Annotated in this window: 806 protein-coding genes, 3 tRNA genes, 17 pseudogenes and 1 riboswitch (2 of these 827 running past the window's edge); of the genes and pseudogenes, 407 read left to right on the top strand and 419 right to left on the bottom strand. The window is 62.9% G+C overall.

Annotation, left to right across the window (positions count from 1 at the left end; genetic code table 11):
• The 3 genes and pseudogenes from EB233_RS28985 to EB233_RS28975 form a co-directional block, all read left to right on the top strand.
• Nucleotides 1–390 (top strand): annotated as a pseudogene (locus EB233_RS28985) (type IV secretory system conjugative DNA transfer family protein) (its annotated part extends 423 nt beyond the left edge of the window); the annotation flags it as partial.
• A 65-nt stretch (nt 391–455) separates the two neighbouring features.
• A protein-coding gene (locus tag EB233_RS28980) for an IS5 family transposase (protein ID WP_155765428.1) occupies nt 456–1,207 on the top strand; the annotation gives its coding sequence in 2 pieces (ribosomal slippage) (nt 456–786 and nt 786–1,207; 753 coding nt in all).
• Between the two features lie 75 nt (nt 1,208–1,282).
• Nucleotides 1,283–4,468, top strand: a pseudogene (locus EB233_RS28975) (Ulp1 family isopeptidase); the annotation flags it as partial.
• 70 nt (nt 4,469–4,538) lie between these two features.
• On the opposite strand, the pseudogene EB233_RS31945 reads toward EB233_RS28975, so the two are convergent.
• Together EB233_RS31945 and virG are read right to left on the bottom strand one after the other, a co-directional pair.
• A pseudogene (locus tag EB233_RS31945) lies at nt 4,539–5,074 on the bottom strand (ISKra4 family transposase); the annotation flags it as partial.
• Nucleotides 5,075–5,101: 27 nt separating this feature from the next.
• The gene (gene virG, locus EB233_RS28970; protein ID WP_019856516.1) at nt 5,102–5,821 is read right to left on the bottom strand and encodes a two-component system response regulator VirG; all 720 of its coding nucleotides are present in this window, start codon (nt 5,819–5,821) and stop codon (nt 5,102–5,104) included.
• Nucleotides 5,822–6,599: 778 nt separating this feature from the next.
• On the opposite strand from virG, the gene EB233_RS28965 reads away from it, so the two are divergent.
• From EB233_RS28965 to virB11, 12 genes are all read left to right on the top strand, one after another.
• Nucleotides 6,600–6,797, top strand: a complete 198-nt coding sequence (locus EB233_RS28965) for a hypothetical protein (RefSeq protein WP_019856517.1) — start codon at nt 6,600–6,602, stop codon at nt 6,795–6,797.
• Nucleotides 6,798–6,884: 87 nt separating this feature from the next.
• Nucleotides 6,885–7,661 (top strand): type IV secretion system lytic transglycosylase VirB1, encoded by a 777-nt coding sequence (locus EB233_RS28960; protein WP_064987363.1) that lies wholly within the window; start codon nt 6,885–6,887, stop codon nt 7,659–7,661.
• A 75-nt stretch (nt 7,662–7,736) separates the two neighbouring features.
• A complete protein-coding gene (virB2, locus tag EB233_RS28955) occupies nt 7,737–8,042 on the top strand; it encodes a pilin major subunit VirB2 (RefSeq protein WP_019856519.1) in 306 nt (101 codons plus the stop codon).
• Nucleotides 8,042–8,368, top strand: coding sequence for a type IV secretion system protein VirB3 (locus tag EB233_RS28950; protein ID WP_019856520.1), 327 nt, complete (start codon nt 8,042–8,044; stop codon nt 8,366–8,368). Before virB2 ends, EB233_RS28950 begins: the two co-directional genes overlap by 1 nt.
• Nucleotides 8,368–10,737 (top strand): type IV secretion/conjugal transfer ATPase VirB4, encoded by a 2,370-nt coding sequence (gene virB4 / locus EB233_RS28945; protein ID WP_064987365.1) that lies wholly within the window; start codon nt 8,368–8,370, stop codon nt 10,735–10,737. Before EB233_RS28950 ends, virB4 begins: the two co-directional genes overlap by 1 nt.
• Before the next feature lie 13 nt (nt 10,738–10,750).
• Complete coding sequence (locus EB233_RS28940) at nt 10,751–11,431, top strand: TrbJ/VirB5 family protein (protein WP_064987366.1); 681 nt, start codon at nt 10,751–10,753, stop codon at nt 11,429–11,431.
• A 58-nt stretch (nt 11,432–11,489) separates the two neighbouring features.
• Nucleotides 11,490–12,374 (top strand): type IV secretion system protein, encoded by an 885-nt coding sequence (locus EB233_RS28935; RefSeq protein WP_064987367.1) that lies wholly within the window; start codon nt 11,490–11,492, stop codon nt 12,372–12,374.
• A 26-nt stretch (nt 12,375–12,400) separates the two neighbouring features.
• Complete coding sequence (locus tag EB233_RS28930) at nt 12,401–12,559, top strand: type IV secretion system lipoprotein VirB7 (protein WP_019856524.1); 159 nt, start codon at nt 12,401–12,403, stop codon at nt 12,557–12,559.
• Nucleotides 12,556–13,269, top strand: a complete 714-nt coding sequence (locus tag EB233_RS28925; RefSeq protein ID WP_064987368.1) for a type IV secretion system protein VirB8 — start codon at nt 12,556–12,558, stop codon at nt 13,267–13,269. Before EB233_RS28930 ends, EB233_RS28925 begins: the two co-directional genes overlap by 4 nt.
• Nucleotides 13,266–14,147, top strand: coding sequence for a P-type conjugative transfer protein VirB9 (locus EB233_RS28920; RefSeq protein WP_027046530.1), 882 nt, complete (start codon nt 13,266–13,268; stop codon nt 14,145–14,147). Before EB233_RS28925 ends, EB233_RS28920 begins: the two co-directional genes overlap by 4 nt.
• Nucleotides 14,144–15,283, top strand: a complete 1,140-nt coding sequence (gene virB10, locus EB233_RS28915) for a type IV secretion system protein VirB10 (RefSeq protein ID WP_064987369.1) — start codon at nt 14,144–14,146, stop codon at nt 15,281–15,283. The genes EB233_RS28920 and virB10 overlap by 4 nt, the downstream gene beginning before the upstream one ends.
• The gene (virB11, locus tag EB233_RS28910; RefSeq protein ID WP_064987370.1) at nt 15,267–16,307 is read left to right on the top strand and encodes a P-type DNA transfer ATPase VirB11; all 1,041 of its coding nucleotides are present in this window, start codon (nt 15,267–15,269) and stop codon (nt 16,305–16,307) included. Before virB10 ends, virB11 begins: the two co-directional genes overlap by 17 nt.
• A gap of 113 nt (nt 16,308–16,420) precedes the next feature.
• Here the strand turns inward: virB11 and EB233_RS28905 are convergent, their stop codons facing one another.
• The 7 genes and pseudogenes from EB233_RS28905 to EB233_RS28875 form a co-directional block, all read right to left on the bottom strand.
• Nucleotides 16,421–18,961, bottom strand: coding sequence for a two-component system VirA-like sensor kinase (locus tag EB233_RS28905; protein WP_064987371.1), 2,541 nt, complete (start codon nt 18,959–18,961; stop codon nt 16,421–16,423).
• Between the two features lie 969 nt (nt 18,962–19,930).
• Nucleotides 19,931–20,527: pseudogene (locus tag EB233_RS28900) on the bottom strand (ISKra4 family transposase); the annotation flags it as partial.
• 14 nt (nt 20,528–20,541) lie between these two features.
• A pseudogene (locus EB233_RS28895) lies at nt 20,542–20,669 on the bottom strand (IS630 family transposase); the annotation flags it as partial.
• 112 nt (nt 20,670–20,781) lie between these two features.
• Nucleotides 20,782–21,669 carry a dihydrodipicolinate synthase family protein gene (locus EB233_RS28890; protein WP_064987414.1) on the bottom strand — a complete coding sequence of 296 codons (888 nt, stop codon included), beginning with the start codon at nt 21,667–21,669 and terminating at the stop codon, nt 20,782–20,784.
• Nucleotides 21,670–21,687: 18 nt separating this feature from the next.
• Complete coding sequence (locus EB233_RS28885) at nt 21,688–22,326, bottom strand: LysE family translocator (RefSeq protein WP_064987374.1); 639 nt, start codon at nt 22,324–22,326, stop codon at nt 21,688–21,690.
• 84 nt (nt 22,327–22,410) lie between these two features.
• Nucleotides 22,411–23,099: pseudogene (locus EB233_RS28880) on the bottom strand (B3/B4 domain-containing protein).
• Nucleotides 23,100–23,463: 364 nt separating this feature from the next.
• Nucleotides 23,464–24,228 carry a carbonic anhydrase gene (locus EB233_RS28875; protein ID WP_064987375.1) on the bottom strand — a complete coding sequence of 255 codons (765 nt, stop codon included), beginning with the start codon at nt 24,226–24,228 and terminating at the stop codon, nt 23,464–23,466.
• Between the two features lie 666 nt (nt 24,229–24,894).
• Here EB233_RS28875 and EB233_RS28870 point away from each other — a divergent pair.
• Nucleotides 24,895–25,539 (top strand): acyl-homoserine-lactone synthase, encoded by a 645-nt coding sequence (locus EB233_RS28870; protein WP_019856536.1) that lies wholly within the window; start codon nt 24,895–24,897, stop codon nt 25,537–25,539.
• A 454-nt stretch (nt 25,540–25,993) separates the two neighbouring features.
• Nucleotides 25,994–27,817 carry a glutamine--fructose-6-phosphate transaminase (isomerizing) gene (gene glmS, locus EB233_RS28865; RefSeq protein ID WP_019856537.1) on the top strand — a complete coding sequence of 608 codons (1,824 nt, stop codon included), beginning with the start codon at nt 25,994–25,996 and terminating at the stop codon, nt 27,815–27,817.
• Nucleotides 27,818–28,201: 384 nt separating this feature from the next.
• Here glmS and EB233_RS28860 read toward each other — a convergent pair whose 3' ends face one another.
• The 3 genes and pseudogenes from EB233_RS28860 to EB233_RS28850 form a co-directional block, all read right to left on the bottom strand.
• Nucleotides 28,202–29,584: an IS1380 family transposase gene (locus tag EB233_RS28860; protein ID WP_064987376.1), complete on the bottom strand. Its 1,383-nt coding sequence runs from the start codon at nt 29,582–29,584 to the stop codon at nt 28,202–28,204.
• 74 nt (nt 29,585–29,658) lie between these two features.
• A pseudogene (locus EB233_RS28855) lies at nt 29,659–29,955 on the bottom strand (coproporphyrinogen III oxidase); the annotation flags it as partial.
• A gap of 240 nt (nt 29,956–30,195) precedes the next feature.
• Nucleotides 30,196–31,359 carry a porin gene (locus EB233_RS28850; protein WP_064987378.1) on the bottom strand — a complete coding sequence of 388 codons (1,164 nt, stop codon included), beginning with the start codon at nt 31,357–31,359 and terminating at the stop codon, nt 30,196–30,198.
• A 1,044-nt stretch (nt 31,360–32,403) separates the two neighbouring features.
• On the opposite strand from EB233_RS28850, the pseudogene EB233_RS28845 reads away from it, so the two are divergent.
• The 16 genes and pseudogenes from EB233_RS28845 (at nt 32,404) to EB233_RS28770 (ending at nt 49,126) form a co-directional block, all read left to right on the top strand.
• A pseudogene (locus tag EB233_RS28845) lies at nt 32,404–33,547 on the top strand (IS3 family transposase).
• Between the two features lie 387 nt (nt 33,548–33,934).
• Nucleotides 33,935–35,185 (top strand): annotated as a pseudogene (gene hemN / locus EB233_RS28840) (oxygen-independent coproporphyrinogen III oxidase); the annotation flags it as partial.
• Between the two features lie 596 nt (nt 35,186–35,781).
• Nucleotides 35,782–36,180, top strand: coding sequence for a hypothetical protein (locus tag EB233_RS28835; RefSeq protein ID WP_155249078.1), 399 nt, complete (start codon nt 35,782–35,784; stop codon nt 36,178–36,180).
• The gene (locus EB233_RS28830; RefSeq protein ID WP_027046536.1) at nt 36,171–36,560 is read left to right on the top strand and encodes a hypothetical protein; all 390 of its coding nucleotides are present in this window, start codon (nt 36,171–36,173) and stop codon (nt 36,558–36,560) included. Before EB233_RS28835 ends, EB233_RS28830 begins: the two co-directional genes overlap by 10 nt.
• Nucleotides 36,561–37,224: 664 nt before the next feature.
• Entirely contained in the window at nt 37,225–39,255 is a 2,031-nt protein-coding gene (locus EB233_RS28825) for a conjugal transfer protein TraG (protein WP_027046537.1), read from the top strand.
• Nucleotides 39,256–39,373: 118 nt separating this feature from the next.
• On the top strand, nt 39,374–39,787 hold the full coding sequence (locus tag EB233_RS28820) for a CopG family transcriptional regulator (protein WP_019856544.1): 414 nt from the start codon (nt 39,374–39,376) through the stop codon (nt 39,785–39,787).
• Nucleotides 39,784–40,752, top strand: a complete 969-nt coding sequence (gene trbB / locus EB233_RS28815) for a P-type conjugative transfer ATPase TrbB (protein WP_019856545.1) — start codon at nt 39,784–39,786, stop codon at nt 40,750–40,752. Before EB233_RS28820 ends, trbB begins: the two co-directional genes overlap by 4 nt.
• 11 nt (nt 40,753–40,763) lie before the next feature.
• Nucleotides 40,764–41,072: a TrbC/VirB2 family type IV secretion system protein gene (locus EB233_RS28810; protein ID WP_010914020.1), complete on the top strand. Its 309-nt coding sequence runs from the start codon at nt 40,764–40,766 to the stop codon at nt 41,070–41,072.
• A complete protein-coding gene (locus EB233_RS28805) occupies nt 41,072–41,344 on the top strand; it encodes a VirB3 family type IV secretion system protein (RefSeq protein WP_064987379.1) in 273 nt (90 codons plus the stop codon). Before EB233_RS28810 ends, EB233_RS28805 begins: the two co-directional genes overlap by 1 nt.
• Nucleotides 41,338–43,788 carry a conjugal transfer protein TrbE gene (gene trbE / locus EB233_RS28800; RefSeq protein WP_064987380.1) on the top strand — a complete coding sequence of 817 codons (2,451 nt, stop codon included), beginning with the start codon at nt 41,338–41,340 and terminating at the stop codon, nt 43,786–43,788. Before EB233_RS28805 ends, trbE begins: the two co-directional genes overlap by 7 nt.
• A complete protein-coding gene (gene trbJ, locus EB233_RS28795; protein ID WP_064987381.1) occupies nt 43,785–44,510 on the top strand; it encodes a P-type conjugative transfer protein TrbJ in 726 nt (241 codons plus the stop codon). Before trbE ends, trbJ begins: the two co-directional genes overlap by 4 nt.
• A 31-nt stretch (nt 44,511–44,541) precedes the next feature.
• A complete protein-coding gene (gene trbL / locus EB233_RS28790; RefSeq protein ID WP_064987382.1) occupies nt 44,542–45,864 on the top strand; it encodes a P-type conjugative transfer protein TrbL in 1,323 nt (440 codons plus the stop codon).
• Nucleotides 45,865–46,590: a conjugal transfer protein TrbF gene (gene trbF, locus EB233_RS28785; protein ID WP_010914023.1), complete on the top strand. Its 726-nt coding sequence runs from the start codon at nt 45,865–45,867 to the stop codon at nt 46,588–46,590.
• Complete coding sequence (trbG, locus tag EB233_RS28780) at nt 46,587–47,615, top strand: P-type conjugative transfer protein TrbG (RefSeq protein ID WP_064987383.1); 1,029 nt, start codon at nt 46,587–46,589, stop codon at nt 47,613–47,615. The genes trbF and trbG overlap by 4 nt, the downstream gene beginning before the upstream one ends.
• Before the next feature lie 11 nt (nt 47,616–47,626).
• Complete coding sequence (locus EB233_RS28775) at nt 47,627–48,841, top strand: TraB/TrbI/VirB10 family type IV secretion system protein (RefSeq protein ID WP_064987415.1); 1,215 nt, start codon at nt 47,627–47,629, stop codon at nt 48,839–48,841.
• A gap of 12 nt (nt 48,842–48,853) precedes the next feature.
• A complete protein-coding gene (locus tag EB233_RS28770) occupies nt 48,854–49,126 on the top strand; it encodes a DUF2274 domain-containing protein (protein ID WP_064987384.1) in 273 nt (90 codons plus the stop codon).
• 536 nt (nt 49,127–49,662) lie between these two features.
• On the opposite strand, the pseudogene hemN (EB233_RS28765) reads toward EB233_RS28770, so the two are convergent.
• Nucleotides 49,663–51,013, bottom strand: a pseudogene (gene hemN / locus EB233_RS28765) (oxygen-independent coproporphyrinogen III oxidase).
• Nucleotides 51,014–51,170: 157 nt separating this feature from the next.
• On the opposite strand from hemN (EB233_RS28765), the gene EB233_RS28760 reads away from it, so the two are divergent.
• Complete coding sequence (locus tag EB233_RS28760; RefSeq protein WP_064987385.1) at nt 51,171–51,926, top strand: Crp/Fnr family transcriptional regulator; 756 nt, start codon at nt 51,171–51,173, stop codon at nt 51,924–51,926.
• Between the two features lie 3 nt (nt 51,927–51,929).
• Here EB233_RS28760 and EB233_RS28755 read toward each other — a convergent pair whose 3' ends face one another.
• Nucleotides 51,930–52,469 carry a hemerythrin domain-containing protein gene (locus EB233_RS28755; RefSeq protein WP_019856553.1) on the bottom strand — a complete coding sequence of 180 codons (540 nt, stop codon included), beginning with the start codon at nt 52,467–52,469 and terminating at the stop codon, nt 51,930–51,932.
• Nucleotides 52,470–52,598: 129 nt separating this feature from the next.
• Between EB233_RS28755 and ccoN (EB233_RS28750) the strand changes: the two genes are divergently transcribed.
• From ccoN (EB233_RS28750) to ccoS (EB233_RS28715), 8 genes are all read left to right on the top strand, one after another.
• Nucleotides 52,599–54,209: a cytochrome-c oxidase, cbb3-type subunit I gene (ccoN, locus tag EB233_RS28750; protein ID WP_064987386.1), complete on the top strand. Its 1,611-nt coding sequence runs from the start codon at nt 52,599–52,601 to the stop codon at nt 54,207–54,209.
• Between the two features lie 11 nt (nt 54,210–54,220).
• The gene (gene ccoO / locus EB233_RS28745; RefSeq protein WP_064987387.1) at nt 54,221–54,952 is read left to right on the top strand and encodes a cytochrome-c oxidase, cbb3-type subunit II; all 732 of its coding nucleotides are present in this window, start codon (nt 54,221–54,223) and stop codon (nt 54,950–54,952) included.
• A 10-nt stretch (nt 54,953–54,962) separates the two neighbouring features.
• Nucleotides 54,963–55,112 carry a CcoQ/FixQ family Cbb3-type cytochrome c oxidase assembly chaperone gene (locus EB233_RS28740; RefSeq protein WP_027033462.1) on the top strand — a complete coding sequence of 50 codons (150 nt, stop codon included), beginning with the start codon at nt 54,963–54,965 and terminating at the stop codon, nt 55,110–55,112.
• Nucleotides 55,113–55,114: 2 nt separating this feature from the next.
• Entirely contained in the window at nt 55,115–55,978 is an 864-nt protein-coding gene (ccoP, locus tag EB233_RS28735) for a cytochrome-c oxidase, cbb3-type subunit III (protein ID WP_064987388.1), read from the top strand.
• A gap of 198 nt (nt 55,979–56,176) precedes the next feature.
• A complete protein-coding gene (gene ccoG, locus EB233_RS28730; RefSeq protein WP_081288677.1) occupies nt 56,177–57,742 on the top strand; it encodes a cytochrome c oxidase accessory protein CcoG in 1,566 nt (521 codons plus the stop codon).
• Nucleotides 57,739–58,236 carry a FixH family protein gene (locus EB233_RS28725; RefSeq protein WP_064987389.1) on the top strand — a complete coding sequence of 166 codons (498 nt, stop codon included), beginning with the start codon at nt 57,739–57,741 and terminating at the stop codon, nt 58,234–58,236. The genes ccoG (EB233_RS28730) and EB233_RS28725 overlap by 4 nt, the downstream gene beginning before the upstream one ends.
• Complete coding sequence (locus EB233_RS28720) at nt 58,233–60,518, top strand: cation-translocating P-type ATPase (RefSeq protein ID WP_064987390.1); 2,286 nt, start codon at nt 58,233–58,235, stop codon at nt 60,516–60,518. The genes EB233_RS28725 and EB233_RS28720 overlap by 4 nt, the downstream gene beginning before the upstream one ends.
• Entirely contained in the window at nt 60,515–60,664 is a 150-nt protein-coding gene (gene ccoS / locus EB233_RS28715) for a cbb3-type cytochrome oxidase assembly protein CcoS (RefSeq protein WP_006329249.1), read from the top strand. Before EB233_RS28720 ends, ccoS (EB233_RS28715) begins: the two co-directional genes overlap by 4 nt.
• A gap of 251 nt (nt 60,665–60,915) precedes the next feature.
• Here ccoS (EB233_RS28715) and EB233_RS28710 read toward each other — a convergent pair.
• The 4 genes and pseudogenes from EB233_RS28710 to EB233_RS28695 all read right to left on the bottom strand — a co-directional run.
• Nucleotides 60,916–61,388, bottom strand: a pseudogene (locus EB233_RS28710) (tyrosine-type recombinase/integrase); the annotation flags it as partial.
• Nucleotides 61,389–61,398: 10 nt separating this feature from the next.
• The gene (locus tag EB233_RS28705) at nt 61,399–62,586 is read right to left on the bottom strand and encodes a Fic family protein (RefSeq protein WP_006329252.1); all 1,188 of its coding nucleotides are present in this window, start codon (nt 62,584–62,586) and stop codon (nt 61,399–61,401) included.
• Between the two features lie 756 nt (nt 62,587–63,342).
• Nucleotides 63,343–63,600, bottom strand: a complete 258-nt coding sequence (locus tag EB233_RS28700) for a hypothetical protein (protein ID WP_064987391.1) — start codon at nt 63,598–63,600, stop codon at nt 63,343–63,345.
• Nucleotides 63,601–64,104: 504 nt separating this feature from the next.
• Nucleotides 64,105–65,028 (bottom strand): DUF4238 domain-containing protein, encoded by a 924-nt coding sequence (locus EB233_RS28695; RefSeq protein WP_244277778.1) that lies wholly within the window; start codon nt 65,026–65,028, stop codon nt 64,105–64,107.
• 563 nt (nt 65,029–65,591) lie between these two features.
• Between EB233_RS28695 and EB233_RS28690 the strand changes: the two genes are divergently transcribed.
• Genes EB233_RS28690 through EB233_RS28680 form a run of 3 tightly spaced genes read left to right on the top strand, consistent with a single transcriptional unit; the run spans nt 65,592 to nt 67,596 of the window.
• Nucleotides 65,592–66,170 carry an ATP-binding protein gene (locus EB233_RS28690; protein ID WP_064987392.1) on the top strand — a complete coding sequence of 193 codons (579 nt, stop codon included), beginning with the start codon at nt 65,592–65,594 and terminating at the stop codon, nt 66,168–66,170.
• On the top strand, nt 66,167–67,018 hold the full coding sequence (locus EB233_RS28685; protein ID WP_064987393.1) for a bis-aminopropyl spermidine synthase family protein: 852 nt from the start codon (nt 66,167–66,169) through the stop codon (nt 67,016–67,018). Before EB233_RS28690 ends, EB233_RS28685 begins: the two co-directional genes overlap by 4 nt.
• The gene (locus EB233_RS28680) at nt 67,015–67,596 is read left to right on the top strand and encodes a hypothetical protein (RefSeq protein WP_064987394.1); all 582 of its coding nucleotides are present in this window, start codon (nt 67,015–67,017) and stop codon (nt 67,594–67,596) included. The genes EB233_RS28685 and EB233_RS28680 overlap by 4 nt, the downstream gene beginning before the upstream one ends.
• On the opposite strand, the gene EB233_RS28675 is transcribed toward EB233_RS28680, so the two are convergent.
• From EB233_RS28675 to EB233_RS28665, 3 genes are read right to left on the bottom strand one after another with little or no spacing between them, the layout of a single operon-like run.
• The gene (locus EB233_RS28675; RefSeq protein ID WP_064987395.1) at nt 67,579–68,241 is read right to left on the bottom strand and encodes a hypothetical protein; all 663 of its coding nucleotides are present in this window, start codon (nt 68,239–68,241) and stop codon (nt 67,579–67,581) included. The genes EB233_RS28680 and EB233_RS28675 overlap by 18 nt on opposite strands.
• The gene (locus EB233_RS28670; protein WP_064987396.1) at nt 68,234–69,223 is read right to left on the bottom strand and encodes a M48 family metalloprotease; all 990 of its coding nucleotides are present in this window, start codon (nt 69,221–69,223) and stop codon (nt 68,234–68,236) included. Before EB233_RS28670 ends, EB233_RS28675 begins: the two co-directional genes overlap by 8 nt.
• 40 nt (nt 69,224–69,263) lie before the next feature.
• Nucleotides 69,264–70,031: a hypothetical protein gene (locus EB233_RS28665; protein WP_155765429.1), complete on the bottom strand. Its 768-nt coding sequence runs from the start codon at nt 70,029–70,031 to the stop codon at nt 69,264–69,266.
• Between the two features lie 253 nt (nt 70,032–70,284).
• Here EB233_RS28665 and EB233_RS28660 point away from each other — a divergent pair, with 253 nt between their 5' ends.
• Complete coding sequence (locus tag EB233_RS28660) at nt 70,285–70,728, top strand: division/cell wall cluster transcriptional repressor MraZ (protein ID WP_171892271.1); 444 nt, start codon at nt 70,285–70,287, stop codon at nt 70,726–70,728.
• A gap of 472 nt (nt 70,729–71,200) precedes the next feature.
• Here EB233_RS28660 and EB233_RS28655 read toward each other — a convergent pair whose 3' ends face one another.
• The 3 genes from EB233_RS28655 to EB233_RS28645 form a co-directional block, all read right to left on the bottom strand.
• On the bottom strand, nt 71,201–72,511 hold the full coding sequence (locus EB233_RS28655) for a tyrosine-type recombinase/integrase (protein ID WP_064987417.1): 1,311 nt from the start codon (nt 72,509–72,511) through the stop codon (nt 71,201–71,203).
• A gap of 212 nt (nt 72,512–72,723) precedes the next feature.
• Nucleotides 72,724–72,799: transfer RNA gene (locus EB233_RS28650), tRNA-Phe, on the bottom strand.
• A gap of 170 nt (nt 72,800–72,969) precedes the next feature.
• The gene (locus tag EB233_RS28645) at nt 72,970–73,842 is read right to left on the bottom strand and encodes a helix-turn-helix domain-containing protein (protein WP_027056279.1); all 873 of its coding nucleotides are present in this window, start codon (nt 73,840–73,842) and stop codon (nt 72,970–72,972) included.
• Nucleotides 73,843–73,946: 104 nt separating this feature from the next.
• On the opposite strand from EB233_RS28645, the gene EB233_RS28640 reads away from it, so the two are divergent.
• The 5 genes from EB233_RS28640 (at nt 73,947) to EB233_RS28620 (ending at nt 80,154) form a co-directional block, all read left to right on the top strand.
• A complete protein-coding gene (locus tag EB233_RS28640; protein WP_064991271.1) occupies nt 73,947–75,221 on the top strand; it encodes an ABC transporter substrate-binding protein in 1,275 nt (424 codons plus the stop codon).
• An 88-nt stretch (nt 75,222–75,309) separates the two neighbouring features.
• Nucleotides 75,310–76,170 carry a carbohydrate ABC transporter permease gene (locus tag EB233_RS28635; RefSeq protein ID WP_064991272.1) on the top strand — a complete coding sequence of 287 codons (861 nt, stop codon included), beginning with the start codon at nt 75,310–75,312 and terminating at the stop codon, nt 76,168–76,170.
• Nucleotides 76,167–77,003, top strand: coding sequence for a carbohydrate ABC transporter permease (locus EB233_RS28630; RefSeq protein WP_064991273.1), 837 nt, complete (start codon nt 76,167–76,169; stop codon nt 77,001–77,003). Before EB233_RS28635 ends, EB233_RS28630 begins: the two co-directional genes overlap by 4 nt.
• An 8-nt stretch (nt 77,004–77,011) precedes the next feature.
• The gene (locus tag EB233_RS28625) at nt 77,012–78,091 is read left to right on the top strand and encodes an ABC transporter ATP-binding protein (protein ID WP_064991274.1); all 1,080 of its coding nucleotides are present in this window, start codon (nt 77,012–77,014) and stop codon (nt 78,089–78,091) included.
• 35 nt (nt 78,092–78,126) lie between these two features.
• The gene (locus EB233_RS28620) at nt 78,127–80,154 is read left to right on the top strand and encodes an aldo/keto reductase (RefSeq protein ID WP_064991275.1); all 2,028 of its coding nucleotides are present in this window, start codon (nt 78,127–78,129) and stop codon (nt 80,152–80,154) included.
• A 27-nt stretch (nt 80,155–80,181) separates the two neighbouring features.
• Here EB233_RS28620 and EB233_RS28615 read toward each other — a convergent pair whose 3' ends face one another.
• The gene (locus EB233_RS28615) at nt 80,182–81,090 is read right to left on the bottom strand and encodes an AraC family transcriptional regulator (protein WP_064991276.1); all 909 of its coding nucleotides are present in this window, start codon (nt 81,088–81,090) and stop codon (nt 80,182–80,184) included.
• A gap of 212 nt (nt 81,091–81,302) precedes the next feature.
• On the opposite strand from EB233_RS28615, the gene melA (EB233_RS28610) reads away from it, so the two are divergent.
• From melA (EB233_RS28610) to melA (EB233_RS28585), 6 genes are all read left to right on the top strand, one after another.
• Nucleotides 81,303–82,769, top strand: coding sequence for an alpha-glucosidase/alpha-galactosidase (melA, locus tag EB233_RS28610; RefSeq protein WP_064991277.1), 1,467 nt, complete (start codon nt 81,303–81,305; stop codon nt 82,767–82,769).
• Between the two features lie 174 nt (nt 82,770–82,943).
• Nucleotides 82,944–84,968: an ABC transporter substrate-binding protein gene (locus EB233_RS28605; RefSeq protein WP_425487722.1), complete on the top strand. Its 2,025-nt coding sequence runs from the start codon at nt 82,944–82,946 to the stop codon at nt 84,966–84,968.
• Nucleotides 84,969–85,085: 117 nt separating this feature from the next.
• Nucleotides 85,086–86,093 carry an ABC transporter permease gene (locus EB233_RS28600; protein ID WP_027056270.1) on the top strand — a complete coding sequence of 336 codons (1,008 nt, stop codon included), beginning with the start codon at nt 85,086–85,088 and terminating at the stop codon, nt 86,091–86,093.
• A complete protein-coding gene (locus EB233_RS28595) occupies nt 86,094–87,233 on the top strand; it encodes an ABC transporter permease (protein ID WP_064991279.1) in 1,140 nt (379 codons plus the stop codon).
• 10 nt (nt 87,234–87,243) lie between these two features.
• Entirely contained in the window at nt 87,244–88,914 is a 1,671-nt protein-coding gene (locus EB233_RS28590) for an ABC transporter ATP-binding protein (protein ID WP_064991376.1), read from the top strand.
• Nucleotides 88,915–88,933: 19 nt separating this feature from the next.
• The gene (gene melA, locus EB233_RS28585; protein WP_064991375.1) at nt 88,934–90,304 is read left to right on the top strand and encodes an alpha-glucosidase/alpha-galactosidase; all 1,371 of its coding nucleotides are present in this window, start codon (nt 88,934–88,936) and stop codon (nt 90,302–90,304) included.
• A 16-nt stretch (nt 90,305–90,320) separates the two neighbouring features.
• Here melA (EB233_RS28585) and yacG read toward each other — a convergent pair whose 3' ends face one another.
• The 9 genes from yacG to EB233_RS28540 all read right to left on the bottom strand — a co-directional run bounded on the left by yacG (nt 90,321) and on the right by EB233_RS28540 (nt 95,981).
• A complete protein-coding gene (yacG, locus tag EB233_RS28580) occupies nt 90,321–90,518 on the bottom strand; it encodes a DNA gyrase inhibitor YacG (RefSeq protein ID WP_064991377.1) in 198 nt (65 codons plus the stop codon).
• Nucleotides 90,515–91,141: a Maf-like protein gene (locus EB233_RS28575; RefSeq protein ID WP_064991280.1), complete on the bottom strand. Its 627-nt coding sequence runs from the start codon at nt 91,139–91,141 to the stop codon at nt 90,515–90,517. The genes yacG and EB233_RS28575 overlap by 4 nt, the downstream gene beginning before the upstream one ends.
• Before the next feature lie 23 nt (nt 91,142–91,164).
• Nucleotides 91,165–91,383 carry a translation initiation factor IF-1 gene (infA, locus tag EB233_RS28570; RefSeq protein WP_006200926.1) on the bottom strand — a complete coding sequence of 73 codons (219 nt, stop codon included), beginning with the start codon at nt 91,381–91,383 and terminating at the stop codon, nt 91,165–91,167.
• Nucleotides 91,384–91,533: 150 nt separating this feature from the next.
• On the bottom strand, nt 91,534–91,944 hold the full coding sequence (locus EB233_RS28565; RefSeq protein WP_064991281.1) for an arsenate-mycothiol transferase ArsC: 411 nt from the start codon (nt 91,942–91,944) through the stop codon (nt 91,534–91,536).
• A gap of 47 nt (nt 91,945–91,991) precedes the next feature.
• Entirely contained in the window at nt 91,992–92,474 is a 483-nt protein-coding gene (locus tag EB233_RS28560; RefSeq protein ID WP_064991282.1) for a UPF0262 family protein, read from the bottom strand.
• A 6-nt stretch (nt 92,475–92,480) separates the two neighbouring features.
• Nucleotides 92,481–93,773 (bottom strand): histidinol dehydrogenase, encoded by a 1,293-nt coding sequence (gene hisD, locus EB233_RS28555; RefSeq protein WP_064991283.1) that lies wholly within the window; start codon nt 93,771–93,773, stop codon nt 92,481–92,483.
• 7 nt (nt 93,774–93,780) lie between these two features.
• Nucleotides 93,781–94,215: a DUF2948 family protein gene (locus tag EB233_RS28550; RefSeq protein ID WP_027056261.1), complete on the bottom strand. Its 435-nt coding sequence runs from the start codon at nt 94,213–94,215 to the stop codon at nt 93,781–93,783.
• Nucleotides 94,216–94,385: 170 nt separating this feature from the next.
• On the bottom strand, nt 94,386–95,678 hold the full coding sequence (murA, locus tag EB233_RS28545; RefSeq protein ID WP_064991284.1) for a UDP-N-acetylglucosamine 1-carboxyvinyltransferase: 1,293 nt from the start codon (nt 95,676–95,678) through the stop codon (nt 94,386–94,388).
• Between the two features lie 126 nt (nt 95,679–95,804).
• Nucleotides 95,805–95,981, bottom strand: a complete 177-nt coding sequence (locus EB233_RS28540; protein ID WP_081294253.1) for a hypothetical protein — start codon at nt 95,979–95,981, stop codon at nt 95,805–95,807.
• A gap of 161 nt (nt 95,982–96,142) precedes the next feature.
• On the opposite strand from EB233_RS28540, the gene EB233_RS28535 reads away from it, so the two are divergent.
• Nucleotides 96,143–96,217, top strand: a tRNA-Thr gene (locus EB233_RS28535).
• Between the two features lie 47 nt (nt 96,218–96,264).
• On the opposite strand, the gene EB233_RS28530 is transcribed toward EB233_RS28535, so the two are convergent.
• From EB233_RS28530 to EB233_RS28510, 5 genes are all read right to left on the bottom strand, one after another.
• Nucleotides 96,265–97,017 (bottom strand): GGDEF domain-containing protein, encoded by a 753-nt coding sequence (locus EB233_RS28530; protein ID WP_244277779.1) that lies wholly within the window; start codon nt 97,015–97,017, stop codon nt 96,265–96,267.
• A gap of 252 nt (nt 97,018–97,269) precedes the next feature.
• On the bottom strand, nt 97,270–97,920 hold the full coding sequence (locus EB233_RS28525; RefSeq protein WP_244277780.1) for a thermonuclease family protein: 651 nt from the start codon (nt 97,918–97,920) through the stop codon (nt 97,270–97,272).
• A gap of 84 nt (nt 97,921–98,004) precedes the next feature.
• Nucleotides 98,005–99,204, bottom strand: a complete 1,200-nt coding sequence (locus tag EB233_RS28520; protein WP_064991285.1) for a type 1 periplasmic-binding domain-containing protein — start codon at nt 99,202–99,204, stop codon at nt 98,005–98,007.
• A gap of 233 nt (nt 99,205–99,437) precedes the next feature.
• On the bottom strand, nt 99,438–99,806 hold the full coding sequence (locus EB233_RS28515; protein WP_064991286.1) for a hypothetical protein: 369 nt from the start codon (nt 99,804–99,806) through the stop codon (nt 99,438–99,440).
• Nucleotides 99,807–99,878: 72 nt separating this feature from the next.
• A complete protein-coding gene (locus EB233_RS28510; protein ID WP_171892270.1) occupies nt 99,879–108,296 on the bottom strand; it encodes a DUF5801 repeats-in-toxin domain-containing protein in 8,418 nt (2,805 codons plus the stop codon).
• A 322-nt stretch (nt 108,297–108,618) separates the two neighbouring features.
• On the opposite strand from EB233_RS28510, the gene EB233_RS28505 reads away from it, so the two are divergent.
• Nucleotides 108,619–109,557 carry a transglutaminase-like cysteine peptidase gene (locus EB233_RS28505; RefSeq protein WP_064991288.1) on the top strand — a complete coding sequence of 313 codons (939 nt, stop codon included), beginning with the start codon at nt 108,619–108,621 and terminating at the stop codon, nt 109,555–109,557.
• Between the two features lie 13 nt (nt 109,558–109,570).
• Here EB233_RS28505 and EB233_RS28500 read toward each other — a convergent pair whose 3' ends face one another.
• Genes EB233_RS28500 through EB233_RS28485 form a run of 4 tightly spaced genes read right to left on the bottom strand, consistent with a single transcriptional unit; the run spans nt 109,571 to nt 115,158 of the window.
• Complete coding sequence (locus tag EB233_RS28500; RefSeq protein WP_027054995.1) at nt 109,571–110,212, bottom strand: ribbon-helix-helix domain-containing protein; 642 nt, start codon at nt 110,210–110,212, stop codon at nt 109,571–109,573.
• Complete coding sequence (locus EB233_RS28495) at nt 110,202–111,491, bottom strand: HlyD family type I secretion periplasmic adaptor subunit (RefSeq protein ID WP_027054996.1); 1,290 nt, start codon at nt 111,489–111,491, stop codon at nt 110,202–110,204. The genes EB233_RS28500 and EB233_RS28495 overlap by 11 nt, the downstream gene beginning before the upstream one ends.
• A gap of 45 nt (nt 111,492–111,536) precedes the next feature.
• The gene (locus EB233_RS28490) at nt 111,537–113,669 is read right to left on the bottom strand and encodes a type I secretion system permease/ATPase (protein ID WP_081294254.1); all 2,133 of its coding nucleotides are present in this window, start codon (nt 113,667–113,669) and stop codon (nt 111,537–111,539) included.
• 40 nt (nt 113,670–113,709) lie between these two features.
• Nucleotides 113,710–115,158, bottom strand: coding sequence for a TolC family protein (locus EB233_RS28485; RefSeq protein WP_081294255.1), 1,449 nt, complete (start codon nt 115,156–115,158; stop codon nt 113,710–113,712).
• A 443-nt stretch (nt 115,159–115,601) separates the two neighbouring features.
• Between EB233_RS28485 and EB233_RS28480 the strand changes: the two genes are divergently transcribed.
• Nucleotides 115,602–116,138, top strand: a complete 537-nt coding sequence (locus EB233_RS28480) for a hypothetical protein (RefSeq protein ID WP_064991290.1) — start codon at nt 115,602–115,604, stop codon at nt 116,136–116,138.
• A gap of 38 nt (nt 116,139–116,176) precedes the next feature.
• Here the strand turns inward: EB233_RS28480 and EB233_RS28475 are convergent, their stop codons facing one another.
• The 11 genes from EB233_RS28475 to EB233_RS28425 form a co-directional block, all read right to left on the bottom strand.
• Nucleotides 116,177–116,749: a hypothetical protein gene (locus tag EB233_RS28475; protein ID WP_064991291.1), complete on the bottom strand. Its 573-nt coding sequence runs from the start codon at nt 116,747–116,749 to the stop codon at nt 116,177–116,179.
• On the bottom strand, nt 116,746–117,336 hold the full coding sequence (locus tag EB233_RS28470) for a L,D-transpeptidase (RefSeq protein WP_064991292.1): 591 nt from the start codon (nt 117,334–117,336) through the stop codon (nt 116,746–116,748). Before EB233_RS28470 ends, EB233_RS28475 begins: the two co-directional genes overlap by 4 nt.
• Nucleotides 117,320–118,483, bottom strand: coding sequence for a CpaE/TadZ family protein (locus tag EB233_RS28465; protein ID WP_064991293.1), 1,164 nt, complete (start codon nt 118,481–118,483; stop codon nt 117,320–117,322). The genes EB233_RS28470 and EB233_RS28465 overlap by 17 nt, the downstream gene beginning before the upstream one ends.
• Complete coding sequence (locus tag EB233_RS28460; RefSeq protein WP_081294256.1) at nt 118,480–119,115, bottom strand: TadE/TadG family type IV pilus assembly protein; 636 nt, start codon at nt 119,113–119,115, stop codon at nt 118,480–118,482. The genes EB233_RS28465 and EB233_RS28460 overlap by 4 nt, the downstream gene beginning before the upstream one ends.
• A complete protein-coding gene (locus EB233_RS28455) occupies nt 119,109–119,606 on the bottom strand; it encodes a TadE/TadG family type IV pilus assembly protein (protein ID WP_064991294.1) in 498 nt (165 codons plus the stop codon). Before EB233_RS28455 ends, EB233_RS28460 begins: the two co-directional genes overlap by 7 nt.
• A 4-nt stretch (nt 119,607–119,610) precedes the next feature.
• A complete protein-coding gene (locus tag EB233_RS28450) occupies nt 119,611–121,074 on the bottom strand; it encodes a TadE/TadG family type IV pilus assembly protein (RefSeq protein ID WP_064991295.1) in 1,464 nt (487 codons plus the stop codon).
• Nucleotides 121,075–121,145: 71 nt separating this feature from the next.
• Nucleotides 121,146–121,439 (bottom strand): hypothetical protein, encoded by a 294-nt coding sequence (locus EB233_RS28445; protein ID WP_064991296.1) that lies wholly within the window; start codon nt 121,437–121,439, stop codon nt 121,146–121,148.
• Nucleotides 121,426–122,871 (bottom strand): type II and III secretion system protein family protein, encoded by a 1,446-nt coding sequence (locus EB233_RS28440; protein ID WP_064991297.1) that lies wholly within the window; start codon nt 122,869–122,871, stop codon nt 121,426–121,428. The genes EB233_RS28445 and EB233_RS28440 overlap by 14 nt, the downstream gene beginning before the upstream one ends.
• A gap of 56 nt (nt 122,872–122,927) precedes the next feature.
• Nucleotides 122,928–123,968, bottom strand: a complete 1,041-nt coding sequence (gene cpaB / locus EB233_RS28435) for a Flp pilus assembly protein CpaB (protein ID WP_064991298.1) — start codon at nt 123,966–123,968, stop codon at nt 122,928–122,930.
• 93 nt (nt 123,969–124,061) lie between these two features.
• Nucleotides 124,062–124,277, bottom strand: coding sequence for a Flp family type IVb pilin (locus EB233_RS28430; protein ID WP_064991299.1), 216 nt, complete (start codon nt 124,275–124,277; stop codon nt 124,062–124,064).
• A gap of 15 nt (nt 124,278–124,292) precedes the next feature.
• Nucleotides 124,293–124,517: a Flp family type IVb pilin gene (locus tag EB233_RS28425; protein WP_064991300.1), complete on the bottom strand. Its 225-nt coding sequence runs from the start codon at nt 124,515–124,517 to the stop codon at nt 124,293–124,295.
• 542 nt (nt 124,518–125,059) lie between these two features.
• Between EB233_RS28425 and EB233_RS28420 the strand changes: the two genes are divergently transcribed.
• From EB233_RS28420 to EB233_RS28370, 11 genes are all read left to right on the top strand, one after another.
• The gene (locus tag EB233_RS28420; RefSeq protein ID WP_064991301.1) at nt 125,060–126,439 is read left to right on the top strand and encodes a TadA family conjugal transfer-associated ATPase; all 1,380 of its coding nucleotides are present in this window, start codon (nt 125,060–125,062) and stop codon (nt 126,437–126,439) included.
• Nucleotides 126,439–127,410, top strand: coding sequence for a type II secretion system F family protein (locus tag EB233_RS28415; protein WP_064991302.1), 972 nt, complete (start codon nt 126,439–126,441; stop codon nt 127,408–127,410). Before EB233_RS28420 ends, EB233_RS28415 begins: the two co-directional genes overlap by 1 nt.
• A gap of 18 nt (nt 127,411–127,428) precedes the next feature.
• Nucleotides 127,429–128,379, top strand: a complete 951-nt coding sequence (locus EB233_RS28410; protein WP_064991303.1) for a type II secretion system F family protein — start codon at nt 127,429–127,431, stop codon at nt 128,377–128,379.
• 53 nt (nt 128,380–128,432) lie between these two features.
• Entirely contained in the window at nt 128,433–128,993 is a 561-nt protein-coding gene (locus EB233_RS28405) for a tetratricopeptide repeat protein (protein WP_064991304.1), read from the top strand.
• An 8-nt stretch (nt 128,994–129,001) separates the two neighbouring features.
• Nucleotides 129,002–129,541 (top strand): prepilin peptidase, encoded by a 540-nt coding sequence (locus tag EB233_RS28400; protein ID WP_064991305.1) that lies wholly within the window; start codon nt 129,002–129,004, stop codon nt 129,539–129,541.
• Nucleotides 129,542–129,841: 300 nt separating this feature from the next.
• Nucleotides 129,842–130,510 (top strand): methyltransferase family protein, encoded by a 669-nt coding sequence (locus tag EB233_RS28395; RefSeq protein WP_064991382.1) that lies wholly within the window; start codon nt 129,842–129,844, stop codon nt 130,508–130,510.
• A gap of 15 nt (nt 130,511–130,525) precedes the next feature.
• The gene (locus tag EB233_RS28390) at nt 130,526–131,539 is read left to right on the top strand and encodes an acyltransferase family protein (protein WP_081294257.1); all 1,014 of its coding nucleotides are present in this window, start codon (nt 130,526–130,528) and stop codon (nt 131,537–131,539) included.
• A gap of 134 nt (nt 131,540–131,673) precedes the next feature.
• The gene (locus EB233_RS28385; protein WP_064991307.1) at nt 131,674–132,810 is read left to right on the top strand and encodes a hypothetical protein; all 1,137 of its coding nucleotides are present in this window, start codon (nt 131,674–131,676) and stop codon (nt 132,808–132,810) included.
• Nucleotides 132,811–133,022: 212 nt separating this feature from the next.
• Nucleotides 133,023–134,672 carry a peptidoglycan L,D-endopeptidase MepK gene (locus EB233_RS28380; RefSeq protein WP_064991383.1) on the top strand — a complete coding sequence of 550 codons (1,650 nt, stop codon included), beginning with the start codon at nt 133,023–133,025 and terminating at the stop codon, nt 134,670–134,672.
• 233 nt (nt 134,673–134,905) lie between these two features.
• Complete coding sequence (locus EB233_RS28375; RefSeq protein ID WP_064991308.1) at nt 134,906–136,300, top strand: multicopper oxidase family protein; 1,395 nt, start codon at nt 134,906–134,908, stop codon at nt 136,298–136,300.
• A gap of 86 nt (nt 136,301–136,386) precedes the next feature.
• A complete protein-coding gene (locus EB233_RS28370; RefSeq protein ID WP_064991309.1) occupies nt 136,387–137,703 on the top strand; it encodes an NAD(P)H-dependent oxidoreductase in 1,317 nt (438 codons plus the stop codon).
• Between the two features lie 3 nt (nt 137,704–137,706).
• Here the strand turns inward: EB233_RS28370 and proC are convergent, their stop codons facing one another.
• The 3 genes from proC to EB233_RS28355 all read right to left on the bottom strand — a co-directional run bounded on the left by proC (nt 137,707) and on the right by EB233_RS28355 (nt 140,979).
• Nucleotides 137,707–138,522, bottom strand: coding sequence for a pyrroline-5-carboxylate reductase (gene proC / locus EB233_RS28365; protein ID WP_027055023.1), 816 nt, complete (start codon nt 138,520–138,522; stop codon nt 137,707–137,709).
• A 161-nt stretch (nt 138,523–138,683) separates the two neighbouring features.
• Nucleotides 138,684–140,012: an O-antigen ligase family protein gene (locus EB233_RS28360; RefSeq protein WP_064991310.1), complete on the bottom strand. Its 1,329-nt coding sequence runs from the start codon at nt 140,010–140,012 to the stop codon at nt 138,684–138,686.
• Nucleotides 139,981–140,979, bottom strand: a complete 999-nt coding sequence (locus tag EB233_RS28355; protein ID WP_064991311.1) for a glycosyltransferase family 2 protein — start codon at nt 140,977–140,979, stop codon at nt 139,981–139,983. The genes EB233_RS28360 and EB233_RS28355 overlap by 32 nt, the downstream gene beginning before the upstream one ends.
• A gap of 171 nt (nt 140,980–141,150) precedes the next feature.
• Here EB233_RS28355 and EB233_RS28350 point away from each other — a divergent pair, with 171 nt between their 5' ends.
• Genes EB233_RS28350 through EB233_RS28340 form a run of 3 tightly spaced genes read left to right on the top strand, consistent with a single transcriptional unit; the run spans nt 141,151 to nt 144,019 of the window.
• Nucleotides 141,151–142,323, top strand: a complete 1,173-nt coding sequence (locus EB233_RS28350; protein WP_064991312.1) for a glycosyltransferase family 4 protein — start codon at nt 141,151–141,153, stop codon at nt 142,321–142,323.
• Nucleotides 142,320–143,099 (top strand): WecB/TagA/CpsF family glycosyltransferase, encoded by a 780-nt coding sequence (locus EB233_RS28345; RefSeq protein ID WP_064991313.1) that lies wholly within the window; start codon nt 142,320–142,322, stop codon nt 143,097–143,099. The genes EB233_RS28350 and EB233_RS28345 overlap by 4 nt, the downstream gene beginning before the upstream one ends.
• Entirely contained in the window at nt 143,096–144,019 is a 924-nt protein-coding gene (locus tag EB233_RS28340) for a DUF6492 family protein (RefSeq protein WP_064991314.1), read from the top strand. The genes EB233_RS28345 and EB233_RS28340 overlap by 4 nt, the downstream gene beginning before the upstream one ends.
• A gap of 12 nt (nt 144,020–144,031) precedes the next feature.
• Here the strand turns inward: EB233_RS28340 and EB233_RS28335 are convergent, their stop codons facing one another.
• Nucleotides 144,032–145,327 carry a lipopolysaccharide biosynthesis protein gene (locus EB233_RS28335; protein WP_064991315.1) on the bottom strand — a complete coding sequence of 432 codons (1,296 nt, stop codon included), beginning with the start codon at nt 145,325–145,327 and terminating at the stop codon, nt 144,032–144,034.
• Nucleotides 145,328–145,524: 197 nt separating this feature from the next.
• Here EB233_RS28335 and EB233_RS28330 point away from each other — a divergent pair, with 197 nt between their 5' ends.
• From EB233_RS28330 to EB233_RS28315, 4 genes are all read left to right on the top strand, one after another.
• The gene (locus EB233_RS28330; RefSeq protein WP_064991316.1) at nt 145,525–148,065 is read left to right on the top strand and encodes a GumC family protein; all 2,541 of its coding nucleotides are present in this window, start codon (nt 145,525–145,527) and stop codon (nt 148,063–148,065) included.
• 182 nt (nt 148,066–148,247) lie between these two features.
• Nucleotides 148,248–149,147, top strand: coding sequence for a bifunctional methylenetetrahydrofolate dehydrogenase/methenyltetrahydrofolate cyclohydrolase FolD (gene folD / locus EB233_RS28325; protein WP_064991317.1), 900 nt, complete (start codon nt 148,248–148,250; stop codon nt 149,145–149,147).
• A gap of 7 nt (nt 149,148–149,154) precedes the next feature.
• A complete protein-coding gene (locus EB233_RS28320) occupies nt 149,155–150,174 on the top strand; it encodes a GlxA family transcriptional regulator (protein WP_027055032.1) in 1,020 nt (339 codons plus the stop codon).
• Between the two features lie 288 nt (nt 150,175–150,462).
• Nucleotides 150,463–152,127: a vWA domain-containing protein gene (locus EB233_RS28315; protein WP_064991318.1), complete on the top strand. Its 1,665-nt coding sequence runs from the start codon at nt 150,463–150,465 to the stop codon at nt 152,125–152,127.
• A gap of 65 nt (nt 152,128–152,192) precedes the next feature.
• Here EB233_RS28315 and edd read toward each other — a convergent pair whose 3' ends face one another.
• From edd to zwf, 3 genes are all read right to left on the bottom strand, one after another.
• Complete coding sequence (gene edd / locus EB233_RS28310) at nt 152,193–154,016, bottom strand: phosphogluconate dehydratase (protein ID WP_064991384.1); 1,824 nt, start codon at nt 154,014–154,016, stop codon at nt 152,193–152,195.
• 70 nt (nt 154,017–154,086) lie between these two features.
• On the bottom strand, nt 154,087–154,803 hold the full coding sequence (gene pgl, locus EB233_RS28305) for a 6-phosphogluconolactonase (RefSeq protein ID WP_064991319.1): 717 nt from the start codon (nt 154,801–154,803) through the stop codon (nt 154,087–154,089).
• Complete coding sequence (zwf, locus tag EB233_RS28300; RefSeq protein WP_064991320.1) at nt 154,785–156,254, bottom strand: glucose-6-phosphate dehydrogenase; 1,470 nt, start codon at nt 156,252–156,254, stop codon at nt 154,785–154,787. The genes pgl and zwf overlap by 19 nt, the downstream gene beginning before the upstream one ends.
• Nucleotides 156,255–156,560: 306 nt before the next feature.
• Between zwf and EB233_RS28295 the strand changes: the two genes are divergently transcribed.
• Both EB233_RS28295 and EB233_RS28290 read left to right on the top strand, forming a co-directional pair.
• Nucleotides 156,561–157,307 (top strand): SDR family oxidoreductase, encoded by a 747-nt coding sequence (locus EB233_RS28295; RefSeq protein WP_027055037.1) that lies wholly within the window; start codon nt 156,561–156,563, stop codon nt 157,305–157,307.
• Nucleotides 157,308–157,412: 105 nt separating this feature from the next.
• Nucleotides 157,413–158,717, top strand: coding sequence for a Mur ligase family protein (locus EB233_RS28290; protein ID WP_064991321.1), 1,305 nt, complete (start codon nt 157,413–157,415; stop codon nt 158,715–158,717).
• 210 nt (nt 158,718–158,927) lie between these two features.
• Here EB233_RS28290 and EB233_RS28285 read toward each other — a convergent pair whose 3' ends face one another.
• From EB233_RS28285 to EB233_RS28275, 3 genes are all read right to left on the bottom strand, one after another.
• Nucleotides 158,928–159,800, bottom strand: coding sequence for an SH3 domain-containing protein (locus EB233_RS28285; protein ID WP_064991385.1), 873 nt, complete (start codon nt 159,798–159,800; stop codon nt 158,928–158,930).
• 291 nt (nt 159,801–160,091) lie between these two features.
• Entirely contained in the window at nt 160,092–161,378 is a 1,287-nt protein-coding gene (locus EB233_RS28280) for an NAD(P)/FAD-dependent oxidoreductase (protein WP_064991322.1), read from the bottom strand.
• A 129-nt stretch (nt 161,379–161,507) separates the two neighbouring features.
• On the bottom strand, nt 161,508–162,944 hold the full coding sequence (locus EB233_RS28275; protein ID WP_027055041.1) for a glutamine synthetase family protein: 1,437 nt from the start codon (nt 162,942–162,944) through the stop codon (nt 161,508–161,510).
• 143 nt (nt 162,945–163,087) lie between these two features.
• On the opposite strand from EB233_RS28275, the gene EB233_RS28270 reads away from it, so the two are divergent.
• Nucleotides 163,088–163,798 carry an HAD family hydrolase gene (locus EB233_RS28270; RefSeq protein WP_027055042.1) on the top strand — a complete coding sequence of 237 codons (711 nt, stop codon included), beginning with the start codon at nt 163,088–163,090 and terminating at the stop codon, nt 163,796–163,798.
• 55 nt (nt 163,799–163,853) lie between these two features.
• Here EB233_RS28270 and EB233_RS28265 read toward each other — a convergent pair whose 3' ends face one another.
• The 3 genes from EB233_RS28265 to aceA form a co-directional block, all read right to left on the bottom strand.
• Nucleotides 163,854–164,297, bottom strand: a complete 444-nt coding sequence (locus EB233_RS28265) for a response regulator (protein ID WP_064991323.1) — start codon at nt 164,295–164,297, stop codon at nt 163,854–163,856.
• 241 nt (nt 164,298–164,538) lie between these two features.
• Nucleotides 164,539–164,781, bottom strand: a complete 243-nt coding sequence (locus EB233_RS28260; RefSeq protein ID WP_006202762.1) for an SMc00767 family acetate metabolism repressor — start codon at nt 164,779–164,781, stop codon at nt 164,539–164,541.
• Between the two features lie 58 nt (nt 164,782–164,839).
• On the bottom strand, nt 164,840–166,129 hold the full coding sequence (gene aceA, locus EB233_RS28255; RefSeq protein ID WP_064991324.1) for an isocitrate lyase: 1,290 nt from the start codon (nt 166,127–166,129) through the stop codon (nt 164,840–164,842).
• 236 nt (nt 166,130–166,365) lie between these two features.
• Here aceA and EB233_RS28250 point away from each other — a divergent pair, with 236 nt between their 5' ends.
• The 6 genes from EB233_RS28250 to EB233_RS28225 all read left to right on the top strand — a co-directional run bounded on the left by EB233_RS28250 (nt 166,366) and on the right by EB233_RS28225 (nt 173,341).
• The gene (locus EB233_RS28250; protein WP_064991325.1) at nt 166,366–167,814 is read left to right on the top strand and encodes a helix-turn-helix domain-containing protein; all 1,449 of its coding nucleotides are present in this window, start codon (nt 166,366–166,368) and stop codon (nt 167,812–167,814) included.
• Between the two features lie 136 nt (nt 167,815–167,950).
• Entirely contained in the window at nt 167,951–168,904 is a 954-nt protein-coding gene (locus EB233_RS28245; RefSeq protein WP_064991326.1) for a DMT family transporter, read from the top strand.
• Between the two features lie 326 nt (nt 168,905–169,230).
• The gene (locus EB233_RS28240; protein ID WP_064991327.1) at nt 169,231–170,328 is read left to right on the top strand and encodes a polyamine ABC transporter substrate-binding protein; all 1,098 of its coding nucleotides are present in this window, start codon (nt 169,231–169,233) and stop codon (nt 170,326–170,328) included.
• An 80-nt stretch (nt 170,329–170,408) separates the two neighbouring features.
• Nucleotides 170,409–171,548 carry an ABC transporter ATP-binding protein gene (locus EB233_RS28235; RefSeq protein ID WP_064991328.1) on the top strand — a complete coding sequence of 380 codons (1,140 nt, stop codon included), beginning with the start codon at nt 170,409–170,411 and terminating at the stop codon, nt 171,546–171,548.
• Nucleotides 171,549–171,557: 9 nt separating this feature from the next.
• Entirely contained in the window at nt 171,558–172,526 is a 969-nt protein-coding gene (locus EB233_RS28230; RefSeq protein ID WP_064991329.1) for an ABC transporter permease subunit, read from the top strand.
• A complete protein-coding gene (locus EB233_RS28225; RefSeq protein ID WP_064991330.1) occupies nt 172,523–173,341 on the top strand; it encodes an ABC transporter permease in 819 nt (272 codons plus the stop codon). The genes EB233_RS28230 and EB233_RS28225 overlap by 4 nt, the downstream gene beginning before the upstream one ends.
• An 18-nt stretch (nt 173,342–173,359) precedes the next feature.
• Here EB233_RS28225 and EB233_RS28220 read toward each other — a convergent pair whose 3' ends face one another.
• Nucleotides 173,360–175,213, bottom strand: coding sequence for an AsmA family protein (locus EB233_RS28220; RefSeq protein ID WP_064991331.1), 1,854 nt, complete (start codon nt 175,211–175,213; stop codon nt 173,360–173,362).
• 199 nt (nt 175,214–175,412) lie between these two features.
• On the opposite strand from EB233_RS28220, the gene EB233_RS28215 reads away from it, so the two are divergent.
• Nucleotides 175,413–177,374: an acetoacetate--CoA ligase gene (locus tag EB233_RS28215; protein WP_064991386.1), complete on the top strand. Its 1,962-nt coding sequence runs from the start codon at nt 175,413–175,415 to the stop codon at nt 177,372–177,374.
• Nucleotides 177,375–177,638: 264 nt separating this feature from the next.
• Here EB233_RS28215 and EB233_RS28210 read toward each other — a convergent pair whose 3' ends face one another.
• A complete protein-coding gene (locus EB233_RS28210; RefSeq protein ID WP_064991332.1) occupies nt 177,639–181,685 on the bottom strand; it encodes a PAS domain S-box protein in 4,047 nt (1,348 codons plus the stop codon).
• A 250-nt stretch (nt 181,686–181,935) separates the two neighbouring features.
• Between EB233_RS28210 and EB233_RS28205 the strand changes: the two genes are divergently transcribed.
• Both EB233_RS28205 and EB233_RS28200 read left to right on the top strand, forming a co-directional pair.
• Complete coding sequence (locus EB233_RS28205; protein WP_064991333.1) at nt 181,936–182,394, top strand: phasin; 459 nt, start codon at nt 181,936–181,938, stop codon at nt 182,392–182,394.
• Nucleotides 182,395–182,738: 344 nt separating this feature from the next.
• A tRNA-His gene (locus EB233_RS28200) sits at nt 182,739–182,815 on the top strand.
• A 292-nt stretch (nt 182,816–183,107) separates the two neighbouring features.
• On the opposite strand, the gene EB233_RS28195 is transcribed toward EB233_RS28200, so the two are convergent.
• From EB233_RS28195 to EB233_RS28120, 16 genes are all read right to left on the bottom strand, one after another.
• On the bottom strand, nt 183,108–184,019 hold the full coding sequence (locus tag EB233_RS28195) for an ABC transporter permease (RefSeq protein WP_064991334.1): 912 nt from the start codon (nt 184,017–184,019) through the stop codon (nt 183,108–183,110).
• The gene (locus EB233_RS28190; protein ID WP_064991335.1) at nt 184,016–185,116 is read right to left on the bottom strand and encodes an ABC transporter permease; all 1,101 of its coding nucleotides are present in this window, start codon (nt 185,114–185,116) and stop codon (nt 184,016–184,018) included. Before EB233_RS28190 ends, EB233_RS28195 begins: the two co-directional genes overlap by 4 nt.
• Nucleotides 185,113–186,636 carry an ABC transporter ATP-binding protein gene (locus tag EB233_RS28185; RefSeq protein ID WP_064991336.1) on the bottom strand — a complete coding sequence of 508 codons (1,524 nt, stop codon included), beginning with the start codon at nt 186,634–186,636 and terminating at the stop codon, nt 185,113–185,115. Before EB233_RS28185 ends, EB233_RS28190 begins: the two co-directional genes overlap by 4 nt.
• A gap of 2 nt (nt 186,637–186,638) precedes the next feature.
• Nucleotides 186,639–187,733: a BMP family ABC transporter substrate-binding protein gene (locus EB233_RS28180; protein WP_171892312.1), complete on the bottom strand. Its 1,095-nt coding sequence runs from the start codon at nt 187,731–187,733 to the stop codon at nt 186,639–186,641.
• A gap of 33 nt (nt 187,734–187,766) precedes the next feature.
• Nucleotides 187,767–189,146 (bottom strand): amidohydrolase, encoded by a 1,380-nt coding sequence (locus EB233_RS28175; protein WP_064991338.1) that lies wholly within the window; start codon nt 189,144–189,146, stop codon nt 187,767–187,769.
• A gap of 1 nt (nt 189,147) precedes the next feature.
• Nucleotides 189,148–189,807: a glutathione S-transferase family protein gene (locus EB233_RS28170; protein WP_064991339.1), complete on the bottom strand. Its 660-nt coding sequence runs from the start codon at nt 189,805–189,807 to the stop codon at nt 189,148–189,150.
• Nucleotides 189,804–190,649, bottom strand: coding sequence for an aromatic ring-hydroxylating oxygenase subunit alpha (locus EB233_RS28165; RefSeq protein ID WP_064991340.1), 846 nt, complete (start codon nt 190,647–190,649; stop codon nt 189,804–189,806). Before EB233_RS28165 ends, EB233_RS28170 begins: the two co-directional genes overlap by 4 nt.
• The gene (locus tag EB233_RS28160) at nt 190,646–191,296 is read right to left on the bottom strand and encodes a Rieske 2Fe-2S domain-containing protein (RefSeq protein ID WP_064991341.1); all 651 of its coding nucleotides are present in this window, start codon (nt 191,294–191,296) and stop codon (nt 190,646–190,648) included. The genes EB233_RS28165 and EB233_RS28160 overlap by 4 nt, the downstream gene beginning before the upstream one ends.
• Before the next feature lie 159 nt (nt 191,297–191,455).
• Nucleotides 191,456–191,725 carry an acylphosphatase gene (locus EB233_RS28155; protein WP_064991342.1) on the bottom strand — a complete coding sequence of 90 codons (270 nt, stop codon included), beginning with the start codon at nt 191,723–191,725 and terminating at the stop codon, nt 191,456–191,458.
• 876 nt (nt 191,726–192,601) lie between these two features.
• A complete protein-coding gene (locus tag EB233_RS28150; protein ID WP_064991343.1) occupies nt 192,602–193,414 on the bottom strand; it encodes an SDR family NAD(P)-dependent oxidoreductase in 813 nt (270 codons plus the stop codon).
• Complete coding sequence (locus EB233_RS28145) at nt 193,414–194,412, bottom strand: sugar phosphate isomerase/epimerase family protein (RefSeq protein WP_064991387.1); 999 nt, start codon at nt 194,410–194,412, stop codon at nt 193,414–193,416. The genes EB233_RS28150 and EB233_RS28145 overlap by 1 nt, the downstream gene beginning before the upstream one ends.
• Nucleotides 194,413–194,441: 29 nt before the next feature.
• Nucleotides 194,442–195,209 carry an SDR family NAD(P)-dependent oxidoreductase gene (locus tag EB233_RS28140; protein WP_064991344.1) on the bottom strand — a complete coding sequence of 256 codons (768 nt, stop codon included), beginning with the start codon at nt 195,207–195,209 and terminating at the stop codon, nt 194,442–194,444.
• A 14-nt stretch (nt 195,210–195,223) separates the two neighbouring features.
• Complete coding sequence (locus tag EB233_RS28135; RefSeq protein ID WP_064991345.1) at nt 195,224–196,330, bottom strand: ABC transporter ATP-binding protein; 1,107 nt, start codon at nt 196,328–196,330, stop codon at nt 195,224–195,226.
• A 52-nt stretch (nt 196,331–196,382) separates the two neighbouring features.
• On the bottom strand, nt 196,383–197,288 hold the full coding sequence (locus EB233_RS28130; protein ID WP_081294260.1) for a carbohydrate ABC transporter permease: 906 nt from the start codon (nt 197,286–197,288) through the stop codon (nt 196,383–196,385).
• Nucleotides 197,281–198,216 carry a carbohydrate ABC transporter permease gene (locus EB233_RS28125; RefSeq protein WP_064991346.1) on the bottom strand — a complete coding sequence of 312 codons (936 nt, stop codon included), beginning with the start codon at nt 198,214–198,216 and terminating at the stop codon, nt 197,281–197,283. Before EB233_RS28125 ends, EB233_RS28130 begins: the two co-directional genes overlap by 8 nt.
• 65 nt (nt 198,217–198,281) lie before the next feature.
• Nucleotides 198,282–199,535: an ABC transporter substrate-binding protein gene (locus EB233_RS28120; RefSeq protein WP_244277783.1), complete on the bottom strand. Its 1,254-nt coding sequence runs from the start codon at nt 199,533–199,535 to the stop codon at nt 198,282–198,284.
• A gap of 157 nt (nt 199,536–199,692) precedes the next feature.
• Between EB233_RS28120 and EB233_RS28115 the strand changes: the two genes are divergently transcribed.
• Entirely contained in the window at nt 199,693–200,898 is a 1,206-nt protein-coding gene (locus EB233_RS28115) for an ROK family transcriptional regulator (protein WP_081294261.1), read from the top strand.
• Between the two features lie 102 nt (nt 200,899–201,000).
• Here EB233_RS28115 and EB233_RS28110 read toward each other — a convergent pair whose 3' ends face one another.
• Both EB233_RS28110 and oiaX read right to left on the bottom strand, forming a co-directional pair.
• Nucleotides 201,001–202,335 (bottom strand): four-carbon acid sugar kinase family protein, encoded by a 1,335-nt coding sequence (locus EB233_RS28110; RefSeq protein ID WP_064991350.1) that lies wholly within the window; start codon nt 202,333–202,335, stop codon nt 201,001–201,003.
• Between the two features lie 4 nt (nt 202,336–202,339).
• Entirely contained in the window at nt 202,340–203,590 is a 1,251-nt protein-coding gene (gene oiaX / locus EB233_RS28105; protein WP_064991351.1) for a 3-oxo-isoapionate-4-phosphate decarboxylase OiaX, read from the bottom strand.
• Between the two features lie 189 nt (nt 203,591–203,779).
• Here oiaX and EB233_RS28100 point away from each other — a divergent pair, with 189 nt between their 5' ends.
• Nucleotides 203,780–204,493 (top strand): transcriptional regulator NanR, encoded by a 714-nt coding sequence (locus tag EB233_RS28100; RefSeq protein WP_027055446.1) that lies wholly within the window; start codon nt 203,780–203,782, stop codon nt 204,491–204,493.
• Nucleotides 204,494–204,499: 6 nt separating this feature from the next.
• On the opposite strand, the gene apnL is transcribed toward EB233_RS28100, so the two are convergent.
• The 10 genes from apnL to EB233_RS28050 form a co-directional block, all read right to left on the bottom strand.
• Nucleotides 204,500–206,338, bottom strand: a complete 1,839-nt coding sequence (apnL, locus tag EB233_RS28095) for a D-apionate lactonase (protein WP_064991352.1) — start codon at nt 206,336–206,338, stop codon at nt 204,500–204,502.
• Complete coding sequence (locus EB233_RS28090) at nt 206,335–207,369, bottom strand: Gfo/Idh/MocA family protein (RefSeq protein ID WP_064991353.1); 1,035 nt, start codon at nt 207,367–207,369, stop codon at nt 206,335–206,337. The genes apnL and EB233_RS28090 overlap by 4 nt, the downstream gene beginning before the upstream one ends.
• A 2-nt stretch (nt 207,370–207,371) precedes the next feature.
• Nucleotides 207,372–208,436 (bottom strand): ABC transporter permease, encoded by a 1,065-nt coding sequence (locus tag EB233_RS28085; RefSeq protein ID WP_064991354.1) that lies wholly within the window; start codon nt 208,434–208,436, stop codon nt 207,372–207,374.
• The gene (locus EB233_RS28080) at nt 208,433–210,001 is read right to left on the bottom strand and encodes a sugar ABC transporter ATP-binding protein (protein WP_064991355.1); all 1,569 of its coding nucleotides are present in this window, start codon (nt 209,999–210,001) and stop codon (nt 208,433–208,435) included. Before EB233_RS28080 ends, EB233_RS28085 begins: the two co-directional genes overlap by 4 nt.
• Nucleotides 209,998–210,663, bottom strand: coding sequence for a DUF2291 family protein (locus EB233_RS28075; RefSeq protein ID WP_064991356.1), 666 nt, complete (start codon nt 210,661–210,663; stop codon nt 209,998–210,000). The genes EB233_RS28080 and EB233_RS28075 overlap by 4 nt, the downstream gene beginning before the upstream one ends.
• 78 nt (nt 210,664–210,741) lie before the next feature.
• Nucleotides 210,742–211,683 carry a D-ribose ABC transporter substrate-binding protein gene (locus tag EB233_RS28070; RefSeq protein ID WP_064991357.1) on the bottom strand — a complete coding sequence of 314 codons (942 nt, stop codon included), beginning with the start codon at nt 211,681–211,683 and terminating at the stop codon, nt 210,742–210,744.
• A gap of 301 nt (nt 211,684–211,984) precedes the next feature.
• Complete coding sequence (locus EB233_RS28065) at nt 211,985–212,812, bottom strand: phosphogluconate dehydrogenase C-terminal domain-containing protein (RefSeq protein WP_027055439.1); 828 nt, start codon at nt 212,810–212,812, stop codon at nt 211,985–211,987.
• Between the two features lie 107 nt (nt 212,813–212,919).
• On the bottom strand, nt 212,920–213,951 hold the full coding sequence (locus EB233_RS28060; RefSeq protein ID WP_064991358.1) for an ABC transporter permease: 1,032 nt from the start codon (nt 213,949–213,951) through the stop codon (nt 212,920–212,922).
• On the bottom strand, nt 213,948–216,425 hold the full coding sequence (locus EB233_RS28055) for an ATP-binding cassette domain-containing protein (RefSeq protein WP_081294262.1): 2,478 nt from the start codon (nt 216,423–216,425) through the stop codon (nt 213,948–213,950). Before EB233_RS28055 ends, EB233_RS28060 begins: the two co-directional genes overlap by 4 nt.
• Before the next feature lie 66 nt (nt 216,426–216,491).
• A complete protein-coding gene (locus tag EB233_RS28050) occupies nt 216,492–217,514 on the bottom strand; it encodes an ABC transporter substrate-binding protein (protein ID WP_064991359.1) in 1,023 nt (340 codons plus the stop codon).
• A gap of 284 nt (nt 217,515–217,798) precedes the next feature.
• On the opposite strand from EB233_RS28050, the gene EB233_RS28045 reads away from it, so the two are divergent.
• The 3 genes from EB233_RS28045 to EB233_RS28035 all read left to right on the top strand — a co-directional run bounded on the left by EB233_RS28045 (nt 217,799) and on the right by EB233_RS28035 (nt 220,957).
• Nucleotides 217,799–219,376 (top strand): HD domain-containing phosphohydrolase, encoded by a 1,578-nt coding sequence (locus tag EB233_RS28045; protein WP_064991360.1) that lies wholly within the window; start codon nt 217,799–217,801, stop codon nt 219,374–219,376.
• A 90-nt stretch (nt 219,377–219,466) separates the two neighbouring features.
• Nucleotides 219,467–219,739 carry a hypothetical protein gene (locus tag EB233_RS28040; RefSeq protein WP_027055434.1) on the top strand — a complete coding sequence of 91 codons (273 nt, stop codon included), beginning with the start codon at nt 219,467–219,469 and terminating at the stop codon, nt 219,737–219,739.
• An 84-nt stretch (nt 219,740–219,823) separates the two neighbouring features.
• Entirely contained in the window at nt 219,824–220,957 is a 1,134-nt protein-coding gene (locus EB233_RS28035; protein WP_064991361.1) for a substrate-binding protein, read from the top strand.
• Between the two features lie 350 nt (nt 220,958–221,307).
• Here EB233_RS28035 and EB233_RS28030 read toward each other — a convergent pair whose 3' ends face one another.
• Together EB233_RS28030 and EB233_RS28025 are read right to left on the bottom strand one after the other, a co-directional pair.
• Complete coding sequence (locus EB233_RS28030; protein ID WP_064991390.1) at nt 221,308–221,823, bottom strand: GNAT family N-acetyltransferase; 516 nt, start codon at nt 221,821–221,823, stop codon at nt 221,308–221,310.
• A 68-nt stretch (nt 221,824–221,891) separates the two neighbouring features.
• Nucleotides 221,892–222,530 (bottom strand): helix-turn-helix domain-containing protein, encoded by a 639-nt coding sequence (locus EB233_RS28025; protein ID WP_064991362.1) that lies wholly within the window; start codon nt 222,528–222,530, stop codon nt 221,892–221,894.
• Between the two features lie 336 nt (nt 222,531–222,866).
• Between EB233_RS28025 and EB233_RS28020 the strand changes: the two genes are divergently transcribed.
• On the top strand, nt 222,867–223,256 hold the full coding sequence (locus EB233_RS28020; protein WP_425487721.1) for a c-type cytochrome: 390 nt from the start codon (nt 222,867–222,869) through the stop codon (nt 223,254–223,256).
• Nucleotides 223,257–223,289: 33 nt separating this feature from the next.
• Here EB233_RS28020 and arcC read toward each other — a convergent pair whose 3' ends face one another.
• The 6 genes from arcC to EB233_RS27990 form a co-directional block, all read right to left on the bottom strand.
• Entirely contained in the window at nt 223,290–224,195 is a 906-nt protein-coding gene (gene arcC, locus EB233_RS28015) for a carbamate kinase (RefSeq protein WP_064991363.1), read from the bottom strand.
• Between the two features lies 1 nt (nt 224,196).
• Complete coding sequence (argF, locus tag EB233_RS28010) at nt 224,197–225,198, bottom strand: ornithine carbamoyltransferase (RefSeq protein ID WP_064991364.1); 1,002 nt, start codon at nt 225,196–225,198, stop codon at nt 224,197–224,199.
• A gap of 15 nt (nt 225,199–225,213) precedes the next feature.
• A complete protein-coding gene (locus EB233_RS28005) occupies nt 225,214–226,428 on the bottom strand; it encodes an arginine deiminase (RefSeq protein ID WP_064991365.1) in 1,215 nt (404 codons plus the stop codon).
• Nucleotides 226,429–226,441: 13 nt separating this feature from the next.
• Nucleotides 226,442–227,908, bottom strand: coding sequence for an arginine-ornithine antiporter (gene arcD, locus EB233_RS28000; protein WP_064991366.1), 1,467 nt, complete (start codon nt 227,906–227,908; stop codon nt 226,442–226,444).
• Nucleotides 227,909–228,153: 245 nt separating this feature from the next.
• Complete coding sequence (locus EB233_RS27995) at nt 228,154–228,684, bottom strand: cytochrome b/b6 domain-containing protein (RefSeq protein ID WP_064991367.1); 531 nt, start codon at nt 228,682–228,684, stop codon at nt 228,154–228,156.
• A gap of 43 nt (nt 228,685–228,727) precedes the next feature.
• Nucleotides 228,728–229,006 (bottom strand): PepSY domain-containing protein, encoded by a 279-nt coding sequence (locus tag EB233_RS27990; protein ID WP_027055424.1) that lies wholly within the window; start codon nt 229,004–229,006, stop codon nt 228,728–228,730.
• A gap of 466 nt (nt 229,007–229,472) precedes the next feature.
• Between EB233_RS27990 and EB233_RS27985 the strand changes: the two genes are divergently transcribed.
• Nucleotides 229,473–229,949, top strand: a complete 477-nt coding sequence (locus tag EB233_RS27985) for a plastocyanin/azurin family copper-binding protein (RefSeq protein ID WP_064991368.1) — start codon at nt 229,473–229,475, stop codon at nt 229,947–229,949.
• Nucleotides 229,950–230,051: 102 nt separating this feature from the next.
• On the opposite strand, the gene EB233_RS27980 is transcribed toward EB233_RS27985, so the two are convergent.
• From EB233_RS27980 to hemA, 9 genes are all read right to left on the bottom strand, one after another.
• A complete protein-coding gene (locus EB233_RS27980; protein ID WP_081294263.1) occupies nt 230,052–230,438 on the bottom strand; it encodes a hypothetical protein in 387 nt (128 codons plus the stop codon).
• A gap of 123 nt (nt 230,439–230,561) precedes the next feature.
• Nucleotides 230,562–231,008 (bottom strand): thioredoxin TrxC, encoded by a 447-nt coding sequence (gene trxC / locus EB233_RS27975; protein WP_064991392.1) that lies wholly within the window; start codon nt 231,006–231,008, stop codon nt 230,562–230,564.
• Nucleotides 231,009–231,039: 31 nt separating this feature from the next.
• On the bottom strand, nt 231,040–232,893 hold the full coding sequence (locus EB233_RS27970) for a heavy metal translocating P-type ATPase (RefSeq protein ID WP_064991393.1): 1,854 nt from the start codon (nt 232,891–232,893) through the stop codon (nt 231,040–231,042).
• A gap of 59 nt (nt 232,894–232,952) precedes the next feature.
• The gene (locus EB233_RS27965) at nt 232,953–234,527 is read right to left on the bottom strand and encodes a bifunctional aminoglycoside phosphotransferase/ATP-binding protein (RefSeq protein WP_064991370.1); all 1,575 of its coding nucleotides are present in this window, start codon (nt 234,525–234,527) and stop codon (nt 232,953–232,955) included.
• Between the two features lie 53 nt (nt 234,528–234,580).
• Complete coding sequence (locus tag EB233_RS27960) at nt 234,581–234,979, bottom strand: c-type cytochrome (RefSeq protein WP_064991371.1); 399 nt, start codon at nt 234,977–234,979, stop codon at nt 234,581–234,583.
• Between the two features lie 312 nt (nt 234,980–235,291).
• A complete protein-coding gene (locus tag EB233_RS27955; RefSeq protein WP_064991372.1) occupies nt 235,292–235,738 on the bottom strand; it encodes a pyridoxamine 5'-phosphate oxidase family protein in 447 nt (148 codons plus the stop codon).
• Nucleotides 235,738–236,421, bottom strand: coding sequence for a phosphoribosyltransferase (locus tag EB233_RS27950; protein WP_064991373.1), 684 nt, complete (start codon nt 236,419–236,421; stop codon nt 235,738–235,740). The genes EB233_RS27955 and EB233_RS27950 overlap by 1 nt, the downstream gene beginning before the upstream one ends.
• 3 nt (nt 236,422–236,424) lie before the next feature.
• Complete coding sequence (locus EB233_RS27945; RefSeq protein WP_244277784.1) at nt 236,425–237,048, bottom strand: DUF2267 domain-containing protein; 624 nt, start codon at nt 237,046–237,048, stop codon at nt 236,425–236,427.
• On the bottom strand, nt 237,041–238,318 hold the full coding sequence (hemA, locus tag EB233_RS27940; protein ID WP_171892269.1) for a 5-aminolevulinate synthase: 1,278 nt from the start codon (nt 238,316–238,318) through the stop codon (nt 237,041–237,043). The genes EB233_RS27945 and hemA overlap by 8 nt, the downstream gene beginning before the upstream one ends.
• 385 nt (nt 238,319–238,703) lie before the next feature.
• Here hemA and EB233_RS27935 point away from each other — a divergent pair, with 385 nt between their 5' ends.
• Nucleotides 238,704–238,949, top strand: coding sequence for a hypothetical protein (locus tag EB233_RS27935; protein WP_343064834.1), 246 nt, complete (start codon nt 238,704–238,706; stop codon nt 238,947–238,949).
• A 5-nt stretch (nt 238,950–238,954) separates the two neighbouring features.
• On the opposite strand, the gene fixJ is transcribed toward EB233_RS27935, so the two are convergent.
• Together fixJ and EB233_RS27925 are read right to left on the bottom strand one after the other, a co-directional pair.
• Nucleotides 238,955–239,569, bottom strand: a complete 615-nt coding sequence (gene fixJ, locus EB233_RS27930; RefSeq protein WP_064989160.1) for a response regulator FixJ — start codon at nt 239,567–239,569, stop codon at nt 238,955–238,957.
• Nucleotides 239,556–241,148, bottom strand: a complete 1,593-nt coding sequence (locus tag EB233_RS27925; protein ID WP_081294039.1) for a PAS domain S-box protein — start codon at nt 241,146–241,148, stop codon at nt 239,556–239,558. The genes fixJ and EB233_RS27925 overlap by 14 nt, the downstream gene beginning before the upstream one ends.
• A 203-nt stretch (nt 241,149–241,351) precedes the next feature.
• Here EB233_RS27925 and EB233_RS27920 point away from each other — a divergent pair, with 203 nt between their 5' ends.
• From EB233_RS27920 to ccmE, 4 genes and pseudogenes are all read left to right on the top strand, one after another.
• Nucleotides 241,352–242,161, top strand: a complete 810-nt coding sequence (locus tag EB233_RS27920) for a universal stress protein (protein WP_027056250.1) — start codon at nt 241,352–241,354, stop codon at nt 242,159–242,161.
• A 111-nt stretch (nt 242,162–242,272) separates the two neighbouring features.
• Complete coding sequence (locus tag EB233_RS27915) at nt 242,273–242,542, top strand: DUF6455 family protein (protein ID WP_064989269.1); 270 nt, start codon at nt 242,273–242,275, stop codon at nt 242,540–242,542.
• 147 nt (nt 242,543–242,689) lie between these two features.
• Nucleotides 242,690–243,822: pseudogene (gene ccmI / locus EB233_RS27910) on the top strand (c-type cytochrome biogenesis protein CcmI).
• 3 nt (nt 243,823–243,825) lie between these two features.
• A complete protein-coding gene (gene ccmE, locus EB233_RS27905) occupies nt 243,826–244,269 on the top strand; it encodes a cytochrome c maturation protein CcmE (protein ID WP_064989161.1) in 444 nt (147 codons plus the stop codon).
• A 29-nt stretch (nt 244,270–244,298) separates the two neighbouring features.
• On the opposite strand, the gene EB233_RS27900 is transcribed toward ccmE, so the two are convergent.
• The 9 genes and pseudogenes from EB233_RS27900 to ccoN (EB233_RS27860) form a co-directional block, all read right to left on the bottom strand.
• Nucleotides 244,299–244,997, bottom strand: a complete 699-nt coding sequence (locus EB233_RS27900; protein ID WP_064989162.1) for a CBS domain-containing protein — start codon at nt 244,995–244,997, stop codon at nt 244,299–244,301.
• Between the two features lie 198 nt (nt 244,998–245,195).
• Nucleotides 245,196–245,345 (bottom strand): annotated as a pseudogene (ccoS, locus tag EB233_RS31930) (cbb3-type cytochrome oxidase assembly protein CcoS); the annotation flags it as partial.
• On the bottom strand, nt 245,342–247,624 hold the full coding sequence (locus EB233_RS27890; protein ID WP_064989164.1) for a cation-translocating P-type ATPase: 2,283 nt from the start codon (nt 247,622–247,624) through the stop codon (nt 245,342–245,344). The pseudogene ccoS (EB233_RS31930) and the gene EB233_RS27890, both read right to left, overlap by 4 nt.
• Nucleotides 247,621–248,073: a FixH family protein gene (locus tag EB233_RS27885; protein ID WP_425487720.1), complete on the bottom strand. Its 453-nt coding sequence runs from the start codon at nt 248,071–248,073 to the stop codon at nt 247,621–247,623. Before EB233_RS27885 ends, EB233_RS27890 begins: the two co-directional genes overlap by 4 nt.
• 41 nt (nt 248,074–248,114) lie before the next feature.
• A complete protein-coding gene (gene ccoG, locus EB233_RS27880) occupies nt 248,115–249,674 on the bottom strand; it encodes a cytochrome c oxidase accessory protein CcoG (RefSeq protein WP_064989166.1) in 1,560 nt (519 codons plus the stop codon).
• Between the two features lie 168 nt (nt 249,675–249,842).
• A complete protein-coding gene (ccoP, locus tag EB233_RS27875) occupies nt 249,843–250,706 on the bottom strand; it encodes a cytochrome-c oxidase, cbb3-type subunit III (protein ID WP_064989167.1) in 864 nt (287 codons plus the stop codon).
• Between the two features lie 2 nt (nt 250,707–250,708).
• Complete coding sequence (locus tag EB233_RS27870) at nt 250,709–250,861, bottom strand: cbb3-type cytochrome c oxidase subunit 3 (protein WP_027056241.1); 153 nt, start codon at nt 250,859–250,861, stop codon at nt 250,709–250,711.
• Between the two features lie 7 nt (nt 250,862–250,868).
• Nucleotides 250,869–251,600 (bottom strand): cytochrome-c oxidase, cbb3-type subunit II, encoded by a 732-nt coding sequence (ccoO, locus tag EB233_RS27865; protein ID WP_064989168.1) that lies wholly within the window; start codon nt 251,598–251,600, stop codon nt 250,869–250,871.
• Between the two features lie 10 nt (nt 251,601–251,610).
• Entirely contained in the window at nt 251,611–253,221 is a 1,611-nt protein-coding gene (gene ccoN / locus EB233_RS27860) for a cytochrome-c oxidase, cbb3-type subunit I (RefSeq protein ID WP_064989169.1), read from the bottom strand.
• A gap of 245 nt (nt 253,222–253,466) precedes the next feature.
• On the opposite strand from ccoN (EB233_RS27860), the gene EB233_RS27855 reads away from it, so the two are divergent.
• A complete protein-coding gene (locus EB233_RS27855; protein WP_051355511.1) occupies nt 253,467–253,919 on the top strand; it encodes a hemerythrin domain-containing protein in 453 nt (150 codons plus the stop codon).
• Between the two features lie 3 nt (nt 253,920–253,922).
• Here EB233_RS27855 and EB233_RS27850 read toward each other — a convergent pair whose 3' ends face one another.
• The gene (locus tag EB233_RS27850; RefSeq protein ID WP_064989170.1) at nt 253,923–254,651 is read right to left on the bottom strand and encodes a Crp/Fnr family transcriptional regulator; all 729 of its coding nucleotides are present in this window, start codon (nt 254,649–254,651) and stop codon (nt 253,923–253,925) included.
• Between the two features lie 138 nt (nt 254,652–254,789).
• On the opposite strand from EB233_RS27850, the gene hemN (EB233_RS27845) reads away from it, so the two are divergent.
• The 5 genes from hemN (EB233_RS27845) (at nt 254,790) to EB233_RS27825 (ending at nt 260,769) form a co-directional block, all read left to right on the top strand.
• Nucleotides 254,790–256,163 carry an oxygen-independent coproporphyrinogen III oxidase gene (gene hemN, locus EB233_RS27845; protein ID WP_064989171.1) on the top strand — a complete coding sequence of 458 codons (1,374 nt, stop codon included), beginning with the start codon at nt 254,790–254,792 and terminating at the stop codon, nt 256,161–256,163.
• A gap of 357 nt (nt 256,164–256,520) precedes the next feature.
• The gene (locus EB233_RS27840; RefSeq protein ID WP_064989270.1) at nt 256,521–257,024 is read left to right on the top strand and encodes a putative pterin-binding protein; all 504 of its coding nucleotides are present in this window, start codon (nt 256,521–256,523) and stop codon (nt 257,022–257,024) included.
• Entirely contained in the window at nt 257,021–259,195 is a 2,175-nt protein-coding gene (locus EB233_RS27835; protein WP_064989173.1) for an ATP-binding protein, read from the top strand. The genes EB233_RS27840 and EB233_RS27835 overlap by 4 nt, the downstream gene beginning before the upstream one ends.
• A 57-nt stretch (nt 259,196–259,252) precedes the next feature.
• Nucleotides 259,253–260,272 (top strand): HD-GYP domain-containing protein, encoded by a 1,020-nt coding sequence (locus EB233_RS27830; protein WP_244277647.1) that lies wholly within the window; start codon nt 259,253–259,255, stop codon nt 260,270–260,272.
• Nucleotides 260,273–260,406: 134 nt separating this feature from the next.
• Complete coding sequence (locus EB233_RS27825; protein WP_064989175.1) at nt 260,407–260,769, top strand: DUF302 domain-containing protein; 363 nt, start codon at nt 260,407–260,409, stop codon at nt 260,767–260,769.
• A gap of 33 nt (nt 260,770–260,802) precedes the next feature.
• Here EB233_RS27825 and EB233_RS27820 read toward each other — a convergent pair whose 3' ends face one another.
• The 6 genes and pseudogenes from EB233_RS27820 to EB233_RS32280 form a co-directional block, all read right to left on the bottom strand.
• Nucleotides 260,803–261,270: a group III truncated hemoglobin gene (locus EB233_RS27820; protein WP_171892268.1), complete on the bottom strand. Its 468-nt coding sequence runs from the start codon at nt 261,268–261,270 to the stop codon at nt 260,803–260,805.
• Nucleotides 261,271–261,285: 15 nt separating this feature from the next.
• Nucleotides 261,286–262,146, bottom strand: a complete 861-nt coding sequence (locus EB233_RS27815; protein WP_064989176.1) for an SUMF1/EgtB/PvdO family nonheme iron enzyme — start codon at nt 262,144–262,146, stop codon at nt 261,286–261,288.
• 59 nt (nt 262,147–262,205) lie between these two features.
• A complete protein-coding gene (gene nirK, locus EB233_RS27810; RefSeq protein ID WP_064989177.1) occupies nt 262,206–263,312 on the bottom strand; it encodes a copper-containing nitrite reductase in 1,107 nt (368 codons plus the stop codon).
• 251 nt (nt 263,313–263,563) lie between these two features.
• Entirely contained in the window at nt 263,564–264,010 is a 447-nt protein-coding gene (locus EB233_RS27805) for a pseudoazurin (RefSeq protein ID WP_027056232.1), read from the bottom strand.
• A gap of 153 nt (nt 264,011–264,163) precedes the next feature.
• Entirely contained in the window at nt 264,164–264,676 is a 513-nt protein-coding gene (locus EB233_RS32285; RefSeq protein WP_343064841.1) for an NnrS family protein, read from the bottom strand.
• Nucleotides 264,677–264,713: 37 nt separating this feature from the next.
• Nucleotides 264,714–265,364, bottom strand: a pseudogene (locus EB233_RS32280) (NnrS family protein); the annotation flags it as partial.
• A 227-nt stretch (nt 265,365–265,591) separates the two neighbouring features.
• Between EB233_RS32280 and EB233_RS27795 the strand changes: the two are divergent.
• Nucleotides 265,592–266,296 (top strand): Crp/Fnr family transcriptional regulator, encoded by a 705-nt coding sequence (locus EB233_RS27795; protein WP_064989178.1) that lies wholly within the window; start codon nt 265,592–265,594, stop codon nt 266,294–266,296.
• Here the strand turns inward: EB233_RS27795 and EB233_RS27790 are convergent.
• From EB233_RS27790 to EB233_RS27780, 3 genes are all read right to left on the bottom strand, one after another.
• Nucleotides 266,293–266,472, bottom strand: a complete 180-nt coding sequence (locus EB233_RS27790; protein WP_425487719.1) for a DUF1858 domain-containing protein — start codon at nt 266,470–266,472, stop codon at nt 266,293–266,295. The two genes, EB233_RS27795 and EB233_RS27790, sit on opposite strands and share 4 nt — an antisense overlap.
• Nucleotides 266,473–266,711: 239 nt before the next feature.
• Nucleotides 266,712–267,119: a hypothetical protein gene (locus EB233_RS27785; RefSeq protein WP_064989180.1), complete on the bottom strand. Its 408-nt coding sequence runs from the start codon at nt 267,117–267,119 to the stop codon at nt 266,712–266,714.
• Nucleotides 267,097–267,462 carry a hypothetical protein gene (locus EB233_RS27780; RefSeq protein WP_155765333.1) on the bottom strand — a complete coding sequence of 122 codons (366 nt, stop codon included), beginning with the start codon at nt 267,460–267,462 and terminating at the stop codon, nt 267,097–267,099. The genes EB233_RS27785 and EB233_RS27780 overlap by 23 nt, the downstream gene beginning before the upstream one ends.
• A 14-nt stretch (nt 267,463–267,476) precedes the next feature.
• Here EB233_RS27780 and EB233_RS27775 point away from each other — a divergent pair, with 14 nt between their 5' ends.
• The 4 genes from EB233_RS27775 to EB233_RS27760 all read left to right on the top strand — a co-directional run bounded on the left by EB233_RS27775 (nt 267,477) and on the right by EB233_RS27760 (nt 270,425).
• Nucleotides 267,477–268,019 carry a cytochrome b gene (locus EB233_RS27775; protein WP_064989181.1) on the top strand — a complete coding sequence of 181 codons (543 nt, stop codon included), beginning with the start codon at nt 267,477–267,479 and terminating at the stop codon, nt 268,017–268,019.
• 71 nt (nt 268,020–268,090) lie between these two features.
• Nucleotides 268,091–268,417 carry a PepSY domain-containing protein gene (locus EB233_RS27770; protein ID WP_064989182.1) on the top strand — a complete coding sequence of 109 codons (327 nt, stop codon included), beginning with the start codon at nt 268,091–268,093 and terminating at the stop codon, nt 268,415–268,417.
• Complete coding sequence (locus tag EB233_RS27765) at nt 268,417–269,082, top strand: response regulator transcription factor (protein WP_064989183.1); 666 nt, start codon at nt 268,417–268,419, stop codon at nt 269,080–269,082. Before EB233_RS27770 ends, EB233_RS27765 begins: the two co-directional genes overlap by 1 nt.
• Entirely contained in the window at nt 269,079–270,425 is a 1,347-nt protein-coding gene (locus EB233_RS27760) for a sensor histidine kinase (protein WP_064989184.1), read from the top strand. Before EB233_RS27765 ends, EB233_RS27760 begins: the two co-directional genes overlap by 4 nt.
• 7 nt (nt 270,426–270,432) lie before the next feature.
• Here the strand turns inward: EB233_RS27760 and EB233_RS27755 are convergent, their stop codons facing one another.
• The 4 genes from EB233_RS27755 to EB233_RS27740 form a co-directional block, all read right to left on the bottom strand.
• Entirely contained in the window at nt 270,433–271,944 is a 1,512-nt protein-coding gene (locus EB233_RS27755) for an RnfABCDGE type electron transport complex subunit D (protein WP_064989185.1), read from the bottom strand.
• Entirely contained in the window at nt 271,941–272,630 is a 690-nt protein-coding gene (locus tag EB233_RS27750) for an FAD:protein FMN transferase (RefSeq protein WP_244277649.1), read from the bottom strand. Before EB233_RS27750 ends, EB233_RS27755 begins: the two co-directional genes overlap by 4 nt.
• Before the next feature lie 58 nt (nt 272,631–272,688).
• On the bottom strand, nt 272,689–273,528 hold the full coding sequence (locus tag EB233_RS27745; protein ID WP_064989187.1) for an FMN-binding protein: 840 nt from the start codon (nt 273,526–273,528) through the stop codon (nt 272,689–272,691).
• A gap of 409 nt (nt 273,529–273,937) precedes the next feature.
• Nucleotides 273,938–274,780 (bottom strand): LysR substrate-binding domain-containing protein, encoded by an 843-nt coding sequence (locus EB233_RS27740; protein ID WP_027056222.1) that lies wholly within the window; start codon nt 274,778–274,780, stop codon nt 273,938–273,940.
• 93 nt (nt 274,781–274,873) lie between these two features.
• Here EB233_RS27740 and EB233_RS27735 point away from each other — a divergent pair, with 93 nt between their 5' ends.
• Nucleotides 274,874–275,875 (top strand): bile acid:sodium symporter family protein, encoded by a 1,002-nt coding sequence (locus tag EB233_RS27735; RefSeq protein ID WP_244277650.1) that lies wholly within the window; start codon nt 274,874–274,876, stop codon nt 275,873–275,875.
• 128 nt (nt 275,876–276,003) lie between these two features.
• Here EB233_RS27735 and EB233_RS27730 read toward each other — a convergent pair whose 3' ends face one another.
• Complete coding sequence (locus tag EB233_RS27730) at nt 276,004–276,966, bottom strand: dihydrodipicolinate synthase family protein (RefSeq protein ID WP_064989189.1); 963 nt, start codon at nt 276,964–276,966, stop codon at nt 276,004–276,006.
• A gap of 107 nt (nt 276,967–277,073) precedes the next feature.
• Between EB233_RS27730 and EB233_RS27725 the strand changes: the two genes are divergently transcribed.
• Nucleotides 277,074–278,114 (top strand): proline racemase family protein, encoded by a 1,041-nt coding sequence (locus EB233_RS27725; protein ID WP_064989190.1) that lies wholly within the window; start codon nt 277,074–277,076, stop codon nt 278,112–278,114.
• A gap of 63 nt (nt 278,115–278,177) precedes the next feature.
• The gene (locus EB233_RS27720) at nt 278,178–279,305 is read left to right on the top strand and encodes a serine hydrolase domain-containing protein (protein WP_064989191.1); all 1,128 of its coding nucleotides are present in this window, start codon (nt 278,178–278,180) and stop codon (nt 279,303–279,305) included.
• Nucleotides 279,306–279,598: 293 nt separating this feature from the next.
• On the opposite strand, the gene EB233_RS27715 is transcribed toward EB233_RS27720, so the two are convergent.
• Nucleotides 279,599–280,921 carry an MFS transporter gene (locus EB233_RS27715; RefSeq protein WP_064989192.1) on the bottom strand — a complete coding sequence of 441 codons (1,323 nt, stop codon included), beginning with the start codon at nt 280,919–280,921 and terminating at the stop codon, nt 279,599–279,601.
• A 213-nt stretch (nt 280,922–281,134) separates the two neighbouring features.
• Between EB233_RS27715 and cyoA the strand changes: the two genes are divergently transcribed.
• The 8 genes from cyoA to EB233_RS27675 all read left to right on the top strand — a co-directional run bounded on the left by cyoA (nt 281,135) and on the right by EB233_RS27675 (nt 289,453).
• Nucleotides 281,135–282,316 (top strand): ubiquinol oxidase subunit II, encoded by a 1,182-nt coding sequence (gene cyoA, locus EB233_RS27710; protein WP_064989193.1) that lies wholly within the window; start codon nt 281,135–281,137, stop codon nt 282,314–282,316.
• 10 nt (nt 282,317–282,326) lie between these two features.
• Nucleotides 282,327–284,324 carry a cytochrome o ubiquinol oxidase subunit I gene (gene cyoB, locus EB233_RS27705; RefSeq protein WP_064989194.1) on the top strand — a complete coding sequence of 666 codons (1,998 nt, stop codon included), beginning with the start codon at nt 282,327–282,329 and terminating at the stop codon, nt 284,322–284,324.
• A 9-nt stretch (nt 284,325–284,333) separates the two neighbouring features.
• The gene (gene cyoC / locus EB233_RS27700; RefSeq protein ID WP_081294028.1) at nt 284,334–284,960 is read left to right on the top strand and encodes a cytochrome o ubiquinol oxidase subunit III; all 627 of its coding nucleotides are present in this window, start codon (nt 284,334–284,336) and stop codon (nt 284,958–284,960) included.
• Nucleotides 284,957–285,334 carry a cytochrome o ubiquinol oxidase subunit IV gene (gene cyoD / locus EB233_RS27695; RefSeq protein ID WP_064989196.1) on the top strand — a complete coding sequence of 126 codons (378 nt, stop codon included), beginning with the start codon at nt 284,957–284,959 and terminating at the stop codon, nt 285,332–285,334. The genes cyoC and cyoD overlap by 4 nt, the downstream gene beginning before the upstream one ends.
• A complete protein-coding gene (locus EB233_RS27690) occupies nt 285,331–286,152 on the top strand; it encodes an SURF1 family protein (protein WP_064989197.1) in 822 nt (273 codons plus the stop codon). The genes cyoD and EB233_RS27690 overlap by 4 nt, the downstream gene beginning before the upstream one ends.
• A complete protein-coding gene (locus tag EB233_RS27685) occupies nt 286,149–287,501 on the top strand; it encodes an ATP-binding protein (RefSeq protein WP_064989198.1) in 1,353 nt (450 codons plus the stop codon). The genes EB233_RS27690 and EB233_RS27685 overlap by 4 nt, the downstream gene beginning before the upstream one ends.
• Entirely contained in the window at nt 287,491–288,027 is a 537-nt protein-coding gene (locus EB233_RS27680; protein ID WP_064989272.1) for a response regulator transcription factor, read from the top strand. Before EB233_RS27685 ends, EB233_RS27680 begins: the two co-directional genes overlap by 11 nt.
• Before the next feature lie 124 nt (nt 288,028–288,151).
• Nucleotides 288,152–289,453, top strand: coding sequence for a DUF763 domain-containing protein (locus EB233_RS27675; protein WP_064989199.1), 1,302 nt, complete (start codon nt 288,152–288,154; stop codon nt 289,451–289,453).
• Here EB233_RS27675 and EB233_RS27670 read toward each other — a convergent pair.
• On the bottom strand, nt 289,435–289,635 hold the full coding sequence (locus tag EB233_RS27670) for a KTSC domain-containing protein (protein ID WP_064989200.1): 201 nt from the start codon (nt 289,633–289,635) through the stop codon (nt 289,435–289,437). The genes EB233_RS27675 and EB233_RS27670 overlap by 19 nt on opposite strands.
• Nucleotides 289,636–289,773: 138 nt before the next feature.
• Between EB233_RS27670 and EB233_RS27665 the strand changes: the two genes are divergently transcribed.
• Nucleotides 289,774–290,388 (top strand): alpha-ketoglutarate-dependent dioxygenase AlkB, encoded by a 615-nt coding sequence (locus tag EB233_RS27665; RefSeq protein WP_064989201.1) that lies wholly within the window; start codon nt 289,774–289,776, stop codon nt 290,386–290,388.
• A gap of 22 nt (nt 290,389–290,410) precedes the next feature.
• Here EB233_RS27665 and EB233_RS27660 read toward each other — a convergent pair whose 3' ends face one another.
• Nucleotides 290,411–291,196 carry an SDR family NAD(P)-dependent oxidoreductase gene (locus EB233_RS27660; RefSeq protein ID WP_064989202.1) on the bottom strand — a complete coding sequence of 262 codons (786 nt, stop codon included), beginning with the start codon at nt 291,194–291,196 and terminating at the stop codon, nt 290,411–290,413.
• A 103-nt stretch (nt 291,197–291,299) separates the two neighbouring features.
• Between EB233_RS27660 and uxuA the strand changes: the two genes are divergently transcribed.
• Nucleotides 291,300–292,484 (top strand): mannonate dehydratase, encoded by a 1,185-nt coding sequence (gene uxuA, locus EB233_RS27655; RefSeq protein WP_064989203.1) that lies wholly within the window; start codon nt 291,300–291,302, stop codon nt 292,482–292,484.
• Between the two features lie 12 nt (nt 292,485–292,496).
• Here the strand turns inward: uxuA and EB233_RS27650 are convergent, their stop codons facing one another.
• The 3 genes from EB233_RS27650 to EB233_RS31925 form a co-directional block, all read right to left on the bottom strand.
• Nucleotides 292,497–293,354 (bottom strand): sigma-70 family RNA polymerase sigma factor, encoded by an 858-nt coding sequence (locus EB233_RS27650; protein WP_064989204.1) that lies wholly within the window; start codon nt 293,352–293,354, stop codon nt 292,497–292,499.
• Nucleotides 293,354–293,830, bottom strand: coding sequence for a carboxymuconolactone decarboxylase family protein (locus EB233_RS27645; RefSeq protein WP_064989205.1), 477 nt, complete (start codon nt 293,828–293,830; stop codon nt 293,354–293,356). The genes EB233_RS27650 and EB233_RS27645 overlap by 1 nt, the downstream gene beginning before the upstream one ends.
• Nucleotides 293,831–293,904: 74 nt before the next feature.
• Complete coding sequence (locus EB233_RS31925) at nt 293,905–294,267, bottom strand: hypothetical protein (protein WP_244277655.1); 363 nt, start codon at nt 294,265–294,267, stop codon at nt 293,905–293,907.
• Between EB233_RS31925 and EB233_RS27640 the strand changes: the two genes are divergently transcribed.
• The 3 genes from EB233_RS27640 (at nt 294,151) to EB233_RS27630 (ending at nt 296,901) form a co-directional block, all read left to right on the top strand.
• Complete coding sequence (locus EB233_RS27640; protein WP_246298427.1) at nt 294,151–295,161, top strand: isopenicillin N synthase family dioxygenase; 1,011 nt, start codon at nt 294,151–294,153, stop codon at nt 295,159–295,161. The two genes, EB233_RS31925 and EB233_RS27640, sit on opposite strands and share 117 nt — an antisense overlap.
• A gap of 405 nt (nt 295,162–295,566) precedes the next feature.
• Nucleotides 295,567–296,256, top strand: a complete 690-nt coding sequence (locus EB233_RS27635; protein WP_064989208.1) for an SDR family NAD(P)-dependent oxidoreductase — start codon at nt 295,567–295,569, stop codon at nt 296,254–296,256.
• 393 nt (nt 296,257–296,649) lie between these two features.
• Nucleotides 296,650–296,901, top strand: coding sequence for a DUF768 domain-containing protein (locus EB233_RS27630; protein WP_027056201.1), 252 nt, complete (start codon nt 296,650–296,652; stop codon nt 296,899–296,901).
• A gap of 70 nt (nt 296,902–296,971) precedes the next feature.
• Here EB233_RS27630 and EB233_RS27625 read toward each other — a convergent pair whose 3' ends face one another.
• From EB233_RS27625 to EB233_RS27615, 3 genes are all read right to left on the bottom strand, one after another.
• Entirely contained in the window at nt 296,972–298,108 is a 1,137-nt protein-coding gene (locus EB233_RS27625; RefSeq protein WP_064989209.1) for a DmpA family aminopeptidase, read from the bottom strand.
• A 2-nt stretch (nt 298,109–298,110) separates the two neighbouring features.
• Nucleotides 298,111–299,676 (bottom strand): exodeoxyribonuclease VII large subunit, encoded by a 1,566-nt coding sequence (gene xseA / locus EB233_RS27620; protein ID WP_064989210.1) that lies wholly within the window; start codon nt 299,674–299,676, stop codon nt 298,111–298,113.
• A 78-nt stretch (nt 299,677–299,754) separates the two neighbouring features.
• Nucleotides 299,755–300,711 (bottom strand): LysR substrate-binding domain-containing protein, encoded by a 957-nt coding sequence (locus tag EB233_RS27615; RefSeq protein WP_027056198.1) that lies wholly within the window; start codon nt 300,709–300,711, stop codon nt 299,755–299,757.
• A 177-nt stretch (nt 300,712–300,888) separates the two neighbouring features.
• On the opposite strand from EB233_RS27615, the gene EB233_RS27610 reads away from it, so the two are divergent.
• On the top strand, nt 300,889–301,179 hold the full coding sequence (locus EB233_RS27610; RefSeq protein ID WP_064989211.1) for a DUF1127 domain-containing protein: 291 nt from the start codon (nt 300,889–300,891) through the stop codon (nt 301,177–301,179).
• A gap of 171 nt (nt 301,180–301,350) precedes the next feature.
• Here the strand turns inward: EB233_RS27610 and EB233_RS27605 are convergent, their stop codons facing one another.
• The 4 genes from EB233_RS27605 to EB233_RS27590 form a co-directional block, all read right to left on the bottom strand.
• Nucleotides 301,351–302,343: a DUF937 domain-containing protein gene (locus tag EB233_RS27605; RefSeq protein ID WP_064989212.1), complete on the bottom strand. Its 993-nt coding sequence runs from the start codon at nt 302,341–302,343 to the stop codon at nt 301,351–301,353.
• 77 nt (nt 302,344–302,420) lie between these two features.
• Entirely contained in the window at nt 302,421–303,794 is a 1,374-nt protein-coding gene (locus EB233_RS27600) for a glutamate--cysteine ligase (protein ID WP_027056195.1), read from the bottom strand.
• A 144-nt stretch (nt 303,795–303,938) separates the two neighbouring features.
• Entirely contained in the window at nt 303,939–304,673 is a 735-nt protein-coding gene (locus EB233_RS27595) for a 16S rRNA (uracil(1498)-N(3))-methyltransferase (protein WP_064989213.1), read from the bottom strand.
• 31 nt (nt 304,674–304,704) lie between these two features.
• On the bottom strand, nt 304,705–305,352 hold the full coding sequence (locus EB233_RS27590; RefSeq protein WP_064989214.1) for a hypothetical protein: 648 nt from the start codon (nt 305,350–305,352) through the stop codon (nt 304,705–304,707).
• Nucleotides 305,353–305,440: 88 nt separating this feature from the next.
• Here EB233_RS27590 and EB233_RS27585 point away from each other — a divergent pair, with 88 nt between their 5' ends.
• Entirely contained in the window at nt 305,441–306,139 is a 699-nt protein-coding gene (locus EB233_RS27585) for a type 1 glutamine amidotransferase (protein WP_064989273.1), read from the top strand.
• Between the two features lie 377 nt (nt 306,140–306,516).
• Nucleotides 306,517–306,657, top strand: coding sequence for a hypothetical protein (locus EB233_RS27580; protein WP_162034344.1), 141 nt, complete (start codon nt 306,517–306,519; stop codon nt 306,655–306,657).
• A gap of 31 nt (nt 306,658–306,688) precedes the next feature.
• On the opposite strand, the gene EB233_RS27575 is transcribed toward EB233_RS27580, so the two are convergent.
• From EB233_RS27575 to EB233_RS27565, 3 genes are read right to left on the bottom strand one after another with little or no spacing between them, the layout of a single operon-like run.
• Nucleotides 306,689–307,456, bottom strand: a complete 768-nt coding sequence (locus EB233_RS27575) for a metallophosphoesterase family protein (protein WP_064989215.1) — start codon at nt 307,454–307,456, stop codon at nt 306,689–306,691.
• A gap of 19 nt (nt 307,457–307,475) precedes the next feature.
• Entirely contained in the window at nt 307,476–308,630 is a 1,155-nt protein-coding gene (locus EB233_RS27570) for an alpha-hydroxy acid oxidase (protein ID WP_027056190.1), read from the bottom strand.
• An 11-nt stretch (nt 308,631–308,641) separates the two neighbouring features.
• Nucleotides 308,642–309,445 carry a FadR/GntR family transcriptional regulator gene (locus EB233_RS27565; protein WP_064989216.1) on the bottom strand — a complete coding sequence of 268 codons (804 nt, stop codon included), beginning with the start codon at nt 309,443–309,445 and terminating at the stop codon, nt 308,642–308,644.
• Between the two features lie 209 nt (nt 309,446–309,654).
• Here EB233_RS27565 and EB233_RS27560 point away from each other — a divergent pair, with 209 nt between their 5' ends.
• The 4 genes from EB233_RS27560 to glcF all read left to right on the top strand — a co-directional run bounded on the left by EB233_RS27560 (nt 309,655) and on the right by glcF (nt 315,226).
• Nucleotides 309,655–310,977, top strand: a complete 1,323-nt coding sequence (locus tag EB233_RS27560) for a DUF3422 family protein (RefSeq protein WP_064989217.1) — start codon at nt 309,655–309,657, stop codon at nt 310,975–310,977.
• A gap of 125 nt (nt 310,978–311,102) precedes the next feature.
• Complete coding sequence (locus EB233_RS27555) at nt 311,103–312,599, top strand: FAD-linked oxidase C-terminal domain-containing protein (RefSeq protein ID WP_064989274.1); 1,497 nt, start codon at nt 311,103–311,105, stop codon at nt 312,597–312,599.
• 85 nt (nt 312,600–312,684) lie between these two features.
• Nucleotides 312,685–313,890 carry a glycolate oxidase subunit GlcE gene (gene glcE, locus EB233_RS27550; protein ID WP_064989218.1) on the top strand — a complete coding sequence of 402 codons (1,206 nt, stop codon included), beginning with the start codon at nt 312,685–312,687 and terminating at the stop codon, nt 313,888–313,890.
• 10 nt (nt 313,891–313,900) lie between these two features.
• Nucleotides 313,901–315,226, top strand: coding sequence for a glycolate oxidase subunit GlcF (gene glcF, locus EB233_RS27545; RefSeq protein ID WP_064989219.1), 1,326 nt, complete (start codon nt 313,901–313,903; stop codon nt 315,224–315,226).
• Nucleotides 315,227–315,236: 10 nt separating this feature from the next.
• Here the strand turns inward: glcF and EB233_RS27540 are convergent, their stop codons facing one another.
• Both EB233_RS27540 and EB233_RS27535 read right to left on the bottom strand, forming a co-directional pair.
• Entirely contained in the window at nt 315,237–316,157 is a 921-nt protein-coding gene (locus EB233_RS27540) for a bifunctional 5,10-methylenetetrahydrofolate dehydrogenase/5,10-methenyltetrahydrofolate cyclohydrolase (RefSeq protein WP_064989220.1), read from the bottom strand.
• Nucleotides 316,158–316,419: 262 nt separating this feature from the next.
• Nucleotides 316,420–317,154 (bottom strand): L,D-transpeptidase, encoded by a 735-nt coding sequence (locus EB233_RS27535; protein WP_064989221.1) that lies wholly within the window; start codon nt 317,152–317,154, stop codon nt 316,420–316,422.
• A 213-nt stretch (nt 317,155–317,367) separates the two neighbouring features.
• Between EB233_RS27535 and EB233_RS27530 the strand changes: the two genes are divergently transcribed.
• Entirely contained in the window at nt 317,368–318,006 is a 639-nt protein-coding gene (locus EB233_RS27530) for a DNA-3-methyladenine glycosylase I (protein ID WP_064989222.1), read from the top strand.
• Nucleotides 318,007–318,085: 79 nt separating this feature from the next.
• Here EB233_RS27530 and EB233_RS27525 read toward each other — a convergent pair whose 3' ends face one another.
• Both EB233_RS27525 and EB233_RS27520 read right to left on the bottom strand, forming a co-directional pair.
• Nucleotides 318,086–318,475: a hypothetical protein gene (locus tag EB233_RS27525; protein ID WP_064989223.1), complete on the bottom strand. Its 390-nt coding sequence runs from the start codon at nt 318,473–318,475 to the stop codon at nt 318,086–318,088.
• A gap of 48 nt (nt 318,476–318,523) precedes the next feature.
• On the bottom strand, nt 318,524–318,775 hold the full coding sequence (locus EB233_RS27520; RefSeq protein WP_064989224.1) for a hypothetical protein: 252 nt from the start codon (nt 318,773–318,775) through the stop codon (nt 318,524–318,526).
• A 248-nt stretch (nt 318,776–319,023) separates the two neighbouring features.
• Here EB233_RS27520 and hisS point away from each other — a divergent pair, with 248 nt between their 5' ends.
• From hisS to EB233_RS27495, 5 genes are all read left to right on the top strand, one after another.
• Nucleotides 319,024–320,520: a histidine--tRNA ligase gene (hisS, locus tag EB233_RS27515; RefSeq protein ID WP_064989225.1), complete on the top strand. Its 1,497-nt coding sequence runs from the start codon at nt 319,024–319,026 to the stop codon at nt 320,518–320,520.
• Nucleotides 320,521–320,531: 11 nt separating this feature from the next.
• Nucleotides 320,532–321,653, top strand: a complete 1,122-nt coding sequence (locus tag EB233_RS27510; RefSeq protein ID WP_064989226.1) for an ATP phosphoribosyltransferase regulatory subunit — start codon at nt 320,532–320,534, stop codon at nt 321,651–321,653.
• On the top strand, nt 321,650–322,348 hold the full coding sequence (hisG, locus tag EB233_RS27505; RefSeq protein ID WP_064989227.1) for an ATP phosphoribosyltransferase: 699 nt from the start codon (nt 321,650–321,652) through the stop codon (nt 322,346–322,348). The genes EB233_RS27510 and hisG overlap by 4 nt, the downstream gene beginning before the upstream one ends.
• Nucleotides 322,349–322,446: 98 nt before the next feature.
• Nucleotides 322,447–324,204, top strand: a complete 1,758-nt coding sequence (locus EB233_RS27500; protein WP_064989228.1) for an AMP-binding protein — start codon at nt 322,447–322,449, stop codon at nt 324,202–324,204.
• Between the two features lie 68 nt (nt 324,205–324,272).
• Entirely contained in the window at nt 324,273–325,376 is a 1,104-nt protein-coding gene (locus EB233_RS27495) for a calcium:cation antiporter (protein ID WP_064989229.1), read from the top strand.
• Nucleotides 325,377–325,422: 46 nt separating this feature from the next.
• Here EB233_RS27495 and EB233_RS27490 read toward each other — a convergent pair whose 3' ends face one another.
• On the bottom strand, nt 325,423–326,331 hold the full coding sequence (locus EB233_RS27490) for a LysR substrate-binding domain-containing protein (protein WP_064989230.1): 909 nt from the start codon (nt 326,329–326,331) through the stop codon (nt 325,423–325,425).
• Nucleotides 326,332–326,410: 79 nt separating this feature from the next.
• On the opposite strand from EB233_RS27490, the gene EB233_RS27485 reads away from it, so the two are divergent.
• Nucleotides 326,411–327,241, top strand: a complete 831-nt coding sequence (locus tag EB233_RS27485) for a class I SAM-dependent methyltransferase (protein ID WP_064989231.1) — start codon at nt 326,411–326,413, stop codon at nt 327,239–327,241.
• Between the two features lie 12 nt (nt 327,242–327,253).
• On the top strand, nt 327,254–327,778 hold the full coding sequence (locus EB233_RS27480) for a hypothetical protein (RefSeq protein ID WP_027056172.1): 525 nt from the start codon (nt 327,254–327,256) through the stop codon (nt 327,776–327,778).
• A gap of 54 nt (nt 327,779–327,832) precedes the next feature.
• On the opposite strand, the gene EB233_RS27475 is transcribed toward EB233_RS27480, so the two are convergent.
• Together EB233_RS27475 and EB233_RS27470 are read right to left on the bottom strand one after the other, a co-directional pair.
• Nucleotides 327,833–328,507: a TetR/AcrR family transcriptional regulator gene (locus tag EB233_RS27475; protein WP_064989232.1), complete on the bottom strand. Its 675-nt coding sequence runs from the start codon at nt 328,505–328,507 to the stop codon at nt 327,833–327,835.
• Between the two features lie 180 nt (nt 328,508–328,687).
• Nucleotides 328,688–329,632 carry a nucleoside hydrolase gene (locus tag EB233_RS27470; protein ID WP_064989233.1) on the bottom strand — a complete coding sequence of 315 codons (945 nt, stop codon included), beginning with the start codon at nt 329,630–329,632 and terminating at the stop codon, nt 328,688–328,690.
• 103 nt (nt 329,633–329,735) lie between these two features.
• Between EB233_RS27470 and EB233_RS27465 the strand changes: the two genes are divergently transcribed.
• From EB233_RS27465 to EB233_RS27450, 4 genes are read left to right on the top strand one after another with little or no spacing between them, the layout of a single operon-like run.
• Entirely contained in the window at nt 329,736–330,749 is a 1,014-nt protein-coding gene (locus EB233_RS27465; RefSeq protein WP_064989234.1) for an isopenicillin N synthase family dioxygenase, read from the top strand.
• A 31-nt stretch (nt 330,750–330,780) separates the two neighbouring features.
• Nucleotides 330,781–331,638 (top strand): ABC transporter substrate-binding protein, encoded by an 858-nt coding sequence (locus tag EB233_RS27460; protein WP_064989235.1) that lies wholly within the window; start codon nt 330,781–330,783, stop codon nt 331,636–331,638.
• Nucleotides 331,639–331,695: 57 nt separating this feature from the next.
• Entirely contained in the window at nt 331,696–332,637 is a 942-nt protein-coding gene (locus tag EB233_RS27455; protein WP_064989236.1) for an amino acid ABC transporter permease, read from the top strand.
• Nucleotides 332,634–333,440, top strand: coding sequence for an amino acid ABC transporter ATP-binding protein (locus EB233_RS27450; RefSeq protein WP_064989237.1), 807 nt, complete (start codon nt 332,634–332,636; stop codon nt 333,438–333,440). The genes EB233_RS27455 and EB233_RS27450 overlap by 4 nt, the downstream gene beginning before the upstream one ends.
• A gap of 9 nt (nt 333,441–333,449) precedes the next feature.
• On the opposite strand, the gene EB233_RS27445 is transcribed toward EB233_RS27450, so the two are convergent.
• Entirely contained in the window at nt 333,450–334,358 is a 909-nt protein-coding gene (locus EB233_RS27445; RefSeq protein WP_064989238.1) for a hydrogen peroxide-inducible genes activator, read from the bottom strand.
• Nucleotides 334,359–334,521: 163 nt separating this feature from the next.
• Here EB233_RS27445 and katG point away from each other — a divergent pair, with 163 nt between their 5' ends.
• Nucleotides 334,522–336,711, top strand: a complete 2,190-nt coding sequence (katG, locus tag EB233_RS27440; protein WP_064989239.1) for a catalase/peroxidase HPI — start codon at nt 334,522–334,524, stop codon at nt 336,709–336,711.
• A 72-nt stretch (nt 336,712–336,783) separates the two neighbouring features.
• Here the strand turns inward: katG and EB233_RS27435 are convergent, their stop codons facing one another.
• Nucleotides 336,784–337,461, bottom strand: coding sequence for an MIP family channel protein (locus EB233_RS27435; RefSeq protein ID WP_064989240.1), 678 nt, complete (start codon nt 337,459–337,461; stop codon nt 336,784–336,786).
• Nucleotides 337,462–337,763: 302 nt separating this feature from the next.
• Between EB233_RS27435 and EB233_RS27430 the strand changes: the two genes are divergently transcribed.
• The 5 genes from EB233_RS27430 to guaA all read left to right on the top strand — a co-directional run bounded on the left by EB233_RS27430 (nt 337,764) and on the right by guaA (nt 342,418).
• On the top strand, nt 337,764–339,053 hold the full coding sequence (locus tag EB233_RS27430; RefSeq protein ID WP_064989241.1) for an RsmB/NOP family class I SAM-dependent RNA methyltransferase: 1,290 nt from the start codon (nt 337,764–337,766) through the stop codon (nt 339,051–339,053).
• Nucleotides 339,054–339,126: 73 nt separating this feature from the next.
• Nucleotides 339,127–339,579, top strand: a complete 453-nt coding sequence (locus EB233_RS27425; RefSeq protein WP_064989242.1) for a TspO/MBR family protein — start codon at nt 339,127–339,129, stop codon at nt 339,577–339,579.
• A 97-nt stretch (nt 339,580–339,676) separates the two neighbouring features.
• Nucleotides 339,677–340,135: a PaaI family thioesterase gene (locus EB233_RS27420; RefSeq protein WP_027056161.1), complete on the top strand. Its 459-nt coding sequence runs from the start codon at nt 339,677–339,679 to the stop codon at nt 340,133–340,135.
• Nucleotides 340,135–340,800: a 5'-methylthioadenosine/S-adenosylhomocysteine nucleosidase gene (locus EB233_RS27415; protein ID WP_064989243.1), complete on the top strand. Its 666-nt coding sequence runs from the start codon at nt 340,135–340,137 to the stop codon at nt 340,798–340,800. Before EB233_RS27420 ends, EB233_RS27415 begins: the two co-directional genes overlap by 1 nt.
• 55 nt (nt 340,801–340,855) lie before the next feature.
• On the top strand, nt 340,856–342,418 hold the full coding sequence (gene guaA / locus EB233_RS27410; RefSeq protein WP_064989244.1) for a glutamine-hydrolyzing GMP synthase: 1,563 nt from the start codon (nt 340,856–340,858) through the stop codon (nt 342,416–342,418).
• Between the two features lie 911 nt (nt 342,419–343,329).
• On the opposite strand, the gene EB233_RS27405 is transcribed toward guaA, so the two are convergent.
• Nucleotides 343,330–344,058 (bottom strand): Crp/Fnr family transcriptional regulator, encoded by a 729-nt coding sequence (locus EB233_RS27405; RefSeq protein ID WP_051355503.1) that lies wholly within the window; start codon nt 344,056–344,058, stop codon nt 343,330–343,332.
• 107 nt (nt 344,059–344,165) lie between these two features.
• On the opposite strand from EB233_RS27405, the gene EB233_RS27400 reads away from it, so the two are divergent.
• A complete protein-coding gene (locus tag EB233_RS27400) occupies nt 344,166–344,570 on the top strand; it encodes a hypothetical protein (RefSeq protein WP_155765334.1) in 405 nt (134 codons plus the stop codon).
• A gap of 193 nt (nt 344,571–344,763) precedes the next feature.
• On the opposite strand, the gene EB233_RS27395 is transcribed toward EB233_RS27400, so the two are convergent.
• Nucleotides 344,764–347,064, bottom strand: coding sequence for a mannose-1-phosphate guanylyltransferase/mannose-6-phosphate isomerase (locus EB233_RS27395; protein ID WP_064989246.1), 2,301 nt, complete (start codon nt 347,062–347,064; stop codon nt 344,764–344,766).
• 418 nt (nt 347,065–347,482) lie between these two features.
• On the opposite strand from EB233_RS27395, the gene EB233_RS27390 reads away from it, so the two are divergent.
• From EB233_RS27390 to EB233_RS27380, 3 genes are all read left to right on the top strand, one after another.
• Nucleotides 347,483–347,830: a hypothetical protein gene (locus tag EB233_RS27390; protein ID WP_155765335.1), complete on the top strand. Its 348-nt coding sequence runs from the start codon at nt 347,483–347,485 to the stop codon at nt 347,828–347,830.
• Nucleotides 347,831–348,004: 174 nt separating this feature from the next.
• The gene (locus EB233_RS27385) at nt 348,005–349,861 is read left to right on the top strand and encodes a GumC family protein (protein WP_081294030.1); all 1,857 of its coding nucleotides are present in this window, start codon (nt 348,005–348,007) and stop codon (nt 349,859–349,861) included.
• Nucleotides 349,862–350,029: 168 nt separating this feature from the next.
• A complete protein-coding gene (locus EB233_RS27380) occupies nt 350,030–350,824 on the top strand; it encodes a sugar transferase (protein WP_081294031.1) in 795 nt (264 codons plus the stop codon).
• Between the two features lie 12 nt (nt 350,825–350,836).
• Here EB233_RS27380 and EB233_RS27375 read toward each other — a convergent pair whose 3' ends face one another.
• The 3 genes from EB233_RS27375 to EB233_RS27365 all read right to left on the bottom strand — a co-directional run bounded on the left by EB233_RS27375 (nt 350,837) and on the right by EB233_RS27365 (nt 353,598).
• Nucleotides 350,837–351,079, bottom strand: coding sequence for a hypothetical protein (locus EB233_RS27375; protein WP_064989247.1), 243 nt, complete (start codon nt 351,077–351,079; stop codon nt 350,837–350,839).
• A 321-nt stretch (nt 351,080–351,400) separates the two neighbouring features.
• Entirely contained in the window at nt 351,401–352,726 is a 1,326-nt protein-coding gene (locus EB233_RS27370) for a polysaccharide biosynthesis/export family protein (protein ID WP_064989248.1), read from the bottom strand.
• Nucleotides 352,726–353,598 carry a glycosyltransferase family 2 protein gene (locus EB233_RS27365; protein WP_064989249.1) on the bottom strand — a complete coding sequence of 291 codons (873 nt, stop codon included), beginning with the start codon at nt 353,596–353,598 and terminating at the stop codon, nt 352,726–352,728. The genes EB233_RS27370 and EB233_RS27365 overlap by 1 nt, the downstream gene beginning before the upstream one ends.
• A 260-nt stretch (nt 353,599–353,858) precedes the next feature.
• Between EB233_RS27365 and EB233_RS27360 the strand changes: the two genes are divergently transcribed.
• Nucleotides 353,859–355,091: a glycosyltransferase gene (locus tag EB233_RS27360; protein WP_064989250.1), complete on the top strand. Its 1,233-nt coding sequence runs from the start codon at nt 353,859–353,861 to the stop codon at nt 355,089–355,091.
• On the opposite strand, the gene EB233_RS27355 is transcribed toward EB233_RS27360, so the two are convergent.
• Nucleotides 355,084–356,214 (bottom strand): glycosyltransferase family 4 protein, encoded by a 1,131-nt coding sequence (locus EB233_RS27355; protein WP_064989251.1) that lies wholly within the window; start codon nt 356,212–356,214, stop codon nt 355,084–355,086. The genes EB233_RS27360 and EB233_RS27355 overlap by 8 nt on opposite strands.
• Nucleotides 356,215–356,398: 184 nt before the next feature.
• Here EB233_RS27355 and EB233_RS27350 point away from each other — a divergent pair, with 184 nt between their 5' ends.
• From EB233_RS27350 to EB233_RS27335, 4 genes are all read left to right on the top strand, one after another.
• Complete coding sequence (locus tag EB233_RS27350; protein ID WP_081294040.1) at nt 356,399–357,640, top strand: glycosyltransferase family 4 protein; 1,242 nt, start codon at nt 356,399–356,401, stop codon at nt 357,638–357,640.
• 169 nt (nt 357,641–357,809) lie between these two features.
• Nucleotides 357,810–359,171 carry a polysaccharide pyruvyl transferase family protein gene (locus EB233_RS27345; RefSeq protein ID WP_081294032.1) on the top strand — a complete coding sequence of 454 codons (1,362 nt, stop codon included), beginning with the start codon at nt 357,810–357,812 and terminating at the stop codon, nt 359,169–359,171.
• Between the two features lie 43 nt (nt 359,172–359,214).
• Nucleotides 359,215–360,192: a glycosyltransferase family 2 protein gene (locus EB233_RS27340; RefSeq protein ID WP_064989253.1), complete on the top strand. Its 978-nt coding sequence runs from the start codon at nt 359,215–359,217 to the stop codon at nt 360,190–360,192.
• An 85-nt stretch (nt 360,193–360,277) separates the two neighbouring features.
• Nucleotides 360,278–361,207 (top strand): glycosyltransferase, encoded by a 930-nt coding sequence (locus tag EB233_RS27335; RefSeq protein ID WP_064989254.1) that lies wholly within the window; start codon nt 360,278–360,280, stop codon nt 361,205–361,207.
• 66 nt (nt 361,208–361,273) lie between these two features.
• Here the strand turns inward: EB233_RS27335 and EB233_RS27330 are convergent, their stop codons facing one another.
• A complete protein-coding gene (locus EB233_RS27330; RefSeq protein WP_064989255.1) occupies nt 361,274–362,731 on the bottom strand; it encodes an oligosaccharide flippase family protein in 1,458 nt (485 codons plus the stop codon).
• Between the two features lie 281 nt (nt 362,732–363,012).
• On the opposite strand from EB233_RS27330, the gene EB233_RS27325 reads away from it, so the two are divergent.
• The 5 genes from EB233_RS27325 (at nt 363,013) to EB233_RS27305 (ending at nt 369,735) form a co-directional block, all read left to right on the top strand.
• On the top strand, nt 363,013–364,083 hold the full coding sequence (locus EB233_RS27325; RefSeq protein ID WP_064989256.1) for an acyltransferase family protein: 1,071 nt from the start codon (nt 363,013–363,015) through the stop codon (nt 364,081–364,083).
• 255 nt (nt 364,084–364,338) lie between these two features.
• Nucleotides 364,339–365,769 (top strand): DUF4214 domain-containing protein, encoded by a 1,431-nt coding sequence (locus EB233_RS27320; RefSeq protein ID WP_064989257.1) that lies wholly within the window; start codon nt 364,339–364,341, stop codon nt 365,767–365,769.
• Nucleotides 365,770–365,783: 14 nt separating this feature from the next.
• Nucleotides 365,784–367,145 carry a glycoside hydrolase family 140 protein gene (locus tag EB233_RS27315; protein WP_155765336.1) on the top strand — a complete coding sequence of 454 codons (1,362 nt, stop codon included), beginning with the start codon at nt 365,784–365,786 and terminating at the stop codon, nt 367,143–367,145.
• 203 nt (nt 367,146–367,348) lie between these two features.
• A complete protein-coding gene (locus EB233_RS27310; protein WP_064989258.1) occupies nt 367,349–368,410 on the top strand; it encodes an NAD-dependent epimerase/dehydratase family protein in 1,062 nt (353 codons plus the stop codon).
• Nucleotides 368,411–368,415: 5 nt separating this feature from the next.
• Nucleotides 368,416–369,735: a DUF4910 domain-containing protein gene (locus EB233_RS27305; RefSeq protein WP_081294034.1), complete on the top strand. Its 1,320-nt coding sequence runs from the start codon at nt 368,416–368,418 to the stop codon at nt 369,733–369,735.
• On the opposite strand, the gene rfbC is transcribed toward EB233_RS27305, so the two are convergent.
• Nucleotides 369,730–370,281, bottom strand: a complete 552-nt coding sequence (rfbC, locus tag EB233_RS27300) for a dTDP-4-dehydrorhamnose 3,5-epimerase (RefSeq protein ID WP_027056144.1) — start codon at nt 370,279–370,281, stop codon at nt 369,730–369,732. The genes EB233_RS27305 and rfbC overlap by 6 nt on opposite strands.
• Nucleotides 370,282–370,610: 329 nt before the next feature.
• Between rfbC and EB233_RS27295 the strand changes: the two genes are divergently transcribed.
• From EB233_RS27295 to EB233_RS27285, 3 genes are read left to right on the top strand one after another with little or no spacing between them, the layout of a single operon-like run.
• Entirely contained in the window at nt 370,611–371,906 is a 1,296-nt protein-coding gene (locus tag EB233_RS27295) for a class I SAM-dependent methyltransferase (RefSeq protein ID WP_064989259.1), read from the top strand.
• Nucleotides 371,903–372,718 (top strand): sugar phosphate nucleotidyltransferase, encoded by an 816-nt coding sequence (locus tag EB233_RS27290; RefSeq protein WP_027056142.1) that lies wholly within the window; start codon nt 371,903–371,905, stop codon nt 372,716–372,718. Before EB233_RS27295 ends, EB233_RS27290 begins: the two co-directional genes overlap by 4 nt.
• Entirely contained in the window at nt 372,715–373,368 is a 654-nt protein-coding gene (locus EB233_RS27285; RefSeq protein ID WP_027056141.1) for a PIG-L deacetylase family protein, read from the top strand. Before EB233_RS27290 ends, EB233_RS27285 begins: the two co-directional genes overlap by 4 nt.
• 163 nt (nt 373,369–373,531) lie before the next feature.
• Here the strand turns inward: EB233_RS27285 and EB233_RS27280 are convergent, their stop codons facing one another.
• From EB233_RS27280 to EB233_RS27270, 3 genes are all read right to left on the bottom strand, one after another.
• Nucleotides 373,532–374,959: a glutamate-1-semialdehyde 2,1-aminomutase gene (locus tag EB233_RS27280; RefSeq protein ID WP_081294035.1), complete on the bottom strand. Its 1,428-nt coding sequence runs from the start codon at nt 374,957–374,959 to the stop codon at nt 373,532–373,534.
• Nucleotides 374,960–375,296: 337 nt separating this feature from the next.
• Nucleotides 375,297–376,064: a response regulator transcription factor gene (locus EB233_RS27275; protein WP_081294036.1), complete on the bottom strand. Its 768-nt coding sequence runs from the start codon at nt 376,062–376,064 to the stop codon at nt 375,297–375,299.
• A 466-nt stretch (nt 376,065–376,530) separates the two neighbouring features.
• On the bottom strand, nt 376,531–376,755 hold the full coding sequence (locus tag EB233_RS27270) for a hypothetical protein (protein ID WP_027056140.1): 225 nt from the start codon (nt 376,753–376,755) through the stop codon (nt 376,531–376,533).
• A gap of 546 nt (nt 376,756–377,301) precedes the next feature.
• Here EB233_RS27270 and EB233_RS27265 point away from each other — a divergent pair.
• Complete coding sequence (locus tag EB233_RS27265; protein ID WP_210262467.1) at nt 377,302–378,828, top strand: hypothetical protein; 1,527 nt, start codon at nt 377,302–377,304, stop codon at nt 378,826–378,828.
• A 192-nt stretch (nt 378,829–379,020) separates the two neighbouring features.
• Here EB233_RS27265 and EB233_RS32345 read toward each other — a convergent pair whose 3' ends face one another.
• The gene (locus EB233_RS32345; protein ID WP_064989260.1) at nt 379,021–379,254 is read right to left on the bottom strand and encodes a DUF6894 family protein; all 234 of its coding nucleotides are present in this window, start codon (nt 379,252–379,254) and stop codon (nt 379,021–379,023) included.
• On the opposite strand from EB233_RS32345, the gene EB233_RS27260 reads away from it, so the two are divergent.
• Both EB233_RS27260 and EB233_RS27255 read left to right on the top strand, forming a co-directional pair.
• On the top strand, nt 379,220–379,681 hold the full coding sequence (locus EB233_RS27260; protein WP_171892267.1) for a hypothetical protein: 462 nt from the start codon (nt 379,220–379,222) through the stop codon (nt 379,679–379,681). The two genes, EB233_RS32345 and EB233_RS27260, sit on opposite strands and share 35 nt — an antisense overlap.
• Nucleotides 379,682–379,753: 72 nt before the next feature.
• Complete coding sequence (locus EB233_RS27255) at nt 379,754–381,262, top strand: phosphomannomutase/phosphoglucomutase (RefSeq protein WP_064989261.1); 1,509 nt, start codon at nt 379,754–379,756, stop codon at nt 381,260–381,262.
• 19 nt (nt 381,263–381,281) lie between these two features.
• On the opposite strand, the gene EB233_RS27250 is transcribed toward EB233_RS27255, so the two are convergent.
• A complete protein-coding gene (locus tag EB233_RS27250; protein ID WP_244277651.1) occupies nt 381,282–382,013 on the bottom strand; it encodes a hypothetical protein in 732 nt (243 codons plus the stop codon).
• A 434-nt stretch (nt 382,014–382,447) separates the two neighbouring features.
• Here EB233_RS27250 and EB233_RS27245 point away from each other — a divergent pair, with 434 nt between their 5' ends.
• Entirely contained in the window at nt 382,448–383,485 is a 1,038-nt protein-coding gene (locus tag EB233_RS27245; RefSeq protein ID WP_171892266.1) for an FkbM family methyltransferase, read from the top strand.
• 66 nt (nt 383,486–383,551) lie between these two features.
• Here EB233_RS27245 and EB233_RS27240 read toward each other — a convergent pair whose 3' ends face one another.
• Together EB233_RS27240 and EB233_RS27235 are read right to left on the bottom strand one after the other, a co-directional pair.
• Nucleotides 383,552–386,347 (bottom strand): glycosyltransferase family 25 protein, encoded by a 2,796-nt coding sequence (locus EB233_RS27240; protein WP_064989263.1) that lies wholly within the window; start codon nt 386,345–386,347, stop codon nt 383,552–383,554.
• Nucleotides 386,348–386,357: 10 nt separating this feature from the next.
• Nucleotides 386,358–386,600: a glycosyltransferase gene (locus tag EB233_RS27235; protein WP_064989264.1), complete on the bottom strand. Its 243-nt coding sequence runs from the start codon at nt 386,598–386,600 to the stop codon at nt 386,358–386,360.
• A gap of 1,222 nt (nt 386,601–387,822) precedes the next feature.
• Here EB233_RS27235 and EB233_RS27230 point away from each other — a divergent pair.
• The 9 genes and pseudogenes from EB233_RS27230 to EB233_RS27190 form a co-directional block, all read left to right on the top strand.
• Nucleotides 387,823–388,137, top strand: a complete 315-nt coding sequence (locus tag EB233_RS27230; RefSeq protein ID WP_155765338.1) for a hypothetical protein — start codon at nt 387,823–387,825, stop codon at nt 388,135–388,137.
• A gap of 89 nt (nt 388,138–388,226) precedes the next feature.
• Complete coding sequence (locus EB233_RS32200; RefSeq protein ID WP_281366185.1) at nt 388,227–392,135, top strand: DUF4347 domain-containing protein; 3,909 nt, start codon at nt 388,227–388,229, stop codon at nt 392,133–392,135.
• 501 nt (nt 392,136–392,636) lie between these two features.
• Complete coding sequence (locus EB233_RS27220) at nt 392,637–393,740, top strand: DUF4347 domain-containing protein (RefSeq protein ID WP_081294038.1); 1,104 nt, start codon at nt 392,637–392,639, stop codon at nt 393,738–393,740.
• Entirely contained in the window at nt 393,737–401,269 is a 7,533-nt protein-coding gene (locus EB233_RS32195; protein ID WP_171892265.1) for a DUF4347 domain-containing protein, read from the top strand. Before EB233_RS27220 ends, EB233_RS32195 begins: the two co-directional genes overlap by 4 nt.
• A gap of 160 nt (nt 401,270–401,429) precedes the next feature.
• On the top strand, nt 401,430–403,739 hold the full coding sequence (locus tag EB233_RS27210) for a peptidase domain-containing ABC transporter (protein ID WP_244277567.1): 2,310 nt from the start codon (nt 401,430–401,432) through the stop codon (nt 403,737–403,739).
• A gap of 18 nt (nt 403,740–403,757) precedes the next feature.
• Nucleotides 403,758–405,164, top strand: a complete 1,407-nt coding sequence (locus EB233_RS27205) for an HlyD family type I secretion periplasmic adaptor subunit (RefSeq protein ID WP_027056129.1) — start codon at nt 403,758–403,760, stop codon at nt 405,162–405,164.
• A gap of 42 nt (nt 405,165–405,206) precedes the next feature.
• Nucleotides 405,207–406,961 (top strand): SEL1-like repeat protein, encoded by a 1,755-nt coding sequence (locus EB233_RS27200; protein ID WP_064987754.1) that lies wholly within the window; start codon nt 405,207–405,209, stop codon nt 406,959–406,961.
• 293 nt (nt 406,962–407,254) lie between these two features.
• A pseudogene (locus EB233_RS27195) lies at nt 407,255–407,538 on the top strand (integrase core domain-containing protein); the annotation flags it as partial.
• Nucleotides 407,539–407,770: 232 nt separating this feature from the next.
• Nucleotides 407,771–407,882, top strand: a pseudogene (locus EB233_RS27190) (integrase core domain-containing protein); the annotation flags it as partial.
• Between the two features lie 51 nt (nt 407,883–407,933).
• Here EB233_RS27190 and EB233_RS27185 read toward each other — a convergent pair.
• Genes EB233_RS27185 through EB233_RS27170 form a run of 4 tightly spaced genes read right to left on the bottom strand, consistent with a single transcriptional unit; the run spans nt 407,934 to nt 412,397 of the window.
• The gene (locus EB233_RS27185; protein ID WP_064987755.1) at nt 407,934–409,256 is read right to left on the bottom strand and encodes an NAD(P)/FAD-dependent oxidoreductase; all 1,323 of its coding nucleotides are present in this window, start codon (nt 409,254–409,256) and stop codon (nt 407,934–407,936) included.
• A gap of 28 nt (nt 409,257–409,284) precedes the next feature.
• Nucleotides 409,285–409,683, bottom strand: a complete 399-nt coding sequence (locus tag EB233_RS27180) for a RidA family protein (protein ID WP_064987756.1) — start codon at nt 409,681–409,683, stop codon at nt 409,285–409,287.
• Nucleotides 409,680–410,897 carry a DSD1 family PLP-dependent enzyme gene (locus EB233_RS27175; protein ID WP_081293904.1) on the bottom strand — a complete coding sequence of 406 codons (1,218 nt, stop codon included), beginning with the start codon at nt 410,895–410,897 and terminating at the stop codon, nt 409,680–409,682. Before EB233_RS27175 ends, EB233_RS27180 begins: the two co-directional genes overlap by 4 nt.
• A gap of 60 nt (nt 410,898–410,957) precedes the next feature.
• On the bottom strand, nt 410,958–412,397 hold the full coding sequence (locus EB233_RS27170) for an aldehyde dehydrogenase family protein (protein ID WP_064987757.1): 1,440 nt from the start codon (nt 412,395–412,397) through the stop codon (nt 410,958–410,960).
• Nucleotides 412,398–412,540: 143 nt separating this feature from the next.
• Here EB233_RS27170 and EB233_RS27165 point away from each other — a divergent pair, with 143 nt between their 5' ends.
• Nucleotides 412,541–413,446, top strand: a complete 906-nt coding sequence (locus tag EB233_RS27165; protein ID WP_081293905.1) for a LysR family transcriptional regulator — start codon at nt 412,541–412,543, stop codon at nt 413,444–413,446.
• Nucleotides 413,447–413,491: 45 nt separating this feature from the next.
• Here EB233_RS27165 and EB233_RS27160 read toward each other — a convergent pair whose 3' ends face one another.
• The gene (locus tag EB233_RS27160) at nt 413,492–414,610 is read right to left on the bottom strand and encodes an NAD(P)/FAD-dependent oxidoreductase (RefSeq protein WP_064987760.1); all 1,119 of its coding nucleotides are present in this window, start codon (nt 414,608–414,610) and stop codon (nt 413,492–413,494) included.
• Nucleotides 414,611–414,722: 112 nt separating this feature from the next.
• Here EB233_RS27160 and EB233_RS27155 point away from each other — a divergent pair, with 112 nt between their 5' ends.
• The 5 genes from EB233_RS27155 (at nt 414,723) to EB233_RS27135 (ending at nt 421,450) form a co-directional block, all read left to right on the top strand.
• The gene (locus tag EB233_RS27155; protein WP_064987761.1) at nt 414,723–415,628 is read left to right on the top strand and encodes a LysR family transcriptional regulator; all 906 of its coding nucleotides are present in this window, start codon (nt 414,723–414,725) and stop codon (nt 415,626–415,628) included.
• A gap of 90 nt (nt 415,629–415,718) precedes the next feature.
• Nucleotides 415,719–417,797 carry a hydantoinase/oxoprolinase family protein gene (locus tag EB233_RS27150; protein ID WP_064987762.1) on the top strand — a complete coding sequence of 693 codons (2,079 nt, stop codon included), beginning with the start codon at nt 415,719–415,721 and terminating at the stop codon, nt 417,795–417,797.
• 4 nt (nt 417,798–417,801) lie between these two features.
• Complete coding sequence (locus EB233_RS27145) at nt 417,802–419,787, top strand: hydantoinase B/oxoprolinase family protein (RefSeq protein ID WP_064987763.1); 1,986 nt, start codon at nt 417,802–417,804, stop codon at nt 419,785–419,787.
• The gene (locus EB233_RS27140) at nt 419,784–420,086 is read left to right on the top strand and encodes a (2Fe-2S)-binding protein (RefSeq protein ID WP_064987764.1); all 303 of its coding nucleotides are present in this window, start codon (nt 419,784–419,786) and stop codon (nt 420,084–420,086) included. The genes EB233_RS27145 and EB233_RS27140 overlap by 4 nt, the downstream gene beginning before the upstream one ends.
• Nucleotides 420,083–421,450 (top strand): FAD/NAD(P)-dependent oxidoreductase, encoded by a 1,368-nt coding sequence (locus EB233_RS27135; RefSeq protein WP_064987765.1) that lies wholly within the window; start codon nt 420,083–420,085, stop codon nt 421,448–421,450. Before EB233_RS27140 ends, EB233_RS27135 begins: the two co-directional genes overlap by 4 nt.
• Before the next feature lie 26 nt (nt 421,451–421,476).
• Here the strand turns inward: EB233_RS27135 and EB233_RS27130 are convergent, their stop codons facing one another.
• Entirely contained in the window at nt 421,477–422,802 is a 1,326-nt protein-coding gene (locus tag EB233_RS27130; RefSeq protein WP_064987766.1) for an NAD(P)/FAD-dependent oxidoreductase, read from the bottom strand.
• Nucleotides 422,803–423,025: 223 nt separating this feature from the next.
• On the opposite strand from EB233_RS27130, the gene EB233_RS27125 reads away from it, so the two are divergent.
• The gene (locus EB233_RS27125) at nt 423,026–423,502 is read left to right on the top strand and encodes an Lrp/AsnC family transcriptional regulator (RefSeq protein ID WP_027056118.1); all 477 of its coding nucleotides are present in this window, start codon (nt 423,026–423,028) and stop codon (nt 423,500–423,502) included.
• Nucleotides 423,503–423,514: 12 nt separating this feature from the next.
• On the opposite strand, the gene EB233_RS27120 is transcribed toward EB233_RS27125, so the two are convergent.
• From EB233_RS27120 to EB233_RS27090, 7 genes are all read right to left on the bottom strand, one after another.
• A complete protein-coding gene (locus EB233_RS27120) occupies nt 423,515–425,170 on the bottom strand; it encodes an ABC transporter ATP-binding protein (RefSeq protein ID WP_064987767.1) in 1,656 nt (551 codons plus the stop codon).
• Nucleotides 425,167–426,018, bottom strand: coding sequence for an ABC transporter permease (locus tag EB233_RS27115; RefSeq protein ID WP_064987768.1), 852 nt, complete (start codon nt 426,016–426,018; stop codon nt 425,167–425,169). Before EB233_RS27115 ends, EB233_RS27120 begins: the two co-directional genes overlap by 4 nt.
• On the bottom strand, nt 426,015–426,965 hold the full coding sequence (locus EB233_RS27110; RefSeq protein WP_064987769.1) for an ABC transporter permease: 951 nt from the start codon (nt 426,963–426,965) through the stop codon (nt 426,015–426,017). Before EB233_RS27110 ends, EB233_RS27115 begins: the two co-directional genes overlap by 4 nt.
• Nucleotides 426,966–427,050: 85 nt before the next feature.
• Nucleotides 427,051–428,661 carry an ABC transporter substrate-binding protein gene (locus EB233_RS27105; RefSeq protein ID WP_064987770.1) on the bottom strand — a complete coding sequence of 537 codons (1,611 nt, stop codon included), beginning with the start codon at nt 428,659–428,661 and terminating at the stop codon, nt 427,051–427,053.
• Nucleotides 428,662–428,725: 64 nt separating this feature from the next.
• Nucleotides 428,726–429,418: an HAD-IA family hydrolase gene (locus EB233_RS27100; RefSeq protein WP_425487718.1), complete on the bottom strand. Its 693-nt coding sequence runs from the start codon at nt 429,416–429,418 to the stop codon at nt 428,726–428,728.
• A 264-nt stretch (nt 429,419–429,682) separates the two neighbouring features.
• Nucleotides 429,683–431,056 carry an aspartate aminotransferase family protein gene (locus EB233_RS27095; RefSeq protein WP_064987772.1) on the bottom strand — a complete coding sequence of 458 codons (1,374 nt, stop codon included), beginning with the start codon at nt 431,054–431,056 and terminating at the stop codon, nt 429,683–429,685.
• 14 nt (nt 431,057–431,070) lie between these two features.
• On the bottom strand, nt 431,071–431,910 hold the full coding sequence (locus tag EB233_RS27090; protein WP_064987773.1) for a GNAT family N-acetyltransferase: 840 nt from the start codon (nt 431,908–431,910) through the stop codon (nt 431,071–431,073).
• A 318-nt stretch (nt 431,911–432,228) separates the two neighbouring features.
• On the opposite strand from EB233_RS27090, the gene EB233_RS27085 reads away from it, so the two are divergent.
• Both EB233_RS27085 and EB233_RS27080 read left to right on the top strand, forming a co-directional pair.
• Nucleotides 432,229–432,897 (top strand): haloacid dehalogenase type II, encoded by a 669-nt coding sequence (locus EB233_RS27085; protein ID WP_064987774.1) that lies wholly within the window; start codon nt 432,229–432,231, stop codon nt 432,895–432,897.
• Nucleotides 432,898–432,913: 16 nt separating this feature from the next.
• Nucleotides 432,914–434,188 (top strand): NAD(P)/FAD-dependent oxidoreductase, encoded by a 1,275-nt coding sequence (locus EB233_RS27080; RefSeq protein WP_064988731.1) that lies wholly within the window; start codon nt 432,914–432,916, stop codon nt 434,186–434,188.
• 13 nt (nt 434,189–434,201) lie between these two features.
• On the opposite strand, the gene EB233_RS27075 is transcribed toward EB233_RS27080, so the two are convergent.
• The 6 genes from EB233_RS27075 to argE (EB233_RS27050) form a co-directional block, all read right to left on the bottom strand.
• The gene (locus tag EB233_RS27075) at nt 434,202–435,659 is read right to left on the bottom strand and encodes an NAD-dependent succinate-semialdehyde dehydrogenase (protein ID WP_064987775.1); all 1,458 of its coding nucleotides are present in this window, start codon (nt 435,657–435,659) and stop codon (nt 434,202–434,204) included.
• Nucleotides 435,660–435,676: 17 nt separating this feature from the next.
• A complete protein-coding gene (locus tag EB233_RS27070; RefSeq protein ID WP_064987776.1) occupies nt 435,677–436,720 on the bottom strand; it encodes a tartrate dehydrogenase in 1,044 nt (347 codons plus the stop codon).
• 10 nt (nt 436,721–436,730) lie between these two features.
• Nucleotides 436,731–438,194 (bottom strand): aldehyde dehydrogenase family protein, encoded by a 1,464-nt coding sequence (locus EB233_RS27065; RefSeq protein ID WP_064987777.1) that lies wholly within the window; start codon nt 438,192–438,194, stop codon nt 436,731–436,733.
• Between the two features lie 150 nt (nt 438,195–438,344).
• Nucleotides 438,345–438,698 (bottom strand): cupin domain-containing protein, encoded by a 354-nt coding sequence (locus EB233_RS27060; RefSeq protein ID WP_064988732.1) that lies wholly within the window; start codon nt 438,696–438,698, stop codon nt 438,345–438,347.
• Between the two features lie 23 nt (nt 438,699–438,721).
• A complete protein-coding gene (locus tag EB233_RS27055; protein WP_064987778.1) occupies nt 438,722–439,645 on the bottom strand; it encodes a 2-hydroxyacid dehydrogenase in 924 nt (307 codons plus the stop codon).
• 12 nt (nt 439,646–439,657) lie between these two features.
• Nucleotides 439,658–440,782: an acetylornithine deacetylase gene (gene argE / locus EB233_RS27050; protein ID WP_064987779.1), complete on the bottom strand. Its 1,125-nt coding sequence runs from the start codon at nt 440,780–440,782 to the stop codon at nt 439,658–439,660.
• 241 nt (nt 440,783–441,023) lie between these two features.
• Between argE (EB233_RS27050) and EB233_RS27045 the strand changes: the two genes are divergently transcribed.
• On the top strand, nt 441,024–441,923 hold the full coding sequence (locus EB233_RS27045; RefSeq protein ID WP_064987780.1) for a GNAT family N-acetyltransferase: 900 nt from the start codon (nt 441,024–441,026) through the stop codon (nt 441,921–441,923).
• 640 nt (nt 441,924–442,563) lie between these two features.
• On the opposite strand, the gene EB233_RS27040 is transcribed toward EB233_RS27045, so the two are convergent.
• The 6 genes from EB233_RS27040 to EB233_RS27015 all read right to left on the bottom strand — a co-directional run bounded on the left by EB233_RS27040 (nt 442,564) and on the right by EB233_RS27015 (nt 449,019).
• A complete protein-coding gene (locus tag EB233_RS27040) occupies nt 442,564–443,298 on the bottom strand; it encodes a ribonuclease activity regulator RraA (RefSeq protein WP_064987781.1) in 735 nt (244 codons plus the stop codon).
• Between the two features lie 23 nt (nt 443,299–443,321).
• Nucleotides 443,322–444,485: a mandelate racemase/muconate lactonizing enzyme family protein gene (locus EB233_RS27035; RefSeq protein ID WP_064987782.1), complete on the bottom strand. Its 1,164-nt coding sequence runs from the start codon at nt 444,483–444,485 to the stop codon at nt 443,322–443,324.
• A 32-nt stretch (nt 444,486–444,517) separates the two neighbouring features.
• Nucleotides 444,518–445,615 carry an ABC transporter ATP-binding protein gene (locus EB233_RS27030; RefSeq protein ID WP_064987783.1) on the bottom strand — a complete coding sequence of 366 codons (1,098 nt, stop codon included), beginning with the start codon at nt 445,613–445,615 and terminating at the stop codon, nt 444,518–444,520.
• Between the two features lie 10 nt (nt 445,616–445,625).
• Nucleotides 445,626–446,516 carry a carbohydrate ABC transporter permease gene (locus tag EB233_RS27025; RefSeq protein ID WP_064987784.1) on the bottom strand — a complete coding sequence of 297 codons (891 nt, stop codon included), beginning with the start codon at nt 446,514–446,516 and terminating at the stop codon, nt 445,626–445,628.
• On the bottom strand, nt 446,513–447,460 hold the full coding sequence (locus EB233_RS27020) for a carbohydrate ABC transporter permease (RefSeq protein ID WP_027056097.1): 948 nt from the start codon (nt 447,458–447,460) through the stop codon (nt 446,513–446,515). The genes EB233_RS27025 and EB233_RS27020 overlap by 4 nt, the downstream gene beginning before the upstream one ends.
• Nucleotides 447,461–447,537: 77 nt before the next feature.
• A complete protein-coding gene (locus EB233_RS27015) occupies nt 447,538–449,019 on the bottom strand; it encodes an ABC transporter substrate-binding protein (protein WP_064987785.1) in 1,482 nt (493 codons plus the stop codon).
• A gap of 212 nt (nt 449,020–449,231) precedes the next feature.
• On the opposite strand from EB233_RS27015, the gene EB233_RS27010 reads away from it, so the two are divergent.
• The 5 genes from EB233_RS27010 to EB233_RS26990 all read left to right on the top strand — a co-directional run bounded on the left by EB233_RS27010 (nt 449,232) and on the right by EB233_RS26990 (nt 454,210).
• The gene (locus EB233_RS27010; RefSeq protein WP_064988733.1) at nt 449,232–449,942 is read left to right on the top strand and encodes a GntR family transcriptional regulator; all 711 of its coding nucleotides are present in this window, start codon (nt 449,232–449,234) and stop codon (nt 449,940–449,942) included.
• A 49-nt stretch (nt 449,943–449,991) separates the two neighbouring features.
• The gene (locus tag EB233_RS27005; RefSeq protein ID WP_064987786.1) at nt 449,992–451,158 is read left to right on the top strand and encodes a mandelate racemase/muconate lactonizing enzyme family protein; all 1,167 of its coding nucleotides are present in this window, start codon (nt 449,992–449,994) and stop codon (nt 451,156–451,158) included.
• A gap of 52 nt (nt 451,159–451,210) precedes the next feature.
• Complete coding sequence (locus EB233_RS27000) at nt 451,211–452,569, top strand: mandelate racemase/muconate lactonizing enzyme family protein (RefSeq protein WP_064987787.1); 1,359 nt, start codon at nt 451,211–451,213, stop codon at nt 452,567–452,569.
• 102 nt (nt 452,570–452,671) lie between these two features.
• Nucleotides 452,672–452,998: an NIPSNAP family protein gene (locus tag EB233_RS26995; RefSeq protein WP_064988734.1), complete on the top strand. Its 327-nt coding sequence runs from the start codon at nt 452,672–452,674 to the stop codon at nt 452,996–452,998.
• Nucleotides 452,999–453,007: 9 nt separating this feature from the next.
• Nucleotides 453,008–454,210, top strand: a complete 1,203-nt coding sequence (locus tag EB233_RS26990; RefSeq protein WP_064987788.1) for a mandelate racemase/muconate lactonizing enzyme family protein — start codon at nt 453,008–453,010, stop codon at nt 454,208–454,210.
• 16 nt (nt 454,211–454,226) lie between these two features.
• Here the strand turns inward: EB233_RS26990 and EB233_RS26985 are convergent, their stop codons facing one another.
• Nucleotides 454,227–455,120, bottom strand: a complete 894-nt coding sequence (locus tag EB233_RS26985; protein ID WP_064987789.1) for an NAD-dependent epimerase/dehydratase family protein — start codon at nt 455,118–455,120, stop codon at nt 454,227–454,229.
• 59 nt (nt 455,121–455,179) lie between these two features.
• A complete protein-coding gene (locus EB233_RS26980; protein WP_064987790.1) occupies nt 455,180–456,337 on the bottom strand; it encodes a mandelate racemase/muconate lactonizing enzyme family protein in 1,158 nt (385 codons plus the stop codon).
• 357 nt (nt 456,338–456,694) lie between these two features.
• Here EB233_RS26980 and EB233_RS26975 point away from each other — a divergent pair, with 357 nt between their 5' ends.
• Nucleotides 456,695–457,615, top strand: a complete 921-nt coding sequence (locus EB233_RS26975; protein ID WP_064987791.1) for an aldo/keto reductase — start codon at nt 456,695–456,697, stop codon at nt 457,613–457,615.
• A 72-nt stretch (nt 457,616–457,687) separates the two neighbouring features.
• On the opposite strand, the gene EB233_RS26970 is transcribed toward EB233_RS26975, so the two are convergent.
• On the bottom strand, nt 457,688–458,383 hold the full coding sequence (locus tag EB233_RS26970) for a FadR/GntR family transcriptional regulator (RefSeq protein ID WP_244277568.1): 696 nt from the start codon (nt 458,381–458,383) through the stop codon (nt 457,688–457,690).
• A gap of 363 nt (nt 458,384–458,746) precedes the next feature.
• Here EB233_RS26970 and EB233_RS26965 point away from each other — a divergent pair, with 363 nt between their 5' ends.
• The 9 genes from EB233_RS26965 (at nt 458,747) to EB233_RS26925 (ending at nt 469,560) form a co-directional block, all read left to right on the top strand.
• Entirely contained in the window at nt 458,747–460,027 is a 1,281-nt protein-coding gene (locus EB233_RS26965) for an ABC transporter substrate-binding protein (RefSeq protein WP_155765279.1), read from the top strand.
• A gap of 2 nt (nt 460,028–460,029) precedes the next feature.
• Nucleotides 460,030–460,953: a carbohydrate ABC transporter permease gene (locus tag EB233_RS26960; protein ID WP_244277609.1), complete on the top strand. Its 924-nt coding sequence runs from the start codon at nt 460,030–460,032 to the stop codon at nt 460,951–460,953.
• A complete protein-coding gene (locus EB233_RS26955; RefSeq protein WP_081293908.1) occupies nt 460,950–461,828 on the top strand; it encodes a carbohydrate ABC transporter permease in 879 nt (292 codons plus the stop codon). Before EB233_RS26960 ends, EB233_RS26955 begins: the two co-directional genes overlap by 4 nt.
• A 106-nt stretch (nt 461,829–461,934) precedes the next feature.
• Entirely contained in the window at nt 461,935–462,690 is a 756-nt protein-coding gene (locus EB233_RS26950) for an RraA family protein (RefSeq protein WP_064987794.1), read from the top strand.
• A gap of 25 nt (nt 462,691–462,715) precedes the next feature.
• Nucleotides 462,716–463,771 carry an ABC transporter ATP-binding protein gene (locus tag EB233_RS26945; RefSeq protein WP_064987795.1) on the top strand — a complete coding sequence of 352 codons (1,056 nt, stop codon included), beginning with the start codon at nt 462,716–462,718 and terminating at the stop codon, nt 463,769–463,771.
• A 352-nt stretch (nt 463,772–464,123) separates the two neighbouring features.
• A complete protein-coding gene (locus EB233_RS26940; RefSeq protein ID WP_064987796.1) occupies nt 464,124–466,673 on the top strand; it encodes a caspase family protein in 2,550 nt (849 codons plus the stop codon).
• 28 nt (nt 466,674–466,701) lie between these two features.
• Nucleotides 466,702–466,980 carry a hypothetical protein gene (locus EB233_RS26935; RefSeq protein WP_244277569.1) on the top strand — a complete coding sequence of 93 codons (279 nt, stop codon included), beginning with the start codon at nt 466,702–466,704 and terminating at the stop codon, nt 466,978–466,980.
• A gap of 233 nt (nt 466,981–467,213) precedes the next feature.
• Nucleotides 467,214–468,308, top strand: a complete 1,095-nt coding sequence (locus EB233_RS26930) for an OmpA family protein (RefSeq protein WP_064987798.1) — start codon at nt 467,214–467,216, stop codon at nt 468,306–468,308.
• Between the two features lie 7 nt (nt 468,309–468,315).
• Entirely contained in the window at nt 468,316–469,560 is a 1,245-nt protein-coding gene (locus EB233_RS26925; RefSeq protein ID WP_244277570.1) for a caspase family protein, read from the top strand.
• A 120-nt stretch (nt 469,561–469,680) separates the two neighbouring features.
• Here the strand turns inward: EB233_RS26925 and EB233_RS26920 are convergent, their stop codons facing one another.
• A complete protein-coding gene (locus tag EB233_RS26920) occupies nt 469,681–470,259 on the bottom strand; it encodes a DUF6931 family protein (RefSeq protein ID WP_171892263.1) in 579 nt (192 codons plus the stop codon).
• 169 nt (nt 470,260–470,428) lie between these two features.
• Between EB233_RS26920 and EB233_RS26915 the strand changes: the two genes are divergently transcribed.
• Complete coding sequence (locus EB233_RS26915) at nt 470,429–470,971, top strand: OmpA family protein (RefSeq protein ID WP_064987800.1); 543 nt, start codon at nt 470,429–470,431, stop codon at nt 470,969–470,971.
• A 10-nt stretch (nt 470,972–470,981) separates the two neighbouring features.
• Here EB233_RS26915 and EB233_RS26910 read toward each other — a convergent pair whose 3' ends face one another.
• The 8 genes from EB233_RS26910 to tagH (EB233_RS26875) form a co-directional block, all read right to left on the bottom strand.
• Complete coding sequence (locus EB233_RS26910) at nt 470,982–472,604, bottom strand: caspase family protein (RefSeq protein WP_064987801.1); 1,623 nt, start codon at nt 472,602–472,604, stop codon at nt 470,982–470,984.
• 186 nt (nt 472,605–472,790) lie between these two features.
• Complete coding sequence (locus EB233_RS26905; protein WP_064987802.1) at nt 472,791–475,208, bottom strand: M23 family metallopeptidase; 2,418 nt, start codon at nt 475,206–475,208, stop codon at nt 472,791–472,793.
• Nucleotides 475,205–475,615 carry a DUF1036 domain-containing protein gene (locus EB233_RS26900; protein ID WP_064987803.1) on the bottom strand — a complete coding sequence of 137 codons (411 nt, stop codon included), beginning with the start codon at nt 475,613–475,615 and terminating at the stop codon, nt 475,205–475,207. The genes EB233_RS26905 and EB233_RS26900 overlap by 4 nt, the downstream gene beginning before the upstream one ends.
• A 108-nt stretch (nt 475,616–475,723) precedes the next feature.
• On the bottom strand, nt 475,724–478,294 hold the full coding sequence (locus tag EB233_RS26895) for a serine/threonine-protein kinase (RefSeq protein WP_064987804.1): 2,571 nt from the start codon (nt 478,292–478,294) through the stop codon (nt 475,724–475,726).
• On the bottom strand, nt 478,294–479,073 hold the full coding sequence (locus EB233_RS26890) for a PP2C family protein-serine/threonine phosphatase (RefSeq protein WP_027056081.1): 780 nt from the start codon (nt 479,071–479,073) through the stop codon (nt 478,294–478,296). Before EB233_RS26890 ends, EB233_RS26895 begins: the two co-directional genes overlap by 1 nt.
• A 159-nt stretch (nt 479,074–479,232) precedes the next feature.
• Nucleotides 479,233–482,796, bottom strand: a complete 3,564-nt coding sequence (tssM, locus tag EB233_RS26885) for a type VI secretion system membrane subunit TssM (RefSeq protein ID WP_064987805.1) — start codon at nt 482,794–482,796, stop codon at nt 479,233–479,235.
• A 22-nt stretch (nt 482,797–482,818) separates the two neighbouring features.
• Nucleotides 482,819–484,306, bottom strand: a complete 1,488-nt coding sequence (tssL, locus tag EB233_RS26880; protein WP_064987806.1) for a type VI secretion system protein TssL, long form — start codon at nt 484,304–484,306, stop codon at nt 482,819–482,821.
• The gene (tagH, locus tag EB233_RS26875; protein ID WP_064987807.1) at nt 484,303–485,370 is read right to left on the bottom strand and encodes a type VI secretion system-associated FHA domain protein TagH; all 1,068 of its coding nucleotides are present in this window, start codon (nt 485,368–485,370) and stop codon (nt 484,303–484,305) included. The genes tssL and tagH (EB233_RS26875) overlap by 4 nt, the downstream gene beginning before the upstream one ends.
• A 249-nt stretch (nt 485,371–485,619) precedes the next feature.
• Between tagH (EB233_RS26875) and EB233_RS26870 the strand changes: the two genes are divergently transcribed.
• From EB233_RS26870 to EB233_RS26860, 3 genes are read left to right on the top strand one after another with little or no spacing between them, the layout of a single operon-like run.
• On the top strand, nt 485,620–487,944 hold the full coding sequence (locus EB233_RS26870; protein ID WP_064987808.1) for a type VI secretion system Vgr family protein: 2,325 nt from the start codon (nt 485,620–485,622) through the stop codon (nt 487,942–487,944).
• Nucleotides 487,945–487,951: 7 nt separating this feature from the next.
• Nucleotides 487,952–488,377 carry a DUF6484 domain-containing protein gene (locus EB233_RS26865; protein WP_027056076.1) on the top strand — a complete coding sequence of 142 codons (426 nt, stop codon included), beginning with the start codon at nt 487,952–487,954 and terminating at the stop codon, nt 488,375–488,377.
• Nucleotides 488,377–488,724 (top strand): hypothetical protein, encoded by a 348-nt coding sequence (locus tag EB233_RS26860; RefSeq protein WP_064987809.1) that lies wholly within the window; start codon nt 488,377–488,379, stop codon nt 488,722–488,724. Before EB233_RS26865 ends, EB233_RS26860 begins: the two co-directional genes overlap by 1 nt.
• On the opposite strand, the gene EB233_RS26855 is transcribed toward EB233_RS26860, so the two are convergent.
• From EB233_RS26855 to tssA, 17 genes are read right to left on the bottom strand one after another with little or no spacing between them, the layout of a single operon-like run.
• Nucleotides 488,721–489,647 carry a beta propeller repeat protein gene (locus tag EB233_RS26855; RefSeq protein ID WP_064987810.1) on the bottom strand — a complete coding sequence of 309 codons (927 nt, stop codon included), beginning with the start codon at nt 489,645–489,647 and terminating at the stop codon, nt 488,721–488,723. The two genes, EB233_RS26860 and EB233_RS26855, sit on opposite strands and share 4 nt — an antisense overlap.
• A gap of 12 nt (nt 489,648–489,659) precedes the next feature.
• Nucleotides 489,660–490,649, bottom strand: coding sequence for a DUF4150 domain-containing protein (locus EB233_RS26850; protein ID WP_064987811.1), 990 nt, complete (start codon nt 490,647–490,649; stop codon nt 489,660–489,662).
• Complete coding sequence (locus tag EB233_RS26845; RefSeq protein ID WP_244277571.1) at nt 490,649–491,668, bottom strand: 3-oxoacyl-ACP synthase; 1,020 nt, start codon at nt 491,666–491,668, stop codon at nt 490,649–490,651. Before EB233_RS26845 ends, EB233_RS26850 begins: the two co-directional genes overlap by 1 nt.
• A gap of 23 nt (nt 491,669–491,691) precedes the next feature.
• Nucleotides 491,692–492,798, bottom strand: a complete 1,107-nt coding sequence (locus EB233_RS26840; protein WP_064987813.1) for a DUF2169 family type VI secretion system accessory protein — start codon at nt 492,796–492,798, stop codon at nt 491,692–491,694.
• Entirely contained in the window at nt 492,798–493,340 is a 543-nt protein-coding gene (tagF, locus tag EB233_RS26835) for a type VI secretion system-associated protein TagF (protein ID WP_244277572.1), read from the bottom strand. The genes EB233_RS26840 and tagF overlap by 1 nt, the downstream gene beginning before the upstream one ends.
• Nucleotides 493,322–496,858, bottom strand: a complete 3,537-nt coding sequence (tssM, locus tag EB233_RS26830; RefSeq protein ID WP_064987815.1) for a type VI secretion system membrane subunit TssM — start codon at nt 496,856–496,858, stop codon at nt 493,322–493,324. The genes tagF and tssM (EB233_RS26830) overlap by 19 nt, the downstream gene beginning before the upstream one ends.
• 1 nt (nt 496,859) lies before the next feature.
• A complete protein-coding gene (gene icmH / locus EB233_RS26825; protein WP_064988738.1) occupies nt 496,860–498,182 on the bottom strand; it encodes a type IVB secretion system protein IcmH/DotU in 1,323 nt (440 codons plus the stop codon).
• A gap of 4 nt (nt 498,183–498,186) precedes the next feature.
• Entirely contained in the window at nt 498,187–499,521 is a 1,335-nt protein-coding gene (tssK, locus tag EB233_RS26820) for a type VI secretion system baseplate subunit TssK (RefSeq protein WP_064987816.1), read from the bottom strand.
• A 39-nt stretch (nt 499,522–499,560) separates the two neighbouring features.
• Nucleotides 499,561–500,013: a type VI secretion system lipoprotein TssJ gene (gene tssJ, locus EB233_RS26815; RefSeq protein WP_027056068.1), complete on the bottom strand. Its 453-nt coding sequence runs from the start codon at nt 500,011–500,013 to the stop codon at nt 499,561–499,563.
• A gap of 3 nt (nt 500,014–500,016) precedes the next feature.
• Nucleotides 500,017–501,483 (bottom strand): type VI secretion system-associated FHA domain protein TagH, encoded by a 1,467-nt coding sequence (gene tagH, locus EB233_RS26810; protein WP_064988739.1) that lies wholly within the window; start codon nt 501,481–501,483, stop codon nt 500,017–500,019.
• Entirely contained in the window at nt 501,480–502,547 is a 1,068-nt protein-coding gene (gene tssG / locus EB233_RS26805) for a type VI secretion system baseplate subunit TssG (RefSeq protein WP_064987817.1), read from the bottom strand. Before tssG ends, tagH (EB233_RS26810) begins: the two co-directional genes overlap by 4 nt.
• Nucleotides 502,511–504,385, bottom strand: coding sequence for a type VI secretion system baseplate subunit TssF (gene tssF / locus EB233_RS26800; RefSeq protein ID WP_064987818.1), 1,875 nt, complete (start codon nt 504,383–504,385; stop codon nt 502,511–502,513). The genes tssG and tssF overlap by 37 nt, the downstream gene beginning before the upstream one ends.
• A gap of 1 nt (nt 504,386) precedes the next feature.
• Nucleotides 504,387–505,142, bottom strand: coding sequence for a type VI secretion system baseplate subunit TssE (tssE, locus tag EB233_RS26795; RefSeq protein ID WP_064987819.1), 756 nt, complete (start codon nt 505,140–505,142; stop codon nt 504,387–504,389).
• Nucleotides 505,129–505,584, bottom strand: coding sequence for an Hcp family type VI secretion system effector (locus EB233_RS26790; RefSeq protein WP_027056063.1), 456 nt, complete (start codon nt 505,582–505,584; stop codon nt 505,129–505,131). Before EB233_RS26790 ends, tssE begins: the two co-directional genes overlap by 14 nt.
• Before the next feature lie 48 nt (nt 505,585–505,632).
• Nucleotides 505,633–507,138, bottom strand: a complete 1,506-nt coding sequence (gene tssC, locus EB233_RS26785) for a type VI secretion system contractile sheath large subunit (RefSeq protein ID WP_027056062.1) — start codon at nt 507,136–507,138, stop codon at nt 505,633–505,635.
• Between the two features lie 3 nt (nt 507,139–507,141).
• Nucleotides 507,142–507,681: a type VI secretion system contractile sheath small subunit gene (gene tssB / locus EB233_RS26780; RefSeq protein ID WP_023767752.1), complete on the bottom strand. Its 540-nt coding sequence runs from the start codon at nt 507,679–507,681 to the stop codon at nt 507,142–507,144.
• A gap of 6 nt (nt 507,682–507,687) precedes the next feature.
• Nucleotides 507,688–508,860, bottom strand: a complete 1,173-nt coding sequence (gene tssA, locus EB233_RS26775) for a type VI secretion system protein TssA (protein ID WP_064987820.1) — start codon at nt 508,858–508,860, stop codon at nt 507,688–507,690.
• Between the two features lie 337 nt (nt 508,861–509,197).
• Between tssA and EB233_RS26770 the strand changes: the two genes are divergently transcribed.
• Complete coding sequence (locus tag EB233_RS26770; RefSeq protein ID WP_064988740.1) at nt 509,198–512,035, top strand: type VI secretion system ATPase TssH; 2,838 nt, start codon at nt 509,198–509,200, stop codon at nt 512,033–512,035.
• Between the two features lie 46 nt (nt 512,036–512,081).
• On the opposite strand, the gene EB233_RS26765 is transcribed toward EB233_RS26770, so the two are convergent.
• Nucleotides 512,082–512,522: an Lrp/AsnC family transcriptional regulator gene (locus EB233_RS26765; protein WP_064988741.1), complete on the bottom strand. Its 441-nt coding sequence runs from the start codon at nt 512,520–512,522 to the stop codon at nt 512,082–512,084.
• A 133-nt stretch (nt 512,523–512,655) separates the two neighbouring features.
• On the opposite strand from EB233_RS26765, the gene rocF reads away from it, so the two are divergent.
• Both rocF and EB233_RS26755 read left to right on the top strand, forming a co-directional pair.
• On the top strand, nt 512,656–513,591 hold the full coding sequence (gene rocF / locus EB233_RS26760; protein ID WP_064987821.1) for an arginase: 936 nt from the start codon (nt 512,656–512,658) through the stop codon (nt 513,589–513,591).
• Complete coding sequence (locus EB233_RS26755; RefSeq protein ID WP_064987822.1) at nt 513,588–514,646, top strand: ornithine cyclodeaminase; 1,059 nt, start codon at nt 513,588–513,590, stop codon at nt 514,644–514,646. Before rocF ends, EB233_RS26755 begins: the two co-directional genes overlap by 4 nt.
• Before the next feature lie 45 nt (nt 514,647–514,691).
• Here the strand turns inward: EB233_RS26755 and EB233_RS26750 are convergent, their stop codons facing one another.
• Together EB233_RS26750 and EB233_RS26745 are read right to left on the bottom strand one after the other, a co-directional pair.
• Entirely contained in the window at nt 514,692–515,291 is a 600-nt protein-coding gene (locus tag EB233_RS26750) for an NADPH-dependent F420 reductase (protein WP_064987823.1), read from the bottom strand.
• 157 nt (nt 515,292–515,448) lie between these two features.
• Nucleotides 515,449–516,183 (bottom strand): SDR family NAD(P)-dependent oxidoreductase, encoded by a 735-nt coding sequence (locus tag EB233_RS26745; protein WP_064987824.1) that lies wholly within the window; start codon nt 516,181–516,183, stop codon nt 515,449–515,451.
• Between the two features lie 288 nt (nt 516,184–516,471).
• Between EB233_RS26745 and EB233_RS26740 the strand changes: the two genes are divergently transcribed.
• Together EB233_RS26740 and EB233_RS31895 are read left to right on the top strand one after the other, a co-directional pair.
• Nucleotides 516,472–517,368, top strand: a complete 897-nt coding sequence (locus EB233_RS26740; RefSeq protein ID WP_064987825.1) for a LysR family transcriptional regulator — start codon at nt 516,472–516,474, stop codon at nt 517,366–517,368.
• A 231-nt stretch (nt 517,369–517,599) separates the two neighbouring features.
• Nucleotides 517,600–518,067 carry a hypothetical protein gene (locus EB233_RS31895; RefSeq protein WP_244277610.1) on the top strand — a complete coding sequence of 156 codons (468 nt, stop codon included), beginning with the start codon at nt 517,600–517,602 and terminating at the stop codon, nt 518,065–518,067.
• A gap of 40 nt (nt 518,068–518,107) precedes the next feature.
• Here EB233_RS31895 and EB233_RS26730 read toward each other — a convergent pair whose 3' ends face one another.
• Genes EB233_RS26730 through EB233_RS26705 form a run of 6 tightly spaced genes read right to left on the bottom strand, consistent with a single transcriptional unit; the run spans nt 518,108 to nt 524,187 of the window.
• Nucleotides 518,108–518,881, bottom strand: a complete 774-nt coding sequence (locus tag EB233_RS26730; RefSeq protein WP_064987826.1) for an SDR family NAD(P)-dependent oxidoreductase — start codon at nt 518,879–518,881, stop codon at nt 518,108–518,110.
• A gap of 6 nt (nt 518,882–518,887) precedes the next feature.
• Entirely contained in the window at nt 518,888–520,222 is a 1,335-nt protein-coding gene (locus EB233_RS26725) for a dihydroorotase (RefSeq protein WP_064987827.1), read from the bottom strand.
• Nucleotides 520,223–520,247: 25 nt separating this feature from the next.
• Nucleotides 520,248–521,183: a polysaccharide deacetylase family protein gene (locus tag EB233_RS26720; RefSeq protein ID WP_064987828.1), complete on the bottom strand. Its 936-nt coding sequence runs from the start codon at nt 521,181–521,183 to the stop codon at nt 520,248–520,250.
• Nucleotides 521,184–521,195: 12 nt separating this feature from the next.
• On the bottom strand, nt 521,196–522,221 hold the full coding sequence (locus tag EB233_RS26715) for an NAD-dependent epimerase/dehydratase family protein (protein WP_064987829.1): 1,026 nt from the start codon (nt 522,219–522,221) through the stop codon (nt 521,196–521,198).
• Nucleotides 522,222–522,251: 30 nt separating this feature from the next.
• Entirely contained in the window at nt 522,252–523,001 is a 750-nt protein-coding gene (locus EB233_RS26710) for an SDR family NAD(P)-dependent oxidoreductase (protein ID WP_027056048.1), read from the bottom strand.
• A gap of 10 nt (nt 523,002–523,011) precedes the next feature.
• On the bottom strand, nt 523,012–524,187 hold the full coding sequence (locus EB233_RS26705; RefSeq protein ID WP_343064833.1) for an MFS transporter: 1,176 nt from the start codon (nt 524,185–524,187) through the stop codon (nt 523,012–523,014).
• Nucleotides 524,188–524,564: 377 nt separating this feature from the next.
• Between EB233_RS26705 and EB233_RS26700 the strand changes: the two genes are divergently transcribed.
• Genes EB233_RS26700 through EB233_RS26670 form a run of 7 tightly spaced genes read left to right on the top strand, consistent with a single transcriptional unit; the run spans nt 524,565 to nt 531,722 of the window.
• The gene (locus EB233_RS26700; protein WP_064987831.1) at nt 524,565–524,915 is read left to right on the top strand and encodes a RidA family protein; all 351 of its coding nucleotides are present in this window, start codon (nt 524,565–524,567) and stop codon (nt 524,913–524,915) included.
• A 24-nt stretch (nt 524,916–524,939) separates the two neighbouring features.
• Nucleotides 524,940–526,370, top strand: coding sequence for a dihydropyrimidinase (gene hydA / locus EB233_RS26695; RefSeq protein WP_064987832.1), 1,431 nt, complete (start codon nt 524,940–524,942; stop codon nt 526,368–526,370).
• Nucleotides 526,355–527,269: a nitrilase-related carbon-nitrogen hydrolase gene (locus EB233_RS26690; RefSeq protein WP_064987833.1), complete on the top strand. Its 915-nt coding sequence runs from the start codon at nt 526,355–526,357 to the stop codon at nt 527,267–527,269. The genes hydA and EB233_RS26690 overlap by 16 nt, the downstream gene beginning before the upstream one ends.
• Nucleotides 527,270–527,283: 14 nt before the next feature.
• On the top strand, nt 527,284–528,600 hold the full coding sequence (locus EB233_RS26685) for a Coenzyme F420 hydrogenase/dehydrogenase, beta subunit C-terminal domain (protein WP_064987834.1): 1,317 nt from the start codon (nt 527,284–527,286) through the stop codon (nt 528,598–528,600).
• Between the two features lie 13 nt (nt 528,601–528,613).
• Complete coding sequence (locus EB233_RS26680) at nt 528,614–529,780, top strand: NAD(P)/FAD-dependent oxidoreductase (RefSeq protein WP_064987835.1); 1,167 nt, start codon at nt 528,614–528,616, stop codon at nt 529,778–529,780.
• Nucleotides 529,777–531,060 (top strand): Zn-dependent hydrolase, encoded by a 1,284-nt coding sequence (locus EB233_RS26675; RefSeq protein ID WP_064987836.1) that lies wholly within the window; start codon nt 529,777–529,779, stop codon nt 531,058–531,060. The genes EB233_RS26680 and EB233_RS26675 overlap by 4 nt, the downstream gene beginning before the upstream one ends.
• Nucleotides 531,057–531,722: a cysteine hydrolase family protein gene (locus tag EB233_RS26670; RefSeq protein ID WP_064987837.1), complete on the top strand. Its 666-nt coding sequence runs from the start codon at nt 531,057–531,059 to the stop codon at nt 531,720–531,722. The genes EB233_RS26675 and EB233_RS26670 overlap by 4 nt, the downstream gene beginning before the upstream one ends.
• Here the strand turns inward: EB233_RS26670 and EB233_RS26665 are convergent.
• The 5 genes from EB233_RS26665 to EB233_RS26645 all read right to left on the bottom strand — a co-directional run bounded on the left by EB233_RS26665 (nt 531,707) and on the right by EB233_RS26645 (nt 538,223).
• Nucleotides 531,707–533,194, bottom strand: a complete 1,488-nt coding sequence (locus tag EB233_RS26665; protein WP_064987838.1) for an N-acyl-D-amino-acid deacylase family protein — start codon at nt 533,192–533,194, stop codon at nt 531,707–531,709. The two genes, EB233_RS26670 and EB233_RS26665, sit on opposite strands and share 16 nt — an antisense overlap.
• A 98-nt stretch (nt 533,195–533,292) precedes the next feature.
• Nucleotides 533,293–534,834 (bottom strand): trimethylamine methyltransferase family protein, encoded by a 1,542-nt coding sequence (locus EB233_RS26660; RefSeq protein ID WP_064987839.1) that lies wholly within the window; start codon nt 534,832–534,834, stop codon nt 533,293–533,295.
• Between the two features lie 20 nt (nt 534,835–534,854).
• Nucleotides 534,855–535,823: a D-2-hydroxyacid dehydrogenase gene (locus EB233_RS26655; protein WP_064987840.1), complete on the bottom strand. Its 969-nt coding sequence runs from the start codon at nt 535,821–535,823 to the stop codon at nt 534,855–534,857.
• Between the two features lie 8 nt (nt 535,824–535,831).
• Complete coding sequence (locus tag EB233_RS26650) at nt 535,832–536,740, bottom strand: dihydrodipicolinate synthase family protein (RefSeq protein ID WP_064987841.1); 909 nt, start codon at nt 536,738–536,740, stop codon at nt 535,832–535,834.
• Between the two features lie 64 nt (nt 536,741–536,804).
• Entirely contained in the window at nt 536,805–538,223 is a 1,419-nt protein-coding gene (locus tag EB233_RS26645; protein WP_244277573.1) for an MmgE/PrpD family protein, read from the bottom strand.
• A 167-nt stretch (nt 538,224–538,390) separates the two neighbouring features.
• Here EB233_RS26645 and EB233_RS26640 point away from each other — a divergent pair, with 167 nt between their 5' ends.
• From EB233_RS26640 to EB233_RS26625, 4 genes are all read left to right on the top strand, one after another.
• The gene (locus EB233_RS26640) at nt 538,391–539,278 is read left to right on the top strand and encodes a LysR substrate-binding domain-containing protein (RefSeq protein WP_064987843.1); all 888 of its coding nucleotides are present in this window, start codon (nt 538,391–538,393) and stop codon (nt 539,276–539,278) included.
• A gap of 194 nt (nt 539,279–539,472) precedes the next feature.
• Nucleotides 539,473–541,128, top strand: a complete 1,656-nt coding sequence (locus EB233_RS26635; protein WP_064987844.1) for an ABC transporter substrate-binding protein — start codon at nt 539,473–539,475, stop codon at nt 541,126–541,128.
• Between the two features lie 126 nt (nt 541,129–541,254).
• Nucleotides 541,255–543,675 carry a GcvT family protein gene (locus EB233_RS26630; protein ID WP_027056034.1) on the top strand — a complete coding sequence of 807 codons (2,421 nt, stop codon included), beginning with the start codon at nt 541,255–541,257 and terminating at the stop codon, nt 543,673–543,675.
• Between the two features lie 41 nt (nt 543,676–543,716).
• Nucleotides 543,717–544,619, top strand: a complete 903-nt coding sequence (locus tag EB233_RS26625) for an SMP-30/gluconolactonase/LRE family protein (RefSeq protein ID WP_064987845.1) — start codon at nt 543,717–543,719, stop codon at nt 544,617–544,619.
• Between the two features lie 85 nt (nt 544,620–544,704).
• Here the strand turns inward: EB233_RS26625 and EB233_RS26620 are convergent, their stop codons facing one another.
• The 3 genes from EB233_RS26620 to EB233_RS26610 all read right to left on the bottom strand — a co-directional run bounded on the left by EB233_RS26620 (nt 544,705) and on the right by EB233_RS26610 (nt 547,425).
• Nucleotides 544,705–545,607: an allantoinase PuuE gene (locus tag EB233_RS26620; RefSeq protein WP_064987846.1), complete on the bottom strand. Its 903-nt coding sequence runs from the start codon at nt 545,605–545,607 to the stop codon at nt 544,705–544,707.
• A 48-nt stretch (nt 545,608–545,655) separates the two neighbouring features.
• Nucleotides 545,656–546,723, bottom strand: coding sequence for a pyridoxal phosphate-dependent aminotransferase (locus EB233_RS26615; RefSeq protein ID WP_244277574.1), 1,068 nt, complete (start codon nt 546,721–546,723; stop codon nt 545,656–545,658).
• 201 nt (nt 546,724–546,924) lie between these two features.
• A complete protein-coding gene (locus EB233_RS26610; protein ID WP_064987847.1) occupies nt 546,925–547,425 on the bottom strand; it encodes a peptide deformylase in 501 nt (166 codons plus the stop codon).
• A 314-nt stretch (nt 547,426–547,739) separates the two neighbouring features.
• On the opposite strand from EB233_RS26610, the gene EB233_RS26605 reads away from it, so the two are divergent.
• The 9 genes from EB233_RS26605 (at nt 547,740) to EB233_RS26565 (ending at nt 557,277) form a co-directional block, all read left to right on the top strand.
• Entirely contained in the window at nt 547,740–548,729 is a 990-nt protein-coding gene (locus tag EB233_RS26605; RefSeq protein WP_064987848.1) for an ABC transporter substrate-binding protein, read from the top strand.
• Between the two features lie 174 nt (nt 548,730–548,903).
• Nucleotides 548,904–549,716 (top strand): ABC transporter permease, encoded by an 813-nt coding sequence (locus tag EB233_RS26600; protein WP_244277575.1) that lies wholly within the window; start codon nt 548,904–548,906, stop codon nt 549,714–549,716.
• Between the two features lie 13 nt (nt 549,717–549,729).
• Complete coding sequence (locus EB233_RS26595; protein WP_064987849.1) at nt 549,730–550,533, top strand: ABC transporter ATP-binding protein; 804 nt, start codon at nt 549,730–549,732, stop codon at nt 550,531–550,533.
• A 97-nt stretch (nt 550,534–550,630) separates the two neighbouring features.
• Nucleotides 550,631–552,235: a GMC family oxidoreductase gene (locus EB233_RS26590; protein WP_064987850.1), complete on the top strand. Its 1,605-nt coding sequence runs from the start codon at nt 550,631–550,633 to the stop codon at nt 552,233–552,235.
• 130 nt (nt 552,236–552,365) lie between these two features.
• A complete protein-coding gene (locus EB233_RS26585) occupies nt 552,366–553,640 on the top strand; it encodes a flavin-containing monooxygenase (protein ID WP_064987851.1) in 1,275 nt (424 codons plus the stop codon).
• A gap of 44 nt (nt 553,641–553,684) precedes the next feature.
• Nucleotides 553,685–554,101 (top strand): RidA family protein, encoded by a 417-nt coding sequence (locus EB233_RS26580; protein WP_027056024.1) that lies wholly within the window; start codon nt 553,685–553,687, stop codon nt 554,099–554,101.
• Nucleotides 554,102–554,105: 4 nt separating this feature from the next.
• Nucleotides 554,106–554,780: a DUF1028 domain-containing protein gene (locus EB233_RS26575; RefSeq protein WP_064987852.1), complete on the top strand. Its 675-nt coding sequence runs from the start codon at nt 554,106–554,108 to the stop codon at nt 554,778–554,780.
• 20 nt (nt 554,781–554,800) lie between these two features.
• Nucleotides 554,801–556,291 carry an aldehyde dehydrogenase gene (locus tag EB233_RS26570; RefSeq protein WP_064987853.1) on the top strand — a complete coding sequence of 497 codons (1,491 nt, stop codon included), beginning with the start codon at nt 554,801–554,803 and terminating at the stop codon, nt 556,289–556,291.
• Nucleotides 556,292–556,341: 50 nt separating this feature from the next.
• Nucleotides 556,342–557,277 (top strand): LysR substrate-binding domain-containing protein, encoded by a 936-nt coding sequence (locus EB233_RS26565; RefSeq protein ID WP_027056021.1) that lies wholly within the window; start codon nt 556,342–556,344, stop codon nt 557,275–557,277.
• On the opposite strand, the gene argE (EB233_RS26560) is transcribed toward EB233_RS26565, so the two are convergent.
• A complete protein-coding gene (gene argE / locus EB233_RS26560; RefSeq protein ID WP_064987854.1) occupies nt 557,278–558,444 on the bottom strand; it encodes an acetylornithine deacetylase in 1,167 nt (388 codons plus the stop codon).
• 277 nt (nt 558,445–558,721) lie between these two features.
• On the opposite strand from argE (EB233_RS26560), the gene EB233_RS26555 reads away from it, so the two are divergent.
• Entirely contained in the window at nt 558,722–560,791 is a 2,070-nt protein-coding gene (locus EB233_RS26555) for an oxidoreductase (protein WP_064987855.1), read from the top strand.
• Nucleotides 560,792–560,868: 77 nt separating this feature from the next.
• Nucleotides 560,869–561,741 carry an S-formylglutathione hydrolase gene (fghA, locus tag EB233_RS26550; protein WP_064987856.1) on the top strand — a complete coding sequence of 291 codons (873 nt, stop codon included), beginning with the start codon at nt 560,869–560,871 and terminating at the stop codon, nt 561,739–561,741.
• An 18-nt stretch (nt 561,742–561,759) separates the two neighbouring features.
• Here fghA and EB233_RS26545 read toward each other — a convergent pair whose 3' ends face one another.
• The 6 genes from EB233_RS26545 to EB233_RS26520 form a co-directional block, all read right to left on the bottom strand.
• Nucleotides 561,760–562,692 (bottom strand): nucleoside hydrolase, encoded by a 933-nt coding sequence (locus EB233_RS26545; protein WP_081293968.1) that lies wholly within the window; start codon nt 562,690–562,692, stop codon nt 561,760–561,762.
• A gap of 11 nt (nt 562,693–562,703) precedes the next feature.
• Nucleotides 562,704–563,717 carry a nucleoside hydrolase gene (locus EB233_RS26540; RefSeq protein ID WP_064987858.1) on the bottom strand — a complete coding sequence of 338 codons (1,014 nt, stop codon included), beginning with the start codon at nt 563,715–563,717 and terminating at the stop codon, nt 562,704–562,706.
• Nucleotides 563,718–563,727: 10 nt separating this feature from the next.
• The gene (locus EB233_RS26535; RefSeq protein WP_064987859.1) at nt 563,728–564,714 is read right to left on the bottom strand and encodes an ABC transporter permease; all 987 of its coding nucleotides are present in this window, start codon (nt 564,712–564,714) and stop codon (nt 563,728–563,730) included.
• Nucleotides 564,702–565,742, bottom strand: a complete 1,041-nt coding sequence (locus tag EB233_RS26530) for an ABC transporter permease (RefSeq protein WP_027056016.1) — start codon at nt 565,740–565,742, stop codon at nt 564,702–564,704. The genes EB233_RS26535 and EB233_RS26530 overlap by 13 nt, the downstream gene beginning before the upstream one ends.
• A complete protein-coding gene (locus EB233_RS26525) occupies nt 565,742–567,307 on the bottom strand; it encodes an ABC transporter ATP-binding protein (protein WP_064987860.1) in 1,566 nt (521 codons plus the stop codon). Before EB233_RS26525 ends, EB233_RS26530 begins: the two co-directional genes overlap by 1 nt.
• A gap of 106 nt (nt 567,308–567,413) precedes the next feature.
• Nucleotides 567,414–568,418 carry a BMP family lipoprotein gene (locus EB233_RS26520; protein WP_064987861.1) on the bottom strand — a complete coding sequence of 335 codons (1,005 nt, stop codon included), beginning with the start codon at nt 568,416–568,418 and terminating at the stop codon, nt 567,414–567,416.
• Between the two features lie 253 nt (nt 568,419–568,671).
• On the opposite strand from EB233_RS26520, the gene EB233_RS26515 reads away from it, so the two are divergent.
• Together EB233_RS26515 and EB233_RS26510 are read left to right on the top strand one after the other, a co-directional pair.
• Nucleotides 568,672–569,256 carry an amino acid synthesis family protein gene (locus tag EB233_RS26515; protein ID WP_027056014.1) on the top strand — a complete coding sequence of 195 codons (585 nt, stop codon included), beginning with the start codon at nt 568,672–568,674 and terminating at the stop codon, nt 569,254–569,256.
• On the top strand, nt 569,253–569,837 hold the full coding sequence (locus EB233_RS26510) for an amino acid synthesis family protein (protein WP_027056013.1): 585 nt from the start codon (nt 569,253–569,255) through the stop codon (nt 569,835–569,837). The genes EB233_RS26515 and EB233_RS26510 overlap by 4 nt, the downstream gene beginning before the upstream one ends.
• A gap of 37 nt (nt 569,838–569,874) precedes the next feature.
• Here the strand turns inward: EB233_RS26510 and EB233_RS26505 are convergent, their stop codons facing one another.
• The 3 genes from EB233_RS26505 to EB233_RS26495 form a co-directional block, all read right to left on the bottom strand.
• Nucleotides 569,875–571,068 carry an amidohydrolase family protein gene (locus EB233_RS26505; protein WP_064987862.1) on the bottom strand — a complete coding sequence of 398 codons (1,194 nt, stop codon included), beginning with the start codon at nt 571,066–571,068 and terminating at the stop codon, nt 569,875–569,877.
• Between the two features lie 42 nt (nt 571,069–571,110).
• Nucleotides 571,111–571,626 carry a MarR family winged helix-turn-helix transcriptional regulator gene (locus EB233_RS26500; protein ID WP_244277576.1) on the bottom strand — a complete coding sequence of 172 codons (516 nt, stop codon included), beginning with the start codon at nt 571,624–571,626 and terminating at the stop codon, nt 571,111–571,113.
• A 79-nt stretch (nt 571,627–571,705) separates the two neighbouring features.
• Entirely contained in the window at nt 571,706–572,350 is a 645-nt protein-coding gene (locus tag EB233_RS26495) for a cysteine hydrolase family protein (protein WP_064988744.1), read from the bottom strand.
• Between EB233_RS26495 and EB233_RS26490 the strand changes: the two genes are divergently transcribed.
• From EB233_RS26490 to EB233_RS26480, 3 genes are read left to right on the top strand one after another with little or no spacing between them, the layout of a single operon-like run.
• Complete coding sequence (locus EB233_RS26490) at nt 572,349–572,546, top strand: hypothetical protein (RefSeq protein WP_155765280.1); 198 nt, start codon at nt 572,349–572,351, stop codon at nt 572,544–572,546. The two genes, EB233_RS26495 and EB233_RS26490, sit on opposite strands and share 2 nt — an antisense overlap.
• Before the next feature lie 39 nt (nt 572,547–572,585).
• The gene (locus EB233_RS26485; protein WP_064987864.1) at nt 572,586–573,440 is read left to right on the top strand and encodes an NAD-dependent epimerase/dehydratase family protein; all 855 of its coding nucleotides are present in this window, start codon (nt 572,586–572,588) and stop codon (nt 573,438–573,440) included.
• Complete coding sequence (locus EB233_RS26480; protein ID WP_064987865.1) at nt 573,437–574,243, top strand: SDR family NAD(P)-dependent oxidoreductase; 807 nt, start codon at nt 573,437–573,439, stop codon at nt 574,241–574,243. Before EB233_RS26485 ends, EB233_RS26480 begins: the two co-directional genes overlap by 4 nt.
• A gap of 91 nt (nt 574,244–574,334) precedes the next feature.
• Here EB233_RS26480 and EB233_RS26475 read toward each other — a convergent pair whose 3' ends face one another.
• From EB233_RS26475 to EB233_RS26445, 7 genes are all read right to left on the bottom strand, one after another.
• On the bottom strand, nt 574,335–575,405 hold the full coding sequence (locus EB233_RS26475; protein ID WP_064987866.1) for a Gfo/Idh/MocA family protein: 1,071 nt from the start codon (nt 575,403–575,405) through the stop codon (nt 574,335–574,337).
• A 1-nt stretch (nt 575,406) separates the two neighbouring features.
• Nucleotides 575,407–576,300, bottom strand: a complete 894-nt coding sequence (locus EB233_RS26470; RefSeq protein WP_027056006.1) for a carbohydrate ABC transporter permease — start codon at nt 576,298–576,300, stop codon at nt 575,407–575,409.
• Nucleotides 576,300–577,157: a carbohydrate ABC transporter permease gene (locus EB233_RS26465; protein ID WP_244277577.1), complete on the bottom strand. Its 858-nt coding sequence runs from the start codon at nt 577,155–577,157 to the stop codon at nt 576,300–576,302. The genes EB233_RS26470 and EB233_RS26465 overlap by 1 nt, the downstream gene beginning before the upstream one ends.
• 71 nt (nt 577,158–577,228) lie before the next feature.
• Entirely contained in the window at nt 577,229–578,167 is a 939-nt protein-coding gene (locus EB233_RS26460) for a sugar phosphate isomerase/epimerase family protein (RefSeq protein ID WP_064987868.1), read from the bottom strand.
• 96 nt (nt 578,168–578,263) lie between these two features.
• Nucleotides 578,264–579,616 carry an ABC transporter substrate-binding protein gene (locus tag EB233_RS26455; RefSeq protein WP_064988745.1) on the bottom strand — a complete coding sequence of 451 codons (1,353 nt, stop codon included), beginning with the start codon at nt 579,614–579,616 and terminating at the stop codon, nt 578,264–578,266.
• A gap of 261 nt (nt 579,617–579,877) precedes the next feature.
• Nucleotides 579,878–581,161, bottom strand: a complete 1,284-nt coding sequence (locus EB233_RS26450) for an NAD(P)/FAD-dependent oxidoreductase (RefSeq protein WP_064987869.1) — start codon at nt 581,159–581,161, stop codon at nt 579,878–579,880.
• A 130-nt stretch (nt 581,162–581,291) separates the two neighbouring features.
• Complete coding sequence (locus tag EB233_RS26445; protein ID WP_064987870.1) at nt 581,292–582,395, bottom strand: histidinol-phosphate transaminase; 1,104 nt, start codon at nt 582,393–582,395, stop codon at nt 581,292–581,294.
• A gap of 160 nt (nt 582,396–582,555) precedes the next feature.
• Between EB233_RS26445 and EB233_RS26440 the strand changes: the two genes are divergently transcribed.
• From EB233_RS26440 to EB233_RS26400, 9 genes are all read left to right on the top strand, one after another.
• On the top strand, nt 582,556–583,329 hold the full coding sequence (locus tag EB233_RS26440) for an SDR family NAD(P)-dependent oxidoreductase (RefSeq protein ID WP_064987871.1): 774 nt from the start codon (nt 582,556–582,558) through the stop codon (nt 583,327–583,329).
• Nucleotides 583,330–583,414: 85 nt separating this feature from the next.
• The gene (hisD, locus tag EB233_RS26435) at nt 583,415–584,737 is read left to right on the top strand and encodes a histidinol dehydrogenase (protein ID WP_064987872.1); all 1,323 of its coding nucleotides are present in this window, start codon (nt 583,415–583,417) and stop codon (nt 584,735–584,737) included.
• A gap of 16 nt (nt 584,738–584,753) precedes the next feature.
• Nucleotides 584,754–585,779, top strand: coding sequence for a zinc-dependent alcohol dehydrogenase (locus EB233_RS26430; protein WP_064988746.1), 1,026 nt, complete (start codon nt 584,754–584,756; stop codon nt 585,777–585,779).
• Between the two features lie 31 nt (nt 585,780–585,810).
• The gene (hutC, locus tag EB233_RS26425; protein ID WP_064987873.1) at nt 585,811–586,542 is read left to right on the top strand and encodes a histidine utilization transcriptional repressor HutC; all 732 of its coding nucleotides are present in this window, start codon (nt 585,811–585,813) and stop codon (nt 586,540–586,542) included.
• Between the two features lie 107 nt (nt 586,543–586,649).
• Nucleotides 586,650–587,942 carry a hypothetical protein gene (locus tag EB233_RS26420; protein WP_064987874.1) on the top strand — a complete coding sequence of 431 codons (1,293 nt, stop codon included), beginning with the start codon at nt 586,650–586,652 and terminating at the stop codon, nt 587,940–587,942.
• A 246-nt stretch (nt 587,943–588,188) separates the two neighbouring features.
• Entirely contained in the window at nt 588,189–589,196 is a 1,008-nt protein-coding gene (locus tag EB233_RS26415; RefSeq protein WP_064987875.1) for an ABC transporter substrate-binding protein, read from the top strand.
• Between the two features lie 28 nt (nt 589,197–589,224).
• Nucleotides 589,225–590,088 carry an ABC transporter permease gene (locus EB233_RS26410; protein WP_064987876.1) on the top strand — a complete coding sequence of 288 codons (864 nt, stop codon included), beginning with the start codon at nt 589,225–589,227 and terminating at the stop codon, nt 590,086–590,088.
• Nucleotides 590,089–590,098: 10 nt separating this feature from the next.
• Nucleotides 590,099–590,881 (top strand): ABC transporter ATP-binding protein, encoded by a 783-nt coding sequence (locus EB233_RS26405; protein WP_027045736.1) that lies wholly within the window; start codon nt 590,099–590,101, stop codon nt 590,879–590,881.
• A 223-nt stretch (nt 590,882–591,104) separates the two neighbouring features.
• Complete coding sequence (locus EB233_RS26400) at nt 591,105–592,556, top strand: DHA2 family efflux MFS transporter permease subunit (protein ID WP_064987877.1); 1,452 nt, start codon at nt 591,105–591,107, stop codon at nt 592,554–592,556.
• Between the two features lie 7 nt (nt 592,557–592,563).
• Here the strand turns inward: EB233_RS26400 and EB233_RS26395 are convergent, their stop codons facing one another.
• Nucleotides 592,564–593,508, bottom strand: a complete 945-nt coding sequence (locus tag EB233_RS26395; protein ID WP_064987878.1) for an AraC family transcriptional regulator — start codon at nt 593,506–593,508, stop codon at nt 592,564–592,566.
• Between the two features lie 74 nt (nt 593,509–593,582).
• Here EB233_RS26395 and EB233_RS26390 point away from each other — a divergent pair, with 74 nt between their 5' ends.
• Complete coding sequence (locus EB233_RS26390) at nt 593,583–594,410, top strand: oxidoreductase (RefSeq protein WP_064987879.1); 828 nt, start codon at nt 593,583–593,585, stop codon at nt 594,408–594,410.
• Nucleotides 594,411–594,432: 22 nt separating this feature from the next.
• Here the strand turns inward: EB233_RS26390 and EB233_RS26385 are convergent, their stop codons facing one another.
• Together EB233_RS26385 and EB233_RS26380 are read right to left on the bottom strand one after the other, a co-directional pair.
• Complete coding sequence (locus tag EB233_RS26385) at nt 594,433–596,325, bottom strand: ABC transporter ATP-binding protein (RefSeq protein ID WP_064987880.1); 1,893 nt, start codon at nt 596,323–596,325, stop codon at nt 594,433–594,435.
• 256 nt (nt 596,326–596,581) lie between these two features.
• On the bottom strand, nt 596,582–598,477 hold the full coding sequence (locus tag EB233_RS26380; RefSeq protein ID WP_425487717.1) for an ABC transporter ATP-binding protein: 1,896 nt from the start codon (nt 598,475–598,477) through the stop codon (nt 596,582–596,584).
• 330 nt (nt 598,478–598,807) lie between these two features.
• On the opposite strand from EB233_RS26380, the gene EB233_RS26375 reads away from it, so the two are divergent.
• The gene (locus EB233_RS26375; protein WP_064987882.1) at nt 598,808–600,154 is read left to right on the top strand and encodes an NAD(P)/FAD-dependent oxidoreductase; all 1,347 of its coding nucleotides are present in this window, start codon (nt 598,808–598,810) and stop codon (nt 600,152–600,154) included.
• A 44-nt stretch (nt 600,155–600,198) separates the two neighbouring features.
• On the opposite strand, the gene EB233_RS26370 is transcribed toward EB233_RS26375, so the two are convergent.
• Nucleotides 600,199–601,629: an NAD-dependent succinate-semialdehyde dehydrogenase gene (locus tag EB233_RS26370; RefSeq protein ID WP_064987883.1), complete on the bottom strand. Its 1,431-nt coding sequence runs from the start codon at nt 601,627–601,629 to the stop codon at nt 600,199–600,201.
• Nucleotides 601,630–601,741: 112 nt separating this feature from the next.
• On the opposite strand from EB233_RS26370, the gene EB233_RS26365 reads away from it, so the two are divergent.
• The 10 genes from EB233_RS26365 (at nt 601,742) to EB233_RS26320 (ending at nt 612,736) form a co-directional block, all read left to right on the top strand.
• The gene (locus EB233_RS26365) at nt 601,742–602,422 is read left to right on the top strand and encodes a GntR family transcriptional regulator (RefSeq protein WP_064987884.1); all 681 of its coding nucleotides are present in this window, start codon (nt 601,742–601,744) and stop codon (nt 602,420–602,422) included.
• Between the two features lie 3 nt (nt 602,423–602,425).
• Nucleotides 602,426–603,418: a proline racemase family protein gene (locus tag EB233_RS26360; RefSeq protein WP_027055986.1), complete on the top strand. Its 993-nt coding sequence runs from the start codon at nt 602,426–602,428 to the stop codon at nt 603,416–603,418.
• A gap of 29 nt (nt 603,419–603,447) precedes the next feature.
• Nucleotides 603,448–604,290: a transporter substrate-binding domain-containing protein gene (locus EB233_RS26355; protein WP_064987885.1), complete on the top strand. Its 843-nt coding sequence runs from the start codon at nt 603,448–603,450 to the stop codon at nt 604,288–604,290.
• Nucleotides 604,291–604,364: 74 nt separating this feature from the next.
• Nucleotides 604,365–605,018, top strand: a complete 654-nt coding sequence (locus tag EB233_RS26350; RefSeq protein ID WP_027055984.1) for an amino acid ABC transporter permease — start codon at nt 604,365–604,367, stop codon at nt 605,016–605,018.
• The gene (locus EB233_RS26345; RefSeq protein ID WP_064987886.1) at nt 605,015–605,887 is read left to right on the top strand and encodes an amino acid ABC transporter ATP-binding protein; all 873 of its coding nucleotides are present in this window, start codon (nt 605,015–605,017) and stop codon (nt 605,885–605,887) included. Before EB233_RS26350 ends, EB233_RS26345 begins: the two co-directional genes overlap by 4 nt.
• A 76-nt stretch (nt 605,888–605,963) precedes the next feature.
• Nucleotides 605,964–607,442, top strand: a complete 1,479-nt coding sequence (locus EB233_RS26340) for an aldehyde dehydrogenase family protein (RefSeq protein ID WP_064987887.1) — start codon at nt 605,964–605,966, stop codon at nt 607,440–607,442.
• 14 nt (nt 607,443–607,456) lie between these two features.
• Nucleotides 607,457–609,151 carry a GMC family oxidoreductase gene (locus tag EB233_RS26335; protein WP_064987888.1) on the top strand — a complete coding sequence of 565 codons (1,695 nt, stop codon included), beginning with the start codon at nt 607,457–607,459 and terminating at the stop codon, nt 609,149–609,151.
• A gap of 16 nt (nt 609,152–609,167) precedes the next feature.
• A complete protein-coding gene (locus EB233_RS26330) occupies nt 609,168–609,950 on the top strand; it encodes an HpcH/HpaI aldolase family protein (protein WP_064987889.1) in 783 nt (260 codons plus the stop codon).
• A gap of 22 nt (nt 609,951–609,972) precedes the next feature.
• Nucleotides 609,973–611,238, top strand: coding sequence for an NAD(P)/FAD-dependent oxidoreductase (locus tag EB233_RS26325; RefSeq protein ID WP_064987890.1), 1,266 nt, complete (start codon nt 609,973–609,975; stop codon nt 611,236–611,238).
• A gap of 58 nt (nt 611,239–611,296) precedes the next feature.
• Complete coding sequence (locus EB233_RS26320; RefSeq protein WP_064987891.1) at nt 611,297–612,736, top strand: NAD(P)-dependent oxidoreductase; 1,440 nt, start codon at nt 611,297–611,299, stop codon at nt 612,734–612,736.
• A 46-nt stretch (nt 612,737–612,782) separates the two neighbouring features.
• Here EB233_RS26320 and EB233_RS26315 read toward each other — a convergent pair whose 3' ends face one another.
• The 5 genes from EB233_RS26315 to EB233_RS26295 all read right to left on the bottom strand — a co-directional run bounded on the left by EB233_RS26315 (nt 612,783) and on the right by EB233_RS26295 (nt 619,073).
• Nucleotides 612,783–614,279, bottom strand: coding sequence for an HAL/PAL/TAL family ammonia-lyase (locus EB233_RS26315; RefSeq protein WP_064987892.1), 1,497 nt, complete (start codon nt 614,277–614,279; stop codon nt 612,783–612,785).
• A gap of 144 nt (nt 614,280–614,423) precedes the next feature.
• Nucleotides 614,424–615,527 carry an alcohol dehydrogenase family protein gene (locus EB233_RS26310; protein WP_064987893.1) on the bottom strand — a complete coding sequence of 368 codons (1,104 nt, stop codon included), beginning with the start codon at nt 615,525–615,527 and terminating at the stop codon, nt 614,424–614,426.
• Between the two features lie 9 nt (nt 615,528–615,536).
• Nucleotides 615,537–616,916, bottom strand: coding sequence for an aspartate aminotransferase family protein (locus EB233_RS26305; protein ID WP_064987894.1), 1,380 nt, complete (start codon nt 616,914–616,916; stop codon nt 615,537–615,539).
• 35 nt (nt 616,917–616,951) lie between these two features.
• The gene (locus tag EB233_RS26300) at nt 616,952–618,445 is read right to left on the bottom strand and encodes an NAD-dependent succinate-semialdehyde dehydrogenase (protein WP_064987895.1); all 1,494 of its coding nucleotides are present in this window, start codon (nt 618,443–618,445) and stop codon (nt 616,952–616,954) included.
• A gap of 130 nt (nt 618,446–618,575) precedes the next feature.
• Nucleotides 618,576–619,073 (bottom strand): Lrp/AsnC family transcriptional regulator, encoded by a 498-nt coding sequence (locus tag EB233_RS26295; protein WP_064988747.1) that lies wholly within the window; start codon nt 619,071–619,073, stop codon nt 618,576–618,578.
• Nucleotides 619,074–619,156: 83 nt separating this feature from the next.
• Between EB233_RS26295 and ehuR the strand changes: the two genes are divergently transcribed.
• The 12 genes from ehuR (at nt 619,157) to EB233_RS26235 (ending at nt 631,181) form a co-directional block, all read left to right on the top strand.
• Nucleotides 619,157–620,542, top strand: a complete 1,386-nt coding sequence (gene ehuR, locus EB233_RS26290) for a MocR-like ectoine utilization transcription factor EhuR (protein WP_027055972.1) — start codon at nt 619,157–619,159, stop codon at nt 620,540–620,542.
• Nucleotides 620,543–620,666: 124 nt separating this feature from the next.
• Complete coding sequence (gene ehuA / locus EB233_RS26285) at nt 620,667–621,452, top strand: ectoine/hydroxyectoine ABC transporter ATP-binding protein EhuA (protein WP_064987896.1); 786 nt, start codon at nt 620,667–620,669, stop codon at nt 621,450–621,452.
• Nucleotides 621,453–621,523: 71 nt separating this feature from the next.
• The gene (gene ehuB, locus EB233_RS26280) at nt 621,524–622,375 is read left to right on the top strand and encodes an ectoine/hydroxyectoine ABC transporter substrate-binding protein EhuB (protein ID WP_064987897.1); all 852 of its coding nucleotides are present in this window, start codon (nt 621,524–621,526) and stop codon (nt 622,373–622,375) included.
• Between the two features lie 169 nt (nt 622,376–622,544).
• Nucleotides 622,545–623,204 carry an ectoine/hydroxyectoine ABC transporter permease subunit EhuC gene (gene ehuC / locus EB233_RS26275; protein ID WP_064987898.1) on the top strand — a complete coding sequence of 220 codons (660 nt, stop codon included), beginning with the start codon at nt 622,545–622,547 and terminating at the stop codon, nt 623,202–623,204.
• A 51-nt stretch (nt 623,205–623,255) separates the two neighbouring features.
• A complete protein-coding gene (gene ehuD / locus EB233_RS26270) occupies nt 623,256–623,915 on the top strand; it encodes an ectoine/hydroxyectoine ABC transporter permease subunit EhuD (RefSeq protein WP_027055968.1) in 660 nt (219 codons plus the stop codon).
• A 3-nt stretch (nt 623,916–623,918) separates the two neighbouring features.
• On the top strand, nt 623,919–624,698 hold the full coding sequence (gene eutA / locus EB233_RS26265) for an ectoine utilization protein EutA (RefSeq protein ID WP_064987899.1): 780 nt from the start codon (nt 623,919–623,921) through the stop codon (nt 624,696–624,698).
• A gap of 5 nt (nt 624,699–624,703) precedes the next feature.
• Nucleotides 624,704–625,690, top strand: coding sequence for a hydroxyectoine utilization dehydratase EutB (gene eutB / locus EB233_RS26260; protein ID WP_064987900.1), 987 nt, complete (start codon nt 624,704–624,706; stop codon nt 625,688–625,690).
• Entirely contained in the window at nt 625,687–626,679 is a 993-nt protein-coding gene (locus tag EB233_RS26255) for a cyclodeaminase (RefSeq protein ID WP_064987901.1), read from the top strand. The genes eutB and EB233_RS26255 overlap by 4 nt, the downstream gene beginning before the upstream one ends.
• A gap of 90 nt (nt 626,680–626,769) precedes the next feature.
• The gene (gene doeA / locus EB233_RS26250; RefSeq protein WP_064987902.1) at nt 626,770–627,948 is read left to right on the top strand and encodes an ectoine hydrolase DoeA; all 1,179 of its coding nucleotides are present in this window, start codon (nt 626,770–626,772) and stop codon (nt 627,946–627,948) included.
• 5 nt (nt 627,949–627,953) lie between these two features.
• Complete coding sequence (gene doeB / locus EB233_RS26245) at nt 627,954–628,958, top strand: N(2)-acetyl-L-2,4-diaminobutanoate deacetylase DoeB (RefSeq protein ID WP_081293910.1); 1,005 nt, start codon at nt 627,954–627,956, stop codon at nt 628,956–628,958.
• Between the two features lie 233 nt (nt 628,959–629,191).
• Nucleotides 629,192–630,313, top strand: a complete 1,122-nt coding sequence (locus tag EB233_RS26240; protein WP_064987904.1) for an acyltransferase family protein — start codon at nt 629,192–629,194, stop codon at nt 630,311–630,313.
• A 187-nt stretch (nt 630,314–630,500) separates the two neighbouring features.
• On the top strand, nt 630,501–631,181 hold the full coding sequence (locus EB233_RS26235) for a GntR family transcriptional regulator (protein WP_064987905.1): 681 nt from the start codon (nt 630,501–630,503) through the stop codon (nt 631,179–631,181).
• A 134-nt stretch (nt 631,182–631,315) separates the two neighbouring features.
• Here EB233_RS26235 and EB233_RS26230 read toward each other — a convergent pair whose 3' ends face one another.
• Nucleotides 631,316–632,185 (bottom strand): LysR substrate-binding domain-containing protein, encoded by an 870-nt coding sequence (locus tag EB233_RS26230; RefSeq protein WP_064987906.1) that lies wholly within the window; start codon nt 632,183–632,185, stop codon nt 631,316–631,318.
• A gap of 272 nt (nt 632,186–632,457) precedes the next feature.
• Between EB233_RS26230 and EB233_RS26225 the strand changes: the two genes are divergently transcribed.
• From EB233_RS26225 to EB233_RS26180, 10 genes are all read left to right on the top strand, one after another.
• Nucleotides 632,458–633,657 (top strand): 2-aminoethylphosphonate--pyruvate transaminase, encoded by a 1,200-nt coding sequence (locus EB233_RS26225; protein ID WP_064987907.1) that lies wholly within the window; start codon nt 632,458–632,460, stop codon nt 633,655–633,657.
• A 24-nt stretch (nt 633,658–633,681) separates the two neighbouring features.
• Nucleotides 633,682–634,938 (top strand): phosphonoacetate hydrolase, encoded by a 1,257-nt coding sequence (phnA, locus tag EB233_RS26220; protein ID WP_064987908.1) that lies wholly within the window; start codon nt 633,682–633,684, stop codon nt 634,936–634,938.
• A 113-nt stretch (nt 634,939–635,051) separates the two neighbouring features.
• Nucleotides 635,052–636,506: a phosphonoacetaldehyde dehydrogenase gene (phnY, locus tag EB233_RS26215; RefSeq protein ID WP_064987909.1), complete on the top strand. Its 1,455-nt coding sequence runs from the start codon at nt 635,052–635,054 to the stop codon at nt 636,504–636,506.
• Between the two features lie 5 nt (nt 636,507–636,511).
• On the top strand, nt 636,512–637,627 hold the full coding sequence (locus tag EB233_RS26210) for a TIGR03364 family FAD-dependent oxidoreductase (RefSeq protein WP_064987910.1): 1,116 nt from the start codon (nt 636,512–636,514) through the stop codon (nt 637,625–637,627).
• 64 nt (nt 637,628–637,691) lie between these two features.
• Entirely contained in the window at nt 637,692–639,038 is a 1,347-nt protein-coding gene (gene pbfA / locus EB233_RS26205) for a (R)-1-hydroxy-2-aminoethylphosphonate ammonia-lyase (protein WP_064987911.1), read from the top strand.
• A gap of 21 nt (nt 639,039–639,059) precedes the next feature.
• A complete protein-coding gene (locus tag EB233_RS26200; protein WP_064987912.1) occupies nt 639,060–640,070 on the top strand; it encodes a 2-hydroxyacid dehydrogenase in 1,011 nt (336 codons plus the stop codon).
• A gap of 253 nt (nt 640,071–640,323) precedes the next feature.
• Nucleotides 640,324–641,355 (top strand): 2-aminoethylphosphonate ABC transporter substrate-binding protein, encoded by a 1,032-nt coding sequence (locus EB233_RS26195; RefSeq protein ID WP_064987913.1) that lies wholly within the window; start codon nt 640,324–640,326, stop codon nt 641,353–641,355.
• A gap of 32 nt (nt 641,356–641,387) precedes the next feature.
• Complete coding sequence (locus EB233_RS26190; protein ID WP_064987914.1) at nt 641,388–642,533, top strand: ABC transporter ATP-binding protein; 1,146 nt, start codon at nt 641,388–641,390, stop codon at nt 642,531–642,533.
• A complete protein-coding gene (locus tag EB233_RS26185; RefSeq protein WP_064987915.1) occupies nt 642,526–643,386 on the top strand; it encodes a 2-aminoethylphosphonate ABC transporter permease subunit in 861 nt (286 codons plus the stop codon). The genes EB233_RS26190 and EB233_RS26185 overlap by 8 nt, the downstream gene beginning before the upstream one ends.
• Nucleotides 643,387–643,388: 2 nt before the next feature.
• Complete coding sequence (locus EB233_RS26180; RefSeq protein WP_064987916.1) at nt 643,389–644,186, top strand: ABC transporter permease subunit; 798 nt, start codon at nt 643,389–643,391, stop codon at nt 644,184–644,186.
• Nucleotides 644,187–644,201: 15 nt separating this feature from the next.
• On the opposite strand, the gene EB233_RS26175 is transcribed toward EB233_RS26180, so the two are convergent.
• From EB233_RS26175 to EB233_RS26140, 8 genes are all read right to left on the bottom strand, one after another.
• The gene (locus EB233_RS26175) at nt 644,202–644,657 is read right to left on the bottom strand and encodes a MaoC/PaaZ C-terminal domain-containing protein (RefSeq protein ID WP_064988748.1); all 456 of its coding nucleotides are present in this window, start codon (nt 644,655–644,657) and stop codon (nt 644,202–644,204) included.
• Nucleotides 644,654–645,739: a Gfo/Idh/MocA family protein gene (locus EB233_RS26170; protein ID WP_064987917.1), complete on the bottom strand. Its 1,086-nt coding sequence runs from the start codon at nt 645,737–645,739 to the stop codon at nt 644,654–644,656. The genes EB233_RS26175 and EB233_RS26170 overlap by 4 nt, the downstream gene beginning before the upstream one ends.
• Nucleotides 645,732–646,061 (bottom strand): L-rhamnose mutarotase, encoded by a 330-nt coding sequence (locus tag EB233_RS26165; protein ID WP_064987918.1) that lies wholly within the window; start codon nt 646,059–646,061, stop codon nt 645,732–645,734. The genes EB233_RS26170 and EB233_RS26165 overlap by 8 nt, the downstream gene beginning before the upstream one ends.
• Nucleotides 646,062–646,071: 10 nt before the next feature.
• Entirely contained in the window at nt 646,072–647,184 is a 1,113-nt protein-coding gene (locus EB233_RS26160; RefSeq protein WP_064987919.1) for a mandelate racemase/muconate lactonizing enzyme family protein, read from the bottom strand.
• Between the two features lie 5 nt (nt 647,185–647,189).
• On the bottom strand, nt 647,190–648,287 hold the full coding sequence (locus tag EB233_RS26155; RefSeq protein WP_064987920.1) for an ABC transporter ATP-binding protein: 1,098 nt from the start codon (nt 648,285–648,287) through the stop codon (nt 647,190–647,192).
• A gap of 4 nt (nt 648,288–648,291) precedes the next feature.
• Nucleotides 648,292–649,158 carry a carbohydrate ABC transporter permease gene (locus EB233_RS26150; protein ID WP_027055944.1) on the bottom strand — a complete coding sequence of 289 codons (867 nt, stop codon included), beginning with the start codon at nt 649,156–649,158 and terminating at the stop codon, nt 648,292–648,294.
• The gene (locus EB233_RS26145) at nt 649,158–650,054 is read right to left on the bottom strand and encodes a carbohydrate ABC transporter permease (protein WP_064987921.1); all 897 of its coding nucleotides are present in this window, start codon (nt 650,052–650,054) and stop codon (nt 649,158–649,160) included. Before EB233_RS26145 ends, EB233_RS26150 begins: the two co-directional genes overlap by 1 nt.
• Nucleotides 650,055–650,206: 152 nt before the next feature.
• Nucleotides 650,207–651,526 (bottom strand): ABC transporter substrate-binding protein, encoded by a 1,320-nt coding sequence (locus tag EB233_RS26140; protein WP_064987922.1) that lies wholly within the window; start codon nt 651,524–651,526, stop codon nt 650,207–650,209.
• A 169-nt stretch (nt 651,527–651,695) separates the two neighbouring features.
• Between EB233_RS26140 and EB233_RS26135 the strand changes: the two genes are divergently transcribed.
• The gene (locus EB233_RS26135) at nt 651,696–652,481 is read left to right on the top strand and encodes an IclR family transcriptional regulator (RefSeq protein ID WP_027055941.1); all 786 of its coding nucleotides are present in this window, start codon (nt 651,696–651,698) and stop codon (nt 652,479–652,481) included.
• Between the two features lie 66 nt (nt 652,482–652,547).
• On the top strand, nt 652,548–653,387 hold the full coding sequence (locus tag EB233_RS26130) for an amidohydrolase family protein (protein WP_064987923.1): 840 nt from the start codon (nt 652,548–652,550) through the stop codon (nt 653,385–653,387).
• Nucleotides 653,388–653,408: 21 nt separating this feature from the next.
• On the opposite strand, the gene EB233_RS26125 is transcribed toward EB233_RS26130, so the two are convergent.
• From EB233_RS26125 to EB233_RS26090, 8 genes are all read right to left on the bottom strand, one after another.
• Entirely contained in the window at nt 653,409–654,377 is a 969-nt protein-coding gene (locus tag EB233_RS26125) for an ABC transporter permease (protein WP_064987924.1), read from the bottom strand.
• Nucleotide 654,378: 1 nt separating this feature from the next.
• Nucleotides 654,379–655,329: an ABC transporter permease gene (locus tag EB233_RS26120; RefSeq protein WP_064987925.1), complete on the bottom strand. Its 951-nt coding sequence runs from the start codon at nt 655,327–655,329 to the stop codon at nt 654,379–654,381.
• Complete coding sequence (locus EB233_RS26115; protein ID WP_064987926.1) at nt 655,326–656,075, bottom strand: ATP-binding cassette domain-containing protein; 750 nt, start codon at nt 656,073–656,075, stop codon at nt 655,326–655,328. The genes EB233_RS26120 and EB233_RS26115 overlap by 4 nt, the downstream gene beginning before the upstream one ends.
• Entirely contained in the window at nt 656,068–656,805 is a 738-nt protein-coding gene (locus EB233_RS26110) for an ATP-binding cassette domain-containing protein (protein WP_064987927.1), read from the bottom strand. The genes EB233_RS26115 and EB233_RS26110 overlap by 8 nt, the downstream gene beginning before the upstream one ends.
• Nucleotides 656,806–656,887: 82 nt before the next feature.
• A complete protein-coding gene (locus tag EB233_RS26105) occupies nt 656,888–658,075 on the bottom strand; it encodes an ABC transporter substrate-binding protein (protein WP_064988749.1) in 1,188 nt (395 codons plus the stop codon).
• A gap of 25 nt (nt 658,076–658,100) precedes the next feature.
• Nucleotides 658,101–659,246, bottom strand: a complete 1,146-nt coding sequence (locus EB233_RS26100; protein ID WP_064988750.1) for an ABC transporter substrate-binding protein — start codon at nt 659,244–659,246, stop codon at nt 658,101–658,103.
• A gap of 14 nt (nt 659,247–659,260) precedes the next feature.
• Nucleotides 659,261–660,421: a CaiB/BaiF CoA transferase family protein gene (locus tag EB233_RS26095; RefSeq protein ID WP_064987928.1), complete on the bottom strand. Its 1,161-nt coding sequence runs from the start codon at nt 660,419–660,421 to the stop codon at nt 659,261–659,263.
• Between the two features lies 1 nt (nt 660,422).
• Nucleotides 660,423–660,974: a MaoC family dehydratase gene (locus tag EB233_RS26090; RefSeq protein WP_064987929.1), complete on the bottom strand. Its 552-nt coding sequence runs from the start codon at nt 660,972–660,974 to the stop codon at nt 660,423–660,425.
• A gap of 200 nt (nt 660,975–661,174) precedes the next feature.
• Between EB233_RS26090 and EB233_RS26085 the strand changes: the two genes are divergently transcribed.
• A complete protein-coding gene (locus tag EB233_RS26085) occupies nt 661,175–662,272 on the top strand; it encodes a lactonase family protein (RefSeq protein WP_064987930.1) in 1,098 nt (365 codons plus the stop codon).
• Between the two features lie 27 nt (nt 662,273–662,299).
• Here the strand turns inward: EB233_RS26085 and EB233_RS26080 are convergent, their stop codons facing one another.
• Together EB233_RS26080 and EB233_RS26075 are read right to left on the bottom strand one after the other, a co-directional pair.
• Nucleotides 662,300–663,280 carry a Tim44 domain-containing protein gene (locus EB233_RS26080; RefSeq protein ID WP_064987931.1) on the bottom strand — a complete coding sequence of 327 codons (981 nt, stop codon included), beginning with the start codon at nt 663,278–663,280 and terminating at the stop codon, nt 662,300–662,302.
• Between the two features lie 71 nt (nt 663,281–663,351).
• Nucleotides 663,352–663,651, bottom strand: a complete 300-nt coding sequence (locus tag EB233_RS26075) for a TFIIB-type zinc ribbon-containing protein (protein ID WP_064987932.1) — start codon at nt 663,649–663,651, stop codon at nt 663,352–663,354.
• Nucleotides 663,652–663,874: 223 nt separating this feature from the next.
• On the opposite strand from EB233_RS26075, the pseudogene EB233_RS26070 reads away from it, so the two are divergent.
• A pseudogene (locus EB233_RS26070) lies at nt 663,875–664,021 on the top strand (LysR family transcriptional regulator); the annotation flags it as partial.
• Nucleotides 664,022–664,110: 89 nt separating this feature from the next.
• Nucleotides 664,111–665,757 carry an acetolactate synthase large subunit gene (locus EB233_RS26065; RefSeq protein ID WP_064988751.1) on the top strand — a complete coding sequence of 549 codons (1,647 nt, stop codon included), beginning with the start codon at nt 664,111–664,113 and terminating at the stop codon, nt 665,755–665,757.
• Between the two features lie 31 nt (nt 665,758–665,788).
• Here EB233_RS26065 and EB233_RS26060 read toward each other — a convergent pair whose 3' ends face one another.
• The 8 genes from EB233_RS26060 to EB233_RS26025 form a co-directional block, all read right to left on the bottom strand.
• On the bottom strand, nt 665,789–666,958 hold the full coding sequence (locus EB233_RS26060) for a substrate-binding protein (protein ID WP_064987934.1): 1,170 nt from the start codon (nt 666,956–666,958) through the stop codon (nt 665,789–665,791).
• Between the two features lie 81 nt (nt 666,959–667,039).
• Complete coding sequence (locus EB233_RS26055; protein ID WP_064987935.1) at nt 667,040–667,741, bottom strand: ABC transporter ATP-binding protein; 702 nt, start codon at nt 667,739–667,741, stop codon at nt 667,040–667,042.
• 2 nt (nt 667,742–667,743) lie between these two features.
• Nucleotides 667,744–668,448, bottom strand: coding sequence for an ATP-binding cassette domain-containing protein (locus EB233_RS26050; RefSeq protein ID WP_064987936.1), 705 nt, complete (start codon nt 668,446–668,448; stop codon nt 667,744–667,746).
• Nucleotides 668,445–669,431 carry a branched-chain amino acid ABC transporter permease gene (locus tag EB233_RS26045; RefSeq protein ID WP_064987937.1) on the bottom strand — a complete coding sequence of 329 codons (987 nt, stop codon included), beginning with the start codon at nt 669,429–669,431 and terminating at the stop codon, nt 668,445–668,447. Before EB233_RS26045 ends, EB233_RS26050 begins: the two co-directional genes overlap by 4 nt.
• Nucleotides 669,428–670,300, bottom strand: coding sequence for an urea ABC transporter permease subunit UrtB (urtB, locus tag EB233_RS26040; protein ID WP_244277578.1), 873 nt, complete (start codon nt 670,298–670,300; stop codon nt 669,428–669,430). Before urtB ends, EB233_RS26045 begins: the two co-directional genes overlap by 4 nt.
• The gene (locus EB233_RS26035) at nt 670,290–671,411 is read right to left on the bottom strand and encodes a class II histone deacetylase (RefSeq protein ID WP_064987938.1); all 1,122 of its coding nucleotides are present in this window, start codon (nt 671,409–671,411) and stop codon (nt 670,290–670,292) included. Before EB233_RS26035 ends, urtB begins: the two co-directional genes overlap by 11 nt.
• A gap of 83 nt (nt 671,412–671,494) precedes the next feature.
• Nucleotides 671,495–674,155: a winged helix-turn-helix domain-containing protein gene (locus tag EB233_RS26030; protein WP_244277579.1), complete on the bottom strand. Its 2,661-nt coding sequence runs from the start codon at nt 674,153–674,155 to the stop codon at nt 671,495–671,497.
• Between the two features lie 50 nt (nt 674,156–674,205).
• Entirely contained in the window at nt 674,206–674,853 is a 648-nt protein-coding gene (locus tag EB233_RS26025) for a GNAT family N-acetyltransferase (RefSeq protein WP_064987940.1), read from the bottom strand.
• Between the two features lie 177 nt (nt 674,854–675,030).
• On the opposite strand from EB233_RS26025, the gene EB233_RS26020 reads away from it, so the two are divergent.
• The 4 genes from EB233_RS26020 to EB233_RS26005 are packed head-to-tail and all read left to right on the top strand — an operon-like array spanning nt 675,031 to nt 679,371.
• On the top strand, nt 675,031–676,332 hold the full coding sequence (locus EB233_RS26020) for an ArgE/DapE family deacylase (protein ID WP_064988752.1): 1,302 nt from the start codon (nt 675,031–675,033) through the stop codon (nt 676,330–676,332).
• On the top strand, nt 676,329–677,387 hold the full coding sequence (locus EB233_RS26015; protein WP_064987941.1) for a phosphotransferase: 1,059 nt from the start codon (nt 676,329–676,331) through the stop codon (nt 677,385–677,387). The genes EB233_RS26020 and EB233_RS26015 overlap by 4 nt, the downstream gene beginning before the upstream one ends.
• Nucleotides 677,388–677,393: 6 nt before the next feature.
• Nucleotides 677,394–678,698: an aspartate aminotransferase family protein gene (locus EB233_RS26010; protein ID WP_064987942.1), complete on the top strand. Its 1,305-nt coding sequence runs from the start codon at nt 677,394–677,396 to the stop codon at nt 678,696–678,698.
• 16 nt (nt 678,699–678,714) lie between these two features.
• On the top strand, nt 678,715–679,371 hold the full coding sequence (locus EB233_RS26005; protein WP_064987943.1) for a GntR family transcriptional regulator: 657 nt from the start codon (nt 678,715–678,717) through the stop codon (nt 679,369–679,371).
• Here EB233_RS26005 and EB233_RS26000 read toward each other — a convergent pair whose 3' ends face one another.
• From EB233_RS26000 to EB233_RS25980, 5 genes are read right to left on the bottom strand one after another with little or no spacing between them, the layout of a single operon-like run.
• Nucleotides 679,372–680,694 carry an NAD(P)/FAD-dependent oxidoreductase gene (locus EB233_RS26000; protein WP_064987944.1) on the bottom strand — a complete coding sequence of 441 codons (1,323 nt, stop codon included), beginning with the start codon at nt 680,692–680,694 and terminating at the stop codon, nt 679,372–679,374.
• A complete protein-coding gene (locus EB233_RS25995) occupies nt 680,691–681,674 on the bottom strand; it encodes a branched-chain amino acid ABC transporter permease (RefSeq protein ID WP_064987945.1) in 984 nt (327 codons plus the stop codon). Before EB233_RS25995 ends, EB233_RS26000 begins: the two co-directional genes overlap by 4 nt.
• Nucleotides 681,671–682,579, bottom strand: coding sequence for a branched-chain amino acid ABC transporter permease (locus tag EB233_RS25990; protein WP_027055912.1), 909 nt, complete (start codon nt 682,577–682,579; stop codon nt 681,671–681,673). The genes EB233_RS25995 and EB233_RS25990 overlap by 4 nt, the downstream gene beginning before the upstream one ends.
• Entirely contained in the window at nt 682,576–683,325 is a 750-nt protein-coding gene (locus EB233_RS25985; protein WP_064987946.1) for a branched-chain amino acid ABC transporter ATP-binding protein, read from the bottom strand. Before EB233_RS25985 ends, EB233_RS25990 begins: the two co-directional genes overlap by 4 nt.
• Nucleotides 683,322–684,122, bottom strand: coding sequence for an ABC transporter ATP-binding protein (locus tag EB233_RS25980; RefSeq protein ID WP_064987947.1), 801 nt, complete (start codon nt 684,120–684,122; stop codon nt 683,322–683,324). Before EB233_RS25980 ends, EB233_RS25985 begins: the two co-directional genes overlap by 4 nt.
• 127 nt (nt 684,123–684,249) lie before the next feature.
• On the opposite strand from EB233_RS25980, the gene EB233_RS25975 reads away from it, so the two are divergent.
• From EB233_RS25975 to EB233_RS25945, 7 genes are all read left to right on the top strand, one after another.
• Entirely contained in the window at nt 684,250–684,978 is a 729-nt protein-coding gene (locus tag EB233_RS25975) for a GntR family transcriptional regulator (RefSeq protein WP_081293972.1), read from the top strand.
• A complete protein-coding gene (locus EB233_RS25970) occupies nt 684,975–685,463 on the top strand; it encodes a DUF3830 family protein (RefSeq protein ID WP_064987949.1) in 489 nt (162 codons plus the stop codon). Before EB233_RS25975 ends, EB233_RS25970 begins: the two co-directional genes overlap by 4 nt.
• Nucleotide 685,464: 1 nt before the next feature.
• Nucleotides 685,465–685,818: a TIGR04076 family protein gene (locus tag EB233_RS25965; protein WP_027055907.1), complete on the top strand. Its 354-nt coding sequence runs from the start codon at nt 685,465–685,467 to the stop codon at nt 685,816–685,818.
• Complete coding sequence (locus tag EB233_RS25960) at nt 685,815–686,870, top strand: aldo/keto reductase (RefSeq protein WP_064987950.1); 1,056 nt, start codon at nt 685,815–685,817, stop codon at nt 686,868–686,870. The genes EB233_RS25965 and EB233_RS25960 overlap by 4 nt, the downstream gene beginning before the upstream one ends.
• Nucleotides 686,867–687,298, top strand: a complete 432-nt coding sequence (locus EB233_RS25955; protein ID WP_064987951.1) for a DUF4440 domain-containing protein — start codon at nt 686,867–686,869, stop codon at nt 687,296–687,298. The genes EB233_RS25960 and EB233_RS25955 overlap by 4 nt, the downstream gene beginning before the upstream one ends.
• A 49-nt stretch (nt 687,299–687,347) precedes the next feature.
• Nucleotides 687,348–688,607, top strand: a complete 1,260-nt coding sequence (locus EB233_RS25950; protein ID WP_064987952.1) for an ABC transporter substrate-binding protein — start codon at nt 687,348–687,350, stop codon at nt 688,605–688,607.
• 223 nt (nt 688,608–688,830) lie between these two features.
• Nucleotides 688,831–690,222 (top strand): FAD-binding oxidoreductase, encoded by a 1,392-nt coding sequence (locus EB233_RS25945; RefSeq protein ID WP_064987953.1) that lies wholly within the window; start codon nt 688,831–688,833, stop codon nt 690,220–690,222.
• A gap of 26 nt (nt 690,223–690,248) precedes the next feature.
• Here the strand turns inward: EB233_RS25945 and EB233_RS25940 are convergent, their stop codons facing one another.
• The 8 genes from EB233_RS25940 to EB233_RS25905 form a co-directional block, all read right to left on the bottom strand.
• Complete coding sequence (locus tag EB233_RS25940; protein ID WP_064987954.1) at nt 690,249–691,049, bottom strand: ABC transporter permease; 801 nt, start codon at nt 691,047–691,049, stop codon at nt 690,249–690,251.
• Nucleotides 691,046–691,918, bottom strand: coding sequence for an ABC transporter permease (locus tag EB233_RS25935; protein ID WP_064987955.1), 873 nt, complete (start codon nt 691,916–691,918; stop codon nt 691,046–691,048). The genes EB233_RS25940 and EB233_RS25935 overlap by 4 nt, the downstream gene beginning before the upstream one ends.
• Nucleotides 691,915–693,018: an ABC transporter ATP-binding protein gene (locus tag EB233_RS25930; protein ID WP_064987956.1), complete on the bottom strand. Its 1,104-nt coding sequence runs from the start codon at nt 693,016–693,018 to the stop codon at nt 691,915–691,917. Before EB233_RS25930 ends, EB233_RS25935 begins: the two co-directional genes overlap by 4 nt.
• Before the next feature lie 76 nt (nt 693,019–693,094).
• Nucleotides 693,095–694,120: an ABC transporter substrate-binding protein gene (locus EB233_RS25925; protein ID WP_064987957.1), complete on the bottom strand. Its 1,026-nt coding sequence runs from the start codon at nt 694,118–694,120 to the stop codon at nt 693,095–693,097.
• A 52-nt stretch (nt 694,121–694,172) separates the two neighbouring features.
• Nucleotides 694,173–695,171, bottom strand: a complete 999-nt coding sequence (araD1, locus tag EB233_RS25920; RefSeq protein ID WP_064987958.1) for an AraD1 family protein — start codon at nt 695,169–695,171, stop codon at nt 694,173–694,175.
• Between the two features lie 32 nt (nt 695,172–695,203).
• The gene (locus EB233_RS25915) at nt 695,204–695,983 is read right to left on the bottom strand and encodes an SDR family NAD(P)-dependent oxidoreductase (RefSeq protein WP_064987959.1); all 780 of its coding nucleotides are present in this window, start codon (nt 695,981–695,983) and stop codon (nt 695,204–695,206) included.
• 9 nt (nt 695,984–695,992) lie between these two features.
• A complete protein-coding gene (locus tag EB233_RS25910; RefSeq protein WP_064987960.1) occupies nt 695,993–697,720 on the bottom strand; it encodes an IlvD/Edd family dehydratase in 1,728 nt (575 codons plus the stop codon).
• Entirely contained in the window at nt 697,717–698,508 is a 792-nt protein-coding gene (locus tag EB233_RS25905) for a FadR/GntR family transcriptional regulator (RefSeq protein WP_064987961.1), read from the bottom strand. Before EB233_RS25905 ends, EB233_RS25910 begins: the two co-directional genes overlap by 4 nt.
• Nucleotides 698,509–698,569: 61 nt before the next feature.
• Between EB233_RS25905 and EB233_RS25900 the strand changes: the two genes are divergently transcribed.
• Nucleotides 698,570–699,496 carry an aldose 1-epimerase gene (locus EB233_RS25900; RefSeq protein ID WP_064987962.1) on the top strand — a complete coding sequence of 309 codons (927 nt, stop codon included), beginning with the start codon at nt 698,570–698,572 and terminating at the stop codon, nt 699,494–699,496.
• A gap of 31 nt (nt 699,497–699,527) precedes the next feature.
• On the opposite strand, the gene EB233_RS25895 is transcribed toward EB233_RS25900, so the two are convergent.
• The 8 genes from EB233_RS25895 to pcaQ form a co-directional block, all read right to left on the bottom strand.
• Nucleotides 699,528–700,973, bottom strand: coding sequence for an aldehyde dehydrogenase (locus EB233_RS25895; RefSeq protein ID WP_064988753.1), 1,446 nt, complete (start codon nt 700,971–700,973; stop codon nt 699,528–699,530).
• A 40-nt stretch (nt 700,974–701,013) separates the two neighbouring features.
• Nucleotides 701,014–701,799, bottom strand: coding sequence for a coniferyl-alcohol dehydrogenase (locus tag EB233_RS25890; protein WP_064988754.1), 786 nt, complete (start codon nt 701,797–701,799; stop codon nt 701,014–701,016).
• Between the two features lie 2 nt (nt 701,800–701,801).
• A complete protein-coding gene (locus EB233_RS25885; protein WP_064987963.1) occupies nt 701,802–702,872 on the bottom strand; it encodes a branched-chain amino acid ABC transporter permease in 1,071 nt (356 codons plus the stop codon).
• A complete protein-coding gene (locus EB233_RS25880; RefSeq protein ID WP_027055890.1) occupies nt 702,869–703,765 on the bottom strand; it encodes a branched-chain amino acid ABC transporter permease in 897 nt (298 codons plus the stop codon). Before EB233_RS25880 ends, EB233_RS25885 begins: the two co-directional genes overlap by 4 nt.
• Nucleotides 703,762–704,490 (bottom strand): ABC transporter ATP-binding protein, encoded by a 729-nt coding sequence (locus tag EB233_RS25875; protein ID WP_064987964.1) that lies wholly within the window; start codon nt 704,488–704,490, stop codon nt 703,762–703,764. Before EB233_RS25875 ends, EB233_RS25880 begins: the two co-directional genes overlap by 4 nt.
• Entirely contained in the window at nt 704,487–705,134 is a 648-nt protein-coding gene (locus tag EB233_RS25870; protein ID WP_244277611.1) for an ABC transporter ATP-binding protein, read from the bottom strand. The genes EB233_RS25875 and EB233_RS25870 overlap by 4 nt, the downstream gene beginning before the upstream one ends.
• 117 nt (nt 705,135–705,251) lie before the next feature.
• The gene (locus tag EB233_RS25865) at nt 705,252–706,565 is read right to left on the bottom strand and encodes an ABC transporter substrate-binding protein (protein WP_064988755.1); all 1,314 of its coding nucleotides are present in this window, start codon (nt 706,563–706,565) and stop codon (nt 705,252–705,254) included.
• A gap of 140 nt (nt 706,566–706,705) precedes the next feature.
• On the bottom strand, nt 706,706–707,623 hold the full coding sequence (gene pcaQ / locus EB233_RS25860) for a pca operon transcription factor PcaQ (protein ID WP_064987966.1): 918 nt from the start codon (nt 707,621–707,623) through the stop codon (nt 706,706–706,708).
• 92 nt (nt 707,624–707,715) lie between these two features.
• Here pcaQ and pcaD point away from each other — a divergent pair, with 92 nt between their 5' ends.
• Genes pcaD through pobA form a run of 6 tightly spaced genes read left to right on the top strand, consistent with a single transcriptional unit; the run spans nt 707,716 to nt 712,584 of the window.
• Nucleotides 707,716–708,525 (top strand): 3-oxoadipate enol-lactonase, encoded by an 810-nt coding sequence (pcaD, locus tag EB233_RS25855; protein WP_064987967.1) that lies wholly within the window; start codon nt 707,716–707,718, stop codon nt 708,523–708,525.
• On the top strand, nt 708,518–708,925 hold the full coding sequence (pcaC, locus tag EB233_RS25850; protein ID WP_027055884.1) for a 4-carboxymuconolactone decarboxylase: 408 nt from the start codon (nt 708,518–708,520) through the stop codon (nt 708,923–708,925). Before pcaD ends, pcaC begins: the two co-directional genes overlap by 8 nt.
• Complete coding sequence (gene pcaH, locus EB233_RS25845; RefSeq protein ID WP_064987968.1) at nt 708,915–709,670, top strand: protocatechuate 3,4-dioxygenase subunit beta; 756 nt, start codon at nt 708,915–708,917, stop codon at nt 709,668–709,670. Before pcaC ends, pcaH begins: the two co-directional genes overlap by 11 nt.
• Nucleotides 709,670–710,284, top strand: a complete 615-nt coding sequence (gene pcaG, locus EB233_RS25840; RefSeq protein ID WP_027055882.1) for a protocatechuate 3,4-dioxygenase subunit alpha — start codon at nt 709,670–709,672, stop codon at nt 710,282–710,284. Before pcaH ends, pcaG begins: the two co-directional genes overlap by 1 nt.
• A gap of 19 nt (nt 710,285–710,303) precedes the next feature.
• Nucleotides 710,304–711,356 carry a 3-carboxy-cis,cis-muconate cycloisomerase gene (locus EB233_RS25835; RefSeq protein ID WP_064987969.1) on the top strand — a complete coding sequence of 351 codons (1,053 nt, stop codon included), beginning with the start codon at nt 710,304–710,306 and terminating at the stop codon, nt 711,354–711,356.
• 55 nt (nt 711,357–711,411) lie between these two features.
• Entirely contained in the window at nt 711,412–712,584 is a 1,173-nt protein-coding gene (gene pobA / locus EB233_RS25830; protein WP_064988756.1) for a 4-hydroxybenzoate 3-monooxygenase, read from the top strand.
• Nucleotides 712,585–712,606: 22 nt separating this feature from the next.
• On the opposite strand, the gene EB233_RS25825 is transcribed toward pobA, so the two are convergent.
• Nucleotides 712,607–713,278 carry a FadR/GntR family transcriptional regulator gene (locus EB233_RS25825; RefSeq protein ID WP_064988757.1) on the bottom strand — a complete coding sequence of 224 codons (672 nt, stop codon included), beginning with the start codon at nt 713,276–713,278 and terminating at the stop codon, nt 712,607–712,609.
• Between the two features lie 223 nt (nt 713,279–713,501).
• On the opposite strand from EB233_RS25825, the gene EB233_RS25820 reads away from it, so the two are divergent.
• From EB233_RS25820 to EB233_RS25765, 11 genes are all read left to right on the top strand, one after another.
• The gene (locus tag EB233_RS25820; protein ID WP_064987970.1) at nt 713,502–714,380 is read left to right on the top strand and encodes a fumarylacetoacetate hydrolase family protein; all 879 of its coding nucleotides are present in this window, start codon (nt 713,502–713,504) and stop codon (nt 714,378–714,380) included.
• Nucleotides 714,377–715,156: an alpha/beta fold hydrolase gene (locus tag EB233_RS25815; RefSeq protein WP_064987971.1), complete on the top strand. Its 780-nt coding sequence runs from the start codon at nt 714,377–714,379 to the stop codon at nt 715,154–715,156. The genes EB233_RS25820 and EB233_RS25815 overlap by 4 nt, the downstream gene beginning before the upstream one ends.
• Nucleotides 715,157–715,208: 52 nt before the next feature.
• A complete protein-coding gene (locus EB233_RS25810) occupies nt 715,209–716,552 on the top strand; it encodes a metal-dependent hydrolase family protein (RefSeq protein WP_064987972.1) in 1,344 nt (447 codons plus the stop codon).
• 41 nt (nt 716,553–716,593) lie between these two features.
• Nucleotides 716,594–717,595: a branched-chain amino acid ABC transporter permease gene (locus tag EB233_RS25805; RefSeq protein WP_064987973.1), complete on the top strand. Its 1,002-nt coding sequence runs from the start codon at nt 716,594–716,596 to the stop codon at nt 717,593–717,595.
• Nucleotides 717,592–718,620 carry a branched-chain amino acid ABC transporter permease gene (locus EB233_RS25800; RefSeq protein ID WP_064987974.1) on the top strand — a complete coding sequence of 343 codons (1,029 nt, stop codon included), beginning with the start codon at nt 717,592–717,594 and terminating at the stop codon, nt 718,618–718,620. Before EB233_RS25805 ends, EB233_RS25800 begins: the two co-directional genes overlap by 4 nt.
• Before the next feature lie 49 nt (nt 718,621–718,669).
• Nucleotides 718,670–719,917, top strand: coding sequence for an ABC transporter substrate-binding protein (locus EB233_RS25795; RefSeq protein WP_064987975.1), 1,248 nt, complete (start codon nt 718,670–718,672; stop codon nt 719,915–719,917).
• 25 nt (nt 719,918–719,942) lie between these two features.
• Nucleotides 719,943–720,728 (top strand): ABC transporter ATP-binding protein, encoded by a 786-nt coding sequence (locus EB233_RS25790; protein WP_064987976.1) that lies wholly within the window; start codon nt 719,943–719,945, stop codon nt 720,726–720,728.
• Entirely contained in the window at nt 720,721–722,937 is a 2,217-nt protein-coding gene (locus tag EB233_RS25785) for an ABC transporter permease (RefSeq protein ID WP_064987977.1), read from the top strand. The genes EB233_RS25790 and EB233_RS25785 overlap by 8 nt, the downstream gene beginning before the upstream one ends.
• 83 nt (nt 722,938–723,020) lie before the next feature.
• Nucleotides 723,021–725,210 carry a flotillin family protein gene (locus EB233_RS25780; RefSeq protein ID WP_064987978.1) on the top strand — a complete coding sequence of 730 codons (2,190 nt, stop codon included), beginning with the start codon at nt 723,021–723,023 and terminating at the stop codon, nt 725,208–725,210.
• A 36-nt stretch (nt 725,211–725,246) separates the two neighbouring features.
• The gene (locus EB233_RS25775; protein WP_064987979.1) at nt 725,247–725,684 is read left to right on the top strand and encodes an SRPBCC family protein; all 438 of its coding nucleotides are present in this window, start codon (nt 725,247–725,249) and stop codon (nt 725,682–725,684) included.
• A 9-nt stretch (nt 725,685–725,693) separates the two neighbouring features.
• Nucleotides 725,694–727,220 (top strand): zinc-binding dehydrogenase, encoded by a 1,527-nt coding sequence (locus EB233_RS25765; protein WP_081293913.1) that lies wholly within the window; start codon nt 725,694–725,696, stop codon nt 727,218–727,220.
• A 6-nt stretch (nt 727,221–727,226) separates the two neighbouring features.
• Here EB233_RS25765 and EB233_RS25760 read toward each other — a convergent pair whose 3' ends face one another.
• The gene (locus tag EB233_RS25760) at nt 727,227–728,510 is read right to left on the bottom strand and encodes a D-tagatose-bisphosphate aldolase, class II, non-catalytic subunit (RefSeq protein WP_064987980.1); all 1,284 of its coding nucleotides are present in this window, start codon (nt 728,508–728,510) and stop codon (nt 727,227–727,229) included.
• Nucleotides 728,507–729,460 (bottom strand): sugar kinase, encoded by a 954-nt coding sequence (locus EB233_RS25755; protein ID WP_064987981.1) that lies wholly within the window; start codon nt 729,458–729,460, stop codon nt 728,507–728,509. Before EB233_RS25755 ends, EB233_RS25760 begins: the two co-directional genes overlap by 4 nt.
• A 263-nt stretch (nt 729,461–729,723) precedes the next feature.
• Here EB233_RS25755 and EB233_RS25750 point away from each other — a divergent pair, with 263 nt between their 5' ends.
• Entirely contained in the window at nt 729,724–730,758 is a 1,035-nt protein-coding gene (locus EB233_RS25750) for a LacI family DNA-binding transcriptional regulator (protein ID WP_064987982.1), read from the top strand.
• Here EB233_RS25750 and EB233_RS25745 read toward each other — a convergent pair.
• The 3 genes from EB233_RS25745 to EB233_RS25735 form a co-directional block, all read right to left on the bottom strand.
• Nucleotides 730,746–731,696, bottom strand: a complete 951-nt coding sequence (locus tag EB233_RS25745) for an alpha/beta hydrolase (protein ID WP_081293973.1) — start codon at nt 731,694–731,696, stop codon at nt 730,746–730,748. The two genes, EB233_RS25750 and EB233_RS25745, sit on opposite strands and share 13 nt — an antisense overlap.
• Before the next feature lie 23 nt (nt 731,697–731,719).
• Nucleotides 731,720–732,868 (bottom strand): Gfo/Idh/MocA family protein, encoded by a 1,149-nt coding sequence (locus tag EB233_RS25740; RefSeq protein WP_064987983.1) that lies wholly within the window; start codon nt 732,866–732,868, stop codon nt 731,720–731,722.
• A 262-nt stretch (nt 732,869–733,130) separates the two neighbouring features.
• Nucleotides 733,131–733,892, bottom strand: coding sequence for a DeoR/GlpR family DNA-binding transcription regulator (locus tag EB233_RS25735; protein ID WP_064987984.1), 762 nt, complete (start codon nt 733,890–733,892; stop codon nt 733,131–733,133).
• Between the two features lie 162 nt (nt 733,893–734,054).
• On the opposite strand from EB233_RS25735, the gene EB233_RS25730 reads away from it, so the two are divergent.
• The 12 genes from EB233_RS25730 (at nt 734,055) to EB233_RS25675 (ending at nt 745,631) form a co-directional block, all read left to right on the top strand.
• Nucleotides 734,055–734,855, top strand: coding sequence for a beta/alpha barrel domain-containing protein (locus EB233_RS25730; protein WP_010914679.1), 801 nt, complete (start codon nt 734,055–734,057; stop codon nt 734,853–734,855).
• Between the two features lie 3 nt (nt 734,856–734,858).
• On the top strand, nt 734,859–735,809 hold the full coding sequence (locus EB233_RS25725) for a PfkB family carbohydrate kinase (protein WP_064987985.1): 951 nt from the start codon (nt 734,859–734,861) through the stop codon (nt 735,807–735,809).
• Between the two features lie 89 nt (nt 735,810–735,898).
• Nucleotides 735,899–737,044, top strand: coding sequence for an ABC transporter ATP-binding protein (locus tag EB233_RS25720; RefSeq protein ID WP_064987986.1), 1,146 nt, complete (start codon nt 735,899–735,901; stop codon nt 737,042–737,044).
• Nucleotides 737,045–737,153: 109 nt separating this feature from the next.
• Nucleotides 737,154–738,404 (top strand): ABC transporter substrate-binding protein, encoded by a 1,251-nt coding sequence (locus tag EB233_RS25715; RefSeq protein ID WP_064987987.1) that lies wholly within the window; start codon nt 737,154–737,156, stop codon nt 738,402–738,404.
• 139 nt (nt 738,405–738,543) lie between these two features.
• Nucleotides 738,544–739,440 (top strand): carbohydrate ABC transporter permease, encoded by an 897-nt coding sequence (locus tag EB233_RS25710; protein ID WP_027055870.1) that lies wholly within the window; start codon nt 738,544–738,546, stop codon nt 739,438–739,440.
• Nucleotides 739,441–739,446: 6 nt separating this feature from the next.
• Nucleotides 739,447–740,289 carry a carbohydrate ABC transporter permease gene (locus EB233_RS25705; RefSeq protein WP_064987988.1) on the top strand — a complete coding sequence of 281 codons (843 nt, stop codon included), beginning with the start codon at nt 739,447–739,449 and terminating at the stop codon, nt 740,287–740,289.
• A gap of 46 nt (nt 740,290–740,335) precedes the next feature.
• Complete coding sequence (locus EB233_RS25700) at nt 740,336–741,157, top strand: sugar phosphate isomerase/epimerase family protein (RefSeq protein WP_064987989.1); 822 nt, start codon at nt 740,336–740,338, stop codon at nt 741,155–741,157.
• An 11-nt stretch (nt 741,158–741,168) separates the two neighbouring features.
• Nucleotides 741,169–742,245 carry a Gfo/Idh/MocA family protein gene (locus tag EB233_RS25695; RefSeq protein ID WP_064987990.1) on the top strand — a complete coding sequence of 359 codons (1,077 nt, stop codon included), beginning with the start codon at nt 741,169–741,171 and terminating at the stop codon, nt 742,243–742,245.
• Nucleotides 742,245–743,066 carry a sugar phosphate isomerase/epimerase family protein gene (locus EB233_RS25690; RefSeq protein WP_064987991.1) on the top strand — a complete coding sequence of 274 codons (822 nt, stop codon included), beginning with the start codon at nt 742,245–742,247 and terminating at the stop codon, nt 743,064–743,066. The genes EB233_RS25695 and EB233_RS25690 overlap by 1 nt, the downstream gene beginning before the upstream one ends.
• Complete coding sequence (locus EB233_RS25685; protein WP_064987992.1) at nt 743,063–743,896, top strand: alpha/beta fold hydrolase; 834 nt, start codon at nt 743,063–743,065, stop codon at nt 743,894–743,896. The genes EB233_RS25690 and EB233_RS25685 overlap by 4 nt, the downstream gene beginning before the upstream one ends.
• Nucleotides 743,893–744,615, top strand: a complete 723-nt coding sequence (locus tag EB233_RS25680) for a ribulose-phosphate 3-epimerase (RefSeq protein ID WP_064987993.1) — start codon at nt 743,893–743,895, stop codon at nt 744,613–744,615. Before EB233_RS25685 ends, EB233_RS25680 begins: the two co-directional genes overlap by 4 nt.
• Nucleotides 744,612–745,631, top strand: coding sequence for an ROK family protein (locus tag EB233_RS25675; RefSeq protein ID WP_027055863.1), 1,020 nt, complete (start codon nt 744,612–744,614; stop codon nt 745,629–745,631). Before EB233_RS25680 ends, EB233_RS25675 begins: the two co-directional genes overlap by 4 nt.
• A 108-nt stretch (nt 745,632–745,739) precedes the next feature.
• Here the strand turns inward: EB233_RS25675 and EB233_RS25670 are convergent, their stop codons facing one another.
• Nucleotides 745,740–747,068, bottom strand: coding sequence for a dicarboxylate/amino acid:cation symporter (locus EB233_RS25670; RefSeq protein WP_064987994.1), 1,329 nt, complete (start codon nt 747,066–747,068; stop codon nt 745,740–745,742).
• 161 nt (nt 747,069–747,229) lie between these two features.
• Here EB233_RS25670 and EB233_RS25665 point away from each other — a divergent pair, with 161 nt between their 5' ends.
• From EB233_RS25665 to EB233_RS25655, 3 genes are all read left to right on the top strand, one after another.
• On the top strand, nt 747,230–749,182 hold the full coding sequence (locus EB233_RS25665; protein WP_081293914.1) for a sensor histidine kinase: 1,953 nt from the start codon (nt 747,230–747,232) through the stop codon (nt 749,180–749,182).
• A complete protein-coding gene (locus tag EB233_RS25660) occupies nt 749,179–750,564 on the top strand; it encodes a sigma-54-dependent transcriptional regulator (protein WP_064987996.1) in 1,386 nt (461 codons plus the stop codon). The genes EB233_RS25665 and EB233_RS25660 overlap by 4 nt, the downstream gene beginning before the upstream one ends.
• A 64-nt stretch (nt 750,565–750,628) precedes the next feature.
• Nucleotides 750,629–751,057 carry a GNAT family N-acetyltransferase gene (locus tag EB233_RS25655; RefSeq protein ID WP_064987997.1) on the top strand — a complete coding sequence of 143 codons (429 nt, stop codon included), beginning with the start codon at nt 750,629–750,631 and terminating at the stop codon, nt 751,055–751,057.
• On the opposite strand, the gene EB233_RS25650 is transcribed toward EB233_RS25655, so the two are convergent.
• The 9 genes from EB233_RS25650 to murA (EB233_RS25610) form a co-directional block, all read right to left on the bottom strand.
• The gene (locus EB233_RS25650; RefSeq protein ID WP_064988760.1) at nt 751,058–752,173 is read right to left on the bottom strand and encodes an anhydro-N-acetylmuramic acid kinase; all 1,116 of its coding nucleotides are present in this window, start codon (nt 752,171–752,173) and stop codon (nt 751,058–751,060) included.
• A gap of 10 nt (nt 752,174–752,183) precedes the next feature.
• Nucleotides 752,184–753,188, bottom strand: coding sequence for a serine hydrolase domain-containing protein (locus tag EB233_RS25645; protein ID WP_064987998.1), 1,005 nt, complete (start codon nt 753,186–753,188; stop codon nt 752,184–752,186).
• Between the two features lie 229 nt (nt 753,189–753,417).
• Nucleotides 753,418–755,166, bottom strand: a complete 1,749-nt coding sequence (locus EB233_RS25640; protein ID WP_064987999.1) for an ABC transporter ATP-binding protein — start codon at nt 755,164–755,166, stop codon at nt 753,418–753,420.
• Entirely contained in the window at nt 755,163–756,002 is an 840-nt protein-coding gene (locus tag EB233_RS25635) for an ABC transporter permease (protein ID WP_064988000.1), read from the bottom strand. Before EB233_RS25635 ends, EB233_RS25640 begins: the two co-directional genes overlap by 4 nt.
• Complete coding sequence (locus tag EB233_RS25630; RefSeq protein WP_064988001.1) at nt 756,002–756,961, bottom strand: ABC transporter permease; 960 nt, start codon at nt 756,959–756,961, stop codon at nt 756,002–756,004. Before EB233_RS25630 ends, EB233_RS25635 begins: the two co-directional genes overlap by 1 nt.
• Before the next feature lie 115 nt (nt 756,962–757,076).
• Complete coding sequence (locus tag EB233_RS25625) at nt 757,077–758,594, bottom strand: ABC transporter substrate-binding protein (protein ID WP_064988761.1); 1,518 nt, start codon at nt 758,592–758,594, stop codon at nt 757,077–757,079.
• Between the two features lie 119 nt (nt 758,595–758,713).
• Entirely contained in the window at nt 758,714–759,637 is a 924-nt protein-coding gene (gene murQ / locus EB233_RS25620) for an N-acetylmuramic acid 6-phosphate etherase (protein WP_064988002.1), read from the bottom strand.
• Nucleotides 759,638–759,806: 169 nt separating this feature from the next.
• Entirely contained in the window at nt 759,807–760,685 is an 879-nt protein-coding gene (locus EB233_RS25615) for a glucosamine kinase nucleotide-binding domain-containing protein (RefSeq protein ID WP_064988003.1), read from the bottom strand.
• Nucleotides 760,682–761,938 (bottom strand): UDP-N-acetylglucosamine 1-carboxyvinyltransferase, encoded by a 1,257-nt coding sequence (gene murA / locus EB233_RS25610; protein ID WP_064988004.1) that lies wholly within the window; start codon nt 761,936–761,938, stop codon nt 760,682–760,684. The genes EB233_RS25615 and murA (EB233_RS25610) overlap by 4 nt, the downstream gene beginning before the upstream one ends.
• Nucleotides 761,939–762,119: 181 nt before the next feature.
• On the opposite strand from murA (EB233_RS25610), the gene EB233_RS25605 reads away from it, so the two are divergent.
• The gene (locus tag EB233_RS25605; protein ID WP_064988005.1) at nt 762,120–762,980 is read left to right on the top strand and encodes a MurR/RpiR family transcriptional regulator; all 861 of its coding nucleotides are present in this window, start codon (nt 762,120–762,122) and stop codon (nt 762,978–762,980) included.
• A gap of 104 nt (nt 762,981–763,084) precedes the next feature.
• On the opposite strand, the gene EB233_RS25600 is transcribed toward EB233_RS25605, so the two are convergent.
• The 5 genes from EB233_RS25600 to EB233_RS25580 all read right to left on the bottom strand — a co-directional run bounded on the left by EB233_RS25600 (nt 763,085) and on the right by EB233_RS25580 (nt 770,359).
• On the bottom strand, nt 763,085–764,440 hold the full coding sequence (locus EB233_RS25600; RefSeq protein WP_064988006.1) for a glutamine synthetase family protein: 1,356 nt from the start codon (nt 764,438–764,440) through the stop codon (nt 763,085–763,087).
• A gap of 419 nt (nt 764,441–764,859) precedes the next feature.
• On the bottom strand, nt 764,860–765,786 hold the full coding sequence (locus EB233_RS25595; RefSeq protein WP_064988762.1) for an IS110 family RNA-guided transposase: 927 nt from the start codon (nt 765,784–765,786) through the stop codon (nt 764,860–764,862).
• 308 nt (nt 765,787–766,094) lie between these two features.
• Entirely contained in the window at nt 766,095–766,793 is a 699-nt protein-coding gene (locus tag EB233_RS25590) for a GntR family transcriptional regulator (protein ID WP_064989409.1), read from the bottom strand.
• Nucleotides 766,794–766,975: 182 nt separating this feature from the next.
• The gene (locus tag EB233_RS25585) at nt 766,976–768,115 is read right to left on the bottom strand and encodes a C45 family autoproteolytic acyltransferase/hydrolase (RefSeq protein ID WP_064989410.1); all 1,140 of its coding nucleotides are present in this window, start codon (nt 768,113–768,115) and stop codon (nt 766,976–766,978) included.
• A gap of 189 nt (nt 768,116–768,304) precedes the next feature.
• Nucleotides 768,305–770,359: a N,N-dimethylformamidase beta subunit family domain-containing protein gene (locus tag EB233_RS25580; RefSeq protein ID WP_064989411.1), complete on the bottom strand. Its 2,055-nt coding sequence runs from the start codon at nt 770,357–770,359 to the stop codon at nt 768,305–768,307.
• A 440-nt stretch (nt 770,360–770,799) separates the two neighbouring features.
• On the opposite strand from EB233_RS25580, the gene ftsZ reads away from it, so the two are divergent.
• From ftsZ to EB233_RS25520, 12 genes are all read left to right on the top strand, one after another.
• Nucleotides 770,800–771,834 (top strand): cell division protein FtsZ, encoded by a 1,035-nt coding sequence (gene ftsZ / locus EB233_RS25575; RefSeq protein ID WP_027055844.1) that lies wholly within the window; start codon nt 770,800–770,802, stop codon nt 771,832–771,834.
• Between the two features lie 335 nt (nt 771,835–772,169).
• A complete protein-coding gene (locus EB233_RS25570; protein ID WP_027055842.1) occupies nt 772,170–773,144 on the top strand; it encodes a sugar-binding transcriptional regulator in 975 nt (324 codons plus the stop codon).
• Nucleotides 773,145–773,189: 45 nt separating this feature from the next.
• Nucleotides 773,190–774,635 (top strand): ABC transporter substrate-binding protein, encoded by a 1,446-nt coding sequence (locus EB233_RS25565; protein WP_064989412.1) that lies wholly within the window; start codon nt 773,190–773,192, stop codon nt 774,633–774,635.
• A 160-nt stretch (nt 774,636–774,795) separates the two neighbouring features.
• Entirely contained in the window at nt 774,796–775,719 is a 924-nt protein-coding gene (locus tag EB233_RS25560; protein WP_023777019.1) for a carbohydrate ABC transporter permease, read from the top strand.
• A gap of 9 nt (nt 775,720–775,728) precedes the next feature.
• Complete coding sequence (locus EB233_RS25555; protein ID WP_013896836.1) at nt 775,729–776,586, top strand: carbohydrate ABC transporter permease; 858 nt, start codon at nt 775,729–775,731, stop codon at nt 776,584–776,586.
• 2 nt (nt 776,587–776,588) lie between these two features.
• Complete coding sequence (locus tag EB233_RS25550; protein WP_064989413.1) at nt 776,589–777,707, top strand: ABC transporter ATP-binding protein; 1,119 nt, start codon at nt 776,589–776,591, stop codon at nt 777,705–777,707.
• Nucleotides 777,704–778,828 carry an ABC transporter ATP-binding protein gene (locus tag EB233_RS25545; RefSeq protein WP_027055839.1) on the top strand — a complete coding sequence of 375 codons (1,125 nt, stop codon included), beginning with the start codon at nt 777,704–777,706 and terminating at the stop codon, nt 778,826–778,828. The genes EB233_RS25550 and EB233_RS25545 overlap by 4 nt, the downstream gene beginning before the upstream one ends.
• Nucleotides 778,828–780,381, top strand: a complete 1,554-nt coding sequence (locus EB233_RS25540) for an FGGY-family carbohydrate kinase (RefSeq protein ID WP_064989414.1) — start codon at nt 778,828–778,830, stop codon at nt 780,379–780,381. The genes EB233_RS25545 and EB233_RS25540 overlap by 1 nt, the downstream gene beginning before the upstream one ends.
• 10 nt (nt 780,382–780,391) lie before the next feature.
• Entirely contained in the window at nt 780,392–781,432 is a 1,041-nt protein-coding gene (locus tag EB233_RS25535) for a 2-hydroxyacid dehydrogenase (protein ID WP_064989415.1), read from the top strand.
• Between the two features lie 45 nt (nt 781,433–781,477).
• A complete protein-coding gene (locus EB233_RS25530; protein ID WP_064989416.1) occupies nt 781,478–782,995 on the top strand; it encodes a glycerol-3-phosphate dehydrogenase in 1,518 nt (505 codons plus the stop codon).
• The gene (locus EB233_RS25525) at nt 782,995–784,053 is read left to right on the top strand and encodes a class II aldolase/adducin family protein (RefSeq protein ID WP_064989417.1); all 1,059 of its coding nucleotides are present in this window, start codon (nt 782,995–782,997) and stop codon (nt 784,051–784,053) included. Before EB233_RS25530 ends, EB233_RS25525 begins: the two co-directional genes overlap by 1 nt.
• Nucleotides 784,054–784,102: 49 nt before the next feature.
• Nucleotides 784,103–785,044, top strand: a complete 942-nt coding sequence (locus EB233_RS25520; protein WP_064989502.1) for a sugar phosphate isomerase/epimerase family protein — start codon at nt 784,103–784,105, stop codon at nt 785,042–785,044.
• Between the two features lie 64 nt (nt 785,045–785,108).
• Here EB233_RS25520 and fba read toward each other — a convergent pair whose 3' ends face one another.
• Nucleotides 785,109–786,173, bottom strand: a complete 1,065-nt coding sequence (fba, locus tag EB233_RS25515) for a class II fructose-bisphosphate aldolase (RefSeq protein ID WP_064989418.1) — start codon at nt 786,171–786,173, stop codon at nt 785,109–785,111.
• Nucleotides 786,174–786,447: 274 nt separating this feature from the next.
• On the opposite strand from fba, the gene EB233_RS25510 reads away from it, so the two are divergent.
• From EB233_RS25510 to derI, 3 genes are read left to right on the top strand one after another with little or no spacing between them, the layout of a single operon-like run.
• Nucleotides 786,448–787,218, top strand: coding sequence for a DeoR/GlpR family DNA-binding transcription regulator (locus tag EB233_RS25510; protein ID WP_064989419.1), 771 nt, complete (start codon nt 786,448–786,450; stop codon nt 787,216–787,218).
• 49 nt (nt 787,219–787,267) lie between these two features.
• Nucleotides 787,268–787,996, top strand: coding sequence for a triose-phosphate isomerase (locus EB233_RS25505; protein ID WP_244277672.1), 729 nt, complete (start codon nt 787,268–787,270; stop codon nt 787,994–787,996).
• 28 nt (nt 787,997–788,024) lie between these two features.
• The gene (derI, locus tag EB233_RS25500) at nt 788,025–788,465 is read left to right on the top strand and encodes a D-erythrulose-4-phosphate isomerase (RefSeq protein ID WP_027041287.1); all 441 of its coding nucleotides are present in this window, start codon (nt 788,025–788,027) and stop codon (nt 788,463–788,465) included.
• Here derI and dhaL read toward each other — a convergent pair.
• The 4 genes from dhaL to EB233_RS25480 form a co-directional block, all read right to left on the bottom strand.
• Complete coding sequence (gene dhaL / locus EB233_RS25495) at nt 788,462–789,097, bottom strand: dihydroxyacetone kinase subunit DhaL (RefSeq protein WP_064989421.1); 636 nt, start codon at nt 789,095–789,097, stop codon at nt 788,462–788,464. The genes derI and dhaL overlap by 4 nt on opposite strands.
• 15 nt (nt 789,098–789,112) lie before the next feature.
• Nucleotides 789,113–790,126, bottom strand: a complete 1,014-nt coding sequence (locus tag EB233_RS25490) for a dihydroxyacetone kinase subunit DhaK (protein WP_171892262.1) — start codon at nt 790,124–790,126, stop codon at nt 789,113–789,115.
• Nucleotides 790,127–790,188: 62 nt separating this feature from the next.
• Complete coding sequence (locus EB233_RS25485) at nt 790,189–790,662, bottom strand: 6,7-dimethyl-8-ribityllumazine synthase (RefSeq protein ID WP_064989422.1); 474 nt, start codon at nt 790,660–790,662, stop codon at nt 790,189–790,191.
• A 77-nt stretch (nt 790,663–790,739) separates the two neighbouring features.
• Nucleotides 790,740–790,955: riboswitch (FMN riboswitch) on the bottom strand.
• Between the two features lie 100 nt (nt 790,956–791,055).
• Nucleotides 791,056–792,228, bottom strand: a complete 1,173-nt coding sequence (locus EB233_RS25480) for an MFS transporter (RefSeq protein WP_064989423.1) — start codon at nt 792,226–792,228, stop codon at nt 791,056–791,058.
• 48 nt (nt 792,229–792,276) lie between these two features.
• Between EB233_RS25480 and EB233_RS25475 the strand changes: the two genes are divergently transcribed.
• Entirely contained in the window at nt 792,277–792,816 is a 540-nt protein-coding gene (locus EB233_RS25475) for an Lrp/AsnC family transcriptional regulator (protein WP_064989424.1), read from the top strand.
• Between the two features lie 35 nt (nt 792,817–792,851).
• Here the strand turns inward: EB233_RS25475 and mtnA are convergent, their stop codons facing one another.
• Both mtnA and mtnK read right to left on the bottom strand, forming a co-directional pair.
• Nucleotides 792,852–793,946: an S-methyl-5-thioribose-1-phosphate isomerase gene (mtnA, locus tag EB233_RS25470; protein WP_064989425.1), complete on the bottom strand. Its 1,095-nt coding sequence runs from the start codon at nt 793,944–793,946 to the stop codon at nt 792,852–792,854.
• Nucleotides 793,943–795,217 (bottom strand): S-methyl-5-thioribose kinase, encoded by a 1,275-nt coding sequence (gene mtnK, locus EB233_RS25465; protein WP_064989426.1) that lies wholly within the window; start codon nt 795,215–795,217, stop codon nt 793,943–793,945. The genes mtnA and mtnK overlap by 4 nt, the downstream gene beginning before the upstream one ends.
• A gap of 137 nt (nt 795,218–795,354) precedes the next feature.
• Between mtnK and EB233_RS25460 the strand changes: the two genes are divergently transcribed.
• The 3 genes from EB233_RS25460 (at nt 795,355) to EB233_RS25450 (ending at nt 799,043) form a co-directional block, all read left to right on the top strand.
• Nucleotides 795,355–796,866 carry a sugar ABC transporter ATP-binding protein gene (locus EB233_RS25460; protein WP_064989504.1) on the top strand — a complete coding sequence of 504 codons (1,512 nt, stop codon included), beginning with the start codon at nt 795,355–795,357 and terminating at the stop codon, nt 796,864–796,866.
• A gap of 81 nt (nt 796,867–796,947) precedes the next feature.
• The gene (locus EB233_RS25455) at nt 796,948–797,943 is read left to right on the top strand and encodes an ABC transporter permease (RefSeq protein ID WP_064989427.1); all 996 of its coding nucleotides are present in this window, start codon (nt 796,948–796,950) and stop codon (nt 797,941–797,943) included.
• Between the two features lie 47 nt (nt 797,944–797,990).
• On the top strand, nt 797,991–799,043 hold the full coding sequence (locus EB233_RS25450) for a substrate-binding domain-containing protein (protein WP_064989505.1): 1,053 nt from the start codon (nt 797,991–797,993) through the stop codon (nt 799,041–799,043).
• Nucleotides 799,044–799,110: 67 nt separating this feature from the next.
• Here EB233_RS25450 and EB233_RS25445 read toward each other — a convergent pair whose 3' ends face one another.
• Entirely contained in the window at nt 799,111–801,165 is a 2,055-nt protein-coding gene (locus EB233_RS25445) for a bifunctional aldolase/short-chain dehydrogenase (RefSeq protein ID WP_064989428.1), read from the bottom strand.
• A gap of 82 nt (nt 801,166–801,247) precedes the next feature.
• Entirely contained in the window at nt 801,248–802,213 is a 966-nt protein-coding gene (locus EB233_RS25440) for a sugar-binding transcriptional regulator (RefSeq protein WP_064989429.1), read from the bottom strand.
• A gap of 200 nt (nt 802,214–802,413) precedes the next feature.
• Between EB233_RS25440 and EB233_RS25435 the strand changes: the two genes are divergently transcribed.
• The 5 genes from EB233_RS25435 to EB233_RS25415 all read left to right on the top strand — a co-directional run bounded on the left by EB233_RS25435 (nt 802,414) and on the right by EB233_RS25415 (nt 809,870).
• Complete coding sequence (locus tag EB233_RS25435; protein WP_064989430.1) at nt 802,414–804,054, top strand: acyl-CoA synthetase; 1,641 nt, start codon at nt 802,414–802,416, stop codon at nt 804,052–804,054.
• 435 nt (nt 804,055–804,489) lie between these two features.
• The gene (locus EB233_RS25430; RefSeq protein ID WP_064989431.1) at nt 804,490–805,095 is read left to right on the top strand and encodes a TetR/AcrR family transcriptional regulator; all 606 of its coding nucleotides are present in this window, start codon (nt 804,490–804,492) and stop codon (nt 805,093–805,095) included.
• Between the two features lie 48 nt (nt 805,096–805,143).
• Nucleotides 805,144–806,286, top strand: a complete 1,143-nt coding sequence (locus tag EB233_RS25425; RefSeq protein ID WP_064989432.1) for an efflux RND transporter periplasmic adaptor subunit — start codon at nt 805,144–805,146, stop codon at nt 806,284–806,286.
• Between the two features lie 243 nt (nt 806,287–806,529).
• Complete coding sequence (locus EB233_RS25420) at nt 806,530–809,670, top strand: efflux RND transporter permease subunit (protein WP_064989433.1); 3,141 nt, start codon at nt 806,530–806,532, stop codon at nt 809,668–809,670.
• Between the two features lie 38 nt (nt 809,671–809,708).
• A complete protein-coding gene (locus tag EB233_RS25415) occupies nt 809,709–809,870 on the top strand; it encodes a hypothetical protein (protein ID WP_425487716.1) in 162 nt (53 codons plus the stop codon).
• Between the two features lie 74 nt (nt 809,871–809,944).
• Here the strand turns inward: EB233_RS25415 and EB233_RS25410 are convergent, their stop codons facing one another.
• From EB233_RS25410 to EB233_RS25335, 16 genes are all read right to left on the bottom strand, one after another.
• Nucleotides 809,945–811,654: a trimethylamine N-oxide permease gene (locus tag EB233_RS25410; RefSeq protein WP_064989434.1), complete on the bottom strand. Its 1,710-nt coding sequence runs from the start codon at nt 811,652–811,654 to the stop codon at nt 809,945–809,947.
• 255 nt (nt 811,655–811,909) lie between these two features.
• Nucleotides 811,910–814,279 carry a trimethylamine N-oxide demethylase gene (locus EB233_RS25405; protein ID WP_064989435.1) on the bottom strand — a complete coding sequence of 790 codons (2,370 nt, stop codon included), beginning with the start codon at nt 814,277–814,279 and terminating at the stop codon, nt 811,910–811,912.
• A 347-nt stretch (nt 814,280–814,626) separates the two neighbouring features.
• Complete coding sequence (locus EB233_RS25400) at nt 814,627–815,250, bottom strand: sarcosine oxidase subunit gamma (protein WP_064989506.1); 624 nt, start codon at nt 815,248–815,250, stop codon at nt 814,627–814,629.
• Nucleotides 815,243–818,224 carry a sarcosine oxidase subunit alpha gene (locus tag EB233_RS25395; protein WP_064989436.1) on the bottom strand — a complete coding sequence of 994 codons (2,982 nt, stop codon included), beginning with the start codon at nt 818,222–818,224 and terminating at the stop codon, nt 815,243–815,245. Before EB233_RS25395 ends, EB233_RS25400 begins: the two co-directional genes overlap by 8 nt.
• Nucleotides 818,224–818,499 (bottom strand): sarcosine oxidase subunit delta family protein, encoded by a 276-nt coding sequence (locus tag EB233_RS25390; protein ID WP_064989437.1) that lies wholly within the window; start codon nt 818,497–818,499, stop codon nt 818,224–818,226. The genes EB233_RS25395 and EB233_RS25390 overlap by 1 nt, the downstream gene beginning before the upstream one ends.
• A 9-nt stretch (nt 818,500–818,508) precedes the next feature.
• A complete protein-coding gene (locus EB233_RS25385; protein ID WP_064989438.1) occupies nt 818,509–819,762 on the bottom strand; it encodes a sarcosine oxidase subunit beta family protein in 1,254 nt (417 codons plus the stop codon).
• A 37-nt stretch (nt 819,763–819,799) separates the two neighbouring features.
• Nucleotides 819,800–821,107 (bottom strand): type III glutamate--ammonia ligase, encoded by a 1,308-nt coding sequence (gene glnT / locus EB233_RS25380; RefSeq protein ID WP_027055808.1) that lies wholly within the window; start codon nt 821,105–821,107, stop codon nt 819,800–819,802.
• 32 nt (nt 821,108–821,139) lie between these two features.
• Nucleotides 821,140–822,468, bottom strand: coding sequence for an FMN-binding glutamate synthase family protein (locus EB233_RS25375; protein WP_027055807.1), 1,329 nt, complete (start codon nt 822,466–822,468; stop codon nt 821,140–821,142).
• A gap of 6 nt (nt 822,469–822,474) precedes the next feature.
• Nucleotides 822,475–823,197: a GltB/FmdC/FwdC-like GXGXG domain-containing protein gene (locus EB233_RS25370; RefSeq protein ID WP_064989439.1), complete on the bottom strand. Its 723-nt coding sequence runs from the start codon at nt 823,195–823,197 to the stop codon at nt 822,475–822,477.
• Nucleotides 823,198–823,202: 5 nt separating this feature from the next.
• A complete protein-coding gene (locus EB233_RS25365; protein WP_064989440.1) occupies nt 823,203–824,099 on the bottom strand; it encodes a class II glutamine amidotransferase in 897 nt (298 codons plus the stop codon).
• A 103-nt stretch (nt 824,100–824,202) separates the two neighbouring features.
• Complete coding sequence (locus EB233_RS25360) at nt 824,203–824,532, bottom strand: hypothetical protein (protein WP_064989441.1); 330 nt, start codon at nt 824,530–824,532, stop codon at nt 824,203–824,205.
• Complete coding sequence (locus EB233_RS25355; RefSeq protein WP_064989442.1) at nt 824,529–825,218, bottom strand: hypothetical protein; 690 nt, start codon at nt 825,216–825,218, stop codon at nt 824,529–824,531. The genes EB233_RS25360 and EB233_RS25355 overlap by 4 nt, the downstream gene beginning before the upstream one ends.
• 45 nt (nt 825,219–825,263) lie before the next feature.
• The gene (locus EB233_RS25350) at nt 825,264–826,658 is read right to left on the bottom strand and encodes an APC family permease (RefSeq protein ID WP_027055802.1); all 1,395 of its coding nucleotides are present in this window, start codon (nt 826,656–826,658) and stop codon (nt 825,264–825,266) included.
• 14 nt (nt 826,659–826,672) lie between these two features.
• Nucleotides 826,673–826,834 carry a hypothetical protein gene (locus EB233_RS25345; RefSeq protein WP_081294059.1) on the bottom strand — a complete coding sequence of 54 codons (162 nt, stop codon included), beginning with the start codon at nt 826,832–826,834 and terminating at the stop codon, nt 826,673–826,675.
• Between the two features lie 15 nt (nt 826,835–826,849).
• A complete protein-coding gene (locus EB233_RS25340; protein WP_027055800.1) occupies nt 826,850–827,227 on the bottom strand; it encodes a hypothetical protein in 378 nt (125 codons plus the stop codon).
• 11 nt (nt 827,228–827,238) lie between these two features.
• Nucleotides 827,239–827,526: a hypothetical protein gene (locus tag EB233_RS25335; RefSeq protein WP_027055799.1), complete on the bottom strand. Its 288-nt coding sequence runs from the start codon at nt 827,524–827,526 to the stop codon at nt 827,239–827,241.
• A gap of 288 nt (nt 827,527–827,814) precedes the next feature.
• Here EB233_RS25335 and EB233_RS25330 point away from each other — a divergent pair, with 288 nt between their 5' ends.
• Genes EB233_RS25330 through EB233_RS25315 form a run of 4 tightly spaced genes read left to right on the top strand, consistent with a single transcriptional unit; the run spans nt 827,815 to nt 831,598 of the window.
• Entirely contained in the window at nt 827,815–828,948 is a 1,134-nt protein-coding gene (locus tag EB233_RS25330; protein ID WP_064989443.1) for an aminomethyl transferase family protein, read from the top strand.
• 41 nt (nt 828,949–828,989) lie between these two features.
• Nucleotides 828,990–829,586 (top strand): dimethylamine monooxygenase subunit DmmA family protein, encoded by a 597-nt coding sequence (locus tag EB233_RS25325; RefSeq protein ID WP_064989444.1) that lies wholly within the window; start codon nt 828,990–828,992, stop codon nt 829,584–829,586.
• Entirely contained in the window at nt 829,583–830,548 is a 966-nt protein-coding gene (locus tag EB233_RS25320) for a PDR/VanB family oxidoreductase (protein WP_064989445.1), read from the top strand. The genes EB233_RS25325 and EB233_RS25320 overlap by 4 nt, the downstream gene beginning before the upstream one ends.
• A 9-nt stretch (nt 830,549–830,557) precedes the next feature.
• Nucleotides 830,558–831,598, top strand: a complete 1,041-nt coding sequence (locus EB233_RS25315) for a heme-dependent oxidative N-demethylase family protein (protein WP_064989446.1) — start codon at nt 830,558–830,560, stop codon at nt 831,596–831,598.
• Between the two features lie 347 nt (nt 831,599–831,945).
• Here EB233_RS25315 and EB233_RS25310 read toward each other — a convergent pair whose 3' ends face one another.
• A complete protein-coding gene (locus EB233_RS25310) occupies nt 831,946–832,665 on the bottom strand; it encodes a helix-turn-helix domain-containing protein (RefSeq protein WP_064989447.1) in 720 nt (239 codons plus the stop codon).
• A gap of 263 nt (nt 832,666–832,928) precedes the next feature.
• Here EB233_RS25310 and EB233_RS25305 point away from each other — a divergent pair, with 263 nt between their 5' ends.
• Nucleotides 832,929–834,287 (top strand): NAD(P)-binding domain-containing protein, encoded by a 1,359-nt coding sequence (locus EB233_RS25305; RefSeq protein ID WP_064989448.1) that lies wholly within the window; start codon nt 832,929–832,931, stop codon nt 834,285–834,287.
• A gap of 12 nt (nt 834,288–834,299) precedes the next feature.
• Here EB233_RS25305 and EB233_RS25300 read toward each other — a convergent pair whose 3' ends face one another.
• The 7 genes from EB233_RS25300 to EB233_RS25270 form a co-directional block, all read right to left on the bottom strand.
• The gene (locus EB233_RS25300) at nt 834,300–836,279 is read right to left on the bottom strand and encodes an ABC transporter permease (RefSeq protein ID WP_064989449.1); all 1,980 of its coding nucleotides are present in this window, start codon (nt 836,277–836,279) and stop codon (nt 834,300–834,302) included.
• Nucleotides 836,276–837,355 (bottom strand): quaternary amine ABC transporter ATP-binding protein, encoded by a 1,080-nt coding sequence (locus EB233_RS25295; protein WP_027055791.1) that lies wholly within the window; start codon nt 837,353–837,355, stop codon nt 836,276–836,278. Before EB233_RS25295 ends, EB233_RS25300 begins: the two co-directional genes overlap by 4 nt.
• Before the next feature lie 77 nt (nt 837,356–837,432).
• Nucleotides 837,433–838,407 (bottom strand): ABC transporter substrate-binding protein, encoded by a 975-nt coding sequence (locus EB233_RS25290; protein WP_027055790.1) that lies wholly within the window; start codon nt 838,405–838,407, stop codon nt 837,433–837,435.
• Between the two features lie 441 nt (nt 838,408–838,848).
• The gene (locus EB233_RS25285) at nt 838,849–839,613 is read right to left on the bottom strand and encodes an SDR family oxidoreductase (protein ID WP_064989450.1); all 765 of its coding nucleotides are present in this window, start codon (nt 839,611–839,613) and stop codon (nt 838,849–838,851) included.
• Between the two features lie 50 nt (nt 839,614–839,663).
• Complete coding sequence (locus EB233_RS25280; RefSeq protein ID WP_155765347.1) at nt 839,664–840,254, bottom strand: hypothetical protein; 591 nt, start codon at nt 840,252–840,254, stop codon at nt 839,664–839,666.
• Between the two features lie 98 nt (nt 840,255–840,352).
• Nucleotides 840,353–841,150 carry a DUF427 domain-containing protein gene (locus EB233_RS25275; RefSeq protein WP_244277669.1) on the bottom strand — a complete coding sequence of 266 codons (798 nt, stop codon included), beginning with the start codon at nt 841,148–841,150 and terminating at the stop codon, nt 840,353–840,355.
• A 90-nt stretch (nt 841,151–841,240) separates the two neighbouring features.
• A complete protein-coding gene (locus EB233_RS25270) occupies nt 841,241–842,896 on the bottom strand; it encodes an ABC transporter substrate-binding protein (protein ID WP_064989453.1) in 1,656 nt (551 codons plus the stop codon).
• A gap of 116 nt (nt 842,897–843,012) precedes the next feature.
• Between EB233_RS25270 and EB233_RS25265 the strand changes: the two genes are divergently transcribed.
• On the top strand, nt 843,013–843,912 hold the full coding sequence (locus tag EB233_RS25265) for a LysR family transcriptional regulator (protein WP_064989454.1): 900 nt from the start codon (nt 843,013–843,015) through the stop codon (nt 843,910–843,912).
• Nucleotides 843,913–843,930: 18 nt separating this feature from the next.
• Here EB233_RS25265 and EB233_RS25260 read toward each other — a convergent pair whose 3' ends face one another.
• The 8 genes from EB233_RS25260 to EB233_RS25225 form a co-directional block, all read right to left on the bottom strand.
• Complete coding sequence (locus tag EB233_RS25260) at nt 843,931–845,988, bottom strand: ABC transporter ATP-binding protein (protein WP_064989455.1); 2,058 nt, start codon at nt 845,986–845,988, stop codon at nt 843,931–843,933.
• Nucleotides 845,981–846,859: an ABC transporter permease gene (locus EB233_RS25255; protein ID WP_027055783.1), complete on the bottom strand. Its 879-nt coding sequence runs from the start codon at nt 846,857–846,859 to the stop codon at nt 845,981–845,983. The genes EB233_RS25260 and EB233_RS25255 overlap by 8 nt, the downstream gene beginning before the upstream one ends.
• Complete coding sequence (locus EB233_RS25250) at nt 846,856–847,746, bottom strand: ABC transporter permease (RefSeq protein WP_064989507.1); 891 nt, start codon at nt 847,744–847,746, stop codon at nt 846,856–846,858. The genes EB233_RS25255 and EB233_RS25250 overlap by 4 nt, the downstream gene beginning before the upstream one ends.
• Nucleotides 847,747–847,880: 134 nt before the next feature.
• Nucleotides 847,881–849,545 carry an ABC transporter substrate-binding protein gene (locus EB233_RS25245; RefSeq protein ID WP_064989456.1) on the bottom strand — a complete coding sequence of 555 codons (1,665 nt, stop codon included), beginning with the start codon at nt 849,543–849,545 and terminating at the stop codon, nt 847,881–847,883.
• A 267-nt stretch (nt 849,546–849,812) separates the two neighbouring features.
• Entirely contained in the window at nt 849,813–850,997 is a 1,185-nt protein-coding gene (locus EB233_RS25240; RefSeq protein WP_064989457.1) for a mandelate racemase/muconate lactonizing enzyme family protein, read from the bottom strand.
• Between the two features lies 1 nt (nt 850,998).
• Nucleotides 850,999–852,105, bottom strand: a complete 1,107-nt coding sequence (locus EB233_RS25235) for a mandelate racemase/muconate lactonizing enzyme family protein (protein WP_064989458.1) — start codon at nt 852,103–852,105, stop codon at nt 850,999–851,001.
• 35 nt (nt 852,106–852,140) lie between these two features.
• Nucleotides 852,141–852,833 carry a GntR family transcriptional regulator gene (locus EB233_RS25230; RefSeq protein ID WP_064989459.1) on the bottom strand — a complete coding sequence of 231 codons (693 nt, stop codon included), beginning with the start codon at nt 852,831–852,833 and terminating at the stop codon, nt 852,141–852,143.
• Nucleotides 852,834–852,926: 93 nt separating this feature from the next.
• A complete protein-coding gene (locus EB233_RS25225) occupies nt 852,927–853,715 on the bottom strand; it encodes a HalD/BesD family halogenase (protein WP_064989508.1) in 789 nt (262 codons plus the stop codon).
• Nucleotides 853,716–853,806: 91 nt separating this feature from the next.
• Between EB233_RS25225 and EB233_RS25220 the strand changes: the two genes are divergently transcribed.
• Complete coding sequence (locus EB233_RS25220; RefSeq protein WP_244277670.1) at nt 853,807–854,727, top strand: LysR substrate-binding domain-containing protein; 921 nt, start codon at nt 853,807–853,809, stop codon at nt 854,725–854,727.
• 44 nt (nt 854,728–854,771) lie between these two features.
• On the opposite strand, the gene EB233_RS25215 is transcribed toward EB233_RS25220, so the two are convergent.
• Together EB233_RS25215 and EB233_RS25210 are read right to left on the bottom strand one after the other, a co-directional pair.
• On the bottom strand, nt 854,772–855,926 hold the full coding sequence (locus tag EB233_RS25215) for an efflux RND transporter periplasmic adaptor subunit (protein ID WP_027055775.1): 1,155 nt from the start codon (nt 855,924–855,926) through the stop codon (nt 854,772–854,774).
• 15 nt (nt 855,927–855,941) lie between these two features.
• A complete protein-coding gene (locus EB233_RS25210) occupies nt 855,942–859,118 on the bottom strand; it encodes an efflux RND transporter permease subunit (protein WP_064989510.1) in 3,177 nt (1,058 codons plus the stop codon).
• Nucleotides 859,119–859,595: 477 nt separating this feature from the next.
• Between EB233_RS25210 and EB233_RS25205 the strand changes: the two genes are divergently transcribed.
• The gene (locus EB233_RS25205; RefSeq protein ID WP_064989511.1) at nt 859,596–860,186 is read left to right on the top strand and encodes a TetR/AcrR family transcriptional regulator; all 591 of its coding nucleotides are present in this window, start codon (nt 859,596–859,598) and stop codon (nt 860,184–860,186) included.
• A gap of 332 nt (nt 860,187–860,518) precedes the next feature.
• On the opposite strand, the gene EB233_RS25200 is transcribed toward EB233_RS25205, so the two are convergent.
• From EB233_RS25200 to EB233_RS25180, 5 genes are all read right to left on the bottom strand, one after another.
• Nucleotides 860,519–861,541, bottom strand: coding sequence for a LacI family DNA-binding transcriptional regulator (locus EB233_RS25200; RefSeq protein WP_064989460.1), 1,023 nt, complete (start codon nt 861,539–861,541; stop codon nt 860,519–860,521).
• Between the two features lie 148 nt (nt 861,542–861,689).
• Nucleotides 861,690–862,481 (bottom strand): ATP-binding cassette domain-containing protein, encoded by a 792-nt coding sequence (locus EB233_RS25195; protein ID WP_027055770.1) that lies wholly within the window; start codon nt 862,479–862,481, stop codon nt 861,690–861,692.
• A gap of 3 nt (nt 862,482–862,484) precedes the next feature.
• Nucleotides 862,485–863,471: an ABC transporter permease gene (locus EB233_RS25190; RefSeq protein ID WP_027055769.1), complete on the bottom strand. Its 987-nt coding sequence runs from the start codon at nt 863,469–863,471 to the stop codon at nt 862,485–862,487.
• Nucleotides 863,472–863,588: 117 nt separating this feature from the next.
• Nucleotides 863,589–864,524 (bottom strand): substrate-binding domain-containing protein, encoded by a 936-nt coding sequence (locus EB233_RS25185; protein ID WP_027055768.1) that lies wholly within the window; start codon nt 864,522–864,524, stop codon nt 863,589–863,591.
• Nucleotides 864,525–864,800: 276 nt separating this feature from the next.
• Nucleotides 864,801–865,952, bottom strand: a complete 1,152-nt coding sequence (locus tag EB233_RS25180; RefSeq protein WP_064989512.1) for a fumarylacetoacetate hydrolase family protein — start codon at nt 865,950–865,952, stop codon at nt 864,801–864,803.
• A 320-nt stretch (nt 865,953–866,272) separates the two neighbouring features.
• Between EB233_RS25180 and EB233_RS25175 the strand changes: the two genes are divergently transcribed.
• The 6 genes from EB233_RS25175 to EB233_RS25150 all read left to right on the top strand — a co-directional run bounded on the left by EB233_RS25175 (nt 866,273) and on the right by EB233_RS25150 (nt 871,704).
• The gene (locus EB233_RS25175) at nt 866,273–867,157 is read left to right on the top strand and encodes an ABC transporter permease (RefSeq protein ID WP_064989461.1); all 885 of its coding nucleotides are present in this window, start codon (nt 866,273–866,275) and stop codon (nt 867,155–867,157) included.
• Nucleotides 867,154–867,975 (top strand): ABC transporter permease, encoded by an 822-nt coding sequence (locus EB233_RS25170; RefSeq protein ID WP_064989462.1) that lies wholly within the window; start codon nt 867,154–867,156, stop codon nt 867,973–867,975. The genes EB233_RS25175 and EB233_RS25170 overlap by 4 nt, the downstream gene beginning before the upstream one ends.
• A gap of 28 nt (nt 867,976–868,003) precedes the next feature.
• A complete protein-coding gene (locus EB233_RS25165; protein WP_064989463.1) occupies nt 868,004–869,074 on the top strand; it encodes an ABC transporter substrate-binding protein in 1,071 nt (356 codons plus the stop codon).
• A 281-nt stretch (nt 869,075–869,355) separates the two neighbouring features.
• Nucleotides 869,356–869,964: a cupin domain-containing protein gene (locus EB233_RS25160; RefSeq protein WP_064989464.1), complete on the top strand. Its 609-nt coding sequence runs from the start codon at nt 869,356–869,358 to the stop codon at nt 869,962–869,964.
• Nucleotides 869,954–871,039 carry an ABC transporter ATP-binding protein gene (locus EB233_RS25155; protein WP_064989465.1) on the top strand — a complete coding sequence of 362 codons (1,086 nt, stop codon included), beginning with the start codon at nt 869,954–869,956 and terminating at the stop codon, nt 871,037–871,039. Before EB233_RS25160 ends, EB233_RS25155 begins: the two co-directional genes overlap by 11 nt.
• Before the next feature lie 311 nt (nt 871,040–871,350).
• Nucleotides 871,351–871,704, top strand: coding sequence for a SnoaL-like domain-containing protein (locus EB233_RS25150; protein WP_064989466.1), 354 nt, complete (start codon nt 871,351–871,353; stop codon nt 871,702–871,704).
• A gap of 99 nt (nt 871,705–871,803) precedes the next feature.
• Here the strand turns inward: EB233_RS25150 and EB233_RS25145 are convergent, their stop codons facing one another.
• The 3 genes from EB233_RS25145 to EB233_RS25135 are packed head-to-tail and all read right to left on the bottom strand — an operon-like array spanning nt 871,804 to nt 873,211.
• A complete protein-coding gene (locus EB233_RS25145) occupies nt 871,804–872,283 on the bottom strand; it encodes an SRPBCC family protein (RefSeq protein ID WP_064989467.1) in 480 nt (159 codons plus the stop codon).
• On the bottom strand, nt 872,280–872,633 hold the full coding sequence (locus tag EB233_RS25140) for an ArsR/SmtB family transcription factor (RefSeq protein WP_064989468.1): 354 nt from the start codon (nt 872,631–872,633) through the stop codon (nt 872,280–872,282). Before EB233_RS25140 ends, EB233_RS25145 begins: the two co-directional genes overlap by 4 nt.
• Before the next feature lie 29 nt (nt 872,634–872,662).
• A complete protein-coding gene (locus tag EB233_RS25135) occupies nt 872,663–873,211 on the bottom strand; it encodes a dihydrofolate reductase family protein (protein WP_064989469.1) in 549 nt (182 codons plus the stop codon).
• Nucleotides 873,212–873,371: 160 nt separating this feature from the next.
• Between EB233_RS25135 and EB233_RS25130 the strand changes: the two genes are divergently transcribed.
• Nucleotides 873,372–873,719 carry an ArsC family reductase gene (locus EB233_RS25130; protein WP_064989470.1) on the top strand — a complete coding sequence of 116 codons (348 nt, stop codon included), beginning with the start codon at nt 873,372–873,374 and terminating at the stop codon, nt 873,717–873,719.
• A 216-nt stretch (nt 873,720–873,935) separates the two neighbouring features.
• Here EB233_RS25130 and EB233_RS25125 read toward each other — a convergent pair whose 3' ends face one another.
• The 3 genes from EB233_RS25125 to EB233_RS25115 are packed head-to-tail and all read right to left on the bottom strand — an operon-like array spanning nt 873,936 to nt 876,558.
• On the bottom strand, nt 873,936–874,289 hold the full coding sequence (locus EB233_RS25125) for a DUF488 domain-containing protein (RefSeq protein ID WP_081294067.1): 354 nt from the start codon (nt 874,287–874,289) through the stop codon (nt 873,936–873,938).
• Between the two features lie 23 nt (nt 874,290–874,312).
• Entirely contained in the window at nt 874,313–875,569 is a 1,257-nt protein-coding gene (locus EB233_RS25120; RefSeq protein ID WP_064989471.1) for an aminopeptidase, read from the bottom strand.
• Nucleotides 875,566–876,558 carry a LysR substrate-binding domain-containing protein gene (locus EB233_RS25115; RefSeq protein WP_064989472.1) on the bottom strand — a complete coding sequence of 331 codons (993 nt, stop codon included), beginning with the start codon at nt 876,556–876,558 and terminating at the stop codon, nt 875,566–875,568. Before EB233_RS25115 ends, EB233_RS25120 begins: the two co-directional genes overlap by 4 nt.
• On the opposite strand from EB233_RS25115, the gene EB233_RS25110 reads away from it, so the two are divergent.
• The 3 genes from EB233_RS25110 to sbmA all read left to right on the top strand — a co-directional run bounded on the left by EB233_RS25110 (nt 876,535) and on the right by sbmA (nt 879,529).
• Nucleotides 876,535–876,879: a hypothetical protein gene (locus tag EB233_RS25110; RefSeq protein ID WP_343064832.1), complete on the top strand. Its 345-nt coding sequence runs from the start codon at nt 876,535–876,537 to the stop codon at nt 876,877–876,879. The two genes, EB233_RS25115 and EB233_RS25110, sit on opposite strands and share 24 nt — an antisense overlap.
• A 118-nt stretch (nt 876,880–876,997) precedes the next feature.
• Complete coding sequence (locus EB233_RS25105) at nt 876,998–878,155, top strand: YbfB/YjiJ family MFS transporter (protein WP_064989474.1); 1,158 nt, start codon at nt 876,998–877,000, stop codon at nt 878,153–878,155.
• A gap of 114 nt (nt 878,156–878,269) precedes the next feature.
• Nucleotides 878,270–879,529, top strand: coding sequence for a peptide antibiotic transporter SbmA (gene sbmA / locus EB233_RS25100; protein WP_027055751.1), 1,260 nt, complete (start codon nt 878,270–878,272; stop codon nt 879,527–879,529).
• Between the two features lie 36 nt (nt 879,530–879,565).
• Here the strand turns inward: sbmA and EB233_RS25095 are convergent, their stop codons facing one another.
• Nucleotides 879,566–880,567 (bottom strand): polysaccharide deacetylase family protein, encoded by a 1,002-nt coding sequence (locus EB233_RS25095; protein ID WP_064989475.1) that lies wholly within the window; start codon nt 880,565–880,567, stop codon nt 879,566–879,568.
• Between the two features lie 215 nt (nt 880,568–880,782).
• Here EB233_RS25095 and EB233_RS25090 point away from each other — a divergent pair, with 215 nt between their 5' ends.
• A complete protein-coding gene (locus EB233_RS25090; RefSeq protein ID WP_064989476.1) occupies nt 880,783–881,448 on the top strand; it encodes a tetratricopeptide repeat protein in 666 nt (221 codons plus the stop codon).
• 63 nt (nt 881,449–881,511) lie between these two features.
• A complete protein-coding gene (gene der, locus EB233_RS25085) occupies nt 881,512–882,951 on the top strand; it encodes a ribosome biogenesis GTPase Der (RefSeq protein ID WP_064989477.1) in 1,440 nt (479 codons plus the stop codon).
• A gap of 18 nt (nt 882,952–882,969) precedes the next feature.
• On the opposite strand, the gene EB233_RS25080 is transcribed toward der, so the two are convergent.
• Complete coding sequence (locus EB233_RS25080) at nt 882,970–883,887, bottom strand: LysR substrate-binding domain-containing protein (RefSeq protein ID WP_064989478.1); 918 nt, start codon at nt 883,885–883,887, stop codon at nt 882,970–882,972.
• Nucleotides 883,888–884,006: 119 nt separating this feature from the next.
• Between EB233_RS25080 and EB233_RS25075 the strand changes: the two genes are divergently transcribed.
• The 7 genes from EB233_RS25075 to EB233_RS25045 all read left to right on the top strand — a co-directional run bounded on the left by EB233_RS25075 (nt 884,007) and on the right by EB233_RS25045 (nt 889,544).
• Complete coding sequence (locus EB233_RS25075) at nt 884,007–885,299, top strand: MFS transporter (RefSeq protein ID WP_064989479.1); 1,293 nt, start codon at nt 884,007–884,009, stop codon at nt 885,297–885,299.
• A 145-nt stretch (nt 885,300–885,444) separates the two neighbouring features.
• A complete protein-coding gene (locus EB233_RS25070; RefSeq protein WP_064989480.1) occupies nt 885,445–886,629 on the top strand; it encodes a cell wall hydrolase in 1,185 nt (394 codons plus the stop codon).
• 256 nt (nt 886,630–886,885) lie between these two features.
• Nucleotides 886,886–887,293 (top strand): AtpZ/AtpI family protein, encoded by a 408-nt coding sequence (locus EB233_RS25065; protein WP_064989481.1) that lies wholly within the window; start codon nt 886,886–886,888, stop codon nt 887,291–887,293.
• A 57-nt stretch (nt 887,294–887,350) separates the two neighbouring features.
• On the top strand, nt 887,351–888,109 hold the full coding sequence (locus EB233_RS25060; protein ID WP_064989482.1) for a F0F1 ATP synthase subunit A: 759 nt from the start codon (nt 887,351–887,353) through the stop codon (nt 888,107–888,109).
• Between the two features lie 61 nt (nt 888,110–888,170).
• Nucleotides 888,171–888,395 carry a F0F1 ATP synthase subunit C gene (locus EB233_RS25055; protein WP_010914827.1) on the top strand — a complete coding sequence of 75 codons (225 nt, stop codon included), beginning with the start codon at nt 888,171–888,173 and terminating at the stop codon, nt 888,393–888,395.
• A 62-nt stretch (nt 888,396–888,457) separates the two neighbouring features.
• Nucleotides 888,458–889,042: a F0F1 ATP synthase subunit B gene (locus EB233_RS25050; RefSeq protein WP_064989483.1), complete on the top strand. Its 585-nt coding sequence runs from the start codon at nt 888,458–888,460 to the stop codon at nt 889,040–889,042.
• A gap of 10 nt (nt 889,043–889,052) precedes the next feature.
• Nucleotides 889,053–889,544 carry a F0F1 ATP synthase subunit B gene (locus EB233_RS25045; RefSeq protein ID WP_064989484.1) on the top strand — a complete coding sequence of 164 codons (492 nt, stop codon included), beginning with the start codon at nt 889,053–889,055 and terminating at the stop codon, nt 889,542–889,544.
• A gap of 143 nt (nt 889,545–889,687) precedes the next feature.
• On the opposite strand, the gene EB233_RS25040 is transcribed toward EB233_RS25045, so the two are convergent.
• Nucleotides 889,688–890,383 carry a ribonuclease HII gene (locus EB233_RS25040; RefSeq protein ID WP_064989485.1) on the bottom strand — a complete coding sequence of 232 codons (696 nt, stop codon included), beginning with the start codon at nt 890,381–890,383 and terminating at the stop codon, nt 889,688–889,690.
• Nucleotides 890,384–890,537: 154 nt separating this feature from the next.
• Nucleotides 890,538–891,692 carry a PA0069 family radical SAM protein gene (locus EB233_RS25035; protein WP_064989514.1) on the bottom strand — a complete coding sequence of 385 codons (1,155 nt, stop codon included), beginning with the start codon at nt 891,690–891,692 and terminating at the stop codon, nt 890,538–890,540.
• 150 nt (nt 891,693–891,842) lie between these two features.
• On the opposite strand from EB233_RS25035, the gene EB233_RS25030 reads away from it, so the two are divergent.
• The gene (locus tag EB233_RS25030; protein ID WP_064989486.1) at nt 891,843–892,370 is read left to right on the top strand and encodes a glycosyltransferase family 2 protein; all 528 of its coding nucleotides are present in this window, start codon (nt 891,843–891,845) and stop codon (nt 892,368–892,370) included.
• Nucleotides 892,371–892,516: 146 nt separating this feature from the next.
• Complete coding sequence (locus EB233_RS25025; protein WP_064989515.1) at nt 892,517–893,491, top strand: hypothetical protein; 975 nt, start codon at nt 892,517–892,519, stop codon at nt 893,489–893,491.
• Nucleotides 893,492–893,495: 4 nt separating this feature from the next.
• Here the strand turns inward: EB233_RS25025 and EB233_RS25020 are convergent, their stop codons facing one another.
• The 7 genes from EB233_RS25020 to EB233_RS24990 all read right to left on the bottom strand — a co-directional run bounded on the left by EB233_RS25020 (nt 893,496) and on the right by EB233_RS24990 (nt 897,815).
• Nucleotides 893,496–893,915, bottom strand: coding sequence for a GFA family protein (locus EB233_RS25020; protein WP_064989487.1), 420 nt, complete (start codon nt 893,913–893,915; stop codon nt 893,496–893,498).
• 142 nt (nt 893,916–894,057) lie between these two features.
• Nucleotides 894,058–894,612 (bottom strand): molybdenum cofactor biosynthesis protein B, encoded by a 555-nt coding sequence (moaB, locus tag EB233_RS25015; RefSeq protein WP_064989488.1) that lies wholly within the window; start codon nt 894,610–894,612, stop codon nt 894,058–894,060.
• A 1-nt stretch (nt 894,613) separates the two neighbouring features.
• Nucleotides 894,614–895,522 carry a 4-(cytidine 5'-diphospho)-2-C-methyl-D-erythritol kinase gene (locus EB233_RS25010; RefSeq protein WP_064989489.1) on the bottom strand — a complete coding sequence of 303 codons (909 nt, stop codon included), beginning with the start codon at nt 895,520–895,522 and terminating at the stop codon, nt 894,614–894,616.
• 5 nt (nt 895,523–895,527) lie between these two features.
• Nucleotides 895,528–895,713 carry a membrane protein gene (locus tag EB233_RS25005; RefSeq protein WP_027055734.1) on the bottom strand — a complete coding sequence of 62 codons (186 nt, stop codon included), beginning with the start codon at nt 895,711–895,713 and terminating at the stop codon, nt 895,528–895,530.
• Between the two features lie 140 nt (nt 895,714–895,853).
• The gene (locus tag EB233_RS25000) at nt 895,854–896,714 is read right to left on the bottom strand and encodes a S49 family peptidase (protein WP_064989516.1); all 861 of its coding nucleotides are present in this window, start codon (nt 896,712–896,714) and stop codon (nt 895,854–895,856) included.
• Nucleotides 896,715–896,793: 79 nt separating this feature from the next.
• On the bottom strand, nt 896,794–897,591 hold the full coding sequence (locus tag EB233_RS24995) for a tRNA1(Val) (adenine(37)-N6)-methyltransferase (RefSeq protein ID WP_064989490.1): 798 nt from the start codon (nt 897,589–897,591) through the stop codon (nt 896,794–896,796).
• Nucleotides 897,591–897,815: a putative signal transducing protein gene (locus EB233_RS24990; RefSeq protein ID WP_027055731.1), complete on the bottom strand. Its 225-nt coding sequence runs from the start codon at nt 897,813–897,815 to the stop codon at nt 897,591–897,593. The genes EB233_RS24995 and EB233_RS24990 overlap by 1 nt, the downstream gene beginning before the upstream one ends.
• Nucleotides 897,816–898,015: 200 nt before the next feature.
• Between EB233_RS24990 and EB233_RS24985 the strand changes: the two genes are divergently transcribed.
• The 5 genes from EB233_RS24985 (at nt 898,016) to EB233_RS24965 (ending at nt 902,965) form a co-directional block, all read left to right on the top strand.
• Nucleotides 898,016–899,032, top strand: a complete 1,017-nt coding sequence (locus tag EB233_RS24985) for a polyprenyl synthetase family protein (RefSeq protein ID WP_019856937.1) — start codon at nt 898,016–898,018, stop codon at nt 899,030–899,032.
• Nucleotides 899,033–899,140: 108 nt separating this feature from the next.
• Nucleotides 899,141–899,809 carry a GntR family transcriptional regulator gene (locus tag EB233_RS24980; RefSeq protein WP_064989491.1) on the top strand — a complete coding sequence of 223 codons (669 nt, stop codon included), beginning with the start codon at nt 899,141–899,143 and terminating at the stop codon, nt 899,807–899,809.
• A 172-nt stretch (nt 899,810–899,981) separates the two neighbouring features.
• The gene (locus EB233_RS24975; protein WP_064989492.1) at nt 899,982–900,566 is read left to right on the top strand and encodes a biotin transporter BioY; all 585 of its coding nucleotides are present in this window, start codon (nt 899,982–899,984) and stop codon (nt 900,564–900,566) included.
• A gap of 5 nt (nt 900,567–900,571) precedes the next feature.
• Nucleotides 900,572–900,997 (top strand): DUF1284 domain-containing protein, encoded by a 426-nt coding sequence (locus EB233_RS24970; RefSeq protein ID WP_064989493.1) that lies wholly within the window; start codon nt 900,572–900,574, stop codon nt 900,995–900,997.
• Nucleotides 900,998–901,189: 192 nt separating this feature from the next.
• Nucleotides 901,190–902,965 (top strand): tetratricopeptide repeat protein, encoded by a 1,776-nt coding sequence (locus tag EB233_RS24965; RefSeq protein WP_064989494.1) that lies wholly within the window; start codon nt 901,190–901,192, stop codon nt 902,963–902,965.
• A gap of 93 nt (nt 902,966–903,058) precedes the next feature.
• Here EB233_RS24965 and EB233_RS24960 read toward each other — a convergent pair whose 3' ends face one another.
• Nucleotides 903,059–903,520, bottom strand: coding sequence for a GNAT family N-acetyltransferase (locus tag EB233_RS24960; protein WP_064989495.1), 462 nt, complete (start codon nt 903,518–903,520; stop codon nt 903,059–903,061).
• Between the two features lie 199 nt (nt 903,521–903,719).
• Between EB233_RS24960 and EB233_RS24955 the strand changes: the two genes are divergently transcribed.
• Nucleotides 903,720–904,664, top strand: coding sequence for a glycine--tRNA ligase subunit alpha (locus EB233_RS24955; RefSeq protein ID WP_064989496.1), 945 nt, complete (start codon nt 903,720–903,722; stop codon nt 904,662–904,664).
• Between the two features lie 62 nt (nt 904,665–904,726).
• On the opposite strand, the gene EB233_RS24950 is transcribed toward EB233_RS24955, so the two are convergent.
• Nucleotides 904,727–904,903: a hypothetical protein gene (locus tag EB233_RS24950; protein WP_167335252.1), complete on the bottom strand. Its 177-nt coding sequence runs from the start codon at nt 904,901–904,903 to the stop codon at nt 904,727–904,729.
• Between the two features lie 225 nt (nt 904,904–905,128).
• Here EB233_RS24950 and glyS point away from each other — a divergent pair, with 225 nt between their 5' ends.
• Together glyS and EB233_RS24940 are read left to right on the top strand one after the other, a co-directional pair.
• Entirely contained in the window at nt 905,129–907,507 is a 2,379-nt protein-coding gene (gene glyS, locus EB233_RS24945; protein WP_064989497.1) for a glycine--tRNA ligase subunit beta, read from the top strand.
• Between the two features lie 110 nt (nt 907,508–907,617).
• Nucleotides 907,618–907,905, top strand: a complete 288-nt coding sequence (locus tag EB233_RS24940; RefSeq protein WP_064989498.1) for an ATPase — start codon at nt 907,618–907,620, stop codon at nt 907,903–907,905.
• A 79-nt stretch (nt 907,906–907,984) separates the two neighbouring features.
• On the opposite strand, the gene EB233_RS24935 is transcribed toward EB233_RS24940, so the two are convergent.
• Together EB233_RS24935 and EB233_RS24930 are read right to left on the bottom strand one after the other, a co-directional pair.
• On the bottom strand, nt 907,985–908,374 hold the full coding sequence (locus EB233_RS24935; RefSeq protein ID WP_027055721.1) for a hypothetical protein: 390 nt from the start codon (nt 908,372–908,374) through the stop codon (nt 907,985–907,987).
• Between the two features lie 180 nt (nt 908,375–908,554).
• Nucleotides 908,555–909,016 carry a hypothetical protein gene (locus tag EB233_RS24930; protein ID WP_064989517.1) on the bottom strand — a complete coding sequence of 154 codons (462 nt, stop codon included), beginning with the start codon at nt 909,014–909,016 and terminating at the stop codon, nt 908,555–908,557.
• A 179-nt stretch (nt 909,017–909,195) separates the two neighbouring features.
• Between EB233_RS24930 and EB233_RS24925 the strand changes: the two genes are divergently transcribed.
• The 4 genes from EB233_RS24925 (at nt 909,196) to EB233_RS24910 (ending at nt 913,679) form a co-directional block, all read left to right on the top strand.
• Nucleotides 909,196–910,170 (top strand): L-threonylcarbamoyladenylate synthase, encoded by a 975-nt coding sequence (locus EB233_RS24925; protein WP_064989499.1) that lies wholly within the window; start codon nt 909,196–909,198, stop codon nt 910,168–910,170.
• A gap of 9 nt (nt 910,171–910,179) precedes the next feature.
• On the top strand, nt 910,180–911,610 hold the full coding sequence (locus tag EB233_RS24920) for an FAD-binding oxidoreductase (RefSeq protein ID WP_064989500.1): 1,431 nt from the start codon (nt 910,180–910,182) through the stop codon (nt 911,608–911,610).
• Between the two features lie 184 nt (nt 911,611–911,794).
• A complete protein-coding gene (locus EB233_RS24915; protein ID WP_064989501.1) occupies nt 911,795–912,361 on the top strand; it encodes a DUF6101 family protein in 567 nt (188 codons plus the stop codon).
• 127 nt (nt 912,362–912,488) lie between these two features.
• The gene (locus EB233_RS24910; protein ID WP_064990865.1) at nt 912,489–913,679 is read left to right on the top strand and encodes an integrase core domain-containing protein; all 1,191 of its coding nucleotides are present in this window, start codon (nt 912,489–912,491) and stop codon (nt 913,677–913,679) included.
• Between the two features lie 226 nt (nt 913,680–913,905).
• Here EB233_RS24910 and ubiA read toward each other — a convergent pair whose 3' ends face one another.
• Nucleotides 913,906–914,889: a 4-hydroxybenzoate octaprenyltransferase gene (gene ubiA / locus EB233_RS24905; protein ID WP_064989996.1), complete on the bottom strand. Its 984-nt coding sequence runs from the start codon at nt 914,887–914,889 to the stop codon at nt 913,906–913,908.
• 68 nt (nt 914,890–914,957) lie between these two features.
• Nucleotides 914,958–915,869: a LysR family transcriptional regulator gene (locus EB233_RS24900; protein WP_064989995.1), complete on the bottom strand. Its 912-nt coding sequence runs from the start codon at nt 915,867–915,869 to the stop codon at nt 914,958–914,960.
• Nucleotides 915,870–915,958: 89 nt separating this feature from the next.
• On the opposite strand from EB233_RS24900, the gene EB233_RS24895 reads away from it, so the two are divergent.
• Together EB233_RS24895 and purD are read left to right on the top strand one after the other, a co-directional pair.
• The gene (locus EB233_RS24895; RefSeq protein WP_064990004.1) at nt 915,959–916,780 is read left to right on the top strand and encodes a phytanoyl-CoA dioxygenase family protein; all 822 of its coding nucleotides are present in this window, start codon (nt 915,959–915,961) and stop codon (nt 916,778–916,780) included.
• A gap of 154 nt (nt 916,781–916,934) precedes the next feature.
• Nucleotides 916,935–918,212 carry a phosphoribosylamine--glycine ligase gene (purD, locus tag EB233_RS24890; RefSeq protein ID WP_064989994.1) on the top strand — a complete coding sequence of 426 codons (1,278 nt, stop codon included), beginning with the start codon at nt 916,935–916,937 and terminating at the stop codon, nt 918,210–918,212.
• A gap of 5 nt (nt 918,213–918,217) precedes the next feature.
• On the opposite strand, the gene EB233_RS24885 is transcribed toward purD, so the two are convergent.
• Together EB233_RS24885 and EB233_RS24880 are read right to left on the bottom strand one after the other, a co-directional pair.
• Nucleotides 918,218–919,327, bottom strand: coding sequence for a glycoside hydrolase family 25 protein (locus EB233_RS24885; protein WP_064990003.1), 1,110 nt, complete (start codon nt 919,325–919,327; stop codon nt 918,218–918,220).
• Nucleotides 919,328–919,465: 138 nt separating this feature from the next.
• A complete protein-coding gene (locus EB233_RS24880; protein WP_027053413.1) occupies nt 919,466–919,702 on the bottom strand; it encodes a hypothetical protein in 237 nt (78 codons plus the stop codon).
• Between the two features lie 214 nt (nt 919,703–919,916).
• Between EB233_RS24880 and EB233_RS24875 the strand changes: the two genes are divergently transcribed.
• Nucleotides 919,917–920,764, top strand: partial view of an acyl-CoA dehydrogenase family protein gene (locus EB233_RS24875; RefSeq protein ID WP_064989993.1) — the beginning only. Its footprint extends 922 nt past the window's final position; only the first 848 of its 1,770 coding nucleotides appear in the window; it begins with the start codon at nt 919,917–919,919; its stop codon lies beyond the right edge, outside the window.

Genomic DNA, 920,764 nt, shown 5'->3' with positions numbered 1-920,764 from the left:
ATGGCCACTGCCGATGACGAGACTCCAACCTACATTTCCAAAGCCATCGGTGAATACACATTTGAAGCCAAGTCGATTTCCTACAGCCAGGCGCGAACGTTCGATTGGAACATTCAGAATTCACATCAAGGTGCACCGCTGTTGCGTCCCGAACAGGTTCGGCTGCTCGATGAAGACTACGAGATTGTTCTGATCAAAGGTCTGCCACCATTGCAATTGAGGAAGGTGCGATATTATTCGGATCGCATTCTGAAACGCATCTTTGAAAGCCAGACAGGCGCCCTCCCGGAGCCGGCACCCTTGATGATAGCGGACGAGGGGCTCTCGGCAGAATCTCAACTCGATGACCCGCTGCGTGAATTGGCGCAGAATTTTGACGATACAGTTTGATGTGAGGCTAAGGCCTGTTGAGATTCAGGATTCCACTTTTGGCTTGATTGTGATTCAAGCTTTGGATGGAACGATTTGTGCTGACGGACGCCCAATGGGCGAAGATGGAACCGCATTGTCTGGGTAAGCCAGCCGATCCCGGACGAAGTGGTAGCGACAATCGCCGCTTCATCGAAGCGTTGCTTTGGATCGTGCGGACAGGAAGCCCGTGGCGCGACCTTCCAGCCTTCTTCGGGAGCTGGAACACGGTTTTCAAGCGATACCGCGATTGGGTCAAAGCCGATGTTTTCATTCGGCTTTTCGAGGCCTGCTCGGATGAGCCGGACATGGAATACGCCATGGTTGATGCCACCATCGTCAAGGTCCACCGCCACGGACAGGGCGCAAAAGGGGGACTCAAAGCCAGGCCATAGGCCGCTCCAAGGGCGGCATGACAACCAAAATTCTGGCACTCACCGATGCACTTGGCAATCTTGTACGCTTTGTCCTTTTGCCCGGTCAGCGGTTCGATACCGTGGGTGTCGCACCGCTCATCGATGGTGTCTGTTTCGGCGGCTTGATCGCCGACAAAGCCTTCGACAGCAACACCATCATTGCCGACCTGAATGAGCGCGGCGCCAGGATCGTTATTTCACAGCACTCACGTCGTACTTTTCCCCTGCCGCTTGACAAGGAACTCTACAAATGGCGCCATCTGATCGAGAATTTCTTCTGCAAACTCAAGGAATTCAAGCGCATCGCCATGCGTGCCGACAAAACCGATCAGAGCTTTGCAGCCTTCATCAATCTCGCAGCCGCCGTCATTAACTCACGCTGAATCTCAACAGGCCTTAGTGTGGACCCGCGAAATAGTAATCCATCCCGCGTAACAGCTTTGTCGCAGGTGCAGGACTTGGAAGAGAAGCAAGCGGGCCAGGCCCGGCAAGTGGGCTTTGAGCAGCACGTGGCCGAGGCGCTCCGGCCGCTGTTCGATGATCGAGCTGACGAGCCGCCAACCAATCCAGAGGCGCTTCTGCGACTGGAACAGGGGTTCCGCGAAATGCTTCAGCGAGGGCAGGATGATCAAGCCGCCTCGTCTTTTTTCAGCGACCCAGGGATGCCCGCTGGACCGGGTGACCTCAACAGCGGCGTGGCGGACGCTTTCGCAGCGGCCGGCTCTGGGCATGCCGGAGTTGATGCCGCCGCCCCGCCAGTGTTAGCTGCCAGCCAACAGCAGATCCGGCCCTCGCCGGATGCGCTTGAACAGGGCAACCACCTGCCACCCGAGCGGGTCATCATCAACAATGAACATTCCACGGCGCTGTTGCGGACAGCGGAGAGGCAGAGGGCCCTGAATACGCCGCAAGCCGCCGCCATTCAGCAGCCGCTGAGCGAAATCGGCAATTCAGTCGGCCGCGTGCCGATGCAGCCCCCCATGCAGCAGTTGGGTGAATTGCCATTGGAAGGGGTACCGGTTCAAGGCACAGGGTCCGAACACATCGGAAGGCTGCATGCGGAGGCCGCGCCCTCCGCAAGGTCTGAGGCACCCCCCGCTGCGATCGAGGACTCCATCAACGTCTCATTCGCCGTCCCCAAAGGCTTCTCCCATCGGACTCAACGCGTCCCAGACGCGATGCTCTCTTTCTTGGACCCCCATGCCCCCTTGCCGGATGCGGGCCAGGCCCGGCAAGTGAGCTTTGAGCAGCACGTGGCCGAACCGCGCCGAGCCGATCCGGCTCCTGGCGCGAGTGGCGCCCGTGAAGCCCGCTATCGCCACCTGTCCGGCGAACACCGGGACGTTATTGATAAGGCGATCGCCCACGCTGCGGCCCAGCAACACCATAGCGCGGCGACGGTCCGAATATACTTGCATGCGCTTCGCCGATTGGCGAATGATCTCGGCGCTCGCGGCCAAGCGATTGATCTAAAAAATCACCAATCCCTGGTCGATCACGTCGATACTTTCTTTCCGGAAAACCACGGCATGAAGACGGCGTTGAACGTCCTGCGTGCGTATCACGAGCCGGGCTATTCAGCTGCTGCCGGGCGGCCAGCGGTGCCCTCAAAGGCAGACGCGCGTATCTTAGAACAATTGGCCAGTGACAGCAGCTTGGGCTTCGGCAGCCGTGATAACTATGGTCGGAATCTTCGCAGATTTTCTGAAGCGCTTGGGAGCTGGGGCCAGACGATCTCTGGGCTGGATCACAATTCGCGGATCAAATCCGCCGCGACGTTGTTTCCAGGCAACCGCAATCTCTTCTTCGCGTTGCAACGGGTTCGTGATGCGGAGTCCGCGTCAGACAGAAGCGTGGCCGACGCTTTCGCAGCGGCCGGCTCTGGGCACGCCGGAGTTGAGGCCGCCGCCCCGCCAGTGTTAGCTGCCAGCCAACAGCAGATCCGGCCCTGGCCGGATGCGCTTGACCAGGGCAACCACCTGGCACCCGAGCGGGTCATCATCAACAATGAACATTCCACAGCGCTGTTGTGGCCAGCGGAGCGGCAGAGGGCCCTGAATACGCCGCAAGCCGTCGCCATTCAGCAGCCGCTGAGCGAAATCGGCAATTCAGGCGGCCGCATGCCGATGCAGGCCCCCATGCAGCAGTTGGGTGAATTGCCATTGGAAGGGGTACCGGTTCAATGGACAGGGTCTGAACACATCGGAAGGCTGCATGCGGAGGCCGCGCCCTCCGCATGGTCTGAGAAGCCGCCCGCTGCGATCGAGAACTCCATAAACGTCTCATTCGCCGTCCCCAAAGGCTTCTCCCATGGGATTCAAGGCGTCCCAGGCGCGATGCTCTCTTCCTTGGACCATTATGGTTATGGCCTCTTGCCGGATGCGGAAAAGAAGGAGTGGAACCACGAGATTGAAGGTCGCGGCTACGCCGCCGAGAGGCCAGAAGGGCGCAACGACTTTTCGCTCGTCCATCGCGGTCCGATGAGCGAAGCTGCAGCGGCAGCAGTACCGGCAAGAGCTCCAGGACCCGTCTCGCCAGCGACCGCCAGGCTTTCAGACACCTATCGCGGTGTTCCGTTGGTCGATCTGACCACCACCTCCGATGCTCGGATCGGAGCTTTTCCGTCAGGCTCATCCAACCTCCCCGCGGGGGCGGTGCTCGGGGCCACCGAACTGCTAAGCGACGCCCATATCCAGAGGGATTACGAATTCCTCGAGCAGCAGCTGCAGCAGGCGGATCCAGCGCTCGCCGCTCGAACGCGGCTGGTGGATCCGTCGGTATCCCATCTGCTGCGCCACATGGAGCAGCCAGACGCGCTAGGCACATTGCAGTCGATTTATAATCGAAACGCCGACCCACCCGACTTCCTATTCGTGCCAGTGAACGATGGCACTCCTAGCAACCGAGGCACCCATTGGTCGCTGCTGCTCGTAGATCGCCGCGACCCGCAAAGAACGGTCGCCTATCACTACGACTCCGTCCAGCAAAACGACTCCGTCCACCAAAATCGACGGGGATACAATGACGCGCCTGCCCGAGAGCTCGCAACAAGACTGGACGCGACCATCCTGGTGACACCCGAGGTGGCGCAGCAGAACAACCTTGTTGATTGCGGCGTGTTCGTGGTGGACGGCACGCGCGAGCTGGTTCTTCGATTGGCGAACCAAGAGCGGCCAGAACGGCAGCTGCCACTGGACCTCAACTACCTCGTCGCCGATCGGCAGGCGCTGCAAAACCGACTGAGGCAGGGCCGCTTGCCGCACGAGCTTGCCGCAATCCCCGCGGATGCTTTCGCAGCAGCCGGGTCGCAGGTGCAACATGCCGTCTTGCAAGAGCAGCAAGCCCGACAAGTGGCGCCAGCACCGTTTGAACCGCACTTGGGCAGGACTCGCGAGAGCCAGGACGAGCTGACGGGTACACTTGACAACCGCGTGAACAGAGAGGGCGTCATCATAAACACTGAACGTTACACAGTGCTGTTGAGACCGGCGAAGATGCAGAGGACTGACAATCCGCAATCCTTCGCCACGGGGCGGCAAGCGAGCGAAGCAAATACGTCGTCCATCAGGCAAGACTCCGATCAAACCCGAGCAGACCTCATGGCTTCCTCCAGAAGCAGAGAGCGCTTCGACGCCGGACGTTGAGCTCCACGGCTGGGGCGAAGCAGAACAGCTCTTTTGAGACAGAGGCGCTGATGCGATATCCGGACCGTTAGCTCTTGTCGAAGTTTACCAGGCTGGCACCGTTGAAGGCGATGTAGGCCTGGAACCCGCCGACGGCGGTCAGGAACTTGCGCATATTCGGCTAGCCTGTTTCGAGACCTTCCGGGTCGAACTGCAGGTCGGCGATTTCGTCACGGGCACAATAGAGGTTACGATGCCAGAGATGCCATTTGATCCTGCGCAAGCTTTCAAGCAGGTCCTGTCCGATCTGCTCGTCGGTGGTTTTCGAGCCCTTGCACGAACTGGCGAAGGAGCGTGATGCGCGTGGTGTATGAAGCCAGTCGAGGACATGCTCGCTCGCCGTGCGATCATTTCCGCGACCGAGCGGACTTCTTCCCACCATCGTTGATGAAGGTAATATCCTGATTGGTCCGGACGCCCTGCTGCTTGAGATGGTCGAGAACGTGCCATTGCAGCTCGCGATCATAGCCGTGGACGAAACCGATGTAGCGCGGAGCGCCGTCTTCAGGCCGCGAGTGGCCTGCGATCAGCTCGATTTTTCTTCCAGTCGTCGCGGTGGCGGATGTACTCGGGAAACTCCAGAATACCTCCCGGTCAAGCTGCCGAGATCCCTCCGTAGCTGACATCTACGTCAGCGTTGAAGAAGTACCCTGCACCACGGGACGTTTTGACCAGGCAAGGATTGGCCGCATCAACCTCCAGCTTTCGGCGCAGGCGCATAATCAGGACATCGACACTTCGATCACAGACCTCTTCTCCACGCACACGGCTCGCGAGCAGAAGCCGTTCTCTGGATAACACGTTGCGTGGGTTCTCCAAGAACGCGATCAAGAGATTGAACTCACCTGCGGTAAGCTTGACCTCACCACGCTCCTCAAAGATCAGTCGCCGCTGCTTGACGCTGAGCTTCCAGGCCCCAAAGCGAAATGAGCGCTGATCTCTGGTTCGAGGAATGCGCTCTCGTAACGCTACTCGAATGCGGGCCAAGAATTCGCGCATCCCGAAAGGCTTGGCAATGAAATCCGTTGCGCCGAGCTCCAGTGCAACCACTTTTTCCGCCTCATCAAGCCGGTCGCCGCTGATCACTATGATCGGAACATGCGATTTTGTCGCCAGATTGCGGACGATCGCAAGTCCATCCTCCCGGCCTAGGTTAAGGTCAACAACCACGAGATCGACTGGCTCATGTGAAAGAACATAGTCAAACTGCTTGCTATCGTGGACTGCGGTTACCTTCAAGGCATGCATCGTGAGGTACTCGGCGATGAGGTGCCGCATTGGGGCATCATCATCGATGACAAGAACATGTTTCAACGGCTCACCTTCAATCTCGAATCGCTTTGTCTAAGCTGTTGCCGAGCAACCCTAGGGCACCGATGTAGAACAGCTGCCCCATGATCCACCCGCCGCTGCGGCGGCCAGGTAAGGAGGCGTTGCTCGTCCATAATCGGTAGAAAGCAGGGCCTTATCGCGGACTGGCGGCATGCATTTAGCCGTGCACCAGACAGGTTCAAGCGCCGACTCGCTTTTCCGGATCGTGATTCTCCGCTTTGTCAGTTTGATGCTGACCCGCTCACACTATTCGGGTTCGACGGCATGGATGCCGAGTTGCCTGCAATGTGTTTGCTTCCTCGTCACGTTATCCGGCGCTTGTGGCCTGGATCATCTCGACATCGTCCGACTCGTGGGAGTCCGACGTGGTTAAGCAGCGCCGCGTTGGAGACCCTGAAAGGTCGTCGGCGAAAGGACCAACGTGATTCGCTACAGCGGTTTGTGCCAAATAGCATGTCTCCTGCCAAGCCGGGTTCTTCCGAGAAGGCCGGCGGCATCGCATCTTGTTATGGTCGAGGGCGGTTACCGTCCGACCTAACATTTCTCAGATTAGGCGAGACCTCCACATTGATCCTGTCACGTCACGGGCAGCACCTCAAACTCGACAGCGCCAAATCGAATCTCGTGATTGTGCCCGGCGATAGCCCGTCGGATTCCGTCAATGGCGTGCGGTTTTCTGCCGATGGGTACGATCAACTGATCCAGTGCGCGGCCGAACAGCTAAACCAGGTTCGCGAGCGTCAGCTCTCCGGGCTTCGGCATGGACGGCCTTTATGTCCACCTCGGCTCGGATTTCTCCGCCGCGCCGAAACACGTTCGCGGCTCCTTCCAGAAGCTGCTTACTTCAATCCGTGATCTAGTTCGCATGCACATCATGCTGCTGCGTCAGCTCAGCCAGCGTCCTTTCCGCCTGAACAAATGTCTTTTGTTTCAGTTGAAACCGAAAAGCTGGACTTGAACATCACGCAGTAACAAACCTCCCCGATAAGCGCGTGCCGGACAGGGCCAGAACCGGTCCGGACGCTTGGAAAGGTAGGGGATAGGAATGTTTATTGCAGCTTGGCCGCTGGCCATCGCCCTGTTGACATCCATGTCATTCCCAGCCGAGCCCGCGCCACTTTCGCCCCGTGAATTCCACCGCCTGTCGCGCAAATGCGCTCCCTGGGTTGCGCCGTCCACCCTCGCCGCGATTGCCAAAATTGAAAGTGGCTTTGAAACGCTGGTGGCTCATGACAACACCACAGGTGAGCAGCTTCGCTGGATAGACCGCCTGGAAGCGACGCGGGGCATCAAGAACCGCCTCGAAGCACAACATTCTGTCGATGTCGGATTGATGCAGATAAACAGCAAGAACTTTTCCTTCCTCAATCTCACGCCGGAAAAGGCTTTCGAGCCCTGCGCCTCGCTATCGGCCGCCGCCCACTTGCTTGAAAGCCGGTATGCCGGCGGCACGACTGCTCCGGCGCAGCAACTGGCGCTTCGCCGTGCCATCTCGGCCTACAACACGGGCGACGTCACGCGTGGCTTCACCAACGGTTATGTACGCAAGGTCGAGTTGGCCGCAAAGGACATCTCGAGTCACCCCGCGCCAACCCTGGAGCCGACCGCTCAAGATGCGCCACACCTTGAGGCACCCGGTCGGAAAGCCGTGCCGCCTTTGCTCCAACAGAGCCAACAGGCCAATGGAAAGCAGCCCAACCAAAATTCTTGGGACATCTGGGGCTCGTATGAGTCAAACCGCTCCGGGGCCGATCCCTCCGGTCGGACAGGCAGACAGGCTGCGGAAGAACCCTCGAACCCGAACAAACTCGTATTCGATTGAACCCATGGAGATACAATGATGACGCCACTCAAAATACTTCGTGCGCTTAAAGCGCGTGTTCCTTCGCCTTTTTCCATGCTGCGCACGGCGGCTGAATATGTACCGGCCGCTGCTGCAGGCGCGGCGTGGACGGTCTTCTCCATCGGGCCAGCCTCGGCTCAGGTGACCGGAGGGACGGATCCCGCCAAGATGGTCCAGAATATCTGCACCTTCGTACTTGGCCCCTTCGGACAATCACTGGCCGTGCTCGGACTCGTGGCCATCGGCATCTCTTGGATGTTCGGTCGTGCTTCACTTGGCCTGGTTGCGGGTGTCGTTGGAGGGATCGTCATCATGTTCGGCGCCAGCTTCCTGGGCAAGGCGCTCATAGGCGGTGGCTGATGAGCGACCGGTTGGAAGTGAGCACCCTCTATGTGGCGGCGACACGTCCCGCACTGTTTTTGGGGGTGCCGCTGACGCTGGCCGGATTGCTGATGATGTTGGCTGGTCTCGTCATCATTGTCCTTCAAAACCCACTTTATGAAATCGTGCTCGTGCCACTCTGGTTTGGCGCCCGGCTGGTTGTTGAGCGTGACTATAACGCCGCAAGCGTCGCGCTCCTCTATTTGCAGACGGCCGGCAGAAGCGTGGACGGGCCGGTCTGGGGCGGCGCGAGCGTCAGCGCCAATCCGATCAGAGTGCCGAAACGCGGAAGAGGAATGGTGTAATGTTTGGCGCCAGTGGCCGGACCGAGAGGTCTGGCGAGATCTACCTTCCGTATGTTGGTCACATAAGCGATCAGGTCGTCCTTCTGGAAGACGGATCGATCATGGCCATGGCACACGTGAACGGCCTGCCCTTTGATTTGGAAGACGCTGAGATGCGCAACTCGCGCTGCCGCGCGTTCAACACTCTGTTGCGCAACATCGCCGATGACAATGTCTCGATATACGCTCATCTTGTGCGAAACAACGATGTGCCGGAGCCGGCACTGCGCCAGTTTCAAAGTGCATTTGCTGGCAGTCTGAGCGAGGCCTACGAGAGCCGTGTGCTGTCGGGAAAGCTTTTTCGCAACGACCACTTCCTCACTGTGGTCGTGTTCCCCCGCACCGCAATCGGCAAGATCGGCTTGCGCATTGCCAAGTCCCTCAGACGGAATGACAACGATCTAGCCACCCAAATTCGAATCCTGGAAGACCTCTGGCAGATCATTGCTGGCTCACTCGGCGGTTACGGTCTGCGCCGGTTGGGTATTCGCGAGAAAGGCAACGTGCTCTTCACGGAAATTGGTGAGGCGCTTCGGCTGATAATGACTTGCCGGTTTCTTCCGGTTCCGATGGTTACCGGCTCACTCGGCGCCTCGATCTACACTGACCAGGTCATCTGCGGGAAGCGGGCGCTTGAGATTCGAAGACCCGGAGGTAGCTCCGTGGGATCATTGTTTTCGTTCCGCGAATATCCGGCGACGACGCGGCCAGGCATGCTGAATCCCTTGCTGTCCGCGAACTTCCCGCTTGTCCTGAGCCAGAGCTTTTCCTTCCTCACTCGGCCACAAGCTCATGCGAAGCTTAGCCTCAAGTCCAGCCAGATGACGAGCGCTGGCGACAAGGCTCTCACCCAGATCAATGAACTTGCCGAGGCAGAGGATGCACTGGCTAGCAACGAGTTCGTGATGGGGTCGCATCATTGGAGCCTGTGCGTCCATGCCGACAGCCTCAATAGCCTTGCAGATCGTGGAGCAAATGCGCGCGCAAGGCTGGCAGACGCGGGCGCCGTCATCGTCCAAGAGGGTATCGGCATGGAGGCCGCATACTGGTCCCAACTGCCGGGGAACAACAGGTGGCGCACGCGCCCCGGGGCGATCACCTCCTACAATTTTGCCGGGCTTGTCTCATTTGAGAACTTCCCAAGCGGTTCCAGTTCCGGCCACTGGGGCAAGGCTGTTGCGCGCTTTCGCACAAACGGGGGAACTTCTTTCGACTACATCCCCCATGAGAATGACGTCGGCATGACGGCGATATTCGGGCCTGTCGGCAAAGGCAAGACGACGCTGATGACCTTTATCCTGGCGATGCTTGAGCAAAGCCTGGTCAATCGCGATGGTGCGATCGTCTTTTTCGATAAGGACCGGGGCGGTGAACTGCTGGTGCGAGCCACGGGAGGGACATATCTTGCGTTGCGCAGAGGCGCTCCAAGCGGCTTGGCCCCCCTGCGTGGACTGGACAACACCTCCGCCTCGTTGGACTTTCTGCGCGAATGGTTGATGGCCCTGATCGAGAGTGACGGCCGCGGTCCGATCTCGCCGGAGGAAAGCCGTCGACTGGAACGTGGCATTGTTCGTCAACTTTTGTTTGAACCCGTCATGCGCTCAATTGCGGGCCTGCGCGAATTCCTGCTGCATGGCCCCTCCGAGGGCGCAGGAGCACGGCTGCAGCGGTGGTGTAGAGGGAATGCGCTTGGATGGGCGTTTGACGGCGATGTGGACGAAGTAAGGCTGGATGCCTCGATTACAGGCTTTGACATGACGCAGCTCCTGGAATTTGAGGAGGTCTGTGCGCCGGCCGCCGCCTATCTTTTGCATCGCGTGGGCGCTGTTGTCGATGGCCGTCGGTTCGTCATGAGCTGCGACGAGTTTCGCTTCTATCTGCTCAACCCCCAGTTCTCGGCTGTTATCGACAAGTTCTTGCTCACCGTCCGCAAGAACAACGGCATGTTGATACTCGCAACGCAGCAGCCTGAACACGTGCTGGAATCGCCTCTCGGAGCTAGTCTCGTTGCACAATGTATGACGAAAATTTTCTACCCATCTCCGACAGCCGACCGATCCGCGTATGTCGATGGCTTGAAGTGCACCACGCAGGAGTTCGAGGCAATCCGCCAGGGAATCGCAATTGGCAGCCGCAAGTTTTTGCTCAAGCGCGACAGCGGGAGTGTTGTTTGCGAATTCGATCTTGGCCAGATGCGCGAGTACGTAGCCGTACTCTCGGGGCGGGCCAACACCGTGCGCCTTGCCGACCAGCTTCGTGACCAGCACGGAGATGCCCCAAGTGGATGGCTCGACAAGTTCATGGCTCGTTACCACGAAGTTCAAGACTGATGGAGGAATACTGATGAGATTGGCCAAGCTTGCAGTAATAACGCTTGCTTCCTTTCTGCTTAGCACACAGGCCCGTGCGCAATGGGTCGTCAGCGACCCAGTAACAGAAACACAATCGGTCTTAACAGCGGCTTCCGCCGCGGCGATCCTTATAAAGTCAGCCGAGACGCTCGCTGCCACGATCGAAGTGGTGGAAATGCTGAAGTCGTCATTTGCTGTCACGGGACTGCTGGGCGCAATGAACCAAGGAAATCACTACCCGTCGAGCAATAAGCTGGAGGGGCAGATGTTTGATGCTCGGGCGCCAGTTTCGACCATGGCGCGTAACATTGCGCAGGACCCAACTCGGATAGTCACCGGCTCCGATGCAGAAGGGAAACTGTTACAGGGGCAAATCGCTGGTGCCGCCAATGCCGCAGCTCTTGCAGCCGACACTCTGGACGTAATGGACAAGCGCGTTAAGGCTAACGACAGCACGCTTGGTCAGCTTTCCAGCTCGAGAAATATTGTGCAGGCCACCGTGACCAACGGGCTGGTCCTCAAGCAGATTCACGATGCGATCATCCAAAATGTCCAGGCCACGAGTTTGCTGACGATGGCCACTGCACAAGGGAGCCTTCACGCCGCGGAGGAGTCCGTCACGCAGCGTCGCGAACGCCAAGACACCGCCAAGATCTTTAGCCCATGGCAGTGAAGCACGCAGAGTTCATCCGGCTCAGCTGCACTGATCAGGGACAAATCAGGCTCACGCCATGACTTTCAAAATTCCCACGCCGTTCACGACTATACACGAGATCTTTAATATGGCCTTTACGTTGGAGCTGCATAAAGTGCTCGGAAAGATCCAAGAGGCGGTCAGTGCGCCTCTGGTTGCGTGTGTCACGCTTTGGATAATAATCCAAGGCTGTCTGGTCATGCGTGGGCAAGTCGATACGCGCGGGGGTATCTCGCGCGTAATCATGGTGTCGATTGTCGTTGGCCTTATCTTAGGGCAGGCCAACTACCAGCAGTACATTGAATTGTTCTTCGACGACACGATTCCGAGGTTTGCTCACCACATCAGTGGCAGCGACTTCCCCTTCATCGAGATCCCCAAGAAGCTCGATTTCATGTTTGATTCAAGTCAGTATGCCTTTCAGGTAATTGCTTCCGAAATTGGCCCTATGAACGGCCAGGACATACTTGCTTTCGAGGGAGCGCAGTGGATTTTCTACGGCGCGCTGTGGACAACGTTCGAGATCTACGATGCCGTTGGAATTCTGACGAAGGTGCTGTTGACTATCGGCCCCCTGGTCCTTGTAGCCTACCTTTTTGATCATACTCGAGATATGGCCACCAAATGGATCGGCCAACTGCTCTCGTACGGGCTGCTGCTTCTCCTCTTCAACATCGTTGGAACGATAGTTATCGCCGCCGAAGCAGCCTCGCTGTTGCTTATGCTGACGGTGATCAAATTCTCGGGCACGACAGCAGCCAAGATCATCGGGCTTTACGAGCTCGACATGTTTTTCCTAGCTGGTGACGCTCTGATCGTCGCGCTTCCGACGATCGCCAGCAGCATCGCCGGCGGCTCTTGGGCAGGGGCGAACCCACCTCTTAACCTCAATCGCCACTTTGCCAAAACGGCGCGTGGCTAATCAATCTACGAACGCGGTGCCAATACATGAAATATTACCTGCTTTTCTCCATCCTCGCTTTGGCCGCCTGCAAGACAACCGATCGGCTTGCGACCTGTACGGGTGCGCCATTCCAGCTGAACGTGGGACAATGGGAAACCACCCCTGAGGATCTTCAGGTCGAATGTGCGGAAGAGCCTAAGTGAAGTTTCCTGATCATGCCCTTCTGGTGGAGAGAGAGACGCTAGCCGCCCACTACAAGAAGGTGGAAGCGTTTCAAACTTCACGAGCGAAGTCTGCGCGGCGCCTGTCAAAGGCCCTGATAGCTTTTGCCGCAGCGGCGGTCCTCGGAAATGTTGCCCAGGCATTTACCATCGCTGCCATGGTCCCGTTGGCCAAGCTCGTACCTGTGTTCCTCTGGGTACGGCCTGATGGGACCGTTGACAGCGAAGTGTCAATCTCGCGACTGCCGGCAACCCAAGATCGAGCCGTCATAAATGCTTCACTGTGGGAATATGTACGCCTGCGCGAGGGCTACACAGCAGATACAGCCCAATACGCCTATGACCTCGTATCCAGTTTCAGCGCACCGGCTGTGCAACAGCAATATCAAGATTTCTTCAACTATCCGAATCCCACCTCGCCCCAAGTCACGGTTGGCAAGCGCGGCAAGCTCGAGGTCGCGCATATTTCCTCGAACGACCTCAGTCCGGACGTTCAACAGATCCGCTACAAACGTATCCTTATTGTCGATGGGCAGATGCCGATAGTGACCACCTGGACAGCTACCATCCGCTACGAGCGCTTGACGGGTCTGTCTGGGCAATCGAGGCTCACCAATCCAGGAGGTCTACTCGTCACATCCTATCAAGCCTCGGAAGATACCGTATCGAACCTGGGCTTCGTGCAGCCATGACAAAAAGAGCATTTCTGGCGCTGGCCTGTTCACTCTTCCTAACGATGGAAGCGTGGGCGGAAGACACGCCCCTTGCTGGCAAGCATGATGCGCGGATGCGCTACCTGGCTTACCGTCCCGACGAAGTGGTGCGCCTATCGACCGCAGTGGGGGCAACGCTGGTTGTCACATTCGCGGCCAACGAGACCGTCGCAGCCGTGGCCGTTTCCAATAGCAAAGACCTGGCTGCGCTTCCGCGCGCCAATTATCTCTTCTTTAAGGCTAGTCGCATCCTGCCGCCCCAGCCGGTCATCGTGCTTGCCGAGAGCGAGTCCGGTACACGCAGATACGTCTTCAGCATTTCCACGAGGGCGATGCCCAAACTCGATGAGCAGCAACCAGACCTATACTACAGTGTGCAGTTCACCTATCCTGCCGATGAGGCTGCTGCTCAGAGAAAGGAAGCAGAAAGGCGCTCGATTCTTGGCCAGGCCCGGGCGAAAGTGCTGCAAGACGAGAGAGTTCAGGATTTGTTGAATCGGCCCGCCGCAACTGCCAGTCCGGACGAAAACAATTTTCACTATGTCGCAAAGGGCGATCGATCGCTGGCGCCGCTGGAAGTTTTTGATAATGGCTTTACCACGGTATTTGGCTTCCCGAGCAATTCCCGCATACCCTCCCTCTACGTTATCAATCCAGACGGCAAGGAAGCCGCTGCCAATTACGCAGTAAAAGGCGACTATGTTGAAGTATCCGCAGTCGCCCGGGAATGGCGTCTGAGAGATGGCAACACGGTCTTGTCCATTTTCAACAGGGCCTATGATCCTATGGGACGAGCGCCAGGGACCGGTACAGTGACACCCGACGTGTGGCGCGTTTTGAAAGGCTCGGGCCGATGAATGAAACCGGCCCACAGTCGGGACATGATGTACATGCATCCGGATCGATGGTCTCGGAGCCGGCCCGCCGGCAGGTTTCGGGATCGCAGAAATTGGCCGTCGCTGCTCTTGTTCTCATCTCATCTCTATCGCTCATCTGGCTCGGAGGTCGCCCCAGCACACAAGACGAACCATCTCAGCCAAAACCGCCAATTGTCGCCAGCGCCGAGCCATTCCGCCCCGTGCCGATTGAGATTGCTCCCGAACCTCCAGCACCGGTGCAGGCGGCGCAGGCGGCAGATCCTGCGCCATCCACGCCGCCCCCACCGGCGCCAGCTGATCCGCCGCCCGAGGAAACACCAATTTTCGCCTACAGTGGCAGCGGTCAAATGGCCAATGACGATCGGCGGAGCGAAGACAACCATAAGGATGCTCCGGCGACCGCGGATGAGATTTCAATCGGTGGCGATCTGTCAGGCCGATTGAAGCCAGATATACAGGAGCCGAGCCGGGCCACACTTTTGCCGCACCCTGATCTCGTGATTACTCAAGGAACGATCATTCCCTGTATTTTGCAAACGGCAGTCGACACAAATTTGCCCGGCTATGTGAAGTGCGTCTTACCTAAAGACGTCCGCGGCGCCACCAACAATGTCGTGCTCTTGGATCGCGGGACGACCGTGATTGGCGAGATCCAGCGTGGTCTCCAGCAGGGGGATGCGCGTGTCTTCGTGCTGTGGACGCGCATCGAAACACCTGACCATGCTCTGGTTTCGATAGCATCGCCGGGCGCTGACGAGCTCGGCCGCTCCGGAATGCCTGGCACGGTGGACAATCACTTCCGGGAACGCTTTGGCGGAGCGATACTCATGAGCGTCATCCAAGGGGCGTTTCAGGCGGCCGGTCAATACGCGGCCAGCTCTGGCGGAGGAAGCGGCATCAACAGCTTCCAGAGCAACGGTGGACAAGCCGTCGAGACGACACTGAGAGCGACGATCAACGTTCCGCCAACCCTGAAGAAAAACCAGGGAGATGCCGTATCCATCTTTGTGGCTCGGGACCTCGATTTCTCAGATGTATACGATCTTAGAGCGACGGCAGTGGCGCCAGCCCAACATCGCGAACGCCGGAGAGACAAAAATGCAATCGGAGGCTGATCCTCAATTGCGTTTGCTCCTCGAGCCCGTTCTGAAATGGCTTGAGGAGCCAAGCACCGAAGAGGTCGCTATCAACAGGCCTGGGGAAGCCTTTGTCCGACAAGCCGGCCTTTTCACGAAACATCCGCTGCCGCTGTCTTATGATGATCTGGAGGACATCGCGATCCTGGCGGGAGCGCTGCGCAAGCAAGACGTCGGACCGCAAAGCCCCCTCTGTGCGACTGAGTTGCCGAACGGAGAGCGGCTGCAGATCTGTTTGCCGCCCGCTGTACCCTCACGAACAATAAGCCTGACGATACGGCGTCCCTCAAGTCGTGTGACCGAACTCAAGGAAGTTTCAACTCGCTACGAATACTCGCGCTGGAATCAGTGGCGATCGCGAAAAGAGCGCCAAGAGCGGCAGGACGAAACAATTCTTCAGCACTACGACCATGGTGACTTGGAGCAATTTTTGCGTGCCTGCGTCTGCGGGCGGCTCACGATGCTGCTTTGCGGACCTAGTGGAAGCGGCAAAACGACAATGAGCAAGACTTTGATCAACGCTATACCCCCGCAAGAGAGGTTGATCAGCATCGAGGACACGCTCGAACTTGCAATCCCGCACGAGAACCATGTCCGCTTACTCTATCCGAAGGACCGAGCAGGCGCAGGTGCGATGACGGCCGAGCAACTGTTGCAAGCCAGCTTGCGCATGCGCCCCGATCGAATATTGCTTGGCGAGATGCGCGATGATGCCGCTTGGGCCTACCTTAGCGAAGTCGTCTCCGGCCATGCGGGATCGATATCAACGATTCATGGGGCTGATCCGGTCCAAGGTTTCAAAAAGCTCTTTTCACTCGTCAAGAGCAGCGCGCAAGGAGCCGCTGTGGAAGACCGCACGCTTCTGGACATGCTGTCGGCTGCCATTGACGTCATCGTACCGTTCCGTACCCAAGGCGACGTGTATGAGGTGGGAGAGGTATGGCTCGCCGCCGATGCCCGTCGACGGGGAGAGACAGTAGCCGACCTTCTCAACACGCACTAAGGAACAACGTCTCGGGATCGAAAAGCCGGTGATGTGACGCGTCATTGTTCTGCTTCAATGCCCTTTTGACGGTCTTCTCGGATTTCTTAGGTAGCCCGATCGAGTCGGCGGCATCATGCCATCATCATTGTACGAACCGCATGCTGCATTGTCCGGGACGAAACCGGCTTCGCTAGCCAAAGGACGAAGGCCTGATTGGCAGATGTGACCGGCATGGGGTCGATTTCGCCGACGACTATGACAGGCACCGTCATGAGGGTGGCGACCACGGATTCGGCCTGTCCTCGCTCCAGGAAGGGCATTTTACCTAAGATCAGCAGGTCTGCTGCCTTCCCGCTCTCGGTCCAGCCGCAAAGACTTTCGAAGGTCGCGAAGCCGACGGGCTTATAACCCAGCGCGGCGATCTTGTCCTTGTAGATCTCCAACTCAGCTGGATCGGGCTCCACGACTGCAACGATTTCTCCGTTGCCAAGTGATCCGTCGTATGGGCCAAAAGCGATGTCAGCGCTGACTGGCTCCTCCTTGGAGGCCGGTAAGTAGATATCAAAGCGCGTCCCTCGGCCAACAGCCGAGGTGACGTCAAGGCATCCTGCGAGCGCGCTCACGTTTCTGTCAACCGCAGCAAGACCCAGCCCGGTCCCGCCGACGAGAGAGCGCGTGGTAAAAAAGGGCTCAAAGACATGCGGAAGTATCGAACTTGCGATTCCCGGGCCATCGTCGCTGATGGAGAGGAGAACGTAATCTCCAGGTCTCAAGGTGCCCTGAGCCAGCGGTTTGGTTTGGCACACCTGGGCGCGAGAAACGCTAACCTCGACGCGGCCCTCGTTCAAGACAGCCTCCGACGCGTTCTTGCACAGATTCATGAGGATCTGCTGCATCTCGGTTGGGCTGCCCTCGACCATCGTTTGCCACTCGTTGATCTTGAAGTTCAACTGAACACCCGCACGAACTGTAACCCGCAGCAATGGCGCAAGATCCATGACAATTTCGGAGACGTTGAAAGGCACTGCAACGCGCTTGCGGTTTCGGCTGAGTGACAAGATCTGGTCAACGATCAGCTTGGCGCGGCGTCCAGATAAGATGATTTGATCGATGTGCTTCCGTATTCTGGAGGGGCGACGCACCAGACCTTGGGCAATTTCTGAATATCCGATTATTGCGCCTAAAATATTGTTGAACTCATGTGTGGCGCCGCTTGCGATCGTGCCGACGGTCCTCAGCCTTTCCAAATGCTCCCATCGACTCGCCAGAAGGTCGCGTTCGGCATTTACACGTTGCATTTCAAGATGGTTGCTCAAACGCACAATGGCTCTGGCAAGAACCCGCAGGTCGCCTGCTGAAGGGAGTGAGCGATCTCGTTCAAAAACAAGGATGCAAACCACAGCCTGCTGATCGGAGGCCCTGCAAGCAACAATTTGACAAACACCGGAAGTGTCTGGGGCGGTGCGAACCATTTCCGCCGCCGGAACGACGCGAAATACTGGCCATCCGGCGCGGACAAGTGAAACGACTTCATCAAGAAGCGCGACGTTCCAGACACGCATGCACGTGTTCGTCGCAAAGCACTCGGTATGCCTGCTGAGACTCGGATCCACCAGAGCAAGCGCGCATTGATCCGCGTCGAAGGCGCGTTGAACAAGTCTAAGCGCTGCTTCGGTTGAAAAGCGCGGCGACGCGTTCTTTGCTTTACTTTCGTTGAAACGAGCTTCGATCTCACGCATTGCCTCTTCAAGCTCCAGCCGCCTTTCCAACCGGTTCGTCCGCACATGCAGCCTGAAGGCCCGAATGATCGCAAACAAGCAGAGGCATATGGACACCGAGCCAAAGAAAAGTCGTGTGCGCTGCGCTTGCGCGCTGGCCAAGCTGTAGTCTTTCAGATATTCGCCCTCCAGTTCGGCGGCCTTGGCGAACGTGTTAAAGGATGCGATCCGATCGGCTGCGCGGTCCACTCTCGACAACGCGGACAGGATAGCGCGGCCGTTGCGGACAACATCGTGGGTGGCTTGGTCCTGGCTCGGAGGAAGTCGGCTGAGAGACTGATCGATCTGTGATGCGAGGCTGAATCCCGGTCTGGCCGAAAACTGAAGGATCAAATTGGAGAGTTCAAGCCTGTTGGATGGCGCCCCCTCAAGGCGATTGACCGAGCGAGCAAACCGTACGAGACTGCTTTGCAGAAGCTCATTTTGCGCAGCCGCTGCCGAGATGGCAGCCTCTGTGTTTTCGACGGACTTTTTGAGCTGTGCAAGCAACCTGGAGTGCGCTCCGGAGTTCTCATCGGGCGAAATCTCGGCAAGGCGTTGCAAGTTTGTAACGTTCCTTTGCAATGCTTGGAGGGTAGAATCAACGGTGCGGAAGTCCAATACCATGTCGGTTCCAGCGCGGGCGACATCGCGCTGGAGCAATGCGTAGTTGATCTGAATCGTTCGCAGTTCACTTAGGACCGCCTCGTCGACCTGTGGGTCCTGCCTCTGTATCCCGACCAAGAGCGCAAACGAGGCCGCCAGGGCGATTACAAAAACGTTGTCGGTACTGAGCCTTTTTTCACAACGAAACGGCGTTTGATGCGCGGTGCGCGCCTTGCGAAAGTCCGATCTGAATTCTTGCTCCTCATTGCTTCGGTGTGCGGCCGGATGCTGCTGGAACAGGAAAACCATGTGTACCTCTCCCCCCACAAAGACGGCTTAGATACCGTCGCACTTTGCCCCCGTTGCCCCGCTGACCCTCCGTTGAATTTCGCGGCGATTAGACTTCGACCGTTCTTTTCCGAACTCTGGCCACTCGCGAGCTCGACGCGAACGTGGAACTGAAGGCACGGCGTTAAGGCACGTTAGAACGATAACTGGGCTATCCGTGAATGCTGATTTGATAGTTGTTGAGAAGGGAAGGCACCAATGCCAGGCTGACACCGCGTGACGGATTCAATCGAGATTTGCCTGTTTTCGCGTGGCGAGTCGAACCACGCCGATGTTGAAGGTACCGTTGAGTCTCGTCATAATGACGGCAGGAACCGAATACTCGTGAGCCTTCGTTGCGTCAGTCCGCTCAAGCCATCACGCACGCGGCAGAGCTAACTTCCGGCAAGAGTTTCATAGCTGGGCCAACAAATTGCGCTCTATGCCTGACCAGAGTAAGCAGGACGGACGTACGATCGGCATGATCCCCGAGGAGCGTTCGCACTTCATCTCTTATCCGGCGAAGGATAGCCCATTGAACAGCTCACCATCGGTTATGAGATCGAGGCGACACACAAGGCGGGCAACCTGTCGCAGTATTCGAGATCATGGAGGGACAGACAAGCCGCACGCTGCAGCAGCCTGGGGATGACACCGGTCGGCCAGCCATTATGCCGCTAACCCGCTTGCGATCTCTGTGCATTGTATCTCCTGCATGCAGCCCCTGCATTAAGCCAGCGTCGACGACAGAGCCCATATTCCACCAAACAAGGGTTAGCTTTCAAGAAGCTGATTGAACAAATTGATTGTTTGGATCGCACGCATCCGAACAATGGATGCAGCTAAATGCAGCGGCGGTTTTCGTTAGATGCGAGCGAGCGTCTCTTGGCAAGAACCACCGTGGGGCGCGGGCGAGGTGAGGGGCTGCACGCCAAGCGCGTCGGGATGGTCATCGAGGATCTGCGTGCGGGTTTGCAGCAGAAGATGTGCGCCGATCCTGCTCCACCGCATCTGCCGTTTGTTGGCGACCCGCTTGGAACGGCGTTGACGGTGACCTTGACGAGGGCCGAAGAGATGCGATCTCCGGACCGCTAACGCTCGCCGTAATTAATCAGGCTGGCACTGTTGGAGGCGATGTAGGCCTGGTGAACTCGCCGATGGCGGTCAGGAACTTGCGGATGTTCGTCTAGCCTGTTTCGAGACCTTCCGCGTCGAATTGCAGGTCGGCGATTCCGTGACGGGCCCGATAGACGTCAACATGCCAGAGATGCCATTTGATCCTGCGCAGAGTTCGAGCAGGTCCTGTCCGGTCTGCTCGTCCTGGTTTTCGAGCCCTTGCACGAACTGCCGAAGGACCCTGATGCGCACGGTGATATGGAACCAGTCGGCGATTCTTCCCCACCGTCGGTGATGAAGGTGATATCCTGATTGGCTTGCTTCTTGGTCGAGAATGCGCCGTTGCGGCTCGCGATCATAGCCATAGACGAAACCGATGTGGCGCGGAGCACCCTCTTCAGGCAGCGAGCGGCCCACGATCAGCTGGAAATTCTACTTCCGGTCGTTTGGTCGCGGATGAAAGTTCGATGCGGCTGCAGAACGCTTTTGCGATGGCCGCCCATCTTCCCGGCGCTACCGGAGCACGATAACGTTGCGACCATTTCACCACCGAAGAGACCGCAAAGCCAAAGCGCGACCAACCCGATCCAACTCTGCGCCGCCCAACTTCCATCTCGAACGGTGCGCGGAACGCCCGAGCGCCGGGTGCCTAACTAGCAGTTGCACTGGGCATGCCCTGTGCTCGGCTATTTGAGCTTCTCCAATGCCTGCCTAATGTCATCTCCGGCGTCCTCCGGCAACGGCAAAATAGGGCGCGGTGGCTGGACGTGCGCCAGACCGAGGTAGTCGGCGATGACGAACATAACGCGGAAGCTGCCGTAGTGTTTGAACAAGGTCCAGAGCGGCCCGAAAGCGCGGTTCAACCGAGTGGACTCCACCGCGTCGCCGGACTGCGCTGCACGCGTCAGCGCAAGCGCCGGGACCGCCAGCAGACCTGCCGCAACGCTGTACCAGGTGTCACATCCGGCAAGCAGGGCATCCGCCGCGCCCCAATCGCCGCTGTATCCGATTGTGAACGTGTCAGGCGTCATCGACCGCAAACGTGCCAGTTCCCCCGCGTAATCGTCATTCGCCGCCAGAGGCATTTTCACCGCGACGATATTGGACACCTCTGACAGCCGGGCGATCAATGCGTCGCTGAATGTGAAGCGCGTGGTGCTTGGATTGTTATATATGCACAAAGGCAATTCCCCCGCCTCGGCCACCGCGACGAAGTGCTGGAAGACTTCGTCCTCGTTCAGGGGAACGTAGGACATCGGTGCCAAGAGCAGGCCGTCAGCGCCAGCGGATTTGGCATCGCGCGCCAGAGCCTGAGCTTCATCGGTACGCAATGCACCCACACCCACGACAAGAGGCGTTTTGCCGCCGATGCATTCCACGGCAGCCTGAACGGCACGCTTGCGTTCTTCCCTGGTGAGGTAAGCATAACCGCCCGTGCTCCCCAGAAGGCCGATGGAGTCCGCTCCCGCGCGTTGAATACGCTCGAGAAAACGAGCCAGACCCTCGGTGTCGACATGCCCTTCGGCATCGGTTGGCGTAAGGGGGAACGCCGACAGGCCGCGAAACAAAGTCATCATCCATTCCTTTCGAAACTACATACGGGAAAGCAGCATACGCAGCCCGGCGAACGCGAAGAACATCGCCAACAGACTTTCGATCCAGCGGCGGCAGCGGCGATACAGAGCCACCATAGGCGGTGTGGAGAAGACAATGGCGTAGCCGCAGAATATCGTGACACTTAGGATGGCGCAGCCACCCAGTATCGCCGCGATGCTCTGCCACGATGAATTCGGGCCGATCCCCAGCGTGACGAGCGCGATCCATGCCAGCACGGATTTTGGGTTCGCCAAATGCATCAATAGGCCCTTCCTATAGAGCTCACCCCGCGAAAGAGCGACTTGGTCGGTCGATGCGCGCACCGCCAGCTTCTCGTTCGACGCAAGCGCCGACCGTCCCGCCCTGAAGGCGAGGAATAGCAGGTAAAGCCCCCCGAAAACCTGCAGAACGAGCAGTGCCTGGGCGTACCTGGCCAACAGGGCGGAGATGCCGGTGGAGGCCATAAAACCCCAAAAGATCGAGCCGCTGACGACGCCGGAGGCGAGGATGAGCGCAGCACCTCTGCCGCGCGCCATCGCAACCCCCATAATGCGCATGTTGCTCGGGCCGGGGCTCCCCGCGGCAATGACATATGCAGCAAAGACGATGAGCAACTGATGGAGATCGACATTCATTCTCTCAGCCCTTGATAATTTCGATCGGATCGATCGCGCCGGATGCCCCAGGCGGCCATGTATCCGCTCGCTCGACCGGAAACCTCATACGGCGATGGCAATTTCTTGGCTCGCGATTTTGCAGCCAGGCATCAAGGCATTCAGCCCTCCGACCATGGCATCCGTCGCCTCTGCCAATGCATCGTCCGGCATGGTCTCCAACGCCTCCAGTACGAACCACATCCGGCCTGTTAGGGTCTTCAGGCGGGTTCGAGTGCCCTGTCGCCAGTTCCAGCGTCGGCAGGTGACGCCAATGTCGTCGCGCCAGATGACCTCACCGGGCAAGGGAGGATCGTTGACCGCCTCTCCATTCATCATGGTGTCGAACGTCTCACTCCCGTCAGCGATCGTCAGGTGGGGTCTTCCGACATAGGCGTCAAAATTCTCTCCACCCACCGGGACTGCGTATTTCAGGCTGATGGCGTTGTAGAGATCGACGATCGGGTTGATCGTCGAAAGAGTGCCGTCTTTCAGAACCCGCTTTCTGAGGGCCTGGGCTGAGCACGGCGTACGGTTAGGCTTCGCGCCAAAGACGACGTAGGCGTCGGACCAACTCGCCAGATGAGCTTCTGCCCAAGTCGGGCCATCCGCCAACACGCAATCGAGGCCTCAGCAAGCAATCTGGGATCGAAACGTCCTTCTCCAGCTGAAGTGGCATCGACGTAGACGCTCACGGCTCTAAATCCCGATGCAATATTCTTAATTCGACCGTCGATGATGAGACCCTCAAACATCCAGGCAACTCCATCAATTCGAGCGCAAGCAATCCATGAGCGGCGCGACCAGTCACAATCGCTTCCCTGACTGCAAACCCAACATTGCAGTTCACTGGTCCAAACTAAACTGCCACTTTTGGAGATTTTCATTGGTCCAGTCGAAGGAGGGTTCTCGCAGGACGGGAGCGACGCGTCGATTATCAATCCCTGCTCAAGCAGATCCAGGCCGGAGTGTAGGAACGGTGACGCCACCCAGTTCTCCGCAAGCTACCGGCCCACAAGCTCTCATGCTGTTGTGATCCCGGGCATTATGGTCGATGCCAGCGCCACCGGGCTGGCGTCGTACTGTTCGAAACCGTCCGATTGTTACCGCGGTTTTGCTTTACGCGCACGATGTCCTGAGGCCTAGGATGAAGCGCCGATTGGAGGGACGGATCGGCCGCGCGTTAGAGGGGTAAAGCGTCGTAAACCGCTTGACGTCCGCGGCGTCGACCTCGACCGGTTCCATAGCAACTATCCACTCCACGTTTTCGGTGCAGGGCGGAGTCGTTAATGATCCCTCATAGGTCCAGTAGCCGAGCGAGGCCGGCAAAAGTCCGTTGGGATCGAACTCGTCAACTGCCATCTCCTCGCCGGGCCGAGCTGGAAAGACCTTGGCGAGACCGGCAAAGCTGGTATTTGTCGCGCCAGGCGTAAGAAGGGCGCTCAGCACACCCAGAGTATCGCTCTTTGTGTCTTTATGGACAAAATGTGCTTCCATCGGGAAGCTGATGCCCGCCACGTGATGCTCGCTCGGCGCGTGGAAATGCAACTGCACCAGTTGGTAGACGCGATCCCCGCGGGTCAAGGTGCTGCCTTCCGGCATGTTGACTTGAATAGTGTGGCCGTTGTTCACCATCCTGCCGCCGCCCTTGAGCCAACTGATGGCGATGCACGGTATATCCGCCTTGACCGCGCCGGCGATGTCGATGGGTGACTGCTGCCCGCCCGCCGAACAGGCGAAATTTCTCGTGTCCAGATCGGCCCAATGCTCCGGCCCGACCGAGCCGCCATATCCCCAATGGGCGCTGGCCGCACGCGCGGTCTGGGCGCAGATCGGGCACACGCCCAGCGCGATGAATCCTCTAATCAGGTTACGACGATGCATATTGCCTCGCTCCTTGATGCGAACCTTATGTCCTTGCTTCCAATTGGTGCAGTCAAGGCACAGCCGCAAGGGCGGGCGTAGGTTGAGCCGCGCCACCAGCGTACACGCCAGCCAGTCCTCGTCGATCTGGCAAACTGGAAGAAGCGTCGCCGCCGGCGATCGTTGGAGGCTACGCTCGCCGGTCCGTGGAAATGGCTGGCGACGTGGCTCAGATTCACCGTGCTGCCGCTGATCAGGCCAACAACCAGCACAGCCGGCGTCGCCGGTCCGGCTGTTACTCGACGGTATGTGGCGCGTAACGTTGAAGCGGGAGTGTCGGGCGGGCAGTGCATTGCAAAGGATCCCCTCTTTGGCGAGACGAATTCCTCCATTCCAACTGATTCCCGACCTCTCGGCCACCCACTGTGTAGCCTGCCCGCCACGCTCTCCAAGATAAAACTCGCGAATACGCCTTGGAAAGCAGGTCTCAAAGGCCAAGGGGACCTTCCATCTGGAAAATGCCAAGCAAAGCTCGCGGGCGGACGATCCATGCGGTTGCCAGGCTGGCTGCCTCCGGTCAGGCGAGATCCGGATCCTTCCGCGAAGATAGCTGTAAACGTCTACAGGCTGCATCGCTGTGCGCTTTGCCCTTCGATGGCGGGAACACAACCCGCATGGAGGCGACGAATGATTCAGCTGATCACACCTAGCCTCTACAGCGAATTCGCAGGCGAGCTCAAAGAGATGCACGGGCTCAGATATCGGGTTTTCAAGGAGAGGCTCGATTGGGAAGTTCAGACCGGAGGTGAAATGGAAACAGACATCTATGACGACTTGAAGCCTGTCTATCTGCTGCTCAAGGGATCCGATTGGCGAATTCGTGGCTGCGTGCGCCTCTTGCCAACCACTGGACCGACCATGTTGCGCGACACATTCCCGGCGCTGCTGGGTGAGGCTGTGGCGCCTGCGAGTGCCGACATATGGGAAAGCAGCCGTTTCGCGCTCGATTTGCCCCCGTCCACGCCCAAGGCGGCAGGCGGCCTTGCCCAAGCAACCTACGAGCTCTTCGCCGGCATGATCGAATTCGGCTTGGCCAACAATCTCACCCGGATCGTGACGGTGACCGATACGCGTATGGAACGGATCCTTCGCCTCGCAACGTGGCCATTGTCGCGCATCGGACAGCCGCAGCCCGTCGGCAAAACGCAGGCGGTGGCCGGCTTTCTCGAGATCTCTCACGCCAGCCTGTTGCGCATCCGCTGGAGGGGACGTCTGAACGGGCCGGTACTGTGGCAACCGATTCTCGGCCTGTCGCACGGCCCATGCGGATAGCCAAGACGTGGTGCGTGGCCTCAGGGATCGGAAGAGGGTTTGCTTCTCGTCGCCGAAACGAGTCATTGCGGCCGGCCTGGAGAAGCAAACCGAGGAATGATGCATGAAGCAGCGTCCGCACAATTGAACGGCGAGATCAAAGAGTGCGCTGGGCTGCACATCGCACCTGGGCCGAGTATTCTCCGTCTCCTCCGGCCGGCTTGCATGCTATTAACGCAGGTGAGGGCGCCGGCCATGATATGCGCAGCCCGTTGAAGGCGGAAGCGTCCGCCCCGGTTCACATCACCCGCATTGGACTGAGGTTTAGTTCATCCATGGCGTGGATGGTGGCTATCCCAACAATCAATTTTACCGAACTTACTGGATTCCATTAGAAGACTCTAACTGAGCGCATGCCGGGCGGCATCCCTCGTCTGCGTCGGCTAAGGCTGCCGGGAAGAATTCGGAGAAGAACATGTGCGGAATTGTTGGCATCGTTGGGCAACAGCCGGTGTCGGAACGCCTGGTCGACGCATTGAAGCGTCTGGAATACCGCGGCTATGACTCGGCCGGCCTTGCGACGATCTCCGAGGGCACCTTGCACCGCCGGCGCGCCGAGGGCAAGCTCGTCAATCTCGAGACGAAACTGAAGGAAGAGCCGCTGGGTGGCACCATCGGCATCGCCCACACCCGCTGGGCAACCCATGGGCCACCGACGGAACGCAATGCACACCCGCACTTCACGGACGGTGTGGCCGTCGTCCATAACGGCATCATCGAGAATTTCGCCGAGCTGAAGGACGAATTGGCGGCGACGGGAGCCGAGTTCCAGACCGACACCGACACCGAGGTCCTTGCGCATCTCTTGGCAAGACACCTCCGAAGGGGCATGCCGCGGGGTGAGGCGGTGCACGCCATGCTGAAAAGCGTCAGGGGTGCCTACGCGCTTGCCATCCTCTTTGAGGATGATCCGTCGACCATCATTGCGGCGCGCAATGGACCACCGCTGGCGATCGGTCACGGCGACGGCGAGATGTTCCTGGGCTCCGACGCGATCGCGCTTGCTCCCTTCACGAATGAAATTACCTATCTCATCGATGGCGACTGGGCCGTTATCGGCAGGACGGGCGCCGATATCTTTGATTGCGACGGCCACCCCGTCGCGCGTCCGCGCCAGACCTCCATGGCCGCGGCCACTCTGGCCAACAAGGGCAACCATCGCCACTTCATGGAGAAGGAAATCGTCGAGCAGCCCGAGGTCATCGCCGATGCGCTCGGTCATTATATCAGCTTCATAGACAATGGCGCCGATGCGGTTTTTGGCATCGACTTCGCCAGGATCCCGAGCTTGGCGATCTCTGCCTGCGGCACCGCCTATCTCGCCGGACTGATCGGAAAATACTGGTTCGAGCGCTATGCGCGCCTGCCGGTCGAAATAGATGTTGCATCCGAATTCCGCTATCGCGAGATCCCGTTGTCGCCGCAGTCTGCGGCTCTTTTCATATCACAGTCGGGCGAAACCGCCGATACGCTGGCATCGCTGAGGTACTGCAAGCAGCTTGGGCTGAAAATTGGCGCCGTCGTCAATGCGCGCGAATCGACCATCGCTCGAGAGGCCGATGCGGTCTTCCCGATCCTTGCCGGCCCGGAGATCGGCGTCGCCTCAACCAAGGCCTTCACCTGCCAGCTTGCCGTTCTTGCCGCACTCGCCATCCACGCAGCCAAGGCCCGCGGAACCGTGACCGAAGATGAGGCGCAGGCGCTCGTCGAGAGCCTCACCGAAATGCCGCGCCTGATGAGGCAGGTACTGGGCAGCATCCAGCCGCAGATCGAGCTTCTGTCGCGCGAGCTGTCAAAGTGTGATCATGTCCTGTATCTCGGCCGTGGCACAAATTTCCCGCTGGCGATGGAAGGTGCGCTGAAGCTGAAGGAGATTTCCTACATCCACGCCGAGGGCTATGCGGCAGGTGAATTGAAGCACGGTCCTATCGCATTGATAGACGAGAACATGCCAGTGATCGTCATCGCGCCGCATGATCGCTTTTTTGACAAGACCTTCTCCAACATGCAGGAAGTGGCCGCCCGCGGAGGGCGCATTATCCTCATCACCGATGGAAAAGGGGCAGCCGCATCGAAACTCGATACGATGCACACAATCGTGCTGCCGGCCACCGACGAGATTATCGCGCCGATGATCTTCTCGCTGCCGATACAGCTTCTTGCGTACCACACGGCGCTCTTCATGGGCACAGATCTCGACCAGCCACGCAACCTGGCAAAATCAGTCACCGTCGAATGATGTGAGCCTTCATTAGTCGCAACGCTCGCCCATTCGGAAAAAACTCCAAGCACTTCAACCGGCGCTCAAGCGCGCCGCTACCGCCTTGCCGTTATTTGCTGGAGCATGCCGTTTAGCGACGATTGGTTGTCCCTTTGGCCTCCCCTCACACTGCTTGGCTGTGCCTACGGGCAAACCCGGTCGAGAAAAGCATCGAATACGCAGCAATAGCGCTAACCCGTTTCTCTCACCGCACCCGCCATTGAGCCGCGTTTTGGCCGGTCCGGACGCCGGCTTCGAGGTCCCGCGTTCGAAGACGAGCGCAGCCGGCGCCGCGGTTTGCGGCGGCGGTGGGTTCTGCAATGTATCCTCTGTTGTTGGCGGGAAGGGTTCAGATCCTGCGGCTCAGCGGGCCGCGGCGCGTATTCGGGCGTGTGCCAAGGCAAATTCCTCCGCATGGGGACAGGCCGAAGCCATCGCCACCTTGATGCGACGCACCGAGACGCGGACCTGTGCGCCGATCTTCAAGAGCTTCAGCCTGATCGTGCCGCAGGTGGCCTCGGCGAGCCGGGTGTGGGCGAGGCCGAGGCGGCGTAAGGCGCAGATCAAGACATAGGCAAACGAGGCAAGCCAAAGCCGCAACTGATTGGCGCTCATGGTGTGGGCACTGGTGCGGTCGGCGTAGAGGTCGAGCTGGCATTCCTTGATCCGGTTCTCCATGTCGCCGCGTGCGCAGTAGAGGTCCTCGTAAAGCGCCCGTGCCGCCCAGCGCCCCGGCTTGAGCGAGGTCACGATGAAGCGCGGATTGGCGCCCAATGTCGTCCACTCGGCCTTGGCGATGACCCGCCTGCGGCGGGACCAGCTGTCTTTGGTCGACCACATGAAGTCGCGAAAGACGCGTGCGGCCTGGCCGCTTGCCCTGGATGCCCGGCTCGCTTCCTCCAGGGCCGGGGCGATGTTCGTTTCCAGCCGCTCGTTGCGGGCGAGGCCGAAGACATAGTCGACGCGGTTTTGCTCGCACCAGGCCATCAGTTCCTCGCGGGCAAAGCCGGAATCGGCGCGCAGGATGATGCGCACTGTGCGCCACGTCTGGCGGATCTGGGTCACGATCCGCTCGATCTCTTCGACCGATCCCTTGCTGGCGTCGATATTGGAGCGTCGCAGCTTTGCCGCCAAAAGGTGCCGGCCGCAGAAGACGTAGAGCGGCAAATAGCAGTAGCAATTGTAATAGCCGTGGAAGAACCGGCCCTCCTGGTGGCCGTGTAGCGGATCGTCGGTGGCGTCGAGATCGAGCACGATCTCGCCAGGCGACTTGTCGTGGGCTTCCAGGAACAGCTCCACGAACAGGGCTTCCAGCGTCTGCTTGTCGTAGCTGATCTTGTGATAGCGCGTTGGCTCCCCAATGCGGCCGTGCTCCAACCGGTTCAACGTCGACTTGCCGGCAAGCACCGCACAGTCTTCCCGCTTCGGCGTCAGGCTCTCCGACAGAAGTGCGAGCACCGGGTCGTGGCGCAGCGTGTCGTGGTCGTCGACGTCCTCGTAACCGAGTGCGATCGCCGCAATGCGTTGCCCGACCAGGGTGCGTACGCTGTGAACCGTGAGGTCCGGATCGCGTCGGTCGACAAAGCACGAGGCCGCACGATCGAACAGGCCAATGGCCTTGTCGGTATGGCGCAACAGAAGCATGCCGGCGTCCGAGGTGATGGCACCGCCATCGAAACCGGCGACAACTTTGTGGCCGTCAAAGCCTTCAAATTCGCGCTGTTCGGAGATACAGTCTGTTTGCATCGGCTCTGTTCCGTGAATCCGTTAAACCTTTGTTGCAAAAGAAGTTTTACAGATTCGCAGAGCCGATGCAGCCCTTACTTTGAGATATTCAGGCTAACCACAAAGCGATCCTCCTGCCGCATGCGGACAAGCTCTTCGACTAACCGGTCCTCGGCCAGGATCGCCAGGCGTTCAGCTGAACCAAGAAAACGGATCGGATCAAATCCATGGGCCGCACAGATTGCCGGTACATCCGCCGCCCGATGATTGCAGCTCGCGGGCGGTCTTCGTCGGTGAGACGGCAGCCCTCTGACTTTGCCAGGCGGCAGCTGCGATGCGCCGGCTGTAGGAGTCCGTGTAACCTCGTTCTGGACGTAACGCTCGCCGATACGCCGGCCAGTCGCAAGAGAATCGGGCGATGATCGGACACTTCCAGGAACCGCTCGATGGTTCGATCGAGCGGGACGATCATGAAATCGCAGCCCAGCGGCACGAGATTGGGCGAAATGAAGACATGGTCGATCAGCGACATCCGATTGTGAATGTGTCAGGGCTCATCTGCAGGCGTGCCAGTTCCCCCGCATAATCGTCATTCGCCGCCTGAGGCCACCGAGATGAAGCTCTTCCTCCCGTTAGAATGAACGTTCGAAACGGAGGATGCCGCCGACACTGCTCTTTTTGTTGGCATTAGCCCAGCTAATGGAAGGGTCGACCTTGCCGACGGCGAAGTCGCCGTAGCGGTCATAGTCGAGTTCGGCTGTAATTGTGAAATCTGCAAAAAACGCATAGGCAACGTTTGCAGCGACACCATAGTTCCTGAGCTGATCACCCGAGAGCTGAAGATTCAACGAAGTTGTCCCATTGAGCTTGTAAGTGGCGCCCGCCCAGAAAGCCCAGTTACCGCCCCAACTTTTGTAGAACCCGCGGCCATGAGCGTCGATTGCGTTAGTGACATCATCGTCGAGCTTGCCGCTGGAGCCGTAGCCGAACATTCCGAATAGCGAGAGTTGGTCGGTAACATCGACGTCGATGCGGACCTTGCCGGCGACCGATTCGTAGTTGCTATCATAAGCGACAACGCCGGTGATCGCGCCCCAGTGTTGTGTGTATTTCACTCCGCCGACTAGGTGCGGAACGTAGCTGTCGATGGTGCCGACCAGGCCCGAGCCTTCTTCGAGTGAAACCACAGCCGAAAAGCCGTTACCGGCGTCAAAGTAGTACTGAACCACATTAGTATCGAAGGCGCCGTACGGGATAAGCATCGGATTGAGCACGTCACCCGCGTAGCCAATAAACACGTCGAAGGCGGACCAGTCCTTGCCAACTCGGAGGCCACCAAGCTGAACCCAGGCGAAAGTCAACGTGATGCCTTGGCTGAATGCATAGTATCGAGCACTATCCGAACCGGAATAGGGGGTGTGCTTGCCGTAATTCATGCGAGTCTCGATGTAGGTCTGCAATGTACCGAGTTCGGTCTCTTGCCCGATCCAAGTTTTGAATGTGAAGCGCGTGTGGTTTTGCCATATGCCCTGGGCCTCGCCAGTCTTCACATCCGTGGTTCTAGCTTGGTCATACGATACGACATCGCCGAGGCCGATGTCGTAACGGACATAGCCGCCGATGCGCAGGCAGGTCTCGGTGCCGGGGATGTAGTAGTAACCAGCGCCGTAAACGTCGCAGATCTTGACGTATTCAACGGGCTCAGGCTCGGCCAGGACGATGGCGTCGGCGGCTCGGGCACAGGAAACAGCGATCAGGGCCGCAGCTGAGCCGAGCAGGAGGCTCCTGATGTTCATTCTTGATCTCCGTTCAAATATTGAAGAAGGGGACGTCAACGAACGAGCCAGCCCTTCCTGTCCCCACAATCGAAAACCATGCACATCGCGCTGCGCCTATCGCAGTGTGACAAACGGATCGTAATAACTATTCAACAACAGGGGCGATGAAGCTGAATCATAATTTCACACGATAAGTTGTTTGTTCTCATATCACCTGATTGAAATGCCCGGGGAGGAATCAAACACTTCCGAGTCGATCGCCATGATTATCTCCGATAGCTGCGGGCATACCGTCACAACGGCTTCGAAAATCACCCCGCAAGTGACGTGCCAACTTCACGACCAAGCTACGATTGACACTCAAGTTTGCCGTCGGACCTTGGTTGCGTTTCCTTTTTTGCTCTGAGGGTCAAGCTGAGCACGAAAAGCAAACGTTTCGGACATGGCTCGCCTGTTCGCTTCGCGACAGTATCGTTCAATGGCGATAGCTTTTGTTTGTTTTGAGCCTCGACATTGTTGACATCATGCGAGTGTACCGCTCGGTACGTCAGCCGAGATGCCCCACTGATGCCGACATGCCTAGGCGTAAGCGTCCTCGTTAGGGCGAAGGGCCACACTTCGGCGGTGGCGAGGTGCACCAGCTTTCCAGCTAGTCCGGACAAAGTGGTTCCGAAAGGCGGGCAGGTCGAGACGAGCCGTTGTAAGCCCCTCTCTGAATCGGAAGCCGTGCATGGGCCATTTTTGTTTTTACGGAAGCACATGCGAATTCGCTCGATCGTCAGTTGCGAGCGATGCTTGAGTTGCGCTTCACTCCGGCGCTTTGCCGGGCCACAGGAGCGCGATTTGTCGGTAATCATGCGCCTGGCGTAGCGCTACTTTCTAAATTGGTTCATCAGGCTTGCAGCCTTGGCAGGGGCGGACCTGGACGGTCTCCTCGAGCACAATTCCCGCTCTGACAGACGGTGCGCCCCAGCCAAAGCCTGAGCGCCTCCCCGAAAATCGGACAGTGACGGAAGCTACGAACTGACGTCTGCTGATCTCCAAGGACGAGGAGATCAGAATATGCGCAAACGCAGGAATCATGACGCGGGCTTCAAGGCTCGCGTGGCGCTAGAGGCCGTGAAGGGCGAGCGCACCGTGTCGGAGTTGGCCGCGGATTATGGCGTGCATCCGACGATGATCCACCAGTGGAAGAAGGCGCTACTTGACGGGGCGGCGGACATCTTCGAGCGGGGCACGAAGAAGACCGCTGAGGTCGACGAGGACACTGTCCGTTCCTTGCATGCGAAGATCGGAGAGCTGGCCGTCGCCAACGATTTTTTGTCACGAAAGCTCAAGCCTTGGGGCGGGAAATGAGACGTGGGATGATCGAGCGGAACCATCCCGTGCTGTCGGTGGGCGCGCAGTGCCGCCTGCTGTCGATCTCGCGGTCCTCGTTCTATTACGAGCCGCAGGGTGAGGCAGAAATGAACCTCGCCCTCATGCTGCTGATCGACAAGCAGTTCCTGGAGACGCCCTTCTACGGCGTGCAGCAAATGACGTGGCACCTGCGGAATGAGGGCCATGCCGTGAACGTCAAGCGCATCCGGCGGTTGATGCGGCTTATGTGCCTGATGCCGATCTTCCAGAAGCCGGACACCAGCAGGCCCGCGAAGGGACACAAGACCTATCCCTATCTGCTGGGCGGGCTGCGGGTCGAGCGGCCCAATCAGGTCTGGTGCGCCGACATCACTTACCTGCCGATGCGCAGAGGCTTCCTCTATCTGGTCGCGATCATGGACTGGTTCACCCGCAAGGTACTGGCCTGGCGCATCTCGAACACGCTGGAGGCCGACTTCTGCGTCGAGGCCCTGAACGAGGCAATCCACCGCTTCGGCCCGCCCGAGATCATGAATACCGATCAGGGCTCGCAGTTCACGTCCTTCGCCTGGACCGACCGGCTGAAGCGGGTCGGGACCCGGATCTCCATGGACGGCAAGGGACGCTGTCTCGATAACATCTTCATCGAGCGCCTGTGGCGGTCCTGAAGTATGAATGCGTCTACCTGCACGCCTGGGAGACTGGGTCGCAGGCCAAGGCAGGCGTCGGTCGCTGGATCACCTTCTACAACTACCAGCGGCCTCACGCAGCCCATGGCGGACAGCCGCCCGCCGTGGTCTACTTCAACAGCATCGAAACCGATCAGCAGGCGCGGAGAGTAGCTTAAACCACCCAGAAATCTGTCCGAAGATCGGGGAGTAGCTCAGCCTCGTGCCGGCAATTAATACGACGAATTCATCGAGATGCCAGGTATCGCTACGTGACGCCGTTTACGCACCAGCCGGCGAGCAAAAGTCTGGTCCCGGCGCCGAATCGACTGGTCGGATGGAGCATGCTGCGTTCCATTGGACGCTGAAGGGAGTAGGAATAGGATAGGATAGTAGGATAGTAGACGGTGTGCGGGAAAGTCTCGACGGGAAACCCATGGCGGTTGTCGCTGACCAGCGCGTGCTCATACCATCGCTGTCCAGCCAAGGCTGAATGGGGCTATCGCTGCGAAATAATCGGACCCAAGCGGACCGGACTGATATAGCGCAAAGACACAGGAGGTGGGGCGGTCGGCGCCGACGCTTATAAGGAATGGCTCAGGAACCTACCGGCTAACGATCCGGCGTCACTCTACTTGCACGTTCCGTTCTGCCGATCAAAGTGCTGGTATTGCGGCTTCCCCACCACCATCACCCGCCATGATGCGCCGATCGTTAATTATCTGGCGGCGCTGCGTGACGAGATACGTTTGATCTCGGAGCACGCGCCGCAGGCGCTGCCCGTGAGTGATGTGCATTTCGGCGGCGGAACGCCAACTCTCATGGGGCCAATTGAGTTCCTTGCCCTGACGGAATTCCTGCGCCGCCACTTTGCGCTTGCGGAAACAGCTACGATCGCCATCGAGATCGATCCACGGACGTTCACGGCCGATATGGCCGAAGCCTTGCAAGCAGCCGGCGTGAACCGCGCGAGCCTCGGCGTGCAGAGCTTCGATCCCATTGTTCAAAAAGCGATCAACCGGGTCCAGAGTGAGGCGCAGACGGCGGCTGCCGTCGAAATGCTGCGTCGGCATGGAGTGACAAGCATCAACTTCGACCTCATCTTTGGTCTCCCGCATCAAACGGTGCAGTCTTGCGTCGAGACCACGAGGGCGGCGGTCGCCATGCGCCCCAACCGGCTTGCGGTGTTCGGCTACTCGCATATTCCGTCCTTTATTAAGAATCAGCGCCTCATCGAGGAGGCATCGCTTCCGGGCAGCGCTGCCCGCGCCGAACAGGATGCGGCCATTGCCGTGACACTGATTGCCGCCGGCTACCGAGAGATCGGGCTCGACCATTTCGCCTTGCCGGACGACGATCTCGCGCTGGCACAGAAAACCGGTCGACTGCGGCGCAACTCGCTGGGCTACTCGGCCGACACCTGCAAAACCCTGATCGGTTTCGGCGCGTCGGCTATCGGGCGTGTCGGCGAGGGCTACGTCCAGAACGAGGTTACACGGGATTCCTACTGCCGGCACATCGCAGCTGGCCGTCTGGCGACGTCAAAGGGCTACCGTCTCACCGACGAAGACCGCGCGCGAGCCGCAATCATCGAGCGACTAATGTGCGATCTCGAGGCCGATGTGCCGGCAATCTGTGCCGCCCACGGATCTGATCCGATCCATTTTCTCGATTCAGCTGAACGCTTGGCGATGCTTGCCAAGGACGGGATTGTGGACATCGAAAAGGGTTTTGTCCGCGTACGGCGGCAGCATCGCTTTGCGATGCGCGTTGTCGCTGCCGCATTCGACGCTTTTCTCGACCGGGTTGCCCGCTGAGTCAGCCAACCAAGTGTGAGGAGGCCAACACGACGCCGAAGCGAAATTTGACGTCCATGCGGTTTCCTTTCTTCGAGGTCAGGATTTCACAGCCGTCGCCGGCGTAGCAGGCCTCAAAGCGGCTTCCCGCCCTCGAAGAAAGCCACGGTGTCGCCATCGATCGTGATCCGCTCGAATTGGTGCGATAGCCGATCTCGTAGTAGGCGTGTACTCATCTGCGCTCTGGTCGCCGCTCTCCACCTTGTAAGCCATGACTGGATCGAGCGTTCCATCGTCAGGAAGGGATAGACCAACTGCCAATCCCGGACCCAAATTCGACAGGGCGCGCTTGCTTGATCTGGTCGTCCTCAAATGTAGATCGGCTGGACCGCGGGATCGTGGCTATATGCGTGATCTTTCTCAGCTGCTTGATCGTGGATGTTGCCGCTCCCTCCGACGGCCACGACGTGGAAGGGCTTGCCCTCCACGGCGATCTCGCCGCTCCTGGTGAACGATCCCGCCGTCACGATATAGGGCTTGAGGGCCGGTCACGACGATGTTGTCCCCTGCCGCGGCGATGCACGGCCGTGCCCGTCCATCGAATAGAGGTGGTGAGCTTGAGCGAGTTGGCGATCTTGCCAGCCACGAAGCTTGGCGTTCTGGTGACGCTCAACAAGGCGACCGCGGCAATGGAACGTGCTGCCAGAGAAGCCGAACCCGTTGAGGCGGGCGGCAAGCTGCGGCCGCGCGTGCAAATCTGTAGGGTCAGGGAACTGTTGAAGGGCAGAAAGCCCACGCTTCCACCTGTCTATGACATTATCTCTGCCGCTGCCGCCCGGCAGGTGGCCGCCGCGGTTGCCAACGCGACAGGAAATACGGGACCCGCCGTCCTTCAAATATTCCATCGCCGGCAGCGGACAGAAAACCACGAACGATCAGTCGCCGACACCTGTGAGCAAGCCGTGTGCGACATTGCAATCATCCATTTATTGGCTCAACTGCCCACATGGCCGTGAATGAACTGGATTTGTTGGTTTTCCAGATGGCAGTGGAAAGCGTCCGCTCACTCTGCTTGAGCTTCAATGACAAAGCGGCGGAAATAGCTGCGAGGAGCCGCGGCAACCTGCTTTTCGACGTGCGGAACGATGATGACGCCGAGGTTCAACGGCTCGCAGCCATCCGATATCGAGGCGGCCAGATTGGTGTGCTGGCGTTGGACAGACAAGGCCTTATTAGCCGCTACTGCGTCGTCGACGGTACCTTCTCCCGCTTCATTGCACCGTTGGAGAATTGGACCAGCATGCCGGTGTCAATGCAGGCCAAAATCGATGTCACTCACCATGCCGGCCTCTTCCTAGGCGCAATGCGAAATGCCGGTCATATGCTTGGCGACTAGCGCTGGCGGAACGCATCTGTGGATCTTTGCATCTGCCTGGGCGTTTGAGCCGGCGGCTCATCGAGGTTTTGCAGCGCGCGGATGTGCCACGGCCGGGGTGATAGCCGCCTCTGCCCAACAGATCGCTGGCGAGGGCTTGTCGGACAATGAATGTCGTCAATTCACCGTCCGAGAAATGGTGTCTGGCTCACAAAAAGCACAGCGAATTGAGACTGAAACGCAGTCCAGCTGGGAACCCAGCGCGAAGGCCGGAAGGTAACTTATCTGCGATAGAGGCAACGGGAAGGCGCCTTCCACTTATAAGGCAGTGCCCAATATGTCGGTGCTTGCCTGAGGAATTCCCATGGCGGGCAGGGCTACCTCGCGATCCGATCTCGATAGGCTTGTTGTACCTCAGACCGGACTCGATGTTCAGAATTTCCTCAGCGGCTTGCCTGCACGCCACCGCCAGCTCCCCGACCACGTGCTCACGATAGGCACGACCGATATGAGTCCCCTCCGAAATAGCATTCCTCGGGAATGCGCGAATATTGATACACCTCGAAGGAGAGCAACGGCGCGCCAAACAGCCTCTCATCGCACCAAGTCGTACATAGGGCGCATTCCTGTTCCGGCCGTCCCGGGCGATGCTCGATCCATCTCTCCAGAACAGCGGAGCAAGCCAGTGACGCCCACGAAGCTTCTGATTGGGCAGATCGCCATTGTGTTCGCCATCGTTCTCCTCGGCGTGTGGGCTGCCACGCAATGGTGCGCTCATATGCTAGCCTTTCAGGAACAACTCGGCGCGCCATGGTTTGTCGCGGCTGGATGGCCGATCTACGAGCCGTGGAAACTGTTGGAATGGTGGTTCCAATTCGATGCCTATGCGCCCGAGGTATTCGACAAGGCGGGCATGCTTGCGGGCGCCAGTGGATTCATGGGCTGTGCCGCTGCGATCGCTGGTTCCCTCTGGCGCGCGCGCCAGCGCGGCTTGGTCACCACCTATGGCTCCTCTCGATGGGCGGTGACGCGGGAGATCGAGAAAGCAGGGCTGTTTCAGCCGGCAGGCGTCTTCCTCGGCAAACTGAAGGACCGGTATCTGCGTCATGACGGGCCTGAGCACGTCATGGCCTTTGCGCCGACACGTTCCGGCAAGGGCGTCGGACTGGTTGTCCCAACCCTTCTCTCCTGGTCCGGCTCGGCCGTCATTCACGACATTAAAGGCGAGAACTGGCAGCTGAGCTCCGGCTGGCGGTCGAGGTTCTCGCATTGCCTTTTGTTCAATCCGACTGATCCGCGATCGGCCCGCTACAACCCGCTGCTGGAGGTACGCAAAGGTTCGGACGAGATTCGCGATGTCCAAAACATCGCTGACATTCTAGTCGATCCGGAAGGCGCGCTGGAAAGGCGGAATCATTGGGAGAAGACCAGTCATTCACTTCTGGTCGGCGCTATCTTGCACGTGCTCTACGCCGAAGAGGAAAAGACTCTTGCCCGCGTCGCCACCTTTCTGTCGGACCCGCAACGCTCGTTTGCTGCGACTTTGCGGCGAATGATGACGACCAACCATCTCGGCGCGGCCAATAAGCCTCAGGTCCATCCCGTCGTGGCCTCGGCGGCACGAGAGGTGTTGAACAAATCGGAGAACGAACGTTCAGGCGTCCTCTCGACCGCCATGTCTTTTCTCGGCCTCTACCGTGATCCGACCGTGGCGGCGGTAACATCGGACTGCGACTGGCGCATTGCCGATCTGATGGATGCGGAGTGGCCGATGTCGCTCTATCTGGTCGTGCCGCCATCGGACATCTCGCGCACCAAGCCCTTGGTGCGACTGATCCTGAACCAGATCGGCAGGCGGCTGACGGAGCGCCTCGAGGGTGACCCAAAGAAGAGCCGCAAGCATCAACTGCTCATGATGCTGGATGAGTTTCCGGCGCTCGGTCGCCTCGACTTCTTTGAGACCGCACTCGCATTTATGGCCGGTTACGGAATTCGTGCCTACTTGATCGCGCAATCGTTGAACCAGATCTCCAAAGCGTATGGCGACAACAACGCCATTCTGGACAACTGCCATTTGCGAATTGCCTTTTCCTCCAATGATGAGCGCACGGCCAAGCGAATCTCGGACGCGCTTGGCACGGCCACGGAACTCAGATCCATGCGCAACTATGCGGGCCACCGGCTGGCACCTTGGCTCTCGCATGTCATGGTCAGCCGCCAGGAAACCGCCCGCCCGCTGCTGACACCGGGCGAGGTGATGCAATTGCCGCCCGCGGACGAACTGGTGCTGGTTTCGGGATTGCCCCCCATCCGGGCCAAAAAGCTGCGATACTATGAGGACCACAATTTCACCGAGCGGGTGCTGCCTTCGCCGGTGTTGCGCGACGGACCCTACGCGGACTGCCCGATGTCGCGGCCGGACGATTGGACTGGGCAAGTACGCGGCGTCGACCGTCGTCTTGCGTCTGACGATGAAAGCGCTGGCGCCGCGCTTGCGGACGAGGGAGGTGTTCAGCAGCAGCGCCATCCTGGCCTACCCGAAGAACATACCGCCGTCACCCAGGAACCGGACCAGGACGATCTGTCCAGACCCGCAGACGATGATAGCGAGGCGATGGCGGACAAACGCGTCATGGACCGGATCTCCACCGTCGCAGGTGCCTATGGCGTCAACGAGGGAAGGGGTGATGACAAGGATATCGTCCCCGGCTTCTGAACGCTTTCCGCAGCCCGGGCGTATCTCAGCGTAGATAACGGCCGTAAGCAATTTTGGGCATCTCGATAATGCTTGTTCCGCCGCCGGCCCGCCAGCGCCGGCCAGTTGGAACAAGCGCATGAAGCCCCACCGCATTCGTCACCAGTTTCTGCTCGAACCGGAATTGAGCGAGAAGCTGGACAACCTCAGCCGCGATCCCTCGACCACAAAATCCGCGGTCGTCGCGAAGGCCGTAGAAGCTTTCATCGAGCGGCGTGGCGAGAATGAACTCGATCGGCGCTATGGCATGAGGCTGGACCGTCTTTCCCGCGACCTCACTCACGTCAGGCGCGATGTCGAGATGACATTGGAAAGCTTGGCGCTCTTCATCCGCTTTTCGATCACGCTTCATGCCCACACGCCTGTTCCGGACAAGGCGACGCAAGCGATTGCTCAGGAGCGTTTCGACAAATTCGTCGAGCAGGTCGGTCGCCAGATCGCATCGGGGAAACGCTCGCTTGGCAAAGACAATGGCGGAGGAGGGGAAGGATGAGCGCTCATCCAGAGGCCGACCACCGACGCCGCGCCATGCTGCGCACCGCCATGGGTCCGACGATCACTGAGGCGCTGGCCGATCCATTGGTCATCGAGGTGATGGTCAATCCCGATGGTGCGCTGCGGCTCGACCGGCTGGGAGAAGGCCGAATCGATACGGCCGTGCATATGCATCCTTCCGAGGCGGAACGCATCATCCGCCTGGTCGCTTCCCACGTGCGTGCCGAGGCGCATGCGGACAATCCGATTGTCAGCGCCGAGTTGCCATCGGGCGAACGCTTCGAGGGACTGCTGCCGCCTGTCGTGCTGGCGCCTTGCTTTGCCATCCGCAAACCAGCCGCAATGCTCTACACGCTGGCCAACTATGTTGCGGATCGCATCATGTTGCCGCTGCAGGCCGATGCGTTGATAAAGGCAGTCCGAGAACGGCGCAACATCCTTGTCGCCGGAGGCACGTCGTCGGGTAAGACGACACTTGCCAATGCGCTGCTGGCCGAAGTCGCCGAATGCGACGAGCGAGTGATCCTCATCGAGGACACCCGCGAACTGCAATGCGCAGCAAAGGACTGCGTTGCCCTGAGAACCAGGCGGGGCTCGGTCACACTCGCCGATCTCGTGCGCTCGACGCTCAGGCTCCGCCCCGACCGCATCATCGTCGGTGAAGTCAGGGGCGCGGAAGCGCTGGACATGCTCAAGGCATGGAACACCGGGCACCCCGGCGGCATCGCCACGGTTCATGCCAATTCGGCGCGCTCTGCCCTCTATCGCATCGAGCAGCTTGCACAGGAAGCTGTCGTCACCGTGCCGCGCCGCCTCATCGCCGATGCCATCGATCTCATCGTCTTCATCGCGGGGCGCGGCTCGTCGCGCCGCATCGATGCAATCGCTGAGGTCACAGGTCTCGACGGCAGCGGCGACTACGCCGTCACCCCACTCACGCCTCCGCAACTCCAGCAACTTTGAAAGGCCCCCTTATGCGTAAGAAGCTCCGCTTTCTTTCGTTTGCCGCGCTCGCGTTTCTTCTCACAGTTCCGGCGCACGCTGCCGGCTCCGGCATGCCTTGGGAACAGCCGCTGCAGCAGATCCTGGAATCGGTGCAGGGACCGGTCGCCAAAATCGTCGCGGTGATCATCATCATCACCACCGGCCTGACCCTTGCCTTCGGCGATACTGCAGGCGGTTTCCGCCGGCTGATTCAGATCGTCTTCGGCCTGTCGATCGCCTTCGCCGCATCGAGCTTCTTCCTCTCGTTCTTCTCCTTCGGCGGCGGGGCGCTCGTCTGATGGCCGCCGGAGTGCAACATATCGAGGGCTTCGAGGTTCCCGTTCACCAGGCATTGACTGAACCGATCCTGCTGGGCGGCGCGCCGCGGGCGGTGGCGATCCTCAACGGCACGGTGGCTGCGGCCATCGGACTAGGCTTGCAGCAATGGATTGCCGGGCTAGTGCTCTGGCTTGGCTGCCACTCGCTCGCGGTCTTTGCCGCAAGGCGCGATCCCGACTTTGCCAGCGTGCTTGTCCGTCACCTTCGCCTGAGCGGATGGCTCGCATGCTGAACCTTTCGGAATATCGCGGCAAGGCCGACCGGCTTGCCGACCACCTGCCCTGGGCAGCACTGGTGGCGCCCGGCATCGTGCTCAACAAGGACGGCAGCGTTCAGCGGACTCTTCGGTTTCGCGGGCCCGATCTGGAAAGCGCGACCGAAGCCGAACTCATCGGCATCTGCGCCCGGGCCAACAATGCGCTTAGACGCCTTGGCTCCGGCTGGACATTGTTTTTCGAGGCCGAGCGTATCGAAGCGCTGGGCTATCCGTCCTCGCGTTTCCCGGACGCGGCGTCATGGCTGGTTGATGAAGAACGGCGTGCTGCTTTCGAGGGCAAGGTCGCGCATTTCGAGAGCCGCTATCACCTGACCTTGCTGTCCATGCCGCCACCGGACGCCCAGGCGCGGGCGGAAAGCGCGCTCGTCGACTCGCATCATTCAGAAGGCGAAAGAGACTGGCGCCAGGAGATGGCGCGGTTCCGTGACGAGACCGACCGTGTGCTGGATCTTCTGTCGGGCTTCATGCCCGAAGTGCGTCTGCTCGATGACGCCGAGACGCTGACATACCTGCACGACACGATCTCGACCCGCCGCCATCCGGTCGCCGTGCCGGAAACGCCGATGTATCTGGACGGCATCCTGGTCGATGTGCCGCTTACCGGCGGCTTGGAGCCGATGCTGGGTGAGCAACATCTTCGCACACTTACCATCCTCGGCTTTCCGAACCTCACCCGGCCCGGAATCCTCGATGCCCTCAATCATCAGGATTTCGCCTATCGCTGGATGACGCGCTTCATTCCGCTCGGCAAGACCGAGGCCACCAAGACGCTGACCCGCTTGCGCCGGCAATGGTTTGCCAAGCGCAAATCGATGGTCGCAATCCTGCGCGAGGTTGTAAGCAACGAACCCGTTCCGCTCGTCGACAGCGACGCCGACAATAAGGCGCTCGACGCCGATGAAGCACTTCAGGCGTTGGGCGGCGATCATATCGGCTTCGGGTATCTCACTGCAACGGTGACGGTATGGGACGAGGATCGCCAAGCCGCCGCTGAGAAACTTCGCGCGGTCGAGCGCATCATCAATGGGCTCGGGTTCACCACCATCCGCGAAAGCGTCAATGCGGTCGAAGCCTGGCTCGGCTCGCTGCCGGGTCATGTCTATGCCAACGTTCGTCAGCCGCTCGTTCACACGCTGAACCTTGCCCATCTCATGCCGCTTTCCTCGGTGTGGGCCGGTCCTGCGGCGAACGAGCATCTGGCTGAAGTCACTGGACGAGAGGCCCCGCCGCTCCTGATCGCCGAAACCAGCGGGTCGACTCCGTTCCGGCTTTCTTCCCATGTCGAAGATGTAGGCCACATGCTGATCGTTGGACCGACCGGCGCCGGAAAATCGGTGCTGCTTGCCCTGATCGCCCTGCAGTTTCGTCGCTATGCCGGCGCGCAGGTCTATGTCTTCGACAAAGGCAATTCGGCGCGCGCGGCAACGCTCGCCATGGGTGGAGAGCATCATGTCTTGGGTTCGGACGGTGCGCTTGCCTTCCAGCCTCTGCGCAATATCGGTGATCAGGGTCGGCGCAGCTGGGCAGCTGAATGGATCGCCGGCCTGATTGCCCATGAGAACGTCGCCCTCACGCCGGAGGTGAAGGAGGCGATCTGGTCGGCGCTCAACAGCCTCGCCACCGCGCCGGCGCAGGAGCGCACGCTGACCGGTCTGTCGGTCCTGCTTCAGTCCAATGCACTGAAGTCCGCCTTAATGCCCTACACGCTCGACGGTCCCTTCGGCCGATTGCTCGATGCCGACGACGATCGGCTGGCCTTGTCGGATGTGCAGTGCTTCGAGACCGAGGAGCTGATGCATAGCCAAAGCGCTGTGCTGCCTGTGCTCACCTATCTCTTCCATCGCCTTGAGGAGCGGTTCGACGGGCGACCGACGCTGCTCATGCTCGATGAGGCCTGGGTCTATCTCGACAATCCGCTTTTTGCTGCCCGCATCCGCGAATGGCTGAAGGTGCTGCGAAAGAAGAACGTATCGGTGATCTTCGCCACGCAGTCGCTTGCCGACATCGCCGGCTCTGCAATAGCGCCGGCGATCATCGAGAGCTGCCCACAGCGCATTTTTCTCCCCAATGATCGTGCCGTGGAACCGCAGGCACGGACTGCCTATGAGCGCTTCGGTCTCAACAACCGGCAGATTGAACTGATCGCCCGGGCCACGCCGAAGCGGCACTACTATTTGCAGTCGCGCTGCGGCAACCGTCGCTTCGAGCTCGGGCTCGGCCCCATCGCGCTTGCACTTTGCGGCGCCTCGGGTCCAGCCGCGCAAAGCCTGATCGACAGGGTCCTGTCCGAGCACGGGCAGGACAGCTTTGTCTTTCGCTTCCTCGGCGCCTGCGGCCTGGATTGGGCGGCCGAGCTTCTCCAGCAATTCCCTCAACCAACCAAGGAGCAATCGTCATGATGCGGCGCCGCTTTCTCTCGGGCCTGATCACCCTTTCGTTGATCGCCAAGCCGATGGCCGACTACGTGCAGCCGGCCTACGCGCTCATCGTGTTCGATCCGTCGAACTACGCACAGAACGTGCTCACGGCGGCGCGCTCGCTGGAGCAGATCAACAACCAGATCCAGTCGCTCCAGAACCAGGCGACCATGCTGCAGAACATGGCACGCAATCTTCAGAGTCTGGATTTTTCTTCCGTGGGTCAGCTTACCGGCTCGCTCCAACGGATCGACGGTCTGATGGACCAGGCAAGTGGCCTGAGCTTTGATCTCAACAAGCTTCAGGACCAGTGGCGTAATCAATATCCGGAAAGCTACGACGCCACGATCAAGGTCAGCGATGTAGCGAGCGCCGCACGTGACCGCTGGCAAAACGCAATGCAGGCATTCCGTCAGACCATGGGTGTTCAGTCGCAGATCGTCGAGAATGTTCGCGGTGATGGTGACCTGCTTGCCGATCTCGTCAACCGCAGCCAAGGCGCGGCCGGTGCGCTTCAGGCAAGTCAGGCCACTAACCAGCTCCTTGCGCTTTCGACCAAGCAGCAGATGCAGATCCAGACGCTGCTCGCAACGCAGTTCCGCGCTGAGGCCGAGGATGCGGCGCGCAAGGCGCAGTCCGAGGAGGCCGCGCGCGAGACGACAAAGCGCTTCCTCGGCACAGGCACGGCCTATCCCGGCAACTGATCACCAATCTCTTGACGACGAGGAAGGCGGCATGAACGACCTTGGGGTCATTGATCGCTTCATGGAGACCTTCATCCGCTACATCGATAGCGGGTTCGGTCTGCTCTCGGGCGATGTCGCCTTCCTTACCACGAACCTGATCGGCATCGACGTCACACTTGCCGGCCTCGCCTGGGCATTCGGAGGCGAACCCAACATATTCGGCCGGCTCATCCGCAAAGTGCTCTATGTCGGCGTCTTTGCCTTCATCTTGAATAACTTCAAGAACCTCGCCGACATCATTTATCGGTCTTTTGCCGGTCTCGGCATCAATGCGTCATCCGGCAACCTATCTGCCGACAATCTCCTGCATCCGGGCCGCATTGCCGCAACCGGTTTCGAGGGCGCCTGGCCGCTTCTCGATCAGGCAAGCCAGCTTCTCGGCTTCCCAGAAATCTTCGGCAACGCGCTCACCATCTTCGTGCTGCTCGTGGCCTGGTTCCTGGTCATCATCGCCTTCTTCATCCTCTCCATCCAACTCTTCATCACCATCCTCGAATTCAAACTCACCACTCTGGCCGGATTCATTCTTGTGCCCTTCGCGCTTTGGAACCGGTCAGCGTTTCTCGCCGAGCGCGTGCTCGGCAATGTCATCTCGTCGGGCATCAAGGTGATGGTGTTGGCCGTCATCATCGGCATCGGCTCCACGCTCTTTGGCGAGTTCGCTTCCGCGCTGCAAGGCAAGGAGCCGGATCTGGCCGCCGCCATGTCACAGGTCCTGGGCGCCTTGGCGCTCCTTGGTCTCGGCATTTTCGGACCTGGGATAGCCTCCGGTCTTGTCTCGGGCGCGCCGCAGCTTGGCGCGGGCGCCGCACTTGGAACCACGGCAGCCGCAGCCGGTACATCGCTCGTTGCCGCAGGCGCAGCATTTGCCGGCGCGCGCATGGCAACCGGCAGCGGTCTCACCGCACTCCGTGCCGGCACGACCATGGGGTCAGCGGCTTCTACGGCCTGGCAGATGGGGCGCGCAACATCGCTCGAGTCCGGCCTGCCCGGTGTAGCTGCTGGAATGCATGGTGTGACCAGCGCCGCCGGCGGCGCCGCAATGGGGGCGGCACGATCTGCCGCAGGAGGCTTCGGGCGCAGCGTTGATGCCGGGCGCGAAGCTGCCTGGACCGCGACCGGTGGTGCGCCGACCGCATCCATGACAGGAAGCCCTACTGGTCCGGTCGCTGATGCCGCGCCCGGCTGGGCCAGGCGCCTGCGTTCCGAACAGACAGCCCGTGCCCACCGTCACGCCGCCATGCAGGCCGTCCGAGAAGGCGACAGGCCGGGAGGCAGCGCCAATCCCTCTCTCAACGACAAGGACGACTAAATGCTATTCAAGCGACCCATTCAACGTTACGGCAAGACGCCCGAGCCGGTCACGCCGTATCAGAAGGCCGCGCAGCTCTGGGACGAGCGCATAGGCTCATCTCGAGTGCAGGCCCGCAACTGGCGGTTCATGGCTCTTGGCTGTCTGACCTTGGCGGCCGGACTTTCCGGCGGACTCGTGTGGCAGTCGATGCAGAGCCGCGTCGTGCCTTACGTCGTCGAGGTCGACGGCTTCGGCGAGGCACGCGCCGTTGCGCCGGCAATCCGGGACTACGAGCCCTCCGATGCCCAGATCGCGTGGCATCTCGGCCGCTTCATTCAGAATGTCCGTTCCGTTTCCACCGATCCGGTGCTGGTGCGGCAGAACTGGCTTTCGGCCTATGACTTCGCCACCGACCGCGCGGCGCTCTTTCTCAACGAGTACGCCAAGGCGAACGATCCTTTCGGTCAGATCGGCACACGCAGCGTGTCGGTGCAAGTGACCAGCGTGGTCAGGGCTTCGGACAGCTCGTTCCAGGTCAAATGGGCCGAGCAGGTTTTTGAGCGCGGCAGCCTTGCCAGCACGACGCGCTGGACCGCGATCCTCACCATCGTGATCCGCCCGCCAAGTAATACTGACCAACTGCGCAACAACCCGCTCGGCGTCTTCATCAATGCGATCGACTGGTCGCGCGAGCTCGACAGTGCTGCGCCGACGTCCGTTTCCCCAAAAGGAGTCCACCAATGAAGAATAGAATGTCGTCGGTCCGTGCCGTGCTGATCCTGTCGGCCTCTACAGCAGTCCTCTCCGCCTGCGCGTCGAAGCCGGTACCGCCGCCTGAGATTTCCTATGATGCTGCCGATTTCAAACCAGCCGCAATCGAGAAGCCGCCGGAGAAGCCGGTCAAGATAGTCGAAGTGCCAAAGCCGCTGCCGTTGCCAGGTCAGCTACAGCCCGATCCGGGCAGGGTGGCCGATGACAAGCGCTCTCCTGAAGAACGGGTCTCCGATGCCAATAAAGCAGCGACGCAGCAACCCACCAGGTATGGGTACGTGAATGCGGTTCAGGTCTATCCATTCGCCGATGGCGCACTCTATCAGCTCTATGCCGCGCCGGAGCGCGTTACCGATATCGCACTCCAGCCGGGCGAGAAGCTAACAGCCGTGTCGGCCGGCGACACGGTGCGTTGGGTGATCGGCGATACCGTCAGCGGCACCGGTGACAATCAGCGCACCCATGTGCTGGTAAAACCCTTCGCGCCGGGACTTAACACAAATCTGGTGATCACCACGGAACGACGCACCTACCATTTGCAGCTTCAAAGCACCGAGAAGACCTCAATGGCGGCGATCTCCTGGACCTATAGCGAGGACCAGATCATCGCGCTACGCCAGCGCAACGCCCAAGCCGAGGCTGCCACGCCGGTGGCGTCGAATGTGGCGCTCGAGAATATCCGCTTTCGGTATTCAATCACTGGCGACACACCACCCTGGAGGCCGACGCGCGCTTTCGACGATGGCAGCAAGGTCTATATCGAATTCCCCCGTCGCATTGATCAGGGTGAAGCGCCTCCTCTCTTCATCGTCGGTGCCGATGGGGACAGCCAGCTCGTCAATTATCGCATGCGCGGCAACTACTACATCGTCGATCGCCTCTTTGGCGCTGCAGAACTGCGTCTAGGCAGCAAACAGCAGCAAGTGGTGCGCATCACCAGGACTGACGGCCGGCAACCGCCGCGGCGGATTCCGCTCTTTGCGCGGCCCAGCAGGTGAGGGGAGCGCTCATGACCGATACCTCCCGATCCGATGCGCCGCCGAAACTCGATCCCGAGCAGCTGCAATTGCGAGCCTCGCCCCGCCGCGCTGTCCGATTCAGGCGCGGTGTGATCGTCGCCATCGCTGCAGTCGGATCCGGTGCCATTCTGGGCGTCACGATGATGGCGCTTCAAGGACCGGCATGGCGTATCAAGCACCAGGCAGAGGACCGCTATAACACCGAGCGCAAGCCACCCGCCGAGGGACTAGAAGCGCTTCCCAAGGACTATTCCGGGATCATGCCGAAGGCCCCTGTGCTCGGACCGCCACTGCCCGGCGACCTCGGTCGGCCCATCCTTGAACGCCAACGTCAGCTCGGCATCGCGCCAGGGCAGGATATCTCCGCCGAGGAGCAGCGCCTTGCCCAGCAAGCAATTGAGGCGCGCGAGTCGCAAGTCTTATTCCGGATCGACAATCGACCCAGACAGACAGATGTCGCCGGCGGTGGGCCGAGTGCGCAGCAGCCGTCTGAGGCGCTTCCGCAATCCGGAGCGACGCGCGCGTCAGCTTCCGTTGCCCCAGCCGAGGGTGACCAGAACAACCAACAGCGCAAGCTCGATCTTATCAGTCAGCGGAACACAAGCGGGATCTACAATCAGCACGCGCTGCAGACGCCGGCCTCACCCTACCAACTGATGGCCGGCAGCGTGATTGCGGCCAGTCTCGTCACCGGCATAAATTCCGACTTGCCTGGCCTTGTCGTCGCGCAGGTCACCGAGAATGTGCACGACACAGTCACCGGCAGCATTGTGCTCATTCCGCAAGGCTCACGCCTCATCGGCACTTATGACAGCGTCGTGGCTTTTGGGCAGAGGCGCGCATTGCTGGTCTGGCAGCGAATAATCCTGCCCGACGGTTCCTCGATCGAAATCGACAATCTGCCAGCGACGGATACTGCCGGCTATGCCGGGCTTGAGGACAAGGTCGATTTTCACACCTGGCAGCTGATCAAGGGAGTTGCTCTAGCGACGCTACTGGGCGTTGGTACCGAGTTGAGCTTTGGGGAAAACGAAAGCGACCTAGTTAAGGCGATCCGGGAATCCACTCAGCAAAACATCAGTCAAGCCGGCCAGCGCATCACCGAAAAGAACCTGAATATTCAACCCACCATTGTCGTCCGCCCCGGTTGGCCCCTACGCGTGATTGTACACAAGGATCTTGTGCTGCGCCCATACCCGACTTGAACAGGAGTAATCATGGCAGATCTGAAACTTGGAAAGCTTCCAGACCGGACACCTTCGAAGATGACCATCATCGTTAGCGCGGACCTGAACCAAGCACTCAAGGACTATGCGGCGCTTTACCGCCAGACCTATGGCGAGTCTGAAACGGTAGCGGAACTCATACCTTTCATGCTGGCAGGGTTTCTGGAAGCTGACAGAGCGTTTGCCAAGGCCAGAAAGGAAAGCTTGCCTGCCGCCGGCATGTCAGAGAAATCGCGACGCGTGTCAGGTTCAGATCCCGAGTAATCGAAGCATAAAGTTGGTCAATTGGCGCAGCCCGCCCGGGTGCCCAAATTCCCGGCGGTCGCGGCCTACCGATCCGTCATGTAAGGCCTATGCGCGAACTTCGAGCAGCTGGAGGTCAAGTAAGTGCCTGGGCGGCCGGAAACCGCGAACAGACGCAGGGCGTGCTAGCCGCACTGATGCATGGTTTCAGACACGTGGGAACGCCGTGCGGTTGTTACTCAGAATGAGCTCATCTCAAAGGGGCATTCAAGAGCCGCAGCGCTGAGTAGCGGAAGCCGCAATGGGGTGCGTCGCTGACATTCAGTGAAAGACTGGGCCGAACAATCCAACCTGCTTGGGCGGATACGAAGTGGAGCCCTGCCTGCAGGGTTCCGGCGGGTCCCAGCCCTCTGCCATGCGACCCTCTTTGGGAATACCCGCGTCGTCACAGCATCGTAAAGTGGCGCCATATGCACTATCGAATTGTTAGCTGCTGGTTTCGACGATTTTGAGGAGGTTCGCGATCGACTGAAGACGGTGACGTTCGTCTGTGGCACTCAGACTGCCACTGAGTGCCTGGCCGTTCCACTTTCGAAATATTTGTCGAACTTCGCTGCAATGCTCCTTACAAAGGGACGACTTTCCGCCGATACGACGTAACTGTCACCTTGGAGTTCAAGCGGTCGAGCAGGGTCGCCAATGGCGATGGAGCTTGCTTGGAAAAGAAGCTTTTGTCCGGCTTCCCCGAAGCGTTCCACCAGTTCGCCTGCTGAAAAGCCGAAATCGCACATCAAGCGCTCGATGATCCAGCCGCGAACACGGTCATCTTCGGAAAACGCGATGCCGCGGACCGTGGCCAGATGTCCCCCCTCGACCATGCGTCCATATTCGGCTGTCGACGGCATGTTCTGCGAATAGCCCTGTCGAAACCGGCTGATCGATGACGGCCCGAGCCCGATCAGTGTTTCGCAGCGATCCTCGGTGTAGCCCTGGAAATTGCGGCGGATTGTTCCCGCGCGAGCCGAGACTGCAAGCGCATCATCCGGCTTGGCGAAATGGTCTATTCCAATCGCCTCGTATCCGGCGCCCATGATCAGACGGGCGGCAATTTGCCACTGAGCGAACCGTTCGGCCGGACCCGGCAACCATGCCTCGTCGATCATAGTCTGATGCTTCTTGAACCAGGGCACATGCGCGTAGCCGAACAGCGCCATCCGGTCCGGCTCCAGAGTCAGCGCCTGCGCCACGGTGGAACAGACGCTCTCCCTGGTCTGATGCGGCAGGCCGTAAAGCAAATCGAGGTTCACGGACCCTACGCCGCGAGAGCGAATGCCGTCGACAACCGCCTTGGTCTGCAAAAAGGCTCTGCTCGCGGTTAATCGCCTTCTGCACCTTCGGATCGAAATCCTGAACGCCGAGGCTCGCCCGCGCCATGCCGATCTCGGCAAGTGTATCAAGGCGGGCTTCGTCCATGTCGTTGGGTTCGATTTCGACGCTGATCTTCGCATCGGCAAGAAAATCGAAGCTATCCCGCAGGACAGTTCCCAAGGCTATCATATCTTCGGGCTTCAGCATGGTCGGCGAGCCGCCGCCGAAATGCACGGCGCGGACATGGGCCTTGCCGCCGACAAGACCGGCGACAGTCGCGATCTCCGCGTGAAGCGAGCGGAGATACGAAGCCACCGGCTCGTAGCGGCGGGTCTGCTTTGTATGGCACGCACAGAACCAGCACAGCCGGTCGCAATAAGGCATGTGCAGGTAGAGCGAGACCTCGTCACCGCTTTCGAGCGCCTTCAACCAGCTTCGATAGACATCAGCGTCGACGCCAGGATGGAAATGCGGCGCGGTCGGGTAACTGGTATAACGCGGGACGTTCTCGCCAAGCCTGGCAGCTAATTCCGGTCTCATTTGGTGGTCCGCCGTTTTTGCCTCGCCGGAAGTCTGGACGCGTCGAAGAGCCAATGCCCTGATTTCGGTCAGCCTCCAGCACGGACAAACTGCCGCAAGGATTTCTCTGCCATCGCTTGCTATCCTGTCGAAACTTGGGATCGGTAGCGCGAGCGTAATGACAGTACGGCAAGACCTTCACAGTTCCGGCATTCCCGTTCTTTGCCTGTCTTGCGCAGCACGACATCGCGGCGTCTGCGGTGCGCTCGATCCAAACCATTTGGTTGGGCTCGCCAAAACTTCGTCGCGGCACAAGATCGAGCCGGGGGTCGAACTGATCGCCGACGCCGAGGCCGTCGACAGCTATTCAAACTTGCTTTCAGGCGTTGTGAAGCTGACGAAGTGCCTTTCGGACGGCCGCCAGCAGATTGTCGGTCTTCGGTTCGCACCGGATTTTCTGGGACGGCCCTTCAAGGTGAAAAGCACGATCAATGTGGAAGCGGCAACCTCCGTCTCGCTGTGCTCGTTTCCGAAGGCGGCCGTTGAACGGATAATGAAGGAATCATCGGGACTCGAGCATCGCCTGCTCAAGCAGACGCTGGACGAACTCGACGAGGCACTTGAATGGATGGTGACTCTCGGGCGCAAGACCGCACCGGAGAAGGTGGCGAGCTTTCTCCTCATGATCGCCCGGAATATGGATTCCAGTATCGACCCGGCGGCTGGGTCGGCATGCTTCGATCTGCCGCTGACACGTGCCGACATCTCTGATTTCCTTGGACTGACGAACGAGACCGTGAGCCGCCAGCTTACGCGATTGCGGGCTGACGGCGTGATCCGGATCGAGAGCAAACGCCATGTAACGGTCGACAGCATGAGCCGGCTGGAGCAGCGCTGCGGCGGCCGAGGCGCGCGGCAACCGGCCTTTGAATGAGACCTAAGCGTCGGGGCCTTCGTCGCTTATTACGATCCGCGGCAGGACATGCTCGCGTTCGAAAGCGATGTGTCGCCGCAAGCCTTCGAAGAAGCCGCGTAGCATGAATCCGACAGCTTCCGCGCTCTCTATCGGATCACCATGACCGATCGCTAGGAGCGTTTCGGCCACCTCGCCAGCGAAGCATTGATCCTCAAGGTGCTCGATGCGCAACCGGCTGGTAGAGGCAAGTTTGGCCTCGGCCGGAGTCAAGTGCGCCTCATACGCAGGGAAAATCACCCTCTCCTCAAACCCATGAATGTCACGGAGCAGCGGAACGATCTTCTTGGCCGTTCCAAGACATTTGAGGCGGTCGACGTTCGGCAGTGCATCGGCAATGCTTTCCAGCGAGAAGCAGAGCTCCAGCTTTTCCCGATGGGCAAGCTTCATGACCTCGCCCGGAATCGCCTCTGTGCCGACCTGGCGCGAGAAAGCCGCACTTGTCCATGAGCGGGTTGGCCCGTGCTGCGTTTCCTTGTTCAAATCGCCACCTTCTGATTGCACCGAACTCGATGCTGCCCGAAGCAAAATCGTGCGGCTCTGACATGGATCAGGGCGAGCAGGCGGCAACTACGGAATTAATGCACCGCGGATTTGGCGTCCGCGCATTGGAATCCTGGTCGGGGACATGTCATGAAATTCGGCACGGAGATCGTCGTTCTAAGCCTGTTTGCTTTTGCGGCCCTGGTGGCTGCCGGCTTCGGCGTAGAAGGACCTTTTCGCCAGCATATGGGGGTTTTGTTCTTCGCCGTGGCTGGCTTTACCGCGATCCTGCTGCGCAACACAGATTTCAAGCCGGCGGCTCCGATCGACGCCTCCGCCTACATGGATGGCCCGATCCGCTACGGAGCCATTGCAACGGTATTCTGGGGCGTCGTCGGCATGCTCGTCGGTGTGATCATTGCCCTGCAGCTTGCCTATCCCGATCTCAACATACAACGCTGGTTCAACTTCGGCCGCTTGCGACCGCTGCATACGTCGGGCGTCGTCTTCGCCTTCGGCGGCAACGCGCTGCTGTGCACGTCATTGTACGTCGTGCAGCGCACGTGCCGCGCCCGGCTGTTTGGCGGCAAACTGGCCTGGTTTGTGTTCTGGGGTTACCAGCTGTTCATCGTCATGGCCGCGACCGGCTACCTGCTCGGCATCACCGAAGCCCGCGAATACGCCGAACCCGAATGGTATGTGGATCTCTGGCTGACCATCGTCTGGGTCGCCTATCTCATCCTGTTCCTCGGCACGATCCTGAAGCGCAAGGAACCGCATATCTACGTCGCCAACTGGTTCTACCTGTCCTTCATCGTGACAATCGCGATGCTGCATGTGGTCAACAATCTGTCGATGCCGGCGTCGTTCCTGGGCTCGAAGAGCTACTCCGCCTTCTCCGGCGTCCAGGACGCCTTGACGCAATGGTGGTATGGCCACAACGCCGTCGGGTTCTTCCTCACCGCCGGGTTCCTCGGCATGATGTATTATTTCGTGCCCAAGCAGGCGAACCGGCCGGTCTACTCCTACCGCCTGTCGATCGTCCACTTCTGGGCGATCATCTTTCTCTACATCTGGGCCGGCCCGCACCACCTGCATTACACCGCCTTACCCGACTGGGCGCAGACGCTCGGCATGGCGTTCTCGATCATGCTGTGGATGCCGTCATGGGGCGGTATGATCAATGGCCTGATGACGCTGTCTGGCGCCTGGGACAAGCTGCGCACCGATCCGATCATCCGCATGATGGTGATGGCAGTCGCCTTCTACGGCATGTCGACCTTCGAAGGTCCGATTATGTCGATCAAGACGGTCAATTCGCTGTCGCACTACACGGACTGGACCATCGGCCATGTCCATTCCGGCGCGCTCGGCTGGGTTGGCATGATCTCGTTCGGCGCAATCTACTACATGGTGCCGAAACTGTGGAACCGTGAACGTCTCTATTCGCTGCGGCTCGTCACCTGGCACTTCTGGCTGGCGACGCTCGGAATCGTCGTCTACGCCGCGGTGATGTGGGTGTCCGGCATCATGCAGGGCTTGATGTGGCGCGAATACGACGAGCAGGGTTTCCTCGTCTACTCCTTCGCCGAAACCGTCGCCGCCATGCATCCCTTCTACGTCATGCGCGCCATCGGCGGTGCGATGTACCTCACCGGCGCCCTGCTCATGGCCTGGAACGTGACCATGACCATTCTTGGCCACCAGCGCGAAGAGCAACCAATGCCAGGTTCCGAGCCCGCCCTCCGGCCTGCCGAATAGGGAGCCAGACAATGGGCTTGATGGACAAACACGCGATCATCGAGAAGAACGCCACGCTTCTTCTCGTTGGCTCTCTTCTTGTCGTGACCGTCGGCGGCATCGTCGAGATCGCGCCGCTCTTCTATCTCGACAACACGATCGAGAAAGTCGAAGGCATGCGGCCCTACTCGCCACTGGAACTCGCCGGACGCAACATCTATGTGCGCGAGGGCTGCTACCTCTGCCACAGCCAGATGATCAGGCCATTCCGGGACGAGGTTGAGCGCTACGGCCACTACAGCCTGGCCGCCGAGTCGATGTACGATCATCCCTTCCAGTGGGGATCGAAGCGCACCGGGCCCGATCTCGCCCGGGTCGGCGACCGCTACTCGAATATATGGCATGTTCAGCACCTTACGGATCCGCGTTCGGTGGTGCCGGAATCGATCATGCCGAGCTACGCGTTCCTGAAGGACGCTCCGATCGAGGTGAAGGACTTCTCGACGCATCTGGTTGCGAACGCGCGTGTTGGCGTCCCGTACTCCGATGACATGATCGCGCACGCCAATGCCGATCTGATGGCCCAGGCCGACCCGAATGCCGATGCCTCCGGCGTCGAGAAACGCTATCCGAAAGCCAAAGTCGGTGATCTGGACGGCAATCCGCAGCAGGTGACCGAGATGGATGCGCTGGTCGCCTATCTCCAGATGCTCGGCACGCTGGTCGATTTCAAGACCTATGACGATGCAGCCGGCTACCGCTGAGGGGGACGCAATGAGCTATAATTTGATGCGGGAATTCGCGGACAGCTGGGGTCTGCTTGCCATGGCGCTCTTCTTCGTCGGCTGCATTGCCTTTGCCTTGCGTCCCGGCGGCAAAACACAGGCCGATCAAGCCGCCCAGATTCCACTCAAGGACGACTGATCATGAGCAGCGAGCATATCGATGAAGTCTCGGGCATCTCAACGACCGGTCATGAATGGGACGGGATAAGGGAACTCAACAACCCATTGCCCCGATGGTGGGTGACAACCTTCTACGTCACCGTCGCTTGGGCGGTGGCTTATACAATTGCGTATCCGGCTTGGCCGATGCTGTCTTCCGTGACCAAGGGTCTGCTTGGCTATTCCAGCCGCAACGCTGTCAAGATTGAGCTGGCGGCTGCCGAAGCCGCCAAGGGCAAATATGTCGCGGCCATCCAGCAGAAGACCGTATCCGAGATTGCAGCCGACGACGCGCTGCGTGAATTGGCGGTAGCGGCCGGCGGAGCTACCTTCAAGGTCAATTGCGTGCAATGCCACGGCTCGGGCGCTCAGGGTTCCAAGGGCTTTCCCAACCTCAACGACGACGATTGGCTATGGGGCGGCAAGGCCGAGCAGATCCAGCAAACGATCGCGCACGGCATCCGTTTCGCATCCGACCCGGATACTCGGCAGTCGGAAATGCCCCCCTTCGGTGACATCATCACGCCCGAGCAGGCCACGCAGGTCAGTACCTATGTCGCCAGCCTCTCGGGCAAGGTCCAGGATGCAAGTCTTATCGAGCCCGGCGCCAAGGTATTCGCGGAAAACTGCGTCGCCTGTCATGGCGCCAACGCAAAAGGCACCAAGGAGTTTGGCGCGCCCAATCTGACCGATGCGATCTGGCTCTACGCACCCGGCGAGACAGCCATCGCCGTCCAAGTCCGCGCGCCGAAACACGGTGTCATGCCGGCCTGGATCGGGCGTCTCGGCGAGACCAAGGTTAAGGAACTTGCGGTTTATGTCCATTCGCTTGGCGGCGGAGAATAGGAACGGAAGCCTATTCTCGGCCCTCCCCGCCAAGCGACGGGGCCCGGCACGAGTCGGGCCCCGACACCATTCCGGCATGCGGCGATTGACCTGCAGCAAGGCGGCGCGGCCCACGCGGCGAAGCGGGCTCACTGCAGACCGGACGTCTGTCGAAGCAGACCGTCGCACAACGATGTCATAGGCCGCGCGCGAGTGGAGATGCACGTGCTGGATAAAACGCAGATGGAGCGGCTCGAGGCAAAAGCGGTCAACTCCGCCAAGACACGACAGCCGCTCTATGCTCCGCGCAAGAAAATCTTCCCTAAACGCGCCTCGGGCAGCTTTCGCCGCTTCAAATGGCTGGTGATGGCGATCACGCTGGGCCTCTATTATCTGATGCCCTGGTTGCGCTGGGATCGAGGTCCGTTTGCTCCTGATCAGGCCGTGCTGATCGATCTTGCCAACCGCCGTTTCTACGTCTTCTTCATCGAGATATGGCCGCAGGAATTCTACTATGTCGCCGGCCTTCTGGTGATGGCCGGCATCGGCCTCTTCCTGATTACGTCCACCGTCGGCCGCGCCTGGTGCGGCTATACCTGCCCGCAGACGGTATGGGTCGATCTTTTCCTTGTCGTGGAGCGGGCGATCGAAGGCGATCGCAACGCTCGCATGAAGCTCAACGCCGGCCGCTGGACCGCGCGCAAACTGGTGCTGCGTGTGTCGAAACACGCCATCTGGCTGGTCATAGCGGCAGCTACCGGCGGCGCCTGGATCCTCTATTTCGCCGATGCGCCGACGCTGATCGGCGACGTATTCAACGGCACCGCCGCTTCGGTCGCCTACGTCACCATCGCGGTGCTGACGGCGACCACCTACACGTTCGGCGGGCTGATGCGCGAGCAAGTCTGCACCTACATGTGCCCGTGGCCGCGCATCCAGGCTGCCATGCTCGACGAGAATTCGCTCACTGTGACCTACAATGACTGGCGTGGCGAACCTCGTTCGCGGCACGCCAAGAAGGTCCAGGCTGCGGGGCAGCCGGTCGGTGACTGCGTCGACTGCAATGCCTGTGTCGCAGTCTGCCCGATGGGGATCGACATTCGCGACGGCCAGCAACTCGAATGCATCACTTGCGCGCTGTGCCTTGATGCCTGCGACGGCGTCATGAACAAGCTCGGCAAGGAGCGCGGGCTGATCTCCTATGCGACGCTGTCCGACTACAACGCCAACATGGCGGTGGCGACCGCAGGCGGCTCCGGTCCCGTGAACCCTTCACTCGTCAGAACGGCCGACAGCACATTCTCCGCCAGGTTGGCGCATTTCCATATTCGCAAGATCTTCCGGCCGAGGACCTTCTTCTACATGGGCGCGTGGACCGCGGTCGGGCTTGCCTTGATCTATTCACTCCTGACGCGCGACCGACTCGAGATCAACGTCCTGCACGACCGCAATCCGCAATTCGTGACCCTGTCCGACGGCTCGATCCGCAACGGTTACACCGTCAAGCTGCTCAACATGATTCCCGAGCCACGGACGATCGTCGTCACGATGCAAGGCTTGCAAGGGGCTGAAATGAGCGTGGTCGGCGACGACATCCCGGCAAGCCGCTCCTTCGCCATCCCGGTCGAGCCCGATCGCCTGAACATGCTGAAGGTCTTCGTGCGCCAGCCAGCGGGTGAGGTTCGGCACGCTGCACAAACCTTCAAGTTCCGCGTCGAGGACAGAGCGAGCTTCGAATCGGACGAATACACCGCCACCTTCAACGCACCGGAGATCGCCAGATGAGCACCAATACGCAAAAGACGCGTGAGTTCACCGGCAGGCACATGCTGCTCACCATTCTCGGCTTTTTCGGCGTGATTATCGCGGTCAATCTCACGATGGCGACACTCGCCAGCACGAGCTGGACCGGCCTTGTCGTCGAGAACACCTATGTGGCCAGCCAGCAATTCAACCGAAAGGCCGAGGAAGGGCGCGCGCAGGCGGCACTCGGCTGGACCGGCAAACTGACGATCGCTCGGGGTGAGGTCCGCTACAGCTTGAGCGATACCACCGGCAAGCCGGTCCCGTTGCATGGCGTCAAGATACTGTTTCGTCATACCGCCTACGAGGCTGGGGACAAGGCCGTCACTCTCGCCCTCGTCTCGGACCAGGAATTTGCCGCGCAGCACTTGCCAAGGGATGGCGTCTGGATCGTCGAAGTCGACGCCGATGCCGGTCTGACAGAGCCCTATCGCGACGTTCGCCGGATCATGATTTCGCAAGGAGCGCTGCAATGAGCTGTTGTGCACCCAGCGCGGAACTGGCGCTGGATCTGACCAGTACCACATCGGTCCTGCCGTCTAGCCAGGAGATCAGGTTGGCGAGCCGATCGCTTGGCGACAATCTTTGGCAGACCGACCTTTCAGTGCCGACGGTTCACTGCGCGGCGTGCATCCAGGCCATCGAGACGGCTCTCGGAAGGCTCGATCGCGTCGAAGGCGCTCGTGTCAACCTGTCGACGAAACGGGTCGCGATCCGGTGGCGTGGGGACTCTGTGCCACCCTTCGTCGCCGCGCTTGGCAGGCTGGGCTACGAGGCGCATTTGTTCTCCCCCGAGGTCGATGAGAAGGACAAGACGCTTGCGGAGCTGATCCGCGCCGTCGCCGTTGCCGGCTTCGCGGCCGGCAACATCATGTTGCTGTCAGTCTCGGTCTGGTCCGGCGCCGAAGGTGCTACCCGCGACCTGTTCCATTGGGTCTCGGCGCTGATCGCCATCCCGGCGCTGGCCTTCGCCGGTGGCATCTTCTTCCGCTCGGCCTGGAATGCACTGCGCCACGGCCGCATGAACATGGACGTGCCGATCGCGGTGGGGGTGTCGCTTGCCTATGCCATGAGCCTCTACGAGACGATCAACCATGGCGACCACGCCTATTTCGACGCGTCGGTGTCGCTACTGTTCTTCCTGTTGATCGGCCGCACGCTGGACCACGTGATGCGCGAACGTGCCCGCACCGCTGTGAAAGGCCTGTCGCAGTTGGCCGCGCGTGGCGCCATGGTGCTGCGCCGAGATGGCGCACGGGACTATTTGCCGGTCGGCGAGATCGAACCGGGTATGCAACTGCTGATAGCAGCCGGCGAAAGAATCCCGGTTGACGGCAAGATCATTCAGGGAGCGTCGGATCTCGACTGTTCGCTGGTCTCAGGCGAGAGCACCCCGAAAAACGTGGCGTCAGGCGAAGCCGTGCAGGCTGGCGTGCTCAACCTTACCGGCCCGCTGACGATCGAGGCGACAGCCGCCGCAAAGGATTCGTTCCTGGCGGAAATGGTTCGGCTGATGGAGGCCGCCGAGGGCGGTCGTGCGCATTATCGCCGCATCGCCGATCGCGTCTCGGCACTCTACGCGCCCGTGGTTCATCTCACCGCCTTCGTGACATTCCTGGGCTGGATGGCGGCGACCGGCGACTGGGACCGCGCGATGACGATCGCCATCGCTGTTTTGATCATCACATGCCCGTGCGCGCTCGGTCTTGCGGTGCCGATCGTCCAGGTGGTCGCCGCGCGGCGCCTGTTCGAGAATGGCATCATGGTCAAGGACGGCTCGGCGATGGAACGCCTGGCGACGATTGATACAGCGGTGTTCGACAAGACCGGAACGCTCACGCTCGGCCAGCCCCGGCTGGTCAATTCGGGCTCAATCGATCCAGTCATGCTGGCAATCGCCGCAGACCTGGCCGCGCATTCGCGTCATCCGTTTTCAAAGGCCATAGCCGGCTTTGCCGCTCGGGGCGGGCAACACAAGTTCGATGCGGTCGCCGAGCACCCGGGATTTGGTATCGAAGCCACTGACGCCGGAAGCACCTGGCGGCTAGGTCGACGCGGATGGGCCGGGTGGAAGGCTCGGACCGGTGGTGAAGGCAAACATGGCTACGGCGGAACGGTGCTGACGAAAAACGGGATGATTGTCGCTTCCTTCGCTTTCGAGGATGCGTTGCGGGCCGATGCCGGGAGCGTCATGGCGCAATTGAACGATGCAGGGGTCTCGGTCGAAATGCTGTCGGGCGATACCGCGGACGTCTGTGGCGATGTCGCAAGAATATTGGCCATCGACCGTTTTGTTCCGGCGCTGCTGCCGTCCGGGAAGGTTGAGCGGATCGAAGTGCTGACCAAGGCCGGCCACAAGGTCCTGATGGTGGGCGACGGGCTCAACGACACGCCAGCGCTGGGCGCGGCGCACGTCTCGATCGCTCCCGCGACCGCCGCCGATATTGGCCGCAACGCGGCCGATTTCGTGTTCCTGCGTGAAAGCCTTTCGGCCGTACCCCTTGCGCTGGACGTCTCGCGGAAGGCAGGGCGGCTGATCCGCCAGAACATAGCCATCGCGATCATCTACAACGCCGTTGCCGTGCCGATCGCCATCTTCGGCAACGTCACGCCGTTGATCGCGGCGGTCGCGATGTCCGCCTCATCGCTGCTGGTGATCGGAAACGGGCTGCGGCTGCAGGGCTTTAGGCTCGCCGAGCTGACGAGGGCTTCTTCGGCAACGCATTCCGGCATTCACCCATCAGCGCGGTCATCATGACGATACTCGTCTACCTCATGCCAGTCGCCCTATTTCTTGGCGCACTGGGGCTGACTGGCTTTCTGTGGGCGTTGAAGAGTGGCCAATATGAGGATCTTGACGGAGCCGCTGAGCGCATCCTCCGGGACGACAAGCCGGAACGCTGAGCCAGACCGCTGTTCCCGACGCTGTGCTGACGCCGACTCGGAATAACGAATGAAGCTCCACAACCAGTTAAGCCGCTTGACGTAGATTTGTGAAAAGCCCCTGTCCCTCGAAGGACTGCGTCGCCGGTTCCGCCCCAACATAGACGCGGCCAATTTCATAACGTACGCAAAGCTGATGTTCATGTTCACGATAGGTGCGGACACGGGGTTGCAGTTACACTTGTTTGGGTTTAACTGCAGGTTTCGTGCTCTCAATTTCGTTCCAGATAATCGGCCCGCCAACTGCATCATACTGACGCGCTTTTCCCAGTGCTCCGCCCTGGCGTAAGCGCGCCGAACGTCGTTCTTTTCAATATGGGCTAGCTGTCTCTCTTGCGTCTGGATGCCACTTGCCGCATTCATTCAACAGAGTTGATGCCGTTGCTCGGGAACCGTGAGCCGTTGCTTCTTTCTTGCTGTAACCCATGCGACGCAGGGCGGCGTTAAGTGTATTGTCGGAAATCGGACGAGAACCCGATCGCGCACTTGGAAACAGCAGCGCCTCGCCGCCGGAAATGTCTCTGAGATCGGTCAGGATTTTGATGGCCTGCCTCGAAAGTGCAACGCGGTGCGGCCGCCGCATTTTCATGCCTGCTTCCGGGATGGTCCACACCGAGCCTTTGAAGTCGAACTCTTCCCATCCGGCGGCTCGCAACTCGCCGGGGCGGGGAAACAGTAGGCGCAGTTATGCGACGCTAAGTTTCCGGAAATAGCTTAGGAAACAGTTCGTCCAACGTGTCGACCGGGAAGCGTAGCGATACCGGTCCTTTCGGGGTATCGGACGCAAGCAGGCCAAGCTCGAGCACCTCGGTAAACACGCGACGGGCCGTACGTTCCGGCAAGCCAGCGATACGTGAGGCCTCACCGCGATCGAACTCGCCGCGCAGAAGCGCCTCCTCGAGCAGCCGGAAAGCTTCCGGCTTCAGGTCGTAGCGTTGAACGAACCGCTGCAGGCGCCGGGCAAGTTGGTTCAAATCGAACAGGCTGGACATGAAACTGACCTGGTCGATGCATACGCGTAGAAACCATAAGGTAAAATCCGCCAGCGCCCGCATAGAAAGATTACCGCGGCCGTCGCGATCGCCTTGGCGTGGCATGTCGGCGTGATCCATCATGCGTTTATAGTCGCCGCGGCTTTCCAGACCCCGCGCCAGGCCTCGGGAAATCGACCACAGCCCGTGCGCGGCGATTCCTGCCTCATGGGCCATGGCGTGACTCATCAAGCGACTGACGCGTCCATTGCCGTCTGGGAAGGGATGAATGTAATTGAACCGATGATGCGCGGCCGGAATCGCCAATATCCTAGCCGCTTTGCCCGTACGTTGGAAGCGGTACCGGCTAGCGAAATGCTCCATGAACGCTTCGACGCGATCGCTTGACGGCGGCTGGTGGCGGCCGACAGTGACATCATGTTCAGGCTGTGATCGCCACCGACCCGGAACCATCAAGAATTCTCTGTCTGCGCCGCGAATGCGCAACATCGCCTCATCGGCGTCACGGTAGAATTCCGCATGCAGCCAGCGCAAAAAATCAAGCGAAGCCGGTTCTGGGAGCTGACCCTCCGCTGCCAGGCGATCGATTTCCCCCTGCAGTCGAACATGGGCCGCGGCTTCCACCTGCAGGTTGCGTCGTTCCTGGTCTTTGTCGAATTCGCCGGCGAGGGCGCGTTCGATGTCGCGGGGGCGCGTGTTGTGGCCCTCGATCAGGTTGCTGTAATAGGTGTTCATGATGCGCACGAGATCCGCCAGGTTCGCGGCCGTGCGCGGATGCAGCTTGGCGCCGAGAACCGCCGAGCTTGCTGACAGCTCAGCCAGCGCGTCGGAGATAGGCTCCGCAACGTCTTCCAGGCGCGCCGGCTCGATGCGCTGTACGGTCTCTTCCATAATTGGCCGATGTTAGATCGCGCTAAGTACGTATATGTCAACAGAAATTTTAGCTGAGCGCCCATAACTGGCCGATCATTTGGCCGATGTTAGCCGCTACCTCAGCTTCACCGAGACGGTTGATCGACGACGCCAATGCCGATGCCGATGATGGCCGATATTCGCTATGCTTAGCGCATTGATAGTATGTACAAATTTGCGATCGGTAGGTCGATTTGGCCGATCGCTTGGCCGAACTTCGCCGGTCGCGCTGACTAGGGATATACGACCAGGAAAATACAGGCGCCTCCAAATGATTCTCCAGAGACTGCGGAAGCACGCGACGCTGCGACCAGGCTGCGAGAGGACTCGAACGAGGCAGCCCAATATCTGCTGAGCTCTGCGAGAGCGTGTGGAAGCCCGATGCGGGGGCCAGGTTCTCACGTTTGCGTTCGAGTGCGATCCATTCGCTCTCAAATCGCGACTGGCGTCTTTGACGCTGGATTTGAATCCACAATAGATACGTGCCGACAATACACCTGTAAGCAACGTCTGCCAGTCATAGAGCGCGCCGATGAACGGATTGTGGAATTTCGGTAGCGACTCCGCGCAGCGCTCGAACAGGCTCTGGGCCAGCGCGTTTTCGCAAATAATGTTCGGCAGATTCACGCTATATAACCTCTGTCTTCTGCTCACGTGATGCAGGTAGGCAGCGTGGGCAGTTCAGTCAACAATTCTGCGAGGCGTCAGACATGCGGCGGCTCGCCGGCAATATATTCACCGGACGTTGGATGCCGGCAGTTGTAGCTCCGTTGCGTCGGACCACCAGGCTTGATCTCCGGTCTCTGCCTCCAGCACCTGAGCAAAGCGCGATTGGCGGGATCGCAGAAACACGCGATAGCCTTCGGCAATCTCCGCAGGCAATCGGGCGCGTTGCCACAATATCTCGAGCAGGCCGAAGCACACGTCTTCGTCGCGGGCGGCACTCTCTCCCCAATAGGCCGAACGGGCGGCGTCAACCGGACGCATCTCCATCAGCGTGCCATCGAGGTTCGGAATCCAGAGGTGCCAGGATCGGTTCTCCCAAAAGCGGCATTATGTTGATGACCCGACCATTCAAGGTTTCGATGTTGAAATGTCGCAGCTTTTTCAACTCGGAGAGCTTCGCTTTCTCCATCAGGGGTTCTCGCGTGAGAGACAAAACCGCGTGATTGTTACGGGCATGGTTGGGTGGAAAACCATCTGTCGCCTTTCGGTGATGCCGCGAATGGTCGCAAGCCTCCGGCAGTCCAAAACACCGCGCAAACGGAAGGCTCTTCCATCAATCCGGTCATTCGAGGATCGGGTCCGCGTGGCTCGATGTAGCAGCCATCCTGGCCTCAAGGCGCGCGGCCTTTTCAGGCGTGTCGATGTATTGAGATAACCTCGGCCGGAGACCGAAAACATTCCGGCAGATGATATGCACCTCTTTCCCCAAGTCGCTGCACTCTAGTGGTGATGGTCGGCACGAGCGCGCCATGGGCGCGGATCAGGTCGTCACTAGAGCGATCCTGGCCGATGGTCATGCGATAGGAAAACTGCGCGATCGTGCGATTGAGTTGCCGCACCTTGTGGCTGTCGGAGATATCGCGATGGCGCGAGATCATGTTCACCGGCCTGCGCTTGCTGGAACCGCGCACAAGCATGTGCCGAAACCGGGAAGATCAGCTCGACCTCGCCGGAATGCTCGTAAGGCGTACGCGCATGGAACGCCTGACGCGGATCGTAGCTGCAGACCGGATTGTCCGATGTGAGGAAAGGCGTGCTTGTCCTGTTGTGGAGCACCTCGAAGCCGAGGCGGAAACAGAGGTCGCCGAAATCCTTGAACTCACCTTTCATTGCCAGCAGCGTTTCACGTGGGTTGACGCCTATCGGCACGGTGTCGAACTGGCCCACATAGCGCTCGAGCGGCGGAGGAAGGACGCCGAGTTCTTCGCCGATCTTGTGCTCGCAGCGAATTTTGGCCTCGATCATCAGCGCGTGCCGATCGCGCGTCGCCGGAACACGCGCGCGCAAGATCGTTTGCATGCCGAGCACGTTGAAGGAGATGGGGGCCGACAGGCCGCGTGCCGCGAGCGCCCGCACCGTTTCCGGCCATCCGGTCTCGATGGTGTTCCACAGATCCTCGAAACAATGGTTTTCCTGACCACCCCCGGGCAGCTTCTGGGAATAGTAGTCTCGCTCGAAACCAATGGCCCGTGGATTCATTGGCGGCAGCGGGTCTTCGGGCGCCTCGCAAAGATAGGCCAGAACTCGGCCCCGGTCATCCGCGAAGCCGTTCATATAGACGGCCGAGATAAAGTGATGTCGGCGGTTGGTCCGGTTGGCATTGCTCCCCACGGGATTGATCATGCTGAACGGCCGCACATCATCATCTACGGGCACGTTGCCCCATGCGCCGAAGTATCTGGAAGCCCTCGCCATTTGCGCTTGCGTGCTCCTTTTGTCCTTAATTCTTACGCACCAGACAATATCTGATCTGATTCTTATGAACGCGACCACAGAATCTTCTTGGCATTGCTCATATCTGACTGAAGTATCGAGCAAATTGCAGGCCTGCAGCACGGCGGCGCAGCCTATCTGGAGCGTCGGCTTTGCGCCTGATGTAGGCCGTAGAGGTTAGCCGTGACATTGCCCGAAAGCGGACGTCTCCCACGGCGAGCTTGAAATTCGACGTTGTACCAATCAACGAACCCACTCCCGCGGACAGGCGCTAGCTTTGTGGCTAGTAGATATGCGGCGACGTCGATGCCCTGCTACTTCTGACCCCTTCTTAAGTACGCGGTCGTCGAAGCAGTTCCGGCGGCTCTTTCCGACAAGATCGCAGACGCCCATTCCACCGACCCTCCACGTCAGCGTCGACATCCGATAAGCGCCGTTGCCGACTCCGGCGTGAACGAGATGAAATCAACAAATTCCTGCAACGGTGGCGGTTCGCTTGACTCTTTCCTGCAAAGTGCTCGGATACGAGGCGGGGGAGTTGTTCAATGTCAAAGGTGATTTATCTGACCGGGGCTCCGGCCGCGGGGAAAAGCTCCACGACTCGTTTGCTTGCCGAAAAAATCCCCGACTTGCTAATTTGGGAATATGGGGCTCGGCTAACGGAATATCTAAAAGACAGGTGTTCAACGGTTCAGAGTCAAGAAGACCTGCGATCGCAGTCGGCGGGTCTGGTGACGCCGCAGGACGTGGCGGAGGTAGACAAACTGCTCGCTACTTTTGTCGACAATCATCGTTCGACACGGCCAATCATCATCGACAGCCACCCGGTGACGAAGGAGGTTTACGGCTACCGCATCACAGCTTTTTCCTTCGAACAGATTGCCCGGTTGAAGCCTGACGAAATCTGGGTCGTTTTTGCCAGTCCAGAGGAAACACGAAAACGCATCGCAAATGATCCGGGCGGTCGTCCTATGATCAGCGATGAAGAAGCGCGAATGCATACCGGGCTACAGGCCTCGGTTGCGACGACCTATGGCATCATTACAGGCTCGCCGGTATATCTATTCGATACTGGGCTTCCTCGCGAAACTCTTATCGAACGCATGCTGGGGAGGCTGTCATGACAGGGATCCCGAATGACCGGATCCGCGTCGATTTGCGCAGGGCGATCAACGCCGTTTCAGACGTGGTGCAGAATCGGCCACGCCCTCTGCGGGAGTTTGATCAGATCCACATGAAATCCGGCGACATGGTGCTTCAAAGCGAAATGGTTGCGGACTGGGCTGACGGCAAAAGGCTTGCCTTCATCGGCGACGGCGATGCGATCAGCGTCTGTGTCGCCTATATGAAACGTCGAGGCGTGCTCAATTTCGGCCCATCAAAAATAACCGTTTTCGATTTTGATGAGAGGACCGTCCAAGCCGTCAAACGGTTCGCGGATAAGGAGCGTATCGAGAACCTGGATGCCGAGCTCTACAACTGTTTCGACGCATTTCCATCGGTTACGAAATACGATTGCTTTTACACGAACCCGCCCTGGGGTCAGTACAATGACGGTGAAAGCGTCAACCTCTTTGTAGAGCGAGGCATCGAAGCCGTCGGCTACGATGGGGATGGAATGGTTGTCATTGCTGATGACGATGAACTCGCCTGGCCCAAACACGTCTTAGCTAGGGTGCAAGCGTTTTCGCGCGAGCGCGGGTTTTACGTCTCAAAGATGCAGCGGAAACTTCACACCTATCACTTGGACGATGCCCCCGATCTATGCTCGTGCAATCTTTATGTCAGTGCGCTTGCGGAAAACAAGGCGAACGTGGTTCCAAGTCAACCTGCAACGCCACAGCGTTTGGCGAATTTCTATGGTCGATCGAAAGAGCTTCGGGTGAAGTACGTGCGAGAGAAAAAAGTCCTAAACTACGGCATGGCCCATGAAGATGAGTATTCACTTGAACTGCTGAAAGGCACACCATGACGGCAATCATCAAACCTGGCGCTGGCGTTTTGTTCATGAAAGTGGGAACGCATGCCAACGAGGACCTCGATTCCATCATCGCCAGAAAGACAAAGGAAATCGAGGACGCCGGATACGGGATGTGGGGATATGGGGGGAACACGTGCCACCCGCGTTCAATGGTTCAGCCATTTGCCGAGATCTTTGAGCAGCGCGGCCAGCCGATTCACCTCGTCATGGAGAAGATGACCTCTCGACATTTCGCCGAGCAGCTGAGAGCCGACGAATACTCCGCCGATAACCTGAACTGGACCGAGATACCGCCGGACATCCGCGTTCTCGGATCCAGATTCGCTCTCGTCATCAAGAGTCTCGAGAAATGCGAAATGTTGTTACCGCTGAACCAGACCCGCGTCCCGGTCGGCAGGAGCATGGGTAGGATCGGCAGCCGGTATCTCCGCGGGCAGGCTGACAAGGCTTGCCTTGAGGTTCTCGATCATCCGGAAGTCGTCAATGATGGCGATCGGAAAGAGGTCGGGATCAGCCTGGTGGCTGAACTCATGCCGCCCTATGCGGTTTTTCTACGCAACAAGACCTGAGAGATCGTTGGCGCCGACTAGCACTTTGCTCGCGACTTTCCTTAGGTCTGCGATGTAGCTGCGAAGGCCTTCTTCGATCGAGGCGAGATCGATCACCGAGGATCGACAGGCGAAGCACGCGGTCAATGCTCGATCAGCGGCTGGTTCAGCGCAAATATGTTGTCGCAACACGACGGGCCCAAGTTGGGCCAGGATCGTCGCGATCAATTGCTCAAGACAGGCGATTGATCCACATGTGAGCTTATCGGCCGCCAGTTCCTCGATGGCCCGAACGGCTCGTTTGTCGCCTGTGATGAGGAGTTTCAGCCCGCGACTTATCAGAATTGCCAGAAGCTGGCTCTCGCCACCGTCGAGTTCCAGGTTGCGCGCTTGCGCTGCTGCCTCGAAGGATGCGGCGAGATGAATTTCCGCCTCGTCAGGTTCGACAATCCCTAAGTCCTTAAGCACCCGTTCCAGCGCAGCAAGCGCGGTCTCCTGACTCTGCAGGGACCGGTCGCGTTTAATGCGCCCTAAGACCACATAGCGTGCCAAGGGAAGCATTGCCGGTGTACCGCCATATTTCGCGAGCGTTGTGATCAGCGCGGCGTCGAGGCCGTAGCAGCAGACCTTTAGGACGACGTCGTTGTCGACGAGCGGGTCAGCCATCGTTGCCCATGACCGAGCCAAGATATTCTATCGATTCATCGCTGAGGTTTCCCCAATTCAGCTCGCCAGCGGCCATCGCGTTGATCTCCCGCCAGACGGGCTTGCGTTCCGAATAGACGTGTCGGAGTGCTGCGTTGGCGACAACCCAGTCGTCACGGACGTATCCTGTACATAGCGCCAGCGTGCCGGGCTCAATCCCTCGAGATGGTCCGGCCTCTAGGCAGGCCTCGGCTAACCCGCGGGCACTGAAGTTATCGATGTTCGTCGTGATGACGGGTTCGGCGGAACCCGTCAGGAGTTCAAGACCGTAACGGTCCGCTTCTTGCTCCTCCTGGTCTTCGCTGCCGAATGATGAATCGCCGATATCGACGAGGGTCTTATTGTTGCCAATGTGGCCCAGGGCGGCGTGGCCGATCTCATGCGCAAGCGTGAACGCAATTGGAGCGGGATAGAAGGCATCGCGACCAAGCAAAATAGCGTGACGGCCCTCCACTTCGACGACCATGGCGCGCATCGCCTTAATCCGGAGGGGGAAAACACGCAGGTGGATCACTGGGACACCCAATCCCCAGCACGCAGAGATCAGGCCGACGAGGTCGACAACGGATCGCCCAGATAGGATTGCGTTCCGCAGCGTGATCGCACCGATCGCTTCCATCGATCGCACACGAGGCGTCGCCCTTAGCAGAAGCCGTCCGACAGCGTTTCCAAAAGAGGCCAGAGCGCCGCGTTGAACAGCGTCGCCAGCCGTAAGATTTTTGAAGCGAGTATCATCTTGCCAAACAAATTCCACCCGCGCGCCCAGCAAGGACTGAGGCTCAAGCCCGAGTCTGCGAGAAAGAGCAAACCTTAGCTCTGTGCGGGCCGAGGCGCTGGATGCCGCCTCATCGCTCCACCAGGACGGCCAAGCCGCCCTTATGGCTTGGTCGCTTAACCCTGCATCCTTGAGCTCTTTGATCAGGGCCTTGGAATCCGGATCCACTCTATCCTCTCGAATGACGCCGGAGCGATGGGATGGTCGCTTAAAGCAAGCAGCCCTGTTGGGCGTGGGATGGCTCCGCCAATTCACTCTCGTGTCTGGCACGATCGACGAATTGTAACCACTCGTCCACCGAGCCATCAGTGAGATCGTCGATGCAACTAAATTCTGGGGAACAATCTATAGGATCTGTAAGCCTGACCCAATAGGCAGCTACAAGCCACGCTTTCAGGTTTGCCTCATATGCGCTCGCGCCTTCCCCTTGTGAGGCTCGCTTGAGCAGCGCGGTGACTTGCGACGCGCCGACCGGAGCGCCAGTGCCCCCGGCGTTTCGGTAGGCAGCCGGATCGAACTGCTCTCCGTGCTGGATCAAAAGTGGTTTGTCCGACCAACACATCAACGCGAAATGTCGGGACTTCGGGCCGCTCGCACTTTCGGCGCGACTGGTGACGAGCACGTGGCGCGGCATCGGTCGAATGGCGCCATCTACATCGAAGTAGCGCCGCCAGGCGACGATTCTTCCCGGATTCACGTCGACCGCCTTTGGGCGACTTTTCATGATCGAGAATACGGCCGCAACCGGCTCGCCAAGCCTCGCCAAAGCTCCCGTGATCACGGCGGGGGCATTTCCGACCCCCCAGCAAAACATGCCTCGTCCGGCTCGCCGCTCCAGTTCTTTACGACGGACGATAGCCTCGAGGGCCTGCCCAGCCTCTGCCTGCATGCGTGACCAACAGACGTAATCTTCGCCCATCCTGCTGACCGTCTTGCGAGGGGAAGGCATCTCCCAGCGCGCCTCAATTGAATCCATCGACTTCTTCCCAATCAAGCCCGCGAAACTGTCAGCGCGACGCCACAATCGCAATTAAAAAACGCAAATAGCCGAAACCTTCTCGCTTAAACCCTGTTTACATCTGCAGGATAAGCTGTGCAAAACATATCTGCTCTTGTTTCCATATTGTCCCATGAAAACCGGTCGACCACCCAGCTGGAACCCTGTCGCCTCGCTTGGCCGCGCGGTCTGGACCGACGTTCTGCCCCTCGCATCGAAAGGGCGGGTTGTGTTGCCCGTGTTTGTTCGTGCTCAATTCGACTGGCTTAGCGTCACAGGCTCGACATTGCTGGCCGTAGTTGAGACTGGTGCACGGGCCGAAATCCTGCCGTGGGTGCCACACGGAGAAAAGGCGATCACCGACCTGCAAAGCATGATCGATATGGCGGAGGAGCGAGACAAGGATGAATTGGCGTTGGCCGCCATGGACAGGTTCATTCGAATGTCGATCGACGCGGCAGGACGCACTATTCTGCCTTCACCTCTGGCGTCATATCTCGATGCTGAGACTGCAGGTTGCGTGCGCGTAGTTATGCGAAATTCGCGCTTATGGTTCTGGTCGGAGCGCACATGGCAAGCCGAACGGGCAAAGCGCGTTGCTCTATTGGCTACGCAAGCTTCGACGGTAATCCCTTCGTCTACCTCTGATAGCAATGCGTCCATTCGGCAAGACTGACACCGAACAGCGAACAAAACAAGAACATTCCGCAATTTGACGACAAGTTCGAATCCGACGGTCCTCGCGAGTGGACATATGATCTCGCTGGAGAGGGTCTCAGAGAGACACGGGTCCCCACGCCTGCCGGACCGGCGGAGCTGGCGGGTAGCGACCGCAAGTAGCACGCCGCCGCAAGGTCGCTGGGAGCGGGCCGCCTTATGACCGAAATCACTCATTCTCCCGGCAAAGCGGTCAATCCGTGTGCGGCCCAAACCAGCCAGGTTCGTCACGGGTTAATCGACCCTTCTTGTGGACGACGAGACACCGCGGAGGGAATACTAGTCCTCCTCCTGGTCCTTAGGTTCACCAGACCATACGAGAGAATACGAAGGAAATGCGTGGCCAACATAACGTATTGATTTCCTGTGGAAAACGATGACCCTCCAGGCCTGCAACATTGGTCGCCCAGTTTCGGTGTTTTCGACGGGGTTCAGTGTGATTTTCGGAGATTGGAGGTTCGTCTCGTCGTTTGGCGAACCGTCGCTGCTGGCTTCCAAACTAGACCCTCGCGAGGATGTATGGACATCAGGCTTGCCTCGCGTCCCCCGATTGAGACCACCCGCGAGTTTTTGCTCTCGAGTTCATCCAGATAATCGGCCCACCATTGCATCATCCTGACGCGCTCTTCCCAGTGCTCTGCCCGGGCATAGGCGCGCCGAACGTCGTTGTTCTCAATGTGGGCCAGCTGCCGCTCTACGGCGTCCGGGTGCCACTTGCCGCATTCGTTTAGCAGAGTTGATGCCGTTGCTCGAAAGCCGTGCGCGGTAGCTTCTTCTTTGCCATAGCCCATACGGCGAAGGGCGGCGTTAAGCGTGTTGTCGGAAATCGGACGCGAACCCGATCGAACACTAGGAAACAACAGCGATCCACCACCAGAGATTTCTCTAAGTGAGGTCAGGACGCTGACGGCCTGCGTGGAAAGAGGTACGCGGTGCGGCCGTCGCATCTTCATGCGTCCTTCAGGGATGCTCCACACCGAGCTTTCGAAATCGAACTCGTCCCATCCGGCCGCGCGCAGCTCGCCGGGGCGGGGAAATAGCAGGGCCATCAGCTTCAGAGCGGCTCGGGTTGTAGGCTGTCCGTCAAATGCATTAATCGCCCTCAGCAAGCCTCCCAAGGCCTTAGGATCGGTAACCGCGGCACGGGGCGTGACCGTCGGACCGACGAGTGCGCCCCTCAGGGCGATCGTCGGATCTACATCGGCGCGTGCGGTTGCGATTGCATATCGAAACACGCTGCCGATGGTGGAGCGCATTCGCCTGGCCGACTCGTATCGACCACGAACCTCCACGCTGCGGAGAGCGGCAAGAATTGTGGCCGGATCGATCTCCCGAACGCTTTTGTCCCCAAACGTTGGATAGGCAAAGTCGAGCAGCCATTTGACCTTGGTGATGGTCCGGTCGGCACGTCCCTCCTTCTTCAGCTTGTCGACATAGTCCTCCGCGATTGAGCGAAAGGTGTCCTCCGCCGAAGCCTTTTGCGACTTACGCTCCTGTGCGGGGTCGATGCCACGTAGGAGGAGACGTTTGGCGGTATCGCGCGCCTCGCGTGCCTCAGCGAGGGAGATGAGGGGATAGCTGCCCAACGCCAGAAGCTTCTGCTTGCCGCCAAAACGATAGGCGAGGCGCCATAGGCGAGATCCGGTAGGCTGCACCCAAAGCTGGAGCCCGCCACCGTCAGACAATTTCACGAGCTTGGAAGCGGGTCGGGCATTACGGCATTTTACGTCGGAAAGAGCCATTTTCGGGACCTCCATTTGGCTGCATCGATACCATCAGGATCTCCAATACCAGCGAAAATACCAGCCCCCCGCCTCGTTGGACCAACTGCGCCGAAATTCCACGAAACCCGACCATCCGCGCTTTCGGCACCGAAATCAGTAAGTATTTCAGCTAGTTGCCGAGACAGAAGCGTAGAGCCTTCGGCGAAAGAGACTGTCGGGAGAAGAGGGGATGGTGCCCAGAGGCGGATTCGAACCACCGACACGCGGATTTTCAGTCCGCTGCTCTACCAACTGAGCTATCTGGGCCTGTTCCGGCTAACGAAAACTCGCGCTCCGGATTTCAGGAGCGCCGTGGGCGCCCCTTGAAAGCGCGTGGGTTATAGCATGGGAATCCGGCCTGTCCAGCGCCTAGGTGTCGATTTCCGGCAGGAAAAGAAATGCCGTCCGATCCGCTGGTTTCCACGCCGCGCCCTGGCCTACCTGGCACCCGCCAGGCCCTTGCGAAAATCGGACGGTGTCATGCCGGCCAGCTTGCGGAAGGATTTGTTGAAGGCGCTGAGCGAGCCGAAGCCTGAGTCCATGGCGACGCGCAGCACATTGGCGTCCTGGTGCATCAGAAGCGCCTGCGCGTAGCTCAGCCGCAACAGGTTGACATACTCGTTGAGCGTCATGCCGGTCGATTTCTTGAACAGGCTCATGGCGTATTTGGGGTGGATGTCGGCCGCCGCCGCGATGTTCACGCAATCGATATCGTAGAGGAAATTCTCGGCGATGAAATCGCACATGCGCCCGACATTGCGCGACGATTGCTGGTCGAACGCGCTGCCGGCTTCTTGTCCGGCCGTCGTCTCGGGCACCAGCCGGTAAGGCTCGAACCGCACCCGCTCCAACCGCAGCAGAAGTTCGTTGACGGCGTGCTCGGCCTTGGCCGGATCGCCCGAGCGGGCATAGCGGTTCCAGCGGGCGAAATTGTCGTTGTCGGACTGATCGGTGGCGCTGGTCACCAGCGTCGCGCCGGTCATCAGCCGGTGGCGCACATCCGCCGGCAGATGCAGCCGGAAGAAATGCACCAGTGGCAGATGCGCGCCGGCATAGATGGCATCGTCGCTTAGATCGTCCATCTGGTGTGGCAGGCCGCCCCAGAAGAAGCACATCTCGCCGGCCGAAAGCGAAATCTCGTGCTCGTTCATGCGGTAGTGCACGTTGCCGCGCACGATGAAATTCACCTCGACCTGGGCATGCCAATGCGGCTTGAGCATTACCAGCGGAGCGGTGTGAAACATCTGCAGGAGCAACGGCAGCCCTTCCACGCTGCTGGCGCCTGGCTGGTAAAATGGCCGATCCGGCATCTTACTTTCCGCCAATTCCGTCTTCCCTTTGTCGGCGACAAGCCTTCCGCGCTGCCTAGTCTAGCCGGGCTCGCAGAGAGAGCAAATGAAATGGGAGGATTTCAATGCGCATCACACTGACATGCGCCGCGCTCGCGCTTGCCCTGGGCTCCGCCGCCCCGGCATTTGCGCAGTCCGGCGAACTGACGATCTGGAGCTGGGATGTTGCCGCTTCGTCGCTGAAGGCGACGGTTGCCGGCTTCAACAAGCTGCATCCCGACATCAAGATCACGGTCCAGGATCTCGGCAACCAGCCGACCTACGACAAGTCGATCGCCGGATGCGCCGCCGGCGGCGTCGGCCTTCCCGACATCCTTTCGATCGAGAACGGCGAGGCCGAGAACTACTGGAGCCAGTTCCCCGACTGCTTCGTCGACCTGCACACGCTGGGCTACACGGCGGAAGACCAGAAGAAATTCCCCGACTTCAAGCGCACCGAACTCGAGGTCGGCGACAAGGCCTATGCGATGCCCTGGGATTCCGGTCCGGTCGCCGCTTTCTATCGCCGCGACTTCTACGAGAAGGCCGGTGTCGATCCGGCATCGATCAAGACCTGGGACGATTTCATCGCCGCCGGCAAGAAAATCCAGGCTGCCAATCCGGGCGTCTCGATGACCAACGCCGATTTCAATGGCGACACCGAATTCTTCCGCATGATCTCCAACGAGCAGGGTTGCGCCTATTTCGCCGAGGACGGCCAGTCGATCACGGTCAACCAGCCGAAATGCGTCGACACCCTGAAAAAGATCAAGGACATGAAAGACGCCGGCATCGTGTCGTCCGCCGACTGGGGCACCAAGATCACCAACAACACGGCCGGCACCGTCGCCACCCAAATCTTTGGCGGCTGGTATGAAGGCACTATCCGCACCAATTCGGCCGGTGAAAGCGGCAAGTGGGGGGTCTATCTGATGCCGAGCCTCACCGCCGACGGCCCGCGCGCCGCCAATCTCGGCGGCTCCTCGCTCGCCATCACCTCGGCCTCGAAGAACAAGGAAGCGGCCTACGAGTACCTGAAATACACGCTGGAGACCAATGAGGGCCAGATCACCATGCTGAAGGATTTCGGCCTGGTGCCGTCGCTGATCTCGGCGCTGGATGATCCCTATGTCTCGCAAGGCCTGCCCTATTGGGGCGGCCAGGCGGTGTGGAAGGATATCCTGGCCACCTTGCCCAAGGTCGTTCCCAGCCGCGGCACCCAGTTCCAGAGCGATGCCGAGATCGTAGTGCGCGCGGTGCAGACCAAGTACCTCGCCGGCGGCTATCCCGACGCCAAGGCGGCACTCGACGACGCGGCCAAGCAGATCGCCGCAGCAACCGGACTGCCGGTCAAGTCCTGACCTCCCAGGACCGGATCCGGGCGGCGCCATGCCGCCCGGATCCGCCTGTGGGCCTGTCTGAAAACACCTCACATGAAGGAGGGGGAAGATGCGCAACCGCAACGCCACGGCCTATCGCTTCCTCACGCCCTATCTCTTGATCTTCGCGATCTTCTGGGTGTGGCCGATCATCTCCTCGTTCATCATCTCGTTCCAGGCGACCCGCACCGTGCCCTGGCGCTTCGCGCCCGGCTTCAACTGGGGCCGTCTGATCGGCGATCCGGCCTTCTTCAACGCGCTGAAGAACACGCTGCTTATCCTCGTCATCCAGGTTCCCGTAATGATCGCGCTGGCCATGGTGATGGCGGTGCTTCTGAATTCGCCGCTGTTGAAGGCGAGGGGGCTTTACCGCTTCGCCTTCTTCGCCCCGGTCGTGGTGGGCGAGGTTGCCTATTCGGCGGTGTTCCGGCTGATGTTCAGCCTCGATTTCGGCATCGTCAACAAGCTGTTGAACAGTATCGGGCTGCCCAAGATCGACTGGTTCTCCAACGTCACGCCGGCCATGGCGCTGATCATGATCGCGGTCACCTGGCGCTGGGCCGGCTACAACGCCATCATCCTTCTGGCGGGCATGCAATCCATCCCCGAGGATGTCTACGAGGCGGCGACGCTCGACCGCGTCAGCAAGCTCAAGCAATTCGTCTACATCACCTTGCCGCTGTTGAAGCCGGTCATCGTGTTCTGCCTGGTATTGTCGATCATCGGCACCATGCAGCTGTTCACCGAGCCCTTCCTGATCACCGAGCGCGGCGGGCCGGGTGGCGGCACCGAGACGCTCGGCCTGCTGCTCTATCGCCAGGGGTTCCGGTCGCTCAATTTCGGCTACGCCTCGGCCGTCGCCTACACCATGGCGGGGCTGGCGATCGCGATCACGCTGCTACAATTGTGGCTGACGAGGGAAAAGCAATGAGCTCGCTCTCCTCCGCCCGCCTCAGGCGCAGCATCGCGCTGCATCTCTTCCTGACGCCGCTGGCACTGATCTGGCTGTTTCCGCTGTGGATGATGGTGGTCTTCTCGACCATGCCCGACAATGGCATCTTCAGCCCCGGCATCGAGCTTTTGCCGCACGGCAATTTCGTCGACAATTTCAACAATCTGCAGCGCGACACCAACTTCGTCGGCGCCATCGGCATCTCCGTCTCCGTGGCGGTGACCTACACCTTCCTGTCGGTGCTGCTGACATCGATGGCCGGCTGGGCGCTGGCCCGGTACCAGTTCTTCGGCAAAGGCGTGGTCGTCGCCATCATCTTCGGCACCATCACGCTGCCCTATGCGGTGGTGTTGATCCCGCAATTCATCATGGTGGCGCGCGACTTCCAGCTCGCCAACACCTGGGTGGCGCTGATCGTGCCGCCGCTGTTCAATTCGCTCGGCGTGCTGTTCATGCGGCAAAGCTTCTCGATGATGCCGGACGATCTGTTCGATGCCGCCCGCGTCGAAGGCGTGAAGGAGTGGCGCATTTTCGTCTTCGTTGCGCTGCCGCTGGCGCGTCCGATGCTGGCGGCGCTCGCGATCATCCTGTTCCTGGCTTCCTGGAACAATTACCTCTGGCCGCTTTTGATCAACAGCCAGCCGGGCTCGATGACGGCGCCGGTGGCGCTCGGCACGCTGATCGGCCTCACCAAAGTGTCGTGGGGCGGCATCATGGCAGGCGCCGTGATGCTGACCGTGCCGATGCTCATCGTCTTCGTGCTCCTGCAGCGTCATTTCATCGCCGGCATCGCCGCCGGGGCAGTCAAGTAAGAGGCAGCATGGCAACCGTTACGCTGAGCAATGTCGTCAAGCGCTTCGGCGCCTTCACAGTCGTCCATGGCGCCAGCATGGACATCAAGGACGGCGAATTCGTCGTCTTCGTCGGACCGTCCGGTTGCGGCAAGTCCACGCTACTTCGGATGATCGCTGGGCTCGAAGACATCAGCGGCGGCGACATCGCCATCGGCGGCAAGTTGGTCAACGATGTCGAGCCGGCCGAACGCGGCATCGCCATGGTGTTCCAGTCCTATGCACTCTATCCGCATATGAGCGTCGAGCAGAATCTCTCGTTCGGCCTGCGCATGACCGGCAATCCCAAGGCCGACACCGACCGGCGGGTCAAGCGCGCGGCCGAGATCCTGCGCATCAGCGAATTGATGGAGCGGCGTCCGAAAAAACTCTCCGGCGGCCAGCGCCAGCGCGTCGCCATCGGCCGCGCCATCGTGCGCGAGCCGCAGGTGTTCCTGTTCGACGAGCCGCTCTCCAACCTCGACGCCGAACTGCGCGTCCAGATGCGGGTTGAAATCTCGCGCCTGCACAAGGAACTGGGCGCCACGATGATCTACGTCACGCACGACCAGACCGAGGCGATGACGCTCGCCGACCGGATCGTCGTGCTGCGCGCCGGTCATATCGAGCAGATCGGCCGGCCGCTCGATCTCTACGACAATCCCGATAATCTGTTCGTGGCCGGTTTTGTCGGCTCGCCGAAGATGAACTTCATAAAGGCTCATATTGTCGGGCAGGATGCGCGTGGTGTGGTGGTCGAACTGGCGGGCCAGGACAACGCCCGTATCGTGCAGCCGCTCACCGATGTCACGCCGGAAGTGGGAAGCAAGGTCATCGTCGGCGTGCGGCCCGAGCATTTCGGCGGCGCCGGCGAAGGCGACACCGACCTCGTCGTGGCCATCGACGTGATCGAGCATCTCGGCGGCACGAGTTTTCTCTACGCCCGGACGAAGAATGGCGAAGACGTGGTGATCCAGCGCGACGCGGCGAAGGTTCCCACCACCTCCGAGATCACCGTTTCCATCCGCAAATCCTACCTGTTCGACGAAAAAGGGCTGCGGCTGCGCTGACCGGCCGCCCTTCCAAGCTTTCAAGGAGAATGACAATGACCGCAACCACGCCCATTCGCTGGGGCATTCTCGGCCCGGGCAGCATTGCCCAGGTCTTCGCCGGCGGCGTGGCCGCTTCGCGCACCGGAAAACTGGTCGCCATCGGCGCGCGCAATCCTGGCAAGCCCGGCCTCGCCGAGGCCTTTCCCGGCGCCCGCATCGTCGATGGCTACCAAGCGCTGCTTGCCGATCCCGACATCGATGCCGTCTACATCTCGATACCGCATCCCGGCCATGCGCAATGGGCGATAAGGGCGGCGGAAGCGGGCAAGCATGTGCTGTGCGAAAAGCCGCTGGCGCTGACCGCCTTCGAGGCCGACGCCATGATCCATGCCGCACGCAAGGCCGGCACCTTTCTCGGCGAAGCCTTCATGTACCGGCTGCATCCGCAGACGTTGAAGCTGGTGGAACTGATCAAGTCTGATATCATCGGCGAGATCAGGATGATCAAGTCGAGCTTCGGCTTTGCCATGCCGCGCTTCATGCCGCAGCACCGGCTCTACGCTAACGATTCCGCCGGGGGCGGTATCCTGGATGTCGGCGGTTATACCGTCTCTGTGGCGCGGCTGATTGCCGGGGCGGCGGCAGGCCTCCCCTTTGCCGAGCCCGACAAGGTGGTTGGCACCGCCCATCTCGGCCAGTCCGGCGTCGACGAATGGGCCTCGGCGCTGCTGCATTTCCCCAGTGGCATCGTCGCCGAGGTCTCCTGCAGCATCTCGCTCAACCAGGACAATGTGCTGCGCATCCTTGGCACCAAGGGCCGCATCGAGGTTCCCGACTTCTGGTTCGCCGGGGGAAATCGCGATGTCGGCCTCGGCCGGATCGACGTGATCGGCGCTGACGGCTCCAGCGAGACGATCAGCGTCGACGAAAAGCGCCATGTCTATTCCTTCGAGGTCGACGGCGCCGGCGAGGCGATCCGCGCCGGGCGGCAGGAATTCGCCTGGCCGGGCATGGGCTGGGCCGATAGCCTCGGCACCTTGCGCGTGCTCGACAGATGGCGCGCCGCCGTCGGGCTGGAATACGAGATCGAAAAGGCCCCTTTGCGCATCAACACCATTTCCGGCCGGCCGCTGCGGTCCGGCGGAACGGCGATCGGCAAGCGCGCCATTCCCGGCCTGGCGAAACCGGCGTCGGTGGTGGCGCTCGGCTTCGAGGACTTCCGCACGTTCTCCTCTGGTTCTATCCTGCTCGATGCGTTCTTCGAAGCCGGCGGCAATCTCTTCGACACCGGTTTTGTCTATGGTGCGGGCTATACCGAAAAGCTGCTCGGCGAATGGCTGAAGAACCGCGGCGTGCGCGAACAGTCGGCGATCATCGCCAAGGGTGCGCATTCGCCGCTCTGCTATCCCGACGTGATCGGCAAGCAGCTCGCCCAGTCGCTCGACCGCCTGCAGACCGACCACGTCGACATCTATTTCATGCATCGCGATAATCCGGACGTGCCGGTCGGCGAGTTCGTCGATGCCATGGATCGCGAAGTCAAGGCCGGTCGCATCCGCGGCCCGTTCGGCGGCTCGAACTGGACGATGCAACGCATGGACGAGGCGATTGCCTATGCTGAACGGACCGGCAAGCAGAAGCCCGGCGCGCTCTCCAACAATTTTTCGCTGGCCGAAATGCTGGAGCCGATCTGGGCGGGTTGCGTCACCTCGTCTACCGACGACTGGAAGGCCTGGCTGACATCGAGGCAGATGCCGAATTTCGCCTGGTCGAGCCAGGGCCGCGGTTTCTTCACCGAGCGCGCCGGGCGCGACCGGCGCAACAGCGAGGAATTGGTGCGGGTCTGGTATTCGGAAAAGAATTTCGGCCGCCGCGACCGCGCGATCGAGCTTGCCCGCAAACTCGGCAGGAGCCCGATCCATGTCGCGCTTGCCTATGTGCTGGCGCAGCCTTTCCCATCGGTGCCGCTGATCGGGCCGCGCACGCTGGGCGAACTGGACGATAGCCTGCAGGCGCTGGACATCGCGCTTTCGCCGGCGGAACTCGAGTGGCTGGACGGCGGCAGCCTGCACGCGGCCTGATACCTGAACAAGGATCAAAGGGCGGCGTCAGCTCGCGTCGTCCGACAGCCTGACCCCGCGCCTGGCCGGGGTCCGCAGATTGGCATACATGCCGGTGGTGCGGAATTGGCTCGGCGTCGTGCCGTAGAGGCGGCGGAAGACCTTCGAAAAATAGTTGGCATCCTCGAAGCCGCACAGGATGGCGACTTCCTTCACCGGCAGGAAGTCTGCCTTGGTCAACAGCTTCGCCGCGCGCTGCAGGCGCTGCTGCAGCACGAACTCGGCCGGCGGCAGGCCTTCGCTCTCGGCGAAGCAGCGCGAAAAATGGGCTCGGCTGAGGCCGCTGATCCGGACCAGCTCCGCCACCGGCAGCGGTTTGTCCAGATTGGCGTTGATATGGTCGATGACCGGCTGCATGGCGCTCAGTTTTTCGGCAAAGGCATGGGAGCCGAAGACATCGTCATAGAGCGCCATCGCCGCCTCGTAGGCGATGGCTGACGCGGCACCCGGCGACGCCGCCCCCTTGACCAGACGCAGGCTGCAATCGGCAAGGTGATCGATCGTCGCCGGCTGCAGCCGGAACACCGGACCGGAGACGCTCAGGATCGACTTGTGGATGCGCAGCGCCTCCTCGCCGTTCATCGAGATCCAGAAATATTCCCAGCGCTCGTCCCTGGCCAGCCAGTAGCGATGGTTGTGTGGTACCAGCACCAGCAGCGTGTCGTTCTTCTGCAGCCGGTAATCACGGTTCTCGTAGCGCAGCCGACCGGTGCCGCTGATCGTATGCTGGAGCACGGTGAAGGGCGTCTGGCCGCGTTTGCGCCCATCCCAGTCGTAGATCTCTTCCTCGCGCACTTCATAGCCCGTGCTGGTCGGCATGGCGTGCAGGCGCTGGCGGCCGCGCGGCAGCGAGATCGTGCGCATCGACTGTCCGTTGGCGATCAAATCATGCAGCACAAAATTACCCTCGAAAGCATAATCCTTCTCTGGCCGTGTCCGCGAATAAGCGCATAATCGGGTCTTCAAGAACGCGAAGAACCCGCGGTCGAGGAGCGGGGCGGGAGGAGAACAGCCGGATTCCGGCTTGAATGGCACGCATGCCTCGGCATGTGGCCATATCCTCCCTTGTTGCTCCTTGCCTAGCATTCGATCGGATCGAGGTGAAGGTGATGAGTTTCAAAATCGCTATTATCGGCGCCGGCAGTGTCGGATTCACCAAGAAACTGTTCACCGACATTCTGTGCGTACCCGAATTCCGCGATATCGAATTCGCGCTGACCGACGTCAGCGAGCACAATCTCGGCATGATCAAGGCGATCCTCGACAGGATCGTCGAGGCGAACGGATTGCCGACCAGGGTGACGGCGACCACCGATCGCCGCAAGGTGCTCGAAGGCGCGCGCTATGTCATCAGCTGCGTCAGGGTCGGCGGCCTCGAAGCCTATGCCGACGATATCCGCATTCCGTTGAAATATGGCATCGACCAGTGCGTCGGCGACACGATCTGCGCCGGCGGCATTCTCTATGGCCAGCGCAACATCCCAGTCATTCTCGACTTCTGCAGGGATATCCGCGAAGTCGCCGCGACCGGCGCCAAATTCCTCAACTATGCCAACCCGATGGCGATGAACACCTGGGCGGCGATCGAATACGGCAAGGTCGACACGGTCGGCCTCTGCCACGGTGTCCAGCATGGCGCCGAGCAGATCGCCGAGGTGCTGGGCGCGAAGTCGAGGCACGAGCTCGACTATGTCTGTTCCGGCATCAACCACCAGACCTGGTTCATCGATTTGCGGCTGAATGGCCGCAAGATCGGCAAGGACGAGCTGGTAGCCGCCTTCGAGGCGCATCCGGTCTATTCGCGGCAGGAAAAGCTGCGCATCGATGTCTTGAAGCGCTTCGGCGTCTATTCGACCGAGAGCAATGGCCATCTGTCCGAATATCTGCCCTGGTACCGCAAGCGGCCCGACGAGATCACGCGCTGGATCGACATGTCGGACTGGATCCATGGCGAGACCGGCGGCTATCTCCGCTACTCGACCGAAACCCGCAACTGGTTCGAGACGGAGTATCCGCAATTCCTCGAAGCGGCGTCGAAGCCGATCGATCCCGCAAAACGCTCCAACGAGCATGCAAGTCACATATTGGAGGCGCTGGAGACCAATCGCGTCTATCGCGGGCACTTCAACGTCAGGAACGATGGCGTGATCACCAATCTGCCGCAGGATGCCATCATCGAGTCGCCCGGTTTCGTCGATCGCTTCGGCATCAACATGGCTGCCGGTATCACCCTGCCGGAGGCTTGTGCCGCCACCTGCATGGCCTCGATCAATGTCCAGCGCATGTCGGTCCATGCTGCGATATCGGGCGACATCGATCTCTTGAAGCTCGCCGTCCTGCACGACCCGCTGGTCGGCGCGGTGTCGACACCGGAGGAGGTCTGGCAGATGGTCGATGAGATGGTCGTCGCTCAAGCCGCCTGGCTGCCGCAATACGCGCATGCGGTTCCGGCTGCCAAGGAGCGGCTGTCGAAATCCGCGGTCAAGACCCGCGAATGGGCCGGTGCCGCGCGGCGAAACGTGCGCTCGATCGAGGAATTGCGTGCCGAAAAGGCCGCGCTGAAACAGGCCGGCTGAACCTCATACGGCGACGGTGGACCCACGGGAGGCGGATCCACCGCTGCGGAGCCTTTGAATTCGAGGAGAAGCGGAGCAACTGCAAACGCTCCGGAATAATCAAGAGGGAGAGAGACAGTGAGGACTTTAGGCAGACTTGGCATTTTTGCCGGACTGGCGCTGGGCGTCTCGGTCATGGCACTGAACGCATACGCTTCCGAACCGACCGTCCCGCCGACCCCGGCGACATTTCCGGCCGAGGGCAAGATCAAATACGTGGCGCGCGACTCCATCCTGGAGTTCAAGGCGCTGCCGGAATATCACGAGCCGGATTGGGTGACCGAGAAATACGTCAAGACCGGCAAGCTGCCGCCCGTCAAGGATCGGCTGCCGAAGGAGCCTATGGTCTTCAAGACAGCCAATATGCCCGATGGCATTGGCGTCTATGGCGATACGATGCGCCATGTCATTGGTGGACGGCCGGAGGGCTGGAACTATGGCGCCGGCCAGACGCAAGGCTGGGGCGGCATCGACATCGGCCTTTCCGAATGCCTGACGCGCACGGCGCCGCTGTTCCAGGTCGAGGCCAAGGACACGGAGCCGCTGCCGAACCTCGCCAAAAGCTGGGACTGGTCGAAGGACGGCCACAAGCTGACCATGCATCTGATCGAAGGCGCCAAATGGTCTGACGGTGTCGCCTTCAACGCCGACGATGTCATGTTCTACTGGGATGACGAGGTCGTCGACCCGAACGTTTCGCCGCTCAACGGCGCGACGCCGGAAACCTTCGGCGTTGGCACGACGCTGAAGAAGATCGACGACTACACCGTCGAGTGGACCTTCAAGGACGCCTTTCCGAAACAGTACCTCTACGCCATGGCCTACGGCACGTTCTGCCCCGGCCCCGCGCACATTTTGAAGCCGCAGCACCCGAAATATTCGAAAAACACCTACGACCAGTTCAAGAACGCCTTCCCGCCGGAATATATGAACATGCCGGTCATGGGCGCCTGGGTGCCGGTGGAATACCGGCCGGACGACATCATCGTCATGCGCCGCAATCCCTACTATTGGAAGGTCGACGAGAAGGGCAACCAACTGCCCTACCTCAACGAGTTGCAGTACAAGCTGTCGACATGGGCCGATCGCGACGTCCAGGCGGTTGCCGGCTCGGGCGACTTCTCCAATCTGGAGCAGCCGGAAAACTTCGTTGCCTCGCTGAAGCGCGCCGCTGAAGCGAACGCGCCGGCACGGCTCGCCTTCGGACCGCGGCTCATCGGCTACAATCTGCGCCTGAACTATTCCGCCAATGGCTGGGGCAACCCGGACGAGCGTGGCCAGGCGGTCCGCGTGCTGAACCGCAACGAGGATTTCCGCAAGGCCATCACCATGGCGCTCGACCGCAAGGCGCTCGGCGACTCTCTGGTCAAGGGCCCGTTCACCGCCATCTACCCCGGCGGCTTCTCCTCGGGTACCAGCTTCTATGACCGCAAGTCGACCGTGTACTATCCCTTCGATCTCGCGGGGGCCAAGGCCGAACTCGCCAAGGCCGGCCTCAAGGATACCGACGGCGACGGTTTCGTGAACTTCCCCGCCGGCACTGCCGGTGGCAAGAACGTCGAGATCGTGATGCTGGTCAACAACGACTACGGAACGGACAAGAGCCTGGCCGAAGGCGTCGTCGCGCAGATGGAGAAGCTTGGGATCAGGGTCGTGCTCAACGGCCTCAACGGTACGCAGCGCGATGCCTCGCAATATTCCGGGCGTTTCGACTGGCTGATCCGGCGCAACGACCAGGAACTGACCTCCGTCGTGCAGAACACCGAGCAGCTTGCGCCGGTCGGCCCGAAAACCAGCTGGAACCATCGCGCGCCGGAAAGCGGCGAGGTCGACCTGATGCCATTCGAAAAAGACCTCGTCACCCTCGTCAACAAGTTTGTCGCGTCCGCGGACAATGACGAGCGCGCCAGCCTGATGCGGGAGTTCCAGAAGATCTCGACGGAACATGTCTACAATGTCGGCCTGACGGAATATCCCGGCGCGCTGATCGTCAACAAGCGCTTCTCCAACATTCCGCAGGGCACGCCGATCTTCATGTTCAATTGGGCAGAGGATTCGATCATCCGCGAACGCGTCTTCGTCAAAGCGGACAAGCAAGCCAAGTATGAGCTTTTCCCAGAGCAGCTTCCCGGCAAACCGGGTGACAAGGGTCCGATGTAAGGTTTACCTCCCCTGACCAAGACAGACCCGGCCGCGCCGCTGGCGCGGCCGGGAAAGACCAACCCTCCGAACGATCCTCGATGGGAGCGTCCGGCAAGATGAGGAAGCGGACCGTCCATGCTGCGATTTCTGCTCATGCGCATAGCGTCGGCAATACCGGTCCTCGCCATACTGAGCCTCGTCACCTTTGCCATCATCCAGGCACCGCCTGGCGATTATGCCGACTACATCCGCTCGCAGCTGATCAACCAGGGCGGCGCCTCTTTCGCCGAGGCCGATGCGCAGGCGCAGGCCTACCGCGTCGAACACGGCCTCGATAAGCCGCTGCCCGTCCAGTATCTCAACTGGATCGGTGGCATCGTCACACGCGGCGATTTCGGCTACAGCCTCTACTACAACAAGCCGGTGGCCGATGTGGTCGGCGAGCGCCTGCCGCGCACGCTGCTCTTGGCGCTGGTCTGCCATCTGCTCGCCTCGGTGCTCGGCATCACCTTCGGCATATGGGCGGCGACAAGGCAATACACCTGGATCGACACGACCTTGTCGGCCATCTCCTTCCTTGGCATGACGGTGCCGCGCTTCCTGATGGCGCTGATCATCGTCTATCTCTTGGTCTTCCAGTTCAACGTCTCGGAGATCGGCTCGTTCTTCTCGCCGCAATATGGCGGCGCACCGTGGTCGTGGGCGAAGTTCGTCGACCTGGTCAAGCATGTCTGGCCGGTGGTCGCCATCGCCACCTTCGGCGGCCTCGCCTACAACATGCGCGTCATGCGCGGCAATCTGCTGGACACGCTCAACGCGCAATATGTCGAGACGGCGAGGGCCAAGGGCCTGACCGGCAGCGCCGTCGTCATGCGCCACGCCGTACCCAATGCGCTGCATCCGCTGGTCATGTATCAGGGCGTTGTGCTGCCCTATATGCTGACCGGCGAGATCGAGACGGCGATCATTTTCGCGCTGCCCACCGTCGGCCCAGCGATCGTCGGCTCGATGGCGGTCGGCGACGTCTATGTCACCGCCACCTTCATGATGGTGCTGTCGGCGACGCTGATCGTCGGCAACATCATCGCCGACATGCTGCTCGTCCTGCTCGATCCGCGCATCCGCCAGTATGGAGAAAGCTAGATGCTGGCCCGCGATCCATCCCCTCCACCACCGCCGGCCGAAGGGTCTATCGTCGCCAAACCGGCGCGCGGCAATGAGAGCTACATCGCGCTCGTCTGGCGCCGGCTGAAACGCTCCTGGACCGGCATGGCCGGGCTTTGGCTGGTCGTGCTGCTGCTGGTGATGGCCGTGTTCGCCGAGTTCCTGGCGCCGATGGACCCGAAGGCGACCGATGTCGGCTTCGCGCCGCCGCAACTGCCCTCCTTCCACGACAAGGACGGCAATCTCGTCGCACGGCCGAGGGTCTACGCGCTGGCCGATTCGACCGACCTCGATCCGGTGACCTTCCAGCCCATCGTCGGTCCCGATTACGACCATCCAAGGCTGCTCGGCTTTTTCGTCGAGGGCGCGCCCTACAAGCTCTTCGGGCTGATCCCGGCGGACCGGCATTTCTTCGCCTCGATGGACGGCCAGCCGGTGCATTTCCTCGGCACCGACAAGTTCGGCCGTGATGTGCTGTCGCGCGCCATTTTCGGCTCGCGCGTCTCCTTGATGATCGCGCTGACGGTGGTCTTCATCATCACTGTCATCGGCACCACCGTCGGCATGGTTTCCGGCTATTTCGGCGGCCGGTTCGATGTCTGGATGCAGCGCTTCGTCGAACTGGTGCTCGCCTTCCCGCAACTGCCGCTCTATCTGGCGCTGACGACGCTGATCCCGGTCACCGCGCCGACCAACGTCTTCCTCGCTTTCGTCATCATCGTCATGTCGGCGCTGGGCTGGGCGCAGATGTCGCGCGAAGTGCGCGGCAAGACGCTGGCGCTGGCGCGCATCGAATATGTGCGCGCCGCCATGGCGGTCGGCGCCACCGACCGGCGCATCATCCTGCAGCACATCTTCCCTAATGTGATGAGCCATGTGATCGTCGCCGTGACGCTGGCGATCCCGACGGTGGTGCTGCTCGAATCCTTCCTCGGGTTTCTCGGCTTCGCGGTTAAACCGCCGCTGATCTCCTGGGGGCTGATGCTGCAGGACACAGCGACCTATTCCGTCATCGGCACTTATCCCTGGATCCTGTCGCCGGTCGGCTTCGTGCTGATCACCGTCTTTGCCTTCAACGCGCTGGGCGACGGCCTGCGCGATGCCGTCGATCCTTATTGAGGTGGCCGGGATGACGACGATCACGTTCGCGGAACCCTTCGCACCGGCCTTCCGTCTCGACCATAACGGGCGCCACGATCAACCCATCATCGACGCGCGCAACATCGAGGTCGCCTTCAAGGTCGAACACGGCACCGTCGAGGCGGTCAAGGACGTCTCGTTCCAGCTCTATCGCGGCGAGACGATCGCCATCGTCGGCGAATCCGGTTCCGGCAAATCAGTGACGGCGCGCACGGTCATGGGGCTGTTGTCACGGCGGGCGACCGTATCGCCGCGGTCGAGTGTCGACTATTGCGGGCAAGACATCCTGAAATTCCCCGAGAGCGCGCGGCGCAAGCTGCGCGGTAACCGCATCTCGATGATCTTCCAGGAGCCGATGAGCTCGCTCAACCCGATCTACACGGTCGGCAGCCAGATCGTCGAGGCGATCAGGGTGCACCGCAAGGTGGGCCGCAGGCAAGCCTGGGCCCGCGCGCTCGAGCTCCTGCGGCATGTCCAGATTCCCGAACCGGAAGCGCGGCTGAAGCAATATCCTCACCAGCTCTCCGGCGGCCAGCGCCAGCGCGTCATGATCGCCATGGCCTTGGCAAACGATCCCGACGTGCTGATCGCCGACGAGCCGACCACGGCGCTCGACGTCACCGTCCAGGCACAGATCCTGAATCTGATCCGCAACCTGCAGAAAGAGCTCAGGATGGCGGTCATCCTGATCACCCACGACCTCACCGTGGTGCGCAAATTCTCCGACTATGTTTATGTCATGCAGCATGGCGAGATGCGCGAGCACAACGTCACCGAGCGACTGTTCGCCGAGCCGCGGCACCCTTACACGCAGCGCCTGCTCGCCTCCGAACCGCGCGGGCGGCCGCAGCCACTGCCGGAGGCAAGCGCCACCATCCTCGAAGCGAATGGCGTGCGCGTCTGCTTCATGCTGCGCCACGGTACGTTCCTGAAACCGGACTGGCGCGAACTGGTCGCCGTCGACGACCTCGGCCTGAAGCTCTGCCGCCACGAAACACTGGGCCTGGTCGGCGAATCGGGCTCCGGCAAGACCACCTTCGGCCAGGCGCTGCTGCGGCTGACCGACGCCAAGCGCGGCGAAATCCGCTTCGACGGCCAGCCAATCCACGGTCTCACGCGAGCCGAGATGCGGCCGCTGCGTGCGCGCATGCAGATCGTCTTCCAGGATCCATTCTCCTCGCTCAATCCGCGCATGACGATCGGCCAGATCATCGAGGAGGGTCTGATCGTCAACGGCATCGGCGCGACGCGGGCCGAGCGGGTCGATCGGGTGCGCGAGGCGCTGATCAGCGCCGGCATGCCGGGCGATATCCTGTCGCGCTTCCCGCACGAATTCTCGGGCGGCCAGCGGCAGCGCGTCGCGATTGCCCGCGCCATCGCGCTCGAGCCCGAATTCATCCTGCTCGACGAGCCGACATCGGCGCTGGACCTTTCCGTTCAGGCGCAGATCATCGATCTGTTGCGCAAGCTGCAGGACGAGCGCGGCCTGAGCTACCTCTTCATCTCGCATGACCTCAAGGTGGTGCGTGCGCTGTGCCACCGCGTCATCGTCATGCAGCACGGCAAGATCGTCGAGCAGGGACCTGTCGACGAGGTCCTCACCAATCCCAAGACCGCCTACACCGAACGGCTCGTCAGAGCCGCCTTCGATGTGGCCTGAACATATGCCGGAGACCAGCATGGCAAGAAATCCCAGGATCACTTTTATCGGCGCCGGCTCGACGGTGTTCATGAAGAACATCGTCGGCGACGTGCTGCAGCGGCCGGCACTTTCGGGCGCGACGATCGCGCTGATGGACATCAATCCGCAGCGGCTGGAAGAGAGCGCCGTCGTCGTCAACAAGCTGATCGCCACGCTTGGCGTGAAGGCGAAGGCCGAAACTTATTCTGACCAGCGCAAGGCGTTGACGGGCGCCGATTTCGTCGTCGTCGCCTTCCAGATCGGTGGCTACGAGCCCTGTACCGTCACCGACTTCGAGGTGCCGAAGAAATATGGCCTACGCCAGACCATCGCCGACACGCTCGGCGTCGGCGGCATCATGCGGGGCCTCAGGACCGTGCCGCATCTATGGAAGATCTGCGAGGATATGCTCGCCGTCTGCCCCGAGGCGATCATGTTGCAATACGTCAACCCGATGGCGATCAACACCTGGGCGATAGCGGAGAAATACCCTGACATCCGGCAGGTCGGCCTCTGCCATTCGGTGCAAGGCACGGCGATGGAACTGGCGCATGATCTCGACCTTCCCTATGACGAGATCCGCTACCGCTCGGCCGGCATCAACCACATGGCCTTCTATCTGAGGTTCGAGCATCGCCAGCCGGACGGATCCTATCGCGACCTCTATCCGGATCTCGTGCGCGCCTACCGTGAAGGCCGCGCGCCAAAGCCCGGCTGGAACCCGCGCTGCCCCAACAAGGTGCGTTACGAGATGCTGACCCGGCTCGGCTATTTCGTCACTGAGAGCTCGGAGCATTTCGCCGAATACACGCCCTATTTCATCAAGGACGGCCGCCCCGATTTGATCGAGAAATACGGCATCCCCCTCGATGAATATCCCAAGCGCTGCATCGAACAGATCGAGCGCTGGAAAGACCAGGCGCAGGCCTATAGCTCGGCCCAGCGCATCGAGGTCGAGGAGTCCAGGGAGTATGCCTCCTCGATCATGAACTCGGTCTGGACCGGCGAGCCGTCGGTGATCTACGGCAATGTCCGCAACAATGGCTGCATCACCTCGCTGCCCCGCGATTGCGCCGCCGAGGTGCCGTGCCTGGTCGATGCCTCCGGCATCCAGCCGACCTATATCGGCGACCTGCCGCCGCAACTGACGGCACTGATGCGCACCAACATCAACGTCCAGGAACTGACGGTGCGGGCGCTGATGAGCGAGAACCGCGAGCATATCTACCACGCGGCGATGATGGACCCACACACGGCGGCCGAACTCGATCTCGACCAGATCTGGTCACTGGTCGATGATCTGCTCGCCGCTCACGGCGACTGGCTGCCGGCCTGGGCACGCGTGAAGCGCAAGACGGAAGCCGCCTGATCCAGCGGCTTCTGCCTCATTTCGGCTCGTCGGCGTCGGGCTCTTCCTCGTCGTCGCGGGCCTTGATGACATAGGCGCCCTTCAGCCAGCGGTTGAGGTCGATGTCCTTGCAGCGCGTCGAGCAGAATGGATAGGTTTCGCGCGCCGAGGGCTTGCCGCATTCGGGGCAAGGGCGCTTGGGCCGCAGCGGCGTGACCTTGTCGTCGAGGCTCATGGCCGCGCCGACGACCAATTTTGATGGGTCTTGAAACCTTCGCCCGATAGCAGCGCTACCGTCTCATAGAGCGGCAGGCCGACGATGTTGGTGTAGGAGCCGACCAACTTGACGACGAAGGCGCCGGCGAGGCCCTGGACGGCGTAACCGCCGGCCTTGCCGCGCCATTCACCCGAGGCGACATAGGCGTCGATCTCCTCGCGGGGCAGCCGCTTGAAACGCACCCGCGTCTCGACCAGCCGCTGGCGCAGCTTGCCGCCCGGGGTGATCAGGCAGATGCCGGAATAGACACGGTGCGAACGGCCGGACAACAGCCCGAGGCAGTTGGCGGCATCATCGAGCGTTTCGGCCTTGGGCAGGATGCGCCGGCCGACCGCGACCACCGTGTCGGCGGCCAGCACGAAGCTTGGCGCATGCTCCGTCTCTGCCTTCAGCGACGCGAACGCCTTCTCGGCCTTTTCCTTCGACAGCCGCTTGGCCAGCGAACGTGGATGCTCGGCACGCAGCGGCGTTTCGTCGATATCGGCTGGCAGGATCCGGTCCGGCTCGATGCCGGCCTGCTGCAAGAGTTCGATGCGGCGCGGCGAACCCGAGGCAAGCACCAGCTTCTGCAAAATGCTCATCGCGAACCAGTCGGGCCTTGATCTTACTTGAAGCGGTAGGTGATGCGGCCCTTGGTCAGGTCGTATGGCGTCATCTCAACCAGAACCTTGTCGCCGGTCAGCACGCGGATGCGGTTCTTGCGCATGCGGCCGGCCGTATGGGCGATGATTTCGTGTTCGTTTTCGAGCTTTACCCGGAACATCGCGTTGGGCAACAATTCCGTCACGACACCCGGAAACTCGAGGACTTCTTCCTTCGGCATTCGATACCTTTGCTTGGATGGCAGTTCCGGCGCTCTATTTGTTTGATCTAGAGGCGGATTCAGATACCAGGTCGAACAGACCTGAAATCATCCGACTCTAGCCGGAATTTCGGCGGAACCTATATGATAATCGTGCGCTTGTGAACACGCTTAATCCGTTGCGTTTTTTGCGTCTGAAGGCAGAAAACGTCGGCTTATGCGCAACTTCAGCCGCTCGCGCACGTCGCGGTAGGCCGCCATGATCTGCTCGCGCGTGCCGCCGGCACCGGTAGGGTCCTGTGTCGGCCAGTATTCGACCTCGACGGCGAGCGAGCGGGTGAGCTCCAGCGCGGCATGGTGCGCCTCCGGCGCCAGCGTGACGATCAGGTCGAAATAGCCGTCCTCGAGGTCGTCCAGCGTCCTGGGATGGCGTTCGCCCAGAGTCAGGCCATCCTCGGCCAGCACCGCGTCGACGAACGGGTCACGCTCGCCGGCGCGCACGCCGGCCGAGGCGACGAAAATGGTGGCGGGCAACATCCGTCGCGCCAGTTGCTCGGCCATCGGCGAGCGCACGGCATTCATGCCGCACAGGAACAGGATCGAGCGGGGCAGGGCGCCGGGTACCAGGGCTAGCCCCGCCAGTGCAGCACGCAGACCAGCGTGAACAGCCGTCGCGCCGTGTCGAAGTCGATTTCGATCTTGCCGGCGAGCCGGTCCATCAACGTCTGCGAACCTTCATTGTGCAAACCGCGCCGACCCATGTCGATCGCCTCGATATGGCTCGGCGTCGAGGACCGGATGGCGTCGTAATAGCTTTCGCAGATCATGTAGTAATCCTTGACGATGCGCCGGAGCGGCGTCAGCGACAGGATGTGAGTGACTACCGCGGTGCCATCCTCGCGCGCCACGGCGAAGACCAGGCGCTGCTCGGCCAGGGACAGTTTCAGCCGGTAGGGACCGGCGCCGCTGTCGTTGACGGGCTGGAAACTGTTCTCCTCGATCAGGTCGAAGATGGCCACCGCCCGCTCATGCTCGACATCGGGCGTCGAACGGCCGATCGATTCATCGAGTTCGACATCGATCAGCTTTGCGCTATGACCGGAGCCCGTCATCGCAGCCTACATGTTCAGCCGTATGGCGACGGAGCGGCCATGCGCGTCGAGGCCTTCCGCCTTGGCAAGCGTGATCGCCGGCGGCGCCAGCAGGCGCAATTGCTCCGGCCCGAGTTTCAGCACCGAGGTGCGCTTGACGAAGTCGAGCACCGACAGGCCAGACGAGAAGCGCGCCGAGCGCGCGGTCGGCAGCACGTGGTTGGAGCCGCCGACATAGTCGCCGATGGCCTCCGGCGTGTGGCGGCCGAGAAAGACGGCGCCGGCATTGCGCATCCGCGCCAGGAAGCCTTCGGCATCGTCGATGGCCAGCTCGACATGTTCGGCCGCGATGCGGTCGACCAGCGGCAGCGCGGCCTCGATGGTCGCGACCTCGATCACCGCGCCGAAATCGCGCCAGCTCGCCGCCGCCGTCTCGCCGCGCGGCAGGCTCCGCAACTGGCGTTCGACCGCCTGTTCGACCGCTTTGCCGAGGGCCGGATCGTCGGTGATCAGGATCGATTGCGCCGACACGTCGTGTTCGGCCTGGGCGAGCAGGTCGGCCGCGATCCAGTCCGGATTGTTGTTGCCGTCGGCCACCACGAGCACTTCCGAAGGGCCGGCGATCATGTCGATGCCGACCGTGCCGAACACCTGGCGCTTGGCCGCCGCGACATACGCATTGCCGGGGCCGACCACCTTGGCCACCGGCTTTATCGTTTCGGTGCCATAGGCGAGGGCAGCGATCGCCTGGGCGCCGCCGACGCGATAGATTTCGCTGACGCCTGCAATATCGGCGGCCACCAGCACCAGCGGCGGTATGGCGCCGCCGGTGGCGGGCACGCAGATGGCGATGCGGTCGACGCCGGCAACCTTGGCCGGTATGGCATTCATCAGCACCGAGCTCGGATAGCTCGCGGTGCCGCCCGGCACGTAGAGGCCGACGGCCTCGATCGCCGTCCAGCGCCAGCCGAGCTCCACCCCGGCGGCATCGGTATAGCGATTGTCCTTCGGAAGCTGCTGCTCGTGATAGGCGCGAATGCGGTCGCGCGCGAATTCGAGCGCCTTGATTGTCTGCGCATCGGCGCCGTCATAGGCGCGGGCGATTTCGGCCTTCGAGACGGCAATGCCGACGCTCTTCAAGTCGGCGCGATCGAATCGGCTGGAATAATCGAGCAGCGCCGCATCGCCCTCGGCGCGTACCCGCGCGATGATTTCGCGCACCGCGGCCTCGACATCGGCGGATACTTCCCGCTTGGTCGTCAGGAAGGCGGCGAAGCGCTGCTCGAAATCGGCGTCGGACTGGCGGAGCGTGATGGCCATCGGTCGCTCAAGCCTTGTGGACGGGGCGTGACGTGGCTTCCCACGCGCCGCCGATGTCGGCGAGGCGAGCCTCGATGCACTCGACATCGAGCATGATGGTGCCGCCGCCCGAAAAGATCAGCTCGACGATGCCAGCGGGCTTGCTGATCTCGATGAAGCTGATGGCCAGCAGTGACAGCACCTCGGCCGGCTTGTCGCGGGCGATGCCGTTGGTCTTGGCGCCCAGCACCCGGTCGAAATGCAGCACGGCCTGCCGCCGCTCATTGTGCTGGCGAAACAGGCCCGACTTCGCCTCCCAGACGAAACGGTTCATGGTCAGCACGAAGCGCTTGGCCGCGGGCAGGAATTCCATGTCACTGACTTTCAGCACGGCGTCCTGGACATGGGCCGAAACGATGCTCAGATCCTGATCGTCGAGCGCGATGAGCTTGAGGGCTGCCATGCGGATTTCGCACCTGAAGGTTGACTCTTGGGCCTTCTGTTATGCGGTCTTTCCGGCGGGTGCAACCGCGACACGACTTCAGCCCGAGGCAATTGCCTCGAGTTTGGATATTGGCAGGGGCGATCAGGCAGTACGGAGCACTCTCCTTCGAGGTTGCCGCCGTCCGATCGTCAGGCGGAAATCCGCTCGATCACCGCGCCACAGTTGGACAGCTTTTCCTCCAGCCGCTCGAAGCCGCGGTCGAGATGGTAGACGCGGTTGACCGTGGTCTCGCCCTCGGCAGCAAGGCCGGCGATGACCAGCGACACCGAAGCGCGAAGATCGGTGGCCATGACCGGCGCACCTTTCAGCTTCGCCACGCCGTCGACGATCGCCGTCTGGCCCGAAAGCGTGATGTGGGCGCCGAGCCGGGCCAGTTCCTGGACGTGCATGAAGCGGTTCTCGAAGATCGTCTCGGTGATGCGCGACTTGCCCTTGGCCATGGTCATCAGGCCCATGAACTGCGCCTGCAGATCGGTAGGGAAGGCCGGGAAGGGCGCCGTCGTCACGTCGACCGGCGAAATGCCGGCGCCGTTGCGCTTGACGCGAATGCCGGAATTGGTCTGCGTGATCTCCGCGCCAGTCTGCGAAATCACGTCCAGCGCTGTCTGCAGCAGCTCCGGCCGCGCGCCCTCGAGCACGACGTCGCCGCCGGTCATGGCGACGGCCATGGCATAGGTGCCGGTCTCGATGCGGTCGGGGATGACGCGCACGCGCGCCCCCGACAGCGATTCGACGCCGTCGATGGTGATGGTCGGGCTGCCGGCGCCGGAAATCCTGGCCCCCATGGCGTTGAGGCATTCGGCGAGGTTGACGATTTCGGGCTCGCAGGCGGCGTTTTCCAGCACCGTCTCGCCCTTGGCCAGCGAAGCCGCCATCATCAGCACATGGGTGGCGCCGACCGAGACCTTGGGGAACACATAGCGGTTGCCGATCAGGCGGCCATTCTTGGTCTTGGCGATGACATAGCCGGTGTCGACGTCGAGATCGGCGCCGAGCGCCTGCAGGCCTTCGAGGAACAGGTCGACCGGGCGCGTGCCGATGGCGCAGCCGCCGGGCAGCGACACCTTGGCCTCGCCCATGCGGGCCAGCAGCGGCCCGATCACCCAGAACGATGCCCGCATCTTCGACACCAGTTCGTAAGGCGCCGTCGTGTCGACGATGTTGCGGGCGGAGAAGTTGATGGTGCGCGAATAGCCTTCATTCTGCTTTTCGCGGCGGCCATTGACCGAGTAATCGACGCCGTGATTGCCGAGGATCCGGATCAGCTGCTCGACATCGGCCAGATGCGGCACGTTTTCGAGCGTCAGCGTGTCGTCGGTCAAAAGCGAGGCGATCATCAGTGGCAGGGCCGCGTTTTTCGCGCCCGAGATCGGAATGCTTCCGGCAAGCTTGTTGCCGCCGACAATTCTGATGCGATCCATGGAAAAGTCCCTCTCGGCCAAAAAAGCCGGTTCAATCGTTTGAGTATCGGCCCGTCTAGACCATTGGCCACTCTGGTTCAAGAAATAGGATTTCGCCCACCCCGAGCCAAGAGTGGCCGATTTGAGTTAATCTTTCTGCATTTCCTTTGCCGAAGCGAGCCCATCCGGCCGCTGGTCGGCCTCGCCGATACGGCGCGAGCGAGACTGCGCCTTGCGTTTCTGCAGATTGGCGCGCAACTGCTCGGCGAGGCGGTCCTTGCGGTCCGTGCCGCCTTTTTTCGCTGGATTTGCCTTGTCGCCCATCGTTCCGCCCCGGCTGGCTCATAGCCGATACCCCATTCAGGAATAGCCAACATTGTGGCGCTGCCATGTCATTGAAAGCTATCCGGCAAAGGCTTTCACAGAAGCGTTGTTCTTGGCCTTGCGCTTGCCGGTTCGATATGGCAGAAGCCCCGCCATCGGCGGCTGCGGTAGCTCAGTGGTAGAGCACTCCCTTGGTAAGGGAGAGGTCGAGAGTTCAATCCTCTCTCGCAGCACCAGATTTCCCCAGTTCTTTCAATTGCCTGCTCTGGTGCGCCGGCTAATGTCAACTGTTGAGATGCGCCAGTTCGAAGCCGGCTTCATCCTGCGCGTCGGACAGGTGCTGTTCGGCGGACCGGAACATGTCCGAGAACTCCATCTCGTTCTCCAGCATCACGCCGCCAACCTTGATGGCGAGGACATCCTCGGTTCCCTTGGGCGCGAAATAGACTTGCGCGACACGCCTCCGGATACGCTCGCCGATTTCCTCGGCCTCTGCTTCGGTCGCGCCAGCAAGGAAGACCCCGAACATCGAAGCGCCGATGCGTCCGATCAGATCCTCCTCGCGCACCGATGATTGAATGGTCGAGACGATGAGCCGCAAGGCCTCGTCGCCCCATTCGAGGCCAAAGCGCATGTTGATGGACCGAAGGTGTTCGGGATGAATGATCAGGAAGGCGCCCGAGCGTGGTCCTGGCCCCGATCGCCTGGCCGCCCGCCGTTCGACCATCGACGTGAAAACCGGCCCGTTCAGGCAGCCCGTCAGCCCATCATAGGTCCCGGACCTGTTGAGTTCCTGCTGGTAGCGGCGGATTTCGACCCGGTTCCAGCCGATCAGCGCGAACAGCGGCAGACCGATGATCACCGGCAGCAGCCCGGCGGTGACCATGCTGCGGCCAAACGGCGTCAGCGCATCGCTGAACAAGAGCAGGTAGTTGAGGCCAAGGGAAAGGCCGAGGCTCCCGGCGGTTCCCAGGAATGCCAGCCATGCAACGTGCTTCCAGGGCTCGGCAGTGGCGGTCGCCATCGGTTTCGTCATTGGCAAATCTCCCGTCAGGTCGGCTGGTATATAAGGCCTGGCTACCGTAATTTCGGTTTCGCCGAACCGTACAATTTGATGAAAAAAGGCCAAATGGGTCTTCACCAGGCTCCGGACGAAGCCAGTTTGCCGGGAAACACAGCGCATTGACGGCCAGGTGAAACGTCGGGGATTGCTGAACAATCGGTGCCTGACGCGGCCGATCTGTCCCTGTCGTCTGCGACTGCGGCGACCGGGACTTCCCGGCCTCCTCTATCGCGGCGGCCCGAAGACACCCATCCCGGCATCCCTGGCAACTGCTTCCGCCTTGCCGTAGATGCCGCCCGGCAGCGCCATCGCCCAGCCATTGGCGACAAGCCAGGCGCCGACATCCTGCTTGCCCAGCCGGCACGGTGCGGCGATGGCGAAACGCTCGGTTTCCGGCGGCAGAAAACAGTTGAGCGCGCGGCCCCGCAGCCAGGCATTGAAGGCCGCGCGGGCCCGCTGGCCGCAGGGCCAGGTCTCGTCGCGAAACGAACAGGTCTGGTCGACGTCGATGTCCTGAGCCCCGCTGATGGTCACCTTCCACCCCATCGATTCGAACGTCGCCGACGATGTTGCGATCGGACTGTAGAGCCGGGTTTCGCGCCAGTCCTTCGGCATCGGTGTCCTGGGACGGACCGCTAGTCCCAGGTCTCCGAGCGGCGGCCGCGCTTCGATCCGCTCGATTTCCGACAGGTCGACCGGCGGTGGGGCGATCAGGCTCTCGGCGATCCGCCGTGCCGGTTCCTGCAATTGCCTGTTACGAATGGCCGCATCTGCCTGTTTCGCCGGCTTGCCGGCAGTTTCCAGGGATGGCGCGGGGACCGGCCGATCAAGAGTAGGCAAGGCTCCGGCCCACATGATCAGGACAATTCCGACCATGAGCTCGAGGCTTCCGATTGCAAGGCGGGCATGCCAGCCCATCAGGCGAGTGCTGCGTTCGAGCAACGTTCCGCCAGCAGCCGGTCAGAAACCCGACGTCGATTTGGCAACCAGTTTGAGCGCACCCTTTTCTATCCGATAGAATGGCATCGATCTTTGGCTGGAACCGTCAGCGCGAAAGCGGAACAAACCTGTCGATCCGCGAAAGCCGTTCGGGTTTTCGAGGACCTGCTTGCTGAAGCCATCGGGTCCGACCGCGCTGGCAATCCCCGCTGTCAGGGCGACCATATCATAGGCATAGGCCACATCGACGTCAGCCGGGTAGTTGTATGTCGTCCTGAAGCGGTCGGCGATCGGTCCGGTTTCACCGGGATCGAGCGTGGCGATGTAGGCACCCTCGAACAGCGGATCCATGGGGTGCTCCAGCCAGCGGTCCGTTCCGACCACCGAAACCGCCTTTCCTGGAATGCCCTTTGATTTGAGGGCGGCAAGGACAGCCGCTGGGCTGCCGTCGCCGCTGGCAACGATGACCGCGTCGGGAGCGTCCACGATTGAGCCCATCTGATCGATCGCTTTCGCGCCACCGTCGCCGGCCGAATAGGGCAGAGTGACCGCCAGCGTCGCGCCATAGATGCTGAGGCCGTTCGCTACCCGCTTCTCCACGACGCTGGCGTTCGAGCCTTCCGCGACCAGCAATACGAACTTCTTGCGGCCTTTCGCGGCGAGTCCCGCCGCACCCGCCGCAGCGCTGTCGGCTTCGCTGAGGCGCACCGCGTAAACCCCGGCGCCACCCGCGAAATTGTCGGCAAGCGCCAGAACCGGTGGCCGTTTCGAACCCGACAGCGTGGCAATATGCTGGGCCGCCGGCAGCTCGGTCGGACCGATGACGACCTTGGATCCGGTCGTGATCGCCTGCACCGCCAGTTTTCCGGCCTGTGCGCTGTCGCCTTTGGTGTCCTGTATCGTCAGCGTCAGCAATCCATTGCCGATATCGGTCATCGCCAGCCTGGCCCCGTCGCGCATCTTGCGGCCGGTTTCCCCTGACGTCCCCGAGGCGGACAAGGGCAGCAACATCGTGACTTTGGTCGAGCCGGTGCCAAGCGACTGGGTCGCCGGGGCCGGACTAGAGCCGGAGGCGCCATTCTGGACCGCGGGCGCTGCGATCGTCGCCGGGTCGAGCACTTCCGAAACGCCGCCTTTCGACTGGCAACCCGACGCTGTCATGGCGAGCCCCAGGGCCAGTGCCCAAATCCAGGGATTGCGGACCTGCCGGCCTGCTTCCATGATCGTCCCCACCCTGTCTGCCGCCGGGTATGACCCGGTCTGGTCCTCAATCCATGTTACGGCGGACTTGCCGTGCCGTCTTGCGGTTCTTTAGTCGCCCGGAAAGCGGCTCTCAGCACTATGATCCGTCTGGCTTCCCAAGGGGTTGCAAACAGACCAAGGCGACCGTTGCGGTGATCGCCTTCAAAATTGGTCCGTGTGGTAATGGCGGCCAGCAGGCGCGGCCGATCCGGTCAGTGCATGTACTCGACCATGCGGTCGTGGAAACACTCGCATTTGTTGAGCGTGTCTTCGTCCTTGTAGTTCGTCTTCAGATAGCCATAGGCCATGCCGCAGGCGACCTTGGCTTCCGATGCCCAGACGAAGGCAGGTCGGGATGAATTGATCCACTCCGAACTGTTGGCGACGGCGACCGACTCGTCCATCAGCTTGACCACTTGCTGCTTGAGATCGACGATGTTGTCGTTCAGCACCAGGTTGGACGTCCCCACGACGCGGCAATAGTCGCCCGTCGGGCCTTCGATGATGTCGGCGGCGAAGCCCGTCGATCCAGCCAGCAACAGCAGCGCGGCCGAAGCCAGCAATTTTGCACAACGCTTCATTTAAGTCCCTCTCCAAACCGCAATTTTATTCTTCGCTAATATGTAGCACGGGAGCACGGCCACGCATAAGTGCTAAATCGTGGCCGTGTGCTGTGCATGCGTGTTGTCGTCGTAAAGGATCGTAATCGTGCCAGCGGCTGGCGTGTTCGTGAGCTGCGCCACATCCACAAAATTGGCGGGGTTACCCGAGCCGCTGGTGTCCACGCTCAGCGCCCCCGTGCCGCTGTTGTAGTGCACGTAGTTGCTGATGTTGCCAGCCGGCGCTGTGTCGAAGAGCGTAGTCAGGTCGATCTTGTCGCCGTCGCCGCCCACGCCGCTGTAGTCGCTGATGAGATCCTTGATGTCGAGGTGGTCGAGTTTGAACGTATCGGCCCCCGTGCCGCCGGTCAGCGTGTCCTGACCGGCGCCGCCGACAAGGATGTCGTTGCCGCCGCCGCCGTTGAGCGTGTCGTTACCGGCGCCACCCGCGAGATAGTTGGCAAGGGCGTTGCCGAACAGATGATCGTTACCGGAGCCGCCGATCAGCCCCTCGATGCCGGTAAGCGTATCGCCTGCGGCGTCGCCACCGCCGATCGTTCCGGCCGCCGGGTTATTGGGGTCTGCTGGCGCACCCGACGCATGGCCGTCGTCGGCAAGATGGATCGAGATTGCCCCGATGCTGCCGCTATAGTCGACAATGTCGTTTCCGCCGCCTCCCGAGATGGCGTCGGTATGAGTGCTGCCGGCGATCACGTCATTGCCCGCCGTCCCTGTAAGGGTGTAGTTGCCCGAGCCATCCCCTGCGACCACATGAACGCCAAGAGCCTGCGTACCTGTGGTGTCACCATCCTTGTCCGTTGCTGAGATCGTGAAAGCCAAATTCTGATCTTGGGGCAGGACGTTGTGTGTAAGCGAGATATTCGAAAACTGAGCCCCTTGCCCGGAGACGTTGACAGCGCTGACCTGCAGCTGGTTGAAGCTGATGGATGGATCAATCAGGAATGTGCCGGTCGACGTGATAGAGATGTCGCCGGACTCGGTCGTGTTGGTAAGGGTATTGGTCGCAACCCAATGGTAGGTTCCACCCGCGCCGTTCAGGGAATTGACGACGAGACTCACTGAGTCATTCAACTCGGCATTGGTGCTAGGCGGATTGTCGACACCAATCCCGGTCCCGGGCGTGTGGAACTCCATCGTGAAGGATTCATTTCCGCCAACGAAGGAGTTTGCTACGCCAAACCCGTTGTTGTTGGAATTGATGCCGCCCGAGCTTGAGAACTCGATGTGGCCGTCGGTGGTCTCGCGCCAGTTTGGCCCGCCAGCCGGAAGATTTTGCAGCGAGTAGGTAATCGTAGTGCCGGCGTCAGGCTTGATAAGGTCGAACTCGTAGGTGCCATCCGATCTTACTGTGAGGTCGAACACTTCCGTCGCACCCGACATAGCATGCAGGGTGGTGGTACCGTCCAACGCGGTCGTGGTGTTATAGGTCAGGCCTGCGATCGCGGGCCCAACTATGTTGAAGTGATCAATGCCGTCCGCACCCGGTACAAGCGAGAAGAAGCCCGCGACCGACCCAACCTCGTTCGGGATCGTGCCCGAAGTGAAGGAACCTAGCGACGGGCCGTCGTCATGGAACGTGGCCTTCGAGCCGAGGTCGAGCGACTGCGAGGCCTTGTCGCCATCCCCATCAGTCACCGTCGCCGTCAGTGTCACCAGGCCTGAGGTCAGGCTGATGCCTTCGGAGGTGTCCGTTGGATTGTCTGCGGTATTCTGGTGGACGGAGCGGAACTCTGTCAGCGTCGCCTGGCCGCTAGCTGTGTCGACCGCGAGTGTGAACACCAGGTAGGCGGCATCGCCGCTGTGGCCTGTGACATAGCCCGAAACAGTGCCGCCACTCTGCGTCAGCACCACTGCCTGGCCCGTGGCCGAGTCGATCAGGTTGGAGGTCACGCCCTGCGAGGAGACGCTCACGCCGTAGCTGGTGGTCGCGCCATCGGCGCCCTGCACCACTGTGAACATCCCCGCAAAGGCGGCCGTAGCTGCCGTCAGAGCCGCGTTTGGCGTCGAGCCATTCGCCAAATAGCTTTCGTCCACATTCAGTATCGGCGCCGCCGCCCCGCTCAGCGTTATCGAGGGGCCGTCGTCATGGATGGTGATCTGGCCACCCAGGTCGATGCTGGCGCTCGCCTTGTCGCCGTCATTGTCGGTCACGGTCGCGGTCACCGAGACCAGGCCGGTACCCAGCAGGGTGCCTTCGCTGGTGTCGGGGGTCTCGCCCGAGCCTTGGTGCACGCCGCGCAGTTCGGTCATCGTCACCTTGCCGGTGGCGTCGACCGTCAGCGTGAAGACGGTATGGCCAAGGCCATCCTTGCCGTCGACTTCGCCCGCCCCGTTCTGCACCAGCGTCACCGGCGTGCCGGTGAGCGAGTCGACCAGGGTGGTCGTGGAATTGTTGATGGTCAGCGAATAGGCGGTCGAGCCGGACTGTCCGTCCGCGCCCGGCGTCACCACGAAGTTGGCGGCGAAGTTGCCGGACGAGACGTTGCCGCCGCCGCCGCCGACCGAGCCGATCACCGGAATGAAGCTCTCGTCGACGCTCAGCGTCGGCGCCGAGCCGGTGGCCGAGACCAGCGGGCCGTCGTCATGGATGGTGATCTGGCCGCCCAGGTCGATGCTGGCGCTCGCCTTGTCGCCGTCATTGTCGGTCACGGTCGCGGTCACCGAGACCAGGCCGGTACCCAGCAGGGTGCCTTCGCTGGTGTCGGGGGTCTCGCCCGAGCCTTGGTGCACGCCGCGCAGTTCGGTCATCGTCACCTTGCCGGTGGCGTCGACCGTCAGCGTGAAGACGGTATGGCCAAGGCCATCCTTGCCGTCGACTTCGCCCGCCCCGTTCTGCACCAGCGTCACCGGCGTGCCGGTGAGCGAGTCGACCAGGGTGGTCGTGGAATTGTTGATGGTCAGCGAATAGGCGGTCGAGCCGGACTGTCCGTCCGCGCCCGGCGTCACCACGAAGTTGGCGGCGAAGTTGCCGGACGAGACGTTGCCGCCGCCGCCGCCGACCGAGCCGATCACCGGAATGAAGCTCTCGTCGACGCTCAGCGTCGGCGCCGAGCCGGTGGCCGAGACCAGCGGGCCGTCGTCATGGATGGTGATCTGGCCGCCCAGGTCGATGCTGGCGCTCGCCTTGTCGCCGTCATTGTCGGTCACGGTCGCGGTCACCGAGACCAGGCCGGTACCCAGCAGGGTGCCTTCGCTGGTGTCGGGGGTCTCGCCCGAGCCTTGGTGCACGCCGCGCAGTTCGGTCATCGTCACCTTGCCGGTGGCGTCGACCGTCAGCGTGAAGACGGTATGGCCAAGGCCATCCTTGCCGTCGACTTCGCCCGCCCCGTTCTGCACCAGCGTCACCGGCGTGCCGGTGAGCGAGTCGACCAGGGTGGTCGTGGAATTGTTGATGGTCAGCGAATAGGCGGTCGAGCCGGACTGTCCGTCCGCGCCCGGCGTCACCACGAAGTTGGCGGCGAAGTTGCCGGACGAGACGTTGCCGCCGCCGCCGCCGACCGAGCCGATCACCGGAATGAAGCTCTCGTCGACGCTCAGCGTCGGCGCCGAGCCGGTGGCCGAGACCAGCGGGCCGTCGTCATGGATGGTGATCTGGCCGCCCAGGTCGATGCTGGCGCTCGCCTTGTCGCCGTCATTGTCGGTCACGGTCGCGGTCACCGAGACCAGGCCGGTACCCAGCAGGGTGCCTTCGCTGGTGTCGGGGGTCTCGCCCGAGCCTTGGTGCACGCCGCGCAGTTCGGTCATCGTCACCTTGCCGGTGGCGTCGACCGTCAGCGTGAAGACGGTATGGCCAAGGCCATCCTTGCCGTCGACTTCGCCCGCCCCGTTCTGCACCAGCGTCACCGGCGTGCCGGTGAGCGAGTCGACCAGGGTGGTCGTGGAATTGTTGATGGTCAGCGAATAGGCGGTCGAGCCGGACTGTCCGTCCGCGCCCGGCGTCACCACGAAGTTGGCGGCGAAGTTGCCGGACGAGACGTTGCCGCCGCCGCCGCCGACCGAGCCGATCACCGGAATGAAGCTCTCGTCGACGCTCAGCGTCGGCGCCGAGCCGGTGGCCGAGACCAGCGGGCCGTCGTCATGGATGGTGATCTGGCCGCCCAGGTCGATGCTGGCGCTCGCCTTGTCGCCGTCATTGTCGGTCACGGTCGCGGTCACCGAGACCAGGCCGGTACCCAGCAGGGTGCCTTCGCTGGTGTCGGGGGTCTCGCCCGAGCCTTGGTGCACGCCGCGCAGTTCGGTCATCGTCACCTTGCCGGTGGCGTCGACCGTCAGCGTGAAGACGGTATGGCCAAGGCCATCCTTGCCGTCGACTTCGCCCGCCCCGTTCTGCACCAGCGTCACCGGCGTGCCGGTGAGCGAGTCGACCAGGGTGGTCGTGGAATTGTTGATGGTCAGCGAATAGGCGGTCGAGCCGGACTGTCCGTCCGCGCCCGGCGTCACCACGAAGTTGGCGGCGAAGTTGCCGGACGAGACGTTGCCGCCGCCGCCGCCGACCGAGCCGATCACCGGAATGAAGCTCTCGTCGACGCTCAGCGTCGGCGCCGAGCCGGTGGCCGAGACCAGCGGGCCGTCGTCATGGATGGTGATCTGGCCGCCCAGGTCGATGCTGGCGCTCGCCTTGTCGCCGTCATTGTCGGTCACGGTCGCGGTCACCGAGACCAGGCCGGTACCCAGCAGGGTGCCTTCGCTGGTGTCGGGGGTCTCGCCCGAGCCTTGGTGCACGCCGCGCAGTTCGGTCATCGTCACCTTGCCGGTGGCGTCGACCGTCAGCGTGAAGACGGTATGGCCAAGGCCATCCTTGCCGTCGACTTCGCCCGCCCCGTTCTGCACCAGCGTCACCGGCGTGCCGGTGAGCGAGTCGACCAGGGTGGTCGTGGAATTGTTGATGGTCAGCGAATAGGCGGTCGAGCCGGACTGTCCGTCCGCGCCCGGCGTCACCACGAAGTTGGCGGCGAAGTTGCCGGACGAGACGTTGCCGCCGCCGCCGCCGACCGAGCCGATCACCGGAATGAAGCTCTCGTCGACGCTCAGCGTCGGCGCTGCCGTACCGCTGGGCGTTATCGAGGGAACATCGTCCAGGATATTGATTGAGATGGTCGACGTCGATGTGTTGCCAAGGCCGTCGGTCACCGTGAACGTGAACACGTCCTGCCCGGGCTGCAAGTTGGCGCCGTCGTTGCCCGCCGGAACATTCGCCTCCGGCGACGTCAGCGTGTAGGTGTAGCTGCCATCCGCGTTTACATGCAGGATGCCGTACGTGCCGTTGATGTTCGTGCCGACATTGCCGCTGACGTCGCTGCCGACATTGCCAGATGCAACGCCGGTCACCGTCGCTCCGTCTGGATCCGAGAATGTCAATGTGCCCGACTTGGTCTCCGAGCCGTCGCCTGCATGCGAGCCGTCAACCGTCCCGGGGCCCAGGTCGCCGGCCGCCGACGTCGTGTCGAGGCCCGCCTCGTTCACCGTCGCGATCTCTGCCACCACACGCGGCTGGCTGCCGGTTACTTCGATCGTCAGCGTCGCCGGCGACGTGTCGCCGTCGCCGTCCGTGATCGTGTAATTGAAGACGTCATTGCCAGTCGGCGTGTTCGGGGTGGCCTGATAGCTGTAGTCGCCATTGGCGAAGACCGTCAGTACGCCGTGCGTGCCCGTTACTGTCGTCACACCGCCGTTGGTTACCGAACCCGCCCATGCGATCGAGGCGATCCCGTCCGCGCCCGCCGTGTCAGCCGCGCCTGTCCCGTGGGTGCTCGTGCCGGTCTCTACATTGCCCGTTACCTTCTCACCGGATTGTGCCGCGTCCGTGTCATTATGCGCCGTCGGCACGTCATCCTTGATAGAGATCGTGATCGTCGAAGTGCTGGTGTTCCCAAAACCGTCTTTGACCGTATAGGTGAACACGTCCTGTCCGGGCTGCACGTTGGTGCCGTCGTTGCCCGCGGGAACATTCGCTTCCGGATTGGTCAGCGTATAGGTGTAGGTGCCATCCGCGTTGACGTGAAGGATGCCGTACGTTCCATTGATGTTCGCGCCGACATTGCCGCTCACGTCGCTGCCGACATTGCCTGATGCAATGCCGGTCACCGTCGCGCCGTCGGGGTCCGAGAAGGTCAGCGTGCCCTTCGTCGTCTCCGAGCCGTCGCCCGCATGCGAGCCGTCTACCGTCCCTGGACCCAGGTCACCGGCCGGCGGCGTCGTGTCGAGGCCGCTCTCGTCGACCGTAGCGGCCGCGGGCGATACCTGCGGCTGGCCGTTGGCCACCGTGATCGTCAGCGTGGCCAGCGAATTGTCGCCGTCGCCGTCCGTGATCGTATAATTGAAGACGTCATTGCCCGTCGTCGCATTGGGGTTGGCGTGATAGCTGTAATCGCCATTGGCGAAGACCGTTAGCACGCCATACGCGCCCGTTACCGTCGTCACGCCGCCGTTGGTTACCGAACCCGCCCAGGCGATCGAGGCGATCCCGTCGGCTCCCGCCGTGTCCGCCGTGCCGGTGCCGTGGGTGCTCGTGCCGGTCTCGACATTGCCCGTCACCGTCTCGCCGGATTGCGCGGCGTCCGTGTCGGCTTTCGCCGTCGGCACGTCGTCGATGACATTGATCACCAGGTTTCCGGAGGCGGGCTGGTTGTCCAGGTCGGTCACGACGACCGCGAAGCTGGGCGCAGCCTCAGTGTTGGCCCCGTCGCCACCTGTCGCGCTATGGTAGTCCGCTGTCAGCGTGTAGCTGTAATGGATCGTACCCGTGCCGGTCGCGCTGGTGTAGGCGTACCACGCACTCACCGTGCCGCCCGTGACGGCGTCCGTAAACGTCGTCGGATTGCCCGAATCGCTCGACAGCGCGTGGCCGCCCAGCGACACCGAGTTCACCCCATCCTGCGAGGTGAAGCCGACCGTGCCGCTCACCGCGTTCGAGCCGTCATGCTGCGAACCGCTCGGCAATCCCGCCTCGTACACGATCGCACCGGTGGCGCCAGCGGCCGGGATGTCGCCCAGCGTCGGCGGCTCATTGCCGATATTGATCGTCAGCGTAGTGTTTGACTGGTCGCCGTCACCATCGGTCAGCGTGTAGTGGAACACATCGTTCACGCCACCCGGTGTGTTCGTCGCGCGGTCATAGGTATAGTGGCCGTCCGAATACAGCGTCAGCGTTCCGTACTGACCCGCGATCGTCGTTCCGGTAACTGCGGACGTCACGTCCTGCGCCGGGCCCGTCCCGAAGGCCGAGGTCACGCTCGCGCCGTCCGCGCCCTTCACGTCCGCGCTGGCGGACGGGTCGGTCTCGCCGACGCCCGTGATCACGTTGCCCGAGATTTGCGCATGGCTGCCCGCGCCGATGCTGTTGGCGTCCGCGTTCGCCGTTGGCACGTCGTCGACAATCTGGACCGACAATGTGCCGGGTGCCGAGACATCGCCATCGGTGTCCGTGACGGTGACGGTCATGTTGTCGAAGATGGAATCGGTACCCGTACCGGGGTGAGCAGCGCTGTGGACGAGCGTATAGCTGTAGCTCACCTGGCCGGTGCTGGCGTCGTAGCCGCTGATGGTCAGCGTATTGCCGAGCGGCGTGGTGATCTCGATCGGCGTCGATGCGCTGTTGGCAAGCGCGGCGCCCGAAATTACCTGGCCGGCAATGGTCAGCGAGGCGACACCATCGGGCGAGGTGATGGTAAAGGTGCCGGTGTTGGTCTCGGACTGGTCGCTGTTGGGGGCAGGATTCTGCGCCTCGCCCGAGCCTTCCGACCCCGAGCTTGCCGGCAGGCCCTTTTCATTGACGATGGTGTCGCCACCATCGACGGAAGGCGTCAGGTCGATGATCGACGGTATGGAATTCGGCTTGATGAGACTTGGGAACAGCTCGCGATGATCCGGCTGGCCGAACGCCAGATCCGTCGGCGGCAACAGCGCCGACAGGCCGAACCCGTCGCCGATACCGCCGGGAGGAACCGAGAAGTCTCCGCCCGCGCTAGAGGTTGAACCGCCGGGGCCCGCAGATATCGATCCGTCGGCGCCAAAGGCGACATCGACATGGCTTGCTTCCAAGGCCGCGATCAAGGCAACGCGCGGCACTTCGACATCGCCGATGATGAAGGTCGGCACGTTGAGGGCGGCGTCCTTGATGACGATCACCGAGCCGTCCGCCTGCTCGAGCACCAGGTTATGGCCGTCGACCTTGATGTTGTCGATCGAGACATTGGCCGGAAGTTTCACCACATGGTTGGCGTCGGCCACGTATTCGTGCGGCACGGCTGCCGCCGGGGCCTTCGCCTCCGGGGCTTCGGGTTTGACGGGCGCGCCGCTGCCGACATCGACGGGAACCGGTTCGGCGGCTGCCGGGGCGGCCTTTTGTGCCGGTGCGGCTTCCGCGACCTGGATCGGCGTCTGCAGGCCGTTATGTTCAGAGTGCTCGTCCCAGGAATGAGAGACGGTGTCCAAATCGTTACTGGTGGTCATAGCAAAACCCCTCCGGCATTTCCCGGAAAGAGACAGGGACCACCTTTACTTTGCAACTATCCTGCAATCCGTTTCATATATTCCAATATGCGAGCTAAGGCATTTTTTATGCATGGTAAACTTGGACCATATAACCTGATATGCAGGAACTGGTATGCGATCCATCTGGCGGAGGCTGACCCCGGTCACTTGGTAAATAGAAGTATAAGTTTGTATAAAATTTTACACAAAATAGGCATTGCCAAGTACAGGAAACTTATCCCTCTTCCTTTCCAATAATTTGAGGCGGAATTGCTAGCGTCCACAGTCGAAGGTGGGCGTTATGACAAAAGAAAAATCTGCCCTGGGGACAACCGGGTTCAAGGCGCTGCTGTTGGCAATCGGCATAATGGGCCTGCCGCAGCCATCGGCCGCGAGCGCTTTCCCCGCAAGCGTCGATCCTGCCGATGCGCTGCTGGCTAAGGTCGAAACGCCTCCCGCTTTGGGCGGCATTTCGCTGCTGCGGCCTCGGCCGTGGCAGCCCCCCCTGGCCTACAAGATCGGCATGGTTTCCGGTGGCTACGGTCCGGCTGCGATCGATCAGGAAGCCGGCTCTTCGACGGCGCCGGCCGGGATCGATCCCATCCAGACCGCGGCGATCATTCCCGGCGTGTTCGGATCGGTTGCGCTGTCCATGCACAATTTTCCGGTCTCCGCGCGTTGGGCACCGGTCTACAAGGCAATCGTCGACTGTTCCGCCGGCACCGGGTGCGACGGCAAGAACAGCATCTTCACCGCCATCGTCGACGCTGCCAAGGACAAGCGCTTTTTCGACAAGCTGTCTTTCATCAACTCAAGCATAAACCACGCCATCGCCTACAAGAAGGACAGCGTCGTTTACGGCAAGCTGGACTACTGGGCCAAACCTTCGGAAGTTCTCGCGCACCGGGCGGGCGACTGCGAGGATTTCGCCATTCTCAAGATGGCGGCGCTGCTGCGTGCCGGCATTCCGGCGCAGAGCATGTCGCTTGTTGTCCTGCAGGACCGCAAGCGTGGTTTCTTTCATGCCGTTCTGTCTGTCAGCACCGGCAGTGGCGTGTTCATTCTGGACAGCCTGAGCAATGTGGTCTCGCGCGACAGCGATCTCCCAGATTACGTGCCGTTGTATTCGTTCAGCACCGACCGCGCGTGGATCCATGGCACCAGGCCAGGCGCGGCCCAAGTCGCCGATATCAAGGGCGGCCTTGCGACGGTCGCACCCGGAGAGGGCCTGCAGCAGTAGCAGCTCCAAGACATTAGCCGCCGAAAACGAAGGCCATCAGCAGCTCGGGTTCGAGCACCGGCGCCCTTGCCACGTTCAATTGCCCCCGGTAGCGGCGGTCGCCCGCGCCGATGACGAAGCCCGTGGCAACCGGCGTTTCGCCATTGGCGTCGAGCCGCGCGAAAATGTCCGCGACATTGAGGTCCAGGGCAAGCTTCAGGTCGTGGCGCGCATCTTCGCTTGACGCGACCGGCAATTGCCGCCTGACCAATTGCTGGAACGGCGCGTTGAAGGTCAGGATCCTCTTCGACGACGAAAGCGCAAAGGCCGGTGACGGGCAGGCGACCAGGATGGCGTTGATCGTCTTGATCGACGCCAGCCTTCGCAAGGTCTGGTTCTCGTCGGCCAATCCTCGCATGCACGCCACCCGGATTGCCGATGTCAGGTTTCCCGTGTTGGCGTGGCTTTCGGCGATCTCATCGATCAGCATGCCGATCGTGCATTTACGGCTTTCGGCCATCTGCTTCAGCGAGGTCCAGAACGCCCGCTCCAGGCGAATGCCGCGCCGCGTGCCGCCACGCGCCACGACCCGGAATTCCAGCCCGAAATCTTCTGTCGCCATGGGCGGCAGCAGCCGATCGCGATCGGCGGCAGGAGAGATGGCACTATCGCTCACTCATTGCCTCCTCGCGGGCCTTGTTGATCGGCTTCATCAGATAGGTGAGTATGGTCTTGCGTCCGGTCTTGATGTCGACCGAGCAGATCATGCCGGGGATGATCGAATAGGTCTTGCCGTCCCGCGTCAGCGTCGACCTCTCGGTTGCGACGCGCACCTGATAGTAGGGCTCGCCCGTCTTCTGGTCGACCAGGCTGTCGGCGGTGATGTTGGAAACCTTGCCCTCGATGCCGCCGAAGATCGAGAAATCATAGGCGGTTATCTTGATCAGAGCGTCCTGGTCCGGCCGGATGAAGGCAACATCGCGTGGTGAAACCCGTGCTTCGACCAGCAGGGTCTCGGATGTCGGCACGATGCCGGCCACGACCGCCCCGGGCTGGACGAAGGCGCCAAGCGTGTTGACATCAAGCGTGTTGACGATGCCGTCTACAGGCGAGCGGATATCCGTTCGCGCCACTTTGTCGGTGGCGCCACGTATGGTCTCATCGACCACCGAAAGGTCGGCGAGCGCCTGCGTCAGGTCGCTCAGCGCCTCCTGTTGCAGCTGCAGGCCGATCTCGTTGACTTGAAGCTGGGCCTCGGTGATGGCCGCCTTGGCTTTCTTGATGGTTTCACCAGCCAGGTTCAACTGCCCATGCAGTTCGGTCTGCTCCCGCTCGACGCGAATCTGCTCGGTCTTGGCCATCAGCCCTTTCTTGACCATGGCTTCGACCAGCGCCGTTTCCCGGTCGCTGACTTCGAGATTTTTGGTGAGACGATCGAGGTTGGCGGTGGCCTCATCCAATTCATTCTGGCGCTGATCGAGACGCGACTTGAGAACGGACAGCTTGACCTGGAAGTTGTCGCGGCGCGCGACGAGCAGCTTCTGCTCGTTGTCGCATATTTCCGGCGCGACTTTCTGGATTTCGGCGGGACAGGGAAACGGGCCGTCGATATTGCCGCTCTGCTCGAATTTCAGCCGCGCGATGCGTGTCTCGAGCGCCCGTGCCTTGGCCTGCTGCTCGCCGAGGCTGGACGTGTTCATCGTGTTGTCGAGGCGGATGATGAGATCGTTCTTCTTCACGACCTGCCCGATCGTCACGGCGATCTCCTGAACGACGCCGGGCTCGCTGGCCTGGATGATCTGGGTTTTGGAAGCCGGTATGACCTTGCCCTCGCCGCGCGCGATTTCGTCGACCTCGGCAAAAGACGCCCAGGCGACGGAGGACACAAAAAGTGCGCCTATGATCAATAAGGACGCCGACGCGAAGAGCGGCGGCCGGTCTTCTCTTGCAAGCATGTCTTGCGGTCCCAGCGCATTGAATACGTTCAAATAAGTCTGTCTTCAGGTGCTTGTTTTCTGCAGCGCCTGTATCACTTGATCCTTTGGTCCGTCGGCGACGATCCTGCCTTGATCGATGACGATAAGACGGTCGGCCAGTTCGAGCATGCTGAAACGGTGGGTTGAAACGATCAGCGTCGTGTTCCGGTCGAAAGCCACTTTGAGCTGCTTGATCAGTTGCCGCTCGGAAGCCAGGTCCATCGATCCCGACGGTTCGTCGAGGAAGACGATTTTCGGTTTGGTCAGCAACAGACGGGCAATCGCCATCGTCTGCCTCTGTCCGCCCGAGAGATTGGTGCCGCGCTCGCCGACATTCATGTCGTAGCCACGCGGGTGGCGAGAGACGAAATCGTCGACGCCGGCAGCCTTGGCCGCCTCGACGATCTGCTCGTCGGTCGCCTCCGGACATGCCATCAGGAGGTTCTCCTTGATGGTGCCCGAAAACAGATCGTTGGCCTGAGCGACGATGCCGACCGCGGCGCGAACCTCCGACGGGTGGTATTGCCGGACGTCGATCCCGTCCAGCAGCAACTCGCCTGAAGTCGGCAGGAAGAGCCTGCCGATCAGCCGGCCCATGGTTGTCTTTCCCGAACCTATGCGGCCGATGATGCCGATGCGCTCACCGGGCCTCACCGAGAAGTTCAGACCGGTCAGGACCTCGTTCTCGGATCCGGGATAGACAAAGCCGACATTCCTGAACGCCATGGCGCCATTGCGGATGGGGCGGTTGACGAAACCCACCGTATCGGGGCGATCCTCCGGCTGCGCCATGATCGAGTTCACCATGCGCAAGGAGAGCATTGCCTGGCGAAGTCTGGATAGGGTGATGGCGATCTGCCCGAGTGGAGCCACCGCCCGGCTGGCCAGCATCACGGTGCCGATGATGGCTCCGGTGGAGACGTGTCCTTCCGAGAAGGCATAGGCGCCTGCAACGATCAGGGCAACGGTGACCAGCTGCTGGATGGCCTGCGTTATATTGCCGGCTGCCGCCGAGAGCTGCTTGATCTTCTCGGACGTGTTGGACGCGTTCTTGGAATGCTCTCCCCATTTCCGCAGCAGATACGCCTCGGCCCGCAGCGACTTGATCGTCTCCAGCGTGGAGATGGATTCGACCAGCAGGGCCTGCCGTTGCGAGGCTTCGTTCATGGAGGCCGCGACGCGTTTGCCGATGCGCCGCTGCGTGATCAGTCCGACGATCACCGCGGCCACGAAGGCCAGCGCCGGTATGATGACCAGCCAGTCGCCTATCGCATAGATGACCAGGAGAAAGATGAACACGAAGGCGGTGTCGATGAATACGCTGATGGTGTTGGACGTGAAGAATTCGCGCACGAATTCATACTGCGTCACCCGATTTGCGTATTCGCCCGTCGAGCCGGGCCGGGCCGACAGGGACGAGTTCAGCACTTTGTCGAACAGCATATAGGAAATGCGCAAATCGGCCTTGCGCCCGGCATAATCGATGAGGGACGCCCTGGCGGTCTTCAGAAGCAGATCGAACAGGATGACCGCGCCGATGCCGATCGACAGCACCCAGAGCGTCGATATTGCCTTGTTCGGCAGGATCCTGTCGTAGACGTTCATGGTGAAGATTGGCGAGGCGATGGCCAGTATGTTGATGAAGACCGCCGCCAGGATAACCTTCGAATAGGTGCGCCAGAACGGGCCCATCGTTCCCGTCAGCCAATGTCGCCGCTCGATCTTCGGTGCCGAACCGACGTTCATCCCTTCGGCGGCGTTGGCATAGGTTATCGAGAAGGAGACGCCGCCACTGATATAGCTGGCCGCCAGCTCGGATCTCGCGATCGTTATGCGGCCGTCTTCCTGGGGAGCGGTGGTGAATGCGCCGTCCTCGGTTTCGGCCAGCAGGGCAATCGGCAATTGGCTGGTGCGAAACACGATGGCGGGGAGGTCGATGCGTCCGCGAAGAAAGTCACGGTGGCTGAACTCGGTGATTTCAAGGCCGATGCGCTCGGCAAGATGTCGGATGGCGTCGATGTCGATGCGCGTGTCCGACAGCGGCACGCCGGCGAACAGCACAGTGGGCGCGCTCGGCCTGCCGAGATATCCGGCAATGGCCGAGAAGCAGGCCTTGAATGCCTCCTTCGGGGAGAGGATGTTGGGTTGCTGATTCACGATCCGCCCACAAGGACTTTCGATCGGTCCTTACATCCGCTCACTTTTTCCTGACCGGTGCCAGAATATCGAACGGCAGGTCATTCTTCTGTTCCGATGGCGTCCGCGCATAGGTCTCGGTGTCGGCCGTTTCCGGTGCGGCGAACTCGGTTCGTGCGTAGGCAGTGGCCTGCTTTGGCGGGTGGATGTCCATTGTTTTCAGCAACTGCCCTGTCGCTGCCAGAAGCCGGTATTGGGCAAAGAGAGAGGCGTAGGATGCGGTGTCCGCCAGCGTCGCCGTGTTGAAGCGCGTGTTCTGCGCGTCCAGCACATCGAGCAGCGAGCGCTGGCCGACCTTGAACTGCTCGCGATAGGACGCAACCAGCTTCTCGTTGGTAGCGGCCTGCAGCTTCAGGGTCTTCGCCAGGTCGGCTTGCCGGAAGCGGCGATCCCAAGACGTGCGAACGGCCTCTTCGATTTCCCGCAGCACCTGATGCAGCGCAAGCCGCTGCTCGCTGGTGCGGCGGATCTGCTCCTGCTCATTGGCCTTGTCGATGCCGCCCCGGTAGAGATTCCACCGCAGCACCAGGCGTGCTTGCAGGTCGGACGTGTCCCCATTGTCGCCGTCGATGTCGTACCCGGCGCGAGCCACGCCTTCGGCGACGATCGAGGGGCCGAATTTCGCCCGGGCCGCGTCCACCAGCGAGGCCGCCGCGGCAATGTCGCTATCGGCCATGTGGACCCGCGGATTGTTTTCCCGTGCAAGGCCAATCGCATCGTCCAGCGACCTTGGCAGCGCGCCGGAAACATCGGCCGGCCTCGATGCATCGGTCAGCGGCTTCCCGACCGTCTTGAAGAACCTTATCCTTGAAGCTTCCAACTCCTCCGCGGCTTCCTGCATGCGGGCCTTGGCCGCGAACAGACGCTCTTCGGCCTGTTGCCGGTCGGCTTCGTTCAAGCCCCCGCCGGCAATGCCTTCCTGGATGTCGTGGAGAATCGCCTGATGGAAGCCCAGGTTCTTCTTTGCCTCGGCCACGATCGAAGCTTGCAGCATGTATTCGAGGTAGTCCTGGACAACCGAAAGCCCGATGAACTCCGACCGCTCCAGGACACGGAACGACGCGCCGTCGACGCGCGAGGCCTGGCGATCGAGTTCGGCGCGCCTTGCGCCGTTGTCATAGAGCGTCTGCGAAACCGTCAGATCGGTTTCCGCCGGATAGAGCGCGTCATTCCCTATCGAGAGCGCGCGTCGCGAGGAATTGTCGAGACGGCGGGCGCCAGCCGACGCTTCCAGGTCGACGCTCGGAAGATAGAGCCCCTTGGCCTGCCGCAATTCGAACTCGATTGCTTCGCGATTTTCTATGGCCTGCCCGATCTCGGGATTGGATTCGACCGCGACCGCGACCGCTTCCTTGAGCGTAAGTGCACTGGCACTTGCGCAGGTCAGCATCGTCGCGGCCATCAAAAGACCAAGCCGCTTCCCAACAGTCGATATGCTTGTCGTATTCATTTAGCCCGCCCCAACGTTTCCCCCCGCGCCCTTTTTCGAGCGCGGAACCAAGCCTGAGCCTGTCCAACGACTATCCAACAAATTCAAGAAATATGTGAGTGATTATTAATTTAGAGGTTACTGAATCCAGGATTTCGGCCACAAGATTGGAAAATGTAGCAAAAATGGCACAAAAAGGGGCGCTGCGGCCCTCGGCCAACGCCGCCTGTGTGGAGTCGAGATGAAGCGGCGTCTCGATGCAAACGCAATCGTATGAAGACCGCACGAGCGTCTTGCAAATCTGATGGCGGTTTCGGCCAAGCTCATGCCGCGGCCGCACGGCGGACTGATGCTGAATTGAGGAGTGCCTGCGCGAATTCCCAAGCACGACCATGGTGGCGCCTCGGCGTTAAGCTTCGCGCAACCTCCGCAATCTATGCTGATGTTAGATTGTCGAGGATAAAATGAAGCGCAGGCCGCTATTACTCTTCGCTTTTCCAGCTTTGATCCTGGTGATTCTGGCGTGCGAGCGAATAGCGACCATGCTGCTCGGAGCCTATCCCGCCAGCCCTGCCATGTGGAGGGTCTGGCTGGAACTGCGCCCCTTGTCGGCGATGTTCTGGCAACAGGTCGATATGTATCTGGGCGGCTCGATGGCCCTCGATGCCGTCATCCTGGTTGCCACGGCCCTGGCGTGCTGGAGCGCTTGCCACATGCGACGGGCGTCCGCCTTCTTCCTGGCCAACCACGTCGCGCTGCTCTTTGCCGGGCTGATGATCGCTTCCAGCAGTCATTCTGAGACGGCGAGCACGGTGGCGGCATTTCCGATGTCCAGCGGCCTTCCATTTGCCCTGAAGGTCGATTTTACCTGGCAGAACAGCCTCGTGCTCCTTCTTGGCTTCGCGGCCTGCGCGTACTGCCACGTCGCCTTCCTTCGCGAAACGCGATTGCGCGGCGAATCCCTGGCCTTGCGTCTGGTGACGTTGGGGCGGGATATCTAGCCCGGCGCTTCGGGCTTCGCCGGAAACGCCGACGCGCCTCAATTGATCTTTCGATAATAGACCTTGCCGTCCGGGGTTTCCGTTCGCTGATAGCCCGGATTCGGGGCAGGGGGCGCGGTGGCAATCCTCCTCTTAGGCGGCCGCGGCGTATCGACAATGGGTTCCGCGGCGATCACGCTGCTGGGAGACGCTTCAGCGACGTTGTTTGCCGCAACGACTGGTTCGGACACGCTCGACGTGCCGCTACCGTCGGTCGGTGGAAGGTTCTTTTCCAACCGGGCTATGTTGCCGTTGATTTCGTTGAAGCTTCCCTGCAGCTGGCTGTCCAGCTTTTCGAACCGGCTCTGGAAGCCGTTGTTGACGGTGTCGAGCCGGGCACCGATCCGCTGCTCGAACGCGCCAAGTTCCTCGAGACGTCCCTCCACGGTACGCAGGTCGTTTATGCCCCGGTAGAGATAGACGGCGGTGGTCGCGTTCAGCACGGCGAAGAGCGTCAATCCGACGCCGACCACGACGGCCAGCCGGGATCTGCTTCTGGCGCGGTCTAGCAGTTGCGGCTCAAGGGGCTCGGCGGTGATGGTCGGTACGTCCGGGTCGCTGATCGTCGTCATTGAACCACCACCTTGGTGCCGACAGGCACGCGCTTGAAGAGATCGATGACATCCGTGTTGGTAAGGCGAAAGCAACCCGACGTGCCGTCGAACCCGACGCCCGAGGGATCGTTGGTGCCATGGATGCGGTAGAGCGTGTCGCGTCCGTCCCGAAGCAGATACAGCGCCCTTGCGCCGAGCGGGTTGTACGGGCCAGACGGCACCAGCTCCGGCAGCTCCGGCTGGCGGGCGCGCATTTCCCGGGGCGGACGCCACTGCGGCCATTCCGTCTTGGCGCCGACCTTCACCACCCCGGTCCAGCCAAATCCGTCACGCCCGACGCTGATCTGGTAGCGCAGCGCCTGGCCCTGGCGGGTCACCAGGTAAAGCGCCTTCTCGCTCTTGCGGATGATGATCGTTCCCGGCTGCTCGGTGGTTGCGAAGGCGACCGCCTTGCGCAGGCTGGGGCCCATTGCCGGCAGCGGCGGCCGGTCCGAAAGCCCTGCTCGCGCCTGGGCGAGGCCCTGGACCGACAGCGCCAGCGTGATGCCCAGCACCCAAGCGCCGGCCAGTCTTGGGGCGATCCGGTAGCTACCGGGCAGCGTCATCGAGCCGCTCTTTGAACATCTTCTTCAGATCCTTGTTGAAGCGGGCGCGGCCATCCACTTCGGAAGGCAGGATCGCCCGGTTCAAGGCATCGCTCAGCAGGGCATTGTCCAGCGCGACCGATTTGATGTGCGGCGCCTTGAAGATCTTCTCCAGTTCGCTGCGCGAAAAATGGTTCCCGAACCATTTGCGCTTGTGCTTGTTGGCGACGAGCGTGATGCTGACCGCGTTGCCGCGCAGTTCGCGGATCTTCTTGTAGAGCCGCTTGCCTTGCCGCAGCGAAGCGACGTTGAGTTCGAAGACGATGAAGATCTCGTCGCTGGTCGACAGCACCGAATTGTGCCAGGGCGTTTCGATGTTGGGCAGGTCGATGACGATGTCGTCGAACCGGTAGGCGACGAGGTCGAGAAGCCGGAAGACGAAATCGCTGCCCTGCGGCTCGAATGGCAGCTGCGGCCGCTCGAAGGCATAGAGGGTGAGGCCGGACGGGCGCGACAGCTTGATGACATCCATAAGCTCGACATCGAGCCGTTCCGGCTGGCCGATGATGCCGGTCAGGTCGAACTGGTTGAACAGATTGAGGTAGGCGCCGCAATTGGCGCTCTGGAAATCGAGATCGACCAGGCAGGTCGACGCCGCGCGCTCGGTCGATTTCGAGGCGAGGTGTTCGGCCGCCGACAGCGCCAGCGTCGTGGCGCCGGCGCCGCCGCTGGCGCTGATGAAGGTGATGATCCGGCTTTTCGTGCCCTGGTTGCCGGTATCGTGGAAGGTCACCGCGTTGAGCAGTTCCTTGCCGTCGAGCGGCTTGTGCAGCCAGTCCGAAGCGTTCATGCGCACCAGAACGCGCGTCTGTTCCGAGGTCAGTTCGTCCGAAACCGCGATCAGCGGCACTGTTGCCCACAGCGCGCGCGCCTCGACGATGCCGGGCTTTGCCAGCAGTTCGCCACCGCCGAGATCGAGGATGACGATGCCCGGGCGCGTATCGGCCGGCGGGCCTTTGAGGAAGTCATCCGTCTCGGAAATCCGGACGTCATAGATCGCCAGCGCATCGAGTCGCGTCGTCACCTCGCGCTTGAAGTTCGGATCGGATGAGAACAGCGCCACCTGCTTTCGCTTGGTCGGCGTAACCTTGGTGTTCATGGCATTCATGGATAGGTGCTCTTCATGTCTTCGCCCGTGACCGTGCTCAGCATGGAGGGCATGGTGATGGTTCCGAGACCGAGAAAACCGGCCAGGAAGAAAAACTGGAAAGGATGTTGTTGGATGCTGACGGTGATCGTGGGTACCGGCCCGTTGGGGCGCGTCCAGTAGCCGAGGCCGGAAGCCTGATACTGGATCTGGACCTCGGATTTCAGGAGGGTAGGCAGGAATGTCAGCATTCCCGGCCGGGTGGCGCTGCCGTTAAAGATAAAATCGAAGGCGGCCTGGTTCACGTTGAGATTCTGGCATGTGGCACCTGTTCCGCAGGTGCAAGATACAGCGCCGGCGGCGCTGGCCGTACAGATATAGCTGTAAGTGTTGGCTGGAACCGCGTTTCCCACATCCAGCGAGTTGCTGGGGGTTTTTGCCTCGAGCAGAAGGCCGCTGGCGATCGGAGATGAAATCTGCGCCAGTCTCGCGCCCGCCTGCACTGCTTTGTTGCCAGCATTCCATTGGTAGAAGGCGTAGCCAAAGTCGACGAAGCCAAGCAGCAGAGTCATCAGCATGGGCATTGCAATGGCCATCTCGACCATTGTCGCGCCGGACTGGTTTCTCCAGAACGTGCCCCGCGACATCACCATCCGAGGACACGCTCCTGATGCAACACAGTGAGCGTCAAGTTGGCAAAGCCAAGATAAGACCAGAGGCCCAGCGTAGGGTACGGATATGAGGTGCTGACCTCCACGACAACGACGTTGGTGGTGCTGCTGAGATAGAGCTCGGTACCGGTCGCGGTATCGATCGCCGGGGTCGATACTACTGGCGTGATGGTGACTTGGCCCGTGGTCCACCCGGTGACCCTCGCGCTCCCGCCCGTGACGGCCCCGTTCACGGCCAGGTTTTTTGCCAACCCTGAACAAGTATTCCAGTCACTGCTGCAGCGTGCCATGTAGCGCGCGGCATCCTCGACGCCCGCTGCGAGAAGCAGGCGCGTGTTGAAGATGTTGGAGAATTCGAAGACACCGGCCGACAACAGCAACACGAACGGCGTGACGATCGCGATTTCGACCAAGGCAGCACCTTGTTCGTCGTGGTGGAACCGCTGGAGGAATTGCTTGAGTTTGATCAACATGGCGCTACCGGTACAATTGCGCTTCGTTGCGCTGCAGCTTCTTCAGCGTGTTTTGGCCGGCGATGGTGCTGATGTCTTGAAACTCGCCGTAGATGTCGGCGTTGGGGGACCCGCCCGCCGGTTCCGTCACGAACACGCTGGCGAAAGCCTGCACCGGCAAGGTCTGGCTGCCGCCCTGTACGGTGTTGGCCACGCAGTCGATGATCGCGACGTAGAGAAGCCTGCGGTCAGCTGTCTGCGTGGTTGTGTTGCACTGTGGCGGTGTTTTCTCCTGCCCGCTTTTCAACGTAGGATTATTGATCTCGTAGTTGTAGACGCAATAGCGGCTGGGGCTTGCGCCGCAGGACGTTATCACACCGGTAGTGCTGGCATTGCCATGGTTCACGGACCAGTAGCCAGCAAAATCCCAGGCGCCATTCCCGAGCACGCCCGCCTGAGTGCAGCCGCCAGAATAGAAGCAATTATCCCGAGGCAAAGCCTTGTAATTATTGGCTTGCCCGCTGTTGGGTGCACTATAGCTGCAGTTCTTGCCGGGCGAAACAACCATGCCTTTTCGGACATTCGGAGCTGGCGGAGCATCCGTGGGATCCAGCTTGCCGCTATTGCCATTGGGATAGATGTCGAAGCGCGTGTTGATGCCATCGTTTACCGGAGGGATATTGCCCGGGCGGGTTGTGACCCCATTCTGGCTGAAGCAAGCCGCTGGACTGGTCACGGCAAACATTTCAGTCAGTTTTTGAGTCGACTTGTCTCCCTCCGGTGTTGCAAGGAAGCCATAGTTGCCAGGGCCATATTGAGCATTGTTTCCGCCTTGCTGCTCCTTGAGCCAGATCATCGGCTTGCTGGTCCCTGAAATCGCAGTCTGCAATGCGCCCAGACTTGTATAGGGATTGCAGATGAACATCGGCGTAAACTGGCACAACGCGTTGGTGAATCCCGCCACCGCTTGTGGCCGCACGTCCATTTTGTCGGTGCTGCCGACGAAGCTGGCTGGAAAAATCGTCGCGAAGGCGCCCGCGCCGTCCGTCGCACCCGATGCGTTCACAGTCACCTCCGCGAACTTTACAGCCTTGGGATCGGTGCTGGCCCAATTCACGGCATTTGAGTCGACACCAGCGGCAGTCAGGGTAATGTCATCGCTCGCCGGTATGCCGGTCAGATAGGTGACCGTGACGTCAGCCAAGACGATTGGATGATCGCCCGATGTCGAAAACAGCGTCTTGTTGGCCAGAAGGCTGGTAACGGCCCGGTTGGCCCGGGTGATCGCATCCGCATTGCCGTCCAGTTCCGCCGCGGCGGCCAGCGCCATCGCGTCGATACCCTTCTGCAGATCGTTGTGAAGCCCGTTGACCCGGCTCATGTCGATGGCCAGCACCGAGAAACCGATAAGCACGGGCAGCATGATGGCCACCAGGATCATCGCTACGCCGCGTTGATCTTTCCAGAAGGCACGAATGGTCCCCAACATGACCTTACTCTCTGCTTTCCTGCGCAAGGGCCCCTCGCATGCCCGGCGCCCTCCGCATCCTTCCGTTCAGTTCACTGCTTTGTCACACCCGACCCGCCGACATTGACCGTGATCGCCGGCGGTGGCGGTGGCGGCGGCGGAAATTTGTAGGCTCGGACAACGGCGGCAGCCCGCGTGCCATCGCCTTCGATATGTGTGTTCCTGGAGGCCGGATTGAGCGGATCGACCGTCTGCAGCAGCGAATTGTATTTCTGCGTGTCGCCGGCGGCCAAGGTCACCGTGTCGTAATGGTTCAGATAGTCCGCGGCGCAGCCCGACAGCGCACCGGCGCATAGGATGAGGATCAAGGCGCTATTTCTTGACATAGAGCATCTTGTCCTTCGATTTGAAGTTGAGCATGTGGCCGTAGGGGCCGGTGACGCCGTCTCCGGTTTCATACTTGCGGATCATGTCCTTGTTCACCTCGAGCTGACCGAGCGCAAAGAATTCCGGGTCGTTGGCCGGCCGCGTCTTGTCGAACGGCGTCGCCAGCTGCTCGCCGGGCTTCACCGGCCGCACGATGTGCGGCGTGACGATGACGACCAGCTCGGTCTCTTCCTTCTGGCTGCTCGAATTGCGAAACAGCGTGCCGATCACCGGCACCTGGCCGAGCCACGGCACCTGGTTCTGGAGCTTCGTCGTCTTGCTCGACAGGAGCCCGCCCACAGCGAAACTTTGGCCATCACGCAGTTCAACCACGGTCGACAGTTTGCGATTGGTGAAGATCGGGTCACCTGCTGTGGTGAAGCTGGTCAGGTCGCTCACTTCCGGCGCCAAGCTGATATGGATCTTGTCGTCGTCGAGCACGACCGGCGTAAACAGAAGATTGACGCCGAATTGCTTGTACTCGATCTGGATCTGACCATTGGCGTCGACGCTGCGGATGGGGACCTGGCCACCGGCGTTGAAGCTGGCCTGCTCACCGGAAAGTGTGGTGAGGTTCGGATTCGCGAGCGTCCGCACGACGCCCTTGGCTTCAAGCGCTTCAATGATCAGGTCGACCTTCAGGTGGCTGTCGATCACCTGGGTGATTAGGGCAGCGAAGGGATTCGACTTTGATAGAAGGCCACTGACCAAGCCGCCGGCTCCGAGTTCCTCTCCGCTCTTGTCGACCGTACCGATGCCGGTTCCAAGCCGGGTCGAGCCACTGCCGTTGGTACCACTGAACGACACACCGAGATCGCGGCCAGCGTTGCGCTTGGCTTCCAGCACGCGAACTTCGAGGTTGACCTGCTGGCTATCATCCACGGTGACTGAGTTGATGATGGCGTCAGGGCCATATTGCTGCGCGACTTCCATGATGGCCGCCAGCGTGGCGGCGTCCTTGACATGGCCGCCAAGCCTGACCTTGCCGTTGATCGAGCCTATTTCGATGCGCGATCGCGGCGACACCTGGCGGATCGCCGCCGCCATGTCGCTGACGTCGACGCCGACCTCGATCTGGATGACGCCGAGCGAGCGTTTTTCAGGAGAGAACAGATTGACCGTGGTGGTGCCGGCGCCCTTGCCGATGACGTAGAGCGTGCGGTCGGTCATCGGCTGGGCATCGGCGATCTTCTCATCGCCGACGACGATGTCGCCGAGATTGGCATTCACCTGCAGCGTCACCGATTGCGACATCGGCAGGAAAACACGATGGACGCTCGGGTTCGACACGTCGATGAACCGGTCGGCCGCATCGGCCCCAAGGCTCGTCAGCAACAACGCGCCCAGACAGGACAACGCCACTGCCGCCTTCCTCAACCAAGTCCCCTGCATCCCCGTCTCCCCAATCGCCGCCGCCGTGGCAGCGTTAATTCGTCGCCGCGCGTCCTTTATGGCTGTCGCGGAACGTCATATGTGTCGAGCTTCACACCTCGGAACACGCCTACTGACACGGTCTTGGGCGGTTCGGGCTGGACGTATTTGACCACTTCCTTGACGACTTCCCGGACTTCCGGCGTCGACACCACGGCCGGAGCGGGCTTGACCTTGCCCAACTCGTCCAGGCGGCTTCCGACTTTTTCAACGGCCTGGGTCAGCCCGGCAATCTTGTCATCGGCGCGCTTGCGTTCCTCGGCAGCCGCAGCTTCCGCTGCTGCTTTCTTGTCGAGTTCGGCCTGCCTTTTGGCGACGTCCTCCGGCGTTTCGCCGGTCAGATCGGAGAGCGTCACACGCTCGGTCGTTTCACCCTTGCTGGCGGCGGCCTGGCGAAGCGCCAGCGACAATTGGCCGGCACCGGCCGCCAGGGTCAGCTTCTGCGCATCCTTGGTGCTGGCTTCCAGCGTCACTGATTTGACGACGGTCGGATTGTCATTGTTCACATCGGCAACCTGGTCGACGGCGAGCACCTTCATGCTCTGCAGCAGCACGTCGACAAAGCTCCTGTCGGCGCCGTCGTCGCCACGCACCGTGCGAGTCAGCAATATATCGACGCGGTCGCCAGGGAAGACGAAGCCGGCGACGCCAAGCACGTCGTTCACCCTGATGGAAACGGCTTTCATGCCTTCGCCAAGCACCGCCGAGAGCGTGGCGCGCTGGCCGGGGCCGGTGATCTTGGTGGCCAGCACGGGCTCGTTGGTGCCGATCGCCTGCAAAGCCTGCCTTGTGCCTTCGCCAGCCAGAGCTTCTTTCGTCGTCTTGAAAGCGCCTGCCGGAACAGCCCCTGCCGGCCACGCGATTTCGCGCAGCTTGTCCTCGCTTAGCATGTCACCGAATTTCAAAGGGACAGCCGCCACCACCACCGTATCGCGCGGGACGTCATCCGTCCGCGCCATGGCATTGCGCTGGCTGGCCAGCCAGATATTGGCGAGCACCACCGCCAGCACGCCGAACACGCCGGCGAGAACGATCATGATAAGTGTATTGGCACGCATCTTCCCACCCCACCATCGCCCGCCGGGCGAATGTAAGCCCCTTCATGGTGTAAAATGCTGGGCCGAAATCGAGTGATTCCGGCCCAGGGAGTTCTAGCAAGTGCCACCGGCAGCGCCGGCGGCAGTGATACCCTTGCCGTTCAGGTTCGCGCAAAGGCCGGTAAACTGACTGCCGACCCATCCTCCGATGGCGATGACCGCAACAATCGATGCCGCGGCAATGATGCCGATCAGGATAGAGTATTCCACCATGGCAGCGCCGCTCTCATCGTCGTGGAACTGCCCGGCTACTTCGATAAGCCACTTCATGGCTACCACTCCTGATCAACCCGGGACGCAAGCGCCAGTGCCGGTGCCAGCAGCGTCGAGACCCTTGCCGTTGAGCTTCGTGCAGAGGCCGGTGAACTGGCTGCCGACCCATCCGCCGATGGCGATGACCGCAACAATCGATGCCGCGGCAATGATGCCGATCAGGATAGAGTATTCGACCATAGCAGCGCCGTTTTCGTCGTCGCGGAACTGCCGGGTCATCGTCATGAGCTTCTTCATGTCAATTTCTCCCTTTGGAGGTTTGAACCCGACGAGACAGAGCCAAGGATGAACCCCATACCCAAGCATCCCCCGTCATCTCGATCCTAGGTCCCGAGAAATTGCAGTGTCAAATGGGATTAAGGGTTCCTTAACTTTCCAATACATGAACTTTCGAGTTCAGGGCGACCTTAAATTTCAGCAAGAGCTTGATTCGTCTAATTTTTCAAGCGCTCTTAACCATTCATTCACAATTATGTCGACACGCTAATTTAGGTACGCCTACTTTAGCAGAATAGCATACCCCTTTATATCTAAGGGGTTATAGCCAATTATGGAACGACTGGCGACGTCAGAGCACGCATAGACCCGGAGAGACCTAAAGATCAGTAAGCCACTCATGTTTTGATGCGTGGAGGCCATAAATAAAAACGATATTTCCTGACGGCGGTTCTTAACTATGTTGAAAGTAATGACCGGGCGTGAGGCGCCCGGGCGCTTGTGCACCGCTTGGTTAACGTTTAGTTTCCGCTAATATGCGCTGGAGGGGAGTATAGGGGATTATGCTGGGGCGGTTCATCAAGGGTGGCGAGGCGCGGATCGAGCCAAGGGCTGACTCGATTGCGGTTCTTCCTGTTGCCCCGGCGCCTTCCGCCGACGTCGGATCGGATGGCGATAATTTCCTGACGCTCAAGGTCGAACTGCACCGCCATTTGATTGACCGCTTCAATCTCTCCGCGCTCGACACGGCCTCCAAGGACGAAATCCTAACCGAGATCAGGCCGATCGTACGCGAGTTTGTGCGCAGCCATAGCGTGCCGTTGAATGCCCGCGAGCTCGATCAGTTGACCAGCGACACGGCCGACGAGATGCTCGGGCTCGGGCCGATCGAGCCGCTGCTCAAGGATGACACGATCACCGACATAATGATCAACACCCACAAGCGCGTCTTTATCGAGCGGCGTGGCATCGTCGAAGAGACGGCAATCCGGTTTCGCGACGAGGCGCATTTGCTGCGTGTCATCAACAAGATCGTCTCGAACATCGGCAGGCGCGTCGATGAATCGTCGCCGATGGTCGATGCCCGGCTGGATGACGGCTCGCGCGTCAACATCGCGGTGCGACCGATCTCCGTTGACGGCCCACTTGTATCGATCCGCAAATTCTCCAAGAACCCTTATTCGCTCGAACGATTGATGGCTTTCAACTCCATTCGACCGCCAATGATCGAGCTGCTGCGCATCGCGGTCCAGGCACGCAAATCGATCTTGGTTTCCGGCGGCACCGGCAGCGGCAAGACCACCTTGCTCAACGCACTGTCGAGTTACATTCCGGCGCGGGAGCGCCTGATCACCATCGAGGATGCGGCGGAGTTGCAACTGCAGCAACCGCATGTCGGACGGCTGGAGACGCGTCCGCCCAATGTCGAGGGCAAGGGCGAGGTTCGCCAGCGCGAGCTGCTCAAGAACGCGCTGCGCATGCGGCCCGATCGCATCATCGTCGGCGAGGTGCGCGGCGAGGAAGCCTTCGACATGCTGCAGGCCATGAACACCGGCCATGAAGGCTCGATGACCACTATCCATGCCAACACGCCGCGCGATGCCATCTCGCGGCTCGAGCAGATGGTCGGCATGGCAGGCATGCCCATGACGCACGACTCCATCCGGGCGCAGATCGCTTCCGCTATCGACATCATCGTGCAGACCCAACGCCTGTCGGACGGCGGCAGGCGCGTGACGTCCATATCCGAACTGACCGGCATGGAAGGCAATGTCGTCCAACTCCAGGAGATCTACAACTTCGTGCGTCGCGAGGTGACAGCGGACGGCAAGGTCATCGGGGATTTCCGCGCCACCGGCGTTCGCCCGCGTTTTGCTCCGGAGGCAGCGACGCTGGGGCATCATTTTGCCAAGGATGCCTTCAATCCGCAGGTTGCACTTTGATGCTGACCGGCCAGGAATTGCTATACTTCATCTATATGCTTGCGGCCGCTTCGGTCATTCTCGCCGGGGAGGCCCTATATCTTTCCTTTGCCGGCCGCCGTTCCCGGATTGGCGTGATCAACCACCGGCTGCGGCGGCTTGCCGAGGAAGCGCCGGCGGAACAGACCTTGCAGGGATTGTTGCGCGAACGTGGGTTGACGGAGTCGGGCGACTTTCTCTTTGGTATGATCTGGCTGAACAGGCTTTACACGCAGTCCGGTATTACTGGAAACCCGATGGTGTTCGCCGCGACCTTTCTCAGCGCTGGACTGGCGATTGCGTTGCTGATGTCGATCTTGCTGCATTTCTCCGCGCTGGCGTCGCTCATCGTTTTTCTGGTGATCGGAATAGGGCTGCCGCTTCTCGTTCTCCGCCGCGCCCGCAACAAGCGGATTCAGAAATTTGCAAAACAGCTCCCGGATGCGCTCGACATGATCGTCCGTTCGCTGCGGGCCGGACATCCAGCTTCGGTCGCGGTCGCGCTCGTAGCTCGCGAAATGCCCGATCCGCTCGGCACCGAATTCGGCATTGTTTCCGATGAAATCACATTTGGTCTGAGTATCGAGCAGGCGGTGCGGAAGTTGTCGCAACGCGTGGGCTTCGAAGGTCTTCACCTGCTGTCGGTGTCGCTCTCGATCCAGTCCAAGACGGGCGGCAATCTTACCGGGATCCTATCCAATCTTTCCGTGGTGCTGCGCGACAGGCAGAAGCTCAAGATGAAGATCCGGGCACTTTCGGGAGAGGGCCGCGTGTCCGCGTGGATTATCTCGCTGTTTCCCGTGGTTATGTTCCTGATCCTTCAACTGCTTGCCCCGTCCTACTACGGCAGCGTCTGGGGCAGTCCGCTTATCTTGCCAGTGTTCACGATTTTCGGACTGTGGGCGCTGTTGGGTGACTTTATCATGTACCGGATGGTCAATTTTGATTTCTGACGGAAGCGAAACACAACCTTGTTTTCGAACATCCATGATCTGAGCATTCTGATCTCTGTCGCCGTCTTTGTGGCGGCGGTTGCGCTGTTCCTGTTCGGCGCGCTTGTCTTCTTGCCGGCGCTGCAGACGCGGACGCTGGTCACACAAAGTCTGATGTCCGAAGGGATTGCCGATCGCCGTTCGCTCGCCGGACAGGAAATGCTCGCGAAGATTTCCGCGCAACGGCCGGTCGACGCCTATTTCCGGTCGATGGAGAAGGAGCGGGACGAGCCAAATGCGCTTGAGGCGAAGCTGTTTCGAGCCGGCTTCTATCAGACCAGCGCGCCGCTCATTTACACCTTGTCACGGCTTGCCGCCGCCTGTGCTGGCTTTCTGGCTGCCTATGCGCTCTTGTCGCGAGTTCTCCCGCCTCAAATGCCCGGTTTCATAGGTTTTGCCGGTTCCGCTCTGTTCGGGCTCGCATGCATCGTGGTTCCAAGTATCCTGCTCGATCGCTTCGAGAGTGCGCAGAGGGAGATCTATCGCCGCGCCTTCCCCGATTTCATGGATATGATGATCACCTGCGCCGACGCCGGCATGAGCCTTGAGGCGGCTGTGGAGCGTGTCAGCAGCGAACTCGCTGGCACGCATAAATGGCTTGGTATCCAGCTTTCGATCATGAATCTGCAGTTGCGTGCCGGCAAGCCGTTGCGGGATGCGCTGCGCGACCTCGCCGACCGAATCGGTCTTGACGAGGCGCGGGCTCTGGCGGTGCTGTTTCGGCAGTCCGAAGAACTCGGCACCAGCCTAACCGACGCTTTGCGGGTCTACAGCGAAGAGATGCGCAGCCAGAGAATTCTTCATGCTGAGGAACGGGCCAATGCCTTGCCGGTCAAGATGATGATCCCATTGGGGCTCTGCATCTTCCCGGTGGTGATGATGGTGATCATGTTGCCCGTGATCATCCGCATGAAAGGCATTTTCTTCTAGATGGGTATATGCTTTGATTCTAAAATGGAGTCGGATGGCTCTTGGGGGATAAAATGACAGCGCCAGTGCGCCTCTCAGTCGCAGCCGCAGCCAGTCTGTTGATGATGGCGCTTGTCGGCTGTCAGACAGATGGTACGGACACCACGGGGGGTGTCGTCCGCACCAACGAACCGTCGAAAGGCGACGTGACGTCGTTTGGCGACGCCTTCGATGGTTTGAAGACGGTCAGCGACGTTGAATATTATGCGTCGGACCAGGCCGTCGCCGAAGCCAAGAACCAGTTCCGCGCGGAAAATTACGGCAATGCGGGTGCGCTGTTCTTCAAAGCGACGCAGCTTGCTCCCAATGACGGCGGCGCGTGGATGGGGTTGGCCGCTTCTTGCGATCGCATCCACCGCTTCGATCTCGCCGACCGGGCCTATGCCAAGGCCTTCAGGCTGGTTGGTGCGTCGCCCGAATACTACAATAATGTAGGCTATTCCTATCTGCTGCGCGGCAAGCTGCAGGATGCGCGCACGAATTTCCTCAAAGCCTATGAACTGGCACCCAACGATCCGACCGTGGCCAACAATCTGAAGCTGTTGTCGTCCAGCGTGCAGAACATAGAGCGGTAGCCAATCCGATGCTGCTTTCCGCTGCACTCCTGTTCAAAGCCTTGGCCATTTTGATCCTTGCCAGAATCGCCTGGAGGGACTTCACGGTGCAGAAGATCACCAACCGTGACGTGTTGCTCTTGCTGTGCCTGGGACTTGGCGCGCTGCAATTGCACTCCGTGCAGACTGGCTCGTGGCTCGAGATGGGCATCAGTGCGCTTGGCGGCCTGATCCTGTTCGCTGCGCTCTTTCCATTCTGGCTATTGCGCAAGATTGGAGCCGGCGATGTGAAGCTATTGAGCGTCACGCCGTTTCTGGTTGGCGGAAGCAACCTCGCTGTCTTTTCCGTGTTGCTGTTGGTCTTTGCAATCGCCACGGCCACGCTCGTCAAGAATCCCTTTTTGCTGCCGGCAGGACTATTTCGCCAATACGTGCAGCACATGGATCGTAAAGGCGTCGTACCGTTTGGCGTGCCCATATCGGCAGCCGCCATCTGCGCAATGGCTACGCAGATATATTCGGCGTTAGTGGTCGCCACCAGTTCCGGAATCTTGAATCAGCTTAACTGAACGGCAGGAGTCCGCCCCGCTGTGCCAAGCGAGGGCCATCCAGCCACATTCACCGGCAACGTCAACCAAAACGCAAACGCTGCGCTGTGAGGGTTAAGTGCGATCACCGCAATGCCTGAAATCAAAATTGAGATCGGCGCCAGGACACGAAGCACGGGAAGAAGGTTGGGGTACTTGGCCTCGATAGGCCGAGCAGATTAATCAAGGATCGAGGCGATATAGCCGTTAACTCTTCTGACACCATATTCTTGTCGGAGCGCGCAAGTAATGTTTCAATGATTGCCTTGGAAGGGGATGGAGATGTTGAACGAGGATTTTCTTGGCCGTATTGCCATCGTCTTTGTCATGACGGTTATGGCGACGTCCGGCGCGCTACCTCTGTTCCACTATTTCCGCCAGGATACCTCAACAAGTTCACTCGCAATCGTCACTCAAGTGGCGTCAACCGTGTTTCTGTTGCTGATGCTTGTGATGACCGTCACCCGCCTTCCGCCAAAAGGAACAGCCCAGGGAATTGAACCGAGACTAACCTCGATAGCTGGAACATTTATGATCCTGCTTGCCTTGAATCTGACGCCGGCATTGCAGAACGAGGGCGCGCAAGTCGTGGCCCTTTGCCTGGTCTTTATCGGTACCGCAAGTTCGATTTTCTGTCTTTATTGGCTCGGTCGTTCATTCTCACTTATGGCAACGGCTCGTCGCCTCGTTACCACAGGCCCGTACTCGGTTGTCCGCCACCCGCTTTACATCTGCGAGGCGATATTCGTTCTCGGGATGATACTTTCGCATTTTTCAGCGCTGATGGTTGCGCTGGGCGCGCTCCAATTTCTTTTCCAATACAGACGCGCAAGAAATGAAGAGTCTATCCTTCAGCAAACCTTCCCGGAATACGACGATTACGCTCGACGGGTCCCCATGCTTTTGCCGCAATTTCTTGGCGGAACCATACCAAACTCTGGCGGCCAATAATCAGGACGCGCCCTGTTGATCTGGTCATTGCAAGTACTTCGCTTCGTTGCCGCGCTGATGGTCGTCTATGTCCACGCAGCGCAGACTGCCGTGCAAGTCACTGGATCCAACGGCCTGTTGCCCCGCGATTTCCAGGTGGTGGGCTTCGCAGGCGTGGACATCTTCTTTGTCATATCGGGGGTGATTATTGCCAGGACGGCACCCGGCCTGACTTGGCGATCTTTCGCCTGGAGACGGTTCCGGCGCATTGTTCCGCTCTACCTGCTGATCAGCATCCCCTATGCGATCGTCGCCTACAAAACCGGCTTCGGCTGGCGGGACGCGGTAGCGACACTCCTGCTGTGGCCGGCTACCGATCAGATGACCGCGCCGGCGCTGCCTGCGGCCTGGACGCTGTGCTTCGAAATGCTGTTCTACGCCGCCGCAACCATCGTTCTCATCGACCGCCGATTGCTGCCGGTACTAGTCGGTATCTTCGGCCTCGCAATGATATTTCGCTCGGCGGGTCCGGTGCCGCAGTTTCTTGGCAACCCCCTGATCATAGAGTTCGGCTTGGGTGTCGCGCTCGCCTATGCGCCTAAGTGGAAATCGGCGGTGTGGTGCCTGCCGGTCGGCGCCGTGGCGATGATAGCTGCTGGATTCATTGGGGCGGCACCGGGAGGGGGAACGATGGAGTTTCTCGCCGGCGATAACGGCTTCCAGCGTGTGCTGGTCTATGGTCTGCCGGCGGCGATGATCGTTTTTGGCACGATGCAGATCGACGCGCAGCCGAGCGCATGGACGGTTCTCGGTGATGCCTCCTATATGCTCTATCTGATCCACACTTTGCCGATAACGCTGCTTCTGATGGTGTGGACCGCTTTTCCGATTCCTCCGGACCTGATCATCGTGATTGGCACAGCCACATCAGTTCTTTTCGCTTGGCGAATGTACATTCGGTTCGAGTTGCCACTTCGGAAATTCCTGCGCCGGCATGATCCCTCTCTGGAAACTGGCTTCCGTCCGTCTGGCTTGGCATCGCCGAATTAGCGGATATCCTCTGTGCTTGCGCCAGGCTGCCGCCAAGTGCAACTGGCTCCGCCGAGCATCCATTTTGGTAGGCAGTTGTGTAAGTTACCATCTGACGAGAGCGTCGATCTGCAACCACCATAAGGGAAGGCAATATGACACTTCACCTTTCGGCAGAAGCCCCGGTCGCGGCCACCCCGCAAAAATATCTCTTTGGCCCGTTCATCGACTTTCTCATGCTTGGTGGCAGCGCGATTCTGATCTTGCCAGTTCTGTATTTTGTCCCGCTAGAGTACGAAAGCCTTCTGGCGGCAGTAATGTTGCTGCTCTCCCATGTCATAAACCAACCGCATTTCGGGCATTCCTACCAGATCTTCTATCGCAATTTCGCGCGCAAGGTGCGCGGCGACGGTTACAGCCGTAGTCTCCAGCTCCGCTACATCATCGCCGGCATTGTCGTGCCCGTCGCCATGGCCGCCTTCTTTGCCTATGGCGCGCTGACGGGGAACGTCCGGCTGCTCGGCAATGCGACCAACGCCATGGGCTTTTTCGTCGGCTGGCACTATGTCAAGCAAGGCTACGGCATGCTGATGGTGGACGCCGTGCTGAAGCGCAAGTTCTTCAGCGATCAGGACAAGAAGGTATTGCTGTTCAACGGCTACGCCGTGTGGCTGTTCGCATGGCTGCAGACCAATGTGGTGATCACCGAGAGGCAGTTCTGGGGATTGCAGTACTACACCTTCGCGGTCCCGCCTTGGCTCATCACCCTCGCCATGGCGATCGCCGCAGCCTCCTCGGCGGCCACCGCCGTGATGTTCATCAACCGCTGGCGCAAGCATGGCGGGGTGTTGCCCTACAATGGCGTCGTCGCCTACGTCGTGTCCCTTTACGCCTGGATCCTGTTCGTGACGCTGAACCCGCTCTGGCTGCTCGTCGTGCCGGCGATGCATTCCTTGCAGTACCTTGCCGTGGTCTGGCGCTACCAGACCAACGTCGAGCGTGATCGTGCGGACGCCATCGAAAAGCCGGAACTGAAGATCCTGTCGATTTTTGGAGCGCTCTACAGGCTGCGGGTAACGACCTTCATCATCGTCGGCGGGATTCTTGGCGCGCTCGGTTTCTGGCTGGTGCCTATCATGCTGATCGACCTGGTCCCCTATGACAAGGCGGTGCTCGGCTCGTCGCTCTTCCTCTTCATCGCCTGGATTTTCATCAACGTGCACCATTATTTCCTCGACAATGTGATGTGGCGGCGCGGCAATCCGGAAGTCTCGAAATATCTGTTCCGCTGAAGCGATCGGTTGAATTCATTCCAGGCATGCCCACCACGGCGGGCAGGCCCAATCCCGGTGCGGACACGATTCATTAACCAAGATGCTGTTCATCGACAGGATGGGTTCGCGCGACGGATGCCCGCCGGCCTGGCCAAGCTGTCGTCCAGTCGCGGGCTTCGGAAAGATGGCTCCGGCGAAGACGTCAAATCGCCCGAAACAGAATGCAAGGCATGACCGTGATTGAACGCGAACAGAATGCGCCCGGCGCTTCCCACCGTTGGACATGGTTGCCGGCCATCGTCGTCGCGGTCCTTTGCCTGTGCGTCACCAGCGCGTTCGCCGAGACGCGCGCTCTCAAGATTCAGCATCTCCATACGGGTGAAAAGGCCGAGATCGTCTTCAAGCGCAATGGCCGCTACGATCAGGCGGGACTGCAGAAGATCAATTTCATGCTGCGCGACTGGCGCCGCAACGAGCCGACCAGGATGGATCCGCGCCTGCTCGACCTCGTCTGGCAGGCCTACCGTACCAGCGGCTCGACGGGCTATATCCATGTGGTCAGCGCCTATCGTTCGCCGGCGACGAACGCCATGCTGCGCGGCCGCTCGAAAGGCGTGGCCAAGGAAAGCCAGCACATGGTCGGCCGCGCGATGGATTTCTTCCTGCCGGACGTGCCGTTGAAGAAACTGCGCGACATAGGCCTCAAGATGCAGGGCGGCGGCGTCGGCTATTACCCGACCTCGGGGTCGCCTTTCATCCACATGGATGTCGGCAATGTCCGGCATTGGCCAGGCATCAGCCGCCAGGAACTCGCCAGGGTCTTCCCGAACGGCAACACATTGCATGTGCCGAGCGACGGCCGGCCGCTGCCCGGCTACGAGCAGGCATTTGCCGCCTACAAATCGCGCAAGGCCGCCGGCACGCCCAATATCGAACTCGCCAATATCGAGCGGGCAAGTGCCGACGGCCAACGCAGGCCGGCGCGCGGTCTGCTGGCGACGCTTTTGGGCGGCCGCGGCGCGGACGAGGCGGACGACATCGCGGAAGCTGTGCCGGCGCCCCGCAAACCGGCCAGGTCGGTTGAGCCCAAGTCCGTTGAACCGAAGCCGGCCGGACAGGCCATCGCCATCGTGTCGCCCGAGCATGCGCAGCGCGCGGACATCCAGATGGCTTCCGCCGCTGCGGCTGAAGCACCCCTCGTCGAGCAAAAGAGCAAGACGCCCGAAGCAATCGTCATGGCGATGGCGCCCAGCGCGGTACCGCTGCCGGCCTTCGCACCCCGCGCCGAGGCCACGTCCAGCATTCCGGTGCCGCGAACCGCGCCGTTCGCGATCGCCAGCGCGTCCACGGCCGAGCCGGGTGCAGCCAATGCCGAAATGCCCTCGGGAAAGGCGGATGCCGCCGCCGCGAGCGTCGCACCGGAGATGGTGGCGCTCAACATCCCGGTGCCGACATGGCGGCCGCAAAGCCAGACAAATCAGGCGCGTCAGCCGGAAACAACCAAATCCGCCGATGCGGTCGGTGCCTTGCTGGCCATGCATCACCCCGATGACGGGCTCGATATGCTGTCCGGCCAGCGCGCTCCGGTCCCTGCGTCGAAACCCGAAGATCGCGTCAGGACAAGCCCCAAGGCCGACCGCGTCCAGCCGCGCCTCGATCCCGAGGCCACCGCCGTCATCGTGCCCGTGTCGTCGACCGGTCGCGGCATTGCCGGTGGCAGCGGATCGGCATCGGCGCCGGTCATTGCAGCGCGTTTCATCCTCACGGCGCCGGAGCAGGTCTACCTCGACGGCTTCCAGCCGCGGGGGCAGACGGCGTCCGATCACCGCCGTTTCACCGGCTCGGCGGTGAAATTCCTGCCCATCGCCAGCTTCAAATAGGACGCGAACGCGCCCGTTCGATCCGGCGTTGTAATGGGCGACACAACCGCTGCTGAGCCATCCGTCGGACCCTGCAAGGTATCTTCCGGCTCCGAGAAGAACCTTGCCGAGGCACCAAGCCTTGCTGGCCGAGTTGCACTGGAAATCGAAGTACCAAGATCTGCATTTGCACTGGTAGCTCGCCTGTGATCCAAGACGGCGCTAAATCCCAGGCCTTGCAGTTGGAGCGCTGAATGACCGGATTGACACGCCGCAGGCTCTTGAAAATGGCCGCTGTCACTGGCGCCGGCGGGGTCGGGCTCTCGGCCATTGGCAGGCTTGGCGGCTGGGCCGCCGCCAGCCCGCAACCGGTGGTGCTGCAGACGGCGAAAATCCAGACGAAGCTGATGGATGTCGGTCCGACCGACAATGTGCTGACCTATGGCAATGCCGGAATGCCGCCGGTGCTGAGGATGAAGAAGGGTGAGCCCTTCGCCGCGCGTCTGATCAACGCCATCGATGATCCGACGACAATCCACTGGCACGGCATCCGCCTGCCGAACAAGATGGATGGCGTGCCCTTCCTGGTGCAGCCTTACGTCTACACTGGCGACCATTTCGACTACGCCTTCACGCCGCCCGACGCCGGCACCTTCTGGTATCACCCGCACTGCAACACGCTGGAGCAGATGGGCCACGGCCTGACCGGCGTGATCGTGGTCGAGAATCCGAACGATCCGAAATTCGACGCCGAATTCGTCCTCAATCTGCGCGACTGGCGTCTTGGCGACGACGGCCAGTTCATCGATCAGTTCCGGCCGCGTGATGCCGCGAGAACCGGCACTTACGGCACGGTGCGCACCGCCAACTGGCTCGACCAGCCGCAATATGACGCGCCGGCAGGGGGGCTGGTGCGGCTGCGCGTGGCGTTCACCGATGTCACGCGCATCTACGCTTTCCGGGTCGATGGGGCCGAGGCGATGGTGATGGCGTTGGACGGCAATCCGGTGCCTGAGCGCTTTTCACCCGATGCCTTGCTGCTCGGGCCGGGACAGCGCATGGAACTCGCGATCCGCATGCCCGACCAGGAGGGCGCGGTGGTCAGCCTGCGGGACGTCAGGGGCACCAAGCCCAAAATCCTGGCGACCCTGCGGGCAGCGGGCATGTCGTTCAAGCGGGACGTTCGCGATGTCGCACCGTTGGAAGCCAATCCGGTGGCGGAGGTGGATCTGGCCAGCGCCCAGCATATTTCGCTGGCGCTCAGTGCCACGGCGGAAAACATCCCGAGCGACGGCATCTGCGGTTCGCTCGGCTACGGCTTCTGGGCCATCAACAAGGTGCCCTGGCCAGGTGATACACCGGATCCGACGACGCCGTTGGCCGAACTGAAGCTCGGCAAGAGCTATGTCATCGACATGGAGAACCTGACGCCGCAGTCGCATCCGATGCATCTGCACGGCATGAGCTTCAAGGTGCTGTCGTCGTCGACGCGACCGGTTCAGCCGCTGATTTCCGACACCTATCTCATCCAGCCCAACGAGAAGGTCAGCCTCGGCTTCGTTGCCGACAATCCCGGCGACTGGCTGCTGCACTGCCACATCATCGAGCACCAGAAATCGGGCATGACAAGCTACGTCAGGGTGGTCTGAAGCCATGTCCGATTAGTTTCGTTGGCAAAAGCGGGTGGTTCCCTGCTATTGCCGCATCCAAAATCAAGAAGTTGTGGACATCCCGCATGACCAATGTCGCCTTGACCGGCCTTGCCCGCGATCTCGCTAGCCGTGCCGCCGAGGGCCGACCGGTGCGCATCGGCGTCATCGGTTCGGGCGAAATGGGCACCGACCTGGTCACGCAGGGCATGCTGATGCCGGGCATTTCGGTTTGCGCCGTCTCTACACGGCGCCCGCACACCGCGCGCGAGGCCATTCGCATCGCTTATGGCGACAAAGCGATGGCGGTCGAGGCCGACACCGCATCGAAAGTCACCGCCGCGATCGAGGCGGGAAAGATCGCCGTTACCTCCAACGAGATGCTGGTCACCAATCCGCTCATCGACGTCGTCATCGACGCCACCGGCAAGCCGGGCGTCGCCGCCGATTTCGACGTGATGGCGATGGAGCATGGCAAGCATCTGGTGATGATGAATGTCGAGGCCGACGTCACCATCGGCTGCTATCTCAAGCAGCAAGCCGACCGGCTTGGCGTGGTCTATTCGGTCGGCGCCGGCGACGAACCGTCGAGCTGCATGGAACTGATCGAGTTCGCGTCCGCGCTCGGCCTGACCATCGTCTCGGCCGGCAAGGGCAAGAACAATCCGCTCAACCACGATGCCGTGCCCGACGACTATCGTGAGGAAGCGAACCGCCGCAACATGAACCCGCGCATGCTGGTCGAGTTCGTCGACGGCTCCAAAACCATGGTCGAGATGTGTGCCATCGCCAACGCCACCGGCCTGGTGCCCGACGTGCCCGGCATGCACGGCCCCAAGGCCGACCGCGACGATCTCGTCAAGGTGCTGATCCCGCGCGGGGATGGCGGGCTGTTGCTGAAGAAGGGGGTCGTCGACTACACCATCGGCAAGGGCGTGGCGCCCGGCGTCTTCGTCATCGTCGAGGCGACGCATCCGCGCATCATCGAGCGCATGGACGATCTGCATATCGGCCATGGTCCCTATTACAGCCTGTTCCGGCCCTATCATCTGACGTCGCTGGAAGTGCCGTTGACCGCCGCGCGCATCGTGCTGTTCGGCAAGCCCGACATGGTGCCGCTGCCACGGCCGGTCGCCGAGGTCTGCGCGGTGGCCAAGCGCGATCTCGCCGCCGGCGAGACTTTCGATGCGATCGGCGAGACCTGCTATCGCTCCTGGACCATGACCGTCGGCGAAGCCCGCAGTCGGCGCGCCGTGCCGGTCGGCCTGCTCGAGGGCGGCAAGGTGCTGAAACCGGTCAGCAAGGGCGAATTGCTGACCACCGACAATGCCGCGCCGGACCAGACGACGAGGCTGTTCGCCTTGCGCCGGCTGCAGGATGAGATGCTGTACGGGACGAACTGAGTTTTATTTCCCCAGTTCGATCGACCGCAGCCGCGCCGCTTCAACCGCCTGCGTGAGCAGATTGGTCAACCGATCCTCGCCCATCAGCACGCCAAGTGCTGCCGCCGTCGTGCCGTTCGGGCTGGTCACCTGCTGGCGCAGCACGCCCGGGTCCTCGCGGCTTTCGGCAGCCAGCGAGGCGGCGCCATAGACGGTCTGCATGGCGAGCAGCTTGGCGGTCGCCGCCGGCAGGCCCGCCTTCTCGGCAGCCACGGTCATCGCTTCGATGAAGTGGAAGATATAGGCCGGCCCAGATCCCGATACGGCCGTCACCGCGTCCATCAGGCCTTCATCGTCAATGGTGGCCACTTCGCCGCTTGCCGACAAAAGGTCGGCGATGAAACGCTTTGTATCGTCGGAGACGAGCCGGTTGGAAAAAACCACCATCATGCCCTTGCCGATGGCAGCGGGCGTGTTGGGCATGCAACGCGCGATCGGTGCGCGGCTGCCCAGGATTTCCTCGAAAGTGGCGACCGGCGTGCCGGCGGCGATGCTGACGAAGGTGGTGCGGCCATCGCCGAAACGCTTGTAGGCGGCGGTGACGTCGCGGATCACCTGCGGCTTCACTGCGATGACGACGAGATCGGGCACGGCGCCGGCTGGAATCTCGCTGGCATCCGCAGATGTGGCGCAGCCAAGCGTTGCAGCGCGCTGGCGCAGATCGGCATTGGGCTCGACCACGAAAACCGTCGATGGTGCAAGCTTGCCGGATTTGAGCCAGCCCGAGAGCATGGCGTAACCCATATTGCCGCAGCCGGCGAGAACAAGCCTGATCGTCATTGGAGCCCTCCTAGAGCAATTCCAGGATAAAGTGTGTAACGGTTTTCCGTTCGGAATTGCGTAAAAACAAAGAGTTAGAGCGGTTCGGCGGTTCCATCAAACCCTGACCCGCTCCAAGAAGGCCCTGACATAGACGCTCGCGCTTCGCTGGGGAAGCCCTGTCAAGCCGCACGAGAGGGGTTGCGCACCGGGATCGCCCGCAGCGACACCTGCCTCAGGCCAAGCACGCCGAGCACGAAGAACAGCCACACCGGATCGCCGCGGTGGAAGAAGAAGCTTTCGAGGAAAGCGTTGAGCGCGGTAAACAGCACCACCATCATGAAGAAGTCGCCGAGAAAGATGTTTTCCCTGCGCAGCGGGATGCGCATGTAGTCGCGCAGCGGCGCGATGAGGAAGGTGTAGACCGCCACGCAAAGGGCGGGGATGCCCATCAGCACGGCGATGTCGAGATAGCCGTCATGGCCGTGCACGATGGTCCTGATGTCCCAGGGACGGTCGAAGGGCTGATCCTGGTTGAGTAGCAGCGGTGTGCCCCAGAAGCTTTCATAACCGTAGCCGGTCCATGGCTTCTTCGCCAGCATCGAGCCGGCGAACTCCCATAGCGTCGTGCGCCCGGTATAGGTCATGTCGGGGAAATAGATCGCCGCCAGATGTTTGACCGGCGGCAGGAAGACGATGCCCAGCGTGCCGACCGCCGTGGCGATGATCGCCAACGCAAACAGGATCGGTGTGCCGAGCCGCATGCCCATCAGGCTCGGCAGCACGACAATCAGGATCGAGAACGGCACCAGGCCGGCGGTGGTCTTGGAGCCGGTGTGCAGCATGAAGATCATCGCCGCGCAGAAGATGCCCGCGCCCCACCACCGCTGCCCGCGCCTGTATAGGTAGAGTCCCGCGAAACTGAAGCAGGCCATGATCGGGCCGGCGATGTTCTTGTGGGTGAACACGCCGCGCCACAGGCCGGCATGTTCCGGCTCCTGGGAGTCGGCCGTGTGCAGCGCTTCGTGCGGAAAGACGATCAGGCCGACATAGGAAAGTCCCATCACCACCACCGCGGTGAAGATGATGACTTTGGAGAAGGACTCGGCATCGCGCGGCAGCGCCAGGATGGTCGCCATCGTCAGGATGCCGATCATGGTGAAGGACGCTGCACGCATCGCCGAGGGCGGGTCGGTTGCCAGCACCACCGACAGGAAGAAGAAACCCAGCATCAGCACCCAGGACGGGCTGAGCAGCGAGCGCACGATGCGCGGATCGGCGAAGGCCATCAGCGAAAAGATCGAAACGGCGCCGAGCGAACCGAAGCCGAGCTGGTTGACGATGTCGCCGCCGTCGCCGGTGAGTTCGGCGCCGGCCGGCTGGAACGGCCGAAACGACACCATGATGACGGTGAACAGCAGTGCCGCGATCGCCGTCGCCACGCCGTCGCGGGTGAACGCATCGCAGAGCGGCGCGCGCTCAGTTTTTCTCGGGCTGGCGATACTGCTCATTGGCATATCCGAATTCGGCCATCACGCGGCCCAGCGCCACATGGACGGGATAGATGGCGATCGCCGGCGATCCTGTCCGCGCCAGCCGGATCAGGCCGCGAAGCGGCGCGGCGGCAAGCAGCGCCAGGCTTTTCGCCAAGACCTTGGCGCCGGCCAGCGGCGTGCCGGCGCGTTTCTTCTTCTCGACCAGCGTCGAGATGACGCCATTGCGAAGGCTGCGGGCCCGGATCCAGTCGGCTTCGACACGCCGCGCAGGAACGGTTTCGCGCACTTGGCCTTCGGCGCACCAGCCGAGCACAAAACCTCTTTGCGCCGATCGGCTGAGAAAATCGGAATCACCGCCGCCCATGAAATTGAATCTGAGATCGAGGAAGGGCGGCCCCATGCCGACCAGCACGTTGCGCCCGACCAGGAGATTGCCCGACGAATAGAGCGCCGGTACACGTCCCGTCTCCATGTAGGGCGGTGCGAAGACCGGGTGCCCGGCCCATTTGGCATGGGCGGGATCGGCGAAGACTGGCACCTGCGGACCGCCGACGATATCGGCGCCGAGCGCTTCGGCGGCCGTGCACATGCGTTCCAGCCAGCGCGGATCGGCGATCTCGTCATCGTCGATCACCAGCAGATGCCTGAAGTTGGGGAAGTGCAGGATCGCCGTCTGCCAGCCGGCATTGTAGGCGCTGCAATTGCCGCGCTGATGTGCGATGATGACCATGCCCGGGATTTCGCCGCGCTCGAACAGCGGCAGCACCGCCTTGGCGCCCTCACGCGCCTCGGCTTCGTTCTCCATGACGATGACGGCAAAGCGTCTGCCGGTCTTCTGTCCGCCAAGCGACGCCAGCGTCTCTAGCACCTGTTCGGGCCGCTTGAAGGTCGGCAAGGTGACGACCGCTTCGACGGCCTCCACGTCAAGCCGGGGAGACCGTCCGGCGATCGATACCGAACCATCCGATGGCAAAGGGATCATCCGTGTCCAGCCACATCCGAGTTGGGGTTCTGGTAGCACCACGGTGATAAGGTTTCGTTAATCACCTTGCGCGGAGAGGTCCGCCCGACGCGGGCTTTCCAGCGTTGGTTGAGCTCGCTTAATCAAGGGTTCATCGCGCTTTGCTACCGGCTACACCACAGGATAGGTGAGATGCATCTGCTGTTCGTCACATCGATCGTGCCCGACGGTGCTCTCGCCTCGGGCTACGAGATCGCCAATGCTGCGATCATCGCCGCTTTGCGGCGCGGCGGCGCGCGCGTCACGGTCATCGGCTTCACCTGGCCGGGGAAGGCCGCGGCCGACCCCGAAAACACCGTGGTGCTGGGCGCTATCGACGTGCGCACCGAAAGTGCCTCGGCACCGCTGAAGCTCGCCTGGGTCGGCAAGGCGATGCTTTCGGGCCTCACCTTCGCGTCGGTCAAGCTGCGTGCCGTGTCCGCCCGCGATGTGAAAACCGCCATCCAACAGGCCGGCCCGTTCGATGGCTATGTGCTGAATTCCGTCCAGTTCGCTGGTGCCTTCGAGAAGCTCTTCGAAGACCGGCCATCGATCTTCGTCGCCCACAATGTCGAGCATCTCTCGGCGCGGGAGAACGCCGCTGCCGCCGGCAGTCTCTTCCAGCGCCTGCTGTTCCGGCGCGAGGCAAGGCTGCTCGAGGTCGTGGAACAGCGCCTTTGCCGTCGTGCGCGCTTCGTCTTCACGCTGGCCGGGGAAGACCGTGCGGCGCTTGGCGTCGCCTCCGACGACCGCTCGGCGGTGCTGCCTCTGGTGACCGGCGCCAAAGCGCCCGCCCACAAAGGTCCGCGCCGGATCGACTGCGACGCGGCATTGATCGGCACCTGGACCTGGCAGCCGAACCGCATCGGCCTCGACTGGTTTCTGGGCAAGGTCGTGCCGCATCTAAGGCCGGATTTCCGCGTCCGCATCGCCGGCCACATGCCGTCCGGCATCACCTCGACGCATCCGGGCGTCGAGTTTGTCGACCGTGTCCCGGATGCCAGGGCGTTCGTCTGCGGCGCGGCGGTCATCCCGCTGATCAGCACCGCCGGCAGCGGCGTGCAACTGAAGACCATCGAGACATTCGAACTCGGCCTGCCTTCGGTCGCCACCAGCCGCTCGCTGCGCGGCATCGACCATCGCCCCGGCAATTGCGTCGTCACCGACGATCCGGCCAACTTCGCCAGGGCCCTGGAGGCCGCGGCGGCCAACGTCCGGGATGTCGATGGCAGTGCGTTCCATCGCCGGCAGGTCGAGGCGCTCGATGTCGCCATCCGGCTCGGCTTGGAAAAACTCGGGACGGTCAGGCATGAGGTGCTCGCATGAACATGCACACCGCCCGCGCCGCGTTCGGGCACGATAACCTGAAGGCGATCCTCGGCATCTCGGTGCTCGCCATCCGCTGGGACGACGCGATCGCCCTGCTCACCCGCCTGATCGCCGAGCGGCGCTTCACCAAGGTCAGTTTCCTCAACGCCCACAATGCCAACATCGCCTATTCAGATCCGGACTTCGCCGAGGCGCTCGACGATTTCCTTATCCTGCCGGACGGCATCGGCGTCGATCTCGCCGCCAAGCTTCTTTATGGAGAACCGTTTCCAGACAATCTCAACGGCACCGATTTCGTGCCGGCCTTCCTGCAGGCTTCGACGAAGCCGCTGACCGTCGGCCTTCTCGGCGCGACGCGTATCAATGCCGAGGCGGCGTCGGTCAAGTTGGCCGCACTAGCCGTGCAGCACAATTTCGTGGTCATTCACGATGGCTATTTCTCCTCCGCGCAGGAGCCGGAGATCATCGGCCGGATCGCGGCGTTGCGGCCCGATATGCTGCTGGTCGCCATGGGCGTGCCGCGCCAGGAACTGTGGATCGCACGCCATATCGACGAACGCCATTGCACCATGCCGGTCGCGGTCGGCGCGCTGCTCGATTTTCTGAGCGGCTCGGTGCCGCGCGCGCCGCTTTGGATGCGCCGCCTGCGCCTGGAATGGCTGTTCCGGCTGGCGGTCGAGCCAGGCCGGCTCTGGCGCCGCTACGTGGTCGGCAATCCCGTCTTCCTGTGGCGGGTCTTCAAGCAGTGCCTGTCGCGCGGAGAGTTTCGGTGAACAAGCGGTTCGTTCCAGACGCTCGTGCCGGCCCGGGTCTGTTGTCGAAGACGCCGACGGCGTCGGTGGTGACGGCAAGCTACGCGCCGGACTTCGAGCGTTGCCGGCTGTTGTGCGAGACCCTGGACCGGCATGTCTCCGGCACGGCGCATCATTACATCCTGGTCGAACATCGCGACGTCGCGCTTTTCCGCCAGCTGGAGACAGACCGGCGCACCGTCGTCGACGAGCGCGACCTGCTGCCGCGCTGGCTGCGCGCTTTCGACGATCCGCTCAGCCTGTTTCGCCGGCGCGTCTGGCTCAGCCTGAAGACGCAGCCGCTGCGCGGCTGGCACGTGCAGCAGCTGCGTCGCATCGCCATCGCGCGGCATGCCAGGGAAGACGTTCTTGTCTTCTGCGATTCCGACGTCGCTTTCCTGAAGGCGTTCGACTGCGCCGCCTTTTGGCGCGAAGGCAAGGCACGGCTGTTCCGCCGGGACGGCGTGCTGGCGGATGAGGGGCATGACGAGCATCGCATCTGGTCGCGCAATGCGGGTTCGGCGCTCGGTATCGACCCGTCCCGCACATCGACCCACGACTATATTTCGACGCTGATCGCCTGGCGCCGCGACACGGTGCTTGCCATGTGCGGCCAGATCGAGAAGGTGCATGGCCGTGACTGGGTCGAGGTCGTCGGCTCGGCGCGCAGATTCTCCGAATGCATGATCTATGGCCGCTATGTCGACGATCTGCTGGAGGGAGCAGGGCACTTCCATGGTTCGGAAGAATTCTGCCGCGTCCACTGGACGGGTGAGGCGCTGTCGGACGACGAGTTCCGCCGCTTCGTTGCCGGAATGGCGCCCGAGCAAGTGGCGATCGGCATGCAATCCTTCATCGGCACCGATATCGGCCGCATTCGCCGCCTGATCGGATTGGATTAGCCCGCGCCGGATTCAGATCGCCTTCGCCGGCTTGCGCAGCGCCGAATAGGTCAGCAGCATCGAGGCGAGATAGAGCAGCAGGAAGACGATGTTGAGCGACAGCACCAGCTTCGACGTATCGGAGATGGTGGTCAGCACGTAGGTCAGCAGAAGCGCCTTGAGTGCGGCGAGCAGGCCGAGATTGAGCGCCCGCACCGCCGTCTGGCCGCGCGCGAAGAGCAGCTCGGCCTGGTATTCGACCAGATTGCGCAATCCCGGAACGCAGATCGCCAGCGCCACCAGGGGCGCGGCCTCGGAGACGTTCCTGCCGAGTGCGTTGGGGAAGAAATGCAGCACGATACCGAGCGCCAGCAGCGCCAGCGTCGAAACCAGGAAGACGCCGCCCTCGATGCCGCTCTTGACCGCCAGCCGCGACAACAGGTCCGGCGCGCGCATCATGCGCTGCACCAGCATCATTGAGAAGGTGCGGATCGGGATTGCGGTCAGGTCGACCAGCCGCATGATGATGGCGTAGATGCCGGCCAGATGCGGGCCACCGATCGCCAGGACCAGCAGCTTGTCGAATTCCGATTGCAGGTAGAACAGGATCTCGGCGCCGGCAACATAGAGGGAATCGGCAAGCCGCCGCAGATAGAGCTCGATGCGCAGCCGTAGTCTTTGGCGCGGATAGAACCAGCCGAAAGCCAGAACCAGCGAAGCGGCATTGGCACCGATATAGAACCACGACCAGACCCAGATGCCGTGCTGTGCCCAGAGCATGAACAGCACCGCGCCAAGCGCCCGCAGCGCTGTCGCCAGGATCGCCAGGATCGCGGCGCGGCCGAATTTGCCCAGCCCGTTGTTGACGATCAGCGCCACCTCCACCGGCCGCCACAAAAGCGCTTCGGCAAACACGATCGCCGAGAACACCGACAGCGGCACGGTCCCGGCGAAGAAGATCAGGTAGACGCCAAACGAGGCCGCGGCCAGGAGCGGCAGCGAGGCGATGCCGAGCAGCAGGAAGCCGGCGGTGAAGGTGCCGATCAGGTTGGGGCGGATGGTGGCGGTGCGATAGAGCGCCGAGATGAAACCGAAGGCCAGGATGCGCGACAGCATCACGCCGGCCGCCGAAGCGGTGGCGAACATGCCGAATTCTGAGATGGACAAGGTGTTGGCGAGGGCGATGAAATAGGCGAGCGAAAACACCAATCGCCCGCCGGCGCCGCTGATGGCGGAGAAATAGTCGCGTAGCAGCCCCCGTCGCTCGGCCACGAAAGTGCCGATCCGGGCGAAATTGCGCCTTTGCGGTATGCCGCGAGCTTCGGTCATGTGGCGGAAGCCATAGGCTGGAAAGACTTAACGTGCGGTTCTGGCGTCCGAATGCCAGGAAATACCCGCGCTTGAGGTTATGAAAAGCTTACGCGCCGGCCGCAAAAATTAACCTTTTGTTTTCCATGCCTGTTTAGCTTGACTTAACAAATGGCCGACCGCCGCTGCCAAGCGGCCAAAAGTGAAGCTCCAAGACCATGGTCGACAGGGACAACCGTGAAGACTGGAGGCGCGAGCGTTCCTTGCTGGCGCTCGGCCAGGCCATGCGCGGTGAGGATGACGCATCCCTGGTCTCGATAGGGGATAGGGCAGATCCGTCATGGCGCGAAGATGCCGCCACACGCCATCGCCTTGCCCGTTCGCAGCGCGAGGCGCGGGCGAACCCGGCGCCATCCGCCGTAGCCGGAGCAGGGCGCTCCCCGCCAGAGCCGGAAGCCGCAGCAAGGGACGAGGTCTGGCGCTCGCAGGAGCAGGACGATACCGGCGATCTGCCGCCGGACCTAACGTCCCAGAGGCAGCCCCCGGAGGAGGTTTCCGGCAATGCGCGCTTTCACGACGCATCCGGATCCCGCCAGCAGGACGAAGCATCCTCTGGCGGTCGCGGCGACGACCAGCGGTGGAAGCCATTGATCGATCCGATGCAGGTGGTGCGCGGCATTGCCAGGTCGAAACTGCTGATCATCACAACCACGCTGATCGGCGCCGGGCTTGGCATCGCGATCGCGCTGTCGACACCGAAGAAATATGAAGCCACCGCTGAACTGATCGTCGATCCGCGCGACCTCAAGCTCACCGACCGTGACCTCACGCAGAATGTCGTCGCTTCCGATGCAACGCTGGCCATCGTCGAAAACCAGGTTCGGGTGCTTACCTCGGGCACGGTTTTGAACAAGGTCGTCGACAAGCTCAATTTGACCAACGATCCTGAGTTCAATGGCCAGGGATCCGGTGGCCTCGGCATCAGGTCGCTCATTCGCTCGCTGCTTCCGCACCAGGATGGCCCAGGCGGTGCCGACGAGGTGCGCAGGCGCGCGCTCGCCGTGGGCAATCTGGCCGAAAGCCTCTCGGTCGAACGTGGCGGCAAGACCTTCGTCATCACCGTCAGCGCGATCACACAGAACGGCGAGAAATCGGCCCTCATCGCCAATACGATGACGGATGTGTTTCTGCAGACCTTCGGTCAGATCCAGTCCGACACGGCCGGCCGTGCGACCGACGAACTGACCGCTAGGCTCGATGAACTGCGCAAGGGCGTCGAGACGGCCGAACGCAAAGTCGAGGATTTCAGGGCTTCCCATGACCTCGTCGACGCGCAGGGCCATCTGATCAGCGACGACGAGATGCTGAAGCTCAACGAACAGCTCTCGGTTGCCCGCGCCCGCACGCTGGAACTCAATGCAAGGGCGGCTTCGGCGCGTTCAATCGACGTCAATTCGGTTCTCTCTGGCACCTTGCCGGAAGAGATCAACTCCAACACGATGAGCGATCTGCGTTCGCAATATGCGACGCTCAAGCAGGAGGCCGACCGCGCCGCCATCCGGCTTGGGCCGCGCCATCCCGAACTCCAGGCGCTCAACGCGCAGATCGCCGGCGCGCGCGACCGCATCGCCGGCGAATTGCGCCGCATCGCCTCTTCGCTGCAGGTCGACCTGAAACGCGCCGTCCAGCTCGAACAGGATCTCTCCTCCCGCCTTGCGCAGCTCAAGGTGCGCAGCGGCGACGTCAACAACGATCTGGTGTCGATGCGCGAACTGGAGCGCGAGGCCGCCGCCAAGCGCTCTGTCTATGAACAGTTCCTGCTGCGCGCCAAGGAGACCGGCGAGCAGAAGGACATCAACACCGCAAATATGAATGTCATCTCCAAGGCCTTCGCGCCGCTTGAGGCGAAGGGTCCTTCGCGGGCGTTGATGGCGCTTGCCGGCCTGCTGCTGGGGTTTGCTTCCGGCGTCGGCCTTGGCGCCATGCGCGGCGCCTATGAAAGCCTGCGAGAGACCGCGACATCGCGCTCGCGCCGCGACCGCAAGGCGCCCCTCGAAGAGCCGGCATTCCGGGCTGCGCCGCCACCCGCGCCGCCAATGCCGTTAGCGCCGATACCGCCGGCGCCACCCCCGCCGCCCGCACCGCCAGCGCCATCGGCACAGGCCGAGGCGGCTCCGGTCGAACGGCCCGGGCGTATCGCCGCGCTCATGGCAAAGCTGCGCGATGCCGTGTCCCGTAAGCCCTCCGCAGAGGCGAATGATGCCAGCGAGTTCGCCGCCTTTGGTGCGGCGGATGCTGCCATGCCTTCCGGCTTTCAGAACCCGGATTCCGCTTTCATGCCCCGGCCGTCGGACTATGCGCGGCCGCCTTTTCCGCCAGGCTTCGATGCCGCCTATTCCCAGCCGATGGGGCCGCCGTCGCGGTCGCCGATAATGCCGATGCAGCCGCTCTATCCGCCGCCGCCCTATCCCCCCGCACAGCAGGCCGGCTATCCCCAGATGCAGCCGTGGCAGGCGCAGCCGCCGGCAGACAGCCCTTACGCCCCGGGCATGGCGCCCCATGCCGGGCCTACGCCATATCCGCCGCAGTCTGCTCCGCCGCAGCCGCCGGCCTATCCGGCGCAGCCCCAGGTGGAGCCTTCGCAGGCTGGGGAAAGCGCCGAACAGGCGCCGATCGAGGAAATCCGCGCCAGCCTGCGCGAATTTCGCGAGGCGGTCCGCGAACTCACCGAGAGCCGCGCCCGCCGCCGCTATTTCTGAGCCACCGAATACGTTGCCGAGGCAGAACAAAACCAACCCGGTTTCGTGTAAACGGCATCGGACGGCGTTTTGGCAGGATTGCGTGGCCGAATTTTCGTGACAATGCCGCGCTGCATCTTGCCGGCGCCGCGGCATTCTGTTCCCGAAAGCGACGTTGGGCGAAACAGTGTTGAGGATGGTTCATGGCCGAAGTGATTGACGGAAAGAGCGTTGCCGAGGATGTGGTGCGGACGGTCAAGGCGCTGACATCAGAGCTGGTCGCCAACGGCAAGGCCAAGCCCGGTCTGGCCGTGGTCATCGTCGGCGAGGATCCGGCGAGCCAGGTCTACGTCGCTTCCAAGTCGCGTACCGCCAAGGAATGCGGCTTTCATTCGCTTCAGCACACGCTGCCGGCCGAGACCTCCGAGGAGGCGCTGCTCAAGATCATCGGCGACCTCAACGCCGATCCGGCCATCAACGGCATTCTGGTGCAGTTGCCGCTTCCCGCCCATATCGATGCCGGTAAGATCATCCAGACGATCGCGCCCGAGAAGGATGTCGACGGCTTCCATTTCATCAATGTCGGCAAGCTCGGCACTGGCGAGCTGGAGACGGCGTTCGTTCCCTGCACCCCCGCCGGCTCGATGCTGCTGATCGAGCGCGTGCGCGGCAAGGACCTGTCCGGCCTCAATGCCGTCGTCGTCGGCCGGTCCAACATCGTCGGCAAGCCGATGGCCAACCTGCTGCTTGCCGCCAACTGCACCGTCACCATCGCCCACAGCCGCACCAAGGACCTGCCGGCGCTTGCCCGCACCGCCGACATCCTTGTCGCCGCCGTCGGCCGGCCGGAAATGATCAAGGGCGATTGGGTAAAGCCCGGCGCCACCGTCATCGATGTCGGCATCAACCGCATTCCCGCACCCGAGAAGGGCGAGGGCAAGTCGCGCCTCGTCGGTGACGTTGCCTATGCCGAGGCGGCCAGGCAAGCCGGCGCCATCACGCCGGTGCCCGGCGGTGTCGGGCCGATGACCATTGCCATGCTGATGGCCAATACGTTAGCTTCCGCCTACCTAGCGGCCGGATTGAAGCGGCCCTCCTTCTGAGCCCGGGTTGACCCTGAAAGCGCCAGTTTTGCCGAACCCCACCATTTCCCCGGAACGGCCGGTCACGAATGATCCCGTTCAAGGTGGCCGGCAGTTCGCCTTTCTGCTGGTCGACAAGTTTTCCATGTTCTCGCTGGCCGCGGCGATCGACACGTTCCGTTCGGCCAACCGTCTGCTCGGCCGCGATTTCTATGGCTGGACCACGGTGTCGGCCGACGGCGACCCGGTGATGGCGTCCAATGGCCTGCCGCTCAAGATCGATTACAGCGTCGCCGACATGCCGCCCGTCGACATCCTTTTCGTCTCGGTCGGCCTGACGACGGAATTTCCCGGCAAGAGCAAGGTGCTGGCGGCTCTGCGCAGCTGGGGCCGGCGCGGCAACGCGCTCGGCGCGCTGTCGGTCGGGTCCTACCTGCTGGCCGAGGCCGGCCAGCTCGACGGCTACCGCTGCACCATCCATTGGGAAAACCGGGCCGGCTTCATGGAGCGCTTTCCCGACATCAACTGCACCGGCAATGTCTTCGAGATCGACCGCAAGCGCTACACCTGTGCCGGGGGCACCACCTCGATCGACCTGATGCTGGAGATCGTGCGCGGCGATTTCGGCTCGAACCTCGCCAATGGCGTAGCCAACCAGTTCCAGCACGAGCGCATCCGCTCGGCCGGCGACCGCCAGCGCGTCGGGCCGGAACGCGACCTGACCGGCAAGTCGGAGAAGCTGAGGCGCATTGTCGAACTGATGGCCGACCATCTCGACGAGCCGCTCTCGGCGGTGCAACTCGCCAAATCGGCCGGTCTTTCGGTGCGTCAGGTGGAGCGCCTGTTCCTGCGCCACCTCAATGTCACGCCCGGCCGCTATTACATGCGGTTGCGGCTGGAGCGGGCGCGCGAATTGCTGCGTCAGACCAACATGCCGATCCTCGACGTGGCGATAGCCACCGGTTTCACCTCGCATTCCTATTTCGCCCAGAGCTACCGGCTGCAGTTTGGCCGTCCGCCTTCCGAAGAGCGTCGCACCACCTACTAAGCCGCCTGGAAGGCATCCGCCTTCGCCACCTTTTCGCCGGGTTGAAAACCGCCGTACCTCGAAGAAGCGATGCGGCGCAACGAGGACGATATGCCGGGCATCCGCATCGAGCCTCCGTTCAAGGGCCTGTGGTCCGATGCTCGATATCAAGCCATTGTCGAGCACGAAGGCTTCAGGCCGGCTCCGCCAGTGCGCGCCTGAGCGGCAAGGCCCCCGTCCGGCCTTGTGTCCAGGGGCGCGCTCAAATAGCTTTGGGCCGCAGGCGGGGCGGCTACTCAGGAGATTTCGATGGTGGGATTGTCACGGAGCATCGCTGCGGCGATCCTCCTTTTGTCGATGACGACGTTCGGCTTTGCCGCAAACAGGGTCATCATCATTCTCGATGCTTCCGGCTCGATGTGGGCGCAGATCGACGGCAAGCCCAAGCTCGAAATCGCCAGGGAATCACTGAGGACAGTGCTTCAATCGGTTCCAGCCGACGACGAGATCGGCTTCATGGCCTACGGCCATCGCCAAAAGGGAAGTTGCGACGACATCCAGCTGATCGTTCCACCCCAGGCGGGCTCGGCGAGTGCCATCACGGATGCAGCCGACAGTCTGAAGTTCCTCGGCAAGACGCCGCTGACGGCAGCCGTCAAGCAGGCCGCGGAGGCGCTAAGATACACCGAGGACAAGGCAACCGTCGTCCTCATCACCGATGGCCTTGAAACCTGCGGCGGCGATCCCTGTGCGCTGGGCAAGGAACTCAAGGCATCCGGCGTCGACTTCACCGCCGACGTGGTCGGCTTCGGCCTGACCGCCGACGAGGGCAAACAGATCGCCTGCCTGGCCGAAAACACCGGTGGCAAGTACATCCAGGCATCGGACGAGAAGGCGCTGCAGGAAGCGCTGGTCGAAACCGTCGCCGCACCGGCGCCGGCACCCGCGCCTGAACCGGCTCCTGCTCCCGCTCCTGCCCCCGAGCCTGCCAAGTCGGAATTCAATTTCATGCCTACGGCGGTGCTTGCCGATGGCGGTGATCCGGTCACCGACGGCAATGCCTGGGAAGTCTACAAGGCAAAATCCGACGGCACGCGTGGCGACAACGTCACCACCGAATATGGCGCCTACAAAGCCAATCTGGAACCGGGCGATTACGTCATCGTCGCGCGCGACGGCGAGGCCAAGGTGGAGCAGAAGGTCAAGATCGAGGCAGGCCAGGTCGCCAAGCCGCTCTTCACCTTGAATGCCGGCACGCTCATCATTCATCCGCGACCAAGCGCGGGGGCGGATGTTGTCGATGGCGCGGCCGTCGTGATCGACTACCCAGGTGCCGATAATCCCGCGACCTACTATGGGACCACCAAGATCGTGTTGCCGGCCGGCGACGAGAAAGTGACGGTCACGATCGGCCAGGGCGTGGCTTCCGAGACCATACCGCTCGCTGCCGGCAAGACAGTCGAAAAGGACATCATCGCCGGCGTCGGACATGTCGTTGCCAACGCCTATTATACAGCCGGCGGCGACAAGGCCGACGGCTCGGGCATTGGCTTCAGGGTCGTGAAGGCGAAAATGAAGATCGACGGAACCCGGGACGAGGTGACCTATGCCTATGGTCCCGACAGCAAGTTCGATCTGCCCCCTGGTGACTATGTGTTGATTGCGGCGGTCGATCTTGCCGTCGTCGAGCAGCCGTTCAACGTCAAGGTCGGCGAATTTCAGGATGTGAAGGTCGCCATGAATGCCGGCGTGCTGGTGATCACCGCGCCCGGAGCCTCGAAGATTGAGATTTTCGAAACCAAGAAGGACATCAACGGCAACCGCAAGTCGCTTGGCTACGCATACGACCAGAAGTATCAGGCGGCGATACCAGCGGGTGACTACGCCGTCGTCTCGGAGAAATCGGACAACAGCTCGAAGGAAGGCACTGTGACGGTCAAGGCCGGCGAGCGGGCTGAGTTGACGGTGCAATAGGATCGCGTGGATAACGTAAAAGGGCGGCCCCGAGCCGCCCTTTTTTATGAATGAGACGGATCACGTCAGGCCGTTCCGAAGGCGCTGGCGCCATGGTCGGCGCGGCCCACCAGCTGCCGGAAACCGGCGAAAAGCTCGCGGCCGAAACCGAACTCATTGCCGATGAGGTCGGCTTCGGCGGTGCGGCGCAGCGCGAACTCGGTTCCCGGCACCAGCACTTCCAGCGTGCCGGCATCGGCATCGAGCCGGATGACGTCGCCGTCATGGATCCGGGCGATCGGCCCGTCCTCGACCGCTTCCGGCGTCACATGGATCGCCGCCGGCACCTTGCCGGAGGCGCCCGACATGCGCCCGTCGGTGACCAGCGCGACGCGCTGACCTCGATCCTGCAGGATGCCAAGCACTGTGGTCAGCTTGTGCAGTTCCGGCATGCCGTTAGCCTTCGGCCCCTGGAAGCGGATGACGGCGATGAAATCGCCGGTCAGCGTGCCCGCCTTGAACGCATCGTTGAGGCCCTGCTGGCTGTCGAACACCTTGGCCGGCGCCTCGATGATACGCCGGTCCGGCTTGACCGCGGAGGTCTTGATGACGGCGTGACCGAGATTGCCAGCCAGCACCTTCAGGCCGCCCGTCGGCTGGAATGCCTTGTTGAACGGCGCCAGCACCTTTTCGTCGCCGCTGGCGCGCGGCGAGGCCTCGCGCACAACGGAGCCGTCGGCGCCGAGCTTTGCCTCGACGGCATAGGGCCGCAGGCCTTCGCCCCACACCGTCTGCACATCCTCGTGCAGGACGCCCTCGTCAAGCAGTTCGCGGATCAGGAAGCCGAGCCCGCCGGCTGCCTGGAAATGATTCACGTCGGCAAGCCCGTTCGGATAGACGCGCGCCAACAGCGGCACCGCTTCCGAAAGGTCGGAAATGTCCTGCCAGGTCAGCGCGATGCCGGCTGCAGCCGCCATGGCGATCAGGTGGATGGTGTGGTTCGTCGAACCGCCGGTGGCATGCAGGCCGACGACGCCGTTGACGATCGAGCGCTCGTCGATCATCCGGCCGACCGGCGTATAGGCATTGCCCAGCGCGGTGATCGCCAGCGCCTGCTTCGTCGCTTCGCGCGTCAAGGCTTCGCGCAGCGGCGTGCCGGGGTTGACGAAGGAGGCGCCCGGCGTGTGCAGGCCCATGATCTCCATCAGCATCTGGTTGGAGTTCGCCGTGCCGTAGAAGGTGCAGGTGCCCGGCCCATGGTAGGACTTGGACTCGGCTTCAAGGAGTTCGGCGCGTCCGGCCTTGCCCTCGGCATAGAGCTGGCGGACCTTGGCCTTTTCGTCGTTGGGCAGGCCTGTCGTCATCGGTCCGGCCGGGATGAACACGGCCGGCAGATGGCCGAAGGTCAGCGCCGCGATCACCAAGCCAGGCACGATCTTGTCGCAGACGCCGAGAAAGACGGCGGCGTCGAACATGTTGTGCGACAGGCCGACCGCCGCCGACATGGCGATCACGTCGCGCGAAAACAGCGACAATTCCATGCCGGGCTGGCCCTGGGTGACGCCGTCGCACATGGCCGGCACGCCGCCTGCCACCTGGGCGATGCCACCGGCCTCGCGCGCGGCCTCCTTGATCAGGGCAGGGTAGGTCTCGAACGGCTGATGCGCCGACAGCATGTCGTTGTAGGAGGTGATGATGCCGAGATTGGGCACTTTGTCGGCGCCAAGCGCTAACTTCTCCGAAGGGCTGCACACCGCAAAGCCGTGGGCGAGGTTGCCGCAAGACAGCACCGACCGGTTGGCGGTCTGGTTCGATGCCTCGGCGATGCGGCCGAGATAGCGCTCACGGCCCGCCTTCGAGCGTTGGCGGATGCGCTCTGTGATGGCTTCGATGTCGTGTCTTGCGGTCATGGCGGTCGGTCCTTTCAGGCGAGGTCCCGGAAACATCCTCCCGCCGTTGCCGGGACCACTAAACGTAAAATCAGGGCGCCCAGAAAACCTCTACGGGCCTGGGCGCGGCTTCGAGCACGGCGCGGATCGGCTTTCGCGGCCCGGGCGCGACCGCGCCGTCGAAGGCGGTGCGCTTGTCCTCACCCTCTATGTGCAGCGCGATGAAGCCGGCCTCGATGATCCGCGCCAGCGTCAAGGTCAGCCGCGGCTCACCCGCGCTGGCCGCATGAACCGGCAGGATGATCCTGTCCGACGCCGGATCGAGCAGCTTTGCCAGATCGTCGGCATCGGGAAAGAAGGAGGCGGTGTGGCCGTCCGGCCCCATGCCGAGCACAACCACATCGAGCGGCCAGGGCAGGGACCGCAGTGCCGCGTCGTCGGATGCCGCCGCGTCCTCGATGCCGGATGCCTCATGGTAGAGGGGCACGAAGCGCGCCGCCTTGGCGGCGTTCTGCAACAGATTGGCAGCTACCAGCCCGGCATTGGAGCGCGGCGACGAGGCCGGAACGAAACGCTCGTCGACCAGCGTCACGATCACCTTGTCCCAGGCGATCGGCAGCGCCGAGAGGGTGGCGAAGAACTTTGCCGGTGTCGTGCCGCCGGAGACGGCCAGCACGGCCGTTCCGCGTTCGGCGACAGCCCTGGTCAGGCGGTCGGCGACGCGGCCGGCCAGCGCCGCGGCCAGTTGCGGACGGTCTGGGAAAGCGTTCCAGTTGTAGCTGGCGCTGTTCAATTGCTCTCGTGCCATGTCCGCCCGTCACGTTCGATCAGCGCTATCGAGGCCGACGGGCCCCATGTGCCTGCCGTATATCCCTGCGCTTCCTGCTTGGCGCCTTCCCAGGCATTCTGGATCGGGTCGATCCATTTCCAGGCCGCCTCGACTTCGTCGCGGCGCATGAACAGCGTCTGGTTGCCGCGGATGACATCCATGATCAGCCGTTCATAAGCGTCGGGGGCGCGGCCGTCGAAGGATTGCGCGAAGCTCATGTCGAGCGAGATCTGGCGCAGCCGCATGCCGCCCGGGCCCGGATCCTTGATCATGATGAACTGCTTGACGCCTTCGTCGGGCTGTAGCCGGATCACCAGCTGGTTGGCGAAGATCGGCCCGGCGCTGTCGCCGAAGATCGAATGCGGGATCGGCTTGAACTCGATGACGATTTCCGAAACCCGGGTCGCAAGCCGCTTGCCGGTCCTGAGATAGAACGGCACGCCCGCCCACCGCCAGGTGCCGATCTCGGCCTTGATGGCGACGAAGGTCTCGGTGTTGCTGTCCTTGCCGAGCTCTTCGACATAGCCTTTCACCGGACCCCCGGCGGACGCGCCGGCGCGATACTGGCCGCGCACCGTGTGCTTCGGCGCCTCGTTGCCGTTGATGCGCTTCAGGGCCCTGAGCACCTTCAGCTTCTCGTCGCGCACCGCGTCGGCGTCCATGGACGACGGCGCCTCCATGGCGACCAGGCAGAGCAATTGCAGCATGTGGTTCTGCACCATGTCGCGCAGCGCGCCGGCCTTGTCGTAATAGGTGACACGGTCTTCCAGGCCGACGGTCTCGGCGACCGTGATCTGCACGTGGTCGATATGGGCGGAATTCCACAGCGGCTCGTAAAGCGCGTTGGCAAATCGCAGCGCCATCAGGTTCTGCACCGTCTCCTTGCCGAGATAGTGGTCGATGCGGAAAATCTGGCTTTCATGGAAGTCGTCGCCGACCAGGTCGTTGAGCGCCTGCGCCGAGGCAAGGTCGCGGCCGATCGGCTTCTCCAGCACGATACGCGAGTTCGGCGTGATCAGATTATGCTCTTTGAGCTTATGCGAGATATCGCCGAACAGCGCCGGCGCGACGGCCAGATAGAAGGCGCGGATGCTTTCACTCTCGCCGATCGCCTTTTTCAGCTTGTCGAAGCCGGCACCGGTTGTCGCGTCGGCCGAGACATAGGAAAGCCGCGCCAGGAAGGTCTTCAGTTCCTTGGCGTCGATGTCGGCCGGCTTGACGTGGTCGGAAATCGCCTGTTTGGCGAAGGCTTGGAATTCCTCGTCACTCATCTTCGAGCGCGACGTACCGATGATGCGCGTCGGCTCAGAGAATTGGTGGTCGCGCTGGCGATGGTAGAGCGACGGCAGAAGCTTCCGTTCCGACAGGTCGCCGGTGCCGCCGAAAATGATGAAGTCGAAAGGATCGACGGGGATGATCTGGCTGGTCATGGTCTATCCGCTCTGACGCCGGTCGCGAGTACGCGGCTGATATATTCTAATCGATTTAAATTTTCCAGTGCCATGGTGTCACATCGAGGACCAATCGCTGGATATTGATTGGGCCCACCTGTGCGCTTGACACTGGCGCCAGCCGGAGGCTTGTCGATGAACGGAGACTCCGGAAGCTTTCGCAGTTGCAGCATAGAACGTGAATGTGACGAAAGCTAAGGGAGAAATGGCGCTGTCTGTCGCGACTGGGTCACGGCGGCCAGCCGACCTCTTGGTTGCGGGAAGATATCGATGAGCGGGAACAGCATGCGTCTGGAAAACAAGGTCGCCATTATCACCGGCGCGGCGTCGGGCTTTGGCGAAGGCATGGCCAAGCGCTTCGCGCAAGAGGGAGCAAGGATAGTTGTCGCCGATCTCAACGCCAAGGGGGCGGAGCGCGTCGCCGGCGAGATCGGCGAGGCGGCGATCTGGACCCAGACGGATGTTTCGCTGCGCTCCGAATTCGACGAGATGGTCTATGCCGCAAAAAGCGCATTCGGCCGTATCGACATCATGGTCAACAATGCCGGATACACCCATCGCAACGGCGACATGCTCAAGGTCGACGAGGAGACGTTCGATCTGATCACCGCCGTCAACATGAAGGCGATCTATCATGCCGCGCTTGCCGTGGTGCCGATCATGGAGCGGCAAGGCGGTGGCGTGATCCTGACCACGGCCTCGACTGCCGGGCTTAGGCCGCGACCCGGCCTTACCTGGTACAATGCCTCGAAAGGCTGGGCGATCACCGCCACCAAATCGATGGCGGTAGAGCTTGCGCCGAAGAACATCCGCGTCAACTGCCTCTGCCCGGTCGCCGGCGAAACTGGCATGCTGGAGAAGTTCATGGGCGCCGACACGCCCGAGATCCGCGAGGCATTCCGCGCCTCGATCCCGCTCGGGCGGCTGTCGACCCCGCTCGATATAGCCAATGCCGCGCTCTGGCTGGCATCGGATGAAGCCGCCTTCATCACCGGCGTGGCGCTGGAAGTCGATGGCGGGCGCTGCATCTGAGGCGAATTATCGGGCGCAATCGCCGACTTGACCGTGCCTCGGGCATCGACTTGACTTGAAGTTACGGGGCCTGAAGTTGTTTCGGGGGACGGGATCGTTGGCGCGATGAAGTCGAAATTACGCAAAGGTTTCAAAGATCTGCGGTGGCGCGTCAGTGTCTACAGGGCGAAGCGTGCCCGCGCGAAAAGCAAGGCGACTTTCATCGGCGTCACCGGCAGCTCGGGAAAATCGACCGTCACTGCACTGCTTGGGCACATATTGGCTGCTCATCGACCCGTCTACACGCAGGTTCTGGCCAACACCCTCCATTCAGTCGTCAGCGCGCTGTACAGGCGCATGAAGCAAGTGGAACGGGCCGACTATGTCGTAATGGAAACCGGGGCGTACGGCGTCGACTCGATCCGGCCAATGGCGGAAATGCTGCAGCCGCATGTGGCCGTCGTCACTATGGTTCGTCTGGAGCACGTTGCCAGTTTCAGGACACTGGAAAACGTCGCCGCCGAAAAGCGTGCATTGGTCGCGGCGTTGCGCCCGGGCGGCCTTGCAGTCCTTAATGCTGACGATCCCTATGTCGCTGACATGGCTGCCGGCGCCGGATGCCGCGTCGTCACCTTCGGCGCGGCACAGACGGCCGACTATCGTGTGACCGACATCCACGCCGCCTATCCGGACCGGCTGACCTTTTCGATCCATTGGCGAGGAGGGCTGCTGCAAATCGAGACGTCTTTTCCCGCCGAATATTTCTGGCTACCGACCGTTGCCGCCGTCGCTACGGCGCTCGAACTCGGTGTTCCTTCGGACAAGGTTGTGGCCCAGGTGGCAACTTTCCAGCCGGTCGTGAACCGCTGTGCCATGCTGATCACCGAAGGCGGTCCACAATTCATCCTCGATGTCGCCAAGGCGCCCTGGCACTCGATTAATCTCGCCCTGGACATGATGGCCAAGGCCACTGCCATCCGCAAGCGCATCGTGATTGGCCAGATTTCAGACTACACCGGCTCGTCCAGGAAATACGCTCACGCCTACCAAACCGCGCGGGATATCGCCGATCAGGTGATCTATACCGGAGACAATGCACATCGCTCGCGTGCCAGTCAGAGTGATCGCGACAGCGGCCAGTTTGTCGAGCTTCGGACGGTGAAGGAAGTCTCCGACCATATCAAACGGACGGCGGTGCCCGGCGAACTGATCCTCGTCAAAAGCTCATCCAACCTTCACTTGGAGCGCATCGCGCTCGCCTGGACGCATGACGTCAAATGCTGGATCCCTGTCTGCGGCAAGGCGGAGGGCTGCCAAACCTGTGGTATGTATGAATTGCCCTACGAGCAGCATCGCGCCCACGTCATGCTCCGCAGGCGCACCAGAATGTGGCGGCAGTTCCGCGGCATGTTCGGAGGCAGGTCGTCATAAGGCCGGGCCCGGCATCTACAGCAATTCCAGGAAAAGTGTGTAACGGTTTTCCGTCCGGAATTGCGCAAAAAACAAAGAGTTAGAGCGGTTCGGCGGTTCCATCAAGCGCTGAACCGTTCCAATGCATGTCGCCCAGAAGTATGCAGCGGTTCTGGGACAACGACATGCATCAAAACAAAGACTTTAAGCTGGTCCAAACGCGCCGTCACATTACGCGCCCGGCTTGATATAGCTCTTGTAGACCCAGCCGGTCTTGCCGTTGTAGACGATCTGGCACCATTGCTTGCAGTTCATCACCTGCACCGAGGTTCTTGCAGGCACGGTGCCGATGGCTGCTGCGTTCTTTTTCGGGCCGCTGCGCATGGTCACCGCTCTCAGGATGCGCCCGTTGCCGGCCGCCGCCACCTTGCGCGGCTTGGCCTTGCTGCCATCGTCATGGGTCGCCGCCGGTTGCTGTTCGGGTGTTTGCGGCTGCACTTCGGGGATCGCGGCGGTCTGTGCGTCATCGGGACTGCTGCCTGCCGCCGGTGTCGGCGCGGCAACCTTGGCAAGCTCGGCGGTGGCATCGGTACCGGTCGCCGCTTGTGCGAATGACGCCGCGGTAGCCGGTTTGTCCGGCGCCGGGTCGGCCTGGTTGGCCACCTTGCCGGGAGCAGCCGCCTGATCAGACGCCGCTGGGGCGGTCTTCGGCTGTGCTCCGGTCCAGCGCGGATCATTGGCCGCAAGCGCTTGTATGTTGCTTCCCGCTGCCGCCACGGTTGGAGAAACCTGATCGGACTTGCGCGCTGCCCGCGGCACCGTCGCCGCGGCCACCGTGGTACCGGCAGGCACGACCTTCGTCGTCTTTACGGGAATGGTCGGAATGCTCTGTTCCTGGCTGGCGGCTGCTTGCCGCTCGCTCGTCGGCAAGGCCAGCCAGAGCGCAACCCCGGCCACGCCGAGCAGCGCGGCGGTGCCGACCGCGGCAATCACCAGATGCGAGTTCGAACGGACTTCCTGCCAGAAGGACGGCCGCATGTCATATCCAAACTGCATGGCAAAGCGCCGACGTTCCGGAGCACCGAAACTGAAGGGCTCTCTCAATCTCGCCACCTCCATAAGCGGGCCAATGTTCTTTCGATCGGTGCCGGAAGTCCGGCGTCTGATCGGCATCGGTCCCAAAATCAACGCGGGCAAGCCCGCAGCAATCCCCGAATAGTCGCCCAGAAGCGGGAACCTTTCGCCCGCGATTGTGGCATCAGTACGCCATTATAAGGGATTCTGCGCCTTTGCCGGCATTTCCGCAATGTGCCGCCGGGGCAACAAATGTTACAATCAATATTACAATATTACATCAGCTCGTGATGGCGTGGGGCCGTGGCGGTCCGCTGTCGCCTAAATCCTGTCGCGCAGAGCGAACCAGTTGAGCGCCAGGAAAAGCAGCGGCGCGCGGAAACGGCGGCCGCCGGGAAATGGCTGAATTTTCAGGTCCTCGATCAGCTTAAGCCGGTCGCGTTTGCCGGCAATCGTCTCGGCATAGAGCTTGCCGAAGTAGTTCGACAGCATGACGCCATGGCCGGAATAGCCGCCCGCCGAGATCACATTCGGCATCACTTCGCGCACGAACGGTTTGCGCGGCACCGTGATGCCGACATAGCCGCCCCAGCCATGCGTGATCTCGACATCCCTCAATGTCGGATAGAGCTCCGCGATCTGACGGCGAATATGGATATGGATGTCCTTGGGGTCGTCGACGCCGTAGACTTCGCGTCCGCCGAACAGCAGCCGGCCATCCCTCGACTTGCGGAAATAGCGCACCACGAAGCGGGAATCGTCGACCGCCTCGCCGCCGGGCAGCACTTTCGAATCCACCCCCAAGGGCACGGTAGCACCGATAAAGGACCCGATCGGCATGATGTGCGCGGCGCTCACCGGCTCGAGCGTGCCGCCATAGGCGTTGACCGCGACCAGGCATTTCTGCGCCGATATCGTCCCTGTCGGTGTGGAAACCCTGACCTTGCCGCCGGTGGAGACGATGCCGGTCGACGGCGTTGCCTCGAACAGTTGCGCCCCGGCCTGTGACGCCACCCGTGCCGTGCCGATCACCAGTTTCATCGGATGGAGATGGCCGGTGCCGGTGTCGCGCGTGCCGCCGAAATAGGCGGTCGAACCCAGCCGCTCCGCCGTCTCCTTGGCATCCATGAAGGAAATGTGCGGATAGGAGAACCGGCTGGCCATGATCTCCGCGTGCGCCTTGTAGTCGTCGACATAGCGCGGCTTGTGCGCCACCGAGAGCTGGCCCGGCATGTAGTCGATATCGATCTGGTTGATCGCCGCGAATTCGAGGAGATGCGCCTTCGCCTCCTCGGCGAGATCGAACAGCGCCCTGGCGCGGGACAGACCGTGTTCGGCTTCCATGTCCTCGGCCCAGGCGCGTTGGCCGGTGCCGAGCTGCCCGCCGTTACGCCCCGACGCGCCGTCGCCGAAACGGTGGGCCTCGATCAGAACGACGTTGGTCCCTGCCTTGGCCAAGTGAACCGCAGCGGACAGGCCGGTGAACCCACCGCCTACGATGACAACGTCGCATTGTCGGTCCCCGTCGAGCGCGGGATACTCAGGCCGTGATCCGGCCGTATCCTCATACCAGGAGCGGCCGGGCGAAATGGGGGATTGATAGGGCATGGGAACGCCAATGAATGGTGAATAGTGTGGACGGTGAATGGCCGCGAGAAGCGCGTCGCCTGCGCTCATCCATCCAGTATGAAGCTATTTACCATTCACTATTCACCACTCACGCGACGAAGTCGCGGCTCAGACGTTGAGCAGAAGGTACTCCCGCTCCCACGGACTGATCACTTCCATGAAGGTCTCGAATTCCGCCCGCTTGATCGCCGCATAGGTGGCGGCGAAGGACTTGCCCAGCAGCGCGCAGAGTTCCTCGTCGCCCTCGAACAGGTCGACGGCTTCAAGCAGGCTGCGTGGCAGGTCGATCTCGTGCGCATTGGCGGTGGTCAGCACCGGCGGCTCGGCCTTGATCTTCCTCGTCATGCCGATCAGCCCGCAGGCAAGCGAGGCCGCCAGCGCCAGATAGGGATTGGCGTCGGAGGACGGGATGCGATTTTCAACACGCCGCGCCGCAGGATCCGAACGCGGCACGCGGAACGCCGTGGTGCGGTTGTCGTAGCCCCATTTGTTGTTGACCGGAGCCGAGGCTGCCTGTGTCAGCCGGCGGTAGGAATTGACATAAGGCGCGAACATCACCAGCGCGTTCGGCACGTGCTTCTGCATGCCGCCGATAAAATGGAAGAACTCCTCGGTTTCAGAGCCGTCCTCGGCCGAAAAGATGTTCCTGCCGGTCTTCTTGTCGATGATCGACTGGTGGATATGCATGGCCGAACCCGGCTGGCCCTGGATCGGCTTGGCCATGAAGGTCGCGTAGATTTCGTGCTTCAGCGCCGCCTCGCGGATGGTGCGCTTGAACATGAACACCTGGTCGGCGAGTTCGACCGGGTCGCCGTGGCGAAGATTGATCTCGAGTTGGCCGGCGCCCTCTTCATGGATGAGCGTGTCGATCTCCAGGCCCTGGCTTTCGGAGAAATGGTAGATGTCGTCGATCAGTTCATCGAATTCGTTGACGCCGGCGATCGAATAGCCGGCGCCGCCACCGATCGCGCGGCCCGAGCGGCCCACAGGCGGGGTGAGCGGATAGTCCGGATCCGGATTCTTGCGCACCAGATAGAACTCGATCTCGGGCGCTACCACCGGCTTCAGCCCGAGCTTGTCATAGGCGGCGATGACGCGCTTCAACACATTGCGCGGCGTGAATTCGACCGAACGGCCGTCCTGGTGGACGAGGTCGCAGATGACGGCTGCCGTCGGGTCCTCCTCCCACGGCACCACCGTCAACGTCGACAGGTCCGGCATCAGCTTGAGATCGCCATCGTCTTCGGGATAGTGGAAGCCATTGCCGTCCTCGGGATAGCCGCCGGAAATCGTCGTCATGAAGACGGCCGAAGGCAGCGCCAGCGAGGTGTTGGAGGTGAATTTCTTCGACGGCATCATCTTGCCGCGCGCTACGCCAGCCTGGTCAGGCGTAATGCATTCTATATCCTCGATGCCGCGCCATTCCAGCCAATCGCTGACTTCCTTCCAGTTCTTCACGCCGCGCAGGTTTTTGACGAAGGCAGGCGTGCGCGCCCGTCCTCCGCGGCTCGACGGACGGACTTCCTTTTTTGCAGGCGGCATCATTCACCAGATTGGGTTGCGGATTTCCGAGTATAGCCGTCCCCCACTGTGGAAGGGAAGGGGAGCCGCCGTCGGCATTCCTCGTTCCGGTTGAAAATCGTGCCGGTCGGCTTAGGTTCAGGCGGCTCCCAATCCGGAAGGCATCGATGCGAAACAACAACGGACTGACAACCATTGGCTTCGACGCCGACGACACACTTTGGCAGAACGAACAGTTCTTCCGCTTAACCGAGAAGCGCTTCGCCGCCATGCTTGTCGACCATGGCGAGGAGAACCAGATTTCGGCGCGATTGCTGGAGGCCGAGCGGCGCAACCTTGCCGTCTATGGCTTCGGCATCAAGGGATTTACCTTGTCGATGATCGAAACGGCGATCGAGGTCACCGACGGTCGGGTTCCGGCTTCGGTCATAGCGGAGATCCTCGAGGCTGGGCGCGAGATGCTGAGCCACCCGATAGAGGTCTTGCCAAATGTGCGTGAGACGGTGGAGACGCTCGCCGGCGCATATCGCCTTGTGCTGATCACCAAGGGCGACCTCTTCGACCAGGAGCGCAAGTTGGCTGGCTCTGGACTCGGCGACCTGTTCGATGCGGTCGAGATCGTCAGCGACAAGAATGCCGCGACCTATGCGCGCCTTTTCAGTCGCCACGGTGACGGGCCTGCAAAGAGCATGATGGTCGGCAATTCGCTGAAGTCGGATGTGGTTCCGGCCATCGAGGCCGGTGGCTGGGGTGTCCATGTGCCGCACGAACTGACCTGGGTGCTCGAGCATGTCGAGGCGCCGGTCGCCGAGCCGCGATTCCGCCAGATATCCGATCTCGGGCAATTGCCCGCCTTGGTCGAAAGCCTCAAGAACTGAGCTTGGTCGAAGCTTTCAGCTTTCCATTCCGAGTAATTGCGGGACGGAAGAACCTCTAGCGGCTGATCAGGCGATCGATCACCGGTTGTAGCCGCTCGGGCGTGATCGGCTTGGCGACGACGACGTCGATCACGCTCGACAGGCCGAGGCTCTCCGGCGTGCCAGTCTTGGTCGAAAGCAGGATGACGGAAGGGAGCGACTTGCCCGAAGCCCGCCGCAGAGTTTCGATGCCAGACATCAGAGTGTCGCAATCCTTGTTGTCGGCGCCGCCGTCCAGCACAATCACGCCCGGCACCAGCATTCGCAAGGTCTTCACCGCCATATCGGGCGATTCCGCGATTGGCCTGAGCCCGGATTGCTCGACGATCTTCGACACCACCACGCGATTGATCGGTGATTTCCCGACCACAAGCACTTGCGATGCACTGCGGGTCGTCTCGGCGCTTGACCCCTGGGTCACCAGATTCGCATGTTTTGCGGTCTCGCCCTTGCTACTCATTGGGCACCCAAGTAGGTCAAGAAGCACGCCCCTATTTCAATGCAGAGTTGAATCTGGCGGACTATTGGCGTGAGATCGCACCCCATGTCAAGCTGAAATAAAAGGCCTTCGAAAACACGTCCTCTAACAGTCGAGTCAAGCAACAGTACTGTACTGCCCTGTCCATGGCTCGTTTTCGTAAAAAGAAAATTCACCTGCGCAGAGGCTGCCCAGGTGAAGGGGCGGTTGTACCCGTTCCCGGTCAGCCATGGCTCTGTTGCGTGACGATCACCGGGATCAGTAGATCGCCCCAATTTCCATCACCGCCATGGTGCCGAGCCGAGCGCACCAGTTCCACCGAGACGCCCGCCTCGACTGCCTTCATCACCGACTGGTTCAACCTGTGCAGGTCGTTGGCGAGCATGCGGATGGTCGCCTGCTGATCGACGCTCATCGTGGTCGATTGTTCTTCCGCACGTTCCTTGACTCGGCTTATCGATGCCATTGGTCTTCTCCTGTGTCTGAAGCCCTGTTGGGCGTTTCCTCGGTTTTTTTCCGATCCGCTATTCGGCGGCCGGCTTGAACTGTGCGTGCTCGGTCGATTCATGCATGGCGGTGGTCGACGACTTGCCGCCGGTGATCGCTATCGACACGGCGTCGAAATAGCCGGTGCCGACCTCGCGTTGGTGCTTGGTCGCGGTGTAGCCATTGGCCTCCGCGGCGAACTCTGCCTCCTGCAGCTCGGAATAGGCCGCCATCTGCCGTGCCTTGTAGCCCCGCGCCAGTTCGAACATGCCGTAGTTGAGCTGATGGAAGCCGGCGAGCGTGATGAACTGGAACTTGTAACCCATGGCGCCCAGCTCCCTCTGGAACTTGGCGATCGTCGCGTCGTCGAGATTCTTCTTCCAGTTGAACGAGGGCGAGCAATTATAGGCGAGCAGCTTTCCCGGATGGTGCTTGCGCACGCCTTCGGCGAACTTCTTGGCCTGCGCCAGGTCGGGCTTCGAGGTCTCGCACCAGATCAGGTCGGCGTGGGGCGCGTAGGCAATGGCCCGCGCGATGCAGGGCTCTATGCCGTTCCTGACCTGGTAGAAGCCTTCCACCGTGCGCCCGGCATCATAGTCGACGAAGGGCTGGTCGCGCTCGTCGATGTCGGATGTCAGAAGCTTCGCGGCTTCCGCGTCGGTGCGTGCCACGACCAGGGTCGGCGTGCCCATCACGTCCGCCGCCAGGCGCGCGGCATTGAGGTTGCGGATGTGCGCGGCGGTCGGGATCAGCACCTTGCCGCCGAGATGACCGCACTTCTTCTCCGACGCCAGCTGGTCCTCGTAGTGGACGCCAGCGGCGCCCGCTTCGATGAACGCCTTCATGATCTCGAAGGCATTGAGCGGTCCGCCGAAGCCGGCTTCCGCATCGGCGACGATAGGCGCAAACCAGGTCTCGACCGAAAGTCCGTTGCCCTCGGAGGTCTCGATCTGGTCGGCCCGCTGCAGCGTGCGGTTGATGCGCTTGACCAGCTCTGGCGCGGCATTGGCCGGATACAGCGACTGGTCGGGATACATGGCGGATGCGGTGTTGGCGTCGGCGGCGACCTGCCAGCCCGACAGGTAGATCGCCTTCAGCCCGGCGCGCACCTGCTGCATCGCCTGGTTGCCGGACATGGCGCCGAGCGCGTTGACGAAATCCTCCTCGTGGATCAGCTTCCACAGCCGGTTGGCGCCCATCTCGGCCAGGCTCTGGCGGATCTGCACCGAACCGCGCAACCGCTTCACATCCTGCGGCGAATAGGGACGTTCGATACCGTCGAAGCGACCTTCAGGCGCCGAGGGAACAAGATTGTAAAAATCGGTCATGGGTCACTCCGAAGAATTGCTGCGCTGCGTCCGGCGGCCAATCATTGGCTCGTTGGAATATGACTTAATTTACATTGCGGCGCGAAATGAGCCAGAGAAATGCAAAAAAGCGCCAAGATATAAGGGAAAATCTGTGTTGTCTTTGACACGGGGCTGCTGTAAATTTGTCATTACTGTAAAAGGGCGACGCGGCGAGATTGCCGCGGATGTCCTGTAAATCCTGTCAAGGGCAGTCGATGGCCGATCAGAAAATCTTCGCCGGGCCGCGCATCCGCCGCATCCGCAACGCCAAGGGCCTGACCCAGACGGCGATGGCCGAGGGACTCGGTATCTCGCCGTCCTATCTCAACCTGATCGAGCGCAACCAGCGGCCGCTGACGGTGCAGCTGATCCTGAAACTGGCGTCCGTCTACAAGGTTGACCCGCATGAGCTGCAAGGCGAGGCAAGGGGGTCGGTCGCGGCCTTGAAGGAGGTGTTCACCGATCCGCTACTGGTCGGCGAATTGCCGGGAGACCAGGAACTGATCGAGCTCGCCGAGGCGGCGCCCAATGCGTCCGCCGCGGTGATAAAACTGTTCCGCGCCTATCGCGAACAGGCCGAGCGTCTGTCCGACCTCAACGAGCTTCTGGCGCGCGAGGGGCGGGCGACGGCGGTGTCAGGTGCCCGCCTGCCGATCGACGAGGTGCACGAGACCTTCGAGCGAAGGCCGAACCATTTTGCCGCGCTGGAGGAGGAGGCCGAGGCGTTCACGTCGGTGCTTGATCCCGGCGACGATTTATTCGGTGCGCTGAAGGCCTGGCTGAAGCGCGAATACGGCATCGTGGTCAAGGTGCTGCCGGTCGCCACCATGCCGAACTGGCGTCGCCGCTACGATCGCCACTCGCAGCGCCTGTTCCTGTCCGAGCGGCTGTCGCCGTTCGACCAGTTGCGCGAAGTGGCGATGGAGGCATGCCTGATCCGCATGACGGTCGCGGTCGCCGGCGAGATCCAGGCGCTGAGGCTGAGCACGGACGAAGCCCGCCGGCTCGCGCGCTTCGAACTCGGCCGCTATGCGGCGCACGCGCTGATGATGCCTTACCAGCCCTTCCATGCGGCCGCCGTTCGAGCGCGCTACGACATCGATGTCCTGCGCTCGCGCTTCGGCGTCTCCTTCGAGCAGGCGGCGAACCGGCTGACCATGCTGCAGCGGCAGGGCGCGCACGGCGTGCCTTTCTTCATGCTGGAGGTCGACAATGCGGGCAACCGCTTCCGCAGGGCCGGCAGCCAGGGCTTTCCACACAGCCGCTTTGGCGGCGGCTGCCCCAAGCTGCCCGTGCATGCCGCCTTCTCCCAGCCCGGCCAGATTTTCGTCGAAGCGGTGGAAATGCCCGATGGCGCCGAGTTCCTGTGCATCGCCCGCACGCTGGAGGGGCCGCAAGGCGCATTCTCGGAGCGTCCGCGCCGCACCGCATTGCTGCTCGGGTGCGACATCGGCTTTCGTGACGACATCGTCTATGGCGCGGCGCTGCCCGGCGCCGCGGTCGGCGGCAAGGCTGGACCTGGCGCCCCGACGGCGACGCCGGTCGGACCGGCCTGCCGGCTTTGCGAGCGCGTCGGCTGCCTGGCGCGCGCCGAACCGCCGGTGACGCGCCCGCTCGGCCTCGACGAGATGGTGACCGGTCTCAGCGCCTTCGACTTCCAGTAACGCGGCAGCAAAGGTGCCACAATAGCCGCCGGTGTCTGGATCACCCGTGGCTCAAGTCTTTGCGCTACGCGAACAGAGCAGTTTTTTGTCGTCCCTTGCGCATCGTCCCGTCCACAAAAGCTCGACACTCGCGCCCATGGCAGACGCAGCATCATCACCGGGCCTTGTTAAAACAAACGCCTCGCCGCGCGAGGAACGCGTCGGCATGCTTCTGGTCTTCCTTTCGGCGCTGATGTGGAGTTTCGGCGGCACCATCGCCCGCTTCGTCACCGTCGGCGACAGCTGGACGGTTATCTTCTGGCGCTCCGTCTGGGCCGCCGCCTTCCTGCTCTCTTTCATGGCCTGGCGTGATGGCTGGCGTGGCATGCTGAGATCGTTTCGCGACATGGGCCTGCCTGGCCTGGCCGTGGGGTCCTGCTTCGCCATCGCCTCGACGGCCTTCGTCGTCGCACTTGCCTACACCACCGTCGCCAACATCCTGTTGATGCAGGCCGGCGTGCCGCTTCTGGCGGCGCTGCTTGCCTGGGCGTTGTTTCGCGAGCGGGTGGGGGCGGCGACCTGGGTGGCGATCGCCGCGGTTATCGTCGGCGTCGCCATCATGGTGTCGGAATCGCTCGATGGCGCCGTCTCGCCCATAGGCGACGGGTTGGCGCTGCTGATCGCCTTGATGTTCTCGATCGCCACGGTCATCACAAGGCGGTTCGCCAGCGTACGCATGACGCCGGCGACCTGTCTGGGCACGATCCTGGCCGCGGGCTTTGCCGCCTCGCAGGCGTCGGCCTTTACGGTCTCCGCCGGCGACATGGGCTTTCTCTTTGCCTTCGGCGTGGTCAATCTCGGCATCGGCCTTGCCTTCTTCGCCACCGGCGCGCGGCTGATCCCGGCGGCCATCGCGGCACTGCTTGGCACGTTCGAGCCGATCCTTGGGCCGATATGGGTCTGGCTCATCCATTCCGAAGTGCCGTCCGGACGGACCATCATCGGCGGCATGGTGGTGGTCACGGCACTGCTCGTCCACATCGGTCTCGAGTTCAAACGCCAGGCACGGCCGCAGCGGGCAGGGGTCACCGGGGTGCCGTCGCCGAATTGATGCAGGCCGGCGAAGCTTTGCCATTGACAACATCGCTGCCGCCCGGGCAGGCTGGGTACACGGCAACAACAAGACAGGCGTATCTTGCCAAGTCTCCCCGGCGGCCCGATCGAGACCGCTCCATATTTCTGTATTTCCGTCCGCACGGCGGCGAAAGCTTCTGACGGCACCGTGATTCCTCCCAGCCGGAGACAACTGCGCGGTCGCGGTCGTTGCGACAACCGGCGCTTGTTGTCCCGTGGAAAGCTCAATAGTCTGAAGCAAAAGCCCGGCCGCGCGCCTATCGCGACGAGCCGGCGATGGAACACTCACCAAAGGAGAATAACATGATCCGCAAAGCGCTCTGGCTTTCGGCGACCTCGGTATTTCTGACATTGTTCACGCCTGCCGGGCACGCCGCAGACCGCGTCGTCAATGTCTTCAACTGGTCCGATTACATCGACCCGACGATCATCGACGACTTCACCAAGAAGACCGGTATCAAGGTCGTCTACGACACGTTCGATTCCAACGAGATCCTGGAAACCAAACTGCTTGCCGGCGGCAGCGGCTATGACGTCGTCGTGCCGAGCGGCAATTTCCTTGCCCGCCAGATACAGGCCGGCGTGTTCCAGAAGCTCGACAAGTCGAAACTGCCGAACCTTTCCAACATGTGGGACACGGTTACGGAAAGAACCGCCAAATACGACCCGGGCAATGAATATTCGATCAACTACATGTGGGGCACGGTCGGCATCGGCTACAACATAAAGAAAGTTAAGGCCGCACTCGGCACCGACAAGATCGACAGCTGGGACGTGTTCTTCAATCCCGAGAGCCTCGCCAAGCTGAAGGACTGCGGTGTCTACGTGCTGGATTCGCCGGCCGACATCATTCCGGCGGCGCTGAAATATGTCGGACTCGATCCGAACAGCACCTCGCCCGACGACATCGCCAAGGCCGAGGAAGCCTTGATGAAGGTCCGCCCGTTCATCAGGAAGTTCCACTCGTCCGAATACATCAATGCGCTCGCCAACGGCGACATCTGCCTGGCCGTCGGCTGGTCCGGTGACGTCTTCCAGGCGCGCAACCGCGCCAATGATGCCAAGCAGGGGGTCGAGATCGGCTATTCCGTGCCGAAGGAAGGCGCCCAGATGTGGTTCGACCAGATGGCGATCCCGGCCGATGCGCCGCACGTCGCCGAGGCGCATGAATTCCTCAACTACATGATGACGCCGGAAGTGATCGCCAAATCGTCGAATGCCGTGCTCTATGCCAACGGCAACAAGGCGTCGCAGCAGTTCGTCGACAAGGCGCTGCTGAACGACCCGGCTGTCTATCCCGACGACGCGACCCTGCAGAAGCTCTACACGGTCTCTCCGTACGATCCCAAGACCCAGCGCGTCATAACGCGCACCTGGACCAAGATCGTCACCGGCCAGTAGGCGAATTCGACACGACCCCGGCAGCCAATTGCCGGGGTCGATTTCTTTCGGGGAAGAAAAATAAGCACGGAGTGGGGATTATGAAATCGCTTGGCAGCATCCGCAGGGATTTCGCGCCATGGAACGACCCGAACGCCAAGCCATACATCCAGTTCGACAACGTCACCAAGAAGTTTGGTGATTTCACCGCCGTCAACAATCTGTCGCTGACCATCTTCGAGCGCGAATTCTTCGCCCTGCTCGGCGCCTCGGGTTGCGGAAAGTCGACGCTGTTGCGGATGCTTGCCGGCTTCGAGGAGCCGTCGGCCGGCCGCATCCTGCTCGACGGTCAGGATCTGCGTGGCATCCCGCCCTACCGCCGGCCGGTCAACATGATGTTCCAGTCCTATGCCCTGTTCCCGCATATGACGGTAGAGAACAACATCGCCTTCGGCCTCAAGCAGGAAGGCATGCCCAAGCCCGAAATCGAAAAGCGCGTCGCCGAGATGCTCAAGCTGGTCAAGCTCGAGCAGTTCGCTAAGCGCAAGCCGCACCAACTCTCCGGCGGCCAGCGCCAGCGCGTCGCGCTTGCCCGCTCTGTCGCCAAGCGGCCGAAGGTGTTGCTGCTCGACGAGCCGCTCGGCGCGCTCGACAAGAAGCTGCGCGAGGAAACCCAGTTCGAACTGATGGATCTGCAGCAGGAGCTCGGCCTCACCTTCGTCGTCGTCACCCACGACCAGGAAGAGGCGATGACCATGGCCGATCGCATCGCCATAATGGACAAGGGCGAGGTCATGCAGGTCGCGACGCCGGCGGAAGTCTATGAAGCCCCGGCCTCGCGTTTCGTCGCCCATTTCGTCGGCAACGTGAACATGTTCGAGGGCAAGGTCGCCGAGCGCTCGGCCAACACGACGCGCATCACCGGGGCGACCGGGGCGCAGATCGTAGTCGATAATGCCGCCGATACCAGCAAGGGCGCCGACATCATCTTCGCGATTCGGCCGGAAAAGATAAAGGTTTCGTCGAAGAAGCCGGCCGATGCCGTCAACGCGCTGGAGGGCGAAGTCTACGATGTCGCCTATCTCGGCGACATGACGGTCTACCACATCAAATTGGATGACGGGCAGATCGTGCGGGCAAGCGCCTTGAACGCGGCGCGCGTGACCGAGGACCCGTTGACCTGGAACGACCGCGCCTGGGTATCCTTCCGGCCCGACGCCGGCGTCGTGTTGACACGGTAGGGGGCTGCCATGTCCAACCTCGCAATCACCGACGCCATCGCGCCATCGACCGCCGCGAAGCCGTTCCTGACACGGCTGGGGGCCGGCTTCGTCAACCGGCTCGTCATCATCGTTCCTTATGTGTGGCTGCTGTTCTTCTTCCTCATCCCCTTCGTCATCGTCTTCAAGATTTCGCTGTCGCAAACGGCGATCGCCATGCCGCCCTATACGCCGGTGCTCGACTTCAGGGATGGCATTTCCGGTTTCTTCGCCGGCTTCCGTAACCTCAACTTCGACAACTATGTCTGGCTCACCCAGGATGCGCTCTATTTCAAGGCCTACATCACCAGCGTGGTGATCGCCGCCATTTCGACCGTGCTGACGCTGCTGGTCGGCTACCCCATCGCCTATGGAATGGCGCGCGCGCCGGCCACCATCCGCCCGACCTTGCTGATGCTGGTGATCCTGCCGTTCTGGACCTCGTTCCTGATCCGCGTCTATGCCTGGATCGGTATCCTGAAGCCCGAGGGCCTGCTCAACCAACTGCTGTTGTCGCTGCACATCATCAACCAGCCGCTGGTCATCCTCAATACGTACACGGCGATCTTCATCGGCATCGTTTATTCCTATTTGCCGTTCATGGTGCTACCGCTCTATTCCTCGCTGGAGAAAATGGATTACTCGCTGATCGAAGCGGCCAAGGACCTCGGCTGCCCGCCGACATCAGCCTTCTGGAAGATCACCTTCCCGCTGTCGCTGCCGGGCGTCATTGCCGGTTGCCTGCTGGTGTTCATCCCGGCCGTCGGCGAGTTCGTCATCCCCGACCTGCTCGGCGGCTCGTCCACGCTGATGATCGGCAAGACGCTGTGGAACGAGTTCTTCGCCAACCGTGACTGGCCGGTGTCTTCGGCCGTGGCCGTCATCCTGCTGTTGTTGCTCACCGTGCCGATCATGCTCTTCCAGCAGGCGCAGGCCAAGGCACAGGAGCAGGGCAAATGAACACCACCTGGAGCCGTTTCAACGTCACCTCGATCGTGCTTGGCTTTGCCTTTCTCTACCTGCCGATCGTGCTGCTCATTGTTTTCTCCTTCAACGAATCCAAGCTCGTCACCGTCTGGGGCGGCTTCTCGACCAAATGGTATGTGTCGCTGTTCCACAATCAGGGCCTGATGGACGCCACCTGGGTCACGGCGCGCGTCGGCGTCATTTCGGCGACGGTGGCGACCGTGCTCGGCACGCTGGCCGCGCTCGCCCTGACGCGCTACACACGGTTCAGGGGCCGCATCCTGTTTTCAGGCATGGTTTTCGCGCCGCTGGTCATGCCGGAAGTCATCACCGGCCTGTCGCTGCTGCTGCTCTTCGTGGCTATCGGTCTCGACCGCGGCTTCTTCACGGTGACGCTCGCCCACATCACGCTCACAATGTGCTTCGTGGCGGTCGTCGTGCAGTCGCGCCTGGTTTCCTTCGACCGGTCGCTGGAAGAGGCGGCCATGGATCTTGGCGCGACGCCGGCGAAAACCTTCTTCCAGATCACGCTGCCGGTCATCCTGCCTGCGATCGTGTCCGGCTGGATGCTGGCCTTTACGCTGTCGCTCGACGATCTGGTCATTGCCAGCTTCACCTCCGGGCCGGGCGCCACAACGCTGCCGATGAAGATCTACAGCCAGGTTCGCCTCGGGGTGACGCCGGAGATCAACGCCGCCTGCACTCTTCTGATCGCCGTCGTCGCCGTCGGCGTCATCATCGCTTCGATCGCCAACAAGCGGCGTGAAGTGCAGCGCCAGCTAGACGAACAGGCGGCGCAGCGCGGCTGAGAGCCGGGCTGGGCCGGACTATTCGCCTGAAACGCCGCGGCTTATCGGGGAAATGAACGGCGTGCTCCAGGTTCCGCCAACGAAAAAGGACGACTGGTTGGGTCCTTGCTGGCCGGTCTTCTGCGCCGCCGCCTGGTCCGGCTGGATGACGCCGCCCGACAGCGCCAGCCCGCGCCCCGCATAGGAGGCGATGCCGGAAAGCCAGATCTTGTATTTCGCTGAATTGGCTTCGGCCTTGTCGAGCCTCGCCACGCCGCGCGAAATGGTCGCCTTCACTTCGGCGCCATCGATCGGCAGTGTCCCGTCCGAGACGTCGTCGAGCGCGAAGAAGCCGCCTTGTTCGGTATGCTTGAGAAAGGCCGGCAAGTTGAACTTGCTGAGCGCACCCGGGCCGAAGGTCGCCGAGACCGAGCCGTCGGCGTTTTCAAAGATCGAATCCCAGGTCCTACCCGGTCCCTTGAGGATGACTGAAACGGTACCCGTGCCGACCGGCACCAGCCGCGTCATGCCGGCAGCCGTGCCGAACGCACCGCCATCGACATCGGACGCAAGCAGCCGGATCTCGACCTGGGTACCCTCGGGCTTACGGTCGAAACGAAGGCTGGTCTGGATGTTGCCGCCAAAGGCGGAGGCGTCGGAGATATCGAAGACGGAAAGACCGTCCTTGACCTGGGCGGTGGCGGCGACATCGGCAAGCTGGATCGTGCCAGCCGTGGCATGCGCCGCCGACAGCCTGAGATCGAGATTGACCCGGTCGGCGAAATTCGCCTCCACATTCCCTGACTGAGCCCCGCTCGCCGGCTCCAGTGGCGTGAAGGCGGACAGGAACGATCTGAGGTCGAGCGTGTCGAAGGCGAGAGTGCCCGAGATCACCGGCTGGGCGTCGCCAAGCGACAGGTCGAGCGCGCCCATGCCCGGATTGTTGTCCAGGGCCAGCGCGGTGTTCTCGAACTTGATGCGCCCGGCCGACGCCGTGACCTTGCTCGAGATCGAGACGGAGCCGATCGCCGCGCTCGGCGCGATGCCGGCCTGCGTCCATTCCAGCACGCGGCGCAGCGAAGGGGCCGCGAACTTCACCTGACCGTCGAAATAGGCATTCTCGGCCATGCTGGCGGTGCCGTCGAAGGAAAAGGTGGCGGGCGCAGCCTTGAAGGCCAAAGTGAGCGGCGCCATGCCGCCGGCAAACAGCACCAGTGGCTTCGGCGAGGCTGCGTCGAGGGCGACGCTTTCGCCACGCCAGATCCCGGTTGCCGACAGCGTCGCGTTGCTGTTCATCGCCGCCCAGGTCGCCTGGCCGTTCAAGCCGCTCAGGATCTCCACGTCCTTGCCGTCGACGGAAGCGACCATGCGGCCGTCCCTGAACTCAACGGTGCCGAAGGCGTCTTTGGGCAATTTGGCGAGGTCGGGCTTGGCGGGATCGGCACTGACCACGCCGCGCGCCGTGTCGATGGAGCGCGCGATGCGCCCGCCCGTCGGCGCGGTGGGCAGGAACAGGCCATCTGTCGTGCGCTGGACCCGGATTGTTGGCCGCACCAGCCGTGCCGTGGAAAACGCCACATCGCCCTGCAAGGCTGCCATGGCCGAGAGGTCGATTTCCACCCGCTCGGCTTCGACCACCGGCGGCGCGTCGGTATCGGTCCACTTGGACAGCGTCACATCGGTCAGGATCGCCCGGAAATTCGGCCAGACCTCGATGCGCGGCGAACCTTCGATGGCGACACGGAAGCCGCTCCAGGCGCTCATTTCCCAGGCGATACGGTCACGCACGATGCGTGTCGAGGCGATCAGCGGCAGTGCGGCGACCACCAGAGCGATGACGATCACGGCAGCGCCGATCGTCCATACTCCGCGGCGGATCAAGGATGATGGCATCTCGCCCTATATGTTTCCGTTCCGATTAATCGCCCGAAATGTGTGACCCCAGTCGTCACTACGACTAAGGACTGAGGCATTTCAAGTCTTTATGGCCCGGCGATGGCATTTGCGCACACCTGGCCGCTTGCACCCAACAAAATCTTGCTCTGCTGCGCTGCGATATGCATAAGCGATGACGACCGTGGGAGGATCGATCATGGCTGCCGAAGTACCGCTCTGGACCCCGACGCAAGAGCAGATTGACGCTTCGCCATTGACTGCTTTCACGAGAGCAGCCGCGACGAAAGCCGGCACTTCCTTTGCCTCCTATGCCGATCTTCACCGCTGGTCGGTCGAGGACCGCGAGGCGTTCTGGAGTCTGGTCTGGGATTTCTGCGGCATCGTCGGCGACAAGGGCGACGAGCGCCTGCTGGCCGACGGCGACAAGATGCCCGGCGCTGCCTTTTTCCCCGACGCGTCGCTGAATTTCGCCGAGAACCTGTTGAAGAAGACCGGCGCCGCCGACGCGATCGTCTTTCGCGGCGAGGACAAGGTAGAGCGGCGGCTGTCCTGGAACCAGTTGCAGGGTCTGGTCTCGCGCCTGCAGCAGCTTTTCCTGTCACTCAAGGTGAAGAAGGGCGACCGCATTGCCGCGATGATGCCCAACATGCCCGAAACCATCGCCGCCATGCTGGCCGCGGCCTCGATCGGCGCGGTGTGGTCGTCCTGCTCTCCCGATTTCGGCGAACAGGGTGTGCTCGACCGCTTCGGCCAGATCGAACCCGTCCTCTTCATCGCGCCCGACGGCTATTGGTACAATGGCAAGGCGATCGAGGTCGCCGACAAGGTGGCGGCGGTCGCCGCCAAGCTCGGCAGTGTCGGCAAGGTGCTGCTTGTCGATTATCTCGGCACCTCGGCCGACGTGGCAGCAACCATCGACAAGGCGGTGGCGATGGAAGAGGCGCTATCGCCCTTCGCCGTAAAACCCGTCAGCTTCGAGCGGCTGCCGTTCTCGCATCCGCTCTACATCCTGTTCTCATCGGGAACTACCGGCATTCCCAAATGTATCGTCCATTCGGCCGGCGGCACGCTGATCCAGCATGTCAAGGAACACCGGCTGCACGCCGGCCTCATGGACGGCGATCGCTTCTTCTATTTTACCACCTGCGGCTGGATGATGTGGAACTGGCTGGTATCGGGCCTGGCTTCAGGGGCAACCCTGCTGCTCTATGACGGCTCGCCCTTCTACCCCGACGGCAATGTGCTGTTCGACTTCGCCGATGCCGAGAAGATGACCTTCTTCGGCACCTCGGCCAAATTCATCGATTCCGTGCGCAAGGCCGGTCTAAAGCCGATCCGCAGCCATGATCTGTCGACCGTGCGGGCGATTTCCTCCACCGGTTCGCCGCTGTCGCCGGAGGATTTCCGCTTCGTCTACGACGGCATCAAGAAGGACGTGCACCTTGCCTCGGTTTCCGGCGGCACCGACATCGTCTCCTGCTTCGTGCTCGGCGTGCCGACCTTGCCGGTCTGGACCGGCGAGATCCAGGGGCCTGGCCTGGGGCTGGCCGTCGATGTCTGGGATGACGACGGCAAGTCGGTCAGGCGGGAGAAGGGCGAACTGGTCTGCACCAAGGCCTTTCCGTCCATGCCGATCGGTTTCTGGAACGACCCCGACGGCAAGAAATACCAGGCGGCCTATTTCGAGCGTTTCGACAATGTCTGGTGCCATGGCGATTTCGCCGAATGGACCGAGCATGGCGGCATGATCATCCATGGCCGCTCCGATGCCACGCTCAACCCGGGCGGCGTGCGCATAGGCACGGCGGAGATCTACAACCAGGTCGAACAGATGCCTGAGATCCTGGAGGCGTTGTGCATCGGCCAGGATTTCGACAATGACGTGCGCGTCGTGCTGTTCGTGCGACTGACGGCCGGGGTGAAGCTGGACGAGGACCTGGAAAAGCGCATCCGGGCAAAAATTCGCACCGGCGCCAGCCCGCGTCACGTGCCGGCCAGGATCGTCGCCGTGTCGGATATTCCCCGCACCAAATCGGGCAAGATCACCGAACTTGCCGTGCGCGACGTGGTGCATGGCCGCGCCATCAAGAATAAGGAAGCGCTGGCCAATCCGGAGGCGCTGGAGCTGTTCAGGAACCTGCCGCAGCTTGCCGAGTGACCCCAACCGGCGTGGTTAACGAACCATGTCGCGGGAATTTACCTAGATTTCATGAGTGGTACACATTCGTAAATTTTCTGGGCCGCCGGTAAGGACTTGTTAAGGCCCGACCCCGATAGTCGCATGTAACTTGAGGGAGAAATCCCGTTCCTCAGCCCCCGGAGGATCTGAATTCGCTCAAGCCCCCGTTGTGACAGCAATCCCATCTCTTAAGGCGTCCTCCAGGGCGCCTTTTTCTTTTGCATGAGCGGGCTGGCGGACCTGCTATTCCGCGAGCACCCGGGTCGAGGGGAAAGCGACCTCCACCAGCGTGCCTTCGCCAGGCGTCGAATTGATGGTGAAGCGGGCGCGGTTTGCTTCCACCATCGCCTTGGTCAGCGGCAGGCCAAGGCCGGTGCCGTCGCCGCGTCCGCGCTTCAGCGCGTTGATCTGCTTGAACGGCTTGAGCGCCTGCTCGATCTCGGCCTGGCTCATGCCGATGCCGGTGTCGCGCACCCGCATGACGACGTCGCCCGACGTTTCATAGGCGGTCGACACGATCACCTGGCCGCCGGCCTGGGTGTAGCGGATGGCGTTGGACAGGATGTTGAGCGCGATCTGGCGCACGCTGCGCAGGTCCGCCACCACCTCCGGCAGCCGCGAGGCGAAGCTGGAGCGGATGATGACGCGTTCCCGATTGGCTTGCGGCTGCATCATCGCCACCGTCTCGGCCAGCGTGTCGTTGAGCGACACCGCCTCATAGGCCATTTCCTGCTGGCCGGCCTCGATCTTCGAGATGTCGAGCAGGTCGTTGACCAGATCGAGCACATGGTTGCCCGAGCGGTTGATGTCGCGCAGATAGTCGCGGTAGCGGTCATTGGCGACCGGCCCGAACTTCTCGTCGACCATCAGCTCGGAAAAGCCGATGATGGCGTTGAGCGGCGTACGGATCTCGTGGCTGATGCGGGCGAGGAAATCTGTTTTCTGCGAGGAAGCCCGTTCGGCCACCGCGCGTGCTTGCGTCAAATCCTCTTCGGCCCGCTTCCACTGCGTGATGTCACGCACGACGGCGCAGAAGCCGCTGTCGTTGGGCAAGCGGCCGATGGTCATGAACAGCGGGATGAAGCGCCCCTGCGCTTCGCGCCCGATCACCTCGCGGCCGTCATTCATCACGCTCGCCACGCCGGGCTCGGACAGTCCGGTGAGATAGTCGCGCGCCGCGCGCTGGCTTTCGATGGCAAACAGCGAGGCGAACGGCTTGCCGGTCACCTCGTCGCTGTCGAAGCCGAACAGCGCTTCGGCCGGGCGGCTGATCGATCGGATGGTGCCGTCGCTGCCGATGAGCACGACGCCGTCGGTGGCGGTGTCGATGATGGTGCGCATCTCGGCGATGCGTGCCTTGAGCTCGGAAATGTCGGGCTGCGTCGGCTCCTCGCCGACCGCATGCACGGCAGCAGGCGCGTCATCCTCGCCGGTACGGCGCACCACCAGCATCAGCGCCTTGCCATCGCGCCAGGGAACGGAGCGCAGGATGGCGTCGATCGGGAATTCCTGGCCATCGCGCGTCTTCAGCCGCAGCGCCCGGTCGCTGCCGTCGGAGGTGCCGTCGTCGGCATAGGGATCGGCAAACAGCGCGCCGAGGCCGCCGGCATCCTCGAGATCGTCGAGCTCGGCGTAACCGGTCAGGTTGAGGAACTCCTCGTTCGCATAGTGCAACTGGTCGCTCGAATGGATAAGCAGCGGTACCGGCAGCTTGCCGAGCAGCAAGGTGTCCGGCACCTTGCTTTCGTCGCCGACGGAGAACGCCGATGGCACGAACCCTTCTGTCTTGAGCGGCGGCACCTGCAGGCGTGGGCGTTGGACGTGGGCATCGCTTGCACTGACAGTCCCGGCGGCCGGCGCAACGGCTTGCCCGTCCGTCGACGGCGCAACATGCTCCGCGGCCCGGTCACCAATCGCGGCATCTTCCGCGCCGTCGTTCCAATCCTCATTGTCCTCGGCATCGCGAAAATCGGCCGCCGTCATGCTGTCGTCGTCGGCCGTGACATGTCCAGCGTCGGCATCTGCCGGTTCGTCGTCGATCGCCGCGGGCTCGGCGCTTTCCGGTTCCGCAGCTTCCGGTTCAGAGACCGTGGGCTTGTCATTGTCCGCGATCGGGTCGGGTGCGTCGTCGCGGTCGGCGTAGCTGAGCAGCGACCCTGTCGTCGCACCGGACGGCGTGCCCGTATCCTCACTGGAAACCACGTCGTCCGGATGGGCGCCGTCGAGCCGTGCGAGATCCGCCTCGTCCCCTTCATCGCCATCCGCATCGGACGGTTCGGCCGGCACCGCATCATACTCCGGTTTCGTGGCCAGGATCTCTCCGGCCTCTGCCGTCGGGTGATCCGGGACGGCATCAGGCGTCGACGCCTCGCCCATGGACCCGATCGAAGCTTCCGTCTTCGCGGTCGGGACTTCCGTCGTTGTTCCCACCGCGGGCTCGGCCGGTGTCTTCGTCTCCGGTTTCGTTGGGCTTTCGATGCCGGGCTTGTCGGCCTTGGCCGGTTCGGCCGACGCACTGTCCTTCTTCAGCCGCTCGCCGATCTCGCGAAAGGCGCTGCGTTCCAGCGTTGACAGCCCCTTGTCGTTGGCCGGCTGCCGGTGTTCGGCCAGGCGGATGACCTTGTCGGCGAAGCGGCGCTCTTGTTTCGGCACGATGGTCAGCGCCGGCACCTCGCCCTTGAACGGGTCTGCCGCGTTTGGTTCCTCGACTTTAGGTTCTTCGGCAACAGGTTCGACGGCTTCCGGCTCTGGCGCCACCGGCGCCTCGCCATTGGGCACCAGCGCCATGCCGATCGCCTCCGGATCGACGACGGCGTCACTGGCGCGGGCAACCCCGAAGCCGCGAAAACCTTCGAAGGCGCGGCTGCGGCCATAGACGGGCAAAGCCGCGAGGTCGACGGGGATTTTCAGATCGGTGCCGACGACGGGCCACAGAACGGAGCGGCCGGACCAGGTATCGCGCCGCTCCAAGAGGCCGGCGATCTCGCCGGACGCGTCAAGGCCGAAGGCCGCCGCGACATCCTTGAAGCGCCGGCCGATCACCTCGGCCGCCGGCTTGCCGACGATGTCGGCGAATTCCGGCGACAGCGTGCTGAATTTGCCCTCGGCGTCGGTGCGCCAGACGAAGCGAAGCGGCGCTGCCGAGCGGTCGATCGTGCGAGCCGAGGGGGTGGTTGGAGCAGTCGGCGAGGCGGCCTCGTGCTGCTTCGTGCTGTCCACCGAAGCCTCGGTGCCGATCGCGACGGCCTCGCTTTTCGGTTCCGGCGTGGCGGGCGCGGGTCGCGCGTCATCCTCGCCTGCATTGAAATACCAATGATCGTGCTGCGCTGGCTTGCCGCCCGCCGCCGGCTGATCATTGTCGGCGGCAACGGGTGTCGGCTCGGTCGGCTCCGCCATCTCTTGCGCTGCCGGTTCCGGCTCATCTTCGGCCACGGGCTCGGAAGCGGCGGTGATGGGGGACGGCTCGATCGCCTCCGTCTGGGACGCATCCGCGGTCGGCTGACCGTTCTGGCGGGGCTCGGTTTCCGTCGCGTTGCTTTCCGCCACGGCTGCCGCATCGTGAACCTCGTTGGCAGGGCTTTTCGCTGCTGCAGCGGGCTCATCTACCTCTGCCGTGGAAGCATTGTCCTCGAGCCGATCCTCGTCGATCACCACCAGGAGATGCCGCTCCGGTGTCAGCCGGGCGAGCCCGGCGGGGTAGGAGGTGTTGCCGCCCGGGACCAGGCGCTTGACGATACGCTCGCCCTCGGCAGCCACGTCGGCCACCAGCGCGGCCAATGTCGCGGGCTGGATGCCGAGCCCTGAAAAGCCTTCCGACGCGGCCTCGACCTTGCCCCCGGCATCGATGAAGGCGATGAAATGGCCGTCTTCGGTGAAGCCACTGATCGCCCGGCTGGCGATCTCGGCAGCGCTGCGCGAGCCTGTCTGTGCCGCCGGCACCGCCAGCATGATCGCCTTTTCGCCGTCGGGCAGTGTCACCGCACTTGCTTGGAAGCCGATGGTGCGGCTGGTCATGCCGGTCGCCAACCTGACGGTGATGCCGCGGTCGCTGCCGATCTCGGGAAAACCACTTGTCGCCATGATCTGGCGGCGGGCGATCAGCGGCAGCTGTGCGGAGGCGCCGATGATCGCTTCGATGTCGGGGTAGCCAAACACGGCCGCGCCCGGCCCATTGGCCCAGATCACCTGCTCCAGGTCCACCGACAGGATCGCGATCGCGTCGCCGGCGGCAAAGCGCTGGCGAACCGCGTCGAGCACGGCGACGTCGAGGAAGGAATATTCGGACGGCATGCGCTTGGCGAACCCTCACGGAGCGGCGAAATTTGCAGTTAACGCTTTGTTAATAAAAGCCAGCGGCGCGAAGGTCCACAAGCCAGAACGTGCAAAGGCTGGTTTCTGGGCTTTTGGTTAACGGCCCGAAAGAAATTATGGTGCACTGCAACAAAGATATTGCAATGCACAAAATTTGCCTTTATATTGCCATCATAACTGAACGAGACGGCTTTCTGTCAAAGCCGCTGCCGCTGACAAGGATGGAAAAATGTCCAGGACCAAGACTGCCGAGACGATTGAAAACGTTGAATTCCCGAGCTTCGACGCTTCCAAGGCCACCGACCAGATCCGCGCTTTCGCCGAAAAGGGCGTTGAGCAGTCGAAAGAGGCCTATGCCAAGCTGAAGACCGGCGCCGAGGAGACCCAGAAGGCTTTGGAGTCGACCTTCGAGACCGCCAAGACTGTTTCCAGCGACCTGTCGCTCAAGACCATCGCGGCGCTGCGCGCCAATGCCGAAGCCGGTTTTTCGCATCTCGAAGCCCTGATCGGCGCCAAGTCGCTGTCGGAAGTCGTCGAACTGCAGACCTCCTTCCTGCGCAAGCGCATCGAGTTGTCCGTCGAGCAGGCCAAGGACTTCCAGGCGGTTGCCTCCAAGGCGGCCGAGGACGTCTCCAAGCCGATCAAGACCGCCTTCGAGAAGGCCGTGAAGGACATCAAGGCTGCCTAATATTCGCGCATGATCTGAAGATGCAACAAAAGGTCGCATTTTCCCGAAGATGATCAGGCGTATGATGGAAACAACGAATACCCGGCGAGTGGAACCTCCTCCCTCTGCTTCCCGGGGTGACCAGCCAGCACCTCCTCCCGCTGGCTCGTAACAGGAAAAGGCCGGCACCTCCTCCCGCCGGCCTTTTTCTTTGCCCGGCGAATCCCGCCCAAAGCGGCGAGATGTGGGGAAGTGGTCTTTGCTTCGCAAAAGCCTTGAATTAAAATCCATAAGCCCGTAAGGACGCATCGCCGAACGACAGAGCGCCAGAGTGGTTTTCCACTTCGATCCGCTCAGGCAAGTGTGCCGTTGTAGCTCAGCTGGTTAGAGCGCCGGATTGTGGATCCGGAGGTCGCTGGTTCGATCCCAGCCAACGGTACCATCGTCGTCTTCCCGACGAGCGGCACTCAGGCAAACAGACGCGTCCATGCGCCAAACCGACGAATGTTCAGGCTCGCACGCTCATAGCGGTCGCGCGATACCGGGAGCCAGCGCCTAATGCATGTCGCCCAGAAGTGACCTCGGTTCTGGGAGAACGACATGCATAAAAACAAAGACCTAAAGCGCGCCGCATGAATCCGTTTCGACGCGACGCGCTTTAGTCTGCAGCGTGTCGATGCCACGACCAAAAATCCAGTTCAGCACTGAGCCCAGCGTGTTGCCACGCGTGGCGACTAATGTTCGAAAGGCACTCCCAGCGAAGCCACGCCGTTGAGCTTGAGCAGGCGCCGGTTCGAGGAAATGACGCCCAGCACGACGATTGTCACGAGATAAGGCAGGCTCGACAGAAGTTGCGAGGAAATGTCGAGCCCGGTCGCCTGGGCCGCGAGGCTTGCGAGGGAGACGGCGCCGAAGAGGCAGGCACCGAGGAAGATTCGGCCGGTAAGCCAAGTGCCGAAGACCACCAGCGCGATCGCGATCCAGCCGCGCCCGGCGATCATGCCGTCGGCCCACAGCGGTGTGTAGACCACCGACGCATAGGCACCGGCGAACCCTGCAAGCGCGCCGCCGAAGGCGACGGCGGCGAAACGCACGGCGATCACCGGATAGCCCAGTGCATGGACCGCCTTGGGATTCTCGCCGACCGCGCGCAAGACAAGGCCGGTCTTGGTGTAGGCGAATGTCGCCCAGATGGCGACGGTCGCGGCAAGCGAGAGCCACACCACCAAATCCTCGACGAACAGGCCGCCAACGACCGGGATATCCGAAAGCCATGGCAGTGCAAGTTTCGGCAGGCCTTTGACCGTGAGGCTCTCATAGCTCTTGCCGAACAGTGCCGAAAGGCCTTGGCCGAGTATGCCGAGGGCGAGACCCACCGCGACCTGGTTGGCGCGGAATCCCAGCGCGATGAGGGCAAAGACGAGGGAAAGAGCCGCGCTGGCGAGGCCGGCGGCGAGGAAGCCCAGGAAATGACCGCCGCCATGATAGACAATGATGAAGGCGATGACCGCCCCCATGGCCATCAGTCCCTCCACGCCGAGATTGAGGACGCCAGCCCGCTCGGCCACCATTTCGCCCAGTGCCGCCAAAAGGAACGGCGTGGCCGCGGCCAGCATTCCGGCGACGATGAATTCGATGGCATTCATGGAGCGTTTCCGTGAGCCGCTTGGCGCCATTCGAACCGGTAGCGGACGAAGGCGATGGCGACGAGATAGGCGAGCAGCAAGCTGCCCTGGAAGACCCGTACCGCGGCGATCGGGAGATTTGCAGAGACCATGGCGTTGTCGCCGCCAATGTAGAGGGCCGCCATGAGCAACGCGGAAAAAATGATGCCTATCGGGTGAAGGCCGCCGAGATAGGCGACGATAATGGCGGCATAGCCGTAGCCGGTCGAGATGGAGCGCTGCAATTGGCCGAGCGGCCCGGCCACTTCGGCCGCCCCTGCGAGGCCTGCGGCAAAGCCGCCTACGAGGAGAGAAAGCCAGATCGCGCGTCCTTCGCTAAACCCGGCGTATCCCGCGGCGCGCGGCGCAAGGCCGCCAACCTGAAGCTTGTAGCCGGCGAAACTCCTCTGCATGAAAATCCAGGCCGCGACAGAGAACGCGAATGCGATAAGCAGCGAGACGTTGACCCGGGTTCCAGGGATCAGGATCGGCACCATCGCGTCGTACTGGAACATCACCGACTGCGGAAAATTGAAGCCGGCAGGGTCCTTCCAGGGACCGAGAAGCAGATAGTTGAGCAGTTGCGCGGCAACGAGCGCCAGCATGAGAGAGACGAGAATCTCGTTCGCATTGAGCCGCACGCGCCAGAACGCCGTTATCGAGGCCCAAAGCGCGCCGCCCAGTGCGCCAAGGATGAGCATGGCGGGCCAGATCCACTGGCCGGTTGCCTGCGGGAACCAAATGGGAATGGCTGACGCGAAGATCGCTCCGAGGATGAACTGGCCCTCGGCGCCGATGTTGAAGACCTTGGCCCGAAAGCCGATGGCAAGCCCCTGCGCGATCAAAAGCAGGGGCCCCATCTTGAGCAGGACTTCCGAGAATGAGGCCCAGGAGAGGAAGGGCTCCAGAAGCATCGCATGAAAGACGGCGCCCGGATCGCGGCCCATCAGCATGTAAAGCCCGAGATTGAGCAGCGTCGCCAGGCCGAGCGCCACGGCCGGTGCGACGAGCTTGATTGCCGGCGAGGCGGATTCACGTCGAACCAACACGGGAAGGGAAAGTCGCAACGAAGCGTTCATGCGGGGATCTCTTCGGCCGTCGAATGAGCGCCGATCATGTAACGGCCGATCTCCTCGGGCCTGGTGTCGCGCGTCACCAGCGGCGCGCTCAGCCGGCCTTGATGGATCACCTGGATCGCATCGCAAAGCTCGAACAGTTCCTCGAGTTCCTCCGAGATGACCAGAATGGCCATGCCTTCGTTGCGCAGGGCGACAAGGCGCTGGCGGATGGCGGATGCCGCGCCGACGTCGACGCCCCAGGTTGGTTGCGCCACAAAGAGTAGTTTCGGGGACAACATGATCTCGCGGCCCACGATGAATTTCTGGAGATTGCCTCCCGAAAGCGCCCCGGCCTCGGCTTCGGGACCCGGTGTGCGCACGTCGTACTGCCGCACGCACTCTTCTGTGAAGGCCTTCGCACGGGCCGTGTCGACGAGGCCGCGTCTCAAGAGACCCGAGGGATGGGCGGTCAGCAGGCTGTTGAGGACGAGCGACATTTCGGGCACCGCGCCACGGCCCAGCCGTTCCTCCGGAACGAAGGCGAAGCCCAGCCGCCGGCGGGCTGCCGCATCGAGCGCGCCGACATCCTTTCCCATCATGAAGATACGCTGTGACTTTTCTCGCGGCAGCATCGTCTCGCCCGAGATCAGCGCGGCGAGTTCGCTTTGTCCGTTACCCGAGATGCCGGCGATGCCGAGGATCTCGCCCGCCCGGACCGTCAGGCTGACATCGGAAAGCGCCGCGGCGAAGGGATCGTCGGGCCGATGGTCGAGACCGACGATTTCAAGGCGCTTTTCCCCGCCGGAATGTGCGACAGCCGGCATGGGCTGCGGCATGTCGCGGCCGATCATCATGCGGGCGAGGTCGTGCGCGTCGTGGTCGCGGGGATCCACATTGCCGGTGATGCGACCGCCGCGCAGGATGGTCGCGCGGTCGCAGACCGCGCGGATTTCGTCCAGCTTGTGCGAGATGAAAAGAATGGACACGCCCCCGTCGCGCAGCCGCCGCAATGTCTCGAAAAGCTTCTCCACCGATTGCGGCGGCAGGACGGAGGTCGGTTCGTCGAGGATCAACAGCTGCGGTTGGGTCATCAGGCAGCGGATGATCTCCACCCGCTGCCGCTCACCGACCGAAAGCGCGTGAACATGGGCGAACGGATCGACCTCCAGACCGAAGTCGCGGCCAAGCTTGCTTATGCCTTGCGCGAGGTCCGACTTCCTCCCGGGCACGACCAGCCGGACGTTCTCCACCACCGTCAGCGTCTCGAACAACGAGAAGTGCTGGAAGACCATGCCGATCCCCTTGCGCCGCGCATCCGCCGGGGACGCGAGCGCCAGGGGCTCTCCTTTCCAGTTCACCGTTCCGGCGTCCGGCTGCTCGACACCGTAGATCAGCTTCATCAGCGTCGACTTGCCCGCCCCATTCTCTCCCAGAATCGCATGGATCGAGCGCGGAGCCACGTCCAGATCGATGTCCTGATTGGCATGGATCTGGCCGTAGCTCTTGGAAATGCCACGCAGCGACAGGAGTGGAGCGGTCATGGTTACTTGGGTAGCGGCGTGGTGACACCCTTGACGTGCCAGTCCATGGCCACGACCTCGGCCACGGTCATCGTCTTGCCGGCGGGGACACCTTCGCTGCCATCGGCCTTGGCGATCGGACCGGTGAAGGGCGAGAAGCTGCCGTCGGCGATCTTGGCTTCGATTTCCTTGATCTTGGTCATGGTGTCGGCCGGGATGCCCGGGTTCCAGTCGACGACTTCGACGACCTTCTCCCCGACACCCAGGAAGGCGCTGGCGCCCTTGAAGGTACCAGCAAGGTGGGCGTCGACCGAGGCTTTGAAGAAGGGCGACCAATCGGTCGCAACGCAGCCGAGATAGGTCTTTGGCGCGTATTTCCTCATCGACGAGTTGAGGTTGAAGGCGGGAATGCCGGCCTCTTCGCAAGCCGCGACGACGGAAGGCGTGTCCTGCGCGTTGGAGAAGATGGCGTCGCATTTCTGCGCCAACAGCGCCTTGGCGGCTTCCTGCTCCTTGGCCGGGTCGAACCAGGAGTTCACCCATACGACGGAGACCTCGACATCTGGCTTCACGGCCTGAGCTCCGAGCGCGAACGCGTTGATGGAGGTGATCAGTTCAGGAATGGCGAAGGCCGAAACCGAGCCGAGCTTGCCGGTCTTCGAAAGCGCGGCCGCCGCCATGCCCATCAGGTAGGTGCCCTGCGAATATTGGGCCGCGAAGGGTGAGAAGTTCGGCGCTACCTGAAATCCTGAAGCGTGCAGCACGGTGACGTCGGGATTGCGACGCGCGATCTGTAGGGCGCCGTTCTGATAGCCGAAGGAGCCGGCGATCAGGACCTTGTTCCCGTCCGCGACCGCCTTGTTCATGATGCGGTCGGCGTCAGGGCCTTCCTGAATGTTTTCGAGGATGGTGACCTTAACCTTGTCGCCGTAAGCAGCCTTGACCGGTTCGAGCCCGTCGGCCAGCGCACGGCCCCAGCCGACGTCGCCTACCGGCGAGGGGACCACGAGCACGATGCCCAGCGGTCCGTCGGCGGCGAGCACGCGGCTGCCCACCGCGGCGACAAGCCCGGTAGCGGCAGCGCCCTTCATCAATGTTCTGCGGGTAAGATTTGTCAGCATGTCGGTTCCCCTTGCTTTTGGTTTTGGCTGCTAGAATTCCACGGTGGCGAGCGCCGCCTCGGCTTGCGCGAACAGCCTCGCTTCGTCGAGCCCCGGGAACTCTCCCGTGGCCCAGACGATGCGGCCGTTGATCATCGTCATGTCGGTCGGCGTGCCGATGCCCACCTTGGCAAGCAGGCTCAGCGGATCATGCCGCGTGCCGACATAGTCCATTCGCCGCGTATCGATGGCGAAAAGATCAGCCGCCATGCCGGGCGAAAGCCTGCCGATGTCGCTGCGCCCGAGCAGCGCCGCGCCACCGGTCGTCGCATAGCCGAGGAAGTCGGCCGGCGGCGGAACAGGGTGGTCGCGTGTCGACGCCGCAAGGCACTGCAGCATGTAGGCGGAATGGATGCAGTGCATCAGGTTGGAATTGTCATTCGAAGCGGCGCCGTCGCAACCCAGCCCCACGATGAGGCCGAGGGCCGACATCGCCGGTATGTCGGTGATTTCGGCACCGACGAGATAGACCGGCTCCGGGCAGTGCGCGACGCCGGTGCCGGTAGCGGCCATCTTGCGCAGTTCGTCGTGGCTCAGTTCCCAGCAATGGGCATAGAAGGCATCCGATCCGCTGAACCCGATCTCCGCGCAATAGTCCACCGTGCGCAGGCCGTGGCGGGCTTGCATGACCGGGCTTTCGCCTTCGCCGACATGGGTGTGCATGCGCACCTTGCGGTCGCGCGCCAGCGCCACCGATTCCACGAAGGTCTCGCGATAGCAGTTGACCGGCTGGCAGGGCGCGACAACGACCTGGCGCATGCTGAACCTACCGTCATCATGGTAGGTGTCGATCAGCCGGGCGCAGTCGGCGATGAACTCGTCCGTTGTTTCCAGCATGGCGTCGGGGATGGTCGATCCTTCCGATTTCGGCAGCGTGTTGCCGCCACGTCCGGCATGGAAGCGCATGCCGAGCAGCTCTGCCGCCTCGAATTGCCGGTCGATCAGCCTTTTGCCGGCATGCCGCGGAAAGCAGTACTGATGGTCGAAGGCCGTGGTGCAGCCATGCTTGATCAACTCGGCCATGGCCGTGACCGATGCGTGGTAGAAGCACTCCTCGGTCAGCCGCGAGAAGATGGGATAGATGCGGTCGAGCCATTCGATGACCGACAGCTTCGTCCAGTCCAGATCAGCACGGTTGCGCACGAAGCACTGGAAGAAATGGTGATGGGTGTTGACGAGACCCGGATAGACGAACCAGCCGGTGGCGTCCCGCGCGATGGTCCCGACCGGCAACTCCCCCTTGTCGAGGGCTTCGCCGATGGAGCGTATCGCCGGGCCGTCGGTCAACACATCGACATTGCGGCGGACGTGCGGACCGTTGCCATCGTCCACGATGACCGCAGCGCAGTTCTTCAACAGATAACCCGCCACGTCAGGCCTCGCCTCCTTCAGGGCCGGGCTCGGGTTTGAGCTCGTGCAACCGGTGGATGCCAGGCATCTCGATGAAGCCGTCGAGACTGCGCACCGCCCGCGACCATAGGCGGATCGCGGGATAGGGATCGAGCGAAACTCCGCCGTCGGGCGCCAGCGCCACATAGGGAAAACAGGCGATGTCCGCGACCGTCGGCCGGTCCGATGCCAAGAAGTTTTGGCCTCGGATACGCTGTTCGATAAGACCGGCTTCCAGTTCCCGCAGGGCCACCGTTCCTTGCCCCCGAAGGGCATCGATATTGCCCGGGCGCAGCAGCATCTCGTGCAGGCGCGCCGCCCCCAGGCTTGCCGTCAGTCGGTGCGAGAACGAAAGCCATTGTTGGACGCGCGCCGCCGGCATGGCCGTATCGTTGCCCAGCCATCGCTGTGCCGCCTTCGCGGCAAGGTAGACAAGCATGGCTGAGGATTCCGTCAGGACAAGGTCGCCGTCCTCGAAGATAGGGATCGAACCGGCCGGATTAAGCGCCATGAGTTCAGGGCCGCGATGCTCGGCCCCCGGATGGAAATCGACGGGCCGGATGTCGAGCTTCACTCCAGCAAGCGCGGCCATCAGGCGCACCTTGTAGCAACTGGGCGACAGCACATAGTCGTAGAGCTTCATTGCGCCACCAGTTGCGCGCCGTAGGTATAGCCATGGCGCTTCAGCCAGCGCCGGTAGGCAACCGAGGTCAGATCGGCTCGCGTGGGAATTTCCATGCCGGGGTCGAGCGGCAGCAACCCCGGAATCTGGTTTTCGAGGATCGACCGGTCCTGGACGAAGATCGTCTGCTGGAAATGGATCAGGTCCGTCATCGGTGTCTCGTCGTCGAACAGCGCCATCCAGGGCCACACGTCACACAGGTCCTCGGCGAGCGGCTGCACGAAAAGCGTGATCACGTCCCATTCACCCGGACGCGGCGGACAGGTCTTGTAGAGGATCGAGCATGTCGGCGCCGGCACGCGATACATGTATTCCGTCGTTATGCCGCCTTCCGCCGACTTGGCGGCCTGCGGCTGGTAGAATCTCACCTGGGTCGCCCAAACCTCGTCTTCGTCCTCACGGATTTCGACCTTGTAGTTCTGGACCTCGGTATGCGGCTCGGAGCCCAATATGTCGGTGTGGACGAACGGAAAATGCGCAATGTCCAGAAAGTTCTCCACCGCGCGCAGTGGCGAGCAGCGCACGCGAACCACGCCGACATCTACAAGCCGGCGGCCGGGCTGGTCGGCCTCGGGGATCGCAAACAGCGGCTTTTGCGGATCGCCGAGCGACGACCAGACATGGCCATAGCGGATGCAGACCGGAAGATGACGTCCGTCGCCCCTTGCGACGGTCGCAGTTCCGTCATCGCCGCGCTTCACCTCGATGGGCTCGCCCATCAGGGCCGTGCTGCGCCCGTGCGCATCGAGCTGGCTGACAAGGCCGACGGGATACCATTCGTCCATCATCGCGTTGCGGGTCATCGGCCTGTCCCGCCGCGCTCGATATGCTCGGCCGCCCGCCGCAGCGCCTCAGCGGCCCTCGACGCGGTGATGCGCTCGTCCGGGTTGCTGTCTTCGTCGATCAGAACATGCATAAGCGTGCGCGCCGGGCCTTCGGGGGCAAGCAGCAGGCGGACGGACGTGTCAGCATTCGTGTAGTCGAGCAGGCCTCCAGCGGTGCTGGTACCCGTGGCCTCCTCCAGCGCAACGATGCCTGCTTCAACCGTCATGGAGCGGACCGGCGCGAGCCCCTCGAACCGGGGCGGCCCGCCAGTGGGTTCGCCGGCGGAGATCCAGATGATGCCGCCGCCGTCCTCGACGTGCTGCGTGGCGACACGAACCGTCTCCGGCGGGGTCAGCGCCGGATGAGCCGGAATGCGCACGCAATTTCCGGCCTGGGCATAACCCCAGCCGTGATAGATGCAGGACAGGGTTTCACCCCGAACGAAGCCGTGGGAAAGGCGCATGCCGCGATGGGGGCATCTGTCGGCAAAGGCCGATACGCGGCCGGAACGGCCTCGCCAAAGCGCGACCCGCCCGGCCGGCGATTGCGCGGGCATTACGGTTCCCGCCGGCAAGTCCGCGGAGAGGGCAACAGGCATCCAGGAGCCGGTCGGATAAGGCGGCATACATCAACTTTCAAACAACCCCGCCATCTTCCCGAACGCGACCGCCCGGTCAAGCTCATGCCAATAGGCGCGGTAACGTTTGCACAATATTTCGTCACTGGCAATAATGCCCAAAAATAGGGCATGGCACCTTTGCAGGCAGAGGCTGCGGATCGAAAACTAGCCTGATTCGCCGGCGACCGGCGCCCGATGGATGGCGTCGACCCAGACATCGATTGGCCCAAGCGAGCATCCCATCTCCATCATGTCGATGAGCTCGGCCGGACCGGCAATCTCGAGTTCGATGCGGCCGGGACCGCCAACGCATATAGCATGCGCGAGCCCGAGCTTGGCGGCATGGCGTTCGATCCAGGGAAGGAAGGATGCCGCCTCGACATCGCCGAGGATCGTCATGCGCTCCCGCCAAGGATATCGATTTTGCTCGCTCATGGAAGACCTCGGCAATGAAACAGATATATATCTATCTGCGTCATACTCAATCGCCGAAGCACCTGACCAAAGCGCCATGAACAGGCTGCAGGGGTTTGTGGTCCCTCAATCCTCTGTGACGTCCGCAAATTTTCTTATGTGAGTAGGTGTCTGTCGCGACGCCAACGGGAGTGTCATGCGGCGGATCGTCCGCCAGATTACTACAAAGCCGAGCCGCCACCCAACCTACCCAAGTACCCGGACATGCCGGCCAAGAGACGGCATCACGTCCACGGGGAAGTTGGAGAGGCGTAGCTGGGGAAACGGTCCTCCGGGTCCACCAACTATTGGGGGCGTAGCAGGTCCATGTTGGCGCGAGGCGAAGAAGAACATCAAGGGCGCCGGCTTCCACGCCTCGCCTATTGAAATTGCAACTCGCCCCGAGAAGAGGGCGAAGCAACTCAAGTTCCGGAGCCGTCATGTCCAGCCAACGCAAGCGATCCTCATGGCGCAGCACCATCATCTGGCGGTCGTGGTAAGGCGATGTCGTCGTTGCCAGCCATCGTGAGGATTGCGTAGGCCCGGGGCCAATCGCGCGTCGCTCGCTCGGACTGTAATCGGCGCCCACAGCGTGCAGATAGGAAAGGCTCTCTGCCCGTCGGGGTTTGGTAGCGGGAGAGCGCTACCGTCTTTTTCCCACTCGGAAACCCCGCGATATTCTCTACGGTGTTGGGCGTGATGACCTGCATCGGTACTGCAAAGAGCGGCGGGGAACGGGAAGTCTGACCCGAGCCGATGTCCGTTTTCCACGACGCGAACGGCAGCTTGGAGCCGCATATCAGTCACTCATGCGGTCGCGTCCCTTCGCCAAAGCGGACATCGCCAAACGGCGGCCATTTAACCTGGAAAGATCGTGAAACCGCCATCGACGCGGATGACCTGCCCATTGATGAAGCGCGCGCGCGGGCCAGCGAGAAAGGCCACCGCCTCGGCGATCTCTTCTGGCTCCGCATAGCGGTTTAGCGATTTCTTGCGCGAATCCATGCGGTTAGGATCGACCACTCGGGTCGCCTGGAACCGGGCCGTCTTGGTGGCGCCGGGGCTCACCGCATTGATGCGCACGCCGTCGTCGATCAGCTCTTTGGCGAGGCAGCGCGTGTAATGCACGACCGCAGCCTTCAACGTCGAGTAGACGACCTCGGGTGAGACGCCGAGATGTGCTGCAGCCGACGCGATGTTGATGACGGAGCCGCCGCCGCGCTGCTTCATGGGCGGCACGAAGGCCTGGCAGACCAGCATCGTGCCGATCAGATTGTTTTCGGTGAGCACACGGATGTCGTCCAGTTCGATGTCGAGGGCGTTGTTCGGGTTCGGCTTGCCGCCCTTGGCGCCGATGTCGCCGCCGGCGCAATTGACCAGCACATGCACGTCGCCGAGGTTGGCCTCGATCTTACGCTTCATCTCCGCCACCGCCTTCTGGTCGCCAATGTTGCCGGTCACCGACGTGACCTTCGTGCCATGACGCTTCAGGCGCTCGGCCACCTCTGCGAGATTGGCGAACTCGCCGTATTTGGCCGGCGCTGTTTCGTCCATGTCATGGATCGCGACATTGGCGCCGAGTTCCGCCAGACGCTCGGCCATCACGCGACCGAGGCCACGGCCGGAGCCGGTCACGAAGGCGGTCAATCCATCGAGTTCACGTGCCGTCATCAGATCTTCTCCACTTTCATCAAACCAAGGTTGCGCATGTTGGCGGCGCTGCGCCTGATCATGTCGAGCTCATAGGAAACGAGGGAACCGTCGTCTTCGCGCTCCCAAGGGGTGCGGTAGTCGGCATCATCGGGGAGCCGGTTGCGCTGCGCGGCCCGCAGGCAGGCGGCAAATTCGCGCGCCGTCTTCGGCGGATAGCCGTGCCACCAGTCGTCGCTGAGAAAGCGGACATGCCGCGCCTCCAATGCGCCAGGTTCGAGAACGGCCGTCATGCGATCATGGTGTTCGGCAAGAACTGCGAACAGCTCGGCAAACGGCACCGCGCCATCGCCGATGGCACAGCGGATCAGCCTGTAGCCTTCGGTCGTGAACTGCACGCGGTAGTCCTTGAGGTGGACATGGCGGACATGTGGTGCGATCCGCCTGACAAAATCGAGCGGCGCTTCGCCGACCGGGAATGTGTTGCCGGTGTCGAAAGTGACGCCGACGCCTTCGCCGCCGAGCGCGCAGAAATCGACGAGTTCCTGGCTGGTGAAGTCCTGGTGATTTTCAATCGCCAGGACATGGCCTTCGGCAATCGCGCGCGGACCCCATTCCTGCAATCTCGCGCAAATGATGCCGGCGAACTCGCTCCATTTCTCGCCGGCAGCGTTGCGGTCGCCACACAGAACCGACGTCAGTGCCGTCCGGATGATTTTGGCCCGCAGCAGGCGCGCGGCCCGAAAGGCATCATCGAGCGGTTCACCGACGAAAAGGCCGCCGCTGACGATCGGAGTGATGCCAAGGCCTGCGAGCCTTTCGCGCAGCGCGATGACCGCATCGTCGGAGAGCTCCGTCAGCCATGGCATCCAGATCTCCAGCACCCTGGCGCCGAGCTCGGTCGCAAGCGCGATGAAACCCTCCAGCCCTGCCGGCTTGGGATTGGCGCGTGGCGTGCCGCGAGCCTGCAGGCCGAGATGGTAGGTCAGACCGTAGGGGTTCAGGCCCACCTGGAGCATGGAGCGGTCCTTTGATTGGCGTTTTGCGGTCATCGCAGGCCGGCATCCACGGTGATCGACTGCTTGGTGATCATGCGGCTGTCGTCGGCGGCGAGGAACAGCACCGTACGCGCGATCTCCTCTCCCAGCAGAACCCGGCGGATCATCTGGCGCTGCACGACCTGGTCGACCGAACCCTGCGTCTTGTACCAAAGCCGCCGTTGCCGGTCGGTGATGACGGCGCCCGGCTCAATGGCGTTGACACGGATGTTGTCGGGGCCAAACGCTCGCGCCAGAGCGAATGTCAACCCGACCACCGCAGCCTTGGCCGTCGCATAGGGCGCCATATCCGCCGCGCCGAAACGCCAGGCGATCGAGGAAAAATTGACGATCGAACCAAAGCCCAACTCCTTCATGTGCGGATGCACGGCCTGGGCGGCAAAGAAGTGGTGCCTGAGGTTCACGTCCTGGGCGTGGTCCCAGTACTCTTGCGTCACGTCGGCGACCGGGTGGCGATTATCGTCGGCGGCGTTGTTGACCAGTACCGCGACAGATCCGACGCGTTCGCGCACCGCGCCTATCGCAGCCTGGAGGGCGGGAATATCGGTCACGTCGCAGCGCATGAATAGTGGCGGGTGCGTTGCCGTGGCGGCGAGCTCCCGCGCGAGCTCTTCGCCGGCCTCCTCCTGCAGATCGAGAAACGCGACGCGTGCGCCATTGGCGGCGAAGGCGCGAACCGTGTCGGCGCCGATGCCAGACGCGCCGCCGGTAATCAGCACGACACGGTCGGCCAGGCTCGGATAGGTGGCAAAGGACAAAGGCGGAACTCTCTTCAGATCAGGCGTTGGGCCGTCGGGTCGAACAAGCACGCACGCGCCATGTCGATGCCGAGCGTCACCGTCTCACCCATCCGTGGCGTGCCGTCGGGGTCGAAACGGCCGGTGATCTCCTTGCCGCCCAGGCGCAGAACGGCCATGGTCTCCGCACCCGTCGGCTCGACCAGTTCGACCACGGCATCGATTTGCGCGATGCTTGGCTTGCGACGGGCAAGATCGGGATCAAACCGGTAGATGTGCTCCGGCCGGACGCCGAGCAAGAGCTGTCGCGGCGTATCTGACGGCAGCGCTTGGACGATCGGCAGGCTGGCCGTCTTGCCGTCGGCGGCCGGCAAGACAACAGTCGGGCGGCCGCCTTCCTCGCTCAGTTCGGCCGGCAGGAAATTCATCGCCGGCGAACCCATGAAACCCGCCACGAACATGTTGGCCGGACGGTTGTAGATCGTGGCCGGCTCGTCGAATTGCTGGACCGACCCCTGATGCATCACGGCGATGCGCGAGGCGAGCGTCATCGCTTCCACCTGATCATGCGTGACGTAAACCGTCGTCTTGCCGACGCGGTGATGCAGTTTCTTGATTTCGGTCCGCATGTCGACACGCAACTTGGCGTCGAGATTGGAGAGCGGCTCGTCGAACAGGAACAGTTTCGGATCACGTACCAGCGCACGGCCCATCGCGACACGCTGGCGCTGGCCGCCCGAAAGCTGTCCGGGCTTGCGCCCAAGCAGCGGTTCGATCTGCAGGAGCGCTGCAACCCGCTTGACGGCCTCGTCCTGCCGCGGCTTCGGTACGCGGCGGCTTTCCATGCCGAAGGTGATGTTCTCGCGCACCGTCATCGTCGGGTAAAGCGCGTAGGACTGGAACACCATGGCGATGTCGCGGTCTTTCGGCGCAACCGAATTGACTAGCCGGCCGTCGATGCGGATCTCGCCGGAGGTTACGGTTTCCAGCCCGGCGATCATCGCGAGCAAAGTGGACTTGCCGCAACCGGACGGTCCGACCAGCGCGATGAACTCACCGTTCTGCGCCTCGAGGTCGATGCCCTTCAGCACTTCGACCGCGCCGTAGTTCTTGCGCAGGGATCGGATGGTCAATGTCGACATGCGATGCCTTTCTTGGCGGTCGGGGCGATCGGCGACATGCGATAGGCTCCGCTCACTTGATCGCACCCTGGGTCAGGCCGCGGACGAAATACTTGCCGCCGAAGAGATAGATCAGCAGCGGTGGCAGCGCGCCGATCAGCACGGCGGCGCTCATCACATCGTAAGCGCGTACATTCGTGCCGCTTGCCGTCAGCGCGACGAGTGCGGCCGTGATCGGCTGTTGCTGCCCGGAGGTGAAGACGACACCGAACAGATATTCGTTCCAGATGCCGGTGAACTGCCAGATCACCGTGACGATCAGGATCGGTGAGGAGAGCGGGAGAATGATCCTGCGGAAGATGCGCCAGAAGCCTGCGCCGTCGATGCGTGCCGCCTTGATCAGATCGTCGGGGATGCTGACGTAGTAGTTGCGACAGAACAGCGTGGTGAACGAAATGCCTTGGACGACGTGGATGACGATAAGCCCGTAGGTTGAATTGCTGAGGCCCAGATTGCCGAGGATGAACGCCCAGGGCATCAACGAGATCTGGCCCGGAATGAAGACGCCGAGCAGCATGCAGGTGAACAGCGCTTCCGAACCCTTGAAGCGCCATTTCGACAAGATGTAACCGTTCATCGCGCCGACCGCCGTCGAGATGATCGTCGCCGGGATCGTCATTTTCAGAGAGTTGTAGAAGTTGCGCTGCATGCCCTCGCAGGTGCCGCCGATGCAATATGTGCTCCAAGCCTGGCCCCAGGCTTCGAGGCGGAAGCTGCGTGGCAGCGAGATCAACCCGTTGCGCGCGATCTCTTGCTGATCGCGGAATGAATTCAGCACCACGACCAGCAACGGCACCAGGTAGATCGCCGCGAAGATGACCAGCAGCCCATAGATGACGAAGCGGGTGAGGAAATGCCTGCGCGCCGCGACTGTGGCAGCGTGATGATCCTGCATCTGGTCCAGCGAGACGTCAGCCATGGCCGGCTTCCTTGCGCCGTCGCCAAACAACCCACAACGAATAGGGCACCAGCACCACGGCAAGAGCGGCAAGCATCATGATGGCCGCCGCGGCGCCTTCGCCGATCTGGCCGCGCTGGAACATCAGGTCATAGACGTAAATGGCAGGGAACGTGGTCGAGATACCCGGACCGCCTTTCGTGAGGGCCGCCACGAGGTCGAAAGTCTTGATGGCGAATTGGATCTGGATGACGGCGACCGCCAGGAAGATCGGCGCAATCGTTGGCAGAAGCACTTTGCGATAGATGCGGACGGTCGATGCGCCGTCGATCTGCGCGGCCTTGACGAGGTCCGAATCCACGGAACGCAGACCGGCCAGGAAGAGCGCCATGGCAAAGCCCGAGGACTGCCAGACACCGGTAATGATCACCGCATAGATCGCATAGCGTCGGTCGCTGGCGAGTGCGAAACTGAAATTTGTCCAGCCCAATCCGCGCACCATCGCCTGGATGCCGTCGGTCGGGTTGTAGAGCCAACTCCAGACCGTGCCGGTGACGATGAAGGAGACGGCCAGCGGATAGAGGAAGATCGTGCGCCAGACCGCTTCTGCGCGCACGCGTTGGTCGATCAGGATCGCCAGCAGCAGTCCCACCGCCATCGAGCCGACGATGTAGAAACCGCTGAAGAGAAAGAGGTTGTTGTAAGCGATGTTCCAACGCCGGTTCGCCCAGAGTGACGCGTAGTTGTCCAGACCGACGAAGCCGTAGGTCGGGAGCAGCGAGGAGTTCGAGAGCGAGATGTAAAGCGTCCAGCCGGTGAACACGAAGACGTAGACGAAGCTCGCCACAAGCGAGGGGCCGAGTACCAGCAAGGGCACCGCGGAGCCCAGCCGCTCGCGCCAGGGGCGGGCGGGCGCGGGGGTCGATAGGATCAGGTCGTGATTTGACATTTGCGGCGCGGAAATGGATGGAGGATGGCCGGGCGCGGATAGAAATTGCGCCCGGCCGTTCCTATCTACTTCTGTGCTTCGGCCGCGTCGGCCATCGCATTGGCGCCGTCCTCGGGCGACATGTCGGGCGTCGCTACGAACTCGGTAATGGCGTCCATGATCGCACCGCGCATCTTCTGCGGGATGGTCATGTTGTGTGCCATCGAGCGGACCAGCGTGCCGTCCTTGATCGAGGCCTGCAGATCCTTCTGCGAGAGCTGCTGGCAGGGATTGAAGCCCTTCGACAGATCGATATCAAGGCGCGCGGGGATCGAGCCCTTGGCCTGGTTGAAGACCGTCTGGAAGTCGGGCGACAGGATCAGACTGGCAAGCAGCTTCTGGCCGTCGATGTAATCCTGATCCTTTTGCTTGAAAAACACGACCGAGTCCGAATTGAGGATGAAGCCGGGTTTGCCCCAATCGGTCGGTGCCTGGGCGCAGACATAGTCGGTGCCTTCCTTGAAGCCGGCGGCGGTCAGCAGGCCGATCGTCCAGTCGCCCATGATGTGGAAAGCCGCGTCGCCCTTGCCCACGAGCGCCGACATCGAATCCCAGTCGCGGCCAACCATGCCCGGATCCATGTACTTGGTCGTCATCAGGCGCATCTGCTGGAAGGCCTTGACCATCCCCGGGCTGCGCATGGATTCGACATCGCCCTCGACGAAGGCCTTGCGATAGAGATCGATGTCCTGGCCGTAGAGCACGACCTCGAACACCGTTGAATCTGTCCAGTCGGCGGTCGAATGCGAGATGCAGATCTTGCCGGAGGCGACGATCTTGTCGCAGGCTGCATTGAACTCGGCCCAGGTCTTGGGCATTTCGGTCACGCCGGCGGCCTGCATGACTTTCGGCGAGGCCCACAACCAGTTGATGCGGTGGATGTTCATGGGAGCGGCGACCCATTTGCCGGTCGGCTTCATCACCGGAAGCAATTCCGGCGCGACCACTTTCTCCCATCCTTCCGAGGCCGCCAGCTCGTCGAGATCAGCGGTCATGCCTGTCTTGTTCCACTCGGCGATTTCCGGACCTTTCAGCTGCACGGCGGGCGGGGCATTGCCGGCGATCACGTCGGCACGCAGCTTGGCCAGCGTATTGGCCGTGTGACCGGCGATCGAGGTCTGTTCCCATTTGCCGCCCTTGGCGGTGAACATCTCGCCGAGCTTGGCGATCGCCTGGGCGTCCGATCCAGTCGCCCACTGGTGCAGTAGGTTCGTCTTGGGCTCGGCGAAGGCTGCTCCGGCGACAAAGGTGCACGCAACGGCGGCCGCGAGGGCGGTCATGACGCATTTCATAGTTTCACTCCCATATGGTGTTGCACGGTTCGTATCGACCGCTTATGGCCGCGGTTTGAAGCCGCCGCCGGCGAGATGCGTTAATCTCAAGTTCTTTCCAAGATGACATATTGGAGCTACCAGTCAACGATGTTTATGTTGGTCCATGACAAAACCTTCGCTTAGAACCTGGCTGATCGACAGGCCGTCCGCGTCGCCGGAGAGCATGATCGTGCGCTGCCTGAGTGAACGCGGCGCCCTCTCGGCGTCGCAGATCGCACGTGTCACCGGTCTGGCGCGCTCGACGGTCTCAACAGCGCTCAATGGCTTAAGAAAATCGGGCATGGTGATCGAAGCCCCGACCAGTCGCGAGGGGATCAGAGCTATTGGAAGGCCAGCCGCGGCCGTGACGCTCAATCCGACAGCGGGTACCTGCGTCGGAATTCACCTGGGGCTTCAGCAGATACGGCTGATCGTTGCCGATGTCTCACATTCCGTCATTGCCGAACAAACTATCCCCATGGCACTGGACTACCAGCCGCAGCAGGCGGCCCAGATGGCCAAATCGGCAATTGCCCAATCTTACGAGGAAAATGGTCTGCCGATGGCGGGGCTCCTGGGGGTTGGGATTTCCGTCTCTGGTCCTGTCAGCCGCGATGGAGTGGTGCTGCGCGCGAGCATCGTTCCAACATGGGCTGGCGTCAACATACGAGATGTGTTCGGACCTGTCCTGGAGCGGCCGATCTTCGCCGACAACGAGAGCAACTGCTCAGCCATTGCGGAGCTGATGTGGGGCGCGGCAATCGGCCATGACGATTTCGTGCTGTTCAAGATCGATCTGGGGGTTGGTGGCGCCATTGTCCAGCATGGCCGGCTGGTGACGGGCATCGCCGGCGGCGCCGGCGAATTCGGGCACATCAGCATCGATCCCGGCGGCGATCTTTGTCGGTGCGGCAATCGCGGATGCCTGGAGCTCTATGCGAGTTTTGCCCGGCCACTGGAACAGATTTCGCGTGTCGTGCGGCGGCAGGTCACCATGGACGATGTCATAATGATGGCCAAGGAGGGCGACGTCAGGGCGTTGCGGATGATCGAGGATACCGCCGAGATCGCCGGCCGGGGTCTCGGCTTGATCGGCTCGGTGCTCAATCCGCCGCTCATCATCATCGGGGGCCAGATGGCGTTGGCGGGCGACATTCTGTTGACGCCGCTGATCGCGTCCTATGAACGCCACACGCTCATCAAGTCCCGCGATATCGCTCCAGCCCTTCGCACGCGGATAATCGTTGGCAAGCACACCGAGAACGACGCATTGCTGGGCGCGGTCGGCCTCGTGCTGAGACACCAGGCGAAGGAACTCTCGCTCGGCTGATCGGCTTGGGTCAAGTCGCGACTGCGGACCTTGGGGTCTGAAGATCCAAGCGTAGCACTTCCTTGGCTGCGAGACAGAACAGTCGTCGGACCTCCGCCACTGTCAACTGCGAAGGCCGTCACGGATGGACGAGAAATAGTGGTCGGTTCCTACCTGCCCGCCCTTCAGCGCAACCTCCAGCCCGTCAATGGCTTTGACGTGCGAATGAGCAACGCAAAGTGGTGAACCAGGCGAGGCGGGCAGAGGCATCGTGACGGTCAGCGCGTCGACGCCCATTTGTCCCAGCGCATGGCTTGACGTGTCACCGCCGGCAATGACCACGCGCCGCAAGCTCTGCTCGTCAGTCAATTGGCGCAGCAGCGCACCAAGGCCGCGGCCAAGTTTGTGGCGGGCGCCTTCCTGCCGGTCGATTTCGGCGCCCCTGTCGGCTGCGGGGCCAAGCGCGGTGTAGAGTATGACGCTTCGCCCAGCTTGCAGGCTGGCGCGGCCGCTTGCCGCCGCACGCTTGATCGCCGGCTCTGAACCCTCCGAAACCAGCTCGACAGGATCGACCTCGATGCCGTCGAAGCCGTCGCTCAGGGCATGGCGGATCTGTCGTTCGGTGGTCGGCGAGCAACTGCCCGACACGACGGCGATGCGGTCGGCGGCGCCCGGCGGCGTGAAGCCGGGTCCGGCGCCGACGATGTCATTCGACGCCCATTCGGCCAGCAACGCATACTCGACGCCGGACGAGCCGGCGACAAAAGAGCCGCCCGGCTTGCGCATGCGCCAGATCTCTTTGCCTGCAAGGGCCTGAGTCTCCCGACTGTCGACGTCGACAAGCACGATGGCCGTGCCATTGTCCACGAAGCGATTGAATACCTGCGACCGCTGCTCCGACTGCAGGGTCGCAAGGTCGATCAACCCCGATTTGAGATCCGTCTGCCGCGACAGATGGATCAGCAGGTCCGATTCATCCATCGGCGTCGTCGGGTGGCGGCTCATCACCGGATGGCGGTCGATGCGGAAATATTGGTCACGATAGGCAGCGAACAGATGGCCAAAGGCGGTGTATCGCTTGAGCTGCGGCGCGCCGACCAGCAGAGGCACGCTATCCTGTTTGAAGACCTCGCGGCCAATCTCGATCGCCCGGCCGATGCTGCCAATCGTCGGGCTGGAATCGAAGGTCGAACAGACCTTGTAGTGGCAGATTTCGGCTTTCAGCATCTTCAGCCAGGCGAAGGCGTCGCGCAGATGCGTGTCCATCCAGTGTGGCGTCTCGCTGCGGCTGGTGCCGGCCAACCCGACCGCCTGGCAATGCTTGAATTGGGCAAGCAGAGCCTCGTCCGGCTGCCTCATGAACAGCACCGTCTGGACGCCGCCGAGCTCCAGCGCTTCCATGACGTCGGTTGAGCCGGTGAGGTCGTCGCCATAGTAGCTGAGCAGCAGGTTCTGCATGACCTCAGGCCGCCTTGCCGTCGCCGAACTTTTCGATCGACCGTGCCAGTTCGGGGTGGATCAGGGCGAAGTTCGCCAGTGGTATGCCGTCGACCGCCGCTTGCCAGGCTTGCTGGACGGCGCGCACGCCGGCGCCTGGCCCGTCCGGATGGCTGACGATGCCGCCGCCGCAGAGATAGAGCAGGTCGACCGTGCGGCCGGTTCGTTCGTAGGTCTCGGGCGCCTGTCCGCCCCACTGGCCGGAACCTGCTACCGGCAGCGCACAATCATCAGGCGAAAAGATCGGCGTCGTCACTGCCTTGAAGGATTCGATGAAGGATGCATCCGGCTCCCAGTATTTTGAAGAGATGCCGTTGATCTGGAACTGATCGACGCCGAGCAATCGCCAGAACTGCTGCCAGACCTTGAAATCCATGCCGAGGCCGGGGTGGCGGGTGAGGATGTCCCAGCCGTTGCGATGGGCGTGCAGCACCAGGCTGGAGCGTTTTCTTAAATAGGCCATGCCGCCGAAGCCGATGGAGTTGATGTTGATCACCGCGCAATTGCCGCCAGCCTTCGCTACCACGTCGTGGTTACGCATCATCTCGTCCGGATCGGCATGCGAGATGCCGAAGGCGTACATCACCTTCTTGCCGGTCTTCTGCTCGTGGTCGAGGATGAGTGGCATGATCGCCTTCACCCGCTCGGCCAGCGGCGAATAGGCCGGGCTCATCAGCTTTTCGTCATCCTTGATGAAATCGACGCCGGCGGCGATCAATTCACCGACCATCTCGGCTGTCTCATGCGGCCTCAGCCCCAGCGCCGGCTTGACGATGGTGCCGATGATGGGACGGCCCTCGACACCGGTCAGCTTGCGGCTGCCGGCGACGCCGAACTGCGGGCCGGGATGGGCGCCGCGATAGTCATCAGGCAGCCTCATGTCGACGATGCGGATGCCCGACAGGCCCTTGATCGAATACGTTCCACCGATGGCGATGGTCATGAGCGCCGACAGGTCGGTACCGATCGCGTCGAACGGGAAGGAGATGTCGACATCGGCGCGCTTGAAAGGCCCGCCGCCGGCCTCGGGAATGGACGGTTGCTCCACATCCGGCAGATGCCGGATCGCCAGCACTCGCGCCGCCACGCGGGCCTTCAACTCTTCAGTCTCGCCGGGTAGGGCAACGAAGGTGCCGGTCGACTGGTCGCTGGCGATTTTGGCCGCCAGCGCTTCGATGTTGCCTGGCGTTTCGATGCGATAGGTGAAGGTGATCATGGGAAGGCCGGCCGGGTCGAAAAGGGTCCGAAAATAGTTTCGTCACATCTGAATTCTGGTATAATGAGTACATAAGTATTGCAAGCAAATATCCCACTTCGCGCAGCGAGGGGCGGGCAAGGTGCAGGCATTCCGGGAATCGCACCGGCAGTGCTAAACAGGAACCGGGCCAGGGAGTGATTCGTCACGATGAACCGTTCGGAGCCGATCGTCCGGCGCAAACTTTCCGACGAAGTCTTTGCAAGGCTGAAGCGGCTGATCACCAGCGGCGAGTTGCAGCCGGGCGACGACATGCCGTCGGAGCGCGAATTGATGGAGCGCTTCGAGGTTGGCCGGCCTGCCATCCGCGAGGCGATGCAGGCGCTGAGCAATATGGGCCTCGTCGCCATTTCGCATGGCGAGCGCGCCAAGGTGCTGCAGCTCACCGCCAAGTCGATCATCAGACAGGTCGACGGCGCGGCCAAGATCATCCTGTCCTCGTCGAGGGACACGCTAGAGCACCTCAAGACCGCGCGCATCTTCTTCGAGCGCGGTATGGTCAGGGAAGCTGCGGAGAAGGCCACCGTTGAGGATGTGCAGCGGCTCAAGGCAACCGTTGCCGAGCAGCGTGCCGCGCGAGGTGATTCCGAAACCTTCATTTCCGCCGACATGAAATTCCACACCCAGATCGCGACGATATCGGGCAACCCGATCTATGTCGCCGTCAGCGAGGCGATGCTCGGCTGGCTGAAGGAATATCATACCGAAATGCTGATCTGGACCGGCAAGGAACAGTTCACGCTCACCGAGCACGAAGAGATCATCGACCGCATCGAGAAGAAGGATGCCGATGGCGCCGAGAAGGCGATGATCAAGCATCTGGAGCGCTCGCGCGCCCTCTATGTGATGAATTCTGAAAAGTAATCTGATTCAGCCGATCCGAGCGATCGCGTAGGGTGTCATCACAAGATGGCCTCGGTCAAACTCCGAAAAGTCGACTGCCACGTCGCTTGCCGTCAGGTTCGTCAGCCACACGACCGTCTTGCCCGAGGATGAACGCCCGGCCAACGCCAGTACCCGCGTCTCATCGCTCGTTTTGGCCGTGACATGGTTAAAGCCAGCCAGCTCGCAAAGCCCCTTGATGGCTTGGAAGATCGGCCGAGGTGACCCTTCCGCAACGGGTTCCCCGGATGCCGCCAGCACGCCGAATGGCCCGGTGAAGCCGGACAGCGTCAGCATCTCCAGGCCGGCCGGCGCGACCCGCGCGGCATAGCCGATCGTCCAGGCGGCGGCGAACTGGCCATTCTGGCGCGGATCGCGGTTCGCCATGGCGATGCGCTCTCCCCGCGGATTGTCCTTGGTGGCGCCGCCATACGGGTTCTGTCGCATGGCAATGGTCGAGGGTCCGATCCGGTAGGGCTTGTCGCCGAACATCGCCCGCGCCGACCGGGTGATGAACGGCAACGCCTCCAGCGACTGCATGACGCTGAGATCGTCGGCGGCGTGCACGATCGGGCAGGTGCAATGGGTGACGAAATCGAGCAGCCCGGCCGGGACGCGCTTGCGGTTGAGCTCGGTAAAATAACTGAACATGCCGCCGCCAAGACGGATATCCGGGAAGGCACGGCGCGCGGCGGCGTAAACATCTTCCAGCGGCGGGCACGCCGGCCAGGCGCTGCCGGGCGGTGTCGACTGGCGGTCGACGGAAGGCGAAACCGCGATGGCGTTGAGCTGCAGCCCTGCCTCGCGCACCATGTCGGCGACATTGGAGAGCTCGGCATCGAGATCGCCGCTGCAGGCGACCACGCATTCGAGCGTTGTCAGAGCGGGATACGCAGCGGCGAACCGGGCGAAAGAGCACAAGGCATCGAGCCCATGGCCGACCGTCGGATCGTAATGAAGCAGCAGTTGCTGCGGGCCGAGCGCCGACAAGGTGGCGAGGTTCGCCAGCGCTGTCTCGACATCGCCGGGATAAATGATCACGCCGACATCCGGCAGCGCCGGGCCGGGCTCGCCAAGCGTCACACGGACCGTGCCGGAGGCCTCGGCAGCGGCCAGCGTCCTGCCGTCGCCGGCAATACGCAGGCTGATCGTCTGGTGGTTGGTTTCGCCGGCAGGCAACACATAGGGCCAAGGCAGCGCCAGCGGCCGCACATAGGTCTTGTAGGAGGCATCGGACCAATTGCGCTGGTCCTCCATCTCGAAAATGTCGCCTTCCATGCGGCATTCGGCGCTGACGCCGGGACGCACTTCATGGGTGATGGCGCGCAAATCCTTGAAAGGCTGCCAGGGGTCGATCAGGTCAGGCAGTTTCGTCGCCACCACACTGCCATCCGTATGCTCCACCGTTACCGGTCTGCCGGCGAGGCCGGCGATCGGATGCAGGATGCAGAAGCCGCAGCGGTTGGTCTCGAAATCACTGTCGGGCAGCGCGCTGACGTCGAAGACCAACTGCCCATCAGAAGAGCCTTTGATGGTGGCGCGGAAAGCGAGCCGGCTTCCGCGCGGCCCGGTGCAGCCTGCCGTATAGCCGACGGAGAAAGCATCGGCGTCCTGAGCGATGGTCAGGTTCGTCAGCGCTGGTTCGTAGGTGCCCCAGTCGCGGTCGCGCATGATATAGGCGATGGCGCGCAGCACCTCGGTGCCGCCATGGCGGATCGTGCGCAGATTGCCGTTGACGAAATCGGCGCTGAGCGGTCCGGCGTTGAGCCGAATCGGTTCGGCTTCCGCCGCGCTTGTGCCGCAGAGGAGGAAGCGATCACCGGTCATTTCAGCAGGTCGTCGATCCGCACCGGTTGCTGGCTTGCGGCGCCGGTATAGGCAGCCTCGACCAGCGCGAATGTCTTGAGGTTGTCGGCACCGGAGGTCGCCGGCTCCTTGCCTGATGCAAGGCAGTCGACCCAGTGCCGCTGAATCGCCAGCACGCTTTCCTGGATGTTGTGCCATGGCCGTGAGGCCCAGGGCAAAAGGGGCGGCGAGATGTCGGTGACCGTCGTGCCGTTCTTGCCGGTGACGGTGAACTGGTATCCCTGCGCCAGCCGGAGTGTGCCGTCGCTGCCGTCGATCTCGATCAGCGTTTCGGGAAATGGCTCGACGGCAAGCCTGGTCGCATAGCTGCAATCGACCACCGAAATGGCGCCGCCGACATGGTCCATCAGCATCGTGGCGACATCCTCGCCGGCGATGGCCTGATTGATGCGCGCCGTGCGGGCGGTGAGGCTCGAAACGTCGCCCAGCAGGAAACGGGCGATGTCGAGGATATGGATGCCGAGGTCTTCGATGATGAAGCGCTTGCCCGTCGCCAGGTAGGGCTGGCCGGAAAACACGTCATAGGCGGAACGGAAGGAGATACGCCCGAAGAACGGCGTGCCGATCGCGCCGCTGTCGACTACAGCGCGCACCGCCTGGATCGGCGACTGCCAGCGGAAATTCTCATGCACCATCAGCGGCACGCCGGCCTTGGCGCAGGCCGCGACCATCGCCTTGGCGTCAGCGAGCGTCGGTGCGAACGGCTTCTGGCAGATCACCGGGACGCGGTTGGCGGCCGCCATCTCGACCAGCGGCCGATGGCTGGCCACGGTGGTGGCAATGTCGACGAAGTCGAGCCTCTCGGCGTCGAACAGCGCCTCGGCTTCGGTGTAGCGCCTTGCCACACCGAACTGGTCGCCGACGATCCTGAGCCGCTCCGGGTCGCGGTCGCAGATGGCGACGATCGAGGCGCCGTCGATGTCGCGCCAGGCATGCATCTGGTTGACGGCGAAGAAGCCGCAGCCGATCAGCGCTCCACTCAAAGTCGCCATGATCAACCCGCCTTTGCCATCTGCATCAACGTTACGCGCTGCTGAAGCCGGCGCTGCGCTTGGTCGACGACGACGGCGACGATGATCACCAGACCCTTGATAACCATCTGCCAGAAGGAGCTCACCCCCATCATCACCAGCCCGTCCGACAGGATGCCGATGACGAAGGCGCCGACAATGGTGCCGCCGATAGTGCCGCGACCGCCCGACATCGAAGTGCCGCCAAGCACCGCCGCGGCGATGGCATTCAGTTCGAAACTTTCGCCCGTTGCAGGATGCGATGCCATCAGTTCCGACGAGATGATCAGCCCGACGATAGCTGCGCAGAAGCCGGAGAACATGTAGACGAACATCTTGACCATGTTGACGCGCACGCCCGAAATGCGCGCCGCGCGCTCGTTGCCGCCAACGGCGAAGATGTGGCGGCCGAGCGGCGTGTACCGGGCGAGATAGGCCGCACCCAGCGCCACCACGATCAGGATCCAGATCGACACCGGCAGGCCGGCGAGCCGCCCTGCGCCGAGGAAGCCGAAACCGGTGGTGCCGAGTTCCGGCTTGCCGACCAGATTGGGGAAGGTGCGGCCGTCGGATGACAGCAGCGCCAGGCCGCGCGCCACGTAGAGCACGCCGAGCGTGGCGATGAAGGGGGCGACGTTGAGCCTGGTGATCAGCAACCCGTTGACGGCGCCGATCAATATGCCGACCGCCAGGGTGATCAATGCGATCTCCACCACGTTGAAATAGATGGTGTAGCCGACATGCAGGTCGATGCCGTTGAGCACGAGATAGCCGGCCACCATGCCGCACAGGCCGACGATCGAACCGACCGACAGGTCGATGCCGCCGGTGATGATGACGAAGGTCATGCCCATGGCGAGGAAGGCGTTGAGCGCCACATGCTTGGCCATCAGGATCAGGTTCGCCGCCGACAGGAAATTCGGCGCCGCGATGGAGAAGAACACCAGCACCGCGATCAGCGCGATGAAGGTCCTGAGCTTCATCAGCGTCAGCAGCGCGGAGCCGCCGGAGGCCGAAGAGGGAGCTGCCCTGGCTGGAATGTCAGTCATCGGCTTTGCTCTCCATTTACCGGGGCAGGATGTGCGGGGGCGGGTCCATGGCCGAGCGCCGACGCGGCGACGATCGCGGCCTCGCTCGCCTCGGCGCGGTCGAACATGCCGGTCAGCCTGCCATTGCTCATCACCGCGATGCGATCGGACAGCGCCATGACCTCGTCGAGGTCGGAGGTGGCAAACAGGATGCCCAGCCCATCGCGCGACAGCTTGCGCATGGTGCGGAAGACGTCGGCCTTGGCGCCGACATCGATGCCGCGGCTCGGCTCGTCCATCAGAAGCACCTTCGGCCCGGTGAGCAGCGCCTTGCCGATCACGACCTTCTGCTGGTTTCCGCCGGAAAGCGACGAGACTTCCTGCGTCGGGTCGGCGACCTTGATCGCGAGCTCCCGCACCATCTGGGTCACGGCCTGCCGCTCGGCGCCGCCACGGATATGAAACAGGCGCACGAAGCGCGACAGGCTGGCCAGCGTCAGGTTGCTGGCAACGGATAGGATAGACACCAATCCCTCGCGTTGGCGATCTTCCGGAATCAGCGCCAGCCCGCGCCGTATGCGCCGCGTCGTGTCGCGTTCCATGATATGTTTTCCGTCGATGAAAATCTCGCCGCTGGCATGGCCGTGGCGGCCCATGATGCAATCGAAAAGCTCGCTGCGCCCGGCGCCCATCAGGCCGTAAATACCCAAAATCTCGCCGGCGCGCAGCGACAGTGAGACATGGTCGACCGCCATCCCGCCGGTGACGCGCGGCAGGCAGATGTCCTCGGCGCGGAAGATCTCCTCGCCCGGCTGATGGCCGTCGGCCTTGGCGAAATCCTTGGCGTCCGAGCCGATCATCTGCCGCACGATCCACTGCGTGTCGACGTTCTTCACTTCCTCCTGGCCGGTGATGTGGCCATCACGCAGCACTGTGATGTAGTCACCGATGCGGATCAGCTCTTCCAGCCGGTGCGAGATGTAGACGATCGCCACCCCCCGCGCCTTGAGGTCGGCGATCACCTTGAACAGGATCTCGACTTCCGCCGCACTGAGCGCCGAGGTCGGCTCGTCCATGATCAGGATGCGCGCATCGAGCGAGACGGCCTTGGCAATCTCGACCAGCTGCTGCTGGCCAATGCGCAAATCCTCAACCAGCATGTCCGGCCGGATACCGGCTTCGAGCCGATCGAGAAATTCGCCGGCCCGCAGCTCCTGCGTCTTGCGGTCGATCTTGCCAAACAGGTTGGTGATCTCGCGGGTGGCGAAAATGTTCTCGGCGACCGTCATGTTTCCGAACAGGTTCAGCTCCTGGAACACCATGCCGATCCCCCGGGCCACGGCATCGCCGGAGGAGGAGAAGGAAACCTCGTTGCCGTCGAGCATGATGCGCCCGGCCGTCGGTTGCTCGACGCCTGCAATGATCTTCATCAGTGTCGATTTGCCGGCACCGTTTTCGCCGACGAGCACATTGACCGCGCCCTTGCGCACCTCGAAAGTGGCCTGCTTGACCGCGACGGTGCCGGCATAGACTTTCGAGATGTCTTCCAGCTTCAGGATGACGTCGTGATCGAGCGCCGCGCTCATGGCTTGGGCCCGATCTCGGCCTCCGCCGGCGTCACCAACGGCAGGTCCTGGCCGCCTTCGATGGTGTAGGCGCCGAGCACCTTGGCGGTGCGGCCCTCCAGCGCTTCGCGCGGCAGCTTGGATAGCACGGTCTTGTCGGCATAGGCGTTGAACGCCTTGCCGAACTGGGCGAAGTCGATCTGGTTGGTGAAATCGTTGAATTGAACGAAATCGAGGCTGTCGCGCAGTGCGGTTCCACGCATCGCCGGCCCGATCTGCACGCGCGCATCCGCCTTGCCGTCGCCGTCGACGTCGATATCCATCGTCGCCGCGCGCGACTGCGTGTTGGCGGCGACGATCTTGCCCTCGACGCGGACCGCGAAGGTCCATGGCGAATTCGCCTGCTTCTTGGCATTGCCGTATTTGGCGCCGGCCGCCGCCTGGTCGGTCTTCGCCAGCGCATGGACCTCGGCAAATGGCCCGGCCTTCTCTTGCAAATAGGGGATCACCTTCGAGGCCCAGATCTCCTCGACCATCTTGTCCGGATTGAAGCCGGACGCGTTGCCTGCAACCCCTTGCGCCGATGGCGTCGGCAGGATCTTGCAGGCGCTGAGGCCGATGCCGGCGACCAGCGCGAGGATCGGCCAAGTTGCCTTAATCGGCCAGATCGGCTTACTGAGCATGGCGGTCAAAGCTTCCCATTGAAATGGAGGCGAGGGACGAACCCAAGGTTCGCCCCTCGCTGTTTGCGTTGCGCCGGCTCAGTTCTTCAGCGCGAAGGTTTCCAGCTTGGCGGCATTGTCTCCATTGATGAGCACGCAGTCCATCAGCTGCTTTTCCTTCTCGGGCGACTTCTTGTTCTTGATGAAGTCGTTCGCCTGCTCGACCGCCATCTGCGCTTGGGCGTAGGCCGGCTGCAGCACTGTCGCCTTGATGCCACCTGATGTGATGGAGTCGCGCACGTCGTTCGAGCCGTCGAAGCCGACGACGATGACATCCTTGCGGTTCGCCGCGGCGAGCGCCGCATAGGCGCCCATTGCCATCGTGTCGTTGCCGGAGATCACGCCCTTGATATCGGGATTGGCCTGGAGGATCGATTCCATCTTGGAATAGGCCTCGGTCTGGCTCCAGTTGGCCGACTGCTGCGCCACCATCTTGAGGTCCGGATAGTCGTCGATGACGTCGTGATAGCCCTTGGAGCGGATGCCGGCATTGGTGTCGGATTCCTTGCCGACCAGTTCGACGAAGTTGCCCTTCTCGCCCATCAGCTTGACGAATTCCTGCGCGCCGAGTTGGGCGCCCTGGTAGTTGTTCGAGACGATCTGCGCCACGGCGACGCCGGTGGCATTGATCTCGCGGTCGATCAGGAAGGAGGGGATGCCGGCGTCCTTGGCCTTCTGCACAGCGGCGACGGTGGCATCGGCGCCGGCATTGTCGAGGATGATGGCCTTGGCGCCGCGGCCGATCGCGGTGTCGATCAGCTGCGACTGCTTGTTGGCGTCGTCGTCATGCACCAGCACCAAGGCCTCGTAGCCGAGCTCCTTGGCCTTGGCCTCGGCGCCGACGGCTTCGGCCTTGAAGAACGGATTGTCATGCGAGGGGGTGATGATTGCGATCAGGTCGGCCGCGAAGGCCGGCGCCGCCGTGCCCAGTGCCAGTACGCCGGCGAAAGCCGCAAGTGTCATTCTGCGAGTAAGTTTCATTAAGTCCTCCCGTTAAGAACATGGGCCTCGACCAGTCGAGGCCACTGTCTCCTTTGAAATCGTCAGACAGGGCGGGCAAAACGCCGCCTGGATCGGCAAAGCCGTTTGCCGGCTTTCGACCTAACCTTATTTTCGCGCCCGTTCCCCGCCATTCTCCGCTCGTTCCAATCCCCTCTCCTAGTGGAGGATGATCAGTTCGAGTGTGTCAGCAGCTTAGCCAACTGGTATGATGAGTCAACCACTAATTCAGATGATCTGTATCTAACCGTGAACCTTGCCGCAGCGGAGGGAAATGGGCGCTTCAGGTGATGCGCCGGATGCTGGCGGCAATCTCCTCCGGCTCGAAGACACGCTTCCAGTCATCGCGCATCAGTACCGGCTTGCCGAATTCAATGGCCTTGTTGCAGGCATCGGAGAACACGCCGTTGGTCTCGCCGAAGATGACGGCGCCGAGCACATTCATGTGGCCGAGCAGGAAATCGAGGGCGGCCTGCCGGTCGACGCCGCGTGCCACGACCTCGTCGAGCGCTTCCTTCATGACGACGAGCAGCGAAGCGCACACTGTCTCCGAAAGGCCGGGCTCCAGCAGTGCCATATGCTCGACCGTGACGCGGTGCGAGCGCATTACCGGCGCCCAGATGATCTGCGCGATCTTCTCGCCCTTGGCGTAGTCTTCCTCCGGCCCCTGCATCAGGGCGCTGACGAAATGCTGCTTGGCCTTGACGCCGCCGAAGAAGTCCTTCTTGGCGGCCATGTCGGTCTCGTCGTTGAAGATCGGCGGATGGCAGGGATGGGTCACAAAATAGGTAAGGTCGGGACGATCGGGCAGATGGCCGGCGAACGGGGCCGCCGCGTCAAGCACGATCACCATCGTGCCGGGCGAAAGCTTGCTTTCAATGCTGGCGGCGACCTTGCCGATATGTGTGTCCGGCACCGCCAGGATCACGACCTCAGCACCGTTGAGCGCCTCATCGACGCCGACCGCATCGAAGCCCAGGCCGGTTTTCAGCCGCTCCTTGCCGGCCTCGCTGATCTCGACATGGCGGATCGTGTAGTCCGATCCGCGAAAATTGGTCGACAGGCGGTAGCCCATTTTCCCGCCCGCACCGAACAGTGCAATCGTTGTCATCTGACCCTTGCTCCTTGAACCCTGGGTGATCGTCGCGCGATCGTCATCTTATATACTGGTATGATCACTCTACCATAATTTGGCAAGTGGAATTGTCGGCCTGTTGGTCACTCCGGCAACGACGCGGCCGCCTTTGCCTGCGTCTTCGGCGTCGCTCCATCTGCAGGCTCGGCAGTGGTTCGCCGCGTCAATGCCTGTCGACCGGCAAGGGCCAGGACAAAGATGACGACGATACCCTGGACGATGTCCTGGGCGCCGGGCGGCAGCCCGATGATCTGCATGGTCGTCACGATCAGGATGAGCAGGATGCTGGCGAGCAAAGTGCCGAGCGCTGTGGCCGAACCACCGAAGATCAGCGTGCCGCCGAGCACCACGGCGGCGATCGACTGCAAGAGATAGGGCTGGCCCATTTCGAGGAAGGCGCCGCCGATGTAAGCGCCGAGCAGCAGGCCGTCGAGCGAGGCCAGCACCGACGAGATGATAAAGGCCGCCGCGATCACGCGGCCGTTGTTGATGGCGGCGAGCCTGGCGGCCGCGCGGTTCTGGCCGACCGCCGACAGCAGCTGACCGAACACGGTGTAGCGCAGCACGAAGGAGGTCGCAGCGACCCCTGATATGGCGATGATGGCCATGATCGGAACACCCGAGATGCGGCCCGTCGCCAGATCTTTCAGCGCCGGGCTGACGGCGAAGCCGGGGATCGCCTTGTTCGAAAGCAGCGTCGCGGTGGCCAGCACATAGCCGGTGGCGAGCGTCGCGATGATCGCCGGAATGCCGAGGCCGACGACGAGCAGCGAATTGAGCAGGCCGACCGCGAGGCCGAGCAGGACAGCGGCGACGACACCTATAGCGAGGTTGGCGTCCTGCCCCTTGATGGTGAGCAGCGCGACGAAGGCGCTGAGCGTGATCACCGAAGCGACGGAAAGATCGATGTTGCCGCGTCCGGTGGTGACGACGAACATCTGGCCGATGCCGACGACGGTCAGGAACGATGCCGACAGGATGATGCCCGACAGGCTGGAGAGGCTGAAGCGATTGGTGACCACGGAAAGCACCAGCCAGAGCAAGAGCACGCCGATCGCGGCCCAGATCCAGCGGTTTTTCTGGGCCCACATGGACAAGGCGAACAGCGTATTCATTGTTCGCTCCCGCGGTCGGCAGTCAGGCCGCGCAGCGTCAGCAGCGCGATCAGGATCAGGCCTTGCGTCGCGGCGTTGTAGTCGCTGCTGACATTAAGCGTGCCGAGCAGCGCGCCGATCAGCGACAGCGTCACCGCGCCGGCGATGGCGCCGACCGGCGAGACGATGCCGCCGAGCAGCGAGCAGCCGCCCATCACCACGGCGGCGACGCTGAGCAGCGTGAACGAACTGCCGGAATTGATGTCGCTCGCCGTGTTGATCGCCGTCAGCGACAGGCCGGCGGCCGCGGCGAACAGCCCAGCGATGAGATAGCGCATCAGCGCGTAGCGTGTTGGCGACCAGCCCGAGCGGATCATTGCCGTCGGATTGTTGCCGAAACCCCGCAGCACCACGCCGAGTGGCAACCGGTCGATCGTCAAGACCACCAGGGCGACAGCCGCGATGAGGATGATGGATGTCGGCAGGAAGTCGAGCGACCAGCCGAACAGCGCCGTAAGCCATTCAGGGCTGGCGCCACCTGGCGTCGGCTGCAGCGCATAGCCCAGCCCCACCCAGATGAAGGAGGCGCCGAGCGTGACGACGATGGCCGGGATCTTGCGTGCCTGGATCAATCCGCCGAGCCCGGCATACACAGCCACCGCCGCCAACAGCGCCAACGCCCCAAGCCACGGCTGATCGTATAGCAGCGTGGCGCTGAGCACGCTGACCAGGCCGGCGAAGGCGCCGACGCCGAGGTCGATTTCGCTGCCGCCGACGATGAACATCTGCGCCGCCGTCACCAACACCAGCGACAGCGCCGGCATCAAAAGCAGGTCGAGGCCGAAGATCGAGGCGACCGCGGGATTGGCCGTGATCATCACCGCCAGCACGGCGGCAAGGCCGATGAAGGGGGCAGCGTTCACCAGCCGGCGGGCAAGCCCCGCCGCGCCGGCCGTGCGGTGCGTCGTGTCGGCGCGCTTGTCGACTTGATGAACGAAAGACGCCCCAACGACAGCCGCTTCAGTGATCGCCTCGCCGCTCAGTTCCTTGACTATCCGTCCGCCGGCAAAGACCAGCACACGGTCGCAGGCCAGCAGTTCGGCATCCTCGGTGGTGTGCCAGACGAGGGTCCGCCCGCTGCGCGCGATGTCGTTGCAGAGCCGGTAGAAATCCTGCTTGGTGGCGATGTCGACGCCGCGCGTCGGATCATCGAGCAGGATGATCGGCGTATCGGCGATGAGCGCGCGGGCAACCAGCGCCTTTTGCTGGTTGCCGCCGCTCAGTTCCAGAATGTTGGACCCAAAGCGGCTTTCGTCGAGCCGCAGCCGGCCGGCGGCGTCGCCCGCGGCCGTACGGTTGAGCCGGTCCGAGACCAGGCCCAGCGACGGACGACGCGCAAGGCTGCCGATGGAGATGTTGCCCAGCACGCTCCACAACGGGAACACGCCTTCCTTCTGGCGGTCGCCGGTGATGAAGCCGGCTTCACCGGTCCGGGTGACGGGCCCATCTTTTCCGGGCTTGAAAATGGCATGCAGCAGATCTTTCTGGCCGCTGCCCTCGAGCCCCGCCAGTCCGACGATCTCGCCGCGCGCGATCTCGACGTCGCGGCCAAGTTCGGATGTCAGCGCTCCGGACAGCCGGACCACGGCATCTCCGGCGCCGGCGACGGCGGCGCCATGCTGATGGACCGGATTGGCGTCACCGCCCATGAGCTGCACCAAGCGGTCGATCGACGTGTCCGCGACGTCACCTCGCCAGGTGGCGCGGCCATTGCGCAGCACCACCACCTGCGTGGCGATGTCGATGATTTCCTTCAGCTTGTGGCTGATGAAGATGAAAGCGAGGCCAGCCTTGGCTCGCTCGCGGATGAAGGCCCGCAACTGCTTGGAGCGATCGAGATCGAGCGAGGAGGTCGGCTCGTCGAGAACGATGAGCCTGACGCCCGGCGTGGCGGCAGCGCGCGCGATCTCGACCATCTGCCGTTCAGCGATGGACAGATGGCCGACATCGGCATCCACATCGATGCCGTTGCCGGGAAAGACGGCATCCAGCGCCGAGCGTGCGCGGGTTCTGTAAAGCCTACGCCAGCCCGGCCGGCTCGCCGCGTCCGCCGGCGTTTCGAGGAAGAAGTTCTCGGCGACGGACAGGTTGGTGCACAGTGACAGTTCCTGGTGCACCATGCGGATGCCGCGCCGTTGCGCTTCCGCCGTGTCGTAAGTCGCGAAGCCTATCGTCTGGCCGGCGAAGGAGATCGAGCCCAGCGTCGGCCACATGGCGCCGCAGAGAATGCGCATCAGCGTCGATTTGCCGGCGCCGTTGCCGCCAACGAGGCCGATAATCTCGCCGGCCGAAACGGCGAGGTCGATCTCGGCGTTCGCCAGCGTCGGCCCGAAGCTCTTGGTGATCTGTAAAAGCGCGACGATTTCCTGCCGGAGCGACATGGCGGGCGCCATGGCGACCGCGCTCTTCTGATCGGCAACGGCAAGGTGGGACATTCGTCCTCCGTTTCTTCGCGGCAAAGAATCGGGCGCCGTTCGGCGCCCGACCCATTGCTGGTCGCGTTACTTGCTCAACAGGTTCTGCTTGACCCAGTCGAGCGAATAGCTGGGGCTGATGATCTGGCCGCCCGGCAGCTTGGCGTATTCCTTGAGATTGCTCGCATCGACGGTTGCCACCGGCATGATCATCATCTTGGGCGCCTTGGCGCCCTTGAGCAGGGAGAGGCCGAGCCAGAAAGCGGCGCCGCCAATGCCTGGCGTCGTGTTCATGGAGACGGTCTGGTAGCCGTTCTTGGCGTTCTCGTCGGCCCACCACTTGACGAAGTCGGTACCGCCGCCGCCCTCGATGATCGGCATCTTGTCCTTGTACTCACCGCCATACTGGACGAAGGCCTGGGCGATGCCGACATCGTCACTGCCGCCCTGGCCGAGCACCGCATCGACATGCGGCAGCGAGGGCAGCACATTGGCGATCGCCGCTTGCGCCACCGAGGCGGTCGCCTGACCGTAGACTGTCGCGACCACCTTGATGTCCGGATACTTTGCCAGGACCGACTGCTGCGCGTTGAACATGTCATTGTCGGGCGCCGAGCCCTTGACGCCACGAACCTGGATGACGTTGCCCTTGCCGCCGAGCATCTTGAACACTGCTTCGGCCTGGGTCGCCTTGTAGCCCTTGAAGTCGAAATTGAGCTGGTAGTTGCAGGGTGCAGAGGCGATTGAATCGAAGGAGACGACGATGATGCCGGCCTTGCAGGCTTTTTCGATGATACCGTTGACCGCGGTTTCCGAGGCGGCGTCGACGGCGAGCACGTCGACCTTCTTGAGGATCAGTTCGGCGATCTGACTGTTCTGCTGCGCCACCGAACCATCGCCGTTCATGACGATGTAATCGTCGATCTGCCCGGCCGCCTTCGCTTCCTTGGCCGAGGCTTCGAACGCTTCCACCATCTGGTGGCGCCAGGTGTTGCCGTAATAGGCATTGGTCAGCGCGATGACCGGTTTGTCCGACGACGCCATTGCTGGCAGCGTCACAACACTGATCAGCGCGGCGCTGGCCAGCGCCGCCATGATTGAACGTTTCATTGTATCTCCTCCCAGAAAGACCATAGGACGCAGCGTATCTGCTGAGGATCACGCCATGTCAGGTACATATTATACCAGCATACCAAATACACAAGCGTTTTGCTGCCTGCTGGGATCGCAGGCTGTCGGTCGGGTGCCTCATCTGACGACGGCCTTTTCGTTGCAGATGCAACGATCAATTGCGTCTTTCGCAGCTTGGATCATGGCTGCAAATCCGGCTTCCAACTTTTGCCCTAGGTATTCGCGGCGCGCCGAGATAGCATATGTGCCAGATGGGATGTGCGATGGCAGAAGTCTCGATACGCCGTGCGGACTTCATGATGGTCCTCGCCTATGCGTCGGACCTTGCTACAGGCCATTCTCGCGACTTCGCACTGAAATCATGTGTGCTTGCAATGCGGATCGCCCAGCTTGCGGGCCTTCCCGAACACGTTCGGCGCAATGCGTACCACCAGTCGATGCTGCGCTATGTCGGCTGCAACGCCGACACGGACCTTCTGGCCGCCACCTTCGGTGATGAGATCGCGCTCCGCCAGGACCTCGTCGGCCTCGACATGGGCAATCGTGCGGAACTGGGCAGGGTCTTCGTGCAGGCATTCAAGCGGTTCTACTACGATCTCGAGCCTGACGCGCAGGCAAAGGCGATCGAGGCTGCGATGTCGCAGGCGCTCGCTGTGGCCCGCCCGGTGCTCACCGCGCATTGCGAGGTCGCCCAGAGGATTGGCGAGCGGCTTGGCCTGTCCGAGGATATCCGGCGCAACCTTGGCCAGATCTATGAACGCTGGGACGGCAAGGGTCTGCCGCACGGGCTAAGCGGCGAGGATGTCTTGCCGGCCGTGCGACTGATCACATTGGCGCAGGACGTAGTTGCGCTCAGCGACGCGGCCGGGATCGATGCGATGGCCGAAACCATCGCCAGCCGCGGCGATGGTCCATACGAAGCGGACTTGGCCCGCCTCGTCGCCGCCAACGCTGCCGTGCTCATGGAGGGCATCGGCGCGACGGTCGACCGCGAAACGATTTTGGCGCTGGAACCCGATCCGCCGGTGATGTTGGACGAGGCGGCTTGCGATGAGGCGTTCCTCGCCATTGCCGACATGATTGACATGCGCATGCCGTTCACGCAGGGCCATTCGCGCATGGTGTCGGAACTGGCCGTTGGGGCGGGGAAACGGATCGGGCTGCCCGATCCTGACGTGCGCGCGCTGCGCTGGTCTGGCTGCATCCACGATATCGGCGAGCTTGTCGTGCCGGTGGCGACCTGGATGCGCAACGGTCCGCTGTCGGTGCGCGAGCGCGACGCGGCGCAGCTACACGCTTATTACGGTGAGCGGGCGCTGGCGTCCTTCGGCCACGACGGCGATGCGATGGGTGCGCTCGTGCTGCGCCATCACGAACGCCTGGACGGTTCGGGATATCACCGCAAGGTCGGTGGCTTCGACCTGTCCCCGGCAGCACGGATCCTTGCCGCCGCCGAAGCTTTCCAGACATCGCGGGAGGAGCGTCCGCACCGCAAGGCGCTGTCCAGCGAGGCGGCGGCGACGCAGTTGCGCGGGGCTGTTCGCGACGGTTGTGTCTGCCCCGACGCCGCCGAGGCCGTATTGTCCTTCGCCGGGCAACAGTCGCGCCGGACTGTGCCGCGGGCGCTGGCCGGCATGACGCCGCGCGAAATCGAGGTACTGCGCCTGATCGCCGCCGGCCTGACCGCCAAGGAGACGGCTCGCAAGCTCGATATCTCTCCCAAGACCGCCGACCACCACATCCAGAGCGTCTACGCCAAGATCGGCGTGGCCACCCGCGCCGCCGCCGCGCTCTATGCGGTCGAGCATGGCCTTGTCCGGCCGGGCGAAACGCCGACATAGGGAATCCACCCCATGTGCGTCCGCTCGGGCGCGCGCATCGTGATCCTGTCGACGGACCAATCGTGGCCGCGACCGACAGGAGGAAATCCGATGCTTCTCGCAACGACCAAGGTGGCGGACGTCGACCACTTCATGCGTATCTTTTCGACCAAGGGCGCCGACAAGCGCCGACTGCACGGCTCGAACGGTGCGACCGTATTCCGCGACCCCAGCGAGCCCGACCGCGTCTGGGCGATCTTCGACTGGGACGCCGAGGGCTGGAAGAACTTCGTTTCGGATCCTGAAGTGCCCGCGATCCTGCAGGAAGCCGGTCATGTCGGCAAACCGCAGGCGGCATTGCTGCTCGGCCACTACGAGGCCTGACGTCCACGCTGTGCGCCGCCTGCCGTCGGCGGCGGCGCTCCCGACAATCGCCAGAAGACCAAACCCCAGAATTGGAGAAATCAGATGGATCCGAAACCCATCAAGATCGGCCTCATCGCCGAACTGACCGGCCCATTGTCTTTCATGGGCATCGCCAACGCCAACCTCACCACCATGCTCGTCGACGACATCAACGCCAAAGGCGGCCTGCTCGGCCGGCCGGTGGAACTCGTCATCGAGGATGGAGAGACGATCGACGGCGTCGCCAAGGCAAAGGCCGCGAAACTGGTCGACGTCGACAAGGTCGATGTGGTGATCGGCGGCATCTACAGTTCGACCCGCCTCGCCATCAAGAGCGAGGCGGTCACCCGGGGCAGGACGCTCTACATCTATACCGAACAGTATGAGGGGCAGGAAAACGATCCGCTGATATTCTGCACTGGCCCCGTCCCGGCACAGCAGGTCGAGCCATTAATCCCATGGCTGATGAAGACCACAGGAGCGAAAAAGTTCTACCTGCCGTCCGCGGACTACATCTGGCCGCATTTGTTGAACGAAGCCGCGAGCCGGTTGGTGCGCGCCAATGGTGGCGAGATCGTCGGCGAAGAATATTTTCCGTTGGACACCGTCGATTTTCGGCGGACGGTGCAGCAGATCATGGCCAGCGGCACGGAGGTCGTGTTCAACACCATCGTCCCCCCGGGCCTGACGCCGTTCCTCGAGGAGCTGCACAAGGCCGGTTTCGGCAAACGCGGTGGCAGGATCGTCTGCACCTACTTCGACGAAAACTTCTTCAACCTGGTGCCGGCCGAGCAGATCGAGGGCCTCTACAGCTGCCTCGATTACTACCAGGAACTCGACGAACCGTTCGGTCGCGCGCTGTTGCGCCGCTACGGCGAGCGTTTCCCCGGCGGTGCCACGTTGACCGCGGGCAGCGGCTGCACGGGCCACTACAGGGCGGTCAAGATGTGGGAAGCGGCGGTGAAGGAAGCGGGCAGTGTCGAGCGCGATGCGGTTATACAGGCCCTTGACCACGCCAGGATCAGCGAAGGCCCGGGCGGTCCGGCGGAAATGGCTCCTGGCCAGCACCATGTTCGCATGAACATGTACATCGCGCAGGCGCATGGCGGTCGCTTCCGGGTCGTAAAGAACTTGGGTCCAATAGACCCCAACGAGCGCATGCTTACCGACGAATTTCAACTGACCAACGTGGGGTGAACTGCGCGGACCCCGATCACTGCGCTTCCAATCGGCGGCTGCGGCAAGGTGCCATCGTCATCCATAGGATGCGTCAAAGGCATTGATGCAAGCCACGCCAGGCCATGGGACGCTGCTTGTGGATGCCGAGGTGGTGATTGTCCCGACAAGAATCTCGGCTTGGAACGCTGCAGGAAGGTGGCCCCGGAACGAGCGGCTAAGCCGCGACAGATTTGGGTGATCTGCTTCTTCCTGGATCATGAAGGCTGATTGAGTGACCGCGCGTTGTCGCGGTCACGTCATCGGCGATGCATCCGGGCAGCATGCTCACGTTCTGAGGGTTGCCCGTGACTATGACGGGTGCCGGCATTCTACCGCGGCAACTTGGCGCCCCGCTTGCGCCGTACCAGCACCAGCGTCGCATCGTCCGGATCCGCGGTGACCGTAAAGCCCATCTCGCGCTCGAGCTCGATGGCTGCACGGTTTTCCCGATTTTCGATCGATTCGATCGATTCCAGACCATGGTCATCCGCATAGCGCGCAATGTGGCCGAGCAATTCCCAACTGACCCCCAAATGTTTGCGATCGTCGCGAACGCAGACTGCGACCTCGCCACGCCGGTCCGCCGGATCACTGGCGAGCGTCGCCACCGCGATCAACATTCCTCCCGGTGCGAACGCCAGGAAATTATGGATATGGGCGTCGTCGGAACGGGTCATCGCAACCAGCCGTTCGTGCGAAACCTCGCGCACGGCGCCGAGAAAGCGGAAACGCAGATCTTCGGGCGTCACATGGGTGAAAAACTCTGCCAATGCTGGCTCGTCTTCAGGTCGTGCGGTCCGCACTTCAAAGCAGAATCCGGTGTGAGTGGTCAGGGTCTTGCTCATCGTCATCTGATCCATGTTTGGGCCTTTTTTGGGCGTCGTTGCCCGGTGTCGCTAGGGTGATGTGGGCGCTATTCGCCCATGTCCAGGAGCACGTCCTGTTTAAGGATCTCGAGGCTGCGTAGGCCGAGCAGCCGAATAACCCCCTTGTCCTTCAGACGGGTGAAGACCCGCGAGACCGTCTCGATCGTGAGCCCGAGGTAATCGCCGATATCCATCCGAGACATCGGTAGTTCGACCTGGCGCAATCCACCCTGGCGTTCGGCCATGTCGACAAGGAAGGCCGCCACGCGTTCTATGGCGTTCTGGCGGCCAAGCACGAGCAGATGTTCCTGCGCTCTGATCAGGCCCTTGAGGGCCAGCGGCAGCAACTGTCGGGACATGTCGGCGGCCCCGGCGATCCGCAAGACACGGACACCCGTCGCATTGATCGCCTCGGCGAAGAAATGGTGCGTCGCGTCGGCTTCGAAGCCGAATGTCTCGCCAGCCAGATGGAAGGCGCTGATCTGCCGTCGACCGTCAGCCAGCAGGCGGTACACGCGCACGGCGCCGAATTCGACGTGATAAAGAGGTCCGGCCTTTTCGCCTTGGGCGTAGATCTCCGTACCGGCCGGAAAGAAGCTGACTGGCTGCGCCCAACCCTCATCGAGGAGGGCAAAAGGGCTTTGCTTCACTGGCACGTCAATGTGGGCGATCTGTTGAGCATACATGGCTGCGTTCCCGGTTGATCCGTGACAACAGCAATCGCGCGAATTGGGATCTGGCGAAATTCGGTTATGTCCCTAAGGGAAACTACGTAGCGGGCACACGCCCGCAACAACGCGGGCACCCTACCGGAGGAGCCCGGCACGCCAAGCCTCGCAGGAAGATGATGACGTGTGGTGGGAGACCCAATTCCAGCCGTCAAATGCAGAGCTTCGCGTCATGGAATTGCTTCCTTTGCCAAGGGGAATGCAGAAATTCACGCAGCCAGCCGGCGACGACCGAGGGCAGCCGAGCGCCTGCCGTTTGTGCGCGTCGGCCTTTGAGGCGATCGTGCGACAGGCTTGCGCCAGATCAAAACGCTGCGTCAACGCATCGCCTATGCATTGATGATGAAAGCGCTCCCTAAATCTGGAACCTTCATGTTTGCCTTGGCGCTTTCTTGTGCGACGTCGGCACGGGCGGATGACGATCTGCAGATCGCGCGCGGCAAGGAGATTGTGCAGACGAACTGTGCTCGTTGTCATGCGGTCGGCCTGACGGACAAGAGTACGCATCCAGATGCTCCCCCATTCCGCTCATTGTCCAGCCGCTACCCGATAGAGGATCTGGAGGAGGCGCTCGGCGAGGGGATTTCGACCGGCCATCCCGATATGCCGGAGTTTGTCGCCACCCCCAGTCAGATCGACGGCATCATTGCCTATATCAAAAGCCTCGATCGAAATGAGAGGTGACGTCCGCCTTGGTTTCAGAGACCGCATACCGGCTCAGATTTCGAACCAGGTGCCTTTCCGGCCATTGACGATCTCGACGGCATCCTCGAGCCTTCCGATGGCCGAAGACGTGCCGGTCGCCTGAGCGAATTCGATCGCGGCGTCGATCTTGGGTCCCATTGAGCCGGCTGCGTAATCGCGCCCCGATATCTCCGTTGCCCTGACGCGGCGCAACGCGTGCGCGTCGGGGGTGCCATAGCCGAGATACACCGCATCGACGTCAGTCAACATGAGCAGCATGTCGGCTTTCAATTGCCGTGCCAGAAGCGAACTCGCCAGATCCTTGTCGATGACCGCTTCCACGCCGCATAGGCTGCCGTCGTCTCTCCCGATCACCGGCACCCCGCCACCGCCGGTGCAGATCACGATGACATCGTGATCGACCAGATAAGAGATGACCGAGGCCTCCAGGATCTCGAGCGGCCGCGGCGAGGGCACGACGCGCCGCCACTTGCCGCCGTCGGGTGCGATCGCCCAGCCGTTCAGCGAGGCAAGGTGTCGAGCCGTCTCCTCATTGTAGACGGGGCCTATCGGCTTCATGGGATGGGAAAAGCCAGGATCGCCGGGGTCGACCCTGACCTGGGTCAGCAAGGTCGCGAACAGCCTGTCCTTCACGAGGTTGCCGAGTTCCTGTTCGATCATGTAGCCGATCATGCCGGCGCTCTCGGCACCGAGGACATCAAGCGGGAAGGAGCTGCCGTCCGAGGCGGCCGCGGACTGGAGCGCAAGCAGCCCGACCTGGGGGCCGTTGCCATGGGTGATGACGACCGAATGGCCTTCGCCGATCAATGCTGCCAACGCCGATGCGGCCCGCCTGACATTGTGGCGTTGGTTGTCGGCGGTCATCGGCTCGCCACGCCGCAACAGCGCGTTTCCGCCCAAAGCAACGACAATGCGCATCTCAGTTGCCGATCGTGGCGACGAGCAGAGCCTTGATCGTGTGCATGCGATTTTCGGCCTGGTCGAAGACGATGGACGCAGCCGACTCGAATACCTCGTCGGTGACCTCCATGCAGTCGATGCCGTACTGCTTCGCAACGAAGGCGCCGATCTCCGTATCGGTATCGTGGAACGCCGGCAGGCAATGCATGAATTTGACGTGCGGATTGCCGGCGGCAGCCATCACCTCGCTGGTAACGCGGTAGGGCGTCAAAAGGCGGATACGTTCGGTCCAGCCGGATTTGTCCTCGCCCATCGACATCCAGACATCGGTGTAAATGAAATCAGCATCCTGGACGCAGCCCGTCACATCCTCGTCGAGGCGGAAACGGCCGCCGCTGCGCTCCGCCAGGTCGCGAACATGGGCGCAGAATTCCTCGTCCGGCCAGAGCTCTTTCGGTGAAGCGATGCGCATGTCTATGCCGACCTTGGCTGCTCCAAGCGCCAGCGACAGCGCAACGTTGTCACGACCCTCTCCGACGAAGGTGACGGTCACATCCGACAGGTGCTTGTGCGTGAATTCGCGCATGGTCATGAAATCGGCGAGGATTTGTGTCGGATGCGCCTCGTCGGTAAGACCATTGTAGACCGGCACGCCGGCATGCGCGGCAAGCAGTTCTGCCTGGTGCTGGCCAAAGCCGCGATATTCGATTGCGTCGTACATGCGGCCGAGCACGCGGGCGGTGTCCTTCATCGATTCCTTGTGGCCGATATGGCTGCCGCTGGGGCCGAAGTAAGTGACGTGGGCACCCTGGTCATAGGCAGCTACCTCGAACCCTGTGCGCGTGCGCGTCGAATCCTTCTCGAAGATCAGCGCGATATTTTTTCTGACCAGACGCGGAATCTCATGTCCGGCGAGCTTGGCCGCCTTGAGATCTGCCGCCAGCTTCAGAAGAAAGCGGATTTCTTCTGCCGTGAGATCGTCCAGGGTCAGGACGGAGCGGCCATGAAGATTGATCGACATAGGATTTCCTTCGGGTCAAATCGGATCGCGGACAATCGGACAGGTCATGCAGTGCCCGCCGCCGCGGCCACGGCTGAGTTCGGCGCCTTCGACCGTGATCACTTCAATTCCGGCACGGCGCAGCAGCGTGTTGGTGTAGACGTTGCGGTCGTAGCCGATGACTACGCCGGGCTCGACCGCAACGACATTGTTGCCGTCATCCCATTGTTCGCGCTCGGCCTCGTAGCGGTCGCCGCCAGTGGCGATGATGCGCAACGCCTTCAGCCCAAGAGCTTCGGCAACCACAGCCGCGAACGGTTTTGTCTCATCGGTGACCTCTACCGACGCCTCGCCGTCGCCCGGCCGCAGCGAGAATGTGCGCAGCCGGTCGACCACCGGCGGATACAGGGTGACAAGATCGCGCTCGCAGAAGGTGAAGACGGTGTCGAGATGCATGAAACTGCGGTCGCGGGGCATTAGTGCGGCAATCACGCGGGTGGCTTCGCCGGCAGCGAACAGGTTGCGCGCGAGATCGCCTACCGCTTGCGGCGTGGTCCGCTCGCCCATGCCAACGAGAACCGTTCCGCCCCCGATCGGCATGACATCGCCGCCTTCGAGGCTGGTGCCGGTGCCGAGGGCCGGCGACACGAAAGGTATGCCGCTATCGCGCAAGCGGGGATGGAAGCGGTAGACGGCTTCGACATTGGCCGCTTCCGGGCGCCGTGCGGGCCAGTACATGGGATTGACCGACACTGAGCCGTAAATCCAGCAGGAGCTGTCGCGGGTGAACAACTGGTTGGGCAAAGGCGGCAGCACGAAATCCTGGGGCGCGAGCGTCCTTCCGGTCAGCCCTTTGGGTTCGAAAGGAAGCTCCGCCCGGGCAATGCCGCCCACAAGGTAAGACGACAATTGCTCCGACGGCATCTCTTTGAGCCATCCGCGCATTTCATCGACCATGTCGAGCCCGACGACGCTGGGATGGACCCGGTGGTCGAGAAGCCAGTCGCGGGCCTTGGCCAGGCTCATTGTCTCAACCAGGAGCTCCCCGAAGGAATGCACCAGCACGCCGCGTTCGCGCAATGCATCGACGAACATATCGTGCTCCTGGCGCGCCCGCTTGACCCACAGCACATCGTCGAAGAGCAGCGCCTTGCAGTTCTCCGGTGTGAGCCTGCGCAGGCTGAGGTCCGGACGATGGACCATCACTTCGCGCAGCCGACCGACCTCGGAGTGGACGCCCAGTTTCATCATCTCGCAAATCCTCTCACAGCGCGCTGACCGCGCCGGTCCACATCTCGTAGACGGCAAGGATGGCGACCGCGATGAGGGTTCCGGCGAGTGCTGCCTCGGCAGGGTGAAAGACCCGCTGATTGGTTTCGCGGCGCGCCCAGACATAGAAGATGATGCCGGGTGCATAGAGGATCGCGCACATGAACAGGTACGCCGGCCCCGCCGCGTAGACGAGCCACAGCCCGTAGACCGTCGCCAGCAACCCCGCAAAAAGCGGTCCGGCGCGCTGCTCGCCGCTCACGTAGCTCTCTCCCGTCAACGCGAGCTTGGCCGCGTAGGCTCCGGAAAAGATGTAAGGAACCAGGATCGCGGCCGACGCGATGTAGAACAGCGCCTGGTAGGTGCTTTGGGCGAACAGCGTGATCACCAGAAAGGCCTGGACGAGCAGATTGGTGATCAGAAGCGAGGTCGACGGCACGCCGCGCTCGCTTTCATGGCCGAAGAATTTGGGCATCGTGCCGTCCTTGGCGGCGACATGCGGAATTTCGGCGGCCAGCAGCGTCCAGCTGAGGAAGGCGCCCACCACGGACACGACAAGCGCGACGTTGATCAGGATGGCGCCCCAGGGGCCGACAACCGCCTCCAGGACACCCGCCATTGATGGGTTCTTCAGCGCGGCGAGTTCGGGTTGGCTCAGGATGCCAAGCGACAGCAACGACACCAGGGCATAGAGAGCGAGGCAAGTGAAGAAGCCGAGTACTGTCGCCGTGGCGATATCCTTGCGGCGTTCGGCCCGACCGGAGAAGACGCTGGCGCCCTCGATGCCGATGAAGACCCACAACGTCACCAGCATCGTGCTCTTCACCTGCGCGGTGACTGAGCCGAGACTGGCGTTGCCGAGACCCGTGAAGTCGAGGGACCAGACCTGCAGTTTGAACGCGACGGCCGCCACCCCGACGAACAGGACGATCGGCGCGATCTTCGCCACCGTGACGATGAGGTTCACGACCGCGGCCTGCCGTATGCCGGCAAGAACCAGGACGTGGATCAGCCATAGCAGGATCGATGCGCCAAGCACCGCCTGCCAGGTGTTTCCATCACCGAAGGCTGGAAAGAAATAGGACAGAGCACTGAACACGATAACCGCGTAGGAAACGTTGCCAACCCAGGCGCTGATCCAGTAGCCCCAGGCGCTGTTGAAGCCGATGAAGGGGCCGAAGCCGGCCTTGGCATAAGCATAGGGACCGGCGTCGAGCTCGGGCTTGCGGGTCGCCAGCGATTGATAGACGAACACCAGCGCCAGCATGCCGACCGCGGTGATCGCCCAGCCGATCAGGATTGCGAGGGGCCCAGCACCAGCCGCCATGTTCTGCGGCAAGCTGAACACACCGGAGCCAACCATCGAACCAATGACCAGTGCGGTCAGAGCACCTAGACGAAGCCTTGCTGGCGCCGCGGTCGACACTTTCCGAGCAGTGATGTTGATATCAGCCGTAGTCATGATGCTCTCCCCAATTTGAAGGCTCTGATTGGAGGCAATAGACAGCAAGCCAGGACTGGCCGCTTTGACGCGGGTCAATAAGCGTTTGCTGAAAAGGGTGGCGTCGATGTTCCGGTTTCTGGGTCGTCGCACCGCTTCGCCCGTGTCACATCGCGCGCTGCCAGGGCCATGCCGAACGGGAACGAACCGACTTGCGCCGCCGAAATCGTGCGGGCGCAAATCGGTTTTGGTCTATTGATATGTCGTCAGGCGATGTCGGCCGGCTCAGCTCCGCGTTTTCGTCCGGTGATCATCGCGCGTACAAGGTTTTCGCGATGGCGAAAGCTTGCCAGCGCGACGCCGCCTATATGGAAAAGGACCAGCACGAGCAGGCCGTGTGCGCTGAGGCTGTGCGCCGTTTCGACCCACGACACGCCGAAATAGGCGTCTGTCGTCATCAGCCAACCGGTCAATGCGGTTGAACCCATCGCCGCGATCAACGCGACCACCATTGCGCCGCCGGCCGGGTTGTGGCCGATGTAGCGGGCTTCGCGACCGAGCAGCAGCGCCCAAAGATAGCGCAGCACCGTCGCCGGATCACGCACGAACTGCGAGAAGCGCGCATATGGCGTGCCCAGGACGCCCCATAAGAGCCGCGTCACGATCAGACCGGCAGCGGCGTAGCCGGCCCAATGGTGAATGTCCTCCGAAGAATGGGAGGTGAGCCAGGCCGTGATGAAGCTGAGCACCAGCGCCCAGTGAAAGCCCCGCACGACTCGGTCCCAGACGCGCACCATCTCCGTTGATGGTTGCGCGTCCGCCGCTATTGAAACGGCCCGATCAGTTTTCGCCGGCTTCGGCATTGTCGAGCTTTTCAAGGGTCTCGGCATTGTATGCCAGATTGACTTTCTTGCCGGCCTTGTCGACCGCGTAGACTTCATAGCAACCCTTTTCCACCTTGATCTGGCGGACGGTGAGACCTTCGCCGGCCAATTGCGCCTCAAGCGTCGTCTTGGGTTTGAACTGTGATTTCGGGGCGGTGCTGCAGCTGCCGCCAGCAGCGAGCGCCGGTCCCGCAATCATGCCGGCGAGAGCGGCGAGGACGAGTGTGCGATACATGATGGCTCCATTCGGGAGGTTGGGCGCGGATCTTGCGCCTCGAGGGTGGATTTCGACCGTTTCGGTCAGACGGCGGTAGGACCGTCATTGGTGCGAGATAGCCAATTCAACCTGACAATTGGCTGACAGCGGCATCGACCCTGTCGATCGGCTTGCCGCCGGTTGGTTGGATCTGGCGCAAGGACGGTGGGTGACGACGCCGGCAGGATGATGGCTCGGATACGAGAGCGCTTCTGCTGCTATCCCAGGAGGCTGGCATGTGGACCGAATTCACAGTCGGGCCATAGGGCGCCAAAGCAGGCTGCCTCTTAGGGGGGGCGACTGTTCCCCGCCTCATCCTTGGTCGCCTGTTTTCGGTGTCAGCGTGTTGTCAGCCTGGCTGTCCTAGCCGGAGTACCGCGACCAGAATGATTCTCCAAAACCACCGTTTGCGGGGTCGCCGCATGCGATCAGGAGCTTTTTAAACATGCAGCTTTTCAAGTCCGGACTGGTCTTGGTCCTCTTAACCGCGTCGGCGCCCGCCTTCGCCAACACGACCGTGAATGTCAAACTATGGGACAAGGACGGAACCGTGAACACCGACGCCAAAATGGGAATGGGCATGCCTGCAAACATGAGCATGGCAAGCATGAGGATTAAGCTGGACCAGACCGTTGTACCGGCAGGTGAGGTCACCTTCCAAGTTTTCAATACCTCCAAGGACACGGTCCATGAGATGATCGTTGTGCCGGTCGCGGATGCCAAGAAAACGGCGTTGCCATACGTGCCAAATGAAAATCGTGTCAACGAGGATGCCGCGGGCCATCTCGGCGAGGTGTCCGAACTTGATCCTGGCAAGATTGGATCGCTGACACTAGACCTCAAGCCGGGCAGCTATGCCGTCTTCTGCAATATCCCCGGTCATTTCATGAACGGAATGTGGGCGACAATCCTGGTCAAGTAGTATCTGGGCTGACAACGGAGCCCGCCACGCCAATAGGCGCGGCGGGCTCTGTTTCTTGGTCCGCCCTCTGTCGGCGCTGCCTGATCGCTTGTAGCGTTGGCGTCACGGCCTCTCGACGCGTGCAACCTGATATGTATGCATCGTGCCATTGCGCTCGATCGACACATACTCGCCGGTCACAAATCGTTCGTCGCCCAGATGAAAGCCGATCTCGTCATCCCGATCTCCTTCGGCGTAGTCGAAGAACCACTGTCCGCCAGGCTTGCGGCGGAGCCGGCCGATCAGGTCGGCCTCCCCGGTGCGAAACCGGCGAACACGGCAAGCCGCCTTGTGCGTTTTCCACTCTTCCGCATCAAGCCGGCCTTCGCCGGTCAACGGCGCAAGCACGTCGTAACCTTCCTCGCGCTCGCCGTTGGGATGCCCTTTCTCTCGGGCAAGTAGCAGCCGGACGTGATGGAATTTCGGGGTAAGATCCTTCAAACTGGTCATCGCGCACTCCTTTCAGGGAGTTTCATAGACCACCGGCGGGACCTGGCCTTGATCCGTATCAAAGGATGCGTGGCTCGATGACATCTGGCCACCCTGACGGGGCCTGAGATGATGGTTTCACTTTCAGGCGGCGACCGTCGGCAGGCGGTCGCGAACCCACCTGACGATCTGGGCTGTCGACAGTGCGCCGGATGTGCGCGCGATCTCGCGCCCGCCATGAAAGAGGATCATGGTCGGGATGCCGCGAATGCCGAGCCTGGCCGCAACAGCCTGCTCCTTGTCGGAATTGAGTTTGATCAGGCGGACATGCGGCTCCAGCTCGTTGGCAGCCGCTTCATATGCCGGAGCCATCATCTTGCAGGGGCCGCACCAGGGCGCCCAGATATCGACAACAATCGGCAGGCTGCTACGCGCGATCTGATGATCGAAACCAGCGGCGTCGACATCTTCGGGATGCCCCGAAAATAGCGTGGTCCCGCACTTTCCGCATTTTGCCTCCATGGCGTTGCGAGCCGGCGGCAGGCGGTTGACTCCGCCGCATTTGCTGCAAACCACCAGATTTTGCTGCATCATAGCCATTCACCGAACTCGTTCTCGACCACTATGCGCGCAACAGGTGCCCATCGCCAAGGGTGCGCAACGCGTTCAGGATAACCGCCACGTCGATCCCTTCCTGAAGCAGCGCTCCGGCAACAGGCGTGATCTGACCCATGGCCGCCGCGATCATTGCCAGCCCCGACAGCGCCAGCCCGGCGATGATGCTTTGCAAGGCGATCGTTCGCGTTCGCCGTGCAATCCTGACTGCATCGGCCACGGGCTGCAGCCTGTCGGTCAGTACGATGACGTCCGCCGCTTCGGAGGAGGCGGTCGCACCACGGGCGCCCATGGCGACACCGACCGTTGCAGCAGCAAGTGCTGGGGCATCGTTGATGCCGTCGCCGACCATCATAGTCGGTGCCAAGGCTTTCTCGGCTTCGACGGTCGCGACTTTGTCGGCAGGGGTCGCATCGGCGACTAGGGCGTCGAGGTCGAGCAAGGCGGAGATGCGCTTGGCCGCGATACGGTCATCGCCTGTGAGCATGATCATGCGCGCAATGCCGGCGGAGCGCAGCTTGCCGAGTGCATCATGAGCATCCACACGCAGGGCGTCCCCGAAGGTGAAAACACCGGCCAGCCGTCCGTCGAGTGCTGCAAAAACCCTGAGTACGGGCTCGTCCCGGTATCTTTCTTCGCCGTTTTTCGCCCAAATGGGCAGCGGCTTGGCCGCGAGCACGAGAGCCTGCGATCCTGCCGTGATGGCCATGTTCTCGACCCGGCCCTTCAGGCCCGAGCCGCGATGCTCGCGGACGTCACGCGGGCGCGAAAGCATCAGCTGTCTACCGCGCGCCGCTCGAATGATCGAGTCGGCGAGCACGTGGTGCGAGGCCTGTTCCAAGGATGCCAACAGCTGCAGCAAATGGTTCGCGTCACCGCCGGGCGCGACTTCGATCTCGATGAGCTCGGCGCCGCCGATGGTCAAGGTCCCTGTCTTGTCGAAGATGGCGGTTCGGACTTGCGCAAGCGCCTCGAGAGCCGCGCTGCCCTTCATCAAGATGCCGGCACGCGCGGCGCGCGATACGCCGCCGATGAAGGCAACCGGTGCTGCAAGGATAAGCGGGCAAGGTGTCGCGACCACCAGCACGGCCAGCGCGCGGATTGGATCGCCGGAGATGTACCAGGCGACGCCGGAAACCAGCAAGGTGGCTGGAAGCAGGAACAGGGCAAAGCGGTCGGCCATGCGGATGAACGGGGATTTCGCGGTCTGCGCCGCAGCGACCATGCGAACGATCGCCGCATAAGTGCTCTGCTCCGCCAAGGCAGAAGCCCGCATGCTGAACGGCTCGCCGGCATTGACGGTGCCGCTGCGCAGCACATCTCCAGCGCACCGGCGTTCCGGCAGGGGTTCTCCGCTCACGGCGGACTCGTCCAGGGTGGCCGAAGCATCAATCAGGATGCCGTCGACCGGGAGCAGTTCGCCGGCCCGGACCAGTAGCTCGTCACCGACAGCCACGTCTTCGACGGGGATTGTCTGTGTCCCGAGCGTTGATGTTCGGTGGGCGACACGCGGTGACCGATCGGTCAATGCCTTTAGGTTCCGTTCCGCGCGGCCGCGGGCGAAGTCCTCAAGCACGGTGCCGCCTGCATACATGATCGCGACCACCACCGCCGCCAGGGGTTGCCCGAGAAGCAGCGCGGCGGACATCGACACCAGCGCAATCGCATCGACACCGAAGCGGCCGATCCAGAAATCGCGCAGGATGGAGATGGCGAGAGCCGCGACCACGGGCAAGGTCGCCACCGTCCAGATCGTGCTGGCTTCAAGCGGGCCGAGCCCGGTCCGCCACGCTCCGATCCCAATGGCGAGACCCAGGATGGCAATGACCAGCAATGCGCGACGCAGGGCGGACTCGTTCATGCGATGGCTTCCGATTTGATCGATGCTCGCCAACTGTCGCCAGCGATTCTTAACGCCAATCAGGAGGCTGTGCGAAGGACTTCGGAGGCATTGCTGTCGCAAAATCTCTTCAATTCGGCGACGATGTCGACAAGCGTTCGATCGGAGTCAGTCTTGCGCCAGCTGGCGTGGCTGGGATTGCGCTCCACGTGGGCGGGATTGCGCTCCAATTGACGTGACAGGATATCGACCGTGGCGTCCGATGGACCGCCTCTGCGTTGACTGATCCGCCGCCAAAGGACCAGTGAATCCGCCTCCAGCCAGAAACCGAAGAATGCGATAGCTCGATCTCGCGCTGCCTTTTCAATCCGCTCACGATCGGCCGGTCTGTCGAAAACCGCATCAGCTACAACCGAGCCGCCCTCGGAGAGGATTAGGCCCGCGCGCCATGCCATTTCGTTGTAGACCCGTTCGGACACTTCGGGTCGATAGGCCTTGTCCGGCAGCCTGGTCTCGGCCGCCACGCCATGCATTGCCTTGCGGATGCGGTCGCTTTCGATAATGCGTGCGCCGGGCGGCGCTCCGACATAGGCAGCGAGCGCCTCGGCAATCGTCGTCTTGCCGGAACCACTGAGGCCGCCGATGGCAACGAGCCGCGGTTCGGCCTCCTGGAGAAATGTCAGGGCCAGTTCGAAATAGGATCTCGCCTCGGCGATCAGCTTATCGCTGTCGGCGCTGCCTTGCTCAACCTGCGTTGCGGTGACATGGGCGCGCACGGCAGCCCGCACGGCCATGAAGAAGGGCAGCAGGATGAAACCGTCCTCATCGTCGGCTTCGTCGAGGTAACGGTTCATCACGAGATTGGCGAGCTCTGGGAACCCGCGATGCCAAAGGTCCATCAACAAGAAGGCGAGGTCGTACAGAACATCGATGCTGGCGATCTGGTCATTGAATTCGATGCAATCGAAGAGGCGAGGCTCGCCATCGAAAAGGCAGATGTTGCGCAGGTGCAGATCGCCATGGCACCGGCGGATCTTGCCCGCGGCCTCCCGGCTATCCAGCAATCCGGCATGCCGAGCAAGCGCGGTGCGGAAGGCTCCGGCAAACGTCTCAATCTCCCGTTTCGTAAAGACATGACTGGTGCCAAAGCCGGCTTCGTTGATGTCGAGCACGCCCATCAAGTTGAACGAGCCGGTGCCATTGTGGACCTCCGGCGCCGAGCGGTGATATCCAACGATCATCCGCGCGACGGCGGTCATCAGCGCCGGCGTCAACTCTCCTGCGGTTGCCATATGGTCGAGAAGTTTCGACTGGTCGAAGCGGACCATCTCGATCGCCGCGTCGAGCATTTGGCCGGTACCGTCAAAAGTCAGTTTGTCGTCGGCATCCCGCGTGATGCGGCGCACCCTCAGATAAAGGCCGGGAGCGGTTTTCGAGTTGAGTTCCACCTCTTTCTCGCAAGCGGCCAGCCTCAGTGCCGGCGTCGAGAAATCGACATAGGGCAGCTTGACCGCCCGCTTCATTTTGTAGGCGCGTTCGCCAGTCAGAAAAATGCGCGAGATATGGGTTTCGATCGCTTCTACCGGTCCGGTCGTGCCATGTGAGGCAGGATCAAGCAGGAATGCGGTAACGCATTGTTGGTCGTCAACAACCATGGCCGGCCTCCTCAATGCCTGGGTCTTGCGGAGACTGTTTGCACCATTCGCTGTCATTGCTGGAGCGTCTCGACATATCCGGCAAGATCATGGATCCGTTCCCTTGTGACGATTTCGCCTGCGCTTGGGCCGTATTTCTTCACGTCGCCAGGCAGGAACTGGCTGCCCCACACCGGCATGTCGCGCTCGCCATGCGCCGGCACCATGGCGCGGCCGTCGATCAGGGCATAAACGCGCCAGTAAGGAAATTCGCCGCCATTGCGCCTTGAAAGGCGCGTCAGGTCGCTCGGCCGCTTCAACAACTCGTCCCCCAACGGACCATCGCCCTTGCCTTCGGGGCCGTGGCAGACGGCGCAGGAGTTCATGTATTCGGCCTTGCCGTCGCCGAGTTCCTGGGCGCTGGCCGCGTTGCAGGCCAATCCTGCCAGAGCCAATGTGATCAGGAATCTCATATGTATTTCCCCGATTGTTCGGCTGAAATCTAAAGCCCTGGTTCGGCGGTGCGTTGATGCGGATCAAATGCCCTGGCGGTAACGATGTTTGATTCAGCGTAATGAACGCATCGGGCGCCCCCGCTAGTGGCTGGAACCACGACGGGCCTTCATCGAAATCCAGGAGTTGCTGCCGGCCGGGTCACCAAGTCGATGCGTGCGGGCCAATCGCTGCCGGTCTTGATGGCGCGATAGCAATTCAACGTCAAAGAGGACAGGGCCGGTGCAGATTGCGCCGGCCCTTTCCGTTTCTCGCAAGACTTGACGGGGCGACTACTCGCTTGCTTCTCGTCCGGACACCTGCTCGATCAGTATCCGAAAGAAGACGTGCGGCGCACTATCGGCTGTGGGAGGAAGAACCGGCTTGAGTGCACCGGGTTCCCACCAGTCGGTGTGCTTGCTCAAGACCGACCAGGCATGATCCCGCTCAAGCTTGTGGCCGATCCTGTCAGGCAGTTCCTCGTATCGGCCGTCGGCAATGACGCTCTTCCATCCTCGCCCCTGGCCATGTTCATCGACCTGGACGGACACCAGCGGATTGGCCCGCATCCATTCGATCTTCTTGCCCGGCATTGAAAACGCGTAAAGATGAGCATCCGAATGGGCGAAGTAGAAGGGCACGACGTAGGGCTGCCCATCCTTTGCACATGCCAGGCGGCCCACGCGAGTGGCCGTGAGCAATTTGGTACATTCCAAAGCAGAAAGGGTGCGGATCTGCATCAGAGCGATCTCCTGTTTTTCAAGGCTTTTGAACTACGCTTGTACAGCTGGGCAGCCTCGTCCATAGCGCAGAGAACGTCGTTGTCAGAGAGCTGCGGGAATCGCAGATAGTGATGGCCCAAGGCACGGAACTGTCCTGGCTGACTAAGGCAGACCACACGGTCCGCTTCCTGCTCCAGCGCGGCGACCGTCTCTTGCGGTGAAACGGGAACTGCCACGACGATCTCCCGCGGCGACCGGCGCTTGACGGCGCGGATCGCGATTTTCATTGTCGTACCGGTCGCAGCGCCGTCATCGACGATTATCGCGGTCTTTCCAGCAATCGACATCGGTTTGGTCTTCCCTCGATAGACAGCGCGCCGGCGTTCAAGTTCTGGACGCTCGTTTGCGATCAAGACGCGTAGCTCGCCTTCGCCGAGTGCGTAGGTCTCGACGATCTCTCGGTTTAAGACGACTTCGCCAGGGTCGCCATCGACGATTGCAGCAACAGCCAGTTCGGGATTACCCGGGGCGCCGACCTTGCGAACGATAAGCAGATCAAGAGGGGCGTGGAGGGCTTTGGCCACTTCCACTGCGACTGGCACGCCGCCACGCGGCAATGCCAGCACGATGGGTTGATGCAGTTGAAGCCTGCTCAGTTCCAGCCCAAGCTTCACTCCAGCGTCATCGCGGTCGCGGAACATCGGTCAATCCACCGGCCACAGTTTTCGAAGCGACTTCTTCATCGAGTTACTAACCTGCACGATCTCACCACGCGAAATGTGATGGTCGAGAAGCTTGAACACGGCACTGATCGCGACATCGAAATCGATATCGTCATCATAGCCGAAACTGTTTCTGACGCTGATGATGAAATCGCGCTTCGTGCGCTCATGCACAGGCATCGATGGGTTCCAGCCTTCGAAATAGATGCCGCGAACCAAAACGGGCAGTTGCGCCGCAAGATCGGCCATTTCCGCTGGCGAAAGCCAATCGCGCACCGTGTGCAGGACTGACCTCAAGAGACGACAGGCACTCGGCTCGCTCCAGTAGAGTTCCTTGGCGAGCTCCTTGACCCATTGTTGCGCCTGCTGGCCAGCGTGTGTGAAGTTACCAAAGGACGTGTGGGACATGTGGCCCATGGCGATGCTCCTCGAAGATTTGACTCCATCCTCGGGCATCGGGAAGCTTTGAGCATTGAGCAGGATCAAATCGTCCAAAAGTGCCCCTCCCGATTGGTTTTCCACCGCCGCCTCGATCAACTCGAGGAACCGACCACCGGCTGGCCAAGGGGACGACGACCGCTTGAGCGGGTGGCGGGTTTCAGCCACCGGATTTCTGCACCAGCAGCGGCACGATCCGGTCGCTCTTGGCCACGGGCGGACGGCCAGCGGAGCCGTAGGGGATGCCGAGCGCATCCCATGTCTCGACCAGCGCGTCCTGCAATCCCGCGATCAATGCGTCGGAATGAAACGGCGTCGGCGTGATGCGCAGCCGCTCGGTGCCGCGCGGCACGGTCGGATAGTTGATCGGCTGGATGTAGATGCCGTGCACGCCAAGCAGCCGGTCGCTCGCCATCTTGCAAAGCTCGGGGTCACCGACCAGCACCGGCACGATATGGGTTGGCGACTCCATCACCGGCAGGCCGGCGGCCGCCAGGATCTGCTTGGTCCGGCTCGCCTGCTGCTGCTGCGCGTCGCGTTCGGCCTGCGATTGCTTGAGATGACGGATCGAGGCGGTGGTGGCGGCGGCGATCGCCGGCGGCAACGCCGTGGTGAAGATGAAGCCCGGCGCATAGGAGCGAACCGCGTCGATCACCGCGCTGGTGCCGGTGATGTAGCCGCCCAGCGTGCCGAACGCCTTGGCCAGCGTACCCTGGATGATGTCGATGCGGTCGGCCAGGCCCTCGCGCTCGGTGATGCCGCCACCGCGTGGGCCGTACATGCCCACGGCATGGACCTCGTCGATATAGGTCATGGCGTTGTAGCGTTCGGCGAGCTCGACGATCTCTCTGATCGGCGCGATGTCGCCGTCCATCGAATAGACGCTTTCGAAGACGACCAGCTTGGCGCGTTCGCGTCCCGCCGCCTGCAACAGGCTTTCCAGATGCGCGATGTCATTGTGGCGGAAGATCTTCTTCTCGGCGCCCGAGCGCCGCACGCCTTCGATCATCGAGGCATGGTTCAACTCGTCCGAGATGATCAGGCAGTTGGGCAAAAGCCGCGCGATGGTCGAGATCGAGGCTTCGTTGGAGACGAAGCCGGAGGTGAAGACCAGTGCCGCTTCCTTGCCGTGCAGGTCGGCAAGCTCATGCTCGAGCTCGACCAGCGGGTTGGAAGTGCCCGAAATGTTGCGGGTGCCGCCGGCGCCCGAACCCATTTTGCCGGCCGCGTTCTGGAACGCGGCGATGACGTCGGGGTGCTGGCCCATGCCGAGATAATCGTTGGAGCACCAGACGGTGATTTCCTCGGCGCGGCCATTGGAACGCCATATGGCGCGCGGAAACTTGCCCGCGATGCGCTCAAGGTCGGCGAAGACACGATACCGACGCTCCGCATGGAGCTGGTCGATCGCTTCTTCGAAGAACCGCTGGTAGTTCATGTTAGTCTCCCGAACGAAAAACCGGACCGTTTGCGACACCAGGTCGAACGGCCTGGCATCAACTCTGCAATCGAGACGCCAGGCTCGCATTGAGCCAGGTCAAACTCCAGGCGATGTGCTCGTCATATCGGAGCAGCGACCGGATTCGAATCGCGCGGCGAACCGTTGCGATCGGGATCTTGAAACTAGGATCGAGTGCCGCGTCGAGCATCGGTGCCGCTATCGAAAGCGAACGCGCTTCGCGGCAACATGTCGTCGTCGCGGGTCTCGGCTTTTGGTCGGCCGAAGGCACAACGATGCTATCACCTGGTCAAAGGCGGCCACACGGCCAGGTTAGCCGGCTTCACTATCCGACCATCGCAAACCGGATCTGGCGGCCGCCAAAATGATTCAAATCAAAGCGCTGCAAGAGCCGATATTTCACAATGGCCTAATGTGGAATCCGATCGCAAGCGCGCCCTACGGCCGTAGCCTCGAAGTGGCAGTCATCGATGATGACGGCCTGCACACGCTCATATTTCCCTGTGAGAAAGGGCGCGAAGGCTGGAAGAACGCCACAAACGGCGCTCGCGTCGACATTCGTCCGACCCATTGGCGTGACTGGGAACCTAAAAACAAGCAGCCGGGCTAGCGTCTCTACTGCTTGGAGTTGGCGATCAACGCCATGCGCACGAGATGCGAGAGGCTGCCGGCGCCCATTTTGCTCATGACATTCGCGCGATGAATTTCGACCGTCCGCGGGCTGATGCCGAGATCATAGGCGATGGTCTTGTTCGGCAAACCCGAGACCAGACCATCCAGGACCTGACGCTCGCGCTCAGAAAGCGTGGCCAGATTTTTGTGGATATCAAGGGCCTGTGGATGCGCGACCGCCATCTGGCTGCGGTTGTCGAGAGCGAGGCGGATGGCGTCGATGAGTATCTGGTCGTCGAAAGGTTTCTCGATGAAATCGGCCGCTCCCTCCTTCATTGCCTGGACAGCCAGCGCCACATCGGCATGCCCCGTCATGACGATCACGGGGACAGTCTGTCCGCGAGCCCTGAGCTGCCGCAGAAACTCGATCCCATCGATGCCGGGCATGCGCACATCGGTCAGGATGCAGCCGTCGATCTCCCCTGTCGATGTCGCCAGAAAAGCCGTGGCCGACTCGTGGAGGCGGACGGCGAAGTCAGCCGTCGCCAGCAGAAAGCCCAGCGATTTGCGAACATCCACGTCGTCGTCGACGACATGCACGACTTCATTGCCTGCCATTAGCAACCTCGTCCTTCTCGACAATGCGCAGGGTGAATCGGAACGCCGTTCCTCCACCGGGCATAGGTTCGGTCCAGATATGACCGCCATGTGATTCGACGATAGTGCGGCAAATGGACAGGCCGACGCCCATACCTTGTTTCTTGGTGGTAACAAACGGTTGAAAGAGCTGCGCCGATATCTCTGGCGCCAAGCCTGGACCCGTGTCTTTCACACTGACTTCTGCCATTCCGTCGGTGCGTACTTTGGTAACGACCCGCAACTCGCGGCGTGCCGCTCCCTCCATGGCTTCAACAGCGTTGCGCATCAGGTTGAGCAACACCTGCTGGATCTGGATGCGATCGGTCAAGACGAGTTCGGCTGCCGGGTCAAGCTCATAGCTGACACGCACATCGGCCTCCCTCGCGCCCACCAGCGCCAGCGATGAGGCTTCCTCGATAATGGTCGTCAAACGCTCGACCTGGCGCTCGCTTTCGCCTCGCGCGACGAAATCGCGAAGGTGGCGGATGACGTCTCCAGCGCGCAAGGCCTGCTCGGCAGCTCTTTCCACGGCTTCGCGCAACAGGGCAGCGTTTTCATCCTGGCTCCTTTCGAGAAGCCGGCGGCTGCCTTTGAGATAGTTGGTAATGGCTGTCAGCGGCTGGTTGATTTCGTGCGCCAATGTCGAAGCCATCTCGCCCAGTGCTGTAAAGCGAGCCATATGCAGCAATTCCTGCTGCTGCTCCTGTATCCGGGCCTCAGCCTTGTGGCGTTCGGTGAGATCGCGACAAAAGCCGGTAAAGAAGCGGCCTGTGCCCGGATGCATCTCGCCGACAGCGAGTTCCATCGGAAATGTCGATCCGTCCTTGCGCATGCCAGTCACGGTTCGGCCAAGACCAATGATCCGGCGCTCTCCGGTGCTGAGATACCGGTGCAGGTATCCGTCGTGCTCCTCCTGGTACGGCGACGGCATGAGAATACGGACATTCACGCCAATGACTTCACTTGACTTATAGCCGAACAGCATCTCGGCAGCCGTGCTGAAAGATTGAATGCGGGCCTGCTCATCGATAACCACCATGGCATCGGGAACTGTGGCCAGAATTGAACGCAGATGGTCCTCCCGCAATTGCAGCGCGGCATTGGCAAAGGAAAGGTCACTGACGTCCGTGCCCTGGACGAAGATCGCCGTGATATGGCCATCGCCAGCCTTGATGGGCTGGTAGACGAAGTCGAGGATGCGTTGCTCGGTCGTTCCATCGTGCGCGTTGCGAAGCACGACTTTGACACCGCGCCCGACATAGGGCTCGCCAGTCTCGCTCACTTGGTCGAGCCGCTCAAAGAACCCCTGACCGTCTAGCTCGGGTAAAGCCTCCCGCACCGATTTTCCGATGACCTGCCGCTGACCGATCAAGCGTTGATAAGCGGCGTTGGTCAATTGGAAGACATGACCAGGTTCGCTGAGCAACGTCATGAAGCCCGGAGCCTGGTCGAACATCAGGGCGAGGAGCTCCTGTTCTGCCCCGACACCGCGCTTTTGCTCGCGCTGGTCAGCGGGAAGGTCCGCCGCTGCAACATCATCGTCGGATGAGACTGGCATCTTCCTGGTCACACGCAGCCCTTTGATCGAGAACCGGTAACACCGGTTGGTGTAGCACCCATCAATCCACACGCATACCAGCTCCGAGGTGAGCTGTAACGAGACGCCGACGTGGGTACCCCGCGCTCTTTGACCGGCATCAAGGCAGCACAGGTCACACACTGCAATTCATGATGCAAGCAATGTCTGCACCAGGAGTTCTCATGTCTTACAAGTCAATAATCGTCAATCTTGCCGTAGACGCAGATCCAGCCCCGATCGTGAAACTCGGGGCGACCCTTGCCGAGCGCTTTGGCGCTCATCTGATCGGGCTGGCAGCAGCGGATGTACCGCCCTTGGTCTCTACCGGTGAGGGACTGGTCTACGAAGGCGAGGTCATGCAGATCCAGCGGACCGAAATCGAAAAACGGCTCGCCGCACTGCACGGCGAATTCGAAAGACTCGTTCCGACCTCGCTCAGCAATGAATGGATGCAGCAGGTTTGCAGTCCCACCCGCCTGCTCGGAGCTGCTGCCCGACAGGCTGATTTGATCGTGACCGGCCCTGACGAAGGCGAAAATGTCTTCCGCGCCGTCGATATCGGAAGCTTGGTGCTCGGTATCGGCAGGCCGGTGTTGGTTGCAGCCAGCAATTGCGAGCTTATGCTGGCAAACACGGTCCTCGTTGCCTGGAAAGACACGCGAGAGGCGCGCAGGGCAATCGCCGATGCCTTGCCCTTTCTGTCCAAGGCCAAGGACGTCATCGTCGCCACGATAGACAGCGAACACGACGACGTGCGCAACAGCCTTGCGGATGTGGCGGTGTATCTTGAGCATCACGGCATCATGGCGAGAACCGAAATTCTCTCAGGCGAACCCGAAGGAGAACGGCTGACGGCGTTCGCCCGCTCGATCCACGCGGACCTGATCGTTTCCGGCGCCTATGGACACAGCCGATTGCGGGAGTGGGCGTTCGGCGGCATGACCCGGACGCTGGTACAGGAGAGCGGCATCAATCGTCTGATGTCGTACTGAGGTTGTCATGTCGATCGGCAAAATCGATCTGGCCGTCGTGGATCCCAATGATCCAGATCAATTATCGCGCCGCGCAAGACAGCTAAGATGGCGGTCCAAGGAGTGAGCGACATGCGTTTTCTCGACTACCTGATTGCAGTTGACGTGCGGACGGCTCTGATGGACCGCATGATGCGGAAGCTCGGCGTCGACAGGCAGCTGAAGGTCGTTGCGGATCAGATCCAAGTTACCAATCGTGCCGTCGACAGATGCCGGTCTTGCGGCCATCAAGAGGAATGCTCGACCTGGCTCGACAATGAGCAGAATGCCAATCATCCCCCTGCCTACTGCCGCAACAGCGACCTGATCGCGCGGTTGCGGCTCGCTGCGGGGCAGCGTTAGCGCCAACGTTGGATGGCAATCGACATCGCTGACGCAGATTCGGTCGAATCTGCGGAACGCCGCCAGCTCCGTGCACCGCAGAACTGCACCCGTGGAGACCGATCCACAAAGGCGCTTTACGGAAAGGCTGCCCCAAATGGAAAAACCATGCTGTTCTGGATCATAGCCGCAACTCTCACGCTTGGCGCCTGCCTGGCGGTGCTTTTGCCGCTGATTGGCGGTGTAAAGGGCGGTCCCGCCGCAGGCGACCACGATCTCGAAGTCTATCGCGACCAGCTTGCCGAACTCGACCTCGAGGTGGCGCGTGGCCTCATCCAGCCGGCAGAGGCCGTGGAGGCGCGCGCCGAAATCGGTCGCCGAATCCTGCGCCTCGCGGCCGGGGGGCCGGCATCGAGGCGAAACTGCCCGGCCACGCGGCCAAAATCGTGGCCACGGTCGCCGTCCTATCGGTGCCTCTGGTGAGCTGGGGACTCTACGGCAAGCTCGGTTCGCCGGATCTGCCGTCGCAGCCGCTGGCAGAGCGGCTTGCGAGCAACGGGACCGGTTCCTCTGTCGATGCGCTGATCGCCCGCGCCGAGGCCCACCTTGCCGCAAACCCTTCCGACGGCAAGGGTTGGGACGTGTTGGCCCCGGTCTATCTGCGCTTGCAGCGCTTCCCCGCGGCTGTGACCGCCTATCGCAATGCCATCCGCCTTAACGGCGACAGCGCCGCTCGCCAGACTGGTCTCGGCGAAGCAATCGCCAACGCCGCCGGCGGGATAGTCTCAGCTGACGCGCAAGCCGCGTTTCGGACAGCACTTAAACTCGATCCCGCAAACGCCAAGGCAGCTTTCTATCTCGGCATGGGGCTAGCCCAGGAAGGCAAGAGAGCGGATGCCAACGCCGCCTGGCAACGGATGCTCGAAACACTCCCGCCGGATTCTCCCTGGCTTGGCGCCGTCCAGCAGGCGCTGGGGAAGGGAGCCGAACCGGCGGTCGCCGCCGGAACCTCGGACGATGGCCCTGGTCCTGAGCAGATCGAGGCGGCGCAAACGATGCCGCCGCAAGACCGACGGGCAATGATTGGAACCATGGTCGCCGGTCTTGATGACCGGCTGAAGCAAAATCCGCACGACGCGGAGGGATGGATGCGGCTTATCCGTTCCTTTGCGGTGCTCGGCAAGCGAGATCAGGCGCGCGACGCGCTTCACCGCGCCGTCACCGCCTTTGGCACTGACAGCGAGGACGCCAAGAAATTCACCGGCTTTGCCGCCTCGCTCGGCGTAATGGCGAAGGAGTAAGAGATGACACGCAAGCAGAAGCGATTGTCCGTGATCGTGGCTGGGCTGGCCTTTCTTGGCGCCTCCACGGGCCTCACCTTCTATGCGCTCGGCCAGAAGGCTTCCTATTTCTATATGCCAGCGGATCTCGCCTCGGCTCCTGTCCAGCCCGGCCAGCGCATTCGCCTCGGTGGCCTCGTCGAACGAGGAACCGTGGTGCGCGGCGAAGGGGCAACGGTCGCCTTCTCCGTCACTGACGAGCAGAAGTCCGTCAAAGTCACTTATACCGGCATCTTGCCCGATCTGTTTCGAGAGGGGCAGGGCGTCATCACGGAGGGCACGTTCAGCACGGGCGGCGTCTTCGTCGTCGACAGCGTGCTTGCCAAGCATGATGAGCGCTATATGCCGAAGGAAGTCGCTGAGGGGCTGAAAGCCAAGGGCGTGTGGGAAGAAAGCAAGACCCAATAAGGCTCGGGTTTCCGGCGCGGCTTTCGCTGTTATGAAACCAGGATGACGGAAAAGGGGTCCGCACAAAACAGGCTGTCCTTGACTTGCCTGACGCCGGCAACATTCTCCGCCGCAACGATCGCCGCCTTGCGTTGGCGCTCGTCGACAATCGCTCCGCTCAGTTCAACAACGCCGTTGTCGACTTTCACCCCGATAAGGTCGCCGTCGCCCCATGATTGGCTCTGAAGCTCCGCGACGATCTGCTTATGGATCTGCTCGTCGTCGGACGCCGTGGCGCCCGGCTTCGGCGTCGTGTTGATCAGGGCGCGCAGCAGATCCGTGCGTGTGATGATGCCGACAATTTTGCCTTGATCGACAATCGGCACATTCTTGATGTCGTGCTGCATCATCAGGTCGACAATCTCCGCTAGCGGTGTGGCTGGAGGCGCCGAGACGACCTCCGTGGTCATCACCTCGCGGATAAACCGTCCATTCGCGCGCACATAGTCATCGGCAAACTTGCCGGGACCATGGAGAAACCGCAGCCAGCGAGGACGAACCCGCTGCGTGCCAAGTTCTTCCCGGCGCAAGAAATCGCCTTCGCTGACAATCCCAGCGAGGGTTCCGTCGCTGTGCGTGACCGGCAGACAGCTGACCTTCCTTAAAAGCATAAGATCAACGGCTTCGGCGAGCGTGGCGGTCGCGTCAATCGTGATCACCGGCGTCGTCATTATGGCTTCGGCTTGCATGCCCACCTCCTGCTTTCTTCGCGCGATACTCGGGCATTCCGATCAGCGTCGCTTTGATCTGAGTCACTAGAGCATGATGCCGAAAAGTGTGAAGCGGCTTTCGGAAGACATCATGCTCTATCCGTTTGATCTAGAAGCGGATTCAGATTTCAGGTCGACTTGACCTGAAATCACCTGACTCTGGGAGCGGGGGGTATCCTCAGCGCTGTCGTCGCTGTCGATCAGAATGCGCTCCGCGGCGCCATCGAGGTCCTCGTATTGACCGCTTCGCAACGCCCACAGAAAGCCCGACAGGCCGAGCGCCCCAAGAAGCAGAGCCGCCGGGATGAGGTAAATGAGGCTCGTCATCGAGATTGGGCCAGCACGCTGGCGCCGGCCGGTCTGCCTTGCGACATGCTTTCACGCGGCGCCGCCCGCGAGAAACGCTGAAGCCGCATGGCGTTTCCGATCACCAGCAGCGACGAGGCGGACATTGCGATCGCCGCGATGAGCGGCGTCACATGCCCGGTTATGGCAATCGGCACGGCAATGGCGTTGTAGACCACGGCGATAGCGAGGTTCTGACGGATCAGCCGCCCGGCCTTGCGCGAGATCTCCAGCGCAAGCGGCACGGCAAGCAGGCTTTCGCGCAGAAAAACGAAGTCGGCGATGTTGCGGCCGACATCGGCTGCCGTTGCAGGCGCAATCGAGACATGAGCGGCGGCCAGTGCCGGCGTGTCATTCAGCCCGTCGCCGACCATCAGAACCCTGTGGCCGGCGCGCGCCAGTGCCTCGACCCATTCGACCTTGCCGGAGGGGAGCAGTGACGGAACATAGCGCTCGATGCCCAAAGCGCCGGCGACTTCGCTGCACGCCTTGGCAGTGTCGCCCGACAGCATATTGATCGACACGCCGTTTGTCTTCAGCATGCCCAGGGCCTGCCTGGCATCGGCGCGCACGGCATCCTCGAACGCGAACGTGGCGACGATCAACCCGTTCTTCGTCAGCACCGTTCCACCATAGCCATGCTTACCCTCGCCGCCGGTTCTGGCTTTCCAGCCGGCCCAACCGCGCCTGCCGAGACGCCAGGTGTTGCCCTCAGTGAAGGCTTCCATGCCCAAGCCCGGGTGCTCGGTGACGGATTCGAGTTTGGGTTGCGCCGACGCGCTGGCAAAACGGGCTATTGCTTTCGAAAAGGGATGGTGGGAATGCGCTGCCATATCGGCCGCGATCGCCAGCATGGTTGGGTCGACCGATGACGCATTGATCAGCCTGGGCTGCCCGAGCGTCAGCGTCCCCGTCTTGTCGAACACGGCCGTGTCAATCATGGCCAGCCGCTCCATGGCCGAACCGTCCTTGACCATGACGCCGGCTTCAAACAGTCGTCGCGCCGCGACTACCTGCACGATCGGCACGGCGAGGCCGAGCGCGCACGGACAGGTGATGATGAGGACTGCAATTGCGATCGTGATCGCCTGGTGCCAGTCGCCGCTTGCTGCCATCCAGCCAAGAAACGTCAGCAAGGCGGCAAGGTGCACCACCGGAGCATAGAGCGAGGAGACGCGGTCGGCGATCCTGCGATATTTCGACCGACCGCCTTCGGCGGCCTCCATCAACCGGACCATTTCGGCGAGGAACGAATCCTTGGCCGCGGCTGTCGCCGTTATCGTGAGTGGGCCGGTAAGATTGAGCATACCGGCCTGGATATGCGATCCCGAACCGACTGTCCTGGGCGTGCTTTCGCCCGATACGAGCGAGCAGTCGAGATCCGAGGCGCCGCTGAGGATGGTTCCGTCGACCGGGATCCGTTCTCCGGCCGCGATCAGCAGCCGCATGCCTGGTTCGACCTCGCCGATCGGCAGGTAGTCGCGACCGCCTTCACCGCGCAACACCACGGCGCCGCGTGCCGCTAGCCGCGAAAGGCCGTTGACAGCCATCCGAGCACGCTCGCGCATGACATGGTCCAGCGTGCGACCGATCAACAGGAAGAACAGCAGCGACACGGACGCGTCGAAATAGGCGTGCTCGCCGTGGTTGATCGTCTCGAAGAGACTCATTGCGTATGCCAGTGACACACCGACCGCGATCGGCACGTCCATGTTCATGCGCCCGTGGCGCAGCGCATTCGCTGCCGAGCGAAAATAGATTCCGCCCGCAAAGAAGAGCGCAGGCAAAGCGATGAGCGCTGAAACCCAGTGAAAAAGGTCCCTGGTCGCGCCCTCGGCACCGGACCAGACCGAGACAGACAGCAGCATGATGTTTCCAGCAGCGAAACCGGCAACAGCCACGGCGCGGATCAGCTCTGCAAGCGTCCGGTCCTTTCCGGTCACCTCGGTATCGAAGAGGTGCGCCTGATACCCCGAGCGGTCGAGCGCCGCGAACATTGGCGGGACCACGTCGCCACGCCATCGGATCGATACGCGCTTCGTTGATAGGTTCACCCGCGCGCTCTCGACATGTTCAAGCTTGCCGAGCGCGGTTTCGATGGTGTGGATGCAGGCAGCGCAATGAACCGACGGCACCGACACGTCGGTCTGGTGGAGATCGCCGCCAAGCGAACGGCTCGCCAGCTTGATCTCGTCGCTCGACGGCGTGGCGGCGACAGTCAAGTCCAATGCCATTTCGGCGCCAGGCGCACAGCAGCTCAAAGCATCGCTCCCTTGGCAATCATGATCCGGCGAACATCGCGATAGGGTTCAGCCTGGCCCGCATCGGCATCGATCTCGACGATCCAGACCCCGTCCTTTGGCGTGTGCTGGGCACTGAACGCCTGCCCTGTGTCAGCACCCAGGGTCACGACCTTGTCCTCGGCTTCGTATGCGGGATGGCGAAACAGTATCTTTACCGCGCGCAACGAGACCGGCTTGCCGAATGCGTCGGTCAACGAGTAGCCGACCTTTCCGGACGCTATGGTCAACTTGCCCGTCCAGCCGAGGGCCGCCTGCGCGCGCCCATCCCTGGCCTTCTGGTTGAATTGCTGGCTGGCGACATAGCTGTTTTCGACAACCAGCCCGGTCCAGCTTGTGTTTGCAAGCGTCGCCATCGTGACGTTGACGCCGATGACCACCGCGAAGAAGCCGACGATGGTGAAGAGCATGTGCTTGCCTGTAAATTCCCGGGTTTTATGTGGTTGCGCGCTCACTTGGCGGTCTCCGGTGCGTTGAATGTGGCCGTATATTCGGCTGACTCGACGCCAGCCTGATCCCTGATCCGGAATGTGAACGTCCGCGCGATGCCTGTGATCTGGGCCGATGGCTGACGCACGAAAACCCTGAGCACCTTCAAGCGGTCGGGTTCTGCCACCGTGGTGAAAGACTGGGACGCTGGGATATCGATGCCGACGGCATTCATTTCGGCTCCAGGCAGGCCTTGCAGGCTGACCTCGATCGTTCTTGGCTCGGGGATCATGTTGAGCAGCTTGACGGTGTAGCCGTTGCGTATCGAGCCGTCCGCGAGCGTGACGAATTGCGGATTGCGGTCATGCAAAACGTTAAGCTCGAGCCGTTCGCGCGTCAGCAGCGAATAGAGCAGCGCCAGCCCGATCGCCGACCACACGCCGAGATAGATGAAGGTGCGAAGGCGGAAGATGTTGCGCAAATGGAAGTGCGCCAGGCCGCTGGAGAATGTCCCATCGGTCGTCCTGACCAGTGTCGGGTTGACCGATGTGGTGCCGCCGGCAGTGGCCAGCGACATGTTGGCGTTGTAGTCCGACAGCGTTGCGTAGGCGATCAATCCGCGCTCTCGGCCGAGCTTGTCCATGACGCCATCGCAGGCGTCGATGCAGAGCGCGCAGGTAATGCACTCAAGCTGCTGGCCGTCGCGGATATCTATGCCCATCGGACAGACCGCGACGCAGGCATTGCAATCGACGCAGTCGCCGATGGGTTGGCCTGCGGCAACGGCCTTCTTGGCATGCCGCGATCTGGGTTCGCCACGCCAGTCATTATACGTGACCGTCAGCGAGCTCTCGTCCAGCATGGCCGCCTGTATGCGCGGCCATGGGCACATATAGGTGCATACCTGTTCGCGCATGAGACCGCCGAACGTATATGTCGTCGCCGTCAGCACCAGGATGGTCACATAGGCAACTGGCGCGGCGGTGCCGGTTGCGACGTTCATCGCCAGTGTTGGGGCATCGGCGAAATAGAAAATCCAGGCGCCACCGGTAGCCACCGCTATCAGCAGCCAGATGGCGTGCTTCGATATGCGCAGAACGAGCTTGCGGGCGGTCCACGGCGCGGCCTCGAGCTTGATGCGGGCATTGCGATCGCCTTCGATGGCGCGTTCGACGACCAGGAACAGGTCAACCCAGACTGTCTGCGGGCAGGCATAGCCGCACCAGGCGCGTCCGACAGTGGATGTCACAAGGAAAAGCCCGACGCCTGCCATCATCAAGAGGCCGGCGACGTAGTAGAATTCCTGCGGCCAGATTTCGACGAAGAAGAAGTAAAAGCGGCGGTTCGCCAGATCGAGCAGGACAGCCTGGTCGGGAGCGAACGGCCCGCGATCCCATCGCAGCCAAGGCGTCAGATAATAGATGCCGAGCGTGACCGCCATTACCAGCCATTTGAATTGGCGGAATCGGCCGGAAGCTCTCTTCGGGAAAATCTTCTTGCGCGCGGCATAGAGCGGCTGTCGCGTCTTGGCGGAATTCACCGCCTCGGCCTCGAGCCTTTCCACCTGCGTCTGATCCAACACGTGTCTCTCCAATGCCGGCAATGACAACACCTTGCATCAGTCTTGCCGGAGGGGACGCCACGGCGCGTTGATGCAGGTCAAAGGCGGAAGCCGAAAACAAATCGAGGCCCGGCATGGCCGGGCCTCGTCGCTTGGGCGGTTGAGGGCTTTGAGAACAGGCCCCGCTTCCTATTCTCCACCGCCAAGCGAATGCACGTAGACGGCAAGTTCCTTGACCTTGGTATCGCCCAGGCGTCCGAGCCAGGCCGGCATGACGCCATGCTTGGGTGAGCGGACCTGTTCGGCGATAGCCGTCTCGCCGGACCCGTAGAGCCAGATTGCATCGGTCAGGTCTGGCGCGCCGAATTCCCTGTTTCCCTTGGCATTGTCGCCATGGCAGGCCACGCAATTTTCCGCGAAGACCTTGGCCCCGGGGCCCACAAGGCTCGAATCTTTGACTTTACCGGAAAGGCTGGCGACATAGGCGCTGACCTGTGCGATCTGTTCGGGAGTGATGATGTCGGCGAACGCAGGCATCTCCGACACCCTTGTATCCGGATCAGCGCTGAAACGGATGCCGTGCATGATCGTCTGCTGAATCTGGTCGGCCTTGCCGCCCCACAGCCAGTCGTCGTCATTCAGGTTGGGAAAGCCTTTCGATCCCTGCGCCCCTGAACCATGACACTGCACGCAATTGACCTTGAATGTCGCCGCGCCTGCCGCGACGGCGAATTCACGCAGCGCATCATCCGCTGCTATTTCAGCTACGGACTTTTGCTGGATGGCCGTCACGAATCTGACCTTGGCGGTTTCCGCCGCGGCCAGCTCGGACTTCACCTCATTGCGTGAGGAATAGCCGAGCACACCTTTCGTGGCCGAGCTCAGCATGGGCCAGGCCGGATAGGCGATCGTGTAGGCTGCCGCCCAGGCGATGGTGACGTAGAAAGTGATCACCCACCATCGCGGCAGCGGGTTGTTGAGCTCCTTGATGCCGTCCCATTCATGACCGGTCGTCGTGATGCCCGAGACTTCGTCGATATGCTCGTTGCTCATGATCAGTCGTCCTTGAGCGGTATCTGGGCGGCCTCGTTGGCCTGCGTCTTGCCGCCTGGACGGAGCGCGAAGGCAATACAGCCGACGAAGAACAGCGCCATGGCAAGCAAGCCCCAGCTGTCGGCAAATTCCCGCATCAAATTGTAAGTCATCATCTTTTCCTCAACGGTAACCGGCGGCTTCGTCGTAGTTCTTGAAGTCGACGAGTGTGCCGAGCATCTGAAGGTAAGCGACTAGAGCGTCCATCTCGGTGACTTGCTGCGGATTCCCGTCCAGATCGCCGACCTTGGCTTTCGGATATCGCGCCAGCAGCGCCGTGGTGTCGGCATTGGGATCCGCTTGCGCCATCAGATCGGCGTTGGCATGAGCGATCATGTCGTCCGAGTAGGGCACGCCGACACGCCTGTTGGCGACCAGGTGGGTCGAAAAATCCTTCACCTCGATGGGGTTGTCTTTCAGGAACGCATAACTCGGCATGATCGACTCCGGCACGACCGAGCGCGGGTCGGTCAGATGCTGGACGTGCCACGTATTGGAGTATCGGTCGCCGACGCGGGCCAGGTCGGGGCCGGTGCGCTTGGACCCCCACTGGAAAGGATGATCAAACATCGACTCGGCCGCGAGGCTGTAGTGGCCATAGCGTTCGACCTCATCGCGGAACGGCCTGATCATCTGGCTGTGGCAGAGATAGCAGCCTTCGCGCACATAGATGTTACGGCCGGCGAGTTCGAGCGGCGAGTATGGCCGCATCCCGTCGACCTTCTCGATCGTGTTGTCGAGGTAGAACAGCGGCGCGATCTCGACGATGCCACCGACAGTCACGACCAGCAGCGATCCGACCAGAAGCAGCGTGGCGTTTTTCTCGATAATCGCGTGTTTGTCTATCAAGCCCATGTCTGGCTCCTTATTCGGCAGGCTGGAGGGCGGGCGCGGCGCCCGGCATCGGCTGTTCTTGGCGCTGATGGCCGCGGATGGTCATGGTGACGTTCCATGCCATGATCAGGGTGCCGGCGAGATACATCGCGCCTCCCGCGGCGCGCATGACATAGTAGGGGTGCATGGCCGCGACGCTCTCGGCGAAGGAATAGACAAGGAAACCCTGCTCGTCGTACTCGCGCCACATCAGGCCCTGCATGATGCCGGACACCCACATTACGGCGGCGTAGACGACGATCCCGAGCGTCGCCAGCCAGAAGTGCCAGGTCACAAGTCGCAGGGAGTAGAGCCGCTCGCGGTTCCAGAGCTTCGGTACCATGTAGTAGATCGCGCCGAACGTGATCATGCCAACCCAGCCGAGGGCGCCGGAATGGACATGGCCGATTGTCCAGTCGGTGTAATGCGACAGCGAGTTGACGGTCTTGATCGACATCATCGGGCCTTCGAAGGTCGACATGCCGTAGAAGGCGATGGCAGCGACCATCATGCGGATGATCGGATCGGTGCGGATCTTGTCCCAGGCGCCCGACAGCGTCATCAGGCCGTTGATCATACCGCCCCACGAAGGCATCCAGAGCATGATCGAAAACACCATGCCCAGCGTCTGTGCCCAGTCGGGCAGGGCGGTGTAGTGAAGATGATGCGGCCCAGCCCAGATATAGAGGAAGATCAGCGCCCAGAAATGGATGATAGACAGGCGGTAGGAATAGACCGGCCGGTTCGCCTGCTTGGGAACGAAGTAGTACATCATGCCGAGGAAGCCGGCAGTGAGGAAGAAGCCGACCGCGTTGTGGCCGTACCACCACTGGATCAACGCGTCCTGGACGCCCGAGAAGGCCGAGTAGCTCTTGGAGCCGAGGAACGAGGCCGGCATCGACAGGTTGTTGACGACATGCAGCATCGCCACTGTGATGATGAAGGACAGGTAGAACCAGTTGGCGACGTAGATGTGTGGTTCCTTGCGCTTCAGGATGGTGCCAAGGAAAAGGATCAGGTAAGCGACCCAGACGATGGTCAGCCAGATGTCGACATACCATTCGGGCTCAGCGTATTCCCGGCTTTCGGTAATGCCCAGCAGATAGCCGGTCGCCGCCATCACGATGAATAGCTGGTAGCCCCAGAAAACGAACCAGGCCAGATTGCCGCCGAACAAACGCGCGCGACAGGTCCGCTGCACGACATAGAGGGATGTGCAAAGCAGGGCGTTGCCGCCAAAGGCGAACACGACACCGGAGGTGTGAACCGGCCGCAGGCGGCCGAAGTTGAACCAAGGCTGGATGTTGAGCTGCGGATAGGCAAGCTGTAACGCGACGACAACGCCAACCGACATGCCGACGACGCCCCAGAAAACCGTTGCTATCGTCCCGTACCGGATTGGTCCATCCATGTAAGCGGAAGGGTCGATCGGCGCGGCCGGCTTGAAATTCGAATTGCGCAACAAGATGGCCGTGAAGCCGAGCAGCACCAGGAACAGCACCCACATGTGCTGGCGGAAAGGTTCATCGACCCCGAAGCCCGCGGCCACAAAGGCGGCAAACGCAAATAGGCCTAGTAAGACGATCTCTGTGCCAAACTTCATCGCAAGTCCCCGATTTCGAATCCTGACGGACGCCAAATCCGCGGGGCATGAATTCCGCAGCCGCTCTCGGCTCGCCTTGATCCAAATCAAAGCCGGATGGTTTTGCTTCGCTCAGCGTGAAGCTTCGTGAAATCGGGAGGCTGCGTTTGAAGAGGAAACCGCCGCACGTGTCGTCGCTCCGCGTCCGCCGCGGAGAACCCACCAAGGCTAAAGGGAAGGGCGTTCAGGGTGCGTCGATTGCGACGATGCAGCGCTTGCATGGGGAAAAGCTGCGCCTGTGCAAAGCACTGGAGAGCATCGCCGATGCATTGCCCAACGTCGATCGCTTCAATTGCCTTGTCACGGCAAACAGCATCGTTCCTCTGCTTCGCGACACCCACTTGTTCGAGGAAACGGTCATTTTTCCTGTATATGAAGACGCCTTGACTTTGCAGGAAGCCGATTTCGCTTCCATAAGACGTCTCCGTACCGAACACATAGAGGATGAATGCTTCGCGGACGAAGTGACAGAACAGCTTTTAGGGATCGGGCACGGTCGTCCGGTCGAGAATGCCGAAGCTCTGGGATTTATGCTTCGCGGTTTTTTTGAGAGCTTGCGGCGGCACGTCGCGTTCGAGCACGAGCATGTCATGCCGCGCGTCATTTTCGCTGATCCTCAAACGCGGGCTTTTGACACGGGCAAACCGACCAGTCGGTGAATCTCAGTCGCCGCAGCGCTGCTCCAGGCGCTTCATGTCATCGACAATCACATGCCGGTTGTTCTCGATCCTGATCACGCGCTCGGCGCGCAATCGGGTCAGCTGACGGCTCACGGTCTCGGTCGTGAGGCCGAGGAAATCGCCGATGTCGGAACGCGTCAGCGGCAAGTCGAAGCTTGCTGACGGAGCAGAGGCATTCGCCGCGGGATCGATGTTCCTGGCAATCAATACAAGGAAGCTTGCAACTTTCTCCGAGGCGCTCTTGCGGCCCAGCATCACAATCCAGTCGCGTGCTTCGTCGAGTTCATTCAGCGCCTGCTTGAGCAGCCGATGCTCGAGCCCGGGCGACTCCTTCATCATCCGTTCAATGACGGTCTTGGGGAATGAACAAAGTGCAACGGGTGTTGCCGCCTCCGCATTGATCTCGCTCTCGGCCTTGAACGGCCGCCCAAGGAAGTCCGGCGCAAATTGCAGGCCGACAACCTGCTGGCGTCCATCGGAAAGGCTTTTGGTCAGTTTCACCACGCCGGAGAGCACGTTAGAATAGCTGCCGACGGTCTCTGCATCACCGACCAGTTCGACACCCGCCTCGACCTGGTGTTTCGAAGAGGTCTTGGCGAGTCCGACAAGCTGGTCTGCGTCAAGGGCGCCGCAGACGCCGCGGTGCCGGGCTTCGCAGGACTGGCAAAGCACGGGGATGCCAGAACTGTGAACGTCCTGTCGGATGGACATGATGTCGCCTGATGTCGCCTGAGTTTATAATGGGTCAAGATATCATCACTGGCGCGTGATGCGGTTGCGGCAGTTTGTCCGTGCTTCGCTTGATTGAAATCAAGGCTTCGCCCCTGAGAGCCGGGCAGATTGCCGCCCATGCAAGCTACAGCCGCCACCATTCAAGCACGCTCGACGCCTCTTGCGAACATCGCCGAGACCGTGCCCCGATACACCAGTTATCCAACCGCTCCGCACTTTCACTCCGGCATCGACGCCATTTCAGTCCGCGGCTGGATGGAAGCGCTTGAAAGCAATGAAGAGATCTCGCTCTATCTGCATATACCTTTTTGCGACAGGCTATGCTGGTTCTGCGCCTGCCACACCAAACAGACACGGCATTATGCCCCGGTAGCGACCTTCCTGCCGGCTCTTCACCAGGAGATTCACACGGTAGGCGCTATTGTGCGCGGTCGATGTCGAGTGCGCGCCGTTCATCTGGGCGGTGGCTCGCCGACAATGCTGAAACCAGACGACATCGTGGCCTTGGGAAGAGCCCTGCGAGATCGGTTCGACTTTCTTGATGATGCCAGCCTTAGTGTCGAAATCGACCCGAACGACATGGACGAGGGCCGCCTTGACGCTTTCGCCAGGATGGGCATGACAAGGGCGAGCCTCGGGGTGCAGGATTTCGATCCCAAAGTGCAGAAAGCCATCAACCGCGAACAGAGCTTCGAGGTGACAAAGGGTGTAGTCGACGCAGTGCGCGCGCGCGGCGTCAAGTCGGTCAACCTCGATCTGCTCTACGGTCTGCCGCACCAGACTCTGGACAGTGTCGCCGCGACCGTCAACCAGGCGCTTAGTCTGCGACCGGACAGGATTGCGCTGTTTGGCTATGCGCATGTCCCTTGGTTCAAGAAACACCAGACGATGATCGATGAGGCATGGTTGCCCAATTCAGACGAGCGCCTGGCGCAATCGCAACGCGCTGCAGGGATGATCCTGGATTGCGGCTATCAAGCAGTCGGCCTCGATCATTTCGCCAGGCCCGACGATACGCTTGCCATCTCGGCCCGCGCGGGCAAGATCCGGCGCAACTTTCAAGGTTATACCGAAGACGCTTGCGACACCCTTATCGGCCTTGGTCCCTCGGCGATCAGCAAGTTCCGTCAAGGCTATGCGCAGAATATCGTTGCCACGGGCGAATATGAAAAAGTCGTGGGTTCAGGACAGTTGGCGACAGCGCGCGGCATCGCGTTCAGTCTCGATGACCTTGCCAGAAGCTGGATCATCGAGCGACTGATGTGCGAATTTGCATTCTCGGCGCTCGACCTCGTCGAACGCTTTGGCGACGCCGGGCAGAAACTGCTGCTCACGGCAAGCCGCATGGCGAATGCCTCTGACGCGCTGCTTGTGCTCGAAGGCGATCATTTCATCGTTCCGGTTGATGGCCGCCCGCTTGTCAGGGTGGTGGCATCGAAATTCGACAAGTATCTCGAGAATGGCGCGGGCAAGCATTCGCTGGCTGTTTGAGTTGTGACGTTTTTGCCGAGAAGGCTCGAAGAGCTCGCCATTTCCAAAGGGCTTATGCGCGTTAAGATGGCAAAGAGACAGTCGTGGACCAGCCGAGCGGCAGAAATCTGCTCGCGCCTATTGCCCGGTAGCGAAAACGCGTTGCGGCAAATGCTTCGACCGGACTTTACGGAATTGCAATCTATCACCTTTAGAACGGTGCTTAACTCGGACGATCGCCTCCAGGCGAAGGCATGATGCCATTCTTCCGCGCCGGTATCAGGCCGGCGGTTGCGACGACTTTTGCACAATTGCGACGCCATCGTTGCGTCCCGTGCCGCTGACGCCAATCGCGCCGGCTTCCGAAAGGCAATTTCCATGAAATTCCTGATTGCGGCAGCGCTGCTATGCGCGCTTCCGGTTTCCCATGCCATGAGCGCATCCCTCAAAGCGCCAGAGGGCGACGTTGTTCTAACGATTACCGGCGATATCCAGAACACCAACAAAGCGCATACAGCGACGTTCGACCTGGCGATGCTGCAGGCGCTCGCTGGCCGACAGGCTATCATGGAAACGCCGTGGACGAACGGCGCCACGGAGTTCGACGGACCTTATCTGAAAGCCATCCTGGAGGCCGCTGGCGCCCATGGCAAGACATTGAGGATCAAGGCCCTCAACGACTATTCGGCTGATGTGCCGATCGGTGACGCGACAGATTACGAGACGATCCTTGCCGTGAAGATGAATGGGAAGCCGATGTCGGTTCGCGACAAGGGTCCGCTCTTCATGATCTACCCCTTCGACAAGAATCACGAACTCTACAATGAAAAATACTTCTCGCGCTCGGTTTGGCAGATCAAGGAAATCGAGGTCGTCGATTGAAGCCCGAACTGATCGAGAGCCGTGAGGCGGTACACAACGCCGGCAAGGCAACCCGCTATCTGATCGCGGTCTCCATCGGCTTGATGGTTGCACTGGGGGCGGCATTCGCGCATTTGGCGACCCGGCAGAACACCCTTCAGGATGGCATTCGCGAAGATGCACTTTGGGCGGTCTATCAACTCGACCGAGAAAGCCGAACCCTTGCATACGCGACCGACAGGCTGGCCGGCAAGAGCACCGTCAACCCCGATGAACTCAAGGCGCTCAGTCTGCGTTACGATATCCTTTATTCGCGCCTCTCGATCCTCGACAATTCCAAATATGCGTCTTTCTTCGAAACCAGTGACACCTTCCGCGGCGCGCGTGTACAGGTGCGAGCTGCCGTCGTAGGTCTTGAACCCGCTTTCAACCGGATTGCCGCTGGCCAGTCGGTCGATCATGCCACCCTGGTCGCCGCCTCGGAAACGCTTGGCGGCCTGCTGAGCATCACCGAGTCCCTGCTCAGTTTCACCAACGCCTCCGTTTCTGCCGCCCGCGCCGATGCGCGCGACGAGGTCATGCGTCTGCAGCAACTATCCGCCATCGTCGTTCTGGCCCTCGGCTGCTCGATCGGGCTCTTGATTCTGAACCTGATGCGACAACTGCGGATCGTTCAGGTCACCAGCCGGCAGCTTGAAGCCACGGCCAACGAATTGTCGACGGCCTACCACGCGGCGGAGACCGGCAATCGCGCAAAGTCGGAGTTCATGGCCACGATCGGACATGAAATTCGAACACCACTCAACGCGATCCTCGGCATGTCTGAGTTGCTATCACGTTCGCAACTCGCCTCCCGCGACCGAGAGAGCGTGCGCATCATCACGAGTTCGGGCGAGGCCTTGCTGGAGGTCATCAACGAGATACTCGACTTCGCCAAGATCGAACACGGCGATCTCGCCGCCGAGAGCGTCCCCTTCGATGCGCCCGCAATGCTGCGCGACGTCGCCAGCGTCATGGAGGGCAGGGCGGGGCAGCAGCATGATCGTATCGACATCTCGAATGGCTGTGTCGACCATTCAGGATGGTATGTCGGCGATCCGACGCGGCTGCGGCGCGTGCTGCTCAACCTATTGAGCAACGCCGTCAAGTTTACCGAAAATGGCCTGATACGCCTCAGCGTGGCCGAAAGCCAGGACGGGAGATGGCTACGCTTCCAGGTATCCGACACCGGTATCGGCATCCCATCGGAATCGCGTCACCGTCTGTTCGTGCCCTTCAGCCAGGTCGATGGCACGATCAGCAGGCGCTTCGGAGGCACCGGACTTGGCCTCGCAATCTGCAAGAAAGTTGTCGAAGGGCTCGGCGGCGCTATCGGCGTCGAAAGCACCGCGGGGGTTGGATCAAGCTTCTGGTTCGAGGTGCCGGCCAGGCGCAGCGCGCCACCGACTGTCTTGGAACCACAGTCGGTCGCTCTTCCTTCGTTCGACATCTTGGTCGTCGAGGACAATCCGATAAACCGCGAGGTGGCGCGGCAATTTCTTGAATTGCTGGGGCAGCGCGTCACCCTGGCCGTCGATGGCCGCGAAGGCGTGCGGCTGGCGGGCGAACGACGGTTCGGCCTCGTCTTTATGGACATGCAGATGCCGGTGATGGATGGCATCGAAGCCACGCGGGCTATCAGGGCGACAGGCAACGGCGTACCAATCATAGCCATGACGGCGAACGCCTCCGATGAAGATCGCAAGCGCTGTATCGCGGCCGGCATGAATGGGTTTGAGGCCAAGCCGATCACTCTGGCGCGGCTCGAGCACGTGCTGGACGGATTGGCCGGATCCGCCTCGCCCGTCGATACGCGGGGCGATGAAACTGGAGGGAACAGCGCTCCGGCAGACCCGCGGGCCGGCGGATTGATAGCAATTCTTGGAAAGGATGCGTTTTACCGTCTGATGGATTCGTTCCTGGAAGACTCCGCCACCCTTCTCTCGGACCTGCACCGCGCCCTGTCGACGGGCGACCGGAGCCTTGCTGAAAGAACGTTCCATTCGCTCAAGGGCGCGGCAGCCAATATCGGGCTGACATCCCTTGCGGCCATGGCGGAGCAGGGACATGCGCACCCATTGGATGCCGAATTAACCGAGGAAATCGCGCGGGAAATGGCGCGCATCGAGCGCAGCGAAAGCAGGGCGGCCTGAGCAATGGACAATGACGCCATCAAGATCCTGATCGTCGAAGACAATCGGACAAACCGCATGCTGATGGAAATGCTGGTCGGCCAGATCGCGAACTGTTTGGCCATCAGCTATTCAGCGCCGGTCGACGTGTTGCGCGATTTAGCCACGATGTCGTTCGATCTCGGCATCGTCGACTACCAGATGCCGGGCATCAACGGCACCGAGCTCATCGAGCGCATCCGGCTCGAACAGCGGTTTGCCGACACGCCGTTCGTCATGGTGACCGCCGATGGCGATGCCGCCACGCGCATCGAGGCGATCCATGCCGGCGCCACCGAATTTCTGCACAAACCCATAGAACCGGTGGAATTCCAGGCCCGTATGAGGAACCTGGTCAGGCTGTGTGAGGCGCAAAGACAACTTGTTCATCGGGCTGAGTGGCTGAAAATCGAGGTGGAAAAGGCCACGCAGGAGCTGCGCGACCGCGAAGAAGAAATCATCAAGCGCCTGACGCTGGCTGCCGGCTACAAAGACCGGGAAACCGCCATGCACACGATCAGGATGGCCCACTACGCCTCCGTCCTGGCCAGCCATCTCGGCTTCTCCGCCGAGCAATGCCGCGACATCCTTCTCGCGGCGCCAATGCACGACATCGGCAAGGTCGGCATTTCCGATGCCATCCTTTTGAAGCAGGAACAACTCAGCACCCTTGAAAAGCTGCGGATGAACGAGCACACGCGGATCGGCGCCGCCATCCTGGCTGGGTCGACATGCGCGTTGCTGCAGCTTGCCGCGCAAATCGCCGAAACGCATCACGAACGTTGGGACGGTACAGGGTATCCAAACGGGTTGGAAGGCGAGTCCATTCCGCTTGTTGGGCGTATTGCCGCTATTGCCGACGTCTTCGACGCGCTCACCTCGGAGCGCCCATACAAGGCGGCGTGGCCGATCGAGCGTGCCTTTGGCTATATCCAGGAACAATCAGGAACGCAGTTTGATCCGCGATGCGTGAGGGCGCTGCTGGCGGCGTTCGACGAGTTTCTTGATGTAAGAGCCGCCTATCCCGACGATCCGGCGGAGAAGCGCTATGTGGCTTGAGCTGCGCGCAAGTGCACACGGACGCGCCCAGAGGCCTTGTTCTCCAGCAGGGACGCGAAGATTGCGCCAGATCAATGCGAAACGGCATACTTGCGTGAGAAACCCGTCAGACATGCGCGGGAGCACACCATCTCATGTCCACTGGCGTCAGCAAGATGATCCGTATGTCCTTGGCCGAAGCCGTCCCCTATGTCAGCAAGAAATTGGCCGATCACGGCTTCCAGGTGGTTCAGTCTGTCGGGATGAGAAGCCAGAAACGTGCACAGGACGGTTCCAGAACGGGTGGCTTCAAGGTGCTTGGCGTGTCTAATCCCCAAGTCCTGTTCGAGTCGCGAAATGGAGTGGCTATTCCTGTCTGGTGCAACGTGTTGCTGTCTGAAAGCGGTGACAGCGCGGTCAAGGTCCTCGCTGTAGACCCGTTGCCCTCGGTAGCCGCTTCAGATCGCTCTGCAATGGATGTCCGCATGGCCCTGTCGAGGGCGATCCACAGCCTCTGAGGCTGGCAGATGGCGATCGCTGGAGTTCGATCCTCACAGGGCACCGTCGCCTGGGTGGCGTTGTCCCACATCAGGAGGCCCGAGGCGAAAGAACATCGCCAACCTCAAGCTTTTGGCGATGCGCTCGGCTCGCGCGACAAACACTGCTGCCGTGTCGGGAGCGAACAACTCCGCCGCCGTCGTGGCAAACAGGGCTTGCCAGATTTCGAAATCCGCTTCGGTGACGCCCTGCAGCTTGGTGTGTGCCGGCACCGGCCGTCCGTGGTAGTCACCACTCTTGAGGATGACGGAACACCAGAAGTCCGTCATCTTTTCCAGGTGGGGCTTCCAGTCGCTGCTTATCTCACGGTCGAATATCGGCCCCAGGCGCTCGTCGTTCCTGACCCTGGCATAAAATTCTCGAACCAGTTTGTCTATCGATTGCCGATCGACGCCGGCATGATCCAAAGGCTCTTCCGCGACAGGAACCACCCGCTCGATTGGTGCGGAATTGAAAGTCATCCATGCTCTCCGCGGTTACGAGATGCCCAACTCGCGAAGAGCGGACCGTAACATCCCCGATCGTTCGTGGACGAGCCGGAAACCCAGATTGTCAGGTGGGGTCCCGACCGCGCAACCACCGCTCTTGCCGTCCCGGATGAAGTTCGACATGTAGGTGCGATGGAAACCTTCCACGGCGTGTACGCCGCAATTTTCAATGGAATCCTCCGCCTGTGTGCCGTCGCTGGCGATTGTCGTGTGGACGTAGCAGGTGGATGTCCATTCCCATACATTACCCGCAATGTCGGCCAATCCCTTTGAGTTGATCCCGAACGCCCCTTGTGCCCTGGGCTCCGGATCGGGCAAGCGCCCGAGCGAAGTTTCCTTGCGATACTGGTCAAGCCAACGCTGTGCCGGGTTGTTCGGGTCGCTTGCGTTTCCCTCTATGTCGCCCCGGAAACGTTCGCCGGCCGCATAGGCCCATTCGAGGTCCGTCGGCAGTCGCCAGGTTTCACCGGTGCGTTCTGACAGCCACTTTGCATAGGCTTCGGCGTCAATGTGACTAACGCCAGTGACCGGAACGTCGCCAACCCTGCGCATATCGGCCGGTTTGCAGGCGCCGTCGCCAACGCAGCGCGCATAGTCCGCCACGCTCACCTGATACTTCATGATTTCCAACGGCGTATCGATAGTCTTTCGCATGACCGGCGCCACGACGGGATGATTGTCCCGCAGGAATTCGCCGGGCATGGGGTGGTCGAATGCGCCAGGCTGCAGCACTGCGGATACCGGAGGAGATAATGGCGACGCCGGGCTGCCGACCTCGTTGGCTATGCCTAGGCCGATCAGCGCGGCGGCTCCGATGACGCCGAATGTGAAGACAGGATCAAAGGACATGAAGGTAAGATCCGGTGATGGATGCAACCCCGTGGGGCTGCATCCTCTTCTGTCCTGTTTCAGGAAGCGATCGCTTTCGGCGCTGCAACCTGGGTCATCAAGTCGTCGTTCCAGGTGCCGCCGTCGACCGTGAAGTGGGCTGTAGCGCCCAGTTCAACCGCCTCGATCAGATTGTGGTTGACATAGGCGTAGACGCCGGGCTGCAGGAACGTGTAGAGCGCCGCGCCCGCCGACCCACCACGGATGAACCATGTTTCGAGATCCTTGGCCGGGGGATTGGCAAATTTGCCCTGTTCCCAGACGAAGTCACCATGACCACCAATCAGGTGGGGACGAGTGTCGCGGTTGGCCTGGGAATGCACGATGAGGATCGTTTCCCCAACCTTGGCCTTCATTGCATGCTCGCCGGTGAGCGATCCCGCCTTGCCGTTGAACACGACATGGGTGGGGATCAACCCGCGCATCACTTTCACGGTGTCGTCATAGTTGTCGCCGGCCGAGTCATACTTCTTGAATTTCCCCTGTTCGTCGCGCGGGATGTAGAAGTCGTTTTCGCCTACATAGTAGATGCGGTCATAGTGGATCGACTTGCCTTTGTCGTCTTTCAGCCCGTCGCGCGGCAGCACCATGACTGCTCCACTCATGCCCGACACGACATGCCACGGGATCATCGCGCCGCCGGGCGCGCAATGATAGACGAACGTGCCTGGCCGGGTGGCCTTGAAGCGCAGCGTGACCTGCTCGCCAGGATTGATCAGCGTCAGTCCGCCGCCGCCGAGCGCGCCGGTCGCCGCGTGGAAATCGATGTTATGAGCAAGCGTATTCGTATCGGGGTTGATGAGGGTGAGCTCGATGTAGTCGCCTTCATGCACCACCATCAGCGGGCCTGGAATTGACCCGTTGTAGGTCATCGCGTTCAACTGCGTGCCGTCGGCGTCGATGACGATCGGCTTTTCTTCGATTGTCATCGTGAATTCGACCACCTTCGGCCCGCCCTTGGCGACCTGCTCATGGGCATGGACGAAAGGCGGCGCCACCAGCGTGACCTTTTCGCGTGGCAGGCCGGCGACGTCCTTCGCACTCGCTGCTGCCGGCATTGCACTTAGGGTGGCAACGGCAGCAGCCGTAAGAACAGATCCCAACAAAGCTTCACGTCTGGTAAGCATCTTAATCTCCTTCGTTTCGGGCCGTTGATGCTTACTGTGTAGGCGCATGGATCAAGATGTTCTTTGCGCTAACGCAAACCGGACGTGACAGGTGATTTTTTCTTCGTTGAATACTGCCTTCGCACGGAGGCTGCCAGTCATTGTCGGGGGCATTGGAACGAAAGAGGCCGGGCTGGACCTCTCCCCAGGTCCGCCCGGCCTTCCCCTCCGGACATCGCCGGGACGGAGGGGTGTCTGTGGCGCAGACATCTTCAGTTGGACACTGCCTTGCTTGCTTCGGCGAACAGTTCGGCGAACACTGGCTTGGCCTTGCCGATCTGCTTGACCGCTTGCGCTGCGTCCAGGTTGACGGGCTTGCCGACCAGGATGAGCGCGACCATGCCCATACCATAGTGGGGAGCGCACTTGACGCCATAGAAACCCTCCTTGGTGAGGGTCACGGTGATTTCTTCGCTCGGCTTTCCCTTGAAGGGTTCGGCGCCATCGGGGATCATGTCCTTGATGGACTCGGCGTTATGGGTCTTATCGGTCGGTACGAATTTGATCGTGTCGCCGGGTGCTGCGCGAACAAAGGCAGGCTGAAAGACCATTGAACCCTTCTCGCCCTTGTTCAGCATCTGCACGACGTGTTCTTCGGCATTTGCCGCACCAGCGAGGGAAAGCAGCGCAACGGCCGCGGCGATCAGGGGCAGTTTCATTTGGGGTATCCTTTCTAGGGTTGTCCACGGCACTTACCGTTGCCCCCTTCTAGTCCGTGTCCTGATATTGCGATTTGCGCTGGCGCAAATTGGCCAGCGAATAATCTCGGACACCGGCAATAATGAACGGTGGCGGATGCCGGCCGCCTTTCATCAGACGGAATTCGCTGGGCGACGCGCCTGCAAACGCGGCCGAACGAGCATTCGCCCGAACAGAACCACATAGCCGAAGAACGCAATAACCCAGAGCGCCGCCGCCATATGCAGAAGCGATACGGCCGCCGGTTCAAAAGCCGCGGCTATTCGCAGTATCGCCGCGAACAGGACTGCTGCGAACATCAAACATGTGCCTGTATCCGCCCGCAATTCGCGGCCGGTGTGGCCTAACGTGGCGCGCGACATGACAGAAAGCGTCATGCAAGCCAACGTCCCAACGCCGAACGCATGGATGCCGGCGGCAGCAGGAACCTGTCCTGGAAGAAGAACGGCGAGGCCGCTCACGAACAGGCCGATCGGAACGAAAGCAAAGGACAGGTGAAGGATCAGGACCAGAGGATCGCGCAACGAACGGTCTCCAGCCCAGCGGCCAAGCCTGATGACATTGAGAAGTGCCGCTGCGATCAGAATTGTCCCAGTGCTGGGGTTGCCTGGAAAGACTCCAGGCAACCAATCCGAATGCCGAGGACAGGATCGTTATTCCGTCGAACCTGCTGAACGGAACTGGCAAGCGCCCAGGTCTCTCTCGCGCCAGCCAGTTGCGGGTGAAGGATGGAATGATCCGGCCACCGATGACCATGACTAGGACAACCGCGGCGGCGAGGCCGAGGCGGCGGCTGATATCCGTCACCCCTTGAGAATGTGCCTCGATGTGAAACATGATGTTTGCCGCCAGCAGTGCTGTCACAGGCAGCAGCACCTTGAGATTGCGCCAGTTTCTGCCGGCGACGATTTCCGTCGCGGCGGCAACGACGACTGCAAGAAGAAAGCCGCAATCGACAAGGGCGGCAAGCAGCCAGCCAGTCTGCGAAGAACAGAAGACGACGACCCGCCCCGCGCACCACAGCAACACCAGCGCCAGCAAAGGCAGCCCCTGCAAAGGCAGCCGGCCCGTCCAGTTTGGTATTGCAGTCAGCAGAAAGCCCGTGATGACGGCAGCCAGATAGCCGAACAGCAATTCGTGGACATGCCAGTCCACTGGCAAGAAGACGCTGAAGGTTTTGAGTTTGCCGTAGTACAAAGGCAGCCAGACAAGAATCGCGGCCCCGCCAAACAGCGCGCCCAGCAGGAAGAACGGCCGGAACCCGTTGGAGAGAACCGCCGGATATTTGCCTGGACGCGTGCGTGGAACTGCCATGACTTCCCCTGAAGCAAGAATTTCGGCAACAGGAATAGGACCTTTCCGCAGCTGCCACGAAAGGCCTTTTAGGCCAGGCCGGGCATTCCGAACTTGCCCCTGCGCAAACAACTTCGATATCTTGAAAACCTATTGCCATCTTGCTGTTTGCCAGTCAGCCATGAGACAGTCGGCAGCCAGGTGGCAAAGGCTGCCTTGCCCGCGGACAAATTCAGAAGGACATAACCTTGGGTAGCCTTGATCCCTCGCTGATTTCGGGGCTCCCGGTCTTTGAGGGACTGTCCCCCACGGACCTCGACCGTATCGTTGGCCAGGCGAGATCGCTTCGGATCGCCAGGGACCAGCCGGTGTTCGAACAGGAGCAGGAAGCGCATTCGTTCTTCCTGTTGCTCGACGGTCATGTACGGGTCGTGAAATCGACCCCGGACGGTCAGGAGGTGACGGTGCGGTACATCAGTCCCGGCGAATTGATGGGAATTGCCCACGCGCTGGGCAGAACCACCTATCCGGCGAATGCCATGGCTGCCGTCGATTGCGTGGCTCTTGCCTGGCCAAGCCGATTGTGGCCGGCTTTCGCTGCCGATTATCCCAGTTTTGGCGCCAACACCTACAAGGTCGTAGGCAGCAGGCTCCAAGAGGCGCACTCGCGCGTTATCGAATTGGCCACCGAACAGGTCGAACAGCGTGTCGCTCATGCATTGCTTAAACTGGTCAATCAGGCAGGCAAGAAGACGGAGGAAGGCATTCTGATCGACTTCCCGATTACGCGTCAGAACATAGCCGAGATGACAGGAACGACCCTGTTCACGGTAAGCCGGTTGTTGTCGGCCTGGGAGGATCTTAACTTCGTAAAGGGCGGCCGCCAGAAAGTGACCGTGGTCGCGCCGCACCAGCTCCTTTTGATCGCCGAAGGCAGGGCGCGCAAGAGCTAGTCCTTGCCGACCAGGGCGTCTTGCAAATCCTGGTTCAGTTGCTGCTCGTTGAGATCGTGCTCGCGTGCCGCGTCCGAAATCGTATGGAACGAAGCTATCGGACAGCCGACGCAAAGCATGCCGTGCCGGAGCACGATACGGATGGCCGCAGGCGACATCCTCATGATTTCGTCCATTGTGGCATCGTCGCTGAATTTAGGTTCCATGGCTTCTCGTCCGCGCCCCAAGGCGGATACCCTGCGCCCGTTATGCCTGCGTTTCGTTGCGCTGGCACAAAGAGCAAGCAACGGTCGAGAGTGGCAAGCCGGCGACGGACTGGAGCGGGCAAGGGTAAATCACAGGTAGATGCCTGATCGGTGCTGTCTCGAGTGCATGTCGCCCGGGAGTGCATGTCGTCCGGGGCAGGATAGGAACGTCAGTCCTTTAGGAGCTTTGCAAAACTCAGGCTGTTGGGGCAGAAATCCTGATAGTGGCTTTCGAAATCGAAGGCGGACAGGTGGTCGTGGCATTCCCGACGATGCGGGCAGGTGATGCAGATGCGCGACATGCCAGCGCGCGCCGCCTGTAGCGACTGAAAGCTGTCAGGATCAATGCCTGCTGAACGCATCGCGGACACAAGCAGGTCTTCCGACGCGTAAGGCAGCCGCATGGCGTCATCGAACTCACGTCGCGACAGACCGATCTCGTCCAGAATCCTTCCGCATACATCTTGGCCTTGTTCCCAAAATTCCTTCCTCGCCGCCTTGCTGCGCTCGCGGTCGACCAGAAAGGAAAGTGCAAAGCGCCATGCTTCAGCGCCTTCATTTTCGGGTTTGCCTGCCATGCCTGTTCTCCGGTTGCCTCGATCGCGCCCACGCAAAAGAAGTCGGCCCGGTAAATAGGGCCGAAAGATCGCTGGCGCCTTGCGCTAGCGCAAAGTCTTCTGGTGCGCGGAAGATGACAATGACGTGGACGCCCTTGTCGTAGCCCGGGCGCCATCGGCGCGCCAGAATTGTCAGCGTCCTGACAGGTTCGATGATCCAATGTTTTTTCATCATGCGAAACCTGGTCTTGCCCGGGTGACGGAAATTGTTCACGCTGCCGAAGACGTCGTTCTCGCAGGCACGCTCCGACCGATGTTGATCAGCCAGATCACGCTTCAACCGGACCGCTGCTGAAAAGTTCAAACTGGAATCCTCGAATGAATCCCGCCTATGCCAGCTCTCAGAAAGCCATTCACTGGGTTGTGTTTGTGCTGGTCATCGGGCTTTACGGCCTTACCTACGTTGCCGATATCTTCCCACGTGGTGATCCCGGCCGCGCAGCCGTGTGGTGGCTTCACATTTCATTCGGGTTGCTGCTTTTCGCGCTGGTTGTCATTCGCGTCGGCCTGCGGCTGGCACTGGGCACGCCGGGCCTGCCGCCGGAAATGTCACAGCTTGAACGATGGGCGGCCAAGATTGCGCATCTTCTGCTCTACGCGCTGCTGGTGGCAATTCCCGTTCTCGGTATCATTCTGACCTGGTATCGGGGCGATGCCTTGAGTTTTTTCGGGCTCTTCACCATCCCGGCTCCTGTTTCCGCCGACCGCGCGATCGCCGGTTTCATAAGGAGACTGCATAGTCTTTGTGCCGATCTGATCCTTATCCTTGCGGGATTGCATGCAGCTGCCGCGCTTTGGCATCATTATGTCTGGAAGGACGATGTGCTGAGGCGAATGCTGCTGGGAAAAAGTGGCTCGTGATGGCCGTTTGGGCGGCGCCGGTGCGGTTTAGGCGGCGTCTTGCGGCTTACACTGGCGCACGCGGTTCCTGGATGAAGCCCGCTCTGAAGTGCCTCGCGATACTGGGTTTCTACGGGCTCTTCCTTGCCGGCCCGCTTACCGCCCGCGCCGATGTCGACGATGACGGCGATCATGATCGGGCGCGCGACCTCTATGAACGTGGCGAAATAAAGGGACTTTCATCCATCCTGGACCTGGTCCATTCCGCCGCCCCCGGCGACATTGTGGCCGTGGATTTTATCCGGATCGCCGACAGGTGGGTCTATCGGTTCCAGATCGTTGTCGCCGATGGACATCGCAGGATCGTCGATGTGGATGCCGGCGCCGGGGTGCTGATGCGCAGCGGGGGAGGCGACTGATGAAGGTTCTCCTCGCCGAGGATGAATCTCGTATCGCCGGCGACATCACGGCCGTCCTCAAGGCGGCCGGCATGGCTGTCGATGTTGTACGCGATGGGGAGGCCGCCTGGTTCGCAGGTGATGTAGAGAACTATGATGCGGCGATCCTGGATCTTGGATTGCCAAAACTCGATGGCTTGACCGTGCTGAAACGTTGGCGGGCCAACGGACGACGCTTTCCCGTACTGATCCTGACCGCGCGAGGTCTGTGGACCGAGCGCGTCGAGGGCATCAATGCCGGCGCCGACGACTACTTGCCCAAGCCCTTCGAAATGGAAGAGCTGCTGGCGCGGCTGCGCGCGATTCTGCGCCGCTCAGCCGGTCAGGCGGCGCCCGTGCTGATATCCGGGCCGTTGGTGCTGGACACGCGCCAGATGCGTATTTCGTTGCGTGGCGTTCCCGTCGCCTTGTCGCCGCTTGAATATCGGCTGATGGCTTTCCTGATGCACCATGCCGGGCGGGTGGTGGCGCCGACCGAACTCGCGGAACATCTGTACGATTCCGGTAATGATCGCGATCCCAACGCAATCGAGGTCATCGTCGGGCGGCTGCGCCGCAAGCTCGGCAACGATGTCATCGAGACACGGCGCGGGTTCGGATACTTCATGCCCGACGCGCCTTCATGATGGGCAATTCGATCCGCTTCAGGCTCTGGTCGGCTGCAGCCATCTCGATCCTTGTCGCCCTTGCCATCGCGGGGTTTGGCCTGCGCTATCTGTTCGAACTGAATGTAGAACGGCGCGTTGTCAGTGAGCTGACCGTCGATCTCAACGAATTGATTGGCTCTGTCAGTTTCGCGGCCGATGGCCGGCTCTTGGTCGTTTCGAACCTCACCGACCCGCGCTTCATCAATCCACTGTCCGGGCACTATTGGCAGGTGGAAGATCTGGCCAGCCACAATCTGGTCCGTTCGCGTTCGTTGTGGGACGCAACGCTGACATTGCCGCAACTGGTCGACAGCGGCGAATTGAAAAAGATTGAGGAGCTCAAAGGTCCGGGCGGCGAACTCACCATTGCTGTCGAGCGCACCATCACCGATGCCGATGGCCGGTCCTTTCGCGCTATCGTGGCGGAAGACCATCGCAGCGTGGAGCTGTCGGTGAACGAATACGTCTGGGATCTCGCGCCGGCGCTTATCATGCTCGCCGCGGCCCTCATGGCGGCTTTCTTCATCCAGATCACCGTTGGTCTCGCGCCCCTGGAAAACCTGAGGGTCGCCGTCCGACACGTGATCGCCCAGCGAACGGCGCGGCTTGACGTGGCGGCCCCAAGCGAGGTGCAGCCGCTTGCCGACGAAATAAACCGCCTTCTCGATGCGCAGGAGAAGGCTCTCGCACGAGCGCGAGGCCGCGCCACTGACCTGGCACACGGACTTAAGACGCCGCTGCAGGTGCTGTCAGCGGACATTCGGACCTTGCGCAAGAAGGGCGAGACCGAGCTCGCCGACGATATCGAGAAGAGTGCGGGGGCGATCCGTCGCCACGTCGAGCGGGAACTGGCCCGGGCTCGTTTGGCTCCCGGCGTATCCAGCAAGGCATCGTGCCTGGCCAGGGAGGTCGCCGCTGGCGTCATCGCCGTCGTCAGGCGCACCCCAACCGGCAAACAGCTCGTGTTCCGGATCGACATTGCGGCGGAACTTCTGGCACCTGTCGATGAAGGCGACTTGTCGGAGATATTGGGCAATCTTGTGGAGAACGCGGCACGCTTCGCAAGATCCTCGGTCCAGGTCAAGGCATGGGCAACCGAAGGCGATCTGTCCATCGCGGTCACCGATGATGGGCCGGGCATCCCCGATGTGGATAGGGAGGCTGCGTTGTCGCGCGGCGTGCAGCTGGACAGCAAGGGCGGCAGTCACGGGCTCGGCCTCGCCATCGTTTCAGACATCGTCGAAGCCTATGGCGGACGCCTGACACTGACCAATGCCGATCCCGGCCTTGTGGTGACCATAACCTTGCCCCGCCACAGCTGACCGGCGCTCAGGCAAATCCTGGAAAATAGTCCACCTTTATCTTCGAACGGCGAACACCCATCGCCAGCAGCTCGCGGCGGAGCACCTTGACCATGGCTTGCGGGCCGGAGATGTAGAAGGTTCGCTCGAGATAGTCGGGGATGGCCAGGCGCACAAGGCGCGCATCGATGTAGCCAGGATACTGCCCGCGCTCGGCTCCCTTGGCGATGGCGAGCACCGTCTTTACGCCCAGCTCTCTTTTTGCCGCGCCGAGCACATCGCGATAGGCGATGTCCTGCTGGGTCTCGGCTCCGTACAGGACGACGATCGGCCGCCTTTCACGACTGTCGATGAGATACTGCAGCATCGAGCGGAATGGCGTGATGCCGATGCCGCCGGCCAGGAAGGCGATCTTGGTTTCCGGATCGGCCGGCAGGGTGAAGTCGCCGGCGAGTTGGGAGGCGTGGATCGTACTGCCCGGCTTCATCGCGCCCAGGGCGTGCTTGAAGGCGCTGGACCGCGGATAGAACTTGACGCCAAGTCTCAGCGATTGCTCCGTGGGCGCTGATGCGACCGTGAAATAGCGGCGATTGCCACGATTGTCCGAACGGTCGAGACCAAGCGTCCATTCCAGATACTGGCCGGCCTGGAAGGCGAGCTTGCGGGGTGAGCTGAAGATGAAGTCGTAGCTGTCGATGGCGGATTGCTCGATGCGTTCGAGCGTCAGCACGAAGCGTCCTTTCGGGCTCACCGCGTAGGCGAAGAGATTGCCCGCCAGAAGCGCCAGTTCGGGAGTGAAATAGAGCGGGCCGACGTGGATGTTGGGGGCAAACAGGAAGCCGACGATGGCGGCAAAGGCGATGCGTGGCCAGCGCGTCGTCGGCGCCGTCAGCGGTTCCGTCAGCATCACGAAGGCGAAGAACAGCAGCGGCGACGAGCCTAGTGTCTCGGTCAGTGCGGTCGCATATTGCGACGGGTCGGTCGTCGAGAGGGTTACCGCCAGTGCAACTGTCATGAAGGTCACGACGAGATCGAGCCGGCGCAGCTTGCGCACGATGAGCAGGCCACCGCCAATTACGACTGGAAGCAACGGCAGATTGCCTCCGACCCACCAAGTGGCCGGTTGGTCTAGCAACAGCGCGGTCAACGCCACGCCCAGCGCCGCGGGGTTGAACAAGTGCTTCCTGCCGATGGCGAGGATGAACTTGGATGAAATCGCCCAGACGCAGGCGAAGATCACCGCGCCGATCCCTGTAGCGTCCGTAACGGCCACCGGATCCACGATAAGCGCCAGGATCAGGGCGGTGATGTATACGGACTCGCTATTGGCGGGAACCCGAAACACCGCGGCGAAAACCCGGTTGGTGATCCAGCATGTGGCCAGCATCACGCCCGTCGTGAAAGCGAGTGCAAGCGGATCATGCGGCACAAGCCCGAAGAAGCCGAGTACGAGGGCCGTGCCCAGCAAGGCGATCAGGTAATAGAGGACCAGCCGATACATGGTCTGATGGTCGAGAAACCGGTCGATGGCCTTGATCATGATTTGCAAAAAGCTCCGAAGCCGCTTGTCGGCGTGGCACGGCCGTTGCTGTCGACGACATAGCCCTCGAGGCCTGCCGTCTGCTCGAGAAACAAAATTCCATTCCGGCCCATGGCAAAGGCGGCGGTGGCGAAGCGATCGGCCTCGAACACATCCGACCCGATCACGGTCAAGCTGACGATCTCGGTAATCGGATCGCCGCACCCAAGCGGATTGTAGATGTGCTGCCCGCGCACGTAGGTGCCGGAGGTGGCGACCCCGTGTCCCCGTGGATAGACGATCTTGATGATCTCGTCGGCATTGAAGGGGTTGCGGATGCCGACGCTCCAGTCGAGGCCCGAAGCGTTCGTGCCGCAAGACTGGATGTCGCCGCCCGCCTCGATGAAGAAATCGTCGACACCTGCCCGTTGAGGGATCGCGGAAGCATTGCGGATGGCCCAGCCTTTGACGATGCCGGAAGGGTCCAGCGAACCGTCGGGGCGGCGGATGTCAAAAAAACCATTCGTCTGGTTTTTGGTGTGTTCGGCGAGGGCCATCACTTCCATCATCTCGCCGCTCCAGTCGCGAACCGGGAGATCCCCCCGATTGATGGCTGAAATCTCGCTGTCGGCCCTGTAGGTGCTGAAGCGCCGGTCGACGCACTCGAAGTAGTCGAAGACCGCGTCGACAAGTGCCTCGCCCGACACGCCGCCAATGTCGACGGTGATGGGCATGCCCATCAAGATCCTTGTGTCGCGCATTGAACTAGGACGACGCTTGCTTCAAGGCGCCAGCGAGCGATTGCCTGAAGGCCCGGCTGGTCAATGTCGCGCCCGAGATGATGTCGACATTGGCACTTTGCGCGCTGATCGCCTCATCGCGCAGCATGGGCAGGGCCTGCCTGTTGATGTTGACGGAGGTTCGCCGGTCGCTCGGGTATTTCAGCACTTTCAGTGATGTGAGACGACCGCCCTGGATCGATGCCTGAATCTGCATGAGACCGTAATAGGCATCCGTGACAGGACCAATATATGTGCCATCGGCAAATCCGTGGCCGGCCGGCTTCGTGCCACGATTCACCGTTGCCTTCATGCCTGCCTTGATGACGCGGGCTGGGCTTTGCGGATAATCCGGCCTCGGTTGGGGAACGGGAATGTAGACCGCCGGCGTGGCGGCGAAGGCCATTGTCTGTGGCGCGGCGTCGGCGATGATCTCAGCCGGAACCCGCTTCGACAATTCAGGGGGTGGCAGGGAAGTCTTCGGCTGGTCAAGCGCAATCGGCGACTGTTCGGTCGCGGTCGGCCTCGCAGCCTGCTCGCTCGGAGCGGGTGCGAAGATCGCCGCGGTCGTTTCATTGCCGACTTTGCCCGCCGGGGTGGCTGGCGGCAGCACGCTCTGCTGTACAGGCATGCGAGCGAGCCGAGGAGGCGGCGTAACCGGCGCGACCGGAGCAGATGCCGGATCGCCCGCCTCCTGCACACTCTTGCCAACGGTCGAAGCATCCGTGGTGTCGGTGATGTCGATGGCGGGGGCCTTGGCCGGCTGCTCCCAGACGTAGGCGCCCGAAGACGCGAGCACGAAAAACGATAGGGCAATCTTTTTCATCAGGGTCCGAATTTCCGAGTTGAAGCCTGTGAATGTGACGCCACCGCAGGCTGTTTCGACGCAATATCTCACGACGAAGCTGACAACTGGCTGTCAGCGCACTCGTCCGGAGCGATTTGCCGGCAGGCTCGACGGATATGTTCGTGCCGTGAAATCGACGCAGGACGATCATGCGGCGAAGGGCGGTTCATAAGTCCAAGGGAATTGCCGGGCATCGCCCACGCGTTAGGCCGCACGCAGGCGTTTAGCCGCCAGCCCATTGGCAACACTGGCCATGATCGGCGACGATCCCGGTGATCAGTTCAAGGGTCGCTGGGATCGCGGAGCAGAAAAACAAGCAAAAACAATGGTGTACATAGCGGAGCAATCCCTGCCAACGGTATCATCGGCAGGTGCCTTGCGTGACGGGTCAGCGCAGGCCTTTCACCTTGGTCAGAATATCCTCCGAAAGCGCTGAGACGAGTGCCCTGTCGGCGCCTTTGCTCGGGATCAGGACAAATTCCACATCCTCCAGCTGCGGCAGGCTGCCGATTTCCTTCAGGCCCGAAGGCGACATGCTTTGCGGTTGCACCAGAACCCCCATGCCCGCCCGGGCGGCGGCCGTCAGTCCGCTCAGGCTTCCGCATGTGCAGACAATGCGCCATGGCATGCGGTGCCGTTCGAGCACCTCCAGCGCGATGCTGCGCGTGACGCTCGGCGCTGGGAAGGCGATCAACGGCAAGGCCGCCAGCGACAGGACATGTTCGGGATCGCGGGCGAGCCAGACAAGCGGTTCGCGATAGACGAGCCGGCCACGGCTGTCGCCCAGCCGCCGCTTCGCCAGAACGAGATCGAGCTCGCCATTGTCCTGCATCTGGTAGAGCACGCCGCTAAGCGCCACGGTCAGTTCAAGATCAACGGATGGGTGAGAGCGGACGAAATCCTCCAGCACCAGCGGCAGGCGGCTGGCAACCAGGTCCTCGGATACGCCGAGCCTCAAGGTGCCGCGCAGCCGCTGCGCGGTGAACAGCGCCTGCACCTGTCCCTCTATGGACAACATGGTGCGGGCATGGCCGAGCAGGGCTTCGCCATCGGGCGTCAGCATCACCTTGTGCGTATCGCGGGCCAGCAACTGCCTGCCGATCGCGGCCTCCAGCTTGCTTATGTGCTGGCTGACGGTCGATTGCCCGAGCCCCAGCCGCTCGGCGGCGAAGGTAAAGCTTCCCATCTGCTGGACGGTGACGAAGCTGCGAAGTTGGACCAGATCGAGCATCGATATCTCAAAGTACGATAACTGTTATTCCTTGTATCCTGTTTCGCAATGTTCGAAAAGGCCGCGTTGGACCTGCTCTGGAGAGACCATGACATGCGCCGTTTTCTGCCGGACTCCTTTCTGATCCTCCTGCTGTGCACTGTCGCGCTTGCATCGGTGGCGCCTGCTACAGGGACGTTCGCGAAATGGTTCGCGGTCGCGACCAATCTCGCCGTGGCACTTCTGTTCTTCCTGCATGGCGCGAGGCTCTCGCGCGATGTTGTTGTCGCCGGCCTGATGCATTGGCGCCTGCACCTGGTCATCCTTCTGACGACCTTTGGCCTGTTCCCGCTGTTGGGCCTGGCGCTTGGCTATCTGCCTGCCTCGATCCTCCCCAAGCCGCTCTACCTCGGCATTCTGTTTCTGTGCGTCCTGCCGTCGACGGTCCAGTCCTCGATCGCATTCACCTCGATGGCCGGCGGAAATGTCTCCGCCGCCATCTGCTCGGCCTCCGCCTCCAACATCTTCGGCATGTTCCTGACGCCCTTGCTCGTCGGGCTGCTGTTCTCCATGGGCGGGCATGGCGGATTCTCGTGGGATGCGGTGAGCCAGATCCTGATGCAGCTGCTCCTGCCCTTTGCGCTTGGACAGCTCCTGGAGCCCCGGATAGGCGGGTGGATACGCGCTCGCAAGACATTGCTGATGCCTGTTGATCGCGGCTCGATCTTGATGGTGGTCTATCTGGCCTTCAGCACGGCGGTCGCCGAAGGGCTGTGGCACATGTTCTCGTTGCGCGACATCGCCGTGGTCGTTGTCGCCGACATGGTGCTGCTCGGCGTGGTGCTCCTGTTGACGACTTTTGGCAGCCGGCTTCTCGGCTTCGACAAGGCCGACCAGATCACCATCACCTTCTGCGGCTCGAAGAAGAGCCTGGCGAGCGGCGTGCCGATGGCCAACGTGATCTTTGCCGGCCAGGGCGTCGGCGCGATCGTTCTGCCGCTGATGCTCTTCCACCAGGTACAGCTCATGGTCTGCGCGATGATCGCCCAGAAATATGGCCAGGCGGCGAACCGATCCGCCGTCCGGGAAGCCGAGCCGGCGGCCTCGGTGGCTTAATGCATGTCACCCAGAAGTGCGCAGCGGTTCTGGGACAACGACATGCATCAAAATAGAGGCATTATTTTCTTGCGAGCCTGGAACCGACATGACGAGAAGTCGAGCGTCCCCGGCCGGCAACAGAAATTTCAGGCCGCGTATCTCGCCGCCACGCCGGGCTGCCTCGACCACTGTGCATACCAGCTGTCGAACAGTTTCAGCTGCGTTTCGGCATACCCGCGCTGGCTGTCGGTCAGCACGTCCGTTTCGTTGAAGTGCAGCTCGTATTCGGGAGCTCCCTTCAGCACCATCATGTGCTTGAAATAGAGCACCAGGTCGGGGCCTTCGTCGAAGGAGGATAGCACCGCGAGCGCGGCGTCCAGTTCCAGAGCGCGCTGACGGGCCTCGACGTCGCCCTTGGCTGCCGCCTGGCTCAGCGCGACGAGGTGCAGCACCTCCTTCGGCAATACGTTGCCGATGCCGGTGATGGCGCCGGACGCGCCGCAATTGACGAAACCGTGGTAGACCGCGGTGTCGACGCCGATCATCAGCGCCACCTCATCGTCGCGGCTGGTGATGTTTTCGGCGGCGTAACGCAGATCCGACGGGCCGCCGAACTCCTTGAAGCCGACCAGGTTCGGATGTTCGGCGCGCAGTGCGAAGAACAGGTCCGCACGCGTGGCAAAGCCGTAATAGGGGCTGTTGTAGATGACCGCCGGCAGGTTTGGCGCGGCGGCAAGGATTGCCTTGAAATGATGGCGCTGCGCCGTCACCGACGGCCCGCGCGACAAGACGCGCGGGATAACCATCAGGCCCCGTGCGCCGACCTTCTGGGCGTGCGCCGCGTGGGCCACGGCCTTGGCGCTGTTGACCGCACCGGTTCCCACGATCACCGGCACGCCGGCCTTCACCAGGCGCTCGACGCCCTCCATTCGCTGCTCGTCGGTCAACAGTGGCCAGTCGCCCATCGAGCCGCAATAGACGACGGCCGACATGCCGGCCGCGATCAGCTCGCGTCCCTTGCGCACCAGCGCGTCGAAGTCAGGCTGGCGGTCCTGCGTGCACGGGGTCATCAACGCCGGCATGCAGCCGGAAAAGACATTGGCGGTCATTCGAATTCTCCTTGAGGCCAGCACGCGGATTGGTCAGTTTGTCCCGAAGCGGCATGGCTTGCCAAGCAAAATAGTCGTAGTCGCGCAAACCAGCACGGGGAGCACCAATGCGCACCAGAACCAGCATTCATGTCGTCGGCTGCCATGCCGAGGGCGAAGTCGGCGACGTCATCGTCGGCGGCGTGCTGCCGCCGGCGGGCCGTACGATGATGGAAAAGATGATCACGATGGAACGTGATCACGACCACATCAGGCGCATGCTGATCTGCGAGCCGCGCGGCAGCGTCGCGCGCCACGTCAATCTCCTGGTCCCATCGACGCGCGAGGATTGCGCCGCCGGCGCCATCATCATGGAGCCGACGGAATATCCGCCGATGTCCGGTTCCAACACCATATGCATCGCCACTGTGCTGCTCGAAACCGGCATGGTGCCGATGCAAGAGCCCGAGACGCGCTTCAAGCTCGACATGCCGGGCGGCGTGATCGAGGTGCGCGCCGAATGCCGCGACGGCAAATGCGTGTCGATCACCTTCCGCAACGCACCCGCCTTTGCCGAACGTCTCGATGCATTGATCGAGGTTGAAGGGCTTGGCGCGCTCACGGTCGACGTCGCCTATGGCGGCATGTTCTATGCCATCGTCGACGCCAAGGCGCTCGGCTTCTCGGTCGCCCCCGACGAGGCTCGTGAACTGGCGGTGGCCGGCGAGAGGATAAGGCGGGCCGCGCGCGAACAGCTTGACGTCTTCCACCCCGAATTCGCCCATGTGCGCGGCGTGTCGATCGTGCAGTTCGCCATGCCGTTCCAGGGACCGGGCAACGTCACCCGCAACACCTGCATCGTCTCGCCCGGGCGTTCGGACCGCAGTCCGACGGGAACCGGCACATCGGCCCGCATGGCCGTGCTGCAGGCCCGGGGCTTGATGGGCGTCGGCGACGTGCTGATCCATGAATCGATCATCGGCTCGCGCTTCACGGGCAGGATCGTGGAGCTGTCGGAAATCGCCGGGCGCAAGGCGATCGTCCCGGAGATCACCGGCCGGGCCTGGATCACCGGCGAGCACAGCTACTATCTCGATCCGACCGATCCTTATCCCCAGGGCTACGTGCTGTCGGATACCTGGGGCACATCCACCTCCACGAAGCAGTAGATCGGGGCCGGCAATAGTCTACGGTGGCATCCCGTCACGTCCGTGCCTGGTGAGAATTCGTGCATGAATATAGATGGTATCTGCGATCCGCGCTTTGCCGCCGTGCGCGAGGCATTCGCCGAATGTCTCGCCCAAGGGCTGGAACATGGCGGTGGCGTATCCGTCGTCGTCCATGGCAGGACTGTCGTCGACCTGTGGGGCGGCCATGCGGATGCCGCGCGAACCCGCCTTTGGCGGCAGGACACGCTCATCAACGTCTGGTCCTCCACCAAGGGCGTCGTGGCGCTGGCGATCGCAATGTTGGTGGAGCGCGGCAGACTGGACTATGCCGCACCAATTGCCCGCTACTGGCCGGAATTCGCGGCCGGCGGCAAGGAGCGCATCACGCTTGATCAGGTGATGTCGCATCAAGCCGGGCTGAATGGTCTTGCCGTGCCGATGGACGAAAAGGGTTTGCTCGCGTGGACGCCTTTTGTCGACGCGCTTGCGGCCATGTCGCCACTATGGGAGCCCGGCAGCCGCTCCATCTATCACGCCCTGACCTACGGCCATCTTGCTGGCGAAGTGCTGCGACGCGTCGACGGGCGAAGCATTGGCCGCTTCATCGCGGAAGAGATCGCGGGCCCGCTTGACGCCGACTTTCATGTCGGTCTGCCCGACCGCGAGGATTCCAGGGTCGCCGAAATGATCGAGGGCCCCAAGGCTTCGGACTGGGTCGACTTTGTCCGCGCTTCGCCATTTCCCCACGCAAGCCACAATCCGGCGCCCCGCGCATTGGCTCCCAACGACCGCGCCTGGCGCGCAGCCGAAGTGCCGGGCGGCAATGGCCAGTCGACGGCGCACGCACTGGCACGCATTTACGGCATGATGGCGGCCGGCGGTGTCTGGCAGGACCAGTCTCTGATCAGCCGCGCGGCAATCGAGGCGGCGACGTACCTCCGCTTTCGCGGCACGGATGAAAGCTTTGCCTCACCGGCCGCCTTCGCCGCCGGCTATCAGATGGAGGATCCTGTCTATGCCGGCCGTGCGTCGCCGCAAACTTTCGGCCACACCGGCTGGGGCGGCGCCATCGGCTTTGCCGATCCCGGTGCTGGCGTCGGTTTCGGCTATGTCACCAACCGCATGCTGGGTTTTGACGATCTCGACCCACGCCGCAAATTATTGATCGACGCCGTTTACGACGCCCTTTGACCGGGTTTGTCCGAACAGGTCTTTACGCGTCACACTACCCCGGCTCCATCTCGTCCATCATCTGCTTGACGGCATCGGCGGCCTTGCTCATCCCCGCTTCATCGATGGCGGCGACAGCCTCGGCTGCCGCTTCGGACATGCCGTTGCTGCGCGCCAGGTCGGCGAGGTCCTGGTCGCCTTGCGTCTGGCAGTGGGCGGAACATCAGTCGGGCTTGCCCGGCTCGGTATCGTTGCTGCTCATGCTGGATCGCCCGTGCCATCGGCCACATCATCCGCAATCGCGAACCGCGAAATCAATCGGGTTGACGGTCCGCGGCAGGACGGCGCCCGTCGATCCATAGCGCAAGCAGGGTGCAGGCAGCGCCCGACAACAGATAGGCGCCGGCGGCGATGAGACCGAAATTGCCGGCCAGCAGCAGGGCTGCCAGCGGCGCGAAGCCAGCGCCGAACATCCAAGCCAGATCCGAAGTGATCGCCGAGCCGGTATAGCGATGCCGCCGCGAAAAGCTCGAGGCGACGACGCCAGACGATTGCCCGAAACTCAGCCCCAGCAGGATGAAGCCCAGCACCATGAACAGCGCCTCGCCGACGGTCCCGCCATCCAGAAGCTGCGGGGCAAAGCCGCTGAACGTGGCGATGGCGATCGCCGAACCGCCGAGCAGCGCACGGCGTCCGACGCGATCGGCCAACGGCCCTGACGCGACGATGGCTCCGATGCCGAACAGCGCGCTCACCGCCTCGATCACCAGAAAGCGCGCCGGTCCCTCATGGGTGAACAGGAACACCCAGGAGAGCGGAAACACCGTCACCATATGGAACAGGGCGAAGCTCGCCAGCGGCGCGAAAGCGCCGATGACGACGTTGCGGCCCTCGGCCTTGATCGTGTCCCTGATGCGCGTCGGCTGCAGGTCGCCGCTCTCGTACAATTTAGAGAATTCGGGCGTGACGACGATGCGCAGCCTGGCGAACAAGGCCACGACATTGATGGCGAAGGCGACGAAGAACGGATAGCGCCAGCCCCAGGCGAGGAAGTCGTCGGCCGACAGATTGGCGACGAAGAAAGCGAAGAGAGCGCTTGCTACGATGAGACCGATCGGCGCGCCCAGCTGCGGGATCATGGCATAGATGCCGCGCCGGTTCCGCGGCGCGTTCAGCGCCAGCAGCGAGGGCAGTCCATCCCATGTTCCGCCGAGCGCCAGGCCCTGTCCGATCCGGGCAAGTGCCAAAAGCCAGATCGCGACCGCGCCGATATCGCCATACCCCGGCAGAAACGCGATGGCGACGGTCGAGGTGCCGAGCAGGAACAGCGCGATCGTCAGTTTCGCGCCGCGGCCATAGGCACGGTCGATGGCCATGAACAGCACGGAGCCGAAAGGGCGCGCAACGAAGGCGAGCGCGAAGATACAAAAGGAATAGAGCGTTCCAACGAGCGGATCATGCGTCGGAAATATGAGCTTGGGAAAGACGATGACGGATGCGATCGCATAGACGAAGAAGTCGAAGAACTCCGACGTCCTGCCCACGATCACGCCGACAGCGATATCGCCCGCGCTGACCTGGCCATGATGCGAGCCGATCAACTCGCTGTTCGTTTCGGCAGTCGAAGTCTGAGCCATCTTGTCCGTCGCCGCGTGGATTGAACTGTCCAGGATCCAATTTCGGGGGAATCCCCAAGGGGTGCCATTGTGCACTGCACACTGCGCCAAAGCCATGCCGGCTGGGCATTGGACAAATTGTCCAATGTTGCCGTCGCGCCGCCAGCTGTAGCCCTTAATTGATACCGCACTGCAACATGAACGGTTGCCGCGGTCCATCGAGGGCAGCGTTTGATGAAACGATTTGGAGCCTTGCTTCTGTTCCCCCTGGCCGGGTTGTTGAGCGGCTGCGACCTGGTCGTGCTCGCGCCCGCCGGCGATGTCGCGGCCCAGCAGCGCGACCTGCTCGTGGTCTCGACCTTGCTGATGCTGATCATCATCGTGCCGGTCATGGCGCTGACCGTCTTCTTCGCCTGGCGCTACCGGCAATCCAATGCCTCGGCGACCTATGCGCCGGATTGGGACCATTCGACGAAACTGGAACTGGTGATCTGGGCAGCGCCGCTGCTCATCATCATCTGCCTTGGCGCGCTGACCTGGCTCGGCACGCACTTGCTCGACCCCTACCGCCGCATCGACCGCATAGAACCCGGCCAGCCGGTCACCGAGCTGCACAAGCCGCTCAAGGTCGAGGTCGTGGCGCTCGACTGGAAATGGCTGTTCATCTATCCGGACTATGGCATCGCCTCCGTCAACGAACTGGCGGCGCCGGTCAATCAGCCGATCGACTTCCGCATCACATCCTCGGCGGTGATGAATTCCTTCTACATCCCCGCCCTTGCCGGGCAGATCTATGCCATGCCGGGCATGGAGACCAAGCTACACGCCGTCATCAACCGGCCGGGCACCTATAGCGGCTTTTCGGCCAATTACAGCGGCGCCGGCTTTTCGGGGATGCGCTTTGCCTTCCACGGCCTGTCCGACCAGGCCTTCGACCAGTGGGTGGCACAGTCCCGGACAGCGTCGGCGGCGCTCAACCGCGACACCTATCTCGAACTCGAAAAGCCGAGCGAGAACGAGCCGGTCCGCCACTATGCCTCCGTCGATCCCGACCTTTATGGCGCCATCCTCAATTTGTGCGTCGAGCGCGGCAAGATGTGCATGAACGAGATGATGTCGATCGACGCCAAGGGCGGCCTCGGCCTGGCGGGCGTGCGCAACACGCTGCCGCTGCAATACGACAAGCTCGCCCGGCGCGGCGCGGTGTTCGGCAACGATCCGTCCTACGTCGCCAGCATCTGCACGGCGGAAGAGGCCGCCGCCGTCTCGCGCGCTTCCCGCGATACCTGGCCGACATATTGGCCGGCCAAGAATCTGTCCCCGCTGCGTGGGGCGGGGCTGCTGCGACCAGGGACGGACAGCCGTAGCGCCGAGGCGGAGACGACGCCGCTCGGCCTGCTGCGGCGTGAACTGTGAGAGAAAGCCGATGCCCGATTCGCTGACCAAATTCATGTTCGGCCGCCTCACCTGGGACTCGCTGCCGCTGCATGAGCCGATCGTGGTGGCCACTTTTGCCGCGGTGGCGCTAGGCGGCATCGCGCTTCTTTGCGTCATCACCTATTTCAAGCTGTGGACCTACCTCTGGCGCGAATGGTTCACCAGCGTCGACCACAAGAAGATCGGCATCATGTACATGGTGCTAGGCCTGGTCATGCTGCTGCGCGGCTTCTCCGACGCCATCATGATGCGCCTGCAGCAGGCCATCGCCTTCAGCGGTTCCGAGGGCTACCTCAACTCGCATCACTATGACCAGATCTTCACGGCGCACGGCGTGATCATGATCTTCTTCGTGGCGATGCCCTTCGTCACCGGGCTGATGAACTTCGTCGTGCCGCTGCAGATCGGCGCGCGCGACGTGTCCTTCCCCTTCCTCAACAATTTCTCTTTCTGGATGACGGTCGGCGGCGCCATCCTGGTCATGGCCTCGCTGTTCGTCGGCGAATTCGCCCGCACCGGCTGGCTTGCCTACCCGCCACTCTCGGGCATCGGCTACAGTCCCGACGTCGGCGTCGATTATTACATTTGGGCGTTGCAGGTGGCGGGTGTCGGCACCACGCTGTCGGGCATCAACCTGATCTGCACCATCATCAAGATGCGCGCGCCCGGCATGACGTTGATGCGCATGCCCGTCTTCACCTGGACGTCGCTGTGCACCAACGTGCTGATCGTGGCATCCTTCCCGGTGCTGACGGCAGTGCTCTCGCTGCTGGCGCTCGACCGCTATGTCGGCACCAACTTCTTCACCAACGATTTTGGCGGCAACCCGATGATGTATGTGAACCTCATCTGGATATGGGGTCACCCGGAAGTCTACATCCTCATCCTGCCACTGTTCGGCGTCTTTTCCGAAGTCACCTCGACCTTCTCCGGCAAGCGCCTGTTCGGCTACACCTCGATGGTCTACGCCACCGTGGTCATCACCATCCTGTCGTACCTCGTCTGGCTGCACCACTTCTTCACCATGGGCTCCGGTGCCAGCGTCAATTCCTTCTTCGGCATCACCACGATGATCATCTCGATCCCGACCGGGGCGAAGATCTTCAACTGGCTGTTCACCATGTATCGCGGCCGCATCCGCTTCGAACTGCCGATGATGTGGACGATGGCCTTCATGCTCACCTTCACCGTCGGCGGCATGACCGGCGTGCTGCTTGCTGTGCCGCCGGCCGACTTCGTGCTGCACAACAGCCTGTTCCTGATTGCGCATTTCCATAACGTCATCATCGGCGGCGTGCTGTTCGGCCTGTTCGCCGGCATCGCCTACTGGTGGCCCAAAGCCTTCGGCTTCAAGCTCGATCCATTCTGGGGCAAGGTGTCGTTCTGGTGCTGGGTGGTCGGCTTCTGGTTCGCCTTCATGCCGCTCTACGTCCTCGGCCTGATGGGCGTAACGCGCCGCATGCGCGTCTTCGACGACCCCTCGCTGCAGATATGGTTCGTCATCGCCGCTTTCGGCGCCGTACTGATCGCAATCGGCATCGCCGCCTTCCTGATCCAGATCTACGTCTCCATCCGGAACCGCGACGCCTTGACTGACCCGACCGGCGATCCCTGGGATGGCCGCACGCTGGAATGGTCCACGTCTTCCCCGCCGCCTGCCTATAACTTCGCCTTCACGCCTGTCGTGCGCGACAACGACGCGTGGTGGGACATGAAGAAGGCCGGTTACGTCAGGCCGCTCTCGGGCTTCAAGCCGATCCACATGCCAAGCAATACCGGCACCGGCGTCATCCTCGCCGCCTTGAGCGTGGCGCTCGGCTTCGGCCTCATCTGGTACATCTGGTGGCTGGCAGCGCTGAGCTTTGTCTGCCTCATCGCCACCGCGATCGGCCACACCTTCAACTATCACAGAGACTTCCACATTCCGGCTGCCGAGGTCACGCAGACGGAGGAGGCGAGGACGACGCTCCTCGCCGCTCAGGGCTAGGGTTTGAGCATGGCTTCAAGTGCAACCACGGCCGGCGCCGAACCGGTCTTCCACCTGGAAGAAGAGCATGCGCACGCCGAAGGCGGCAGCACCATGCTCGGTTTCTGGCTCTATCTGATGAGCGACTGCCTGATCTTCGCCATGCTGTTCGCGGCCTATGGCGTGCTCGGCGGCAACTACGCGGCGGGGCCAGCGCCGAAGGACCTGTTCGACCTCGACCTGGTGGCGGTCAACACCACCATGCTGCTGTTCTCGTCGATCACCTATGGCTTTGCCATGCTCACCATGGACAAGGGCCGCGTCGCGGCGACGCAAGCCTGGCTTGTCGTGACCGGCCTGTTTGGTCTGGCATTCCTCTCCATCGAACTTTACGAGTTCTCCCACATGATCCATGAGGGCGCGACGCCGCAGCGTAGCGCCTTTCTGTCGTCTTTCTTCACCCTGGTTGGAACCCACGGCCTGCACGTCACCTTCGGCCTCGTCTGGCTGGTGACGCTGATGACGCAGGTCGCCCGGTTCGGGCTCATCGAGGCCAATCGCCGCCGGTTGATGTGCCTCTCGATGTTCTGGCATTTCCTCGACGTCGTCTGGATCGGCGTCTTCACCTTCGTCTATCTGATGGGGATGTTGCGATGAGCGCTCATGATCACGCTGAGGACCACGGCCACGCCCATGGCGGCGCCGCGCACGGGTCGTTCAGGGGCTACCTGATCGGCTTCGTCCTGTCGGTGATCCTGACCGCCATTCCGTTCTGGCTGGTCATGAGCGGCGCCATCGACGACAAGCAGGTGACGGCCATCGTCATCATGGCCTTTGCGGTGGTGCAGATCGTCGTCCACATGGTCTTCTTCCTGCATATGAACACCGCTTCCGAGGGCGGATGGTCGATGCTGGCGCTGATCTTCACGCTGATCCTGGTCGTCATCGTGCTGACCGGCTCGCTCTGGGTGATGTACCATCTCAACGCCAATATGATGCCAGGGCTGCACGACATGCGCGAGATGCCATGAGCCCGACGCCTGGGGCGGGGAGGGTTAGCATCGAGACACGGACGGGGCAGGCCGGCATTGGTTTGGCCACCGCGCCACGAACGGACGCGGGCAGATCGCCCGCATCGCGGCTGTTCCTCGCGCTGCTCGGCCTCCTCGGCGTGCTGATGTTTGTCGGGCTTGGCATCTGGCAGCTGGAAAGGCGGGTCTGGAAGCTCGACCTGATCGCCCGTGTCGACCAGCGCATCCACGCCCCCGCTGTTGACGCGCCCGGCCCGGCAAGTTGGAGCGGCATCACGGCGGCCGGTTACGAATACAGCCATTTGCGCTTGGCCGGGCGGTTTCTTGGCGGCGCCAACACGCTGGTGCAGGCGGTAACCGAGCTTGGCGGCGGTTATTGGGTGCTGACGCCGATGCGAACCGACCGCGGCTTCGTCGTTCTGGTCAATCGCGGCTTCATTCCCCAGGAGCGCAAGGCCGAGTTCGAACAGGAGAGCGGCGGCTCCGCCGCGACGGCCGTCATCGATGGGCTGTTGCGCATGAGCGAGCCCAGCGGCGGTTTCCTGCGCAACAACGACGCCGCGGGCAATCGCTGGTATTCGCGCGATGTCGCGGCCATCGCAGCCGCGCGCGGCCTGACGGACGACGTCGCCCCCTATTTCGTCGATGCGGAGGCGTCCAGCGTGGATGGCTGGCCGCGCGGCGGCCTGACCGTCGTGACATTCCGCAACAGCCACCTCGTCTATGCTTTGACCTGGTTCACGCTCGCTGCGATGCTCGCCGCAGCCCTGGCCGCGCCGATCATCGGCCGCCGCCGGCGGCAAGGACCGGCAAGATGAGCGTCACGACGCCGACGTTTCGCAATGACAAATCCTTCGCGGCGGCATCGCTTGCCGGCAAGAATGATGCGGTCCCCGATCCCGATGCGGCGAACCGCAAGAACCTGCTCCTACTGATCCAACTGCGTTGGCTGGCGGTGGCGGGCCAGGTGCTTACCATTCTGGTCACGGAATACGGGTTCGATATCCCGTTACCGCTGCCGGAGATGGCCGGCGTGGTGCTTTTTCTCGTCGGGCTGAACATCTTCAGCCTGCTCGCTTCGCGCGGCCGGCGCCCGATCAGCAACGCCCAGCTCTTCGTCGCGCTCATCTTCGACATGGCGGCGCTGACGATCCAGCTTTACCTGAGCGGCGGTGCCTCGAACCCTTTCGTGTCACTCTATTTGCTGCAGATCACGCTTGGCGCCGCGCTACTGACACCCTGGTCCACCTGGAGCCTGGTGGCCGCCGCTTCGGCCTGCTTCGTCTTTCTCACTTTCCAGTTCCAGCCGATCGCGATCCCGCATCACGGCGGCAGCGACCTGTTGGCCCTGCATATCAGGGGCATGTTCATCTGCTTCGTGCTGGCGGCAGGCTTGATCGTGATCTTCATGACGCGCATCAACCGCAATCTGCGCGAACGCGATGCCTATCTCGCCGATCTGCGCCAGCACTCGGCCGAGGAGGATCACATCGTGCGCATGGGGCTGCTGGCCTCTGGTGCCGCACACGAGCTGGGCACACCGCTTTCGACAATCTCCGTCATCCTGTCCGACTGGCGCCAGATGCGCGGCGTCACCCGCAACCGTGAGCTGGCCGGGGACGTGGCCGAGATGCAGGCGCAGATAGAGCGCTGCAAAAGCATCGTGTCCGGTATCCTCATGTCGTCGGGGCAGGCGCGGGGCGAAGGTACGATCCGCACCAGCATCAGGAATTTCCTCGACGATCTTGTCCAGGAATGGCGCGTCAGCCGCCAGCCGACCAATCTGGAATACAGCAACGATTTCGAACCCGACGAGCAGATCGTCTCTGACCGGGCGCTGAAGCAGGTCATCTTCAACGTCTTCGACAACGCCCAGGAAGCCTCGCCCGATTGGGTCGGCGTCACCGCCGAGCGGCAGGGCGAAAAACTGGTGATTGCCGTGCGCGACCGCGGGCCGGGTTTCGACGAGGGTATTCTGGCGGCGCTCGGCCAGCCCTATATGTCGAGCAAGGGACGGCCAGGCGGCGGCCTCGGCCTTTTCCTCGTCGTCAATGTGGTTCGAAAGTTGGGCGGCGACTTTTCGGCGCTTAACATCGAGCAGGGTGCCTGTGTTACCCTTTCGCTGCCGCTCGCGGCGCTGACCGATGGAGATGATCATGAGGCCTGATCGATCCCTGTTTATCGTCGAGGACGACGCCACTTTCGCGAAGACGCTGAAACGCTCTTTCGAAAAGCGCGACTACGACGTCATCGTCTGCCACGGCAGGGAAGATCTGCTCCGCGCCCTCGAAACAGCCGTTCCGGCCTACGCCGTCGTCGATCTCAAGCTTGGCGCCGGCGGCTCCGGGCTGGACTGCGTCAAGCTCTTGAGCGCCCGCGACGCGTCGATGAGGATCGTCGTGCTGACCGGCTTTGCCAGTATCGCCACTGCGGTCGAGGCGATCAAGCTCGGCGCATGTCATTACCTGGCCAAGCCCGCCAACACCGACGATATCGAAGCCGCCTTCGGCCGCGCCGAGGGCGATGTTTCGGTGTCGCTCAGCAGCCGTCCCACTTCGATCAAGAATCTCGAATGGGAGCGCATTCACGAGACGCTCGTCGAGACCGGCTTCAACATCTCCGAAACCGCGCGCCGGCTCGGCCTGCACCGGCGCACCTTGGCCCGCAAGCTTGAGAAGCGCGTGGTGAGATAGAGTTCGGCTTGCGGACGGGCCGGAACCGGTTTGGGCCATCGATCAGCCGCCTCCCGACATTCGACACTTTCCAGCGCGGTCGTCGGTACTTATCTGTCGAGGGAAAACGGAACAGGCAACAGACTTGGCGCAACGATCGGGCAGTGCTGATCTTCCACTTCACGGCGGACGCGTGCCGAAATGGCTGGGCGACCGTATGACCCGCCTCGGCGCCGTCATGTGCGAGGCGATCATTCATCATTATGGCCGCAACGAGTTGCTGCGGCGTCTGGCGCACCCGTTCTGGTTCCAGTCCTTCGGCGCCGTCATGGGCATGGACTGGCACTCGTCCGGCATCACCACCAGCGTCGTCGGCGCCTTGAAACGCGGTCTGACGCCACTGTCCGGCGAGCTCGGCATTCATGTCTGCGGCGGCCGTGGCGCGCATTCGCGCAAAACCCCGCATGAACTTGCGGCGATCGGCGAACGCATCGGCTTCGACGGAGCGCGCCTGGCAACAGTCAGCCGGCTTGTCGCCAAGGTCGACAGTGCCGCCGTCCAGGATGGCTTCGACCTCTATCTGCATGGCTTCATCGTCACCGACGACGGTGACTGGGTGGTCGTGCAACAAGGCATGAACGGCGACAGCAAGGTCGCGCGCCGCTACCATTGGCTGTCCGAGGGTCTGAAGAGTTTCGTCGATCAGCCGCACGCCGCCATCGAGGGCGCCAACCAGGGCGAGATCGTCAACCTGACCGACCGCCGCGCCGAGGCCTCGCGCCAGGGCCAGTTGGACCTGCTGCAGGACCTCGGGCCGGATCGCATCCTGCGGGAATTCGCTGCCCTGGATGCCGGCACAGCACCGGCTCCGGAGCAGCCGTTGCTGCCTCACCTGGTCATGCCGGCTCACCATGATGTTCGCGAAAGCGATGTCGTCATGCGCCGTCTTCATGGAAACATGGCGGCGGCCGCAGAACGTGGTCCAACGGACTTTTCCGAGCTTCTGCTGGTTCCCGGCGTGGGCGCGCGCACGGTGCGCGCATTGGCACTCGTCGCCGAAGTGGTGCATGGCGCGCCGTGCCGCTTTTCCGATCCAGGCCGTTTCTCGCTCGCCCATGGCGGCAAGGACAGGCATCCGTTTCCTGTTCCACTCAAGGTCTATGACGAAACGATCGGCGTGCTGAAGTCCGCCGTGCAGAAAGCCAAGCTTGGCCGCGAAGAGGAAATCGGTGCGTTGAAGCGGCTCGACGATCAATCGCGACAAGTCGAGCGATACGTCACCGGCCCCAGCCTGAAGGAAATTGTCGCCGGAGAATTCGACCAGTCGCATCTGCTTGGCGGCCGCAGCGTCTTTGGCTGGGAACCGGCGCCGGACCAGGCGCCCAGCGGAGTCGAACAAGACGGCATGAGATCTGCTACTCCTCCGCGTCACGCCACGCGACGGTAGCTGTAGTGGTCGCGGATGAATTCATTGAAGAAGCGCCCTTTCGAAGCGGCCTTCCTGAATGCCGCATAGGTTGCCGGGGCAACGTCCATATAGTCGTAGCGATGGCCGCTTGGCACAAACCAGACGGAGAGGGTCCCGGTCGCAGGGTTGTATTCGGTGTTTCGGATCGCTGTCGACGGCATGGCGGCACCTGACGGCTCAACCCGATTAACCCGCCAGACATGGGTCCGGTTCCCTGCCGTTGCGCAGGATATTATCCGCCACGCACGCAAGCACGGCTCCGTATTGCGTTGCAGTCCCGCCCTCACCATCTAGGCCGGATGTCACCACTGAAACCGAAAAGCGCCGACCGCTCTCCAGCATTCCAGCACGATCTCTTCGGCGCTGCGGAGGATCTGCCCCAAGGCTTTGCCTATCAGCCCGGCCTGATCACGCCGCAGGAAGAGACAGAGCTTTGCAGGCATCTCGAAGGGCTGCCGTTCCAGGCGTTCGATTTCCACGGCCATCTGGCTAACCGGCGCGTCGTCGGGTTTGGCTTGCGCTACGATTATGACCGGCGCGAAGTCGTCGCGGCGGCGCCGATCCCCGACTTTCTGCTGCCTCTACGCGAAAAGGTCGCGGCCTTCGCGCGCCAGCCTGCCGAGGCCTTCGCGCAAGTGCTGATCAATGAATACCGGCCTGGCGCCGGCATCGGCTGGCATCGCGACAAGCCGCATTTCGAGGATGTCGCCGGCGTTTCTCTGCTGGCGCCCTGCAGTTTCCGGCTGCGGCGAAAGAACGGTGGCGGATGGGAGCGCCGGACCATCGCCGTCGAGCCAAGATCGGCCTATCTCATGACCGGGCCTTCACGGACTGAGTGGGAGCACAGCATCCCGCCGCTTGCTGAACATCGCTACTCGATCACCTTGCGGACGCTGCGGTCGCGAGACCCCTGACGTCGAACCCAATCCCTAGATACTACTTCACGCCGATGCCGGCGGTGAGGCCGCCGTCGATCTTGTAGTCGGCGCCGGTGCAGAAGCCGGCCTTGGACGAGCACAGGAAGGCGATGAGTTCCGCCACTTCCTCCGGCTCGCCGATGCGGCCGAGCGGATGGGCCGCGCCGAAGCGCCTGAAGGCCTCTTCGACATCGGCATCGCTGCCATGGTCGCCGCGCGCGGCTTTCTCCAGGATCGGCGTGCGGATCGAGCCCGGGCTGACTGAGTTCACCCTGATGCCCGATGCCGCGTAGTCGAGCGCCAGCGAACGCGTCAGCGTGTGGATGGCGCCCTTGGTCGTTGCATAGGCGGCAACATTCTGCTGGCAGGCGAAGCCTTGCACCGAAGCGACGTTGACGATGGCGCCGCCGCCGCGCTTGATCATTTCCGGGATGCCGAAATGGGCGGTCAGGTAGATCGAGCCGACATTGACCGTCATCGCCCGGTTCCAGGTTTCCCAATCGGTCGTCGTCGCGGTTCCGTAGGGATGGACCGCGGCGGAATTGACGATGACGTCGATGCCGCCGAATTTCGCGACGCCGGCCGCGACCGCGTCGCGCACCTGATCGGAGACGGAGACGTCGACCGTTTGCACCAGGGCATTCGCTCCGGCTTTGGCAAGGCTTTGCTGCATGGCGGCATTGGCGGCCCGGTCAATGCCGCAGGCGATGATGGCGGCACCCCCCTGCGCCAGCCGTCTTGCGGTGGCGAGCGCGATGCCTGTCGTCCCCGTCACCAGTGCCACCTTGCCGTCGAAATCCGTCATCGTGGAAGCTCCTTCATGCGCTATCGAAAACTCGGGTTCTGAGTTTGACACTCGTCGGTGTCAAACAATAGGTTGCCGGTCTCTCGCAAAAAGGAAAGTTGCAATGGAACAGTGCTGGCGCTGGTATGGTCCGGATGACCCGGTAACGCTTGAACATGTCAAGCAGGCCGGCGCCACCGGCGTGGTTTCAGCGCTTCACCACATCTACGATGGCAGGGCTTGGCCCGAAGCCGATGTGCTCGAACGCAAGCGGATTATCGAGGCCGCAGGCCTGACATGGTCTGTCGTCGAAAGCATCCCGGTCCACAATTCCTTCAAGATCGGCGCGCCCGAACGCGAGCGCTATGCCGGTTACTACCGTGACTCGATCCGCACGCTCGCCAAGGCCGGCATCAAGACGATCTGCTACAATTTCATGCCGGTGGTGGACTGGACGCGCACCGACCTCATGTATCGGCTGCCGACATCCGGCTACGCGCTACGCTTCGATGCTATCGATTTTGCCGCCTATGACCTCTTCGTGCTGCAGCGCAAGAACGGTGCCGCCAGCTATACGCCGGCACGTATCGCCGAGGCCGAGAAGCGGCTGAAAGCGCTGACGCCGGATCAGATCGAGCAGATCGAGCGCAATCTCATCGCAGGCCTGCCGGCGACCGAGCGCAGGTATGACCGCGACAGTTTCCGCGAGGCTTTGGCGGAGTATGACGGGATCGGGCCGAAGGAGTTGCGCGACAACCTTGCCTGGTTCCTACGCGAGATCATTCCGGCGGCGCAAGAGGAGGGCGTGCGCATGTGCATCCATCCCGACGACCCGCCCTTCTCGCTCTATGGCCTGCCGCGCGTCGTTTCGACCGCGCAGGATGCGCGCTTCATCCTCGACGCCGTCGACAGTCCGGCCAATGGCCTGACCTTCTGCACCGGCTCTTATGGGACGCGCGCCGACAACGACATCGTCGCCATGGTCAAGGAATTCGCCGACCGCATCCATTTCGTCCATCTGCGCAACATCACCATCGAGGACGATGGTTCGTTCTACGAAGCCGAGCATCTTGAGGGCGGCACCGACATGGCGCATGTGATCCTCGCTCTGATGCAGGAGGAGGCGCGCCGCCGCAAGGACGGTCGCGCCGACTGGCGCATTCCGATGCGGCCGGACCACGGCCATCTGCTCGCCGACGACATCGGCAAGAAGAAGATCAATCCCGGCTATTCCCTCATCGGCCGCCTGAAAGGCCTCGCCGAACTGCGCGGCATCATGCGCGCCGTGGAGAAGTTCGGGATGGCCTGAGCAATCCATTCCTCAGTGCAGGTGCCTGAGCTTGTCAGGATTGCGCACGACATAGATGGAGGCGATCTTCCCGTCCTCGATCTCGAGTGCTGTGGTCTGGAGTTCGCCATCGGCTTCCAGCGTGACGAACCCCGGCAATCCATTGATGAAACCGACGCGGACAAGTTTCGAGCCATGCGCGCGCAACCAGGCCGCGACCTGCTCATACTGTTTCATGACGGCATCGAAACCCAGGGCCGGCTGCGTGGCTGCCGGGCGCTTGCCGCCACCGTCGGCATGGGCGATGACGTCGGCGCTCAACATGGCGCCAAGCGCTTTCATGTCACCGCTGCGCGAGGCCGTAAAAAAGGCCTCCGCAAACTCGAGGCCGCGTTGTCTTTCCACCGTGAAGCGCGGCCGCGCCTCGCGGACATGGCCGCGCGCCCGGGTCGCGAGCTGGCGGCAGGCCGCAGTGTCGCGGTCGATGGCGGCCGCGACCTCGTCGAATCCGAGCCCGAACACATCGTGCAGCAGGAAGGCGGCGCGCTCTAGCGGAGACAGGCGTTCCAGCGCCAGCATCAGCGGCAAGGTGACGTCTTCCGCCTCGTCCTCTTCCACCACGGGATCGGGAAGCCAGGGGCCGACATAGGTCTCGCGTTTGTGCCGTGCCGATTTGAGCTGGTCGAGACAGAGACGCGTCACCGTGCGGCGCAGGAATGCCTCGGGTTCGCGCACGGCGGCGCGGTCGGCCTTCATCCAACGGATGAAGGCCTCCTGCACGGCGTCCTCCGCGTCCGACACCGAGCCCAGCATGCGGTAGGCAACGCGCATGAGCTTCGGACGCAGCGGGCCGAAGCCCGCTGCCGCATCGTCGGCCTCCGGACTCGTCATCAGGCGGCGGCCACCCGGGCGGCCTTCACGGCAGCAGGGTCGGCATACAGGCCGAAACCGACGGCGATGCGGTTCCAGGCGTTGATGATGTTGATCGTCAAGGTCAGCTTGATCTGTTCCTCCTCGGTGAAATGCGCCTTCAGCTCTTCATAGGCGCCTGCGCGACCGGTGTCTTCCGAAAGCCGGGTCAAGGCCTCGGTCCAGCCAAGGGCCGCCCGTTCGCGGTCGCTGTAGCAGGGCGCCTCGCGCCAGGCCGGCAGCAGGTAGATGCGCTGCTCGGTCTCACCGTTCTCGCGCGCCTCGGTGGCGTGGAGATTGATGCAGTTGGCGCAGCCATTGATCTGCGAGGCACGCAGCTTCACCAGTTCGGTGAGGCTGTGCTCGAGGCTGGCGGCGGCGGAGAGCTCGATCGAGGAACGCTGCCAGTTCTTCATCAGCGAAGGGGCGGCGGCGAAGAGGTCGATTTTTGCGGTCATGGTAGGCTTCCTTCTGTTGGTGCCGTCCACATGACGAACGAGGACTTGCCGATGTGACATCCCCGACAGTTTTTTTAGGTCGCCGCCGTTCCGATCGCGATCATCATCCGCTTGCTCCTGCGGATGGAAAAATTGTTCGTCACGGCCGCGACGAAGGGCCGATCGTTCCTTTCCCGACCATCCGAAGTCGATAAGACTTGCGCGTATTGATCGTGGCCACGGTCGCGCAAGAGTGCGTGCATGTTCAATCGGCTGGGTTTTCTGGCGGTGTCGTCAAGCAACGCCCGGAAGCACTGGGAAAGGAGCTTGATATGCCCAGAATAGTACCTGTCCTCGATCTGAGCCGTCTTGAGCAAGGCGCGTCGGAACGCCGGACGTTTCTGGCTGACTTGCGTTCCGCTTCGCGTGACATTGGTTTTTTCTATCTGGCTGGACATGGCATTTCCTGGGCCGAGATCAGCGAGGTGCTCATCGCATCGCGCCAGTTCTTTGCCTTGCCGGAGGCAGACAAGTTGGCGATCGAGATGGTCAAGTCTTCGCAGTTTCGCGGCTACACCCGCGCCGGCGGTGAACTGACCAAGGGGAGGGAGGACTGGCGCGAACAACTCGACATCGGTGTCGAACGCCAGGCGATCGCGCAAGGGCCGGGAGTTCCCGCCTGGACACGGCTGCAAGGACCGAACCAGTGGCCCGTGGCGCTGCCGGATCTCAAACCGGCGCTGCTTGCCTGGCAAAGCAAGGTGACGGCCGTGGCGATCCGGCTGCTGAAAGCCTTCGCGCAATCGCTCGATCAGCCCGAGGATGCGTTCGACCCGATCTACAGCAGCGAACCCAACCATCGCATGAAGATCGTGCGCTACCCCGGCCGCGATGCAACCGGTGGCGACCAAGGTGTCGGCGCGCACAAGGATGGCGGGTTCCTGACGTTGCTGCTCCAGGATGACAATAAGGGGCTGCAGGTCGACTATGATGGCAGCTGGGTCGATGTCGACCCCATTCCCGGCACGCTCGTCGTCAATATCGGAGAATTGCTCGAACTGGCCTCCAACGGCTATTTGCGCGCGACCGTGCATCGTGTCGTGACGCCGCCTGCCGGCATCGAGCGCATCTCGGTGCCGTTCTTCTTCAGTGCCAGGCTGGATGCGACGATCCCGCTGCTTGGGCTTTCCGAGGAATTGGCGGGCCAGGCGCGCGGACCGGCCAGCGATCCGGACAATCCGCTGTTTCGCGATGTCGGAACCAATGTGTTGAAAAGCCGGCTGCGCTCGCATCCTGATGTCGCGCGGCGCCATTATGCGGATTTGCTCGAAAGGGAAAGCCGGGTTAGCTGAGCTTTTGGGCTGAAAAGGACAAGTTTTTTCCATCTTGGCCGTTATTTAGAAAGTTATCCGTCGTATCTGTCCGAGAATCGGTTCAAAAGAGAAAAATCCGTTCGGTGTTTTCCTCCCATTTCGCCGAGCGGTGTTCCCCTCTGAAGGTTATGACCTTCTTTTTTTGGCCGGGCCGTTTTCGCGCCCGGCCATTTTTCTCATGCACGTCGCCCGAAAGTGATGTCGGTTTTGGGCGAACGACATGCATAATAACAAAGCCCCCCAACGCGCATCGCATGAATCCGTCTCAACGCGACGCGCTTTAGGTGCCGTCGGCGTTGCCGCCGTCGTGCAGATCCGGCAATCTCCGACACAGCTCATTCGCCAGCCATCGACAGCAGTCCCGCCGAAAGAAGGAGAGGTCTCATGACATCCAATGTCGCCGTCATCGCCGGTGCAGGCTCCGGTTTGAGCGCCTCGCTGGCGCGCCTTCTCGCCAAGCAAGGGTTCAGCGTCGTTCTGGCCGCCCGCAATGTCGAAAAGCTTGACGCATTGCGGGGCGAGACAGGCGCGCAGGTCGTGGCAACCGATGTCTCCGATCCCGCTTCGGTGGAGCGTCTGTTCGATGTCGCCGACAAGGCCGGTCCGCTCTCGCTGGCGATTTTCAACGCCAGCGGACGCGCCCGCGGACCGATAGCGGAGCTTGATCCCGAGGCGGTCCGGCAGGCTTTGCTGGTTGGGGCCTATGGCGGGTTCCTGGTCGGCCAGCAGGCGGCCCGGCGGCTGGTGGCTCTGGGTTCGGGCTCGATTCTCTTCACCGGGGCCACGGCCAGCGTGAAGGGCTTTGCCGGCTCCGCCGGTTTTGCCATGCCGAAATTCGGCTTGCGCGGGCTGGCTCAGTCCATGGCCCGTGAACTGGCACCGAAGAATATCCACGTCGCGCATTTCATCATCGATGGCGCCATTGCCTCGGCCGCGTCCGGGCAGGAGACAGATACGCAGGATCGCCGGCTGGCGCCGGACGCGATTGCCGAGGCCTATCTCTCTATCCATCGCCAACACCGCAGCGCCTGGACCTGGGAAATGGAGTTGAGGCCTTGGGTCGAGACCTTCTGACGGGGTGCGCGGGTGCGACTTTGGTGCAAGCCGTGGGCACGGTTGGAGGAGTCGACATTGCATGAGGATATCACTATATAGCGGCGGCTTCGCTGGCTCGCGCCTGGAAGTGCAACGTCAAAGGCGGCTGTAGCGACAGCCATTGAGATTAAGAAACGGACTGAAAGCCGTAACAGGTAGAAGCAATTGCTCGCAGCGGGCAGATCCCGCCAACGGTACAGTCCTTCAGAATCAGAAAATGTTCTTCATCCCTCGATTTCCTTCGCCTCTGTGGACCTTGGACGGCATTGACTTGCCGGCTGGCCGCGACTCGGTTGGAATGGCAGGATGCATCCTTTGCGGGATGCCGACGTTTATGATTACCAACCGGCTTTGCCGCCAGGGAACAGCAGTATGAGTGAACACGCGATCGAGTTCTTGCGGGGATGGATCGGCGAAAAGGTCCATTGCCAGTCCCAGGCCCGGATCGACAAGCAAGCCGAGACATTAGCCAAGGAATGTGCCGCCAAGGCTGCCGAAGTCGGTATTCCCCTGGAGGACATCCAGGAAGAAGTCGGCGATATCCAGGAACTCATTGCGTCCCGGCTTGAGGAAGCCGCCGAGGCCGACGAGCACGAGCATGCGGCCAGCAAGGCCGCGGAATAGTTTTTAGCGGCCAGTCTTTGCGAACGCGCGGGCTTTTTGGCCGCGTTTTCATCTCAGCCGAGCTTTTCCTTCAGCCCAAACTTTCTTTCAGCCCAAACCTTTCTTTCAACCAAGCCTTCGGCAGCGCCGGCACGAAATTGCCGTCGCGCCCGGTCATGTCGTCATTGGCGATCAGGGCGTTGAGGATCGATTCCTCTACTGCCTGGATCACGGCATCGAAAAACGCGTCGATGTCTGTGTCCGGAATGAAATCGGCATTTGCGATCCGGCCGGACGGTGCCAGTGCCGCGGCAGGATTGGCTGTCGAGAAGGCGATAAAGATGTCGCCCGAGCTGTGGTAGCCGAAACCGCCGGTCATGGCGACGCCGAGCGGCACGCGGCGAGCCAGCCGCTTCATCTGATGCGGCAGGAACGGCGCGTCGGTGGCGACAACGGCGATGATCGAGCCCTTTTCGGCACGTGGCGTGCCTTCGCGGATCGCCGGCTCCGCGAGTTCGGACCCAGCGCGCAGGCCACGAAGGGTAAAATTGCGCCGCTTGCCGAAATTCGACTGCACGAAGGCGCCGACCGTGTAGGAATGTCCCTGCCATCCAACGATGCGCGATGCCGTGCCCGAGCCGGCCTTGAAGCCGAAGGTGATCATGCCGGTACCGCCACCGACGCTGCCTTCCTCGATCGGACCGCCGGCCGCGCCGTCAAGCGCTTCCGCGACATGCTCTGATGTCAGATGGTGGCCGTTTATGTCATTGAGGAAGCCGTCATAGGTCTCCGCCGCCACCGGCAGGCCCCAGCCGCTGTCGAGCGCGGCCGGCAGCACCAGGTTCATCCAGCGCAGCGTGCCATCACGCGAAACACCGCAGGAATGCGTGTTGGTGATGGTGATCGGGAAGTTGAAGGCGCCGGTTTCCTCGACGATGTGCGAGCCCGTCAGTTCGCCATTGCCGTTCTGGCTGAAAATGCCGGCGAAGACCGGCGTGGCGAGGTCGGCGCGCGGCCTGGGCAGGATCGCGGTGACACCGGTGCGCACCGGTCCCTTGCCGACGACGAGCGCGCCGTCGCCGGAAATCAGCGTCGCATAGCCGACCGCGACGCCTGAGACGTCGGTGATGGCGTTGAACGGCCCGGCTATTCCGTCGAAGCCGATGCCGAAGCTTCGCGCGCGCGGCTTGCCGCCGGGCGTTGCCTGATGGTGCGGATTGTCGGTCATGATCAGAACAGAGATCCCTGATTGCCGGGTTCTTTCGCCTTGACCGCCGGCCTGGCAACCGGCTTCGGCCGCGCCGCACCGCTGGTTGCCACCGCGTCCGCCGTCCCGTCCGCGAACTCCAGCGAAAGCACCATCCCCGACGCCACATCGGCGGCCTGCTTGATAACGGCGCCGTCGGCATCCTTCACCAGCGCGAAGCCGCGCGCCAGAACGGCCTTGTGCGAAAGCGTGGTCAACAGGCGCTCGGCCTGGCTCAACTGGCCACGCAGGCGTTCCAGCCGCAGCGAGATGACCCGATCCTGCCGTCTGGCGAGCGCCGCCAGTGTGTCGGCCTGCTGTTTCTGGCGGCGCGCGATCGGCGCCGGCGAGAGTCGCGCCGCGCTTCGCGCAAACCGCGTGCGTCGTTCGCGCACGATGGCAAAGAACGCCGCCTGCGCGCGGGCAAGGTCACGACCGGTCAGGGTGCGGGCCTCGTTCATGCGCCGTGACAGCGTGGCCGGCGTCAGCCTTTGGCCCTGAAGCCGTGCGCGCTTGCGATCGACACTGACTGACAAGCCACGGCCGAGCCTCGATGTCGCCTCGTCGAGGCGCCGGCGCGGCAGCGCCAGCAATTGATCGGGCGACGGCAGAGCGCGCGCCGCCGCACGTGCAGCCTGCCGCTTGCGTTCGAAATTGCGTGAGATGGCCGCCTTGAGCCTGGCGCCGAGGCTGGCCAGCGCCGCTTCGAGGTCGGCCTTCACCGGCACGGCGATTTCGGCGGCGCCCGTCGGTGTCGGCGCCCGCACATCCGCGACGAGGTCGATCAGTGTCCAGTCGGTCTCGTGGCCGACGGCGGAAATCACCGGAATGCCGGAGGCGGCGACGGCGCGGGCCAGCGCCTCATCGTTGAACCCCCACAGATCCTCGAGGCTGCCGCCGCCGCGCGCCACGATCAAGAGATCGGGACGCTGGATGGCACCATCCCAGGCCAGTGCGTTGAAGCCTGTGACGGCATTGGTCACTTCAACGCTCGCGGTCTCGCCCTGCACGCGCACCGGCCAGACCAGCACATGCAGCGGAAAGCGGTCCTTGATGCGATGGATGATGTCGCGGATGACGGACCCGGTCGGCGAGGTGACGACGCCTATGACGCGTGGCATGAAAGGCAGCCGGCGTTTGCGGCCGGCCTCGAAAAGCCCTTCCGCCTGCAGTCGGCGCTTGCGCTCTTCCAGCAGCGCCATCAGCGCCCCGGCGCCGGCAGGCTCCAGATTGTCGATGACGATCTGGTAGTTGGACTTGCCGGGATAGGTGGTGAGCTTGCCGGTGGCGATCACCTCCATCCCTTCCTCGGGGCGGAATTTCAGCCGGCTCATCGTGCCTTTCCACACCACCGCGTCGAGCCGGGCGCGGTCGTCCTTCAGCGCGAAATAGGCATGGCCTGAGGAGTGCGGGCCGCGATAGCCCGAGATTTCGCCGCGCACCCGCACATTGCCGAAGACGTCCTCGACCGTGCGTTTCAGCGCGCCGGAGATCTCGCTCACCGTGTATTCGGTGGCGTTGGTACGTGATTCGGTTGCTGCTTCGCTCATCGGTCGATTGGGGGCCGGTTGGCGCCTCACGTCAAGGCGCCCGTGTGGGGCCAGTGTGTCATGACCCCCTGATGCTTCCTACCAGCCGGGCAGGATCTGGTTCGGTCTCGTCCGCTTCATCTTGGCGAAGGCCAGGGCTGCGAAGTCGAATGATCCCGTCTCCTCGCCAAGCGGCACCGAGATGTTGTCCAGGCTCTCGGAGATGTGGCGGGCGAGCGCATCGACGATCTCCGGCCGCGAGGTCTGGCCGCGCATGATGCCGATGCGGCAGTCGGGCAGGGCGCCGAAGCCGTCGGCGTCGCCCAGCACCCGCATGCCGGGCCTGAGCGCGCATTCCGGCAGCACCGAGATCGCCAGGCCCGAAAGGACGGCGGCGGTGATCACGGTCGCCGAGAAGCTGGTGAACAGTATGCGGTAGTCGCGGTTCTGCTGGTCCAGCACATCGACGGCGGCGCGCCGCCAGATGCAGTTCGGCCGGCCAAAGGCCATCGGCAGCGTCACTTGTTCGTGCGTCGCATGGTTGGCCGAGGTGACCCACAGCAGCGGTTCGCGCCGCACCACTTCCGACTGGCCGCGCACGTCATTGTGCGTGACCAGCGCCAGGTCGAGATTGCCGCGCTTGATATGCTCGACCAGCCCCGGCGTCGGCTCGCAGATCACGGTCAGTTCGACGCGCGGATTGGAGCGCGTGAAACGCGCCATGATCTCCGGTAGGAAACGGTCGGCATAGTCGTCCGGCGTGCCGATGCGGATCGTGCCCTCGAGCCGCTGGTCGTCGAAGGCGGCGAGCGTTTCGCGGTTGAGGTAAAGCAGCCGCCTTGCATAGGAAAGCAGCTTGTCGCCTTCCTCGGTCAGTTTGTTGGTGCGCCCTTCCTTCTCGAACAGCGGCTTGCCGATCCGCTCCTCTAGCCGGCGCATCTGCATCGACACCGCCGATTGCGTGCGCAGCACCTCTTCGGCCGCCCGCGTGAAGCTGCCGGTGTCGGCAATCGAGATGAAGGTCTGCAACTGATCGAGATCGAGCGGCGCTTTCATCGGCATGATCCATCACTGGTGTTGATGCTAAAGATTAGAAACATTCGTTGGATTAATCAATCGGCTGATGGCAAATTGGCATTGTCCACATGAAGGCATGTGAATTGGGACCGGAGCGGCCGCTGTCATCGGCGTCGCTGGGCTGGTTTCGTCCGTTCGAGTCTGAAGGAGACCGACATGACCACGATCGATTTCGCCACCGAGACCTCGCGCATCACCTCGCGTCCGGCCGTTGCGATGCGCGTGGCCAATACCGTCGTCAATTTCTACCGCGCCTGGAAAAACCGTCGCGCCTTCTACCGTCTTGGCGAGATGTCGGACGCCGAGCTTGCCGATATCGGCCTTACGCGCGCCGACCTGCATGTGGCCATAGACGTGCCGTTCGGCCGCGACCCGACGGCGATCCTGCGTGAAATCGCCAGCGATCGTGTCGAGACGATCGAGGACATCGCCCGCAAGGTGGCCTGATCGTCAGAGTTTCGGTCCTGTTGAACCTTTTCGGGGTTCAGCGCGACCAAGGTTCATGCAGGCTCCCACTCCCTGCCGGTTCCCCGCCGGCCCGCCTGCACGCTGCCCGGTCCTCCCAAGGACCGGGCTTTTCTTTTTTGGCTTTATCGGAAATGGCCACTGGCCCGGCACCTACCGCCGGTCCATATCTCGCTTGAATTGGTCGAAGATCGTCTCCACGCCCTTCTGGTATTCGTCACGCTGCTGGGCGCCGGTCTCGAACATCTTGCCGAAGATATCGTCGAACGGATTCCTCGGCTTGCCGCTCGGGTTGGCCTGCGGCTGCGGTGCCTGAGGCTGCGGCGCCGGCTGCCCACCAGGCATGCCGAGGCCACCGCCGCCACGCAGCATCTCTTCGAAGATTTTGCCCAGCGGGTTGTCGCCATAGGGGCTTTGCGTCTGTTGCGGCTGCTGCTGCGTCCGGCCTTGTGGCTGCGGGGCGCCGCCACCGAACATGTCCTGCAGCACCTTGCCCAACGGATTGTCACCATAGGGATTGGGTGCTGGCTGCGGCTGGCTTTGCGGCTGTGGGGCACCCCCGCCGAACATGTCCTGCAAGACCTTGCCAAGCGGGTTGTCCATCGGGGTCTGCGGCGGCGGTGCCTGCGGAGCCGGCGCCTGCATGCCGCCTTGTCGCATCATCTGCTCGATGATCTCACCAAGTGGATTGTTGCCGCCGCCAAAACCGCCGGCGGCCTGCATCTGATTTGTCGTCTGCTTGAACAGGCCACCCATCACCATCGAGGCGATCGCCGGCAGCATCTGCTGCAGGATCTGCTGGCTGACGCCGCTTGCTTGCGCCGCCTGGTTGGCCACGGCGCGTGACAGGTCCTTCGAGCCGAACAGATGTCCGAGAATGCCATTGCCTTCGTCGACGCCTTGCGCCGAGAAGGCCCGGGTCGCGTCCTCGAAATACTTGGCGTGCTGGCCGCTTGCCATCGCCGTCATGAAGGCGCCGAGCCCGTAGGGATCGGCGGTGTTGCGTTGCAGCCCCTGCGAGAAGGCCGGCAGCAGGGCGGCGACCGCCGCCTGTGTCTGCTGCATCGAAAGCCCGTATTGCTGGGCAAGCGCCTGCATGCCGTTGCCGTTCTGGGCCTGCGCCAGCATGTCGAACAAGGTAGGCATCGGCTTCTCCTCCTGAATTCCTCGGAGGAGAGCCTAATTCGTTTCAACGCTCGATTGAAGCGGCTTTTGCCGCAGGGCTAGTAGGCGTATTCCATGAACACCGGCTCGATCGAGCCGCCCCAGCGCGTGTGGTAGGCCGAAAGCATCTCCTCGGCGCTGGTGGTGCCGCGCGCTACCACTTCGTCCAAAGTGTTGAGGAACGAGGTTTCGTCATAGCCGTCGCGGTTCTTCTTGCCGCGATTTTTCAACCCGGTGCGCGAAATGGCCATGACGTCGCGTGCGATCTCGCGCAGCGTGGTGTTGCGGAAGGGCGCGGCAATGCCGAGTTCCGGCACAGCGTTGCGCATGGCCAGCACTTCCTTGTAGGTCCAACTCGCGGTCAGCGCCTCCGCCGCATCGAGTGCCGCCTCGTCATAGAGCAGCCCGACCCAGAAGGCAGGCAACGCGCAGATGCGACGCCACGGTCCGCCGTCGGCCCCGCGCATTTCCAGGAACCGCTTCAGCCGTACGTCGGGGAACAGCGTCGACAAATGGTTCGCCCAGTCGCCCATCGTTGGCAGCCCGTCCGGCACTTCGTTTCGGGCGGCACCGGCCATGAACTGGCGGAAGGTGATGTGCGTCATGTCGTGATAGCGGCCGTCGCGGATGACGAAATACATCGGCACGTCGAGCGCCCATTCGACATAGTCGGCGAACCCGAAATCGGGCGAGAAACAGAATTCGAGCAGGCCCGAGCGCTGGTTGTCGGTGTCGCGCCAGATGTCGCCGCGCCAGCTTTGCAGGCCGTTCGGCCGGCTCTCGGTGAAGGGTGAGTTGGCGAACAGCGCCGTCGACAGCGGCTGCAGCTTCAGCGACACCTGCATCTTGCGACGCATGTCGGCTTCGCTCTCGAAGTCGAGGTTCACCTGGATCGTGCAGGTGCGGTACATCATGTCGAGACCCTTGGTGCCGACCTTGGGCATGTAGCGCGTCATGATCTCATAGCGCGACTTCGGCATTTTAGGCGTCTCGGCCAGCGACCATTTCGGGCTGCCGCCGAGGCCGAGGAAGCGGATGCCCATCGGCTCGGCGATCTCGCGCACCTGTGCCAGATGCGCATTGCCCTCGCGGCAGGTCTGATGGATCGTCTCCAGCGGCGCGCCGGAAAGCTCGAACTGGCCGCCGGGCTCGAGCGAGATCGCGCCCTGTCCAGTCGGCTCGACCAGGCCGATGATGCGGCCATCGTCGATGATCGGATCCCAGCCGAGCTTTGTCTGCATGCCTTCGAGGATGGCGCGGATGCCGCGCTCGCCGCCATACGGGACCGGCGCGTTGCCATCGACATAGAAGGGAAACTTCTCGTGCTCGGTACCGATGCGCCATTTGTCGCGCGGTTTGTTGCCCTCGGCCAGGTGCTCGACGAGTTCGTCGACGCCTTCGATCGGCCGGAAATCGGTTGTGTCGCGCGCCATCACTGTGCCCTCAGAGGCGGTCGGATGACCGCCGGCGGTAGATGGACGAAATGTTAGCAGCCGATCAAGCGAAAAATCCTGAGCCACAGGTCAAGAGGAATTGAAGGCCACGATCCGGGCCGCCTCCTTGCAAGAAAAGCAGTCCTACCAGTCTCCGACAGTTGCCTGCATCACCGCAAGGGCGGCCACGGCCGCGGTGTCGGCGCGCAGGATGCGTGGTCCGAGCGGAATGGCGGTCACGAAGGGAAGGGCGCGCAACATCTTGCGCTCGTCGTCGGAAAAGCCGCCCTCGGGCCCGACCAGCAGCCCGAGTTTCTTCTCCTTAATGGCCTGCAAGGCCGGCAGCGGATTGTTGGTCGAGGCATCCTCGTCGCAGAAGACCAGCCGCCGCTCCTTGTCCCAGCCGGTCAACAGGCGCTCGAACTTTTCCGCCTCGCGAAGCTGAGGCACCGCTAGGATGCCGCATTGTTCGGCCGCCTCGACGACATTGGCACGCAATCGGTCGATGGACGGCTTGGCCACTTGCGTGTGCTGGGTGATGACCGGTTGCAGGATCCCGGCGCCCATCTCGACCGCCTTCTGCACAAGATAATCCAGCCGGCCCTGCTTCAACGGCGCGAAACAGTAGATGAGGTCGGGCAGGGGCGGTTGCGGCCGCTGCGATGCCAACACCCTGAGTTTGACTGCTTTCTTCGACTTCGCCGCGATGGCCGCCGACCATTCGCCATCGCGGCCATTGAAGACCAGGATTTCCGCGCCTTCGGCGAGCCGCAGGACATGCATGAGATAATGGCTCTGCTGCTGCCCGGCATCGAACTCCACATCGGGCGCGAGGTCGTCAGGCACGAACAGGCGTTGCATCTTGTAATTGGCGCGCATCGCCGAGGAATGGGCGAGCCGGCCGCCGGCGTCAAGTCTCGGCGGACGGGTGCCACACCGGCCGGAAGCCATGACGCAGGACATCGAGCGTCGTTGCTGGAGTGAGCAGCGAAAGTGTCTTTTCGTCCAGGGAGCCGAAATCGGCGGGTGGGCCGTACCCGGCAAATGACCAACGCAGTGCCTTGCCACCGCGCAGGGCATAGGCCGTGCCGCCATTCGCAACCATGGTGCCGTCCGGCAGGTCGCGAAAGTCTTCAACGACAACGACAGTTGGCTTGCCGCCGGACGCCAGCCGTTCCCTGTGCAGCCGTTTGTCGACCTGGGGCGCGCGCGGCTCGGCGATGCCGAAGGCTTCGCCGAAGCGGCCGACAAAATCCTTGGCCCGTTCGCGCTGACAGAAAAAGCAGGGGCGATGTCCGGCGGCCAGCGCCGTCACTTCGTCGAGGAAGAACAGCTCTGTCCAACCAGCCTTGCCGCCGGCACGATTTCTGCCCATCGGCTCGCGCCGCACATTGCGGAATTGGCATACGCAGATAATCCAGGCCTGAAGCGCCCAGCGCTTCCTCAGCAGCGTCCTGGTCTCGGGATCGTGGATGATGCCGCGATTGCCCGTGAACAGGCCGCGTTCGGGCACGGCGTGGATGGCGCCGAACGGATCGACCCGGTTCTGCAGTGGCATAGTTTTCTCCCCGAACACGCTTCTTGGCTGCGATATGGACAGCATGATATCGCTCGTCCCGTCATTTTCATGTCAGCAGGATTTTGCGATGCGGGTGCTGGTGGTCCAGAACTACGACAATACCGGCCTCGGCCAGGTCGGTGCGGCACTTGCGGAAGCGGGCGCCGATCTCGACGTGCGCCTTCCCTACAAAGGCGATCCGCTGCCGGACGACGCCGCCGGGCACGATGCCATGGTGGTGCTCGGTGGCGGCCAGAATGCGTTGGCCGATGATGAGTATCCCTATTTCCCCGCACTGCTCGAACTCACCCGTGATTTCGCCGGGAAGGACCGCGCGGTACTCGGCATCTGCCTTGGCAGCCAACTCGTCGCCCGGGCCTTCGGCGGTGAGAACCGCATCGGCGGCGCCAATGAATTCGGCTGGCGCGGCGTGTCGCTGACGCCGGACGCCAAGGCCGATCCTGTGCTGGGTGCGCTGCCGGAGAAATTTCCGATCTTCCAGTGGCATGACGACACGTTCGTGCTGCCGCAAAACGCCATCCGGCTCGCCGGCAACGATGTCGCCGAAAACCAGGCGTTTCGCGTCGGTCGTGCCGTTTATGGCTTCCAGTTCCATTTCGAGGCCGACCGGCCCATGGTGAAGGACTGGAGCACCGCGTTCGCGCCGACCATCGCCGCGCTGCATCCCGACTGGGAGGACAAGCTCGACGGCGAAATGGCCCGCAACGGTCCCGACGCCGATGCCGCCGGCCTGGCGATAGCCCGCGCCTGGGTGGCCACGATCTAATGCATATCGCCCAAAAGTCGCTCCGGTTTGGGCGAACGACATGCATAAAGCACCGAAAGCGCGGCGCATCTATCCGTTAATACGCGACGCCCTTTAGGAGCCTGCCCTCGCGCTCCGCGTGACATTATTGGCACGAAGCCGTGAAACCGGTTGGGGAAAACCCCTTTCATCCTTGGCTTGTGTTCGCCCGCCATCCTAGAAGGCGCGCGCTCTGCATCGGCTGTGCAACCGCGATGAACCTTTTATGTGACCCGTGCGACACACCTCCGATACAGAACGCGCTTAGAAGCGCGAAATCGTCGAAACTTTGAAGCGAATTCTCCGTTTCAACGCATTGGTAACCGCCTGGTGCACAGATGCAGGAAGCTCAACAAGAGATGACGTCCGTGAAAGCAGCGCTTCTGTCCTTTGCCATGTTGTCCGCCATCGTGCTGTGCGGCCTAGGTATCTATTCCGCCGATGCCGCCAACAACCATAACGCCGTCGACGGCTACGGCGTCACCGCCTCGCTTCGCTAAAGCCGGCTGGCGGCGCCTCCTGCGGCGCGGCTCAGGCTTCCTTTATCGCCATTTCCAGGATGCGTTTGTCCGCACCGTCGACGACGAGCGCGGTCAGCATGCCTGATTGCCAGGCAAGCGTGTCGACATTGACGCGGTTGGCCATCACTTCCGCCTCGGGGACGGGCGTGTGGCCGTGCACCACGATCTTCGGGAACAAGCCGGTGTGATCATGGAAAACGTCGCGGATCCAGATCAGGTCCTGCGGGTCTTGCTTGTCCAGCGCAATGCCCGGCCTGATGCCGGCATGGCAGAAGAAGAAGTCGCCTGATGTCAATGAGAACGGCAGCGAGCGCAGGAAATCGACATGGCCTGCAGGCATCGCCTCGAGCAGCGCCGCATGTCCCCGTTTGATCGTCTCCGTCTTGCCGAACCAGCTGGCATCGGCGGTGAGCGACACGCCATAGGAAAGCGCCGTCTGGACGCCGCCATAGCGCATGAACAGCCCTTCCGGATCGGGGGTCCGGAGAAAGTCGAGAAAGCCGATGTCGTGATTGCCGGCCAGCATCAGATGGCGCGGATCGCGTTCTCGCGCCGCGATCAGAAAATCGATCACACCCTTGGAATCCGGCCCGCGGTCGACATAGTCGCCGAGGTGGATCACCCGCCAGTCGCGAACCGGTTTCCACTCCAGCTCGCTCTCGATCCGCTTGTGCATGGCGGCCAGCAGATCGAGCCGGCCATGGACGTCGCCGATTGCATAGAGACGCACACCCTCCGGCCCGTGCGCGTCGAGAAAATGGATGCCGGTTTCCGCCAACGCCTCGTGGTCTCCGTGGTCAGGCCGTCACCGGACCCTGGCGCCGGAGCTGGTCCTTCCCCATGTCGGTGACCAGACGCTTTCCGCACAGCGCCAGCGTGATGTCCATCTCCTTGCGGATGATTTCCAACGCTTTGGTAACCCCTTCCTTGCCGAGAGCGCCGAGGCCGTAAAGAAATGGCCGGCCGATATAGGTGCCCTTGGCGCCGAGGCATAGCGCCTTCAGCACATCCTGTCCGGAGCGGATGCCCCCATCCATATGCACTTCGATCTGGTCCCCGACCGCATCGGCGATCTCCTCCAGCGCCATGATCGAGGACGACGCGCCATCGAGCTGGCGGCCGCCATGGTTGGAAACCACGATCGCGTCGGCGCCGGTCTTGGCCGCCATCAGCGCATCCTCCTTGTCGAGAATGCCTTTTAGGATCAACTTGCCGCCCCAGCGTTCCTTGATCCAGGCGACATCCTTCCACGACAGCTGCGGGTCGAACTGCTCCGTTGTCCACGACGACAGCGACGAGACGTCGCCGACACCCTTGGCGTGGCCGACGATGTTGCGGAAGGTGCGTCGCTTGGTGCCGGCTATGCCCAGGCACCAGCGCGGCTTCGAGGCCAGGTCGATGATGTTGGCCAGCGTCATCTTGGGCGGTGCCGAAAGCCCGTTGCGGACATCCTTGTGCCGCTGGCCGAGGATCTGCAGGTCGAGCGTAAGCACCAGCGCCGAGCATTTCGCCGCCTTCGCCCGATCGATCAGATCGAGCACGAAATCCTTGTCGCGCAGCACATAGAGCTGGAACCAGAACGGCTTCTTCGTCACCGAGGCGACATCCTCGATCGAGCAGATGCTCATCGTCGACAGGGTGAAGGGCACGCCGAATTCCTCGGCCGCCCGAGCGGCCAGCATCTCGCCATCGGCGTGTTGCATGCCGGTCATGCCGGTCGGCGCCAGCGCCACGGGCATCGACACTTTCTCGCCGATCATGGTCGATTCCAGCGAGCGGTTGCTCATGTCGACCAGCACGCGCTGGCGGAACTTGATCTTCTGGAAGTCTTCCTCGTTGGCCCGATAGGTGCTCTCGGTCCACGCGCCCGAATCGGCATAGTCGAAAAACATCTTCGGCACGCGCCGGCGGGCGAGGTCCTTAAGGTCTGCAATGGTGAGAATCTCGCTCATGGTGGTCCCCTCTAGGAGCGTCTGCGTGCTGGTTCGGTATCGCCGGCTTCCAAGCGCTGCCGCAGCCGCAGCCGCGACACGCGTTGCCAGTCGCCGCTGCGCTCGGCTTCGGTCATCGACCGCTCGACATAGGTCATGTGGTCCATCGCCGCCTGGCGGGCGCCGGCCGGATCGCCGGCCTTGACCGCCGCATGGATCGCCTTGTGCTGCGCCAGCAGCGCCTCGCGCGCGCCAGGCACGGTGAAGACCAGCAGCCGGTTCTGGAATACGCCTTCCGACAAAAGCCTGTAGCATGAGCGCAGCGTGTGCAAGAGCAGGATGTTGTGCGCGCATTCGCAGATCGCCTGATGGAATTCGACGTCGATCTCGGCCTCGTCGTCGAAATCGCCGGTGCGGTGTGCCTCGTCCATGCGCGCCATGATCCGGTCGAGCAGAGCAAGGTCTTCCGGGGTGGCGCGCCGCGCCGCATATTCGGCGGCTATGCCTTCGATCTCGCGGCGATACTCCAGGTAATCGGCCACAGCCTTGCGATGCATCGAGATCAGGTCCGCCACCGGCTTGGCGAACAACTGGCCGATAATGTCGGCGACATGTGTGCCGCCGCCGGCCTTGGTCGTCAGCAGCCCGCGCCCCTCCAGCGCCTTGAGCGCATCGCGCAGGATCGGCCGCGACACGTCGAACTGGCGTGCCAGCTCGCGTTCGCCCGGCAGCCGGTCGCCGGTGCGCAGCACGCCTTCGAGGATGAGGCTCTCGATCTGCTGCACCACCTCGTCGGCGGTGCGCGAATGCTCGATCCTGGAAAAAATGTCGCTCAACAGGTGTGCCTGGAAGGTGAACCGCTGTCGCGCAGGATAAAGCCTGCGTCGCCAACTGGTCAAATTATTTATCCAATTGGCCGAAGCGCGTCGGTTTCGCCGCCCAAGGCTGTATCATCTTCGGCTAACTTTGCCGTTTGCGTCCTCAGGGGATTGGCCCTAGAGGGACGCGAACACAAGAGGGTTCACAGAAACCCGGGGGACAAGCCGTGTCAGACGACCCGTCCAATCTCGAGTTCCAGCCGCGCGCCAAGGGCAGCGTCATGGGTTTCCCCGCGCATGAGGGCCGGCCTGGTGCGCTGGGAGAGGTGCACGCCCGGCCGCATCCGCTGATCGACAAGCCGCGCGTCCTGGTGCAACTCGCTTTCATGACCGAGGGCGGCTCCGGCGTCGACCATGCCGTGCTTTCCGAACTGTCGCGGCGCCTCGGCATTGCCGCACCCGACCGCCAGGCCCGTCACCACGCCATGAAATGGGGCAAGGGCTCGCTGCGCTGGGAGCGGCATACGGAATTCTCGACCTATCTGTGGGAAGGGCCGCTTTCCGAAAGCGGCAGGGCGCAGGAGGATACCCCCTTCGGCAACGGCTTTTCGCCGCCGGGCACCGTCATCTCGGGCATCCGGCTCGAAATCCGCAAATGGACGCAGGCAAGCGAGCGGCTGATCGCCGCTTTCGACCCGACCAGCCTGTGCTATTCGCTGGTCGAGCGCGGCAATGCCGCCATCGTTACCGACTTCCGCCAGGACGGCGACGGCATGACCCGCATATTGGTGCTTGATCGCGGCCTGACGCCGGCGCGCACCGGAGCGCTGTCGCAACGGCTGATCGACATCGAGACCTACCGGACGCTGGCCATGCTTGGCCTGCCGCTGGCGCTGACCTTGTCGGGCCGCGCCCGCCGCATCGAGGACAGGTTGGCGCAGACCACGCTGGAAATGAAGGTCGCCGAGACCCGCGATAGCCAGACTTTGCTGGCCGACCTGACCGAACTTGCCGCCGAACTTGAGGCCGACGCCGCATCCAGCCTCTACCGTTTTGGCGCCAGCCGTGCCTATGACGGTATCGTCGTCGAGCGGCTGGAGGCGCTCGAGGAAGAGGCCGTGCCCGGCTACGACACCTGGGGTGGCTTCCTGCAACGCCGCGTTGCACCAGCCATGCGCACCTGCCGCTCGGTCGAGGAGCGGCAAGCCAATCTGTCGCGAAAGCTGACCCGTGCCACGACGCTGCTCCGCACATGGGTCGATGTCGAGGTCGAGAAGCAAAACCGCGACCTGCTCGCGTCGATGAACAATCGCGCCCGCCTGCAACTGCGTCTGCAGCAGACCGTCGAAGGCCTCTCGGTCGCCGCCGTCTCCTACTATGTCGTCGGCCTTATCGGCTACGTCGCCAAGGGCGCCTCGGTCTTCGGCCATGCTTTCGCGCCCGAGGTCGTCACCGCGGCCTCCGTGCCGGTCGCCATCCTGCTGGTCTGGTGGGGCGTGCGCCGTGTGCGCCAGATGCATTCCGAGCCGGCGAAGCACCCGGGCGAATAGCGGCAGATTGCCGCTGCGGAAGCTTGTCGCGACCCTGATACCGGTTGATCCATCGCCTCAGCATTTGCAAACAATGCGCCTCACTGGTAAAAGATTTTGACCAGTCAAGAAAAATGAGGCTGCTGATGTCCGGTCTGGCCATGCCGAAACCAGACGACGCCACGCTGCGCCGGCGCGACGAGATCGTTGCCGACATGCGCATCATCGTGCCGGGCGAGGGCGTGGTCGACGCGGCCAATGCCATGCGCGCCTTCGAGAGCGATGGCCTGACCGCCTATCGGCAATTGCCGCTTGTCGTCGTGCTGCCCGAAACGGTGGCGCAGGTTTCCCGGGTCCTGAAATACTGCAACGACCGCAACATCCGCGTCGTGCCGCGCGGCTCCGGCACCTCGCTGTCGGGCGGCGCGCTGCCGCTCGAAGATGCGGTGCTGCTGGTGATGAGCCGCTTCAACCGCATCCTTGCGATCGATTTTCCCAACCGCATCGTCGTCGCCCAGCCGGGCGTCACCAATCTCGGCATCACCACCGCCGTCGAGCAGGAGGGCTTTTACTACGCCCCCGATCCATCCTCCCAGATCGCCTGTTCGATCGGCGGCAATGTCGCGGAAAATTCCGGCGGCGTGCACTGCCTGAAATACGGCCTCACCGCCAACAATGTGCTCGGCATCGAGATGGTGCTGATGAATGGCGAGGTGGTGCGGCTTGGCGGCAGCCATCTCGACGCCGAAGGCTACGACCTGCTCGGTGTTATGACCGGTTCCGAAGGCCTGCTTGGCGTCGTCACCGAGGTCACGGTCCGCATCCTCAAGAAACCGGAGACGGCGCGCGCCCTGCTGATCGGCTTCCCGACCAGCGAGCAGGGCGGCCAGTGCGTCGCCGACATCATCGGCGCCGGCATCATTCCGGGCGGCATGGAAATGATGGACCGGCCGGCGATCCATGCGGCGGAAGATTTCGTCCATGCCGGCTATCCCCTCGATGTCGAGGCACTGCTGATCGTCGAACTCGATGGGCCGGGCGTCGAGGTCGATCACCTCATCACCGCGGTCGAGGCGATCGCCATAGGCAATGGCTCGACCACCTGTCGGATCTCGCAGTCCGAGCAGGAGCGGCTGAGTTTCTGGGCTGGCCGCAAGGCGGCCTTCCCGGCGGTCGGCCGCATCTCACCCGATTATTACTGCATGGACGGCACCATCCCGCGCAAGGAACTGCCGCGCGTGCTCGCCGGCATGCGTGAGCTGTCGGAAAAATACGGGCTCGGCGTCGCCAATGTCTTCCATGCCGGCGACGGCAATCTGCACCCGTTGATCCTCTACGACGCCAATGTGCCGGGCGAACTCGACAAGGCCGAAAGTTTTGGCGCCGACATATTGCGGCTCTGCGTCAAGGTCGGCGGCGTGCTGACAGGCGAGCACGGGGTGGGGGTCGAGAAACGCGACCTGATGCCGGAAATGTTCAACCAGGTCGACCTCGACCAACAGATGCGCGTCAAATGCGCCTTCGACCCCAACCACCTGCTCAATCCGGGAAAAGTGTTCCCGCAATTGCGGCGCTGCGCCGAACTCGGCCGCATGCATGTGCACCGGGGGCAGGTGGCATTTCCGGACATTCCGAGGTTTTGATGGGGGTTCAAATTCGCTCGTTGGCGCTGGATCGCGACTTATCTCTTCTCACCCGCCTTGCGGGGGCGAGGAACCAGGCGCGAACATGACCACCTTCACCCCCGCCACTTCATCCGAAGTCCTCTCCACCGTCCAATGGGCGGCGGCGGAAGAATCACCACTCGAAATCCTTGGCCATGGCTCCAAGCGCGGCATCGGCCGTCCGCTGCAGACGGAGCACACCCTCGACCTGTCGAAACTCACCGGCGTCACGCTCTACGAACCCGCCGAACTGGTGCTGTCGGCAAAGGCCGGCACACCCTTGGCCGAGATCGAAAGGTTGCTGGCGGAAAACGGCCAGCAGCTTGCCTTCGAGCCGATGGATTGCGGTCCGCTGCTCGGTGGCGAGCCGGGAAAGGGCACCATCGGCGGCGTGCTCGCCGCCAACCTTTCGGGTCCGCGCCGGCTCAAGGCGGGTGCGGCGCGCGACCACATACTGGGTATCAATGTCGTGTCCGGGCGTGGCGAGGCTTTCAAGTCGGGCGGCCGCGTGGTCAAGAATGTCACCGGCTACGACATGTCGAAGCTGATGGCCAACAGCTGGGGCACGCTGGCCGTGTTCACCGACGTTACCTTCAAGGTGCTGCCATCAGCCGAGACCGAGGTGACGCTCGCCGTGCGTGGGCTGCTCGACGATGCCGCGGCAAGCGCCATGGCGCTGGCGCTCGGATCCAGCGCGGAAGTCTCGAGCGCCGCCCATTTGCCGGAGCGGATCGCCGCGCGTGTCGCCGGCGGCGCGCTCGGCAGCGAAGCCGCCACGTTGCTGCGCGTCGAAGGCTTTGGCCCTTCCGTCGCCTATCGCATCGCTGCGCTGAAGACGCTGCTCGGCAAGGCCGGGCCGCTGGAGGAGATTGCCGGCGAGGCTTCAAGGCTGATCTGGCGTGACGTGCGCGATATCAAGCCTTTCGCCGACGCTACCGAAAAACCGGTCTGGCGCGTGTCGATGACGCCTGCCCAGGGCCACCAGATGGTGCTGACGCTGCGCATGCAAGCTGCCGTCAGCGCCTTCTACGACTGGCAGGGTGGGTTGGTGTGGTTGCGCATGGAGGGGGGCGACCCGGAGGCTGCTCTGCTGCGCGGGCTGTTGCGCAAACATGGCGGCGGCCATGCGACGCTGGTGCGCGCTGCCCCTGCCCATCGCGCCGCGCTGCCTGTCTTCGAGCCGCAGCCGCCGGCGCTAGCCGCGCTCAGCCAGCGGCTGAAGCAGGAATTCGACCCCAAGAACATCCTCAATCCCGGCCGCATGGTCTAGGACATCAGCGATGCAGACCAATTTCTCATCCGCCCAGCTTGCCGATCCCCACGTTGCTGAATCGGAAAAGATCCTGCGCAAATGCGTGCATTGCGGTTTCTGCACCGCCACCTGTCCGACCTATGTGACATTGGGCAATGAGTTGGACTCGCCGCGCGGGCGCATCTATCTGATCAAGGACATGCTGGAGAACGGCCGTCCCGCCGACAAGGAGATCGTCACCCATATCGACCGCTGCCTGTCGTGCCTTGCCTGCATGACCACCTGTCCGTCTGGCGTCAACTACATGCATCTGGTCGACCATGCCCGCGCCCATATCCAGGAGACCTACAAGCGGCCGCTGCTCGATCGGCTCACCCGCGCCATGCTGGCGTTCGTGCTGCCCTATCCCCAGCGTTTTCGCGCCGCGCTCAAACTGGCAAAGCTGGGCAAACCGTTCATCGGCCTGTTCGAAAAGGTCCCGGCGCTGAAGCCGCTGGGCGCGATGCTCAAGCTCGCGCCGGCCTCGATCCCGGCGGTCTCGCCGATGGCCTCGCCTGGCGTCCATGCCGGACAAGGGACGAAAAAGGGCCGCGTCGCCATCCTCACCGGCTGCGCGCAGTCGGTGCTTGATCCCGCCATCAACGACACGACGATTTCGCTGCTGACGCGCCTCGGTGTCGAGGTCGTGGTGCCGCCCGGCGAGGGCTGCTGCGGTGCGTTGGTGCATCATATGGGGCGCGAGGAGGCAGCACTTGCCTCGGCAAGGCAGAATGTCGATGCCTGGACGCGCGCCATCGACCAGGGCGGGCTCGACGCCATCATCATCACCGCATCCGGCTGCGGCACGACCATCAAGGACTACGGCTTCATGCTGCGCCTCGATCCGGCCTATGCCGACAAGGCCGCGCGCGTCTCGTCCTTGGCCAGGGACATCACCGAATATCTCGCCGCCATCGACTTGCCCGAGCCGGTGCACAAGCTCGGCATCATCGTCGCCTATCACTCCGCCTGCTCCATGCAGCACGGTCAGAAAATCACCCGCCAGCCGAAGGAACTGCTGGCCAGGGCCGGCTTCATCGTGCGCGAGCCGCGCGAGGGCCATCTGTGCTGCGGCTCGGCCGGCACCTACAACATCCTGCAGCCTGAGATTTCGGCCAGGCTGCGCGATCGCAAGGTGAAAAACATCGAGGCAACCGGTGCGGAGATCGTTGCCACCGGCAATATCGGCTGCATCACGCAGATCGCATCTGCGGCGAAGCTGCCGGTGGTGCACACGATCAAACTGCTGGACTGGGCCTATGGTGGCCCGAAGCCGGAAGGCGTTCGGGACGAAAGCCTGATTGCCGCTGAGTAAGGGCCGCCGCTTACTCCGCCGCGAGCCTGTCCGCCGTGCCGTAGGTGGCTTCATAGAGCGCGCGCTGGCGGCTGAGCGCCACCATGGTGTTGCGCAGCAGGATCGCCACGGTGATCGGGCCGACGCCACCCGGCACCGGGGTGATCCAGGAGGCGACCTCGCGCACGCTTTCGGTGTCGACGTCGCCGACGATGCGGCTTGTGCCGTCCGGTCCGATCTCGGAATTGATGCCGATGTCGATGACGGCGGCTCCGGGCTTCACCATGTCGGCCTTGATCAGCCGCGGCTTGCCCACCGCGACGAACAGCGCATCGGCGCGCCGCGCATGGGCCGCGACCGACCGTGTCATGTGATGGCACACCGTCACCGTCGCGCCCTCGCTCATCAGCAGAAAGGCGATCGGCTTGCCGACGATTTCGGAATGGCCGACGATGACGACCTCCAGCCCCTTGAGGTCGAGGCCGGTTTCCCTGAGCAGTTCCACGGACGCAGCCGCCGTGCAGGGCGCCAGGTCAAGCTGGTTGTAGACGATGTTGCCGATCGAGGCCGGGTGCATGCCCTCGACATCCTTGAGCGGATGCACCGCCGCCTGCAATGTCTTGACTGGAATATGGGCCGGAACCGGCCGCTGGATGATGATGCCGGTAACGCGCGGATCGGCGTTCAGGCCGTGGATGGCCGCTTCCAGTTCACCCGACGTGATGGTGGCGGGAAAACGCCGTTCCTCGAAATCGATGCCGGCAAGCTCGGCCTTGGCGCGCTGGTTGCGCACATAGACATCGACGGCATCGGTGTCGCCGACGGTGATCGAGATCAGCTTGGGCGCAAACCCCTCGGCCTTGGCGATGGCCGCATCCTCGCGCACGGCGGCGATGATGCGCTGGGCAACCGGGCCGCCCTTCAGGTAGCGGCTGTCATGGGACGGGGACATGGCTGGGCTCTTTCATCTTGATGGCGCCGACATAGCAAAAGACCATCGAAAATGGCAGCATGAAAGCGAACCGCTATGCCGCAGCGCGACGCAACGACGCGGGCCATGTCGCTGACGCCGGTCGCAGATCAAAAGGAAAGGGCAGCGCGGTTTCCCGTGCTGCCCTTCCTGACCGACCGTATCCCCATACGGCCCGTCCCCCGTTATTTCTTCCGACTTCGGGAAACGACGTGCTCCCCGATCAGCTGATTCGTCACAGTTATTATATCACCTCGACGGTGGTTCCGACATTGACCCTCTCGTAAAGGTCAACCACGTCCTCGTTGCGCATGCGGATGCAGCCTGACGACACCGCGCCACCGATCGTCCACGGCTGGTTGGTGCCGTGGATCCGGTATTCGGTCGTGCCGAGATAGAGCGCACGGGCGCCGAGCGGATTTTCCATGCCGCCGGCCAGATAGGTCGGCAGATAGCGGCCCTTGGCGGCTTCGCGCTTGATCATTTCCGCCGGCGGGCGCCAGTCTGGCCACTCGCGCTTGTTGGTGATCTTGTGCGTGCCCGACCATTCGAAGCCCGGCTTGCCGGTGCCGACGCCGTAGCGCCGCGCCTTGCCGTTCTTCTCGACCAGGAAGAGGAAATTCTGCGTGGTGTCGATGACGATCGTGCCCGGCTTCTGCGGGCCGTCATAGGCGACTTCCTGCGGCAGGTAGATCGGGTTGATCTGCGGGCGCATGACCATGCGCTTGGCCGGCGCCTGCACGGTCGCCGTCTGCACCCGATCGGGTTGCGCAGCGCGCAGGCGCGGCTGCTGCTGCACGACCTGGCGATTCTGCCGCACGATGCCTGGCGCCCGGCCAAGCTGCAGTACCCAGGGGGCGGAAAGATCGGGGCTCACCATCACCGGCGGCCTGTCGGCATAGCGGTCGCCGGCGGCCGAGGGTGTGACGGCGGCGAACACAGCCACGGCGCCGAGCACGGAAAACAAGACTCTCTTCATCGGAACGCACCTTGATCGTCTGATACAACCAGGGTTGAAACGCTCCCCGGTCCAGCGATCATTGGCGCGCAAGCAGCAACCGAAAAATGAATCGGAATGCGTAAAATGCGGCTTTGTCAGTAAACCTTTTGGTGTGGTTACCACCGCGTTCAGGAATCTGGTAAAGCCGCAGTAAATGCAGCGCAAAAGCGCGTTAACGGATGGATTTTCGCAATGAGCAATGAAAACAGCGGCCTGCTTGCCGGTCCCGACGGTGTCGCGCGCTGCTTCTGGCACGGCAATCTGCCCGACTATCTGCACTATCACGACCATGAATGGGGCCGGCCGATGGCCGACGACCGCAGGCTGTTCGAAAAGATCTGCCTCGAGGGTTTCCAGTCGGGCCTGTCGTGGCTGACCATCCTGCGCAAACGCGAGAATTTTCGCGAAGCCTTCGCCGGCTTCGATTTCGACAAGGTCGCCGCCTTCACCGACGAGGATGTCGAGCGTCTGCTCGGCAATGCCGGCATCATCCGCCATCGCGGCAAGATCGTCTCGACCATCAACAACGCCAAGCGCGCCCGCGAGATGGCCGACGAATTCGGCTCGCTCGCCGCCTGGTTCTGGAAGTTCGAACCCGGCAAGGACGAGCGGCCGGAGATTGTCGACCTCGCCCATCTGCGCGCCAACCCGACCACGGCGGTCTCGGTGCGGATATCGAAGGAATTGAAGAAGCGTGGCTGGAGCTTTGTCGGCCCGACCACGGTCTACGCTTTCATGCAGGCCATGGGATTGGTGAATGACCATCTCGAAGGTTGTGCTTGCCGCAAGGAGGTCGAGAAGGAACGCAAGGCTTTCAAGCGGCCGAAGTAGCTTCCTTCTCCCGCTCACGGGGAAAAGGTGCCGGCAGGCGGATTAACGGCGGCGCGAAGTTTCAAATGCTCGCGTTGCCCTACCTCTCAAAGCGGCCCTTGTGCCCGCTGCCGTTGATGTCCCACACCAAGCTGCGGCCGGAAATGCTCAGCACCAATCCGCTGAAGCTGCTGTCGTCGGGTGTGTGGTGGGTAGATGCCGAACTGCGCCCGGCTGGAATGACCTCGACTGTCGATCCCTTCTTCACCCAGCAGCCCTTGCCGTACTGGTCGTTGGCGCCGTAGGCCAGCATGAACTCGAAGCTGCCGTCCTTCCTGAGCAGCAATTCGGAACCGACCTCCATGACGCCACGCAGGTAGTAGTGGCCGGCGAGGCCCGCATCGCCCGCTTTGCAGCCGCCTGCACTGGCCGGATCGGCAGCCCCGAGTAACAATGCGCAGCCAAGCGCGTATGCGTAGCCCAGTCGCATGCTCAATCCCCCGATCAGGAAATATGGAACCCGCCGAAGCCGTCAGTTTCAGGTGCCGTTGACGCTGGCCAGGAAGAGTCCGGCGACGATCGCCACCACCGTCGCCACCGTCGGATAGATCACCAGCAGGCCGGTGACCAATGCGTCGCGCAGGGAAGGCCCCTTGCCGGCGTCATCAGGGACATCGAACGGCCCGGCAGCCTGGCCCATCATTTTCGGAGCATGGGGGCCGGCCGGACGCAGGCGCGCTGGCAATTCGCCGGCATCGCCATCGGCATGGAATTTCACTGCGCTGGTCATGTCCCGAACCCTTCATGTCGTGCGCTATGTCGGCCGCGATTGTGTCGGCACGATGCCGCGCTCATGGCGGGATTGTTTCATTTTCGGTGCGTTTCTGTTTCAGGGAGGTTCGAGTTGGGCTGTTTGCACCGGGCGTGGTGCGAGGTGCCGACCCTTGCCGCTCCCGGCTGCATCGGTTAGGAAACGCGCGCTGCGGAATGGGAAATTTTCCATCCACGCAGCGCCACGAAACACCGGGTGCTCATCTCATGGCCGACAAATCGGAAAAGACGAAAGCGCGGTTGCCGCGCGGTTTTGCCGACCGCAGCGCCGAGGACATCCGCGCCGTCGAGAAGATGATGGCGACGATCCGTTCGGTCTATGAGCTCTATGGTTTCGAACCGGCCGACCAGCCGCTGATCGAATACACCGATGCGCTGGGCAAATTCCTGCCCGACCAGGACCGGCCGAATGAAGGCGTCTTCTCGTTCCAGGACGACGACGAGCAATGGCTGTCGCTGCGTTACGACCTGACCGCGCCGACGGCGCGCTTCGTCGCCGAGAATTACGAGCGCCTGCCAAAACCCTATCGTAGCTACCGCTCCGGCTGGGTGTTCCGCAACGAGAAGCCCGGCCCCGGCCGCTTCCGTCAGTTCATGCAGTTCGACGCCGACACGATCGGCACGCCGGGCGTCGCCGCCGATGCAGAGATGGCGATGATGATGGCCGACGTCATGGAAGCGCTCGGCATCAAGCGTGGCGACTATGTCATCCGCGTCAACAATCGCAAGGTGCTCGACGGAGTGCTGGAGGCGATCGGCCTTGGCGGCGACGAAAATGCCGGCCGCCGGCTGACCGTGCTGCGCGCCATCGACAAGCTGGACAAGCTCGGGCCGGAAGGCGTGAAGCTTCTGCTTGGCCCGGGGCGCTGGGATGGCGGCAAGGAAGGCGAGGGCGATTTCGCCAAGGGCGCCGGGCTGAACAATGGGCAGGCTGAGGCGGTTCTTCAGGCAACGGCGAGAAACGCACAGGCCGGCCAGGATGCCATGGTCAGTTCGAACGCCACCTATCAGGAAGGCGTCAGCGAACTCGCGACAATCGAAGCCCTGGTCCGGGCCGCCGGATATGCCGAAGACCGCATCATTATGGACCGCTCCGTGGTGCGCGGTCTCGAATACTACACCGGCCCGGTCCTCGAGGCCGAGTTGCTGGCCGAAATCCCCAATGAGGACGGCCAGATCGTGCGCTTCGGTTCGGTCGGCGGCGGCGGCCGTTATGACGGTCTGGTCTCGCGCTTCCGGGGTGAGCCTGTACCGGCGACGGGTTTTTCCATCGGCGTCTCCAGGTTGATGACCGCGCTGAAGAATCTCGGCAAGCTCGACAGCGCCGATGTGATCGCGCCAGTCGTCGTGCTGGTCATGGACAAGGATACGGAAAGCCTCGGCCGCTACCAGAAGATGGTGGCGGAGCTGCGTGCCGCCGGCATCCGCTCCGAAATGTACCTTGGCGGCGCCGGCATGAAGGCGCAGCTCAAATATGCCGACCGGCGCGGATGCCCCGTCGCAATCATCCAGGGCGGCGACGAGCGCGCCAAGGGCGAACTGCAGATCAAGGATTTGATCGAGGGCGCGCGCATGTCGGCCGAAATCACCGACAACGCCGAATGGCGGGCGGCGAGGCCGGCGCAGGTGACGGTGGCGGAAGGTGAACTGGTCGCCGAAGTGAAGAAGATTTTGGCGGCGCAGGCTGCTGACCGCGCGAAATAAGAGCGCGGCCAGTGACTTCCCGTTTCCCCGCCATCTCAGCCGCCATCACCAGCCTCTTCGCCACCCGCGACACGCATGCGGTCGAGGTCGCCATCCTGCAGCCGGCCGACCCGTTCCTCGACATGGCCGGGGAGGATCTGCGCCGCCGCATTTTTCTCACCGAGAGCGAGACAGGGCAGACATTGTGCCTGCGGCCGGAATTCACCATTCCCGTCTGCCTCGACCATATTGCCAGCCAGGCCGGCACGCCACGCCGCTATTCCTATCTGGGCGAGGTGTTTCGCCAACGCCGCGAAGGCGGCAATGAATTCTTCCAGGCCGGCATCGAGGATCTCGGCGACCGCGATACCGCGCAAGCCGATGCCCGCTCCGTCGTCGATGCGCACGCGCTGCTGTCGCTGGTGCTGCCTGGCCAGTCCCTGGCGATCACGCTCGGCGACCAGACCATTTTCGAAGCCGTGCTCGCCGCGCTTGGCCTGCCGCGCGGTTGGCGCATGCGCCTGGCCCGCGCCTTCGGCTCGGCGCCGATGCTCGAGGCGGCACTCGCCGACCTCGCCAACCCGCCGCGCAACGGCCAGCTTTCCGGCGAAGTCGCCACCCTTGTGCTTGACGGTGATGTCGAGGGCCTTGCCACCCATATCGCCAGTGGCATGGAAGAAGCCGGCCTGTCGGCATCCGCTGGCCGCTCGCCATCCGACATTGCGCGGCGGTTGATAGAGAAAGCCGAATTGCGCAGCGTGCGGCTGTCGAACGAGGCTTTTGCGGCATTGAAGAACTTCCTCGCCATCGACGTGCCGCTCGATGGCGCGGCGCGGGCGCTGGAGACCTTCGCCGCCGGCGCCGGCTTATCGCTGGGCGCGGCGCTGGAGAAATTTACGGCCCGCGCCGGCGCGATCGAGGCACATGGCTTGCCGGCGGGACAAATCCGTTATGATGCTGCCTTCGGTCGACCGCTCGACTACTACACCGGCGTGGTCTTCGAGATCGCGGCGCAGGGTGGCGAGCGTCCCTTGGCCGGTGGCGGCCGCTACGACCGGCTGTTGACGCTGCTTGGCGCCAAGACCGCCATTCCCGGCGTCGGCTTTTCCGTCTGGCTCGACCGCATCGAGGCATTGCGGGAGACGGCACCATGATCACGCTGGCGATCCCGTCGAAGGGCCGGTTGAAGGAGCAGGCCCTGGAGGTGCTGGCCAAGGCCGGCCTCGCCATCAGCCTGCCCAGTGATGAGCGCAAATATCATGCTCGCGTCGAGGGCCTGGACAATGTCGAGGTCGTCTTCCTGTCGGCTTCCGAAATAGCGGGCGAGATCGGCCAGGGCGCTGTCGATCTCGGCATCACCGGCGAGGACCTGGTGCGCGAGAATCTCGCCGATTGGGAGGTCCGCGCCGAGATTGTCGCCCGTCTCGGCTTCGGTCATGCCGATGTCGTGGTGGCGGTGCCCGAGATCTGGTTCGATGTCGACACCATGGCCGACCTCGACGACGTTGCCGCCGATTTCCGCCAGCGCCATGGCAGGCGGCTGCGGATCGCCACCAAATACTGGCGGCTGACGCAGCAGTTCTTCTCGCAGAAGCACGGCATCCAGGTCTATCGCATCGTCGAAAGCCTGGGCGCCACCGAAGGCGCGCCGGCCGCCGGGCTTGCCGACGTCATCGTCGACATCACGTCGTCGGGTTCGACGCTGCGCGCCAACCACCTCAAGGTGCTGGGCGACGGCGTCGTGTTGAAATCGCAGGCCTGTCTGGTTGCATCGAAGAAGGCGCGTATCCCGGGCGATGAAGCCGTCTTGCGCGACATCGCTGCAAAAATGGCGGCGGCGACCGGATAGCGGTGCCGCCCTCCAGCGGAGCAGCCTGCGCTACCATCGGCGGGATTTCCACCGCCCCGGCAGGCTGATAGGCTCGGGCGTCCTGGGAGGAGACAGCGATGCCGGTCAATCTCGACAGCAACCTTCGCGGACGCGGCGCGCGCACCGGCAGCGTCTTTATCGCGCCTGTCGATGGCCGGGCGCATGTCTCGGGCGAGCGCAAGGTGCTACTGCTCGACAAGACGATTCCGGCACTGTTTTCCGAAACGGCCAGCAAATACGCCACGCAAGATGCCGCCGTCTTCGTCGGCCAGGACAAGCGCTTCACCTGGAGCGAACTGTCGGACACTGTGGATGCGCTCGCCGCCGGGTTCCTGGCGCTCGGCCTCGAAAAGGGCGATCGCGTCGGCATCTGGTCGCCCAACCGCTGGGAGTGGCTGGTGACGCAATTCGCCACCGCTCGCATCGGCCTGATCCTGGTCAACATCAACCCGGCCTATCGGCTGACCGAGCTCGACTATGCGCTGAACAAGGTCGGCTGCAAGGCGCTGGTCACCGCCGCCAGCTTCAAGACTTCGGACTATCTCGGGATGATCGAGACGCTGGCGCCGGAGATCGCCAATGCCACGCCGGGCAAGCTGAAGGCGCAAAAATTGCCTGATCTGAAGATCGTCATCCGCATGGGTGAGGACAGTTCGCCGGGCATGTTCAATTTCGGCGATGTGCTGGCCATGGCCGGCCGCGACGAGCATGACAGTCTCGACCGGCTTTCCGAGGGGCTGAAGCCGAACGATGCCATCAACATCCAGTTCACTTCCGGCACGACGGGCGCGCCGAAAGGCGCGACGCTGACGCACCACAACATCGTCAACAACGGCAATTTCGTCACCTCGGCAATCAAGCTCACCGTCGACGACCGGCTATGCATTCCGGTGCCGCTCTACCATTGCTTCGGCATGTCGATGGGCACGATGGGCTGCGTGTCGAAGGGCGCGACGATGGTTTTCCCGGGCGAAGGTTTCGATCCCGGCGCAACGCTGAAGGCGGTGGCGCAGGAGCGCTGTACCGGCCTCTACGGCGTGCCGACCATGTTCGTCGGCATGCTCGACCATGCCGATTTCGCGACCTTCGATCTCTCCAGCCTGCGCACCGGCATCATGGCCGGGTCGCCATGCCCGATCGAGGTGATGAAGAAGGTGGTGTCGCTGATGCATATGTCGGAGGTGACCATCGCCTACGGCATGACCGAAACCAGCCCGGTCTCCTTCCAGAGCGGCGTCGACGATCCGCTGGAAAAGCGCGTCTCGACGGTTGGGCGCATCCATCCGCATGTCGAGGTCAAGGCGGTCGATGCCGATGGCGCCACCGTCGCCGTTGGCGCGCCGGGCGAACTCTGCACGCGCGGCTATTCGGTGATGAAGGGTTATTGGGACGATCTGGAAAAGACCCGCGAGGCGATCGACAGCGACGGCTGGATGCACACAGGCGACCTCGCCACCATCGATGCCGAGGGCTATTGCAACATCGTCGGCCGGGTCAAGGACATGGTCATCCGCGGCGGCGAGAACGTCTATCCCAGGGAAGTCGAGGAGTTTCTCTATCGCCATCCCAAGGTCAGGGAGGTGCAGGTGTTCGGCATTCCCGACCAGAAGTATGGCGAGGAGCTGTGCGCCTGGATCGTGCTGAAACCCGGCCAGATCGCCACCGAGCAAGAGATCAGGAACTTCTGCGCCGGCCAGATCGCCCACTACAAGATCCCGCGCTACATCCGCTTCCGCACGGAATTGCCGATGACGGTGACTGGCAAGCCGCAGAAGTTTTTGATGCGCCAGGCGATGGTGGAAGAGCTCGGGCTGGTGGCGCAGAAGACGGCTTGAAGGGGTGAGCGCTTCGATCTGTCGGTGCGCGAATGCAGCCAGGTTCGCAGAGACGCACAGGGGCTTGGATGAGCGGTTTGGGACGATCGGCGATTTCCTACGCGATGCCCCTCGCCGCGCTCGCGATGGCTGTCGCGGTCAGAGCCAGCGGGCTGTCGGTGGACCAGGGTTCGCTGAATGCAAGGATCCTTGTCGGTGCGCTGTCGAGCGCGATCATGTTTGTCACTATTTTCGTGGTGCTCGACCACGCCGAGGCGGTAGCTCGGCGGGTAGGGGAGCCGTACGGCACGCTGGTGCTGACGTTTGCCGTCACGGCAATCGAAGTGTCGATCATTGTTTCCATGATGCTGCATGGAGAAAACAACCCGACGCTGGCACGGGAGTCCGTTTTCTCGACGGTGATGATCACATCCACAGGCGTTGTCGGCACGTGTCTGGCGCTTGGCGGCTGGCGTCATCGCAAGCAGGTCATCGTGCGGCAAGGGACCAGTGCCTATCTGGCGGTTCTGATCGCGCTGACCGTCATGACGCTTATTCTGCCGACCTACACCCAGACCACGGATCCCGGCACGTTTTCCGCAGCCCAACTTAGCTTCGTCAGCGTCCTTTCACTGCTGCTCTACGCAAGCTTCGTGTTCGCGCAGACCGTCCGGCACCGGGAAGACTTTATCCAGGGACAACCACACGACGTTTCGGTGCACGCTGCCCCTCACGAGAACGTCTCTGCCAGCGCTCTGCTGCTATTGGCCGGGCTGATCGGAATTGTCATGCTTGCCGAGCAGGTCGCGGCAAGCGTCGAAGATTCGCTCGTTGCCTACCAGGTAACCCAAGCTGACAGCATCGTGGGGGCAATGATCGCGGGGCTGGTTTTGATGCCGGAGGCCATTTCGGCCGTGCGCGCTTCACTCAACAACGAGTTGCAGCGCGGCTTGAATGTCGCGATGGGTTCGGCTTGCGCCACGATCGGCCTGACCATACCGGGAGTCGCGGCCGCCAGCCTGCTGACGGGGAGAGGACTGACCCTGGGATTGCCGGCCGCTGACACGGTTCTTTTGGTGCTGGCACTTTTCATATGCAATGTGAGCTTCAGCACGGAAAGAACAACATTCCTGACTGGAATCGTTCATCTTGTAGTATTTTTTACGTATATATTTCTGATATTTATACCATGAACGCTTTAGTGCAAGCGAAGCGCCAAGGGAGGCATACTTCGCTAACTCAGACTGCCGATTTGAGGTGGTCGATGAAGGCGCGCAGCTTCGGCAGGATCTGGCGCTTGCCGGGATGATAGAGGAAGACGCCCGGCGTCGTCGCGGAGATGCCTTCCAGCACCGGCCTGAGTTTTCCCGCGGCGATCGGACCTTCGGCGACCGGTCGAGGGATTTGCGCCAGCCCTACGCCCTGCAACGCGGCCCCCAGCAATGTCGGATAGTCATGCGCGATCAGCGGGCCTGAGACTGTCGCCTCGATCGTTCCGTTGCCGTCGACGAAGGACCAGGGCGCGATGGCGCCGTTCGAGCGGCGCAAGCGCAGGCATGCGTGGTGGCGCAAATCCTCCACGCGCTCAGGGCGCCCGTGGCGGTCGAGATAGTCAGGGCTGCCGACGACCACGAACGAGAACGCCGGAGTGAGCCGCACGGCGATCATGTCCGGTGCGATGAACTGGCCGAGGCGTATGCCGGCATCGAACCCGCCGGTCGCCAGATCGACCATCTCGTCGCTGGCGGCGATCTCCAGTTCGATCTCGGGATAGGCGCGGCAGAACGAGGCGATCATCGGCTCCAGGATCAACGGCACGACGGCGCGCGGGACGGACAGGCGCAGCAGGCCCGTCGGCCGTTGACCGACATCACGCGCGGCCTCGCCGGCGGCGACGATTTCCTCGAAGGCAGGGCCGGCACGATCGAGGAACCGCTGACCGGCCTCGGTCAGACCGACGCTGCGCGTCGTGCGGACGAACAGCGCCGCACCGAGCCGCGCTTCCAACGCACGCACCGCCTGGCTCACGGCCGACGGCGTCACGCCGAGATCGGCGGCGGCGCGGCGGAAGTTGCGGCGCCTGGCGACAGCCAGGAACACCTCGACCCCCTCCAGCGCTCCGTGCCGGACTGTGTAGTTCTGCTTCATGGCTTGTTACGATTATACCGGATAGTCGAACGATGGAAGCGGGCCTAACTAGGGAGACGAACCAAGGAGACATCTTGCCATGACCGATGAACTTGATGGCGTGCGCGACCACTATCGCGCCACCGGCCTGACCGAGCGGTTGAGGACGGTATTAGCTGCCGTTGGCCCCGAGGATCAGCTTCTCACGCCCCAGCAATTAGGCACCCTCGACCAATTTCACACCCGTGGGCTAGCGGCGACCGCCGAGCTTGCCCAATTGGCTGACATCACCGCGGGCATGTCGGTTCTGGACGTCGGCTCGGGCATCGGCGGGCCAGCGCGCTTTCTGGCTGCGACCTATGGCTGCCGGGTTGCCGGCGTCGACCTCAGCGAGCCTTTCGTGGATGCCGCGCGCTATCTGACCGAGCGCACGGGACAGAGCGGGCAATTGTCCTTCCAGACCGCCAGCGCCTTGGAGCTTCCATTCGATGATGGCCGTTTCGACATCGTGCTGCTGCAGCATGTGGCGATGAACATCTCCGACCGGGCGCGGCTCTACGGGGAGATTCGGCGCGTGCTGAAGTCAGGCGGCAGGTTCGCAACCTTCGACGTCGTGTCGAGCAGCGGCCAGCCGCACTACCCGCTTCCCTGGGCGCGAACACCGGCGACGAGCTTTCTCTTGACAATCGACGAGACGCGCAAAGCGATCGAACAGGCAGGCTTCCGCGCTCTGGCATGGCACGACGACACAGGGGTCGCCAAGGCCTGGTTCGCGCAGTTGCGTGCGTCAGGTCCGCCGCCTTCGCCGAATCTCGGCGTGGTGATGGGACCGGACTTTGCCGAGCTTGCAGCCAATTTGGGGCGAAATCTCATGGAAGGCCGGCTCGGCATTCTGACCGCGGTATTCGAGGCCGCGTCGACCAACAGCTGACAGGAGACCGCAATGTCGACGGAAATCCTTTTCCAGACTCATCTCGTTCTGGGCTATGTCGCATGGCTGCTTTGCTTGCGCGCGTACATCTGGCCCTGGCTCGGATCGATGGACCGCGGCGCGGCGCAGCGCGCCATCGCTACGCTGCACAGCTTCCGCTTCTTCGGCCTCGTCTTCATCCTTCCAGGCGTCGTCAGCCCAGACCTGCCAGCCAGCTTTGCCACCTTTGCCGCCTATGGCGACTTCGCGACAGGCGTGCTGGCCATGCTGGCGCTGCTCGCGGCGCGGATACGCCAGCTCTTCTGGCCGTTCGTCGTCGCCTTCAACATCATTGGGACAGTCGACCTGGTCGTCGACTATTACCTTGCCATCCAGGCCGACCTTCCCGCCCATGCAGGGTTGTTTGGCGCCGCCTACGTGATCCCCGTCATCTACGTGCCGTTGCTGATGATCACGCACATCGCCGCGTTCTATTTTCTGCTGCGTCCACATCAGAACCCGAGCCGCTTCCCTGCGGAGGAAGCGACTGCTTCCTAAATCATCTGAAGGTCAAGGGGCGCACCGCGGCTCGCTATCGCTCTACGCCCCTCGCTACCGCCGCCCACCCCGGCTTTCGCTCGGCCGTGGTGCTGAACCCGGCTCTTGCACCAGCGGCCCGAGCAGCACCTCTCCGAACAGCGGCTGGTAGCTCCGGCGTACCGCCGGATCCTCCTTGAAGGACAAAGTGTACTGGCCGATCTGGTGGAAATAGGTGATGCGCGCCCGGACCAGGCTTTCGTCCTCGGGATAGCCCATGGCGCGGAAGGAGCGGATCAACAGCGCGATGCGCAGATCGTCCATGTCCTTGACCTCCCGCGCCAGCTTCTTCGACGTTCGCGACCAGTCGCGTACGGCGAGATCGAGCAGCGGGCTGAACGGCGCTTCATCGACCCAGACATGCACGATGTCGGTGAAGAACTGCAGGCCGTCGATGTCGTGCATGTCGCGCATGGCCCAGAATGGCGCGCAGTTGATGTTGCGCCATTCCTGCAGCAGGCCGTCGCGAAGGTCGGCCAGGCTGGTGAAGTGGAAGTAGAAGGAGCCGCGCGTCACCTTGAACTGCTGCGCCATGCGGTCGATCTTGACCTCGGCGATGCCACGTTTTTCCAGCACCTTGCGCGCCGCTGCAATCCAGCTCTCGCGGCTGAGTGTCTGCCGTGAAGCTTTCGGGTGCGAGGCTGCTTTGGGCGATCTCTTGGCTTTGGCCGGGGCGCTGTCCGCTTTCATCTGGTCGAGACCTTCATCGCCATGCGCAGCGCCTGCAATCGGTTTGCCGGCTCCGCCGCGCTTCGCGACTCATCAAGCTTCCGAGGTTAGAGCAATTCCTGAAAAAGTGTGTAACGGTTTTCCCGGCATAAGCGCGTCGTGCTCTGCCGGGGGAATTGCGTAAAAACAAGGAGATAGAGCTCACGGCAAGGCGCTGATCCGTTCCAGCATGAGCTCGAAGAACGGCGCCGGATCGATCCGGCGCAAGACATTGCAGTTCTTGGCACGGCCGGTCACATGCCACCAGTCGACGACGGTCATGCCGATCGTCTCCGGCGAGACGATGTCGACCGTCACCGCGCACTGGCGCTGCTCATAGATCTGCGGCGCCAGGAGATAGCCGGTGACGCAGGCGTCGTGGATGGGACGCGCCGGCGTTTCGAATTTGTGCGTGCCGTACTGGCGAAAGAAATCGGCCAGATTGGCGGCCTCGACCGCGGCGCGCCTGCCAGTGGCGCGCAGCCGGTCGAGCCACTCCGGCGTCATCAGCGCGGTGTAGGTGCAGTCTATGCCCGCCATGGTCACCGGCACGCCGCTGTCGAACACCTTGTGCGCCGCATGCGGGTCGACGAAGATGTTGAACTCCGCGGCAGGCGTGGCGTTGCCCCCCTGGAAGAAGCCGCCGCCCATCAGCACGACTTCGCGCAGGCGGGGCACGATCCTCGGCTCCATGGTCATGGCCATGGCCAGATTGGTCATCGGCCCGAGCGTGCAGACGGTCAACTCGCCCTCCGGCGCATCCATGATGGCGCGCACCATGTAGTTGACGGCGTGTTCGCTCTGCAGCGGCGTCACCGGTTCCGGAAGGTCGGCGCCGTCGAGGCCGGTCTCGCCATGGACATACTCGGCCGTGATGAGCTTGCGTACCATCGGCGCCGGGCAACCCGCATAGACGGGCACATCAGGCCGCCCGGCAAGCTCCACCACCTTCAGCGCATTCTTCGATGTCAGGGCAAGCGGCACATTGCCGCCGACCGTGGTGATGCCGATCACGTCGAGTTCGGCCGGAGACCCCAGCGCGAAAAGGATGGCGAAGGCGTCGTCCTGGCCCGGATCGGTGTCGATGATGATCTTGCGTGGTGCCATGGTTCAGCGCTCTTCCTTTTGCGATCGAAAGCCTATTGATGAGGCCGTTCGGATGTGTAGAAATACAGTACTGTATCTTATGTTCAAGACAGGGTGTTCGAAAATGGATGGACAAGAGCGCGGCGATTTTTCCGAAATTCCGATCCTCGACGTTTCGGCGCTCTATGGCGACGATGAGGGCGCGATCCGGGCAACGGCGGCGACGCTGCGCCGCTATCTCGAGACGATCGGCTTCCTCTACGTGACCGGCCATCCCATTCCGCGCGCCGATGTCGAAGCCGTCCGCGAAGCCTCCAGGCGCTTCTTTGCCCTGCCCGAGGAAGAAAAGGCGAAGCTCAAGATCGACAAGAATTTCCGCGGCTTCCTGCCCTTTGCCGGCTCGACCATCGTGACCTCGTCCGTGGCCACCGTCAGCAAGCCCAACCAGAGCGAATCGATCTTCTTCATGCACGAGGTCGGCGCCGACGATCCCCGCGCCCTGGCCGAAAAACCCTTGCAGGGCCCCAACCAGTGGCCGGATGAGGCTGCCCTTGCCGGCTTCAGGGAAACGATCGAGCACTACGTTCAGGAGATGGGCACGCTCGCCCGCAAGATGGTCCGCGCCATCGCGCTCTCGCTCGGACTGCCCTCCGACAGTCTCGACCGCTATTTCGAGCAGCCGACGACCTTCCTGCGGCTGTTGCACTATCCGACACAGCCCCAGGAAGAAGGGCTCTTCGGCTCGGCGCCGCACACCGACTATGGTTTCATCACCTTGCTGGCGCAGGACAATGTCGGCGGCCTGGAAGTCAAGAACAAGGCTGGCGACTGGGTTCCGGCGCCGCCGGTTCCGGACTCCTTCGTCATGAATGTCGGCGATATACTGGCGCGCTGGTCGAACGATCAGTTCGTCTCGACGCCGCACCGGGTCATCAACCGGTCGGGACGCGAACGCTATTCGCAGCCTTTCTTCTTCGATCCGTCCATGGACGAAATGATCGAAGCGCTGCCGGTCTGCGTGCCGGCGGGCACCCAGCCGAAATACGGGCCGGTGCTCTACGGCGACTATCTGATGGAGCGCATCGACAAGAACTACCACTATCGCAAGAAGAAGGCGGCGGAAGCGGCCGGCGCCTGACGGCAAACAAGCAAAAGAAAGGGGAACAGCAATGAATGCATATCTGCGAATGACCGGCCTTGCGCTGGCGATATCCACCATGGCCTGGAGCGGCATTTCGCGAGCCGCCGAGGTTGCGAAATCCACCGACGTCAAGCAAAGCGGAACGCTCGCCGTCGCCAATACGCTGGACTACGCGCCGTTCGAATATCTCGACGCCGACGGCAAGCAGACCGGCATCATCATCGAACTGGCCGGCGAGGTTGCCAAGCTCGTCGACGCCAAGCTCGACGTGCAGCGCACGCCCTTTCCCTCGATGATCCCCGGCCTGGCGGCTGGCCGCTTCAAGATCGCCTGGGAGACCTTCTCGGCCACGCCGGAGCGGTTGAAGCAGGTAGATTTCGTCATGTTCCTCAAGGCCGGCCTCGCGGTCTCGACATCGCCCGACAAGAAGCCGAGCTTCAGCGGCGACACCCCGCTCTGCGGCAAGCGAATCGGCGTCTCGGCCGGCAGCGCTTCCGATTTCCTGGTCGACAAGCTCACCAAGGAATGCACAGACAAGGGCCAGAAGCCCATCGAGAAATCAGTGTTCAACTCTTCGACCGACATCGTCCAGGCCGTGCTGTCCGACCGTGTCGACGCCCGCATGGACGATGCGACCGCTTCGAGCTATTTCGAGGTGACGAGCAAGGGCCAGCTGGTGGTGCTGCCGACCCTTTACGACGTCGCGCCGCTCGGCATGGCGATCGCCAAGGACGACAAGGAGACCGCCGACATGATGGTGGGTGCGCTCGCCGAACTGTTCAAGAACGGCACCTACAAGGCTATCCTCGACAAATACGGCATGGGCGCCTACGCGATCAAGGAACCCTATTTCGTCGGCACCATGGATGCACTTCGCGCCGAATAGAAATGACCCGGCGCCTGATCATAGGTCAGGCGCCGGCCAGCGATCAGGAGACCATTGATGGGCGTGGCCCACCCGACCGAGACCGGCGTCGAGCCGGGCATAGCGGCCGCCGTGTCACGGCTGACCGTCGTGCCGCAGCGCCGCTATGGCATCTGGATCGGCACTGCGCTCGCCTTGCTGCTGGCCTTCCTGATCGTCCGCGCCTTCGCCAGCAATCCCGCCTTCGCCTGGGGCACGGCCGCCGGCTACCTGTTCCATCCCTCGATCATGCGCGGCCTCGGCAACACGCTGGTACTCACCGTCATCATCATGCTGCTGGCGATCGTGGTCGGCACAATCATCGCCATCATGCGGGTGTCACCGAGCCCGGTGCTGCGCGCCTTTTCCGGCGTCTATGTCTGGTTCTTCCGCGGCGTGCCGGCATTGATCCAGCTGATCTTCTGGTTCAACCTGTCGCTGCTGGTGCGCGAAATTTCGCTCACTCTGCCTTTCGTCGGCACGCTGTTTTCCGTGCGCACCAATGATTTCATGACGCCGTTCTTCTCCGCCGTCGTCGCCCTTTCGCTGTGTGAGGCCGGTTACATGGCCGAGATCATCCGTGCCGGCATCAAGTCGGTGCCGTCAGGCCAATCGGAAGCGGCGAGCGCGCTCGGCATGCCCTATCGCATGATCCTGAAGCGCATCACCCTGCCGCAAGCCATGCGCTTCGTGCTGCCGCCGACCGGCAATGAGGCGATCAACCTGTTGAAGATGACCTCGCTGGTGACCTTCATTGCCGTCGACGACCTCTTCTATACCGCGCAAAGCATCTATGCCCGCACCTTCGAAACGATCCCGCTCCTGATCGTGGTCGCCTTCTGGTACCTCGCCGTGGTCAGCATCATGTCTGTCGGGCAGCATTTCCTGGAACACCATTTCGGCCGCAGCGATGTCAGCCGAGAACCCCTGACAATGCGCGCCTTGCGCAACTTGATCAGCCTGCGCGGCGTTGTCCGATGAGCGATGTGAAGTCCGAAAATCGCGCCCGCTTCGGCGTGCCGGCCGACTCCATGGTGTTCGCGCGCGGCGTGCGCAAGACCTATGGCCAGCTTGAGGTCCTCAAGGGCGTCGACTTCGACGTGCCAGAGGGGACGGTGGCCTGCATCATCGGCCCGTCGGGATCCGGCAAGAGCACGTTCCTGCGCTGCATCAACCATCTGGAAAAACTCAGCGGCGGCATCCTTCTGGTGGACAGCCAGTTCGTCGGCTACGACCTCCAGGGCGACAGGCTTTACGAGGTCAAGGACGATCTCCTGTGCCGGCGCCGGGCCGAGATCGGCATGCTGTTCCAGTCGTTCAACCTGTTCTCGCACATGACGGTGATGGAGAACCTGATCGAAGCACCGACGCAGGTGCGGCGCATCCCCGTCGATCAGGCCAGGGCCGAGGCGGAGGTGCTGCTGCGGCGCGTCAGCCTCGCCGACAAGGTCGACCGCTATCCGCGCGAACTGTCCGGCGGCCAGCAGCAGCGCGTCGCGATCGCGCGCGCCATGGCGATGAAACCAAAGGTCCTGCTGTTCGACGAGCCGACATCGGCGCTCGACCCGGAACTGGTCGGCGAAGTGCTGCAGGTGATGCGCGATCTGGCCGAGAGCGGCATGACCATGGTGGTCGTCACCCACGAGATCGGATTTGCCCGTGAGATCGGCGATCAGCTCGTCTTCATGGACGGCGGCGTGATCGTCGAGCGTGGCACGCCGCGCGAGATGATCGCCAACCCGAAATCGCCGCGAACCCGCGAGTTTTTGTCCCGGGTTCTATGACGCTCGGCTTCACGCAGCCAGCATCGCCGCACCCAGCCCGCGGATGATCTTGGCGAGTTCCACGCACTCCCCATGCCTTGCATTGTTGCGCCGCCAGGCAAGGCAGATCATGCGCTGCGGCATCGGCTCCTGGAACGGCACGATCTTGAGGTCGGGAATGGTGCCGGCGGGGCCAGTCGCCATTTCCGGAATGAGTGTGACGCCAAGCCCGTGCGCCACCATCTGCAACAGCGTGGTCAGGCTGGTGGCGCCATAGCTTGCCATCGCCACCGCCCGCACATTGCCGCAAACGGCGAGCGCCTGTTCGCGCAGGCAATGGCCTTCCTCCAGCAACATCAGTCGTTCCAGCGCCGGGCTTTCGGGCGGTACCGGCGGCGAGGCGAAGGCTGGATCGCCTGCCGGCACGGCGAGGAAGAACCGGTCGGAAAACAGGGACTCGGTGACCAGGCCGGGATGATCGAGCGGCAGGGCCGCGATGAAGGCATCGAGTTTTCGCGAGGCGATGTCCTCGACCAAAGAAGCCGTGACCGCTTCGCGCAGTTCGAGCAGCAAGGCCGGGAAATGCGTCTTCAGTTCTGGCAGGGCCCGCGGCAGGAGATAGGGCGCGACGGTCGGGATGATGCCCAGCCGGAAGCGCCCCTCCATGGCCGTGCGACCGCGCCGCGCGGTGGTTTCGACGTCGCGTATGTCGGCCAGGATGCGCTCGATGCGCGGCAAAAGCGCGATCGCTTCGTCGGTCATGCGCACGGACTTGCCTCCACGTTCGAACAGCCGGCAGTTCAGCCGCTGCTCCATTTCCGCGATCTGCGAGGACAGCGCCGGCTGGCTGACACCGGCCAGTTTTGCCGCACGGCCGAAATGCAGCGTCTGCGCTAGCGCGTCGAAATAATGCATCTGGCGAACTGTCAATCCAATCATAAGAAATTCCTATCGAAATGAACAGGAAAGGCAATTTGTTTTTATCGCAAATGCGGCCTAGTCTGGAATCGTTCCAGATTGATGCGGTCGCTGGCCGACCCCAAAATCCTGGCAAAAAATCAACCTTGGCAAAATCAAACCTCGGCAAGATCGGAGCAGTAAGATGGACGCGAAAACCGACGACAACAGCGCGGGCAAATGCCCTGTGGCGCATGGATCCGCCGGCCGGACCAACCGCGACTGGTGGCCGAACCAGTTGAACGTGCAGATTCTGCACCAGCAGTCGTCCCTGTCCGACCCGATGGGCGAGGCGTTCGACTATGCCGAGGAATTCAAGAGCCTCGACCTCGACGCCGTCATCAAGGACCTGCATGCGCTGATGACGGATTCGCAGGAATGGTGGCCGGCCGACTTCGGCCATTACGGCCCGCTGTTCGTGCGGATGGCCTGGCACAGCGCCGGAACCTACCGGATCGCCGACGGCCGTGGCGGCGCCGGAGCCGGCCAGCAGCGTTTCGCGCCGCTCAACAGCTGGCCGGATAACGTCAACCTCGACAAGGCCCGCCGGCTGTTGTGGCCGATCAAGCAGAAATACGGCCGCAAGATCTCCTGGGCCGACCTTCTGATCCTCACCGGCAATGTCGCGCTGGAATCGATGGGCTTCAAAACCTTCGGCTTCGCCGGCGGCCGCGCCGACGTCTGGGAACCCGAGCAGGACATCTACTGGGGCCCCGAAGGCAAGTGGCTGGCCGACGAGCGCTACAGCGGCGACCGTGACCTGCAAAACCCCCTTGGCGCCGTGCAGATGGGTTTGATTTACGTCAACCCGGAAGGACCGAACGGCAAGCCTGACCCGTTGGCCGCGGCGCGCGACATCAGGGACACCTTCGCCCGCATGGCCATGAACGACGAGGAAACCGTCGCGCTTATCGCCGGTGGCCACACCTTCGGCAAGACCCATGGCGCTGGCGATGCGGCGCTTGTCGGCGTCGAGCCGGAAGGTGCCGATATCGAGCAGCAGGGCCTCGGCTGGGCGAGCAAATTCGGCACCGGCAAGGGCGGCGACGCCATCGGCAGCGGTCTGGAGGTGATCTGGACAACGACGCCGACGAAGTGGAGCAACAACTTCTTCGACAATCTCTTCGGCTTCGAATGGGAATTGACCAAGAGCCCGGCCGGCGCGCACCAGTGGACGCCGAAGGGCGGCGCCGGCGCCGGCACGGTGCCGGACGCGCACAATTCGTCCAAGCGCCACGCGCCCTCCATGCTGACCACCGACCTCGCCTTGCGCTTTGATCCGTCCTACGAGACGATCTCGCGGCGCTTCCACGAAAACCCGGATCAGTTCGCCGACGCATTCGCCCGCGCCTGGTACAAGCTGACCCACCGCGACATGGGCCCGGTCGCACGTTATCTCGGCCCGTTGGTCCCCAACGAAGAACTGCCCTGGCAGGACGTCATCCCGGCGGTCGATCATGTGCTGATCGACGAGCAAGATGCGGCGGCCCTCAAGGCCCGGATCCTGGCTTCAGGCCTGTCAGTGTCGCAGCTGGTTTCGACGGCGTGGGCATCGGCCTCGACGTTCCGTGGTTCCGACAAGCGCGGTGGCGCCAATGGCGCGCGCATCCGCCTCAGCCCCCAGAAGGACTGGGCCGTCAACCAGCCGGCCGAGCTCGCCAAGGTGCTCGACAAGCTCGAGGCGATCCGCAAGGACTTCAACGCTGCGCAGACCGGCGGCAAGAAGGTCTCGCTTGCCGACCTGATCGTTCTTGGCGGCAATGCCGGCATCGAGAAGGCTGCCGGCAACGGCGTCGACGTTCCCTTCTGGCCGGGCCGCATGGATGCCTCGCAGGAGCAGACCGACATCCATTCCTTCGCGCCGCTGGAGCCGACCGTCGATGGCTTCCGCAATTATGTCGGCGGCAAGCAGCGCCTCACTGTCGAGGAAGCCCTTGTCGACCGGGCGCAGTTGCTGACGCTGACGGCGCCGGAAATGACTGTCCTGGTCGGCGGCTTGCGCGTTCTCGGCGCCAATGCCGGGCAGTCGAAGCATGGCGTCTTCACCAGGCAGCCGGAAACGCTGAGCAACGACTTCTTCGTCAACCTGCTCGACATGGGCACGGAATGGAAGGCGACGTCGGATGCCAAGGACGTGTTCGAAGGCCGTGACCGCAAGACCGGCGAAGTCAAATGGACCGGCACCCGCGCCGACCTCATCTTCGGCTCGCACTCGCAGCTGCGCGCGCTGGCCGAAGTCTATGCGACGGCGGATGCAAAGACGAAGTTCACGAAAGACTTCGTCGTGGCATGGACCAAGGTGATGAACGCCGACCGCTTCGACATCACCGGCTGATCCAGGCTCAAGGACAAACAAAAAGGCGCGGGCGACGGCCCGCGCCTTTTTGCATTTGATTTCGCTTCGAGATCAATCCTTCTCGAAGATGCGTGCCTTGGCGACGACGCCGGCGATGGCGCCGCCGATCAGCGGCGCGACGATGAACAGCCAGAGCTGGCTGAGCGCCGCACCGCCGGTAAACAGCGCCGGACCGATGGAGCGGGCCGGATTGACCGACGTGCCAGTGACCGGGATCATGGCGAAGTGAATGCCTGCCAGCGTCAGGCCGATCACCAGACCGGCAAACGCCGTCGAGTGTTTTTCGGCGGTAACGCCGAGGATTACCGTGACGAAGGTGAAGGTGCCGATCAGCTCCCACAGGAAGGCCGAACTCATGCCCCATTTCGTCTCGTCCCAGCCATTGGCGCCGAAGCCGCCGGTGTGGCCGCCGGTCTGGCCGGAAACGATGATCCACAGTGCCAGCGAGGCCAGGATGGCGCCGATGATCTGGGCGATCCAGTAGGGGATGACGTCCTTGGCCGGCAGTCGGCCGGCAAGGAAGACGCCCAGTGTCACCGCCGGGTTGAGATGCGCGCCCGAAATCGGACCGATCGCATAGGCCGCAGCGATGAGGCCGATGCCGAACGCGAGACCGATGCCTTCCTGGCCAAGCGGCAGCGCGCCGCCGAAGCCGCCCGTCACCACCGACGCAGTGCCGATGAACACCAACAGAAATGTGCCTAGAACTTCCGCCAGATAAGTTTTCATTGCCCTCTCCTCGTAGCGATCCGCCGGTCCGCGTTTACCGCGCCGCGAATCATGGCGTGAAGAGTATTCCCAACGCAAAAACTTGGAAAGCAGAGCGGTTGCGCCACAGGCCGTGCTTGCAGTCGCCAGTCGTCAACATTAGTGACCTTGCATTTATTGACCGATCTGCTGGTGCCGGCCCGCGATATCTTTGGCTTGGATGGATATCAAACGGCCTCTTCGTCGCGAGATCGATCGGGGTTCAATCCGGACGCGAAAGGCTCTAAGAGCAGGCGATAGATCACGATTTGATGGAATGACCGATGCGACTGGGCGGACGGCTGGCTGCGGCCATCGAAGTGCTGGATGACATTGGCCGCCGGCACCGGCCGGTGGCCGATGCGCTGAAGGATTGGGGCCTGTCGCATCGTTTCGCCGGCGGCGGTGATCGCGCGGCGATCGGCAACATCGTCTATGACGCGCTGCGCCACAAGCGTTCCGCCGGCTGGCTGCTCGGCGAAGACACGCCGCGCGCCATCGGCTTCGGCGCATTGCTGCTCGAATGGAGCCAGACGGCACAGTCGCTCAACGATGCGCTGGATGGCGACAAGTTCGCGCCGCCGCTACTCAGCGCCACCGAGCTGCAGACGATCGCCGGTCGCCGGCTTGCCGACGCGCCACCCGCGGTTCGTGCCGACATACCCGATTGGTGCGAGCCGCTTTTCGAACGCGCCTTTGGCGAGGCATGGGTCGGCGAGGGTGCGGCGCTGGCGACGCGCCCGCCGCTCGACATCAGGGTCAACACGCTACAGGCCGATCGCGCCAGGGTTCTCAAGGAACTGACCGATACGGGGGCGGAGGCCGCCCGGATCGCCCCGCTCGGCATCCGCATTCCGCCCATCGATGGCGACGGTAGGCACCCCAACGTGCAGTCTGAGCCGGCCTTCCAGAAGGGCTGGTTCGAGGTTCAGGACGAAGGCTCGCAGATCGCGGCAACGCTTGCCGGCGCCGAGGCCGGCATGCAGGTGCTCGACTTCTGCGCCGGCGCCGGCGGCAAGACGCTGGCGCTGTCGGCATCGATGGACAACCGCGGCCAGATCTTTGCCCATGATGCCGAAAAGGCGCGGCTGGCGCCGATCTTCGACCGCATCCGCCGCTCGGAAAACCGCAATGTGCAGGTCGTCACCAAGCCGGCCGAACTCGCGCCGCTCTCCAATCACATGGACATCGTGCTGGTCGACGCGCCCTGCACCGGCAGCGGCACTTGGCGGCGCCGTCCCGATGCCAAATGGCGGCTGACGCAAAGACAGCTCGACGCCCGCAAGGGCGAGCAATCAGCGATCCTCGATGCCGCCAAGGCGTATGTGAAACCCGGAGGCCTGCTGGTCTACATCACTTGTTCGGTGTTCGACGAGGAGAATGGCGATCAGGTCGCCGCCTTTCGCGAGCGCAGCAGCGGTTTTGGCCCGGTCGATCACCGCGCATTGTGGGATCGCCATTTTCCGGGCCACGGGGCTGCCGCGCGGATCGGCGCCGGCGGGGATATCTCGCTGTCCCCGGCGCTAAGCGGCACTGACGGATTTTACTTCTGCGCCATGCGCAGAGCGAGTTGAACGCTGCCGTTGACGGGGAACGATAGCGCCCCAGTTTGATAGGCGTGGCGTCATGCCGACACGGGGGAACTTCTTGCAAAGATATCTGTCGCTGCTGCTTTTCCTTGTCCTGGTGCTGGGCGGTGGCCTGCTCATTGGCTACGCGACCCTGCCGGGCGCCTGGTATGCGTCGCTGGTCAAGCCGTCCTTCAACCCGCCCAACTGGGTCTTCGCGCCCGCCTGGACCATTCTTTACGTGCTGATCGCCTTTGCCGGCTGGCGGATATGGCAGATAGAGCCGGCGGGTGCCGCCATGAAGATCTGGGGTGTCCAGCTCGTCCTGAATTTCCTGTGGTCGCCAACCTTCTTCGGCGCAAAAATGATGGGACCCGCCCTGGTCGTCATCGTGCTTCTTCTCGCCAGCATCCTGCTGTTCATCGCGAGAGCCTGGAACCGCGACCGGCTTTCCGGCTGGCTGTTCGTGCCCTACGCCGCATGGGTGGCATTCGCCACCGTGCTCAACGCTTCGCTTCTCTGGTTGAATTAGGGATCTGACATCGCTTTGTTGCAGTGCAGCAAAAGCATTTGCCTGCCGCTCGTGCCTCTGCGATAAGCTTTTCCCGGCAAAACTGAAGGCAATTGCGATGGCAGCAAAGATCGTACCGGCTCCGGACTATGAGGATCGTGTCAGGGCATCGTTCGCGCGCCAGCAGGCGATGGCGACGATCGGTGCGGAGCTGACATTGGTGACGCCCGGCATCATCGAGATCGAGATGCCCTATTCGGCGGCGCTGACCCAGCAGCACGGCTTCCTGCATGCCGGCGTCATTTCGACGGCGCTGGACTCGGCCTGCGGTTACGCCGCGTTCTCGCTGATGCCGGAAAATTCCGGCGTGCTGACCATCGAGTTCAAGGTCAACCTTCTGGCGCCGGGCAAGGGCGAGCGCTTCCTGTTTCGTGGCTCGGTGACCAAACCCGGCCGCACCATCATCGTCGCCGATGGCCAGGCCTATGCCTTCGCCGCCGATGGCGAGGCCAAGCTGATCGCCACCATGACCGGGACGATGATGACGGTGGTCGGGCGCGATGGGATTGCTGGCTGATGACCAACGTTACCCGAATTGGTGGCAAGGACGTCCTCTTCGTTATGGCGGCGCAGGCCGAATATGGCCCGCATCTGCAAAAACTGTTCGCGCCGCTGATGACAGGCGTCGGCCCGGTCGAGGCAGGTGTTCGGCTCGGCGCCGAACTCTCTTGGCTGAAGTCTGAAAAGGCATTGCCGGACCTTCTCGTCTCGCTCGGCTCGGCCGGCAGCCGGACCCTCGAACAGACGGAAATCTATCAGGCCATCTCGGTCAGCTATCGCGACATCGATGCCTCGCCCTTGGGTTTCGAGAAAGGCGCGACGCCGTTTCTCGACCTGCCGGTCACCGTGCCGCTGCCATTTCGTATTCCCGAAATCAAGCAAGGGACGCTGTCGACCGGCGGTGCTGTCATCACCGGCGCTGCCTATGATGGCATCGCGGCCGACATGGTCGACATGGAAACCTTCGCCTGCCTGCGCGCCTGCCAGCTTTTCGATGTGCCGCTGATCGGGTTGCGCGGCATTTCCGATGGCGCGGCTGATCTCAGGCACGTCGGCGACTGGACCGAATATCTGCATGTCATCGACGAAAAGCTGGCCGACGCCGTCATGCGCCTCGAACAGGCGATCGGCTCGGGTCTGCTGCGGGCGGCTCCATCCAGCGATCAGGCCAGGCCCGTCTGAAAGTCAGCCTACGCAACCCATTGCGCCGACTCGTTTCTTTCTCTAAACGCTCGCCATGAAAACAGCCAATCATCCCGACACCGTCCTGATTGTCGATTTCGGCAGCCAGTTTACCCAGCTCATCGCCCGCCGCATCCGCGAGGCCGGCGTGTTTTCCGAGATCGTGCCGTTCCAGTCGGCCGAAGCCGCGTTCATGCGCATCAATCCGAAAGCCGTGATCCTGTCTGGCGGTCCGGCCTCGACCTCGGATATCGGCAGCCCGCGCGCGCCACAGATCGTCTTCGACGCCGGCGTGCCGGTGCTTGGCATCTGCTACGGCCAGATGGCCATGTGCGTGCAGATGGGCGGTGTCGCCGAAAGCTCCAACCATCGTGAATTCGGCCGCGCCTTCGTCGAGATCGAGAAGGACAGCCCGCTGTTTGAAGGCCTTTGGGCGACCGGCCAGCGGCACCAGGTGTGGATGAGCCATGGCGACCGCGTCATCGCCCTGCCACCGGGCTTTCAGGTCTTCGGCAAATCGGAAAGCTCGCCCTTCGCCATCTTCGGCAATGTCGAGCGCAAGATGTACGGCATCATGTTCCACCCCGAAGTGGTGCACACGCCGGACGGCGCCAGGCTGCTCAGGAACTTCGTCCACAACATCGCTGGCATCGAAGGCGACTGGACGATGCGCGCCTACCGCGAACACGCGGTCGAGGCGATCCGCAAGCAGGTCGGCAAGGGTAAGGTCATCTGCGCGCTGTCGGGCGGCGTGGACTCCTCGGTCGCGGCGCTGCTTATCCACGAAGCGGTCGGCGACCAGCTGACCTGCATCCTCGTCGACCATGGGCTGATGCGCAAGGACGAGGCGGCGAGCGTGGTGGCGATGTTCCGCCAACACTACAATCTGCCGCTGATCCTGGTCGACGCCTCGGACAAATTCATCTCGGCGCTGGAAGGCGAGGCGGACCCGGAGAAGAAGCGCAAGACCATCGGCCGGCTGTTCATCGAAGTGTTCGAGGAAGAGGCAAAGAAACTCGGCGGCGCCGATTTCCTGGCGCAGGGCACGCTCTATCCCGACGTCATCGAAAGCGTCTCCTTCACCGGCGGCCCATCGGTGACCATCAAGTCGCACCACAATGTCGGCGGCCTGCCCGACCGCATGAACATGCAGTTGGTCGAGCCGCTGCGCGAACTGTTCAAGGACGAGGTGAGGGCGCTCGGCCGGGAACTCGGCCTGCCCGAAAGCTTCATCGGCCGCCATCCATTTCCGGGCCCCGGCCTCGCCATCCGCTGCCCTGGCGGCATCACCCGCGAAAAGCTGGAGATCCTGCGCGAGGCCGACGCCATCTATCTCGACGAGATCCGCAAGGCCGGCCTCTACGACGCCATCTGGCAGGCCTTCGCCGTGCTCTTGCCGGTACAGACCGTCGGCGTGATGGGCGATGGGCGAACCTACGAATTCGTCTGCGCGCTGCGCGCCGTCACCTCGGTCGACGGCATGACGGCGGATTTCTACCACTACGACATGGCCTTCCTGGGCGCCGCCGCCACCCGCATCATCAACGAGGTCCGCGGCATCAACCGCGTCGTCTACGACGTGACCTCGAAGCCGCCCGGCACGATCGAGTGGGAGTAGGGGGCAGCGTAATCTGGGTGCTCTGGCGTAGTTTTTCGACGAAAAAGCAACGATTTGCGGTTCGTCTCATCCACAATCGGCGCTGCATCATCAACTGACGTCCTCGACTGTCTAAGTCACTGACTTTTGACTCCGAGCAGACCAGGCGCGCATTCGACGGTAGGGCAGCAGATCAATCTGACGGTACTTTTCATTCGCGGCTCAACGTCGAGGAAAAGTACCGTCACGGATTTGCGGGCCTGACGGTACTTTTTTGGCCGACATTTTGAAGCGTCCGTCCTGCCCGCGTCGGAGCCAGAGCGGTACTTCCGCGGCTGTGATCGTTAATCCTTAAAGCGCGTGGCAATTGCGGCGGTCGCCGACCCTGCCGATGAAGTCGGACCCGCATTGACCGCCTACCGCTGGACAGGACTTCAGTCTTAGTTGAGCAATAGCTAATATGTCTATAACTTAGGCACTGCGGGGGACGATCCCAACCAAACGCCCAATCCCGCGATGGCCGGTGCTGCCCGCTTCCAACCCAAGCATCCCTGCACCGGCCATCTCTTTTGCGGACCGATCCTCTTGAAATCGTTGCCGCACTTTTGGGCTGGATTGCTTACGTTGTCGGGTGGGCACGACGCGAAAAATCGCCCGATTGATCCCGATAGCCGGCTTTTGGGGCAGCAATAAAATGCCAGCTAGATCAATGATCTTGCTGGCATGAAAAACGATCGAGTAGGAATAGCGTAATCTGTAGCGCTCCGGCCTAGTTTCGCAGACCGACAGAAACGCACTCTAAATGGCCGCGCTGTCCGAAATTCGGCAGACCAAAGATCTTGCTTCCTTCGCAACATTGCGGCGCAAAGCAGGCAAACCCAAAAAGTCATCCCTCTTCGCTGTCATGCGATAGCTCGTCATCACGGCATCGCTCACGATCGCGCCGCTCCGTCGATATATTTGGTTTCGAAACCCGCGAATTTCGTCATGCTTGGTAGATCGAGCACCCGAACACGGCCTTGCCGGAATTCGAGAAGCTTACGCTCCCGAAGTTCGCGCAACATCCGATTGACATGAATCGGAGTAAGACCGAGGGCATCCGCGAGATCGTACTGGGTTAAGGGACACTCGAAGCTATTGCGGGTGACAGAGCCTATTAGTTCCATACGCGCCCTCAATTCGAGGAATAGATGCGCCGTCCGCGTCAAGGCGCTCCGTCGGCCTACATTGGTGAGATGTTGAGCGACGACCGCTCCATTGCGCCCAAGAGCCTCCACTATCAGGGAGAAAATATGGGGTGATTTCATGGCAGCGAGGGTAAGTGTTTTGGTTGAGGCTACCAACACGCACAGTTCGGTTTGCGCAACAAACGTTTCAAGAGCGCCACCCGCGTAGGACCGAGACAGGATGATATCGCCTCTCAGGGCAAAATCCACAATCTGTCGCTGCCCCCCCTCCAGTTGATGAGAAATGCAACCCCAGCCTGACTCGACTATGAAAGCGCGATCGTTGTTCTCACCCTGACTGAAGATGACCGTCTCAGGTGGATAGCGCTTCGGTGTGAACCCCAGCGTCTTTATGATCGCCGCATCGTCGTCGTTGAGCCCTATGTACGATGGCCGATCTCCGTTTCCACGCAAAGAAGGTGAAACATACGACATTTACAACCCCGCCCAATGTCTCCATTTCTAGTCCCCTCCGAACCAATGTACATTAAATTTGGTGTGATGAGTACCTGTTCTGCAGTTGCAGTCAGGATGGCGTAGCGATGCAAATTTTCGGCGAACATGCAGACGCCTGCAGGCCCGAGCAAAGAGTTGAAATCGCAGCTGAACACGTCGGTCAGCTTTTATTCCTTGTGAAATTTTCCCGCATCGAATCGACTATTTCGCTGGCGATGAAGCAACTGCGGTTGTCCACTTGGCCGGCGGCGTTCCGCAAGGTCGTCGATGCATCCTTGAGCAGTCCTCTTATTTGTCTCGCGGACAATAACTCCGATGCCTCGAGTTCAAGCAGCACGGATTCACTCACGTGCAGCGCAGCAAGCGCAACCGCTCGAGGTCTGGTGGCAAGCAGTTTAAGGAGATCGCTGCTGGGCCTGGTCCGTGACTTCTTTTTTGCCATGGTTACGTCTCAACTGTCCGTACAAGAAGGGCATGTCTGCTCAAAATGACGTTGCTTAGAGGCCTTGATCGCAGCCCGGCATCGGAACGAGGTTGGAGAGGGTCAATCGACGCTTCTCTTTAGACTTGTCTTATGAGCCATGCTATTCCGGTTTGTAGCGACGACACAGAGGCGGAAGATACCGAATTAGCCGTAGCCGGCACTTCCACCTTGGGACATCACAACAACGTAGGTTGTTCGGTTTAGCCGTAAGCTTTCTCCGCGGCGGCCTTGCTCAAATCCAAAGCTGGCAGCGGGAAAGGTTCGATTTGGCCTTCGGTCTTGTCCAAATACTGCATCAACGCGGTCACCAAGTGATAGAAGATGCTCGCGGGAACCTCCGTCGCGACTGACCTCCCGCGCTCATCGATTCTGTCGATCCACAAGCCGAGCGGCGCAGGCTCGATATGCCATCTGAAGAGGCGTGCGACACGCGCTTCGATCTCGGGTTTCAGGTCAGGCCCACCAATGCTGTCCAGGGCGACGGCCGCCTTGACGGCCTCGCATTGCGGCCAACTGCGGGAGAGCCGGTCGAGGGGCAATCCCTGCCGCGACACTGCCCCATAGGCCAGGCCCGTAGCCCGGTTCAATCCGCTGGCGACCGCGGACGAATAGAGCTTCCTTGCGTAGGGTGCCAAGTCCTTCTGCCCGCTCTCTCGCGCGAAATCGATGAGTAGCGAGGCCCATTCGAAATGGTGCCCCGGTTCGGTCCACTGTCCCTGGTCACCCGGCAACGGCAGCCAATCGACATCGAAACGTTCCCCAAGAGTCCAGCTTTCCTGGTCGAAGAAGTGGCACCGGAAGAGATCGATGACGCGTGCCGCTCGACGCAGGTACGCGCGGTCGCCGGTGACTTTGTACCAGGCGAGAAAGGATTCCAGCATGTGCATGTGCGGGTTCGAAAACCGCACCCCTTTCCAACCGGGGGTCTCGAGGAAGCCGTTCAGCCTGTCGTCCTCGAGATGGGCGTCGATGAAATGGAATGTCTCTTGTGCAAGTTGCAGGGCATCCTGATGGCCGCATCGGTGAGCGTGGGCCAGCGCCAGGAGCACGCAGGAATGGTCGTAAGCGTCCTCCGCCGGGTCAGCCACGCTGCCGTTTGCATTCAGGGTCCGCACCCAGCCGCCGCGGTCGGTTCGGCCATGTTTCGCGATGAAGTCGATGCCGTGCCCGATCAGCCTGTCGGACGGTCCGGCCCAGCCGCGTTCCTTGGCCACCGCGAAGGCATAAATCTGGCGAGCCATTGTCCGTATCCGCTTGGGCTTGCCCAACGGCCTTGCATCGAAGCCGAGAGCTTCGTGAAAGCCACCGTACACTTCGTCGACACCCGCAGTGGACCAAAGCGGCAGGGTTTCCTCGAAAAGCCAGTGCTCGACGCGTTTGCGCCATGATCCGCTGACGATGATCCGGTCTTCCGATGCCGTGAACTTCGTCTCGAGGCGTCCGCTCTTCTCCAACTGTTCGACGACTTTCTTCACGTTCTGGCTGTGGCTGACGGGGGCTACGAATACCGCGTCAGGTGTCGCCACCACCGCCACATCGTTCATTCCAATGACGGTCAGCAGCCTGCCCTGACTTCTGAGGTAGGAGCTCCCGCAATCCATGGCGACGACGTCGCCCATTACGACATTGCCGTCGCGGTCTGTGGGGCTAGCTTCGAGCAGCGATTGCCAGGATCCTAGGTCGTTCCAGCGAAAGGAAGCCGTAACCATCGCAATATCGCGCGTCTGCTCCATGACCGCATAGTCGATCGACGTGGAGGGGACGGCCGAGTAGAACCCTTGGGGAAGATAGATACCGGAAACGTCGGCCCGTGCTGTCTTGTGGGCCCGTTCCGCAGTGTCCCAGATTTCCGGCTGGAAAGCGAGAAATGCCCGTCGCATCGTGTCGGCACGAAACAGGAAAATGCCCGCATTCCAGTAGAATTTTCCCGACGACACGTATTTGCTCGCGGTCTCGGCATTTGGCTTTTCGACGAAGCGCGAAACTGCAGCCACTCCACCATCGTTTGCTGCAACCTCAATGTAGCCGTATCCAGTTTCGGGATGCGTTGGTTTGATGCCGAAGACGACAATGCTTCCTGAATCTGCGGAAGGGACGCCCGAATCGACGGTCTCCCAGAATTGCGCTTCGGTCGATATCTCATGGTCGGAAGGAACCACGAGCACTAACGCGTCGCTGCCATGTTCCGAGATCGCCTGCAACGTAGCGATAGCGACCGCCGCGGCGGTATTGCGGCCGACGGGTTCGAAGATTGGTCTTCCGCCGCTCAGGCCAAGCGAAGCAATGTCCGAGATGACGCGATCGGCATGCCGTTCGGAAGCTATCAGGTAGATTGGCGTCTGATTGTCTGGCCGCGCCTTGAGGCGTCGGACAGTCTTCGCAAGCATTGAGCCGTCGCCTGAAAGGTCATGGAACTGCTTGGGATTGTCTTCGCGCGAGAGCGGCCACAGCCGTGAGCCCACGCCCCCGCTCATGACAAAACTTACCAACTTGTATGCCATGCTCCAACCTCGTCTCGGAATGCCCGGTTGTAAGCTCCCACCCTCTGGATTTCGACGCAGCAGCGGAGTGAGAGCATTGAAAATCTCGCTGCGGAAGTCATGACCGGTGACAGTGAGCCGGTAGCCTTTATGAGAGCACTGGTTTCGAACGCGAATGTAGTCGGCCTGGCTCGGCCGACTTTGTTCAGGGGCACGTCACGCTCGGCGAAATTGCGTTTCGAAATCAAGGAAGTCTTAGCACGCTGTCCGACACCGGCCTCGTAATGAATTCGGGTAGCCTCGACGCCCAGCTACGCACCCCTCATCCAATGGGAGATGCCGGTCGACGGCCGAAAGGATGTCTCGTCCAGGCGAGGAGGTTTTGTATTCTGGAACGTGCGTCCTATCCGGGCGCTGATATCCAAGGATTGGCTGCAAGATGCTGTTCGCCGCATCTAGATATTCATCTAGATATTCATCCCGCGAAGCTGTCGATGAAAAGCGTTTCGGACGCCTGGTTGTCCTTCTCCAAGGCATTCAATTGGAAATCGAGAAGGAATCGACCCAACTTCATCCATTTGAGAATGCGATGACGGATTGCGCCGCGTTCTCTCTCGAGGCGATGGAGAACGGCGACAACCCCGAAATCATGTCCGCGAAGATCGATACCCTCACGCGCAGCTTGATATTCGACCACAGACGTCAGGTCTCGCTGGATCAGCAGATGTCATTTCTCAATAGAATGCGAGCGGAACTGCAGCGCATTCTGCCTTCCAATAGGGCGTAGCACCATACGCCGATTGGTGGCGTTTACCTTTCGTACCGCCGACGTAATCTTCTGCGGCAATCTGGGATCGCGGGGCCTCAGCTTTCAATGCAGACATCGGCCAGACACCATGCACCGCCTGCGTCAGGACGGCGCGTGCGCTGGAATTTCCAGCACGCCTGCAGGAGAGTTTGAATGGACCGTATGTTACCGCACCAATGGCCTTCGACGACGAACCAGCCGGTTTCCGTCAGCCAGGAGTTTATCGGCCTCTCCGACATAACCGGATTTTTCAGGCGTTACATCGGAACGATCATCGCCTGCCTTGGCGCCGCTCTCTTGGTAGGATGGTTCTACAATTCGACCACCGACCCGGTCTTTACTGCCAGCGCGCAGATCCTGATCGAGCCGAAATTGCCGCAACATCTGCAGGAGGGCGGAGAAGTAAATCTGTCATTGGATACCGCCCAAGTGGAAAGCCAGATCGCAGTGATGCAATCGGAAAAGATTGCCGCGATGGTCATCGACCAGTTGAAACTCGTTGCAGACCCCAACTTCAACCGTCCGCCGACTCCGATCTTGCCGGAGAGATTCAGAAAGATAAAAACACTCCTGGTTGACGCTTTCGGGGCCCAGAAGATGGCCCGGTTCACCGAGCTCTGGGAGTATTTCGGCTTAGGCAGCCCCGAACCGACTGCGTCGCTGACCGATTACCAAAAGTTCCGGCGCACAATGTTGATTTTCCGCAACGGCCTCGACATCCGCAGGGTCGGCGTTTCCTACGCCATAGATATATCCTTTACGTCGGTTGACCCCGAGGGCGCAGCCAATATTGCGAACGCTACAGCCGATTCCTTCGTGCGTGAGCAGATCGAAACCAAAGCCGACGCGGCAAAGGAAGGTGGCGCGTGGCTCGAAAAGCGACTTCAGCAGCTTCGTGCCGAGATGAACGCGGCCATGGCGAAGGCTCAGGAATTCCGTTCTCGGCATGACTACAGCGTCGGCAACGAGGTCAAAAAGGAAGATGGGAATTCCATGGACGGGGTCAACGCTGTGCCTACACTTGAAGAGCTTGAGGTGACCGCCGAAACCTACCAGAAGATGTATGAAAGCTTCCTCCAGGCTTACACCAATTCGGTAAGCCAGCAATCTTATCCGGTGGCTGACGCAAGGGTGATCACGGCCGCGACAGCGCCCCTTTATCCGAGCGCTCCAAGGCCGAAGCTGATGCTCGCCTTCGCCGCGATTGCCGGCATCATTCTCGGCATTGGGGTTGCATTTGTAAGGCAGACGCTCGACTGGACCATCAGGTCGCCACGGCACATCAGGGACAACCTGGGTATCGAATGCGTCGGAGAGTTGCCATTGACGAACAAGCGAAGGGAGTCTGGCTACGTCGACGAAGTGAAACGACACCCCTACTCACGATACAGCCAGAGCCTCAGGAGAGCACGGACCGAAATCAGCCTTGCGGAAACCAACCATCAGGTCAAATTCCTTGGGTTGACCGCCGTATCCGACGACAGCCCCAAGAGTTCCGTCGTCAGCAATCTCGCCACGCTATACGCGATGTCCGGTCTGAAGACGTTGGTGATCGACGCCGATGTTCGTCGGTCGGCGACGACCATGCGGCTGCTCGGCCGTTCGGTTGCATACGACAAACAGTGCCAGGATCCATCCCGACTCAACATCGTCCGCGCTCCGGGGCGGCCGTTCGACATGCTTCCAAGTTCAGTGGTTGACGGCAGAAACCTGTTGGCGCCACGCAATATGGAGGCGTTCCTCCAGGAACTCACCGCCTTTGATCTCGCCGATTTCGAACTTGCCGCCTACGAGGTTATCATCGTCGATCTGCCGACACTGGCCTCGGGAGCCGACGAACTGGTTGTCGGGTCCGTTCTGGATGGTGTCGTCATCGTTGCCGAATGGGGCAAGACACACGCGGAAACTCTACGGGAACTTGTCAGGACGTTGCAGGCCAGCAGGACGCACGTGCTTGGTGTGCTTCTGGCGAATGCTCGGGCGATGACATCCAAACACCGCAAGGCGTGAAAAAGGAGGTGAGATGCGTCTCCTTGGAAAGTCGGCAAGGCATGGAGGATCATTCCTTGGGATTAGGGGTAGCGTCAGGGGTATAGCGCTACCTCCTTTGCCTTTCTTGCCGACAGCCCTCGACATTGGAAAAGTGTCACTGCCGAACAGTCCGAAACAACCATCATCATGACAAACGCCTTCGAGAACCAGCAACATCACACGCCCCCGATTTGGCGTCAGCCATCGGTGCCGGTAGCGATCGACAGCCGAACTGTCCTGCATGTTGTTTCTGCTTCCGACCATGACAGTGGCGGGGCTGTATTGACCGATCTGTCGCCCGCCATCGGGACAGGCTCGAAGAATCCTCCCGTGGGAGGTCTCCTGAAGCGAATCCTGGATTTGATCATAGCGACCACGGCGCTTGTGATGGCCGCGCCAGTGATGATCGTCGTTGCTCTGCTAATCAAGATGACGGCAGGAGGCCCCGCGGTATTCTCACACAGCCGGGTCGGCTTCGGCGGAAAGCCGTTCAGTTGCTACAAGTTCCGCTCGATGGTCGCCAATTCGGAGGACGTTCTGAAATCCTATCTCGAAGCCAATCCTAACATCAGAATGGAGTGGGAGAAGACCCACAAGATCAGGAACGACCCCCGCGTTACATTCCTCGGGCGCATGCTCCGAAAATCGAGCCTTGATGAGCTACCCCAACTCTACAACATCATTCGCGGCGACATGAGTTGTGTAGGGCCAAGGCCCATCGTCAAGGAAGAACTTTTGCGTTACGGCGACCACGTAGGGGAATATCTTCGCACGAGGCCGGGACTGACCGGTCTCTGGCAGGTGAGCGGAAGAAGCAGCATGGACTATGCCAACCGCGTTGCGCTGGACAGCCAGTACGTTCGGAACTGGTCGGTCTGGTTCGACATCGCGATCCTGTTCAGGACTATCTTCGCGGTGATGCGCTTCGACAGAGCCTCCTGACGACCTGATGTGTCACTCTGCTTTTCGCTTCCAGCGGACGGACAGGGACAGGCCGACGATATACGCACAAGCCAATATGAATGCCAGGATCAGGAATTTGCCGACGGTCACATGGCCCGGCAATCCAAAGCCATTCCAGGCAAAGCTTCCAACCACAAGCAAAGCGGTCGCCGCGATAAGGGCTGCAACCTTGAACCGCAGCCCCATCAGAACGCCTGCAGCCGACACGGCGATTATAGTCATGAGCACCGACATCTCCAGTGGCACCCGCAGGACGGATCAACTCACTGCGGCAGGAACGTTTTGTCCGGGCCTGAGGGTCCACGGTGCTCACTGATATGCGGCCTCGAAGGGCAAGGCAAGTGCCCGAAGCACTGCGTGGATGGCCCGTTTACGCCGTCGCGCTTTGTCTCGGCGTTCCGGGTGTTCTTCGCCTTTCCTGGAGCCTTCCGCGATCGCGATTTCAGCGCCTAAAGCCAATGCCGATCATACCGATATCGAAAGCCATCGGGCACTTTGATTTCGATGCGTGATAGATCAGCGAACTAGGTGAGCGTCCCGGAAGTATAGACTTGATCAATTGATACCCTGAATTGGGATCGTTTCGGCCTGAAGGCTACCGCTTGCCGGCAGGGTGGCCAAATCTGCCTCCGGTGGCGGGATCTCGACCTTCACTGTATCGCCGGGTTCGACAGGTGTCGTCTCCTCGGCCGTGAGTTCCGCCGCGCCACTATCCGTCGTCCTAACGATCTTAAAGATTGGCTTGGCGCTTTCGGCGCGTTTCCTGAGGGCGAGCAGGGCAGGGGCTGTCACCTCGGTTTCGTGGAGTAGCTGCACCGCGGTATCGGCTTTGCTGGTAACTTCGTTGAGCTGCAGCTGGGTTTCCCGTAAACTTTCAGCGACTTCACTTGCGCGACGGTTGCTGAGGTCGAGAATCTCGATGTCGGTCTTGCTGATCTCCTGCCTCACCCGCAAGAGTGAGGTCTCGGCAGCCAATCTCTCTCCCTGCATCTGGGCGACTGTACCCTCCAGAGAAAGTTCACGCGGTGCAGCCGCCAGTCCCTTCTGGACAAGGGTCGAAACACCCTCCAGCTCTTTCTGTATGAGCTCGATCTGCTTGTCGTGGAATGTCAGTTGCTGCCCGAGCGAGTCCAGTTCCTTTTCAAGGAACTCCCTGAGTTCGTGGAGCGAACGGAGTTGTGTCGTCAGCGCGTCCTTGCGGATGGCAAAGATCTTGCGCTCCTGGTCCATCGCCAACGAGATTGTTTGGTTCGAAGCCCTATCCTTTAATTCCGCAGGGAAAGAGATATCATCGCTGCCGGCCAGTTCGGCTTCCAGGCGCGCCTTGCGGGCGAGAAGGCCGACATTGCTCAGCGCCAGTAGCCCCACGTCGCCCTGGCCAGAGATGACTTCCCGCCCGAGCCTCGATATGTCGTCCTCGCGAATCGGCAAGCCACCCGCGATGCCCACCGCCTGCAGCACGGTCAGTGCGGGCCGATAAGGAAACTCGCCGGGCTGCTTGACGTTGCCGACGATGTAGAACGGTCTGTACTGTACGATCTCGACAGCGACGTCTGGCTCGCGGCCGAGACCCATGTTCTGCATCAAGCGATCGCCAATCGCGCGGGCGAGGTCGCCAGGAGCGGTGCCCTGCGCACGTATCTGGCCGACAAACGGAAGGAAGAGCGTGCCGTCAGCACCAACAACGAAAGCGTCGTTGAGAGCCGTCCATTCGAAAATCACATCACGTGAGGCGCGCCATTCGTAAACCTTGAGCCTGACCTTGTCCTGAGGTCCGAGGAGATACTCGGCGGCCATCGAAGGCAACGGGCAGGCGACCGCCGCAGCGAGTGAAGCAGACGCCATCGTCAATAACCATTTGCGCATTGTCTTCCCCGTCATCAGATTTTCAAGATGTACTCGGGTTCGATTCGTCCCATGGCGACGTGCAGGATCGCGCGCAGGTTGCCCCTGAGCCTGCCTCGTCGGTCAACATACGGCTCGGGCCACAAGCTCTTCGCCAGGTTAGCGGCGATATTCCTGAGCATAAGGGGAAGCGCGAAAGACGCCGGTACGGAACCCTTCCTGATCAGATAGATAGCATTGGCGACCTGGGAGTAGCCGAACCGCTCTCCGCTGACGCGCCCCGTCTTGATGCCGAGATGGACTCCCGTGATCGACGTCACGCTGACCACGCGACCTTTGGATCTCATTTGGCTGGTGAAGTCGATGTCTTCTTGCCAGCCATACAGGACAAGCCGCTCGTCGAAGCGCAAATCGCCCACAAGCGAGGAACGGAGGGACATGTTGCATCCGTATGCACCGACATGGTCGACCACCGACGGCACGTCACTCCTCTTGCCCTCGGCTTCTCGCAAGGCGGCTTCGGCATCTTCCCAAGTGAGGCCAGCATTGGTGGCCCCGTCCCTGACGACCCTGCCCATCACCACCGCCCATCCGCCATTTGCGATGAATGCTTCTTCGACCTGCTTGAGGTATTCGGCGGCTGGGACGAAATCGTCGTCGAAGAACGTGATGATCTCGAAACGCCCCAGGGAAGGGATCAGAGCCGTGTTCCGCTGGGCGGCCAGCCCCTTCGGGCCGAAAACGAGAGACACGGGGAATGGACAGCCCTCCGGCAGTTCGACATGTGTGGCGTCGGGTGCCGACAATATCACCTCATCGGGAAGTCTCGTCTGGCCACCCAAATACCGAAGCAGGCGCGCGACCTGTTCGCTGCGGCCAAGGGTCGGGATGATCACTGCGAGTTTCATGCCAGGTCCATGCTTCGCTGCCAGCCAACCCTAGAACAGCGAGCAGAGCAGGACAGCCTGCATAAAAGGGTAGTGATAAGCCTGGTCTACCTCGGAACACAGGCTTTTGGAGTATTCCGGGGAAAGTCCCGCAACCATAAGTATTAGGCCCGCCCGCTCACGGAACTGTCTGTAACCGATCGGACAACTTGCAGGAGCCGTGACATGGAAAGGAGACTGCCGGGAATGGGGATTGCTGGCCTGCGGGCAAGGGGGGAACCATGCTCCACGAACGCTCTTCCGACCTGGCAATCGCAGCCAAGGTCAACGTGCCAATCGAGACGTTGCCGGCCACCCCGGGGGTTGGTGTCGACAAATATGCAAGAATAGCGGTCGTTCACGACTGGTGCCCGAATTTCCGGGGAGGCGAGCGGGTCCTTGCGCAGATCTGCAAGCAATTTCCGAATTCGGAAGTCTTCACGCTTTTCGATTTCCTGCCGGCGGAGATCAAGGAGCAATATTTCCGCGACGTGGAATTCCATACGTCGGCGGCCAACCGGATCCCTATGGTGCGGAAATTCTACCGGTCTCTCTTCTTCTTTTGTCCCTTCCTGATCGAGCAGTTCGACGTGACGGGTTACGACGCGGTAATCTCGTCTTCGGCCGCGTTTTCGCGCGGTGTGATCACCAGGCCGGATCAGCCGCATCTATGTTATGTGCACAGCCCCGTCCGCTATGCCTGGGATGAGCAGTTCTCCTACCTTCAACAGGGAAAGCTGGGCTTTGGCCCGAAGGGAATGCTTTATCGGTATATGCTGCACCGGCTGAGGACGTGGGATACCAGGACCGCGCATGGTCCGGACCTGATGCTGGCGAATTCGAACTATGTTCGCTCCCGCATCCAGCACATTTACGGGCGCGAGGCGCGCGTCGTCTTTCCGCCGGTTGCGCTCGGAGAACTGCCCTGTGTGGGGGACAAGGATGACTACTATGTCTCTGCATCCTTCCTGGCACCGTACAAGCGCACCGACCTCGTCATCCGCGCCTTCAACGAGATGCCATCCCGGCGGCTGGTCATCGTTGGCGAAGGGCAGCAATCAGCCAGCCTGCGGGCGCTTGCCGGCCCGAATGTCACCTTCTCGGGCTATCTGCCGCGGCAAGATTACGTGGACACCCTGGCACGGGCAAAGGCGATGGTCTTTGCGGGATGCGAGGATTTTGGCATAGCGCTGGCGGAGGCGCAGGCCTGCGGAACGCCGCTGATCGCTTTCGGTCGCGGTGGGGCGGTCGACATTGTGCGGCGCCTTGAGTCATCGCCCGAACCGACAGGGGTGTTGTTCAAGGCTCAAACCGTCGATCATCTCAAGGATGCGGTCGACCTGTTCGAAGAAAACAGCCATGCCATCACGCCGCGCGCCTGCGCCAGCAATGCGAGGCGCTTTTCCGAAGAAAACTTCGACCGCGCGATCATGGAATCGCTCGGCGCGGTCCAGGCTCTTCACGAGATCATGTGAGCTCCCGAGCCCTGACGACCTTCGTTTCGGTATCAACGCCGTCTGCCTCGGCCATCGCCTCGAGATAGCGCAAGGCTGTCGCTTTCCAAGTATATGTCGAGGCTCTCGCCTCTCCCTTGGCTATCATCTGCTTCCGCAGCGCCTCGGAATTGCGAAGCTGCATGAAACGGTCGAACCATGCCTCCGGGTTGTCGGGAGGCGCAAACAGCGCAGCGTCTCCGCAGACTTCAGGCAGGCTGGCGCGGTCGGAAACCACGACCGGGCAGCCGACCGCCATCGCCTCGAGAGCGGGGAGACCGAAGCCCTCTGTGAGGGAGGGGAAAGCGAGGCATAGCGAGTCCCCGAGGAGAGCAGCCAACTCGCTATCGGAAATACGGCCGAGCCAGTCGATGTTCTGGGCTTTGGCCCTGGTTGCCCCCGACCTGTAAACGCGCGAGTCCGACATGCCGACAATCGCGATCCTGAGCCCGGCTTCGCCAAGGCGTTCAGCCATGTCGAGGATCAGTTCCACATTCTTGTGGGGGGCGGCGCTGCCGATCATGACGATGGTTGCCCGCGAGGCCGACAATCGCGTCTTGGCCGAGTGTTCAGGCACCCATCGCAAGGCATGCTCATGACCGTTAGGGGTTACGAAAGCCCGGTGCTCGGGGATGACGCCGCGGCCAACCAGTTCGCCCAGCGAGAAATCGGAAACGGTCGAAATACGCCATGCCGTCCTGCCCAAGCATGGCAACAATGTTCTGTAGAAGCCCTTGAAAGCACGGGAATAGCTCCGCGGCGCATTCCAGACGTTCGCATCGTGGATGCAAACGATGTGCTTTCGGGAAAGCAACGGACCCGTGTTGCAGAGGCTGAGCAGTCCGCTTCCATCGAGCGACAACGGAAGCTGCGTCTGTTCCCAGACATGGCCGCTCGTGCCACTGATCTCGGACTGTTTAACGAAAGCGAGTGGCATCTGATCGGATCCAGCCGGGCAGTGGAGCTTGACTTCGAGGCCGCGGACGAGAGGCCCCTGTTCAGCGATCAAGGCGTCTAGCGAACGGACGACCTCGCGCGCGTAGCGCTGGACGCCTGTTGTCGGCTGCGAAAGAAAACGCCCGTTGATTGTCCAATGCCGTGCCATATCTGCCCCTTTGAGGTGTTCAGTGTGGAGCCACGAAGACGCTGGGTCACCATGGCCATCGGGTCGTCCGCCTAGCGGCAATCATCCGTATAGGCGAGGCGTCTCTACCTCGAACGTTTGAGGACCTGAGTACTCCCGGCAATGCTACTCTCGCTCAGGTGCCGAAGGGCCGGGGAAGATGGACATGGGCAAGCTCGAGTTCGACGCGACGGAGTCGCCACCACCAGGACTGGCTAGACAGTTGAATGGTCACCGGGCCGGAACCCCAAATGGATCTTTCGCTCTCCCATGGGCGGATCATGAAGAGCCCAGACGACGCTGGACGATAAATGGGGATTTCACGACGCTTCGACCGACCGGGGTAGCCCGCTACGCCCGCGAGGTGACCCTGGCCCTCGACGCGCTCATTTCGGAAGGGCATCCGCTTGGTCGCGACCTCGAGATCGATCTCGTGGTGCCGCGTCCGCTGTCCGAAGGTTTCCGCCTCAATGCTATCCCTGTCCGTGTCGTTCCTGAATTTAACAGGCCGCGACTTCCCCAGTTCTGGGTGCAGGCGCAGTTACCTTGGCATGTGCCCGGAGGATTGCTGAGCTTCTGTAACCTCGCTCCTGTCGTCCTGAAGCGCCATATCGCGTGCATCCACGACATGCATACCAGGCTCATGCCGTCGAGCTACCCGCGCGGGTTCCGGTGGGCGCACCGCCTGATCCTGCCGGCACTAGGCAGGCGGGCCGCCCGTATCACCACGGTGTCGCAACTGTCGCGCAGCCATCTGGTCGAGTTCGGGATCGCGCCGGAAGAAAACATCGTCGTCACCTACAACGGCAGCGACCATGCGAAGAGATGGGATGCAGCGAGGTCGTCGTTGGCCGTCGGTCGCGGCCGGCCGTATGTCCTCTGCCTCGGAAGGCGGGATCAGGAATACAAGAACATGGGGCTGCTCGCCAGGTTGGCGCCGCTGCTCGACGAGATGGGCCTCGACCTGTGGATGCCGGGCGATGTCGACGCGACCACCGTTCGGCGCTACGCCCCCGAAATGCCCGGCAACATCGTCCTCCTTGGCCGTATAGGGGATGACGACTTCAAGAAGGCGCTCGAAGGCGCCCTGTGCTTCCTGTTTCCGTCACGGATCGAGGGCTTCGGGCTGCCTGCCGTCGAGGCGATGGCTTCGGGCTGCCCGGTCGTGGCCTCAACATCGCCGTGTCTTCCTGAAGTCTGCGGGGATTCGGCTCTCTATGCCGATCCCGACGACCTCCAGTCTTGGGTCGAAGCTATCCGCCTGCTGATGCTCACCCCAGACTTGCGGCAGCGGCTGGTTACCAAGGGGCACGCGAGGGCGAGCAGCTATTCCTGGCGCTGGATAGCGTGGAAATACCTGGAACTCATGATTCAGGTCGACGCCGATTTCGGAGAGTTCGCCAGTTGATCGACTGCCAGTGCCTCAACCAAAAAGGTGTGTTGTTCTGCCCATAAGTTGAAGCGAGGAAATAAGGGCGGCGTTCTACACTAGGGTAATTGGCATTCATTCGACGGGCGTGTTGGCCCCTTCATCGCAGAATGAGTGTGGCTTCACGAATTGAGAGCGAACGGTTTCGATGCAGTCCCAAAATGCGCAACTTGAAACCGTGCTTGAACCTCATGTCCATGAGCTGCGAAATGGCTACGACCATATGCATGTCACGCGAAGCACGAAGCGACTTCGGATCGCCCTGATAGGACAGTTCGGCGTCGGCAATTTCGGCAATGACGGCTCGCTTGAGGCAATGATAGACACGCTGAGGCGGATCTGCCCAGAGGCCGAGCTTACCGTGATTTGTACATGGCCCGAAGCCGTCGAGAAAGCCTTCGCCGTGAAGACCATCAAATTGACGCGGCCCGCCATCAAATCGCGTTGGCTCGACAATGCCAACCGCATCCTCGGTCGGGCTCCGCACAAGATGCTGGGACCGATCCGGGCCTTCCTCAAGCTTCGGGGTTTTCATGCTGTCGTGCTGCCCGGAACCGGTGCATTCGATGATTTTGGCGACAGACCATTTGGAATGCCCTACCTCTTTATGAAATGGCTGCTGATGGCGAGACTGCGTGGCTGCGTCGTCGCATTTGCCAGCATTGGGGCCGGACCTGCTTACCACCCGCTCAGTCGGATGTTCTTTGCCTGGGCTGCTCGCTGTGCGTCATACCGCTCGTATCGTGACGCAATTTCACGCGATTTCATCCGGTCCCTCGGGATCAATGTCGCGAGCGACCGGATTTTCCCCGATCTTGCCTTTGGCCTTCCAGTTCCGCCCGTCGAGCGCGAGATTTCGGCATCCACCGTCGTGGGCGTGGGCGTCATGAACTACCGTGGCCGCACAGGTGGAAGTGAGGCGATCTACAATGCCTATATTTCCAAACTCGGCGAGTTTGTCGCACGCATTGTTATGCGCGGCTTTGCCGTTCGCCTTATCCTGGGCCAGGACAACGACGAAGTCGCGGTGGTCGATGTCATGGAACAGCTTCGCGGAATGCTCTCCGACGCTGATTTGGCCCGGGTCGTTTACACTCGGTCTGCATCGCTTCACGACGTTATGGCGCAAATGCAGACGACTGACGTCGTCGTCGCTACCCGGTTCCACAATGTTGTCTGCGCCCTGCGGGTGGGTCTCCCTGTCATATCTCTCGGATACCTCGAAAAGCATGACGCGCTTGCGGCCGACACCGGTCTGTCGGCCTTTTGTACCAGCGTCGAAACGTTCAGCGTGGAATGGCTTGAGTCCCGGCTGGACACACTTCTTGCGGAACGGGAGTTGCGAGCGCTGCAGGTGCGCGAAACCGTTGTGCGATACAGGCAAGAGCTTAGGGACCAGGAAGTTCTCCTGCGGACACAAGTTTTCGCCCGCCGGGAGGTCAGGACGGACGACGCAACGATCTGCGAAGGCAAAACCGAAGATCGGAGTGCCGTCTCGGGAAACAGATGAGCAATTGTGTTCCAAGGCTCAACGAATTTGTGAAGGCTGATCGATGCCACTAGTCGACATTCTGATTCCTAATTACTGCTACGGGCGTTACTTGCCCCAGTCTGTCGACAGCATTCTGCGGCAGCAGGTGGACGATATCAGGATTTTGATCGTCGATAATGCTTCCACCGACGACAGCGTCGATGTTGCAAGAAATCTGGCCAAGCGGGACAAGCGCATAACGGTCGTGGCACGAGAGAGAAATCTCGGCCTGCACGCATCGTGTAACGAGGGTGTGGACTGGGCTAGTTCGAAGTATTTTGTGATACTTTGCGCCGACGATCTGCTTGTCGAGGGTTGTTTCCACCGAGCCATCTCGGTTCTTGAAAAAGAACCCGACGTTTCCTTTGCGTGCGGAGCCGAGTTGGTTTGGCATGAGGAGCGTCCCTTTCCAGTCGTGGAGAATTCGGCCGTCGACGACTGGCGATTCCTGTCGACGGAAACATTCGCTTTGGAGCGGTCTCTCCCGAGCAAGGTTCTATTCGGGGGCGGCGCGGCGCTGATCAGAACCTCCGACCTAAAACGGGTTGGCCATTTCAGGTCGGAGATATCCTACAGCGAGGACCTGGAAATGTTCTTGCGGCTCTCGCTGGGTCGCAGAGCGGCGGTGACAAACGCCATTCATGGAATAAGGCGGGTGCACGGCGCGAATCTATCCGCGGTATTCTGGCAGGACTTCAAGCGCGACATGATCGAGAAGAAGCTCACCTTCGACAGCTTCTTCTCGCACGAAGCGGCCGGCGTGCCTGGGGTGGAGCAACTGCGGCGCAGTGTGTATCGAAATCTTGGAAAGCGGGCATACTGGTCTGGTCTATCGCATATCGCCCGCGGCCAGCGGGCAGCTGGTCTTGATCTCCTCAGGTTTGCGGCCGCGCTCTCGCCGAGCCTGGCCTACCTACCGCCGGTCGACTACTTGGTCCATCTCCCCAATCCGCTAAGCCACATCCGCTCGCGCCTTGCGGAGGCCTGGAGCCGGAATTGATGGCGAAGCCACGAGCATATGGCTACTGGCGCGGAAGCATCGTCTCGGGACGGACGTCCACTTTCATCCGCGCAGAGGATAACCCATGACCGAAAAGCGCATCGGTGTCGTTTACCTGACCGACGGCAGGCGCGATGACCTGACTTATGCCAGCGTCGTGGCGTTGGGATTGTGCCATAAGCGGGAAATAGACATCCATATTGTTCAGTCCGGATTCCGTTCGGTTCCCCCGCCGGCGGTGCTCAGGGTGCTCCAGGCGAAGGGCCACCGGCTGGCGACCCACACCCTATCGACAGTTCACCGGGGTTTGTGCGGTCATGGCCATATAACATCGACGGCATACGAGAAAACCGAAGCTATCGCCGCGGTTTCGGGCGAACATGATGTGGTCTGCTATCTCGACAATGATACACTTGTCATGCGGCCCCTTGATCTGGCGGTTACCGCGCCGAAAACACAGCCTCTCGCCGCCGTGCCCGACCTTTCCATATCCACAGGTTTCGACAATCCCGCATTCTTCGAAAACTGCGAAAAACACGGCCTCGAACGGCGCTACTTCAATTCTGGGCTGATTGTCATCAATGTCCCCCGATGGATTGGCTCGGGAATTCCTGAACGGTACGATACCCTCATCCAGAGGCATGCGGAGTTTTGTCCCTATTGGGACGGGTCGTGTATCCATGTCGACCAATGCGCCTTCAACATCGCTGCCAATCGGGCATGGGAGACGCTTCCTGTGGAATTCAACGTTCAGAAGTCGGCATTCCAGACAAGATATTGGGATCGGGCATTGATCCGGCACTACACTGGGCCGGAGAAATTCCTCCCGGCGAGGGCGCACCGAATCGACAGGCAGGAGCGATCCGTGCTCGGCCGCATATCGCGAGACTGCGGGGAACTCGGTCTGGAAATTCCCCCTGGATATCTGGGGTGGACTTACTGGGCCAACAGATTGCGAAGGAATGCGGAGCGGAGCAAGATTTCGCGGCTCATTGGCCAGTTTCTAGCCGTATGAGGCCTTCCGTCGCTTTCTGCATCACGCGGGTGGCGGGCCGCTTGCCCCCCTGCCGGCAGCTGTGGCTCAACCTGCTGAAGCCCGCGCTCGCTTGAGTGCCGGGAAAATCTTGATGATCTCGTCAAGAAGGGGATGCCGGGTGATGATCAATCCGGCCACCCATCCCCCCAACGCTAAACATCCCGCGACAATCGCTTCCATGTTGGAGAGGCGGAAACCGGAACCGGATATCCCGATGGCTGCCAGGGGTGGGACCGTGCTCGCGAAGGCAACGACAGCGCTTTTCCACAATGCTCCGGTCACGTCCCTGCGTTCCAGTCCTAGGCTGCGTCGGACGAAGCTCAAGGTAATATACGCCTGGAACGGCACGGTCACCAGCATGCACCATGCGGCTGCCTGCAATCCGCCAAGGACGATGGCTAAGGAAAGGAGAATGCCGGAAACCGGGAAGACGATCAATGCGCGGATGAACGAGTCTCGGATCGCTCCCATCGCAACCATTACAGGGTAGTTGAGTTCGAAACTGAAGGAAAAGAGCAGCGCGATCGCGACGATTTGCACGAGCGGCGCGACCTCGCTCCACTGGTGACCTAGCGCGATGTTTACGATCGGATACGCCAGAACCGCCAGCACGAGGAGCGCCGGCCAGTGAAGCGCTGTGATGAGGGAAAGGGCGGACAGATAGGGACGCTTCAAATCCCTGCCTTGTCTGGCCTCGGCCGAGAAGGCGGGCAGCACCACAGCTATGGCGCCGCCGATGACCAGTTTGTCGGGTATCTGGCCGATCCACAGTGTCCTGCTGAACAAGGCAGCTGCATTCGGTGACACGAAGCGGCCCAACAGGAGCAGGGGCAAGGCGTCAAACATGCGGAAAAGTATGGCGATTGCGCCGTTATATCCACCAAACGAGATCATCCCACGCCAGTTGGCCAAGGACGGCTTGAACATCCAGAAATGCGGGCACAGGGCAAGGGCGACACCTGCGGAGAGACCGCTGCCGATAAACCAAGCCCAGGCGAAACTCATGTAGCTGAAGCCCGCCAATGCCAGCACAATCGTCGCTGCAGAGTTCGTCACAGCTCCTGCTATGTCGATTGCCGCTATCTTGCCGAAGGACATTTCCCTCCGCAGGAGAGCGGTTATCAGGTTGAACGAGGCATCGAGGAAGAGGCAGACCGAGATGACCCTGAAGTAAGGAATGAGGCCTGGCTCGTTGTAGAACGAGGCGAGGAAAGGGGACGCGACGACGAGGGTGGTGGCGATGGCTCCGGTGAGGATGAACGTCACCGTAAAGGCGCCGCGGATATCCTCACGGCTGATATCCTTGCGCTGGATGAGGAAGCTCGAGCTGGAGAATTCCCTGATCGACAGGGCTATCGCCAGGATCGCCATGCCGATCACTGACACCCCGATCTCCCGAGGTGTCAATATTCGGGAAATCAATGCCGCGGTGGCAAAGTTCGTCACGAGCAGGACGTAGCGTTCACCCACGCTCATAAAGAGTGCGCGTTTTACCAAGAGCATGGGTGTCCTTTCCCTGTGACGCGGTTGCCTGCGCCCCGATGGATAGTCCGACAAACAGAGTTGCCGGTCAGTAGGCCCAATAGGCTAGGGAAGGACACCGACTAAAGCGGTAGCAGGGAGGCGGGAACCCGGGTGCCCGGACTGTCTCCCGGCCAGTTCAGGATTGATCCGACTGGATAAATAAGGTGCAAAGAGGCCCAACCCATCCACCGGAGGTATGCATTGGTATTACTTGAGGGAGCACTTACGGTGATCCACCTTCTTCTCATCCGGGGGGCGAGATGAACCAGAAAAATCGCGATCTATATGGACTTCAATCGCTTCGCGCGATCGCCGCATTGGGGGTCATACTTCGCCATACCCTTGACATGTCGGATGGATCGGAAGTTGGCCGGTTCAGCCCTGCCTGGATGTCGGCATTTGGCGGTGCTGGCGTCGATCTATTTTTTGTGATTAGCGGGTTTATCATGGTGTATGTCAGCTTTCCGCCAGGCCAGCCTTCTGAATCACCAAAGCGCTTCCTCATCAAGCGGGCAACGCGTATATTCCCTTTGTATTGGATTTGCAGCGCGGTCATCGCTGGGATCTGCGCAGCAGGTTTCCTTAAGAACAAGAACGTAGATTTATTTACAGTATTGAATTCAATATTCATACTTCCAGGTGACAAGCTCGTCTATGTCGCATGGACGCTTTCATATGAATTATACTTCTACATAGTTTTTGCGATCTGCCTAAATATGAAAAGAATTATTCCGACGGCTATTTCGACGATTTTTCTAATGTTGAGTGGAATGCTGGTCGGTCGCGAAATTCAGGAATCGACCTTCTCCAATTTCATATCCAGCCCTCTCGTGATGGAGTTTTGTTTTGGTATTGTTCTGGCGTTGTCATTTTCCTTCGTCAGGCAGTGGAGAGTGCCGATAATAATAGGCGCTATCGGATTTATAGTTATTATTGTTGCTCCGATTTTCGTAGATCATCCCGATAATTTGTCCGAAGCTTTTCGGGTCGTTGTATGGGGGCTTCCAGCAACCATGATAGTGGCCGCATTCCTACAAATAAGACGGCCGCAATCGAAAGCCGGACGCGCGGTAGTCCTTCTCGGTGATGCGTCTTATGCTCTCTATTTGAGCCACATCTTCGTCATGATCGCTTACGGCTGGGCAATCAAATCAACGTTTGTCGGAGGAATGTCACAAGTTATCTTTGCCCCCGCCGTCGTATTTGTGTGCCTTATTGTCGGGGTGCTGACACACATCTTTGTGGAAAGGCCGACTCTCGACTTCGTCCGGAAGGTCACGAGGCGCCAACGAGGACAGCCGCTCCTGGAGGCTGGAACCGTTTCGAACTGACCCGGCGCGCCGGCTTCATAAACTTGCGGAGCCGAGGAGCGAACCGAAAGTGCCGGCACGGCTTTCATCCCCTCGCCAACACGACAGTGCGTACTTCTGTCCTTACCAACGCGGACCAATGGCGTGATTCCAATGGGTAGGACGCGCCCTCCGAAAGGGGTAGCGCAAGCTGCCCATTCACCCGTATGGGCAGATTGCGTCCTGCGGTTGCAGTCTCGACTATCCAGTCTCAATTTGGCCGGGAGGCGAGTTGCCATGTCCATTCGTTTCACAGCCGCTGCGGTCTGCCTGCTGGCGACAGCAGTGCCCGCTTCCGCCGATCTCCTCTGGGGCGTCAATGGCCATCCGATAACTGCCTATCCGGGCATCCCGTTTGAAAGGCAACTGGATTTCATCAAGGACCTGGGCCTGAAGTCATACAGGGTCAACGTTACGGGCGAGGACAATGCAGATATGCTTGCCGACCTTGTCGATGCCGGAAAGGCGAGGGGGATCGAGATTTTGCCGGTCCTCACGCCGGTCGTGGACATGGACAAGGAAAGCCCGGACGAGATCTATGCGAAGACCCGAAAACTGGCGGTCACCCTTGGCGCTAGGTTCAAGAACGATATCCGCGTTTGGGAACTCGGCAACGAGGTGGAGAACTATGCCATCATCAAGCCGTGCGAGAAACGCGATGACGGCTCCCAATATCCGTGTGGATGGGGACCGGCAGGAGGAACGGGAACACTCGATTACTACGGCCCGCGCTGGGTGAAGGTGAGTGCCGTCCTCAAGGGCCTGTCCGAAGGCATAACAGAGGTCGATCCGGGCATCAGGAAGGCGATCGGCACCGCCGGATGGGGCCACACTGGCGCGTTCGCCCGGATGAAGCACGATGGAATCGCTTGGGACATCTCGGTCTGGCACATGTATGGCGAAGATCCGGAATGGGCTTTCCGCGAGATCGCGGGCTACGGCAAGCCGATCTGGGTAACCGAATTCAACAATCCCTATGGCAGCCAGCGTAGCGAACGGCAGCAGGCCGACGGCGTGCAGCAGACAATGACACGGCTTCGCCAGCTCAGCGACAAATACAAGGTCGAAGCCGCGCAAATCTACGAACTGTTCGATGAAACCTACTGGGCCCCCAGCTTCGAAGCCAATATGGGGTTGGTGCGGCTCACCGCCACCTCCGATGGCAAATGGAGGGTCGGCGAGCCGAAGCCCGCCTACAGGACCGTGCGTGACTTCACTCGCGGCCCGCAGCCGTTACCCAAGCCAAATCGGAAGTGCGATCCCGAGACCACAGCAGCGAACAAGCCGAAATATTTCAGGCAGGCAAGCTTCGCCTACTGCCTCGTGCTTGGCCACGAGGGTGATGCCGCCAGTTTGAGTCGCTGGTCGGCGGCACTTGAAAGCGGCGACAGCAAACTCGCCGGCATGGTCATGGAAATGATGGGTACGGGTGATTTCGAAACCAGATATGCCACGATCGGCCTGACCGACCGCGCCTATGTCAGTTTCCTTTACCTGCTGCTGCTGGACCGTCCCGCGGACGACTATGGGATCGAAACCTATGCCCGGCAGTTGCGTGCGGGAACCATGAGACGTGAGGACGTGGCCTCCGGCATCGTTGATTCAAGCGAGTTCAACGCCAAGCACACCGCCATCCGTGAAGCGTCCGCTGTGCCGAACCCTGGGTGAACGAGAGGAGTGTCATGACAGTGCGCATCGCGTCTGTTTTCATGGCCGGCGCCCTTCTCGCAGTCATGGCGACGGGAAGCTTGGCCTGCGGAAGCAGCAGCGGAACAGTGTTCCCGCTCCGGATCGAATCTGGGAAGAGCTATCCGGTCGACGGGGACGACCACCCGTTCTTCATGCAAGGTGACTCGCCGTGGTCGCTGATCGGCGATCTGACCGAGGAAGACGCATACCTCTACCTCGAGGACCGCAAGGCTCGCGGGTTCAACACCGTTCTGGTCAACCTTCTCGAACACCGGTTCTCCCGAAACGCGCCTGCAGACGCATATGGCGAGAAGCCATTCGCTGAAAACGGCGATTTCGTTGCTCCGAACGAGGCGTATTTTGCTCATGCCGACCGCGTTCTGCAGAAGGCATGCGACCTTGGTTTCCTGGTACTGCTCGCTCCGGCATATCTTGGATATGGCGGTGGCCCTGACGGTTGGTATCAGGAAATGTCCGCGGCAGGGGTAGGCAAGCTTAGCGACTACGGCCACTTTGTTGGACGTCGCTACCGGCATTTCGACAATATCATGTGGGTCAACGGCGGCGACTACAATCCTGCGGACAAGGATCTCGTCAGGGCTCTCGCCAAGGGCATCATGGAAGAGGATCCTCAAGCCCTCGGCACTTTCCACGGCGGTTCCGACACGGCGCCAGTCGATTTCTGGGGGCACGAACCCTGGCTGGAGGTGAACAACGTCTTCACTTACGGCCCGGTCTATACCGCAGCGATCAGGGAGCACAATCTCAACAGGGGCATGCCCTTCTTCCTGATGGAGACCGCCTACGAATTCGAATATGGCGCCGACGAGTACCGGATCCGAATTCAGGCCTACCAGGCGATCCTATCGGGTGCGTTCGGGCATCTCTACGGCAACAACCCGATATGGCATTTCGGGGGGCCTGGCTTGTTTCGGCCGACTATGGGGTGGAAGGAGGCTCTCGACAGTCCCGGCGCGACGAGCATGGAGGTGCTTTTCGCTTTCATCTCGTCAATAAAGTGGTGGTTGCTCGAACCCGACAGCAAGAACAGATTGCTGGTCGACGGCATGGGCAAGGACATGGGGAGGGCGGTCGCCGCGACGGCCAGGGACGGCTCCTATGCCGTCGTCTATATGCCCAACAATGATGGCGTCACCATCGACCTTGCGCAACTGTCGACGACTTCTATCCGCGCCCTCTGGCGCGATCCTACGAGCGGGGAAGTGACCGATGTCATAGGTTCGCCCTTTAAGCCGGAACGAACAGGATTCAAGCCGCAAGAACTCAACAGTCGCGGATATAGGGATTGGATTCTGGAACTCATACCTCAAGACCCTGTGGCGCAAAGCCAATGAACGCGGCGCTCCTTGCGGCAAGGGAGGGCCAGGCGTGCGCGCCAACTGGTCCGAAAGGATTAGACAGCACCGCTCCGAAAGAAGTAGCCGGCGACTACGCTTCGTCCAACAGGGCATCCTGGTCGCCCATTGGCGTTCTCCTCCATTCCTCTGGGTCCAAGTAGCCTCTGCGCGATCACTATCCACTTGAGAAGAGGTGCACGATGAAAGTCATGGTAACCGGCCATCAAGGCTATATCGGCTCGGTGATGGTGCCGATGCTGCTCCGTGCAGGGCATTCGGTGACCGGCTATGACAGCGATCTGTACCGGCGCTGCACGTTTGCTTCGGGAGGAGAGCGGGCTTCCGTTCCCTCCATCCAAAAGGACGTCCGGGACGTGCGTGCGCACGACCTGGAAGGATTTGATGCCGTCATTCATCTGGCAGCGCTTTCCAACGATCCGCTTTCCAATCTCGATCCGGACATCACTTACGAGATCAACCATAAGGGAAGCGTCCGTTTCGCGACGGCGGCCAAGGAGGCCGGCGTGTCGCGCTTCCTTTTCGCGTCGTCGTGCAGCAACTACGGACAGGCCGGCGACGGGATGGTCGACGAAACAGGCAACCTGAACCCGGTTACGCCCTATGGCTGGTCCAAGGTGCTTTCGGAACGGGATATATCCGAACTGGCCGACAGCAGCTTCTCTCCCGTTTATTTTAGGCCCGCCACGGCCTATGGGCTGTCGCCCCGGCTCCGATTCGATATCGTGCTGAACAATCTCGTTGCCTGGGCGGTTACCAAGGGCGTCATCCTCCTAAAGTCCGATGGAACGCCATGGCGGCCGATCGTCCACATCGAGGATATTTCCAGGGCGTTCATTGCCGGGCTGGAAGCGCCGCGAGAGAGCATCCACAACGAAGCCTTCAATGTGGGACGGACGGACCACAATTATAGGATTCGAGACATAGCCGAAATCGTTGCCGAGGTCGTGCCGGACTGCCGGCTTGAATTCGCGTCCGATGCCGGACCCGACAAACGCTCCTACCGCGTCAACTTCGACAAGATCGCGCTTGCCCTTCCTGCCTTCAAACCGCAATGGGATGCGCGCAAGGGTGCCGAGCAACTTTACCAAGCCTATCGGAAGTCGAATGTCACCCTTGAGGAATTCGAGGGCCCGCGCTTCCAGCGCATCGGCCACATCAGGCACCTTCTCGCGAGCGGACTTCTGGACGAGCGGATGCGGGTCGCCGAAGCCTCGAGAACATTGGAGGCCGTGGCGGGATAGCCGGGATGGAACATGTGAACCCCGACGGGCTCGGCTCGCCACCTGCTTCTATGAGTGTCGGCCAGGAAATCTACGCTCTGGCCGAACAGCTCTTTCCGATCTGCAGGAGCATCACCGGAGACGGCGTGCGACGAACTCTGGATATCCTGTCGGAGCACGTCAATCTGGAGCGCCATGAGGTACCCACCGGAACGCAGGTGTTCGACTGGACCGTTCCAAAGGAATGGAACATCCGCTCGGCCAGGATCAGAGGCCCGGATGGGCAGACGGTCGTGGATTTTGTCGACTCCAACTTGCACGTCGTCAACTACAGCACTCCCTTCAAGGGAACACTGACGCTCGAAGAATTAAAACCGCACATCCATACGCTGCCTGACCAGCCCCAACGCATCCCCTATCGTACGTGCTACTACGCCCCGACCTGGGGCTTCTGCATGGCTCACGACCATTTGACGAGGCTGCCTGACGGCCTTTATCGGGTGGATATCGATACCGAATTGAAGGACGGCAGCCTGACCTATGGCGAATATCTGCACCGCGGGCAGACGGACCGGGAATTCCTTCTTTCCGCGCATATCTGTCATCCCTCCTTGGCCAACGACAATTGTTCAGGACTAGCCCTGCTGGCGCTTCTTGCAAGAAGTTTAAAGGCAAAGCATACGCGAAACAGCTACCATTTCCTGTTCGCTCCTGGCACGATCGGCTCGATCGCATGGCTGTCTCGCAATGAAGACCGGACACATCTCATCGACCACGGCCTGGTCCTTTCGTGTGTTGGGGACGCCGCAAGCCCGGCCTACAAGCGCAGCCGCCGCGGCGACGCCTTCATCGACCGCGCGATGGCGCACGTGCTCGGGCGTGAAGCCGGAGCGAAGCTGATGGATTTCTCCCCCTACGGCTATGATGAGAGGCAATACTGTTCGCCGGGCTTCAATCTTCCGGTCGGTATGTTCCAGCGGAGCGTTCACGGGACCTTCCCCGAATACCACACGTCGGCCGACAACCTCGACTTCATCAGCCCGGAACATCTCGAGGATTCTTTTCGCATCCTGACGGACGTGATCGACATTGTTGAAGAGAACTGGACGCCGTTGAACCTCTTCCCCAAGGGCGAACCACAACTCGGCAAGCGCGGCCTCTATGCAGCCGTGGGAGGGCAGAAATCGTCAGGCGTAACGTCGATGGCCCTGCTTTGGGTGCTTAACCTCGCCGACGGCCAGCATTCGCTTCTGTCCATGGCGGAGCGTTCGAACCTGCCGTTCAAGGAGCTGGCCGCCGCGGCGATACTTCTTTCGGAATACGGTCTCCTGACAGCAGCTTTATGAGGCTCCGGCAGCGGTCCGCCGTCTGATAAGGGGCCACCTTTTGTCCCGGTCCGACATTGCTGTCGGCATCAGTGGCCAGCTGATCGAAAAGGCAGGGTCGTTGTAGAGGACGCCTGTCGATGCGTTGGGCGTATAGAACTGCGATATGAGATACGAGACCTCGGTGTCGTCCGTAAGAGTCTGGAGCCCGTGAGCGAACCCGGCAGGGATATAGACTTGCTTCATGTTTTCGGGCGTCAGCTCGAAACCAAGCCAGTTATAGCGTGTAGGCGAATTCGGGCGCAGGTCCACGACAACGTCAAAAATCGCGCCGCGGACACAAGAGACCAGCTTGATCTCGGCATAAGGCTCCTCTTGGTAATGTAGCCCCCTGAGCGTTCCCTTTTTGACCGAATGTGCCCGGCTGTGCTGGACAAAACGCGTCGCCAGACCGCAGTCAGCCATCTCCTTTTCACAGAAAAGGCGAGTGAAAGAACCACGGTCGTCAACCATGGAAGTAGGCTCGATCAGCCAGACGCCTTGAAGCTCTGTTTCGGTAAACTGCATGTCGCCCTGAATCCCCGGTGCCGAGCTAGACCGGCCCGTTAATTGTCAGCGTCGTCAGCCTAAGCTGGAAGGGCTACCTAAGCCTTAGGTGGCCTCTCCGATAGCGGTAGATCCGCAACATCGCTTTAGCCGTTCGGCGGGCTGGCGGCGGCATTGCCGCGGCCAGTTCTCTATAAGGACTAAGGCACCCGACGGATTGGCAAATCGAACCAAGGGGGGCGGGGTTCTAACCTGCCGCCATCTGCCTACGGAGGCGCTGGCGGCAAGCATAGGTTCTTCGTAGCCCACAGCGTCTCCGTTTTTCCAAACCAGCCGTCCAGGAGTAGGGAATGAACATTCAGGCTGTCGAAATCGTTCGCGATCGTGGTGCGGCACGCCGGAATGTCGGTTGCAGGCTTTGCGGGTCGCTCCTGCGCACTACCCTGGTCGATCTTGGCATGTCGCCGCCTTGCGAGAGTTTCCTGCAGGCCGACCAGCTTGATCAGATGGAACCCTACTATCCGCTTAACGTGCTTGTCTGCGACACCTGCTATCTGGTGCAGCTCAAGGAGTACATGAGCCCTGAGACTATCTTCAGCGAATACGCCTACTTCTCCTCGTTCTCGACAAGCTGGGTGGCTCATTCGAAAGTCTATTGCGAGGCGATCACAAAACGCCTTGGGCTTGGCTCCGACAGCCTTGCAGTGGAGCTCGCAAGCAACGATGGTTACCTGCTGCAGCACTTTCTACCGCTCGGCGTTCCTGTGCTCGGCGTCGAGCCCGCCGCCAATGTTGCGCGCGCCGCCGTCGAGAAGGGCGTGCCCACCCGGGTCGACTTCTTCGGGGTTCGGCTGGCAAATCAAATGGTGGCCGAAGGACTTCGCGCGGACCTCATTATCGGCAACAACGTCTTGGCGCAGGTGCCGGATCTCAATGACTTCGTCGCTGGGATGAAAATCCTGCTCAAACCAGAGGGCGTGGTCACCCTCGAGTTTCCACATATCGAGCGACTGATGGCGGAGAACCAGTTCGACACGATTTACCACGAGCATTTTTCATATTTCTCGCTGCTGACGATCGACGTGATGGCTGCTCGCCACGGATTGCGGCTGGTCGACGTCGAGGAGTTGTCCACCCATGGCGGCTCACTGCGCGTCTATCTCGCCAATGAGGGCAGTAGCTGGGGCGTCAGTAGTCGAGTTGCCGAACTTCTCCACCGCGAAAAGCGGCACGGGCTGACGGAGATGGCTACCTATACCTCGTTCGGCCACAAGGCACAGCGTGCGAAGCGCGACCTCCTGGCTTTTCTTATCTCGGCCAAAAGCGAAGGCAGGAAAATCTGTGGCTACGGTGCGCCCGGAAAGGGCAACACGCTGCTCAATTACTGCGCGATCGGCACCGACTTCCTCGACTTCACCGTCGACCGTAATCCTTACAAGCATGGCCGCTTCACACCGGGAATGCATATCCCAATCAAATCCGTCGAGGCGATCGACGAGGCCCGGCCAGATTACATCCTGATCCTTCCATGGAACCTGAAGGACGAGATCATCGAGCAGATGCGCCATGTCGCTGCTTGGGGTGCAAGGTTTGTGGTGCCAATTCCTTTCGTGACAGTGATTGATCCATCGGAGTTACGGAGATGAAAGTTGTCCTTTTCTGCGGCGGTCGCGGGACCCGGATCCGCGACTATTCCGACAGTATACCGAAGCCGATGATTCCACTCGGCCACCAGCCGATTCTGCGCCACGTAATGCAGTGGTACAGCGACTATGGACATGACGAATTCGTCTTATGCCTGGGCTACAAGGCCAACGTCATCAAGGATTTCTTCCTCAACACGCGGCCGCAGACTTTTTCCGATTGCGTGGTGACGCAGGGAGGCCAGGATGTGAAACTGCTCGGCGACAAGGTCAAGGACTGGAGCATTACCCTGCTTGATACGGGGGTCTGGCGCAATATTGGCGAACGCCTCTGGGCAGCAAGGGACCAGGTCAAGAACGAGAAGATGTTCCTGGCTAACTATTCCGATGGCCTGACCAATGTCGATCTCGACGATGTGATCGCGAGATTCGAGGCCAGCGGCAAAATCGGCTGTTTTCTTGCGGTGCGCGCGCCGCTGACATACCATTTGGCCGACATCGCGGAAGACGGTCGTGTGCGCGAGTTCCGCACCACGGATACGTCGGAGATCTGGATCAATGGCGGCTACTTCGTGTTTCGCCCGGAGATCTTCGACTATATGAGAGACGGCGAGGAGCTTGTTCTCGAACCCTTCAGACGATTGATCGATGACAACATGCTTATGGCGTACAAGCACGAGGGCTTCTGGCGTTCGATGGACACGCTGCGCGATTGGCAATCGCTCGAAGACATGGTCGAACGAGGCGACATGCCCTGGAACAAGAAGGTCACCGCCGAAAAAATCAGGCGCAGCATGGTGTTGGCCGCATCATGAGAGGGCTTGGCCTCGCACGTCGCGGGGAGGAACTTTCGATCCTCTGCCTTGGTGCACATTCCGATGACATCGAGATCGGAGCCGGCGGCACTATTCTCGGGTTGATCGAGTCTGGGGTCAAACTAGACGTCCACTGGTGTGTACTGAGCGCCGGCGGCCAGCGGTCGGCCGAGGCCAGCGCTTCGGCCGAAGCGTTTCTTGAGGGATCGAAATCGTCCAGGATTGATATCGCGGATTTCGAAGATAGCTACTTCCCGGCCCACAGCCGAGCGATAAAGCAGTGGCTGATCGATTTGAGATCTCGCGTTCATGCCGACGTCGTGTTGACCCACGCGAGGTTCGATGCGCATCAGGACCACCGGGAAGTCAACCAACTGACCTGGAATGTCTTCCGCGATCATCTCGTGATCGAATACGAGATTCCCAAATGGGATGGCGATCTTTGCCAACCAAATGCCTATGTGCCGCTTACGGCCGCCGTGCTGGAACGCAAGATCGAGCTTCTACACCAGCACTTCGGGACGCAGCGCTCCAAGGACTGGTTCGACCGCGAGACATTCGCCGGGCTGGCAAGATTGCGAGGGATGGAGTGCCGGGCGCCGGAACATTTTGCCGAGGCATTTACGCTCAGAAAGGCCAGGCTTCTTTAGCGGGTGGCTATATTATCTCGCAAAGAAGCTATGGGTGCGCGAACTCTGACCAAGCGGTCCATTTACCCCACGAACGTTCCCTGCCTCGCCACTATCTCTCGGCCGAAATGCGATGCCGCGCTGGCTCAATCCAAGAGAATGAAAAAGCAACGTCTTCACAACGTCATGACGTTGCGACGAGCCGGTGGGCCTCTGACTGCCGGCTTGTTGCACTGCTTGCAGCGAGTGGGTTCGCTGAGGCCACAGGCATCCTTGCCTGTTCATCGCCATTGTTAAAGCGACGGAACACGGGTTGCGAGGGGCGACCGACCAAAAAGTGGCTTGGTCCCGATTCCAAGGCCCGCGCGTACACTGCCAGCGCCCCGTCAACGGCTTCGATCGTCTTCATGACCGCGGCGTCGTCATGAGTGTAGCTGACGACGAGAGATGGCATGAGCACACCACGCTTGATCGTCTCCTGCAGGAACAGGGAACGGTATGTCTGCGAGGGCTTGCCGCTTGGATCGAGCGTGGTGTACGCCAGACAACTGGGACGGCCGACAACCTTGAAATGCCTATCAACTCCATGGTGTCTGGCAACCTCTGCGATCCCGTCCCTTAATTTCGTTCCCTGACGGTGCAGATGTTCGATGACGGGCTCGTCCCGATAGGTGCGCATGGTCGCGATCGCCGCGGCAAGCGCGTGGGTTTCCGCCCCGTGCGTGGTCGACAACAGAAACACCCTGGGGCGATCCGTATGATCGAGCCCACCGAGCCGCATATATTCGCGTTTGCCTGCCAGGGCCGAGACCGAAAATCCATTGCCAAGGGCCTTGCCGAACGTCGACAAGTCCGGTTCGATACCGTAGAGCGTCTGTGCGCCAGCTGCATGCCACCTGAACCCGGTGATCATCTCGTCGAGAATGAGCAGTGCGCCGTTTTCCCTGCAAAGATTCTGGACCTCATGCAGGAACCCGTCCGCCGGATCGTCGCCACGGGAGGGTTCGAGGATCAGGGCGGCTACCTTCCCCGGGTACCTGTTGAACAAATCCGCTACACTGGCGATGTCGTTGTACCGGAAAGAGACGGTCAGGTTCCGGACCGCTTCCGGGATTCCCGCATTCATCGGTGTGGTCCCAATGAACCAATCGTCTGTTGAAAAGAAGGGGTGGTCGGCGCAGCATGCGACGAGATCGCGACCCGTATATGCGCGGGCAAGGCGGACAGCCCCCGAAGTCGCGTCCGATCCGTCCTTGCAGAACTTTACCATCTGGGCGCCAATGAGCTCCAGGAATGTTTCGGCGCAGTCGACTTCGATCCTGGCTGGTCGCGTGAAGTTTGAGCCACCGCTGAGCGCCGTCTCCACCGCTCTGAGCACGGTTGGGTAGGCATGCCCCAGCCCGACGGAACGGTTGCCCATGCCGAATTCGATGTATTTGTTGCCATCGACATCCCAGACGTGGCACCCCAGACCACGTTCGATGAAGCCAGGCGCGAGAATGGGATACTGATCCTCGCCTTTCGCGTAGGTGTGGCTTCCGCCCGGGATCAGTTCACGGCCACGTTCTTGAAGGCGTCCGGATTTTCGAAAACAGGGGCTTTGCTCAGACATGCGGACCACTCCATGTTGATAGAAAGTCTACATGTTCGGCCCTGGATTTTCGCGTTCTCCATAAGGTCACCGCTTAGCACTTATGGTGGATGGAAGGCGCGGATCCGCCCTTGGCTCCGCATGATGAGGCGATCTTTGGAATTTTAGAACAGCCGAATCCATGCGCTTTTGGAACGCTCATGAAAAATCGGCTACGGCATCGTTTGGCGCTCTGGGTAGCAAGCCGCGCCAGAGCGCACCCATTGTCGCGGATCAAAAATTGTCAGCGTTCGCGAGCGACCCGATTTTGAAGCAGAGTAGTTTAAGAACGGCCCTCCGCTTCAAGGAGGGCCGCTTGTTACTGCGATAAGTCTTCAGCCGGGGTTCCTTCCGCGAAGAGATCATTGACCTTGTAGGCGACTTCCGTACGGTTGGTCGCCTTAAGCTTCTTCATGATGTTGCGGATGTGCACCTTCACGGTGCTTTCTCGCAGATTGAGCTCATAGGCGATGATCTTGTTCGCCTTGCCGCGTCGGAGCGCCTGGGCGACCTCAGCCTGCCTAAGCGTGAACATGCCGGTTAAAGGCCTCGTGTCACGGCTGCCTGCATCTATCAGGTGCCGCATGGATAGGACGCTGCTTGCCGGAACAAATATGCCGCCCGCCGCCGCGAGATTGATTGCCTCGACACAGACGTCGATCCCTACAGAGGTGGGAATGTAGCCACGTGCGCCGCATTCGAGAGCCGTCAATATCTGTGCAAGGTCGTCTGTGTCGGCCAAAATCACCACAGGCACCGACTCGAATTCGCTCGAAATGCGCCTGATCTGCTCCACCATACCATGATCGGTTACCTTCCGACCTCCAAGGTTGAAGAGAATGGCTGCAAGGGGAGGGGGCGTCCCCTTTTTCGCGCGCCATTCGTCTATTGAACCCATGGCCTGGACCGCCATGCCGAGTTCGTGGTCCTGAAGGGCCGATGCGAGACATTCGCGGTCTAGGGCCCTTCCGTCTAAGATGAGGAGGCATTCCCTGCCTACTTGTTCGTTGACTATTCCCGTTCCGTCGGACGGAATTTCTTTGTGATTTACCGAAGTGTACTTATGCAGTCCTGCTGCGGAACTCATATTCCTACCCACCCTTTTTTCCACAAAAATCCGCCCCTGCGGCGGCCGATTAGCCCCTCATTCTTCAGATGCTTCAGAATTTCAAAAGTTTGATACCCAGCCCGTTTTGAGAGCTTTAGCTGGGATTTCCCAACTTGGCGCCCTCTGCTGCTCCTTTTTTGCCCAATCAGAACAACCTGAACAGCTTATGGGCTATTCGCAAGCAGTCGCTAACATAGGTTAATTTTTAGTAAATAATTACGCCGGCGACAGAAGCCGATGTGGAGCCACGCCATATGCGCTGCAATCTGACTAAGGCGGAAGAGATGCCGGTCCTTATCCGATAGGGGGAAGTTGCGGCTTCTTGCATCCCCTGACAACGTCAAACCTTGCCCGAAAGGTCCCCTGCCGGCCCGGCAGGACGCCAAGCCGTGCAGATGAGCCGCGGTGACCCCGAGACAGAGGTACGAGTGATGAATGCCCGGCCTCAGGCGGTTCCCTGAGGATCAGCCTCGGTCAGCCAACACACATCCAGAACGGTTCCGTCATTCTGGAGCTCAGCTTCGAAAGCGTCGATGAGCCTTTTGGCGGCTTTGCTCGCAAGATGGCTCTCGGGGTACTTAGCCTTCACCGCCCGTGCACACTCGTAAACCTCCTTGAGTTGCCTGACCTGCTTGGGCCCGAATGCGCGATATACAACCTGGGTGGTCATATCGCCTGTCCTCCTTGTGCTGGAGCTTTAGACAACCGCCCATTGCCGAGCCTCCCATTTCCGTCATCATTGACACAGGTTTTGCGACAGAAAGCAAAAGCTGCCTACGACTTTGGTAAGGTCACAGACTTCCCTAGTCGAGCCGTTCTTTAGGCGGCGTGCCGGGATTGAGGGTTAGCCATTTGCAGGAGGGTACAGGAACAAGAATACAAAGGCTCGCCATCACTAAACACCTCAATGGCTCCACGGCGCCGACTCGCTTACCGCTCCTCCGAGGGCCTATTTTGTCCTCCGTCATGACCACATGCATTTTCAATGCGAGAGCGATAGCAGGTACATTCGGCCTCAGAGAGCATGGTGAGCGGACCACCACTTTCATTGTTAGCCGTAAGGGAGGTGGAAACGCATCTGCGCTTTCTACCTTCGCAGGTGAGGCTACCCCCTTTGACTCTCTTGCCCGGGATATCCACCTGCCGAAAGATCGACCGTCGGACAGCTTGCTGTATCCGCGTCACTGGGGCCAACCAAGCGGGAAGCTCGATCGGCATGCAGGTGTCTTTGCCGGGACTGCTAATATGCGCGGCTATTTTGGTCGTTGCTTACTATTCAAGGGGAATGCTGATCATCGGCTTGATCGCTTCCCAGGCCTTCGGTGCGACGGCCGTCATGACCCTTACCTTTCTGGGTGGGTCATCGCCGTTGATCTACACCATATTCGCGGTCCTGCTCGTTACGGCCGTCGCGGCGAGACGTCGAATCTGGTTTGACCTCGGAACCGTATTCGGAAGCATCCGGCCAGTCTGGATTCTTACAAGCCTCATGGTTTACGCAATCATCGGATCATGGCTGTTTCCTAGGTTATTTGCAGGACAGACGGCGGTCTTCGTGCAGTCCAAGACCCGGGGCACAGTCGTAGAAGATTCTTTGGCGCCGGTAACAGGCAACATTTCTCAGACGGGTTATTTCATTCTTGGTGCACTCGCGGCGATAGCGCTTTGCACTCTGCTGCTGCACTCCAACCGGATCGACCAAGTCCGCCGCGGCTTCTTCCTTTGGTGTGGCCTGCACACGGGAATGGGGTTGATCGATTTTGTCGGCAAGAACGTGGGAGCGGGAGACTTGCTGGCCCCGATCAGAACCGCCAACTACGCGATCATAACGGACGCGATCGAGGCCGGATTCGTACGGATCACCGGGCCTTTTTCGGAGGCCTCTTCGTTCGCCAGCGTTTCCCTCGCCTGTCTGGCATTCTGCTACAGCTACTGGAGGAAGACAAAATCACCTCTTGCGAAATGGCTGTCGGGTATCCTGCTCTTCCTGTCCATTCTGTCGACTTCATCGACCGCCTACGTCGGGCTGGCTCTGGTATGCATTCCTGTTGCTTTTTCTATGTTGGCTTCGGTCCTTAAGGGAAAAGTCGAGCGCGAAGAGATGCTGATAATCGCTCTCATGGTGGTGGGCGGGACCGCCATATTGGGCATCAGCCTTTACAAAGCCGAGGCCTTGGACCCTTTTGTCAGGCTGATCAACAGCACTATCGTTAACAAAGCGGATTCCGCGTCGGGCCATGAGCGCACCTATTGGAATGTGAAGAGTCTACAGTCCTTTCTCGATACCAGTGGACTGGGCGTTGGTTTCGGCAGTTCAAGGGCATCGAGTTGGCCGATCGCCGTCCTTTCCCAACTGGGCTTATTCGGATCGCTGATGATGGCTATCCTGCTCTGTATTCTGGCCAGGGGGCTGGGCGCGGCTCGTGAGTGGGTGGACCCAGAGACCGATGCGGTCGTGGCAAGCGTCAGGAGTGCTGCCCTTGCAAGCATAATTGCCATGTCGGTGTCGGGTGGCAGCGCCGATCCAGGCATTCTCTTCTTCATAGCACTTGCAGTGGTTTCCGCCACGCGGGCCCGCGCTCTGCGCGGTATGACCGCATTAGGACGAAGCGCCCCGCCGTCGGGTCATGGTACGGTCAACGTCGTGTACGGCGGTTCCGCCGGATTGGCTTTGCAGCGGCAAAGATTCTTGGCGATGTGCCAGGGCCCCGTCCAGTTCAATACCGACAGTGATACCGAATAACGGACGGCCATGGACTGCCGAGTATGGGAGACGCAGCGCTCAATCTGCGAGTTATCAACGCTCGCAACTTCCAAACCGCGTATGTCTCAACCATCAGAAGCACATATCTAAGGCTACGAAGTGGAAGCCTTCAAATTCTTTAGAATAGCTTCGCCACGGTTGACGACTGACCGCACGCGAAGCTGGAACGGTTCAAAAAACCTTTATGGTGCAATCGATGTTTGCTTCCATAACGGGCCGACGGCTTTCGTCAGATACAGTGACCGAGAGTTTGCTCGGCAATTCGCCCCGAGCTTCGTCCTGCGCCATCGCGACGAGCATTCTAACTGCGTCTGCCCGGGCCTCGAGCGCACCTACGTAGTGGGTGCCCTCTGTATCAGAAGAATGGGATTTGCCGTCTTGGACGTCGAAAAAAAACAGCGGCATTTTTGGATCCGTGATTAACAGCAATGCGCTCTTAAGGGCAGAAATTTTCAGGTTTGCTCACGGCTGCTTAAGGCATTTTTTCGGAGGATTCCAGCAACTGCAGATAGGGCAAGTGGCTGCGGCTGTGGACAACTCGAATCATCTCGATCACAAGACATTAAGGAGAGTTATGGACCCGTTACCGGCTGAAAAGCAGGATCTTTCAAGCCGCGATAATGCCGCTGTAGCGGGCGGCAATCTGGTCTTTGTCGGAACGCCGTATAGACCCAAATCAAATCGCAAACGGCACCGCGAAATCGAACGCCAAAGTCTGCATCTCGCTGACGATATCAAGCCTGCGGGCATTGCAAGAACGGCCAGGCAAAAAGCCGCATCTCGGATTCGCCCATCCTATCGTGGAAGCCTGGTCAACCAAAGTGATAGATAGGGGCTTGCGAATGGTTCTGGTAACCTGCCGCCTCGACAACATGGCATTTCCTGCTGTTCGGAGTTTCCAGTCTTGTCGCTGAATTTCGTTGACGAAGCCCGGCCCAACACATTCGAGTTTGAAACCTCGGCGCTGATCAAGGCGTCCGGGTTTAGGGAGTATGACGCGCGCTGGTGGTTTGGTCAGGTAGCACCCGAACTGAACCTGATCGGCGTCCAGGCGCTCGGTATGGGGCTCGGCACGCTGATCCGCCGTCTCGGCGTTGGACCCGATATCGTCACCGGGCATGATTTCCGCTCCTATTCGCTTTCTATCAAGCTGGCGCTGGTGTCCGGGTTGATGGCCGCTGGCGCGAGGGTCAAGGATATCGGTCTGGCCTTGTCGCCGATGGCCTATTTCGCCCAGTTCGCGCTCGATACGCCGTCGGTCACCATGGTCACCGCCTCGCACAACCAAAACGGTTGGACTGGCGTCAAGATGGGTGCCGCACGGCCACTGACCTTCGGTCCCGAAGAGATGAACGCGCTGAAGACGATTGTGCTGGCCCGCGATTTCGATCTTGTTGGCGGCGGCTCTTATGATTTCATTTCCGGCTTTAGAGAAACATATCTAGACGATCTGACCCAGGACAAGCGCATCTCGAAAAAGCTCAAGGTCGTGGTCGCTTGCGGCAATGGTACTGCCGGCGCCTTTGCGCCTGAAGCGCTGGAACGGATCGGCTGCGAAGTGATCCCGCTCGACATCGAGCTCGATCATACATTTCCGAACTACAATCCAAACCCAGAAGACATGCAGATGCTGCATGCCATCAGGGACAAGGTGCTGAAGACCCGGGCAGATGTCGGGTTGGGTTTCGATGGCGATGGCGACCGCTGCGGCGTCGTCGACAATGAGGGCAACGAAATCTTCGCCGACAAGGTCGGTGTGATGCTGGCGCGGGATATTTCGCTTCGCTATCCCGGCTCGACCTTCGTCGTCGACGTCAAATCGACCGGATTGTTTCACACAGATAGCGTGCTGCAGGCCAACGGCGCGGTCACCGACTATTGGAAGACCGGCCACTCTTACATCAAGCGTCGCGTCGCCGAACTCGGCGCCGTCGCCGGCTTCGAAAAATCTGGTCATTTTTTCTTCAACCCGCCTATCGGTCGCGGTTACGACGATGGGTTGATCACCGCCATCGCCATCTGTCAGATGCTGGATCGCAGTCCCGGCAATTCGATGGCCGACCTATATCGCGCGCTGCCGCTGACCTTCGGCACGCCGACCATGTCGCCTCACTGCGCGGACGACGTGAAGTATGGCGTCGTCGAGCGGGTGGTCGCCGACTTTCAGGCTATGAAGCGGAATGGTGCCGCATTCGCCGGCCAGAAGATCGCTGACCTGATCACCGTCAATGGCGTGCGCGTCGTCGCCGAGGACGGCACCTGGGGGTTGGTGCGCGCTTCGTCGAACAAGCCGGAGCTTGTCGTGGTCGTTGAAAGCCCCATATCATCGTTGCGCCGCCGGGAGATGTTCGAGGCCGTCGACGTCGTGCTACGCCGCAGTTCGCAAGTGGGCGCTTACAACCAGACTTTCTGAGCGCCCTTTCCTCGACTGGTCAGGTGATCCCCAACAGCTGGCGCAGGCGGATTGGCAATCGGGGCGAGGCTTGCAGTTCGCCACAACTTGCCTCCCATTTCAACAGATACTCGGCGATCGGAATCCTGGTCCGTCCAGGCCAGCGGTTGAGTGCGCCCAGCGCCTCGATGCAGTCCGGCGCGCGCTCGTATTCGGCGAGGATGGTCAGCGACATTGCCTGAGCGAACGGATTGAGAGCGGGCGTTTCGATCTCGTCGCGATGGTCGGCGAACCACGCTGCGGCGTCGCCGGTGAGCCGCTGGCTGCCGGCGAGCGCCGTATAGCGGTCGATGATATCCTGGCGGTATCGGGCGATGGCATCGCCGAAAGCGTTGTCGCCAGCGAAGGGCGGGGTCTCCTTCCAGCTTCTCGCCAGACGCCCGAGCCCGCGCAGCGAGTGGGCCTCCACCATGGCTTCCTCGAGCCATTGGCAGGGCGGCGCAGGCTTGGCGTCGGCCTGCCAGCTGTTGCAGAGGACATGGCCGAGCTCGTGGCCGAACTGGTAGGCGAGCTTCGACCAGTCACGCTCACCGATATCGACAATGATCCAGGCCATGCTGCTGCCGTCCGGGTGCAGCCAGATGGCCGGCGTGCCGGAAGTGTGCTCGTCGACACGCAGGCGCGTCGGCTGGCGGTCGGACAACAGGCGAACGCCGTCGAGGCAGGCATGGCGCATGCGTTCGAGAACCTGAACGGCAGCACCCTCCAGCATGCGGCCCCAGTCTCCGGCAAGCTCGATGGGCGCGGTAAGGAGGGTTGGCGATGGGTGGGCCAAGGTAGATTTGGGAGACATGGCCGCGTAGGTTCTTTCCGGGTCGCTTCGCAGCATCGCGGGACCCATGCTAGCAAGCAATGAGGACGCTGCTAGAACAGTAAACCGTCTCTTGTTCACCAGTCGATCCTCACCCCAGAGAACCGTAGACAGAGCTTACCGCCAGCATGCGAAATCCTCGTATCGCCAGGCCAGCCCGTATTGCCATGAGCAGCCTGTAAATGAGTCTTTGCCTCCGGCCCGTTCACCGCTGTGTCCTCGTCTATGGCAAAAATAGCAAATGTGCTTACACTCTCGCGGGATCGAGCGAGGGCCTTATTATGGGCGCGAATGCCAATCGAACTAGCCAAGTCTTTACGTCGCACGGAACGAGAGTGTTCGTCGACACGTCATCCGGCGAAGTCCGGCACGGAGCTTTTGAGCGCAGTCCAAGCAATATCGTGTTGGTGCAATTGGGTTCGCAAGCTTATCTCAGATTCGTTGATTCCGGGATCGAGAAAGAGATAATGTATCTTGCCGGATATTCAGCGATAGTCGGTTCAAATAAGTTAGTAGATTTCGACGACATAAACGTTATATCGGGGAATATGTTTAATATTGTAAGTATAAATGAAAGAGAATTTGGGTTAGAACAAAATGGAACGTTTCTATGCGCTGAGACAGACGGCCGTATTACCTTATCAAGGCCTGCGTGCGAAACTTGGGAGCGCTTTCACTTCCGACAGGATGCTTCAGAATCGAGTGGAACCATAATTAGTCATCGAATTGACGGCAAGATAGTCAGCTTTTTCATATCGAACAGTATGGATTACGTTCAATCGTTCTTGATGCGAGGTGATTTTTATGAGCGAGATGAACTCGATTTGATCAAGCGCCTTTCCCCGCCTGGGAAAGTCTTTGTCGATGTCGGTGCCAACATCGGCAACCACTCTATATTTGTGTCAAAATTCTGCAGCCCTTCAGAGGTTATAGTCTTCGAACCTAACCCGAAAGCCATAGAAATCCTAAGGATCAATCTGGCGCTCAACGGCTGCACGAATGTCAATCTTGCCTATCTTGGCTTGGCGCTCAGTTCAGAATCTAATTTTGCAGACGTATTCTACCCGATCTCCAATAACATGGGTCAAGCGCAGATGCTTAAGGCCGACCATGGAGTTATCAAATGTCTCCCTGGCGACCTGTTTTTGCGACATAAACCTGTAGGCTTCATCAAGATCGATGTAGAAGGCGCAGAGTTCGATGTGCTCAAGGGAATTGAAGAAACGGTCGAAGTATGGCGTCCAGGCATACTAATCGAAGTATGGCCGGAGCGTCACCAAGAACTTTTCTCTTGGTGTGACACCTTTCGCTACGCGGTCCAAGAGACTTTTCCTTTGGGCAACAATTTTTTCTTGACGCCCATCGAAGGGTAAGTTCTTTTGGTGGCAACGGGCTCCAAGCGTCGCCTTGAGCCCGCATCCATCCGATCCGCTGTAACCTCACCCTTGATCCGTCGCTAGTCGATCTGAAGGTTGCTCGTCGTCCAGAATGACGAGTGGTGGCATGCAAAGGAAAGCTTGCATCGAGCCATATGCCGCACACATCGCGCAGTCGATACCCGTGTCGTCAAGGACGACGGCAGTTCCAGGAAATGGGATTAGCCGTTTTCGTAGCGGCAGGCATTCTTCCAGAAGTATCCGCGCACCTCTTGGTGTGATTGTGTAGGCCTGAAGTCCAAATGAATGCTCAACCTTGATGAGGGATCTCGAGAACTTCTCGAACTGAAACAAGGCAGTTCTATTGGTATATCGGCGATCGTAGAAATCCAGCTTGGCTTTCGAGAAACCAAAATCCAACCAAATGAAAGATGGGTCGAATATCCAGCCCCACTGTATCATATCCCAATCCGCTGGTGCTTGAGATATGATATCGGCGGATTCCTCCATGAATCGAAACGATGCTCGAACGTCATCTTCGAAAATAGTTATCGTCTTGTTCTCTGACGCCGACAGCTTCCACAAGTTGATATGGGATAGAGCGCACCCCAACGTGCCCGGGGGATACGGACAATCACTAGTAATCAGCCCTTCCTTGACGAGCGCCTCCCTGTCGAGAGAAGTGCCGTCAACGGCCGATACCCGAACCGTATTGTGTGTTAGGTGCCAGTTATTACTTTGATACCTGTTCCAGCGCTCGACGCTACGGTCGAGGTTTATCAGGTGTATTTTCGGCGAACCCTTCGGCTCGACATGTCGATCTGGTGTCGCTAGGGAGCCCGAAAGCGCGGCGCCAGTGAATACGGGGGTATCGCCCGCACCGTGCAGCAGCGTTCGAGCACGCTCGATCCCGTCACTCACATGGTATTGGCCGTCGCCGAAGGTGATGTAGCCGTAGACCTGCCGGTTGTCCATGTACTGGACGATGCCGGCCTTCCTGGCGCTGTCGGCAAAGATGACATACTCGTATCTCGACGTGCCGTCATCATATGTCAGTTCCGTCAGTACGTCGGCGCGGATAAGATAGGTGCAGTGCACGAGCGGCATCTCGATAATGCCGCGCACGTGGCGGTTGAGCACCCAGCCATATTGATCGCACTGCAGATAGTAGCCGTTGGCGTCGACCTCGGCATGGTAATTCGAATAGTATTGGCCGGGCGAGATAGAGCGCAGCAGGGGAGCGACGATAGGCAGGTCGAGCGCGACAAGCTCTCGTAGCGTGGCCGGTCGCACAAAATTGTCGACGTCGACGACGAAATAGAAGTCGCAATTGTGCTCGAGGGTCTTCCCCAGGCTGATGTTACGGATTCGGCCGAGCACCTTGAAACGCGTCTCGTTCCATTCGTGCTCACGAAACTGCTCGACCCGATCGGCCACGTCTGAGGCATCGAATTCAACCGCCGCATAGAGGTGGCGTACACGCTCCACCCATTCGCGGAGTATGTGCGCGGTCTTGTCGGTGTTGTTGTTTGTCCTGATGTACAGCACGATCGACGCCTTCGGGTAGTCGAGCGCCTCGATGCATTCGAGGTAAAGGGGGAGTGCCGGCTCTTTCTGCTTTGCCAGGATTGTAACCAGAACGCGCGGCGTGCCTTTCATTCGCGATCGCAACGAGCGCTGCGGGATGAGCTTGTGCTGTTCAACAAGGCTCTCGGCGCCGAGTCTCCCCAATGCCGGAGGCTCGCCGACCTGAAGCTTGTCGGTGGCGAAGCGCGCGTTGGCGACCACGCGCTTCAGCATGTTTGCCGGCAACTTGTCGCTGGCCAGTAATTTCAGGCAGGCATCGAGTGATTCCCGGTATGCGCCTGCCCAGTATGCGTTGACCGAAAACTCATCGAGAAGCCCATAGTCGTAGACCCAGGGCTGCACGAAAAGGCCGGCGGGTTGAGCAAGGTCGAGCCCTCGACGCGCAAATTCCATTCCTTCCGCATTCCGGCCTTGATTGCGGCAAAAGAGGCTCGCGGCGTGAAGAGCCTCCGCACGGGCGGGAACGGTCTGCGCGGCACGTTCAAAGGCGGCAATGACCTCGGCGAATGGCCGTCCCAGCGCTGCCATGAGGTTGCCCGCCTCTAGCAGGCTGACATAAACCTCCTGCTCCCAAAATCCCAGCTCGGCGCGCTTCAGATAGTTCCCCAGTGATTTTTCACGTTCACCGAAGTCCCTGTAGCTCTGCGCCAAATAGAAGGTGTATCGCGAAACAAGGAAGGGGTCAGTCTCCGTCGCAAGCGCATTCTCCAAAACGGCCGCGTCGTCCTGGTACTTTCGCGGGTTTTGACTGCGTGCTCCGCCGCGCCCCGTCGCTATGCTGAACCCCTTTGCTGTTTCGCGTGTGAGATGGCCAGGAGGAGCCTCGAGATACTCGTGCAGAACGCCCTTGAAGGTGAAGGCCATTCGGTTCCGAGATATCTGCGGGCGATAAAACGAAATGCCCCCATGTGACACCTCAACGTCGTACAGGTCGTCTGCCATCTGCGACTTGAATGCGACTGGATTGAAGTTGGGGTCCAAGATGAGGACATCGTCCGCATCGATGATCATCGCATAGTCGACAGTCTCGACCTCACGCAATCTTTCAAGGGCGAAGGTACGGTTGTATGCGAAGTCCCGCCACGGCTCGTCGATGACAACGCCTTGGACATTGTGAGTGGCGAGGAAGCTGCGGATGATTTCTTGCGTGCCATCCTCGGAACCCGTGTCGACGACGAGAACATAATCTACAAGGGGGAGCACGCTGGCGAGGCATTGCAGGATGACCTTCGCCTCGTTCTTGACGATCATGCACAGGCCGATGGTGCTCATGCCGTTTCCTTCAGCGATCGAGTGCCGCGTTGCGCGCCTGCTCGAAATTGTGAAATGGGAATTCGTGCAGCTCGCCCGGCAGGTTGCGGGCAGCGAAGAACGATTTGATGAAGTCCTTGGTCCCGTCCGTCGAGCCGGTATCGCCGATGACCCAGCGGTCGATGTGGTCGGCGACCGCCCCGAGACAGCGCTGCAGGTTCGCCATCTCGTTTTTGACGATCATGTTGAGGCAGAGCCGTTTGCCGTTTGTCATGTGGGATCTATCGGCTCTTTGCCAGGCTTCGATCGCTCATGCATTTCCCCCGCTACCTCTGCCCTCTTGCCGGTTCGGCCGCGGGAACAGCCTGTGTTCCTGACGATCCGACGATTCCTTCCGACGGTTCGTGCGGCTTCGTCCCTAGGAAGCCGCGCTTAACCTTATCCATCACGGTTAGCTGCCGCCCGTCGCGCCTGCGCTCAGGCTAGGATTACCACGAAGCTTTCGCCGAACTGCAACTGCCTGCTCTCACTTCCTTCGTCCAGCCCAACCGGCTTACGCCGTATAGTTCATACTTCGCCGCCATTTGCCAACTGCCGTCAAGGTTTCGACAGCCACGTCCGCGGACGAGGCGTCCCGGCTGGCTTCCCTGCAAGCATCAGTGCTTGCAAGGCAGCTTGGACGACGAACACCTTAAACTACAGCATGTAGCTGACAGCATTTGAATTAATGTCGTTAAGCTACGGATTTTCAGACCGATTTTTTCCCATCTTGCCTGCTGGTCTCGCTTGCGTGGGGCTCCCTGTTTGTCGCTAATTTAGAACATGCTTAATTAATAGTTTACAATTTGCTAATTTTATAATTTACTAAAATACGGTGTTGAGGGGCGCCCGCGGATTGGACGGCCGCTCGCCCGAATTTCTGCGAAGGTCTCTCTCTCTCAGGGAGTTGGGTTAGCGGGGTCTGGGTTATCAAGGCCGTTCTACAAATTGCAAGGTGCGTCGACTGGCGCGCCAGCGATATGTCTTGTGCATGCCTCCGTGCGAGGCGGACGGCTTCCCATTCCCCCCGAGAGTTGTCGGCGAGGCGTTAGCGTCACGGTAACGGGAGTAGGTTGTGAATCGGGTAGTATCGCGTGCGTATCGTAAGGATCGTGCAGGCCCCGGTCTGGGTGGTCTCCACGCAACATCGCCGCTGGGAAGCGATCGGCCGAATTGGCTGACCGGCGCGCCTCGGTCCCGCGCTTTCGAACTCTCTTTCACCGATCCCTCGATATCAGATCTCGGCGTGATCTTCCGAAATGGGACGCCGGAATCCGACGCGATCATGCTCGACGCTAAGCGTCCGCCCGTGCGGCCGGGCGCTCGGAACGAACTCATCAATGCACTCTCGCACGCATTTCGAACGCCAGATGCGCTGACCCAGTCGGACGGCGGGCATCCGGCGGCAAATGGAAATTGACGGCGCGGCACGGTGGCCGCCGACCAAGGAGGATAAGATGAGCTACACGGCAGGTTTTGCGGTTATCGAAGTCACAGTTAGAGGCGTCTTGCCGATTGGCGACACGACCGAAAACGTGACTTATTTCATTCTCGACACGGCCAAGAGCGCCATCGTCGGCCAGGTCGTTCTTCCCAAGGCCGTCAAGCGAAGCCTCGCCGTTGCACTCACCGTCAAGGTCCCAGGCACCGCCGCATCACTTGCAATCGGTACGTTCGGCGATGGCGGGAATTTTGAGGCCGCCAGCTTCCTGCGTGTAGAAACCCCCGCTGTCGAACAGCCCGACGCCGCTGCTGGCCCAATCGGAAGATGACGCTCCCAAGCCCATCGTCCCTAGCATTCGCCGCCCAAGCTAATGGGCGGTTTCCCTTCAATTGAATTCGAAGCCAACAGGAGCCAGCCATGGCCCGCGCCTCTGAAATTCTCTTTGTGGATCCTTCAATCTCCGACCTCGATACGGTTCTCGGCAACCTCAGGCCTGAAGTCCAGGCTGTCGTGCTCGATGGCCGCCGGCCGGCCGCGCAGCAGATCGCTGCCGCGCTCGCGGGGCACGAAGGCCTGGATGCGGTCCATATCATGGCGCATGGCGCGCCTGGCCGGGTTGGTTTCACTGCGGGAGAGTGGGCGATCGGGATCTTGAAAGAAGCGGCTGACGATTTCGCCGCGATCGGCAAGGCGATTGCTGCCGACGGCGAGCTGCGGCTGTGGAGCTGCGAGACGGCATCCGGTGACACGGGCGAGACCTTCGTAGCAGCACTGGAGGAGGTGATCGGTGCGGACGTCCGCGCATCCAAGTTCCTTGTTGGTGCAACGGTCCTTGGTGGCGCTTGGGAACTGTCCGGGCGTGCGTCCATTCCCTTGCCCCCGCTGACATCGGATGGGTTGGCGCACTACGCCGGGGTGCTTGCCGGAGGCGACCTGACGCTTACTGGCATCACGGATGCTGGTTCCAGCAAGAACATTAACACGTACTATCTCGTAGATACAAATGGCACGGCGCCTACCACTGACGACACAGTCGTTGGCAGCTTCAATCTTCCCTCAGCAGCAAATTCAGCAGCTCCAAATTTTTCAATATCCATAACTGTTCCAGATGCTACTCACACATATCTTATTTACGATTCCGGATTTCACTTATACGGCACGCTCACGCCTATTGTTCCTGCGACTGTTCCTCCGACCTATACTTTCACGACCACGGCTATCAATAGCCCCGGCGGCTCAAGCAATGATGGCAACCACTTTACCGGAGGCCTTCTGACTGTCACGTCGACCGGAGCCCAGGGTGCAACAGGCCCGACTGGTGCTACCGGAGCTACGGGTGCGACAGGGGCTTCAGGTGCGACGGGTTCGACCGGCGCCACAGGTGATACCGGAGCTACCGGTTCGACCGGTGCCACGGGTGATACGGGAGCGACTGGCTCGACCGGCGCCACAGGCGATACCGGAGCAACCGGCTCGACAGGAGCAACTGGTTCTACCGGAGCGACAGGCTCGACCGGCGCTACGGGCGATACCGGTGCGACTGGCTCAACTGGAGCCACGGGTTCGACCGGAGCAACCGGAGCCACAGGTGCAACCGGTGATACCGGCGCCACCGGCTCGACTGGAGCGACCGGTGATACAGGTGCGACCGGCTCGACAGGTGCAACTGGGTCGACCGGTGCGACTGGTGCCACGGGCTCGACCGGCGCCACTGGCGATACCGGGTCGACTGGAGCGACCGGCTCAACCGGTGCCACGGGCTCGACGGGCTCCACTGGCGATACCGGGGCAACCGGATCGACTGGAGCAACCGGTGACACAGGTGCGACCGGCTCGACCGGTGCGACTGGTGCCACGGGCTCGACCGGCGCCACTGGCGATACCGGGGCAACCGGATCGACTGGAGCAACCGGTGATACAGGTGCGACCGGCTCGACAGGTGCAACTGGCTCGACTGGCTCGACCGGTGCGACTGGCTCGACCGGTGCCACGGGCTCGACGGGCGCCACTGGTTCGACCGGAGCGACCGGCTCGACGGGCGCCACCGGTTCTACCGGAGCTACCGGCTCTACTGGAGCGACTGGCTCAACAGGTGCGACTGGCTCGACCGGTGCCACGGGCTCGACGGGCGCCACCGGTTCTACCGGAGCAACCGGCTCAACAGGTGCGACTGGCTCGACCGGTGCGACTGGCTCGACCGGTGCGACTGGCTCGACCGGTGCCACGGGCTCGACGGGCGCCACCGGTTCTACCGGAGCAACCGGCTCAACAGGTGCGACCGGATCGACTGGAGCGACTGGTTCCACCGGGGCAACAGGCTCTACCGGAGCAACTGGCTCAACAGGTGCGACCGGATCGACTGGAGCGACTGGTTCCACCGGGGCAACAGGCTCTACCGGAGCAACTGGCTCAACTGGTGCCACGGGCTCGACGGGCGCCACCGGTTCTACCGGAGCAACCGGCTCTACTGGAGCGACCGGATCGACTGGAGCAACTGGTTCCACCGGGGCAACAGGCTCTACCGGAGCAACTGGCTCAACTGGTGCCACGGGCTCGACTGGCGCCACCGGTTCTACCGGAGCAACCGGCTCTACTGGAGCGACCGGATCGACTGGAGCAACTGGTTCCACCGGGGCGACAGGTGCGACCGGAGCAACCGGTTCAACAGGTGCGACCGGCTCAACCGGTGCGACCGGCTCAACCGGTGCCACAGGCTCGACCGGAGCGACTGGCGCAACCGGAGCGACTGGCTCAACTGGTGCCACGGGTTCGACGGGCGCCACCGGTTCTACCGGAGCAACCGGCTCTACTGGAGCGACCGGATCGACTGGAGCAACTGGTTCCACCGGGGCAACAGGCTCTACCGGAGCAACTGGCTCAACTGGAGCAACCGGCTCAACTGGAGCGACCGGATCGACTGGAGCAACCGGCTCAACAGGTGCGACCGGATCAACCGGCGCCACTGGCGCAACCGGAGCGACTGGCTCAACCGGTGCCACGGGCTCGACGGGCGCCACCGGTTCTACCGGAGCAACCGGCTCTACTGGAGCGACCGGATCGACTGGAGCAACTGGTTCCACCGGGGCGACAGGTGCGACCGGCTCAACCGGTGCCACAGGCTCGACGGGCGCCACCGGTTCCACCGGGGCAACAGGCTCTACCGGAGCAACTGGCTCAACTGGTCCCACGGGCTCGACGGGCGCCACCGGTTCTACCGGAGCAACCGGCTCTACTGGAGCGACCGGATCGACTGGAGCAACTGGTTCCACCGGGGCGACAGGTGCGACCGGCTCAACCGGTGCCACAGGCTCGACGGGCGCCACCGGTTCCACCGGGGCAACAGGCTCTACCGGAGCAACTGGCTCAACTGGTGCCACGGGCTCGACGGGCGCCACCGGTTCTACCGGAGCAACCGGCTCTACTGGAGCGACCGGATCGACTGGAGCAACTGGTTCCACCGGGGCGACAGGTTCGACCGGAGCAACCGGGGCGACAGGTGCGACCGGCTCAACCGGTGCCACAGGCTCGACCGGCGCCACTGGCGCAACTGGAGCGACTGGCTCAACTGGTGCCACGGGCTCGACAGGCGCCACCGGCTCTACCGGAGCAACCGGCTCGACTGGAGCAACTGGTTCCACCGGGGCAACAGGCTCTACCGGAGCAACTGGCTCAACAGGTGCGACCGGCTCGACTGGCGCCACCGGTTCTACCGGAGCAACCGGCTCAACAGGTGCGACCGGGTCAACAGGTGCGACCGGATCGACTGGAGCAACTGGCTCAACAGGCGCAACTGGGTCGACAGGTGCAACTGGCGCTACTGGCTCGCAAGGCCCGACAGGCCCGACCGGAGGAACCGGTTCAGGTGGCGGTGAAACTGGCAGTCATGGCAACAACGGCCACGGCAACGGAGAACAGCCCGCACCCGGCAACTCCGGTGACCATAACAATGGCGACAACAGTGGGCATCAGGGACAAGGCAACTCGTCCGGTGGCCAAGGCAATGGCGGGCATAACGCCAACGTCACGGCCAGCACGCTCGGGCTCAAGGACACGACACAGTTCCTGCAATCGAGCTCTACTGATGGCAGCGGCGGTTCCGGCGGCAATGCGTCGCTCGGCCAGTTGATCGGCCTTGCGTCCACTTCGCTGACCAAAGACCTGCTGAATGTCCTCAAGACGATCAGCGGATTCGGCAACAACCAGAACAAGCCGTCCGGAGCGAGCACGGATCTCACCTCGGACCAGACCAAGCCTGGCGCCGGCTACGCCAGCAACGACCACACCGTCAAGACGTCCGTGAAGGATCTCTTGAAGCCGCACGAGTGAGCGGCGAGTGGACCTGGACGGTGACCTGTCCAGGTTGAGAACGGGCGCGCGGGCTTCGCTGGAGGGCGGAACCCGCGTGCTGATCATTCCACCCTGTTTGCCCGGGCATCCGTCTCACGGCGCCGCCGATCATGGCCAGCTGTAAATGGCGTTCGAGCAGCTCTGCGGCTGGCGCGGCCGCGGCGCCTTCCGCGGGATGACAGCAACCAAAAGGACGCCGCCAAGTCTTCGATTTTCAAAAACAATTTGCGCGAGTCCGGCGCCCCAATATTGACCGAAATCTGCTGCCTCGTTCTTGTGAATTTACCAATTCCCTACTTAATAGTTTACAAATCGCTAATTTTCGAATTTACTAATGTATGGGTATGGAGGGTGCCCGCGGATCGTACGGTCGGTGGCCGCAAGGTCCGTGCAGGCGAGTTGGGCAGGGATCTGGGTAGCAAGGCAATTTCGCGGATGAAGAAGGTGCGTCCAACAGGCGCGCCATGAGGCGCCGTGTCTATGTCTGTCCTTCGGCGGAAGGCAGACGTTCCCATTCCGAAGTTAACTCGCGAGTTTGCCGTCGAGACGTCGGCGGCACGGGTGATGGGAGTGGGTGTGGTGAATCAAGTGTTGTCGCGTGTGCCCCGTGGGGGCGTTGTGCCCCGTTTCGATGGGCGCCAAATTCATCCGCTTCCGGCTGCTGCACCTGATCGCCCGAATGCGCGGGCCGATGCGCCCCGCCCACGCCCTTCCGAACTCCTTTTCGTCGATCCCTCGGTATCCGATCTCGGCACGATCCTGGCAAACCTGCGGCCACAGGTCGAGGCGATCGTTCTCGACGCCGCGCGCCCGGCCGCGCGCCAGATTGCGCTCGCCCTCGAAGGCCGCGACGACCTCGACGCCGTGCACGTCATCGCCCACGGCGCGCCCGGCCGCGTGAGCTTCGCGGCGGGTGAGTGGTCGGCGCGGACGCTGGACGACGATGCGGTCGACCTGGCCGCGATCGGCCAAGCCCTGGACGGATTGGGCGAACTGCTGCTGTGGAGCTGCAACGCCGGCGCCGGCGCCGCCGGAACCGATTTTATCGATGCGCTGGCGCGCGCGGCGGGAGCACCCGTTGCGGCAGCGAACAACCTGATTGGGGCGCCGGCGCTTGGCGGCGACTGGAAACTGAACGTGCGGACAACAGAGGCTGCGGCGCGGCCGCCGCTGACCCGGGGGGGCGTTATGAACTACGCAGCAGTGCTGGCAGTGCCGTTGACCTCGACAGGCCAAGGCGAGCGGCTCAACGTTTTCGGGCAGTGGCCCGCTGGCACGGCGGCGGGCACCTATTTCATAGTCCTAAATGACGGTGGGACACTTAATGTCATCGGTCAATTTATTGTTCCGACAAATTTCGGCGGCACTTTTGCGATCTCCGAGGCTCTTCCTGCCGGGCGCTACACTGTGGGTCCAAGCGCTCCAGGGCCGAGCACGATCGCGGTTTACAATGGCCGCTGGAGTTCTTCTGGCAACAATGCTGGGACATGGTCCGTCGGCGACTTCAACCCTGCGATATCGGCAACCCTGAACAAAACAGGTGACGTCACCCCCAACCAGGCTGACCGGGGGGCGGCAAGATGAACAACGCTCGCGAGATCGTCTTCATCGATCCGTCAGTCGCCGACATTGCCGTACTTGTCGCAGGGCTGAGGCCGGGCGTTCAACCGGTCCTTCTCAGTAGCGCAAGTCCCGCTGCCCAAGAGATCGCGCACGCGTTGCGCGGCCGCGAAGGCCTCGATGCGATCCACATCGTCGTCCATGGCCGCCCCGGTGAGCTCAGCTTCAGCAGCGGCGCGCTTTCGCTTGCCAATGTTGACCGGTATTCCGCTGATCTCGCCGCGATCGGTCGTGCCTTGGGGCCTGCAGGCGATCTGCTGCTGTGGGGTTGCAACACAGGTGGAGGCGCTCGTGGACGTTCGTTCGTGGACGCACTTTCGCGAACCACCGGTGCGCCGACAGCGGCGGCGATGGGCCTCGTCGGTGCCGCCGCGCACGGTGGAAGATGGGAGTTGGAAGCGCAGCCGGGTCGCCTACCGGTGCTGCCGCCACTGACAGCAGCGGGGATGGCGGGATATGCGGGCGTGTTTGCGGTGACTACGTTCACCACCACTGGCCCTGCAAACATCGTCTACATCTATGGCACAATACCTGTGGGCACGGCAAATTCGACCTACTTTTTGGTCTACAACAACGCTGGCACGCTGCAAATTATTGGCGACTTTACCGTTGCAGCGGGAGCATCGGGTGGCACCTATGCTGTTCCCGTCTCTCTTTTGGCCGGCACCTACACGATAGGGCAGACCGTCGGCGGCTCGGGAACTATCAGCATCTACAACGCCACAGAGGGCAGTGGCAGCAATAACGGACAATGGACCCTCGCAACCGGCGGCGGGGCTATCAATACGTCGTTAACTGGTACTATGCTCGAAACTGGTGGCGTCGGCGCCACCGGCCCCACAGGTGCGACTGGCGCAACGGGTTCGACTGGCGCAACGGGTTCGACCGGCGCTACGGGTTCGACGGGCGCGACCGGAGCCACTGGAGCCACTGGCGCCACAGGCGCGACTGGAGCAACCGGCGCCACGGGTGCGACTGGCGATACAGGCGCCACAGGCGCGACTGGAGCAACCGGCGCCACGGGTGCGACTGGCGATACCGGAGCCACGGGCTCGACTGGAGCAACCGGTGCCACAGGCGCAACCGGAGCCACGGGTGCCACGGGTTCGACCGGAGCAACCGGTGATACGGGGGCCACGGGTTCGACTGGAGCAACCGGAGCCACAGGTGCGACCGGAGATACCGGCGCCACGGGTTCGACCGGAGCAACCGGCGATACCGGAGCCACGGGTTCGACTGGAGCAACCGGAGCCACAGGCTCGACCGGCGATACAGGTGCCACGGGCTCGACCGGGGCAACCGGAGCCACAGGCGCGACCGGCGATACGGGTGCCACGGGTTCGACCGGAGCCACCGGCGCCACAGGTGCGACCGGCGATACAGGCGCCACGGGCTCGACCGGGGCAACCGGAGCCACAGGCGCGACCGGCGATACGGGTGCCACGGGTTCGACCGGAGCCACCGGCGCCACAGGTGCGACCGGCGATACAGGCGCCACGGGCTCGACCGGAGCAACCGGAGCCACAGGTGCGACCGGCGATACTGGTGCCACGGGTTCGACCGGTGCTACCGGCGCCACAGGCTCGACCGGCGATACAGGTGCCACGGGCTCGACCGGGGCAACCGGAGCCACAGGCGCGACCGGCGATACAGGCGCCACGGGTTCGACCGGAGCAACTGGAGCCACAGGTGCGACTGGCGATACCGGAGCCACGGGCTCGACTGGGGCAACCGGCGCCACAGGTGCGACCGGCGATACGGGTGCAACAGGCTCGACCGGTGCTACCGGAGCCACAGGCGCGACCGGCGATACGGGTGCAACAGGCTCGACCGGTGCTACCGGAGCCACAGGCGCGACCGGCGATACGGGCGCCACCGGCTTGACCGGAGCAACCGGAGCTACAGGTGCGACTGGTGATACGGGCGCCACGGGCTCGACTGGAGCAACCGGAGCCACAGGTGCGACCGGCGATACTGGTGCCACGGGTTCGACCGGTGCTACCGGCGCCACAGGCTCGACCGGGGCAACCGGAGCCACAGGCGCGACCGGCGATACCGGAGCCACGGGCTCGACCGGAGCAACCGGTGCCACCGGTGATACGGGCGCCACGGGCTCAACTGGAGCAACCGGCGATACGGGTGCCACCGGCTCGACTGGAGCAACGGGTGCCACAGGTGCGACCGGCGATACAGGTGCCACGGGTTCGACTGGAGCGACTGGAGCTACAGGTGCCACTGGCTCGACCGGTGCGACCGGCGATACGGGCGCCACGGGTTCGACCGGAGCAACGGGAGCCACAGGTGCAACCGGCGATACGGGTGCGACGGGCTCGACCGGAGCAACGGGTGCCACAGGCGCGACGGGCGATACGGGTGCTACAGGCTCGACTGGAGCAACGGGCGCCACAGGTGCGACCGGAGCTACAGGTGCGACCGGCGATACCGGCGCCACAGGCTCGACTGGAGCAACCGGCGCCACAGGCGCGACCGGTGATACGGGCGCCACGGGTTCGACCGGAGCAACTGGAGCCACAGGTGCGACTGGCGATACCGGAGCCACGGGTTCGACTGGAGCAACCGGCGCCACAGGCTCGACCGGCGATACAGGTGCCACGGGCTCGACCGGGGCAACCGGAGCCACAGGCGCGACCGGCGATACGGGTGCCACGGGTTCGACCGGAGCCACCGGCGCCACAGGTGCGACCGGCGATACGGGTGCCACGGGTTCGACCGGAGCCACCGGCGCCACAGGTGCGACCGGCGATACAGGCGCCACGGGCTCGACCGGAGCAACCGGCGCCACAGGCTCGACCGGCGATACAGGCGCCACGGGTTCGACCGGAGCAACTGGAGCCACAGGTGCGACTGGCGATACCGGAGCCACGGGCTCGACTGGGGCAACCGGCGCCACAGGTGCGACCGGCGATACGGGTGCAACAGGCTCGACCGGTGCTACCGGAGCCACAGGCGCGACCGGCGATACGGGTGCAACAGGCTCGACCGGTGCTACCGGAGCCACAGGCGCGACCGGCGATACGGGCGCCACCGGCTTGACCGGAGCAACCGGAGCTACAGGTGCGACTGGTGATACGGGCGCCACGGGCTCGACTGGAGCAACCGGAGCCACAGGTGCGACCGGCGATACTGGTGCCACGGGTTCGACCGGTGCTACCGGCGCCACAGGCTCGACCGGGGCAACCGGAGCCACAGGCGCGACCGGCGATACCGGAGCCACGGGCTCGACCGGAGCAACCGGTGCCACCGGTGATACGGGCGCCACGGGCTCAACTGGAGCAACCGGCGATACGGGTGCCACCGGCTCGACTGGAGCAACGGGTGCCACAGGTGCGACCGGCGATACAGGTGCCACGGGTTCGACTGGAGCGACTGGAGCTACAGGTGCCACTGGCTCGACCGGTGCGACCGGCGATACGGGCGCCACGGGTTCGACCGGAGCAACGGGAGCCACAGGTGCAACCGGCGATACGGGTGCGACGGGCTCGACCGGAGCAACGGGTGCCACAGGCGCGACGGGCGATACGGGTGCTACAGGCTCGACTGGAGCAACGGGCGCCACAGGTGCGACCGGAGCTACAGGTGCGACCGGCGATACCGGCGCCACAGGCTCGACTGGAGCAACCGGCGCCACAGGCGCGACCGGTGATACGGGCGCCACGGGTTCGACCGGAGCAACCGGAGCTACAGGCGGGACCGGTGATACGGGCGCTACCGGTTCGACCGGAGCAACGGGTGCCACCGGCGCCACAGGTGCGACCGGCGCAACCGGTGCCACAGGCGCGACCGGCGATACGGGTGACACGGGCTCGACCGGAGAAACCGGAGCCACAGGTGCGACCGGCGATACGGGTGCCACGGGCTCGACTGGAGCAACCGGAGCTACAGGTGCGACCGGCAGTACAGGCGCCACGGGCTCGACCGGGGCAACCGGCGCCACAGGCGCGACCGGCGATACGGGTGCCACAGGTGCGACAGGCGCCACAGGCTCGACCGGTGATACGGGTGCCACCGGCTCGACCGGAGCAACCGGAGCTACAGGCGGGACCGGTGATACGGGCGCTACCGGTTCGACCGGAGCAACGGGTGCCACCGGCGCCACAGGTGCGACCGGCGCAACCGGTGCCACAGGCGCGACCGGCGATACGGGTGACACGGGCTCGACCGGAGAAACCGGAGCCACAGGTGCGACCGGCGATACGGGTGCCACCGGCTCGACTGGCGCCACCGGAGCTACGGGTGCCACCGGCGATACGGGCGCCACCGGCTCGACTGGAGCAACCGGAGCCACAGGTGCGACCGGCGATACAGGCGCCACGGGTTCGACCGGCGCTACCGGCGCCGCAGGTGCGACCGGCGATACGGGTGCCACGGGTTCGACTGGAGCGACTGGAGCTACAGGTGCCACTGGCTCGACCGGTGCGACCGGCGATACGGGCGCCACAGGTTCGACCGGAGCAACGGGAGCCACAGGTGCGACTGGCGATACGGGGGCAACCGGCTCGACTGGAGCAACCGGCGCCACTGGCGCGACCGGCGATACGGGCGCCACGGGTTCGACCGGGGCAACCGGAGCCACAGGCGCCACGGGCTCTACCGGTGCGACCGGTGCGACCGGCGATACAGGCGCTACGGGCTCGACCGGAGCAACCGGAGCCACAGGCGCGACCGGTGATACGGGTGCCACCGGCTCGACTGGAGCTACCGGCTCGACTGGAGCTACCGGCTCGACTGGAGCTACCGGCGCCACAGGTGCGACCGGCGATACGGGCGCCACAGGCTCGACTGGAGCAACCGGAGCCACAGGTGCGACTGGTGATACCGGAGCCACGGGTGCGACTGGTGATACCGGAGCCACGGGTGCGACCGGAGCAACGGGAGCGACAGGAGCAACCGGTGATACGGGCGCAACCGGTGCAACGGGAGCCACAGGCGCGACTGGCGATACAGGCGCCACCGGTTCGACTGGAGCAACTGGCGCTCCAGGTGCGACCGGCGATACGGGAGCCACCGGCTCGACGGGAGCAACTGGAGCCACAGGCGCGACTGGTGATACCGGAGCGACTGGCTCGACTGGAGCAACCGGCTCGACTGGAGCAACCGGCTCGACCGGAGCAACCGGCGCTACAGGTGCGACCGGCGATACGGGTGCCACCGGCTCGACTGGAGCAACGGGTGCCACAGGTGCGACCGGCGATACAGGCTCGACCGGCGCCACAGGTGCCACGGGCTCAACCGGAGCCACTGGCGCAACCGGAGCCACTGGCGCAACCGGCGATACCGGTGCCACGGGTTCGACTGGTGCCACAGGTGCGACCGGTGCGACCGGCGACACAGGCGCCACAGGTGCGACCGGCGATCCAGGTGCCACGGGTTCGACCGGAGCAACCGGTGCTACTGGAGCGACAGGCTCGACCGGAGCTACCGGTTCCACAGGCGCGACTGGCGATACGGGCACCACGGGTTCAACCGGTGCAACCGGAGCCACGGGTGCGACTGGCGATACGGGTGCCACGGGCTCGACCGGGGCAACCGGAGCTACAGGTGCGACTGGCGATACGGGTGCCACGGGCTCGACCGGGGCAACCGGCGCCACAGGTGCGACCGGCGATACGGGAGCCACAGGCTCGACCGGGGCAACCGGGGCCACCGGTGATACGGGCGCCACGGGTTCAACCGGTGCAACCGGAGCCGCAGGTGCGACCGGTGATACGGGTGCCACGGGCTCGACTGGTGATACGGGTTCCACTGGTGCGACTGGCCATACCGGCGCCACCGGTTCAACCGGAGCGACAGGCGCGACGGGGGCAACCGGCGCCACGGGTACGACTGGCTCTAGCGGCGCAACAGGTCATACCGGAGCGACCGGCACGACTGGTGCGACCGGTCATACCGGTGCCACTGGCGCGACCGGAGCGACTGGCTCGACCGGTGCCACGGGTTCCACTGGTGCGACAGGTCATACCGGAGCGACCGGCACGACTGGTGCGACCGGTCATACCGGTGCCACTGGCGCGACCGGAGCGACTGGCTCGACCGGTGCCACGGGTTCCACTGGTGCGACAGGTCATACCGGTGCAACCGGTTCAACCGGCGCAACAGGTCATACCGGCGCCACTGGTGCTACCGGTGCGACTGGAGCAACCGGAGCCACAGGTGCGACTGGCCATACCGGAGCGACGGGCTCGACTGGTGCGACCGGTCATACCGGTGCCACCGGTGCAACCGGAGCGACTGGCTCGACCGGCGCCACGGGTTCAACTGGCGCAACAGGTCATACCGGTGCAACCGGCGCGACTGGCTCGACCGGTGCCACGGGTTCCACTGGTGCGACAGGTCATACGGGTGCAACCGGCGCGACCGGTCATACCGGTGCCACTGGTGCGACCGGAGCGACTGGCGCCACGGGCTCGACAGGTACAACTGGCTCCACAGGTGCGACCGGCTCAACTGGGGCAACCGGAGCGACTGGCTCGACCGGTGCCACGGGTTCTACTGGTGCGACAGGTCATACGGGTGCAACTGGTTCAACCGGCGCGACCGGTCATACCGGTGCCACTGGTGCGACCGGAGCGACTGGCGCCACCGGCTCGACCGGTACAACTGGCTCCACAGGTGCGACCGGCTCAACTGGTGCAACCGGAGCGACTGGCTCGACCGGTGCCACGGGTTCAACCGGCGCAACAGGTAATACCGGTACCACAGGTGCGACTGGAGCGACTGGCTCGACAGGGGCAACTGGCGCCACGGGCTCAACAGGAGCAACTGGCTCGACCGGTACCACCGGGTCGACGGGCTCGACTGGGGCAACCGGAGCAACCGGCTCTACCGGTACGACTGGCTCGACCGGTGCCACTGGTGCGACTGGCGCCACCGGTTCGACTGGCGCCACCGGCTCGACCGGTACAACTGGCTCGACGGGTTCGACCGGCGCAACTGGCTCGACAGGTGCAACTGGCGCTACCGGCTCGCAAGGCCCGACAGGCCCGACCGGAGGAACCGGTTCAAGTGGCGGTGACACTGGTAGTCATGGCAACAACGGCCACGGCAACGGACAACAGGACGCGCCGGGCAATTCCTCGGGCCATAACAACGCCGACAACAGTGGGCATCAGGGACAAGGCAACTCTTCTGGTGGCCACGGCAACGGAAACGGTGGGAATAAGGCCAATGTCACGGCCAGCACGCTCGGGCTCAAGGACACCACGCAATTCCTGCAGTCGAGCTCTACTGATAGCAGCGGCGGTTCCGGCGGCAATGCGTCGCTCGGCCAGTTGATCGGCCTTGCGTCCACTTCGCTGACCAAAGACCTGCTGAATGTCCTCAAGACGATCAGCGGATTCGGCAACAACCAGAACAAGCCGTCCGGGGCGAGCACGGATCTCACCTCGGACCAGACCAAGCCTGGCGCCGGCTACGCCAGCAACGACCACACCGTCAAGACCTCCATGAAGGATCTCTTGAAGCCGCACGAATGAACAGGGAATTTGGCGATAGACCGCTGATGGGAACGTACGCGGAGATTTGGCGGGAAGGCGGGATTCGCGCAGCCGATCAGTTCGGAGTACAATACCGCATGGGAAACGCCTCGGTCTGGCCATTGTTGAACCGTCGCCCTGCGTACGGGATGAGAAGTCCATGGTGAACGTCCCCGCAAACGCCGAAAGCCAGCCGGTCTCGATGCGCGCCGGCACCGAAGTCGAGGGCGCGACTGATCAGGCCGGCAGCCACAACGCGGCGGCGCGGGCCTCAGGCGGCCCCGTCGAGTTCGACCAGTTAGGGCCACGCCTCAAGGCGGTGGTGCGTGTCGCCCGTTACCATGGCGTCGAGATCGACCCCAGCGAATTCAGGCCGTCCAGCGCAAGTCCGGTTCCAACCGCTTCCGACCTCGCCGAGTGGGCCCAGAACGGCGGCATGTGGTCGCGCGCCCTCCACATTCGCTGGTCCCACCTCTTGCGCTTTCAGGACACTGGACCGGTCGTCCTGCTGTTCAACGATGGCGGTGCGGCTCTCCTCACCGGGGCGAGCGCCGAGCGGAACGTCATTTTCCTGAAAAGCGCCGACGCACCGGACGACGGTGAGGCCACAGCCATCGACGAGCTACGACTGTCGCAGGTGTGGACAGGCGATGCGGTCTTGTTGCGCTCGGCTCGATCCGAGGTCGCGGCGGATGCGCCGTTCAGCCTGCGCTGGCTCGTCGAACTGGTACGGGTCGAAGGGCGACCCCTGCGCGATATCGCCATCGCCTCGTTCACGCTCAGCGTTCTTACCATTTTGCCGCCACTGATCGTCATGACGTTGGTCAACAAGGTGCTGCAGTTCAACAGCATCTCGACACTGGTGCTGCTGTCGACGATCATCGCCGTCGTCTTCGCCTACGAGACATTGCTCGGTCACGCCCGGCGATTGATCATCAATGTCGTAGGCGCCCGTCTGGACACAAAGCTGCAACTGCACGTGTTCAGTCGGCTGCTGCGTCTGCCGCTCGACTATTTCGAGCGCCATCCGGCCGGCGAGACGATGTATCATCTCGCCCAGGTCTATCGCATCCGCGAGTTCCTGACCGGAAAACTGCTGAGCACGTTCCTGGACCTGATCACGCTTTGCGTCCTGGTACCGGTGATGTTCTACATCAATGCCTCGCTGGCGTGGATCGTCATTGCCTGCGCTGTCGTCATCCTCCTGATCATCCTCGCCTTCCTCAAGCCGCTGCGTCGCAGGTATCAGCAGGTGGTCGATGCCGAGACCTGGAAGGCGGCCGCGCTCGGCGAAACCGTGGTTGGCATAAAGACGGTGAAGGCGCTCGGCCTCGAGCCGCAACGCAAAGCGCTTTGGGACGAGCGTGTAGCTGAAGCGGGCAGGGCGCGTCTCGCCTTCGGGCAACTCGCCAGCTGGCCGCAGACCCTGGTCACGCCGATCGAACGATTGATGGTGCTCGGGACCATGCTTATCGGCGCGTATTTCGCGATGAACGACAGCTCGGGCTATATGGTCGGTAGCCTGTTTGCCTTCATGATGATCTCCCAACGCGTCGCCCAGCCGCTGGTCGGGCTGGCGCGGCTGGTCGAAGATTATGAAGAGGTCGGTGCGGCGATCGGCGAGGCGGCGTCCGTCCTCAATCGGCCGCTGGAGAGCAGCTCGAATTCCATCGGCCTGAGGCCAAAGCTTGTTGGCGAGGTCAGCTTCAAGGACCTGACCTTCAGCTATATCGGCACCAAGACACCGGCGCTCGACCGGGTCAGCTTCGATATCCCGGCAGGGTCGATGTTTGGCATTGTGGGACGCAGCGGGTCGGGAAAATCGACCATCGCGCGCCTCCTGCAGGGTATCAACCGCGATTACAGTGGGTTCCTCAAGCTGGATGGCGTCGACCTCAAGGAGATCAACCTGCGCCATCTTCGCCAGGGACTCGGCGTGGTCCTGCAAGATAACTTCCTGTTCCGTGGGTCGATCCGTGACAACATCATCGCCGGGCGCGCAGGGTTGACCCTTTCCGACGCGATGCGTGCCGCTCACCTTGCTGGTGCTGAAGAATTCATCGAGCGCATGCCGAATGGCTATGACACCTACATCGAGGAAGGCTCGCCCAATTTGTCGGGCGGTCAGAAGCAGCGGCTGGCGATCGCACGCGCACTCATCCATGATCCGACCATCCTCATCCTCGATGAAGCGACCAGCGCACTCGATCCGGAGAGCGAAGCCGTGGTCAGTGCCAACCTTATGCGCATTGCCAGCGGGCGAACGATGATCATCGTTTCGCATCGGCTCGCCTCTCTGACCGAGTGCGACCAGATATTGGTCATGGAGCAGGGCAAGGTGCTGGACGTTGCGCCGCACGCGGTCCTGCTCGAACGATGCGCCCTCTATCGCCAGCTGTGGTCGCAGCAGAATAGGCACCTGGACGGCCGCAACGCGCGTCCGGCTGTCGTCCCCCCGAGGTTGGTTTAGTCATGATCGGCGCGGCCCATGAGTAGCACCTCACTCACCATCCGTCCCGCCCGGTGGCGCCGGACGAAAGCGAGCGATCCGACGTCTCCGGCCATTCTCGAATTTCAGTGGCCGTCGACGGCGATTGCGAACGCGCCGATCCCGCGCGCCGCGCGCGGCATCGTCTGGGTCATTTCCAGCCTGGTGGTCGTCCTGGTCGTCCTGGCGGGGCTGATACCGGTCGATCAGGTCGTGACGACCAGAGGGCTCGTGGTGTCGCAATCGCCCAACATCGTCGTGCAGCCGCTGGAGACAGCGATCGTGCGCTCTATCGACGTTCGTGAAGGGCAGCATGTGCAGGCCGGACAGTTGCTTGCCCGCCTCGATGCGACATTTGCCTCAGCCGATCTCTCGGCCCTGGCGATGCAGGTTTCGACGCTTGAGGCCGAAGTCGCACGATTGAAGGCGGAGGCCGACGGCCAGGCGTTCAACTATGACGGTCTTGACCCGAGCTGGACCTTGCAGGCGTCGATCTTCGAGCGGCGCAAGGCCGTCTATGATGCAAAGGTTGAGAATTTTGACCGCCAGCGCGACGAACTCTCGTCCGCGATCTCGCGCTCGCAGTCGGATGCTGACGGCTACCGTCAGCGGCTCGCTGTAGCCGGTTCGATCGAAGACATGCGCAAGCAGCTCGAAAAAAGGCAGGTGGGCAGCCGCCTCAACACACTGCTTGCCGAAGACAATCGCGCGGAAATGTCCCGGGCGCTCGGCAATGCCCAGCAGACCGCCGAAGCCGCCAAGCTCCAGCAGGCGGCAGTGGCCGCTGAACGCGACGGCTACATTCAGAATTGGCGCGCGGAAGTCTCGCAGAGCCTGTCGGAGGCGAGTTCGCGGATGTCCGATGCGCGCGAACTCCTCACCAAAGCAAAACTGCGCAAGCAATTGGTCGAGTTGAAGAGCGAAGCAGACGCCATCGTTCAATCGGTGGCCAAGGTCTCGGTTGGCTCGGTCCTGCAGTCCGGTGATCGGCTGATCACCCTTGTGCCTGCAAACGCGAAGCTTGAGATCGAGACAAACATCGTCGGCCGGAGCAGCGGATTTGTGCATGTCGGTGACCCCGTGGTCATCAAATTCGACACCTTCCCTTATTCGCAATACGGCCTCGCTCACGGCACGGTTCGCGCGGTTAGCCCGGATTCGTTCTCGGCGCGGGAACAAGCGCGCGACCCGAACAGCTCTTTGTCGATGCTACCCGCCGATGCCGAACCATTCTACCGCACGCAGATTTCCATCGACCAGGTCGCCCTGCACGGTGTTCCAGCCGGTTTCGCCGTCAGTCCCGGCATGCCGGTTACCGCCGACGTCAAGGTCGGTCGACGCACTGTGCTCAAATACCTTCTTGGGGCGATGCTGCCCATAGGCCAGGAAGCGATGCGAGAGCCTTAGGCTCGGCGCAAACAAAAAACGGAGTGCTCTGGGCTTGGATCGATGACAATTCTGGATCGGCTGACCGGTCTCGTCAACCCGACGGCAGCCCTGCGCCGGGCGATCCATCTCTACGACATCGGAAAGCACGCCGAGGCATTTCCGCTCCTGGCCATCGCCGCCCGTGCCGGGATAGCCGACGCGGAATTTCGGGTCGCGCGTTGCTATCTGGAAGGTTCGGGCGTGCCGCCTAGCCGTATGGAGGGAGCGCGCTGGCTGCGGCGGGCAGCCGACCGCGGGAGCGCGGATGCGCAGGCGCTTCTCGCAGCACTTTACGTTACAGGGCTGGTGCCTGCGGACGCTGATGGCAAAGGCCTTGGGTCGGAGCGCTTGTTCGATCGAGATTCCTCGGGCGAGGCGGACTTCGCGGCAGCGCGCGACTTTGCAAAGAAAGCCGCCGAGGCCGGTTCGGCAAGCGGTCAGGCAATCCTCGGCTACATCCTTACCAACGGTCCCAAACCGATGCGCGACGCGGATGCAGCGCACCACTGGTATGAGCAGTCGGCCGCAGCCGGTTGTGCCGAAGGATGCCTCGGACTTGCCCTTTCGCTGGCTCGGCGTGGCGGGACCGCCGAGCGGGGCAGGATTGCCAACGAGATCCGACGCGCGGCCGACGCAGGCCTGCCGACCGCTATCTATCTTCTCGCCGTCATAACCGAGCACGGGCTGGGCATGTCGAAAGACCCTGCGGCAGCAGCCAGACTGTATCAGACCGCCGCGGAAAAAGGTCTTCCCTCGGCCCAGTTCCGGCTTGGTTTGGCACTGATCGACGGTGCACTCGGCGGCCATGACGCGGCAGCCGGGGAAGCTTGGATGCGGCGCGCCGCTTTGGCGGGTAACATCGAAGCGGCCTATGTCCTCGGCGATCATTATGTGAAGGACCGGCCTCCGAACTACGCAGAGGCCGCAAGCTGGTACCTGCGGGCGGCAGAGGCAGGTCACCAGGCCGCTGCTCGCGCAATTGCCTCTCTCTACCTGACGGGAAACGGGGTTGCCAAGGATGACAAAGAAGGGAGGCGCTGGTTGCGCGCTTCCGCAGACAGCGGCAACCAGGAAGCGCGGGTCGACCTAGCCAATCTCCTCCTCGGAGGGACCGGCGAGCTTGACGACACCACAGGCGTTGCCGAGTGGTTCGAGGCGGCCGCGTCGTCGGGCGACCTTATCGCGGCGTTCAATCTCGGGCTGTGCTTCGCCAAGGGCGTTGGTGTCAGGCAGGATGAAGGGCAAGCCGCACACTGGCTGAGGCGTGCCGCCGAAGGGGTGCCGGAGGCGCAATATATGTATGCGCGGATGCTGCTGGATGGGCGCGGCCTGGAGGCCGACCTCCCGCAAGCACGCGTCTGGTTTGCCCATGCAGCCGATGCTGGCATGCTCGACGCAAAAGTGGCTCTTGCCGAGATGTTGCTCAACGGGCGCGGAGGTACGAGTTCGCCGGCTGCTGCGGTGCGACTGTTCGAGCAGGCGGCCGGCGAAGGTCACGTCGGTGCGATGTTTGCGCTTGGTGCGCTGTGTGAAGCTGGCCAGGGCCTTCCGTTCGACCAGAAGATGGCGCAGAAATGGTTCGCTGCCGCAGCCGAGCTTGGGCATGGCCAAGCCCAACTCATGCTCGGCCGCTATCTCTCCCGAGGTCTCGCCGGGGAGCACGATCCCGTGGCCGGTCGCCGTTGGCTCGAACAAGCGGCTGCGCACGGCATTCAAGAGGCCAATGACGAACTGGCCGAGTTTGCTTCGGATCAAGCTCGGATGAAGGTTCAGTAGCCATTAAGTTCGCCTGGTTTGGCTACCTCGAAACTATACGAAGAGGTTCTGATTTTGGCTCACGAGAAATTCAATTCAAATCAGAGGTTAGGACATGCCTCCGGGCCAATTATGGTGTTTGATTCTGAAACGAAAGAAGACGCTACTTGGTGGAGCAATGACGGTACTCTTCAAGGCGAAGCGGGCACGCTGCCGGGCGCTACGTCCAATTGCTCTCGATAGTCGATGAGATCTCTAATATTTTGCGGCGATTTTCCCTTGAATTCAAAAGCGTAACTTTTTTGATGGACCACCAGGGCAGCCAATACACCAGCGAGCAGTTCCAGCGCCTGATGGCCGGCCACGGCATCACCCGCTCGATGAGCCGTTCGGGCAACGTCTGGGACAATGCAGCAATGGAGAGCTTCTTCTCGTCGCTGAAAACCGAGCGGACAGCCCGCAAAGTCTACAGAACGAGGGATGACGCCAGGGCGGATGTGCTCGATTACATCGGCGCTTCTACAACCCTCGGCGAAGGCACTCGACACTGGGCTATCTGAGCCCCGTCGAGTTCGAGGAGCAAGCTATGCTAGCTTAACTGCGTGTCCGAAAAACCGGCAGCAGGCCAGCCAACGCGACTTGGGCTGATGGGGCGAGCGTAACGGACAAATTCTGGTTTCAACGCTTGAGCGCCGAAACCGGTGCAGCATTCACGCTATACGGGGCTTGCAGCGTATCAGTACGAGCACATCCTTGACGGAGATGACACGCGGCGAGGCACCAACCTTTGGACAGACGGTCTCATGCCGTTCGAGACGTACCAGCGGCGCTACCTGCCGGGTGTCACGCTCGACTTCTCGCGACCGGGAAAGCCAACGGACAACGCTACATTAAGCCTTCAACGGCCGCTTCAGGGCGGAATGTTTGAGCGCCGATTGGTTCTAGCGCGCTGGCGCTTTGCATGTAGCAAGATCGGCCGCTTGGGGCGAGGCGTTAAATTGGTCCGACCTTTATCTTCGAGCCATTGGTCAGTCGCGCGAGCTGGAAGGGAGTCGGATCGACGCTTGGCGTCTCGTTGGTGATCAATTCCGCGGCAAGATAACCTAGGCCTGGGCCAAGGCCGAAGCCGTGACCGGAGCAGCCCGCTGCCAGATAGAGCCCTCCCAACGCTTCGATCCCGGACACCACCGGCACCGCATCAGGCGTGCAGTCGACGTAGGCACCCCACGCGTGATCGATTTCGAGGCTTGCCAGTTGGGGAAATGTGCCACGCACATTGTCCATGATCGCATTGACCAGCCGTCGGTTTGGAGCCGGATCGAGAACGCGATTGCGCTCGAAAATCGTCGGATCCTTCCCCAAGCGCGCGCCCAGGGACTCGGGACCGGCGAAAAACGACCTGCCGAGTCCCATCTGCACTGCCTTCAGGCGTTTGATGAATTGCGGCAAGAACTCACGCGCGAAGCGGAGGCCCTGCGGCGTCACCTCCAGCGAGGCCCGGCCGCTGATCGCCATGGTATAGCTGCCGTCAAGCCGCCGGGTCATCGCGAAATCGGGACTATAGAGCACCTCGCCGACATTGACCGTCCGCTTCGTGCGTACGACGGTTTGCCGCACGCTCGCCTGCGGGAAGACGATTCCATGACGACCCAGGAAGCCAGAGGCCCAGGCACCGGCGGCGCACAGCACGGCATCGGCACGGATGTAGCCCTTCTCCGTATGTATCCCCGTTACCCGGCCGTTGGCGACATCCAGGCCGCGTGCGGCGCAGTTCTGATGGATTGTCGCGCCCAGCGCGCGGGCGCCTTCCGCTAGCGCCGGCGCGGCGATAGCGGGCTCGGCCTTGCCGTCCGCGACAGAGTGCAATCCACCCAACCATTTGCGTCTTGTTTCGGGAATTCGGTTTCCGGCTTCAGCCGCACTCAGCATATGGGTTTCGACGCCGAACTCTCTCGCCGTTGACCTCCAGGCTTCCCAGCCAGCCAGCATCGCGGCATTATCCGTCGTGTAGATGAGGCCTGTGCGGCGGAAGCCCAGATCCTGCCCTATGTCGGTCGCCAAACTGGCCCACAGCCGCATGGAAATGAGCGACAGAGGCATTTCGCGAGGATCGCGGTTCTGCTGCCGACACCAGCCCCAGGTGCGGCTCGATTGCTCACACGCGACGTGACCTTTCTCGAGCAGCGCTACGGAGAGCCCACGCTTTGCAAGAAAATAGGCGGAGGCGGTGCCGACGATTCCTGCGCCTACGACCACAGCGTCCACTGCCTTCGGCAGGGCTTCATCGCTGGAGACAGACCGGACGACAGGAGACATAGCTGGGAACCTTGTTGGGTTTACGCGTTCAGCCATGGCCAGGGAGGCTCGCGATCGCGTCTATTTCAACCAGATAGCCATAGTGCAATTCAGGCACGGGAACGACCGTACGCGCGGGCCGCGCCTCGCCCAGCATTTCCCCGTAAACGCGATTGAACTCCGGCCAGTTCTGCACGCCGACGATATAGGCCGTCACCCGGCAGAGGTCGTCCGGCTTGCCGCCAGCTGCCTCCAGGATCGCCAGCATGTTGGCGATAGACCGGCGCGCCTGGAGTTCGAAGCTTGTGTCAGCGAGTGGCGCCTTGTCGGCCCTGGTCGGAAGCTGGCCTGAAATGTACAGACTGTTCCCCGATCGGACAGCCTGCGAATAATGGCCCGCCGGCGCTGGTGCGTCCTCAGCCAGGATGGTTTGCGGCTTGCTGTTCAATACCAGCCCCCAAAGCGCTGCCACTCGCCCTCGACCAAGTCGGAGGCGCTACGGACGACATGATAGCTGCGATGCTGGGCACCGGTCGCGCAAGCGTGATTGGGTAGAATCCGCACCCTTTCGCCGATCTTGAGCTCGGGCAAAGTCGCGCCGGAGCCTGGGCGCACCTTGATAATGCCGTGCTCTTGGTTCGCATCGGCCAGGATAATATTGTCAAACAGCCGGCCACGGCTGTCACAGACGACGCCATAGCCCTGATTGACCTCCTGCCTGGAGGTTCCGCGATCCTGCGACATGGCCATCCACCCGGCGTCGACCAGTATCCAGCCCTTTTCGCGCTGATGGCCGATGACGGTCGCCAGCACGGAGATCGCAATATCGTCAATCTGGCAGATGCCAATGCCAGCCATCACAAGGTCGAAGAACACGAACACGCCCGCACGGACTTCGGTCACGCCGCTCAGGTCCCCTGCACGATGCGCGGTCGGTGTCGAACCGACGCTGACGACGGGGCAGGGCAGGCCCGCATCGCGCAGAATGGTGGCTGCGGCGACGGCGGCATGCCGCTCTTCCTCTGCGCAGCGCCGCAGCGCCTCGTCTCCTCGCGCCGCATAACTGCCGCCGGCATGGGTGAGAACGCCGCGCAACTCTCCCCCGTCGATCAAGGCTCTGCCGATTGCAACCAGCCGATCCCGGTCGTTTGGCAGGACGCCGGATCGGTGACCGTCGCAGTCGATTTCGATCAGGGCGGGGATGGCTAAGCCGGTTTCTCGCGATGTCGCGGCGACGGCTTGGGCCTGTTCGACCGTGTCGAGAACCACGGCAAGGTCGACGCCCTGCCTCCGCAGCTCGATCACCTTGGCCAGCTTCCATGGTGCGATGCCCACGGCATAGATGATGTCCCGGACACCGGCATTTGCGAAGAGCCGCGCTTCCCTGAGCGTGGAGACGGTCGCCGGTCCCTCTCTGGTGGCCATGACGCGGCGGGCCACCTCGATTGACTTTGCGGTCTTGAGATGCGGGCGCAGTGACACACCAAGAGGTGCGAGCCGTTCGCGGAGTCGAACGATGTTGCGATCCATACGATCGGCGTCGAGGATTAGGCAGGGCGTTTCCAGATCGCCGAGACGTCTGGCGGCCCTCTCATGCTGCACTTGGTCCAAGGTTTCTACCTCACTCACCGCCAGCTTCCTTGCGTCTATTTTGATGATCATTTGCGTGGGCCCTCGAAAGGCGAGCCGCGCGAGACCGGCAGCTGAAAAAAATCGGGCCGCTCATCCCGGAAAAAATCCCAGGATGGCTTTGGTCTCGAGATACTCCTCGAGCCCAAAGACGCCATATTCCCGACCATTGCCCGACTGCTTGTACCCTCCAAAAGCCGCAAAACCGTCCCATGCGGGATGGTTGATATGCACTTGGCCGGCGCGAATTTTTCCCGCAACGCGACGCGCGCGATCGATATCGCCGGATTGAACATGGGAACCCAGACCATAGACAGTGTCATTGGCGATGCGGATTGCCTCATCCTCATCCTGATAGGGGATGAGGCACAGCACCGGTCCGAAGATCTCTTCCTGGGCGATACACATTTCCGACCGCACTTCGGAGAAGACGGTCGGCTCGACGAAATAGCCCTTCGACAGATCTTCAGGTCGTCCAGGGCCGCCGCAGACGAGCTTGGCGCCTTCGGCAATCCCGATGCGTATCATGTCCTGCACTTTGTCGAACTGGTTACGATTGGCGAGCGGACCAAGGACGGTCGCCTCGTTGAGCGGGTCGCCGATAGTCATGGCAGCCGCAGCCGACGCCGCCAGTTCTTCCACCTCCCGCAGTCTCTTGGCGGGTACGAGCATTCGCGTGGGGGCGCTACACGACTGGCCGACATTGCGAAACGCGGCGGCTACCCCGAGAGGCACGACGCGCCCCCAATCTGCGTCGTCCAGCAGAATGTTGGGTGACTTGCCTCCCAACTCCTGGGTTACGCGCTTGACCGTGGGCGCCGCGGCCTGCGCCACCAGCACGCCGGCGCGTGTCGATCCTGTAATCGAGATCATGTCGATGTCGGAATGTGACGCGAGCGCTGCGCCAACATCTTCCCCCGTGCCGGTCACCATATTAAAAACACCCGGCGGCGTTCCGGCATCATGCATGATCTGCGCGAACAGGTGGGCGCTGAACGGCGAAAGTTCACTGGGCTTGAGGACGATGGTGCAGCCGGCGGCGAGCGCCGGGGCAACCTTGGCTGTGATCTGATAAAGCGGCCAATTCCATGGTGTGATGAGACCGCAGACGCCTATCGCTTCCTTGGCGATCGCGGTCGTGCCCTGCTTCTTGATGAAGCTGTAATCTTCCAGCACCTCGATCGCGGCGCGGATATGCGCCAGCCCGAAAGGAACCTGCGAGGAGCGGACAAAGGCGATGGCCGATCCCATCTCGTGGCATATTGCCTGTGCCAGATACTCAAATCGCTCTTCGAGGAGAGTGAGAATCCGCTTGAGCAAATCGATGCGCTCGGACGGTGATGTCGCTGCGAATGACGCAAACGCGCCGCGGGCAGCGGCAACGGCAATATCGACGTCCAATCCGCTGCCTCGAGCGACAGATCCAATCACCCCTTCCGTCACCGGGCTGATAATTGGGATCGCCGCGGCTGGCTTTGCAGGCAGTCTCCAGCCGCCTTCCAGATAAAGCAGATCGCATCGCGGCATTTCCATCGATTCGCTTTCTCCGTTCGCAGACCAGACAGCGGCGGCGTGTCAGGCTGCCCTTTCGGCGCCGTTGCCTGATTAGGGAGAATATGCCACGACATGAATATCGCAATTAATCCAATCTTCATCATCGATTAAGGTATGGCTTAATGATATCGACGGACGATCTGACCTTCTTCCATGTCGTTGCGACCGCGCCCTCGCTCGCGGAAGCTGCACGCAGGCTCGATGTGACGCCTCCGGCGGTGACACAGCGCCTGCGGGCACTCGAGGGCCGCGTCGGGGTTAAACTCATCGAGCGAACGTCACGCGGCCTCAGCCTTACGGATGAGGGCGAACTGGTGGCTTCGGAGGGAGCTACGATCATCGCAGCCGTTGACGATCTGTCGGAGCGACTGGCCAGCCGAACCAGCCAGGTGCGGGGCCATTTGCGTGTTGCCGCGCCCTATGGCTTTGGAAGGCGATATATCGCACCGATCGTACAGGAATTCGCGAGCAAGCATCCTGCGGTATCGGTCACATTAGAACTCTTCGAGAGCCCGATACGACAGATGTCCGAAAGCTGGGACATCGTGGTGCACATAGGATCACTGCCGGAGAGCGATCGCCCGGTAACCACGCTCGCGCCGAACCAGCGTGTTCTTTGTGCATCCCCCGGCTATCTGCGGCATAGTTTGCCTATCCTCAAGCCAGGTGAGCTTGTCCTGCATCGATGCCTCGCCCTTCGAGAAAACAACGAAGACGTAACGCTTTGGCGCTTTGCCCATTCCAAGCATGGCAACACCACCGTTCGGGTCAAGCCGTCCATGTCGAGCAATGATGGCGAGATCGTCCGCGACTGGGCGCTCGCCGGCCTGGGAGTCATGGTACGAAGCGAGTGGGATGTGGCTGATGATCTGGCAGCAGGAAGATTGCAGGCTATTCTCCCATACTGGTCGTCCCCACAGGCTGACGTGGTTGCACTGCTCCATGCCCGCCATGGACGCAGCAGTCGGACGAATAAGTTTCTGCAAGCGCTTAGGGATAGCCTGAACCCACCTCCATGGCGTCAGTGAAATGCCCCGCCCCCAGAACCGCTGCACACTTCTGGGCGACATGCGTTAGACCGCGCGGCCGAAGCGATCGATCCTGAAGTCATCGAGCGGCGTTTCGCAACAGCCGGTCGCAATGAGCTCGGCCATGGCGTCGCCAACACCTGGACCGAGCTGGAAGCCGTGTCCGCTAAAGCCGAAGGCATGGAACAGGCCAGGCGTCGTCATCGAGCGTCCCATGACGGGCAACATGTCCCGAACATAGCCCTCGCAGCCGGACCAGGTTCGGATGACTGCCACCTGGGCGATTGCCGGCAGCAGCCGCGCGACGGCCCGCAACTGCGTCGTCAGCCGCGTGGGGTCGGCAACCGCGTGACCTGGGTCGAGGTCCACCGCCACCCTTTCAGCGGCTCCGCCGAAGACGATGTTGCCCCTCTCGACCTGACGCAGATAGGCGCCATGGTCCTTGTCGCGCGTCCAGATGCCAACCACCGGCGGTATTCGATAGGGCAGCGGCTCGGTCACCCCCATCTGCGGGCCACGGGCATCGAGTGGAACCTCCTCACCGAACTGCGCGGCGATGCGCGCGCCCCAGGCGCCAGCTGTGTTGAGCAAACACTCGGCGGTGAATGAACCTTTTGAAGTGGTGACAAGGAAATCGGGACCTGTATGCCTGATCGCCGCGACCTCGGCTCCCTCGACGATTTCCACGCCGAGCCTCCGGGCGGCGTCGGCGAAGGCCGGCGCGATCAGCCGCGGATTGCCGCTGCCGTCGTGCGGCGAGAACGACGCGGCGATGGCTCCCGGACCGAGACCCGGAAAACGGGCATGAATGTCGCGCGAAGTGAGTTCCTCGAGGTAAAGGCCCCAGGCTCGCGCCGCCTCCGCATAGGCCCGCATGTCGGCGAGACTGCCGTCGTCGAAGATCAGCCGGATATGACCGGTGGCGCGGAATTCCACGTCCCGGCCGAGCATTTTCTCAGCCTCGTTCCACAGCCTGAGCGAGCGATGCGCCAGCGGAAGCTGGGATAGATGGCGACCCGTGCGCCGGATGTTGCCAAAGGAGGCAACAGTCGCTCCGGTGCCGATCCGATTGCGCTCGATCAGCGTCACCCGCGCGCCGCGCCTGGCGAGGAAATAGGCCGAGGCCGTCCCCATCAGTCCGCCGCCGAGCACGATCACATCCATAGTCAATCCTCGAGCAGGGATGATCCTTGAATACGCCAATCTTGTCCGCGCCGCGGCCTTGCGTCAAAGACAGGTTTGAACCAGAGTCATAAGTTGTACCTATGGAGTAGCAATGCGGGCCCGGCAGCTGGAAGTGTTCATCGCCGTCATGCGCGCCGGCACCGTGACAGCCGCGGCTCGGATGCTGAACATTTCCCAGCCGGCGCTCAGCCAGATCCTGCTTCACACCGAGGACGAACTCGGTTTCGCGCTGTTCGAGCGGGTGAAGGGCAGGCTGCGCCCGACTCCGGACGCGCTCGAGATTTTCCCGGATGCCGAGAGGCTGTCGGCGGGGCTCGAAGGACTACGCCGCAAGACCACCGACCTTCGGCTGGGCAGGACTGGGCTGGTGCGGGTTGCGGCCTCACCGCCGCCAGCCATGGCAATACTGCCGCGCGCCTTCACCAACTTCCGGGCCCAGCATCCCGATATTTTGCTGCGTTCCCATAGTGCGCCGATCGCCGCGATCGTAGACATGCTGCGCGCGGGTGACGCCAGCCTCGGCGTGGCCATGGACGACCGCCTGCCTCCCGACATCGAGGCAGAGGTGATCGGCAGTGTCGGCTTTGCATGCCTGCTGCCCGCCGGGCACGCTTTGCAAAGGAAAATCGAGCTGACGCTCGCCGATCTCGTCCGGGAAGAGCTGATATCCTATCGTGGAAACACGCGCCCTGCCGAGGAACTGGCCCAGGCGGCGCGCGCGCAGGGTCTCACACTTTCGCCATCGCTCGAGATCGACGTCTCGATTTCCGCAATCGGCTTCGTCCAGGCCGGTCTGGGTATTGCTCTGGTCGATGCGCTGTTGCCTTGGCAGCAGTTTTCCGGGCTCGCGGTCAGGCCGCTAGCGGCGGGACCGGAATCTCCGATCGCGCTTCTTACCTCGCGCACGAGAGCGCTTTCACGGGCGGATGAGATGATGCGCGATGAAATCCGTGCGGCCTGTTACGCAATTCTCGGAGAACATCGCGCAAGCGCATAAGCAAGACTTATATCCTTGCTCATCATGCGTCTTGGACCTGTCCCATCGGGTCGTGCCAGCATTCAGGTGGCAGACAGGAAGGGACGCATCATGGATGGTGCCATCGCGGCGAATGTGGCGCAGGACGGAGCCGACTGGAAGGTCGGCGTCGATATCGGAGGCACCTTCATCGATTTCTGTGCGCTCGAGACCAATTCCGGGCGGGTCGCCTCGCTGAAAGTGCTGACGACGCCGGAAGATCCAGGTGCCGAGCTGATGACGGGTCTTGCCCTTCTGGGCGAGCGAGAAGGCTTCGATCCGACCCGTATGACGCGCTTCGTGCATGGCACGACCGTTGGCATCAACACGATCATCCAGCGCAAGGGCGCGCAGCTGGCGCTATTCACCAATGCCGGCTTCGAGGACGTGATCGAACTTGCACGGCTTCGCATGCCGGACATGTATTCGCTGTTCTGCACGCGGCCGGAGCCGCTGATCCCGCGAGACATGGTCTTCGGCATTCCGGTTCGCATGCGCGCCGATGGCAGCGAATCCCAGGCGCCTGACATGGACGCCGTGGAAAGGGCAGTCGCGACGGCGAAAGCGACCGGGGCACAAGGGATCATCGTGTCCTTCATCCATTCCTGGCGCAACGGTGCACAGGAGGCTTCGGTGAAGGCGGCGATCGCGCGTCTTGCGCCCGAACTCTTCGTCTTCTCCTCGGCCGAGGTGTGGCCCGTCATCCGCGAATACGAGCGCAGCTCGACCGCCATTCTCAACGGCTACGTCCATCCGCGCGTCTCGGGCTATCTGACGGCGCTGGAAGAGCGGCTGAAAGGAAGCGGCGTGCCAGCCCGCCCGATGCTGACGAAATCCAACGGCGGGTTGATGAACGCTGCCGAAGGCAAGCACGCCTGCGTAAACATGCTTCTGTCGGGAACGGCCTCCGGCGTCATCGGCGCCTCGTGGCTGGCGCGTCGGGCAGGCGAGGGTAAGATCCTGACCCTCGATATCGGCGGGACCTCGGCCGATTTCGCGCTCATCATCGGCGGTGAGCCGCAGTTCGGCACCGGTGAGCTGATCGGCGAATTTCCGCTCCACATTCCTTCCGTCTCGGTGAGCTCGATCGGCGTCGGCGGCGGCTCTATCGCCAGCGTCGACGCTCAAGGGGTGCTTCGGGTGGGGCCGGAGTCGGCCGGCTCGACGCCTGGGCCTGCATGCTACGGCCGTGGCGGCCAGCGTGCTACGGTGACGGACGCCATGGTGGTGTGTGGATGGCTCGGCCACACCGAGATGGCCTACGGCCAGCTCAAGATCGATGTCGTGTTGGCCCATCGCGCGGTCGGCGACCTCGCCACCCGACTCGGTCGCACGGTTGAGCAGACCGCGCAGGCGATCCTGGACATTGCGGTGTCTGAAATGTTCGTCGAGGTTGAGAAACTCGCCTCGCGCGCAGGCGTGGACTTGCGGGACTTCACGCTGATGCCTTTCGGCGGCGGCGGGCCTATGCTCGGCGCCTTCCTTGCCCGCGAACTCGGGATGAAGCGCCTCATGGCGCCCCGTCGCCCCGGTGTGGTGTCGGCGCTGGGCGGGCTGGTGGCGGATCTTCGCGGAGACTTCATACGCACCATCTTCGCTCCACTGTCGGATGCGTCACTTCCAGGAATTCACAGCGCCTTCGAGGCTCTCGCGCGGGAAGGTCGTGACTGGCTGGCGGCACAGGGGCACGACGCGGCGGCGGAACTCAGTCTCTCCTGCGACATGCGATACGTCGGGCAAAGCTATGAGATCGAGGTCGTCGTTTCGCCGGAATGGCTCGTGGAAGGCGACGCGGCCGCCATCGCGCAGGCCTTCCACCTCACGCATGAGCGCCTCTACGACTTCCACGACCCGGAGGGCGAGATCGAACTCGTCAACGCCAGGCTGTCCGCCGTAGGCGCCGGTCCGGCATTGTCCTTCCCCGAGATCGACGAGAAGGACGCCCGGGCCATTCCAGCGCGGCGGCTCCCGGTCTACACCGGCGAGAGGGTCGAGACCGTCGACCTCCACGACCGGCAGGCGCTCGTGCCGGGCAGCGTGTTCCACGGGCCTGCCGTGGTGGTGCAGGAAGACACCACCTTCGCGATCCCGATCGGAACGCAGGCACGCGTCGATCGCCATCTCAACCTTCTTCTGACCTTCGGGGAGTGACGCCATGTTCGACCGAACAAACCTTCAGGTTCTGGCGAACCACGCCCGCGCAGCCGCCGAAAATATGGCCCACACGCTGCACCGCACCGCGCACTCCGCCTTTGTCAAGGAAACGCAGGACTTCACGGTGATGCTGCTGGACCGCTCCGGCGCGACCTTCGCCGTCCCAATGGAACTCGGCACCACCTGGCATCCCGGTGTTTCGTATCACCGCGCGATCGCGATGGTGGACGACTACCGGCCTGGAGACGTTGCCTTCACCAACGATCCCTATTCCGGCTACGTTGCCACCCACGCGCCCGACACGCATTTGTGGAAGCCGGTCTTCGTCGATGGCGAGATCATCGCCTGGACCGGAGGGCACATCCACAACACCGACATGGGCGGGGCGGTGCCCGCTTCTCTCAGCCGGGCGCTGACCGAAATCCATCAGGAAGGCATCCGCTTTCCTCCCATGAAGCTCGTGAACGAAGGCGTGTTCGACGAGATGATCCTGCGGATCATGAGCACCAATGTGCGCAAGCCCGACCTCAACATCGGCGATATCAAGGCGTTGGTCGGCGCGCTCAACACCGGCGAGCGCAAGATCCAGGCAATGGTGCGGAAGTTCGGCAAGACCGGCTTCGTGGATGGCGTTGCGGCTCTTCTAGACCATGCGGAGGCGCAGGCACGCGACGTGCTGCGCTCCATGCCAGACGGCACATGGGAGTTCGCCGACTATGCCGACGAGGATTCGGTCGAAGCCAATCCCTGCCGGCTGAAGTTGACGCTGACGATCAGGGGCGACGAGGCGGTGCTCGACTTCACCGGTTCAGATCCGCAGCTAGGCTCCTCACTCAACGTGCCCACCGGCAGTGACCCACGCCACACCATCCTGCTCGTCGGCGTCTACTATGTGCTCTATACGCTCAACCCGAAGATCCTGCTCAACACGGGCCTCACCCGGCCCTTCACCTGCATTACCCCTCATGGTTCTGTGCTGAATCCGGTCTATCCCGCTGCCGTGGGCATGCGTTCGCTCACCTGCGCCCGCCTGCGGTCGGTCATCTTCGGCGCCTTTTCGCAAGCGGTGCCGGCACGCCTGCCGGCGGCACCGGCTGGCAACAACTGCATCGTCAACGTCATGACGACGGACGAGCGCACCAGCCAGACCGTCATCGCGGCGGTCAACCCGGTGGTAGGGGGCGGCGGCGCGATGCCGCATCGCGACGGGACCAACGGATCGGGCGCCGATGCCGCCTATCTCAAGAACACGCCGATCGAGATCACCGAAACCGAGACCCCGGTCGAATTCCTGAAATACGGGCTCGCCCGGGATAGTGGCGGAGCCGGCCGCTGGCGCGGTGGGCTGGCGACCGAGATGGCCTTCCGTGTCTTCGCCCCCGATTCCAGGATCACGGCGCGCAACCGCGACCGCAGCTTCTTTCGTCCCTGGGGCGTGCTGGGCGGCAAGGCGGCCGGCCTGTCGGACATGATCGTCAATCCTGGGACCGAACATGAGAGGCGGCTGGGCAACATCGACACCGCGGTACTGCAGCCCGGCGACGTGCTCGACATCCGCTCCGCGGGAGGCGGCGGGCGTGGCGATCCGCATCAACGCGAGCCTTGGCGGGTCGCGCAGGACGTTCGGCGCGGCTATGTCTCCGTGGCATCGGCCGAGCGCGACTATGGCGTCGTCATCCACGACGGCGAGGTCGACGAGCAGGCGACGGAAGAGGTGCGCGCACGGCAGCGGCCGGCTACCGGCCATTTCCATTTCGGTCCGGAGCGCGAAGGCTACGAAGCGCAATGGACGCCAGCAGCCTATGACCGGCTCTCCGCTATACTGAGGGATTTGCCGATCCACTGGCGGTTCTTCGCCAAGACGGAGATATTCCGTCGCATGAAAGGGCGCTCGGGGCCGGAAGGCGTCCAGGCGGCGTTTGATGCGGTCTGCAAACGGTTCCCTGAACTGCCGCGTTCTCAACCCGCGCAAGAGGCCGCGGAATGATCACCGCCGGCCGGATCGTCCGGTTGGCCGAACGTGACCGGGCGCAGCTGCATTTCTTTCTCGATGGGGAGAAGCGCCCTGCGCTTGCGGGCGACACCCTGCTGACCGCCATGCTGGGTTCCGGACACGCGCTGCGAAGCTCCGAGTTCGGACCCGAGCCGCGCGCGGGCTTCTGTTTGATGGGAGCCTGCCAGGATTGCTGGGTGTGGCAGGACGAGGGACCGCGCCTGCGGGCGTGCTCGGCGTTTGTCATCGAAGGTATGAAACTGCGCACGACGCCACCGGAGAACTGGCCGTGAGCGAGACCTCACCGCCGCCGGTCGTGGTCGTGGGCGCCGGCCCGGCTGGCATAAGGGCCGCCGCGACGCTTGTGGAGGCTGGGCTCCACCCGGTGGTGATCGACGAAGGCAATCGCGCCGGCGGGCAGATCTATCGCCGCCCGCCGGCCGGCTTCGTCCGAACGCCAGAGCAGCTCTACGGATCGGAAGCGGCGAAGGCGCGCGCGCTGCATGCGCTGTTCGACCAGCTGGCGGCAGAGGGGCGGCTCACCCATCGCGCGGCGAGTTCGGTCATCGCCGTGCATGAGGGTCGGCTGCACGTGCTGGGGGAGGGTGGCGTGCAGATGATCAGCTACGACCGTCTGATCCTCGCCACGGGCGCATCCGACCGCGTCACTCCCGTCCCGGGCTGGCAGAGTGCCGGCGTTTACAGCCTTGGCGCGGCCCAGATCGCGCTCAAGGCGCAGGGCGTGGCGCTCGGGCGGCGGATCGTCCTGATCGGATCGGGACCTCTGCTGACGCTGGTCGGCGCCCAGCTTGTCAAGGCTGGAGCGGATGTGGCGGCGGTGCTCGACACATCGCCCTGGCGCCAGCAGATGCGGGGGCTCGGGGGAATTGCCGCTCGGCCATTGGTCGCGCTGCGCGGCCTGGCCCTGCGGGCGAGGCTCGGCCGCCGCTACCATGCGGGCGTGACGCTCGAACGAATCGAGGCCGACGGGAAGGGTGTCACAGCAATGCGCTGGCGCGACGCCGGCGGAAGGCAGCGGCTGTCCCCATGCGACATGGTCGGCATGGGCTGGCACCTGCGGGCAGAGGCCCACTTGGCCGACCTCGTGGGATGCGCCTTCACCTATGACGAACAGTGGCGGCAATGGCTGCCAAAGACCGACGAAATGGGTCGGGCCGGCAATGGCGTCTACCTTGCCGGCGATGGGGTTCGCCTTCTGGGAGCGGACGGCGCGGAGATCGCTGGGCGTCTCGCGGCGGCGGCATGCCTTGCCGATCTCGGACATCCGGCGCCCTCCACCGCGGCTGATCTGCGCAAGCTCGCCCGGCTCGCGCGCTTTGCCCGCGGCCTGGCTTGCGCCTTTCCCTGGCCGGCGTCGATGGCGCGGGCACTCCCCGACGATGCGATCGTCTGCCGCTGCGAGAATGTGAGTGCCGGAGATGTACGCCGAAGCGTGGGTCTCGGTGGCGGCGAGGCCAACAGGGTTAAGTCGCTCTCGCGCGCCGGCATGGGCCGTTGCCAGGGGCGTTACTGCCTTTTGGCTGCCGTTGAGCTTGTTGCGGCGCAAGCAGGCTGCACGCCCGACACCGTCGGCCGGTTTCGCGCACAGGCCCCTGCCAGGCCCGCTCCTATCAGCGCTTTTCTGCGGGATGGCTGAGGCCGTGCATGAATGACGATCACATCCTAGAAATCGGCGACCTTTCCCCAGGCCGAAGCATCGAAGCGCCGGGGATCATAGGATGTCGGATCGACGATCGGTTCCGACCCGGTCACCAGGTCCGCGACGAGGTGCCCGGCGCCAGGCCCGATGCCGAAGCCGTGCCCCGAAAATCCCGCAGCCAGGAAGAAACCAGGAAGGGTGGTTATCTCGCCGATGGCGGGCACGCCGTCCGGCGTGCTGTCGATGTAGCCGGCCCAGGCCGCGCTGACCGTCGTCTTTCGGAGGTCGGGCAGCAGTTCGAGGGCGCGGGCGTGGGTCAGGCGAATGGTCGCCCGGTCCGGGATTGGGTCGAGGATGCGCATCCGCTCCATCGGCGTCGGCTGGTCGAGCCGCCAGTGTCGAAGCGTTTCGTGGCCCGAGCGCATGCCTTGCAGGCCGCCGGGCGCCAAGCTTTGCCACCGCTTCAGGAACATGGGCACGAATTGCGAGGAGAAGCGCAGCTGCTGCGGCGTGACGTCGACGCGGCCGCGCCCGCTTATGGCAAGCGTGTAACCGCCGTCGCCGCGACGCGTGGCCGAGATCCTTGCCGTGTGCAGCGCATCCGGCAGGCCCTCTGCGCCGGGCGAGACAGACAGGATGGAGGAGCGCACCGATGCTTGCGGGAAGCGGAAGCCGAACTGATGGCAAAAGGAGGACGCCCAGGCGCCGCCCGCCAGGACCGCTACCTTCGTCCGGATCGTGCCGCTTTCCGTCACCACGCCGCTCAGGCGCCCGCCCTCGGTCTCGATACCGCGCGCGGCGCAATTCTGGTGTACGGAGCCGCCGAGCTTGAGGATGGCACGGGCGACAGAAGGAGCGGCCCGCGACGGGTCGGCTGTGCCGTCGGTCGGCGAGGAGACGCCGCCCTTCCAGGTTTGGCCCGTGGCGCGGCCCCGCTCGCTAGCCTCGGCGCTGTCAAGCATGTGTGTGGTGACGCCGGCCGGCGTGGCAAAGTCACGCCAGCGCGCCCAGCCGTCCAGTTCCGCCTCGTCGTTGCTGAGATAGAGCAGGCCGCAGCGGCGAAAGCCGGTGTCTTCACCGGTTTCCGTTGCGAAGCTGTCCCACAGATCGAGGCTGCGGGTCGCCATCGGCAGTTCGCGGGCGTCGCGGTTCTGCTGGCGGCACCATCCCCAGTTCCTGGAGGACTGCTCGGCGCCGATGCGCCCCTTCTCGACAAGCGCGACCTTCATACCGCGCCTGGCAAGATAGTAGGCTGTGAAGACGCCGACGACGCCGCCGCCGATCACCACCGCATCCGCGGATTGCGGCAGCTCACTGGACGTCTCGATTTGCTGCAACGGCGCGCGCATGGTCCCTCTATCCTGAAGCGCCAATCTAGCGTGTTGCGCAGGCAGCCGCTGCTGGAGTTGAAGCCGAAGCAGAATTTTATTCCGGCGGCCCGGCTTAAATCGGGAGACACTGCGTTTCAAAGCGATGTCCGCCCGGATGGACAGGCCAGCGGGCTGTGATAGTGTCTACGGCTATTGGTACGGCAGCATTTTGTGCTGCGGCATGCGTTCTGCGGAGACGGTCATGAAACTGGATCGGATCGACATCAAGATTCTTCACGAATTGCAGAAGAATGGCCGCATTACCAACGTGGAGCTGGCCGATCTTGTGCATCTGTCGCCAAGCCCGTGCTTGATGCGGGTCAAGAGACTCCAGTCCGAGGGCTATATTGAAGGGTATTCCGCGCAGATCAATCTCGGCAAGCTCGGCCAGGCGCTGACCGTCTTCACCGAAATCACCTTGAAGAACCATCGTCAGGTGGATTTCGCCCGCTTCCTCGCCGTTGTGGAGAAGATAGAGCAGGTCATCGAATGCCACCTCGTGTCGGGCGGCTACGACTACCTGATGAAATTCGTGACCGCCGGCATCGGCGAATACCAGACCATCATGGAACGGCTGACCGACATGGATATCGGCATCGACAAGTATTTCTCGTTCGTCGTGCTGAAGTCCCCCATCGTCAAGGCGCATATGCCGCTGCCGAGTCTTTTTCCGAGGTAAGGTCCTGCCCCGTCAGCGGTGGCCGTACTGGCTGACGAGTTCCGGGTCGCGGACGAGGCCATCGAGCCACGTCGGATCGAGCTTTGGCACAGAGGAGAAGAGAAGCTTCGAATAAGGATGGGTGGGCGCCTCGAGCTTGTCAGGCGTGATCTGCTCCACCCGCTCCCCGTTGTACATGACCATGATCTCGTCGCAGATCGCTTCGACGACGGAGAGGTCGTGGCTGATGAAAATGTAGGAAAGGCCCAACTCGCGCTGCAACTCCTTGAGCAGTTCGATTACGGCGGCAGCGACCACCGTGTCGAGCGCCGAGGTGATTTCGTCGCAGATGATGAGCTTGGGGCCGGCCGCAAGGGCGCGGGCGAAGTTCACCCGCTGCTTCTGGCCGCCTGAGAGTTCCGACGGGCGACGGTAACGAAGCGTCCTCGGCAGGCGAACCATGTCGAGCAGTTCGTCGACGCGTTTCGAGCGCGCCTGCCTGTCGAGTTGGTGATAGAAGGCCAGCGGCCGGGAGATGATGTCCTCCACCGGCTTGGCCGGATTGAGCGCGGTATCGGCATACTGGAACACGATCTGCATCTCGCGCAGTTGGTCCTGGCTGCGTTTCCCTGCGGCGCGCTCCAGTTGCTTGCCGTCGAAGATGATGTTGCCGGCCGCAGCCGGATGGATGCCGGCGATCACGCGCGCCAGCGTCGATTTTCCGCAGCCGGATTCGCCGATGATGCCGAGGTTGCGTCCTGTCTCGACGACCAGGCTGACGGAATCGACGGCCCGGATGAGTGGCAGCCCGTTCTCTCGCACCGCGCCATAGCCGGCGGTCACATTGTCGATGCGCAGCAACGGCTTGGCGCCCGCATCCCCGTCCGCATGCGTTTGCCGTGGTTTCGGCTCGAAGGCAGCCAGCAGTTCGCGCGTATAGGGGTGCTGGGCAGCGGAAAGAATCTGAGCAGTGGTGCCGGTCTCCTGCACCTCGCCGCCCTTCAGCACAACGATGTGGTCGGCGATCTGAGCGACTACGGCCAGGTCGTGGGAGACGTAGATACCTGCTATTCCGCCCGCCCGCATGACCGATTTGAAGGCTTTCAGCACGTCGATCTGGGTTGTCACGTCGAGGGCCGTCGTCGGCTCGTCGAAGATGACCAGCTTGGGATCGCCGATAAGCGCCATGGCCGCCGCCAGGCGCTGCAATTGCCCACCCGAAACCTGGTGCGGATAACGCGCGCCGATCCCTTCCGGATTCGGCAGCGAAAGGGCCTTGAACAACTCGACCGCACGCTGACGCGCTCGCTCGGGCGGCATCAGGTTGTGGATCCGCGTGACCTCGATCACCTGCTCCATGATCGTCGACGAGGGATTGAAGGATGCGGCCGCACTCTGCGGAACATAGGCGATGTCTGTGCCGCGTGACCTGGCGCGCTGCTTTTCGGAAAGTGCCGCCATGTTCTTGCCGTTCACATTGATCTCGCCGCCGGTGATCCGGCAGCCGGGCCGCGCATAGCCCATGAGCGAGAGCGCCACCGTCGTCTTGCCGGAGCCGCTCTCGCCGATGAGGGCGACGATCTCGCCGTCGGGGATGTCGAGGCTGACGCCCTTGATGATCTCGACAATCCTGCCGGCGTCGGTGGTCGCCTCGATCCTCAGATCCCTGACCTCGACGAGATTGGTCATGCGTCCCGGTCCCTGATCTTCTGCGGCAGATTGTCGATCAGCAGGTTTACGCTGATGGTGAGGCTGGCGATCGCCAGCGAGGGAATGATGACGGCGGGAGCCGCGAAGGGCAGGCCGCCGATATTCTCGCGCACCAGCGCGCCCCAGTCGGCGAGCGGCGGCTGCAGGCCGAGGCCCAGGAAGGAGAGGCCCGAGAGCAGCAGAACGATGAAGACGAAGCGCAGGCCGAAATCGGCCAGCACCGGCCGGATGATGTTGGGCAGGATCTCGGAGCCGATGAGATAGGCGGTGTTTTCGCCGCGCACGCGGGCGACGGTCATGAAGTCCATCGTGTTGATGTTGACGGCGAGTGCCCGCGCGAAGCGGTAGGCGCCTGGGGTATAGATGACCGCGAGCGTCAGGATCAGTGCAGGGATCGACGAGCCGACCGCGGCAACGACGACAAGACCAAAAAGCTTGCTGGGAATGGAGTTCATCGCGTCCAAGAAGCGGCTGAGGCACGCGTCGAGCCAGCCACCGGTGACGGCCGCTGTCATCCCCAGCACCACGCCTGAAAAGCAGGCAATGAAGACGGCGGCAAGTGAAATTCCGACGGTATAGCGCGCGCCCATCAGAACCCGCGAGAGCATATCGCGACCCAGATAGTCGGAGCCGAGCCACAGCCCTTGCCGCATCGGCCCGAAATAGTCGTCGTCGACAATGTCTCCGATCGAATGGGGAATGATATAGGGAGCGAGGATCGCGACGAGCATCCAGGCCAGGATGACCAACGCGGCGACGACGCCCACGAGGCTGTAGCTATGGCCCAGGAACGACCGTCGGGAGGTTGTCACGCGTGCCACCGTCATCTGAGCCTCGGGTTGGACATGATGGCGACGATATCGGCGGCGGTGATGAGGAAGAGGTAGCCGAGGCAGAAGATCATCGCGCAGCTCTGGATCAGGGGCAGGTCGCGGGTGGCGACGGCATCGACCATCAGCTTGGCGATGCCGGGATAGTTGAAGATTGTCTCCACGATGATGACGCCGCCGACCAGATAGGATAGCGAGAGCGCGACCGCGTTGACGATGGGGCCGAGCGCATTGGGGAGCGCGTGCCTCAGCACCATGCGGCTGCGCGAGGCGCCTTTCAGAAGCGCCATCTCGACATAGGGCGTGGAGAGCGTCTCGATCACCGCGGCGCGGGTCATTCGGATCATTTGCGCGGAGATGACGAAGGTGAGCGTGATCACCGGCATGGCATAGATGCGCACAAGGTCGGTCAGCGAATGCGCCTCGTTGACCGAGGACAACGCCGGCAGCCATTTCAGATAGACGGCGAAGAGCAGGACCGCGAGGGTCGCGACCATGAATTCCGGCACGGAAATGACGCCGATCGAAAAGACGGTGACGGTGCGGTCGTAGACCGAGCCCCTGAGCATCGCTGCGGTGATACCGAGCGTCAGCGCCAGCGGCACCGAGAGCGCCGTCGTGATGGCGGCGAGCTTCATGGTGTTGACCAGGCGCCCGCCGATCAGCGCCGCGACCGGCATCTGGTTGGCATAGGAGGTGCCGAGGTCGCCGTGGAGCAGGCCGACGAGCCAGAGCACGAAACGCAGGATCGCCGGATCGTTGAGATGCATGGCCTCGCGCAGGCCGGCGACAGCCTCGGGTGTCGCCGCTTGGCCGAGAAGGATCGACGCGGTGTCGCCAGGCAGCATGCTGGTGGCGAAAAATACGGCGAACAGGACGATCAGAAGGGTGACCACCGCGACCGCCAGCCGCTTCATCACGAGCTTCAGAACCCCAGACTTCATGGAAGTACTCCCGGGTTGCAGTCGGCCAACAATCTTGCGCAATGCAGTGTCGGGGACCGGCTGCGCGGTCCCCGACAAGCGCTTCTCAGGCTTCGAGCCAGAGATATTCCGCCATTGCGTAGCCCATCATGCCACCGAGCGGGTTAGCTTCCAAACCCTTCACCTTGCTGGAGAGGGCATCGACGTTGGAAATGTAGGCCGGGATGATGGTGCCGGCCTCCTCGGACACCATAGTCTGCATCTGGTTGTAGATTTCCTTGCGCTTGGCTTGGTCGAGCGAACCGCGCGCCTCGACGAGCAACTTGTCGAACTTCTCGGACTTGTACTGGCTTTCGTTCCACGGCGCGTTGGAAGCATAGAGGAGCGAGAACAGGATGTCCGGCGTCGGGCGTGGATTGATGTTGCCGAAATGGATAGGCGCCTTGAGCCAGTAATTGTCCCAGTAGCCGTCGGCCGGGACGCGCTGGACGTCGAGCTTCATACCGATGTCGGCGCCGGCGGCCTGGATGATCACTGCCATGTCGATCGACGAGGTCGCGGCGTCGGAGGCGACCACTGGGATGGACTGGCCAAGCAGGCCCGCCTTCTGGAAGTGGAACTTCGCCTTGTCTGGATCGAACGCCTTCGGCTTGAGGTCTGCATTGTGGTAGATGTTCGCCGGCGAGACGGGCTGGTCGTTGCCGACTTCGCCGAGCCCGCGCAGAGCCGATTTGACGATCTGTTCGCGGTTGACGAGATACTTCATACCGGCGACGAAGTCGGCCTTGCTGCCAGGATCCATGTCGAGCCGGATGTTGAGGTCGGTGTAGTTGCCTGAAGTCGATTGCAACAATTCGAAGCCTTGCTGGCCGCTGATGAGCTTCATGGCGCGCGGATTGATGGAAGCCGCAAAATTTATGTCGCCGGAAAGCAGGGCGTTGACGCGGGCGCTGTCGTCGCTGATGGCGATGAACTCGAAGGAGTCGAGGTAGGGCTTGCCGGACTTCCAGTAGTTCTTGTTCTTGGTGACCATCGAACGCACGCCCGGTTCGAACGTTTCCAGCACGAAGGCACCGGTGCCGTTGCCCTTGGAGAAGTCCGTGGTGCCATCCTGGACGATCATGAAATGGTGCAGCGCCAGGATGGTCGGAAGATCCGCATTCGGGTCGGCGAGGGTGATTTCGACGGTCGACTTGTCGACCGCCTTGAAGCCGGTCATCTGCGCGGCGATCTTGGCGACCTTGGAGCCGACCGCTTTGTCGAGATGGCGCTTTAGCGAGTAGACGACGTCGTCGGCGGTGAGGTCCTTGCCGTCATGGAAGGTGACGCCCTTGCGCAGCTTCACTGTCCAGGTCTTGGCGTCCTTGCTGTCGAAGCTTTCGGCCAGCTCCATCTGCGTCTTGCCATCCTTGTCGAGGAAGGTCAGGCGATTATAGAGCGAGCAGCAGCGGACGTAGTCGGTGGACAGCGACGCCTTTGCGGGATCAAGCGTGTCGGCAGTCGAGGACGACCAGCCGGCCGCCTTCAAATTTCCGCCGGAAACGGGCGTGGCGGCAACGGCTTGAGTGGCACGGCCGAGCACCACGCTGCCCGCGGCAACCGCGGCGCCGCCGGCCAATAGCATCTTGAGAAGTTCGCGACGGTTGGCGCCGCGTCTAATGGCATTTTCGACCATGGCATCGTCCGCGCTGGTCCAGTTCGTGATCTTGTCGGTCATGTTATTCCCCTTTCTGTTTGTTTGGTCGGGATGCTCGTCTTGTTGCGGCTTTCCGGGCTTTGGTTCAGGCTCGTTCCTTCAGGCTTTCCCGAACGGCCGCTGCAAGGGAGGCCATCGAGGTGAAGTGGTGGTCTGGTACGGTGAAGCGCTCGGGCTCGATTGTGCCGCCATAGCCCTTCTGGGCGTGTCGGCGTTCGATCCAGCAATTGGTCACGCCCAGCGCACGGGATATACCGACGTCGTGATACTGGCTTTGCGCGACGTGGAGGATGTCGTCCTTGCTATCCCCCCTTGAGGCGACGAAATCGAAGACCTTCTGGAAAAAGGCCGGATCCGGTTTCTCCGTGCCGGTATCGTCGGCCGTGAAGGTGGCGAAGAAGGGCGATCCAAGCTGCCTCTCGAAGTGATCGAGCGCCCAGCGCCGGGCATTGGTCATGGCAATCAGCTTGTGCGATTTCGCAAGCTCAGCCAATGCCGTCGCGCTGTCGGGGAAGCCTTGCCAGGCGCTGGCGGAGTCCCGCAGCCGGATGCCATATTTCTCTTCGGCCGGCAGGTCGAGTTGCGGCGCGATGACCATGTAGACGCGCACGAGATCGTCAGGAAACAGTCCCGCATCGGGCATGTAGCGGGCTTGCCGATACAGGGCCAGCGCGGCTTCGCCATCGATGGAAACGCCAGCGTCGGCGGCAATCCCGGCTAGGCAGGTCGTAATGCCGCCTTCGAAGTCGATCAGCGTGCCGACGACGTCGAAGGTCATGTACTTGAATTCTCTAAAGCCCCTGGCCAAATCTAGCACTCCTCTGCGCGCAGCCGAATTGCATGTGCTGAACAGAACAAAATTCCGTGCTGTCCGGGGCGTCGGCCCTTTTAGAAGGCTCGGAAATCCGGGCTTTCTGGCCTTGTCTTATGAGCAGTCTGGCACTTCCCCCGCGCTGGATTCGCCGAAATGGCGCTGGGACGCGGCACAAAATTGCGAAATCATCTGTCCCGGCGATATTTCGAGACATGGAAAATCCGCCCGTCATGCCATGTCCCGGCGGACGTCTGGATCGGCCAGCGTCTGGTCGAGCGTTTGGCGCGTGCGTTCGATGATCGTATCGATATCGCTGTCCGTGCAGCAGAGCGGCGGTGCGTAGCCGATAACTCCATTCGCAAAGGCACGGATGATCAAGCCGTTGTCCCAGGCCCTGTCGAAGACCCGTCGGGCCGGCATCGAAGACGCCGGAAGCGGTGTCTTTTTCTGCTTGTCGGTCACCAGTTCGACCGCCGCAAGCATGCCGCGACCGCGCACGTCGCCGACGAGAGGGTGGTCCTTCAGGCTCTCCAATCCCGCCAACAGGCGGGCGCCGGCCTTGATGCCATTTTCCAGAAGGCCGTCCTCGTAAAGCTTCAACACCTCTAGCGCGACGGCGGCGCTGACGGGATGGGCCGAATAGGTGTAGCCGTGGCCGACCGCCGAAGCGCCCGCGCCATCGGCGATGACGTCGTACACATGATCGGCCATGAATACGGCGCCCATCGGAACGTAGCCCGAGGTCAGGCCCTTCGCCGTCGTCATGAAATCGGGAACGATGTCCTCGTCCGTGCAGGCGAACAGAGGCCCGGTGCGGCCGAAGCCGGTGATCACCTCGTCGGCGATGAACAGGACGCCATATTCCCGGCAGAGCTCGCGCACGGCCTTGATCCAGCCTTTCGGCGGTACGATGACCCCGCCCGAGCCCTGTATCGGCTCGGCGTAGAAGGCGGCGACCCGCTCCGGCCCGATCGCCTCGATCTTCGCTTTCAGCGCGGCGAGCGATGCGGCGGTGATCGCGTTGCCGTCTTCACCCACCGGGTTGCGATAGGGATAGGGCGAGGGGATTTTGTGCTGCCACTCGAAGGGGATGCCGAAACCCGCGTGAAAGGCGGGCAGGGCGGTCAGGCCCGCGCCGACCACCGACGACCCGTGATAGCCCTGCTCGATCGAAATGAACTGGTCGCGCTGCGGCTCGCCCTTGGCGTTCCAGTAGTAGCGGACGAAACGGATCGTGCTGTCGACAGCGTCCGATCCTCCAAGCGTGAAGTAGACATGGTTTAGATCGCCGGGCGCCCGCTCGGCCAACTCCGAGGCAAGCCGGATGGCCGGCTCCGAACCGAGGTCGAAATAGGCGGTGGCGTAGGGAAGCTCGCGCATCTGCCGGGCCGCCGCCTCGACGATGCTGTCGTGGCCGTAACCGGCGTTGACGCACCACAATCCTGCGAAACCGTCGACGAGCTGCCTGCCGGACGCATCGGTCACGGTCGCACCCTTGGCCGATTTCAGCACGCGCACGCCGAGCGCCTCATGGCCGCGATATGACGAGACCGGATGGATGAGATGGGCGCGATCGAGTTCGATCAGGGAATTGGCGAGCATTGTTGTCCTCCGGACTAGCCGAGCGCCTGGTTGGCGAGTGCGTAAACTTTTGGCCTGGCCTGCCGCGCGCTCCTGTTGGACGGACGGTCCATGGTCACGCCACCGCCGACATGGGCGAGGCCGATTTCCGCGAGCCAACCGGCCAAGCCGGTTCGGCTGTCGGTATCCACACGCAGGAAAGCGCCGCCGCGCGACGCGGCGAAGAAGCCGATCAGGGCCTTCGCCTCGTCGGCGCTTCCCGCGATCACCGGACCGACCACCTCGCCGCGTCCGAACGGGCGGATCGCCGCATAGGCCTCGATGGCGCCGTTGCGGCGGATGACCGCGAATTGGCCGCGCTCCGAGAGCGCATCGATCAGAGCTTCGCGGTCGGCGCCATAGGCGTCGCGGTCCAGCGCCTTGATTTCAAGCAAATCGTCGATGCCCGCGGCTTCCACGCCATCTGGCGCGCCGAGTTCCGCGACCTGGCCCTGATGTTGCAGAATGGTGCCGGAGGGCACGAAGCCCAGTTTCTCATAGAGAGGCATGCCGTCCGTCGTCGCGACAAGCCGCAGCGGCCGGTCCTCGGCCAGGGCGAAAGCCTTGTCCATAAGCCGGCGTCCGAGCCCCTTGCCCCGCATGGCCCTGTCGACGATCACCATGTTGATCATGGCGCAGTCCATGCCATAGGGCGTCACCAGGATGGTGCCGGTGACCTGGCCCCGATCGTCGAGCGCGACCGCGCCACTCGAGAGCTGCAGCGCCATCCGCCAGTCCTGCGGGCGATGCGGCCAGTTCTCCTGGCGAGAAAGCGCCACCGCGCCTTCGATATGGTCAGGCCCGAAGGCCCGGAGTTCGATCTCACCCTGCTGCATGGAGCATCCTTCCGTCTGCACGCAAGTCTCGGGCATCGGCGCGCCGCAGATCGTCTGAAGGCTTCGGTCGCGGCGGTATCTTTCGCCTTTGCGCGGGGCGTGCGCCGCATCTTCTGCTGCTCCCCTCCTCGGTGGGGGCAGTTCAGGTCGCGAGCGGGCACTCCGATCGACGGCCAGATGCTACAGCGTGCCAAACCCGATGGCGGATACGGAACTTTCTGCTTTCGAGAGGGCGATTTCGGTCAGGTGGGTCGCTGCCCGCCGTCCTATGATGAGATACATCCAACGCGGGTGTGCTTCCACCGGAGATCGACGGACATGGCTTCTTTCAGGCCCAAATACATCACCTTCGACTGCTACGGCACGCTGACCTTCTTCCAGATGGCGGAAGCGGCGCGCGACCTTTACGGCAGCCGGCTTGATGAGCCGCGCATGCAGGAGTTCATCAAGAACTTCGCCGCCTATCGGCTCGATGAGATTCTCGGCGACTGGAAGCCCTATGCCGACGTCATCCACAATGCGCTTGAGCGCTCCTGCAAGCGCAATGGTGTCGCCTTCAGCCCCGAGGACGCCAAAATGGTCTATGAGCGTGTCCCGACCTGGGGGCCGCACGCCGATGTTCCGGCGGGTCTGGCGAAGGTTGCCAAGGAAATCCCGCTGGTCATCCTGTCCAACGCTATGAACGCGCAGATCATGTCCAACGTCGAGAAGCTTGGCGCGCCGTTCCATGCCGTCTACACGGCCGAGCAGGCGCAGGCCTACAAGCCGCGCTTCAAAGCCTTTGAATATATGCTCGACATGCTGGGCTGCGGTCCGGAAGATGTCCTGCACTGTTCGTCGTCGTTCCGCTACGACCTGATGTCGGCGCATGATCTCGGTATAAAGAACAAGGTCTGGGTCAATCGCGGCCACGAACCGGCCAACCCTTACTATGGCTATATTGAAATACCGGACATTTCGGGTCTTCCGGGCGTGGTTGGGCTTTGAAACGGGCGGATTGCCGATGAAGCTGGTTTCCTACTGGCACGACACCGCCCCGGTCTTTTCCGGCGGCGCGCAAGGCCCGGTCGAGGGGCATTTCGACGCGGCGATCATCGGTGGCGGCTTCACCGGTCTCGCCGCCGCGCGCCAACTGGCCAAGGCCGGCGCCAAGGTGGCTGTGCTGGAAGCGGAGCGGGTGGGCTGGGGCGCATCCGGCCGCAATGGCGGCCATCTGAACAACGGCCTTGCCCACAGCTACCTCTCGGCCAAGGCGGAGCTCGGCAAGGAACGCGCGATCGCGCTCTACCGGGCGTTGGACGATTCAGTCGACACCATCGAGGCGCTGGTCGCCGAGGAAGGCATCGATTGCAATTTCCGCCGCGCCGGCAAGCTGAAGCTTGCCTCCAAACCGCGGCATTTCGAGGCGATCGCGCGCAACTTCGAAGCCGTCCATGCCGAGGTGGATCCGGAGACGGCGCTGCTTTCGACGGCCGATCTCAAATCCGAGATCGGCTCACCCTTCCACGGCGCGATGCTGTCGAAGAAGAGCGCCATGATGCATATGGGCCGCTATGTGGCGGGTCTCGCCACGGCCGCCGCCTGCCATGGCGCCGTCATCCATGAGAACACCAGGGTGACGGACCGCCAGCAGGCCGGAAGCAGGCATGAGCTGGCCACTTCGCGAGGCCGGATCAGCGCCGACAACGTGCTGGTGGCGACCGGCGCCTACACGACGCCTGACTTCGGCTATTTCCGCCGCAGGCTCATCTCCGTCGGCAGCTTCATCATCGCCACGCGGCCCTTAAGCGACGCCGAGATCACCGCCACCATGCCGGGCAACCGGACATGCGTGACCTCGATGAACATCGGCAACTACTTCCGGCTTTCGCCCGACAGGCGTCTGATCTTCGGCGGTCGTGCACGCTTCTCGGCGACGTCCGACCAGCGCTCCGACGCCAAGAGCGGGCAAATCTTGCAGGCCGGCCTCGCGGCGATCTTCCCGCAGCTCGCCAAGGTCGAAATCGACTATTGCTGGGGCGGGCTGGTCGACATGACCAAGGACCGCTTCCCACGCGCCGGCTACCATGACGGTGTCTGGTACGCGATGGGCTATTCCGGCCATGGCGCGCAGCTTTCCACCCATCTCGGCATGATCATGGCCGATGCCATGCTCGGCCGTGAGGACCGCAATCCGCTGAAGGGGCTCGAGTGGCCTTCCATTCCCGGCTATTCGGGCAAGCCGTGGTTCCTGCCGATGGTCGGCCTCTACTACAAGGCGCTCGACCGGATCCAGTGATTGGGGGGCGGCTTCAGCCCAGCCCGCCCATGTGAAAGCTCTTCATCTCGAGATATTCCTCGATGCCGGCTTGCGCGCCCTCGCGCCCGAGGCCGGACTGCTTGACGCCGCCGAAGGGAGCCACTTCCATCGAGACTGAGCCGGTGTTGAGCCCGACCATGCCGAACTCCAGGGCCTCGCCGACACGCCAGGCGCGCTTCAGATTCTCGGTATAAAAGTAGGAGGCAAGCCCGTAGGGCGTGCCGTTTGCCAGCGTGATCGCTTGCTCCTCCGTCTCGAACCGGAAAAGCGGCGCGACGGGCCCGAACGTTTCCTCGCCGGCGAGCTGCATCTGCGCCGTGGCGCCGGTCAGCACCAGCGGCGCGACGTATTGAGGACCTTCGGGCAAGGCCGACCTGTCGGTGATGATCTCGGCACCTTTGGCGAGCGCGTCCTCGACGTGGCGGTTGATCTTCTCGACCGCCGCCATGTTGATCATCGGCCCGATGGCGACGCCGGGCTGCGTGCCTGGCCCAACCGTCATGGCGTTGACTCGAGCCGTGAGCTTCGCTGCGAACGCGTCATAGACGCCGGCCTGGACGAGGATGCGGTTGGCGCAGACGCAGGTCTGGCCGCCATTGCGGAACTTAGAGACGAGCGCGCCCTCGATGGCGAGATCGAGATCGGCGTCGTCGAAGACGATGAAAGGCGCGTTGCCGCCGAGTTCGAGGCTGAGCCGCTTCACACTGTCGGCCGCGCCGCGCATCAGCAGCGAACCGACCCGTGTGGAGCCTGTGAAGGAGATCTTGCGCACAGTTTCGTTGGCCATGATCTCGTTGCCGATCTCGGCCGGCATGCCGGTGACGATGTTGATGACGCCCGCGGGGATGCCCGCCCGCTCGGCGAGCACGCCCAGCGCCAGCGCCGAATAGGGCGTGAACTCGGATGGCTTGATCACCACCGTGCAGCCGGCGGCCAGAGCCGGCGCGACCTTGCGGGTGATCATCGCATTGGGAAAATTCCACGGCGTGATGATGCCACAGACACCGACGGGTTCCTTCAGTACGATGATGCGGCGGTCGGATGTGGGTGAGGGGATGGTGTGGCCGTTGATGCGCCGCGCTTCCTCGGCGAACCATTTGACGAAGGACGCGCCATAACGGATCTCGCCTCTGGCCTCGTCCAGCGGCTTGCCCTGTTCCGTGGTCAGGATCAGCGCCAGATCGTCCAGATGGGCGAGCATCAGGCCATGCCAGGTTTCCAGGAGGCTGGCACGCTCGGCGTTGGTCTTCTTCCTCCAATCCCCATAGGCGGACGCCGCGGCCTCTATGGCCGCACGAGTCTCCGAACCGGCCATGTCGGGCACCGTGCCGATGGCGGCCTGGGTCGCCGGATCGATGACCTCGACCGTTTTGCCGGAGTCGGAAACAACCCATTTGCCGCCGATCAGGCCGGCCTCGCGGAACAGACTTTTGTCTTTCAGGTTTTTCATCGAAGACGACCTTGCAATCAGATGAGCGCCGCGACGACGGCGGCCGTGACGGCTTCCGTGCGATCCTTGCCGGCAATGGTTCCAATGCCGCGCGCGGTTGTTGCTTCGACGGCCTTCATGATGCGGTCGGCGGCGGCTGTTTCGCCGAGATGATCGAGCATCATGGCGCCCGACCAGATGGTGGCGATCGGATTGGCGATGCCGAGATGAGCGATGTCGGGCGCGGAGCCGTGCACCGGCTCGAACATCGACGGCGCCGAGCGGTCCGGGTTGATGTTGGCGGAGGCGGCATAGCCCAGTCCGCCCTGGATCGCCGCGCCGATGTCGGTCAGGATATCGCCGAAAAGGTTGGAGGCGACGACCACGTCGAGGCTTTCCGGCGCCATGATCATGCGCGCGGCGAGCGCGTCGACGTGATAGCTGGTCACGGCGACGTCGGGATAGTCCTCCGCCAGCTTGTTGGTGATCTCGTCCCAGAACACCATCGAGTATTTCTGCGCATTGGACTTGGTGACGGAGGCGAGCTTGCCCCGGCGCGCCCGCGCCTGCTCGAAACCAAAGCGCAGGATGCGCTCGACGCCGGCGCGGGTGAAGATCGAAGTCTCGACTGCGACCTCGTCCTGCGTGCCTTGGTGCACGCGCCCGCCGGCGCCCGAATACTCGCCCTCGGTGTTCTCGCGAATGCACAGGATGTCGAAGTTCTCCGCCCGCAGCGGCCCTGTCACACCCGGCAGCAAGCGATGCGGCCGGATGTTGGCGTATTGCACGAATGCCTTGCGGATCGGCAGCAGCAGGCCGTGGAGCGAGACGGAATCCGGTACCTCTGTCGGCCAGCCGACCGCGCCGAGAAGGATGGCGTCGAAGGCGCGCAAGGTCTCGATGCCGTCCTGCGGCATCATGCGGCCGGTTTCCTTGAAGAACGTGCAGGACCAGGGGAACTCGGTTCCGGTCAGGACAAAGCCTGCGTGTTTGGCCGCCGTTTCCAGCACGGACCAGCCGGCGGCGGTCACATCGCGGCCGATGCCGTCACCGGGGATCAGGGCGATCGAATAGGATTTCATCGAAATCTCTCTAGAGGCTGATCAGGACGCTCTTGGTCCTGCGATTGGCGTGATAGGCCTCGCGGCCCAGATCCTTGCCGATGCCGGAGCGTTTGTAGCCGCCGGTAGGCAGGATGTGGTCGCGAGAGCGACTGTAGCGGTTGACCCAGACCGTGCCGGCTTCGAGCTTGCGCGCGAGACGGATGGTGCGGGAGAGATCTGATGTGAACAGGCCGGAGGCCAGCCCGTAGGTCGGATGGCTCGACAACGTCAGCGCCTCTTCCTCGGTCTCGAAGGTCTGGACGGTCAGGACCGGGCCGAAGATCTCCTCGATGATCGCCGGATTGGACTGGTCGACATTGGCAATCAGCGTCGGCTGGTAGAAATAGCCGGGACTGTCCATGGCCGACCCGCCGGTCAGGCATTCGCCGCCGGCCTCGACCGCGGCCCGCACGATGCTGTCGATGCGCGATCGCTGTCGTTCCGAGATGACAGGCGAATACTGCGTCGCCTCGTCCCAGGTCGGGCCCGGCCGAGCCGCCTTCATCCGTTCGAGGATGGCGGCTGTCAGCCTGTCGGCCACGCTCCTCTCGACGATCAGGCGCGTGCCGGCCACGCAGGCCTGGCCGGCGTTGAAGGTGACGCTGCCGGCGATCACCGTCGCCGCCTTGTCGAGGTCGGCATCGGCAAAGACGATTTGCGGGCTCTTGCCGCCGAGTTCCAGCGTCATCGGCTTGACGCCAGTGCGGGCGACATTCTCCATGATGGCCGAGCCCGCGCGGGTCGAGCCGGTGAAGGAGACCTTGGCGATCTCGGGATGGCCGGTCAGCGCCGTGCCGGTCGCCGGGCCATCGCCGAGCACCACGTTGATCAGCCCGGCCGGCAGGCCGGCCCTGACGGCGAGCTCTGCCATATAGACGGCCGAGAAGGGTGTCATTTCCGACGGCTTCAGCACGACCGCATTGCCTGCGGCCAGCGCTGGACCGAGCTTCCAGCCGGCCATCGAGATTGGAAAATTCCAGGGCGTGATCGCGCCGACCACGCCATAGGGCTCGCTCATGATCATGCCAAGGGTGGCATCGTCCGTGGGCACAAGCTCGCTGCCTTCCTTGTCGGCGAACTCGGCAAAAAAGCGGATCTGCTCGGCGGTTACGGCAATGTCGCCGGCGACAAGCTGGCCGACGGGCCGCGTCGAGCACAGCGCCTCGATTTTCGCCAGCGTTTCGGCTTCCGCCTCGATCAGGTCGGCCCAGGCCTGGAGCGCCCTGGTGCGTTCGCGCGGCCGAACGCCGCCCCAGTTGCTGGCCTTGAGCGCCGCCCTGGCGCTCGCTACCGCTCGGTCGACCATATCGGCGCCAGCCACCGGGCAGCCGGCATATGCCTTGCCATCCGAGGGGCGGCGCATCTCGATCGTGCCCTCGGCCACGATCACCTCACCGCCGATGAAATGGCCGATGGGGAGAGTGACCTTGTCTGGATCGAAGCTCAGGCTCATGGGTGACCACTCAGCAGCATTGACCATGACCCTAGCGTGGGCGGGCAAGCAGCATGCATCGTTCGGCGAACCGCCGCGGACGAATGTTGCGCGCCCGCCGCGCGGGACGGCAAAATCTGTTGCGGTGGCTGAAAACGTCGCGCGGGCCGGTCAGCCAACGGTCACGTAGATCTTGCGCACCGTTTCGATGGTCTTCCAGACTCCGGTGAAGCCCGGCTTCATGACAAAACTGTCGCCGGCGCGGTAGGTCACCGGCTTGCCGCCGTCGGGCGTGATTTCGATCACGCCGGTGAGGATGTGGCAGAATTCGAAAGTCTCGCCCTTGATCGAGCGCGTCTCGCCCGGCGTCGCCTCCCAGACGCCGGTATGGACGAGGTCGTCCTTGGCCACGTCCTGCGCCCATGTCTTGAAGGCGGGGTCGCCGGCTATCAGCCTTTCGGGCAGTGCCTTGGATTGGCGTGGCGGGAAGGACGGGTCGGTATCGACGGTCTTGAGCAGGGACAAGAGATGGCCTTTCAGGTTGGACTTCAATAGCCGCGCGACCGGTCGACGAGCCCGATGGGGTCGAGCCCGGCGCGGTGGCGTCGGATGTCTTCGATGATCGCCCGCGCGGCGGTCGCGGACTGGGTGACGCTTGCGACATGCGGGGTCAGGATGATCTTCGGATGCGACCAGAAAGGATGGCCCGCGGGAAGCGGTTCGGGATCGGTCACGTCAATGCTTGCGGCCGACAGATGGCCGCTATCGAGGGCGGCGACGAGGGCTTCATGATCGAGCTGTGGCCCTCGGCCGGTGTGGACGAGCGCCGCGCCCTTGGGCAGTTTCGCAAACAGATCGGCATCGAGGAAACCGCGCGTCGCCTCGGTCAGCGGCAGCAGGCAGACCAGTATGTCGCTGGCTGCGAGCATCTCCTCCAGCCCGAACTCGCCGTGGTGGCAAGTCACGCCGTCGATCCGCCGCGGCGAGCGGCTCCAGCCGGCGAGCGGAAAGCCGAAGGGCTTCAGCCGGTCGAGAACGGCCTGGCCGAGTTGCCCGAGGCCGAGCACGCCAATCCGGCGCGACCTAGCCTGCAGCTGCGGGATATCACGCCATTCACCGGCGCGCTGCTGTGCCAGATAGGCGGGCAGGTTGCGATGCAGGGCGAGCACGGCCAGCGTCACATATTCCTGCATCATGCGCACGATGCCTTCCTCGACGGTGCGCACGATCTTCACTTGTTCCGGTACGGTATCGAGGCGGAACTGGTCGACGCCGGCGCCAATGGAAAACAGGATCTCCAGGTTTCTGTAACGCGCGACGTCTTCTGGCGCGGTCCAGGTAATGAGATAGCGTACGGCGTCGGGATCGACGGTCGTGGCGTCTATGGCGAAGGGGAGGTCGGGCAATTCCTTGGCGAAGGCCTCGGCGAAGACCGCGCCGCGCCGCGCATCGGAATTGAAAAGGAACGTCATTGCGGTTCCCCTTCAGGCCGCGCAACGGGCGCCAAGCGCCTCGACCATCCGCTGGCAGGCGGTGAGCTCGCTGGCGAGAATGTATTCGTCCGGCTTGTGGGCGCGGCCGATGTCGCCGGGCCCGCAAATGATCGCGTCTAACCCGGCGGCCTGGTAAAGTCCGGCCTCGGTGCCGTAGCTGACGGCAGCAAGCGGCGCTTCGCCGGTCAACTCACGCAGCAGTGCCGCCAGTGCCGCGTCTTGTGGCAGCGACAGCGCCGGATAGGCGCTGATCGGCGTCCACTCGACCCGAAAACCTTCGGCTGCAAGCGCGTCGGCTCGCGCCTTTACCGGCGTGAGCAGGTTGGCCGGGTCGACGCCTGGAATGGCGCGAGCCTCCAGGTCCAGAGTGCAGGTGTCGGGAATTATGTTGACCGACTGTCCGCCCGCCACCACGCCGGCTTGCAGCGAGGAGTAGGATGGCTCGAACGAAAGGTCGAACGGACCGTGCGTCAGCCGCCCGGCTTCACCGACGGCCGTGCTCAGCACATCAGCCATGCCGTGGATGGCGTTGAGGCCGAGATCGGGCCGTGAGGAATGGCCGGTACGCCCGTGGATGGTCAGGCGGGCGGCCGCCTTGCCCTTGTGGCAGCGTACGGCGCGCATGCCGCTCGGCTCGCCGACGATGACGCCGAGCGGCTTGGCGCAAAGTTCGGCAAGGCGGGCGATCAGATGTGGCACCCCGCGGCATCCCACCTCCTCGTCATAGGAGAAGGCGAGGTGGATTGGCCTGGCAAGGCGAAGTCCCGCCAGCGCAGGGACGGCGGCGAGCACCGCGGCCAGAAATCCCTTCATGTCGGTGGTGCCGCGTCCATAGAGCCGCTCGCCCTCCCGGCGCATCGCGAAAGGAGCCGAACTCCATTGCGGCTCGCCCGCCGGAACGACGTCCATGTGGCCGGACAGGATGTAGCCGGGGACATCGGCGGGCCCGACCGTCGCGAAAAGATTGAAACGGTCGCCTTCCGGCCCTGGAAGCAGGGTGACCTTTATTCCGTGTCCCGCGAGGAAGGCCTCGATCCACCCTGCGATGTCGCCGTTCGGCTTGCCGGCAACCGATGGAAAGGCGACGAGACGGTCGAGAATGTCGAAGACGTCCATTCCAGCTCTCAAAACGTTTCGGGTTCGCCGGGGTTGGGTGCCGTCGACCATAGTTGCAACATTGCCGCGAAGGATGTGCGCGGTCTGACGCGATTGCGTGCCGAAAGCGGAAATGTTTCAGTTGAATCTTGCGTTAGCACGCGGCTTTCGAGCAAATCGTACGGGGCCAGTTTGTTTAGCGTTGGTGAGCAGAGGCGACTGTAGCGTGTCGTCCGTCAAGTTGCGGTAATCTTTCAGAGGCATGGAATTGAAGCCGTCCGAAAGCTTGAAAGTCGACACCTTCTCGATGCGCATCGGCGACATCGGAGGGGTCGAACTGGACCGGTTGCACGCGCTCTCGCTCTCCGTGGGATGGCCGCATCGGGCCGAGGACTGGCAGTTCCTGCGAGAATCCGGACAGGGGTTCGTGGCGCTTGATGAGATCGGCCGGGTTCTCGGTTCGGCTATGTGGTTCGCGCATGGCGCAGATTTCGCGACCGTCGGCATGGTCATTACCTCGCCGCGACTTCAGACGCTGGGGGCGGGGCAATGGCTGATGAAGCGGGTCATCGAGAACGTCGTCGGCTGCGATCTGCGGCTCAATGCAACCCGGGCGGCAAGGCGGCTCTATCTCTCGCTCGACTTTCAGCCGGAGAAGACCGTCTATCAATGCCAGGGTATTGCCCTCACGCAAATGACGGGTGGGGTGACAAATACTCCAGGTGACATTCGGACTTTGGGGGCAAATGATATTCCCGCGGCGATCGCGCTCGACGCGGCAGGATTTGGCGTGAGGCGGGCGGCCCTGATTGAAAAGCTTTTCGCGCACTCGTCGGGTTATGGTCTTTTCAAGGGCGACACATTGAACGCGTTCGCGCTCTGTCGGCCGTTCGGGCGGGGTCATGTTGTAGGGCCGGTCGTGGCGGAACACGACGCGGACGCCATCGCGGTCGTCAAGCCGCACGTGACCGACCATTCGGGGTCTTTCCTGCGGATCGACACCCACATGCACAATGGCGAGTTCGCCGCCTTTCTGTCGCACAGCGGAATGCCGGTTTTCGACACTGTGCTGACCATGTCGATGGGCAAAAGCCTGACCGATTTTGCCGGCGGTGCAATCACGCCGATGACTTATGCCCTTGCCAGTCAAACGCTCGGGTAGTTCAGCCAGGATGTCCGTCTTGCGGCTGTACCTGCCTTCGCAGGCAGTCCTCCGGCACCAACCGGCAGGACCAGCGTCGACGTAAGCAAGCTCGCGAAAACGATACGGGAAGAGTGCTGAACCCGGCCCCGCAAGTTGCCGGCCGTTGCGGAGGCAGGGCTCGAAAGGCCGCGCGTTTCGCAGGCAACCGCGATGACCCGAAGGCTCAGTTGATGGGGCGTATCGCCTCAACTCGCCGAGGAGGTCTCCGGCCAGACCGAGCAAAGATAGGCAAAGAGCCAGCAAATCAAGATGATCGGAATCGAGCTCGCGGCGTCGAGGGCAGAGCGCAACGTTGCGGTGTCGGTTCAGGCAGCGCACGACGCCTGAACTCAACGGAACCACCAGCAAGATCTCCGCCGATCGCAGCATCGATAAGCGAAGTGGCGCTGGCTTCTAAACCGTGGACGTCGTCTTGCCGCACGGAACTCAGGCTCATTTCGCGGCGGCGTAGATGCCGTAGGTGAGAACGCCGAGGTTCGAGACCCGCGCGATCGTCGAGGCCACGCCGAAATCGGACATCACCTTTGACGCTGCACCGCTCCAAGCACACGAAGTTCTAGTCGAGACGCGCTGGTGATCCATACGCCAGCTGGTTCTGCTAGCGCTTTGCGCTGCGCCACTCTTCGTATTCTGCTCGGGCATCGTCATGCAGCGGATAGTAGCGTTGCAACGGCGCGCCCTGCATGAGCTTCTCTCGCGAGAACTCTTCCCAATCGTGATGCTTCTTCGATTCTTCAATCACTTTTGAGGCCATTGCGACTGGAACCACCACCACTCCGTCATCGTCGGCCACGATAATGTCGCCGGGGATGACCGTGACGCCGCCGCAGGCAATCGGAACGTTGACGGCGTTTGGATAGATGCTGGTCTGCACATGGTAGTTGGGCGTCCAGCCGCGCAGCCACAACGGCAGGTCGAGCTTCTCGACATTGGGCCGGTCGCGCATGCATCCGTCGATGACGATACCCGCGCCACCTCTGCCCTTGAAATAGGTCGACATCATATCGCCGAAGACGCCGGAGCTCATGTCGCCGCGCGCGTCGACCACAACCACGTCGCCCTCCTGCGCATGATAGAGCACGTGCCGATGCAGTTGCGTCTCTGGATCGGCGTATTCTCCCTCGCTGAAAAGATCCGGCCGCTGCGGCAGGAACTGTAGCGTCAGCGCCGGCCCGACGATCGACTTCCCGTGGTTCTGCGCCACCGGTCCGACCATATGCGGATTGCGGAAGCCCATATGGCCAAGCGTGCCGGCAACCGTTGCGGCGCCGATCTCCCTTAGCGCGTCGATCAGGTCTCTAGGTGGCCGCGTGATGTCGGGGGTATGCGTCATGATGGACTCCGGTTGAAATTGAACTACCAGTTGGTGACAGAACCATCGCGGCGCTTGAGGTGGGGCGCTTCCCAGAAACGGAAACTCCGCGCCCGGATCGCCTCTTCGTTGACCTCGACGCCGAGCCCCGGCAGGTCGCTGACCGGGTAGTCCGGGCCGTCCAGCCGTGGTTGCACGGGAAAGAACTCGGAATTGTCGAAGCCCAGCTTCCTTTCCGGCGCTCTGGTCTCGAGCCACGCGAAATTCGGCACCGCCGCGCCGAGATTGATAGTCGCGGCGGTGCACACCGGACCAAGGGGGTTGTGCGGCATCAGGTCCACATAGTGCGCCTCGCTCCAGCCAGCGACTTTCATCGCCTCGGTGAATCCGCCGACATTGCATATGTCGAGCCGGTTGAACTGATGGATGCCGCGTTCGATGTAGGGCAGGAACTGCCACTTGCTGGCAAATTCCTCACCGATGGCGAACGGAATGTCAGTCATCTTGCGCAGCGATTCGTAGGCCTCCGGCGTCTCGTCGCGTATCGGCTCCTCGAGGAAATCCAGCACGCCGCGGCCGAGCTTGTTGCAAAAGCTCGCCGCCTCGGCCACCGACAGCCGATGATGATAATCGATGCCCAGCACGGCGTCGTCGCCCAGCGCCTCGCGGGCCTTGTTCATCGTCCTCGCGGTAGCGCCAATCGACTCGCGCGGCTCGAAGACGTCTCTGCTGCTTTGCCCGACGGGGAAGAAGCGGATCGCCTGCCAGCCCTGCGCGCGCAATTCGCGGGCGCGCTCGATGGCAGCATCGCCCTCGGCCTCGTCTCCGGTCGATGCAAAGGTAGGAATACGGTCTCGCTGCTTGCCGCCGAGCAACTCGTAGACCGGCACCCCCAGCGCCTTGCCCTTGATGTCGTGCAGGGCGATGTCGATGGCGGAAATCGCTGCCTGCAAAACGCGCCCGCCTTCGAAATACTGGCTGCGATAGACCTCCTGCCATATCCTCCCAACTTGCATAGGGTCGCGGCCGATAAGAAACTCACGATAGTGCTCGATGGCGCCGGTCACCGCCCTCTCGCGGCCGCTCAAGCCGCTCTCTCCCCAGCCGAATATGCCTTGGTCGGTCTCGATCTTGACGAGCATTTGGTTGCGCGTTCCTACCCACACTGGGTAGGGCTTGATCGCGCTAATCTTAAGCTTCTCGGTCATCCGCCCCCCATTCCAAATGCACCTGTCCTGGCTCAGTCAGCCTCGAGGGCCATTTCAGTTTCGCCGTCGAACAGGTGCATCCGCGCCTGGTCGAACTCGAGCCAGATCTGCTCGTCTGGCGCGACGCCAATCGCCGGCGGTACGCTGACATTGACGATCGCTCCGGACACGAACGCCTGCACGAAGGTGATGTCTCCGGTAGGCTCCACTGTGTAGGCCTTGGCTGGGACACTGCCCGGCACCGCGCTCTTGTGGAGCTTGATCGTCGAGTGACGTGCGCCGAGCACGACTTTCCTGGTCGTTGCCCGAGCGACTTTCCGGGCGTTGCGCGGCGAGAGCTCGAGGCTCCAGCGCTCCGCGCCCGTCAGCACGGTGTTGCCGTTTGTCGTCGATGCTTCCAGCGGAACAAGGCTCATCGCCGGGCTGCCGATGAAGCTGGCGACGAACATGTTCACCGGATGGGCAAAGACCTGCGCGGGTGAATCGTATTGTTGCAGGTAGCCGCCGTTCATCACGGCCATCCTGTCTGCCATGGTAACGGCTTCGAGCTGGTCGTGCGTCACATAGATGATCGTGGCCTTGAGGTCCTGGTGGAAGCGCTTTATCTCCGACCGCATTTGCACGCGCAGTTTTGCATCGAGATTGGAAAGCGGCTCGTCCATGAGGAACACAGCGGGATCGCGCACGAGGGCACGGCCCAGGGCCACACGCTGCTGCTGCCCGCCCGAAAGCTCGCGCGGCTTGCGCTCGAGCAACTCAGTCATATCGAGCACGCGCGCCGCTTCCTTGACCTTCCTGTCGATCTCGTCCTTGGGCAGTTTGCGCATCTGCAGGGGGAAGGCGAGATTCTTGTAGACCGACTTTTGCGGATAGAGTGCGTAGTTCTGGAACACCATGGCTATGTCCCGGTCCTTCGGGTCGAGGTCATTGACCACCCGGTCTCCGATGACGATGTCGCCTGACGTGATCGGAATCAGACCAGCGACGAGATTGAGGGTTGTTGTCTTGCCGCAGCCTGACGGACCGACGAGCGCAACGAACTCGCCGTCATTGACGGTCAACGAAACCTCGTTGACGGCCTTGAAGCTGCCGTAGGTCTTGACGAGATCTTTGAGGACCACATGGGCCATCGGCAACTCCCTAGTGCTTGACCGCGCCTTCCGTGAGGGCGCGTACGAAGTATCGTTGCAGGACGAGGAAGAGGACCACGACGGGCACGCTCATGATGAAGCTGGCTGCCATCAGGCCTGGAAAGTCCGTCGTGTTTTCCGAGAAGAAGCGCTGAATGCCGACCGGCAACGTCAGCTGCTCGTTCTTGGAGAGGAAGGTGTAGGCGTAAATGTATTCGTTCCACGCACCGATAAAGGAATAGATCGCCGTGGCGATGATTCCTGGCGCCGAGAGCGGCATCACGATCAGGATAAAGGCCTGGAACCGCGTCGCCCCGTCAATGCGCGCCGCCTGCTCGAGCTGCACCGGAATGTTGTCGTAGAAGCCCTTCAGCAGCCAGATCGCCAGCGGCAGGCCGAAAGTGAGATAGGTCAGGATCAACGAGCCATGCGTGTTCACCAGCCCGATCGCGCGCATCAGGATGAAGAGCGGCACGAGAAAGATCACCGCCGGGAACATGTTTCGAAGCAGAACCGCGAAGAACAGGAAGTTCCGGCCCGGGAAGGTGAAGCGCGAAAACGCATAGGCCGCCGGAACTGCCACGATGACGGAAAGGATGGTCGTGGCAGTGGAAACGAAGAGGCTGTTCCAGAAGAAGCGGAGAAAGTCCTGGCCGACGCTGTTCTGTGGGTCGAGCAGCTTCTGGTAGCTGGCAAGTGTCGGCTGGTCAGGCCACCATTGCGGCGGGAATTGCATGGCCGCGAAGCCGGACTTGATCGAGGTGAGCAGCATCCAGATCATCGGCAACGCGGTGTAAAGCACCATGAAGACGAGGAAGATGCGCCCGCCCCACCGCCATCCGTCGACGCGCATGCGGCGGCGGGGCTGGCATCGAGCGGCGGTTTCAGCGGTCGTGCTCATGCGCTGCCATCCTTTCGCTCGTTGCCGCTTAGCGCACGGACATAGAAGTAACCGAACATCATCAGGATGAGGAACAGCAGCACCGAATAGGCCGACGCCACTCCCCAGCGCTGGCGGCCGAAGGCGAGCTCATAGATGTGGGTGATCCAGATATGTGAAGCGTTCGACGGGCCACCGCCCGTCATGATCCAGGGGATGATGAAGGAATTGAAGTTGGCGACTGCCAGCAGCAGGATCGTCACCGTCGAGACGTTTCTCAAATGCGGGAAGGTGACATGCCAAAAGCGCTGCCATGCATTGGCTCCGTCGACCTTTGCGGCGCGTAGCAACTGGTCGGGAACGGTCTGCAGGCCGGCCATCATCATGATCATGGCGAACGGGAACTCGCGCCAGATATTGACGACAATCAGCGATGGCAGCACCGTTGAGACGCTGTCGATGAAATTCGGCGGCCGGTCGGCCAATCCGAACTGGACCAGCACCGCGCCGATGATGCCAAAGTCCGAATGGTAGATCCACTTCCAGATATAGGAGGCGGCGACGGCGCTAATGACCCAGGGAATAATCAGGATGGCACGCAGGACACCACGGCCGACAAAGTCGCGATGGAGCGCCAGCGCGCAGGCAAACCCCAGGACAAAGGCGATGAAGGTGGATGCCAGCGTCCAGATCAGGGTGTTGGAGGTGACCTTCCAGAAGATCTCGCTGCTGAGGATCGCCGTATAATTGTCGACGCCGACGAAGATCTTGTCGCGAAGCTGCAGGCCAGGCGGCGTGTTGAAGAACGACAGCTCGACCGTGTAGTAGATCGGGTAGGCGATCACGATCAGCATCACGGCGATCGCGGGAAGCACATACGCATAGTCGGCGCGATGTTCCCAGATCTTCCGCAACAGGGGTCGCAATCCTCCCCGAGTCCCGGTCTTGCCGGTCAGGATCGTCACTTTGGCGTGCCCTTATTTTTCGGAACGGGCCGGTTGCGCTCCAGGCGCAACCGGTAAGATCTCAAGTCAGGCTTCGGCTAGAGCCCGCCGCCCATCAGCTCTTTCACCCTCTTGGCCGCATCGTCCGCTGCCTGGTCGACGGTCATCGCTCCGGTCAGGGCATTCTGCAACATGTCGGGGACGATGATGTTCATGATCTCAGGCGACTGGGGCAGCGCCGGAAACGGGATGCCATATGGCAGCATCGAAGTCGTGACATCGAGGAACTTGATGCTGTCCAGACGTTCCTTCATCCATTTGGTCTTGAAGCCGTTGAGATTGCCCGGATTCGAGCCGGCGTAAGCCATCTTCAGCGACCATTCCGGGCTGGTCCACATGCATATGATGGCCTTCGCGGCCGGCTCGTCCACCTTGCCGCCCTCGACATATTCGGGCTTCAGGATGTGAATGTTCGAACCGCCGAAAACGACGGCACGCTTGCCGTCGGGGCCGGTCGGAATCAGGCCATAGCGCATGTTGTCGATAACGGTCTGCGCCTTGTCCTTGTCGGTGCCCGTCGCCTTATTCTGCAGGTCAAGCATGACATTGTAGTCGGACGGATGCGAGATCATCATGCCGAGCTGGCCAGCGAGGAACAGCGGCTGGTTGTCAGCCTGCTGGTTGGTGAGTGCCGAAACCGGAACCGACTTGTCGCGAACATACATGTCGTAAGAGGCTTGCAGCGCGGCCTTGCTCTGCGGACTGTCGAGCTCGATCTGCTTGTAGGTCGGGTTCGCCGTGGCTTCGTCGAACACGCCGCCGCCATAGGCCCACAACTGAGGCATGAAGCGGTACGGGGTATTGCCGGCATTCTTGCGGGCCACGAGGCCGTAGCCGGCAATGCCGAGCTTGTCGTGGATCTGCTTGGAATACTTGACGACATCGTCCCAGGTCGCCGGAGCCTTGTCCGGATCGAGGCCCGCGCGTTTGAAGATGTCGGCGTTCCAGATGAAGGCCATCGTTTCGTTGTTCGTCGGCACGCCATAGGTGACGCCGTCCCAGGTCACGGCCTTCATGGCGCCGGGCCAGAAATCCTCGGTCGAATATCCCACGTCCTCGGGTTTGAGCGGCTGCAGATAGCCCTTTGAGGCGAACTCCGTACCGCCCAGGATTTGCAGGCGCACCGCCATCGGCGCGGCATTGCCAAGCAGCGCCGTGCGGAACTTGTCCAGGAGATCGTTGTAGGTGAGGGCCTGGTCCTCGAGCTGGATGTTCGGATAGGTCTTGCGGAAGGTTTCGAAGAAGTCCTTGTAGTACTGGCGCAGCAGGTCGGGGTCGCCCTCGAACACGCCCTGATACCAGAACGTCAGTCGCCCCTTGTAGTCGAGCGGGGTGACCTTGGCGCAATCGGCGGCCGTGTCAAAATCCTGTGTGCCTGCAATGGAGCGCACATATTCGGGCGACCACTTGCTCAAGTCGACCGGCGCCGCACCCAGCGCCGGTGCGGACATCAACGATGCCACTAACGCAGTGGAGACAGTGCCGCGCAGGACGGCACCGCCGAGTGTAATCCTCGTCATAGGTATCCTCCAGGTTTCTCTCCCATGCCGCTCTGCATCGAGGCGAGCGGCCTTACTCGTCGGCTGCGGGACATCTCCTCAAATGTATCCCTTCGAGCACTTTATACGTTTTCAGATCGCAGTTTGGCTGTCAACGCAACAAATCGTACATTGTTTATGGAAATCGTGCGTGATATCGAGAAAGGCGTGTACTCATGGAAGGGGAGCCGGCCTTGGCCGAAACGCGGGAATTCAAAGCAGAGCCACCGGCTGGGATCGATCCTCTTGGGGCCTCGAGCGAGGGCGCCTCGCTCTATGAACTGATCCGGGAGGACATCATCGAGGGGCGGCTCGCCGCCAACGAACGGCTGGTGGTCACTGATCTGGCCCGGCGTCACGGCACCTCGACCAATCCCGTGCGCGAGGCCTTGCAGCTGTTACGCGGTGAAGGCTTTGTCACCTTTCTCCCCAATCGCGGGGCACGCGTGCGGCCCATAGATCAGGATTTTGTCCGGGATATCTACGAGATCGGTGTGCTGATCGAGCCAGCCTTGACGCGATGGTTTGTAAACATGGCTACCGACGAGGACATTGCAGAGCTCGAACGGCTTCAAGGTCTGATCGAAGAGAACAACTTCGCCGACACTTTCAGGCATAGCGAGCTGGATACGGCTTTCCACACCGTGATGTACCAGCGGCACTATAACCGCCATGCCGCCGAGCTTTGGTGGAAGCATCGCGAAGTGCTGCGCGCCGTAAGCCGGCGTTTCAATTTCACGCTCGCCCGCCGTGCGGCGATCATTCGCGAGCACCGCGAACTCATCGCTCATGTGAAAGCTGGAAATGCGAACGAGGCAGCCGAACTCATTGCGCGCCATGTCGAGGGCTCCGGCCGGCATGTCCTCGAACACATGCGCGCGCGCAGCGCGGCCCGGGCTGGATAACCGGCCCGGCGATCGTTTGCCCGGCCATTTCAGACAAAGGTTAGTGAAGATGAAAATCACAGGCATCCGGCCATGGCTGATCAAGTCCCCAGCCTCATACTGGGGAGAATACCTGTTCGTCGAAGTGACGACCGACGAGGGGGTGAGCGGCTGGGGCGAGATCACCACCACCACAAAGCTGGCCAACCGCGCGCTCTGCACGATCCTGCGGCAGATCGGCATCGCCGTGACTGGCGAGGATCCGGCGCGCATCGAGCATCTATGGCACAAGGTTTTCCGCAGCTTCACCTATATGGGCAGCCGCGGCGCCGCCGTTGAATGCGTGAGCGCCATCGACATAGCGCTGTGGGATATACGCGGCAAAGTTCTCGGCAAGCCGATCTACGAGTTGCTGGGCGGGCCGGTGCGCGATGAAATCGCCCTTTACACCCACCCCAACCAGGCCAAATTCACCAGCAAGGAGGCCGTAGTCCGCGAAATTCGCGACATCGTCGAGTCAGGACACACCGGGCTCAAATTCGATCCGTTCCCCCACCAGGGTCCCAGTGTCGATGGCGAGGCCCGCGAAAGGAGGGACGGCTATCTCGATGGCAGCATGACCCGCAAGGATGAACGCGAAGCGGCCGAACTCACGGCGCTGATCCGCGAAACGGCGGGCCCCGACGTCGACATCCTCATCGATGCGCATGGCCGCTTCGACGTTCCCACCGCCATTCGCCTCTGCCGGAGCCTCGAGGAAGCCGGCCAGATTGACTGGTTCGAGGAGCCCTGTCCTCCCGAAAGCCTTAACGCGCTCAAGCAGGTGCGTGAAAAGGTCAGTGCCGCCATCTCGTGGGGCGAGCGCGGCCACACGAAGTGGGATTTCGTGCCAGTGCTGGAGAACAAGCTCGCTGACTACATCATGCCGGACGTTACCTGGACCGGCGGCATTACCGAACTCAAGAAGATCTCAGCTCTGTGCGAAGCCTACTACATCCCGGTCTCGCCTCACGACGCCGCGGGGCCGATCAACGTGGTCGCCGGAGCGCAGGTGATGATGACCGTTCCGAACTTCTACAAGCTCGAAACATCGGAATGGAACCTCGGCAAATATGATCACCTCATCGACAGGCCGCTCGACGTTTCGAACGGCAACCTCAAGCTGACGTCAAGGCCTGGCCTCGGGGTCGAGATGAACCGCGACTACCTGCAAGCCCACGAGATCGAGCTCGGCTAAAGGCGCCCTGGACCTCAAGGACAAGCCCCGCCGATCAGAACGAGGACAAGTCATGCCAAAGATGGGTGGAGCCGGCGAGGCTCTCAATCGGGTCAACACGAACTCCAAACCATCCGACCTTCGCATCACCGACATGCGGGTGGCCGAAATCGTTGGCGCCCCGTTCACCTCGGCGTTGCTCAAGATCTACACCAACCAGGGTATCGTCGGGCTCGGCGAGGTGCGCGACGGCGCCAGCGCCACCTATGCGCTGATGCTCAAAAGCCGGCTGCTTGGCGAGAGCCCTTGCGACATCGACCGCCTGTTTCGCCGCATCAAGCAGTTCGGTGGGCATGGCCGGCAAGGCGGTGGCGTCTCGGCGGTAGAGATCGCGCTCTGGGATCTCGCCGGGAAGGCCTATGGCGTCCCAATCTACCAGATGCTCGGCGGCAGGTTTCGCGATCACGTGCGCGTCTATTGCGATACCGATGCCGAAAAACCGAGCGGCACCGAAACCGGCAAACGTCTCAAGCAGCGCATGGACCGCGGTTTCACCTTCCTCAAGATGGACCTCGGTTTGATGCAGATCGCCCATGTCCCTGGCGCCGTGACGGCGCCCGCCGGCGTGCTCGAAGGGCTTTACGGCAATCCGCGCGGCCGCGGTGGTGCGCTCGATGAGCGCAAGGCCCGCAATCGTGCCTATGACGCGCAGAACGTGCGGCACCCTTTCACGGGCCTGCACTTCACCGAAAAGGGTATCGACCTGCTCGAGCAGTATATCCACGAGGTCCGCGAGGTGATCGGATACGAGATCCCGCTCGCCATTGACCATGTCGGTCACATCTCCCTGCAGGATGGCATACGACTGTCGCGCCATATCGAGAAATACGTTCCCGCCTGGCTCGAGGACGTGATTCCCTGGCAATACACCGAACAGTACCGGCAGCTCCAGCAGGCTACCACGGTGCCGATTTGCACTGGCGAGGATATCTATCTCAAGGAGGCGTTCGAACCTCTGCTCAAGAGCGGCGGCCTCTCCGTTATCCACCCGGATCTGCTCACCAGCGGCGGCATCCTCGAGACCAAGAAGATCGGCGATATGGCGCAGGACCACGGCGTCGCCATGGCGATCCATATGGCCGAAAGTCCGATCGCCGCCATGGCCGCCGCACATGTCGCCATGGCGACCGAAAACTTCATGGCTCTCGAATACCACTCCGCCGATGTCGACTGGTGGGACGACATCGTCACCGGCCTGCCCAAGCCGCTCGTCAAGGACGGCTTCATCACCGTGCCCGACAAGCCCGGGCTGGGCATAGACGATGTGGTCGACGAGGTGATCAGCCAGCATCTGCAGCCCGGTGTCACGGGGATATGGCAATCCACCGAGCATTGGGACAATGAATATAGCTGGGACCGGACCTGGAGTTAGCCTAGACCCCCTGCCTTCGTTCCCCAGGCTCACAGGGCCAACGACCGACCATTCGTGCCGACCTGTCCCAAGGCAGAGGCAAGGAAAGAAACGGACGAAACCATGATCTACGAACTGCGTATCTACGACTGCCTGCCGGGCAGGCTGCCAGCTCTGCTCAAGCGCTTTTCCGAGCAAACGCTGGCCATCTGGGAGAGGCATGGCATCCGCCAGGCCGGGTTTTTCACCACGGCGATCGGCGAAAACAACAATCGCCTCACCTATTTCCTCGCCTGGGAATCGCTGGCCGAGCGTGAGGCGAAATGGACGGCTTTCGTCACGGATCCGGCATGGCACAAGGCCCGGGACGAGTCTGAACGCGATGGGCAGATCGTTGCCAATATCAGCAGCCAACTGCTCACGCCGACAGCTTTCTCGTCTGTGAAATAGGACTGGGCCATGAAGATCACCGACCTGCGCTGCGCCGTTATCGGCAAGCATCCGATCGTTCGCGTCGTCACCGATGAGGGCCTCTATGGCCTGGGTGAAGTCGAGTATACCAAAAGCTATCTCAAGCCCTTTGTACTGCATTTCCGCGAGGCGCTGATCGGCGAGGATCCGACCGACGTCGAGCGGGTGATGCTTAAGATCCGGCAGCGTGGTTCGTTCAAGCCCTATGGCGCCGCGGTGAGTGCTATCGAGCATGCGCTGTGGGACATTGCCGGCAAGGCGGCGGGCGTGCCGGCCTATAAGCTGCTCGGCGGCAAGGTGCGTGACAAGGTGCGCGTCTACAATGGCTCGATCCGCCGGAAGCGCTCGGGCGATCGGCCGGAGGATTATGCCACTGATGTCAAATGGATGATGGAACAGCCGCAGAACTTCTTCATGGTCAAGCAGGGAATCTCATTCCACTCCAACATGAAGGACAGCATCGAGGGCTTCCATTACGGCGTGACGCAGAAGAAGGCCGGCTATCACGGTGCCATGGACCAGGGCGTGATCAGCGAGCGTGGTTTCAATCACATGCTAGACTGCGTTATCGCGATGAAGGAAGTGCTGGGCGACAAGGTCAGCCTGGCACTTGACTGCGGCCCGGGCTGGATGCTGCCGGACGCGATCAAGTTCGCTCGCGCGGTCGAGAAGTACAATTTGATGTGGCTTGAGGATATGCTGACCGGCGACTATGTGCCGTGGGTCAATCCGCAGGCCTATCGGGAGTTGACGACCTCTACCTCGACGCCGATTCATACTGGCGAGCAGATCTATCTCAGGCATAACTTCAAGGAGCTGATCGAGACGCAGGCGGTGCGCGTCATCGGTCCGGACCCGGCCGATATCGGCGGCATCGCCGAGCTCAAATGGGTCGCCGAGCACGCCTACATGCACTCGATCCTGATGGCGCCGCACGGCACCGCGAACGGCCTGCTCGGTCTCGGCGCGCTGATCAATGTATGCGCCACCTTGCCCGCCAACTACATCGCCTTCGAATATCCGAGCGCCTCGGACCCGTGGTGGGAGGATCTGGTGATCGGCTTGCCATCACAGATCGTGAAGGACAGCATGGTTGACCTGCTGGAAGCGCCGGGGCTGGGTCTCGATATCGACGCAGAAGCGGCCGGCAAATATCTCGGGGAAGAGGATGCGGGCTTCTTCGATCGCTGAAGTTCCCGTCGGGGCGTCAACTGGATCGTTGTGTGCGCCAGTCATACTCTTGCCGGAAGCCAAGGACATCGCGCAGCTTGCGGTTTGAGATCGGTCCTTCGAACGTATCCATGGCGCGTGTGACTGGTATGTTGGGTACGTACTTGCCCAGAAACTCCGCCGTCGGCAACTCAGCCACGATGTTGTCGTTGACGGCGTTGAATATCTGGAACCCCAAGCCATCCTTCTCGAGGCACCGATCGACGATCTGGCCGAGATCGCGAGCGTCCATATAGGTCCAGGCGTCGCGCCGCCGTTTCGAGGGATCGGCCAGGAATTCCGGGAAGCGGGCATAGTCATGCGGTTCGACGACGCCGCCGATCCGCAGCGCATAGATGTCGGCTCCGGTGCGGGAGGCGAAAGACCGCGCGATCTTCTCGCCGAGCACCTTGGAAAGACCGTAACTGTCGGTCGGGTCGACGTCGTAGTCCTCCTCCACCGGAAACGACGTGAAATCGCGGACACCTTCGGCAAAGCACACGCCATAGACCGTTTCGCTGGAAGCGGTAATGATCTTGCGTATGCCGAGCTTGGTGGCGGCTTCGATCACATTGTAGGTCGACTGCACGTTGGCGGCGAACATGGCGTTGTCCGGCCGCAGGAATATTCGCGGGAGCGCCGCGAAATGGACGACGGCGTCGATTGGGCCGCGGCCCTTGCCGCCGAAATATTCTTTGAATCCGAAATGCAGCGTCAGCGCATTGTAGGTCTCGCCGGCGTCCGCAAGGTTGGTGATGACGGTGTCGACATCAGGCACATCGAGCGGTGTCAGGTCGAGGTTGAGGACCTGATGCCCGTGTTTCAGCAAATAGGGTATGACATGGCGGCCGATCTTGCCACTGCCGCCGGTGAAGACGATCCGCTTGCCCATGGTTTCCTCCCAACGGCCTTGATCGAGCGGTAAATCCCGCTGGCCAAGCCGGTCATCCGTTATTCAAAGATGCCGTAGCCGGGAACTGCGTGTTTGCGCACACCGTCCATGTCGAGCTCGACGCCGATGCCGGGCACGTCAGGCACGACAATGTGGCCGTCTTCGACGATCGACCTGGCGCCATTCGGCAGACGGACATAGCTGTCCCACGCTTCCCGCTCCTCGAGCGCGTGCCACTCCAGCACCAGGAAGTTCGGAACGCTTGCGCAGACATGACATGTCGCCATCGTGCCCAGCGGCGTCGACACCAGATGCGGCGCGAACGGCACGTAATACATCTCGGCGAGATTCGCGATCTTGCGGCTTTCAGCCAAGCCGCCGCATTTCGGTACGTCGGGCATGATGACGTCGGCGCCGTAATTCTGGAACAGTTCTCGGAAGCCCCAGCGCAGATAGAGATTTTCACCGACGCAGATCGGCGTCTTGGTCCGCATACGGACCTGCTTAAGGGCTTCGACGTTTTCCGCCGGGATCGGCTCCTCAAGCCAGAGAAGGTTGAAGCGTTCCATCTCTGCGGCGATGCGGCTGGCGCTGAGCACATCATAGCGTGCGTGCAGGTCAATGCAGAGATCGATGTCAGGGCCGACCGCCTCGCGCACTGCCGCGACGCGCTCGATCATGAACCGCAGCTCGGCGCCATTGATGGTGTGGTTCACCGCGTCGAACTTCGCCGGATGGTGCAGATTGTCGATGTCGAATTTAAGCGCCGTGAAGCCTTCCGCCGCCATGCGACGCGCACGCGACGCACAGCCCTCAGGCGATCCCGATGCCTCATCGCCATCGCCACAATCGGCATAGAGCCTTATGCGGTCGCGGAACTTGCCGCCGAACATGCGATAGAGCGGCTGGCCGGCGGCTTTCGCGGCCACATCCCACAAAGCCATTTCGAGCCCGGTCAAGGCGATGAGAAAGATGCCGGCCTGGGCGCCGGAAAACACATGGTCACGGCGGATCTTGTCCCAGCAATATTCAACATTGCGCGGATCCTGGCCGATAAGTTCCGACTTCAATTCCGAGATCAGTCCGACGATCGCCGCCGCGCCGGCATCGGGGTTGGCTTCGCCGTAGCCGGAGATGCCGGCATCGGTATCGATACGGATCAGGGTCGCCTTGCCGTGATAGGCGACCACCGCCGTCTTGATGTCCACGATCTTCATCGAATCCTCCTCCCCGTGATGGCGCCGCGCTTACAACCGCAGAGTTTCGGCCAAGAGCAAACTTGTCTAATAAGCATACAAGATGAAATGCTGGGGCGTAAACCCCCTTTGAAGGATTTCGCCGTAACGAGCGCCTAAAACCACTATCCAATTGCATAATTTAAGAAATTAGTGAACCGCGGTCGAAGATCGCAAATCGGAGAAACCCACTTGTTAGACGAGTATATAAGCGTATAAATTGAATGTCAGCTGGGCGACAGCCCATGTATACCGCCAGTGAGGAGGAGCAGGATGCAACAGCGACAGCTAGGATCGTCGACGGTCGCGGTATCGGAGATCGGCCTGGGGACTTGGGGTATGTCCGGCGCGTTTTGGGGCGCGGCCGACGACGAGGAATCGATCAGGGTTATCAGGCGCGCCCTGGAGCTCGGCATTACGTTGATCGACACGGCCGAGGCCTATGGCCATGGCCATGCCGAGGAGGTCGTCGGCAAGGCGCTGGCCGGCCGCCGCGACAAGGCTGTTATCGCGACCAAGGTCGCACCCAATCATCTAGAACCCGCCGCGATCGAGGCGGCGCTCGATGGTTCCTTGAAGCGCATGCAGACGGATTATGTCGACGTCTACTTCGTCCACTGGCCGAACTCGGATTTTCCGATCGGCCCGACCATGGAGATGATGGAGCGGCTGCGCTCGTCAGGGCGTATTAAGGCGGTCGGCGTTTCAAATTTCAGCACCGCCGACATGGACAGCGCGCGCCAGCATGGCGTCATCGATGTGCTCCAGCCGCCGTACAACATGCTGTGGCGCGAGGTGGAGGCCGAGACGCTGCCCTATTGCCGCAAGCATAATATCGGCGTGATGCCTTATAGCGGTCTCGCCCAGGGTCTGCTTACCGGCCTGCTGTCGCCGGACACCAAATTCGTCGAAGGCGATGAGCGCCGCACCACCGTTCTGTTCCAGCCGGGTACCTACGAGCGCGCGGTGAACGCCGTCGACGCTCTCAAGCCGATTGCGGCGCGCTACGGCAAGACGGTTCCGCAGCTTGCGATCCAGTGGCTGATCAGCAGGTCGGGCGTGAGTTCGCCGCTGGTCGGCGCGCGGACTGTCAAGGAGTTGGAGGAAAATGTCGGGAGCGCCGGCTGGGCGATTTCCGACGCGGACGTCGCCGCCATCGACAAGATCACCGCACCGGTCTGGTCGGAAATCAAGGACAAGGGCGACATGTTCGGTTTTCGCGCGCGTCAGCGCCAGGAGCAGCAGGCAAAGAGCGCCTGATATCGGCCCGTGTCCTCCCGACGCGCCGTAGCGCGGCCAGCGCAAATGCTGGCCGCGCCGTCCGGGTGTGCTTCACCGAGGCAAGCCGACCGCGGTGGTTTTCTTGAGATGCCGGCGCATCGCTTCTTCCGCTCGCTTTTCATCGCGCGCCACGAGCGCCTCGTAGATCGCCCTGTGCATTTCGGTTGCAGAGGGGAGCGCATGAGGCATCTGGTTGCTGATCCGCCTGCTCGCCATCTGCCACCACCTCGAGGAATACATGAAACGGTCGAGAATCCTGTTCTGGGCCGCCCGGCAGATCTCCATGTGGAAATCCAGGTCGAGCTTCAGATAGGCGTCCGCATTATTCTCGCTGGCCGACATCGCTGCGAGCAGGGTGCCAAGACGTTCGAGGTTTTCCTTGGTCATGTGCTTGGCCGCGATCGCGGCGATGGCCGGTTCGATGATTATCCGCGTCGCGTGCGCTTCCGCCAAGATCTCGCGGCTCTGCTCGGGCGGCAGCCAGTCGATGAGCAATGGGCTGAGATAGTCCCACTCTTCGGCCGGACGCACCACAACGCGCCGTCCCTGCGCGATCTCGATCATATCGAGCGACGCCAGAATCTTCAGCGCCTCCCGCGCCACCGCGCGCGAAACCCCAAACTCCTGAAGGATTTGCTGTTCCGACGGTCCTTGGCCGCCGCTGATGCCGCTGCTGGCGATCCGACGCGCGAGGACGCCGGCCACCTGCTTAGGCAAAGTTTGAAGCTTGACCTCCATGGCATCCATCATTAACATCCACTTGTCTGATAAGCTTATAGGCTGATAGCTAGATATGCAGTCAACTTATTTCATGAGAATGCTCACTAGCCTATAACGCGGCCTGCGGGAAGGGAGGATTGAACGGTGGAGGTCTCCAGCGGCATCCCCCTTCCGTCGTCCGAGATCAGGACCGATGCGCCTACGCATAAAGCGCCAGGCGAGTTGGAGCACAGATGTCCAATAGCCCGGCGAGCTCGCAAGCGTCGTTCGGGAAGTATCCAGGCATTCTCGCGGCAGGAGGAGCAAGCCGCCGTGGATCTGCCGGAAAGGCTGAAAGTCGTCGGCCAACCCCTGGTTCGCTCGACCAATCAAACCAAGGAGGAGATTGTGATGTTCGGAAACCTATCGAGACGCAAATTCTTGGCCGCGAGTGCGGCAGTCACGGCCGGTTCGCTCGCTGCGCCGTGGATCGCCAGGGCCGCCGCGAACGAGATCACCGCGCTGCTGATCACCGGTGGCCCGCTCTATCCCAAATACTGGGAAAAGATCGTTCAGGATTTCACCGCCAAGACCGGTATCAAGGTTCGTTACGACTTGCTGGAATTCACCCCGCTGACGGCGAAGGTGGTCACGCTGAGCGCGGCGCGATCGAGCCAATACGACGTCTACAGCACCCACACAGCGCAGATCGATTCCTACTTCAACCATTTTGCGCCGCTGAACAGCTATTTCAGCGACTCCGAACTCGCCGAATTCTATCCGGTAGCGGTCAAGTACCTGCGCGATCCCAAGACCGGAAATCTGGCGGCCATTCCGCGCAACATGGATTCGCGAGTCCAGTACTATCGCAGCGACATCTACCAGGAAAAAGGCCTGAAGCCGGCCGAGACCTGGGAGCAACTCGTCGATGTCGGATTGAAGCTGACCGGCAATGGCCATTATGGGCTGGTCGTGCCGGGGCAAGGCGACCCCGCGCAACGCACCTTCAGCGATCTGCTCTGGCAGGCCGGCGGCGATTGGGTGGACCAGGCAAACAAGCCGGCTTTCAATTCCGAAGCCGGCATCAAGGCCCTGACATTCTATCGTGATCTCATCCAGAAGCACAAAATCGTGCCACCCGACGCGGTCGGCTATCAGTGGAACGAGAATTCGACCGAATTCTCGTCCGGCACGGTCTATGCCAATTTCGATTGGCCGGGTGCCTTCGCCACCCTGTCCAATCCGGAGACCTCGCGCGTCGTCGGCAAATGGTCGACCGCGCCCTACATCAGGGATAAGGCCGCGATTTCGTGCGCCATCTCCCATGCCATGGCGCTTAACGGGCAATCCGGACGCAAGGACGCCGCCGTCGAGTTCATCAAATATACCGTCGGTCCGGAGGCGCAGCGGCTCCAGTTCGATCAGTTCACCAACTTCCCCAGCAGCCAGGCGATCGCCAAGGAAGTGATATCGGCGGCAAAGGGCCCGCAGGCCGTGTGGCTGCAGCAACTCGAGACGACGATAGCCAATGGCAAGGAATGGCCGAAGCTGGCCGGCTTCTCGAAAGTCTGCACGCTGATGTTTTCGGCCATCGAACAGGCCCTGACCGACCAGGTCTCACCCGCGGACTCGCTCAATCAGGCGGCGACCGAGGCCGAGGAGATCATGCGCCGGGCCGGAGCTTACGATTGACGATGCCGCCAGTCGCGCAGCACCAGATGTCGGGGCATCGGCGACGTTCGCCGCTGCCCTACACCTGGCAGAGAGGATACCTGCTGGCCAGCCCGGCGCTTCTGGTCATGCTGGCGATACTGATCTATCCGCTCGGATACTCTTTCATCATGAGCTTCTTCCGCTGGGATCTGAGCGGCTCGGCACCGTTCATCGGTACGGGAAACTACACCGACGAACTCTTCGGTCGCCAGTTCAACCAGGCACTGCGAAATCAGATCATATTCAGCGTTGTTTCCATCACCATCGAAGTGGTGGCCGGAATGGCGATCGCCGTACTCGTCAACGGTAAATTGCGCGGCATGCGATTGGCGCGCACCTTGCTCTTGGTGCCGCCGATGATCGCGCCCGCCGTCGTGGGCCTGAATTTCCGTTGGCTGTTCAACACCCAGTACGGCCTGGTCGACGCGCTGCTTCGAATGTTCAACCTGCCCGACATTCCATGGCTCAACCACCCGACCTGGGCGCTTGTTTCGGTGATCGTTGCCGATGTCTGGCAGAACACACCGCTGATGGTGCTGCTGTTTCTTGCCGGCCTGCAATCCTTGCCTCAGGAGCCGCTCGAAGCCGCTACGGTGGACGGCGCCACGCCATGGCAACGCTTCTGGCACATCGTGCTGCCGTTGATGCGACCGGTCATCATGATCGCGCTGATGTTGCGCATCATCGACACATTCCGGACCTTCGACGTCGTCTGGCTGATGACGCAAGGCGGGCCAGGCGGCGCCACCAATCTGCTTACCGTCTACTCCTACCTGCTGGCGTTTCAGGCGGTGGATTTCGGACATGCGGCGGCGGTCTCCTACATCGCGCTCGGGATGTCGCTGTTCGTGCTCGGGCTCCTCTACGGAATACCGTGGCTGATTGCGAAACGGAGAGCGATATGAGCGAAGCCGCAACCGTCACCGCACGCCCCAGGCCAAAGCGCCGGCGCCGCCGGTTCACGACGGGGACCGCCGGCCAGTACCTGGCGCTCGCACTGACCGTCGCCCTCACTATCTTTCCGCTGGTGTGGCTGTTCCTGACCTCGATCCGGAGTTCGGCCGACATCTTCTCAGTGCCGGTGCACATCATCCCCGAGACCGCGACCCTGACCCAATACGTCTCCGTTTTCACGGAGTACGACACGATGGGTTATGTCTGGAACACCGTGATCGTTTCGGTAGCTACGGTCATCCTCGTCCATCTGCTGGCCATTCCTTGCGCCTATGCGTTGTCGCGCTTCAGGATGCCTGGCGCCATGCTGATCTTCGGGCTGCTTTTGATCATGCGGATGATCCCGGTCATCGCGCTCGCCATCCCGCTCTTCGCCGTGTTTGCCGCCATGGGCTTACTCGACACGATCTGGGCGCTGATCCTGAGCCATACCGCGGCCAAACTGCCGGTGGCCATCTGGCTGCTCTTGGGCTTCATCCAGGATGTGCCGAAGGAGATCGAAGAGGCGGCCCAATCGGACGGTGCCGGCACGATGCGCACGCTGGTCCAGATCGTGGCGCCGCTGATTGCGCCTGGCATCGGCGCGAGCGCGGTCATCACCTTCCTTTTCACCTGGAACGATCTGCTGCTCGCCTTGACTCTGACCTCGAGCAAGGCCGCGCAGACGTTGCCGGTCGGGCTCACCAACTTCGTCTCGCAGTTCGGCATTGACTGGGGCGCCATGTCGGCTGCCGGCGTCCTGATGGTCATTCCGACCCTGGTGTTTGTCTGGTTTGCCCAGGGCCTGCTGGTCAAGGGTCTGACCACCGGCGCGGTTCGCGGCTGAATGGCGGGCATGCGCCACAAACGCCCGATGGCATCGACGACGATTCGATCGGCGACTGAGTCACGGCCGGTGAGGTTGGTATCTCACCGCGCAATGGAGGAACGGCATGGAAGCTGACCAGATACCGGCAATATCGGACATTTCGCGGCCGCCGAGAGAATTGGTCGACGCGCTAGCAGCGATCGGCTCGGCGACCTTGGCCAGCGAACTCTATCACAAGATGGGCATTCGTGACCCGCAAATACGCGGCCCGCGTCCGCTAAGGTCTGGCCGCACTGCGGCGGGGCCTGCTCTCACGCTCCAATGCATGCCGAAGCGCGAGGATCTCTACAACGAAACCGAATATCAGGAGCCGGAGCGGCAGTTGCACCGTCATGTGCTCTATCCCACGCAGCCGGGTGACATGGTGGTGGTCGATGCGCGAGGCGATCTGGGCAGCGGCATCTTCGGTGAGATGATGCTGACCTATTTCGCCGGCCGTGGCGGGGCCGGGGTGGTCGTCGATGGCTGCATCCGCGATTCTGCCCAGGCCGCGGCCTTGGACATCGGCATCTGGGTGAGGGACGTCACGCCGAATTTCCACGCCCAGACCAACATCGTGCCGTTCGCCGTCAACGTGCCTATCGCCTGCTCGAACGTGCTGGTCATTCCTGGCGACATCATTGTCGGCGACGACGACGGTGTGGTCGTCGTGCCGGTCGCCCTGGCGCCAAAATTGGTCGAGCTCGCCGGCGAGCACATTGAATGGGAAGAATTTTCGCGCTCGCGCCTGGCGCAAGGCGGAGACCTGCGAAAATACTACCCGCTGAGTCCCGAGGGCGAGGCCGAATACCGCGCATGGCGGCATGCTCAACAAAAATGAGTGGTGCCGAACGGGAGGAAACCAGATGTCTGCAATCGAGATAGAGCAGCTCGGCAAGAGCTTCGGCGCCGTGGAAGTTCTGCGCGACGTGAACATCGAAATCGCCAGCGGCGAATTCGTGGTGCTGGTCGGTCCGTCAGGCTGCGGCAAGTCAACGCTGCTGCGCATGATCGCCGGGCTGGAAGAACAGACGACCGGCGAGATCCGCATCGGCGGGCGCGTCGTCGACGAGATGCCGGCCAAGTCGCGCGACATTGCCATGGTCTTCCAGAGCTACGCGCTCTATCCGCATATGAGCGTCGCCGACAATATGAGCTTTGCGCTTCGGTTGGCGAAGGTTCCAAGGGAGGAGATCGTCTCGAGAGTGAAGGCGGCGGCCGAAATCCTCGGCCTGCAGGATCTATTGGGGCGGATGCCGCGGCAGCTGTCCGGTGGCCAGCGCCAGCGGGTCGCCATGGGCAGGGCCATCGTGCGCGCTCCCTCCGCCTTCCTGTTCGACGAGCCGCTCAGCAACCTCGACGCCAAGCTGCGCGTGAAGATGCGCGCCGAGATCAAGAAGCTTCACCAGCGGCTGGGGCGCACCAGCATCTACGTTACGCATGACCAGACCGAAGCGATGACGCTCGCCGATCGCATCGTGGTGTTAAACAAGGGCCGCATCGAACAGATCGGCACGCCTTCCGAGCTTTACGAGAACCCGGCCAATCTGTTCGTCGCGAGCTTTATCGGCTCGCCGGAAATGAACCTGATCAAGGGCCGCATCGACAACGGTGCGTTCACTGCGGCGGGAGGTCTGCATCTGCCCTTGCCCAAGGACATGGAACTGCGCGCTGGGGAAGACGTGATTTACGGAGTTCGTCCTCAGCACCTGGCGATCGGCGGCCAGCATGCCAAGGCAACGGTTCAGGTGGTGGAGCCGACAGGAGAGGCTCAGGAGTTGACCTTAAGGACAGGTGGCATCGAACTCGTGGCCGAAGTTCGGGATCAGCCGCCATTCAAACCTGATCAAGAGGTTGGACTAGGGATAATGGTTTCAAGAGTGCATCTGTTCGACGCGCTAAGTGGCATCAGGATAAATTAGGGCTCGTTCCAGGCACAGGACTACCGGAGTTGTATGGCAGTGGCCGACGGGCTCTCCTGCCGGTTGTTTGTTTCCAAGCCATAGACAGGCGTCTCCGACGCACCCGCGCTGGATTGGAACCTGGCGGATGCATCGGATCCAGACAGCCACCCCGGGACAGGTCGACACTCATTGCGGATGGTTCGGCTCTGAGGTAGTTTACACATCGGGATGAGGAAGGTGCCTGCGGCCGGGGCGGTTTTTCAGTCTTTTTCTGTTGCTGTTTCGGCGGATTGTGAGTTCTTCAACAGACCTTGATACCGCAATCTGGGGAGCTTGTGGTCGTCAGGTCGCGGCGGTTGAGGCGGTTGCCATGCTCCGACTTTGCGGATTGATCGCGGTTTTCCTCGTGGCCGCCTTCACGACCTTCGATGCGTCGGCCGATCGAAGGGTCGCCCTGGTGATCGGCAATTCCGAGTACCGGGAGATTCCCGTTCTCAAGAATCCCGACAAGGATGCCGAGGACGTGTCGAAGACGTTTCGGCTGGCCGGGTTCGAGGTATTCGTTGCCAAGGATCTCACCAAGCTGCAGTTCGAGGAGCAATTCCGCAACTATCTGGCGGCGGCGGACGGTGCCGATCTGTCCGTCGTCTACTATTCCGGCCATGGCTTTCAGATCGGCGGCGAGAATTTCCTGATCCCCGTGGATGCCTCGCTGAAGAATGCCGCGGACATAGAGGTGCAGGCGGTCAAGCTGGACGATGTCCTTCAGCAATTGCGCGCGAAATCGAAGATCCAGGTGATCATCCTCGATGCCTGTCGCAACAATCCCTTTCCGCGCAAGGATTATTGGTTGAGGGACCAACTGATCACGGCGGGCAACACCGGCCTCGCGCAGGTCAAAAGCTCGCTGAACACGCTGATTGCCTTTGCCACCGAGCCAGGGGCGGTCGCCTACGACGGGGCGGGAGACCTCAGCCCGTTTTCATCCGCATTCTCTCGTCGGGCGCTGGCGCCGAACCAGGAGATACGCACGGTCATGGCCGCGGTGCGCCGCGATGTGGTCGAGGCCACCGAAGGCAAGCAGGTTCCCTGGGAAAACTCCTCACTCATCGACGAAGTTGTCCTGATGCGCCGCGCCAACCGGCCCTCGTTGCCGCCGGTTCTTGAGAAGGTCGTGCCGTCAGGTGTGGGGCCGGTTGCCCTCGACTTGCCGGAACCGGTCGATGTCGATGGCGGATCGATCACCGTCAGCATCGAAAGGCCGCCGGCACTTGGGCGCCTGCTGCTGGACGGCAAGGCCGTGGCGGTTGGCGAACAGATCGACGGCAAGGACCTGCCGCGCCTGAAGATGGATGTGCCCAAGGGCGTCGCTGCGGCCGAAGAGGTCGACATGCTGGCCTACGCCACACATGACAATTGGGGCGGCGAAGCCCAGGGCATCATGGTGTTCCGTGTCAAGAACGGCGAGGGCGCCCAGGGCGAGCAGATTGTCGCCTCGCTCGAGACCGAACAGAAACAGCAGGTGCTGGAGAGGGGCATCCATATCACCGGCGCCGCCGAGGCGATCGAAGACCGCGAGATCAGCGTTCCGGTCGGGGTCGGCCCGGTTCCACTCAAGCTGGATTTCCCGACCAGGGACCCCGCGGTCAGCCTGAAACTCGCGAGCTATCCGGCAACGGGAACACTGTCTCTGCCGGATCGTGCCTTGTCGCCGGAATCGAGCCTGATGGCGGATGAGGTCGACCAACTGCGCTACGAACCCCAGATCGGTGCGGCCGCGCCGGTCGAGGTCGGCTTCGAGATCCGGGCCGACAGCAATTCGTCCAAGCCCGCCACCATGAAGCTGTCACCAAGCGTCGATCCCTGCGATCAGGCAGCCGGCGAGCCTCTCGACCTGCAAGGCGTAGTCCCCGGCCTGCTGCCGAATGAAATCGGCGCTGAAGCCGTGAAGGCCTGCGAGGCGGCGGTCACTGCCTATCCCGATGTCGCCCGCTTCCGCTACGAACTGGGCCGGGCGCTGCTTGCCGCCGGCAAGATCGAGGAAGCAAAAAAAGCCATCCAGGCGGCAGCCGACAAGGGCCACGTCCGCGCCGTGTTCGAACTCGGCTACCTAAACGCGACAGGAACGGGAATGGCTGTCGACCGCAAGCGGGGCAATGGCTTCTATGCGGCGGCGTCCGACAAGGGCGATCCCTATGGGATGACGTCGTGGGGGCGTGCCTTGTTCAACGGCTATGGCGTCGAGCGCGACACCGGCAAAGGGCTTGACCTCCTGCTCAAGGCGGCGGCTATGGGCCATACCTACGCCATGAACGATCTCGCCGCGATCTTCACGGAAGGCCGCAATGGCGTGCCCGCCGATCCGGCCCGAGCCGTGGCCTTTCTGAAGGCAGGCGTCGAGCGGCAGGACATGTACTCAATGAACCTGCTCGGCCGCAACTATCTGGCCGGCGTGGGTATCGAGAAAGATCCTCGGCAGGCTCAAGCGCTTTTCCAGAAGGCCATGGATCTCGGCCAGCCTTACGCTCCGGCTAGCCTCGCCCGCATGTATCGCGACGGTGTCGGCATGGGACAAAACCTCGATGAAGCGCAAAGACTGTTCGAGCTGGCCACCGCACGCGGCGATCAGTCCGCCGCATATGATCGCGCGGCTCTGGAAATGCAGAAGGGCGACAAGGCCGACCAGGCGATAGCGGCGCGGTTCCTGGCGTTCGCGGTTGCTCTCGATTTTCGCAACGAGTTGCCGGGCGCCGAGGCGACGCTGACAAAATTCGGAGTGAAGGCGAAAACGGCGGCGCTGAAGCAGTTGCGCGGCGAACTCAAGTCGAAGATCGCGGCGAACGGCTCGCTCGACGACCAACTGGTCAAGACGGCCAGGGCGGTCTGGGAGCAAGCCAATCCCCGTCGGGACTTGTTTTGATCACAAGGAGGCAACAGTGGGCAGGGCAGTGAAGCAGGCATTGATTGCAACAGTTCTATCCGGTGGCCTGGCGGCGCTGACGGGTTGCATATCCGTCGCACCCAAGCCCGAACCGATGGTGACGACGACGAAGCACAAGGCGAAGCTCGTTCGCACGACGTCCACGCCAAAGATCGACCAGCAGAAGAAGGTCACCGCCAAGAAGGTAATCAAGCCGGTTGAGGAAACCACTGTACCTCCGCTCGTCGTTCCCACAATGGGAGGAGGCGGGAACGGCGGAAGCAGCGGCGGCGGCTGGGGAGGTTGACCAGGCATCGAGGGCAGGCGGTAGTGACGATCGTGTCTTCCTCGTAGTGGCACCGACTTCCGTATGTCTCATGCCGTGAGACTAAAGACCGATATGTGAACGTCCCACGATGGGGGTACGCGTCAGGTTTTCTGTGTTTCAAGATTTGCGGAGTTGCTCGCCAAGCAATCATAAGTCCTCTATGCTCCTACGTGGTGTCGTGTCGATAAGGTAGTCCTGGGCAGGGGCGTTCCATGTTCGAAGTCGTCGCATTCTTGTGGAAGACAATGTCGAGAGGCCCTGCTGCAAGAGCTCTCGGCCTGATCGTTGCGTTGTTGCTGCTGCTCGGATCGCAAGCCGCCAGCGCCGCGCCGAGCTGGACGCTCGATCCCGCCGCTTCGGTGATCACCTATCAGTCGGTCAAGAAGAACACGATCGTCGAGACCAACAAGATCAGGAACATCACCGGCACGCTTAGCGCGGCGGGGGATGCCAAGGTCACGTTCGACCTCAATTCGGTCGATACCGGCGTCGACCTGCGTAACGTTCGCATGCGGTTCCTGTTCTTCGAAACATTCAAGTACCCGACCGCCGAGTTGACGGCGAAAGTGGACCCCGCCGCATTCGCCGATCTCGCGACTAAACGCAGGGTGAAGGCAACGCTGCCGTTCCGCCTCAATCTTCACGGTGTCGACAAGGATCTCGAGGCCAGCGTCGTCGTCACCATGATCAGCGATACCATGGTGTCGGTCGCTTCGGAGGCTCCGGTCGCTGTCCACGTCGAGGATTTCGGCCTGCTGCCGAACGTCGACAAGCTGCAGCAGGCCGCCAACGTCACCAACATCGTACCCACCGCGTCGGTCTCGTTCGATTTCGTCTTCACCGCCGATGGTAGCAAGCCGGTCGCCACCCAGGCCGCCGCGGCTAGTTCGGCCGGTGTCGGCCCGGTTGCCACAGATGCGGCCAAGGCGAACTTCAGCGACGAGGAATGCCTGAACAGGTTCGCCGTGCTCTCGCGCACCGGCGCTATCTATTTCCGGCCCGCCAGCGCGCGGCTCGATGCGAAAAGCCGCCCCTTGCTGACCGAGGTCGAAGGTGTCGTCGGAAAATGCCCGAGCCTGAAAGTCGAAGTCTCCGGTTATACCGATTCAGACGGCTCGCCGGAGGCGAACAAGCAGTTGTCCGAGCGCCGGGCCCAGGCCGTTGCTGACGCCATTGTTGCCGCGGGCATCCCTCGCACGCAGATCACGGCGACCGGCTATGGCGAGGAGCGGCCGGTTGCCGCCAACGACACACCCAAGAACAAGGCGCTCAATCGGCGGATCGAGTTTTCCGCTACAAAGCTCTGAGGTTGCGGTGAGGCACGATCTGATCGCCCGTGGCAGTGGCCTGTTTCGCGCCGCTGGTCTGGCGATGCTCGCCTTGCTGTTGACTTTGACCGCCGCCAGCGCCGAGCGCCGCGTCGCGCTGGTCCTCGGCAATGCCCAGTACCAGCACGCGGCGCCGCTGGCCAATCCGGTGCGCGACGCCCAGGCCATGGCTGAACGCCTGAAGAAACTCGACTTCGAGGTGGTTTCCGGTTTCGACCTGACCAAGCCGCAGACACAGGCAACGATCGCCCTGTTCGCAAAACAAGTACGCGGTGCCGATATCGCGCTGTTCTTCTACGCCGGCCACGGTCTGCAGGTTGCGGGCAAGAACTACCTGCTGCCGGTCGACGCCGCGCTGGAGGACGAGACCTCCCTCGACTTCGAGGCGGTGTCGGTCGATTTCATTTTGCGCCAGATGTCGCGCGAGACCAGTATCAGGCTGGTGTTTCTCGATGCTTGCCGCGACAATCCCCTCGCCAAGGCGCTGGCCAAGACCTCTGGCGGCAACGGCGCGAGCAGCGGCCTGGCCGAAATCCCGATCGAGAATGGCGGCGCCGGCACGCTCGTCGCTTTTGCCGCCAGTCCCAATCAACTCGCCTATGACGGGTCGGGCGAACATTCGCCGTTCACCGCCGCACTGCTTCAGCACATCGGCGCCTCCAACGTCTCCATCACCGAGGCAATGAACAGGGTGACCGGTGACGTCTTCAAGGCAACCTCCGGCAAGCAACGCCCCTGGATCAACGTTTCACTGACCACGGAGGTCGTCTTGCACAAGGTCGATCTCAATGCGCCATTGATCGTGGGCGAAGCGAGCGAACCTCAAGCCGAAGCCGGCTCGGACGCGCGCAACACCGCCGCGGCAAGTGCGACAGCGCAAAACGGCGACCAACTTGCACTCGATGTGCTGCGCCAGAAAATCCCCAAACTGGCCTCGGATGCACCGATCCTTTTCGACCATCCGATCGAGTTCGGCGATGCGGCAATCGACGGCAAGAGCATCGCCGAACTGATCAAGAGTAAGCCCCTGTTCAGTCCCGTGGAGGGATTGGACAAGTCGGTCTGGGAGGGCAAGCACTGCGACGGCTGCCATGAATGGAACGAGGCCCGTCTGTGCGATCAGGCGAAAAATTTCGCCGCCAACGATGTCTCTGTCTTGCGCCTGCAACATCCGCTGGGGACACGCTTCAAGGTGGCGCTCGCCAAATGGGCACAGGGCGGCTGCAAGTAGGGAGCCCGAATAGCGGCTCTAGAGCAATTCCAGGAAAAGTGTGTAACGGTTTTCCGTCCGGAATTGCGTAAAAACAAAGAGTTAGAGCGGTTCAGCAATTCCATCAAACGCTGAACCGCTCTAATATGCATCCGCGGATTGCTGCAGCGCTTCGATCTCGGCCATCTGGATGCCCATTTCGACAAATGCCGAAAGAACGGCAAACCGATCAACCAGAGCGACACGGGCCAGTCCGGCCAGAATCCCGGCATTGACGGCATGCGCGGCAGGAAAGGGTTGCAAAGCCGGTGCCTTCGTCGTGGCCATGGCCGAACCGTTGTCGCGCCATCCGGCGGCCAGCGCAATCCAACCGACCGGCGTTGTCGGCGGTGTCGCCGCGGCTGTGCTGACCGCAGCCCAATGGCGAGGATTGTCCGGTTCGCCGACCCAGTCGCGAACATGCGCAAGCAGTTCCTGATCGCTCCCGTCGAACAGGTCGGTCAGATGGCTCAGGCATTCATGCGCCCACCAGACCGCGGCCCGCTCGGGCAGCAAATAGGCACAGAAGGTGATGGCTTCTTCGGGAACGCGCCCCGCGAGGAGGTCGCGGCAGAACGCGATCGCGTTTTGTTCGGTAGGAAGGGTTCTCATGTCCCGGGCAATAGCGGGACAAGTCGCGAAAAGATCCCGTGCCGTTTTGAATCGGAGCCCATTGGCCATGACCGCCACGCCTTCATCGAGAAGCCTAGGCCACTCAAGCCTCAGGCGCGGCTCGGGTCAAGTGACGTCGCACCACTCATCGCGCCTCCAGCGTTTATCGACAGACAATCGCCTTGGAGTTTGGTATGATAGCGATCATCGAAACGATGCTCAAACAGGAGTAACCGCTATGCAGTGGGGCAGGTCAGCCTTTGTGTTGGCGGTCGTGTTTTTCTCGACCCACGCTTCCGCCGACCCCGTTCAGAAATCGGAAGACATCGTGAAGTTCTTTGCCGGCGCGGCCGATCTCGGCAAATCGCGCGGAATTTGTGTCGGCACCGAGGAGGAGTGCAAGAGCAAGAGCAAGACCAAGGCGAAGGACGCGCCGGCCGGAAAATCCAGCCTCGATATGCTGATCAATTTCGGCTTGGATTCGGCCGCCCTCGATACCACCGCGCGGGCTGAACTCGACGAGTTCGCCAAGGCGCTCAAGGACAGCCGGCTCAGCACCTTCAGCTTCGTCGTCGAAGGCTACACCGATGCCACCGGCACGGTGCACTACAATGAAGGCCTGTCGCAACGGCGGGCGCAATCGGTTGCAGCCTTCCTGACGGCCAACGGTATCGAGGCAGCCCGCATCGACGCGGTCGGCATGGGCGAAAAGAATCCGCGCAGCGCCAACCCGTACGACCCGCTCAACCGCCGCGTGGAAATGCGGATAAAGACGCAGTAGCGCGCGGCCGTCAGTGCTTGAGTATGCCTCCGACGGCCACACCGGCGCCGAAAATCAGCGCCCTTGTCAGGAAGTCGTTGCCGCGCCGGCTTGGCGGAGGATCATCCTGCCACGCCACCGCCTCGCGATTGCGACGTTTCTGGACGATCTGCTGCTGTTTGCGAGGGTTTTGTGCAACCGGCCTCATTGCGCGGACTTTCTGCACCACCTGTTTCTTGGGTTGCGACGCATGGGCTTGATCGGCCGCGTACCTGGCACGCACGGCCTCCATCATCGGATCCGTCTGGATCACCAGCAACGCCAGCTGCTGACGGGTCAGATAGGTGGTTTGCGGCAGACCGTTCTCGGCTTGCCAGACGCCGATCGCCTGACGGGTCTGCGAGCCCAGGTTTCCGTCGATACGCCCAAGTTCGTTGCCCAGCGCCTCGATGCGCAATTGCAGGTCGATGCGACCCTGGCGATCGAGGCCGATCGCATTTTCCGTCAACTGGCTGCCCGGCGTGTGCTTCACCTCATCCGGAATGCTGACCGAGGCGGGAATGGCAGAGCCCGAACTGGCGTTCGCCTGGTTAATATCGTGCGCCGCTACCTGCCGGTTTTGAGCCGTCGGGTCGTTCAATTCGCCGATGTTCAGCCGCGCCACGGTGGCGAAGCGACCGTTCGGGAACTGGTCGAGATAGGCTTGGTAGAACGGGCCGGAATTGTGCTTTGAAGCCTCATCCCAAAGCCGTTGCTCGACTTCCCACGACGCAGGATCGCTGGTGACAGGAGCGGATGTCGCTGCCACGTTCGATCCGCCCGCCGCGGAGGGTGCGGTCGGCGTCGCTGCGGCTACCGGCTTTCCAAGGAAGACCTCGCGTCCCAGCGATGCGTTATGCCATGGCCGCTGGCGACCTTGCGTGGTTTCGGTCACTTCGCCGCGCACGCGCGTCAGCGCGCTCTGGATTTCGACGCCGGGTTCGGTCAGGTGCCTGGCGAGCGCCGTCGAGTAAGGACTGTCGGCCCCTGTGCCGTCGAAAGCGATGGCGCCCGGATCCGTTGCATAAGCAATCAGCAGGCCGCCGGTACCGACGCCGTCCGATCTCGCTTCGACCGGCGCCAGGCCAGTACCCAGCGCGGTGGAGCGGCTTTTCGGCAGTGAGGCCGCCAGCGTCCTTGCCAGCGGATTGTCGCGGCAGGCATCGAGGATGATGACGCCGATCGCCGGGTCGGGCGGCAGCGCAGCCATGAAATCGTCGATCTGAATGGTCCGGGTCTTGAGATAGGCCGGCGACGTCAAATCGGCGTCGACCGGGATCAGGTAATTCTTGCCGTCGACCTGCATGCCGTGACCGGCATAGAAGATGACCGCGAGATCGGCGTCATAGGCTTGCTCGGTAAATCGGCTGATGAGGCCGTGCATGCCTGCATTGTCCTGATCGACGCCTTCGATCACTTCGAAGCCGGCATTGCGCAGCGTCGATGCGATGAGGCGGGCATCGTTGGCGGGGTTCGGCAAGGTAACCGCATGGACATAGTTGCTGTTGCCGATCACCAGAGCGACGCGTTTGGCGTCGGGCGCGGCGGCTTCGGCGCCGAAGCCGACAAGGAAAACCAGGACAACTCCGCTCAGAAAGACCGCGAACGCTTTCATGGACCAGCCCTCTACCATCAGATTGCACTGTCGATGTCTGCGGATGCCATGTTTCGTCGGCGACTGGGTCGCTTGTGCCAAAAACGGCTCCTGGGCATATGTGGTCCCGATCGCGGTTTTGGTTCACGAAGGCCTGAAAAATGGTGACGCCAAATGCCCGGGCGACGGATGCCGTGCCGGGCAGGGTCAAAGCGTATTCTGAATCGAGCTGACGAGGGCGGTAACGGCCTGCTTGTATTTTTCGAACTCCGGCGATGTCTGGCGGATCTCCGTGGTCGTCACCGGTGGGCTGGCGTCGGTGGCCACACGGCTCAGCTTCTGGCCCATCTTCCTTTCGGCCCAGTCGACCACGTAGCTGGCTGTCTTGCCGGTGAGAAACGGGTTGGCCTGGATGACGGCCGACCCCAGCACGGCGCTCAGTTGCGCCGACCCTGGCGCCGCCAGCACCTGATGCGCGCCTTCCATTCCCAGGAAATGACAGAGATAGAGCCGGCCGGCTGTGATCTGGTGACCGCGCGCCCGCAGATAGGCCTCGCCTTCGCGCGCCAGATTGCGCACCATCTCACGCGAAATGGTGGCGTCGTAGCGCAGAGCCAGCAGGTCGGCGGTCGACAGTGATCGTGCAAGGTCCGGGCGATAGGTATTCATCATCCGGATCCAGGTCTTGGTTATGAACTGGCCGGCGCCGGTCGCCGAAGAATTCGGGTTCTTGGCGCGAGCACTGCCACCGCTTTCGACATGAACGATACGTTCGGTGAGCGTTTCGACGGCAACATCGCCGGAATTACCGGAATTGCCGGTATCATAGGTGGCGACCGTGGTGACGGTCCCCAACGGATCGATCGCCTCGCCGTTCTGGTAGAGTTCGAAATGCAGGTGCGGGCCGGTCGAAAGCCCGGTGGTGCCGATATAGCCGATGACGTCGCCGGCCTTCACCTTGGTGCCGACGCCGCTCGCAATGGCGAATTTTTGCATATGCGCGTAGCGCGTCTCGCGCCCGTTCGCATGCGAAATCTTCACCAGATTGCCATAGCTGCCGCCATCGCCCTGGAAGCTGATTTCGCCGTCGAAAGCCGCCATGATCGGCGTGCCGACAGGGGCTGCCCAATCGACGCCCTTGTGGATACGGACGACGCCGAGGATCGGGTGCTTGCGCGGGCCGAAGGTCGAGGTCATGACCCCGTTCACCGGCGTGACCATGCCGTTGGCTGCTGTCAGCGAGTGCACCTCGTCATTGCCGGTGACGCAGGCGAACTGGCCGTCGCTCTGCTGGAAGACGAAACAGTCGATGGTCTTTTCACCGCCCTGGACGCCGACATAAAGCACCCGCCCGGATGTCTCGTCCTTGCCGCGCGGCGTCTGTGAGTAGATCAGCACCAGGCGCTGGTCCTCGCTGGCGAAAGCGTCGAGGTCCTGTCCTCGCGACAGGTACATGATCGCCTCGCCAATGACGCCGGTCGGAACCTTGTTACGCGCAGCCGTCGAATAAATCGCGTCGAGCAGCCGGTATTGCCGTTTGAGCCCTCCTTGATCGGCACCGGAATAGTTGAACAGATCCTCGCGCACCCAAGGGTCGACGCCCGACACGAAGGCGCCCGCTGTATTGCGCGTCAGCGTGCCGACAAAGACATTCTTGGCGTAGATCGAGACCTGCATGAGCGACATCGTCGTCGTCTCGCGGTTCGGCCGGAATCCGCGCATGGCAACGACATAACCCGGCTCCAGGCCGTCGAGGTTGAACAGGCTCTTGAGCGCCTCGCTCGCAAGCTTGGCGTCATCGGCCGAGAAATGCGCGTCGACGGCGACGCTCTCCAGGCTGCGGTCGTTGAGGATCTTGACGAAAGTGTCCCCGGTCGCCTCGAAGCGCTGGTACTCGCTGGTCACGGTTGCGACGGTCGTATTGTTCTCGATCTGGGTTTTCTTGAAGGTGGGCAGCGCTGCCTCGCCCTGATCGATGGTCTCCCCCCAGCCGGCCTCCGGGTCGTCGGCATCCGGCTTCGGCGCCGAACCGGCCGGACCCTCGCTCGCATCGGGCGCCGCCTGAAGGTCATTATTCAAGTCGCCCTGCTGGTCGTCCGGTGCCGCCGCCGGGGCAGGCGGAGAGGCCTGCTCGTTGGGTACGGCAGCCGCGGATGTCGGAGCGGTCCGCCGCTGTGCCTGGAAGAACGCGAAGTCCTCCTGCGTCGACGGGATCGTCGTCATGAACTTTTCGCTGGCACTCAGCATCACGTCGGAGAGGATCTCGATCTGCGGCGAGGCGCCGGAACTGTCGAGCTCGGTCGGGCGCGCTACCGAATGGCCCTTGCTTGCCGTGTCCGCATCGGGGGCAAGCGTGATCCACATCGGATCCCCCGCCAGGTCGATAATGGCAGGCACATAGACGGATGCATCGGCCGGCATGTCGTCCGCGCCTTCGACCGCGTGCAAGTCTTGGTCTTCGTCACCGAACGACCAATAGTCCGCGGTGAGGTAGAAGCCCGTGGCGATGGAAAGCAGGACCATGACAGCGAAACCGGCCATGAGCCTGCGCCAAAGCGTGCGCCGGCGCAGCGCGGCGCGCGCCTGCTTCTTCTGCTTGAAGCTCGTGTCGATGCTGTGCGTCACGGGTTGCTTCCGGTCAGGAAGAAGGTCCACCGCACCTGTTCAAGCGTATCGACTTCGAGGAATTGCGCCGCGATATGGCCACGCTGCCAGCACTCGTCGATGCCGCGGATCGAAAAACGCCGCCGCTCGATGCACATCTCGGTCGACCCTGTCAGGATCGCATGGCCAAACACGTCCGTCGCATAGATGTAGATGTAGCGGTTAGTCAGTTCCTCGCGGATGACGTTCACGCATTGATTTGCGCCGATTGTCCACCAGCCATCGGTCTGGTCCGCATTGTCGACCTTCTGGCCGACGGCCAGGTTGACGACGTCGAGCGTCTGGTTGCAGACCGTGAATTCGGCGCGCGCTTGGCCGCACGACAGTACGGACAGCATTGCCGCTCCCGCCATGACCGCAAGTTTCATACGGCCCGTCAGGGCAAGCAGGGCTCGAGCCGGACCACGCTGCTCGATAGGCAGGTCTGCGGACGAGTGGGGCAAACATGCACGGCGGAGTTCCATCGGGCGCCCATGCTATCCGCCGAGCCGGAAATACTTGGCAGTGGCTGAAAATTGAGATCCGTCGGTCTCGATTTCTTCGAGAATTTTGGGCAGCAGCACCGAGGCTGGTGTTGGCGTCGAGAAGGCGGCAGCTTGAATATCCTGAGGACCCGTGATCACCATGATGAGCTGCGGCACCGCCTTTCCGGCGGCCTTGTCGGAGGCGCCGAGGCCAATCGGAATGCTGAAGGTGGCCTTGTTGGGTTGTACGACGATGCGGTCGTCGAGATTGAACACCATGCCTTTGTGATCGATCAGCAGCACGCTGGAAACGAGCCCGCCACGCGTCACCAGCGTGCCGCTGATCGGCGAGCCGTTGGGCACCGATGTCCGGTCGAGAACAAGCTGTGGCTTGTCGGCCGCGCTCTGCCCCAGAAAGCGCAGGAAGTTGGTGACTTCGCATTGGCTCGGCTCGATGAGGCGGACGCTGATGTCCGGCTCGACATGGAATTTTGCCTGGAAATCGCCGAGCATCCGTTCGAACGGCTGGACCGCCGTGCCAAACCCTTCGATCGCGGCGGCCGTGTCAGTCGCCGACGTCATGGTCGCATAGAAACAATCGCCGCCGCCGAAATCGCGAACCCAGGAGACACGTTGCGCGACGTCGTCGACGACCGGTGGGATCGCTGGTTTGGGCACGTTCAAGGCTACGACGGGTTGGTCCGGCTGCTTCGCCGGCGCTGACGAGCCATTTTGGCCCTCGGCACTGGCGGCGTCCGTCGGGCTTGCAGTGGGTTTGGGCGCCGGCGGGGTCGCCTTGGGCGCCGCCGGCGGGCTGATCCGAGGCTCGGGCTTTTGGCTCTCCACAGTCTTCGGCTGGGCCGGCGGCGTTGAGACCTTCTCGGCTGGCGTGGTCGGAGCGCCCGCGTCGGGCGGCGAAGCCGACATTTGACTGTTGCTGGCCATCGCATTCGGCTGGGGTGCCAGCGATGTTTTTTCAGACGACTGAGTGGCCGTTGCCGATGGCTTCAGCGGTTCCACGGTTTGCGGTGGAAGGATGGGTTTCGCCGGCTCCGGTGTCTGCACGGTCTTGGCATCCGCCTGGCTTCTGGCCGGTGGCGCGCTCGCCTCTGTTTGCGGCTGCGCTGCCGTTGCTAGCGGCTGCGGCGGTTCCTCGGCCCGCGGTTCGGCAGGCTTGGCCGCCGGCGGCTTTTGAACCGCCGTGGCATCTGGCTGTTTTTCAGCCGGCGGGACGCTGGGCTCGGGCTGCGCGGGCGGAACTGGTTTTGCCGGCTCGGAGGCGCTCGCGACTTTGTCCGTTGAGACCGGATTTGATTTCTCCGCTACCGGCTTCGATGGCTCGGGCGCGGAAAGCGATGTCTTGCCGGAAGTCGGCGTCGCAGGCGTCATCAAGCCGCTCAAATACAGGCCCGCGCCCGAGGCGACAGCCAGCGTCGCCAAGGCAGCAATCGCGATGGTTCGGGTCTTTGCGGGTTTTCCGGGGACATTACGGGTGGCCGTGGGCGGCGGGCCGGGGCGGGCCTGAGGCAGCTGTTCGGACAGGTGCGCGGGTCGGACATGCGGGACGAAGCGTTGTTCGCCGGGGCCGGTTGCCGGCGGCGCGCCGTGTCCCGCGACATTGGAGGGCTGGGGCTGGGCCCTGGAATCCGGGACAAGAGTGTGCCCGGCTCGCGGCAAACCCGGCCGGTCGCGGGGGGTGATCGACGTCGGCGGCGTTGTTCCTTCCTCTTCGTCGCGCGTCATCCTGGCGATATCCGCCATGCTGGCTGGCCGGTCTCGCGGATCCGGTTGCAGCATGGCTTCGACAATGTCTCGAAAATCGTCGTCGATGTCGGACAGATCAGGCACCGTCCGGCGCTTTTCGATGATCTCGAACTGTGATCCGCTCATGTCGATCGGCTTGCCGCGCAGGGCGGCGGCCAACACCAGCCCAAGGCTGTAGATATCGGACTGTTCACTGACGTCGCCGCTGTACAGTCCGAGCTGTTCGGGTGAAACGTAGTTGTATTTTCCCGCGAACTTTCCGCCGATCAGCGTCTCCCCGCCCACGGTCGCCGATCGTGCGATGCCGAAATCGATGATCTTTGCGCGGTCGACCCGGCCTCCCGGCAGGATGATGTTGTCGGGCGAGAGGTCGCGATGGATCGCGCCCGCCTGATGCACGGCACTCAGGCCGGATGCCAGGCGATGGCAGAGCCTGCGCACCGCTTCCGCCGGCATCGGGCCACGTCGCATGATGTCGAACAGCGACTCGCCGTCGACGAATTCCATGGCGAGATAGGGACGGCCGATCCCGGGATCGATGGTGAACACGTGGTAGCGCACGACCGCGTCATGCGACAAATGGTTGAGGATCGAGGCTTCCTTGCGGAACAGGGACAGGATCGTCTGGTCGCGGGCAAATTCGGGCAGCACGATCTTGATCGCGACATGGTCTCCGGTCTGGATGTTGTGGCCACGGTAGACCTCACCCATGCCGCCGAACGCGATCCGCTCGTCGAGCTCGTAGATGCCGCTGAGCTGCGTGCCGACCGCGGTGTTGGCCACTTGCGGCGATATTCGCGTCTTGTCGTCGGCGCTCATCAGCCTCGGCCCTCCGCCCTGGACAGATCAGGGTGGGGCGATTGTCCATTGCGCCCGTTTCCGATCTTCACCAGCACGATGGTGACATTGTCCGTTCCGCCTCGTGCCAGCACCGTCTCCAAAAGATTTTCACAGGCCGCCTGAGGCGTTGCCGACATCACCGCCGCCTCGATCTCGGCATCGGTGACATGCGCAGTCAGCCCATCGGTGCTCAACACGAAAATGTCACCCGGCATCAGCTCGCCTTGCTGGAAGTCGATGACGAATTCGTCGCTGACGCCGACCGCATGCGTGATGACATTGCGGCGTGGCCAGGTGAGCGCCTCGGCCGCGCTGATCATGCCTCGATCCAGCAGTTCCTGCACTTCGGTGTGGTCTTTCGAAATCTGCGAGATCGAGGCATTGCGGATCAGGTAGACCCGGCTGTCGCCAGCCCACAGGCAGGCAAATCGCCCATCCATCGCCAACAGCGCGGCGACCGTGGAGCCGATGGTGATGCCGCGAGATTCCGATATCCTGCGGATTTCGGCATTGGCCCGGCTCAGCCTGTCCTCGAAGCGCGCCCGCAGATCCGGAGCAGAGCTTGCGATGCCGATCGTGGCCAGATGGTCGACAATGCTGGCAGAGGCGACCTCTCCGGCATCATGCCCCCCCATTCCGTCGGCCACCACCCAAAGCCCGGTTCGTGGCTCGAGCAGGTAATTGTCTTCGTTGACCTCGCGGACACAGCCTCTGTGGCTCACGCCGAAGCTGTCAAAGGGAAGGGCGACATCGTTCAATTTGCCACCAAACGCTTCTCAAGCGTCCTCTGCGGCGCACTCCCGGGCGCCGGCTCACGGCAGTCTGCCACAGGCTCGACCATTAGAGTATCGAAATTAAGGTCCGGGCGGCTGAGGCCCACGCCTGGCGCCACCGCTAGGGGAAGCTCGAAGCCCATCTCAAAACGCCTTCGGACAACTGAAACCGGAAAATGCCGGAAGCAGGAAGGGGCTGGGACCGGAACCCGTCTGGATCGTATAGGCGACGTCGCGCCCACCGATCACGAACCGCGCTTCGACATTGCCGTCGGTGCCGGTGATGGCAGCCTTGTCCATGAGCCGCTTCAGCGCCCACGGCCCTTCGAACTTGATGGTGGATTCGCGGCCTGGCATCTCCGGCGTCAGGCTCAGACTGGCGGATCCGGAGGTCGCTCCGCTCGGCCAGGTCACGATGCTTGGTGCGTTGCCTGCCTGGTTGCTCTGGACGGTCTGGCCATCCACATCGAGTATCGCCGCATCGGCATCGCCATGCAATGAGAACGGCGTGAAGGTAATGCTCACCGAAGGCGTCGAACCACCCTGGGGAAAAAAGGCGCTGCGGATTTCGGCCGCGAGCTGGAAGTCTTTCAGTGTCGATTTCGACAGGTCGCGCCCGAAGCGCGCATCCTGCTTCCAGTTCCAGTCCTGACCGGTCATGTCGATCAGCGACGCGAGGTTCTGCGCGAAGAACCGATCCATCAGTCCGCCCGGTGCGAACAGTTTCGCGAAATCCGCCATCGCCATGTCCTCGGCACTAGTGCCGGCGAAAGGATAACGGCCGTTGACCGCCGCTTCGCAAGGAGCCGTGACCGCCTGATCGAGCATCTGGTTCAAATTCGCCACCGAGGTTTCCGTAACGTTGCCTTCGAACTCGTCCGCCGTCGCATTGACCATTCTGGCGAGCTGCTTCGGCAGACGCGAGACGTTGGCGCGAAGGGTGGCTATCTGCAGCTGCAGATTGGCATTGACCCGTTCCGTCTGCGAAGGCACGTCGGTCGCCATTTGCAGGCTTTGGTAGATATCGCGGAAATTCTGGGTCAAGGCATCGATCGGGCGATGTCCGGCAGGACCGCCCACCAAGGCCCGGAATGATCTGAACTGCGCTTCGATGTTGGCCCCGGGATTCTGGTTTTGCGCTGCTGCTGACCCTGTGCCCGCACGGCTTTGCGATTTTCCGGTGGCGATTTGAATGCCGATGCGCGCCAGGCCCTTGGCCATGCTCGCGGCGTCGGGTGACTGGCCTTGAGCCGGGCCTCCTTCAACCCCGGTGCCTGAGTCCTTGCCGGACGCAGCGTTTTGCGTCAGGGCTGTTTCGTCGGCGATCGCGCTAAACAGCTGTTCGATCGGCGAGGTCGGCGAAGCGACGGCGGAAAGCGCGATGTAGTGCGGCTTGTCCTTCAGCATCGGCTTGAATTTCAACGCGTCGACAACGCTGTTCCAAGCCGTCACGAATTCTTTCCCATAGCGGTCGAGAAGTTCGGGGCCGAGCTTCAGCAACTCCTGATCGATGCCGCCCTGCTCGCCGCCGCCGCCAACCACCCACTGGTCGTCGACGAGCGTCTGCGCAATGCGAGACAGCTGTCCGAGATAGAAATGGTTGAAGCCGGCCCAGGTATAAAGGCCGGGAACACGAAGGCCCGACAGGTCGCCACCATCGACACGCTCGAACAACAGTTGCGCTTCCGGTCCGCCTTTCACGGGCACGGAAAAATCCTCCAGCGCTGCCGCATAGACCGCCGACTTGATCGATGCGGAGGCGCGATCGGCAAGGCTCATCCGCCCAAGCGACCGCTGGGCGGCTTGGATCAGCGGCTGGTTCAGTTCGAAAACCGGATCATAGGCATCGTCCAGGGCAAGCATGGCGCGCAGGTGCTTTTCGAGCTGCTCGCGTCCTGCGCGGTTGTTTTCGCCTGGATAGCGGTTTTGTTCCCAATCCTGCTTCATCCAGGAAACGATCAACGCGTCGTCGACCTTCGGCGCCTTGCCGCCGAGCATCAGGTAGATTTTCAACGGCTCGTAGAGCGCGCCGGGATCGGCCATCTTGGCCTGGATGGTCCGCTCGGCCTGGATCAGCAGGCGTGATCGCAACATCCGTTCCAGCGCCTGCCGGTAAGCCGCCTTGGACGCCGAAAGCAGTCTCTCCCGCTGGCTGAGGCCGAACGTCTCCTCGATTGGTGTCGGCACGCCGCCGGTTTCGAATCCGGCCGGCAGATCGCGCAACTGGTCAAGTGGGCCAATGACGTTTTCGAGGTCGACATCGGTGACCTCGGTACTCCCGAGCAGCGCGTCCGCCGTCGTTCGATACTGGCCCATGGCCTGCGTGGTGGAGGCTATCAGCGACCTGTTAGCCGTGAAGCTCAGGGCCAGGGTGCCAAGGGCCGCCGCCGCGATCAACGCGATGGCGCAAAGTCCTGCAAATCTGGCGATCGCCGCACGTCTTACAGCCGATTTGTCGTAGGAGACCCATCCGGATTCGGCAAAAATGACGCCCGTCAGCAGATCATGCAAGAAGAAGCTTTTGCCGGTTCCGGACATATGGGCCCGGGAATTGCCGCCGAAGCTTCGGCCGATCGCACCCAACACCTGATCAATTGGGGTTCCCTCTTGCGTGCCTGAGGAGAAATAGAGTCCGCGCAGGCTGACATTCACCTGGCTGCGGGCTGGATCGAACAGGCCGGCGATAAAATGCGCAACGCGGCCCCTCAACGCGCCAAACTGCGCCGGAAAGCCAAAGACGGATATGCGCGCGACCGGGTCGGCCTCTTCCTGAAGCCGGTCGGGCAATTCCTCGACCAGGCGTCTTGCCAGCGCATCGAATTCGGCCGGAGCCTCGGCCGCCATGTTCTTGGTGCGATCGCTGGTCTGGAATGTCGCGCCCCAGACCTTGCGCCGGCGCGGCTCGTCGAAAGCGCCGAAATAGTCCATGAACCCGGAAACAAGATCGGCCTTGGTGAAGAGCAGATACACCGGAAACTGGATTTTCAGCGTCTCGTGGATTTCCCGCAGGCGACTGCGGATCTCGACGATATGAGCGTCAAGCTGCTGATCGTCGAGCCCGATGAGATCGGCAAGGCTGATGGCCAGGATGACGCCGTTTATCGGTTGGCGTGTGCGGTATGCCTTGAGCAGCGACAGGAAAGCGAGCCAGCTCTTCTTGTCGCTCTCGGCATTGGAATCCTGCGTCGTGTAGCGTCCGGCGGTATCGATCATCACGGCCTGGTCGGTAAACCACCAGTCGCAGGCGCGCGTTCCGCCGACGCCGGCGACTGGCTGGGCATCGCCCGAACCGGCCAGCGGAAAATTGAGGCCAGAATTGACCAGTGCTGTCGTCTTGCCCGCGCCGGGCGGACCGATGATGATGTACCAGGGAATCTCATAGAGGAAGTTGCGCTTGCCGCTCGACCGTTTGAGCGCGGCGATCGCTTCGTTCATGCGCGCCTCGAGCACCTGCGAGTCGTCATTCCTATCGTCGTTGCGGGCGACGGCGGTCTCCAGCGCCTGTTGCGCCTTGTGCATCCGCCAGAAACGCAATCCGTAGAAGAGCGCCACGGCGGCCACGATCACGCAGATGATTGCCGCACGCAGCCAGGCAGGCCCGAGAGGACGGCTATCGGCGAAACGGATCAAAGGTCCGGCAAACCACACTGCCGCCGAAAAACCGGCCAGCGCGATCATGCTGAATATCCGCAGCAGCCAACGCGTCATCGGCGCTTCCACTCGGCCCTGCTCACAATGTTTCCTCCCGGGCGATCATCACATCGACACGGCGGTTCTTGGCGCGGCCTTCCGCCGTCGCATTGTCGGCGATCGGCTCGTCCTCGCCCTTGCCGTCGACCGTCAGCCGCGAAGGATCGCTGAACTTCGGCGCCATCATTGTTTCGACGGCCTTCGCCCGGGCGACGGAAAGATCGAAGTTGGACTTGAACGGGCTCGACTTTCGCGGCTTCACATTGTCCGTATGCCCGACGATCCTGATTGGTCCGCGCTCGGGTTCCAGCGCCGCTGCGATATCAGCGGCAATGCGCTGGAATTCTGGTTTGGCGTCGGCTTTGCCGGGCTGGAACAGCAGAAGATTGTTGATTTCCACGACGATGAAGTTGCCCTTCGTGCTGATTGCCAGCCCGCCGCCTTCGACGTCCTTGGCCAACGCCGAACGGATGCGATCGATCTGCGTGGTTGTGGCTTGGGGTGGGGTGACTTTCACCGGCTCCGCCAACGGCGCCACGCTGGCGCGCTCGATGGCGATCGGCGTCGAAGGGTTGAGTGCCAGTAATTCTCCAGCGGCGGCGTCGCCTTCATTGGTGATGAAGACCCGCAACGCGAAGAACGCCGCCGTCAGCAGTGCCGACGCCGCTGCCGCAACGACCCAGAGCGGCAGCCGTGTCGACGATTGAGTCACCGTCACCGCCAGGCCCTGCCAGCGGGGCGAGATGTCTTCGGCCGCGCGGGGCCTGAAATAGCGAAGCGTTTCATAGACGTCTCGCCGAACGCGCTCGAGGCTGGTGTCGTCGCGTGTCAGGCCTCGATACTGGCCCTCATACCCGAGCGACAGGCAGACATGCATGAGTTCGAGCAGGTCGTAATGCGCCTCCGGGCTGGCCAGGATTTTGTTCAGCGCTTCGAAAAAGCCCGTGCCGTTGGGCTCGACGTGGAAGAACTGCGACAGCATGCTGTGCTGCGCCCAGGCGTCTTTGCGCGGCCAGGGCAGGTTGCCGATGAGATCGTCGGCGGTTTCGCAAAGGACAAATTTCGCGATCCGCGCATCCTCCTCGGCAACGCCTGATTTCTCCAGTACCCTGTCGAATTTATCGATCGCCTCGGCGACATGTTCGGCCAATGGCTCTGCCTGTCTCTCGACGGGGACAAGCCTGAACTGGCCGAACAGCATCAGCAACGGTGCCGCCGCCGCAAGGATCGGGTTTTCCGCGCAATAGCGGACATTGTCGGTGAGATTGAACAGGGCCTCCTGCCGCGGGGCCGGCATGGGTGTTGTCGCGGAAGCGCCGCCTCCTGCCGGCACGGAAGCCTGATAAATCACGGTCCCGGATGTCCAGCCGGGCGGTATATGCCGGCCGATGCCGGGATCGAACACGGTCCGCGAGCCGCCATCCGCGACGGGTACCTCAGGGGCCGGCGCTGGTTTTCGCTCACGTCGTGGCGTGGCGCGAATAACGGTCTTGCCCGCCGGACTGGAAGGATCGTCCTTCGAGCTCATCGCCGATCGTCCGTTTTCTGCTTGTCGGCCTTGGCATAGGCTTCGCTGAAATAGGCCAGGAATATGTCCAGCATGCCGTTCTCGTGCGCTTCCTCCATGGTTCGCCACGTCGCTACGGAAGCGTCCCAGGCCTGGCTCTTCTTCGACGAGAATGACGTCGGCGGGAGCTTTCTTCCGATCGCTTCGGGGGACAGGTCGTCGAGCAGCCGCGACAGCGCCGCCTGCATGGCGGCATAGGTGGCGAATTCGTGCGTCTTGAGATCGCGGAATGCATCCTCGATGCTGCGCCTGGCATCGAGATAGCCGGCCCGGCGCCGTGCGAACATGATTTCGAGGATGTCGTCGGTTCCCGGAACGAACTTCAGCGGATTGTTGTCGGCGGCGCTGATCATCGTTCGCTGCGTGCTCTTGGCCAGCATCTTCGCCGCCGCGCGCGCCTTCAGCAGCACGGCGAGTTCCTCTACGACCGTCCTCAGCACAGCGCCGATTTCGGCGGCAACTTCATGCGGGTCGCGCGATTGCAGCAATTCCGGCGAGATGCCGGCTCCGATCGCGATTTCCCGCAGCACTTCGTCCCTGGTCGAGGGCAAAGGCGGTTGCGATGGGAACGTCGATGGTGGAACCCGCTGCCCGGACCGTTGCTCCGTGGCATCGAAGAATGGCCCCTGTCCGAATTCCAGCGGCCGACCTTCCGCGACCGGCATTTCGCGCTGCGTCGAACCGGGGCTGGGATGACCGGTCGCGGCGCGCTCCTCGTCGATCGACACGAAGATGACATAGCGGCCAATCAGCATCCGGTCGCCGTTGGCCATCCGATGCGGGCCGGTCATGCGCTGGTTTGATCCGTTGATGTAGGTTCCGTTGCGCGAGACGTCATGCAGCCAGAACGCGCCTGCCTCGTAGCGGACCTCGCAATGCCGGCCGGAGATGAACTTGTCGGGGTCCGACAAGGTCCAGTCGCAAGCATCGCGCCCGATTTCGAAGCTGCGATCCCGCGCCGCATAGCCGGTCGGGATGCCCGCAGGCAAGGCGTCGACATTGTTGATTTGCAAACTGATGTACATCCAGGGTCGCCGTCGAGCACTGACCGATACTCCACATTCTAGCAGTTTGCACATCCAACAGGACAGCAGCGTTTCGAGGCGATGCGTCGACATGGTAAGGTTTTTCCGCCGTGCCTCCTCTTTGGCCGGCGCGACAACATGTGGTAGGCTCAACATGGCCTGGTGCGGCGGGCCTGAAAAGTTCCTGGGTAGATGGCGGGAACTTCAAACCCACCGCGTCGGCGGCCGCGTCCAGGAGGGGCACGACCCATGCCGAACGAACGTGCCACGGTTGTGCAGACACCGGTCGGCGCCGAGCTGACCTTCACGCATCTTGTCGGCCGCGACGAGATCAGCCGTTGCTTTGCCTATACCGTCGGGTTTGTCGGCCCCAGCTCCGACATCGATCCGCTGAAGATGCTGGGGGGTATGGTTTCGGTCGAAGGTGAATCCGACCCGAAACGGTGGTTCAGCGGCCTGGTGTCGGAATTTCGCCTGACCCGCATCGAAGACCGCCTGGCGTACTACGAAGCGGTCGTCAGGCCGTGGCTCTGGTTCCTCGGCAACACCACTGATTGCCGCATCTTTCAGAACATGACTGCTGTCGAGATCGTCGAGAAGATCTTCTCGAAATACGGTACGGCGAAATTCGAGAAGCGGCTGCAAGGGTCGTACCCTTCGCGCGAATACTGCGTGCAGTTCGACGAGAGCGATCTGGATTTCGTACAGCGCCTGCTCGAGCACGAAGGCATCTTCTATTTCTTCGAGCATGACGAGGGCAAGCACACGCTCGTGCTGTGCGATGCGATGAGCAAGCTGAAGCCGGCGCCGGGTTACGAGAAGATACCTTATAACTTCGAGGGACAGGGCTCGCGCCGCGACGTCGAATACATCACCGAATGGATTCCAGGGAGTTCGGTGCGGCCCGGCGCCTATGCCCACACCGACTATGATTTCAAGAAGCCTGGCGCTGATCTGATGGCGAAGTCCGCCCAGCCGTTCGGCCACAAGGAAGCCTCTGGCGAGAATTATCGCCAGCCTGGCGCGCATCTCGATGTCGGGCGCGGCGACACCCTGGCCGGCATCCGGCGCGAGGAACTCCAGGCCGTGCACCAGCGCATCACGGCCGTCGGCACCGTTCGCGGTCTCCACTCCGGCTGTACTTTCAAGCTGGAAAGCTTTCCGCGCGACGACCAGAACCAGGAGTATCTGGTGGTCAGCGCCGAATACAGGCTGTTCGATCCGGGCTACAGAACCCAGAACGAAGCCCACAGCGAGAATTTCAAGGTCGTGCTGGGCGTCGCGCCGACAGCCTTGCCCTATCGCGCTCCGCGCATCACGGCGCGGCCGATCATGCGCGGGCCGCAGACGGCGACGGTGGTCGGCCCTTCGGGCGAGGAGATATTCACCGACAAGTATGCCCGGGTGAAAGTGCAGTTCCACTGGGACCGCCTGGGCAAGAAGAACGAGAACAGTTCCTGCTTCGTCCGTGTCTCGCAGACCTGGGCCGGCAGCGGCTGGGGCTTCATCCAGATACCGCGCATCGGCCAGGAGGTGATCGTCGACTTCCTCGAAGGCGATCCCGATCTGCCGATCATCACCGGCAGGGTCTACAACGCCTCGCAGATGCCGCCCTACGGCTTGCCGGGCAACGCAACGCAATCGGGCTGGAAATCTAATTCCTCGAAAGGCGGCGGCGGCTACAACGAGCTGATGTTCGAGGACAAGGCCGGCTCCGAACTGGTCAACTTCCAGGCGCAGAAGGACCACAACCTTCTGATCAAGCACGACCGCACCAAGCTCGTAAAGCACGACCAGTCCGACCGCATCGACCACGACGCCAAGCATTCCGTCGGCCACAACCTCGATGAGGACGTCGGCAACAACAAGACGGTCAAGGTCGGCGTCGACCAGACCACGAATATCGGCTCGAACGACACCGAGACGGTGGGCAAGAACCGCTCGCTGACGGTGGGGGCGAATGAGACGATCAGCATCGGTTCGAACTCGACGGAGACGATCGGCTCCAACCACTCGCAGACGGTGGGGATTGTCCAGACGGTGACTGTCGGGGCTGCCCGCATCGATACGGTCGGTGCATCCGAGACACGAAGCGTCGGCGGGCCGCAGACGAATACAATCGGTGCGACGCGGTCGGTCACGGTTGGCGCGGCGCAGAGCCACGACATCGGGGCAGCGGATAGCTGGAGTATAGCGGCTAGCCAAAGTGTCAATGTCGGCGCAGATCAGAGTTTCGCTGTCGGCGGGGCGCAGACTTCCGAGATCGGGAAGGGCCGCAGCGCTAAGATTGCCGAAGATGATGCGACAGAGGTCGGCGGCTCCCGCGCACTTAAGATCGCAAAAGGCAGCTTGCTAGAGGTCGGCGAAGGTGGCGCCATCAAGATTGGCAAGGATTTGTTGATCGAGGCTGGCGACTCAATTGTGATCAAGTGCGGCTCGGCGGCGATCTCGATGAAGAAGGACGGCACCATTAATATCGAAGGCAAGGATATTACTATCAAGGGGTCCGGCAAGATCGATGTCAAAGCGTCGAGCGACATTACGATGAAGGGCTCGAAGATAAATCAGAATTGAGGCTCACATGGCTGACATAAAGGACCGGGTTGATGGGGTGGTTATCGGCATTTTCCTCGGCTTCGACGACAGCGCCCCGCTGGTGGTGTTTCCGGGCAACCCTGAGGAAACGGCCCTGCCTGCTCGCAGCCTGGCCGAATTGTCTTCAGAGATGATCGGTTCGGAAGTCGCGTTGTTGTTTGAGAACGGCGATCTGCGAAAACCGCTGATCGTCGGCAGGATCGTTGATCCAGTTAGGAAGCCGACGGACACTCATATCATCCGTGACGGCGAGACAGTGAAGATAACTGCCAGCGAGCGACTGGAGTTGCGATGCGGCAAATCGGTTATCATTATGGAAAAAGACGGCCATTTGACCGTTCGTGGAACATATGTTGTCAGCCATGCCACTGCCACAAACCGCATCCGCGGCGGCTCGGTGAATCTGAACTGATGCCGGCGCCGGTTCTTCCCGATATTTTGCGGCAGCATGCAGAACAGGCGGCGTTCCTGTGGACGGTTTACGACCGCGCGCTGCTTTTCCCCGAGGAAAACCCGGAACTTGACGCGTTGCGCCTATCGCGCCTGCTCGAGCGGCTGGAGGCGCACCTGGACGGGTTGCGTGTTGCAGGGCCCGATGGCTTGAGTATCGCGAGGGATCGGTATGGGGAATACCCCGAAGCGGGGGAACTGTTCGTTCTGCGGATGCTGACGCCGGGGTCGGAACGGCTCCGGGTGGCGAATTTGGACCTGGTCAGGGTCAGGGCCTATCTGGCTGAGACGCTTCAAGGCGGTCGCTAGCCGCCGTACCGGGTCATGTCGAGGCGGCTCAGGAAGATGTTGCCGTCATAGCCGAATTGAAATCCCGACCATTCCGTGCCGTCGAAGACGAAGATTTCCTTCCAGCCCGCAACCACCAACTTTTCGGGTGAAGTATGCATGGCGAAGGCGTGCCGAAGCTCGCGGAAAGGCACGACATTGTCGCCGTCCTGGATGTTCAGGCCCCAATTGGCGTCGCTCCAATAGCGGCGGCCCTTGAAGCTGCGGATGCAAAAAAAATCGCGCTCGGGCGCCGCAAGCTCGATCAGTTCCCCGTCGCGAAGCGCCAGTGCGAGGCCATCCGTGCCGCCGAGGTGGACTAGTCCTTCATTGGTGACTTCAAGCGTGGTGAAAGAGCGCTGGTCGGGCAGTTCAATCTGTTCCCAGGCGCGGCCTCGCAAGCGCAAGAGAGTGCCTTCATCGCCGCAAGCGTGAATCAGGTCACGGCTTGGGCCGTGGATATCGCTCAAGGCCAAATCGTTTAACGGTGGAACCAACTCCCACGCGCCCCCGTCGCGCAGGTAGCAGACGCCCTCATCGCCTATTACATATTGCGGACCGCCATCGATATGGTAGATCCGTCGCAAGACGCCTTCAGGCAGATTGGTGATGCTGTCGCCGCCCGGCGTCAGATCATGCATCTTTCCGCCGATCTGCAGCGCGAGGTGACGGTCCACGGCAAGGCTGGCATGCGACATGAACGTTTTTTCGATCTGCTTGCGGATCGTGAACGTCAGCGTCTTGCCGAAGTCGACCTCGAGCAGGTAGGACCGGAAGTATTCTTCGTCATGGTCGGACAGCTCGAAACTGGCGGAATACCGCGTGCCGCCGAGATGAAAACCCTCGATTGCGTCGATATGGATTTCTTCCGGCGAAAGTTCGTCGATCGGATTGCTCGTTTCCATGCTTCTGTCTCCTTAGTACGAATTGACCCGGAGTTTCGTGGCCCTCATTTCGGTTTTGGTGGGCTGCCGTTTTCCGCCCGGTGCCTTTGGATCCTTAACCGGTTCAGCCACCGCCTGCAGGTAGGCCATCAGAATGGTTTCCATACAGTCCAGCGCCTCATCCTGCTTCTCTTTCGGCTTCAGCTTTTTTATCCGTGGATCGTGGGCGCGATAGGCTGCTTTTGTCTTGTCGACCGCAGTGCCCAGCGTCGGAGTATCGTTCTTCTCCAGGAAATCCCGCATCGCGGTGGTCTTCTTGTTGTGCGGCGTTCCCCTCTTCGGCCCATCTGCGCCTGCTGGCTTAGAATGATCGTCCTCGTGCCAGGATTGCATGCAAACGCACGGCGCGCCGGCTGTGGTGTAATTCTTCCATGGCTTGTAGTTCGTGCCATCCTTCCGTTTGGTCTGCATCATCTGGTTTTCGAAATAGTGCTCGGACTCGTCCGGACTTTCACAGGGCGACTCGCCGTGGACGTGGATCTGCATCCCGATCTTGTTCAGTATCTTGGCGCAGACCATGACCGCCGGGTTCGCCTTGCAGATTTCCGGCCAGGGTCCTGTATTCCCGATCGGCGACGCGTGGTTGTGCGTCGCCAGGTCGCTGAACCGGATCACTGGCTCGCCGTCGAATTTCACGTCGTTCGACCAGGAATTGAAATATTTCTTGCCGGTGTTCTTCGAAGTGATGACGCCCTTCTTTGCTGCGCACCCAGCCTCGGTACCGGAAGTCTTCGACTCGTCGGACTTGTTCTTGATGTTGACAGTCTCGCCGCCGATAAAAACGGTGCCTGTGCCGCTTTCGGTGTCCGAAGCCATGCCGAAGCTCGGATAGGGGACCGGCACGCCGGGCGGCGTCGCGGGATTTTCCGGCGGCGTGAAGCAGACGTCGGGCATGGCGGCGATCGTCTGCGCCTGCACCGCCTTGCCGGATATTTCCAGCCCGTTAGCGAAGACGCCCGACATCAGGCCGCCCTCCTCGCAACGGAGGGCTGGACATCGTGCAGGACTGCTGCCCCGCAAGCGCCGTCGTCGCCCGACGCCTCTATCAGTACCGGGGTGCCTGGGGCATAGCCTTTGACCGCCGCGGTCAGCGCCATGCCGAGCATCGCCGGCACAACCGCCGCGCCGACATTGCCGAGGTTCTCGCCTGGGCTCCAGAAGTCCTGAAACGCGGTCCGTCCGCGTTCCAGGCGGAGGCTCGCGAGCGTCGATTGCTTGAAGAAGAATTGCTCACCGATAAGGTCGCCGATCCGGTATTCGACATGCGCCAGATCGACATTAGCCGCATCCATCGCCGCCTTGTAGGCCGCCGTCATCCCGTCGCCGCGCAGAGGCAGGTGCGTACCCTCTTCGCCGAGACCGTTATAGATGAAGGCTGGTTCGCGGGCGAGGCCGAGCCCAGTCAGGCGCAACGCGCCACTTCGGCCGACCAGAACAGCCGCCGCCGCTTCGCCGGGGATGAACCCATTGGGGTTCTCGGCGCCGAGCAACCGCTGCGCGTCTAGATAGTGAGTGATGCCCGCAATGGTCAGGTAGCTGTCGACACCAAGGATCAGGACATGGCCCGCCGTGCCATCGGTCAGCAATTTGCGGGCGCGATCGAGCGCCACAAAACCTGACGGGCGCCCATGGGCGATCATTTGGGTTCGGGTGCGAACTGGCAAGTCGACGATGGCGGCAAGGTCACGCAGGAAGGCTTCCGGATCGGTCACCGGACGACCGGGGCGGGTGTCTTCGGCGAGGCAAAGAAGGAGGACCAGGTCGTCCTCCGCGCCCGGTGCGGCGGCGAGCGCGTCCATCATCGCCCCTGCAGCAAGACGCACCATCCGCTTCTGACCGATCCACAGGCGGGGCAGCGGCACCGGGGCGCCGATCAGCCAATTGCTGTCGAGGCCGAGGAAGCGGGTTTCCCGAAATCCATCCAGCCTTGCCCGCATCGCCGCACAGCTAGACGGTGCGTCGAGACCGACCGCCGTCACCATGCCAGTCGAGACGATGTGGAGGTTCATGCCGACTCCGTCTCAGCGTCTTTGAACGGCACTGCGTGTGTACGGATATACTCCTTGCCCGTTGCCCGCGCGCGTTCCATGCCGCGTGTCGGCGGGCCGACCCAGCAGTCGGCAAAATCGAGAATGGTTCGGTCTAGGCGTTGAGAGATACGCCACACGAGAGAGAAGCGGCGGTGTTCCGGGTCGAACAGGATCGTGTCGGGCAGCGCATTGGTTTCGTAAGCTTTTTCGCGCCCCTTGAACAAGGTCATTGGCAGGGCGGTCATTGGCAGGCGAAAGGAAACGCGGCCTTCCGGCGTTAGGTTGATAAGCGTGACCTCCTCGCCGCCGCGCGGCAGGTCGATCTGCTGGTCCGGAGGCGCCATCTGATAATAGCGCTCGTCGAAATCCGCCGGCAGGAACGGGAAGACATTGTCGATCCAGTTCTGGTCGTAGGTGCCGCCATATTCGATCCGTCCAGGCCAACCACGACCCATCGGTCCGAAACTCATCGGCTTGTAATCGCCGAACGGCGATCGGATTTCCTCGCCGACCGCCTGGGTGTTGGGCAACCGCAAGCCAGGAATGAGCCGCTGGTTCTTGGTGCGCGACCAGCCGGTGCCAACCGGGTTGTACTTGTAGCTGGCCGGCAGCTTGTCCTCCGGATTTAGTCTGTCGACACCGCCCCAAGCGACGTCATAGGAGATGGGCATTTTCAGGAAGGGTTGCGGCGCTGTGGCGGTAAAAACCGGCCCGACCGCACGCCACTCCCGGTGGCCGACAACCTCGAAGAGTTTCGACCAGTTGCCGACCTTGATCCCGACCGGCACGCGCTCGGCCGGCCGGCCGGCCGGCGCATAGGCAAAGCCATTGGCGATCACATCGCAGCGCGGTTTGCGGAAGGCGAAGTCGGTCTCCCACAACGTGGCCGAGTAGCCAGGCACACCGGTCTGTGTGTCGGCCATCACCAGCGGCACCTGTTCCGCCGATTTTTGCACCAGTCCGCCCGGCTTGGCGGGGAAGTCGAAGGTGCCTTTGACAACCACGACGATCCACTCATGGCCAGCCTTGTCCATGCCCATGGTGAATTGGTGCGGATAACCCATCTGATTCCAGATCTGCATCAGTTGGTCTCCCAACTGGCGGTGAGGATCTGTTCCAGCGTCATTTGCGGCGATTGCGGATCGATGTCGAAAATGTCCGAACGAGCTGTCCACATCACCATGTCGCCTATCACCTCGTCGCCCGGCTCGACTGATGGCACCGGCAGTCCGGCCAGCGCGGCATCCAGTTCGTCTGGCGTCAGCTCGCCGTTCTGGGCGGCGAAGGCCGCCTCTTCGATCCCGGAGAACCACGCGTCGGCGTCGGCGAGTTGAACGGAAGCCTCGGCAAGCCGTGCGACGACGCTCAGAGGAAACTTCCTGCCGACCCTGTCCGCGCTTTGCACGATGATGCCCGCCGATGCGCCGAAGCTAGCCGGGCCAGCGAGAAAGCGCAGCGCCGTTGTGCTTGGCCAGAATTCCGAGCCAAACAGCGGAACGACATGCTGCGCCAGCCAGCGGTCCCAGCCGCGGACAAATTCGCCCGACAGCCGCCGCGTCACGAAATCGCCGGTGGCCGGTATTTTGCCGTAGAAGCCGGGCAAGGTCATATCTGCGGCGGACATGAGAATTTCTTGAACATTTCCAGATTGTAGGGGTTCTCGACGCTGGCGGCCTTGAGCTCGAAATCGGCCCACATGCCTTTCGTGCCCAGGCGCAGGCTGTAGACATCGGACAGCGACGTGGCGGCGAAACGACCGGCGCGCAGCATTCTCAGCCAGGCCCAGCTGCCTGTTTCGTTGAGCATGATTTCGGGTGATCCGTCGATCGGCTGGAAGGCGAGCGAGATGACCCCGGTGCCGTCCTTGCCGGGCCATGTCATCGGCTGCGGCCGCGTCGCGTTGTTGAAATAGACAAGCGTCTGGCCATCGAGATTGAGCGTCACGCGCGTAACGTTGGGAGAAAGGTCCTTTGGTTCGAGCGTGAAGCTCATCACCGGTCCGGTACCACCGGGGAAGAGATCGTCGCGGATATGCCTGGCCTGCTCGAACGCCGCCAGCGCCGAAGGATCGAGGCCGAAATCGGCCCGCCATTTCCATGGCTGGCTGGTGGTGTCGACATAGTTGATGAGGTGGTCGTTGATGAAACCGTCGATCAGCCCGGCCGGTCCGAACAGGCGGGCGAAATCACGAACATTGACGTCCACCGCGCTGTCGGGGCTGAATGGGTAGCGGTCGTTCAGCGCTGCCTGGCAGAAAGGCAGTATGTCGGCGCGCCAGATTGCGTTGAGCTCCGAAGTGACCGCCTTCTGCGTCAAATTGCTGGTGTCACCGGCAATTCCGCTGAGCCAGACATTTATGGGGTCGGGCAGGATCTGCGCCTGCCTGGCGACCGCGCCCGTCAGCTCGGCAAGGCCGCCCTGCTTCTTGATGGCATCCTGCGGATTGGGGTTCGCGGTGACAGTCTGCAGGACATTCGAAAGCGCGGTCAGCGCGACAACGGCGGCATCCAGCGCCGGTGGCTGGCCGTCGACCTCGGCAATGGTACTCTTCAGCGGCTTGAAATGTACGGCCACCAGGTTGCCGGTCAGGTCCACCTCCGTGGCTGACCCGGCGCGGGGAAGCAGTTTCGCACCTGATGTCGCCAGCTTGCCGAGTTTGCCAAGCTTGCCGAGCAGTTTCGAAGCGCCCTTGGCTGCCGCCTTGTCGTCGGCGGGCGCCTCGTCGGATCGCGTCAGTTCGGTCTCTTGGACAACCGCCGTCAGCAGCCGCTTCAGCGCTGAATCGGCGCTCGAGAGATCCTTCAGATTTTCACTGGCGACATTGAGATCGGTCAATGGCGCAAGCCGCATATCGCGCAGGAAGCTGTCCCATTGCGCGATGTAGTCGTCATAGTAAAGCTTCAGAATATCCTCGGATAGCGCCGAGACGGAGGTCTCGGAATTCTCCGAGCAGCCGCCGGCAAAGACCGCACGATCGAGTGCCGCCTGGGCGGCGACATCGTCGATGCGGTCGAGAATGGCATCGTGGAAGCCGGCATAGGTGAAGGCTCCGGAAATGCCGACGCGCAGCGTCTTGTCGGAACGCCGTGCAAAGACCTTGCCGCCATTGGGGCCGGCGAAATTGGCCGGGATCCACTCCTTGAGCCCGGCCACAGCCGGATCGGCCAGCAACTGCTTGTAGGCCCGCGCCGGCAACGAGATCGTGCACACCGTTTTCAGCGCTTCGGCGACCAGCGCCTGGTCGGGCGCGACATAGCTTTCGTCGACCGCCATGCGGCGGATGGCGGCAAGCTGATGCTCTTCGGCATCGGCGGTGGGAAATGGTGCCGCGGCCGCGAATTCGGGCAGGCTGTTCACCCACCAATTCTGGGCGAAATCGGGGTCCATCTGCGACAGGCCCGTCATCATGCGGTAGGTCTTCAGCGCGCCGAGCATGAAATCCGGATCGCGGATCTGCCGCCACATGGTCGCCTCGAGCAGCGCGACCATGCGTGGCTCGAGCACGTTGCGCAGAGCGTGGTCGTAGGTGTCGGTCTGCGCCCGCACCATTTCGGCCGAGGCCGATGGGCCTAGCAGATCCTGGGGCGCGCCCGGCGGTGGCGTCCGGGCGCTTGCGACCGTGGCCATGGCTTCGAGCGCACCGTCGATGGCCGGCTGTTGCACCGATGCCGGGCTTGCGGCGGCGGAGGTCAGCGGCGTTTGCAGCGCTTCGAACTGGCTTGCCTGAGCCGTGATCGCGTTGCGGTTATCAAAATAGGACCAGGTGAACAAGCCGCCGGCCAGCAACGCCGCAGCCGCGCATGCGGCCGCGGCACCGCGCCATATCCAGGCGCGCCGGCGTTGCGCCAGCGGATCGAACGTGCCGAGACCGGCTTCCTTGAAGATGACTTCGGTGAGCAGGTTCTTCAGGAAGAAGCTGCGTTTCTCGACCCTTGGCGCGGGCAAGGCCCGCCGTGGCGGCAGGCCGAAGGACGACGACAGCGCCGCGGTCAGCCGGTCGATGGGCGCCCCTTCCTGCGTCGCCGAAGTCAGATAGAGGCCGCGCAGCCAGGCGGCCTCTTCGTACCGGCTTTCGCCGAACATCGCCTCGACCAGCACCTGGATCGGCTCGGACAGGCTGGACAGCTGGGCTGGAAACCTGAAAATCTCGGCGCGGGCGGCGAGCTTGTCCTCGTCTTCCAGCCGCGGCACCAGCCGCCGCTCCAGTTCCGTCGCCAGCGTTGAAATTTCCCGTTCGATGGTCTTGGCGTCGACGCGCGCATCCAGCGCGAAGGTTGTTCCCCAGACCTGTTCGCGCGAAGCGGTCGACAGGCCGCCGAAGAAAGCCTCGAAACCCTTGATCAGATCGGCCTTGGTCAGCATCAGATAGACCGGAAGGCGGATTTCGAGCCGGTCATTGAGTTCGGCCAGCCGGCGGCGGATCTTGCGGCCATGCGCCTTGATGGCTTCGTCGCCCTCCGAAAGCACGTCGATCGACAGCGCGACGATCACGCCGTTGAGCGCGCGGCGGCCGCGATGCTTCTTCAGAAGATCGAGAAAGCCCAGCCATTCGGCCGCGTCGACGTCGGGCTGGCTCTCCTGCTGGACATAGCGGCCAGCGGTGTCGATCAGGACCGCATTCTCGGAAAAGAACCAGTCGCAGTTGCGCGTGCCGCCGACCCCTTGCAGATCATCCGTGAGGTCGATCGGAAAATTCAGTCCGGACTGGCGCAAGGCCGTGGTCTTGCCGGTGGCCGGTGGCCCGACGATCACGTACCATGGCATCTCGCGCAGGAACTTGCGTCCGCCGAGCTTGCGGCGCTTCAGTTCGGCCATCACCTCGGCGAACTTGGCACCCACGGCGGCGACGTTCTCTTCGCCGGGGCTGAGCGGCTTTTCCGCCACGGGTGCCGCGATCTCGGCGACGAACATGCGGTTGGCGCGGATCGCCCGGCGCTGGGCGACGATCAGCCAGATCAGCCAGAAGATGACCAGCAGCGCGATGATGACGATGCGCACATTCTCAGAGGTGAATGGCTCGTAGGGACCGACCCTGACGATCGGACCGAACACCCAGATGACCAGGGAAAGCAGCGTGATGCCGATCAGCGTCCACAGCCAGCGCGATGTCAAAACCGCCCAGAGGAAGCGCAGTATGAACATCTCACAGCCTCTTTTCGACGAGCACCTCGACGCGGCGATTCAAGGCTCGCCCCTCGCGCGTGCTGTCGCTGGCCACCGGGTCGGTGGCCGCGCGGCCCTCGGAATGCACGCGGTCCTGCGGCACCCCGTTCTGGACCAGCATGTCGGCAATCGTCTGGGCCCGTGCCTCCGACAGCCGCTGGTTGGTCGACAGCGGATTGGCCTTCTGCAGCGGAACGCCGTCCGTATGGCCGATCACCGTTACGTTCCCGATCAATTCCTGATTGGCGAGGATCACCTTGGCGATCGAACCGATCAGCGGCTCGAAGCCGTCGGTCAATTCTGGCCGCGACGACTGGAACAGTTCGGGGTTGGAGGCCTGGATGATCAGCTTGGCCAGCGAAACGCTCTCGGTGCCGCTGAGGGCGGATTTGAGGTCGGCCGGCGCCCCGGCCTGGAATTCCGGCAACAGAGCAAAATCCACTTTCTCCGGAGGCGGGGCGTCCACCTTGGGCGACGTTCGGCTGATGTCGCCGCGTTCAGGCGGCGGCAAGGCACGAACAAGGGCGGAAAGCTCGACCGCCTGGCTGCTCAATCCCATAGCGAGCCCGATATGGATGGCCGTGGCAACAACCGCCGCACCGAGCGCCATGACCCAGATCGGCACGATGAAGCGCTGTGGTTCATCGGAGGCGATCACACCCTTCCAGTTCGGCGACAGTGGCGCGCCTTCGGCGTCGGCATCGCGCAGGAAGCGTGCCGCCGCCACGCGAACGGCGTTGAGCGAGCGGTCGCCCGAGCGGCCGGGCACGCGGTATTTGCCGCGGAAGCCGAGCGCCATGCAATCGTACTGCAGCTCCAGCAATTCGCGGTCGCGGTTGGGATGGCGTTCCAGTTCGTCGAGGCGCGTGAAGAACTGCGTGCCGGCATCGACATCGCCGCGCAGCATGACCACGAGCGGCTGGCGCGGCCAGGCGCTGGCGCCGCCCCATGGCGTGTTCAGGGCGAGATCGTCGAGCAAGGCCGCCACCACCCAGGCTGCCTGATCGGCCCGCTCCAGCGAGGACCCCGTCGCCATTGCCGTGTCGCGTGCCCGAACCAGTTCTTCGAGCAATCGGGTGCGCAACGCTTCCGGGTTCTCCGGCGCCAGCGCGCTTTCAAGCTCGGGCGCGAATTCGAGCAAGGGTGCGAATGCGTTGACAAGCGCGTTCGGGTGGGTGCGGGACCGCTTCATCGCCGCGCCCGGCAGGAGCGGCGCCATCGGCCGCGGCATCGGCGCGCCGGTCAGCCGTATGCGGGTGCGTTCGCGATCCTCCGACAGTCCGAAAGGATCATCGCGGCTCATCATCTCACCTGTTCACCGAATAGCAGTCCACCTGCGGCTCGCTTGGCAATACGCCCGAAACGCCGATGACGAAGCCGGGAGCATCGAGCAGCGATGCCCAATGCTCGCTTTTCTGGTCCAGCTCGAGGCAAAGCCGATCGCCGTCGTAAGGGATTTCGCGCGGCTGGGAGTGAAGCGGTTTCAGCGGAATGCCGGGCAATCGCGATTTCCACAGGCCTTCGAACTGGTCGGCCGAACCGACCGTCGCCTGATTGACGAATATCTTGCGCAACGCGTCTTCCGACAGCTCCGAACCGACCCGGATGACGATGCGGCTGGCGACCAGCAGCTTCGGATTGTCGATGCGGATTTTCCAGACATTGGTCGAATGCCGCATGACCGGCAGCGCACGCGATTTCGGCTCGATGTAGCGCAGGCTGAGGATGAGCGAGCGCAGCGCATCCGCCAGTGCCATGTATGCGGGGCCCGGCGCCAAATGATCGTAAGCCGGCAACTCGCCCAGCCGCCGCGCGCTCGATCCGTAGGTCGCCATCGAACCGGCGAGCCCGGCAAGCTCCAGGTAAAGCTCGGCCGGATGGAAGACATCCTGCGCCAGCATGTGTGCCAGCCGCGGACGCGCCGCATTGGCAAGATTGAGCATCAGCAGGTCTTCGACGCTGCGCCCCGGCCCGCCCATGACCATCTTGCCATGCGCCTCCGCGATCTGGTCGAGCCCGGTGACGACTTCCAGCAGCAATTGCCGATACCAGGCCACCGCGCCGGTAACCAGTGTCGGCGGCAGGAAGCTCTCATCCAGCGAGACGCCGCCATCGGCGCGAACCCCCTTGAGGTCGGCGATCGGCAAGGCCGTGTAGCCGCCGACCGATTTGCCGGGTGCGAGCAGCAGCGCCTGCGGACGGGCGATTTCGATTTCTTCAGGATCCGAACCGCCCTGGACGGCGTCGCGCACCGAAACGATCCGCCCATGATAGCGTGCTCCCGAGGCCGCGGCGTGCGCCGGATCGAAGCCGACACCACCGGCGGGCTCTAGCGGCAGGGCGACCAGCACCGGTCCGGCCCCCGTGTCCGGGGAAACCGGCAACGGTCGCGGTGCGTCCATCATGTCTGGGATGGAGAAAGGCGTGCCGTCCGGGAAGATGCCGCGAGCGGACAGGATCGCGACCTGGCCGGCATCGAGCAACGCCTGGTCCAGCGTCAGCTGTTGAAAGCCGAACGTATGCAGTTGCCCGGCCTGCAACGCGCCGCGCACAGTCGCCTCGAAAAAGCGATCCTGCTGCTGGAAATGCTGGGTCCGCAGAAAAAGCCCTTCGGACCACAGCACCCTGTTTGCATCGCTCATGCCGCTACTCTCTGCATTGAGCTCCCCTTGCCCTGGCCGCTAAGCGGAAATACCGCCGCTGCCAAGCGTGACATTGATCGTGAATTTGGACCCCGACGACACCGACTTGGTGGTGCGCCAATTCTTGCCGGTGGGCTCGCGAATCAGGGCAACGAAGCCCAGCGCCGCGGCATCCGGCTCGACGGTGATGGTCTTGGAAGCGGATTTTCCGGGCCCGACGGCGATCTGGTCTGATCCGATGAGATCGCCTGCCAGCGCCGAGCCGGCATCACCCTGCAGGGCAAAGTAGTCGGCGGAATTGAATTTGCCGGTGCTGCGCAGCCGCATGACGAGGACCGTCACCGGCCGGTCGCCACCGCCAGGTCCTGGGTTCATGCCGGCCCCGCCGGTCACGTTGATCGTAATCACCGAAGGTTTTGGCGGGCCGCTCTGGCAAGCCGTAAGCAGGCCTGTCGCGCCCAGGGCAACGATAAATTCGCGTCGGTCGATCATGTCTCACTCCTCCTCATATGCGTCCCGAAAATCAGCGCCGATTTCGCCAAGGAAGCTTTTCTCGGCGCTCTCGGCGATCTCACGATGGCGTTTCTGGTAGAGTTCCCACAGCTTGGCGCCGCGCCCGCCCGAAAGCAGCGTGCCGATCGCCGAATTCGATTTCAGCTCTTCCTCTATCGCTGCCGGATCAAAACGGTCGACCATCCGACGCAAGGCGGCCTGCACGCCGCGCCAGGCGCGCACGTGATGTTGCGCAAGATCGCGCACCGCGTCGGCGATAGCTGGCTCGCCGGCGAGAAATCCTGGGCTGCGCTCGGCGATAAGCGTAACGATGGCGTCGTCGACCGAGGGCAGGAACTTGAGCGGATTGACTTCGGAAGCCCCGACCATGGTCTGGGCGACGCGAGCATTTCCCTTCTCCTCGGCCCGCTTGCGCAGAAGCTGCATCAGGCCTTCCATCATCAGCCGGTATTCGCGGCCAAACTTCTCCATTTCCACGATGCTGTCGCGCCCGGGAAAATCGGCTTCCTCGACGCCCATGCCGCGCAGGAATGCGGAGCGAAGCGCCATGTCCCCCGGCTGCGCCGCTGCCGGCGGGCGGGCCGGTGTGGCAGCGGCACCCGTGCGCGCTGGAGACGGGCCATCAGCCGCTTGCACTGGCAAATCCCAGGGATTGCCGGGACGCTGGGCGATGCGCTCGCGCTGTCCGGCCTGGCCGACCCCGTTTGCCGAACCGGTCGCCGCGGCGGGTCCGAAACCAAAATCATCACTGAAGTCGGACGGCTTTGCAGGAGCAAGTTGGGCTCCGCGGCCGAGCGACGGCGTGGGGTCGAGGCTGAACGGGTCCGCCTGGCTCGCCGCGCCGCCGGGTTCGGGGTAAGGGGCGGCTTCTTTCGACACGGGCGTCGAAACCGGATCGAGGCTGAACGGGTCATCGAAAGCCGGCGAACTGCGCTGGCTGGAGGCGGCACGCTCGAACGCGCCCGCAATTGGCTGCTCGAACGGGTTGGGCAGATCGGCCGGACGTGGCCGCCGCGGCTCTTCCTCGACCTTGGCGGAAAAGAAGTCGTCACGGCCGATGCTGATCGGTGCCCGCGATGCTGGTGGTGAGCGGTCCGGGATCGGCTGGCTGGCCGTTTGTGCCTGGGCGATTGGCGCCTGCAGGTCGACATAGACGACGTAGTCGCCAAGTCTCAGCCGCATGCCGCTTTGAAGGCGCGTCGACTGGCCGGCCCCGAGCGGGCTGTCGGAATCGTTTATGAACAGCCCGCTGCTCGACGTGTCGGTGACGAAATATCCGTCTCGCCCGCCCGAAATCTTGCAATGAGCGCGGGAGACGAACATGTCGGGATCGTTTATCTGCCAGCCAGCGTCCGCGCTTCGGCCGATCACCAACTCGCCCTCGTCCAGCCGGGTCTGCCGTACCGCTTGGGTGCGTGGTCCTTGCTCCAGCGTCAGCAGCAGGCTCATGCCGCGACCCCCGCCATTTCCGGCCGCCATCCGACAATTGTCCGCAGCCGCAGATCGTCAGCATCTCCCCTTTCGGCGGGCCGCGCAAGCCAGGCGGTCCGGCCGAGCTGGACCGTTCCGATACGGGGCGGCGGCACCGCTTCACGCGCCAGCACCATGCGCAAGTCGACGTCGAGCGATTCCCCGACCATGTCGCGAACGGCCTGCTTGAACAGCTTGAGGCGCGGACCTCCCGGCAGGAACGCCTTGAACTCCTCAAGACCGAGAGGGCCGACGCGCAGCTCGATCCTGCTTTGGCGGTTGAAAACGCGCGGGCCGATGGTCGCCCCCCGGCCGAGCCCCGCATAGGCTTTTGCGAGGCGGGTCTGGAGCCCGGCTGGGATTGTTATCCAGGCGGCGATGAATTCCTTGATCTGAACCGGCACCCTGAATGCCTCCGTCAGGAACAGCGTCAGCCGTTCCGGACCGTCGACCTGGTTGGCGAGCGACGCGGCCTGGCGAAGCTTGACGGTGTCGAGATCAGGGTTCCCGGTGCCGGGAAGTCCGATTCCGGCCATCGCTTCAAGCATGGCTCGGATGCGGCCACCGACCGCGCGCTCGACCTGGACCGCCGGATGCGCGTCCGCCCAGGCGCGATAGTAGAGAGCGATCATGCGGTGCTGGAGGATATTGACGAAGTCGACGAACGTCGTGTCGCTGGTCTGCTGTGCGTCGGCGCCGGCGAACCAGCGCTGCGACAGGCGGTCGAGCACCCAGCGCGTCAGATGCAGCGGCATCGGGCCCTCGGGTCCGAGCAGGCCGAGATTTGCAACCGTGACCCCGGCCGGTGCCTTGTCGTTGGCCTCGCGGAATTGCACCAGGTCGCGCGCGGAAAAGGCGAGGCGCACATGCTGGCCGAGCCTTGCCGGCTCGCGGTCGGGGCGTCCGGAATGGCCGAACAGGCCGCTGCGCTGTTCGAGACGGCGCAGCAGTTCGAAAAAGTCGAACGCTTCGGACAGGCCTTCGGTCCGGTCCGGGTTCGGTTTGTCTAGATCAGGTAGCGATTGCCGGGCGTCATCGGCCATGGCACATCCTCCTGCTTCTGCAGCAGCCGCGTGCGGGTTCGCACGAAGCCGTTTATTCCGGCATGACGGGCAAACAGCCGCGCCAGCAAGGCCGAAAGCAGCAAGGTGCTTTGACCTGCCAGCACCGACTGGTCGACATGCAACGTCACCTCAGTGCCACGCCCGAAGCACATCGGCCCGTCGATCTGCAGCCGTTCGATCACCGGTCGCGAGTCGATGCGCACAATCGAATGCACGTTGCGGGCAAGGCTCGGATCGCCGCGGTCGGCATAAAGATCGAGCAGCGCATGCAGCGGATCGACGCCGCGGCCTTCCTTGGCGAGGCTGAGGAAGTTGAGCGCCAGTTGTGCCACCAGCCGCCAGGCGAGATCATCGGCGCGGGATTCGCCGTCGGCCCCGGTAGGCAGTGCCGCGGGGATGGCCGGCTGCGGCGGACGCAACGCACCGAGCAGCCGAACGGATTCGACCGGATCACCAGCTTCCAGCGTCAAGGTCGGATTGTCATCGAGGATCGGCAGATCGCGGTTGGTGCAAAGTGCCATGATGTCGAGACGTTTCAACGGCCGGTTGGTGGCACTTGCAAGCGGCCGGGACACGGCCAGGAAAACATCGTCCCCGGTGTATGATGTGCGGGTCAAACCGTCGCGGCGTTCATCCTCCGTTGCCCGCCTTGGCCGCCGCTCGGTCGAATAGACCCAGCCACTGCCGCGGTTCTGCCCGAGGCTGAACAACTCCGGTATCTCGGCATCGCTGCCCTCACTGTCGGCGTCCTCGACGCGCAGGACACGATAGATCTCGAAGTCGCGTGCCCGCGTGCGGTCGGCATGCAGCACCTGCCGCGTCTTGCGCTGATCGAGCTCGACGACGTTGCATTCACGCTCGAACAGATTGATGATCGGCGTCGCGAAAAGTTCGAAATCCGCCGGTGTCAGGTCAGCGAGTTCGGGGGCCGGGCGGCGGAACAGGAAGATGATCTCCAGTCCGCCCTCGCATGTGCGCACCACCGGCTGCAGCCCCGACACCCGCGCATAGTGAAAGCGCTCCGGCATGACGAAATATTCGCGCAGCAGGCGGTAGCCTTCGAATGTCGGGCGGGTACGCGGCATCAAGGCCTCGTCGTCGCTGATGCCAACCATTTCGGGTCCCGGCAGGGGCGATAGCCGGTTGGTCTTGCCTTCCGGGCGTGCGCCAATGGCCACGCAGGCGCCGAAAATCGCGTCGAACAGAAGCGGCGCCTTGGTGCGTCCGGCAAAATAGAGGTCAAGCTGGTCGAGCGCCAGTTCGTCGAGTTTGCCCTTTCCGGTCCGCGTCAGCGCCAGACGCAGCGCCGCCTCGCCACCGGTACCGCCGATCGGTCCTATGCCAGCCGCCGCCAGCGCGCTGCGATCCTGAAAATAGCTGACCGAAGTGATCGCTATGGGCCACAGGGTCATGTCCTGCGCGGTGGAGAAAGTGCAGCGCGTCGACAGGCCGGGCTGCAGGCTGGAGACCAGCCGCGTGTTGCGCTTGACGACGTGGCCGGCCGGCATGGTCTGCACCTGCTGGCCGGGTTTCAGCACGGCCATCGCCGTCGCCGGCGCCGGCGTCACCAGATCGGGATAGAGGACATCGAGCACGCTGCGCGAAAATCGCGAGCGCTCGGCGTCGACCTTCAGCCGGGTGCGCGCGGCGAGGAAGGCGACGCCGTCCAGCAGCCGTTCGACATATGGGTCCGGGCAGGGCACCGTATCGAGGGAAAGGTTGCGCGCCACCGCCGGATGCATGTCGGCGAATTCCGCCGCAAGGCCGCGGATATGGGTCAGTTCCTCCTCGTAATATTCGACGAAAACCCGATCCATCTCAGGCGTCCCTAATTTCGGTCCGCGCCAAGCCGTTATCGAGATTGATCGTGGTGCGCAGGCGCATGCGTTCCGGCGTGGGCGTCATGATCAGCACCGCATCTATCTCGATCTTCAGGCCCACGGTCTTGTCGCCCAGCGTAACCGTAACTTTCGTTGCACTTTCCTTGAGGCGGGGCTCGAAGGTGGCGAGCACCGAGCGGATTTCGCGCGCTAGCACGTCGCGGTCGAAGTCGCGCGACGACCGGCCCGAAAACGAAGGCACGCCGTAATTGACCACGCTTCGGCGCACCTCCGGAAAGTCGGCGAGCGACGGCGGATTGTCGGCCACTTGCTCGTTTTCCAGGTCGGAAAGCAGCGGCGTGGCCTCGAAGCGCTCGGTGTTGAACAGCGCCTCGATGTCGCGCCGTACTGCTTCCCTGAGCACGCGGGCAGATACCACCACACCACGGCTTTCGATCTCGGTGCGGTGCTGGGTCTGGAAGGCCAGGCGGTGCAGACGCCGTTTCTGGTCGGGCGTCAGCTCCGCATCGGCGTCGATGGTCCGCGCACTGCCGGCAACGAGGGTTTCGAGACGGTCCGCGCCAAGCTCGTCCACCAGGACATGGCGCAGCCCGTCTATCTCCGAGGTCAGGCCCGGCAGGTCATTGACGAGGCGGTCCCATAGCGATGGCTGCACCGCCTCGCTTTTTGCGCGCAGGCCGCCCGCGATCTGCTGCTTGCCCGCGCCGGGCCGCCGAACCTCACTTGCCGACATAGACATCCATTTCGGCTTCATCATTGCCGTCATAGACGAACTTGATCTTCTTGTAGGCGAAGCTGACCTCTTCCTGGATCAGGTCTTCCTCATCCTCGGCCTGCGACATGTCGTATTCCATGATCGAGGCGTCGGTGAGCGTGACGACCAGATAATCCTTGGTCTCGCCATCGATGGTCCGCCGTGCGGAGAACACCACTTCATCCAGCGCCTTGTTCTCGAACAACGCCTTTGCCAGGTAGGGCGAGGATTTGTCGTAGTGTTTGGTGAACTTGATCATGCCCATGGACACGCGGCCACGGCGTGAGAGCGAATTCGGATCAAACGGCGCGACCATCTTGTAGTCGACGCCATGGATTTCGATCTCGTCCGAGTGGCCGTCGCGGGTGCTTGGGCCCTTGATATCGGGAACCTTCAGAAAACCATCAATCTTGACAGGCATTGTCTTTCTCCACCGCTTTCAAACAAAACAAAGTCTGGTTGCTGCAAATCAAGTCTTCACGGACGGCAATTCCGATACCAGCCGCAGCGAGGCGTTGATGCCCTCCAGCTGGTAATGCGGACGCAGGTAGAAGCGGGCGTTGTAGTAGCCCGGCCGTCCTTCCACGCTGTCGACCTGGACTTCGGCCGCGGCAAGCGGGCGCTTGGCGCGCGCTTTGTCGTCGGCGAAGGCTGGGTTGGCCAGCACGTAGCGGTTGATCCACTCGGTCAGCCAGATCTGCATGTCGGAGCGCTCCTTGAACGAGCCGACCTTGTCGCGCGCGATCGCCTTGAGGTAGTGCGCAAAGCGCGAGACCGGGAAGAGATAGGGGAGGTTGGCGCTCAGCCGTTCGTTCGACTGTGCATCGGGGTCGACCAGCCGGCCGGCGCGCGTTTCGTCGTCCTGCAGCGAATGGGCGCCGATGAAGGCCGCGAGGTCGGTGTTCTTTCGATGCAGGATCGGCATCAGGCCGAGCTTGGCCAGTTCGGCCTCGCGCCGGTCGTCGATGGCGACTTCGGTCGGACATTTCATCGCGATCGAGCCATCGTCGGTCGGGAAGCTGTGCACCGGCAGGTTGAGCACCGTGCCGCCATTCTCGACGCCGCGGATCTGCGTGCCCCAGCCGAACAGCTTGTGGCTACGGTTGATGTTGACGCCCATCGGGAAGGCGGCGTTCATCCAGACATATTTGTTGTGATCGCCCTGCACCTCTTCCTCGAAGGTGAAGCCCTTCACCGGAACGGTATCGGTGCCATAGGGCAGCCTGGCGAGAACGCGAGGCATGGTCAGGCCGATATAGCGGGCGTCCTCGCTCTCACGCAGCGACTGCCACGAGGCATAGGCGGGGTTGGAGACGATCTGCTGCAAGTCTTGCGGGTTCGGCAATTCCTGCCAGCTGTCCATGCGGAACAGGCGCGGCGAGGCGGCCGCGATAAACGGCGTGTGCGCCGAGGCGCAGATGCCGGAAATGTTGCGCAACAGGCCGACGTCGCGCGGGTGGTTCGAGAATTCGTAGGCGCCGATCACACAGCCAATCGGCTCGCCGCCCAGCATCGAATACTCGTCCGTATAGACTTTCTTGAAGATCGGGCTCTGGTCCCACATCTGGCCTTCATAGTCTTCGAGCGTGTCGGCCAGTTGCTCCTTGGAGATGTTCATCACCCGGATCTTCAGCTTCTGATCCGTCTCGGTATTGTTGACGAGGTACCAGAGGCCGCGCCATGTGCCTTCCATCTCGCGCACTTCCGGCGCATGCAGGATCTCGTTGACCTGCGTCGTCAACATCTTGTCGATGCCCGCGATCAGCGACTTGATCGACTTGATCGCGTTGGACGAAATGGTCGTGGTGTCGGAACGCGACTGTGCCGCGAGGGCGAGATTGCGCACGAGTTGCTGCAGCTTCTCGCTGTCGTCCTTCTTGACCTTGAAATCCTTCTCGAGGAGGCCGCTGAATTCTCCAAGGTCGATGGCTTCGGCCTCGGCGGTGACGGCGGCGGTCTTTTGCTGTTCGGCCATGGTTTACTCCCCTGCCTTGTCGTCGTCGGCCAGTGCCTGGCTGGCGATCTTGCCAAGAAGCGGCTCGTTGTTCAGAAGCTGCGCGATGCGTTTTTCGGCGTCGACGCGGCCATCCATGAAGCCGAGCAGTTCCTCGAGCTGGCGCCGCATCTTGAGGATTTCGGCCAATTGCGGCACCTGCTCGGCGACCTTGTCCGGAGCGAAATCACCCATCTTGGTGAAGGTGAGATCGAGCGCCAGTTCCTCGTCACGCTCCTGGCCTTCGGCCTGAGGCAGCGTGTTCTTCACTCGGGCTTTGACGCGCGGCCCGAGCGCCTCCATGAATTTGGGAAAGCGGTTAGCGTCGGTCTCGACGAAGGACCGGTCCAGCACCGATTTGGATGCTTCCTTGGTCTGCGAAGCGCCGGAAAGGTCGGCCATCACGGCCATCACAAACGGCAATTCGATCGTCGTCGGGCTACCGTAGGTTTCCACGTCGTATGCGATCTGCACCCGCGGCGCACGATTTCGTTCGATGACCTTCGCTTTGCTTTCGGCTGGCATGTGCTGTTACCTTTCATCCTTCTGAGCCGTCTTCTTGACATCGGGAACGCCGGCAAGGAGCCGGAATTCCTTCAGCCCCGACGGGGCGAGATCTTCCATCAGTTCAACGAAATCCATGTGCACCATGCGGCGCACGCGCCGCGCCAGATGCGGTATCGGGCTCGATGGTTCGGTGCGGTCATAGAAGGCGACGACCAGGTCGAGGCACTTCACCACGTCGTCGCGCGAGGAGATCCGGTCGGGAAGCCCCGTGCTGGTCTCCGTGTAGCTTGCCGCACTTGCCATAGTCTCGGCTCCATGACCGTTTCGAGCAGGCGTTGCCGGTTCTGCCGGGTTGGGCGGCTTGGCCGCGCCGTTGGCCACCGCACCCGCCGCGGAATTCCGTTCGAGGGTCGTCAGCAAACGCTGCAGAAACCGCTTTAAGTCCGGAACGGGAGCGCCGCCGCCTTCGAGGCGGGCGTTCAGCGCTGTTTCGACCGCGTCGAGGGCTGCGATCGCTGCCCGAGCGTCGGCGACCAGCGAAACCATCTCCGCACCGGCCTGATCAATCTGTGCCGCACACCCGGCGCGCACCCGGTTCAACAATTGCCCGTGCGCGCTGACCAGCGCGGCCTTTTCCGCAGTGTTCAATCCCGAGGCGGCTTCCTGGAGCATGACACGGTCGTCGAGCGCGCTCTGTTCCAGGTCGCGTCCGCTGATCGGCCCGATCGAGCGTGGCGTAAAGAAAATCATCTGGCGCAGGTTCGCCAACAGCCCGTCCTGACCATTCTGCAGGTCGAGCAGCGCGTTGATACGGCGCAAGGCGGCATCGCGAGGCGAGGCGCCGGGCCGCAGGGCCGGATGCATGGTTTCCCAATGCTGATCGAAGGTCTGCGCGATGAGGGTCAGACCTTGCGCGAGCCCGGCCAGCCCTTCTTCATTGGCCAGCGCACGCGTGACGATGACGAGGAGGCGCAGGTCGCGGCCGTGCGCGCGCAAGTCCGCCGCTTTTGCCAGCACAGCGGACCAGTCGACAGGAATGGTGCTTTGCGACGTGGGCTTGTTGTTGCCGTCGTGGACGACCTTGACCTCGGGCTCCGTCAGGCGCTCCAGCTCATGGAAAGCCGGGTCGTTGCGCAAATCCTCCCCTGACGGGTTTCCACCGTCGAGCGGGCTAAGCCAGAGCGCGGCATCAATCACTCAAACCCCCAGCGACCGACCTCAAACCGTACGTGACGCCACGTTAGCACACGGTTGCACTTTACCACAATTCAATGGCTGTCCAAAAATTTAACAGAAGCTAAACGAAACCGCTTCCCAGTCGTTGAAATCGGTGGCTTGCTTGCCTAAGCCGTATGCGAAACGCATCTCGCAGGGGCGCTCGGGCACGTGGCTGTTCGCAGACAGGGATGCGGGACTTTCCACAAGTGAAAAGGGCCGGCTGAACCGGACGTCGCGCCATCGATCCGTCCCGCGCTTTGTCAAGTGACGGCTTATGTGGCAGTTTATCGGCTGGCAGATCGCAGGAGCACGTTCGATGGAACAGCGCCGGTCATCGCAGACCTTCAAGCGCAAGGAACTGGTCGGCAAGCTCAATGCCGTGGGTGTCCGCGCCTTCAAGGCCGCCGCCGACACCGCAAAACTGCGCGGCAATCCTTACGTCGAGCTCGTCCATTTTATCCAGCAACTGGTGCTGTCCGAGCGCTCGGATGTGCAGATGATCGTTGCAGACGCCGGGCTGGATGCCAGCCGGCTGACGGCGGACATGACCCGAGCCATCGACAAGCTGCCCTATGGCGCAACATCGGTGGAGGAGTTTTCCGACCACATCTTCCACGCCATCCAGGAGGGCTGGAACCTCGCGACGCTGGAGTTCGGCGTCGAAGAGGTGCGCAGCGCCCACATCCTGCTCGCCTGCCTGAAGCTGCCGGTGCTGGAAGGCCTGGTGTCGAAAATCAGCGCCGAATTCGACAAGATCGACGCCGACGGCGTCATTTCCCGCTTCGCCGATGTCACCGAAGGCTCGCTCGAAGCCGGCTCGCCGCCTGCCGCTGGCCCTGCCGAGACGCCGCAGAAGCGCGGTCCGGGCGGGGATTCGGCGCTGGCGAAATACGCGACAGACCTCACCCAGCGCGCCCGCGACGGCAAGATCGATCCGGTCGTTGGCCGCGATCCCGAGATCCGGCAGATCGTCGACATCCTGATGCGGCGCCGGCAGAACAATCCCATCCTGACCGGCGAGGCCGGGGTCGGCAAGACCGCTGTCGTCGAGGGCTTTGCCTTGCGTGTCGCGGCGGAGGACGTGCCGCCCGCGCTGCAAGGCATCAGCGTGCGTATGCTCGACGTCGGATTGATGCAGGCGGGCGCAAGCGTGAAAGGTGAGTTCGAAAAACGGCTGAAGGCCGTCATCGATGAGGTTCAATCATCGGAAACGCCGGTCATCCTGTTCATCGACGAAGCCCACACCTTGATCGGCGCCGGCGGCGCCGCCGGAATCGGCGATGCCGCCAATTTGCTGAAACCGGCGCTGGCACGGGGCGAGCTTCGCACCATAGCGGCAACGACTTGGGCCGAATACAAGCAGCACATCGAGAAGGATCCGGCGCTGACGCGCCGTTTCCAGGTGGTAAAGATCGACGAGCCGTCGGAGGCGGTGGCCGTTCTCATGTTGCGCGGCGTGGCCGGTGTGCTGGAGCAGCACCACGAGGTGCAGATACTCGATGAGGCGATCGAGGCGGCAGTCAGCCTGTCGCATCGCTACATCCCGGCACGGCAATTGCCGGACAAGGCGGTCAGCCTTCTCGACACCGCTTGCGCCCGTGTCGCCATCTCGCAGCACGCCACGCCGGCGGAGGTAGAGGACATTCTGCGCCGCCGGCAGGCGCTGGAGGTGGAGCGCGGCATCATCGGCCGCGAGGCCGCGATCGGCATCGAGGTGGCTGACCGGCAGGCGCGCGTCGAGACCGGACTTGCCGAAACCGAGGTCACGCTTGCCGCCGCGCAGCAGCGTTGGGATCGCGAAAAGGCCCTTGTCGCCGAGATCCTCGAATTGCGCGCCAGGCTGCGCGGCGAAGGTGTGCCGCTCGATCAGGCGGCGACCGCTGAGGCCGATACGGAGACTACAGCAACGGACGCGGAAAAGACCAAGGTGCCCAAGACCGAGCCGCTCAAGACGGAACCGCTCAGGACTGAAACGACGAAGGCTGAACTGGCGAAGGCCGTAAAGCCGAAGGCCAAGGCGGCCAAAGTGAAGGCCGAAATGGTTGCCGAGCCTGCGCCATCCGATCCGGCCCCTGACCTCGCCCGGCTACGCGACCTCATGGCCGAACTCGCCGCTGCGCAAGGCGAGACGCCGTTGATCCTGCCGTCGGTCGACCGTAACGCGGTGGCTGCGGTCGTTCAGGACTGGACGGGAATTCCGACTGGCCGGATGCTGTCGAGCCAGACCGAAAAGGCACTGCGGCTCGCGAGCACCCTGTCCGAACGCGTGGTCGGACAGGATCACGCCATGGAGATGATCGCCAGGCGTGTGCAGACCAGTCGCGCCGGGCTGGGCGCGCCGGAAAAGCCGGTGGGCGTGTTCCTGCTGTGCGGCCCCTCGGGTGTCGGCAAGACCGAAACCGCACTGGCCTTGGCCGAGACGCTTTATGGCGGCGAGCAGAACCTGATCTCGATCAACATGTCGGAGTTCCAGGAGGCGCATACTGTCTCCACCTTGAAGGGAGCTCCGCCCGGATATGTCGGCTATGGCAAGGGCGGCATCCTGACCGAGGCGGTTCGCCGCAAACCCTATTCGGTGATCCTGCTCGACGAGGTCGAGAAGGCGCATCCGGACGTGCACGAGATATTCTTCCAGGTCTTTGACAAGGGGATGATGGACGACAGCGAAGGCCGACGGATCGATTTCAAGAACACGCTGATCCTGCTCACCTCGAATGTGGGTTCCGAAGTCATCATGGACCGGACCGGCAACGGCACGGTGCGGGCCGGGCTGGACGATCTCGACACTGCCTTGCGCAGCCCGCTGCTGAAGGTCTTTCCGGCGGCCTTCCTCGGTCGGGTGGTCACGATACCGTACTATCCGCTCTCCGATTCAATGATCGAAGCGATCACCCGCCATCAGTTTGCCAAGATCGCTCGGCGGCTGCGCGCAACCAACGACGCGGAACTGGTGATCGGTGACGGTGTCATGGATATGGTCAAGGCCCGCTGCACGGAGATCGAATCCGGCGGGCGGATGATCGATGCCATCCTGACGAACACGCTTCTGCCGGAATTGAGCCGCGGCGTGCTCAACCGGTCGCTAGCGGGTGAAAAGATGACAAAGGTGACCGTAGGGGCCTCCAAGGACGGTTTCACCTATTCCTTCGAATAGCGTCAGGCGCGGCTGCGCCGCCAGGCCCGGGCTAGCGTGATCCAGGCTAAGTCAACCTTGCCCTGGTCGTCCGCGGCGTTGCCAGAAGAAGGCTCGTCTCGCTGCCGGTGATCCCGGGGATCAGCCGTATCCGCCGCAGCACCGCGTCGAAATCGGTCAGCGATGCCGTGCCAAGTTCGACCACCAGGTCCCAGCGGCCATTCGTGGTGTGAATGGTCGAGACCTCGGCAAGACCGCCGAGCGCTTTGACCACGCGATCGGCGGCATGGCCTTCGATCTCGATCATCATGACGCCGCGTATCCTCTGATCGACGGCGTCGGCGCGGAGCACCACAGTGTAGCCGATGATCTCTCCCGACTTTTCCAGCCGCTCCATGCGCGCCCGCACGGTGGCGCGCGAGACGCCGAGATCGATCGCGAGATCGGAGATGCTGCGCCGCGCCTCGTGCCTGAGCAGCGTGACCAGCCTTTCGTCGAGCGCGTCCATGATTGCCATCCATTTTGATCAGAATGATTGCCCAGAACGATAAACCAATCTTTTCGAAATGCCAATTTCACCTGTTCAAACCGCCGGGCGAGGATGGTTCATTCCACGCATCAATCGCGAGGGCAAAAGAATCATGCGCTGCAGGATCGTTGGCGCGCCGGTGCAGGACGGCGCGGGCAGGATGGGATGCGAGATGGGGCCGAGCGCACTGCGCACGGCAGGGCTTGTCTCGGTGCTGTCGGAACTTGGCCATGAGGTCGAGGACTGGGGCGCGGTGCAAGCCGCTCCGGCGCGCGCTGTCGTCCACGGCAATCTCGCGCTGAAGGCCTTGCCGGAGATTTCCGCATGGACCGCGGCGATCGCCGAGACCGCCTATACGGCTTCGCGGGACGCCATGCCGATCTTCCTTGGCGGCGACCATGTGATTTCGGCCGGTACGGTATCCGGCATAGCGCGCCGGGCCGCCGAACGCGGCCGGCCGCTCTTCGTGCTGTGGCTCGACGCGCATCCGGATTTTCACACGCTCGACACCACTGTCAGCGGCAATCTGCATGGCGTGCCGCTCGCCTATGCCAGCGGGCGGCCGGGCTTCGACGGCTATTTCCCGGACCTGCCCGTCGCCGTCGATCCGTCCCGCATCTGCGTCATGGGCCTGCGCAGTGTCGATCCGGCCGAGCGTCGGGCGCTGAACGAGGCGGGCGTGACCGTGCATGACATGCGCACCATCGACGAGCATGGCATTGCCCCTTTGCTGCGCGCCTTCCTGGCCCTGGTCGAAAAGGCCAACGGCCTGCTGCATGTCAGCCTCGATGTGGATTTCCTCGACCCCTCGATCGCGCCGGCCGTCGGCACCACGGTGCCTGGCGGCGCCACCTTCCGCGAGGCGCATCTGGTGATGGAAATGCTGTCCGACAGCGTCCTCGTCTCGAGCCTCGATCTGGTCGAGCTGAACCCGTTCCTCGACGAGCGCGGCCGCACCGCCACGCTCATGGTCGACCTTACCGCCAGCCTGATGGGCCGCCGCATCATGGACCGCCCGACCCGCAGCCATTCCGGAAGCATCTCATGACCCAGCCTTCCCGCCTTGCCATCGTCCCCTTCGTCAGCGTCGACCGCATGATGAAACTGGTGCTGGCCATCGGCGTCGAGCGGTTCCTCACCGAACTCGCCGCCTATATCGAGGAGGATTTCCGCCGCTGGGAGCTGTTCGACAAGACGCCGCGCATTGCCTCGCACAGCCATGACGGCGTCATCGAACTGATGCCGACCAGCGACGGCCGCCTCTACGGCTTCAAATATGTCAACGGCCATCCGAAGAACATGCGCGAAGGTCGCCAGACGGTCACCGCCTTTGGCGTGCTCGCCGATGTCGGTTCGGGTTATCCGATGCTGCTCACCGAAATGACGATCCTGACAGCATTGCGCACCGCGGCCACCTCCGCTGTCGCCGCCAAATACCTGGCTCCCAAGGGTTCGCGCTCCATGGCCATCATCGGCAACGGCGCCCAGTCCGAATTCCAGGCCGTCGCATTCAAGGCGCTGCTTGGCGTCGACCGGTTGCGGCTCTACGACATCGACAGCCAGGCCTCGGAAAAATGTGCCCGCAACCTCGCCGGCAAGGGCTTTGAGATCACCATATGCACGACCGGGCAGGATGCGGTGGAGGGTGTCGACATCATCACCACGGTGACCGCCGACAAGCAGTGTGCCACCATCCTCACCGACAACATGGTGGGCTCCGGCATTCACATCAACGCGGTCGGCGGCGACTGCCCCGGCAAGACGGAGCTCCACCGCGACATCCTGCTGCGCTCCGACATCTTCGTCGAGTTTCCGCCGCAGACGCGCATCGAGGGCGAAATCCAGCAGCTCGATGCCGACCATCCGGTCACCGAGCTGTGGCAGGTGATGACCGGCCAGGCAGAAGGCCGCAAGGCTCCGGAGCAGATCACGCTGTTTGATTCCGTCGGCTTCGCCACCGAGGATTTTTCAGCACTGCGGTATGTCCGCGACCAGCTCCAGGCCACCGGCCTGTATGAGGAACTCGACCTGCTCGCCGATCCTGACGAGCCGCGCGACCTCTTCGGCATGCTGCTCAGGGCAGCACCGCAGCCGGCCGCCTGAGCTTCACCCACATGTCCCGCCGCGCCTCTGCGAATTGCGGATCGATTACTGCTCCTTCTTGAACAGGTCCTGGAAGATGAGCGGGCCCCAAATGCGACCGCGTGCGTGAACCAGCGCGCCACCCTCGTTGAGCCTTCCCAGCTTGACGGGTGCGAACCCGAGTTGTCTGGCCAAGGACGCCACGGGAACGGTCGCGTCTTCGTCGTCGCTCGACAGAAAGACGACCCGGTGGCCGCCCTCGACGATCGGATCGGTGGCCAGGGCGGCCGCGATCAGGTGATTGAAACCTTTGACGAACTTGGCGCCGGTAAACGCCTTCGCGACGAAGGCGGAGGACACGAGACCGTCCAGTTCCTCGGGTGGAACCAACGCGTTCATCGCGTCGACGACCGTCTTGCCTTTCCAGCTCGGCAGTGCCTTCGCAACCTCGCTATGCTCCCCGAACGGCACCGCCAGGATGATCGTATCGGCCTCGAGTGCTTCCCGCAGCGACTTGGCGACGACCGTGGGTCCAATCGCCCGTGCCTGCTGCGCCAACGCCTCGGGCGGCCGGCGGCTCGCGACGGTCACGTCGATGTTCCTGCGGGCGAAGGCGTGGGCGAGGGCCTGGCCAATCTTCCCGAATCCCACAATTGCGTAGCTCATGATATTTCTCCGATCTGTGTTGGTATTGATTCCCCGGCCTTCAACGGCGCTGGGTTATCCGTTTCGCTGCGTGGCGACCTTCGCGTCGGCTTCCCGCCGTACCGCCATGGACACGCTAGTTTCCGCCGGTTAGCCGCTTCCAGTGACCGGCGCGATTTCAGATGGCCGAGAAGCCGCCATCGACAGACAACTCCACCCCATTCACGAAGCTCGACTCGTCGGAAGCAAGAAACAGGGCGACCGCGGCAATTTCCTCAGGGCGTCCCATCGTTCCCCGCGGGATCAGGGATTCGAACGTCCGCCTCGCCTCCTGGGTGAGAACTTGGTCCTGCATCGGTGTGGCGATCGGCCCCGGGCTCAGCACGTTCACGCGGATATTCCTGCCCTTCAGTTCGTTGAGCCAAGTGCGTGCGAATGAGCGTAGCGCCGCCTTGCTCGCCGCATACACGCCGTAACCGGGAAAACCTTTCACCGAAGCAACTGACCCGGTCATGAAGATGGATCCGCCATCGTTGAACAGCGGCAACGCCTTCTGAACCGTAAACAGCGTGCCGCGCGTATTCAGGTTGAAGGCCGCATCGAAGTGCTGCTCGGTAATCTCGCCCAGTGGGACGGCTTCGCCCGTGCCGGCGCTCGCATACAGGACGTCGATCTTGCCCTTTACCCGCTTGACCGTGTCGAACAGGCGGTCGAGGTCGTCGAGATTGGCCACGTCGCCACGCACGCCGGTCACGTTCCGGCCAATCAGCTTGACCGCCTCGTCCAGCGCCTCCTGTCTCCGGCCCGTGATGAAAACATAGGCGCCTTCTTCAACGAACCGCTTGGCGCTCGCCAGCGCCATCCCGCTCGATCCACCCGTGATGACTGCAACCTTACCGTCTAGCTTTCCCATGACTTTTCCTTTCAGGCTCTGCCTTTGGTCGTTCGGGAAGAACCCCGAGAGCCTGGAAATAAGTCTGCCGACGTCAGGCGTTCAGTGCGGAAGCGCGCACATCGGTGGTGCGAAATCGATCCGGCTGGACCACGGGCGCCAGGAGCGACGATCAGCATCGCCGTTCGGGATTGGGCTGCACTTGTCGGCTTGCGCTACGAGGACCACTGTGCTGCCCACGTACGAGATATGGTTCAATGTGTTAGATTTGGGATTTGGAAGGCGCACCGCGCGGTGCGAGATTGCACCATGATCGATTGGGATGACGTTCGCTACTTTCTTGCCGTCGCGCGCCGAGGCTCGGTGCGGGCCGCCGCCGAAGGCCTCGGGGTGAATCACTCGACCGTGCTGCGACGCATCGCCCAGCTCGAGGAACGCCTCGGAGCGCAGATGTTCGAGAAGCTGCCTTCAGGTTACCGGCTGACGGCGGCGGGCGAGGAGGTGCTCGAACTCGCGAACCAGATGGAAGCGTCGTCGCATCAGCTGGAGACGCGCGTCTTCGGGCGCGACCAGAGCGTGCGCGGGCTTCTGCGGGTGACGTTGGCCCCGACCCTCGCGACACACCTCTTCATGCCGGACTTCGCCGATTTCGCGCGTCTGCACCCGGACATCGAGATGGAGATCTTGTCGTCCGGGGAGCTGGCAAATCTGACCAACCGGGAGGCCGACGTGGCGATCCGCGTCGTCTACGATCGCAAAACCCTGCCGCTCAATCTTCACGGACTGAAGGGACCGGAGCTGTTCGGCGCCGTCTACATATCCCGCGATCGGCTAGCCGCATGGCGTGCGGGCGCGGCTGATCCCATCCGGTGGATCGTCATAAGCATGCATGGAATTCCGGACTGGGTCCGCGAGGGTGAGGTTCCTACCACGGGGGTCCCGTTCAGGACGACGGACGGCGAAGCGCAGATCGTTGCTGTGCGGCAGGGGCTTGGGATCACGACACTGCCGTGCTTCGTTGGAGACGCCGACCCCCTGCTGGTGAGGGTGCCGGGCACCGAGCTGCACATGTACGGAACGCTCTGGCTGCTCACGCAGGGGGAGACACGCAAGACGAAGCGCGTGCGGCTGTTCACGGAGTTCGTATCCCGCAGGCTCGCCGCCTACGCTCCGCTCCTCGCGGGGCTGTCCCTATCGTACGACTGAAGCCCGGCAGCGCGGCCGCCGCGATGAGTGGACAATCGCGCCCGTGCAGACGTGATGCCTCTTTCAGACAGCCTCGCCGTCGGTCCGTTTAACCGGACGGCTCTGGCGTCAGCGAGATATACGCATTGCATCGGTCGGTGATGTAGAGTGACGTGCAATGTGGCGGACGCGGTCCGCCGGTAGCCCGTGAACGACAGGGAGAATTTGATGCGGAATAGGATGCTGGGCTTGATGGCGCTTGCCTTGGCTGCGTGCCAATCGGCTCCTGCAGAGCGGCAACCCGCCGCTGTCGAACCCGCGCCAGGTCCCGTTGCCCCTCAACCCGGTTTGGCTCCCGCGGGTTCGGCAATCATGGATCAATCCGTGACGATCACTCCCCCGGCGAAAGGCGTTCCGGCCAAGTATGCCGCTTTTTCGGGCATGTGGGCTGGACGATTGGAGGGCACGTCTGAAGCCGAGGTCGCAGTGCAGACGATTTCTCCGAATGGCCAGGTGACAGTCACCTTTGCTTGGAGCAATCTGGGCGACAACAATCCGGGAGAGGCAGCCGGCGCGGGAAGAATTGTCGGGACGACGTTGAAGCTCGGGCGTCTGCCGAATGGCGCCGACATCAGTCTGACGATGCTGCCTGGCGAAACCCTGGCCGGAACCTATGTGCTCGCCGGCCAGACCTACACCGGCACGTTCAGCAGGCAATGACGGAAACCCAACCTGGCGCATCGCAGGCAGCCAGCATTAGTCAGCCTGCCATCCAGCCGCCGTCCACCATAAGGTTGATGCCGGTGACGTAGCTTGCCATGTCGCTGGCAAGGAACAGTGCGGCTCCTGCCACATCGTTCGGATGCCCGAGCCGCGGCCAGGGCGTGCGCCGGCGTGAATAGTCGATCGCGTCCGGGTCGTTGGCCACGCCCGGCTTGCCGGTGATGATCTTGCCGGGCGCGATGGCGTTGCAGACGATCAGATCGTCGGCGTGGTCGACCGCGATCTGCCGCGTCATCTGCACGATGCCCCCCTTACTCACCGAATAGGGAAGGTCGCCGGGACAGGCCACCATGCCGTGCTGCGAGGAAATATTGATGACACGGCCGCGCACGTCGTTGACCGGCGCCTGGGCGAGCATCTGCATCACCGCCCGTTTCGAGCAGTAGAAGAAACCGGTCAGGTTGACGCCTATGACCCGCTGCCATTGTTCCGGCGTGGTGTCAATCAGGTTGGTGCTGGTGTAGATCGCGGCGTTGTTGACCATCACGTCGAGCCGCCCGAACTGCTCGACGGTCGCACCGACCAGCGCATCGACGGCGCTCCAGTCAGCGATATCGGTCCGGAGGTAGACGGCGGCACCGCCAGTCGAGCGGATCAACTCCACGGTGCTCTCACCGCCCTCGATCGGCTGCTCGACCGTGTCGGCGACGACGACGCTCGCGCCCTCGGCCGCGAATTTCAGCGCGATCGCGCGGCCGATGCCGGAACTGCCTCCGGTGACGATGGCGGTCTTGTTGGCGAGCAGGGGCATGTTTCCTCAGCTTTCCCGGGTGACGATGGTTCCGATTTTCGGCCCGATCCGTTTTCCCTCGCGCACGATCTCGCGGCCGCGCAGGAAGACGCTTGTCAGCCGCGCCTGGACGGTCCAGCCGTCGAAGGGCGTATAGCCCGCCCGCGACACCTGATCGGCATTGGCGATGGTGCTGGAGCGGCGCGGATCGAGGATGAGCATATCGGCATCGTAGCCGGTGGCGATCCGGCCCTTGCGCCGGCCAAGCCCGAAGCGCTCGGCCGGATTACGGGCGCACAGGCGCACCAGATCGGGCAGCGTGATCAGATTGTCGTCGACCAGTTTCAGCATCGTCTGCAGCAATGTCTGCAGTCCCGGCATGCCGCCCGGAATGTCGGCGAAAGCCGCATAGGGGGCTGCCTTTTCGGCCGGCGTGTGCGGCGCGTGGTCGGTGGCGACGATGTCGATCAGTCCCGCGCGCAGCGCGGCGCGCAGCGCATCCACGTCATGCGGCGAGCGCAGGGGTGGCGAGGCCTTGAGATTGGCGCCTTGCATCTCATAGTCGCCGGCGTTGAAGAAGAGGTTCTGCGGCGTGGTTTCGACGCTGGCGTCGGCCATGCCGCGCAGCCGGCTCCAGGCCTCGACGCCGAGTTCGGAATTGATCTGGCGGACATGAATTCTGGCCTCCGCCGAGGCGGCGGCCACAAGCGCCCGGGCGATGCCGTTGGCTTCGGCCAGCGGCGGCCGGCTGGCCTGGAAGGCGGCGATGGTGCCGGAGCGGTCGCGCATGGTGCTGCCGGTCAGGATCGATTGATCGCCGGGCGAGATGCCGATCAAGGTGTCGCTGCCGGCAAAAGCCTTCAACGCCTCGGCCACGGCGTCGAGCGTGGCGAAGAGGAAGTCATCGGGCACATCTGCGGTGAACAGCTCGAACGAGACCGGCCTGAGATCGAGCAGGCGCGGGATGAGCGACAGGTCGCGGCTGAGCACGGCCTGCAGGCCGACGTCGACGTGGAGGCGGGCCTCAGTCATCGCCATCTTGTCGGCAAGCTGTTCGCCCGTCGCTGTCCACGGTTCGTCGGTCGGCATGTCGAGCACCGTCGTCACGCCACCTAGGGCCGCGGCATGCGTGCCGGAGGAAAAGTCCTCCTTGTGCGTCAGTCCGGGCTCGCGCAGATGCGCGTGCGCGTCGACCAGGCCGGGCAGCAGATAGGCGCCGGTAGCGTCGACAACGATCCTGGCCGAAGCCGTCTCGCCGGGTGGGAGAAGCGCTGCGATACGGCCGTCGCTGACGCCCACATCGCACCGCTCGAACCCTTCGGCGTTGACGATGGTGGCTCCCCGGATCAGCGTCTCGAACATGCCGTCTTGCTTCCGTTAGACCGCTCTAGCCGCGCCGCTCGAAGCCGGCATGATTGTCGAGCCAGAATCGGGCGATGTCTTCGCGGCGCATGAAGGCAGCAGCCGGGTTCTGCTTCACATGTTCGATCACTTCGCGCAGGCCGGACGCCCGGTTTGGCTGGCCCATCCAGCGCGCATGGATGCCGATCGTCAGCATGCGACCGCCGGTCTCGTCCGCTTCGTCGAGCATGTAGTCGATCGCCGAGCGGCAGTCCTCGGCGAAGTCGCGCGGATTGCTGTAGCCCGGCGCCACCAGATAACGGCTGTCATTGAGTGTCTTGGAATAGGGCACGACCAGGATCTCCGTATCCCGATGGTCGAGGAAATAGGGCAGGTCGTCGTTGCATGGGTCGGAGTGGTAGAGGAAGCCGCCTTCGCGCACCAAAAGGTCGCGCGTGTTGACGCTGGGCAGCGAGCGGCAATTCCAGCCCAACGGGCGCCTGCCCAGGAGCTTCTCGTAAAGCGCGATCGCTTCATGCAGCTGGCGCTCTTCCTCGTTGCGCTCGATGGTCGTGTAGTCGATCCAGCGCAGGCCGTGGCCGAGCAGGTCGTGACGTCGCGTCTTCATCCATTCGACGAAGGGCGGGTTGCGCTCCAGCGCCACCGCGCAAGCTGAGATGGTGATCGGGACGTCGTGGCGATCGAACAGCCTTGCCAGGCGCCAGACACCGGCGCGGCTGCCATATTCGAAATGCGTTTCGGTGCCGAGATCGCGCACCGGCGGGCTCGAGGTGAGATTGTATTCGCCCCAATTGTCGTTGCGGCCGTCTTCGAGCCAGGAATACTCCGAGCCTTCCTCGTAGTTGAGCACGAGGTTGATGGCGAGCTTGACGCCGCCCGGCCAGGTCATGAAGGGCGGGCGCGGACCATAGCCGACGAAGTCGCGCGGCTGCGGCGGTTGCGAGGCAGCACTCGGCGTCATGGCAGATTCCTCTCAGCTCGTTTCGTTGGCTTCTATCCAGTCCATGTAAGCGTGGAAGGCTTCCTTGCCGGGACGCGGCCGCCATGTGGTGTCGCGTAGGATGCGGGCGATGTCATACGCGCCCCACATGCCGCCTTTCAGTCTCACATCCTGGACGATGTTGGCGTCTTCTCCCGATGTCACCTCGACTTTCAGTCCGGGCACGCGTTCCCTTGCCCAGCCTATGATCTCGCCGATGGTCTGGCTGGAGCCGGAGCCGATATTGTAGTGGCGGTAATTGAGGCGCGGTGCATCGATCAACGCGATAATCGCGTCGGCAACGTCGGTCGAGACGGTGTAGTCACCGACCGGCTCCAGGCTGTTCGGCCTGATCGTCTCGCCGGCCAGAGCCATATGCGCGACGCGGTTGGGAACATGGCGAAAGTTGCGGCTCTCGGTGGCGCGGTCCATCGGGCCGTAGACGGAAGCAAGCCGCACCGAGACCGCCGACAGGCCGAACAGGTCGGCATAGCGGTTGGTGACCATCTCGGAGGCGAATTTCGAGATGCCGTACAGCGTCAGCGGTGCGACATAGCCGTCTTCCGGCAGCGGTTCGCCGCCCCAGTCGGGTCCGTTATGGCGGTAGACGGAGCCGGAGCTGACATAGACGAAGCGTTTCACGTTCGGCCTCGTACGCGCCCAGTCCAGCATCCGCACCGTGCCCATGAGATTGACGTCGACGATGCGGGCCGGGTCCTCGGCCTCCGGCTGGCGCTTTGCCTCCGAGGCGCTGCCGCGCGAGATCGGCGTGATCGTCGCGCCATGCACGATCGCCGTGATGCCTTGCTCGTCGAGCGTCGAGGACCAGGTCATCGGGTCGAGGACATCGGCGGCGATCACTGTGAGCCGGTCGCGCACCGGGGCGAAATGCTTTTCGGCCGCGGCGTCGAGGCCGGACCGGTCGAGGATCACGGCGCGGGCTTGCGGGTCGCGGTCGAGCCATGCGCGCGCGACCACGCTCATGACAAAGCCGGTGCCTCCGGTGACGAGCAGGGTCATGCGAACTCCTTTGAAGTTGAACGAAGCGGGTCAGCGCGTCGCATAGCCGCCATCCACGAGCATGTCGGATCCGGTGACGAAGGATGCGTCCGATGACAAAAGGAAGGCTGCGGCCGCGGCGATTTCCTCCGGCTCCGCGATGCGGCCGAGCAGATGGGCCGGTCCAAGACCTGCGTTGGCGGCGTCGAAGTCCGGAAATCTGCGCAGCAGGCGCGTCGTCGCCACCGCGCCCGGCGATAGGCTGTTGACGCGCACCTTGTCCGGCGCATGGTCGACAGCCATCGCCTTGGCGAGATGGATCAGCCCCGCCTTGGCGGCGCAATAGGCGACGGCCCTGGTGGTCGCGACCCGCCCGAATTGCGAGCCGATGAACACCACCGAGCCGCCGCCGCCCGCGGCGATCAACGGCACCGCATATTTGCTCATCAGGAACGCGCCGGTCAGGCTGACGTCGAGCTCATGTCGCCAGGACTTTTCGTCGAGATCGACGACGCTGGCGTTGGTCGATGGCGCGGCGGCATTGTGCACGAGTCCGTCCAGCCGGCCGAAACGCTGCTTTGCCATGTCGACGGCGCTTCTGGCAGAGTCGGCATCGGTCACGTCGCATTGGCAACCGGCCGCCGACGAGCCGAGTTCGTCGGCAAGCGCCTGCGCCACCGCGAGGTCATGGTCGGCGCAGACCACGCTGGCGCCTTCCGCGACGCAGCGCCGGGCAATGGCGGCGCCAATGCCGCTTGCGGCGCCCGCGATCAGCACAACGCTTCCTTGCAGTCGGTTCATAGCGGCGACCTCAAACCCGTTCCTCGACACTTTGCAGGACCGGCACCGTCACCGGCCGGCGTAGCAGATTGTAGCAGGCCGCGACCGTGACCAGGGCAGCGCCGCCACCGAGCAGCAGGAACATGGCCGGAGGCCCAAGATGCGCCATCAATCCCGCGGCGACACCCGGCGTCGCCACATTGCCGATCGAATAGAGCAGAAGCAGCGTGCCTGAGGCGGCGACCATGTGCCGGCTATGAAGCTGCGATGCGCCGAAGGCCATCGCCACCGGATAGATCGTCAGCGCCGTGGCGCCATAGACGAAGAACAGCACGAACAACAGCGGCACCGACAGCGTGCCGACCCATGCGATCGTGGCGCAGGCCGTCACCGCCACCAGTCCTTGCACCAGCAGCATCAGGCGGCGGTCGAACCGGTCCGACAGCCAGCCGACCGGGGTCTGCGCGAGCATGCCGGCGATGCTGATCGTCGTCACCAGCCAGACCGTGGCCGCCGCCGACAGCCCGATCTGCGTCCCGTAAAGAGGCGTCAGCACAAAGATGTTCATGTTGGTGATGCCGGCCTGGAAAATGGCAACGACCGTCACCGGCGCCAGCCTGAAAAGCGCCAGCGGCCCGAGCCGCCTGTCGGCCTTCGCTCCGGGCGCGGGATCGTTCGGCAACGAAGGCAATGTCGGCCAGCGCAGCCCGGCGAACTTGGGCGCGAACGCCAGAAGCACCGTCGCCGCCGCAACCAGAAACAGATGCGGAGATTTCGGACCGACTAGCGCGACCAGGATCTGGCCGAGCAGCACGGCGATCGCTGTCGTCAGCATGTAGATCGAGAACATCGCGCCGCGATTGTGCTGTTCGGCATAGAGATTGATCCAGCTTTCGCAGACGACGAACATCGAGGCCATGGACATGCCGCCGAGCAGCCGGAAGCAGAACCAGCCCGGCATGAAGTCGGTGAACACGAAGCCCAGGGCCGATAGCAGCGCGGTCGTCAGGATCAGCAGGAAGGTCCGCTCATGACCATGGCGGGCGACCAATGGACGCGTCATCAGGCATCCGATCAGGAAGCCCAATGGATAGGCCGTCAGCACGATCTGAACGACGTCGGGGTCGACGCCGGGTTTGCCGAGGTGGAACGACACCGCGGTCGTCAGCATGGCGCTGCCGATGCAGGCGAGACAGACGCTTGCCATGATCGGCAGCATGGCTCGGGAGCGCTCGGCGTTCCGCCACAAGCGCATCGCGGATTGAGAGATTGACCCCATTTATGCCGCTGTCAGCCGGCTAGGACGGGCGGCGTCGTTCGCAAACGGGATCAATCACCGGCGCTGGACTCTTATGCATTGCGACGGCTCCCCTTGGCAGTCTCGCTGTCCGGCGGCTGCTCTCCCACACAGAAGCTACACCTCGCCATGTCTGTCACAAGCGAAGATTGACACGGCTATGGCGTCATTTTTTTTGGCCATCCCGGCGGCGGAAAACCGGGTTGTGCCGTGCGACAGGCTTTACAGTCCTTTTGCACGCTCCCTACGATAGGTCGCCTGCCAAAGATCGAGAGGGAGACCAGGAGATGACGATCGAACGCCTTGAGAACGGGCAACGCTTCTGCAGGGTGCTGCGCTACAACGGCACCGTCTATGTTTCTGGCCTGACGGCGGACGACCTTTCCGGCGATACTAACGCGCAGACGAAGCAGATCTTGGCCAAGATCGATGCGCTTCTGGCCAAGGCCGGCACCGACAAGTCGAAGCTTCTCAGCGCCCAGATCTGGCTGCGCGACATCGCCGACTTCGAGATGATGAATGCGGCTTGGGACGCCTGGATCGATCGCAGCGCCATGCCGGTGCGCGCGACGGTGGAGGCGCGGCTTGCCGGCGACCAGTATCGCGTCGAGATCATGGTCACTGCGGCGGTCGGCTGACGCCGGTTGGGGTGGGCAAATCGAATGCATGAGCTGGTGATCAAAGGCGGACGGGTTGCGCTCGACGACGGGTGGGCCGAATGCGACATCGCCATCGATGAGGGCCGCATCGGCGCCATCGGCACCGGGCTTGCCGGCAGATCCGTGATCGCCGCCGGCGGCCGCTGGGTCATGCCCGGCGGCATCGACGCTCATTGCCATCTCGACCAGCCGGTCTGGGGCGGAGCCGGCAATGCGGACGATTTCGAGTCCGGCACCATCTCGGCGGCGTTCGGTGGCACGACTTGCATCGTCCCGTTCGGCATGCCGGGTCCGGAGATGAGCACTGTCGGCGCCATCGATCGAGCGCTTGATCGCGCCACAGGGCGCGCGGTGATCGACTACGGGCTGCACGCGGTCGTGACCATGGGCACCGGCCCGGATGTCGAGGAACAGCTGTCGCAGCTCGCCGGCCGCGGCATCGCCTCCGTCAAGCTGTTCATGACCTATCAGGGTTTTGCCGTCGACGACGATCTCTTCTTCAGGGTGCTCGACACCGCCCGCAAGCTTGGCTGGATCGTCATGGTCCATGCCGAGAACGACGCTGCCATAAGGCGCACGCGCCAGCGGCTCATCGATCTCGGCCGCACCGATATCCGCTACCATGTCGTTGCCCACAGCGAGACCATGGAGCGCGAGGCCACGCACCGCGCGCTGGCCTTCGCCGAAATGACCGGCGCGCGCATGACCATCGTCCACGTCTCCTCCTGGCAGTCGGCCGAGGAGGTGGCGCGAGCCCGCGTGCGAGGGGTGGATGCGATTGCCGAGACCTGCCCGCAATATCTGTTCATCGGCGCCGCCGACCTCGACCGGCCGGCCCTGGATGCGGCGCGCTTCGTCTTTTCGCCGCCGCCGCGTTCGCCGCGCAGCCATGACCATCTGTGGCAGGCGCTGATCGATGGCGGCATCGATCTCTGGTCCTCCGACCATTCACCCTATTTCTTCGCTGATAAGATCGCCAGATCGCGGACGCCCGGCTTTACCACCACGCTGAGCGGCATTCCCGGCATCGAGACGCGTCTGCCGCTGCTGTTCTCGGAAGGCTTGTTGACCGGCCGGCTGACACTGGACCGCTATCTCGATCTCACCTCACGCAATGCCGCCGCGATCTATGGCCTGGCCCACGCCAAGGGCCGCATAGCGGTCGGCCTCGATGCGGATCTGGCGCTGTGGGATCCCGAGGTGAGCTGGATGCTCGGCCATTCGGCCCTGCACTCGCGCGTCGACTTCACCCCCTACGAGGGCCGGAGCGTAACCGGCAAGCCGACAACCGTGCTGGTGCGCGGCGTGCCTGTGGTCGCCGACGGCAAGCTGCGGGTGCAGCCTGGGTTCGGACAATTCGTAGAGCGCACCGCGGCCGATCCGGCCCGCTCGGGAAAACCAGTCGAGGAGACGACGCCATGGCTCGATGCCTGACCATAGCGGTCGCCCAGACCGGACCCATCCAGCGAAGCGCCTCGCGCGCCGAAACGGTCGATCGCCTCGTCCACCTGCTGGAGATGTCCGCTGCCGCGGGTGCGGAGATTGCCGTGTTCCCCGAGATGGCGCTCACCACTTTCTTCCCGCGCTGGCGCATCGACGATCAGGCGGAGATCGACGCCTTCTTCGAACAGTCGATGCCGGGGCTGGACACGCAGCGCCTCTACGATGCCGCCGCCCGCCTCAAGGTCGGTTTCGCACTCGGCTATTGCGAGATCGCGCAGGAAGCGGGCAGGACGCGCCATTTCAACACCATGGATCTCGTCGGCCCGGACGGGGGCTTCATCGGCCGCTATCGCAAGATGCATGTACCGGGCTCCGCCGAGCCGGAAGAGGGCACCACCACGCATCTCGAACGGCGCTATTTCGAGCCGGGCAATCTCGGCTTTCCGGTCTTCGACTATCGCGGCGTCCGCATCGGCATGGCGATCTGTAACGACCGCCGCTGGCCGGAAACCTATCGCATGCTGTGCCTCAACGGCGCCGAGGTGGCGTTGCTCGGCTACAACACGCCGCTGCTGCTCGACGAGGCGCCGGCGCTGGCGCATCTCAGAATGTTCCACAACCATCTGCCGATGCAGGCCGGCGCCTACCAGAACACGCTGTGGGTGGCGGCCGCCGCCAAGGCCGGGCTGGAAGACGGCCAGGCTCTGATCGGTGGCTCCTGCATCATCGCACCGACCGGGGAGATCGCCGCGCTGGCGATGTCGCTCGGCGACGAGATCATTGTACATCGTGCCGATCTCGACCTGATCGAGACCTGCCGGAAGGTGAATTTCAACTTCGCGCTCTATCGCCGCCCCGACCAGTACCGCCTGATCGCGGAACCGGTCTGAGAGCGGCGGACCAGATGAGCCTCATCGAAGCCAATCGAAGACAAGGTACAGAAGCGCCGCCGGCCGATCCGCTGTCGTTGAGCGAGATCGTCGAGAGCGGGCTCTGTATCGGCTGCGGCCTCTGCCGTTCGATCGCCGCGCCAGATGCCATCGAGATGGTCATGACGCCGGAGGGGCGCGAGCGGCCTGTGGCGCGGCAGGCGCTGGACAGATCGACGCTGCGGCGGATCAATGCCGTCTGTCCGGGAACGCGCATCGCCGGTCCGCCACCGGCGCAATCAAGCGAAGCCGCGATGATGGACACTGTCTGGGGACCGGTCGAGCGGCTTGTGCTCGGCCGCGCGAAAAACCCTACCGTGCGGTTTGTCGGTTCCGGCGGCGGAGTGCTGACGGCGCTCGGCCAGTTCCTGCTGAGCTCCGGGCGCGTCAAATTCGTGCTGCATGTCGCCGCATCGCATTTCCGGCCGATGCGCAGCGAAAGGCGGCTGAGCTTCGACGCCGCTTCGATGCTCGAAGGCGCAGGCTCGCGCTATGGCCCGGCCGCGACCTTGGTCGATTTCGGCGACATCCTCGATCGTGGCGAGCCGTTCGCGCTGATCGCCAAGCCTTGTGACATCACCGCCGTGCGCAACCTGGCGCGGCTCGATCCCCGCGTCGACCGGTACATGCGATATGCCTTGGCCTTCGTCTGCGGCGGCGCCTCGGACCTGTCGAAATCGGAACAGGTGCTGCAGCGCTTCGGCCTCAACGAAGACGAACTCACGATGTTCCGCTATCGCGGCCATGGCAATCCCGGCCTCAACCGTATCGAAACCGGGGACGGCCGCGCCTTCGAACTCACCTATCGGCAGCTGTGGGAGGACGAGGACAAATGGATGATCCAGCCGCGCTGCAAGATCTGTCCCGACGCCATCGGCCAGGTGGCGGATATCGCGGTTCATGACGCCTGGTTGAACGGCGGGCCGGCGGCCGAGGACGAGGCGCTCAACGGCGTCATCGTGCGCAACAGGCGCGGCCTCGAGCTGTTCGACGCGGCGGTCGAAGCCGGTGCGCTGGAGATCAAGCGCGAGACCGGCATTGCCGAAATCAGTGAGTTGCAGTCGCATCAGGTGCGCAAACGGCGCGCCGTCTGGGCGCGGCTGAAAGGCATGGCGATCGCCGGCAAGCCGGTGCCACTGGTGAGCGACCTGGCACTGGAGGATTGTGCGCGCCAGAATTCGTTGGCGGAGAACCTGGCCGAAGGGCGCGGTGCCCGCGAGCGCGCCCGGCGCGGACGCCTGGGTGAGCCGCCTGCCGTGCCGCGCGAAGATAAGGCTGTGCAATCATGTTGAAGGATGGGTTGATATGAGTGCCGCCGAGGAAACCGGAATCATCATCATTGGTGGCGGCATTGCCGGCGCCGGCGCCGCCTTCGAGGTTTCCCGCAACTCCAAGGTGGTGCTGCTCGAGCGGGAAAGTCATTGCGGCTACCACACCACCGGCCGCTCCGCGGCGAGCTTCACCGAAAATTACGGCAACGGCGTCATCCGCCGTATCGTGCTGGCGAGCCGGTCTTTCCTGACTGAGCCGCCGGCCGGCTTTTGTGATTATCCGTTGCTCAGCAAACGCGGCATGATCACCGTGGCGCGCGCCGATCAACTCGATCTTCTGCGTGAGGATATGGAGGCCGCGCAGGCGCTGGTGCCCTCGATCGTCGCCATGACATCAGCCGAGGCGATCGCGCGCGTGCCGGTGCTGCGCGCGGATTATCTCGCCGGCGCCTATATCGAACCGCATTCGATGGACATCGACGTCAACGGCCTGCACCAGGGCTATCTGCGCGGCGCCCGCGCGCGTGGCGCGCGCATCGTCACCAATGCCGGCGTCAAGGCGATCGGACGGCAAGGCGGCCAATGGCGGGTCGAAACCCCGGCGGGAACGTTCATTGCGCCAACGCTCGTCAATGCCGCCGGCGCCTGGGGCGACGAGATTGCCGTCATGGCTGGCGTGCGCCCGATCGGCCTGCAGCCGAAGCGCCGCACCGCCTTCAACATCCCGGCACCCGCCGGTGTGGACATATCAGATTGGCCGCTGGTCAACGATGTCGGCGCCGAGTTCTACTTCAAACCCGATGCAGGGCAGTTGTTCGTCTCGCCGGCGGATGCGACGCCCTCGGCGCCGATGGATGCCTATGCCGAGGATATCGATGTGGCGATCGGGGCTGAACGTCTCGAACGGGCCACGACGATCGAGGTGCAGCGCGTGTCGCGCTCATGGGCCGGCCTCAGAACATTCGTCGCCGACGGTTCGCCGGTGGTCGGACCGGATGACGCGCTGCCGGATTTCGTCTGGCTTGTCGGTCAGGGCGGCTACGGCATCAAGACCTCGCCGGCGCTGTCGCGCGTCTGCGCCAGCCTGATCGCGGGCAAAGGCTTTCCGGACGATGTCGCCAGGCAAGGCGTGTCGATGGACGATCTCGCGCCGCATCGGCTGCGCGGCGTCGAGTCTCGAGCCAGGCAGGTTGCTTCATGAGCAATGCCGCACTCTCGGCCAGCGGCAGGCTGGCCGGGCATCTGCTGGAGAGGCTTGCGCATGCCACCACCGATGCGCCGGGGATCACGCGCGTCGCCTACGGACCCGGTGAGCGCTTCGCTCACGATCTCGTGCGCGACGAAGCGGAAAAGCTCGGCGCCACGGTGCGCACCGATGCAGCCGGTAATCTCTATCTGGCGCTGGAAGGCCGCAACCCCAACCTGCCGGCGATCGTCATCGGTTCGCATCTCGACAGCGTGCCGCACGGCGGCAATTTCGATGGCGCCGCGGGCGTCGTGGCGGGGCTGGCGGTGATGGCGGATCTGGTCGGGCAAGGCATCCAATTGCCGCGCGACCTGATCGTGCTGGCTACCCGTGCCGAAGAGGCTGTCTGGTTCCCGCTGTCCTATCCCGGCAGCCAGGCGGCACTCGGCCTGCTGGAACCGGCAGCGCTGGATGCGAAGCGGTCGGACAGCGGCCGTACGCTGGCTGACCACATGTTGGAGGAGGGCTTCGATCCCAATGCCGTGCGGCGCGGCGTTCCGGGCATCGATGCCAGCCGGATCGCGGCTTTCGTCGAAGTGCATATCGAGCAGGGACCGCGACTTGTCGCATCCGGCGCGCCGGTCGGCATCGTCACCGGCATCGCTGGCGGCTTCCGCTATGTCGACGCGAAATGTTTTGGCGCCTACGCGCATTCCGGCGCCGAGCCGCGTTTCGCCCGCCATGACAGCGTGCTCGGCTTTGCCGATCTGGTCGCGGGCCTCGAAGCGGAATGGGACGCGCTCGAGCGTGAAGGGCATGAGGCCACCATCACCTTCGGCCGGGTGGAATCCGATCCGAGCCAGCACGGCGGCAGCCGCGTCCTCGGCGAGCTCCGCTTCACGCTCGATGTGCGCAGTGCCGAGGCCGCCGTGCTGGAACGGATCGAGGCAAGACTGCACGCGCTCTTCGCCGAAGTCGGCACGAAACGCGGCGTCGGCTTCGAGGCCGGGCCGCGCTTCACCTGGGAGCCGGCGACCATGTCGCCGGCTCTGATCGCGAGGCTGGACCACGCTGCCACCACGCTGGAAATGCGGGCGCCGCATGTGCCGAGCGGGGCGGGGCACGACGCGGCCACCTTTGCCGGGGCCGACATTGCGACCGCCATGATCTTCGTGCGCAACGAGAACGGCAGCCACAACCCGCATGAAGCGATGGAACTCGCCGATCTCGATCAGGCGATCCGCCTGCTTCTTCGTTTCGTCACCGACTTCGACAATCCCCTGGGACAGCCATGAACCTTGCCGCGACCGCCTTGCTCGTCATCGACCTGCAGAACGAATACCGCCCCAACGCGGCCTGGCCGGTCGTCGGCTATGACGCCGTGCTCGCCAACGCCGCCGCGCTGATCGAAGCCGCACGCGCGGTGGGTGTGTCCGTCATCCATGCGCAGGCCTGGGTGAAACCGGAGGAACGCGACGGCTATGCGCGGCAGGAGGAAATCCTGACCGAGGAATTCCGCTCCGCCATCGCCGGCAGCACTGGCGCGGCGATCTGCGCCGAAGTGGCGGCTCAGGCCGGAGACATCGTCATCCACAAGCACTGGCCGAGCGCCTTTCGCCGCACCGATCTTTCAAGACGGCTTGCCGACCTCAAGGTCGAGAACCTGATCGTCACTGGCGTGCTGACCGACAGCTGTGTGACCGAGAGCGTGTTCGACGCGGTGTACCAGGGGTTCAGGGTCTGGCTGGTCAAGGATGCCTGTGGCAGCATGAGCGAGGCCATGCATCGCACCGGCATGCTCGACATGGCCAATCGGCTCTACGGCGGCGGCATCCTGCGCTTGCCCGAGGCGCTGAAGGCGCTCGCCGGCCAACCCTTCGACGGCTGGCGCTGCACGCGGCCGGTGGAATTCGTCTACACGCTCGAAACGGTGGACCGGATTTACGACGCGCTGTGATCGGCGCCGCAGCCGCATGCGCCCCTGACGACCGTTGGGGCCGAGGGCTTGAGAACCGTGCCCGGCAGTGCGCCGGTCGCCCTGCCGCCGCGCCAGACGGATACGCCGTTGACCAAGACTTGCTCTATGCCGGCGGCGGGCCGGCGCGGCTCCTCGAAGGTCGCGGTATCGATGATCGTCTCGGGATCGAAGACGACGAGGTCGGCGAAATTGCCTTCGGCCAGCAGCCCGCGTTGGGCGATACTGAATTCGCGCGCCGGCAGGCCGGTCATGCGGAACACGGCCTCCTCCAGGCTGAACAGGCCGACATCCCTGGCATAGTGGCCGAGCACACGCGGAAAGGTGCCCCAGAGACGCGGGTGCGGATGGATGTCGTGTGGCAGGCCGTCGGAACCGATCATGGTTCGCGGATGGGCGATGATGTTGCGCACATCGGTCTCGTCGAGCTGGAAATAGACGGCACCAGCCGGCAGCAGTCGCTCACCGGCCTCGCGCTCGCTGCAGTTCCATTCGCGCGCAATGTCGGCGATCTCGCGCCTAGCCATCTCCGGATGCGGGTCGGACCAGGTGACGAGGATCCTCAGGCCGATGTCGCAGCGCTCCAGCCGCAGCACCGTCGAGCTCGCGGCATAGGGATAGACATCCATGCCGATGTCCATCGTCTCGCGCGCTTGGTCGATCCTTTCCAGTGATGGCCGGCTCTTGCCGAAATTGGCGCGGCCGGTGCACTGGTGGTGTGAAATGAACAGCTTTCCGCCGGCATGATCGGCAATGTCGATCGCTTCTTCGATCGCCTCGTCCATCGTCTCGAAATAATTGCGCGTGTGGGTGACATAGGGGCCGCCGAGGGCGGCCGCCGTGGCCGCAAGCGCCTTGACCTCTTCGGTCGAGGATTTCACGGCCGGCGGATAGTCGAGCCCGGTGCTGAGGCCGAAGGCGCCCTCTGCTATGGCCTCGGCGACCGCCTTCTGCATCGCTGCCGTTTCCGCTTCGTTGGCCGGACGGTCGGTCACCGGCATGCAGCGCTGGCGCAAAGTGGTGTGGCCGACCAATAGAGCCGCGTTCGTGGCGATGCCGCGCCACTCGAGCTCGCCGACATAATCGGCAAAGCGATCGAAGCGGAAATTCTCGCGGCCGCCGACCAGCGTGAAGGGTGGCGGTGGTGTCCTGTCGAGAAGCAGCGGCGCCAGGCTGACGCCGCAATTGCCGGCAATCACCGTGGTCACGCCTTGGCTGATCTTCGGGTCCATGCCGCGTGGTGCCAAAAGCGCGCCGTCATCATGGGTGTGCACGTCGATGAAGCCGGGCGCGACCACCTTGCCCTTGGCATCGATTTCCTCGATCCCCTGTGCGCTGTCCAGCCGACCGATAGCGGCGATCTTGTCGCCGGTTACGGCGATATCGGCTTCGAAAGGTTTCGAGCCGTCGCCGGAAATCAACGTCGCGTGACGGATGACGAGATCGTATGGCATGGGCGCTGATTTTCAACTCTGTTGTTGGAGCATGATCTCTGGACAAACGGAAACCGTTTTGTCCGAGAAAACCAGTTCCCACTTTTCGGGATCATGCTCTAACCTTCCGGATTGGCGGCAATCTCCTCGCGGCGGCGTGCGACATAGGCGTCGAGCTCCTCGCGGATCGAGGGGTCCATCACCGGCTCTTCGTAATCGTGCAGGGCCTGCTGCCAGAGCTCCGTCGCCCGCTCCAGAGCGTCCTTGCCGCCGGCTTCCTCCCAGGCGCCATGGTTCTGCCAGTTGGAGAGCATGGGCTGGTAGAAGGCGGTGGTGTAGCGCGACATGGTGTGCTCGGCGCCGAAGAAATGGCCACCGGCCGGCACCGATTTGATCGCCTCGAAACCGAGATCGTCTTCCTGGAACGGCAACGGCCGCAGGAACTCCATCATGTTCTGCAGGATCTCGACATCGAGCACGAGCTTTTCATAAGACGCCGTCAATCCGCCTTCCAGCCAGCCTGCCGCGTGGTAGATAAGATTGGCGCCGCCGAGCACCGCGCCCCAGGTCGCCATCTCGGTCTCATAGGCGGCCTGCAGGTCGACGACATTGGAGGCGTTGGCGTTGGAGGTGCGATAGGGCAGATTGTAGCGCCGCGCCAACTGGCCGGCGATGATGTTGGCCTTGGCATTCTCCGGCGTGCCGAAAGCCGGCGCGCCCGACTTCATGTCGACATTGGAGGTGAAGGCGCCGTACATTACCGGCGTGCCTGGATTGACAAGCTGGGTCAGCACCACGCCGAACAGAGCCTCCGCGTTCTGCTGGCAGAGTGCGGCGGCAAGCGTCACCGGCGTCATCGCACCCATCAGGGTGAAGGGGGTGACGGTCACCGGCTGGCCGTGCTCGGCCATGGCGATCAGCCCTTCCGCCATCGCGTCGTCGAACAGGCGCGGCGAGTTGATCGAGATGATCGTTGTCACGCCAGGCGAGGCGCGCATCTCCTCGACGGAGATGCCGCGCGCGATCGCCATCATGTTGATCCCGTCCATGGCCCGGGCGCGGCCGATCGCGGTGCAGTGGAAGGAGAGATCGCTCAGCGTCAGATTGGCATGGTAGGTGTCGAGATGGCGCGCATTGGCCGGCAGCTCCATCGGCGCCACTACCTGGTTGCCGATGATATGGATGGCGTTGAAGTGGTGCGCCAGCCGGATGAAGTTCTGGTAGTCGGGCAGATTGCCCTGGCGGCGGCCATTGATGCGGTCATGCACATTGGGCGGACCGGCGACTAGGCCGAAGACCAGAGAATTGCCGCCGAGATGCACCTGCTTCTCGGGATTGCGGCTGGTCAGCGTGAAGGAGGACGGCACCGCCCGCAGCGCCTCGCGCACCAGGCTTTCGTCGATGCGGATGGTCTTTTCCTCGCGGTCGACAATGGCGCCTGCGGCGGCGAATAAATCCATAACCCGCTCGCTCATGACGCGGATGCCGAGTTCCGACAGGATGCGCATCGATGTGTCGTGCAGCCGCTGCATCCGCTCTTCGTCGAGCATCTGCATGGGCGGGTAAGGGTTCTTCACGTGTTGCCAGGGCAGCTGCGCGATGCCGCCGCCGCCGCGTCCGACCTTCGCCCTGCGGCCGCCGCCGCGCCTGTCCTGTGTCATGAGACTGCTTTCCTCTCGGTTTAGTAACCGCGTTCCGGACTGACGACATTCTCCAGCGGCTCGCCGCGGCGGTAGCGCGTCAGATTGTCGGTGAACATGCGCACCGACTTGATGTCCCAGCCGTCATGGACCGCCGCGCAATGCGGCGTGATGGCTACGTTGCCGTAACCCCACAGGGGATGGTCGGCCGGCAGTGGTTCGGTTGCAAAAACGTCGAGCGCCGCGCCCTTGATCTTGTTGCCGTCGAGGGCTTGGAGCAGCGCGGTCTCATCGACCACGCCGCCACGCGAGATATCGATGAGCACGGCGGACGGCTTCATTGCGGCAAAGGCCGCTTCGTCGAGCAGCCCGCGCGTGGTCGGCAGCAAAGGCACACAGCAGATAATGAAATCGGCACGGCCGACCAGTGGCAACAGCGCGTCAACGCCATGAACCTCGTCCAGACTTGGTGTCGGTTTGGCGCGCGCGCGGATGCCCAGCGTGAGCATACCCATCGCCTGCGCCCGTTTGGCGACGGCCTCGCCGGTCTTGCCGAGGCCGATGATCAACACGGTCTTGCCCTCGATCGGCTCGACACGGCCGCCGCCCCAGATGCGTGCCTGCTGCCTGCGCTCAAATCCGCGCAGGTCGAGCGAAAAGGACAGCATGGCGCCGAGCGCGTATTCCGCCAGCATGCCGGAGGCGACGCCGGCAGAATTCGTCACCGTCAACCGTGCCGGATCCCAATGTCCGAGGTGATCGGTGCCGGAGCCGCCGATCGACACCCATTTCACGGTCGCGCTTTCGACCAGGGCCAGGCGTGGATAGCGCGGGGTGCCGTCGAAGCGGACGGAATAAACCACTTCCGCCGCCACCCGTCCGATCAACTCGGGCAGGGCGGCGTAACTGTCGCAAGCATGGACCGCGAGGTCCGGATGCGTCTCCATGAGCACGGCCAGCGCCGCGGCCGGCCGGTCGGTGTGCAGGATGACGGATGGTTCAGCCGACATTATGCCACTCAGTTCCGGCCAATGTGATCGGCCGAAGAGCCGAGCGCGGCGAGCAACGCTTCCCCATTGGCGAGCGTTGCATTCTCGTGCGGAGCGCGCAAGTTCAGCCAGCGTTTGTCGCCGGAGCGCACCGCAAGCACGGCCTTCATCGCCGGGATCAGGCCGGCATCCTGGATGATCTTGCGGAATTCCTTGATCGCCGCATCCGCATCGGCAATGTCCTCCCCGGCCAGCGTGCGATCGTAAAGGGAGCGGATGGCCGCGGCGTTGAGGTTGACGGTGGCCGAGATGCAGCCTGCCGCTCCGTTTGCCAGGCCCTTGGTCAGTTGCGCTTCCGAACTCGGGAACACCGCAACGCTGGGTGCGGCCACAATCACCGCCGCCGTGTTGTTCCAGTCGCCGGCGCTGTCCTTGTAGGCGACGACGGTGCCGGGAAACGCCGCGCTCAGCCGGGCGGTCAAGGCCGGACTCACCGGCACGCCGGAGTTCTGCGGGATATGGTAGAGGATCATCCTCATTGCCGGGTTTGCAACCCGCTCGATCAGTTCGCCGTAGTAGCGCGCCTGGCCGTTGTCGCCGGCGCCGGTGTAGAAGAACGACGGCAGCACCATCACGCCGGCGCAGCCAAGCCCGACCGCGTGCGCCGACAGCTCCACGGTTTCCGGCAAAGCGGTGACGCCGGTGCCGGGCATCAGACGGCTGGGTGAAATGCCGGCTTCGATCAGCCATTCCAGCGCTTGCATGCGCTCACCGAGCGACAGCGACAACGCCTCGCCGGTGGTGCCGAAAGGGGACAGGAAATGCGCGCCCTGATCCAGCACCCATTTGGCATGCGACACAAAGAGATCGCGTGCGATGCCGCCGTCATCCGCGAACGGCGTCAGGATCGGTGCGATGGTTCCTTGCGGGCGGGTCATGCGTGTCCTCTGTGCGTGATGGGTTCCGTGCAGTGTGTTGACCGTCGCAGCCGCCGTCCGGCCGCTACCACGCTGGCCGTTTCAGCATCTTGGTGATCACGGGAGGATCGTAGAGCAATGCCGAGAGGTCGCTGAAGAGGCTGTCGCGGTCATTGAGCGACAACACCGCGTCGCGGATCGCCTCGGCGCGGCCTTGTCCGAGCACCGGCGCGGCGAACTCCATGTACTTGGCCACGATCTCGGTTTGCGTCAGCGGCGCTTCCGGTCCGCCGCGCGCATGGACGTCACCCGAGACGAGGATCCGCCCATCCGATGTCGTGATCGCCACGTCGGCCCAGCGGCCCGCCGGAAAACGGGCGCTGTGGCGCTCCGACTCGAGGACCGTGATGCGGCTCAGCATATCCGCGACCGCAGCATCTTCCAATCCGCTGCCGGAAATGTGCTCCAGTCCGATCCGGCCATGGATGATGAAGGTCGCGACGGCGAAGCGCAGGCTGTACTGCGCCTTGGAGGTCGTGTCCGGCATGCCGTCGAACAGCGTAGCGGCGTAGTGGAAGCTGTTCACTTCGACGCGGCTGATGTCGGCGGGTTCGAGATGATGCGCTTGGCAGAGCCCGCGCGTCGCGTCGATCGCGGCATGCGCCCAGCGGCAGATCGGGTATGGCTTCACATACTGGTGCAGCACCTGCCAGAAGGCGCCGAGATCCTGCCAATGATCGGCGACTTCGGGCTCCTCGATCGTGATCGCCGGCGCACCGGTAAAGCCGCGTTCGGCGAGCACGGCGGCGGACAGGCCGATCAGCGTGCCGACGCCCGAGCCGTCATGCAGCATCGTCGGGTTCGCGATCTCGCGCATCATCTGGCTGCGTGGGCCGTGATACTCGGCAATGCCAAGCGCCTGGCGCAGCTGATGATCGTTGAGCCGTCGCAACCGCGCCGCCACCGCGACCACGCCCAGCGCGTTCCAGGCGCCCGATGTATGGTAGTCCGACACGGTTGCGTGCAGCGCGATGCCCGCCCGGCCGGCAATTTCGTAGCCGACGATCAGGGATGCCAGGGCCTCCGGCCCGCTAAGGTCGGGGCGTGCCTCGGCAAGCGCTGCCAGTGCCGGCACGACGGCGACGCCGATATGGCCCTTGGTCGGGCTGTACCCGTCATGGCCGTCGAGATTGTCGATCTGTGTCGCGGCCGCGTAGGCAGCCCCCGCGATGCTGGCGCGGCGGCCGTCGAAAAGCATCCGTGCCGAATGCCGAGGGTCGGTCGAGCCGTAGAGAAGCGTTGCGGTGTCGCGGGCAATCCGGCCCGCTTCCATCGGACCGGCGGCAATGGCGATACCGATTGTGTCCAGCAGGAGATAGCGTGCCTGCTCGAGGACAGAGGCGGGGAATGCGGCCGCCGGCCGCCGTAACACGAAATCGGCGAGACGAACGGCAACGCTGGTACTCGCGTCAGGCCCTTCACGCCGATGCGACGGCACAGCCACTGGCAATACTCCCCTCTGCGTCACGACATCATTAATTTGGGTTCATCGTGCTTTCACGCAATTAGTTCGGCGGCATTGGCCAAATAAATTCACGTCTTGCGATCCGGCACGATTGAACGCCGGCCCTTCCGTGGGGTAGCTATTCCTACGTCTTGCAGGAGTTAGCGATGAAGCCGCCACCCCCGTTGAACTATATCAGATCCTTCGAGAGTTCGGCCCGGCATCTTTCCTTCACCGCCGCCGCGAACGAACTCGGATACACGCAGGCCGCGGTCAGCACGCATGTCCGCGCGCTGGAACATTACATCGGACGGCAATTGTTCATCCGTTATCCGCGCAGCCTAAAGCTCACCGAAATGGGCGAGGCGTTCCTGCCGACCCTGCGCCAGGCCCTCGATCAGATCGACCAGGCGACGGAGGCGATCGTGACCTCCTCGCGCAACCGCACCGTGGTCGTCTCCTGTCCGATGAGCCTGGCGGAGAACTGGCTGGCCGGCTGCATGGCCGCGTTTCGCAAGAAACATCCCGAGATCGAGATCGTGCTGCACGGCACGATCTGGGAGGATATCAGCGAACAGATCGCCGACATCACGATTTCGACGCGGCGTTTCGACGACCGCCCGCCGGCGGGCATCCCGCTATGGAACGATGAGCTGTTGCTGCTGTGTGCACCTTCGCTGCTCGAAGGCGAGCATGCCGTGAAGGTCCCGGCGGATATCCTCAAGGTGGACTGGATCTTCGTGCACGGCCGCCAGGAATACTGGCAGGTCGTTGCCACCGCGCTCGGCGTCGACATGGACGAGCACGACAAGGGGCTTTCGACGAACGCCTCCAACATTGCGCTCGAACTCGCTGCCATGGGGGCTGGATTGGTCGCCACCCAGCGGTCGCTTGCCCACGCCTATCTGCGCCGCGGACTGCTCGTCGAACCCTTTCCGGTTCGGCCGCCAAGCCCCTGGAATTACTACCTCACCGAGAGCCAGCTGTCGAAAGGCAACATCGCGCGCATCGTGCGCGAATGGATCCTGTCACGGGCGCGCGAAGACGGCGCCTGACAGCGATCGGCGAGCGGGCGGCAGGCCCGCACTCAAAAAATTGACACGCCAATGGCACCGTTTTTTTAGGTCTTTAGGGCCGGTTTTTGGCGGTTCTTCAAGGTTCGAGCCCTTCCGGGATTTTTGCATCGCCCCTAACATGGATATCGCAAGGGGAATGTAACGGGCGGAAAGCCCTGAACCGGAGAACAACGATGACAATGTTCAAGAGCAACGGTGATCGCGTCCCGGCGGTTATCGAAAGCTACGCAGCCGAAGTCAAAAGCGGCAGGATGGATCGCCGCGAATTCCTGGCCATGGCAAGCGCGATGGGCGCTTCCACGGCGTTCGCCTATTCGATGGCCGGTATCGAGCCGGCCAAGGCCACGACGATCGTGCCCGGCAAGAAGGGCGGCATCCTCAAGATGCAAATGATCATCAAGGACATGAAGGATCCGCGCTCCTGGGACTGGTCCGAGATCGCCAACGTCATGCGCCAGTGCAACGACTACATGATCCGTTACACCACCGACTTCACCTTCGAGGGTCATCTGGTCGAGACCTGGGAGGTGAGCGACGACGCAACGGAATACACGCTGCATCTGCGCAAGGGCGTGAAGTGGTCGAACGGCGACGAGTTCAACGCCGACGACATCGTCCATAACATCGAGCGGTGGTGCGACAAGGCGGCCGAAGGCAATTCGATGGCCGGGCGCATGAACTCCCTGATCGATCCCGCCACCAAGAAAGCCGCAGCCGGCGCTATCACCAAAGTCGACGACCACACGGTGAAGCTGAAATGCCATCAGTCCGACGTCACCATCATTCCGGGCTTTTCCGATTATCCGGCGGTCATCGTCCATCGCGACTTCGACAAGAACGGCGCCGACATGCTCAAGACACCCGGCACCGGTCCCTATGAGCTGATTTCGTACAAGGTCGGCGAGTCGGCTTCGGTGCGGCGGCGCAAGGACTTCACCTGGTTCGGCGGTGAGCCCTATCTCGATGGCGTCGACTGGACCGACTACGGATCGGACGCCTCCAACCCCGCCATCGGCAGCGCCTTCGAGGCCGGTGAGATCGACTGCAACTACCAGACGGTTGGCGGCACCGTCGACCTCTACGACAGCATGGGGCTGGTCAAGGAGCAGGTGGTCACCGCCGGCACCATCGTGCTGCGCACCAACGTGACCAACAAGCCCTATGACGACAAGCGCGTGCGCAACGCCATCCAGCTCGCTGTCGACAATGAGACGGTGCTGAAGCTCGGCTACAGCGGCTTGGGCCAAGTCGCTGAAAACCACCATGTCTGCCCGATCCATCCGGAATACTACGCGCTGCCGAAAGTGCCGCGTGACATTGCCAAAGCCAAGGCGCTGATGGCCGAGGCCGGCCAGACGGATCACGAGTTTGAGCTGATCTCCTACGATGCGGACTACGTCAAGGACCCGGCCGACGTCGTCGCCGCGCAGATGCGCGAGGCCGGCTTCAAGGTCAAGCGCACCATCATTCCGGGCTCGTCGTTCTGGAACGATTGGACGAAATATCCGTGGTCGACCACCGACTGGGGCATGCGGCCGCTCGGCGTCCAGGTACTGGCGATCGCCTATCGCAGCGGAGAAGCTTGGAACGAGTCGGGTTACGCCAATCCGGAGTTCGACAAGAAGCTCAATGCGGCGCTCGCCGTGGCGGACGTCGACAAGCGCAAGGAACTGATGAAGGATGTCGAACTCACTCTGCAGGACTCCGGTATCCTCGTCCAGGCGTTCTGGCGTTCGCTCTACCGGCACCACGCGACCTATGTGAAGAACCTCGGCATGCACCAGACATTCGAACTGCAGCTGGACAAGGTCTGGCTCGACAAGGCCTAGGCCGGGGCCGGCCACAGCAAACATCTCAGGGGCGCATGTTGCGCCCCTGAACTCGCCGGGCGGCTGCGATTGACCCGTAAGCCAGATCAAACGCCAAGATAAAGTCGCCGAACAAAGGGAAGAAACATGCGTACTCATGCACAAGCCGTCGTCATCGGCGGTGGTTTGATCGGCTGCTCGATCCTCTATCACCTTGCCAAGTTCGGCTGGACGGATGTCGTCCTCCTGGAGCGTAGCGAACTGACCTCCGGCTCCACCTGGCATGCGGCGGCCAACATTCACGGCCTGCATGATTCCACCAACATCAGCCGCCTCCAGCACTACACCATGGCGCTCTACAAGGAGTTGGAAGCCGAGACCGGCCAGGGCTGCGGCATCTTCCAGCCGGGCTCCCTCTATCTCGCCCAGACCGAGGCGCGCGAGCATCAGCTGAGGCTGCAGGAAGCCAAGGCGCGGCGTTACAAGATGAATTTCTACGAAGTCGCGCGTGACGAGGCCGAGCGGCTGCACCCGCTGGTCGACTTCGACGGCATACGCTGCATCATGTACGAGCCGGAAGGCGGCAACGTCGATCCGTCCGGCGTCACCGCTGCCTACGCCGCTGGCGCCCGCCAGCGCGGCGCCGAAATCCACCGCTTCACGCCGGTCACCGCGACCGAGGCGCAAGCAGACGGCAGCTGGATCGTGCGCACGCCAAAGGGCGACATCCATACGCAATGGGTGATCAACGCCGCCGGCCTGTGGGGGAGGGAGGTGGCCGCGATGGCTGGCCTGCAACTGCCGCTGATCCCGACCGAGCACCAGTATTTCGTCACCGAGACCATCCCGGAAATCGCCGCCATGGGCCGCCGCTTGCCCTCCGTCGCCGATCGTGACGGCGAGTACTATCTGCGCCAGGAAGGGCTCGGTCTGCTCATCGGCGCCTACGAGCGCAAGATGAAGTTCTGGGCCGAGGACGGCACGCCGCTGGACTTTGGCCATGAACTGTTTCCCGACGATCTCGATCGTATAGAGGAGAACATGCTGCGCGCGATCGCCCGTGTCCCTGCCGTCGGCACCGCTGGCGTCAAAAAAGTGATCAACGGACCGATGATCTGGTCGCCGGACAGCGCGGTGCTGTTCGGGCCGGTGCCCGAACTCAGCAATTACTTCTGCTGCAATGGCATCATTCCCGGTTTCTCGCAGTCAGGCGGCATGGGCAAGCTGGCGGCCGAGTGGATGATCGAGGGCGAGCCTTCGCTCGACATGTTTGCCTGGGACATGGCGCGCTTCGGCCACTGGGCCGGCAAGGCCTTCACCAAGGCTCGCGTCCACGACCAGTACAGCCATCGCTTCAAGATCCATTTCCCCAACGAGGAACGCGCCGCCGGCCGGCCGGTGCGGACCAGGCCTGCCTATGAAATGCAGAAGCGGATAGGCGCCGTTTTCGGCCTCAATTTCGGCTGGGAGCACCCACTGTGGTTCGCCGCCGAGGGCGAGCCGAGAGAAGAGACGATCGGCTTCACGCGCCAGAACTGGTGGGGACCGGTGGGCCGTGAGGCGCGCATGCTGCGCGAACGCGCCGGCATCATAGACATCTCCAATTTCGCCAAATACGAGGTCAAGGGCACAGGTGCCGAGGCCTGGCTCAACGCGCTGTTCGCCAACCGCATGCCGAAGAAGATCGGCCGCTCTTGCCTGACGCCGCTGATCGGCAAGCGCGGCGGCATTGCGGGCGACTTCACCGTGACCAGGCTCGCGGATGACGAATTCATGGTCATCGGCTCCGGCATGGCCGAGCGCTTCCACCAAAGGTTTTTCAAGGCCGTCCCCTTGCCCGAGGGTACGACCTTCCGCTCGCGCACCGAGGACCTCTGCGGCTTCAACGTGGCCGGACCGGGCTCGCGCGACTTGCTGCAGCGCCTGACCAACGAGGATCTGTCGAACGAGGCATTCCCCTTCATGCAGTCGCGCCGGATCACCGTCGCGGGCATCGATGTGGTGGCGCTCAGAGTGTCCTTCACCGGCGACCTTGGCTGGGAACTGCATTGCAAGGCCACCGACCAGGTCGCGCTTTACGGCGCACTGCTCAAGGCCGGCAACGAAGTCGGCGCCGGACCGGTCGGATCGCGCGCGCTGATGTCGCTGCGCGTCGAAAAGGGTTACGGCAGCTGGAGCCGCGAATACTCGCCCGAATATTGGCCGCAGGAGGTCAAGTTCGATGGCCTTGTCAAACTGGACAAGGGCGAATTCCTCAACCGCGATGCCTATGCCGCTATCGCCGAAAAGCCGGCCCGCGATGAGCTCATCATGCTGTCGATCGACGCCAGGGACGCCGACGCGACCGGCGGCGAGCCGATCTTCCTCACCGATGGCACGCCGATCGGCCAGGTCTCATCAGGCGCCTACGGCTACTTCGTCGAGCAGTCCCTGGCGCTCGGTTATGTCAAGGCGGGTTCCGCCAGGGCCGGCGACAAGGTCTCGGTCGCCATACTCGGAAGGCCGCATGAGGCGATCCTGCTGCCGCATCCGCCCTTCGACCCCGAGGGCAAGCGGCTGCGCTCGTAGAAGCTCGGCCATCCGACCGCCTGAAAACAAAGGGGAATCGCATGATCAAACGGCATTTGCTCGGCACCATGTTTGCCCTGGCCCTGACATCCTTCGCGCACGCCGGAGACGTCAAGGTCATCAACGAAGACGCATGGTTCGCCGAAGGTCCGATCTGGTACCAGGACAAGCTCTTCTACGTCGAATATGGCCGAGGCACGGTGACCGTCTGGGACGGCAAGAAGAACGAAATCTTCTGGAAGATGGATGGTTGTGGCCCTTCAGCGGTGTTGCCGACGACCACTGGCGAGTTTCTTGTCACCTGCTACGACAGCAACTCGATCGGCCGTATCTCAGCCGACGGCAAGACGTTGCCGGCCTATGACAAGGACACGGACGGCAATCCGTTCAGCGGACCGAACGACTTCGCGCCCGACAAGGATGGCGGCATCTATTTCACCGGGTCCGGCAAGGGCGGACCGCTGATCGACGCCTCGGCCTATTACATCGGTAAGGACGGCAGCGTCAGGAAGGTCGCCGGCGACCTGCACAATGCCAATGGCCTCGTCATGTCGAACGACGGAAAAGTTCTCTACCTGGTCGAGACCGAGGATAACAGGATCATCGAGTTCGACGTCCAGCCCGACCACACCTTGAGCAACCGTCGCGTCTTCCTGCGCCTTGACGATCTGTTCCCGAACCAACCGCATATCTGGCCTGACGGCATCAAGATGGACAAGGCCGGCGAGATGTATATCGGCCAGAGCCCGCGCTCGCTCGACGCGCCAGGCAAGATCATCGTCGTCGACAAGGATGCAAAGCTGCTGCGTACGCTTTCGGTGCCGTCGCCCTCCATGCCGAACTTCGCCTTCGGGCCCGACGAGAAGATGCTCTACGTCATGGCGCTCGACCAGATCGATGCCGCGCCCTGGCACGGCAAGGTCTACGAGGTTCCGAACAAGTAGAGGCGTCGCCGGCGGCCGGAGCAATTCCAGGAAAAACGTGAAACGGTTTTCCGCCCGGAACTGCGTCAAAACAATGCCGCCGGCCTCAGCCGCCGAACCGATCCAGCCAATGCTGGGCAAGGTCGGAGCGGCGGCAGATCCAGATGTCTGGATTGGCCTTGATCTTGTCGAGAAAGCGGGCGAGGCCGATCATGCGGCCCGGCCGGGCGGCCAGCCGGCAGTGCAGCGACACCGTCATCATGCGCGGTGTCTTCTCGCCTTCGGCCAGCAGCCAGTCCACGCCATCGCTGACATATTCGAAGAACTGGCTGCCAGTCTCCAGGCCGGAGCCGCGCGAGAACCGGCTGTCATTGTTGTCGAAGCTGTGCGGCACGACCAGATGCCGCTTGGCATCGACGTCGACAAAATAGGGCAGGTCGTCATTGTAGTCGTCGCAATCGTAGAGGAAGCCGCCATGTTCCGCCACCAGCCGCCGTGTGTTGAGGCTGGGCCGGCCGGTGTACCAGCCAAGCGGCCGAATGCCGGTCAGGCGCTGGACCGTATCCACGGTCATCGCGATGTGGTCGCGTTCCTCGGCCTCGCTCAGCGGCGCGTAATCGATCCAGCGCCAGCCATGGCAGACGATGTCGCTGCCAAGCGCCGCGATCGCCTTGCCGGCAGCCGGATTGAGTTCCAGCGCCCTGCCGACGACGTAGAAGGTCGGAATGATGTCCTTTTCCTGGAACAGCGACACCAGACGCCAGACGCCGACGCGTGAGCCGTATTCGTAGAGCGATTCCATGTTGCGGTTGCGCAGGCCCGGCACCGCCGGGGACACCGCAAGGTCCGACAGGATTGCCTCGGAGACACCGTCGCCCTCGCCGATACTGTATTCGGCGCCTTCCTCATAGTTGACGACGATGTTGAGTGCGAGCTTGGCGCCGCCGGGCCACTGCGCGGCTGGCGGCTTGTCGCCATAGCCGATGAAGTCTCGGACGGGCAGGTACATCTCTCAAATCTCCCAAGGATGCAGTCTCGAAACAGGCGGTCGCCGGATCTATTCACCGCGCATGTCGATCAGTATGCGCAGCGCCCGATCCATCATCTCTTGCGGGCCGACGGTCGCGCGCAAACAATCGGTGAGGCCGTAGCCGCCCAGGCCCCGCACGATGAGATCGGCGCCGCGCAAGGTTCGCTCGGCCGCCTCCGTGGCGGCTGCGCCGGAGAAGCGGATCAGCGCGAAGTTCGTCCGGCTCTCGGGAACATCGTACCCGGCAGACCGCAGATCACGCACGAACCGGTCGCGAATTCCGGCTGTGCGTGCCACCGTCTCGCGCATATAGGCCTGGTCTCCCACGGCCGCGACAGCCATTGCCAGGCTTGGCGTCGTGACCTGGTTCGAATTCTGCATCTTGCGCACTTCGGCCGCGACCGAAGGCGCGAACACGCCCCAGCCGACGCGCGCCCCGGCCAGGCCATAGGCCTTGGAGAGGGTGCGCAACACCACGGTGTCGCCGCGCCCGGCAAGCGCAAAGATCGGCCCGGGGTCTTGGTCGTCGAATTCGCCGTAGGCCTGATCGATCACCAGGAGCACGTCCGGCCGCAACGCCGCGCGCAGCCGCAGCAATTCGCTGTTGCCGATACGGGTGCCGGTCGGATTGCCCGGATTGCAGACGAAAACGATGCGCGTTGCGGGCGTGACGGCAGCCAGGATGCTGTCGATCGAAACAGTGAAGTCGTGCTCTGCCGCCTTGACGTAGGCCGCGCCGACACGAGCGGCCGCGGATGCCACGAAATTATAGGCATAGGCGGTGCCCAGCACCTCCTCGCCTGGCCCCGCAAACGCCGCGACGGTGCAACTGATCAGGTCCATCGAACCGGCGCCGCACAAGATCAGGCCTCGTTCGATCCCATAGGCGTGCGCGATCGCCTCGCGCAGTGCCGTCCAGTCCGGGTCGGGATAAAGATGGCTGCGGGCAATCGCCTCCTGTCCAGCGGCGATCGCCTTGGGGCTAGGCGGAAACGCGCTTTCATTCTGGGCAAGGGTTGGCCCGTCATAGCCACCGAAGTTCGCAAGCGCGAAGGCGGACATGGCCTCGATATGAGCGACTGCTTTCAGCGGCACGCTGCATCCATCGGAATTCGGATGTCGATCATCGCGCGCACCCTTTTATTGGACCGGCTCTTGGGCAAGCTACAATCCGCCAGCATGTTCACAAGCAAAAACTTACCGCGCAATGGCTCCGGAATTCTGGCCCTTTGGGGAACCGCAAAACGAGTGATCGAGATGGCGGTCGCTGATGTCGTCCGACCCAGGACCTCGGCGCTAAAGGCGCCGTTGCTGTTTCTGGTATCGTTTGACAAGTCGCTCCCGCTTCAGGCGGGAGAGCCGCTCGATCCAGAAGAGGCCGTCGAGCTGGTCGATCTCGTGCTGGTGGCAGACAGCGAGCAGCCCCTCGGCTTCCTCGACGGCTTCGTCGCCGTCGAGCGTCTGGTAGCCGATACGGACGCGCGCATGCCGCTCGATCTCTTCCGTGACACCAGGCATGGACACGCTGCCTTCGACATGGCGGATCATTTCGTCCGATGCCCAAAGGATGGTCGGGTTGACGTAGCAACGCGGGCCAATCGTCGGCGACACTTCGATGACCACCAGCCTCTTCAGCATGCCGATATGAAGCGCGGTGATGCCGATGCCCGGAGCCGCGTGCATTGTCTCGGTGAGGTCGTCGGCAACCCGGCGCAGCTCGTCGTCAAAGACCGATATGGGCTCGGCGACGGAGCGTAGACGAAGGTCGGGAAATCTCACGATCGGCCGTATCGTCACCTGTCACTCCCGCGTCTGACGATTGCTGACGCCAGGCAATCGAAGAGGCCCGGCTCCTTTGGACTTTGATCCATTGACAAGGGGTCGGGCAACCGCACAAGTCCACGCTTCCATGGCCTCCGGTCTGGTTAGGCCCAGCCTAAGCAGAATTATCGAAAATCATTATTTGTGCATCGCACACAGCGTGCTTTTCTGCCGTCGCCGGCTGAAAGAGAAACATAAAGAACCTCAGGCGGCAGCCTTCGGCGATCCGTCCGAAGCGGGTTTCTCGGCGCCGCCAGCGCCTGACCTCAGAAAAAAGACAGGGGAACGTGATGACGACAATAATCTCGAAGTTCCGCCGTGCCGCGCTTGCGGCCGGCATTGCCCTGAGCGCCCTTTCGGTGAGCCTCCACGCCGAAGCCGGCAGCTTGAAGCTGGGCATGACGACCTGGGTCGGATACGGCCCGCTTTTCCTTGCGCGCGACATGGGCTACTTCAAGGAAGGCGGTCTCGATGTCTCGCTCGAAATCATCGAGGAAGCATCGATGTACATGGCGGCCGTCGCCGCCGGCGAGCTCGACGGTAACGCTTCGACCATCGACGAAATCATGAAGTACCGCTCGAAGGATTTCTGCTTCAAATCGGTCTATGCGCTGGACGACAGCCATGGCGGCGATGGCGTCCTGGCACCCAGCGGGATCAAGAGCATCGCCGATCTAAAGGGCATGGAGGTCGGCCTGAACGAAGGCTCGGTGTCGCAGTTCTGGTTCAACATCCTGTTGAAGCAGGCCGGCCTGAGCCAGTCCGACGTGAAGATCACCAACATGACGGCGGATGATGCCGCCGCCGCCTTCATGGCCGACCGCATTCCCGTCGCCGTGACCTGGGAACCGCATCTGACGCTGGCCAAGAAGGAAAACAAGGGTCAGGTCCTGATGGATTCGTCGAAGACACCCGGACTGATCGTCGATGTGGTGGCGCTGAACTGCGACTATATCAAGAAGAACCCCGCGGATGTCGAGGCGCTGGTGAAGGGCCTCTACAAGGCCAACGAGTTCATCAAGGAGAATCCGGAGAAGGCCTATGAAGTGATGGCCAAGGGCGTCGGCGGCTGGCTGAAGGATCCGAAGGACTTCGCCTCCTCCGCCGCCGGCGTGAACTTCTACGGCAAGGCGCGCAATGCTGAATTCTTCGCCGGGGGCGAGGGTGGGGAGGCGGGCAAGCTGATCAAGCTAGGCGGCGACATCTGGGGCGGCTTCGGCAAGCTGAAGATGGACGTCAAATACGACGACCTCGTCGATACGTCCTTCCTGGCAAAGTGACCTCGCCTTTTGATGCGACTTGGCCTTCTGAAGATCAGGCCTTGCGCCTTGTAACGTGAGCTCGCCGGACCGCAGGCCGAACCTCTCGCCTGCGGTCTGTCCAGCCCAAAGGGTTTCCCTGTGACACTGGCACCGAATGCAACGTCTCCCATCAGCCATATCGTGACCACGAACGTGGATAAAAATCAGCCCGGTCGATCCGCCTGGAAAGCTGTCACCACGCCTTTTCGGGCCGTGTCGCGCCCGCTCTCCATCTCGCTCAGCGTTCTGGTCTGGGTCGCGGTCATCGGTGGCTGGTTCGCCTTGACCTATTCCGGAGCGGTCAAGGAAATGTTCCTGCCGCGCCCCGAATCGGTCTTGATAACCACCATCAACATGGCGCTCGATGGCTCCCTATGGGAGCACGTGCTTGCCAGTGTCCAGGTGGTGTTGATCGGCTTCGTCATTTCGAGCGTCGTGGCGGTGCCGCTCGGCTTGACGATGGGCACCTACCGCATCGTCCAGGCCGCGCTCGATCCGCTCGTCAATTTCATCCGTTATCTGCCGGTGACGTCCTTCGTGCCGCTTTTCATCCTGTGGATCGGCATCGGCATCGAACAGCGCGTGGCCGTCATCATCTTCGGCATCTTCTTCCAGCAACTGGTGATGATCGCCGACAGCGCTCGCGGCGTTCAGCGCGACCTTGTCAACGCGGCCTATACGCTCGGCACCAAACGCGGCGACACGGTCTTCCACATCGTCTTTCCAGCCACGCTTCCCAACGTGCTCGACGTGCTTCGCGTCACCATGGGCTGGGCCTGGACCTATCTCGTCGTCGCCGAACTCGTCGCCGCGCGCAGCGGGCTAGGCTACATCTCGCTCAAGGCGATGCGCGGCTTCCAGGTCGACGTCATCTTCATGGCCATCGCCCTGATCGGCATCCTCGGTCTCTGCACCGACCAATTGTTCCGGGGCATTCGCCGCCTCGTCGCTCCCTGGGCCAATTGAGGAGGTCGCCGACATGGACGCCATGACACTCGCGACGAAACCGAAGAGCGCCGACATCGGCATCGACAATGTGGTCCTGCGCTACGGCAAGGGCGACAACGCCGTGCTGGCGCTGAACGGCATCTCGTTCCATGTCGTGCCCAACGAGTTCTGCGTTATCGTCGGTCCATCCGGCTGCGGCAAGTCGAGCCTGCTCTATCTCATCGCCGGCCTCGAGGAGCGCACCGGCGGGATGATCTCGGTCGGCGGCAAGCCGGTTACCGAACCGGGCCCTGATCGCGGCATGGTGTTTCAGGCCTATACGCTGTTTCCCTGGCTGACGGTGGCGCAGAACGTCGAATACGGCCCGAAGCGGCAAGGCATGCCGGCGGCCGAACGCAGGGCCATCGTCGAGCATTTTCTGCAAGAGGTCGGCCTGGCGAAATTCGCCAACCATTATCCCTCGCAACTGTCGGGCGGCATGAAGCAGCGCGTGGCGATTGCGCGTGCGCTCGCCAACGATCCGCAGGTGCTGCTGATGGACGAGCCCTTCGGGGCGCTCGACAGCCAGACGCGCCACTCGATGCAGAAGCTTCTCCTGAGGATCTGGGATCATTCCAAGAAAACGGTCCTCTTCGTCACCCACGACATTGACGAGGCAATCCTGCTGGCGGACCGGGTGCTCGTCATGTCGGGCCGGCCCGGCCAGATCAAGAAGGAAATCCGCGTCGGCTTTTCGCGCCCGCGCAGCATGGACCTGGTCATGGAGCCCAACTTCATCGCCATGAAGCGGGAAATCCTCGAGCTCCTGAAGAACGGCGAAGACGACGAGCACTGATGCATGTCGCCCAAAAGTGATCTCGGTTTTGGGAAAACGACATGTATGAAACAGAGACCGTCGGCGGTCCTCGGGTGGATCACGAAACAGGCATGGCATGAGCATCCCAACCGCGGATTTCGACTATATCGTCATTGGCGCGGGCTCGGCCGGTTGTGTCCTGGCCAACAGGCTGAGCGCCAATCCCGCCCGCCGCGTCTGCCTGGTCGAGGCCGGCGGCAGCGATGACCGCACAAGGGTGCGCGTGCCGGCCGGCATTCTCTCGCTCTACGGCAATCCGAACTTCGACTATGCCTACAAGGGCGTGCCACAGCCGCAACTCGACAATCGCCGCATACCCGTCAACCGCGGCAAGCTTCTCGGCGGGTCGAGTTCGATCAATTCGATGGTCTATATCAGAGGTGCCGCGCAGGACTACGATGAGTGGGCGGCACTTGGCTGCGCGGGCTGGTCCTATGCCGACGTGCTGCCGGTCTTCAAAGCGCTCGAGCGCAACCGTCTGTCGCAAGACCCGGCCTATCACGGCTTCGAGGGCGAATTGCTGGTCGACAGTCCGCGTGATCCAAACGCCGTATCCCATCTGTGGGTGGAGGCGGGTCGGAACATCGGCCTGCCCGAAAACCGTGACTTCAACGCCGATGGCCAGCTCGGTCTCGGCATCTACAACGTCACCCAGGACAAGGGCGAGCGCTTCTCGGCCTATTCTGCCTTCGTCCGCCCGGTTCTCGGCCGCTCGAACCTCCAGGTCCTGTCGGGCGCCGAGGTGCTCGATCTGGCGGTCGAAAGCGGGCGCGTCACCGGCGTCAATGTGATCAAGGATGGGGAGAGCCAGCGGCTGGGATGCCGCGCCGAGATTGTCCTCAGCGCCGGCGCGATCGGCTCGCCGCGCATCCTCCTTGCCTCCGGCATCGGTCCGGCCGACGAACTGAAGGCGGCGGGCATGGAACCGGTAATGAATGTGCCCGGCGTCGGCAAGAACCTGCGCGACCATGTCGACGGCATGATCACCGTGCGATCGAAGAGCGCCAGCACGCTCGGCCTGTCGCTCGCCAATCTGCCGGCGATGATGGCCGCACCCTTTCAGTATTTCGTCCGGCGCAAGGGCATGCTGACGACCAACTATGTCGAGGCCGGCGGCTTCGCCAAGACCAAATATGCCGGCGATGTTCCCGATGTCCAATTCCACTTTGTTCCGGGCTACCGAAGCCATCGGGGCCGGCTCGTCGAATACGGCCACGGCTATGCCGTGCACACCTGCGTGCTGCGCCCCGGAAGCGTCGGCGAAATCACGCTCGAGCGCGACGGCACCCGCCGCAACGTGCTGATCGATCACCGCTTCTTCAGCGACGGGCAGGATGCCCTGACCCTCGTCGAGGGCATCAAGCTGGCCCGCTCGATCCTGGCTGCGCCGGTCTTTGCCGGTATTCGCGGACCGGAAATCCTGCCGGGACCCGATGTCGTCACCGACGACGAAATCCTCGCCTATCTGCGGGCCGAGGCGCTCACCGTCTATCACCCGGTCGGCACGGCCAAGATGGGCAACGACGCGATGGCGGTGGTCGATCCCGCCGGCCTCAAGGTGCGCGGCTTCGACAATCTGCGCGTAGCCGACGCCTCGATCATGCCGACCCTGATCGGTGGCAACACCAATGCGCCATCCATGATGATCGGCGAGAGGGCGGCCGCGGCTATATTGTCGTAGGCTTCAGCGTTTAGGGACAAGCTAACCACTGCCACGTGAAATCGTAATTTTCGCTAATCGGCCGCTCCAGTACACCAGCGATCTGACCTCCTCGCATCCGCAGAAACTCTTGGGGGGAAAGGACGCAGAAATGTCGGTGGAAAAAACAGACACACTTGTCGTCGGCGGTGGCCAGGCCGGGGTGGCTATGTCCGAGCACCTGAGCAAATGCGCGGTGCCGCATCTCGTTCTCGAACGTGGCCGGATCGCCGAGCGCTGGCGATCGCAAAGATGGGATTCGCTGGTTGCCAATGGCCCGGCCTGGCATGACCGTTTCCCTGGCATGGAATTTCCCGTGACCGGCCCCGACGGGTTTCCCCCCAAGGAGGAGGTTGCGGACTACTTCGCCGCCTATGCAAGGCAGATCAGCGCCCCGATCCGCTGCGGCGTCGAGGTCATGCGCGCGCAAAGAAACGTCGGTCGCCCCGGGTTCCGCGTCGAGACGTCGGATGGAGTGATCGAAGCCAACAGCATCGTCGCGGCGACCGGACCTTTCCAGGTCCCTGTCATCCCCGCCCTTGTCCCCGGAGATGCCGGCATTCCGCAGCTTCATTCCAGCGCCTACCGCAACCCCGGGCAGTTGCCAAAAGGCGCGCTGCTGGTGGTCGGGGCGGGGTCGTCAGGTGTGCAGATCGCCGATGAGCTGCAGCGCTCGGGGCGGCGCGTCTACCTCTCGGTCGGCCCGCACGACCGCCCGCCGCGGGCCTATCGCGGGCGCGATTTCTGCTGGTGGCTTGGCGTTCTCGGCAAATGGGACCTCGAGACCCCGGGGCCCGGGACGGAACATGTGACGATCGCGGTGAGCGGCGCGCGTGGCGGCGAAACGATTGATTTCCGCCGACTGGCCGCGCAGGGGCTCACCCTGGTCGGCATGACCAAAACATATCAGGACGGCATACTGACCTTCGCGCCCGATCTGGCGAGGAACATTGCCCGCGGTGACGCCAACCTGATGTCGCTGCTGGACGAGGCCGACGCCTATGTCGCGCGCAACGGTCTCGACCTCCCGGAGGAGCCCACGGCCCGCCGGATCGACCCGGATCCCGACTGCCTGATCAACCCGATCGGCGAACTCGATCTGGCCGAAGCCGGAATTGTGGCGATCATCTGGGCGACCGGCTTTGCCGTCGACTACAGCTGGTTGAAGGTCGATGCTTTTGACGAGAAGGGGCGGCCAAGGCATCAGCGAGGCGTCTCGACCGAGCCTGGACTCTATTTTCTCGGCCTGCCCTGGCAGTCGCGAAGAGGATCGAGTTTCATCTGGGGTGTCTGGCATGATGCCAAGCATGTGGCGGACCGGATTTCGACGCAGCGCAAGTATCTGGCCTACCATGCCGCCGCACGGCGCGAGACGGTGGACGCTTGATCGACGCCGACAACAGCCACTAGCCCGATCAGATGGAGACCAGGATGGCGCATACGAGAATCCGCAAATTCAATACCAAGGACACCTATCCCGAGCAGAAACTCGACAATGATCTGTGCCAGGCGGTGGTCACGCGCGGCGGCCGGACGATCTATCTGCGCGGCCAGTGTCCGCAGGATCTCGACACCGCCAAGAATATCGATAGCCACGATCCGGCCGAGCAGACGCACAAGGTGATGCAGAACATCAGGCAGCTCATCGAGGAGTGCGGCGGCACCATGGAGCATCTGGTCAAGGTGGTCGTCTACATCACCGACGTGCGCCATCGCGAGGCGGTCTACCGCACCATGGGCGAGTACATCAAAGGCGTGCATCCCGTTTCGACGGGCCTCGTCGTGCAGGCCCTGGCGCGGCCTGACTGGCTGGTCGAGATCGACGGTACCGCCGTAATTCCGGATTGATGCCATGACCTTCTCCATTGTCGCGCGATGCAGCCGCACCGGCATGTTCGGCGTCGCGGTCTCGTCTTCCTCTCCGGCGGTGGCGGCGCGCTGCGCCTATGCGCAGGCGGGCGTGGGCGCGGTCGCCAGCCAGAACGTCACCGATCCGACGCTGGGCACGAGGGGGCTTGAACTCATGGCACGCGGTGCCTCGGCGGCCGAGGCGGTCGCCGTACTGAAGCGCACCGGGGCCTGGAGCGACTACCGGCAGGTGCTGGCTGTCGATGCCGCTGGCACCAGTGCTATCCATTCCGGGCCGAAGGCGCTTGGCATATGGGCGGAAGCGTGCGCGGACAATGTCGCCTGCGGCGGCAACATGCTGGCTCATGCCGGCGTGCCGCAAGCCATGGTCGAGGCCTTCCTGGCCTCCGAGGGGTATCTAGGCGACCGACTGCTCGCAACCATGCGCGCCGCGCTGAAGGCCGGTGGCGAGGCAGGCCCCGTCCATTCCGCTGGCATGAAGCTGGTGCGCGAGGTCGCCTGGCCAGTCGCGGACCTGCGCTGCGACTGGAGCGAAGGCAACCCGATCGAGGAACTTGCGGCGCTGTGGGACCGCTACAAGCCGCAGCTCGATGCCTATGTCACCCGCGCCATCAATCCGTCCGACGCGCCGAGTTACGGCGTCCCTGGCGACGAGTAGCCGGCAGGGGGGCAACGGCATTGAGCCAACTCAGCCACAAGGACTGGATCGGCAAGGCGTCCGCGATCCGGTTTCGTGACAAGGCGTTCATCGACGGCAAGCCGGTCGCGGCGCGTTCGGGCCGAACCTTCGCCAGCATCAATCCGGCCACCGGCGAAACGCTGGCCGAGGTGGCGTCATGCGGCGAGGACGATATCGATCTGGCGGTTGCCGCGGCCAGACGCAGTTTTGAGGCCGGTGTCTGGTCGCGCACCAGCCCTGCGCACCGCAAGGAGGTGCTGCTGCGGCTGGCCCGGCTGCTACGCGAGAACCTGCAGGAGCTCGCGCTGCTCGAGTCCCTCGATATGGGCAAGCTGGTCATGGAAGCGGCGACTGTCGATGTTCCGGGTTCCGCGGCGATCTTCCAGTGGTATGGCGAGGCCATCGACAAAATCTACGACGAAGTGGCGCCGACCGGCGGGAGCGATCTGGTGCTGGTGCGGCGCGAACCGCTCGGCGTGGTCGGTGCCGTGGTGCCATGGAATTTCCCGCTCGACATGGCGACCTGGAAATGCGCGCCCGCACTGGCGGCGGGCAATTCAGTGGTGCTGAAGCCGGCGGAGCAGTCGCCTTTCTCGGCGCTCAGGCTGGCGGAACTCGCCATGGAGGCGGGACTGCCCTCCGGCGTGCTCAATGTCGTGCCTGGCCTCGGCGAGACGGCCGGCCAGGCGCTCGGCCGCCACATGGATGTCGACTGCCTTGCCTTCACCGGATCGACCTCTATCGGCAAGATGTTCCTGCAGTATTCGGGCCAGTCGAACATGAAGCAGGTCTGGCTCGAAACCGGCGGCAAAAGCCCGAACCTTGTCTTTTCCGACTGCGGCGATCTCGATGCGGCGGCCGACATGGCGGCGTTCGGCATCTTCTTCAACCAGGGCGAGGTGTGTTCGGCCAATTCGCGCCTGTTGGTGGAACGCACCATCAAGGATGCCTTCGTCGAGAAACTGGTCGAGCGCGCGGCGGCCACCCAGCCGGGCGATCCGCTCGACCCGGCTTCGAAAATGGGCGCCATGGTCGATGCTCGCCACGCCGCCAACGTCATGCGCTTCGTCGAGGCCGGCAAGAAGACCGCGCGCCTGGTTGCCGGCGGCGATCGTGTCACGGTCAACGGCCGCGGCAGCTTCATACAGCCCACCATCTTCGACAATGTCGCCCATGACGACCCGATTGCCAGGGATGAGATATTCGGGCCGGTGCTTTCGGTCATTGCCTTCGACGATGAAGAGGAGGCTATCCGCCTCGCCAATGACAGCCCGTACGGGCTGGCGGCATCGCTGTGGACCGACAGTCTGTCGCGCGCCCACCGCGTCGCCGCCCGGCTCCGCGCCGGCACGGTTTCCGTCAACACGGTCGATGCGCTGAGCCCGATGACACCGTTCGGCGGCGTCAAGCAATCCGGCTTCGGCCGCGACCTGTCGCTGCATGCGCTGGACAAGTATACCGCGCTGAAAACGACATGGATCAAGTACTGAGACGGTACGGGCGCTTGCTCGAAGTCGCCAAAACGGCAACATAGCCATCCATGCCGCTACGCTTCACGCTGAGACAACTGGAATATTTCGTCGCCGTTGGCGAAGCCGGCTCCATTACCAAGGCCGCCGAACAGGTCAATGTTTCGCCGCCTTCGATCTCGGCGTCGATCGCGCAACTGGAGGCCGAATTCGGCGTCCAGCTTTTTGTCCGCAAGCATTCGCATGGCCTGTCGCTCACGGCTGGCGGGCGCGTCTTCCTCAAGGAGGCGGCCAGGCTGCTTGCCGACGCCGATGCCTTGCACGATATCGCCGGCGACATCGCCGAGAAGGTGCGCGGGCCGCTGGCGGTCGGATGCCTGCTGACCTTCGCGCAGATCGTCATGCCGACACTGCGCATGAAGTTCGAGCGCGCCTATCCCGAGGTGCGGTTCCGCCAGTTCGAGCGCAACCAGGGCCAACTGCTCGAAATGCTGCAGCGCGGTGAAATCGACGCGGCGCTGACCTACGATCTCGAATTGTCGCAGGACACGACCTTCGAACCGCTGATGCTGGTGCCGGCCTATGTCATGCTGCCGCAGGGGCACCGCTTCGCCGGCAAGGCGTCGATCACGACGGAAGAACTGGCCGTCGAGCCGATGGTGCTGCTCGACCTGCCGTATAGCCGCGAATATTTCCTCTCCGCCTTTCATTCGCGTGGGATCAGGCCGAACATTGCCGAGCGCACCGGCGACATCGCGGTGATGCGTTCGATGGTCGCGAACGGCTTCGGCTATGGCATCGCCAACATGCGGCCGCTCAACACTTTGGCGCCCGACGGCAAGCCGCTGGTCTTCGTGCCGCTGGAGGGGGATTTGCGGCCCCTCACCATGGGGGTCGCCTTGCCCAATGCCGAGCACCGCACACAGACCGTGCAGGCCTTCATCGATCACTGCCGCCGTTTCGTCGTCGAACAGGGCGTGTTCGGCAGCGGGCGGGTCGTGGAATAGTCAGACAGTCTGGAACTGGTGGTCGGCAAGCCGCTGGAGCAAATGTTCCAGCATGTCGTCGCAGCGGCGCAGCTGTTCGGCGCTGACGAATTCGTCCGGTCTGTGCCCTTGCGCCATCGAGCCCGGTCCGCAAACGATGGTCGGCGTGCCGAGGTCGCGGCTGAACAATCCGCCTTCGGTGCCGTAGGCAACCTTGATGGTGTCGTTGGCGCCGGTCAACGATTTGACGAAGGCCACGGCCTGCGAATTCGCCGGCGTATCCAGGCCCGGATAGGTGTTGGTGATGTCGATGTCGATGGCCGCCTCCGGCGCGATCGTCGACGCGGCAGTGGCAATACGGGCCGCCTGCGCGCGCAGCCCATCGAGGATTTGATCGGGATCGTCGGCCGCGACATTGCGGATCTCGAAGTCGAGCTGGCACAGGTTCGGCACGATGTTGAGCGCCACGCCGGCATTGATCTTGCCGACATGGACGGTGGTGTAGGGAACGTCGTAGTCGCCGTCACGTGCGCCATCGCGCGCCAGCCGGTCCTGTTCCTGGCGCAGCGCGGAGACGAAATCGCAGCCGAGATGAATGGCATTGAGCGCCAGGGGGGCCAGCGCCGAATGGCCTTCCCGTCCCCTGCACAGCGCGCGCGCCGCGAGCTTGCCCTTGTGGCCGGTCGCCACTTGCATGTTGGTCGGCTCGCCGACGATGCACAGCAATGGCCGGTGCGGTGCGGCCTTCAGCATGTCGATCAAGCTGTGCACGCCGATGCAGCCGATCTCCTCGTCATAGGAAAGCGCCAGATGCAAGGGCGTTTGCAGGTTCATTTTCGCGGCCTTGACAGAGGCCGCGAGCGCGCAGGCGACGAAACCCTTCATGTCGGCCGCGCCGCGGCCGTAGAGTCTGCCGTCGCGCGCGGTCATCTCGAAGGGCGGCAGCGTCCAGTCCTGGCCGTCGATGGGGACGACATCGGTGTGGCCGGACAGCATGACGCCTGGAGTGTCGGCCGGCCCGATGGTGGCGAACAGGTTGGCCTTGTGGCCATCCGCGCTGCGGATGATCTGGCATGCAATGCCTTGTGCCGCCAGCAACTCCGTCACGTAGCCGATGAGGTCGAGGTTCGAAACGCGGCTCACCGTCGGGAATGCGATCAGCTTTTCAAGGATCTGGATACTGTCCATGCGTCTCACGTCTTATTAGCCAGGCACTATCTAGCATCGCGCGGCCACGGCGTTGAAGTCGCATTTGGCTCAGCGGGGATTCACCGGAGGCTAACCCGGCCGGCTTGGAGATTAGGGCGGTCCTAATCGGCACAGAAGAAATCTGTAATTTTCCGGCGCTGGCGGCAACTTATGAGTAGGTTCACGGCATCTGCCACCGGGCGGACCGGCTTGGGCCAAGGTTTTGAAACCATCGCCGCGCATGCCGCGATGCGACGCTGGCAGGAAGGAATCTTATATGCGCGACCCACGCTACGACATTCTGTTCGAACCCGTGAAAATCGGTCCGGTGACCGCCAAGAACCGCTTCTACCAGGTGCCGCACTGCAATGGCGGCGGCTATCGCGATCCGTCCGCCGCCGCCGAGATGCGGCGCATCAAGTCGGAAGGTGGCTGGGGCGTCATCTTCACCGAACAGACCGAGATGCACCACACCTCGGAGATCACCCCCTTCATCGAGCTCAGGCTGTGGGACGATGCCGACATTCCGGCGCTCGCCAGGATGGCCAAGGCCATGCACCAGCATGGCGCGCTGGCCGGCATCCAGCTCGCCTATTCCGGTATTAATGGTCCGAACCTCTACACCAAGGAAGTGCCGCGCGGACCGTCGGCCTTGCCGATTCGCACCTTCACCAACGATCCGGTTCAGGCCCGCGCCATGGACAAGCAAGATATACGCGACCTCAGGCGCTGGCACCGCAATGCCTTCAAACGCGCCAAGCTGGCGGGTTTCGACCTGGTCTGTCTCTATGGCGCGCATGGGTTCGGTATCATTCAGCATTTCCTGTCGACCGCCACCAACCAGCGCAACGACGAATATGGCGGCTCGCTGGAAAACCGTTCGCGGCTGATGCGCGAGCTGATCGAGGAGGGCAGGGATGCGATCGGCGACACCTGTGGCCTGACGCTCAGGCTATCGCTGGACGAGATGATCGGCGATCTCGGCTTCGCCAATTCCGAAGTGCGTGACATGATCGAGATGCATGCCGACCTGCCCGACCTCTGGGACCTGGCCCATGGTGCCTGGGAGGATTGTTCGGGGCCGTCGCGGTTCAAGGAGGAGGCGGCGCAGGAGAGCCTGGTGTCGGGTATCAAGACGCTGACCTCGAAGCCGGTTGTCGGCGTCGGCCGCTTCACCTCGCCGGATGTCATGGTCAGGATGATCAAGTCCGGCACGCTCGATTTCATCGGCTGCGCGCGTCCATCGATCGCCGATCCCTTCCTGCCGAAGAAGGTGGAGGAAGGGAGGATCGAGGATATCCGCGAGTGCATCGGCTGCAACATCTGCATCACCGGCGACATGACCATGTCGATCTCGCGTTGCACGCAGAACCCGACCTTCATGGAGGAGTGGCGCAAGGGCTGGCATCCCGAACGCATGCAGGCTAAGGGCGACAGCGATAGCGTGCTGATCGTCGGCGCCGGCCCGGCCGGGCTGGAGGCCGCCCGCGCGCTTGGCCTTCGCGGCTATCAGGCGGCCATCGCCGAGGCCGGCACCGAACTCGGCGGCCGCGTCGCGCGCGAGTGCCGTCTGCCGGGGCTGTCTGCCTGGGGCCGCGTGCGCGACTATCGCCAGTACCAGCTCAGTCAGATGCCCAATGTCGATATCTATTTCGAAAGCCGGCTGTCGGCGCAGAATATCCTGGCCTTCGGCTTTCAGAACATCGCGCTCGCTACCGGCTCGTATTGGCGCCGCGACGGCGTGGCGCGCGCCCATGTCGTGCCGATGCCGATAGATCCGGCCATGCCGGTCTACACCCCGGACGATCTGATGGCCGGCAGCGTGCCGACCGGCAACATCGTGCTGTTCGACGACGACCACTACTACATGGGTGGCGTCCTGGCCGAGCTGATGGCGCGCAACGGCGCCAAGGTGACGCTGGTGACGCCGTCCGCCTATGTGTCGGACTGGACCCGCAACACGCTGGAGCAGGGCGCCATCCACCGCCGTCTGGCCGGGCTCGGCGTCGAGATCGTGCTGAACCGGACTGTGACGCGCATCGTGCCGGGCGGCGTTGCCACCGCCTGCGCCTACACCGGCGCCGAACGCGACATCGCCGCCGACGCCGTGGTGCTGGTGACCTCGCGCCAACAGGACGACGCGGTGTGGCGCGACCTGAAAGCGCGGCGCGACGAATGGGCCGACAATGGCATTCGCTCGATCAAGGTCATCGGCGACGCCGAGGCGCCAGGCCCGATCGCCTGGGCGACCTATGCCGGCCATCGCTTCGCGCGGGAACTGGACGAACACGATATCGGCGATGCGCTGCCGTTCCGGCGGGAAGTGACGGCCCTGGCGGCAGAATAGGCGGGGGTTGCGCCTGGCAACCATGGTCCGTAGACAGGCGGCCTTGAAGCACGTTTGCCGATGGCGGAGAAGAAACTATGTCGGACCGGATGAAGACCATCTCCTCTGCCAAGTCACATGGCGGCGTGCAGGGCGTTTATTCGCACGCTTCGGATACCTGCTCCTGCGACATGACTTTTGCCGTCTTCGTGCCGCCACAGGCGCGTGAAAAACCTTGCCCGGTCGTCTGGTATCTTTCCGGCCTCACCTGCACGCATGCCAATGTCATGGACAAGGGCGAGTACAGGCGGATGGCCGCGGAGCTTGGCCTGATCGTCGTCTGTCCCGACACCAGCCCGCGCGGCGCCGATGTTCCCGACGAGAAGGACAATTGGCAGTTCGGTTGCGGCGCCGGCTTTTACGTCGACGCCACGCAAGCGCCCTACGCCACGAACTACCGCATGTATTCCTACGTCACCGAGGAATTGCCGGCGTTGATAGCGCGGGAGTTTCCGGCCGATATGACGCGCCAGGCGATCTTTGGCCACTCGATGGGCGGGCATGGCGCGCTGACGATCGCACTCAAAAATCCCGAACGGTTCAAAAGCTGCTCGGCCTTCGCGCCGATCGTGCAACCAAGCACCGCCGGCTGGTCGCGGCCGGCTTTAGAAAAATACCTTGGCGCGGACGAGGGATCATGGCGGGGCTACGATGCCACCTTGCTCATCGAGGACGGCCACCGCTTCTCCGAGCTTTTCGTCGATCAAGGCACGTCGGACGGTTTTCTCAAGGATGGGCTGAGGCCCTGGCTTCTGGAAGCCGGCTGCGCCAAGGCCGGCATCCCGCTGACCCTGCGCATGCAGGACGGCTACGACCACTCGTATTTCTTCATTTCGACGTTCATGGACGACCATCTGAGATGGCATGCCCACAGATTGTCCGACCCGACGGTCGGCACCGGGCCACGCTGAACCAAAAACCGAGCGGGTCTAATCCCGCAGCAGGTCGAACATCAGCTTGAAGAAACGGTCGGCATCGACCTCATGGGCGATACGCGCATTGTCCTTCTCGCCGCGCTCGCTCCAGAAATCGGCAACCGTCGCGCCGAAAGCATAGGTGCCGGACAGGTCGACGCCGATATGGGCCGGGCGCGTACGCACCAGTGTCGGATCGATGGCCAGCGCCAGTGCCAAAGGATCATGCATGGCGCCGCCGACGCCCATCGAGTTGCGGTGCAGCTTCTCGTAGAACAGCAGCCAGTCGTTGACGAGCTTGCCGAGCGGCGTGTCGATGGTCGCCAGTTCGGCATATTGCGGCGCCTCGATGAGCACCTGCATGGTGACATCGAGCCCGACCATCAGGATCGGTACGCCGCTGTCCAGCACGATCTTCAGCGCCTCCGGGTCGCAGAAGGCGTTGAACTCCGTCGGCGTGATGATCTCGCTCTTGCGGTAGAACACGCCGCCCATCCAGATCAATTCCTTGATCTTGGGCAGCACGTCGCGATGCTTGAGGATCATGAGGCCGATATTGGACAACGGGCCGGTGGCGACGACCAGGATCGGTTCGGGCGCGGCGCGCAGCTTATCGGCCAGGAAATCGACGGCGTGCTGGTCGACCGGTTTGATCGTGGCCTGCGGCAGATAGGGCGAGCCTTCGAGGCCGCTCGGGCCATCGGCGGTGCCAAGCACCAGCGGCCGCGCCAGCGGGCGGTGGCAGCCTTGAGCGACGGGCACGTCGCCGGCGCCGATATACTCCAGGATGCGCAGCGCATTGGCCGTCGTCTTTTCGACCTCGGCATTGCCGCAGGTCGTGGTGACGCCGATGAGTTCGATGGCGGGCGAGCGATGCGCCATGACCAGCGCGATGGCGTCGTCGTGGCCGGGGTCGCAGTCGAACAGGATGGGAGTTGCAATGGTCATTTTATCGGTCCTCACGCCGCTTGTTCGTAGCGCGCGATGGTTTGCTTGAAGATGTTCAGGAAGCGGCGGCCGTCGAGATCGGTGCAGATGCGCGTGGTTTTCGGTCCGCCGCCGGGCAGCAGCTGCCGGCCGCGATGGGCAACCGTCTGTCCGCGTGCGAGGCGCCCGTCCAGCACGACATCGACGAAGAGCGGCTCGGTCATCGTGGCAAGGGCCGGGTCGAAAGCCAGCGCCACGGTGATCACGTCGTCCATCGGGAATCCGACCAGGTCGAAGAACTCGCGCCAGATGTCGATATAGATCGGAAAGGAGTCGGCGATCATGTCGAAGACGGCGTTCTTTCGGGCAACGGCCTGCATGTCGGCGATGTCGTCGCGCGTCAGCATCGAGGCAGCGACCCGGTTGTCCTCGCAGATATCGAGCGGCACCAGGATCTTCTCGACATCGGCGTTGAGCACGATGCGCGACGCCTCCGGATCGGCCCAGATATTGTACTCCGACAGCGGCGTGATGTTGCCCGGCGTCTGGAAGTTGCCGCCCAGCACCAAGAGCCGCTTGAGCGCGACCGTCAGGCGCGGCTCTTGCAGCAGCGCCATCGCGGCATTGGTCAGCGGCCCTGTCGTCACCAACGTGATCTCACCCGGATTGGCCATGACCGTCTCGATGATGAAGTCGACCGCATGTCCGGGCGTTGCCGGGCGGACGGGAGGCGGCGCCGGCGGGTTGAATTTCTTGAGCCGGTCGCCGAAGCGGGCGACGAGCCGCTTCTCGAAATGCACCGGCGCTTCCATGTCGGCCTTGGCATTGCCGACGATCGGCCGCCATGCGCCGGCGTGAACTGGGATATCGTCGCGCCCGGCAAGCGTCAGCGTGTTGAGGACGACATTGGTGACCTGTTCGATCGGCCCGGCTGCACCGGTCACTGTGGTGACGCCTTCGAGCCTCACATTCGGGTTCGCCGCGGCAAACAGCACGGCCAGAATGTCGTCGCCGGCAGAATCCACGTCGAGGATTATGCGTTCCATGAGAGTTCCTTCATTGCGGATTTTTGTCGACTTGGGCGCTGTTCCTGTCCGCCGAAAGCAGTTTCTGCATCGACGCCAGCGTCTCCTTGATGATTTTTGGCCGCGCCCGGTAGGACAGCGCGAACAATGCCGTCAACGCGACGACGTAGGGCACGGTAAGCACCAGATAGGACGGGAAGCCAAAGGTCTGCAGGCGCAGCGAGAAGGCATCGGCGAAACCGAACAGCAGGCAGCCGGCCAGCACCTTCAGCGGATCGCCGTTTGAGAAGATCAGAATTGCCACCGCCATGAAGCCGCGGCCCGAGGACATGTTTTCGGTGAACATGGTGATGTAGCCGAGCGACAGATGCGCGCCGGCCAATCCCGCCAGCAATCCGCACAGCAGCGAGGCGATGTAGCGGACGCGGGTGATCGAGATGCCGAGTGCTTCGGCGGCTTCGGGCTTTTCGCCGACGACGCGGATATAGAGCCCGAGCCGGGTGCGGTTGTAGAACAGCACCAGCAACGGCACGGCGAGGAACGCGACGTAGACGATCGGCGTGAAGCCGGAGATCAGCGGCGCCCACGAGCCGAGCAGCGCCTGGGCGCCTGGTACCTGCACCTTGGGCAGGCCGACAATGCCGTGGCCGACGATCGATCCGCGCGTGCCGAAAATCGCTTTCATCAGCGAAATTGTCATGCCGCCGGCAAGGATGTTGAGCGCCAGCCCGACGACGACCTCATTGGCCCGGAACGTCACCACCAGCACGGCAAAGGCAAGCGCGAAGGCGAGGGCGGCGGCGACCCCGCAAGCGACGCCCGCGAACGCCGAACCTGTCCAGATCGAGCCGATGACGGCGAAGAAGGCGCCGGCCAGCATCTGCCCTTCGAGGCCGATGTTGAAGATGCCGGCCTTGGTCGTGAACGACCCGCCGAGCGCCACCAGCAGGATCGGTGCGGTGGTGCGCAGCGTCGCCGCGATCAGCGCGACGTTGATCAGCTTGTCTAGAATTTCCATCGCCGCTCCCCCGCCTGGCTGTCGCCACGGCGTTTGATCAGAACCTGCGCCGAAACGCTGAGGATGATCAGCGCCTGGATCACGGTGATGATTTCGCGCGACGCTGTGGTGTCGACCTCGAGCAGCAGCGACCCGCTGCGCAGCGCGCCGAAGAAAAGCGCCGTGACGATGGTGGCGACCGGCGAGCCGTTGGCGAGCAGGGCGGCGATCAGCCCGTCGAAGCCGAAACCGGGAGCAAAGCCTTCCATGAAACGGTGATGCACGCCAAGCGTCTCGACTCCGCCGGCAAGGCCTCCGACGGCGCCCGAAAGCAAGAGCACGACAAAGCCCTGCCGTTTGACGTTGACGCCGCCATATTCGGCGAATTTCGGCGCCGATCCGACCATGGTCACGCCGTAGCCCCAACTGGTGTAGCGGAAGATCAGCGCGGCGCCGACCGCTAGCACGAGGCCGATGAACAGCCCCCAGTTCAGCCGCGAGAACGAAAAGATCTCGGGCAGGTAGGCTGTCGCCAGGATCGGCGGCGTCTCCGACCAGCCGCCGGGCCGCTTGAACAGGAAGATGGTGAAATAGGAGGTGAGCAACACGGCGATGTAGTTCGACAGGATGGTCGAGACCACTTCGTTGGTGTTGTAGCGGGCGCGGAAATAGGCCGGGATGGCGACCCAGGCCGCGCCCGCGACGACCGCAAGGGCAAGTGCGGCCAGCGTATGGATGCCCGCTGGCAGTGAAAAGCTGAAGCCGACCCAGGCGGCGGCAAACCCGCCGAGGAACAGCTGGCCCTCGATGCCGACATTGAACATGCCGCCGCGCAGGCCGATGCAGGCCGCGACGCCGCAGATCAGGATCGGCGTCGTCTGCAGCAAGGTGCCGGCAATCTTTTCCTGGTCGCCAAAGGCGCCGCGCAGCAGCGTCATCAAGACATGGACCGGGCTTTCGCCGACCAGGAGGATGATGATGGCCCCCATCAGCAGGGCTACGCCCACGGCGATGATCTGGCCGGAAATGGCGCGGAGGCGGTCAGTCATCACGCGGGCTCCAACTGCGGCATCACGCCCGCCATCATCATGCCGATCCTGTCCTCGTCGGCATCGTCGCCGGCGACTTCGCCCATGATCCGTCCGTTGAACATCACCAGGATGCGGTCGGCGAGCGCCGCCAGTTCGTCAAGCTGCACGGAAATCAGCAGGATCGCACGGCCGGCAGCGCGCTGGCGCATGATCTCGTCATGGATGGCCTCCTGGGCACCGATGTCGACACCGCGCGTCGGCTGGTCGATCAGCAGGAAGTCGGCGCCATTGGTGAATTCGCGCGCCAGCACGACCTTCTGGATGTTGCCGCCGGAAAGGCGCTTGACCGCATCGTCCGCTCCCTGCGCGCGGATGTCGAAGCCCTTGATCAGCGCTCCGGCATTCCCGGCAATCGCTTTCCAGTCGAGCATGCCGTTGCGGCTCCACGGCGCGCGGTGCTGGCGGCCCATCAGCGTGTTTGCCGCGATCGACGCATTGCGATCGACCCCGCGCACCATGCGGTCGCCCGGAACATGGGCAAGGCCGGCCTCGCGGATCGCGGCGGGGGAGAGTGTGGTGAGGTCCTGGCCTTTCAGCCAGGCTTCGCCATGGCTTGCCGGGCGCAGGCCCGACAGCACTTCCGCCAACTCCGTCTGCCCATTGCCGGCGACGCCCGCAATTCCCACCACCTCGCCGGAGCGGACGGCAAAACTGGCGCCACGAACAGCCGGCAGCCGGCGATCGTCGCGCGCCCAGAGATCCTTGACGTCCAGCACGATGTCGCCGCCAAGCGCCGCGCGCGGCCGCCGGTCGAAACTGACCTCGCGGCCGACCATCATGCGCACCAGCTCGTCCTTGCTGAGTTCCGATGTCGGGCGGGTCGCCACCTTGCGGCCGTTGCGCAGCACCGTCACCGTGTCGGACACCTCCATCACCTCTTCCAGATGATGTGAGATGAATATCACGGTCATGCCCTCGGCGACGAAACTGCGCAGCGTCTGGAACAGTTCGCGGCTTTCCTGCGGCGTCAGCACCGCCGTCGGCTCATCGAGGATGATGGTGCGGGCGCCGCGCACCAACACTTTCAGGATTTCGATGCGCTGCTCGATGCCGACCGAGAGCAGCCCGACGCGCTCGGTCGGATCGACATGCAGCCCGAAGCGCTTCGACAAATCCTGCGTGCGCGCGATCTGCGCGGCATGGTCGATCAGCCCATGACGGCGGATTTCCATGCCGAGAAAGACATTGTCGGCGACCGAGAGGGAAGGCACCAGCTTGAAATGCTGGTGCACCATGCCGAGCCCCGCCTTGATGGCGGCCGCCGGATCGGCGACCACCGTCGCTTCGCCATTCAGCCGGATCGACCCTTCGTCGGGCTGCAACAGGCCGAACAGGATGTTCATCAGCGTCGTCTTGCCGGCGCCGTTCTCGCCGATGATGGCGTGTATTTCGCCCCGGCGCACGGCAAGGTCGATACCGTCATTGGCAACGAAGGCGCCAAAACGTTTTGTGATGCCTGTCAACTCGACGGCCATTGCGGCTGTGCTGTGGAGGGTCGGGGACCCCGGCGCGTTCGACACCATGCTCTCGCGGATTGAGGGGGCTCTCGCAGATTGGACACTGACCCGCCGCGGTTTGCCGCGGCGGATCAGTGTAGCGCTTTCTTGGGAGGGATGCGCTGTTGCTGGCCTATTTCGCCTTGGCGATCACGATCTTGCCGTCGAGGATGCCCTTCTTGATGTCGTCCAGCTTGGCTGTCACGTCGGCCGGGATCTTCGGCGCGATGTCGTCGCAGACCTTGAACTCGACACCGCCCGACTTGAGGTCGAAGGTGCGCGTGCCGGCGGTGACCTTGTTGCCCCCGACCTCGTCCTTGATCAGCGTGTAGACGGCGATGTCACCGCGCTTCAGCATGCTGCCGAGCACATTTCCGGGAGCGGTGCCGCACATGTCGATATCGACGCCGATCGAGTATTTGTCGGCGGCGGCACTTGCCTGCATGACACCTTCTCCGGTCGGGCCGGCGACGTTGTAGACGATATCGGAGCCTTGGCCGTACAGCGCCTGGGCGAGCTCGCTGCCCTTGGCCGGGTCATCGAACGTGCCGGCGAAGACGGAGTTCACCTTCACGTCGGGCGCGGCGTATTTGGCGCCTTGTTCGTAGCCGCCAAGGAAGTTGCGGATGACCGGGATGTCGCGGCCGCCGACGAAGCCGATTGCCTTGCCGTCGCCGATCTTGGGAAATTCGCTGCCCTTGGCCTCGATCATGCTGGCCAGCGCGCCGGCGACGAAGGAACCTTGTTCCTCGGCGAAATTGGCATAGATCATCTTGGGATTGTCGAGCACACCATCGATGAAGACGAAGCGCTGGTCGGGATATTCCTTGCTGACCTTCTGCAGCGAATCCACCAGTTCCCAGCCCATCACGAAGATGAGGTCGTACTGTTTGCCCTTGGCGAGATTTTCGAACTGCTCCTGGTAGTCCAGGGCGCGGTTGCCGGTGTCGACCAACTTGAGGTCGATGCCGAAATCGGTCTTGGCCTTGTTGAGGCCGTTGACGATCGAAACGCCAAAGCCCTGTGCAAAATAGCCCGAGATGGCGGCGACCGAAACCTTGGTCTGTGCGGCGGCCGATCCCAACGAAACGGCCAGCATCGTACCGGCCAGACATAAACTTTTGAGCGCCCTTGTCATGTTATTCCCCTTCAGCTTTTTTCAGCTTTTGAAGCCACGCCTTGACCATCCCCACATGTCGCCGGAACGTCGGCGAGTTCGTTGATGGTCATATGAGTTTAGGAGCGGCCCGACAGGCTGTCAATCGTCCTCCCATGCAGTTTTCCAGGCCCGTCATCGGCATCCTCCGCCTCTGCGCTTGACAAATATCGGCGATCCATAATTGTTGATACTCTAACGGATTTCGCGAGCGACGGGACGAAGGATACGCGCAATGCCAGCAGTGGTGGTCAGGAAATTTCTGGTCCAGGTCGAAGAGATTTTCCATGAGGGCGGTCCGCCTGCGGCACGCCCGCCAAAGCGCGGGGCGATCGTCGCCGTCATCGCCAACCCTTTTGCCGGACGCTACGTCGAGGAGATCACCGGCTTCATGGAGGATCTGAAGCCGCTCGGCCTCGAAATGGCGCGGCGCCTGATCGATGCCATGGGGGATGGCGTGGCCGCTGTCGAAGGCTATGGCAAGGGCGCCATCGTCGGTGCCGCCGGCGAGCTCGAGCATGGCGCACTGTGGCACAATCCCGGCGGTTACGCGATGCGCGAACTTCTCGGCAACGCCAGGGCCATTGTGCCCTCGACCAAGAAGGTTGGCGGCCCCGGAACGCGCATCGACATTCCGATCACGCACATCAACGCCTCCTATGTGCGCAGCCATTTCGACGCGATCGAGATCGGCGTCGGCGATGCGCCGCGGGGCGACGAGATGGCGGTCATCCTGGCGATGACCACCGGTGCGCGCGTTCATGCACGGGTCGGCGGCCTGGCTGCCGCCGACATCAAGGGCGAGGACGGATTGCGATGAGCACGGAAATCCGCCGCATCATCACCATCGTCGAGGAAACCCGGATGGAGGGCGGCCGCCCGGTCGACCCGCCGACGCGGCGTGCCGCGGCGATCGCGGTGATCCGCAACCCTTATGCCGGCACGTTCGTCGAGGACCTGTCGGCATTGAGCGATATCGGCGAAGCGCTGGGCGACATCTTGCCGAAGCGGGCCGTCGCTGCGCTTGGCATTGCCGGCGATCAGGTCGAGAGCTTCGGCAAGGCAGCCGCCGTCGGCGCCGATGGCGAGCTTGAACATGCCGCCGCCATCCTGCATCCGAAGCTCGGCGCGCCGTTCCGCGATGTGCTGGGCAAGGGTGCGGCGCTCATTCCGTCCTCGAAGAAGCGCGGCGGCCTCGGCGTGCCGCTCGACATTCCGCTCGGCCACAAGGACGCGGCGCGGGTGCGCAGCCATTTCGACGGCATGGAGGTTCGTGTCCCCGATGCCCCGCGTGCCGACGAGATCGTCGTCGCCATCGCCGTCACCGATTCCGGCCGGCCTCACCCGCGCGTCGGCGGGCTGACCAAGGACAAGATCGTCGGCAAGGACGGCGTCGGTTGATGCATTCGCCGGCGGCTGCCGCCAGCTGCCTTGATCTCTACGCCGCCTTGACTTCCGGCACCCGCATCGCCGGCGGCGTGTTGCGGCTTCGGCCGGTCCGCACCTCGCCGTCGATGACGACCATGCCGATGCCCGGCAGATTGCCGAGCGCCACGCTGTCGAGCAGCCCGTCACCGGCGCCGCCGATCGCCTGATCGATGAAGATCAGGTCGGCGGCACGGCCAACTTCGATGATGCCGCGGTCAGCCAGCCCACGCACGCGCGCCGTGTTGCCGCTGGCGAGACAGAACGCCACTTCCGGCGCGATGCCGCCCAGCGAAGCCAGCATGGTCAGGGTCCGCAGGATGCCGAGCGGCTGAACGCCGGATCCGGCCGGGCTGTCGGTGCCGAGGATGACGCGAGAAAGTTCGCCGCGCTGCCTGGCCAGGTCGAGCACGAACAGGCCGGTGCGCAGATTGCCGTTGTGAACGATTTCGAGCGCGCGCGAGCCGCTTTCGCAGATCCGCCGGATTTCGGCCTCGGGCAGCGCCGTCGGTCCGCCATTGACGTGGGCGACGATGTCGGCGTCGACCTCCAGCACGACATCGGCGCCGATGCGGCCGGAGCCGGGCAGGGAAGGGCCGCCGGTATGGGTCATCGAGGTCATGCCGTATTTTCGGGCCCAGGCGATCATCTGCCGGCCGGTCGGACCATCCTTGACACCGCCAAGCCCGACCTCGCCGACAAGCGTCACGCCAGCTTCGGCGAGGTACCGGAAATCTTCCTCGACCAGGCCGTGTTCCAGGATGGGGGCGCCGGCCAGGATCTTCATGCCGTTGGGGCGGAAGTTGGAAAAGGTCCGCTGCGCCGCGATCGCCAGCGCCTTCAGCCCGATCAGGTCGCGCGGGCGGCCAGGCGTGTGGACCTCTCCCGCCGAAATGATTGAAGTGACGCCGCCATGCACCGTGGAATCCATCCAGCCGATCTGGTTTTGCCGCGGCGTCCAGTCGCCGGCCACCGGATGAACATGGTTGTCGATAAGCCCCGGCGCCACCGCGCAGCCCATCGCATCGATGATCGTCGTCGCATTGCCGCTGTCGATGGCGCCGGCCTTGCCAATGCCTGATATGCGCCCGTCGGCAACGACAATGGTGTCGGCATCGAGGATCGGCTGGCCGAGGTCACCGCTCAGCAGCAGGCCGATATTGCGGACGACGAGCGAGTTGGCAGACGACTTGGGGTCGGACGACATCGGATCTCACTTCTACTGGTATGGGAAAGGTCTGGACGCGACTTACTTGCCGCCGTCGCCATTCGATGGATCGTCGTCATTGATGCGCTTGAGCAGGCGAAGCAGCGTTGCCTGCTCGGCGGGTGAAAGCGGCGACAGGAAACGGCGTCCGACCTCGACGCTGCGTGCGAGCCGCTCGAGCGTGTATTCGGTCCCTTTCTCGGTCAGCGCGATCATCGACAGGCGCTGGTCGGTGTCGGAAGCGCTGCGCGTGATCAGATCGTGTTTGAGCAATTTGCGCATGACGATGCTGATCGTCGATGGGTCCATCGCCGTCAGCCGGCCGAGATGGTTCTGCGAGACCTCGCCATGTTTGAGGATGGTGGCAAGGGCCGCGAACTGGGTCGGCGAAAGGTCTTCGCCGGCCATGACCTGCTGGAAACGCAGCGTCGCGCGCTGATGCGCCTTGCGGATGACGTGGGCCGGGTGCTCGTCCAAAGCGTAGCCGGTCTCGGCGTATCGCTCCAGCACCTGCTCGCGAGTCAGGGGTTCCACCTTGCCGCTTTGCCGCTTCGGCATCGCGCTTTTCTCGGATCTTTTTTCGGTCGTCAAACCGGACTCCTGTTGCCTGTCTCGGATGCCGCTGGCTCTGGATCGTTCAAGCCGCGACTTCGGTCGGTTGCAGCGACGTCCCATCGCGCAGCGCCGCGACGACATCAGCCGAATCGCTGACCACGCCGAAATGCGTCGCTATATCGTAGAGCGAGCTTTCCTGCTCGCGCGGTCCCGTCGCCGCGCAGCAGTCGCTCGGTACCACCACTTCATAGCCCTGGAAGAAGGCGTCGTGGACGGTCGATCGCACGCAGATGTTGGTGACCACGCCGAAGATGACCAGTTGGTCGATCTGCATGTCCTTGAGCGTCAAATCGAGGTCGGTCTGAAAGAAGGCCGAGTAGCGCCGCTTGATGACATGGATCTCGTCGTCGCGGGCGCCGAGATCCTCGATGATTTCCGGTCCCCAGCTGCCCTCCACGCAATGCGGTGTGCGCTTGACCCATTCGCGCTCGCGGCGCATGCCCGGCCTGTGCGCGTCGTGAACCCAGATCACCGGCACGCCGCTCGCGCGCGCCGCCACGATGACGGCCAGTTGCGGGCCGACCAGCGTCTCGTATCCGGGCAGGACCATCGCCCCGCCCGGTTTGCAGAACTCGTTCACCATGTCGATGACGATAATGGCCGCGCGTTGCGGATCAAGGTGCACCGCGTCGTCGTGCCGATGTGAGGAAAAAACATCCACGGCCATGGCGGACTCCTTTGGTCGATCGTTGATGCTCATACAAAAAACCCTGGCGGATGCCAAGTCAATCCCGTTCGACGCAAAGCTCTGGCCACCAGCCTTGCGTACGCCGCTCGCACGAGCGTATGCGCTATTTGTCCAGCGCGAAATGGCCTTAACAAGGAATGGCAACCATGTGCTCGATTTGTATGACCATCAATGATATTCAAGCCGCAGAGCTTGCCGTGCCGAGGGCCATGATATGAGGACGATCGTCACCGGTGCCAGTGGCCTGCTAGGCCGCCATGTGGCGGAGGCCTTGCTTGCCGCCGGCCATGATGTGCTGGGCATCGATACCGTGGCGCCGCTAGGGGGTGCATGGCCGCACGCCACCGCCGACCTGGCGGATCTGGGATCGACCCTGCAGCTGGTGCGCGATTGCGATGCCGTCGTGCATGTCGCGGCGATTCCGCGCCCGACCGGGCGGGCCGGCGGCGAGGTGTTCAGGACCAATGTCGCCACCGCCTACAATGTCGTCGAGGCCGCCGCCATGGCCGGCATCAAGCGCTTCGTTTATGCCTCGTCCTTCAGCGTCTTCGGCTACCCGTTCTTCGAGAAGACTGTCGTTCCGCCCTATCTGCCGGTCGACATGAACCACCCAGTCGGCGCGCAGGATCCGTACGGCCTGTCCAAATGGCTGGGCGAGGAAATCGTCGACGCGGCGGTGCGCCGCGGCGCCTTTTCGGCGGTCAGCATCCGCATGCCATGGATCCAGACCCCGCAAACCTTCTTTGCCGGCGTCGGTCCGCGCCGCGCCACCGCCGACAGTGCCCGCGACCTATGGGCCTATCTCGACGCGCGCGATGCCGGGCAAGGTTTCCTGCGGGCGCTCGAATGGCGAGGCGAGGGCCATCTGCGCGTCCTGCTCAGCGCCGCCGACACTTTCATGGAGGAGGAGACCGAAGCGCTCATGCGTCGGGTCTATCCAGGCGTCGCCCTGTCGCGGCCGATCGCCGGTTTCGGCTCCGTGCTCGATACGGCCCATGCGCGCGAAACCATCGGCTTCGCGCCGGAGCATTCATGGCGTGCCTATCAAAAACCGGAGACCGAGGGATGAAAAGGTTCGACCAGAAGAGGGTCCTTGTCACCGGTGGCGCCGGCGCCATTGGCGGTGCCGCCGTCCGGCGTTTCCTCGACGAAGGTGCCAAGGTGGCGATCGTCGACCGCGATGGCGTGGCCGCGCGGGAATTGGCTCGCTCGCTCGGCGAGGACGCCATCGCCATTGAAGCCGACGTCACCGACGAAGGCCAGGTGCGAGGCGCCGTCGAAGGGGCGCTCGCGAAGCTCGGCGGGCTCGATGTGGTGTTCAACAATGCCGGCATTTCGGGTGCGGTCGCCCCGGTTCATGAATTGCCGGTCGCGGACTGGGACACCATAATCCGCATCAATCTGCGCGGCATCTTCCTCGTCCTGCAGGCGTCGCTTCAAGCGATGATCAAGGCCGGGGCCGGTGGCTCGATCGTCAATATGGGATCGTCCATGGCCGGTTGGGACGTGCTTGCCGGCGGCGCCGGCTATGTCGCGTCGAAGCATGGCGTGGTCGGGCTGACGCGGGTCGCCGCACTCGATGCCGCGCCTTACGGCATCCGCGTCAACGCCATCTGTCCGGGCGTGATCGAGACGACGCTCGGCGTACCAGCTTCCGGCGACGGCGATTTCAAGAGCAGCGTCCAGCACTTCGCCGACCGGATCCCGTTGCGCCGCATCGGCCAGCCGGACGAGGTCGCGGCCGCCGTGGCTTTCCTCGCCTCCGACGAGGCGAGGCACGTGACCGGCGTCGATTGGCTGATCGACGGCGGCCAGACCTTGCAGAGCTGGGCCAACGCGCCGGCCGGCAACGCGTTTCCGAAATTTCGCTAGAGCAATTCCAGGAAAAGTGTGGAACGGTTTTCCGTCTGGAATTGCGTCAAACAAAAAAACTAGACCTTGATCTCACGTCCTGGCTTGCGCCTCAAAGTCGCTTCGGCGGCATCGCCTGGATGATCCTGACCGCAAGGTCGAGATCGGCGAGCCCGCCCGAAAGCGGCGTGCGCGGTTTTGCTCCGGCCAGGATGCAGTCGGCGAAATGCTGCCATTCGCGGCGGAACGAGGTGTCGGGGATGCCCGGTATGACGCGCTCGGAGGCGGCTTCGCCCGCCGCCTCGCGCAGGCGCACGATTGCCGAGGCATTGCGGAAATAGGGGTTCTGGAATTCGATCCGCACCTCGTCGCGCTCGCCATGCACGTGGATCCACTCGTCCCACCATTCATACTGGGCGAGCGCCATGTCGAAGAGGCAAGGAACGCCGCCATAGTCGAGCACGGCCAGCAACTGGTTGGGACCGGTCTGCTGCGCATGGACGACGCGGTCCGGCGTGCCGAAGGCGCCGCGCATGACCGCAAGGTCATGGCTGCTGAGACCGAGCAGCAAGAGATAGAGGTCGCGATAGCCGGCATGATCGGCGCCGAGTGCCGCCTCGACGCGCCCGGTGACCGCCTCGCGTCCCGCCTTAAGCATCTCGGCCGGTACGTCGGCGATGCGGGTCTGCGTGTAGAGTTTGCCGTAACGGTCGAAGCGGCCGGCGAAATCATGGACATGGATCGACTTCGGCCGGCCGATGGCGGCAATGCGTTCCAGTCCGGTCTGGTAACCCGGATCGTAGAACTTCATGTAGCCGACCAGGGCGACGAGGCCGCTCCGCTCCGCCTGCTCGACCAGCGGCCGCGCCTCTTCAGGCGTAAACGCCAGCGGCTTCTCGACGATCAGGTGCTTGCCGGCGCGGATCGTGTCGGCGACCATCTCGCCATGATCGTAGGTGCAGATCACCACCGCATCGACGTCAGGATCGGCGAGCAGCGCGCGATGATCCGTATAGCGGGCCGTGACACTGTATTGCTCGCCGACCGCGTCGACGGTGCCAGGCGAGATGTCGCACAGGGCGGCGATGCGAAACGCCGGCAATTCCATGAGATACGGCAAATGCATCAGCTGGGCGATCTCGCCGCAGCCGATGACGCCAACGCCAATAATGCGATCCTGCATGTCAACCCTTCACCGCGCCGGCTGTCAGGCCGGCGATGAACTGCCGTTGCATGGCGAGAAAGACGACGATCACCGGCAGTGTCGTGATCGTCAACGCGGCGAAATAGAGGGTCCAGAGCGAATCGTATTGCTGGAAGAAGGAGACCAGCCCGAGCGGGATGGTCTGCACCGACGGGTCGCGCAGCAGCAGGAAGGCGAGGAAGAAATCGTTCCAGATCTCGATGAATCCGAAGATCAGGATCAGAGCGACGCCCGGCCGCACCAGCGGCAGCATGATGTGGATCAGGATTTCGAGCCGGCTCGCCCCGTCGACGCGCGCGGCATCCTCGAGATCGGCCGGCAGCGTGACGAAAAAGCTGCGCAGGATGAAGACCGACAGCGGCAGCGACGTAGCCGCATAGACGAAGGCGACGCCGAGCCGGTTGTTGATCAGGCCAAGGTCGCGCGCCACCATGAACAGCGGGATCGCCATCACCTGCGGCGGCACCAGCATGGCCGCCACCGCCACTGCCAGCACCAGGCCGCGTCCGGGAAACCGCAGCCGCGCCAGCGCATAGGCGCAGGGCGTTGCCACGACGACAAGGATGACCAAGGCCGAACCGGTGACCAGCACGCTGCTGACGATGCGCGATCCCATGCCGGCGATGCGCCAGGCATCGGCATAGTTCTGCAACACCAAGCTCGACGGCGGGCCCCAGATGTTGCTCAGCATCTCCTCCTTGGTCTTGAGCGAACCGAACAGCACCCAAAGCAGGGGATAAAGTGTCTCGATGAGCACGAGAGCCAGCGCCGCGTAGATGCCCGCGACTTCGAGCAGCCCGCGTGCGCCGAGGCGCCGGGGGCGGCGGGCCGCGCCGGCATCATGGGAAAGCACAGGCTCGGCTGCTCCGCTCATCAGACATCCAGCCTTTGCCGCCGCATCAAGGCGAGCAGGCCGACGCTGGCCAGCCCGACGATCAGGAACAGCACATAGCCTATCGCCGCGGCATAGCTCATGGCGCCGTCCTGGAAGGCCTTGCTCATCATGTAGGTGAGCACGACTTCGGTGGCATGGTTGGGGCCGCCCTTGGTCAGCACATAGACGATGTCGAAGTTACGAACGAAGGCGCCGGACAGACCGAGAATGGTGTTGATGAAGATGATAGGCATCATCATCGGCAGGGTGACGTGCCGGAAGCGCTGCAGCGGGCCGGCGCCGTCCATTTTGGCGGATTCATAGAGTTCCGAAGGAATCGTCTGCAGTCCCGCGAGATAGATGACGGCATGGAAGCCCAGCCATTTCCAGACGTCGACGACGATGATCGAATAGAGCGCGATGTCGGCGTCGCCAAGCCATGACCGTTTCAACCCGCCGAGGCCGAACAGATCGAGCCCGCCATTGAGCAGGCCGAACACCGGATTGTAGATCCAGGACCAGAGCAGCCCGACGGCCACGAAGGACATCGTCACCGGAATGAAGGCGGCGGCACGAAAGAAAGCGCGGCCGACCAGCGCCCGGTCGAGCAGCAGCGCCAGCCCGAGGCCGAGCACGTTCTTGAGGACGACAACCGCGATGACGAAGATCAGATTGTTTCGCAGCGCGCCAAGAAAGATGCGGTCGTGCAAGAGGCGTTGATAATTGGAAAGGCCTGCCCAGGTCGGGTCGGAAAACCCGTCCCAGTTGTGCAGGCTGAGCCAGAAGCCATTGACGAAGGGCCAGAGGTAGAACAGGCAAAACAGGATCGCGGCGGGCAGGATCATCAAGAAGGCCACCGCTCCGTCCCCGGCGAGAAAGCGCCAAGGGTCGGAACGGCCAGAAGCAGCGGCGTTTTGCGATCGCGTGGTCATGCGGCCTTGGCGTTTGGCGGCGTCAGCACCAGTCCGAGCGTGTCCCTGACATAGGCGATGCTTTCCAGCGTGCTTTGTTCCGCCGTCTTCTTCGACGCGTCCAGCTCGATGATGGCGAGACCGTCGTAATTTGCCTCCAGAAGCACGTCGACGATGCCGGCAAGATCGACGACGCCGGCGCCGAGTTCGCAGAACGCACCGTAGCGGTCATAGCCCTTCAAGCCAGGGTCCACCCTGGTGTCCTTGAAATGCATGTAACGCACGGCCGACATGTAGGTCCGGACCGCGTCGACCGGATCGGAGTTGGTGTGGGCAAGATGCGCCGGGTCGATGCAGAGGCCGGCGAGATCGGTATCGAGCTCATCCATCATGCGGTCGAGCTGGTCGCGGCGTTCGATGAAAGTGTCGAGATGCGGGTGATAGACGGTCTCGATGCCGAGGTCCTTTGTCCGCCGGCCGATATCCTCCAGGGCCCGGCAAAAGGCGCGGTAATCGTCGGCGGTGTGGGCACCGGCAATCGCTTCCGAGGGACCGCCGCCGAGAACCAGTACAGGCGAGCCAAAACCCTTCAGCATCCTCGTCAGCGCCACCAGCACGTCGCGTTCGTAGGCCCAGGCGACAGGGTTGGTGAAGATCGCATTGACGTAGAAGGAGGAGAGCTTGATGCCATGCTCGCTCTGGCCTTCCGAGAGCAGTGCGTAGCGCCGCAGGATGTCGGTGTCGGTGGTGACCCCCATCGGGGCCTGGTTGCCCAGCTGCATGTATTTGCGGGCATACTGGTCCGACAGGCTGGTGAAGGCGAGGATCTCGAACCAGCCGAAGCCCTGCTCGGCGAGGAACTCGATGGCTGGCCTCAGCGGCAGGCCGGTCAGGTCCCAGCTGTTCAGATGATAGCCGATCGAGAAGCGCTGTCGTTCGGCACGCGTTTGCGTCATGTGGTCTCTCCGATTGATGAGGCTGCCCGAAACGGGCGGCCCCTGTTTGTCATGTCGCGCGGCTCAGCCTGGCTGGATGCGCGCGCCGGGAAGCACTTACTTCGGCGGCCAGTTGCCCTGCGCCTTGAGGTCGTCGAAGGTGGTCTGGATCGAGGCCGCCGCATCCTCGGGCGTCGTCGTGCCGCCGACGATGCCGGCGATGGCCGAAGCCGTGGCCGTAGCGACCTCCGATGGCCAGATCCAGTCGAGGAACTTGATCGTGCTCGGGAAGGCCTGCTTGCGCAGCTCGACGGCATAAGCATCCTCGACCTGCGGCACGCCCTTGATCGAGGCAGCGATCGGCTGCTCCGGGGCAAGGTAGAGCGTCGCCACCTCCGGCCGGGTCAGGTATTCGATGAACTTGACCGCCGCATCGAGCTTTTCGGGCGGGATCGACGAGGCGACGCACATGCCGTTGTCGGCGCCGCCGCCATGGCCCGGCGCGCCCGGCGTTCCGTCCATCTTCGGAAAGGCGAAGACGCCCCATTTGAACGCCTTGACGCTGGTCTGCAGCGAGGGGATTTCCCAGGTGCCGCCATAGTACATGGCGCTCTTGCCGGCGGCGAAAGCTGCCCGCATGCCGTCCTGGTCGACCGAAAGCGAGTCCTTGGACAGGATGCCGTCGTCGACCCATTGCTTGATCAGCTTGAAGCCTTCGACATCGGGCGCGTCGGTGAACTTCGCCGTGCCTTCGAGGTTCTTCTGGGTCTTGCCGATGGCGTCGCCCGAGGCCTGCGAGAAGGTTTCGAAATACCACATCGGCCACATCACGGTGTTCGAGCCCTGATGCAGGAGCGGGATCACGCCCGCCGTCTTGAATTTCGGCACGGCCGCCTTGAGGTCGTCATAGGTCGGCGGAACGGGGATGCCGAGTTTCTGGAAGAGGTCGACATTGTAGAAGATCGTCGATGTCGACAGCGTCGAGATCGGCACCCCATAGACCTGGCCGCTGATGGTGAAGGCGCCGAGCGCGGCGGCGTCGATCCGGTCCTGGAACGGCTTGATCTTGTCGGTGATCGGCATCACCAGTTTGCGCCGGACATAGGCGCCATTGGTGTAGAAGGCCGGGCAGGCGATCAGGTCCATTTCCTGGTTTGCGAGCTTGGCGGTCATCAGCCGTTGGATCGAATCGGTCTGTGGTCCCTGTGCATCCCAGTCGACAGCGCTCACGTCGGGGTTGGCCTTCAGGAAACCGTCAATGACCTGTTGCTGGATTTTCTTCTGCTCGTCCGGCGGCTGGCGCGGCGCGAGCTCGTCGAGGGCAGAGCCGCCGAAAACCTTGAGCGTGATCCCGTCGGCGTGGGCGAGGCCGGGCATTGTGATCAGGCTGAGGCTTAGCAGTGCGGCGGCAAGGATGGGGCTGGCGGGACTTTGTTTGGAACGATGGGTCACTCTCTGCTGAATGGGCATATGGCTCTCCTTTTCGCCAATGCCGAGGGGCAACCTCGGGACCAAGATCGTTGATGGTCATATGATCTTGGTCGCCTGTTATGATTTTTGTCAATCGGCAAGTGTGCCTATTATCTGATCGGTCGCGCGGGAGTTCCATGGCTGCCAAAACTGGCTTGGCCCGCGTTCGAGCGTGAGGGTGTTCGCATGTGAAAGGCTGCACGAGCGAACCGCTTGTCGCCATGCCGGTTTGCGATCTGGCGGGCCGTCAGGCTCCGCGCGTCAGAGGCCGAGCCGGTCCTTCAGCCGTCCCGAAAGAATCGCGGCCTTCACGCCCAGCGGCCAGAAGCGGTGGAACCGGATCGGCTTGAGCGGCGATATCGGCATCGGGAACGGCGACGTGTCTTCGCCTCGCAGCCGCTGCGCCAGGGCAGCCCCCATCGCCGAGGCCATGGCGACGCCGCGGCCGTTATAGCCAAGGCAGATCAGCACGCCGTCTTCCGGTTCGTGAATGTGCGGAAGATGGTCCTTGGTGATCGCGACGCGGCCGTTCCAGCCATGTGTCCAGCGTGTTCCCGCAAGTGCTGGCCAGAGCCGCAGCGCATAGTCGGTGAGGTAGCGGATGGCGGAAGCATCCCCGATGGGTTTCATCGGTCCCCGGCCACCCATGAGAAGGTGGTTCTGGGCATCGATGCGGTAGTACACGGTGATATTGCCGGCTTCATAGACGACGGGCCTATCGGGGAGAATTTGGGCCGCGGCCGCCGGCGACAATGGTTCTGTCGCCGCGATGGCACTGAACACCGGGACGAGCGACTGCTCGAGGCCTGGCCACAGGGCTCCAGTATAGCCATTGGTAGCGACAAGCACCTTCTCGGCACTGACGGAACCGTTCGCGGTTTTGAGGAGCCACCGTCCGGCGTCCCTCTTCAGCGACAGTACTTCACTGCCGCCGAATATCCGCGCGCCGGCGCTTTGAGCGGCCGCCGCCAGGCCAAGGCTGTATTTCAAGGGATGGAGGTCGCCGCCACGGGCATCGAACAGGCCCGACATGTAGCGGTCGGTTCCGGTTCGCGCCGCCATCGCCTGTGCGTCCAGCATTTTGACCGGCATCCCGCGCCGTTCGCATTGCGCGGCGGTGGTCCGCACCGCGGTTTCCGGCTTCGGCCTGATCGCCGCTCGGATGGTGCCGTTCTGCCGCGCCTCGCAGGCGATCGACAGGCGCCTGATCAGGCCGAAGGTGAAATCCGGCGCGCCATAGGAGAAATCGATCATCCGTGGCCCAAGCTCGGGGCCGAACATCGCCTCGATCGTGTCGGGATCGTATTTGAGGCCGGGATTGACCTGGCCGCCATTCCTGCCCGACGCGCCCCAGCCCGGCTGACGGGCCTCGAGCACGGCAACGTCGTCGCCGGCTTCCGCCAGATGCAACGCGGTGGAAAGGCCGGTGAAGCCGCCGCCGACAATGGCGACCCTTGCCCGCTGCGCGCCGGCAAGTGCAGGGTAGTTGCCGGTGCCGCCTGCCGTTTCGCGATAGAGGCTGCGGGGCGGAATGCTTTCGGACATATGGTCAGGCTCTTCGGGTAACAGGCTGGTGGATCGCATCACCGCGCACCGAGAAAAACGCCGTGCGAAACGGCGGCCCTTCGAACATCGGGCCATGCGCGCCAGGCAATTCAGCATGGCTTCCGGGAAATCACAACAGCCGCGACAGCGAACTCATGAAGTGGTCGTTTTCCGATGGCGAGCCGATGCTGACGCGCACATAGGTGTCGAAGCCTTCCTGCTTCCAGGGTTTGACGATGACGCCTTCGCGCAGCAGGCCTTCGACGAAGGCGCTGGCGTTTTGCCGGCAGTTGAAGAACAGGAAATTACCACGCGAAGGGGCAACTTCGAGGCCCTTGCTCCGGAGGAAATTCTCGACACGCGCTCTTTCCGCCTTGGCCAGCGCGACGACGTGAGCGAGGTGTTCCTCATCCGCGAGTGCAGCCAGCGCCGCGGCCTGGGCCATGCCGTTGACATTGAAAGGCGTGCGCACCCTGTCGAGCATCGCACGCAGTTCGGGATCGCCGACAATGCCGAAGCCGATGCGCAATCCGGCAAGTCCGAACGCCTTGGAAAATGTCCGCAGCACGATCCACGACCGGTCAGATGTGGCGAGGTGAGGCAGGGACGAGGCATAGTCGTCGCCCTCGGCATATTCGGCGTAGGCTTCATCGACGACGATCAGCGTCTCGTCGCCGACCGCATCCAGAACCCTCGACAGATCTTCGCCGGAGAGCCAACTGCCGACCGGGTTCATCGGATTGGAGAACAGCAGCATGCGGGGCCGCTCGCGCACCGCCGCGATCAAGGCATCGACATTGATGGTGAGATCTTCGTTGACGGCTACACGTTTGACGTTCGCGCCCATCAGCGTCGCATAATCCTCATGCAGCGGGAACGATGGATAGAGCGTGACGACGGTATCGCCGGGCCGCAACACGGCGCGGCTGATGACGGAAAGAAGATCCTCCGAGCCGTTACCGAGGATGACCTGGTCCTCGCCGAATTCATACCTGGCGGCGATGGCCTGGCGCAGCGCGCGGGCGGCCGGGTCCGGATAGAGCCGGAACATCTCGGCGCCGGCCTTGATCGTCGTGGCCAGGGTCGGGCTCGGACCAAGCGGGTTTTCATTCGAGCCCAGCTTGGCGATCCTGGCCGGAGCGTATCGCAGCATGACCTCGCCGATGGTCAGCCCGGAATTGTAGGGCGACAGGCGCACGACTTCGGTTCTGACCATATCCGAGGCTTTCGACACGGGACGGGCTCTCCTCTGCGGCTGGCCGACAGGCGCACTGGCGCGGCGGACGAAGTCACAAATAGCCTAGCCGAAATGGTTTGTATATGCTTGTATATGTAACCTGCCATCTGTTAGTCTCGGACCTGACGCCGGAGCCGAGGCTGTCAAGGAGGATCACATGCGCAATGCTTCTCTGTTCGATCTTGCCGGCAGGAAAGCGCTTGTCACCGGGGCCAGCCGCGGCATCGGGCGCAGCATCGCCGAGGCGCTGAGTGCCGCCGGCGCCGACGTCGCCATCACGGCGCGCAGCCTGGCCTCCCTCGACGAGACGACAACGGCCATCCGCGCAGCCGGTGGTGTCGCGCATGCCGTCGCTCTCGACGTCAGCGATGTCGGCCGTTGCCGGACGGCGACCGCCGAGGCCGCTGGCCTGCTCGGCGGTCTCGATATCCTCGTCAACAATGCCGGGATGGAAGAAGTCCGGCCCTCGCTCGACGTCGATGAAGCGCTGTGGGACCGGATCCTCGACACCAATCTAAAGGGCGCGTTCTTCTGCGCCCAGGCCGCTGCGCGGCAGATGCGCGACGCCGGGCGGGGCGGCGCCATCATCAATCTCTGCTCGCTGACGTCGGAAGTCGGCATCCCCACCGCTGTGCCCTATGGCTCGTCGAAGTCTGGCCTGCTCGGCATGACCCGGGCGCTGGCCGCCGAGTGGGCGGATCTGGGCATCCGGGTCAACGCCATCGCCCCGGGCTATTTCAGGACGGCGATGACCGATGTGTTCTACAGCAACGAGGCCTGGCAGCAGTCCATGCTCGCCAAGATCCCGCAGCATCGTTTCGGCGATCTCCACGACCTGCATGGCATCGCCGTGTTCCTTGCTTCGGATGCCGCGGCCTACATTACCGGCCAGTCCATTCCGGTGGACGGCGGTTTCCTGGCATCGATCTGAGACGGCTTCCCCATGCGGTCGAAACCGAAGTCTTCCGCTGGTGTGACCGCCCGGCACATCGCGTTCTAACAAAAGGGAATACCCAATGTCCGACGTCAGCTTCCACGATCTGTCATCCCTCGACGCAACCCAGCGGGCCGGCCTGCTGAAACGCGCCGAGTCCGATCTGTCGGTCTTCGTCGAAAAGGTCCGCCCGATCATCCAGGCAGTCAAGAACGAGGGCGATGCCGCGCTGATCCGCTTCGCCAGGGAACTCGACAAGGCCAATGTCGCCGAAGGCGGACTCAAGGTGTCGGAAGCTGAGTTCGACGCGGCCTTCGACAAGGTCGAGAAGGATGTCGTCGAAAGCATCGGTTTCGGCATCGACAACATCAGGCGCTTCCATGAGGAGCAGAAGCCGGAAACGATGTGGCTGAAGGAGGTCCGGCCGGGCGCCTATGCCGGTGACCGATATACGCCGATCGCTTCCGTCGCGCTGTACGTGCCGCGCGGCAAGGGCGCCTTTCCGTCGGTGACGATGATGACGTCGGTTCCGGCCGTCATTGCCGGCGTGCCGCGGATCGCCATCGTGACGCCGCCGACATCTGATGGTTCGGTGGATGCGGCGACGCTGGTCGCGGCGCGCCTTGCCGGGGTGAACACTGTTTACAAATGCGGCGGCGCGCAGGCCGTTGCCGCTGTCGCCTACGGTACCGAGACCGTCAAGCCGGCGCTCAAGATCGTCGGTCCGGGCAGCCCTTGGGTGGTGGCGGCCAAAAGTGTGTTGTCCTCCATCATCGACACTGGTCTGCCCGCCGGCCCGTCGGAAGCCATCATCTTTGCCGATGACAGCGTCGACGGCGGCCTTGCCGCGCTCGACCTCTTGATCGAGGCCGAGCACGGGCCGGATTCCTCGGCCTATCTGGTGACGCATAGCCGCAAGGTCGCCGAGGCGGCACTCGCGGCAATTCCCGACCACTGGTCGCGGATGACCGAACAGCGTGTTGAGTTCTCGCGCGCGGTGCTGACGGGAAAGCGCGGCGGCATCGTGCTGACCACGTCGCTGGAGGACAGCTACCGCTTCATCAACGACTATGCGCCCGAACATCTGGAAATCCTGTCGAAGGAGCCGTTCGCGCATCTCGGCCACATCACCGAGGCGGCCGAGATCCTGATGGGTCCACACACGCCGGTGACGCTTGCCAACTTCGTCCTCGGGCCGAATGCGGTGCTGCCGACCAGCCGCTGGGCGCGAACCTATGGGCCGCTTTCGGTGACGGATTTCGTCAAGCGTTCGTCGGTCGGATATGTCACTTCGGCGGCCTATCCGGAGCTGGCGAAGCATGCCCGCAGGCTTGCCCGCTACGAGGGCTTCAGTTCGCACGAAAACGCGGTCTCGGAAATCCGCGACCGCTATCTCGCCGGTTGAGGGAAAGGTGATCGCGATGAAGGCGGCACGGCTTTACGGACCCGGCGATCTGCGTGTCGAGGACGTCGCCTCGCCGGGCGCGCCGGATGCCGGCTGGGTGAAACTCAGGGTCGACGCCGCCGGTATTTGCGGTTCGGACCTGCACAATTTCCGCACCGGCCAATGGATAAGCCGCTCGCCCTCGACATCAGGCCATGAGCTGACCGGCACGGTGATCGAGCTTGGCGAGGGCGTCGACACTGTCGCCGTCGGCGACAGGGTGGTTGCCGATTCCCGTTTCTGGTGCGGGAGGTGCGCGCAATGCCATGCCGGCAAGCGCCATCTCTGCGCTTCGCTGGGCTTCGTCGGCGAAGTCTGTGACGGCGGTTTTGCCGAACAGGTGGTGTTGCCGGCGCGCCTGCTGCATATCGTCGATGCCGCGCTCGATGAACGGGTCGCGGCGATGGCTGAGCCGTTGGCGGTCGCGCTGCACGCGGTGCGGCGCCTGCCGAAGACGGCAGGCTCGGTGCTTGTCGTAGGCTGCGGGCCGATCGGTGGCCTTGCCGCGTTGCTTTTGTCGCGAAGCTTCGCCGGCACCGTTCTTGTCGCCGACCGCAACCAGGCGCGCGCTGCCCGCGTGGCGCGGGTGACTGGTGCGACAATTGTCGACCTCGACCGCGATGCGATTGCCGCCGCGACGGCAAATGCCCCTTTGCTGGCGGCTGTCGAGGCGACCGGCAGCATCGCCGCATTCACCCAGTTGCTCGGCGTTCTCGATTCCGGCGGCGCGGTGGCGATGGTCGGCATCTTCCACGGTCGTCTCGACATCGATCCCAATCTCCTGGTCGAGCGTGAAATCGCATTGCTGGGATGCCACGCCTTTGCCGACGAACTGCCCGACGCCGTGCGCATGCTGGGCGAACTCAGCGACCCGCTGCTGGCCCTGATCGATCGCGAGATCGGTCTCGACGAGATTCCCGCAGCCTATGAGCGGCTGTTGGCGGGAAAGAGCGACGGCTTGAAAACAATCATCCGCATGCGGCAACCTGTTGAGCTGGCGTGATTTCCGATAGTTTGCCGGAAAGGACTTTGAAATGATCGATCTGCCCGATACGGCGAGCCCCCTCTACGAGAAGGTGAAGGACTACATTCTGGCCAACATCGGAACGGGCCGGTGGGGCAAGGATCGCAAGCTGCCGTCCGAGAACGAGCTGGTGGTTTCGCTTGGTGTCTCGCGGATGACGGTGCACCGGGCCTTGCGGGAGCTGACCGCGGCGGGATTCCTGATCCGCCTGCAAGGCGTCGGCACGTTCATCGCGCCGCCCCGGCCGCAATCGACGCTGATCGAGATCAACAACATCGCGGCCGAGATCGTCGAGCGCGGCAACCGGCATCGCTCCGAGGTGCTCGTGCTGGAGACCATCACGCCGACCAAGGAACTCGCGTTGACGTTCGAGTTCTCAAAGCGTGTCCAGATCTATCACTCCGTCGTCGTCAATTTCGAGAACGATTTGCCGGTGCAGTTGGAGGAGCGCTTCGTCAATCCGAGCCTGATCCCCGATTATGACAAGCAGGATTTCTCGAAGACCGCGACCTACGACTACCTCATGCAGAAGACCCCGGTGACCGAGGTCGAGCATATCATTTCCGCGGTTCCCGCCGACGCCGAGACGGCGCGGCATCTGAACATCGACGTCGGCAGCTGCTGCCTGTTTCTGCACCGCCGCACGTGGACTGGCGCGATCGTCGCCACCATCAGCAAGCTGACTTATGCCGGCAGCCGTTATTCCCTTGGCAGCCGCTATTCCCCCTCCAGAACCAGCTGACGCCGGCAAGCCATGCACGTCACGAAGGTTTCGCTACAAATGTATGTACATGTATTGATAAGAATCGCCTCGGCCTTGACCGCGGGCTTGGCTGGAAGGGATGACCGATGACCCAGACACCGAGCCGCACGGCACGGATCAGGGCCCTCGCACAGCATGATGTCGCCGAGGCGCAGCGCGCGTTGGCGGCTTTGCTGGGCGACCTGTTCGCGATGAGCCCTTCAAATGTCCGCATCAATTTCGACAAATACAGCCTCAATTCTCTGAACGGCTTCTTCGACAGCGAAGGTCAGCCCTACTTCTTCAAGTTCCATCAGGAGGAACGCGAGGAGGCCATGACCGGCGAGTACTACCGCGCGGAAATTCTGTCGCGTGCCGGCCTGCCGGTCGACCAGCCCGTCCATATGTCGGCAGAGCCGGGCGAGCAGATCCTCGTCTACCGACGCCGCACCGACCCGAGATTTTCGGATGTGCTGTTTGCGCTGGATGTCGAGGACGATGCCGGCAAGCGGCGCGAGGCGGTTCTTGCCGAGCGCGACCTCTCCGCCAAGCTGCTCGAGGTCTATCTTGAGACGCTGCATCCGGTGACCGTCGAGGAGGTGTCGGCGGAGCCGATCCACCGGCTGTTCCACGAGCGGCTGATCGACGCCGATACACGTTTGTCGCCGGGCGGGCGGCTGGCCGACTTCTATGTCGGCAAGCGGTTCGTCTTTCCGGGCACCGAACTCGATTGGGATCGGTTCTCGCGGTTGAAATTCGTCATCAACGGGCAGCTCTACCGCAACAGCATCGGTGATCTCTTCGACGCCGCGGCAGCACGCCTGTTACCGGAGAGGTTGGCCGATGCCGGCGGCGTGGTCGCGCATGGCGACGCCCACAACGCCAATGTCTGGTACACGGCGAAAGCGGGGACGGCGGAACTGTCCTTCTTCGATCCTGCCTTTGCCGGCTCGCATATCCCGACGCTGCTGGCCGAGGTGAAGGCGACATTCCACAACATCTTCGCCCACCCATTCTGGCTATACGATCCGACCACCGTGACGGAGGCTTTTCGTGCGCAGGCGCGGCTGGACGGAAGCCTTTTCCATGTCGACACGGACTGGGATTTGAGCCCGGTTCGTCGGGACCTGCTGGAGGTCAAGGCGACAGCTTTGTGGCGTCCCTTGCTGCTCGAGCTCAAGCGGCGCGGCATGCTGCCGGCGGATTGGCGAGCTGTCCTGCGCTCGGGGCTTTTCCTGTCGCCGACCCTGGTGATGAACCTGCGGGCGGGCGCGCGCAGCCACACGCCGGTCTCCTCCCTCATCGCCTTTTCGGTCGCGGTGATGGTCGGCAGCGAGCCCGATGGCGGAGCCGATCGGGTAAGCGGATTCCTGGATCTGATCGACCCGGAAAGGACATGAATTTGTATCGGCAGAGGTGGTGCGGATGCGTCCGATCAAAGTTGAAAATCGAGTCACGCCAACTTGTATATGCATGTATGTATTTTAGCCTTGACATCCGCTCTCGCTGACGCTGAAATATCCCCGCACTTCACCATGAAGTGGCGGGCAAGACGCCGGGGCACAGTGCCACGAGAGCAGAAACCTGCAGTCTCACCAGACCGGACGCCTGGGTAAAAGCGGTCTGATCACCAAGGGGAACGAGAGATGCGTAACCTAGCAGGACAATTTCGCGCGCTCATGATGGCCGCCGCCATCGGGCTCGCCACCGCGCCAGTGGCTCATGCCGCCGATGCGGCCATTCCCACGACGCCCGAGGCCGGGTCGTTCAAGATCGGCATCGAGCCCTGGCTCGGCTACGGCCAGTGGCATGTAGCCGACGCCAAGGGGCTGTTCAAGACGAACGGCCTGTCGGACGTCCAGATCGTCAACTTCGCCGAGGACAAGGATATCAACGCGGCACTGGCCAGCGGCCAGCTCGACGCCGCCAACATCGCCACCCATACGGCTATGGGCATGGTTGCCGCCGGCCTGCCGGTGAAGATCGTGCTGCTGCTCGATGTCTCGATGACGGCCGACGCCATCATCGCCGGCAAGGACGTCACTTCCATCGCCGACCTCAAGGGCAAGCAGGTCGCCTTCGAGGAAGGCACGACGAGCGACATCCTGCTCAAATACGCGCTCGCCAAGAACGGCATGTCGGTCGCCGATGTCCAGCCGGTTCCGATGCCTGCCGCAGATGCCGGTGGCGCCCTGATCGCTGGCCGCGTGCCGGTCGCCGTCACCTACGAGCCGTATCTCACCGTTGCCATGGCGCAGAACAAGGACGTCAAGCTGCTGTTCACCGCCGGCGAGGATCCCGGCCTGATCAGCGACGTGCTGGTGGTGCGCGACGAGGTGATCAAGTCGCGGCCCGGCCAGGTGCTAGCGATGATCAAGAGCTGGGACGCCGCGCTCAAGGACTACAATGCCGACACATCAGGTGGCCGCGCCATCATCGCCAAGGCGGTCGGTTCCGACGTCAAGGACCTGAACACCGCTTTCGACGGGGTGCGCTACTACTCGCTCGCCGAAAACAAGACGGCGCTGACCGGCGATTTCACCACCAAGACATTCGCCGATGTCGAAGCGGCGGCCAAGAACGCCAAGCTGCTGCAGGCCGATGTGACGCCGGAGCAGATGATCGACCCGTCCTTCGTCAAGGCGGCGCAATGACCAAGGCCGGATCGCGGTGGTAACGCAGATGTCCGCGGAACCCCCCGCGAAAACCCGCCCGGCGCGCTCGGCGCCGGGAGCGCCCACAAAGCAAGCCGGGCGCCGCCGGTCCTCCGGGATCGGCGTGCCCATCGCCAGGTCGCATTTCCTGATGATCGCGGTGGCCGTCTTTGTCGGGCTTGGGCTCGGCTGGTGGGCGGCGACCGGGCTGGAATGGGTGAAGCCCATCTTCCTGCCGTCGCCCGGCAGCGTCGCGACCCAGATCGCCAAGCTCGCCACCGACGGCACGCTGTGGCTGGACCTCACGGCCTCGGCGTACCGCATCTCCATCGGCTTCCTCATCGCCTCGGCACTGTCGATCCCGATCGGCGTTCTGATCGGCAGCTTCCGCTCCTGGGAGGCGGCCATCGAGCCCCTCGTGGATTTCATCCGCTACATGCCGGTCGTCGCTTTCGTGCCGCTTTCCATTTTGTGGGCAGGCACCGGCGATACTCAGAAATTCCTGATCATCTTCATCGGCACCTTCTTCCAACAGGTGCTGATGATCATGGACAATGTGAAACGGGTTCCCGCCGATTTCATCGGCCTTGGCCGCACGCTCGGCCTGCCGGACCGCAAGATCCTGACGCGCATCGTCGTGCCCAGCGCCTTGCCCGGCATCTGGGACACGCTGCGCATCAGCCTCGGCTGGGCATGGACCTGGCTGGTGCTGGCCGAACTCGTCGCGGCGACATCGGGGTTGGGCTATCGCATCACCGTGTCACAGCGTTATTTCCAGACAAACACCATCATCGGCTACATCCTGCTGCTCGGCGTGCTCGGTCTCATCACCGATCAGGTCATGAAGGCCCTGGAAAAGGTTCTGTTCCGGCAGGACGGCCATTCGCAATGAGGAGCCGCCGATGACTGTTCCCAAATTGCGCATCGCCGGTCTCGACAAGAGCTTCGGCACGGGCGAGCGGCGCACGGAAGTGCTGCGCGACATCAATCTCGATCTTGCCGACAATGAGTTCGTCTCGCTGGTCGGCACGTCGGGCTGCGGCAAGAGCACGCTGCTGTCGATCGTCGCCGGACTGCAGGATTTCGACGCCGGCGACCTCAGCATCGATGGCGCGCCGATCCTGCAGCCCGGGCTCGACCGCGGCGTCGTCTTCCAGTCCTACACGCTGCTGCCCTGGCTGACGGCTCGGCAGAACATCGAGTTTGCCCTCAAGGCCGCCGGCTACGATCGCACGGCCTGCCGCGAGATCGCGCTCGAGCATCTCGACCTCGTCAAGCTGTCGCAGAGCGCCGACCGCTATCCGTCCGAACTGTCGGGCGGCATGAAGCAGCGCGTCGCCATTGCGCGCGCGCTTTCCTATCGCCCCAAGATGCTCTTGATGGACGAGCCGTTCGGCGCGCTCGACGCCTTGACCCGGCATCAGATGCAGGAATTGCTGACCCAGATCTGGGAGGAGCACCGGCTGACCGTGCTGTTCGTCACGCATGATGTGGAGGAGGCGGTCTATCTGTCGGACCGCATCGTCGTCATGGGGATCGGCCCGGGACGCATCATGCAGACCTTCAATGTCGACATCGAGCGCCCGCGCCGGGAAGAGGTGATGGAAACCCCGGCTTTCATGGATTTGCAGCGCGGCGTGCACAAGGCGATCCGCGAAGCGTCAAGACGTCCCGAAATGGCGTAGCGATCGGGCGCTCAGCGTTGCCGATCCCGACGAGCCTTGGCACCCCGAGCGCTGGCGCCGGTCAAGATTTGTTGACTTCCAGCAGGGTGGAAATGGCTACCCCAAGCCTATTTGTCGGACCATAAGACCCCCGTGCGATCAGGCTCCGGCTGGCTGGCACAAGCGAGGCAATCTTGCCTTTGGACTGGGATGCGCCACTTTGGCCAGAGCATAAGCCACCTGCATGACGGAATTGGCCACGGCATTGGAACAGCCTCAATTTGCCACCGAGCGTGATCCGAGGCTGAGGTTGATCATCCCGATCATCGTCGCCATCGCCTTTCTGATGGAGCAGCTCGATTCCACCATCATCACCACCGCGATCCCGGCCATCGCCCATAGCCTCGACATCACGCCGGTCCGGCTGAACCTTGCGATCACCACCTACATTCTGACGCTCGCCGTGTTCATTCCCGTCAGCGGTTGGTTCGCCGACAGGTTCGGCGCGCGCAGGGTGTTCGCGCTGGCGCTGTTCACCTTCACCCTCGGCTCGGCACTGTGCGGCATGGCCAACAGTTTCGGCATGCTTTTGGCCATGCGCGCACTGCAGGGGCTGGGCGGCGCCATGATGACGCCGGTCGGGCGGTTGATCCTGCTGCGCAGCTTTCCGCGCAGCGGCCTGATCACCGCCATGACCTACATGACCTTGCCGGCGATCATGGGGCCGGTCATCGGGCCGCTGCTCGGTGGCCTGCTGACCACCTACGCGTCGTGGCGCTGGATATTCTACGTCAACGTGCCGTTCGGCTGCCTCGGCATTCTGGCGGCGCTGCGCTTCGTCGACGATTTCCATGAGGACGAGGTGCAACGCTTCGACTTCGCCGGCTTCCTGATGGTGGGGTTCGGCGTGGCGCTGCTGCAGTTCGGGCTGGAAAACGTCGGCCGGCCGATCATTCCCGTGTCGGCCACGGTGCTGGTGCTGGCGGCTTCCGTCCTGCTGCTGCTCGCCTTCGGGCGTTATGCGCGCCGCGTCGCGGCACCGGCGGTCGACCTGACGCTGTTTCGGTTCCGCTCCTTCTGGGTCGGCACGCTGGCCGGCGGCCTGTGCCGCGTCGGCCTCAACGGCGTACCCTTCCTCGTGCCGCTGATGCTGCAGCTCGGCTTCGGCATGAGCCCGGTCGCATCAGGCTCGCTGACATTCGTCGGCAGTTTCGGCGCCTTGCTGATGCGGCCGCTGCTGTCACCGCTGCTGCGGCGCTTCGGCTTCAGCGTCGTGCTGATCGGCAGCGCCGTCGTAGGTTCCGCCACGGTGGCGGGTTTTGCTCTGATGGGTCCCGATACGCCGCATTGGATGATCGGCGTCTATGTCTTCCTGTTCGGCATCGTCCGCTCGGCGCAGTTCATGACCTCGAACACTCTGTCCTATGCCGACCTGCCGGCCGACAAGCTCAGCCGCGCCACCAGCCTTGGCGGCGTGCTGCAGCAGCTCAGCGTTTCGCTCGGTGTCTCGATCGCCGCCATGCTACTGGGCCTGATCGCGGGGGAAACCCACGTGCTCACGCCGCAACGTTTTCATCAGGTGTTCCTGCTGACCGCGGTGATCCCGCTGATCTCCATTCCCGGATTTCTCTACCTGCGCGCCGAGGACGGCGTGCAGGTCAGCGGCCATGTCAGGGGAACTCGCAAACATTCCTAACCTAGTGTCACGGTCGCAAGGTAAGTTCGCCGAGGTGCCGACGGACCCATTTCACCTCTTCCGAAGCGGTGCGACCGAAGTGCCGCTTGAAGTCGCGGCTGAACTGGGCAGGGCTGACATAACCGACCGACAGTGCAACTTCGGTGATCGTCCTGTCGCTGCGCGCCATCATCAATCTCGCTTCGTGTAGCCGCATTGATTTGACGTATTGCATCGGGCTGCTACCTGTCAGTGCCCTGAAATGGGCATGGTAAGAGGGCGTGCTCATGCCCGCTTCGCTTGCCAAGTCGGCGACAGAAATCTCCGAGCTGGAGGTCTCACGCAACCTGGCAAGGCTTTGCACGATCCTTCCGGCCGTGCCCCGCTGCTGCAGGGCTGAAATCATCGCGTCGCCTTGCGGGCCGACGAGGACACGGTAATGCAGCTCGCGCAGGATGCTCATACCCAGAATTGCGGTCTCGACAGGATCGCGTAGCGCCCGCAACAGACGCAGCACGACATCCTCGATATCCGGTTCCATTCTGCTCGACACGAGACTTCTTACCTTCTCGGTCGCTGATTCACCGCGCCTCACCTCCACTTCCGTGGCGATCTCAGCGGCCAAGCCCATGTCGAACTCGACATAGACCGCAAGCAGGGGCCGTTCCTTGCTGGCCGCTGATTCCATCCGGAACGGAACGGGCACTGATATCGCCAGATAGTGGTCCTCGTCATAGAGATAGACCTCGCCCTCGAGGATGCCTCGCTTGCGTCCCTGCAACACGAAGACCGCGCCCGGCTTGTAAAGCACGGGAACGTCGTGAAGGACCGCCTCTGTCCTGAGGATGCGGACGGCGGGGAGCCCCGTCTGGTTGTATCCTTGGTGCGGGGCAAGACGTCCGGCCAGTTCCACAAGCGGGCGTTGCTTCGCCGGCCTTTCATCCGTGTTCATAGGATTTGGCAAGGAATTCATAATTTTTGCGGTCGATGGATCCAGATTGGAAGATTATCTGTCAAGCCAATACCAATCAACCGAAAGCGTCAAGCATGTCCCGGAAGACCTTTTTTATTACCGGCGCCAATTCCGGCTTCGGCCTTGCCATAGCGGCGGCTGCCAGCGAGCAGGGCCATGTGGTGGTTGGCACCGTTCGCTCGGAGGCCTCGCGATCAAGCCTTGCAGAACGCCTGCCGGCCGTTCGGCCCGTCTTGTGCGATGTGACCGAATTCGAGCGGATATCCCATGTCGTCGACCAGGTTGAAAAAGACCATGGACCTGTGGATGTCCTGATCAACAATGCCGGTTATGGTCACGAGGGGATCCTGGAGGAATCGCCGCTCGAAGAGATGCGGCGCCAGTTCGACGTGAACGTCTTCGGTGCGGTGGCGGTTGCCAAGGCATTCCTGCCACGGTTCCGTGAAAGGCGCCGCGGATTTATCCTCAACGTCACGTCTATGGGGGGCATGATCACCATGCCCGGTATTGCCTATTACTGCGGCAGCAAGTTCGCCCTCCAGGGCATATCGGAAGTGATGCGTTCGGAAATGGCCCCGTTCGGTGTCCACGTCACCGCGCTCTGCCCCGGCTCTTTCCGCACAGATTGGGCCGGGCGCTCGATGGTTCGGACCGAGAGGTCCATCGGGGACTATGATGCGCTGTTCGACCCGATCCGCGAGACGCGACAGGCGAAAAGCGGCAAGCAGCTTGGCGATCCTGATAAACTGGCGGCAGCCGTTCTTAGCCTTGTCGAATCCGACGATCCGCCGCCGCAGCTTCTGCTAGGCAGTGATGCACTTAGACTCGTATCGGACAGGATCGAACGTCTGCGGCAGGAGATCGAGGCGTGGAAATCCGTCTCCGTCTCGACCGACGGCTGACAGGCTTGGCGCGGATCACCGCTCACGTCGCTTTGCCGACCGCTGCGTCCAGTCCCATCTCTTCCTGCGAAATGTCGTCGAACGAGGCGTAGTTCATGTTGTAGAGGCGGGCGTAGAGGCCGTTCCTCTGCATCAGCTGTTCGTGGTTGCCGCTTTCGACGATCTCACCATTCTGCAGGACGATGATGCGGTCGGCGCCGCGGATGGTGGCGAGCCGGTGGGCGATGACCAGCCCGGTGCGGCCCTCGAGCAGTTTGATCAGCGCTTTCTGGATCAGCATCTCGGTGTAGGAATCGATGCTGGCGGTGGCCTCGTCGAGCACCAGGATCTTGGCGTCGGCCACCAGCGCGCGCGCGAAACTGATCAGCTGGCGCTGGCCGAGCGAGAGGTTGCCGCCGCGCTGCTCGAGCTCGGTGTCGTAGCCGTGGGGCAGCTGCTCGATGAAGTCGTGCGCGCCGACCGCCTGTGCCGCGCGCACCACCTCTTCGCGGCTGGCTGATGTCTTGTGGTAGCGGATGTTCTCCAGCACCGTGCCCGAAAACAGGAACGGTTCCTGCAGCACCATGGCGACCTGGTCTCCGAGTGAATCCTGCGTCAGGTCGCGCACATCGTGGCCGCCGACCAGGACCTCGCCGGACCAGACATCATAGAAACGGTGCACCAGCGCCATCGAGCTCGACTTGCCCGACCCGGTCGGGCCGACAAGCGCGACCGTCTCGCCCGGATTGACGCGGAAGGAGATGTTCTTCAGCACCGGCTGGTTCGGCCGGTAGCCGAAGGTGACGTCCCTGAACTCGACCGAGCCGTCCGTGTCGCGCGACAGCGCCACCGCATTGTCCTTGTCGCTGACATCCACCGGCACGTCGAGCACTTCGGAGATGCGTTGGCCCGAAGCCATGGCGCGCTGCATGACGCTATACTGCATGGTGAGCGAGCGGATCGGATCGAAGAAGCGCTGGATGTAGAACAGGAACGCCACCATGACGCCGACATCGAGGCTGTGCGACAGCACCATCGAACCGCCGACGACGATGACCGTCGCCATGGCGATGCCGGTCAGCGTGTCGACGATCGGCACCATCACCTGTGCGTATTTCGCCGAGCGAAGATGTGCATTGAGATTGGCCAGCACCTTCTCGTCATAAAGGTCGAAATTGACGTGCTGGCGCTCCAGGCTCTGCACCGTGCGCACGCCATGGATGCCTTCGGCGAGCGCACCGTTGGCGATCGAGTTGGTCTCATGCGCGGCCATGAAGGCGACCTTGGCGCGCGGCAGCCAGAACAGCCGCACGATGAACAGCATCGGCATGGTGGACAGCGTCAGCAATCCGAGCCGGAAATCGAGCCAAAGCAGGACGGTGACGATGCCGAACAGAAGCACGATGTCGCCGACCGACATGACGGAGGTTTCGAGGAATTCCTGCATCGAATTGACGTCGCCCTGCAGGCGCGACATCAGCCGGCCGACCTCCGTCTTGTCCATGAAGCTGAGCGAGACGCGCTGCAGGTGACTGAACATGGCGCGGCGCAGGTCTGACAGCACGTTTTCCGCCACCTTGCCGACGACGCTCTCCTGCACGTGGCTAGCGACATAGTTGATGAGAATGATGACGGTGAAAATGACGATCGCCGAGACCATCACCGAGCGGTCGAGCCTGCCGGGAGCCATGCCATGGTCGATAGCGTAGCGGATGACCAGCGGGATCGCCAACTGCGTCAGCGTGAACACCAGCACCGCCGCGACCGAGATGAAGATCCGGCCCTGATACGGCCTGACGAAGCTCCAGATGCGCCTGATGATGCGCGGATCATAGGCCTTGCCGAAGACCTCTTCTTCGTCGCGATGAGAGCCGACGACCGCCTTGGTCGGCCGCCCGCTTTTGTCATCCTTCTCGTCGTCGTCCTGCGTCGACATCAGACTCCCTTATACGCATATAAGTATGTTAGGAAAAAAGTTGCTAATATCATGCCCGCTGTTGTCGAAATATAAAAACAAACTGCCATCCAAAATCTGACAGGATGCGTTTCCTTCATGTATACCTTGCCTCGAGCGGGGAATATTCCAGAATATATCGCGGGATAAACTACGGATATACAAAAATTTATAAGCCATATGTCAGATAGAACGCATGCGATCAGGACAGCTGCGCGGGATGCGACAAAGCTAAAGCTCATGATATTCGCCATTCGGCTCCCTCGAGCCGGTCGTCGTCCGGCCGCAGCTGCAGGTCGTAAAGCGCGCGGTAGCGACCACCGAGCGCCAGCAACTCCTCATGCGTGCCCCGCTCGACGATGCGGCCGCCCTCGACGAACAGGATCTGGTCGGCATGCATCAGCGAACTCAGCCGGTGCGAGATGATCAGCGTGACGCGATCCCTGGCGAAGCGCTTCATCGCCGCCCGGATGCGCTGCTCGGTGCCGGCATCGATGGCCGCGGTCGAATCGTCGAAGACCAGAACCGATGGCCGCAGCATCAGGCTGCGCGCGATGGTCAGGCGCTGGCGCTGGCCGCCGGAAAGCGAGGCGCCGCGTTCGCCGACAACCGTGGTGTAACCGGCCGGAAGCCCGATAATATAGTTGTGGAGCTGCGCATATTCGGCGGCCTGCCCAATCCGGTTCTCGCGAGCCCACGGGTTGCCATAGGCGATGTTGTTTTCGATCGAGGTGGTGAACAGGAATGCATCCTGCTGCACGACGCCGACCAGCTTGCGCAGCGATTGCAGCGTCACCCCGCGGATGTCCTGTCCGTCGATGGTGATCGCGCCTAACGTGACGTCGTAGAAGCGCGGGATCAGATGCGCGATGGTGGACTTGCCGCTGCCGGGCGGGCCGACAATGCCTATTGTCTCGCCGGGCTTGGCCTCGAAGGAGATGCCCGACAGGGTCGGACGGTCGCCCGCGCCCTCATAGCGGAAGCCGACATTGTCGAAGCGCAGAACGCCCTCGGTGATGACGAGTTCCTTGGCATCAGGCGCGTCCTTGATGTCGAGCTCGGTGTCGAGCAGCTCGAACAGCCGCGTTCCGCAGGTCGAGGCTCGGGCGAACGAGTTGACCATCAGGCCGAGCTGGCGCACCGGCATCTGCAGGATGGTCATGAAGGTGAGAAACTGCGCCAGCGTGCCGACGCTGATCTGGCCCGCGATCACCTTCTGGCCGCCGAACCAGAGCACCAGCCCCATGGCCGCCAGGAACGAAAAATTCATGGCGCTGGTGTTGGAGACGCGGATGTCGACGCGCTCATTGGCCAGCTCCAGCGCATCCCGCTTGGCGCGGTCGAATTTTTTGAGCTCATGGCGTTGCGCCGCGAAGGCCCGCACGACCCGGATGCCGCCGAGATTCTCGTCCATCACCCGGCTCAGCACCGACAAACGTTCCTGCAGCGTCAGCCAGGTGCTGCGCAATTTGAGCTGGGTCACCGAGGAGCGCCAGGCGACGAACGGTACGAAGCTGAGGCTGAGCAGCCCGAGTACAAGATCGGTGCTGATCAGGAGATAGGCGCCGACGCCAATCAGCACGCTGAGCAGGACCACGCGCAGGATGCCGGTGGAGAAGAACATGCGCACACCGTCGAGATCGAGCAGTCCGAGCGTGATCAGGTCGCCGGTATGGACCTTGTCGTGATAGGCGTAGCTCAGCCGCTGGATCTTCTCGTAGAAGGCTAGGCGCAATTCATAACCGGTCCGATGGCCGACGGCCTCACCGTAATAATTCTGCGCCATGGTGAAGAGGCCGCGCAGGATGCTGACGACCAGCAGTGTGAGCGCCGTATGCCACAGCGCCTGCTCCGCCGCCGTGCTGGCACCGGCAGCCATCACGCCTTGCGCCTGGTCGATGGCGCGTCCCAGCAGGCGGGGGATGAAAAGCTGCAGCGTCGCGGCGATGAAGGTCGAGACGAGGGTGATGGCGACCTGCCAGGGATGGCGCAGCGTCATGCGCACGATACGCAGCAACGTGCTGAGCCCCTTGCCCCAGGAAGCTTCCGCCACATGGGCAAACGATTTGCCGCGCTTGGCCGCGCCGCTGGTTGCATCCGTAGGCAAGGAAAATATCCAGTCCAATCCGGACATTAGCCCGGACGAATGAAGCAGACTCAGTTCTGATGAGGCGATGTTACGCGTGTCCGACTTGACCCTTCAAGGGGCCAATGGCGCCATCGCACTGTGCCTGACAGGCCGTGCCGCTATCGGTCGCCGGACGTTTGCGGCCTTGTCGCCCGAATGGGTGCCGGGACGACATTTGCTGGCATAAACAATTCACGGCATTGACGCGCGGATTCTCCAGCTCGACCCAGCCTGGAGGGACTATCAGTTCTGTCACGCATCGCCGATATTCCATCCAGGCCGCCAGTCCGGCGGCAAGGCCGGCGCCGCCGTGGAACACCGAGAGGTTAGTCTTCCTTGACAAGTTTTCCCTTCACCGAAGCCATGCCGATCCAGTTTCAAGCGCCACTGCCGAAGGCTTCGGAGGTTGTGGTCATCGGTGGTGGCGTCATCGGCGTGACCACCGCCTTGTTCCTGGCGCGACGCAAAATTTCGGTGACCTTGCTGGAAAAGGGTCGCATTGCCTGCGAGCAATCGTCGCGGAACTGGGGCTGGATCCGGCAGCAGGGTCGCGATGCCGCTGAACTGCCGATCGTGATCGAAGCGCAACGCCTCTGGCGTCAACTCGCCGAGGAATGCGGCCAGGACATCGGGCTGAAGCAGACGGGCGTTACCTATCTTGCGCGAACGGACAAGGAGATGGCCCGGTTCGCCAAGTTCCTGAAGATCGCAGAGATGCACGGCGTCGATACCCGCCTGCTTGACCAAGGCGGAACAGCCAAGCTGATCCCGGCCATGTCGCGCACCTTCAAGGGCGCAATGACCACCCCATCGGACATGCGCGCCGAACCCTGGGTCGCTGTGCCCGCGCTTGCCCGCTTGGCCGCCCGGCACGGTGTCACCATCATCGAGAATTGTGCGGCGCGCATGCTCGATACAGCGGCTGGACGCATCAGCGGCGTCTGGACCGAGCAGGGCCGTATCGCCACCTCGAATGCTGTCGTGGCGAGTGGGGCGTGGACGTCGCTCTTCCTGCGCGCTCACGGTGTCTCCATCCCGCAACTCAGCGTCAGGGCGACCGTCGCCGCGACCGCACCCATGCCCGAGATCCATTCGGGTGCCGTCGCCGACGAACATATCGCATTCCGGCGCAGGCATGATGGCGGTTACACGCTGGCATCGGGAGGCGCCAGTCAGCTCTATGTCGGGCCTGACGCGTTTCGTCATGCGACCAAATACCTGCCCGCGCTGATGGCCAATCCTTTTGGCACCCACTATCTGCCTGCCGCACCGCGCGGCTATCCCGACAGCTGGTCGACTCCACGCCGGTGGAACGCCGACGAGCAGAGCCCGTTCGAACGGATGCGCATCCTCAATCCTGCCCCGAAGGCCTCGGCGCTGCGCGATATGGACCGCGAATTCAGGGCACTTTTCCCGCAATTCGAGACAGTGCCCCTCAAGAAGAGCTGGGCGGGCATGATCGACGCGATGCCGGACGTCGTCCCGATCGTCGATCGTGCCGCCGAGATTCCCGGCCTCGTCATCGCCACCGGGATGAGTGGTCACGGCTTCGGCATCGGACCCGGGATGGGCCGCGTCGTCTCCGACCTCGTCCAGGGCAACGAGATCGGGCACAACCTTCACAGGTTCCGGCAATCCCGGTTCAGCGACGGCAGCTCGCTCGAGTTGGGACCCAGTCTCTAGAACCGGGCTGCCTTTGCCCGTCGGTGATCACAAGTCTGCCGTCGCTACATCTCGGTCACGAACTTCGTCCGCAGATAGGCGTCGAGCCCTTCGATGCCGCTCTCCGAGCCATAGCCGGATTCGTTGACGCCGCCGAACGGCGTTTCCGGTGTCGACACCATCATGTGGTTGACGCCGACCATGCCAGCTTCCAGCGCCGCCTCGGTCTTCTGGGCAAGGCTGAGATTGCGGGTGAAGACGAAGGAAGCGAGACCGTAAGGCAGCGCGTTCGCACGCTCTATCATGTCGTCGAAGGTCGAGAATGTGGTGGTCGGCGCGATCGGCCCGAACGGCTCTTCGGACATGATTCGCGCGGTGTCCGGCACGTCCTTCAGCAATGTCGGCGCGTAGAAATAGCCCTTGTTGCCGACCCGCTTGCCGCCAGTGACGACGGTTGCTCCTTTCGCCGTTGCATCGCTGACGAAACCGTCCATGGCGTCGAGCCGCCGCGGCGCGATCATCGGGCCCATCTGCACGTTTGCGTCGAGGCCGTCGCCGATCTTGAGCTTTTCGGCGCGCGTGGCAAAGCCGTCGATGAAGCGGTCGTAGACGGCCTCATGCACATAGAAGCGGGTCGGCGAGGTACAGACCTGGCCGGCATTACGGAACTTGAAGGCGACGACCGTGTCCAGCGTCCTGTCGAGATCGGCGTCCTCATGGACGATCACGGGGGCGTGGCCGCCAAGCTCCATGGTGCAACGCTTCAGCGTGTCAGCCGCCTGTTTCTGCAACAGCTTTCCAACCGCCGTCGAACCAGTCAGCGAGACTTTCTTCGGGATCGGCGAGGCGATCAGATAGGACGAGACCTTGGCCGGCTCGCCGAACACGATGTTGAGCACGCCGGCCGGCAGCCCGGCGTCCTGGAAGCAACGGGCGATGGCGACGGCGGTTCCCGGCGTTTCTTCCGCCGGCTTCAGGATGATCGAGCAACCGGCGCCGAGAGCGCCCGAGATCTTGCGGATGACATTGCTGGCCGGAAAGTTCCAGGCGGCGAAGGCGACGACCGGGCCGACAGGTTCCTTGAACACCATCTGCCGCACGCCGGGCAGCCGGGCAGGGACGATGCGGCCATAGGCGCGCTTACCCTCCTCGGCGTACCAGCGGGTCGCGTCCGCCGCGAACTGCACCTCGCCGGTGGCCTCGGCTAGTGCCTTGCCGTTCTCCATCGTCAGGATGCGGGCGATGGTGCCCTTGCGCTGCTCGATCAGGTCTGCGGCCTTGTCCATGATCGCCCAGCGCTGCATCGCGGTCATCGTCTTCCACAGCTTGAAGCCCTTGAGCGAGGCCGCGAGAGCACGGTCGAGGTCGGCTTCCGTGGCATGCGGCACGGTCGCCAGCACTTCCTCGGTGGCGGGATTGATCAAGGGTTCGGACTTGCCGTCCGACCCTTGGCACCACACGCCGTCAATCAACAGCTCGATCGTCTCTGGATACATGTCTTGGCCCTTTCCGGCCCGGCGGCTCGCGAAAGGCCGCCGGCAGATTGCACGTCACAAGAAAGTTTCCGCGATGGCTTGACCTGTACATTGTATACAGTATGGTGTCGACATGATTTTAGCGCGCATCCAGAAATTGTCGGTCGCCATCCCAGAGAATCTCGCCGAGATGCTCGAGGAAGAGATCATCTTCGGCCGCCTCAAGTCGCGGGAGCGCTTGACCGAGGAAATGGTCGCCGCGCGCTACGGCGTCAGCCGGTCGCCGGTGCGCGAGGCGCTCCGGCTCCTTGAGCGCGACGGTCTGGTGATGCGTGAGGCCAGGCGCGGCATCTGGGTTTCGCCGATGTCGCAGCGCGATTTCGACGAGGTCTACACCTGCCGCATCGAACTCGAAGGGCTGGTGGCCAAGCAAGCGGCCGAATCCGCCGACATCGAGAAGAAGGCCGAGTTCAAGAACCTTTTGTCGGAGCTGAAACAGGCCCAGGCCAGGAACGATGCGCGGCAGTTCTTCATCGTCGACGTGCGCGGCTCATTCCTGACCTACACATTGGCCGGCAACAAGACGCTGACGCGCCTGCTCGGTGGGCTGGAAAAGCAGGCCTTGCGCTATCGCTATCATGCCTACGAGCAGGATCCCAAGATCATCCAGCTGTCGCTCGACGACACGGCCCGCATCTACGATGCGATCACCGCCGGCGATGGCGAAAGCGCCAAGGCGATGACCGAAAACCTCATCCGGGAAATCTGGCAGAGCATGCGGGCCGGCATTCGCGATGCCTTCGGAGAGGGCTAGGTCGTGTCCAGCTTCGCCTCGGCGTTCAGCGTCATCGATTCCCACACGGCCGGCCATCCCACACGGGTCATCTTGAGCGGCGTTCCGAAGCTTTTCGGCTCCAGCGTGCGGGACAAGCGGGACCATTTTCGCCAGCACTTCGACCATCTTCGTCCGGCATTGCTGCATGAGCCGCGCGGTCATGCCGCCATGGTCGGTCTCGTGCCGGTGGCCTCGGAGGTCGCCGACTATGGTGCCTTTTTCATCTCGTCCTATGTCTATCTCGACATGTGCGGTCACGGCACGATCGGTCTTGCCAGGACGCTGGCCTTCACAGGCCAGATCTCCGCCGAAACCGGTGACAGCTTCACGCTGGAAACGCCGGCCGGAGTGGTGACCGTTCATCTGATCTGGAACGAAGACGGCACGCTGGAGCGTGTGCGGATCGCCAATGTCCCGAGCTATGTCGGGCTGGAGCACATCAGCGTTGCCGTCGAAGATATCGGCAACATTGATGCCGCCATCGTCTACGCCGGTATGTGGTACGCGTTGGTGGACGCCGCGCCACTTGGCTTCAAGCTGGTCCCGGACAATGCGTCGGCCCTGATGCAGGCCGGCGCCAGGATCAAGGACGCGATCAAGGCAGCGACGAAGGACCTGCCGCTGCTGGCCGGTGCGGCCGCGCCGAGCGTGCTTTTTTACGATGCCGACAGCGAGACTTCAGCGACGCATTTTCTTGTCCTGGAATCCAACAAGTACGACCGCTCGCCTTGCGGCACCGGCACGTCGGCGCGCCTGACCGCGCTGCTCGAGAAGGGGCTGATCAGCCCCGGCCAGACTTATCACGCAAGCAACATCTTCGGCATTCCGTTCGAGGCGCGCCTGCAACGGCGCGTCGAGGCGCAAGGCCGCGAGGCGATGATCATCGAGATCGAGGGCTCCGCTTTCATCACCTCGACCCAGACAATCTACTTCGAGAAGAGCGACCCTCTCTCGAAGGGATTTCTAGCCCGGTAATCACCAAAAAACTCAGAAAGGGGAATGACATGAAATTCACAGTGATGCGTACGCTCATGGCCGCTTTGACCATTGGCTTCGGCCTGCTCACCGCACCAATCGCCGCATACGCGGACGACAATCCATCCGCCGTCATCGATCAGATCCGCGCCAGCGGCGTGCTCAAGGTTCCGGTGATGACCGGCGAGGAGCCAGGCTACATCAAGGATCCGGCCACCGGGCAGTGGAGCGGCTTCTACTACGAATTCCTCGGCGAGATCGCCACCCAACTCGGCGTCAAGCTCGAGCCTGTCGAGACGACCTGGGGCAATCTGGCTGCCGACTTCCAGTCCAACAAGATCGACATCGCCATCGGCGTCAATCCGAACCCGAAGCGCGGTCTCGTCGTCGACTATCTGTGGGAACCGCTGTTCACCGATGCCTGGGCCGTGCTGACGCCTCCCGGCAAGCCGGTCAAGACCTGGGCCGAGCTCAATTCGCCCGACAAGACTGTCGTCGTGCAGAAGGGCAGCACCATGCAGGTGGTCGCCGAAGCGCTGCTGCCGAAGGCCAAGATCACGCCGGTGGAAGATCGCGGCCTGGCGCTGATGGAGTTGCAGGCCGGCCGCGCCGACGGCGTCGTGCTTTCCATTTTCGATGCGCTGCAGATCACCAACCAGAAGATCGGCAATGTCTCGTTGCCTGAGCCGATCCTGCGCAATCCGGCAACGCTGGCCGTCGCCCGTAAGCCGGGCAATGCCGGCTTCATCAACTTCCTGACCAACTGGATCCTGCAGGAACGTTCGCTCGGCCTCGCCCAGGGCAAGCTTGCCCGCTCCTGGGAAGCCCGCGGCATCGACCTGTCGATCCTCCCGGCCGGTTTCTCCTTCTGATCGCAACAGCCTGACCGCCGCCCAGCGCGGCGGTCGGGCCACCACTGGACGTGCATCGAACCAGTGAGGACGCCATGTTCGACTATACGGTCATAACCAACAATATCGGGCTGCTCTGGCAGGGCCTGCTGATGACGCTCTACTTCACCGTCATCACCATCGGTGCCGGCATGCTGATCGGCCTGTTCATCGGGCTTATCCAGCTCAGCACATTCAAGCCGCTGGTCATCCTCGGCCAGGTCTATGTCGAGTTCTTCCGCAACATTCCGCTGCTCGTCACGCTGTTGTGGGTCTACTACGCCTTCCCGATCTTCGCCGGCATCAATGTCACCAAATTCTGGGCCGGCTTCATCGGGCTGAGCTGCTATGTCGGCTCCTTCTATGCTGAAATCCTGCGCGCCGGCGTCCAGTCGGTCGACCCCGGCCAGACGGATGCGGCGACCGCCATCGGCATGTCCTATGGCCAGCGCATGCGCCGCATCATCCTGCCGCAGGCCTTCCGCAAGATGATCCCGCCGCTCGCCGGCCAGTCGATCATCCAGATGAAGAACACCACGCTTTTGTCGATGATAACGGTTCCCGACCTTCTCTATCAGGCGAGCTACATCTCGAGCTTTACCTATCGGCCGATGGAAGTTTACACCGCCGTCGGCGTCATCTTCCTGATCATCCTGGTGCCGCTGACGCTGCTGTCCCGGAAACTCGAAAAGAGCGGGAGCTTGAAATGAGCGCCAGTGACGCAATCGCCAGGCAAGCAGGCGCCGTGACGGACAAGAGCGACAAGCCTGTCCTGCGGCTGGACGGCATCTGTCTCAAGTTCGGCGACAAGCGCGTGCTGAACGGCATCGATCTCTCGGTCGTCGAAGGAGAGGTGGTCGTGCTGATCGGTGCCAGCGGATCGGGCAAGACGTCGCTGCTGCGCTGCATCAACCTGCTCAATGTGCCGACCAGCGGCAGCATCGTCATCGACGACGAGACGCTGTTCGACAGGCAGGCCGATGGCAAGGGCGCCCAGATACCGGCTCAGGAGGTCAACCGCATCCGGTCCAAGACCGGCATGGTCTTCCAGCAGTTCAATCTGTTCCCGCACATGACGGCGCTTGAGAACGTCATGGAAGGCCCGGTCATCGTCAAGAAGGAGCCCAAGGAGCAGGCGCGGCAGAAGGCGCTTCAGTTGCTGGATCTCATGGGGCTGGCGCAGCACGTGGAGAAATATCCGCGCCAGCTTTCCGGTGGTCAGCAGCAGCGCGTCGCCATTGCGAGAGCCATGGCCATGCAGCCGAAGGTGATGCTGTTCGATGAGCCGACCTCGGCGCTCGATCCCGAACTGGTCGGCGAAGTCATGAAGGCGATGGTCGAACTGGCCAGGAGCGGCATGACCATGGTGATCGTCACCCACGAATTGGGCTTCGCCTTCGAGGTCGCCGATCGGGTCGTCTTTCTCGACCAGGGATTGGTCGCCGAACAGGGGCCGCCCGCCAAGGTGCTGCTGCATCCCGAACATCCGCGTCTGAAAAGTTTTGTCGGACGCTTCCATGAATCGGCGGACCTGCTTCGCCCGTTCCTCGAGGCGCGTGAAGCCGAGAAGGCGTGCTGAGGGCGCGCCGCTTCACGCAAACAGTCAAGCGGACATCGTCGACGCCCCTTCGGGTTGGCCGCAAAAGGAAGACATCATGACGCTGAGTTTCGATCCCGCCACAATCGCCGTTCCCAGCGGCCATCATATCGGCGGCCAGTATGTTGAACTGCCTGGCGCGGCGATCGAGGTTCTCCGCCCCTCGGATCTCCAGCCGATGGGCGTGATCACCGATGGCGGCGAAGCCGCTGTGCAGCAGGCCGTCGATGCCGCGAAAAAAGCACTCGCGCAGAGCCGCTGGGCGAAGGTCGCACCGCGTGACCGGGCCGCCGTGCTCATGCGTTTCGCCGCGTTGATCGAGGAGAATGCGACCTATCTCGGACGGCTGGAAGCGATGGGGTCGAGCCGGCTGATTTCGATGACGATTGCGCGTGACGCGGTGCGTACCGCTGGCGTCGTGCGGTACTACGCCGAGTTCTGCGACAAGGTCGAAGGCACGGTCACCGCGACCGAGGCGAATACACTCAGCATCGTCAGGCATGAGCCCTACGGCATTGTCGGCGCGATCGTTCCCTGGAACTTCCCGATGATCACCGCGGCCTGGAAATTCGCCCCGGCGCTGGCCGCCGGCAACGCCGTTGTGATGAAGACCTCGGAACTGACCCCGCACAGCCTTCTGGCGTTGGCGGAGCTTGCCGCCAGGGCCGGCATTCCCGCCGGCCTGTTCAATGTCGTCAACGGTTATGGTCATACGACGGGAGCGGCGATCGTGCGCCATCCCGACATTCTGAAAATCTCCTTCACCGGTTCGACGCAGACGGGTGCCGCCATCATGACGCTTGCCGCCCAGTCCGGCATCAAGCCTGTCACGCTCGAACTCGGTGGCAAGAGCCCGCAACTGGTGCTGGCCGATGCCGGGGATATCGATGTGGTGGCCGGCCGTGTCGCCGCAGCCTTCATGGACAATGCCGGCCAGGTCTGCACGGCCGGTTCGCGGCTGATCGTCGAAGACAAGATCGCCGACCAGCTCGTCGAGCGCGTCATCGCTCGCACCAAGGCGATCAAGGCAGGACCGACCTGGGATGAGAAGACCACCTTCGCGCCGATCATCAGCCGCAAGCAGCTCGAACGCATCGACACGATGGTCCGCGCCAGCGTCGGTGAGAACGCCTCGGTCGTCACCGGCGGCACGGTACTGGAAGGCCGCAACGAAGGCAGCTTCTATGCGCCGACGATCCTGGGAAACGTCTCCGACGACAATATCGGTTTCAAGGACGAGTTCTTTGGTCCGGTGCTGACAGTGCGCAGCTTCACCGATCTGGAGGAAGGCCTCGCCCAGGCGGCGCATCCGGTCTACGGGCTTGCCGCCAGCGTCCACACCACGGATCTGAAGAAGGCGCTCAAAGCGGCGGATTCGATCGAGGCCGGCATGGTCTGGATCAACCAGCACGGGCGCGGGCCGGAATTCACCTATCCGGCCGGCGGCTACAAGGGCTCCGGCTTCGGCAAGGATATGGGCCGTGCCGGCATCGAGGCGTTCCTGCGCCAGAAGGCCATCTGGGCCAATTACGCCTAAGCGAGCGCAAGTACATGCAATTCGATTACATCATCGTCGGCGGCGGCTCGGCGGGCGCCGTTCTCGCCAGCCGGCTCTCGGAAAGCGGCGGCAGGCAAGTGGCCCTGTTCGAGGCCGGTCCCGACACGCCTCCGGACGACGTTCCGGAAGTGATTGCGGACAGCTATCCCGGCCTTTCCTATTTCGACCCGAAGTATCACTGGACGGAACTGCGCGTCTTCAACCGATCGCCCAGGCAGAACGCGCAGGTGATCAAGACCGCCAAGCTCGAACAGGCCAAGGTGATGGGCGGCGGCTCCAGCATCAACGGCCAGTTCGCGGTGCGCGGCCTGCCGCACGACTATGACGAATGGGAAGCTCTCGGCCTCGCCGGCTGGGGATGGGACGGAATGCTGCCCTACCTCAAGAAGCTCGAACGCGATCTCGATTTCGACGGCGATCTTCACAACAAGACCGGCCGGATTCCGATCCGCCGCGTTTTCCCGCAGGACTGGGCCGGCTTCACCAGATCCGTCCTCAAGGTGACGGAAAGCGAATACCCCTACCGGCCGGACTACAATGGCAGTTTCGAGGATGGCTCGTTCCCACTGCCGCTGTCGAACGAGAACGACCGCCGCGTCTCGACGGCGGTCGGCTATCTGGACGCCGCGGTGCGCACGCGCAAGAACCTGCACATCTTTGCCAACGCCTTTGTCGAAGGTCTGGTGACAGAGGGAACGCGCATCACTGGCGCCAGGGTCACGATATCAGGCCGGACGCAGGTCTATAGCGCCGGCGAGACCATCGTGTCCGCAGGCGCCTTGCACTCGCCGGCCATCCTACTTCGGGCCGGCATCGGGCCGGCGGCGCAATTGAAGCGGCTGGGCATCGAAGTGGTCGCCGATCGCCCCGGCGTCGGCGAGAATCTGACCGACCATCCGCATCTGGCCGTCGGCGCGCATTTCAAGAAATCGGCGCGGCTCAAGCCCGGCCAGCGACGTCACATCTTCCTCGGCGTCAGATACTCTTCCAATTACGCGGATTGCCACCCCGGCGACATGCTCTTGATGCCGGTCAACCGCGCCGGCTGGCATCCGCTGGGCAAAGCGATGGGTGCGCTCAATGTCTGTGTCAACAAGTCCTATTCGCGCGGCACGGTAACGCTGAAGTCGACGGTCCAGACGGATGAACCGATCGTCGATCTGAACCTGGCTTCAGATGGCCGCGACCTGATGCGGCTGGTGGACGGCTTCAAGCGCATCTGCAGGATCATGCAATCGCCTGATGTCCAGCAGCACGTCAACACCTGGTTCCTGGCCGGCTACAGCGACGAGGCGCGTGCGCTCAGTGTGCGCAAGCCGTCGAACTGGATCAAGACCGCGACCGCCGCGTACCTCTTCGACTATGCGCCGTTCTTCCGCGAGACCTTGCTCAAACGAAAGTTCGGCACCACCGACCGCATCCAGGCAATGCTCGGCAATGAGGATCTGATCGCCGACTGGGTCAGGCAATCCGTATGGTCGGGCTGGCATGTCTCCGGCACCTGCAAGATGGGCAATGACCGGGATCCGCTGGCGGTGCTCGACGCAGAGTGCCGCGTGCGCGGCGTGCAGGGCCTGCGCGTCGTCGATGCTTCGATCATGCCGACGATCGTCGCCGCCAACACCAACATCACGACGATTGCCATCGCTGAAAAAGCGGCGGACCTGATTTTGAATTCCCGACAATAGCAAAGGATCTCGAGCTATGCGCAAGAACAAGGTGAAGGACATCTGGGCCGCCGGTGGCGAAGTGGTAACGGGCTGGCTCGGCATTCCGTCGTCGATCTCGGCCGAACTGATGGCGCAGCAGGGCTGGGACGCGCTGACCGTCGACCTACAGCATGGCGCGACCGACTATGTCGATGCCGTGCCGATGCTGCAGGCGATCTCGACGACCGATACGACGCCGATGGTGCGCGTGCCGTGGAACGATCCGGCGATCATCGGCAAGGTGCTCGACGCCGGCGCCTATGGCGTCATCTGCCCGATGGTCAACACCGCCGAGGAAGCGGATGCCTTCGTCAAGGCCTGCCGCTATTTCCCCAAGGGCGGCCGCAGCGTCGGCCCGCTGCGTGCCTCGCTTTATGCCGGCGCCGACTATTTCCAGCATGCCAACGATACCATCATCACCATGGCGATGATCGAAAGCGAACAGGCCGTCAAAAATCTGGAGGACATTCTCAAGACGCCGAACCTCGATGCCATCTTCGTCGGTCCATCGGACCTTGCGGTGACCATGGGCGAGGCGCCCGGTTTCGATCCGCGCTATCCGGCCGTCTACGAGGCGATCGAATACATCGCCGCCAAATGCAAGGAAGCCGGCGTCATTCCGGGCATCCATTGCGGCTCGGTCGCTTACGGCGTCGACATGCGCAAGCTGGGCTATCGCTTCATGGCCTATCTCTCCGACTTCCGCATGCTGCAGCAGATGGTGGCGCGGTCGCTGCCGGCCTTCCGTGCCGGCACGCCGAGCGCGATCGCACCCTGACCGGCAAAACGGGTCGATCGCCATGACATCGACAGGCACGCCGCGCGGCAAGGTGACGGTCATCGGCGCCGGTATCATCGGTGTCTGCGCCGCGAATTACCTGCTCGAGCAGGGGTTCGCCGTCGAGGTGGTCGACCCGGCCCTGCCGGGCTCGGAAGAGCAATGCTCCTTCGGCAATGCCGGCGGCATCTGCCCGGGATCCTGCGTCCCGAATGCGATGCCGGGCGTGCTTCGCAATGTGCCGAAATGGCTGATGGACCCGGAAGGCCCGTTGATCGTGCGGCTGGCCTATCTGCCGCACGCGCTGCCCTGGCTGCTGCGTTTTCTTGCGGCCAGCCGCAAACCGCGCGTAGAAGAGATATCGGCGGCAATGCGCTCGCTGCACCGATATACATTCGAGTGCTACGAGCCGCTGATCAAGGCCGCCGGCTGCGAGGATCTTCTGCAGAAACGCGGCCAGCTCTTCGTTCATGAGACGGCCGACGGACCGTCGAAGGGTGCCTACGGCCTTGGGCTGCGGCGCGAGCATGGCGTCAAGGTGGACATCCTCGATGCCGACGAAATCCGTCAGCTCGAACCGGCTTTGGCGCCGATCTTCAAGAGTGCGGTTTACCTGCCCGAACAGGGACAGTGTCCCAATCCCGGCCGTCTCGTCGCGAAGCTCGCCGAACACGCGGCACGCCAGGGCGCCCGCTTCATCAGGGCAAAAGTGCTCGGCTTCGACATGGCCCCCAGCGGGCCTTCGGCGCTGCGATTGGAAGGCGGCGGGCGTATGCCGGTCGAAACGGTGGTGTTATGCGCCGGCGCGTGGTCGGGCGATCTTGCCCGCGAGCTCGGCGACCGCATTCCGCTGGAGAGCGAGCGTGGCTACCACATCATGGTCAAGGGGGCCGATACCGGCCTGCGCATCCAGACCATTTCGGCCGATCGCAAATTCGTCGCATCGCCAATGGAGGAGGGCCTGCGGATCGCCGGCAACGTCGAATTCGCCGGCCTCAAAGCGCCCGCCAACATGAACCGGGCGGACGTTCTTCTCAAACAGGCGCGGCCGATGTTCCGAAGGCTGGAGGTCGGCGAGGTCACGCGCTGGATGGGGCATCGGCCCGGCACGCCCGACAGCATTCCGGTCATCGACCGGGCATCGCGAGCCAGGAACGTCATCTACGCCTTCGGCCATGGCCACCAAGGCCTCATTGGCGGCGCCGTCACCGGCAAGATCGTGTCGCAACTTGCCACCGGTTTGCCGCCGGCGATCGATCTGACGCCGTTCCGAGCGGATAGGTTCTGACTATTCAGGACACGCTGCCGCCGCAGCAGGCCTGCCGTTCTCGCATGAGGGAAGCGACGTGACCGCGAACACCAGCACACAGGCCGTGGAGCCGATCGACCCGCAAAGCGTCTTCACCGTGCTGATATGCGATCTGGTCGGCCTGCGCTTCGGACCCGACGGCAAACCCGACCCGAGCGAAGTACGCGCCCATATCGAGGCCAAGGGCGGACGCTTCCACGCAGCTGCTCTTGGCGACAAAACGGGGCTCGAGCAAGGCCGGGTGCATTTCTTCTACCAGCCGGACCTTAGCGGCCGGCAAGAGCTGATCGAAGCCGCCGGCGACGGGCGCTATGACGCCGTCATTGCCGCCGCCACCTTCCTGCCCGCCGAGACCGTCTTTCCGCTGGCGGGCGTGCGGATCGGCGCCGGCACCGGCAATATGGGCTCGCGATCCTGGGGCGGCGGCAGCGGCGAGGGTGGCACCGCGGTGCTGATGAACACGCCGGGCATCAACAGCCGCGCCACCGCGCAGATGGTGATGAAGGCGATCCTGAAAGTGCTGCCGGATCTACCGGTCGACTTGCTTCACGACAGGGTGGCGCGCGGCGCCTTCGACACCGGCAGGGAACTGCGCGATTTTCCGACCGAAAAGCTCGAAGGGAAGACCATCGCGATCATCGGCTACGGCAATATCGGCCGCGAGGTGGCCAAGCTTGCCCGCGCCTTCGGCATGCGCGTGGTGATCCACGCGCGGCCCCGGCACCGCGACTGGATAGAGGCCGAGGGCTTTGTCTTTGCGCCGGACCTTGTCGAAGCAGCTGATAGAGCCGACGTGCTGAGCGTCCATGTCGGCCTCGGCAAGCAGGACGCGCAGACCGGCCGCTACGCCAATGCCGGGCTCATCGGCGCGGAGGTTCTGTCGCGCATGAACAAGGGCGCGGTGCTGGTCAATTACGATCGCGGCGAGCTTGTCGACGTCGCGGCGCTTGGCGACGCGCTGGATGCAGGGCAGGTGCGCCACGCCGCCACCGATGCCGACCTGTTCAGGGACGCTTCAACCGGTAGCTTGTCCGGTCCGATGCTGCCCTATCTCGACCTCGTCGAGAGGCATGGCGACAAACTGGAACTTCTGCCGCATGCCGCGGCCGATACGGATCATCCCTCGCGCGTCGCCGGCGCCAGGCAGGCCGTCGACCAGCTTTTCGATGTCATCTGCCGCAAATCGGTGACGAACGCGAAGGGCACCGTGCCGCCAGGCTATCTTTCCGTGGGGGCGACGACGCCTCCCGGCATTGGACCAGTGACGGCGGATCACCTTTTGAAATTGACTTCCAGCGACTGTTCCGAGTTGGCGGATGTCTGCGATCGGCAAAGCCGGCTGTGGAAGGCTTTGTCGGACGCGCCGACCGCCGAGCGGGGCAAAATCGTCGCCGAACAGAGCGAGGAACTCGTTCGGCTGATCGACCGCTTCTGCCTTCTGGCCGAAAAACTGAATCTCAGAGGTCCGTACCAATAGTCGACCTGCGCTGTAGAGCCCGCGCCAGCCAAGTGGACCTCCAGGCTCAGTACCGGGGCCCGGCCACCATGCGGGCCACCCGTGTCATGTCGGTGCTCATCTCGCGGTCGTCGTCGAGCGGGCTGACCAGCGCACGTATGGCGGCGAAGGTGCGCTGCGGTCCTTCGCCCATGCTGTCGACGACGCCGCGCAACTCGACGCCGGTCGCGGCGAAGATCAGTTCCATGGCCACGAGATAGCGCATGCGCTCGATGATCTCGGCGGTCTTGGCCACCACCCTGGGCGCCATCGACGACTGGTCCTCGATGCCGTCCGAAACAGCGAGCGGGCTGAGGGACATCGGGTTGGCCAGATGCCGGATTTCGGCTTCCAGCGCCGATAGCGGCTTCTGCAGCTCCGCATAGCCCTGGCGGCTGCTGCCCCTGGCCGACAGGAAGCGCGGCAGGTCGGCGATAACAGGCGACATAAGCTTCATGCAGCGGTTGGCCGTGCCGACCGCGCAATGCGCAAGCGCCTGGCCGAGCTGTTCAAAGGCCAGCGTCATTGCCGTGAGGTCGAAATTGCCGTTGGAAACCACCCGTTCGCCCTCGGCCAGGATCACCGGGTTGTCGCCTGAATGTGTCAGTTCGATCTCGGTGGCGAGCCGCGCCTGTTCGAACGCATTGAGCAGGCCGCCCCAGACCTGGGGTACGCAGCGATAGCTGAGCGGATCCTGCAGGCGCCGCGCTGCTCTGTCCTTCCACAGGCCGCTTCCCGCCAGCTCCACGCGCAGCCGCGCGCCGATCTCGCGCTGGCCGAAGGCTGGCCTTGCTGCCAGCGCATGCTCGTCGATCGCGCTGAGCGAAGAGCGGAACGCTTCATAATTGAGGGCGATCGCCGCCATTGCCCAGTCGATGAGATGGGCGACGTCTTCGAGACACAGGCACGCAGTTCCCGTCGACAGGCTGTTGGCGACGATGATGGCATGGCCGTCCTTTTCTCGCAGGTCGAGCGGCTCGAGCCCGGCCAGAGCAAGCGCCTCGGCGGAAGGCATGATCCTGCCCTGGAACTCGGCGTCGCCGTCGCCGCGCAACGACCTTGCCATATGGCCGAGATGGGCAAGGTCGGCCGCGCCGATCGAGCCCCAGGTCGGGATCACCGGATGGACGCCGGCGTTGAGAGCCGCCACCAGGCCCATGACCACGCGTTCGGAGGTTCCGGTGCCGCCAGCGGCCATGCCTGAGATGCGCGCGGTCATCATCGCCCGGACCGCCTCGGTCGGTAGCGCCGGGCCAATGCCCATGCTGTGGCTGAGCGGCACGCTGTGCTGGAAGGCGATCAGGTCGGCCTGCGCGAGCGGTGTGTCCACACAGGCGCCGAGGCCTGTCGTGACGCCGTACATCGGTTTGCCAAGACCGGTCAGATGCTCGATAAGGGCGCGGCTTGCCCGGATGCGGCGCATCGCCCCCTCGCCCAGCATGAGCCGGGCGTTGCGGCGTGCGATCTCGGCCACATCAGCCACGCCGAGCGGCTTGGCGTCGAGCAGTATCATTCGGCCTGTCATGTCTCGCCTGTATCCGTGACCAGATGCCCGGACCGGTATGACAACGGGCAATGCCGTTTGTGACGGCTCGCGGAGATGACTGCAAGCCATTCCCATTGGGGCAGCGGCGAGAAGGCGGCCAGGGCGAGGTCTGGATTCCCGGATTTACGCTGACCGCTCCGCGACGGCGTCGGGCACCACCACCAGCTTGCCGACAAAATCCTTGGCGACGAAGTCGGCCTGTGCGCGGTGGAAATCTGAGAGCTTGTAGACACCGCCGACCAGCGGCCGGATCTTTTTCGCTTCGATATACCCGACGATGCGGCGGAAATCGCCGCGCGTGCCCTGGCTCGAACCATGCAGTTGCAACTGCTTCAGATACATGGTCCTGAGATCGAGCCGCACGACCGGGCCGGCGATCGCGCCGGCAGTGGTGTAGCGACCTTCCGGCCTCAGAATACGAAGCAAGTCGTTGAAGATCGCGCCACCGACGAGGTCGGCGACCACGTCGATCGGCTGGCCGCCTGTCGCCTCGGCCACCGCTCGCGGCAGGTCGGCAGCGCCACGGGTGATGACGGCTTCGGCGCCGATGTCGAGCACCGCCTGTTCCTTGCCCTTGCCGACGACGGCATAGGGAATGGCGCCGCGCGCCCGCGCCAATTGCACGATGCCCGAGCCGACGCCGCCCGAGGCGCCAGTGACCAGCACGCGCTCGCCGGCCTTCAAGCCGGCGCGTTCCAGCATCTGTTCGCCGGTGAGGTAGGCGCAGCAGAAGGTAGCGAGTTCGACGTCGCTCATCTCGGTGTCGACGACATGCGCATTCTGCGCCGGCACGGTCTGGTACTCGGCATAGCCGCCGTCGCGGCCATGGCCCATATAGTCGATGTCGGCGAGGGAATCGTCGTCGCGATTGTAGATTGAGAAATCGACCATCACCCGTTCGCCGATACGATCAGGCGAAATGCCTTCGCCGACGGCAACAACATGGCCGACCGTGTCGGTACCCTGGATGCGCGGGAATGTCAGCGTGTTGCCTTGTCGCCGCCAGGTCGACACGGCAGCGGCGTCCTCTTCCGTGCCATAGGCGCCCTGGCGGACCCAGACATCGGTGTTGTTCATGCCGCAAGCGGTGACCTTGACCAGCACCTCGTCGGAGGCAGGCGCGGGCACTTTCACATCGGTGCGGTAGATGAGCTTTTCCGGTCCGCCGTGCCCGGTGAGCAGCACGGCGGCCATGGTGGCGGGGAGGGTTTTGGTCATGGCATTCATGGATCGATCTCAGAGATTGGCAAACACGCTTTTCACCGCATCCGCCGTCTTCGAAACGACGATATCGGCTTCCTCTCGGGTTAGGCAGAGCGGCGGCGCGAAGCCGAGAATGTCGCCTTGTGGCATGGCGCGGCCGATGACGCCGCTTGCCGCAAGCGCCGTCGCCACTTGCGGGCCGATCTTCTGCGAAGCGTCGAAGAACACCCGGTCATCCCGATCCGCGACGAACTCGACCGCCGCCAGCATGCCGTCGCCACGCACGTCGCCGACGTGTTTGTGGCCACCTACGGCCTCGGCCAGTTCGGCGCGGAAATAGGCGCCGGTCTCGCCGGCATTCTTTACCAGATCCATCTCGTCGATCAGTTCGAGATTGGCGACACCCGCGGCAACGCAGATCGGATGCGCCGAATAGGTCCAGCCATGGCCGAGCGAGCCGAGCTTGTCGGAGCCCTGCACCAGCACCTGCCACATCTTGTCGGCGACGATGACGCCCGACAGCGGCGCATAGGCCGAGGTCAGGCCCTTGGCGATGGTGATGAGGTCAGGCTTGATGCCGTAATGGTCGGAGCCGAACATGGTGCCCAGCCGACCGAAACCTGTCACCACCTCATCGGCGACCAAAAGCACGTCATACTTCTTCAGCACGGCCTGGATCTTTTCCCAGTAGCCGGCCGGCGGCGGCACGATGCCGCCGGTGCCGAGGATCGGCTCACCAATGAAGGCGGCGACCGTTTCCGGCCCTTCGGCCAGGATCATCTCTTCGAGCTTGTCGGCGCAATGCTGCGAGAACTGCTCCTCGCTCATCGAGCGGTCGGCGCGGCGGAAATAATAGGGCGCCTCGGTGTGCAGCACCGGCGCGCGCGGCAGGTCGAAGGCGTTGTGGAACAGCTCCAGCCCGGTCAGCGACCCGGTCATCACGCCCGAACCGTGATAACCGCGCCAGCGCGAGATGATCTTCTTCTTCTCCGGCCGGCCGAGCACGTTGTTGTAGTACCAGATCAGCTTGATGTTGGTTTCGTTGGCGTCCGAACCGGAGAGGCCAAAATAGACTCTCGACATGCCCTTGGGCGCGCGATCGATGATCATCTTGGCCAAAGTGATCGAGGCCTCGGTGCCGTGGCCGACATAGGCGTGGTAATAGGCGAGGTTCTTCGCCTGCTCTGCAATGGCATCCGCGATCTTCTGGCGGCCATAGCCGACATTGACGCAATAGAGGCCGGCGAAGGCATCGATGCTCTTCCTGCCATTGTTGTCCCAGACGGTGACGCCTTCGCCGCCTGCCATGATGCGTGTCGGGCTTTCCCCCCGGGCATGCGTGCCCATATGGGTCGAGGGATGGAAGAAATGGTCGCGATCCCAGGCGGAGAGTTCGTTGGACTGATCGAGCATCTTTTTGACTCCTGACGAGAATGGGCCTGCGTAGCTTATGCTACATCGAGGCAGAGGTATTTGAGGTCTGTAAAAGCTTCGAGGCCGTGGCGTGAGCCCTCGCGGCCGATGCCGGATTGCTTGACGCCACCGAAGGGGATCGGCGCGCCGGTGATCTTGACGCGGTTGATGGCGACCATGCCGTAGTCGAGCGCGCGGCCCATGCGCAACTGGCGGGCGCCGTTCTCGGTCACGACATAGGCGACCAGGCCATATTCGGTGGCATTGGCGCGGCTGATCACCTCGTCCTCGCTGTCGAACGGCGACACAGCGGCGACCGGGCCAAACGTCTCTTCGCGCATGATCAGCGCTTCGTTGGCGACGTCGGCCAACAGCGTCGGCTGGTAGAACAGCGGCCCGGCCTGATGCCGCTTGCCGCCGGTGAGGCAGCGAGCCCCATGGGCAAGCGCATCGGCGACCTGCTCCTCTACCTTGGTGACAGCGCGCTCATGCATCAGCGGTCCTATATCAACCCTGTCGGCGAGCCCATTGCCGATCCGCAGCGCCTCGATGCGTCTGGCGAAGGCCGCGCAGAAGCGCTCGTAGATCGGGCGCTGGACATAGATGCGGTTAGCGGCGAGGCAGTCCTGGCCCGATGTGGCGAATTTGGCGTCGATGGCAATGCTCACGGCCTTGTCGAGATCGGCGTCGGCAAAGACGATCAGCGGCGCGTGGCCGCCGAGCTCCATCACCAGCCGCTTCATCGTCGGCGCACTCTGTGCAGCGATCAGCCGGCCGATTTCGGTCGAGCCTGTGAAACTCATGGCGCGCACGCGCGGGTCTTCGCACAACCGCCCGACGATCGTCGCGGCCTTGCCGGTGACGATGTTGAAGACCCCAGCCGGTAGGCCGGCGCGCTCGCCGAGTTCGGCCAGCGCCAGCGCCGACAGCGGTGTTTCCGAGGAAGGATGCGCGACGATGGTGCAGCCGGCGGCAAGGGCCGCGGCCGCCTTGCGCGTCAGCATCGCCGACGGAAAATTCCACGGCGTGACGACACCGACGACGCCGAGCGGCTCGCGCCGCACCATCATTTCCGCGTTCGGCAGATGGCTGGTGACGCTCTCCGCATTCAGGCGTTTTGCTTCCTCCGCGTACCACTCGACGAAGGAAGCGGCATAGTCGATCTCGCCCAGCGACTCCTGCAGCGGCTTGCCTTGTTCCAGCGTCATCAGCAGCGCCAGGTCGTCCTTGGCCTCGATGATCAGTTCGAACCATTTTCGCAGGATTTTTGCCCGCGCCTGCGGCAGCAGGGAACGCCAGGCCGGAAAGGCGCGCGACGCGGCATCGATTGCCTTTGTCGTCTGGCGGTCGTCCAGCGCGGCGACGAAGGCGACCGTGGTGCCGGTCGCCGGATCGGAAACCTCGAAACTTTCGGCGGCCTCGCTCGCCGTCCAGTGGCCGTCGACATAGGCGAGTTCGCGCAGCAGCCGGCGGTCGACGAGACGGTCGAGCGCTTCATGGCGATGCGAGCGGGCGAAATGCGCGGACATGATCGAAGCCTCCCGGTGCGGTCTGATACCGGGAGACTATCCATCGCGGGCGGACAGAGAGGCTGTTTGGGCCCACGCTGGTAGAGAGAGTCTCTCTATTGAGCCAGCAAGGCAGACGATCTCTCCGGCGCTACGTCGGCGCCGGCAACAGCAACAGGTCGGCGATGGGCAGGGCGATGTCATCCTTCACCGTCTTGATCACGATGTAGGTGAAGTAGCGGTCGATGCCGATTTCGCGCTCCAGCAAGCTGTCGACCAGCCGCTGATAGGCGTCGATGTCGCGCGCCATCACCTTCAGCACGTAGTCGACGCCGCCGCCCACCGACCAGCAGGCGACGATCTCGTTGATATCGCGGATGGCGCGCTCGAAGCGGTCGAAATCGGCCTGCCGGTGGCTGGCGAGCGTCACCTCCATCAGCACGGTGGCGACCGGCGCCACGACGCGCATGGCGATCTTGGCGTGATAGCCCGAAACGATGCCGGCCCTTTCCAGCTTGCGCAGCCGCATCCAGCATGGCGTCGGCGACAGCCCCACCTGCTCGGCCAGCGCCAGCTTGGTGATGCGCCCGTCGCGCTGGATGGCATCGAGGATTTTGAGGTCGATCGCGTCGAGTTTCGCAGCAGTCATCAGCGCCCACTTTTTCGTCCAGAATACCATGATGGCGCATTATTTCGATTGTCAATTGCACTGATTTCGATCTCTAATAAGTCATGACATTGTGGCAACCCGATCCCGCGCTCATCCGGCGGCCAGCCTATCAGTCGCTGGCCGACCAGTTCGCGCGCGCCATTCATGACGGGCGCCTGGCCAATGGCGCGCGGCTGCCGACGCATCGCCGACTCGCCGACGATCTCAAGCTGTCGGTGCAGACGGTCAGCCGCGCCTATGAGGAACTGATCCGGCGCGGGCTGATCTCGGGAGAGATCGGCCGTGGCAGCTTCGTGCAGACGCAGCGTCGCGAGCCGGAACCGCCCTATCTGCCGGAACGTCTCGGCGAGGTCATCGATCTCTCCATCCTGAAACCGGTGTGCGAGCCGATGCACCTGGAGCGGCTGAAGCAAGCGCTGGGCTGGCTCGCCGAAAACCTGCCGTCGAGTTCGGCGCTGTCGTTCCGGCCGAACATGGTGTTTCCACGCCACCGCGCCGTCGCCGTCGAGTGGCTGAGACTGTGCGGGCTCGATGCCTCCGCGCAAAACATCAGCCTGACCAACGGCGCCACCGCCGGCATGACGGTGGCGCTGATGAGCGTGGCGCCGCCGGGATCGACCGTTGCCACCGAGGCGATCGGCCACCACACGCTCGTGCCGCTGGCGCGTTATCTCGGCTTCAACCTCGAAGGCCTGCCGATCGACGGCAATGGCCTGATCCCGGAGGCGCTGGACGAGGCTTGCAAGCTGTCCGACATTCGCGCCGTGTTCGTTCAGCCTTCGGTGATCAACCCCACGGCAACGCTGATGGATGCGCGGCGGCGCGAGGAAATCGCCGCGGTCGCGCGCAAGCACGACATCGCCATCATCGAGAACGACGTGCTGGGGCCATTGGTCGAGGATCGGCCGCCGCCGGTCGCCGCCTTTGCCCCGGAGCGGACGCTTTACGTCACCTCTTTCACCAAGATCACCGTGCCCGGCCTGCGCATCGGCTATCTCGCCGCGCCCGACCGTTATGTCGCCGCCGTCGCCAACCGGCACCTCGTCTCCAACTGGATGGCAACGCCGCTGGTGGCCGAGATCGCCACCAAATGGGTAACCGACGGCACCGCGATGGAACTCGTGCGCTGGCAGCGCGCCGCCCTGCGGCGGCGGCAGGACATCGCCGCCGAGGTGCTTGCCGGGATCGACTATCGCGCCCGGCGCGACGGGCTGCACATCTGGCTGCAACTGCCCGACGACCGTGCCGAGGAAAGCTTTGTCGCCCAGGCGCGGCTGCAGGGCGTGGCGATCGCGCCGGGCACATCCTTCCGGATTTCCGATGCGCCATGGCATCCGGCGGTGCGCATCTCGTTGGGCTCGACCACCGAAGGGGAACTGCGCGCCGGCCTCGGCGTTGTCACCAAGCTGTTGCTTGGCGATCCGGAGCACCTGCTGCTCGCCATTTAGGCCGGTATTGCTCCCGAATTGTGCGGAATGGGAAATATTGTCATGATATTATTTTCCCAATTGACATGATTTGACTCGTTCCGCATCGTTAAGGGCACAAGCTTCTCCTGCAGGGGAAATTCATTTGTCCACACCCATCATCAAGGTCGATGCCATTTCGAAGAGCTTCGGTGCCTTCAAGGTGCTGGACGGTCTGTCGATGCAGGTCATGCCGCGCGAGAAGCTGGCGCTGATCGGGCCCTCCGGGTCGGGCAAGACGACGATCCTGCGCATCCTGATGACGCTGGAGCGCATCGACGGCGGTCATATCCAGATCGAGGGCGAGCAGCTCTACCACATGGAACGCAACGGCCAGCTGCTGCCGGCCGACGAGCGCCATCTGGCGCGGATGCGCCAGAAGATCGGCATGGTGTTCCAGTTGTTCAACCTGTTTCCGCACAAGAGCGTCATCGACAATGTGACGCTGGCGCCGATGCTGACCAAGGGCACGCCGCGCTCCGCCGCCGAGAAACGGGCGATGGAATTGCTCGACATGGTCGGCATGGCCGACAAGGCCAAGGCGATGCCGGCGCAACTATCCGGCGGCCAGAAGCAGCGCGTGGCGATCGCCAGGGCACTCGCTCTGCAGCCCAAGATCATGCTGTTTGACGAGGTGACGTCGGCGCTCGATCCGGAACTGGTCGAGGAGGTGCTCAACGTCTTGTGGCGGCTCTGCGCCGAGACCGACATGACCATGCTGCTGGTCACCCACGAGATGGGCTTCGCCCACGACTTCGCCGACCGGGTGCTGTTCTTCGATCGCGGCAGGATCGTCGAGGAGGGCAAGCCCGACGAGATTTTCCGCCATCCCAAGCAGGAGCGCACACAAGGCTTCCTGAAGAAGATCATCGCGGCCGGACATCGCGTCTGACCGTCATGGAAAGGGTGGCGGGAAGCCATCCTTCAACAAAACCAAGACAAGAAACAAAGGAGTTGGGAACAATGAAGAAACTTGGCATTCTGGCCGGCGTCGCCGGCCTCGCGCTGACGGCGGTGCTGGCCGCATCGATCCCGGGTTCGGCTGATGACAGCAAGCTCGAGCAGTTGAAGTCGCAGGGCTTCGCCCGTGTCGCCATCGCCAATGAGCCGCCCTACACGGCGGTCGCCGCCGACGGCAAGGTTTCAGGTGCGGCACCCGACGTGGCCCGCGAGATCTTCAAGCGGCTCGGCGTCGCCGATATCGTCGCTTCGATCTCCGAATATGGCGCGATGATCCCCGGTCTGCAGGCCGGCCGCTTCGATGTCGTCACCGCCGGCCTGTTCATGAAGCCGGAGCGCTGCGCGGCGGTCGCCTATTCCGAACCGGTTCTGTGCGACGCCGAGGCGATGCTGGTGAAGAAGGGCAATCCGAAAGGCTTCAAGAGCTACGAGGACGTCGCCAAGGATACGTCGGCCACGATCGGCGCGCCTGGCGGTGGCACCGAAGAGAAGCTGGCGCTCAATGCTGGCGTGCCGCGCGAACGCGTCATCGTCGTGCCGGACGGCCAGAGCGGCCTGAAGATGGTGCAGGATGGCCGCATCGACGCCTATTCGCTCCCGGTCCTGTCGATCAACGACCTGATGAAGAAGGCCAACGATCCGAACCTCGAAGTCATCGCTCCGGTGCAGGGCGCGCCGGTCTATTGCGACGGCGCCGCCTTCAAGAAGGGCGACGAAGCCTTGCGCGACGCCTTCGACGTCGAGCTCGCCAAGATGAAGAAATCAGGCGAATTCGCCAAGATCATCGAGCCCTATGGCTTCTCGGCCGCCGCGGCGATGTCGACGACCCGCGACAAGCTCTGCGCGGCGAAGTAAGGCGCTCTCTTTTTCCTTCTCCCCGTGAACGGGGAGAAGGTGTCACGAAGTGACGGATGAGGGGCGGCGCCGAGTTCTGCCATGCTAGCGCCGCCCCTCATCTGCCTGCCGGCATCTTCTCCCCGTTGTACGGGAAGAAGGAACCCAAACCACCAACGTTGGAACCTAGATGACCCAGTGGTCCGGCTATTTCGGCCTGATAGTGCAGGGCGCGATTGTCACCATCGAGCTGACGCTGATGGGGTCGGTGCTTGCGCTGATCATGGCCTTTCTGGCCGGCCTGGGGCGGCTGTCGCGCTTCTTTCTGCTGCGCGCATTGGCCACCGCTTATATCGAATTCTTCCGCGGCACCTCGATTTTCGTGCAGCTGTTCTTCGCCTATTTCGTGCTGCCGCTGATTGGCCTGGAGCTGACCCCGCTGCAGGCCGGCGTGCTGGCGCTCGGCCTGAATGTCGGCGCCTATGCCGCCGAAGTGGTGCGCGGCGCCGTGCAGTCGATCGGCCGCGAGCAGCATGAGGCCTGCATCGCGCTCAATCTCGGTCGCTGGCAGGGCCTGCGCCACGTCATCCTGCCGCAGGCGTTTCTGGTGATGTTACCGACCTTCGGCAACAACGCCATCGAGTTGCTCAAGGCAACATCGGTCGTCTCGCTGATCTCGCTTGCCGACCTGACCTTCCAGGCGCAGGTGGTGCGTGCCCAGACCGGCAACACCATGGTGCCGTTCGCCACCATCCTGGTCATCTATTTCATCCTGGCACTGCTCATTTCGTGGGGCGTGCGCTCGCTGGAACGCCGCATGGCGCGCGGCCTCGATGGGGTGCGCGTCTAATGGCCGATGACCTGCTGATAAATTTGGTTCGCTGATGGCCAAGGTTTTCTGATGGATTGGGACTGGAATTTCGTATGGCAGATCATGCCGACGCTGATCCAGGGGGTGAAGATCACCATCCTGGCGACGCTGCTCGGCTCGGTGCTGGCGGCGATCGTCGGCCTCGGCATCGCGCTGGCGCGCCGCTCACCCAACAAGGCGCTGTCGCGCACCGTCGGCTGGGCAGCCGAATTCATCCGTGGCACGCCGCTGCTGGTTCAGCTCTATTTCATCTTCTACGTGCTGCCCGACATAGGCATCCTGCTGCCGCCGCTCGTCGCCGGCGTCATCGGGCTCGGGCTGCACTACGGCACCTATACGGCGGAGGTCTACCGCGCCGGCATCGAGAATGTGCCGCGCGGCCAGTGGGAGGCCGCCAAGGCGTGCAATCTCAGCGCCCGGCAGACCTGGACGCACATCATCATCCCGCAGGCCATCCCGCCAATGATCCCGGCGCTGGCCAATTACTTCATCGCCATGTTCAAGGAGACGCCTTTGCTTTCGGCGATCACCGTGCTGGAGCTGATGAACCAGGCGAAAAGCGTCGCCAACACCTACTATCGCTACCTGGAGCCGATCACGCTGGTCGGCGCCTTCTTCCTCGCCATCAGTCTTTGTTCGGTCGTGCTGCTGCGCTGGCTCGAGCGTCGTTACGGCAAGATCGAGAGGTAACCGATGAAACCCTTGCCCGAAATCACAGTCCATCCGAAACGGCCATCACTCGATGATCGTCCGCTCGACAGGCGCATCGGCCTGATCATCCTGGCCACGGACCACACCAGCGAGCCGGATTTTCGCCGCATGGTGGCGAACGAGCGCATCGGCGTTTATGTCGCGCGCATTCCCTATGCCAATCCGACGACGCCGGAAAACCTGCGCAAGATGCAGCCGGCGCTGACGGCGGGCGCGGCCTTGATCCTGCCCGACGAGACGCTCGACGCGATCTGCTATTCCTGCACTTCGGCCTCGGTGGTGATCGGCGATGCCGCGATCGAGGCGGCGATCCAGGCTGCCAAGCCCGGCGTGCCAGTCGTCACGCCGCCAGCGGCCGGCGTGCGCGGGCTGAACGCCTTTGGCGTGCGCAGGATCAGCGTCCTCACGCCCTACACGGTCGAGACCTCCAGGCCGATGGCGACCTATTTCGCCGAGCGTGGTTTCGAGATCGCCAGCTTCACCTGTCTCGGCTTTGAGGACGATCGCGAGATGGCGCGCATTCCGCCGGCAGCCCTTGTCGACCTTGCACGCCAGGCGACGCATCCCCAAGCCGACGCGCTCTTCGTCTCCTGCACGGCGCTGCGCGGCGCGCTTGCCGTTACCGGCATGGAACGGGCGATCGGCCGCCCGGTAGTGACCAGCAACCAGGCCAGCGCCTGGAATTGCCTGCGCCTGTGTGGCGATGAGACAGCCCATCCCGAATTCGGCCGTCTGATGACGCTGCCTTTGCCGCGCGACTGACGACCATGGCGACAGTGACCCCTGACGACATCCGGTCTGCGCGCGAACGTATCGCCGGCAAGGTCGAGCGCACGCCAACCGTCCTGTCCCAAAGCCTTTCGGAACGCTTTGGCGTGCCAGTTCATCTCAAGCTCGAACACCGCCAGACCACGGGCAGCTTCAAGCTGCGCGGCGCCTCGAATGCCGTCGCTTCGCTGAGCGCGCGGGAGAAGACACGCGGCGTGGTCGCTGCCTCGACCGGCAATCATGGCCGCGCGCTGGCTCATGCGGCCAAGCTCGAAGGCATGCGCGCGGTGATCTGCATGTCGCGCCTAGTGCCCCAGAACAAGCTGGACGAGATCCGCCGGCTCGGCGCGGAAGTCCGCATTGTCGGCAACAGCCAGGACGACGCCCAGCAGGAGGTTGAGCGGCTGGTGGCGGAGGAGGGACTGGTGATGCTGCCGCCCTTCGACCATCCCGCCATCATCGCAGGGCAAGGCACGCTCGGGCTGGAGATGATCGAGCAGGTACCGGATGCTGGTCTCGTGCTGGTACAGCTTTCCGGCGGCGGCCTGGCCTCCGGCATTGCCGCAGCCGTCAAGGGCGTCAGCCCCGAAACAAAGGTCATCGGCGTCTCGATGTCGCGCGGTGCCGCGATGAAAGCGAGCCTCGACGCTGGCCATCCGGTGCCGGTTGAAGAATTGCCGACGCTGGCGGATTCGCTCGGCGGCGGCATCGGCCTCGATAACCGGCTGACCTTCGCCATGTGCCGCGACCTGCTCGACGATGTCATCCTGCTCAGCGAGGACGAAATCGCCGCCGGCGTCTGCCATGCCTATGCGCAGGAGCGCGAGATCGTCGAGGGCGCCGGCGCGGTCGGCATCGCCGCGCTGCTCGCCGGCAAGATCAGGGCAAACGGACCGGTGGTTGTTCTTCTCTCTGGCCGCAACATCGACATGAACGCACATCGCAGGATCGTCTGCGGTGCGGCAATCGGGGAGCGCGCCGCATGAGCCGCATGACGGTACTGACCGAGAGAGAATTACGTGAGATCGTGACGCTCGATCTCGACGCCGTCGCCTGCGTCGAGAACGCTTTTCGCGCACTTGCCACTTTGCCAGTTGCGATGCCGCCGATCCTGCGCCTCGACATCCCCGAACATCACGGCGAGGTCGACGTCAAGTCTGCTTACGTACCCGGTATCGACGGTTTCGCCGTCAAGATCAGCTCCGGCTTCTTCGACAATCCAAAGCTCGGCCTGCCGAGCGGTGGCGGCATGATGGTGCTGCTTTCGGCAAAGACCGGGGTGGTCGAGGCGCTGCTGCTCGACAATGGCTACCTGACCGATGTCCGCACCGCCGCGGCTGGCGCGGTCGCCGCGAAGCATCTGTCTCGCGAAGACTCCACTGTTGCAGCGATCTGCGGTGCCGGTTTGCAGGCAGGTCTGCAATTGGAAGCACTGCGCCTTGTCAGGCCGATCGAGGAAGCGCGCATCTGGGCACGCGACGCAGCCAAGGCCGAAGCCACCGCTGCCCGCTTGCGCGAAAGACTGGGCATTGTCGTGCGCGCTGTATCAGACGCGGCGAAGGCGGTTGCCGGCGCCGACATCATCGTCACCACGACGCCCTCGACCGAGCCCCTGATCAAGGCCGGCTTCGTCGCCGCCGGCCAGCACATCACCGCCATGGGCTCGGACGCCGAGCACAAGAACGAGATTGCCCCTGCCATCCTGCGCATGGCCGATCTCTATGTCGCCGACAGTGCCCGCCAGACGCGGCGGCTGGGAGAACTCCATCATGCGATCGCCGCTGGCGTGATGGTAGCCGACGGCGAGATCACCGAACTCGGCCAGATCGTCGCCGGCGAGAAACACGCAAGACGCTCGGCCAGCGACATCACCATCGCCGACCTGACCGGCACTGGCGTGCAGGATACCGCGATCGCCACGCTCGCCCGCGATCGCGCGCGGGCAACCAATGCCGGAACCATTTTTGAAAGCTGATGCTGGCCGCACGAGCATGATCCGGAAAAGTGGGAAACCGGCTTTCCGAAAAGGATCTTGCTCAAGCCCAACAAACGAGGACCAAGAACAATGCAACCAAATCTGAAATTTTCGCGCGGCGAATTTGCGGACCGCCTCGCCAAGACGCGGCTCGCCATGGCGGCGAAGGGCGTCGATCTATTGATCGTCAGCGACCCCTCCAATATGGCCTGGCTGACCGGCTATGACGGCTGGTCCTTCTATGTGCACCAGGCGGTCATCGTGCCGCCCGAGGGCGAGCCCGTCTGGTACGGGCGTGGCCAGGATGCCAACGGCGCCAAGCGCACCGCCTATCTCGCGCAGGACAATATCGTCGGCTATGCCGACCATTACGTGCAGTCGACCGAGCGTCATCCGATGGATTTCCTGTCCAGCGTGTTGACCGATCGCGGCTGGGGCAAACTCACCATCGGCGTCGAGATGGACAATTACTGGTTCTCCGCCGCCGCCTTCGCCTCGCTGCAAAAGCATCTGCCCAATGCCCGTTTTGTCGATGCAACAGCGCTGGTCAACTGGCAGCGGGCGGTGAAGAGCCCGACGGAGATCGACTATATGCGCAAGGCCGCCCGCATCGTCGAAGCCATGCACCAGCGCATCGTCGACAAGATAGAAGTCGGCATGCGCAAATGCGATCTCGTCGCCGAAATCTACGATGCCGGCACGCGCGGCGTCGACAACATTGGCGGCGACTACCCGGCCATCGTGCCGCTGCTGCCGTCAGGTGCGGATGCCTCGGCGCCACACCTGACCTGGGACGACCAGCCGATGAAGCGAGGCGAGGGCACCTTCTTCGAGATTGCCGGCTGCTATAACCGTTATCACTGTCCTCTGTCGCGCACCGTCTTCCTTGGCAAGCCGACACAGGAATTCCTTGATGCCGAGAAGGCCACACTGGAAGGTATGGAGGCGGGGCTTGCGGCTGCAAAGCCCGGCAACGCCTGCGAGGACATCGCCAACGCCTTCTTCGCCGTGTTGAAGAAGTACGGCATCGTCAAGGACAACCGGACCGGCTATTCGATCGGTCTTTCCTATCCGCCGGACTGGGGCGAGCGCACGATGAGTCTTCGCCCCGGCGATCGCACCGAACTCAAGCCCGGAATGACCTTCCATTTCATGACCGGCCTGTGGCTGGAAACAATGGGGCTGGAGATTACGGAGTCGATCCTGATCACCGAAACAGGTGTAGAGTGCCTCGCCAATGTGCCGCGCAAACTGGTGGTGAAGAATTGAGCCCGATGTCCAGCCTCCGCCCGTCACCGATCGCGCCGACCGTCGATTTTGACAAAGACGGCGTCCAGCACGGTTTCCTGCGCTTGCCCTACAGCCGCGACGATTCGGCCTGGGGCTCGGTGATGATCCCGATCTGCGTCATCCGCAACGGCACGGGCCCGACGGCGCTGCTTTCCGGCGGCAACCATGGCGACGAATATGAAGGACCGCTGGCGCTCTACGATCTTGCCCGCACGCTCGACCCCAAGCAGGTCAACGGCTCGGTGATCATCGTGCCGGCGATGAACTATCCGGCCTTCCGCGCCGGTACGCGTACCTCGCCGATCGACAAAGGCAATATGAACCGCAGCTTTCCCGGCCGGCCGGACGGCACGGTGACCGAAAAGATCGCCGACTATTTCCAGCGCGAATTGTTACCCCGCGCCGACATTGTCTTCGACTTCCATTCCGGCGGGAAGACTCTGGACTTCGTGCCGTTCTGTGCGGCGCATACTTTGCCCGACAAGGCGCTGGAACAGAAAGCCTTCGACGCTGTCGCGGCATTCTCGGCCCCGTTTTCGATGCGCATGATCGAGATCGACTCGGTCGGCATGTACGACACGGCGGCCGAGGAGATGGGCAAGGTCTTCGTCAGCACCGAGCTTGGCGGCGGAGGCACCTCGCGTGCGCAAACCGTACGGATTGCACGGCGCGGTATCCTCAATGTGTTGCGCCATGCCGGCATCGTCGATGGTGCGATCGAGACGGGCAGAACGCAGTGGCTGGACATGCCGTCGGGCGATTGTTTCTCCTTCGCCGAGGAAGACGGCATGATCGAAACCATGATCGATCTCGGTGATCCCATCGAGAAGGGCGCGGTGCTGGCACGTATCCATTCCGTTGGTCGCACCGGCATTGCCCCTCAGGAACTCCGGGCAAAAATGTCGGGCATGCTGGCAGCGCGGCATTTTCCCGGCCTGGTCAAGGCCGGCGACTGTGCGGCGGTGGTTGCTGTCGAGGCGGAGGGTTAGGCGCCCCCTTAACGCACGGCCTGCATATCGACCTGGACGCGCCAGAGGGCGGCAGGCGCGACGTCGACCTTGCGCTGGAAAGCGCCAGAAGTGAATTTTCACGGAAAATAGAAGCCAAAATTAACGAGGAACGGACAGAGTGGCTGCGGGGAGGCGGGAATGCCCGCCGTTGCCTATGCGGGTCGGCCGCGGTGGCGACGATCGTGCAAGGCGCGGGGCACTTGGTCTGAATCATGAAGTCTTCGACTGGAGAACATTATCCGGCGCTGGACCATGTTCGTGGCCTGGCGGCCTTCCTGGTCTTCACGTGGCATTTTCTCCATCAGTCCCCCGATGGTCCCGTTCCGTATGGCTTCGTACCGGCTTTGCCCATCTTCAGCCTTCTGGATGAAGGCAATACCGGCGTCTCGCTGTTCATGGCGCTCTCCGGTTATCTGTTTGCCAAGCTCCTTGATGGAAAACAGGTCCGCTATCTGCCCTTCTTCGCCAACCGGGCGCTGAGGCTGCTTCCGCTTCTGCTGGCCGTGATAGCCATCGAGGCTTGCCGCAGATATGAGGCGGGCCAGCCCCTGGACGAGTATTTCACCGACGTCGGCAAGGGCGTGATCTTCCCCACCCTTCCGAACGGCGGTTGGTCGTTGACCGTGGAAGCCCATTTCTACGTTCTGCTGCCGTTCCTGCTGATGGCGTGCAGGCGGTTCCTGTTTGCGCCCTTGCTGTTCATCGCGGCAATGATCTTGCTGAGGTCGGTGCTCTATGTGCATCTCGGCGAGGTGCAGTCGGCTGCTGCCTGGACCATCATAGGCCACGCCGATCAGTTTCTGGCCGGCATTCTCGCCTTTCATCTCCGCGCCCATGCGAAAGGCCGGCACTGGCTGGCGCTGGCCGTTCTCGTCGCATTTTCGATGTTCTTCGGGTGGTTCGATGCCGCCGGAGGATTTTACCAGCTTGGGCACTATCCTTCGTCGCATTGCATATGGATCATCCTGCCAACCGTAGAGGCGGCGGCCTATGCGTTTGGGATCGCCTATTACGACACCACTTTCCCGAGGAAACGAAAAGGCCTGCCGTTCAAGATCCTGGAGAAGGCGGGAGCCTACAGCTATTCGATCTACCTTCTGCATCTGTTCTTCGTCATGCAGCTTGCGGAGTTCATAAACACGAACGTCATGAGCATAAGCAATTTCTACATTGCCTGCCTCTGGTCCCTGCTGTGCTTTCTGGCGACGATCCCGATCGGCTATCTCAGCTACACCTGTATCGAAGCGCCATTCCTGCGCCTGCGCATACGCTACGCGGAGCCGGCCGCTGCTGATCCGATCCTGTTCAAGGACCAGCCGGCCACGGCCGCATAGGCGGCGTGCCTCCAACGGGGAAGCGCATTGCAGAGATACCCGACAAGAAAGTATCGGCTCGGGCTTCGGACATCCCGTCGTTAACGCTCGCTGGTCCGCAGCGGCCCGGGCCAGAACTCGTACACGAGGATACTTATATCCCAATTGGTTTTCCATTACGCTGGACGCCGCGTGAGGGGAGCATCGATTGCGCGGATTTGCGGAAAGCCCGATCGAGAAGCCGAAGACGGTTGCCGAGCAGGTCGCCAACGTTCTGCGCGAGGCCATAGCTAGCGGGACGCTGAAGGCCGGCACGGCTTTGCGCCAGGACGAACTGGCCGAAGAGTTCGGCTTCAGCCGCATGCCGATTCGCGACGCGCTTCGCCAGCTGGAAGCCGAGGGCATCGTGTCCATCCATCCGACCAAGGGCGCGCATGTCACCCGGATGGACGGCGCCGAGATCGGCGAAATCTACGCGGTGCGTGAACTGCTAGAATGCGAGGCGCTCCGCCTCTCCATTCCGGCCATATCGGATGCCAAGCTCGATGAGGCCGAACAGGCACTCGACCAGATCGACGCGGAGCGCAATGTCGGCCGCTGGGGGGCCTTGAACAAGGTCTTTCATCTCTCGCTCTATGATGCCTGTGGCAACCACCGTCTGCTCGGCCTGATCGACGCCCACCACAACGCGGCTGACCGCTATGTCCGCATCCTCTTGTCGAATCTCGACCATCGCACCCGCTCGCAGAGCGAGCATCGGGACCTGCTGGCCGCCTGCCGTCAGCGCGACGGCAGAAAGGCCGTAAACGTTCTGCGGCAGCATCTGCGCGAAGGCAGCGCGACGCTCGTCAATGCGATTGAGGATGGCGGCATGTCGCGAAAGCCCTAGCCCTAGCAGGCAAACCGAAACCGACCCCGAAAGGTCACGCTAATGTCTGATGGTTTCATCGGCTGTGGCGCGCTGGTCGAGGCGAAGCCGTCGACGGCACGGAAGGCCGAGGTAGCCGAGATTGCTGTCGCCGCTTAATCCGGCGACATAGAGCGCGCCATGTCGAGAAAGGCACGCACCAGCTTGCCGCCGCTTCGCTCGCGCAGGCAGATCAGCGCTTCGTCCATAAGGGTTTCAGGGGCGTCGATGGTGATCGGCACCAGACGCGAATCCTGGCCGAATTCGGCCGCCGAGACAAAGCCGATGCCGGCGCCCGAGGCGACGATCTCGCGCACCGCCTCCCGCCCCTCGGCTTCGATTGCTGGCCTGAGTTCGACCTTCGACGCCGCCGCCAGGTCCTCCAGCTTTTGGCGCGTCTTCGAGCCGCGCTCGCGCATGACCAGCGGTTCCTGCGCCAGTTGCTTCAGCGTCACCGACTTTTTTCCCGACAGCGGATGGTCGATGGAGGTGAAGGCGATGATCGGCGTCGAGTTCAGCTTCAGCACTTCGAAATCTCGCCCGGCCGGGATTTCGCCCAGGACGCCGATGTCGGCATCATAGCTGTAGAGGCTGCTGATCACCGTTTCGGTGTTGCCGGAGCGCACCGAGACCTGGACGCCGGGGTAGCGCGCCCGGAAGCTGCCGAGGATGTGCAGCAGGTGGTGCGCCGCATCGGCGACGATGCGCAGCGTGCCGGAACGCAGTGCGCGCGACTCGGTCAGCAACTCGAGCGCCTGCTGTTCGGTATCGAACATGCGGTGGGTTATCTCGAGCAGCTTCTGGCCCGAATGGGTCAGCGTGACCTGCTTCTTGTTGCGGTTGAACAGCAGCACATCATACTCTTCCTCGAGCTTGCGCACCTGGTCCGATATGGCCGGCTGGGTCAGGAACAGTGCTTCCGCGGCCCGAGAAAAACCGCCTGAGATCGCCACCTGATGGAAGGCTCGCAGCTGAACGTAGCGCATTCTTTTTCACCGTCGAGATAATCCGGAATCGTGTGGCAATCTACCATAAGCCCAGATTTCCAGAAGGCCGAGACAAACGATTTGGCTTATGGTCAAAAAGCGAATTTATCCGGCTTCACAGCCGTGTCATGACCGCGATGCAATTTGTATCACCTGGCTCGTGCCACTATCGCAAAAATCGATACTTCGATACAAAATAACGATTTTACAAATATGTCGTTCAGGCCAAGAATAAGGCCACATCAAAAAGCAGTGATCTGTCGGAGGACACCATGCTCGCCGAAACGAAATTTGCCGCGGAGCCGCTGGCCAAGCCGGCACTGGGCGAGCCCTATTTGCTGACGCCGGGTCCGCTCACCACGGCCTATTCGGTCAAGCAGGCGATGCTGCGGGACTGGGGGTCCTGGGATGGCGACTTCCGTGCCATGACCGCCGACATGCGGCGCCGGCTGCTGGCGCTGACCGGGGACGCGAAAGGCGAATTCGACTGCGTGCCGATGCAAGGCTCGGGCTCGTTCTGCGTCGAGGCGATGCTCGGTTCCTTCGTGCCCGGGGACGGCAAGGTGCTGGTGCTGGCCAATGGCGCATACGGCCTGCGCGCCGCGCAGACCATGCAGTATCTCGGCCGCGCCTACACGCTGATCGACAAGGGCGACTACCTACCGCCGCGCGGCGACGAGGTGGCGGCCGCTCTCGATGCCGATCCGGCCATCACCCATGTCATCGCTATCCATTGCGAGACCAGTTCCGGCATTTTGAATCCGGTCGCCGAGATTGCCGAGGCCGTCCATGCCAAGGGCCGCAAGCTGCTGGTCGATTCCATGAGCGCCTTCGGCGCCATCGCGCTCGACGTCAACGAAATCCGTTACGAGGCGATGGTTTCCTCCGCCAACAAATGCATCGAGGGCGTGCCGGGCTTCGGCTTCATCATCGCCCGCAAGACCGAACTCGAAGCCGCCAAGGGCCGCAGCCACTCGCTGTCGCTCGACGTCCATGCGCAGTGGGCGCACATGAACAAATCAGGCCAGTGGCGCTACACGCCGCCGACGCATGTCGTTGCCGCCTTCCTCGAAGCGTTGCGCCAGCATGAGGCCGAGGGCGGCGTCGCCGGCCGCGGCGCTCGCTACACAAGGAACCGCGACGTCATGGTGGCCGGCATGCGCGAGCTTGGCTTCGAGACGCTGCTGAAAGACCGCTGGCTGTCGCCGATCATCGTCACCTTCTTCAACCCGGCCCATCCCAACTTCGCCTTCGATCGCTTCTACGAGCTGATGAAGGACAAGGGCTTCATCATCTATCCGGGCAAACTGACCGTGGTTGATAGTTTCCGGGTCGGCTGCATCGGCCAGATGGACGAACATGTCATGCGCCGCGTCGTCGAGGCGGCGGCTCTCTCGCTCCGTGAAATGGGCGTCGACACCGCCGCTCCGCCCGCCGCGGCAATCGCCGAACGCGCCAAACTTGCCGCCTGAGGCGGCAGATTTCGAGGATTTTCGATGAATCAGATGTCTCCCATCAACGTCGCCGTCAACGGCCGCACCTACGCCTGGCCGCGTGTGCCGGCGATCGCCATCTGCCTGGACGGCTGCGAGCCGGCCTATCTCGACGAAGCGATCAAGGCCGGGCTGATGCCGGCCTTGGTCAGGATCAAGCAGAAGGGCACGGTGCGCTTTGCGCACTCGGTCATCCCGAGCTTCACCAACCCCAACAATCTGTCGATCGCCACCGGTCGCCCGCCTTCAGTGCATGGCATTTGCGGCAACTATCTCTACGAGCGCGAGACCGGCAAGGAAGTGATGATGAACGACCCGCGCTTCCTGCGCGCGCCGACCATTTTCCAGGCCTTCTATGATGCCGGCGCCAAGGTCGCCGTGGTCACCGCCAAGGACAAGCTGCGCGCGCTGCTCGGCAAGGGGCTCGCCTTCGACGAAGGCCGCGCGCTGTGCTTCTCGGCCGAAAAGTCCGATACCACGACTCTAGCCCAGCATGGCATCGACAACGCCTCGAAGCATTTCGGCCTGCCGGTGCCGGAGGTCTATTCGGCCGAATTGTCGGAATTCGTCTTCGCCGCCGGCGTCCAGCTGCTCAGGGAATTCCGCCCCGACATCATGTACCTGACGACGACGGACTATGTGCAGCACAAATACGCGCCGGGCGTGCCCCAGGCCAACGCCTTCTACGAGATGTTCGACAAGTACTTGACCGAGCTCGATGCGCTGGGCGCGGCGATCGTTGTCACCGCCGACCACGGCATGAAGCCCAAGCACAAGGCGGATGGTTCGCCCGACGTGGTCTACGTTCAGGACCTGCTCGACGAATGGCTGGGCAAGGACGCGGCCAGGGTCATCCTGCCGATCACCGACCCCTATGTCGTGCATCACGGGGCGCTGGGCTCATTCGCCACCGCCTATCTGCCTGACGGCGCCGACCAGGCCGGCATCATGGCACGGCTGGCGAAGATCGACGGCATCATGCTGGTTGTCGATAGCCCGACCGCCTGCGAGCGTTTCGAACTGCCGGCCGACCGCATCGGCGACATCGTGCTGATCTCCACCGAAAACAAGACGATCGGCACCTCGGAGCATCGCCACGATCTGGCGGCGCTGAACGAACCGCTGCGCTCGCATGGCGGGCTGACCGAGCAGGAGGTGCCGTTCATCGTCAATCGCGTGCTGCCGGACCTGCCGAACGAACCCACGCTGCGCAATTTCGACGCCTTCTACTACGCGACGATGGCGGCTGCGCTGGCGTGAGGGTTGAGTTGGGTGTCAGCAAGGTGTGTAGGCATTCATGATGGTGCTGGCCGACACGCGATGGCCCGCCGACAAGAGATCAATGTTGCTCGCTGAGCATCGGAAACACTGACATGACCCAACTCGACCCTTCCATCAAAGTTCGCCACGAGCCGATGCGTATCGCCGGCAAGAAGGTCGATGCCGATGGCGTCGTCGAGGTGCGCTACCCCTGGAACGACACCGTTATCGGCACCGTGCCCGCCGGTCGCGCCGAGCATGCGCGACGAGCCTTCGAGATCGCTGCCGGTTACAAGTCGAAGCTGACCCGTTACGAGCGCCAGCAGATCCTGTTCCGCACCGCAGAGGCGCTGGCCTCGCGCCGGGAGGAGATATCCGATCTCATCACGCTGGAACTCGGCATCTCCAAGACGGATTCGCTCTATGAGGTCGGCCGCGCCTATGACGTGTTCACGCTGTCGGCGCAGATGTGCATCCAAGATGACGGCCAGATATTCTCCTGCGATCTCACCCCGCACGGCAAGGCGCGCAAGATCTTCACCATCCGCGAGCCGCTGAAGGCGATCTCGGCGATTACGCCGTTCAACCATCCGCTCAACATGGTCTCGCACAAGGTGGCGCCGGCGATCGCCACCAACAATTGCGTGGTAGTCAAGCCGACCGAACTGACGCCGATGACGGCGCTGCTTCTGGCCGACATCCTCTACGAGGCCGGCCTGCCGCCGGAAATGCTGTCGGTGGTGACCGGCTGGCCGGCCGATATCGGCAACGAGATGATCACCAACGAGAACATCGACCTGATCACCTTCACCGGCGGTGTTCCCGTCGGCAAGATGATCGCCCGCACCGCCGGCTACAAGCGCCAGGTGCTGGAACTCGGCGGCAATGATCCCCTGATCATCCTCAACGATTTGTCGGACGAGGATCTGGCAAGGGCAGCTGACCTGGCGGTGGCCGGAGCGACGAAAAACTCCGGCCAGCGCTGCACGGCGGTCAAGCGCATCCTGGTCCAGGAAAGCGTCGCCGACCGTTTCGTGCCGTTGGTGCTTGAGCGGGCGAAGAAGATCCGCTTCGGCGACCCGATGGACCGCTCGACCGACCTCGGCACCGTCGTGCACGAGAAGGCGGCCGCACTCTTCGAAGCCCGCGTTCACATGGCCGCCGAACAAGGCGCCGACATCCTCTACAACCCCGGCCGCCAGGGTGCGCTGCTGCCGCCGATCGTCGTCGATCGCGTGCCGCACACCTCCGAGCTGGTCATGGAAGAAACGTTTGGGCCGATCATCCCGATCGTGCGCGCTCCCGATGATGACGAGGCGTTGATCAAGCTATCCAACTCGACCGCCTTCGGACTTTCGTCGGGCGTCTGCACCAACTCGTTTCCTCGCATGCAGAAATACATCGCCGGCCTCGAGGTTGGCACGGTCAACATCTGGGAAGTGCCGGGCTACCGCATCGAGATGTCGCCTTTCGGCGGCATCAAGGACAGCGGCAATGGCTACAAGGAAGGCGTCATCGAGGCGATGAAGAGCTACACCAACGTCAAGACTTTTTCGCTGCCGTGGTAGGCTCGATGGACGGCTACGATCTCGCCGTCGTCGGCTCAGGCATCGTCGGGCTGGCGCATGCGCTGGCGGCGGTGCGGCGCGGGCTGCGCGTCGTTGTCGTCGACCGCGACCAGAAGGCGAATGGCGCCTCGATCCGCAATTTCGGCCTTGTCGTCGTCACCGGGCAGGATTCTGGCCTGTCGCGCCGGCGCGCCGAACGCAGCCGGCAGGTCTGGCTCGACCTCGCCGGCGAGGCAGGGTTGGAAATTCTGCAGCGCGGCAAGCTCGTCGCCGCGCAGCGCCCGGAAGCGCTGGCTCTGCTGGAGGCCTTCAGGTCCGGACAGGATGGCCAGGACTGCAAGCTGCTGACGGCACGCGAAGCGGCCGCACATCTGGATGGCCTGGATGAGAAGGCGCTTGTCGGCGGGCTCTACAGTCCATTCGAATTGCGGGTCGAATCGCGTGAGGTTCTGCCCAGGCTGACGTCGTTCCTGGCCGAAATGCACGGCGTCGAATTTCGCAACGGCATTTCGGTGACATCGATCGCCGCGCCGGTCGTCGAGACCAGTTCGGGTCGTCTGTATGCCGAAAAGATCGTGGTCTGCCCCGGTGATGATTTTGCCTCGCTCTATCCCGAGCGGATGGGCCAATATGGTATCAGGCGCTGCAAGCTTCAGATGCTGCGGCTTGCCGACCCCGGACACCGGTTTCGCTCGGCGCTGACCTCCGATCTCAGCCTGCTGCGATACGGCGGCTTCTCCTGCCTGCCGGAGGCCGGCGCATTGCGGAAAAGATTGACCGAACAGTGCGGCGCGGCGCTGGAAAACGGCGTCCATCTGATCGTCGTGCAAAGCGCCGACGGCTCTCTCGTCATCGGCGATTCCCATCACTACGGCATGACGCTCGATCCATTCGGGTCGGACGCGGTAGACCACCTTATCCTCGATGAATTCAAGACCTTGTTCGGCGGCAAGGCGCCGGAGGTGGTCGCGCGTTGGACGGGAACCTATGCGTCGGCGGGCCCTGCGATGATCCGCGACGCCCCGCATGACGATGTGCGGCTCGTAATAGTCACCAGCGGCACGGGTGCCAGTACCGGTTTCGCCATTGGCGAGGAGACCATCGCGGAGCTGTTTGGATGATTGGTTTGGCGTGGTGCAAGGCTTCGCTGCACCGGCAAAGGCGCGACAATACGTGTGAGGAACAATGACCCTCGTCCATACCGAAGGTGAATCGAACAGTTCCGCCGCGCGCGGCGCCTGGACGGCAAAACAGGATGACGCGCCAACGCGTCGCCTGCTTGCGCGCGATGCCGCCGCCTTCCTGCACCAGAGCCTGTCCAGCCCGTGTGTCTCGGCCATCGCCAAGGCCGAAGGCATCTGGATCGAGGATACCGCCGGGCGGCGCTACATGGATTTCCATGGCAACAGCGTGCACCACATTGGCTACGGCCATCCGCGCCTGAAGGAAGCGATCCGCGCGCAGATGGACGCCTTGCCCTTCGCGCCGCGCCGCTTCGCCTGCGAGCCGGCGGTGGAGCTCGCCGAGACGCTCGGCGAGCTGGCGCCGGGAAATCTCGGCAAGGTGCTGTTCACCACCGGCGGGTCCGATGCGATCGAGGTGGCGCTGAAGCTGGCGCGTGCGGCCACCGGCCGCTTCAAGACGCTGTCCTTCTGGGATGCTTTCCATGGTGCCGGCTTTGGCGCGTCGAGCGTCGGCGGCGAGGCGACCTTCCGGTCGGGCATTGCCGGGCCGCTTCTGCCTGGCGCCGAGCATGTCGCGCCGTGGGCGCCGCACAACTGCCCCTATGGCACCACTTCGCTGGAGGAGTCTGCCCGCGCCTGCGCCAGCATGATCTCCTACGTGCTCGGCCGCGAAGGTGATTTTGCTGCCTTCATCGCCGAACCGATGCGGGCGACGCCGCTGGTGCCGGCGCCCGGTTTCTGGAAGGCGGTGCGCGAGGCCTGCGACCGCCACGGCACACTGCTGATCTTCGACGAGATACCGACCGGCCTTGGCAAGACCGGAAAGTTCTTTGCGTCCGAGCATGACGGCGTCACGCCCGACATGATCGTGCTCGGCAAGTCGCTGGGTGGGGGCATCCTGCCCATCGCCTCGGTGATCGCGCGGCGCGACCTCGACGTCGCTGGCGACTACGCCATCGGCCACTACACGCATGAGAAGAACCCGGTCACCGCGCGCGCCGCGCTGACCACCATCGCCATTGTGCGCGAGGAGGGACTGGCCGAGCGCGCCGCCGAGCTCGGCGCCTATGCCATGGCACGCATGACCGATCTCATGCGGCGCTCGGCCTTCGTTGGCGACGTCAGGGGCAGGGGACTGCTGTTCGGCGTCGAGATGGTCGAGGACAAGGCCAGCCGCGCGCCGGCGCGCGCGCTCGCCGAAAAGGTCTATTACCGTTGCCTCGAACAAGGGCTGAGCTTCAAGATCAGCCAGGGCAATGTGCTCACCCTTTCGCCACCGCTGGTTATCGCGCGCGCCGACCTCGACCGGGCGCTGGACATCGTCGAGGCCGCGGTGCTCGCGGGCTGAGCATGAGGAGTGTTGTCGATAATGAAGGCCGTGCGCACCGACCGGGAACTCGAATGTCCCGAAATTGATGCCGGCTTGCGGGCGAGGGGCGTCGAACTGGTGACGCTGCCGGATGGCATTTCCGAAGACGACCTCATCGATGCGGTCGCCGATGCCGATCTTCTGCTCATGTGCTACACGCCGATCACCGCACGGGTGATCGAGGCGGCTCCCAGATTGAAGGGCATCGTCAAATACAGTGTCGGCATCGACGCCATCGACATCCCGGCTGCGATGCGGCGCGGCATTCCTGTTGTCAATGTGCCCGACTATGCCGAGGAAACCGTGGCCGAGGGCGCCTTCGCCCTGATGATATCGCTGGCCAAGCGGCTGCCGGCGATCACCGCGGCGGTGTCGCGCGATGGCTGGGTCTGGCCCGCGCAACGCTGGCTCGGGCGCGACATTTCCGGGGCCACGCTGGGGCTCGTCGGCTGCGGCAAGATCGGCCGTAGCATGGCGCGCATGGCCGGCCACGGGTTTCGTGCCCGGGTGCTCGGCTTCGATCCCGGAGTCGATGCGGCGACGATGCAGGGCGCCGGCATCGAGAAGGTCGACGATCTGCAGGCCATGCTGCGTGCCTGCGATTTCGTTTCCCTCCATTGTGTACTCAATGACGGGACGCGCGGCCTGATCGGCAAGGCCGAACTCGCCTGCCTCAAACCTTCCGCCATGATCATCAATGTTTCGCGCGGCGCGCTCGTCGACGAGGCGGCGCTTGTCGAGGCGATCGTTGCCGGGGCGATTGGCGGCGCCGGGCTCGATGTCTATTCGGTCGAACCGCTGGCCAGATCAGGCCATCCGATGAGCGCCCTGTTCGATCGCGACAATGTGATCCTGTTTCCGCATTTCACCTTCTTCACGCATGAAGCGATGCGCCGGCTCGGGGACGACACGCTTGCGCGCTGCTTCGAGATTCTCGAGGACCGGCCGGTGACCATCCGCTCGCATGATCCGCGTTTGCGAGCGCAGGCATCGGGTGTCTTCTTCGGCTGATAGTCTTTGTTTTTCAAACCGATAGACGCCTTGCGCACAATTGCGTTGGCGCCCGCGACAAGCATGCGACAGTTCCATGACAAATATCAGAAGAAGTTTGTCTGTCATAAAATAAATAGATTTTACTTATCGATTACCGATCCCCACAGTTGTCACAACGACGACATCCAATCGGCTCAACGTCCGCCAGAGACGAAGCTGGTCGGTCCTAGTGCATCGCAGAATGTGCCTTCAATCACAGGGGAACTGATCCATGAAATCGCGCAATGCAAGCATCGCAATGGCCTTCGCCGTGTCGCTCTTGGCTTCGTCGGCTCTCGTCGGCCCGGCCTTCGCCGGCGGCGTCGTGACCATCTATTCCGCCGACGGCCTGCATGATGGCAATGGCAGCTGGTACGAGACCGAATTCGCCGCCTTCACCAAGGCCACCGGCATCACCGTGCAGTATATCGAGGCCGGCTCGGGCGGCGTCGTCGAGCGTGTCGCCAAGGAAAAGTCGAACCCGCAGGCCGACGTGCTGGTGACGCTGCCGCCCTTCGTCCAGCGCGCCGCCGCCGATGGCTTGCTGCAGGACTATAAGCCGGAAGGCGCCGACCAGATCGACGGCGGCACCGACAAATACCGGCCTGTCGTCAACAACTACATGAACTTCATCTACAACAGCGCCGTGCTGAAGGAAGCGCCGAAAAGCTACAACGACCTGCTTGATCCCAAGTTCAAGGGCAAGATCCAGTATTCTACTCCCGGCCAGGCCGGTGACGGCACCGCCGTGATGCTGCAGGTCATCCATGCCTTTGGCGGTGAGGATGCCGGCTTCGAGTTCATGAAGAAGCTGCAGGACAACAATGTCGGCCCGTCCGCCTCGACGGGCAAGCTGACCGCGCTGGTCAACAAGGGCGAACTGCACGTCGCCAATGGCGACCTGCAGATGAACATGTCGCAGATGGCTGACAATCCCAACATCAAGGTGTTCTGGCCGGCCGGACCTGACGGCGTGCGCTCCACTTTCGCGCTGCCCTATGAGATCGGCCTGGTCACCGGTGCGCCCAATGCCGACAACGGCAAGAAGCTGATCGACTTCCTGCTCGCCAAGGAAGCCCAGTCCACCATAAGCTCGGTTGCTCTCGGTATGCCCGCCCGCAAGGATGTCAAACCCGATGACGCCAACTTCGCCAAGCTGCAGGAGGCGATGAAGGGCCTGACCATCTGGTCGCCGAACTGGGACGAGGCGCTGAGCAAGCTTCCCGACTACGTCAAGAAGTGGAACGAGGCGACCGGGAGCTGACACCCGAGGGCAGAAATCCGGAGGACCAAGCCATGTCGGCCGCCGCCTTTACTGGTACCAGTGTCATAGACATCGACGCCGCGAAAATTCGCGGCGCCGGCTCCAATGTCCACTTCGACAAGGTCAGCGTCGCCTATGGCGCACATGTCGTCCTGCACCCGCTGACGCTCGACATCGCGCCCGGTGAAATCCTGGCGATGATCGGTCCCTCCGGCTCCGGCAAGACCACCGCTCTGCGCGCCGTCGCCGGCTTCGTGCGGCCGGTCAGCGGCCGCATCCGTATTGGCGCCACGGACGTCACCGATCTGCCGCCCTACGAACGCGGCCTCGGCATGGTGGTGCAGAACTACGCGCTGTTTCCGCACATGCGGGTGGAAGACAACGTTGCCTTTGGGCTGCGGGCGCAAGGCGCCGAAAAGGCGCTGATCGCCGAGCGGGTCAAGGATGCGCTCGGCACTGTCGGCATGGCGACTTTTGCCCGGCGCTATCCGCGCGAGCTGTCGGGCGGGCAGCAGCAGCGTGTGGCGATTGCTCGGGCGCTTGCCGTCAGACCGCGTGTGCTGCTGCTCGACGAGCCGCTGTCGGCGCTCGACGCGCAGATTCGCCGCAACATGGTCGAGGAGATCGCTCGCCTGCACCGCAGCCTGCCGGGCCTGACCATCCTCTATGTCACCCACGACCAGACCGAGGCGCTGACGCTTGCCGACAAGATCGCCATCATGCGCGATGGCAGGGTGTGTTCGCATGGCCTGACGACGGAACTCTACCGCCGCCCGCCGAACCGCTTCACCGCCGAGTTTCTCGGCCGTGCCAACCTTCTGCCGGTCACGGTTGCCGAGGCCGTCGGCTCGAAGGGCTTTGCCACGGCAAGGCATGGCGACGCGGTGCTGACGAGCGCCGGCCTCGACGAGAAGGCCGGTGACAGGAGCCTGCTCTGCATCCGGCCGCAGCATCTCAGCCTGACTGCCGAAAGCGAGCATACCAACCGCATCGTCGGCACATTGCGGGAAGTGCACTGGCAGGGTGAACTCACGCATCTTGTGCTCGATGTCGGCGGCACGCCGGTGCGCGTCTCGGCAACGAAATTGCCCATCGCCTTGCCCGAACCCGGCGCCCAGTTGACGCTGTTCTTTGCCCCTGCCGACACCTCGCTGCTGCCGGAAGACGCCGGTGTCTGAGGCGGTCGCCATCGGTTCGCCGGTCACCATCAGGCGGGAACCCGGCAAATTCTGGATCGTGCCGCCGGCGGCGCTGCTGGCGCTGCTGTTCTTCTATCCACTGGCGCTCATCGCCCGGCAGGCCTTCCTCGACGACAGCGGTGTCGCCAATGCCGCCGAGATCTTTCGCGTGCTGCATTCGCGCTTCTTCCTCAACGCGCTGGTCAACACGGTGACGATCTCGATTGCCGCGACGGCCGGATGCCTGATCGTCGGCCTTGTGCTGGCGCTGATCCTTGCCTTCGTGCCGTTCCCCGGCTCAGGCTTCATCGCCCGGCTGATCGACACCTTCATCGCGCTACCGACCTTCCTGGTGACGCTTGCCTTCACCTTTCTCTACGGTTCCGCCGGCATGCTCAACACCGGGCTGATGGAGGCCTTCTCGCTGCCGCTGCCGCCTGTCGATTTCCTCTATTCGACCTGGGGCGTGGTCCTGGCCGAAGTCACCGTCTACACGCCCTTCATCTTGCGGCCGCTGCTCGCCGCCTTTTCGCTGGTCGACCGCGGCCAGATCGAAGCGGCAAGCGTGCTTGGCGCGCGCCCGTTCCGCATTGTCCGCCAGGTCATCCTGCCGGCTGCGATCCCCGCGCTCATCGCCGGCGGCAGCCTGTGCCTGCTGCTCACCGTCAACGAATTCGGCATCGTGCTGTTCATCGGCGCCAAGGGTGTCATCACGCTGCCTCTGCTGATCTACGGCAAGGCGATCCAGGAATCGGCTTACCAGGTCGCCTGCATCATCGCCGTGGTCAACATCGCGCTGTCGCTCGGACTGTTCGGCCTCTACCGTTTCGCCGCCGGCCGGTTGGGGGCTTAGCGATGCTGGTTTGGTCGCGCCCCGGTCGCATTGTGCTGTGGATGCTTTTCGCGCTGATCTTCGGCGTGCTGTTCCTGGCGCCGCTGGCTGTCATCCTGCTGTCCAGCCTTGCCGACCAGTGGAACGGCGTGCTGCCCAATGGCCTGACGACGGAGCATTACACCGATGTGGTTCGGGGCTCGGCGTGGAACGCGGTCAAGGCCAGCCTGATCACCGGTTTCCTGGCCAGTGCGCTGGCGCTGGTCAGCGGCACCTGGGCGGCTCTGTCGCTTCGCCTCCAGGGTCACGCCTTGAAGCGCCTGCTGGGTCTGCTGTTCTTCATCCCCAGCGCAGTGCCTTCGGTGTCGGTCGGCCTTGGCCTGCTGGTTGCCTTCAGCCACCCGCCGCTCTTGCTCAACGGCACGATAGCGATGGTCATGATCGCGCATTTCGTGCTGATCTCGGCGTTCACCTTCGGCAATGTCTCGGCCGGCCTGGCGCGGCTTTCGCCCGACTTCGAACAGGTGGCGTCGAGCCTTGGCGCGCGGCCGGCCTACCGGCTCTGGCATGTCACGCTGCCCTTGCTGGCGCCTTATCTGGTTGCCGCTTTCGGACTGAGCTTCGCGCTATCGATGGGCGAACTCGGCGCCACCGTCATGGTCTATCCGCCGGGCTGGGTGACGCTGCCGGTATCGATTTTCAGCCTCACCGACCGCGGCGACATTTTTGCCGGCGCAGCGCTCACCATGATCCTGGTCGCGGCGACGCTGGTGCTGCTGCTCGGGCTGGAGCGCATCACCGCGCGTGCCACCGGCTCTTAGGGGTCGCGCTGCGTTTCAGCTCTGCGCCGGCTTGCGCTCGACTATGTAGATATGGTCGGCGGCGAGCACGACGTCGCCGCGCTGGTTGATTACCTCGCAGCGCTCGATCACCCGTCCTGAACCCGGCCGCTTGGGATCGTCCTCCTTGGCCGTGATGGTGGTGCGCGTGCGGATGGTGTCACCGATGAACACCGGCTTGATGAAGCGCAGTCGGTCATAACCGTATGAAAACGCGACGGGGTTGACGATAGCAGCCGTCAGCCCGATGCCGACCGAGAACACCAGCGTGCCATGGGCGATGCGCTGGCCGAACGGCGTCGCCTTCATATACTCGGCGTCCATGTGGTGCGGGAAGAAATCGCCGGTGTGGCCGGCATGGACGATGAAGTCGGTCTCGGTGATGGTGCGGCCGCTGGTCAAGCGTGACGAACCGATCTCGTAGTCTTCGAAATAGGTGATCTGTTCCATCAGGGTCTTTCCGCGATCGGCGTCGCTGGCGCGGCACTTGAACGATAAGCGGCTTCCACGAGCGCCATGGTGTTCCAGGCGTCCTCGACCGAACTGACCAGCTTGTCGTCTTCTCCGGCCGCAAAGCGCTGGACATTGGCCATGCGTCCGACGAAGGCGTCGGGGAACCATTCGCCGGCCAAAGGCACGGCAATCCAGTCCGTCCCACCCTTGGGATAGATTTCCAGAATGTCCGGCTCGCCAGTGGGATAGTCGAGATTAAGGCCGAGCTTGAGATAGGCCGCGCCCTCGGTACCGCAGATACGGAACTCGCAGGCCTGGTGCCGGCGCCCGAACTTGTGGTCGTGGTTGATCGACAGCGCGCAGCGCACGGTGTCGCCATAGTCGAGGATGGCGCTGGTACGCGTCTGCGCCACCTTGTGGTTGGGGTGGCCGAGTGTCTTGGCGTGGACGCCTTGCGGATCGCCGAGCAATTGCCTGATCAGATCGAGATAGTGGATCGAATGCATGGCGATCTCGACGCGCGGCGCCTTGAGCAGGAATTCCCACAATTCCCAAGGTGTGGCCAGTGCCAGCCAGGCGTCGAAGTCGACGACCTCACCCAGCCAGCCCTTGGCGATGGCATCCTTTAGCGCCAGCATCATTGGTGCGAAGCGAAGCTGGAAATTCACCGCTGCCTTGAGGTCCTTGCCGCGGCAGATCTCCAGGATTTCGGTTGCCTCGCCGAGATAGTTGCCCATCGGCTTCTGGATCAGTGCGACCGCACTATCGGGCAATGCCTTCAGGATCTCACCATGCCGCCCGGGCGGCGTGGCCAGATCGAAGATCGCATCCTTGATATCAGCGGCCTCGTCCACCGAGCGGAACGCGGTGATGCCCCATTTCCCGGCCAGGGCCTGCGCCTTGGCCTGGTCCGGATCGTAGAGGCCGGCAATCGGGAATCCCGCTTTGCGATAGGCGGGAAAATGCGCGTCGCCGACGATCGAGCCGGCGCCGAAGGTGACGATCGGCCGGGGCTTTGACGGTTTGGGCCAGGACTGGACGAGCGAGGCAGGGTCGAAACCGCCCTCAGTCCCTTCAGTCATGGTGAAAGACCTCGTCCATCTCGGCCCACCATTCGCCCTCCTTGCGTGTCGCCAGCGGCTCCTGGCAAGGTATGCAGACCGCCCACCACTCCTGCGTCCTGGGATCAGCGGCCATTTTGGCCATGTCGGCGGCATAGTCGGTGCCATGATATTCGAAATTGGAGAACAGCAGGTTTTCCGGCTGCTTCAGGTAGATCGAGTAGTTCTTGATGTTGCAGGCCGCAATCATGGTCAGCACGTCAGGCCAGACGGCGGCATGCAGGCGGACATATTCCTCGACCTTTTCCGGCTTTAGCCCCAGTACAAATCCCATCCGCCGCATATCAGCTCCTTTATGCCGTGATCGCCGTGGTAAATTCGGCGATGCTCATGCTCTTCACCGCGTCCCAGTCCCAGTCGATGCCGATACCCGGTTCGTCGGGCGCCAGCGCATGCCCATCCTCGATGCGCATATGCTTGCCGGTCAACTCATCGAGTTGCGGAATGTACTCGACATAGCGACCGTTCTGAACAGCGCAAGTCAGGCTGACATGCAGTTCCATCAGGAAATGTGGACAGACCGGAATGTCGAAGGTTTCGGCCGCATGGGCGATCTTCAGCCATGGCGTGATGCCGCCGATGCGGCCGACATCGACCTGCACGATCGAGCAGGCGCCCTTCTGCATATACTCACGGAAATGCCGGATCGAATAGAGCGACTCGCCGATGGCGATTGGCGTCGGTGTCGAATTCGACAACCGCACATGCCCGTCAATGTCGTCGGCCGGCAGCGGCTCCTCGATCCAGGCAAGATCGAGTTCGCGCAGCCTGGCTGCGCGCCGGATCGCCTCGTCGACCGAAAACCCCTGATTGGCGTCGGTCATGATCTCGTAACCGTCGCCGACCGCCTTGCGCACGGCCGACAGACGAGCAAGATCCTCCGATCCGTGCGGCTTGCCGATCTTCACCTTCGAGCCGCGAAATCCCTTGGCCTTGGCCGCCAGTGCGTCGTCGACCAGCGCGGCCGTCTCTATGTGCAGCCAGCCGCCTTCGGTCGTGTAGAGCGGGCAGCGGTCCTTGGCGCCGCCCGCAAGTTTCCACAGCGGAAGCCCCTGCTTCTTGGCCCTCAGATCCCAGAGTGCCGTGTCGATTGCCGCGATCGCGATGGCAGTGATCGCACCGATCGTGGTAGCATGGGTGGCGAATTCGAGATCACGCCAGATCGCCTCGATCATGTCGGGGTCGCGGCCGATCAGGCGTGGCGCCAGATGGTCGGACAAAAGCCGCATCACCGACGAACCGCCAGTGCCGATCGTGTAGCTGTAACCGGTGCCGACCGCGCCATCGGAATCGGTGATCGTGACGATTGGCGTTTCCTGGCTGACGAAACTCTGGATGGCGTCGGTACGCTTGACCTTGGGCACAAGGTCCACCATCCGCAGTTCGACTTTCTCGATTCTAGCCATGTCGGTCAGCTCCGCAATGTCTTTCCGGTATCGATGGCAAACAGGTGCGCCTGCGACAGGTCGAGGCTCATGGCAACGCGCTCGCCCGATTTCAGAGGTTTCGGGTTCAGCATGCGCGAGACCCAATCGCCGCCGTTGAATTCCACGAACACCAGCGTCTCGTTGCCGAGCGGTTCGGTGACGGTGATCGGCAGTTCGATCTGGTGAACGTCGGCGGCGCCGCCGGAACTGATACCATGGCCCGTCGGATAGATGTCGTCCGGCCGCAGTCCGAACACGACCTGGTCGCCGGTGGCGACATTGACCTTGAACTGGCCAGGCAGCGGCAGCTTTTCGCCGCTGGCGAAAACCAGTTGGCCATTGTCGATCGTCGCCTCATGCAAGTTCATCGGCGGCGAGCCGATGAAGCCGGCGACGAAGCGTGTCGCTGGCCGCCGGAACACCTCGTCGGGTGTGCCGACCTGTTCGATGTGGCCGTCGCGCATGATGACGATGCGGTCGGCCAGCGTCATCGCCTCGACCTGGTCGTGGGTGACGTAGATCACCGTCGACTGCACCTTGGCGTGCAGCTTCTTGATCTCGGTGCGCATCTGCGTTCGTAACTTCGCATCCAGATTGGAAAGCGGTTCGTCGAACAGGAACACGTCGGGATCGCGAACGATGGCGCGCCCCATGGCGACGCGCTGGCGCTGGCCGCCGGAGAGTTGCGAGGGGCGGCGGTCGAGCAGGGTGTCGAGACCGAGGATGGCCGAGGCCTCGGCGACGCGGCGGTCCATGTCTTCCTTGGCGGCGCCCGCGATCTTCAGGGAGAAGCCGAGATTCTCGCGCACCGTCATGTGCGGATAGAGCGCGTAGGACTGGAACACCATCGAGATGTTGCGCGAACGCGGCGGCAGATCGTTGACGACACGGCCGCCGATTTCGATCGAGCCGGCGCTGATCTCTTCCAGCCCGGCGATCATGCGCAGCGTCGTCGACTTGCCGCAGCCGGACGGCCCGACCAGTGCGATGAATTCGCGGTCGGTGATATCGAGATCGATACCATGCACGATCCCGACATTGCCGTAGCGTTTGGTCAGCTTTTTGAGGGAAACGGTTGCCATGGGGTCAGCCTTTCACCGCGCCGGAGGTCAGGCCGCCGACAAGGTGTTTCTGGACGATGTAGGTGAGGGTAAGCGCCGGGATGATCATCACCACGGCCAGCGCGCACATGCCACGCCAGTCGATGGTGAACTCGGCCGTGTAGTCGAGCAGGCCAACCGGCAGCGTCTTGGCGCTCACCGAACGGGTCAACTGCGAGGCCAGCGCGAACTCGTTCCAGCAGGTAAGGAAGGCGAAGATCGCGGCCGAAGCAATGCCAGGTCCCGCAAGTGGGAACTCGACCTGCCAGAACGCCTGCCAGCGCGTGCAGCCATCGATCTGCGCGGCTTCCGCGAGATCCTTCGGCACCTGGCGGAAGAAGCCGTCGATCAGCCAGATCGTGAACGGCACGTTGAGCGCGACATAGGCAAGGATCAGCCCAAAATGCGTGTCGATGATGCCGAGCCGCACATAAAGGAAGAACAGCGGCAGCGACAGCGCGATGCCCGGCACCGTGCGCGTCAGCATCAGCCCGAGGAACACGCTCGACTTGCCGCGAAAGCGATAGCGCGCGAATGCGTAGCCGCCGGCCATGCCGATGGCGACCGCGATCACCGTCGAGGTGACCGAGATGATCAGCGAGTTGCGGAAATACTCGATGACGGGGATGCCACCCTTGCCGATGCCTGAGAACATGGCGACGTAGGCGTCGAAGGAAATATCCTGGGGTATCCACACCGGCGGCTTGGCCATGATCTCGACGGTCGGCCGCAAGGACGACAGCACGATCCACAAGCCGGGCAGGCAGATGGTCAGCATCGCCAGGAACAGGCCGATGCGATAGACGATGCCGGTGAGCCGGCGCTTCAGGCGGGCGGCAGAATTTTCGTCCATCACCACTCCGCACCGATCTGCGTGCGCGCCGCGGCGAGCTTGTTGAAGAAATAGACGGTGAAGGCGATCGACAGCAGGATCGAGAAATAGGCCATGGCATTGGCCATGCCCATGCGCCCGTCGCTATAGGCGGTGCGCGCCACCAGCGTCCACAACAGTTCGGTGCGGCCGGCCGGTCCGCCATCGGTCATGATCTTGACGATGTCATAGGCGCGCGCGACGTCGAGCGATCGGATGGTCATGGCGATGTAGGCGAAGGGCATGACGAACGGCCACGTCACATAGCGGAATGTCTGCCACGGCGTACAGCCATCGACGCGCGCCGCCTCGATCGGCTCCTTCGGCATGGCGAGCAGGCCGGCCAGGATCAGGATGGCGAAGATCGCCGCCGCCGACCATATCTCGGCGATCGAAATGGCGATGAAAGCGAGATGGCCCTCGATCAGCCATGGGATCGCGTCTTGCGTGAGCCCCAGCGATTGCAGGGCATTGTTCACCAGGCCGATATTGTCGTTGAACATGAACTTGAACTGGAAACCGACGAGGATCGGCGAGAACATCATCGGAAACATCATCAGCGTGCGAAGGATGCGCTGGCCGCGCGTCGCCTTCTCGACCAGCATGGCAAGGCCGAGGCCAAGCAGCATTTCGAGATTGAGCGCGATGGTCAGCAGCAGCACCGTGCGGCCGAACGCCCACCAGAAATCGGTGTTGGACAGGATCGAAAGATAGTTCCGGAAGCCGACAAAGACGAAGAAGGTTTCGGGCTTGGTCAGGCGGAAAGGCGTGAAGCTGGAATAGAGCGACAAGAGCAATGGCACCACGACGACCGCCGCCAGCACGATCATGGCCGGAAGCAGCAGCAGGAATGGCGCGGATGGCTTGAAGCCCTTCATCAGAATCCTGTGAGGTTTTGACATTGAATTCCGGGCAATTCCGGGCCGCCTGTTGGCCGAGACCCAGGCCGGGACGAACGGGATAGTCCGTACCGGCAAGGCGCGATCGCCTCCCCCATCGGCGATGGGGGAGGCAGCCTTGGGAACGGTTGCTAGAGCTTGCCGGCGTCCTGGAGGATTTGCGTCGCCTTGGCGGCGGCTTCATCCAATGCCTGCTTGGAGGTCTTGTCGCCGAGGATCGCCGCCTGCAGTTCCGGATAGACGGCGTTCGAGATCTCGATCCATTCAGGCGTCTGCGGCACGGCGAAGGCGTGCTTGGCTTCTTCCTGGAAGGCGGACAGAACCTCCTTCTTGTAAGGATCGTTCTCGGCCTGCTTCAGGTCCCAGTCCCAGACAGCGGTGCGGGTCGGCAGCGGGCCGGCCGCGGCCTCGAGCTTCTGGCTGTCCTCATTGGTCAGCCACCAGACCAGCGAAGCGGCGGCCTCCTTGTGCGCGCAGTTCTCGGTCACCGAGAAACCGTGGAAACCCGACCAGCCGGTACGCTTGCCGGAAGACCCCTTCGGCGCGACCTTGACGCCGACATTGCCGGCGACCTTCGACGACTTCGGATCGTTGAAGAAACCGGCCCAGCCCGGCCAGTCGAGATTGATGGCGACGGTGCCCGAGGCAAAGCCCTGGCCGAGATCGTCCCAGAGGTAGTTGGTGGTGCCGGCCGGCACGGCCTTGGCCTTGTAGAGGTTGACGAACCAGTCGAGCGCCCGGATGCCGGCCTCGGAGTTGAAGACCGGCTTGCCGTCCTTGTCGAGATACTCGCCACCTTCGGCGACCACCATCTCGTAGAAACGGCCGTTGATGGCCTCTTCCTTGCCGGCGAACTGCGTGCCGTAGAAATTGGGCGGGTTGGCGAAGAACTCGGCCTGGTCGGTGACTTCCTTCCAGCTGTCCGGCGGCACCAGGTCATAGCCGTATTTCGCCTTGAACTTGGCCTTGTTGTCGGCGTTCTCGTAGAGGCTCTTCTGGTAGTAGAGCGCCGAGACGTCGAATTGCGCGCGCGGCAGCATCTCGAGCTTGCCGTCGATCGTTGCCGCCTTGATTGTCGACGGCACGAACGCGTCGATCTCTTCCTTGGGCAGCAATTTGCCGAGGTCGGTGTAGAGGCCGGTATATTGCGGAGCGAAGGACGAATGGTTCCAGCCGACGCACCAATTGGTGCTGCCCGAGGCGATGTCGGATTTGAGCTCCTTGTCGATGTCGAAGCCGTTCTTCTTGGTCAGGATGTTGACCTTGGCGCCGGTCGCCTTCTCCCATTCGGGGATGCGCTCGTAGAGCTTTTCGTATTGCTGGCCGCCGATCAGCTTCACGTCGACGGTAACGCCTTCGAATTTGCCGGGCAGGTCGCCGGCAAGGGCCGTGCCTGCACCGAATGCAAGCATCAGTGCGCCGGCGGAGACGCCGGAAAGCAGTCTGTTCATTGGTTTCCTCCCTGGGTGCGCCTCGCGGCGACCGCAACTTGTCCGCGTGACAAGAAATGCTACATTCATATACAAACAAAACATTCATACATACGTCAAGGCGAAATTTGTTTCCGCCGGTCGCGATCTTGCGTATATGAAGAATCGAATTCACTGGAGAGATGGCGCCATGGATGACAGCGAAGACGAGCGTTACCGCGCGCCGGCGCTCGACAAGGGGCTCGACATCCTCGAACTGCTGGCGGGCGTCGACGGCGGCCTGACCCAGGCCGAAATCGCCAAGAAACTCGACCGCAGCCCGAACGAATTCTACCGCATGCTCGACCGGCTGGTGCGGCGCGGCTATGTCACGAGGCTGGACGGCGACCGCTATTCGCTGACCCTGAAACTGTTCGGCCTGGCGCAATTGCACGCTCCGGTGCGCAGGCTGGTCTCTTACGCCACACCGCTGATGCGCGAGCTGGCCGAGACCTCGCAGCAGGCCAACCAACTCGTTGTTTTTGATCGCGGTTCCGCCGTGGTGATTGGCCAGCAGGAGGCGCCGAACTACTGGGGAATCTCGATCCGCGTCGGCTCCCACATCAGTCTGTTCGACACCGGGTCCGGCCACGTCCTGCTCGCCTTCCGCTCACCGGAAGAACGGCAAATGATGATTTCCGAGCATGTCCGCAGCACCGACAAGACAGCGCAGTCGCCCGAGTTCTTCACCCGTCTCGACCAGATCCGTGACCGTGGCTACGAGATGATGGCCTCTATGCAGACCGCCGGGGTCTACAATCTCTCCGCCCCGGTGCGCGGCTCCGACGGCAAGGCGATCGCGGCTTTGTCGATCCCCTACATCAGCGTGATCAACACGCCTTCCGCGCCTGACATTACTCGGACCATCGAGCTCTTGCTGGCAACCTGCGAGAAGCTGTCGCATCTGGCGGGTTCGACTGTTGGCTCATCCGCATAAATTCTTATTTGAATGAAGAATTCCCCCGTGAGATGATATGAAAACGCTGGAGGGAGGAGCCTCACTGTGATCATCGACACCCATCTGCATCTCATCGACCGCTCGGCCCTGCGCTACCCCTGGCTTGCCGGGGTGCCGGCGCTCAACCGCGATTTTTCCTTTGAGGAATATGCCACGGAGGCACAGCGCGTTGGCGTCGGGCGCGTGCTGCATATGGAGGTTGACGTCGATCCGGCCGACATCGAGGCGGAGACAGCGCGCGTCGAAGGCCTGTCGCGGCAAGCCGGCAGCATGCTGGCTGGGGTGATCGCATCCTGCCGGCCGGAGGAGGCCGGCTTTGCCGCCTATCTCGAACGTCAGCGGGCAAATCCTTTCGTCAAGGGTTTCCGCCGCGTCCTCCATGTCGTTCCGGACGACCTCTCGGAAGGCGCGATGTTTCGCGACAACATCAAGCGGCTTGGCGGCACCGGCCTGACCTTCGATCTCGTCGTGCTGCCGCACCAGATCCCCAAGGCGATCGCTCTTGCCGATCTTGCCCCCGACGTGCGGTTCGTGCTCGACCATTGCGGTGTCCCCGACATCAAGGGAAATGGCGAGCATCCCTGGCGCGAGCACATGAGAGAGATCGCGCGGCGTGCGAACGTCATGGCCAAGATATCGGGCGTCGTCGCCTATGCCGATCCTGGCAGTTGGACCGTCGAGACGCTGCGGCCTTACGTCGAACACACCATCGCTGCGTTCGGCTGGGACCGCGTCGTCTGGGGCAGCGACTGGCCGGTCTGCACGCTCGGCGGTGGCCTCTCGACCTGGGTGGCGGCGACCCATGCGTTGCTTTCCGGCTGCAGTGTCTCGGAGCGCGACAGCTTGCTGTCGGGCAATGCCCGCAAGCTGTGGCGTCTCGACTGACTGAACCCGCTCGACGTCTAGTCAAATCGTTGTCGAGACGTGTCGTTCACGGCCGTAAAGCGACACCAGCAGGACGATGATGAGGCCCAGTGCCGCCTGCACCGCCGACGGCTGGAAACCGAGGCCGATGAGCAGCGTGTTGATTTCGGTCAGCACCAGCACACCGGCGATGGTGCCGAGATAGCTGCCGCGTCCGCCGACCAGTGCGGCACCGCCGACGACGACCGCCGCGATGGTCTGGAACAGATAGGGTTGGCCAACATCGCCATAGGCCGAGCCGGTGAAGCCGAGCAGCAGCACGCCCGCGACGGCGGCAAAGAAAGCGCTTGCCGCATAGGTGATGACCCACATGCGAACCGGGTCGATCAGCGCCAGCGGTGCCGCGCCCGGATTGCTGCCCAGCGCATAGAGCCGGCGGCCATAAGGCGTCCGCTCCAGCACCAGCACGACAAGTGCCGCCACCACGACCAGGCTAGGCACCAGCCATGGCACCGGCAGCGGTCCCGCCGATCCGCCGATCGACACGAAGCTGGAAACCGCTTGCGGCGCCGAGCCAGACGGGAAGCCGGCTGTCCACAGCAGTACAAGCCCCTGCACAACCATGCCGATGCCGAGCGTGACGATGAGCGGCTGGATGTCGAGGCTGCGTGCGATCAGTCCGTTCAGGCCGCCGATGAGAATTGCCAGCACGCCAACGAGGCCGCAGACCAGGACAAAATTCCAGCCATCGCCATAGAGCTGCGCGGCCACGACATTGGCAAAGCCGATGACGAAGGGGATCGAGAGGTCGATGCCGCCCATGATGACGACCAGCGTCTGCCCGATCGAGGCAACGGCAAGCAGCGAGGCCAGCACCAGCATGGCGCGCACCGCAAAGGGCGAGGAATAGCCTGGAATGAGCATTGTGCCGGCGAGATGCAGAAGGGCCGCGACGCAGAAGGCACCGACGACGCGGGCATTGGTTGTCGCGAACAGGTTTCGGCCGGCCATGTCAGCGCCCCCTCATGGCAAGACGTTCCTGCAGCGCGGTCAGCATCACCGCCAGAACCAGTATGGCGCCATAGGCTATCTGCAGCACGAAGGTCGAGACGTTGAATGTCGTCAGCACGCTCTGAAGCAGGAAGATGTCGATCGCGCCGATCGCGGCGCCGGCGACGCCGCCGCGACCTCCGGCCAGGCTGACGCCTCCCAGGGCGACGGCGGCGATGGCGATCAACGTGTAGGTCGGCCCGATATTGGGATCGGCCGAACCGATCAGTGCCGTCAGCATCAGCCCGGCGCATCCGCCAAGGATGCCTGATATGACATAGGCAATGAAGCGCACGCGCGTGACATCGACGCCGGCGGTGTAGGCGGCGCGATCGTCGCTGCCGACCGCCATCAACTGGTCGTGGTAGGGCGTGCGGCGCACCAGCCACCAGGCAATGAACATCAAGGCCAGTGGCAGCATCGACAGCGGGCCGGACAGGGTTTTGAGCCAGGCCGGCGCCGGGCCGATCGGCGCCGGCAGGATCGTCAGCGTGACGCCGGTGAGGATCAGATAGGTGCCGAGCGTGGCGACGATCGGCTGGATGCGAACGATTGTCGCCAGGAACCCGTTCGCCGCGCCGACCAGCGCACCGATGAGCAGCGCCGCCGGGACAAGCAGCAGCGGCGAGGAGATGCCGGCCTTGAGGAAAAGTATCTGGATCACAACGGCATTGACGAAACCCATCAGCGGCCCGACCGAGATGTCGATGCCGCCACGCCCGGCCAGGATCACGGGTGTCGAGGCGATAGCCGCACCGATCAGCGGCGCGGCCAGTCCGACCAGCGCACCCCATGATCCCGGCTGGAACCGCGCCGGACTGAGGATGAGATTGACCGCAAGCAGGACGGCCAGCAGCACGACAGCGAAACCGACGCTGCGTCCAAGCGACAAGAGGCGTGCGAGAGGGCTCATGCCGCGCGTCCGAACATGGCGGAGATAACGCTCTCGGTGGTCATCGCCTCACCGGAGATTTCCGCCGCGACCTCGTTTTCGCGAAACACCAGCACGCGCTGGCACAGCAGAAGAATCTCCTCGATCTCGCTGGACAGGATGACCAGCCCCATGCCATCGGCAGCCAGCCCGCGAAAGACGTCGTAGAGAACATGCCGCGTCGCCACGTCGACGCCGCGCGTCGGGTCGTTGAGGAGCAGGATGGCGGGGTCGAGCGCCAACGCCCGGGCCAAAAGCACCTTCTGCTGGTTGCCGCCCGACAGTGTGGTGATCGGCGCATCGGGCCGGGGCGCCACGATCGACAGTTTCTCACGGTAGATGTCGTAGCGCGCCTTGCGCGCCGCTGGACTGATCAGGCCGAGACGCGCGTCACGCGACAAGGTCGAAACGGCAAAATTGTCGAGCACCGATTGCGTGGGAAAAATGCCGTTGGCGCGTCTGTCGCGCGGCAGGTAGGCGATGCCGCTGGCGACGGCTTTGCGGAACCCGGTGATCTTACGAAATGTGCCGGACACGCCGAGTTCGATCGAGCCGCCAAGCGGCTGCTCCAGGCCTGCGAGCATCTTGAGGAACAGTTCCTGGCCATGGCCATCGAGACCGGCAAGTCCGACGATCTCACCGGGAGCGATTCCTTGCGTTATTGCGCTTGCGGAAGGCGCGATGACCAGATCGCGGACGGCGAGGCCAGGAGCCGTGTGATCAGCCATGCGCCAGCTCCGCCGCCGTCCGTGGCGCCATCGCCCTGAGCAATTCGGCCGGCGTGGACGTGCCGCGCTCTTCGGTCCGCACCACGCTGCCGCCGCGCAGGATCGAGATGCGATCCGACAGCGACATTACCTCGTCCATGCGGTGGGTGATGAACAGGATCAGGCAGCCTTCGCAGGCCAGCGAGCGCATCAGCGAAAAGACGGATTCGCGGTCGGCGAAGTCGAGCGCCGCAGTGACCTCGTCGAGGATCAGGATTTTTGGGTTGCGCACGATCGCGCGGGCGAGAACGACCAGTTGCTGCGCGGCAAGCGGCAGCAGGCCAGCGGGCATGTCGAGGGGGACGTCGGTGACGGCGAAGCGCTTCAAGGCGGCCGCAGCCCTGTCACGACGCTCGTTGCGGGGAACGATGCGTCGGACCAGCCCGTCGAGGCCGAGCAGGATGTTATCGGTCACGCTGCGGTCCGGCGCGATCAGCACCTCCTGGAACACAGTGGCAAAGCCTTGCTCCTGGAAGGCCGAGGGGCTGGCGCCTGAGAAGGGCTTGCCTTGCAGCAGGATCGCGCCGCTGTCTGGCTGGACGATGCCGGACAACAGCTTGACCATCGTGCTCTTGCCCGAACCGTTTTCGCCCAGAATGGTATGGATGGTCCCCGCCCGGAACGCGATCGAGGCATCCGCGAGCGCGACCGTCTCGCCATAGCGTTTGGATATGGTTTTGATTTCAAGCATGCCATGTTTCAGGGCTGGCAAGCCGGCTTCGTGCGAGAAGCCAGCTTGCTGAGGCTGTGGCGGGGATCACTTCGCGCAGGGGTTACTTTGCACAGGCATCTGGCACCTTCGAATAGTCCCAGCCCTTGGTCGGCGCCGGATTGGAGAAATAGGCGTCGAGCCACTCCTCCGGCATCGGATCCTTGGGTGGGATCGGGAAGATCGAGACGGCATCGGTCGTCATGCAGTCCTTGTACCATTGGCCGAGATCGGCGCTGTGCACCGGCGGGATCGGGATCAGCAGCGTATTCAGCTTAGGCTTCTGGCCGTCGAGCATGCGTTCGCCGACGCGAAACAGCGTCTCGGCCGTCCAGTGCGGCAGCACCGCATGGCCTTCGAAGCGGTATTTGTCGGGATTGGCCTTCCAGTAGCCCAGCGCATCGCCGGTGATCGAGCCGGTGATCAGCGGCGCCGGCCGGCCGGCTTCGGCGAAAGCCTCGGCGACGACGCGGCTTTCGCTGCCGGTCGTCCACACCGCATCGATCGGCGCCGGATTGGTGGCGATCGCTTGCAGCACCACCGTCTTGGTGACGTTGGCGGTCCAGTTGCCGTTGACGTTGCGCGAAATCTTCAGCTTCGGATTTTCGGCCAACGCCTTGTCCGCGCCCTGGCGCTCCTGCACCACGATCGGGTGGCCGGCAATGCCTTCGACGAGCAGGATACTGGCGCCGTCGGGCTGAGCCTTGCCGATCGCCGTCATCATGTCATAGCCCCAGCGCGCATAGTTGGAATCGACGTTGACCGCGTTCGGGCTGGTCACGGAGCCGGCGGCGGTAATGAACGGGATGCCGGCCTTGGCGGCGGCATCGATCGCGTCATCGAGTGCTGTCGCCGAGCCCGGGATCGAGGTGATGATCGAGCACTTCTTGTCGATGAAGGCGCGGATCTGGTTGATCTGCTGGCTGGCATCGTTGTTGGAATCGGACACCTCGAAACTCGACACCGTGCCGTCGGCGATCAGCCCGTCGACCAGGCGCTTCAACTCCTTGGTCACGGTGACCCGCCACGGATTGCCCTGGTAGGATTCCGAGTGGCACCACTTCCATGGCTTCGGCGGCGGCGTGAAATTGTCCCAGGCCGAGGGCAGCACCTTCTGCGGCGCGCCGTCATACTGCGCCTTGAGCTCTGTTGGCAGCCCGCCGATAACGCCTTGCACGTCCTCAGCAAAGGCGGTCGTCGCAAGCGAGGCGAGTGCGGTTGCGGCGAGCATGCCGCCTAACATTCTTGTCATCTTGTTCTCCTCCGTTCGGTTTGGTTCAGGCTCCTCCACCGGCAGCGCCGGACACCCGCACGGGAGAACTCTCCCGGAACAGGCGATTGAGATCGGCAACGACCTGACCGGCTTGGTGCCCTGAGGTCATGCCTGAAAGGATACGGTCGGACGCTGCCTGCTGGAACGCCATGTAGCCATCATGGCGTGGCCGCACCCATGCGCCCTCCAGCGTCGCGCGGGTGTTCCTGTAGAAGTTGCCAGTCGCGGCATTGACGGTCTGGTCCTCCCAGCCCGCCGCGTGACCCGGCTGTCCGCCGGCGGCGGCATAGGGACCGCGCTGGACGTCGCCGCTGGCGACCCAGTAGGCAAAGTCGATCGCGGCATCCCTGGCCCTGGAAAAAGCCGAGACGGCGATGCCGGTACCGCCGAGCGCCGAGCCGATCGGGCCGCTGGACCCAATGACCGGGATGTCGGTGAAGGCCAGCCGGTTCGCGCGGAACCCGGCAATCGCGTATGAGACGTAACCGTAGATCAACGGTGCGCACACGATCCGCGAACCGGCCAGCGCCATGCGTTCCGAAACGGCGATCGGATCCATCCCGAAGCAGCCCGGTTCGACCAGCGCGGCAATCTCGCGCATCGCCTCGAAGACTTCGCTGCCGGCCTGGACATCGATCAGGTCGGTGGACGGATCGGTGGCGCACGGATGACCGAGATTGCCGGCAAGCGTGTAGAACACCATCAGCACGTGCGGCGGCCGCAACGGCAAGAGCACGCGGCCTTGCCGGGCGAGATCGAGCACCTCGCTCCAGTGCGCCGGCGGCGCATCGAGCGCATCTGGCCGCCAAGCCTGGACCTGGGCCGCCGCATCGATAGGAAACGCCCATTGCCGCCCTTGCCAAGCGTAGCTCGGATAGGATTGGCCGACACTGCCCGAGGCGAGCGCCGTGCGCTCCGCTTCGCGGCGGGCAACATCCAGCGGCGCAAGACAGCGTTCCGCGGTGATCTGGCCGACATGGGGATGGTCAATGACGATCAGATCATAGGCGCGCGCCAGCTCCTCGACCGGAAAGGATTCGAAATCCTGCAGTGAGCGCTTGTCCCATTCGATGGCAACGCCGGTCTTTTGCTCCCACAGAGCCGAGCACGCGACCATCGGATCGTAGCCGCGCGGATGGCTCCAGGTCATACCCTTGAGCGTGGTCACAGGCCGAACTCCGCGCGGATCGCATCGCTGTGCTCGCCGATGCGCGGTGCCGCCCGATCGACCTTGGCCCTGATGCCATCGACCCTGAGAGGCGAACTGGTGGTGAGGATTGAGACATCGTCCTCGCGCGTCACCGTCTGCAGCATGTCGAGCGACTGGAAACCTTCGCTCGCCAGCATTTCCGGCCAGGTCAGCACCTTGGCGCACCAGATGTCGGCTGGTTCCAGAATGGCCAGCCATTCGTCGATCGTCTTCGTCGCGATCCGCTGCGCGATGATCGCCTTGATGTCGTCGCGCGCGGTGAACCACGATGCCGGTTTGTCGCGATAGGGCGCCAACTCGTTGAGTGACAGCAGATCGGCGAGTTTCGGGATCGGCGTCATGGCGATGGCCAGGTAGCCGTCCTTGGCCGGATAGACGCCGTAAGGCGCCGAGAGATAGGCATGCGCGCTGCGGAAATTGGAACGCTTGGGCAAGCGGCGGCCATCATTGAGATGCGTCGTCAGCACCTCGAACTGGAAGTCGACAAGCGCTTCCAGCAGGCTGGTTTCGATATGGCTGGCCTGGCCGGTGATGCCGCGCCGCACCAGGGCGGCCAGAATGCCTTGCGCGCAGGCAGCGCCCGCCAGCATGTCGCCGATGGCGAGGCCGAACGGTACCGGTCCCTGATCCTCGTCGCCATTCAGCCACATCACGCCCGAGCGCGACTGCGCCAACAGGTCCTGGCCGGGCCGCTTGACCCAGGGACCTTCCTCGCCATAGCCGCTGATCGAGGCATAGACGAGCCGCGGGTTGATCTTGCGCACGGCCTCATAGTCGAGGCCGAGCCGTTCGATGACACCTGGCCGAAAATTCTGGATCAGCACATCGGCCTTGGCCAGCAGGCCGCGCAACGCCTCGAGATCGGCCTCGTTCTTGAGGTCGATGGCAAGACTCTCCTTGGCCCGGTTGATGGCATGGAAAATGGTGGAATCGCCGCCGATCTCGGTGTCGCTGAGATAGAGCCGGCGCGACAGGTCGCCGCCGTCCGGACGCTCGATCTTGATGACGCGGGCACCGAGATCGAGCAGCCGGAGCGAGCAGTACGGCCCGGACAGGAACTGGCTCATGTCGACGACGACGAGGCCGGCAAGCGGCAATTCGGCCTGAGCCGGCATTCTATTTCTCCGTCTTGCCGGCGAAATCGGCCGGGTTGCGGTACTTCACCGTCTGCAGATGTTCGCAATACAAAACGAGCTCGCCTTCGCCCTTGAACACCTCGTAGCTGGCGCGGATCAGCCCCATCTCCTTGTAACGCGGCTTCTTGTCGAGGTTGGAGCGGATCGAATAGATCGTGTCACCAATGAAGACAGGCTTTATGAAACGAAGCTTGTCGTAGCCGTAGGAAAAGGCGTTGACGCAGTTGGTGGCGACCAGCCCCAGCCCGGCCGAGAAGACGAAAGCGCCGGCGATCAGCCGCTTGCCGAAAATGCCCTCGCTTTCGGCAAACATCTGGTCCTGCACATAGGGGTGGATGTCGAGCACCAGCGTGTTGAACAGATGGCTGTCGCCTTCGGCCATCGTGCGCCGCAACGAGCGGATTTTCTGGCCGACCGGCCAGTCCTCGTAGAACCAGTTCTCGGCGTTCCACACCGGCAGCGCGGCATGATCTTCGGGCATGTTCTTGGGGTGCGTCGAGGCAACGCCGACAGTGGGCGCGAAGTCGTTCATGGCTGGCTCCGCCGGTCCTGGAGGAGGCACAGCGCAGCCATCTCAACGCGCGTCGAGGCGTACGAAAGCAAGACGTCACCTCCTGTCAATCTTCTTTTGTAAATAGTATTTTCACATATGGGGTTGCGTTGCAAGCGAGGACAGGCGAAATTTTGGTTGTTCCCACGGTGCCAAAGTGCCGGCGGGCAGGGGAGGAAATCATGAGCGGTGCATGTCTGGTGTTTGTCGGCAGCCTGAACCGGGAAGCGCCCTACTTTCAGGGCGCGCGCGGTGTCGGCCTCGGCGTCTACAGCTTCGACGAGGCAACTCTGGAAATCCGGAAACTGGCCGAGACCAACGACGTCGACAATCCGACCTTCCTGACGGTGACGCCGGACGGCTCGCGGATCTATGCCAATTCGGAAGTATTTGCCTGGCGCGAGGGCACCATCTCCGCCTACCGCTTCGATCGTGGCTCAGGCACGCTCACCTATCTGAACAAGCAGCCATCACTCGGCAGCATCACCGCGCACAACACCATCACCCGCGACGGCACGAAACTGCTGGTCGCCAATTACGGCATGGGCGAGGGCGGTCCGGATCGCGCCGTGGCCGTGTATGGCTTCGACAGGGATGGCGCACTATCGCCACCGCTGGCCAGCGTGTCGCACAAGGGCACCGGCCCGAATGCGGCGCGGCAGGAACGCTCGCATGCGCACAGCGTCACCGAAACCATTGCCGGTGGAGCGGCCATCGTCGCCGATCTCGGCACTGACCGCCTGGTGTCATACCGGATCGAGCAGGATGGAAATCTGACCAAGCTTGCCGATTCCGCTTTGCCGTCAGGCGCCGGTCCGCGCCATCTCGCACTGCATCCGAACGGACGCTTCGTCTTTGTGATGAACGAGCTGGATTCGACCGTGGTTTCGATGGTGCTGGACGAGGCCACGGGAAAACTCTCGGTCATCGACGCCAAGCCGGCGGTTCCGGCCGAGGCGCGCGACAGCAATCATTGCGCCGATATCCAGATCTCGCCGGATGGCCGCTTCATCTACGGCTCCAACCGTGGCCATGACAGCGTCGTCATCATGGCCGTCGACCAGCAGACCGGTACGCTCGGCCTTGTCGGTTATGTCCCCTGCGGCGGCGCTACGCCGCGCAATCTGGCGCTGACGCCGTCAGGCGGCCACCTGTTCTCCGCCAACCAGAATGCCGACCGCATCTCGATCTTCGCTCGCGATGCCGGGACCGGCATGCTGACCGACACCGGACGCGCCATCGAGATCGGCACGCCGATGTGCGTCAGGATCGTGCGCTGAAGCGCTCGTGGGTCGGAACGGCCGGACTCAGGCCTGCTGGATTGCCGAGAGCTTCCAGTTGGAGCCGTTCTGACGCGTGAAGGTCCACAGTTCGGTGGTCTCCGTCGGGTGATCCTCGTCGCCGTCGACGACCTTGCCGCTGGCCCGTTCGCGCGTCACGTCGCGAGATTCGTAACGCAAGGCGGCAGTGGCGTAGTCGCGGTCGTCCTCGCGCCAGCTTTCGGCGATATCGGCCTGCAGCAAGGCGATGTCGGAGACCTCGTTCCTGAGACCTCTCTGGGCGTTGTCGGCCAGCTCCTCCGAGAGATAGGACACCATCTCGGGCGTGACTGCCCGACGCAGCGCAGCGTGGTCTTCGCGTCCGAATGCTTCCTGGACATCGGTTAACAACTGCTGGAAGGCGTCAAGGTCGGATTGAGCCAACGTGATCTCTTCGGAACCGGCGGCCGGCGAGCCTCCGCCCGAACCGCCGCCAAAGCCCGGAATGGTGAAGGGACCCGCAGCCTGCGGCTGTCCCGTTGCACGGTTTTCAAAGCTCGATGCCGGGGCATTGCCGGCACCGGCGAGTGCAGGGCCACGCGCCGATTGCGACCGGAAGAAGCGGATGGCCAGCATGATCGCGCCGCCGATGAGCAGGGCCTGCAGCAGGAAACCGAACATGCCGGCCAGGCCGCCAAAACCTTGGCCGACGAGTAGGCCGATCAGGCCGCCGAGCAGCAGGCCGCGCATCATTGTTCCGCCGAAGCCGCTCATGAAGCCGGGCCTTTGCGGGCCGGCCTGCGGCTGCCGGGCGGCGGAGTTCACACCGGTGTTGGGCGTCATCGAACGTTCGACCGGAGCGGTCGGCGCCGGAGCGGTCCTGGTCGGTGGCGCCGATTGGAAGGTGCGCGTGCCGCGACTGCCGAAACTGCCGCCGCGCCGTGCCTCGGCATGATCGATCGCGACCATTGAGAAGGCAAGGAACAGGCCTGCGAAAAGAGTGGCAAATCGGCTGGTGCGGGAAAGCATCGGTATGGACCTTTGTCGATGTGGCTTTGGAAATTTCGGCAGATGCCGGCGGGCTTGCCCGCGTCATGCGGTCAATCGAACAGTTCTTCGAAGAATGATTTCTTGCGCTTCGGATAGCGGTGGCCTTGAGAGCGCGGATAATCGTCATCGCGGCCTTGGCCATGGTGCGGCTGGGAGTATGCCGCCGGTTGCGCCTGCGGGGCGGGCGGCGCTTCCTTGGCCGATCGCTCGATGATCTTGTCGAGTTCGCCTCGATCGAGCCAGACGCCGCGGCACTGCGGACAATAATCGATCTCGATACCTTGCCGTTCGCTCATCACGAGCGCGACGCGGCAGGAGGGGCAAACCAGGCCAAGCAGGGAAGTTGTCATACGGGGCTCCAAACCGAAGGTATGAGCCCGCTTGACCGAAAAGGAAGGAACGGGCCCGTTAAAGCGGTCCGACATCACAATCACCAGAAGCGATCGTCAGAGGGGCCCGGCCCGCACCCCACAATTAGGAATGCGGAGCCGTGCCTTCAAGGGCGATAGTGCCGGCAAGAATGATTTGTTCGCCGTTGCCGTTGCTCAGATCGTCACCACGCCCCTCGGTCGAGCCGGTGCGCTGGTGGCGCTGTTGCCGGAGCAGCCGCGCCATCTCTACGACTGCCACGCCCTTTGGCTGCAGACGCCGCATCTGCCGCTCAAGATGCGGCTTGCCGTCGACGCGCTGGCGGCCGCCTTGCCGAAACTGATGGGTTGATTGCGAGCCGCGCGGGCTTGCGCTCTTTGAGGCGCCGCTTTCCAATGCCATATGAAGGCGGAATGCAGGCATTGCGGGAGAGGCGGTTCATGACCAAAGGTTCGGATCTGTTCGTCGCGGCCCTCGAGAATGAGGGGGTCGACCGGATCTTCGGCATTCCGGGCGAAGAAAATCTCGACATCGTCGAATCGATCCGCCGTTCGTCGAGCCAGCTGATCCTGACCCGCCACGAACAGGCCGCCGCCTTCATGGCCGCCACCTATGGCAGGCTCACCGGCAAGGCAGGCGTGTGCATCACCACGCTTGGCCCGGGCGCGCTCAATCTGACGACCGGTGCTGCCTACGCGTTGCTCGGCGCCATGCCGATGATCATGCTCACCGGCCAGAAGGGCATATTGTCGTCGCGGCAGGCGCGCTTCCAGATCGTCGATATCGTCGCGGCGATGAAGCCGTTGACCAAGCTGTCGCGCCAGATCGTATCGCCCAGGATGATCCCGTCGCTGGTGCGCGAAGCTTTTCGCGTCGCCCAGGAAGAGCGGCCGGGTCCCGTGCATCTGGAACTGCCGGAAGACATTGCGGCGGCGGAATGCGAGCCGGTGGCGCTGGTGCCGACACATCCGGTCGAACTGCCCACGGCAAGTGCTGCCGCGCTCGATCGTGCCGCCCGCATGATCATGGAGGCCAGGCGTCCGCTGCTGATGTTCGGCGCGGCGGCGTCGCGGCCGCGCGTGACCCCCGATGTCGCCCAGTTCGTGCTGCGCACGCAAATTCCGTATTTCACCACACAGATGGGCAAGGGCACCGTGCCCGGCGGCACCGAGCTCTATATGGGAACGGCAGCCCTTTCGGAGCGCGACTATGTGCACGAGGCCATCGAGCAGGCTGACCTGATCATCACCATCGGCCACGACACGGTCGAGAAACCGCCCTTCATCATGGGCGCCAACGAACCGAAGGTGATCCATGTCGGCTACCACTCGGCCGATGTAGAACAGGTCTATTTCCCACAGGCCGAGATCGTCGGCGACCTCGGCCCGTCGCTGGCGCTGCTGGCCGACCGCGTCGAGGGCAAGATTCCCAATGCGCAGGCCCTGCTGCCGCTCAGGGAAGGGATTTTGAGCCGGATCGCCGCGCGTGCCACCGAAGACCGCTTCACACCGCAGCGCATCGTGCATGACGTGCGCGCCGTCATGCCCGCGGACGGAATTCTCGCGCTGGACAACGGCATGTACAAGATCTGGTTCGCGCGCAACTACCGCACCCGCATGGCAAACACACTGCTACTCGACAATGCGCTGGCGACCATGGGCGCCGGCCTTCCCTCGGCGATGATGGCGGCGCTGCTCTATCCCAACCGCCGAGTCATGGCCATCTGCGGTGACGGCGGCTTCATGATGAACAGCCAGGAACTGGAAACCGCCGTCCGGCTCAAGCTCAACCTCGTCGTGCTGCTGCTGGAAGACCATGCCTATGGCATGATCCGCTGGAAGCAGGCGGTCGACGAATTTCCGGATTTCGGCATGACCTTCGGCAATCCCGATTTCGTCAAATACGCCGAGGCCTATGGCGCCAGGGGGACCAGGGTTGCCGAGATCGCCGCCTTGCGGCCGGCGCTGGAACAGGCCTTTGCCGGCGGCGGCGTGCATCTCGTCGTCGTGCCCATAGACTATTCCGAAAACACCAGGGTGCTTGTCGACGAATTGCGCGAGCGGCTGCCTGCCCCAAAGTCGACCTGACGGCGCGAAACCGCCGTCAGGTGCTGAGGTCCTACACCTTGCAGTAAGGCGTTACCGGCGCGATCTGGCCGAAATCCTTGACGATTTCGTAGCTGATGCCGTCGGCCGCCGCCTTGCCGACATAGGAATGGCAAAGCGTGTGGTTGTTGGAGGCGTCGACGCGGATCTTGCCTTGCGGCGCGTCGAACTCGATCGTCGGCAGCGCCTTGAGCACATCGTCGTCTTTCAGCGATCCGGCCTTCTCGGCGGCCAGCGCATAGAGGTGCAGGCCGTTATAGCCGGCCTCGCCGATGCCGTTGACCATTTTCTCCTGGCCGAATTTCTCGCGGAAGCTCGCGATGAACTTCTTGTTGACCGGATTGTCGAGCGCCATCCAGTAGGGCTGCGGCGCATAGGTGCCGGCGGCAACGCCGGGCGGCAGCGCGTCCTTGTTGAAGACCTCGTCGAGTGGCGCGATCAGCGGCTGTTTGATATCGAAAGAGCGATACTGCTTGAGCTGGGTGACGGCGTCGTTGCCGACCACCATCGACCAGACGACATCGGGCTTCAGCGACTTGATCTTCTGGAAGGCCGGGCCGAAGTCCGTGGTGCCGAAGGGATAGTAGTCGGCGCCGATGATCTTGCCGCCGGCCTTCTCATAGGCAGCCGTGATCGCCTCGGTCATCTTCTGCGGCCAGGCATAGTCGGAGGCCATGACATAGATCGTCTTGCCAAGATTCTCGGCTACCCAGGGCATCATCGGGTCGACCTGCTGCATCGGGATCGGGCCGGTGGCGACGAAGTAGCGGTTGCATTCGCCACCCTCGAAATTGGTCGGGTAGAAGAACAGCTTCTTGGCCTTCGAGGTCACCGACAGCGTCGCGCTGCGCTCGGGCGAAATGATCGTGCCCATGATCACGTCGACCTTGTCTTCATTGAGAAGCTTGCGCGCCTTGTCGATCGAACCCTTGGTGGTTGTTTGGTTGTCCTCGATGAACAATTCGACCTGGCGGCCGCCAATGCCGTTGGCGGCGTTGAGTTCGGCGGCGGCGAGCTTGTAGCAATTGAGCAGCGTTTCGCCGAGGATCGCCTGCAGCCCGGTGATGGGGATCGACAGGCCGACCTTGACGGTGTCGGCGGCGCGCAGGATCGATGGCGCGCCGACCATGGCGAAGGCGGCGGCCGCGCCGCCGGATTTCAGGATGGTTCTTCTGCTTATCATTGTTGTGTTCCCTTCCAGTCCAGGCGCGCCCCATGCACGCCTTACAAAGTCAAAAAATCCCCGGCGCGCTTCACGCGCGCCTTACAGGGCCAACAGGTCTTTCAGCAGGCTCTCGTCGGCGAACGCCTCCGGCGTGCCTTCGTGCACGATCCTGCCCTTCTCCATCACCAGGCAGCGGTCCGCCGCCTTGAGCACGAGATCGAGATTCTGCTCGACCAGAACGATCGCGATTCCGCGCTCGCGGGCGATGCGCGGCACCAGTTCGGCGATCGATTGCACGATGTTCGGCTGGATGCCTTCCGAGGGTTCGTCGAGCAAAAGCACGGAAGGCAGGCCGCACAGAGCGCGGCCGATCGCCAGCATCTGCTGCTGGCCGCCCGAAAGCGTGCCGGCAACCTGTGCTTCGCGTTCGCGCAGGATCGGAAAATAGCCGAAAATGTCGTCCGGAATGCCGCCATCGCCGCGATCCCTGGCGGCGCGGGTGCCGACTTCCAGGTTCTGCCGCACGGTCAGCTGGTTGAAGATGCCGCGCCCCTGCGGCACATGGGCGATGCCTGCTCGCGCCCGGCGGAAGGCGGGGGCGTTGGTCAGGTCCTGATCGCCGAGAAGCACCGCGCCACCGCTCGCCTTCAGCCCGCCGGCGATGACGCGCAACAGCGTCGTCTTCCCAGCGCCGTTGCGGCCGAGCAGGCCGACGACTTCGCCTGATGCGACGCTGAGATCGATGCCGTTCAGCACCGGGAGCAGGCCATAGCCGGCTGAGATCGCCAGTGTCCGCAGCATGGTCAGCGCCTCCCCAGATAGACGTCGCGGACCATTTCGTCGGCCTCGATGTCGTGGAAAGGACCGCTGCGCAGCCGGCGCCCCTGATGCAGCACCAGCGTCTCGCAATTCAGCGCCCGCACGAAGCGGATGTCGTGTTCGACGGCGACGATCGAGAACTCCCCCTTGAGCCGCAGCAGCATCTCGGCGGTCGCCAGCGTCTCCTGTGGCGTCATGCCGGCGGTCGGCTCGTCGAGCAGCAAAAGCCGCGGTTCGATCGCCAGCGCCATGCCGATCTCCAGCCATTGCTTCTGGCCATGCGCCAGTTCGCCGGCCAGCGTGGCCGCGCGGTTACCAAGCGCGACCAAGTCCAGCAACTCGCCAAGCGGGCGAACCGGCGCGGGCGCGCCCCACCGTGCAACCTTCAGATTGTCTTCCACCGACAGGCTCGGAAAGACCGAGGGGATCTGGAATTTTCGCGCAATGCCGAGCCGCGCGATGCGGTGCAGCGGCAGGCCGGCAATGTCGTGGCCGAGGAAGCGCACGCTGCCGCTGGTCGGCCGGAGCGTGCCGGTCAAAACGTTGAGGAAGGTGCTCTTGCCGGCGCCATTCGGTCCGATGATGCAGCACAATTCCTTGTCGCGCACGGTGAGGTTCAAACCTTCGAGCGCCTGCAATCCGCCAAAACGGATACCGACATTCTCGGCCAGGAGCAGGACGTCGCTCATGGCGCGTGCCTCCGGCTTTTGAACAGGCCTTTCAGCCGCGCATAGATCGACAGGATACCGTCGGGCAGCACGAAGACGATGATGACGAAGACGCAGCCGAGCAGCAGCGGCCACAGGCTCGGGTTGAAGCTTGAGATCGTCTGCTGCGCGCGCTGGATGAAGATGGCGCCCAGCACCGGACCTAGCAGCGTGCCACGCCCGCCAACCGCCACCCAGACGATGACTTCGGTCGACAGCAGCAGGCCGGAGAGATCGGGCGCTACCAGTCCGGCCATGCAGACATAGAGCGCGCCCGCAAGCCCGGCGATCGCCGCCGAGAGGATGAAGGTAACGAGCAGCCGCAGCGGTGCATTGTGGCCAAGCGCTGCCGCCCGCACTTCATTGTCCTGGATGGCGGTGAGCACCGTACCCCAGCGGCCGCGGCTGATCGACCACAGCGCCAGCACGACAATCGCGACGATGGCCGCGACGAAGACATAGCTCGGCAGGTCCTGGCTGAGATCGACGTGCAGCCCGCCAACATCGAACGCGATTGGCGGGATGCCGATCAGGCCGCTGTCGCCGCCGGTGACCGAACTCCAGGAGACGGCGGCCTGCTGGCAGATGACGCCCATCGCCAGCGTGACGATGGTGAAGTAGCTGCCGCGGATGCCGCCGAAGAACAGGAAGTAGCCGATGATGGCGGCAACGAAGGCCGCGCCGGCCACGGCGCCCAGAATGCCGAGCAGGCTGCCGAAGGGAATGGCGTCGTTGAGCGTGATCAACGCCATGATGTACCCGCCGATGCCGAAGAAGGCGGCGTGGCCGAAGCACAGGATGCCGGTGCGGCCCCAGAAGAAGTCGAGGCTCGCCGCGAACAGGCCGAAGATCAGCGCGTCGCGGATGACGGTCAGCTGATAGCCGTCGGCGAACAACGGATAGACGACGGCGAGTGCTGCGCAGACGGCGAAGATCAGCAGCCAGTTGCGGTCGCGGGCGATCATCGCGACGCTCCGTTGAACAGGCCGTTGGGCCGCAGCCGTACGGCGACGATGGCCGCGAGCAGCACGATCGCTTGTGCCAGCGAGGGCGAGATCTGGTAGTTGAGGATGCTGGTCAGTCCCCCAACGAAAACGCTGCCGGCGACGAGGCCGCCAATCGAGCCGACGCCGCCGACAATGACGACGAAAAAAGCGTTGGCGAGATAATTCACCCCCATCTGCGGCAGCACGATCGCCAGTGGCGCGACCAGCCCGCCGGCAAGCCCGGCGATGGCCGCGCCGAAGGTGAACGCAATGGCGTAGGTGCGCCTTGTGTTGATGCCGACGCCTTCGGCCATTTCGCGGTTCTGGATGACGGTGCGGATGTCAAGCCCGAACGACGTCCGGCTGATCAGCAGCACGACGCCGAGCAAGGTCAGCATGGCAATCGCGATCAGGATCAGCCGGTAGGCCGGATAGACGGTGAAGAACAGGTCGAACGTGCCCTCGATCGGCGGCGTCACCGGCTTGGCGCCGAGGCCGAAGGTCAGTTCCAGCCCTTGCTGCAGGATCAGGCTGACACCCCAGGTGGCGAGCACGGTCGAGACCGGCCGCGAATAGAGATGGCGGATGATGGCGAATTCCAGGACGCAGCCGACCACCGCACCGGCGAGGGGGGCAGCAAGCAGCCCCAGCCAGAACGAGCCGCCGATGCTCTGGACGAAATAGACAGCGAAGGCGCCGACGGTCACAAATTCGCCATGCGCAAGATTGGTGACGTTCATCAGGCCGAAGCTGATCGCCAGCCCGAGGCCGACCAGCATCAGGATGCTGATCAGCGTCAGCGCGTTGAGGAGCGTGGTGACCAGAAAATCCATCGCGTCAGGCAGCACTTGCAAGCCGTTGGCGCAGGCCCGCGAGCAGGCCTTCGGCCGCGTCGATCACGGCCGCCTGATGCGGCTGCAACTCCTGCCCGGCCCATTCGTCGATATGGTCGGACAGGGGATCGACCACTTCGGTGCGATGATTGGCCAGCGTCTCGATCACGGCATGGCCGCAGAACGGCACGTAGCCTTCGGAGTAACCGCCTTCGTGGGTCATCATCAGCCGTCCGTTCGACGTCTCGGCGGCCAACGCCACCATGCGCGCCGCAAGGCGCCGGAAGCATTCGCTGTTGAGCATCATGCGTCCGAGCGGATCGAAGCCCGAAGCATCGAATCCGCAAGCGACAATGACGAGATCCGGCCTGAAGGCGCGCAATGCCGGGGCGACGATACGGTCGAACGTCGCTTCGTAGGCTCCGGTACCGCTGCCGGCCGGCAGCGGGATGTTGATGTTGTAGCCTTCGCCTTCGCCCTTGCCATTGTCGGCCAGCGCGCCACGCCCGGTCGGATAGAGATTGTCCTGGTGCAGGGAAATAGTCAGTACCGACGGGTCGGAATAGAACACCGTCTCGGTGCCGTTGCCGTGGTGCACGTCCCAGTCGACTATCGCCGCGCGGCCGAGCAAGCCTTCATGCTGCAGCCGGCGCACCGACACGCCGATGTTGGAGAACAGGCAGTTGCCCATCGCCTGGTCGGGCTCGGCATGATGCCCCGGCGGGCGCGCCAACGCATAGGCGTTGTCGACCCGGCCGGTCAGCACAGCGCGCATCGCCGCGTAGGTGGTGCCGGCCGAGAGCAGGGCGATGTCGAAACTGTTGAGGCCGATCGGCGCCTGCGGCCCGGCGAAGCCGCAACCCCGTTCGCTGAGCATCCTGATGTCGTCGATATGGCGCTGCGTGTGGACGCGCAGCAGGTCCTCGACCGTCACCGGCTCGGCAAGGATCGGCACCAGATGGCGCGCCAGGCCGCTGACCTGGATAAGGTTGTTCAGCCGGCGCTTCGACCCCGGCGATTCCAGGTGCCGCCCGGGTTCCACGAAACGGCCGGGAGGCATCATGTCGGCGCTGGAGCCGGTGTCATGCCACATCAGCTGTTCGTGAAAAACGTAACCTGTCGCCATCCGCAGCGTCCTCTACAATCCGCAGGAGGCTAGCAGGCTAACGATACGATGGCCCGACCCGAAAGAGGGGTCGCATCAGATCTCTATACCCCTCCTTTCGGAGGGTGACGAAGGTTTGAGGCGGCCTGGGCGGCACGCACGGCTTGCACGCGGTTCGATACCGAGAGCTTGCCGAAAATGTTCTTCAAATGCCATTTCACCGTCGTCTCGCTCACCGACAACGCGACCGCGATATTGCGATTGGACATGCCTTCCGACAGGCAGCGCAGCAGTTCGGATTCGCGCTGGGTGAGCTGCTCCTTTTCGGCCGTCGGTGCTGCCGGCTTGCGCGTCGGCACGGGCATCGTCTGCGCGGCATCGATGATGCGCGTCGCATAGGCCGACAGGGACGGGTCGCTCTTTGCTTGAGCGGCGCGCAGCCGCATCAAGGCTTCGACGACAGGCCTGCCTTCGTCGACGAAGGATCGGATGAAGCCGGAGGGCTGGGCAAGGCGCAGCGCTTCCAGAAGATGCCGGTCCGCCTCGCGCTGGTCATGGCCGGCGCTCTTGGCGCGCAGGATCAGCGCCAGGATGTGGCGGCGCATGCGCCCGCCGCTTTTCGTTCGCTCCAGCAACGTGTCGAAAAGTGTCGCGGCCGCCGCGTAGGACTTTTCAGCCGTCAGCAGCCGGCCCTCGGCGAAGAACTCGAATTCGTTGGCTACGGTGGGGGCGGTCTCAGTGCTTTCGCCCCGATGCTCGTCGAGCAGGGCGCGTGCCTCCACGATTCGGTTCTGGTCGAGCAGAAGCCGGATGCGATCATGCACCAGCACGGAGGCAAGGCGGCGGTAGACCGAACCGCGCACACGCTGGTAGACGCGCTCCAGCATGTCGAGCGCCGCGTCGCCGCGACCGGTCAGCTGCAGCACGCGGGCATAGGTCGGCACGCTGGCCAGGGGATAGACGATGACCGCGGCGCCCTCGATCAGCGGTCCCAGATTCTCGACCAGCGTCAGCGCTTCGCCCGAAGCGTTGGTCTCGTAGGCGAGTTCGGCAAGCAGCGTTCCGGCGAGTGCCTCGGCATAGGAATTGGCGCCGATCCGTGTCCTGGCCTCGATGATCGTGTTGCGCAGCAGCCGTTCGGCGGCGGGCAGGCGGCCGGCCGAGCGCTCGATGACGGCCATGTAGCAATTGGCGATGGTGACGCCGAGCAGGCTGCCGCTTCGCTCATGCGCCCTACGCGCCGCGTCGACCGCCGCCCGGGCGCCCTCGAGGTCGCCCAGAGCGTAGAGATTGTAGCCGATGACGTTGGCGGTTGCGCCTTCCATGAACCAGGCATCGGGCGCGATGACGCGCAACGCGGCCAGCGCGGTGTCGCGCGCGTCCTCGAACTGCTCCAGCGTGCTGTGCACGGCGGCATCGAGAACGGCGATCTCGGCCTCGATCGTGGTGCCGGTCAGCGTGCCCGGATCCTTGCCGTCGGCCGGCCCGGTCTCGACCAGCTTGCGCGCATTGGCGAGGGTCATCTGGGCGATTTCGGGCTGGCTCGAGTGCACCGCCAGCCACAGCACGATCAGCTGCAGCCGGATGCGCTGGTCGACCAGTTGCTTCGGCAGGAGCGCCAGCAACTGGCGCACGTAAAGCAGCTGGCACTGGGCGATGAGTTCGAGCGCGTTGTTCTCGACGAACACCGCCGCGCGCGCCTGGTCGCCGGCGGCCAGCGCATGCCCGATCGCCTCGGTCAGCATCTTGCGTTCGCCGAACCATTCGGCGGCGGCCAGGTGCAGCGGGGCGATCATCTCCGGCTCGCGCCGTTCCATTTCGCGGCTGAGGAAGTCGTGGAACAGATGATGATAGCGGAACCAGCGCCGCTCCTCGTCGAGCGGGACAAGGAAAAGATTGCGGGTCTCGATTTCGGTGATATCGGCCTCGGCATCCGCGGCACGCAAGACAGCCCGGCAAGCCTCGGCGCTGAAGCGCTCGAAGATCGAGCTGTGGAGCAGGAACTTGGCCAGCGCCGGTGGTAGCCCCAGGAAGACTTCGCCCATCAGGAAGTCGGCGACGTTGCGGTTGGCGCCGGTGAAATTGCCGATGACGGTTTCCGGCGCATGCGCGGCACTCAGCGACAGCGAGGCGAGTTGCAGGCCGGCGGCCCAGCCTTCGGTTCGCGAACACAAGGTCTCCACCGTGCCGCTGCTGACGCTCAGGCCGAGCTTGTCGTTGAAGAAGGCTTCGGCCTCGGACGAGGCGAAGCGCAGATCATCCGGGCCGATTTCGAAAACGTCGCCAAGCACCCTGAGCTTGCCGAGCTGCAAGTCGGGCAAGTTGCGCGAACCGATGACGAAGGCAACATTGGCGGGCGCCTGTCGGGTCAGCCGCTCCATGAACCGCTTCACCGGTGGCGCTTCGATGACGTGGTAGTCGTCGAAGAACAGGGTGATCTCGGCGTCGCGCGCCGCAAAGCCCGCCATCAGTGCCGCGAGCACGACGTCGAGCTGCGGGATCGGGCTCGACTGGAAGGCGAGGTCGAGTTCGGCCGGGTTCTGGACGAGGTGGCGCAGCGCGCCCACCAGATGCGACAGGAAGGCGCCTTCGTCATTGTCCGTCGCCTCGCAGGACAGCCAGGCGGTCAACCGGCCAAGCCGCGCGACTTCCGTGGCCCATTGCGCCATCGTCGTCGACTTGCCGAAGCCGGCGGGCGCAGCGAACAGCACGATGCGCGTGTCGACATGCCGCTCCAGTCTCGACAGGATGCTTTCGCGCCGCACCCACCGGCGATGGTGAGACGATGAAAGGCCGGCGGGTTGCGAAGACGGTCTCATCTGGCGTCGGGCACCCATTCCGTCGTGATCAACGGGATCTGCGGGGCCGCATCGCGCGGCAGGGTCCCCTTGATCCGGGGATCGTCGGTGATTTCGAATCCGGCGGCATAGGGTTCGAACCCGCAAGCCCGGTAGAAGCCGATGACGCTGTGATGATCGATGCTGCTGGTGTGCAGCCAGATGCGGCCGGGACCGAGGCGCCATGCCTGGTCGAGCGCGCCGGCCATGAGCCGCTTGCCGAGGCCTCGCCCGGTCAAGGCGGGGAACAGGCCTAAATAGGTGATCTCGATCTCGTTGCCGTCCGCCACGCGGAATTCGACCATGCCGACGTGGTCGCCGCTTTCATCATGGCCGTAGTAGAGATGCTGGCGCGGGTCGGCGAAATGCGAGGTGATCTCAGCCTCGGACATTTCGGCGGCGCGATCCCAGAGCCAGGGAGCTCCGATCTCGAGGAAGATCGTGCGGTAGGCGGCACTGTCGGGCTTGGTGATCCGGGTCATTGCCAGGGGTTGAGCGAGACCTGGCACTGGCGCGCGCGCTTCCATCCACGTCACGGCATTGACGATCTTGCCGGCCGGCACGCGCCGGTAACCGGAAGAGAGATCGGTGACTTCATCCGGCAATGGGCCTTCGGTGACCAGCATCTGTCCTCGATTTCTGCTATCCAGCCTCGCTGGCATACAGCAAGCTGATGCCAACTATGCGCCCGCATGCCAAGGGGTTCCCGCGTTGGGCCATAGTTTTGGCCCGACCTGTCTCTTTGCCTTTTGAGAAAATGGCATATGAGATATGATACACCATTCATGGGAAAGCTGAATATCATGCCTGAGCGAATTGCCGACGAAGCCATTTTGCATGCGGTTGATGACGGCTTCGCGCGGCAGGTCGCTTTCCTGGCGGAGCTTGTGCGCTTTCCCTCGCAGCGCGGCGAGGAGCACGCCGCACAATCCTTCATGGCCGCCGCTTATGAGGCCGACGGCTACGCGGTCGACATGTGGCGTGTCGATGTCGACGCGATCCGCGACCTGCCTGGGTTTTCACCGGTTGCGGTCTCCTATGACGATGCCTTCAATGTCGTCGCCACCCATACGCCGCGAAACGCCACCGGCCGCTCGCTGATCCTCAACGGCCATATCGACGTCGTGCCGACAGGACCGCTCGACCGCTGGGTGCGCGACCCCTACGATCCGGCGATCGAGGATGGCTGGATGCACGGGCGCGGCGCCGGCGACATGAAGGCCGGCCTGTCGGCCTGTCTCTATGCGCTCGCCGCTTTGCGCGGCCTCGGCTATCAGCCGGCCGCGAATGTTTACCTCCAGTCGGTGGTCGAGGAGGAGTGCACCGGCAATGGCGCGCTCGCCTGCCTGCAGCGCGGCTATCGCGCCGCCGCCGCCTTTATCCCCGAACCCCTGGAACCGCGACTGATGCGGGCGCAGGTCGGGCCGATCTGGTTCAGGGTCGAGGTCGACGGCGATCCGCAGCATGCCTCCGGCGCTTTCTCGGCCGGCGCCAATGCCATCGAAAAGGCGTTCGTCATCATCCAGGCGCTGAAGCAGCTCGAAATCGTCTGGAATGCGCGCAAGGTCGATGATCCGCATTTCTGCAATCACCCGCATCCGATCCGCTTCAACCTCGGCAAGATCGAAGGCGGCGAATGGACATCGAGCGTTCCGGCGCGCTGCGTCTTCGAGATGCGGGTCGCCACCTATCCCGGCCAGAAGCTCGAGGACGCCAGGGCCGAACTCGAAGCCTGCATCGCCGATGCGGCCCGCGCTGATCCGTTCCTGGCCAATCGCCCGCCCAAGATGAGCTACAATGGTTTCATGGCCGAGGGTTACGTGCTGGAGGGCGCCGACGAGATGGAAGCCGTGCTGCGGCGCAGCCATACCGCCGTGTGGGGCGAGCCGCTGACGGAACACGTCACCTCGGCGACGACGGATGCGCGCTTCTTCGGCCTCTATGCCGACACGCCGGCGATCGTCTATGGGCCGATCTGCCGCATGCCGCATGGCTATGACGAGGCCGTCGATCTCGATTCGGTGCGCAAGGTTACCCAGACCATTGCGTTGTTCATCGCCGACTGGTGCGGCCTCGAGCCGATCGATCCGGAGGCCGGATCATGAATGCGGCCGTGCCTGACGGTTTCGGCGAGACGCTTGCCGAGGACGCGCCAGATGTCTCGATCGCCGAGGCGCTTGCCATCTTGCGCCGGCACTATGGCCTTATCGGCACCGCGCGGCCGCTGCCTGGCGAACGCGACCACAATTTCCACATCCAGACCGAAGGCGAGGGCGAGTTCGTCCTCAAGGTTTCCCATCCGGCGGAAGACGCCGGCTTCACCGATTTCCAGAACAAGGCGCTCGATCATATCCTGGCGGTCGATCCGACCTTGCCGGTTCCCTTGGTGCGCAAGAACCTTGAAGGCGATGCGCAATGCACCGTCAGCATCAGTGGATCGGCGCCGCGCATCATCCGGCTGGTCACCTATCTCCCCGGCCAGTTACTGTCGCGCTCGCCGGCATCGGCCGCGCAGGATCGCAATCTCGGCATATTCCTCGCCCGGCTTGGCCGGGCGCTGCGCGGCTTCTTTCATCCGGCCGCCGGCAGCGACCTGCTCTGGGATATCAGAAAGGTCGCCAAGACACGGCCGATGATCGCGCATATCGCTGACGCTGGTCGGCGCGCCATTGTCGAGCGTGCGATCGACGCATTCGAGGAGCATGCCGCACCAGTAATCCCGAAACTTCGCGCCCAGATCGTCCACAACGACATGAACACCTACAATGTCGTGATGGACGCGTCGCAGCCGGAGGTGGTGAGCGGCATCCTCGATTTCGGTGACATGATCCATTCGCCGCTAATCTGCGATCTCGCCATCGGCGCCGTCTACCGCTGGCCGGCGGAGGGCCATCCACTGGCACCGGCCGCGCGCTTCGTTGCCGGCTATCAATCGGTGCAGCCGCTCGAGGTCGAAGAAATCGGCATTCTTTTCAATCTGATCCGCGCCCGCCTTGCGCTCATCGTGAACATCACAACTTGGCAGGGGGAGCGGTTCCCGGCCAAACGCGACTATGTCCTGCGCCACGCCGGGGAGGTCTGGACCTCGCTCGAACGGCTGGATGGGCTGTCACCCGCGGACGCCCGCCATTATTTCCTCGACCATTCCAATCCGGAGTAGATCCTCGTGTCCCAGTCCTCGCCAAACCCTGCAAATGTCGACGCGACGGCATCCGAGCGCGCGCTGCTCGAACGCCGCTCCAGGCTGCTCGGGCCGACCTACCGCGCCTTCTACCGCAACCCGATCCATCTGGTGCGCGGCAGCGGCGTCTGGCTCTACGACGCGCAGGGCCGCAAATTCCTCGATGCCTACAACAATGTCGCCTCGGTCGGGCACTGCCATCCGCGCGTCGTCGAGGCGCTGTCGGGTCAGGCCGCCACGCTCAACACGCACACGCGCTATCTCAGCGAGATCATTCTCGACTACGCGGAGAAATTGCTCGGCACCGTCCCGGCCCATCTCGGCCATGCGATGTTCACCTGCACCGGCAGCGAGGCCAACGATCTCGCCATTCGCATCGCCCAGCATTCGAGCGGCGGTACCGGCGTCATCATCACCGACTTTGCCTATCACGGCGCCACGATCGCGACGGCGCAGCTGTCGCCGGCGGCGGTCGGGGCAAAGGGCGTGCCGGCGCACCACCGGATCGTGAAAGCGCCCGACACGTTCCGCGACCATGGCCGTGCCGGGCATGATTTCGCCAGGAATGTCGCCGCCGCCATAGAGGATATGCGCGCGCAAGACATCCGCCCGGCGGCACTGCTGCTCGACTCGGCCTTTTCCAGCGACGGCATCTTCTTTCCCGACGCTTCCGTCATGCGCGAGGCGGCGGATCACGTCAGGAACGCCGGCGGCATCGTCATTGCCGACGAGGTCCAGTCCGGCTTCGGCCGCCTTGGCCAGGGCATGTGGGGCTTCGCCAACTATGGCCTTGAGCCCGACATGGTCACCATGGGTAAGCCGATTGGTGACGGGCATCCGATGGGTGCGGTGCTCGTGCGACCGCAACTCGTTTCGTCCTTCGGCTCCAACACCGGCTATTTCAACACTTTCGGCGGCAATCCGGTCGCGGCGGCTGTCGGCATCGCCGTGCTCGAGGTGATCGAAGGCGAGGGGCTGATCGAGAATGCACGCAATGTCGGTGCCTATACGGGCGAACTTTTGGACGCACTGCAGACCCGGCACGGCATGGTTGGCGACGTCAGGCAGAACGGCCTCTATTTCGGCGTTGAACTGACAGCCGATGGCGACGAGGCGCTGGCCGCCAGCAAGACGTCGGCGGTCGTCGAAGCCATGCGCGAGGATGGGGTGCTGATCTCGTCCTGCGGTCCACGCGGCAATGTGCTGAAGATCAGGCCGCCTCTGCCGTTCGCCAGGGACAATGCCGAGCAATTGGCCGAGACACTCGACCGCGCACTGTCGAACTGGTGATCGGAGCGGGCCGCGCATGCTGAAGCTCGAACATCAGACCCTCAATGACCGCGCCTATGGCGCGCTCAAGCAGGAATTGATTTCAGGCGGCTTCAGCCCGGGCCAGACCCTCGTTATCCGCAAGCTTGCCGAAACCTTCGGTATCTCGACCACACCGATCCGCGAGGCGCTGCAAAGGCTGGTGGCCGAACGGCTGCTCGAGATGCAGAACAACCGCTCTGTCATCGTGCCCTTGCTGTCGGCCCGCGCCTTCGAGGAACTGACCCAGATACGCATAGCCGTCGAAGGGCTGGCGGGTGAGATGGCAGCCACGCGGATCAGCGAAAGCGGATTGGCCGACATACAGGCGACGCTTGCCGGCATGCAGCGCGCCATCGAGGCCGGCGACAACAAGGCCTACCTCTCGCTGAACGAGGCGTTCCACTTCGCCATCTACCAGCATGCCGGCGCGCCGATACTGCTCAACATGATCCGCGATCTCTGGGGTCGCGTCGGGCCTTATCTGAAGCTGCTGATGCAGGCCGATCGCTACATTCCGCAGTCGAACGACGCACACCGCAGGACTGTTGCTGCATTGGAGCAAGGCAATGGCCCCGCTGTCCGGGTTTCCCTTGAACAGGACATCGCCGTGGCGGCCGCGGTTCTCTCCGAAAATCTTCGCACGACCGCCTGATCAGGCGGTTGCTTGGGGAGGCCTGCCCGTCTCGTCCAGCCGATCGCGCAGCATACTCCAGCCGAGCAGCATGTTGGGCGCGTGCCGCAGCAAGGCGTGTAACGGGATCGGCGCCGGCGGCGCGAACGGCAGCGGCAAGTCACGCGCCTCGGTCCCAGTGGCCCAGTCGGCCAGCACCTTGCCCATCGCCGTCGTCATGGCAATGCCGCGCCCGTTGCAGGCTCGACCGGCGATCAGGCCCGGCCCGAGGTCGAGGAGATGCGGCAGGAAATCCGGTTCGACAGCGGCCATTCCCGACCAGCTGTAAGCAAGTGGCGGCAGGGCAGGCAGGTCGAGATGATGGCCAAGCCGTCGCCAGATTGTTCGCGGCACGCGCGTGTCGGCGCCGGCGCTCAGAATGTGCATACCGCCAGTGATCAGCCGGTTGTCGGCATCGAAACGGAAGGTGAAGAGATTGCGCCTGGTATCGCCGACACCTTGCCCGCCAGGAAGCAACCGCCTGCGCACTTCGCGCGGCAGCGGCTCGGTCGCGACCTGGAAGACCTTCAGCGGAAAATAGGTTCGCCGCAGCAACGGATTGAGCGGCCCGCCATAAGCGTTGGTGGCGATCAGCACCTTCCCGGCGCGCGCCGAGCCCGATGGCGTTTTCAGCATCCAACCATCGGCCACGCGATCGACCGCGGTGACCGGTGTTTGCTCGAAGATCTTCGCCCCAGCCTTCTCCGCCGCATCGGCAAGACCGCGCGCATAGGCGACGGGATTGAGCACGCCACCCGAACGGTCCATCCAGCCACCGACATAGCCACGCGCGCCCGTGAGCGTTTCCACCTCCTGCTGGTCCAGCAGGACAGCCGGTCGGCCGCGCCGCGCCCATTGCTCGGTCCGTGCTTTTACCTTCTCGAAGGCCGCGGGCGAATGCGCCGGCTGGATCCATCCGTTCTGCACGGCGTCGCAATCGATACCGTGCCGACGGATCAGGCCGAAGACGAGGTCGGCGCTGCCGGCGGCGAAATCGACCAACCTCTCGCCACGCTCGGGGCCGAGACGTGCAAGGATGCTATCCGGGTCCATCTTGGCAAAGTTTGGCACGACGAAGCCGGCGTTCCGGCCTGTCGCGCCCCAGGCGATGATTTCGGCCTCGAGAACGGCAACGGAAAGTCCCTTCCTGGCGGCGTGCAGGGCGGTCGAAAGGCCGGAAAAGCCGCCGCCGACAATGGCGAGGTCGACATTGATCGCGTCGTGCAGCGCCGGCCGGTCGCGGCGATTGCGACTGACGGCATGCCAGAACGAAGCGCCATGCGCCTCCTGCTGGATCGCACTCATGAGTTCGAACTGCTGTTGGTCGCAGCCGCCTTCGCACGCTTGCCCAGGCGTAGCCGCCGTGGCCTGTCGCCGAACAATCCGTTCGGCCGGATCAGCAGGATGACGCAGAGCATGACGCCGATGGCGACGATCTGCAGCGAGGCCGCACGCGCCTGCTGCTCGGGCGCGAACAGCACGCTGGTCAGTGTGCCGGACCCGGCCCATATCCCCCACACCAGGATGCTGCCGATGACGGCGCCGAGATTGCTGCCCGAGCCGCCGACGATCAGCATGACCCAGACCTGGAAGGTAAGGATCGGCAAATAATTGTCGGGCGCGATGAAGCCGGTGAAATGCGCCTGCAGCGCGCCGGCCAGCGCCATGATGGCGCCGCCGACGGCAAAGGCCTGGACGCGGTAGAAGCGCGCGCTCTTGCCAAGCGAAATCGCCGCCCGCTCGTCCTCGCGCAGCGCCTTCAGCACGCGCCCCCAGGGGCTGCGCGACAGGTGCTCCAAGGCGAGATACGCGATGAGCGTGACCACGCAGACGACAGCGAGGTTGGACAGGTTGAACAGCAGCGGTGTTTCGGCAAGGCCGCCGAAGGGGCGCGGAATGAAGCCGATGCCGAACGGCCCGCCAGTCAGCTTCTGCGCATTCAGTGCCACCAGTTGCACGACGACGGAGACGCCGAACGTGGTGATCGCCAGATAATCGGACCTCAGCCGCAGCGTTGCCATCCCTGTCAGGGCGGCCGCAATGCCGCCGACGACCATTGCGCCCAGCCAGCCGACGAGGATCGGCAGGCCGAAGCCACCGAGCCGAGCCGCATCGTCCGGTGTGGTCAGCAAGGCGGAGGTGTAGGCGCCGATGGCGACGAAGCCGGCAAGGCCGACATTGAACAGCCCGGTCAGCCCCCACTGAAGATTGAGCCCCAGCGTGACCAGCGAGAAGATCAATGCGGTGGTCAGGAAAAAGGCGCCGTAGCCAACGAGATCCATCATCTTTCCCGAACTCCGAAAAGGCCGATCGGCCGCACGAACAGCACCGCCATCAGGATGATGAAGGAGACGGCGGCGCGCCATTCGGCGCCGATCAACTGCACCGCGCCGGCTTCGGCGAGCCCGATGATCAGGCCGCCGAGCACAGCGCCCGGAATGCTGCCGATGCCGCCAAGGATGGCGGCGGCGAACATCGGCAACAGCATGTCGAAGCCCATGAACGGGCGGATCTGCACCAGGATGCCGATCATCACGCCGGCGACGCATGCGAGCGCACCGCCGATCACCCAGGTGACGCGCACCACGCTGGCGACGTCGATGCCGACGATGCGGGCCAGCGCCGCGTTCTGGCTGAGCGCTTGCATGGAGCGGCCGGTCTGCGTTCGCGTCATCAACAGGTGCACGCCGAGCACCAGCACGGCCGTCAACAAAAGAAGCGCGATCTGGTCGGGGGTGATGCGGATGCCGAAGCCGACCGGCATGGCGATCTGGATTGCCCGGCTGAAATAGGTCGGACGCGAGGTGAAGGTGAATTCGAGCAGGCTGCGCAGCGCCATCGAGGCGCCGAAACTCGCCATCACCACGATGATGGCTTGCCCCTGCGAGCGCAGCCGCGAAAACAACACTCTGTCGAGCAGCAGCGCCAGCAAAGCGGTGAAGGCCATGCCGACGACCAGGGCAACCAGCAGCGGCCAGCCGAAGGACAGCGGCGCGATCGGCGCCACCTTGCCGAAGGTCGCGCCAATGGCGCTGACGACGGCCAAAGTCGCATAAGTGCCCCAGGCCATGAAGTCGCCATGTGCGAAGTTGGAGAAGCGCAGGATCGAATAGGTGAGCGTCACGCCGATGGCGCCAAGGCCGATCATCGAGCCGGTCAGCAATCCGTCGACGATGAATTGCAGGCTCATGCCGCGCCTCCCTTGCTGACGTGAGAGGGGCGCTGGCCGAGATAGAGTTCGGCAACGACCGGATCATTCCACAATTCGGAAGCAATGCCCTCGTGTCGATCCCTGCCTTCGACCAGCACATAGGCGCGGTCGCCGATGGCCAGTGCCGCCTTTGCATTCTGCTCGACCAGGAGAATGGTGACGCCGGATTTGCGGATGCCGGCCAGCATCTCGAACACCATCGAGACGAATTTCGGCGACAGGCCGGCCGACGGTTCGTCTAGCACCAGCACCTTGGGATGGACGATCAAGGCGCGTGCGACGGCAAGCATCTGCCGCTGCCCGCCCGACAGATTGCCCGCGGCGGTGCGGCGTTGGCGCACGAGGTCGGGGAAGGCGGCATACATCTCGTCGATACGCGCGGGGATTTCGCGGCGCTCGAGGATGCCGCAGGCGACCTTGAGATTGTCCTCGACCGACATCAGCGGGAAGATGTTCTCGGTCTGCGGCACGAAGGCGAGGCCAAGCCGCACCATGGTGTGGGCGGGCGCGGCGGTGATGTCCTTGCCGTCCAGGAACACCGTGCCGCCGGTGATCGGGACGAGGCCGGCGATCGCCTTGATGAAGCTCGACTTGCCGGCGCCATTGGGCCCTAGGACGACGACGATCTCGCTCTTTTTGACGGTGATCGAGGCGCCGCGCACGATCGGCACGCCCGGCTCGTAACCGGCTTCGAGATCGCGGACGTCGAGGACGGTTTCGCTCATGCCGTGCCTCCGAGATAGGCTTCGATGACGCGCGGGTCGCGCCCGACTTCTTCCGCCGTGCCTTCGCTGAGCAACTGCCCGCCCGCCATGACCAGGACGCGGTGGCAGAGCCGCGTGACCATGTCGATATTGTGCTCGATCAGCAGGAAGGTGATGCCGCGCCCATTGATGTCGCGGATGCGGTCAATGATGACTTCCAGAAGCGTTGCGTTGACGCCGGCCGCAGGCTCGTCGAGCAGGATGATCGCCGGATCGGCCATCATGACGCGGGCGAGTTCGAGCAGTTTGCGCTGGCCGCCGGAAAGCACGCGCGCCGGCTCATGCGCGAGGTGGGTGAGGGTGACGAGTTCCAGCAGCGCCAGCGCCTTTGCCCTGGCCGCCTTTTCCTGCGCTGCCACGCGCCAGGGCGTGACGAAATTGGCGAGCAGTTTTTCGCCGGCCTGGCCCTGCGCCGCCAGCATGATGTTCTCGATCAGCGTCAGATTGGGCAGCGGGCGGGGGATCTGGAAGGTGCGGCCAAGGCCGCGACCGATCCGCAGATGGGCGGCCTCGCCGGAGACGCGCGTGCCGTTGAGCAGGATGTCGCCGCTGGTCGGCAATATGCTGCCGGCGAGCAGATCGAACATCGTCGTCTTGCCGGCGCCGTTCGGTCCGATCAGGCCGAGGATTTCGCCCGCTTTGACATCAAACGAGACGTCGTTGACGGCGACAAGGCCGCCGAACCGCCTGACGACGTTTCTTGCCGTCAGAACCGGCGCACGGGTCTCCTTACCCTGCCGTTCGGCTGCCTCGCTCATCAAACCCTCTGGCCGAAGACGATCATGGTCGTCTCCTGATTTTTGATTTGTGATCACACTTGCTTTGATCACGCTATTCGGCTTTAATTTCATCCGCAAGCCGAAAACGGGCCAGACCGGGAATGCCATGCAAAAGGCTGCCATCGAGCGAAACAATGAAACGATCGCGGCCCAGCTCACGCCGGTCGGCCGCGAGACGGTGCAAGATCGCGTCTATTCCGAGCTCCGCCGGGCTCTGATCGGTGGCCTGTTCGAGCCGAACCAGGTGCTGACCATCCGTGGCCTCGCTGATGCCCTGGTGACCTCGACCATGCCGGTGCGCGAAGCGCTCGGACGGCTGATCACGGAAAAGGCGCTGGAGGCGCTGCCCAACCGTTCGGTGCGCGTGCCGCCGATCACGCTGGAACGCATCGACGATCTTCTGCGCGCTCGATCGCTCATCGAAGGCGAAGCGATCGCGCTTGCCGCCACGCGGATGAGCCAGCGCCAGATCGCTGCCATCGAAGCCATGCTCGGCGAATGGGACGAGATGCGGGCACTGAAGCACAAGAAGGATATCGACCGCGAAGCGACGCTCAACCAGAGCTTCCATTTCGAGATCTACCGTTGCTGCGGCTCGGCCGTGCTGATCCCGATGATCGAGAGCCTGTGGCTGCAGTCGGGGCCTTGCATACGCGTTGCCATCTACGCCTTTTCCGACGCTGGCGAAGTCGACACCGCGCACTATCACCGCCGCATCGTCGCGGCTCTCGCCAGCCAGGACGCGCAGGCGGCGCGCGAAGCACTTGTGGCCGATATCAGCCGGCCTTTCGCTTTCCTGCGCGACAAGCTTCAAGCCACGAAAGAGCTGATATGAACAAGCCAGCCATCAGGATCACCGAGCCGCGCTCGAAGCTTTCCGTGACGGCGCTTTTGCTGCCCGAAAAGGCGCCGGAAAACGCGGCGTTTCTCCAAGCGTATCTCACCGCCACGCGCGTCGTCCCGGGCATCCATGCCATGTGGACCGGGCCGGAGATTTCCTGCCCGGTTCCATCAGCGGATCTCGAAGGTCAGGCCTATGCCAGGCCGTTGCCGGCGGAGAACGCGACACTGACGCCGCAGCCCGGCGACATCGTGCTGTCCTACGTGCCGCCGCGCATGTGGGGCGGCAATCCCAATGCCATCTTCGACATAGGCCTGTTCTACGGCCAGGGCGCTCGGCTTCTGTTCCCGATCGGCTGGCTGGCCGGCAGCGTGGTGGCGCAAGTGCGCGCCGACGAGCGCGACCAGTTCGCCGCCGCATGCGGGGTGATCCGTCGCAACGGCGCCTGCGACATCACCTTCAGCCTGGTGGAGGCCTGACATGGCCGACGACAGCTTTGAGCTCTTCGATCTTCGCGTCGAGGCGGTCATTCCCGAGGGCAAGCCGATCTATTGCGGCGCCAGGTCAGGCGATTATTTCGAACTCAAGGGCGAGATGCTGTCGATGCCGGCGGGGCAGGCCTTCTCGATCTATTCGCTCGCCGCAGTGCTGCCGCTGCTGGCGGCAAAGCAGCGCCCGACAGACCGCAATGACTGGATGACCTCGGACGCCGAGATCGCCTGTCCCGATCCCAATTGCGCCAGCCGGCTGCGGATCGTCAGGACCGGCAAACGGCGATTCAGCCATGCGCAAACCACGGCGGTGCCGCTGCCGAAGGAGAATGACCAGGAATGATCGCCAAGACTTTCGAACTCGGCCCCGGCTACACGATCTCGCGCGTCATCCGCGGCGGCTGGCAACTCGCCGGTGGTCACGGCGCAATCGACCGCGGTCAGGCAGTTGCCGATCTGATCGCCACGTTCGATGCCGGGATCTGGACCTATGACTGTGCCGACATCTACACCGGCGTCGAGGAACTGATCGGCGCCGCGCGCCTGCGGCTGGCCAGCGAGCGTGGCCTCGATGTCGCCGCGAAAATGAAGGTGCACACCAAGCTGGTGCCCGACCTCGAACGACTGGCCGGCATCAGCCGCGACTACATCAGGGGCATCGTCGACCAGTCGCTGCGGCGGCTGAAGACCGAGCGTATCGACCTCGTGCAGTTCCATTGGTGGGACTACGAGCAGCCTCGCTATGTCGAGGCGATGGGCTGGCTCAATGAACTGCGGCTGGAAGGCAAGGTGCGCAATCTCGGCACCACCAATTTCGACACGCCGCGGCTTGCCGAAATCCTTGCCGCCGGCATCCCGCTGGTCAGCCAGCAGCTGCAATACTCGGTGCTCGACCAGCGGCCCGCCAACAGCCTTGCGGCACTCGCCAGGCAGAATGGCGTCAATTTCCTCTGCTATGGTTCGGTGGCTGGCGGCTTCCTCAGCGACAAATGGCTTGGCGTGGCCGAACCCGCCATGCCGCTCGAAAACCGCTCGCTGGTCAAATACAAGCTGATCATCGACGATTTCGGCGGCTGGGACCTGTTCCAGCAACTGCTTCGGGCGCTCAAGGCCGTCGGTGATCGACATGGCGTCGACATCGCCACCATCGCCAGCGCCTGGGTGCTGGAACAGCCCCGGGTCGCCGCCGTGATTGTCGGCGCCCGCAACCAAGCCTACGCACTGGCCAATGCGAAAATCATGGACATCGCACTCGACGCCGGTGACCGGGCGGAGATCGCGGCTGTGATCGCGCAAAGCCAAGGCCCCCTAGGTGACGTCTACACACTGGAGCGCGACCGCCATGGCCGCCACGGTTCGATCATGCACTACAATCTGAATGCGGGTCGCACATGAGCGCCGTCGACGCGACACTTTTTTCAAAGGCCAGCGCCGAGGTCATCGGCCTGCATCGCTTCTTCGTCGACTGGTTCGTCGCGGCGCGCGCCGACACGGTGGATTTTTCGCGCTTCGAGCGGGTCATGGCTCACGGTTTCAGCATGGTCGCACCGGACGGCCATGTGCTTGATCGCGCCGCCGTCATCGATCACGTCCGCTCCAGCCGCGCCACTTGCGACGACGGTTTTGCCATTTCGATCGAGGACATCCGGGCGGGCTGGCAGGACGAAGACACCATCGTGGTCCTGTACGTCGAGGCGCAGTTGCGTGGCGGCAAGAATAGCCGGCGCCAGTCGAGCGCTGTCTTTACCACCAGTTCATCGGCGCCCAACGGCGTCGAATGGCGACATCTGCATGAAACCTGGCTGCAGGTGCCGGAACGCTGAACAGGCTCCACAGATCAAATTAGAGTCGAGTAACGAAAGGGGAACAACAATGAGAAAGACGATACTCCAACTCACCACGGCACTTGCTCTCGTGACGATGGCGGGTGCCGCGCAGGCCGCCGACTGCAAGATCACCGTCGGCCTCGTCATGGAACTGACAGGTCCGGCAGGCGAATACGGCCAGGCCGGCGCCAAGTCCGTCGAAATGGCTTTTCGCGACATCAACGAAGCGGGCGGCGTGCGCGGCTGCGATCTGGCCACCGATACGCGTGACAGCCAGAGCCAGGGCAATATCGCCGTCGACGCGGCGACTCAGCTGGTGCAGGTCAAGAAGGTGCCGGTGATCATCGGCGGGATCATCTCTTCGGTCTCGATCCCGATCCTGACCTCGGTCACCGCGCCGGCCAAGATCGTCCAGGTGTCGCCGGCCTCGTCCTCGCCGACGCTGACGGCGCTCGGCCGTGACGGCAAGACCAACGGCATCTTCTTCCGCACCATCACGTCCGATGCGCTGCAGGGCGTCGCCGCCGCGAAATACGCCATCGACAAGGGTTTCAAGAAGCTGTCGATCATTCATGTCAACAACGACTTCGGCGTCAACATGGTGGCGGAATTCTCACGCGCCTATAAAGCGCTGGGCGGCACCATCGTCTCCGACACGCCCTACAACGAGAAGCAGTCGAGCTATGCCTCGGAAGTCACGGCCGCCATGGCCGGCGAACCGGACGGGCTCTATCTGGTCAGCACGCCGGTCGACGGCGCAACCGTTGCTCGCACCTGGATTTCGCAAGGCGGCGTGCAGAAATTCCTGCTCAATGACGGCATGAACAGCCCTGATTTCATCGAGTCCGTCGGCGCCGACTATCTCAAGGATGCCTATGGCACGTCGTCCGGTACCAGCCCGACGGCTTCCACCGATTACTTCATGAAGAACTACAAGGCGTTCTCCGGCATCGAGCCGTCCAACCCGGCGGCCGATCGCTCCTATGATGCCGGTGCCATCGTCGGACTGGCCATCGCCATTGCCGGCTCCGAGGATCCGGCCAAGATCAAGGACGCCATGTACAAGGCCGTCGATCCGGCCGGCACGCCGATCTTCGCCGGCAAGGACGAGTTCGCCAAGGCACTCGGCCTGATCAAGGACGGCAAGCCGATCCGCTATGAAGGCGTCATCGGTCCGGTCGCCTTCGACAAGTATGGCGACATCACTGGCCCCTTCCGGCTATGGAAGATCGTCGACGGCAAGGTGACCACGGACGGTGAAATGACCACCGACGACGTCAACGCGCTGCAGGCCAAGCTTCAATAGGCCAAGCTTCAGAGGTCAGGGCCGCCGGCATCTATCCCGCTTCACCGCGATCGATGCCGGCATCGGCTGGGGCAGGCCGATATCGCTTGCACGGCAGGCGATCCAGAATAGGATCGGCTGGCTGCAATTGAAGGGTGGCGAGCGTGTCGGACAGGAATAGTCATCGGGCCAACCCGTCGCCGGAAGCAGACGGTGCGCTTCGCCGCGCAGGCGCCTGAGCGCAATGTCACCTGAAACGCAACGACTTCTGTCCGCTCTCGGCGATCGGCTGGGCGCCGGCGGCGTTCTCGCCGGCTCCGATGTCGACCAGCGCTATCGCGACGATCCGGACGGCAAGCTGGGCGTGCTCCCCGAAGTGGTGCTGCGTCCGCGCGATACCGTCGGTGTCGCGGCAGCGCTTGCCGGATGCAACGCTGTCGGCCAGCCGGTCGTGGTCCAGGGCGGACGCACCGGGCTGGCCGGCGGTGCGCGCGTCCAGCCGGGCGAGATCGTGCTGTCGCTGGAGCGCATGAGCGGTCTCACCGTGCCGGACAGTCAAGCCAGCAGCATCATCGCCCAGGCCGGCGCGACACTGCAGGCCGTGCAGGAAGCCGCGGACGGCGCCGGGCTGATGTTCGGCGTCGACATCGGTGCCCGCGGCTCGGCAACGGTCGGCGGCAACATCTCCACCAATGCCGGCGGCATCCGTGTGCTGCGCTACGGCATGTACCGGGCGCAGGTGCTGGGGCTGGAGGCCGTGCTTGCAGATGGCAGTGTGCTTACTTCGCTGAAAGGCCTGCCCAAGGACAATTCCGGCTACGACCTCGGCCAACTCTTCATCGGCGCGGAAGGGACGCTCGGCGTCGTCACGCGCGCCGCGCTGAGGCTGCATCCAAAACCGGCATCGGAGGTGAACGCATTCTGCGCGCTGCCTTCGCTGGACGCGGCGATCGCCTTGCTCGGGCTGCTGCGGCAAAAGCTCGGCCCGCTCCTGTCCGCCTATGAGGTCAACTTCGCGCCGCTCTATGACGTCATGGCTGCCAGCATGGCCATGCCGGCACCGTTGCCGGCGGGCTCGCCCGTCTACGTGCTGGCCGAGATCCAGGGCAGCGAGCCCGAACGCGACGGCGAGCGCTTCGCCGAGGTTCTGATGCAGGCGGTCGAGGACGGCGTGGTCGACGATGTCGTCGTCTCGCAGTCGCCGCGCGAGTTCCGGGCGCTGTGGGACGTACGCGAGGACGCCAACCGCGTCCTGTTTTCGATCAAAGGCCTGATCGGTGTCGACATCAGCATCCCGCTGGCGCGCATGGGAGCGTTCCTGCAGGAAACGGACGCCGCCATCCATGCCATCGACCATGCCGCCGCTATCTATGTCTTCGGCCATCTCGGCGACGGCAATCTGCACTACCAGGTGCTGACGGTGGATCCGGCGGCGGCCTACGACATCGTCTATCGCGGCGTGGCGGCGGCGGGAGGCGGCGTTTCGGCCGAGCATGGCATCGGCCTCGACAAGAAAAAGTGGCTTCATCTGGTGCGCAGCGACGCCGAGATCAACGCGATGCGGCGACTGAAGACTGCACTCGACCCGAAGAACATTCTGAACCGCGGGCGGGTCTTCGATCTCAACCAGCCGTGACTTGGCCGATGACGCTGGCCGTCAACTCAGCTCCGTTCCGTCGCCATCTGCCTGGGGATGAGAAAACGGGCAGCGAGCACGCAAAGCAGCACGGTGAACATCAGGATCAGCGCTACCAGCGCGTTGATGTCGGGCGAGAAACCAAGCCGCATCATCGCCCACAACCGGACCGGCAGCGTGCTCTGCGTGCCGGTGACCAGGATGGTGATCATCGTCTCGTCGAAAGACAGGGCGAAAGCCAGGATGGCGCCGCCGACCATGGCGCTCGACAGATTGGGCAGGATGATGCGCCAGAAGGTCTGCCGGCCCGTCGCGCCGAGATCGTAGGATGCTTCGACCAGCGTACGGCTCATCGACTGAAGCCGCATCAACACGGTGCGGTAGACGATCGCCAGCACGAAGACGGTATGGCCGATGACCACCGTCAGCAGCGAGCGCTCAAGCCCGATTTCGCGGAAGAAGATCAGCAGCGCCAGGCCGCTGATGATCGGCGGCATCAGGAACGGCAGGAAGATGATGAACTGCAGGATCGACCGTCCGGAACGGCGACCGTGATAATAGAGCGCCAGCAGCGTTCCGCTCACCACCGACAGGATGACGGTACAGACGCCGACGATCAGCGTCGTGCGCAAGGCGGTCAGGATATCGTGGTTTTCGGCGAGCGCCACATAGGTCGAAAGGGTCGGCGACGACCAGTCGACATTGCCATGTGAAACCGTGAAGAACGACGACACGATCGGCACGAACAGTGGGCTGTAGAGCAGCACCGCGACCAGCGTCGTGATGGCGGCCAGGAAGATGGTGGAAGGCCGGGGCAGGGCGCTCATATCGACGTACCCCGATTGCGCCCGAACCGTTCGCCGATGAGGATGGCGCAGATCACGACGATCGCCAGCGCCACCGAGAGCGCGGCTCCAAACGGCCAGTTATAGGCCGTGCCGAACTGACTGTAGAGGATGCGGCCGAAGGTGAAACCGCTGATGCCGCCGACCATTTGCGGTGTCAGGAAGTCGCCGATCGCCAGCACGAAGACGAAGCTTGCCGCCGAGGCGACACCGGGCAGGCTGAGCGGCAGGGTGATGCGCAGGAACGTCTGCAAGCCGCTGGCGCCAAGATCGTCGGAAGCGCGCAGCAAGGTCTGCGGGATCCGCTCCAGCGACAGGAAGATCGGCAGGATCGCGAAGGGGATCAAAAGCAGGCTCAGCGTCAGCAGGATGGCGTTCATGTTGAACACGAAAAGCGTCGACGGCTCTTGCAGGATGCCGAGCGCCACCAGCGCCTTGTTGAGGAAGCCGTTGAGGCCAAGGATGCTGCGGATCGCATAGATCTTGATGACGTAGCTCATCAGCAGCGGCACCAGAAGCAGCATCAGCAAGGCATAGCGCCAGCGCCCCTTCAGCGTCGTCAGGAAATAGGCGGTGGGATAGGCAAGCAGGATGCAGATGACTGCTACCGAGACACACAGCACGATGGTGTTCCAGAACACCGGCAGGAAGATCGGGTCTGTGAAGAACCTGATATAATTGCCGAGCGTCGGCGCGTAGACGATCGTGCCTTGGTCGACGCTGAAGAAACTGTAGACCAGGAAGATCGCCAGCGGCACCAGGACGAAGATCACCGGCAAGGCGAAGGCCAGCACCGTCACCAGCAGAGGCAATCGCCGATCCCTGGGCAGCATGGAGCCGGCCTTGCTCATGCCAGCACCAGATGGCCTTCATGCGGCGCAAAGCAAAGCGAGACCGTCTCGCCGGATTTCAGCGCGCTGCCGTCGATCCGGCTCGGCATGCGCAGCCGCAGGCGTTGCGCGGCAGTGTCCGCACCCGCCATGATCGTGGCGACGGTGGACGAGCCGGCAAAGGCCAGGTCGGCGATGGTGCCGGACAAGCGGTTGCCACTGTCCGTCGCATCCGCAAGACGCAAGGCCTCGGGACGGAATGCGGCGAAGGCGCTGGCGCCATCGGGTGCGGCCTTCAGATGCGGCTGGTCGCTGATCGAACAGAGCAGGCGCCCAAGGGCCGTCTCGATCTGTCGCTGCTCGCCCTGGATTGGGCCGAGCTTTCCGGCCACCAGATTGTTCTCGCCGAAGAAGCGCGCCACGAATTCGCAATTCGGCTTGTAGTAGAGGTCGTGCGGCGTCCCGAGCTGGCGGATATGGCCGGCCTGCATGACGCAGATCCGGTCGGCCATGCCGATCGCTTCTTCCTGGTCATGGGTGACGAACAGGAAGGTGGTCTTGATCTCGCGCTGGATGGATTTAAGGAACTCCTGCATCTGCCGGCGCAATTCGAGGTCGAGTGCGGCCAGAGGCTCGTCGAGCAGGATCAGGCGCGGCTGGCAGATCAGCGCGCGGGCGAGCGCGACGCGCTGGCGCTGGCCGCCGGAAAGCTGTGCCGGGAAGCGGTCGGCAAAGCGCCCGAGTTGCACCAGTTCCAGCGCTTCCGCGACACGGCGCGCGATCTCCTGGCGCTTGATATGGCGCACCGAAAGCCCATAGCCGACATTGCCGGAAACGGTCATGTGCGGGAACAGCGCATAGTCCTGGAACACGGTGTTGAACGGCCGCTTGTTGATCGGCATGCGGCTGATGTCCTGGCCGTCGAGGCTGATCTCGCCTGACGTCAGCGGCTCAAGTCCGCCGATCAGCCGCAGCACCGTGGTCTTGCCCGAGCCCGACGGCCCAAGCACGGTCAGGAACTCACCGTCCCGGATAGACAGGTCGATGTCATGCAGCACGGGAACCGTGCCGTAGGACTTCGAGACGGACCGCAGCGTCAGCAGGTCGGCGTTCTGATTCATAAACTACTCTCGCATACGCTGCGGCGGTCCGAACGTCCGGACCGCCGGGTTCTTCGAAGCCGGGTCGGCGGAAAGATCAGGGCGTCGCCTTGACCTCGTTCCACAGGTCGGAGCGCTTGAGCGGATCCTCGACATTGTTGAGCCAGACCAGCTTGTCATTGCCGCCGGCGCTGCTCGACTCGACCACGGTGTTGCCGAAACCGGTGCGCTCGGAGAGCTCGCCGCCGATCTTCTTCGTCAGCATGAAGTCGATCCATTTCTCAGCCGCCGCATTGTCGCGGACGCCCTTGGAGATCACCCAGTTGTCGAGCCAGGCCAGCGCGCCTTCGCTCGGATTGATGTAGGCGACATGGGCGCCGATCTTCTGAAGCGCCTTGACCTGCTGCTGGCCGTAATTGGCCCAGATCAGGGCAACATCATTGTTCTGGTAGATCTGCTGCGCCTCGTCGGCGGTGGTGTAGAAGCTCAGCACGTTGCGCTTCAGTTCGACCAGCTTGGCCTTGACCGCCGCCATCTGCTCGGCGTCGAGGTTGAACGGGTCTTTGTAGCCGAGCGTCAGAGCGGTGAACGAGAAATTGTGCTCGCCATTGTCGTAGGCCAGGATCTTCCCCTTGTAGGCCGGATCCCAGAGCACCGACATCGAGGTCGGTGCAGGCTTCACCTTGTCGGTGTCGTAGATCAGCCCGATGGAATCGAAGCAGAACGGAATGCCGTAGACCTTGCCGTCCTTGGTGTCGCCGCTGACCTGGGACAGATCGCGGAAGCGCGGCAGCACCTCCTTCTGGTTGGGCAGCTTGGAGATGTCGATCGGCGACACGAGATCGGCCTTGATGTAGCGTTGCAACTGGGCGGTGTTGACGGCGAAGACATCGAAATCCTGGCCCTCGCTGCCCTTGATCTTGGCCCAGATCTCGTCGTCGCTGCCAATGAAGACGACATCGACGCCGATTCCGGTTGCCGCGGTGAAGTCCTTCACCCAGTCCGGGTCGGCATAGCCGTCCCAGGCCAGCACGCGCAGGTTCGCGGCCAAGGCCGCCGAGGTCATCAGGCCGATGCCGAGCCCGATTGTCGCTAGTCGTAGAAACGCTTTCTTCAGTCCCATTTTTAATCTCCCATTGTCGTTCTGGTGGACCGTAATTTCCGGGCTTGCGCCGTCACAGCGGGGTGACGGTGACCAGCCCCTCGTCCGGCACCGACACTATCCGGTTGCGCAGCGCCTTGCCGAATGTCTGTGCCTGGATTTCATACTCGTCGCCGGAGGCCGTCTTGACGCCGGAGGCGTAGCTCATCACCGCCGCGCCGAAGAAATAGGCATGCAGGTCGCCGGCCCTGCGATGCATCGGGTAGCGGAAATGAAAATGTTCGAGATTGGCGATCGAGTGCGACATGTGCGCCTCGCCCGACAGGAATTCCTGCTCCCAGATGACGGTGCCGTCGCGCAGGATGCGGGAATAGCCGCGCACTTCGTTCGGCAGATCGCCGATCAGCAGTTCGGGGCCGATCGAGCAGGAGCGAAGCTTGGAATGCGCGAGGTAGAGGTAGTTCTCGCCCTCCGTCACGTGGTCGGAATACTCGTTTCCGAGCGCGTAGCCGATGCGATAGGGATGGCCGTCCGGACCATTCAGATAGAGCCCGACGATCTCGGCTTCCTCGGCCCCGGCTTTCGCGAATGCCGGCATCGGCAGGTCCGCGCCAGGCGGCACGACGCAAGTGCCGACGCCCTTGAAGAACCATTCGGGCTGGATGCCGATCTTGCCGGCGCCAGGCTTGCCGCCCTCCAGGCCCATGCGGAAGATCTTCAGGGAATCGGATTCCTCGGCACCTTCGCCATGGGTCAGAACATGCATCTGGTTGCGCGCGGCGGCACTTCCGGTATGGGTCAGGCCGGTGCCGGTGACCAGGAAGCGCGCCGGCTCGGGATGGTCGACCGGGGCGAGCACGCGGCCATCGCGCAACAGCTCGTCATAGTCTACCGTAGCCGTGCCCGTCCGCTTTTCGGCCAGTGCCGCGATGGACGTGCCCTCGGCGATCGCCGCTTGGGCGAGTTCCAGCACGCTGCCGGTTTTTTCCAGCGGATGCAGGTGATTGCCGTCATCGGAGACGCGGCCGACCCGCCTGTCGCCATCAAGTGTCGTGTACTGAACGAGACGCATCAAAAAACCTTCTTCCCTTGAAGCCGTACGGGTCACACCCAGCCCGCATCGACGATGAACTGTTGGCTCGTGCACATGCGGCTGTCGTCGGCGGCGAGGAACAGCGCCATGCGCGCGATATCAGCGGGCTGCAGCCGGTCGGGCAGGCACTGCCTTTCCTCGATCTGGCGTTCGCCGGCCGGGTTCAGCCACAACCGCATCTGGCGTTCGGTCATCACCCAGCCCGGCACCATGCAGTTGACGCGGATGCGCTCGGGGCCGAGTTCGCGGGCCAGCGCCCGCGTCATGCCGTAGACGGCGGCCTTCGCGGTGACGTAGGCCGGGCAATCGGGATCGCCGACCATCCAGGTGATGGAGCCGAAATTGATGATCGACCCGCCGCCTTGGGCGCTCATCTGCGGGCGCACCGCCTGCGCGGCAAAAAACTGGTGGCGCAGATTGACCGCCATGCGGTCGTCCCAGTAGGCGACCGTCACGTCCTTGGTCTGATGGCGGTCGTCATTGCCGGCATTGTTGCAGAGCACCTGGATCGGGCCGTTGCGCTGCGATGCCTGCGCGGTCGCGGTCTGCAACTGCTCGACATCGCGCAGGTCGCAGGGAATGAACAGCGGCGCGTCATGTCCCTCCGCCGCGATCGCATCGACGAGCCGCCGGGACGGTTCCTCGGCCATGTCGACGAAGGCAACGCGGCTGCCTTGCGCGCAGAAATGGCGCACCAGGCTTTCGCCGATGCCGCTGCCGCCTCCGGTGATGAACACGCTGCGGCCCTTGAGGCTTGGATAGGTCGCATAGCTGCCGATAGGATCCGTCATCTCGCGCCTCTAGTGGGAATGCCGGGGAATGCCGGCATCGCGCCGGCCGACGAGGAAGTCGAAATCGCAACCCTTGTCGGCCTGCAGCACGCGCTCGACATAGAGGCTCTGGTAGCCGCCTTCGGGCCGCGCCGGCGGCTTCCAGTCGCGGCGGCGGATCGCCAGTTCCTCGTCCGATACCAGCAGTTCCAGGCGGCGACCGGCGACGTCGAGTTCGATGAGATCGCCGTCGCGCACCAGCGCCAGCGCGCCGCCTGCCGCGGCCTCCGGCGCCACATGCAGCACCACCGTGCCATAGGCGGTGCCGCTCATGCGCGCGTCCGAAATGCGCACCATGTCGGAGACGCCTAGCTTGAGCAGTTTGGCTGGCAGCGGCATGTTGCCGACCTCGGCCATCCCTGGATAGCCGCGCGGTCCGCAGTTCTTCAGCACCATCACCGAGGAGGCATCGATCTCCAGTTCCGGATCGTCGATGCGCGCGTAGTAATGCTCGATGTTTTCGAAGACGACGGCCTTGCCGCGATGTTGCATCAGTTCGGGCGTCGCCGCCGACGGCTTGATGACCGCCCCGTTGGGCGCCAGATTGCCGCGCAGGATCGAGATGCCGCCTTGCTCGGTCAGCGGCTCGCTCAGCGGCCGGATCACCTCGCGGTTGTAGTTGGGCGCCCCGTCGATCAATTCGCCGATCGTCTTGTCGCTGACGGTCATGACGTCGCGATGGAGAAGCCCCACTTCATCAAGCGACGCCATGACCGCAGCCAGCCCCCCGGCATAGTAGAAATCTTCCATCAGGAACCGGCCCGACGGCATCAGGTCGACGATGGTCGGAACGTCGCGGCCGAGACGGTCCCAGTCCTCGAGGCTGAGATCGACGCCGACCCGGTTGGCGATGGCGATCAGGTGCAGCACCGCATTGGTCGAGCCGCCGATCGCGCCATTGACGCGGATGGCGTTCTCGAACGCTTGCCTGGTGAGGATTTGCGCGATCGTCACGTCGCGGCGCACCAGATCGACGATCTGGCGTCCGGCCAGCTGGGCGAGCACGCCTCGGCGCGAATCCACTGCCGGGATCGCGGCATTGTCCGGCATGCCGATGCCGAGGGCTTCCACCATGCTGGCCATGGTCGAGGCAGTGCCCATCGTCATGCAACTGCCGGCCGAACGGCTCTGGCCCTGTTCGGCGGCGAGGAAGTCGGCGACCGGCATGCGACCGGCCTTCACTTCCTCGGCGAATTTCCAGACATGGGTGCCCGAGCCGATATCCTGTCCGCGGAACTTGCCGTTGAGCATCGGCCCGCCGGACACGGTGATGGTCGGCAGGTTGCACGAGGCGGCCCCCATCAACAACGCCGGCGTGGTCTTGTCGCAGCCGACCAGCAGGATGACACCGTCGACCGGATTGCCACGGATGGATTCCTCGACATCCATGCTGACCAGGTTGCGGAACAGCATGGCGGTTGGCCGCATGTTGCTCTCACCTAGCGACATCACCGGAAATTCCAGCGGCAGACCGCCTGCCTCGTAGACACCGCGCTTGACGTGATCGGCGAGCGCCCGCAGATGCGCGTTGCACGGCGTCAATTCCGACCAGGTGTTGCAGATGCCGATCACCGGGCGGCCGTCGAAAGCGTCGGCCGGTATGCCCTGGTTCTTCATCCAGCTGCGGTGCATGAAGGCGTTCTTGCCTTCACCGCCGAACCAGGCTTCGGACCGCAGTTTGCGTTTGGTCTCGGTCACGATTTCTGTTCCCGATCCTGGCGGCGTCTGTTGCGGTTCTCGACGCTGCGGCGCACATCGTCCTCGGCATTGTCGATGAGCACCAGCAGTGCTTTTTGCGCACCGAGAGCGTCACCGGTGGCGATCTTCTCGGCCACCTCGCGATGCAGCGGCAAGGAGTGGCGCTGCCCTTCCGGATTGTCGTTGGAGAGGCGAAAGCTCATCACCAGCGCGGTTTCGACCAGTGCCGCCAGCGAGCCGATCAGCTCGTTGCCGGTCATGCGCAAAATGGTCTGGTGGAACAAAAGATCGGGCTTGGCGAAGCGGTCGCCATCATCGACGACAGCTTCCATTTCAGCCAGCGCTGCGTGAATCTCGGCGATCTGCTCACGCGTGGCCCGCTGGGCGGCGAGTGCCGCCGACATCGGCTCGATGGCGCGGCGCAATTCGAACAGTGCGCGGACATCGTCGGCACTGACGCCGCCGGCGTAGCGCCACGACAGCACGTCTGGATCGAGGAAATTCCAATCGGAGCGCGGGCGCACGCGTGTCCCGGTCTTTGGCCGCGATTCGACCAGCCCCTTGCCGGCCAGCACCTTGATCGCTTCGCGCAGCACCGTGCGGCTGACCCCCAGCATCTCACTGGAATCGTCGGCGTTGGGCAGCGCCTCGCCAGGCAGGAAGTCACCTTGCACGATGCGCAGGCCGATCTGCTCGACGACGGTTGCGTGCAGCGCGGTGGAGCCGCTGGACACCGCGACGGCAACCCTTGAAGTGCGCGCCGTGCTGAAAGATTTCTTATTCTTCATACTATTCATATGATATGTCTTATCGCTATGGTGATCGGAGTCAAGGGATGGGGACGTGCCGATGACAAAGAATTCCACAGCCGTTGCAGAACGACACACGGAGCTGGTCTCGATCGGCGACGGCATTGCGACGGTCGACATTGCTCCGGCGGCCGGCGGCGCGTTGGCGTCGTATCGGTGGTGGCACGATGGCTCTGCCGTGGACTGGCTGCGCCCGGCGGATGCAGCGGCGGTCAGCTGCCGCGATGCCGGCGCCATGGCCTGCTTTCCGCTCGTCCCCTATTCCAACCGCATAAGGGAGGGCCGTTTCGAATTCGCCGGTCGGACCATCCAGCTTCCCACGACCGCCGACGATCCTCATCATGAGCACGGCCATGGCTGGCGTCATCCGTGGACGATTGTCACACACGAAGCCAGCACGGTCGTCCTGCGCTATCGCCACGCGGCCGATTCCTGGCCATGGAGCTATGAGGCCGAGCAAGAGATTTCCCTGGCTGACGGCATACTTTGCATGACCATGATGGTGCGCAACCTGTCGGACGCACCGATGCCGGTCGGCTTTGGCCTCCATCCCTATTTTCCGTCGACGCCGTGGACGCATGTCCAGGCGCCGGTGTCCGGCATGTGGGAGACGGATACGGAGGTTCTGCCCACGCGCCACGTCCTGCCGCCGGCAGGGGCCGATCCATCGATCGGCTTTGACGTGTCCGAGGTTGACTTCGACACGGTCTTCACCGGATGGGCGCGCCGCGCCCGGATTTCCTGGCCGGAGCAGGGGCGGCAGCTGGATATCGAGGCCGAGGCGCCGCTCGATTTCCTCGTCATCTACACGCCGCCGGGCGAGCCGTTCTTTTGCGCCGAGCCGGTCAGCAACATCACCGATGCCTTCAACCGCATGCGCGACGGCATCGACACCGGCTGTATCATGCTGGCGCCCGGGCAGATGCGATCCGCCAGCGTTCGCTTCACGCCGTCGCTGGCAGTTTGACCGTCACGGTCAGCCGCGGGACGAGACCGGGTCAGAACGGATAATGCTGGCCAGGGTCCTCGATCGTCACCCAACGCAGATCGGTGAACTCGGCGATCGACGCCTTGCCGCCAAAGCGGCCATAGCCCGAGCCCTTGACGCCACCGAACGGCATCTGCGCCTCGTCGCCGACGGTCGGTCCGTTGATGTGGCAGATGCCGGCCTCGATGCGCGCGGCGACCGCCATGGCGCGCTTGATGTCGCGGCTGAACACGGCTGACGACAGGCCGTACTCGGTGTCGTTGGCGACGCGGATGGCCTCATCCTCGCCCTTCACCCGGATCACCGGCTTGACCGGCCCAAAAGATTCTTCCGCATAGACGCGCATCGCTGGCGTGACATGGTCGAGCAGCGTTGCCTCGACAACCGTGCCGGTGCGCTTGCCGCCGGCGGCAAGCCTAGCCCCCTTGGCGACGGCGTCCGCGACGAGCTCCTCCATCTTGTCGGCGGCCTGGCTGCTGATCAGCGAGCCCAGCACGACATGGCCGCGCGGGTCACCTGCCGGCAGCTTCGATGCGCGCGCAGCCAGCTTGGAAACGAATTCGTCAGCGATTTTTTCATCGACGATCAGCCGTTCGGTCGACATGCAGATCTGGCCCTGATGCATGAAGGCGCCGAAGGTGGCGGCATTGACCGCGGCGTCGATGTCGGCGTCGTCCAGTACCAGCAGCGGTGCCTTGCCGCCGAGCTCGAGCAGCGCCGGCTTCAGATGCCGGCCGGCAAGCTCGGCGATGATCCGCCCGACCTTGGTCGAGCCGGTGAAATTGACGCGCTTGACGGCAGGGTGCGCGACCAGCGTCTCGACGATACCGGCGGCGTCCCTGGGGTCATTGGTGACGACATTGATGACGCCCTTGGGCAGGCCGGCTTCGACCAGCACCTGGCCGATCAGCCGGTGCGTGCCGGGGCACATTTCCGAAGCTTTCAGCACCACCGTGTTGCCGCAGGCGATCGGCATGGCGACGGCGCGGGTACCGAGGATGACCGGCGCATTCCACGGCGCGATACCAAGGCACACGCCCGCGGGTTGGCGGATCGCCATCGCCAGCGTGCCCGGCTTGTCCGAGGGGATGATTTCGCCAGAGATCTGCGTCGTCATCGCTGCTGCCTCGCGCAGCATGTTGGCCGCCAGCATGACGTTGAAGCCCGCCCAGGGGCCGGTAGCCCCGGTCTCTTCCATCATCAATTTGGTGAACTCGCCGACCTTGGAGGCCATGACGTCAGCCGCCTTGGACAGCAAGGCGCGGCGCTCGCCGGGACCGGTCTTCGACCAGGTCGCGAAGGCAGCGGCAGCGGCTTCGACGGCTGCATTGGCGTCGGCTACGCTTGCCGCCGCGGCGCGTGTCGCCAGTTTGCCGGTGAACGGGTCCATGCGCTCGTAGGAGGCCGAGCCGGCCGCATCCCTTTTGTCGCCGTCGATCAGAAGTCCGATATCCATGATGGTCTCCCTTCGCTCCATCGGGAGCGCGCTCATTGAATTAGAAGCCGAACATTTCGGCATTGATCGACGCTTCGAGGCCACCGTCAACCGGCACGTTGGCACCGTTGATCCAGCGCGCGCCGTCCGAGCACAGGAGCAGCACGACCGGCGCGATGTCGCCCGACGTGCCGGCGCGGCCGACCCTTGCAATGTCGCTGTCGACGCGGGCATCGCCAAGCACGGTTCGGAACTGTTTCAGGATCGGCGTCTCGACCGGTCCGGGGCTGACCGCATTGACGCGGATGCCGCGGCGTTTGAACAGATCCTGATGCGCCGCGCGGAAAGTCCACAGCAGCAGCAACTCCTTGGAAACGGGATAGCCCTCCTCGTTCCTGACGGCATGCGTGCGGACCACATCGGCGACATCGGGAAAACCCTCGATGGCGACCATCGAGGCGGCGCGGTTGAGATTGGCGCGCCAACCATAGCCGGCAATCGAGGCGACGTTGACGATGGCGCCGCCTTCGCGAAGCCGTGGCGCAACGCCCTCCGAGAGTGCCCGCAGCCCGAAGAAATTGACCGCCAAAGTCGAGGCCGCACCGGTGCTGCCGGAGAGCCCGGCGACATTGCAGAGCGCATCGATCCGCTGCGGCAGACGCGCGATCAACTCGTCGACACCGGCCTTCGACGAGATATCGGCTTTGACGAAACTGCCGACGGCTGCCGCCGGCTCGCGGACATCGACGCCGATGACGTCGGCGCCGAGTTGGCCGGCGAGCTCCGCCGTGCGGGCGCCAATGCCGGAGGCGACACCGGTGATGAGGATGGTCTTGCCGAAAAGCATGGTCATGCCTTCTCCTGATGCTGCGTGGTTTGCCGCGGCAGGGGCGCGTCGCCGTCGAGCGCTGTTGTCGGATTTCCCGGGAACCTGACGCGGTAGCCGACCGGCAGCAGGTGCAGGCCAAAGCGCTCCTCGATCGTCCCCCACAGGCCGCGCGGCAGGAAAAGCGAGAACAGCACGGCGGTGGCGCCGAGGCCGACGAGATACCAGACGCCGGTGCCGCCGAACCAGGTCTCGATCAGGAAGAAAACCAGCGCGCCGAGGATGGCGCCCTCGAACGTGCCGATGCCGCCGACCAGCACCATGAAGATCATGTAGGCGGTCCACTGCACGTTGAAGTAGGTCTTCGGCTGGAAGGTTATCGAGGTCGCCAGCCACAGCGCGCCGGCAATGCCGATGCCGAAGGCGGCAAGCACGAACAAAAGCCGCTTGGTGCCGGTGACGCGCACGCCGACCGAGGCGGCCGCATCCTCATTGTCGCGGATGGCGCGGATGGCGGCACCAGTGCTGCCGCGCAGCAGGCCGAACAGGATGGCGAGCAGTGCCGTCATCGACGCCAGCGCCAGCCAGTAGATGACAGTCCGCCTGGTGCCAGTGTCGTAGACGTTGAGCGAGATCAGCGAGGTGCCGGTCTCGCCTTGCACCAGCCGGTCGAGGTTGACCAGCAGATGCGTCAGCGCCGCGATCACCCACATGCCGATGGCGAACTCGCCGTTCCTCAAGCGCAGCATGAACAGCGACAGCGGCCAGGAGACGATGCCGACAATGACCGCCGAAACGAAGAGCGAAGCGAAAGGGTTGAGGCCGGCATCGGCGAGCCGGATGGCGAAATAGGCGCCGAGCCCGAAGAACACCTGCTGGCCGACCGAGACCAGGCCGCCAAAGCCGGCCAGCGCGTTCCACATCGCCGCCAGGATCACATAGATGAACAGCGCCGTCATGCGGTCGACCGCGCCGGCCGACAGGAACTGCGGTGCGGTTGCGAGCAGCGCGATGATGATCACGACCGCGATCGCCGCGATCCGCGACGTCGTCGTGCCGCGTTCGATAATGGGCGACGGCGAGGCGGCGCTCATGACGCGCTCCGCGAAGGCAGCCGCAGCAGGCCACGCAGGCCGAGGCCGGATGCCGAGAGCCGCACGAACAGAACGATGAGGAAGATCGCGTGGCCGCCAATCAGGAAACCTTGCGGATGCACTTGCGCGCCGAGTGTCTGGGCAAGCGCCAGCACGATGCCGCCGATCAGCGTCCCCCACAGCGAACCGGCGCCGCCGATCACAGCCGCCTCGAAGGCAAACAGCAATTGCGGCGCGCCGGCATAGGGATCGAAGGTGGCGCGCATACCGAGGAAGGCACCGGCAAGCCCGACCGTGACCATGGCGATGGCAGCGGCGATGGCGTTGGCGCGGCGCGCATCGACACCGACCAGGCCGGCTGTGTCGGGATCCTCCGAAGTGGCTCGGATCGAGCGCCCGAGCCGGGTGCGGGTGAGGAACAGCTGCAGCCCGCCAAGCAGGATCACGGCGCTGGCGAACATGATCACGGCGAGCTTGCCGACATAGATGCTGCCCGGCCATTCCCACGAATCATAGGACAGGCTGCCGATATAGGGCGCCAGCGAGCGCGTATCGGCGCCGAACTGCTCGAACAGCATGTTGTCGATGACGATGGCCAGCCCAAACGTGGTCAGGATCGGCAGCAACGCCCCGCCGCGCGCGCTGCGCTCGAGCAGGAAGCGCTGCAGCGCCCAGCCGATCGCTGCCATCAAAGGCAGCACGATGAGCAGGCCGACAAAGGGCGATATATGGAACCGCGAGGCCAGCCACCACAGCGCAAAGGCAGCGAACACTGCCAGGCTGCCATGGGCGAGGTTGATGATGCGCATCACCGAAAACATGAAAGACAGGCCGCAGGCGATCAGCGCGTAGTAGCCGCCGAGCAAAATGCCCTGGATGATCTGGTTGCTCATGCCGGAACGCTCCCGGAACTTTTCCGGTGCAGGCCGAAATAGGCTTTCGTCACCTCGTCACGCGAAACCGCCTTGCTGGACCCCTCCAGCGCGACACGGCCCTCGAGCATGCAGATCACCCTGTCGGATACCGAAAGCGCGCGGTTGAGGTCCTGCTCGACGAGAATGATCGTCGTGCCGGAAGCGATCAATCCCTGCAGTGCCGCATAGACCCGGTCGACGACCAGCGGCGACAGGCCGAGCGAAACCTCGTCGAGCAAAAGCACGTCCGGATTGCTCATCAGCGCCCGGCCGATCGCCGTAGCCTGCTGCTCGCCGCCCGACAGATGGCCCGTCCTGGCGTGGCGGCGCGGTTTCAGATTGGGGAACATCTCAAGCACTCTGTCGACGCTCCAGTCGCCCGCCCGGCCGGCGGTCTTGCCGAGCAGAAGGTTTTCCTCGACCGTCATCTGCACGAAGAGTTTTCGCCCCTCCGGCACCAGCGCGATGCCCATGCCGACGCGCCGGTGCGAGGGCACGTTGGTGAGGTCGGCGCCGTCCAGCAGCACGCGGCCGGCAGCTGGCTGGTGCGCACCGGCGATTGCCCGGAGTAGCGTCGTCTTGCCGGCGCCATTGGCGCCGACCAGCGCCAGCGTCTCGCCGCGCTCGATGCTGAAACTCACCCCGCGCACGGCCTGCAGCAGGCCATGCCGGACAACCAGATCCTCGACGGACAGCAGGCTCATTTCGGGCCTCCGCCGAGATAGGCGCGGACGACCTCCGGATCGGCCATGACGGCTTGCGGCTCGCCGTCGGCGATGATCTTTCCCGCATCCATGCAGATCAGTCGCTCGGCCACCTGCAGCAGGATGTGGACGATATGCTCGATCCAGACGATGCCGATCTTGCGCCGGCGCAACTCCTTGATCGTGTCGACAAGTTCACCGGCTTCGCCATCGGTCAAGCCGCCGCCGATTTCGTCGAGCAGAAGCAGTGTCGGTCTGGCGGCCAGCGCGCGCGCCAGCTCCAGCCGCTTGCGGTCGAGCAGGCCGAGTGTCTCGGCCCGCCGGTTGGCGACACCCAGCATGCCGCACAGCTTCAGCGAGCCGAGCGCCTCCTCATAGGCTTCGTCGCGGCCAAGGCCGGCGCCATGCGAGGCGGCGACGAAGACATTCTCGAAAGTGGTCATGCCGCTGAATGGTTTGGGCACCTGATGCGTGCGCACCAGCCCAAGCCGGCAGCGCTGGGTGGCCGGCAACGTCGTAACGTCGCCGCCCTTGAAGCGGACTGTGCCCGCACTCGGCGGAAAGGCGCCTGCGAGCACGCTGAGCAGCGTCGTCTTGCCGGCGCCGTTCGGGCCGACAATGCCGACCGCCTCGTCCGCGCCCATGGTGAAGTCGACGGCATCCAGCACCACCAGCGCGCCGAAGCGCTTGTGGATGCCGGTGGCGGCGAGAACAGCCTGTTGTTGCGGATGGGTCACCCGGCGGTCCTCGTCAGCGGTCCGTCAGCCGTTGTAAGGCAGAAGCTTGGCTTCGACAGGCACCTTCGGGTCGGTGGCGTTCTCGGTCACGACATAGTCGAGCGGGAATTTCGAGCCTTCCTTGGCGGCGACCCACTGTGTGCCGATGATCGGGCCGGGCGAGACATTGGCCACGGGGCCACTGGTGAAGTCGACCTTGCCGATCATCGTCTCGGTCTTCAGCGTGCTCAGCGCCTTGGCCACGGCAGCCTTGTCCTTGGCGTCGGTGCTGGCCTTCAGTGCCTCGAAACCGGCGTCGAGCAGCGACATCGAGGCGCCGAGTTGCTGCGTCCACTGCTTGCCGCTTGCCGCCTCATAGCCGTCGGCCAACTCCGTGCCAGAAACACCGGTCAGCGGTGACTTGTAGGGGAAAGCCTTGTGCCAGTAGGCGGCGCTCGAAATCTTCACGCCGAGGTCGCCGAGCGCTTCGATATCGGACGGGAACAGCCCGGTCTTGGCCACCTGGCAGATCTTGATCTGCTTGATCAGCCCTTGCTGCGCCGCCTGCCGCCAGAAGGCCGCGAAATCCGGCGGGATCGGGAAGGAGTTGAAGATCTCGACGCCTTCCTGCTTGAACAGCGCGATCTGCGAGGAATAGTCGGTGGTGCCGGTCTCGTAGGCACCCGGATCGACAATCGTAAAACCTTGCTTGGCCAGAAGCGGCGCCAGATTGGCGCGGATGGCGTTGCCATCGGCGTCGTTGGGATACATGACGCCGACCTTCTTGTTGGTCTCGATCAGGTTCCACTGCGAGATGTAGGTCTTGAAGAACTCGCCAACGCCGAAGCCGAAATGATAGGTCCATTTGAACGGCGAGGGCGCGCCGGGTTTGGCGCCACGGCCGAAATACCAGGCTTCCCATGGCATGACAGTCGAAAGGCACGGCACGCCGGCGGCTTCGCAGGCGTCGGCCACCGGATTGATCACCTCAGGCGTCGACACCGCCAGCATCAGGTCGATCGCCTGGTTGTTGATCAGGTCCTTGGTCAGCTGGCCGGCGCGGGAAGGATCCGATTGCGTATCCTGGTCGAGGATTTCGACACTGTATTTCTTGCCGCCAATGTCGAGGCCACCGGCCAGCGCCTTGCGGGCGAGATCGAGCACATAGCCGTCGGTCTGGCCGAAGCCGGCCAGCGGTCCGGTGCGCGGACTGACAAAGCCGACCTTGAGCGTGCCGGCTGCCTGGGCGAAGGCCTTGCCGCCGAGCGCGAGTGCCGCGCCGCCGGCCATCGAAGTGGCGACAAACTGGCGCCGCGAAATGCCGCGAACACTGGATTTTCTACCGATGGAATAGGTCATGCGTTCCTCCCTCTGTGGCTCCTCCATCGGCACAGTGCACCAGCGTTTTGGTTTGGTAAAATGATATTTTGCGGTGTTTCATTAACCCTGGAGTTAGTGGATCTATGAGGAGGACGGAGCCAGTCTGACCAGTCGATGCCTCAGCTCCCCGATCCGGCCGCCTCGCGAATGGTTTGCAGCAGGATGGTGAAGGCCGGCGAGGGGGCGGTGTCCGTGCGCATCGTCAGGCCGACCGGCCCCTTGGTTTCGTCGGTGTCGACCGGCAAGGGGACGAAGGCGCCGTTGGCGATCTCGTTGGCGACCACGCCGGCCGAAATGATCCACACCGCATTGCTCTGCCGCATGAAGGAGCGGCCGAAAGAGTCCGAGACGGTTTCGATCTCGGTAGCCGGCGCTGTCATGCCGTTGGTGATGAACAGGCGGTCGACAAAGGGGCGGATGACGGATTCCCGGGTCGGCATCAACACCGGGAATTCGTCGAGCCTCGCGAAGATGTCCGCGCCCGGTTCCAGCAGCGGATGTCCGGCCCGCACGACAAACAGCACCTGTTCGGAGTAAAGATGCTCGAAGAAGAAGCCGGTCATGTTTTCGGGCGCCGCCAGCCGTCCGACGACGAGATCGAGCGCGCCGGTGCGCAATTGTTCGAGCAGCACGGCGTTCTCGCCGGTGACGATCTTGATCGCGGCGCCGGTGTTTTCCGCGAGGAACAGGCTCATGGCCCGCGGCATGACCTTCGCCGACACCGTCGGCAGCGCGCCGATGCGGATCGGATGGCGGTTGATGGCGCCGTCCTGGCGCACGGAATCGACGCCGCGCTTCAACGCCGTGATCGCCGAGCCGGCATGGCTAAGGAAGATCTCGCCAAGCCTCGTGACGCGGATGCCGCGCCCGTCACGCTCGACAATCGCGACGCCGAGCGCCTCTTCCAACTCGCGCAACGTCTTGGTCACCGCCGGCGCGCTGACATGCAGGAAGTCGGCGGCGCGCACCACGCTGCCTTGCCGCGCGACCTCCAGGAAGGCCTGCAGGTGACGGAACCGAATGCGGCTCTCGGCCATAGTTTGATAACCCCTGAGTTAATGGAACGGCGAAAAATATCATTTTACCGAACCAAATGCCTTGTGCAATGTGAAGATGGAGGATCGAAATCGTGCCATTCGTCACAATCGGCGGCATCACGCTGCACCATCGCCAGATCAAGGCGACCGGCAAGGCGCGCCCGATCATATTCATCAATTCGCTGGGCACCGACTTCCGGATCTGGGACGATATCGTTGCGGCGCTTGATGGCGAAATGCCCTTGATGGTCTATGACAAGCGCGGCCATGGGCTATCCGACATTGGCGACATCAGGTCGATCGACGATCATGTCGACGACCTAGCGGGGCTGATCGATCATTTCGGGTTGGAGGATGTCGTGCTGTGCGGCCTGTCGGTCGGCGGCATGATCGCGCAAGGTCTCTATGCCAGGCGGCCGGAGAGCGTCGCGGCCATGATCCTGTGCGACACGGCCCACAAGATCGGTACCAACGAGAGCTGGAACACGCGCATCGCGACGGTCGAACGCAGCGGCATCCAAGCGATTGCCGACGGTGTGCTGAAGGTGTGGTTCACTCCGACCTTCCATACCGCGCGGATGGCCGAGCTTGACGGCTATTGGAACATGATGACCCGCCAGGCGGTCGCCGGCTACGTCGGCACCTGCGCGGCGGTTCGCGACGCGGATTTCACTGATGCCGCACGCCGCGTCGCCGTGCCAACGCTCTGCGTTGCCGGCGACCAGGATGGCTCGACACCTCCCGATCTCGTCCGCTCGCTGGCCGACCTGATCCCCGGTTCGCGTTTCGAGATCATCCGCGACGCCGGGCACATTCCTTGCGTTGAACAACCCCAAGCGCTGGTCGCCTTGATCCGCGATTTTGTCGCATCGCTTGCCTCTGGAGCAGACAACCATGGATGAAGTCCCCGGCAACGCAGCCAGATATCGCACGGGTCTCGCGGTGCGGCGCGCCGTGCTCGGCGATCGGCATGTCGATCGGGCCGAAATTGCCGCCACCGATTTCGACCAGCCTTTCCAGGAGTTGATCACCGAGGCTGCCTGGGGGACGGTGTGGGCACGGCCGGGTTTCAGCAAGCGCGAGCGCTCGATCGTCACGCTGGCGCTGCTGGCGGCGCTCGGCCATGATGAGGAGGTCGCCCTGCATGTGCGCGCCACCGCCAACACGGGTGCCACGCGCGAAGATATCTGCGAGGCGTTCCTGCATGTCGCCATCTATGCCGGCGTGCCGGCCGCCAACCGTGCCTTCAGGATAGCCAAGGACGTGTTTTCGGAAATGGACGGAGCCGACGATGCCAGCTGAGTCCGGATCGAACCGGAGGCCCGAGACCGGCGCTTTCTTCCAGCGCGACCGGACATGGCATCCGCCGGCGCTGACGCCGGGCTACAAGAGTTCGGTGCTGCGCTCGCCGCAGAAGGCGCTTTTGTCCTTCGATAACACGCTGTCGGAAATAGCCGGACCGGTCTTCGGCCACGCCATGCTGGGTGAGCTCGACGCCGACCTGATCTACAATTTCGCCAAGCCGGGCGAGAGCGCCATTGGCGAGCGCATCATCGTCCATGGGCGGGTGCTCGACGAGCGCGGCGTTGGCGTTCCAGGCGTGCTCATTGAATTCTGGCAGGCCAATGCCGGCGGCCGTTACCGCCACAAGAAGGACGGTTATCTCGCACCGCTCGATCCGAATTTCGGCGGCTGCGGACGCACCATTACAGGCCAGGACGGCGGTTATGCCTTCCGCACCGTCAAACCCGGCCCCTATCCCTGGCCGAACGGGCCGAACGACTGGCGCCCGGCGCACATCCATTTCTCGGTCTTCGGCCATGGCTTTGCCCAGCGCCTGATCACGCAGATGTATTTCGAGGGTGACCCGCTGATCTGGAAATGCCCGATCGTGCGCGGCATCGCCGACAAGGCGGCCATCGAGGCGCTGACAGCCAGCCTCGACACGCAGGCGACGATCCCGATGGATGCGCTCGCCTACAAGTTCGACATCGTGCTGCGCGGCCGCCGCTCGTCGGTGTTCGAAAACCGGCTGGAGGGCAATTGATGGCCCAGTCGCTCGACCGGCTGAAGGAGAGCCCTTCGCAGACCGCCGGCCCTTACGTCCATATCGGGCTGACGCCGAATTTCTGCGGCATTGGCGGCGTCTATGCGAGTGACCTCGGCGCGACCATGGTCAACGACAAGACCAAGGGCGAGCGCATCGGTCTCAAGATCCGCGTGCTCGACGGCACCGGCACGCCGCTCAGGGACGCGCTGGTCGAGATCTGGCAGGCGGATGCGGACGGGCTCTACAATTCGCCGGTGGAAATGCGCGGTGCGGCCGACCCGAATTTTCAGGGCTGGGGCCGCTGTCCGACCGACATGGACACCGGCCTCTGTACCTTCGAGACGATCAAGCCGGGCCGCGTCCCGTTCAGGGATGGCAGCCTGATGGCACCGCATATCACGCTGTGGATCGTCGCGCGCGGCATCAATCTCGGCCTGCACACGCGGCTCTATTTCTCGGACGAGGAAAAGGCCAATGCCGGGGATCCGATCCTGGCGCGCATCGAACATCGCGTCCGCGTGCCGACGCTGATTGCCGAGCGCCAGGGCGACACCTACGTCTTCGACGTCCATCTCCAGGGGGAGAAGGAAACGGTCTTCTTCGACAGCTGATGCTCAGGAGATCAGAGCCATGACCGTATCGCCCTTCGACCATCCGCTGCTGTCCGCTCTCCTTGGTGACGAGGAGGCATCGAGGCATTTTTCCGTCGAGGCGGAGATCGAGGCGGCGCTGGCGTTCGAGCGGGCGCTGGCAGAAGCCGAGGCCGAGTGCGGCCTTGTCACCGCGGACGCGAAGGCTGCGATCGTAACGGCATTGGCCTCGTTCCGGCCGGATACCGCTTTGCTGCGGGCAGGCGTCGCCAAAGACGGCGTCATGGTTCCGGAACTGGTGCGCCAGATCAGGGTGGCGGTAGGCGAACCGCATGGCCAGCAAGTGCATTTCGGCGCCACCAGCCAGGACGTCATCGACACGAGCCTGATGCTTCGGCTGAAATCCCTCGTCGAGCACCTCGGCCTGCTGCTGACCGAGACCATCATACGGCTCGCCTCGCTGGAGGACCGCTTTGGGGACAGGGCGCTGACCGGCATGACGCGCATGCAGCCGGCAATTCCAGTCCGGGTGGCGGATCGCGTGACGGCATGGCGGGCACCGCTGCAACGGCATCAGCAAAGACTGTCGGAGCAGGTGAGGCGCCTGCTGGTGGTGCAGTTCGGCGGTGCCGCCGGCACGCTGGAAAAGCTTGGCGACAAGGGCCCGGCGGTACGCGCCGCGCTTGCCCCGAAACTCGGCCTTGCCGATGCGCCGCAATGGCATAGCCAACGTGATGCGCTCGTCGATTTCGCTGGCTGGCTGTCGCTGCTGACCGGCAGTCTCGGCAAGTTCGGCCAGGACATCGCGCTGATGGCGCAAGGCGGTGCCGACATTGCGCTCTCCGGCGGCGGCGGCTCATCGGCGATGCCGCACAAGCAGAACCCGGTGAAGGCCGAGGCGCTGGTGGCGCTGGCCCGCTTCAACGCCACGCAGCTTGCCGGCATGCATCAGGCCCTGGTGCATGAGCAGGAGCGCTCCGGCGCGGCGTGGGCGCTGGAATGGCTGCTGCTGCCGCAAATGGCTGTCGCCACTGCCACGTCGTTGCGCCTCGCCGCCGAACTCACTGCACAGATCGAAAGCCTCGGGCACTAGTGTATGTCGTCCAAAAGTGCGCAGCGGTTTTGGGAGTAACGACATGCACAAGAATATGCGTACCCAGATCGTTATTGTCGGCTCCGGACCGTCCGGCTTGCTGCTCGGCCAGCTTCTGGCCGGCATCGGCGTCGAGACGGTCATCCTCGAACGCTCGAGCCGCGAGCACGTGCTTGGCCGCGTGCGGGCAGGGGTTCTGGAGCAAGGCACCGTCGAATTGCTGGAAGAGGCAGGTAGCGCCGCAAGGCTGCATGCGGAAGGCTTGCCGCATTCCGGCATCTCGCTCGCCTTCGACGGGCGCCTGCACCGGATCGACCTTTCCGCGCTGACCGACGGCAAGCATGTCACTGTCTATGGCCAGACCGAAGTGACGCATGATCTGATGGACAAGCGCGAGGCGGCCGGGCTCGTCACCGTCTACGAGGCGTCTGATGTCGCGCTGCACGATTTCGATGGCGACGCGCCTTTTGTCACCTATGCCAAGGACGGCGTCTCCCATCGAATCGACTGCGACTTCATCGCCGGCTGTGATGGTTATCACGGCGTCAGCCGCAAATCGGTGCCGGAGCGTGCCCTGAAGACCTTCGAGCGGCAGTATCCGTTCGGCTGGCTCGGCGTGCTGGCCGAAGTGCCGCCGGCCGATCACGAACTGGTCTATGCCAATCACGAGCGGGGTTTTGCCCTGTGCTCGATGCGCTCGACGCACCGCAGCCGCTACTATGTCCAGTGCCCGCAGGATGATCGCGTGGAGGCCTGGTCTGACGACCGCTTCTGGGACGAGTTGCGCCGCCGTTTGCCGGAACCGACGGCGGCAAGCGTCACCATCGGGCCTTCTTTTGAAAAGTCGATCGCGCCGCTGCGCTCCTTCGTTGCTGAACCTATGCGTTTCGGCCGGCTGTTCCTGGTCGGTGACGCCGCCCACATCGTGCCGCCGACCGGCGCCAAGGGCCTCAACCTCGCCGCCAGCGATGTACGCTATCTCTTTGCCGGGTTGCGCGACTTCTACACAGAAAAGTCCGAAGCCGGCATCGAAGCCTATTCGCAAAAGGCGCTGGCGCGGGTGTGGAAGGCCGTGCGTTTTTCCTGGTGGATGACGACCATGCTGCACCGCTTTCCCGACACCGGAGACTTCGGCCAGCGCATCCAGGAAGCCGAGCTCGACTACCTCGTGCACTCATGCGCCGCATCGACCGCGCTCGCCGAAAACTATGTCGGACTGCCTTACTGACCGGCGCCCAACAATCGAGCCGCTACCGCCCCAAGAGATTGCGCTCGACGGTTCTGAGATGCGCCAGCATGGCCTGGCTGGCGCTTTCTGGGTCACGGCGCAGCAGCGCGTCGAGAACAGCCTGGTGCTCGTTGCAATAGATAGCGCGGCGCTCCTCTGAAAAGGAGCGCTTCTTCATTTCGAACCATGGCGCCTGATTGCGCAGGATGCGCATCAGATTGTGGATCTCCTTGAGGAAGTCGTTGCGTGAGCAGGCAAAGATGCGGTGGTGGAACTCCGCATCCCAGTGCTCGAAGGTCGGCATGTCCTGTGATTCCGACGCGATCTTGTGCGCCTCGCGCACCGCGTTGAGCTCCATGGCGCTCGCATTGGTGGCGGCGAAGGCCGCCGCCGCCGGCTCCAGCAACTGCCTGATCTCCATCATGTCGGCCGGGCTGGTGCCTTCCATCCGGCCGACAACCGCCGCCATCGAGGTCGGATTGGCGGCGGTCAGAAACGTGCCGCGCCCGACATGCCGCACCACGGTACCGTCATCCTCAAGAAAGGAGACGGCGCGCCGCACCGTGTTGCGCGCCACGCCGAATTCACTCGCCAGATCGCGCTCCGGCGGCATGCGGCCGTTCTCGATCCATTCGCCGGAAGAAATGCGTTTCTTCAGTGCGGTGGCGATATCGCTGGCGACGAGCTTTGGCATGTCCGGCACCTTTATCTGATCCGATACTGAACCATTGATAGCAGTTCCAGCCATCTCCGTCCATCACATGGTCCCCGTCGACATCCCTTTAGACCGTGGGGATAGCCACCAAAATCCTTTTGGTATGACCAGGCCAGAATCCTCTTGCAGGCTAAACCAATCAGCGATAGCGTGTAACAAAAGAGCGAATAATTGGCTCAATATTGGTTCAGGGAGGAAGGAAATGCGGGTCGCGACTTTTTCGATCGCCGGCGAACGTCGCGTGGGTCTTGTCGATCTCGATGCCCAGACCATTGCTCCCTTCGATTTCTCCGTCGACCAGGCCAAATCAGGCATTCTGGCGCTGATCGAGCGTAACGGCACCGGGCTGCCGCGCACGCTCTCGCCGATTCCGCTCGCGCAGGTCGAGATCGAAGCGCCGATTCCGCGGCCGCGCCGCAACATTTTCTGCGTCGGCAAGAACTATCACGAGCACGCGCATGAGTTCGCCCGCAGCGGTTTCGATTCGAGCGCCGGCGCCGGCGCTATCCCCAAGCATCCGATCATCTTCTCGAAGGTGCCGGAATCGGTGGTCGCCAACCATGCCAGCGTGCTGATCGATCCCTCCGTCTCGACGGCCGTCGACTACGAGGCGGAACTCGCCGTCATCATCGGCAAGGGCGGGCGCGGCATTTCCAGGGAAAACGCGCTCGATCACGTCTGGGGCTACACCATCGTCAACGACGTCACCGCGCGCGACCTGCAGGGCAAGTACAGCCAGTGGCTGATCGGCAAATCGCAGGACACGTTCTGCCCGATGGGGCCATGGGCGGTGACCAGGGATGAACTCGATCTGGCGACCGCCGGTATCAGGTGTTTCGTCAACGAGGATCTGCGCCAGGACTCTAGCATCTCGCTGCTGATCTTCGACATCCCGACCATCATCGCGACGCTGTCGCAAGGCATCACGCTGAAGCCCGGCGACATCATCGCCACCGGCACGCCGGTCGGGGTCGGCATCGGTTTCGATCCGCCAAAATACCTCAAGGCCGGCGACGTCGTGCGTATCGAGATCGATGGCATCGGCACGTTGGAAAACCCTTTCGCGGAGCATGCGCAATGACCACGGTGACGGTTGGCCAAGTGGTTGCCGAAGTCGTCGGCGAGGGTCCTGCCGTGGTGATGATCCACGGCCTCGGCGGAACGTCGAACATGTTCCAGCCGCAGATGACGGCACTTTCCGGCTATCGCGTCATCCGGCTCGACCTGCCGGGCTCCGGCCGCTCGCCGCGCCCGATCGAACCGCTGGCCATCGAAGGGATGAGCGAGGCCGTGATCCGCGCCATGGCGGGCATGGGCGTTTCCTCAGCGCATTTCGTCGGCCATTCGATGGGCACCATCGTCTGCCAGCAGATCGCCGCGACGCAGCCCTCGCTGGTCAGATCGCTGACACTGTTCGGCGCACTGGCGGAGCCGGCCGAAGCGACCAGGCAAGGGCTCGCCAACCGGGCACGGCTGGCGCGTTCCGGCGGCATGGCCGACATCGCCGACCAGATCGTCGCCAACGCGATTTCGGCGCACACCCGGGAAACCTCGCCGGCGGCCGTCGCCTTCGTGCGAGAATCGATCACCCGGCAGGATCCGGAATCCTATGCTCGCACTTGCGAGGCGCTGGCCAAGGCGACCGCCGTCGACGCGCGCCGCATCTCGGCGCCGACTTTGCTGGTCACCGGCGATGCCGACACGGTCAACCCGCAAGGGGTCGCCCAGGCGCTTGCCGACAAGATCAAGGGCGCCGTATTCGCGTCGCTGGATCGGTGCGGGCACTGGGCCACGGTGGAAAGCCCGCGTGACAGCAGCCAGAAGCTGGCCGATTTTTTGAGACGGGTTGATAGGTGAGAATTTTCGATCGGGCGTAAGACTATGCGCTCGGCAAGTTGGGAGGCTTGTGATGGCAGAAGACAGCTGGAACGGCAACGGTTCGGGCAGCACGCTGTTCACCAATGTGCGCGTCCTCGACGCGACCGGTGAATATCCCTACACCGGCGAGGTGCTGGTGCAGGGCAACCGCATCAAGCAGATCACCAAGGGCTCGTCGCGCTACGGCTCGTCCTCGTCGTCCTCCTCCTACAGCGGTGGCGCTTCAGGGGGTGCCACGGTGATAGACGGCATGGGCGCGACGCTGATGCCCGGCATGATCGACGCCCACCTGCACCTGTCCTGGAACAACGCGCCCGGCATCGACCCGATCCAGATGATGGAAATCGAGGAGCATATGCTGGTCACCATGGAAATGGCCAAGCTGGTGCTCGACGCCGGCTTCACCGCCGGCCGGGGTGCGGCCGCCGCCAAGCCGCGCCTCGATGTCGTCGCCAAGAAATTCATCAATCAGGGCCGTTTCCCCGGGCCGCGCTATCTCGCAGCGGGGCCGGAGATCACCACGGTCGGCGGCCTCGGCGACTCCTCGCCGTCCCACATTCCGCATGAAGGCCTCAATCTCGGCATCGTCGTTTCCGGGCCTGAGGAAATCCGCCGCACGGTGCGCCAGCTGATCAAATACGGCGTCGATTCCATCAAGCTCAACTTGTCCGGCGAAAGCATCACCGGCATGGGCGCTGAGGAGACGCCGATGTCGGAAGAGGAGGTCGCCATGGCCGCCTCCGAGGCGCGCTGCCGCAACAAGGTGCTGTCGGCGCATGCGCGCTCGTCCGGCTCAGTCAAACAGTGCATCCGCCACGGCATCCAGAACATCTACCATGCCTCCTTCGCCGACGAGGAAGCGCTCGACATGCTCGAGGCGGTCAAGGACAAGCACTTCGTCGCGCCCGGCATCGCCTGGCTGATCAACACCGCGCGCCATGCCGAGCAATGGGGCATCAAGCCGGGCTCGCCGCTGTCGCTCGAATATGAGCGCGAACTCGAAATGTGCATCGATACGATGAAGAAGATGCACCGGCGCGGCATCCGCGTCTTGATCGGCGGCGACTACGGCTTTGCCTGGACGCCGCAAGGCACCAATGCCAAGGACATCCAGACCTTCGTCGAGATGCTCGGCTTCTCGCCGATGGAGGCCATCCAGGCCGGCACCAAATATGGCGGCCAGATCATGAACATGGGGGACGAGCTCGGCTTGATCAAGGAAGGCTACCTCGCCGACATGCTGTTGATCGATGGCGACCCGATCGCCGATGTGCGCATCCTGCAGGACAAGAACCGCATCCTTGCCATCATGAAGGACGGCAAGTTCCACAAGGCGCCGCGCATGAACGAGCAGCGCCGGCGGCTGACGGCATGAGGCTGCTCGACCGGCCATCTCAGTCGCTCTCGAGCGGCGGCATGACGCCCCGGCAGCCCTGGGGCGTTGTCGGCCTGCTTGCCGCGGCTGTTATCGCGTGGCTGGTCTTCGCGGTCTGGCCGGATTGGCTGAACGCGGTCCTGATTTCCAAGAAGGCCTTCGTCAGCGCCATTCTCAACGGCGTCACGCTGGCCGGCCTGTATTTCCTCGTCGCCTCGGGCTTCACGCTGATCTTCGGCCTGATGCGCAACGTCAATCTGGCGCATGGCTCGCTCTATCTGCTCGGCGCCTATATCGGCTACGAGGTCACCAACCGCACCGGATATTGGCTACTCGGCGTCGCCGCCGGTTTTGTCGTGCTCGCCATGGTCGGCGTGATCATGCAGGTCTTCGTTTTCCGTCGGCTGGAAGGCGACGATCTGCGCCAGACCCTGGTCTCGATCGGCATCTCGATCGTCGCCGCCGATTTGATGCTGGCGGTGTGGGCCGGCGGCACGTACCAGATCACCACGCCCGAATGGCTCGACGGCGCCTTGACCTTGCCCGTCATAACGGCGGTGCGCTCAAACGGCGCCTCGGTCTTCCTCACCTATCCGCTCTACCGCGTCGTCGTTTTGGCGGCGGCGATCGTCATTGGCGTCGGCCTCTGGCTGATGCTGCACAAAACCCGGGTCGGCATGATGATCCGCGCCGGTGTCGACGACCGCGCCATGCTGCAGGCCTCGGGCGTCAACGTGCATGCGGTGTTCGCCATCGTCTTTGCCGTCGGCGCCGGATTGGCCGGCTTTGCCGGTGTTGTCGGTGGCTCGGCGCTGTCCGTCGCGCCGGGCGAGGATGTCCGTTACCTCCTGGCTTCGCTGGTCGTCGTCATCGTCGGCGGCATGGGCTCGATCACGGGCGCCGCCATAGGCGCGCTGCTCATCGGCCTCGCCGAACAGATCGGCCTCGTCTATTTCCCGACCTATGGCATCGTGCTGACCTTCGTCATCATGGTGGTGACGCTGGCGGTCAGGCCGCAAGGCATCATGGGGAAGGCACGATGAGCCTGGCCATCGCCACCACGAGCACAACGCAGCGCCAGAACTGGCTGGAGAAGCTTGGCGCCGGCCACATCATCCTCGGCGTTGCCCTGGTGCTCTATCCGCTGGTGGCGTCGGACTTCTTCCTGACGCAGATCGGCGGCTATTCCCTGATCTTCGGCATGCTCGGCCTGTCGCTAATGCTGCTCGCCGGTTATGGCGGCATGGTCAGCCTGGCGCAGATCACCGTCGCCGGCGTATCAGCCTATGCCATCGCCATCCTCGGCAACAACAATTCCAACATTCTCGGCTTCGGCTGGCCGTGGTGGCTCGCGGTGCCGTTCGCCGTTCTTGCCGCGGCGCTGGCCTCGGCGCTGATCGGCTGGATTTCGGTGCGTACCGAGGGCATCTACACCATCATGATCACGCTGGCGATCGCCACCGCGACCTACTATTTCGCCCAGCAGAACTACGCCATCTTCAACGGCCATTCCGGCTATGCCGGCATCCGCGCGCCGGTCTTCTGGGGCATCGGCTGGCGTGATGCCAGGCCTTTCTACTATCTCTGCCTTGGCCTCGCCGTGCTGTCCTACGCCGCCGTGCTCTACGGCTCGCGCTCGACCTTCGGCATGACCTTGCAGGCGATCCGCGACAATCCGCGCCGCATGCGTGCGCTCGGCTATCACGTCACCGCGCACAAGGTCTTCGCCTGGTTGCTGGCCGGGGTCATCGCCGGACTGGCGGGCGTGCTGCTGGTCTGGTTCAACGGCCGCGTCTCGCCCGGCACCATCGGCGTCGACGCCGCGATCGACGTGCTGATCATTGCCGTCATCGGCGGCCTGCGCCATCCGATCGGGCCGTTCCTCGGCGCGGTCGTCGTCGTCCTGATGCAGACCTTCGCCATCGACATCGTCGGCGCCGAGCGTTTCAACACGCTGATCGGCATGGTGTTCCTGGTGATCGTCTTCGTCTCACCGGATGGAATTCTTGGGTTGTGGGGGAGGATCAAGCCACATCTTGCCCAGGAGTCCTTGCGTCCCGGCCCTTGACGGTCGGGCGGAATGAACCACTGCAAACGAATCAACGGGAGGAAAAACCATGAGGATGCATAGACGGACATTACTGGCGCTCGCGGTGTTCACCGGGCTGACCGCGCCTTCGATGGCGCTGGCTGCCGACGACACCATCAAGATCGGCCTGCTCGCCACCTTCGAGGGACCGTTCACGGTGCTCGGCGAAGACGGCGAGCGCGGCGCCATGACCGCGGTTGCCGAGATGAACGGCACGGTCGCCGGCAAGAAGATCGAGATCGTCAAGGGCTCGTCCGACGCCTCGCCCGACAGTGCTGTGCGCGCGGCGCGCAAGCTGGTCGAGCAGGATGGCGTCAAGGTGCTGGTCGGCCCGCTGTCGGGTGACGAGGGCATCGCCGTCAAGGACTACGCCAAGACGCAGCCTGATGTAACCTTCATCAACGGCACCTCGGCCGCGCAGGACACCACGCTGCGCAATCCGGCGGAGAATTTCTTCCGCTTCTCCACCGACGGCGCACAGTGGATGGCCGGTCTCGGCACCTATGCCTTCAAGGACAAGGGCTACAAGAAGGTCGCCACCGTCGCCGAGGATTATTCCTTCCCCTACACGCAGGTGTTCGGCTTCATGGCAGAGTTCTGCAAGGCCGGCGGCCACGTGCCGTCGAAATCCTGGGTGCCGATCGGCAACAAGGATTTCTCGTCGGTCATCGCCGCCATCCCTGAAGATGTCGATGCGATCTACGTCGCGCTCGGCGGCGCCGATGCCGTCAACTTCCTGACCCAGTACCAGCAGGGCGGCGGCACCGCGCCGCTGATCGGCGGCTCGATCACCGTCGACCAGACGGTGCTGACCTCGAAAGGCAAGTTGAAGGATGTGCTGAAGGGCACGCCATCCGCTGGCCCGACCGCCGACACCAATGACGCGCCGGCCTGGAAGGCCTTCGTCGAAGCCTACAAGAAGCAGCCGGGCGCCTTCCCGTCGCCCTCGCTTTTCGCGCACGGCTATTATGTCGACATGAAGGCGACGCTGCTTGGCCTCGACAAGGTCGGCGGCGATGTCTCCGACGGCGGCAAGAAGCTGCGCGACGCACTGTCGAATCTGTCCTTCGACACGCCGACCGGCAAGGTGTCGCTCGACAAGAACCGCAACGCCATCGCCGACATCTTCCTGACCGAGGTCACCGAAGGCGCCGACGGCAATCTCCTCAACAAGCTGGTCAAGGTCGTGCCGCAGGTCAATCAGACGCTCGGCATTCCCGAGGACGAGTTCATGAAGCTCGGCGCGGTCAACCGCGATAATCCGAGCTGCCCGTAACACCGGACGTTTGAAGTAGCCGCCAGTGACCGAAAGCCTCGCAGCAAACCGTCTCCAGAGCACCGGCGCCTATGCGCTGGAGCTCGATGGCGTGGCGCGGCATTTCGGGGCGCTGGTGGCGCTCTCGGGCATCAACATGAGGATCGCGGCCGGCGAACGGCGCGCGGTCCTCGGCTCCAACGGCGCCGGCAAGACCACCTTGTTCAACGCGGTGACCGGTGATTTCCTGCCGACGGCGGGACGCATCCGCTTCTTCGGCGAGGACATCACCGACCTGCCGCCGCACGAACGCATCCGGCGCGGTCTGCGACGCACTTATCAGATTTCGCAATTGTTCAAGGGCCTGTCGGTCCTCGATTCGATCTTTCTCGCCTGCCGTGGTGTCTCGCGCCGGCGGTTCTCGCTGCTGCGGCCGGCGGCATCAGACGTCAACATGGTGCAGGCGGAATCGATCCTCAACGCCGTGCATCTCGAAGCCCATCGCGACACGCTGGTGGCGACGCTGAGCCATGGCCAGCAGCGCCAGCTGGAGATCGCGCTGGCGCTGGCCGGCGCGCCGCGCTTCATCCTGTTCGACGAGCCGGCGGCCGGTCTGTCGCCGACCGAACGCCACGACCTCGTCGCTATTCTCAACGCGCTGCCCAAGCATATCGGTTACATCATCATCGAGCATGATCTCGATGTGGCGTTGCGCGTCTCTGAATATGTCTCGATGATGCACAATGGCCGCCTGTTCAAGGAAGGCACGCCACAGGAGATCGAAGCCGATCCCGAGGTCCAGGAGATCTATCTCGGGGGCAAGCATGGCTGAGCGTCCCGGAAAGATCGCCAAGGCAATGCTGCGGATAGAAGACCTGCAGGTCTTCTACGGTGAAAGCCATGCGCTGCAGGGCGTGTCGCTGACGCTGGAAAGCGGCGTGCTGTCAGTGGTCGGCCGCAACGGCATGGGCAAGTCGACGCTCTGCAACACCATTGTCGGCCTGAAGCGGGCGAAGTCCGGTTCGATCCGCGTCGATGGCCGGGAGATCACGTCCCTGGAGCCGCACGAAATTCATCGCCTCGGCGTCGGCTATGTGCCGCAGGGACGCCGTGTCTGGCCGAGCCTGACGGTCGACGAGCATCTGCGTCTCGCTGCCGGCACCAGGCGCGATGCCAGCTGGACCGTCGAGCGTGTCTACCAGACCTTTCCGCGCCTGGCCGAGCGCCGCGGCAATGGCGGCTCGCAGCTGTCGGGCGGCGAACAGCAGATGCTGGCGATTTCGCGCGCGCTGCTCAGCGATCCAAAACTGCTGGTCATGGATGAACCGACCGAAGGCCTCGCGCCAGTCATCGTCGACCAGGTCGAAAAGATGCTGGTCGACCTCGCCGCCGAAGGCGAGATGGCGGTGCTGGTCATCGAGCAGAATATCGGTGTGGCGACCGCGGTGTCGAACCATGTCGCCATCATGGTCAATGGCCGCATCAACCGGCTGATGGACGCCAAGGCGCTCGCCGCCGACCGTGAGTTGCAGCAGCGGCTGCTCGGCGTCGGCCGCCATGCCGAGGAAGCACCGGTCACGCCGGCGGAAGTGGCGCAGGCCAGGGAACAGCTGGCGGAGGTCTATCGCGTCGACCGGGCTGGCGCTGGTTCGACCGAGCCGATGCCGCAAAACGGCGTCTATCGCCCGGTCACCGAATTGCCCAACCGCTGGAACGTGCCGGTCACCGAGTTGCGGCAGGCGGCCCTCGATAAGACGGCACCGCAAGACGACCTGAAGAAGGTCTTCGCCATCCCCTTTGCCGAACGCATCGGCAGGACCGTGCTGGTCGTCGGCACCTTCGACACCAAGGGCAAGGAATTGCGCTTCGTTGCCGACCGGCTGAAGTCGCTTGGTCTGCCTGTCCGCACCGTCGACCTGTCGACATCGGGAAAGCCGACCAGCGCCGACGTGCCCGCCATGCAGGTGGCCGGCATGCACGCGCGTGGATCCTCCGCCGTCTTCACAAATGATCGCGGCGGTTCGGTCAGCGCCATGGCGGAAGCTTTCGCACGCTGGATCGAGCGTGAGCCGCGCATCGGCGGTGTCATCTCGGCGGGCGGTTCCGGCGGCACGACGCTGGCGACGTCAGGCATGCGCATGCTGCCGGTTGGAATCCCGAAGCTGATGGTCTCGACGGTGGCGGCCGGCGATGTCGCCAAATATGTCGGCGGCGCCGACATTATGATGTTCCATTCGGTCGCCGATGTGCAGGGGCTGAACTCGATCACCGAGCAGGTGCTCTCCAACGCCGCGCACGCCATGGCCGGCATGGTTGCGCAATTGCCCAACGCCGAAGCCTGGGAAGCCAGGCGAAAGCTGGCGCGGCCGGCCGTCGGCATCACCATGTTTGGTGTCACCACGCCCTTGGTGCAGGCGGTGACGAAACGCCTCGAAGCCGACTATGACTGCCTCGTCTTCCATGCCACCGGCATTGGCGGGCGGGCGATGGAAAATCTCGGCGATTCCCGGCTACTGTCGGCCGTCCTCGATCTTACCACGACGGAAGTGGCCGACATGATCGTCGGCGGCGTCTTCCCGGCGACGCAGGATCGCTTCGGCGCCGCGATCCGTACGGGTCTGCCCTATATCGGCTCGACCGGCGCGCTCGACATGGTCAATTTCGGCCCGCGCGACAGCGTGCCGGAGAAATTCCGCGGCCGCAAATTCGTCATCCACAACCCGAACGTCACGCTGATGCGCACCACGCGCGACGAGAACCGCGCCTTCGGCGAATGGATCGGAGCGCGGCTCAACGCCATGAACGGCCCGGTGCGCTTCCTGCTGCCGGAAGGCGGCGTCTCGATGCTGGACGCGCCGGGTCAGCCCTTTCATGATCCGGAAGCCGACAACGCTCTGTTCGAGGCGATCGAGAAGACGGTGCGCGGCACGCCTTTGCGCCATGTCGAGCGGGTGCGGGCCAACATCAACGACACGCCCTTCGTCGATGCGGCGATCGCCGCGTTCAACGCGATCACGCCGAAGCTGCAGAGGCGGGCATGAAGAATTGGACTTCGCCACCGTGCGGGTGGATGTTTGAAATCGGTCGCCTCGCGCCGGCCGCATTGTCTTGGGGAGGATAATTCATGGACGCGCAGATCTTTGGCGCTTTCCTGTTGTGGCTGATCATTGCGGCGGTCGTCGTGGTGATCGCCGTATACATCTTGCGCTGGCTCTATCGCCGCTCGACCAAGGAGACGGCGTTCGTGCGCACCGGCTTCATGGGCGAGAAGGTGGTGGTCAATGGCGGCGCCTTCGTCATCCCGGTCCTGCACGAGATCACCCCGGTCAACATGAACGTCCTGCGCATCGAAGTGCGCCGCGAGGACGCGCTGGCGCTGATCACCCGCAACCGCATGCGCGTCGACCTGATCGCCGAGTTCTTCGTCCGTGTCGGCGCGCACCGCGAACTGGTTGCAGCCGCCGCGCAGACGCTCGGCCGCCGCACGCTGCAGCCCGACAGCCTGCGCGAATTGCTGGAAGGCAAGTTTGCCGGCGCGCTGCGCACCGTCGCCGCCCAGATGACGCTGGAAGAGATGCACGAATTGCGCGGCGACTACGCCGCCAAGGTGCGCCGGCTGGCCGAGGAGTCGCTCGCAGCCAACGGGCTTGAGCTCGAAAGCGTCGCCATCGTCGATCTCGACCAGACCAGCCTAGAATATTTCGACCCGTCCAACGCCTTCGACGCCGAAGGCCTGACGCAATTGACGGAATCGATCGAGACCCGCCGCCGCATGCGCAACGAGATCGAGCAGCGCACGCTGGTCGATATCCGCAACCAGAATCTCGACACCCAGCGCAAGGTGCTGGAGATCGATCGCGACAGCGAATATGCCCGCCTCGAACAGGAGCGCGAGGTCGAGATCCGCCGCGCCGCGCAGCGCTCGGAGCTCGCCATTGAGCGCGCGCTGCGCGACCAGGAATCCGAGCAGGCGCAGCTTTCGTCGCGCGAAGCGGTCGAGAAATCCCGGCTCAACCAGGAGCGTAACATCACCGAGGAGCGCATCAAGAGCGAGGAGGACACGCAGCGCCGCGAGATCGCGCGCCGCCGTTCGCTGGACGAGACCGAGATGAAGATGCGCGAGTTGACCGAGCGCGAGCAGATCGCGCTTGAACTGTCACTGGAGAAGGCCCGCATCGAGCGTGAGGGCGCGCAAAGCAAATTGGAGATCGAACGCAAGAAACTGCTCGAGGTCGCCGAGCTCGAGCGCCAGATCGCGCTCGCCGAAAAGGCGCTGGAAGTGACGCGGGCAGAGGCTGAAAAACGCCGCGCCGAGATCGTCGAGAACCAGGCCACCGAGACGGCGCGCATCGCCCAGGAGCGCGTCGTCGACGACGTCCGCATCGAACGCGAGCGTCACCTCGAAGCGCTGCAGATCGCCAAGCGCCAGGCCTTCGAGGAGGCAGAGATTTCGGCCAGCGAGGAGGTCGAGCGTGCCCGCATCACCACCGAGCGCGGCATTGAGGAAGCAAGGCTGATCAAGGACCGCGACATCAGGCAATTGGGTGTCGACCGCGACCAGAAGATCGAGATCGCCGAGATTCAGAAGGCGATCGACATCGCCAAGAAGACGCAGGAGCGCTCCTCCGCGATCGCGGCTTCGGAAGCTGTGCGTGCCAAGGCCGTCCAGGCCGAGGAACAGGCCTTCACCGCCCGCGAGCGCGAGATCGCCGAGCGCCGCAAGCTGACCGACCTGATCGGCGCGCAGCGCGAGGCCGAGCGCGAGGCACTGCGCATCACTTCGGCAGCCGATGCCGAGATGAAGGCGGCGAAAAGCCTGGCCGAAGCGCAGAAGATCGCCGCGGTGGCCGCAGCGGAGGCGGAGAAGATCCACGCCCTTGCCGCGGCCCAGCGCTACGAAGTCGACGCCGCGGGCAACCGGCAGCTCAACGAGGCTGAGAACCTGCTGTCGAGCGAGGCACGCGCCGGCCGTCTGCGCGGCAAGCTGCTCGACCATATGGAAGGCATCATCCGTGAAAGCGTCAAGCCGATGGAAAAGATCGACGGCATCAAGATCCTGCATGTCGACGGCATCAATGGCGGCGCGGGCGGCGGCAACCGCAACGTCACCGACGAGGTCATCGATTCCGCGCTACGCTACCGGGTGCAGGCGCCGATGATCGACAATCTGATGAAGGAGATCGGCATCGAAGGCGGTTCGCTCGGCCGCATGACCGACGTGCTGCGCGACGCCAAGGACATTTCCAGCCTGACCCGCGACAAGAAGGGTAAGGGCAAGGCCGCCAAGGACGACGATGACGACCGCGACCACTGACGCATTGCGGTCGCAGATGCTGGCGGGTCGCCTTAAATGACCAAGGTCTATGTCTCCTCGGTCATATCGGCACCGGCGGCGGAGGTGTGGAAGCTCGTCCGCAACTTCAACGGTCTGCCAGGCTGGGCGCCGTTCGTTGCCGAAAGCCGCATCGAGCAGAACGCGCAGGCCGACCAGATTGGTTGCATCAGGAATTTCACCCTGAAGGACGGCGGCCGCATCCGCGAAAGGCTGCTGGCTTTGTCCGATTACGACCTGTCGTGCAGCTACGCCATCCTGGAAAGCCCGATGGCGGTGGAGAACTATGTCGCCACGCTGTCGTTGACGCCCATCACCGACGGCAATCTGACACTCGCGGAATGGCAGGCGGAGTTCGACTGCGCGCCCGATCGCGAGGCCGCCCTGATGCATCACATCGGCAACAGCGTGTTCCAGACCGCGCTGACCGCGCTGAAACACCGGTTCGGGCGTTGACGCCGGCCGATGGTCAGGGTTTGCCAAAGCACGATCATCGACGCACCGGTAGACGAGGTCTGGGCGATCCTGCGCGACTTCAACGGCCATGACCGCTGGCATCCGGCGATCGCCTTCAGCGAGATCGAGGATGGCGAGCCGGTCGATGCGGTGGGCTGCGTGCGCCACTTCAAGCTGAACGATGGCGGCGAGTTGCGCGAGCAATTGCTGGCGCTGTCCGACAAGGACCGACGGCTGAGCTATTGCCTGCTCGAAGCACCGCTGCCGCTGATGGGCTATGTCGCCTCGTTGCGGTTGAAGCCGGTGACCGACGGCAACGCGACTTTCTGGGAATGGCGTTCCGAGTTCAACCCGCCGGTGCATCGCCGCGACGAACTGGTGACGCTGGTCACCGAAGGCATCTATCAGGCCGGCTTCGCGGCGGTGCGCAATCTTTTGAGGCGCCGAAACGCGGATGCGCCGGTTGACACGAGACCACCCCGGACGATTGTCGTGCCGACACCGCCAATAGACATCCCTCGTGTCGCGTCGATCGTCGGTGCGGGCCAGGCCGCAACGACCCGCGCGATCGTCGTCGAGCGCTATGGCGGCCCGGAGGAATTGCGGCTCGAGGACATCGCCCTGCCGCCGCCGGCACAGAACGAGGCGCGGATCCGTCACACGGTGATCGGCGTCAATTTCATCGATGTTTACTGCCGCACCGGTTTCTTCGACCTGCTGCAACCGCCCGGCGTGCCGGGCATGGAGGCGGCCGGCATCGTCGAGGCGGTTGGTCCGGCGGTATCGGGTTTCTCAATCGGCGACCGCGTCGCCTACGCTTGTCCGCCGGTCGGCGCTTACAGTGAGCGGCGCAACATGGCACCTGAACTGCTGGTGCATCTCTCGGACGATATTGCGGATGAGATCGCCGCGGCCGGCCTGCTCAAAGGCGTCAGCGCGAGTTTCCTGCTGCATGACGTTCATGCTGTGAGGCCGGGCGTCATCGTCCTCATCCATGCGGCGGCCGGCGGCATCGGCCAGTTGCTGGTGCAATGGGCGCGCCATCTCGGCGCGACGGTGATCGCGACGGTGTCGAGCGACGACAAGGCGCGCATCGTCGAGCGTCTCGGCGCGCACCATGTCATCGTCTATTCCCGCGAGGATTTTACCGAGGCCGTCATGCGGCTGACCGGGGGCAGGGGCGCAGATGTCGTCTATGACGCGGTCGGCAATGACACATTCGCAGGCTCGCTCGCGGCGCTCGCCGTGCGCGGCCATCTCGTCAGTTTCGGCCAGGCTTCAGGACCGATCGGCAATTGGGATATCGGCCGCTTCGCGTCGAAGTCGCTGACCATTTCGCGGCCCAATTATGCCCACTACACCGACAACCCGGACAAGCTCGGCACCCATGTCGCCAGGTTTTTCCAGGCGCTTCGCCAGGGCGTGGTCAGGCTCGAGCCGCCAACACGTTACGCTCTCGCCAACGCCGCCGAGGCGCACCGCGATCTGGAATCGCGCCGCACCACGGGCGCGCTAGTCCTGATGCCCAAGCCGTAGCTGTGGTCAGCCGGTTGCGCCGGCATAGATGTCGAGAACTTCCGTCACGCCAGCGATCAGCAGTTCCCTTGCCTTGGGCGCGATGGATCCATTCGCCACCGCACCGCCGAGACGGCTGAGATACTGGCTGATGAGGGGTGAGGGGATATCGCGGTCGCCGAGCGCCTGCATCAGAGCACCAACGGCCTCCTGGGCGCCTGGCGCCGGCCAATAGTAGCGGATACGATCGCTGTAGGAGAAATGCCGTTCGATCCGCTGCTCGACCTCGGAGCCGTGATAGTAACTTTTCCAGTGGCCCGGCGCCGCCAGCATGACGCGCTCCATCGCCGCCGGCAGGGTTTCGCGCGAGGTGTCGGGGGCAAGAATGTCGGCGATGTGGCTCAAACCATAGAGCGCTTCGCGCAGCGCGAAGGTCAGCCATGGCCCGACCTTGAGGATGGCGAAGCCGTCATCGACCAGCTTGTTCAGTGCCGCACCCGGCTGGTAGTCGGTCGAATGCGCCTCGAAGACGAATTGCGGCAGGTCCCGCAATGTGCCGGCCAACGTCCGCGCGCGGTCCGGTTGGTAGGTAATCACTTCGGCATTGCCGAATTCGACGCCCGGCTGCACGACGACGCCGAGCGCCCGTGAAAAGGCCTGGTCGAGGCGTCGCCGGCTGAAGGCTTCGCGGTGGATGCGCACGGTTTCTAGGGCCGCCTCCGGTGTCGTCACCGCCAGATGGTCCATTGCTTCCAGGGCGCCGCCGGGGACAGGCACTTCAGTGCCGATGACGTAGATGGGCATGGCGCCGCCCGTTCGTTGCGTCGCGGCCTCTGCCACTTCGGCGAGTTCGGCGGCGCGATGAGCGATCGTCACGTCGGGCGGTGCCGCGCCTTCGCCAGCGCAGCCCATGCTGGCGTCGAGGTGGATTTTTGTGAAGCCTGCCTCGGCATAGGCGTCGACCATGCGCGAAGCCTTCGCCATGGCCTCGGCCGCCGGCAGGTGTCTCCACGGATTGGGACCGAGATGGTCGCCGCCCAGCACCAGCCTGTCGAGGGAAAAACCGACCTTGCCAGCGATCGTCTCGACGAAGCGGCGGAAATCGGCGGGGGCCATGCCGGTATAGCCGCCTTCGTGGTTCACCTGGTTGCAGGTGGCCTCGATCAGCACATCGGCGCCGCGCGCCTTGCCGTGGCGCAGCGCCGCTTCAATAACCAGTGGATGGGCCGAGCAGATCGATGCGATGCCGCAGCGTTCGCCCACCGCGCGGCGCGCCGCGATGGCCGCCAGCCTATCGGTCGCCTGGCTCATGCCGGCGCTCCGGCCTTGGCTGTCGCGAGGAACGCCTCGACAGCGGCGAGCGAGGCGATGCCTTCCATCGGTCCCTTCTTCGTCACCGCCAGCGCGCCGCAGCCATTGGCGATGCGCAACGCGGTCTCGGGCGCCGCCCCGCGCAGCCAGAAGGAGACGAAGGCCGCCGCGAAACAGTCACCGGCACCGGTCGGATCGATTTCGTCGACGGCGTAGCCAGGCGCGGCGGTTCGTCCGGCTTGATCGTAGTGAACGGCACCGTCCGCACCCTTCTTGACGACCACGGTGGAAATCCCGCGGTCCAGCATCTCACGCACCGCGCTTTCTTCGTCGGTTGCCTCTGTGAAGATGAACAGTTCCGGCCCGCTCGGCAGGAACACATCGGTCTTCGTCAGCACGAAGTGCAAGGCGTCGCGCATGCCCGGCAGATCAAGCATCTCCCTGCGGATGTTGGGGTCGAAGGAGACCGTGCCGCCGCGCGCCTTGACCGCCTCAATCCCGTCGCGCGCCACCTCGATCACTTCGGGTGAGAACAGCGAGGTGCCCATGACGTGAAAATGATCGGCGCCGGCCAGCAGCGCGCGCGCCTCGGGGCCGATCTCGATCAGGCCGGCCGCACTGTGCTTGATGTTGTAGACGAAGTGCCGGCTGCCGTCGGTCTCGTAAGTGACGAAGGCGGTTCCGGTCGCGGCCCCCCGGTGCACCTTGATGGCCGAGATGTCGGCGCCATCGGCACGCAGGCGCTCGATGTTCAAATGCCCGAAATCGTCGTCGCCGACGGCCGCGATCAGGCCTGCCGGCTGGCCGAGCCGTGCCGCCTGGTCGATGAAGATCGCCGGCGCGCCGGAGGGAAACGGGCCGACCAGCGGGCCGGGGGCACGGAAACTCTGGCCGATGCGCTCGGCCATGATCTCGACCAGGATCTCGCCGGCGCAAACCAGTTTCTTCATATCCTCACCATTTGCTGGATGGCTGGCGCCCGGTTGCCGGGGCCTTTTCTCCATATCCGTGCAGGCGCGAAGCCTAGGTTGCCGATTTGAGAGCGTCAATAAATAATTTGACGCGCGCAATGGTTCAGAGTTTGTATTGGAAACGGGAAAATTTGACTGAATAAGTTCGGTCAAGCAATGCTGCCTCACGGCAACGGTCGCAAGACTGATTCTGCCCGGCCGGAAAGTGGCGGGCGGCGCGCGCAAAGGGGCTGGACATATCGATGGCGGAGAAGACTCACCGCACGATGGATGATTTCGCCAAGGCGTCGGGCGTATCGCGGCCGACCCTGTCGAAGTACTTCGACGATCCGGCGAGCGTGAAGCCGGCGACGCGGGCGCGCATCGAGGCGGCACTGCGCTCGTCGGACTATCAGCCCAACGTTTTCGCCCGCAATCTCAACCGCAAACGCACCCGCAATGTCGGCATCGTGGTGCCGACGATCGCCGATCCGTTCTATGCCGAAATGGTCAGCCGCATCGAACTGCGCTGCCGCGACGAGGGTTTCTGGCCGATCGTCATCTCCTCGCACGGGTCGCCGAAACTGGAGGCGGAATCGGTCAGGACGCTGATGTCGCTGAAGGTCGCCGGCGCCATCGTCGCTCCCTTGGGGTCGGTTTCCGAACCCGGTGTCTTCGAGCGGATGAGCGAGGACATTCCGATCGTCTATTTCGACACCTACATCGAAGGCGACACGCCTTTCGTCGGCAACGACAACCATCAGAGCACGTCGACCATCGTCGACTATCTCTGCCGATCCGGCGAACCGCCGGTCTATGTCGACATCCCGCATGTCAACCACAATTCCGGCGAGCGCCTGCAGAGCTATATCGACACGATGCAGGCAGCCGGCCTGGGACCCGTCGTGCTCAAGGCGGCGGGCGACTACAGCTGGGATTTCGAGCGCATCGGCTATGAGTGGATGGACAGGACGCTCGAGAAAGGCGGCCTGCCGGCGCGCACGCTGCTGTGCGCCAACGACCGTCTCGCCTTCGGCGTCATGGCCGCCGCCTTCTCGCGTGGGCTGAAGATCGGCCGCCGCGCCGATTGCGACTTCCGTGTCGCTGCCCATGACGATCATCCGCTGAGCCGCTACACCTGTCCGGCGCTGACCACCATGGCGCAGGATTTCGCCGCCATGGCCGGCCGCAGCGTCGAGATATTGCTGGCCTTGCTGGACGAGGCCGATCCGCCCGGCCAGGGGGTGGCGCGCAACGTCAAGCTCGGCGCGACACTGGTGATGCGTCAGTCGGCCTGAGCACGCGTCTGCAGTCGCAGCCAGCCCGCCGCCTCGCTCACCGCTTGCCGCGCGGCCGGTATGTGGCGGCCCATCGAGACGAAGCCGTGGATCTGGCCCGGCCAGCGCCTCAGCACCACAGGCACGCCGTCGGCTTGCAGGCGTTCGGCATAGGCCATGCCTTCGTCGGCAAGGATGTCGTGACCGGTGATCACGACGAACGCAGGCGCGCCGCCGGCCAGGCTTGACGCAAGCAGCGGCGAGACACGCCAGTCCGTGACGTCGGCGGGCGTTCGCACATAGTGGTTGCGGAACCAGGCCATGGTGGCGGCGGTGAGCCCGAAGCCGTCGCCGAAACGCCGATAGCTGTCCGCCGTCTGGCGGGCATCGGTGTTGGGATAGATCAAGATCTGTGCGGCAAGCGGCGGTGCCTGCCCATCGCGGGCGAGCAACGCCAGCACGGCCGCTAGGTTGCCGCCGGCGCTGTCGCCGGCGACGGCGATGCGGGCCGGGTCGATGCCCAGTTCGCCGGCGTTCTCGGCCATGAAGCGAAGCGCCGCCGTGCAATCCTCGAGCCCTGCCGGAAACTTGTGCTCCGGCGCCAGCCGATAGTCGGGGCAGACGACGACGGCGTTGCCCAGATTGGCCAGCCAGCGGCAGATCTCGTCATGTGAGTTGAGACTGCCGATGACCCAGCCGCCGCCATGCAGATAGAGCACGGCGCGCGCTCCGGTCCGTGGCGCGCCGGTGCCGCGGTGGATGCGGATCGTAATCGGGCCATTCGGCCCGTCGATCGCTTGTTGCGAGGTCGCTGCCACCGGCTCGTGCTCGCCCTGCTGTGTCGGAAAAGAAGCGTCGTAGGCGGCCCGCGCCGCGGCCACCCTGCCGTTCTCGAACGGCTCGCCGCCGGCCGCGCGGCCGATTTCAAGCACGCGCAGCGCATCCGGATCGAGCGTCATCACCATCTCCACCATCACTGCGCCTAAGCGAGAAGACTGCGTGCCTCGTCCTCGGTCAGCAGCGCCGGCTGGACGACATCGCCGGCAATGGCGACCGAGCTTTTCGTTTCGCCGGAATGCAGGATCGCCTCCATGATCTCCAGCACATGCAGCGCCAGAGTGCCGGACGCGCGGGGCGTTGCCCCTGTCTTCAGCGAGCGCACCAGATCGGCGACGCCGAGCATGCGGTAATTGGCGCGGTCGGGCGCCGCATAGGGCCAATTGCGGGCACCGTAAAGTTCGCCTTCGCTGGCAAAATCCTTCCAGTCGGCGCCGCGTTCCGACAGCGAGACGGTGCCGCCGAACGTGTCGGGATCGGGCAGGCGCAGTGAACCCTCCGTGCCATGCAGTTCAATCGGGTGGTTGGAATGCTTGAAGACATCCCACGAGGCGCCGAAGGTCACGGTGGCGCCGGAGCGGAATTCGAGCAGCGACAGTACGTTGGTCGGCGTGCCGACCTTGAACGTCGTGTTCTTGAATGGCCCCTCGGCTGATATCAGCCGTTCCTCCTGTCCCTTAGTCGCCATCGCCATGACGCGGGCTACGGGGCCAAGCAGGTTGACCAGCATGGTCAGGTAATAGGGTCCCATGTCGAACACCGGGCCGCCGCCCGGCTGGTAGTAGAATTGCGGATTGGGGTGCCAGTGCTCCATGCCGCGTCCCATCATGAAGGCGGTGCCGGTGACCGGGCGGCCGATCGCGCCCTCGTCCATCAAGCGGCGCGCGCGGCGTCCGGCGGCGCCGAGGAACGTATCCGGCGCCGAGCCGAGCAGCACGCCGCGCTTGGCCGCCTCCGCCACCAGCCGGCGCCCGTCACTGGCCGACGTCGCCAGCGGCTTTTCGGTGAAGACATGTTTTCCGGCCGAAAGGGCTGAAAACGAAATGTCGAAATGTGCCGCCGGAATGGTCAGGTTGAGGACGAGATCGATCTCGGGGTCGGCGAGCAGCGCATCGACACCGAGCGCACGGATGCCATATTCCTTTGCCCGCAATGCCGCCATGTCGGCGGAGATGTCGGCGCAGGCGCGCAGTTTGACGCCGCCGAAGAGCGCGGCATTGCGCAGATAGGTCATCGAGATGTTGCCGCATCCGATGACGCCGATGCCAAGCTTGGCTTGTGATTTTGCCTGCATTTCCTGTCGTACCTCCCAGTGAGTCGTCGTTTGCCCGGTCCCTGCCACGGAAGCGGATCACTTTCGAAAAGCGCTATACAACATTTTAAATATTGACGCGCGTAAAATTTTTATGCAACATGCGAAAACGCTGGCGGCATCGGAAGAATGCCGGCCTTGGGAGGAAAAAATGCCGGACATGAAAAACGGCCGGGCGCCGATACCAAGCCCGTCGGTCATGCATGCATTGGATCTTCCCGTTGAGTCAGGGGCCGCTACGGCATCAGGCATAGATCACCTTGGCTCGGGTCCTCTCAAGCTGGGTGCGAATTGGACCGGGCAGGCCATCGTCGGTGATCACCACATCGACGCCCGACAGGGAAAATGCCTTGGAGGTGCCGCTGACACCCCATTTGCTCGAATCGGCGAGGAGGACAACGCGCCGGGCCATGCGAACGAGGTTTCGCTTCGTTCGCGCCATGTCTTCGTTCACGTCGACCACATCCAGCGACGAGTCGATCGCATGCGCTCCAACAAAAACCTGATGCGCTACCAGGCCGCCGAGAGCCGTATCGGCATCGGTGATCAGCGTGCTCACCGTGTCCGGATAGACGCGGCCGCCGATCATGTGAACGTCGAGCCCGGGCCGATGCATCAGATGTTGGACGATATTCATCGCCGTGGCCGCGACCACGACATTGTTGAGCGGCGGTAACAGCATGGCAACCTGCATCAATGTCGAGCCGCCGTCGAAGATGACCGATTGGTTGTCCTCGAACAGTTCGACCGCTGCCCGGGCGATGCGCTTCTTTGCATCGAGGTTCGTTTGCATCCGCCGGGCAAACGCGGCCGTGGTCGAATCGGTGGTCCGGGTCACCGCCCCGCCACGGGTCTTGGTCAGAAGCCCCTTGCGGTCCAGGATCTCGAGGTCGGAGCGCACCGTGACTTCCGACACGTCAAAATCGTCGGACAGGTCCTTCGTGCGAACCTGCCCGCTGCGTTGCACCTCACCCAGGATCGCCTGGCGTCTCTGCTCCGACAACATTGCCCTGTCCTTGCCTCCATGCGCCAGACACTCGCTCTGGCCTCGGTTCACTCTACCAAAAATATGCAAATTCGAAAGCTTTCGAAAGATTGCTTTTCTTGTTTCTTTCGAAAAAACTAGGCTCAGGGTTTCGGAACTAAACCATTGGAGAATTCTGTACTCATGAGCCTAGGAACCAAGGTGCGCCTGGCGCGCCTCTTTTCGCATCCATCGGGAAACCTTTTTGGCGGCGCGGTCGACCACTTTGTCGGCTATGGCGATGTCCGCAAAGGAGGGCTTGCCGACCTGCCGGGCGCGCTGGCGCGGGTCATGGCGGGCAAACCCGACTACGTCAGCATCCAGCCCGGCACCGCGCGCCATCTATGGCCGCAATACGCGGGCAAAGCCTCTCTGGTGATCCAGGCGGGCTGCTTCACCCCCGACGATCGCATCAGTGAGCTGATCGCAACGCCCGAGGATGCGGTGCGCGCGGGGGCCGATGCGTTGGCCGTGGCCATTCCGGTGCGCGGCGCGACCGAGGGCAAGTACATACGCTGGCTGACCGATTCAGTGAATGCGGCGGCCCGCTACGGCATGCCTGTCGTGGCGCATATCTACCCTCGCGATTTCACCGACGGAGCAAAAATCGTCTTCACCCCCGACGAGATCGCCTATGCGGCGCGCATCGGCTACGAGTCCGGCGTCGACGTGATCAAGATAGGCTATACGGGCGATTTCGAGTCGTTCCGAGAGACCGTCCGCACCTGCCCGGTGCCGGTTGTTATCGCGGGTGGTCCAAAGACCGATACGCTGCTCGGCGCCCTTCAGCAGACGGCGGATGCCATACGCGCCGGCGCCCGCGGCGCCGTGGTCGGCCGCAATCTCTGGGGGCACGGCGATCCGCAGAAGGCAGCGCTTGCCTTTCGGGGTGTCATCCATGACGGCCTTTCGGCGCAAGACGCCCTGGCGAAGGCGGGTGCCTGAACGATGCCCACCGTCCCCTCAATCCTCGGCTTCGGCGCTATCGCGATCGACGACATCGTCTATGTCGATCAGCCGTTGTCGGCGGGCAAGGGGAAGGTTCTGCAGAGTGCCCAGGCCTTCGGTGGAAATGTCGCGACGGCGCTTGCCGCCGTCGCGCGGCTCGGCGGAACCGCCGGGTTCATCGGATGGCTGGCCAGTGCCGCGGACGACGCCGTGCTGTGCGATCTCATTACCAGCGGCGTTGAAACTGCATTCGCGCCGCGCCATCCGCGCGCGCGCCCGGTGCGCTCACGGATCACCGTCGGCTCGGATGGAGAGCGGTTCATCGCGTATGACGACGAAGCGATGCTGGGCACCGCGCCGGACTTTCCGGACGAGGTCCTCAGCCGCGCGACCGTCCTGATCGTCGACAGTTACGCGATCCGGTCGCTGGATGTCGTGGCTCGGGCTCGCGATCTCGGCCTTGCGATCCTCGGCGATATCGAATGGAGCGGCGGGCCGGCCACCGAGAAACTGATCGCGCTATGCGATCATCTCATACTTCCCCTGGGCTTTGCCCAGGTCGCCACGGGCCGGAGATCGCCCGCTGAGATGCTCGACGCCTTGTGGTTGCCGTCGCGGTCCGCCGTGGTTCTGACAGATGGCGGCAGGGGCGTCTATTATCGCGGGCGCGACGAAACAGGGCTTTGGCACTTGCCTCCCCACCGGGTTGCCGTCGTCGACTCGACCGGCGCCGGCGACTGTTTTCATGGCGCCTATGCCCAAGCATTGACGCGCGGAGCCGACACCGCGGGCGCGGTCGCATTCGCGGCCGCGGCCGCGGCATTGTCGATAACGGGGCGTGGCGGGCGCGAGGCGCTTCCGACCGACGAACAGGTCACGGAACTCCTGGCATCGGCGAACGCTCCGTCGGCGGTCGAACTGAAATATGCGCGGCTCGATACCGGAACATAGATTGAAACTATCCGAGGAAATATTTCGCAAGTGAACGCCGGCCACGAATAATTACAAAATCAGTGGCTTGGACTTGTGGAGGGAGGAAGATGGCAGAAGTCGTTCTTGAGAATATCTGCAAGACCTACGGGAACAATTTTCGAGCGATCGATCAATTGAACCTATCGGTCGAGGATGGCGAGTTCTTGATTCTCGTCGGCCCGTCTGGCTGCGGCAAATCCACCGCGTTGCGAATGATCGCGGGATTGGAGGACATCACCAGCGGCAGCCTTCGGATCGGCGGCGTCGACGTCGTCGATATGCCGCCAAAGGATCGCGACATCGCGATGGTCTTCCAGAGCTATGCGCTCTACCCGCATATGACGGTGTTTGAAAACATCGCCTTTTCGATGCGGCTGGCAGGCAAGCCGAAGGCCGAGCGCAAAAAGCGCGTCGACGAGATCGCCAAAACCCTTCAGCTGACGTCGCTGCTGGACAGCAAGCCCGCCAACCTATCAGGCGGACAGCGTCAAAGGGTTGCCATGGGCCGCGCCATGGTGCGCGAGCCGGCGGCCTTTCTCATGGACGAGCCGCTTTCCAATCTGGACGCGAAGCTGCGTGTTCAAATGCGCGCCGAAATCACCAGCCTGCAAAAGCAGCTCGGCGTCACGACCATATACGTCACCCACGACCAAATCGAAGCGATGACGATGGGGGACAGGGTCGCGGTGTTGAAAGGCGGCGTGCTGCAGCAGGTCGACACACCCAAGAGGCTATATGAATCGCCGGTGAACGCCTTCGTTGCCGGCTTTATCGGCTCTCCTTCGATGAACCTTTTCGAGGCGACGCTGAAGGGCGACGAACTGACATCCGCCGCCTTCGCCATACGGCTGCAGGATGCAGCCTTCGAACGCAGGCCGGGCTTGCGGTCGTATGCCGGGCGCAAGGTCGTGTTCGGGATCCGACCGGAGGATCTCTATGACAGCAGCCTCGAATCCGGGCGCAAGTATCAGACGATACCGGCAAAGGTGACCTCGATCGAGGAACTCGGCTCCGAACAGATCGTCCACCTGAACATCGACGCGGTCCGGGTGGATTCCGGCGACCCGGACGCGGTGGACGATTTTGGCCTGGCATCGAACGCGGTGGCGAGGTTCGAGCCGATCAGCGCCGTCCGCGCCGGCTCGGAAATCCAGTTGGCCGTGGATGATGCCAAGTTCCATTTCTTCGATCCCGAGACGCATCTGGCGATCTGAAGATCCGTGGAAGACCGCAGGCGAGAGTGAGGCGCCTGCGAAAGAAGACTTCTGAATAACCAGACGATCGGCGGCATTGTGCGGTCGATCTTAGAAGAAGGAGGAGAATATGACGTTTCGTATAAAACCCGCGATGCTGAAAATCGCCGCGGCCGCATGGTTGCTTGGCGCAACCGGCGCCATGGCGGCGGACACGACGCTGGAATTCACCCAATGGTGGGAGCCGGAATTGCCGGCCGGCTCGCTCAGGGCAATCATGAATGACTTCGAGGCCGCAAACCCCGGCATCAAGGTGACGCTGGTCAGCGGCCCCTATGCGACCACGCGAGACCAGATCTCGGTTGGCGCCGCAACCGGAACGCTCAGCGACGTCGTCGGCCTCGATGGCGCCTGGGTGAACAATCTGAACGCGCAGGGTGCGCTGGCCGACATGAATCCGTTGATGGATGCCAGCAAGTTCGACAAAGCCCAGGTCGCGGATATCATCAAGGTCGACGGCAAGGCGGTGATGTTTCCCGTCGCTTCCTTCGTCTACCCGGTCTTCGTGAATCTGGATCTCGCCGCCCAGGCAGGCGTGACCAAGCTGCCGTCGACCCGTGCGGAGTTTCTCGACGCCGCCAAGAAGATGACCCATGCCGACAAGAACCAGTATGGCTGGGTGCTACCCCTGTCGCTGCAGTCTCCCGGCGGCGTCCAGAATGACCTGATGTCCTGGGTGTGGGCTTCGGGCCAATCGATGATGGCGAACGGCAAGCCCGACCTCGAAGGCAAGCCGGTGGTGGACATGCTCACCTTCGTCAAATCGCTCAACGACGCCGGCACCATCTCGCCCGGTATTGCCACCAAGACCGAACAGGAAAAGGTCGAGGAATTCGTCAACAACCGCGTCGGCATGATGATCGACTCGCTCGCGCATGTGAACCTGATCCGCAAGCGCAACCCCAACCTGAAGTTCGACCTCATCCCGGTCCCGGTCGTGGACAACTATACCGGAAAGCGCGGCCTTCCCTATGCCTCCTGGGGCATCGGTATCTCGGCTAGCTCGAAACACCAGGAGGAGGCCTGGAAACTCGTCCAATATCTGATGAGTGAAAAGGTCAACGCCAAGCTCGTGTCGCTTGCAAACGCCTTCCCGGGCAATGTCAACGCCAAGCCTGACTTCGTGACCTCCGACAAGGCTTTCGGCAAGGCATTCGAAATCTTCAAGACCGGCTATCTCGCCAACGAGTTCACCGGCCTGCCGGTGGCTGAAGACCTGATGACCCAGTTCGACGTGCAGGCCCAGAAGATGCTTGCCGGCGAGCAAACGCCGGAGGCGGCGGCCGCTGCCGCGCAAAAGGGCTGGATGGCGAAATTCTGATCGGCGTGTTTCGCGTTTGCTATCTTCGACCGGGTGGCCTGACTTCGGGCAGGCCACCCGGCAACAACGGATCGGCAATCTGAGATGGACCTGTTTTTGAAGCTCACCTTCTCTTGAAGGCGTATTCCAAGGTTGGCACATGACCCGGCAGAAGCGCTCCCACCATAAACTGAAACGAGCGGTCGCACCCTATCTCTATTTGTCGCCCTCGCTCATCATAATCGGCCTGCTGATGCTGTTGCCGATGGCGACGGTGATTGCCTATTCATTCCAGAACAGCGCGGTGCTGCGTCGTGACCCATCCTTTGCCGGGCTGAAACACTACCAGGCGATCTTCGCCGACCCGGTGTTCTGGGCCTCGCTGTGGCACACGCTCTACTTTACCTGCATGAGTGTCGTTTTCCACATGACCATCGGCATGGTCTTCGCGCTCATGCTGAACAGCGACCGCATCAATCCGATCCTGCGCAATGTGCTGCGCGTGCTCTACATACTGCCCTGGCTGTTCACGGCGGTGATCATCGCGGTGATCTGGCGCCTGCTGCTCGAGCCGAACGGTGTCGTCAACAGCATCCTCATGCAACTGGGCATCATCGGTTCCAAGGTCGAGTGGTTTTCCTCGCCGCAGACCGCGCTGCACGCCGTCACCTTCGCCAATATCTGGGCGGGCTACCCGCTCTTCATGGTCAGCCTGCTCGCAGGCTTGCAGGGCATCCCCAAGGACTTCTACGAGGCCGCCGATATCGACGGGGCCAAGGCCTACCAGAAGCTGTTCTTCATCACCATCCCGCAGCTGATGCCGATCATCATCAGCATCTCGCTGCTCGATTTCATCTGGACCATGCAGGTCTTCCCGTTGATCTGGATAACCACGGGCGGTGGTCCGATCTACTCGACCGAGGTGCTCAGCACCTACACCTACAAGCTGGCGTTTTCGAGCTACAACCTGTCTCAGGCGTCGGCGAGCGCCGTGGTCATCCTGTTGATCTCTCTCGGCCTTACGCTGTTCTATATTCGCTATCAGCGGGCTAGGTAGGACACCATGACAAGACGAAACACTGGCAAAGACAAGTTGATTACCGTCGCGCTGCATGTTGCTCTTGCGGCAGGACTGTTCTTCGCGGCCTTCCCGATCTACTGGATGCTCAGCAGCTCGTTCAAGTCGAATACCGAAATCTTCGCCCTGCCGCCAACCATCCTGCCGAAGGCCTTCACGCTGGAAGCGTATGCAGCCATCCTTGGCGATCCGGTAAAGCTGCGCTTCTTCTTCAACAGCTACTTCGTGGCGGGAGCGGTGACAGTGCTGACGGTGCTGATCGCCTTGCTGGCCGCCTATGGGTTCAGCCGCTTCAATTTCCGCGGCAAGGGCAGCCTGAACACACTCATCATCAGCACGCAGACCATACCGCCGATCACGCTTTTGATCCCGTTCTTCGGGCTTGTCGTCTCCTATGGAATCTTCGACACCTATGTGGCATTGATCCTGACTTACCTGGTGTTTACGCTGCCCTACGCGATCCTGCTGATGACGGGATATCTGAACACCTTGCCCCGCGATCTCGATGAAGCGGTGGCTGTCGACGGCGGCACCAGTTGGACAGCGCTTTGGCGGGTGATCGTCCCGATTTCACTGCCTGGCATCGTGGCCACGTCGGTCTACACATTCCTGTTGTGCTGGAACGAATTTCTTTTTGCGCTGACGCTGACCAAGTCAACGTCCATGCGCACCGTCCCGATCGGCATCCAGCTGCTGATGGGGCAGCACGCCTTCGAATGGAACCAGATGATGGCGATGAGCGTGCTCGGCTCGCTGCCGCTCCTGGTCATCTACCTCGTAGCCCAGAGGTTCTTCCTCGCCGGCATGACCGCGGGTTCGGTCAAGTAGGCCGCACGGAGACCGATGGAACAGATCGATGTCAAGGAATGAAAGAATGACCGTGAAAGACCTCAAAGTCGGCTGCCAGACCTTCACCTGGGAAATGCTGGGAGACCGGTTCACCGGTGGCCCCGACGATCTGCTGAAGGCGATCGGCGATGGCGGCTATGCCGGCATCGAGATCACCGACACCATGATCGGCCGCTACGCCGGCAAGCCGGCGGAATTCGCCGCCGCGCTGAAATCGTCGGGCCTGACGCTCGTCTCCTTCGCCTTCGGCTCAAAGAGCGGTTTTACGCTCAAGGATGAGATCGGCGCCGACCTTGAGGCGGCGCAGCGCTGGATCGATTTTGCCGCCGCTTTTCCGGGCGCATTGGTGTCGATGGGCTCTGCTACCGTCGTCTCCGATGGGCCGCGCGATGGCAAGTTCGCCATCGCCGCGGAGGTCTATAACAAAGCGGGTGAGCTCGGCCGCAAGGCCGGTGTCCAGGTGGCGGTGCATCCGAGTTCGCACCACAACACGCTGCTGTTCGACCGTGCCGACTATGACGCGATGTTTGCCTTGCTCGATCCCGGTCTGGTCGGCTGGGTGCCGGACACCGGCCATATCCTGCGCGGCCACAAGGACATGGCCGACACGCTCTCCACCTATCGCGACCGCATCCGCTACATCCATTTGAAGGACGTCGACGCCAACGGCACCTGGGCCATGCTTGGCCAGGGCGTCTGCGATACGCCTGAAGTCATCGAAATCGCAAGCACCGCGCCGCATTTCAACGGCTGGCTGGTGCTTGAAGAGGAATCCGAAACGGCCGCCGCCGATCCCGCCGGCGCGGTCAAGACCAACCGCCAGACAATGCGCAGCTACGGCGCCTGAAGAACGAGACGATGATCAAGAAACAAGACAGACGCCTCAGGGTCGGCGTGCTCGGCTGCGGCCCCATCGCGCAGTTCGCGCATCTGCAATCCTGCGCCAAGGCCGGCAATGCCGACCTCTACGCCATCTGCGACGCGGCGCCAGACCTGCTCGCCCGCATGGGCGCGACCTATGAACCGCAAAAGATGTATGCCGACTATGACGCCATGCTCGCTGATCCAGAACTGGAAGCGGTGATCGTCGCCACCTCGGATGCCTATCACGTGCCGATGTCGATCAAGGCGCTCGATGCCGGCAAGCATGTTCTGTGCGAAAAGCCGATCGGCACCTCTGTGGAAGAAGGCGAGGCCCTGGCCGCGGCAGTGAAGCGGTCGGGCAAGGTGCTGCAGGTCGGCCACATGAAGCGCTTCGATCCGGCGCTCGAGGCGGCGCGCGACTTCGTCCGCGACGAGATGGGCGAGGTGCTGTCGCTGAAGGCCTGGTACTGCGATTCCACCCATCGCTACACCAACACCGATGCCGTGCAGCCGCTGCCCGTCACCAGCAAGCTGGCGCGCAAGCCTGGGGGCAATCCGAAGGCTGATCTCAGGCAATATTTCATGCTGGCGCATGGCTCGCATCTGGTCGATACGGCACGCTTCCTGTGCGGCAAGATCACCGCCGTGCGCGCGCGCCTCAACGAGCGCTTCGGCGCCTATTGCTGGTTCGTCGAGACCGAATTCGCCAGCGGCGCGCTCGGCCATCTCGACCTGACCGTTGCCGTGCGGATGGACTGGCACGAGGGTTTCCAGCTTTATGGCGAGAACGGTTCGGTCATCGCCAAGACCTTCAACCCCTGGTACTTCCGCGCCAGCGAGGTCGACATCTTCCATGAGAAGGACGCGACCTCGCGCAAGCCGCTCGGCGCCGACGGCCATTTCTTCCGCCGCCAGCTGGAGGGCCTGGCCGACACCGTGCTGACCGGCGCGCCGATGCGCGGCGCCAATGTCGACGATGGCATCGCCTCGATCCGCGCCATGGTGGCGATTGCCCGCTCTGTAGAGACCGGCGAGCGCATTGAACTCGCCTCGGTTTCGGGTGCGGTCTGATGTATCTAGGCATCTTCGCCAAGACATTTGCGGGCACCGACCCGGCCGCGGTGCTGGCTGCGGTGAAACAGGCCGGATACGAGACGACGCAGTTCAATCTGGCCTGCGCCGGCCTGCCATCGATGCCGGACGCAGTGCCGGAGCAGGTTGTCGCGGCGATCCGCGCCGCCGCGCAATCATCAGGCGTTTCACTCGCCGCACTGTCAGGCACCTACAATATGGCGCATCCCGACAAGGCCGTCCGCGACGATGGCCTGAGGCGCCTGGCCGTGGTCATCATGACGGCGGCAGCGCTCGGCGTCCCGCTGGTCACGCTCTGCACCGGCTCGCGCAATGCCGCCGATCAATGGGCGCATCATCCCGACAACGCGACGCCTTCCGCGTGGTCCGACATGGCCGCCGAGATGGCGAAAGCCCTGGTGCTGGCCGAGGACGCCGGTGTCGATCTCGGCATCGAGCCGGAGCAGGCCAACATCGTCACTTCGGCGAGCGACGCGACGCGGTTGATCGCCGATATGGGCTCCAGGCATCTGAAGATCGTGCTCGATCCGGCGAACCTGTTCGAACACGCTACGCCGGACCAGGCGCGCACCATCGTCGCCGCCGCGATCGATGAGGCCGCTGGCCACATTGCCATGGCGCACGCCAAGGACCGGCACGGCGACGGCCGCTTCGCTACGGCAGGGCAAGGCATCGTCGATTTCCCTGATTTCGTCGCGCGGCTGCGGGCCGTGGGCTTCGGCGGCGCGCTCGTCACCCATGGGCTCTCCGCGGACGAGGCGCCTGATGTTGCAGGCTTCCTGCGCGGGCTGCTGCGATGAGCGCGGCGCCGACGATCATGCTGCGCGACGATGCCGCACTCCGTGTCTTCGACACCGGGCAGGGCAGCCTTCCGGTCGTCTTCCAGCATGGTCTCGGCGGTGATGCAGCCCAGGTGGCGCTGAACTTTCCCGATGGCCCGTCTCGCCGCCGGCTGACCGTCGAATGCCGCGCGCAGGGTGGCTCCAGCGCCGGCGGCAAGCGCCCGTTCTCGATCGCGATGTTCGCCGATGACGTGCTGGCCGCCGCCGATGCGGCCGGGCTCGACCGTTTCGTTGTAGGCGGCATTTCGATGGGCGCGGCGATCGCGCTGCACCTCGCTTCTCGCCACCCGGACCGTGTGCTTGGCTTGGTGCTGGTGCGCCCTGCCTGGGCCTTTGATACGGCGCCGCAAAACATGCGCCCTTACGTCGAAGCGGCGGAACTAATCCGCCGGCTTCCGCTCGATGAGGCCCGCGACGCCTTCGCCTCCTCCGCGACATCAGCCCGCTTTAGCAGCGAAGCGCCGGACAATCTCGCCTCGCTGCTCGGCTTCTTCGCGCGCGAAAACGCTGATGTCTTTGCCGAGGTGATGCAGGCGATCGCCAATGACGGGCCTGGCGTGACGCGCGACGGAGCCGCTGCTCTTGCAATACCGACGCTGGTCGTCGGCAGCGGCATCGATCTCGTTCACCCCTTGGCGACGGCCCGCGAGCTCGCCGAGACAATCCCCGGCGCGATCTTCACCGAGGTGGTTCCAAAGGCCACCGACAAGGATCGCCATTTCGCCGAAATCCGCGCCGCGCTGGGCGGCTTTCTCGACAGAAATATCAACAATCAGGACCAATCATGACTTCCAAACCCTTGTCAGGCCCGGCCGCCATCGCCGCATTGCCGCGCGATCGTCTGATCGCCGAATTCTCGCTCTGGTCGGCCAATCTCGCCAATTTCGAGAGCGACCTCAGCCGCATCGAACCTCATGTGGACCTGCATCATATCGATGTCGCGGACGGCCACTTCGCGCCGTCCTTCCTGTTCTTCCCTGACCTCGTCGCCCGCATCGCCGGCCTGACGGCCAAACCCATTCACGTCCATCTGATGGTCGACACCTCGATCGTCGAGGCGCAGACGCGCCAGTTCATCGAGGCCGGCGCCGACATGATCAGCGTCCATGCCGAGAATGGCGAGGCGGGACTGCGCGCCGTGCGGCTGGCGCGCGAACTCGGCGCCGAAGCCGGCGTGGTGCTGCGGCTGGAGACGCCGGTCGAGGCGGTGACGCCCTTCGTTTCCGAGGTCGCCTTCGTCACGCTGCTGGGCACCGCGATCGGCGTCAAGGGCCAGGGCCTTTCGGAAACGGCCTGCGACAGGCTGGGCGAAGCCCGCGCCATCCTGAGGAAGGCCGGTCGCGAGGCCCACGTGGTGCTGGCCGCCGATGGCGGCATCCGCCACGAGACGGTGCCGTTGCTGCGCGCCGCTGGCGCCGAGACCGTGGTTCTCGGTTCGCTCGCCTTCGGCGACAAGGATCTCGCCGGCCGTATCGGCTGGCTGCATGGGTTGAAGGTCGCGGCATGACAACCCAAGCCGCGCTCGCGATCGATCTTGGTGGCACCGAGCTTCGGGCCGCCCTGGTCGACCGTGACGGCAAGATCCTGGCCTTCGCCGCCGTGCCGACGCAGGCGCAGGCCGGCCCCGACGTGGTGATCGGCCAGATCGAGGCGCTGGCCGCGACCGTGCATGCCGAGGCGCCGGGGCTCGCCATTGTCGGCGTCGGCGTCGGCGCGCCGGGACCGCTCGATCCGCTGGCCGGCATCGCCGTCGGGCCGCCGACGCTCGCCGGCTGGCAGGATGTGCCCCTGGCCGACATCCTCGAGCGCCGGCTCGGCCTGCCGGTGCGGCTGGAGAACGACGCCAATGCGGCCGCGCTCGGCGAATGGCGCTTCGGCGCCGGCCACGGTGCGCGCTCGCTCGTCTTCGTCACTGTTTCGACCGGCATTGGCGGCGGTGTCGTTGCCGACGGGCGCATCCTGCATGGCCGCCGTGGCCTTGCCGCCGAGATCGGCCACATGACCATCACCAATGAAGGCGAGCGCTGCGTATGCGGCGTCGTCGGCTGCTTCGAGGCCATCGCTTCGGGTACGGCGCTTGGCCGCCGCGCCAATGCCGCCACATCGCCTTTCGATGGCTCGACGCTGCGCCGCCTGTCGGCCAACGCCGAGGTCACCGGACGCCACGTCGTCGAGGCGGCGCGTCTGCAGGACGACCTCGCTCTGGCCCTGCTCGAGGAGGAGGCGCGCTGGCTGGGCGTCGGCTTCACCAATCTCTTGCATCTCTACTCTCCCGACGTGCTGGTCGTCGGCGGCGGCATCGCCAATGGTCTCGACCTGATGCACCCGGTCATCGAGGCGACCATCCGCCAGCGCGCCATGCGCGCCTATCGCGACGTGCCGGTGGTCCAGGCCCAGCTCGGCCGCCACGCCGGGCTGGTCGGCGCCGCCAGCCTTGTGCTGTTCGACGATGGCAGCCTGGCGGCCCGCATGCCTGTCGGTCCAAGCACGTTTCCGGAAGCGAGGCGGGACTTCAATGGCTGAGCTCAAGCCGTGCGGCGTGCGCAAGTCTGTCTGACATCCCTCAGCGGACAAAAATGGCCGGAGGCAACGTTGCCTCCGGCCATCTTCATTGCCACGCGGCTACGGGGATTACTCGGCGGGAACGATGTCGGCCGGCAGATTGTCGTCGGCTGTTCCAGCCAGGGCTCTCGCCAGCTTGGCCTCGTCGAGTTCGCCTTCCCAGCGTGCCACGACCAGCGTTGCGACGGCGTTGCCGACGAAATTGGTCAGCGCCCGGCATTCCGACATGAAACGGTCGACGCCGAGGATCAGCGCCATGCCGGCGACCGGCACCGAAGGCACGACCGAAAGCGTCGCGGCCAGCGTGATGAAGCCCGCCCCGGTAATGCCGGCGGCGCCCTTGGACGAGAGCATTGCCACCAGCAGCAGCAGGATCTGGTCGCCCATCGACAGGTGGATGTTCGTCGCCTGCGCGATGAACAGCGCGGCCAGCGTCATGTAGATGTTGGTGCCGTCGAGGTTGAACGAATAGCCGGTCGGGATGACCAGGCCGACCACCGAGCGCTTGGCGCCGGCCTTCTCCATCTTTTCCATCAGCGAGGGCAGGGCGGCTTCCGACGAGGAGGTGCCCAGCACCAGCAGCAGCTCTTCCTTGATGTAGCGCAAGAGCGACAGGATGGAGAAGCCGTTGTAGCGGCAGACCGCACCCAGCACGACGAACACGAACAGCAGCGACGTCGCGTAGAAGGTGCCGACCAGCATGGCGAGGTTGATGACCGAGCCGATGCCGTATTTGCCGATGGTGAAGGCCATGGCGCCGAAGGCGCCGATCGGGGCGGCCTTCATCAGTACGCTGACCAGCTTGAACATCGGCGCCATCAGTGCCTGTAGGAAGTTGAGCACCGGCGCGCCTCTGTCGCCGACCAGCGCCAGCGCGATGCCGAACAGCACTGAGAAGAACAGCACCTGCAATATGTCGCCATCGGCGAAGGCACCGACGATGGTGCCGGGGATGATGTTCATCAGGAAGCCGGTGACCGACTGGTCATGCGCCTTGGCGGCATAGGTGTTGACGGTCGAGGCATCGAGCGTCGCCGGATCGATGTTGAAGCCGGCGCCCGGCTGCACGACATTGGCGACGACGAGGCCGATGATCAGCGCCAGCGTCGAGAAGGTGAGGAAGTAGAGCATCGCCTTGCCGGCGACCCGCCCGACCTTCTGCAGGTCGCTCATGCCGGCGATGCCTGTCGCGACGGTCAGGAAAATGACCGGGGCAATGATCATCTTGACCAGCTTGATGAAGGCGTCGCCGAGCGGCTTCATGCTCTCGCCAATCGACGGATAGTAATGGCCGAGCAGGATGCCAACGGTGATCGCCACCAGAACCTGCACGTAGAGTTGGGCATAGAGGGGTTTGCGCGGCGCGGCGGCCGCGCCGGATTGATCTGCGATGTGCATTGAACTCTCCCTGGCCGGATGGACGGATGTGCGTGGCTTCTCCCATCGCGGCGTTCCGGTCGCCCGCCGCTGGAAGGAGTTTTGCAAGCGCCGTGCCAGATCGGGGAAAGCCCGGAATCAGAGGATTCCGGGGCTTCTTCAGTGTTCTTCGGCGAAGGCGTGTGCGGATTTCCGCACAAGAGGCGTTTGCCTGGGCGGAATTTCGCATTACACTCGATGCAGGCCGCGAAGAAAAAGGGAGAGGGCAGACGTCGCAGGCAGGCACCGATAGCGGCTCCCCAGCCGATCGCGACTTGCTGCGCGAGGCGGTGGCGTGGCTGCGCGATGGCCGCTGGCTTGTTGTTGTTGCCGCCCTTGCAATCCTGGCGGGCGCGATCGCCATTGCCGGGCGCATTGCTTCCGGCCAGGCGGCCGCTGATTTGCACGATGGAGCACTTGCCGCTTTGCCGCTGGCGGCGGGAACGCTGACCGGCGAAATCGAAAAGCAGCGCCTGGTGCCACTGGTGCTGGCCCGTGACGATGCCGTGCGCGGGGCGCTGCGCCGGGCCGGAAAGATGCAGGAAGCGGCTCTCGACGAGAAGCTGAAAGCCATCGCCGCCGACGCCTCTGCGTCCGCCATCTATGTCATCGACACGGCGGGCATCGCTATATCGGCCAGCAATGCCGGTGAGCCGGCGAGCTTTGTCGGCATCGACTACAATTTTCGCCACTATTTCAACGAGGCCATGGCCAAGGGCGCCGCCAGCCAGTACGGGCTCGGCACGATCAGCGGCCGGCCGGGTCTCTACCTTGCCAGCCGCGTCGACGACAACGGCAAGCCGCTGGGCGTCGTGGTGCTGAAGGTCGAACTCGACGGCGTCGAGGCCAATTGGCGCTCCAGCGGCTTTCTCGTTTTCGTCACCGACGAACGCGGCGTCGTGCTGGCCACCAGCCAGCCCGACTGGCGGTTCCATGCACTGGCGCCGCTTTCTGCCCAGGATGCCTCCGCAGCTCATGAGCAATTGCAATTGACGGATGCCGCGTTCGAACCCTTGCCGATACGGCGCGGTGCGGGTGACGGCCTGGCGAAAATCGACAGTTCGGGCAAGCCGCGCCAGTTCGTCGAGGTGGTGCAGGACCTGCCCGGTGCGGTCCCCGGCTGGCGGCTGTGGCTGCTGACGCCGGCCGACGCCGCTCTCACGTCCGCCGCCAACACGGCGCGGCTGACAACCCTGCTTGGCCTGCTGCTGACGGGCCTGCTTGGCTACGTGCTCACCCGCCGCCGCCGTACACGCAGGCTGCGGCAGGAAGCGCTGGCGCGCATGAATGCCGAGCTTGAAAGCCGCGTGTCCACGCGAACGGTCGAACTGACGCGCTCCAACACAGCACTTGCCGGAGAAATCGCCGAGCGTGAAAACGCCGAGGCCAAGGTCCGCCGGCTGCGCGACGATCTCGCCCAGGCCAACCGGCTTTCCATCCTCGGCCAGATCGCCGCCGGCGTGGCGCATGAGATCAACCAGCCGGTCGCCGCCATCCGCACCTATGCCGAGAATGCCGGACGGTTCCTCGAAAGCGGCAAGACCGAACCGGCGAGCGGCAATCTGACATCGATCGTGTCGATGACCGAGCGCGTCGGCGCCATCACCAGCACGTTGCGCACCTTCGCCCGCCGGCCGGGCGTTGCCGCCTCGCCGCTGCCGGTGCGCGAGGCGATCGACGGCGCGCTGTCGCTGCTCTCCGGCCGCATCCGCGATTCCGGCGTTACCATCGTCAAGCCGCGCGGCGATGCCTCGCCGGTGGTGATGGCGAGCCGCATCCGGCTGGAACAGATCCTGGTCAACCTGTTGCAGAACGCGCTGGACGCCATGAAGGACCAGTCCGATGCGCGTATCGAGATCGGCATTGCCGAGCGCGACGACCGGGTGCTGGTTTCGGTGCGCGACAACGGCCCCGGCCTCGGCCCGGAAGCGGCCGGCAATCTGTTCATGCCGTTCCAGACCACCAAGGAGAAAGGTCTCGGCCTCGGGCTGGTGATCTCGCAGGAGATCGCCCAGGAATTGGGCGGCACGCTGCGGCTCGATCCTGGCACCGGTGCCGGCGCCTCCTTCACCATCGATTTGAGGCGGATTGAATGACCGACAAATCAGGGCTGGTGGCGCTCGTCGAAGACGATGCCGACCTGCTGCATGCCACCACGCAATTACTCGAACTCGCCGGTTTCGCGGTGGTGGCGCTGAAGGCCGCCGAGGCGGCGCTTGGCGTCGTCGACGCCAGTTTCGAGGGCGTGGTCGTCAGCGATATCAGAATGCCCGGCATGAACGGCCTGCAGCTGTTCGACCGCATCAAGGCTATCGACGCCGACCTGCCGGTGATCCTGGTCACCGGGCACGGCGATGTCGATCTTGCCGTCGCCGCACTCAAGGATGGCGTCTATGATTTCATCCCGAAACCTTATGCCGGCGAGCGCCTGGTCGAGGCGCTGAAGCGGGCCTCGGAGAAGCGGCGGCTGGTGATGGAGAACCGGCGCTTGCGTGAGGCCGCGGCTTTGGCCGCCGATGGCATGCCGCTGATCGGCGAAGCTCCGGCCATGCGGCGGCTGCGCGAGACTTTGCGGCAGATCGCCGACATGGATGTCGACGTTCTGGTCGAAGGCGAGACCGGAAGCGGTAAGGAAGTGGTGGCGGACCTTTTGCACCGATGGGGCCGGCGCCGGGCCAAACCCTTCGTGGCGCTGAATTGCGGCGCTCTGCCCGAGACCGTCATCGAAAGCGAGCTTTTCGGCCACGAGGCCGGCGCCTTCACCGGCGCGCAGCGGCGGCGCATCGGCCGTGTCGAGCATTCCAGCGGCGGCACGTTGTTTCTCGACGAGATCGAATCCATGCCGCCGGCCCTGCAGGTCAAGCTGTTGCGGGTGCTGGAGACGCGCAGCCTCACCCCGCTCGGCTCCAACGAGACAAGGCGCCTCGATCTGAGGGTCGTGGCGGCGACCAAGGTCGATCTCGGCCGGCCCGACCAGCGCGGCGATTTTCGCGAGGACCTCTATTTCCGCCTCAACGTGGTGACGTTGCGCATCCCGCCGCTGCGCGAGCGGCGCGGCGACATCCCGATGCTGTTCGGGCATTTCCTAGGCAAGGCCGCCGAGCGCTTCGGTCGGCCCGTCGCCAAGGTGAACGCTGCGGTGAGCGACCATCTCCAGTCGCACGCCTGGCCGGGCAATGTGCGCGAACTCGCGCATTTCGCCGATCGCGTCGCGCTCGGTCTCGGCCCGGACGACGACAGGAAGTTGGTTTCTCCGCAATCGCCGGAGCCTTTGGCCTCGCTGCCCGAACGCGTCGGCTATTACGAGGCCCAACTCATCCGCGATGCGCTGCGCGAGCACGGCGGCGATGTGCGTGGCGCCATCGACGCGCTCGGCGTGCCGCGCAAGACGTTTTACGACAAGCTCAAGCGCTATGGCATTGCCGCATCCGACTTCCGCAACGGCGGCGATCCGCATCCTGTTCGAGAGCAGACGTAGAGTGCGCGGGCCTCACGCTTCATAACCCTACATCCCCTCCAGCCGAGCATTTTCTGAAAGAGCCATGAAGACGACACTCGAAGCCACGGCAAACCCCTCGCCGGAAGACCTCGCCTTTCTCAGTGAGCGGCTGACGGCGTTCAACGACGGCGATGTCGGGGCGTCGCGGAGGAAAGCGCTCGCCGTGTTCGTGCGCGACGAGGAGGGCGCGGTGGTTGCCGGCATTTCCGGCTACACCGCCTGGGGCTGGCTCTATGTGCAATGGCTGTGGGTCGATGAAAGACTGCGTGGCCAGCATATGGCCGGCCGGATGCTGGATGCTGCTGAACAGGAAGCCGTGGCGCGCGGCTGCCATGGCGCGTTGATCGACACCTTCAGCCCCAACGCCGCCAAGGTCTACCAGCGCCAGGGTTATCAGCCCTTCGGCACGCTGGCCGATTTCCCGGTCGGCCGCAGCCGCATCTTCCTGCAGAAGAGGCTGCCTACCGAGTGATCAGCCCGCGAGCTTTCCGCCACGCATCGGCTGCGGCGCGCCGGTCGTGCTTGGAAAACTGATCGGCAGGCCGCGCAGCACGCGCACCGCGAGGAAGGCGAAACACTCCGCCTCCACCGCGTCGCCGCTCCAGCCGAGGCTCTCGGCCTGCACCACCTCAACGCCGGCGCGGCTCGCCAGCATTGCCATCATCGTCGGGTTGTGGCGGCCGCCGCCGCTGACCACCAGTTTTTTCGGCCGGTGCGGCAGAAGGTCGAGCGCCTTGCCGATGGCGCCTGCGGTGAAGGCGGTGAGCAGGGCCGCGCCATCCTCGGCGTTCAGGCCATCGGCCATGGCGGCGCCAAAATCGAAACGGTCGAGCGATTTGGGGTAAGGCTTGCTGAGGTAAGGATGCTGCAACAGCTTGGCGAGCCTTGCCTCGTCGACCGTTCCCGCACGGCCAAGCGCGCCGTCGCGGTCCATCTCGCCGAGGCCCTTCGATTTGATGAAATCGTTGAGCGGCGCGTTGGCGGGGCCGGTGTCGAAGGCGACGACATTGTCGGCGCCGTCCCACCAGGTGATGTTGGCGACACCGCCGAGATTGAGCACGGCGACCTCGCCGCTGGCGCCGGCGCCGCGCATCAGCGCGGTGTGATAGGCGGCGGCCAGGGGCGCGCCTTGCCCGCCGGCGCGCATGTCGGCCGAGCGGAAATCATAGGCGACCTTGGTGCCCAATATGCTGTGCATCAACTCGCCGTCGCCGAGCTGCCGGGTCTGGCCGAGCCGTCCCACCTGCGGCGCGCGATGCAGCACTGTCTGGCCGTGGAAGCCGACGACGCCGATATCGGCCATCGTCATGCCATGGCCTTCGACCAATTCCCTGACCGCCGCCGACTGGGCGCGCGTCAGGGCTTCTTCCGCCTTGCGGAAGATCGCTGGCTCCGGTCCGACAAAATTCCAGGCTCTGGCCGCGGTCAGTGTCTCCTCCAGCAGCGAGCGGATCGACTGGGGATAGGGCATCAGCCGGTAGGTGCCGAAATCATCAATGCGATCGCCATCGGTCCTGATCAGCGCGACGTCGATGTTGCCGTCGAGCACCGTGCCGGTCATCAGGCCCACGGCCCAGATTGGTTCCATCATCCAGCTCCTAAAGTCCATTCATGAGATCGCCGACCGCCTGCCGCAACGAAACGATTCCGCTGTCGAAATGACGTGTCGGATGGATCCGGTTGGTGAGCAAGGTCCATGCCTTGCCCCTGTCGAAATCGATCCACAGGCCGGTACCTGTGAAGCCGGTGTGGCCAATGGTTCCCAGGCTGCACAAGGCCCCACCAGACCAGCCCTCATACGGACGCTCCCAGCCATGGGTGCGGGTGGCGGACAAGGGCGCGCGCATCAGCGCGATCGATCGCTGGGAGGCGCCCGTGCCGTCCAGCAGGCCTCGCGCGAAATCGAGCACGGAGGCGGCCGTTCCGAACAGGCCGGCATGACCTGCGCCCTGCAGGGCCGAGCAATTGTCGTCATGCACCTCGCCGGACAGAACGCGATGGCGCCAAGTGCAGTCCTCGGTCGCGGCCGAGGCATCGGGTTCCGTGGACCAGGCACAGCCAGGCCCGGGATCCATGTCGCGGATGGCCTTGCCCGACAGCCGCTCCAGCGCAAAGCCGAGCAGGATGAAATTGATGTCGGAATAGACCGGTTCGCGGGCGCGCCATTCGCGTTGCAGGATGAAGGCGCGCAGCAGCTCCGGATCGCGTCCGTAAGTGTAGATCGGTTCGACGGCCGGGAAGGGCGTCTGATGTCCCAGGCATTGGCGGAACGTCACCTTCCGTTCCCAGGCCAGCTGATCGTACTGGCGAAGGTCTGGCAGAGCCGAGATCAGCGGTGCGTCGAGATCGATGATGCCGTCCTCCGCGAGTTTCAAAATGCGCGGCGTCGTGAATATGACCTTGGTCAATGACGCCAGGTCGAACCAGGTCTCGACGTCCATCACCCGGTACTTCGGCACGAGTTGCGCGGCGCCGATCGCCCTGGTCATGCGGTGGCCATTCCTCTCGACGATGCCGAGGACGCCGCCGGGAATGCGCTTGGCGGCCACTGCATCTGCCAGCGGTGCGAAAGCGCGGTCGAACAGCCGGGCGAGGTCGCTCAAGAACAGCCTCCATCGGAAAGGTCGCGATCCTTCGCGCCCCCCTCTGTCCTGCCGGACATCTCCCCCACTAGGGTGGAGATTGGACTTAACCCCGGCCTTCGCCAATCTGCGACGCTTGGAGGCGAGTGGGACGCTTCAACTGCCGATCTCCCCCCTAGCGGGGGAGATGCCCGGCAGGGCAGAGGGGGGCGCTGTCCCGCCGACTGAACATGTCTCAGCGCACCACCCATCACCCTTCCACCCTCGCCATGTGATCCGCGCCAAACGTCTCCCACCGCGCCGGCGCCGGCTCGAACCCCCGCGGCCGTACCAGCGACGGCACCTGCCTTGTATCCAGCTCGAAATGCTCGCGCCGCCGCTCGATGGTCGGAACAGCTGATATCAGCTTCTTCGTATAGGAATGCCTGGGCTTCGACAGCACCGAAGCCGCGTCGCCGATCTCGACGATCTGGCCGGCATAGATGACGGCGATCCGGTGCGCGATGCGCTCGACCACCGCCATGTCGTGCGAAATGAACAGATAGGCCAACCCGAACTCGCGCTGCAGGTCGACCAGCAGTTCCAGCACTTTCGCCTGCACCGAAACGTCCAGCGCCGACACCGCTTCATCGAGAACGACCACGGACGGGTTGAGCATCAATGCACGTGCAATGCACAGCCTTTGCCGCTGGCCGCCGGAAAATTCGTGCGGATACCGCTCCAGACTATTCCTGGGCAGGCCGACGCGTTCCAGCAGGCTCGCCATCCTCGCCAGCGTCTCGGCATTCACGCGGCCGCCGGTGGCGATCACCGGCTCGGCCAGGATGCTTTCGATGGTCAGTCTCGGATTGAGCGAGGCATAGGGGTTCTGAAACACCATCTGCACGGGCTTGGCGCTGTGTCCGGCGGCGGTCTTTCGAGTGCCGACCGAGAAACTGCCGCGCGTCGAGCGCACCAGCCCCAATACCGCCTTGGCAGTGGTCGATTTGCCCGAACCGCTTTCGCCGACGATCGCCAAAGTCTCTCCTGGCATCAGGTCGAAATCGACCCCGTCGACGGCGTGCACGGCGCCTGTCGCGCGGCTGAAGAAATTGCTCTTGAGGGGGAAGCGCACTACCAGGCCGTTGACCTCCAGGGCCGGTTCCTCGGCTGCGCCCTTGTCGCGCTGTCCGTCCACGCGTGCAGCGCTTCCGTTGGCGAAATGCGGCACGGCGTGGAGTAGATGCTGCGTGTAGGGGTGTTGCGGCCTGTCGAGGATCTGGTTCAGCTCGCCCTGCTCCACGGCCTGGCCGTTCTGCATCACCATCACTCTGTCAGCGATACCGGCAACCAGGCCGATATCGTGGGTGATGAAGATGACGGACATGCCGGTCTCGCGTTTCAGCTCGGCCAGCAGCGCCATGATCTGCGCCTGCACGGTGACGTCGAGCGCGGTGGTCGGCTCGTCGGCGATTAGCAGGCGTGGATTGCAGGCGAGCGCAATCGCGATCATCACCCGTTGCAGCATGCCGCCGGAAAGCTGGTTGGGCGTGTATTTCAGCCGCCGCGCGGCATCGGGAATGCGCACGCGGTCGAGCGCATCCCTGGCCGCCACTGTCGCTTGCCGGCCGGTAAGGCCTCTATGCAGCCGGAACGATTCCTCGATCTGCGAGCCGATAGTCAGCACCGGATTGAGCGAGGTCATCGGTTCCTGGAAGATCATGCCGATCTCGGCGCCGCGAATGCCGGTCAGTTGCGCCTCGGTGGCGGTCATCAGGTCGAACAGGCTGCCGTCGGCACGCTTCAGTGTCATCGCGCCGCCGGTGATACGGCCGCCGCCGAAATCGATGAGCCGGTTGATCGACAGCGCGGTGACCGATTTGCCCGAACCGCTTTCGCCGACAATGGCCAGTGTCTCGCCATCCGCCAGATCGAAGCTGACGCCGCGCACCACCTCATTGGCTTGCGGATTGCGGCCGAAGCCGACGCGAAGGTCGGATACGGACAAAAGGGGGGTCATGCCGGTACCCTCCGCATCCTGGGGTCGAGGATATCGCGCAAGGCATCACCCAGAAGGTTGAAGCCGAGGATGCTGACCATGATGGTCAGCCCTGGAAAGATCATCAGCCAAGGCGCGGTTTCCATCAGGTTGCGGCTGTCGCTCAGCATCAGGCCGAGCGAAGCGGCGGGCGGCTGTGTGCCCAACCCAAGGAAACTCAGGCCAGCCTCGGTCAGCAGCGCCCAGGCCAGCGCCAGCGTCACCTGCACGGTCAGCGGCGCCACCAGGTTGAGCAGCAGATGGCGCGTGACGATATAGCTCGAACTGCTGCCGAAGGTGCGCGCCGCATCGACGAATTCGCGCGCCTTGAGCGAAAGGGCAGGTCCGCGCACCACGCGCGTGAAGATCGGTGTGTAGACGATGCCGATGGCAACGACGCTGGTCCATATGCCCGGCCCGGCGACGGTAACGATGAGCAGCGCCAGAAGGATTGCCGGGAAAGCCAGCAGCACATCCATGAGGCGCATCACCACGCCGTCCCAGCGGCGGCCGAGCCAAGCGGCGGCCAGCCCGAGTATGGTGCCGGCAAGGGTGGCGAAGGCCACCGAGAAGAAGGCGACCGTGAAGGATTGCCCAATGCCCGCCATCAACCGGCTGGCGACGTCGCGGCCGAACAGATCGGTGCCCATCCAGTAGGCGGCGCTGGGCGGATGCAGCCGGTCGATCCGGTATTGCGTGATCGGATTGTGCGGCGTCAGTCCGAGCAGCCCGAGGACGGCGATCAGCAGATAGATGCCGACGATGAAGCCGCCGATGCGGCCGCTGCCGTGGCTGAAAATGGCGCGCAGGATGCGCATCACTGCTCCCCCAGCCGGATGCGCGGATCGAGCGCGACATAGGCGAGGTCGACCAGGAGATTGACGATCATGAAGTTGAAGGCGATGAACAGCACGGCTCCCTGCACCAGCGCGTAGTCGCGCTGCAGGATGGAGTCGAGCACCATGCGCCCAAGGCCGGGCAGGGCATAGATCTGCTCGACGATGACGGCGCCGCCCAGTAGGTAGCCGAACTCGATGCCGCTCAGCGTCACCACGGGGATCAGCGCATTGGGCAACGCATGCCGCCAGATCACGCTGCGCGCCGACGCGCCCTTGCTGCGCGCCGTGCGCACGTAATCGTCGCCCAGCACATCGAGCATGGCCGAGCGCGATATGCGCGTGACGGAAGCCGCGAAGGCGAAACCAAGCGTGATGGCGGGCAGGATCAACTGGCTGAGATTGCGCAGGGGATCCTGCCAGAGCGGGGCGAATTCGCCCATCGCTGGCAGTACGCCAAAGCCGGCCGACAGCGTGTAGATGATCAACAGGCCAAGCACGAAGCTCGGCGTCGACTGGCCGATCATGGCGACGATGCGCACGCCGAGATCGGAGGGTTTTTCATTATGCGTGGCGGCATAGATACCCGCCGGCATGCCGACGGCAAGCGCGATGATCATCGAAAGCACGGCCAGTTCCAGCGTCAGCGGGAAGCGCTCGAGGATGACGTCGAGCACGGGCCTGCCATAGGTGACCGAGATGCCGAAATTGCCGTGCAGGATACCGCCGATCCAGCGCCAGTACTGGACGAACCAGGGCTGATCGATGCCGAAATATGCGGCGAGCGAATCTCGCTGCGCCGGCGTCAGCAGGCCAGCCTCCGTCCCCAGCATCGCCGTGATCGAATCGCCCGGCACCAAACGGATCGCCACGAAGACCAGGATGGACACGCCAAGCAGGACGAGAGGAAACGTCGCCAGTCGCCGCATCAGATAGTTCACGCGAAGAAGTCCTCTCGTCTAGAGCATGATGCCGAAAAGTGTGAGCGGTTTTCTCGGACAAACGGGCGCCGTTTGTCCAGGCATCATGCTCTATCCGGCTCTAATGCTGTTGCGGCTACTGCTGGATGGTAACCTTGCTCAGGCTGAACAGCGTGCCCGTCGGCGTCGGCACGAAGCCGGCGATATTCTTCTGCTGGGCTGTGTAGCTGTAGGACGTGTAGAGCCAGATCCACGGCGACATCTCGGCGAGGTGCTTTTCGAACGCGGTGAAGATCGCCTTGCGTTTTTCCGGGTCGGTCTCGGCGCGGCCCTGTTGCATCTGGCTGTCCAGCGTATCGTCGATGTAGTTGGCCACCTTCTGCAGATTGCCTGCCTTGGTCCAGTAGCGGTTGTACATGGTGTAGGGGTCGGCACGGCCGCCATTCAGCGCGATCGCCATGTCGAAATCGCCCTTCAGCCAGGCATCGACATAGACGTTGAGCTCCATCATCTTGATGTCGAGCTTGACGCCGATCTCGGCGAGCTGCGACTGGATGACCTGCGCTTCCGCCGCCGCCGTCGGCGGCTCTCCCGTGGCGCCGATCACGGTTGCTGAAAAGCCATCGGCGAAGCCGGCCTCCGCCATCAGCTTCTTGGCCTTGTCGACGTCACGCTTGTAGCAGAACAGCTGGCTCGGATCGGTCGCCAGCGCCGGGATAGTCAGCGGTCCGGTGACCTTGCCTTCGCCGAGCGAGGCGGTGTCGAGCACCTCCTGCCGGTCGATGGCGCAGGAGATTGCCTGGCGCACCTTGAGCTCGGTCATCGGCTTGCGCGATGGGTTGAGCTGCAGCACGTGATAGGCCAGCACCGGCACGCGGTTCAGTTGCAGGCTGGCCTCCTTCGGCACCAGCGTGGCGACCAGCGGGTCGTTGAGCAGCGCGAAGTCGATCTGCTTGGTGCGCATGGCGGCGAGGATCGCCGCTTCGTCCGGCAGCACGCTGATCTCGATGCCGTCGACGCCCGTCGCTCCGCCGGCCCAGTCCTTGTTGGCGCTCAGGACTTCCTTGGCGTTGGGGTCCCATTTGTCGAGCTTGAACGGGCCCGATCCAACCGCCTTGGTGCCGATCGAGCCGGCCTTGATTTCGGCCGCTGGAACAATCGCCGCGTTGACGTCGCTCATCGCGGTCAGGATCGGCACGTCGGGCTGCGAGAGATGGAACACGACGGTGGCCGCATCAGGGGTGTCGATGCCAGCGATCGACAGGAAATTGGCGCGAGCGGCCGCGCCCGTCTTTTCGTCGAGAATGCGTTCGAACGAGGCCTTGACGTCAGCCGAGGTCACGGCGGTGCCGTCCTGGAACTTCGCCTTGGGATCGAGCTTGAAGGTCAGCTCCTTGCCGTCCTTGGAGAATTCCCAGGACGTCGCGATGGCAGGGATGATCCGCAGTCTGGCATCGACCCGCACCAGCGGCTCGTAGATCAGTTCCAGAAGCCGCAGCGACGAAAACGCCGTCTGCTTGTGTGGATCAAGCCCGGTGGCGTCCTGCGACCAGGCCATGTGCAGCGTCGCCGACTGCGCCGAAACCGCAGCCACGCCGAGCATCGCGGCAACCGCAATGCCCGACAGCAATGTTCTTGTGAGGTGCCTTGTCATTTTCATCTCCCATTATGATTTGACTTGATGCCTTGCCGTTTCTGCCGACCGCTTCCAAGACACACATGCTTTGGTCGGCCCAGTCTATGCGGCTTCGCGCCGTCTTGTCCCGTGCGGCTTTAGGCCGTGTTGCCGCCGATTGCCTTTCGCAGGAAGCCTCCGGCCTTCGCGAGGGCAGCCCGCGCTGCCTCGACGTCCATGCCTGTTATCGTCACCAGGATCGCCAGTTTCACGTCGTTACCGGTCTGGTGAAGCGCCTGTCTGGCCTGCTGCGCCGTGCAGCCGGTGGTCTGCATGACCATCCTGATCGCCCTGGCCACCAGCTTCTTGTTGGACGGATTGAGATCGACCATCAGGTTCTGGAAACTCTTGCCGATGCGGATCATCGAGGCGGTGGTCAGCATGTTGAGCACGAGCTTCTGCGCGGTTCCCGATTTCAGCCGGGTCGAGCCGGTCAGTACTTCCGGGCCGACGACCGGCGAGATGGCGATGTCGGCGATGCCGGCAATAGTCGACGCCGGATTGCAGGACAGCGCCACCGTGGCGGCACCTAACTGCTTGGCATAATTCAGCCCGCCGATGACGTAGGGCGTGCGCCCGCTGACCGCGATGCCGACGACAACGTCGTCGCGTGTGAGGTTGATCTCCCGCAGCGCCTGTGCGCCCATCTTCGGATCGTCCTCGGCGCCTTCAGTCGACCGCACCAGCGCCTCCGGACCGCCGGCGATCAAGCCGATCACCATATCTTCAGGCACGCCGAAGGTCGGCGGACATTCCGAAGCATCGAGAACCCCGAGCCGACCACTGGTGCCGGCGCCGATATAGACCAGCCGCGCACCTTTGCGGAAGGCCAGGACGATCCGATCGACCGCCGCCGCGATGTCTGGCAGCACCTTTTCGACAGCCGCCGGGACAATCCTGTCCTCGTCATTGACCTTGCGCAGCACGTCGATGGTCGGCAGCAGGTCGATATCGACAGTCCTCGGGTTCCGGCCTTCGGAAACCAGCCCGTCCAGCTCGGACATCAACCCTTGCTCGGTCATTCCAGTACTTTCAAATTTCTGCCGCACGACCGGCGTCAAGCATGGCTCTCCAGCCGGCACCAGCCCGCGCGGACGATGGGTTCGCCCGTCGCTGTTTGTTTTCGCCTGTTAACTTTTTAGAATTGAATATTCGCATCGTCAACAGGGTATTGGAATATTTTATTCCTATCTATTCTGCGCCGAGCGATCTCTTGGCAAGGATGATGGCGCCGGAAACGGCGTCGCCGTCAGGAGGCTTCAGGCGGCGCCGCACATCAGGCGAAAGCCAGGGTTCAAGCGGGCTGGCAAGGCCGCCCAGCAAGGTCACGCGCGGCGCGCCCTTTTCGAACAGTACCCGCACCAGCGTGTCGATCTGCTCGGCCGCGCTCTGAACGATGCGTCGTCCGGCCGGATCGCCCTGGTCAGCATGGCGCATCACCATCGGCGCCAGCGCGGCATAGTCCGTGGCGCTGGCGCGGTCCATCCAGGCGACCGCCTCCATCGGCTCTCCCTCGAAGCGCTGCATCACTTCCGCCAGCAGCGCCGTCCGCTCGTGCCGGCCGTCATGGCCGCGCAGCGCCAGTTGCACCGCCTTCAGCCCAAGGTCGGCGCCGCTGCCATCATCGGAGATCGGAAAGCCGTAGCCGCCGACACGCAGGTCACGCCCGTTGACGAAGCCGAGGCCGATCGAGCCGGTACCGGCAATGACGATCGCGCCATCCCTGCCGGAATGCGCGCCCAGGCAGGCGCCGACGCCGTCGCTGACGAAATCGATGCTGGCGAACGGATGCGTAATTGCCCGCAGCGCTTCGAGAGCGCCCTTGCGGCCGATACCGGCAAGGCCGATGCCGGCGCGAATCCTAGCGGTCTCGGCTGGCCCGAACCCCGTCTCGTCGAGCGCCGCGCCAAAAGCTTTGGCGATGGAAGCCCAGGCCGCGTCGATGCCGAGCCGGGTTGTTGCCGGACCTGACAGGCCTTGTCCCAGCACGGTGCCTTCCGCATCCTCGATGCGGGCCCGGCAACCGGTGCCGCCGCCGTCGATGCCGAGGAAATAGCCCGCGCCGCTCATGCGCTCAGCCGCTCGATGTCGGCGCCGCACAGGCGCAGCTTGCGGTCCAGTTGCTCATAGCCGCGGTCGAGATGGTAGACGCGGTTGATGATGGTCTCGCCCTCGCTGACCAGTGCGGCCAGCACCAGCGACACCGAAGCGCGCAGATCGGTGGCCATCACCTGCGCGCCGTGCAGTTTCGCGCCGCCGCGCACCAGCGCCGTCGTGCCTTGCAGCTTGATATTGGCGCCGAGCCGCATCAGTTCGGGGACATGCATGAAGCGGTTCTCGAAGATTGTTTCGCGCAGCAGCGATGCGCCGTCGGCGCAACACATCAGCGCCATGAACTGCGCCTGCAGGTCGGTCGGAAAACCCGGATAGGGTTCCGTCGTCAGGTCGGCGGCCTTGAGCGGCCTCTCCCGCGAGACGATCAGCCCGCGATCGCCGGGCCAGACGCTGACGCCGGTGGCTTCGAGCAATTGCACCACCGAGGCCATGTGTTCGAGCCGGGCATGCGTCAGTTCGAGCTGGCCGCCGGTGATCGCCGCGGCAATGGCATAAGTGCCGGCCTCGATGCGGTCCGGAATGATGTCGTGCCTTGCCGCATGCCAGCCGGTGTCGCCGGCGATCAGGATGCGGTGCGTGCCGGCGCCCTCGATGCGTGCCCCCATGGCAATGAGGCAAGCGGCGAGATCGGCCACTTCCGGCTCGCGAGCGGCGTTGAGGATTTCGGTCTCGCCCCTGGCCGTGGTCGCCGCCATCATGGCGGTTTCGGTTGCCCCGACCGATGGCGAACTGAGCACGATGCGCGTGCCGGTCAATCCATTCGGGACCGAGGCGACGATCGAGCCGTTCTCGATCGCGATTTTGGCGCCAAATGCCGCGAGCGCCGCCACATGCATGTCGACCGGCCGCGCACCGATAGCGCAGCCGCCAGGCAACGAAACCCGCGCGTGACCGAAACGGGCGAGCAGCGGCGCCAGAACGAGCACCGTCGCGCGCATTTTCCGCACCGTGTCATAAGACGTTTCTTTCGAAACCGCGGCGCTGGTGTCGATCGTCGCGGCGTGCGCCGATCGCGTCACCTCGGCGCCATAAAGCCGCACCACGTCGAGCATGTTTTCGACGTCCGTCACGGCCGGCAGATTGCTCAGTTCGAGCCGGTAGGGGCTGAGCAGGGCCGCCGCGATCTGCGGCAGGGCAGCGTTCTTGGCACCGGAAATGGTGACGGCGCCTTCCAGTCTTCGTCCGCCGACGATGCGCAATCTGTCCATGGCTGAACCCTTGTGTCGCGAAACGGGCGGTAGGCCCGGTTTCGCGCTCCGGCAGGCCTGCCTCGAATCCCGGGGCTTTCGCCAATCCAGACCGAGAATTAATTCTGCGTTCTTGGCTGTCAATCGAAATTGGAATATTTTATTCCTTTGGCATCGAGCAGCGCAGCGCTTCAGGGGATCCATGTCCATTCTAAAGAAGATCAATGCGAAGCTCGACGGCATGGCGCCCGGCGATCGCGAGATCGGCCAGTACATCGTCGACAATCCCGATGCGATGCTGCGCCTGTCGACGGCCGCCCTTGCCGCCGAGATCGGCCGCAGCCAGTCGAGCGTCGTCAAGTTCAGCCAGAAGCTCGGCTATGCCAGCTACCAGGAGCTCAAGCTCGCCGTCAGCGAGGCCAAGGCGCAGGACTGGCAGGTGCCGGCCGGCGTCATCCACGGTTCGATCGAGGTCGGCGACACCTATCCGGTCATCCTCAAGAAACTGATCGGCAGCAAGCTTCTGTCGATGCAGCAGACCGTCGCCGCCAACAGCGAACGCATCATTTCCCGCACGGTGGAGCTGCTGGATGGCGCGCGCCGCGTCCATCTGGTCGGCGTCGGCGCCTCCTCGCTGGTGGCGCGCGATTTCTCCTACAAGCTGATGAAGCTCGGCCGCAACGTGCTGCATGACAGCGACAGCCACATCCAGATGGCCAATGCCGCGACGTTGGGGGCGGGCGACGTGCTGTTCGCGCTGTCCTATTCCGGCGCCAGCATCGAGACCTTGCGCATCGCCGAGCTTGCCGGCAAGCGCGGCGCGATGGTGATAGCCGTCACCGGCCTGCACGACAATCCGCTGAGCCGCGTCGCCGATATCCGCCTCTACACCATCGCCGATGAAGAGCGCGCGCGCTCCTCCTCCATCACCGCGCGCGATGCGCAGCTGACGCTGACCGACCTGTTGTTCATCCTCCTGGTGCAGCGGCAGCCGGACGCTAACGATTACGTCCACAACAGCGAGGCGGCGGTCTCGGTGCTGAAGGCGGAGCGGTCTTCATAAGCGCGGGCATCCGCCGTCTGTTGGTCGGAGGATCATCGCCGGCGGGGTCGGCACATGGCTACTAAGTCGTGTGTGCTCTTGGCGATGCCGTTGGTCAACCCGGCCTAAACGCTTTCCAGATAGGTCTCGATCTCGAAGTCGCTGACATTGAGCGCGAAGGTGTTCAACTCCTGGCGTTTGCAGGCGACGAAGGAGTCGCGCAGGATCGCCGGGAAGATCTCCGCCACATGCGTCCCGCTTTCGAAAGTAGCGATGGCGGAGGCCCAGTCCGGCGGCAGTTTGGCCGGCACGACGCCCTGGCCATCGCTGCCGGTCGGGTCACCCGGCGACATCTGCCTTTCGATACCGATCAGGGCAGCGCCCAATATGGCGGCAAGCACCAGATAGGGATTGGCGTCCGCTCCCGACACGCGATGCTCGATGCGGCGCGCCCCGGTCGGACCGCCGGGTATGCGGATCGCGACCATGCGGTTCTCGTAACCCCAGGCGACCGCGGTCGGCGCATAGGAGCGCGGGCGAAGCCTGCGATAGGAGTTGAAATGTGGTGCGAAGACCAGCGTGCTCTCGGCCATCGCTGCCAGCAGCCCGCCGACCGCATGGCGCATGGTTTCCGAGCCCTGATCGGTGCCGTCGTCGAACACGTTGCGGCCTTCGCCGTCGACCAGGCTGAAATGGACGTGAAAGCCGTTGCCGGCCCGGTCGCCATAGGGTTTGGCCATGAAGCAGGCAGCAAAGCCGTGCTTGCGGGCGATGCCCTTCACCGTGCGCTTGAACAGCACCGCATCGTCGGCCGCCCGCAGGGCATCGGCGACATGGTTCAGATTGATCTCGAACTGGCCGACGCCGTTTTCGGCGATCGCCGTGTCGACGGGAATGCCTTGCGCCCTGCAGGCTTCGTAGACGTCGTGGATGAAGGCCTCGAAATCGTCGATTTCGTCGATCGACAATGCCGCATCGGAATCGAGACGCCGCCCGGTGACCGGCGAGACAGGCCCGACCGGGCGCTGCGATTGCGGATCGACCAGATAGAATTCGAGTTCCGTCGCCGCCACCGGGGTGAGGCCGAGCGCCTTGTAGCGGTCGAGGATGCGGGCCAGCGCCCGCCGGGGATCGCCGAGATAGGGTGCACCGCTTTCATCGGCGAGCCAGAGCGGCACCAGTGCCGTCGGATGCGCTGTCCAGTCCACAGGCAGGATGCCGCGTCCCGTCCATTGGCAAAGACCATCGGCATCGCCGGTCGAGAAAACCAGCGTGTTGCCTTCTATATCCTCGCCCCAGATGTCGAGGCCGATCAGCGAATAGGGCATGCGCAGCTTGCCCTCCAGCGCCTTGCGCGCCTGCTCGACGGGGATGCGTTTTCCCCGCATGACCCCGTTGAGGTCGCACACTGCAGCCCTCAGGCTCTGTATGTCGCTTCGGCTTTCAAGCCAGCTTAGGACGTCCGCAATTGCATCGCTCAATTTCAAACCTCAGGTTTTCGAAGGTGCCCAAGCCCTGTCGGCTGCGCTATCCCCGGTAAAAAGTGCTTGTGAGTTTTGGGAGAAAAATATCTGGCCTTTGCCAAGTATTTTCTCTTATTTTTTCAAGTCACTAATCGGGATGTCGGGAGGCATTTTCAAAACCATTTGCGCGATCTGCGATCGCAACATAGAGACAAGAAGGCGGAAAGCCAAGGGGGTTTCGGTCACTTGCGGCGCCGGACCGCGGCCCTTGGTGATTGGCAGAGACATCCATCGCGTCGTCATCCACGGGCGGAGCATGGGGCGGGAGCGGCGTCGCGGAGACCCGAGGATCCATGCCGGGACTCTGGAGCGCCGCCGCGCTGCAGAATTCTGCTCCGCTGCACCCCACGGCCAAGATCACGGCATGGCAACTGTGTTCAAGCGAAAGCTTTTTGATCTCGGATGATAGCGTTGAGGACGACGAGAAGCTTCCTGGCGACGGCGATGATGGCGAGTTTCTTGGAGCCGGATCGTGCAGCGATGGTGCTGTAGAACGCTTTGAACCGGTCACAGGCTCGAATAGCGCCGAGAGCTGCCATGTAGAGGGCGCGGCGCACGCGTGCTCGGCCACCCTGGATTTGGCTCCTGCGCCTGAGCTTGCCGCTCTTGTTGTCGAACGGGGCAAGGCCGACGAGTGCGGCGATCGACTTGGGTGAGCGCTGGCCGAGCTCGGGCAGGAGCGCCAGGAGCGAGAGCGCGGTGACCTTGGAGACCCCGGGCACGGAGACCATCAGAGCGTTGTCGCGGGCAGTGCCCTCGTTCTGACGAATGACTTGTGCGATCCGGGCCTCGAGCGCCTTGATGCGTGTGTTGAAGTCAGTGATCATCTCTTCGAACCCGGCGATGACGATCTCATCAAAAGCCTCACTGAGCTGCTTCTTCAAGTTTGCCCTGGTATCGACCAGCTGATCGCGGTAGCGGGCAAGCGATTGAAGATGTTCGTCTTCCTCACGCGGCGCCGGCTCGGCTTCAGGGTGATAGCGGCGGCCATAGCCGCTCAGCATCCTGGCGTCGAGAGGATCGGTCTTGGCGCGTCGCGCCGTCGACTTCGCATAATTGTGGGTGTGTGTCGGGTTGTGCCGCGAGAACGCCACACCTGCCTTGGCCAGGGCATGGCGCAGCAGCCGGTCATGGACGCCTGTCGCTTCCATGACCACAAAATCCTGGCCGGGGTGAAGGCCTGCCACATGAGCAGCTATCGCATCGGCATGGTTGTCTATGCGCTGACAACGACCGCTTGCCTCATCAAAAAAATCGAGCCACTGCTTGGAGATGTCGCAGCCGACATAGTTCTGCATTATCATGTCCACGCCTCTTCCTGTGGTGCGGGGTCTGCAGCTAACAGCCCCGTGCAACTGTTCAGGTTGATGGTTCACCGGTGGGAAGGAACCGAGCCATGCCACGGCCTGTCCAGAAATGGGCGACCAGGATCCCTTCGGTTTCCTTCCCACTTCGACCATAACACTGAACAAACACACAGGATCCCAGGGTCTCCGCGCCGGAGCTTCGCTCCTGCTTCGCCCGGGGATGACGAAGTTGGTAAGGCGTCCGGCAATCTCGAAGCTCCACGATGATCCGCTGGACGACAGTCGCCTTTCGCGAGCCCCCAGTCCTAGCCGCTCACATCCGGAAATCTGGCCTGCCGCAGGATGTGTGCCGCACCCTCTTCGATGTCCCGCACGATGGCCGCGCGGGCGCGCGCCGCGTCCTGCGCCTCGATCGCCGCCACGACTTCCTCATGATAGTCGATGTCGAGGATCGAGGAGAGATCGTCCTCGAAGCCCATGGCGAGATTCCTGAGGAAGGGGCCGACCTGCATCCACACGGTCTCGATCAGGAAGATCATCTGTTCGTTGCCGCAATGGCGGTAGATCGAGAATTTGAAGTCGTGGTTCTTCCTCAGATAGTTGTCGATATCGCCGCCGCGTGCCGCCAGGGTCAATTCCGTGCAATGGCGGCGGATCGTCCGCAGATTGTTGCCGTTGATGCGCTTTGTCGCGAGCTCCGTCGCCGAGCCTTCGAGGATCGTGCGCACGGCGGTGAGCTGCGAGAACCGGTCGGCGGAGATGACCGGCACCTCGACGCTGCCGTTCGGCATCGGGCTCAGCGCCCGCAGCGCCTGCAGTCGCATGAAGGCGCTGCGCACCGGCATGTCGCTGGTGCCGAGTTCCTTGGCAAGCTTGCGCGATGTCAGCTTCTGGCCGGGCAGGAACTGGCCGGACATCAAGGCCCTGACCAGCTCCAGATAGACTTTTTCGTGCAAGGGAACGGTGTCGACGGCGGTCAACCCGAATTGTGTTCTATCGGCCATTGGCGGGGTGGTGCTTCATTCGTTCTGAAATCTTCCCTGACGACGGCAGCCGCGGATGATCCCGGGTTGGGCGGAGCGCGGCGGACGCCGAGTCCAGCGATATATCGGCGCATGATAGACGCCTCGCTCGTTGCGCGGCAAGCCGTGCGGCAAAGCGGCCAAGGACAGGGTCGATGGTGAAGCTACCGCTCGTTCGCCTTCTTGAGGACCGCTTCGTCCATGGCCAGGTCGTAGCGGGCAAAGCTGCGGTTCTCGGCCGGCAGCGGCGCGATTTCCATGCTGCCGCTGGCCGGCTCGAAGATGATCATCGCCACCGTCGCCGAGAGGTTGCCGCCGCCTTCGCGGATCGCCGGGCGGCAGACGCTGAACGGCGCGGCGAAATCGTCGAACAGCGCCGTCTTGAGGTCGTCGACGGTGATGTCGCCGTGCCGCGCGGCAAGATGCCCTCGCACGCGATAGTCACGGTAGAGACTGTCCGGCACGTCGCCGAGCCCTGTCTCGCGCAGCTTCGATAAGGCGACCGGGCTTTGCCAGTGATTGGCGTGCACGATCAGGTCGCTCTCGGGATAGATCGGGAAAGCTTCGTCCGGCGCGCATTCGATGTCGACGGCAAAACCCTCGGCGGTGCTCAATATCATGTTGTTGGAACAGGACTTCGGCGTCGTCGCCACCACTTTGATGGCGTGGGCGAAATGCCTCGCCTCCAGCACGCGGCGGCGGATGAAGGGCAGCGGAATGCCGATGTCGCGATAGTCGCGATCGGATTCCAGATAGTTCGCGGTGATGCCGATGCCGGCCGCGTTGAAGCCGCTGCGCGCCAGCCCGCCGGCCTCGGTGAAGGTGAGGAAGTCCGGGCCGCCTTGGCGCCGTATACGCAGCACGATCGATGTCTCCGCGCATTCGGCGCGCCAGTCCCAGTTCTGGCCATGGATCAGCCGGCCGGCCTTCGTCGCTTCCGGCAGGACAACCGCGCCCGTGCAGCCGTCCGGCTGGTCGTCGGATATGCCCTTCTCGCGCTTGGCCAGCTGCAGGATTTCAGTGCGGGCATTGACCAGCAGGATCGAGGGCAGATCGAGATTGGCGCCGGCGGCGATCCCTTCCATCTCCTCGACGAGGTCGGCCGCCCATTGCCGAAGGCGAGGCAGGAATAGGTCGCCGAAGCGCTCGACGTCGTTCTGGCCGAAGCCGAACCGGTCGAGCTGCGCGGCATAAAGCGCGACCGACGCATGGATGCGGCCGCGCGCCTGCTCGCCATAGGCCTTGCCGCGCTCGGTTGGTGTTCCGCTCACATCGACGAGCGGAAAGGGCGCGATAGCCGTCATGGAACGAGACCTCGAATTTTGCCGGTGGGCTCGACCTTAGTCCATTTCGTCAGGCGCCGGAATTCACCGCGCCGTTCTGGGTGAAACGATGAGCCGCTCCTGGCCCGACGCTCAGTCGAACTCGGCGCGGCGGGTCTCTCTTCGCGGATGGACTTCAGCACCTGCGCCTGAAGCTCGTGGACGTCGCGGTCATGCCGGGTTCGTCCGGCTCTTTGCCGCCGCAAGATGCGTCAGCAAATTCTTCGTGATCCTGCCGACGTCATTCATCGCGTCGCCGGCCGGCAAGGCGCCGCACCAGGCGACTGAACTCGCTGAAAATATCAAACCACCTGAAGGCAGATGGCGCAGCGTCATCTCCGCGCAGCGCCGCGATGCGCGTTCCTCCACGCCGCCCTCGTACCAGCGCGTGGCGTCGTGGACGAAGCTGTCCGGGAAGCCGGTTGCGCGCGCGATGACCATCGTATCGGGGGAGGTGCCGAGATGCGGGTCGGTGGCGTCGACCTCATAGCCAGCCGCGCCGCCAAGCACGATGCCCTCGTCGCCGAAGGTCTCGCCAGCGACCCCTTTGAACAGCCATGCGGCGGAAGCCTCATGGCTTTGCAGTGTGCGCGTAAAAGGTCGCGCGCCGTCGAAACCCATCAGCGAGATGGCAACGCCGGTCAGCGAGAATTCGCCGCGCCCGCTGGCGCGCAGATGGCCGCCGGGCTGGTTGGTGATCGACAGCGATTGTTCGGCGATCGGTCCGTCCCAGGTGCGGCCAGCCTCGAGCGGCGAACGCCGCAGCTCCATCAGGTCGTCCTGGAACGCCACCTTGCCGGCAAAGCCATTGCCGCCGAGATAGGCGATGCCGCCGCCCGCCGCGGCGAACTGGCGCAGCGCATGCTCCATCTCCACCGACATGTATTCGGGATGGCTGCCGGTGATGACCGCCTGGTAGTCTCGCAGGCCCGCGACGCCGCGCTCATGCAGGTCGCGGTCGGTGATGAGATCGAAGGCGATGCCGTTATTGTGGCAGAAGCGGAGGAAATGCAGGTCGACCGGCAGGTTGTGCGGGCAGCCGCACAGAGGATAATTGTAGTCGTCGCGCAGCGTCGCCTTCGGCTTCCGATAGGAAGCGATCGACACGCCGCTGAGGTCGCTGTGATAGTCATAAAGCGACTTCAGATTGTTATCGATGGCGAAGCGATGACCGCGATCCTCGCACATCCATTCGTAGAGATGCGCAGGCAGGAATTCATCGGCATAGGCGAGATAGGTGGCCGTCGGCACCAGGAACAATAGCGGCGCACGGCGTAAGGACGAGGTGATGAAGAAGACGATGCGCTCCGCTCCGCCGTCATGGCCGATTTCGAAGGCATAGACGCCGGCAGAGGCCGCGGCCGGGATCCGCAGGTGATATGAAGCGGGCCAGTCCAGCGCGCCCATGTCGTCGTCATGGCAATGCACCGCATCGTAATGCGACGGCACCAGACGCGGATCGAAACTCGACCCATCCCAGCGGCGCGAGGTCATGCAGAATGTCGGCTGGTTGACCGGTTCCAGCGAAAGAACGTGATCTGCGCCAGTCGAGGCGATCGGCCCACCTGGCAGCAAGGTTGGGAACGTCCAGGCAATGTGTCCGGCCACGGTCTGCAGGACGATCGCCGCAAACTTGGCATTCAGCGTTTTGACATCGTTTGCCGCGCTGGTGCCGAAGACCATGTCACCGGACAGCGACCAGCGCAGATCGAACTGACGCTGCAGGCGAAACGGCGACAACAAGTCGTCGGAGCCGATCTTCAGGATCGTCCCGCCGCCATCGGACGAAATCTCGACGCTGAGCCAGGTGTTCGCCGGCAAGCTCTCGTCGATTTCCAGCGGCTTGCCGTCATGGCCTGACGTCAGCCGCCCGTCCTGCAATCCAAGACGCAAATTGCCGCATTCGAAGAGCACGCGAGCGCCGTCATTGCGGGTCAGATACATCTCGAAGGCGACGCCGCTGATATCGGCGGCCTTGGCCAGTTCCGGCGCCGGGATCCTCAGGAAGGATCCATGGTCGAAGTCGCGATGCGACGCGGCATTCCCGGTCGGTTCGAGCTGCCAGTCCATGAACTCGGCCGAGGGCGTGTCGAGCCGTACGATCCGTGCATCGCGCACCGGCCGCGGCGAGGAGAGGTGAAGCGCAACGGGCGTTCCGGCCGCCGTGTGCCAGGGAACCGTGTAGCCCGAAACGGCCATGGCACCATGATTGACGGGATGCTTCATCTCGATGGAACTCCGCGCCGCGACACCGGTGGGCGCACTCTCGTGTTTTTGATTCACACTAAGGGAGGATCTCGCGGTTTGCGACCGGCGCGTTTCAGCCATCACCCAGCGTCTGCGGCGCTGCCGCGGCTACGTCAAATCAGGTTTACCTGTTTGTACTCCTCGGCAACGGGCAACCAATGAGGTTTCGAGAGCGCAAAGCGTCCTGAAGGCAACCGGATTGCCCGTCATCGCCGGGACGCCGACGGCCGGTCAAACAAGGTCGGCGTCTTCATCACAAATCTTGACCTTTCGCGCACTTGCACGCGCCGCCGCTCTCTGGCTTTTTGGGGCACCCATCCGAACGGACTGATTCGCGTCATGCCGGTCGATCGCAATGTCTTGCAGGCATTGGTCGGGTGGGCCGTGAAGCGCGCGCTATTGGCGAAGGAGAAGCAGGCATGGCCGAGTTCAAGAAGCCGGAAATCTCCGAGATGAGACCGAAGATCACCGTTATCGGTGTCGGCGGCGGTGGCGGCAACGCCATCAACAACATGATCGCGGAGCAGCTTCAGGGAACCGAATTCATCGCCGCCAACACCGATGCGCAGGCGCTGACCATGTCGAAGGCGACGCGGCTGATCCAGCTTGGCGCGCACGTCACCGAAGGGCTCGGCGCCGGCTCGCTGCCCGAGATCGGCCGTGCCGCCGCCGAGGAATCGCTCGACGAGATCATGGATCATCTGGCCGGCACGCATATGTGTTTCGTCACCGCCGGCATGGGCGGCGGTACCGGAACCGGCGCCGCCCCGATCATCGCGCAGGCGGCGCGCAAGGCCGGCATACTAACCGTCGGTGTCGTTACCAAGCCCTTCACTTTCGAGGGCCGGCGCCGCATGCAGATGGCCGAGGAGGGCATCGAGCGGCTGCGCGAAAGCGCCGACACGGTGATCGTCATTCCGAACCAGAACCTGTTCCGCATCGCCGATGCCAAGACCACCTTCGCCGATGCGTTCGTCTTCGCCGACCGGGTGCTTTATTCCGGCGTCAGCTGCATCACCGATCTCATCGTCAAGGAAGGCCTGATCAATCTCGACTTCGCCGACGTCAAGTCGGTGATGCGCGGCATGGGCCGCGCCATGATGGGAACCGGCGAAGCCTCGGGCGAAAGCCGGGCGATGAAGGCGGCGGAAGCCGCGATCGCCAACCCGCTGCTCGACGAAGTGTCGATGAAGGGTGCCAAGGGCGTTCTGGTGTCGATTTCGGGCGGCCGCGACATGACCCTGTTCGAGGTCGATGAAGCCGCCACCCGCATCCGCGAGGAGGTCTATGAAGACGCCGACATCATCGTCGGCGCCATCTTCGACAAGAGCATGGAAGGCCGCTTCAGGGTTTCCGTGGTGGCGACCGGTCTCGACCGTGCGATCGGCGCCGATGATGCCGGTGTCGGCGTCGCGCATGGTCATGCGCCGTCCGCGCAGCGCACGCTGCAGTAGAATTGGCCTGAGCTGACGGCCTCATTCGCTCGGCCTGCCCTTTTTGCGCCGGTAGGTCTGCGTACGGGCGCAGCTGACGCTAATATGAGGTCTGGCTTTTGTTCGTGGCGCCTGCCGCGCCTTGGCGCGCCTGAAATTCAAGTTTTTCCATAAAAAAGCAGTGAGTTGGAACGGCTTGGCGGACCACCGCCGAGCCGCTTCTGTTGCCGGATTTCGGCGTGGCGGGTGCAGGCCTCAATGAACCCGCGTGTGATTTGCGCCAATCGGTCGCTTGACTCTGATCGCGCCTTATGAAAAATTTTGCAGCAACTGATAAAAATATCAAAAGGGCGGAAATGGTAGGGTTCGGCAACGGTCTCCTGCGCGACGATGAAACCAGCATGGCGACACGTGCCGCCTGGCTTCACTATGCCGGCGGCCTCACCCAGTCCGAGGTCGCCAAGCGGCTGGGGCTGACCAGCCTCAAGGCTCACCGCCTCATCACCAAGGCCAACCAGGAAGGGCTGGTGAAGGTCTATATCGACGGCGAAGTCTCCGAATGCGTCGAACTCGAGGACGAGCTGTCCCGCCGCTACGGCCTCGACTATTGCGAGGTGGTTCCGGATTTCGATTCGGAGGATTTGCCGCTCAAGGCGCTCGGCATTGCCGGCGCGCAGTTCCTCAAGCGCGAGATCGAGCGCGGCGAGGAGGCCCTGATCGGTGTCGGCCATGGCCGCACGCTTGCGGCTTGCGTGGAATATCTGCCGCGCACCTCGACCGACAAGATCCGCTTCGTCTCGCTGCTCGGCGGCCTGACGCGCAAATTCTCGGCCAATCCGCACGATGTCATCCACCGCCTCGCCGAGCGCACCGGCGCCGAAGCCTATGTCATGCCGGTGCCGATGTTCGCCAACACGGCGGAGGACCGTGCCGTGCTGCTCGGGCAGAAGGGCATCAGCGAGGTCTTCGATCTCGCCAAATCGGCTGACCTGTTGTTCGCCGGTATCGGCACGTCGGAGCGCGAGGCGTCGCTGGTCGCCACCGGCATGATCGAGAAAGGCGAGATGGAGGAGATCCGCCGCAATGGCGGCGTCGGCGAATTGCTCGGTCATTTCTTCGATGAAGCCGGCAAGGCGGTGGCGACCACCGTTTCCAACCGGGCGCTCGCGCTGACGCGGGAGGACATTGCCAGCCGCCGCATTGTCGCCGTCGCCGGCGGCAAGATCAAGGTTCGCGCCATCAAGTCGGTGCTCGAAGGCCGCTATCTCAAGGGCCTGATAACGGACGAGCGGACGGCGCGATCGCTCGTGGAGGAGACGCCGGTCGGGTAGCCGGTATCAGTTTGGTTGAAACTACCCTGTGGAGGAGAAGACGAAATGCATGAGAAAGAGAAAGACCTCATTGACGCCTTCCTGCGTGGACAGGTCGACCGTCGCGGACTGATCAAGGGCCTGGGTGCGATGGGCCTTGCCGCCGGCACCGCCGGTACGCTGCTCAATCTGGGGCAGACCCGCGCGCTCGCCGCCGATTTCGACTGGCAGGCGCATAAGGGCAAGACCATCAAGCTCCTGCTCAACAAGCATCCCTATGCCGATGCGATGATCGCCGACCTCGAGAACTTCAAGAAACTGACCGGCATGAACGTCGTCTACGACGTGTTCCCGGAAGACGTCTATTTCGACAAGGTGACGGCGGCACTGTCGGCAAGCTCGCCCGAATACGACGCCTTCATGACCGGCGCCTACATGACCTGGACCTATGGCCCCGCCGGTTGGATCACCGACCTCAACGAATGGATCAAGGACCCGGCCAAGACCAACCCGAACTATGCCTGGGACGATATCCTGCCGGGCGTGAAGTCGTCCTGCGCCTGGAACGGCAAGCCGGGCGGTGCGCTCGGTTCCGAAGACGCCAAGCAGTGGTGCATTCCGTGGGCCTTCGAGCAGAACAACATCACCTACAACAAAGGCATGTTCGACAAGGCCGGCGTCGGCGTTCCCGGCAACATGGACGAGATGATCGCGACGGCTGCCAAGCTGCAGAAGGACATTGGCGGTGGCGTCTACGGCATCGGCGTCCGCGGCTCGCGCTCCTGGGCGACGATCCATCCGGGCTTCCTGTCGGCCTATGCCAACTTCAACGAGAAGGACCTGACTGTTTCCGCCGATGGCAAGCTCGCGGCGGCGATGAATACGGCCGGCTCCAAGGCTTTCCACGCCAAATGGGTGCAGATGATCCAGGAAAGCGGCCCCAAGGACTGGTCGACCTACACCTGGTACCAGGTCGGCACCGACCTCGGCGCCGGCGCCTCGGCGATGATCTTCGACGCCGACTGCCTCGGCTACTTCATGAATGGCGGCGACAACAAGATGGCCGGCAAGCTTGCCTATGCCGCCTTCACCGCCAACCCCGCGGCCAAGGCCTCGACGCCCAACATCTGGATCTGGTCGCTGGCGATGTCCAATTTCTCCAAGGACAAGGACGCGACCTGGTACTTCCTGCAATGGGCTTCGGGTCCCGAGCACGGCCTGTTCGGCGCCACCAAGATGGATTTCGTCGATCCGGTCCGCCAGTCGGTCTGGAAGGACGAAATGTTTCGCGAGAAGCTGAACAAGAGCTATCCCGGCTATGTCGAGATGTTCGACGCCTCGGCCGCCGGCGCCTCGATCAAGTTCACGGCGCAGCCGCTGTTCTTCGACCTCACAACCGAATGGGCGGCAACATTGCAGAAGATGGTGGCCAAGGAAGTGCCGGTCGACGAAGGCCTCGACAAGCTCGCCGAAAGCATCAACGGCCAGCTCAAGGAAGCCGGCCTCGGTTAAGTCGCAATCGGGGCCGGCCTGCTTGGCGGGCCGGCCCCCATCACACACTTTTCACGTTTGCGATGCGGTGCCGGAAGGTGACCGCTATTTCGCCCGACCGGTCGCCTTGCTCCCTTGGGCGGCCGGCAGGGCGAAGCGACAGCAACAACGGAGCAGCTCGATGACTGCGGTGGTATCGCAAAGGCCCAAGCCATCCGGCTTCAGGATCAGCAAGCGCGTGCTGCCCTATGTGCTCAGCCTGCCGGCCTTGCTGGTCTGCATCGGCATCCTGATCCCGTTCCTGACCTCGGTCGTCTATTCCTTCCAGCGCTACCGGCTGAGCCAGCCCTGGGCGCGGCAGTTCAACTGGGGTGACAACTACATCTCCTTCTTCACCGACCCGAAATTCTGGAACACGCTCAAAGTGTCGTTGCTCTATGCCGGCACCACCGTCGTGCTGGAACTGCTTCTCGGCCTCGCCATCGCCCTGCTTTTGCAGAAGCGCTCGACGCTGAACAACTTCATCTCGATCATGCTGTTGATGCCGCTGATGACGGCGCCGGCACTCGCCGCGCTGATGTGGAAGCTGATGACCAATCCCGGCTTCGGTGTGCTCAGCTATCTCGCCAGCCTCATCGGACTGCAGGATTTCCGCTGGGCTTCGTCGCCGTCGACGGCGCTGTTCACCGTCGTGCTCGTCGACATCTGGGTCTATACGCCCTTCATCATGATCCTGCTGCTCGCCGGCCTGCGCAGCCTGCCGACGCAACCCTTCGAGGCGGCAGCACTCGATGGCGTGCCGCGAAGCTTCGTCTTCTTCCGCATCACGTTGCCGATGCTGACGCCCTACATCCTGACGGCAACTTTGTTTCGCCTGCTCGATTCCATCCAGCAGTTCGACATCATCTATGCGATGACGCAAGGCGGGCCGGGCGACACGCTGACCGTCTTCCAGGTCGAGGCCTATCTCAACTTCTTCCAGTCGACCAATGTCGGCCGCTCGGCGGCGCTGATGATCATCCTGTGGGCGATCACCTATTTCCTCTCCAACATCTTCATCAAGAACTGGCTGCGGCTGCGCGAACGCGCCCGTGGCCAGGCATAGGAGGCCGGGATGGAACACACCTCGCTTCTCGAGCGCATCCTGCGCGGCGTGGCTCTGACGCTGGTCGTGATCTTCTTCATGTTCCCGATCGTCTGGATCTTCATGATGTCGTTCCAGACCAACGAGACCATCCTGCGCATCCCGCCGCAGCTTATCTTCGAGCCGACGCTCGCCAATTACACGGCGCTGATCACCGGCAAGCTGATGACCGCGGCCGGCACGCTCGACATCGCCTTCATGCGCAATTTGTGGAATTCGGTCTTCCTGTCGGTGACCTCGGTGGCGGTCTCGCTGCTGCTCGGCGTTCCGGCGGCCTACGCCTTCGCGCGGCACAAATTCCGCGGCTCGGAGGACATCGCTTTCACGCTGTTGTCGTTCAAATTCGCGCCGGCCCTGCTGGTGCTGTTGCCGCTCACCCTCTATTTCCAGAAGCTCGGGCTCGCCAACACCTATATTGGGCTGATCTGGGTCTACCAGCTGATCTGCCTGCCGTTGATCCTGTGGATCGTGCGCGGCTATTTCGAGGATATTCCAGCCGACATCGAATATGCCTATCGCATCGGCGGCCATTCGTGGTTCGCCACCTTCCGCAAGATCGCATTACCGCTCGCCGGTCCCGGCATCGCCGCCGCCGGCCTGCTCGCCTTCATCTTCGCCTGGAACAATTTTGTCTTCGCCCTGGTGCTGGCCTCCGCCGACAAGCAGCCGGTCACGGTCGGCGCGCTCGCCTTCATCACCTCCTCGGGCATACAGTACGGCCAGATTTCGGCGGCCATCGTGCTCTCGATCACGCCGACGCTCGCGCTCGCCCTCTACGCACAGCGCTATCTCGTCGAAGGCCTCTCGCTCGGCGCGGTGAAAGGATAGACATGGCCAGCCTCGAACTCAGAAACGTCGTCAAGCGCTACAAGAGCCAGACTGTCCTCGACAATCTGTCGCTGACCGTTGCCGATGGCGAAACCCTTGTGCTGTTCGGGCCATCGGGCGCGGGAAAGACGGTGCTGCTGCGGCTGGTTGCCGGCGTCATCGATCCGGATGGGGGCAAGATATTCATCGGCGGCGACGACATGACCGATGTCGACGCGGAGTTTCGCGGCGTCGGGATGGCGTTCCAGAATTTCGCGCTGTTTCCGCATATGAGCGCGTTCGACAACATCGCCACGCCTTTGGAGGCCAAGCGGTCCTTGCCGGGCGCGATCAAGGCCGGCGTCGACAGCGTCGCCAAGCTTTTGAAGATCGCCCATGTGCTCTCCCACAAGCCGCGTGCGCTCTCCAACGGTCAGAAGCAACGCACCGCGCTAGCCCGCGCTTTGGTCGGCTTACCGCCGCTGCTGCTGCTCGACGATCCCTTGCGCAATGTCGACGCCAAGCTGCGCTTCGAGATGCGGCTGGAACTGCCGCGTCTGCTTGCCGATCGCGGCGCCACGGTCGTCTACGTCACCCAGGACTACAAGGAAGCCATGGCGCTCGGCGACCGCATCGCGGTGATGTCGCAAGGCGTCATCAGGCAGCTCGGCACGCCCGAGCAGATCTATCGCGAGCCGGCCAATATCGAGATCGCGCGGCTGTTCGGCGATCCGACCATCAACCTGCTCGACGTCAAGCCCGCGCGGGACGCCCGGGGGATCTATGTCGGTCTGTCCAATGTCCAGGTTCATCTCGCCGAGGCTTCCGAGACCGCCATCGGCCGCGACTGCATCATCGGGCTCCGGCCGGAGGCGTTGCATTTCGTCGGCGAAAATGAGCCGGGTGCGATTCCCGTGACGGTCGAGGCCGAGACGCCGCTCAACGAAAAGATCGTGACGCTGGTGCGCACCGTGCGCGGCCGCGAAATCCTGGTCTCGCGTCCAGCCGGGACGCCCGGACGTAACGAGGGCAAGGCTCATATCGCCGTCGACGGCAAGAGCGCCTTGCTGTTCGATCATGCGAGCGGCGAGCGTATCGGCGCGAGGAATGTCGTCAAACTGCGCAACGGAGAAGCGGCATGAGCCCGAGCGCGCTCACAATATCAGGCGTCGACAAATTCTACGGCCCGATCGACAGGGGTGTGCACGCCGTCAAGAACCTGACGATGGAAATCGCCAAGGGCGAGATCGTGGCGCTGCTCGGCTCGTCCGGCTGCGGCAAGACGTCGACGCTGCGCATGATCGCCGGCTTCGAGGAGGTTTCGCGCGGCGCAATCTCGGTCGCCGGCCGTCAGGTGCACACCTTGCCGCCGGTCAGGCGCAACGTGGCGATGGCCTTCGAAGGCTATTCGCTCTACCCGCCGCTGACGGTGCGCGAGAACATGGCCTTTGCCCTCAAGGCGGCAAGGCTGCCGAAGAGCGAGGTCGACGCCAAGGTCGCCAGCATCGCCAAGCTGCTCGAGATCGAGGACATACTGGAGCGTTATCCGAGCTCCATCTCGGGCGGCCAGCAGCAGCGTGCCAGCCTCGGCCGGGCGTTGATCCGGGAGGCGGATCTGCATCTGCTGGACGAGCCGATGGGCCAACTCGAACCGCAGCTTCGCGCCGTGCTGCGCGGCCGCATCAAGCACTTCATCAAGGAGCGCGGCCTGACCGCGATCCTGGTCACCCACGACCAGACCGAGGCCAATGCACTTGCCGACCGCATCGCGGTCATGGAAGGCGGCGTGTTGCAGCAGTTCGACACGCCTGATCGGATCAAGGAGCGCCCGGCGAACCTGTTTACCGGCACCTTTGTCGGCGAGCCGCCGATGAATGTCTTCGAGGCTTATGTCGCGACAGCCGCCGGCCGCATCAATCTCCGGCTGCCCGACGGCCTGTCGCTCGACTACGACAAGGACGCCTTCAGCGCTCCGGTTCGCGACCAGCTGCTCAGCCGCGAACGGGTCGTCATCGGCATCAGGCCCTATGCGGTGCGGCGCTCGAAGGAGGGTGTTCCCGCCAGGGTCTCGGCCAACCAATGGCTCGGCGACCAGACGCATATTGCGGCGGACTTTGCAGGCGGCTCGCTGGTCCTGGTCGAACATGACCGCACGCGCCTCGACCTGGGTGCGCCGATCAATGTCAGCATCGATCCGAAAAACCTGCATGTCTTCGACCAGGCGAGCGGCGAGGCCATCTCGCACGGCATGGAGCTGGCGTGATGCGTGACATCCTGATCGGCGTCGATGCCGGCACCTCGGTCATCAAATCCATCGCCTTCGACATAGCGGGCCGGCAGATTGCCGCCGCGGCACTGCCCAATCACTACGAAACGCTGCCGGGCGGCGGCGCCGAACAGGATCTGACACGCACTTGGGCCGACGCCGCCACGACCTTGCGCCAGCTTGCCGACAAGGTGCCTGACCTCGCAAAACGGACCGTTGCCATCGCGGTCACTGGGCAAGGCGATGGCACCTGGCTGATCGACGAGAAGGGCGAGCCGGTGGCAAAGGGTTGGCTCTGGCTCGACGCGCGCGCCGCCGCCGTCGTGGAAGAGATCCGCGCACGGCCCGAGGACCGGCTCCGCTTCGAAAGGACCGGCAGCGGGCTCGCCGCCTGCCAGCAGGGGTCGCAGTTCGTCTTCATGAAGCGCACCATGCCCGAAATGCTTGGCAAGGCGGCGACCGCGTTCCATTGCAAGGACTGGCTCTATTTCAGGCTGACCGGTGAACGCGCCACAGATCCATCCGAAGGAACCTTCACCTTCGGCGATTTCCACACCCGCGACTATAGCGACGACGTGCTCGACGTGCTCGGCGTCGCCGATCTCAGGCATCTGCTGCCGCCGATCGTCGACGGCACAAGGCACAGCGCCGCACTGTCGCAGGCGGCGGCCGAAGCCACCGGCATGCTGGCCGGCACGCCCGTCGTGCTTGGCTATGTCGACGTCGTCTGCACCGCGCTCGGCGCCGGCCTCTTCGACCGCGAGCGCAAGCCCGGCTGCTCGATCATCGGCTCCACCGGCATGCATATGCGGCTGGCCGAAACCCCCGACGATGTCCAGCTGAACGACGCGGCGACTGGCTACACCATGGCGATGCCGTCACCCGGCGTGTTCGCGCAGATGCAGTCGAACATGGCGGCGACGCTCAACATCGACTGGGTGCTTGGGCTTGCCTCCGGCATTCTCGCCTCGCAGGGCATTTCGCGCAGCAATGGTGAGATGATCGCGCTGGTCGATGCCTGGATCGCGGCCGCGCAACCCGCCTCGCTGCTCTATCAGCCTTATGTGTCGGAAGCCGGTGAGCGGGGGCCGTTCGTTGATGCCAATGCGAGAGCCGGGTTCGTAGGCATTTCCTCGCGGCACGGCTATGCCGACCTCGTCCGAGCTGTCTTCGAAGGCTTGGCCTTCGCGGCGCGCGATTGCTACGCCGCCATGGGGCCGCTGCCGCGTGAAGTCCGCCTGACCGGCGGCGCCGCCAGAAGCCCGGCGCTGCGCAAGATCCTGGGCGCGGTGGTGGGCGCCGATATTCGCACCAGCGCACGCGAGGAAGCGGGCGCGGCGGGTGCGGCGATGATCGCGGCGGTCTGCGTCGGCCTTTACCCGTCCATGGATGCGTGTGTCGGCGAATGGGTGACACCGCTGCTGGGCGAGGCCGAGCCGAGCGATCGGAACCTCGCCGCGATCTACGACAGAGTGACCCCGTCCTACATGTTGGCGCACCAGGCGTTGCGGCCGGTCTGGCGCGCAATGGCGGCATCGCAGGCAAATTGAGAAGTCGAGTATGAATAAGACAATAGCGATCATTGGCGACAACTTCATGCTTCCGGAGGTGTTTCGCGCCAAAATCGAAAAGGTGGCGAGCGGCGATCTCGATATCAGGACATTGCAGACGGCCTGGCCCGACGAGCCGATGCAGTTCGGCAATGCGGCGCTCGGCCTCGACAAGGTCAAGGAGTATTTTGGCCATCCCGATGAAGTCGTCGATTTCATCGGCGATGCCGAAATCCTCGTCACCCAACTGGCGCCGCTGTCGGAGGAGATGATGAAGCGCCTGCCGGCGCTCAGACTGGTCGCGGTTTCGCGCGGCGGTCCGATCAACATCGACATGGCTGCTGCCAGGGCGCACGGCATCACCGTGGTTAATGTGCCCGGCCGCAACGCCACCGCCGTGGCCGAGTTTACCCTCGGCGCCATCCTGGCCGAGACGCGGCTGATCCGGGTCGGCCACGAGGCGTTGCGCAAGGGCGAGTGGCGCGGCGATCTCTACCGCGCCGATCGCACCGGCCGTGAACTCGGCGAAATGACGGTCGGCGTCGTCGGCTATGGCAATATCGGCACCAAGGTGGTGCGCCTGCTGCGTGCCTTCGGCTGTAACGTCCTGGTCAGCGACCCGTATGTGCAATTGAGTGCGGAAGATCGCAATGCCGGCGTCGAACTGGTCGCGCTGGACGATCTCCTGTCCCGTTCCGATGTGGTCACGCTGCATCCCCGCGTGACCGAGGAGACACGCGACATGATCGGCAAGGACACTATCGCGCGGATGAAGCCGGGGGTGGTTCTCGTCAACACCGCGCGGGGACCGCTGGTCGACTATGACGCACTCTATGACGCGCTTGTTTCAGGCCAGATCGCCAGCGCGATGCTGGAGACCTTCGCGGTCGAGCCGGTGCCATCGGACTGGCCCTTGCTGCAGCTTCCCAATGTGACGCTGACGCCGCATATCGCCGGCGCCTCGGTGCGAACCGTGACCTATGCCGCCGAGCAAGCCGCCGAGGAGGTGCGCCGCTATATTGCGGGCCTCCCTCCGGTCAATCCATGCTGAGGCAGTGGTCATGACTCTTCAAATCGGCATGAAGGCCACGGCGACATGAACGGCAGCCCCGAAATTGTCGACCTCTTCGTCATCGGCGGCGGCGTCAATGGCGCCGGCATCGCGCGCGACGCCGCCGGCCGCGGCCTTTCTGTCATCCTGTGCGAAAAGGACGACCTCGCCGAAGGCACCAGCTCTCGGTCGGGCAAACTCGTCCATGGCGGCCTGCGCTATCTCGAATATTACGAATTCCGCCTGGTGCGCGAGGCGCTGATCGAGCGCGAGGTGCTGCTGGAATCGGCCCCGCACATCATCTGGCCGATGCGCTTCGTGCTGCCACACAGCCCCGATGACCGGCCGGCCTGGCTGGTGCGGCTCGGCCTGTTCCTCTACGATCATCTCGGTGGCCGCAAGCGGCTGCCGGCCACCCGCACGCTCGATTTGCGCACCGCGCCGGAAGGCGCGCCGATCAAGGATGCCTTCCGGCGCGGCTTCGAATATTCCGACTGCTGGGTCGACGATGCCCGCCTCGTCGTCATCAACGCGCTCGACGCCGCCGAGCGCGGCGCCAGGGTCTTCACCCGCACCGCCTGCACCGCCGCCCGCCGCGAAAATGGCCTGTGGGTCGTCGAAATGCAGGATGGCAGGACGGGCATTCGGACGGTGGTTCGGGCGCGCGCTCTGATCAATGCCGCCGGCCCGTGGGTCAACGACATCGTCAACCGCGTCGCCGGCCAGAACTCCAGGCGCAATGTGCGCCTGGTCAAGGGCAGCCACATCGTCGTGCCGAAGTTCTGGGAGGGGCGGCAAGCCTATCTCATCCAGAACAGCGACAAGCGCGTGATCTTCATCAACCCCTATCAGAACGATCTCGCCCTGATCGGTACCACCGACATCCCCTACGACGGCCGGCCCGAGGATGTGGCGGCGGACGAGAGCGAGATCGACTACCTGATCAAGGTGGTCAACCGCTACTTCAAGCGCGGCCTTGCGCGCGGTGATGTCGTTTATTCGTTTTCCGGCGTCCGGCCGCTCTATGACGACAATGCCGACAACCCAAGTGCTGTGACCCGCGACTATATTTTCGAGCTCGACGCGCCGGACGCGCAGGCGCCGCTGCTCTCCGTCTTCGGCGGCAAGATCACCACTTTCCGCAAACTGGCCGAGCATGCGCTGGACAAGATAATTCCGTTCTTTCCCAAAATGGGCAAGCCGTGGACGGCGACGACACACCTGCCCGGCGGCGACATCGCCAACGCCGATTTCGAACAGTTTCTCGGCGACCTTGGACGCGAATATCCCTGGATGCCGGCCACGTTGCTCAAGCATTACGGCCGGCTCTACGGAACCAGGACGCGGGCTCTGATTGGCGCGGCGCGGTCGCTCGAGGAACTCGGACGCTGCTTCGGGAAGGATTTTTTCGAGCGCGAGGCCAATTATCTCTTCGACCGGGAATGGGCGGTGACTTCGGCCGATATTCTCGAACGCCGCACCAAGCATGGCCTGCATCTGTCCGCCGAGGAGAGGGCGGACTTCGAGCATTGGTGCGTCAATCGTCTGGCGAGGGCAAGCTGATGGTCCATCCCGTCGATAACGGCACCGGCGAATTCCGCATGCTGCGCTCCTTGTCGGCCAGCATCGGTGCCGACCCGCTGCTGGTCCAGGGCGCCGGCGGCAACACTTCCATCAAGCAGGCCGGCGTGCTTTGGATCAAAGCTTCGGGAACCTGGCTGAAGAACGCCCGCGACGACGAGATCATGGTCCCGGTCGCGCTGGCACCATTGCTCGATGCCGTGGCGCATCGCAACCCGGCAGCCGAGAAGGCCGGGCAATTCACGCTGGCGGATCTCAACCCCCGCCAGCTGCGGCCCTCCATCGAGACGACGGTGCACGCGCTGTTGCCGCAGAAGATCGTCGTCCATGTCCATTGTGTCGAGACGATCTCGATCGCCGTGCAGGCCAACGCCGAAGCCCTGCTGGAGGAGCGCTTGCGGGGCCTCGACTGGGCTTTCGTGCCTTATCGCCGGCCCGGCCTGCCGCTGGCGCAGGCGATCGCCGAGCGGCTGCAGCCCGCGACCAACGTGCTGGTGCTGGGCAATCACGGGCTGGTGGTCGCCGCGGATACGGTCGCTGAAGCGGCCCTGCTCCTGCAGCGGGTGACCGGGCTGCTCTCCCGGCCGCCACGGCCGGCCCCTCCGCCCGATCTCGATGCGCTGCTGCGGCTCGCCGCCGGAAGCGACTACCGGCTGCCGGCCTCGGCCGCGGCGCATGCCGTCGCGACCGATCTCGCCAGTTGCCGCATCGCCGCCTCCGGCAGCCTTTATCCGGATCATGTGATCTTCCTTGGCGTCGGCTCGGTGATCGCCGGTCCCGACGAGAACGCGGCCGATATCGTCGCCCGCACCACTGCCGCGCCGACATCCATCCTCTTTCCCGGCAAGGGCGTGCTGATGCGCCGGGATGCCAATGCCGGTGCCGAGGCGATGGCGCGCTGCCTGGCCGACGTCGCCCAGCGCGTCGATGGCGCGGCGCGCGTCAACTATCTCACCGCGGGAGAGAATGCCGAGCTGCTGAACTGGGACGCTGAAAAATACCGCCAGCAACTCAACCGCGAGGGAGCAACGCTGCAATGACGGCATTCCGCTTCACTGTCGTGCCGTGGCGCCGGGAGGGATAGCTGCCTTGGCCTTCACGCTCTCCCTCAACACCAATCCCTTGGTGAACCGTTTTGCCGATCCGGATGATCTGATCGACACCATCGCCCATGAGATTGGCATCCGCGACGTGCAGCTCACGCATGAATTCGTCAATCCGGGTTGGCCGGCAGCGACGATCGTCAAATTCGTCCGCCTCTTTCGCAAAGCGCTCGCCCGCACCGGCGTGCGGATTACCTCGGGCATGACAGGCCCTTACGGCCGGCTCAATCATTTCGGTCACCCCGACGCCGATGTGCGCCGCTACTATGTCGACTGGTTCAAGACCTTCGCCGACATTTCGGCCGAGCTTGGCGCCAGCGGCATGGGCACGCAGTTCGCCATCTTCACCCACCGCGACTTTGACGACGCCCCGCGCCGGGCGCGGCTGTTCGATATCGCGCTGGATTGCTGGCGCGAGGTCGCCGAACACGCCAGGGCGGCGGGCCTTAGCTACCTGTTCTGGGAGCCGATGTCGGTTGGCCGCGAGTTCGGCCACACCATCGAGAACTGCAGGCAGCTGCAAGGCGACATCGACGCCGCCGGCTTCGCCATTCCGCTGGAGATGATGGTCGACATCGACCATGGCGACGTCACCTCGAGCAACCCGGCCGACATCGATCCCTATGCCTGGGCTGAGGCCTTTCCCCGCAAATCGCCGATCATCCACATCAAGCAATCGTCGATGAACAAGGGCGGCCATTGGCCGTTCACATCGGCCTACAACAAGGACGGCCGCATCACGCCGGAAAAACTGCTGGAGACGGTGCGACGCGGCGGCGGCACCGACAACGAGATCTGCCTCGAACTGTCGTTCCGTGAGCGCGAGCCGGTCGACCATCAGGTCGTCGCCATGATCCGCGAGTCGGTTGACTACTGGGCGCCGTTCATCGACGCCGGCAGGGCCAGCCTTTTGCCAAGGGCTGAATAGAGATCGGGCAGGAGCCTGTGCGGCTCCTGCCCGAAGATGCAGCCAGATTTTCGGTGGGCCGAACTCAGCCGAATTTCGGGTCGAGGCTGCCCGACTTGTAGCGCTTGGCCATTTCCGAGACCGGCAACGGCTTGATCTTCTGGGCGTTGCCGGCGGTGCCGAACTCCTCGAAACGCTGCTTGCACAGCTTACGCATCGCCGCCATTGCCGGGGTGAGGTATTTGCGCGGGTCGAACTCGCTCGGGTTTTCGGTCAGCACCTTGCGGATCGCGCCGGTCAGCGCCATGCGGTTGTCGGTGTCGATGTTGATCTTGCGCACGCCATGCTTGATGCCGCGCTGGATCTCTTCCACCGGCACGCCCCAGGTCGGCTTCATCTGGCCGCCGTACTTGTTGATGATCTCCTGCAGATCCTCCGGCACCGAGGACGAGCCGTGCATCACCAGATGCATGTTCGGCAGGCGGCGGTGGATGTCCTCGATGACGTTCATCGCCAGCACCGCGCCATCCGGCTTGCGCGAGAATTTGTAGGCGCCGTGGCTGGTGCCCATGGCCACCGCCAGCGCATCGACATGCGTGTCCTTGACGAACTGCACGGCCTGTTCGGGGTCGGTCAGCAGCTGGTCATGGCTGATCGCGCCTTCGACGCCGTGGCCGTCTTCCTGCTCGCCGCCGCCGCTCTCCAGCGAGCCCAGAACGCCGATCTCGCCTTCTACGGACACGCCGCCCCAGTGCGCCATGTCGACGACCCGCTTCGTGATGCCGGAATTGTAGGCGTAGTCGGCCGGCGACTTGCCGTCTTCCTTGAGCGAGCCGTCCATCATCACCGAGGTGAAGCCGTACTGGATCGCGGTGACACAGGTGGCTTCGTTGTTGCCGTGGTCGAGATGCATGCAGACCGGGATGTCGGGATGGATTTCGACCAGCGCGTCGATCAGCTTGGCCAGCACCACGTCATTGGCATAGGCGCGCGCACCGCGGCTTGCCTGCAGGATGACAGGCGATTTGGTCTCTTCCGCCGCCTCCATGATGGCGAGGCCCTGTTCCATGTTGTTCATGTTGAAGGCCGGCACGCCATAGCCGTATTCGGCGGCGTGATCGAGCAATTGTCTCAGTGTGATGCGAGCCAACGAATAGTCTCCCGTATCTGGTTTCAAACCTGGTGGTTGCGGACTGTCCGCGCATCGTCCAGCCCACCGATGCTTCTGGCTGGATTTCGGCCCAACCGCAACCGTGACAGGCCGTTCAGGCAGCAATTCTTGTTACAGCGTCGCGATCAGGGCCAACGGGATATCCCAAATATTTATCCCATTATCACAAAATTTCTGATACTTTTGCGACGATGGATGTTATCTCTTGATCTGGGTCAAAGGCTTGAGGTCCTGTGTTGGGCGGTCGACGGCGATGAAGAGCGATAGCAGGCGTCAAGGCATCATGGAGATTCTGATGGACGCCGGTCAGGCCGGCGTCGACGACCTCGCCTTGCGTTTCGGCGTCTCGAAGATGACCGTGCACCGCGACCTCGATGAACTCGAGGAAAGCGGCTTCCTGCGCAAGGTGCGCGGCGGCGCCTCGATTCAGCCGAGCAGCCTGTTCGAAAGCGATTTCCGCTACCGGCAGAAGCAGGCGATCGAGGAAAAGCAGCGTCTGGCCGCTGCCGCCGTGGCCATGATCGAACCCGGCCAGACGGTGATCATCGACGACGGCTCGACGGCCGGCGGCATTGCCCGGCATCTGACGGAGCTGCGGCCGCTGACGGTGATCTCCAACAACCTGGCCGTCATCCAGGACCTGGCCGGTGCCGGCGGCATCAACCTGATCGCGCTCGGCGGCCATTACAGCAAGAAATTCCACGGTTTTTTCGGTCTGCTCGCCGAGGCTTCGCTCAAATCGTTGCGCGCCGACGTCGCGTTCCTGTCGTCTTCAGCCATCCATGGTGCTTCGGCTTTCCACCAGGACCAGGAGGTGGTGCAGGCCAAGCGGCTGATGATGGCGGCGGCGACCCGTAAATATTTGCTGGTCGATCACGGCAAGTTCGGCCGCACGGCGCTGCACTTTCTGACCGATCTCAGCGCGTTCGACACGGTCTTCACTGGCCGCGAACCCGAGCCTTCCATGCGCGCGGCGCTGGATGACGCCGGTGTTTCGCTGACCGTGGTCGGCGGCAACGGTTGAGGATCAAGGGAGCGTACGCGTGGTTTATTGGGTTGGTACAAGCTGGAAGATGAACAAGACGCTTGCCGAGGCGCTGCATTTCGCCGAGGCGCTGGCCGGCTTCATCCCCGGTTTCGATGATCGCATCCAGCCTTTCATCATCCCGCCCTTCACGGCGGTGCGCGAGGTCAAGCGGGCGCTGTCGTCGACGCGCGTCAAGGTCGGCGCCCAGAACATGCATTGGGCCGACGCCGGCGCCTGGACCGGCGAGATATCGCCGCTGATGCTGAGAGACTGCGGGCTCGATCTGGTCGAACTCGGCCACAGCGAACGGCGGGAGCATTTTGGTGAGACCGACCGCACCGTTGGGCTGAAGACGGCGGCCGCCGTGAAACACGGATTGATACCGCTGATCTGCGTCGGCGAGACGCTGGCAGAGCGCGAAAGCGGGCAGGCCGATGCCGTTTTGAGCGCCCAGGTAGTAGGCGCCCTGCAATTCCTCGAAGGCGAGGCGAAGGGCGCAAAGATCCTGTTCGCCTACGAGCCGGTCTGGGCGATCGGCGACAAGGGCATTCCGGCCAGCGCCGACTATGCCGACAAGCAGCAGGCGCTGATCAAGCGGGTGGCCGGCCTCCTGCTGCCGTCCGTGCCGCCGGTGCTCTATGGCGGCTCGGTCAACCCCGGCAATGCGGCCGAACTGGTCGGCCAGCCTAATATCGACGGCCTGTTCATCGGCCGCTCCGCCTGGCAGGTCGATGGCTACATTGACATCCTCCGCCGCGCTTCCGCGGCGATCTGAAATCATCCGAACACGAAAGGGAAAAGCCATGAAAATAGCCATTGGAGCCGACAGCGCCGGCAAGCCGCTGCTCGACGTCATCGCCGCCCACCTGGCGACCAAGCCCGGCCTCACCGTCAGCGATCTCAGCCAGGCCGGCTACTATGCCGACCTGTCGCAAAAACTCGCGCAGACGATCATCGACGGCGAGAACGAGCGCGGCATCCTGTTCTGCGGCACCGGCATCGGCGTCTCGATCTCGGCCAACAAGGTGCCGGGCATCCGCGCCGCGCTCACCCACGACACTTATTCGGCCGAGCGCGCGGCAAAATCCAACAATGCGCAGATCATCACCATGGGCGCCCGTGTCATCGGCCCGGAACTGGCCAAGGCGATCGTCGACACGTGGCTGGCCTCGGAGTTCGACGAGAAGGGTCCGTCGGCCGGCAATGTCCAGGCGATCGACAGGCTCGATGCTGCGAAGGGCTAAGCAAGACCGTCGCGCACCGCGCGGATCACGGTGACGGCCGAGGCGGCGCCCGGGTCCATATGCCCGAGCGATCGCTCGCCGAGCCGTGAGGAGCGGCCTTTGGCGGCGATCATGTCCTTGGTCGCTTCAGCACCGGACTCGGCGGCGGCAAGGGCCGCCTCGAGGCTCTGAGACAAAGTCTTGCCGGCGGCATGCACGACAGCGGCCGCTTCCGCCGCTGGCTGCCAGGCATCGACCATCGTCTTTTCGCCGGGTTCCGCCTTGCCGCGATCCCTGATGCCTTGCGCCATGGCATGGAACAGGGCGACAACGTCGGCGTCTGCAAGCTTGGCTTTGCCCTTGACCGCGGCGGCCGCGCGCATGAAGGCCGTCGCATAGAGCGGGCCTGACGAGGCGCCGACGGCATTGAGGAACGACTTCGCTGCCAGGTTGAGCAGAGCCGTCGGCTCGATCGTTGCAAGGTCGAGCGGCGCCAGCGCGTCGCGTACGGCATTGAAGCCGAGCGCCATCGCAATGCCGTGGTCGGCGTCGCCAATGACCCCATCGAGTTGGCAGAGACGGTCCCTGTCGGCCTCGATCGCCACCGCGATCGTATCGAACATTCTCTTCAGGTCAGCGGCGTCTATGGTCACGAGAACGCTCTTTCGTCAGCCGGCACGGAACATGGCGCAGTCGCAGGGGTGGTCGAGCATGGTCCGCAACTCCTCGTCGAGATGAAGAAGCGTCACCGAGGCGCCGGCCATTTCCAGCGACGTGCAGTAATTGCCGACCCAGGTCGCGTGAATGGAAACGCCGATGTCGTCGAGCCGCTGCTTGACCCGCCGGTTCATGATGTAGAGCTCCATCAGCGGCGTCGAGCCGAGCGAATTGACCAGCACCGCGACGGTGTCGCCGCGCTTCGGCGCCATCTCGGCGAAAATCTTGTCCAGCATCTCGTCGGTGATCTCGTCGGCGGTCTTGAGCGTGCCGCGCGCGATGCCGGGTTCGCCATGGATGCCCATGCCGATTTCCATTTCGTCGGCGCCGATCTCGAAATTCGGCCGCCTGGTCTGCGGCAGCGAGCAAGGCGACAGCGCCACGCCCATGGTGAAGGTGTGGTCGTTGGCCTTGCGCGCGATGCGCTCGACCTCGTCCAGGGAGAGCATCCGGTCGCAGGCGGCGCCTGCCGCCTTGAAGATGAAGAAATTGCCGGCGACGCCGCGGCGCTTGTGCCGCTGATCGCGCGGTGCCGAGGCGACGTCGTCGGTGGTCAGCACCGTGCGCACCTCGATGTCGTCCATGGCTGCCATTTCGGCCGCCATGTCGAAATTCATAACGTCGCCGGCATAGTTGCCGTACATGAACAGAACGCCGGCGCCGCCGCTAACCGCCTTGGCGCATTCGAGGATCGGATCGGGCGGCGGCGAGGCAAAGACGTTCCCGACAGCCGCCGCGTCCGCCAGTCCCTTGCCGACAAAGCCGAGAAAGGTCGGCTCATGGCCGGAGCCGCCGCCGATCACCAGGCCGACCTTGCCGGGCCGCGGCCCGTCGCGGGCGATGATCGAGCGCGGGCTGCCGTCCGCGCTTCTGAGGTGGCGAGGATGCGCGGCGAGGATCCCTTCGAGCATTTCGTCGACGGCGCGGTTGCCGTCATTGATGATCTTCTTGGTCTGCACCGGCATCCTCCCGACTTTTCGCAAATACTACCGGGTGTTATCGCGATTTCCACCCGGCCGGGAAGATTTCATGCCGCGATCTTTTCTCGTGCGGCGAGAATTTCCACACACGCCTTGGCCGCTTCCTTGCCCTTGACGGTGAAGTGCTCGAAGAAGAAGCGGTGGTGCTCGGCGCTGTCGTGATAATTGTGCGGCGTCAGCACCGCCGAAAGCACTGGCACGCCGGTCGACAGCTGCACGTTCATCATGCCGTCGATGACGGCGCTGGCGACGAACTCATGCCGGTAGATACCGCTATTGACGACGAAGGCCGTGCCGAGGATTGCGGCATAGCGGCCGGTCTCAGCCAGGGTCTTGGCGTGCAGCGGGATTTCGTAGGCGCCGGGCACGTCGAAGACATCGACGGCAAAGCGATCGCCTCCGATATCGGCAAGTTCCGCCTCGAAGGCCTTTACGCACTGGTCAACGATATCGGCGTGCCAGCGCGCACGGATAACAGCGATGCGGGTGGTTTCATAGTCTTTGTGGGAATGCTGATTCATGGGTCCATCCTTCCGTTTCGAACCAGAATCAGGACGCACGATACGCAATCCGGCCCGCCGGAGCGGTCCGTTTTCCGTTTCGTTCTCTTTCATCCGGACTCTAACCGTCGGCTCCGGAATCACACCGGATCTGCTGACCTTTCCAACTAGAGCGCCAGGCGTCCTTTTGGACGCGTAAAGGACGCACCAGCACTTAAGAATCCACGCAGATGCGTGGACTTGGAAAGCGCTCGCGGGCTTCGGCCGAAACCGTTACCGCCGGTGGGGACTTTCACCCCGCCCTGAGAACATTACGGGCTTTGTATGGAAGGGCAGGGCTGGGCTGTCAACCGCATGAAAGGCTGCTGGCCAATTACGTTCCGTCGACTGGAGCAATGGCGTCAAGGAAGCGCTCTATCGCGTGCGCCACGCCGCCGCCGCTGCGGCAACCAGCATCAGCAACGCCGCGACCATCGCGCAGAAGGCAAAGCCGAAGCTGGAATAGAGCGGCCCGAAGCCGGTGGTGCCGATAAAGACCGCCAGATAGGTTACCGCGCTGTTCAGGCCCATGATCGTGCCGCGCCGTGAGGGATCGAGTGCCGACAGGCGCGTCACCAGGACGTTCAATCCGAAATGATTGGCTAGTCCCCACATCGCCACCATGGCGAGCGTCAGGCCGAAACTGTTGCTTGTCGCGGCAATGGCGACATAGACGGCGGCGACAAGAAGATAGGCGAACGGCATGACGCGACGGGCACCCAGGCGATCGATGACGCCGTCGAGGAGAGCCGCCGTGCCGAAGCCGATGCCATAGGCGAGCGCGGCCAGCCCATTGGCGCTGACCGGCTCTCCCAGGCCGACATGAAGATGGTCACCCAGATAGCCATAGACACCGTAGAACGAGGTCATGAAGGCGGCGCAGGCAACCAGCAGCGGCAGAATTCCGGGAATGCTCAGCGCCTCCAATGGGGCGGGCGCCGGCCCGGCCTTCCGGGCGTCGCTGAGCGACGACATCGTCAGCCCCACCCATGCCAGGGCGGCAAGTATCGCGACGGCGGCAAAGACGGCGCGCCAATGCACCAGATCGGCAAGTACCGCCGACAGCGAAACGCCGGCCACCATGCTGAGTGTCCATCCGGTCAGCACGACGCCGATGGTGCCGCTTTCGCGGCCGGGTGGCGCGATCGCCGCCGAACTGGCATAGATCGCCGGCATGGCGACGCCGGCGGCAATACCGGCGACCAGCTGGGCCGCGACCAGCATGATCAGTATCGGTGCGACAGCACTGGCAATCAGGGCCATGGCCAGCAACAGCAATGCCCCTTGCAGCATCCGGCGGGCGCCGAGCCGGTCGATATGGCGGGCCAGGAACAGGGCGCTCGCCGATGTGCCAAGGCCAAAAGCGGCTGCCGCGATCATCACGGTCGGCACGCTGCTTGCGAAAGACGCGGCCACGGCCGGAGCTATCGGCCCCAGGACCAGCGAATTCGAGCCGATCACCGCGATGCATCCGGTTAACAGATAGGCGAGGGCCGGGATTGGCGGCCTGGTATCGGCTGGCACTGTGGCTTGATTGCTGTTCGACATATCAGCATAATGGCCGTATTAAATTCCGTGGCAATCAGGATTGTCGATATGGATGAAGAAACAGATACCATTCCGCGGAACGCGCCAGCGCCCCGCGACGTCGACGCGATTGACCGAAAGATATTAGGTGTCCTCGTCGACGATGCCACGGTCAGCTATGCCGAACTGGGGGACCGCGTCGGTCTTTCGCCGCCAGCCGCTCACGAGCGCGTCAAGCGACTTCGACGCAGCGGCGCCATTCGCGGCACCGCTGTTATCATCGATCCCAAGGCGGTGAAGAAGCCCCTGCTGGCCTTCGTCCATATCGATACCAGGGGCTGGGGCAAGACACCGGAGCTGATGGCGGTTTCGCAGTATCCGGAAGTCGAGGAGATCCACACCGTCGCCGGCGATACCTGCATGCTGCTGAAGGTCCGCACCGAAGATACGCGGGCGCTGGAAGGCCTCCTCGCTCGCCTCTACGAGACGCCTGGCGTCACCTCGACGCGCAGCTATGTGGTGCTGTCGACCTATCTCGAGCGTCCGGTGCAGCCCGGCGTCACCGACACCTGGCCGACGCCGGGCCATATGAGCAAGCCGCTATACTAAATCCGCGCGGTAGTTAGTCAGCCCGATACCGCCGGCTATCCCCTCTCGGGGAACATTGCCTTCAGGCCCTCGCGCGAAGCCTTGGCGACGCCGCGTTCGGTGATCAGCCCGGTCACCAGCCGTGCCGGGGTGACGTCGAAGGCCGGGTTCGCGGCCGGCGTCGCCTCGGGCGAGATGCGTACCTGGGCGATTTCACCGCCGGCGGTCTTGCCCCACACCAGCGAGACCTCGTCGGCCGAGCGCTGCTCGATCGGGATTTCGGCCAGCCCGTCATGGACCGTCCAGTCAATGGTCGGCGAGGGCAGCGCGACATAGAACGGCACGTCATTGTCGGCAGCGGCGAGCGCCTTCAGATAGGTGCCGATCTTGTTGCAGACATCGCCGTCGGCGGTGGTGCGATCGGTGCCGACGATGACCATGTCGATCACACCGCGTTGCATCAGGTGGCCGCCGGCATTGTCGACGATCAGCGTATGCGGCACGCCATGGCCGGCCATCTCCCAGGCGGTCAGCTGGGCGCCCTGGTTGCGCGGCCGCGTTTCGTCGACATAGACATGGACCGGGATGCCGGCTTCGGTTGCCAGATAAATCGGCGCCGTGGCGGTGCCATAGTCGACGGTCGCCAGCCAGCCGGCATTGCAATGGGTCAGGATATTAACGGTTTCGCCCGGCGGCTTGCGCGCCGCGATCGCCTTGATGATGGCAAGCCCGTTCTCGCCGATGGCGCGGTTCAGCCCGACATCTTCGTCGGCGATCTCGCTGGCGCGCCGATAGGCGGCCGCGGCGCGTTGTTCCGTGGGCAGCGGCTTGAGGAAACGCCGCATCTCGTCAAGCGCCCAGCGCAGGTTGATCGCCGTTGGGCGCGTCTCGTGCAGCGTCTCCCAAACCGCATCGAGCGCTTCGTCGGACGCGTCATCCGCCATCTGCATGGCAACGCCATAGGCAGCGGTGACGCCGATCAGCGGTGCACCGCGCACCCACATGTCGCGGATCGCCGTCGCGATGCCGGCGACGGTGCTGACCGTCTCGATGCGAAAGTCATGCGGCAGCCAGCGCTGGTCGATGATGTCAACCGAACGTCCGTCATCGCTCAGCCAGATGGTTCGGTAGTGGCGGTCGCCTACGTTCAAATGCTGTTCTCCCGTTCGATCAAGGCGGCCAGGGTGTTGACCTCGTCGATGCTGTGTATCTGGCGCCGGTTGACGGCGATGTGACGGCCGAATTTGAGTGCCTTCGCCTCGCAGGAGGCGCGTAGGTCCTCATCGTCGATGGCGTCGAAATCGGCATTGTGGGCGAGGCCGAGGATGCGCCTGTGCACCTCGATGCCGGCAAAGCCGAGCAGGTCGGTCCAGATCCCATGCAGCACATGGTCGAGCCCCTGCTCGGCGCCCAGCCTGTCGCCCTGATCCTCGAACAGGCTCTTCTGGTAGAGCATGCCGGTGCGCTCGCTGCGCCATAGATGCGAGAACTCGGCGCGGAACACCGCCCAGGTCTCGGCGGTGACCCCAAGCAGGTAGGCGCGCATGGCATCGCGCTTTCCGTTCTGCTCATGCCCGCGTTGCGAGAAGAAGGACATCCAGAAATTGGCGAGCAGCATGCCGACGTCGAACGCCATCGGGCCGTAAAACGCGAACTCCGGGTCGATCATCCGGGTCTCGCTGTCGGTGACCATGATCGAGCCGGAATGCAGGTCGCCATGCAGCAGCGTCTCGGCATTGGCGGCGAAGATGTGCTTCAGGCGTTGCGCCTCGACCTTGAGGTCGCGATCGGCGCGCAGTTGGCCGACCAGACCATCGAGCTGCGGTGACGTATGCCGGTTCATCTTGGCGTCGAAATAGGGATCGGAGAACACGAGATTCTCGGTGATGTCGCAAAGTTCGACATTATCGGCGAACAGCGCCAGGTCGGCCTTGCGGTCCCTGGCAACCATCGAAAGATCGGAGCCGCGGAACAGCGTGCGGGCCATGAACAGGCCGATATCCCTGGCAATGTTGGGCAACTGGCGCCCGTCGATCAGGGCGCGCCTGAGAATGACGTGCGGCGGCGCCAGATACTCCATGATGATCAGCGCCTGGCCTTCGTCGAAGTGATAGATCGCCGGCACCGATCCCGGCGCGCGCGCCTCTTGCCTTGTCAGAGCGTGATATTCGAAGAAGGATCGCTTCAGCGGCAGCGGCCAGCTGTCGCCGACCAGGCGGACATAGGGCAGGGCCTGCTTGACCACGGCGGCGCCGCTGGCGCCCTCGACGATGAACACCAGGTTCAGATTGCCGTCGCCGACCTCACGGACCTTCCAGTGTGTCGTGTCCTTGCCAATCCTGGCACTCAACGCCTCGTTCGTGCCGAGGCGCGTTGCAAGCGTCTCCACCGATAACGCTTCGAATGGCAATTTCCCGGTCATTCTTCTCCCTCCCGCCTGTGCGCTCCGATCATAAGGGAGCCTTGGCGGCGAGGCCAAACTAGGAAGCCGTCTGGCAATTGTCAATCGTGTTGACAATTGCCGACATAGTCCATAGCGTCACGGTCAGGGAGGAACGCATGGTCGGCAATGCCGTGTTCCGCGTAGAGGGACTGAGGAAATCCTTTGGCCGCAACGAGGTGCTTGGCGGCATCTCGCTCGAGCTGCATTCCGGCGAAGTCACCGTGCTGATGGGTGCCAACGGCGCCGGCAAATCCACCCTCGTCAAGATCGTCAGCGGCGTCTACGAGCGTGGCGGCGGCACCATGACGCTTGCCGAGCAGAATTTCGCGCCGAGCACGCCGGCGGAAGCGATCCGCGCCGGCGTCGTCACCGTGCACCAGAACATCAATGACGGCGTGGTCGCCGATCTCGATGTCGCCACCAATCTGACGCTCGACAGGTTGAGCGGCAAGGGCGTGCCGACCCTGTTCAATCCGGCCCGCGTGCGCCGCGAGGCCAAGGCGGTTGCCGACCGCATGGGGCTGGCCATCGATCTCAAGCCCCGCGTCAACGACCTTTCGCTGGCCGATCGCCAGATGGTGGCGATCGCGCGCGCCCTGGCGCATCAGCCGAAAGTGCTGATCCTCGACGAGCCGACCTCCTCGCTCTCCAGCGCCGAGGCCGACCGGCTGTTTGCCCTGGTCGACAGGCTGCGCGAGCAGGGCGTGGCGATCCTCTATATCTCGCACCGCATGTCCGACATCAGGCGGCTCGCCGACCGCATCGTTTCGATGCGCGACGGCATCATTTCGGGCGCCTTCAACACCAAGCCGCTCGACTATGAAGGCGCGGTCAACGCCATGCTCGGCCGCAAGATCCATCTCGACCAGATCGTGGTCAGGAGTTCGGCCAAGCCGGTCCTGACAGTTGAAGGCCTGCGCATCGCGCAGGGCGCCAAGCCGATCTCGCTGACGCTTGGCGATGGCGAGGTCGTCGCCGTCACCGGGCTCGTCGGCGTCGGCAAGACGGCACTTGCCGAAACGCTGTTCGGCGTCCGCAGGCCGCTCGCCGGCACCATGACGATGCACGGCAAGCCCTATGCGCCGCGATCGGCGGGCGATGCGATCGCTGCCGGCGTGTTCCTCGTCGCCAAGGACCGCGCCAGCAGCGGCATCGTCGGCGGCTTCAACATCGAGCGCAATGTCAGCCTGCCGTTCCTGAAGCGGATGTCGAATCTGGGCGTGCTCAAGCGCCGTCTCGAACGCGCCACCGCGCGCCGGCAGATCGAGGAACTCGGCATCGTCTGCCGCTCCGAGAAAGACGAGATGTCGGCGCTTTCCGGCGGCAATCAGCAGAAGGTCATGGTCGCCCGTTGGATGGCGCAGGATGCCACGCTGTTCATCCTCGACGAGCCGTTTCAGGGCGTCGATATTTCAGCAAGGCGCGACATCGCCGCCAAGCTCAGGGCAAGCGCGCATGGCCGCGCGACGCTTCTGTTCGTCACCGAACTCGATGAGGCGCTGGAAACGGCCGACCGCATCCTGGTCATGTCGGAGCACACGATCGTCGGCGAACACCGCAACGCCGATGTCGATCTCGACCGGCTGCTGGCCGAGGTTGCCGGCGGACCGTTGCACAGCGCCGCCTGAGCGTGGCGATCGATAGAATTGGAATGGAGAGACCATGGGTCCGAGTTGGGTAAGAATGGTGGCGTCGCGCGGGAGCGCTGAATGACGCTGCGCGACTACGCGATCCGCTATGGGTTCATTGTCCTTTTGTTCGGGCTCGTCGCTTATTTCGCGATCGCCGCCGACGGTTTCGTCTCGCCGCAAAGTGCCGTCTTCATCTTCCAGTCGGTCGCCATCACCGGCGTTCTGGCGCTCGGTGTCACCGCCACGCTGGTCGTCGGCGGCTTTGATCTGTCGATCGGCTCGGTCGCCACCTCGGCCATGATGGCAGCGGCCTATGTCATGGTGGTGCTGGAGCAGAACGCAGTCGTGGCGGTCATCGTCTGCCTGCTCATCGGCGCCATTGTCGGCCTGATCAATGGCTGGCTGATCGTCTATATGCGCGTGCCCGATCTGCTGGCGACGCTCGGCATGATGTTCCTGCTCGTCGGCCTGCAGCGCATCCCGACCGAGGGCCGCTCGATCGCCACCGGCATGACCATGCCCGACGGCTCGGTCGCCAACGGCAAGTTCGGCGATGCCTTCCTGGCGCTCGGCCGCCACCGCTTCGATTTCTTCATCCCGAACCTGATTCCGGTGTCGGTCGTGGTGCTCATCGTGCTCGCCGTGCTGATCTGGTTCTTCCTCGAATACACCCGCTTCGGCCGCATGATGTATGCGGTCGGCTCCAATGAACGGGCCGCCGAACTCGCCGGTGCACCTGTCAAGGCATACAAGATCTGGGCCTACGTCATTTCGGGTGTTTTTGCCTCTATCGGCGGCATATTGCTCGCCGCCCGGCTTGGACGCGGCGACATCGCCTCGGGTAATAATCTGCTGCTCGATGCGGTTGCCGCGGCGCTGATCGGCTACGCGGTGCTCGGCGCCGCCAAGCCGAACGCCTTCGGCACCGCTGTCGGCGCGCTGTTCGTCGGCATCTTGCTGCAAGGCCTGACGATGATGAACGCGCCTTACTACACGCAGGATTTCGTCAAGGGCGTGGTTCTGGTCGTCGCCCTTGTCTTCACCTTTGCCTTGTCGGGCAGGGGCAGGGGGTAGTTCGGCCGGACAGGATTTTGGGTTCAACAAGAGTGGAGGAAAACAAAGTGAAGATCACAAGAAGACTTCTAGGAAAGGTGGCGCTCGGACTGGTCGGCGCAACCATGTTGATGCAGGTCCCGGCGCTTGCCGCCGACAAGCCGGCGCCGTTCGACAAGCCCGGCGTCAAGATCGCGCTGGTGCGCTACCTCTCGACCGGCGACTTCTTCCAGGCTTATCTCTCGGGCGTCGAGGCGCAGTCGAAGGCACTAGGCATCGACCTGCGCGTGCTCGACAGCCGCCAGGACGCTGCCCTCCAATCCGACATGGTCGACCAGGCCATCGCGCTTGGCGTGCAGGGCATCATCATCCAGCACGGCCTGACGGAATCGATGAAGGACGCCGCCCAGCGCGCGGTCGACGCCGGCATCAAGGTGGTGGCTTTCGACGTCAATGTCGAAAATCCCAAGATTCCGCAGATCGAACAGTCGGATAAGGATCTGGCGCGGCTCGCGCTGGAGCAGGCGGTCAAGGACAATGGCGAGCGCTGGAATGCCGGCTATGTCTATGTCGCCGGCATCGCGCCGCTCGACCGCCGCAACGAGACCTGGGTCGATGTGAAGAAGAAATATGCCGGCATCAAGGAAGTCGCGATGTTTGGCACGCTCGACAACCCGATCGCGAACTCCGTCGCCAACCAGGCGCGCTCGGTGCTGACGGCCCACTCCGACATCAACGTGATGTTCGCGCCTTACGACGAGTTCGCCAAGGGCGTGAAGATTGCCGTCGACGAAGCGGGCCTGAACAAGAAGATCAAGATCTATTCGGCTGACATCTCGACCTCGGATATCGCAGCGATGCGCGAACCCGACAGCGCCTGGGCAGCGACCGCGGCCACCAATCCGGCCGTTGTAGGCCAGGTTTCGGTGCGCGCGCTGGCGCAACTGCTCGCCGGTGAAGATCCCGGCCACAACGTCATTGTGCCGCCGACGCTGATCACCCAGAAGGAACTGATCGACAAGGACATCAAGAACATGGAGGACCTGTCGGCCAAGCTGCCGCAGTTCGCCCATGCCGATGTCGCCATGCCTGCCTGGATGCCGAACCCGAACGCGAAGTAGGTATGGTCATCGCACAAACGACAAGGGCGGCCCGCGAGCCGCCCTTTTTGTTGTTGGTTAGAAATGCCTACCGCAGCGCTGCCGCGATGTTGCCGCCGTCGACCGTCGTCACGTCGGCGGTGGTGCGTTCGGCCAGCGCGTGATGCAGGAAAGCCTGCGCGACGTCCTGTGCCGTCACTTCCTGGCCGAGCAGATTGCCCGACATGTATTCCTTCTCCGACACGCCGCGCGCGCCGGAGCGGCTGGCGATCATGGCGTCGGTCAAAATGCCGGAACGGATGCGGTCGGCGTTGACGGCGTTTGAACGGATGCCGTGGGCGCCGTAGTCGAGCGCGTATTGCCTGGACAGGAACAAAGTCGCCGCCTTCGGCACGCCATAGGCGCCGAATTTCGGACCCGGATTGACCGCCTGTTTGGAGGTGTTGAACAACAACACGCCGCCGGTGCCCTGTTCGAGCATGATGCGCACGGCGTTCTGCGCCACCGACTGGTGGGCGAAGAAATTGAGCTCGAAACTCTTGCGCAGCAGCGCATCGTCGAGTTCGCCGATGCGGCCTTCCCAGGCAGCGCCCGCATTGGACACCAGTATGTCGACGCCGCCGAAGACGGCTACCGCTCTGTCGAAGGCGGCACGCACTTGGTGCGGATCGGTGATGTCGGCGCCAACGCCGATCGAATTGTTGCCGGCCTTCCTGGCGGCATCAGCGGCCTTCTCCGCGTCGAGATCGACGACGACCGCATGGGCGCCATTGTCCGCGAACAGTTTTGCTGTCGCCGCACCGATTGCGCCGGCGCCGCCGGTGACCAGCACCACCTGGCCGGTCAGCGGCTTCGGTTTGTTCGACGCGAGCTTGGCCTGTTCCAACGACCAGTATTCGAGCGGGAACAAATCGGCCTTGGACAGCGGGTGGAAACGGCCGACGGCTTCGGCGCCGCGCACCGCCTCGATCCACATCTCGCCGACATCCGATGCGATCCTCGCATCCTTCAGCGTGCGGCCGTGGCCGAACATGCCGAGCCCCGGCACCAGCGTCAGCCGTGGCATCGGGTCGAGCATGGTGCGCTTGACGTCGTCAAGCGCATCGTTGGTTTCGAAATAGGCGCGGTAATCTGCGACGAAAGCGTCGACGTGGCTCTTGATCACGGCCTTGTAGTCGCCGACCTTGTCGGCGTCGGGCGCCGGCACCGCCATCGGCCCGGTCTTGATGCGGATCGACAGGTCGGGCGTCGACACGCCGCGTCCGGCATAATCGGCGATCTCGGCCGAGTTGATGAAATCGACGATCGTGTCCGAGGTGCGGAAGTCAGAGATCATGCGATCGAAGCGGCCTTCGCCGCGCGCCACCGCGACGGCGCCGCGCAGCATCGGAGAGATGGACGCCGGCGTCGCCAGCTTCGCCGGCAGCGCAGCCTTTGCAGGCTGTGGCTTGGCGTGCCTGGCGACATAGTCCTCGGCGACGTTCACATAGTGGATCATCCGGTCATAGGCTTGCCTGGCATCGTCGCCGAACGTGAAGATGCCGTGCTTGTCGAGGATCAGGCCCTCGACCGTCGGGTCGGCATCGAAGACATCGGCAGCCGCCTTGGCGAGGTCGAAGCCGGGCATGATGTAAGGGACATAGCCCATCTTGTCGCCGAACACCGTCTTCACCAGGGGCTTCGAGTCTTCCTGGTCGACGATTGCGAGGATGGCGGTCGAATGGGTGTGGTCGACGAATTTGTGCGGCAGGAAGGCATGCAGCAACGTCTCGACCGAAGGATTGGGCGAGGATGGGTCGATGAGGTTTGCCCGCTGCAGGGCGACCATGTCCTCGTCGGCGAGCTTGTTGAGCCTGCGCGCCTTGAGCAGCGCGCCCATCTTCACCGCCGGCAGCCCCTGCGGCTCGATGACGGCCATGTCCCAGCCGCTGCCCTTGACGCACAACACATCCCATTCGTCTCCAAGGAGGTCGGTTGCCTTGGTCTTGCAGGAGGTGTTGCCGCCGCCATGCAGCACGAGCCGCGGCTCGCCGCCAAGCAGCCGCGTCGTGTAGACGCGCAGTGCCAGGTCGCCGCCGACGCCTTTCCCCGCATAGTCGGCAACCATCTTTTCCGCGTCGCCGTCATTCCAAAGGTTCTTCATTTCGCTTCGTCCGATTCCGTCTTTTGTTGGTCATGAACAGGAAGCCGCGACGTGCTGATGACAGAAGCGGCAGGGGTAATATCTACGGTGCTTTCTTGCCGGCTGCGCCGGCATGGTCGAGAAGGCGCTGCGCCATCTGCGCGCCGACCACCAGATGCGTGCACAGCCCTCCGGCGAGCGCCGCCAGCAACGGTTCGAATTTGCTGTCCTCCTGCACCACCATCAGACGTTTTTCGATGGCTCGCAGCGATTGCAGGTCCGCCGAAATGACCCGCCGATTGTAGCTGCAGTCGAGCGCCGCGCCGGCGGCGTCGATGATCTGCCCGGCGATCACACCGGCCGCGCCCGCCTTGCGCAGCATCTCCATCTCGCCTGATGTCAGCGCGCCGCATTTGACGACATGGCTGTCGGCATCGACGGTACCGACTGAGAAAAGCATCAGATCGCAGTCGCCAATCCCCGACAATTGTTCGCGGATCACCGGCTCGTCGCGAAGGCCCTGCGCCAGTTCCTCCGTGGTCAGCACCAGCGGCGCGTAGAAATTCAGGCCCTTGGCGTTGAGCCGCCGGGCGATTTCCATGGTGCATTGGTCGGGCCGGTAGGAATAGGGCGCGCCGAGATTGCCGCATAGCTGAACCACCGTGACGTCCTGCAGGTCGGCATAGGACATGATGTCGGCGATGGTGTAGACGGTGCGGCCCCAGGCGACGCCGATGCGATCGCCTTTCTTCACCAATTCGAGAAACACGCTAGCCGCCAGCACCGCTATGTCGGTCGCGGGATCGACGACATAGGCATTCTCAGGCGCGATCCAGACCGCGTCGAGGCCCAGCGCGTCCTCGAGCCGGCGCGCCAATACGTCGTCGGTGAACAGCTGGGTCGAGGTCGAGATGTTGACGATGCCGGTCTCGCGCGCCTTGCGCAGATACATGGCCACCGAAGCACGCGAAATGTTAAGCTGACTTGCAACCTGGTCCTGCCGCAGGCCATGCGCATAATAGAGCCATGCGGCTTTGTGAATGAGCTGTTCTGCCGGTCGGATCGCCATGCCGTCTCCTCGGCTGACATTAGTCACGGCTCTCGACAAAAGTCAAATTGACACGTTTGGGCGTGATCGGCTCTCAGCGAGGCTTATTCGGGACCGTCGTTCTACAAAGCCTGAACACCATGGCATGTTCGACCATTCGGGGGGATGGCCTGACGAGAGGCCTAAGGTTAGAAAGTCGAAAAGGATTTGGGGAGAACGGGATGGGCAATCCTTACGAACAGGATCTCGACAGGAATGCGGCCAACCATCAGCCGCTGACACCGCTCACCTATCTGGAGCGCGCCGCCAAGACCTATCCCGAGCACATCGCCATCATCCATGGCGGCCAGCGCATCCCCTACCGTGATTTCTGGCGCCGCTCGCTGAAGCTCGGCTCGGCACTGCAAAAGCGCGGCGTCGGCAAGGGCGATACGGTGACCGTGATGCTGTCCAACACCCCGCCAATGCTGGAGGCGCATTTCGGCGTGCCGATGACCAAGGCGGTGCTGCACTCGCTCAACACGCGCCTCGATGCAGCGGTCATCGCCTTCCAACTCGACCATGCCGAGACCAAAGTGCTCATCGTCGACCGGGAATTCTCGGGCGTTGTCAGGCAGGCATTGGAATTGGCCAAGGTCAAGCCGCTGGTCATCGACTATGACGATCCCGACTATGCCGCCGACGCGCCCTATCCGAAAGGCGAGCGGATCGGCTCGATGGACTATGAGGATTTTGTCGCCGGCGGAAACGAGGCGTTCGCCTGGTCGATGCCCGACGACGAATGGGACGCCATCTCGCTCAACTACACATCCGGCACGACGGGCAATCCGAAGGGCGTCGTCTATCACCATCGCGGTGCCGCGCTGATGGCCTACACCAACACCATCCATGCCGGCATGGCCAAGCATCCGGTCTATCTGTGGACGCTGCCGATGTTCCACTGCAATGGCTGGTGCTTTCCATGGACGCTGGCCGTTCAGGCCGGCACCCATGTCTGCCTGCGCTGGGTGCGGCCGAAGCCGATCTACGATGCCATCGCCGATCATGGCGTTACCCATCTCTGCGGCGCGCCGGTCGTGATGTCGGTGCTGATCAACGCCAGGGATGAGGACAAGCGCGATTTTCCGCAGGCGGTGACCTTCAACACCGCGGCCGCCCCGCCGCCGGAAGCCGTGCTGTCGGGCATGGCCGACGCCGGCTTTGCCGTCACCCATCTCTACGGCCTGACCGAGACCTATGGTCCTGCCGTCGTCAACGAATGGCATGGCGAATGGGACAGTCTCGCGAAAGGCGAGCGTAGCGCCAGGAAGGCACGCCAGGGCGTGCGCTATGCAGCGCTCGAAGGCCTGACCGTCATGGACCCGGAGACCATGCAGGCAACGCCGACCGACGGCGAGACCATCGGCGAGGTGATGTTCCGCGGCAACATCGTCATGAAGGGCTACCTCAAGAACCGCAAGGCGAGCGACGAAGCCTTTGCCGGCGGCTGGTTCCACTCCGGCGATCTCGGCGTCATGCATCCCGACGGCTACATCCAGCTCAAGGACCGTTCCAAGGACATCATCATCTCGGGCGGCGAGAATATTTCCTCGATCGAGGTCGAGGATGCGCTCTACAAGCACCCGGCCGTGGCGTCATGTGGTGTGGTTGCCCGCGCGGACGACAAATGGGGCGAGGTGCCGGTTGCCTATGTCGAGTTGAAGCCGGGCAAGGCGGCAAGCGAGGCCGAGATCATCGAGCACTGCCGGGCGCTGCTTGCCCGCTTCAAAGTGCCGAAAGCCGTGATTTTCGCTGAGATTCCGAAGACCTCGACCGGCAAGATCCAGAAGTTCCGGCTGCGAGAAATGGCCAAGGGGGCGTAGCTGCACCGCCATTCTTGCTATGGCCCCGACAATTTGTCGCGGACCTGCCTGACTTCGTCACCCTAGGGTGGAGCAGTCGCAAAGCGACGTCGCGGAAACCCTAGGGTCCATTCCGCGACCGCGCGCCCGTGCTCCAACGGCTCTTTGCAGGCTGTCGGTGCTGATCCGCGTAACGCTTTGATCCGCCTCATTCTTTGGCCGACGTCACGGAATGGATCATCGGGTCGGCGCGCGTCGCTTCGCTCCTTGCTTCGCCCGTGGACGCCGACGGGATAGGCGCAAACGGCCAATCGCCGTGCCGCTTATCGCGCGCCCTTCAACTGTCACCATCTGTCACTATCTTATACGTGTACGTCGATTTCGCGTTGACATGGCTCGCTCTTCAATTTACGACTGACGAAAATTGAAATTCGTCACTTGTCAAACGAAAGAGCCATGTCCGAAGCCGCCAACATCATGGTCGATGCCGCCAGGCAGGAGAATGTGACGCGCATTCTCGACTGCGCCGAGCGCCTGTTCCGGCACTATGGCTACGGCAAGACCAATGTCGCCGACATTGCCCGCGAGCTCGGCATGTCGCCAGCCAATATCTACCGTTTCTTTGCCTCCAAGGTTGAAATCCACCAGGCGGTCTGCGGCCGCATGCTCGGCGCCAGCTACAAGATGGCCTACGAGATCATGCACCTGCCGATCAGCGCCGAGGAGCGGCTGCGGCGCTACATCCATGCGCAATACAAGATGACGCTGGAGGTCATGCTCGACGAGCAGAAGGTCCACGAGATGGTCATCGTCGCGCTGGAGCGCGACTGGGGCGTCATCGACAAGCACGTCAACAGCATTCACGACCTGTTTGCCGAGGTGATCCGCGAGGGCGTCGAGACCGGGGAGTTCAGGCAGCAGGATCCCGAAGCCGCCTCGCGCTGCTTCGGCGCCGCTACAGTCATCCTTTGCCATCCGCAAATGGTGGCGCAGTGCCTTGCCAAGACCAACCGGGCAATGCCCGACGAACTTATCGACTACGCCATCAGAGCCTTGAAATAGCCGCCGGCCGCCGGTTTCGACAGTCAGCCTCCAGTCTGGAGTACCACGATGTCTTTGTCCCATTCCATCACTCGCCGGCTGCCGGCCGTCGGCCTCGTCGTTGCGGCGCTCGCGCTTGCCGGCTGCAGCCAGGAGAAGGCCGAGGTCAAGGAGATCATCCGCCCGGTCAAGGTCGTCGAGATCGCCCAGGCACATGACACCCGCATGCTCTCCTATTCCGGTTCGGTGCGGGCCCGCACCGAAAGCGCCCTGGCTTTCCGCGTCAACGGCAAGATCACCGAGCGTCTGGTCGACATCGGTCAGCATGTGGCGCCGGGCGATGTGCTCGCTCGCATCGATCCCACCGACTATAACCTCTCGGTCAAAAGTGCCCAGGCAGCCCTCGATGCCGCCGAACGGCAGGTCGAGACCGTGGAGCTTGCACGCAAGCGTGCCGAACAGCTTTTCGCCAAGAACTTCGCGCCGAAATCGCAGCTTGAACAGGCGACGCTGACCTATGACCAGGCGGTCGCCACGCGCGACTCCGCCCGCTCGTCGCTCGACCAGGCCAAGAACCAGGTCGGCTATACCGACCTCAGGGCAGACAAGGACGGCATTGTCACCGCTGTCAACGCCGATGTCGGCCAGGTGGTCGGCTCCGGCACGCCCGTGGTCACCGTCGCGGTCGACGGCGAAAAGGAAGTGCTGATCGCGGTCCCGGAAATGGAAATCGCCGAATTCAAGCCGGGCAAATCGGTCAAGGCCGGCTTCTGGTCCGACAATGGGCTGATGCTCGACGGCAAGGTCCGCGAAGTCGCCGGCAGCGCCGATACGCAGTCGCGTACCTTCGCCGTCCGTGTCAGCCTGCCCAACGACCCGCGTGTGCTTCTCGGCATGACCGCCAATATCGAAGCGTCGGCGGCCAGCGAAAAGCAGCTCGTATCGATCCCGCTGAGCGCACTGGCCAAGCAAGACAGCCAAGCGATCGTCTGGACCGTCGATCGTGGCGCCGACACCGTTCATGCCCGCCCGGTCAAGGTCGCCGAGTTCGCCGCCGATGGCGTGCGTGTCGCCGAAGGATTGAAGCCCGGCGATATCGTGGTCGCCGCCGGCACGCAGTTCATGACCGAGAATCTGAAGGTCAAGCTCGCCGGTGGCATGGCGCAGCAATCCGCTTCCGCCGAGGGCGAAGACGCCAGCCAGCTGCGCTGACGACAGACAGGTCGGCCGCGCGTTCCCGCGGCCGCAGGTTTCCGGGCGGCGTGCGCCCGAAGGTCGAGACGTCGAGGCCGATGTACCCCCGCATCGATCCTAGCGTCCCACCGCGATGAGTGTCTCTCCGCTCGGAAAGCCTCGCCGCCCGGAAGCCAGATCGAGCATGGATGTTTTCGTTTCGTGCGCCGTGCTTCTTCGAAGCCGCAGGCGCCGGCAAACAAGCAAAGTGGACGAGTACCGATGACCAATTCCACTGAAGAAAAGCGGCCCTTCAACCTGTCGCGCTGGGCCATAGGCCATCCCTCCATCGCCCGCTTCCTGTTCGGGCTGATCATCATCGCCGGTGCGCTCGGCCTGATGCGCATGGGCCAGAAGGAAGACCCCGACTTCACTTTCCGGGTGATGGTCGTGCAGGCGATTTGGCCGGGCTCCTCGATCCAGGAGATGGAGGACCAGGTCGTCAACAAGATCGAGCGCAAGCTGCAGGAGACGCCGCATCTCGACTTCGTGCGCTCCTTCACCCGCGCCGGCAGCGCCATCATCACCGTGCAGATCAAGGGCGACACCAACGCCGCCGAGGTGACGGATGCCTTCTATCAGGTGCGCAAGAAGGTCGGCGATATCTCCGGTGACCTGCCGAAGGGCCTGCTCGGCCCCTATTTCAACGACGAGTTCGGCGACACCTTCATCACCCTGCATTCGATCAGCGGCGACGGCTTCTCCTATCCGGAGCTGAAGAAATTCGCCATCCAGGCGCGCGACATGCTGTTGACGACGCCCGGCGTCGAGAAGGCCGTCATCATCGGCGACCAGCCGGAGAAGCTCTATATCGATGTCTCGTCCAAGGCGCTGGCCGAGCGCGGCCTGACGCTGATCGACCTGCAGAACGCGATCAAGGGCCAGAACAATGTCGATCCGGCCGGTGCCGTCGACACCGGCGCCAATTCGGTGCGCATCTCCGTCGAAGGCGACGTGACCAAGGCCGCCGATATCAGGGAATTGCGCCTGCGCGCCGGCGGCCAGGTCACCCGTCTCGGCGATATCGCCACCGTGACCTCGGGGCTCGAAGATCCCTTCCAGCGCAAATACCGCTTCAACGGTCATGACAGCGTGCAGCTTGGCGTCGTCATGGCCAAGGGGTTCAAAGTCACCGATGTCGGCAAGGACGTCGAGGCGACCTACAAGCGCTTCGAGGAGGCGCTGCCCTATGGCGTGTCGGTCGACCAGATTTCCGACCAGCCGGGCGTCGTCACTGATGCGGTCGCCGAATTCATGCATGCGCTGGGCGAAGCGTTGCTGATCGTGCTCGTCGTCTCGTTCCTGTCGATCGGCTGGCGCTCCGGCCTGGTCATCGCCATCGCCATTCCTCTCGTTCTGGCCGCCACCTTCGCCATCATGTACGAGCTCGGCATCGACCTGCAGCGCATTTCGCTTGGCGCGCTGATCATCGCGCTTGGCCTGCTCGTCGACGACGCCATGATCGTCGTCGAGATGATGGAGCGCAAGCTGGAGGAGGGGCTGGTCAAGGTCGAAGCGGCGAGCTTCGCTTATTCCTCGACCGCTTTCCCGATGCTGACCGGCACGCTGATCACCACCGCCGGCTTCATCCCGGTCGGCTTTGCCGCCTCCACGGCCGGCGAATATGTGCGCACGCTGTTCTATGTCGTCGGCATCGCGCTGATCGTGTCGTGGTTCGTCGCGGTCTATTTCACGCCGTGGCTCGGCAACATGATCTTGAAGCAGCGCAAGCATGCCGGCACCCATCACGATGCGTTCGACACGCGCTTCTACCGGCGGCTTCGTTCGACCGTCGGCTGGGCGGTGCGCCATCGCATCATCGTGCTGGTGATGACGCTGGTGACTTTCGCCACCAGCCTGTGGGCATTTCAGTTCATTCCGCAGAACTTCTTCCCGCAATCGTCGCGGCCCGAAATCCTGGTCGACCTCTGGCTGCCGGAAGGCACCTCGATCAAGGAGGTCGAGACGCAGGCCAAGGCGCTCGAAGCCAAGATGATGGACGACAAGGACAAGCGCTTCATCGCCACCTATATCGGCGAAGGCGCTCCCCGTTTCTTCCTGCCGCTCGATCAGCAGCTCGCCAATCCGAACTTCGCCCAGATGCTGGTGATGGCCAATGACGAGCCGGCGCGTGAAAGGTTGATCGTCAAGCTGCGCACGGTTCTGGCCGAGGATTTTCCCTCGATCCGCGCCAAGGTCGATCGCCTGTTCCTCGGTCCGCCGACCGGCTGGCCGGTGCAGATGCGCATCATGGGTCCGGATCGCCAGGAAGTGCGCCGCATCGCCGACCAGGTGAAGGCGAAGTTCCGCGCGGATCCGCTGCTCGGCGCGGTCCATGACGATTGGCTCGAACCGGTGCCGGCAATGAAGCTGGTCATCGACCAGGATCGCGCCCGCGCGCTCGGCGTCACCTCGCAGCGCATCCGCCAGATGTTGCAGGCGACGATGTCCGGCGCGCCGCTCGACGACTTCCGCGACGGCGAGGAGACGGTGTCCATCGTCGCCCGTGAGCCGGATGCCAGCCGCAGCCTGCTGTCCTCGGTCGACTCGGTCTATATCCCGACCGATTTCGGCGGCTTCGTGCCGCTGTCGCAGGTGGCCAAGGTGGTTCCTGTACTGGAACAAGGCATCGAGTGGCGTCGCGACCGTCTGCCGACCATCAGCGTGCGGGCAACCTTGCCTGACGGCGTGCAGTCGAACGACGTCGTCACCAAGATGTACAAGGATATGCAGGGCCTGCGTGACGGCCTGGCGCCAGGCTATAAGATCGAGATCCAGGGCGGTGCCGAGGATTCGGCCGAAAGCCAGGCTTCCATTGCCGCCAAGGCGCCGATCATGCTTGCCATCATCGTCGTGCTCTTGATGATCCAGCTGCAGAATTTCGGCAAGGCGATGCTGGTGCTGGCCACCGGTCCGCTCGGCATCATCGGTGCGGCCGCGGCACTCCTGATCAGCGGCGCTCCGTTCGGCTTCGTCGCCATTCTTGGCGTCATCGCGCTGCTCGGCATCATCATGCGCAACTCGATCATCCTGGTCGACCAGATCGACCAGGATATCGCCAGGGGCATGGAACGCTCGGAGGCTATCATCGGCTCGGCCGTGCGCCGTTTCCGGCCGATCGTGCTGACGGCGATGACGGCGGTGCTGGCGCTGATCCCGATCTCGCGCGCCGTGTTCTGGGGGCCGCTCGCCTATGCGATGATGGGCGGTATCGTGGTCGCCACGGTGCTGACCATCCTGGTGCTGCCCGCCGGCTACGCGCTGTTCTTCGGCCGCGAGCCAAAGAAGGTGGTGAACAGCGAGCAGGCGCCGGAGCCGGAGCTGCCCGCCGAGCGGCCGCAACTGGCCCTCGCCGCGGAATAGAGCGGTTTCATCGCATCATCCGCCGTCGGCGCCGGCGGATGATGCGGCTCGTCGATTTAGTCGAGACGGTGGTGTCCGAACCGCAGTGGCGCGGCATCTTCAAACGGCAATGTGAAGGATCGACGCTGCGCGAGAACCTCGGCCTGAAGCGGCCGCCCAATTGGTTCTTCGACGAGATGACAATCCGCAAGGCTGGTTGACGTGAGGCTCCGGCTTTTAGCCGAAAAAGGATCGGGCGCGCCGGAGCGCGCCCGATGTCTGACAAGTCGCCTTGTCAGATGACGAACAGCCAGTTGGCGATCAGCATCACCGCCACGCCGGCGACCAGGGTCAGGTATGGCAGCATGCCTGCTTTCTTCACCGCGAGGTCAGCTCCCGTCATGCCGAGATCGGCCAGCATGTGATCGGGGAACTTGCCCTTGTCCTGGATATAGTGGCGGAAGCAGAAAACCGGGATGATCAGGGCGGCGGTGATCAGGCCGGCCCACAGCGCCATCGGGTTCCAGACCTTGGCGCCGGCGCCCATGAAGATGGCATTGACATAGGCGAAGATCGCCCCGATCCCGAGCAGCCAGCTCGGCGCGCGCCACGGCCGCGCTATATGGCCGTTGTCGATGCGGTGGATCCAGCCGGCATTCAGGTTGAGGAAATTGAAGATGATGTAGCCGCAGTTCGACACGGCGAGGATGAAGAAGAAGCTCGTCGCGTCGGCGGAGGCGATCGCCAGCACGATCAGGTTGAAGCAGAGGTCGGTCCACATGGCCCGGGTAGGCGCGCCGTGCTCGTTGACGTGGCTGAGATAGCGCGGCAGCCAGCCGTCGACCGAGCCCTGATAGAGCGTGCGCGACGAGCCGGCCATCGCCGTCATGATGCACAGCACCAGCGCCAGGATCATCAGCATCACCAGCAGGCTGTGGATGAGCTTGCCGCCTCCGACCATGCCGGCCAGCGCGTCGGCGACGCCCGAGCCGTCGACGATCGGTGTCGCCAGCATGCCGTTCAGGCCGAGCACGCCCTGGAAGGTGAAGGGCACCAGGATGAACAGCAACATGCAGAGCAGGCCGGAATAGAAGATCGCCTTGAATGTGTCGGTACCGGGGTTCTTGAACTCGGAAGTGTAGCAGACGGCGGTCTCGAAACCGTAGGTCGACCAGGCGGCGATGAACATGCCGCCGAGCACCAGCGTCCAGCCGGCGATGTTCCAGGAGCCCGGTTCCGGCGCGTATGCGGCGGCCAGCGGCACCAGCGGCGAGAAGTTCGCCCAGTTGATCTGGCCCGTGAAGATCGGCACGACGCCGACGATCAGCATCGGCACGATGACCAGCAGGCCGATATATTTCTGCACATTGGCGGTGCCGAGGATGCCGCGATGCTGGATCGAGAAGATGATCAGCATCAGTATGGCGCCGATGAAGAAGGTCGCGTTGAAGGTGAAAGAGACCGGACCCAGCGTATGGCTGTACAGCGTCCAGTTGCGGATCGCCGGTGTCGCGGCCGCGGTTACCGCGGTGATGGCGTCCGCGGGCGCCGTTCCGGCATGTGCCGCTATATAGGCGACGACTTCCGCCGAGGTTTCGGTGAACAGCGGCACCGGCGCCAGTGCGTTGAGGATATAGGCGGCGGCGATCGAGCAACCGAGCGACAGTACCGGCGACCAGGCGAACCAGTTGCACCACACCGACAGCGGCGCGATGAATTTGGAATAGCGCAGCCAGGCGGTGGCGCCGTAGATCGAGGCGCCTCCCGACTTGTTCGGGAACAGCCCGGCGATCTCGGCATAGGTGAAGGATTGCAGGAAGCCCATGATCATGGACACCGTCCAGATCAGAAAGGCCAGCGTTCCCGTCGTGCCGGCTATGCCGCCGATCGAGAACAGGACCAGTGCCGGAACGCCGCTCGCCACCCAGAAGGCGCCGCGCCAGTCGATATGCCTGAGCAGCTTGCTTTCGGCAGGCTGCTCGAGGGCCGTGCTTATGGTGCTCATGTCAGTGACTTCCCCTTTTTTTCGATGTTCCCCGCCGGCGATGCCTCGGCTTTGCGAAGCTTGCTCCCCGGCACGTGACCGAACGACTCCGGTGTTTCCACTCAGTCGTATTTTTTTCTTAAGAGTGAAGATTGATCCGGCGCGCTTTCACGTCAAGCGTTTTGTGAAACCATGCACATCACGCTTGCGCGCGTATGCAACAATACGCCTCGCAGCGCTGCTGATGCGCGGTTCCGCCGGTCCGGAAAGCGGCACTCAGGAACGCGGTTTGGTCTTCTGCGGATCGTAATGGGCGAACGCTACCACCCGCGCAGGCAGCCGCTTGGCATGGCCGTCGAGCTTGCCGATCTCGACTTCCGTGCCGATGGCGGCATGGGTGACGTCGAGCCTTGCCAGCGCGATGTTCTTGTTCAGCACCGGCGAACGCATGCCGGAGGTGACGACGCCGATCTGGGCGCGACCGACATGCACGCAGTCGCCATGGCCGACCGCGACACTGCTGTCGATGTCGAGCCCGACCAGTTTCGTCCGTGGATGCTCCTTGCGCCGGATCAGCGCCTCGCGGCCGATGAAATCGTCGGCCTTGGTCTTCAGTGGCACGGTGAAGCCGATGCCGGCCTCGAACGGATCGATCTGGTCGGAAAATTCGTAACCGGCGAAGATCAGCCCGGCCTCGATGCGCACCATGTCGAGCGCTTGCAAGCCCATTGGCTTCAAACCATGCGGCTGGCCGGCCTCCCAGATGGCGTCGAACACCTTTTCGGCGTCGCGCGGATGGCACCAGATCTCGTAGCCGAGTTCGCCAGTATAGCCGGTGCGCGAGACGACGACCGGAATGCCGTTGCCGCCACCGATGCGGGCGACCGAGAAGCGGAACCAATCGAGCTCATCGATCGACGGCTGTAGCGGCGAGGTCCAGATGACGTCTCTGAGGATGTCGCGGCTTTTTGGGCCCTGCACGGCGACATTGTGCATCTGGTCGGTCGACGAGCGCACCAGCGCGTTGAGGTCAAGCTTTTTTGCCGTCTCGCGCAGCCATTCGCCGGACAGATCGTCGCCGCCTACCCAGCGGAAATTATCCTTGCCGAGCCTGAGCAGCGTGCCGTCGTCGATCATGCCGCCATGCTCGTAGCACATGGCGGAGTAGACGACCTGACCGACGCCGAGCTTCTTCACGTCGCGGGTCAGCGTGTATTGCAGCAGCGCTTCCGAATCCGGGCCGGTGACCTCGAATTTTCTGAGCGGCGACAGGTCCATGATCACCGCATCCTGCCGGCAGGCCCAGTATTCGGCGATCGGCCCCTCTTTGGCGAAAGAGTTCGCCAGCCAGTAGCCCCTGTATTCGGCGAAGTTGCGGGTGTGCTTGGCGAAGGACGAATGGAAGGAGGTCTCGCGGGTCATTTTCGGTTCCGAATCGGGCGTCATGCGTCTGGCGATCGCTCGCGAGAATTTGTGCTGGCCGGAATAGGTCCGCACATGGATGTCGGTGAGATCCCAGCCATTGGCCGGCGTCGTGTCGTCGGGGCAGGCGGAGGAAACACAGACGATGTCGGTGAGCGCGCGCAGCAGCACATAGTCGCCGGCACGCGACCACGGCTCGTCCGATACCATGACGCCATGCGCGTCGATCGCCGTGTTGAAGAAGAAGTTGATCGCCATCCACCCCGCACGGGGGGTGACGCCCTTGCCGGAAAGCACGCCGTTGAAGTTCTCCGAGCAGTTGGTGTGGCCGGGATAGCCGATGTCGTCATAGTACTTGGCGGCACAGGCAAGCGCGAAGGCGTCGTGCCGGCCGCATGTGTCCTGGATAACCTCGACCAGAGGTTCCATGTCCTGGTCGTAGTATTTCGAATGCAGGCCGGGCATCGGATAGCTGGCGCCCATCAGCGTGCGCGTCGTCGTCACGTCGAGCGGATGGTCGAGCCCCTTGTCCAGCTTGCGCGCCGAAAAGCACTGGAAGTCGGTGCACTGGCGGCCGTCGACATCGATGATCTGCAGATAGTCGCCGGCCTTGACGAAGTAGGATTCGGCGGTCGCCGACTTCACCCGCAGATCGAGCACCGGATCGGCGAGCGGATCGGCAAGCTGGCCTCTTGTCTTCAGCCGGATCGTGGCGCGGCGCACGGTGACGGTGAGCGGCGTCGCCGTGTCATGGCCGTCGACCAGCATCGGCCCGCCGGGCGCGGCAATGAGCAGCGCGCCGTCGCGCGCGATGCTGAATGGCTGCTCGGTTCCGGCCGGTGTGGTGCCGCCGAACACACGCACCGCCTTTGGCTCATCAAGCTGCACCTGGCGGCGCTCCAGTCCACGCCGCACGGAAGCGAGGCTGTCATCGCCGTCGATCAACAGCGCCTTGATGCCGGCCGCATTGCTGTTGGATTTTTCGCCGAGAATTCCGGGATCGCTGGCGCCCGACTTGTCCCAGGCCAGAAGTTCGCAGGCCTGGCCGCCCTCGACGTTGTGCACCGTGATCGTGTCGCCGGCCTCGACCTCGATCAGCACCGCGCCATTGCCCTGGATTGTATAGCGCTCCATCCCAGGCGGCAACGCGATCTGGCCGGGCCTCAGGATCAGGCTCGGGCGCGGCGGTCCGGCTGTGACTGTGGGGTAGGGCGACTGGCTCATCTCAGCCTTGCGGTTCGAGAAACAAGTTTGCCTGTGTGTAAAATTATTTTCGCTGAGAGAATAGCAGTGTGGGTGAGTTTGGCAAGGTGAAGCTAGGCGGCCTTGACGTGAGCACGGCTGTGAATTCGCTACTCAGCTCATCTTCCAGACGTCGGCGCTGCCCCTCATCTGGCTGCCGCCATCTTCTCCCCGTAAACGGGGCGAAGGACGCTGTCGTCGCCGATTTCGCCAATCGCCAACGTTGCAGAACGAGCGCCGCGGGCGCGGCCAGCTTCTTTCGCCCCGTTTACGGGGAGAAATGCTCGGCAGGGCAATGAGGGGCGGCGCCGGCGTTGCCGTTTGGCGAGCTAAAGCTCCTCGGAATGGCTGATCGTCACGCCATATTCTGCTGCCGAATCAAGCACCGTGTGCCACAGGCTTTCGGCAAAGGTCGCGAACGCAAGCAGGTTGAATACCGCCTGCCCATCCGGTCGATCGTTTCCGCGCCAAAGCGTGACGCTGGTATGGTCCATCGACGTGGCAGCCGCCGCGCCGACCGCAAACACATCCGGGTGCAAATCGATCGACGACAGTTTGGCCAGCATCGTACGCGCCTTGGTACCGGAGATGCTGATCAGCACCCGCGCATGCGATTGGTCGGACAGCGAGCCAGAGGAAGCAAACGCTTGGCCAAGCGCCTCTATCCCGTGCTTGCCGCCCTTCGACAGCACCATGAACTGATCAGGTCCCGACCAGATCAGCATGGCATCCGCCGCGCCGACCGCCTTTGGCGTTTCCGGAGCAGCAACGCCGAAGCGTGCCTTGGCGGCCTTGGCCACATCAGCCGCCTTGCCGCGCCGCGCCATCACCTGGACAAGGTCGAAATTGCGGATCTCGGTCAGCGACGCGCCGGCATCGCCGCGCGCGCCATGAGGCCCGGCAACGAGCGCGCGATCGAGCGGACTGCAGATGTCCCAGGAAAACTCAGCCACGCTGGCGACCTCCATCCGGATCGTAGAAGACGGGATTACAGAGTTCGACGTCATAGTCTTCGCCGCGTATCGGGTCATGCGCCTGGACGATCTCGCCGATGCGTTCGCGTCCGCGCTCGACAAGCGCCAACCCGATCCACTGGTCCGATGTCGGCGAGAAGCAAACCGAGGTGACATAGCCCTGGTCGTTGCCTGGTCCGGGTGTCTGTCCTTTCGGGATGATGTGCGCGCCCGAGCGCAGGCGGCGTGCTCTGTCCGTCGGCTTGATGCCAACCACGACCTGCCGGTCCGGCGCGACCAGCGCCTCGCGGCCGGCCATGACGCGGCCGATATAGTCTTTCTTGGCCGACATCATCTTGCCGAGGCCGAGGTCAGCGGCCGTCGTCGTACCGCTCAGTTCCGGCCCGGCGACATGGCCTTTTTCGATGCGCATGACGCCGAGCGCCTCGGTGCCGTAAGGCGTGACCCCGAACTGTTTGCCGGCCAGCATCAGATTGCGGGCAATCGCCTCGCCATAGCGCGCCGGCACGGAGATCTCGAAGGCCATCTCGCCGGAGAAGGAGATGCGGAACAGCCGCGCCTTTATACCGCCACGCAGCGCCACTTCGCGCGCGCCCATGAAGGGGAAACCTTCGTTGGAAAGGTCTTCCGCCGGGTCGACGATCTCCTTCAGCAGATCGCGTGTCTTGGGGCCGGCGATGGAGAATTGCGCCCATTGGTCGGAGACCGAGGTCAACTGCACGTCGAGTTCGGGAAAGAGCACCTGCCGGCAGAATTCCAGATGCTGCATCACCAGCCCGGCCTTGGCCGTGGTGGTGGTGAGGAAATAGTGGTCCTCGGCCAGCCGCGACGTCGTGCCGTCATCATAGACGATGCCGTCCTCGCGCAGCATCAGTCCGTAGCGCGCCTTGCCCACCGCAAGGTTGGAGAAAGTGTTGATGTAGACGCGGTCGAGGAAGACGCCGGCGTCGGGGCCATGCACGTCGATCTTGCCGAGGGTCGAGACATCGCAGAAGCCGACGCCGCTTCGCACCGCCTTGACCTCGCGCGTCACCGATTCCAGCCAGTCCTTCTCGCCCGCGCGGGGGTACCACTGCGCCCGTTTCCATAAACCGGTGTCGACGAAGATTGCACCCTGTTCGGCAGCCCAGTGATGCGACGGCGTCAGCCTTGTCGCATGAAACGTCTCGTCGCGATGATGGCCGGCAAAGGCGCCGATGGCGACCGGCACGTAAGGCGGCCGATAGATGGTGGTGCCGGTCTCGGGAATGGATCTTCCGCTCACAGCCGCCATGATGGCGAGGCCGGCGACATTGGAGGTCTTGCCCTGATCGGTCGCCATGCCGAGCGTGGTGTAGCGCTTCAGATGCTCGACCGATTCAAAACCTTCGCGCTGCGCCAGTTCGATGTCGGAAGCGGTGACATCGTGTTGCTGGTCGACGAAGGCCTTGCCCTTGCCGGCGACGTGCCAGAGCGGCGTCAGCGAGAACGCCTGGTCATCGGCCACCGGCACCGGACCTGCCGTGCCGCTTCGTCCGGCATCGCGCGCGGCTACAGCACCGGCATCGAATCCTTCCCGCAGGCAGGCGCCGAGCCCAAAGGCGCCATTGGCGGCGCCGGCGGCGACCATGCCGGGAGGCGCACCGTCCGGCACGAAGGCGGCGATGTCGTCTCGCCATTTTGGCCGGCCGCGATGGTAGGAGGTCAATCCGACCGTCGGGTTCCAGCCGCCGGAAACGGCGAGCCCGTCGGCCTCGACCTCAGCGCGCGCACCGCCGGTCAGCGACACCGCGATCTTCCTCAAGCCATCCTTGCCGCCATCGATGCCGCTGACGGCGCCGTGCAGCACCGGGAAGCCGCCCTTGGAGGCGAGCGAACGATGGACGGGGGAGATTTCGGCCCGCGCGTCGATCACGGCGGCAATCTGCAGTCCCGCGCCGAGCGCGGTCTCGACCGTGCGCCAGCCGTCCTCGTTGTTGGTGAACAGCGCGATGCGCTTTGCCGGAGTTGCCGCATAGCGGCTGATGTAGCTGCGCATGGCGGACGCCATCATCACGCCGGGCGTGTCGTTGCCTGCAAAGACGATCGGCCGTTCGATGGCGCCGGCCGCGACCACGCAGCGTTTGGCCACGATCCGCCACAGCCGCTGGCGCACCTGATGTTCGGGCGGCGAGAGCAAATGGTCGTTGACCCGCTCCAGCGCGCCATAGGTGCCGCCGTCGTAGACGCCGAACAGTGTCGTGCGGGTCATGATGCGGACATCGGGCATTGCCGCCAGCTCGGCCAGCGTCCGCGACAGCCATTCGGCAGCCGGCAGTCCGTCGATAGTGCCGCCATCCGACAGCAGGCGACCGCCGAGCGTAAAGTCCTCGTCGCAGACAATAACGCGGGCGCCGCTGCGGCCAGCTGCCAGAGCTGCCGACAGGCCGGCCGGACCGGAGCCGGCGATCAGCACATCGCAATGCGCCCAGGCCTTGTCGTAATGATCTGGGTCGGCAACGCCCGCCGCGCGCCCAAGGCCGGCGGCGCGGCGGATCGCCGGCTCGTAGATCGCTTCCCAGAATTTTGCCGGCCACATGAAGGTCTTGTAGTAGAAGCCGGCAACGAAGATCGGCGCGAACAGCTGGTTAATCGACATCACGTCGAAGGCGAGCGACGGCCAGCGGTTCTGGCTCGCGGCCTCGAGCCCTTCATAGAGCTCCGCCGTCGTCGCCTTGGTGTTCGGCTCGCGCCGGGCTCCCGTCCGCAGTTCGACCAGGGCATTCGGTTCTTCCGAGCCAGCTGTCAGGATGCCGCGCGGGCGATGATATTTGAACGAGCGGCCGACCAGCTTGACGCCGTTGGCAACGAGCGCCGACGCCAGCGTGTCGCCCTGGAAGCCGGAAAAGCTCTTGCCGTCGAAGCGGAAGTTCAGCGGCGCCGAACGGTCGATGAGGCCGCCCTTGTCGAGCCGGTTTGTCTGCGCGCCGGCCATTATGCGCCAACCTTCGCCGCACCGGCGCCAGCCGCCGGCTCGACGGCTGAAATCTCGTGCGTCAGCGTGTTGCGGGTGACCTTCAGCCACGCCCGGCAGCCGCCGCCATGGTACCAGTTTTCGTTCATGACGCCGGCGATGTTGTCGCGCAGATAGACATAGTCGTAGACGGCGTCCTCGCCGGCATCCGCCGCCGGCCGCACCGGTTTGGCATCACCGAGATAGGTGAACTCGCCAAGTTCGCGTTCGCCGCAGAAGGGACAGGTGATGCGCATACTGGGCCTTCAGTGCAGGTTCGGTTGGGCGCCCTGGCCCTTTTCGTCGATCATGGCGCCAGTCCGGAAGCGGTCGAGGCGGAACCGTGCGGCTTCTTCGTGCGGCGTGTCGCGGGCCAGCAGATGCGCAAAGACGAAACCGGACCCCGGCGTCGCCTTGAAGCCGCCATAACACCAGCCGGCGTTGATGTAGAGCCCGTCGACCGGTGTCTTGTCGATAATCGGCGAGCCATCCATCGACATGTCCATGATGCCGCCCCACTGGCGCAGCAGCCGTACGCGGCCGATCATCGGCATCAGCGCCATGCCGCCCTCGCAGACATCCTCCATCACAGGCAGATTGCCGCGTTGGGCGTAGGAATTATAGCCGTCGATGTCGCCGCCGAAGACCAGGCCGCCCTTGTCGGACTGGCTGACATAGAAATGCCCGGCGCCGAAGGTCATGACCCCGGGGATCAGCGGCTTGATCGCCTCGGAGACGAAGGCCTGCAGCACATGGCTTTCGATCGGTAGGCGCAGGCCAGCCATATCGGCGACGCGTGAGGAGGAGCCGGCGACCGCCATGCCGACCTTGCCGGCGCCGATCCTGCCGCGCGAGGTCTCGACGCCTGTTACCTTGCCGTTGGCGTCCCGGACGAACCCTGTGACTTCGCAGTTCTGGATGATGTCGACGCCGAGCCCGCTCGCCGCATGCGCGTAGCCCCAGACCACGGCATCGTGCCGCGCCGTGCCGCCACGCCGCTGCAAGAGCCCGCCCTGCACGGGAAAACGTGCATTGTCGTAGTTCAGGAACGGCATCATCTTCTTGACCGCTGCGAGGTCGAGCAGTTCGGCATCGATGCCGTTGATGCGCATCGTGTTGCCGCGCCGCGCATAGGCGTCGCGCTGCGCGTCCGAATGGTAGAGGTTGATGACGCCGCGCTGGCTGACCATCGAGTTGTAGTTGAGGTCCTGCTCCATCCGCTCCCACAGCTTCATCGACAACTCGTAGAAGCCGGTATTACCGGGCAGGCCGTAATTGGAACGGATGATGGTGGTGTTGCGGCCGGCATTGCCGGAGCCGATCCAGCCCTTTTCCAGCACGGCGACATTTTTTATGCCGTACTCGCTGGCGAGGAACCAGGCGGTGGCCAGGCCATGGCCGCCACCGCCGATGATTACGACGTCGTAGCGGTCCTTCGGGGTGGCGTCGCGCCAGGTGCGCTGCCAGTTCTTGTGGCCGGAAAGGGCAGCGCGTGCGAGCGAGAAGATCGAGTATTTCATTCAGTTCATTCCGAGGTCGCCCGCACTGCCGGGATGGCTAGATATCCAGCGTGTGGTCGCGCTCCCATTGCGTGAAGTGCGAAGCATAGGAATTCCATTCCTGGTGCTTCAGCTTTAGATAAGCCGACGAGAATTCCTCACCCAGCGCCGTCTTCAGCGATTTGTCCTTGTCGAACTCGCGCAGTGCGTCGAGCAGGTTGAGCGGAAGTTTTGGCGCCCCCTTCACCGTGTGTCCGTGCTGGTACATGTCGATGTCGTAGCGCTTGCCGGGATCGGCCTTAGAGCGGATGCCATCGAGGCCGGCGGCGATGATCACGGCCTGCAGCAGGTAAGGATTGACCGCGCCGTCGGGCAGGCGCAGCTCGAAGCGGCCGGGGCCGGGCACACGCACCATGTGCGTGCGGTTGTTGCCAGTCCATGTCACCGTGTTCGGTGCCCAGGTCGCGCCCGAAATCGTGCGCGGAGCGTTGATGCGCTTGTAGGAATTGACCGTCGGGTTGGTGATCGCGGCGAGCGCCGAGGCATGCTTCATGATGCCGCCGAGAAAATTCTTGCCCTTGGCCGACAGGCCGAGCTCCATCGAATTGTCGGCAAAGACGTTGGTCTTGCCTGACTTGTCCCACACCGAGATGTGGGCATGGCAACCGTTGCCGGTCAGGCCCTGGAAGGGTTTTGGCATGAAGGTGGCCCGCAGGCCGTGCTTCTCGGCCACCGACTTGACCATGAACTTGAAGAAGGAGTGCTTGTCGGCGGTCGCCAGCGCGTCGTCGAAGGCCCAGTTCATCTCGAACTGTCCGTTGGCGTCCTCATGGTCGTTCTGGTAGGCGCCCCAGCCGAGCGCCAGCATGTGGTCGCAGATCTCGGCGATGACGTCGTAGCGGCGCATCACCGCCTGCTGGTCGTAACAGGGCTTCGAGGCCGTATCGTATTCGTCGGAGATCGCTTTGCCGTCCGGCGAGATCAGGAAGAATTCCGCCTCGACGCCGGTCTTGACGTGCATGCCCTCGCTGGCGGCCTCGGCGATAAGCCTGTTCAGCGTGTTGCGCGGCGCCTGCTCGACATCCTTGTCGTCCATGATGCAGTTGGCGGCGACCCAGGCGACTTCCGGTTTCCAGGGCAGCTGGATGACCGCATTGGGATCTGGCACCGCCAGCATGTCGGGATGCGCCGGCGTCAGGTCCAGCCAGGTGGCGAACCCGGCAAAGCCGGCGCCGTCCTTCTGCATGTCTGCGATCGCCTGTGCCGGCACCAGCTTGGCGCGCTGGCCGCCGAACAGGTCGGTGTAGGAAATCATGAAATACTTTACGCCCTTGTTTTTGGCGAAAGCGGCGAGATCGTTCCCCATTATAGTTCCTCGCTTATTGGCAGGCTGAAGGCTTAGAAGGTGTTTTTCCCCGGTATCCAGTTGGTGCCGGCCAGCGGCACGCCGGCCATGGCGGCTGCCTCGATCGTCAACGCGACGAGGTCCTCGGGTTCGAGATTGTGCAGGCTGTTCTTGCCGCACGCGCGGGCGATCGTCTGAGCTTCCAGCGTCATCACCTTGAGGTAGTTCGCCAGTCGCCGTCCGGCCGCGATCGGGTCGACCCGTTTCATCAGTTCGGGGTCCTGCGTGGTGATGCCTGCGGGGTCGCGGCCCTCGTGCCAGTCGTCATAGGCGCCGGAGGTGGTGCCGAGTTCGTTATACTCCGCCTCCCAGCGGGGATCGTTGTCGCCGAGCGCGACCAGCGCCGCCGTACCGATCGAGACGGCGTCGACGCCAAGCGCCAGCGCCTTGGCGACGTCGGCGCCGTTGCGGATGCCGCCCGAGACGATCAGCTGCACCTTGCGGTGCATGCCGAGATCCTGCAGCGCCTGCACCGCCGGCCTGATGCAGGCGAGTGTTGGCTGGCCGACATTCTCGATGAAGACTTCCTGGGTGGCCGCGGTGCCGCCCTGCATGCCGTCGACGACGACGACATCGGCGCCGGCCTTCACCGCAAGTGCTGTGTCGTAATAGGGGCGAGCGCCACCGACCTTGACATAGATCGGCTTCTCCCAGTCGGTGATCTCGCGCAGTTCGAGAATCTTGATCTCGAGATCGTCCGGACCGGTCCAGTCGGGATGGCGCGATGCGGAGCGCTGGTCGATGCCTTTGGGCAGGGTACGCATCTCGGCGACGCGGTCGGAAATCTTCTGGCCGAGCAGCATGCCGCCGCCGCCCGGCTTGGCGCCCTGGCCGACGACGACCTCGATGGCATCGGCACGGCGCAAATCGCGCGGGTTCATGCCATAGCGGGATGGCAGGTACTGATAGACCAGCGTCTTGGAGTGGCCACGCTCTTCCTCGGTCATGCCGCCATCGCCCGTCGTGGTCGAGGTGCCGGCAAGCGTCGCGCCTCGGCCGAGCGCTTCTTTCGCTGGGCCGGACAATGAGCCAAAGCTCATCCCGGCGATGGTGATCGGGATCTTCAGTTCGATCGGCTTCTTGGCATGGCGGGAGCCGAGCACGACTGATGTGTCGCAGCGCTCGCGATAGCCTTCGAGTGGATAGCGCGAGATCGAGGCGCCGAGGAACAGGAGGTCGTCGAAATGCGGCAGCTTGCGTTTGGCGCCGCCGCCACGGATGTCATAGATGCCAGTCGCCGCGGCGCGGCGGATTTCGGAAAGCGTGTAGTCGTCGAAAGTCGCGGATTTGCGCGGCGTGGTGGGCGGGTTGCGATAGGTCATGCTGCCTCAATACGCGTCGGCGTTGTCGATATTGAAATTGTAGAGGGTACGCGCGGAGCCGTAGCGCTTGAACTCCGACGGCTTGACGCCGGTGACACCGGCGCGGTCGAGCAGGCCTTGCAGCAATTCCAGATGTTCGGGCCGCATCTCCTTGGCGATGCAGTCGGCGCCAAGGCTGTCGACCTTGCCGCGCACGAACAGCCGCGCTTCGTAGATGGAATCGCCCAGCGCATCGCCGGCATCGCCCAGCACCACCAGATTGCCGGACTGCGCCATGAAGGCCGACATATGGCCGATATTGCCGTGCACGACGATGTCGATGCCCTTCATCGAGATGCCGCAACGCGATGACGCATTGCCCTCGATGACCAGCAGGCCGCCCTTGCCGGTGGCGCCGGCATATTGGCTGGCGTCGCCTTTGACCGTTATGGAGCCCGACATCATGTTTTCGCCGACGCCGGGTCCGGCCGAGCCATGCACGGTGATCGCGCTGCCGGAATTCATGCCGCCGCAATAGTAGCCGACGCTGCCGCGCACATCGATGCTGACGGGCTGGTCGACACCGACGGCGACCGAATGGCTGCCCTTCGGGTGCAGCACTTCCCATGCCGTCTCATTGGAACCTGGCGCCAGATCGTGAAGCGCTTGGTTTAGCTCGCGCAGCGACGACACATCGAGATCGAAGACGCGCGCATGGCTTTCGCGCGTTGCCTTGGAGGTTGCCGGCATGAAACTCAATGCTCCCAGAAATAGACGGTTGCGGGCTCCGGTTCCCAGACCCTCGCATTGTCTATGCCGGGCAGCTTGGTCAGCGCGCGATACTCCGAGCCGAAGGCGACATACTGGTCGGTCTCGGCCATGACGGCGGGCTTGCAGGCGATCGGGTCGCGCACCACGCCAAATCCATTCTTGGTGCCGACGACGAAGGTGAAGAAACCGTCGAGATCGGACAGCGTGCCTTCCAGGGCTTCGCCGAGATTCTTGCCATGCGCCATCTGCGAGGAGAGATAGGCGGCGGCGACTTCTGTGTCGTTCTCAGTCTCGAATTTCATGCCCTCGCGCACCAGTTCGCGCCGCACGTTGTTGTGGTTGGAAAGCGAGCCATTGTGCACCAGGCACTGGTCGGCGCCGGTCGAGAACGGATGCGCGCCCATCGTCGTCACCGCCGATTCCGTTGCCATGCGGGTGTGGCCGATACCATGCGTGCCGGTCATCTTGCGGACGTCGAAGCGATCGACGACTGCCTCGGGCAGGCCCACTTCCTTGTAGATCTCGACGACGTCGCCGGCGCCCATGATCCGGATGTCGGGACGCAGCGCCTGTATCGCCTCGCGCGCTTCGTCGATCTTGGCGGGTGTTGTCCTGACGACGGCATGGGTCGACTTCACCGCGATCGCCACCGGCGCGCCAATGGCCTTGGCAAGCTCGGTGTCGAGGTGGCCAAAATCGCGCGCCGGCTTGGCTGACTGGATGGTGATCTTGGCTTCATTGCTGGAGGGTGCGCCATAGATGGCGATGCCGGCACTGTCCGGGCCGCGATCGCTGAGCGACACCAGCATCTCCGACAGCATCGCGCCGAGCTTCGGCTCCAGCGACTTGTCCTTCAAAAACAGTCCGACAATTCCACACATGTCAGCCTCCAGGCATTTGTAGCTAAGAGATCGTTTGTAGCTGAGAGATGATGTATCGAATGCGTTGCTCGAATTCAATGGTATGAAAAAAATTTTCCTCTGGTTACGTATGCGGCGCAATGCCGCCCTGCGAATTATCGCTGTCCGGCGCGGCCTTGTGAACCCACAGGGCGTGGCGGATACGAGCGAGTTTGTAGGCGTCGAGGATCGACAGCGCATAGATCAGGAAGCCGCCGGCATGACGGCCGATGAAACTGGCGTCCGGCGGCGCCACCTTGGCGGTCACCCAGGCCAGGATAACCATGAAGAAAAGGAACTGCAGCCCGCGCACCGGCACGCCCAGAATGACATGGCCGCTCGCCGGCAGCACGATCGCCGCGCCCAGCACGAGATAGGGATTCGGCGGCGCCGGCTGTGTATTTGAACTGGTCATGCGGCTTGCCGTTCGCTTCTGTTGATGGCGTCGCGCAGCCCCGAGAGGGAGGTGAGCAGCCGTTCAACCAACGCAGGATCGATCGCCGCCTCGCCGAACGCGGCCTGCCGGAAAACGCCGTAGCGTGCCCGCTCGGCTTCGGCATGCAGCCAGACGATGCGCACCCCATTGGGTGTGATCAGCAGTTCCTTGGCGCGCCCTTCCGAAAAGAGCTCCAGATGGTCGGCAATGATGCCTTGCGGAAACCGTGTGCCTCTACGATCCGTTCGCAGCACCGCCTCGGCGGGGAATCCCGGAGCCTTCGGCAGCGTATGCTGGAGATGGTCGAAATTGGAGAAGGTGGTCGGCGAGCCCGGCCGCATCATCATGTCGAACGTCGCTGGCACGCCGACCTTTTCGGTGATCGAAACGCTGAGCCAGCGTGCCGGGAGTTTCCGCGTCGCCAGCGTATCGACGATGGTGCGCAGCTGAACGCGCTGGCCGTTCCACGTGCCTTCCCAGGTGACGACACCGGCGCTGCCGTCGGAAACATTGGCAGCGTCGGCGATGACGGTGCGAATGCTGGCCTCGTCGGCGGCGAGCGCCGCCAAACCCCTGTTGCGGCCACGCCGCGCCAGCCACGCAAGATGGAGGACGACAGCCAGGACTATGGCCCCGGCGAGCAGTGCTGATGTCACTTCGGACATTTTATCTTGTCCGGCCCGCCAATGATCGGGGCGGGCCGTCTCCCATCAATAGCCCTGCGGTTTCGGCCACGGCATGGTGAACTGGTCGCCACGGCGCACGAATTTGTAGCGGTAGAAATGGAACCACACAGAGATCAGGAAATAGAAGATGGTCATCGCGATCAGTTGCGAGCCGAAGCCGAGGAAGATGGCGAAGAAGGTCACCACGCACAGGCAGAACAGCACGATTGCCGGCAGCGGATGGAACGGGTGCGTGTAACCCCGGCGGATGGTGCCGAGCGGCCATTTCTTGCGGAACATCATGATGTTGATGCTCATGAAGGTGTATTGCAGCACGCCCGACAGGATCGAGAAGGTGATCGCCTGGTTGAGGTCGGCGATGAAGGCGAAGGCGAGCGCGATCGGCAGCAGGAACAGGATCGAACGGTAGGGGGTGCGATACCTCGGATGCACGGCCGAGAACCAGCTCGGCAGATACCGGTCGCGTCCAAGCGAGAACCAGGCGCGCGCCGCGTCGTTGATACAGCCATTGGCCGAGGCGAGAGCCGCAAGCAGCGTCGCGACGAACAAGAGGTTCTCGAGCAGCGGGCTGCCGGTCAGCTTGCCGGCGTCCCACAGCGGATAATAGGTGATGCCGAGATATTCCCATGGCATCAGGGAAGCGCAGACGTACCAGGTCATGGCGGCGGCGATCAGCAGCGTGATCATGCCGGCCATGGTGCCGTAGGGCAGGGAGCGCGCAGGAGAGCGCACTTCCTCGGCGGCCTGCGTGGTGCCTTCGATGCCGAGATAGTACCAGATGCCGAACTGGAAGGCGGCGATGACGCCGATCCAGCCATAAGGGAGCGCGTTGCCCGGCGTCACCAGTTCGTTGAGCTTCAGCACCGCGCCTTGCGTCCATGGGCTGACCGAGAAGAACAGGATGACGATCGAGATGTAGGCGATTGCCGTGATGACGAAGTTGACGTTCAGCGTCATCAGCACGCCGCGATAGTTGAGCCAGGCCAGCACCACGATGGTGGCGGCGATGAAGGAATTGTGGGTGAGCCCGTCGACGCCGGCCTTGGCGACGATCGTGTCGCCGAGCAGGATGGCGTCCGATACTTCCAGCATCGTGTAGGCGAAGACCAGGAACAGCGCGACGTTGAAGGCCATCAGCGGTCCGACGATATGCTTGGCTTGCGCATACTGGCCGCCGGCGGCGGCGACCGTCGACGTCACCTCTGAATCGATCATGGCAACCGAGGTATAGAGCAGCCCGACGATCCAGCAGACGATGAGCGCCGCCAGCGCGCCCCCCTTGTCGGCGGAAAAATTCCAGCCGGTGAATTCGCCGACCAGAACGATGCCGACGCCGAGCGCCCACACATGGGCCGGGCCAAGCACGCGCAGCAGTGAAACCCTGTCTCCGTGGATTGCCGGTTCAAGCGTGATCGTCATTGTTCAATCCCCACTCAGATCCGGTGTTTTTCGGAAACGGCTTCAAGCTCGCCTTCGCGCGAGGAAGTCAGGACATCCTCGGTGTAGGTGGTATCCACCTTGAACCAGTCGTAGAGCATCCACAGCGCGAGCACGATCGATATGCCCCAGCATGCGTAAGAGAGTGCCACCCACATGATGCGTCCCCCGATTTACTTATCGTCGAATTTTTCGTTGATGACATCGCGGTATTCGCGATCGGAAGCGCGGAACAGGAAAACGAAATAACCGATCAGCACCGCCGCCATGATGATCAGCGTCGGCCAGTCGATGACGTAGTGAAAGCGATTCTGGATAACGTCATGCGCGGTTTCGGGCGTGTAGCCGAGCTTTTCCCAGATCGCGGCCATGGTCGGGTTCTGGCCAAGCGCTTCCCAGGTCTTGGCGTCGAGCGCGTCGATGGACTTGGCTGCGCCTGCCAAGCCCATTTTCAGTGGCAGCCACAGCGCCACGAAGATGGCGACCACGACGACGGCGATATCGAAGATCTGCCCGGCCTTGCTCTGTTCCGGCGGCGTGTAACGAGGCATGTCTGTGCTCCTCAGGCCTTGCGGTTGCGGGACGCGTCGGCGTTCTTGATGTCGAGCCCGTAGATGAAGTCCTTGTCTTCCTTGTAGTGTTTGACCATCGCCAGGATCGCCGCGGTATTGAAGATCAGCACCAAGGCAGCGGCGATCGCCACCACGACCTTGATCCCGCTGTCCGGGATGTATGGCCATGTCATGAAGAGGACGAAGAGGATCGTCGCCCACAGGCAGATGATCAGGAGCGCGGAACCGCGCACGTCGGAACGGTACAGCGCTTCTATGCGCTGCTGCAGGTCTGACATCGGTTTTTTCCCCTGTTGTCGACGTCCGGCTCCGAATCGACCGCTCGTCGCTCTCTTTCAAGAGAGTGAAATTTTTTTCATAAATTCATGCCGAATTCCGCAATTGTCAAGACGAATTTACGCAGAGTTAACCGCTAGCCTCGGGTAAACAATTTTGCCTGACAATGAAATTATTTGCTTGAAGGGGATTGCAGGGCTCCCGCGTTTGCGGTCAATATTCCAACCAAAGCTCCGGCCTCGGCGTAAAGGAGCAGGGAACAGCAGAATTATCGGACGGAGGACGATCGGATGACGGCATCCTGGAGATTTTCGACCTTGGCGGATCGCCATCGCGCGCTGGGCTCGAAGCTCGAAGACTGGAGCGGCATGGGCACCGCCTGGACTTACGACAAGGATGCCGACGAGGAATACATCGCCATCCGCACCAAGGCCGGACTGATGGACGTGTCGGGTCTGAAGAAGGTCCACATCACAGGGCCGCACGCCTCGCACCTCATCGACCTCGCCACCACGCGCGATGTCGAGAAGATCTATCCCGGCAAGTCGGCCTATGCCTGCATGCTGAACGAGGCGGGAAAATTCACCGACGACTGCATCCTCTATCGCATCAGCCCGAACTCGTGGATGGTCGTGCACGGCTCCGGCACCGGCCATGAGGAATTGCAGCGCGCTTCCGTCGGGCGTGACGTGTCACTGCGCTTCGACGACAATCTGCACGACCTGTCCCTGCAGGGTCCGACTTCAGTCGACTATCTCGCCAAGCATGTGCCGGGCATCCGCGACCTCAACTACTTCCACCACATGCACACGCAGCTGTTCGGCTTCCCGGTGATGATCTCGCGCACCGGCTACACCGGCGAGCGCGGCTACGAGATCTTCTGCCGTGGCCAGGATGCCGGCGCGATCTGGGATCGCATCCTCGAGGAAGGCAAGAGCGCCGGCATCATCCCGTGCCGCTTCACCACGCTCGATATGCTGCGCGTCGAAAGCTACTTGCTTTTCTACCCCTACGACAATTCGCAAAAATATCCGTTCGAGAATGAAGGCCCCGGCGACACGTTGTGGGAACTCGGCCTCGACTTCACCGTCAGCCCCGGCAAGACCGGCTTTCGCGGGGCCGAGGAGCATTACCGGCTGAAGGGCAAGGAGCGCTTCAAGATCTTCGGCGTGCTACTAGACGGCAAGGAGCCGGCCGACGAGGGCGCGCCGGTCTATCGCGACGGCAAACAGGTCGGCGTGGTGACATGCGCCATGTATTCGCCGCTGGTCAAGAAATCGATGGGCATCGCCCGGCTCGATGTCGGCAGTGCCGTCAAGGATACCAAGCTCGAAATCCGCAACAAGAGCGGCTCGATCAAGGCGACGGCGCAGCCATTGCCGTTCGACGATCCGAAAAAGACCAAGCGCACCGCCAAGGGTTGAGGCATCATCAACAGCGAGAGGTTCGAGGCACGAAGACGTAAATGGCAGCCAAAAGCATTATCAGCCGGCCGGTCTACGGAACGCTCTCTCCGCAGCCCGGCAAACACCATCTTTTCATCGCCGATGCCGAAGGCGCGCTCGCTATTTCAGACATGGCCGCAAGAGCGCCGGCCGGATTTTTCGAAGGCGCCGAAATCGTCTATATCCCGGATCCGGGCGGCAAACACGTCGCAGCGCTCGAAGCGCTGAAGCCGGCGCAGTTTCATCAAGCGCCGTCCTTCGCCAGTCTGCTGCCGCGGCTGACGCAGACGCTGAGCAACGCCCATATGGGCCTGCGTCTCTATCTCGCCGGCACCGAAGGGCTGATCGGCCAGGCGATGCAGGTGGCGCTCGAAGCCGGCATCGACCACACTTCGATGCAGACCGAGCATCGCGGCTCGCTGGCGCGGCGCATGCAGTGCGTGCATTGCAAGGGCATTACCGAAAATGTCACGACGCAGCCGGCCATTTGTGCGCATTGTGGGCTGCTGCTTCTGGTGCGCGATCATTATTCCAGGCGCCTCGCCGCCTTCCAGGGCGTCTGCATCAATGCCGAGGATCGTTCCGAGATGCCTCCGATCGAGGAGGCCTTCCCATGAGCACCGGCACCACCAAGCTCGATGTCGTGGTCAGCGATGTCGTCCCGGTCAACGAGCTGGTCACCCGCTTCCATTTCCGCCGCCGTGACGGGGAGCTTTTGCCGACCTTCTCCGGTGGCGCCCATGTCGTCGTCGAAATGCGCGATGGCGACCGCACCAGGCTCAATCCCTATTCGCTGATGGGCTCGCCGCTCGACACGCGCGAATACACGATCTCGGTGCGCCGCGACGATGTCGGCCGCGGCGGTTCGCTGTTCATGCACCGCAGCGTCAAGCCCGGCCTGGAGATGGTGATCAGCTATCCCGTCAACCTGTTCTCGCTCGACCTCAGGGCGAAAAAACATCTGATGCTGGCCGGCGGCATCGGCATCACGCCGTTCATGGCGCAGACCGCGCAACTAGCGGGAGAGGGCGGCAATTTCGAACTTCACTACACCTGCCGCACCGCGTCGCTCGGCACCTATGCCGACCTGCTACGCGAGCGTTATGACAGGCGCATCAGGCTCTATCACGACGACCTCGACGAGCGCATCGATCTCGACCGGTTGCTGTCGACGCAGCCGCTCGGCACGCATCTCTATGTCTGCGGTCCAGCCGGCATGATCAATTGGGTGCGCGACCGCGCGGCAAGCCTGGGATGGCCACCGGAGGCCGTGCATTTCGAGCATTTCGCGGCACCCCAGCCCGGCCTGCCTTTCGATGTGACGCTGGCCGTCAGCGGCAAGACGATCCGTGTCGGCGAGCAGCAGAGCCTGCTCGAAGCGATCGAGGCGGCCGGCGTCGATCCACCCTATCTCTGCCGCGGCGGCGTTTGTGGCCAGTGCGAGACCAACGTCATCTCGTACGACGGCAAGTTCATCCACAACGACCACTGGCTGAGCGAGGAAGACCATCGTTCCGGCTGCAAGATCATGCCGTGCGTGTCGCGCTTCGAGGGCAAGTCGCTGGTCTTGGAAAGATAGGAGGCGAAGATGGGCATCACCTTTCGCAAGGAAACGTTCCGCGACGATTTCACCTTCAGGAACAGCCCGGAGCACATCAGGCGCTTTCCGTTCCCGTTCCATGAAGATGCCTACATGTATGCGGTCAACATCGAGCCGCATGTTATCGGTCCGAAAGGCTCGGTGCTCGAAAACCTGATCGACGTCGACGAGCACTATGTCGCCGAGATGCAGGACCGGGCGCTGGTGCTGGCCGAGGATCCGCTGCGCTGCCAGTCGCTGCCGCATATGACCTTGGCCGGCTGGGACCTGCTCGAACTGTTGATGGAACAGCAGGCGCTGGGCTATCCCGAGCATTTCTCGCTCGAGCGCGATGGCGACCGCTGGCGTTGGATCAATCGGCCGCTCGGCATCGACGACACCTTCACCTTCGGCGACACCTCGACGCTGCCTTACGGCCCGATGGAATACATCACCCGCCAGAGCCAGGGCGATTTCTGCATCCTCGACCAGCGCGACGGCAATCTGTGGATGGATGCCGGCATGGTCACCACCCAGGCCGACTGGTCGCTCGATTTCGACATCGGCATGAATTTTTTCGAGTGGCACGCGCCGGTGCCGCTGGCGCATGAGAAGGGGATTTTCGTCAGGGCGCTGAAATTCCTCACCAACATCCAGCAGGGCAAGCCGGCACGGCGTCTGAACTGGACGATGACCGTCAACCCGCGCCTCGACACCAGCCCTGAGAATTACCACAAATGGGGTCCTGACCGGACAACGGTCACGCCCGAAAATGTCGGCGACAAGGTGCATCTGCGCGTCGAACTGCAAAGCTTCTGGCGGCTGCCGCGCTCGAACGGCATCGTCTTCCCGATCCGCTGCTATCTGATCAAGATGGACGAACTGGTGACGCAGCCGAAATGGGCGCGCCGCCTGCACCGCGTCATCCGCGATCTGCCCGAGGAACTGGCCACCTACAAGGGCCTGACTCGCTACAGGCCGACGCTGGTGGAATGGCTGTCGAAGCTGGATGATGGCAGTGCGACGAGCGCAGGGTTCGGGCCGGATTAGAGCTGCCGGCGAAGTTGCCGATCTCCCCGACGAGGGGGGAGATGCCCGGCAGGGCAGAGGGGGGCGCGAAGGAACTCGGCCCATCCGTTTCGTCATCCTAGGGCGAAGCAAGAAGCGAAGCGACGCAGCGCAGACCCTAGGATCCATTCCGTGACGTTAAGGCGTTGCAACGGTTGAGAATTCTGCTCCGTTGCACCATTCGGCGAAGGTCACGGCATGGATCCTCGGGTCAAGCCCGAGGATGACGAAGCGCGCGGTTTGAGCCACTCCAAGCAAAGACATGCCGAGGGACAGCGCCCCCCTCTGTCCTGCCGGACATCTCCTCCACGAGGGGGGAGATTAGCCAATCACCCAGCACTGCCCTGCGGATAACAAATAATCGACAAATACCGCATCGGCAGTTTTGTCAGCTGCTCCGGCCCATGCGGCGCATCGGCGTCGAAGAACAGGCTGTCGCCGGGCTTCATCGGATAGAGGTTGCTGCCGTGCCGGTAAACGACTTCGCCTTCCAGCATGTAGAGGAACTCCATGCCCTCGTGTTGGAAGGTCGGAAACACGTCCGAATCCTCGGTCAGCGTGATGAGATAAGGCTCGACGACCACTCCGCTGGTGTTCGAACCGATATGGCCAAGCAGATTGTACTGATGGCCGGCGCGCGTGCCGCGACGCTCGACATCGAGGCCTTCGCCTGCTTTGACGAAGACAGCGCTGCGCTCCTCCTCGAAGCGGCGGAAGAAGGCGGTGACCGGAACGCCGAGCGCCCGCGACAGCGCCTGCAAGGTGGTCAGCGATGGCGAGGTGATGCCGTTCTCGATCTTCGACAGCATGCCCAGCGAAATGTCAGTGGCGACAGCGAGATCGGCGACGGTGATGCCGAGCTTCTTGCGGAACGCCCGCACCTCGCGGCCGATCGCCACCTCCAGCACTTTCTCGCGCGTGTCGCGGATGGCGTGCGGGTTCTGCGTCAGTGGCGCCCGGATGGTCTTGCCGTCCGCCGAGACTTTTGGATGCGGCTTGGCCTTGGCGCCGGCAGGGCCGGACTTGGAATTGGAACCGTCTTTCGCCATGTCGCCCCCGGGATTGCGCCGATTTATTTCACTCAAGGTGAACATATCAGTTGGCGATACAGCAGCACGGCGGTGTCGGCAAGCCGTCTTAGGTTCCACCTGACGATCCCTGGCATTCTGCCAGCGGAGGTTTTTCGACGGGATTCCGTTATGCGCAAACGCTGTTCCCGCAGATGTCTGTTGACAGCACGCAAGCGCCAATTAGTGTCACTGTCAGTGAAATTTGTTTCGCTGGGGAAATCAAAAATGAGGAGGCCCTGGAAATGAAAACTCGCGTTGCCGTCATCGGCGCCGGACCGTCCGGCCTGGCACAACTCAGGGCCTTCAAGTCGGCTGCCGACAAGGGCGCCGACATTCCCGAAATCGTCTGCTTCGAAAAGCAGTCCGACTGGGGCGGCTTGTGGAACTACACCTGGCGTACCGGCCTCGACGAACATGGCGACCCCGTGCACGGCTCGATGTACCGCTACCTCTGGTCGAACGGTCCAAAGGAATGCCTGGAATTCGCCGACTACACGTTCGAGGAGCATTTTGGCCGGCCCATCGGCTCCTATCCGCCGCGCGCCGTGCTGTGGGATTACATCAAGGGTCGCGTCGAGAAGTCGGGCTTGCGCAAATGGGTACGTTTCAACAGTCCGGTGCGCATGGTGACCTTTTCGGACGAGACCAAGAAATTCACCGTCACCGCGCATGACCGCACGAACGACGTCACTTATTCCGAAGAGTTCGACAATGTCGTCGTCGCCTCCGGCCATTTCTCGGTGCCCAACGTTCCCTATTTCGAGGGCTTCTCGACCTTCAACGGCCGCATCCTGCACAGCCATGATTTCCGCGACGCGATGGAATTCAAGGGCAAGGACATCCTGATCATTGGCCGTTCCTATTCGGCCGAGGACATCGGCTCGCAATGCTACAAATACGGCGCCAAGTCGATCACCTCCAGTTACCGCTCGAAGCCGATGGGCTTCAAATGGCCGGAGAACTGGAAAGAGGTGCCATTGCTGCAGAAGGTCGTCGGCAAGACGGCGCATTTCAAGGACGGCACCACCAAGGACGTCGACGCCATCATCCTGTGCACCGGCTACCTCCACTCCTTCCCGTTCCTCACCGACGATCTGAAACTCAAGACCGCGAACCGCATGTGGCCAACGGGTCTCTATGAAGGTGTCGTCTGGGAGAAGAACCCGAAGCTGTCCTACATCGGCATGCAGGACCAGTTCTACACCTTCAACATGTTCGACGCGCAAGCCTGGCTCGCCCGCGACGTCATCATGGGCCGCATCAAGCTGCCGTCAGCCGAAGCGATGGCCGAGCACGGCGCCAAATGGCGGGCGCGTGAGGAAACGCTGGAGGACGCCGAGCAGATGATCTGGTTCCAGGGCGACTACACCAAGGAATTGATGGACCAGACCGACTATCCCGGTTTCGACGTCGAGGCGGTCAACCAGACCTTCATGGAGTGGGAACACCACAAGGCGGAAGATATTATGAGCTTCCGCGACCACGCCTACCGCTCGCTGATGACCGGCACCATGGCGCCGCTGCACCACACGCCGTGGCTGCAGGCGCTGGACGATTCCATGGAGAGCTATCTCGAGGTTAAGGGGGTGGCCGCGGAATAGCTGCGGCCTCTTCTATCCTAGCCTAGCCCTTGCCTTCGCCGTCCAGGCGCCGAACAGCCGGTCGGCGACGATGCCGATGAAGGCTATCGCCAGCCCCGCCACGATGCCGCGGCCGGAATCGGCCTTGGACAGCGCGATGAACACCTCCTGGCCGAGGTCGCGGGTGCCGACCATGGCGCAGATGATGATCATCGCCAGCGCCATCAGGATGGTCTGGTTGACGCCGAGCATGATTTCGGGAAGCGCCAGCGGCAATTGCACGCGAAAGAAGGTCTGGCGCGGCGTGCAGCCGGACACCTTGGCTGCTTCGATCAACGCCGGCGGCACCTGCCTGATGCCATGATTGGTGTAGCGGATCGCCGGCACCACGGCGAAGGCGATCGTGGCGATCATGGCGGTGACATCGCCGACCCGAAACAACATCACCACCGGAATGATGAAGCAGAAGGACGGCAGGACCTGCAACGTGTCGATGACAGGCGTGACGATCTTCTCGAAGCGGTCGCTGCGCGCCGCCATCAGGCCGATTGGAATGCCGATCAGGCAGGCGATGAAGGCCGAGATGCCGCAGAGATAGACGGTGGCCATGGTCTTTTCCCAGAGCCCGGTGATGGCACAGAAGGTGGTCAGTGCCGCGACCAGGGCCGCCAGGCGCAGCCCTGAGAGCTGATAGCCGGCAAGGCCGAGCAGGAACACCGCGCCCAGCCACGGAAAGCCTTCGCAGAAGGCGCGCACCGGATTGAGCACGTTGAGGATCAGCGCCACGCGAAAGGCTTCGATCGCATCAAAGAAGTTGATTGTCACCCAGTTCACCGCCGCCTTCCACAACGGCGCAGTGGTGAAGGTGATCGCCTTCGGCACCGCCGCGAAAGCCGGCACGAACAGGCCGAGCAGCGTGGTGACGCCAAGGATGGCGATGGCCAGCGTCAGATTGGGATAGCGCTGCCAGATGCTCGGGCTCGCCGCCTGATGGACATGGCCTTTGGCCTGCTTGTGCGCGATGGCCTGGCTCAGCCGGTCGAGCGCGATCGCCAGCGCCACGATGGCGAGACCGGCTTCCATGGCTTCGCCGACCTTCAGCGCGCGCAGCGCCAGAAGCACGTCGTAGCCGAGGCCGCCGGCGCCGATCATCGAGGCGATGATGACCATGTTGAGCGCCAGCATGATGACCTGGTTGACGCCGACCATCAGCGTGGGGCGGGCCGAGGGTAGGAGCACCCGCCACAGTTTTTGCCGCGCCGTACAGCCGGCCATGTCGCTGAATTCGCCGATCTCCAGCGGCACCCTCGTCAGGCCGAGCATCGTCGCCCGCACCATCGGCGGCGTGGCGAAAATCGCTGTGGCGATCATCGCCGAGACCGGGCTGTTGCCGAATAGGAGCAGCATCGGGATCAGATAGGCGAAGGTCGGGATCGTCTGCATCAGGTCGAGGGCAGGGGAGACGATCAGCCTTTCCGCCCACGGCTTGCGCCACGCCCAGATGCCGGCGAACAGGCCGGTGACGATGCAGAACGGCACCGCGATGGAGATCAGCGCCAGCGTCAGCATGGCGCTGGTCCATTGGCCGAACAGCGCGATGTAGAGGAAGCAGCCGCCGACCAGCAGGCTGAGGTTCCGGCCGCCCACGGCATGGCCGGCGAGGAAGGCGACAGCGCACACCCCGACCCACGACAGCCGCGGCAGGACATAGGCATCGGCACCGTGACCGACCTTGAAGTTCTTGGCCAGAAGATCGAGTGCGAAGTCGAGCGGCACGCCCAGCACCGCGGTGATCGAGCGGGTCAGCCACGACAGGTTCGACTTGATCCAGCTCATTAGAGCACTGACCCAGTCGGCGACGGGCACGACGGCGCTGGCCGGATAATTTACTGCCCAGGGCAGGCTTTCCTGCAGCAGGAATAGTGCCAATACGGCGGCGAGTGCCACGGCCCAGACAACAAGCCACCTTTGAAGCGGCGGTCTCGCCTCGCTGGCGCTTGCCGTCACCGTCATGCGCCGGCTCCCGTGTGCTCGATGCCGGCCAAAAGATCTATGACCGCTTGTGGCGAGACTTCGCCGATCGGCTTGCCGGTGCCGTTGACCACGGCGAACGGCTTGCCGGCTGAAACGATGCTGGCCGAGAAGCTGGCGATCTTGGCATCCGGCGCCACCGTTCCGCCATGCTCGGCGCCGTTGCAGGCGCGCATCAGACTGCGCGCCGAGATCACCTTGGCGCGGTCGACGTCGCGAGTGAATTCGGCGACGTAGTCGGTCGCCGGATTGACCACCAGCTGTTCCGGCGTGCCGATCTGGATGACCTCGCCGTCCTTCATGATGGCGATGCGGTCGGCGAGCCTTATGGCCTCGTCGAAATCATGGGTGATGAAGACGATGGTCTTGTGCAGCATCGTCTGCAGCCGCATCAGCTCGTCCTGCATCTCACGGCGGATCAGCGGATCGAGCGCGGAGAACGGCTCGTCAAGGAACCAGATTTCAGGTTTTGTCGCCAAGCTGCGGGCGATGCCGACACGCTGCTGCTGGCCGCCAGACAATTCGCGCGGGTAGAAATGCTCGCGGCCGCTTAAGCCCACGAGTTCGATGACCTCACGAGCCCGCGCCTCGCGCGTTGACCGGTCCTGTCCCTGGATGCTGAGCGGAAAGGCGATGTTGTCGAGCACATTGAGATGCGGCAGCAGCGCGAAATTCTGGAACACCATGCCCATGCGATGGCGCCGGAGCTCGATCAGCGCCGCGTCGGAAATCTTCAGCAGGTCCTTGCCCTCGAACTCGACCTTGCCGTGGCTCGGCTCGACCAGCCGCGACATGCAGCGCACCAGCGTTGATTTGCCGGAGCCGGACAGACCCATGATGATGAAGATCTCGCCCTGGCGGATTTCGAGATCGACGGCGCGCACCGCGCCGACCAGTCCGGCAGCCGTGACATCGGCCATGCTGGCCTTGCCGTCGCGCTCGCGGATGAAACTGGCCGCGTTTGCCCCGAACAGCTTCCACACATTGCGGCAGGCAAGTTTTACCGGGCGGCTATCCCAACCGGATTGCGCCGATCCCTGTTCAGTCCCGTCCGTCATCCAATCGTCCTTCTGGAGTATCGACAATTGAGACCCGGCCGATCAACGGCCGGGTCTCGCGTTTCCAGTCGGAACGATCACTGCGCCCAGGCTTTCCAGTCGGCCTCGTGAGCGGCGATCCAGGCGGCGGCGACGTCTTCCGGCTTTTTGCCGTCGAGGTCGATCTCGCCGCTCATCTTGTTCAACTCGTCGGTGTCGATCGTGTAGGCCTTCGCCACCTTGTAGGCGACCGGCCATTTGTCCTTCATGCCGTTCCAGGAGTATTTCCAGATTTCGCCATGCGGCTTGCCGCAGTCATATTTGGCGTCGGGGTTCACGCCCCATTTCGGGTCGTTGTAGCACTCGGGCGTGTATTCGGGGAATTGCACCCATTCGCCCTTGTATTTGGCCGGCGCCCAATGCGGCGAATAGATCCACAGCATGATCGGCGCCTTGCGCTGATAGGCGGAATCGAGTTCGGCGAACATTGCCGCATCGGTGCCGGCATGGATCACGGTGAAGGGCAACTTCAGTGCCGCGACGCGCTCGTCGTCAAACCCTTCCCAGGTAACCGGACCGCCGAGATAGCGCCCTTTCGGCGCCGTCTCCGCAGTCGAGAATGATGCCGCGCATGTGGCGTCGAGCAGCGCATGCCAGTCCGGCAAGGTCGGGCATTTTTCCTTCATATATTCGGGAAACCACCATTCTTCCTTGGCCTTCGGCCCGAGTTTGCCGAGCCGTTCGGTCTGGCCGGTGGCATCGGAAGCCTTCATGGCCTCGCCGGCGGTCGTGTCCCAAAACTCCAGCCCGACATCGATATCGCCATTGGTGAGGCCGGTGGTCAGGCTGGAGAGGTAGTCGGCGGTCGGGTACTCGACGGTATAGCCGAGCTTTTCGAGGATGCCGCCGAGGATCTTGGCGTTGAGGTTGACGCTGGTCCAGTCGAACAACGCGATCTTGATCGGGTCGTTGGATTCCGGCGCGGCGGCATAGGCCGCCGGTGTGATGGCGCTTGCCGCGGCAAGAGCCAGTGCTCCCATTGAAAGTTTCGAAATCACACTGCGAAGTGGCATTGCTTGTTCTCCTTCAAGCTGTGACGGTTATCGTTCGTTCCCTTCTTGCGTCTTTTCTTGATTGTGTTGGAAAGGCTGGTCGTTGCGCAAGGCCTTTGGTGCCGGCGCGGCGAAGGTCGGCGCAGCCGCGATGGTGCTCGATCTCGGTTATATCTGATGCTGCCGAGGCGGCCAGTCTCATGGCCGATGGATCGCCGCGATAGCGATCATCCGTGGATCAAACGCCAGTCCCGCGGCGCCCTGCAAGGTGCGAGCCATCAAGGTCCCATGATCCAGAGCAACTTCAGAAGAATTGCTCTCGGCTGTCGGCCCGGCAAGCCCCATCTCGCCAAGGCTCTTTCATGGGATGAAATTATATATACCAACATTCATGCGGCGCAACGACTAACGCCGCGCGTGTGCACAAATTCAGACTGCAGGCGAAGTCCACCCGATGCGTACCTACCAGCAGACGTAGCCGCCATCGACGATCAGATCGAGGCCGGTGACGAAGCTCGAAGCGCGGCTGGCCAGGAATACTGTCGGCCCGACCATTTCTTCCGGCGCCGCCATGCGTCCCATCGGCGTGTCGCGCTTGAAGATCTTGATTTCCTCAGCCACTTCGGGCCGCTTGTTCATCGGCGTCAGTGTGTAGCCCGGGCTGACGATGTTGACGCGCAGGCCGCGATCGGCCCACTCCATGGCGAGGCTCTTCGACATGTGGATGACGGCGGCCTTCGAGGAATTGTAGTGCGCCTGCGTCAGCCCCCGGTTGACGATGGTGGCCGACATCGAGGCGATGTTGATGATCGAGCCCTTGCGGCGCGGCAGCATCTTGCGCGCTTCGGCCTGGCAGGACAGGAACACGCCGGCGACATTGACATCGTGTACCTTCTGCCAAGTCTCCAGCGCCATCGTCTCGGCCGGTTCCGAACCGGCGATGCCGGCATTGTTGACGGCGACGGTCAACGCGCCGAGTTCGGCCTCGACGCGGTCCATCGCCGCCGCAAGGTCGCTCTCCGATGTCACCGTGCCGGTCAGCACCAGAGCCTTGCGGCCGAGGGCGGTGATCCGCTGCGCGGTCTCGTCCAGCCCACCCTTCGACGCATGGCCGAAACAGGCAACGTCGGCACCCGCCTCGGCCAGCCCGATCGCGATTGCCTGTCCAATGCCGCTGCCCGCCCCGGTGACCAGCGCGACATCGCCGTCCAGCCTGAATAGATCCATCGATCGTCCCCCCGTTTCGCAGGGAGGATATGCGGGATGGCGCCTGTCTATCAACCGGCTCCGAAGGTGCAGGCCCTCGGCCGGCTGCTCGACGACCAGTCTTTGAGGCTTATCGGCTTGAACCGGCGGTTGATCGGCTTTGCCGCTTCAAGGTCTTTCGAGACGGTGCCCTTGCCGGTGAGATAGTTGATGTCGCAACCGCCTAGCGTCGTCTCGACACCAGACGATGTCTGCTGGTTCCAGTCCCAGCTGCGGCTATAGCCGCCGACGAGGAACCGGCCCTTGCGATAGACAATGGTCACCGTCTCTTCCGTCGACCTGCTGGCGCCGCAGCCGAAGCAGGAGGTGATTGCCAGCGATCCCTTGCCGTTGCTTTGGAGGTCGATGACCCGGTCCTCGGTCAGGCCCATCCTGAGTAAATCGGGCTTCCGCGACGGATCTTGCTTCTCCTCGCCCAGATAGATGTAAAGACTGGCCGGACCACCGGGTTCCTGCATGATGACGGCCCGGTCGGTCTCGCCGTCCTGGTCGATATCCAGCTTCAGTTCGAGGGCGGCTGGATTTTCGGCAAGCGTCGGCTTGGGCGTCGCCGCCAAGGCGACCATCCCAAGCCAGGCCACTTGATGAAATGCTTTCCTCATCGCCGATCGTCCACAGCGCAATGCAACGTAGCACTGGCGCGAACGCACGCAAATGGCAAACGCCGGCTGGCCGGCGCTGGTTAGCAAGCGCGAGCGGCTCAGAAATAGCCGCTCGAGGCGGCCGTGAATTCCTTCGGGATTTCGACGCCGTCGACCAGGATCTTGTCGACCAGTTCGTGATGGAAGCAGACCAGGCCCTTGATGCGCTCGGCCTCGTGCACCGGCGCGGGATAGTACCAGACGATGTTCTCGTGCCGCTTCTTGGGCGTCGTCACATGATAATAGTTGGAGATGCCCTTGTAGGGGCAGCGCGAAATGTAGCGGCTGGGCGCGAACATATCGAGCCGCGTGTCGGCGATCGGCAGATAGTGGCGCACCGGGTGGCCGGTTTCGAACAGGAACACGCCACGGCGTGAATCGGCGACCTGTTCGCCGTCGAGAATGACCTGCACCCGCCGCGAGGATGGCAGGCAGTCGACGCGGCGGAACGGGTCGCGGGCGTGGACGAAGATCTCTTCGTCCTCCTCGTACCAGTGCGTCATCTTGGGCCAATAGAAGGACATGTAGTCAGACAGCAGCGGGGATCCCTTGACCGGATCGAGATAGCGCCAGGCGGCATCCTCGACCAGGGTGATGCCGGTGTTCAGCGAATAATGCGTGGCAACGCCCTTGAACGGGCTCTCGGTCGTTGTCGTGCTGGGCAGCAGGAATTCCTCACGCACATCGCTGATCGGGAAGTAGTAGACCGGTAGATGGTCGCTCTCGTAGAGCACCAGCGCCTTGGTCGTGTCGGCGACGATCATCGATCCGACCTGCACGCGCAGCCGCTTCTGCATCGGCATGCTGAAGGCGACATAGCCCGGTTCGAACTCGTATTGCACGATGGTATCGAGCAAGGGGAAATGCGGTCCGCGACCGCGCAAATGAGGCTTGCGAATGGTAGTCTCCCGTCTTCTTGTCTTCGTGGCCGCGCGGTTGGACACGGGTCACCCTATGGATACACGATCGAGCAGCAGCCCTGCTGCGATCGGCGGCAGGCCGCTGACATTCTTGCGCACCGGCACGAGCAAATCAGGGAAGTAGCTGAAGATCACCGGCGTCTCGTCGAGCAGCAGTTTCTGGATGTCGGAGGCCGCCGCGCGCTGCGCGCCGATGTCGAGTGCCTTGAGGTAGGACGTGACCATGCCGTCATAGGCAGGGTTCTTGAAATGCGCCGCGTTCCAGGGGCCGTCGCTGACCAGCGGACTTTTCAGGAAGACATTCGGCACGCTGCGATGGGCGTAGTCGGTGATCCCCAACGGGCTGTCCAGCCAGTCCGACTGGCCGAACACCGCCTTGCCGTAATATTTGTCCTGGTCCTCGATATTGAGCGCGATGCGGGCGCCGATCTCCTTGGCGAAGTTCTGGAACAGCTGCGCGTAGCCTGGAATGTCGGAATAGCGCAGCGTCGTCAGCGTGATGTCGAAGCCGCTGGCGAGGCCGGCCGCTTCGAGCAGTTGCTTGGCCTTGGCGATATCCTGGACACGCTGCGGCACGGACTTGTCGGTGGCGGGGAAGGCCGGCGCGAATGGGCTGTCATTGCCGGTCGCCGCCATGCCGCGGCACAAGCCGTCGACCAGCTTGGAGCGGTCGATGCTGAGCGCCAGCGCCTGGCGCACGCGCTTGTCGGTGAACGGGCCGGTGTCGCAGCGCATGTGCAACTGGCGATGCGCGGTCGAGGCGACGCGCAGCACGGTGATGTCGGGGCTGTTGAGCACCACCTGGCTGACATCGAGCGGCACGGCGTCGAGGATGTCGACCTCGCCGGCCTGCAGCGCCAGGATGCGCGGCTGCACGTCGCCGTAGAATTTGAATTCAAGCCGGTCGGGCAGGGCCTTCTCGCCCCAATAGTCCGGGTTGCGCACGAAAGTCGCGCCTACCTTCGGCGTGTAGCTCTCCAGCCGGAACGGGCCGGTGCCCTCGAAGGTCTTTTCGTAGTCGCCCTTGTAACTCGCCGGCAGGATGACGGCGTTGTAATTGTCGATCGAAACCGAATACGGAAAGCTGCCGTTCGGCGCATCGAGATGGAAGGCGACGGTGTGGTCGTCGACCTTCTGCGTACCGCCCTTCGACAGCAGGCCCTTGAAGACCGAAAGCGCGTTCGAGGCGCCGTTCGGGTCGGCGAGGCGATCGAAGGTCGCCACCACGTCGTCGGCCTTGAAGTCCTCGCCATTGTGGAATTTCACGCCCTTGCGCAGCCTGAAGGTCCAGACACTGCCATCGGCGTTCGGCGACCAGCTTTCTGCCAGCACCGGCTTCAGGGTGAGATCCGGTTGCGTGATGCAGAGAAACTCGGCGGTCTGGAAGACCAGCTGGTAGCTGCCGCTGTCATAGTAGGTGACGGGATCGATGGCGCCGCCGGGCGTGGCGACGCCGGCGCGCACCGTGCCGCCCGGCTTGCCTTCGGCGCGGGCTTTTTGCGTGCCTAGGCCGGCAGCCGCGACAAGGCCGCCCAGGAACGGCAGTGAAAGGCCCAGAACGCTGCCGTGGCGCAGGAAATCGCGCCGGTCGAGCCTGCCGGCAAGCAAGTCATCGACAGCGGAATTTTCGATTGCGGTCAGATTTTTGCGAGCGGCGTCGATCGTCATGAAATGCCTTGGCATGGCTGCATTCCTCGCTTGCCCTTGGGGGATCGGCCATTTAGGTCATTGTTGAACGCAGGCGGAAAGCGATATTTTTTGATGGGGCCCATCGAAATTTTCGATGCGGGGAGGATGGCATGGATACCGAGAACCTGCGCAGTTTCCTGGAGGTTGCCGAACATGGCAGCTTCACCGTCGCGGCCAGCCGGCTCAACCTTGCGCAATCCACGGTCAGTGCGCGGATCAGGGGACTGGAGGAGCAATTGGGGCGCCGGCTTTTCGTGCGTGACCGTGACGGCGTCGCGCTGACGCCGGCCGGCCGCCAGTTCCTGCCTCACGCCTCCTCCATCACCCGCACCTGGGAGCAATCGCGGCAGGACATCGCCGTTCCCGATGGCTATGACAGCCTGCTGCGGCTCACCGCCCCCGCCTATCTGTGGGAGCGCATCACCTCGCCATGGGTCGAGTGGATGCGCGCCAGGCGGCCGAACGTGGCGCTGCGGCTCGAAGGCAGTTTTCCGGATCTGGCCATCGACCAGCTGGCGGAGGGCCTGCTCGACATCTGCATCCTCTATCTGCCGCGCCCGCATCCCGGCATCGTCTATGAGACGCTGGCCGTCGACCAGGTCGTGCTGGTCCAGCACACCGCGCAGACCAAGCCATGGAGCGAAAACTACATCCTGATGGACTGGGGTCTCGAATTCCGCATCGAGCATGACCGCGCCTTTGCCGGCATGGTCAAGCCGGCAATCTCGGCGGGGCTGGTCTTCATCGGGCTGCAGCATGTGCTGTCGCAGCAAGCGGCGGCCTACCTGCCGCTCAGCGCGGTCAGCGGCCACATCGAGCGCGGCGAGATGCGGCGCGTAGACGACACGCCGGTGTTCCGGCGGCCGATCTACCTTGCCTATCCCGCCAATCCCGTCTCGTCGGATGTGCTCGACGTCGCGCTGACGGGCTTGCGCTCGCTGGCCGGGAACTGGACCAATGATCAGGGTTTTTCGGAAGGCGACCGTTCGCTCGGCATGGCCGGTCTGTAGCCGGCCGGAGATGCCTTGCTATGCCGGTTCGGTCACGGCGGCCTTCTGCAGCCTAGCAAGTTCCGGGTAGGGGATATGGCAGCGGATCGAATGGCCGGGCTGCGCCTCTGCCAGCGGCGGCTCCTGCTGCTCGCAGATCGGGCCGATCTTGCGCGGGCAGCGCGTGTGGAACACGCATCCCGTGGGCGGATTGGTGGCGCTGGGGATTTCGCCGTCGAGCCGGATGCGCGCCGTCTCGGTCTGGTCGAGTTTGGGCACGGCCGACAGCAGCGCTTCGGTATAGGGGTGATGTGGCCCCGAGAAGACTTCCTCCGATGGCCCGAGTTCCATGATGCGGCCAAGATAGAGCACGGCGATCTTGTCGGAGAGGTAACGCACGACGCCAAGGTCGTGCGAGATGAAGATGTAGCTGACATCCTCCTTCGATTGCAGATCGGCGAGCAGGTTGAGGATCGCCGCCTGGACGGAGACGTCGAGCGCCGAGGTCGGCTCGTCGCAGACCACGATGCGCGGATCGCCGGCGAAGGCCCGAGCAATGGCGACGCGCTGCTTCAGCCCGCCTGACAGCTGGCGCGGCTTGACGGCCAGGTGCCGGTTGGTGAGGCGCACCGAGCGGACAAGGTCGTCGAGGCGCGCCTCTAGCGCTTTGCCGGAGAGGCCGGCCAGCCGCTTCAGGGCGCGGCCGAGGATGTGGCGGATCGAATGCGAGCGGTTGAGCGCGGAGTCCGGGTTCTGGAAGACGATCTGCATCGCCTTGACCTGATCGTCGCCGCGGTTCTCCAGCTTCGGCGCCAGCGCCTTGCCCTCGAGCTCGATGGTGCCGCCGGCATCGGGCGGCACCAGGCCGAGCAGCAGCCTGGCGAAAGTGGTCTTGCCGCTGCCGGATTCGCCGACCAGCCCCAACGTCTCGCCGGGGCTGAGATCGAGCGAGACATCCTTGACGGCGCGCAGGGGATGGCCGTGGCTGGCATAGGTCTTGTTCAGTCCGGCGACACGCAGCACGGGTGCTGCCGCGGGCCTGGGTGTCGCCGCCACGTCGCTCGGTGTCGCGCGCGGCAGGGCCTGCGCCTTTTCGTGGTAGCGGCAGCGTGACAAGCGCTTGCCGCGCTCGTCACTCAGATCATAGAGCGGCGGCAATTCGGTGCGGCAGCGATCGTCGGCGAGCGCGCAGCGGTCGGCAAAGGCACACCCCTTGATGTCCATGCCAATGCCGGGCAGGAAGCCCGGAATGGTATCGAGCCGGCCCTGGTCCTTGCGCTGGCCGCCGCGTGGCAGGCAGCGCAGCAGCGCCACCGTGTAGGGATGGCGCGGATCGTTGAAGACGACGTCGGTCGGTCCTTCCTCGACCAGCATGCCGGCATAGAGCACGCCGACCCGGTCGCACATGTTGGACACTACGGCGAGGTTGTGGCTGATGAACAGGATCGAGGCCGAGAGTTCTTGCCTGAGCTGCGCGATGAGGTCGAGCACCTCGGCTTCGACCGTCGCATCGAGGCCGGTGGTCGGCTCGTCGAGGATCAGCATCGAGGGATCGTTGGCCAGCGCCATGGCGATCGCGACGCGCTGCTGCATGCCGCCGGAGAGCTGGTGCGGGTAGCGCTGCATGACGCTTGGCGGATCGGAGATGCGCACGCGGTTGAGCATGGCGATGGCGCGATCAGTGGCTGCCTGGCCCGTGATGCCGCCAAGCTCGAAGATCTCGGTCAACTGGCGGCCGATGCGGATCGACGGGTTCAGAGCCTTGCCGGGATCCTGGTAGACCATCGAGACGCTTTCGGCCCGCGCACGTCGCAAGGCCTCGGCATCGAGCTTCATCACGTCCTGGCCATCGAGCGAGATCGCGCCGCCTGTGATCGAGCCGTTCCTTGGCAGATAGCGCACGACGGTGAGCGCCACGGTGGATTTGCCGCAGCCGGATTCGCCGACCAGCCCATAGGCCTCGCCTTGCCTGATGTTGAGGTTGAGATTGCGCAGCACGGCGCGGTTGCGCCCGGCCACGCGATAGGCGACCGACAGGTCGCTGAGTTCGAGGGCGTTTTCAGCCTTTGCGGGCTTGGTAGGGGCGGAGTTAGTCATTGAGCGCTCCATGAACGCCGTCGGCCGCAAGGTTGACGCCGATCACCAGCGAGGCGATGGCGAGCGCGTCGAACAGCACCGTCCACCAGAAGCCGCCGCCGATCATGCCGTAATTCGAGGAGATCGACAGCCCCCAGTCGGGCGACGGCGGCTGGATGCCGAAGCCCATGAAGGAGAGCGTGGCGACCGCGAAGATGGCGTAGCCGAGCCGCACGGTGGTCTCGACCAGGATCGGCGGGATGACGTTGGGCAGGATCTCGACGAACATCGTGTGGAATGCGCTCTCGTGCCTCAGCTGGGCGGCGGCGACATAGTCGAGTTCGCGCTCGGCCAGCACCGCCGAGCGCACGGTGCGCGCGATGATCGGTGCGAAGCTCAGGCCGATGACGACGATCACGGTGGCCTTGGAGGTGCCGAGCGCTACGATGGCGAGCAGCGCGACAATGACCACGGGGATTGCCATGAAGGCTTCGAGGATGCGGCTGACGACATCGTCGACGATGCCGCGAAAATAGCCGGTGAGCAGGCCAAGCGCCGTGCCCGCCACCGTCGCCAGCAGCGTCGCCAAAGGCGCGACGGTGAGGATGTCGCGGGAGCCGACAATGACGCGCGAGAAGACATCACGGCCAATCTGGTCGGTGCCGAACCAATGTTCGCGCGACGGCGGTGCCAGCGCGTTGATGATGTCGTCGGCAAGCGGGTCATAGGGTGCGAAATGTTCGCCGAACAGCGCGCAGGCGACCCAGAACAGCACGATGAAGAGGCCGACAAGGAAGGTTCGCGAGCGCATGAGCGAGAACAGGACTTCCGCCAGCGGACTGCGCCGGCGCGTGTCGTCTTGCGCAGGAGAAGGGGTCTGGACGGCGCTCATTGGTCTGACCCCAGGCGGATGCGCGGATTGAGCACGGAATAGAGGAAGTCGGCGATCAATGTCGCCACGGCATAGACGATGCCGATGGTGAGGATGCCGGATTCCAGCATCGGAAAGTCCTTGCCGCGCGCGGCGGTGAAGATCACCGAGCCGATACCCTGGTAGCGAAACAGCGTCTCGATCACCACGAGGCCGCCGATGAGATAGCCGGTCTGCGTGGCAATGACGGTGATGGTCGGCAACAGCGCATTGCGCAGCACATGGCGCCAGATCACGGTGCGCCAGGGCAGACCCTTGAGCACCGCCGTTCTCGTATAGTCGGAATCGAGCGCCTCGATCATGCCGGAACGCGCCATGCGCGCGATATAGCCGAACAGCACCAGGAACAGCGGCAGCGACGGTAGGATCAGGTAATAGAGCTGAGTGAAGAAGCCGGCATCCTTCGGCCATGCCGCTGAGATCGGCAGCCAGCGCAGCCAGACGCCGAAGATCAGGATCAGGATGATGCCGGTGACGAACTCCGGCAGCACCGTCACCGACAGGCCGCCCAGGCTGATGATGCGGTCTAGCGGGCGGTTGAGGTTGAGCGCGGCCACGACGCCGCCCAGGATGCCGATCGGCACCACCAGCACGAAAGCGACCGCCGCCAGCTTCATCGAATTGCCCAAGGCGTCGATGACGAAGGGCGCTACAGGCGAGCGGAAGATGTAGGACGTGCCCATGTCGCCACGGACAAAATTCCAGATCCAGGTCGCGTATTGGGTGAGCAATGGGCGATCGACGCCGAGCGTATGATTGAGCGCGTCGACCGCGCGCTGGTCGGCAAACGGACCCAGGATCGCGCGCCCGACATTGCCGGGCAGCACCTGGCCGCCCAGGAACACCATGATCGACAGCAGGAACAGTGTCACAAGCGACAGCGACACACGCCGTGCAAAGAAGGAGAGAATGGCTAAGACTCCTTGCGGAGCCAGCCCCCATGCGGGAGCTGGCTGTTAGAGGATTGGCTTTCCCTTTTCGCCTAGGCCTTCGATGCCTTTTCGAGGAACAGCTGCGACATGGCGGTCGGCTGCACGCCGGTCACGCCCTTCGCCGTAGCCGTCAGGTAGTCGTAGAAATAGCCGAAGATGACCGGCGTTTCCTCGAGCAGCAGCTTCTGGATCTTGCCGGCGTCGGCCTTCTGCGCCTCGAGGTCGAGCGCCGCGATATAGCTGGTCGCCAGCGCGTCATAATCCTTGTTCTTGAAGTGCGCCGCGTTCCAGGTGCCGTCGCTCTTCAGCGGCGCGGCGAGGTAGACATTCGGCACGCCGCGGTGGCCGTAATCGGTGATGCCCATCGCCGAATCCAACCAGTTCGACTTGCCGAACACGGCATCGCCGTAATAGGCGCCCTGGTCGAGGATGTTCAGTTCGAGCTCGATGCCGATCTCCTTGACCCAGTTCTGGATGAGCTGGGCGTATTCGGGGATTTCGAGGTAGCGCTCGGTGGTCAGCGTCATCTTGAAGCCCTGGCCGACGCCAGCGGCTTCCATCAGCTGCTTGGCCTGCGCGATATCCTGCTTGCGCTGTGGTATGGTCGTGTCGGTCGACGGGTAGACCGCGGCGAACGGGCTGTCATTGCCCAAGGCCGAACGTCCCTTCATCAGGCCGGCGGCGAGCTTTTCGCGATCGAGGCAGAGGGCGATGGCGCGGCGCACGCGGGCATCTTTCGTCGGGCCTTCGTCGCAGTGCATGTGCAGTTGCTGATGCGCCGACGACTTCAGGCTGATGATTTCGAAGCTCGGATCGTTGAGCAGGGCAACGCCCGCGAGAACCGGCATCTGGTTGATGATGTCGATCTGTCCGCCCTGCAGCGCCAGGATTTGCGGCTGCATGTCGGCGAAGAAGGTGAACTCGGTGCGCTCCGGCAGCGCCTTTTCGCCCCAGTAGTCCTCGTTGCGGACGAAGGAAGCGCCGACCTTCGGCGTGTATTTTTCGATCTTGAACGGGCCGGTACCGTCGAAGCTCTTCTCGTAGTCGCCCTTGTAGCTCGCCGGGATGATGACGGCGTTGTAGTTGTCGGACGACACCATGTAGGGGAAGTTACCGTTCGCCGCGTCGAGGTGGAATTCCACCGTGTAGTCGTCGACCTTCTTGGTGGCGCCCTTCTGCAGGATGCCGGTGAACACCGACAACGCGTTGGACGAGTTTGCCGGGTCGGCAAGGCGGTCGATGCTGGCCACGACGTCGTCGGCCTTCATCTCGCCGCCTGAGTGGAATTTCACGCCCTTGCGCAGCTTGAAGGTCCACACCGTGCCTTTGTCGTTCGGCTTCCAGCTTTCGGCCAGTGCCGGCTTCAGCACCAGGTCCGGGCCGTCGACGCAGAGGAATTCCGCAACCTGCTGCATGACCACCAGGCCGCCGGCGTCGGCGATGGTGACCGGGTCGATGGTTGCCGCCGGAACGCTGCTGCCGACGCGGATGGTCGCGCCCGGCGCACTCTGGGCGCGGGCGAGCGACGGCATGCCACTGAGGCCGGCAGCCGCGGTGATGCCGCCCAGAAGCGGCAGCGACAGGCCAAGCAGGCTGCCGTGGCGAATGAAGTCGCGGCGGCTGACGCGACCATCGACAAGACCGTCGATGAGATGGTTTTCGAGCGGCGAGCGATTGCGCCGGATCAGGTCGAGAATGCGGTAGTTCTTGCTCATGGGTTTAACCCTTTCCCCTATTTCTTATGGTTGACGAATGCACTTCCAGTTGACGAAATTCCGTGGAGTTCTCCTTGTCCCGGCCATCAACGAAGTCGGTAGACCGGGACTGTAGCATGCGGTTTTTTCCGGTTCATCCGATCCTTGCGGCGCGGTGGTCAGATTTTCTTGAGGCTATGCTTCCACTCGTCCGGTCCTGCCGCTGCCGTCCAATCGCCGCGGCGGGCCCTTGTTGTTGAATCAAGTCTCCTTTCCCTTCTCGTTCTCCTAGTTCAGCGGCAGACGGCGGTATGTCCCGGGCTTGGCCGGATCGTGATATTTGTTGCAGGGGCCGTTGTCGGTGAAATCGCGATGGCAGGCCGCGAGGTTCTTGCGCGACAAGGTGACGCCGAGGCCGGGGCCTTCCGGCACGCGCACGACATTGTTCCTCGGCGAAAACGGCCCTTCCTCGGTGATATCCATGGGCTGCATGCGAAACAGCGATTGGTTCGGCTCGCGGATCCAGCCGAGCGCGGCGCACAGGTGCAGATACGCCGCGCTGCCGATGCCGCTGTCGCCGCTGTAGCACCAGAAGTCGACGCCGGCGTGCTCGCAAGCGCCGACGAAGCGCAGCAGGCGGCCAATGCCGCCATGCGCCGTCGGATTGCCGACAAATGCGTCCGGAACCTTGAGGTCCATGGCCCGCGCAATGTCGATGTTGTGGGTCGAGAACGGGATCGAGCAATGCTGCCGCAACTGCCGCATCTCCTCGATCGTGGCCACCGGATCCTCCCAGTTGCGAACGCCGAGTTCTTCCAGCGGCCGCGCCAGCAGCCGCGCCGTGGCCAGCGAATAGGCCTGGTTGGAATCGATGCGGATCATCGCCTCGTCGCCGAGTTTTTCGCGGATCAGCTCGACCATTCTCAGCGAGACTTTCGGATCCTCGGTCGAGAATTTGCCTTCGAAGAAGGTCGTTCCATGCGTCTCGTGCAGTTCGACGCAATAGTCGGCGACTTCTTCCGGCGTCGTCTCGCCCCTGACCTTTGGACCATCGCCGCGCAGCGAGAAATAATCGGTGAACGGGATGTCCTTGCGCACGGCGCCGCCGAGCAACTGGTAGAGCGGCTGGTTCCACGCCTTGCCGCGCAGGTCCCACAGCGCCATCTCGACGGCGCCGAAAGCCATGATGCGGGTGCGGTCGTTGATCGACTGCACGCCGGTCCAATAGGGCAGGCAGACATATTCCGCGCCGGCAATATCGAAAGCATCGCGCCCGACCAGGCGCTCGGCCAGGATACCATTGACGATCGCGGCCGCTGCCGGCGTAGGCGCTTCGCCGAGGCCGATCAGCCCATCCTCGGTCTCGACCTCGACAATGGTCTGCGAAAACCCGTCGAGCTCGCCGAACACCCAGCCATAGGGTGCTTCGAGGCGAAGATTGATCGGCGTGGCCTTGATGCCGCGGATTTTCATCTCAGCCGCCGATCTCGAAGAACGGCGCGCCGAGCAGGTCGGGAACGACGTCGATGCCGAGGCCCGGTCCGTCCGGAATGCCCATCCGGCTGCCGGTGACAGGCGGCTTGTTCGACGCGGTGCGCACCGTGACCCATTCATGGAAAGCGATGGCGTGCAGCCGGCGCTCTTCCGGCGTCGACAGCGACAGATGCGCCATGGCTGATGTGTCGATCTCGGCGCCGCCAGTGTCCTCGACCGTGATCATGAAGCCGAGGTCGACGGCGACATCGCGGATCAACCGGGTCTTGGTGACGCCACCGAGCCGCGAGATTTTCAGCGTCAATCCGTCGGCTGCGCCCAGGCGATGGATTTCCAGCATTGCCTCGAGCGAGGTGACGGATTCGTCGAGCACCATCGGCTTGTCGAGCATGCGGCGCACCGACATGTTCTCGTCGATCGTCGTGCAGGGCTGCTCGAATGTGTAGTCGATGGCGCGTGTGGCATCGGCGAACTGCCGCGCCTGATAGGGGGTCCAGCCGGCATTGGCGTCGCAGAAGATGACGGTGCCCTTCGGCACGGAGGCGGCGACCGCGGTGACGCGCTCGATGTCATCATGGACATTGCCGCCGACCTTGACCTGCAGCCGGTGGAAGCCGTCCTTGACGATGCGCTTTGCCAGCGCCGCCATGGCGTCGACACTGCCGTGAGTGACCACCTTGTAGAGTTCGGCCGTGTCGCTTTCCTTGCCGCCCAGCAGTGTCACCAGCGGCACGTTGGCGGCGCGCGCTGCGAGATCCCAGCAGGCCATGTCGAGCGCCGATTTGATGTAGGGATGGCCCTTGAACACCGTGTCCATCAGCCGGCCGATGCTGGCCAGGCCGCGCGGATCGTGGCCGATGAGATGCGGCGCGATTTCCGGCACGCCCGCGCGCGTTCCAGCGGGAAACGCGGCTGAGTAGAAATTGCCAAGCGGCGCCATCTCGCCCCAGCCGGTCAAGCCGCCGTCGGCTGTGATGGCGACGATCACCGCGTCGAAAGCGTCGGCTTCGCGCCCCTTCGACATCCGGTAGGGTCCGTCCACGAAGGGCTGCACGACATGGTAGGCTTTGATGGTTTCGATGCGCACGTGTCTGTCCGTTGGCTGCAATGTCTGGGAATTGATCAGGCGCCTCTCGATGGGCGCTGTTCGAGGCCGCGTGCGTAGGAAAGCAGCTGTTCGAAATCGAGGTGGATATGCTCGCGGGCATGGCGCTGGGCGGCGCCCATGTCGGTGCCTTTGAGCAGCCGCACGTAAGTCTCATGAACGTCTTCGGCCGGCACCGGCTCGTTGCGCGCATGCTGGTGCAGCGCGAAATACATCTGCAGGCGGCTGATCAGCCGCTGCCAGGTTTCCAGCAGCACCGAATTGTCGGCCCATTCATAGATCAGCCCATGCAGTTGCAGCGCCGTCTCGATCTGCCTTGTTGTGTCGAGGTTGCGGGTCGCCTGCTTCACCGCTTCGTGGCGCCGGTCAAGCTCATCGAAGAAGCGCTGGTCGCGCAGCGGCCAGGTGCGCTCGATGGCGAATTCGTCAAGCACCTGGTTGAGCGAATAGGCATCGTCAATGTCCTTGGCGGTGACGTCGATGACGAAGGTGCCGGCATAGGGAATGCTGGATAGGAGGCCTTCCTGCACGAGCTCACGCATCGCCTCGCGCAATGGCGCGCGGCTGACCCGCATCTGCTCTGAAATCCTGAGCTCGTTGAGTTTCTGGCCGGGTCCCAACTGACCGGTCAGGATCGCCCGCCGCAGCAGCGCGACGATTTCGGCGCGGCGCGTCGTGTCGGCAATCGGGCTGAACTCCGTCTTCACCATCCGGCCCACTCCAGCGAGAACAGAAGGCAAGACAATCAGATTGTCGACAATCTAACAAGATGTCATTTTTGGATTCTTTCATCGTCGGGGGGCTCAGGCCGCCCGACCGTAGAACCCGACCCGTTCCTCGGCGCTGAACATCACACCTGGCTTCTCGTAGTAGGAAAACACCGCGATCATGCGTTCGCGCTCGCCTTCGACCGTGGTGACACGGTGTGCGGTGTTCTTGCCGCGGAAGACATTGAGTGTACCCGGCTTCATGCGCAGGATCTTTGCGTCGGGATCACGGCCTTCGAGCAACCGCGCGACGCCGTCATAATTTGGATCATCGTCCGATCTGAGATCGGTGCGATATTCGAGGTCGCCACCACTCTGCGCCTGCTGCAGCAGGAGGGTAGTGGTGAATTCCGAGCGGTCGAAATGCCAGTTCAGCGCTTCGCCGGCGCGATAGGCCATGACATTGGTGCGGGCCAGCGGGTCCTGCATGACGTGCAGCTTTGCCTTGCCCATCGTCGCCGCGAGGAAGCGCACAAGCGGTTCATACTCGTAGATGGCAAGCACGGTGCTGCCCGGAATCTGGTCGGCACAGACGGTGTGGCTGATGGTCTCGACCTTGCGCAGCGCCGGATGGTCGGGGGCGAGTTCGGGAATGCTGGGCTTGAAGTAGATGTTGTGCATCCGCTTGTGGACATGGGATTGCGTGTCCATCACCGGCTTGATTTCACGCACCGCCCGTTCGGCGACGCCTGGCCGCAGAAAACCTTCTAGATTGAACATGCCGTCGGCTTCGAGCGCAGCGATCGATTGTTCGACGAGCTGCTTCCATTCGGCGCTGCCTTCGCGGTCGAGCGGGAAGCGGTCGAGATCGAGAATGTCTTTCATGGTCATCGGCTCCAAGGTTTCGAGTGCATGAGACGGCAAAAGATTCTTTCTCTCAACGTGGAAAATTATTAGGATCAGCCAAGAAAAACTTATGGAGTCTGATTTGGAAAAGCTGCCGCCGCTGAACGCGATCAAGGCCTTCGAGGTCGCCGCCCGCACCGGCAGCTTTACTTTGGCGGCGAGCGAACTTGGTGTGTCCTCGGCCGCGGTCAGCCAGCAGATCCGCAACCTCGAGACCTGGTTCGGCAAGCAACTGTTCGTGCGCACGGGCAACCGCATCACGCTGACCGACGCCGGCCATGCCATCTATCCGCAGACCGCGCGTGCGCTTGGCGACATCGCCGCCATCGGCCAGCGCATGCTGGAAGGCGGTTTGAGGACGCGTCTGGTAGTCAGCGTGCCGTTTTCGCTGGCCGAACTGTGGCTGGCGCCGAGGCTGGCAGAGTTGCTTGATGCCTACCCGCACATGGCGATCGATGTCCGGGTAGAGGACGATCCGATCGACCTGTTGCGCCAAAATGTCGATCTGCGCATCTCCTATGGCGACTATCACTACCCGGGCCTGCGCATGGTCCGCCTCGTCCATGACGATGTGCTGCCGGTTTGCGCGCCGGACTTCTGGGACCGGCACGGCAAAGGCGTTTCCGGTCTCACCGACCTGCATGAGAGCCTGTTCATCCACACCAATTGGGGGCCGAACTATGCCTCGCACCCGACTTGGACGGATTGGTTCGCGGCATGCGGCGGCAGCCGTTCGCCCGACCCGTCGCATGGGCGGCGAGTTGGCCTGTCCAGCCTGGCGATCGCTTCAGCGAGGCTGGGTCTGGGCATTGCTCTTGGTCAGCGTGTGATGGCACAGGCCGATCTGGAGGCAGGGCGTCTGATCGCGCTCTCACCAGTCTCGGTGCGTCTCGGTCATCCCTATTGCGCCTTCATGCCGCCGGCCAAGGCCGACCGTGCCGATGTCGCCGCGTTGGTCGGCCTGCTCATGAAAACGGCGCCCGCGACCTGAGAAAAGGTCGGGGGCGCCGCGCGGAAACCGGGCCTGCGGGGGATTCAGGTAGCCGGTTTCTGTGGCAGTGGCGAGATCGGCATTCCGGGTCCGATCTTCTGCAGATTGCCTGTTATCACCTGGTCGCCCTCGGAGACGCCGCTGAGGATGGCCACCAGGTCGCCGCTGGTCGGGCCAAGCGAGACCAGCCGCTGGTCGACCGTGTTGCCCTTGCCGACGACGTAGAGGTACTTGCCGAGCTGGCTCGAACCCAGCGCTGTCTGCGGCACCATCAGCGCATCGGGCTGCTGCTTGATATGCAGACGTACGCGAACATACTGGCCGGGCATGAGCGAGAACTTCGCATTGCCGATCGTGGCGCGGGCAGTGATGGTTCCCGTCGAATGGTCGACCGTGTTGTCGATGAAGGTGAGTTCGCCCTTCTGGCTGGACTCGGTCGTGCCCGGCAGCAGAACCTCGACCTCGATCGGCCCGGCCGCGCGGGCCTGCTCGATCTCGGCCAGATCCGTCTCGCTCGGATTGAAGGTGACATAGATCGGATCGAGCTGGACCAGCGTGTTGAGCACGGTGCCGGCGACGCTGACCAGCGTTCCGACCGAGGCCTGGTTGCGGCCGAGGCGCCCGGCGAACGGAGCATGGATCTCGGCGTAGCTCAGGTTGAGTTCCGCCGTGCGTACGGCCGCCTGGTTGAGCGCCAGCGACGCCTGCGCCTGGCGCAAGGTGCTGGTGCGCTGGTCGAAACTGTCTTTGTCCAGGTAACCGCTCTTGGCGAGCTCGGAGCCGCGGCCGAGATTGGAACGCGCATAGTCGAGCGTCGCCGTATCGCGCTGCACCTGGGCTCTCGCCTGATCGAGCGCAGCCTGGAAGTCGTCAGGCGAGATCTTGTAGAGAAGGTCGCCCTGGCGGACATCGGCGCCGTCTTGCGCTGTCTGTTCCTGCAGGTAGCCAGGCACGCGCGCCTGCAGCGTGATGCTGCGGATAGGCTCGATGCGGGCCGCGTAGTCGAGATAGATCGGGATCGTCTTCTTGACCACGCTCGCCACCGGCACCGGCATCACGAATGCCGCCGGAGCCGGCGTCGCCGCCCCGGCCGTAGCGCCGCTCAGCCTGAGATTGCCCATGTCGAGCAGGTGAACGCTGGCCACCGAGATCGCACCCAGCGCGACAGCCGTTCCCAACGCGATTTTCCATTTACGCATGATATTTCTCCAATCTTATTCGGCCGCTTGCGCCAGGGGAGGGAAGGCGGGTTCGGCGGTTGGTTCAGTGTGCTTGGAGGCGGGTTCGCCGCTTTCGCGGCGCTCCCGCAGCTGTTCGATGACCGCGTAGAAGACCGGCACGAACACCAGCGACAGGATGGTCGCGGCGACCATGCCGCCAAAGACGGTGGTGCCGATCGATTGGCGGCTGGCGGCACCGGCGCCGGTGGCGAACATCAGCGGCAGCACGCCGAGGATGAAGGCGAAGGCCGTCATCAGGATCGGCCGCAGTCTCAGCCGCGCGGCTTCCATCGCCGCCTCGACGATGCTCAGGCCTTCCTCGCGCCGCCGTCTTGCGAACTCGACGATCAGGATCGCGTTCTTCGCGGCCAGGCCGATCAGCATGACGAAGCCGATCTGCGAGTAGACGTCAATCTGCATGCCGCGTGCCCACAGTGCGGCGAACGCGCCGAACAAAGCGAGCGGCACCGCCAGCAGCACCATGAACGGCATCGCCCAGCTCTCATACTGCGCCGCCAGGATCAGGAAGACGAAGACGATGGCGAGGCCGAAGACGACGGACGCGATCGATCCTGCCTTGAGCTCCTGGAAGGTGATGCCGGTCCATTCGAAACCGAAATCCCTGGGCAGCGCGGTGGCAGCCGCCCGTTCCATGGCAGCGACGGCCTGGCCCGAGGAGAAGCCGGGTGCGGCGCCGCCATTGATCGAGGCCGATGCATTGTTGTTGTAGTGCGGCACGGTTTCCGGACCGACGAACGGCACCAGCTTGCCCAGCGTGCTGAGCGGCACCATGCCGCCCGACGCGTTGCGCACATAGAGCCGTGAAATGTCGGCGGCACCCGCACGTGCATCCTTGTCGGCCTGGATGGTCACCCGGAAGGTGCGGCCAAACAGGTTGAAGTCATTGACGTAGAGCGAGCCGAGATAGATCTGCAGCGTGTTGAAGACGTCGGGCAGGTTGAGGCCGAGGAGCTTGGCCTTGCTGCGATCGAGGTCGTAATTGAACTGCGGCGTCGAGGTCGAGAACGGCGAGAACAACTGCTGCGGATTGATTTCGGGCTGCTTGCGCGCCTCGGCGATCACGGCTTGCGTCGCGTCATTGAGGGCGTTGCTGCCACGGCCGGTTAGATCCTCGACGACGAACTCGAAGCCGCCCGTGGTGCCGATACCCGGGATCGAGGGCGGATCGAAGGATAGCGCGAAGGCTTCCGGTATCTGCAACAGCTTGCCGCGGACATCGGCGACGAGCTTCGATGCACTCTGGTCGGGAGTACGCTCCTCCCAGGGCTTCAGGATGGCGAACTCGACCGCCGAGTTCGACTGCGCCGCACTGGTCAGGAAGTTCAGGCCGCTGATCGAGCCAACGATGTCGACACCCGGCGTTGCCTGCAGGATGTCACGCGCCTTCTGCGCCACCGCGTCGGTGCGTTCGAGCGAGGCACCGTCGGGCAACTGGATGACGACGAAGAAATAGCCCTGGTCCTCTACCGGAAGGAAGGTCGAGGGCAGCTTCTGCCAGACGAAGTAGGTGGCCACCAGTCCGGCCGCGAACAGGCCGAGCATGATCCAGCGCAAGCGGATAAGGAAGCGCACGCCATGGGCGTAGGCATGCGACAGCCTGTCGAAGCCGGTGTTGAACCAGCGGAACAGGAAGAACTGTGGCCCGTGCCGATGGCGCAGGAAAGCGGCACTGAGCGCAGGGCTCAGCGTCAGCGAATTGAAGGCGGAAATGCCGACCGAAATCGCCACCGTCAATGCGAACTGGTTGTAGAGCTTGCCGGAGACGCCGGGAATGAAGGCGACCGGCACGAACACCGCCATCAGCACGGCGGTGGTGGCGATGATCGGACCGGTGACTTCGGCCATGGCGGCCTTTGTCGCCGCCAGCGGTTTGAGCCCCGCCTCGAGTTGTCGTTCGACATTCTCGACCACGACGATGGCGTCGTCGACGACAAGGCCGATCGCCAGCACCATGCCGAGCAAAGAGAGCATGTTGAGCGAGAAGCCCATCATCTCCATGACGACGAGCGTTGCCACCAGCGACACCGGAATGGCGATGGTCGGGATGATCGTCGTGCGCCAACTCTGCAGGAAGATGAACACCACGGCGACGACCAGCACCAGCGCTTCGCCGAGCGTGATCAGCACGTCATGCATCGAGGCCGAGACGAAACGCGTGGTGTCGTAATGCATGGCGTAGGAGACGCCCTTCGGGAATCGCGTCGACAGCTCCTGCATCTTGTCCTTGACGCGCTGCTGAAGGTCGAGCGCGTTGGAGCCGGGCATCTGGTAGACGGCGAGAACGACGGTAGGGTCCTTGCCGAAGAAGGCCGAGGACGAATATTGCAGCGCGCCGAGTTCGATGCGCGCAACGTCGCGCAGCCGCACCAGCGACCCGCTATCGGTGTTGGCGCGCACCACGATGTCGCCGAATTCCTTCGGGTCGCTCAGGCGGCCGACGGCATTGACCTGCATTTCGAAAGCAGTGCCGGCGGGCGCCGGCGACTGGCCGATCTTGCCGGCCGCCACCTGGACGTTCTGCTCGGCGATGGCATTCTGCACGTCGACGGCGGTGATGCCGAGATTGGCGAGCTTGTCCGGGTCGAGCCAGACGCGCATCGAATAGCGCCGCTCGCCGAAAATCTGCACGTCGCCGACGCCTTGCAGACGCTTCAACGGATCGACGACCTGCAGATAGGCAAGGTTCGAGAGCGCCACCGGGTCGACGGAATTGTCGGGCGAGGTGAGGTTGACGATGAGAACGAAGTTCGGGTTCTGCTTCTTGATCGTCACGCCGCCCTGGTTGACGATCGCCGGCAGCGACGAGGCCGCTTGGCTGACGCGGTTCTGGACGTCGACGGCGGCGGTGCTCAGGGAATAGCCGACATCGAAGGTGATGGTGATGGTCGAGGAGCCGTCATTGGAGCTCGTCGACGACATGTAGGTCATGCCTTGCACGCCGTTGATCTGCTGCTCCAGCGGCGTCGTCACCGTGTCGGCCACGACTTGCGCGCTGGCGCCCGGATAATGGGCGCTGACGACGACCTGTGGCGGGGTGATGTCGGGAAACTGCGACACCGGCAGCAGGAAATAACAAATCGTCCCGGCGAGCACCATGATGATGGCGATCGCCGAGGCGAAGATCGGACGGTGGATGAAGAAGTTTACCACGACACACATGCCTCGCCGGCTGCTCTTGCCCGCCCGAAGGCGCTGGCAACCCTGGACAACTGGCCGTGCCCGTCACGGGCCCGTGAACGCAGCAACGGCACCTCACGACGCTTGGCAAGCGAGCGAAGCATTGACTCGAAGGCGCGGGGGTCGACCCCATCTGCTTTCATGACCAGCCGGATCATTGGATCCCGGACGGCCTCTTCTATGGTAAGATCGCGGCGCTGTGGCATTGGCCGGCTCCTTGTCTGTCGATTCGCAGCCCATGCTCGCGAACCGTTTTTCATTTCCTCACCGGCCGAAGCCGCATGATTGGCAGTTTTTCCGTCGCTCTCGTCTGGCAGGACCAGTTCACGGCCTTGTTATTGACGATCGACGACATAGGTGTTACCAGTAAGTAACATTTGCATAGTTACAGACCGGTAACACCCTAGTCAAGAGGTGGCCGTGGTTTTTAGGAAACGAAAGGAGATCATGATGACAGACGGCGTCGTGGAACGCTCGCGTCCCCGGGATCGAATCCTGGAGACGGCGCGTGACATGTTCCACAAGCACGGCATCAAGGGCGTCGGCGTCGACGCCATCACCGAAGCCGCTGGCACGAACAAGATGACGCTCTATCGTCACTTCGAATCCAAGGACGATCTGATCGTCGAGTGCCTACGCGCCAATGCGGCCAAGGCCGGCGCGATGTGGGAAGCATTCGAGGCTGAATTTCCAGGCGACAAGCTCGCCCAGCTGCATGCCTGGGTCCGCAAGGCGGCTGCAATGCTCAATGCCGACGGCCGTGGCTGCGACATGGCCAATGCCGCCGCTGAGCTGACCGAGCCGGACCATCCGGCCAGGCTGGTGATCAAGGAGCTCAAGGAAGCCCAGCGCGAGCGCCTTGTGACGCTGTGCCGGGATGCGGGAATTGGTCAGGCCGAACTGCTCGCCGACACGCTGTCGCTGTTATTCGAGGGTGCCCGCGTCAGCGTGCAGACCGTGGGTGCCGAGGGCCCGAGCACGCAGTTCGTGCGCATGGCCGAGGGACTGATCGTTTCCTTCCGAGGCACCGCCGCCGGTTGAAATCCGCCGCGACTGCTGGTGATTTACCGGTCGTATGAGCGAGGCGACGCCCCGGCTCATCGGCGCGGGCGGCGGAGGAATTTCCGACACCGAACGAAAAAAGCCCGCTGCCGGGAGGAGGTGGCAGCGGGCTCGATTTCGAATGCGGCGCGGGAGGAGGTGCACCCCATTCAGCGTCGGCATCGCATCTGGGAGGAGTAGATGGCCGACAACCAGAACCTACGAGTTGCCCAATGATTCGGCAACAATGAATTGTGCATAGCAGCTGTGCAGATTTGCCGTGTCAATTATCCTACAAATGCCACAGGCCAGCGTAGCCAACCCGCCCTGCCTCACTGCACCGGCACGTTTTCCCTGAAAATCAGGCGCGGCTCGATGAATTTCCGGGTGAGATAGGGCGCCGACGAGGCAATGGAGCCGAGCAGGCGGATAACCGACTGTTCGGCGATCAGCCGGGCGTTCTGATCGATGACGACATCAACGAGATCATCGACGAGATAACCGCGCGTCTCTCGCGTCAGGTCGTGGCAGATGAACACCGGCTTACGATTGGGCCTGGCTTCGCGGATGGCCTTCGCGACACCGGAGCGTCCGGCGCCGACGCAATAGATGCCGAGCAGATCGGGTTCGTTGCGCAGCGCCTTCATGGTTTCGGCGTAGCTGGCATCCGGCTCGTCGTTGATCTCGACGGCGCTGGTTACGGTGAGGTTGGGAAATTCTTCGCCAAGCACCGAACGGAAGCCCATTTCACGCTCCTCGTGACCGCGATAGGAGCGCGAACCGACGACCATCGCCAGATGACCCTCGCATCCGCCGAGGAAACGCCCCATCAAAAGGGCCGCCGTTCGCCCCGCCACCCGGTTGTCGATGCCGACATAGGCCGAGCGGGGAGCGGCCGGAATATCGGACACCAGCGTCACCAGGCGGATGCCGGCCTCGACGATGTCGCGCAGGATGTTGCGGGTTCGTGGATGGTCTATGGCGATGACACCGACGCCGTTGGCCTTCAGCGACAGGTTTTCGACCGCTGTTTGCAGCGCGCTCGGCGAGATGCCGGCGAGGTTGTGGATCCGGCAGGAGGCGACCAACGGCAGGCGCGATGAATAATCCTCGATGTGCTTTGCCAGATCCTGCATGAAGGCGTTGCTGCCGATCGGTAGGAAGAATTCGAGGTTCGCGGGTTTCGAGGGAAGCGTCACCTGGTCGGCGACCGGCAGATAGCCAAGCTGCTTGGCGGCCTCCATGACGCGTTGCCGGTTGGCGGCGCTGGCACCGGGGCGATTGTTGAGCACCCTGTCGACAGTCGCGGTCGAGAGCCCGCAATTCCTGGCGATGTCGGAGACGGTGGCTTTCATGCCGCAACCCTATGCGCCGATGCGATGGCGCGCCAGACAAGCAATTGAGCAGCTGATGTACAAGGCGATGCGATCCAAGGGACGGGTGATCTACGACCATCACCGCGACGCGCATTCGGCTGCTTCGCCAGGACGGCCTCCCCCGTCCTCAGTGCGATGGCTTGCCGTCGGCGACGGCGTCGCGGATTTCCTTGTCCGACATGCCGGTGATGATCCTCTCGACTTCCGTCACGGTTGTCGTCTTCGGATCGATGTCGTCGGCGACCACCTTGCCCCGGCGCATGACGACGATGCGGTCGACCACCTGGAAGACGTGATGGATGTTGTGCGCGATGAAGATGCAGGAATGACCGGAATCACGGGCGCTGCGCACGAAGCTCAGCACGCCTTGCGTTTCGGCGACGCCGAGATTGTTGGTCGGCTCGTCGAGGATGATGAGGTCGCTGTCGAAATGCATGGCGCGCGCGATCGCCACCGCCTGGCGCTCGCCGCCGGAGAGCGAGCCGATCGGCGTCGTCGGCGGAATGTTCTTCGAGATGCCGACCTGTTTGAGCAGGTCGCGGGCGACCGTGTTCATCGCCTCCTGATCCATGCGATTCAAGAACCGCGGCGGTTTGATCGGCTCGCGCCCGAGGAACAGATTGCGCGCGATCGACAATTGGGTCACCAGTGCGGAATCCTGATAGATGGTCTCGATGCCCTGCGCGATGGCGTCGCTGGTGCTGCGCAAGGTGACCTTCTTGCCGCGAATGAAGATGTCGCCGCTGGTCAGCGGCACCGCGCCCGACAAAACCTTGATCAGCGTCGACTTGCCGGCGCCATTGTCGCCGAGCAGGCCGACGATCTCTCGCTCATTGACATGGAAATTAGCGTCCTCGAGCGCCTGCACGCGGCCGTAGGACTTGCGGATGTTCTGCATGCGGATCAGTGGCTCGGCCATGGTTCAAGTCCCTGCCTGATGCCGGCGTTCCAGCCATGAGTGCAGCGCCATCATGCCAAGGATGATCGCGCCGATGAAGATGTTGTAGGCGAGGCCCGGCACGCCGATCAGCACGATGCCGTTGCGCATCACGCGCAGGATCAGAATGCCGAGCACCGTGCCGATGATGGTGCCGCGTCCGCCGGTCAGCGCCGTGCCGCCGATCACCACCATGGCGATGACTTCGAGTTCGTAGCCGGTGCCGCTGTTGGGGTTGGCGGCGGAGGTGCGCAGCGAGGAAATGACGCCGGCCAGCGAGGCCATGAGCGACGACAGCACGAACAAGCCGATCTTGACGCGGTTGACATTGACGCCGCGGGCGCGCGCCGCATTGGGATTGCCGCCTGCCGCCTGGATCCAGTTGCCGGTCCGGCTTTGCGTCAGCACGTAGCCGAGAGCGATCGCCGCGGCGATGAACCAGAACAACGACATGTAGATGCGGAACGGCCCGATGAAGAAGTCGCCGACCAGCGCTTCCGCCAGCCAGCTGCCCTCCGCGCTCCACGTGCGCTGCGGAAAGCCGTCGGTGATGAAAAGCGCGCTGCCTCGCACCACCAGGAGCATGCCGAGCGTTACCAGGAAGGACGGGATCTTGAGCTGGGTGACGAACCAGCCATTGACCAGGCCGATCAGCGCGGCGACCACCAGCGCGACGACGAAGCCCATTTCCAGCGAGGTGACGCCGCTGTTGAACAGCGTCCACATCAGCACCGGCGAGAAGCCGAACAGCGAGCCGACAGACAGGTCGAATTCGCCCGATGTCATCAGCAGGGTCATTGCCAGCGCGATCAGCCCGAGTTCGACGGTGAAGGCCAGCGTGTTGGAGATGTTCTGCGGCGACAGGAAGTCGTGGTTGAAGCCCCAGAAGACACCGATCTCGACGACGAGCAGCACGAAGGGACCGAATTCAGGCCGCGCGATCAGGCGTTGGATGAGCGAATGATTTTCCACAGGGAATCCGCGACATGATGGGAATGGCTGACGCCTGCGCCGGATCGGACGAGGCTCGGCGAATGGACAAGACAGTCGCGACCGTGGATAGGGTCGCGACTGTTTGGGGCCGGGATGTTACTTGCCGGACAGGATCTTGTCGTAGACCGCGGCGGTGTCCTTCTCATAGAGCGCGCCGGTGATCACGTTGAAGCCAGGAGGAATGCCTGAGGCGGCCATATTCGCGAGCGACAGCGCGACATAGCTGGTCGCCTGCGGGTCCTGCCACTGGCCGGCATTGACGTAGCCGTTCAACACTTCCTGGGTGGTATCGAGCGAATTGCCCCAGCCGACGACCGGGATTTCGCCCGGCTTGACGCCGACCTGGTCGAACACCCGCTTGATCGAGCCGGTGACGAGGTCGCCGAGGCCGATGATGGCTTTTACCTTGCCCTTGTGGGCGGTGAGGTAGTCGACCATGCGGTTGATGACCTCTGCCTGGTCGAGCGTCGCCTCGGTCACTTCATAGGTGATGCCGAGCGGTCCGAAGACGCTCTTGATTCCTTCCTCTTCCTGGACGCCATAGGTGGCGCCGGGGATCTCCACCGGCATCCAGACGAAGTCGCCCTTCTTCACCAGGCCCTTATCGACCAGATACTGTGCCCAATGCTTTCCGAAGGTGACGTTGTCGCCGCCGACATAGGCATTGAAATTGGCCTTGGGATCGGGCGTGTTGAAGTTGATGATCGGGATATTGGCGGCGCGGGCTTCCTTGACGATCTCGACGAGGCTGCCCGGATCGGGGCTGGTGGTGACGATACCGTCTGCCTTGGCGGAGAGGGCGGCGCGAACCGCTTCCTGCTGGGAGGCGACGTCGCCATTGTGGAACGAGGTGTTGACGGTGTTGCCGGTGTCCTTGGCCCATTGCTTGGCGCCGGCCAGGAAGTAGGTCCACACCGGATCGGCCGGGCCGCCATGCGAAATCCAGTAGAAGGTCTTGGCCTGTGCCGCGGCCGGAATGACCGTCAGCGCGACCAGCAAGCCGTAGAGCACAAGTCTCAGTCTTGTCAGCATTTGATTTCCTCCCGGGTTGAAGATGATCCGTCCCTTGTTCCGGCTCTAGCCGGATCCGCGTCTTTTGCCAGCGCCGCTCGGATGCCACAGAGCATTCCCTTTTTCGACGGATGGCAAGCCTCCATCTGCAGATGTAGTTGGCGGCTGACGCCGCGCCATCAGCAGACCCATCAGATTGCATCAGCCGGGGTGACTTTTCAGGGCAGTCGAATGATCGGTGAAGGGGCCGAGCCCGCCAGCACCTTTGTCAGCGTCGATTTGCCGGCGCCGCTTTCGCTAGATGAGATCGGCCTTCGCTAGGTCGCGCATCAGATGGCTGGCGCCGTAGGTCCAGTGCGGGCAATCGGGCGACAACCGCACCCGGTTGACCAGCGCACCGAATTTTTCCGACGAGATGGTGACGATGTCGCCGACCTTGTGGGTAAAGCCCTTGCCCTTCTCGCCGCGATCCTTCGACGGCACGAACATGGTGCCGAGATAGAGCGCCAGCCCGTCCGGATACTGGTGGTGCGGGCCCATCGCGGCAGCAACAAGTTCTTCGGGCGAACGGCTGATCTCGGCCATCGAGCTTGCACCCTCCAACGAGAAGCCATCCTCGCCCTCGACCTTGAGGCGCACGACAGCCTGCTTCACGTCGTCGATGGAGAACGTTTCGTCGAACAGGCGGATGAAGGGCCCAAGCGACGCCGAGGCGTTGTTGTCCTTGGCCTTGCCGAGCAGCAGCGCCGAGCGCCCTTCGACATCGCGCAGATTGACGTCATTGCCGATGGTGGCGCCGACGATCCTGCCGCTCGAGGCGGCGATCATGGCGATTTCCGGCTCGGGATTGTTCCAGGTCGACACCGGGTGCAGGCCGACATCGGCGCCGAAGCCGACCGAGGCCATCGGCTGGCACTTGGTGAAGATTTCGGCGTCGGGGCCGATGCCCACTTCCAGATATTGCGACCAGGCGCCGCGCGCGATCAGCTTGGCCTTGATCTCCATGGCTTCCGGCGAGCCGGGCTTCAGCTTCGACAGATCGTGGCCGATCAGCCCGGCAATGTCGGCGCGGATGGCGTCGGCCTTTTCCGCCGAGCCGCGCGCCTGTTCCTCGATGACGCGCTCGAGCAGGCTGACGACGAAGGTCACGCCCGACGCCTTGACCGCCTGCAGGTCGACCGGGGAGAGGAGACCGGGTTTGGCCGGATCGCGCCTGGCTTCGAAACTGTTGTTCGCGATGTCGTCGAGCGAGCCGATCGGCTTGCCCTTGGCCGAGCGCAGATAGCCGGCCGGATCGGCCATCTCGCAGATGTCGCGCACGGTCGGAGCCGCCCTCGAGGTGATGTCGAAGACGGTGCCGTCACGCACCGTGACCACAAGCGGATGCGACGCGCTTTTGGCGCGGCCGACAAAAAGGCCTTCGGCAGGCAGATGTGTCGCGTTGGTCATGCGTGCGGTCCTCTGATCACCGAAAGATGCGGGCGTGCCGGGTTGGCGCGGCACTTTCACCGGATTCCTTTCAAAGGTCCATCCCATCGATGGCGATCAAAGGTGCTGTGTTTTGGCCATGAATCCGGGCTTTAGGCACCGCGGAAACTGGACGGCGTTTTCAAGAGCATGAAATTTGCGGCGGTTTTTTCACCTTTGTCGCAGGGCCTCGGGCGACCTGAGACCGTGACCACAACCATCTCTGGCGGCCGAATTCCGCTTGACAGTTTCATGAATATGAAAAAGTCTTAGTCAATTTCAAAATCTCGGTGAGCAGGTCGATGTCGACCATCGTTGCAACGCAAGCCCAAGAGGCCCGCTCTTCATCGGGCTTCCGGTTTGCCATGCTGCTGCCGGGGGCGCTGGTCACCTTCCTGCTGATCCTGTTTGCGCTAGGCCTTGTGCTGTTCCTGGCCTTCCGCGGCAATGACGGTTCGCTGCTCGGCGTTGGGTTGACCATCGGAAACTTTGTCACTGTGGCGACAGATCCGCTCTACTGGACTGTGACGCTGCGCTCGCTGGTCATCGCCGGCCTCGTGACGCTGGCAACGGTCGTCACCGCCTATCCCGTCGCCTACTATCTTGCTTTCCATGCCGGGCGGCGGCGTGGCCTGCTGCTGTTCCTGGTGACGCTGCCGTTCTGGACCAGCTATCTCCTGCGCGTCTTCGCCTGGAAGATCGTGCTCGCCTACAATGGTGTCCTGAACTCGGCGCTGATCGAAAGCGGCATCTGGTCAGAGCCGACTTTGGCCTTTCTGAACACGCCGGCGGCGGTGGTCGTCACGCTCGCCCACGCTTATGCGCCCTTCGCCATCCTGCCGATCTATGTGGCGCTGGACACCATCCCGAAATCGCTGCTCGAAGCTGCCTCTGACCTCGGCGCCCGGCCATTCACCGCGTTCCGTCGCGTCGTGCTGCCCAATTCGATGCCAGGCGTGCTGGCCGCGGCGCTCGTCGTCTTCGTGCCGACGGTCGGCGACTATGTCACCCCGGCCATGGTCGGCGGCCCGGGGAGTACCATGATCGGCACGCTGATCCAGTCGCAGTTCGGCAAGGCCAACGACTGGCCGTTCGGCGCGGCACTTTCGGTCTGCGTCATGCTTGTCATCCTGGTCGTGGTGCTGGTCGCGCGCGGCGCCGACCGCCGGTTTGGCAGCCGCACATGAGAGCCGGACGCGCCATCACGAAACGGGATGGAAGCTGGCTCGGCCTCTACGTCCTTGCCTATCTCGTCTTCCTCTATCTGCCAGTCCTGCTGATCCCGCTGTTTTCCTTCAACGATTCCATCCAGGCGGCGTTTCCGCTGCAAGGCTTCACGCTGCAATGGTACCAGACGCTTTACGGCAACCCGGCGCTGTCGGGCGCGCTGTTGAACAGCCTCGTCATCGGCGTCATCGCGGCTTGCGGCGCCACGCTGTGCGGCATCACCGTTTCCTACATGGACCTCTACGGCCGCTCGCCATTGGCCGCCACCATCAGCGCCATCGCCCGGCTGCCGATCCTCATCCCCGGCGTCATTGTCGGCATATCGCTGCTGATCCTGGTCAATCTGATCGGCCTTGGGCCGTCACGCGTCGCCATCGTGCTCGGCCACATCCTGGTGGCGCTGCCGACCACGGTGGTGATCATGCGCAGCCGTTTCGCCGCCATCCCCAAGACGGTTCGCGAGGCGGCGCTCGACCTCGGCGCTTCCGACTGGACGACGTTCCGGCGCGTCATGCTGCCGCTCAGCCTGCCTGCCGTGCTGTCGGCCTTCATGCTCGCCTTCCTGATCTCCTTCGACGAATTCATCGTCGTTTTCTTCCTTGCCGGCACCGAGCCGACCCTGCCGCTCTACATCTGGAGCCAGCTGCGCTTCCCCCGCTCGCTGCCGACCGTGATGGCGCTGGGGACGGTGATACTGGCCGTGTCCTTCATCATCGCCGGCACCGCCGAGATCCTGCGCCACCGCGGACTCGGCGCCCAGCGCCGCAATTCAGCCTGACCACAACAACAATGAGAGGAGAACGAAAATGGCATACCACATGAGATCTCTGACCGGACACAACGCCCGCGCCGGCCTCGCCGCATTGGCGCTCGCCTTGTCTTCGACCGTGGCGCTGGCCGCCGAAAAGCTGCAATATTTCACCTGGTCGGGCTACGAGCTGCCCGACTTCAACAAGAGCTTCCTTGCCGCCCACCCTGACGGCGTCGAGGCCTCGATCTTCGGTGACGACGACGACGCCTTCACCAAGGTCAAGGCCGGTTTCCGGCCCGACATCGCGCATCCCTGTTACGACAAGGTGGCGCGCTGGAACAAGGAAGGCCTGCTGCAGCCGATCGACACCAAGCGCATCAAGAACTGGGATTCGATCTTCCCGGTGTTCAAGAACCTGCCCGACCTTCAGGCCGGCGACGGCAAGGTCTGGATGGTGCCGTGGGACTGGGGCAACACCTCTATCCTCTACCGCACCGATCTGGTGAAGAACCCCGAGGCAAGCTGGAACCTCCTGTGGGACAAGCAATATGCCGGCCGCATGGCGACCATCGACGCCGTGCACGATACGCCAATCGTTGCCGCACTGCTCGCCGGCGTCAATCCGTTCGACATGACACCCGAGCAGATGGACAAGGTCGCGGCAAAACTGCGCGAACAGCGCCCGCTGCTGTCGAGCTATACCACCGACATGACTTCGGTCGAGCAGGCGCTGGCCAGCGGCCAACTGGTTGCCGCCATGACCTGGAACGCGTCCGCCACCTCGCTGAAAAAACAGGGCGTGCCGGTCGAATTCATGAAGCCGAAGGAGGGCATGCTGACCTGGGCCTGCGGCTTCGTCATGTTGAAGGACGCCAAGAATGTCGATCTCGCCTATGACTTCATCAACAGCCGGTTGGATGCCGATTCGGGCAAGTTCCTGATCCAGTCCTACGGCTACGGCAGCTCGCTGAGCACTGCCTTCGCCGGTGTATCCAAGGAGGAACTGGAGAAACTGCAGCTGCCGGCCGACCCGGATGTCATGCTGAAGAGCACGATCTTCACCGGCCCGATGAAGCAGAATGACGATATGGCGAAGATGTTCGAGAAGGTGAAAGCCGGCGGCTGAGGGCCAATCGCCGAAGGGCGGCGCCGCCCCTCATCGCCCTGCCGGGCACTTCTCCCCGTATAGTGACGGGGAGAAGTGGCTGCCCCAGCGTCGTCTTTCTTCCTGCAACGCTGGCGATTGGCGAAATCCGCGATGACAGCGCCCCTCTCCCCGTCCCTTACGGGGAGAGGATGCCGGCAGGCAGGTGAGGGGCAGCACCAGCTTCCGGCAAGATACGATCCGACTCTGATGCCGGCCTTGTCAGCCGCCGGCGCAGATGACTGCAATCGAAGGACCAACGGATGGACATAGTCGACGAAGCCGCCGAAAAACCCAAGGACGATGCCGATATTCGCGTCGGCCGGCGCGTGCGGGCGCTGCGGCTTGAGCGCCGCCTTTCGCTGGCCGAACTGGCGGCAAAGGCCGGCGTGTCGATCGGAGCGCTGAGCCAGATAGAGCGCGGCATGTCCTCGCTGCGCGTCAAGGTGATCTGGCCACTCGCCGCCGCGCTCGATATCGAGCCGTCGGCGCTGATCGCGGACGGCAACGACGCGGTCAACGACCTCTATTGCGTGCGCGCCGACAAGCGCCGAGCGATTCCGGTGAAGTCTGAAGGCATAGCCAAGGCGCTGCTGTCACCGCCGGGCGCGACGCTCACCGGCATGCTGGTGACGGTGGAAGCCGATGGCGGCACGGCGGAAGCCTATGCTCATGCCGGCCATGAATTCGGCTATGTGCTAGCGGGCGAGGTCGAACTGGTGGTGGATTCGACAAGATACGGGCTGAAGACCGGCGACAGTTTTGCCTTCAAGAGCACGCTGTTGCACGCTTTCCGCAATCCCGGCGCCGAGCAATGCCGGATCCTCTGGGTCAACACCACGAAACCCTCCGAGGTTCGCGATGGCGCCTGATCCACTCGTCAGGCTTCAGGCCGTCTCGAAGGTTTTCCCCGGCGGCATCGTCGGACTCGATGCCGTCGACCTCGACATTTTCAGCGGCGAGTTCATCACGCTGCTCGGGCCGTCGGGCTGCGGCAAGACCACCAGCCTGCGCGTCATCGCCGGCTTCGAAAGCCCGTCGAGCGGCAAGGTCTTGCTCGACGGCCGCGACATCACGGCCCTTCGGCCCTTCGATCGGCCTGTCAACACCGTGTTTCAGGACTACGCGCTGTTTCCGCACATGAACGTCGCCGAAAATGTCGGCTTCGGCCTGTCCCTGCGAAAACTCACCGGCGCCGAGCAGGCAAAGCGCGTCGGCGAAGCCCTCGACATGGTCGGCCTCGCCGACAAGCTTCGCGCCCGCGTCTTGGAACTCTCGGGCGGCCAGCGCCAGCGTGTCGCGCTCGCCCGCGCCATCGTCTGCGAGCCGCGCGTGCTGTTGCTCGACGAGCCGTTGTCGGCGCTCGACGCGCATCTGCGCGAACAGATGCAGGTTGAACTGAAGCGTCTGCAGTCGCGGCTCGGCACCACCTTCGTCATGGTCACCCACGACCAGACCGAGGCGCTGTCGATCTCCGACCGCATCGTCGTCATGAACAAGGGCCGCATCGAGCAGATCGCGCCGCCGGCGACACTCTATGACCGGCCCGCCACCAAGTTCGTCGCCAGCTTCATCGGCACGATGAACCTCCTGCAGTCGCGCTTTCTCGGCCGCGATGGCGAGCGTTTGCGCTTTGCCGCCGGTGACCTGCCGCTGGAGGCTATATCAGATAATGGCGAGACGCCGGCCGCGGGCGACACACGTACCATCGGCGTGCGCCCGGAGGATTTGCTGGCGGCCGCCGAGGCAGCCGACGGCACCGCGCCGGCGCGGGTGAGCGGTGTCGTCTTCCACGGCCGCACGTTGCGCCTTCACGCCCAGATAGGGCAGGGGACCTACATCGTCATCGATGCCCCGCGCCAGGCCGAAGGCGTTCAATTCAGCGTCGGCGACGTGGCGCATATCAGCCTGCGCCGTGGCGCCAACTGCCCTGTGCTGCCCGGCTGACCACCTTCGCAAAGTCACCGCACAGCTGCGCGGGCACATGCTGCAAGGAGCGGTGTTGGCCCCGGTTTTTGCTTGTTGGTCCGGATTTCGTGCTGATCCACAGTCTCATCGGCAAAGGCGTCTACGAGGAGTGTGGACGTTGGCAATTGACCGGTCAGGACGATTCCCTGGCCAGTATGTGAGAAATCGTCGTCACACAGCTGCGCTATCTCGATCGTCCTGACACGGCTTGTCAGCTGTCATGCGGGCACAGGTGGCGGGCCGGCAAGCGCTTCCCTACTTCGAGTGCGTCTGAACAGGAGGAACACAAAATGACCATTACGGACATTGCAAAGGATTTCACCGAGCTCCTCAAGCAGGGAGACCACAACGGCGCCGCCGAGAAGTACAATGCCGATGACATCGCCAGCTACGAAGCCATGGAGGGGCCGATGGCCGTCAGCCACGGCAAGGCGGCCCTCAGGCAGAAAAGCCAATGGTGGCAGGAGAACCACGAAGTCCATGGTGGCTCGGTCGAAGGCCCTTATGTCAACGGTGACCAGTTCGCGGTGCGCTTCACGTTCGACATCACGCCCAAGGCCACCGGCCAGCGTGTAACCATGGACGAGGTTGGCCTCTACACGGTCAAGAACGGCAAGATCGCTGAAGAGCGTTTTTACTACTGAGGCCGGAAATTCCAGCCCTTCTTAGAGCCTGCGCTCTCCGCTGCAGGGCTGAAAGACGAGCATGGCGGCAGGGGCAATCCCTTGGCCGCCATGTGACGCTCACATCGTCTTTACATACTCTGCAAGCTGGTCGGCCACCGTGCCCCAGCCGTCGAAGAAACCCATTTCCTCGTGATTGTCGCGGGTTGCCTCGTCGCGGTGTATGGCGGTCGCGGTATAGCGCGTGCCCCTGCCTTCGGGCGTGAGCGCGATGACCGCTGTGATGAAGGGCTCGCCTGACGGGCGATAGCCCGACAGCAGCGCATCCGTCCACACCAGCCGCTCGTTCGGCGCGATCTCCAGATAGCAGCAATGGCGGTCGCTGACTTCCTTGCCGTCGGGCGACTGCATGCGTGTCCTAAACAGTCCGCCTGGCCGCAGATCGATCTCGCAATCGGTGATCAGCCAGGGTTTTGGCGTGAACCATTGCCTGACATGCTCCGGCGTCGTCATGGCGCGCCACAAAAGTTCGCGCGGCGCGTCGAGCACGCGCTCCAGCACGAGGTCCAGTCTGGGATCCGGCTTGAAAGGGTAGCTCATTTTTCCTGCTCCTTGAGGGTCATCACATAGGCGTCAAACTGATCGAGGCGGCGCTCCCACAGTGTCCGCTGTTCGGCCAGCCAGTTCTCGGCGAGCTTCAGCGGTTCGGGCGCCAGTTGATAGGTTCGGGTGCGGCCGCTCTTTTCCGATCGCACCAGCCCGCAGCCTTCCAGCACCTTGAGGTGCTCGATAAAGGAGGGGAGTGCCATCTCGAAAGGCTGCGCCAGTTCACTGACCGAGGCTGGGCTCCTGTTCAGCCGTTCGACCACGCGGCGACGCGTCGGGTCGGCAAGAGCTCGGAAGATGCCGTCGATCGGCGGTGGGTCGAGGCTGGCGGTCTGCAGGCTCATCGTCAGATTTCCCCGCCCTGCAGCACCTGTTAGACGAGCTCGACCGCGCCGTTCGGGGAGGTGTGCGTGGCGGTGAGCCGCAAATTGGTCGCGTCCTCGGTCCGGTCGAAGAATGCGGCGCCGCTGCCCAGGATGACGGGAAACACCATCAGCCGGTATTCGTCGACCAGGCCGTGTCGGCGGAGCGCGTTGGCCAGCATGCGGCTGCCGCCGACGAGAATGCCGCCCTTCAGGCTTTGCTTGAGCCTGGCCACGGCCGCCATCGGCTCGCCCTGTAGAACGATGGTATTGTTCCAGGCTGGATCTTTAAGTGTCGAGGAGACGACATATTTCGGCATGCCGTTCATGCGGTCGGCAAATGGCCCCTTATAGGCCGGCCAGGCGCCAGCGAAGCTTTCATAAGTCACCCTTCCGATCAGCAGTGCCTCGTGGTCGAGCACTTCCTTGAATTTGTGCTCGATCTGCTTTGCCTCGTGGCGCTTGCCCACCCAATTGGTGTGCCGGTAGCCAGGCTCGCCGCCCGGCGCTTCCGACACGCCGTCGATCGATATGAGTTCCGCAACGACAAGCTTGCCCATGATTTCTCGACCCATGATCCGATTTGGTTGGAGCAAATACTTAGGAAAAAACCTTAGTATTGGCAAGGGCCAAATTCGAACGATCGCGAAACACTGGCAATGCGGATAGGGCAAGCCTAGGCTCGGCAAGATTCGAAATTTCATCCGAACGAGGTCATTCGTGACGATCACCATGTACGGCATCACCACCTGCGACACGGTCAGGAAAGCACGCGTCTGGCTGGAAGGTCACGACGTTGCCTATCGCTTCCACGATTTTCGCGCGGAGGGGTTGGACGCGAAGCGGCTGGATGGCTGGGCCGGCAAGGTCGGTTGGGAAAAGCTGCTCAACAAGGGCAGCACGACGTTTCGCGAATTGGCCGACAAGGACAAGCAAGGCCTTGATGAGAAGAAGGCCAAGGCGCTGATGCTCGCCAAGCCGACGATGGTCAAGCGGCCGGTGCTGGAGGTCGGCGATCAGGTTCTGGTTGGCTTCAAGCCGGAGGTTTATGAGCAGGCTGTGAAGTAGGGCCCGGCAGGCGCCGCACCCTATCCAGTCGTCATCCTATGGCGAAGCAAGGAGCGAAGCGACGCGGAGCTGACTCCTGGAGCTGCTCCGCAGCCCAAGGGATCCATGCCGGGACTCCGGAGCGCCACTACGGTCCAGAATTCTGCTCCACAGCGTCCCCCGGCTTAGGCCGCGGCATGGATCCTCGGGTCAAGCCCGAGGATGACGAAGGATAGGTTACTGTCCTCTCAGATACCCCGCCAACGCCACCGCATTGTTGTGCGCCTCATTATGCGCGCCATAGAGGAGCGTCACCCGACCTTTGCCGAGGAGGGCACGAAGCTGCGCAACCGCCTCACCGTTGCCATCCAGTTCGGCCCCGTACCGCTCCTGAAATTCCGCCCAACGCGCCGGTACATGTCCGAACCACTTGCGTAAATCATCGCTCGGCGCGATCTCCTTCAGCCACAGCGTCAGCGCGGCATCTTGTTTGCTGATGCCGCGCGGCCAGATGCGGTCGACCAGAATCCGCTGCCCGTCATCGGCTGCGGGTTGCTCGTAAATCCGTTTCACCATGAGGTCGAAGGCCACCGGACCCTCCCGCAAGCCTGCCCTCAGGCCCACTCGCCCTTGCGCATCACCGGGACGCGGCCGCCGTCCTTGTGGACGCCGTCTATGTCGATCTTGTCCGAGCCGATCATCCAGTCGATGTGGATAAAACTCTTGTTGCCGCCGCGCGCCGCGATCTCGTCCTGGCTGAGCGAGGCGCCATCGACGAAGCATTTCGAATAGCACTGGCCGAGCGCGATGTGGCAGGCGGCGTTTTCGTCGAACAGCGTGTTGAAGAACAGCAGGCCGCTGGCCGAGATCGGCGAGGAATGCGGCACCAAAGCCACTTCGCCGAGACGGCGCGCGCCCTCATCGGTGTCGAGCACTTTCTTCAAGACATCCTCACCCTTCGAAGCTTTAGCCTCGACGATGCGCCCGTCCTGGAAACGCACCGAGATCTCGTCGATCAGCGTGCCCTGGTAGGAGAGCGGCTTGGTCGAGGAGACATGGCCCTCGACGCGCCTGGCATGCGGTGTGGTAAAGACCTCCTCGGTCGGAATGTTGGGATTGCACGTGATGCCGTTCTTGGCGGTCGACGCGCCGCCCATCCATTCATGGCCATCCGCCAGCCCGACCGTCAGGTCGGTGCCCGGTCCGGTGAAATGCAGGGTGTGGAAGTTATGGCCGTTCAGCCATTCGGTGCGGCCTCTGAGCGCTGCATTGTGCGCCGTCCAGTTTGCGATGGGGTCTTCCACGTCGACCCGTGACGCCGCGAAGATGGCGTCGGCGAGCTTGACCACCGCGACATCGTCGGCATCGCCGGGAAAGACCTGCCTGGCCCAGGCGAGGTCCGGATAGGCGACTATGTTCCAGTTGATGTCGAAGCCGGTGATCTTTTCCAGCGCCGGCTGGTAGGCCATCGAATTCGCCTTGTTGGCGCGCGCCACTTTCGCCGGATCCTGTGCCGACAACAGCGACGGATCCTCGCCGCGCACGGCAAGCCGTGCCGCATTGTTGGAAAAAGCCTTCGCCATGCCTTCATAGAGCCAGCCGGCGGCATGGTCGAAACCCGCGTCGGCGCCATAGCGGTAGCGCGCCAGCGTCATCTCGTCATCGTTGAAGATCGGCGTCACCAGCCCGGCGCCGGCCTTGTAGGCGTGCTCGACGATCCGTCTGGTCAGCGGCAGGGCCGCGATTGAAGAGGTCAGCACCAGATCCTGTCCGGGTTGCAATTGCAGTCCGACCTTGATGGCGACTTCCGCCAGCCTGTCGAGCTTCACCGGGTCGATCGTTGCGGAAACGCCGCGCGAATGTGTGGTCATGGTCCTGCCTGTCGTCGTTGGATTTCTCGATCTACATAGACCGGCGGCACGGTGCTTTCCACCGTGATCGCACCGGCGGGCCCTGCGGTCGCCGATCCGAACCGCGCCATCGTTGCCTCGATCTCTTGCCTGATCCAGGTCTTGAAGTCCCGGACCTTGCGGCTTTCCGTCTTGGCTGACGAGGTCACCAGCCAATAGCCGAGCCCGCTCTGGGCGCGGATGCCGAACGGCGCGACCAACCGACCGTCGGCCAGCGCATCCGCCGCCAGCAATTGCCAGCCCAGCATCACGCCATGGCCGGCGATCGCCGATTCCAGGCAAAGCATCGGGTCGGTGAAGCGCGCTCCTTTCTGGAAGGTGACCGGTGGGACGCCGGCGGCCGCGAACCAGCTTTCCCAGTTGATCATCGCCCGCTCGTCCGTGATGGCGCAGGTCTGGGCGAGGTCCTCGATCGAGCCCAGTTTCCTGGCGATCACTGGGGCACAGACCGGAAAAACCTCCTGTGCCAGAAGCAGTTCCGATCGTCCGCCCGGCCATTTGCCGTCGCCGAGCCGGATGGCGATGTCGATGTCGGAATGATCCAGATTGGCCAGCCGCACCGACGCATCGATGCGCAGCAGTACATTGGGATGTCTATCGAAGTGACGCGACAATCGCGGCAGTAGCCATTTCGAAGCGAAGGCGGGTGCCACCGAGACGACCAATGTGCATTGGGTCGCTTCGTCGGCCAGCGCCACGGCATGGGCAAGCTCGCGAAAGCCGGCGCCGAGGCGGGTCGCGAAAACGGCGCCGAACTCGGTCAGTACCAAACCGCTCGCCGTGCGCTCGAACAGCGCCTGGCCGAGCTGCTTCTCGGTACGGCTGATCTGCTGGCTGACGGCACTGACAGAAACGTTGAGTTCGCCGGCCGCCGCCGCGAGCGAGCCGAGACGGGCAACGGTTTCGACGGCGCGAAGGCCGTTGAGATGGACGCGGTTGAGCATGGCCATTTGAGATTTTCTAAACTGTTCCGTCTGAAATCTCAATTGAAAGGCGCGCCGGAACAGCAGACTTTGTCGATGGGAAAGAGACCCGTGGAGCCGGAAATGCTGAGCATGCTGTCATCGTTGAAGGGTCTATTCGCCGTCGGCACGCCGTCCGGGCCATGTTCGCGGAGCGATATGCAGACATGGCTTACCGATCCGCTGTCGCATCCCGTGCTGGACACCATGTCGGAGCGTGAACTCGGTGATGTGCCGTTCAGGCTGACGGCGCGACGGACCGTACATGAGACCGCTTCATTGCGCGACCGTTCCGGCGGACACTGCTGAGCGGACGCCGCACCCATCCATTTAAGGAAAAGTCGAGGCGATCGCGCCGCCTCGCGGTTGTACTGGCCCAACAAAAGGCGGATTGTTTCACCGTCTCGCGCATTTATTGTGCGCCGCAATGACATCGGCCTCGACAGAGCTGCGTTTTACCTTCGCCGGCATGATTGCCATGGCCGTCGCCATGGGCATAGGCCGCTTCGTCTACACCCCGATCCTGCCTGGCATGATGGAGGAACTCCATCTGTCGCCGGCCAATGCCGGGTGGATCGCTTCCGCCAACTATCTCGGCTACCTCATCGGTGCACTGGTCGCGGCGGGCGGCTGGGCGCATAGGCGGGAACGTGTGCTGATGCTGGCGGCTCTTGGCGCCAGCACAGTGCTGGCCGCGTTGATGGGGCTGACCGACACGATGGTCGCCTTTCTCCTCATCCGCTTTCTGGCTGGTCTGGCGAGCGCCTTCGTCATGGTGTTCATGGCCAGTATCGTTTTCAGCCATATCGCCGCCGCCGGCCGCGGCGATCTGCAAGCGTGGCATTTTGGCGGTGTCGGCCTCGGCATCGCAATCTCGGCGGCGATGATGGCGCTGCTGGTGACCGAACATGCCGGCTGGGCGGCGGGCTGGCTGTGGTCGGCGGCGATTTCGGTTTGCGGCTTTGTGGTCGTGGCGCTGCTGGTCAATGAAGGCCCGCTCGTCAGTGGTGAAGCCGTCCGTGAGCCGGCGCTGCCGAAAGACCGGTCGCTGATGAAGATCATCATTGCCTATGGCCTGTTTGGCTTTGGCTATGTGGTGACCGCGACGTTCCTGGTCGCCATCGTCCGTCAAGGCGGCGGCAGCCGCGTCTTCGAGGCCATGGTGTGGCTGGCCGCCGGTCTTGCCGGCTTTCCCTCGACCTGGCTCTGGCAGAAGATCGCCACGCGCGTCGGGCTTTACGCCGCCTATGCTCTGGCGTGCATCATCGAAGTGATCGGCGTCACCGCCAGCGTCGCCCTTGGCGGACATGCAGGGCCGCTGCTTGGCGGTCTGCTGCTCGGCGGCACCTTCATTGCCATCACGGCACTTGGCCTGCAGGCCGCGAGGCAGCAGGCGCCAAGGGCGCCCCGGCGCATCTTTGCCTTGATGACGGCGTCGTTCGGCTTTGGCCAGATCATCGGCCCGATCGCCGCCGGCCTTCTGGCGCAGATGTCAGGCGACTTCTTCCTTGCTTCGATCGTCGCGGCGGCCATGCTGGTGGTCTCCGGCGCCATCACATGGTCGGCTGCGCCAAAATCGCCATGATTTGTGGTCTTGCTCGACACTGGGCATCCGGCAGGCATTTGCTTTCCCCCTAATGTGTGACTTTATGCCCGTCGCAGTCCGCTGATTTGCCCATCGAGTGAGGAATTCGCCACAGTGTTCGTATCCTTCTTTCCGCAGCCGAAGCTGTTTTTCTCTTCGGCCGCCATCTGGAGCCTTGCGGCGATCCTGTTCTGGTTTTTCGGCGGCGAGCAATTGGGCGCCGTCCTTGGCCTCCCGCCCGCGGCAGCCGGCGCGCCGCCGATCATCGGCATCGCCGTTCTCGTGTCGAAGCCGTTCATCTGGTTCTACATCTACTTCGCGCTTTGCGTGGCCATCTTCTATGCATTCTGGAGCTGGTATTCGCCGCATCCCTGGCAGCGCTGGTCGATCCTGATGACGGCGATCATTCTGTTCTTCATCTATTTCAATGTGCAGGTCAGCGTCGCCGTCAACGCCTGGTACGGTCCCTTCTTCGACTATGTGCAAGGGCTGATGTCGGGGACCGGAAAATCGACCAACGGCGAATTCTACACCGGACTGGCCGACTTCTCATGGCTGGCGCTGGTCGGCATGAATGTGCAGGTGGTCAATGCTTTCATCGTCAGCCACTGGATCTTCCGCTGGCGCACGGCGATGAACAACTATTTCATCGAGAACTGGAGCAAGCTGCGCCATATCGAGGGCGCCTCCCAGCGTATCCAGGAAGACACCATGCGGTTCTCGCAGATCATGGAGGATCTCGGCTCCAGCTTCGTCCAGTCGATCATGACCCTGATAGCCTTCCTGCCGGTCATGATCCAATTGCAGGCCCATATCAGCGAACTGCCGATTGTCGGCGCAATCCCGCAGCCGCTGGTGGTCGCGGCACTTGCCTGGTGCCTGTTCGGAACGATCTCCGTGATGATTGCCGGCCTGAAGCTTCCGGGGCTGCAGTTCCGCAACCAACGCGTCGAAGCCGCTTATCGAAAGGAGTTGGTTTACGGTGAGGATCATGCGGACAGGGCGCAGCCGGCGACCACCGCCGAACTGTTCGCCAATGTCCGGCACAATTATTTCAGGCTCTATTTCCACTACATCTACTTCAACGTCGTCCGGTACACCTACCTGCAGGCCGACAATATCTTCTCGCTGCTGATCCTTGGGCCGTCGCTGGTCGCGCACAAGATAACCTTCGGTGCCCTGAACCAGATATCGAACGCATTCGGCAAGGTCACAGGTTCGCTGCAGTTCCTGCTCACTTCCTGGTCGACCATTGTCGAGTTGCAGTCGGTCCACAAGCGCCTGCGCGCCTTCGAGGCCACGCTGCTCGGCGAGCCGCTGCCCGATATCGACCAGCGCTACATGGCAAGGCAGAGCGCCGAAGATCCAGCTTAGGACCCTTCAGGGATCGATGCGAGTGAGGTTGGCGGCTCAGCCGCCGACCGAGGCCTGCTTGGCATCCTGCCGCGAAACATAGTCGCGAAAACTGATGCATTCGACGTCGGCCTTTACGCAGACCTCGCCGGCAAAGCGCTCCAGCGCGTTCCAGTAGGCGCCGTCATTCATCAGCGTGAAGTGGAAGCCGAGTTCCAGCGGGATGCGCTTGCCCCGATACTGCGTGTCGAAAGCGGCGCGAAAGGCTTGATAGGTGCGGTCGGCGAACTCCTCCGCCTGGCTCGGCCGCTCGAAGCCGCCGGAATGTCTGACGTAGAGATTGTAGTCCATGGCGATCACCGGCCGCGCGTTCGGGCCTTCCGGGATCTGGGGCAGCGAAAAGCGGGTGATGCCGCCGGCGGTCGGCGGCTGGGCAGGGCCTTGTGAAACGCCGCTGGCGTCGAACCGGTAGCCCGCGGCGGGCAAGGCCTCGTAAAGCGCCTTGCCCGTCGACAGGTAGGGCGCGCGGAAACCGACAACCGCATGCCGCGCGAAATCGCGCCAGCCCTGTGGTTCGGGCGTAATGCCGTTGATCGCATAGGCGTTCTCGAGAATGTGCTTGAACGAGCCGAATTCCTTCAGCCAGTCGGCCTTGCTCCAGTCCTTGCCGTCGAAATGGCCGCAGGCGTGGCTGGCAATGTCGTGGCCCTCATGCGCGGCAAGGCCGATCTGTTCGAGCCGCTCGGTCACTTCCTGCTTTGAAGCTGCAAAGCCGATATTGGATTTGCCAGCCGTTTTGCCAGGCGCGGTGTATTCCTTGCGTGTCTCCTGCGACAACAGGAAAACGCAGGACAGAAAATAGGTGAAATGCGCGCCGGTGCGCTGTGCCAGCGCCCGGCTGCGCTTCCACTGCGAGATGTCGCGGGCGCTGTCGAACGAGATGATGACCACTTGCTTCGGCTTCGCCTGGGTTGGCGGAGCAGGTGGGTCGGCGAGAGCCACGCCTGTGACGGCGAGCGAGGCAAACGAAAACGCAACAACGCGAGACAAACAAGGCATAGGCAAACTTACAGGCTCCGGCGGTCACCAAGCCGGCTATCTCCGAAATGTGGCGTGGGTGCGATTGGCCTTGTGGGCCGTTTGCCCGAGGCAAACATCCGTTTACCCCCCGCAGAATAGGCGAATTTCCGTTCGAACCCCTTCCATGCCGACAAAATTTCGCTAAAACGCGGGCTCATGAACCGCCCCGGCCTGGGGCAGGAATGGTTTGATTGATGTCCGACGACAGTTTTATCCGTGAAGTCAATGACGAGATGCGCCGCGAGCAGGCGCAGAAGCTATGGGACCGTTTTGGCCCCGCTTTGCTGGCTATCGCGATCCTCGTGGTGCTCGGCACCGCCGCCTTCGTCGGCTACCGCTACTGGGACGAGACGCGCGCCAACCGCTCCGGCGACGCCTTCTCGCAAGCCTTGAAGCTCGCCAATGATGGTAAGAACGACGAGGCGTTGGCCGCGCTCGATCAGCTGGAGAAGGATGGCTACGGCGCCTATCCGCTGCTCGCCCGCATGCGTGCCGCCACCGTCAAGGCGAGCAAGGGCGACACCGATGCCGCCGTCAAGGATTTCGACGCGGTCGCCGCCGACACGGCCATTCCCGCCGGCATTCGCGACATGGCACGGCTCAGGGCCGCGCTGCTGCTCGTCGATCACGGCTCCTTCGCCGACGTCTCCAGCCGCGTCGAGGCGCTGACATCGGACACCAACACGCTGCGCCACACGGCGCGCGAGGCGCTAGGCCTTGCCGCCTGGAAGGAAGGCAAGGCCCAGGACGCACTGAAACTGTTCGACCAGATCGCTTCGGATGACGGCGCTCCGCGCAACATCCGCGAGCGGGCGACCTTGATGTCCGAGCTGATCCGTGGCTCGGGCAACGCGTCGTAAATGCATGTCGCCCAAAAGTGTGCAGCGGCTTTGGGGCAACGACATGCATGATTGTAGGCCGGCATGAGCTTCAAAGTCGCCATCATCGGCCGGCCTAACGTCGGCAAATCGACTCTTTTCAATCGGCTGGTCGGAAGGAAGCTGGCGCTCGTCGACGATACGCCCGGCGTCACCCGTGACCGCCGCGTCCATGCCGCCAAGCTTTACGACCTGCATTTCGACGTCATCGACACTGCCGGTTTCGAGGATGCCGGCGCCTCGACCTTGCCCGGCCGTATGCGCGCGCAGACCGAGATCGCCATCCGCGAAGCCGACCTGATCTTCTTCACCATTGATGCCAAGTCCGGCCTGCTGCCGGACGACAGGACCTTTGCCGAAATCGTGCGCAAATCCGGCAAGCCGGTGGTCCTGGTCGCCAACAAGGCCGAGGCCAGGGGCGCCCAGGGCGGTATGCTGGAGGCCTGGGAACTCGGCCTTGGCGAACCAATCCCGGTCTCGGCCGAACATGGCCAGGGCATGCCCGATCTGCGCGATGCGGTGATATCGGCCCTTGGCGAGGCCCGCGCCTTCGGCGAGGAAGAAGAGGGCGACGACGACGAGATCGCCACCACCGAGGTGCTGATCGGCGAGGATATTGCCGATCCTGACGCCGAGGATGCGCATGGCTATGACGACACCAAGCCGATGCGTATCGCCGTCGTCGGCCGCCCGAATGCCGGCAAGTCGACGCTGATCAACGCGCTGATCGGCGAGGAGCGGCTTTTGACCGGGCCGGAAGCCGGCATCACCCGCGATTCGATCTCGGTCGACTGGGACTGGCGCGGCCGTCAGATAAAACTGTTCGATACGGCCGGCATGCGCCGCAAGGCCAGGATCCACGAAAAGCTCGAAGTAATGTCGGTGCAGGATGGCCTGCGCGCCATCCGTTTCGCCGAGATCGTCGTCATCGTGCTCGACGCCACCATCCCCTTCGAGAAGCAGGATCTGCAGATCGCCGACCTGATCATCCGCGAAGGCAGGGCGCCGGTGATCGCCTTCAACAAATGGGACCTGATCGATAACCCTCAGGAGTTGCTTGCCGAACTGCGCGAGAAGACCGAGCGGCTGTTGCCGCAGGTGCGCGGCATCCAGGCCGTGCCGGTATCGGCCGAGACCGGACGCGGCCTCGATAAGCTGATGGATGCGGTGCTGAGGACCCACAAGGTCTGGAACAGCCGCGTCTCGACAGGCAAGCTCAACCGCTGGCTCGAAGCCATATTGGCGCATCACCCGCCGCCCGCCGTTGCCGGGCGCCGGTTGAAGGTCAAGTATGTGACCCAGGCCAAGACCCGGCCGCCGGGTTTTGTCGTCCAGTGCTCACGGCCGGAAGCGATGCCGCAATCCTATGTGCGCTATCTCTCCAACAGCCTGCGCGAAGCCTTCGACATGCCGGGCGTGCCGATCCGCATCGCGCTGCGCACCTCCGACAACCCATTCGCCGGCCGGGCCAAGAAGCGCGGCTGACCCCTATCGCTCGTCCGCTCAGGCCACGGCACGCAAGCTGGTGGTCCGCGCATTGTCCGGCAGTGCCTGCCGCGCCGCATCCAGCAAGATATCGGCGAGGCGCGCCGCCACCGGCTCGGGTTCGGCATCCCGGCGATGCAGGTAAAGTGCCATCTTGGGCAGTGCCGGCAGGCCGGCGATCTCGGGCGTCATCGCGCTGACGCTGGCCGGCAGGCCGATATCGGTGCGGATCGTCAGCCCAAGTCCAGCCGCTACGGCCGCCCAGATGCCGCCAAGGCTCGGGCTGGAGAAGGCCATGCGCCAGGGTAGCCCGGCGCGGTCGAGTGTTTCCGTCGCCACCGTGCGCAACAGGCACGGCGCTTCGAGCGCCACCAGCGGCAGCGGTTCGCCCTCGCGCAGGCTGGTCTCGATGCGTTTTGCCGGGCCGATCCAGCGCATGGGAACATCGGCGACATGCTCGCTGTAGGGCAGCGTCTGTCCGCTGTGCCAGGCGAGCGCGATGTCGAGGCTGCCTGACATCACCCTTTCGGCAAGGTCGTGGCTGCGCGCGATCCTGGCCTCGATCTTGACCTTGGGATGGGCGCGGGCGAAGCGTCCGAGAACGTCGGGAAGCACCGCCTCGCCGAAATCCTCCTGCAGGCCGAGCCGCACCCAGCCTTCCAGCTCGACATCATGGATCGCCGCCGCCGCCTCGTCATTCAGCTCGAGCAGCCGGCGCGCATAACCGAGCATGGTTTCGCCGGCCTCCGTCAAGGCCAGGCCGCGCCCGGCTTTGCGAAAGATCGGCGTCGCTGCCTGCTCTTCCAGTTTCCTCAATTGCGCGCTGACCGCCGAGGTCGACCGGCCAAGCCGGTCGGCGGCCTTGGCGAAGCTGCCCAGTTCCATGCCGGTGACGAAACTGCGCAGAACGTCGAGGTCGAATGTCACGCGATGCATAAGAATGTCCTGTTTTTCAGGATCGATAGTCCAAAACTTCCTGATTTTAAGGATGAAGTTATGGCGCTAGAGAGATGCCGTCAAGGTCCGGGCCACTGGACCACCACGGGAATGAAGCCATGTCCGCCATTGTCGACTGCACCGACCAACAGCCTAAGAAAATCCTGAAAGACAGGGCCACCGGCCGCGCCGCAAGGGTATTCAGCCCAGGTCATCGCTGGAAGGTTCTTGGCATCGGTGTCGCCGCGAACGCCAGCTTCTCGGCCACCTTCTCCGGCATACCGGCAACGGCGGTCGTGCTTCGCCAGGGCTATCAGTTGAGCAATGCCGAACTTGGCGTCGCGCTCGGCGTCCTTGGCTTGGGCGTTGCGCTCAGCGAATTGCCATGGGGCCTGCTCACCGATCGCTGGGGCGACCGCCGCGTGCTCCTGACGGGACTTGGCGCGACGGCCGCATGGCTCCTTGCCATGGCCATGCTCGTCGTGCCGACGAGGTCGGCCGTTCCCGATGTCGTGCTCCTGTCGGCAAGCCTGCTCATTGCGGGACTGCTCGGCGGCAGTGTCAACGGCTCGAGCGGCCGCGCCATCATGGGCTGGTTCCGGGAGAATGAGCGCGGCTTCGCCATGAGCATCCGGCAGACGGCGGTACCGCTTGGCGGCGGCCTCGGCGCGCTTGTCCTGCCGTCGCTGGCGCTCGTCTTCGGCTTCTCCACCGTGTTCGGGCTCCTCGCAGGCGCATCCGCGCTCTCCGCGCTGTTCGCCTGGCGTTGGCTGCATGAACCGCCGGCGGCGGGCCACGTGCTGTCATCCGCTGTGGCCGGACCGGCTCCACTGCGCAACATCGAGGTCTGGCGCATCGCCACCGCAATCGGCCTGCTCTGCTTTCCGCAGGTGGCGGTGCTCACCTTCGCGTCGGTGTTTCTGCACGATTTCGCCGGGTTGGGGACGGCGGCGATCAGCGCGAGCCTCGCCGCGGTGCAGGTCGGTGCGATGGTCATGCGGGTCTGGAGCGGCCGTTTCACCGACCGCCACGGCAACCGGCGTCAGTTTCTGCGTTCTTGCAGCGTGCTCAGCGCGTTGGCATTCGCCGTGCTTTGGCTACTGGTTCTGGCCAGCCCCGTCATGCCTGGCGGCCAGTCCTTGCTGATCGCGGTCCTTCCCTTGGTGCTCATCGTCGCGGGCGTCTCGGTGTCCGCCTGGCACGGGGTCGCCTACACGGAGCTTGCCACGCTTGCCGGCGCCGGCCATGTCGGAACCGCGCTCAGCCTGGCCAACACCTTCGTTTTCGTCGGCTTCTTCCTGGTGCCGGTAGCCATTCCCGGACTGCTGCACCTGTGGTCCTGGTCCGGCGTATGGCTGTCGGCCGCCATATGCGCCGTGGTCGCGTGGCCGATCTTCCTGCGGCCGGCCTGAATGTTCCTGCCGCAAAACCGCCCGACTTCGAAACCACCAGCTTGAGCCGACTGAGAAAACCCGATCGATCCCGTTAACGTCCCATCAAGGTTAATGCATCATTTTGCTCTCCAGTGGGGTCAGTAGCGTTCCTGGAGAGAGTTCCGTGCATCGACGCGTCTTGAAGCGGCTTGTTGCCGCCGCCGGTGAGAAGAAACGCAATTTTGTGTCTCCTTTCATCATCGGCCTCGGCATCTGGATCGGCTTCCCGACCGTCGCCGCCTACCAGGACATGACCAGCCTGGTGTCCGGCTTGGAATCGCCCACCGCGCGCTGGAATTCCTATGTCGAGAGATCCGTCGCAGGCTCGGTGCATGCCGCCGAGATGCCGTTCGTCGATTCCGACGTCACCGGTTCGATCTCGGGATCGGGCATTCACCTGGCGGGCGTCGGCAATGTCTCGTTTCGCGGCAAGGGCGGCAAGGTCAGCGCCACCCCCGACGAGGATCGCGTCGTGCGCGCCGACAAGAAGGGCCGCATCGTCCAGGTGTCTCCTGTTGCGCCGCCGAAGAACTTCAACGCCGGTTCGATCTTCCAGCGCACTTCCTCCTTGATGCGACCGAGCATGGATGGCGGCCTGAAAATGGCCTTCGCCAAGCCGCAGCTCAAAGGCAAGGAAATCCAGATCGCCGCGGAATTCCATGCGCGTGAAGACAAGAAGCCGGATCCGGGCGTGCCGGCCATGCTTGCCGCTTTGGTCAACAACGACCATCCCGATGTCCTGGCGACGGCCTATGCGCAATCCGAGCCGGACTATGCCAAGGCCTCGCCCTTCGAAGCCCTGCTGCAGGATGAGCAGCCCAACAGCGGCCGCTTCATTCCGCCGATGGCCAAGGGCGACCATTGGTGGATCCAGAACCCGCTGCCAGAAAGCGTCTTCTCCAAGAAGGAGCAGGCATGCCTGGCCAACGGCATCTATTTCGAGGCGAGAAGTGAATCGGTGCGTGGACAGGCCGCCGTGGCCCAGGTCATTCTCAACCGCGTCCGCAATCCGGCCTATCCGAATTCGATCTGCGGCGTCGTCTACCAGAATGACAGCTGGTTCAACCGCTGCCAGTTCTCCTTCGCTTGCGACGGCAGGAAGAAGCGCATCGAGAGCCCGGTCGCCTACAAGACCGCGCAGGACATCGCCATGGCCGTCACCGCCGGCAAGATCTTCATCCCGGAGGTCGGATCGTCTACGCACTACTACGCCCAGTATGTCCACCCCGGTTGGGCACGTACGATGCAGAAAATGACCAAGATCGGCCTGCATATCTTCTACCGCACCTATGGCGGCGGCTGGAGTTGAGCGGCCGTCAGTCGCCGATCTTTTCTCGCGCCCGCGCGGCTGATCGGGGAGCCATTGCCTGGGGGATTCGCGCGGCGCATCCCCATCCTCGCGGCGGGCACGATGTCGCACCTCTCTAATTCGTTGATTTCATTGCGTAAAATACATGGCAATGAACTTCCGCCCGTGGCTTGACGGGCGCAAACCCTCTAACTATGTTGCCGGCGACTTTAGAAGCGGACGGACGGTGACGGTCTGACCGGGCAGGGGGGTTGCGATGGCCGACAAGAATGGGCCAGACGGAACCGGAGAAACCGGCCGCGGCAATCAGCATGAAACCGGCATCCGCGACGACGATCTTGAGCGACGTCGGCGTGAACTTGAAGCATCACTTGCGACAAGGCTGCCGAACCGGCTCGAGGGGAAAGACGACGCGAAAGCGGGCAGTGCGGCCGGATATGGCCAGGCGGTCAAACTCTCCAGTGAATTTATCGCTGGCGTGGTGGTGGGCGCTGGCATCGGCTGGATCATCGACCGTATGGCTGGGACATCGCCATGGGGTCTGATCGTTTTCCTGCTGCTTGGTTTCGGCGCCGGCGTGCTCAATGTCATGCGTTCCGCGGGCGTTGTGGCAGAATTCGGACAGGGCAACACATCGCGCTCTGACCGGGACGACAGCAAGTGACCGCCCTTCAGGCGGCAATGGTAATTTGGCCGTACGCGGCATTGACGGGGTTAGAACGTGGCAGCTGACAAGGTCGATCCGATCCACCAGTTCCATATCATCAAGCTGGTTCCGATTAAAATCGGCGGCTACGATCTGTCCTTCACAAATTCGGCACTGTTCATGGTCGCGACGGTGATCGTCGCGGCGGCTTTCCTCTATCTCACCACGTCGAGCCGCAGCCTGGTTCCCGGCCGGATGCAGTCGGTCTCCGAGATGGCCTACGAATTTGTCGCAAACATGTTGCGCGATGCAGCAGGCACGCAGGGCATGAAGTTCTTCCCTCTTGTGTTTTCGCTGTTCATGTTCGTGCTGGTCGCCAACCTGCTCGGCCTGTTCCCTTACTTCTTCACCGTCACCAGCCACATCATCGTCACCTTCGGTCTGGCTATCCTGGTGATTGGCACCGTCATCGTCTACGGCTTCATGAAGCATGGGCTTGGCTTCCTGAAGCTGTTCGTGCCGAAAGGCGTGCCTCTCGTGATGATGGTGCTTGTCGTTCCGATCGAAGTCATTTCCTTCGTCTCGCGCCCGATCAGCCTCTCGGTTCGTCTGTTCGCCAACATGTTGGCCGGCCACATCACGCTGAAGGTGTTTTCGGGCTTCGTCGTTAGCCTCTCCGCGCTCGGTGCGGTTGGCGTGGCGGGCTCGATCCTGCCGCTGGCAATGGCGGTTGCGCTGACGGCACTGGAGCTGCTCGTCGCCTTCCTGCAGGCCTACGTCTTTGCGGTTTTGACCTGCATGTATCTCAACGACGCCCTGCACCCCAGCCACTAAATCTCACCGGCGCATGACGCCAACCACAAATCTGCAACAACGGAACCACAAGGAGTTTGACATGGAAGTAAATGCAGCAGCTGCGATCGGCGCCGGTATCGCTTGCCTGGGCATGGGTGGCGCGGGCATTGGCCTGGGCAACATCTTCGGCAGCTATCTCTCTGGCGCGCTGCGCAATCCGTCGGCTGCCGATGGCCAGTTCGGTCGCCTGATCTTCGGTTTCGCCGTGACCGAAGCCCTGGGCATCTTCTCGCTCCTGATCGCGCTCCTCCTGGTGTTCAAGTAGGAAACACAGGCTGACGAAGGGGGGCGCATGGTGCGACCTTACCTTATGGACAGGGGAATGAGATGTTCGTGACATCTGCCTTTGCGGAAGAGACCGCGCCCTCGGTGACGGGAGGCGAAACGCATTCCGGCACAGGCGTGCCTGCCGAAGCGCACGGCACGTTCCCGCCATTCGATCCGGCGACGTTTCCGTCGCAGCTTCTGTGGCTGGCTATCACCTTCGGGCTGTTCTACCTCTTCTTGAAGAAGGTAGCGATGCCGCGCATTGGCGGCATCATTGACGTCCGTAACGATCGCATCAACCAGGACCTTGACCAGGCATCGAAGTTGAAGGGCGAGGCCGACGCCGCGGTTGCTGCTTACGAGCAGGAACTGGCGGAAGCCAAGAAGAACGCCAACTCGATCGGCCAGCAGGCAAACGATGCGGCCAAGACGGAAGCCGATACCGCGCGCAAGAAGATCGAGGCCGCGCTCGACGAGAAGCTCGGCGAGGCCGAGGCGCGCATTTCTTCCATCAAGGCCAACGCCATGAAGGAAGTCGGCAGCATCGCAGAGGACACCGCTTCGGCGATCGTCGAGGCACTGGTCGGCGGCGGCAAGGCCAGCAAGGCCGAGATCGCGGCCGCGGTCAAATCCGTGGCCCGGTGAGGAGCGCATCATGGACGCTACATCTCTCGCAACGCTCTGGGCAACGATAGCCCTGATCATCTTCCTGGGCGTCGCCATCTACATCAAGGTGCCTGGGCTGATCGCCAAGGCGCTCGATACCCGCGCCGCCAGGATCAGCAGTGAACTCGACGAGGCACGCAAGCTGCGCGACGAGGCCCAGCAACTGCTCGGCCAGTACAAGAAGAAGCGCAAGGAAGCCGAGCAGGAGGCTGCCGAAATCGTTGCCGCCGCCAAGCGCGAGGCCGAACTGCTCGCCGCCGAAGCGCACAAGAAGACCGAAGACTATGTGGCCCGGCGTACCGCATTGGCCGAACAGAAGATCGGTCAGGCCGAACGCGATGCGGTTGCCGAGGTGCGCGCCAGTGCCGCTGACATCGCTGTCGAGGCCGCCCGCGCGCTGCTGGCCGCCAAGATAGATGCCAAGGCCGGAGCAGACCTGTTCAAGGCTTCGCTCGCGGATGTGAGGGCCAAGCTGAACTGAGCCGAGAGCATCGAGGAAATCAGAAGCCGCCCGGGCAACGTGGCGGCTTTTTTGTTGGGCGGTCCACTGAAGCCGCCGATCTCCCCTTTGTGAGGGAGATCACCGACGCTCTCGCTAATTACCGAGAGGAAATACTCTTCGGCTCAGTCCAGCCCGGCCAGGCTCTCTTCTTCCGCCATCTCTGCCCCGCCCAGCCTGAACGGCGCGAACGACACGCGGTGCAGGCGCGCGACCGGGCCATGCACCTCGATCGCGGTGCGATGGCGAGCCGTGGCATAGCCCATATGGACCTCGAAGCCATAGCGGTCGTGGTGGTTGCCGCAGCCGCACATCATGCGGTCGCGCATCACCTTCGCCACGATCGAGGCGGCGGCGATCGACTGCGAACGCTGGTCGCCCTTGATCAGCGCACGGCCGTCGCAGGGCAATCCAGGCGGAACGTCGCGTCCGTCGGCAAGGGCAAGCTTCGGCCGCACGGACAGCCCGACCAGGGCGCGCCGCATCGCCTCGAGACTGGCCTTGAGGATATTGCTGCCGTCGATGCCTTCGGCGCTGATCGAGGCCATCGAAACCGCCTGCGCCGAGCCGAGGATGCGCAGGAAGAGCGCCTCGCGCTGCAAATGACTGAGCCGTTTGGAATCGTCGAGACCCTCGGGAATGTTGGCAGGGTCGAGCACCACTGCTGCCGCGACCACCGGCCCGGCCAGCGGCCCGCGGCCGGCCTCGTCCATCCCGGCCACTGGCCACAGACCATCGGCCATCGCCTTCGTCTCGAAGGAGAAATCGGGTTTCTCGACGATTTCGAAGAGAAGCGGAGAATCGGAACGCGCGCGAGCCATGTTGCGGCGAGGTTCGCACCGGCTCCGATTCTCCGCAAGTCCCTCCGGGTCGGGTGGGGCGCCGGACCGGGAGGGCACCGTCTGCAGGCCGGGGCAGGCCGGACGGGATTCTTTGCTGTTGCCGCGGCGAGACCGCCGGCAGCGATTGGTCTCTTCAGAGCAGCATCAGCTGCTCTTGGTCTTTGCCGGCCGCGACGAACTGGTCGGTGCGCAGCGTACGCCGTTCGGCATTGAGGCCGAGCCGCTTGGCGGTGATCTCGAAGCGGCGGCCGATCTGCCAGGCGTAGGGTCCCGCACCCTTCATCCGCTTGCCCCATTCCGAATCGTAGTCCTTGCCGTCGCGCATCGAGCGAATCAGCGACATGACATGGCGGTAGCGGTCGGGATAATGGCGCAGCAGCCAGTCCTTGAAGATCGGGCTGACCTCGAGCGGCAGACGCAGCACGACATAGCCCGCCTCGCGCGCTCCGGCGGCGCGCGCCGAATCGAGGATCCGTTCCATCTCCTGGTCGGTAAGGCCGGGGATGATCGGCGCCACCATGACCGAAGCCGGAATGCCGGCATCCGAAAGCTGCCGGATCGCTTCGAGCCGCTTGGTCGGCGTCGACGCGCGGGGTTCCATCGTCCTGGCCAGCATGCGGTCCATTGTCGTCACCGACAATGCCACCTTGGCGAGCCCGCGTTCGGCCATGCGTGACAATATGTCGATGTCGCGCGTCACCAGGGCGGATTTGGTGACGATGCCGACCGGATGGCCGCGCGCTTCCAGCACTTCGAGGATCTCGCGCATGATCCGGTACTGTTTCTCGATCGGCTGGTAGGGATCGGTGTTGGTGCCGATGGCGATGGTGCGCGGCTGGTAGCCGTCCTTCGACAGCTCCTTGTCGAGCAGCCGCGCCGCATCTGGCTTGGCGAACAGCTTGGATTCGAAGTCCAACCCCGGCGACAGGCCCATGAAGGCGTGCGTCGGCCGCGCGAAGCAATAGACACAGCCATGCTCGCAGCCGCGATAGGGGTTGATCGACCGGTCGAAGGAAATGTCGGGCGATTCATTGCGGGTGATGATGGTGCGAGGCTTTTCCACCTGCACCTCTGTCTTGAACGGCGGCAGTTCCTCCAGCGAACTCCAGCCATCGTCGAAGACATGCCGGCTGACAGGTTCGAACCGGCCTGACGGATTGATGCCCGCCGAGCGGCCGCGATTGCGGTCCGGACGGATACGCATGCCACTCTGCTCGATCATCGCATTGGCCATTTCGGCTCGTCCTGCCCCAAAGGCTGCAATGTCGGCACGCGCGATCGGTTCCATCTTGGCCCGCTCCCAGGGACTGTCCATGTTGTGTCGAATCGTTCTGTTCATGAAATTATTCCTATTTCTTCAGTGAGAACAAAGCAAGAACTTTTTATGCCGCGCCGCAAAAACTGGCGCTGTGCGCGGCTTTCCGCTATTCGGCTAAACATGCTCAGTGTTCTCATCGAAACGCGCAATGACGAGGAGGCTCTCGCCCGCACGCTCGCCTCGCTGATCGGCGGCGCGGTCGAGGGCGTGGTGCGCGAGGTCGTCGTCTGCGATACCGGCTCCACAGACCAGACGCATCATGTCGCCGAGCATGCCGGGTGCCACTATGTGGCGAGCGGCGGTGTCGCCGCCGGGATCCGGCAGGCCAAGGGTGACTGGCTGTTGCTCATGGAGCCGGGCGCGCGGCTCGTGGAGGGCTGGATCGAAGCGGTCGTTGCCCACACCGCCAGGCAAACCATGGCGGCGCGGTTTTCGCGTGCACGCGGCAGCCGCATGCCGTTCCTGGCGCGGGTCTTTTCGGGAAACCGGGCGCTCGCCGACGGGCTGGTGATCAGCAAGCGGCAAGCCGCTTCCTTGTCGAAGAGCGCCGGCAGCGCCGAGGCCCTGGCACGCGGCCTGGCGACAAAGAAGCTCGACGCCGAGATCTGGGTGGCGCCGCCGAAGCAGCAGCACCGGGCGCCGAAGTGATTTTTTGCATCTGCTCTGTCCATTGTGCATTGCACAAAACCTGACGCGGGGTTAGCCTTCCTCCGAGGCGGGTGAAGTGGGTTTGGGTCATACGAGTGGTGAACACCGATGCGGCATCGGGTGTCATCCTCATGAACGAGGACCCGATGAACCTTTCAACCCCAGACAAATCCGGCGCCGCCAGTCTCGAGGCCATTGCGCGCAATGGCAGCCTGTTGCGGCGCATCGCGGTGCGCATCCCGACCTATCTTACGGACCTGCGCGAAAACCCCGCCTGGCTGCCGATGTTCATGCTGGCGCGCACCATGGCTGGGCGCCGGATGCATTGGCTGGGCGCAAAACGCGCCCATCCTGACGACAATGTCGGGGACACGATGTTTTCGGGCGTCGAGCGGGCGGCGGTGGTCGACGCGCTGCGGTCCGACGGCCTGTTTTCAGGCCTTGTCCTACCGCCGGAGGTTCATCAGGAGATCTCGGATTTCGCCGGGCGCACGCCTTGCTTCGGCAATTTCGACCGCCGTCTCGAATTCATGCCGGGCGAGCATGCCCAGGCCGAGAAACGCTTGGACCGCTCGCTGCTCAGCGGGCACTATTTCGAACGCATCCTCGATTGCCCGGCGGCAACAGCCATACAGCGCGATCCGCTGCTTCTCGACATTGCCGCGCACTATCTCGGAGCTCAGGCGAAACTGATCACGACGCGCGTGTGGTGGAGCTTTCCAACCGGCGAAGCCTCCGACGCCGACAAGAACCTCGCCTCGCTGGGCAAGTATCACTTCGACCTCGACGACTGGCGCATGCTGAAATTCTTCTTCTACCTCAAGCCCGTCGACGCCGACACCGGTCCGCATGTCTATGTCAGGGGCAGCCACAACAAGCGGGCCATAAAGCACCAGCTCACCTTGCTGGTCGGCCATCCCGCCCAGGAGGTGCTGGACGTCTATGGCGAGCAAAGCCCGGTGACGCTGACCGGCGAAGCGGGCCTCGGCTTCGTCGAGGACCCCTTTGGTTTCCACATGGGCACAGTGCCGGCGCGCACGCCGCGGCTGATGATGGAAGTCGGCTTCGGCGTTTCGCGCCCCTCGCGCCGGCGTTTTCACGGCGAGCCGGTCATCCGTTGAAGGCCTAGAGAATTTTCACCGGCATCCAGCGCGCCCGTCGCCGGGCAACACGGCCTTCCCGGCTCTCGGCATCATAGTCCACGGCGACCGGTTCGCAGACGAACAGCGACCGGTCGTCCAGCGCATTGACGATGACGATTGCCCTTGGCTTCCTGTCATCGCTGGTGACCGCCGCGACATAGACGCCGCAGTCACGGCAGATCAAATAGTCGGCCGTGCGCAACCCGAACCGGTATCTGTGCAATCGGGCTTCGTCCTCGACCGCGACGATCAGCCTGCCATCCGGATCGGCGATGGCGCGCGAGCCGTGTTTGATGCAGAAGTCGCATTGGCAGGCGCGGACTTCGATCTGCGAAGGATCGAGTTCTGTTGAAAATCGAAGGCGTATGTTGCCGCAATGGCATCCGCCGCCATGCTCGTTCATCGCATCGTCCTTGTCGGGATAGGCTGTTGCCTCTCCACGAGAAAGTACGTTCGCCGGCACGCGGTTTGGAATGGCCTTTCGAAGGCAAAGGCGCCGTTTTGCCTGGCAAACGCGGTGTGGAACGGGGGCTTCAGCTTCGGTGCTACGGAGCCGACTTGCCGCGCCGCAGATGTTCGTCCAGGCGCGGCATGATCTCGACGAAGTTGCAGGGCATGTGGCGATAGTCGAGCTGCGCCTTGAGGATCCCGTCCCAGGCGTCCTTGCAGGCACCGGGCGAACCCGGCAGCACGAAGACGAAAGTGGCGTTGACGACACCTCCGGTAGCCCGGCTCTGGATCGTCGAGGTGCCGATCTTGTCGTAGGAAATGCGGTGGAACACTTCCGAAAAGCCGTCCATGCGCTTTTCGAAGATCGGCTCCAGCGCCTCCGGCGTCACGTCGCGACCGGTGAATCCGGTGCCGCCGGTGGTGATGACGACATCGATGGTCTTGTCGCGCGACCACGCCAGGACCGTGTCGCGGATCTTGTCGCGGTCATCGATGACGATATCGCGGGCGGCCAGGATGTGGCCGGCCTCGGTGATGCGGTCGGCCAGCGTCTGGCCGGATTTGTCGTCGGCAAGGCTGCGGGTGTCGGAAACCGTCAAAACCGCGATGCGCACGGGAATGAACGAACGGCTCTCGCTGATCCCAGCCACCTCACTCAACCTCCGATGTCATGCTGCGCGTCGCCGCGACGAACCAGTCGGGCTGGCGGCCGCGTATCTCTGCCGCCGCGCGCTTGGCGACATTGCCGGTCTCGAATAGGCCGAAACAGGTCGCGCCCGATCCGGACATGCGTGAGAATCCCGATCCGGCCTTATCGAGCCATGACAGCGCCCTGCCTATGGCGGGCTGCAGCGCCAGCGCCACCGGTTCGAGATCGTTGCGGGTCGCCTCCAGCCAGTTGCGCAGGCTGTGAAAATCGATGCTGCGCGGCAGCGGCGGCAGGGGTTCGTAGTCGCGGCGGGAAAGTGCCGCGAAGACATCCGCCGTGGAGACCGGCGTGCCTGGATTGACCAGCACCAGCCCCAGCGCCGAAAAGTCCGGCACCATCGACAGTTCGTCACCAATGCCGCGCGCCACCAGCGGCTTTGCCGCCAGGCACATCGGCACATCGGCGCCAAGCGACAGCCCGATCCGTGCCAGTCCGGCGTCGTCAATGTCCAAGGCCCATGTCTGCGCCAGGCCGCGCAATACGGCCGCCGCATCGCTCGACCCGCCGCCGACACCGGACGCGACCGGCAAGTTCTTTTCGAGCTTTATGGAGACGGGCGGTGTCCGCTCGGAGCCGGCCTCGCGCCGCAAGGCATCGCGCGCCTTGAGCACCAGATTGCTGGCGTCGACCGGAATCGCCGGTGCATAGCGGCCGGACACGATGAAATCGTCGCTGTTCGCAGGCGCGATCTCGACTCGGTCGCCAAAACGCGTGAACACCGCCAGGCTTTCGATCAGGTGATAACCGTCAGGGCGCCGGCCGGTGACATGCAGCGCCAGATTGATCTTGGCATGCGCATGCCAAATACGCGAACCGATGTCGGTGTCCGCCGCAACTGATGTAAGCGAAATGATGCTCAGTCCTTGGCCAGCCGGTATTCGCCGGTCTTTGGATCCTTGACCAGCGTTCCCATCGCGCCGTTGGCCGCCTGCTTTTCGGTGCGCCGCACCTTTGCCGTCACCCGCTCGGCTTCGCGCACGAAGGTCCGGTAGCCGAAATAGGCGGCGACGCCGACGGCGGTGAAGAAAATGATCTGCGGCATACCAAAACTCCTCCCACGCTGGGCCGGCGAAGGCGGCCGGTCGGGTCGGTTAATGCATGTCGCCCAAAACTGTGTCCGGTTTTGGGAAAACGGCATGCATAGGACTAGAAACTCTTATGGTAGACGGTTCTGCTAAGTTTTCAAAGCCCGAAGCGAGCCCACAATGCGCGCTCTTCCGCCGCATCGATAACGCCGCTGGCGGCAGCTGCGGCAATATCGGGCGCTGAAAAGCCCTTGTTCGAACCGAACAGACCGAAGCGACTGAGGAAACCGCGCGGCGCCGAGACCAATCTCAGCTGGGTCTTGGACCCGAACCGGGTCTTCAGCACGGTGCGCATGTCGCCGAGCGCATCGACGAGGCCGAGTTCCAAACCCCTCTTGCCGGTCCAGAACAAACCGGTGAACAGGTCCGGATCGTCCTTCAGCTTCGTGCCGCGACGTTCCTTGACCAGATCGATGAAGGTATCGTGCACCTCGAGCTGCAGCGCCTTCAGCCGCTCGATATCCTCCTTCTTCTCGGGCTTGAACGGATCGAGCACCGCCTTGTTCTGGCCGGCGGTGTGGACACGGCGCTCGACGCCGATCTTCTTCATCAGCTCCGGAAAGCCGAACGATGCCGAGACTACGCCGATGGAGCCGACGATCGAGGACGGATCGGCAAAAATTTCATCGCCGGCAACCGCGATCATGTAGCCGCCCGAGGCCGCGACGTCCTCGACGAAGACCAGAACTTGTCTGTTCTTTTCAACCGCCAGGTCGCGGATGCGCTTGAAGATCAGCCGCGACTGCACCGGCGACCCGCCGGGCGAATTGATCGAGATGGCGACTGCCGGCGCATCGAAGGAAAACGCCTTTTCGATGAGGCCGGCCGTGGAGGCCAGCGACAGATTCTGCCGGAACTGGCCGCCGGCCATGATCGTACCTTGGAGCCGGATGACCGGAATGGTGACGACAGTGGAGCGCCAGGATTTCGGCAGCAGTCGGTTGAAAAGGCGTTTCACGAGGGCGCGGTCTCCGGTCGATGGGTTGCTGGCATGTAGGGATTTCCCGGCCAACGGCAATGCGGCGGCCAGGAATAGCTCAATCTCCAAACAGCGAGGCGAGGCCGTTGGTGATCATTTCGCTGCGCTCGTCAGGCCCGTTGCCCGATTGCGCGTGAAGCATCAGCGGCGGGCGGATGGCGAGCTTTCCGCGCGCGCCTAGCGCTGCCCGCACAATGATGCGGATCGCCGCGGCGTCGGGGCGAGGGTGCACGGCGAGCATTTCGGCATCGCCGAAACGGCCTGACATCGCTTCGAGAATGGCGCCGAGCTGTTCGGGGCGCGCGATGACGGCAAGCCCGCCGCGCGGCCTGACCACCGCCGCCGCACTGCGGATCCAGCGCTCGAACAGCCCGTTTTCCATGACATGCGCCTCTTTTCGCAGCCGGTCAGGCGTGGCGCGGTCCCGGGCGGCGTTGAAGGGCGGATTCATGATGACGTAGTCGAAGTCATTGTCGGCCAGACCGGCAGCTCCTCTGGCCCGGCCCGAAACCGCGACATCGGCGACAAGCACCGATGCACGATCGCTGAGATGGGCATTGCCGGGATGGGCAAGGGTGGCCGCGGCAAAGGCCGCCATTTCCGGCGCGCGTTCGACGAGCACGGCCTTGGCGGCCGGGCAGCGCGACAGCACCGCCAGGCCGGCAGCTCCCGCTCCGGCGCCGAAATCGGCGAGGCGTCCGTCAAACGAGGATGGCACCGATGCCGCCAGCATCATCGCGTCCATCCCGGCACGATGTCCGCCATGCTTGGGCTGTACCAGCCAGAATCGGCCTCGATGGAAGGCGTCGACCGTGTGGGCCGGCGTGTCCGGGGCAAGGGCGGCGGCTTCAGCCATTACTTCTGGCGGATTTCGTTTTCGATGCCGGCATCTTTCAGGATACGCCGCGCCGCATCGGCCTGGTCGGCGTCGATCATGACGCGCTTTTGCAAAAGACCGATCGACCCTTCGAGAATGCTCATATTCTGATCGGCGACAAAGCAGGCGATGCCGGCGTCGCGCATCAGCGACTCGACAAAGGAGATGATCACGGCATCGTTGGTGCGGACAAGCTCTATCATCGTATGAAACTCGCAGTTTGCGCCATTGATGTAAACGGGCGGGGAGTTCCGTGGCAGGGCCTGTTCCCACCGCGATCGTTAACAGGCTGTCACCACGCCGCGCCAATTCGCCACTTGCCGTGGCCGTGTCCGCCGCCATAGAGTTCATATTGGGACTAAGGGTGCCGTCGCACGCGTTATACCAAGACGGGAGTGATTTCGTGGGTGTCGTTCTCAACATCGAAAACGGGAAGCGGGAACCCGCCTCCATCAAGGATCTCATCGATCTGACGGCGGCCGATATGGGGCGCGTCAACGAATTGATTCTGTCCAAGGCCGGCTCCGATGTCGAGATGATCCCGGAAGTCGCCAATCATCTGATATCGTCCGGCGGCAAACGGCTGCGGCCAATGCTGACGCTCGCCGCCGCGCAGATGTTCGGCTATGCCGGCGAAGGGCACGTCAAGCTCGCCACCTCGGTCGAATTCATGCATACGGCGACGCTGCTCCATGACGACGTCGTCGACGAGAGCGGCATGCGCCGCGGCAAGAAGACCGCCCGCATGATCTGGGGCAACCAGGCGAGTGTGCTGGTCGGCGACTTCCTGCTTGGCCAGGCCTTCCGCATGATGGTCGATGTCGGCTCGCTGGAAGCGCTCGACATCCTGTCGAGCGCTGCCTCGATCATCGCCGAGGGCGAGGTCATGCAGCTTGCCGCCGCCAAGAACCTCGAAACCACCGAGGACGAGCATTTCGCGGTCATCAAGGCCAAGACCGCGGCGCTGTTTTCGGCTGCCGCCGAAGTTGGACCGGTCATCGCCCAGGCGACCCGCAACGATCGCGCCGCCCTGCGCTCCTACGGCATGAATCTCGGTCTTGCCTTCCAGCTCATCGACGATGCGCTGGACTATGGCGGCACCAGCAAGGATCTGGGCAAGAATGTCGGCGACGATTTCCGCGAGGGCAAGGTGACATTGCCGGTCATCCTCGCCTACCGGCGCGGCACCAAGGCCGAGCGCACCTTCTGGAAGCGCGCCATCGAAGACAATGTCGTCGACGACGCGGGCCTCGAAAAAGCGATCGGCTTGATGACCCGCCACGGCGCCATTGCCGACACGATCGGGCGCGCCCGCCATTTCGGCGAAATCGCCCGCGATGCGCTGGCGCCGCTGGAGGAAACGCCGCAGAAATCGGCTTTGATCGACGTCATCGATTTCTGCATCAGCCGGGTGAACTGAACGGCTGTCTTTCGCGGAACTCTCTCCGGTTCGTTCTGGAGGGAGGAAATCTGTGAATATGGGCACGTCGTCTCGACAAGCTGCCTTGCCGCAAATTATCTATAAAACATGGCAAAGGGCACGGACGACACCATCGCGGTGCGCATCAGCAAGGCGCTGGCGGACCGCATCATCTCGGGCGCGATCGAGCCTGGGGCGCGGCTGCGGCAGGATCATGTCGCCGAGGAGTTCCACACCAGCCACGTGCCGGTGCGTGAGGCCTTCCGCCGTTTGGAGGCGCAAGGCCTGGCCGTCAGCGAGCCGCGCCGCGGCGTGCGCGTCGCGGCTTTCGATCTCGGTGAGGTCAAGGAAGTCGCCGAAATGCGGGCCGCCCTTGAAGTGCTGGCGCTTCGCCATGCCGCGCCGCATCTGACATCAGCCATTCTCGATCGCGCCGAGGAAGCGACCAAGGCCGGCGACAAGTCCCGCGACGTCAGGTCCTGGGAAGAAGCCAACCGCGCCTTTCATCGCTTGATCCTGGCGCCTTGCGGCATGCCGCGCCTGCTCGCCACCATTGATGACCTGCATGCGGCCAGCGCCCGCTTCCTGTTCGCGGCGTGGCGCTCGGAATGGGAGGCGCGCACCGATCAGGACCATCGTGCGATCCTGACCGCCTTGCGGCAGGGAAACACCGAATCGGCCGCCGCGACGCTGGGGCGTCATGTCCAGTGGATCGGCCGCAAGCCGGTCAAGACCGCGTCCGGCGGGGTGCGCGAAGCTTTTGCCATCGTCGGGTAGAAGGTCGCAGATCGGCGAGCTTTCGCAATTTCGTTGGCGCATCTCCGCATTTCGCTCGGCTTAGGGACGGCGTTTCCGATGCGAGGCCTTGCCATCGCGCGATAAATATGGATTCGATAATAGATCGAACCTAGAAATTATCTATAATTTCAAACCAACCAGGGAAACCGCCGTGACCGATATCACCCTTTCGTCTCCCAAGCCTGCCTTCAGCCCGCTGCGCCTGCAGGACCGCTCTTACGCATGGCAGGGCGTTGCCGTCGTTCTCGGCACGATGCTCCTGGCGCTCTCGTCTCACATCGAAGTGCCGATGGTGCCTGTGCCGGTGACCATGCAGACCTTCGCCGTGACGCTGATCGGTGCGCTCTATGGCTGGCGGCTTGGCGCGCTCACAATCGTCGCCTGGTTGGCCGAAGGCTGGGTGGGCCTCCCGGTGCTGGCCAGTGGGGCCTCCTGGTTCTACACCGGCGGCTATCTCCTGTCGTTTCCCATTGTCGGCGCTCTGGTCGGCTGGCTTGCCGAAGGTGGCTGGAACGGCAACCGGGTTGGCCTTGCGTTCCTCGCCATGCTGCTCGGCAACCTGCTTTGCCTGGTGATCGGCACGGCTTGGCTCGCTGCCATCATCGGCGCCAAGGAGGCGATCGTTTCCGGCTTTTTGCCGTTCATCGTCGGCGGCGTGCTCAAGTCGGCGCTCGGTGCGGCGACGCTGAAGCTGATTTCCGGCAACAAGGCGGGTTCGGCCAATAAAGCGTCATAATCGGCATGACCGTCAGGCTGCGCTCTCACCATCTGCTTTGCCTGCTGACTTATGTCGGCAAGGGCTACAGCGCAGCCTTCGTCGCGAATTATGACGTGATCGCGAAACGTCTTGGCCGGGGCGAGGATATCCTGATCGTCCTCGGCCCCGACGATATCTGCCAGCCGCTGCTAAGCGAGGTGGATCCGCACTGCCGTCGCGACAGTGCGGCCGCCCGCGACGAGCTTGCGGCCCGCGATGTCGGCAAATTGCTGGGCCGGCCGATCCGGGCCGGCGCCCGCTTGAGCCTCGACGCGGCAATGCTCGCCGGCCTGCGCGCGGCCTTTTCGGCCGGCGTGACGCGCGAAGCTTGCCAGGGTTGCGAGTGGGCAAGCCTGTGCACCACCGTGGCGGCAGGCGGGTATCGCGATGTCAGGGTCCCAACTCTGTAGTTCCCAGACACGATCTGCTATTGTGCCGAACCGATAGTGTTGTGCGTCGCCATAGTTTGTTAATCGGGTGACCCGATTGTGAATTTCAGGCGGATTGAAGCGCGACCCCAAAAAGGCCATGCTTTGCCCGGAAAGATCGAGTCTACGTCGATCCCGCTGACGCGGAGATCACGCGTGGCTGAAAGGGATACGATGCAGCAAGGACGTGCGCGCTGGCTGACAAGGCTGGCAATTGTGACGGGCATGGCGATCTCGGCTTTGCCGGCCTATGCCAAGCAATCCACCGAACCAGTCAAGATCTCGTCGTTCTCGGGTGCCTATCTGGCCGCCCGTATCGCCGAAGGCGACAACGACCTCGACAGCGCCATCGCCTACTACAAGCAAGCCCTGGCCTTCGATCCGAGTGACACTGGCTTGCAGCAGAGCCTGATGTTGTCGCTGATCGCACAAGGCCGCTTCGACGAATCCCTCGTCTATGCCGACAAGCTCAAGCAAGTGCCCGATGTCGAGCGCTTCTCGCGTCTGGCCCTGGCGGTCGATTCCTTCCACAAGAAGGATTTCACCAAGGCGCAGTACTGGCTCAAGCTGTCGATGGAATCCGACCTCGACCGGCTCATCTCCGGCGTCATGTCCGGCTGGGCGCAACAAGGCGCCGGTGAGGCCGCCGATGCAATGGCTTCCATCGACAAGTTGCAGGGGCCGGACTGGTTCGGCCTGTTCAAGTCCTTCCACCGCGCTCTGATCGCCGATGCCTCCGGCATGCCCGAAAAGGCCGAGGCGATCTACGCCGCGACGATGCAGGATACCACCGCAGGCGGTGCCGCGCCTGAAACCTGGATGCGCAATGCGCAGGCCTATGCCTCGTTCCTGGCGCGCAAGGGTGAAAAGGACAAGGCCGTCTCGGTGCTTGACCAGGCCGAGGCATTTTCGCCGGGCAAGCTGGAAATCGTCGCCTTGCGCGACCGGATCGCCAAGGGCGACAAGATTGCGCCCTTCGTCTCCGGCCCGTCCGACGGCGCTTCCGAAATTCTGCTCGATCTCGCCACCGCGCTCAACCGTGGCGGCGGCGAGCCGTTCGTTCGCCTTTATCTGCAATATGCCTTGGCCCTGCGGCCTGACAGCGACGCGGCTCTCGTGCAGCTTGCTGCCGTCGCCGAGCAGTTGAAGGACGGCGAGGGCGCCATCGCGCTCTATCGGCGCATCCCCGATTCTTCGCCGCTGAAGGAGCTTTCGGACCTGCAGCTTGGCCTCAACCTTGCCGATCTCGACCGCCATGACGAGGCGATCACCCATCTGAAGGCCTTCGTCGAGGCCCATCCCAACGACATGCGCGCCTATCTGGCGCTCGGCGGGGTCTATTCCTCGAAGGACGATTTCCGCTCGGCCGCTACCCTCTACGACAAGGCCGTCGAGGTGCTGAAGACGCCGACCGCCTCCAACTGGAACATATTCTACCAGCGCGGCATCGCCTACGAGCGCCTGAAGGAATGGCCGAAGGCCGAGCCGAATTTCCGCAGGGCGTTGGAACTGCAACCCGATCAGCCGCAGGTGCTGAACTATCTCGGCTATTCCTGGGTCGACATGAACACCAACCTGAAGGAAGGCCTGGCGATGATCCAGAAGGCCGTAGATCTCAGGCCGAGCGACGGTTACATCGTCGATTCGCTGGGTTGGGCCTATTTCCGCCTCGGCAGGTTCGACGACGCGGTGCGTGAGATGGAGCGCGCCGTATCGCTGAAGCCGGAAGATCCGGTTCTCAACGATCATCTCGGCGACGCCTACTGGCGCGTCGGCCGCAAGCTGGAAGCCACCTTCCAATGGAACCAGGCTCGCGACCTGAAGCCCGATCCCGATGTGCTCGCCACTTTGCAGCAGAAGCTGATGAAGGGTCTGCCGCCGATCGAGTCCAACACGGCGCAGGAAACCCCGAAGGTCAAGCCCGAGCCGGTGCCCGCTCCGAAGGGGTGAGCAAGCTCATCGTAATGATGCGAACGGGGCTCTCGGAGCCCCGTTTCCGTTTTGAACCGCCGTCCAACGCCCGCCGATGCGCCGAAAACTGGGTTAGAACAGCTTTCGATAGACGACAAATCCGGAGCGCTCGCCGATCTTGTCATAGAGCTTCATGGCCGTCTCATTGGTCTCGTGCGTCAGCCAATACACCCGGCCTGAGCCTGCGGCCTGAGCGCGCTCGTAGACGCCCTCGATCAGCGCCCGGCCTATGCCCTTTCCACGCGAAGCCTGCGTGGTGAAAAGGTCCTGCAAGTAACAGTTCGGCGCGATCGCCGTGGTGCTGCGATGGAAGAGATAATGCACGAGGCCGAGGAGTTGTCCCTCGCTTTCGGCTACCAGCGCATGCACCGGCTCATAGGCATCGAAGAAGCGCGACCATGTCATGGTGGTGATCTCGCTTGGCAGTGCCGTGTCGCCTGAGCGACCATAAAATGCGTTGTAGCCGTCCCATAGTGGCAACCATCGGTCGAAATCCTGGCGTGTGACGGAACGGACGATGATGGAACTGGACACGGCTGAACCTGTGCGTCGGGTTGTAGAGAGATCGAAATGACCGCAACCTCTCGAGGCGGGCAATGGGCCAGTCTTCGGCGAACCTTCAACATCGCGCAGCACAGCCATGATTGCTCCGCATCCGACGCGCCTTGCTTGACGCTTCGACGCCGTGTCTCTAGGACGGGCCGGCAAGCTAGCCTTTGCTGTCGAGGCCACCGTGACGATTGAAATCCCCGCCCACATGCACCCCAGCCGCTCGTTCCAGGGGCTGATCCTGACCTTGCACAATTACTGGGCGGCCTATGGTTGCGTCATCCTGCAGCCCTACGACATGGAGGTCGGCGCCGGCACGTTTCATCCGGCAACGACGCTGCGCGCGCTCGGGCCAAGGCGCTGGAACGCCGCCTATGTCCAGCCTTCGCGCCGTCCCAAGGATGGGCGCTATGGCGAAAACCCGAACCGGCTGCAGCATTACTACCAGTACCAGGTGATCCTGAAGCCGAACCCGCCGAACCTGCAGGAGCTTTATCTCGGCTCGCTGGCGGCGATCGGCGTGGACCCGTTGCTACATGACATCCGCTTTGTCGAGGACGACTGGGAAAGCCCGACGCTCGGCGCCTGGGGGCTGGGCTGGGAGTGCTGGTGCGACGGCATGGAGGTCTCGCAGTTCACCTATTTCCAGCAGGTCTGCGGCATCGAATGCGCGCCGGTGGCCGGCGAACTGACCTATGGGCTGGAGCGGTTGGCCATGTATGTGCAGGGCGTCGACAATGTCTACGACCTCAACTTCAACGGCCGTGAGGGCGCTGACAAGGTGACCTATGGCGACGTTTTCCTGCAGGCCGAACAGGAATATTCGCGCCACAACTTCGAATACGCCAACACGGCGATGCTGCTCAGGCATTTCGAGGACGCCGAGGCCGAGTGCAAGGCACTGCTCGAGGCCGGTGCGCCGGCATCGAACGACAATCTGCCGATGCACAAGATGGTCTTCCCGGCCTACGACCAGTGCATCAAGGCCAGCCATGTCTTCAACCTGCTCGACGCGCGCGGCGTGATCTCGGTCACCGAGCGGCAGAGCTACATCCTGCGGGTGCGCAATCTGGCGAAAGCCTGCGGCGAGGCGTTTTTGAAGACGCAGGCGGGTGGATTGGCGGCCTGAGCAATTCCAGGAAAAGTGCGAAGCGGTTTTCCCACGGGCTTGCGTCCAAACAAAGCTCTGCCTCAGGTCCCCTTCGTCATTTCGAGGGAAGCGCTGATCGGCGACAGGATCTGGCCACTCGGGCCAGCCATCGTCCGCAGCGCCTGCCGCACGCCCGGCATCGAGAAGGCGCCGTGCACCTGCGCGGTGAAGCAGGCGCTGAGCGCGACGATCTGCAGAAGTCTGGATGCCGTTTTCATGATCGTTCAGCCAATAGTTTCCTGCCTGAGCGTGTGTGGCTTCAGTGCTGCGTTCGGTTCATGGAAATCTTTGATCCAAGGACGGGCCGGATCATCGCTGCCCGACAGGGCGGCCACAATTTCTGGAAATCAGCCGAAGTCGGCGATCGTCGCGCGGAAAGGGTGACAGCGGCCAGCCGAGTTGCTATGCCCCGCGCGGACCACTCTCCCGCATGAGCTGACCCTATGCCCGACCTGCTTCTAGAACTACGTTCCGAGGAAATCCCCGCGCGCATGCAGCGCAAGGCGGCGGGCGACCTGAAGAAGATGCTGACCGACGGTCTGGTCGAGTCGGGTCTGACCTATGAGGCAGCGCGCGAGTATTGGACGCCGCGGCGTCTGACGCTTGATATCCGTGGCCTCACCGCCCGTTCGAAGGATATTCACGAGGACATCAAGGGGCCGTCGACATCGGCGCCTGAACAGGCGGTCCAGGGGTTCCTGCGCAAGGCCGGGCTGTCCTCGGTCGCCGAGGCGCATATCCATTCCGACCCGAAAAAGGGCGATTTCTATGTCGCCCACATTTCGAAGCCGGGCAGGGCGGCCGAGGAGATCATCGCCGAGCTGGTGCCTGGCATCATCCGCAATTTCCCCTGGCCGAAATCCATGCGCTGGGGGCCGGCCTCGGCCAAGCCGGGGTCGCTGCGCTGGGTGCGGCCGCTGCAATCGATCCTGTGCACTTTCGGGCCGGAGACCGAGGAGCCGGTCGTGGTCGATTTCGAGATCGACGGCATCCGCTCCGGCAACGTTACCTATGGCCACCGTTTCCTGGCGCCCGGCGAAATCATCGTCCGCCGCTTCGACGACTACGTCTCGAAGCTGGAGGCGGCGAAGGTCGTGCTCGACGCCGACCGGCGCAAGGAGATCATCCTTGCCGACGCCCGCAACCTTGCCTTCGCCAACGGGCTCGACCTGGTCGAGGATGAAGGCTTGCTGGAGGAAGTCTCCGGGCTGGTCGAATGGCCCGTCGTGCTGATGGGCGAGTTCGAGCAGGCGTTCCTTGGCATTCCGGCCAAAGTGATCCGGCTGACCATCCGCGCCAACCAGAAGTGCTTTGTCACGCGCCCGCAAGGCGAAGGCGAGGCGTTGTCCAACCGCTTCATCCTCACCGCCAACATCGAGCCCAGGGATGGCGGCAAGGAGATCGCCCACGGCAACGGCAAAGTGGTGCGCGCCCGTCTCTCCGACGCGCTCTATTTCTGGACGACCGACCAGGGCGATTTGCCTGATCTTGCTGAACTCGAGACATCGGCGAAAAAATTCGAACTCGATCTGAAGAAGCCGCTCGACCAGCGCATGGCCCGGCTCGATCATCTCAATGTGACGTTCCACGCCAAGCTCGGCACGCAAGGCGAGCGGGTGGAGCGGATCAAAGAACTAGCCGAAGAACTGGCGCCGACCGTCGGAGCAGATCGGATGCTGGCTGCTCGCGCTGCCGTCCTCGCCAAAGCCGATCTGACCACCGAAGTGGTCGGAGAGTTTCCCGAATTGCAGGGCGCCATGGGCCGCAAATACGCGCTGCTCCAGGGCGAGCACCGGTCCGTGGCCGCTGCCGTCGAGGAACACTACAAGCCGCAAGGCCCCTCCGATTACGTACCGAGCGATCCGGTGTCGGTTGCGGTGGCGCTCGCCGACAAGCTCGACACACTGGTCGGCTTCTGGGCGATCGATGAAAAGCCGACGGGGTCGAAGGATCCCTACGCGCTGCGAAGGGCGGCGCTTGGCGTGGTGAGGATCATTCTGGAGAACAAGCTGAAGCTCTCGTTGGCCATTGCCATTGCTGCTTCAGTCTCTTCCGCCCTTGCCGTGTATGAACAGAAAGGCGAAGGGGCAGAAAGCCGTGGCGTGGTCGCGACGCTCGATGCCCGGATTCGCGAATACAAGGGGACCAGCCGACTGTTGTCGGAAGCGGGCCTGATTTCGAACTTGTTGAAAGGCGGGTTGGCGAAGGCAAGTGCAGAGACTTTTGGCTCGGCCGATCAGGAGCGAGAGTTCTTCGACGGCCAGCGCCTGATGGAGCTGACGGCCTCGTTGTCGCCGTTCATCGCCGACCTTCTCTCGTTCTTCCACGACCGCCTCAAGGTCTATCTGCGTGATCAGGGCGCGCGGCATGATCTCATCGACTCGGTTATCACGCCGCAGTCGGATGACCTTTTGCAGATCGTGCGCCGCGTCGAAGCACTGGGCTCCTTCCTCGACACCGAGGACGGCAAGAACCTGCTCGCCGGCACCAAGCGCGCGGCCAACATCCTGGCCGCCGAGGAAAAGAAGAAAACGGCGATCGCCGACACCGTTGAGCCGGCTTTGTTCAGGGAAAATGCTGAGAAATCGCTGTTTGCGGCGGTGAATCAGGCCGAGAAGCAAGCCGGCGAAGCGATTCAAAACGAAGACTTTTCCGCCGCCATGCTGGCGCTTAGCGCGTTGCGCGAACCCGTTGATTCATTCTTCGAAGGTGTTCTAGTGAATGATGAGGACCTGGCGGTGCGTGCCAACCGTCTGGCGCTTCTCACGCGCATCCGCGCAGCCACCGGTCAGGTCGCGGATTTCTCGAAAATCGCTGGTTGAGAAGCCACCAAAAATATCTTCGAGCCGACCGTTCGAGCCGGCTTACAGTCATATGACGATGATCTCTCCGTGGCAAAAGGGACATGTTCCCCAACCCAACGGAGGCTTCCATGAATTCCGATCACGAAATCGAAGTGACTGAAGAAACCTCAGGCCAGGCCGAGGCGCTTGAATCCGCTTCCGAAACCACCCTCAATCATGCCGCTGCCACGGCTGTCGAGGCCGCCGATCATTCTGACGCCGAGGACGGTGACGAGGAAGAAGGCGACGACGAAGACGGCGAAGAATCCGATGAAGACGACGCCGACATGAAGGCCGAAGGCGATGACGCCGAGGACGAAGAAGAATCCGAAGACGGCGAGTCCGAAGAAGACGACGACAAGGACGAAGCGGCCTGAGAGTTCAACCTGACTCTGTCGAAAGAGAGGGCGGCGCATCAGCGTCGTCCTCTCTTTTTTTGGGCCCAGATTGCCCGGATCAGTTCTCCAGGATGCTGACGCGCACGCTGTTTTCGTAGACGTCGACCTGGATCAGCGGCTCGCCATTGACGATGGCGCGCTTGGTCGAGGAACTCATCGCGCCGGGGCGCTCCAGCATGCGCTGCAGGTCGGCGCGCTGGTCGTTGGTCCTGAACCAACCATCACCCTGATCGTCGCTGTCGCGGCGATGGAATTTGTGCCAGTTGGCGCGGTCCTGCCGCACCATCTGCGCGGCGCTGTCCAGCGCATAGCCGTCGCTTGCCTGATGGTCGCGATGGGAAATGCGCGCGACATAGGATCCCAGCATGGCATCGGCTTGCGCCGAACTGGCGCCAAGCAGCGACGCCAGCAGAAGCCCGGCCACCGTAACGGTCTTGGATAGTCTCATGATCAACCCCCCTTTTTGACGGCGAAGTCCGTCTGCCAGCCGCCCCTTTGCCTGAATCGCTTGACCAAATTCAGGCGGCGGCCTCGACTGGCCAGATATGACGGGACGAGCTCGCGCGGCAATGGTGCGCAGGGCGCCGTCAAGCTGTCAACGATCTGCCAGCCCAACAATCGTTGGCCGCTACTTGACCTTGCCGACCCCGGGAGCGGGGGGCGATGCGGCTGCCGGTGCGGCCCGCTTCTTTTGCGTGGCCGGTGCTGGAGCCGCCGATGCCGTCGTCTGGGCCGGCGCAGGAGCAGCGGCGGTGGTCGCGGCCGGGGCCTTGGCTTGTGTCGGTGGCGTGAAATCGCCGCCGACGACACCACCGCGAATGATCATCGGGCCTCGCATGAAGCCGTGCCGTGCCTCGGGCGCGCTGGGGATCGCCGCCACCTTCTCATCGGTGACATCGGGCTCATAGGTGACATCGGGCTCGCCGAGCGCAACGACGGACACCACATCGCTTGCCCTGGTCTCGGCTGCCTTCAGTGCAAGAATCGAGGGCGTCTTGGCCGGCGCGTCGGGAAAGACCAGTGAGGAGGCCTGAACTCCACCGCTCAACGCCGCCAGGGTGACGATACCCAGCAAGATACGCACAGACACGATGACCTGCTCCCCTTTGCCCAGAAGCTGCTCATATAGCAGCCCGGAATTGATGCCGGCTTTCGCGGGAATGTAGCATTTTAGGAATTGATAAATCGCCAAGGCCCTCTCCGGCCAACAGCCGGCTTGCCCAACAGCCGACATCGTACTACGCAGCCAGCATCTGCGAGGTGACGAGAGTGGCTGAGATACTTGCCGTCGGCGAAGCGTTGGAGCGGGCGCTGGCTTTGCTTCAGGGCGGCGATGTCGTCGCCATCCCGACCGAGACCGTCTACGGGCTTGCCGGTGACGCCACCAACGGTATCGGCGTGGCGCGTATCTTCGAGGCCAAGGGGCGGCCGCGCTTCAACCCATTGATCGCCCATGTGGCCGATATGGCGATGGCCGAGCGCATCGCTGTGTTCGATCCGCTGTCGCGGAAACTGGCGCAGGCGTTCTGGCCGGGCCCGCTGACGCTGGTGCTGCCGCAACGGCCTGGCAACGGTATCCATCCGCTGGTCACGGCTGGGCTCGACACGATCGCCTTGCGCATGCCGAGGGGCTTTGGCGGCGATCTCATCGCAAAACTCGGCAGGCCGCTTGCCGCGCCCAGCGCCAATTCGTCCGGCAAGATCAGCGCGACGACGGCGCAGGCGGTGATGGCGGACCTTGGCGACAGCATCAGGCTGGTGGTCGACGGTGGCGCGACGCCGGTCGGGCTCGAATCGACCATCGTCAAGGCCGAAGGAGAGAGGTTGCGACTGCTGCGCCCGGGTGGTGTTGCCGCCGAAGACATCGAAGCGGTCGTCGGCGCGGAACTGTTGCGCGGCCATAAAGCCGGCATCGAGGCGCCGGGCATGCTCGCCTCGCATTACGCGCCGGGCGCGGCTGTTCGGCTCAATGCCGGAAATGTTGAAGAGGGTGAGGCGTTGCTTGCTTTCGGCGATCGACGGGCCGAAGGCTGGCGTCGTGCTGTCGCCTCCCTAAATCTGTCCGTATCCGGCGATCTGCGCGAAGCGGCGAGCAATCTCTTCGCCTACATGCAGGAACTCGATCGCAGCGGCGCACGCACCATCGCCGTCGAGACGATTCCCTTCGACGGGCTCGGCGAAGCCATCAACGACCGGCTCTCGCGGGCCGCAGCCCCTCGTGACAACATACAGCCCACACCATAGTTTCCCCACATGACCGAAATTTCAGCGAAACTCGACCCCGCTCTCATCGACCGCTTCGCGGCGATCGTCAGCGACAAATACGCGCTACGCGACGAGCAGGACATCGCGCCTTACCTCAACGAGCGGCGCGGGCTCTGGCATGGTGCGACATCGCTAGTGCTGCGGCCGGGCAGCGTCGACGAGGTCTCCCAGATCATGCGGCTGGCGACCGAGACGGGAACGCCGATCGTGCCGCAAAGCGGCAACACCGGCCTGGTCGGCGCCCAGGTGCCGGACAGATCCGGACGCGAGATCATCCTGTCGCTGTCGCGGCTGAACCGCATCCGCGAGATCGATGTCCTGTCCAACACGGTCACAGTGGAGGCCGGCGTCATCCTGCAGACGCTGCAGGAAGCGGCCGACGCCGCCGACCGCCTGTTTCCGCTGTCGCTCGCCGCGCAAGGCTCCTGCCAGATCGGCGGCAACCTTTCCTCGAATGCCGGCGGCACCGGCGTGCTGGCCTATGGCAATGCGCGCGAACTCTGCCTCGGCGTCGAAGTGGTGCTGCCGACGGGCGAGGTCTTCGACGATCTGCACAAGCTGAAGAAGGACAACACCGGCTACGATTTGAAGGACCTGTTCGTCGGCGCCGAAGGCACGCTCGGCATCATCACCGCCGCCGTGCTGAAACTGTTCCCGAAGCCGAAGGGGCGCGAGGTCGCATTCGTTGGCCTGTCGTCGCCCGAGGCGGCATTGTCGCTGTTCAGCCTTGCCATCGACCGCGCCGGCGCTTCGCTCACCGCCTTCGAACTGATCGGCAAGAGACCGTACGATTTCACGCTCAAGCATGGTCAAGGTGTCGTGCGGCCGCTGGCCGACGACTGGCCCTGGTATGTCCTGATGCAGGTTTCCTCCGGCCGCTCGGAAGATGACGGCCGGGCGCTGATCGAGGAGGTGCTGACGGACGGTCTCGAGCAAGGCATCGTTGGCGACGCTGTGATCGCGGCAAGCCTTGCCCAAGGCGACGCCTTCTGGAATTTCCGCGAGACGCTGCCCGAATGCCAGAAGCCGGAGGGCGCTTCGATCAAGCACGACATTTCGGTGCCGATCGCATCGATCCCGCGTTTCATCGAAGAGGCGGCCGGCGTGGTGGCGTCGGTCAGTGCCGGCGCCCGCGTGGTCTGCTTCGGCCACATGGGCGACGGCAATCTCCACTACAACATTTCGCGGCCCGTCGATGGCGACGACGAGGCGTTTCTCACCCTCTACCATCCCATGAACAAGGCCGTGCACGACGTCGTGCGGTCCTTCCACGGTTCGATCTCGGCCGAGCACGGCATCGGCCAGTTGAAGCGCGACGAATTGATCGCCACCGCCCCGCCGATGGCCATAGAACTGATGCGCCGGGTGAAGACCGCTTTCGATCCGGCCGGCATCATGAATCCCGGTAAGGTTATCTGATCCTTTCAACATCTTGTGGTCGGTGGCATTCCGATAACCATCCCTGAGATCAGCAAAATTTAACCGACTTTCTTAAGCGCGGCGGTAAGGAGCCCGCGCTACTGTTTCCCCATAACGAGGCCGGGAAAACTGGCCCGGAGAGAACCGGACACCGGCTCTCAGGAGACAGACAGGAAGGCACTCTATGAACACCGGACTGAAGCCAGTCTGGGCGGGACGCAACATGCGCCTCGACCCATTCCGACTGCCCCAGATGGTCAGCTACGCCACGCGCGACGACTATGGCGACGTGACCTTCACCATCGACCATCGTGGCGCCGTGATCCGCCGCCTGCTCGAGATGAGCGGCGTGCCGGCGATCATCGCTCTGCCCGCCAATGCGTTCCGCGGCGTCGCCGCCCGCGCGATGGAGGATCCGGACGGCAATGTCACGGTGACCCTCGAACTCCTGCACAACGATCCGATGCTGTCGGTGCCGCTTCTGGTGGCCGACGATCTCGACGATGTGGCGGCCGACTGGCGCGCCTGGGCCGATGCCTACCGTCTGCCGATGCTGTTGATCGAATCGGATGGCGTCGCCCGTACCCTGGAAGAATCGCTCGGCGCCGCCATCAAGACGCTGCCGCCACAGGATCGCCGCAAGGGCCGCGTTTCGAACACGCGCCGTCCGCGCTTCCTCGCCCGCCGCAGGGCCGGCAACCTCGGTCTCAGGCTGGTCATCGGCGGCGAAGAGATCATTTCGAGAGACTAGGCCGTGCGCGTCATTTCTCCCCGTCACTATACGGGGAGAAATGTCCGGTGTCCGAACCGGATAGATAGGTAACAGAATGGACTGATTAGATGGGTGACAGTTTTCTTGTCCGCCGGGAGGACCGGCGATGGTTTGGCGAGAGACTGGCATCATGGATGAGCGGCTCCGGTTTGTTGTGGACTGCCTTTCTGGCGAGGAGACGATGACGCAGCTGTGTGCGGCCTACGGCATCTCGCGCAAGAGCGGCTACAAATGGCTAGGGCGTTATCGGGAGTTTGGTCCGGAAGGTTTGCACGATCGGCCGCGAGCGCCGCTCAATCACGGCCGGGCGACGGCCGAGGATTTGGTGGGGCGGATCGTGGCTATGAAGGAGATCCACCCGCTGTGGGGGCCCAAGAAGATCATGGCCAGGCTCAAGCGAGCGGAGCCCTGCTGCGGCTGGCCTGCGGTCTCGACGGCCGGTGAGATTCTGAGGCGGCATGGACTTGTGGGGCGTAGGCGCAAACGCTGGAAGGCGGCAGGCAATGGGCCATGGCCGGAAGCTTCGGAGCCGAACGCGGTGTGGACCGGGGACCACAAGGGTTGGTTCCGGACCCGCGACGGATGGCGTTGCGAACCGCTGACGGTGATGGATGTGTCGAGCCGCTACCTATTGGGGCTCGAGGCAACAAGCTCGACGGCGGATGAAGAAGCCTGGCCTGTGTTTGAGCGGTTGTTTGAGGAGAACGGCCTGCCGGATCGGTTCAGAAGCGACAATGGCTCGCCATTTGCGTCGGCCGGCGTCGCCGGGCTGACGCCGCTTGCGGCGCGCTTCATCAAGCTCGGCATCGCCCTTGAGCGCATCCAACCGGGCAAGCCGCAGCAGAACGGGCGCCATGAGCGTTTCCATTTGACCATGCTGCCGATGGCCAAGGCACCGGAGGCCGACAGGGCGGCTCAAGCCCAGGCCTTCGAGGCCTTCCGGCGCAGCTACAATGAAGAGCGCCCGCACGAGGCGCTTGGCATGGGCACCCCATCACAGCATTATTGTCCCTCAACCCGTCCCATGCCCAGGAAGCCCCCCGAGCCGGATTATCCGGCCGAGGCGGCGGTGCGCAGCGTGCGCCAGAACGGCGCCGTCAAATGGCAGGGCGCCGAAATCTACGTCTCGGCCACGCTGGCAGGCGAGCCGATTGCCATCGAAGAGACTGAGAACGGCGAATGGGCGATGCGCTTCTATGCCCATCCGCTCGGCTTCATCGACCACAAGCACATGAAACTGGTTCGCCGAAGCGCCACACCAACCAAACCGCCTGGCGCGGCGGCGAACCCATCATAAGGGGGAGAACTGTTACCCATGTATCCGGTTCAAACTGGTACCCATCTATCGGCTGGACACCGGCAGGACAATGAGGGGCGGCGCTGGCCTCTAACTACTAAGCACCTCAAAAAAGCGAATCCGCGTGGCATCAGTGTAGTGGATTTCAGCCCGCCTCCAAGGTCGGCGCTGCCCCTCATCCGGCTGCCGCCACCTTCTCCCCGTATAGGGACGGGGAGAAGGGAGCCTACACCAGCGGCTTCAGCGCCACCCACAATGCGCCGCCGATCAGGCCGAGGAAGATCAGCCAGCCGACCTGGTTGTTCGACCGGAACAATCGCAGGCATTGGTCCGGATCATTGATGTCCAGGACCGCGATCTGCCGGGCCATATGGGCGCCGGCGGCGATCAATCCTGCCAGCGCCACCACCGGCGCCTGAGCCGAGGCAAAGGCGATGGCAAAGCAGATCAGCGTGCCGCCGTAAAGCCCGACCAGCCACGACTTGGTGTTGTCGCCGAACAATCGTGCCGTCGAGCGCACGCCGACAATGGCATCGTCTTCCTTGTCCTGATGCGCGTAGATCGTGTCGTAGCCGATCACCCACAGGATCGAGCCGATATAGAGCATGATGGCGGGGCCATCGAGATCGCCGAACTCGACCGCCCATCCCATCAGCGCGCCCCAGGAAAAAGCAAGGCCGAGAAACAGTTGCGGCCAGTTGGTTATCCGCTTCATGAATGGGTATATGGCGACGATCGCCAGCGAACAGACGCCGAGCAGGATGGCGAAGCTGTTGAACTGCAGGAGCACGGCAAGGCCGACCAGCGCCTGCAGGATGAGAAACAGCCAGGCGCGCCGGCGCGTCGCCTGGCCCGACGGCAGCGGGCGCGACCGGGTCCGTTCGACCTGGTTGTCGATGTCCTCGTCGACGATGTCGTTGTAGGTGCAGCCGGCGCCGCGCATGGCGATCGCGCCGACCAGGAACAGCACGAGATACCATGGCGCCGGCAGCAGCGACAGCAGCGGGTCGCCGGGGCGGGGATAGGCGCTGGCGGCGAGCGCCGCCGACCACCAGCACGGCCACAGAAGCAATTGCCAGCCGATCGGCCTGTCCCACCGCGCCAGCTGCGCGTAGGGCCAGATCGCACGCGGCAGGACGCGGTAGACCCAATGGCCGTTCGGCGCATCGGCGACACGGCCCTGGGCGGCTTTCGACTGGATCGGTTCCATTGCCATGGAGTGGCAGCAGCGGTCGAAACCGTCAAGCGGCAAGCGGATGAGGAACTGCCGCCAACCCGTCAGGCGGTGAAGATGTCGCGCGTGGAAAACCAGGACTTTGCGGTCTCGACGAAGGCAAGCGCCGCGTTCGTCACCCGTTGATGCGTGTCGTAGGTGAGGATGATGCGCTGCATCGGCAGCGGATCCGACAGCGGCTTGCAGATCAACGGCAGCCCGTCATAGCTGCGGTCGCCGCTTGGCCTTGTGTAGCTGACGGCGACGCCAAAGCCGTTCGCCACCATGCTGCGCTGGAGTTCGAACGAACTTGTCGCCCTGTCGGCGACCGGCGAGAGGCCGCGGCCGCGAAACAGGTCGAGCATATGCTGCCAGCTCTGCGGCTGGTCCGTCGTGATCAGCGGATAAGCGGCGAGGTCCGCCATGCTGACCTCGGGGCGATCGGCGAGCGCATGGCCTGCCGGCAGCAGCGCGTGCGGCTTAAGCTCGTGCAGCAGGACGCGGGCGAAATGCGAGGGCAGGCCGAGATCGTAACTGAGGCCGAGGTCGATGGCGGCGTCCGCCAGACGCCGACCAAGCGTCTCGAACGTTTCGTCGCGAACGATAACGTCGACTTCTGGATGGCGTTCGGAGAAGGCGCGGATGAGACCCGGCGCGAAATAGGGCGCCAGATCCTCGAAACATCCAAGCACCAGCTCGCCGCCGACAGCTGAATTGCCCGAAGCGAGGTTCATGAGTTCATCCGTCTCGGCAAGAACCTGCTTTGCCTTGGCCACCACGACACGGCCGAAGGACGTGAGCGACACGCCGCTGCCGCGCTGGCGCACGAACAGTTTTTGGCCGAAATCCTTTTCGATCGTGTCAATCGCCACCGAAATCGAGGGCTGCGAAATGTTCAGCGTCCTGGCCGCGCCGGTGACGCTGCCGTGGCGGGCGACGGCAACCAGATAACGCAACTGGGTAAGGGTGAGGCTCATAGTCCAGGTCTATGTGTCAGATGAGAAGTTATTATTTTACTGAATGAATGCGGGTTGCGATAGTCGCCTCGATCCTGAAGGAGGACATCATGGCTTTCCAAGTCGCCGCCCGTACAATCGACACCGATATCATCGACGCGGACACAATCGCCGACTACCAGCGTGACGGCGCGGTCTGCATCCGCGGCGCCTTCAAGGGCTGGGTCGATGTGATTGCCGCCGGCATCGAGCGCAACATGCAAAATCGCAGCGCCACCGCGTCCGATATCGCCAACGGCCGCGGCAGCTTCTTCGACGACTACTGCAACTGGGAGCGCATTCCCGAATTCGTCAGCGTCGTGCGCGAATCGCCGGCCGCGCAGCTGGCGGCAGCGGTGATGCAGTCGCGCACCGCTCAGTTCTTCCACGATCACGTCCTGGTCAAGGAACCCGGCACGCAGAAGCCAACGCCCTGGCATCAGGACATTCCCTACTACTTCGTCGACGGCCGGCAGACGGTGAGCTTCTGGATTCCCATCGATCCGGTGAAGGAGGCGACGCTGCGCCTGATCGCCGGCTCGCACAAATGGGACAAGATGATCCTGCCGGTGCGCTGGCTCGACGACAGCAATTTTTATGCCGGCGAGGGCGATTATCTGCCGGTGCCGGATCCCGACAAAGACCCGTCGATGAAGGTGCTTGAATGGGAGATGGAGCCGGGCGACGCCATCCTGTTCGACTTCCGCACCGCGCATGGCGCGCGCGGCAATTTGACCGCGGCACGGCGCCGTGCGTTGTCGCTGCGCTGGGTGGGCGACGATGCCCATTATGTCGAGCGGCCGGGCCGCACCTCGCCGCCCTATCATGGCCATGGCATGCAGCCGGGTCAGAAATTGCGCGAGGACTGGTTCCCGGTCGTTTTTCCGAGCTGAAGCGGGCCCGAATATGAGCGCCGGAATTCGGCGCCCATATTCGGCAGGGGATAACGTTCCCGTGCGCAAAACCGATCAAAACACCCTGATGCCTTGACCCGTCGCCCGGAGCGCAATAGCGGGTTCTCTCCAAGGTTTGCATCAAGAGGTGGCCATGAACGTTCTTCTTCTAGGCTCCGGCGGCCGCGAGCATGCGCTTGCCTGGAAGATCGCCGCCTCGCCGCTATTGACGAAGCTCTACGCGGCCCCCGGCAATCCGGGCATCGGCGGCGAGGCCGAACTGGTGAAGCTCGATATCGCCGATCATGCTTCCGTCACGGCCTTCTGCCGTGAGAAAAAAATCGACCTCGTCGTGGTCGGTCCGGAAGGGCCGCTGGTCGCCGGCATCGCGGACGATCTGCGCGCCGAAAACATCCGCGTCTTCGGACCTTCCAAGGCCGCCGCGCGGCTGGAGGGTTCGAAGGGCTTCACCAAGGACCTCTGCGCCCGGTACGATATCCCGACCGCCGCCTATGGCCGTTTCGGCGATCTGGCCTCCGCCAAGGCCTATGTCGAAAAGACTGGCGCGCCGATCGTCATCAAGGCCGACGGACTCGCGGCCGGTAAGGGCGTCACCGTTGCCATGACGCTGGACGAGGCACGGGCGGCGATCGATGCCTGCTTTGAGGGTTCCTTCGGCGCTGCAGGCGCGGAGGTGGTGATCGAGGAATTCATGACCGGCGAGGAAGCGAGCTTCTTCTGCCTCTGCGATGGCACCACGGCGCTTCCCTTCGGCACTGCGCAGGACCACAAGCGCGTCGGCGACGGCGACACCGGCCCAAACACTGGCGGCATGGGCGCCTATTCACCGGCCCCTGTGATGACGCCGGACATGGCCGAGCGCACCATGCGCGAGATCATCGAGCCGACCATGCGCGGCATGGCTGCATCAGGCGCGCCCTTCGCTGGCATTCTCTTCGCCGGATTGATGATCACCGACAAGGGGCCGAAGCTGATCGAATACAACACCCGTTTCGGCGATCCGGAATGCCAAGTGCTGATGATGCGGCTCAAGGACGATCTTCTGGTCCTGCTCAACGCCGCCGTGGACGGTCAGCTGGCGCACACTTCCATACGCTGGCGCGACGAGGCGGCTCTCACCGTGGTGATGGCGGCGAGGGGTTATCCCGGTACGCCGGAAAAAGGTTCGGTCATTCGCGGCGTCGAAGGCGCGGCGGGCGAAGGCGTCCAGATATTCCATGCCGGTACCGCCATCAACGGCGGTGCGTTGGTTGCCAATGGTGGCCGCGTCCTCAATGTCACGGCGACCGGAGCCACCGTCGGCGAGGCGCAGGCGCGAGCCTATGCCGCGCTCGACCGGATTGATTGGCCGGATGGCTTCTGCCGACGCGACATCGGCTGGCAGGCCGTGGCGCGCGAGCGGGCGAGGTAGCAACGCTACTGCCGGCCGCGATCAATCTCGGTCGACGCAGTGCTGACCGGGTCGGCCGCGGCAAAGGCGGCGTCGAGCTGCTCGGGTGAACGCTGTCCGGTCCGCTCCCAGGCTACATATTGCACGATGCCGAAGCCAGGCCTGCGCGGCACCGTCTTGACCACAGGCATGCGGAACCCGTCGCTGAATTTCGACCAGCGCGAACCGAGCACCGCGACCATTTCCTCGAAGGTTGGCGGTGTTGTCACATCGGCGTAGATGAGGGTCGCCTTGCCGGCGAGCGCTGCGTCGCGCGAGAGCGGCACCGGCACGCTGGCAAGATAATCGGATGGCACGTCGATCAGCCCGCCAAAGGGCCATTGCTGGCGTAGCGTGGCGGCATCCGTCGGTGCGACGTTGACGTCGATATCGTCAGGCGTGCCGGCCACCCTGTAGGGGCAACGGAGGCGGCCGCAATTGGCCTGTGCCGAGAATTGCCAAAGCGCATAGCCCCGCCAGTTGCCCATTGGAAAATGCACGTCGATATCAGGCTTGTAGCGCGCGTACCAAATCGGCAGCCGCGACAGCAGCCGGTACTTGTAGCGGTTGTCGGCGATGTATTGGGCCGTCTTGCCGTTGGTGTAGAGCACCGGGAAGCGGCCGATGCGCCGGTGCACCTGGCGGACGAACTCCTCGGCATCGTCGAGCGACATCCATTGCGACGGATCGATGCCCTCGATGTCGAGGGCCATCAGATCGTCCGGCGCGGGGTCGGCGAAATCGAGGAAGTTGTTGGCCTGTTCGACCGGGTTGCCGGGGCGGGCGAGATGATAGGCACCCCATTTCATCCCAAGTGCCTTGGCCACGACCCGGCGCGTCTGGAACAATTCGCGCGTCACCGCATGGCGCTTCCACAGCGCTTTGCAGAGCTTCACGTCGGTCTCGCTGCCGAAGCAGAAATAAGGCGGCGGCATGCCGTCGGACGCCTTGTTGATGAAGGCGGCGATGCGCTTGTCGGTGGCAAGCTGCGCCCAGTCGATGGAATTGTACTCGTAGGCGTCGACCACCAGCGCGCGGTCGGCGTTCTTCCACGGCTCGGAAAAATCCGAGGCCTTTGCCGCCGTCGACAACGCCATCGTCGCTGCGAAAGCGAGAAGCGCCGTGCGGCGAAAGAGGCGCACCGTCCTTTTCAAACAGGCAATCCCCGTTGATCAAAGGCAGATGCTGAACCGCTATGGTTAAGGAAATGCTTCCCGATGCTCGCGCCGGCCAAGTCAGCGTCGCATGAGCGGTTGAAATTCAAACGGGTCGGGCGCGGGCTCTTGCCGCAGCGTGCCTTCGGCGGCGCGCTTGCGGTGGTGGGCGAGCGAGCATTGCGGCGAGCACAATATGCCGCGATCCGACCAGTAGGCGGCGCCGTGTTCCAGTTGGCCGCCATGATGCCAGAATCCCGTTGCGCGATAGGGCAGGCCGCATTCGATGCAGCGATAGGCGTCGGGTCTGGCGAGCATGGATGGTTCCGTTCGGCTGGTTCTGGTCTTTCGCCGGTCGGCTCGATCCGGCATCGATCGAATTTAATACAGGCTGGCGCGATTGCAAAATCCGCGTGACAAAATTTGACGTTTACGTAAAAAGAAGATGGGAGACCGCCCAAAGGCGGATGGTTTTGCGGCGGCCTCGGCCTTAGGGTCGGGGGAGGCCGATGCATCAGGAGGATCGAGCGGCATGTATCGGGCACCGGTCGAGGATATTGCGTTCACGTTGAAGCATGTGGCGGGCATGAAGTCGGGCCTCGATGCCGGCGCGTTCGGCGATTTGGGCGAGGATCTGGTCGATGCCGTCCTCGGCGAGGCCGGCCGTTTCGCCACCGAGGAGGTGGCGCCGCTCTACAAGATCGGCGACGAACACGGTGCCGTGCTGAAGGACGCCGCCGTCACCACGCCGCCCGGCTGGAAGGAACTCTATCGCCGCTGGATCGATGGCGGCTGGAACGCGCTCTCCGGTCCTGAGGAGTATGGTGGCCAGGCGCTGCCAACCATGCTCGGCGTCGCCGCGCTCGAAATGTGGAATTCGGCCGCCATGGCCTTCGGCATCGGCCCGACGCTGACCATGGGCGCAGTCGAAGCGCTCGACAAGCATGCTTCGGAAGACCTCAAGGCGAAATATCTCGAAAAGCTCGTCTCCGGCGAATGGATGGGCACGATGAACCTTACCGAGCCGCAGGCCGGCTCCGATCTCGCCGCCCTGCGCGCCCGCGCCGAGCCTGCCGGCGACGGCACCTACCGCATCTTCGGCCAGAAGATCTTCATCACCTATGGCGAGCATGATTTCACCGACAACATCATCCATCTGGTGCTGGCGCGGCTGCCGGATGCGCCTGCCGGCACACGCGGCATCTCGCTGTTCCTGGTACCGAAGTTTTTCGTCAACGACGATGGCTCGCTCGGTGGCCGCAACGACGTGTTCTGTTCCGGCCTCGAGCACAAGCTCGGCATCCATGCCTCGCCCACCTGCACCATGATTTATGGCGATGGGTTCCAGGGCGCCAGGCCCGGCGCCATCGGCTGGCTGAT

It is taken from the genome of Mesorhizobium erdmanii, assembly GCF_013170725.1.
Lineage (GTDB): Bacteria > Pseudomonadota > Alphaproteobacteria > Rhizobiales > Rhizobiaceae > Mesorhizobium > Mesorhizobium erdmanii.
Note: the sequence above shows the minus strand (reverse complement) of the source record. Positions and strands in the feature narration are given on the sequence as shown.

Excerpts from the sequence above, each read along its gene's own strand:
- EB233_RS24920 (WP_064989500.1), top strand. The coding sequence starts at position 910,180 with ATGACCGAAATTTCAGCGAAACTCGACCCCGCTCTCATCGACCGCTTC.
- EB233_RS25710 (WP_027055870.1), top strand. The coding sequence starts at position 738,544 with ATGACCCGGCAGAAGCGCTCCCACCATAAACTGAAACGAGCGGTCGCA.
- EB233_RS25940 (WP_064987954.1), bottom strand. The coding sequence starts at position 691,049 with ATGAGCGCCCTGCCCCGGCCTTCCACCATCTTCCTGGCCGCCATCACG.
- EB233_RS28960 (WP_064987363.1), top strand. The coding sequence starts at position 6,885 with ATGTTTATTGCAGCTTGGCCGCTGGCCATCGCCCTGTTGACATCCATG.
- EB233_RS26165 (WP_064987918.1), bottom strand. The coding sequence starts at position 646,061 with ATGCGGCGGATGGGATTTGTACTGGGGCTAAAGCCGGAAAAGGTCGAG.
- EB233_RS26960 (WP_244277609.1), top strand. The coding sequence starts at position 460,030 with ATGCCGCCAGTCGCGCAGCACCAGATGTCGGGGCATCGGCGACGTTCG.
- EB233_RS25785 (WP_064987977.1), top strand. The coding sequence starts at position 720,721 with ATGGCTGAGCGTCCCGGAAAGATCGCCAAGGCAATGCTGCGGATAGAA.
- EB233_RS25345 (WP_081294059.1), bottom strand. The coding sequence starts at position 826,834 with ATGTGGGTGGCACTCTCTTACGCATGCTGGGGCATATCGATCGTGCTC.
- EB233_RS26945 (WP_064987795.1), top strand. The coding sequence starts at position 462,716 with ATGTCTGCAATCGAGATAGAGCAGCTCGGCAAGAGCTTCGGCGCCGTG.
- EB233_RS26530 (WP_027056016.1), bottom strand. The coding sequence starts at position 565,742 with ATGACTGACCGCCTCCGCGCCATTTCCGGCCAGATCATCGCCGTGGGC.
- EB233_RS27035 (WP_064987782.1), bottom strand. The coding sequence starts at position 444,485 with ATGACCGAGAAGCTTAAGATTAGCGCGATCAAGCCCTACCCAGTGTGG.
- fghA (WP_064987856.1), top strand. The coding sequence starts at position 560,869 with ATGTCGGACCGGATGAAGACCATCTCCTCTGCCAAGTCACATGGCGGC.
- EB233_RS26605 (WP_064987848.1), top strand. The coding sequence starts at position 547,740 with ATGACGACAATAATCTCGAAGTTCCGCCGTGCCGCGCTTGCGGCCGGC.
- hisG (WP_064989227.1), top strand. The coding sequence starts at position 321,650 with ATGATCACGCTGGCGATCCCGTCGAAGGGCCGGTTGAAGGAGCAGGCC.
- EB233_RS26225 (WP_064987907.1), top strand. The coding sequence starts at position 632,458 with ATGCTCGCCGAAACGAAATTTGCCGCGGAGCCGCTGGCCAAGCCGGCA.
- EB233_RS27920 (WP_027056250.1), top strand. The coding sequence starts at position 241,352 with ATGTCTTACAAGTCAATAATCGTCAATCTTGCCGTAGACGCAGATCCA.
- EB233_RS27140 (WP_064987764.1), top strand. The coding sequence starts at position 419,784 with ATGATCACCGCCGGCCGGATCGTCCGGTTGGCCGAACGTGACCGGGCG.
- EB233_RS25895 (WP_064988753.1), bottom strand. The coding sequence starts at position 700,973 with ATGGATATCGGACTTCTGATCGACGGCGACAAAAGGGATGCGGCCGGC.
- EB233_RS27570 (WP_027056190.1), bottom strand. The coding sequence starts at position 308,630 with ATGAGCGAGATTCTCACCATTGCAGACCTTAAGGACCTCGCCCGCCGG.
- EB233_RS28505 (WP_064991288.1), top strand. The coding sequence starts at position 108,619 with ATGACAAAAGAAAAATCTGCCCTGGGGACAACCGGGTTCAAGGCGCTG.
- EB233_RS25325 (WP_064989444.1), top strand. The coding sequence starts at position 828,990 with ATGGCAGCCAAAAGCATTATCAGCCGGCCGGTCTACGGAACGCTCTCT.
- EB233_RS27770 (WP_064989182.1), top strand. The coding sequence starts at position 268,091 with ATGAAGCCCGCTCTGAAGTGCCTCGCGATACTGGGTTTCTACGGGCTC.
- EB233_RS26555 (WP_064987855.1), top strand. The coding sequence starts at position 558,722 with ATGCGCGACCCACGCTACGACATTCTGTTCGAACCCGTGAAAATCGGT.
- EB233_RS26850 (WP_064987811.1), bottom strand. The coding sequence starts at position 490,649 with ATGTCGGGCGTCTTCGCTAACGGGCTGGAAATATCCGGCAAGGCGGTG.
- EB233_RS26330 (WP_064987889.1), top strand. The coding sequence starts at position 609,168 with ATGCGCAAGAACAAGGTGAAGGACATCTGGGCCGCCGGTGGCGAAGTG.
- EB233_RS26310 (WP_064987893.1), bottom strand. The coding sequence starts at position 615,527 with ATGAATGCCATGACCAAAACCCTCCCCGCCACCATGGCCGCCGTGCTG.
- EB233_RS24950 (WP_167335252.1), bottom strand. The coding sequence starts at position 904,903 with ATGAAAACGGCATCCAGACTTCTGCAGATCGTCGCGCTCAGCGCCTGC.
- EB233_RS27370 (WP_064989248.1), bottom strand. The coding sequence starts at position 352,726 with ATGACGGGGAAGACAATGCGCAAATGGTTATTGACGATGGCGTCTGCT.
- EB233_RS27790 (WP_425487719.1), bottom strand. The coding sequence starts at position 266,472 with ATGGACGAAATCATGAGGATGTCGCCTGCGGCCATCCGTATCGTGCTC.
- glcE (WP_064989218.1), top strand. The coding sequence starts at position 312,685 with ATGACCACCTTCACCCCCGCCACTTCATCCGAAGTCCTCTCCACCGTC.
- EB233_RS25220 (WP_244277670.1), top strand. The coding sequence starts at position 853,807 with ATGGAGTCTGATTTGGAAAAGCTGCCGCCGCTGAACGCGATCAAGGCC.
- EB233_RS25960 (WP_064987950.1), top strand. The coding sequence starts at position 685,815 with ATGATCGCCAAGACTTTCGAACTCGGCCCCGGCTACACGATCTCGCGC.
- EB233_RS26000 (WP_064987944.1), bottom strand. The coding sequence starts at position 680,694 with ATGAGTGCGATCCAGCAGGAGGCGCATGGCGCTTCGTTCTGGCATGCC.
- EB233_RS25225 (WP_064989508.1), bottom strand. The coding sequence starts at position 853,715 with ATGAAAGACATTCTCGATCTCGACCGCTTCCCGCTCGACCGCGAAGGC.
- EB233_RS27685 (WP_064989198.1), top strand. The coding sequence starts at position 286,149 with ATGAGCGTCACGACGCCGACGTTTCGCAATGACAAATCCTTCGCGGCG.
- EB233_RS25460 (WP_064989504.1), top strand. The coding sequence starts at position 795,355 with ATGGTCGGCAATGCCGTGTTCCGCGTAGAGGGACTGAGGAAATCCTTT.
- EB233_RS25605 (WP_064988005.1), top strand. The coding sequence starts at position 762,120 with ATGTCCATTCTAAAGAAGATCAATGCGAAGCTCGACGGCATGGCGCCC.
- EB233_RS27310 (WP_064989258.1), top strand. The coding sequence starts at position 367,349 with ATGAAAGTCATGGTAACCGGCCATCAAGGCTATATCGGCTCGGTGATG.
- EB233_RS27000 (WP_064987787.1), top strand. The coding sequence starts at position 451,211 with ATGCCAAAGATGGGTGGAGCCGGCGAGGCTCTCAATCGGGTCAACACG.
- EB233_RS27185 (WP_064987755.1), bottom strand. The coding sequence starts at position 409,256 with ATGTCTCCTGTCGTCCGGTCTGTCTCCAGCGATGAAGCCCTGCCGAAG.
- EB233_RS28210 (WP_064991332.1), bottom strand. The coding sequence starts at position 181,685 with ATGCCGTCCGAATATTCCTTCCTCGACGTCGCCGTGCTCGACGCGGTT.
- EB233_RS27475 (WP_064989232.1), bottom strand. The coding sequence starts at position 328,507 with ATGAAAGCGGACAGCGCCCCGGCCAAAGCCAAGAGATCGCCCAAAGCA.
- EB233_RS26990 (WP_064987788.1), top strand. The coding sequence starts at position 453,008 with ATGAAGATCACCGACCTGCGCTGCGCCGTTATCGGCAAGCATCCGATC.
- EB233_RS28510 (WP_171892270.1), bottom strand. The coding sequence starts at position 108,296 with ATGACCACCAGTAACGATTTGGACACCGTCTCTCATTCCTGGGACGAG.
- EB233_RS26025 (WP_064987940.1), bottom strand. The coding sequence starts at position 674,853 with ATGCTGGTCACCGAAGGCCCATTGCCGGATGAAGTCACCGATCTCTCT.
- EB233_RS27645 (WP_064989205.1), bottom strand. The coding sequence starts at position 293,830 with ATGACCGCAAAAATCGACCTCTTCGCCGCCGCCCCTTCGCTGATGAAG.
- EB233_RS25170 (WP_064989462.1), top strand. The coding sequence starts at position 867,154 with ATGAGAGCCGGACGCGCCATCACGAAACGGGATGGAAGCTGGCTCGGC.
- EB233_RS27285 (WP_027056141.1), top strand. The coding sequence starts at position 372,715 with ATGAGAGGGCTTGGCCTCGCACGTCGCGGGGAGGAACTTTCGATCCTC.
- EB233_RS26715 (WP_064987829.1), bottom strand. The coding sequence starts at position 522,221 with ATGACCCTGCTCGTCACCGGAGGCACCGGCTTTGTCATGAGCGTGGTC.
- EB233_RS25730 (WP_010914679.1), top strand. The coding sequence starts at position 734,055 with ATGAGCCTAGGAACCAAGGTGCGCCTGGCGCGCCTCTTTTCGCATCCA.
- EB233_RS25260 (WP_064989455.1), bottom strand. The coding sequence starts at position 845,988 with ATGACTAACTCCGCCCCTACCAAGCCCGCAAAGGCTGAAAACGCCCTC.
- EB233_RS24940 (WP_064989498.1), top strand. The coding sequence starts at position 907,618 with ATGAATTCCGATCACGAAATCGAAGTGACTGAAGAAACCTCAGGCCAG.
- EB233_RS27625 (WP_064989209.1), bottom strand. The coding sequence starts at position 298,108 with ATGACCGACAATCCGCACCATCAGGCAACGCCCGGCGGCAAGCCGCGC.
- pcaG (WP_027055882.1), top strand. The coding sequence starts at position 709,670 with ATGGCCCAGTCGCTCGACCGGCTGAAGGAGAGCCCTTCGCAGACCGCC.
- EB233_RS25160 (WP_064989464.1), top strand. The coding sequence starts at position 869,356 with ATGGACATAGTCGACGAAGCCGCCGAAAAACCCAAGGACGATGCCGAT.
- EB233_RS28810 (WP_010914020.1), top strand. The coding sequence starts at position 40,764 with ATGCGTAAGAAGCTCCGCTTTCTTTCGTTTGCCGCGCTCGCGTTTCTT.
- EB233_RS26915 (WP_064987800.1), top strand. The coding sequence starts at position 470,429 with ATGCAGTGGGGCAGGTCAGCCTTTGTGTTGGCGGTCGTGTTTTTCTCG.
- EB233_RS25195 (WP_027055770.1), bottom strand. The coding sequence starts at position 862,481 with ATGGCCGAGCCACTGATCCGCATGCAGAACATCCGCAAGTCCTACGGC.
- EB233_RS27900 (WP_064989162.1), bottom strand. The coding sequence starts at position 244,997 with ATGCAAGCCGAAGCCATAATGACGACGCCGGTGATCACGATTGACGCG.
- EB233_RS25435 (WP_064989430.1), top strand. The coding sequence starts at position 802,414 with ATGGGCAATCCTTACGAACAGGATCTCGACAGGAATGCGGCCAACCAT.
- EB233_RS28030 (WP_064991390.1), bottom strand. The coding sequence starts at position 221,823 with ATGAGCAAGACCCTGACCACTCACACCGGATTCTGCTTTGAAGTGCGG.
- EB233_RS27490 (WP_064989230.1), bottom strand. The coding sequence starts at position 326,331 with ATGAAGCAGAACTACACAGTCCGGCACGGAGCGCTGGAGGGGGTCGAG.
- EB233_RS25625 (WP_064988761.1), bottom strand. The coding sequence starts at position 758,594 with ATGACAAGGCACCTCACAAGAACATTGCTGTCGGGCATTGCGGTTGCC.
- EB233_RS26660 (WP_064987839.1), bottom strand. The coding sequence starts at position 534,834 with ATGACACAGGACAGGCGCGGCGGCGGCCGCAGGGCGAAGGTCGGACGC.
- ccoS (WP_006329249.1), top strand. The coding sequence starts at position 60,515 with ATGACGATACTCGTCTACCTCATGCCAGTCGCCCTATTTCTTGGCGCA.
- EB233_RS27955 (WP_064991372.1), bottom strand. The coding sequence starts at position 235,738 with ATGCAGATCCGCACCCTTTCTGCTTTGGAATGTACCAAATTGCTCACG.
- EB233_RS28375 (WP_064991308.1), top strand. The coding sequence starts at position 134,906 with ATGACCGGATTGACACGCCGCAGGCTCTTGAAAATGGCCGCTGTCACT.
- EB233_RS28260 (WP_006202762.1), bottom strand. The coding sequence starts at position 164,781 with ATGGCATCGATAAGCCGAGTCAAGGAACGTGCGGAAGAACAATCGACC.
- EB233_RS27615 (WP_027056198.1), bottom strand. The coding sequence starts at position 300,711 with ATGAAAGCGCCGCTCGATCTCGATCAGTTGCAGACCTTCATCTCGATT.
- EB233_RS27275 (WP_081294036.1), bottom strand. The coding sequence starts at position 376,064 with ATGAGTTCCGCAGCAGGACTGCATAAGTACACTTCGGTAAATCACAAA.
- EB233_RS26650 (WP_064987841.1), bottom strand. The coding sequence starts at position 536,740 with ATGACCCGCCCGCAAGGAACCATCGCACCGATCCTGACGCCGTTCGCG.
- EB233_RS27460 (WP_064989235.1), top strand. The coding sequence starts at position 330,781 with ATGAATGCATATCTGCGAATGACCGGCCTTGCGCTGGCGATATCCACC.
- trbB (WP_019856545.1), top strand. The coding sequence starts at position 39,784 with ATGAGCGCTCATCCAGAGGCCGACCACCGACGCCGCGCCATGCTGCGC.
- EB233_RS28330 (WP_064991316.1), top strand. The coding sequence starts at position 145,525 with ATGGTCGACAGGGACAACCGTGAAGACTGGAGGCGCGAGCGTTCCTTG.
- EB233_RS28220 (WP_064991331.1), bottom strand. The coding sequence starts at position 175,213 with ATGCCATCATCCTTGATCCGCCGCGGAGTATGGACGATCGGCGCTGCC.
- derI (WP_027041287.1), top strand. The coding sequence starts at position 788,025 with ATGAAAATAGCCATTGGAGCCGACAGCGCCGGCAAGCCGCTGCTCGAC.
- EB233_RS25690 (WP_064987991.1), top strand. The coding sequence starts at position 742,245 with ATGTATCTAGGCATCTTCGCCAAGACATTTGCGGGCACCGACCCGGCC.
- EB233_RS26100 (WP_064988750.1), bottom strand. The coding sequence starts at position 659,246 with ATGACCTGGAGCCATCCGCGCGGCTACGATCCGATGGTCGCGTGCTCG.
- EB233_RS26930 (WP_064987798.1), top strand. The coding sequence starts at position 467,214 with ATGTTCGAAGTCGTCGCATTCTTGTGGAAGACAATGTCGAGAGGCCCT.
- EB233_RS25740 (WP_064987983.1), bottom strand. The coding sequence starts at position 732,868 with ATGCAGGCAAAATCACAAGCCAAGCTTGGCATCGGCGTCATCGGATGC.
- EB233_RS28635 (WP_064991272.1), top strand. The coding sequence starts at position 75,310 with ATGCGCAACCGCAACGCCACGGCCTATCGCTTCCTCACGCCCTATCTC.
- EB233_RS27040 (WP_064987781.1), bottom strand. The coding sequence starts at position 443,298 with ATGACGCATACCCCCGACATCACGCGGCCACCTAGAGACCTGATCGAC.
- EB233_RS28965 (WP_019856517.1), top strand. The coding sequence starts at position 6,600 with ATGGACGGCCTTTATGTCCACCTCGGCTCGGATTTCTCCGCCGCGCCG.
- EB233_RS27495 (WP_064989229.1), top strand. The coding sequence starts at position 324,273 with ATGAGCGGTTTGGGACGATCGGCGATTTCCTACGCGATGCCCCTCGCC.
- EB233_RS27740 (WP_027056222.1), bottom strand. The coding sequence starts at position 274,780 with ATGCTCGATCTGGTCCAACTTCGCAGCTTCGTCACCGTCCAGCAGATG.
- EB233_RS28760 (WP_064987385.1), top strand. The coding sequence starts at position 51,171 with ATGACAGTACGGCAAGACCTTCACAGTTCCGGCATTCCCGTTCTTTGC.
- EB233_RS28250 (WP_064991325.1), top strand. The coding sequence starts at position 166,366 with ATGGCCGATCAGAAAATCTTCGCCGGGCCGCGCATCCGCCGCATCCGC.
- EB233_RS26575 (WP_064987852.1), top strand. The coding sequence starts at position 554,106 with ATGACCTTCTCCATTGTCGCGCGATGCAGCCGCACCGGCATGTTCGGC.
- EB233_RS28460 (WP_081294256.1), bottom strand. The coding sequence starts at position 119,115 with ATGGTGATGTCGCGGGGCACGTTCTGGAGAAACCAGTCCGGCGCGACA.
- edd (WP_064991384.1), bottom strand. The coding sequence starts at position 154,016 with ATGACCGCAAGACACGACATCGAAGCCATCACAGAGCGCATCCGCCAA.
- EB233_RS25885 (WP_064987963.1), bottom strand. The coding sequence starts at position 702,872 with ATGAGCGCCGCCTCGCCGTCGCCCATTATCGAACGCGGCACGACGACG.
- EB233_RS27585 (WP_064989273.1), top strand. The coding sequence starts at position 305,441 with ATGCGGGTGCTGGTGGTCCAGAACTACGACAATACCGGCCTCGGCCAG.
- EB233_RS27405 (WP_051355503.1), bottom strand. The coding sequence starts at position 344,058 with ATGTCGTATGTTTCACCTTCTTTGCGTGGAAACGGAGATCGGCCATCG.
- EB233_RS28270 (WP_027055042.1), top strand. The coding sequence starts at position 163,088 with ATGCGAAACAACAACGGACTGACAACCATTGGCTTCGACGCCGACGAC.
- EB233_RS25580 (WP_064989411.1), bottom strand. The coding sequence starts at position 770,359 with ATGAAGCATCCCGTCAATCATGGTGCCATGGCCGTTTCGGGCTACACG.
- EB233_RS25530 (WP_064989416.1), top strand. The coding sequence starts at position 781,478 with ATGAACGGCAGCCCCGAAATTGTCGACCTCTTCGTCATCGGCGGCGGC.
- EB233_RS27005 (WP_064987786.1), top strand. The coding sequence starts at position 449,992 with ATGAAAATCACAGGCATCCGGCCATGGCTGATCAAGTCCCCAGCCTCA.
- EB233_RS25715 (WP_064987987.1), top strand. The coding sequence starts at position 737,154 with ATGACGTTTCGTATAAAACCCGCGATGCTGAAAATCGCCGCGGCCGCA.
- EB233_RS27980 (WP_081294263.1), bottom strand. The coding sequence starts at position 230,438 with ATGACCAGTTTGAAGGATCTTACCCCGAAATTCCATCACGTCCGGCTG.
- icmH (WP_064988738.1), bottom strand. The coding sequence starts at position 498,182 with ATGAGCCGCGATGATCCTTTCGGACTGTCGGAGGATCGCGAACGCACC.
- EB233_RS27250 (WP_244277651.1), bottom strand. The coding sequence starts at position 382,013 with ATGCTGGAGGGTGCTGCCGTTCAGGTTCTCGAACGCATGCGCCATGCC.
- EB233_RS27595 (WP_064989213.1), bottom strand. The coding sequence starts at position 304,673 with ATGCGCGCCAATTACAAGATGCAACGCCTGTTCGTGCCTGACGACCTC.
- EB233_RS28075 (WP_064991356.1), bottom strand. The coding sequence starts at position 210,663 with ATGCTCAGTAAGCCGATCTGGCCGATTAAGGCAACTTGGCCGATCCTC.
- EB233_RS27775 (WP_064989181.1), top strand. The coding sequence starts at position 267,477 with ATGAATCCCGCCTATGCCAGCTCTCAGAAAGCCATTCACTGGGTTGTG.
- katG (WP_064989239.1), top strand. The coding sequence starts at position 334,522 with ATGGACGCGAAAACCGACGACAACAGCGCGGGCAAATGCCCTGTGGCG.
- EB233_RS26980 (WP_064987790.1), bottom strand. The coding sequence starts at position 456,337 with ATGAAGATCGTGGACATCAAGACGGCGGTGGTCGCCTATCACGGCAAG.
- EB233_RS25565 (WP_064989412.1), top strand. The coding sequence starts at position 773,190 with ATGCATGAGAAAGAGAAAGACCTCATTGACGCCTTCCTGCGTGGACAG.
- EB233_RS28705 (WP_006329252.1), bottom strand. The coding sequence starts at position 62,586 with ATGGAAGAGACCGTACAGCGCATCGAGCCGGCGCGCCTGGAAGACGTT.
- EB233_RS28185 (WP_064991336.1), bottom strand. The coding sequence starts at position 186,636 with ATGACCGCTCCACTCCTGTCGCTGCGTGGCATTTCCAAGAGCTACGGC.
- EB233_RS25590 (WP_064989409.1), bottom strand. The coding sequence starts at position 766,793 with ATGGCCGATAGAACACAATTCGGGTTGACCGCCGTCGACACCGTTCCC.
- EB233_RS24965 (WP_064989494.1), top strand. The coding sequence starts at position 901,190 with ATGCAGCAAGGACGTGCGCGCTGGCTGACAAGGCTGGCAATTGTGACG.
- EB233_RS27985 (WP_064991368.1), top strand. The coding sequence starts at position 229,473 with ATGCAGCTTTTCAAGTCCGGACTGGTCTTGGTCCTCTTAACCGCGTCG.
- EB233_RS27350 (WP_081294040.1), top strand. The coding sequence starts at position 356,399 with ATGGGCAAGCTCGAGTTCGACGCGACGGAGTCGCCACCACCAGGACTG.
- EB233_RS26455 (WP_064988745.1), bottom strand. The coding sequence starts at position 579,616 with ATGCCCATTCAGCAGAGAGTGACCCATCGTTCCAAACAAAGTCCCGCC.
- purD (WP_064989994.1), top strand. The coding sequence starts at position 916,935 with ATGAACGTTCTTCTTCTAGGCTCCGGCGGCCGCGAGCATGCGCTTGCC.
- EB233_RS26685 (WP_064987834.1), top strand. The coding sequence starts at position 527,284 with ATGAGCCTCATCGAAGCCAATCGAAGACAAGGTACAGAAGCGCCGCCG.
- EB233_RS25115 (WP_064989472.1), bottom strand. The coding sequence starts at position 876,558 with ATGGCCATGCTCAACCGCGTCCATCTCAACGGCCTTCGCGCCGTCGAA.
- EB233_RS27455 (WP_064989236.1), top strand. The coding sequence starts at position 331,696 with ATGGGCGTGGCCCACCCGACCGAGACCGGCGTCGAGCCGGGCATAGCG.
- EB233_RS25875 (WP_064987964.1), bottom strand. The coding sequence starts at position 704,490 with ATGAGCCTGCTGTCCGTCGAGGATCTGGTTGTCCGGCATGGCCTGCTG.
- EB233_RS25725 (WP_064987985.1), top strand. The coding sequence starts at position 734,859 with ATGCCCACCGTCCCCTCAATCCTCGGCTTCGGCGCTATCGCGATCGAC.
- EB233_RS27200 (WP_064987754.1), top strand. The coding sequence starts at position 405,207 with ATGACAATTCTGGATCGGCTGACCGGTCTCGTCAACCCGACGGCAGCC.
- EB233_RS26840 (WP_064987813.1), bottom strand. The coding sequence starts at position 492,798 with ATGCAGATCTGGAATCAGATGGGTTATCCGCACCAATTCACCATGGGC.
- EB233_RS25965 (WP_027055907.1), top strand. The coding sequence starts at position 685,465 with ATGGCCGACGACAGCTTTGAGCTCTTCGATCTTCGCGTCGAGGCGGTC.
- EB233_RS25230 (WP_064989459.1), bottom strand. The coding sequence starts at position 852,833 with ATGGTGAAGACGGAGTTCAGCCCGATTGCCGACACGACGCGCCGCGCC.
- EB233_RS25165 (WP_064989463.1), top strand. The coding sequence starts at position 868,004 with ATGGCATACCACATGAGATCTCTGACCGGACACAACGCCCGCGCCGGC.
- EB233_RS28620 (WP_064991275.1), top strand. The coding sequence starts at position 78,127 with ATGACCGCAACCACGCCCATTCGCTGGGGCATTCTCGGCCCGGGCAGC.
- EB233_RS26675 (WP_064987836.1), top strand. The coding sequence starts at position 529,777 with ATGAGCAATGCCGCACTCTCGGCCAGCGGCAGGCTGGCCGGGCATCTG.
- EB233_RS27070 (WP_064987776.1), bottom strand. The coding sequence starts at position 436,720 with ATGAAATCCTATTCGATCGCCCTGATCCCCGGTGACGGCATCGGCCGC.
- EB233_RS25095 (WP_064989475.1), bottom strand. The coding sequence starts at position 880,567 with ATGCCTTGTTTGTCTCGCGTTGTTGCGTTTTCGTTTGCCTCGCTCGCC.
- EB233_RS27080 (WP_064988731.1), top strand. The coding sequence starts at position 432,914 with ATGAAGCTGGTTTCCTACTGGCACGACACCGCCCCGGTCTTTTCCGGC.
- EB233_RS25295 (WP_027055791.1), bottom strand. The coding sequence starts at position 837,355 with ATGACGGACGGGACTGAACAGGGATCGGCGCAATCCGGTTGGGATAGC.
- EB233_RS27120 (WP_064987767.1), bottom strand. The coding sequence starts at position 425,170 with ATGACCAATCTCGTCGAGGTCAGGGATCTGAGGATCGAGGCGACCACC.
- EB233_RS28560 (WP_064991282.1), bottom strand. The coding sequence starts at position 92,474 with ATGACGGGCTCCGGTCATAGCGCAAAGCTGATCGATGTCGAACTCGAT.
- EB233_RS27480 (WP_027056172.1), top strand. The coding sequence starts at position 327,254 with ATGTCGACGGAAATCCTTTTCCAGACTCATCTCGTTCTGGGCTATGTC.
- EB233_RS26110 (WP_064987927.1), bottom strand. The coding sequence starts at position 656,805 with ATGCTTGAAATCAAAACCATATCCAAACGCTATGGCGAGACGGTCGCG.
- EB233_RS25390 (WP_064989437.1), bottom strand. The coding sequence starts at position 818,499 with ATGCGCATCACCTGTCCCTTCTGCGGCGAACGCGAACTTGGCGAGTTC.
- EB233_RS25635 (WP_064988000.1), bottom strand. The coding sequence starts at position 756,002 with ATGCGCATCCTGCGCGCCATTTTCAGCCACGGCAGCGGCCGCATCGGC.
- EB233_RS28040 (WP_027055434.1), top strand. The coding sequence starts at position 219,467 with ATGCTTCTCGCAACGACCAAGGTGGCGGACGTCGACCACTTCATGCGT.
- EB233_RS25905 (WP_064987961.1), bottom strand. The coding sequence starts at position 698,508 with ATGAAGAATAAGAAATCTTTCAGCACGGCGCGCACTTCAAGGGTTGCC.
- murA (WP_064991284.1), bottom strand. The coding sequence starts at position 95,678 with ATGGATCGCATCAGAATTGTCGGCGGCAACAAGCTTGCCGGAAGCATT.
- EB233_RS28065 (WP_027055439.1), bottom strand. The coding sequence starts at position 212,812 with ATGACAACGATTGCACTGTTCGGTGCGGGCGGGAAAATGGGCTACCGC.
- EB233_RS32345 (WP_064989260.1), bottom strand. The coding sequence starts at position 379,254 with ATGCCGCTGTTTTTTTTCGACGTCCAAGACGGCAAATCCCATTCTTCT.
- EB233_RS26210 (WP_064987910.1), top strand. The coding sequence starts at position 636,512 with ATGGACGGCTACGATCTCGCCGTCGTCGGCTCAGGCATCGTCGGGCTG.
- EB233_RS26150 (WP_027055944.1), bottom strand. The coding sequence starts at position 649,158 with ATGGACGAAAATTCTGCCGCCCGCCTGAAGCGCCGGCTCACCGGCATC.
- EB233_RS28665 (WP_155765429.1), bottom strand. The coding sequence starts at position 70,031 with ATGGATTCAATTGAGGCGCGCTGGGAGATGCCTTCCCCTCGCAAGACG.
- EB233_RS25145 (WP_064989467.1), bottom strand. The coding sequence starts at position 872,283 with ATGAGCTACCCTTTCAAGCCGGATCCCAGACTGGACCTCGTGCTGGAG.
- EB233_RS26870 (WP_064987808.1), top strand. The coding sequence starts at position 485,620 with ATGCCGAACGAACGTGCCACGGTTGTGCAGACACCGGTCGGCGCCGAG.
- EB233_RS27580 (WP_162034344.1), top strand. The coding sequence starts at position 306,517 with ATGACGTCCGTGAAAGCAGCGCTTCTGTCCTTTGCCATGTTGTCCGCC.
- EB233_RS25250 (WP_064989507.1), bottom strand. The coding sequence starts at position 847,746 with ATGGTGTTCCTGGGCGGCCAGGTGCTGCCCGGCAATGTCGGGCGCGCG.
- EB233_RS28820 (WP_019856544.1), top strand. The coding sequence starts at position 39,374 with ATGAAGCCCCACCGCATTCGTCACCAGTTTCTGCTCGAACCGGAATTG.
- EB233_RS25560 (WP_023777019.1), top strand. The coding sequence starts at position 774,796 with ATGACTGCGGTGGTATCGCAAAGGCCCAAGCCATCCGGCTTCAGGATC.
- EB233_RS25835 (WP_064987969.1), top strand. The coding sequence starts at position 710,304 with ATGACCGTATCGCCCTTCGACCATCCGCTGCTGTCCGCTCTCCTTGGT.
- EB233_RS25865 (WP_064988755.1), bottom strand. The coding sequence starts at position 706,565 with ATGACCTATTCCATCGGTAGAAAATCCAGTGTTCGCGGCATTTCGCGG.
- der (WP_064989477.1), top strand. The coding sequence starts at position 881,512 with ATGAGCTTCAAAGTCGCCATCATCGGCCGGCCTAACGTCGGCAAATCG.
- EB233_RS26060 (WP_064987934.1), bottom strand. The coding sequence starts at position 666,958 with ATGATAAGCAGAAGAACCATCCTGAAATCCGGCGGCGCGGCCGCCGCC.
- EB233_RS25035 (WP_064989514.1), bottom strand. The coding sequence starts at position 891,692 with ATGGAACCGATCGCGCGTGCCGACATTGCAGCCTTTGGGGCAGGACGA.
- EB233_RS26300 (WP_064987895.1), bottom strand. The coding sequence starts at position 618,445 with ATGTCCGCGCATTTCGCCCGCTCGCATCGCCATGAAGCGCTCGACCGT.
- EB233_RS25700 (WP_064987989.1), top strand. The coding sequence starts at position 740,336 with ATGACCGTGAAAGACCTCAAAGTCGGCTGCCAGACCTTCACCTGGGAA.
- EB233_RS31925 (WP_244277655.1), bottom strand. The coding sequence starts at position 294,267 with ATGTCCAGCCAGATAGAAAAAACCAATGTCACGCGAAGCGGAACGCAA.
- EB233_RS25815 (WP_064987971.1), top strand. The coding sequence starts at position 714,377 with ATGACCACGGTGACGGTTGGCCAAGTGGTTGCCGAAGTCGTCGGCGAG.
- EB233_RS26580 (WP_027056024.1), top strand. The coding sequence starts at position 553,685 with ATGGCGCATACGAGAATCCGCAAATTCAATACCAAGGACACCTATCCC.
- EB233_RS25430 (WP_064989431.1), top strand. The coding sequence starts at position 804,490 with ATGTCCGAAGCCGCCAACATCATGGTCGATGCCGCCAGGCAGGAGAAT.
- EB233_RS27220 (WP_081294038.1), top strand. The coding sequence starts at position 392,637 with ATGTCTGTCCTTCGGCGGAAGGCAGACGTTCCCATTCCGAAGTTAACT.
- EB233_RS28295 (WP_027055037.1), top strand. The coding sequence starts at position 156,561 with ATGCGTCTGGAAAACAAGGTCGCCATTATCACCGGCGCGGCGTCGGGC.
- EB233_RS28860 (WP_064987376.1), bottom strand. The coding sequence starts at position 29,584 with ATGCAAACAGACTGTATCTCCGAACAGCGCGAATTTGAAGGCTTTGAC.
- tssJ (WP_027056068.1), bottom strand. The coding sequence starts at position 500,013 with ATGATCGACCGACGCGAATTTATCGTTGCCCTGGGCGCGACAGGCCTG.
- EB233_RS25105 (WP_064989474.1), top strand. The coding sequence starts at position 876,998 with ATGACATCGGCCTCGACAGAGCTGCGTTTTACCTTCGCCGGCATGATT.
- EB233_RS28115 (WP_081294261.1), top strand. The coding sequence starts at position 199,693 with ATGACAAAACCTTCGCTTAGAACCTGGCTGATCGACAGGCCGTCCGCG.
- EB233_RS26700 (WP_064987831.1), top strand. The coding sequence starts at position 524,565 with ATGACGATCGAACGCCTTGAGAACGGGCAACGCTTCTGCAGGGTGCTG.
- EB233_RS25615 (WP_064988003.1), bottom strand. The coding sequence starts at position 760,685 with ATGAGCGGCGCGGGCTATTTCCTCGGCATCGACGGCGGCGGCACCGGT.
- xseA (WP_064989210.1), bottom strand. The coding sequence starts at position 299,676 with ATGAGCGAAGCAGCAACCGAATCACGTACCAACGCCACCGAATACACG.
- EB233_RS26545 (WP_081293968.1), bottom strand. The coding sequence starts at position 562,692 with ATGACCATTGCAACTCCCATCCTGTTCGACTGCGACCCCGGCCACGAC.
- EB233_RS25375 (WP_027055807.1), bottom strand. The coding sequence starts at position 822,468 with ATGACCTATCGCAACCCGCCCACCACGCCGCGCAAATCCGCGACTTTC.
- EB233_RS27395 (WP_064989246.1), bottom strand. The coding sequence starts at position 347,064 with ATGGCATACAAGTTGGTAAGTTTTGTCATGAGCGGGGGCGTGGGCTCA.
- EB233_RS26920 (WP_171892263.1), bottom strand. The coding sequence starts at position 470,259 with ATGGCCAATGGGCTCCGATTCAAAACGGCACGGGATCTTTTCGCGACT.
- EB233_RS25755 (WP_064987981.1), bottom strand. The coding sequence starts at position 729,460 with ATGAAGAAACTGGTTTGCGCCGGCGAGATCCTGGTCGAGATCATGGCC.
- EB233_RS25985 (WP_064987946.1), bottom strand. The coding sequence starts at position 683,325 with ATGAGCGAAACCGTCCTCGACGTCCGCGATCTCGAAGCCGGTTACGAG.
- EB233_RS27420 (WP_027056161.1), top strand. The coding sequence starts at position 339,677 with ATGGCAGCAAAGATCGTACCGGCTCCGGACTATGAGGATCGTGTCAGG.
- ftsZ (WP_027055844.1), top strand. The coding sequence starts at position 770,800 with ATGGCCGAGTTCAAGAAGCCGGAAATCTCCGAGATGAGACCGAAGATC.
- EB233_RS27125 (WP_027056118.1), top strand. The coding sequence starts at position 423,026 with ATGAAACTGGATCGGATCGACATCAAGATTCTTCACGAATTGCAGAAG.
- EB233_RS25050 (WP_064989483.1), top strand. The coding sequence starts at position 888,458 with ATGTTCGTGACATCTGCCTTTGCGGAAGAGACCGCGCCCTCGGTGACG.
- melA (WP_064991277.1), top strand. The coding sequence starts at position 81,303 with ATGAGTTTCAAAATCGCTATTATCGGCGCCGGCAGTGTCGGATTCACC.
- EB233_RS27725 (WP_064989190.1), top strand. The coding sequence starts at position 277,074 with ATGCGCACCAGAACCAGCATTCATGTCGTCGGCTGCCATGCCGAGGGC.
- EB233_RS28430 (WP_064991299.1), bottom strand. The coding sequence starts at position 124,277 with ATGAAGTGGCTTATCGAAGTAGCCGGGCAGTTCCACGACGATGAGAGC.
- EB233_RS28695 (WP_244277778.1), bottom strand. The coding sequence starts at position 65,028 with ATGGCGAGGGCTTCCAGATACTTCGGCGCATGGGGCAACGTGCCCGTA.
- EB233_RS26115 (WP_064987926.1), bottom strand. The coding sequence starts at position 656,075 with ATGGCTGATCACACGGCTCCTGGCCTCGCCGTCCGCGATCTGGTCATC.
- EB233_RS25955 (WP_064987951.1), top strand. The coding sequence starts at position 686,867 with ATGAGCGCCGTCGACGCGACACTTTTTTCAAAGGCCAGCGCCGAGGTC.
- EB233_RS27950 (WP_064991373.1), bottom strand. The coding sequence starts at position 236,421 with ATGTTCCGCGACCGCGATGACGCTGGAGTGAAGCTTGGGCTGGAACTG.
- tssF (WP_064987818.1), bottom strand. The coding sequence starts at position 504,385 with ATGGATCGGGTTTTCGTCGAATATTACGAGGAGGAACTGACCCATATC.
- EB233_RS26910 (WP_064987801.1), bottom strand. The coding sequence starts at position 472,604 with ATGAAAGCGTTCGCGGTCTTTCTGAGCGGAGTTGTCCTGGTTTTCCTT.
- EB233_RS27680 (WP_064989272.1), top strand. The coding sequence starts at position 287,491 with ATGAGGCCTGATCGATCCCTGTTTATCGTCGAGGACGACGCCACTTTC.
- EB233_RS26750 (WP_064987823.1), bottom strand. The coding sequence starts at position 515,291 with ATGAGCTACGCAATTGTGGGATTCGGGAAGATTGGCCAGGCCCTCGCC.
- EB233_RS26525 (WP_064987860.1), bottom strand. The coding sequence starts at position 567,307 with ATGGTGTCGAACGCGCCGGGGTCCCCGACCCTCCACAGCACAGCCGCA.
- EB233_RS25490 (WP_171892262.1), bottom strand. The coding sequence starts at position 790,126 with ATGCCGGTGCAGACCAAGAAGATCATCAATGACGGCAACCGCGCCGTC.
- EB233_RS28470 (WP_064991292.1), bottom strand. The coding sequence starts at position 117,336 with ATGACGCTGCCCGGTAGCTACCGGATCGCCCCAAGACTGGCCGGCGCT.
- EB233_RS27230 (WP_155765338.1), top strand. The coding sequence starts at position 387,823 with ATGAGCTACACGGCAGGTTTTGCGGTTATCGAAGTCACAGTTAGAGGC.
- EB233_RS32195 (WP_171892265.1), top strand. The coding sequence starts at position 393,737 with ATGAACAACGCTCGCGAGATCGTCTTCATCGATCCGTCAGTCGCCGAC.
- EB233_RS24935 (WP_027055721.1), bottom strand. The coding sequence starts at position 908,374 with ATGAGACTATCCAAGACCGTTACGGTGGCCGGGCTTCTGCTGGCGTCG.
- EB233_RS25045 (WP_064989484.1), top strand. The coding sequence starts at position 889,053 with ATGGACGCTACATCTCTCGCAACGCTCTGGGCAACGATAGCCCTGATC.
- EB233_RS26055 (WP_064987935.1), bottom strand. The coding sequence starts at position 667,741 with ATGCTGCGGACACTGGCGATCTCAGCCGGCTATGGCCTGCTCCCGGTG.
- EB233_RS26035 (WP_064987938.1), bottom strand. The coding sequence starts at position 671,411 with ATGGCGACAGGTTACGTTTTTCACGAACAGCTGATGTGGCATGACACC.
- EB233_RS27555 (WP_064989274.1), top strand. The coding sequence starts at position 311,103 with ATGTCCGGTCTGGCCATGCCGAAACCAGACGACGCCACGCTGCGCCGG.
- yacG (WP_064991377.1), bottom strand. The coding sequence starts at position 90,518 with ATGAGCCTCGACGACAAGGTCACGCCGCTGCGGCCCAAGCGCCCTTGC.
- proC (WP_027055023.1), bottom strand. The coding sequence starts at position 138,522 with ATGACGATCAGGCTTGTTCTCGCCGGCTGCGGCAATATGGGTTACGCC.
- EB233_RS25745 (WP_081293973.1), bottom strand. The coding sequence starts at position 731,696 with ATGACGCTCGATCCGGATGCGCTGCGCGTGCTTGAAATCGGCCGCGCG.
- EB233_RS27885 (WP_425487720.1), bottom strand. The coding sequence starts at position 248,073 with ATGCTCTTCACCATCGTCGGCTTCTTCGCGGTGGTCATCGGCGTCAAC.
- EB233_RS28675 (WP_064987395.1), bottom strand. The coding sequence starts at position 68,241 with ATGGCTGACCCGCTCGTCGACAACGACGTCGTCCTAAAGGTCTGCTGC.
- EB233_RS27105 (WP_064987770.1), bottom strand. The coding sequence starts at position 428,661 with ATGACCGACAAGATCACGAACTGGACCAGCGCGGACGATGCCATGGTC.
- EB233_RS26095 (WP_064987928.1), bottom strand. The coding sequence starts at position 660,421 with ATGCCGGCTCAGGCCGAATTGCCGCTTGCCGGCCTCGTCGTCGTCGAC.
- EB233_RS28225 (WP_064991330.1), top strand. The coding sequence starts at position 172,523 with ATGAACACCACCTGGAGCCGTTTCAACGTCACCTCGATCGTGCTTGGC.
- EB233_RS25290 (WP_027055790.1), bottom strand. The coding sequence starts at position 838,407 with ATGCCACTTCGCAGTGTGATTTCGAAACTTTCAATGGGAGCACTGGCT.
- EB233_RS27965 (WP_064991370.1), bottom strand. The coding sequence starts at position 234,527 with ATGGTTGTTGACGACCAACAATGCGTTACCGCATTCCTGCTTGATCCT.
- EB233_RS26075 (WP_064987932.1), bottom strand. The coding sequence starts at position 663,651 with ATGACAACTTCCCTGCTTGGCCTGGTTTGCCCCTCCTGCCGCGTCGCG.
- EB233_RS27500 (WP_064989228.1), top strand. The coding sequence starts at position 322,447 with ATGCCGGTCAATCTCGACAGCAACCTTCGCGGACGCGGCGCGCGCACC.
- EB233_RS28160 (WP_064991341.1), bottom strand. The coding sequence starts at position 191,296 with ATGCCGCCTTATCCGACCGGCTCCTGGATGCCTGTTGCCCTCTCCGCG.
- EB233_RS26460 (WP_064987868.1), bottom strand. The coding sequence starts at position 578,167 with ATGACGCAAACGCGTGCCGAACGACAGCGCTTCTCGATCGGCTATCAT.
- EB233_RS25820 (WP_064987970.1), top strand. The coding sequence starts at position 713,502 with ATGCGGGTCGCGACTTTTTCGATCGCCGGCGAACGTCGCGTGGGTCTT.
- EB233_RS27600 (WP_027056195.1), bottom strand. The coding sequence starts at position 303,794 with ATGGCGCGCGACACAACCGATTTCCGGCCGATCGAAGGCGTCGACGAA.
- EB233_RS26045 (WP_064987937.1), bottom strand. The coding sequence starts at position 669,431 with ATGATCGCCCGCGACCGCAACTGGCTGCTGATCTTCGCCGTCTGCGCA.
- EB233_RS24880 (WP_027053413.1), bottom strand. The coding sequence starts at position 919,702 with ATGCTCGCCAGACCCGACGCCTATCGCTGCATCGAATGCGGCCTGCCC.
- ehuB (WP_064987897.1), top strand. The coding sequence starts at position 621,524 with ATGAAGAAACTTGGCATTCTGGCCGGCGTCGCCGGCCTCGCGCTGACG.
- araD1 (WP_064987958.1), bottom strand. The coding sequence starts at position 695,171 with ATGCGTCTCGTTCAGTACACGACACTTGATGGCGACAGGCGGGTCGGC.
- EB233_RS27030 (WP_064987783.1), bottom strand. The coding sequence starts at position 445,615 with ATGGCCCATGTGGTCCTCAAAGATCTCGTCAAGACCTACGGCAGCTTC.
- doeB (WP_081293910.1), top strand. The coding sequence starts at position 627,954 with ATGTCCAGCCTCCGCCCGTCACCGATCGCGCCGACCGTCGATTTTGAC.
- EB233_RS28805 (WP_064987379.1), top strand. The coding sequence starts at position 41,072 with ATGGCCGCCGGAGTGCAACATATCGAGGGCTTCGAGGTTCCCGTTCAC.
- uxuA (WP_064989203.1), top strand. The coding sequence starts at position 291,300 with ATGGAACAGTGCTGGCGCTGGTATGGTCCGGATGACCCGGTAACGCTT.
- EB233_RS27130 (WP_064987766.1), bottom strand. The coding sequence starts at position 422,802 with ATGCGCGCGCCGTTGCAGCAAATCGAGACGTCCAGTGAGCTGCCGCAA.
- EB233_RS28055 (WP_081294262.1), bottom strand. The coding sequence starts at position 216,425 with ATGTCCCACCTTGCCGTTGCCGATCAGAAGAGCGCGGTCGCCATGGCG.
- EB233_RS25550 (WP_064989413.1), top strand. The coding sequence starts at position 776,589 with ATGGCCAGCCTCGAACTCAGAAACGTCGTCAAGCGCTACAAGAGCCAG.
- EB233_RS26620 (WP_064987846.1), bottom strand. The coding sequence starts at position 545,607 with ATGTACCTGCCCGTCCGAGACTTCATCGGCTATGGCGACAAGCCGCCA.
- EB233_RS25880 (WP_027055890.1), bottom strand. The coding sequence starts at position 703,765 with ATGAGCAACCAGATCATCCAGGGCATTTTGCTCGGCGGCTACTACGCG.
- EB233_RS26630 (WP_027056034.1), top strand. The coding sequence starts at position 541,255 with ATGCGTACTCATGCACAAGCCGTCGTCATCGGCGGTGGTTTGATCGGC.
- EB233_RS25305 (WP_064989448.1), top strand. The coding sequence starts at position 832,929 with ATGAAAACTCGCGTTGCCGTCATCGGCGCCGGACCGTCCGGCCTGGCA.
- EB233_RS28125 (WP_064991346.1), bottom strand. The coding sequence starts at position 198,216 with ATGTCAAATCACGACCTGATCCTATCGACCCCCGCGCCCGCCCGCCCC.
- EB233_RS25650 (WP_064988760.1), bottom strand. The coding sequence starts at position 752,173 with ATGGAACCAATCTGGGCCGTGGGCCTGATGACCGGCACGGTGCTCGAC.
- EB233_RS26655 (WP_064987840.1), bottom strand. The coding sequence starts at position 535,823 with ATGTCGGCTGAACCATCCGTCATCCTGCACACCGACCGGCCGGCCGCG.
- EB233_RS27390 (WP_155765335.1), top strand. The coding sequence starts at position 347,483 with ATGCTGTTCGCCGCATCTAGATATTCATCTAGATATTCATCCCGCGAA.
- EB233_RS26520 (WP_064987861.1), bottom strand. The coding sequence starts at position 568,418 with ATGACAAGGGCGCTCAAAAGTTTATGTCTGGCCGGTACGATGCTGGCC.
- EB233_RS28830 (WP_027046536.1), top strand. The coding sequence starts at position 36,171 with ATGGCCGTGAATGAACTGGATTTGTTGGTTTTCCAGATGGCAGTGGAA.
- EB233_RS25025 (WP_064989515.1), top strand. The coding sequence starts at position 892,517 with ATGAACCTTTCAACCCCAGACAAATCCGGCGCCGCCAGTCTCGAGGCC.
- EB233_RS28120 (WP_244277783.1), bottom strand. The coding sequence starts at position 199,535 with ATGACCGCCCTCGCGGCCGCCGTTGCGTGCACCTTTGTCGCCGGAGCA.
- EB233_RS28385 (WP_064991307.1), top strand. The coding sequence starts at position 131,674 with ATGACACTTCACCTTTCGGCAGAAGCCCCGGTCGCGGCCACCCCGCAA.
- EB233_RS27015 (WP_064987785.1), bottom strand. The coding sequence starts at position 449,019 with ATGACGAGGATTACACTCGGCGGTGCCGTCCTGCGCGGCACTGTCTCC.
- EB233_RS28920 (WP_027046530.1), top strand. The coding sequence starts at position 13,266 with ATGACAAAAAGAGCATTTCTGGCGCTGGCCTGTTCACTCTTCCTAACG.
- EB233_RS28240 (WP_064991327.1), top strand. The coding sequence starts at position 169,231 with ATGATCCGCAAAGCGCTCTGGCTTTCGGCGACCTCGGTATTTCTGACA.
- EB233_RS28215 (WP_064991386.1), top strand. The coding sequence starts at position 175,413 with ATGGCTGCCGAAGTACCGCTCTGGACCCCGACGCAAGAGCAGATTGAC.
- trxC (WP_064991392.1), bottom strand. The coding sequence starts at position 231,008 with ATGCAGCAAAATCTGGTGGTTTGCAGCAAATGCGGCGGAGTCAACCGC.
- EB233_RS26395 (WP_064987878.1), bottom strand. The coding sequence starts at position 593,508 with ATGAATTCCTTGCCAAATCCTATGAACACGGATGAAAGGCCGGCGAAG.
- guaA (WP_064989244.1), top strand. The coding sequence starts at position 340,856 with ATGAAAACAGCCAATCATCCCGACACCGTCCTGATTGTCGATTTCGGC.
- EB233_RS28630 (WP_064991273.1), top strand. The coding sequence starts at position 76,167 with ATGAGCTCGCTCTCCTCCGCCCGCCTCAGGCGCAGCATCGCGCTGCAT.
- EB233_RS25760 (WP_064987980.1), bottom strand. The coding sequence starts at position 728,510 with ATGAGCCAGGCGACCGATAGGCTGGCGGCCATCGCGGCGCGCCGCGCG.
- EB233_RS26410 (WP_064987876.1), top strand. The coding sequence starts at position 589,225 with ATGTCCGCGGAACCCCCCGCGAAAACCCGCCCGGCGCGCTCGGCGCCG.
- EB233_RS31895 (WP_244277610.1), top strand. The coding sequence starts at position 517,600 with ATGGCGCTTGCCTTGGCTGCGTGCCAATCGGCTCCTGCAGAGCGGCAA.
- EB233_RS26515 (WP_027056014.1), top strand. The coding sequence starts at position 568,672 with ATGCCAGCAGTGGTGGTCAGGAAATTTCTGGTCCAGGTCGAAGAGATT.
- EB233_RS26365 (WP_064987884.1), top strand. The coding sequence starts at position 601,742 with ATGATTTTAGCGCGCATCCAGAAATTGTCGGTCGCCATCCCAGAGAAT.
- EB233_RS26230 (WP_064987906.1), bottom strand. The coding sequence starts at position 632,185 with ATGCGCTACGTTCAGCTGCGAGCCTTCCATCAGGTGGCGATCTCAGGC.
- argF (WP_064991364.1), bottom strand. The coding sequence starts at position 225,198 with ATGTCGATCAATCTTCATGGCCGCTCCGTCCTGACCCTGGACGATCTC.
- EB233_RS25180 (WP_064989512.1), bottom strand. The coding sequence starts at position 865,952 with ATGACCAACGCGACACATCTGCCTGCCGAAGGCCTTTTTGTCGGCCGC.
- EB233_RS28090 (WP_064991353.1), bottom strand. The coding sequence starts at position 207,369 with ATGGCGACTTTGAGTGGAGCGCTGATCGGCTGCGGCTTCTTCGCCGTC.
- EB233_RS27045 (WP_064987780.1), top strand. The coding sequence starts at position 441,024 with ATGGAATTGAAGCCGTCCGAAAGCTTGAAAGTCGACACCTTCTCGATG.
- EB233_RS27205 (WP_027056129.1), top strand. The coding sequence starts at position 403,758 with ATGAGTAGCACCTCACTCACCATCCGTCCCGCCCGGTGGCGCCGGACG.
- oiaX (WP_064991351.1), bottom strand. The coding sequence starts at position 203,590 with ATGATCACCTTCACCTATCGCATCGAAACGCCAGGCAACATCGAAGCG.
- EB233_RS24885 (WP_064990003.1), bottom strand. The coding sequence starts at position 919,327 with ATGGCGTTGTCGACGGCGGCAAAGGCCTCGGATTTTTCCGAGCCGTGG.
- EB233_RS28440 (WP_064991297.1), bottom strand. The coding sequence starts at position 122,871 with ATGCAGGGGACTTGGTTGAGGAAGGCGGCAGTGGCGTTGTCCTGTCTG.
- EB233_RS27520 (WP_064989224.1), bottom strand. The coding sequence starts at position 318,775 with ATGACCAGCGCAGTGAAATTCCATGCCGATGGCGATGCCGGCGAATTG.
- pobA (WP_064988756.1), top strand. The coding sequence starts at position 711,412 with ATGCGTACCCAGATCGTTATTGTCGGCTCCGGACCGTCCGGCTTGCTG.
- EB233_RS25270 (WP_064989453.1), bottom strand. The coding sequence starts at position 842,896 with ATGCCAAGGCATTTCATGACGATCGACGCCGCTCGCAAAAATCTGACC.
- pgl (WP_064991319.1), bottom strand. The coding sequence starts at position 154,803 with ATGGCACGAGAGCAATTGAACAGCGCCAGCTACAACTGGAACGCTTTC.
- EB233_RS27720 (WP_064989191.1), top strand. The coding sequence starts at position 278,178 with ATGAATATAGATGGTATCTGCGATCCGCGCTTTGCCGCCGTGCGCGAG.
- argE (WP_064987854.1), bottom strand. The coding sequence starts at position 558,444 with ATGGACAGTATCCAGATCCTTGAAAAGCTGATCGCATTCCCGACGGTG.
- EB233_RS25280 (WP_155765347.1), bottom strand. The coding sequence starts at position 840,254 with ATGAGGAAAGCATTTCATCAAGTGGCCTGGCTTGGGATGGTCGCCTTG.
- EB233_RS28405 (WP_064991304.1), top strand. The coding sequence starts at position 128,433 with ATGACAGCGCCAGTGCGCCTCTCAGTCGCAGCCGCAGCCAGTCTGTTG.
- EB233_RS28775 (WP_064987415.1), top strand. The coding sequence starts at position 47,627 with ATGACCGATACCTCCCGATCCGATGCGCCGCCGAAACTCGATCCCGAG.
- hutC (WP_064987873.1), top strand. The coding sequence starts at position 585,811 with ATGATCGATCTGCCCGATACGGCGAGCCCCCTCTACGAGAAGGTGAAG.
- EB233_RS26490 (WP_155765280.1), top strand. The coding sequence starts at position 572,349 with ATGGCGGACTCCTTTGGTCGATCGTTGATGCTCATACAAAAAACCCTG.
- EB233_RS28170 (WP_064991339.1), bottom strand. The coding sequence starts at position 189,807 with ATGAAGCTCTACGACTATGTGCTGTCGCCCAGTTGCTACAAGGTGCGC.
- EB233_RS25970 (WP_064987949.1), top strand. The coding sequence starts at position 684,975 with ATGAACAAGCCAGCCATCAGGATCACCGAGCCGCGCTCGAAGCTTTCC.
- trbG (WP_064987383.1), top strand. The coding sequence starts at position 46,587 with ATGAAGAATAGAATGTCGTCGGTCCGTGCCGTGCTGATCCTGTCGGCC.
- EB233_RS28455 (WP_064991294.1), bottom strand. The coding sequence starts at position 119,606 with ATGTTGATCAAACTCAAGCAATTCCTCCAGCGGTTCCACCACGACGAA.
- EB233_RS27850 (WP_064989170.1), bottom strand. The coding sequence starts at position 254,651 with ATGTCCATCCGACAGGACGTTCACAGTTCTGGCATCCCCGTGCTTTGC.
- EB233_RS27715 (WP_064989192.1), bottom strand. The coding sequence starts at position 280,921 with ATGGCTCAGACTTCGACTGCCGAAACGAACAGCGAGTTGATCGGCTCG.
- EB233_RS27165 (WP_081293905.1), top strand. The coding sequence starts at position 412,541 with ATGATATCGACGGACGATCTGACCTTCTTCCATGTCGTTGCGACCGCG.
- EB233_RS27415 (WP_064989243.1), top strand. The coding sequence starts at position 340,135 with ATGACCAACGTTACCCGAATTGGTGGCAAGGACGTCCTCTTCGTTATG.
- nirK (WP_064989177.1), bottom strand. The coding sequence starts at position 263,312 with ATGCTTACCAGACGTGAAGCTTTGTTGGGATCTGTTCTTACGGCTGCT.
- EB233_RS28100 (WP_027055446.1), top strand. The coding sequence starts at position 203,780 with ATGAACCGTTCGGAGCCGATCGTCCGGCGCAAACTTTCCGACGAAGTC.
- EB233_RS26400 (WP_064987877.1), top strand. The coding sequence starts at position 591,105 with ATGACGGAATTGGCCACGGCATTGGAACAGCCTCAATTTGCCACCGAG.
- EB233_RS26140 (WP_064987922.1), bottom strand. The coding sequence starts at position 651,526 with ATGAACAGACTGCTTTCCGGCGTCTCCGCCGGCGCACTGATGCTTGCA.
- EB233_RS25935 (WP_064987955.1), bottom strand. The coding sequence starts at position 691,918 with ATGAGCAAGGCCGGCTCCATGCTGCCCAGGGATCGGCGATTGCCTCTG.
- EB233_RS28935 (WP_064987367.1), top strand. The coding sequence starts at position 11,490 with ATGACTTTCAAAATTCCCACGCCGTTCACGACTATACACGAGATCTTT.
- EB233_RS28190 (WP_064991335.1), bottom strand. The coding sequence starts at position 185,116 with ATGAACGCTTCGTTGCGACTTTCCCTTCCCGTGTTGGTTCGACGTGAA.
- EB233_RS25020 (WP_064989487.1), bottom strand. The coding sequence starts at position 893,915 with ATGAACGAGCATGGCGGCGGATGCCATTGCGGCAACATACGCCTTCGA.
- EB233_RS26005 (WP_064987943.1), top strand. The coding sequence starts at position 678,715 with ATGCTGAAGCTCGAACATCAGACCCTCAATGACCGCGCCTATGGCGCG.
- EB233_RS28525 (WP_244277780.1), bottom strand. The coding sequence starts at position 97,920 with ATGGTCGGAATTGTCCTGATCATGTGGGCCGGAGCCTTGCCTACTCTT.
- EB233_RS28475 (WP_064991291.1), bottom strand. The coding sequence starts at position 116,749 with ATGACGACGATCAGCGACCCGGACGTACCGACCATCACCGCCGAGCCC.
- EB233_RS25005 (WP_027055734.1), bottom strand. The coding sequence starts at position 895,713 with ATGCCGCAGATCATTTTCTTCACCGCCGTCGGCGTCGCCGCCTATTTC.
- EB233_RS28110 (WP_064991350.1), bottom strand. The coding sequence starts at position 202,335 with ATGCAGAACCTGCTGCTCAGCTACTATGGCGACGACCTCACCGGCTCA.
- EB233_RS26955 (WP_081293908.1), top strand. The coding sequence starts at position 460,950 with ATGAGCGAAGCCGCAACCGTCACCGCACGCCCCAGGCCAAAGCGCCGG.
- ehuR (WP_027055972.1), top strand. The coding sequence starts at position 619,157 with ATGACATTGTGGCAACCCGATCCCGCGCTCATCCGGCGGCCAGCCTAT.
- EB233_RS27765 (WP_064989183.1), top strand. The coding sequence starts at position 268,417 with ATGAAGGTTCTCCTCGCCGAGGATGAATCTCGTATCGCCGGCGACATC.
- EB233_RS25150 (WP_064989466.1), top strand. The coding sequence starts at position 871,351 with ATGACCATTACGGACATTGCAAAGGATTTCACCGAGCTCCTCAAGCAG.
- EB233_RS26965 (WP_155765279.1), top strand. The coding sequence starts at position 458,747 with ATGTTCGGAAACCTATCGAGACGCAAATTCTTGGCCGCGAGTGCGGCA.
- EB233_RS27170 (WP_064987757.1), bottom strand. The coding sequence starts at position 412,397 with ATGGAAATGCCGCGATGCGATCTGCTTTATCTGGAAGGCGGCTGGAGA.
- EB233_RS25175 (WP_064989461.1), top strand. The coding sequence starts at position 866,273 with ATGTCGACCATCGTTGCAACGCAAGCCCAAGAGGCCCGCTCTTCATCG.
- EB233_RS26625 (WP_064987845.1), top strand. The coding sequence starts at position 543,717 with ATGATCAAACGGCATTTGCTCGGCACCATGTTTGCCCTGGCCCTGACA.
- EB233_RS26415 (WP_064987875.1), top strand. The coding sequence starts at position 588,189 with ATGCGTAACCTAGCAGGACAATTTCGCGCGCTCATGATGGCCGCCGCC.
- virB2 (WP_019856519.1), top strand. The coding sequence starts at position 7,737 with ATGCTGCGCACGGCGGCTGAATATGTACCGGCCGCTGCTGCAGGCGCG.
- ehuC (WP_064987898.1), top strand. The coding sequence starts at position 622,545 with ATGACCCAGTGGTCCGGCTATTTCGGCCTGATAGTGCAGGGCGCGATT.
- arcC (WP_064991363.1), bottom strand. The coding sequence starts at position 224,195 with ATGCGCATTGTCGTTGCTTTGGGCGGAAACGCGCTGTTGCGGCGTGGC.
- EB233_RS26505 (WP_064987862.1), bottom strand. The coding sequence starts at position 571,068 with ATGTCGTCCGACCCCAAGTCGTCTGCCAACTCGCTCGTCGTCCGCAAT.
- EB233_RS26790 (WP_027056063.1), bottom strand. The coding sequence starts at position 505,584 with ATGCCTGTCAAGATTGATGGTTTTCTGAAGGTTCCCGATATCAAGGGC.
- EB233_RS27145 (WP_064987763.1), top strand. The coding sequence starts at position 417,802 with ATGTTCGACCGAACAAACCTTCAGGTTCTGGCGAACCACGCCCGCGCA.
- EB233_RS25410 (WP_064989434.1), bottom strand. The coding sequence starts at position 811,654 with ATGAGCACCATAAGCACGGCCCTCGAGCAGCCTGCCGAAAGCAAGCTG.
- EB233_RS25315 (WP_064989446.1), top strand. The coding sequence starts at position 830,558 with ATGGGCATCACCTTTCGCAAGGAAACGTTCCGCGACGATTTCACCTTC.
- EB233_RS28480 (WP_064991290.1), top strand. The coding sequence starts at position 115,602 with ATGAAGCGCAGGCCGCTATTACTCTTCGCTTTTCCAGCTTTGATCCTG.
- EB233_RS26745 (WP_064987824.1), bottom strand. The coding sequence starts at position 516,183 with ATGGGAAAGCTAGACGGTAAGGTTGCAGTCATCACGGGTGGATCGAGC.
- EB233_RS25200 (WP_064989460.1), bottom strand. The coding sequence starts at position 861,541 with ATGAAAGCCACCGTCTCCGACATCGCCAGGAATTGCGGGCTCTCGACC.
- EB233_RS26090 (WP_064987929.1), bottom strand. The coding sequence starts at position 660,974 with ATGAACGACTTCGCGCCCACTGTCGGCGTTGCCTCGACGCACCCCAAG.
- EB233_RS26755 (WP_064987822.1), top strand. The coding sequence starts at position 513,588 with ATGACCCAGCCTTCCCGCCTTGCCATCGTCCCCTTCGTCAGCGTCGAC.
- EB233_RS27265 (WP_210262467.1), top strand. The coding sequence starts at position 377,302 with ATGCAGGTGTCTTTGCCGGGACTGCTAATATGCGCGGCTATTTTGGTC.
- EB233_RS28680 (WP_064987394.1), top strand. The coding sequence starts at position 67,015 with ATGACGGCAATCATCAAACCTGGCGCTGGCGTTTTGTTCATGAAAGTG.
- EB233_RS26740 (WP_064987825.1), top strand. The coding sequence starts at position 516,472 with ATGATCGATTGGGATGACGTTCGCTACTTTCTTGCCGTCGCGCGCCGA.
- EB233_RS25505 (WP_244277672.1), top strand. The coding sequence starts at position 787,268 with ATGAACAAGACGCTTGCCGAGGCGCTGCATTTCGCCGAGGCGCTGGCC.
- EB233_RS27990 (WP_027055424.1), bottom strand. The coding sequence starts at position 229,006 with ATGTATCGCACACTCGTCCTCGCCGCTCTCGCCGGCATGATTGCGGGA.
- EB233_RS25915 (WP_064987959.1), bottom strand. The coding sequence starts at position 695,983 with ATGACGGATCCTATCGGCAGCTATGCGACCTATCCAAGCCTCAAGGGC.
- EB233_RS24990 (WP_027055731.1), bottom strand. The coding sequence starts at position 897,815 with ATGATAGAGCTTGTCCGCACCAACGATGCCGTGATCATCTCCTTTGTC.
- EB233_RS24900 (WP_064989995.1), bottom strand. The coding sequence starts at position 915,869 with ATGAGCCTCACCCTTACCCAGTTGCGTTATCTGGTTGCCGTCGCCCGC.
- EB233_RS27485 (WP_064989231.1), top strand. The coding sequence starts at position 326,411 with ATGACCGATGAACTTGATGGCGTGCGCGACCACTATCGCGCCACCGGC.
- EB233_RS25640 (WP_064987999.1), bottom strand. The coding sequence starts at position 755,166 with ATGACCCCCCTTTTGTCCGTATCCGACCTTCGCGTCGGCTTCGGCCGC.
- EB233_RS25255 (WP_027055783.1), bottom strand. The coding sequence starts at position 846,859 with ATGAGCGCCGTCCAGACCCCTTCTCCTGCGCAAGACGACACGCGCCGG.
- murA (WP_064988004.1), bottom strand. The coding sequence starts at position 761,938 with ATGGACAGATTGCGCATCGTCGGCGGACGAAGACTGGAAGGCGCCGTC.
- EB233_RS26080 (WP_064987931.1), bottom strand. The coding sequence starts at position 663,280 with ATGCTTTCCCGCACCAGCCGATTTGCCACTCTTTTCGCAGGCCTGTTC.
- virB4 (WP_064987365.1), top strand. The coding sequence starts at position 8,368 with ATGTTTGGCGCCAGTGGCCGGACCGAGAGGTCTGGCGAGATCTACCTT.
- EB233_RS28205 (WP_064991333.1), top strand. The coding sequence starts at position 181,936 with ATGTCCAGGACCAAGACTGCCGAGACGATTGAAAACGTTGAATTCCCG.
- EB233_RS26305 (WP_064987894.1), bottom strand. The coding sequence starts at position 616,916 with ATGCTCGATCAGTCCAACGAACTCTCCGCCTGGGATCGCGACCATTTC.
- melA (WP_064991375.1), top strand. The coding sequence starts at position 88,934 with ATGGCAAGAAATCCCAGGATCACTTTTATCGGCGCCGGCTCGACGGTG.
- EB233_RS28050 (WP_064991359.1), bottom strand. The coding sequence starts at position 217,514 with ATGAAACGTTCAATCATGGCGGCGCTGGCCAGCGCCGCGCTGATCAGT.
- EB233_RS27530 (WP_064989222.1), top strand. The coding sequence starts at position 317,368 with ATGAGCAATGAAAACAGCGGCCTGCTTGCCGGTCCCGACGGTGTCGCG.
- EB233_RS27735 (WP_244277650.1), top strand. The coding sequence starts at position 274,874 with ATGCGCCGTTTTCTGCCGGACTCCTTTCTGATCCTCCTGCTGTGCACT.
- EB233_RS28355 (WP_064991311.1), bottom strand. The coding sequence starts at position 140,979 with ATGATCCCTTTGCCATCGGATGGTTCGGTATCGATCGCCGGACGGTCT.
- EB233_RS27970 (WP_064991393.1), bottom strand. The coding sequence starts at position 232,893 with ATGAACGAGTCCGCCCTGCGTCGCGCATTGCTGGTCATTGCCATCCTG.
- rocF (WP_064987821.1), top strand. The coding sequence starts at position 512,656 with ATGCGCTGCAGGATCGTTGGCGCGCCGGTGCAGGACGGCGCGGGCAGG.
- EB233_RS25995 (WP_064987945.1), bottom strand. The coding sequence starts at position 681,674 with ATGATGGATCTCGTTGGCTACGGCGCCTTTTTCCTGACCACCGCATTG.
- glnT (WP_027055808.1), bottom strand. The coding sequence starts at position 821,107 with ATGGGGAACGATCTCGCCGCTTTCGCCAAAAACAAGGGCGTAAAGTAT.
- tagH (WP_064987807.1), bottom strand. The coding sequence starts at position 485,370 with ATGTACATCAGTTTGCAAATCAACAATGTCGACGCCTTGCCTGCGGGC.
- EB233_RS27235 (WP_064989264.1), bottom strand. The coding sequence starts at position 386,600 with ATGACAAACGGCAAACGGCTCTGCCTCAACATGATCGTCAAAAACGAG.
- EB233_RS25120 (WP_064989471.1), bottom strand. The coding sequence starts at position 875,569 with ATGACCACACATTCGCGCGGCGTTTCCGCAACGATCGACCCGGTGAAG.
- EB233_RS26475 (WP_064987866.1), bottom strand. The coding sequence starts at position 575,405 with ATGCAGGATCGCATTATTGGCGTTGGCGTCATCGGCTGCGGCGAGATC.
- EB233_RS27095 (WP_064987772.1), bottom strand. The coding sequence starts at position 431,056 with ATGCTCGCCAATTCCCTGATCGAACTCGATCGCGCCCATCTCATCCAT.
- cpaB (WP_064991298.1), bottom strand. The coding sequence starts at position 123,968 with ATGCGTGCCAATACACTTATCATGATCGTTCTCGCCGGCGTGTTCGGC.
- EB233_RS28590 (WP_064991376.1), top strand. The coding sequence starts at position 87,244 with ATGACGACGATCACGTTCGCGGAACCCTTCGCACCGGCCTTCCGTCTC.
- EB233_RS27535 (WP_064989221.1), bottom strand. The coding sequence starts at position 317,154 with ATGAAGAGAGTCTTGTTTTCCGTGCTCGGCGCCGTGGCTGTGTTCGCC.
- EB233_RS27855 (WP_051355511.1), top strand. The coding sequence starts at position 253,467 with ATGCAGCGCTTGCATGGGGAAAAGCTGCGCCTGTGCAAAGCACTGGAG.
- EB233_RS25890 (WP_064988754.1), bottom strand. The coding sequence starts at position 701,799 with ATGCTTTTCGGCAAGACCATCCTCATCACCGGTGTCGCCTCCGGCATT.
- hydA (WP_064987832.1), top strand. The coding sequence starts at position 524,940 with ATGCATGAGCTGGTGATCAAAGGCGGACGGGTTGCGCTCGACGACGGG.
- EB233_RS25065 (WP_064989481.1), top strand. The coding sequence starts at position 886,886 with ATGGCCGACAAGAATGGGCCAGACGGAACCGGAGAAACCGGCCGCGGC.
- EB233_RS26995 (WP_064988734.1), top strand. The coding sequence starts at position 452,672 with ATGATCTACGAACTGCGTATCTACGACTGCCTGCCGGGCAGGCTGCCA.
- doeA (WP_064987902.1), top strand. The coding sequence starts at position 626,770 with ATGCAACCAAATCTGAAATTTTCGCGCGGCGAATTTGCGGACCGCCTC.
- ccoO (WP_064987387.1), top strand. The coding sequence starts at position 54,221 with ATGGGCTTGATGGACAAACACGCGATCATCGAGAAGAACGCCACGCTT.
- EB233_RS27805 (WP_027056232.1), bottom strand. The coding sequence starts at position 264,010 with ATGAAACTGCCCCTGATCGCCGCGGCCGTTGCGCTGCTTTCCCTCGCT.
- cyoB (WP_064989194.1), top strand. The coding sequence starts at position 282,327 with ATGCCCGATTCGCTGACCAAATTCATGTTCGGCCGCCTCACCTGGGAC.
- EB233_RS25555 (WP_013896836.1), top strand. The coding sequence starts at position 775,729 with ATGGAACACACCTCGCTTCTCGAGCGCATCCTGCGCGGCGTGGCTCTG.
- EB233_RS27055 (WP_064987778.1), bottom strand. The coding sequence starts at position 439,645 with ATGACGTTCCTTTTCAATTCCGATGCGCGGCGCGGCGCGGTCTTCGCC.
- EB233_RS25385 (WP_064989438.1), bottom strand. The coding sequence starts at position 819,762 with ATGAAATACTCGATCTTCTCGCTCGCACGCGCTGCCCTTTCCGGCCAC.
- EB233_RS27345 (WP_081294032.1), top strand. The coding sequence starts at position 357,810 with ATGCAGTCCCAAAATGCGCAACTTGAAACCGTGCTTGAACCTCATGTC.
- EB233_RS28600 (WP_027056270.1), top strand. The coding sequence starts at position 85,086 with ATGCTGCGATTTCTGCTCATGCGCATAGCGTCGGCAATACCGGTCCTC.
- EB233_RS26315 (WP_064987892.1), bottom strand. The coding sequence starts at position 614,279 with ATGACAGGCCGAATGATACTGCTCGACGCCAAGCCGCTCGGCGTGGCT.
- EB233_RS24970 (WP_064989493.1), top strand. The coding sequence starts at position 900,572 with ATGACCGTCAGGCTGCGCTCTCACCATCTGCTTTGCCTGCTGACTTAT.
- EB233_RS24995 (WP_064989490.1), bottom strand. The coding sequence starts at position 897,591 with ATGGCTGAAGCCGCCGCCCTTGCCCCGGACACGCCGGCCCACACGGTC.
- EB233_RS27375 (WP_064989247.1), bottom strand. The coding sequence starts at position 351,079 with ATGTCGGTGCTCATGACTATAATCGCCGTGTCGGCTGCAGGCGTTCTG.
- EB233_RS25870 (WP_244277611.1), bottom strand. The coding sequence starts at position 705,134 with ATGGGCGCGGACGAGGCGGTCGGCATTGTCGGCCCGAACGGCGCCGGC.
- EB233_RS25735 (WP_064987984.1), bottom strand. The coding sequence starts at position 733,892 with ATGTTGTCGGAGCAGAGACGCCAGGCGATCCTGGGTGAGGTGCAACGC.
- EB233_RS28875 (WP_064987375.1), bottom strand. The coding sequence starts at position 24,228 with ATGCATCGTCGTAACCTGATTAGAGGATTCATCGCGCTGGGCGTGTGC.
- EB233_RS26845 (WP_244277571.1), bottom strand. The coding sequence starts at position 491,668 with ATGGTGACGGCGGTCGGTCTCGACGCACCGTCTAGCTGTGCGGCGATG.
- eutB (WP_064987900.1), top strand. The coding sequence starts at position 624,704 with ATGGCGACAGTGACCCCTGACGACATCCGGTCTGCGCGCGAACGTATC.
- EB233_RS27110 (WP_064987769.1), bottom strand. The coding sequence starts at position 426,965 with ATGAAGTCTGGGGTTCTGAAGCTCGTGATGAAGCGGCTGGCGGTCGCG.
- EB233_RS25300 (WP_064989449.1), bottom strand. The coding sequence starts at position 836,279 with ATGACGGTGACGGCAAGCGCCAGCGAGGCGAGACCGCCGCTTCAAAGG.
- argE (WP_064987779.1), bottom strand. The coding sequence starts at position 440,782 with ATGGACGTCTTCGACATTCTCGACCGTCTCGTCGCCTTTCCATCGGTT.
- EB233_RS27065 (WP_064987777.1), bottom strand. The coding sequence starts at position 438,194 with ATGAGCCTGAGCTTCGATCCAGACAAGGTCACTCTCCCCATCGGCCAT.
- fixJ (WP_064989160.1), bottom strand. The coding sequence starts at position 239,569 with ATGGCAGGCAATGAAGTCGTGCATGTCGTCGACGACGACGTGGATGTT.
- EB233_RS26125 (WP_064987924.1), bottom strand. The coding sequence starts at position 654,377 with ATGGCCGGCCGAAACCTGTTCGCGACAACCAATGCCCGCGTCGTCGGT.
- EB233_RS26180 (WP_064987916.1), top strand. The coding sequence starts at position 643,389 with ATGCTGGTTTGGTCGCGCCCCGGTCGCATTGTGCTGTGGATGCTTTTC.
- EB233_RS26595 (WP_064987849.1), top strand. The coding sequence starts at position 549,730 with ATGGACGCCATGACACTCGCGACGAAACCGAAGAGCGCCGACATCGGC.
- EB233_RS25445 (WP_064989428.1), bottom strand. The coding sequence starts at position 801,165 with ATGAAGAACCTTTGGAATGACGGCGACGCGGAAAAGATGGTTGCCGAC.
- EB233_RS25075 (WP_064989479.1), top strand. The coding sequence starts at position 884,007 with ATGTCCGCCATTGTCGACTGCACCGACCAACAGCCTAAGAAAATCCTG.
- tssC (WP_027056062.1), bottom strand. The coding sequence starts at position 507,138 with ATGGCCGAACAGCAAAAGACCGCCGCCGTCACCGCCGAGGCCGAAGCC.
- EB233_RS25080 (WP_064989478.1), bottom strand. The coding sequence starts at position 883,887 with ATGCATCGCGTGACATTCGACCTCGACGTTCTGCGCAGTTTCGTCACC.
- EB233_RS25265 (WP_064989454.1), top strand. The coding sequence starts at position 843,013 with ATGGATACCGAGAACCTGCGCAGTTTCCTGGAGGTTGCCGAACATGGC.
- EB233_RS28070 (WP_064991357.1), bottom strand. The coding sequence starts at position 211,683 with ATGAAACTTACTCGCAGAATGACACTTGCGGCTTTCGCCGGCGTACTG.
- EB233_RS27295 (WP_064989259.1), top strand. The coding sequence starts at position 370,611 with ATGAACATTCAGGCTGTCGAAATCGTTCGCGATCGTGGTGCGGCACGC.
- EB233_RS25155 (WP_064989465.1), top strand. The coding sequence starts at position 869,954 with ATGGCGCCTGATCCACTCGTCAGGCTTCAGGCCGTCTCGAAGGTTTTC.
- EB233_RS25795 (WP_064987975.1), top strand. The coding sequence starts at position 718,670 with ATGAGGATGCATAGACGGACATTACTGGCGCTCGCGGTGTTCACCGGG.
- EB233_RS25545 (WP_027055839.1), top strand. The coding sequence starts at position 777,704 with ATGAGCCCGAGCGCGCTCACAATATCAGGCGTCGACAAATTCTACGGC.
- EB233_RS24915 (WP_064989501.1), top strand. The coding sequence starts at position 911,795 with ATGAACACCGGACTGAAGCCAGTCTGGGCGGGACGCAACATGCGCCTC.
- EB233_RS25440 (WP_064989429.1), bottom strand. The coding sequence starts at position 802,213 with ATGGCGATCCGACCGGCAGAACAGCTCATTCACAAAGCCGCATGGCTC.
- EB233_RS26500 (WP_244277576.1), bottom strand. The coding sequence starts at position 571,626 with ATGCCGAAGCGGCAAAGCGGCAAGGTGGAACCCCTGACTCGCGAGCAG.
- EB233_RS26145 (WP_064987921.1), bottom strand. The coding sequence starts at position 650,054 with ATGAAGGGCTTCAAGCCATCCGCGCCATTCCTGCTGCTGCTTCCGGCC.
- EB233_RS26690 (WP_064987833.1), top strand. The coding sequence starts at position 526,355 with ATGGCTCGATGCCTGACCATAGCGGTCGCCCAGACCGGACCCATCCAG.
- EB233_RS24910 (WP_064990865.1), top strand. The coding sequence starts at position 912,489 with ATGGTTTGGCGAGAGACTGGCATCATGGATGAGCGGCTCCGGTTTGTT.
- ubiA (WP_064989996.1), bottom strand. The coding sequence starts at position 914,889 with ATGGAACCGATCCAGTCGAAAGCCGCCCAGGGCCGTGTCGCCGATGCG.
- EB233_RS25705 (WP_064987988.1), top strand. The coding sequence starts at position 739,447 with ATGACAAGACGAAACACTGGCAAAGACAAGTTGATTACCGTCGCGCTG.
- aceA (WP_064991324.1), bottom strand. The coding sequence starts at position 166,129 with ATGACCGATTTTTACAATCTTGTTCCCTCGGCGCCTGAAGGTCGCTTC.
- tssE (WP_064987819.1), bottom strand. The coding sequence starts at position 505,142 with ATGTCGGCAAGTGAGGTTCGGCGGCCCGGCGCGGGCAAGCAGCAGATC.
- EB233_RS25205 (WP_064989511.1), top strand. The coding sequence starts at position 859,596 with ATGACAGACGGCGTCGTGGAACGCTCGCGTCCCCGGGATCGAATCCTG.
- eutA (WP_064987899.1), top strand. The coding sequence starts at position 623,919 with ATGAAACCCTTGCCCGAAATCACAGTCCATCCGAAACGGCCATCACTC.
- EB233_RS27590 (WP_064989214.1), bottom strand. The coding sequence starts at position 305,352 with ATGCCACTGCAGAACCGGGTCGATCCGTTCGGCGCCATCCACGCCGTG.
- EB233_RS26350 (WP_027055984.1), top strand. The coding sequence starts at position 604,365 with ATGTTCGACTATACGGTCATAACCAACAATATCGGGCTGCTCTGGCAG.
- EB233_RS28045 (WP_064991360.1), top strand. The coding sequence starts at position 217,799 with ATGGCAGAAGTCTCGATACGCCGTGCGGACTTCATGATGGTCCTCGCC.
- EB233_RS25040 (WP_064989485.1), bottom strand. The coding sequence starts at position 890,383 with ATGGCTCGCGCGCGTTCCGATTCTCCGCTTCTCTTCGAAATCGTCGAG.
- EB233_RS27825 (WP_064989175.1), top strand. The coding sequence starts at position 260,407 with ATGTCCACTGGCGTCAGCAAGATGATCCGTATGTCCTTGGCCGAAGCC.
- EB233_RS27210 (WP_244277567.1), top strand. The coding sequence starts at position 401,430 with ATGGTGAACGTCCCCGCAAACGCCGAAAGCCAGCCGGTCTCGATGCGC.
- EB233_RS26430 (WP_064988746.1), top strand. The coding sequence starts at position 584,754 with ATGAAGGCGGCACGGCTTTACGGACCCGGCGATCTGCGTGTCGAGGAC.
- EB233_RS25455 (WP_064989427.1), top strand. The coding sequence starts at position 796,948 with ATGACGCTGCGCGACTACGCGATCCGCTATGGGTTCATTGTCCTTTTG.
- EB233_RS26160 (WP_064987919.1), bottom strand. The coding sequence starts at position 647,184 with ATGGCTAGAATCGAGAAAGTCGAACTGCGGATGGTGGACCTTGTGCCC.
- EB233_RS27305 (WP_081294034.1), top strand. The coding sequence starts at position 368,416 with ATGGAACATGTGAACCCCGACGGGCTCGGCTCGCCACCTGCTTCTATG.
- EB233_RS27340 (WP_064989253.1), top strand. The coding sequence starts at position 359,215 with ATGCCACTAGTCGACATTCTGATTCCTAATTACTGCTACGGGCGTTAC.
- EB233_RS25680 (WP_064987993.1), top strand. The coding sequence starts at position 743,893 with ATGACTTCCAAACCCTTGTCAGGCCCGGCCGCCATCGCCGCATTGCCG.
- EB233_RS25370 (WP_064989439.1), bottom strand. The coding sequence starts at position 823,197 with ATGCCGGCAACCTCCAAGGCAACGCGCGAAAGCCATGCGCGCGTCTTC.
- folD (WP_064991317.1), top strand. The coding sequence starts at position 148,248 with ATGGCCGAAGTGATTGACGGAAAGAGCGTTGCCGAGGATGTGGTGCGG.
- EB233_RS28655 (WP_064987417.1), bottom strand. The coding sequence starts at position 72,511 with ATGGCTCTTTCCGACGTAAAATGCCGTAATGCCCGACCCGCTTCCAAG.
- EB233_RS25395 (WP_064989436.1), bottom strand. The coding sequence starts at position 818,224 with ATGGCCGGCGCGCAGACAAACCGGCTCGACAAGGGCGGCCTCATCGAC.
- EB233_RS26405 (WP_027045736.1), top strand. The coding sequence starts at position 590,099 with ATGACTGTTCCCAAATTGCGCATCGCCGGTCTCGACAAGAGCTTCGGC.
- EB233_RS26485 (WP_064987864.1), top strand. The coding sequence starts at position 572,586 with ATGAGGACGATCGTCACCGGTGCCAGTGGCCTGCTAGGCCGCCATGTG.
- EB233_RS25595 (WP_064988762.1), bottom strand. The coding sequence starts at position 765,786 with ATGATAATGCAGAACTATGTCGGCTGCGACATCTCCAAGCAGTGGCTC.
- EB233_RS26450 (WP_064987869.1), bottom strand. The coding sequence starts at position 581,161 with ATGTCCGAAAGCATTCCGCCCCGCAGCCTCTATCGCGAAACGGCAGGC.
- EB233_RS28265 (WP_064991323.1), bottom strand. The coding sequence starts at position 164,297 with ATGAGTAGCAAGGGCGAGACCGCAAAACATGCGAATCTGGTGACCCAG.
- EB233_RS27155 (WP_064987761.1), top strand. The coding sequence starts at position 414,723 with ATGCGGGCCCGGCAGCTGGAAGTGTTCATCGCCGTCATGCGCGCCGGC.
- EB233_RS25980 (WP_064987947.1), bottom strand. The coding sequence starts at position 684,122 with ATGAGCGAGGCAGCCGAACGGCAGGGTAAGGAGACCCGTGCGCCGGTT.
- EB233_RS27365 (WP_064989249.1), bottom strand. The coding sequence starts at position 353,598 with ATGAAACTCGCAGTGATCATCCCGACCCTTGGCCGCAGCGAACAGGTC.
- EB233_RS27450 (WP_064989237.1), top strand. The coding sequence starts at position 332,634 with ATGAGCGATGTGAAGTCCGAAAATCGCGCCCGCTTCGGCGTGCCGGCC.
- EB233_RS27660 (WP_064989202.1), bottom strand. The coding sequence starts at position 291,196 with ATGACGGATTTCGACGGCAAGGTGGCACTGGTGACGGGGACGACAGGC.
- EB233_RS27075 (WP_064987775.1), bottom strand. The coding sequence starts at position 435,659 with ATGAAAAACCTGAAAGACAAAAGTCTGTTCCGCGAGGCCGGCCTGATC.
- EB233_RS25685 (WP_064987992.1), top strand. The coding sequence starts at position 743,063 with ATGAGCGCGGCGCCGACGATCATGCTGCGCGACGATGCCGCACTCCGT.
- EB233_RS26950 (WP_064987794.1), top strand. The coding sequence starts at position 461,935 with ATGGAAGCTGACCAGATACCGGCAATATCGGACATTTCGCGGCCGCCG.
- hisD (WP_064991283.1), bottom strand. The coding sequence starts at position 93,773 with ATGGCCATCACGCTCCGCCAGTCCGACGCCGATTTCGAGCAGCGCTTC.
- EB233_RS25350 (WP_027055802.1), bottom strand. The coding sequence starts at position 826,658 with ATGACGATCACGCTTGAACCGGCAATCCACGGAGACAGGGTTTCACTG.
- EB233_RS26510 (WP_027056013.1), top strand. The coding sequence starts at position 569,253 with ATGAGCACGGAAATCCGCCGCATCATCACCATCGTCGAGGAAACCCGG.
- trbF (WP_010914023.1), top strand. The coding sequence starts at position 45,865 with ATGCTATTCAAGCGACCCATTCAACGTTACGGCAAGACGCCCGAGCCG.
- EB233_RS26860 (WP_064987809.1), top strand. The coding sequence starts at position 488,377 with ATGCCGGCGCCGGTTCTTCCCGATATTTTGCGGCAGCATGCAGAACAG.
- tssG (WP_064987817.1), bottom strand. The coding sequence starts at position 502,547 with ATGGCCGATGACGCCCGGCAATCGCTACCTGATCTAGACAAACCGAAC.
- EB233_RS26420 (WP_064987874.1), top strand. The coding sequence starts at position 586,650 with ATGACCCAGACACCGAGCCGCACGGCACGGATCAGGGCCCTCGCACAG.
- hisD (WP_064987872.1), top strand. The coding sequence starts at position 583,415 with ATGTCCGACGTCAGCTTCCACGATCTGTCATCCCTCGACGCAACCCAG.
- phnY (WP_064987909.1), top strand. The coding sequence starts at position 635,052 with ATGACCCAACTCGACCCTTCCATCAAAGTTCGCCACGAGCCGATGCGT.
- EB233_RS27960 (WP_064991371.1), bottom strand. The coding sequence starts at position 234,979 with ATGAGATTCCTGATCACATTGGCTCTGGCAGGATTGGCCTGCAACGCG.
- EB233_RS27935 (WP_343064834.1), top strand. The coding sequence starts at position 238,704 with ATGATTCAAATCAAAGCGCTGCAAGAGCCGATATTTCACAATGGCCTA.
- trbJ (WP_064987381.1), top strand. The coding sequence starts at position 43,785 with ATGATGCGGCGCCGCTTTCTCTCGGGCCTGATCACCCTTTCGTTGATC.
- EB233_RS28700 (WP_064987391.1), bottom strand. The coding sequence starts at position 63,600 with ATGGAGATGCGTCCGGTTGACGCCGCCCGTTCGGCCTATTGGGGAGAG.
- virB10 (WP_064987369.1), top strand. The coding sequence starts at position 14,144 with ATGAATGAAACCGGCCCACAGTCGGGACATGATGTACATGCATCCGGA.
- EB233_RS25245 (WP_064989456.1), bottom strand. The coding sequence starts at position 849,545 with ATGAGCAAGAACTACCGCATTCTCGACCTGATCCGGCGCAATCGCTCG.
- EB233_RS27870 (WP_027056241.1), bottom strand. The coding sequence starts at position 250,861 with ATGATGACTTACAATTTGATGCGGGAATTTGCCGACAGCTGGGGCTTG.
- EB233_RS28685 (WP_064987393.1), top strand. The coding sequence starts at position 66,167 with ATGACAGGGATCCCGAATGACCGGATCCGCGTCGATTTGCGCAGGGCG.
- EB233_RS26370 (WP_064987883.1), bottom strand. The coding sequence starts at position 601,629 with ATGTATCCAGAGACGATCGAGCTGTTGATTGACGGCGTGTGGTGCCAA.
- EB233_RS27115 (WP_064987768.1), bottom strand. The coding sequence starts at position 426,018 with ATGACGGTGGCACGCGTGACAACCTCCCGACGGTCGTTCCTGGGCCAT.
- EB233_RS25365 (WP_064989440.1), bottom strand. The coding sequence starts at position 824,099 with ATGTGTGGAATTGTCGGACTGTTTTTGAAGGACAAGTCGCTGGAGCCG.
- EB233_RS26895 (WP_064987804.1), bottom strand. The coding sequence starts at position 478,294 with ATGAGCGCCGACGACAAGACGCGAATATCGCCGCAAGTGGCCAACACC.
- EB233_RS26585 (WP_064987851.1), top strand. The coding sequence starts at position 552,366 with ATGTCGGTGGAAAAAACAGACACACTTGTCGTCGGCGGTGGCCAGGCC.
- EB233_RS28940 (WP_064987366.1), top strand. The coding sequence starts at position 10,751 with ATGAGATTGGCCAAGCTTGCAGTAATAACGCTTGCTTCCTTTCTGCTT.
- tssB (WP_023767752.1), bottom strand. The coding sequence starts at position 507,681 with ATGCCAGCCGAAAGCAAAGCGAAGGTCATCGAACGAAATCGTGCGCCG.
- EB233_RS25525 (WP_064989417.1), top strand. The coding sequence starts at position 782,995 with ATGGTCCATCCCGTCGATAACGGCACCGGCGAATTCCGCATGCTGCGC.
- arcD (WP_064991366.1), bottom strand. The coding sequence starts at position 227,908 with ATGACTACGGCTGATATCAACATCACTGCTCGGAAAGTGTCGACCGCG.
- EB233_RS26665 (WP_064987838.1), bottom strand. The coding sequence starts at position 533,194 with ATGCCATACGATCTCGTCATCCGTCACGCGACGTTGATTTCCGGCGAC.
- murQ (WP_064988002.1), bottom strand. The coding sequence starts at position 759,637 with ATGACCGAGCAAGGGTTGATGTCCGAGCTGGACGGGCTGGTTTCCGAA.
- EB233_RS26335 (WP_064987888.1), top strand. The coding sequence starts at position 607,457 with ATGCAATTCGATTACATCATCGTCGGCGGCGGCTCGGCGGGCGCCGTT.
- EB233_RS28530 (WP_244277779.1), bottom strand. The coding sequence starts at position 97,017 with ATGACGAAACCGATGGCGACCGCCACTGCCGAGCCCTGGAAGCACGTT.
- apnL (WP_064991352.1), bottom strand. The coding sequence starts at position 206,338 with ATGACCGGTGATCGCTTCCTCCTCTGCGGCACAAGCGCGGCGGAAGCC.
- EB233_RS28550 (WP_027056261.1), bottom strand. The coding sequence starts at position 94,215 with ATGGCAGCCCTCAAGCTCATCGCGCTCGACGATCAGGATCTGAGCATC.
- EB233_RS28280 (WP_064991322.1), bottom strand. The coding sequence starts at position 161,378 with ATGCCCTATCAATCCCCCATTTCGCCCGGCCGCTCCTGGTATGAGGAT.
- EB233_RS27090 (WP_064987773.1), bottom strand. The coding sequence starts at position 431,910 with ATGCAGCAGGGTGAGATCGAACTCCGGGCCTTCGGGCCTGACCATATC.
- ccoP (WP_064987388.1), top strand. The coding sequence starts at position 55,115 with ATGAGCAGCGAGCATATCGATGAAGTCTCGGGCATCTCAACGACCGGT.
- EB233_RS24980 (WP_064989491.1), top strand. The coding sequence starts at position 899,141 with ATGGCAAAGGGCACGGACGACACCATCGCGGTGCGCATCAGCAAGGCG.
- glmS (WP_019856537.1), top strand. The coding sequence starts at position 25,994 with ATGTGCGGAATTGTTGGCATCGTTGGGCAACAGCCGGTGTCGGAACGC.
- EB233_RS27820 (WP_171892268.1), bottom strand. The coding sequence starts at position 261,270 with ATGACTTTCAATTCCGCACCAATCGAGCGGGTGGTTCCTGTCGCGGAA.
- EB233_RS27380 (WP_081294031.1), top strand. The coding sequence starts at position 350,030 with ATGACAAACGCCTTCGAGAACCAGCAACATCACACGCCCCCGATTTGG.
- EB233_RS26710 (WP_027056048.1), bottom strand. The coding sequence starts at position 523,001 with ATGAACCGACTGCAAGGAAGCGTTGTGCTGATCGCGGGCGCCGCAAGC.
- EB233_RS27670 (WP_064989200.1), bottom strand. The coding sequence starts at position 289,635 with ATGCCGTCGACAGCGATCCGAAACACCGAATACAACCCTGCGACCGGG.
- EB233_RS26295 (WP_064988747.1), bottom strand. The coding sequence starts at position 619,073 with ATGACTGCTGCGAAACTCGACGCGATCGACCTCAAAATCCTCGATGCC.
- EB233_RS25950 (WP_064987952.1), top strand. The coding sequence starts at position 687,348 with ATGAGAAAGACGATACTCCAACTCACCACGGCACTTGCTCTCGTGACG.
- EB233_RS25765 (WP_081293913.1), top strand. The coding sequence starts at position 725,694 with ATGGTCAGGGTTTGCCAAAGCACGATCATCGACGCACCGGTAGACGAG.
- EB233_RS25140 (WP_064989468.1), bottom strand. The coding sequence starts at position 872,633 with ATGAGCCTGCAGACCGCCAGCCTCGACCCACCGCCGATCGACGGCATC.
- EB233_RS28450 (WP_064991295.1), bottom strand. The coding sequence starts at position 121,074 with ATGTTGGGGACCATTCGTGCCTTCTGGAAAGATCAACGCGGCGTAGCG.
- EB233_RS25320 (WP_064989445.1), top strand. The coding sequence starts at position 829,583 with ATGAGCACCGGCACCACCAAGCTCGATGTCGTGGTCAGCGATGTCGTC.
- EB233_RS28380 (WP_064991383.1), top strand. The coding sequence starts at position 133,023 with ATGACCGTGATTGAACGCGAACAGAATGCGCCCGGCGCTTCCCACCGT.
- EB233_RS26065 (WP_064988751.1), top strand. The coding sequence starts at position 664,111 with ATGACCAAAGGTTCGGATCTGTTCGTCGCGGCCCTCGAGAATGAGGGG.
- EB233_RS26940 (WP_064987796.1), top strand. The coding sequence starts at position 464,124 with ATGCTCCGACTTTGCGGATTGATCGCGGTTTTCCTCGTGGCCGCCTTC.
- EB233_RS26255 (WP_064987901.1), top strand. The coding sequence starts at position 625,687 with ATGAGCCGCATGACGGTACTGACCGAGAGAGAATTACGTGAGATCGTG.
- EB233_RS28870 (WP_019856536.1), top strand. The coding sequence starts at position 24,895 with ATGATTCAGCTGATCACACCTAGCCTCTACAGCGAATTCGCAGGCGAG.
- EB233_RS25090 (WP_064989476.1), top strand. The coding sequence starts at position 880,783 with ATGTCCGACGACAGTTTTATCCGTGAAGTCAATGACGAGATGCGCCGC.
- EB233_RS27150 (WP_064987762.1), top strand. The coding sequence starts at position 415,719 with ATGGATGGTGCCATCGCGGCGAATGTGGCGCAGGACGGAGCCGACTGG.
- trbL (WP_064987382.1), top strand. The coding sequence starts at position 44,542 with ATGAACGACCTTGGGGTCATTGATCGCTTCATGGAGACCTTCATCCGC.
- EB233_RS26535 (WP_064987859.1), bottom strand. The coding sequence starts at position 564,714 with ATGGAAATTCTAGACAAGCTGATCAACGTCGCGCTGATCGCGGCGACG.
- ccoN (WP_064987386.1), top strand. The coding sequence starts at position 52,599 with ATGAAATTCGGCACGGAGATCGTCGTTCTAAGCCTGTTTGCTTTTGCG.
- EB233_RS25810 (WP_064987972.1), top strand. The coding sequence starts at position 715,209 with ATGGCAGAAGACAGCTGGAACGGCAACGGTTCGGGCAGCACGCTGTTC.
- EB233_RS26390 (WP_064987879.1), top strand. The coding sequence starts at position 593,583 with ATGTCCCGGAAGACCTTTTTTATTACCGGCGCCAATTCCGGCTTCGGC.
- EB233_RS27290 (WP_027056142.1), top strand. The coding sequence starts at position 371,903 with ATGAAAGTTGTCCTTTTCTGCGGCGGTCGCGGGACCCGGATCCGCGAC.
- EB233_RS27745 (WP_064989187.1), bottom strand. The coding sequence starts at position 273,528 with ATGAAAAAGATTGCCCTATCGTTTTTCGTGCTCGCGTCTTCGGGCGCC.
- EB233_RS26085 (WP_064987930.1), top strand. The coding sequence starts at position 661,175 with ATGAGCGGTGCATGTCTGGTGTTTGTCGGCAGCCTGAACCGGGAAGCG.
- hisS (WP_064989225.1), top strand. The coding sequence starts at position 319,024 with ATGGCCGACAAATCGGAAAAGACGAAAGCGCGGTTGCCGCGCGGTTTT.
- EB233_RS26730 (WP_064987826.1), bottom strand. The coding sequence starts at position 518,881 with ATGCCCCTGCTCGCCAACAAGACCGCCATCGTCACCGGAGGCAGTTCC.
- EB233_RS26120 (WP_064987925.1), bottom strand. The coding sequence starts at position 655,329 with ATGAGCCCTCTCGCACGCCTCTTGTCGCTTGGACGCAGCGTCGGTTTC.
- EB233_RS25990 (WP_027055912.1), bottom strand. The coding sequence starts at position 682,579 with ATGAGCCTGCAATTCATCGTCGACGGATTGCTGACCGGCTCGATGATC.
- hemN (WP_064989171.1), top strand. The coding sequence starts at position 254,790 with ATGCAAGCTACAGCCGCCACCATTCAAGCACGCTCGACGCCTCTTGCG.
- EB233_RS25240 (WP_064989457.1), bottom strand. The coding sequence starts at position 850,997 with ATGAAAATCCGCGGCATCAAGGCCACGCCGATCAATCTTCGCCTCGAA.
- EB233_RS26190 (WP_064987914.1), top strand. The coding sequence starts at position 641,388 with ATGTCGGCCGCCGCCTTTACTGGTACCAGTGTCATAGACATCGACGCC.
- EB233_RS25055 (WP_010914827.1), top strand. The coding sequence starts at position 888,171 with ATGGAAGTAAATGCAGCAGCTGCGATCGGCGCCGGTATCGCTTGCCTG.
- EB233_RS25780 (WP_064987978.1), top strand. The coding sequence starts at position 723,021 with ATGGACGCGCAGATCTTTGGCGCTTTCCTGTTGTGGCTGATCATTGCG.
- EB233_RS27355 (WP_064989251.1), bottom strand. The coding sequence starts at position 356,214 with ATGGCACGGCATTGGACAATCAACGGGCGTTTTCTTTCGCAGCCGACA.
- EB233_RS28770 (WP_064987384.1), top strand. The coding sequence starts at position 48,854 with ATGGCAGATCTGAAACTTGGAAAGCTTCCAGACCGGACACCTTCGAAG.
- EB233_RS25135 (WP_064989469.1), bottom strand. The coding sequence starts at position 873,211 with ATGGGCAAGCTTGTCGTTGCGGAACTCATATCGATCGACGGCGTGTCG.
- EB233_RS28130 (WP_081294260.1), bottom strand. The coding sequence starts at position 197,288 with ATGGCTGACGTCTCGCTGGACCAGATGCAGGATCATCACGCTGCCACA.
- EB233_RS28905 (WP_064987371.1), bottom strand. The coding sequence starts at position 18,961 with ATGGTTTTCCTGTTCCAGCAGCATCCGGCCGCACACCGAAGCAATGAG.
- EB233_RS25675 (WP_027055863.1), top strand. The coding sequence starts at position 744,612 with ATGACAACCCAAGCCGCGCTCGCGATCGATCTTGGTGGCACCGAGCTT.
- EB233_RS27430 (WP_064989241.1), top strand. The coding sequence starts at position 337,764 with ATGCGACTGGGCGGACGGCTGGCTGCGGCCATCGAAGTGCTGGATGAC.
- EB233_RS25945 (WP_064987953.1), top strand. The coding sequence starts at position 688,831 with ATGTCACCTGAAACGCAACGACTTCTGTCCGCTCTCGGCGATCGGCTG.
- phnA (WP_064987908.1), top strand. The coding sequence starts at position 633,682 with ATGAATCAGATGTCTCCCATCAACGTCGCCGTCAACGGCCGCACCTAC.
- EB233_RS26135 (WP_027055941.1), top strand. The coding sequence starts at position 651,696 with ATGGATGACAGCGAAGACGAGCGTTACCGCGCGCCGGCGCTCGACAAG.
- EB233_RS26680 (WP_064987835.1), top strand. The coding sequence starts at position 528,614 with ATGAGTGCCGCCGAGGAAACCGGAATCATCATCATTGGTGGCGGCATT.
- EB233_RS25695 (WP_064987990.1), top strand. The coding sequence starts at position 741,169 with ATGATCAAGAAACAAGACAGACGCCTCAGGGTCGGCGTGCTCGGCTGC.
- EB233_RS27360 (WP_064989250.1), top strand. The coding sequence starts at position 353,859 with ATGCTCCACGAACGCTCTTCCGACCTGGCAATCGCAGCCAAGGTCAAC.
- EB233_RS25360 (WP_064989441.1), bottom strand. The coding sequence starts at position 824,532 with ATGACCAGTTCAAATACACAGCCGGCGCCGCCGAATCCCTATCTCGTG.
- EB233_RS28025 (WP_064991362.1), bottom strand. The coding sequence starts at position 222,530 with ATGTATGCTCAACAGATCGCCCACATTGACGTGCCAGTGAAGCAAAGC.
- EB233_RS28395 (WP_064991382.1), top strand. The coding sequence starts at position 129,842 with ATGTTGAACGAGGATTTTCTTGGCCGTATTGCCATCGTCTTTGTCATG.
- EB233_RS28950 (WP_019856520.1), top strand. The coding sequence starts at position 8,042 with ATGAGCGACCGGTTGGAAGTGAGCACCCTCTATGTGGCGGCGACACGT.
- EB233_RS32200 (WP_281366185.1), top strand. The coding sequence starts at position 388,227 with ATGGCCCGCGCCTCTGAAATTCTCTTTGTGGATCCTTCAATCTCCGAC.
- EB233_RS28850 (WP_064987378.1), bottom strand. The coding sequence starts at position 31,359 with ATGAACATCAGGAGCCTCCTGCTCGGCTCAGCTGCGGCCCTGATCGCT.
- EB233_RS25660 (WP_064987996.1), top strand. The coding sequence starts at position 749,179 with ATGACCGACAAATCAGGGCTGGTGGCGCTCGTCGAAGACGATGCCGAC.
- EB233_RS28085 (WP_064991354.1), bottom strand. The coding sequence starts at position 208,436 with ATGACTGACATTCCAGCCAGGGCAGCTCCCTCTTCGGCCTCCGGCGGC.
- ccoG (WP_081288677.1), top strand. The coding sequence starts at position 56,177 with ATGCACGTGCTGGATAAAACGCAGATGGAGCGGCTCGAGGCAAAAGCG.
- EB233_RS27525 (WP_064989223.1), bottom strand. The coding sequence starts at position 318,475 with ATGCGACTGGGCTACGCATACGCGCTTGGCTGCGCATTGTTACTCGGG.
- EB233_RS26565 (WP_027056021.1), top strand. The coding sequence starts at position 556,342 with ATGCCGCTACGCTTCACGCTGAGACAACTGGAATATTTCGTCGCCGTT.
- EB233_RS28890 (WP_064987414.1), bottom strand. The coding sequence starts at position 21,669 with ATGACTTTGTTTCGCGGCCTGTCGGCGTTCCCCCTTACGCCAACCGAT.
- EB233_RS27605 (WP_064989212.1), bottom strand. The coding sequence starts at position 302,343 with ATGCCTACCTTGTTCGACATGCTGGCGCAGGCCCAGAACGGCAACGGC.
- EB233_RS27270 (WP_027056140.1), bottom strand. The coding sequence starts at position 376,755 with ATGACCACCCAGGTTGTATATCGCGCATTCGGGCCCAAGCAGGTCAGG.
- EB233_RS28335 (WP_064991315.1), bottom strand. The coding sequence starts at position 145,327 with ATGACCGAAGCTCGCGGCATACCGCAAAGGCGCAATTTCGCCCGGATC.
- EB233_RS25405 (WP_064989435.1), bottom strand. The coding sequence starts at position 814,279 with ATGAGCCAGTCGCCCTACCCCACAGTCACAGCCGGACCGCCGCGCCCG.
- EB233_RS28150 (WP_064991343.1), bottom strand. The coding sequence starts at position 193,414 with ATGACGGCACGTGAACTCGATGGATTGACCGCCTTCGTGACCGGCTCC.
- EB233_RS27160 (WP_064987760.1), bottom strand. The coding sequence starts at position 414,610 with ATGGATGTGATCGTGCTCGGCGGCGGACTGATGGGGACGGCCTCGGCC.
- EB233_RS26385 (WP_064987880.1), bottom strand. The coding sequence starts at position 596,325 with ATGTCGACGCAGGACGACGACGAGAAGGATGACAAAAGCGGGCGGCCG.
- rfbC (WP_027056144.1), bottom strand. The coding sequence starts at position 370,281 with ATGCAGTTTACCGAAACAGAGCTTCAAGGCGTCTGGCTGATCGAGCCT.
- cyoA (WP_064989193.1), top strand. The coding sequence starts at position 281,135 with ATGAAACGATTTGGAGCCTTGCTTCTGTTCCCCCTGGCCGGGTTGTTG.
- EB233_RS27025 (WP_064987784.1), bottom strand. The coding sequence starts at position 446,516 with ATGAGCACGACCGCTGAAACCGCCGCTCGATGCCAGCCCCGCCGCCGC.
- EB233_RS27840 (WP_064989270.1), top strand. The coding sequence starts at position 256,521 with ATGAAATTCCTGATTGCGGCAGCGCTGCTATGCGCGCTTCCGGTTTCC.
- EB233_RS26340 (WP_064987887.1), top strand. The coding sequence starts at position 605,964 with ATGACGCTGAGTTTCGATCCCGCCACAATCGCCGTTCCCAGCGGCCAT.
- EB233_RS26670 (WP_064987837.1), top strand. The coding sequence starts at position 531,057 with ATGAACCTTGCCGCGACCGCCTTGCTCGTCATCGACCTGCAGAACGAA.
- ccoO (WP_064989168.1), bottom strand. The coding sequence starts at position 251,600 with ATGGGCTTGATAGACAAACACGCGATTATCGAGAAAAACGCCACGCTG.
- EB233_RS28565 (WP_064991281.1), bottom strand. The coding sequence starts at position 91,944 with ATGAATGCCGTGCGCTCGCCGATGGCCGAGCAACTGGCGCGACGGATG.
- tssL (WP_064987806.1), bottom strand. The coding sequence starts at position 484,306 with ATGAGCTCGAAGGACGATCCTTCCAGTCCGGCGGGCAAGACCGTTATT.
- EB233_RS27435 (WP_064989240.1), bottom strand. The coding sequence starts at position 337,461 with ATGAAAACTTATCTGGCGGAAGTTCTAGGCACATTTCTGTTGGTGTTC.
- EB233_RS28465 (WP_064991293.1), bottom strand. The coding sequence starts at position 118,483 with ATGAATGCCATGAACACCAAGGTTACGCCGACCAAGCGAAAGCAGGTG.
- EB233_RS28445 (WP_064991296.1), bottom strand. The coding sequence starts at position 121,439 with ATGTCAAGAAATAGCGCCTTGATCCTCATCCTATGCGCCGGTGCGCTG.
- EB233_RS28060 (WP_064991358.1), bottom strand. The coding sequence starts at position 213,951 with ATGAATACGCTGTTCGCCTTGTCCATGTGGGCCCAGAAAAACCGCTGG.
- EB233_RS28005 (WP_064991365.1), bottom strand. The coding sequence starts at position 226,428 with ATGATGAAACTGGGCGTCCACTCCGAGGTCGGTCGGCTGCGCGAAGTG.
- EB233_RS28165 (WP_064991340.1), bottom strand. The coding sequence starts at position 190,649 with ATGACCCGCAACGCGATGATGGACGAATGGTATCCCGTCGGCCTTGTC.
- EB233_RS26495 (WP_064988744.1), bottom strand. The coding sequence starts at position 572,350 with ATGGCCGTGGATGTTTTTTCCTCACATCGGCACGACGACGCGGTGCAC.
- EB233_RS25925 (WP_064987957.1), bottom strand. The coding sequence starts at position 694,120 with ATGGGACTGAAGAAAGCGTTTCTACGACTAGCGACAATCGGGCTCGGC.
- EB233_RS28605 (WP_425487722.1), top strand. The coding sequence starts at position 82,944 with ATGGCACTGAACGCATACGCTTCCGAACCGACCGTCCCGCCGACCCCG.
- EB233_RS25340 (WP_027055800.1), bottom strand. The coding sequence starts at position 827,227 with ATGCCTCGTTACACGCCGCCGGAACAGAGCAAGGCCGGGCAGATCTTC.
- EB233_RS28035 (WP_064991361.1), top strand. The coding sequence starts at position 219,824 with ATGGATCCGAAACCCATCAAGATCGGCCTCATCGCCGAACTGACCGGC.
- EB233_RS28485 (WP_081294255.1), bottom strand. The coding sequence starts at position 115,158 with ATGAATACGACAAGCATATCGACTGTTGGGAAGCGGCTTGGTCTTTTG.
- ccoP (WP_064989167.1), bottom strand. The coding sequence starts at position 250,706 with ATGAGCAACGAGCATATCGACGAAGTCTCGGGCATCACGACGACCGGT.
- EB233_RS26970 (WP_244277568.1), bottom strand. The coding sequence starts at position 458,383 with ATGGATGCCATGGAGGTCAAGCTTCAAACTTTGCCTAAGCAGGTGGCC.
- EB233_RS28640 (WP_064991271.1), top strand. The coding sequence starts at position 73,947 with ATGCGCATCACACTGACATGCGCCGCGCTCGCGCTTGCCCTGGGCTCC.
- EB233_RS26705 (WP_343064833.1), bottom strand. The coding sequence starts at position 524,187 with ATGGCAAGCGTCTGTCTCGCCTGCATCGGCAGCGCCATGCTGACGACC.
- cyoC (WP_081294028.1), top strand. The coding sequence starts at position 284,334 with ATGGCTTCAAGTGCAACCACGGCCGGCGCCGAACCGGTCTTCCACCTG.
- EB233_RS26480 (WP_064987865.1), top strand. The coding sequence starts at position 573,437 with ATGAAAAGGTTCGACCAGAAGAGGGTCCTTGTCACCGGTGGCGCCGGC.
- EB233_RS27755 (WP_064989185.1), bottom strand. The coding sequence starts at position 271,944 with ATGATCAAGGCCATCGACCGGTTTCTCGACCATCAGACCATGTATCGG.
- pcaQ (WP_064987966.1), bottom strand. The coding sequence starts at position 707,623 with ATGGCCGAGAGCCGCATTCGGTTCCGTCACCTGCAGGCCTTCCTGGAG.
- EB233_RS27175 (WP_081293904.1), bottom strand. The coding sequence starts at position 410,897 with ATGATCATCAAAATAGACGCAAGGAAGCTGGCGGTGAGTGAGGTAGAA.
- EB233_RS25750 (WP_064987982.1), top strand. The coding sequence starts at position 729,724 with ATGGCGGAGAAGACTCACCGCACGATGGATGATTTCGCCAAGGCGTCG.
- EB233_RS25330 (WP_064989443.1), top strand. The coding sequence starts at position 827,815 with ATGACGGCATCCTGGAGATTTTCGACCTTGGCGGATCGCCATCGCGCG.
- EB233_RS26725 (WP_064987827.1), bottom strand. The coding sequence starts at position 520,222 with ATGTTCGAGACGCTGATCCGGGGAGCCACCATCGTCAACGCCGAAGGG.
- cyoD (WP_064989196.1), top strand. The coding sequence starts at position 284,957 with ATGAGCGCTCATGATCACGCTGAGGACCACGGCCACGCCCATGGCGGC.
- EB233_RS28515 (WP_064991286.1), bottom strand. The coding sequence starts at position 99,806 with ATGAAGCGTTGTGCAAAATTGCTGGCTTCGGCCGCGCTGCTGTTGCTG.
- EB233_RS28195 (WP_064991334.1), bottom strand. The coding sequence starts at position 184,019 with ATGAATGCCATCGAATTCATCGTCGCCGGAATGCTGGCCGCGGCCACG.
- EB233_RS26855 (WP_064987810.1), bottom strand. The coding sequence starts at position 489,647 with ATGGAAACGAGCAATCCGATCGACGAACTTTCGCCGGAAGAAATCCAT.
- EB233_RS28235 (WP_064991328.1), top strand. The coding sequence starts at position 170,409 with ATGAAATCGCTTGGCAGCATCCGCAGGGATTTCGCGCCATGGAACGAC.
- EB233_RS26105 (WP_064988749.1), bottom strand. The coding sequence starts at position 658,075 with ATGACAAGAATGTTAGGCGGCATGCTCGCCGCAACCGCACTCGCCTCG.
- EB233_RS25480 (WP_064989423.1), bottom strand. The coding sequence starts at position 792,228 with ATGTCGAACAGCAATCAAGCCACAGTGCCAGCCGATACCAGGCCGCCA.
- EB233_RS27630 (WP_027056201.1), top strand. The coding sequence starts at position 296,650 with ATGAGTGAACACGCGATCGAGTTCTTGCGGGGATGGATCGGCGAAAAG.
- EB233_RS25285 (WP_064989450.1), bottom strand. The coding sequence starts at position 839,613 with ATGGATCTATTCAGGCTGGACGGCGATGTCGCGCTGGTCACCGGGGCG.
- tagF (WP_244277572.1), bottom strand. The coding sequence starts at position 493,340 with ATGTCCGCCGCAGATATGACCTTGCCCGGCTTCTACGGCAAAATACCG.
- EB233_RS26590 (WP_064987850.1), top strand. The coding sequence starts at position 550,631 with ATGAGCATCCCAACCGCGGATTTCGACTATATCGTCATTGGCGCGGGC.
- EB233_RS26380 (WP_425487717.1), bottom strand. The coding sequence starts at position 598,477 with ATGTCCGGATTGGACTGGATATTTTCCTTGCCTACGGATGCAACCAGC.
- EB233_RS26020 (WP_064988752.1), top strand. The coding sequence starts at position 675,031 with ATGCCTGAGCGAATTGCCGACGAAGCCATTTTGCATGCGGTTGATGAC.
- ehuD (WP_027055968.1), top strand. The coding sequence starts at position 623,256 with ATGGATTGGGACTGGAATTTCGTATGGCAGATCATGCCGACGCTGATC.
- EB233_RS25475 (WP_064989424.1), top strand. The coding sequence starts at position 792,277 with ATGGATGAAGAAACAGATACCATTCCGCGGAACGCGCCAGCGCCCCGC.
- EB233_RS27385 (WP_081294030.1), top strand. The coding sequence starts at position 348,005 with ATGGACCGTATGTTACCGCACCAATGGCCTTCGACGACGAACCAGCCG.
- EB233_RS25930 (WP_064987956.1), bottom strand. The coding sequence starts at position 693,018 with ATGAATCAGAACGCCGACCTGCTGACGCTGCGGTCCGTCTCGAAGTCC.
- EB233_RS26765 (WP_064988741.1), bottom strand. The coding sequence starts at position 512,522 with ATGGACGCGCTCGACGAAAGGCTGGTCACGCTGCTCAGGCACGAGGCG.
- EB233_RS27280 (WP_081294035.1), bottom strand. The coding sequence starts at position 374,959 with ATGTCTGAGCAAAGCCCCTGTTTTCGAAAATCCGGACGCCTTCAAGAA.
- EB233_RS27760 (WP_064989184.1), top strand. The coding sequence starts at position 269,079 with ATGATGGGCAATTCGATCCGCTTCAGGCTCTGGTCGGCTGCAGCCATC.
- EB233_RS28315 (WP_064991318.1), top strand. The coding sequence starts at position 150,463 with ATGGTGGGATTGTCACGGAGCATCGCTGCGGCGATCCTCCTTTTGTCG.
- EB233_RS25420 (WP_064989433.1), top strand. The coding sequence starts at position 806,530 with ATGACCAATTCCACTGAAGAAAAGCGGCCCTTCAACCTGTCGCGCTGG.
- EB233_RS25900 (WP_064987962.1), top strand. The coding sequence starts at position 698,570 with ATGACAAAGAATTCCACAGCCGTTGCAGAACGACACACGGAGCTGGTC.
- EB233_RS27465 (WP_064989234.1), top strand. The coding sequence starts at position 329,736 with ATGGATGGACAAGAGCGCGGCGATTTTTCCGAAATTCCGATCCTCGAC.
- EB233_RS27830 (WP_244277647.1), top strand. The coding sequence starts at position 259,253 with ATGCTGATGGAAATGCTGGTCGGCCAGATCGCGAACTGTTTGGCCATC.
- EB233_RS25535 (WP_064989415.1), top strand. The coding sequence starts at position 780,392 with ATGAATAAGACAATAGCGATCATTGGCGACAACTTCATGCTTCCGGAG.
- EB233_RS27925 (WP_081294039.1), bottom strand. The coding sequence starts at position 241,148 with ATGCCAGTCTCATCCGACGATGATGTTGCAGCGGCGGACCTTCCCGCT.
- EB233_RS27665 (WP_064989201.1), top strand. The coding sequence starts at position 289,774 with ATGTCACCACTGAAACCGAAAAGCGCCGACCGCTCTCCAGCATTCCAG.
- pcaC (WP_027055884.1), top strand. The coding sequence starts at position 708,518 with ATGGATGAAGTCCCCGGCAACGCAGCCAGATATCGCACGGGTCTCGCG.
- ccoN (WP_064989169.1), bottom strand. The coding sequence starts at position 253,221 with ATGAAGTTTGGCACAGAGATCGTCTTACTAGGCCTATTTGCGTTTGCC.
- EB233_RS25825 (WP_064988757.1), bottom strand. The coding sequence starts at position 713,278 with ATGCCAAAGCTCGTCGCCAGCGATATCGCCACCGCACTGAAGAAACGC.
- mtnK (WP_064989426.1), bottom strand. The coding sequence starts at position 795,217 with ATGACCGGGAAATTGCCATTCGAAGCGTTATCGGTGGAGACGCTTGCA.
- infA (WP_006200926.1), bottom strand. The coding sequence starts at position 91,383 with ATGCCGAAGGAAGAAGTCCTCGAGTTTCCGGGTGTCGTGACGGAATTG.
- EB233_RS25215 (WP_027055775.1), bottom strand. The coding sequence starts at position 855,926 with ATGCGTAAATGGAAAATCGCGTTGGGAACGGCTGTCGCGCTGGGTGCG.
- EB233_RS27320 (WP_064989257.1), top strand. The coding sequence starts at position 364,339 with ATGTCCATTCGTTTCACAGCCGCTGCGGTCTGCCTGCTGGCGACAGCA.
- EB233_RS28350 (WP_064991312.1), top strand. The coding sequence starts at position 141,151 with ATGCATCTGCTGTTCGTCACATCGATCGTGCCCGACGGTGCTCTCGCC.
- EB233_RS25030 (WP_064989486.1), top strand. The coding sequence starts at position 891,843 with ATGCTCAGTGTTCTCATCGAAACGCGCAATGACGAGGAGGCTCTCGCC.
- EB233_RS25585 (WP_064989410.1), bottom strand. The coding sequence starts at position 768,115 with ATGACGGCTATCGCGCCCTTTCCGCTCGTCGATGTGAGCGGAACACCA.
- EB233_RS27730 (WP_064989189.1), bottom strand. The coding sequence starts at position 276,966 with ATGACCGCCAATGTCTTTTCCGGCTGCATGCCGGCGTTGATGACCCCG.
- EB233_RS28420 (WP_064991301.1), top strand. The coding sequence starts at position 125,060 with ATGCTGGGGCGGTTCATCAAGGGTGGCGAGGCGCGGATCGAGCCAAGG.
- EB233_RS28930 (WP_019856524.1), top strand. The coding sequence starts at position 12,401 with ATGAAATATTACCTGCTTTTCTCCATCCTCGCTTTGGCCGCCTGCAAG.
- EB233_RS25485 (WP_064989422.1), bottom strand. The coding sequence starts at position 790,662 with ATGAATCAGCATTCCCACAAAGACTATGAAACCACCCGCATCGCTGTT.
- EB233_RS25720 (WP_064987986.1), top strand. The coding sequence starts at position 735,899 with ATGGCAGAAGTCGTTCTTGAGAATATCTGCAAGACCTACGGGAACAAT.
- ccmE (WP_064989161.1), top strand. The coding sequence starts at position 243,826 with ATGACACGCAAGCAGAAGCGATTGTCCGTGATCGTGGCTGGGCTGGCC.
- EB233_RS26540 (WP_064987858.1), bottom strand. The coding sequence starts at position 563,717 with ATGGAACGCATAATCCTCGACGTGGATTCTGCCGGCGACGACATTCTG.
- EB233_RS26865 (WP_027056076.1), top strand. The coding sequence starts at position 487,952 with ATGGCTGACATAAAGGACCGGGTTGATGGGGTGGTTATCGGCATTTTC.
- EB233_RS26355 (WP_064987885.1), top strand. The coding sequence starts at position 603,448 with ATGAAATTCACAGTGATGCGTACGCTCATGGCCGCTTTGACCATTGGC.
- EB233_RS27995 (WP_064991367.1), bottom strand. The coding sequence starts at position 228,684 with ATGGTGCGCGTCTGGGACCGAGTCGTGCGGGGCTTTCACTGGGCGCTG.
- EB233_RS28495 (WP_027054996.1), bottom strand. The coding sequence starts at position 111,491 with ATGCTTGCAAGAGAAGACCGGCCGCCGCTCTTCGCGTCGGCGTCCTTA.
- hemA (WP_171892269.1), bottom strand. The coding sequence starts at position 238,318 with ATGAACTACCAGCGGTTCTTCGAAGAAGCGATCGACCAGCTCCATGCG.
- EB233_RS28520 (WP_064991285.1), bottom strand. The coding sequence starts at position 99,204 with ATGGAAGCAGGCCGGCAGGTCCGCAATCCCTGGATTTGGGCACTGGCC.
- EB233_RS27325 (WP_064989256.1), top strand. The coding sequence starts at position 363,013 with ATGAACCAGAAAAATCGCGATCTATATGGACTTCAATCGCTTCGCGCG.
- EB233_RS28720 (WP_064987390.1), top strand. The coding sequence starts at position 58,233 with ATGAGCTGTTGTGCACCCAGCGCGGAACTGGCGCTGGATCTGACCAGT.
- EB233_RS26240 (WP_064987904.1), top strand. The coding sequence starts at position 629,192 with ATGAAGTCTTCGACTGGAGAACATTATCCGGCGCTGGACCATGTTCGT.
- EB233_RS27610 (WP_064989211.1), top strand. The coding sequence starts at position 300,889 with ATGACCACGATCGATTTCGCCACCGAGACCTCGCGCATCACCTCGCGT.
- EB233_RS25670 (WP_064987994.1), bottom strand. The coding sequence starts at position 747,068 with ATGCACATCGCAGATCAATCCGGCGCGGCCGCCGCGCCGCGCAAACCC.
- EB233_RS25570 (WP_027055842.1), top strand. The coding sequence starts at position 772,170 with ATGGTAGGGTTCGGCAACGGTCTCCTGCGCGACGATGAAACCAGCATG.
- EB233_RS27330 (WP_064989255.1), bottom strand. The coding sequence starts at position 362,731 with ATGCTCTTGGTAAAACGCGCACTCTTTATGAGCGTGGGTGAACGCTAC.
- EB233_RS26470 (WP_027056006.1), bottom strand. The coding sequence starts at position 576,300 with ATGAGCGGAGCAGCCGAGCCTGTGCTTTCCCATGATGCCGGCGCGGCC.
- EB233_RS27915 (WP_064989269.1), top strand. The coding sequence starts at position 242,273 with ATGCGTTTTCTCGACTACCTGATTGCAGTTGACGTGCGGACGGCTCTG.
- EB233_RS27690 (WP_064989197.1), top strand. The coding sequence starts at position 285,331 with ATGAGCCCGACGCCTGGGGCGGGGAGGGTTAGCATCGAGACACGGACG.
- EB233_RS27540 (WP_064989220.1), bottom strand. The coding sequence starts at position 316,157 with ATGTCCCCGTCCCATGACAGCCGCTACCTGAAGGGCGGCCCGGTTGCC.
- EB233_RS28625 (WP_064991274.1), top strand. The coding sequence starts at position 77,012 with ATGGCAACCGTTACGCTGAGCAATGTCGTCAAGCGCTTCGGCGCCTTC.
- EB233_RS28575 (WP_064991280.1), bottom strand. The coding sequence starts at position 91,141 with ATGAGCATTTTGCAGAAGCTGGTGCTTGCCTCGGGTTCGCCGCGCCGC.
- EB233_RS28155 (WP_064991342.1), bottom strand. The coding sequence starts at position 191,725 with ATGAGCGAGCAAAATCGATATCCTTGGCGGGAGCGCATGACGATCCTC.
- EB233_RS26635 (WP_064987844.1), top strand. The coding sequence starts at position 539,473 with ATGACAATGTTCAAGAGCAACGGTGATCGCGTCCCGGCGGTTATCGAA.
- EB233_RS27335 (WP_064989254.1), top strand. The coding sequence starts at position 360,278 with ATGACCGAAAAGCGCATCGGTGTCGTTTACCTGACCGACGGCAGGCGC.
- EB233_RS25110 (WP_343064832.1), top strand. The coding sequence starts at position 876,535 with ATGGACGCGGTTGAGCATGGCCATTTGAGATTTTCTAAACTGTTCCGT.
- pcaH (WP_064987968.1), top strand. The coding sequence starts at position 708,915 with ATGCCAGCTGAGTCCGGATCGAACCGGAGGCCCGAGACCGGCGCTTTC.
- virB11 (WP_064987370.1), top strand. The coding sequence starts at position 15,267 with ATGCAATCGGAGGCTGATCCTCAATTGCGTTTGCTCCTCGAGCCCGTT.
- EB233_RS28370 (WP_064991309.1), top strand. The coding sequence starts at position 136,387 with ATGACCAATGTCGCCTTGACCGGCCTTGCCCGCGATCTCGCTAGCCGT.
- EB233_RS28415 (WP_064991302.1), top strand. The coding sequence starts at position 126,439 with ATGCTGACCGGCCAGGAATTGCTATACTTCATCTATATGCTTGCGGCC.
- EB233_RS26155 (WP_064987920.1), bottom strand. The coding sequence starts at position 648,287 with ATGGCAACCGTTTCCCTCAAAAAGCTGACCAAACGCTACGGCAATGTC.
- EB233_RS25355 (WP_064989442.1), bottom strand. The coding sequence starts at position 825,218 with ATGTCCGAAGTGACATCAGCACTGCTCGCCGGGGCCATAGTCCTGGCT.
- EB233_RS26440 (WP_064987871.1), top strand. The coding sequence starts at position 582,556 with ATGCGCAATGCTTCTCTGTTCGATCTTGCCGGCAGGAAAGCGCTTGTC.
- EB233_RS27100 (WP_425487718.1), bottom strand. The coding sequence starts at position 429,418 with ATGACCTTCGACGTCGTCGGCACGCTGATCGACTTCGAAGGCGGCATT.
- tssK (WP_064987816.1), bottom strand. The coding sequence starts at position 499,521 with ATGAGCGATGCAAACAGGGTGCTGTGGTCCGAAGGGCTTTTTCTGCGG.
- EB233_RS26770 (WP_064988740.1), top strand. The coding sequence starts at position 509,198 with ATGGAACAGCGCCGGTCATCGCAGACCTTCAAGCGCAAGGAACTGGTC.
- EB233_RS25775 (WP_064987979.1), top strand. The coding sequence starts at position 725,247 with ATGACCAAGGTCTATGTCTCCTCGGTCATATCGGCACCGGCGGCGGAG.
- EB233_RS28595 (WP_064991279.1), top strand. The coding sequence starts at position 86,094 with ATGCTGGCCCGCGATCCATCCCCTCCACCACCGCCGGCCGAAGGGTCT.
- glcF (WP_064989219.1), top strand. The coding sequence starts at position 313,901 with ATGCAGACCAATTTCTCATCCGCCCAGCTTGCCGATCCCCACGTTGCT.
- EB233_RS27635 (WP_064989208.1), top strand. The coding sequence starts at position 295,567 with ATGACATCCAATGTCGCCGTCATCGCCGGTGCAGGCTCCGGTTTGAGC.
- EB233_RS25655 (WP_064987997.1), top strand. The coding sequence starts at position 750,629 with ATGAAGACGACACTCGAAGCCACGGCAAACCCCTCGCCGGAAGACCTC.
- EB233_RS25540 (WP_064989414.1), top strand. The coding sequence starts at position 778,828 with ATGCGTGACATCCTGATCGGCGTCGATGCCGGCACCTCGGTCATCAAA.
- EB233_RS26170 (WP_064987917.1), bottom strand. The coding sequence starts at position 645,739 with ATGACTGAAGGGACTGAGGGCGGTTTCGACCCTGCCTCGCTCGTCCAG.
- EB233_RS27240 (WP_064989263.1), bottom strand. The coding sequence starts at position 386,347 with ATGAGCACCATCGGCCTGTGCATGATCGTCAAGAACGAGGCGAAGGTC.
- EB233_RS26015 (WP_064987941.1), top strand. The coding sequence starts at position 676,329 with ATGAATGCGGCCGTGCCTGACGGTTTCGGCGAGACGCTTGCCGAGGAC.
- EB233_RS24895 (WP_064990004.1), top strand. The coding sequence starts at position 915,959 with ATGGCTTTCCAAGTCGCCGCCCGTACAATCGACACCGATATCATCGAC.
- EB233_RS27785 (WP_064989180.1), bottom strand. The coding sequence starts at position 267,119 with ATGGCAGGCAAACCCGAAAATGAAGGCGCTGAAGCATGGCGCTTTGCA.
- EB233_RS28400 (WP_064991305.1), top strand. The coding sequence starts at position 129,002 with ATGCTGCTTTCCGCTGCACTCCTGTTCAAAGCCTTGGCCATTTTGATC.
- tagH (WP_064988739.1), bottom strand. The coding sequence starts at position 501,483 with ATGAGCCTGCTGCTGACGCTGGAGCAAGGACCACGCACCCAAGCGGTA.
- EB233_RS28080 (WP_064991355.1), bottom strand. The coding sequence starts at position 210,001 with ATGAGCGCGGCGCTCGATCACGACGTCATCCTGAAGCTGGAAGACATC.
- EB233_RS28425 (WP_064991300.1), bottom strand. The coding sequence starts at position 124,517 with ATGAAGAAGCTCATGACGATGACCCGGCAGTTCCGCGACGACGAAAAC.
- EB233_RS25805 (WP_064987973.1), top strand. The coding sequence starts at position 716,594 with ATGACGCCCCGGCAGCCCTGGGGCGTTGTCGGCCTGCTTGCCGCGGCT.
- EB233_RS28885 (WP_064987374.1), bottom strand. The coding sequence starts at position 22,326 with ATGAATGTCGATCTCCATCAGTTGCTCATCGTCTTTGCTGCATATGTC.
- EB233_RS28145 (WP_064991387.1), bottom strand. The coding sequence starts at position 194,412 with ATGCTCCAGGTGGGCCTGAACCCCTACGGTCTGACCTACCATCTCGGC.
- EB233_RS26325 (WP_064987890.1), top strand. The coding sequence starts at position 609,973 with ATGACATCGACAGGCACGCCGCGCGGCAAGGTGACGGTCATCGGCGCC.
- EB233_RS28540 (WP_081294253.1), bottom strand. The coding sequence starts at position 95,981 with ATGGGCGACAAGGCAAATCCAGCGAAAAAAGGCGGCACGGACCGCAAG.
- EB233_RS28290 (WP_064991321.1), top strand. The coding sequence starts at position 157,413 with ATGAAGTCGAAATTACGCAAAGGTTTCAAAGATCTGCGGTGGCGCGTC.
- EB233_RS28135 (WP_064991345.1), bottom strand. The coding sequence starts at position 196,330 with ATGTCGACATTGACCATCCGATCCCTGCGCAAGAACTACGGCGCGGTC.
- EB233_RS25335 (WP_027055799.1), bottom strand. The coding sequence starts at position 827,526 with ATGTCAGACCTGCAGCAGCGCATAGAAGCGCTGTACCGTTCCGACGTG.
- glyS (WP_064989497.1), top strand. The coding sequence starts at position 905,129 with ATGCCCGACCTGCTTCTAGAACTACGTTCCGAGGAAATCCCCGCGCGC.
- EB233_RS28230 (WP_064991329.1), top strand. The coding sequence starts at position 171,558 with ATGTCCAACCTCGCAATCACCGACGCCATCGCGCCATCGACCGCCGCG.
- EB233_RS28275 (WP_027055041.1), bottom strand. The coding sequence starts at position 162,944 with ATGATGCCGCCTGCAAAAAAGGAAGTCCGTCCGTCGAGCCGCGGAGGA.
- EB233_RS27315 (WP_155765336.1), top strand. The coding sequence starts at position 365,784 with ATGACAGTGCGCATCGCGTCTGTTTTCATGGCCGGCGCCCTTCTCGCA.
- EB233_RS28690 (WP_064987392.1), top strand. The coding sequence starts at position 65,592 with ATGTCAAAGGTGATTTATCTGACCGGGGCTCCGGCCGCGGGGAAAAGC.
- EB233_RS28360 (WP_064991310.1), bottom strand. The coding sequence starts at position 140,012 with ATGAGCAGTATCGCCAGCCCGAGAAAAACTGAGCGCGCGCCGCTCTGC.
- EB233_RS25425 (WP_064989432.1), top strand. The coding sequence starts at position 805,144 with ATGTCTTTGTCCCATTCCATCACTCGCCGGCTGCCGGCCGTCGGCCTC.
- EB233_RS25800 (WP_064987974.1), top strand. The coding sequence starts at position 717,592 with ATGAGCCTGGCCATCGCCACCACGAGCACAACGCAGCGCCAGAACTGG.
- EB233_RS25510 (WP_064989419.1), top strand. The coding sequence starts at position 786,448 with ATGAAGAGCGATAGCAGGCGTCAAGGCATCATGGAGATTCTGATGGAC.
- EB233_RS26200 (WP_064987912.1), top strand. The coding sequence starts at position 639,060 with ATGAAGGCCGTGCGCACCGACCGGGAACTCGAATGTCCCGAAATTGAT.
- EB233_RS26640 (WP_064987843.1), top strand. The coding sequence starts at position 538,391 with ATGAAGCCGCCACCCCCGTTGAACTATATCAGATCCTTCGAGAGTTCG.
- EB233_RS28345 (WP_064991313.1), top strand. The coding sequence starts at position 142,320 with ATGAACATGCACACCGCCCGCGCCGCGTTCGGGCACGATAACCTGAAG.
- EB233_RS26345 (WP_064987886.1), top strand. The coding sequence starts at position 605,015 with ATGAGCGCCAGTGACGCAATCGCCAGGCAAGCAGGCGCCGTGACGGAC.
- tssM (WP_064987815.1), bottom strand. The coding sequence starts at position 496,858 with ATGTTCATACTGCGCTTCCTCTGGGCGGTTTTGACATCGCGCTGGCTG.
- EB233_RS27400 (WP_155765334.1), top strand. The coding sequence starts at position 344,166 with ATGCAAATTTTCGGCGAACATGCAGACGCCTGCAGGCCCGAGCAAAGA.
- EB233_RS27650 (WP_064989204.1), bottom strand. The coding sequence starts at position 293,354 with ATGACGAGTCCGGAGGCCGACGATGCGGCAGCGGGCTTCGGCCCGCTG.
- EB233_RS25310 (WP_064989447.1), bottom strand. The coding sequence starts at position 832,665 with ATGGCGAAAGACGGTTCCAATTCCAAGTCCGGCCCTGCCGGCGCCAAG.
- EB233_RS27085 (WP_064987774.1), top strand. The coding sequence starts at position 432,229 with ATGGCTTCTTTCAGGCCCAAATACATCACCTTCGACTGCTACGGCACG.
- EB233_RS28645 (WP_027056279.1), bottom strand. The coding sequence starts at position 73,842 with ATGCCGGATCGGCCATTTTACCAGCCAGGCGCCAGCAGCGTGGAAGGG.
- EB233_RS26195 (WP_064987913.1), top strand. The coding sequence starts at position 640,324 with ATGAAATCGCGCAATGCAAGCATCGCAATGGCCTTCGCCGTGTCGCTC.
- EB233_RS26050 (WP_064987936.1), bottom strand. The coding sequence starts at position 668,448 with ATGAGCGACGTCCTGCTCCTGGCCGAGAATGTCGGTATCCGTTTTGGC.
- trbE (WP_064987380.1), top strand. The coding sequence starts at position 41,338 with ATGCTGAACCTTTCGGAATATCGCGGCAAGGCCGACCGGCTTGCCGAC.
- EB233_RS28245 (WP_064991326.1), top strand. The coding sequence starts at position 167,951 with ATGGCAGACGCAGCATCATCACCGGGCCTTGTTAAAACAAACGCCTCG.
- zwf (WP_064991320.1), bottom strand. The coding sequence starts at position 156,254 with ATGACCAGCCAGATCATCCCCGTCGATCCTTTCGACTTCATCATTTTC.
- EB233_RS27815 (WP_064989176.1), bottom strand. The coding sequence starts at position 262,146 with ATGTCCTTTGATCCTGTCTTCACATTCGGCGTCATCGGAGCCGCCGCG.
- EB233_RS26975 (WP_064987791.1), top strand. The coding sequence starts at position 456,695 with ATGTCCGGCGCGTTTTGGGGCGCGGCCGACGACGAGGAATCGATCAGG.
- EB233_RS28740 (WP_027033462.1), top strand. The coding sequence starts at position 54,963 with ATGAGCTATAATTTGATGCGGGAATTCGCGGACAGCTGGGGTCTGCTT.
- EB233_RS28725 (WP_064987389.1), top strand. The coding sequence starts at position 57,739 with ATGAGCACCAATACGCAAAAGACGCGTGAGTTCACCGGCAGGCACATG.
- tssM (WP_064987805.1), bottom strand. The coding sequence starts at position 482,796 with ATGACGCGTTGGCTGCTGCGGATATTCAGCATGATCGCGCTGGCCGGT.
- EB233_RS27445 (WP_064989238.1), bottom strand. The coding sequence starts at position 334,358 with ATGATTGGATTGACAGTTCGCCAGATGCATTATTTCGACGCGCTAGCG.
- EB233_RS25975 (WP_081293972.1), top strand. The coding sequence starts at position 684,250 with ATGCAAAAGGCTGCCATCGAGCGAAACAATGAAACGATCGCGGCCCAG.
- EB233_RS26900 (WP_064987803.1), bottom strand. The coding sequence starts at position 475,615 with ATGAAACTTGCGGTCATGGCGGGAGCGGCAATGCTGTCCGTACTGTCG.
- EB233_RS25185 (WP_027055768.1), bottom strand. The coding sequence starts at position 864,524 with ATGCTGACAAGACTGAGACTTGTGCTCTACGGCTTGCTGGTCGCGCTG.
- pbfA (WP_064987911.1), top strand. The coding sequence starts at position 637,692 with ATGACCCTCGTCCATACCGAAGGTGAATCGAACAGTTCCGCCGCGCGC.
- EB233_RS26985 (WP_064987789.1), bottom strand. The coding sequence starts at position 455,120 with ATGGGCAAGCGGATCGTCTTCACCGGCGGCAGTGGCAAGATCGGCCGC.
- EB233_RS27470 (WP_064989233.1), bottom strand. The coding sequence starts at position 329,632 with ATGGCACCACGCAAGATCATCATCGACACCGATCCGGGCCAGGACGAC.
- EB233_RS25415 (WP_425487716.1), top strand. The coding sequence starts at position 809,709 with ATGATGCGGCTCGTCGATTTAGTCGAGACGGTGGTGTCCGAACCGCAG.
- EB233_RS26720 (WP_064987828.1), bottom strand. The coding sequence starts at position 521,183 with ATGACGCCGAGTGCTGCCTCGCAACCGCCGCAGCCGCGCGACTTCGTC.